General features: G+C 65.9%; 581 protein-coding genes, 3 tRNA genes, 1 other RNA gene, 21 pseudogenes and 1 riboswitch (1 of these 607 only partly in view). Of the genes and pseudogenes, 290 read left to right on the top strand and 316 right to left on the bottom strand.

The window, feature by feature from the left end:
• Nucleotides 1-531, bottom strand: the 5' portion of a protein-coding gene (locus ACYQOP_RS11050) for a DUF2244 domain-containing protein (RefSeq protein ID WP_207412286.1). Its footprint begins 6 nt before the window's first position; only the first 531 of its 537 coding nucleotides appear in the window; it begins with the start codon at nucleotides 529-531; its stop codon lies off the left edge, out of view.
• A gap of 20 nt (nucleotides 532-551) precedes the next feature.
• On the opposite strand from ACYQOP_RS11050, the gene nth reads away from it, so the two are divergent.
• Nucleotides 552-1334, top strand: a complete 783-nt coding sequence (gene nth, locus ACYQOP_RS11045; protein WP_461222390.1) for an endonuclease III — start codon at nucleotides 552-554, stop codon at nucleotides 1332-1334.
• Between the two features lie 244 nt (nucleotides 1335-1578).
• Nucleotides 1579-2373, top strand: coding sequence for a phosphoribosylaminoimidazolesuccinocarboxamide synthase (gene purC / locus ACYQOP_RS11040; protein ID WP_026175628.1), 795 nt, complete (start codon nucleotides 1579-1581; stop codon nucleotides 2371-2373).
• Nucleotides 2374-2464: 91 nt separating this feature from the next.
• Here purC and ACYQOP_RS11035 read toward each other — a convergent pair whose 3' ends face one another.
• Entirely contained in the window at nucleotides 2465-3091 is a 627-nt protein-coding gene (locus ACYQOP_RS11035; protein WP_461222389.1) for a hypothetical protein, read from the bottom strand.
• Nucleotides 3092-3135: 44 nt separating this feature from the next.
• Nucleotides 3136-3594, bottom strand: coding sequence for an invasion associated locus B family protein (locus ACYQOP_RS11030; RefSeq protein ID WP_056434711.1), 459 nt, complete (start codon nucleotides 3592-3594; stop codon nucleotides 3136-3138).
• Nucleotides 3595-3890: 296 nt separating this feature from the next.
• On the opposite strand from ACYQOP_RS11030, the gene ACYQOP_RS11025 reads away from it, so the two are divergent.
• Nucleotides 3891-4298: a hypothetical protein gene (locus tag ACYQOP_RS11025; RefSeq protein ID WP_056434305.1), complete on the top strand. Its 408-nt coding sequence runs from the start codon at nucleotides 3891-3893 to the stop codon at nucleotides 4296-4298.
• A gap of 221 nt (nucleotides 4299-4519) precedes the next feature.
• Here ACYQOP_RS11025 and ACYQOP_RS11020 read toward each other — a convergent pair whose 3' ends face one another.
• Complete coding sequence (locus ACYQOP_RS11020; protein WP_461222388.1) at nucleotides 4520-5386, bottom strand: LysR family transcriptional regulator; 867 nt, start codon at nucleotides 5384-5386, stop codon at nucleotides 4520-4522.
• Between the two features lie 97 nt (nucleotides 5387-5483).
• On the opposite strand from ACYQOP_RS11020, the gene gstA reads away from it, so the two are divergent.
• The gene (gstA, locus tag ACYQOP_RS11015) at nucleotides 5484-6101 is read left to right on the top strand and encodes a glutathione transferase GstA (protein WP_461222387.1); all 618 of its coding nucleotides are present in this window, start codon (nucleotides 5484-5486) and stop codon (nucleotides 6099-6101) included.
• Nucleotides 6102-6434: 333 nt separating this feature from the next.
• On the opposite strand, the gene ACYQOP_RS11010 is transcribed toward gstA, so the two are convergent.
• Both ACYQOP_RS11010 and ACYQOP_RS11005 read right to left on the bottom strand, forming a co-directional pair.
• Nucleotides 6435-7169 (bottom strand): M48 family metallopeptidase, encoded by a 735-nt coding sequence (locus ACYQOP_RS11010; RefSeq protein WP_461222386.1) that lies wholly within the window; start codon nucleotides 7167-7169, stop codon nucleotides 6435-6437.
• Nucleotides 7170-7249: 80 nt separating this feature from the next.
• Nucleotides 7250-8518, bottom strand: a complete 1269-nt coding sequence (locus ACYQOP_RS11005) for a polyhydroxyalkanoate depolymerase (protein WP_461222385.1) — start codon at nucleotides 8516-8518, stop codon at nucleotides 7250-7252.
• A 194-nt stretch (nucleotides 8519-8712) separates the two neighbouring features.
• On the opposite strand from ACYQOP_RS11005, the gene ACYQOP_RS11000 reads away from it, so the two are divergent.
• The 5 genes from ACYQOP_RS11000 to purQ all read left to right on the top strand — a co-directional run bounded on the left by ACYQOP_RS11000 (nucleotide 8713) and on the right by purQ (nucleotide 12166).
• Nucleotides 8713-10098: an ActS/PrrB/RegB family redox-sensitive histidine kinase gene (locus ACYQOP_RS11000; protein WP_056434312.1), complete on the top strand. Its 1386-nt coding sequence runs from the start codon at nucleotides 8713-8715 to the stop codon at nucleotides 10096-10098.
• Nucleotides 10099-10138: 40 nt separating this feature from the next.
• Nucleotides 10139-10741, top strand: a complete 603-nt coding sequence (locus ACYQOP_RS10995; protein WP_056434713.1) for an ActR/PrrA/RegA family redox response regulator transcription factor — start codon at nucleotides 10139-10141, stop codon at nucleotides 10739-10741.
• Nucleotides 10742-10855: 114 nt separating this feature from the next.
• Complete coding sequence (locus ACYQOP_RS10990) at nucleotides 10856-11095, top strand: hypothetical protein (RefSeq protein ID WP_056434314.1); 240 nt, start codon at nucleotides 10856-10858, stop codon at nucleotides 11093-11095.
• 151 nt (nucleotides 11096-11246) lie between these two features.
• On the top strand, nucleotides 11247-11486 hold the full coding sequence (gene purS, locus ACYQOP_RS10985; RefSeq protein WP_056434316.1) for a phosphoribosylformylglycinamidine synthase subunit PurS: 240 nt from the start codon (nucleotides 11247-11249) through the stop codon (nucleotides 11484-11486).
• Entirely contained in the window at nucleotides 11486-12166 is a 681-nt protein-coding gene (purQ, locus tag ACYQOP_RS10980; protein WP_207412279.1) for a phosphoribosylformylglycinamidine synthase subunit PurQ, read from the top strand. The genes purS and purQ overlap by 1 nt, the downstream gene beginning before the upstream one ends.
• A 149-nt stretch (nucleotides 12167-12315) precedes the next feature.
• Here purQ and ACYQOP_RS10975 read toward each other — a convergent pair whose 3' ends face one another.
• Nucleotides 12316-12861 carry an adenine phosphoribosyltransferase gene (locus ACYQOP_RS10975; protein ID WP_027170828.1) on the bottom strand — a complete coding sequence of 182 codons (546 nt, stop codon included), beginning with the start codon at nucleotides 12859-12861 and terminating at the stop codon, nucleotides 12316-12318.
• 188 nt (nucleotides 12862-13049) lie between these two features.
• Here ACYQOP_RS10975 and ACYQOP_RS10970 point away from each other — a divergent pair, with 188 nt between their 5' ends.
• Both ACYQOP_RS10970 and ACYQOP_RS10965 read left to right on the top strand, forming a co-directional pair.
• Nucleotides 13050-13274 carry a hypothetical protein gene (locus tag ACYQOP_RS10970; RefSeq protein WP_056434318.1) on the top strand — a complete coding sequence of 75 codons (225 nt, stop codon included), beginning with the start codon at nucleotides 13050-13052 and terminating at the stop codon, nucleotides 13272-13274.
• On the top strand, nucleotides 13271-13552 hold the full coding sequence (locus ACYQOP_RS10965) for a type II toxin-antitoxin system RelE/ParE family toxin (RefSeq protein ID WP_461222384.1): 282 nt from the start codon (nucleotides 13271-13273) through the stop codon (nucleotides 13550-13552). The genes ACYQOP_RS10970 and ACYQOP_RS10965 overlap by 4 nt, the downstream gene beginning before the upstream one ends.
• 21 nt (nucleotides 13553-13573) lie before the next feature.
• On the opposite strand, the gene ACYQOP_RS10960 is transcribed toward ACYQOP_RS10965, so the two are convergent.
• The 7 genes from ACYQOP_RS10960 to gap form a co-directional block, all read right to left on the bottom strand.
• On the bottom strand, nucleotides 13574-14368 hold the full coding sequence (locus tag ACYQOP_RS10960; RefSeq protein WP_461222383.1) for an inositol monophosphatase family protein: 795 nt from the start codon (nucleotides 14366-14368) through the stop codon (nucleotides 13574-13576).
• 151 nt (nucleotides 14369-14519) lie between these two features.
• Nucleotides 14520-15569 (bottom strand): tetratricopeptide repeat protein, encoded by a 1050-nt coding sequence (locus ACYQOP_RS10955; RefSeq protein WP_461222382.1) that lies wholly within the window; start codon nucleotides 15567-15569, stop codon nucleotides 14520-14522.
• A complete protein-coding gene (locus ACYQOP_RS10950) occupies nucleotides 15566-16225 on the bottom strand; it encodes a thiamine phosphate synthase (RefSeq protein WP_461222381.1) in 660 nt (219 codons plus the stop codon). Before ACYQOP_RS10950 ends, ACYQOP_RS10955 begins: the two co-directional genes overlap by 4 nt.
• 119 nt (nucleotides 16226-16344) lie before the next feature.
• The gene (gene fba / locus ACYQOP_RS10945) at nucleotides 16345-17415 is read right to left on the bottom strand and encodes a class II fructose-bisphosphate aldolase (protein WP_461222380.1); all 1071 of its coding nucleotides are present in this window, start codon (nucleotides 17413-17415) and stop codon (nucleotides 16345-16347) included.
• A 291-nt stretch (nucleotides 17416-17706) separates the two neighbouring features.
• A complete protein-coding gene (locus ACYQOP_RS10940) occupies nucleotides 17707-18909 on the bottom strand; it encodes a phosphoglycerate kinase (RefSeq protein ID WP_461222379.1) in 1203 nt (400 codons plus the stop codon).
• Between the two features lie 29 nt (nucleotides 18910-18938).
• Complete coding sequence (locus ACYQOP_RS10935; RefSeq protein WP_461222378.1) at nucleotides 18939-19457, bottom strand: hypothetical protein; 519 nt, start codon at nucleotides 19455-19457, stop codon at nucleotides 18939-18941.
• 85 nt (nucleotides 19458-19542) lie between these two features.
• The gene (gene gap / locus ACYQOP_RS10930; protein WP_056434335.1) at nucleotides 19543-20550 is read right to left on the bottom strand and encodes a type I glyceraldehyde-3-phosphate dehydrogenase; all 1008 of its coding nucleotides are present in this window, start codon (nucleotides 20548-20550) and stop codon (nucleotides 19543-19545) included.
• Nucleotides 20551-20975: 425 nt separating this feature from the next.
• Here gap and ACYQOP_RS10925 point away from each other — a divergent pair, with 425 nt between their 5' ends.
• The 8 genes from ACYQOP_RS10925 to ACYQOP_RS10890 all read left to right on the top strand — a co-directional run bounded on the left by ACYQOP_RS10925 (nucleotide 20976) and on the right by ACYQOP_RS10890 (nucleotide 27115).
• Nucleotides 20976-21272 (top strand): DUF4164 domain-containing protein, encoded by a 297-nt coding sequence (locus tag ACYQOP_RS10925; RefSeq protein ID WP_056434715.1) that lies wholly within the window; start codon nucleotides 20976-20978, stop codon nucleotides 21270-21272.
• Between the two features lie 31 nt (nucleotides 21273-21303).
• Entirely contained in the window at nucleotides 21304-21663 is a 360-nt protein-coding gene (locus tag ACYQOP_RS10920; protein WP_056434337.1) for a cell division protein ZapA, read from the top strand.
• Nucleotides 21664-21732: 69 nt separating this feature from the next.
• A non-coding RNA gene (gene ssrS, locus ACYQOP_RS10915) (6S RNA) lies at nucleotides 21733-21890 on the top strand.
• On the top strand, nucleotides 21880-22467 hold the full coding sequence (locus ACYQOP_RS10910) for a 5-formyltetrahydrofolate cyclo-ligase (protein ID WP_461222377.1): 588 nt from the start codon (nucleotides 21880-21882) through the stop codon (nucleotides 22465-22467). The genes ssrS and ACYQOP_RS10910 overlap by 11 nt, the downstream gene beginning before the upstream one ends.
• A 9-nt stretch (nucleotides 22468-22476) precedes the next feature.
• A complete protein-coding gene (locus tag ACYQOP_RS10905) occupies nucleotides 22477-23298 on the top strand; it encodes a TIGR00282 family metallophosphoesterase (RefSeq protein WP_311276248.1) in 822 nt (273 codons plus the stop codon).
• 120 nt (nucleotides 23299-23418) lie between these two features.
• Nucleotides 23419-24384: a MotA/TolQ/ExbB proton channel family protein gene (locus ACYQOP_RS10900; protein ID WP_461222376.1), complete on the top strand. Its 966-nt coding sequence runs from the start codon at nucleotides 23419-23421 to the stop codon at nucleotides 24382-24384.
• The gene (locus tag ACYQOP_RS10895; RefSeq protein ID WP_461222375.1) at nucleotides 24384-25397 is read left to right on the top strand and encodes a peptidoglycan -binding protein; all 1014 of its coding nucleotides are present in this window, start codon (nucleotides 24384-24386) and stop codon (nucleotides 25395-25397) included. Before ACYQOP_RS10900 ends, ACYQOP_RS10895 begins: the two co-directional genes overlap by 1 nt.
• A gap of 464 nt (nucleotides 25398-25861) precedes the next feature.
• The gene (locus ACYQOP_RS10890; RefSeq protein WP_461222374.1) at nucleotides 25862-27115 is read left to right on the top strand and encodes a glycosyltransferase; all 1254 of its coding nucleotides are present in this window, start codon (nucleotides 25862-25864) and stop codon (nucleotides 27113-27115) included.
• A gap of 42 nt (nucleotides 27116-27157) precedes the next feature.
• Here ACYQOP_RS10890 and ACYQOP_RS10885 read toward each other — a convergent pair whose 3' ends face one another.
• From ACYQOP_RS10885 to ACYQOP_RS10785, 21 genes are all read right to left on the bottom strand, one after another.
• Nucleotides 27158-27871 carry an ABC transporter ATP-binding protein gene (locus tag ACYQOP_RS10885; protein WP_056434349.1) on the bottom strand — a complete coding sequence of 238 codons (714 nt, stop codon included), beginning with the start codon at nucleotides 27869-27871 and terminating at the stop codon, nucleotides 27158-27160.
• A 17-nt stretch (nucleotides 27872-27888) separates the two neighbouring features.
• Nucleotides 27889-29193 (bottom strand): lipoprotein-releasing ABC transporter permease subunit, encoded by a 1305-nt coding sequence (locus ACYQOP_RS10880; protein ID WP_207412264.1) that lies wholly within the window; start codon nucleotides 29191-29193, stop codon nucleotides 27889-27891.
• A 7-nt stretch (nucleotides 29194-29200) separates the two neighbouring features.
• Entirely contained in the window at nucleotides 29201-30526 is a 1326-nt protein-coding gene (gene proS, locus ACYQOP_RS10875; RefSeq protein ID WP_056434352.1) for a proline--tRNA ligase, read from the bottom strand.
• Nucleotides 30527-30970: 444 nt separating this feature from the next.
• A complete protein-coding gene (locus tag ACYQOP_RS10870) occupies nucleotides 30971-31315 on the bottom strand; it encodes a DUF1467 family protein (protein WP_461222373.1) in 345 nt (114 codons plus the stop codon).
• Nucleotides 31312-31716, bottom strand: a complete 405-nt coding sequence (mce, locus tag ACYQOP_RS10865; protein WP_056434356.1) for a methylmalonyl-CoA epimerase — start codon at nucleotides 31714-31716, stop codon at nucleotides 31312-31314. The genes ACYQOP_RS10870 and mce overlap by 4 nt, the downstream gene beginning before the upstream one ends.
• Nucleotides 31717-31866: 150 nt before the next feature.
• On the bottom strand, nucleotides 31867-33540 hold the full coding sequence (locus tag ACYQOP_RS10860) for a ribonuclease J (RefSeq protein WP_056434357.1): 1674 nt from the start codon (nucleotides 33538-33540) through the stop codon (nucleotides 31867-31869).
• Between the two features lie 12 nt (nucleotides 33541-33552).
• The gene (locus ACYQOP_RS10855; protein WP_461222372.1) at nucleotides 33553-34311 is read right to left on the bottom strand and encodes a biotin--[acetyl-CoA-carboxylase] ligase; all 759 of its coding nucleotides are present in this window, start codon (nucleotides 34309-34311) and stop codon (nucleotides 33553-33555) included.
• 106 nt (nucleotides 34312-34417) lie between these two features.
• On the bottom strand, nucleotides 34418-35860 hold the full coding sequence (gene nuoN, locus ACYQOP_RS10850; RefSeq protein WP_461222371.1) for an NADH-quinone oxidoreductase subunit NuoN: 1443 nt from the start codon (nucleotides 35858-35860) through the stop codon (nucleotides 34418-34420).
• A 13-nt stretch (nucleotides 35861-35873) separates the two neighbouring features.
• Nucleotides 35874-37394 (bottom strand): NADH-quinone oxidoreductase subunit M, encoded by a 1521-nt coding sequence (locus ACYQOP_RS10845; protein WP_207412262.1) that lies wholly within the window; start codon nucleotides 37392-37394, stop codon nucleotides 35874-35876.
• 47 nt (nucleotides 37395-37441) lie between these two features.
• Complete coding sequence (nuoL, locus tag ACYQOP_RS10840) at nucleotides 37442-39544, bottom strand: NADH-quinone oxidoreductase subunit L (RefSeq protein WP_461222370.1); 2103 nt, start codon at nucleotides 39542-39544, stop codon at nucleotides 37442-37444.
• A 103-nt stretch (nucleotides 39545-39647) separates the two neighbouring features.
• On the bottom strand, nucleotides 39648-39953 hold the full coding sequence (gene nuoK, locus ACYQOP_RS10835; RefSeq protein ID WP_056434368.1) for an NADH-quinone oxidoreductase subunit NuoK: 306 nt from the start codon (nucleotides 39951-39953) through the stop codon (nucleotides 39648-39650).
• Between the two features lie 28 nt (nucleotides 39954-39981).
• Nucleotides 39982-40602 carry an NADH-quinone oxidoreductase subunit J gene (locus ACYQOP_RS10830; RefSeq protein ID WP_056434370.1) on the bottom strand — a complete coding sequence of 207 codons (621 nt, stop codon included), beginning with the start codon at nucleotides 40600-40602 and terminating at the stop codon, nucleotides 39982-39984.
• A 122-nt stretch (nucleotides 40603-40724) separates the two neighbouring features.
• A complete protein-coding gene (gene nuoI / locus ACYQOP_RS10825) occupies nucleotides 40725-41213 on the bottom strand; it encodes an NADH-quinone oxidoreductase subunit NuoI (RefSeq protein WP_056434372.1) in 489 nt (162 codons plus the stop codon).
• 24 nt (nucleotides 41214-41237) lie between these two features.
• On the bottom strand, nucleotides 41238-42254 hold the full coding sequence (nuoH, locus tag ACYQOP_RS10820) for an NADH-quinone oxidoreductase subunit NuoH (RefSeq protein ID WP_056434374.1): 1017 nt from the start codon (nucleotides 42252-42254) through the stop codon (nucleotides 41238-41240).
• A gap of 12 nt (nucleotides 42255-42266) precedes the next feature.
• Entirely contained in the window at nucleotides 42267-44348 is a 2082-nt protein-coding gene (gene nuoG, locus ACYQOP_RS10815) for an NADH-quinone oxidoreductase subunit NuoG (protein ID WP_461222369.1), read from the bottom strand.
• A gap of 43 nt (nucleotides 44349-44391) precedes the next feature.
• Nucleotides 44392-45693 (bottom strand): NADH-quinone oxidoreductase subunit NuoF, encoded by a 1302-nt coding sequence (nuoF, locus tag ACYQOP_RS10810; protein WP_056434378.1) that lies wholly within the window; start codon nucleotides 45691-45693, stop codon nucleotides 44392-44394.
• 1 nt (nucleotide 45694) lies between these two features.
• Nucleotides 45695-46756 (bottom strand): NADH-quinone oxidoreductase subunit NuoE, encoded by a 1062-nt coding sequence (gene nuoE / locus ACYQOP_RS10805; protein ID WP_461222368.1) that lies wholly within the window; start codon nucleotides 46754-46756, stop codon nucleotides 45695-45697.
• Between the two features lie 22 nt (nucleotides 46757-46778).
• Nucleotides 46779-47969, bottom strand: a complete 1191-nt coding sequence (locus ACYQOP_RS10800) for an NADH-quinone oxidoreductase subunit D (RefSeq protein WP_056434382.1) — start codon at nucleotides 47967-47969, stop codon at nucleotides 46779-46781.
• A 16-nt stretch (nucleotides 47970-47985) separates the two neighbouring features.
• The gene (locus ACYQOP_RS10795; protein ID WP_461222367.1) at nucleotides 47986-48630 is read right to left on the bottom strand and encodes an NADH-quinone oxidoreductase subunit C; all 645 of its coding nucleotides are present in this window, start codon (nucleotides 48628-48630) and stop codon (nucleotides 47986-47988) included.
• Between the two features lie 9 nt (nucleotides 48631-48639).
• Complete coding sequence (locus ACYQOP_RS10790) at nucleotides 48640-49227, bottom strand: NuoB/complex I 20 kDa subunit family protein (protein WP_019906836.1); 588 nt, start codon at nucleotides 49225-49227, stop codon at nucleotides 48640-48642.
• 53 nt (nucleotides 49228-49280) lie between these two features.
• Nucleotides 49281-49646: an NADH-quinone oxidoreductase subunit A gene (locus tag ACYQOP_RS10785; protein ID WP_056434386.1), complete on the bottom strand. Its 366-nt coding sequence runs from the start codon at nucleotides 49644-49646 to the stop codon at nucleotides 49281-49283.
• A gap of 460 nt (nucleotides 49647-50106) precedes the next feature.
• On the opposite strand from ACYQOP_RS10785, the gene ACYQOP_RS10780 reads away from it, so the two are divergent.
• Both ACYQOP_RS10780 and ACYQOP_RS10775 read left to right on the top strand, forming a co-directional pair.
• The gene (locus ACYQOP_RS10780; protein WP_056434388.1) at nucleotides 50107-51240 is read left to right on the top strand and encodes a glycosyltransferase family 4 protein; all 1134 of its coding nucleotides are present in this window, start codon (nucleotides 50107-50109) and stop codon (nucleotides 51238-51240) included.
• Nucleotides 51241-51529: 289 nt separating this feature from the next.
• On the top strand, nucleotides 51530-53863 hold the full coding sequence (locus ACYQOP_RS10775; protein ID WP_461222366.1) for an amylo-alpha-1,6-glucosidase: 2334 nt from the start codon (nucleotides 51530-51532) through the stop codon (nucleotides 53861-53863).
• Between the two features lie 162 nt (nucleotides 53864-54025).
• Here the strand turns inward: ACYQOP_RS10775 and infC are convergent, their stop codons facing one another.
• Together infC and ACYQOP_RS10765 are read right to left on the bottom strand one after the other, a co-directional pair.
• Nucleotides 54026-54547, bottom strand: a complete 522-nt coding sequence (gene infC / locus ACYQOP_RS10770) for a translation initiation factor IF-3 (protein ID WP_018042013.1) — start codon at nucleotides 54545-54547, stop codon at nucleotides 54026-54028.
• A gap of 189 nt (nucleotides 54548-54736) precedes the next feature.
• The gene (locus ACYQOP_RS10765) at nucleotides 54737-55963 is read right to left on the bottom strand and encodes a glycosyltransferase family 4 protein (RefSeq protein WP_461222365.1); all 1227 of its coding nucleotides are present in this window, start codon (nucleotides 55961-55963) and stop codon (nucleotides 54737-54739) included.
• A 177-nt stretch (nucleotides 55964-56140) separates the two neighbouring features.
• Here ACYQOP_RS10765 and ACYQOP_RS10760 point away from each other — a divergent pair, with 177 nt between their 5' ends.
• On the top strand, nucleotides 56141-56920 hold the full coding sequence (locus tag ACYQOP_RS10760) for an alpha/beta hydrolase (protein WP_461222364.1): 780 nt from the start codon (nucleotides 56141-56143) through the stop codon (nucleotides 56918-56920).
• Nucleotides 56921-56935: 15 nt separating this feature from the next.
• Here the strand turns inward: ACYQOP_RS10760 and ACYQOP_RS10755 are convergent, their stop codons facing one another.
• Nucleotides 56936-57220: a BQ00720 family protein gene (locus ACYQOP_RS10755; protein WP_056434395.1), complete on the bottom strand. Its 285-nt coding sequence runs from the start codon at nucleotides 57218-57220 to the stop codon at nucleotides 56936-56938.
• Between the two features lie 78 nt (nucleotides 57221-57298).
• Nucleotides 57299-57736: an Hsp20 family protein gene (locus tag ACYQOP_RS10750; RefSeq protein WP_207412252.1), complete on the bottom strand. Its 438-nt coding sequence runs from the start codon at nucleotides 57734-57736 to the stop codon at nucleotides 57299-57301.
• A gap of 614 nt (nucleotides 57737-58350) precedes the next feature.
• Here ACYQOP_RS10750 and ACYQOP_RS10745 point away from each other — a divergent pair.
• The 7 genes from ACYQOP_RS10745 (at nucleotide 58351) to ACYQOP_RS10715 (ending at nucleotide 62532) form a co-directional block, all read left to right on the top strand.
• On the top strand, nucleotides 58351-58827 hold the full coding sequence (locus ACYQOP_RS10745; RefSeq protein ID WP_056434399.1) for a hypothetical protein: 477 nt from the start codon (nucleotides 58351-58353) through the stop codon (nucleotides 58825-58827).
• Between the two features lie 89 nt (nucleotides 58828-58916).
• Nucleotides 58917-59609, top strand: a complete 693-nt coding sequence (locus ACYQOP_RS10740; RefSeq protein ID WP_056434401.1) for a MotA/TolQ/ExbB proton channel family protein — start codon at nucleotides 58917-58919, stop codon at nucleotides 59607-59609.
• Between the two features lie 111 nt (nucleotides 59610-59720).
• Nucleotides 59721-60203, top strand: coding sequence for a protein TolR (tolR, locus tag ACYQOP_RS10735; protein WP_461222363.1), 483 nt, complete (start codon nucleotides 59721-59723; stop codon nucleotides 60201-60203).
• A gap of 5 nt (nucleotides 60204-60208) precedes the next feature.
• Nucleotides 60209-61213: an energy transducer TonB family protein gene (locus ACYQOP_RS10730; RefSeq protein ID WP_461222362.1), complete on the top strand. Its 1005-nt coding sequence runs from the start codon at nucleotides 60209-60211 to the stop codon at nucleotides 61211-61213.
• A 13-nt stretch (nucleotides 61214-61226) separates the two neighbouring features.
• The gene (locus tag ACYQOP_RS10725) at nucleotides 61227-61751 is read left to right on the top strand and encodes a metallophosphoesterase family protein (protein ID WP_461222361.1); all 525 of its coding nucleotides are present in this window, start codon (nucleotides 61227-61229) and stop codon (nucleotides 61749-61751) included.
• Between the two features lie 171 nt (nucleotides 61752-61922).
• Entirely contained in the window at nucleotides 61923-62186 is a 264-nt protein-coding gene (locus ACYQOP_RS10720) for a hypothetical protein (RefSeq protein ID WP_246747951.1), read from the top strand.
• Nucleotides 62187-62376: 190 nt separating this feature from the next.
• Nucleotides 62377-62532 carry a hypothetical protein gene (locus ACYQOP_RS10715; RefSeq protein WP_200919252.1) on the top strand — a complete coding sequence of 52 codons (156 nt, stop codon included), beginning with the start codon at nucleotides 62377-62379 and terminating at the stop codon, nucleotides 62530-62532.
• Between the two features lie 13 nt (nucleotides 62533-62545).
• Here the strand turns inward: ACYQOP_RS10715 and ACYQOP_RS10710 are convergent, their stop codons facing one another.
• Nucleotides 62546-62797, bottom strand: a complete 252-nt coding sequence (locus ACYQOP_RS10710; protein ID WP_461222360.1) for a hypothetical protein — start codon at nucleotides 62795-62797, stop codon at nucleotides 62546-62548.
• Between the two features lie 303 nt (nucleotides 62798-63100).
• On the opposite strand from ACYQOP_RS10710, the gene flaF reads away from it, so the two are divergent.
• Entirely contained in the window at nucleotides 63101-63460 is a 360-nt protein-coding gene (gene flaF, locus ACYQOP_RS10705; protein WP_461222359.1) for a flagellar biosynthesis regulator FlaF, read from the top strand.
• 317 nt (nucleotides 63461-63777) lie between these two features.
• Here flaF and ACYQOP_RS10700 read toward each other — a convergent pair whose 3' ends face one another.
• The 4 genes from ACYQOP_RS10700 to ACYQOP_RS10685 form a co-directional block, all read right to left on the bottom strand.
• Entirely contained in the window at nucleotides 63778-64125 is a 348-nt protein-coding gene (locus tag ACYQOP_RS10700) for a hypothetical protein (RefSeq protein WP_207412245.1), read from the bottom strand.
• 218 nt (nucleotides 64126-64343) lie between these two features.
• On the bottom strand, nucleotides 64344-65459 hold the full coding sequence (gene modC, locus ACYQOP_RS10695) for a molybdenum ABC transporter ATP-binding protein (RefSeq protein ID WP_461222358.1): 1116 nt from the start codon (nucleotides 65457-65459) through the stop codon (nucleotides 64344-64346).
• 8 nt (nucleotides 65460-65467) lie between these two features.
• Nucleotides 65468-66160: a molybdate ABC transporter permease subunit gene (gene modB / locus ACYQOP_RS10690; RefSeq protein ID WP_207412243.1), complete on the bottom strand. Its 693-nt coding sequence runs from the start codon at nucleotides 66158-66160 to the stop codon at nucleotides 65468-65470.
• A 113-nt stretch (nucleotides 66161-66273) separates the two neighbouring features.
• On the bottom strand, nucleotides 66274-66462 hold the full coding sequence (locus ACYQOP_RS10685) for a hypothetical protein (RefSeq protein WP_056434417.1): 189 nt from the start codon (nucleotides 66460-66462) through the stop codon (nucleotides 66274-66276).
• A 138-nt stretch (nucleotides 66463-66600) separates the two neighbouring features.
• Here ACYQOP_RS10685 and ACYQOP_RS10680 point away from each other — a divergent pair, with 138 nt between their 5' ends.
• From ACYQOP_RS10680 to ACYQOP_RS10660, 5 genes are all read left to right on the top strand, one after another.
• Nucleotides 66601-67518, top strand: a complete 918-nt coding sequence (locus tag ACYQOP_RS10680) for a 50S ribosomal protein L11 methyltransferase (RefSeq protein ID WP_056434419.1) — start codon at nucleotides 66601-66603, stop codon at nucleotides 67516-67518.
• 43 nt (nucleotides 67519-67561) lie between these two features.
• The gene (locus tag ACYQOP_RS10675; protein ID WP_461222357.1) at nucleotides 67562-69403 is read left to right on the top strand and encodes an aminopeptidase P family protein; all 1842 of its coding nucleotides are present in this window, start codon (nucleotides 67562-67564) and stop codon (nucleotides 69401-69403) included.
• 40 nt (nucleotides 69404-69443) lie between these two features.
• The gene (locus ACYQOP_RS10670; RefSeq protein WP_461222356.1) at nucleotides 69444-70718 is read left to right on the top strand and encodes an NAD(P)/FAD-dependent oxidoreductase; all 1275 of its coding nucleotides are present in this window, start codon (nucleotides 69444-69446) and stop codon (nucleotides 70716-70718) included.
• 142 nt (nucleotides 70719-70860) lie between these two features.
• Nucleotides 70861-73038 carry a protein-disulfide reductase DsbD family protein gene (locus ACYQOP_RS10665; RefSeq protein WP_461222355.1) on the top strand — a complete coding sequence of 726 codons (2178 nt, stop codon included), beginning with the start codon at nucleotides 70861-70863 and terminating at the stop codon, nucleotides 73036-73038.
• Between the two features lie 5 nt (nucleotides 73039-73043).
• Nucleotides 73044-73676: a redoxin domain-containing protein gene (locus tag ACYQOP_RS10660; RefSeq protein WP_461222354.1), complete on the top strand. Its 633-nt coding sequence runs from the start codon at nucleotides 73044-73046 to the stop codon at nucleotides 73674-73676.
• 13 nt (nucleotides 73677-73689) lie between these two features.
• On the opposite strand, the gene ACYQOP_RS10655 is transcribed toward ACYQOP_RS10660, so the two are convergent.
• Nucleotides 73690-74790 (bottom strand): hypothetical protein, encoded by a 1101-nt coding sequence (locus ACYQOP_RS10655; RefSeq protein WP_461222353.1) that lies wholly within the window; start codon nucleotides 74788-74790, stop codon nucleotides 73690-73692.
• 242 nt (nucleotides 74791-75032) lie between these two features.
• Here ACYQOP_RS10655 and ACYQOP_RS10650 point away from each other — a divergent pair, with 242 nt between their 5' ends.
• Entirely contained in the window at nucleotides 75033-76265 is a 1233-nt protein-coding gene (locus ACYQOP_RS10650; RefSeq protein WP_461222352.1) for an MFS transporter, read from the top strand.
• A 155-nt stretch (nucleotides 76266-76420) separates the two neighbouring features.
• On the opposite strand, the gene tolB is transcribed toward ACYQOP_RS10650, so the two are convergent.
• The 8 genes from tolB to ruvB form a co-directional block, all read right to left on the bottom strand.
• Nucleotides 76421-77752, bottom strand: a complete 1332-nt coding sequence (tolB, locus tag ACYQOP_RS10645; RefSeq protein ID WP_056434433.1) for a Tol-Pal system beta propeller repeat protein TolB — start codon at nucleotides 77750-77752, stop codon at nucleotides 76421-76423.
• 217 nt (nucleotides 77753-77969) lie between these two features.
• Nucleotides 77970-79394 (bottom strand): cell envelope integrity protein TolA, encoded by a 1425-nt coding sequence (tolA, locus tag ACYQOP_RS10640; protein WP_461222351.1) that lies wholly within the window; start codon nucleotides 79392-79394, stop codon nucleotides 77970-77972.
• Nucleotides 79395-79409: 15 nt separating this feature from the next.
• Nucleotides 79410-79853 carry an ExbD/TolR family protein gene (locus ACYQOP_RS10635; RefSeq protein ID WP_056434437.1) on the bottom strand — a complete coding sequence of 148 codons (444 nt, stop codon included), beginning with the start codon at nucleotides 79851-79853 and terminating at the stop codon, nucleotides 79410-79412.
• 30 nt (nucleotides 79854-79883) lie between these two features.
• Nucleotides 79884-80600: a protein TolQ gene (gene tolQ, locus ACYQOP_RS10630; RefSeq protein WP_207412235.1), complete on the bottom strand. Its 717-nt coding sequence runs from the start codon at nucleotides 80598-80600 to the stop codon at nucleotides 79884-79886.
• Nucleotides 80601-80848: 248 nt separating this feature from the next.
• Nucleotides 80849-81262: a tol-pal system-associated acyl-CoA thioesterase gene (gene ybgC / locus ACYQOP_RS10625; protein WP_056434442.1), complete on the bottom strand. Its 414-nt coding sequence runs from the start codon at nucleotides 81260-81262 to the stop codon at nucleotides 80849-80851.
• Nucleotides 81259-82233: a metallophosphoesterase gene (locus tag ACYQOP_RS10620; RefSeq protein WP_461222350.1), complete on the bottom strand. Its 975-nt coding sequence runs from the start codon at nucleotides 82231-82233 to the stop codon at nucleotides 81259-81261. Before ACYQOP_RS10620 ends, ybgC begins: the two co-directional genes overlap by 4 nt.
• Nucleotides 82230-83174, bottom strand: coding sequence for a metallophosphoesterase (locus ACYQOP_RS10615; RefSeq protein ID WP_461222349.1), 945 nt, complete (start codon nucleotides 83172-83174; stop codon nucleotides 82230-82232). The genes ACYQOP_RS10620 and ACYQOP_RS10615 overlap by 4 nt, the downstream gene beginning before the upstream one ends.
• Before the next feature lie 183 nt (nucleotides 83175-83357).
• A complete protein-coding gene (gene ruvB / locus ACYQOP_RS10610) occupies nucleotides 83358-84446 on the bottom strand; it encodes a Holliday junction branch migration DNA helicase RuvB (RefSeq protein WP_018041980.1) in 1089 nt (362 codons plus the stop codon).
• Between the two features lie 43 nt (nucleotides 84447-84489).
• Here ruvB and ACYQOP_RS10605 point away from each other — a divergent pair, with 43 nt between their 5' ends.
• Together ACYQOP_RS10605 and ACYQOP_RS10600 are read left to right on the top strand one after the other, a co-directional pair.
• Nucleotides 84490-84615 (top strand): hypothetical protein, encoded by a 126-nt coding sequence (locus tag ACYQOP_RS10605; RefSeq protein ID WP_281435343.1) that lies wholly within the window; start codon nucleotides 84490-84492, stop codon nucleotides 84613-84615.
• 531 nt (nucleotides 84616-85146) lie between these two features.
• Nucleotides 85147-86004 carry a manganese catalase family protein gene (locus tag ACYQOP_RS10600; RefSeq protein ID WP_461225282.1) on the top strand — a complete coding sequence of 286 codons (858 nt, stop codon included), beginning with the start codon at nucleotides 85147-85149 and terminating at the stop codon, nucleotides 86002-86004.
• A gap of 99 nt (nucleotides 86005-86103) precedes the next feature.
• Here ACYQOP_RS10600 and bfr read toward each other — a convergent pair whose 3' ends face one another.
• The 4 genes from bfr to ruvA form a co-directional block, all read right to left on the bottom strand.
• On the bottom strand, nucleotides 86104-86601 hold the full coding sequence (bfr, locus tag ACYQOP_RS10595) for a bacterioferritin (RefSeq protein ID WP_056434452.1): 498 nt from the start codon (nucleotides 86599-86601) through the stop codon (nucleotides 86104-86106).
• 61 nt (nucleotides 86602-86662) lie between these two features.
• Nucleotides 86663-86944 (bottom strand): (2Fe-2S)-binding protein, encoded by a 282-nt coding sequence (locus ACYQOP_RS10590; protein ID WP_056434454.1) that lies wholly within the window; start codon nucleotides 86942-86944, stop codon nucleotides 86663-86665.
• A gap of 321 nt (nucleotides 86945-87265) precedes the next feature.
• Nucleotides 87266-88255, bottom strand: a complete 990-nt coding sequence (locus ACYQOP_RS10585) for a hypothetical protein (protein WP_461222348.1) — start codon at nucleotides 88253-88255, stop codon at nucleotides 87266-87268.
• Between the two features lie 172 nt (nucleotides 88256-88427).
• Nucleotides 88428-89045: a Holliday junction branch migration protein RuvA gene (ruvA, locus tag ACYQOP_RS10580; RefSeq protein WP_056434458.1), complete on the bottom strand. Its 618-nt coding sequence runs from the start codon at nucleotides 89043-89045 to the stop codon at nucleotides 88428-88430.
• A gap of 78 nt (nucleotides 89046-89123) precedes the next feature.
• Here ruvA and ACYQOP_RS10575 point away from each other — a divergent pair, with 78 nt between their 5' ends.
• Nucleotides 89124-89741 carry a YceI family protein gene (locus ACYQOP_RS10575; RefSeq protein WP_207412231.1) on the top strand — a complete coding sequence of 206 codons (618 nt, stop codon included), beginning with the start codon at nucleotides 89124-89126 and terminating at the stop codon, nucleotides 89739-89741.
• 57 nt (nucleotides 89742-89798) lie between these two features.
• Here the strand turns inward: ACYQOP_RS10575 and ruvC are convergent, their stop codons facing one another.
• The 6 genes from ruvC to ACYQOP_RS10545 all read right to left on the bottom strand — a co-directional run bounded on the left by ruvC (nucleotide 89799) and on the right by ACYQOP_RS10545 (nucleotide 95508).
• Nucleotides 89799-90365 carry a crossover junction endodeoxyribonuclease RuvC gene (gene ruvC, locus ACYQOP_RS10570; RefSeq protein WP_461222347.1) on the bottom strand — a complete coding sequence of 189 codons (567 nt, stop codon included), beginning with the start codon at nucleotides 90363-90365 and terminating at the stop codon, nucleotides 89799-89801.
• A 669-nt stretch (nucleotides 90366-91034) separates the two neighbouring features.
• A complete protein-coding gene (locus tag ACYQOP_RS10565; protein ID WP_207412230.1) occupies nucleotides 91035-91781 on the bottom strand; it encodes a YebC/PmpR family DNA-binding transcriptional regulator in 747 nt (248 codons plus the stop codon).
• A 279-nt stretch (nucleotides 91782-92060) separates the two neighbouring features.
• A complete protein-coding gene (locus ACYQOP_RS10560; protein WP_207412229.1) occupies nucleotides 92061-92810 on the bottom strand; it encodes an HAD-IA family hydrolase in 750 nt (249 codons plus the stop codon).
• Nucleotides 92804-93490, bottom strand: a complete 687-nt coding sequence (gene rpe / locus ACYQOP_RS10555) for a ribulose-phosphate 3-epimerase (protein WP_419951390.1) — start codon at nucleotides 93488-93490, stop codon at nucleotides 92804-92806. The genes ACYQOP_RS10560 and rpe overlap by 7 nt, the downstream gene beginning before the upstream one ends.
• Before the next feature lie 61 nt (nucleotides 93491-93551).
• The gene (locus ACYQOP_RS10550) at nucleotides 93552-94412 is read right to left on the bottom strand and encodes a phosphoribulokinase (protein WP_056434471.1); all 861 of its coding nucleotides are present in this window, start codon (nucleotides 94410-94412) and stop codon (nucleotides 93552-93554) included.
• Nucleotides 94413-94446: 34 nt separating this feature from the next.
• Complete coding sequence (locus ACYQOP_RS10545; RefSeq protein ID WP_207412228.1) at nucleotides 94447-95508, bottom strand: class 1 fructose-bisphosphatase; 1062 nt, start codon at nucleotides 95506-95508, stop codon at nucleotides 94447-94449.
• Nucleotides 95509-95706: 198 nt separating this feature from the next.
• On the opposite strand from ACYQOP_RS10545, the gene ACYQOP_RS10540 reads away from it, so the two are divergent.
• Both ACYQOP_RS10540 and ACYQOP_RS10535 read left to right on the top strand, forming a co-directional pair.
• On the top strand, nucleotides 95707-96663 hold the full coding sequence (locus ACYQOP_RS10540) for a LysR family transcriptional regulator (protein WP_056434475.1): 957 nt from the start codon (nucleotides 95707-95709) through the stop codon (nucleotides 96661-96663).
• Entirely contained in the window at nucleotides 96660-97895 is a 1236-nt protein-coding gene (locus tag ACYQOP_RS10535; RefSeq protein ID WP_461222346.1) for an NAD(P)/FAD-dependent oxidoreductase, read from the top strand. The genes ACYQOP_RS10540 and ACYQOP_RS10535 overlap by 4 nt, the downstream gene beginning before the upstream one ends.
• A gap of 52 nt (nucleotides 97896-97947) precedes the next feature.
• Here the strand turns inward: ACYQOP_RS10535 and ACYQOP_RS10530 are convergent, their stop codons facing one another.
• Nucleotides 97948-98220, bottom strand: a complete 273-nt coding sequence (locus tag ACYQOP_RS10530) for a helix-turn-helix domain-containing protein (protein ID WP_056434477.1) — start codon at nucleotides 98218-98220, stop codon at nucleotides 97948-97950.
• 369 nt (nucleotides 98221-98589) lie between these two features.
• On the opposite strand from ACYQOP_RS10530, the gene ACYQOP_RS10525 reads away from it, so the two are divergent.
• The 6 genes and pseudogenes from ACYQOP_RS10525 to ACYQOP_RS10500 all read left to right on the top strand — a co-directional run bounded on the left by ACYQOP_RS10525 (nucleotide 98590) and on the right by ACYQOP_RS10500 (nucleotide 103804).
• A complete protein-coding gene (locus tag ACYQOP_RS10525; RefSeq protein ID WP_056434721.1) occupies nucleotides 98590-99084 on the top strand; it encodes an META domain-containing protein in 495 nt (164 codons plus the stop codon).
• 990 nt (nucleotides 99085-100074) lie between these two features.
• Nucleotides 100075-101049 carry a cysteine synthase A gene (cysK, locus tag ACYQOP_RS10520; protein ID WP_056434478.1) on the top strand — a complete coding sequence of 325 codons (975 nt, stop codon included), beginning with the start codon at nucleotides 100075-100077 and terminating at the stop codon, nucleotides 101047-101049.
• Nucleotides 101050-101197: 148 nt separating this feature from the next.
• A complete protein-coding gene (locus ACYQOP_RS10515) occupies nucleotides 101198-101527 on the top strand; it encodes a hypothetical protein (protein WP_461222345.1) in 330 nt (109 codons plus the stop codon).
• Nucleotides 101524-101775: a hypothetical protein gene (locus ACYQOP_RS10510; RefSeq protein ID WP_311276284.1), complete on the top strand. Its 252-nt coding sequence runs from the start codon at nucleotides 101524-101526 to the stop codon at nucleotides 101773-101775. The genes ACYQOP_RS10515 and ACYQOP_RS10510 overlap by 4 nt, the downstream gene beginning before the upstream one ends.
• A gap of 25 nt (nucleotides 101776-101800) precedes the next feature.
• On the top strand, nucleotides 101801-101980 hold the full coding sequence (locus ACYQOP_RS10505) for a hypothetical protein (RefSeq protein ID WP_056434484.1): 180 nt from the start codon (nucleotides 101801-101803) through the stop codon (nucleotides 101978-101980).
• Nucleotides 101981-102131: 151 nt separating this feature from the next.
• Nucleotides 102132-103804, top strand: a pseudogene (locus ACYQOP_RS10500) (acyl-CoA synthetase).
• A 160-nt stretch (nucleotides 103805-103964) separates the two neighbouring features.
• Here the strand turns inward: ACYQOP_RS10500 and typA are convergent.
• Together typA and ACYQOP_RS10490 are read right to left on the bottom strand one after the other, a co-directional pair.
• Nucleotides 103965-105785 (bottom strand): translational GTPase TypA, encoded by a 1821-nt coding sequence (typA, locus tag ACYQOP_RS10495; RefSeq protein WP_056434487.1) that lies wholly within the window; start codon nucleotides 105783-105785, stop codon nucleotides 103965-103967.
• A gap of 346 nt (nucleotides 105786-106131) precedes the next feature.
• Entirely contained in the window at nucleotides 106132-106485 is a 354-nt protein-coding gene (locus tag ACYQOP_RS10490; RefSeq protein WP_461222344.1) for a helix-turn-helix domain-containing protein, read from the bottom strand.
• A gap of 106 nt (nucleotides 106486-106591) precedes the next feature.
• Here ACYQOP_RS10490 and ACYQOP_RS10485 point away from each other — a divergent pair, with 106 nt between their 5' ends.
• Nucleotides 106592-107338, top strand: a complete 747-nt coding sequence (locus ACYQOP_RS10485) for a glucose 1-dehydrogenase (RefSeq protein ID WP_461222343.1) — start codon at nucleotides 106592-106594, stop codon at nucleotides 107336-107338.
• Nucleotides 107339-107402: 64 nt separating this feature from the next.
• Here the strand turns inward: ACYQOP_RS10485 and ACYQOP_RS10480 are convergent, their stop codons facing one another.
• The 4 genes from ACYQOP_RS10480 to ACYQOP_RS10465 all read right to left on the bottom strand — a co-directional run bounded on the left by ACYQOP_RS10480 (nucleotide 107403) and on the right by ACYQOP_RS10465 (nucleotide 110949).
• Nucleotides 107403-108698, bottom strand: coding sequence for an ArgE/DapE family deacylase (locus ACYQOP_RS10480; protein WP_461222342.1), 1296 nt, complete (start codon nucleotides 108696-108698; stop codon nucleotides 107403-107405).
• 75 nt (nucleotides 108699-108773) lie between these two features.
• Nucleotides 108774-109112: a DUF3325 domain-containing protein gene (locus ACYQOP_RS10475; RefSeq protein ID WP_419951383.1), complete on the bottom strand. Its 339-nt coding sequence runs from the start codon at nucleotides 109110-109112 to the stop codon at nucleotides 108774-108776.
• Nucleotides 109109-110629, bottom strand: coding sequence for a PepSY-associated TM helix domain-containing protein (locus tag ACYQOP_RS10470; RefSeq protein WP_461222341.1), 1521 nt, complete (start codon nucleotides 110627-110629; stop codon nucleotides 109109-109111). The genes ACYQOP_RS10475 and ACYQOP_RS10470 overlap by 4 nt, the downstream gene beginning before the upstream one ends.
• Complete coding sequence (locus tag ACYQOP_RS10465) at nucleotides 110626-110949, bottom strand: iron transporter (RefSeq protein WP_461222340.1); 324 nt, start codon at nucleotides 110947-110949, stop codon at nucleotides 110626-110628. Before ACYQOP_RS10465 ends, ACYQOP_RS10470 begins: the two co-directional genes overlap by 4 nt.
• 308 nt (nucleotides 110950-111257) lie before the next feature.
• Between ACYQOP_RS10465 and ACYQOP_RS10460 the strand changes: the two genes are divergently transcribed.
• Complete coding sequence (locus tag ACYQOP_RS10460) at nucleotides 111258-115256, top strand: DUF4011 domain-containing protein (protein WP_461222339.1); 3999 nt, start codon at nucleotides 111258-111260, stop codon at nucleotides 115254-115256.
• Between the two features lie 33 nt (nucleotides 115257-115289).
• Nucleotides 115290-117020, top strand: a complete 1731-nt coding sequence (locus ACYQOP_RS10455; RefSeq protein WP_461222338.1) for a DUF3320 domain-containing protein — start codon at nucleotides 115290-115292, stop codon at nucleotides 117018-117020.
• A 135-nt stretch (nucleotides 117021-117155) separates the two neighbouring features.
• Here the strand turns inward: ACYQOP_RS10455 and ACYQOP_RS10450 are convergent, their stop codons facing one another.
• On the bottom strand, nucleotides 117156-117326 hold the full coding sequence (locus ACYQOP_RS10450; RefSeq protein ID WP_461222337.1) for a hypothetical protein: 171 nt from the start codon (nucleotides 117324-117326) through the stop codon (nucleotides 117156-117158).
• 205 nt (nucleotides 117327-117531) lie between these two features.
• Between ACYQOP_RS10450 and ACYQOP_RS10445 the strand changes: the two genes are divergently transcribed.
• Entirely contained in the window at nucleotides 117532-117777 is a 246-nt protein-coding gene (locus ACYQOP_RS10445) for a hypothetical protein (protein ID WP_311276292.1), read from the top strand.
• A 165-nt stretch (nucleotides 117778-117942) separates the two neighbouring features.
• On the opposite strand, the gene ACYQOP_RS10440 is transcribed toward ACYQOP_RS10445, so the two are convergent.
• A complete protein-coding gene (locus tag ACYQOP_RS10440) occupies nucleotides 117943-119160 on the bottom strand; it encodes an MFS transporter (RefSeq protein WP_461222336.1) in 1218 nt (405 codons plus the stop codon).
• A gap of 105 nt (nucleotides 119161-119265) precedes the next feature.
• Between ACYQOP_RS10440 and ACYQOP_RS10435 the strand changes: the two genes are divergently transcribed.
• Nucleotides 119266-119718 carry a winged helix-turn-helix transcriptional regulator gene (locus tag ACYQOP_RS10435; protein ID WP_461222335.1) on the top strand — a complete coding sequence of 151 codons (453 nt, stop codon included), beginning with the start codon at nucleotides 119266-119268 and terminating at the stop codon, nucleotides 119716-119718.
• 472 nt (nucleotides 119719-120190) lie between these two features.
• Here ACYQOP_RS10435 and phoB read toward each other — a convergent pair whose 3' ends face one another.
• From phoB to pstS, 6 genes are all read right to left on the bottom strand, one after another.
• On the bottom strand, nucleotides 120191-120892 hold the full coding sequence (gene phoB, locus ACYQOP_RS10430; protein WP_056434508.1) for a phosphate regulon transcriptional regulator PhoB: 702 nt from the start codon (nucleotides 120890-120892) through the stop codon (nucleotides 120191-120193).
• Between the two features lie 88 nt (nucleotides 120893-120980).
• Complete coding sequence (gene phoU, locus ACYQOP_RS10425) at nucleotides 120981-121706, bottom strand: phosphate signaling complex protein PhoU (protein ID WP_056434510.1); 726 nt, start codon at nucleotides 121704-121706, stop codon at nucleotides 120981-120983.
• Nucleotides 121707-121792: 86 nt separating this feature from the next.
• The gene (gene pstB, locus ACYQOP_RS10420; protein WP_056434512.1) at nucleotides 121793-122611 is read right to left on the bottom strand and encodes a phosphate ABC transporter ATP-binding protein PstB; all 819 of its coding nucleotides are present in this window, start codon (nucleotides 122609-122611) and stop codon (nucleotides 121793-121795) included.
• Between the two features lie 46 nt (nucleotides 122612-122657).
• A complete protein-coding gene (gene pstA, locus ACYQOP_RS10415) occupies nucleotides 122658-123551 on the bottom strand; it encodes a phosphate ABC transporter permease PstA (protein ID WP_056434514.1) in 894 nt (297 codons plus the stop codon).
• A 17-nt stretch (nucleotides 123552-123568) separates the two neighbouring features.
• On the bottom strand, nucleotides 123569-124543 hold the full coding sequence (gene pstC, locus ACYQOP_RS10410) for a phosphate ABC transporter permease subunit PstC (protein ID WP_461222334.1): 975 nt from the start codon (nucleotides 124541-124543) through the stop codon (nucleotides 123569-123571).
• Between the two features lie 139 nt (nucleotides 124544-124682).
• Nucleotides 124683-125717, bottom strand: coding sequence for a phosphate ABC transporter substrate-binding protein PstS (pstS, locus tag ACYQOP_RS10405; protein WP_056434518.1), 1035 nt, complete (start codon nucleotides 125715-125717; stop codon nucleotides 124683-124685).
• 308 nt (nucleotides 125718-126025) lie between these two features.
• Between pstS and ACYQOP_RS10400 the strand changes: the two genes are divergently transcribed.
• Entirely contained in the window at nucleotides 126026-126259 is a 234-nt protein-coding gene (locus tag ACYQOP_RS10400; protein WP_056434520.1) for a hypothetical protein, read from the top strand.
• Between the two features lie 22 nt (nucleotides 126260-126281).
• On the opposite strand, the gene ACYQOP_RS10395 is transcribed toward ACYQOP_RS10400, so the two are convergent.
• The 17 genes from ACYQOP_RS10395 to ACYQOP_RS10315 all read right to left on the bottom strand — a co-directional run bounded on the left by ACYQOP_RS10395 (nucleotide 126282) and on the right by ACYQOP_RS10315 (nucleotide 143738).
• A complete protein-coding gene (locus tag ACYQOP_RS10395) occupies nucleotides 126282-126491 on the bottom strand; it encodes a hypothetical protein (RefSeq protein ID WP_056434523.1) in 210 nt (69 codons plus the stop codon).
• A 98-nt stretch (nucleotides 126492-126589) separates the two neighbouring features.
• Nucleotides 126590-128263 carry a DNA repair protein RecN gene (recN, locus tag ACYQOP_RS10390; RefSeq protein ID WP_461222333.1) on the bottom strand — a complete coding sequence of 558 codons (1674 nt, stop codon included), beginning with the start codon at nucleotides 128261-128263 and terminating at the stop codon, nucleotides 126590-126592.
• A gap of 164 nt (nucleotides 128264-128427) precedes the next feature.
• Complete coding sequence (locus ACYQOP_RS10385; RefSeq protein WP_419951375.1) at nucleotides 128428-129306, bottom strand: outer membrane protein assembly factor BamD; 879 nt, start codon at nucleotides 129304-129306, stop codon at nucleotides 128428-128430.
• 221 nt (nucleotides 129307-129527) lie between these two features.
• Nucleotides 129528-130475: a UDP-3-O-acyl-N-acetylglucosamine deacetylase gene (gene lpxC, locus ACYQOP_RS10380; protein ID WP_056434528.1), complete on the bottom strand. Its 948-nt coding sequence runs from the start codon at nucleotides 130473-130475 to the stop codon at nucleotides 129528-129530.
• A gap of 316 nt (nucleotides 130476-130791) precedes the next feature.
• Entirely contained in the window at nucleotides 130792-132546 is a 1755-nt protein-coding gene (ftsZ, locus tag ACYQOP_RS10375; RefSeq protein ID WP_461222332.1) for a cell division protein FtsZ, read from the bottom strand.
• Nucleotides 132547-132670: 124 nt separating this feature from the next.
• Nucleotides 132671-133993 carry a cell division protein FtsA gene (ftsA, locus tag ACYQOP_RS10370; RefSeq protein WP_056434532.1) on the bottom strand — a complete coding sequence of 441 codons (1323 nt, stop codon included), beginning with the start codon at nucleotides 133991-133993 and terminating at the stop codon, nucleotides 132671-132673.
• Nucleotides 133994-134065: 72 nt separating this feature from the next.
• Nucleotides 134066-135040 (bottom strand): cell division protein FtsQ/DivIB, encoded by a 975-nt coding sequence (locus ACYQOP_RS10365; protein ID WP_311276641.1) that lies wholly within the window; start codon nucleotides 135038-135040, stop codon nucleotides 134066-134068.
• Complete coding sequence (locus ACYQOP_RS10360) at nucleotides 135007-135930, bottom strand: D-alanine--D-alanine ligase (protein WP_461222331.1); 924 nt, start codon at nucleotides 135928-135930, stop codon at nucleotides 135007-135009. Before ACYQOP_RS10360 ends, ACYQOP_RS10365 begins: the two co-directional genes overlap by 34 nt.
• A gap of 129 nt (nucleotides 135931-136059) precedes the next feature.
• Nucleotides 136060-136995: a UDP-N-acetylmuramate dehydrogenase gene (gene murB, locus ACYQOP_RS10355; protein ID WP_461222330.1), complete on the bottom strand. Its 936-nt coding sequence runs from the start codon at nucleotides 136993-136995 to the stop codon at nucleotides 136060-136062.
• Complete coding sequence (locus ACYQOP_RS10350) at nucleotides 136992-137528, bottom strand: endonuclease domain-containing protein (protein ID WP_419951371.1); 537 nt, start codon at nucleotides 137526-137528, stop codon at nucleotides 136992-136994. The genes murB and ACYQOP_RS10350 overlap by 4 nt, the downstream gene beginning before the upstream one ends.
• Nucleotides 137529-137535: 7 nt before the next feature.
• Nucleotides 137536-138942 (bottom strand): UDP-N-acetylmuramate--L-alanine ligase, encoded by a 1407-nt coding sequence (gene murC / locus ACYQOP_RS10345; protein ID WP_056434542.1) that lies wholly within the window; start codon nucleotides 138940-138942, stop codon nucleotides 137536-137538.
• A gap of 55 nt (nucleotides 138943-138997) precedes the next feature.
• Nucleotides 138998-140107 (bottom strand): undecaprenyldiphospho-muramoylpentapeptide beta-N-acetylglucosaminyltransferase, encoded by a 1110-nt coding sequence (gene murG, locus ACYQOP_RS10340; RefSeq protein ID WP_461222329.1) that lies wholly within the window; start codon nucleotides 140105-140107, stop codon nucleotides 138998-139000.
• Entirely contained in the window at nucleotides 140104-141270 is a 1167-nt protein-coding gene (locus ACYQOP_RS10335) for an FtsW/RodA/SpoVE family cell cycle protein (protein WP_461222328.1), read from the bottom strand. The genes murG and ACYQOP_RS10335 overlap by 4 nt, the downstream gene beginning before the upstream one ends.
• A gap of 186 nt (nucleotides 141271-141456) precedes the next feature.
• Nucleotides 141457-141684, bottom strand: coding sequence for a hypothetical protein (locus ACYQOP_RS10330; RefSeq protein ID WP_207413432.1), 228 nt, complete (start codon nucleotides 141682-141684; stop codon nucleotides 141457-141459).
• A gap of 89 nt (nucleotides 141685-141773) precedes the next feature.
• Nucleotides 141774-142010 (bottom strand): hypothetical protein, encoded by a 237-nt coding sequence (locus ACYQOP_RS10325; RefSeq protein WP_461222327.1) that lies wholly within the window; start codon nucleotides 142008-142010, stop codon nucleotides 141774-141776.
• Nucleotides 142011-142085: 75 nt separating this feature from the next.
• Nucleotides 142086-143072, bottom strand: a complete 987-nt coding sequence (locus ACYQOP_RS10320) for a CobW family GTP-binding protein (protein ID WP_056434552.1) — start codon at nucleotides 143070-143072, stop codon at nucleotides 142086-142088.
• A 90-nt stretch (nucleotides 143073-143162) separates the two neighbouring features.
• Complete coding sequence (locus ACYQOP_RS10315; RefSeq protein ID WP_461222326.1) at nucleotides 143163-143738, bottom strand: TetR/AcrR family transcriptional regulator; 576 nt, start codon at nucleotides 143736-143738, stop codon at nucleotides 143163-143165.
• A gap of 189 nt (nucleotides 143739-143927) precedes the next feature.
• On the opposite strand from ACYQOP_RS10315, the gene ACYQOP_RS10310 reads away from it, so the two are divergent.
• From ACYQOP_RS10310 to ACYQOP_RS10280, 7 genes and pseudogenes are all read left to right on the top strand, one after another.
• Nucleotides 143928-144875, top strand: coding sequence for a quinoprotein relay system zinc metallohydrolase 2 (locus ACYQOP_RS10310; RefSeq protein WP_461222325.1), 948 nt, complete (start codon nucleotides 143928-143930; stop codon nucleotides 144873-144875).
• Nucleotides 144876-144910: 35 nt separating this feature from the next.
• Nucleotides 144911-145756 carry a quinoprotein dehydrogenase-associated SoxYZ-like carrier gene (locus tag ACYQOP_RS10305; protein ID WP_461222324.1) on the top strand — a complete coding sequence of 282 codons (846 nt, stop codon included), beginning with the start codon at nucleotides 144911-144913 and terminating at the stop codon, nucleotides 145754-145756.
• Between the two features lie 8 nt (nucleotides 145757-145764).
• A complete protein-coding gene (locus ACYQOP_RS10300) occupies nucleotides 145765-146370 on the top strand; it encodes a rhodanese-like domain-containing protein (protein WP_461222323.1) in 606 nt (201 codons plus the stop codon).
• A 103-nt stretch (nucleotides 146371-146473) separates the two neighbouring features.
• The gene (locus ACYQOP_RS10295) at nucleotides 146474-146854 is read left to right on the top strand and encodes a thioredoxin family protein (RefSeq protein ID WP_461222322.1); all 381 of its coding nucleotides are present in this window, start codon (nucleotides 146474-146476) and stop codon (nucleotides 146852-146854) included.
• Nucleotides 146855-146938: 84 nt separating this feature from the next.
• Nucleotides 146939-147658 carry a cytochrome c biogenesis CcdA family protein gene (locus tag ACYQOP_RS10290; RefSeq protein ID WP_419951365.1) on the top strand — a complete coding sequence of 240 codons (720 nt, stop codon included), beginning with the start codon at nucleotides 146939-146941 and terminating at the stop codon, nucleotides 147656-147658.
• A gap of 341 nt (nucleotides 147659-147999) precedes the next feature.
• Nucleotides 148000-148824 (top strand): 3-methyl-2-oxobutanoate hydroxymethyltransferase, encoded by an 825-nt coding sequence (gene panB / locus ACYQOP_RS10285; RefSeq protein WP_461222321.1) that lies wholly within the window; start codon nucleotides 148000-148002, stop codon nucleotides 148822-148824.
• 372 nt (nucleotides 148825-149196) lie between these two features.
• Nucleotides 149197-150869: pseudogene (locus ACYQOP_RS10280) on the top strand (methyl-accepting chemotaxis protein).
• Nucleotides 150870-150947: 78 nt separating this feature from the next.
• Here ACYQOP_RS10280 and ACYQOP_RS10275 read toward each other — a convergent pair.
• Entirely contained in the window at nucleotides 150948-151133 is a 186-nt protein-coding gene (locus tag ACYQOP_RS10275; protein ID WP_056434567.1) for a hypothetical protein, read from the bottom strand.
• 90 nt (nucleotides 151134-151223) lie between these two features.
• A complete protein-coding gene (gene oxlT, locus ACYQOP_RS10270; protein WP_207413415.1) occupies nucleotides 151224-152531 on the bottom strand; it encodes an oxalate/formate MFS antiporter in 1308 nt (435 codons plus the stop codon).
• Nucleotides 152532-153041: 510 nt separating this feature from the next.
• On the opposite strand from oxlT, the gene ACYQOP_RS10265 reads away from it, so the two are divergent.
• From ACYQOP_RS10265 to ACYQOP_RS10225, 9 genes are all read left to right on the top strand, one after another.
• Nucleotides 153042-155342: a TonB-dependent siderophore receptor gene (locus ACYQOP_RS10265; RefSeq protein ID WP_461222320.1), complete on the top strand. Its 2301-nt coding sequence runs from the start codon at nucleotides 153042-153044 to the stop codon at nucleotides 155340-155342.
• Between the two features lie 71 nt (nucleotides 155343-155413).
• Nucleotides 155414-156976: a PepSY-associated TM helix domain-containing protein gene (locus ACYQOP_RS10260; RefSeq protein WP_461222319.1), complete on the top strand. Its 1563-nt coding sequence runs from the start codon at nucleotides 155414-155416 to the stop codon at nucleotides 156974-156976.
• 134 nt (nucleotides 156977-157110) lie between these two features.
• Complete coding sequence (ada, locus tag ACYQOP_RS10255; protein ID WP_461225281.1) at nucleotides 157111-158208, top strand: bifunctional DNA-binding transcriptional regulator/O6-methylguanine-DNA methyltransferase Ada; 1098 nt, start codon at nucleotides 157111-157113, stop codon at nucleotides 158206-158208.
• A 101-nt stretch (nucleotides 158209-158309) separates the two neighbouring features.
• Nucleotides 158310-158582: a hypothetical protein gene (locus ACYQOP_RS10250; protein ID WP_461222318.1), complete on the top strand. Its 273-nt coding sequence runs from the start codon at nucleotides 158310-158312 to the stop codon at nucleotides 158580-158582.
• 222 nt (nucleotides 158583-158804) lie between these two features.
• Nucleotides 158805-159962, top strand: coding sequence for an acyl-CoA dehydrogenase family protein (locus ACYQOP_RS10245; protein ID WP_461222317.1), 1158 nt, complete (start codon nucleotides 158805-158807; stop codon nucleotides 159960-159962).
• Between the two features lie 33 nt (nucleotides 159963-159995).
• Nucleotides 159996-161099 (top strand): LLM class flavin-dependent oxidoreductase, encoded by a 1104-nt coding sequence (locus ACYQOP_RS10240; protein ID WP_461222316.1) that lies wholly within the window; start codon nucleotides 159996-159998, stop codon nucleotides 161097-161099.
• Nucleotides 161099-162040: an ABC transporter substrate-binding protein gene (locus tag ACYQOP_RS10235; protein WP_156467945.1), complete on the top strand. Its 942-nt coding sequence runs from the start codon at nucleotides 161099-161101 to the stop codon at nucleotides 162038-162040. The genes ACYQOP_RS10240 and ACYQOP_RS10235 overlap by 1 nt, the downstream gene beginning before the upstream one ends.
• A 26-nt stretch (nucleotides 162041-162066) precedes the next feature.
• Nucleotides 162067-162606, top strand: a complete 540-nt coding sequence (locus tag ACYQOP_RS10230) for a cupin domain-containing protein (RefSeq protein WP_461222315.1) — start codon at nucleotides 162067-162069, stop codon at nucleotides 162604-162606.
• Nucleotides 162607-162635: 29 nt separating this feature from the next.
• Nucleotides 162636-163598 carry an aliphatic sulfonate ABC transporter substrate-binding protein gene (locus ACYQOP_RS10225; RefSeq protein ID WP_461222314.1) on the top strand — a complete coding sequence of 321 codons (963 nt, stop codon included), beginning with the start codon at nucleotides 162636-162638 and terminating at the stop codon, nucleotides 163596-163598.
• Nucleotides 163599-163670: 72 nt separating this feature from the next.
• Here ACYQOP_RS10225 and ACYQOP_RS10220 read toward each other — a convergent pair whose 3' ends face one another.
• The 4 genes from ACYQOP_RS10220 to ACYQOP_RS10205 form a co-directional block, all read right to left on the bottom strand.
• Nucleotides 163671-165860: a TonB-dependent siderophore receptor gene (locus tag ACYQOP_RS10220; RefSeq protein WP_461222313.1), complete on the bottom strand. Its 2190-nt coding sequence runs from the start codon at nucleotides 165858-165860 to the stop codon at nucleotides 163671-163673.
• A 425-nt stretch (nucleotides 165861-166285) separates the two neighbouring features.
• The gene (gene fghA, locus ACYQOP_RS10215) at nucleotides 166286-167119 is read right to left on the bottom strand and encodes an S-formylglutathione hydrolase (protein ID WP_461222312.1); all 834 of its coding nucleotides are present in this window, start codon (nucleotides 167117-167119) and stop codon (nucleotides 166286-166288) included.
• 193 nt (nucleotides 167120-167312) lie between these two features.
• Nucleotides 167313-168449, bottom strand: a complete 1137-nt coding sequence (locus tag ACYQOP_RS10210) for an S-(hydroxymethyl)glutathione dehydrogenase/class III alcohol dehydrogenase (protein ID WP_056434602.1) — start codon at nucleotides 168447-168449, stop codon at nucleotides 167313-167315.
• Nucleotides 168450-168652: 203 nt separating this feature from the next.
• Nucleotides 168653-170518, bottom strand: a complete 1866-nt coding sequence (locus ACYQOP_RS10205) for an ABC transporter ATP-binding protein (RefSeq protein ID WP_461222311.1) — start codon at nucleotides 170516-170518, stop codon at nucleotides 168653-168655.
• 219 nt (nucleotides 170519-170737) lie between these two features.
• Between ACYQOP_RS10205 and ACYQOP_RS10200 the strand changes: the two genes are divergently transcribed.
• Nucleotides 170738-171349, top strand: coding sequence for a ComEA family DNA-binding protein (locus ACYQOP_RS10200; RefSeq protein WP_056434609.1), 612 nt, complete (start codon nucleotides 170738-170740; stop codon nucleotides 171347-171349).
• Nucleotides 171350-171617: 268 nt separating this feature from the next.
• Nucleotides 171618-171833 carry a hypothetical protein gene (locus ACYQOP_RS10195; protein WP_461222310.1) on the top strand — a complete coding sequence of 72 codons (216 nt, stop codon included), beginning with the start codon at nucleotides 171618-171620 and terminating at the stop codon, nucleotides 171831-171833.
• 181 nt (nucleotides 171834-172014) lie between these two features.
• Here the strand turns inward: ACYQOP_RS10195 and ACYQOP_RS10190 are convergent, their stop codons facing one another.
• The gene (locus ACYQOP_RS10190; protein WP_461225279.1) at nucleotides 172015-174126 is read right to left on the bottom strand and encodes a TonB-dependent siderophore receptor; all 2112 of its coding nucleotides are present in this window, start codon (nucleotides 174124-174126) and stop codon (nucleotides 172015-172017) included.
• A gap of 697 nt (nucleotides 174127-174823) precedes the next feature.
• Here ACYQOP_RS10190 and ACYQOP_RS10185 point away from each other — a divergent pair.
• Nucleotides 174824-177244 carry a caspase family protein gene (locus ACYQOP_RS10185; protein ID WP_461222309.1) on the top strand — a complete coding sequence of 807 codons (2421 nt, stop codon included), beginning with the start codon at nucleotides 174824-174826 and terminating at the stop codon, nucleotides 177242-177244.
• A gap of 62 nt (nucleotides 177245-177306) precedes the next feature.
• Here ACYQOP_RS10185 and ACYQOP_RS10180 read toward each other — a convergent pair whose 3' ends face one another.
• On the bottom strand, nucleotides 177307-177924 hold the full coding sequence (locus ACYQOP_RS10180; RefSeq protein ID WP_461222308.1) for a hypothetical protein: 618 nt from the start codon (nucleotides 177922-177924) through the stop codon (nucleotides 177307-177309).
• A complete protein-coding gene (gene cysS / locus ACYQOP_RS10175) occupies nucleotides 177921-179303 on the bottom strand; it encodes a cysteine--tRNA ligase (protein ID WP_311276613.1) in 1383 nt (460 codons plus the stop codon). Before cysS ends, ACYQOP_RS10180 begins: the two co-directional genes overlap by 4 nt.
• 368 nt (nucleotides 179304-179671) lie before the next feature.
• On the opposite strand from cysS, the gene ACYQOP_RS10170 reads away from it, so the two are divergent.
• Nucleotides 179672-180013 carry a hypothetical protein gene (locus ACYQOP_RS10170; RefSeq protein ID WP_056434739.1) on the top strand — a complete coding sequence of 114 codons (342 nt, stop codon included), beginning with the start codon at nucleotides 179672-179674 and terminating at the stop codon, nucleotides 180011-180013.
• A gap of 82 nt (nucleotides 180014-180095) precedes the next feature.
• Here ACYQOP_RS10170 and ACYQOP_RS10165 read toward each other — a convergent pair whose 3' ends face one another.
• The gene (locus ACYQOP_RS10165) at nucleotides 180096-180575 is read right to left on the bottom strand and encodes a CreA family protein (RefSeq protein ID WP_419951416.1); all 480 of its coding nucleotides are present in this window, start codon (nucleotides 180573-180575) and stop codon (nucleotides 180096-180098) included.
• A 208-nt stretch (nucleotides 180576-180783) separates the two neighbouring features.
• On the opposite strand from ACYQOP_RS10165, the gene ACYQOP_RS10160 reads away from it, so the two are divergent.
• The 5 genes from ACYQOP_RS10160 (at nucleotide 180784) to ACYQOP_RS10140 (ending at nucleotide 189029) form a co-directional block, all read left to right on the top strand.
• Nucleotides 180784-181794, top strand: a complete 1011-nt coding sequence (locus tag ACYQOP_RS10160; protein WP_461222307.1) for a DUF2865 domain-containing protein — start codon at nucleotides 180784-180786, stop codon at nucleotides 181792-181794.
• A 231-nt stretch (nucleotides 181795-182025) separates the two neighbouring features.
• Nucleotides 182026-184176, top strand: coding sequence for an OmpA family protein (locus ACYQOP_RS10155; protein ID WP_461222306.1), 2151 nt, complete (start codon nucleotides 182026-182028; stop codon nucleotides 184174-184176).
• Nucleotides 184177-184299: 123 nt separating this feature from the next.
• Nucleotides 184300-185529: an MFS transporter gene (locus tag ACYQOP_RS10150; protein WP_461222305.1), complete on the top strand. Its 1230-nt coding sequence runs from the start codon at nucleotides 184300-184302 to the stop codon at nucleotides 185527-185529.
• Nucleotides 185530-185655: 126 nt separating this feature from the next.
• The gene (locus ACYQOP_RS10145; RefSeq protein ID WP_056434635.1) at nucleotides 185656-186927 is read left to right on the top strand and encodes a hemolysin family protein; all 1272 of its coding nucleotides are present in this window, start codon (nucleotides 185656-185658) and stop codon (nucleotides 186925-186927) included.
• Between the two features lie 404 nt (nucleotides 186928-187331).
• A complete protein-coding gene (locus ACYQOP_RS10140) occupies nucleotides 187332-189029 on the top strand; it encodes a methyl-accepting chemotaxis protein (protein ID WP_461222304.1) in 1698 nt (565 codons plus the stop codon).
• 284 nt (nucleotides 189030-189313) lie between these two features.
• Here the strand turns inward: ACYQOP_RS10140 and gltX are convergent, their stop codons facing one another.
• Nucleotides 189314-190660 carry a glutamate--tRNA ligase gene (gltX, locus tag ACYQOP_RS10135; RefSeq protein ID WP_461222303.1) on the bottom strand — a complete coding sequence of 449 codons (1347 nt, stop codon included), beginning with the start codon at nucleotides 190658-190660 and terminating at the stop codon, nucleotides 189314-189316.
• 738 nt (nucleotides 190661-191398) lie between these two features.
• Here gltX and ACYQOP_RS10130 point away from each other — a divergent pair.
• The 5 genes from ACYQOP_RS10130 (at nucleotide 191399) to cyoD (ending at nucleotide 198152) form a co-directional block, all read left to right on the top strand.
• Nucleotides 191399-193765 (top strand): FdhF/YdeP family oxidoreductase, encoded by a 2367-nt coding sequence (locus ACYQOP_RS10130; protein ID WP_461222302.1) that lies wholly within the window; start codon nucleotides 191399-191401, stop codon nucleotides 193763-193765.
• A gap of 388 nt (nucleotides 193766-194153) precedes the next feature.
• A complete protein-coding gene (cyoA, locus tag ACYQOP_RS10125) occupies nucleotides 194154-195077 on the top strand; it encodes a ubiquinol oxidase subunit II (RefSeq protein ID WP_461222301.1) in 924 nt (307 codons plus the stop codon).
• Between the two features lie 2 nt (nucleotides 195078-195079).
• Nucleotides 195080-197086 carry a cbb3-type cytochrome c oxidase subunit I gene (locus ACYQOP_RS10120; protein WP_461222300.1) on the top strand — a complete coding sequence of 669 codons (2007 nt, stop codon included), beginning with the start codon at nucleotides 195080-195082 and terminating at the stop codon, nucleotides 197084-197086.
• Nucleotides 197083-197769, top strand: a complete 687-nt coding sequence (cyoC, locus tag ACYQOP_RS10115) for a cytochrome o ubiquinol oxidase subunit III (RefSeq protein WP_461222299.1) — start codon at nucleotides 197083-197085, stop codon at nucleotides 197767-197769. Before ACYQOP_RS10120 ends, cyoC begins: the two co-directional genes overlap by 4 nt.
• On the top strand, nucleotides 197766-198152 hold the full coding sequence (gene cyoD / locus ACYQOP_RS10110) for a cytochrome o ubiquinol oxidase subunit IV (protein ID WP_419951340.1): 387 nt from the start codon (nucleotides 197766-197768) through the stop codon (nucleotides 198150-198152). The genes cyoC and cyoD overlap by 4 nt, the downstream gene beginning before the upstream one ends.
• Nucleotides 198153-198426: 274 nt before the next feature.
• On the opposite strand, the gene ACYQOP_RS10105 is transcribed toward cyoD, so the two are convergent.
• The 3 genes from ACYQOP_RS10105 to ACYQOP_RS10095 are packed head-to-tail and all read right to left on the bottom strand — an operon-like array spanning nucleotide 198427 to nucleotide 203575.
• Nucleotides 198427-200250 carry an ABC transporter ATP-binding protein gene (locus tag ACYQOP_RS10105; RefSeq protein ID WP_461222298.1) on the bottom strand — a complete coding sequence of 608 codons (1824 nt, stop codon included), beginning with the start codon at nucleotides 200248-200250 and terminating at the stop codon, nucleotides 198427-198429.
• Nucleotides 200247-201413 (bottom strand): beta-glucosidase, encoded by a 1167-nt coding sequence (locus ACYQOP_RS10100; RefSeq protein WP_461222297.1) that lies wholly within the window; start codon nucleotides 201411-201413, stop codon nucleotides 200247-200249. The genes ACYQOP_RS10105 and ACYQOP_RS10100 overlap by 4 nt, the downstream gene beginning before the upstream one ends.
• Complete coding sequence (locus ACYQOP_RS10095) at nucleotides 201410-203575, bottom strand: family 1 glycosylhydrolase (protein ID WP_461222296.1); 2166 nt, start codon at nucleotides 203573-203575, stop codon at nucleotides 201410-201412. Before ACYQOP_RS10095 ends, ACYQOP_RS10100 begins: the two co-directional genes overlap by 4 nt.
• Nucleotides 203576-203812: 237 nt before the next feature.
• Here ACYQOP_RS10095 and ACYQOP_RS10090 point away from each other — a divergent pair, with 237 nt between their 5' ends.
• Nucleotides 203813-205081, top strand: coding sequence for a glycosyltransferase (locus ACYQOP_RS10090; protein WP_461222295.1), 1269 nt, complete (start codon nucleotides 203813-203815; stop codon nucleotides 205079-205081).
• Nucleotides 205082-205165: 84 nt separating this feature from the next.
• On the top strand, nucleotides 205166-206323 hold the full coding sequence (glf, locus tag ACYQOP_RS10085) for a UDP-galactopyranose mutase (RefSeq protein WP_461222294.1): 1158 nt from the start codon (nucleotides 205166-205168) through the stop codon (nucleotides 206321-206323).
• A 30-nt stretch (nucleotides 206324-206353) separates the two neighbouring features.
• Here glf and ACYQOP_RS10080 read toward each other — a convergent pair whose 3' ends face one another.
• Nucleotides 206354-207331, bottom strand: a complete 978-nt coding sequence (locus ACYQOP_RS10080; RefSeq protein ID WP_461222293.1) for an NAD(P)/FAD-dependent oxidoreductase — start codon at nucleotides 207329-207331, stop codon at nucleotides 206354-206356.
• A 573-nt stretch (nucleotides 207332-207904) separates the two neighbouring features.
• Between ACYQOP_RS10080 and ACYQOP_RS10075 the strand changes: the two genes are divergently transcribed.
• The 10 genes from ACYQOP_RS10075 to ACYQOP_RS10030 all read left to right on the top strand — a co-directional run bounded on the left by ACYQOP_RS10075 (nucleotide 207905) and on the right by ACYQOP_RS10030 (nucleotide 217303).
• A complete protein-coding gene (locus tag ACYQOP_RS10075) occupies nucleotides 207905-208738 on the top strand; it encodes a Crp/Fnr family transcriptional regulator (protein WP_461222292.1) in 834 nt (277 codons plus the stop codon).
• A gap of 136 nt (nucleotides 208739-208874) precedes the next feature.
• Nucleotides 208875-210632: a PQQ-dependent dehydrogenase, methanol/ethanol family gene (locus ACYQOP_RS10070; RefSeq protein ID WP_461225277.1), complete on the top strand. Its 1758-nt coding sequence runs from the start codon at nucleotides 208875-208877 to the stop codon at nucleotides 210630-210632.
• Complete coding sequence (locus tag ACYQOP_RS10065) at nucleotides 210613-211446, top strand: substrate-binding domain-containing protein (RefSeq protein ID WP_461222291.1); 834 nt, start codon at nucleotides 210613-210615, stop codon at nucleotides 211444-211446. The genes ACYQOP_RS10070 and ACYQOP_RS10065 overlap by 20 nt, the downstream gene beginning before the upstream one ends.
• Nucleotides 211443-212006, top strand: a complete 564-nt coding sequence (locus tag ACYQOP_RS10060) for a c-type cytochrome (RefSeq protein ID WP_311276693.1) — start codon at nucleotides 211443-211445, stop codon at nucleotides 212004-212006. The genes ACYQOP_RS10065 and ACYQOP_RS10060 overlap by 4 nt, the downstream gene beginning before the upstream one ends.
• Nucleotides 212003-213019 (top strand): cytochrome c oxidase subunit II, encoded by a 1017-nt coding sequence (gene coxB, locus ACYQOP_RS10055; protein WP_461222290.1) that lies wholly within the window; start codon nucleotides 212003-212005, stop codon nucleotides 213017-213019. Before ACYQOP_RS10060 ends, coxB begins: the two co-directional genes overlap by 4 nt.
• Nucleotides 213016-214932: a cytochrome c oxidase subunit I gene (gene ctaD / locus ACYQOP_RS10050; protein ID WP_461222289.1), complete on the top strand. Its 1917-nt coding sequence runs from the start codon at nucleotides 213016-213018 to the stop codon at nucleotides 214930-214932. Before coxB ends, ctaD begins: the two co-directional genes overlap by 4 nt.
• Complete coding sequence (locus ACYQOP_RS10045; RefSeq protein ID WP_461222288.1) at nucleotides 214929-215582, top strand: cytochrome c oxidase subunit 3; 654 nt, start codon at nucleotides 214929-214931, stop codon at nucleotides 215580-215582. Before ctaD ends, ACYQOP_RS10045 begins: the two co-directional genes overlap by 4 nt.
• Nucleotides 215579-215980 carry a hypothetical protein gene (locus ACYQOP_RS10040; RefSeq protein ID WP_461222287.1) on the top strand — a complete coding sequence of 134 codons (402 nt, stop codon included), beginning with the start codon at nucleotides 215579-215581 and terminating at the stop codon, nucleotides 215978-215980. Before ACYQOP_RS10045 ends, ACYQOP_RS10040 begins: the two co-directional genes overlap by 4 nt.
• Complete coding sequence (locus ACYQOP_RS10035; RefSeq protein WP_461222286.1) at nucleotides 215977-216912, top strand: cytochrome c oxidase assembly protein; 936 nt, start codon at nucleotides 215977-215979, stop codon at nucleotides 216910-216912. The genes ACYQOP_RS10040 and ACYQOP_RS10035 overlap by 4 nt, the downstream gene beginning before the upstream one ends.
• The gene (locus ACYQOP_RS10030) at nucleotides 216902-217303 is read left to right on the top strand and encodes a c-type cytochrome (RefSeq protein ID WP_461222285.1); all 402 of its coding nucleotides are present in this window, start codon (nucleotides 216902-216904) and stop codon (nucleotides 217301-217303) included. The genes ACYQOP_RS10035 and ACYQOP_RS10030 overlap by 11 nt, the downstream gene beginning before the upstream one ends.
• A gap of 882 nt (nucleotides 217304-218185) precedes the next feature.
• On the opposite strand, the gene ACYQOP_RS10025 is transcribed toward ACYQOP_RS10030, so the two are convergent.
• The 3 genes from ACYQOP_RS10025 to ACYQOP_RS10015 form a co-directional block, all read right to left on the bottom strand.
• Entirely contained in the window at nucleotides 218186-218620 is a 435-nt protein-coding gene (locus tag ACYQOP_RS10025) for a hypothetical protein (protein ID WP_461222284.1), read from the bottom strand.
• A 114-nt stretch (nucleotides 218621-218734) separates the two neighbouring features.
• On the bottom strand, nucleotides 218735-219331 hold the full coding sequence (locus ACYQOP_RS10020) for a hypothetical protein (RefSeq protein ID WP_461222283.1): 597 nt from the start codon (nucleotides 219329-219331) through the stop codon (nucleotides 218735-218737).
• Between the two features lie 13 nt (nucleotides 219332-219344).
• Entirely contained in the window at nucleotides 219345-219602 is a 258-nt protein-coding gene (locus tag ACYQOP_RS10015) for a hypothetical protein (RefSeq protein WP_461222282.1), read from the bottom strand.
• 185 nt (nucleotides 219603-219787) lie between these two features.
• Between ACYQOP_RS10015 and ACYQOP_RS10010 the strand changes: the two genes are divergently transcribed.
• Nucleotides 219788-219991 (top strand): helix-turn-helix domain-containing protein, encoded by a 204-nt coding sequence (locus ACYQOP_RS10010; RefSeq protein ID WP_461225275.1) that lies wholly within the window; start codon nucleotides 219788-219790, stop codon nucleotides 219989-219991.
• Nucleotides 219992-220240: 249 nt separating this feature from the next.
• Nucleotides 220241-222301, top strand: coding sequence for a DUF4214 domain-containing protein (locus ACYQOP_RS10005; protein ID WP_461222281.1), 2061 nt, complete (start codon nucleotides 220241-220243; stop codon nucleotides 222299-222301).
• Between the two features lie 185 nt (nucleotides 222302-222486).
• Here ACYQOP_RS10005 and ACYQOP_RS10000 read toward each other — a convergent pair whose 3' ends face one another.
• From ACYQOP_RS10000 to ACYQOP_RS09990, 3 genes and pseudogenes are all read right to left on the bottom strand, one after another.
• Nucleotides 222487-224349: a phage tail tape measure protein gene (locus ACYQOP_RS10000; RefSeq protein ID WP_461222280.1), complete on the bottom strand. Its 1863-nt coding sequence runs from the start codon at nucleotides 224347-224349 to the stop codon at nucleotides 222487-222489.
• Nucleotides 224350-224454: 105 nt separating this feature from the next.
• Nucleotides 224455-224808: an Arm DNA-binding domain-containing protein gene (locus ACYQOP_RS09995; protein WP_461222279.1), complete on the bottom strand. Its 354-nt coding sequence runs from the start codon at nucleotides 224806-224808 to the stop codon at nucleotides 224455-224457.
• 401 nt (nucleotides 224809-225209) lie between these two features.
• A pseudogene (locus ACYQOP_RS09990) lies at nucleotides 225210-225518 on the bottom strand (integrase core domain-containing protein); the annotation flags it as partial.
• Between the two features lie 77 nt (nucleotides 225519-225595).
• On the opposite strand from ACYQOP_RS09990, the gene ACYQOP_RS09985 reads away from it, so the two are divergent.
• Nucleotides 225596-226726, top strand: a complete 1131-nt coding sequence (locus ACYQOP_RS09985) for an FAD-binding domain-containing protein (RefSeq protein WP_461222278.1) — start codon at nucleotides 225596-225598, stop codon at nucleotides 226724-226726.
• 94 nt (nucleotides 226727-226820) lie between these two features.
• On the opposite strand, the pseudogene ACYQOP_RS09980 reads toward ACYQOP_RS09985, so the two are convergent.
• Nucleotides 226821-227273: pseudogene (locus tag ACYQOP_RS09980) on the bottom strand (hypothetical protein); the annotation flags it as partial.
• A 189-nt stretch (nucleotides 227274-227462) separates the two neighbouring features.
• Here ACYQOP_RS09980 and ACYQOP_RS09975 point away from each other — a divergent pair.
• The 3 genes and pseudogenes from ACYQOP_RS09975 to ACYQOP_RS09965 form a co-directional block, all read left to right on the top strand.
• Nucleotides 227463-228953, top strand: coding sequence for a diguanylate cyclase domain-containing protein (locus ACYQOP_RS09975; RefSeq protein ID WP_461222277.1), 1491 nt, complete (start codon nucleotides 227463-227465; stop codon nucleotides 228951-228953).
• Between the two features lie 320 nt (nucleotides 228954-229273).
• Nucleotides 229274-229480: a hypothetical protein gene (locus ACYQOP_RS09970; protein WP_461222276.1), complete on the top strand. Its 207-nt coding sequence runs from the start codon at nucleotides 229274-229276 to the stop codon at nucleotides 229478-229480.
• Nucleotides 229481-229596: 116 nt separating this feature from the next.
• Nucleotides 229597-229800: pseudogene (locus ACYQOP_RS09965) on the top strand (TRAP transporter small permease subunit); the annotation flags it as partial.
• Nucleotides 229801-230190: 390 nt separating this feature from the next.
• Here the strand turns inward: ACYQOP_RS09965 and ACYQOP_RS09960 are convergent.
• The 5 genes from ACYQOP_RS09960 to ACYQOP_RS09940 all read right to left on the bottom strand — a co-directional run bounded on the left by ACYQOP_RS09960 (nucleotide 230191) and on the right by ACYQOP_RS09940 (nucleotide 235590).
• On the bottom strand, nucleotides 230191-231777 hold the full coding sequence (locus ACYQOP_RS09960) for a Na+/H+ antiporter (RefSeq protein WP_461222275.1): 1587 nt from the start codon (nucleotides 231775-231777) through the stop codon (nucleotides 230191-230193).
• Between the two features lie 66 nt (nucleotides 231778-231843).
• A complete protein-coding gene (locus ACYQOP_RS09955) occupies nucleotides 231844-232665 on the bottom strand; it encodes an alpha/beta fold hydrolase (RefSeq protein WP_461222274.1) in 822 nt (273 codons plus the stop codon).
• Nucleotides 232666-232716: 51 nt separating this feature from the next.
• Nucleotides 232717-234153, bottom strand: a complete 1437-nt coding sequence (locus ACYQOP_RS09950; RefSeq protein ID WP_461222273.1) for a YncE family protein — start codon at nucleotides 234151-234153, stop codon at nucleotides 232717-232719.
• Nucleotides 234150-234581, bottom strand: a complete 432-nt coding sequence (copM, locus tag ACYQOP_RS09945) for a CopM family metallochaperone (RefSeq protein WP_461222272.1) — start codon at nucleotides 234579-234581, stop codon at nucleotides 234150-234152. Before copM ends, ACYQOP_RS09950 begins: the two co-directional genes overlap by 4 nt.
• A 265-nt stretch (nucleotides 234582-234846) precedes the next feature.
• Complete coding sequence (locus tag ACYQOP_RS09940; protein ID WP_461222271.1) at nucleotides 234847-235590, bottom strand: SDR family oxidoreductase; 744 nt, start codon at nucleotides 235588-235590, stop codon at nucleotides 234847-234849.
• Between the two features lie 101 nt (nucleotides 235591-235691).
• Here ACYQOP_RS09940 and ACYQOP_RS09935 point away from each other — a divergent pair, with 101 nt between their 5' ends.
• The 7 genes from ACYQOP_RS09935 (at nucleotide 235692) to ACYQOP_RS09905 (ending at nucleotide 244563) form a co-directional block, all read left to right on the top strand.
• Nucleotides 235692-236681 carry a LysR family transcriptional regulator gene (locus ACYQOP_RS09935; RefSeq protein WP_461222270.1) on the top strand — a complete coding sequence of 330 codons (990 nt, stop codon included), beginning with the start codon at nucleotides 235692-235694 and terminating at the stop codon, nucleotides 236679-236681.
• Between the two features lie 517 nt (nucleotides 236682-237198).
• Complete coding sequence (locus ACYQOP_RS09930; RefSeq protein WP_461222269.1) at nucleotides 237199-237645, top strand: hypothetical protein; 447 nt, start codon at nucleotides 237199-237201, stop codon at nucleotides 237643-237645.
• A gap of 729 nt (nucleotides 237646-238374) precedes the next feature.
• Nucleotides 238375-239364: an alpha/beta hydrolase gene (locus ACYQOP_RS09925; protein WP_461222268.1), complete on the top strand. Its 990-nt coding sequence runs from the start codon at nucleotides 238375-238377 to the stop codon at nucleotides 239362-239364.
• A 637-nt stretch (nucleotides 239365-240001) separates the two neighbouring features.
• Entirely contained in the window at nucleotides 240002-240898 is an 897-nt protein-coding gene (locus ACYQOP_RS09920) for a hypothetical protein (protein ID WP_461222267.1), read from the top strand.
• A gap of 621 nt (nucleotides 240899-241519) precedes the next feature.
• The gene (locus tag ACYQOP_RS09915) at nucleotides 241520-242623 is read left to right on the top strand and encodes an exodeoxyribonuclease VII large subunit (RefSeq protein WP_461222266.1); all 1104 of its coding nucleotides are present in this window, start codon (nucleotides 241520-241522) and stop codon (nucleotides 242621-242623) included.
• Between the two features lie 26 nt (nucleotides 242624-242649).
• Nucleotides 242650-242838, top strand: coding sequence for a hypothetical protein (locus tag ACYQOP_RS09910; RefSeq protein WP_207413824.1), 189 nt, complete (start codon nucleotides 242650-242652; stop codon nucleotides 242836-242838).
• A gap of 1143 nt (nucleotides 242839-243981) precedes the next feature.
• Nucleotides 243982-244563, top strand: a complete 582-nt coding sequence (locus ACYQOP_RS09905) for a response regulator (protein WP_461225273.1) — start codon at nucleotides 243982-243984, stop codon at nucleotides 244561-244563.
• Nucleotides 244564-245215: 652 nt separating this feature from the next.
• On the opposite strand, the gene ACYQOP_RS09900 is transcribed toward ACYQOP_RS09905, so the two are convergent.
• The 5 genes and pseudogenes from ACYQOP_RS09900 to ACYQOP_RS09880 all read right to left on the bottom strand — a co-directional run.
• Nucleotides 245216-246220 carry an HAD family hydrolase gene (locus ACYQOP_RS09900; RefSeq protein WP_461222265.1) on the bottom strand — a complete coding sequence of 335 codons (1005 nt, stop codon included), beginning with the start codon at nucleotides 246218-246220 and terminating at the stop codon, nucleotides 245216-245218.
• Nucleotides 246221-246286: 66 nt separating this feature from the next.
• Nucleotides 246287-247996 carry an arylsulfatase gene (locus tag ACYQOP_RS09895; RefSeq protein ID WP_461225271.1) on the bottom strand — a complete coding sequence of 570 codons (1710 nt, stop codon included), beginning with the start codon at nucleotides 247994-247996 and terminating at the stop codon, nucleotides 246287-246289.
• Nucleotides 247993-248916: pseudogene (locus tag ACYQOP_RS09890) on the bottom strand (formylglycine-generating enzyme family protein). Before ACYQOP_RS09890 ends, ACYQOP_RS09895 begins: the two are co-directional and overlap by 4 nt.
• Nucleotides 248917-249033: 117 nt before the next feature.
• Nucleotides 249034-249321, bottom strand: coding sequence for a hypothetical protein (locus ACYQOP_RS09885; protein WP_461222264.1), 288 nt, complete (start codon nucleotides 249319-249321; stop codon nucleotides 249034-249036).
• A gap of 98 nt (nucleotides 249322-249419) precedes the next feature.
• A pseudogene (locus ACYQOP_RS09880) lies at nucleotides 249420-249737 on the bottom strand (site-specific integrase); the annotation flags it as partial.
• A 154-nt stretch (nucleotides 249738-249891) separates the two neighbouring features.
• Between ACYQOP_RS09880 and ACYQOP_RS09875 the strand changes: the two are divergent.
• Complete coding sequence (locus ACYQOP_RS09875; protein ID WP_461222263.1) at nucleotides 249892-250527, top strand: DUF938 domain-containing protein; 636 nt, start codon at nucleotides 249892-249894, stop codon at nucleotides 250525-250527.
• Nucleotides 250524-251252, top strand: a complete 729-nt coding sequence (locus ACYQOP_RS09870) for an SDR family NAD(P)-dependent oxidoreductase (protein WP_461222262.1) — start codon at nucleotides 250524-250526, stop codon at nucleotides 251250-251252. Before ACYQOP_RS09875 ends, ACYQOP_RS09870 begins: the two co-directional genes overlap by 4 nt.
• Before the next feature lie 1027 nt (nucleotides 251253-252279).
• Here ACYQOP_RS09870 and paoC read toward each other — a convergent pair.
• Genes paoC through paoA form a run of 3 tightly spaced genes read right to left on the bottom strand, consistent with a single transcriptional unit; the run spans nucleotide 252280 to nucleotide 256040 of the window.
• Complete coding sequence (paoC, locus tag ACYQOP_RS09865; RefSeq protein WP_461222261.1) at nucleotides 252280-254496, bottom strand: aldehyde oxidoreductase molybdenum-binding subunit PaoC; 2217 nt, start codon at nucleotides 254494-254496, stop codon at nucleotides 252280-252282.
• 3 nt (nucleotides 254497-254499) lie between these two features.
• Nucleotides 254500-255450 carry an FAD binding domain-containing protein gene (locus ACYQOP_RS09860; protein ID WP_461222260.1) on the bottom strand — a complete coding sequence of 317 codons (951 nt, stop codon included), beginning with the start codon at nucleotides 255448-255450 and terminating at the stop codon, nucleotides 254500-254502.
• Nucleotides 255447-256040 carry an aldehyde dehydrogenase iron-sulfur subunit PaoA gene (gene paoA / locus ACYQOP_RS09855; protein ID WP_461222259.1) on the bottom strand — a complete coding sequence of 198 codons (594 nt, stop codon included), beginning with the start codon at nucleotides 256038-256040 and terminating at the stop codon, nucleotides 255447-255449. The genes ACYQOP_RS09860 and paoA overlap by 4 nt, the downstream gene beginning before the upstream one ends.
• Before the next feature lie 185 nt (nucleotides 256041-256225).
• On the opposite strand from paoA, the gene ACYQOP_RS09850 reads away from it, so the two are divergent.
• Nucleotides 256226-256570, top strand: coding sequence for a helix-turn-helix domain-containing protein (locus ACYQOP_RS09850; RefSeq protein WP_461222258.1), 345 nt, complete (start codon nucleotides 256226-256228; stop codon nucleotides 256568-256570).
• Nucleotides 256571-256762: 192 nt separating this feature from the next.
• On the opposite strand, the gene ACYQOP_RS09845 is transcribed toward ACYQOP_RS09850, so the two are convergent.
• Nucleotides 256763-257110, bottom strand: a complete 348-nt coding sequence (locus ACYQOP_RS09845; protein WP_461222257.1) for an avidin/streptavidin family protein — start codon at nucleotides 257108-257110, stop codon at nucleotides 256763-256765.
• Nucleotides 257111-257811: 701 nt separating this feature from the next.
• Here ACYQOP_RS09845 and ACYQOP_RS09840 point away from each other — a divergent pair.
• Genes ACYQOP_RS09840 through fdhF form a run of 3 tightly spaced genes read left to right on the top strand, consistent with a single transcriptional unit; the run spans nucleotide 257812 to nucleotide 262919 of the window.
• Nucleotides 257812-258135, top strand: a complete 324-nt coding sequence (locus tag ACYQOP_RS09840; RefSeq protein ID WP_461222256.1) for a hypothetical protein — start codon at nucleotides 257812-257814, stop codon at nucleotides 258133-258135.
• A 49-nt stretch (nucleotides 258136-258184) separates the two neighbouring features.
• Nucleotides 258185-259903 carry an NAD(P)H-dependent oxidoreductase subunit E gene (locus tag ACYQOP_RS09835; RefSeq protein WP_461222255.1) on the top strand — a complete coding sequence of 573 codons (1719 nt, stop codon included), beginning with the start codon at nucleotides 258185-258187 and terminating at the stop codon, nucleotides 259901-259903.
• A 43-nt stretch (nucleotides 259904-259946) separates the two neighbouring features.
• A complete protein-coding gene (gene fdhF, locus ACYQOP_RS09830; protein ID WP_461222254.1) occupies nucleotides 259947-262919 on the top strand; it encodes a formate dehydrogenase subunit alpha in 2973 nt (990 codons plus the stop codon).
• 202 nt (nucleotides 262920-263121) lie between these two features.
• Here fdhF and ACYQOP_RS09825 read toward each other — a convergent pair whose 3' ends face one another.
• The 4 genes from ACYQOP_RS09825 to ACYQOP_RS09810 all read right to left on the bottom strand — a co-directional run bounded on the left by ACYQOP_RS09825 (nucleotide 263122) and on the right by ACYQOP_RS09810 (nucleotide 266033).
• The gene (locus ACYQOP_RS09825) at nucleotides 263122-263322 is read right to left on the bottom strand and encodes a hypothetical protein (protein ID WP_461222253.1); all 201 of its coding nucleotides are present in this window, start codon (nucleotides 263320-263322) and stop codon (nucleotides 263122-263124) included.
• Nucleotides 263323-263360: 38 nt separating this feature from the next.
• The gene (locus ACYQOP_RS09820; protein WP_461225269.1) at nucleotides 263361-263585 is read right to left on the bottom strand and encodes a recombinase family protein; all 225 of its coding nucleotides are present in this window, start codon (nucleotides 263583-263585) and stop codon (nucleotides 263361-263363) included.
• A gap of 391 nt (nucleotides 263586-263976) precedes the next feature.
• The gene (locus tag ACYQOP_RS09815) at nucleotides 263977-264711 is read right to left on the bottom strand and encodes an SDR family oxidoreductase (RefSeq protein WP_461225268.1); all 735 of its coding nucleotides are present in this window, start codon (nucleotides 264709-264711) and stop codon (nucleotides 263977-263979) included.
• Between the two features lie 83 nt (nucleotides 264712-264794).
• Nucleotides 264795-266033 carry an MFS transporter gene (locus tag ACYQOP_RS09810; protein ID WP_461222252.1) on the bottom strand — a complete coding sequence of 413 codons (1239 nt, stop codon included), beginning with the start codon at nucleotides 266031-266033 and terminating at the stop codon, nucleotides 264795-264797.
• 127 nt (nucleotides 266034-266160) lie between these two features.
• Between ACYQOP_RS09810 and ACYQOP_RS09805 the strand changes: the two genes are divergently transcribed.
• A complete protein-coding gene (locus ACYQOP_RS09805) occupies nucleotides 266161-267060 on the top strand; it encodes a LysR substrate-binding domain-containing protein (protein ID WP_461222251.1) in 900 nt (299 codons plus the stop codon).
• 484 nt (nucleotides 267061-267544) lie between these two features.
• On the opposite strand, the gene ACYQOP_RS09800 is transcribed toward ACYQOP_RS09805, so the two are convergent.
• Nucleotides 267545-267706: a hypothetical protein gene (locus tag ACYQOP_RS09800; RefSeq protein ID WP_461222250.1), complete on the bottom strand. Its 162-nt coding sequence runs from the start codon at nucleotides 267704-267706 to the stop codon at nucleotides 267545-267547.
• Complete coding sequence (locus ACYQOP_RS09795) at nucleotides 267703-269160, bottom strand: amidase (protein ID WP_461222249.1); 1458 nt, start codon at nucleotides 269158-269160, stop codon at nucleotides 267703-267705. Before ACYQOP_RS09795 ends, ACYQOP_RS09800 begins: the two co-directional genes overlap by 4 nt.
• A 106-nt stretch (nucleotides 269161-269266) precedes the next feature.
• On the opposite strand from ACYQOP_RS09795, the gene ACYQOP_RS09790 reads away from it, so the two are divergent.
• The 7 genes from ACYQOP_RS09790 (at nucleotide 269267) to ACYQOP_RS09760 (ending at nucleotide 279498) form a co-directional block, all read left to right on the top strand.
• Complete coding sequence (locus ACYQOP_RS09790; RefSeq protein ID WP_461222248.1) at nucleotides 269267-271678, top strand: penicillin acylase family protein; 2412 nt, start codon at nucleotides 269267-269269, stop codon at nucleotides 271676-271678.
• 14 nt (nucleotides 271679-271692) lie between these two features.
• The gene (locus tag ACYQOP_RS09785; RefSeq protein ID WP_461222247.1) at nucleotides 271693-273156 is read left to right on the top strand and encodes a M81 family metallopeptidase; all 1464 of its coding nucleotides are present in this window, start codon (nucleotides 271693-271695) and stop codon (nucleotides 273154-273156) included.
• A 3-nt stretch (nucleotides 273157-273159) separates the two neighbouring features.
• Nucleotides 273160-274311: a M20/M25/M40 family metallo-hydrolase gene (locus ACYQOP_RS09780; RefSeq protein WP_461222246.1), complete on the top strand. Its 1152-nt coding sequence runs from the start codon at nucleotides 273160-273162 to the stop codon at nucleotides 274309-274311.
• 62 nt (nucleotides 274312-274373) lie between these two features.
• On the top strand, nucleotides 274374-275963 hold the full coding sequence (locus tag ACYQOP_RS09775) for an ABC transporter substrate-binding protein (RefSeq protein ID WP_461222245.1): 1590 nt from the start codon (nucleotides 274374-274376) through the stop codon (nucleotides 275961-275963).
• A gap of 69 nt (nucleotides 275964-276032) precedes the next feature.
• On the top strand, nucleotides 276033-276974 hold the full coding sequence (locus tag ACYQOP_RS09770; RefSeq protein WP_027174151.1) for an ABC transporter permease: 942 nt from the start codon (nucleotides 276033-276035) through the stop codon (nucleotides 276972-276974).
• A 17-nt stretch (nucleotides 276975-276991) separates the two neighbouring features.
• Nucleotides 276992-277870, top strand: a complete 879-nt coding sequence (locus tag ACYQOP_RS09765) for an ABC transporter permease (protein ID WP_461222244.1) — start codon at nucleotides 276992-276994, stop codon at nucleotides 277868-277870.
• Nucleotides 277867-279498, top strand: a complete 1632-nt coding sequence (locus tag ACYQOP_RS09760) for a dipeptide ABC transporter ATP-binding protein (protein WP_461222243.1) — start codon at nucleotides 277867-277869, stop codon at nucleotides 279496-279498. The genes ACYQOP_RS09765 and ACYQOP_RS09760 overlap by 4 nt, the downstream gene beginning before the upstream one ends.
• A gap of 302 nt (nucleotides 279499-279800) precedes the next feature.
• Here ACYQOP_RS09760 and ACYQOP_RS09755 read toward each other — a convergent pair whose 3' ends face one another.
• Together ACYQOP_RS09755 and ACYQOP_RS09750 are read right to left on the bottom strand one after the other, a co-directional pair.
• Nucleotides 279801-281276 carry a protein adenylyltransferase SelO gene (locus ACYQOP_RS09755; protein ID WP_461222242.1) on the bottom strand — a complete coding sequence of 492 codons (1476 nt, stop codon included), beginning with the start codon at nucleotides 281274-281276 and terminating at the stop codon, nucleotides 279801-279803.
• 204 nt (nucleotides 281277-281480) lie between these two features.
• Nucleotides 281481-281645: pseudogene (locus ACYQOP_RS09750) on the bottom strand (integrase); the annotation flags it as partial.
• Between ACYQOP_RS09750 and ACYQOP_RS09745 the strand changes: the two are divergent.
• Nucleotides 281639-281837: pseudogene (locus ACYQOP_RS09745) on the top strand (TetR/AcrR family transcriptional regulator); the annotation flags it as partial. The pseudogenes ACYQOP_RS09750 and ACYQOP_RS09745 sit on opposite strands and share 7 nt — an antisense overlap.
• A 622-nt stretch (nucleotides 281838-282459) precedes the next feature.
• Here ACYQOP_RS09745 and ACYQOP_RS09740 read toward each other — a convergent pair.
• From ACYQOP_RS09740 to ACYQOP_RS09720, 5 genes are all read right to left on the bottom strand, one after another.
• Nucleotides 282460-283659 (bottom strand): hydantoinase/carbamoylase family amidase, encoded by a 1200-nt coding sequence (locus tag ACYQOP_RS09740; protein ID WP_461222241.1) that lies wholly within the window; start codon nucleotides 283657-283659, stop codon nucleotides 282460-282462.
• A gap of 49 nt (nucleotides 283660-283708) precedes the next feature.
• A complete protein-coding gene (locus tag ACYQOP_RS09735) occupies nucleotides 283709-284656 on the bottom strand; it encodes a PDR/VanB family oxidoreductase (RefSeq protein ID WP_461222240.1) in 948 nt (315 codons plus the stop codon).
• A gap of 3 nt (nucleotides 284657-284659) precedes the next feature.
• Complete coding sequence (locus ACYQOP_RS09730; RefSeq protein ID WP_461222239.1) at nucleotides 284660-285229, bottom strand: MOSC domain-containing protein; 570 nt, start codon at nucleotides 285227-285229, stop codon at nucleotides 284660-284662.
• Nucleotides 285226-285624 carry a Rid family detoxifying hydrolase gene (locus ACYQOP_RS09725; RefSeq protein WP_461222238.1) on the bottom strand — a complete coding sequence of 133 codons (399 nt, stop codon included), beginning with the start codon at nucleotides 285622-285624 and terminating at the stop codon, nucleotides 285226-285228. The genes ACYQOP_RS09730 and ACYQOP_RS09725 overlap by 4 nt, the downstream gene beginning before the upstream one ends.
• Before the next feature lie 123 nt (nucleotides 285625-285747).
• Nucleotides 285748-287055 carry an MFS transporter gene (locus ACYQOP_RS09720; protein WP_461225266.1) on the bottom strand — a complete coding sequence of 436 codons (1308 nt, stop codon included), beginning with the start codon at nucleotides 287053-287055 and terminating at the stop codon, nucleotides 285748-285750.
• Between the two features lie 266 nt (nucleotides 287056-287321).
• On the opposite strand from ACYQOP_RS09720, the gene ACYQOP_RS09715 reads away from it, so the two are divergent.
• The 7 genes from ACYQOP_RS09715 (at nucleotide 287322) to ACYQOP_RS09685 (ending at nucleotide 293917) form a co-directional block, all read left to right on the top strand.
• On the top strand, nucleotides 287322-287930 hold the full coding sequence (locus ACYQOP_RS09715) for a helix-turn-helix domain-containing protein (protein WP_461222237.1): 609 nt from the start codon (nucleotides 287322-287324) through the stop codon (nucleotides 287928-287930).
• Nucleotides 287931-288008: 78 nt separating this feature from the next.
• Nucleotides 288009-289178, top strand: a complete 1170-nt coding sequence (solA, locus tag ACYQOP_RS09710) for an N-methyl-L-tryptophan oxidase (RefSeq protein ID WP_461222236.1) — start codon at nucleotides 288009-288011, stop codon at nucleotides 289176-289178.
• 131 nt (nucleotides 289179-289309) lie between these two features.
• The gene (locus ACYQOP_RS09705; RefSeq protein ID WP_461222235.1) at nucleotides 289310-290140 is read left to right on the top strand and encodes a transporter substrate-binding domain-containing protein; all 831 of its coding nucleotides are present in this window, start codon (nucleotides 289310-289312) and stop codon (nucleotides 290138-290140) included.
• Between the two features lie 40 nt (nucleotides 290141-290180).
• Nucleotides 290181-290927 carry an amino acid ABC transporter permease gene (locus tag ACYQOP_RS09700; protein WP_461222234.1) on the top strand — a complete coding sequence of 249 codons (747 nt, stop codon included), beginning with the start codon at nucleotides 290181-290183 and terminating at the stop codon, nucleotides 290925-290927.
• Nucleotides 290924-291775: an amino acid ABC transporter permease gene (locus ACYQOP_RS09695; protein ID WP_461222233.1), complete on the top strand. Its 852-nt coding sequence runs from the start codon at nucleotides 290924-290926 to the stop codon at nucleotides 291773-291775. The genes ACYQOP_RS09700 and ACYQOP_RS09695 overlap by 4 nt, the downstream gene beginning before the upstream one ends.
• Nucleotides 291776-291817: 42 nt before the next feature.
• Complete coding sequence (locus ACYQOP_RS09690; RefSeq protein ID WP_056426272.1) at nucleotides 291818-292570, top strand: amino acid ABC transporter ATP-binding protein; 753 nt, start codon at nucleotides 291818-291820, stop codon at nucleotides 292568-292570.
• A gap of 216 nt (nucleotides 292571-292786) precedes the next feature.
• Nucleotides 292787-293917, top strand: a complete 1131-nt coding sequence (locus ACYQOP_RS09685) for a M20 family metallopeptidase (RefSeq protein ID WP_461222232.1) — start codon at nucleotides 292787-292789, stop codon at nucleotides 293915-293917.
• 360 nt (nucleotides 293918-294277) lie between these two features.
• On the opposite strand, the pseudogene ACYQOP_RS09680 reads toward ACYQOP_RS09685, so the two are convergent.
• A pseudogene (locus tag ACYQOP_RS09680) lies at nucleotides 294278-294910 on the bottom strand (tyrosine-type recombinase/integrase).
• A 380-nt stretch (nucleotides 294911-295290) separates the two neighbouring features.
• On the opposite strand from ACYQOP_RS09680, the gene ACYQOP_RS09675 reads away from it, so the two are divergent.
• The 4 genes from ACYQOP_RS09675 (at nucleotide 295291) to ACYQOP_RS09660 (ending at nucleotide 300853) form a co-directional block, all read left to right on the top strand.
• Nucleotides 295291-297477, top strand: coding sequence for a TonB-dependent siderophore receptor (locus ACYQOP_RS09675; protein ID WP_461222231.1), 2187 nt, complete (start codon nucleotides 295291-295293; stop codon nucleotides 297475-297477).
• Nucleotides 297478-297546: 69 nt separating this feature from the next.
• Nucleotides 297547-298497, top strand: a complete 951-nt coding sequence (locus tag ACYQOP_RS09670; protein ID WP_461222230.1) for an alpha/beta hydrolase — start codon at nucleotides 297547-297549, stop codon at nucleotides 298495-298497.
• Nucleotides 298498-299678: 1181 nt separating this feature from the next.
• Nucleotides 299679-299864: a hypothetical protein gene (locus ACYQOP_RS09665; protein ID WP_461222229.1), complete on the top strand. Its 186-nt coding sequence runs from the start codon at nucleotides 299679-299681 to the stop codon at nucleotides 299862-299864.
• Between the two features lie 434 nt (nucleotides 299865-300298).
• A complete protein-coding gene (locus tag ACYQOP_RS09660) occupies nucleotides 300299-300853 on the top strand; it encodes a DUF2059 domain-containing protein (protein WP_461222228.1) in 555 nt (184 codons plus the stop codon).
• A gap of 563 nt (nucleotides 300854-301416) precedes the next feature.
• Here the strand turns inward: ACYQOP_RS09660 and ACYQOP_RS09655 are convergent.
• Nucleotides 301417-301647, bottom strand: a complete 231-nt coding sequence (locus ACYQOP_RS09655) for a tautomerase family protein (RefSeq protein ID WP_461222227.1) — start codon at nucleotides 301645-301647, stop codon at nucleotides 301417-301419.
• 673 nt (nucleotides 301648-302320) lie between these two features.
• Here ACYQOP_RS09655 and ACYQOP_RS09650 point away from each other — a divergent pair.
• On the top strand, nucleotides 302321-302530 hold the full coding sequence (locus ACYQOP_RS09650) for a hypothetical protein (RefSeq protein WP_056453792.1): 210 nt from the start codon (nucleotides 302321-302323) through the stop codon (nucleotides 302528-302530).
• Between the two features lie 325 nt (nucleotides 302531-302855).
• Entirely contained in the window at nucleotides 302856-303629 is a 774-nt protein-coding gene (locus ACYQOP_RS09645; RefSeq protein ID WP_461222226.1) for a GGDEF domain-containing protein, read from the top strand.
• A gap of 157 nt (nucleotides 303630-303786) precedes the next feature.
• On the opposite strand, the gene ACYQOP_RS09640 is transcribed toward ACYQOP_RS09645, so the two are convergent.
• A complete protein-coding gene (locus ACYQOP_RS09640) occupies nucleotides 303787-305079 on the bottom strand; it encodes a Y-family DNA polymerase (protein WP_461222225.1) in 1293 nt (430 codons plus the stop codon).
• Nucleotides 305076-305531 carry a LexA family protein gene (locus tag ACYQOP_RS09635; protein WP_461222224.1) on the bottom strand — a complete coding sequence of 152 codons (456 nt, stop codon included), beginning with the start codon at nucleotides 305529-305531 and terminating at the stop codon, nucleotides 305076-305078. Before ACYQOP_RS09635 ends, ACYQOP_RS09640 begins: the two co-directional genes overlap by 4 nt.
• Between ACYQOP_RS09635 and ACYQOP_RS09630 the strand changes: the two genes are divergently transcribed.
• Nucleotides 305530-305877 (top strand): DUF6894 family protein, encoded by a 348-nt coding sequence (locus ACYQOP_RS09630; RefSeq protein WP_461222223.1) that lies wholly within the window; start codon nucleotides 305530-305532, stop codon nucleotides 305875-305877. The genes ACYQOP_RS09635 and ACYQOP_RS09630 overlap by 2 nt on opposite strands.
• A gap of 134 nt (nucleotides 305878-306011) precedes the next feature.
• Nucleotides 306012-306278, top strand: a complete 267-nt coding sequence (locus ACYQOP_RS09625; protein ID WP_461222222.1) for a hypothetical protein — start codon at nucleotides 306012-306014, stop codon at nucleotides 306276-306278.
• An 8-nt stretch (nucleotides 306279-306286) separates the two neighbouring features.
• Here the strand turns inward: ACYQOP_RS09625 and ACYQOP_RS09620 are convergent, their stop codons facing one another.
• Nucleotides 306287-306511: a hypothetical protein gene (locus tag ACYQOP_RS09620; RefSeq protein WP_461222221.1), complete on the bottom strand. Its 225-nt coding sequence runs from the start codon at nucleotides 306509-306511 to the stop codon at nucleotides 306287-306289.
• 239 nt (nucleotides 306512-306750) lie between these two features.
• Here ACYQOP_RS09620 and ACYQOP_RS09615 point away from each other — a divergent pair, with 239 nt between their 5' ends.
• The 4 genes from ACYQOP_RS09615 to ACYQOP_RS09600 all read left to right on the top strand — a co-directional run bounded on the left by ACYQOP_RS09615 (nucleotide 306751) and on the right by ACYQOP_RS09600 (nucleotide 308375).
• On the top strand, nucleotides 306751-306993 hold the full coding sequence (locus ACYQOP_RS09615) for a DUF6894 family protein (RefSeq protein ID WP_056434697.1): 243 nt from the start codon (nucleotides 306751-306753) through the stop codon (nucleotides 306991-306993).
• Nucleotides 306994-307363: 370 nt separating this feature from the next.
• On the top strand, nucleotides 307364-307597 hold the full coding sequence (locus ACYQOP_RS09610; RefSeq protein ID WP_461222220.1) for a hypothetical protein: 234 nt from the start codon (nucleotides 307364-307366) through the stop codon (nucleotides 307595-307597).
• A gap of 74 nt (nucleotides 307598-307671) precedes the next feature.
• Entirely contained in the window at nucleotides 307672-307992 is a 321-nt protein-coding gene (locus ACYQOP_RS09605; RefSeq protein WP_461222219.1) for a hypothetical protein, read from the top strand.
• Between the two features lie 179 nt (nucleotides 307993-308171).
• Nucleotides 308172-308375, top strand: a complete 204-nt coding sequence (locus ACYQOP_RS09600; protein ID WP_461222218.1) for a hypothetical protein — start codon at nucleotides 308172-308174, stop codon at nucleotides 308373-308375.
• 259 nt (nucleotides 308376-308634) lie between these two features.
• Here ACYQOP_RS09600 and ACYQOP_RS09595 read toward each other — a convergent pair whose 3' ends face one another.
• Entirely contained in the window at nucleotides 308635-309168 is a 534-nt protein-coding gene (locus ACYQOP_RS09595; protein WP_056434705.1) for a Ros/MucR family transcriptional regulator, read from the bottom strand.
• 551 nt (nucleotides 309169-309719) lie between these two features.
• On the opposite strand from ACYQOP_RS09595, the gene ACYQOP_RS09590 reads away from it, so the two are divergent.
• Entirely contained in the window at nucleotides 309720-309893 is a 174-nt protein-coding gene (locus tag ACYQOP_RS09590; protein WP_200930133.1) for a hypothetical protein, read from the top strand.
• A gap of 184 nt (nucleotides 309894-310077) precedes the next feature.
• Here ACYQOP_RS09590 and ACYQOP_RS09585 read toward each other — a convergent pair whose 3' ends face one another.
• The 5 genes from ACYQOP_RS09585 to ACYQOP_RS09565 form a co-directional block, all read right to left on the bottom strand.
• On the bottom strand, nucleotides 310078-310578 hold the full coding sequence (locus ACYQOP_RS09585; RefSeq protein ID WP_207412345.1) for a hypothetical protein: 501 nt from the start codon (nucleotides 310576-310578) through the stop codon (nucleotides 310078-310080).
• 257 nt (nucleotides 310579-310835) lie between these two features.
• Nucleotides 310836-311018, bottom strand: a complete 183-nt coding sequence (locus ACYQOP_RS09580) for a hypothetical protein (RefSeq protein ID WP_461222217.1) — start codon at nucleotides 311016-311018, stop codon at nucleotides 310836-310838.
• Nucleotides 311019-311608: 590 nt separating this feature from the next.
• A complete protein-coding gene (locus ACYQOP_RS09575; protein WP_461225264.1) occupies nucleotides 311609-312130 on the bottom strand; it encodes a phospholipase A2 family protein in 522 nt (173 codons plus the stop codon).
• 552 nt (nucleotides 312131-312682) lie between these two features.
• Entirely contained in the window at nucleotides 312683-313171 is a 489-nt protein-coding gene (locus ACYQOP_RS09570; RefSeq protein ID WP_461225263.1) for a thermonuclease family protein, read from the bottom strand.
• Nucleotides 313081-313395 carry a thermonuclease family protein gene (locus ACYQOP_RS09565; RefSeq protein ID WP_461222215.1) on the bottom strand — a complete coding sequence of 105 codons (315 nt, stop codon included), beginning with the start codon at nucleotides 313393-313395 and terminating at the stop codon, nucleotides 313081-313083. Before ACYQOP_RS09565 ends, ACYQOP_RS09570 begins: the two co-directional genes overlap by 91 nt.
• Nucleotides 313396-313509: 114 nt before the next feature.
• On the opposite strand from ACYQOP_RS09565, the gene ACYQOP_RS09560 reads away from it, so the two are divergent.
• Nucleotides 313510-313734, top strand: a complete 225-nt coding sequence (locus tag ACYQOP_RS09560; RefSeq protein WP_207412344.1) for a hypothetical protein — start codon at nucleotides 313510-313512, stop codon at nucleotides 313732-313734.
• Between the two features lie 55 nt (nucleotides 313735-313789).
• On the opposite strand, the pseudogene ACYQOP_RS09555 reads toward ACYQOP_RS09560, so the two are convergent.
• The 5 genes and pseudogenes from ACYQOP_RS09555 to htpG form a co-directional block, all read right to left on the bottom strand.
• Nucleotides 313790-314201: pseudogene (locus ACYQOP_RS09555) on the bottom strand (SOS response-associated peptidase family protein); the annotation flags it as partial.
• A gap of 432 nt (nucleotides 314202-314633) precedes the next feature.
• Nucleotides 314634-315784, bottom strand: a pseudogene (locus tag ACYQOP_RS09550) (IS3 family transposase).
• Between the two features lie 159 nt (nucleotides 315785-315943).
• Nucleotides 315944-317650: a DUF6538 domain-containing protein gene (locus ACYQOP_RS09545; protein ID WP_461222214.1), complete on the bottom strand. Its 1707-nt coding sequence runs from the start codon at nucleotides 317648-317650 to the stop codon at nucleotides 315944-315946.
• 89 nt (nucleotides 317651-317739) lie between these two features.
• A tRNA-Ser gene (locus tag ACYQOP_RS09540) sits at nucleotides 317740-317829 on the bottom strand.
• A gap of 144 nt (nucleotides 317830-317973) precedes the next feature.
• Entirely contained in the window at nucleotides 317974-319806 is a 1833-nt protein-coding gene (htpG, locus tag ACYQOP_RS09535; protein ID WP_461222213.1) for a molecular chaperone HtpG, read from the bottom strand.
• Between the two features lie 239 nt (nucleotides 319807-320045).
• Here htpG and ACYQOP_RS09530 point away from each other — a divergent pair, with 239 nt between their 5' ends.
• The 3 genes from ACYQOP_RS09530 to ACYQOP_RS09520 all read left to right on the top strand — a co-directional run bounded on the left by ACYQOP_RS09530 (nucleotide 320046) and on the right by ACYQOP_RS09520 (nucleotide 322966).
• On the top strand, nucleotides 320046-320348 hold the full coding sequence (locus tag ACYQOP_RS09530) for a hypothetical protein (RefSeq protein ID WP_027171815.1): 303 nt from the start codon (nucleotides 320046-320048) through the stop codon (nucleotides 320346-320348).
• Nucleotides 320349-320486: 138 nt separating this feature from the next.
• The gene (locus tag ACYQOP_RS09525) at nucleotides 320487-321638 is read left to right on the top strand and encodes an FIST N-terminal domain-containing protein (protein ID WP_461225261.1); all 1152 of its coding nucleotides are present in this window, start codon (nucleotides 320487-320489) and stop codon (nucleotides 321636-321638) included.
• Nucleotides 321635-322966, top strand: a complete 1332-nt coding sequence (locus ACYQOP_RS09520) for an ATP-binding response regulator (protein WP_461222212.1) — start codon at nucleotides 321635-321637, stop codon at nucleotides 322964-322966. The genes ACYQOP_RS09525 and ACYQOP_RS09520 overlap by 4 nt, the downstream gene beginning before the upstream one ends.
• Here the strand turns inward: ACYQOP_RS09520 and ACYQOP_RS09515 are convergent, their stop codons facing one another.
• The 6 genes from ACYQOP_RS09515 to ACYQOP_RS09490 all read right to left on the bottom strand — a co-directional run bounded on the left by ACYQOP_RS09515 (nucleotide 322967) and on the right by ACYQOP_RS09490 (nucleotide 328507).
• Nucleotides 322967-324157, bottom strand: a complete 1191-nt coding sequence (locus ACYQOP_RS09515) for an SMP-30/gluconolactonase/LRE family protein (RefSeq protein ID WP_461222211.1) — start codon at nucleotides 324155-324157, stop codon at nucleotides 322967-322969. It lies immediately after the preceding gene.
• A gap of 32 nt (nucleotides 324158-324189) precedes the next feature.
• Nucleotides 324190-325161, bottom strand: a complete 972-nt coding sequence (locus tag ACYQOP_RS09510) for an SMP-30/gluconolactonase/LRE family protein (protein WP_461222210.1) — start codon at nucleotides 325159-325161, stop codon at nucleotides 324190-324192.
• 69 nt (nucleotides 325162-325230) lie between these two features.
• Nucleotides 325231-326436, bottom strand: a complete 1206-nt coding sequence (locus ACYQOP_RS09505) for an SMP-30/gluconolactonase/LRE family protein (RefSeq protein ID WP_461222209.1) — start codon at nucleotides 326434-326436, stop codon at nucleotides 325231-325233.
• 96 nt (nucleotides 326437-326532) lie between these two features.
• The gene (locus ACYQOP_RS09500) at nucleotides 326533-326898 is read right to left on the bottom strand and encodes a response regulator (RefSeq protein WP_056421932.1); all 366 of its coding nucleotides are present in this window, start codon (nucleotides 326896-326898) and stop codon (nucleotides 326533-326535) included.
• A gap of 189 nt (nucleotides 326899-327087) precedes the next feature.
• Nucleotides 327088-327657: a hypoxanthine phosphoribosyltransferase gene (hpt, locus tag ACYQOP_RS09495; RefSeq protein WP_056421935.1), complete on the bottom strand. Its 570-nt coding sequence runs from the start codon at nucleotides 327655-327657 to the stop codon at nucleotides 327088-327090.
• A 70-nt stretch (nucleotides 327658-327727) separates the two neighbouring features.
• A complete protein-coding gene (locus ACYQOP_RS09490; RefSeq protein WP_461222207.1) occupies nucleotides 327728-328507 on the bottom strand; it encodes a zinc-ribbon domain-containing protein in 780 nt (259 codons plus the stop codon).
• A gap of 159 nt (nucleotides 328508-328666) precedes the next feature.
• On the opposite strand from ACYQOP_RS09490, the gene ftsE reads away from it, so the two are divergent.
• From ftsE to ACYQOP_RS09475, 3 genes are all read left to right on the top strand, one after another.
• A complete protein-coding gene (gene ftsE / locus ACYQOP_RS09485; protein ID WP_056421937.1) occupies nucleotides 328667-329365 on the top strand; it encodes a cell division ATP-binding protein FtsE in 699 nt (232 codons plus the stop codon).
• A 32-nt stretch (nucleotides 329366-329397) separates the two neighbouring features.
• Nucleotides 329398-330333 (top strand): cell division protein FtsX, encoded by a 936-nt coding sequence (locus ACYQOP_RS09480; protein WP_244478210.1) that lies wholly within the window; start codon nucleotides 329398-329400, stop codon nucleotides 330331-330333.
• A 264-nt stretch (nucleotides 330334-330597) separates the two neighbouring features.
• The gene (locus ACYQOP_RS09475) at nucleotides 330598-331290 is read left to right on the top strand and encodes a YdcF family protein (protein WP_056454796.1); all 693 of its coding nucleotides are present in this window, start codon (nucleotides 330598-330600) and stop codon (nucleotides 331288-331290) included.
• A gap of 13 nt (nucleotides 331291-331303) precedes the next feature.
• Here the strand turns inward: ACYQOP_RS09475 and ACYQOP_RS09470 are convergent, their stop codons facing one another.
• The 5 genes from ACYQOP_RS09470 to ACYQOP_RS09450 all read right to left on the bottom strand — a co-directional run bounded on the left by ACYQOP_RS09470 (nucleotide 331304) and on the right by ACYQOP_RS09450 (nucleotide 333182).
• A complete protein-coding gene (locus ACYQOP_RS09470; protein WP_461222206.1) occupies nucleotides 331304-331723 on the bottom strand; it encodes a hypothetical protein in 420 nt (139 codons plus the stop codon).
• A gap of 180 nt (nucleotides 331724-331903) precedes the next feature.
• Nucleotides 331904-332155, bottom strand: a complete 252-nt coding sequence (locus ACYQOP_RS09465) for a hypothetical protein (RefSeq protein ID WP_207412308.1) — start codon at nucleotides 332153-332155, stop codon at nucleotides 331904-331906.
• A gap of 242 nt (nucleotides 332156-332397) precedes the next feature.
• Nucleotides 332398-332556 (bottom strand): hypothetical protein, encoded by a 159-nt coding sequence (locus ACYQOP_RS09460; RefSeq protein ID WP_200919001.1) that lies wholly within the window; start codon nucleotides 332554-332556, stop codon nucleotides 332398-332400.
• A 132-nt stretch (nucleotides 332557-332688) separates the two neighbouring features.
• The gene (locus tag ACYQOP_RS09455) at nucleotides 332689-333012 is read right to left on the bottom strand and encodes a hypothetical protein (protein WP_056421950.1); all 324 of its coding nucleotides are present in this window, start codon (nucleotides 333010-333012) and stop codon (nucleotides 332689-332691) included.
• Nucleotides 333009-333182 (bottom strand): hypothetical protein, encoded by a 174-nt coding sequence (locus ACYQOP_RS09450; protein ID WP_461222205.1) that lies wholly within the window; start codon nucleotides 333180-333182, stop codon nucleotides 333009-333011. Before ACYQOP_RS09450 ends, ACYQOP_RS09455 begins: the two co-directional genes overlap by 4 nt.
• Before the next feature lie 734 nt (nucleotides 333183-333916).
• On the opposite strand from ACYQOP_RS09450, the gene ACYQOP_RS09445 reads away from it, so the two are divergent.
• A complete protein-coding gene (locus tag ACYQOP_RS09445; RefSeq protein WP_056421952.1) occupies nucleotides 333917-334828 on the top strand; it encodes an MBL fold metallo-hydrolase in 912 nt (303 codons plus the stop codon).
• 64 nt (nucleotides 334829-334892) lie between these two features.
• Here the strand turns inward: ACYQOP_RS09445 and ACYQOP_RS09440 are convergent, their stop codons facing one another.
• Both ACYQOP_RS09440 and ACYQOP_RS09435 read right to left on the bottom strand, forming a co-directional pair.
• The gene (locus tag ACYQOP_RS09440; RefSeq protein ID WP_461222204.1) at nucleotides 334893-336362 is read right to left on the bottom strand and encodes an amino acid permease; all 1470 of its coding nucleotides are present in this window, start codon (nucleotides 336360-336362) and stop codon (nucleotides 334893-334895) included.
• A 172-nt stretch (nucleotides 336363-336534) separates the two neighbouring features.
• Nucleotides 336535-337302: a DJ-1/PfpI family protein gene (locus ACYQOP_RS09435; RefSeq protein ID WP_419951318.1), complete on the bottom strand. Its 768-nt coding sequence runs from the start codon at nucleotides 337300-337302 to the stop codon at nucleotides 336535-336537.
• A 302-nt stretch (nucleotides 337303-337604) separates the two neighbouring features.
• On the opposite strand from ACYQOP_RS09435, the gene ACYQOP_RS09430 reads away from it, so the two are divergent.
• The 3 genes from ACYQOP_RS09430 to ACYQOP_RS09420 all read left to right on the top strand — a co-directional run bounded on the left by ACYQOP_RS09430 (nucleotide 337605) and on the right by ACYQOP_RS09420 (nucleotide 339497).
• Nucleotides 337605-338348, top strand: coding sequence for a sigma-70 family RNA polymerase sigma factor (locus tag ACYQOP_RS09430; protein ID WP_056421955.1), 744 nt, complete (start codon nucleotides 337605-337607; stop codon nucleotides 338346-338348).
• 224 nt (nucleotides 338349-338572) lie between these two features.
• Nucleotides 338573-338983 (top strand): DUF1236 domain-containing protein, encoded by a 411-nt coding sequence (locus ACYQOP_RS09425; protein ID WP_056421956.1) that lies wholly within the window; start codon nucleotides 338573-338575, stop codon nucleotides 338981-338983.
• 208 nt (nucleotides 338984-339191) lie between these two features.
• The gene (locus ACYQOP_RS09420; protein WP_311276707.1) at nucleotides 339192-339497 is read left to right on the top strand and encodes a hypothetical protein; all 306 of its coding nucleotides are present in this window, start codon (nucleotides 339192-339194) and stop codon (nucleotides 339495-339497) included.
• Between the two features lie 2 nt (nucleotides 339498-339499).
• Here the strand turns inward: ACYQOP_RS09420 and mscL are convergent, their stop codons facing one another.
• The 3 genes from mscL to ACYQOP_RS09405 form a co-directional block, all read right to left on the bottom strand.
• Nucleotides 339500-339922 (bottom strand): large conductance mechanosensitive channel protein MscL, encoded by a 423-nt coding sequence (mscL, locus tag ACYQOP_RS09415; protein ID WP_311276708.1) that lies wholly within the window; start codon nucleotides 339920-339922, stop codon nucleotides 339500-339502.
• A 56-nt stretch (nucleotides 339923-339978) separates the two neighbouring features.
• Nucleotides 339979-340824, bottom strand: coding sequence for a CDP-alcohol phosphatidyltransferase family protein (locus ACYQOP_RS09410; protein WP_056421958.1), 846 nt, complete (start codon nucleotides 340822-340824; stop codon nucleotides 339979-339981).
• A gap of 89 nt (nucleotides 340825-340913) precedes the next feature.
• Nucleotides 340914-341624, bottom strand: coding sequence for a phosphatidylserine decarboxylase (locus tag ACYQOP_RS09405; RefSeq protein ID WP_018045459.1), 711 nt, complete (start codon nucleotides 341622-341624; stop codon nucleotides 340914-340916).
• 267 nt (nucleotides 341625-341891) lie between these two features.
• Here ACYQOP_RS09405 and ACYQOP_RS09400 point away from each other — a divergent pair, with 267 nt between their 5' ends.
• Nucleotides 341892-342062 carry a hypothetical protein gene (locus ACYQOP_RS09400; protein WP_461222203.1) on the top strand — a complete coding sequence of 57 codons (171 nt, stop codon included), beginning with the start codon at nucleotides 341892-341894 and terminating at the stop codon, nucleotides 342060-342062.
• 37 nt (nucleotides 342063-342099) lie between these two features.
• Here the strand turns inward: ACYQOP_RS09400 and ACYQOP_RS09395 are convergent, their stop codons facing one another.
• Nucleotides 342100-343029 carry a pyridoxamine 5'-phosphate oxidase family protein gene (locus ACYQOP_RS09395; RefSeq protein ID WP_461222202.1) on the bottom strand — a complete coding sequence of 310 codons (930 nt, stop codon included), beginning with the start codon at nucleotides 343027-343029 and terminating at the stop codon, nucleotides 342100-342102.
• 41 nt (nucleotides 343030-343070) lie between these two features.
• A complete protein-coding gene (locus ACYQOP_RS09390; RefSeq protein WP_461222201.1) occupies nucleotides 343071-343685 on the bottom strand; it encodes a glutathione S-transferase family protein in 615 nt (204 codons plus the stop codon).
• A 139-nt stretch (nucleotides 343686-343824) separates the two neighbouring features.
• On the opposite strand from ACYQOP_RS09390, the gene ACYQOP_RS09385 reads away from it, so the two are divergent.
• Nucleotides 343825-344733 carry a LysR family transcriptional regulator gene (locus ACYQOP_RS09385; RefSeq protein WP_461222199.1) on the top strand — a complete coding sequence of 303 codons (909 nt, stop codon included), beginning with the start codon at nucleotides 343825-343827 and terminating at the stop codon, nucleotides 344731-344733.
• Nucleotides 344734-344778: 45 nt separating this feature from the next.
• Here the strand turns inward: ACYQOP_RS09385 and ACYQOP_RS09380 are convergent, their stop codons facing one another.
• The 6 genes from ACYQOP_RS09380 to ACYQOP_RS09355 form a co-directional block, all read right to left on the bottom strand.
• Nucleotides 344779-345600: an oxidoreductase gene (locus ACYQOP_RS09380; protein ID WP_461222198.1), complete on the bottom strand. Its 822-nt coding sequence runs from the start codon at nucleotides 345598-345600 to the stop codon at nucleotides 344779-344781.
• 477 nt (nucleotides 345601-346077) lie between these two features.
• Nucleotides 346078-347772 carry a methyl-accepting chemotaxis protein gene (locus tag ACYQOP_RS09375; protein ID WP_461222197.1) on the bottom strand — a complete coding sequence of 565 codons (1695 nt, stop codon included), beginning with the start codon at nucleotides 347770-347772 and terminating at the stop codon, nucleotides 346078-346080.
• 355 nt (nucleotides 347773-348127) lie between these two features.
• On the bottom strand, nucleotides 348128-349936 hold the full coding sequence (locus tag ACYQOP_RS09370) for a reverse transcriptase family protein (protein WP_461222196.1): 1809 nt from the start codon (nucleotides 349934-349936) through the stop codon (nucleotides 348128-348130).
• A gap of 316 nt (nucleotides 349937-350252) precedes the next feature.
• The gene (locus ACYQOP_RS09365) at nucleotides 350253-351917 is read right to left on the bottom strand and encodes an SWIM zinc finger family protein (RefSeq protein ID WP_461222195.1); all 1665 of its coding nucleotides are present in this window, start codon (nucleotides 351915-351917) and stop codon (nucleotides 350253-350255) included.
• Nucleotides 351914-355042: a hypothetical protein gene (locus tag ACYQOP_RS09360; protein WP_461222194.1), complete on the bottom strand. Its 3129-nt coding sequence runs from the start codon at nucleotides 355040-355042 to the stop codon at nucleotides 351914-351916. Before ACYQOP_RS09360 ends, ACYQOP_RS09365 begins: the two co-directional genes overlap by 4 nt.
• A 202-nt stretch (nucleotides 355043-355244) precedes the next feature.
• On the bottom strand, nucleotides 355245-356225 hold the full coding sequence (locus ACYQOP_RS09355; protein WP_461222193.1) for a hypothetical protein: 981 nt from the start codon (nucleotides 356223-356225) through the stop codon (nucleotides 355245-355247).
• A 121-nt stretch (nucleotides 356226-356346) separates the two neighbouring features.
• Here ACYQOP_RS09355 and ACYQOP_RS09350 point away from each other — a divergent pair, with 121 nt between their 5' ends.
• On the top strand, nucleotides 356347-356577 hold the full coding sequence (locus ACYQOP_RS09350; RefSeq protein ID WP_461222192.1) for a hypothetical protein: 231 nt from the start codon (nucleotides 356347-356349) through the stop codon (nucleotides 356575-356577).
• Between the two features lie 176 nt (nucleotides 356578-356753).
• On the opposite strand, the gene ACYQOP_RS09345 is transcribed toward ACYQOP_RS09350, so the two are convergent.
• From ACYQOP_RS09345 to leuC, 6 genes are all read right to left on the bottom strand, one after another.
• On the bottom strand, nucleotides 356754-357293 hold the full coding sequence (locus tag ACYQOP_RS09345) for a DUF2314 domain-containing protein (RefSeq protein ID WP_461222191.1): 540 nt from the start codon (nucleotides 357291-357293) through the stop codon (nucleotides 356754-356756).
• 189 nt (nucleotides 357294-357482) lie between these two features.
• Nucleotides 357483-357746, bottom strand: coding sequence for a toll/interleukin-1 receptor domain-containing protein (locus tag ACYQOP_RS09340; protein WP_461222190.1), 264 nt, complete (start codon nucleotides 357744-357746; stop codon nucleotides 357483-357485).
• 51 nt (nucleotides 357747-357797) lie between these two features.
• On the bottom strand, nucleotides 357798-357920 hold the full coding sequence (locus ACYQOP_RS09335) for a hypothetical protein (RefSeq protein WP_461222189.1): 123 nt from the start codon (nucleotides 357918-357920) through the stop codon (nucleotides 357798-357800).
• 332 nt (nucleotides 357921-358252) lie between these two features.
• Entirely contained in the window at nucleotides 358253-358534 is a 282-nt protein-coding gene (locus ACYQOP_RS09330) for a hypothetical protein (RefSeq protein WP_461222188.1), read from the bottom strand.
• A gap of 226 nt (nucleotides 358535-358760) precedes the next feature.
• Nucleotides 358761-358845: transfer RNA gene (locus ACYQOP_RS09325), tRNA-Leu, on the bottom strand.
• Nucleotides 358846-358949: 104 nt separating this feature from the next.
• Nucleotides 358950-360365 carry a 3-isopropylmalate dehydratase large subunit gene (gene leuC / locus ACYQOP_RS09320; RefSeq protein WP_056421992.1) on the bottom strand — a complete coding sequence of 472 codons (1416 nt, stop codon included), beginning with the start codon at nucleotides 360363-360365 and terminating at the stop codon, nucleotides 358950-358952.
• Between the two features lie 145 nt (nucleotides 360366-360510).
• Between leuC and ACYQOP_RS09315 the strand changes: the two are divergent.
• From ACYQOP_RS09315 to ACYQOP_RS09295, 5 genes and pseudogenes are all read left to right on the top strand, one after another.
• Nucleotides 360511-361017: pseudogene (locus tag ACYQOP_RS09315) on the top strand (Rossmann-fold NAD(P)-binding domain-containing protein); the annotation flags it as partial.
• Complete coding sequence (locus ACYQOP_RS09310) at nucleotides 361011-361616, top strand: NAD(P)-dependent oxidoreductase (RefSeq protein ID WP_461225259.1); 606 nt, start codon at nucleotides 361011-361013, stop codon at nucleotides 361614-361616. The pseudogene ACYQOP_RS09315 and the gene ACYQOP_RS09310, both read left to right, overlap by 7 nt.
• Nucleotides 361613-362629 (top strand): AprI/Inh family metalloprotease inhibitor, encoded by a 1017-nt coding sequence (locus tag ACYQOP_RS09305; protein ID WP_461222187.1) that lies wholly within the window; start codon nucleotides 361613-361615, stop codon nucleotides 362627-362629. The genes ACYQOP_RS09310 and ACYQOP_RS09305 overlap by 4 nt, the downstream gene beginning before the upstream one ends.
• Nucleotides 362630-362657: 28 nt before the next feature.
• Entirely contained in the window at nucleotides 362658-363407 is a 750-nt protein-coding gene (gene trhO, locus ACYQOP_RS09300) for an oxygen-dependent tRNA uridine(34) hydroxylase TrhO (RefSeq protein WP_461222186.1), read from the top strand.
• A 13-nt stretch (nucleotides 363408-363420) separates the two neighbouring features.
• Nucleotides 363421-363639 carry a SlyX family protein gene (locus ACYQOP_RS09295; protein ID WP_018045441.1) on the top strand — a complete coding sequence of 73 codons (219 nt, stop codon included), beginning with the start codon at nucleotides 363421-363423 and terminating at the stop codon, nucleotides 363637-363639.
• Nucleotides 363640-363801: 162 nt separating this feature from the next.
• Here the strand turns inward: ACYQOP_RS09295 and ACYQOP_RS09290 are convergent, their stop codons facing one another.
• A complete protein-coding gene (locus ACYQOP_RS09290) occupies nucleotides 363802-365232 on the bottom strand; it encodes a TAXI family TRAP transporter solute-binding subunit (RefSeq protein ID WP_056422006.1) in 1431 nt (476 codons plus the stop codon).
• Between the two features lie 89 nt (nucleotides 365233-365321).
• Here ACYQOP_RS09290 and ACYQOP_RS09285 point away from each other — a divergent pair, with 89 nt between their 5' ends.
• The 3 genes from ACYQOP_RS09285 (at nucleotide 365322) to ACYQOP_RS09275 (ending at nucleotide 369091) form a co-directional block, all read left to right on the top strand.
• Nucleotides 365322-365987, top strand: a complete 666-nt coding sequence (locus tag ACYQOP_RS09285) for a RecX family transcriptional regulator (RefSeq protein ID WP_461222184.1) — start codon at nucleotides 365322-365324, stop codon at nucleotides 365985-365987.
• Nucleotides 365988-366293: 306 nt separating this feature from the next.
• On the top strand, nucleotides 366294-367508 hold the full coding sequence (locus ACYQOP_RS09280; protein ID WP_056422010.1) for a putative DNA modification/repair radical SAM protein: 1215 nt from the start codon (nucleotides 366294-366296) through the stop codon (nucleotides 367506-367508).
• Entirely contained in the window at nucleotides 367508-369091 is a 1584-nt protein-coding gene (locus ACYQOP_RS09275; RefSeq protein WP_461222183.1) for a UdgX family uracil-DNA binding protein, read from the top strand. The genes ACYQOP_RS09280 and ACYQOP_RS09275 overlap by 1 nt, the downstream gene beginning before the upstream one ends.
• Nucleotides 369092-369392: 301 nt before the next feature.
• Here ACYQOP_RS09275 and ACYQOP_RS09270 read toward each other — a convergent pair whose 3' ends face one another.
• The 4 genes from ACYQOP_RS09270 to ACYQOP_RS09255 all read right to left on the bottom strand — a co-directional run bounded on the left by ACYQOP_RS09270 (nucleotide 369393) and on the right by ACYQOP_RS09255 (nucleotide 375019).
• Nucleotides 369393-370649, bottom strand: coding sequence for a sensor histidine kinase (locus ACYQOP_RS09270; RefSeq protein WP_461222181.1), 1257 nt, complete (start codon nucleotides 370647-370649; stop codon nucleotides 369393-369395).
• A 499-nt stretch (nucleotides 370650-371148) separates the two neighbouring features.
• Nucleotides 371149-371835, bottom strand: a complete 687-nt coding sequence (locus ACYQOP_RS09265) for a YoaK family protein (protein ID WP_461222180.1) — start codon at nucleotides 371833-371835, stop codon at nucleotides 371149-371151.
• Nucleotides 371836-372041: 206 nt separating this feature from the next.
• On the bottom strand, nucleotides 372042-372560 hold the full coding sequence (locus ACYQOP_RS09260) for a Ros/MucR family transcriptional regulator (protein WP_056422016.1): 519 nt from the start codon (nucleotides 372558-372560) through the stop codon (nucleotides 372042-372044).
• 452 nt (nucleotides 372561-373012) lie between these two features.
• Nucleotides 373013-375019 carry an OPT family oligopeptide transporter gene (locus tag ACYQOP_RS09255; RefSeq protein ID WP_461222179.1) on the bottom strand — a complete coding sequence of 669 codons (2007 nt, stop codon included), beginning with the start codon at nucleotides 375017-375019 and terminating at the stop codon, nucleotides 373013-373015.
• 470 nt (nucleotides 375020-375489) lie between these two features.
• Between ACYQOP_RS09255 and ACYQOP_RS09250 the strand changes: the two genes are divergently transcribed.
• The 3 genes from ACYQOP_RS09250 to ACYQOP_RS09240 are packed head-to-tail and all read left to right on the top strand — an operon-like array spanning nucleotide 375490 to nucleotide 377934.
• Nucleotides 375490-376446, top strand: a complete 957-nt coding sequence (locus ACYQOP_RS09250; RefSeq protein WP_461222178.1) for a methyltransferase — start codon at nucleotides 375490-375492, stop codon at nucleotides 376444-376446.
• Between the two features lie 18 nt (nucleotides 376447-376464).
• Entirely contained in the window at nucleotides 376465-377412 is a 948-nt protein-coding gene (egtD, locus tag ACYQOP_RS09245) for an L-histidine N(alpha)-methyltransferase (RefSeq protein ID WP_461222177.1), read from the top strand.
• A 27-nt stretch (nucleotides 377413-377439) separates the two neighbouring features.
• The gene (locus tag ACYQOP_RS09240) at nucleotides 377440-377934 is read left to right on the top strand and encodes a DUF2243 domain-containing protein (protein WP_461222176.1); all 495 of its coding nucleotides are present in this window, start codon (nucleotides 377440-377442) and stop codon (nucleotides 377932-377934) included.
• A 36-nt stretch (nucleotides 377935-377970) separates the two neighbouring features.
• Here the strand turns inward: ACYQOP_RS09240 and ACYQOP_RS09235 are convergent, their stop codons facing one another.
• The 8 genes from ACYQOP_RS09235 to ACYQOP_RS09200 all read right to left on the bottom strand — a co-directional run bounded on the left by ACYQOP_RS09235 (nucleotide 377971) and on the right by ACYQOP_RS09200 (nucleotide 383062).
• Complete coding sequence (locus tag ACYQOP_RS09235) at nucleotides 377971-378330, bottom strand: hypothetical protein (RefSeq protein WP_461222175.1); 360 nt, start codon at nucleotides 378328-378330, stop codon at nucleotides 377971-377973.
• Between the two features lie 148 nt (nucleotides 378331-378478).
• Nucleotides 378479-378799: a hypothetical protein gene (locus ACYQOP_RS09230; protein WP_461222174.1), complete on the bottom strand. Its 321-nt coding sequence runs from the start codon at nucleotides 378797-378799 to the stop codon at nucleotides 378479-378481.
• 45 nt (nucleotides 378800-378844) lie between these two features.
• Entirely contained in the window at nucleotides 378845-379063 is a 219-nt protein-coding gene (locus ACYQOP_RS09225; protein WP_056422031.1) for a hypothetical protein, read from the bottom strand.
• Entirely contained in the window at nucleotides 379063-379248 is a 186-nt protein-coding gene (locus ACYQOP_RS09220) for a hypothetical protein (protein ID WP_246748098.1), read from the bottom strand. Before ACYQOP_RS09220 ends, ACYQOP_RS09225 begins: the two co-directional genes overlap by 1 nt.
• A gap of 311 nt (nucleotides 379249-379559) precedes the next feature.
• Nucleotides 379560-380420 (bottom strand): SDR family oxidoreductase, encoded by an 861-nt coding sequence (locus tag ACYQOP_RS09215; protein ID WP_311275754.1) that lies wholly within the window; start codon nucleotides 380418-380420, stop codon nucleotides 379560-379562.
• Nucleotides 380421-380688: 268 nt separating this feature from the next.
• Nucleotides 380689-381210, bottom strand: coding sequence for a hypothetical protein (locus tag ACYQOP_RS09210; RefSeq protein ID WP_461222172.1), 522 nt, complete (start codon nucleotides 381208-381210; stop codon nucleotides 380689-380691).
• Nucleotides 381211-381221: 11 nt separating this feature from the next.
• Nucleotides 381222-382376, bottom strand: a complete 1155-nt coding sequence (locus tag ACYQOP_RS09205; RefSeq protein ID WP_461222171.1) for a zinc-dependent alcohol dehydrogenase — start codon at nucleotides 382374-382376, stop codon at nucleotides 381222-381224.
• 176 nt (nucleotides 382377-382552) lie between these two features.
• Nucleotides 382553-383062: a ferritin-like domain-containing protein gene (locus tag ACYQOP_RS09200; RefSeq protein ID WP_056422041.1), complete on the bottom strand. Its 510-nt coding sequence runs from the start codon at nucleotides 383060-383062 to the stop codon at nucleotides 382553-382555.
• 530 nt (nucleotides 383063-383592) lie between these two features.
• Between ACYQOP_RS09200 and ACYQOP_RS09195 the strand changes: the two genes are divergently transcribed.
• Nucleotides 383593-383742: a hypothetical protein gene (locus tag ACYQOP_RS09195; RefSeq protein WP_156467615.1), complete on the top strand. Its 150-nt coding sequence runs from the start codon at nucleotides 383593-383595 to the stop codon at nucleotides 383740-383742.
• A gap of 134 nt (nucleotides 383743-383876) precedes the next feature.
• Here the strand turns inward: ACYQOP_RS09195 and ACYQOP_RS09190 are convergent, their stop codons facing one another.
• Together ACYQOP_RS09190 and ACYQOP_RS09185 are read right to left on the bottom strand one after the other, a co-directional pair.
• Nucleotides 383877-384215 carry a hypothetical protein gene (locus ACYQOP_RS09190; RefSeq protein WP_056422045.1) on the bottom strand — a complete coding sequence of 113 codons (339 nt, stop codon included), beginning with the start codon at nucleotides 384213-384215 and terminating at the stop codon, nucleotides 383877-383879.
• Nucleotides 384216-384476: 261 nt separating this feature from the next.
• Nucleotides 384477-384743 carry a hypothetical protein gene (locus ACYQOP_RS09185; RefSeq protein WP_056423210.1) on the bottom strand — a complete coding sequence of 89 codons (267 nt, stop codon included), beginning with the start codon at nucleotides 384741-384743 and terminating at the stop codon, nucleotides 384477-384479.
• Between the two features lie 579 nt (nucleotides 384744-385322).
• Between ACYQOP_RS09185 and ACYQOP_RS09180 the strand changes: the two genes are divergently transcribed.
• The 6 genes and pseudogenes from ACYQOP_RS09180 to ACYQOP_RS09155 all read left to right on the top strand — a co-directional run bounded on the left by ACYQOP_RS09180 (nucleotide 385323) and on the right by ACYQOP_RS09155 (nucleotide 392770).
• Nucleotides 385323-387263, top strand: a complete 1941-nt coding sequence (locus tag ACYQOP_RS09180) for a methyl-accepting chemotaxis protein (RefSeq protein ID WP_461222170.1) — start codon at nucleotides 385323-385325, stop codon at nucleotides 387261-387263.
• A gap of 328 nt (nucleotides 387264-387591) precedes the next feature.
• Nucleotides 387592-388101: an RNA polymerase sigma factor gene (locus ACYQOP_RS09175; protein ID WP_461222169.1), complete on the top strand. Its 510-nt coding sequence runs from the start codon at nucleotides 387592-387594 to the stop codon at nucleotides 388099-388101.
• Nucleotides 388102-388197: 96 nt separating this feature from the next.
• The gene (locus tag ACYQOP_RS09170) at nucleotides 388198-389142 is read left to right on the top strand and encodes a FecR family protein (RefSeq protein ID WP_461222168.1); all 945 of its coding nucleotides are present in this window, start codon (nucleotides 388198-388200) and stop codon (nucleotides 389140-389142) included.
• Between the two features lie 119 nt (nucleotides 389143-389261).
• Nucleotides 389262-391838: a TonB-dependent siderophore receptor gene (locus ACYQOP_RS09165; RefSeq protein ID WP_461225256.1), complete on the top strand. Its 2577-nt coding sequence runs from the start codon at nucleotides 389262-389264 to the stop codon at nucleotides 391836-391838.
• Nucleotides 391839-392047: 209 nt separating this feature from the next.
• Nucleotides 392048-392272 (top strand): annotated as a pseudogene (locus ACYQOP_RS09160) (nitrate ABC transporter substrate-binding protein); the annotation flags it as partial.
• Between the two features lie 228 nt (nucleotides 392273-392500).
• Nucleotides 392501-392770 carry a DUF6894 family protein gene (locus ACYQOP_RS09155; protein ID WP_461222166.1) on the top strand — a complete coding sequence of 90 codons (270 nt, stop codon included), beginning with the start codon at nucleotides 392501-392503 and terminating at the stop codon, nucleotides 392768-392770.
• Between the two features lie 115 nt (nucleotides 392771-392885).
• Here the strand turns inward: ACYQOP_RS09155 and ACYQOP_RS09150 are convergent, their stop codons facing one another.
• The 3 genes from ACYQOP_RS09150 to ACYQOP_RS09140 all read right to left on the bottom strand — a co-directional run bounded on the left by ACYQOP_RS09150 (nucleotide 392886) and on the right by ACYQOP_RS09140 (nucleotide 394277).
• Complete coding sequence (locus tag ACYQOP_RS09150; protein WP_461222165.1) at nucleotides 392886-393119, bottom strand: hypothetical protein; 234 nt, start codon at nucleotides 393117-393119, stop codon at nucleotides 392886-392888.
• 109 nt (nucleotides 393120-393228) lie between these two features.
• On the bottom strand, nucleotides 393229-393411 hold the full coding sequence (locus ACYQOP_RS09145; protein WP_461222163.1) for a hypothetical protein: 183 nt from the start codon (nucleotides 393409-393411) through the stop codon (nucleotides 393229-393231).
• A gap of 218 nt (nucleotides 393412-393629) precedes the next feature.
• On the bottom strand, nucleotides 393630-394277 hold the full coding sequence (locus ACYQOP_RS09140) for a TetR/AcrR family transcriptional regulator (RefSeq protein WP_311275747.1): 648 nt from the start codon (nucleotides 394275-394277) through the stop codon (nucleotides 393630-393632).
• An 81-nt stretch (nucleotides 394278-394358) separates the two neighbouring features.
• On the opposite strand from ACYQOP_RS09140, the gene ACYQOP_RS09135 reads away from it, so the two are divergent.
• A complete protein-coding gene (locus ACYQOP_RS09135; protein ID WP_207413364.1) occupies nucleotides 394359-395099 on the top strand; it encodes a 3-oxoacyl-ACP reductase family protein in 741 nt (246 codons plus the stop codon).
• A 168-nt stretch (nucleotides 395100-395267) separates the two neighbouring features.
• Here ACYQOP_RS09135 and ACYQOP_RS09130 read toward each other — a convergent pair whose 3' ends face one another.
• A complete protein-coding gene (locus tag ACYQOP_RS09130) occupies nucleotides 395268-396179 on the bottom strand; it encodes an NAD(P)H-dependent oxidoreductase (RefSeq protein ID WP_461222162.1) in 912 nt (303 codons plus the stop codon).
• 313 nt (nucleotides 396180-396492) lie between these two features.
• Here ACYQOP_RS09130 and ACYQOP_RS09125 point away from each other — a divergent pair, with 313 nt between their 5' ends.
• Together ACYQOP_RS09125 and ACYQOP_RS09120 are read left to right on the top strand one after the other, a co-directional pair.
• A complete protein-coding gene (locus tag ACYQOP_RS09125; protein WP_207413394.1) occupies nucleotides 396493-398010 on the top strand; it encodes an ATPase domain-containing protein in 1518 nt (505 codons plus the stop codon).
• Nucleotides 398007-400061: an ATP-binding protein gene (locus ACYQOP_RS09120; RefSeq protein WP_461222160.1), complete on the top strand. Its 2055-nt coding sequence runs from the start codon at nucleotides 398007-398009 to the stop codon at nucleotides 400059-400061. Before ACYQOP_RS09125 ends, ACYQOP_RS09120 begins: the two co-directional genes overlap by 4 nt.
• Before the next feature lie 94 nt (nucleotides 400062-400155).
• On the opposite strand, the gene ACYQOP_RS09115 is transcribed toward ACYQOP_RS09120, so the two are convergent.
• Entirely contained in the window at nucleotides 400156-401049 is an 894-nt protein-coding gene (locus ACYQOP_RS09115) for a hypothetical protein (protein ID WP_461222159.1), read from the bottom strand.
• A gap of 266 nt (nucleotides 401050-401315) precedes the next feature.
• Nucleotides 401316-402203, bottom strand: a complete 888-nt coding sequence (locus tag ACYQOP_RS09110; protein WP_461222158.1) for an MBL fold metallo-hydrolase — start codon at nucleotides 402201-402203, stop codon at nucleotides 401316-401318.
• Between the two features lie 294 nt (nucleotides 402204-402497).
• Between ACYQOP_RS09110 and ACYQOP_RS09105 the strand changes: the two genes are divergently transcribed.
• Nucleotides 402498-402857, top strand: a complete 360-nt coding sequence (locus ACYQOP_RS09105; protein WP_419953016.1) for a hypothetical protein — start codon at nucleotides 402498-402500, stop codon at nucleotides 402855-402857.
• A 103-nt stretch (nucleotides 402858-402960) separates the two neighbouring features.
• Here the strand turns inward: ACYQOP_RS09105 and ACYQOP_RS09100 are convergent, their stop codons facing one another.
• Entirely contained in the window at nucleotides 402961-403233 is a 273-nt protein-coding gene (locus ACYQOP_RS09100; RefSeq protein WP_207413372.1) for a hypothetical protein, read from the bottom strand.
• 388 nt (nucleotides 403234-403621) lie between these two features.
• Here ACYQOP_RS09100 and ACYQOP_RS09095 point away from each other — a divergent pair, with 388 nt between their 5' ends.
• Nucleotides 403622-404587 carry a calcium-binding protein gene (locus ACYQOP_RS09095; RefSeq protein ID WP_461222157.1) on the top strand — a complete coding sequence of 322 codons (966 nt, stop codon included), beginning with the start codon at nucleotides 403622-403624 and terminating at the stop codon, nucleotides 404585-404587.
• Between the two features lie 255 nt (nucleotides 404588-404842).
• Nucleotides 404843-405079, top strand: a complete 237-nt coding sequence (locus ACYQOP_RS09090; RefSeq protein WP_056422073.1) for a DUF6894 family protein — start codon at nucleotides 404843-404845, stop codon at nucleotides 405077-405079.
• Nucleotides 405080-405166: 87 nt separating this feature from the next.
• On the opposite strand, the gene ACYQOP_RS09085 is transcribed toward ACYQOP_RS09090, so the two are convergent.
• The gene (locus ACYQOP_RS09085) at nucleotides 405167-405391 is read right to left on the bottom strand and encodes a hypothetical protein (protein WP_056422077.1); all 225 of its coding nucleotides are present in this window, start codon (nucleotides 405389-405391) and stop codon (nucleotides 405167-405169) included.
• A 296-nt stretch (nucleotides 405392-405687) separates the two neighbouring features.
• Here ACYQOP_RS09085 and ACYQOP_RS09080 point away from each other — a divergent pair, with 296 nt between their 5' ends.
• Together ACYQOP_RS09080 and ACYQOP_RS09075 are read left to right on the top strand one after the other, a co-directional pair.
• Nucleotides 405688-406098 carry a DUF1236 domain-containing protein gene (locus ACYQOP_RS09080; protein ID WP_207413376.1) on the top strand — a complete coding sequence of 137 codons (411 nt, stop codon included), beginning with the start codon at nucleotides 405688-405690 and terminating at the stop codon, nucleotides 406096-406098.
• 137 nt (nucleotides 406099-406235) lie between these two features.
• Complete coding sequence (locus ACYQOP_RS09075) at nucleotides 406236-408251, top strand: hybrid sensor histidine kinase/response regulator (protein WP_461222155.1); 2016 nt, start codon at nucleotides 406236-406238, stop codon at nucleotides 408249-408251.
• Between the two features lie 34 nt (nucleotides 408252-408285).
• On the opposite strand, the gene ACYQOP_RS09070 is transcribed toward ACYQOP_RS09075, so the two are convergent.
• Together ACYQOP_RS09070 and ACYQOP_RS09065 are read right to left on the bottom strand one after the other, a co-directional pair.
• Nucleotides 408286-408552: a hypothetical protein gene (locus ACYQOP_RS09070; protein WP_461222154.1), complete on the bottom strand. Its 267-nt coding sequence runs from the start codon at nucleotides 408550-408552 to the stop codon at nucleotides 408286-408288.
• Nucleotides 408553-408830: 278 nt separating this feature from the next.
• Nucleotides 408831-410453 (bottom strand): Na+/H+ antiporter, encoded by a 1623-nt coding sequence (locus tag ACYQOP_RS09065; protein WP_461222153.1) that lies wholly within the window; start codon nucleotides 410451-410453, stop codon nucleotides 408831-408833.
• Here ACYQOP_RS09065 and ACYQOP_RS09060 point away from each other — a divergent pair.
• From ACYQOP_RS09060 to ACYQOP_RS09035, 6 genes are all read left to right on the top strand, one after another.
• Nucleotides 410452-410610, top strand: coding sequence for a hypothetical protein (locus ACYQOP_RS09060; RefSeq protein ID WP_461222152.1), 159 nt, complete (start codon nucleotides 410452-410454; stop codon nucleotides 410608-410610). The genes ACYQOP_RS09065 and ACYQOP_RS09060 overlap by 2 nt on opposite strands.
• A gap of 118 nt (nucleotides 410611-410728) precedes the next feature.
• Complete coding sequence (locus tag ACYQOP_RS09055) at nucleotides 410729-411670, top strand: IS1595 family transposase (RefSeq protein ID WP_461222150.1); 942 nt, start codon at nucleotides 410729-410731, stop codon at nucleotides 411668-411670.
• Nucleotides 411671-411693: 23 nt separating this feature from the next.
• On the top strand, nucleotides 411694-413604 hold the full coding sequence (locus tag ACYQOP_RS09050) for an ATP-binding protein (protein WP_461222149.1): 1911 nt from the start codon (nucleotides 411694-411696) through the stop codon (nucleotides 413602-413604).
• Nucleotides 413605-413815: 211 nt separating this feature from the next.
• Nucleotides 413816-414265: a hypothetical protein gene (locus ACYQOP_RS09045; RefSeq protein ID WP_461222148.1), complete on the top strand. Its 450-nt coding sequence runs from the start codon at nucleotides 413816-413818 to the stop codon at nucleotides 414263-414265.
• 451 nt (nucleotides 414266-414716) lie between these two features.
• Nucleotides 414717-415856: an HPP family protein gene (locus ACYQOP_RS09040; RefSeq protein WP_461222147.1), complete on the top strand. Its 1140-nt coding sequence runs from the start codon at nucleotides 414717-414719 to the stop codon at nucleotides 415854-415856.
• A gap of 17 nt (nucleotides 415857-415873) precedes the next feature.
• Nucleotides 415874-416038 carry a hypothetical protein gene (locus tag ACYQOP_RS09035; protein ID WP_461222146.1) on the top strand — a complete coding sequence of 55 codons (165 nt, stop codon included), beginning with the start codon at nucleotides 415874-415876 and terminating at the stop codon, nucleotides 416036-416038.
• A 5-nt stretch (nucleotides 416039-416043) separates the two neighbouring features.
• Here the strand turns inward: ACYQOP_RS09035 and ACYQOP_RS09030 are convergent, their stop codons facing one another.
• The 3 genes from ACYQOP_RS09030 to ACYQOP_RS09020 all read right to left on the bottom strand — a co-directional run bounded on the left by ACYQOP_RS09030 (nucleotide 416044) and on the right by ACYQOP_RS09020 (nucleotide 419592).
• Nucleotides 416044-416685: an HD domain-containing protein gene (locus ACYQOP_RS09030; RefSeq protein WP_461222145.1), complete on the bottom strand. Its 642-nt coding sequence runs from the start codon at nucleotides 416683-416685 to the stop codon at nucleotides 416044-416046.
• Nucleotides 416686-416992: 307 nt separating this feature from the next.
• Nucleotides 416993-417499 (bottom strand): hypothetical protein, encoded by a 507-nt coding sequence (locus ACYQOP_RS09025; protein ID WP_461222144.1) that lies wholly within the window; start codon nucleotides 417497-417499, stop codon nucleotides 416993-416995.
• A complete protein-coding gene (locus ACYQOP_RS09020; protein ID WP_461225254.1) occupies nucleotides 417499-419592 on the bottom strand; it encodes a M48 family metalloprotease in 2094 nt (697 codons plus the stop codon). The genes ACYQOP_RS09025 and ACYQOP_RS09020 overlap by 1 nt, the downstream gene beginning before the upstream one ends.
• A gap of 324 nt (nucleotides 419593-419916) precedes the next feature.
• Here ACYQOP_RS09020 and ACYQOP_RS09015 point away from each other — a divergent pair, with 324 nt between their 5' ends.
• On the top strand, nucleotides 419917-420180 hold the full coding sequence (locus ACYQOP_RS09015) for a hypothetical protein (RefSeq protein ID WP_156467622.1): 264 nt from the start codon (nucleotides 419917-419919) through the stop codon (nucleotides 420178-420180).
• Nucleotides 420181-420200: 20 nt separating this feature from the next.
• On the opposite strand, the gene ACYQOP_RS09010 is transcribed toward ACYQOP_RS09015, so the two are convergent.
• Together ACYQOP_RS09010 and ACYQOP_RS09005 are read right to left on the bottom strand one after the other, a co-directional pair.
• Nucleotides 420201-420473, bottom strand: coding sequence for a hypothetical protein (locus ACYQOP_RS09010; protein WP_156467623.1), 273 nt, complete (start codon nucleotides 420471-420473; stop codon nucleotides 420201-420203).
• Nucleotides 420474-420909: 436 nt separating this feature from the next.
• Nucleotides 420910-421842 carry a LysR family transcriptional regulator gene (locus tag ACYQOP_RS09005; protein WP_461222143.1) on the bottom strand — a complete coding sequence of 311 codons (933 nt, stop codon included), beginning with the start codon at nucleotides 421840-421842 and terminating at the stop codon, nucleotides 420910-420912.
• A 214-nt stretch (nucleotides 421843-422056) separates the two neighbouring features.
• Here ACYQOP_RS09005 and ACYQOP_RS09000 point away from each other — a divergent pair, with 214 nt between their 5' ends.
• From ACYQOP_RS09000 to ACYQOP_RS08990, 3 genes are all read left to right on the top strand, one after another.
• Nucleotides 422057-423358, top strand: a complete 1302-nt coding sequence (locus ACYQOP_RS09000; RefSeq protein ID WP_461222142.1) for a dicarboxylate/amino acid:cation symporter — start codon at nucleotides 422057-422059, stop codon at nucleotides 423356-423358.
• A 127-nt stretch (nucleotides 423359-423485) separates the two neighbouring features.
• Nucleotides 423486-424322: a bifunctional allantoicase/(S)-ureidoglycine aminohydrolase gene (locus ACYQOP_RS08995; protein ID WP_056422132.1), complete on the top strand. Its 837-nt coding sequence runs from the start codon at nucleotides 423486-423488 to the stop codon at nucleotides 424320-424322.
• Nucleotides 424322-424834 (top strand): ureidoglycolate lyase, encoded by a 513-nt coding sequence (locus ACYQOP_RS08990; RefSeq protein WP_419953029.1) that lies wholly within the window; start codon nucleotides 424322-424324, stop codon nucleotides 424832-424834. Before ACYQOP_RS08995 ends, ACYQOP_RS08990 begins: the two co-directional genes overlap by 1 nt.
• A 48-nt stretch (nucleotides 424835-424882) precedes the next feature.
• Here ACYQOP_RS08990 and ACYQOP_RS08985 read toward each other — a convergent pair whose 3' ends face one another.
• The 4 genes from ACYQOP_RS08985 to ACYQOP_RS08970 all read right to left on the bottom strand — a co-directional run bounded on the left by ACYQOP_RS08985 (nucleotide 424883) and on the right by ACYQOP_RS08970 (nucleotide 428720).
• Nucleotides 424883-425701: an outer membrane protein gene (locus ACYQOP_RS08985; protein ID WP_461222141.1), complete on the bottom strand. Its 819-nt coding sequence runs from the start codon at nucleotides 425699-425701 to the stop codon at nucleotides 424883-424885.
• A 231-nt stretch (nucleotides 425702-425932) separates the two neighbouring features.
• Complete coding sequence (gene nudC, locus ACYQOP_RS08980; protein ID WP_419953031.1) at nucleotides 425933-426838, bottom strand: NAD(+) diphosphatase; 906 nt, start codon at nucleotides 426836-426838, stop codon at nucleotides 425933-425935.
• Entirely contained in the window at nucleotides 426838-427254 is a 417-nt protein-coding gene (locus tag ACYQOP_RS08975) for an HIT domain-containing protein (protein ID WP_056422142.1), read from the bottom strand. The genes nudC and ACYQOP_RS08975 overlap by 1 nt, the downstream gene beginning before the upstream one ends.
• Before the next feature lie 59 nt (nucleotides 427255-427313).
• Nucleotides 427314-428720, bottom strand: coding sequence for an aminotransferase-like domain-containing protein (locus tag ACYQOP_RS08970; RefSeq protein WP_461222140.1), 1407 nt, complete (start codon nucleotides 428718-428720; stop codon nucleotides 427314-427316).
• Between the two features lie 173 nt (nucleotides 428721-428893).
• Here ACYQOP_RS08970 and aptA point away from each other — a divergent pair, with 173 nt between their 5' ends.
• The 3 genes from aptA to ACYQOP_RS08955 all read left to right on the top strand — a co-directional run bounded on the left by aptA (nucleotide 428894) and on the right by ACYQOP_RS08955 (nucleotide 432334).
• Nucleotides 428894-430243, top strand: a complete 1350-nt coding sequence (gene aptA, locus ACYQOP_RS08965; protein ID WP_461222138.1) for an omega-aminotransferase AptA — start codon at nucleotides 428894-428896, stop codon at nucleotides 430241-430243.
• Nucleotides 430244-430311: 68 nt separating this feature from the next.
• On the top strand, nucleotides 430312-430701 hold the full coding sequence (locus ACYQOP_RS08960; protein ID WP_056422151.1) for a tautomerase family protein: 390 nt from the start codon (nucleotides 430312-430314) through the stop codon (nucleotides 430699-430701).
• 367 nt (nucleotides 430702-431068) lie between these two features.
• Nucleotides 431069-432334 (top strand): D-amino acid dehydrogenase, encoded by a 1266-nt coding sequence (locus ACYQOP_RS08955; RefSeq protein ID WP_461222137.1) that lies wholly within the window; start codon nucleotides 431069-431071, stop codon nucleotides 432332-432334.
• Nucleotides 432335-432386: 52 nt separating this feature from the next.
• On the opposite strand, the gene thiC is transcribed toward ACYQOP_RS08955, so the two are convergent.
• On the bottom strand, nucleotides 432387-434294 hold the full coding sequence (gene thiC, locus ACYQOP_RS08950) for a phosphomethylpyrimidine synthase ThiC (protein ID WP_056141096.1): 1908 nt from the start codon (nucleotides 434292-434294) through the stop codon (nucleotides 432387-432389).
• An 85-nt stretch (nucleotides 434295-434379) separates the two neighbouring features.
• Nucleotides 434380-434486: riboswitch (TPP riboswitch) on the bottom strand.
• 270 nt (nucleotides 434487-434756) lie between these two features.
• Here thiC and ACYQOP_RS08945 point away from each other — a divergent pair.
• Together ACYQOP_RS08945 and ACYQOP_RS08940 are read left to right on the top strand one after the other, a co-directional pair.
• Nucleotides 434757-435437 carry a BA14K family protein gene (locus ACYQOP_RS08945; RefSeq protein ID WP_461222135.1) on the top strand — a complete coding sequence of 227 codons (681 nt, stop codon included), beginning with the start codon at nucleotides 434757-434759 and terminating at the stop codon, nucleotides 435435-435437.
• Nucleotides 435438-435653: 216 nt separating this feature from the next.
• Nucleotides 435654-436181 (top strand): DUF2721 domain-containing protein, encoded by a 528-nt coding sequence (locus ACYQOP_RS08940; RefSeq protein WP_461222134.1) that lies wholly within the window; start codon nucleotides 435654-435656, stop codon nucleotides 436179-436181.
• A gap of 201 nt (nucleotides 436182-436382) precedes the next feature.
• Here the strand turns inward: ACYQOP_RS08940 and ACYQOP_RS08935 are convergent, their stop codons facing one another.
• A complete protein-coding gene (locus ACYQOP_RS08935; RefSeq protein ID WP_461222133.1) occupies nucleotides 436383-436826 on the bottom strand; it encodes a protein tyrosine phosphatase family protein in 444 nt (147 codons plus the stop codon).
• Between the two features lie 172 nt (nucleotides 436827-436998).
• On the opposite strand from ACYQOP_RS08935, the gene ACYQOP_RS08930 reads away from it, so the two are divergent.
• A complete protein-coding gene (locus ACYQOP_RS08930; protein ID WP_056423228.1) occupies nucleotides 436999-437508 on the top strand; it encodes a DUF533 domain-containing protein in 510 nt (169 codons plus the stop codon).
• 55 nt (nucleotides 437509-437563) lie between these two features.
• Here ACYQOP_RS08930 and ACYQOP_RS08925 read toward each other — a convergent pair whose 3' ends face one another.
• The 5 genes from ACYQOP_RS08925 to ACYQOP_RS08905 all read right to left on the bottom strand — a co-directional run bounded on the left by ACYQOP_RS08925 (nucleotide 437564) and on the right by ACYQOP_RS08905 (nucleotide 443372).
• The gene (locus tag ACYQOP_RS08925) at nucleotides 437564-438181 is read right to left on the bottom strand and encodes a GNAT family N-acetyltransferase (RefSeq protein ID WP_461222132.1); all 618 of its coding nucleotides are present in this window, start codon (nucleotides 438179-438181) and stop codon (nucleotides 437564-437566) included.
• Entirely contained in the window at nucleotides 438178-440523 is a 2346-nt protein-coding gene (locus ACYQOP_RS08920) for an Orn/Lys/Arg family decarboxylase (RefSeq protein WP_207414111.1), read from the bottom strand. The genes ACYQOP_RS08925 and ACYQOP_RS08920 overlap by 4 nt, the downstream gene beginning before the upstream one ends.
• A gap of 61 nt (nucleotides 440524-440584) precedes the next feature.
• Nucleotides 440585-441613 (bottom strand): CorA family divalent cation transporter, encoded by a 1029-nt coding sequence (locus ACYQOP_RS08915; protein WP_461222130.1) that lies wholly within the window; start codon nucleotides 441611-441613, stop codon nucleotides 440585-440587.
• 566 nt (nucleotides 441614-442179) lie between these two features.
• Nucleotides 442180-442845, bottom strand: coding sequence for a M10 family metallopeptidase C-terminal domain-containing protein (locus ACYQOP_RS08910; protein ID WP_461222129.1), 666 nt, complete (start codon nucleotides 442843-442845; stop codon nucleotides 442180-442182).
• A gap of 332 nt (nucleotides 442846-443177) precedes the next feature.
• On the bottom strand, nucleotides 443178-443372 hold the full coding sequence (locus ACYQOP_RS08905) for a hypothetical protein (RefSeq protein ID WP_056422192.1): 195 nt from the start codon (nucleotides 443370-443372) through the stop codon (nucleotides 443178-443180).
• Between the two features lie 578 nt (nucleotides 443373-443950).
• Here ACYQOP_RS08905 and ACYQOP_RS08900 point away from each other — a divergent pair.
• The 5 genes from ACYQOP_RS08900 to ACYQOP_RS08880 all read left to right on the top strand — a co-directional run bounded on the left by ACYQOP_RS08900 (nucleotide 443951) and on the right by ACYQOP_RS08880 (nucleotide 451659).
• Complete coding sequence (locus tag ACYQOP_RS08900) at nucleotides 443951-445306, top strand: SWIM zinc finger family protein (protein ID WP_461222128.1); 1356 nt, start codon at nucleotides 443951-443953, stop codon at nucleotides 445304-445306.
• A complete protein-coding gene (locus ACYQOP_RS08895) occupies nucleotides 445306-446853 on the top strand; it encodes a DUF5691 domain-containing protein (RefSeq protein WP_461222127.1) in 1548 nt (515 codons plus the stop codon). The genes ACYQOP_RS08900 and ACYQOP_RS08895 overlap by 1 nt, the downstream gene beginning before the upstream one ends.
• Before the next feature lie 3 nt (nucleotides 446854-446856).
• Nucleotides 446857-447957 carry an ATP-binding protein gene (locus tag ACYQOP_RS08890; RefSeq protein ID WP_461222126.1) on the top strand — a complete coding sequence of 367 codons (1101 nt, stop codon included), beginning with the start codon at nucleotides 446857-446859 and terminating at the stop codon, nucleotides 447955-447957.
• A 226-nt stretch (nucleotides 447958-448183) separates the two neighbouring features.
• On the top strand, nucleotides 448184-450502 hold the full coding sequence (locus ACYQOP_RS08885) for a DUF5682 family protein (RefSeq protein WP_461222125.1): 2319 nt from the start codon (nucleotides 448184-448186) through the stop codon (nucleotides 450500-450502).
• Nucleotides 450499-451659, top strand: a complete 1161-nt coding sequence (locus tag ACYQOP_RS08880) for a VWA domain-containing protein (RefSeq protein ID WP_461222124.1) — start codon at nucleotides 450499-450501, stop codon at nucleotides 451657-451659. The genes ACYQOP_RS08885 and ACYQOP_RS08880 overlap by 4 nt, the downstream gene beginning before the upstream one ends.
• A gap of 300 nt (nucleotides 451660-451959) precedes the next feature.
• On the opposite strand, the gene ACYQOP_RS08875 is transcribed toward ACYQOP_RS08880, so the two are convergent.
• The 7 genes from ACYQOP_RS08875 to ACYQOP_RS08845 all read right to left on the bottom strand — a co-directional run bounded on the left by ACYQOP_RS08875 (nucleotide 451960) and on the right by ACYQOP_RS08845 (nucleotide 458139).
• Nucleotides 451960-452586 (bottom strand): beta-class carbonic anhydrase, encoded by a 627-nt coding sequence (locus ACYQOP_RS08875; protein WP_461222123.1) that lies wholly within the window; start codon nucleotides 452584-452586, stop codon nucleotides 451960-451962.
• 160 nt (nucleotides 452587-452746) lie between these two features.
• The gene (locus tag ACYQOP_RS08870) at nucleotides 452747-453808 is read right to left on the bottom strand and encodes an isopenicillin N synthase family dioxygenase (protein WP_461222122.1); all 1062 of its coding nucleotides are present in this window, start codon (nucleotides 453806-453808) and stop codon (nucleotides 452747-452749) included.
• Nucleotides 453809-453810: 2 nt separating this feature from the next.
• Nucleotides 453811-455184 (bottom strand): O-acetylhomoserine aminocarboxypropyltransferase/cysteine synthase family protein, encoded by a 1374-nt coding sequence (locus ACYQOP_RS08865; RefSeq protein ID WP_461222121.1) that lies wholly within the window; start codon nucleotides 455182-455184, stop codon nucleotides 453811-453813.
• A 385-nt stretch (nucleotides 455185-455569) separates the two neighbouring features.
• On the bottom strand, nucleotides 455570-455953 hold the full coding sequence (locus tag ACYQOP_RS08860) for a hypothetical protein (protein ID WP_461222120.1): 384 nt from the start codon (nucleotides 455951-455953) through the stop codon (nucleotides 455570-455572).
• A gap of 89 nt (nucleotides 455954-456042) precedes the next feature.
• Entirely contained in the window at nucleotides 456043-456252 is a 210-nt protein-coding gene (locus ACYQOP_RS08855; protein ID WP_461222119.1) for a TOBE domain-containing protein, read from the bottom strand.
• Between the two features lie 8 nt (nucleotides 456253-456260).
• Nucleotides 456261-457046 (bottom strand): molybdate ABC transporter substrate-binding protein, encoded by a 786-nt coding sequence (modA, locus tag ACYQOP_RS08850; RefSeq protein ID WP_311275820.1) that lies wholly within the window; start codon nucleotides 457044-457046, stop codon nucleotides 456261-456263.
• Nucleotides 457047-457083: 37 nt separating this feature from the next.
• Entirely contained in the window at nucleotides 457084-458139 is a 1056-nt protein-coding gene (locus ACYQOP_RS08845) for an NAD(P)-dependent alcohol dehydrogenase (RefSeq protein ID WP_461222118.1), read from the bottom strand.
• 207 nt (nucleotides 458140-458346) lie between these two features.
• On the opposite strand from ACYQOP_RS08845, the gene ACYQOP_RS08840 reads away from it, so the two are divergent.
• A complete protein-coding gene (locus ACYQOP_RS08840) occupies nucleotides 458347-458697 on the top strand; it encodes a winged helix-turn-helix domain-containing protein (protein WP_207414140.1) in 351 nt (116 codons plus the stop codon).
• Between the two features lie 27 nt (nucleotides 458698-458724).
• Here ACYQOP_RS08840 and ACYQOP_RS08835 read toward each other — a convergent pair whose 3' ends face one another.
• The 4 genes from ACYQOP_RS08835 to ACYQOP_RS08820 all read right to left on the bottom strand — a co-directional run bounded on the left by ACYQOP_RS08835 (nucleotide 458725) and on the right by ACYQOP_RS08820 (nucleotide 461910).
• Nucleotides 458725-459660, bottom strand: a complete 936-nt coding sequence (locus ACYQOP_RS08835; RefSeq protein WP_461222117.1) for an alpha/beta fold hydrolase — start codon at nucleotides 459658-459660, stop codon at nucleotides 458725-458727.
• Between the two features lies 1 nt (nucleotide 459661).
• Entirely contained in the window at nucleotides 459662-460669 is a 1008-nt protein-coding gene (locus ACYQOP_RS08830; protein ID WP_461222116.1) for an SDR family oxidoreductase, read from the bottom strand.
• Between the two features lie 150 nt (nucleotides 460670-460819).
• A complete protein-coding gene (locus ACYQOP_RS08825) occupies nucleotides 460820-461074 on the bottom strand; it encodes a hypothetical protein (protein WP_018041714.1) in 255 nt (84 codons plus the stop codon).
• Between the two features lie 56 nt (nucleotides 461075-461130).
• Nucleotides 461131-461910: a site-2 protease family protein gene (locus ACYQOP_RS08820; RefSeq protein WP_461222115.1), complete on the bottom strand. Its 780-nt coding sequence runs from the start codon at nucleotides 461908-461910 to the stop codon at nucleotides 461131-461133.
• 219 nt (nucleotides 461911-462129) lie between these two features.
• On the opposite strand from ACYQOP_RS08820, the gene ACYQOP_RS08815 reads away from it, so the two are divergent.
• The 3 genes from ACYQOP_RS08815 to ACYQOP_RS08805 all read left to right on the top strand — a co-directional run bounded on the left by ACYQOP_RS08815 (nucleotide 462130) and on the right by ACYQOP_RS08805 (nucleotide 465838).
• Nucleotides 462130-462963, top strand: a complete 834-nt coding sequence (locus ACYQOP_RS08815) for an alpha/beta hydrolase (RefSeq protein WP_461222114.1) — start codon at nucleotides 462130-462132, stop codon at nucleotides 462961-462963.
• A gap of 10 nt (nucleotides 462964-462973) precedes the next feature.
• A complete protein-coding gene (locus ACYQOP_RS08810; protein ID WP_200919007.1) occupies nucleotides 462974-463357 on the top strand; it encodes a restriction endonuclease in 384 nt (127 codons plus the stop codon).
• Nucleotides 463358-463744: 387 nt separating this feature from the next.
• Nucleotides 463745-465838, top strand: coding sequence for a TonB-dependent receptor (locus ACYQOP_RS08805; RefSeq protein ID WP_461222113.1), 2094 nt, complete (start codon nucleotides 463745-463747; stop codon nucleotides 465836-465838).
• Between the two features lie 61 nt (nucleotides 465839-465899).
• Here the strand turns inward: ACYQOP_RS08805 and ACYQOP_RS08800 are convergent, their stop codons facing one another.
• Complete coding sequence (locus tag ACYQOP_RS08800; protein ID WP_056422238.1) at nucleotides 465900-466394, bottom strand: lipocalin-like domain-containing protein; 495 nt, start codon at nucleotides 466392-466394, stop codon at nucleotides 465900-465902.
• Between the two features lie 208 nt (nucleotides 466395-466602).
• Between ACYQOP_RS08800 and ACYQOP_RS08795 the strand changes: the two genes are divergently transcribed.
• On the top strand, nucleotides 466603-467724 hold the full coding sequence (locus ACYQOP_RS08795; protein WP_461222112.1) for an acyltransferase family protein: 1122 nt from the start codon (nucleotides 466603-466605) through the stop codon (nucleotides 467722-467724).
• Between the two features lie 2 nt (nucleotides 467725-467726).
• Here the strand turns inward: ACYQOP_RS08795 and ACYQOP_RS08790 are convergent, their stop codons facing one another.
• Together ACYQOP_RS08790 and ACYQOP_RS08785 are read right to left on the bottom strand one after the other, a co-directional pair.
• Nucleotides 467727-468629 (bottom strand): response regulator, encoded by a 903-nt coding sequence (locus ACYQOP_RS08790; protein ID WP_461222111.1) that lies wholly within the window; start codon nucleotides 468627-468629, stop codon nucleotides 467727-467729.
• Entirely contained in the window at nucleotides 468622-472056 is a 3435-nt protein-coding gene (locus ACYQOP_RS08785; RefSeq protein ID WP_461222110.1) for a hybrid sensor histidine kinase/response regulator, read from the bottom strand. The genes ACYQOP_RS08790 and ACYQOP_RS08785 overlap by 8 nt, the downstream gene beginning before the upstream one ends.
• Before the next feature lie 339 nt (nucleotides 472057-472395).
• Here ACYQOP_RS08785 and urtA point away from each other — a divergent pair, with 339 nt between their 5' ends.
• The 9 genes from urtA to ACYQOP_RS08740 all read left to right on the top strand — a co-directional run bounded on the left by urtA (nucleotide 472396) and on the right by ACYQOP_RS08740 (nucleotide 481606).
• Complete coding sequence (gene urtA / locus ACYQOP_RS08780) at nucleotides 472396-473655, top strand: urea ABC transporter substrate-binding protein (RefSeq protein ID WP_207414122.1); 1260 nt, start codon at nucleotides 472396-472398, stop codon at nucleotides 473653-473655.
• A gap of 205 nt (nucleotides 473656-473860) precedes the next feature.
• A complete protein-coding gene (urtB, locus tag ACYQOP_RS08775) occupies nucleotides 473861-474787 on the top strand; it encodes an urea ABC transporter permease subunit UrtB (protein WP_461222109.1) in 927 nt (308 codons plus the stop codon).
• 13 nt (nucleotides 474788-474800) lie between these two features.
• Nucleotides 474801-475967, top strand: coding sequence for an urea ABC transporter permease subunit UrtC (urtC, locus tag ACYQOP_RS08770; RefSeq protein ID WP_207414355.1), 1167 nt, complete (start codon nucleotides 474801-474803; stop codon nucleotides 475965-475967).
• 14 nt (nucleotides 475968-475981) lie between these two features.
• Nucleotides 475982-476767, top strand: a complete 786-nt coding sequence (urtD, locus tag ACYQOP_RS08765) for an urea ABC transporter ATP-binding protein UrtD (RefSeq protein WP_018041704.1) — start codon at nucleotides 475982-475984, stop codon at nucleotides 476765-476767.
• 14 nt (nucleotides 476768-476781) lie between these two features.
• Nucleotides 476782-477534 (top strand): urea ABC transporter ATP-binding subunit UrtE, encoded by a 753-nt coding sequence (gene urtE / locus ACYQOP_RS08760; RefSeq protein WP_056422257.1) that lies wholly within the window; start codon nucleotides 476782-476784, stop codon nucleotides 477532-477534.
• A gap of 53 nt (nucleotides 477535-477587) precedes the next feature.
• The gene (locus ACYQOP_RS08755; RefSeq protein WP_056422260.1) at nucleotides 477588-478604 is read left to right on the top strand and encodes an alpha/beta fold hydrolase; all 1017 of its coding nucleotides are present in this window, start codon (nucleotides 477588-477590) and stop codon (nucleotides 478602-478604) included.
• Between the two features lie 114 nt (nucleotides 478605-478718).
• A complete protein-coding gene (gene fmdA / locus ACYQOP_RS08750) occupies nucleotides 478719-479948 on the top strand; it encodes a formamidase (RefSeq protein ID WP_056422266.1) in 1230 nt (409 codons plus the stop codon).
• A gap of 242 nt (nucleotides 479949-480190) precedes the next feature.
• The gene (locus ACYQOP_RS08745; RefSeq protein ID WP_018041701.1) at nucleotides 480191-480508 is read left to right on the top strand and encodes an FmdB family zinc ribbon protein; all 318 of its coding nucleotides are present in this window, start codon (nucleotides 480191-480193) and stop codon (nucleotides 480506-480508) included.
• A 69-nt stretch (nucleotides 480509-480577) separates the two neighbouring features.
• Nucleotides 480578-481606 (top strand): aliphatic amidase, encoded by a 1029-nt coding sequence (locus ACYQOP_RS08740; RefSeq protein WP_018041700.1) that lies wholly within the window; start codon nucleotides 480578-480580, stop codon nucleotides 481604-481606.
• Nucleotides 481607-481881: 275 nt separating this feature from the next.
• On the opposite strand, the gene ACYQOP_RS08735 is transcribed toward ACYQOP_RS08740, so the two are convergent.
• Complete coding sequence (locus ACYQOP_RS08735; RefSeq protein ID WP_461222108.1) at nucleotides 481882-483582, bottom strand: sensor histidine kinase; 1701 nt, start codon at nucleotides 483580-483582, stop codon at nucleotides 481882-481884.
• A 248-nt stretch (nucleotides 483583-483830) separates the two neighbouring features.
• Here ACYQOP_RS08735 and ACYQOP_RS08730 point away from each other — a divergent pair, with 248 nt between their 5' ends.
• Together ACYQOP_RS08730 and ACYQOP_RS08725 are read left to right on the top strand one after the other, a co-directional pair.
• Nucleotides 483831-484718 (top strand): aldose 1-epimerase family protein, encoded by an 888-nt coding sequence (locus ACYQOP_RS08730; RefSeq protein WP_461222107.1) that lies wholly within the window; start codon nucleotides 483831-483833, stop codon nucleotides 484716-484718.
• Complete coding sequence (locus tag ACYQOP_RS08725) at nucleotides 484715-485398, top strand: TenA family protein (protein WP_419953062.1); 684 nt, start codon at nucleotides 484715-484717, stop codon at nucleotides 485396-485398. Before ACYQOP_RS08730 ends, ACYQOP_RS08725 begins: the two co-directional genes overlap by 4 nt.
• On the opposite strand, the gene ACYQOP_RS08720 is transcribed toward ACYQOP_RS08725, so the two are convergent.
• Together ACYQOP_RS08720 and ACYQOP_RS08715 are read right to left on the bottom strand one after the other, a co-directional pair.
• Complete coding sequence (locus tag ACYQOP_RS08720; protein WP_461222106.1) at nucleotides 485371-486228, bottom strand: class II glutamine amidotransferase; 858 nt, start codon at nucleotides 486226-486228, stop codon at nucleotides 485371-485373. The genes ACYQOP_RS08725 and ACYQOP_RS08720 overlap by 28 nt on opposite strands.
• 272 nt (nucleotides 486229-486500) lie before the next feature.
• Complete coding sequence (locus tag ACYQOP_RS08715; protein WP_461222105.1) at nucleotides 486501-490133, bottom strand: autotransporter family protein; 3633 nt, start codon at nucleotides 490131-490133, stop codon at nucleotides 486501-486503.
• A 289-nt stretch (nucleotides 490134-490422) separates the two neighbouring features.
• Here ACYQOP_RS08715 and ACYQOP_RS08710 point away from each other — a divergent pair, with 289 nt between their 5' ends.
• The gene (locus ACYQOP_RS08710; protein WP_461222104.1) at nucleotides 490423-492975 is read left to right on the top strand and encodes an ATP-binding cassette domain-containing protein; all 2553 of its coding nucleotides are present in this window, start codon (nucleotides 490423-490425) and stop codon (nucleotides 492973-492975) included.
• Nucleotides 492976-493083: 108 nt separating this feature from the next.
• On the opposite strand, the gene ACYQOP_RS08705 is transcribed toward ACYQOP_RS08710, so the two are convergent.
• Nucleotides 493084-493476 (bottom strand): RidA family protein, encoded by a 393-nt coding sequence (locus tag ACYQOP_RS08705; protein WP_461222103.1) that lies wholly within the window; start codon nucleotides 493474-493476, stop codon nucleotides 493084-493086.
• A gap of 267 nt (nucleotides 493477-493743) precedes the next feature.
• Here ACYQOP_RS08705 and ACYQOP_RS08700 point away from each other — a divergent pair, with 267 nt between their 5' ends.
• Nucleotides 493744-494937: a L,D-transpeptidase family protein gene (locus tag ACYQOP_RS08700; RefSeq protein ID WP_461222102.1), complete on the top strand. Its 1194-nt coding sequence runs from the start codon at nucleotides 493744-493746 to the stop codon at nucleotides 494935-494937.
• A 269-nt stretch (nucleotides 494938-495206) separates the two neighbouring features.
• Here ACYQOP_RS08700 and ACYQOP_RS08695 read toward each other — a convergent pair whose 3' ends face one another.
• From ACYQOP_RS08695 to ACYQOP_RS08620, 16 genes are all read right to left on the bottom strand, one after another.
• Nucleotides 495207-496433 (bottom strand): divergent polysaccharide deacetylase family protein, encoded by a 1227-nt coding sequence (locus ACYQOP_RS08695; protein WP_461225252.1) that lies wholly within the window; start codon nucleotides 496431-496433, stop codon nucleotides 495207-495209.
• A 157-nt stretch (nucleotides 496434-496590) separates the two neighbouring features.
• Nucleotides 496591-497913 carry a S41 family peptidase gene (locus ACYQOP_RS08690; protein ID WP_056422300.1) on the bottom strand — a complete coding sequence of 441 codons (1323 nt, stop codon included), beginning with the start codon at nucleotides 497911-497913 and terminating at the stop codon, nucleotides 496591-496593.
• The gene (locus ACYQOP_RS08685) at nucleotides 497913-499226 is read right to left on the bottom strand and encodes a murein hydrolase activator EnvC family protein (RefSeq protein WP_461225250.1); all 1314 of its coding nucleotides are present in this window, start codon (nucleotides 499224-499226) and stop codon (nucleotides 497913-497915) included. Before ACYQOP_RS08685 ends, ACYQOP_RS08690 begins: the two co-directional genes overlap by 1 nt.
• A gap of 62 nt (nucleotides 499227-499288) precedes the next feature.
• A complete protein-coding gene (gene rlmH / locus ACYQOP_RS08680; RefSeq protein WP_056422305.1) occupies nucleotides 499289-499789 on the bottom strand; it encodes a 23S rRNA (pseudouridine(1915)-N(3))-methyltransferase RlmH in 501 nt (166 codons plus the stop codon).
• A gap of 32 nt (nucleotides 499790-499821) precedes the next feature.
• Nucleotides 499822-500253 (bottom strand): ribosome silencing factor, encoded by a 432-nt coding sequence (rsfS, locus tag ACYQOP_RS08675; protein WP_311275799.1) that lies wholly within the window; start codon nucleotides 500251-500253, stop codon nucleotides 499822-499824.
• A 73-nt stretch (nucleotides 500254-500326) separates the two neighbouring features.
• Nucleotides 500327-500938: a nicotinate-nucleotide adenylyltransferase gene (locus ACYQOP_RS08670; protein WP_461222101.1), complete on the bottom strand. Its 612-nt coding sequence runs from the start codon at nucleotides 500936-500938 to the stop codon at nucleotides 500327-500329.
• Nucleotides 500939-500959: 21 nt separating this feature from the next.
• Nucleotides 500960-502258, bottom strand: coding sequence for a glutamate-5-semialdehyde dehydrogenase (locus tag ACYQOP_RS08665; RefSeq protein WP_461222100.1), 1299 nt, complete (start codon nucleotides 502256-502258; stop codon nucleotides 500960-500962).
• A gap of 107 nt (nucleotides 502259-502365) precedes the next feature.
• A complete protein-coding gene (gene proB, locus ACYQOP_RS08660) occupies nucleotides 502366-503517 on the bottom strand; it encodes a glutamate 5-kinase (RefSeq protein WP_056422313.1) in 1152 nt (383 codons plus the stop codon).
• Nucleotides 503514-503909: a type II toxin-antitoxin system VapC family toxin gene (locus tag ACYQOP_RS08655; RefSeq protein WP_461222099.1), complete on the bottom strand. Its 396-nt coding sequence runs from the start codon at nucleotides 503907-503909 to the stop codon at nucleotides 503514-503516. Before ACYQOP_RS08655 ends, proB begins: the two co-directional genes overlap by 4 nt.
• Before the next feature lie 2 nt (nucleotides 503910-503911).
• Nucleotides 503912-504244 carry a type II toxin-antitoxin system VapB family antitoxin gene (locus ACYQOP_RS08650; protein ID WP_461222098.1) on the bottom strand — a complete coding sequence of 111 codons (333 nt, stop codon included), beginning with the start codon at nucleotides 504242-504244 and terminating at the stop codon, nucleotides 503912-503914.
• 40 nt (nucleotides 504245-504284) lie between these two features.
• Nucleotides 504285-505319, bottom strand: a complete 1035-nt coding sequence (gene obgE / locus ACYQOP_RS08645; protein ID WP_056422324.1) for a GTPase ObgE — start codon at nucleotides 505317-505319, stop codon at nucleotides 504285-504287.
• A gap of 87 nt (nucleotides 505320-505406) precedes the next feature.
• Nucleotides 505407-505892: a hypothetical protein gene (locus ACYQOP_RS08640; RefSeq protein WP_461222097.1), complete on the bottom strand. Its 486-nt coding sequence runs from the start codon at nucleotides 505890-505892 to the stop codon at nucleotides 505407-505409.
• A 152-nt stretch (nucleotides 505893-506044) separates the two neighbouring features.
• Complete coding sequence (gene rpmA, locus ACYQOP_RS08635; protein WP_056422330.1) at nucleotides 506045-506311, bottom strand: 50S ribosomal protein L27; 267 nt, start codon at nucleotides 506309-506311, stop codon at nucleotides 506045-506047.
• A 35-nt stretch (nucleotides 506312-506346) separates the two neighbouring features.
• Nucleotides 506347-506661 carry a 50S ribosomal protein L21 gene (gene rplU, locus ACYQOP_RS08630; protein WP_056422333.1) on the bottom strand — a complete coding sequence of 105 codons (315 nt, stop codon included), beginning with the start codon at nucleotides 506659-506661 and terminating at the stop codon, nucleotides 506347-506349.
• Between the two features lie 194 nt (nucleotides 506662-506855).
• A complete protein-coding gene (locus tag ACYQOP_RS08625; RefSeq protein ID WP_461222096.1) occupies nucleotides 506856-507371 on the bottom strand; it encodes a helix-turn-helix domain-containing protein in 516 nt (171 codons plus the stop codon).
• Between the two features lie 273 nt (nucleotides 507372-507644).
• On the bottom strand, nucleotides 507645-509165 hold the full coding sequence (locus tag ACYQOP_RS08620) for a helicase HerA-like domain-containing protein (RefSeq protein ID WP_461222095.1): 1521 nt from the start codon (nucleotides 509163-509165) through the stop codon (nucleotides 507645-507647).
• 159 nt (nucleotides 509166-509324) lie between these two features.
• On the opposite strand from ACYQOP_RS08620, the gene ACYQOP_RS08615 reads away from it, so the two are divergent.
• Together ACYQOP_RS08615 and olsB are read left to right on the top strand one after the other, a co-directional pair.
• Nucleotides 509325-509711 (top strand): hypothetical protein, encoded by a 387-nt coding sequence (locus tag ACYQOP_RS08615; protein WP_056422339.1) that lies wholly within the window; start codon nucleotides 509325-509327, stop codon nucleotides 509709-509711.
• A gap of 247 nt (nucleotides 509712-509958) precedes the next feature.
• Nucleotides 509959-511014 (top strand): l-ornithine N(alpha)-acyltransferase, encoded by a 1056-nt coding sequence (gene olsB, locus ACYQOP_RS08610; protein ID WP_461222094.1) that lies wholly within the window; start codon nucleotides 509959-509961, stop codon nucleotides 511012-511014.
• 53 nt (nucleotides 511015-511067) lie between these two features.
• Here the strand turns inward: olsB and ACYQOP_RS08605 are convergent, their stop codons facing one another.
• Entirely contained in the window at nucleotides 511068-512873 is a 1806-nt protein-coding gene (locus tag ACYQOP_RS08605) for a putative bifunctional diguanylate cyclase/phosphodiesterase (protein WP_461222093.1), read from the bottom strand.
• On the opposite strand from ACYQOP_RS08605, the gene ACYQOP_RS08600 reads away from it, so the two are divergent.
• Nucleotides 512872-513033, top strand: coding sequence for a hypothetical protein (locus ACYQOP_RS08600; RefSeq protein ID WP_461222092.1), 162 nt, complete (start codon nucleotides 512872-512874; stop codon nucleotides 513031-513033). The two genes, ACYQOP_RS08605 and ACYQOP_RS08600, sit on opposite strands and share 2 nt — an antisense overlap.
• A gap of 709 nt (nucleotides 513034-513742) precedes the next feature.
• Here the strand turns inward: ACYQOP_RS08600 and ACYQOP_RS08595 are convergent.
• The 3 genes from ACYQOP_RS08595 to ACYQOP_RS08585 all read right to left on the bottom strand — a co-directional run bounded on the left by ACYQOP_RS08595 (nucleotide 513743) and on the right by ACYQOP_RS08585 (nucleotide 516509).
• Nucleotides 513743-514606, bottom strand: a complete 864-nt coding sequence (locus ACYQOP_RS08595) for an SDR family oxidoreductase (RefSeq protein WP_461222091.1) — start codon at nucleotides 514604-514606, stop codon at nucleotides 513743-513745.
• Nucleotides 514603-515733 carry a tRNA epoxyqueuosine(34) reductase QueG gene (gene queG / locus ACYQOP_RS08590; RefSeq protein ID WP_461225248.1) on the bottom strand — a complete coding sequence of 377 codons (1131 nt, stop codon included), beginning with the start codon at nucleotides 515731-515733 and terminating at the stop codon, nucleotides 514603-514605. Before queG ends, ACYQOP_RS08595 begins: the two co-directional genes overlap by 4 nt.
• A gap of 83 nt (nucleotides 515734-515816) precedes the next feature.
• Entirely contained in the window at nucleotides 515817-516509 is a 693-nt protein-coding gene (locus ACYQOP_RS08585; RefSeq protein WP_018041671.1) for a glutathione S-transferase family protein, read from the bottom strand.
• Between the two features lie 206 nt (nucleotides 516510-516715).
• On the opposite strand from ACYQOP_RS08585, the gene ACYQOP_RS08580 reads away from it, so the two are divergent.
• The 4 genes from ACYQOP_RS08580 (at nucleotide 516716) to ACYQOP_RS08565 (ending at nucleotide 520657) form a co-directional block, all read left to right on the top strand.
• A complete protein-coding gene (locus ACYQOP_RS08580; protein WP_056423249.1) occupies nucleotides 516716-517519 on the top strand; it encodes an undecaprenyl-diphosphate phosphatase in 804 nt (267 codons plus the stop codon).
• 240 nt (nucleotides 517520-517759) lie between these two features.
• A complete protein-coding gene (locus ACYQOP_RS08575) occupies nucleotides 517760-519631 on the top strand; it encodes a methylmalonyl-CoA mutase family protein (protein WP_461222090.1) in 1872 nt (623 codons plus the stop codon).
• Between the two features lie 65 nt (nucleotides 519632-519696).
• Nucleotides 519697-520083 carry a hypothetical protein gene (locus ACYQOP_RS08570; RefSeq protein WP_056422356.1) on the top strand — a complete coding sequence of 129 codons (387 nt, stop codon included), beginning with the start codon at nucleotides 519697-519699 and terminating at the stop codon, nucleotides 520081-520083.
• A 145-nt stretch (nucleotides 520084-520228) separates the two neighbouring features.
• Nucleotides 520229-520657, top strand: coding sequence for a hypothetical protein (locus ACYQOP_RS08565; protein WP_311275790.1), 429 nt, complete (start codon nucleotides 520229-520231; stop codon nucleotides 520655-520657).
• 87 nt (nucleotides 520658-520744) lie between these two features.
• Here ACYQOP_RS08565 and ACYQOP_RS08560 read toward each other — a convergent pair whose 3' ends face one another.
• Nucleotides 520745-523819, bottom strand: coding sequence for an N-6 DNA methylase (locus tag ACYQOP_RS08560; protein ID WP_461222089.1), 3075 nt, complete (start codon nucleotides 523817-523819; stop codon nucleotides 520745-520747).
• A gap of 412 nt (nucleotides 523820-524231) precedes the next feature.
• Here ACYQOP_RS08560 and ACYQOP_RS08555 point away from each other — a divergent pair, with 412 nt between their 5' ends.
• The gene (locus ACYQOP_RS08555; RefSeq protein ID WP_461222088.1) at nucleotides 524232-525698 is read left to right on the top strand and encodes a methyl-accepting chemotaxis protein; all 1467 of its coding nucleotides are present in this window, start codon (nucleotides 524232-524234) and stop codon (nucleotides 525696-525698) included.
• A 63-nt stretch (nucleotides 525699-525761) separates the two neighbouring features.
• Here the strand turns inward: ACYQOP_RS08555 and ACYQOP_RS08550 are convergent, their stop codons facing one another.
• The 6 genes from ACYQOP_RS08550 to ACYQOP_RS08525 form a co-directional block, all read right to left on the bottom strand.
• A complete protein-coding gene (locus tag ACYQOP_RS08550) occupies nucleotides 525762-527306 on the bottom strand; it encodes a GGDEF domain-containing protein (RefSeq protein WP_461222087.1) in 1545 nt (514 codons plus the stop codon).
• A 188-nt stretch (nucleotides 527307-527494) separates the two neighbouring features.
• Complete coding sequence (lepA, locus tag ACYQOP_RS08545) at nucleotides 527495-529300, bottom strand: translation elongation factor 4 (protein ID WP_056422367.1); 1806 nt, start codon at nucleotides 529298-529300, stop codon at nucleotides 527495-527497.
• Nucleotides 529301-529495: 195 nt separating this feature from the next.
• Entirely contained in the window at nucleotides 529496-529756 is a 261-nt protein-coding gene (locus ACYQOP_RS08540; RefSeq protein ID WP_311275787.1) for a type II toxin-antitoxin system HicB family antitoxin, read from the bottom strand.
• Complete coding sequence (locus tag ACYQOP_RS08535; protein ID WP_461222086.1) at nucleotides 529753-530124, bottom strand: BrnA antitoxin family protein; 372 nt, start codon at nucleotides 530122-530124, stop codon at nucleotides 529753-529755. Before ACYQOP_RS08535 ends, ACYQOP_RS08540 begins: the two co-directional genes overlap by 4 nt.
• 263 nt (nucleotides 530125-530387) lie before the next feature.
• Nucleotides 530388-533336: a response regulator gene (locus tag ACYQOP_RS08530; RefSeq protein WP_461222085.1), complete on the bottom strand. Its 2949-nt coding sequence runs from the start codon at nucleotides 533334-533336 to the stop codon at nucleotides 530388-530390.
• 162 nt (nucleotides 533337-533498) lie between these two features.
• Nucleotides 533499-534335: a HugZ family pyridoxamine 5'-phosphate oxidase gene (locus tag ACYQOP_RS08525; protein WP_461222084.1), complete on the bottom strand. Its 837-nt coding sequence runs from the start codon at nucleotides 534333-534335 to the stop codon at nucleotides 533499-533501.
• 338 nt (nucleotides 534336-534673) lie between these two features.
• Here ACYQOP_RS08525 and ACYQOP_RS08520 point away from each other — a divergent pair, with 338 nt between their 5' ends.
• From ACYQOP_RS08520 to ACYQOP_RS08500, 5 genes are all read left to right on the top strand, one after another.
• Nucleotides 534674-535384, top strand: coding sequence for a response regulator transcription factor (locus tag ACYQOP_RS08520; protein ID WP_018046124.1), 711 nt, complete (start codon nucleotides 534674-534676; stop codon nucleotides 535382-535384).
• A 168-nt stretch (nucleotides 535385-535552) separates the two neighbouring features.
• Nucleotides 535553-537310, top strand: coding sequence for a stimulus-sensing domain-containing protein (locus ACYQOP_RS08515; protein WP_405030638.1), 1758 nt, complete (start codon nucleotides 535553-535555; stop codon nucleotides 537308-537310).
• A 12-nt stretch (nucleotides 537311-537322) separates the two neighbouring features.
• Complete coding sequence (locus ACYQOP_RS08510; protein WP_461222083.1) at nucleotides 537323-537847, top strand: HPr kinase/phosphorylase; 525 nt, start codon at nucleotides 537323-537325, stop codon at nucleotides 537845-537847.
• Between the two features lie 123 nt (nucleotides 537848-537970).
• On the top strand, nucleotides 537971-538372 hold the full coding sequence (locus ACYQOP_RS08505; protein ID WP_026597351.1) for a PTS sugar transporter subunit IIA: 402 nt from the start codon (nucleotides 537971-537973) through the stop codon (nucleotides 538370-538372).
• Between the two features lie 172 nt (nucleotides 538373-538544).
• Nucleotides 538545-538868: an HPr family phosphocarrier protein gene (locus ACYQOP_RS08500; RefSeq protein WP_207412194.1), complete on the top strand. Its 324-nt coding sequence runs from the start codon at nucleotides 538545-538547 to the stop codon at nucleotides 538866-538868.
• A 96-nt stretch (nucleotides 538869-538964) separates the two neighbouring features.
• Here the strand turns inward: ACYQOP_RS08500 and ACYQOP_RS08495 are convergent, their stop codons facing one another.
• The 3 genes from ACYQOP_RS08495 to ACYQOP_RS08485 form a co-directional block, all read right to left on the bottom strand.
• On the bottom strand, nucleotides 538965-539819 hold the full coding sequence (locus ACYQOP_RS08495) for a GNAT family N-acetyltransferase (RefSeq protein WP_461222082.1): 855 nt from the start codon (nucleotides 539817-539819) through the stop codon (nucleotides 538965-538967).
• A 138-nt stretch (nucleotides 539820-539957) separates the two neighbouring features.
• The gene (locus ACYQOP_RS08490; protein ID WP_461222081.1) at nucleotides 539958-541076 is read right to left on the bottom strand and encodes a CobW family GTP-binding protein; all 1119 of its coding nucleotides are present in this window, start codon (nucleotides 541074-541076) and stop codon (nucleotides 539958-539960) included.
• 31 nt (nucleotides 541077-541107) lie between these two features.
• Entirely contained in the window at nucleotides 541108-542631 is a 1524-nt protein-coding gene (locus tag ACYQOP_RS08485; protein ID WP_461222080.1) for a D-alanyl-D-alanine carboxypeptidase family protein, read from the bottom strand.
• Nucleotides 542632-543013: 382 nt separating this feature from the next.
• Here ACYQOP_RS08485 and queE point away from each other — a divergent pair, with 382 nt between their 5' ends.
• From queE to queC, 3 genes are read left to right on the top strand one after another with little or no spacing between them, the layout of a single operon-like run.
• Nucleotides 543014-543646, top strand: a complete 633-nt coding sequence (gene queE / locus ACYQOP_RS08480; RefSeq protein WP_461222079.1) for a 7-carboxy-7-deazaguanine synthase — start codon at nucleotides 543014-543016, stop codon at nucleotides 543644-543646.
• A 46-nt stretch (nucleotides 543647-543692) separates the two neighbouring features.
• A complete protein-coding gene (queD, locus tag ACYQOP_RS08475; RefSeq protein WP_056422399.1) occupies nucleotides 543693-544046 on the top strand; it encodes a 6-carboxytetrahydropterin synthase QueD in 354 nt (117 codons plus the stop codon).
• 2 nt (nucleotides 544047-544048) lie between these two features.
• Nucleotides 544049-544807 (top strand): 7-cyano-7-deazaguanine synthase QueC, encoded by a 759-nt coding sequence (gene queC / locus ACYQOP_RS08470; protein ID WP_461222078.1) that lies wholly within the window; start codon nucleotides 544049-544051, stop codon nucleotides 544805-544807.
• Nucleotides 544808-545189: 382 nt separating this feature from the next.
• Here queC and ACYQOP_RS08465 read toward each other — a convergent pair whose 3' ends face one another.
• From ACYQOP_RS08465 to ACYQOP_RS08455, 3 genes are all read right to left on the bottom strand, one after another.
• Nucleotides 545190-546647 carry an exopolysaccharide biosynthesis polyprenyl glycosylphosphotransferase gene (locus ACYQOP_RS08465; protein WP_461222077.1) on the bottom strand — a complete coding sequence of 486 codons (1458 nt, stop codon included), beginning with the start codon at nucleotides 546645-546647 and terminating at the stop codon, nucleotides 545190-545192.
• Between the two features lie 104 nt (nucleotides 546648-546751).
• The gene (locus ACYQOP_RS08460) at nucleotides 546752-547681 is read right to left on the bottom strand and encodes a WecB/TagA/CpsF family glycosyltransferase (RefSeq protein WP_461222076.1); all 930 of its coding nucleotides are present in this window, start codon (nucleotides 547679-547681) and stop codon (nucleotides 546752-546754) included.
• Nucleotides 547681-548682 carry a UDP-glucuronic acid decarboxylase family protein gene (locus tag ACYQOP_RS08455; protein WP_056422405.1) on the bottom strand — a complete coding sequence of 334 codons (1002 nt, stop codon included), beginning with the start codon at nucleotides 548680-548682 and terminating at the stop codon, nucleotides 547681-547683. Before ACYQOP_RS08455 ends, ACYQOP_RS08460 begins: the two co-directional genes overlap by 1 nt.
• Nucleotides 548683-549078: 396 nt before the next feature.
• Between ACYQOP_RS08455 and ACYQOP_RS08450 the strand changes: the two genes are divergently transcribed.
• Together ACYQOP_RS08450 and ACYQOP_RS08445 are read left to right on the top strand one after the other, a co-directional pair.
• Nucleotides 549079-550347, top strand: a complete 1269-nt coding sequence (locus tag ACYQOP_RS08450) for a polysaccharide biosynthesis/export family protein (protein ID WP_461222075.1) — start codon at nucleotides 549079-549081, stop codon at nucleotides 550345-550347.
• 355 nt (nucleotides 550348-550702) lie between these two features.
• Nucleotides 550703-551431, top strand: coding sequence for a Crp/Fnr family transcriptional regulator (locus tag ACYQOP_RS08445; RefSeq protein ID WP_056422411.1), 729 nt, complete (start codon nucleotides 550703-550705; stop codon nucleotides 551429-551431).
• A 320-nt stretch (nucleotides 551432-551751) separates the two neighbouring features.
• On the opposite strand, the gene ACYQOP_RS08440 is transcribed toward ACYQOP_RS08445, so the two are convergent.
• Together ACYQOP_RS08440 and ACYQOP_RS08435 are read right to left on the bottom strand one after the other, a co-directional pair.
• Nucleotides 551752-553119 (bottom strand): lipopolysaccharide biosynthesis protein, encoded by a 1368-nt coding sequence (locus tag ACYQOP_RS08440; RefSeq protein ID WP_461222074.1) that lies wholly within the window; start codon nucleotides 553117-553119, stop codon nucleotides 551752-551754.
• Nucleotides 553120-553291: 172 nt separating this feature from the next.
• Nucleotides 553292-555484: a GumC family protein gene (locus tag ACYQOP_RS08435; RefSeq protein ID WP_461222073.1), complete on the bottom strand. Its 2193-nt coding sequence runs from the start codon at nucleotides 555482-555484 to the stop codon at nucleotides 553292-553294.
• Between the two features lie 332 nt (nucleotides 555485-555816).
• Here ACYQOP_RS08435 and ACYQOP_RS08430 point away from each other — a divergent pair, with 332 nt between their 5' ends.
• Complete coding sequence (locus tag ACYQOP_RS08430; RefSeq protein ID WP_461222072.1) at nucleotides 555817-557355, top strand: right-handed parallel beta-helix repeat-containing protein; 1539 nt, start codon at nucleotides 555817-555819, stop codon at nucleotides 557353-557355.
• Here ACYQOP_RS08430 and ACYQOP_RS08425 read toward each other — a convergent pair.
• The 4 genes from ACYQOP_RS08425 to ACYQOP_RS08410 form a co-directional block, all read right to left on the bottom strand.
• Entirely contained in the window at nucleotides 557333-558187 is an 855-nt protein-coding gene (locus ACYQOP_RS08425; protein ID WP_056422422.1) for an FkbM family methyltransferase, read from the bottom strand. The two genes, ACYQOP_RS08430 and ACYQOP_RS08425, sit on opposite strands and share 23 nt — an antisense overlap.
• A gap of 78 nt (nucleotides 558188-558265) precedes the next feature.
• Entirely contained in the window at nucleotides 558266-564496 is a 6231-nt protein-coding gene (locus tag ACYQOP_RS08420; RefSeq protein ID WP_461222071.1) for a type I polyketide synthase, read from the bottom strand.
• Between the two features lie 32 nt (nucleotides 564497-564528).
• On the bottom strand, nucleotides 564529-569187 hold the full coding sequence (locus tag ACYQOP_RS08415; RefSeq protein ID WP_461222070.1) for a MupA/Atu3671 family FMN-dependent luciferase-like monooxygenase: 4659 nt from the start codon (nucleotides 569185-569187) through the stop codon (nucleotides 564529-564531).
• A gap of 271 nt (nucleotides 569188-569458) precedes the next feature.
• Nucleotides 569459-570616: a hypothetical protein gene (locus tag ACYQOP_RS08410; RefSeq protein ID WP_461222069.1), complete on the bottom strand. Its 1158-nt coding sequence runs from the start codon at nucleotides 570614-570616 to the stop codon at nucleotides 569459-569461.
• Nucleotides 570617-571115: 499 nt separating this feature from the next.
• Between ACYQOP_RS08410 and ACYQOP_RS08405 the strand changes: the two genes are divergently transcribed.
• From ACYQOP_RS08405 to ACYQOP_RS08390, 4 genes are all read left to right on the top strand, one after another.
• Entirely contained in the window at nucleotides 571116-571913 is a 798-nt protein-coding gene (locus ACYQOP_RS08405; protein WP_461222068.1) for a LuxR C-terminal-related transcriptional regulator, read from the top strand.
• A gap of 583 nt (nucleotides 571914-572496) precedes the next feature.
• The gene (locus ACYQOP_RS08400) at nucleotides 572497-573588 is read left to right on the top strand and encodes an NAD-dependent epimerase/dehydratase family protein (protein WP_461222067.1); all 1092 of its coding nucleotides are present in this window, start codon (nucleotides 572497-572499) and stop codon (nucleotides 573586-573588) included.
• 63 nt (nucleotides 573589-573651) lie between these two features.
• Nucleotides 573652-574947 (top strand): glycosyltransferase family 4 protein, encoded by a 1296-nt coding sequence (locus ACYQOP_RS08395; RefSeq protein WP_461222066.1) that lies wholly within the window; start codon nucleotides 573652-573654, stop codon nucleotides 574945-574947.
• Nucleotides 574928-576085: a DegT/DnrJ/EryC1/StrS family aminotransferase gene (locus tag ACYQOP_RS08390; RefSeq protein ID WP_461222065.1), complete on the top strand. Its 1158-nt coding sequence runs from the start codon at nucleotides 574928-574930 to the stop codon at nucleotides 576083-576085. Before ACYQOP_RS08395 ends, ACYQOP_RS08390 begins: the two co-directional genes overlap by 20 nt.
• A gap of 291 nt (nucleotides 576086-576376) precedes the next feature.
• Here ACYQOP_RS08390 and ACYQOP_RS08385 read toward each other — a convergent pair whose 3' ends face one another.
• Complete coding sequence (locus ACYQOP_RS08385) at nucleotides 576377-577768, bottom strand: UDP-glucose dehydrogenase family protein (RefSeq protein ID WP_461222064.1); 1392 nt, start codon at nucleotides 577766-577768, stop codon at nucleotides 576377-576379.
• Between the two features lie 722 nt (nucleotides 577769-578490).
• Here ACYQOP_RS08385 and ACYQOP_RS08380 point away from each other — a divergent pair.
• The 4 genes from ACYQOP_RS08380 to ACYQOP_RS08365 all read left to right on the top strand — a co-directional run bounded on the left by ACYQOP_RS08380 (nucleotide 578491) and on the right by ACYQOP_RS08365 (nucleotide 583787).
• Nucleotides 578491-579477, top strand: a complete 987-nt coding sequence (locus ACYQOP_RS08380) for an NAD-dependent epimerase/dehydratase family protein (protein WP_461222063.1) — start codon at nucleotides 578491-578493, stop codon at nucleotides 579475-579477.
• Nucleotides 579478-579541: 64 nt separating this feature from the next.
• The gene (locus ACYQOP_RS08375; RefSeq protein WP_461222062.1) at nucleotides 579542-580717 is read left to right on the top strand and encodes a glycosyltransferase; all 1176 of its coding nucleotides are present in this window, start codon (nucleotides 579542-579544) and stop codon (nucleotides 580715-580717) included.
• A 358-nt stretch (nucleotides 580718-581075) separates the two neighbouring features.
• Entirely contained in the window at nucleotides 581076-582425 is a 1350-nt protein-coding gene (locus tag ACYQOP_RS08370; RefSeq protein ID WP_461222061.1) for an O-antigen ligase family protein, read from the top strand.
• A 798-nt stretch (nucleotides 582426-583223) separates the two neighbouring features.
• Entirely contained in the window at nucleotides 583224-583787 is a 564-nt protein-coding gene (locus ACYQOP_RS08365; protein WP_156467629.1) for a response regulator transcription factor, read from the top strand.
• A 53-nt stretch (nucleotides 583788-583840) separates the two neighbouring features.
• Here ACYQOP_RS08365 and ACYQOP_RS08360 read toward each other — a convergent pair whose 3' ends face one another.
• From ACYQOP_RS08360 to ACYQOP_RS08350, 3 genes are read right to left on the bottom strand one after another with little or no spacing between them, the layout of a single operon-like run.
• Nucleotides 583841-584317: a secondary thiamine-phosphate synthase enzyme YjbQ gene (locus ACYQOP_RS08360; protein ID WP_461222060.1), complete on the bottom strand. Its 477-nt coding sequence runs from the start codon at nucleotides 584315-584317 to the stop codon at nucleotides 583841-583843.
• Nucleotides 584314-586158 carry a cisplatin damage response ATP-dependent DNA ligase gene (locus tag ACYQOP_RS08355; protein WP_461222059.1) on the bottom strand — a complete coding sequence of 615 codons (1845 nt, stop codon included), beginning with the start codon at nucleotides 586156-586158 and terminating at the stop codon, nucleotides 584314-584316. Before ACYQOP_RS08355 ends, ACYQOP_RS08360 begins: the two co-directional genes overlap by 4 nt.
• On the bottom strand, nucleotides 586155-587201 hold the full coding sequence (locus tag ACYQOP_RS08350) for a ligase-associated DNA damage response exonuclease (RefSeq protein WP_461222058.1): 1047 nt from the start codon (nucleotides 587199-587201) through the stop codon (nucleotides 586155-586157). Before ACYQOP_RS08350 ends, ACYQOP_RS08355 begins: the two co-directional genes overlap by 4 nt.
• Before the next feature lie 100 nt (nucleotides 587202-587301).
• Here ACYQOP_RS08350 and ACYQOP_RS08345 point away from each other — a divergent pair, with 100 nt between their 5' ends.
• Both ACYQOP_RS08345 and ACYQOP_RS08340 read left to right on the top strand, forming a co-directional pair.
• On the top strand, nucleotides 587302-588270 hold the full coding sequence (locus ACYQOP_RS08345; protein ID WP_461222057.1) for a class I SAM-dependent DNA methyltransferase: 969 nt from the start codon (nucleotides 587302-587304) through the stop codon (nucleotides 588268-588270).
• A gap of 176 nt (nucleotides 588271-588446) precedes the next feature.
• Nucleotides 588447-589181, top strand: a complete 735-nt coding sequence (locus tag ACYQOP_RS08340; RefSeq protein ID WP_056422475.1) for a YoaK family protein — start codon at nucleotides 588447-588449, stop codon at nucleotides 589179-589181.
• Between the two features lie 218 nt (nucleotides 589182-589399).
• Here ACYQOP_RS08340 and arfB read toward each other — a convergent pair whose 3' ends face one another.
• Both arfB and ACYQOP_RS08330 read right to left on the bottom strand, forming a co-directional pair.
• Entirely contained in the window at nucleotides 589400-589822 is a 423-nt protein-coding gene (gene arfB / locus ACYQOP_RS08335) for an alternative ribosome rescue aminoacyl-tRNA hydrolase ArfB (protein WP_200919010.1), read from the bottom strand.
• A 31-nt stretch (nucleotides 589823-589853) separates the two neighbouring features.
• The gene (locus ACYQOP_RS08330; RefSeq protein ID WP_056422480.1) at nucleotides 589854-590132 is read right to left on the bottom strand and encodes a BolA family protein; all 279 of its coding nucleotides are present in this window, start codon (nucleotides 590130-590132) and stop codon (nucleotides 589854-589856) included.
• A gap of 140 nt (nucleotides 590133-590272) precedes the next feature.
• Here ACYQOP_RS08330 and ACYQOP_RS08325 point away from each other — a divergent pair, with 140 nt between their 5' ends.
• The 6 genes from ACYQOP_RS08325 (at nucleotide 590273) to ACYQOP_RS08300 (ending at nucleotide 598263) form a co-directional block, all read left to right on the top strand.
• Nucleotides 590273-590905, top strand: coding sequence for a J domain-containing protein (locus ACYQOP_RS08325; protein WP_056422483.1), 633 nt, complete (start codon nucleotides 590273-590275; stop codon nucleotides 590903-590905).
• A gap of 233 nt (nucleotides 590906-591138) precedes the next feature.
• Nucleotides 591139-592122 (top strand): cobaltochelatase subunit CobS, encoded by a 984-nt coding sequence (gene cobS, locus ACYQOP_RS08320; RefSeq protein ID WP_056422487.1) that lies wholly within the window; start codon nucleotides 591139-591141, stop codon nucleotides 592120-592122.
• Nucleotides 592123-592142: 20 nt separating this feature from the next.
• A complete protein-coding gene (locus tag ACYQOP_RS08315; protein ID WP_461222056.1) occupies nucleotides 592143-592646 on the top strand; it encodes a DUF29 domain-containing protein in 504 nt (167 codons plus the stop codon).
• Nucleotides 592647-592651: 5 nt separating this feature from the next.
• Nucleotides 592652-594553 (top strand): cobaltochelatase subunit CobT, encoded by a 1902-nt coding sequence (gene cobT, locus ACYQOP_RS08310; RefSeq protein ID WP_461222055.1) that lies wholly within the window; start codon nucleotides 592652-592654, stop codon nucleotides 594551-594553.
• Between the two features lie 344 nt (nucleotides 594554-594897).
• The gene (locus ACYQOP_RS08305) at nucleotides 594898-595611 is read left to right on the top strand and encodes a Crp/Fnr family transcriptional regulator (RefSeq protein ID WP_461222054.1); all 714 of its coding nucleotides are present in this window, start codon (nucleotides 594898-594900) and stop codon (nucleotides 595609-595611) included.
• Between the two features lie 192 nt (nucleotides 595612-595803).
• Nucleotides 595804-598263 (top strand): HWE histidine kinase domain-containing protein, encoded by a 2460-nt coding sequence (locus ACYQOP_RS08300; protein ID WP_461222053.1) that lies wholly within the window; start codon nucleotides 595804-595806, stop codon nucleotides 598261-598263.
• A 185-nt stretch (nucleotides 598264-598448) separates the two neighbouring features.
• Here the strand turns inward: ACYQOP_RS08300 and ACYQOP_RS08295 are convergent, their stop codons facing one another.
• From ACYQOP_RS08295 to rpmB, 4 genes are all read right to left on the bottom strand, one after another.
• A complete protein-coding gene (locus ACYQOP_RS08295) occupies nucleotides 598449-599006 on the bottom strand; it encodes a TetR/AcrR family transcriptional regulator (protein WP_461222052.1) in 558 nt (185 codons plus the stop codon).
• A gap of 7 nt (nucleotides 599007-599013) precedes the next feature.
• On the bottom strand, nucleotides 599014-599487 hold the full coding sequence (locus tag ACYQOP_RS08290; RefSeq protein WP_428405993.1) for a nuclear transport factor 2 family protein: 474 nt from the start codon (nucleotides 599485-599487) through the stop codon (nucleotides 599014-599016).
• 73 nt (nucleotides 599488-599560) lie between these two features.
• A complete protein-coding gene (locus ACYQOP_RS08285; protein WP_461222051.1) occupies nucleotides 599561-600490 on the bottom strand; it encodes an AEC family transporter in 930 nt (309 codons plus the stop codon).
• Between the two features lie 142 nt (nucleotides 600491-600632).
• Entirely contained in the window at nucleotides 600633-600938 is a 306-nt protein-coding gene (gene rpmB, locus ACYQOP_RS08280; protein ID WP_018046086.1) for a 50S ribosomal protein L28, read from the bottom strand.
• A gap of 334 nt (nucleotides 600939-601272) precedes the next feature.
• On the opposite strand from rpmB, the gene ACYQOP_RS08275 reads away from it, so the two are divergent.
• The 21 genes from ACYQOP_RS08275 to ACYQOP_RS08175 all read left to right on the top strand — a co-directional run bounded on the left by ACYQOP_RS08275 (nucleotide 601273) and on the right by ACYQOP_RS08175 (nucleotide 622165).
• Complete coding sequence (locus ACYQOP_RS08275; protein WP_207412163.1) at nucleotides 601273-602142, top strand: DUF3108 domain-containing protein; 870 nt, start codon at nucleotides 601273-601275, stop codon at nucleotides 602140-602142.
• 20 nt (nucleotides 602143-602162) lie between these two features.
• The gene (locus ACYQOP_RS08270; RefSeq protein WP_461222050.1) at nucleotides 602163-602702 is read left to right on the top strand and encodes a hypothetical protein; all 540 of its coding nucleotides are present in this window, start codon (nucleotides 602163-602165) and stop codon (nucleotides 602700-602702) included.
• Nucleotides 602702-603064: a hypothetical protein gene (locus ACYQOP_RS08265; RefSeq protein ID WP_461222049.1), complete on the top strand. Its 363-nt coding sequence runs from the start codon at nucleotides 602702-602704 to the stop codon at nucleotides 603062-603064. Before ACYQOP_RS08270 ends, ACYQOP_RS08265 begins: the two co-directional genes overlap by 1 nt.
• A gap of 78 nt (nucleotides 603065-603142) precedes the next feature.
• On the top strand, nucleotides 603143-606496 hold the full coding sequence (locus ACYQOP_RS08260; RefSeq protein WP_461222048.1) for a helicase-related protein: 3354 nt from the start codon (nucleotides 603143-603145) through the stop codon (nucleotides 606494-606496).
• Nucleotides 606497-606518: 22 nt separating this feature from the next.
• A complete protein-coding gene (locus ACYQOP_RS08255; protein ID WP_461222047.1) occupies nucleotides 606519-606815 on the top strand; it encodes an RNA-binding S4 domain-containing protein in 297 nt (98 codons plus the stop codon).
• 236 nt (nucleotides 606816-607051) lie between these two features.
• Nucleotides 607052-607390 (top strand): ferredoxin FdxA, encoded by a 339-nt coding sequence (gene fdxA / locus ACYQOP_RS08250; RefSeq protein WP_311276481.1) that lies wholly within the window; start codon nucleotides 607052-607054, stop codon nucleotides 607388-607390.
• A gap of 622 nt (nucleotides 607391-608012) precedes the next feature.
• Nucleotides 608013-608615, top strand: coding sequence for a CarD family transcriptional regulator (locus tag ACYQOP_RS08245; RefSeq protein ID WP_056422526.1), 603 nt, complete (start codon nucleotides 608013-608015; stop codon nucleotides 608613-608615).
• Between the two features lie 308 nt (nucleotides 608616-608923).
• Nucleotides 608924-609796 carry an RNA polymerase factor sigma-32 gene (locus ACYQOP_RS08240; protein WP_056422529.1) on the top strand — a complete coding sequence of 291 codons (873 nt, stop codon included), beginning with the start codon at nucleotides 608924-608926 and terminating at the stop codon, nucleotides 609794-609796.
• Nucleotides 609797-609903: 107 nt separating this feature from the next.
• The gene (locus tag ACYQOP_RS08235; RefSeq protein ID WP_311276482.1) at nucleotides 609904-610143 is read left to right on the top strand and encodes a hypothetical protein; all 240 of its coding nucleotides are present in this window, start codon (nucleotides 609904-609906) and stop codon (nucleotides 610141-610143) included.
• A gap of 56 nt (nucleotides 610144-610199) precedes the next feature.
• Nucleotides 610200-610982, top strand: coding sequence for a 4'-phosphopantetheinyl transferase family protein (locus tag ACYQOP_RS08230; protein WP_461222046.1), 783 nt, complete (start codon nucleotides 610200-610202; stop codon nucleotides 610980-610982).
• A 63-nt stretch (nucleotides 610983-611045) separates the two neighbouring features.
• Nucleotides 611046-611122, top strand: a tRNA-Pro gene (locus tag ACYQOP_RS08225).
• A gap of 353 nt (nucleotides 611123-611475) precedes the next feature.
• Nucleotides 611476-611631, top strand: coding sequence for a hypothetical protein (locus ACYQOP_RS08220; protein ID WP_461222045.1), 156 nt, complete (start codon nucleotides 611476-611478; stop codon nucleotides 611629-611631).
• 145 nt (nucleotides 611632-611776) lie between these two features.
• Nucleotides 611777-613741 carry a CTQ-dependent glycine oxidase GoxA gene (goxA, locus tag ACYQOP_RS08215; RefSeq protein WP_461222044.1) on the top strand — a complete coding sequence of 655 codons (1965 nt, stop codon included), beginning with the start codon at nucleotides 611777-611779 and terminating at the stop codon, nucleotides 613739-613741.
• 11 nt (nucleotides 613742-613752) lie between these two features.
• On the top strand, nucleotides 613753-614823 hold the full coding sequence (locus ACYQOP_RS08210) for an NAD(P)/FAD-dependent oxidoreductase (RefSeq protein WP_461222043.1): 1071 nt from the start codon (nucleotides 613753-613755) through the stop codon (nucleotides 614821-614823).
• 16 nt (nucleotides 614824-614839) lie between these two features.
• A complete protein-coding gene (locus ACYQOP_RS08205) occupies nucleotides 614840-615316 on the top strand; it encodes a RidA family protein (protein ID WP_056422544.1) in 477 nt (158 codons plus the stop codon).
• 855 nt (nucleotides 615317-616171) lie between these two features.
• Nucleotides 616172-618526 carry a calcium-binding protein gene (locus ACYQOP_RS08200; RefSeq protein ID WP_461222042.1) on the top strand — a complete coding sequence of 785 codons (2355 nt, stop codon included), beginning with the start codon at nucleotides 616172-616174 and terminating at the stop codon, nucleotides 618524-618526.
• A gap of 453 nt (nucleotides 618527-618979) precedes the next feature.
• A complete protein-coding gene (locus ACYQOP_RS08195) occupies nucleotides 618980-619192 on the top strand; it encodes a hypothetical protein (protein WP_056422550.1) in 213 nt (70 codons plus the stop codon).
• A 289-nt stretch (nucleotides 619193-619481) separates the two neighbouring features.
• A complete protein-coding gene (locus ACYQOP_RS08190) occupies nucleotides 619482-620246 on the top strand; it encodes a histidine phosphatase family protein (protein WP_461222041.1) in 765 nt (254 codons plus the stop codon).
• On the top strand, nucleotides 620246-621148 hold the full coding sequence (locus ACYQOP_RS08185; protein ID WP_461225245.1) for an NAD(P)H-hydrate dehydratase: 903 nt from the start codon (nucleotides 620246-620248) through the stop codon (nucleotides 621146-621148). The genes ACYQOP_RS08190 and ACYQOP_RS08185 overlap by 1 nt, the downstream gene beginning before the upstream one ends.
• A gap of 213 nt (nucleotides 621149-621361) precedes the next feature.
• On the top strand, nucleotides 621362-621916 hold the full coding sequence (locus ACYQOP_RS08180; RefSeq protein ID WP_419953123.1) for a YciE/YciF ferroxidase family protein: 555 nt from the start codon (nucleotides 621362-621364) through the stop codon (nucleotides 621914-621916).
• A gap of 12 nt (nucleotides 621917-621928) precedes the next feature.
• A complete protein-coding gene (locus tag ACYQOP_RS08175; protein WP_056422565.1) occupies nucleotides 621929-622165 on the top strand; it encodes a DUF2171 domain-containing protein in 237 nt (78 codons plus the stop codon).
• A gap of 387 nt (nucleotides 622166-622552) precedes the next feature.
• Here the strand turns inward: ACYQOP_RS08175 and ACYQOP_RS08170 are convergent.
• Together ACYQOP_RS08170 and ACYQOP_RS08165 are read right to left on the bottom strand one after the other, a co-directional pair.
• Nucleotides 622553-622731 (bottom strand): annotated as a pseudogene (locus ACYQOP_RS08170) (IS630 family transposase); the annotation flags it as partial.
• A 309-nt stretch (nucleotides 622732-623040) separates the two neighbouring features.
• Entirely contained in the window at nucleotides 623041-623487 is a 447-nt protein-coding gene (locus tag ACYQOP_RS08165; protein ID WP_461222040.1) for a hypothetical protein, read from the bottom strand.
• Between the two features lie 145 nt (nucleotides 623488-623632).
• On the opposite strand from ACYQOP_RS08165, the gene ACYQOP_RS08160 reads away from it, so the two are divergent.
• Nucleotides 623633-623977: a hypothetical protein gene (locus tag ACYQOP_RS08160; protein ID WP_461222039.1), complete on the top strand. Its 345-nt coding sequence runs from the start codon at nucleotides 623633-623635 to the stop codon at nucleotides 623975-623977.
• Nucleotides 623978-624067: 90 nt separating this feature from the next.
• Here the strand turns inward: ACYQOP_RS08160 and ACYQOP_RS08155 are convergent, their stop codons facing one another.
• Both ACYQOP_RS08155 and ACYQOP_RS08150 read right to left on the bottom strand, forming a co-directional pair.
• Complete coding sequence (locus ACYQOP_RS08155; protein WP_461222038.1) at nucleotides 624068-624634, bottom strand: metallophosphoesterase; 567 nt, start codon at nucleotides 624632-624634, stop codon at nucleotides 624068-624070.
• 352 nt (nucleotides 624635-624986) lie between these two features.
• Nucleotides 624987-625166 (bottom strand): hypothetical protein, encoded by a 180-nt coding sequence (locus tag ACYQOP_RS08150; RefSeq protein WP_461222037.1) that lies wholly within the window; start codon nucleotides 625164-625166, stop codon nucleotides 624987-624989.
• A gap of 75 nt (nucleotides 625167-625241) precedes the next feature.
• Here ACYQOP_RS08150 and ACYQOP_RS08145 point away from each other — a divergent pair, with 75 nt between their 5' ends.
• From ACYQOP_RS08145 to ACYQOP_RS08120, 6 genes and pseudogenes are all read left to right on the top strand, one after another.
• Nucleotides 625242-625475, top strand: coding sequence for a hypothetical protein (locus ACYQOP_RS08145; protein WP_461222036.1), 234 nt, complete (start codon nucleotides 625242-625244; stop codon nucleotides 625473-625475).
• Nucleotides 625472-626881, top strand: a complete 1410-nt coding sequence (locus ACYQOP_RS08140) for a replicative DNA helicase (RefSeq protein WP_461222035.1) — start codon at nucleotides 625472-625474, stop codon at nucleotides 626879-626881. Before ACYQOP_RS08145 ends, ACYQOP_RS08140 begins: the two co-directional genes overlap by 4 nt.
• Nucleotides 626881-627801, top strand: coding sequence for a YdaU family protein (locus ACYQOP_RS08135; protein WP_461222034.1), 921 nt, complete (start codon nucleotides 626881-626883; stop codon nucleotides 627799-627801). The genes ACYQOP_RS08140 and ACYQOP_RS08135 overlap by 1 nt, the downstream gene beginning before the upstream one ends.
• Entirely contained in the window at nucleotides 627801-627971 is a 171-nt protein-coding gene (locus tag ACYQOP_RS08130) for a hypothetical protein (protein ID WP_461222033.1), read from the top strand. The genes ACYQOP_RS08135 and ACYQOP_RS08130 overlap by 1 nt, the downstream gene beginning before the upstream one ends.
• Before the next feature lie 151 nt (nucleotides 627972-628122).
• Nucleotides 628123-628386 (top strand): annotated as a pseudogene (locus ACYQOP_RS08125) (IS21 family transposase); the annotation flags it as partial.
• A gap of 63 nt (nucleotides 628387-628449) precedes the next feature.
• A pseudogene (locus ACYQOP_RS08120) lies at nucleotides 628450-628739 on the top strand (IS3 family transposase); the annotation flags it as partial.
• 45 nt (nucleotides 628740-628784) lie between these two features.
• Here the strand turns inward: ACYQOP_RS08120 and ACYQOP_RS08115 are convergent.
• The 8 genes and pseudogenes from ACYQOP_RS08115 to ACYQOP_RS08080 form a co-directional block, all read right to left on the bottom strand.
• A pseudogene (locus ACYQOP_RS08115) lies at nucleotides 628785-629189 on the bottom strand (transposase); the annotation flags it as partial.
• A 52-nt stretch (nucleotides 629190-629241) separates the two neighbouring features.
• Nucleotides 629242-629778, bottom strand: a complete 537-nt coding sequence (locus tag ACYQOP_RS08110) for a hypothetical protein (protein ID WP_461222032.1) — start codon at nucleotides 629776-629778, stop codon at nucleotides 629242-629244.
• 3 nt (nucleotides 629779-629781) lie between these two features.
• Nucleotides 629782-630894: a hypothetical protein gene (locus ACYQOP_RS08105; RefSeq protein ID WP_461222031.1), complete on the bottom strand. Its 1113-nt coding sequence runs from the start codon at nucleotides 630892-630894 to the stop codon at nucleotides 629782-629784.
• A 172-nt stretch (nucleotides 630895-631066) separates the two neighbouring features.
• Entirely contained in the window at nucleotides 631067-631339 is a 273-nt protein-coding gene (locus ACYQOP_RS08100) for a hypothetical protein (RefSeq protein ID WP_461222030.1), read from the bottom strand.
• 43 nt (nucleotides 631340-631382) lie between these two features.
• Entirely contained in the window at nucleotides 631383-631748 is a 366-nt protein-coding gene (locus ACYQOP_RS08095; protein ID WP_461222029.1) for a hypothetical protein, read from the bottom strand.
• Complete coding sequence (locus ACYQOP_RS08090; protein WP_461222028.1) at nucleotides 631748-632029, bottom strand: hypothetical protein; 282 nt, start codon at nucleotides 632027-632029, stop codon at nucleotides 631748-631750. The genes ACYQOP_RS08095 and ACYQOP_RS08090 overlap by 1 nt, the downstream gene beginning before the upstream one ends.
• A gap of 650 nt (nucleotides 632030-632679) precedes the next feature.
• A pseudogene (tnpC, locus tag ACYQOP_RS08085) lies at nucleotides 632680-633423 on the bottom strand (IS66 family transposase); the annotation flags it as partial.
• Nucleotides 633424-633978: 555 nt separating this feature from the next.
• Nucleotides 633979-634281, bottom strand: coding sequence for a hypothetical protein (locus tag ACYQOP_RS08080; RefSeq protein ID WP_461222027.1), 303 nt, complete (start codon nucleotides 634279-634281; stop codon nucleotides 633979-633981).
• Nucleotides 634282-634500: 219 nt separating this feature from the next.
• On the opposite strand from ACYQOP_RS08080, the gene ACYQOP_RS08075 reads away from it, so the two are divergent.
• Entirely contained in the window at nucleotides 634501-635238 is a 738-nt protein-coding gene (locus ACYQOP_RS08075) for a hypothetical protein (protein ID WP_461222026.1), read from the top strand.
• A gap of 496 nt (nucleotides 635239-635734) precedes the next feature.
• Here ACYQOP_RS08075 and ACYQOP_RS08070 read toward each other — a convergent pair whose 3' ends face one another.
• From ACYQOP_RS08070 to ACYQOP_RS08060, 3 genes and pseudogenes are all read right to left on the bottom strand, one after another.
• A complete protein-coding gene (locus ACYQOP_RS08070; RefSeq protein ID WP_461222025.1) occupies nucleotides 635735-636865 on the bottom strand; it encodes a hypothetical protein in 1131 nt (376 codons plus the stop codon).
• 409 nt (nucleotides 636866-637274) lie between these two features.
• Nucleotides 637275-637391, bottom strand: a pseudogene (locus ACYQOP_RS08065) (IS3 family transposase); the annotation flags it as partial.
• Nucleotides 637392-637396: 5 nt separating this feature from the next.
• The gene (locus tag ACYQOP_RS08060; RefSeq protein WP_461222024.1) at nucleotides 637397-637729 is read right to left on the bottom strand and encodes a hypothetical protein; all 333 of its coding nucleotides are present in this window, start codon (nucleotides 637727-637729) and stop codon (nucleotides 637397-637399) included.
• 154 nt (nucleotides 637730-637883) lie between these two features.
• On the opposite strand from ACYQOP_RS08060, the gene ACYQOP_RS08055 reads away from it, so the two are divergent.
• Complete coding sequence (locus ACYQOP_RS08055) at nucleotides 637884-638417, top strand: Ros/MucR family transcriptional regulator (RefSeq protein ID WP_461222023.1); 534 nt, start codon at nucleotides 637884-637886, stop codon at nucleotides 638415-638417.
• A 698-nt stretch (nucleotides 638418-639115) separates the two neighbouring features.
• On the opposite strand, the gene istB is transcribed toward ACYQOP_RS08055, so the two are convergent.
• Nucleotides 639116-639985: an IS21-like element ISMex8 family helper ATPase IstB gene (gene istB, locus ACYQOP_RS08050; protein ID WP_461222022.1), complete on the bottom strand. Its 870-nt coding sequence runs from the start codon at nucleotides 639983-639985 to the stop codon at nucleotides 639116-639118.
• A pseudogene (istA, locus tag ACYQOP_RS08045) lies at nucleotides 639982-641482 on the bottom strand (IS21 family transposase). Before istA ends, istB begins: the two are co-directional and overlap by 4 nt.
• 733 nt (nucleotides 641483-642215) lie before the next feature.
• On the opposite strand from istA, the gene ACYQOP_RS08040 reads away from it, so the two are divergent.
• From ACYQOP_RS08040 to ACYQOP_RS08030, 3 genes are all read left to right on the top strand, one after another.
• On the top strand, nucleotides 642216-643238 hold the full coding sequence (locus ACYQOP_RS08040; protein WP_461222021.1) for a hypothetical protein: 1023 nt from the start codon (nucleotides 642216-642218) through the stop codon (nucleotides 643236-643238).
• Nucleotides 643222-644664 (top strand): sugar porter family MFS transporter, encoded by a 1443-nt coding sequence (locus ACYQOP_RS08035; protein WP_461222020.1) that lies wholly within the window; start codon nucleotides 643222-643224, stop codon nucleotides 644662-644664. Before ACYQOP_RS08040 ends, ACYQOP_RS08035 begins: the two co-directional genes overlap by 17 nt.
• Before the next feature lie 74 nt (nucleotides 644665-644738).
• Entirely contained in the window at nucleotides 644739-645416 is a 678-nt protein-coding gene (locus tag ACYQOP_RS08030; RefSeq protein WP_461222019.1) for an HAD family hydrolase, read from the top strand.
• Between the two features lie 12 nt (nucleotides 645417-645428).
• Here ACYQOP_RS08030 and ACYQOP_RS08025 read toward each other — a convergent pair whose 3' ends face one another.
• Nucleotides 645429-646052: a YgjV family protein gene (locus ACYQOP_RS08025; protein WP_461222018.1), complete on the bottom strand. Its 624-nt coding sequence runs from the start codon at nucleotides 646050-646052 to the stop codon at nucleotides 645429-645431.
• Nucleotides 646053-646339: the final 287 nt, after the last annotated feature.

Here is a 646339-nt window from a genome sequence, read left to right as displayed (position 1 = left end):
CCCCCTCTTCACATCCGCCAGTGCCCGCGTCAGTCCCTCGGCGATCCGCTCACGGACCGGCGGAGAGGCATCGCGTGCTACCACCACGTATTCCCGGCGGGACACCAGCGTCAGGGTCTGGAGGCCGTATTCCTCATCCTCGACCTTGGTCAGCTTGGTCCACAGGGGATTGAAGCGCCATTCGCGACGCTCGCCGCGATGGGTCACTCGGGCCAGCATCACCTCGATCGGCGAAATCATGACCTCTTCGAAGGAGCGCCCGCGCTTCAGGCTCGTCTTCAACGCCATGTAGAGCGCGATCATATCGAGACCGAAGAACCCGGCCACCGGCCAGAATCCGGCTTGAACGCAGGCGATGGACGTAACGAGGGACACCGCCCCGCATCCGATCATCACATTGCGGAAGCCGATATGGCTCAGCGATTGGTGCGGACGGATGGTGGCCTGGAAAACCGGGACGTCGACGCTGTTGGGGTCGAGCCCGTCGGGATGGGATGGGATCGTGTCGCGAACCATGTTGCCGCTCTCCATGGGACACATATAACCCACCAATGAAGAGCCGACAGTCGAAGCGCCCAAAGAAGTCCGCGACCGCGACGACATCACCCGCTCCGGGAGCTCCTCGGACAAGGAAGAAGATCGCCGCGACCATCACCGAGCCGCTCATTGCGAAAGTTGAGACGGCCCCCTCCCCTGTCGATGCCGCGACAGTCACCGAGATCTTCGCCCGGCTACGCGCCGCCAATCCGGAACCGAGGGCGGAGCTGGAATATCTCAACCCGTTCACGCTTCTGGTCGCGGTGGTGCTGTCGGCCCAGGCCACCGACAAAAGCGTGAACCTCGCCACCGCACCCCTCTTCGCCATTGCCGACACGCCGGCCGCGATGCTGGAATTGGGGGAAGAGCGCGTCCGCGCGTTCATCCGCACGATCGGACTGTTCAACACCAAGGCGAAGAACGTCATCGCACTGTCCCGCATCCTGGTGGACCAGCATGACGGGCAGGTCCCGGCTTCGCGAGAGCATCTCGAAATCCTACCGGGTGTCGGCACCAAGACCGCAAGCGTGGTGATGAACGTCGCCTTCGGAGTGCCTACCATCGCCGTCGACACCCACATCTTTCGGGTCTCGAATCGCATTCCCCTCGTCGTCGCGCCGACGACCGACAAGGTCCAGGCAGGTTTGGAAGCGATCGTGCCGGAGCCGTTCCGCCTGAACGCGCATCATTGGCTGATCCTGTTCGGACGTTACGTCTGCAAGGCGCGGCGCCCCGAATGCCCGACCTGCCTCATCGCCGACCTCTGTCGCTATCCCAGCAAGACCGTCGTCGCCTGAGGGGTTTGGCTCATCCATCGGCCGTGGGATTCGCGGGACTGCGTGGTCGCCCACCGCCATACACATCCGGCTCGCCCTGCAGGGCCGGGCTGCGGGCGGACGCGTTGTACTGCAAACCCGCTTCGGGTAGTTTGCGCCACGGTCGTCGAGGCTTTCGACAAACGATGTGTTCTCGCGGCCCGGTCTCAATCGAGACCGCCACGCCGCGGATTCCGCACATCGACTGTCCGAAGGAGTCACGGCCATGGACTTCCTCAAACCACGGTATACGCCTATGAACCGCCGCCGTCGCATCTACGAGGGCAAGGCGAAGGTCCTGTACGAAGGACCCGAGCCGGGAACGCTCATCCAGCATTTCAAGGATGATGCCACCGCCTTCAACGCGCAGAAGCACGAGGTCATCGACGGCAAGGGCGTGCTGAACAACCGGATTTCCGAGTTCGTTTTCCAGCACCTCAACGATATCGGCGTGCCGACCCACTTCATCCGCCGGCTCAACATGCGCGAGCAGCTGATCCGCGAAGTCGAGATCATTCCGCTCGAAGTCGTGGTGCGCAACGTCGCCGCCGGCTCGCTCGCCACCCGCCTCGGCCTCGAGGAAGGGACGCAGCTGCCGCGTTCGATCATCGAGTTCTACTACAAGAACGACGCGCTCAACGACCCGATGGTGTCGGAAGAGCACATCACCGCATTCGGCTGGGCGACGCCCCAGGAGATCGACGACATCATGGCCCTGGCCATCCGCGTCAACGACTTCCTGTCGGGCCTCTTCCTCGGCGTCGGCATCCGCCTCGTGGACTTCAAGATCGAGACCGGCCGCCTCTGGGAAGGCGACCTGATGCGCATCGTCGTGGCCGACGAGATCTCCCCGGATTCGTGCCGGCTGTGGGACATCAAGAGCCAGGACAAGCTCGACAAGGACCGGTTCCGCAAGGATCTCGGCGGCCTGATCGAGGCTTACACGGAAGTGGCCAAGCGTCTCGGCATCATGTCCGAGAACGAGAAGGTTCAGTCGGGCGGTCCACGCCTGGTTCAGTAGAAGCTTCTACCGGAATGGTATGAAAAAGGGGCCCCGCGCGAGCGGTGGCCCCTTTTTCCATGCGCGATCGATCGAAGCTCGTGGCCGAATGCTACTGCGCCGCTTCGGGACTGGTCTCGGCCTGGGCGGCAGCCGGCGCGGGTTTGCGCTTGCGCTTTACCGCCACCTTGCCCGGTGCTCCGTGAAGCGAGACGCCGATGTCGTAGCTCTCGCTCAAGGGGCGCGGGACCACGAGATTTTCCTCTATCACCGTGAACAGCCCCTGCGCCTCATTCGGCCCGATCGACACCGACACCTTGCGCGCCCTGGTCGCTATGATCTGGTCCCCGGCCTTGATGGTGAAATAGACCGGGGCCTCGAACCGACCCGGTCGGCCCGCCGGTCCGAGGAGGACCTGCCCCTCGACACCGACCTTCACGCTCACCGAGCCATCGGCCAGCCGCACGCATTCGCGGGCGAGACGCCCCAAGGTGATCTGGCTGCGCAGGCCCGCATTGTCGTCGGCCCGGCCGCCATAGCTGCGCAGGGCGGCACCGTTTTCCGCGACATCGACCGTCGGGCAATAGACCTCGCCGAGGTCGGCCGGCTGCGACGGCGGGACTGTGGTCCCGCCGTATTTCAGCATATTGGTGAACCAGTTGCCGTCCTCGGCCTTGGCTGACCAGGGCAGGAGGACCGCCATCAGGGCCATGCCTACCGTTTTCGCGCGTGTCCGCATCCTCAGATCCCGCTGAATTGCCGGCGCGGGGCGCCGGAACAGACCTATTTCAAGCTGGTGAACCCGTCGCCGAAGCCCTTCATCGAAAGGGGGATGCCGACCCCCTCCTCCGGGGTCTGGAACACGATGAACGTGGCCTGCACGCCGGCGCTGAACTGCTTGATGAGGTTCTCGTCCATGACCACCTCGGCGACGCAGCCAGTGGTGAGGCAGCGCACGAACCCGGCCCGCCCGACATCCGTCTTGTCGATCTTCAGCCCGAGGCCCGAGGGCAGCAGCACGCCGAGCGGTGCCACCACGCGCAGCAGGTACCCGCGATTGTCCGCTGTCTTGAGGACGATGACGACGAGGGTCAGGTTCGGCCTGTCCTCAGCCGCCAGATATTGGACCAGGGCGCATTGCTCGGCCTTCGCCCCCGCCGGCGTCTCGCAGCGAAGCTGCCAATCACCGAATGTGTTGCGGACCATGCCCTGCGCCTCGGCGCGGTCGCTCCCCGCCAGCATCGCACCGGCCAATCCAGCCAGGCAAAAGAGGCCGATCCGTGCGAGACGCCCCGCATCGGTCGCCCGCCCCTTGGCGACCCGCCTTGCGCGCCTCAGCATTCCTCGAAAACCCACGCGCCGATCCCTCTCGCCTCACCCCTTCTGGCCAGGGGCACCGGATGAAACCAGCGGTGTTCCGACCATGCGCGGCTATTCTGTGTCAAGCGTGACCACTAGTTTACGAACACGGACTATCGTTTCGCGGGAACACGCCCTAGTTCCGAGTGTAAAGCCACCAGTTCCAACGGACCGAGCCCATGCGATATCCTGCTACCGCCGCGTTCCTGATCCTTTCCAGTGCCTGTCTGGCCGGCGGCTCTTTCGCCGGCATTACTTCCGCCGCGGCTCAGTCGCTGCCGGTGGACGAGACCACCTATGTCGAGCGGTCCCTCAACCGCGACGGTCCGCTCGTGGTCGAGCATCGGCCGATCCGGCGCATGCCGGGCGGCCGCGTGAACAGCAATTCGGCCGAGATCGCCGGTTTCTGCCGTGATGGTGGATATGTCCGCCGCCTCGACGAGTTCGGCAACCCGACGATCCTGCGCCAGCGTGAGGTCTGCGACAGCGTCGCCCCTCGCACCATGCGACCGGGCGATGTCGACGCCCGCCCGACCTGGCCGGTCGAGCAGGTCGAGCGACGCCGGATCTTGCGCGCTCGCGGGTAGCCTCCCAGACCCGACGACGGACATCGTCCGCCTCGGATGGGTTCTCGCCAGTCCGTGTCCAGATTGGTTGCCAGTAAGCTACCGTCCGTATGCGGTCGTATGAGTACGGAGCGAAAGCGGCGGCTCATGACGCGTGGTTTGCTGATCGCACGCGTCATACAGCGACACACTCTGGAAGTCGTCACACGAAGCGCCTGCCAGGCTAAGACCGATGGAACCGGTCACACGGCTCGATGCCGCGCGAGCGCCATTAGTAGTTCGGCAGGCCGGGATGGTTTGCGAGCCGAGGTCGCCAGCAAGCCGAAATGCCGGGAGATCGCGGGATCCAGCCGGACGACCTTCAACCCTTTCCGTGTCTCGGGCAACGTAGATTCCGGCACGATGCCGCTGCCGAGCCCCTCTCGTATGAAGGCGATGGCGCTCGACCAGTCCCTAACCTCGATCCGAATATCCGCCAGCGACAGACCCGCTTGCTCTGCGAGCGTGCGCGCATGATGATGGCACCCACCCGTAGCCAGGACGAACGGCTCGGCCACAAGCGTAGCGAGCGACAGTTTGCTATGTCGTCCGAAACGATGAGCCGCCGGCAAGACGCCGACCCACGCGTCCTCCCCAAGGGGAATCGCTTCGACGTCCCGCGGCGGGTTGAGAACAACCCCGAGATCGACGGCGCCACTCTCTAGCCACGTTTCAACCTCCCGGTCATCGGTCTCCAGGATGACGGTCTCGATGCCAGGATGTAGCGCGTGGAAGCGCCGCAGGAGCGGAGGTAAAACGGTCGCGATGACGCTGGGAAAAGCAGCGATCCGCAGCGATCCATGCTCTTGGCCGGCAGCCTCTCGCGCTTCGCGCCCGATCGCATCGAGATGTGCGCAGGCGGCCCGCGCATGTTCGAGCGCCCGCTCGCCGAATGCGGTCAACTCGACCCCTTGCCGCTGCCGCACGAGAAGCTTCATGTCGAGCGCCTCCTCGAGGGCGGCGAGCGCTTGGCTTAGGCCGGATTGGGTGATGCCCATGGCGGCCGCTGCCGCTGTGAAGCTGCCCGTTTCAGCGACAGCGATGAAGCCGCGGAGTTGGGTTAGGTTCATAGTAGCTCAGCTTATGTGACATTCTCTCCAATTAATTTCCCTTCACCAGAATCGCTCGTCAATGTCGAGTACGTTCCTCTTCTTGTCAGGCGATCCTATGAAGCTGTTCTTCGCACCCGGCACGTGCTCGTTCTCGCCGCACATCGTATTGCAGGAGTTGAATCTGTCCTACGATCTCGTGCGGGTGGACAATCGCACCAAGCGGACCTCGGAGGGCCGCGACTTCCTCGCCGTCAATCCGAAAGGATATGTCGCTGCGCTCGAACTCGATGATGGGGAGGTGCTAACGGAGGGACCGGCCATCGTTCAGTATCTGGCCGACCTCCGGCCGGAACTGGGTCTCGCGCCGGCGAACGGAACGCTGGAACGGGTCCGTCTGCAGGAATGGCTCAACTTCATCACGAGCGAGATCCACGCGGGTGCTGCGCCCCTGTTCAACCAGACCCTGCCCAAACCTGTACGAAGCACCTTCGAGACACGCCTTTTCAGGCGGCTCGATCTGATCGATGCGACATTGCTCAAGAAGGCATATCTCCTGGGCGACCGCTTTACGGTCGCGGATGCTTACCTCTACACGGTCCTCGGCTGGATGCCGGGCTTTTCGATCGACCTCATGCGTTGGCCGAGGATCGACGACTACCATAGCCGGATCGCGAGGCGACCATCGGTCGTCCGAGCTCAAATGCGTGAAGCACAGCTGTCGTCCGTTTCTTGATCCAAGCCAACTGTCTCCATGAGATTCCCGTACTCGTGGACCAAACACGGCTTCGTCGAGGACACGCATGGTAGGCGCACGCCCGACGGGATCCGCAATGCCCCGGATGTGCAGGGGGGATGGCATACGTTCGCTTGCGGACAGGTTTCGCGAACGCGCTCATCGGTTTTACGTTCGAAAATCCATGATGCTCCAAAGGTCTCCGCGAGGTGAAGCATCGGCTTGCCAATACGAACCTGCATCCGACGGTGCTTCACTGCCTCGAGACGCATTGGGGGCGGAGGCGGGTGGTACCAGATGCCGGTTCCGGACCGACGGGTGTCCGGTTGCGCCTCAGCCGTAGCGATGAAGGCTGGCGCCGTTGCGCTTGAGCCAGCGCTCGGCCTCTTCCACATGCGGGCACAGGGATCCCACCAGGGACCAGAAGCGCGAGGAATGGTTCATCTCGCGCAGGTGGGCCATCTCGTGCGCCACGAGGTAATCGAGCACCAGGGGTGGCGCCAGGATCAAGCGCCATGAGAAGTTCAGCTCGCCGCGCGCGGTGCAGGATCCCCAGCGCGAGCGGGTGTCGCGGACGGTGATCCGTTTCGGCCCCTGCCCGAGCTTTTCCGTATAGTGGGAGACCGACTGAGCGAGATCCTTGCGCACCTCCCGTTCGAGAAAATCCCTGACACGGCGCGGCAGGTGAGGAGCTTCGCACGCCACGGAGAGCGCAGGTCCGTTCTCCGCCTCCGTCACGAGCGTTACCCCGCTGCGCTCGCTGCGATGGAGAATGCGATGAGGCACGCCGCGTAAGGGAAGCTCGGCCCCCGCCTCGAACGCCACCCGATCCGGAACCTTGGCGAGCCGCATGGCGATCCAGCCGCCATGGCTCACCGCGAAAGTGCGGGCCACGGCCAGGGAGGTCCGCGCCGGCAAGGTCATCACCACCTCGCCGGTGGCGCTCGAGACGCGCAATGTCAGCCTGCGCGCCGTCGGGCGGCGGCGCAGGACGACACGGAACTTCACGCCCTCGTGGAGGATGTCGATATGGTCGGGATCGGACCCGCGCAGCAGGGCGACTCTCATCGGGTCAGCTTAACGGCAGCCTCCCGCCACCGCCATCTGTGCGTGGTTCACGTCCAGAACTTTCGCGCGCCCCGCCCGCATCACGCTGCCGGGCGTTCTTCGATGGCCGGAAGGGCCTGCATGTCGCGGATGAAGGAAGCGATCCTCGGCGCGATGATGGTGCGATAGCGCGAGCCATTGAACACCCCGTAATGCCCCACGCGTTCCTGCAGGTGATAAGCCTTGCGCTCGGGCGGCAGGTTCGGAGTCAGGTCGAGGGAGGCCTTGGTCTGCCCGACGCCGGAAATATCGTCGTTCTCGCCCTCGATGGCGAGGATCGCGCAGGTCCGGATGGCAGCAAGGTCCACTCGCTCGCCGCGATGGAGCATCTCACCCTTGGGCAGGGCGTGGTCCACGAAGACGGTCTTGACCGTCTGCAGGTAGAACTCGGCCGTGAGATCCATCACCGCGAGATACTCGTCGTAGAATTCCCGATGTTTCTCGGCGGAATCGCCGTCGCCGGTCACGAGATGGTCGAACATCTCGGTATGGGCGTTGACGTGGCGATCGAGGTTCATCGCCATGAAGCCGCCGAGCTGGAAGAAGCCGGGATAGACGCTCCGCAAGGCGCCCGGATACGTCAGCGGCACGATGGTGATGCAGTTGCGCTCGAACCATTCCGTGCCGCGTTCCTGCGCCAGGCCATTGACGGCAGTGGGAGACCGGCGGGTATCGATGGGGCCGCCCATAAGGGTCATTGAGCGCGGCACCGGCGTGATGCCCTGCGCCTCCATCAGTGCCACGGCAGCGAGCACCGGCACCGCCGGCTGACAGACGGCCATGACGTGAAGGTCCGGCCCGAGAGCGACGAAGATCTCCTTCAGGTAGTCGATATACGTGTCGAGATCGAACCGCCCGTTGGTGATCGGCACGAGGCGCGCATCCGTCCAGTCGGTGATGAAGACCTGATGGTTGGGGAGCATCGCCTCCACGGTTCCGCGCAGGAGCGTGGCGTAGTGCCCGGACATCGGTGCCACGATCAGGAGCTTGGGCTGCGGCTCGGAGGGACCGCGCGCGAACGAGCGGTCGAAGGTCAGGACCCGGCAGAACGGCTTTTCCCACACCACCCGTTCGCTCACCGACACGCTGGCGCCGTCGATCCAGGTTCCGGTGAGGCCGAAGGCCGGCTTGGCATAACGGCGGGTTCCGCGCTCGAACATCTCGCAAGCGGCGGCCATGGACTTCGCGTAGGGCGAGTAGGCGAGCGGGTTGGCGGGATTCTGCAGGCTGTGCTTGACCATGTCCGCGGTGAGACGGGCCGGCGCCGTCATCATCCGCCCGAACTCATACCAGGTGTAGGCCAAGCTCATATCCGCCCCTCCTCGTCGTCCCGCGTCGCGTCGTCCCTCGCGACCGGGCGCGCTAGAGAACGCCGCGCGCCGGGAAACGTTCGGATCGACGCGTGTGCGAGGTGAGACCGCGCGGGGCATGATTGCGCAGGGACGGGTGCAATCGGAGGGCGAGCCATGGATTCCCGCCAGCCGAGCACTATCGTTGAGCAGACATGATCGACATGAGCACCAACGGCTTCGTTCGCGATGCCCGGCATCTCCGTCTCGACACTTTCGTGCGCCTGCGCTGGCTCGCGATCACCGGGCAGAGCGCGGCCGTCGTCGGGGCGCAATTCGGCCTTGGCCTGCCTCTGCCCTTCGGCTGGTGCTTCCTCGTCATCGCGGCGTCGTCCTGGCTGAATCTCGCCCTGCGGATCCGGTTTCCGGCGAGCTACCGTCTCAGCGACGATTCGGCGGCCCTGCTCCTCGCCTTCGACATCATTCAGCTCGCCGCCCTCCTCTTCCTCACCGGCGGCTTGCAGAACCCGTTCTCGCTGCTCTTCCTCGCCCCGGTGCTGATCTCGGCGACGGCTCTTCCGCCGGAACGGACGCTGGCGCTCGGACTCCTCGCGGTGGGTCTCGCCACCATGCTGGCGCTGATCCACCGGCCACTGCCGTGGTTCGCGGACGGGCGGCTCGAACTCCCCTTCCTCTACGTCTCGGGGGTTTGGACGGCGATCCTCCTCGGCACCGCCTTCACCGGCGTCTATGCTTGGAAGGTCGCTGACGAGACGCGGCAGCTCGCGCAGGCCCTCGCGGCCACGGAACTCGTGCTGGCGCGGGAACAGCACCTGTCGCAGCTCGACGGGTTGGCGGCAGCGGCCGCGCATGAACTCGGCACGCCACTCGGCACGATCATGCTCGTCACCAAGGAACTCACGCGCCAGCTCGCCCCCACGGCGTCCCCCGCCGTGAAGGACGACCTCAACCTTCTGCGCGACCAGGTCGACCGCTGCCGCGGTATCCTGTCGAAACTGACATCCCTCGATGGCGACGAAGCCGGCATCCTCCAGACCGTCACGCTGAGCCATCTCGTGGAGGAACTGGTGGCGCCCCAGCGCGCCATGGGCATCGCGCTCGACGTCACCAGCCGGGGCGACGGGGTCGAACCTGCCTGCCGGCGTAATCCGGGGGTCCTGTTCGGGCTCGCCAACATCGTCGACAACGCCGTGGACTTCGCCACCAGCCGCGTCGTCATCGAAGCGCGCTGGACCCTCGACAGGGTCTCCCTGGAGATCAGCGACGACGGCCCGGGCTTCTCGAGCGAGATCCTGCTGAGGGCGGGCGAGCCCTATGTCACCACCCGCAGCCCCGACAAAACGCGTGGCGGGAACAGCGTCGGCGCCGGCCTCGGCCTTGGATTGTTCATTGCAAAGACACTGATCGAACGCTCCGGCGCACAGCTTACGCTCTCAAACGTATCCGGGCACCAAGCAACCGGAGCCGTAGTCCGCGTATCCTGGGCGCGCCACATCTTCGAGCGTGACACGATTCCGAGGCGCGGTACCGAAATGAGCGCTCAGGTGCCCCTGACGGAACGCAGTACGGCCCCTATATAAGTTGCTAACAATTCGATCTTGGAAAATGGAGGAGCGTCAGATGCTGACGCAGAGTGGAAGTCCGGCGCCTGCCGCCGATGTGCTGCAGACTTCGGAATCCGATCCGCTGGCGGCTTTTTCCGACCGTTCGCTGCTGATCGTGGATGACGATCGGCCGTTCTCGACCCGCCTGGCGCGGGCGATGGAAGCTCGGGGTTACGACGTGCAGGTGGCCGAAAGCGTCGCCGAAGGCGTCTCGCTCGTCGAGAACCGCGCACCCGCATTCGCGGTCATCGACATGCGGCTCGGCGACGGCAACGGCCTCGACGTGATCGCGCGGCTGAAGGAGAAGCGCCCCGAAGCGCGGGGCGTCATCCTGACCGGCTACGGCAACATCGCCACCGCCGTAACGGCGGTGAAACTCGGCGCGTTCGACTATCTCGCCAAGCCGGCCGATGCGGATGAAATCCATGGCACGCTGATGGCCCAGCCGGGCGAGCGGGCCGACCCGCCGGAAAACCCGATGTCGGCGGATCGCGTCCGCTGGGAGCATATCCAGCGCGTCTACGAGTTGTGCGGCCGGAACGTCTCCGAGACCGCCCGCCGGCTCAACATGCATCGGCGCACGCTACAGCGCATCCTCGCCAAGCGCGCGCCGCGCTGATCCAACCCCGACGACGGGCTCGGTGGCGTGATGTTGCGTGGAACCGGACCGGCGCTGTAAAGCACCGGTCTCCCGCCGCAATCGCTGCACCGGGGCCGACGGAGACGTATCCCCGTGAACACGCGCAACCTGATCACGATCGTCAGCATGATGGTGCTGGTGGGCACCGAAGTTTTCGCAGTGGCTATCGCTGCCGGTTGGGCATTGGCCGGTCTGTTCGATCTCGGCGACACCGTTGGCCATGTGCTGATGGTCCTGTTCAGTTCGATCGCCGCCTGGATCATGCTGCAGCTCTGGCGCCGGGCGGTGAGCATCGAACCGATTCGCAACGCCGCGCCCGCGGCACGCCGCTGATCGGGCGATACGCGTCGCATCTCGAACTCGGGTCCGCTCTGCGTCTCGGGCTGGACTGCGCACCACCGCTACGATGGCCCCGCCGCGTTGCATGGTCGGCATTTCCCGACTATCGCCTGACGGGCCGAGCCACAGCATCGAGTCCGAACCCATGAAAGCCCGCATCATCGTCACCCTGAAGACCGGCGTGCTCGACCCTCAGGGCAAGGCGATCGAAGCCGCGCTCTCGTCCTTCGGCATTTCAGGGATCGAAGGTGTCCGCCAGGGCAAGGTGTTCGATGTCGAGATCGCCGACACCGATCCTGCCAGCGCCGAAGCGATTCTGAAGAGCGCCTGCGAGAAGCTTCTGGCGAACACGGTCGTCGAGAATTACGAGATCGAGATCGTCTGATGCGCGCCGCGATCGTCGTCTTTCCCGGCTCCAACCGCGACGGTGACGTCGCCCGCGCCCTGCGCCTCGCCGGCGCGGAGGTGGTCAAGGTCTGGCACACCGATACGGCGCTTCCCGCCGGAACCGATCTCGCGGTCCTGCCCGGCGGCTTCTCTTACGGCGACTATCTCCGCTGTGGCGCCATCGCCGGCCGAGCAGCCGCGATGGACGCCGTTCGTGACCACGCCGCGCGCGGCGGACTGGTGCTCGGCATTTGCAACGGATTCCAGATTTTATGCGAATCGGGCCTGCTGCCCGGTGTGCTCATGCGCAACGTCGACCGGCGCTTCATCTGCCATCGCCAGATGCTGCGGGTGGAGCGCGCCGATACCCGCTTCACCTCGGCCTATACCAAGGGACAGGTGATCGACGTCTGCGTGGCGCATGGCGAGGGTAATTACTTCGCGGATCCCGAGACCATCTCCCGGCTCGAAGGCGAAGGCCGCGTGGCCTTCCGTTATGCCGATGCGGCTGGCGAGCTGACCGTGGATGCCAACCGCAATGGCTCGCTGAACTCCATCGCCGGCATCTACAGCGAAAAGCTCAACGTGCTCGGGATGATGCCCCACCCGGAGAACTTCGTCGAAGGTCTCATCGGCGGGGTCGACGGGCGCGGGTTGTTCGAGAGCCTCGCGGCTTAGTTCGAGAGCCCCTCTCCCCTTTGCGGGAGAGAGTGCCTGCGAAGCAGGCGGGAGAGGGGAAGACTTCTTCCGAAGATGGCACTCCCCTGATCCGACCCGCCGGCGCGGGCCGCCTTCTCCCGCACAAGAGAGAAGGAAGCGGCGCGCACTCAATGCCCGTCGAATTCCATCAGCGTCCGCACCGGAACGTCGAGGTCGCGCAGCTTCTGCGCTCCGCCGATCTCGGGGAGGTCGATGACGAAGCAGGCAGCCACCACCTCGGCGCCGATCTGGCGCAGCAGGTTCACCGCCGCGCAGGCCGTACCGCCGGTGGCGATGAGGTCGTCCACCAGCAGCACCTTGTCGCCCGGCTTGATGGCGTCCACGTGGATTTCCATCTCGTCAGTGCCGTATTCCAGGGCGTAGGCGATGGAGACGGTCTTGTGGGGCAGCTTGCCCTTCTTGCGGATCGGCACGAAGCCCGATGAGAGCTGATGCGCCACCGCGCCGCCGAGGATGAAGCCCCGCGCCTCGATTCCCGCCACCTGATCGATCCGCCCGCCCGCGAAAGGGTGGACGAGCGAATCCACCGCCCGGCGGAATGCGCGCGGGTCGCTCAGCAGCGTGGTGATGTCGCGAAAGACGATGCCGGGCTTCGGGTAATCCGGGATCGAGCGGATCGAATCCTTCAGCGCGGAGTGGCGGCGGGCTTCCATTTGGGTGGCTCTCTTCAGCAAATTCTGTCGCGGCTTAGATCAGATGCGGTGCCCCGGGACCAGAGGGGCATACCCGTCCGGTCGCCGATCCCGGCGCCGCATGGCGCCATCGCGGTCAGTGTTCCCGGCCCTCGCCCCCCTTCTCGTGGACAGTTGGAACTGACTATGATGCGCCAGCGAGGTGAAACATGACGGATTTACTGGAGAAGGCGGTCGAAGCAGTCCGGCGGATGCCGCCTGCAGATCAGGACACGATTGCACAGGCCATCATCAGCATGACGGAGATCGGCGGCGCGGACGATATCGACCCGGACCATCTCCAAGACGTGCTGGACGCCATGGCGGAGGTCGGCCGCGGTGAATACGCCTCGGCCGAAGAAGTCTCAGCGGCTTTTCGGAGCTTCGAACGGTGAAGCTCCTCGTCTCCGCAACGGCCACGCGGAGGCTGCGAGAGATCGCGGATTATATCCATGAACGGCATCCCGCTGCCGCGCGAAGCGTCGGTAGGGCCATCGAAGATGCGTTCGACCTCGTCGGCCGCTATCCGGAGGTGGGGCGGCGTCTGCCAAAGCGCGTGCGCCGGTTCGCAGTGCCTCGCTTGCCCTATCTTATCTACTACACGGTCGACGATCGCGCGGACGCGGTCGTCATCCTGACAGTCAGACACGGAGCCCGGCGCCCGAGCACATGACCTAGGCCCGGCTTCGCGCCTTCAGGCGTTGGCGCGACGCAGGATCTTCACGAGGTCGCCGTGCAGGCTCTCGTTGCCGGCGGCCACCGAGCGAGCCGCGAGAGGCTCCGCGCCGCCATCCGCGCTGGTGACGAAGCCACCGGCCTCGCGCACCAGGATGATGCCGGCCGCGATGTCCCAGGTTTGGAGGTCACGCTCCCAGTAAAGGTCCGAGCGACCGCAGGCGACGTAGGCGAGATCGAGGGCGGCCGAGCCGAAGCGGCGGGCGCCGCCGGTCACCGCCATCACGGCCGCGACCTCGCGCAGGAGCTTCGGGTGGTCGCCGCGTCCGAGATAAGGCGAACCATAGGCCACGAGGGCGTCGGCCATGTCGGTCCGGCCGGAGACGCGCAGGCGGCGATTGTTGAGATAGGCGCCCTTGCCGCGTTCGGCCACGAACAGCTCGTCCTTGGCCGGATCGTAGATAACGCCAGCGACGATCTGGCCATCGCGTTCGAGACCCACCGAGATCGCGAAATGGGGGATGCCGTGGAGGAAGTTAGTGGTGCCATCGAGCGGGTCGACATGCCAGGTGTGGCTCTTGTCCTGCCCTTCGATGTTTCCCGATTCCTCGAGAATCAGGCCGTAGCCGGGACGCGCCTTCATCAGGGCGTCGCGCAGCACCTCCTCAGCCTTGCGGTCGGCGGCAGAGACGAAGTTGCCGGGGCCCTTGCGCGAAACCTGGAGGTTCTCGATCTCGCCATAGTCACGCTTGAGGCCGCGGGCGGCCTTGCGGACGGCGTCGACCATGACGGTCATGAGGGGTGAGCTGATCATCGATGCAAAGGTCCGGGTCGATTCAAAGAACGGTCTCACGCGGCCATAGCATGTTTGCGGCGCGTCTCACCCCTCGCCGATGCGGGGCAGAAGAGAAACGCGCGCAGGCTCCCATGGATGCCGAATTGACACTTGCCCGCGTTGCGCGGGCTTACTCCACCTTCATCCGTGCCTCGGCCAGGCGCTCGGCGCGGCCGCGCTCCTCGGCGGTGAGGCCGGCTAGGGTCTCGTCGAGCTTCGGATCGGAGCGCCCCTGGGCGGCGGCGGCGAGATTCCAGGCAGCCGCCTCGACAGGGTTCTTTTGGATACCCCGTCCCAGGGCATAGAGGATGGCCACGCGATTCTGCGCGATGGCGTTGCCGCGCGACGCAGCGTGGAGGAAGTAGCGGGCCGCGCGGGCCTCGTCCTTCTCGACGCCGATGCCGTTGAACAGCAGGATCGCGAACTCGACCTCGCCGGCGAGATCGCCGTTATCGGCCGCGCGGCGGAACCACTCGGCCGCCTGTTTGGGATCCTTCGGTACTCCCCTCCCCTGGAGGTAGAGCACGCCAAGATCGTGCTGGGCAGGGCCGATCTCGCCCTCGGCCGCCTTGCGGAACAAGTCGGCGGCCTTGGCCTCGTCCGGCTCGGTCCCCGTCCCGATCAGGATCAAGGCGAGGTTGTAGGCGGCCGTGGTGTCGCCCTTCAGGGAGGCCTGTTCGAGCCAGCGGCGCCCGGCTTTCGGATCCTTCGTGCCGCCACGGCCATCGATCGACATCAGGCCGAGGGAGGCCATGGCGTGGGTGTCGCCCTGGTTGGCGGCCAGACGATACCATTCGGCCGCCTTCACCGGGTCCTGCTTGACCCCGAGGCCCTGGTTGTAGAGCTCGCCGAGCAGCGTCATCGCCGCGGCGTCCTTATTGTCGGCGGCGATCCGCTTCGTCGCCTCGCGGAAGGCGGTGGTATATTGCCCGCGCTGGTAAGCGCCGAACGCGATATCCGGCTCGGTCTTCGAGCGGGGTGGCACGGCGCCAGCCGCGCCGATGGAATACGGGGTCGGGAGGTCCCGCAGCTGCCCCTTCAGAGTTTCCTTGGGACGAGACGTCAGGGATTGCGGCACGGCCGGATCGGTCGGCATCACCTTCGGCGCTTCTGCCAAGGCGGCGGACGACCAAGCCTCGGCCAGGGCGAGAGCGAGGGCGAGCTTGCGAAGCGCCCTCACGTATCAGCCTCCGAAGCTGCGACCTGTGCCTGGATGGCGCGGATATCGGCCCCTTCTCCCATCCACAGATGGCTCTCGAGCCCGAGGAATTCCGCTCCCGTCGCCAGGAGCCCATCCACCTGTGCGAGGTCATGGGCAACGGCGATGCACGGTGTCTCGAAGATCTCGACCCACCATTGTGCGCGCTCGCGCACGGTATCGGCATCGGGCGCGATCCCGTCCGAGTAGATCCCCCCGAACATCACGTAATCGACACCGGCCTCGCCGGCTTCCATGGCCGCGTGCTTCTGCTCATGCCCACCGGCCCCGAGGATACGACCGTCGCTGAGGCGCTCGCGCAGATCCTGCAGGGCACCGTCGCGCGCCTTGTCGAGATGAACGCCGTCCGCCCCACCCCGCGCGGCCACGCTGACCACGTCGCCAGCGAAGTCTGAGACCGTGATGACCAGGGCGGCGCCAGTCGACTGCGCCGCCGGAGCGAGGCGCTTGACGAGGTTCACGAGGCTGCGCTCGTCGGCCGGGGCGAGCCGCAGGAGCACCGCCGCTACGTCCCCCGCCGCACAGGCGGCGGTCAGCGCTTCGGCGAGGGCATCGGCCCGGTCGGAATCCACCCGGTGGGGAGACAGCAGGGCGAGGCGGGTGCGGGGTTCGGCCATTCTTCTCGTCCTAACAGCATCATCCCGAGACGCGGGCTCCGCGTCTCGGGGACAGGCGATGCGAGATCACCGCGTCACGGCGTGGTTCCGGATGCGATCCGAAAGCATGAAACAGCGACTCAGGCGGCGCCGATCTTCGGGTCGAGCGAGCCGTTGGCATAACGCTTGGCCATCTCGGAGACCGAGATCGGGCGGATCTTCGAGCCCTGGCCGGCGGTGCCGAACGCCTCGAAACGCTGGCGGCAGAGCTTCGTCATCGCGTCCATGGCGGGCTTCAGATACTTGCGCGGGTCGAACTCGGCCGGGTTCTCGGTGAGCACTTTCCGGATCTGGCCGGTCATGGCCATGCGGTTATCGGTGTCGATGTTGATCTTGCGCACGCCGTGCTTGATGCCGCGCTGGATCTCGGCCACCGGCACGCCCCACGTCGGCTTCATCTGGCCGCCATAGGAATTGATGATGTCCTGCAGGTCCTGCGGCACCGAGGAAGAGCCGTGCATGACGAGGTGGGTCGTCGGCAGGCGGCGGTGGATCTCCTCGATCACGTTCATGGCCAGCACGTCGCCATCGGGCTGGCGGGTGAACTTGTAGGCACCGTGGCTGGTGCCCATGGCGACGGCGAGCGCGTCGACCTTGGTGGCGGAGACGAACTTCACCGCCTCTTCCGGGTCGGTGAGAAGCTGGTCGTGGCTCAGCACGCCCTCGGCGCCGTGGCCGTCCTCGGCCTCGCCCTGGCCGCTCTCCAGCGAACCGAGCACGCCGAGCTCGCCTTCCACCGAAACGCCGGCCCAATGGGCCATGCGGGTGACGTTGCCGGTGATCTCGACGTTGTAGGCGTAGTCGGCGGGGGTCTTGCCGTCGGCCTTCAGCGAGCCGTCCATCATCACCGAGGTGAAGCCGTACTGGATGGCGGTGGCGCAGGTGGCTTCGTTGTTGCCGTGGTCGAGATGCATGCAGACGGGGATGTGGGGATAGATCTCCACGAGGCCGTCGATGAGCTTGGCGAGCACCACGTCGTTGGCATAGGCGCGCGCACCCTTGCTCGCCTGCAGGATCACCGGCGAATCGGTGGCATCGGCTGCCGCCATGATGGCCAGCCCCTGCTCCATGTTGTTCAAATTGAAGGCCGGCACGCCGTATTCGTATTCGGCGGCGTGATCCAGGAGCTGCCTCAGGGTGATGCGTGCCATTGGTCTCTCCTCAAACGATGGGGCCGACGCGATAGGCCGCCATCCACTGAAATATGCCTGCCTTGTCGGACCTTACCGGGTCCGTCGCAACTCCATCCCGAAGCCTTCGGCGACAGAGCGCTGTGTCGTCATCCCAAATTCCCACCCCAAACACCTCATCCTCAGGTGCCGAAGCGGAGCGAAGGCCTCGAAGGAACCCTCTGGTTCGCCCGGAGGATGCCGGAGCCCTCCTTCGAGCCCCGCTGCCGCGGGCGCCTCAGGATGAGGTGATGGGACCTGGGATGGAACCGGTCACCCCTTGACGCGCAGGGCCTCGACGCCGGGCAGGACCTTGCCTTCCAGCCATTCGAGGAACGCGCCACCGGCGGTGGATACGTAGGAGAAATCGTCGGCGACGCCGGCATGGTTGAGGGCGGCCACCGTGTCGCCGCCGCCCGCCACCGAGACGAGCTTGCCGGCCTTGGTGCGTTCGGCCGCGTGGCGCGCCGCCGCCACCGTCGCGGCGTCGAAGGGGGTCAGCTCGAAGGCGCCGAGAGGGCCGTTCCAGACCAGGGTCGCAGCCTCGTCGATGGCAGCGTCGATCTCGGCCACCGAGGCCGGGCCGGCATCGAGGATCATGCCGGTCTCCGACACGGCGTCGACGCCCACGATCTCATGCGCCGCGTTGGCTTTGAACTCGGCCGCGACCACCGCGTCGACCGGCAGGATGATGCGGCACTTGGCGGCTGCGGCGGCGTCGAGGATGCGGAGCGCCGTCTCGGCGAGATCCTTTTCACACAAGGACTTGCCGACGGCTTTCCCTTGGGCGTGCAGGAAGGTGTTGGCCATGCCGCCGCCGATGACGAGCATGTCCACCTTGGCGACGAGGTTCTGCAGGAGATCGATCTTCGACGACACCTTGGCGCCGCCGACCAGAGCGATGACCGGCCGTGTCGGCGACTCGAGCCCCTTGGTCAGGGCGTCGAGCTCCGCCTGCATCAGCCGGCCGGCATAGGCCGGCAGTACATGGGCGAGGCCCTCGGTCGAGGCATGGGCGCGATGCGCGGCCGAGAAGGCCTCGTTGACGAAGACGTCGCCGTTGGCGGCGAGCGCCGCCACGAAATCGGCCTCGTTCTTCTCTTCGCCCGTGTGGAAGCGGGTGTTCTCCAGGAGGAGGACGTCGCCATCCTTCAGTGCCGACACGGCCGACGACGCCGTCTCCCCGATGCAATCCACCGCAAAGGCGACCGGGCGGCCGAGATGCTGGGATAGCGCGGAGACCACCTGCTTCAGCGAATCGGCCACCACCGGCTTGCCCTTGGGGCGACCGAAATGCGCCAGGAGCACCACGCGCCCGCCGCCATCGGCGATCTCCCGGATCGTCGGGACGATCCTTTCGATGCGGGTCGCGTCGGTGACGCGTTCCCCCTCCATCGGCACGTTCAGGTCGACGCGGAGAAGCACGCGCTTGGCCTGGAGGGAGCCGGCATCGTCGAGGGTGCGGAAAGCGGTCATCCTGGCCTTCAGTGTCGTCGAGAGAAATATCAGCGCGGGGTGATGAGCCCGTCGAGATGGAAGCGCTGGGCGGCAATGGTCAGCACCACGGTGAGCACGGCGGTGATGATCGCCGTCAGCACCAGGGCACCGGAACCGGGCAGCCGGCGCGTGCGGTCGGCGACGGCGCGGACTTCGCTGCGCAGGGCGGCGAGATCGGATTGGCGCGCCGCCTCGCTCATGCGGGTGGTCGCCCCCTCGATCTTCTCCTCAACGCGGGAGAGCAGGGCCTCGGAGCGGGCGTACTTGTCCTCGATCCGCGCGCACTTATCCTCGATGCGAGCGAGTTGGTCGCTGCCGGGCGAGGATGGGGTGGGCGCGGATTGAGCCAGGGGCTCGGCCTTGCCGACCACCACCGGCGGCACCGCCTGCTGGTTGGCGATCGCCTGGGTCTCGGGCACCGGCGACGGCGCCGCACCCGCTGTGCTCTCGGACGTCTTACTCTCAGAATTCTTGGCGCCCGGGATGAAGCTGGTTCCGGTCGACGGGGTCGGCGAAGGCTCGGTCATGTCGGACGCACCATTGCTGGTCGATCAAAGGGTGTCGTTCACGAGGCATCCCGGGCGGCCCACGGGCCGCCCGGAAGCGCTGCTCTCAGAGCAGCTTTCCCATCGCCACGGCGGTGTCCGCCATGCGGTTCGAGAAGCCCCACTCGTTGTCGTACCAGGAGAGGATACGCACGAACGTGCCGTCCATCACCTTGGTCTGGTCGAGGTGGAACGTGGACGAGTGAGGATCGTGGTTGAAGTCGATGGAGACGTTGGGCTGGTCGGTATAGGCCAGCACGCCCTTCAGCGGACCGTCGGCCGCGGCGCGGATCGCGTTGTTGATCTCCTCGACGGAGGTCTGGCGCTTGGCGGTGAACACGAGGTCGACGGCCGAAACGTTGGGGGTCGGCACGCGGATCGAGGTTCCGTCGAGCTTGCCCTTCAGCTCCGGCAGGACGAGGCCGACGGCCTTGGCAGCGCCCGTGGAGGTCGGGATCATCGACAGCGCGGCGGCACGGGCCCGGTACAGGTCCTTGTGCATCTGGTCGAGGGAGGGTTGATCGTTGGTGTAGGAATGGATCGTCGTCATGAAGCCGCGCTCGATCCCGACGAGATCGTTGAGCACCTTCGCCACCGGTACGAGGCAGTTGGTGGTGCAGGAGGCGTTCGAGATCACGAGGTGGTCGGCGGTCAGCTTGTCGTGGTTGACACCGTAGACCACGGTCAGGTCGGCACCGTCGGCGGGGGCCGAGACGATGACGCGCTTGGCGCCGGCATCGAGATGGGCCTTGGCCTTGTCCTTCGAGGTGAAGATGCCGGTGCATTCGAGAGCGATGTCGACGCCGAGCTCGCGGTGCGGCAGCTCGGCCGGGTTGCGCACGGCGGTGACCTTGATGCGCTGACCGTCGACGACGATGAACTCGCCATCCACTTCGACCTTGGCGTTGAAACGGCCGTGGATGGAGTCGAAGCGCAGCAGGTGGGCATTGGTCTCGACGGGGCCGAGATCGTTGATCGCGACGACTTCGATATCCTTGCGGCCGGCCTCGTGGATGGCGCGCAGGATGTTGCGGCCGATGCGTCCGAACCCGTTGATGGCAACCTTCACCGACACGGCGTGAATCCTTCTATGTACCGGGCGCCGACCTCGCGGAACCCGTAAGCAGCAAGAGCGAGACAGCGGGCCGGAGGGGCGGAGCCGCCATTCGGCGTCGCTGTGTCATGTGCACCGTTGAACGTCAGATGAACCGCATCGCCCGTCCTCGACCCCTCATGCGCCCATGAATGGACCGATGCGGGAACGAGTATTGAACGGGTCACGGGCTCGAATTCCCAATCCGACGGTCGGTTCGAGGAGCGCGCGGTCTCTAACATGAGGGAAACCGCTGGCAAAGGTTTTGCCTGATCGATTCGTTCTCCTTCCCCGCATATGATGGCAAAGCAGCGATTTCGCGCGCGTATCGGTAGCGATTTGGCTACAAATCCGATTTTCCGAAACAAGTGGACGGGCAGATCCATGACCCGGCGGAAGGTACAACGATGATCCCGACGCCCGAGCGGCCGAACGTCGACCACGCCCTTGCCCGGCTGGAGACGGCCCTGACCCGGCTGGAAGCGTCGGTGACCCATCGCCTCGAAGCCGAGCGCGAGCCCGGCGACCTGGAGACGGAACTCGCGATCATGGCGGAGGACCGGGCGCGCCTCGCGGCGGAGCTCGACGCTGCCAGCGCCCGCCTCGCCACGGTGGAGGCGACGACCAGCGATGTCGGCCACCGCCTCGGCCGGGCGATCGAAGCGGTGGAGGGCGTGCTGGCCCATCCCCGCGCCGCGCGTTAAACCCGCCTCTCTCACACCAACCCTATCGGACATGCCTCAGATCAGCGTCACCATCGACGGCAAGAGCTACCGGATGGCCTGCGCCGAAGGCGAAGAGGCGCATCTCTCGGCGCTGGCCGCGGAACTCGACACCCGCGTGACTGGGATGCGGAAATCCTTCGGCGAGATCGGCGACATGCGTCTTCACGTCATGGCCGCCCTGACTCAGGCGGACGAATTGGCGGAACTGAAGCGCCGTCTCGCAGACCTCGAGACAGAGACGGCGGCCCTCCGGGACCGTGTCGAGAGTGCGGATTCCCTCCGTGCCGAAGAGGAGGCTCGCATCGCGGACGGGCTCGGCCGTGCGGCGGACCGGATCGAGCGTCTGGCTCACGCGCTGGCGGCGGGATGAGGGCCTCTGGCGCATGATTGCACGCGCTCCCCCCTGGCGCCCACGGCCGGCCGACGCTACATGAGGGATGCGGTGCTGCGGGGTTCGTCAGGAGTACTTTTCCCCGGGGCCTTATCGACTCCCCAGGGAGCTGTCCCTGGCCCTGTCCCTGGACTTGGCCAACACGGCGCCCACCTACACTGTAGGTTTCCCGGGATCGCAACTCCAACGGCTCACGTGGCTCCGCACTCTGATTTCCCCGCCCTGAAGGCCGCCCTTCGCAAGGATGCCCTCGCCCGCCGCGATGGCCTCGCCCCCGAGACCCGCCGGGTCGGCGGATTACGGATCGCCGAGAGCGTGATGCAGGTCGAGCCCCTCGCCCAGGCTCCCATCGTCGGTGCCTTCTGGGCGATCCGCAGCGAAGTCGATCCCCTCCCTCTCATCGGGATGCTGTTCGCGCGCGGCCAGCGAGTCGCCCTGCCGAAGGTGACGCCGGAGGGCCTCGTCTTCCGCGAATGGCGCGCCGGTGAGGCGCTGGTTCCGGGTTCCTTCGGTCTCAGCGAACCGCGCGACGACCTGCCCCCCCTCGATCCTACCGCCCTCATCGTTCCGCTCGCCGCCTTCGACCGGCGCGGGCACCGCATCGGCTACGGACGCGGCTATTACGATCAGGCCATCGATCGGCTCTCCCGCAACGGCCCCGTCCTGACGATCGGCATCGCCTTTTCCGTGCAGGAGGTGGAGTACGTGCCCTCCGAGCCGCACGACCAACCCCTCGACCACCTCATTACGGAAGCGGGACCGGTCCCGCTCGTCCGGGACTGACAGCGACGCATGCGACTTCTCTTCCTCGGCGATGTGGTGGGCCGCCCCGGCCGCAATGCGGTGATGGACCGGCTGCCGAAGCTGCGTGAGCGCTGGCGCCTCGATTGTGTGGTCATCAACGGCGAGAACGCGGCCGGCGGCTTCGGCATCACCGAGGCGATCTGCGACGAACTCCTCCAGGCGGGCGCCGATGCGGTGACGCTGGGCAACCATTCCTTCGACCAGCGCGAAGCCCTCGTCTTCATCCAGCGGCAGACGCGCCTCGTCCGCCCGGCGAACTATCCGCCTGGCACGCCGGGACGCGGCGCCACCGTGGTGGAGACGCGGGGCGGCGCCCGCGTCCTCGTTCTCAACGTCATGGGCCGCATCTACATGGATGCGCTGGACGATCCCTTCGCCTCCGCCGAGCGCGAACTCTCCGCCTGCCCCCTCGGCGAGGTGGCGGACGCCGTCATCGTCGATGTCCATGCCGAGGCCACCAGCGAGAAGCAGGCTTTCGGCCACTTCCTCGATGGCCGCGCCAGCCTCGTCGTCGGCACCCATACGCACACGCCCACCGCCGACCACCGCATTCTCCCCGGCGGCACCGCCTACCTGTCCGATGCGGGCATGTGCGGCGATTACGATTCGATCCTCGGCATGCAGAAGGACGAGCCCCTGCGGCGCTTCCTGCAGAAGACCCCCGGCACGCGCCTGGAAGCGGCGCAGGGTAAGGGCACGTTATGCGGGATCGCCGTCGAGACCGACAATGCCACGGGGCTCGCCACCATGGTCTCGGCAGTACGCCTCGGGCCTCATCTGGAAGAAACTTGGCCTCGCGCCTGGGATTAACCCTGTTGAGCTGGTGATGAGTTTCGCGGCGGCTTGATCGAGCGGTGGCATGAAGCCAATGTGCGGGCACATTCGCCCCGCCCATTTTATGCCCCAGCGCAGAAGAGTCCCAGACAACCCATGGCGACCCGCTCCGCGACTGCCCCCCTGAGCCGCCCGGGCATCTACTTGGTCCGGATGCTGGTCTTCCTGACCCTCGTCGGGTTCCTCGCCTTCGTCTTGTTCCGGCAGATCACGCCGGCTTTCCTGGCCAATGCCGGGTTGAACGGGCTGATCCTCGGCGTCCTCCTCATCGCCATCCTGCTCGCCTTCGGCCAGGTGATCCGCCTCTTCCGCGAGGTCGCCTACGTCAACGCGGTCGCAGCCGGTGAGGGGTCGGCCAAGCCGCCCTCGCTGCTGGCGCCGCTCTCCCCGGCGATCCTGGCGCGCCGTGAGGGGACGACGCAGGCCGGCGTCCGCTCCTATCTCGACACCGTGGCCGCCCGCCTCGACGAGGGCCGCGAGATCCTGCGCTACGTCGCCGGGCTTCTCATCCTGCTGGGACTGCTCGGCACATTCTGGGGGCTCATCGACACGCTGGGCGCGGTGGGCAGCGTGATCCAGAGCATGCGCGGCGGCGGCGAAGCCAGCGCGATGTTCGACGAATTGAAGAGCGGCCTCGCCAAACCGCTTTCCGGCATCGGCCTCGCCTTCTCGGCCTCGCTGTTCGGCCTCGCGAGCTCGCTCATCACCGGCTTCCTCGACCTACAGGCAGGCCAGGCCCATGCCCGCTTCCACAACGAGCTGGAGGATTGGCTGGTCTCCGGCGAGGAGCAGGCCGCGGTGGCGCGTCCCGTGACAGCGCAAGAGCCGGCCTCGGCCCGTGAACTCACCGAGGCGGTGGACAAGCTGGCGGCCATCATCTCGGAGGGCGCCAACGGCCGCGTGGCGACTCAGGCGATGACCAACCTCGCCGAGGGTATCCAGGGTCTCGTCCAGCACATGCGGGCCGAGCAGCAAATGATCCGCGACTGGGTCGAGGCGCAGGCGACGCGGGAACGTGAACTCAAGCAGGTGCTTGACCGGCTCGGCCGCGAGAAGGCCTGATGGCTTCGCTGCGCACGCGCCGGGACCGGAGCCTGAACGTCTGGCCCGGCTATGTCGACGCCCTGGCGACGCTGCTGCTCGCCGTCGTCTTCCTGCTGACGATCTTCGTGGTCGGACAGTTCTTCCTGTCCCAGGAGATCACCGGCCGCGATTCGGTGCTGAACCGGCTCAACCGGCAGATCGCGGATCTCACCGATCTTCTCGCCCTGGAACGCTCCAATCGGCGGGCGCAGGAGGAGAAGGCCTCGAACCTGCGCACGACGCTTCTCGGCACCGAGGCCGAGCGCGACAAGCTGAAGGAACATGCGGGCGCTGCTGCGAGCAGTGACGGTCGCCAGGGCGAAGTCGACAAGCAGCTGGTGGCCGAACGTGCCACCAATGCACGCGCCGCGTCGCAGATCGATCTCCTCAACGAACAGATCGGCGCCATGCGCCGCCAGCTCGCCGCCCTCGAGGATGCGCTGGCCGCGAGCGAAAGCCGCGACCGCGAGAGCCAGGCCCGCATCGCCGATCTCGGCAGCCGCCTCAACGTGGCCCTCGCCCAGAAGGTGCAGGAACTCGCACGCTATCGCTCGGACTTCTTCGGCCGCCTGCGCCAGATTCTCGGCAACCGCAGCGATATCCGCGTGGTCGGCGACCGTTTCGTCCTGCAATCTGAGGTGCTGTTCCCGGCGGGCTCGGCGAGCCTGAAGCCCGAGGCGGCGCCCGAACTCGACCGGATCGCCACGGCCATCCTCGATCTGTCGAAGCAGATCCCGGCGGACATTCCCTGGGTCCTGCGTATCGACGGGCATACCGATGCCCGTCCCATCGCCAGTTCGCAATTCCCGTCGAACTGGTCGCTTTCGGCGGCCCGCGCCATCGCCGTAGTGCAGTACATGGCCGGCAGGGGCATCCCGCCCCAGCGCCTGCTCGCTGCTGCCTTCGGCGAGTTCCAGCCCATCGAGGCCGGGACCAGCGACGACGTCTACGCCCGCAACCGCCGCATCGAGCTGAAGCTCACCGAACGTTAAGGCGGGCCCCCTACCGCAAAGGTGCCAGCGCCACCGCCCAGACGACGAACGCGCCGGAGAGCAACCCGAAGGCCATGAATTCCACCGCGCCGGTCAGGATCATCCGCTTGAGCATTGTGATCGCCTCTCGTTGACGCGGCGATCTTTGTTCTTGTTTTGTTCTGTGTAAAGCGGGCATTTCGTTTGCGTCGCGATGTGGTTAGCACACCGTTAACGTACGGACAGGGCGCGGCGCCTAACCCCATGCGCCCGGCCTCGAGGGTCTCCTCCGCCTGCCGAAATGCTCCCCTCACACCGGGCGGGGGATCCTCACGATCGCCCGCCAAGCTTCGTGCGAGAGGAGACAAATAGTCCTCCCCGCGCAACCCGTTCGATTCTAAAGCACTTGAAAGGACGATCGGGCCGAAGAACCGCGGACAACACTCCATTCTTGGCCATTTTCGCTATCCTATGTGAATGGTCGAATGCGAATACATCTCGTTGCCATTGGTTCTCACGGCGACATCCTTCCTTTTCTGGCCATTGGCGCGGAATTTCTTCGTCGCGGACAAGACGTGATCCTGGCCGCCCCCGCCCCGTTCGCGGATCACGCGGCGCGAATCGGCCTGCCCTTCCATTCCCTCGGGGACGATTGCGACTACCGCCGCATCACCGCGGATCCCGAGCTCTGGCATCCGCGCCGCGGGGCCGCCGCCCTGTTCGGAAACATGGCCGCCGCCACCGAGCAGACCTATCGCTGGATCGCCGCGAACGCGCGCAAGAGCCACTCGATCGTGGTCGCCTCGACGCTGGCCTTCGGCGCACGCGTGGCACAGGAGAAGCTACGCCTTCCTGTCATTACCATCCACGCGATGCCGCTGCTGATGGAGAGCCGTTATGCCTCCCCGATCCTGCCGGGCGTGCCGCTCCCCGCCTGGACGCCGTCCCGGATTCGCCACTGGGTCGGCCGGGGCGCCGACAAATACGTGATCGGCCCGGCCGCCCTGCCGACCATCAACGCGTTTCGGCAGGAACTCGGCCTCAAACCCGTACGTCGGCTGCGCTACTGGTGGAACAGCCCCTCCCGTGTCCTGCTGCTCTTTCCCGACTGGTTCGCGGCCTCGCAGCCGGATTGGCCCCGGCAGGCCATGCATGTGGGCTTTCCCATCGCGGATCGCTTCGGTGACACGGACCACCTCGCGCCCCGTCTCACGCGGTTCCTGAGGGGTGGGGATGCTCCCCTGGTCTTCACTTACGGATCGGCCATGCGCCAGGCATCGGGCTTCTTCCGAACCGCCCTCGCCATCTGCGAGCGTCTGGGGCGGCGGGGCGTGCTGCTTGCTCCAGAGCTTGGTCAGGTTCCAGAGTCCCTGCCGGAGACCCTGATCCATGTCCCCTACGCGCCGCTCAGCGCTTTGCTGCCGCACGCGGCGGCGCTGATCCATCATGGCGGCATCGGCACCGTGGCGCAGGCTTTGGCCGCCGGAACGCCGCAGATGATCGTCCCGGTGGCGTTCGACCATTTCGACGAGGCGGCGCGGGTGAAACACCTTCGTGCCGGCACGAGCCTCAGCCGGCGGCGTTTCACGCCCGGGCCCGGTGCGCGCCGGCTCCGCCGCCTCCTCGCTTCGCCAGAGGTGGCCCAGGCCTGCCAGGAGCTGAGGTTGCGCTTCAACGGGCTGGACGGCGTGTCGGCCGCCTGCGACGCGATCGAACAAATGGCGCCCCGCCGTCGCTGACGGGGGCAGCTCCATTATACAAATGCAGCTGCAGATTCGGCTTTACGCCAGTTGCTCGATCATGCCGTCGCGGATGGTGACGCGCCGGTCCATGCGGGCGGCGAGCTCCATGTTGTGGGTGGCGACGAGGGCCGCGAGGCCGGAGGCACGCACCAGCGAGACAAGAATGCCGAAGACATGAGCCGCCGTGTGCGGGTCGAGATTACCGGTGGGCTCATCGGCCAACAGCAGGCGCGGGCCGTTGGCGACCGCACGGGCAATGGCGACGCGCTGCTGCTCGCCGCCCGATAATTCGGCCGGGCGGTGAACAAGGCGCTCCTTCAGGCCGAGGAAGCTCAGAAGTTCGGTGGCGCGCGCCTTGGCCTCCTTTGCGCCGAGGCCACGGATGAGCTGGGGCATCACCACGTTCTCCAGGGCCGAGAATTCCGGCAGGAGATGGTGGAACTGATAGATGAAGCCCATCTCTTCGCGGCGGAACCGCGTGCGCTCGGCATCGGGCATCGCCGCCGTGGGCTGGCCGCCGATATAGACCTCGCCGCCATCGGGTCGCTCCAGCAGGCCCGCGAGATGCAGAAGCGTCGATTTTCCGGCCCCTGAGGGTGCCACCAGAGCCACGAGTTCGCCCGGCCAGATCGCGAGATCGGCCCCCCGCAGGATGTCGAGGGCTCCCGTTCCTTGCGCGTAGCGGCGTTCGACTTTGGCGAAGAACAGGGCCGGGACCGGCGGCGCGCCGGCCTCGTCGGCAGAGGTGGTCATGATGGTTGAATCTCCCCTCAGCCGTAACGCAGGGCCTGGACCGGATCGAGCCGGGCGGCGCGCCAGGAGGGATAGAGCGTCGCCACGAGCGACAGGGCGATGGAGGTGAGGACCACCACGGTGATCTCACTGGAATTCATCTCGGCCGGAATCTCCGCGAGGAACCGCACGGTCGGATCCCAGGCGGAGGGAAACAGGACCCGCTGGATCGGCTTGATGTTGAGGGTGATGAGGACACCGAGGGCGAGTCCGCTCAGCGTCCCGACGACGCCGATCAGCGCCCCGTTGATGAGGAAGACCCGCATCACCGTGCCGGGCGTGGCGCCCATCGTCCGCAGGATCGCGATATCGCTGGACTTGTCACGCACCAGCAGGATCAGGCCGGAGACGATGTTGAGGGTCGCCACCACAACAATCAGGCTGAGGATGAGGAACATCACGTTCCGCTCCACCTCCAGCGCCCCGAAGAAGGTTCGGTTGCGTTGGCGCCAGTCGGTGAGAAGCACGGGCCGCTCGGCCGCCATTTCAAGGTCGGGCCGCAATTGCGCCACCGCATCGGCGTTGTCGAGATAGACCTCGATGAGGCTGACATCGCTGTCACGGTTGAAGAAGGCCTGGGATTCGGCCAGCGGCATGAACACGAAGGTGGCGTCGAACTCGGTCATGCCGATCTCGAAGATCGCCTTGACCGTATAGGCCTTCGTGCGCGGCGCTGTGCCGAACGGTGTCGTCGCCCCCTTCGGGGTGGATAGGGTGATCTGGTCGCCGGCCTGGACGCCGAGGGACTCGGCGAGCCTCCGGCCGATGGCGACCCCGGTTCCGTCGTCGAATCCGTCGAGGGTGCCGCCCCGGATGGTCTTGGCGATGGATCCGATGGACCCGATGTCCTCGCCGCGGATACCCCGGACCAGCACGCCACTGCCGCCATAAGGCGAGGACGCGAAGGCCTGCCCTTCCACCAGCGGGATCGCCGAGCGGACGCCGGCCACCTTGGAGAGCCTGTCGGAAAGGTCGACGTAATCGGTGAACAGCTTGTCGATCGGCGTGACGAAGACGTGGCCGTTGATACCGACGATCTTGGAGAGCAGTTCGGTGCGGAACCCATTCATCACCGAGAGGACGATGATGAGGGTGGCGACGCCGAGGGCGATGCCCAGGACCGAGAAGAAAGCCACGACGGAGACGCCGCCGCCGCGCCGCCGGGCCCGCATGTAGCGCCCGGCAATGATCCATTCGAAGGCCGCGAAGGGCGGCGTGCTGCCGCGCTTGAACAGGCCGGAGAGACCCGCCAGCCGTTCCTTCACCGTCTCTGCCAGAGCCATGCCGGCCTCAGTTCCGCTTCAGGCGCGAAATCAGGTCGATCGGTGCCACGCTCTCACGCTCGCCCCCGGCGCGGCGCTTGATCTCGACCTTGCCCTCGGCAAGGCCGCGCGGGCCCACCACGACCTGCCAGGGCAGGCCGATCAGATCGGCGGTGGCGAATTTCGCGCCCGGACGCTCGTCGCGGTCGTCGTAGAGCACCGTCAGGCCGCTGGCCTCGAGGTTGGTCTGGATTTCGGCGCAAGCGGCATCGGTCGCCGCGTCTCCGGATTTCAGGTTGATGAGAGCGACGTCGAAGGGCGCCACGGAATCCGGCCAGATGATGCCGGCCTCGTCATGCGAGGCCTCGATGATCGCGGCCACAAGCCGGCTCGGGCCGATGCCGTAGGAACCCATATGAACGGGGCGATCGACGCCGTCCGGTCCGGTCACCTTCGCGCCCATGGCCTCGGAATACTTGGTGCCGAAATAGAAGATGTGCCCGACCTCGATGCCGCGCGCGGCCATCTGCTTGTCCTCGCCGACCTCGGCGAAGGCCGCCGGCTCGTGCATCTCGGAGGTGGCGGCGTAGAGCGAGGTCCATCGGTCGACAGTGCCCTGGAGGCCGGCGACATCATCGAAATCCGTGGTCACCGGCGGAACGTCGAAATCGAGATACTGCCGGTCGCAGAACACCTCGCTCTCGCCGGTCTGGGCCAGGATGATGAATTCGTGGCTGAGATCGCCGCCGATCGGTCCGGTATCGGCGCGCATGGGGATCGCTTTGAGGCCCAGGCCGGCGAAAGTGCGCAGGTAGGCGACGAACATCTTGTTGTAGGCGTGCCGGGCGTTGGCCTGGTCGAGATCGAACGAATAGGCGTCCTTCATCAGGAATTCGCGCGAGCGCATGGTGCCGAAGCGCGGGCGTACCTCGTCCCGGAACTTCCACGAGATCTGGTAGAGGTTCTTCGGCAGGTCCTTGTAGGAGCGAACGCTGCCGCGGAAGATCTCGGTGATGACCTCCTCGGCCGTAGGGCCAAACAGCATCTCGCGGTCATGTCGGTCGGAAATGCGCAGCATCTCCTTGCCGTAGGCTTCGTAACGGCCGGATTCCTTCCACAACTCCGCCGACTGGATCGACGGCATCAGCAGTTCGATGGCGCCGGACCGATCCTGCTCCTCGCGGACCACCGCGCAGACCCTGTTGAGCACGCGCAGCCCCAAGGGCAGCCAGGCATAGATGCCCGCCGCTTCCTGACGGATCAGGCCGGCCCGCAGCATCAGGCGGTGGGAGACGATCTCCGCCTCCTTGGGCGTCTCGCGCAGGGTCGGCAGGAAATAGCGGGAGAGACGCATCGGGGGCCCTGGATCGTTTTGGAGCGCGATCGTACCGCGCATCGTTGCGGGGCACACAACACATTGCGTCGGGAAAATACAAGCGTCCTGCGGCGTCGAGAAAAACGCCGGGTGGTCCGAAACTCGGGCATTCCGCGAAACGAGAGCGAAAAACGCTCAACTCTTGCAAAAAAACGCCAGGAACCATCTCCTGAGACGTGACAATGCGCAATCCAGTTCCTATAAGCGCCACCGTGATGGTCGCGACGCCCGGAGAGGCAGCGCGAGGTCCGAGTCTCGGGAGGAAATTTCAGCCGCCACGCCGCCAGAAATGCGTGAGATAAAATAGGCTGACACGTCATCTGTCGTCTCAAAAAGCAAGGCGCGAGCCTTGCTTTTTTTATGGCCGACGTGGCTCTCCGGATGTGGGCGCAGGACGATCCGACAGCTCGCCGGATCGCGGCGCTAAAGCCCCGACAACTCGAAGATCGGGATGACGACGAGAAACACGACGCTGGCGAGGAGCGTCGTCCAAATCGCCTTCTCGCGCAGCCGCGGCGCCGCGGGCGCACCTGGGTCCTGTCCCGGCACGATCAGCGTCGGGTCCGTCTCGACCTGATTGCGGATGGGCAGAATGACGAAGAGCAGCGTCCACCAGACCACGAAATAGAGGGCAAAGGCTCCGAACACCGTCAGCTTGAACAATACGACGGAGAGGATCGCCACCGCCGAGACGATGACGATCATGGTGGCCAGCGTCCGCCAGATCGTGGCCGAGACGGTCTGAACGAGGGCGCTCACGCCGCTCACACCTGCTCCAGTTCAACCAGGGTACCAAGGAAATCCTTGGGGTGGAGGAACAGCACCGGCTTGCCATGAGCGCCGATCTTCGGTTCGCCGGTACCGAGGACGCGGGCGCCCTGAGCCTTCAGTTTGTCACGGGCGGCGATGATGTCGTCGACCTCGTAGCAGACATGGTGCACGCCGCCATTGGGGTTGCGCTCCACGAAGCTCTCGATGGGCGAACCCTCGCCCAACGGCGACATCAGCTCGACCTTGCTGTTGGGCAGGTTCACGAAAACCACCGTGACGCCGTGCTCCGGCTGCGGCAGGGGCTCGGTGAGCGTGGCGCCGAGGGTGTCACGATAGATGGCACAGGCCGCGTCGAGGTCGCGCACGGCGATGGCCACGTGGTTCAGGCGTCCGATCATGGTCTGCTCTCTTCTCTGCGTCATCTGTGCGCGCATTCCCCTCCCCCTTGCGGGGAGGGGTTAGGGGTGGGGGTGGCTCCGAAGAGGTTGCGCCCTGTCCTGAACCACCCCCACCCTCATTCCCTCCCCACAAGGGGGAGGGAGGCAGCATCACACCTCCACGACCTGCACGTGGCAGGCGGGCTTCTTGCCCCAGGCTTCGTTCACGGCCGAGCGGATCGCACGATCGACGGCCTTCTCGACCGCTTCGGCATCCTTACGCTTCTGCTTCGACAGGCCGCTGAGGGTCCGCGACACGGCTTCGACGGCGACGTCGAGCATCGGCTGGCCGTTCTTGCCGCGATTGGGCAGGCCCATGATGTCGATGGCCGGCTCACCGAGAACCTCACCTTGGACGTCGATGGCGATGGCGACCGAGACGACACCGGCCTGAGACAGCTTGCGCCGCTCGGGGATCGCGCGATCCTTTGCATCGATCAGGATGTTGCCATCCTTGAACAGACGCCCGGCTTTCACGTGGTCGGTGATCTCCGGCGTGCCGGGGGCGAGGCGCACGACACTGCCGTTGCGGGCCTTGACCACGTTGCCGACACCCTGGGCCAGGGCGAAGCGGGCATGCTCGTCGAGATGGAGCGCCTCGCCGTGGACGGGAATCGCCGTCCTCGGCCGGGTCCACGCATACATCTCGGCCATTTCGTCGCGACGGGGATGGCCGGAGACGTGAACGAGTTTCGTCCGGTCGGTCACCACCTCGATGCCGGCATTGACCAGATCGTTGATGATCGCACCCACCGCCCGCTCGTTGCCCGGAATGGCGCGAGACGAGAAGATCACGCGGTCGCCGGCGGCCAGCGTCACGTCGGGATGGTCGTCGCGGGAGACGCGGGCGAGCGCAGCGCGCTCCTCGCCCTGCGACCCGGTGAGCAGGCAGACCACCTTGTCGCGCGGCAGGTAGCCGTAGCTGTCGGCCGAGCGGAAATCGGGCAGGCCGTCGAGGAAGCCGCATTCGCGGGCGACACCGATCACCCGGTCCATGGCCCTGCCGACGGCGACGACCTCGCGGCCGCAATCACGCGCGGCTTCCGCCACCGCCCGCATGCGGGCGACGTTGGAGGCGAAGGTGGTGACGGCGACCCGGTGAGGCGCTTCTGCGATGAGCTCACGCAGGGTGGCGGCGACCTCGGCCTCGCTCGGGCTGCGGCCCTCGCGTACGACGTTGGTCGAATCGCTGATCATGGCGATGATGCCCTCGTCGCCCAGCTTGCGGAACGAGGCTTCCGAGGTGACGTCGCCGAGGATCGGCGTGGCGTCGAGCTTCCAGTCGCCCGTATGCAGGACAAGGCCATGGGCGGTGCGGATCGCGACAGCGTTCGATTCCGGGATCGAATGCGAAACCGGAACGTATTCGATCTCGAACGGTCCGACCGTTACCGGCTTGTGCGCCGCGATCTCGCGCAGGATCACCTTCGGGGCACCCGGCTCACTCAGGCGACGCGCCTCGAGCAGGTTTTTGGCGAAGCGGGTGGCGTAGACCGGAGCCTTAAGCTTGGGCCACAATTCACCGATCGCGCCGATATGGTCCTCGTGCGCATGGGTGATGAAGATGGCGAGGAGGTCGTCCTTGCGCTCCTCGATGAAGCTGAGATCGGGAAACATCAAGTCGATGCCCGGGAAGCCCTCTTCCCCGGCAAAGCCCATTCCGCAATCGACCATGATCCATTTCCGGCGCTTTTCCGGCCCGAAGCCGTAGAGCGCCGCGTTCATGCCGATCTCGCCCACGCCGCCGAGCGGCACGAAGACGAGTTCGTCTTGCCCTGTCGTCATCACTGTTCAACCTCAAGCCGCCGTCGCGGCCGAACCCAAATGCACCTCGCCCGCCGTCACGGTCCGTCGCGTCCCATCATCCGATCGGACGACGAGCCGCCCCGCCTCGTCGATCGTCTCGAAAATTCCTTGCACGATCTCGCCGCCCGTTCGCACCGAGACCGGTGCGCCGATCCCAGCGGCGTCATCGAGCCAAAGCTCACGGATCGATGAAAACCCGCGGCCTCGATTCCAGCGTCGCGCTGCAACGACGATCTCATCCGACACATGGTCGAACAGATCCTCGGCGCGCGGTTCGTGCTTTATCTGACTGAGGCTTGTCGCGGGATAAGGCAAGTCCTGCGGTGACGCGGCGACGTTGACGCCGAACCCGATCACCGCCGAGCGACGCCCGCCCGGATGAGTTTCCGCCTCCAGGAGAAGGCCCGCGAGCTTGGCACCCGATGCCAGCACGTCATTGGGCCATTTCAGGCGGAAGGGGCTTGCCCGACCGGACTTCCGATCCTCGATCCCATCCTGAGGTGCCATGCCGGCCGCCTCGAGGTGACGTGGTCCGATCGTTCTCTTCAAGGCGGAAATCAACGCGACGCCCGCCGCGAAGCCCAAGCTCGGAACCTGTTCTGGATCGACGTCCGAAACCGGCCAGAGCAAGCTGGCACTGAGGTTGCCCGGCAACGACGTCCAAGCGCTCCCCCTGCGGCCACGCCCCGCTTCCTGCCGGAGCGCGACAACCCACAGCGGGCCCCTTTCACCCTCGCGTGACAGCTCCATCGCCCGGGTGTTGGTGGAGCCGAGGCTCTCGTAAACGTGAAGCCGATGCCCGGCCGCTCTCGCAGCCGGGCCGAGCCGATAATCCGGCCTTTCGAGAGACAAAATCCTAGAACAGCGACTTGGCCGCGGCGCCTGCCGCGCTGACGAGGGGAGAGGGCACCAGGAAGAACAGGACCACGACGGCGCTCGAGAGACCGAGCACGATGCGCAGGCCGGGCGGCATCACTTCGTAGGGAGCTTGCGGTTCATCGAAATACATCACCTTGACCAGACGCAGGTAATAGAACGCGCCGACCACCGAGGTCACGACACCGATCACCGCTAGGCCCACGAGATCGGCCTTGATGGCGGCAGCGAAGACATAGAACTTGCCGAAGAACCCGGCGAGCGGCGGAATGCCGGCGAGTGAGAACATCATCGCGGCGAGGCAGAACGCCATGACCGGATGCGTCCGGGAAAGACCGGAGAGATCGTCGACCGTCTCGTACATCTGGCCGCCGCGACGCAGCGAGAGAAGCACGGCGAAGGCGCCGAGCGTCATGGCGAGATAGATGATCATGTAGATCACCACGCCTCGGATCCCCACCTCCGAGGCAGCGGCGAGACCGATGAGGGCGTAACCGATATTGCCGATGGAGGAATAGGCCATCAGACGCTTGATCGAGCGCTGGCCGATGGCCGCGAAAGAACCGAGCGTCATCGAAGCGATGGCGACGAAGACGATGATCTGCTGCCAGATCGCGGTCACGTCCGGGAAGGCGCCGATGAAAACCCGCACGGTCATGGCGACGGCGGCCATCTTCGGCGCCGAGGCGAAGAACGCCGTCACCGGTGTGGGCGACCCTTCATAGACGTCCGGTGTCCACATGTGGAACGGCACGGCAGACATCTTGAAGGCGACGCCCGCAGCGACGAACACGATGCCCAGCACGATGCCGAAACCGGCATTGTCGTTCAGTGCCGAGACGATGCCGGGGAAGGAGACGGTGCCGGTGAAGCCGTAGACCAGTGACGAGCCATAGAGCAGCATGCCGGAAGACAAGGCTCCAAGGACGAAATACTTCAGCCCGGCCTCGGTGGATTTCAGGTTGTCCCGGTGGAAGGCGGCGATCACGTAAGCAGCAAGCGACTGCAATTCGAGGCCGAGATAGAGGGCGATCAAATCGTTGGCGGAGGCCATCACCATCATGCCGATGGTGCAGAGCACGATCAGGATCGGGAACTCGAACCGGTCGATGCGTTCGCGCTGGAAATAGTCGCGCGAGAGTAGGATCGTGGCGGCCGAGCCGAGCAGGATCAGCGCCTTCATCACCTTCGAGAAGTTGTCGATGATGAACGACCCGTTGAGGGTCGTGACCTTGGCACCCGACTGCGACACGACCACGAAGAAGGCGAGAATCAACAGGATGAGCGCGCCGACATTGATGGTCTCGACCGAGCGCTCGCCCCGGAAGGCGCCGTAGAGGATCAGTCCCAGCACGCCGATCGCGAGGATCAGCTCGGGCATCACCGGCGAGAGCGAGGGCAGGACGGCCTGGATAGCGGTCATCTTACGTCGACCTTCAGCGCGCCACGGGCGGAAGAACCGCCGCGGTCTGCGTGTTCGAGAGCGCGGATTTCATGCTCTGCATCAGCGCCTCCGTGGAGGGGGCGAAGGTGTCGAGGATGGGCGCGGGATGCACGCCGTAATAGATCGTCAGGGCGACGAGAGGCGCGAGGATGAGCTTCTCCCGCAGGTCGAGATCGAGGATGCCCTGCAGGTTGGGCTTCTCGAGCTTGCCATAGATCACCCTGGAATAGAGCCAGAGGGCATAGCCGGCCGAAAGAATGATGCCGAAGACCGAGAAGAACGCGACCGTCGGGTTGGCCTTGAAGGCCCCCATCATGGCCAGGAACTCGCCGACGAAGCCCGACGTGCCGGGCAGGCCGACGTTGGCCATGGTGAACACCATCATCGCTGCCGCATAGAGCGGCATGCGCTTCACGAGACCGCCATAGGCCGCGATCTCGCGGGTGTGCATCCGGTCGTAGACCACGCCGACGCAGACGAAGAGCGCGCCCGAGACGATGCCGTGCGAGATCATCAGGAACAGGGCGCCCTGGATGCCCTGCTCGTTGAGGGTGAACAGGCCCAGCGTCACGAAGCCCATATGCGCCACCGACGAATAGGCGATGAGTTTCTTGATGTCGGTCTGCATCAGCGCGATCAGCGACGTGAAGATGATCGCGATGACCGAGAGGGCGAAGACCATCGGCGCGAAATAGGCGCTGGCATCCGGGAACATCGGCAGCGAGATCCGGATGAAGCCGTAGCCGCCCATCTTGAGCAGGATGCCGGCGAGGATCACCGAGCCGGCGGTGGGCGCTTCCACGTGGGCGTCGGGCAGCCAGGTATGGACCGGCCACATCGGCATCTTCACCGCGAAGGAGGCGAAGAAGGCGAGCCACAACCAGTATTGCATGCCGACGGGGAAGCGGGTTTGCAGCAGGGTCGGGATGTCGGTGGTGCCGGCGTGCCAGTACATCGCCATGATGGCGAGGAGCATCAGCACCGAGCCGAGCAGGGTGTAGAGGAAGAACTTGAAGCTCGCGTAGATCCGGCGCTTGCCGCCCCAGATACCGATGATGAGGAACATCGGGATCAGGCCAGCCTCGAAGAACAGGTAGAACAGCACGAGGTCGAGAGAGCAGAACACGCCGATCATCGTCGTCTCGAGGACGAGGAACGCGACGAAATACTCCTTCACCCGCGTATTCACCGAGAGCCACGACGCACCGATGCAGAACGGCATCAGGAACGTGGTGAGCAGGATCAACGGCATCGAGAATCCGTCGACACCGAGTTTGAATTTGATCGTCTCGGCGAGCCAGCCATGGGTCTCGACAAGCTGGAAGCTCGATGTCGACGGGTCGAACCGGCCCCAGGCGACGAGGCTGAGAAGGAAAGTGACAATAGTGGTCGCGAGCGCCGCCCAGCGGGCATTGCGCTTCACGCTCTCGGATTCGTTGCCGAGGGTCAGGATGAAGGCCGCGCCGCAGAGCGGCACGATCAGCAGGCCGGAGAGAATGCCGAGGCCGAACATCTAGCGGGCACTCCGATACGGGTTGGCGGCCGTCATTGCGCGCGACATCAGTGTCCGACCTTGGGCAGGCCGGTGAGCATGTACCAGCTGACGATGGCGGCGACGCCGATGAGCATGACGAAGGCGTAGTGATAGACGTAACCGGTCTGCAATCGGACGACCCCGCGGGTGACGTCGAGCACGCGGGTGGCGATGCCGTCGGGGCCTAGTCCGTCGATGACCCGGCCGTCACCCTCTTTCCAGAGGAACTTGCCGAAGTTCTTGGCCGGGCGCACGAAGATCCGGTCGTAGAGTTCGTCAAAATACCACTTGTTGAGCAGGAACTGGTACAGGCTCGGCTGCTGAGCGGCGAGCCGGCCCGGCAGTTCGGGCCGGCGGATATACATCCAGAAGGCCAACAGGAAGCCGATCACCAGCATGATGAAGGGCGAGTAGGCCACAAGAGCCGGCACCGAATGGATGTCGTGCATGATGTGGTTGTCGGGGCCATGACCGAGGGCGTGCCCCCAGAACGATTCCATGCCCTCGCCGATGAAGCGGTTCTTGAAGAGCAGACCGGCGAACAGGGCACCGAAGGCCAGGATCGCCAGGGGAATCGTCATCACCAACGGGCTCTCATGCGGCGTGTGCGCATGGTCGTGATGCTCGATAGCGCTGTGTGACGCCGGCTCCACGTCATGGCCCTTGTCGTCGTGCGCGACACCCTCGTGGTGTCCCGGTGCGCCGTCGGCGGTAGCAGAGGCGGCGTGAGCCAAAGCAGGTGCAGCGTGATGATCGTCATGGTGAGCGGCGCCGTGGCCCGCCCAGCGGGCCGGTCCCTCGAACGTCATAAAGAACAGGCGCCAGGAATAGAACGAGGTCATCAATGCGGCCACGACCGTGCACAGGAAGGCGAGCGTGTGGCCGGGCCGCGTCGAGGCATAGGCCGCTTCGATGATCGCGTCCTTCGAATAGTAGCCGGCAGTGAAAGGGAAGCCGATCAGCGCTAGGGTGCCGATGGTCATCATCGCGGAGGTGAAGGGGATGTAGCGGCGGAGCGCCCCCATGTTCCGCATGTCCTGCTCGTGATGCATCGCGTGGATGACCGAGCCGGCGCCGAGGAACAGAAGCGCCTTGAAGAAAGCGTGGGTGAAGAGGTGGAACACGGCGGCCGAATAGGCGCCGACGCCCAGCGCCACGAACATGTAGCCGAGCTGCGAGCAGGTCGAGTAGGCAATGACCCGCTTGATGTCGTTCTGCACCATGCCGATCGTGGCCGCGAAGAACGCGGTGATACCGCCGATGATCGTCACGACGATGAGAGCGTTCGGCGCCACTTCGAACAGGGGCGACAGGCGCGCCACCATGAAGACACCCGCCGTCACCATGGTGGCGGCGTGGATCAGGGCGGAGACCGGTGTCGGTCCCTCCATGGCATCCGGCAGCCAGGTATGGAGCAGGAACTGCGCCGACTTGCCCATGGCGCCCATGAACAGGAGCAGGCACGCCAGGGTCATGGCGTTCCAGTCGTAGCCGAGGAAGTGGAACGTGGCGTCCTTGAACTCGGCGGCGCGCGGCAGGATGCCGTCGAAGGCCACCGAACCGAACAGGACGAAGACGAGGAAGATGCCGAGCGAAAAGCCGAAATCGCCGACCCGGTTGACGATGAAGGCTTTCATCGCCGCCGCATTGGCCGAAGGCTTCTCATACCAGAACCCGATCAGCAGGTAGGAGGCGAGGCCGACGCCCTCCCAACCGAAGAACATCTGAACGAGGTTGTCCGACGTCACCAGCATCAGCATGGCGAAGGTGAACAGCGACAGATAGGCGAAGAAGCGCGGCCGGTGCGGATCCTCCGCCATGTAGCCCACGGAGTAGAGGTGGACGAGGGTCGAGACCGTCGTCACTACCACCAGCATCACCACGGTGAGTGTGTCGATCCGGAAAGCCCAGTCGACCACGAGGTCACCGGCGGTGAACCACGTCGCCACCTGCACACGGGTCGCGTGATCCGAGCCAGGCACCTCGAAGAAGGCGCCCCAGGACAGGAGGGCGGAGAAGGCGAGGAAGCCGGTGGTGATGTACTCGCACACGCGAGGGCCGAGCTGCCGGCCGAACAGGCCGGCGAGCAGGGCGCCGATGAGCGGGAAAAAGACGATCGCGTGATACATCGCTGGCTGGCCCGGCCTCCGGAAGCGTGCCGGATACCCGGCCTCGCTCCATTCTCGTCAATGGGATCGCGCGGGAAGCCGCGCGGCTCGGCTTGGGTGAAGCTCAGCCCTTCATCATGTTCACGTCCTCCACCGCGATGGAGCCGCGGTTTCGGAAGAACACGACGAGGATGGCGAGCCCGATGGCTGCCTCCGCCGCCGCCACCGTGAGCACGAACAGGGCGAAGATCTGGCCAGTGATGTCGTTCAGATGGGTGGAGAACGCCACGAGGTTGATGTTCACCGCGAGTAGGATGAGCTCGACCGACATCAGGATGACGATGATGTTCTTGCGGTTCACGAAGATGCCGAGCACGCCGAGCGTGAACAGGATCGCCGCCACCGTCAGGTAATGGCTCAAGCCGATCATGAGCGCTGATCCTTGTGTTGAGCCGACATTAGACCTCGACGCCCTGGCGAGACGGCACCTTGCGGGTTTCTACCGCCATCCCCTGCGTCCGTGCATTCTGCACGGCGATGTTCTGGCGCTTCACGCCGGGCCGGTCACGCAAAGTGAGCACGATGGCCCCGATCATCGCCACCAACAGAATCAGACCGGCCAGCTGGAAGAAGAAAACGTAATCGGTGTACAGCACGCGCCCGAGCATCTGGGTGTTGGTGACACCCTCGACACTGGCGAGAGGACCGAGCGGCGCCTGCATCAGGCCGGGATCGATCGTCCAGGAGCCGACCACCAGCAGGAGCTCGATGAGGAAGATCGCGCCGATCAGCGCGCCGATCGGCAAGTACTGCTGGAAGCCCTGGCGCAGCTGCGCGAAATCGACGTCGAGCATCATCACGACGAAGAGGAACAGCACGGCGACGGCGCCGACATAGACGACCACCAGGATCATCGCCAGGAACTCGGCTCCCATCAGCACGAACAAGCCGGCCGCGTTGACGAAGGCGAGGATGAGGAAGAGTACCGACGCGACAGGGTTGCGCGAGGTGATGACCATGAACGCGGACGCGATCGCGACACCGGCGAACAGGTAGAAGAAGGCTGCGGCTGCACTCATGCGATTATGGAGATCAGCCGTCCCGAGGACGGCCCCTTCTGCCTAAATTCAAACCAGCCCGTGCAGGCCGCCCGTCTATAGAACCCACCCCTGCGGTGCACAACCGCCGGAGCGCCGTGTCATCACCGGTATGGTGCGTCCACTGCGAGATTGCGCGCGATCTCACGCTCCCAACGGTCACCGTTCAGGAGAAGCTTCTCCTTGTCGTAGAGAAGCTCCTCGCGGGTCTCCACGGAGAACTCGAAGTTCGGCCCTTCCACGATGGCATCCACCGGACAGGCCTCCTGGCACATGCCGCAATAGATGCATTTCACCATGTCGAGGTCGTAGCGTGTGGTGCGGCGCGTGCCGTCGTTGCGGCGCGGGCCAGCCTCGATGGTGATGGCCTGCGCGGGACAGATCGCCTCGCACAGCTTGCAGGCGATGCAGCGTTCCTCACCGTTCGGATAGCGGCGCAGCGCGTGCTCGCCGCGAAAGCGCGGCCCGCGATGCCCCATCTCGAAGGGGTAGTTGATCGTGGCCTTGGGCTTGAAGAAGTAGCGCATAGCCAGGGCGAACCCCGACACGAACTCCTTCAGCAGCAGACCCTTTGCGACCTGATCGAGCTTCATGGCTCGGATCTCCGTGAGGGGTTGTCAGACGCCCGGCGCAAGGCCGGTCAGCTTGAGGACGAAGGCGACGACCACGACCGAGACGAGGGAAAGCGGAAGGAACACCTTCCAGCCGAGCCGCATGAGCTGGTCGTAGCGGTAGCGCGGCACCATGGCCTTCACCATGGCGATCATGAAGAAGAGGAAGCTGGCCTTCAAAGCGAACCAGATCAGGCCCGGCACCCAGGTGAACGGTGCGAAGGGAATCGGCGAGAGCCAGCCGCCGAGGAACAGCACCGTTCCCAACGCGCACATGGTCATGATCGCCACGTACTCGCCGAGCATGAAGAGCAGGTAGGGCGTCGAGGAATACTCGACCATGTAGCCGGCCACGAGCTCCGACTCGGCTTCCGGCAGATCGAAGGGCGGGCGGTTGGTCTCGGCGAGCGCCGAGACGAAGAACACCACGAACATCGGAAACAGCCAGAGCCAGTACCAGCCGAGGATGCCCAGCGAGGTGTCCTGCGCCATCACGATGCGCGAGAGGTTGAGCGACCCGGCGCAAAGGAGGACGCAAATGATGACGAATCCAAGGGAGACCTCGTACGAGATCATCTGCGCTGCAGAGCGGAGCGCGCCGAGGAAGGCGTATTTCGAGTTCGAGGCCCAGCCGCCCATCAGCACGCCGTAGACGCCGAGTGACGAGATCGCGAAAATGTAGGTGATGCCGACATTGAGGTCGGCGATGGCCCAGCCTTCCGCCAGAGGGATAACCGCCCAGGCGGCGAGAGCCAGGGTGGCGAAAACCAGGGGCGCCAGCAAGAACAGGCCCTTATTGGCGCCCGCCGGAATTACCGGCTCCTTCAGTACGAACTTCAGCAGATCGGCGAAGGACTGGAACAGGCCCCATGGCCCGACGACGTTAGGGCCGCGCCGCAGCTGCACCGCCGCCCAGATCTTACGATCGGCCAGCAGCGCATAGGCAATGAATACCAGCAGCAAGGCGAGGAGCACGAAGCTCTTCAGGATCAGCAGTAGGACGGTGCCGACGATTTCCAGCATGGTCGGCAGCCCTTATTCCGCCGCTTCGAGACCGCGCGTCTGCGCGAGGCTCGAACATTCGGCCAAGACCCGCGAAGCGCGGGCGATAGCGTTGGTGAGGTAGAAATCCGGAACCGCGGACACGAAGGCCGAACGGCCCGGCTCGCCTCCGAGCCCCGTAAGCGTGTCGACGGTGGCGGCCACGTCGCTCGTGGCTATCGCGTCGAGGGCAGCGAAATGCGGGTACACCGCATAGAGGTCGCGACGCAGAGCCCCGAGCGAATCGAAGGGAAGGCGCTTTCCGAGGACATCAGAGAACGCCCGCAGGATCGCCCAATCCTCGCGAGCGTCACCCGGCGGGAAACCGGCGCGGTTGGTCGTCTGAACACGGCCTTCGAGATTGACGAAAGTGGCGTTCTTCTCGGTATAGGCCGCGCCTGGCAGGATCACGTCCGCGCGGGTCGCGCCGCGATCGCCATGGGTGCCCTGGTAGATCACGAACGCGCCGGCGCCGATCTCGACCTCGTCGGCACCGAGGTTGAACAGCACGTCGAGGGCGCCCGTCTCCACCATCCGCCCGAATCCGAGGCTCCCCTCCCCCGGCACGAAGCCAAGATCGAGCGCGCCGACGCGGGCTGCAGCGGTCTGGAGCACGGCAAAGCCATTCCACTCGGCGGTGACCGCACCGATATCCTTGGCGAGCGCCGCCGCCAACGAGAGGATGGCAGCGCCGTCGGGCCGGGTCAGCGCGCCGGTTCCCACGACCACGAGGGGTCGACTGGCGCTCTTCAGAACCTCGGCGAAGCTATGCTTTCCGGCGGCGATATCAGCCAGGGTTTCGGGGCCGGCGCCGAGATAGGTATGGGGATAGGTAAGATCCGCCGCCTCGCCGATCAGGCCCACAGCGAGAGGCGCCATGCGCCAGCGCTTGCGGATACGAACGTTGAGAAGCGAGGCTTCCAGGCGCGGGTTCGTCCCGACGAGCAGGATCGCATCCGCCTCCTCAATACCCGGAATGGTGGGATTGAACGTGTAAGCGGCGCGCCCCCAAGCCGGGTCGATCGCCTCGCCGGCCTGACGGCAATCGAGATTGGTCACGCCGAGCGACCCCATCAGGGTCTTTAGGGCGTAGATCTCCTCGACGGCGGCAAGGTCACCGACGATGGCGCCAACTCGCTTCGGGTCGGCGCTCTTCATCCGGGCGGCAATGGCGGCGAACGCCTCGCCCCAGGAGGCGGGGCGCAGGCGGCCGTTCTCACGCAGGTACGGCCGGTCGAGACGCTGCGCCCGAAGCCCGTCCACCGCATGGCGGGTCTTGTCGGAGATCCACTCCTCGTTGATGTCTTCGTTCACCCGAGGCTCGATCTGCATGACCTCACGGCCACGGGCGTCCACACGGATGGCGCAGCCGACTGCGTCCATCACGTCGATGGATTCGGTCTTCGACAGCTCCCAGGGCCGCACCTCGTAGCTCTGTGGCTTGTGGACGAGGGCGCCCACGGGGCAGAGATCGGCGACGTTGCCCTGAAGCTCGGAGCCCATGGCACTCTCGAGATAGCTCGTGATCTCCATGTCCTCGCCGCGCCCGATGGCGCCGAGATCCGGCACGCCGGCCACTTCCGCCAGGAAGCGGACGCAGCGGGTGCAGTGGATGCAGCGGTTCATGGCGGTCCGCACCAGCGGGCCGATATATTTCTCTTCGACGGCGCGCTTGTTCTCGCCGTAACGGGTCGAATCCACGCCGTAGGCCATCGCCTGATCCTGCAGGTCACAATGGCCGCCCTGGTCGCAGATCGGACAATCGAGCGGGTGATTGATGAGGAGGAACTCCATCACCCCCTCGCGGGCCTTTTTCGTGGTTCCGGACCGCGTCAGGATCTCTGGCGGCTCACCATTGGGTCCGGGGCGGCAGTCCTTTACCGCATAGGCACATGAGGCGACGGGCTTAGGCGCCCCCTTCAGCTCGACGAGACACATCCGGCAATTGCCCGCGATGGACAGCCGTTCGTGGAAGCAGAAGCGCGGGATCTCCGCGCCCGCGACTTCGCAGGCCTGGAGCAGGGTGTACTCGGCCGGAACATCGACCTCGGTGCCGTCGACGATGAGCTTGGTCATGCGTGCTTCTCGGTAACGAATTTCGGTCCGAACGACATGGCGATCACTCCGCGGCGATCCGCACAGGATCGCTGTGCGGGTTGGCGCTGTAGCGGTCGATGCGCTTCTCGATCTCGGGACGGAAATGGCGGATGAGGCCCTGGATCGGCCAGGCCGCCGCGTCGCCGAGCGCGCAGATCGTGTGGCCCTCGATCTGCTTCGTCACGTCTAGGAGCATGTCGATCTCGCGACGCTGGGCGCGGCCTTCGGCCATGCGCAGCATCACACGCCACATCCAGCCCGTGCCCTCGCGGCAAGGCGTGCACTGGCCGCAGGATTCGTGCTTGTAGAAATAGGCGATGCGGGCAATCGCCGACACGATGTCGGTGGAACGGTCGAGGACGATGACCGCCGCCGTGCCGAGACCGGAGCCGAGATTCTTCAGGGTGTCGAAGTCCATCTTGGCGTCGATGATCTGCTCAGCCGGCACCAGGGGCACTGAAGAGCCGCCAGGGATGGAGCAGAGCAGGTTGTCCCAGCCGCCGCGCATGCCACCGCAATGCTTGTCGATCAGCTCGCGGAAGGTGATGCCGAGTTCTTCCTCGACGTTGCAAGGCTTGTTGACGTGGCCGGAGACGCAGAACAGCTTGGTGCCGGTGTTGTTCTTGCCGCCGAGACCGGCGAACCAGGCCCCGCCCCGGCGCAGGATGGTCCCCGCTACCGCGATCGACTCGACGTTATTCACGGTCGTCGGGCAACCGTAGAGGCCCATATTGGCGGGGAAAGGCGGCTTCAGCCGCGGCATACCCTTCTTGCCTTCGAGGCTTTCCAGCAGGGCGGTTTCCTCGCCGCAAATGTAGGCGCCGGCGCCGTGATGGACGTAGATGTCGAACGGGTAGCCGTGGACATTGTCCTTGCCGACGAGACGAGCCGCGTAAGCTTCGTCGACCGCCTTCTGCAAGGCGTGCTTCTCGGCAACGTACTCGCCGCGGATGTAGATGTAGCAGGCATGGGCCGCCATGGAGAACGAGGCCAGCATGCAGCCCTCGATCAGGAGATGCGGATCGTGCCGCATGATCTCCCGGTCCTTACAGGTCCCCGGCTCGGATTCGTCGGCATTGACCACGAGGTAGTGCGGACGCCCATCTGACTTCTTGGGCATGAACGACCATTTCAGGCCCGTCGGGAAGCCGGCACCGCCGCGCCCGCGCAGCCCGGACGCCTTCATCTCGTCGATGATCCAGTCGCGGCCCATTTCCAGCAGGAACTTGGTGCCGTCCCACGCGCCGCGCTTCCTGGCCTCTTCCAGACCGGGCGAATGCAGACCGTACAGATTGGTGAAGATGCGATCCTGATCGGAGAGCATGTCAGATCTCCTTCGCGTTGGCGGACGGCGTCTTCGGTTCGGTCGGTTTCGGTGACGATTCGTCCGCGCTCGCGCCGGAGGCGACCGGCTGCGGCGGCGGTTCATCGCGTGGCAGATCGGATTGCGTCCCTGCTTCGGCTCCAGCGACCTCGGCCTCGGCGATCGTCTCGGGCGCGGACGGAGCCGGCTTGTTCGGCTGGGCCGTCGATTCCTTCGGGTCGGCCGCATCGGCCTTGTCGCCCGGCTTCACCGGCGTCTCGCCGGATGCGTTACGCTGAGCTGGGGCGTCGGTCGGCGGCTCCTCCACGGCGCGGCCCGAATCGGGCTTAGCCGGCTTCGGGTCCGACGCCGCGCGCTGCTCGGACGAGACAGCTTCGGACTTGCCCATTGCATCGTCGGATTTCGCGGCCTGATCTTCGAACCGCTTCCGCCATGCGCCCACGCGCGACCCGTCGAACAAGGTCTCGTCGCTCAGCGTGTCGGCCCCGCCCATCGGCTCGGATGACGTGCGCCCGACCTGCGAACCGATCTTGACCGGGCGTCCAGCCGCGAGGTCGTCCATCAGTTTGCCGAGAAGTTCGGGTGTCAGGTCTTCGTAGTAATCCTGATTGATCTGAGCCATGGGCGCGTTGCAGCAGGCGCCGAGACACTCGACTTCGAGCCAGGAGAAATTGCCGTCTGCGCTGACATGGCCGGGTGCGCCGAGGCGCTCCTGCAGATAGCCCTTCAATTCGCGCGCACCGCAGGAATCGCACGGCACCGTGCCGCAGAGCTGGATCCAGAACCGGCCCACCGGCTCAAGGGCGAACATCGTGTAGAAAGTCGCGACTTCGAGCACGCGGATATGCGGCATGCCGAGTTCGGCGGCCACCGCCTCGATGGCCTTCTGCGGAAGCCAGCCGCCATTCTGCTCCTGCGCCTTCCACAGCAGCGGGATCACCGCGGAGGCCTGACGGCCTTCGGGATACTTCTCGATCTGCCCTTTGGCCCATTCGGCGTTCTCGGGCGAGAAAGCGAAGCTGGCCGGCTGCTCGGAAGCGGGGGCGAGTCTGCGATTGGCCATCAGTGCGAAACCTCGAATACCGTCACCGGTCCACCTCGCCGAACACGATGTCGAGCGTGCCGAGCACGCAGGACACGTCGGCCAGCATGTGGCCGCGGCACATCCAGTCCATGGCCTGGAGATGGGCGAAACCCGGAGCGCGGATCTTGCAGCGGTAGGGCTTGTTGGTGCCGTCGGCCACGAGATAGACGCCGAACTCGCCCTTGGGCGCTTCGACGGCGGCGTAGACTTCGCCGGCCGGCACGTGGAAGCCCTCGGTGTAGAGCTTGAAATGATGAATCAGCGCTTCCATCGAGCGCTTCATTTCCCGGCGCGGCGGCGGTGCGAATTTGCCGTCCGTGGCGGCGATCGCCCCCATTCCCGCCGGCTCGCGCAGCTTGATGCAGCACTGGCGCATGATCTTGGCCGATTCGCGCATTTCTTCCATGCGGATGACCTGCCGATCGTAGGTGTCGCCGTTCCTTCCCACGGGGACGTCGAATTCCATCTCCTCGTAGCATTCATAGGGTTGCGACTTACGCAGGTCCCACGGGATGCCGGAGCCGCGCACCATCACGCCCGAGAAACCCCAGGCCATGGCCTCGTCCACAGTGACGATGCCGATATCGACGTTGCGCTGCTTGAAGATGCGGTTCGACATGACGAGGTCGTCGAGATCGTCGACCACCTGCAGGAACGGGTCGATGAAGGCTTCGATATCGTCGATCAGCGCGGGCGGCAGGTCCTGGTGCACGCCTCCGGGCCGGAAGTAATTGGCATGGAGACGAGCGCCCGACGCGCGCTCATAGAAGATCATCAGCTTCTCACGCTCCTCGAAGCCCCAGAGCGGCGGCGTCAGCGCGCCCACATCCATGGCCTGCGTGGTGACGTTGAGGAGATGAGACAGGATGCGGCCGATCTCGCAGAACAGCGTGCGGATCAGCTGAGCCCGGCGCGGCACCTGGAGCCCGAGCAACTTCTCAATGCCGAGACAGAAGGCATGCTCCTGGTTCATCGGCGAGACGTAGTCGAGCCGGTCGAAATACGGCGTCGCCTGCAGGTAGGTCTTGTGCTCGATCAGCTTCTCGGTGCCGCGATGGAGCAGGCCGATATGCGGATCGACGCGTTCGACGATTTCGCCGTCGAGTTCCAGCACGAGACGCAGAACGCCGTGTGCCGCCGGGTGCTGCGGCCCGAAATTGATCGCGAAATTGCGGATATTGTGCTCGGTCATGGCCTCGCTCCGCTGCTCAAGCCGACTTTTTCTCATCGCCCGGGAGCACGTATTCGGTGCCCTCCCACGGCGAGAGGAAGTCGAAGTTCCGGAATTCCTGTGTCAGCTTCACCGGCTCGTACACGACACGGGCCTCGTCCTGGTCGTATCGAACCTCGACGAAGCCGGTGAGCGGGAAGTCCTTGCGCAGGGGGTGGCCCTCGAAACCGTAATCGGTGAGCAACCGGCGCAGGTCCGGGTGCCCCGAAAACAGGATTCCATACAGGTCGTAGGCTTCGCGCTCGAACCAGTTCGCCGCCGGGAACACCTCGATAACGGAGGGTACGGCGGTCTGGTCGTCGGTCTGCACCTTCACCCGGATGCGGCTGTTATGGCGCAACGAGAGCAGGTGGTAGACCACGTCGAAGCGCTTGGCCCGGTTGGGATAATCAACGCCGCAGATATCGATGAAGCAGCGGAACGCGCAGGTCGGGTCGTCGCGCAGATAGGTGAGCGCATAGACGATATCGCTCGCCTGAACGTTCAACGTCAGCTCACCGAAGGCGATGGCGCGCGAGACGATGGCCGGCCCGAGGGCCGCGCCCACATGGTCGCTGAGCGCCTGGAGCGAACCGTCGGCGGGGGCGGCCGTATGCGCGAGGATCGAGATGCCGTTGCTCATCGCGGACCCTCAGCGCTCGATCGTGCCGGTACGGCGGATCTTCTTCTGGAGCAGAAGCACGCCGTAGAGCAGCGCCTCCGCCGTGGGCGGGCAGCCCGGCACGTAGATGTCCACCGGCACCACCCGGTCGCAGCCGCGCACCACCGAGTAGGAATAGTGATAGTAGCCGCCGCCATTGGCGCAGGAGCCCATGGAGATCACGTAGCGCGGCTCGGGCATCTGGTCGTAGACCTTGCGCAGGGCCGGAGCCATCTTGTTGGTCAGCGTGCCGGCGACGATCATCACGTCGGATTGCCGGGGCGAACCGCGCGGAGCGAAGCCGAAGCGCTCACAATCATAGCGCGGCATCGACATCTGCATCATCTCGACGGCGCAACAGGCGAGGCCGAATGTCATCCACATCAACGAGCCGGTCCTGGCCCAATTGATGAGGTCGTCCGTCGAGGTGATCAGGAAACCCCTGTCGGCGAGTTCGCTGTTGATCGACAGGAAGGTCGGATCGTCGGCGCCGATAGGGCGACCGGTATTCGGGTCGATGATCCCTTTCGGTGCCGGTGCAACGGCGGGGATCCGGGTGATATCGGGGCTGAAGGCCATCGGTTTCTCGGGATCAGGCTTCGGGCAATGCGATTGTCAGGTCGACGGGATAGTTAGTCCCATTCGAGGGCGCCCTTGCGCCACTCGTAGACGAACCCGACCGTGAGCACGCCGAGGAAGGCCATCATCGACCACATCCCGAACCAGCCGAGCTCACCGAAGGTGATCGCCCAGGGGAACAAGAATGCCACTTCCAGGTCGAAGATGATGAAAAGAATAGCAACGAGGTAGAACCGCACGTCGAACTTCATGCGGGCGTCGTCGAAGGCATTGAAGCCACACTCGTAGGCCGAAAGCTTCTCCGGATCGGGGCTGTTATAGGCCACGAGAAAGGGAGCCACGAGCAACGCCACCGCAATGAAGAGCGACACGCCGATGAAGACGATGAGGGGCAGATAATCCGCCAACAGGCCTGTCATGCGACACCTCTCGTGTTCGTGGCGAGCGAAACGCCTCGCGAGCGCCGGGATGGTATGGAATTGCTCCAATGCCAGACTGCGCAGGCGCGAGGCTTAGACGACCCCCTTGAGCGAAACAAGGGCGTCCTGCGTCGCACAAATCCAGGCATGACACGGAGGTATGCCAAGGATCGCATCCTTCAACACGACCGATCCGCGCAGGCCCCTCCAAGATGGGCCCCACCGGGCCTGCCGACCGGGAATTCTGGCCGGCTTCCTGCATGGAACCGCGCCTGGCCGGGCCGGGTCGATGGGCCGGGTGGAAACGAGGATACCGGGGACATCCAAGGTTAACGCAAAGGTAAACATGGCGCTCGGCAAGCGCTCGGAACCATAACCTTGGCCGTGAGTTCCGTTCATGTCCCACTCAGGCCGGTTGGCGTTAGGTCGTCGCAACATTCGACCTTACAGGAGACGTTTCGTGCGCATTGCCCAGATTGCTCCGCTCTCGGAGGCCGTGCCTCCCAAGTTCTATGGCGGCACCGAGCGCGTCGTATCGTGGATCACGGAAGAACTCGTCCGCCAGGGCCATGACGTCACGCTGTTCGCTAGCGGTGATTCCGAGACGTCGGCCAAGCTGGCGGCCTGCACGCCGGAGGGCCTTCGCCTTCTCGGCTACCGGGACCATACCGCCAGCCATCTCGCCATGCTGCACAACGTGCACAAGCGGGCCCACGAATTCGACGTGCTGCACTTCCACATCGATCTGCTTCAGTATCCGATGTTCGAAGATCTTTACCATAAGTGCGTGACGACCATGCATGGTCGCCTCGACGTGCCTGATTTCATGCCGGTCTACCGTACCTTCACGGGCATGCCGCTGGTGTCGATTTCCGACAATCAGCGTGAACCGATGCCCTCCAACTCGAACTGGCAGTCGACGATCCATCACGGTCTGCCGGCCGAGAACTGCCCGTATTACCCGGACGCCAAAGGTGGCTACCTCGCCTTCCTCGGTCGCATTTCTCCGGAGAAGCGTCCCGACCGCGCGATCCAGATGGCGATCCAGTCCGGCGTGAAGCTCAAGATCGCCGCGAAGGTCGATAAGGCAGACCAGGATTACTGGGACGAGGTCATCGAGCCGATGATCCATCACCCGCTCGTCGAGTTCATCGGCGAGATCAACGAAGAACAGAAGAAGGACTTCCTCGGCAACGCGCTGGCGCTGGCCTTCCCGATCGACTGGCCGGAGCCTTTCGGCCTCGTCATGATCGAGGCGATGTCGGCCGGCACTCCGGTCATCGCGTTCCGCAACGGCTCGGTTCCCGAAGTCATCGCCGACGGCGTCAGCGGTGTCCTTTGCGACACGATGGATGATGCCATCGCGGCCGTGCACAAGGTGAAGACCATGAGCCGCGCCGGTGTCCGTCGCCACTTCGAGACCCAGTTCACCGCCGAGTGCATGGTGAAGAAGTACGTGGCGGTCTACGAGCAGTTGATCGCGGGTCAGCCCAACGTGATCACGATGCCGCATGCGGGCGCCTTCACTCCGCATTATGGCGACTTGAACGGTTCGGCCCGCCCCTCGCTCTCAGCCGCGGCGATGCCCGCCTGAAAATCTCTAGCGAAAGGCTGATGCCATCGGGCATCAGCCTTGCTAACCTTCCCCGTATCGGTGCCGCTTCGAGCGGATCCGCCGAGACCGGTTCCAGAAGGCCGCCGAGTCGCCTGGTCGCGATCGGCGGCCTTTTGATTCGCGGGCTACGATCGAACGTATCGGGCCGAAACGCATGGCCGCGTTTCATGCGAGTCCGAACTTAAACAATGATCTGCGGCATCGGGCCGGGTATGGCTTCGCCTCGATGCTGCAGGTCCGGCAGCCCACTTCCCGGAGACGTTCAGGCATGGCGGCGAACACTTCCACGGCGACGACACAGGACGGTTCCAGCGCGAATGGCCTGGGGCAAGGCTTCCAGGATGCCGACGCGGTGCTGCCGCAATATCATATCGAGGCGCAGACCTCGCTGGTGGAGCGTCCCTTGCGCTCGCTTAAGTACGGAGAGGCCTTCGCCGTCCTCGACAGTTACGGCGATATCGGCGTGCTACCTGGGCCGGAAGGCCTGTATTTCCAGGATACCCGCTACCTCTCGCGCCTCGGCTTCACCATCGAGGACCAGCGGCCACTCCTCCTGTCCTCGGTCATGCAGGACGATAACGGTGCGCTGAGCGTCGATATGACGACGCCCGACATCCGCATCGACGCTCATGACGAGACCACGATCCCACGCGAATTGATCGCTATCGAGCGTACCAAGTTCCTGTTCAAGGGGGCCTGCTACGACCGGATCGGCCTGCGCAATTATGATTCTCGGCATTGGAAGCTGAAGATCGGCATCACCTTCGACGCCGATTACCGTGACCTGTTCGAGGTGCGCGGAATGGACCGTCCCATTCGGGGCAAGCGTAGCGTCCAGGTGGCGAGCGAGACCGAGGTCCAGTTCCGCTATGTCGGTCTCGACGAGGTGGTCCGCACCACGAGCCTGCATTTCGGGCCGAAGCCGAAACATATCGAGCCGGGCCGGGCCGAGTTCGAAGTCTCGCTGCCCCCTGGCGGCCGGACGTCGCTGTTCATCCGCGTGGTCTGCGAATCGCACCGCGCCTTCACCAGTGCCCCGGCCGCCGAAAAGGTGGGCGAGGATGCAGCCGCCGGTCTGTCGCAGGCGGCGGGCAGCGGGGCCGGAGCACGTCACCCGAAGGGCCTCGGCGAAGGCGTGATCTTCGCCCGCGCCTATCGCGACGCGCGCCGGGACTTGCGCCAACTCACCGCCGGGATCACCACGATCATCTCGTCGAACGACCAGTTCAACGAAGCGGCCTGCCGCGCCACCGCCGACCTCTACATGCTGGCGAGCCGCACGCCCGAGGGAATCTACCCCTTCGCCGGCATCCCCTGGTACTCCACCGTGTTCGGCCGCGACGGCATCATCACCGCGATGATGGCCCTCTGGATCGACCCGAATTTCGCCAAGGGCGTCCTGCGCTACTTGGCTTCGACCCAGGCGAAGGCCGTGGACCCCGCCGCCGATGCCCAGCCGGGCAAGGTGCTACACGAGACCCGGCGCGGCGAGATGGCGATGCTCGGCGAGGTGCCGTTCCGCCACTATTACGGCACGATCGACGGCACGCCGCTCTTCGTCATGCTGGCCTATGAGTATTATGCCGTCACCGGCGACCGGGAGACCATTGCGCGGATCTGGCCGGCCCTCGAACTCGCCGTCGAATGGATGAACAAGTACGGCGACCGGGACGGCGACGGTTTCGTCGAATACGCCCGCGACACCGACAAGGGCCTGGAGAACCAGGGCTGGAAAGACAGCCACGATTCGATCTTCCACACCGACGGACAGCTCGCGAAGGGGCCGATCGCTCTGTGCGAGGTCCAGGGTTACGTCTATGCCGCCAAGAACGGCATGGCCAAACTCGCGACCTTGCTCGGCCATGACGCTCTCGCCACCCGCCTCGGAGACGAGGCCCGGCACCTGCGTGAGAATTTCGACAAAGCATTCTGGTGCGAGGAGATCGGCACCTACGCGCTGGCCCTCGACGGGGCGAAGAAGCAATGCGCCGTGCGCTCGTCCAATGCCGGCCACGCCCTCTTCACCGGCATCGCCCTGCCGGAGCGGGCCGCGAGCGTCGCTGCCAATCTCCTGTCGAAGGACGGGTTCAACGGTTGGGGCGTGCGGACCATCGCGCGTGGCGAGGCCCGCTATAACCCGATGTCGTATCATAACGGCTCGATCTGGCCGCACGACAACGCCATGGTGGCGATGGGCCTCGCTCGCTACGACTTGAAGCCCGAAGCGTCGCGCATCTTCCAGGGCATGTTCGATACTGCGCTCTATCAGGACCAGAAGCGCCTGCCGGAGCTGTTCTGCGGCTTCATGCGGCGCAACCAGCGCGGACCAGTCTCCTATCCGGTCGCCTGTTCGCCGCAGGCCTGGGCGGCAGCGGCACCCTTCGCCTTCCTCTCCGCCTGTATCGGCCTGGAGATCCAGCACGACCGCAACCGCATCCGGCTTCGCAACCCCACCCTGCCGGATTTCCTCGAAGGCGTCTCGATCTTCAACCTCAAGCTCGGCGAATCGCGGATCGACCTGCGTGTCCAGCGCTACGGAAGCGATGTCACGGTCAACGTGCTCAGGCGTGTCGGCGACGCGCAGGTGTCGGTGGTGAAGTAACCCGGGGGGCGGTTCACACGCCGCCCCTCCCCTCTCCGCGGATGCAAAGCCGTGCCGAATCACGGGATACCGTGAGTGGTCACGAGGCGATAAAAAAGCCGCTTCCCGGATCGGGAAGCGGCTTTCAATGTTCTCAAGTCCAGTGAAAGGACGGAAAGCGTCTCAGCGCGGCGCCAGGATCATGATCATCTGGCGGCCTTCGAGCATCGGCTCGCTTTCCACCTTGGCGATTTCCTGGGTCTCGTTCTTCACCCGCTCCAGCAGGCGCAGACCGATATCCTGGTGAGCCATCTCACGGCCGCGGAAGCGCAGGGTGACCTTCACCTTGTCGCCTTCCTCGAAGAACCGGATGACGGCCTTCATCTTGGTGTCGTAATCGTGCTTGTCGATGCCGGGGCGGAGCTTGATCTCCTTGACCTCGACCGTCTTCTGCTTCTTACGGGCCTCGTTCTGCTTCTTCTGTTCGTTGAAGCGGAAGCGGCCGTAATCGAGCAGCTTACAGACGGGAGGAACGGAGTTCGGCGCGATCTCCACGAGATCGAGGCCCGCCTCTTCGGCGAGGGCCAACGCGTCGAAGAAGGCGACGACACCGCGGTTCTGCCCGGTATCATCGATGAGCTGCACTTCGCGGACGCCACGGATGTCCCTGTTGGCGCGCGGCCCGTCCTTCTGCGGGGCCGGCATGGCTCTCATTGGTCTACGAATGGCTTCAATCTCCTCGTGAACGACGAAACGGCAGCCTGCGGACATCGCCCCGAGGGCTAGACCTGGCCACCAATCGCTCCGGCAATCCGGTTGCGGACACCATGTCCGAACTGCGTCCCGTGTCAACAGGCTCGAACCGCTTTGGTTCACGAACCCGTCGATACGGCATCATCGCGCGCGGCCCGCAAGGAGCTCCGCATAGATGTCCAAGGTGGCGCCCACCATGCCGTCGAGGGAGAAATGCGCTTCCACATGCGCACGTCCCCGGCGGGTCATGGCGTCCCGCGCACTGGCCCCGAGATTCAGCGCCTCGAGCAAGGCCTCCGCCAGGGCCGGTGCGTCGCCTGGAGGCACGCGCCAGCCGGTTCGCTGCGCGGCGGGCACTTCCGGCGGGGCAAGCACCGTTTCGGGCACCGCGCCGAGGTCCGAGACCACCACTGGAGTTCCGAGAGCCTGGGCCTCCACGGCCGAACGCCCGAATGCCTCGGGCTCCACGGAAGGGACGGCCACCACCGAGGCCGCCCGGAAGGCGGCCGGCATGTCGGTGCAATGACCGACCCGCAGCACGATATCGCTGAGTCCGCGGGCCTCGATCAGCGCATCGAGCTCACGTTCGTAGGCAGAGCGACCCTGCGGGTCTCCGGCCAGGATGAAAGCGACATCGGCGACACCCCGGTCCCGCAGGACGGCCGCCGCTTCGATCAGCACGCGCTGGCCCTTCCAGGCCGTCAGCCGGGCGGCGAGAAGAACAACGCGCTGGTGCGGGGCGACCCCCCAGGACCGGCGCAGGGCCTCGACGCGGGCCGGCGCCACGGCGCCGGGTGAGAACTGGGCGAGGTCGGTACCGCGATGGACGACCCGCACGCGGTCACCGGCTTGCTCGGGATGAAGCATCCGGATGAGGTCGGCGGTGTAGTGGGAATTGGCGATGACCACGTCGCCCCGCGCCATGACCGAATTGTAGAGCACCTTCACCCCGGTCCGGCCCGAATAACTGCCGTGATAGGTGGTCACGTAGGGGATCTTCAGCCGCCGTACCGCCCCGAGCGCCACCCAGGCGGGGGCACGTGAGCGGGCATGGACGATCTGAACCCCCTCTCGCCGGCACAGGCTGGCGAGGCGGCCGATATTCACGGCCATGGCGAGGGGGTTCTTGGAGGCCGCCGGAAAGGGAAGCCAGGTTCCACCCTTGGCCTGCATCTCGCCGACGAGCCGCCCGCCTTCCGTCGCCACCAGGGCACGGGCCCCGACGGCGGCCAATGCCGCTGCTACATCCACCGTCGTGCGCTCCGCGCCGCCGGCATCGAGGGCAGGAATGATCTGCAGGATCGTTGCGCCTGCCAGAGGCTGGATGTCACCGGGAAAGCCTGCGCCCGACCGCTCGCCGCCGTTCACTCCGGTGATCCTTTTCGGAACCGGAGACACGACGGACATTGGTTTTCGGCGCAGGCCCGGTATTCGTCTCGTGTCTCGATCATGGTCTCCAGCATCGGGGGCACGCTTTACGTCTCGGTAAACGAAAAGCGACTCCGAGGCATTCAATTCTGGTTTTCTTCGGATTACGGATGAAGCATGGATTTCGCGACCCGCCAGAACCCGATCTTCATCTCGGTTGGAGAGGGAGACGCCGCGCGCCGCATCGCGATACGGATCCGCGAGGGGGACGGGCCTCCGCTCGTCTGGCTCGGGGGATTCCGATCTGACATGGGGGCGACCAAGGCGACAGTCCTCGACGCTTGGGCGCGGGACCACGGCCGTGCCCTCATCCGGTTCGACTATACCGGACATGGAGAATCGGAAGGCGAGTTCGCCGCCTCGACCATCTCCACATGGCTGGAAGACGCCATGGCGGTGCTGGACGCGACCGTCACGAAGCCACCGATCCTCATCGGTTCGTCGATGGGGGGCTGGATCGCCTGTCTGGTCGCGCGAGCCCGAGCCTCGCGCGGCGACGCCGCACCGGCCGGAATGGTGTTGATCGCACCGGCCGTCGATTTCACCGAGACGCTGATGTGGGAGCGTTTCCCGCCGGAGATCCGCGCGACGATGGAACGGGACGGCGTCTGGTGGCGGGCGACGGAATACGGGCCCGACCCGGTCCCCACCACCATGTCGCTGATCGATGACGGACGCCGGCACCTACTGCTCGATGCGCCGATCGATCCGGGCTGCCCCATCCACATCCTGCAGGGCATGAAGGACCAGGATGTGCCTTACGAACACGCGATCGCGACGGTGGGCCGGCTGCCAGCCGCCGGCACAGTCCTCACCCTCATCGCCGATGGTGACCACCGGCTGTCTCGTCCGCAGGATCTAGCCCGACTGACGGCAGCGGTGGCCGAGATCGCCTGAGCGCCCCCTTGCGCCTCAGTGGAGGCTGACGGCGAAAAGGTCGTTGGCCATGGCGTTGGCGACGATCGCATCCCGCGAATCGGCGAGGAGGATCGGAGCCCCGCTGGCCGAGAGCAGGGCGAACAGGTCGAGGCCCGGCGACAGTTCGGGAGCCTGCGGGAACAGCCGCTTCACCTCATCGGAACGGATCGGGCGCACATAGGCAATGTGGCCTTCGCCGAGGGCGGCGAGATCGGCAGCGTTGAATTCGGCCGGGTCGAGATCGGCCTGGGTGATCGGGTTCGCATTGAAATCGGTCATGATGCCCTCCTTTCGAGGCAGAGCGTATAGGATCGGCGCCGCGTTCGGCCCGTATCCGGGTGAAAACTCAGTGTGCCCTCAGACCTCGTCGCGCGACGCGATGGTGATCTTGCGGACGATCCGCTCCGGCTCGGGGCGGGTCAGATCGATGGACAGGAGCCCGTTCGAAAGGTCCGCGCCCATCACCTCCATGCCGTCGGCGAGAAGAAACGCACGCTGGAACTGACGCGCGGCGATGCCTCGGTGCAGGAATTGCCGCGCCTTGTCGTCGACTTGCCGCCCTCGCACCACGAGTTGGTTCTCCTCCAGCATCACGTCGAGCTGGTCCCGGGTGAACCCGGCCACCGCGAGAGTGATCCGCAGCCGCTCCGGTTGATCGTCGGAACGGGCCACCCGCTCGATATTGTAGGGCGGATACCCGTCATTGGCCGCCTTCGACACGCGGTCGAGGGCCTGTTCGATTTCGTCGAAGCCGAGAAGAAACGGATGTCCGAACGGTGAAGGCCGTGTGGTCACGTGATCTAGTCCTTGGCGAAGCCCCGGGGTCGATAGATGAGGCACTTCGATCTGTCGGAGCCCGCCTGAAGCAGCACTCCTCCCGGCGGTCGTCTGCCGGTCACCGCGATATGGAGATGTGGAAAAGCGGCATCAAGGGCACCGCCGTCAGACCGGTCCTCGCGTCGACTCGCCTCCCTGACCGCACGGAAATGTCGAGCCCGAAGATCAGCGGAGCGGACAGGAAGAGGCTGTGGATGTCGCCAAGAAGGGAAACCCGGGATGATCAAGCAATGGACATGGGAGCATTAGGCAATCCCTTCGCTGCGCCGAGCGTCGCAGTAACAGTTTGGAACTGCTCTGATTTTCAGCGCAAAGCTTGATCTTACAGGGACAACTCGGATACTCCGCGCCACGTCGAACGATGCGGCGGTGCGAGCGCCGGGCGTCATGCGTCAGGTTGGAGCGGCACCGCACCGCGAGCGTCGCGCTCAATGCCAGAGGAACCGCCGAAGACGATCCCCCTGGGGGTCTCTGCGATTGCCGTTCGCGAAGGCGCATCGACGCAGGCGACCTGGGCAGGCAACTTGGGCATGCGACTTGGGACTGCCGTAACCGAGGAGAATCGGACCGTTATGAACGAGGCGCACTGCGTGACCGAATTCCCATCCTTCCCGGCCGGCCGTGCCATTGGCGCCGCGCTGATCGCTGCTGCCCTTTCGGTGGGATGGGGCGCGCCCGCCGTCGCCCAGGATGCGAAACCCAGCCCTCTGAAGCTCGAGCTCAACCGTCTCGAGCCGGCGGGCGAGGCGTGCCGCACCTATCTCCTCGTGGACAACAGCCGCGGCCCCGCGCTGAAATCCCTCAAGCTCGACCTCTTCGCGTTCGATACGGAAGGCGTCGCGCAGAAGCGCCTCGCCGTCGAACTCGGCCCCATCCAAGACCGAAAGACCATGGTGCGGCTGTTCGATTTCCCGGCCCTTTCCTGCCCGAAGATCGGCCGCGTCCTCCTGAACGACGTGCTCGCCTGCGAAGGCGGCGAGGCCAGCCGCGAGACATGCCTCGACCGGATCGAGACCGAGAGCAAGACGAGCGCGAGCTTCACGCGCTGATCCCACGGGCTGACACGCCGACCTTCTGATTGCCGATCCGGTCGCCCCTCGGCGATCGCCACCACCCAACGAACCCCGAGGAGCCCGCCATGGATCCGACTTCCGCGCCGGCCGCTGTCGCCCACGACTTTTCCTTCATCGGCCTGTTCCTTCAGGCAGACCCGATCGTCAAAAGCGTCATGATTCTACTGGTGATCGCCTCGATCGCCTGTTGGACGGTGGTGTTCGAGAAGCTGGTGCGTTTCGCCGCCGCCAAGCGTCAGGCCAAGGCCTTCGACACGCTGGTGCGCTCGGGCGGCTCCCTCGAAACGACGGGATCGGGTATCGATGCCGGTATCGTGCAGGCCGGGCTCGAAGCCTGGCGCGACCAGGACGCCACCGAGACCCGCGCCGAGCGGCGCGAACGCATCGAGCGCGCCATGCGGGCCGCCCTGACGCTGCGGGTCAAGCGCCTTCAGACGGGCCTGCCGCTCCTGGCGACCTCCGGTTCCACCGCCCCCTTCATCGGTCTCTTCGGCACGGTCTGGGGCATCATGAACTCGTTCTCGTCCATCGCCCAGAGCCAGGATACCTCGCTCGCCGTGGTGGCCCCCGGCATCGCCGAGGCCCTCTTCGCCACGGCGATCGGCCTCATCGTCGCGATCCCGGCGGTGATGGCCTACAACAAGCTCACGAACGATCTCGGCCGGGTGCAATCCGCCTTCGTCGCCAGCATCGGCACCCTCGGCAACCGCCTCGCGCGGGACCGCAAGAGCGTGCCGCACGCCGCGGCCGCCGAGTAGCACGGCGTCTCCCACGCAACGAACATTCCATGGCCGGCGCGGACGCGACGGCACGATGACGACATGCGGCGGGCCATCGAGCCGGCCGCCGAAGCCCCGGAGGGCTAAACGATGGGTATGGGTTCGGTCCGCGCCAGCGGCGGCGGCGATGACGAGGATTACCTCGATTCCGCGCCGATGTCTGAGATCAACGTCACCCCGATGGTGGACGTGATGCTGGTGCTGCTGATCATCTTCATGGTGGCGGCACCGCTGATGACGACGGGCGTGCCGGTGCAATTGCCTAAGACCACCGCCGCCAAGGTCGCACAGGCGAAGAAGCCTCTGGAAATCTCCATCGACAAGGAAGGTAAGCCATTCCTCGCCAAGGACGAGCTGACAGCGGAGACGATCATGCCGCGCCTGAAGGCGCTGGCGGCGGAAGACCCGTCCCAGGTCATGCTGGTACGCGGCGACAAGGACGTGCCCTACGGCAAGATCATGGAAGTGATGGGCCTCGTCGGCCAGGCCGGCTTCACCAAGGTGTCCCTCATCGCGCAATCCCCGGGCGGAGCGCTTCCGGCGGCGCCTGCGGCGAGCGGAGCGACGCGGTAGACCCGATGAACGCCCTCGTCTCGACACGTGAGCCCGAACAGCGAGGTCCCACGGGCCTCGCTGCGGCCTTCCTCGTGGCCTTCGTCCTGCACCTGACGGTTCTGGCGGGCATGATGCTGTTCGGCCAGCCGCCCAAGGCGCCCCCCGGCGAGAACACGATCACCATCGATCTGGCGCCGCAATCGACCGAGGCCGAAGCCCCGTCCGCCCCCGCCATGACGGAGGCGGTGCCTCCCCCGGCGGAAGAATCTCCCGTCGAGACGCCGGACGTCGTGGAAGAGGTGCAGCCGCCGGAGATGGCGGAGGTGACGCCGCCCGAGACTGCGGAAGTCCCACCCGAAGAGACTCAGCCCATCGTCACGCCCGACACGATCACGGAGGTGCCGCCGGAGGAGCAGGTCGTGACTTCCACCGCCGAGGTGGCCGAGCCCCTCGCTCCCCCGCCGCCCGTCGTGGCCAAGCCGCCCGAGCCGGTGAAGCCGCCCAAGCCCGTCGAGATCGTCAAACCGAAGCCGAAGCCCGATCCCAAGATCGAGGCGAAGCGTCGGGAGGAACTGGAAGCCAAGCGCGAGGCCATTCGCGAAGCAAAGCTGAAGGCGGCCAAGGAGGCCAAGCTGAGGGCTGCGCGTGAGACCAGCCGACGCGCCGCTCAGGAGGGCGGTCCGAGCAGCTCGGCCTCGTCCGCGAGGCAGGCGAGCACGGGCTCATCCGCCTCCGGCAACGATCCCAGCGCCCTGCGTCAATGGCAGGGAGCTCTCGCCTCGGCCATCAATGGGCGCATGAACCGTAACGCGGCGGCGGGGACGGCGGGCGGTACCGCCGTGGTGCGCTTCACCGTCTCGCGGTCGGGTCAGGTGCTCAGTGCCGGGCTCGCCAGCAGCAGCGGCATCAGCGTCATCGACGGGGCGGCGCTTGCTGCTGTGCGCGGATCGCTGCCGGCGGCTCCTCCTGGCGTCACCGTGAGCAGCCTTGCCGTCACCGTCCCCATGCGCTTCCGGCCAGGCGGCTGAGCCAGGAGGGGCGGTGGCAGTCTGGTTCACCAGCGATACGCATTTCGGCGACCGGCGTGCGCTGAATATCGACCGCCGCCCTTATCCGGACCTCGCGGCCCATGATGCCGGGTTGATCGCCAACTGGAACGAGAGGATCGCACCCGACGACACGGTCTGGCATCTCGGCGACGTCGCGCTCGGCCCCTCCGACACGCGCATCGCCGAGATCGTCGGCTCACTCAACGGCGTGAAGCACCTCATCATCGGCAACAATGACGGGCCCGGCACGCTGGCGCTGCAAGCCTGGGCCTCGGTGGGCCATTATGCCGAGACCGACGTGGACGGTCGCCGGCTCGTGCTCTGCCATTATGCGTTCCGGACCTGGAACGGCATCGGGCGGGGCGCACTCAACCTACACGGACATTCGCACGGCAAGCTCGCGCCGGCCCCGCGCCAGTACGATGTCGGGGTCGACGTTCATGCCTGCGCCCCGGTGCGACTCGACGAAATTCTGGTTTCTCGCAGGCGCAGGAAACCTGCGGAACCTTCGCCGTGAGTTCGCCGTTTGTGACGCAGACTGGACGATAGGGACGTGTCTTTGGCGCTAACCTTGCTCTGGCACTGAACTCGAAAGACGGACATCCGCCTTCAACGAGACGCACAATTGGATTTCCCCATGCGCTTCGCTCCTGCAACGCCCATCGCCGCATTTGGCTTCGTGCTGTGCATGATCACTCCGACACTGGCGGCGCCGTCATGCCTCCAGGGTGAACGGAAGGTCCAGGAAGCCGCAGCCCTTCGCTATCAGGCCCGTGAAGAAGCGCGGCTCGGTAATCGCGACCGGGTCTGCGAAACACTCGATGAAGTGGGCGATCGCTACGAGGAGGCCAAGGACGCGTTCGAGGATTGCGGTGCCGGCATCGTCGCCATCGACCTACGCAGCGAAACGCGGGCTTTGCGCGCAGCAAAATCTGTCAATCGCTGCGACTGAACTCTGCGGCCGGGATGCCGATACTTCTTTCCGGCCACGCACTACCGAATATCAGTATCTGACAACACTTTCCCATATGCGGATATTTTCCGCACGTGCCGACTCGGTGCGGCCACGCACAGCCACGCTTTTCCGTTCACATCACAGATCAAGGAACGACGGAGGACTTGTCCGTCGGGAGGCCAAACCCATGAACGCATCCGCCCAGCATAGCGATCTCTCCCTGCTTTCGTCCCAGGCTACGCATACGGCTGCAACCGGTCCGTCCTTCGCCGCAGCCTTGTGCGGCTTCCTCTCGACGACGGTCGCCACGACGATGGTGATGTTCCTGCTCAGCAGCCTCTGATCGAGCGCCGCGGCTACGGGGCGACGAACCAGAACCGTCGCCTGGAGAACAGCATGTCCGCGTTGCCGACGCTCTGGTCGCCCTGGGGACGAGCCGGGACCAGACTGCAGGGAGGCTCGATCCGCGGCGGTGCGGCGGGGAGCAGAAGCGCCGACGAGACCGGATGGAGACCGAGCTTGGTCTGTACCTCCGGATGACGCACGGCGACGATGGTCACGATTCCGGCGATGAGACCTCCGGCGAGCGTACCGAGCAGAAAATTCATCATGTCAGTGAAGGGGCGTACCCATCGGGGGCCCGACTCGGCCCATCTCCAGGATGCTCGCAAAACCTGACGGATGCGTTGCAAAAAGCCGGATCTCGGTGACTATGTGTTGCAATGCACGCCATCGATATAGGTTGATCCCGCCGGATTGATCAGGGCCGCTCCCCCGTCGCTCCGTCCTCCCCCAGCTTCCCGGCATGATTGGGGCGATCCCGCCGCCTTACCGTCTTTTAACCTTACCTCGACTACGGTTTGATTCGAGCGGCACGAATCGGCATGGCCGCGTCGGGAGAAGGAGCGATCATGTCCTATGGAGCCAATGCCTATGCGCGGGTCGCGCAGACCGCGTTGACGCCTCGCGGCGCCGAGGCAGCTGTCCTTATCAAGGCGGCAGGTAGGCTCCAGGCAATTCAGGCCGATTGGGACAATCAGCGCCCGGCTTTGAATGACGCCTTGAACTTCAACCAGAAAGTCTGGACCATCATCGCTGGCTCCGCGACCGAACCGGAGAATCCGTTGCCGGATTCGATCAAGACGAGCATCGCCGAACTCTCGACCTTCGTGTTCAAGCGCATGATCGACACGATGATCGAGCCCAAGGCCGAAAAACTGACGGCACTCATCAACATCAACCACCAGATTGCGGCCGGCCTACGGACCTGACACCTCGCTGGGCACTCACGACGCGAAGCGAACGCCCATCACTGGCGTCGCAGCGGAACGTGCCTCGCTACGAGGTCGGCGGAGCCCGGATAAGTGCGGGCTCGGGCGGCGAGCCCGCCGCGCCTTGTGACGCACACACCGCCCGAATGCATCCATTTGGGAGACAGGGTTCGTCTCGGCCGCAGCAGATCGGCTTCGATCGTTCGCAGGCTCAGCGAGCCTGAGTTGGACGTGCTGCGCAAGTACCAAAAGGCCGGAGCCTTCGCTCCAGCCTTACGTGTTTCCTATCGATGAATGGGGCGATGCGTCGGCCCTGATCAGGCGGTCCGATCCACGGGCTGCTCGTCTTCCGTCGCCCGGAAGGCGGTGGCCCGATTCGCCGTCGCCTCCGCATAGGCGCGCGCTCTCAGGAGAGTGGCCTCGGGCAGTTGCACGACCACGTCGCCGGAATCGGGGTCCACCACCTGATACACGATGCTCTTGGTATCCTGATCCACGGTGACCCGACGCTCATCCGCGGTGGGCAGTCCAATATCCGACTTGGACGCCGGTTCATCGGCGGCGGGTGTTTCGTCCCGGCGAACATCGAACTTCACAGGCGGGTCCAGAGGCGTGGCGACGCGCGTCACGGGCGCAGCCTTGCGCACCGGCGTCGGTGAATTCACGGATGGATTATTTGGAGCGACGGGAGCCGTCGACACCGAAGAAATACTCAGGATCGTCATTGCACGCCCTTTCGAAGGTGGTCGTGTCATGCAACCAAAAACGATGGCGAGGATGAATCGCTTCTTAAGATGGGCCGGTTACTCACGGCTGTTCACCAGAACGGTAAAGAAGTCGTTCAGAGAAAGCATGAAATTTTAACGATCCTACCAGCCCGCCATCAGATCTCCACCGGCGCGGGCCCGGCCGTCCCCACCCCCTGGGGATCGAAAGCGATGCTTTTCACCACGGCATAGACGGCGCGGCCGGGCGCAAGGGCGAGATCGCGCACCGAGGCGCGGGTCAGGCGGGCGGCGAGCAGCACGCCGTGGCAATCGATCTGAACCATGGCGGCCGCTTCCCCGAAGGCATGGATCGAGACGACATGCCCTTCCAGAATATTGCGCGCGCTCAATCCGACAGGGGCTTGCGTCGCGAGGAGAACGTCCCGCGCCGGCACGCGGATGCGGACGGCTGTGCCGATGCTTCGTAGCAAGCGGGGAACCCACAGGCGACCGACGCGTCCGCTCAGACGGGTCAGGCCGGTCTCGGAATCCGTCTCCTCCACGATCATGTCGAGGATCGCACCGGCTTCGGCCTCCTGCGTAGCGAGAAGATCGGCCCGCCGAAGGACGGTATCGGCCGCTCCCACGGCAGCGACGCGACCCGCCTCGAGCACGACGACGGTGCGCGCCAGTCGCGCCACCTCCGAGACCGCGTGGCTGACATAGACGATGGGCAAGCCGGCCTCGTCGCGCAAGCGCTCGATATAGGGAAGGATCTCCGCCTTGCGGCCCTCATCGAGGGAAGCGAGGGGCTCGTCCATGAGCAGGAGCCGGGGCCGGCTGAGCAGGGCCCGGCCGATCGCTACTCTTTGCGCTTCACCACCCGAGAGACCCGCCGGTCGCCGTTCGAGCAGATGGCCAAGCCCCAACAGGTCGACGACGCCCTCGAAGGCGATGCCGTCGCTGCGGCCGCGGGCGAAGGCTCGGCCATAGCTAAGGTTCCGGCGTACCGAGAGATGCGGCATCAGCCGCGCCTGCTGGAACACCACGCCGATACGCCGGCGATGAACCGGCACGGCGATGCCGCGCTCCGTGTCGAGCAACGTCTCACCGGTCACCGCGATGCGACCCCGATCCGGTCGCGCCAACCCGGCGATGAGATCGATCACCGTGGTCTTGCCCGAGCCCGAGCGACCGAACAGGGCGGTCAGGCCAGGGCCGGCGGCGAACGCGACTTCGAGGCTGAAGGCACCCCGGTTCAGCGAGACGTCGATACCGAGCGTCGCGGACATAGGGGGCCTCACCCGGTTCCGAGGCGGCGGGCGAGGCGGCGGGCCAGCAGCTCGGACACGAGAAGAGCCGTCATCGACAGCGCCACCGAGATCAGGGTGAGGCGCAAAGCACCCGCCTCCCCGCCCGGCACCTGTGTCAGACTGTAGATCGCGGATGGCAGCGTCTGGGTCTCGCCGGGGATGTTCGAGACGAAGGTGATGGTGGCACCGAACTCGCCCATCGCCTTGGCGAAAGCCAGCACCGCCCCGGCGAGAATCCCCGGCATGGCGAGCGGAAGGGTGACGGTGAGGAAGACCGCGCTCGGCCGTGCTCCGAGCGTGGCGGCCGCCTGTTCGAGGCGTCGGTCCACCGCCTCGATGGACAAGCGCATGGCCCGGACCATGAGGGGGAACCCCATGATCGCGCAGGCCAGGGCTGCTCCGGTCCAGCGGAACGAGAACACGATCCCGACCTCGGCGAGCGCCGCACCGAAGGTGCCGCGCCGCCCGAACGACAGGAGCAAAAGATATCCCGTCACCACAGGCGGCAGGATCAGGGGAAGGTGGACGAGGCCATCGAGCAGGGCGCGGCCGGGAAAACGCCCACGCGCCAGAAGCATGGCGACGAAGAGACCGGGGATCAAACTCGCCAGCGTGGCCACGGCGGCGACCCGTAGGCTGAGGCCGATGGCTGTCCATTCGTCGGGTGTCAGAGCGATCACCGGCGACGGATCAGCGCCGGCTTCCAGGGAACCGAGGGCCTCTGCACTGGATCATGACGACGCGCGCTCCCTCATCCGCCGGAGGCGTCAATAGCACGAAATCCTGTCCAGGATCAGGGCTTCGAGACGTCGTCCTCACTCGCTGCCTGACGCTCGGCGCGATGCAGCCGGCTGAGAAGCACCAGCATCGAGCCCGGGACAGGCTCGAAATTCGGCTCGGAATCCAGGAGACCCGACGTTCCGTTGCGACGGAGACGCCTGGCGGTCCTCTTGCCGACGATGGCCACGGGGGCCCGGGTCATGTTTTTCTTCTGGTTCGTACTCAACACCGCACCCTCGAACGCCACGGGGACGACAGGAGAAGCGCAGGAAAACGCCGATCGCGGCGCACGGTTCCGCGACGGTGGCGGGGAATCCTCACGGATGCTAGAGCCCCTTTCATGCTCGAAGGCCTTCACCCCAACCGTCCGACCCACGTGCTGCGCCTCCTCACCGACGAGAGGTCGGCGCGGGCCATGACCGATATCCTGGGCGAGATGTTCGACCCGACGGAGACGGCCGTCGCCGCTTTCGAGGCGGAGGATGGCAAGACCTGGCGGCTAGAGGCCTATTTCGCCGATGCACCGGACGAGGAGATGGTCCGCGACCTGATTCGCCCCCTCGTGGGCGAACAGGCGGACGCCGCCATCTTCGAGACGATCGACCAGCAGGATTGGGTTCGAGCTTCCCTGGAGGGGCTGAATCCGGTCCGCGCCGGGCGGTTTCTCGTCCATGGCTCGCATGACCGCCACACGATACGTCCGAACGACCTCGCCATCGAGATCGAGGCGGCTCTCGCGTTCGGCACCGGGCATCACGGCACGACGCTGGGCTGCCTCAAGGCCCTGGTCGATGTCATGAAGAAAGGCCGACCGGCACATGTGCTCGATGTGGGCACGGGCACCGGCATCCTCGCCTTCGCGGCGGCCAAGGCCCTGCACCAGCCGGTCCATGCCGGCGACCTCGACCCCGAGGCGGTCTCTACCGCCAAGGGCAATGCCCGTTTGAACGGTCTCGGCGGCCTCGTCCGGCTCTATGTCGGACCCGGCGTGCGCCATGCGAGCGCGAACCGGAGCCGACGCTTCGATGTAGTCTTCGCCAACATCCTCGCCCGGCCCCTGAAGCGCCTCGCACCGACCCTCACCGCGACGGTGGCGGATCACGGCGTGCTCATCCTTTCCGGACTGATCGAGCGCGACGTCCCCGGCGTTCTCTCGACCTATCGCCATCGCGGCTTCCATCTCGCCCGGCATGGCCTGATCGAAGGCTGGGCGACGCTCGTGCTCAAGCGCGGCGGAGCGGCACCGCGCCCGCTCTGAGAGCGGTTGCCGCCTCGTCCGGCGGCGCGTAACTCTCGGCACCATGAGCCGCGCCCGCTTCCAGACCTTCGACGATCCGAGCCACCGGGAGGGCGCGACGCGCATCGCCGCCCTGAGGGAGGCGATGCGGCGGGCGGGGATCGATGGGTTCGTGGTGCCCCGCGCCGACGAGCATCAGTCGGAATACGTGCCCGCGAATGCCGAACGCCTCGCCTGGCTCACGGGCTTCACCGGCTCGGCCGGCACTGCCGTGATCCTTGCCGACGAAGCGGCCCTGGTGGTGGACGGGCGCTACACGCTGCAGGCCCCCGCCCAGGTGGACACCACGATCCTCACCCCGGTTCAGCTCGCCGAAACCAGTCTCGAAGCCTGGATCGGCCGGCATCTGAGGCAGGGTTCCGTACTTGGCTACGATCCATGGCTTCACACCGCCGAGGGCGTCGCCAAATTGGAGAAGGCGGCGACCAAGGCTGGGGCCCGCATCACACCGGTCCCTGAGAACCTCGTCGATACAGTCTGGACGGGCAGGCCGGCCTCTCCCGCGGGCGCGGTGGTGGCGCATCCCCTCGAACTCGCCGGGGAATCCGTCGAGGCCAAGCTGAGCCGCATCCGCGAAGCGTTGGGACGCGGCGGCTGCGACGCCCTGGTGATCTCCGATCCGCACAATCTCGCCTGGGCCTTCAACCTGCGCGGCGGCGACGTGGCGCATACGCCCCTGGCGCTGGGCTATACCGTCGTCCCCCGGACGGGACGCGCCGCCCTCTACCTGACCTCGTCCGCCATCGATCCCGCCTTGCGGGACGCGCTCTCGTCCGCCGCGGACATCGCCGGGCGGGCGGATTTCGACGCCGCCCTTGCCGCTCTCGCTGCCGGAGAGTCCAGGATCAGGCTCGATTCCGCCACCGGCGCGTCGGCGCTGGCGACACTGGTGGAACAGGCCGGGGGCCGGGTCGATCCCGGCCCGGATCCGATCACGCTGATGAAGGCGGTGAAGAATGCGGGCGAGATCGCCGGATCGCGCGCGGCCCATCATCGCGACGGGATCGCGGTGACCCGCTTTCTCGCCTGGCTCTCGCGGCAGGCGCCGGGCGGCCGCCTGACCGAGGTCGCCGCCGTGGAGGCTCTGGAGGATTTTCGCGGCAAGACCGGCCTGTTGCGGGACATCTCCTTCCCGACCATCTCGGGCAGCGGCCCGAACGGCGCCATCGTGCATTACCGCGTGACCCGCGACACAGACCGTACGGTCGGCGAGGGCGAACTGTTCCTCGTCGATTCGGGCGCGCAATATGCCGACGGCACCACCGACATCACCCGCACCGTTGCAATCGGCACGCCGACGGACGAGATGCGCGATCGCTTCACGCGCGTGCTCAAGGGCCATATCGCCATCGCGCGGGCAATGTTCCCGAAGGGCACCACGGGTGCGCAAATCGACTCTTTCGCCCGCGCGCCGCTCTGGGAGGTGGGGCTCGATTTCGATCACGGCACCGGCCACGGCGTCGGTGCATTCCTCTCCGTCCATGAAGGCCCGCAGCGGATCGCCAAGACCGGCACCACCGCCCTTTCGCCCGGCATGATCCTTTCCAACGAGCCCGGCTACTACCGGGCCGGCGCCTACGGCATCCGCATCGAGAACCTCGTCCTCGTGGAGGAACGGGCGATCCCCGGCGGGGACCGGCCGATGCTCGGCTTCGAGACCCTGACGCTCGCCCCCTACGATGCCAGCCTCATCGACCTCTCGCTGCTGGACGAGGCCGAGATCGCCTGGATCGATTCGTATCACGCGCGGGTGCGGGACGCCCTGAACGCCGATCTCGACGACGAGACGCGGGTGTGGCTCGAAGCGGCGACGCGACCTTTGCAGGCGAGCGGGCGCCGCGCTTGATGAAGAGGCTCATCGACATATCCACGCGGGAACAGAACCGATGACCGCCCAGACGGGTCTTCACGTGGTCGTCATCGGCTCCGGCGCGGTCGGGACGGTGAGCGCCATCGAATGCCTGCGGGCGGGCCACCGGGTCACCGTAGTCGATCCCGGCTCTCCTGGCGGCGAGCAGGCGTCGAGCTATGGCAATGCCGGCTGGCTCTCGTCGCATTCGGTCATCCCTCCGGCGGAGCCCGGCATGTGGAAGCGTGTGCCCTCCTTCCTCCTCGATCCGCTCGGGCCACTCTCGATCCGGTGGGACTACCTGCCGAAGGTGATGCCCTGGCTCACGCGGTTTCTGCTCGCCGCCTCCACGACACCCCGGATCGAGCGCACCGCCCGTGCCATGCGGACACTCCTCGTCGATGCGCCGAAGCTCCACGCGACGCTCGCCGAGGAGGCGGGGGTTCCGCAGCTCGTCGAGCGGCGCGGCGTGCTGCATGTCTATCCCGACCGGGCGGCCTTCGAGCGCGAGGCGCGGTCCTGGGAGATCAGGCGCAGGGTCGGCATCACCTGGCTCGAGCTCTCGGCCGATGAGTTGCGGCAGAGGGAGCCGAGCTTGCATCGGCGCTACACGTTCGGCCTCGTGGTCGAGGAGGCCGGCCATTGCCGCGATCCCGGCGGATACGTCGCCGCCCTGTCCGAACTAGCACAGGAGCGCGGCGCCACCCGGATCGCCACCCGCGCGACGGGATTCCGGCTTGAACGCGGGCGCCTCGCCGCCGTCACGACGGAACAGGGCGAGATACCCTGCGACCGCGCCGTCGTCGCGGCGGGCGCCCGGTCGAAGCCTCTCGCCGCGTCCCTCGGCGACACGCTCCCCCTGGAGAGTGAGCGCGGCTACCACGTCATGGTGACCGGTGCCGAGGCGGGGCCGCGCACGCCCGTCATGGCATCGGATGCCAAGATGATCGTGAACTTCATGAATGGCGGCCTGCGCGCGGCCGGTCAGGTGGAGTTCGCGGGGCTGGCGGCGGCCCCCAACTGGAAGCGCGCGGAGATCCTGCACGACCACCTGATCTCGATGTTTCCCGAATTGCCGAACCCGATACCGGAAGAGCGCCTGAAGGTCTGGCTTGGCCATCGCCCAAGCATGCCGGATGGCCGACCCTGTATCGGCATGGCGCGCAAGACCAAGGATGTCGTCTACGCCTTCGGGCATGGCCATGTGGGTCTCGTCGGGTCGGCGCGGACCGGACGCCTCGTCGCCCAGCTCGTCGGCGGCGCGACACCGGAAATCCCCCTCGCGCCCTTCGACCCCCGACGCTTCCTGTGAACCTCGCCGACTCACGTGAAGCGCCCCATTGCGGCGATTCCGTCGCGGGCAATCGCGCGCCGCCGGTTTTACCCCGGCACCAAACGGCCATATCTAGGCGTCAGGGTGCCATGTTCGGTGCCCCCTCCGCCTCAAGGTTTCGATGATCCGGCTCCTCGCCCTCCTGCTCCTCGCGCTTATCGGTGCGGCTGGCGCCTCGGCGCAAGGCCTCAAGCCGCCGGCCGATCTCGTCAAGGCGAACCTCGTGGCCGAGCCGGGGGCGATCCGGGCCGGTGAGCCCTTCACCATCGGCATCCGCATGGTGATGCGCCCGCACTGGCACGTCTACTGGCGCAATCCGGGCGATTCCGGTCTTTCGCCGGAAGTCGCCTGGTCGCTGCCGCAGGGCTTCACGGCGGGCGCGATCCAGTGGCCGACGCCGAGCCGCATCCCGGTCGCCCATCTGGTGAATTTCGGTTTCGAAGGTGAGACGGTGCTGCTGGCCGAGGTGACCCCGCCGGCGGTGCTGCCGCCCGGCAAGGCCGTGACACTAACGGCCAAGCTCACCTACCTCGTCTGCGAGCGCGAATGCATTCCGGGGTCCGCCGACCTGAAGCTGAGCGTGCCGGTGGCCGCTCCAGGAACCAGCACCGGCAGTTCGGCCACCAACATCCTGCTGTTCGAGGATGCCCGCGCGGCCCTCCCCGTTCCCTCGCCCTGGCCGGTGAAACTCACGAGCGAGGGCGACAGGCTGGTCCTCACAGCCGACGCGCCCGGCCTGAAACCCGACGCGATCCGCCAGCCGGCCTTCTTCCCCTATTCCGAGACGGCGATCGAGAACGCCGCTCCGCAGACCCTGACCATCGACGACAAGGGGTTCCGTTTGAGCCTTGCGCGGGCGACACCCGGCGAGCCCGCGCCGACGGAGCTTCCCGGCGTCTTCACCTTCGACGAGCAAACCGCCGATGGCACGGTCCAGCGCTCCTATGCCATCGGCGACGCGCCGGCGGCGTCTCCCGGTGGGGCAATTCCGGGGGAGACAGCGCCCACGGCGCGACAGGCGTCGCCCGAGGAAAGCCTGACCCTGTGGAGTGCGGCCGGCCTCGCCTTCCTCGGCGGGCTCCTCCTCAACCTGATGCCCTGCGTCTTTCCCGTGCTGTCGATCAAGGTGCTGAGCCTCGTCAAGCATTCGGGCGAGCCGGCCTCCCGCGTGCGCCTGCACGGTCTCGCCTATACCGCCGGCGTCCTCGCCGCCTTTCTCTCCCTGGCGGGGCTGCTCATCGCCCTCAAGGGCGCGGGCGCCGGGATCGGCTGGGGCTTCCAGCTGCAATCACCCCTCGTGGTGGCGGGCCTCGCCGACCTGCTGTTCGCGATGGGCCTCAGCCTCTCCGGTGTGGTCCATCTGGGCGGCGGAATCGCCGGGCTCGGCGATGGGCTGACCCGGCGGGCGGGGCTCGAAGGCTCGTTCTTCACCGGCATCCTGGCGACCGTGGTCGCCACCCCCTGCACCGCCCCGTTCATGGGGTCGGCGGTGGGATTCGCTTTGACGCAGACGCCGCCGGTGAGCCTCGCGGTGTTCGCGAGCCTCGGCCTCGGCCTCGCGCTACCCTTCCTCGTCCTCACCACATGGCCGGCGGCGGTCCGCCGCCTGCCACGGCCGGGGGCCTGGATGGAAACGCTGAAAGGGGCGCTCGCCTTCCCGATCTACGCCACCGTGGCCTGGCTCGTCTGGGTGCTGTCGCAGCAGGTCGGCTCGGCCGGGCTCCTCGCTGCGCTGATCGGCCTCGTCCTCGTGGGCCTTGCCGCCTGGGCCTGGGAGCGGGCCCGCCACGCGGGCGGGATCGGCGCCGGGCTCGCCCGCCTGACCTCCGTCGCGGCCCTGGCAGCGACGCTCGCGCTGACCTTCGGCCTCGACCAGGATCGGGCCTCGACGGATATGAGGAATGCGACGGCCGAGGGCATCACCCCGTTCACCCAGGCCCGCCTCGATTCCCTTGTGGCGGAAGGCAAGCTGGTCTTCGTCAACATGACGGCCGCCTGGTGCATCACCTGTCAGGTCAACGAACGCACGGCGCTCCGCACGCAGAGCGTGGAGGCCGCGTTCAAGGCGCGTGACGTGACCTATCTCAAGGGCGACTGGACCAACCAGAACCCAGAGATCACCGCCCTCTTGGAGAAGCATGGCCGCAGCGGCGTGCCGCTCTACCTGCTCTATACCGGCACGGGCGAGCCCATCGTGCTGCCGCAGATCCTGACATCGGGAATCGTCCTCGACGAACTCTCCAAGATCCCTGAGAATACCGCCAACCAGCGCGCCGCCCTGGAAACCACGAAAAGGTGAGAGCCATGGCCCTGCCCCGCCGGATGTTTCTCGGAGCCGCCATCGCCGCCGCGCTGGCCGGTTCACTGTGCATGCACGCAGCGATGGCGGCAGGCCCACAGGTGGGTAAACCCGCTCCCCTCTTCACCGGCACGGATGCCGATGGCCGGACCGTCCGGCTCGAGGATTACAAGGGCAAGACCGTCGTCCTCGAATGGACCAACCACGATTGCCCCTTCGTGATGAAGCATTACGGTGGCCAGGCGATGCAGGCCCTGCAGAAGAAGTGGACCGAGGCCGGGATCGTCTGGCTGTCGGTCATCTCGTCTGCTCCCGGCGAGCAGGGCGCGGTGGACGGGCAGGCAGCAAACCGTCTGACACAGACCCGGGGCGCCTCCCCCACCGCTGTCATCCTCGACCCATCCGGCACGATCGGTCGGGCTTACGCTGCCCGGACGACGCCGCACATGTTCATCGTCTCGGGAGACGGCATCCTGCACTTCCAGGGCGGCATCGACGACAAGCCCTCCGCCAATCTCGACGACCTCAAGACCGCGAAGAACTACGTGGACCTTGCCCTCACCGAGATCGCCGCCGGCAAGCCGGTGAGCGTGAGGACTGCAAAGCCCTATGGCTGCACGGTGAAGTACGCCTCGTAGGGACGCCGCCCCGTTACGAGAAATCTTCGGTGACGATCCGCGCCCAGGTCTCGCCGGCGATACCGCCGAGAAACACGTTGCCGCCGCGAAGTGTCGCCGCCACCTCCGGATCGCGCGTCCAGGCGATCGTTCCCATGACGTGGTGATAAAGAAGGCCCTTCTGGCGGAAGAGCCCCTTCATCAGGTCGGGTGAGGTCGCCCCGCGCACGGCCACGGCCCCGAATTCAGCCGCATCGACGAACATCTGGCCGACGACGAGTTCCTCGCGGTTGGGCAGTGCCAAGATCTGGAGTGCATAGGCGACGCCGTCCCGGCGGGCGTAGAGGAGATACAACCCGATCCGGCGGCCGATCCGATCCACCACCTCGCGGATTTGGAGGGGGCCATACTTGGTCTGGAGACCGGCCTGTTCGACGAACCAGCCGAGTTCGGCCGGGTCCGGCTTGAGATCGTAGTGAGCCAGGAAGGGACGGGCGGCCTCTGCGAAATCGGCGGCGGTGATGGGGCGCGAGACGATACCGTCGGGGCGCGGGGAGCCGAAGGGCAGGAATCGCCGGAGCACGCTATCCGCCGCGCGGGCGATCGGGATGATCCAGCGCGCGAGCCGGGGCAGGCGCTTACCCAGGAAATACGCCGCCGTCCCCACGGGCCGATGGATCTTCACCCATTCGAGGCTCTGCGCCGGCAGGATCACGAAGCGAGTGGCACGGGCGATATCGAGGGACGTGCGGTTGGCGGTGTCGGTGAAGAGGAGGTCGAAATCGCGGGCGGTTACGCCCCGGATGAGGCTGACGCCGATGCCGGGGTTGTTGTCGGGATCGGCGGCCATGTAGGCGCTAAGGATGCCGGCGCGCAGGGTCCGCTCCCCGACGACCATGGTCATGGAGATGACGCCCATGAAACCGTTCACAGCCCCGTTTCTATCCAGATGGACGATGGAGCCGGTGCCCTCGGTATAGCCGGGCGAATCGAAATAGGTCGCTTCCAGGCAGGCCGCGAGCTTGGCCGCCTGATAAGTCTTGCCGAGGCGGAACGTCTGCGAAAACAGGTGACAGACCTGCGGAATATCGCTCCTCTGGAACGCACGGATCGAGCCGCGTGAAGACGAAGCCACGATATTTTGAACGTCAGCCGGAAGCTGAGCTTGGCCTTCCGGGTTCAGCCCAAGGCTAGTTTGGTTCATGCTGGCACAACCCGATGACGCTCCGTCCCGACCAGCAATTATTCGGCCGATAGATTAGCAATTCGACAAGGCCGCATTTCGCATGCGGCATAGCTGCGGCACCACTGTCGCACCCTCGGCGTTGTAGAGACGATGCGGTGCGGCTCTCCCTTCACGCCCTTGGCCCATCGCTCATGACAGCATCCGCCGCGCCCCGCTGGTCGGTCTTCCGCAACGGCGATTTCCGACTGTACGGAGCCGCACGGTTCCTCACCGGCCTCGCCTACCAGATGCAGGCCGTGGCGGTGGGATGGTTCGTCTACGACCTGACCCGTTCGGCTCTCGCCCTCGGCCTCGTGGGGCTCGCGAGCTTCTTTCCGGCGATGCTCTCCGCCCTGATCACCGGGCACGTGGCCGATACCTACGACCGGCGTCTGGTGACGGCGATCGCCTATGCGACCCTGGCCGCGGCCGATCTCGGCCTCGTCGCCATCGCCTTGTCCGGCACCGGTTCGATCTGGCCCATCTACGCCCTCGTCGTCGTCATCGGCACGTCGCGCGCCTTCGCCAACCCGGCGCTCCAGGCGCTTCTGCCGACCCTGGTGCCGCGCCCCCTGTTCGGATCGGCCATCGCCTGGAACGCCTCGCTCTGGCAGAGCGCGTCGATCCTCGGCCCGGCCGCTGGTGGGTTTCTCTACATGCTCGGCCCTGCGGCGGTGTTCGGGGCGGCGGCGGCGAGCTTCGCCCTGGCAAGCGCCCTCGTGGTCGCGATCCGCTTTCGCCACGCTGCTGTGATGGAGCGTCCACCCGTGACCTGGGCCACCCTCTCGGCTGGCCTGTCCTACATCCGCTCGCAGCCGGTGGTGCTCGGCGCGATCAGCCTCGATCTCGTGGCCGTGCTGCTGGGAGGAGCGACCGCCCTGCTGCCGATCTTCGCCGCCGAGATCCTTCATGTCGGCCCCCTTGGGCTCGGCGCATTGCGAAGCATGCCAGCGGCCGGTGCGGTGGTCACCGCCATTCTCCTCGCCTATCGCCCCCTCGAACGCCATGCCGGTAAGCGGATGCTGCAGGCGGTGGCCGTCTTCGGCGTCGCCATCACGGCGTTCGGCCTGTCCACATCCCTCCCGCTCTCGATGGCCTGCCTGTTCGTCACGGGGGCGGCCGACATGATCAGCGTCTACGTGCGGCAGACCTTCGTCCAGGGTGAGACGCCCGATTCCATGCGCGGACGGGTCTCGGCAGTGAACACGGTGTTCATCGGCGCCTCCAACGAACTCGGCGAGTTCGAATCCGGCACGCTCGCCGCCCTCGTCGGCGCGGTACCGGCCGTGGTAGCGGGCGGGCTCGCGACGATCCTCGTGGCGGTGCTGTGGGGCCGCTTGTTCCCGGCCCGCAAGGCGCGGGACCGATTGCTGCCGGCGGAGTGATCGGGACGCCGTAGCCCCGGGGTACGCATCCCCACCACGTCCTGTGGTGGCATTATCCCTTTCCCGTCACGCAAGGGCTCGGCAAGGGATAATACCTTTCGACTGAAGCACTTGGCTTGGGGGAATGCCGGCGACAACGCCGCCAGCCGCTCCCCCTATTTCCCCGCGAGCAGCGGCGACCAGGTCGGGTCGGAGGCGTAGGACGGCGTCGGGACGGGCTGCTCCACCTTGCCGGTGATGTCGACCATGTAGAGCTTGCCGCCGCCCTGGCCGCCGGGATCGCGGAAGAACAGCACGTACTGGCCGTTCGGCGCGAAGGTCGGCCCTTCGTTGTGGAAGCCTTCGGTGAGCACGCGCTCGCCGGAACCGTCCGGCTTCATCACGCAGATAGCGAAGCCACCCTTGCGCTGGCGGGTGAAGGCGATGAGGTCTCCCTTGGGCGACCAGGCCGGTTGCGAGGCCGAGCCCTCGCCGAAGGAGATACGGGTCGGGTTCGAGCCGTCGGCGCCCATCACGTAGATCTGCTGCGAGCCGCCGCGATCCGATTCGAAGACGATCTGCCGCCCATCCGGCGAATAGGTCGGCGAGGTGTCGATGGCGTTGCCGTTGGTGATCGGCGTCTGCGCCTTCGAGCCGAGATCCATCTTGACGATGTCGGCGTTGCCGCCCTGCTGTACGCTCATGACGAGGTGGTGACCGTCCGGCGCGAAGCGCGGGCTGGTGCTCATCGAATCCATCCGGCCGATGGCCTGGCGCGCGCCGGTCTCGAGGTTGATCACCTGGACACGCGGCTGCTGGCCGGTGGACTGGGTCATGAACGCGATGTCCTGCGTCGAGGGCGAGTAGCGCGGCGCCACCACGGCGGATTCGCCGTTGGTGAGGGCGCGAACATTGGCGCCGTCCTGGTCCATCACCATCAGGCGCTTGCGGCGGTTCTCCTTCGATCCGGATTCGTCGACGAAGGCGATGCGGCTGTCGAACCAGCCGCCGAGTCCGGTGATCTTGGTATAGACCACGTCGGAGATGAGGTGGCCGGTGCGGCGCGCATTGGCGACATCCGCGCCGTATTGCTGGCCGGTGAGCTGCTGGCCCGAGGTCACGTCCCAGAGCCGGAATTCGACCTTGAGCTTGCCCGAAGGATCACGCCCGACCCGGCCGGTGATGAGGGCCTGGGCTCCGGCGGCACGCCACTTGTCGAAACCCGGCACTGCATCGAAGCCGGGGTTCTCAGGGAACTTCCCCTTCTCCAGGGGCACGAAATAGCCGGACCGCCTCAGATTGTTCGTGACCACGCTCGATACCAGCAGGCCGAGGCTCGGATCGCCGGAGAAATCGGCCACCGCGATGGGCATCGGCTGGAACGAGCCGCCGCCGATCCGCAGGTTCAGCTGCGCCTGTGCGGGCACGGCGAAGGCGAGCACGAGGGCCAGCACCGCGAGGAGCGACGCCAGGGGCGAGGCGAGCCGCCGGTGGAGAATGTCGGTCATGAAGAGATTCCGAAAACCTTGAACAGGGATTCTGGGAGCGTCGGTTCTTCCTATCCTCGACCTCATCCTGAGGTGCCCGCGTCAGCGGGCCTCGAAGGAGACTTCCAGACAGCACGAGGGCCCTGGATGCTTCCTTCGAGGCCTTCGCTCACGCTTCGGCACCTCAGGTCGAGGGAGAGGGATTGGACGAATCCGAAGGAAGGATCACCGACCTGTATCACACCCGCGAGAACTCGAATTCCGCGTTGATCGCCTTCCAGTCGTCATAATACGGCGCGAACTGGGGCGGGATCTTGTAGGGCGCACAGCGCTTCACGGCACGAAGCGCGGCCTCGGCGAGGGAGCGGTCCACGGCGTTGGCGCCACCGCGCATGATCCGCGGCTCGGTGCTCAGCGAACCGTTGGCCGAGAGGCGGATATCGAGCATCGGCAGCACCACGCCCTGCGACGCGCCGGGGGGCGCCGAGTAGCAGCGCTCGATCTGTTGGGTCAGCATCCCGATCAGCGAATCGCGCATGGAGGGCGACAGACGCTGCGAGGTGCCGCTGGCGGCTCCCAGCGAGGCCGTGCGCTGGACCTCGTGGCCGGTAGCGCCGGTGGATTGCGAGGGCGCCCGCGAGGCGAGCAGCTGCTTGATGTCGCCGGAATTGAACTTGTCGGCGAGCTCGGCCTGCTTCTTCGCCTTGGCCTCCGCATCGGCCTTGGCGCGCGCATCCGCCATGGCTTTCGCCTTGGCCTTGGCGGCGGCATCTGCCCTGGCCTTCGCTTCGGCCTGGGCCTTGGCATCCGCAGCGGCTTTGGCCTCCGCGACGGCCTGCTGACGTTCGGCCTCGGCCTTCGCCTTCGCTTCGGCCTTGGCTTCCGCCTCGGCTTCGGCCTTCTCCGCCTTGGCGAGCGCTTCGGCCTTGGCCTTCGCATCGGCCCGCGCCTTCGCTTCGGCCAGAGCTTTGGCTTCGGCCTGGGCCTTGGCTTCCGCCAGGGCCTTGGCTTTCTCGGCCTTGGCGGCTTCCGCCTTGGCGATGGCCTCGGCCTCCTGGCGCTCGATGAGCTCGGCGAGTTTCTCGCGCTTCTCGGCCTCGACCTTGGCGGCCTTCACTGCCTCGGCCTTGGCTTCAGCCTTGGCCGCTTCCGCCTTGGCAGCCTCGGCCTTGGCGGCGGCCTTAGCCTCAGCCTTAGCTTCCGCCGCAGCCTTGGCTTCCGCCGCTTTCGCGGCCTCGGCTTTGGCGGCTTCCTTGGCGAGCTTCGCCGCTTCGGCCTTGGCGGCGGCCTCTGCCGCTTCCTTCTCGGATTCGTGGTCGGGCATGCGCAAGGGCATCTCCTCGGCGCTGGCGACCTTCATGTCGGCAGGGCGTTTCGGGGGCGCGGGCGCATCGACCTTGGAATTCTCGGGCTCGCGCTCCTCGACCTTCTCCGCGACCTTGTCGGCGCGGGGCTTGGCGTCGGGCATCGGCTTGTCGGCGTTCTTCTCGCCCTTGGTCAGTTCCGAGAATTGCTGCTCGGTCATCACCTCCACCGGCACACCCTCCTGGGCGTCGGGCAGGGCGGGAGCGGCGACGGACATCAGCGCCACGGTGAGCACGGCGACATGCACGCCGCTCGACACCCAGACGCCCGGTTCCCGGAATTTGGAGGGAAGCTTCACGATCCGCCGCGCCCGTTACTTCTGGTCCGGCTCGGTGACGAGGGCGACCTTCTTGAAGCCGCCTCCGGTCACGATCGCCATCACCTGGGCCACGCGGCCATAATCCACCCGCTTGTCGCCGCGCACGAAGACCCGCTCCTCGAAGCCGGATTTTGAGGTCTCTACCAGCTTCGGCACGATGGTGTCGTCGGTGAGTTCGGCCTCGCCCATGAAGACCTGGCCGGTCTGGCGGATCGACAGGGTCACCGGCGTCGAATCAGAGTTGAGAGGGCTCGCCTTGGATTGCGGCAGGTCGAGGGGCACGCCTACCGTCATCATCGGCGCGGCCACCATGAAGACGATCAGCAGCACGAGCACGACGTCGATGAACGGCGTCATGTTGATCTCGTTGATGGCGCCGCCGCGGCGCGCACGACGCCGCCTGCTGCCACCCTGCGCCGCTCCGTGGGCCATGCCCATGATCGTGCCTCGCTCTGTTGTCGGTCTGGATCAGGCGGCGAGCGACAGGCGCTCGTCGATCTGACGCGAGAGGATGGCGGAGAACTCGTCGGCGAAGCCCTCGAGCCGCGACTGGGCCTTGGACACGTTCGACTGCAGCTTGTTGTAGGCGAGCACCGCGGGAATGGCGGCAAACAGGCCGATGGCGGTGGCGAACAGGGCCTCGGCGATACCGGGTGCGACCACGGCCAGAGACGTGTTCTTCGAAGCCGCGATGGCCGTGAAGGAGGTCATGATGCCCCAGACCGTGCCGAACAGCCCGACATAGGGACCGGCCGAACCGATGGAGGCGAGGAAGAGCAGGCGCGACTCGAGACGCTCGACCTCGCGCTGGATGGTGACGTCGAGCACTTTGTCGATGCGCTGGGACAGGCTCTGGATCTGCCGGCCGGAGCCCTCGAACGAGCGCTTCCATTCGCGCATGGCGGCCACGAACAGGGCGCCGAGATTGGTGGCGGGCCGGTCGTTGAACGAGCGGTAGAGTTCCTCCAGCGAACGGCCGGACCAGAACGCCTCCTCGAACGCGTCCATCTCGGTCTTGGTGCGGCGGAACAGCAGGGTCTTGTCGACGATGATGGCCCAGCACCAGACGGAGCAGCCGAGCAGGCCCACCATCACCAGCTTCACCACGAGATGGGCGTGCCAGAACAGGTTGAACAGGCTCATGTCCGGCGGCGGCAGCGCCTGCATGGCATCGGCGGGATTCATGCGTTCGTCCTCGTCCCGGGTCGACCGGGCGGTCGACTCCCGCGCTCCACCTGACCCGGGCGGTATGTTCCCCAGATCGCTGGTGAATCTGTCGAAAGTATGGGGTGCATCGCAAAATGCACGCCGCACCTTCCTCGTCCGTCAAGGTTAATGAACCATGAGGAAGTGTCGGATTCTCTCTTGCCGGACCTCTCGCTGTCCTGGGCACATCGCTTAACCGACGGAAAGCCAGGCCGGCCCGCGAGAGCCTAAAGCGACGGGCTCTCGAAACGCTGCGACATGGCCCGGCGGAGGCTGTCCGGAAGGCGCACGGCGCGGCCATCCCGCACCGCCGCCACGGTGACCTCGGCCTTCAGCAGGACCTCGTCGCCGCGCCGCACTTCCTGGATCATCGGCATCGAAGCGCCGCGCAGCTCGACGACGGTGGTCATGATGGCGAGCATGTCGTCCATCCGCGCCGGCTTCAGGAAGTCGAGCACCATGCGCCGAACGACGAAGATCAACCCGGCATCGCGCTGCAGATCGACCTGCTCCATGGCGAGGGCGCGAAGCAGCTCGGTGCGGCCGCGCTCCATGTAGCGCAGGTAATTGGCGTGATAGACGAAACCGGAGAAATCGGTGTCTTCGTAATAGACGCGGATGTCGATGCGATGAGAGGTCATGCGATGGCTTCCGAGGACAGGTCGACCACGACGATCTCGGGGGGAACGCCGAAGCGAACCGGCGCGATGCTGTTGCCGAGGCCGCCGGAGACGACGAGATCCGCCTGCTCGCGGACATGGCCGTAGGCGTAACGGTTGGCGTAGCGCGACGGAACCACGGGAGAATAGCCGAACAACCGCACCTGCCCGCCATGGGTATGGCCGGACAGGGTCAGCGCCACATGAGCCGGCACTTGCGGGAAGATGTCCGGCTCATGCGCCAGCAGGATCGTCGGTGCGCCCTGCGGCACGGCGGCGAGCGTCTTGTCGAGATCGTCGACCCCGATACGGGCATGGCCGTGGCGCTTGGCGCCCGGAAGGAGGGCGAGCTGGTCGCCCAAACCCGCGAGCCAGAACCCGCGCCCGTCCTTTTCCAAGCGGATCGCCTCGTTGTCGAGGACGTGGATGCCCGTGCGCGTCAGGGCCTCACCGGCGATGGTCGGGCCGGCGCCACGTGCCTGTGCCGTACGATCCTCCCACCAATCGTGATTGCCTAGGATGGCGAAGGTGCCCAGCGGCGCCCTGAGGCGGCCGAGTTCGGGCGCCCATTCGGCGGCCTCGACGGTGCGAGTGACGAAGTTCTGCCCGGTGACGTAGTCGCCGAGGAGCACCGTCAGGTCGCCGCCGAGCGCATTGGCGGTCTCGACGATCCCGGCGATGCGGGCAGCACTCATCCACGGCTCGCAGGCATGGATATCGGCCAGCGCCACGATGCGGAGCTTCAGCCCGGCGGGCCAGTGGCCCTTCGGCGTGATGGCGTAGCGCGTCACCGACAGGCGCATGGGCTCGATGCCGACGCCGTAGGCCGCCGTCGCACTTCCCGCGAGGGCCATGCCGCCAAGGCCGGCGAGAACCGTCCGGCGCGTGATCCTCACCGCTTGTGTCCTAGAGGGCAGAGTCTCCTCGCCGATCCGATCGTCAACCGGGTTCATGCCATGGGCTCCGAGGACAGGTCGACCACCACGATCTCTGGCGGAACCCCGAAGCGCACCGGCAGCCCGCTCATGCCTAGGCCACCGGAAACCACGAGGTCGGTCTGCTCGCGCACATGGCCATAGGCATAGCGACGCCCATAGCGGGAGGGGACGACGGGGGCGTAGCCAAGGAACCGGACCTGTCCGCCATGGGTATGGCCCGAGAGGGTGAGGGCCACATGGGCGGGCACCTGCGGAAAGATGTCCGGCTCATGGGCGAGGAGGATGGAGGGCGCGCCATCGGGGATGGCGGCGAGAGTGGCCGGCAGGTCGTCGCTGCCCTTCCGGGGGATACCGAAGCGCCACCATGTGCGCTCGAAGCTCAGTTGATCGCCGAGCCCGGCGAGCCAGACTTCGTGTCCCCTCACCCGAAGCGGCAGCGCCTCGTTCTCGAGAACGCGGATGCCGGCGCGGGTCAGGGCCTCCCCGGCGAAGGTCGGGCCGTGCCCTCGCTCGCAGGCGGCGCGATCGGCCCACCAGTCGTGATTGCCCAGGATGGCAAAGGTGCCGAGGGGCGCCTTCAACGCCCCGAGGACGGGCGCCCAATCGGCGGAGTCCACGATGCCGGCGAGCCGGTCCATGCCACTCACGTAGTCGCCGAGCAGCACGATCACGTCACCGCCGAGGCCGTTGGCCGCCTCGACGATCCGCCGAATATGCGCGGGGGTCATGAACGGATCGCAGGCATGGACGTCGGAGACGGCGACGATCCGCAGGGACAGTCCCGCCGGCCACGGCGCCATCGGGGTGATCCGGTAGTGCGTGATGGCGAGACGCATCGGCTCGACCCCGATTCCATAGGCCGCCGTGCCGCTGCCCGCCAGCGCCATTGCCCCGAGGCCGAGCACGACGGTGCGGCGGGTGATCCGGACCGGGGAGGATGCGGGGTCGGAGCTCATGGGGTGGAGGTCGCTTTTCGGCCGGTTCTATCGCAGAGGACTTGCTGTTCGGACCGACGTTAGCCCCCGTCTTCCCGCCCACGGGGAGAGGGGATGTGCACACATCGTCTCACTTCAAACACGCTGCCCATCCGTCATCGCACTGTCTTTGCAGGGAGCAGAACGCAGACGCCATCGGCTGCCTCAGCCATCGGGATCCTCCGACCCGAACAGCCCGAACTGCGAGGCCGGATCGCGCCGGGGCACGGCAAAACCCATATGCTTGTAGGCGTGCGGGGTCAGCATGCGCCCACGCGGGGTGCGCTGGACGAAGCCCTTCTGGATGAGGAAGGGTTCGATGATGTCTTCGATGGCGTCGCGCGGCTCGGAAAGCGCCGCCGCGATGGTCTCGATTCCCACCGGGCCGCCGCCGAAGGAGGTGGCGATCATGGTCAGGTATTTGCGGTCCATCACGTCCAGGCCGGCCGGGTCCACGTCGAGAAGCTGGAGCGCCCGGTCGGCGATGGCGCGCGTGACGGTGGGAGCGTCGGCCACGATGGCGAAGTCGCGCACTCGGCGCAGGAGGCGCCCGGCGATGCGCGGCGTGCCCCGCGCCCGTTTGGCGATCTCGTTCGCGCCCTCCGCCGACATGCCGATGCCGAGCACCCGCGCGCCGCGCGAGACGATGAGTTCGAGCTCGTCGACATCGTAGAATTCGAGGCGGATCGGGATGCCGAACCGGTCGCGAAGCGGTGTGGTGAGCAGGCCGGCGCGGGTAGTGGCGCCCACCAGCGTGAATTTCGGGAGTTCGATCTTCACCGAACGGGCGGCCGGCCCCTCTCCGATGATGAGGTCGAGCTGGTAATCCTCCATCGCCGGATAGAGGATTTCCTCCACCGCCGGATTGAGGCGGTGGATCTCGTCGATGAACAGGACGTCGCGTTCCTCGAGATTGGTGAGCTGCGCCGCGAGGTCTCCCGCCTTGGCGATGACCGGGCCGGAGGTGGAGCGGAAATTCACCCCGAGTTCGCGGGCCACGATCTGCGCCAGGGTGGTCTTGCCCAGGCCCGGCGGCCCCACGAACAGGACGTGATCGAGGGCCGAGCCGGTCTTTTTCGCGGATTCGATGAAGATCTGCATGTTTGCCCGCGCCGCGCGCTGCCCGATGAATTCGGGAAGGCTCAGCGGACGGATCGACTGCTCCACATCGTCCGGCCGCCGCTCCGGCGTCAGGAGCGATTCCGGCAGCGGATGAAGGGTCGGGGATTTCGGCGATCTGGGGAGCTTGCTCACACGTGCTCTCGGTCGGGGCCCGGCACAGGGCCTGCTCCGGTGGATGGGCGTTTCGCCCGATGTCGCACAACGCCGCCGAGCGCGCTACTTCGCCGGCCGGCGACAGGCGCCCGCCGCCACGAAGGCGGATGCGTGGCACGAGGGTCTCACGGTGACCCTGCGCACCTAATTGCGTGACGGATCGGCACCATCCCGCCTTCTTCCCGCAAGAACAAAGCAGAGTGGCCTCGGTCCAGTGCGACCTCGCTCCAAGCGTCACGGATCAGCAACGCCTATGACGAGCCCGAACCGCGAGAGCGACTATCTTATGTAAACACAGTGTATGATCCAGGTTAACGCCGATTTTTCTATGTCTTATGCCTGACACAACGACAATTTTCTGGAACTCTACGCTCCAGAGAGATTTATCAAGCCAGGACGATGGGCGATTGCGGCAAGACAACATGGTCTTGTCTACAACAACCATGGCAGTTCTGGAGATCGTGGCCGCACCGGCGATATCTCCGACACATCTGCTCGCGACTTGATGACCGGAGACCGTTGGCGCTCCGGGCAGCGTCGCGGCTGGCGGATTCACCTCTGGGCCAGGGCCGGCCGAACGACTTTACGGCCGCTTATAGGACTAACTTCTTAAATTGGCGATCCTTCGGCGGTCAATCCGCCGATGGCCGCATCATCTCACTCGAAAGGGCCGACCAGCATGTTCTATCTCGACAAGCGTCTGCAATATCCCGTTCGGGTCGAGTCTCCCGATCCGGTCTATGCGCGGATGTTGCAGCAGGCCATCGGCGGGATCGAGGGTGAGATCCGCGTCTGTATGCAGTACTTCTTCCAGGGCTGGGGCGCACGCGGACCGACGACCAAGTATCGCGATATGCTCCTCAACACCGCGACGGAGGAGATCGGGCATATCGAAATGCTCGCCACCGCCGTCGCCCTCAACTTGGAGACAGCTCCGACCAAGCTGCAGGAAGCGGGCGTGAAGGATGCGGTAGTCGGCGCTGTGATGAATGGCGAGAATCCGCGCCATGTGGTGGAAGGCATGCTCCACCGCCACATCCTCTCCACCGGCATGGCCGCCTTCCCGGCCAATTGCGACGGCGTCCCCTTCGACATGTCCCACATCTACGCCAGCGGAAACCTCGCGGCGGACATGTATTGCAACGTCGCCGCCGAGACTACGGGACGAACCCTCGCCGTGCGCCTCATGACCGCGACGAACGATCCGGGCATGCGCGACATGTGGAGCTTCCTCATCGCGCGCGACACGATGCACCAGCAGCAATGGCTCGCCGTCATCGAGGATATGGGCGGCATGGAAGCGAACCTTCCGATCCCCAACAGCTTCCCGCAGAGCGAGGAGAGCCAGAAGCACAGCTACAGCTTCTTCGTCTCCACCGCCGACGATTCGCCTCTCCCCGAAGGACGCTGGACCAGCGGCCCGTCTCTCGACGGAAAGGGTATGTTCAACGTGGTCAAGAACGCCCCCATGGGCGAAGAGCCGGTTCTTGGTCCGGCACGCCCGGATAGCGGCGCCCAGACGCAGCAGATGTCCTGAATGCAAAAAAAGCCCGCCCCATTCCGGGGCGGGCCTTTCCTTCATCGTCCCACGAACCCCCTCGGAATGCCGCCTGCATTCCGGGGTGTTGGTGTGATGTCAGTCCTTTTCGGGAGCGATCGCCTCGAGGCCACCGATATGCTTCTGGGCGTAGAGCGGCAGGCCGATCTGAGCGATCAGGGTCTGCTGGGTCTCGAGGAAATCGATATGGCCCTCCTCGTCGGCGGCCAGCTCCTCGAACAGGATCTTGGACACGCGGTCGTTGATCGAATCGCAATACTGCGCGGCTTCGAGATAGAGCGCGCGGGCCTCGGTCTCGGCCGCGAGATCGGAGGCAATGATCTCTTCGATATTCTGGCCGATCCGCAGCGGATCAAGCTCCTGCAGGTTCGGAAACCCGTCGAGGAACAGGATCCGGTCGATGAACCGGTCGGCATGGTTCATCTCTTCGATTGATTCCTTGCGCCAGAACTTGGCGAGGTCGATGTAGCCCCAGTCGTTCAGCATCCGGAAATGGAGCCAGTACTGGCTCACGGCCGTCAGCTCGCTGCGGAGACCTCGATTGAGGTACTCGACGACCTTCACATCACCCTTCATAACACTCACTCCCGTTCAGCTTCTCAAGCATGAAGGGGAGCGTGGAGCCTCGCACAGGCCCTCAGGCGGCGATCCCCTCCTCCGCAGTTTGGAATTGAACCAAACTACAAGCGCTGGCGCAACCCGTTCCGCACGCATGGCCGGCTTCCGCCACGGCGTCTTGCAGAGCACCCTGCAGGGCCGCCTGCATGATCGAGCGGATCGTCCGGGCGCAGCGACCGCATTTCGGGCTGCAACCGAGACAGGCCTGGACCTGTGCCGGCGTGCGCGGACAATCAGGCCCATCCTTGAGGCAGGCGCGGACGGCGCCGTCGGACAACACGTTACAGGAACAGACGATCATGACAGCTCGCTGGACGGGATGAGAGGCTTCGATCGACCACGAAAGAATCGTGCGCGAGGCAGATTCCCCGTTTCGTGCATCGACTTGAGCGCCTCTTTAGAACTCTTAAAATCTACTGCATTCTCAATAACTTAACTGGCATGGGATTTTTGCGCAAGGCGCGCGGACCTGCCTGCGACGACAGGAGCCAGCCCCGTGGGCGTGCAACGCCGTCTCTGGGGCGCAGTCTCTCGGGTCGAAGTCGGGCAGGTCACACAGCCGTGGCCATCGGTACCGCGACCGTCCTCGCAGCAGCGAATATCCTGGCGGGGACGAACCCGCTCAGAAGACGTGGAACGCGACGCCAGCGAGGAAGCTCTTCTCTTCCGTACCCTTCAGGGTCGCCGTTTCGAGATTGCCGAACTTGTTCAGCCAGTACTGGAAGCCGATGAACACATCGACGCGGTTGGGCTGGTCGTAGACGAGCTTGCCGAGGTCGAGCACCAGATTGGTGCGGGAGACGAATTCGAGCCCCGTCTCTCGATTGAAGGCGAAGATCGCTGGATTACGGACACCGCGCCCCTTGGGCAGGACAATGTTGTTGATGCCGGTGACGCTGAGCGGCAGGCCGGTGAAGGCCAACGGGAAGCTATAGGCGATCTCGATCTCGGGGACGGTATCGTAGCTGATGTCCCGGTTCGGATAGGGATTGAAGCCGTTGCGGTTCCACTCCTTGTAGGCATGGACCGAGGCGTTGAGAAAACCGGCCGGCACGTCGAAGGAAAGGTTAAGACCGCCGACGACATTGCGCTTGCGGGGGCCGAAGGCGGTATCCTTCGTGTTGGCGTCGAACCCGTAGGACAGGGAGATATCCTTGACGAGGCCGGGCACCACGAACGCCTTGGTCCCGGTGAGCGCGTTGAGGCTGAGTGTGCCGCGGTAGAGGCCGTAGACTTCCGTCGCACCCTCATCGCGAAGCAGGAACCCGCCAGGCGCGTTGGTAGTACCGGCTCGCTCCTGCGCTCCAGATTTCAGGATGTCGAGCGAGAACAGATTGGTGCCGTAGGCCCAGGCATTGGCATGCGCGACATTGAAGATCTGTTTGGGGATACCGCGCGAGCGGAACGACCCGTCGGCGTCCCGCACCCGTATACCCGGCTCGGCGGCGGGGAACTGGTAGTGGTAGCTCACCTGGGTATCGGTAAAGAGAAAGAACGGCGAAGGCGCATCCGGAAGGGGTGGCTGCGCGCAGGCCGGATCGGCGGCCAGCGCCGGTGCCACTGCCGCGCAGGAGACCAGCGCGGTCGCCAGGAATGTCCAGAAGCCCGTCATATTCAATCCCGGAGCGCGGTCCGCCCAGTCGGGGCTCCGGTCAATAGCGGATTAGACAGTTTACCGGAAGGACGAAAGCTGGTTCTCCCGTGGGACGATGGGCAACTATGTAGCATAAACCGTTAAAACAGGCGTCGAGCCGGACGAGGATTTGCGCCTTGGACCATCCGATTCACCGGGCGAGTTCGCGCAGGCCAAGGCGGATAAGGGTCTTGGCTTCGGCGCCCTCACCGGCTCCCTTCATCGCGGCGGCGATGGCGGCGGAGGCCTGGACCGGGGCGTAACCGAGATTGACCAGGGCCGAGATGGCATCGGCGGCGGGCTGAGGCGCGGTTCGATCCTCCACCGCTCCGGAGAGGGCCAGGACGGCGGGGTCGATCGGCGCGAAGGCGGGGGCCTTGTCCTTCAATTCGGCGGTGAGCCGGGCGGCGAGGCGTGGCCCGACCCCGGGCGCGCGGGCGATGGCGGTCTTGTCACCCATGGCGATGGCGGTGGCGAGGGCCTCCGGCTCCAGCACGGAGAGCAGGCCGAGGGCCACCTTGGAGCCGACCCCCTGAACGGTCTGAAGCAGGCGAAACCATTCGCGCTCGGCATCGGAGCGGAAACCATAGAGCCGGATCATGTCCTCGCGGACATGGGTCTCGATGGCGAGGGAAGCGGCCTCGCCCGCGCCCGGCATCCGCTGCAAGGTCCGGGCGGAACAATGCACCACGTAGCCGACCCCCTGCACGTCGAGGATCACGAAATCCTCTCCGTAGGAATCCACCACACCCTTCAGCTTGCCGATCATGCATCATCTCGTCATCAGAGACAGGGTCTTATCAGGGACCGGCCCTCCTGTCCGACCAGCCATAGAGAAAGTGACCGCATGATGCGCACGCGCCTCCTCGCCCTCCTGCTTCTGGCCTCGCCCTGCGCCTACGCGCAGGAGACGCCACCTGATGCCGGCCCGTCGCGCGACCCGACCCAGGTCAAGCCCGGCACCTACGTGCTCGATCCGGCACACGGCAAGATCACCTGGTCGGTGATTCATCTCGGCTACTCGACCTATTATGGGCAGATCACCGATGTGGCGGCCAAGGCCGTTCTGGATCCGAAGGAGCCGGCAAAGAGCCAGCTCAGCGTCACCATCGGCATGGCCAGCATCAACGGCCTCAACGATGCCTTGAACAAGCATCTCCAGGCCCCCGAGTTCTTCGACACGGCCAAGTTCCCCACCGCCACCTACACGGCGACCCTGGTGGAGCCCACCAGCCCGACCACGGCGCGGATCACCGGCACCCTCACCCTGAAGGGTGTGACGAAACCCGTCTCCTTCGACGCCACGTTCAACCAAGCCGGCACCAACCCCGTCGACAAGCGCTACACCGTGGGCTTCGATGGCTGGGCCGTGATCAAGCGTTCGGATTTCGGTGTCTCGGCCTTCGTGCCGGCAGTGAGCGACGAGGTGAGCCTGCGCCTGGAGGGCGAGTTCAAGGCCCAGTAAACCCGCCCAGGACGTAAAGCCCCCTCTCCCCGCGCCCAGCGCCGGGAGAGGACATGCTCACCTCTTCGCCAGAGCCGCCGCGATCCGTGCGGCGGCAAGCCCGCTCACCCCGGCGACGGGAGCGTGGAGCTTCTTCAGCGCATGCGCGCCGCGATGATTGGCATGGGTGACGGCGATGGCGAGGGCATCGGCGGCATCCGCCGTCTTGAACTCGGCCTTGGGCATCAGAAACTTCACCATCGCCTGGATCTGCACCTTCTCGGCATGGCCCGAGCCGCAGACGGTCTTCTTCACCAGGTTGGCGGCGTATTCAAAGACCGGCAGACCCGCCAGAGCCGGCACCAGCAGGGCGATAGCGCGGGCATGGCCGAGCTTCAGCGTCGCCTGCGCGTCCTTGTTGACGAAGGTCTCCTCCACGGCGACCTCGTCGGGCGAGAAACCCGACACGACGCGGGTGATGCCCTCGTGCAATTCCCGCAGACGCAGGGCGAGAGGCAGGTCCCCATCCGACGTCACCACGCCGCAATCGACATAGGTCAATTTCGTCCCGACGACGGAGATGAGACCCCAGCCGGTCCGGCGCAGGCCGGGATCGATGCCGAGGATGCGGATGAAGCCGGTCATGCGCTCAAAACCAGAGGTGACAAAATCATGGGTTGGACAGGTCCGGGCGCGAGCGCCGCGCCGATCTGAGCGTTAAGGACATATCGTGAACGAAGTCTTGTGCCAAGGCATGGGCGATGGCATGGGCAAGACATTGCCGCCCTCGTCGCCTGAGCTGGCGGGAAACGATCCTATCCATGGGGGGACGGACCCACAGCGTCGTGGTCACCGCCGTCCCACCGGATCTCGTCGCCCGTCTCTACGTCTCCAGCGCGTAGCTCGTCGCGGATACCGGCGACGCGCGCGTAAGCTCCCGTTCCATAAGCCCGACGTATCCGAAAAATCAGAATTCCAATGCGGATATCGAGACTTGCCGGCGGAGCTCCGACTGATTCCTGAGCATCTGCCTCTGGCTAATCCTGCCGATCGCCGGGCCCGGAGCTCAGTTCAGCGGGAACGTTCCGACAGGGCCGATCCTGGCGGCAACCGTTCTGGCGGGGCTCGGAACGCTGACGCGCTGGCGTTGGTCAACCGCTTCCTCCACACCGTAAAAGCAGCCTGATCCTGGCTTCGCTCGAACGAAGCGGATGCCGGATCAGCCGAGCACGCGCGGCACCGGACCGAATCCCGGATCCGCCATCACGAGGGGGACTATCGGATCTGGAACGATCGCTTGTGGCTCCGGGCCGCTCACCCTTCGAGCTTGGCGACCAGAGCGTCGGAGAGAGCGAAATTGACGTAGACGTTCTGGACGTCGTCCTGGTCTTCGATGACTTCGACGAGGCGGATCAGCTTCTCGCCGGTCTCGTCGTCGACCTCAATGGTGTTCTGGGCCTTCCAGATCAGGGCCGTGCGGCGCGGCTCGCCGAATCGGGCCTCCAGGGCCTTGGAGACCTCGCCGTAGGAATCCTGGGCGCAGGTGATCTCGTGGCCATCCTCGGAGGAACGCACATCGTCGGCGCCCGCCTCGATGGCAGCCTCGAGCATCGTGTCGGCATCCGCCACCTTGGCGTCGAACTCCACCACGCCGACATGGTCGAACATGAAGGAGACGGCGCCGGTCTCGGCCAAGCTGCCGCCGGACTTTGTGAAGGCCGAGCGCACGTCGGAGGCGGTACGGTTGCGGTTGTCGGTCTGCGCCTCGACGATGAGGGCAGCGCCCCCCGGGCCGTAGCCCTCGTAGCGGATCTCGTCGTAGCTTTCGGCGTCGGCGCCCGAGGCCTTCTTGATCGCGCGCTCGATATTGTCCTTGGGCACGTTCTCGGCCCGTGCCGCGATGATGGCGGCGCGCAGGCGCGCATTCATCGCCGGGTCGGGCATGCCGAGCTTGGCCGCAACCGTGATCTCGCGGGCGAGCTTGCCGAAGATCTTGGAACGGACCGCATCGACGCGGCCCTTGCGGTGCATGATGTTCTTGAACTGGGAATGGCCGGCCATAGCGTGACCTTGGGTCGTGTCGGAGGTGGAGCGGAAGTGCGCGCGCGCGTCACCGCAGCGGGGTTGGGCCGGGTTATAGGCCGGGTCCGCTCATCGAGGCAACGCGGTGAGGCCCCCGGCGTTGATGCGGCAGGGGAGTTTCTCTCCCCGCAACGGGGACAGAAGCGATGGCAGACGAAGGAAACGGCGGCGCGGTGCGGCCCTGGTGGCGCCTTGCCTTTACCGCCTGCCTCGGCATCGTCGCGGGCTCGACTTTGTTTCCGCGGCCCGCGAAAGGGGTCACCCCGCGTGCCGGGCGTGCCAGTCCTTCAACGCTGCGAGAGTGACGACGTCGCCGGGCCATGCCGATCCGGCGAGATGGCTATGCGGGGCCTCCCGCTCGCCGAGATCCGAGACTGCCGAGAACGCGCCCTCCAGGCTGTGACCACCGGTATAGAGGCTGCGCGTGGCGATGACCGGCAGGCCGGCATCCAGGGCAGAGCGAATGCCGGGGGCGGAATCCTCGAAGGCGATGGCCTCGCCCGGTTCGACCCCGAGGCGCTTCAGGGCGAGCACGAACACGTCTGGATGGGGTTTCTTGCGCTCGGCCTCGTCGCCGCAGGCGATGGCGTCGAACGGATTGCCCTCGGGGAAATTCACGGCGATCAAGGTATCGATATTGGGCCTGCTCGTGGTGCTGGCCACCGCGAGACGTAGGCCCGCGCGTTTCGCCTCCTCGACCAGGCGCGCAATGCCAGGGCGCAGGGCGAGCGCCCCCTGCGTGACGAGATCGCCATAGATCCTGGTCTTGCGGTCGTGGATCTCGCTCATCTGGACGCGACGCTGCGCATCCGGCTCGCCATGCTCGGTCCGCACGTAATGCGCGAGCCTCTCCTTCCCGCCCATGACGGTGAGAAGGTCGGCATAGGCCTCCGGCGACCAGTTCCAGTCGAGCCCCAGTTCGGCGAAGGCCCGGTTGAATGCCTGTCGGTGCAGGTCCTCGGTCTCGGCGAGTGTCCCGTCGACGTCGAAGATCAGCGCCTTCAGCATGCGACGGTGCCGCTGGCGCCCGCCCGGATGGCGGCGATGCGCCCGGCATATCCGGCGGGCCCGCCCTTGAATACGGCGCTGCCGGCCACGAACGCGTTGGCTCCGGCGGCAGCGGCGAGGCCCACATTCTCGGGCGTGATGCCGCCATCCACCTCGATATCGATGTCGCGTCCGGCGCTCATCGCCTTGATCCGGGCGATGGTCTCCAGCGTCGAAGGGATGAAACTCTGCCCTCCGAACCCCGGATTCACCGTCATCACCAGGACGAGGTCGACCATGTCGATCAAGGGTTCGATGGCGCTCGCAGGGGTGCCCGGATTCAGCGCGATTCCGGCGCGCTTTCCGAGGTTCAGGATAGTCTGGAGCGAGCGGTGAATGTGCGGACCGGCCTCCACATGGACCGAGATCGCATCCGCTCCCGCCTCGGCGAACGCCGCGAGATACGGGTCGGCCGGCGCGATCATCAGATGAACGTCGAACACCTTGTCGCTATGGGGCCGGAGCGCTTTCACCACATCGGGCCCGAAGGTGATGTTGGGCACGAAATGCCCGTCCATCACGTCGAGATGAATCCAGTCCGCCCCCGCCTCGGACACCGCGCGAACCTCCTCGCCAAGGGCGGCGAAGTCAGCCGAGAGGATCGACGGGGAGATGATGGGGCCGGTCGTGCGGGTCGTCATTCGGACTATCTCGTTCACTCTGTCGGTCCGGCAAGAGCATGAGCCCGGACGTTCTGCGGTCTCAGGCAAGCCGGCGCTTGCGCTCCACCAATTGCATGATGATCGGCGTGAGGATGAGTTGCATGGCGATATCGAGCTTGCCGCCCGGGATCACAATGGAATTGGCGCGGCTCATGAAGGAGCCCTGGATCATCGATATCAGGTAGGAGAAATCGATGCCCTTCGGGTCCTTGAAGCGGATGACCACCATCGATTCGTCGGCGGTGGGAATCCAGCGGGCGATGAACGGGTTCGACGTGTCGACCGTGGGTACGCGCTGGAAGTTGATGTCCGTCCAGGTGAATTGCGGGCAGATCGTCTGGACGTAATCCGGCATGCGCCGCAGGATGACGTCGGTGACCGCCTCGGTGGAATAACCGCGGAACGAGCGGTCCCGGTGCAGCTTCTGAATCCATTCGAGGTTGATCACCGGTACTACGCCGATCTTGAGATCGGCGTAGCGGGCCATGTCGACATTGTCGTCGACCACGCAACCGTGGAGTCCCTCGTAGAACAGCAGGTCCGAACCCGGCTGGAAATCCTCCCAGGGGGTAAACGTGCCGGGCTCCGCCCCATACGCCTGAGCGTCGGCGGCGTCGTGGACGTAATGACGCGTCCGCCCGATGCCTGATTCGCCATAGGTGCGGAACACCTCCTCCAGTTCGGGGAGAAGATTGGCGCGTGGCGCGAAATGGCTGAGCGTCGGCTCCTCCGCCATCGCCTTGCGCATGGCATTGCGATCGAGGGCGTGGAACGCGTCGCCCTCGATATAGACGGCACTGACATCCTCGCGGCGGAAGATCTGCTCGAACGTGTTGCGTACGGACGTCGTGCCGGCCCCGGACGAGCCGGTCACCGAGATGATGGGGTGACGCGCCGACATGAACGATGCCCGACCGGTTCCAGTCTCTGCCCTGTCAGCCGCGCATCAGGCCGCGCTGGCCGAACAGGGGTGAACGGCCGGCAGCGGGATTGCGGCCGCCGTAGTACTTCGCGACGCAGGCGACTTCCTCGGTCGATCCGAAGACCAAGGGCACGCGCTCGTGAATGCCGGTGGCGCTGATGTCGAGGATGCGGTTGGCACCGTCCGTTGCAGCGGCTCCGGCCTGCTCCATCAGCATCGCGATGGGAGCTGCCTCATAGAGGAGGCGCAGACGACCCTGGGCATAGCCTTTCCGGTTGTCGCCTGGATACAGGAACACTCCGCCGCGGATGAGAACCCTCTGGGCGTCCGCCACCAGCGAGCCGAGCCAGCGCATGTTGAAGTTCTTGTCGAGGGGGCCGTCAGCGCCGGCCAGACAATCCTCGATATACGCCTTGACCGGCGTGTCCCAATGACGGGCATTCGAGGCGTTGATTGCGTATTCCTTGGCTGTCGCCACGACTTCGATCCGCGGGCTGGTAAGGCGGAATACGCGCTCGGCCCGATCGAGGGTGTAGATTTGCGTGCCGAAGCCCAGGGTAACGACAAGGGACGTCGCCGGGCCGTAGGTGACGAAGCCGGCGGCGAGCTGTGCCGTACCGGGTGTCGTGAAGGAACCGGCCGGATTATCCGGGGTGGCGGCGACCGGACGGATGCCGAAGATCGACCCCACCGCCATGTTGACGCCGATGTTGGAAGAGCCGTCCAGGGGATCGATCGCGACGGCAAGGGGGGCGCCCGCGTTCAGGAGCATGATCCCCTCCGCCTCCTCCGAGGCAACCTCCGCCACCGGCGCACCGCGCAGAGCCTCGGTGAAACGCTCGTGGGCTAGGACGTCGAGGGCCTTCTGAACGTCGCCGTCGCTATTCTGCTCGCCTTGCGCAGCGAGATCGCCACCGCCCAGGGCGCCGCGACCGATGACCTCGCTCACATCCACGGCCGCTTCGGCGCAGGCCGCGATCACGGCCGCCACATCGGTCAGGGCCGGATTGGCCGCAACGGCCTGAGCGAGGCATGCATCGAGACGAGACCCGATCTCCAGAGACCCCAACGACATCGGCTCACGTCCTCTTCATCGACCTGCCGGGAGAACCCGGCCATTCAGCGCCCAACCCGGCATCAAGCTTCCACGGCCTGATAGCGCCCTTTGCACGATAGCGCTGCCATCAACCAGAGCGCCAGACGGGCAATCCCCGTGCAAAGAAGGAATTATGAAAAAACTTGCGGGCAGTTCCAAAAAAACTAAAAACGGCGAATGCGCAACCTCTCGCTCAAGCAACTCCAGGCCGTCGCAGCGGTCGCCCGCCTCGGAACGATGACCCGCGCGGCCCAGGAACTCAACGTCACCTCGGCGGCGCTTTACGCGCGCATCCGCCAGCTCGAGGAGGAGGCGGGGCTGCTCCTGTTCGACCGCACGCCGACGGGCCTGAAACCCACCGATGCCGGGCGCGAAATGCTCTGGGCAATCGACAGCATCAACACCGTGCTCGAAACCTGCGCCGATAAGCTCCAGACACTCAAGGGCGGGAGCGGCGGCCGGGTCGCCATGGGAGTGGTCTCGACGGCCAAGTACTTTACGCCTCAGATCATCGCGGGCTTCGTCGCGCGCTTTCCAGCGGTGGAGATCAACCTCGTTGTCGGCAATCGCGGCGCCATGGTCGAGGCCCTGCGCAACTACGAGATCGACTTCGCGATCATGGGCCGGCCGCCCCGCGATTTCGCGATCGAGGCCGAGATGTTCGGCGCGCATCCGCTCGTCATCATCGCCGCGCCAAACCATCGCTTCAGCACGCGCACCAATCTTACGCGGGCGGATCTGGCCGAGGAATCCTTCCTGGTTCGCGAGGAAGGGTCCGGCACCCGCACGGTGTTCGAGGAGTTCATGTCGGGCATCATGATTCAGCGCGCGAAGCTCGGAATCGATTCGGGATCGAACGAGACGATCAAGCAGGCGGTGATGGCCGGACTCGGTATCGCACTCATCTCCGCCCACACGGTAGCGGCCGAGGTTGAAAGCGGTCGCATGATCCTGCTCGACGTGCAGGGATTGCCGATCCGTCGCGACTGGTACGTGGTCCGCCGCGCCGACAAGGTGCTGGGTCCGGCGGCGGCGGCATTCTGGGATTTCACGGTGAAGGAAGGCGGGCGGAAACTGCCGCGTCTGGCGCTGTCGCCAGCCGTCAGCCCGGTGACCGCGGAGTTCGAGGCGTGAACGAGGGCGGGATCGTCATCATCGGTGCCGGTCAGGCCGGCTTGCAGGCGGCAGCCTCCCTTCGGGAGTCGGGCTTCGACGGACCGGTGACGATGATCGGCGACGAGCCGATCCTTCCCTATCAGCGACCGCCGCTCTCGAAAGCCTATCTCGCTGGCAAGGTGGACGCCGCCGGCCTGTTCCTGCGCGCACCCGGCTTCTATGTGGAGCACCGCATCGGCTGCGAAACCTCGTCCATGGCCGTCTCGATCGACCGTGGCGGGCGCCGAATCCGCCTCGGCGACGGACGCGAGATTGCCTACGATCATCTCGTCCTCGCCACAGGTTCGCGGAACCGGCCTCTTCCCGTATCGGGAGCCGAACTTACGGGCGTCTACCAGTTGCGCTCGATCACGGATGCAGATCGAATCCAGGAGGCCATCGGCGAGGCGCGCAACATTGCCATCGTCGGTGCGGGGTTCATCGGGCTCGAATTCGCCAGTATCTGCGCCGCGCGTGGTCTTTGTGTCACCGTCATCGAAGCCGCCGACCGACCCATGGCGCGGGCCGTGTCCGAACCCATCGCCGCTTTCTTCCGAGAGACTCACGAGAAAGCCGGTATCCGCTTCTTGTTTGGCAGCGGCGTCCAGGCCATCGAGGGCCGCACCGGTCGGGTCGAGGCCCTCCGCCTGTCCGACGGCACCGCGTGCCCGGCGGATCTGGTCCTGATCGGCATCGGTGTGCTTCCGAACCAGGAGCTCGCAGCCGAGGCGGGGCTCCGTGTAGAAGACGGCATCGTCGTCGATCCTGTCCTCGTCACCGACGATCCGTCGATCTCGGCTATCGGCGATTGCGCCAGGTTTCCAACACGTTTCGCCGCGCATGGCGTAGCGCGCGTAGAATCCGTCCAAAACGCGATCGACCAGGCACGTTGTGTCGCCGCCCGCATCGCCGGACGCCCGGCGCCCTACGATGCCGTCCCGTGGTTCTGGAGCGATCAGGGCGGACACAAACTGCAAATGGTTGGGTTGCCATTGCCAGGCGATGTTTCGGTACGGCGCCCGACCGCCGGAGGCTTCGCGGTGTTCCGCTATCGCGATGCATACCTGACAGGAATCGAGACGGTGGATTCGGCGACCGAGCACATGGCCGCCCGTCGGATCATCGCGCGCGGCCTTTCACCGACGCCAGATGAGGCCGCCGATCCCGCGTTCGATTTGAAGGCTCTCGCCATGGGACGAGGCGGCGCGTAACGCATTCGCTCAGTGCCGATTCCCGGAGCCCCAAAGGTTTCCTTTGCGGACTTCAGTGATCGTTTTCGGTGGTCAGCGAGGAGAGCCGCGTACCTTCGTCTCCGCCCTTAGCGCGTAGGCTGACACCGTTCTCGCGCCCCTCGTGAAAGACGATGCCGGCGCTCATCAGAGCACTTCTCAGCGCCTCGATCTGCCCCGAGGCAGGATCGTTGGCTCCGCTCTCGAAATCCTTCACATCCTGCTCTGCGAGTCCGACCCTGCCAGCGAGATCCGCTTCCGACCAGCCCAGCATCCCGCGGGCGGCCCGCGATTGCGCAGGGCTCATCGTATTCAGCCCTGATCCACCACGCCCGCTCTCGTCCAGTCCCGACACAGAAACTCTCCCCTTCCTCGGCGGCGCTCCACCTGCCGCAGCCTCTAAGCTGGCTTAACGAGACTGGCATCGGGATAGTTCACGTACAGCAAGCATGGAACGTCGTTTAGGAGGGGATGATCATGAAATCTCGCCGCCCGCAGTCTTGACCATATTTGTGCTGGAATCTTATCCGAAGGGCGGTTGCACCCTGTCCACGCGACGCATCGGCCGACGCCGACCCTGGTGTGTGGCGCACGGTCCAAATGATCACGCCTCGAAACCGGGGTGAGGCGCGCGACGACGCGAGTTCGATTGATGATGACGAAGGAGGGCCTGACGATGAGAGCGATGCTGTTCGCCGTGATGGCTTTTGCCGCGACGGCAGGGATGCCGATGACGGAGGCAATGGCGCAGGGATCCAACGTCACGGGTTTCGGCAAGGACAATCGCGAGAAGCCAGAGAAGAAACAGTATGTTCCGGCCGCCAAGGCTCAGGAAAAGATGTTTCCCCTCGACGCGACTTGGACTGCCGTGAGCCTGAATGGCAAGCCGTTCAACGGCACCGACCGGCCGAGCTTCATCATCGACAAGCAGTATCGCGCACGCGGCTACGGCGGGTGCAACACCTTCGCCGCCACGGCCTTCCCCCTGCGCGAGCAGCATCTTGCGGTCGGCCCCCTCGCCTTGACGAAGAAGCCTTGCGACAAGGGTACCGGAGCGAGCGAGCAGGATTTCTTCATCGCCCTGCGAACCGCTGCCCAATGGGACCTCGTAGGCTCGCAGCTGGTGATCAAGAGCCAGAAGGGCGAACTGAAGTTCGACCGCGCGCTCTAAATCTCTGCGCTTGACCGGCAATCGCCGACCATACCGCCCCTCGTGAAAACGCGGGCCGGCAAGACACTCACTTTTTACGGCTCGTCTCACGAGCCGTAGAGCGGACCATGAGAGATTTCCCCGGGGCTGGCAGTGTCGTGACAGTCTGCGACTTGCTTCAGCGACTACTGCTGATGCGGGCTGCCCCGCACAGCCGAGCCATGAGCCCTGCGACCACGGCGGTGCAACTGGATCGCCCGGACGAAGCGCATCCCATGCTCTCGGGAATCGGCATGCAGACAGGCACGGGCCCGGGCGCGCGGGTCGTTTAGCATCTCGGCTAAACCTCCGAAGTCTTCGGGTCTGGTAGAGGCGTCGCAGAGAACGAGACCGGGCCGGGCCGGGCCGGGCCGGGCCGGGGCCAGTGCCGACTCCTTCGCAATTGTCAGCCTCTCTTTAAGATCGCATTGACGACGATCCAAGGTCGCGGCTTCAGCTTTACCCCTCGTTGAATGCCCCTGTCGCTTTCTGCCCATCACGGCTGAGCGCAGGGGACGCGAAATGGTGAAGCGGCTTGAATGGGCGACCGGCAGTATCGTCCGGCATGGCGTCTCCGAAGAGATGATCTACACTTGCTCGCCGAGCCTGCATCCGGCCGCATTCCGGATCGCATTGTCGGCACCGCTTTGTGCGACTTTTCTCGTGCTCTCCGCGATGATCCTGTTTTCGTAGGCGCCGCCTCTTCGCCGCCATGGCTAGGGCGCGACCGAGCAGATACTTCACGGGACGGGATAGAAGGCGGCGCCGGAGAACAACGTCCTACAGATAACGCACCAAGCAAATGAAAATGTCTACTGGCAACACTCGCACTTGACGACAGAGAAGATTTGTCTTTGCGTCAAGTCTGTGAGCGATTGCTTCGCCTAGGACGACGCGATATCCCGGCGCGCACCGTGTGCAAGGTCGATCGATGCCTGCACAACGCATAAACGCCGCTCAGGAGATTTCGTCATGGCCGACACTAGCCCCTCGCAGTCCCGCAAACCCGGCCACGGCCATATCTACGGCTCGATCACGGAGACGATCGGCAACACGCCCCTCGTCCGGCTGAACCGAATCACCAAGGAGCGCGGCGTCGATGCCGAGATCCTGCTGAAGCTCGAGTTCTTCAACCCGATCGCGAGCGTTAAGGATCGTATCGGCGTCAACATGATCGACGCCCTCGAAGCCTCCGGCCAGCTGAAGCCCGGCGGCACGCTAGTGGAGCCTACCTCTGGAAATACCGGAATCGCCCTGGCCTTCGTGGCGGCGGCGCGCGGCTACCGCCTGATTCTCGTCATGCCCGAGACCATGTCCCTGGAGCGCCGCAAGATGCTGGCCTTCCTCGGCGCGGAACTGGCCCTCACGCCCGGTCCGCAGGGCATGAAGGGAGCGATTAGCAAGGCCGAGGAGCTTCTCAACGAAATCCCCGGCGCGATCATGCCGCAGCAATTCTCGAACCCGGCGAATCCCGAGATCCATCGCAAGACGACAGCCGAGGAGATCTGGAACGATACGCAGGGCCAGCTCGACGCCTTTGTCGCCGGTGTCGGCACGGGCGGAACGATCACGGGCGTCGGCTCCGTGCTGAAGCCTCGCCTGCCGAACCTCAAGGTCATCGCCGTCGAGCCGACGGATTCCCCGGTGATCTCCGGCGGTCAGCCTGGCCCGCACAAGATCCAGGGAATTGGCGCCGGCTTCATCCCGGGCAATCTCGACCGTGAGGTCATCGATGAGGTCATCACCGTATCGAACCAGGAAGCTTTCGACACAGCGCGGCTCCTCGCCAAGCTGGAAGGTATTCCCGGCGGCATCTCCACAGGCGGCAATGTCGCTGCCGCATTGAAGCTGGCGGCACGTCCGGAATTCCAGGGCAAGCGCATTGTCACCGTCGCGTGCTCCTTCGCCGAACGTTACATCTCGTCCGCACTCTTCGAAGGGATCTGACCTCTTCTTGGACCCATCCCGATCATCGGCGCTCCCTCACGGGAGCGCCTTTTTTCTGCGCGTCGTCCCCCGAAGGGAGTGAGCTCTCCAAGCGTCAGGCAACCTCACGAGCCTTCGACAGGTTGAACCTCCAACATTGGAGGAAACCATGAGCAACGAGCAGCGCGAGCGCCCCTCGCTGAAGGATTTCGACGCTTACAGCGATCGCAATGGACAGGGTCTCGGCCAGGGCGATGCCCGCGACATCGCTACTCCCGCCCGGACCCAGCACGACCTGAAGAGCGATCCGTCAGGCCAAGCCGAAGCTGCGCGCATCGCGTCCGGCACACCGCGCCAGGACGCCACCGAGGCCACCGAGGCCGAGACGCCACCAGAGAACCTGCGCCATATCGGCGATGCTTCCCAGACGAGCACCGTGTCGGAGGCTCTCGACCGCGCGACCGCACCGGTCGGCAAGGATTCGGAGGACGGCGCGTGAGCGAGAAGGACAATCCCACTGATGCAGCGACGCGCAAGCCCGACGACGATGTCGGCTCGCAGGGTGCACCGGCCGTCGGGGGCGGCCGACAAACGCCTGAACAGGAGGCAGCGCGCGATCAGGGGGCCGGTGGCGTCACAGATGCCGAGCGTAATCAGAACTGGAACGAGGCCGGCGGTCAGAAGGGTCGAAACCCGGCGCCGGTAGGCGGCTCGTCTAACGGGCAATCCGATCGCCGGCAGGATTGAAGATCACTCGAGAAGGTGGGCAGCCATGAGCGAGACCGAGAGTAACACCGCAAAGAATACGGGTAAGCCAGCCAATTCGGCCCCCGACGCCGTCATGGATCCCAATGAAAAGACCGACGGCAAGCCGGGTGAAGGGCCCACGCCCGGCAAAGGTTCAAAGGGCGGCACGACACCCGACGACGAGACTGATCCGGGCGGAGGTTGAGAGTTGGTGTCTTCCTTCCGCTTTTCGCAGCATAACACGAGCGAACTATAGGTTTCGTTCGGTGTGGCGATCCAAGTCGGCCCGTCGTATCGAAGGGTCGATTGTCGGATGTAGATCTCCTGAGTACGATGCTTGCCAGGGAGATACATCCATGGCGACCACTACAGCCTCACAGGTTGAGCTTTCGATCTATGATCGAGACCTCGACCGGAATCCGGCGAACTATCAGCCGCTGACGCCGCTGAACTACCTGGACCGTTCGGCGCGTGTCTTTCCCGAACATATCGCCGTCATTCATGGCCCTCTGCGCCGAACCTATGCCGAACTGTATGCACGGAGCAGACGACTTGCTGCCGCACTGACGGCGCACGGTATCGGACGCGGGGACACGGTCGCCGTCATGCTCGCCAACACGCCCGAAATGATCGAGTGTCATTACGGGATACCGATGACTGGCGCTGTGCTCAACACCTTGAACACCCGCCTCGATCCTGCAGGTATCGCCTTCTGTCTCGACCACGGCGAAGCCAAGGTATTGATTGCGGATCGGGAATTCAGCCGCGTCGTTAGTGCCGCCCTGGAACGGGCGGGAGTGAGCCCATTGGTCATTGATGTCGACGATCCGGTCTATACCGGGGACGGCACGATCCTCGGGCAGATTGGCTACGAGGCGTTCCTTGAAAAAGGGGATCCGGCACAGGACTGGGCCATGCCGGCGGACGAGTGGGATGCGATCTCGCTGAACTACACCTCCGGCACGACGGGCGACCCTAAAGGCGTGGTCTATCACCACCGCGGTGCGGCCCTTCTCTCGCTCGGCAACGTCATAACCGGTCAGCTCGGGCAGCACCCTGTGTATCTCTGGGTATCTCTGGGTATCTCTGGACGCTGCCCATGTTCCACTGCAATGGCTGGTGCTTCCCGTGGACGTTGTCCGTCGTCGCTGGCACCCATGTCTGCCTCCGGCAGGTCAGGGCGGGCGCACTCTACGCGGCACTGGCGGAGCACGGTGTCACCCATCTGTGCGGGGCGCCGATCGTGATGCAGCTTCTTCTGAATGCGTCCGAGGACGAGCGTCGCCCCCTCCCCCGCCGGGTCGCCTTCCTCACGGCGGCTGCGCCCCCGCCACAGGCGGTGCTCGCTGCCATGGGCAAGGCTGGCTTCGACGTCACGCACTTCTATGGCCTTACCGAGACGTACGGCCCCGCAGTCGTGAATGCTTGGCATCGCGACTGGGACGCCCTTGAGGACGAGGCGAAAGCGGCCAAGATGGCGCGACAAGGCGTGCGCTACCCCGTCCTCGAAGGCTTCGACATCCGAGACCCGGAGACCTGTGTATCCATCCCCTCCGATGGTGAGACCATGGGCGAGGCGATGTTTCGCGGCAATGTGGTGATGCGTGGCTACCTCAAGAACCCCTCCGCCACTCAGGCTGCCTTCGCCGGTGGCTGGTTCCGCTCTGGCGACCTCGGAGTGAAGCATCCTGACGGCTACATCCAGCTCAAGGACCGATCGAAGGACATCATCATCTCAGGCGGCGAGAACATTTCCTCCATTGAGGTCGAGGATGCTCTGTTCCGCCACCCCGCCGTCTCGGCCGCCGCTGTAGTGGCGCGACCCGACGAAAAATGGGGCGAGACCCCGATGGCCTTCGTGGAGCTCAAAGGCGGCGCGACCGTGGAAGCCGATGCGCTGATTGCCTGGTGTCGCGAACGTCTCGCTGGCTACAAGCTGCCCCGCAAGATCGTTTTTGGCGAGCTCCCCAAGACCTCGACAGGCAAGGTGCAGAAATACCTTTTGCGAGAGCGGGCGAAGGAAGAGTGAGGCCTCTATCCACTCCAGCCCCTCGTGTTGAAGCCCACGTCCGATCCCACCTCACGATCGGGGAAGGCGAAACGGCATCAAGGCAGGCCCTGTTGGCAGTATGAACGGAAAAGGCCGGGCGATGCCCGGCCTTTTCGTTTCTCTTCGAATGCGTAGCGTTTTACGCGACGCCGCCCGAACGCTCGAAGCGCTTGCGCTCGTTGGGATCGAGGTAGGTCTTGCGCAGGCGGATCGACTTCGGCGTGACTTCCATCAGCTCGTCGTCCTGGATCCAGGCCAGCGAGCGCTCGAGGGTCATGCGGATCGGAGGGGTGAGGCGCACGGCCTCGTCCTTCGAAGTGGTACGGATGTTGGTGAGCTTCTTGCCCTTGAGCACGTTCACCTCGAGGTCGTTCTCGCGGTTGTGCTCGCCGATGATCATGCCCTGATAGACCTTGGCGCCGGGCTCGATCATCATCGGGCCGCGATCTTCCAGGTTCCACATGGCGTAAGCCACGGCCTCGCCCTTGTCGTTCGAGATCAGCACGCCGTTGCGGCGGCCGGGCATCTCGCCCTTGTAGGGCTCGTAGGCCTTGAACAGGCGGTTCATGATCGCGGTGCCGCGCGTATCTGTCATGAGCTCGCCCTGGTAGCCGATGAGGCCACGGGTCGGCGCATGGAAGACGAGGCGCAGGCGGCTACCGCCCGAGGGCCGCATCTCGATCATCTCGGCCTTACGCTCGGACATCTTCTGCACGACGACGCCCGAGTATTCCTCGTCCACGTCGACCACGACCTCCTCGACCGGCTCGAGGACGTTGTCGTTCTCATCCTTGGAGAGCACCACGCGAGGACGCGACACGGCGATCTCGAAGCCTTCGCGGCGCATGGTCTCGATCAGGATGGCAAGCTGCAACTCGCCGCGGCCGGAGACGAAGAACGAATCCTTGTCGGCCGCTTCCTCGATCTTGAGCGTCACATTGCCCTCGGCCTCCTTGAACAGGCGGTCGCGGATCATGCGGCTCGTGACCTTGTCGCCTTCGGTGCCTGCCAGGGGCGAATCGTTGACGATGAAGGACATGGTGACGGTGGGCGGATCGATCGGCTGGGCCTGGATCGGGGTCTCGACCTGCGGGTCGCAGAAGGTGTCGGCCACGGTGCCCTTCACGAGGCCGGCGATGGAGACGATGTCGCCCGCCTCGCCGATGTCGATGGGCGCGCGCTCCAGGCCGCGGAAGGCCAGGATCTTCGAGACGCGGCCGGTTTCAACCAGCTTGCCCGTGCGATCCATGACCTTGATGGCCTGGTTCGGCTTCACAGTGCCGGACGCGATGCGGCCGGTGATGATGCGACCCAGGAAGGGATTGGCTTCGAGCAGGGTGCCGAGCATCCGGAACGGACCCTCTTCGACCTTGGCCTGAGGTACATGCGTGAGCACGAGGTCGAAGAGCGGCGCCAGACCGTCTTCCTGAGAACCATCGGGGGACGTCGCCATCCAGCCTGCGCGGCCCGAACCGTAAAGGATTGGGAAATCGAGCTGGTCGTCGGTCGCATCGAGAGCGGCGAAGAGGTCGAACACCTCGTTGACGACTTCCGTGATGCGAGCGTCCGGACGGTCGACCTTGTTGATCGCCACGATCGGCTTCAAGCCAATCTTGAGCGCCTTACCGACCACGAACTTGGTCTGGGGCATCGGACCCTCGGCGGCGTCGACGAGCACGATCACGCCGTCCACCATCGAGAGGATACGTTCCACCTCGCCGCCGAAATCGGCGTGGCCGGGGGTGTCGACGACGTTGACTCGGGTATCCTTCCAGACGACCGAAGTCGCCTTGGCCAGGATCGTGATGCCACGCTCCTTCTCGAGGTCGTTCGAGTCCATCGCGCGCTCTTCGACGCGCTGATTGTCTCGGAACGATCCCGACTGGGACAGCAGCTTGTCGACGAGTGTCGTCTTGCCGTGGTCGACGTGGGCGATGATGGCGATGTTGCGAAGCTTCATAAGGTATCCGGAAGCGAGTAGAGCCCGTCACGCGACGGGCCGCAGGAATGCGGCCGGCAGCGCCGGGTCACGGGATCGAGCTATCGCGTCGCAATATAAGGTGTAGAGCGTTCCGGCAAGGGGTGTGACTGCGTGTCTGCCTCTCATCTCGCGCCGCCGCCTCTCAAGATCGCCCGCAACCCGTCGAACGGCACCTATCCCACCGGATACTTATCCGTACGGGAATAGGGTGAGTCCGGGTCGGCGCACGATCGCGCGGATTGGCGTCTCGCATCGGAATGAGACGGCGGTCGAAGGAACGTTCCGTCATGGATCATCGAGGCGAAGCGAGCATTCTGACTGGCGCCTACGCATCTGCCCCATGGGCGCCGGGCTCTCCACCCGACGCATAAGCGGCCATGATCGCGGCGAGTAAGCCCGGAAAACGTGCGTTCACCTCCACGCAGCGCGAATGGTTTCGCATCTCGACGCCGTGACGCTCGCACCGGATCAAGCCGGCTTCGCGCAGTACCTTGAAATGGCTGGACAACGACGATTTCGGAATCGTCCGGTCCCCGACACTCGACAGCGCCGAGCAGGCCTCAACACAGCCTGCCGTTGCGATTGCGGCGAAGATCGCTGCACGGCGGGGATCCGACAAGGCGTGCAGAATTGCCTGTGGCTGGACGTCCTCGATCGCCGGGTGAAACAGCGGCCTCATATTTCATCCATTTGGGGCTTGACCTTCGCTCCATTAGTTCCGAATTTCCGAACTATGGAACTGAGGCCAACCAGTCCGAGCCAGTTCCCGTCGAAGGATAGCACATATGTCGAAGCTTGACGGAAAGGTCGCCGTAGTGACCGGCGCATCGAAGGGCATCGGTGCCGCGATCGCCAAAAATCTCGCACAGCACGGTGCCGCGATCGTGGTCAATTACGCCTCGAGTAGGGCGGGTGCCGACGCCGTCGTCGAGGCCATTACGTCAGCTGGAGGCAAAGCTATCGCGGTGAAGGCCGATGTCTCCAAAGCGGAAGAGGCACAGGGGCTGATCGAGGCGGCGGTAAATCAGTTCGGCCGCCTCGACGTGCTGGTCAATAATTCCGGCATCTACGAATTCGCGACGATCGAGGACGTGACCGAAGAGCATTATCGCCGTCTCTTTGACGTGAATGTGCTCGGCGTATTGCTCACGACCCAAGCGGCAGTGAAGCATCTTGGAGAGAACGGAAGCATCGTCAATATTTCTTCGGCCATCACCCATGTCCATACACCGGCCGCAGGGGTTTATGCCGGAACCAAGGGGGCATTGAACGCTATCTCGGGCGTGCTGGCCAACGAGCTCGCGCCACGCAATATCCGGGTCAATGTGGTCAGCCCCGGCTTCGTAGTGACCGAAGGCACCCATACGGCCGGAGTCGTCGGTTCCGACATGGAGGCCGGCTTCATCGCGCAGACACCGCTAGGCAGGGCGGGCCAGCCGGACGACATTGCCGGGGTAGTCGCGTTCCTCGCCTCAGACGATGCCCGCTGGCTGACCGGCGAGGTGATCACCGCCAGCGGCGGTATTCGCTAAGCACGACACAATGCCCGCGCTTACGATGAGGTACGCGCGGGATCGGTGAGCGCGATGTCGTCGCCTACCTCACATGCTCGAGCGGTTCGGTCCCGCACCACTCGGCCACGAACAACGCAATGGCTTTGGTGATGCGCTTCACTGAGGCGAGGCTCACGCGCTCGTCGGAGCCATGGATGTTCTCGCTGATCGGCCCATAGCAGAGGGCCGGAACCCGGTCGTAGAGGGCGTGGACGCGGGTATCGAGATAGCAAGGTGACATGAAGCTCCGAAGATCGACGCCCACGGCCCGCTTGTGAGCGGCGGCAAGTACGGCCTCGGCCTCCGAGCCTTCGTCCAACTCGTAGCCTTCCGCGAAGAAGCCATTGAAAGCCACCATCGGTGGCGTCTTTGCCAGGAACGGATCGGTTCGGGCGAAAGTCGCCACCGCAGATTCAATCTCTTCCGCCGCATCCGCCGCCTTCACACCGGGATAAATGGCAATACGGCAATCGATGCGGCACCAGGCGGGGACGGAAGACGCCCAGTCTCCGCCCTGGATCCGGCCGACATTGAGGTTGATCGGATGGGCCTCGCCTTCGAAATGGCGGCGGCCTGCCTTGCGGGCATTCCAATTATCTTCGAGTTCGCGCAAGGCACCGATCACCCGATAGATGGCATCGATGGCGTTGGCGCCAGCACCCATCTCGCGAACATGGACCGGCGTGCCCTGCACCTCGACCGTGAACCACAGCACGCCGGTATTGGCCCGCACGAGCTTCTCGTCCTCCGGCTCGGGGATCAGCACGGCATCGGCGCGGTAACCGTGCAGATGTGCCATGAGAGCTCCATTGCCGGTGGATTCCTCCTCGACCACGGACTGGATCGTGACCGTCGCCGCCGGCTGAAGGCCGATCCGCCTGAGCGCATCGAGCGCGAACAGGTTGGCGGCGTGCCCGGCCTTCATGTCGGCGGCACCTCGGCCGTACATCCAGTCGCCCCGTATCACCGGATCGAAGGGCGTCTGGCTCCAGAGGTCGAGTGGGCCCGGTGGCACCACGTCCACATGTGCCTGCAGAATCAGGGAGCGTCCCGTCTCGTGGCGAGGCCGGTGGATGCCGACAACGATGGGCGCATCCGAATGTCCCGGTGCAATCCTGCCTCCGCCAGGATGCGCGGCGATGGCCGTAGAATCCATGCGGATCCGCTCCATCGCATAGCCGCGTTGCTCCAGGCATCGGAAGACATGGTCCTGAATCGCGTGCTCGGCGCCGCGCACTGACCCGAACCGGACGAGGTCCTGGATATGGGCGACCTGATCGGCAAATCCCTGTTCGACCGAGGCGGAGATGCGATCCGCGAGAGCGGGGTCGAGCGCCATGGATACTCCTCGTGAAAGCCTGTCGGGCAACCCTTCACATAGGCCTATCCGGACGGTCGGAAAATCGGCCCCGGTTCAGACGAAGAACGCGGTGGCCATGGCGAGGGGAAGAGCGGCGATGGCTGCCGGACGGATCCAGGCCGGACGATAAGACATCAGCGCCACGACGATGAGCGCGGCCCCGGTGAGCGAGCCGAGCCATTGCACCGGACCGAAATTCCAGTCCGCCGTGACGACGGCGGCCGCGAAAGCCAGGGCGATGAAAAGCCAGCCCGCCACACGGAACGCTGTGTCGCGCCGCCGGGAGGGGCGCCCGTGGAACAGGGTCCGGCCATGCCGGTCCATGCTCAGGCAGAGGCAGGCGAGGCCGGAGAAGCTCAGGAGGGAGGTAAGGGAGACGGCAAGTGGCGTCATACGCGGGCGAAATCTCCGGTGGTACGTGCGGACTCTATCCGCGCCCCCTCGTGGCGCCCGAGCTTTCGCGCGCCGAAGAAGAAGACCAGCGCGAGCGCCACCATGGCGGCGTTGAAACCCAGGAACTCGGTGCGCCATCCCGTCTGAGCCCAATCGACCAGAGGAACGGCCAGGAATAGCAGCGCGGCGGCATAGCTCATCTCGCCCCATACCTGGCGATGTGGGCGAGCGTGGGAGACCAGGGCGGCGAGGAACCAGGCTGCGAAAAACACGCCACCCTCCCAGGATTCACGAGCGGCCCATCCTGCAGGAATCAGACGGTTGGCGAGGAAGAGCGCCGCCATGCCGATGGGAAGGCCGAGAATCGTACCGATATTGAGGGAATGGACGATGCGCCAACCGAGAGTGGGCCGCACGACCGCCTTCGGCGCCCGCGCCACGGTCCACAGGACGAGGCCAGTGGTGATGGCGGCGCAGCCCATTAGGCCCGATAGGAAGAACAGGATGCGCAGGGCCGGCCCGGCGAAATGCGCCTCGTGCAGGCCGACGAAGCTCGTATAGGCATGCGCCGCCGGCTTCAATGGCCCGGTCCGTTCGACCACCTCCCCGGTCACCGCGTGGAAGGCGATCTGCGGATGGCGATGGGCGAGCCCATGGGGCTCCTCGAACACCGCCACCACGGTGGCATTTGCATCACCGGGATTGTTGATCGAGACCATCTCGAGCGGCTCGCTCACCTCGGCCTGGGCGCGGCGGATGAGAGGACCGAGCGGCGCCGGCTCGGCCGGCTTGCCCTCGGCGGCTCGCCAGGCCGGCATCTGACCGGACTCGACGTAGAAGCGCAGCTCGTCGCCCTTGTAGGCGCTCACCATTCCCCACGGCATGTACATGAGCGCGAGCGAGACGATGCCCGTATAGGTGATCATCAGGTGGAACGGCAGCGCCAGAACACCGGTGACGTTGTGCGCGTCGAGCCAGCCGCGCTGGGCGGATTTCGAACGCCGGAAGGTGAAGAAATCCGCGAAGATGCGGCGATGGGTGACGATGCCGCTGATGAGGGCGACGAGTAGGACCATCGCGCAGATGCCGACGATCCAGCGGCCGATTGCCGGGAGCATCTGCAATTCGAAATGGAAGCGGTAGAAGAAATCGCCGCCCTGTGTCGCCCGGGCCTTTGTCGGCGCGCCGGTATCCGGATCGAGGAGAGCCTTTCCAAACTCGCCGTCCGGCGTGACCATCCAATAGGCGCCGATATATGGCTTGTCGGGCTGCGGCACGCCCACATACCAAGCCATCGCCTTTGGGGCATGGACCTTGAGATACGCGACTCCGAGTTCGGTCGCGCGAACCACGTCGTATTCCGCCTGCGCGCGTAATTCGGGCCGCATCCAGAGAGAGATGTCGGACTTGTAGTAGGTGGCAGTGCCGGTGACGAAGACGGCGAACATCACCCAGCCGGTCACGAGCCCCGCCCAGGTGTGCAGCCATGCCATCGATTGGCGAAACCCCTGCTTCATGCGGGTTGCACCGCGCTGCCGAGGGCAAGCCAGAGACCGGCGCCCAGGCACAAAGCCGGAAGCGCCAGCCCTATCGCCGCACGGGCGAGGGTGCGGGCGGAGAAGACCCAGATCACCGCACCCGCCATGATCGCGAAGCTCGCCAGGGTGGCGGCGGCAACGGCCTCCGAACGGTCGAGGGGCAAGGTCAGGGACAAGAAGGCCGTGGCAACGGCCGCCAGGGCATAACCGCCGAAGATCGCAAGGAGGGTCCGGCCGGCCACTATCAGGCGGTAGCGACCCTGCGATGGCGGTATACTCGGCTTGGTCATATCCGTCATCGGCGGTCGGCCCCGGTTTGCGAGGAAGCGGGCGCTCCCGGTCGAGGAGCGAATGACAAATGGGCTCAGCAACGCAGCGCCAGCAGAACCGATGGCCTCGGCGTCACGACGGTCGGCATCTTTGCTGAAACGCCGAACACCGAACGCTATACAAAGCCTCGTCTTCCCCGGGCAATCGCTATGTTGTGGAATGATTCCAAGTACAATGCCTGGACGAGCCTGCAGACACGCGAGCGACGGGCAGGCGGCGCTTGCGAGCACGCGCGGCGCGCTTGTAGAACGCTGGCGGTGACGGAGAACCGGGCGCGATGACCGATACGCTCGAGGCCTCCGACAGGGTCCGCACGCGTTGTGCTCTCGCCTGCACGGTGGTCGATCATGCCAGCGTCGCCTCTTGGCAGAATGGGGTTCCGCTCATCCGGGACATCACTCTGACCAATGGCGGTGATACCGATCTCGCCGATGTCACCCTCCATATCAGCGCGACGCCGCTTCTGTTCCGACCTACCACCCTGCCGATCCAGCGGATAACCGCAGGGGGCGTGCAGCGCATCGATGCACCGGGTCTGCGGATCGATGAAGCGATCCTGGCCGGACTACTGGAAAGCCGGCCCTGTACGGTGACGCTGACACTGATGAGCTCGGGCGAGGAGAGCGAGTTAGCCCGAGAGGAGTTCGACCTGCGGCTCCTGCCGCCCTCGCATTGGGGAGGCGCGGATGCGGCGCCCGAATTGCTCGCGGCCTTCGTCAGGCCCAACGACCCGGCCGTGGACGGCATCCTGCGCTCCGCTGCGGCGATCCTGGAGCGGGCAAGGCGGAGCACCGCCTTCGACGGCTATCGCAGCGGAAGGAGGGCCAGGGCCTGGGAGATGGCGGAGGCGATCCACGCGGCGATGGCGGCCCTGCGGATCACCTACATCCTGCCGCCCGCGAGTTTCGAACGGTCGGGACAGAAGGTCCGCGAGCCCGGAGCCATCGTCGAGCGGCGGCTCGCCACGTGCCTCGACCTCACCCTGCTCTGGGCGGCCTGCTGTGAACAGGCCGGGCTCCATCCGCTCCTGGTTCTCACCCGCGATCACGCGTTCCTCGGGCTGTGGCTCGTGGACGAGACCCTGCCGGAAAGGGTCGGCGACGACGCCCAGGCCCTGCGGAAGCGCCGCGACCTGCAGGAACTGATCCTGATCGAGACCACCGTACTCACCGCCGATCCGCCAGGGAGTTTCGCGGATGCGGTGGCGGCCGGCGCGCGCTTGATCGATGCGGATGCCGAGTCCCCCATGGAGATGGTCCTCGATCTGCGGCGATCCCGTCTATCCGGCATCTCTCCCCTCGACACAGGCGAGCCCGGCGCACAGGCGCCGGCTCCGGAGATGGCGGCTGCGCTCGTCCAGGCGCTCGGCGCGCCCCCGTCCTTCGTCGAGGATATCCCCGCTCCCCGCCTCGATCTACCCCGTCGCGAGCCCCGCGACCGGCTGGAAGCCTGGAAGCTGCGGCTCCTCGATCTGACCCTGCGCAACAAGCTCCTCAACTTCAAACCAGGCAAGGGCTCGCTGACCCTCGATTGTCCCGAGCCGGGCGCTTTCGAGGATGCCCTCACGACGGGCCGTGCCTTCCGGCTCGTCGCTCGGCCCGCCCCCGAGGCGCCAATCGACGGGTGGGGGCAGGAACGCGGCGAGATCACCGTCGATGTCGGATCGGAGGAAGTGGAGGCGCGCCTCACCGACCTGTTCCGGCTCGCCCGCGGCAGTTTCGAAGAGGGCGGGGCCAACGTGCTCTTCCTCGCTTTCGGCTTCCTCACCTGGACCCGTGGCAACGGCATGCCGCCTGCCCGGGCACCGCTGCTGCTGGTACCGGCGGCCCTGACCCGCGCGAGCGTCCGCGCCGGCTTCCGTCTCGTCCGGCACGACGAGGAGGCGCGCCTCAACCCGACGCTACTGGAGATGCTGCGCCAGGATTTCGACCTCGACATGCCAGATTTCGCCGAGGGCTTGCCGGGCGATGAATCCGGCATCGATGTCGAGGCCGTCTGGCGCATCGTGCGCACCCATATCCGCGACCTGAAGGGGTTCGAGGTCACGACCGAGGTGGTGCTCTCGGTCTTCTCTTTCACCAAATTTCTGATGTGGAAGGATCTGAGCGAGCGGACGGACCTCCTGAAGCGCAGCCCGGTGGTGCGCCACCTCCTCGATACGCCGAAACAGTCTTACGGCGACGGCATGGGCTTTCCCGTGCCGGAACGTCTCGACGCGGAGCATCCGCCTTCCGGCATCTTTACGCCGCTGCTCGCCGATTCCTCTCAGCTCTCGGCAATCCTCGCGGCGGCCTCGGGCAAGGATTTCGTGCTGTTCGGCCCCCCTGGCACCGGCAAGAGCCAGACCATCGCCAACATGATCGCGCAGTGCCTGGCGCTCGGGCGCACGGTGCTGTTCGTCTCGCAGAAGAGCGCCGCCCTGGAGGTGGTGCGCCGGCGCCTCGACGCGGTGGGGCTGGGCGCCTGCTGCCTCGAAGTCCATGCGGCCAAGGCCCAGAAGACGCATGTCATCGCGCAACTACGCGAGGCCTGGACCGCGAGGGGCGGCGAGAGCGTCCCCTGGGAGGAAGCGGCCACCGATCTCCAGCGCCGCCGAGAGGGCCTGAACGGCGTGGTGGAGAGCTTGCACACCACACGGGCGAACGGCCTCAGCGCCCATACGGCCATGGCGCGGGTCATCGCCGACCGGCAGGCCGGCCGGGAGGGTCTCAACCTCGTCTGGCCGAAGGACGCGACCTCTGAGCCCGGCCACCGGGATAACCTGCGCGTCCAGTGCGGTGAGCTTGCCGCCCTTCGCCCCATCGTCGGGGACATCGCGAACCATCCCCTCCGGGGCATCGGCGCCATCGCTTGGTCGCCCCTGTGGCGGGTCGAGATGGAGCAGGCTGTTCCCGAACTCGACCGCACCCTGCCGGACTTCGCGACATCCGGCCAACGTCTCGCCGAGGCGATGGGCCTGACGCCCCTCGGCCGGACCTATGACGGCCTGCGCGCGCTCTCCTCCCTCGCCACCGCCCTGTTCCGGCCGGAGGCGCGGATGGGCCTGCGCTTCCTCGGCCCCGGAGGCGCGGCCTTGCGCCAAGCCGTCGAGGCGCGTCGCACCCGACAGGACGAGCTCGCCCGGCTGAATGCCCGGCTCTTCGTCCCTTACGCCCCCTCGGTGTTCGGCAACGACCTCGACCGCCTGCTGGCCGACTGGCGCGAAGCGAAAGCCTCGAACTTCTTCCTGCGGGGGTGGCGCCTCGGCCGGGTCCGCGACCTCCTCGCCCCCTTCGCGCAAGGGAACGCACCGGAGGATATCGGGCCAGACCTCGTCACCCTCGCCGAGATCAAGGCCCTGCAGGCGACAAGACCCGCTCTGACGGAAGTTCTGGAGAGCGCCACCGCGAAGCTCGGACATCCCTGGTCGGATCCGGCGGCCCCCGCGGACCTGTTCACCGCTCCGATGGCCTGGGCGACGCGGCTCGCACCGGTCATCACCTCCATGGCGCCGCTCGTCGGAGGCCCGGACATCGTCCGCGCGAGGCTCGCCGCGTTCCTCGACACAGAGGATCGCAGGCTCGAACCTGGCGGCAGCCTGGCCTTGGCAAAGGAGGATTTCACGACGCGGAGAAGCGCCGCCGTGAAGGCGATCGAGACGCTCGGGCGTCTGGCCGGCAGGGCCAAGCCCGACCGCCCGGTGGAGACGGAGGGCGATTGGGTGGCCGGCACCCTCGCCGTTGCGGAAGGCTGGCGGAGGGCGCTGCCCAAAGCGCAGGCCTGGGCAGGTTGGCAGGTGGCAGCGAGCGCGGCGACGAAGGCGGGGCTCGGGCCGCTCGTCGCCGAGATCGAGGCGGGAACGCTGAGGGACGACGCCATCCTCCCGGCCTTCGAGGGCGCCTATGCGCGCTGGTGGATCGACCACGCGGCGACCGAAGACATCCGCCTGCGCGACTTCATGGGCCAGCGCCACGAAGAGGCGATCCGGGGCTTCGGCGAGGCAGATTCCCGGCTCTCCGGCCTCGCCGGGGCGGCGGTGCGTGCCCGCATCGGTGGCGGCGTACCGCTCGCCGGCGCCTTCGGCACCGATCCCGAATGGGGCACGCTGGCGCGGGAAATCACCAAGCGCGCCCGGCACATACCCCTGCGCCAGCTCTTAGCGCGGATGCCGAACGCGCTGACCCGCCTGACGCCTTGCTTGATGATGAGCCCACTCTCCATCGCCCAATATTGGCCGGCCGAGGCGAAGCCGTTTGACATTGTCATCTTCGACGAAGCCTCGCAGATCGCGCCGTGAGATGCCATCGGTGCCATCGCGCGGGGCCGGCAGGTGGTCATCGTCGGTGATCCCGAACAATTGCCGCCCACCAATGTGGGCGATCGCGGGGTCGACGAGATCTCGGACGGTCTCGACGTCGCCGATCAGGAGAGCATCCTCGACGAGTGTCTGGCGGCGCACCTGCCGCAAAGGCGCCTCGCCTGGCACTACAGAAGCCGGCACGAGAGCCTCATCGCCTTCTCCAACCGCCACTATTATCGCGGCGGGCTCGTCACCTTCCCCTCCCCCGTCACCGAGGACCGGGCGGTGCGGCTCCAGCTCGTGGCCGATGGGCTCTACGAGCGCGGCGGGGCGCGGGTGAACCGGCCCGAAGCGCGCGCCCTGGTGGCAGAGGTGGTCGCCCGCCTTTCGGACCCCGCCTTCGCGGCGGAGGAGGGCTCGCTCGGCATCGTCACCTTCAATGGCGAGCAGCAGCGCCTGATCGAGAACCTGCTCGATGCCGAGAGGCGGGGTAGGCCGGAGCTGGAGCAGTTCTTCGACGGGCGGATCTGGAAAGAGCCGGTCTTCGTGAAGAACCTCGAGACCGTGCAGGGCGACGAGCGCGACGTGATCCTGTTCTCGGTGGCGGCAGGGCCGGATGCCACGGGCCGGATCACCGGACAGATCAGTTCGCTCAACCGCGAGGGCGGTCACCGACGCCTCAACGTGGCGATCACCCGGGCCCGGCGGGAGCTCGTTGTCTTCGCTTCGATGCGGGCCGACCAGGTGGATCTCGGCCGTGGCAGCGCCCGTGGCGTGCGTGATTTCAAGCACTTCCTCGCCTTCGCCGAGCACGGTGCCGGCGCTCTCGAAACGGCGGCTGCTCCCACGGGGGGAGACATCGAATCGCCGTTCGAGGGCGCGGTGATGGCGGCTTTGGCTGCACGGGGCTGGACAATCGTACCTCAGGTCGGGGTTTCCGCCTTTCGGATCGACCTCGGCATCGTCCATCCCGACGCTCCGGGGCGCTACCTCGCGGGCGTCGAATGCGACGGCGCGACCTATCACCGGGCGGCGACGGCGCGGGACAGGGATCGTCTGCGCGAATGGGTGCTCACCGATCTCGGATGGCGCATCCACCGGGTCTGGAGCACCGATTGGTGGAACGATCCGCAAGGCGCCCTCGACCGGCTCGACACGGCGTTGCGGGCCGATCTCGACGCCGACAGGGCGAAGCCGGAGCCGGTCGTGATCGAGCCGGCCACTCCCGATATCCCGCAGGTGGAGCCCCCCGGCCTCTATGAACCCGCCGACCTGTCGGGCTTCTCACCCGATGCCGCGCGCTTCCACGATGTGGCTTACGAGGCCACGCTGGCGGCGATGGCGTGCGAGGTGGTCCTGCGCGAAGGTCCTGTTTTCGCTGACATTCTCGCCGAACGCCTGCTGCGCGCCCATGGCTTTGCCCGGATCACGGCCCGCCTGCGCCAGCGCGCTTTAGCGGCCGTCGATCCCCGCTGCCCCCATACGAGCGAGGGCGACCGCATCGTTCTCTGGCCGGGGGTGGCGCCCGCCGGGCCGGTGAGGTTCCGGCCGGCTCAAGGGGATGGGCGAGCGCCCGCCGACATCCCGCTCCAGGAACTCGCCGGCCTCGCCCGCGACCTCGATCCGGCACCCGGCGTCGAGGGGCGGATGGCCGCGCAGCTGGGCCTCGGCCGGATGAGCGAGGCGGTCCGCGCCCGGTTCGCCGAGGCCGCCTCGCTGGCGCGGGAGAGCGAAGCATCGGCCCCGAAATCCGTCGGATGAGACGGGCGGATCGACCGCCACGCGACCCCCGTTTCGACCGCCATGGGACAGGGGTTCCGGCGGTACGCGACATGAAAAAGCCCCGCCTGGTAAGGCGGGGCCGATGGCGGTGCCGTTGAAGCCGCGAGACGTCGATCAGGCCGCGAGCTTCAGGGCTTCGGGAGCGTTGTCGTTGACGAGAACGAGCTCGCCCGCCGTGATGGTGGAGGTGTTCGAGGTGGGGGTCAGGCGATCGGCGACGAAGGCCACCAGGGAGATGTTGGCGGCAGCGGCGACAGCGACGGCGGTGAGAATGAGAGCGGTCATATCGGTGTTCCTCGGGGCGTTGCGTTTGCGTTGCAGCATGTATGACAGCCCGCCCGCCGAGCTGGTATACCAAACGCCAAATACCACTCATGCAGTCCGCGCATGGAATGCACGATATCCTGCGAAGCCCTGCATTTAACGCACTATGGTGCATGCTGAGCCGCAAGCTCGATCCGCCCCTCCCCTGCCCGAAGGTCTCAGCCCGATGCGCCGCCCCACCACAGCCCTCGTCGCCCTACTTCTCGCGGCATGGTCCTTCGACGCACGAGCACAGGATGCGAACCGGGTGCGCGCGATGAACGCGGTGAGCGACCTGGCGCGGGCGCACCGCGAGCAGACGGAGACGCTCCGGCGTATGGAGACGGTCCAGCGCGACCGGGCCCGAGCGGAGGACAGAACCCGGCGCAACGCCGAACGGGACAGCCGTTCGATGCGCCGCTTCGACCGCTGAACCGGCATCGACGGCAGCCAGCGCCCTCCTCCGTTACCCGCGCCCTGTCGTCGTCAAACTCTGACGGTTGGTACCCGCCCCGAGCGTCCGAGATGGGTGGTGAGCGGACCGGCCGTTCTCCGCGAAGATCGAGGATGGAGCTGCCGTTTCGGTTGGATCACCGAGTTACGTTCGACATGTCCGCACCGCGCGCAAGGTGAACAGCCACACGAGCAGGGCCGCAGTGCTGAACGTCGCTCCGAGCGCCGAGACGCCGGGCCAGCCAGCCCGGGCATAGATGGACGTCGCAGCAGCGGCGCCGAGGGCGCTGCCCACTGAATAGAACACCATGTAGCTGCCGATGAGCCGGCTGCTGGCTTCGGGACGCAGGGAGACGATGAGGCTCTGGTTCGTGACATGAACGGCCTGCACGGCGAGATCGAGCAGGACGACGCCAAAGATCAGGGCCGGAATCGATACCGGCAGCAGCGCAATCGGCGCCCACGATACGAGCAGAAGCACGAGAGTTGTTCCTGTCGTCCATTGACCGTGGCCCCGGTCCGCGAGCCGCCCGGCCCCCGTTGCGGCCATCGCTCCCGCCAGGCCTACGAGGCCGAACAGGCCGATCCAGGTATGGGAATAGGAGAAGGGCGGCGCACTGAGCGGCAGCACCAGCGCGGTCCAGAATGTGCTGAACGACGCAAAGATCAGAAGCGCGAGAACACCGCGAACCAGCAAGACCGGCTCGCTGAGGAACAGGATGGGGACCGAGCGAAGTGCAGCGACGTAGCTGCCGGTTCCGGCCGGGATCCGATGTTGTGGCAAGACGCGCACGAGCAGGCCGACGAGGGCGAGCGACAGGATCGCGGAGACCAGGTAGACCGCTCGCCAGCCACCGATATCGGCCAGTATCCCGGCCGCGAAGCGCGCCGCCAGGATGCCGATCACGATGCCGCTCGTGACTGTACCGACCACCCGACCTCGTTCGGTCGGTGTCGCGAGCGTCGCGGCGAATGCGACCAGGACCTGAACCACGACGGCGAGCAGCCCAACCGCCGCCATGCCGGCGAACAGAATCGCTCCGGACTTGGCCGTGGCCACCGCCGCCAGCGCGAGCACCGACAGAAGCCCCTGGCCGAGGATGAGGCGACGGCGGTCGATGAGATCGCCGAGCGGCACGATGAAGATCAAGCCCAGCCCGTAGCCGACCTGGGTCAGGGTCACCACGAGCCCGATCGCGGCAGGCGAGATGCCGAACTCCTGCGCCATCGCATCGAGCAGGGGCTGGGCGTAGTAGATGTTGGCGACGCCCAAGCCGGCGGCGACGGCGAAAATCAGGATCGTCGTCCTGGGCAAGGCCCCCTCCGGCTCGGTAGAGGTTCGCTCATCTTTTCCGTGCGGCATGGCGGTCCTGTCGATGACATCCAATCTGGTTTCATCTTGAGACCACTTGTGGCCGGTCCATTCCAGTTCTAAATTGAGACCAGCTTGGAACGGGAGCGTACCTTCGTGGCAAAGCGCGTCAGCCTCTGGAACGCCGGCTGCCCGGTTGCGCGCGCGCTCGATGTCATTGGCGACTGGTGGTCGCTCCTCATCATCCGCGATGCTTTCGACGGTGTTCGGCGCTTCAGTGAGTTCCAGAATGGTCTCGGCATCGCCAAAGGTATGCTGGCGACCCGCCTTCGCGACCTGACCGAACGGGGAATTCTGGAGACGGCGCCCGCCTCGGACGGGACCGCCTACCGGGAATACGTCCTGACCGAGAAGGGGCGCGGCCTGTTCCTCGTCATCGTCGCGCTTCGACAATGGGGGGAGGCTCATCTCTATGGGCCGACCGATCGCCGGTCTCGCTTGGTCGATCGTGAAGTCGGGGCTCCGGTCGCTCAACTCACCTTGCGATCCGCCGATGACCGTCGTCTCGGTTGGTATGACACGCGGGTGCTGAAGCCCGACGTCACCTGACAAGGTGACGTAGCGACATCGAAAGCGGATAAACCGCATAGTGGAGCGGTCCTTTCCGCCCATGATCAATGTCCGCTCTCAGCGGATGGCGGCGGCCGCAGGGTCCGTCGACGTTGGGCCGAAAGTAGACCCGGCAGCGGGCACCAAACGTCGGATCTCCTCCCCCAGGGCTGACGGATTCAGACATCTGCCCGATGGCAGCTCCCTCTATCCAGGAGGATTCGACAGGCGCGATCGTTCCCCCTCCCCTGGAAGGGAAGAAGGGCTCATGCTGCCAGCCAGATGGGTGAATGCCTGCCCCCTCCGGGGGCGAGCACATGCCGGAACGGACAGACGTCCGAGATCGAACGCGATATCTCGTGGCGGCCGGAATGGCATCGGTTCGCGAGGATCGCCCGCGGGCAAGGCGACCCGCCATCGTCACGATGGGGACGCTCGTTCCGGACGGAGCGGCGCGAAGCCGGCCGTGGCCTCACTCGTCCGTGGAGAACATCTCGTCGAAGGAATAGCCGGAGCCGCGCACGGTGCGGATCGGGTCGCTCTGGCGCGGACGGTTGATCGCCTTGCGCAGGCGGCCCACATGGACGTCCACCGTGCGCTCGTCGATATAGACGTCGTGGCCCCAGACCCCGTCGAGCAGCTGCTCGCGCGAGAACACGCGGCCGGGGCTCTGCATCAGGAATTCGAGGAGCTTGAACTCGGTGGGCCCGAGATGGATCTCGCGGCCCTGCCGGCGGATGCGGTGGCTGACCCGGTCGAGTTCGATATTGCCGGCCACCAGCAGGTCAGACACATGGGTCGGCTTGGCCCGGCGCAGGAGCGCACGCACCCGCGCGAGCAGCTCGGGCACCGAGAACGGCTTGACGATGTAATCGTCGGCGCCGGTGCCGAGGCCGCGGATGCGGTCGCCCTCCTCGCCCCGCGCCGTCAGCATGATCACCGGCAGCCGCTCGGTCTCCCGCCGGGCGCGGATGCGGCGGCACAGCTCGATGCCGGACAGGCCGGGCATCATCCAATCGAGCAGGACGAGATCGGGAACCTGCTCCTGAAGGCGCAGATCGGCCTCGTCGCCCCGCGCGGCGGAATCGACGACGAAGCCCTCCGCTTCCAAGTTGTAGCGGAGGAGGAGAGTGAGGGCCTCCTCGTCCTCGACGATCAGGATGCGCGTGTTCATGCGGATGTTTTCGGGGTGATGGCGACCGTCCCGGATGGACGCGACGGCCGCGCCGAGCGTGTGCTGGAGCGGCCGGCAGGGGCAGCGATCAGGCGCTGGCGGGCATCGACACGGTGGCGTAGTTCGACGCGTCGTTCTTCGGGCGGTCCCGCTCGGCGAGCTCGTTCGTGCCGGTGACGAGATAATGGATCGTCTCGGCGATGTTGGTGGTGTGATCGCCGATCCGCTCGATGTTCTTGGCGCAGAACAGGAGATGCGTGCAGAACGAGATGTTGCGCGGATCTTCCATCATGTAGGTCAGCAGCTCGCGGAAGAGCGAGTTGTAGAGGGCGTCGATGGAATCGTCGCGCTCCCAGACGTCGAGGGCGGCCTTCACGTCCTGGCTGCCATAGGCGTCGAGGACGTCCTTCAGCTGCTCCTGCACCAGATCGCCCATATGCTGGACGCCGATGACGATCTTCTGCGGCTGGATCTGATCGGCGATGGCGACCACACGCTTGGCGACGTTCTTGGACAAGTCGCCGATCCGCTCAAGATCGTTCGAGACGCGGATCGCCGATACCGTCTCGCGCAGGTCGATGGACAGCGGCTGGCGCTTGGCGATGAGAAGGATCGCCCGCTCCTCGACCTCGTGCTGGATCGCGTCCAGACGCTTGTCGGCGGCGATGACAGCCTGCGCCAGGGGCACGTCCCGGCGCACCAGGGCATTGCCGGAATCTGTCATCATCTTCTCGGCGATCCCGCCCATCTCGGAAATCGAGCGGCGCAGGTTTTCCAGTTCCGTGTCGTAGGAACTGACGATGTGGTTGGGCATGCTCGCACTCCTCGACCGAGGCCGCCCCTGGCAGCCCGCATCGCATAGGATCGGGACCGGTGCCGCGGAACGCGGCCCCGGCGGGCTCAGCCGAAGCGGCCGGTGATGTAGTCCTGGGTCTGGCGCTTCTCGGGGTTCATGAAGATCCGTGTCGTCGGGCCGAATTCGACCAGTTCGCCAAGATACATGAACGCCGTGAACTGCGAGATGCGCGCGGCCTGCTGCATGTTGTGGGTCACGATGACGATCGTGAATTCCGAGCGCAGCTGCTCGATCAGCTCCTCGATGCGGCCCGTGGAGATCGGGTCGAGGGCCGAGGTCGGCTCGTCGAACAGGATCACCTCGGGACGCTGGGCGACGGTGCGGGCGATGCAGAGACGCTGCTGCTGACCGCCGGAGAGACCCATGCCGGATTGCTTGAGCTTGTCCTTCACCTCGTCCCAGAGGGCGGCCTTGCGCAGGCTCTCTTCGACGCGCACGTCGAGATCGGCCTTGGGCAGCTTCTCGTAGAGACGCAGGCCGAAGGCGACGTTGTCGTAGATCGACATCGGGAAGGGCGTCGGCTTCTGGAACACCATGCCGATGCGCGAGCGCAGCTCGTTCAGATCGACCTTCGAATCGAGCACGTTCTGCCCGTCGAGGAGGATCTCACCCTCGGCGCGCTGCTCCGGATAGAGGCTGTAGATGCGGTTGAAGGTCCGCAGCAGGGTCGACTTCCCGCAGCCCGACGGGCCGATCAGGGCGGTGACCTGGCGGTCGTGGAAGTTGAGGTTGACCGACTTCAGGCCGTGGAACGAGCCGTAATAGAAGTTCAGGTCCTTCACGGCGATACGGATGGGGGCCTGGTCGTCGGCCTGGTGGCGACCGGTCAGCTGGGCCTGCGTGATCGCGGGAGCGGCGTTCATCGGATGCGTGTCCTTGTCGAAAACGGGGTGGGACGGGGGCGCGGGATCAGCGCGCCCGCTCGCTCTTGATGACGAAGCGGGCCACGATCGACAGGGCGAGGATCGTAGCGGTGATGAGGAGGGCGCCGGCCCAGGCGAGCTGCTGCCAGTTCGAGTAGGGCGAGAGCGCGAACTGGTAGATCATCACCGGAAGGTTGGGGATGCCGCCCATGAGGTTGGGCGAGAACCAGCTGTTGTTGTTGAGCGCGGTGAAGAGCAGCGGCGCGGTCTCGCCGGCGATGCGGGCGAGCGCCAGGATGATGCCGGTGACGATACCGGCGCTGGCGCCGCGCCAGGTGATGCTCTTGATGACGATGGAGGGCGGGGCACCGAGGGCCGCGCCGGCCTCGCGCAGGGTCGAGGGCACGAGGCGCAGCATGTCCTCGGTGGTGCGCACGATCACCGGGGTGGCGATGATGGCGAGAGCCACGCCGCCGGCCCAGCCCGAATAGGTCCCCATAGGCCGCACCATCAGCGTGTAGACGAACAGGCCGATGAGGATCGAGGGGGCCGAGAGCAGGATGTCGTTGAGGAAGCGAATCACGTCGGCGAGCTTCGAGTTGCGGCCGTACTCGGCCAGATAGGTCCCGGCCATGACACCCACCGGCGTCGCGATGACGATGCCGATGAGAGTGAGGACCAGGCTGCCGAGGATGGCGTTGGCGATGCCGCCGCCTTCGGAGCCCGGGCCCGGCGTCGGCTCGGTGAAGAGCAGCGGCGAGAAGCCCTTCATGCCCTCGACGATGAGCATGAGCAGGATCGAGCCCAGCACGACGATACCGATCAGCGTGGCGACGGTGCTGCCGACGATGAGGAGCTTGTCGGCGACCCGGCGGCTCGACCGGACCCGGCTGACACGCGCCGGGGCCGCGGTTGTGGGGAGGGTGGTGACGGCGTCCATGATTCGGGCTCCCGGGGTCAGGCGACCTTCACGCGCCGGACGAGCAGGCGTGCGATGATCAGGACGATGAAGGTGATGATGAAGAGGATGCAGCCGAGCGCCATCAGCGAGTTGAGCTGCAGGCCGTCGGCCTCGTTGAACTCGTTGGCGATGCGCGAGGCGATGGTGGAGCCGGGATCGAAGATCGATCCGGAGAGGCGGTTGGCGTTACCGATGACGAAGGTCACCGCCATGGTCTCGCCGAGCGCGCGGCCGAGGCCGAGCATGACCGCGCCGATGATCGAGACCGAGGCCTGCGGCACCAGCACGTGGCGCACGACCTCCCAGGTGGTGCAGCCGATGCCGTAGGCGCTCTCGCGCAGCACCGTGGGGATCTGGTCGAGCATGTCGCGGGTGATCGAGGCGACGAAGGGCACGATCATGATCGCCAGGATGATGCCGGCGGTGAGGATGCCGACGCCCGAGGGGACGCGGGCGTAGAACAGCGTGCCGACGATGGGCATGCCCTCCACTACGCTCGAGACCGGCATCTGCACGTATTGGGCGAAGAGCGGGGCGAAGATGAACAGGCCCCACATGCCGTAGATGATGCTCGGCACCGAGGCGAGGAGCTCGATCGTCATCGAGACGGGCTTGCGCGCCCAACCGGGGCAGAGCTGCGTGAGGTAGACCGCGATGCCGATGGAGATCGGCACGCCGATGAGGAGGGCGAGGACGGCCGAGACCAGGGTGCCGACGATGGCGACGAGAGCGCCATACTGCTCCTGGCCGATGTTCCAGGAGCTGGAGGTGATGAAGCCGAGGCCGAATTCCGCGAAGGCCGGCCAGCCGCCATAGGCGATCGAGGCGAGGATGCCCGCGAGGAAGAGGAGGACCAGCAGCGCCGACGCGTAGGAGGCGGCGCGGAAGAGCTGGTCGCCGAGGCCGCCCGGCTTCTTGCGAGCGGGGGAGCCCGTGCGGGCCAGCGAAATCTGTTCAGTCAAGGCGGCCATCCGACGTCTACTTCTTCACCTTGAGGGGTCGTATCGCGTGGGGAGACGGGTGGCGAGGTGTGTCGCCATGTCTTCTCGTGGAGCAGGCCCGACGCTTTCGCCGGGCCTGAGAGGGTGGTTCGGTCCGTGAGGACGTGCCTTAGAAGACGGGCTTGCCGTCCTTGCCCTTGATTTCCTTCCACTCGCTGTGGACGAGGGCGACGACGTTGTCGGGCAGCGGCACGTAGTCGAGATCGACGGCGAGCTTGTCGCCGTTCTTGTAGGCCCAATCGAAGAACTTGAGCACTTCCGCGGACTTGGCGGCGTCGGCCGGCTCTTTGTAGACGAGGATGAAGGTGGCCGCGGTGATCGGCCAGGCTTCGTCGCCGGCCTGGTTCACGAGGGAGATGCCGAAGCCGGGAGCGGCCTTCCAATCGGCGGAGGCGGCAGCGGCCTGGAACGCCTTGTCATCCGGGGCCGGGAACTTGCCGGCCTTGTTCTGGATCAGGGTGTGGCTGAGCTTGTTCTGCTTGGCGTAGGCCGATTCCACGTAGCCGATGGAGTTCGCGACCTGCTTGACGGTGGCGGTGACGCCCTCGTTGCCCTTGCCACCCTGGCCGGCGGGCCAGCTGACCGTGGTGGCCGCACCGAATTCCTTCTTCCAGCTCTCGGAAACCGCGCTGAGATAGGTGGTGAAGATGCTGGTCGTGCCGGAGGCATCCGAACGGTAGACCGGGGTGATCGGCGCGTCGGGGAGCTTCAGGCCATTGTTGAGGGCAGCGATCTTGGGGTCGCTCCACTTGGTGATCTTGTTCGCATAGATGTCGGCGACGAGCTCGCCGGTGAGCTTGAGCTTGCCCGGCTCGACGCCGGCGATGTTCACCACGGTGACGACGCCGCCCATGACGGTGGGGAACTGGACGAAGCCGTCCTTCTCAAGGGCGGGGCCCTTCAGCGGGGCGTCGGTGGCGCCGAAATCGACGGTCTTGGCCTGGATCTGCTTGATGCCGCCGCCGGAGCCGATGGACTGGTAGTTCAGGCCCGTGCCGGTATCCTTGCGGTAGGCTTCAGCCCATTTCGAATAGACCGGGAAGGGGAAGGTCGCGCCGGCACCGGTGATGTCGGCGGCCTGGGCGACGGCGCCGAACTGTGCGGTCGCGAGCCCGATGGCGAGGGCGAAATGGAAGGGTTTCACGGTGGCTCTCCGTATTCTGGCCGGGCGTTATACGTGCCGCGCTGCAAGAGCAATCCTGCTGCAGCGCACCGTTACCCGCCCGATCATGCTGGCTCTATGACGGAGCCATGACAGATCGATGACAGGTGCCGGCCGGCGACCGCTCAAGCGCTGTAGGACAGGGGGAAAACACGGTATGGACCGGGGCTCGAACGAGCGCGGCACGGTTTGACGGGCTCGTGCGTTATACGATTCGGCGATGTCGATGACGGAGCAGCCCGTTTCGCCAGCCGTCCTGGAAGGTCAGCATCTTGGAGAACGAATCGAGCATGACACCCGCCGGGGGTGATGGCGATGCCGATTTCCTCGCCCTGCACGAGCGCAGGGAGGACCTCGAACGCGACCTGGCTTTTGCCCAGCAACGCCGGCAATTCGGGACCGATCCGGGCGAGGTGGAGAAGGCGGGCCAGGACGAGCGCGCCCTGCTGGCGGAGCTCGACGCGGTGATGACCCTGATCCGCGGCGCCGAGTATCAGCGCATGCCGGGAGCTCGCCGCTGGTAGCGGCGACCTCCGGAGAACGGGATCAGCCCACGCGGCGGCGATCGCGTTCCTTGTGCCGGAGGCGCAGGAGAAGGTCGATCTGACCGTCGGGGATCGGCTGCGTATCGAACGTGTCTTCGTAGATCGCCCGAAGAGTGCCACCGAGATGGTGACGGGTCGGACTCGACAGGATCGGCATCCCATCCGCTTCGTTCACAGGCCGGGGATCGGTCTCACCGTCACCCAGATCCATCACGCGATCTCCCGATGTGCCGACGCGTTTCGCTAAGATTCCCTGCGTCGTGCTCGCATCATCGGCGAAGATGGTTAACCAAAGGTTAAGATCGCGCCTCACGCATCCGTGGATTGAAGAAGTCGCGCCGCCGCAGCGCGGGCCTCGTCGGTCACCGTGGCACCGGCCAGCATCCGGGCGATCTCCTCGCGCCGCGCCGGGGCTTCGAGGGGCGAGACGCGGGTGGCGACCCGGTCGCGGCCCTTCACCGGGTCCTTGGCGATGAGGAAATGCGTCTCGGCCCGCGCGGCGACCTGAGGGGCATGGGTCACGGCCACGACCTGCACCCCGGCGGCGAGACGGGCGAGGCGGGCGCCGATGGCATCGGCCACGGCGCCGCCGACGCCGGTATCGATCTCGTCGAAGATCAGGGTCGGAGCCGAGCCCTTGTCGGCCAGCACCACCTTGAGGGCCAGCATGAAGCGGGAGAGCTCGCCGCCGGACGCCACCTTCATCATCGGGCCGGGCCGCGTTCCGGGATTGGTCTGGGCCCAGAACTCCACGCGCTCGTAGCCCGCCGGGTCCCGCGATTCGGGATCGGTGACGATCTCGGTGATGAAGCGGGCGCGCTCCAGCTTCAGGGGCGGCAATTCGGCCTTCACCGCGAGGTCGAGGGCCTTGGCGGCCTTGCGACGCCCCTCGCTGAGCTTGGTCGCGGCCTTGGCATAGGCGGCCTCGGCCTGGGCGAGGGTCGCGTCCAGGCCAGTGAGAGCCTCCTCGCCGGCATCGATGGCGGCCACATCCGCCTCGTAGCGCTGGCGCAGGGCGGCAAGGTCGTCCACCGACACCTGATACTTGCGGGAGGCCGCACGGAGGGCGAACAGCCGCTCCTCGACCTGCTCCAACTCGCGCGGATCGAATTCCGATTCGCGCAACGCCGTGTCGAGAACGGAATGAGCCTCGTCGAGGGCGGCGAGCGCGGCATCCAGGGCGGCGATGCAGGGCTCGACCAGGGCCGGGATCTGGCTCGCCCGCCGCTCCAGCTTGCGCATCGCCGAGGAGAGGTGGGACACGGCCGAATTCGGGCCGCCCGCCGCCTCGATCGCCTCGGTCAGCTCGCGGGCCACCTTCTCGCTCTGCTGCATGACCATGCGGCGCTCGGCCAGCGAGGTTTCCTCGCCGGCCTGGGGATCGAGCGTTTCGAGCTCCGCCGCCGCATGGCGCAGGAAATCGACCTCCTTGCGGGCGGCCTCGACCCTGGCCCGATGCTCGGCCAGGGCGGAGCGGGCGGTGCGCACGCGCTTGGCCGCCTCCCCCACCGCCGCCAGGGGCGCGTGCAGGCCGCCGAACGCGTCGAGGATGGCGCGGTGGGTGCCGGGATCGGCCAAGGCGCGATCGTCGTGCTGGCCGTGGATCTCCACGAGCGTGGCGCCGATGGCCCGCAGCACCTGCACGCCGACGGCCTGATCGTTGACGAAGGCGCGGGTACGGCCGTCCGCCATCTGCACCCGGCGCAGGATCAGGTCGCCCTCGGTGTCGATATCGGCCTCGGCCGCGAGGCGGCGGGCGGGATGGTCGAGGGGCACATCGAAGACGGCGGTGACGCCGCCCTGTCCTTCACCATGGCGCACCAGGCCGCCGTCGCCGCGCCCGCCCAGGGCCAGCGCGAAGGCGTCGAGCAGGATCGACTTGCCCGCGCCGGTCTCCCCGGTCAGGACGCTGAGGCCTTCGCGGAAATTCAGGGCGAGCTTATCGATGAGAACGATGTCGCGGATCGCGAGCTGACTCAGCATGCCGCGGGTTTGGCCTCGTTGGATACGGTGGCCACGTCTTAAGGCGAAGCGGCGGCGGCTTCACTCGAAAAATGGCCCGCGAACGAAAGCGTGTCGTCGCGGGCCGGATCGAGCGGCTAGGGCTCGTTTGTCGCCGAACCGGTATCCGCTTCGGCGTAGAGCGCTTAGCGCGCGTCGGCGGTGCGGCCGATGACGCCGCGATAGACCTTGCTGAGCCAGGAGGACTTCTCCTCGCGCGGCTCCAGGCCACCGTTCTGGAGGAGCGCGAACGCATCCTTGTACCAGGGGCTGTCGGGGAAGTTGTGGCCGAGCACGGCGGCGGCGGTCTGGGCCTCGGCGGTGATGCCGAGCGCCATGTAGGCCTCCACCAGACGCTCCAGCGCTTCTTCAGCGTGGCGGGTCGTCTGGTACTTGCTCACCACGTCCCGGAAGCGGTTGATCGCGGCGGGGAAGTTGCGGCGCTCCAGGTAGAACCGGCCGACTTCCATCTCCTTGCCGGCGAGCTGGTCGCGGGTGATCTGGATCTTGGCCTTGGCATCGGCCGCGTATTCGGAGGTCGGGTATTTCTGGACGAGTTCCTGCAGACCGGCCAGCGCCTTCTCGGAGCGGTCCTGGTCGCGGGTCACGTCGGGGATCTGCTTATAATGCGACATCGCCATCAGGTACTGGGCGTAGGCCGCGTCCTTGCTCGCCGGATGGCGCTGCAGGTAACGCTTCGAGGCGTTGATCGCGTCGTCGTATTTCTGGCCCTCGTAATTCGAGTAGGCCGTCATCAGCAGCGCTTTGCGCGACCAGTCCGAATAGGCATAGGCCTTGTCGAGTTCGCCGAACTTCTTCGACGCGCCCTCGAAATCCTTGTCTTCCATCTTGGCCAAGCCCTCGCTGTAGAGCTTGTCGGCCGGGACGTCGGGAATGATCTCGGGCTTGTACTTCTCGGCGAAGGGATTGATCGAGTCGAGGGTGTCGCAGCCGCCGAGGCCGAGGCCGCAGAGCGCCAGGAGCACGAAAGCCGTCGCCCCGCGGTTACGATCGTTGAGACGCATTCCGGTTCCCCCAACAGATGCGCCCGGCAAGGGGGCCGCATCGTCAAGCCATACAAATGTCGGTCGAGCGGCTGACGGCACGGTGCCACGGCCCATGTGCCTCTATGGGGCACACGCGACCTCGCCTCTTGTCACGGACGCTTTACCAGTGGCGTCCGATTTGGGCGTGAAAGCGGCGGCCGAGAGGCTGACGCAATCGAAGCGAGGGTGTTGCTGAGAGGTTACAGGTCGCTGGCGAAGGCGGCGAGGCCGAGACCGACGCCGAATTCCGGGCGGGAGGTCTCGCGGCGGGCGCCGGCGGCTTCGAGGATCGTGTAGTTGGCGCGGTCAGCGAAGAGCGCGTCGAGGACGCCGACATTCATCCGGTGGCCGCCGCAATAGGAGCGGTAGGCGCCCTGGATCGGCAGGCCGGCGAGGGCCAGGTCGCCGACGGCATCGAGATACTTGTGCCGCACGAACTCGTCGGCGTAGCGCAGGCCCTCGGGGTTGACGACGGCGTTGTCGCCGACCGCCACAGTGTTCTCGAGGGAGGCGCCGAGCGCGAAGCCGGCTTTCCAGTAGCGCTCTACGTCCTTCATCATGCCGAAGGTGCGGGCATTGGCGATTTCGCGGCGGTAGGAAGCGGGGTTCAGGTCCATCGCCTTGCGGCTGCGGCCGATCACCGGGTTCTCGAAGTCGATCTCCACGTCGAGGCGGAAGCCGCGGTCGATGGGGCGGAGTTCGGCGAAGGCGCGGCCTACCTCGATGCGGACGGTGCGGAGCACCTTGATCCAGCGACGGGGCGCCCCGCAGGTGGTGATGCCGATGGCGTCGATGGCTTCGACGTAGAGGCGGGCGCTGCCGTCCAAGATCGGCATTTCCGGCCCGTCGATCTCGACGAGGACGTTGTCGATGCCGAGCCCGTAGAGGGCGGACATCAGATGCTCGATGGTGGCGACCGCGCCGCTCTCCACGTCACCGATGACGGTGCACAACTCGGTGGCGGAGACGCAGGCGTGGTGGGCCTTGATGAGCCGGTCGTGACCGGTGGGCATTCCGGTACGGAGGAAGCAGATTCCGTGATTGGCCGCAGCGGGATGGAGAGTGATCTCCACCGGCTTGCCGGAATGGACGCCGATGCCACGAAGCGTGGCCGGGCCCTTGAGAGTTGTTTGTTGGTTCGTCCGCATTCCCTAGCCCTCGGCCGTGATCAGGCTCGCTCTCCCTGGATTACGGGATTGCGCCGCCTCTGCGATCCGTCCGCTGCTTGAAGCCCCTGCGAGCGCTGACGGCGAAACCGCCGCGCCTTTTTCGTTCCAAAAATCGTATACGCGGGGCCCGAAGCGTTAGCCAAATCACGCTTTCTTACGCTCTGTTACAGACACGCTTTCCGGAGACGTTCTGGATAACCGTTTTCGGACAAGGACTTAAAACGAGGTTAAGCCCGGGGTCCTGAGACCCCGGGCTTGTTGCATAAACACCGCTACGGACGCTTAGCGTGGCGTTTCAGTTCGCCTGACGACGCAGGAAGGCCGGGATTTCGAGCTGGTCGTCATCCATCAGACGGGGCTGGGGGGCCACACGTCCCTGTGGATCGAGGTTGCCCTGAGCCGGACGGTAGGCCGGAGGAGCCGCCACGGGTGCCCGTTTGGCGTATTCCGGCTGGGGCGCCGGCTGCGGGGCAGGAGCGCGCATCTGCGGCAGCGGGGCGGTCTCGGCCTCCTCGCGGCGTCCGCCGAAGCCGACGGTGGCAAGGCGGCGCAGCAGCGTCATCCGCTTGGAATCCCCTGCCGGCTCGGCCGGCTCCACGGCGTTCCTGGCGCGAAGCTGAGCCTGGCCGGGCATCGGCAGATCCTGGATCTGCGGCATGCGCGGGGCGCGGGCCACCGCCACGGCCGGACGCGGCGGCACGAACGGGCCGGCGGCCTGCTGCACCGGGGCCGGAGCCTGGACCGGGGCCGGAGCGGGCTCGTAGGCCACGGCCGTCCGCGACGGCATCTGAGTCAGGACGACCTCGTCGTGAACGATCGGGGCGGCGGGAGCTTCCATGCGCACGGATTCGGGGGCCATGGCCACCGGCTCGGACGCCACCGGGCGCGGGGCCTGCGGCTGGACCTGCGCCTGGGGCGCGGGGGCGTTGCCGGTCAGCGGCTGCTCTTGTCCGGGGGCACGAAAGGTGGGGGCGGGCTGTGCCGCCCTGGCCCTCGCTTCCGCACGCAGGCGCTCGGCCACTTCAGCGATCCGCTGCTCGGTCTGGACGATCTCGGGGTTGTTCTGCGAATGCGCGGTGATCAGCGCCGGCTCGATGCCGGTGGCGACCACGGAGACGCGGATGATGCCGTCGAGGCTCTCGTCGAACGTGGCGCCGAGGATGATGTTGGCGTCCGAATCCACCTCTTCGCGAATCCGCGTCGCGGCTTCGTCGAGCTCGTATAGGGTGAGGTCGTTGCCGCCCGTGATCGAGATCAGCAGGCCGCGCGCGCCCTTCATCGACACGTCGTCGAGGAGCGGGTTGGCGATGGCGGCTTCGGCGGCGCGGTTGGCGCGCTTCTCGCCGGAGGCCTCGCCGGTGCCCATCATGGCCTTGCCCATGCCGCGCATGATCGCGCGGACGTCGGCGAAGTCGAGGTTGATGAGGCCTTCCTTGACCATCAGGTCGGTGATGCAGGCGACGCCCGAATAGAGCACCTGGTCGGCCATGGCGAAGGCGTCGGCGAAGGTGGTCTTCTCGTTGGCGACCCGGAACAGGTTCTGGTTCGGGATCACGATGAGGGTGTCGACGGCGGCCTGGAGCTCCTGGATGCCGGCTTCGGCGGTGCGCATGCGGCGCACGCCCTCGAACTGGAACGGCTTCGTGACGACGCCGACGGTGAGGATGCCCATGTCGCGGGCGGCGCGGGCGATGACCGGAGCCGCACCGGTGCCGGTGCCGCCGCCCATGCCGGCGGTGATGAAGCACATGTGGGCGCCGGAGAGCTGGTCACGGATCTCGTCGATGACCTCGTCGGCGGCGGCCGAACCGACTTCGGGGTGCGAGCCGGCGCCGAGGCCCTGCGTCACGCCGAGACCCATCTGGATCACGCGCTCGGCCTTGGAGGAGGTGAGCGCCTGGGCGTCGGTGTTGGCGACGACGAACTCGCAGCCGAGGAGGCCCGATTCGATCATGTTGTTGACGGCATTGCCGCCGGCTCCGCCGACACCGAAGACGGTGATGCGGGGCTTGAGTTCGCGGATATCCGGCGCTTGCAGACTGATGGCCATGGTGTCGAGCCTCTCGTGCCTTTCACGTTTCATTTGACGGCCTCTCGGTGAGACCGCCGATGTGCTTGTGTCGGGTCCGGCGCCGATCCCCTTCTGGGGCGTCGGGCAACCGGTCCCGGCGTTCCTAGAAACTCTCGCGCAACCAGCGGTACACGCGGGGGATGTAGCCGTCGGTTCCGGTGCCCGCGAAGGCGCTGTGCCCGCGCGGCTCGAAATGTTCCGCATGCGCCACCTGCGGGTAGACCAGCAGGCCGACCGCGGCGGAGAAGGCGGGGCCCTTGGCGGCCTCGGGAAGGCCGCGGATGCCCAGCGGCCGGCCGATCCGGACCTGACCCTGCATCACCCGGCGGGCGACCTCGGGCAGTCCGACGAGCTGGCTCGCGCCCCCCGTCAGCACCACCCGGCGGCCGGCCTGGGCGGCGAAGCCGGCATTGCGGAGACGATCGCGAACGAGTTCGACGATCTCCTCCACCCGGGGCTTGATGATCCGCACGAGGTGCGAGCGCGGCACGTGGGTCGGTGCGTCGCCCTCGTCCTCGCCGACGCCGTGGACCGCGATCATGTCGCGCTCGTCGGAGGCGGTGGAGATCGCCGAACCGTAGAGGGTCTTGAGACGCTCGGCCGCCACCACGCGGGTGGAGAGGCCGCGGGCGATGTCCATGGTGACGTGGTGGCCGCCCACCGCCAGGGCGTCCACATGGACGAGGTGCCCGCCCTCGAACACGCCGAAGCTGGTGGTGCCGCCGCCCATGTCGACGACGCAGACGCCCATCTCGGCCTCGTCGTCGACGAGGGCGGAGAGGCCGGCGGCGTAGGGGGTGGCGATCACCGCCTCGACGCCGAGATGGCAATGCTCCACCGCGAGCATCAGGTTGCGGGCGGCGGCCGCCTCCGCCGTGACCACGTGGAGGTCGACGCCGAGCGACTCGCCGATCATCCCGGTGGGGTCGATGACCGCGCCCTGGCCGTCGATGGCGTAGCCGGTGGGAAGGGCATGGAGCACGGTCCGGCCGTGGCTGACGCCATGGGCGCTCGCCGTCTCCAGGGCGCGCTCGACATCCGAGCTCATGACGGTGCCGGTGCGGACACCGACATGCGCCTCGAAATGCTGCGAGCCGAGGCGGCCGCCGGACATGTTGACGATGACCGACTGGACCTCGACCTTCGCCATCCGCTCGGCGGCATGGACCGCCTGGCGGATCGCCCCTTCGGCGGCTTCGAGATCGACGATGGCACCGCCCTTGAGGCCGTGCGAGCGCTGATGTCCGATGCCGATGATGCGGGCGAAATGGGTCCGTCCGCGCAGGGTCGTGAGAGCCTCGGCCGGCTGGAGCTCGGCGATGAGGCAGACGACCTTGCTCGTGCCGATGTCGAGCACCGAGAGGATGGTGCTCCGGCGCGCGGAGAGCGGTTTCATACGCGGCGTCAGGCCGTGTTGCGCGTGCATCGGATTACCGGGCGAAGGAGGCGGGAAGGGCGGGCTGGCGGGACGCGAGAAGCGCCGGACGAATCGTACGGCTCATGTCTCTGTCCCCTTGCCCTTCGGCTTCTTCTTCTGGGATTCGGCGCGGGTGGCGGCCGCCTCCTCCGTGAGCCGCACCACCACCCGGTCGGGCAGTCGCAGGTCCACGGCGATGATGTCCTTCTCGAGGATGCGGCTGTCGCGCTCGAGCTTGGCGAGGCGGGCGAGAGCCTCAGCGGCGCCGGTCTCGGGCAGGCGGATGTCGACGCCGTCGAGCTTCAGGGTCCAGCGCCGGCCGGAGACGTAGGTGCCGGCCTTGACCCGCTCGCCGAGATCGCCCGCCGCCTCGATGAGGGCGAGGTAATCCTTGAGGCGCTCGTTGGCCTCTTCACCCACCACGAGGGGGAGCGCGGCGTAACGGTCGTCGCGCATCTCGTCGATGACGGTGCCGTCGGCGGCGATGACCGAGATCTCGCCGTTGCGCTGCCACAGGGCGGCGGGCTCGCGCTCGACCTGGTTGATGACGATCTCGTTCGGATAGACCTTGCGCACCGAGACGCTGGCGATCAGCGGCACGTCGAGGAGGCGCTGGCGCGCTTCGGCGACGTCGAGGAAGACCACGGAAGAATGACCGTCGATGCCGGCGGCCTGCAGCACTTCCCGCTCATAGAGCCGGGAGATGCCCGAAATGGTGACGCGCTCGACGCCGAAACCGGCGAGGCGGGCGAGGACGTCGGAGGGACGGCCGTTCTCGAGCACGAAGCGGTCGTAGCGGCCGCTGGCGACGAAGCCGGTGATCGACAGGGCGGCGAAGGCCACCGTGACGGTCAGCGTGCCCGCATGACGCGGGATGCGCCGCTCGATCGGCTGGGCGAGCCGCGCACGGCGCGACCGCATGAAGGGGCGTACCAGCCGGGGCAAGCGCGCCGCCAGACCGGCGACGAGCGAGCCCGGACCGGGCGCGGGGGTTCCGTCGACGCCAGCCTGACCGGCTGCGTTCAACGACCCAGAGTAGCGTCCTCCACCATCCATCGGACGAGCTCACCGAAACTCAAGCCAGCGTAGGCTGCGATCTCCGGCACAAGGCTCGTCTTGGTCATCCCGGGCTGCGTGTTGACCTCCAGGACGACGAGGGCACCGGTTCCACCCGGTGTGTCGTCGTATCGAAGGTCCGCACGGCTGATGCCCCGGCATCCAAGTGCTTGATGCGCCGTTAACGACAACTCTTGGACACGCTGGTAAATTTTTGGTTTAATTTCTGCCGGGAGAACGTGGATCGACCCCCCCTCGGCGTACTTCGCATCGAAGTCGTACCACTCCCCCGAGGCGGGCTTGATCTCGATGACACCGAGGGCCTTGTCCCCCATCACCGCGCAGGTGAGCTCGCGGCCCGCAATGTAAGTCTCTGCAAGGACTTGCTCCCCATAGACCCACTCGTCCGAGGCGAGAATCTGGGGCGGATGGGAGCGACCGTCCCGGACGATGATGACGCCCATGGAGGAGCCCTCGGCGATGGGTTTGATCACGTAGGGAGGAGTTAACGGGTGTGCCTTCGCGGCATCATGACGGTTAACGATCAGCCCCTCCGGTACGCTCACCCCGGCCGCCTTCATGATCGTTTTGGCACGTTCCTTATGCATCGCCAGCGCCGAGGCCAGGACGCCCGAATGGGTGTAGGGGATGCGCAGGATCTCCAAAAGTCCCTGGATCGTGCCGTCCTCGCCGGCCGGGCCGTGCAGGGCGTTGAGGGCGACGTCCGGGCGCAGGTCGCTGAGCACCGTCGCGATGTCCGGTCCGACATCAACCTGCGTGACGCAGAACCCCTCCCCTTGGAGGGCTTCCGCGCAGGCGCTGCCCGAGTTCAGGGAGACCTGACGCTCGGAGGACCATCCGCCCATCAGGACGGCGACGTGCTTGGACATTTCCAATTCCTTCCGATGCCGCGTCGTTGGCCATGGCCGTGACGCGCTCGCCCTTGGTTTTGCTCGGCAGACGGTCTCGTGGTTCCGAGAATCGTTGTGCCGAGAATCGTCGTGCGATTCGGGCCGCCTCTAGCCGGGTGTCGAGGCCGGGACACCGATTCGCTTGATCTCCCAATGCAGTTCGACGCCCGAATGCTCGCGCACCCGGCGGCGGACCTCCTCGCCGAGCCCCTCGATATCGGCGGCGGTGGCGCCGTCGCGGTTGATCAGGAAGTTGCAGTGCATCTCCGAGACCTGGGCCCCACCCATGGTGAGCCCCCGGCAGCCGGCGGCATCGACGAGCTGCCACGCCTTGCCGCCCGGCGGGTTCTTGAAGGTCGAGCCGCCGGTGCGCTCGCGAATCGGCTGGGCCGCCTCGCGCGCGGCGGTGACGCGGTCCATCTCGGCCTCGATGGCGTGGCGGTCGCCGGGACGGCCCCGGAACAGCGCACTCGTGAAGATCACGTCCTCGGGCGAGGCGCTGTGACGGTAGGTGAAGCCCATTTCCGCATGGGTGAAGCACCGCAGCTTGCCCGTGCGGTCGATGCCGCGCGCCTCCACCAGCACGTCGGTCGTCTCCCCGCCATGCGCGCCGGCATTCATGCGCAGCGCGCCGCCGATGGAGCCGGGAATGCCCCGGAAGAAGGCCAACCCATCGAGGGACGCCTCCGCCGCCGCCTTGGCGAGGCGCATGTCCGGCACCGCGGTCCCGGCCCGCAGGGTCTCGCCGTCGATCTCCACGGACCCGAAGGCCTTGCCGCCGAGCCGGATCGTGACGCCGGGAATGCCACCGTCGCGGACGATCAGGTTCGAGCCGAGGCCGATCACGGTGACCGGAGTTTCCGGGTCGAGGGCGCCCAGGAGGTGCGCGAGGTCCTCCTCATCGGCCGGCGTGAACAGAACCTGTGCCGGGCCGCCGACGCGGAACCAGGTGAGGTCGGCGAGCGACGGATTCGCCAAGAGCCGACCACGCAGGGCGGGCGCTGCGGCGCGGATGGCGGGGGTGATGTCGGGAAAGGCGGTCATGGGAGCACCTCCCCTCTCCCCGCTTGCGGGGAGAGGGCTTCGTCCCCCTTGTCGGGGACGAGGCGAGCGGAGCGAAGGTGAGGGGGCGCCACCGGAAGTGACTCTCCGGGAATCGCCCCCTCACCCTCGCCCTGCGGGCTCGTCGCGCCGACGACGAGGTCGTCGCGACCCTCTCCCCGCAAGCGGGGAGAGGGGGGCAAAGCGGCTCGGATCGTGTCCATGACGCCAGCGATGTTGTTCATGATCTCAGCATTCCAAAAGCGCAGGACGCGATAGCCCCTCGCAGACAACCACGCATCCCTAACGCGATCCGGCAGACTATCCGCATGCTGGCCGCCATCGGCCTCGACGATGAGCCTCGCTTCGCGACAGGCAAGATCGGCGATGTAGGGGCCGATGCTCTCCTGGCGCGTGAACTTGAAGCCTGCGAGGCGTCGATCGCGAAGGTGATGCCAGAGACGGCGCTCCGCATCGGTCTGCTCCCGTCTCAGATGCCGGCGAAATCCAGTTCGTCTCGGATCGCCGGCACGCATCCCATCCTCACCCCTGCAACGCCGCCAATTCGCCCGGCAGGGCGTAGGCCCATTGCGTGATGTTGCCGGCGCCGAGGCACACGACGTAATCGCCGGGCTTGGCGCGGGTGGCCACGAGGCCGGCGAGGTCTTCGGTGCGCTCCAAGGCGAGGGCGTCGCGGTGGCCGCGCGACTTCAGGCCCGAGACGAGGCCGTCGCGGTCCATGCCCTCGATCGGGGCTTCGCCGGCCGCGTAGACGGGGGCGACGATGACCGTGTCGGCATCGTTGAAACAGGTACAGAAATCGTCGAACAGCGAGGCGAGCCGGGTGTAGCGGTGCGGCTGGACGATGGCGACGACGTTGCCCTCGGTGGAGGCGCGGGCGGCCTTGAGCACGGCCTTGATCTCCACCGGATGGTGTCCGTAATCGTCGAAGATCAGCGCGCCGTTCCACTCGCCGGTCTTGGTGAAGCGGCGCTTGACGCCGCCGAACCCGGCCAGTGCCTTGCGGATCGCCTCCGGCTCGACGCCGAGCTCGTGCGCGACGGCGAGGGCCGCGGTGGCGTTGAGCGCATTGTGCTTGCCCGGCATGGGGAGGACCAGATCTTCCATCTCCATGCGGAAGCCGGGGCGCCGGTCGCGGATCATGACGCGGAAACGGCTCTGGCCGCCGCGCAGGTCCACGTCGATGAGGCGGACATCGGCCTGGGGGTTCTCGCCGTAGGTGATGATGCGGCGATCCTCGATATGCCCGACGAGATCCTGCACCACCGGATGGTCGATGCACATGACGGCGAAGCCGTAGAACGGGATATTGTCGATGAAGCGCCGGAACGCGTCCTTGACCGCCTCGAACGAGCCGAAATGGTCGAGATGCTCGGGGTCGATATTGGTGACGATGGCGACGTCGGCGGGAAGCTTCAGGAAGGTGCCGTCGGATTCATCGGCCTCCACCACCATCCACTCGCCCTCGCCCATGCGGGCATTGGTGCCGTAGGCGTTGATGATGCCGCCATTGATGACGGTGGGGTCGAGGTTGCCGGCATCGAGCAGGGTGGCGACAAGGGAGGTCGTGGTGGTCTTGCCATGCGTGCCCGCGATGGCGACGCAGGATTTGAAGCGCATCAGCTCGGCCAGCATCTCGGCGCGGCGCACCACCGGCAGGCGGCGCTCGCGGGCGGCGATGAGCTCGGGATTGTCACGCCGGATCGCGGTGGAGACCACCACGAGGGCGGCCTCCTCCACGTTCTGCGCGGCATGGCCGATGAAGGTCTTCATGCCCTTCTCGGCCAGCCGCCGCACATTGGCGTTGTCGTTGGCGTCCGACCCCTGCACCGTGTAGCCGAGATTCGACATGACCTCGGCGATGCCGGACATGCCGATGCCGCCGATGCCGATGAAATGGATGGGGCCGAGCTTGTCGGGCAGCTTCATGGTGTGACTCAGTCTCGTCGTGTCGCGGAGCGCGTGAGGGCGCCCCGGCTCGGAATCAGGTGCGGACCGCCGTCTCGAGGACGACATCGGCCAGCCGCTCGGCGGCGTCGTGGATGCCCGCGCTTTTGGCGGCTGCGGCCGCCGCGGTCAATTTTGCCGGATCGGTGAACAGGTCGAGGAGCTCGGCCGTGAGGCGATCCGGCGTGAAGGCGCTCTGCTGGATGGCGAGCGCCGCGCCGATCCGGCTGAGCGTCGCGGCATTGGCGGCCTGGTCCTGGTCGAGGGCGCCGGGCAACGGCACCAGGATCGACGGCCGCCCCATCGCGGCGAGTTCCGATACAGTGGACGCGCCGGAGCGTCCGACGACCAGATGGCTGCGGGCCATGCGGGCCGGCAGGTCCTTGAAGAACGGCGCCGTCTCGAGACCGGCGAGGCCGAGGGAGAGGTAGAGGTTCTGGACCTCGGTGAGGTCTTCGGCCCGCACCTGCTGCACCAGCATCAGCCGCGCGCGAAGGTCGGCGGGCAGTTGCGCGATGGCTTTCGGCACCACCTGCCCCATCACCGCCGCGCCCTGGCTGCCGCCGAAGACGAGGAGATGGCGCTCATCCGCCTCGCCCACGGGCGGGTAGGGCGTCCGCGCGGCGGCGAGCACGGCGGGACGGAGCGGGTTGCCGGTATGGGTGCGCGGGGCATTGGCCTTCAGGGGGATGCCACGCACCTCCGCGAAGCCGGTGGCGATGGCGCGCGCACCCCGCGCGAGGAAGGCGTTGGCGCGCCCCATCACCGCGTTCTGCTCGTGCAGGATGGTCGGAACACGCAGGATCTGCCCGGCGAGAACCGGCGGCACGGTCGGATAGCCGCCAAAGCCCACGATGGCGGCCGGGTTGATCCGCCGGATCTCGCGCGCGGCCACGCCGAAGCCGCGCCCGAGGGTGAGGAGCGCCCCCGCCCGCTTCACGATGGAGCGGCCGGACGGCGTCGCCGAGGCGATGGTGACAATCTCGGAGGCCGGAAACTCACCCGCGATGGAATCGACACGGGCGTCGGTGGCGAGCACCACTCGGACGCCCCGCGCACGCAGGGCATGGGCGAGGCTCTCGGCGGGGAAGAGATGGCCGCCCGTGCCGCCGGCACAGAGCAGGATCGTCGGCGTCATCACGGTCACCGCATCACTCCGGCGACGGTGGCGGGCGCGGTGCCCGGGGGCTTCTGGCTCAGGGTCGACATGCGCGGCCGCTTGCGGGTGAGCGCCACGAGGAAGCCCATGCCCAACGCCAGCGAGATCAGCGACGACCCGCCATAGGAGACGAAGGGCAGGGTCATGCCCTTGGCCGGCATCAGCCGCACGTTCACCGCCATGTTGATGCAGGCCTGCAGGCCGAACAGGGTGGTGAGACCGGTGATGGCCAGGCGCGAGAAGGTGTCGTCGGTGCGTCGCGCCAGCTTCAGCCCCCGCATCACGATATAGGCGAAGAGGCAGACGAGGCCGAGGCAGACGATGACGCCGAATTCCTCGCCGGTGACGGAGAAGATGAAGTCGGTATGGGCGTCGGGCAGGTGGCGCTTGGCCACGCCCTCCCCCGGGCCGGTGCCGAACCAGCCGCCGGAATTGAACGATTCCCGCGCCCAGTATTCCTGGAAGCTGTCGCCGGAATCCTTGTCGAGGAAGCGGGTGATGCGCTCGCGCACGTGATGCAGGAACTGGTAGGCGAAGCCGACGCCGACGAGGCCGGCGACACCCAGGCCCGCGACCCAGAACCAGTGCAGGCCGGCTACGAAGAACAGCGAGCACCAGACGATGGTGATCAGCATGGTCTGGCCGAAATCCGGCTGCAGGATCAGCGGCACGATGGTGACGGGCAGGAGCAGGATCGCCAGCAGGCCGCCGGGCATGTCGCGGCGCTGCGCGCCTTCGGAGAAGGCCCAGGCGGCGACGACCACGAAGGCCGGCTTCACGAATTCGGAGGGCTGCAGGCCGAACGGGCCGAACTGGATCCAGCGATGCGCGCCCTTGATCTCCGGTCCGAACTTGCCGGCGAGGATGCAGAGGGTGACGCCGACGATCCAGGTGGCCAGGGCCACGCGGCGGATATGGCGCAGCGACAGGAACGACACCACGACGATGATGAGGATCGTCGGGGCGAGGTACATCGCCTGGCGGTTGAGGAAGTGGAAGGTCGGCAGGCCGATCTTCTCGGCCACCGGCGGCCCACCGCCCATGAGGAAGACGAGGCCGGCCACCATCAGGGCGGTGAGGCCGGCAAGCAGGCCGCGATCGACGGTCCACCACCAGTCGGTCAGGGGCGTGCGTTCCGCGCGGGACATCATGAGGCGTCGCTCTCCGTGAGCCTTACGGCGCCCGGAAAGAGCAGCCGACAGCCGCCGGCAGCATCAAGCCGGCTCGGATTCGATCCTGTGCCGGAATGGTAAACCAAGTCTTTCACGACGCTCGACTGAACGACAGCCATGCGTCGCCGAACCTGGGTCGTGGCGGGACGCGGGGGTGCGCCGCGCTTACCGCCTCATCGACTTGAACCCGCAGGTGGGGCCGTTGTCGCGGTAGCCGGCGGGGCAGCGGCGGACGCAGGCGCCGGCCGCGAATTTCAGCGGCGGGCGGCAAGCATTGCGGACGCTCCGCGGCCGGAACTCGTAATCCTGTGCCGGACCCGCCATCGCCTCTCCACCGAGAGTGAGGGAAGCGGCGAGCAACAGGGCGGCGCGAAGGGCGAGACGCGAGATCATGGCGGTTTCCGATGGACGAGACGTGAGCGTATCCCGCCGCGACCTCGCCGATTCGGTCAAGGCCGCTTCATCGATATGACGGCGGGATCTCAGCGGTTCATGTTCTTGAAACGGCAATAGCCCCGGCCGGTATCGCGATATCCGGCGGGGCAGCGCTTGACGCAGGCCCCGGCCGCGAATTTCAGCGGCGGCTTGCAGAGGCCGCCGAAGCGCTTCTCGCGATCCATCGAGTATTTCGCTTGCGCCGGCGTGGAGAGCGCGACACTCCCGAGGGGCGCCGCCACCGTCAGCACGAGGAGGGACGCGAAGGCGAGCCGCAGAATCATCGGGACATCCGGACGAAAGGAAGACAGGCGGACAATGCGCCTGCCTCCGAGCGGTTCGATTCCGGACAAAGCCCGTCAGGCCGCTTTGCAGTCGTAAAATCCTTCGCGGATCGCCTCGGGGTCGAGCTTGCGGCCGATGAAGACGACGCGGGAGACGCGGGCCTCGTCCTCTTTCCACGGCCCCTGGAGGTCGCCGTCGAGGATCTGGTGGACGCCCTGGAAGACGAAGCGCTGGGGCTCGTTCGGGAAGGCCACGATGCCCTTGCAGCGCAGGATGTCCGGTCCCTGGACCTGGGTCAGGGTCGAGATCCAGGGCATGAACTTCTCCGGGTCCACCGGGCCGTCGATCCTGGCCGAGACCGACTGCATCTCGTCGTCATGGTGATGGTGGTGGCCCTCTTCGAGGAAGTCCGGCTCGATATCGAGGATGCGCGAGAGGTCGAAGGCGTTGCGGTCGAGCACCTGATCGAGGGCGACGTCGCAGCGGCTGGTGCGGTGGACCTTGGCATAGGGGTTGATCGAGCGGATCAGGCCCTCGACGCGGTCGAGATCGGCGGGCTCCACGAGGTCCGCCTTGTTGAGCAGGATCACGTCTGCGAAGGCGATCTGGTTCTTGGCCTCCGGCGCGTCCTTGAGGCGGTCGGCCAGCCACTTGGCGTCGGCCACCGTCACCACCGCGTCGAGGCGGGCGGCGGCGCCGACATCCTCGTCGATGAAGAAGGTCTGGGCCACGGGTGCCGGGTCGGCGAGGCCGGTGGTCTCCACGATGATCGCGTCGAACTTGCCGCGCCGCTTCACCAACCCGTCCATGATGCGGATGAGGTCGCCGCGCACGGTGCAGCAGACGCAGCCGTTGTTCATCTCGAACACTTCCTCGTCGGCGCCGATGACGAGGTCGTTGTCGATGCCGATCTCGCCGAATTCGTTGACGATGACGGCGTAGCGCTTGCCGTGGTTCTCGGTGAGGATGCGGTTGAGCAGCGTGGTCTTGCCAGCTCCGAGATAGCCGGTGAGCACGGTCACGGGGATCTTCGAGGAGGCGGGTGTCGGGCTGTCGGACATGCAAGGCTCTTCAGGTTCGCGTAATCGGCCGCGTCGGCTGTGTGGCGCCTGTTATATTGTATCATCGCCCTGCAATGAAAGGGCGTTTCCTCACCCTGTCCGGGCTGGCCTGAGACTCTCGCACAACGCCGCCAGGGTGAGGCGGAAGCCGGCCGATCCGGCGAGCAGCCGCTCCAGCATGAGCGCGCCCTCCAGGGTCGCCACCACCATCCGGGCCGTGGCGGCCGGATCGAGACCGGGGCGCAGGCTCCCGTCGGCACACCCCTCGGCCAGAACCTGCTCCAGCCAGGCGATGTGCTTGTCGAAGAACCGGGCGAGCTCGGCGCGCAGCGCGTCCGGCAGCGTGTCCCTCTCGATGGCGAGCACGGCGCAGAGACAGCCGAGCCCATCCTCGACCCCGGTGAGATAGTGCCGGCCATAGGCCTCGATCCGCGCGATCGCGTCCGGCTGGGCCGCGACGATGGCGGCGAGCGCCGCGTCGTAGCGGGCGTCGTAGGCCTCCACCAATGCGAGGGCGAGGTCGGTCTTCGTGCGGAAATGGTGATGGATGCTCGCCTTGCGGATGCTCACCGCCTCGGCGAGGTCGCCGTAGCTGAAACCGGAATAGCCCCGGCCCCGTACCAGGATCTCGGCCTGGGCCAGCAGCTCCGCTCTGGTGTCTCTCATGGTCGGTCGATCATGGTCGGGGGCTTCGCGAAACCGGGGAGGGAGGCACGAAGGCGTGATGCGCAACTCCGCGCGTCAGCACTTATGCCGTTGACGGCAGCAAAAATCTACCTACTAGATGGTAGCTATAAAAACGGGAGGATAATTCATGAAAGGTCGCTTCGCCGGGCGATCCTCGCAGGATATGCCATGAACCCGCAGCCTCTGCGGAGCTTGGCCACGCGCCGCGCCGCTCTGTTCGGCGGGCTGTGCCTGTGCTGCCTGCCGAGCCTCGGCCGGGCGGCGGAATCCTTCACGATGGACGAAGTCGGGCCGGGCATCTTCATGCGGCGCGGCCTCGATGCCGAGGCGACGCCCGAGAACGGCGACGCCATCGCCAATATCGGCTTCGTCGTCGGCGAGACATCCGTGCTCGTGACCGAATCCGGCGGCAGCCTCGCCGATGGGGAATGGCTCCGCGCCGAAATCGGGAAACGCACGTCGAAGCCGGTCAGCCACGTGGTGCTGACCCATGTCCATCCCGACCATTGCTTCGGCGCGCAGGCCTTCGCGCAGGACAAGCCGGTCTTCATCGGCCACCACGCCCTGCGGTCCGCCCTCGATTCGCGGGGCGACTTCTACAGGACGCGCCTCGTGGAAATCCTCGGGGCCGACAAGGCCGGATCGGCGGTGTACCCGACGATGGAGGTGGCCGACACGGCCGAGATCGACCTCGGCGGACGGAGCCTGCGCTTCACCGCCCACGGCACCGCCCATACCAATTGCGACCTCTCCATGGTCGATACCCGGACGGGCATCCTGTTCCCGGCCGATCTCCTGTTCGTCACCCGGGTCCCGTCCCTCGACGGCAGCCTGCTCGGCTGGCTGAAGGAGGTCGAGACACTGACCGGACTGGGTGCGACGAAGGCCGTGCCCGGCCATGGCCCGACCCTGGTCGATGCCGCGCCCGCCTTCGCCGACCTGACGCGCTACCTCACGGTGCTCCGCGACGAAACCCGCAAGGCCATCGCCGCCGATCAGCCCATCGACAAGGCGATCGACAGTATCGGCCAGTCGGAGCGCGAGAAATGGGTCCTGTTCGACACGTATAACGGCCGCAACGTCACTCAGGCCTACAAGGAGCTTGAGTGGGAATGAGCCAGCGCCACATCATCACGACGAGGAGAGACGCCATGACCACCTACGCGCCGACACCGATCTCCGCGACCAAACGGTCCTTCACCGCCGCCCTGTGCCTGTCCGCCGCCATGCTGATGGGCGGCTCCGCCCTCGCCGCCGGCTCCAGCGACACCGATGCGGAGCGGCTGGAGCGCTGGCGGGACATTGCCAAATCCATCTTCGGCGACCGCGCGATCGAGCCGACCGATGCGCCCATCAAGGTCGATGCCCCGCCGCGCGCCCTCGACGCCTCCCTGGTGCCGATCACCCTGATGATGCCGGAGAAGGACAGGATCGCCGCCGTTCATCTCATCATCGACGACAACCCGTCGCCCTATGCCGCCCACATCACCTTCGGCCCCGCCGCCGACCCGAGCGAGGTGAAGCTCCGGGTGCGGATCAACAACTACACCAACGTCCACGCCGTGGCCGAAACCAAGGACGGCAAGCTCTACGAGGCCGTGAAGTTCGTCAAAGCCTCGGGCGGCTGTTCCGCCCCCATGGGGATGAGCGACGAGGAGGCCCTGAAGGGGGCCGGCGACATGAAGATGAAGTTCGCCGAGGGCGGCCAGGGCAAGCCCACGGAGGCGACGCTGATGGTCCGTCACCCGAATTTCAGCGGGATGCAGATGAACCAGATCACCCGCGATTACACGCCGGCCCGCTACATCAACAAACTCGACGTCTCCTCCAACGGGAAGCTCGTCTTCTCCATGAACGGCGACATCTCCATCGCGTCGAACCCGGTGATCAATTTCGCCCTCGCGCCCGACGCCAAGGGCCCGATCAAGGTGGTGGCCACGGACAACCAGCAGAGCCGCTGGGAACACAGCTTCAACACGCCGACCCCGAGCAACTGACGATGAGGATGCCGCGCATGATTCGATCGATCGGAGTCGCAGCCATCGCCCTCGCCATCCTGTCGGGCGCCCCGGCCTGGGCGGCGAGCCCCGCCGATTCACCCGTGAACGTGCCGGAGCCCGAAGGCTTCTGGACCGGGCCGCCGAAGGCCTACACCCCCAAGACCCTGACGGGGGCGACGGTGGTCGATATCGACGCCCTCGACAAGCTGGTCGCCGCCGAGAAACCGGTGATGATCGACGTGGCCATGGCCGACCAGAAGCCGGTGGGCTTTCCCACCGACCGGCCCTGGCTGCCCGCCCACCGCTCGATTCCCGGCAGCGTCTGGATGCCGGGCGCGGGCGCGGCGCCGATGGCCCCGGCGCGGGAGGCGCAGTTCCTCGCCCGCGTCGCCGACCTCACCGGCGGCGACAAGACGAAGCCGGTGGTCACCTTCTGCCATCCCGAATGCTGGGGCAGCTGGAATGCCGGCAAGCGCCTGCTCCAGAACGGCTATACCCGCGTCTACTGGTTCGCCGACGGGGTCGAGGGCTGGCAGGACAGGCACGACACCACGATCCTGAAGGTCGATGCCGCCTGGGCCGCCAAGCCCGCCGGCGAGGCGCAGAGATAGACGCCCGCCGGCGAGGCACAGAGATAAAGACGGGCGTGAGGAGCCGGCCTCGGTGACGCGGCCGGTTCCAAGCTGCGCACACCTCACTGTCGAGACATTCCCGATGATCAGCCGTCGCGCCCTCCTCCTCACGACGGCCCTTCTCGCCATCGCCGGCGAGACCCTCGCCGCCGAACCGTTCGACGAGGCGGCCTTCGCAGCCGCTCAAGGTGCCGGCCGGCCGATCGTCGTGGAGGTGACCGCCCCCTGGTGCCCGATCTGCAAGGCGCAGCGGCCGCTCCTGAAGGCTCTCTCCGAACAGCCGCGTTTCAAGGATCTGGCGATCTACGAGATCGACTTCGACACGCAGAAGGCACTGATGCGCCGGTTCGATGCGCGCATGCAGAGCACGCTCATCGTCTTCAAGGGACGCGAGGAGGTCGGCCGCTCCGTGGGCGAGACTCAGGGCGAATGGATCGAGTCCCTGGTGGAGAAGGCCCTTTAGAGCGGCGCCGGGAATCCAGCGGGCATCCCTGTCATGCACACGTCCCTTCCATGCATACGTCCCTTCCATGAATACGTCCCTCACATGAATACGTCCCTGGGCCTTGCCTTCCTCGCCGGCCTGCTCACGATTCTCTCTCCCTGCGTGCTGCCGCTACTTCCCATCGTTTTGGGGGCTGCGGCCTCCGAGCATCGTTTGGGGCCGGCGGCCCTGGCGGCCGGGCTCGCTCTGTCCTTCGTGGCGCTAGGCCTGTTCGTGGCGACCGTTGGGTTCAGCCTCGGCATCGACGGCGACGTGCTCCGCCCGGTGGCGGCGCTCCTGCTCGTTCTCGTCGGAATCGTCCTCATCGTGCCCGCCTTGCAGGTCCGTCTCGCCGCCGCGGGCGGGCCCCTGAGCGACCGGCTGGAGCGACGCTTCGGCGGGATCGCGACCACCGGCCTCGCGGGCCAGTTCACCGTCGGCCTTCTGCTCGGCGCGGTGTGGAGCCCTTGCGTGGGGCCGACCCTGGGCGCCGCGTCTCTCCTCGCCGCGCAGGGGAAGGATCTGGCGCAGGTTGCCCTCACCATGCTGGTCTTCGGCCTCGGCGCCGCCCTGCCCCTGCTCGGCCTCGGCCTGCTGTCGCGCCGGGTGCTGATGGCGTGGCGGTCGCGGATGATGCGGGCCGGCGCGGGCCTCAAAGCGGCGCTCGGAATCGTTCTCGTCCTTACCGGATCAGCGATTCTGACCGGGCTCGACAAGCGTCTCGAGACGGCTCTCGTCTCGGCCTCGCCGGACTGGCTGACAGCTCTGACCACCCGTTTTTAGGTATACCAAGCGATACTGGGCTGAGCGGCGAAGAAAGCCGACGAAATCAGCAACGTCAGGGGCTTATGAAGCGAAGTAGCCCGTTGACAAGGCTCCGGTTGTGGCAGAATAAAGGCACCGAAGACGGCCCGACGTCTAGGGAGGAAACGCCCGACAAGGGTTGCGACGACAGGCGACGCCATCGCCATATCGTCAGCAGGATATCGGTCAGCCGCTCCAGTTCTATACCCTACAAGCGTCGAAGACCGTCATCACGACGGGTGATTTCAGCATTCCGAGCGTATAGACATCCCCGACATGCCTCCGGCCTTCGCGCCGCCGGCGAAACCGGGTTGAGATCGATGTCGCAAGTCGTTCAGTCACGCCGCATCCGTGCCGTGGACCTCGCCAAGCGCAAGGCCGAAGGCGCCAAGATCATCGCGCTGACGGCCTACCACGCCCATACCGCCAGCATCCTCGATCCTCATTGCGACTTCATCCTGGTGGGCGATTCCCTCGGCATGGTCATGCACGGGATGGAGACGACCCTGCCGGTGACCCTGGAGATGATGATCGTCCAGGCGCAGGCCGTGATCCGCGGCACCTCCAGGGCCCTCATCGTCGTGGACATGCCGTTCGGCTCCTACGAGGCGAGCCTTCAGCAGGCCTTCATGAGCGCCGCTCGCGTGCTGAAGGAGACCGGCGCCGGCGCGATCAAGATGGAAGGCGGCGCGCGTTTTGCCGAGACCGTCGCTTTTCTCGTGGAGCGGGGCATTCCGGTGATGGGCCATATCGGCCTCACCCCGCAATCCGTGAACACGATGGGCGGGTTCCGCGTGCAGGGACGCGGCGAGGAGGGCGAGCGCAAGCTGATGCAGGACGCCCAGGCGATCAGCGATGCGGGGGCCTTCGCCATCGTGCTCGAAGGCATCGTCGAGCCGGTGGCCCGCGCCATCGCCACGAACCCCTCCATCACCACGGTGACCATCGGCATCGGCGCCTCCACCGCCTGCGACGGCCAGATCCTCGTCCTCGAAGACATGCTCGGCTTGAGCGACCGGGTGCCGAAATTCGTGAAGCGCTTCGGCTCGTTGCGCGGGCAGATCGAGGGCGCGGTGGAAGCCTATGCGGAAGAAGTCCGCGCCGGCCGTTTCCCTGCGGACGAGCATACCTACCAGCCCATCTGAGCGAGACCGGTGCGCCGCCTGGGGCTCGCCCGTTGCCGAGCCTCCGCGAGCGGGGCCGATGTCGCGCCGAACCCGTTGACCACCGCGGCTTGAGCGGCGCCCGAAAGGCGTCGTTCAGGTCCTCGATCGGTATCGTGACGGTCCTCTTCGATCCCCGCTGTCGCATGCTCGAAAGGAGACGGCGTCAGGCTGTGCCGACGCTGTTTTTCCGTGACGCCAAATTGACGCAGAAGACTAATTGTTCGTCGCCTGAACGGTAGTTCTTAGAAGATTATAAGCACTTTGCATAAAGATTAAGCGTCTTGAATGATGGGACGTGGACCGATTTATGGATCCTCGACACCTCATCTGCATAGTTTGAAAGCATTACTGATGAAGACGACGATCAAGCTGAGGCTTGTAGCACTTCTGGCTTGTATCGGCCTACTTCTCCTCGCAACATCAGGCATTGCTAACCTTGCACTGCATTGGAGCAGCCAAAGTCTCAAAACCACCTTCGATGATCGTGTCATCCCCCTCCGGCAATTCATCGTCATCCGGGATTCCTATGACGACCTGACCAACGTCTCGCGTGCATTGCGCGGCCGGCAGATCGAACCGGCCCAGGCCAGGGAGAAGATCGAGCGCGACCTTTCGAACATCACCACGCAATGGTCGGCCTATCTGGCGACCTACCTGACACCGGAAGAGGACACCCTCGCCAAGGACCTGCATGGGCGGATCGACGGGAACGGCGTCGTCATGGCCGAGATCCTCAAGCGCATCGCTGCCGGGACGGTTCGGAATTCGAGACGACGCATGCGGACTTGCTGAAAGGCTTGCAGGCCACCAACCCGATGCTGACGAAACTGGCCACGCTGCAGGTGCGTGAGGCGGAGGCGGAGTACAGGCGCTCCGAGGCGACGTCCGGTTGGACGCGGCTCACCCTGCTGGCCGCGCTCGGTCTCGCCGCGCTCACCGTTGCCTACGGCGTCTACACGATCATCGCGCAGGTCACCCGCCCGCTCGGCAACCTCGTCGGCGTTCTCCAGCGCATGGCCCGGGGTGAGATCGATGCGGAGATCAAGGAAGCCGCCCGCGGTGACGAGATCGGCGCCGTCGGCAAGGCCGTCGAGGGCATCAAGGCCATGGTCGCCCGCAAGGCCGCCGAGGAATTCGAGATCAAGCGTCGGGCCGACGAGGCTGCGGCGGCCGAGCGCAAGCGCACGATGATCGAGCTGGCGGACGGGTTCGAGCGTGCCGTCGGCGGTATCGTCGGGACAGTGTCCTCATCGGCCACCGGACTCCAGGCCACTGCCCAGCAGATGACTGCCAGCGCCCACGAGACGGCGGCTCAGTCCTCCACCGTCGCGGCCGCCGCCGAGGAGGCTGCCACCAACGTCAACACGGTCGCGGCAGCCGCCGAGGAATTGGGCTCGTCGGTGCAGGAGATCGGTCGCCAGGTGTCCGGTTCGGCCATGCTCGCTCAATCGGCCGTGGGCGAGGCCGACCAGACCGTGCATCTGGTCCAGGCCCTGCAAACCACGTCGGCCCGGATCGGCGACATGGTGGGCATGATCTCGACCATCGCCAGCCAGACCAACCTGCTGGCGCTCAATGCCACGATCGAGGCGGCGCGCGCCGGCGTGGCGGGGCGGGGCTTCGCGGTGGTGGCGAGCGAGGTGAAGGCCCTCGCCGCCCAGACCGCCAAGGCGACCGAAGAGATCGGCCGCCAGATCGGCGAGGTGCAGGCCGTCACCGCACAGGCCGTGATGGCGATCGGCGGCATCACCGGGCGGATCCGCGAGATCGACGACATGGCGGCCTCGATCGCCGCCGCGGTGGAGCAGCAGGGCGCGGCGACGCAGGAGATCGTCCGCAACGTCGCCCAGGCATCGGCAGGCACCAACGAGGTGACCGGCAATATCGCCGGTGTGGCGCAGGCCTCGGAGGAAACCGGGATGGCAGCCGGACAGGTCCTGTCCGCCGCCTCTGAACTGTCGCGCCAGTCCGAGCATCTCGGCGCGGAGGTCTCTCGCTTCCTCTCGACCATCCGCGCCGCCTGACCCGACGGAAATCGGACGCGGACCGTCGCCCATCCCCCCGAGAGCGGCGCTTCGGAGGAAGGCCGGGCGCGGGTGTCCCTAGCGGACCCCGCCTCCGAAGGCCGTGGCGATCTCGAACGTGCCGCCGAGCAGGAAGTCGAGGGCCAGGATGAGCCCGAGGGCCGCGATATAGACGACCGTGAACAGGTCCTTGTCCTCTTTGCCGGCCAGAATCAGGCCGGCGAAAGGTACGGTCTGGAGCGCCAGGATGGCGGGAAGGTGCATGACGATCCTCGAGGGGGCGGGAGTATTCCCGGCCCCTCCCCGAGGAGGCCGGGTCTTCTGAGACCGGACCGGTGACGCGATCCGGACGGATCAGACCGGTGTCCGCGCGAGGCGGGCGGGGCCGGATTCTTCGATCGTGTCCGAAGCCAGCGCCGGGCCTTGCGCGAGGTAGCGCGCCCGCATCGGCCGGAGCACGAACATCGCCATCGCCGCCGCCGCCACGTTGAGCCCGATGATGATCGAGAACACCGCCGACCAGCCGTAGGTTGCCGAGATGACGCTCGCCACCGGCACGAGGAACGAGGCCGTCCCCTTGGCGGTGTAGAGCAGGCCGGCATTGGTGGTGGCGAAGGTGGAGCCGAACGTGTCGCCGCAGGTGGCCGGGAACAGCGAGTAGATCTCGCCGAAGACACCGAAATAGATCGCCGTCGAGAACACGAAGACCAGCGGGTTGGTGCCGTAGCTCAGGAGCAGGACGATCGCGGCCGCCGCCGTCGCGAAGGCGATGAACATCGTGTTCTCGCGCCCGATCGTATCCGAGACGAAACCGAAGAACGGACGCCCGAACCCGTCGAAGATCCGGTCCAGCGAGATGGCGAAGGTCAGCGCCGCCATCTGCAGGCCGAACAGGCTGACGGGCACGTCGGCGACCCGGAAGTCATGGGCGATGGGCGCGATCTGCGCCGCCGCCATCAGGCCGCCCGAGGCCACCATCACGAAGATGGCGTACATCACCCAGAAGACGGGGGTGCGCACCACCTCGCGCGGCGTGCGGTCGACCCTGGTCTGGGGCAGGCGCAGGCTCTTGCGCTGGATCGGCACGGCGACGGACGGCTTGCGCAGCAGGAAGGAGAGCAGGACGACGATGGCGCCCTGGCCGAGGCCGAAATACAGGAAGGCGTCCTGGTAGCCGCTGCTGGCGATCATCTTGGCGATCGGCACCACCGTCACCGCGGCGCCCGCGCCGAAACCGGCCGCCGTGGCGCCGGCCGCGAGGCCGCGCCGATGTGGAAACCATTTCAGGGCGTTGCCGACGCAGGTGCCGTAGACCGACCCGGCCCCGATGCCGCCGATCACCGCCGCGCCGTACAGCATCCACAGCGACGAGGCCTGGGAGTTGATGAGCCAGGCCAGCGCGATCATCACCCCACCGAAACAGACCACGATGCGCGGGCCGTAGCGATCGACGAACCAGGCTTCCACCGGCACCAGCCAGGTCTCGGTGGCGACGAAGATCGTGAAGGCGAACTGGATCGCCGCGCGGCCCCAGTGGAACTTGGCGTCGATGGGATCGACGAAGAGCGTCCAGCCATATTGCAGGTTGGCGATCATCGCCATGCAGAGAACGCCGAAGGCGAGTTGCCGCCATTTGGCGGATGGTGCGTCCTGTCGTTCCATCCCTGAATCCATTCTTGTTTGGGTGTGTCGTGGAATCCCCACTCCATCATGCATCAAAATTCAAGGCATACAATATACCACGGATTAAAATTCCCGCCCGTTCGTATGCATGGCCCGATGGCTAGTCTGTGTGCGGGTGGGGCCACCACGGGGCGGGTCGATCGCCTCGCCACGCTCGCGATCCACACCAGAATGGAGGGCAGAACGGCCATGCTTCCATTGCGGGACTGCGCCGCGCGGGCGGGCGGGATTCACGCCCAGCGCCATGGAGGAGGGTAAAATCGTCTGCCGACGCCGTCCGCGAAGGAGCAACCTATTATAAAATCGGAGTTTTTATCTAAAACAGTTCTAGAAGATAGCACTTGCATGCAGAATAGCTTCTTTGCCAGATGATTTCACAACACGAATTAGAGAGCAGTCGTTCTTTACAACGCTTCTGATTCATCAAATCCTGGCAAATCGGGTTCCGCTGTGCATCAGCTCTCGCTCAATCATCGCAGCCCTGCTGCGATGTCGTCCGTTCGCGGCCGTGTCGTCCTTGCCATGCTGTCGAGCGTGGCCGTGCTGGCTGTACTGTCGAAACCAGTCATGGCGCAGGGCGCGGACCACGCGGTGACCCTCGATACCTTGTCGGTCGATGGTGTCGAGGGACGTCCGAGCGCATCGGGGGCGGATGCCGGCGGTCCGGTCGGTCCAGTGCGTGGCTATACTGCCACGCGTAGCGTCGTCGGCACCAAGACCGATACGCCTATTCTTGAAACGGCCCAGTCGATTTCTGTCATCTCTCGAAAGCAGATCGAGGATCAGAACGCTCTCACCGTCAACCAGGCCCTGCGCTACACGCCGAGCGTCACCACCGAGCAGCGCGGCGGCTCCGGCTCGACCCGCCTCGAACAGTTCCTCATCCGCGGCTTCCAGGCGCCCCTCTTCCTCGACGGCATGCGCCTGCCGAGCAACCGTGACGCCGGCCCGTCCGTCGATCCGTTCCGGCTGGAGCGCGTCGACATCATCAAGGGGCCGGCCTCGGTCCTCTACGGGCAGTCGGGCCCGGGCGGCATCGTCAACCTCGTCAGCAAGGTTCCGTCCTTCGTCCGCCACGGCGAAATCTTCATCCAGGGCGGGGATTACAACACCGTGCGCGGCGGCGTGGATGTCGGCGGCCCGATCGAGGGCCACGGCGTGCTGGCAGACCAGTTCGCCTACCGCATCATCGCTGCGGGCTGGAACGCCGATGGCCCGGCCAAGACCACCTCGATCGAGCGCAGCTTCATCAACCCCAGCGTGACGTGGCGCCCGTCTGCCGACACCTCGCTGACGGTCATCGGCTTGTACCAGCGCGACCCTTATTCCGGCTATTACGGCGCCCTGCCCGCCAAGGGCACGCTGTTCCCCTCGAATTTCGGCGTCGCCAACGGACCGCTCGGCAGCCTGCCGCGCAACTTCTATGACGGCGACCCGAATATCGAGCGCTCGGACCGCACCCAGGCCTCGGCGACCTACATCTTCGATCACCGTTTCGACGAGGGCATCCGCGTCCACTCGTCGGGGCGCTTCCTGCGCACCCTCGGCGATTACCGCAGCCTCTACGACGCCACCTCGAACAACCTCGCCTGGGGTGGCCGATTCCTCAATCGGGCCATCGGCGGCACCAACGTGGCCATCGACGCCTTTACCAACGACAACAACATCGTGGCCGATTTCCAGACCGGCCCGCTCGCCCATACCGTCCTCGTCGGGCTCGACCACCAGACGCTTTATACGAAGACGTTCAGCACACCGTTCCCGACAGTCCCCCAGAGCCTCGACGTGCTCAACCCGGTCTACGGACTGACCAATATCTCTTTCCCGGCCTTCTCGGGTTATTCCGACATCACCTCCCACCAGACCGGGATCTACTTCCAGGATCAGGTCAAGGTCGACCGCCTGACCCTGACCCTCGGCGGACGCTACGATTGGGTGAGACAGAGCGGCCCGACCCGGGACATGGCGGGTCAGCTCGTCAGCGATCAGGACGCGCCGAGCGAAGCCTTCACGGGCCGGGCGAGCCTGCTCTATCTCTTCGACAGCGGCATCGCTCCCTATGTCAGCTATTCGGAAGCGTTCGAGCCGCAATTTTCCGGGCAGATCTTCACCGGCGACCCGAGCTTCGGCCGCCTGCCCGATCCCATCACCAGCCGGCAGTTCGAAGCCGGCGTGAAGTACCAGCCTCCCGGCACGGATATCCTGCTGACGGCGGCCGCTTTCGACATCAAGCGCCAGAACTCGCTGTCTCCCGATATCGCCAACGGTCCGCGCTTCTCCATTCAGAACGGCGAAGTCAGCGTTCAGGGCGTCGAGTTCGAAGCGCGGGCCAACGTCACCGAGAACCTCACCGTCGTCGGCGGCTTCTCCCTCATCGACGCCATCAACTCCGCCGGCACCGGCACGACGCTGAACGAGACGACCCGCCAGACCGTGGGCCTCGTCGGCCTGCGTCCGATCCAGGTGCCGGACACCACGATCTCGCTCTTCGGCAACTATCAGGTCCGCACGGGCATGTTCGCCGGCCTCGGCTTCGGCGGCGGGTTCCGCTATCTCGGCGGCTCGCAGGGCGACGCCGCCAACAGCTTCAAGGTGCCGGCGAACCTCGTCGTGGATGCCGTCGCGTCCTACGACTTCAGCTACCTGTCGCCGAGCCTGAAGGGCATGCAGTTGCAGGTCAACGCCCAGAACCTCCTCGACGAGACCTACGTGCAATCCTGCGCCTTCCAGGCCTGGTGCTGGTACGGCGCACCGCGCACCGTGCTCGCGACGCTCCGGTATCGCTGGTAGAGAATGGCCGCGCGCCCGTCGGTGCCTCGACCGAGACCGCTTGAGAACGACATGCCAGAAGGATGTGCGGCATGAAGAACGGCCTTCGCCAATCCATGGCCTGGTTGCACACCTGGTCCGGCCTCGTGGTCGGCTGGGTGCTGTTCGCTGTCTTCGTCACCGGAACGGCGAGCTATTATCGCACCGACATCACGGCCTGGATGCAGCCGGAGCTGAGGCAGGCGGCGCGGGCCGAGCCGGCCCCCGACCTCGCCCGCGCGGCGGAGATCGGGCTCGCCCATCTCCAGGCCCATGCCGCGGGCGCGCGGTCCTGGTCCATCGGCCTGCCACAGCCGGACCGGCCGATCATCGACCTGTTCTGGCGGACGAAGCCGGGCACGCCCCCGAACATCGTCCAGCTCGACGGGCAGACGGGAGAGCCGGCGACCTTCCGGAAGACCAGGGGCGGCGACTTCCTCTACCGCTTCCATTTCGAGCTGCACATGCCGCCGCTCTGGGGGCGCTGGATCGTCGGCATCTGCGCGATGGTGATGCTGGTGGCGCTCATCAGCGGCATCATCACCCATCGCCGGATCTTCGCCGATTTCTTCACCCTGCGCCGGGACAAGTCGGCCCAGCGCGGCTGGCTCGACGCCCACAACGTCACCGGCGTGCTGGCGCTGCCCTACCACCTGATGATCACCTATACGGGCATCGTCACCCTGGCGATGATCTACATGCCCTGGGGGGTCACCGCCGCGTATAACGGCGATGCGACGCGCTTCTACGCCGAGACCGCCCAGATCACGGCCCAGCGCCCGCCCCTCGGCCAGCCCGGAACCCTGGCCCCGATCGGGCCGATGGTCGCCCGCGCCGTGGCGACGATCCACGAGCCGCTGGAGCGCCTGTCCATCGTCAATCCGGGCGATGCCCGATCCACGGTGATCGCGATCTTCGAGGAGCCGCACGGGCTCGCCCACCAGCATCCGCAGATCGCCTTCGACGGCACCACCGGCGAGATCGTCGAGATCCTGCAGGGCGGGCTGAAGCCGGCGGCCAAGACCTTCACCACCATGGTCGGCCTGCACGAGGCTCATTTCGCCGGGCCGGCCCTGCGCATCCTGTTCTTCCTCTGCGGCCTGATGGGATGCGTCATGGTGGCGAGCGGGCTGATCCTGTGGTCCGTCGCCCGGCTGCCGAAACCCGGCGAGGCCCCGTCCCTCGGCCTTCGCGTGGTGCAGGCCCTCAATATCGGCACCGTCATCGGCCTGCCGGCGGCGATCGCGGTGTATTTCCTCGCCAACCGCGTACTCCCTCCCGGCCTCGAGGGCCGCCTCGACTGGGAGGTCCGGGCCTTTTTCGGCGCCTGGATCGTGATGAGCGTGGTTCCGCTGTTCCGGCCTCATCGCGCCGCCTGGCGGGAGATGGCCGTCGTCACCGCGATTCTGTTCCTCGCCGTGGCGCTGGCGGACCTCCTGGCAGCCGCCGCGCCGTCGCCGAGCGCCCTGCTGCGGCACGATCCGGGCCTCCTCTGGTTCGATGCCGCCATGGTGGCTCTCGCGGGGCTGTTCGCGCTGGTCGCCCACAAGGTCGCGCATTTCCAGACGCGCAAGCGTGCGAAAGCCGCCCCCGTCGGCGCGCCGAGGACGGCCTGAACCAAGGAGACGAAAGCGGGAGCAAGAACCGGGATGCGGCCGGCGAGCCTCGGGGTCAGTATGATGGCCTGAAGCGGCGGCCCGCGCCGTCGTCGCCCGATCAGGAGATCGACGCCGTGCCCGCCCCCGAACCGATGGCCCGTCAGGACGTCCCATCCATCGCCGATCCTGCAGGATGCCGCCTCGAAGGCGGCGACGCTGCGCGATGGGCCGCCCTCGCCTCCCGCGACGCGGCCGCCGATGGCATCTTCGTCTATGCGGTGCGCACCACCGGGATCTATTGCCGGCCGAGCTGCGCCGCGCGTGCGCCGCGACCCGAGAATGTGAGCTTTCACGCCTCCTGCGCCGAGGCGGAAGAAGCCGGCTTTCGCGCCTGCAAGCGCTGCCTCCCCAACGCGCCCAGCCTCGCCGCGCGCCGGGCGGAGGCCGTCGCCCGCGCCTGCCGCCTCATCGACGAAGCCGAAACCCTGCCCGACCTCGGGGCACTGGCGGAGGCGGCCGGTCTGAGCGCGTTCCATTTCCACCGGGTGTTCAAGACGGTCACCGGCGTGACGCCGAAATCCTACGCGGCGGCGCGACGCGCGGAGGCTCTCGCCTCGGGCTTGAGCCGGGCGGCGTCGGTCACGCAGGCGATCTATGAGGCCGGATACGCCTCACCCAGCCGCTTCTACGCGGAGGCGACGAACCGCCTCGGCATGGCGCCCGAGACCTACCGCCGGGGCGGCGAAGGCGTCGCGATCCGGTTCGGGATCGGCCAATGCGCCCTCGGCGCCATCCTGGTGGCGGCGACAGTCAAGGGAATCTGCGCCATCCTGCTCGGAGACGATCCCGACCAACTGTCCCGCGACTTGCAGGACCGGTTTCCGAAGGCCGAGCTGCTGGGTGGCGACGCGGCTTTCGAGAGCTGGATGGCCCAGGTGGTGGGGTTCGTCGAGACGCCCGCGCGCGGTCTCGGCCTGCCGCTCGATATCGGTGGCACCGCCTTCCAGCAGCGGGTCTGGGACGCCCTGCGCAAGATCCCCATCGGCACCACCGCGACCTATGCGGACATCGCCAGAGCCATCGATGCTCCAGCGGCGAGCCGTGCGGTGGCGCTGGCCTGTGGCGCGAATTCCATCGCCGTGGCGATACCCTGCCACCGGGTGGTCCGTTCGGACGGGTCGCTGTCCGGCTACCGCTGGGGCGTAGCACGCAAGCGCGCCCTGTTGACCCGCGAGGGCGTCGTCGTCTGAATCTCGATACGCCCGACCGATACCAATCACCGCGCTACCCCATCCGGAGGATGTGGCGCGGCCCGTCCCATGGCATGACCGTCCCGGAGAGGGAGAATGCCGTGACGACCGCCGAGACGCCGGATTTCTACTGGATGGGTTTCGAAGCCTACGGGCAGGGCCAGACCATCGATCACGCCCCGGGCGGCGAGGATTCCACCGACCGACTGGATTGGATCGACGGCTGGGAATTCGCCAAGTTCGCCTCCGCCGCCAGCCCCGACCTCGACGATCGCGATGAGATCGAGCCGCCGCGCCGAGCCGCAGAAACGTTTGTTTTGTCGAACGAACCGACCCGAACGAGCGCCGGACGGATGAAGGCCGACCGGGGGTGAGATTCGCATTCCCCCTCTGCTTTGAGCCAACGGGAAAGGACTTTCGCTATCGGGACGGATGAACGGCAAGGGCCTTCTCCGATCCTTCGTTCTTAAAAAAGAACGTTCCCGTTGACAGGACGGGGTTTCGGCGGGACCATTGCGGCACTTGGTGAGGGGCTTTCGCGGCGTGTTCCGTGAGCCCGGTGATCCGACGCGTCCGAAGAATCCTGTCTTTTCCGAATGATCCTCTCCCCGCCTCTGCGCGACACCGCCGATGGGCTCGCCCGGCTTTTCGCCGAACGGGCCGACGGTCACGACCGCGCCGGTCGATTCGCGCATGACAACATCGCCGATTGCCGGAATGCCGGCCTGCCGGGGCTGACCGTGCCGCGCAGGCTAGGCGGCGCCGGCGCCGGTCTCGGGCAGGCCGCGATGGTGATCGGCACCCTGGCGCGAGGCGAGCCCTCCACCGCCCTGGTGCTCACCATGCACTTTCTCCAGCATGGGCTGATCCATGCGCGCGCAGCCTCGCCGGACGAAAGCTGGCCCCTGGCGATCGCCGATGGGCTCGGCCGCGCGGCGGTGGAGGACGGCGCGCTCATCAACGCCCTGCGGGTCGAGCCCGAACTCGGAACCCCCTCGAGGGGCGGCATGCCGGAGACGGTGGCTCGGGCGACCTCCACCGGATGGTTGATCAGCGGCCGAAAAATCTATTCCACCGGCAGCCCGGCCCTCACCCATGGCCTCGTCTTCGTCCGCACCGATGAGGCGGAGCCGCGCATCGGCAACATCCTGGTGCCGATGGCCTCCGATGGCGTGCGGATCGAGGAGACCTGGGACCATCTCGGCCTGCGCGCCAGCGGCAGCCACGACGTGATCTTCGAGGATGTGGCGGTACCCACCGATCATGCGGTGGACCTTCGCCCGCCCGAGGGCTGGCGCAAGCCGGATCTCCAGCAGCAGGCCTGGAGCACGGCGATGCTCTCCGCCCTCTATGACGGCGTCGCGCGCTCGGCCCAGGCATGGTTCATCGCCTTCGCCAGGGACCGCAAACCCGGAAGCCTCGGCCAGAGCCTCGCGACCCTGCCGCGGTTCCAGGATGCCATCGGCGAGAACGAGCGGCTGCTCGTCGTGAATGCCCGCCTGATCCGGAGCTTTGCCGCGGATGTCGACGGAGGCGCCTGCCCCTCGGTCGCCGAATCCGGGTTCCTCAAGACCACCGTCACCGAGAACGCGATCCAGCTGGTGCAGCGCGCCGTCGAACTCGCCGGCAATCCCGGCCTGTCGCGGGCGAACCCGCTGGAACGACACCTGCGCGACGTCCTGTGCGGGCGCATCCACTGGCCGCAGACCGATGCGGTCCGCATCGCCGCCGGGCGCGCCGCCCTCGGCCTTTGACCCCTTCCCAGTTACGGACTCAAGGAGATCGCGATGAGCTTTCCGTCGCCGGATGCCGTCGAATTCATCGGCTTCGCCGCCCCGCGCTACACCTCCGAGACCCATGCGGCCTCGGGCCCCGCCATCGACCGGGACTATCTCCGGCTGCTCGCCCAGGCGCATGAATGGGGCGGGTTCGACCGCATCCTGGTGGCCTTCTACGCGACCCAGCCCGACGCGTTGCTGCTCTCCGCCCAGATCGCGGCGGTGACCGACCGGATCGGCCTGATGATCGCCCATCGCACCGGATTCACCGCGCCGACGGTGGCCGCGCGCCAATTCGCGACCCTCGACCAGCTGACCGGCGGGCGCGTCGCCATCCACGCCATCAGCGGCGGCGACGACAGGGAGCTGGCGCAGGACGGCGACCACCTCACCAAGGACGAGCGCTACGCCCGCACCGACGAATTCCTCACCATCGCCCGGCAGGTCTGGACCGCCGAAGCGCCGTTCGATTTCGCCGGCGCGCATTACCGGATCGACCGGGGCTTCTCCGAGGTGAAGCCGGTGGACCCGCGCGGCATCTCGGTCTTCTTCGGCGGGGCTTCCCCGGCCGCCATCACTGTCGCCGGGCGTCACGCCGACACCTACGCCCTGTGGGGCGAGAGCCTCGATCAGGTCCGGGAGGCCATCTCCAGGGTGCGAGCGGCAGCTGCCCCCCATGGCCGCGATCCCCGATTCAGCCTGTCGTTCCGGCCGATCCTGGCTGCGACGGAGGAGGAAGCCTGGGCCAGGGCAGAGGACATCCTGGCCCGCACCCGCGCCACCCGCGCCGCCAGGGGCCTCGGGCCGGCGCCGGTGCCGGAGAACGAGGGCTCGCGCCGCCTGCTCGCGGCGGCGTCCCAAGGCTCGCGCCTCGACAAGCGGCTCTACACCGCCATCGCCAGGGAGACGGGCGCCTCGGGCAATTCCACCGCCCTCGTCGGCACGCCGGAGCAGGTGGCCGACGCCCTTCTCGATTACCACGACCTCGGGGTGCGGACCTTCCTGATCCGCGGGTTCGACCCGCTGGAAGACGCCATCGCGTATGGCCGTGACCTGATTCCCACCTTCAAGCGGCTCCTCGCCCGGCGGGGCGAGCGGGCGGAGGCAGCCTGATGCGCGCTCTTATCACTCTCCTCGCCGTGCTGGCGTTCGCCGGCATCGCCCGCGCCGACGAGACGGTGCTTCGCGTCGGCGACCAGCGCGGCAATGCCCGCGCCCTGATGGAGGCGGCCGGCGTCCTCGCCGACCTGCCCTACCGGCTCGAATGGAGCGAGTTTCCCGCCGCAGCCCCTCTTCTCGAAGCCCTCAATGCCGGGGCGATCGATGCCGGCGGCGTCGGCGACGCGCCCTTCACCTTCGCGGCCGCCGCCGGGGTTCCGGTGAAGGCCTTCGTCGCCTTCCGCAACAAGCAGGACGGCCTGGCGATCCTCGTCGCCAAGGATTCACCGTTCAAGACGGTGGCCGACCTGAAGGGCAAAAGCATCGCCACCAATCGCGGCTCCATCGGCCATCAGGTGGTGCTGGCCGCGCTGGAAGAGGCGGGCCTGCCGGCCAATGCCGTGACCCTGCGCTTCCTGCCCCCGGCGGATGCCAAGATCGCGCTCGCGGGCGGCAGCGTCGATGCCTGGGCGACCTGGGAGCCCTACACCTCCACGGCCGAACTCGCCGGCCTCGCCCGTGTCGTCCGCGACGGCAACGGCATCACGCCGGGCCTGAGCTTTGCGGTGGCGAGCGACGCCGCCCTGAAGACCAAGCGCGCGCAGCTCGCCGATTTCGGTCGGCGCCTCGTGAGCGCGCGCGAATGGGCGCTCAAGGATCCCGCGCCCTACGCGGCGGTCTGGTCGAAGCTCATCGGCCTGCCGGAGGCCGTGCCCCTGCGCTGGTTCTCGCGGGCGGAATATCGGGCGGTGCCCATCGACGACGCGGTGATCGCCGACGAGCAGCGCAACATCGACCTCTACGTCCGTTCCGGGCTGATCCCCGCCGCGCGGGCGCCGCGCGCCGACATCATCCTCGATCGGAGCTTCGAACCGGCCGCGATCGCGGTACGTTGAACAGACCGCCGCCGAGGACTGGACCCATGCACGACCCTTCCGACCACAGCCACGATCACGCCCATTCCGACCACGATCACGCGCATGACCACGAGCCGGCCCTGGGCGCGGAACGCTGGAAGCATGACGGCGTGCGGGTGATCCCCGGCGACAAGCTCGATTCCAACACCGCCCAGACACCGGGCATGTTCCGGCAGGCGGCGATCAACCATGCCCGCGTCGGCGCGCAGAAGATCTGGGCCGGCACGGTGGCGATCGCCCCCGACGCCAAGACCGGCGTGCACCATCACGGGGCGCTGGAGAGCGTGATCTACGTGGTCTCCGGCCGCGCCCGCATGCGCTGGGGCGACAAGCTGGAATTCGTGGCCGAGGCCGGCCCCGGCGACTTCATCTTCGTGCCGCCCTACGTGCCGCACCAGGAGATCAACGCCGATCCGGACCAGCCGCTGAACTGCGTCCTGGTGCGCTCCGACAACGAGGCGGTGGTGGTCAACATCACCGATGTGGAACCCGTCGAGCGTCCCGAGACGGTCCACTGGGTCGACCCGATCCACAAGCATCCCTGATTTCGCGCCATACCGAGAGACGCCGTCCCATGATCCATCGTCGCCATGCGCTGCGGGCCGCCGCCGCGCTGAGTCTTCTCGCCCTCGCTCCGGGACGCGTGCTCGCCGCCGAGCCGAGGACGCTGCGCATCGGCTACCAGAAATCCTCGACCCTGATCGCCCTGCTGAAGCAGGATGGCAGCCTGGAAAAGGCGCTGGAGCCCCTCAAGGTCGGGCTCACCTGGCATGAATTCACCAGCGGCCTGCCGGTGATGGAAGCGCTCAATGCAGGCCAGATCGACCTGTCGGCCGATGTGGCCGACACGGTGCCGATCTTCGCCCAGGCCGCCAATGCGCGGATCACCTATGTGGCGCAGGAGGCCGCCTCCCCCGCCGCGCAGGCCATCCTGGTGGGGGCCGATTCACCCATCAAGACGGTGGCGGACCTGAAGGGCCGCAAGGTCGCGGTGACGAAGGGCGCCGGCGCGCATTACCTCCTGCTCGCCGCCCTGAAGGCCGAAGGCCTTCCGTTCAAGGCGATCACGCCCGCCTACCTCACCCCAGCCGACGGGCGCACGGCGCTGGCCAGCGGCGGGGTCGAGGCCTGGGTCGCCTGGGACCCGTTCCTCTCGGCGGCGGAGCTGCAGACGGGCGCCCGCGTCCTGAAGGACGGAACCGGCCTGTCGCTCTACAAGCGCTACTACCTCGCCTCGGTCGAGTACGCGGCCAAGCACGGCGACATCCTCGACATCGTCTTCGCCAAGCTGCGCGACACCGGAACCTGGGTGAAGGCCAACCCGGACGAATCCGCGAACCGCCTCGGCGCGCTGTGGAAGCTCGACCCGGCCATCGTCGCGAAGGCCAATGCCCGCCGCACCTACGCGGTGGAGCCGGTGACCCGGGACGGTCTCGCCGAGCAACAGACCATCGCGGATGCGTTCCGCGCCGAGGGCCTGCTGCCGCGCGCCGTCGATGCCTCGGCGCTCGGCATCTGGGCGCCGACCAAGTCCTGACCGGCGAACGATAAATCCCGATGAGCCAGGCTCATCGGGATCGAAACGTCCCTCATCGCAGGAGGGGCGGGCTCACCACTTGTACGAGACGCTCGCGACGATCTTGCGCTGCGTGCCGTAGAAACAGGCTGTCGCGGACGAGCAGGACGAGACGAAGCGCTTGTCGCCGACATTGATCATGTTCACGGCGGCGCGCCATCCGGCGTAATCGTAATGCACCGCCGCGTCGAAGGTGACGTATTCGGGCACGACGAGGGTGTTGGCGACGTCCGCGTAGGACTGGCCGACATAGTTCACGCCGCCACCGAAACCGAAGCCTTTGAAAGTGCCGACCGGGATCGTGTAATCGGCCCAGAGCGAGGCGAGGGTCTGCGGAATGCCCACCGGGGCCTTGCCGAGGTCGAGGACCGTTCCCTCGATGGTGCGCAGACCGTAGAGCGTATAGGCGGCCGTGAGGTTCAGGCCTTCGGCGAGGGTCGCCGTGGCCGAGAGTTCGAAGCCGCGCGAGCGCACCGAACCGATCTGCAGGTTGGTGAAGATGTTGTCCGGGTTCGGCGTCAGCGTGTTGTTGCGGACGAGATCGAAGGCCGCGAAGGTGAAGAGCGTGTTCCAGCCGACGGGTTGGAACTTGGTTCCGATTTCCACCTGTTCGCCGGTCTCCGACTTGAACGGCCGGTTGTTCACGTCGGCGCCCGCCGTCGGGTTGAACGATGTCCCGTAGGTGATGTACGGCGCCAGCCCGTTGTCGAGATTGTAGATGAGGCCGAGCCGGCCGGTGAAGGCGCTCTCGCTGATCTGGGTCGATGTACCCGACGGGATCTTGCTGTCGATGTTGTTGTCGACGAAGTCCTGGCGACCGCCGATGAGGAAGGTCAGGCGTTCGGTGAGCGCGATCTGATCCTGCGCGTAGAGGCCGACCTGCTGGAGCTGCTGGTTCAGCACGCGATAGGGGGCGGGCGCGGCGGCGGCCTGGAAGTATCGCGGAGCGAGGATGTTCAGGGGCGGGGCCGGGAAGGTCGAAGCCTGATTGTCCGACAAGCTGTAGCGCTTGTAATCGACGCCCATCAGCACCGTATGCCCGAACGTTCCATCGTTGAACCGGGCCTCGGCCTGATTGTCGACGGTAAAGATGCCGGCGCGGGGCGTCGTCAGGAAGCCGTAGCGGGCCAACTCCGTCTGAGCGGCATTGTTGTAGCCGTTGGCGACGTAGCGGGAATCCGAGACTTCCGTGAACGAGAACCGGAAGTTCTGGCGCACGGTCCAGACGTCGTCGACATGGTGCTCGAACTCGTAGCCGAGATTGGCCTGGTTGCGGGTGTAGCGGTCCACCAGCGGATCGCTGGCGTTGAGCTTGCGGTCGATCCGGAGACCGGAAGCGTTGGTGCGCACGGTCCCGAAATACGGCAGGAACTGGCCAGCCCCGCCGGTCTCGTCGCGCTGGAAGCTCGTCAGCACCGTGAAGGTGGTGGCGCCGTCGGGCTTATAGGTGAAGCTCGGGGCGATGTAGTAGCGGTCCTCCGGCGCGAAATTCACCTGGGCGTCGCCGTTCTGGAAACGGCCGGTCAAGCGGTAGAACCAGTGGCCGGACTCATCTACCGGGCCGCCGAGATCGAAGGCGGCGTAGCGCTGGCTGAACGAGCCGCCGCCGAGTTCGAGGTAGCGCAGGGGCGTGAAGGTCGGCCGCTTCGAGACGATGTTGATGAGGCCGCCCACGGGGCTACCGCCGAACAGGGTGGCGGCGGGGCCGCGCAGCAGTTCGATGCGTTCGGCGCCGAACGGGTCGATGCGGAAATTGGCGAAGCCGGTCTGGAACAGCTGGAGCCCATCCCGGAACAGGCCGGATTCCGTGGCCGAGAAGCCGCGGATCAGGAACCAGTCGAGGCGCGTGTCCGGGCCGAACTGGTTGGCGTAGATGCCCGGCGTGTAGCGTACGGCCTCGGACAGCGTCTGGGAGCCCTGTGCCTTGATCTGATCGGCGCTGACGACGCTGATCGATTGCGGCGTGCGGATGATCGGCGTGTCGGTCTTGGTCGCCGTGGCGCTGCGAGTGGCGACGTAGCCGTCCACCGGGCCACGGGCGGTCTCGGGCGCGCCGCGGCCATTCCCCCCTCCCGTGCCGTTCCCCGCGCCCGACCCTTCGACGCTCAACGTGTCGAGGGTCACGGCCCGTTCCTGTGCCGAACCGGCTCCCGTCAGGGCGAGCACCGTGATCGACACCCCGGCCGCGAGGACGGCGGAACGGGCGAATGGGGACGACGGCATGGACGGCCTGGCTCCGGATGACGGGCAGCAGAACGGGCTCGCGCAAGTGGCGAGACGTGGCCTGCAGTGCTCTTTAGAATTATGATAAACTACTGTAATACAACATGTATTCGCCCTTCCGCCGTAGCTTTCGGCTCGGTCGGTGGCAAGATACCGAACACTCTTCGTCGTTCGCCGTTGCTGCTTCGACACAGGCCGCGCAGGTTGTAATGCTTGTGCGCACTCAGCCTGCTGGAGATGTCGGTGGCGGCAACGGTGCGGGATCGGGGCGTGAGCCAGCGGATCGAAGGGGTGGAACCGGATGAGGGCCGGGGCCCATTCTCGACGCGACGCTTTGCGTGGCGGAGTGCGGCCCGTCTCGGACGACGGCCGATGGACCCATCCCCGGGCGCGGTTGGCCGGGGATGGGGTGAGTGGCTGGGGCCTTACTTCAGACGCGCGGCGGCCCAGGCGATATGGTCGGCCATGAAGGTGGAGATGAAGAAGTAGGAGTGATCGTAGCCCTCGCGCATGTTCAGCGTGAGGGGGATCCCCGCCTTCTTGCAGGCCTCTTCGAGGAGCCAGGGGCGCAGGCCGTCCTGTAGGAAGCTGTCGGCCGTGCCCTGGTCCACGAGGAACTCCGAAAAGCGCTTGCCGTCCTCGATCAGGGCGGTGGCGTCATGCGCGCGCCAGGCCGCCTCGTTGGTCCCGAGATACTTCTCGAAGGCGGGCTTCGACCATCCGGCCGTGGAGGGCTGGGCGATGGGGGCGAAGGCCGAGCAGGACTTGAAACGGTCGGGATAGGTGAGCGCGATGGTCAGCGCGCCGTGGCCGCCCATGGAATGGCCGAAGATGCCCTGGCGGGACATGTCGGCCGGGAAGTTCTCAGCGATGAGGGCGGGGAGCTCCTCGGTGACGTAGCTCCACATCCGGTAATTGGTGGCGTAGGGCGCCTCCGTCGCGTCGACATAGAAGCCGGCGCCCGAGCCGAACTGCCAGTTGCCGGCCTCGTCCGGAATGTCCGCGCCGCGCGGGCTGGTATCCGGCGCCACGACGATCACGCCATGCTCGGCGGCGGCGCGGCGGTACTCGCCCTTGTCCATGACGTTGGCATGGGTGCAGGTGAGGCCGGACAGGTACCAGAGCACCGGCACCGGGCCGTTCTCGGCCTGCGGCGGCACGAACACCGCGAAGGTCATGGGACAGCCGGTGGTCTTGGCATCGTGCTTGTAGACGCCCTGCGTGCCGCCATGGGCGCGGGCCTTCGAGATGGTTTCCATGCGGTGATCTCCTGATGGGCGATGGTCGGTGCGGGCTCTTCCCTCCCCCCTCTGCGGGGGAGGGTGGGCCTCGCGTCAGCGAGGGTCGGGAGAGGGGAGCGCCGTATCCGGAGAGGGGGCCCCTCTCCCGCCTGCTCCGCAGGCACCCTCCCCCGCGGAGGGGGGAGGGTCGAGGCGTTTCGTCTCGATGGGATCAGTAAACCACCACCGAGCGGATCGACTTGCCCTCGTGCATCAGGTCGAAACCGTGGTTGATGTCTTCGAGCGGCATGGTGTGGGTGATCAGGTCGTCGATGTTGATCTTGCCCTCCATGTACCAGTCGACGATCTTCGGCACGTCGGTGCGGCCGCGGGCGCCGCCGAAGGCCGAGCCCTTCCAGACGCGGCCGGTGACGAGCTGGAACGGACGGGTGGAGATCTCCTTGCCGGCCTCGGCCACGCCGATGACGATCGATTCGCCCCAGCCGCGATGGCAGCATTCCAGCGCCTGGCGCATGACGTGGACGTTGCCGGTGCAGTCGAACGAGAAGTCCGCGCCGCCGCCGGTGACGTCGAGGATCGCCGAGACGACGTGATCGTTGCCGACCTCCTTCGGGTTGATGAAGTGGGTCATGCCGAACTTGCGGGCCATCTCCTGCTTGTCCGGGTTGATGTCGACGCCGATGATCTTGTCGGCACCGACCATCCGGGCGGCCTGGAGAACGTTGAGGCCGATGCCGCCGAGGCCGAACACCACGACGTTCGCGCCGGGCCAGACCTTGGCGGTGTAGATCACCGCGCCGATGCCGGTGGTGACGCCGCAGCCGATGTAGCAGATTTTGTCGAAGGGAGCGTCTTCGCGGATCTTGGCGAGCGCGATGGCCGGCAGGACCGTGAAGTTCGAGAAGGTCGAGCAGCCCATGTAGTGGAACAGGCTGTTCGAGCCGCCCGGGCTGCCGCCGGTGGAAACACAGGAGAAGCGCGAGGTGCCGTCCGGCATCACGCCCTGGCCCTGCGTGGAACGGATCGCGGTGCAGAGGTTGGTGCGCTGCGACAGGCAGGACTTACAGCTGCGGCATTCCGGGGTGTAGAGCGGGATGACGTGGTCGCCGACCTTCAGGTCCGTGACCCCGGCGCCGAGCTCGCGGACGATGCCCGCGCCCTCGTGGCCGAGGATCGCCGGAAACTTGCCCTCGGAATCGAGGCCCGACAGGGTATAGGCATCGGTGTGGCAGATGCCGGTGGCCATCAGCTCGATGAGGACTTCGCCGGCCTTGGGGCCTTCGATGTCGATGGTCTCGATGGTGAGGGGCTTCTTGGCCTCCCACGCGACCGCAGCGCGCGTCTTCATATCTCTATTCTCATGTCTGGACGATCACGGACGGTGTCGAACTGCCGACTCTTCGACTTCGCCTCATCCAGGGGAGGGCAAGCCGAACGGCCCGAAAATCTGTTTCGTGCAATGATGGTTCTGGAGACGAGATGCAACGCCCTCGGGCCGCGTGGGAGATCGCGTCGCCCCTGTGTTGTCGCGGAAGCATACCCGCCGGCGCCTCAGCGGTAGCCGGCGGCCTGCAGTTCGAACAATTCGGCGTAGCGCCCGCCCCTCGCCTGAAGTTCCTCGTGTGTTCCGGCCTCGATGACCTTGCCCCCGTCGAGGACGAGGATGCGGTCGGCCATGCGCACGGTGGAAAAGCGGTGCGAGATCAGCACGCAGCTGCGGCCACGGCTGAGATCGCGAAAGCGCTGGAACACCTCGAACTCGGCGCGGGCGTCGAGGGCGGCGGTGGGCTCGTCGAGGATCAGGATCTCGGCCTCGCGCATATAGGCCCGGCTGAGCGCGATCTTCTGCCATTGGCCGCCGGAGAGGTCGACACCGTCGGCGAAGCGCTTGCCGAGCGGCTGGTCGTAGCCCAGCGGCAGGCGTTCGATCACGCCGTCGGCGAGGCTGCGCCCGGCGGCACGGGCGATGCGGGCGGCGTCCTCACGCTCCTCGATGCGCCCGACGGCGACGTTCTCGGCGGCGGTGAAATCGAAGCGGACGAAATCCTGGAAGATCACGCCGATTCGGGCGCGCAAGTCGTCGAGGTCGTAATCGGAGAGCGGCCGGCCATCGAGCAGCACGCGGCCCTCGGTGGGGTCGTAGAGCCGGGTCAGGAGCTTGACGATCGTGGTCTTGCCGGCCCCGTTCTCGCCCACCAGGGCCAGCACTTCCCCGGCGGCGAGGCGGAAGCTCAAGGACCGGACCGCCCAGGTTTCGGTGCCGGGATAGCGGAACCCGACCTCCTCGAAGACGATGCCCTCGGTGATCGGCTGCGGGAACGGCACGGGACGCTCCGGCGAGCGGATCAGCGGCACCACCTCGAAGAACGAGAATAGGTCTTCGAGATACTGCGCCTGCGAGGAGATCTGCGAGAAGCCGAGCAGCAGGCCCTCGATCAGGCTGCGCAGGCGCTGGAACGAACCGGCGAGGAAGGCGAGGTCGCCGATGGAGAAGGCGCCCGCCACCGTGCGCCAGACGATGGTGGCATAGGCCGCGTAATAGGCGAGCGTGCCCAAGGCCGCGAAGAGGCCGCCCCAGCCGGCCCGCCGGATGGCGAGGGAGCGGTTGTCGTCCAGGAGCTTGGCGGCCACGATCCGGTAGCGTTCGGCGATATAGGCGTTGAGGCCGAAGAGCTTGACCTCCTTGGCCGATTCCACGCTGGCCCCGAGATAGCGCAGATAGTCGATCTGCCGCCGCTCGGGAGTGCGGGTCCAGGCGAGGCGATAGCCCTGCCGGTTGAAGTAGAGCTCGTTCAGGAAGGCCGGGACGAGGGAGCCGGCGAGCAGCAGGATCAGCCAGGGGGCGTAGGCGGCTAGACCGATCCCGAAGGCGACGAGCGTGATGAGGTCCTGCCCCTGCCCGAAGAGTTGGAACAGCAGGTTGGAGCGCCCGGTCACCTGCCGGCGGGCGCGTTCGAGCCGATCCTGCTGGGCGCTGTCCTCGAATTGCTCGAGGTCGAGGGCGGCGGCGTGGCGCATCAGCCGCAGGGTGGCGGCATTGGCGTAGCGGTCCGCGACCAGCCCGTCGGTGAGGGTGCTCAGCCGCCCGAGCAGATCGGACAGGATGGCGAGGCCGAGCTCCACCGCCACGAGACCGGCCAATCGGGCGAGGGCCGGGTCCGCCATCCAACCGGCGATGCCGGTTCCGGCGGGATGGGGCCGGGCATGCTCGGCCACGATGGCGTCGAGAATGAGCTTGCCGAGATAGAGCATCAGCACCGGCAGGCTCGCCCGTGCGAGACGCAGAGCGATGCTCGCCATCAGCAGGCGCGGGCTCGCGGCGTAGACGAGGCGAAACAGCGCCGGCAGGTAGCGCAGGGCGCCCACGCGCTCGACGACGAACCGGTTCAGCAAGGGGGCGAGGGAGGCGGTGGACATCGCGGCGGACCATGACGGGAGCGACCGCGCCCGTCGATGCGTCGTAGGGTGCACGATAAGATTCCCACGCGGTGTCGGCGTGACGGCCTGAGGCGACCGGCGGGCTCAGTCGATCCGCTTCATTGTGCACACGCCTGAGGACATCGGGCATGACGGCAAGACTTTGCTTTGTGTCCCATGTTAGAATCTCGCCTGCATTGTGCGCGTGAGGCGGGTTGGATGCTCAGCGGTTCGACTCTTCTACGGGTGGTGGTGCTCTTCGTCGCGGCGGCGGCGCTGGCGGGTCTGGTCCAGGCCTTCTGGCCGCAGGGTGCCGACGCTCCGCCCCCCGCGCCGACGGTGCAGCGCACCGAGCCGACCAAGGCCAGCCCACCGAGAACCGTCGCGACTGCGCCGCAACCTCGCGCGGAACCGGCACCCGCCGCCCCGCAGGAAGCCCCACCGGCCTCCGTCCTGCCGCCCTCGCCGATCCGGCCGCTGCCCCGGCAGTCCGCACCGGCCGGCTCGCCGGAAGGAACGGGGAATTCCACACTGAACCCGCCCCCCCTCCCCTATGGCGGCCCGGTGGCGCCCCTGGCCGAGAGCCCTCCGCTGAACGCGACCCCGTCGGAAACGCAGCAGGCCATCGACAATGCGGGGCCGGCGGCGGTGTCCGTGGTGGATCTCAACACCGCCTCGGTGGCGGAACTCAACGGCCTCAAGGGTGGCGGCATGATCGGCCGCGCCATCACCCAGCGCAGGCCCTACGCCTCGGTGGATCAGCTTCTCTCGAAACGCGTCCTCAGCCGGTCGACCTATGAGCGGATCAAGAACCAGGTGACCGTGCGTTGAGCGATGGAGGCCGGCTTCGTGCTGGCATCGAACGCCGCCGCTCCGTAAGATCGGCGAAACGACGGTGGGTTGCAGCCGTGCGACCCGCCAGAGGGACAACGAGGTGTCGGAGCCGGATGGGTGAGGTGCGTGCCATGACGGCTCGGCGAGGGACAGCCCGGTTCACCGGCATTGCGCGGACCGTTTTCGCAAAGCCCGCTCCGCCATCCACGGGACAAAGCCGCATCCCACGCGCCCGATGCACCGGAAACGCTTGAAAGGACCCGATATGTTGACACAGCCCAGCAACATCACCCTGCGCGACGATCTCGGGGTGACGGAGACCTCCGAGACCGACAATGTGGTGCGGTGGGATGGCGAGCGGCTCTATGTCGAGCACGACATTTATCACAACGGCCAGCTCGTCCATAAGAAGTACCGCAAGAACGTCACCGAGCCCGTGGCGAGAGCGCTCCAGACGCTGATCAATCGCGCCAAGCAATAGGCGAGCAAACAATAGGCGCGACGGCGTCAGGCCCCACCGTCGCAGGAGACCGCCGCGCCACGGGCGGGATCGGCCCTGCCGGGGCCGGTGATGGGGCCGCCGATCTCGGTCGCCGCACCGCGTCACATCCCGCGACCGGCCGGGCGCGAGGTGTGACTTGCGGCAGGCAGCGAGCCTTACCTCAGTAGCGGGCCGTCACGCTGGCGAGGACGGTGAGCGGTGCGCCGGGGAGATTGTTGAACTGATTGAAGGGCTGCTCGATGTAGCGGCGATCCGTGAGGTTGCGGCCGTTCACGGCGAAACGCCATGTCGGGTCGATCTCGTAGAACAAGGTCGCGTCGAGGCGCGCATAGGCGCCGACCTTGTAACTGTTGCTGATGTCGCCGAAGCGCTCGCCCACATAGGTGACGCCGCCGCCGAAGCCCCAGCCCCGCATCGGGCCGCTCTGGAACTGGTAGGTCGACCACAGGCTGGTGCTGAAGGTCGGGGCAGCCGGGAGCCGGTTGCCGATGGCGATCGTCGTATCCTGCGTCACCTTTGCATCGAGATAGCCGATACCGCCGATGATCCTCCATCCGGGCAGGATCTCACCCGCAATGTCGGCCTCGACGCCCTGCGAACGCTGCTCGCCGGTGATGATGGAGAAGCGGCTGTCGGAGGGGTCGGTCGCGGCGACGTTCGCCCGAACGATCCGGAAGGCGGCGGCGCTCAGGGTGAGGCGATTGGGGATCAGGTCGACGCGCGTGCCGATCTCGACCTGCTCGCCGGTCTCCGGCGCCGGCGTAAGGCCACCGATGACGTTGGCGGTCTGTGGGGTGAAGGAGGTCGTGTAGCTTCCATAGACGGTGAGCGGCTCGATCGGCCGCCAGACCAGGCCGACGCGCGGCGAGGTTCCGGTGACGTCCCGCGTGGGTGGGACGGTGTTGTTGGTGAGGGTGCGCTGGAAATACAGCTGGTTGGCCGTATCCACGCGGACGCCGAGGACGAGTTGCAGCCCCTGGGCCAGCTCGATCTGGTCCTGCATGTAGGTACCGACCATGAACAGGTTCTGCCGCAGGTCGCTCTGCAGGGCGAGCGTTCCGATCTGCGGTATCGAACCCCGGATCGGGTTGAGGAAGGAAACCGCGCTTGCTGTCCCCTGCTGCGTATAGGGATGACGGTAACCGTCCACGATTTCGACGCCGAACAGGGCCGTGTGGCGGAAGCCGAACAGGTCGAAACGGGCGACGGCCTCCGTCTGGCTGTCGATCGAATTGTAGATGGACTCGACCTCGGAGAGACGCCGCGTCAGCGACGCCCCGTTCGCGCTCACCCCGGTGGCGCGGGTGGCCAACACATCGAACTGGCCCCACTGGCCGTTGATCACCTGCCGCAGGGTCAGGCTTTCGTTGACGTCATGCTCGGCCCGCAGGGTGATGGAGTTCGATTCTCCGTAATACCGGGACCATGACTCGCCGTAGTAACGGCGGATATTGTCCAGGGGCACCCGGCCCTGGAAAGCGGTGAGACCTTCGTCATACTGGCTGTGCTGGCGCGAGAACTCGGCACTCAGGGAGATCCGCGTCGATGCATCGGGCGTCCACAGCAGGGACGGCGCGAAGAAATGCCGCGAATTGGAAGGGCCACCGAAATCCCGGAAGGTGGGGTCGTCCTGCGTGGCGAAGCTGAAGCGGGCGGCGAGCCCTTCCGTCCCGGGAACGGCCCCCGTCACCGAGCCTTGAAGCCGCCGGAATGCGTAAGACCCGCCCTGCAGGGTGAGGTCCGCGGAGGGCGTGAGCATGGGCTGGCGCGTGACGATGTTGATCAGGCCACCGGGATCGCCCCTGCCATAGAGAACGGAGGTGGGGCCCTTGAGCACTTCCACGCGCTCGACATTGGCGAGGTCGCGCTGTGTCGGCTGGAAGGTGTTGGCCGGATTCAGCAGCACGCCGTCGATCGCGTAGGTCTGCGTGTTGAAGCCGCGCAGCACATAGGTGTCGGACCGGCCCTGGATGGTGCCGGCGGGCTGGACATTGCTCACATTGGTGAGCGCATCGGTCAGGCGGACGTCCTGCTGGTCGATGAGCACGTCACGGGGCACGACCTGGACCGATTGCGGAGAGTCGCGCAGGGCGGTGTCCGTCCGGGTCGAGGTCGCGGAACGGCTCGCCCGGTAGCCGGTGACGGGGCCGTTCGCCCGTTCGCCACTGCCGATCACCGACAATTCCGACAACACCACCGCGCTCTCGGCCGGGAGCACCTGGGCTCGCGCACCGGAGAACGGCACGACACCGATCGCCAGGATGGTCGTCATCTTCAAGACGACGAGCGGGCGCAGCACTGTGCTGCAATATAATTCTTCTTTTAGCTTATTCATGATGTCGTCGTCTCAAGTCTCGGCATGTCTTGGCCGGCATCGAGATCTGTAGAAGGACAAAGCTGTTCGCTACAAGCACGCCTCATCCATCATGAGTGGGCGTAATCAAGTTCTTAAACACCTGTTGTAATTCCACTACTCTCTGGAAAAGCTCCAAACTATTCCTTATCGACAAATTAAAGATGTTCATTGTAGTATATAAGTAAATATTTTTCCCAAAAATAGCACTAAGCGCGACGCCCTCTGCCTAGCGAAGACTTCCATGACCGACAATGTCGTACGTTGAAAGGACGCGTGGGCCGATAAGGAACACGACATTCGGCACAACGGTCGGCTCGGTGATGGAAAGTGCCGCCGGAACGTCACCGAGGGTGGCGAAAGCACTCCGGGCACCGATCGATCGTGCCGAGTAAGAGCGGACATCGAACGTAGACCTTCGATCACCGGCCCAGCGGACAGGCGCATCCCTGAGTCGCGATCGTCGCCGCTCGGAGCGAGGATTTGGTAAGGCCGATTCCGGTCATCCCTGGACGAGGCCCCCCTCCTGCACGATTGTGCGATGGCTCGCGCTCTGGTCGTCCGCGATGCTCCGTATGATGTCGCTCGCAGCGTGATGCGGCGGAGGTTCCCGGCGATGGTCCTGTCCCGATATGTCGCCGTCTTCGCGGCCCTGTTCGCCGCCCTGCTGATCTCCGTGCCGGCACAGGCGCAGCAGACCGAGACGCGCATCGCCCTCGTGGTCGGCAACGGCGCCTATGAGGGGGCGCCCATCGCCACCGCCGCCAACGATGCCGGCCTCATCGCGCAGACGCTGCAGGCGGCGGGGTTCGACGTCGTGGGGGCGCGCGACCTCGACGAGGATGCCCTGCGCAAAGCCCTGCGCGACTTCCTCGACAAGGCGGCGGCCTCGGGGCCGGACACGGTGGCCTTCGTCTATCTCGCCGGATACGGGCTGCAGCTCGAGGGCGAGACCTTCTTCGCGCCGGTGGATGCCCGCATCGCCACCGCCGTCGACGTTCCGGTCGCGGCCCTGCGGGTATCGGACTATCTCAAGCGCCTCTCCACCGTGCCGTTGAAGGCCCGGTTCGTGGTGCTCGACGCGGCCCGCGCCAACCCGTTCGTGAAGACGGGCGAACCGCTCGCCGGCGGTCTCGCCCTGGTGGAGGCCGAACCCGGCAGCCTCATCGCCTACAACGCGGCGCCCGGCACCGTGGCGCCGCCCGAGACGGGGGCCTATGGCGCCTATGCGCAGGCCCTGGTGGAAATGATCCGCGAGGGCGGCCTCCAGCCGGCGGCGCTCTTCGACCGGGTGCGCCTGCGGGTGAACGAGACCACCAAAGGCGCGGCCATGCCCTGGGACGATGCCCGGATCGAGGCACCGTTCGTGTTCTTCGAGCGCAATGCCGACGCGCCCGCCCAGGCGCAGCCCGAGCCGACCGCGCCCCTCCGCGACCGCCCGTTAGGCGAGATCGGCGCGCGGGACGCCTATTCGGTGGCGGTCGAGCGCGACACGCTGCAGGGCTACCAGGATTTCCTCGGGGCCTATCCCGACGACCCGATGGCCAAGCGCGTGCGCGCCATCGTGGCCGCCCGGCGCGAGGCGACGACCTGGCGTCGCGCCCTGTCGTCCGGCACGCAGGACGCCTACTGGTCCTACCTCTCGCGCTACCCGCGCGGACCGCACGCGGCGGATGCGCGCCGCCGCCTCGCCCGTCTCTCCGCCCCGCCGCGACCGCCCGAAGCCTTCACCGCGCTCTCCTTTGACCTGCATCCGCCGCCGCCGGAGGAGGAGAGCTATTTCGACCGGCAGGTCGTCGCCTTCGACGACCCGGCCTATGCCCTGCCCCCGCCGCCCCCCGGCGTGCTGGCACCCCGTCCGGCCTATATCGTCGACATCGCGGCGCCGCCGCCCGAGGACGAGCTGTTCGCCCTCCCCGTCCCCCTCTTCGAGCCGGTCCCGGCCTATGTGAGCGCACCCGCCTATATCGTCGCGCCGCCGGACAACGTGATCTACCGGAACATCCACAACACGGTCGTGATCAACGAGATCAACCGGCGCGTCATCGAGCGGCCTCGCGGACCTTCGGCCGCCGCGATCATCGGAGGTGCGGCCGGTCTCGGAGCGGCGGCACTCGCCGCCCGAGTGGCGCTGCCGCCCTCCCTGTCGCACCGCGCCGGCCGTCACGACGCCGGTCACAACGCCGACGGCCCTCGCCGCGACCGCTCCGGCCTGCAGCCGGGCGCCCGCGACGAAAGACCGAACGATCCCCGCATCGGCCGCCCGCTCCCCGCATTGAGCACCCCAGATCCGCGCGCCGCGCGGCCGGACCCGAAGGCTTTGCCCGAGCCGAGGCCGGTCGCGAACACGCGCCCGTCCGGCGACGTCGGCGGACCGCCCGACCGAGTGCACGCGGGGGACGGCAAGACCGGGCCGGACCGGAAGGCCGCCATCGACCGTCGTGCCCCGCCCGATGCGGTGAACCCCGGCGGACCCTTAGCCGGGCGCGGCAACGCCGATCCAGCCGACCGCGCAGCCTTGCGCCCGGAACGGATCGAGCGCCGGGAGGCGGCCCGCGCCGCCGCCAAAGCCGAACGACCGCAGCTGCGTCCCGCCCTCGACCAGCCGCTCGTCGACCGCGCCCGCGAGGGGCGTCCGGGGCACGATAGAGTGGCCCGGCCGGGTTTCGAGCAGAACGGCCCAGAGCGCGTCAGACGGGAGCCGGCCAACCCCAATCGCGAAGTGCCCGGCCAGCCGCCGCGACGCGGCCCGGATTCCGATGCCCTGCAACGCCAGCAGCAGAGGCTTCAGATCCAGGAGGCCCGCCAGCAACAGCGCATGCAGATGGAGCAGCAGCAACAGGCCCAGCGCCAGCAAATGCACCAGCAACAGCAGATGATGCAACGTCAGCAGATGCAGGCCCAGCAACAACAGCAACAAGCCGCCCAGCGGCAACAGATGATGCAGCAGCAACAACAGGCGGCTCAGCGCCAGCAGAGGCAGGCTCCGCCATCGGGCGGGAACCCGAACTGCCATCCGGGCCGACCCTGTCGCTGAGGCGGAGGCGACGAAGCGGAAGGCGGACGATGCCCGCCGGAAGACCTTGTGTCCGCGCCCCCCTACGCGTGTGTCGGCATCGGCTGCGGCAACGTCCGCAGGTCGCCGGGCTGGCTCGGGTCGATCTCACCGACGAGGGCCGGCTTCGTGTCATAGAGACCGGAAATGGCTTCAAGGGCGGCGATCGCGTCCTGATTGATGCCCCAGCGCGTCACCGTCGCCACGAAGGCGCGTGTCGTCATCAGCGTCACGGGGAACTCCACGTCGAGGAAGAGGGTCGCGACCTTCCGATCTTCGTAGAGCACGACCGCCGAACTCGCCTCGGTCGGGTGCCAATGCGCCACGAACTCGCGCAGAGCCTGCTCGCCGGAATCGCGCAGGGCTGACTTGAGCAACGCATCCCCCGCTGGAGTCCGCGGCCGGGCGCGCAGGGCCGCGACACCGATGCCGACCACGGTCTCGACCCGGAGCGCGGCTTCGCCGAGGCCATCGATCCAGGCGGCGATCTCGGCAGCAAAGGGCTTGGAGAGGTCACCGACCACCTCTTCCTCGACCCGGTCCACCAGTACGATCCGCCGGTTGAGACCGCGCAGCGTATAGAGGATGCCCGCTGCGGCGAGCCGGATCAGAGGCCCCGCATCGGCGACGACGATGAGCTTCCGGTCCGAGGGGGCGATCATGGCGACACCGTCCAAGTGGTGGTGCCGTCCTTGTTGTCCTTCACGGTGACGCCCATGGCGGCGAGGGCGTCGCGGGCGCGGTCGGAGGCGGGCCAGTCCTTGGCAGCGCGGGCGGCGCGGCGGGCCTCGATCGCGGCTTCCACCGCCGCCACGTCGACGCCGGCAGCGGCGATGGCTTTATCCTCCCGCGCGGATTTCGTGCCTGCGAGCAGGCCGAGCAGGCCCGCACCGGCCTTCAACGCGGCTGGGTCGTCGAGGCGGTGCAGCTCGGCGAGGGCGGCGGCGGTGTTGAGATCGTCGAGGAGCGGCTCCACCACCGAGGCCGGCGCCTCGGGTCCGGCGGTCACGTCGCCGACGATGCCGTACCAGCGGTCGATCATCTTCGCCGCCTCCTCCAGCCCGCGCACGGTCCAGTCGATGGGCTGGCGGTAATGCGTCTTCAGCATGGCGAGGCGCACGACCTCCCCGGGCCAATCCTTCAGCACTTCGCGCAGGGTGACGAAGTTGCCCAGCGATTTGGACATCTTCTGCCCCTCCACCTGGAGGAAGCCGTTATGGAGCCAGACATTGGCCATGACGTCCGTCGAAAAGCAGCAGCGCGACTGGGCCACCTCGTTCTCGTGATGAGGGAAGATCAGGTCGAGACCGCCGGCATGGATGTCGAAGGTCTTGCCCAGATGCTTCCACGACATGGCCGAGCACTCGATGTGCCAGCCCGGCCGCCCCGGCTCGGCGATGCCGGCCGGCGAGGGCCATGACGGCTCGCCGGGCTTGGAGGGCTTCCACAGGACGAAATCCAGGGGCGAGCGCTTGTAGGGGGCGACCTCGACCCGCGCGCCGGATTCCATCTCGTCGAGGGGCCGCTTCGAGAGCGCGCCGTAATCGGGCATCGAAGGCACGTCGAACAGCACATGGCCTTCCGCCACATAGGCATGACCCGATGCCACCAGCCCTTCGATGATCGTGTGCATCTCGGTGATGTGGTCGGTGGCGCGGGGCTCGATGAAGCGCGGGCGCTCGCCCGGAACGTTCACGTCCTCGGCCATCAGCACGCCGAGGTCGCGGATGTCGCCGTGAAAGGCGGCGAGCGTCCCGTCAGTGAGTTCCCGGATGGTGATGCCGCGCTCGGCCGCGCGGGCGTTGATCTTGTCGTCCACATCCGTGACGTTGCGGGCATAGGTGACATGCGCCTCGCCGTAGAGATGGCGCAGCAGTCGGAACAGCAGGTCGAAGACGATGATCGGCCGGGCATTGCCGATATGGGCCGCGTCGTAGACCGTCGGTCCGCAGGCATACATCCGCACATGCGTCGGATCGATCGGCGCGAACGGCGCCTTCTCGCGGGTCAGGGTGTTGTAGAGCCGCAACATCGGCGCCATGAAACCGTCTTTCGTAACCCTGGAACGCGACCGTGCCGCCACCTGTGGAGGCCGCCCGTCCCCATGCCCTAAATCCCGAGAACCGATCAACTTTTACGATTCGCGAGGCACATGCCCCCGAACCGAGGTGATCGGACAAGCCGGATGCCAAGCTCCCTGCGTGTTGCACGGAGGCGACGGACCCTGCCGAGCAACTGGGCTACCCCAAAACGGTGATGAATTCGAGAACGACGCCGGGAGAGCTTCGGTCAAGGTCGCGACGATCCGGAAAGGATTTGTTTACCGACGAGGCCGAGATTTTCCCAAACGCGAATCCTCCCATCCGGTGAATCCCGCCTTTCGTGGATCCCGTCATCAAGGTCTTGCCCATGCGACGCTCGGCTGCCGGTCTCGGCGCTCTCTGCGCCTTTGCGCTCATTTCCTCCGCTGCCCTGGCCGTCGATGACGGCGAGAAGCCGGCCCGCGTGCCCGGTCAGGTGGAGAAGACGTTCCTGATTCCCGCCGGCGAGGGTTACGGAGTCGGCGAATGCCTGGTGGCGGGCAGCGGCTCCTGCGGACAGGTCGTGGCCGATGCCTGGTGCGAGGCGCAAGGCTTCGCCGTCGCCGGCTCCTTCGGCGTGGCCGCTCCCGAGGACTATACCGGCACCATCGATCAGCCGCCCGCGCCGAAGCCCGTCGAGCCGCCGATCCGCATCACCTGCAAGGACTGATCGGCAAGGACTGATCTGCAAGGATCGATCCCGGTCGTTCGAGGCGGCCCGGCCCGATGCCGGCGCCGCCTCCGGAGCCGGATCAGCTCTTGAAGAAATCGCCGCAGCGGGGCGGCGCGTCGGTGGTGCCCCAGGGCATCAGCGGCACCGCCGTGGTGGAGTTCTTGGGCGAACCCTGGATCACCTTGTCGGAATAGACCATGTAGATCAGCGTATTACGCTTCGCGTCACAGCCGCGGACGATCTGCATCGACTTGAAGATCAATGACCGTCGCTCGCTGAAGACCACCTCGCCCTGTTTCAGCTTGTCCTTCGGATTCTTGAACGCCACCGGGCCGACCTGCCGGCAGGCGAGGGAGATGTCGGAGACGTCCTCCGCGAGGCCGAGCGTGCCCTTGATGCCGCCCTTCTCGGGCTGCGTGTACCAGCAGGCGATGCCGGAGACCTCCGGGTCGTCGATGCCGTAGACCACCAGCTTGTCGTTGGGGGTGAGCGGACGCCACACGGTGGATTTATCGAAGATCCGGTCCGTATCGTCTGCGCGGGCCACCGCTCCGCCCATCGCCAGCCCGGCCAACCCCACAGCCACCGCCCTGCTTGTGAGACTCCGAAGACACATCATCACACCATTCCCCTCAAGTTTGTCGATGGGCATGTGGGAACACTGTCCCGCTCTCGCGAGGGCGGTTAGACAACCTTTGCTAAAGCGCTCTTCCGTACCCTGTCCGAGGGCCGGAACCGCCCAGCTTCACACCCGTTCCTGACAGGTCATGCCGCTGATCCCTCCACAGATCCGCAAGCTCGTCGCAACGTTCGGCGCCGCCATGGTCGCCATCGCGTTCGGGACAGCCGTGCAGGCACAGGCGCCCAACGCCCAGTGCCAGCGATACCGCTACGAGCTCGCCAATCTCAGCGACGGCGCCAACACCGCCCGCGCCCTGCAGAACGAGATCGGCCGGCTGGAGGCGTATTACCGGACGCTGAGCTGCGAGGGCGGCAAGTTCCTGTTCTTCGATTCGCGCCCCCCGCAATGCGGCGCGGTGGAGCAGCGCATCCGGGCGCTCCAGGCCGGGTACGGCGCGGAGAACGGCGAAGTCACCGCCGCCCGGCGGCGTCAACTCACGGCGGCCATTGCATCCTCCTGCGCCGAGACCGGGCAGAAGGTCGTGGACGGCCCCGTGGGCGAGCAGCGCGGACGGGGCGGGGCGCAGGTCGTCTGTGTCCGGACCTGCGACGGCGCCTACTTCCCGATGAACAATCTGCCCGACGGTCGCGAAGGGGCAAACGAACTGTGCCAGGCTCTCTGCCCCGGCACAGAGGCGGTGGCCTATTCGATGCCTCATGGCGATGACGGCCTGAAACAGGCCGCGTCGATCAAGGGCAGTCGTGCCTACGTCTCCCTCGCCAACGCGTTCAAGTACCAGAAGAGCTTCACGCCCGATTGTTCGTGCAAGAAGGCGAACCAGACCTGGGCTCAGTCCCTGGTGAAGGCCGAGAGCATGCTCGTCCGGCACAAGGGCGACATCTTCGTGACGCCGATGCAGGCGGAGGCCATGTCGCGGCCGAAGGTGCGCGTCACCCTCGCGGGCCGCGCGGACAAGACCGTGGCCGCCATCGCCGCCGATGCGGCGACCCGGAACGGGGCCATCCTGTCCGAATCCGGTTCGGTTCGCGACGGAGCCACGGCTCAGACGCCCCCCCCTAGCGGCGAAGAGCGCGCCAATATCCGCATTATCGCGCCGAACATGATCGCGGCGCCGGCTCGGTCGATAGCGCCCTAGAGGCCATCGCCGAAACGCCGAACGAACGAGGCAGCATTCCCCCGCGAAGTCACCGATCGCACCGAGCGTCATGGGCGTAACTCCCTGACGGTGAACGGTTTTCTCCGCCTGCCACGACTTTGAAGCCGCGCAGGGCGGCAGAGTACGGGCGAATGATCCGGGAATGAATTTGGAACCATCCCGGCTCCATTCGGTTCCGATGGCCACATCAACCTTTGTGAGTGACCATCCATGCGGAACCTCCGCCTGCTCTTTCTGACCGGCACCATGCTGCCGGCCCTGATCCTATCGGGCCCCCTTTCGGCCAGCCCCGACAATGGTGGGCCGGGCGTGATGCTGCTCGCGCAGGCAGGTCCCGGAGCCGAGCGCGGTGATCCGCGCGGAGGCGGCGATGCTCCCCGTGGCGGCGCGGCCCGGCCCGAGAGAGCCGAGCGTCCCGAGCGGGCGGAGCGGCCTGAGAAAGCGGAGCGTCCCGAGCGCGCCGAACGTCCTGAGAGGGCTGAACGTCCTGAAAGGGCGGAACGTCCCGAGCCGCGCCAGGAGAAGCCCCCTGCCCGCGAGGAGCGCGCCCCGGCCGAGCGGCCCGCGCGCCCTGATCGTCCCGAGAAGCCCGACCGTGCGCCGGCCGAACGGCCGACCCCTCCTGCCGCGCGTGAGCGCGATGCGGATCCGGCCCCCGCCCGTCCGGCACCCAAGGAGGCTCCAGCTCCCCGCGAGCGTGCCCCCGCTGCTCCCGAGCGCGACGCGACACCCGATCGTCCCGCCCGCCCGGACCGTCCTGCCCGGAACGAGAAACCCGATACGGGCGCCAAACCCGATCGCGGCGACAAGCCCGAGCGCGCCGACAGACCCGACCGGGAGAACCGGCCGGAGCGTGGAGACAAGCCGGACCGGAATGAAAGGCCGGACCGGAACGAGAAGCCCGAGCCCGCCCGCCGCACCGGACCGGACGCGACGCCGGATGCCAAGACGCCTGATGCAAAGACCCCGGATGCCAAGACCCCGGATGCCAAGACGCCTGACACCAAGGCGCCGGATGCCAGGACTCCTGACACCAAGGCGCCGGACGCGAAGCCTGCTCCGAATGCCCGTCCCGGGGTTCCGGGAAAGCCGTTCGTCCCGCCGGGTCAGGCGCAGGACAAGAACGACCGTGACGACAGGCGCGGGGACGACAAGCGGGGCCCTGACGATCGACGTGGCTCCGATGACAAGCGTGGCTCCGACGACCGGCGCGGCCCGGATGACCGGCGCGGCACGTCGGACGACAACCGGCCCGGCACGCCCAACCTTCCCGGAAATACCGACCGCACCCCGGCAGCGGGCGATTCCGATCGGCGCAGCGAGATCGAGCGCCGCGACCGTGAACGCCGCGAAGCGTTCGAGCGCAAGGACGAGCGGGACCGCCGTGACGTATTCAACCGTCCAGGCCGGCCCGGCTATGTCGAGGGCGGGTTCCGCGGCAACGATGTCCGCAGCTACGACGAGGTCCGCCGTGACCGGCGCGAGTTCAACGAGGGTGGACGGACCTATATCCGCGAGCCCGGCCGCATCATCGTGCGGGACCGCGACAATTACTTCATCCGTCACGACGAGAACGAGCGCTTCCGGTACCTCGACCGCGGTGCCTACCGCAGCGAGCGTCGTGGCGGCGACACGATCACCTATCTCGACCGTCCGGGCGGCATTCAGATCGTCACCGTGGTGGACGATGACGGCCGCCTCGTGCGCCGTTCGCGCCGCTTCCGCGACGGCCGCGAGGTCGTGATCATCGACAACGGCTTCGGCGGTCCCCAGCGTCCGATCTACGAGGATGTCGTCGACCTGCCGCCGCCGGACATCCGCATTCCCCGCGACCGCTACGTGGTGAATTACGAGGGCGCCGACGAGCGGCAGGTCTACGAGGCCCTGTCCGCCCCGCCGGTGGTGGCGGTGGACCGCCGCTACACGCTCGATCAGGTGCGCTACAGCCCGCAGCTGCGGGCACGGATGCGCAGCGTCGACATCGATACGATCACCTTCGATACTGGATCGTTCGACGTCACACCCGATCAGGCCTCACGGCTCGGCAACATCGCGGCGGCGATCAACCAGGCGGTGAAGGCCAACCCGCAGGAAGTGTTCCTCATCGAGGGTTACACCGATGCGGTGGGCAGTGAGGTAGACAACCTGTCGCTCTCGGATCGTCGCGCCCAGTCGGTAGCGACGGTACTCAGCCAGAACTTCCAGGTGCCGCCGGAGAACCTGACCACCCAGGGCTATGGCGAGCAATCCCTGAAGGTGAACACCCAGGACGCCTCGCGGGAGAACCGTCGGGTCACGGTGCGCCGCATCACCCCGCTGATCCAGCAGCAGGGCGAGACTGCGGACGCTCCGCCCAAGTAAGTCGGCTTAGCTGCATTGTCGTGACGTCACGGGCCGCATGTCTCGAAAGAGGGGTGCGGCCCGCGCCGTTCCGTGCTTCTCCAACACTCCCGCGAGCGCGCGACATCGAGGAGACCGGCGACCATGGCCGAGGAGAGCGACCGCCTGATCACGGCGGGAACGCCGATCTTTCGTCGGACCACCCTCGCTCTGTTCGCCGCAGGCTTCTCCACCTTCGCCGTGCTCTACGGCGTCCAGCCGCTGATGCCGGTCTTCGCCGATGAGTTTCACGTCTCCCCGGCCGAGAGCAGCCTGTCGCTGTCGCTTCCCTGCGCGATGCTGGCCCTGGCGCTCCTCGTGGTCAGCCCGCTCTCCGAAGTGTGGGGGCGCAAGCCGATTATGGTCGCCTCCCTCTTCGCGTCGGCGATCCTCACCCTCATCGCCGTGATCGTGCCGAGTTGGCATGGCTTCCTGGCATTGCGCGCGCTCACCGGGCTGGCGGCGAGCGGCCTGCCGGCCGTAGCCATGGCCTATCTCAGCGAGGAGATGGATGCCCGCGCCATCGGCCTGTCCATGGGGCTCCTCATCGGCGGAAACGCCATGGGCGGCATGGTCGGGCGGCTGATCGCCGGCATCGTCACCGATCATCTGTCCTGGCGCGTGGGCCTCGGGACCATCGGAATCCTGGCGCTCATCGCCGCCATCCTATTCTGGCGCGGTTTGCCGCCATCGCGGCGCTTCCTCGCCAACCGGATGCGCTGGCGCCAGGTGCCGGGCACGTTCGGCCAGCATTTCCGCGATCCGGGCCTGCCCTGGCTCTTTGCGGAGGCGTTCCTGCTCATGGGCGGCTTCGTCAGCGTCTACAATTACATCGGCTTCCGCCTGCTCGATCCGCCCTACAACCTGAGCCAGTCGGCCATCGGCGCGATTTTCGTGGTCTATCTCGCCGGCACGTTCAGTTCGGCGGTGACCGGAGAGATCGCCAGCCGGCTCGGACGCCGCCGGGTCTTGTGGCTCGCCATCCTGCTCGGGATCGTCGGTATTCTGCTGACCCTGTCGGAGCGCCTTCCCGTCATCATCGCCGGCATCGTCGTCGTGACGGTGAGCTTCTTCGGCGCCCATTCGGTGGCGAGTTCCTGGATCGGGCGACGCGCCCTCCGCGACCGGGCGCAGGCCTCCTCGGTCTACCTGTCCCTGTATTATCTGGGCTCGTCGGTGCTCGGGACGGCGGGAGGCTGGTTCTTCGATCATGCGGGGTGGACGGGGGTCGTCGCCTTCTTCGGCGGGCTTTACGGGCTCGCGCTGGCCATCGCGCTCCGACTTTCGCGCCTGCCGCCCCTCGTCCCGGCCACATCCTCCGGCCACGACCGTTGACCCGCCCGCCGCGACGGCCCATCTAGGCGATCGTCGTCGCTCACCGGAGCGACAGGCGAGCAATCGCCGACAACTGAGGAAGTCCGGCTCGCTTGGTCCAAGCGGCTCCGGCTTACGGAACCGAACGTGTTCGAGCTCGCCGTCGCTGTCGCTCTGATCGCCCTCAACGGGGCCTTCGCGCTGTCCGAACTCGCCGTCGTCTCGTCGCGGAAGTCGCGGCTGCGGATGATGGTGGAGGCGCGCCGGCCCGGCGCCCAGGCCGCCCTCACCCTCGCCGAGAATCCGGGGCGCTTCCTTTCCGCCGTCCAGATCGGCATCACCCTCGTCGGCATCCTGTCGGGTGCCGTGTCCGGCGCGGCCCTGGGCGAGCGCCTCACGGAAATCCTATTCGAGGCGGGCCTGTCGAAACCCGTGGCCGATCCTCTCGGATACGGGATCGTCATCGCCATCATCACCTACCTCTCGGTGATCATCGGCGAATTGGTGCCCAAGCACGTGGCCCTGCGCGACCCTGAGGGCATCGCCTGTTTCGTCGCGCGCCCGATGCGTCTCATCTCGCGGATCGCGCTTCCGGCGGTCTGGCTCCTCGACGCCTCCACGCGCGCGGTGTTCCGGCTGTTCGGCCAGGAAGCCTCCAGCGCCAGCGCGGTGACCGAAGAGGAGATCCGCACCATCGTCGCGGAGGCCGAGACGGCGGGCGTGATCGAGACCGACGAGCGCAAGATGATCGCCGGCGTGCTGCGCCTCGGCGACCGCGCCGTGCGGGGCGTCATGACCCCGCGCACCGACGTCCACTGGATCGACCTCGACAAGGCGCCGGAGGAGATCCGCGCCATGCTGGTGTCGAGCCCGCATTCGCGCATCCCGGTCGGCGAGGGCAACCCGGACAACATGCTCGGCGTCGTGCAGGTGCGCGAACTGGTCAAAGCGCTCATCGAGAACGAGCGGTTCGACCTGCGCGCCTATATCCGCAGCGCCCCCGTCCTGCCCGATACGCTCGACGCCCTCGACGCACTCACGGCCCTTCAGGCGGCCGACGTTCCGATGGCCCTGGTCCACGATGAATACGGCCATTTCGACGGGCTCGTGACGCCGGCCGACATCCTCGACGCCATCGCGGGCGCATTCCATTCCGAGGATTCGGAACCCGAGGCGGTGCAGCGCCAGGACGGGTCCTGGCTCATCGCCGGCTGGATGCCGGTGGACGAGATGGCCGACCAGCTCGGCATCAAGCTCGAATCGAGCCGCGACTACGAGACCGCCGCCGGCCTCGTCATCGCCAAGCTTCAGCGTCTGCCGGAGACGGGCGAGACCTGTGACATCGCGGGATGGCGCTTCGAGGTGGTGGATCTCGACGGCCGCCGCGTGGACAAGATCCTGGTGTCGCGGATCGCCTGACCGTCCCGCCTTTCCGAAGGTCTCGGACCGTTCTCGCGACGGACGAATGGTGGATGGCCTGCGTCCCGTCCATCCTCATCCAGACGAGGCCGTGCCGCGGAGCCTATGCCCAACGGCACGGACTGGCTCGACGTCGCGTCTTTACTTCGACGGCCGTCGGCGTTTGCCGAGCCGCATGACTTCGACCTTGGTCGAAGCGCATCAGATCGCAGCCGCACCTGAACGATCGAACCGAACAGCTTTATCGCCGAGAAGGCACCGCCGCCGCGAGGTGTTCTGGATAGAGATCGAGATGTACTGTATATAATTATTATAATTTGAGTTTAATAATTTTTTATCTAATATTCCTTATAACATCTGTGTCTAATATCTGTATAATAATTCACATGGCATCGGAGCATGCAATGAAGTTCATTGGACATCTGAGCGTGATGCTCAAAATTGCCGTCCCGCTGACTCTGATGGGCCTTATGGCGATAGGTCTCGTCGTCTACGCCCGTGCCTCGCTGAACAGCGTCCTGGAGCAGACGAATCACTTCGCCGACGTCGCCACGGTCCGGCAGGAGAGTTACCTCCGTGCGCAGCTCCATGCCACGGACGCCGCTTTGCTCAGCCGAAATATCGTGGTGGAGACGCAACAGGAGGTGATGAACCAGTACAAGGCGCGTTATGACGGAGCGACCAAGGCGGCGCTGGTCTACGTCGACAAGCTGATCGCCTTGGCCGAGACGCCGGAACGCCGCAAGATCGGTCACGACCTGCGACAGATGGTCGAAACTTACTTCGGCATTCTCGACCGTTCCATCGTGTACGCGATGCGGAACGATGCCGCCAAGGCGATGAAGGTGATCCAGGACGAGGGGCGGCCGGCGCGGGCCAAATTGTACGCTCTCATCGAGGAGCGCAGCCAGCGGGTCACGGAGGAGATGCAGGCCCGTAAGCACGCCCTGGAACTGGAAGTATCCAATACGGTGCAGAGCCTCATTGCCATCGCGGCGCTCGGACTGACCGTTGTTGTTGCCCTCAGCGGGTTCATCGTGATGTTCGGCATCACCCGTCCCTTGCGGGGCCTCGTCTCGGTCCTGCAGCGTATGGCGCGGGGAGACATCGACGCCGAGATCGTGGAGGCCCGGCGCGGCGACGAGATCGGCGCCGTGGGCAAGGCGGTGGAAGGCATCAAGGCCATGGTCGCCCGGAAGGCCGCCGAGGAAGCCGACATCCGGCGTCTCGCCGAGGAGGTCGCCCAGGCCGAGCGCCAGCGCACGATGATCGCCATGGCCGACAGCTTCGAAGGCGCCGTGGGCGGCATCATCCAGATGGTGTCGGCCTCGGCGACCGAACTCCAGGCCACTGCCCAGACCATGACCTCCACCGCCACGGAAACGGCGAGCCAATCCATGACCGTGGCCGCCGCCGCCGAGGAAGCCGCCACCAACGTCAACACCGTCGCGGCGGCGGCGGAGGAGCTCGGCGTTTCCGTCCAGGAGATCGGACGGCAGGTCAGCGGATCGGCCGATCTCGCCCAGGGCGCCGTCTCGGAAGCCGACCGGACGGCGGCCCTGGTGCAGACACTGTCCCAGGCCGCCTCCCGCGTCGGCGACGTCGTGGGACTGATCTCGAACATCGCCGCCCAGACCAACCTTCTCGCCCTCAACGCCACCATCGAGGCAGCCCGCGCGGGAGAGGCCGGCCGAGGCTTCGCCGTGGTGGCCACCGAGGTCAAGGAACTGGCCAGCCAGACGGCGCGGGCGACCCAGGACATCTCCAGTCAGATCTCCCAGATCCAGGGGGCGACCGACGAGGCGGTCTCGGCCATCGCCTCCATCACGGCCCGCATCCGCGAGATCGATTCGGTGGCGACCACCATCGCCGCGGCGGTGGAGCAGCAGGGGGCCGCGACCCAGGAGATCGTCCGCAACGTCGCCCAGGCCGCGACGGGAACGAGCGAAGTGACGAGCAACATTTCGGGCGTCGCGGGGTCCGCCGAAGAGACGGGGGCCGCCGCATCCCAAGTGCTCGGCTCGGCGGGCGAGCTCTCTCGCCAATCCGAGCACCTGAACGCCGAGGTCCGCCGCTTCCTCGCCAGCGTAAGAGCAGCCTGAGGCCGTCTCCGGCCGCTACATTCGGTGTCCGGCGAGCGCGGGTCCCCTCTCCCACACGGGAGAGGGAGCCGGCTCCGGCCAACCTGACCGAAGCGACCGACCGGAGGGGGTATGAGGCCGACCGGCATCGGTCTGAGACCGGCCGACGATGAGGAGAACTCATCGTCGGCCGCCCGCGTGACTGCGCGGCGGCGGGCGTCCGCCGAACGCGCTGAAGACGACCATCGGTCGGGATCAGCGCCGCTTGGCAGGAGAAGCGGGATCCGCTTTTCGGGCCGATTCTGTCAGTCGCGACCGCCGAGCCGCGCCGCCACAATGTCCCGGCCGATGAGGGGCAGCAGGCCCGAGAGGTCCGGGCCGTGCTCCAGCCCTGTCACCGCGAGGCGGAGCGGCATGAACAGGGCCTTGCCCTTGGCGCCGGTCCGCTCCTTCACTGCATTGGTCCAGGCTTTCCAGGTCTGGCCGTCCCAGGGCTCGGACGGCAGCACGTCCAGGGCGGCAGCGGCGAAGCCCGCATCCGCGATGACCGGCGTCACCTCCCCGGCCACGATCCGCCACCATTCGGCGGCGTCCCCGACCTTGGTGAGGTTGGGCTGGATCACCGCCCAGAACGCCTGCGCCCGTTCCCCCGGGATGCCCATTCCGAGGAGGCGTTCGCGTGCCTCCTCATACGGCATGGCATGGATCAGGCGGGCATTGAGCCCGTCGAGTTCCTGCGGATCGAATTTCGCCGGCGCCCGCGAGATGTGGGAGAGATCGACCAGGGCGGCGAGTTCGTCGAGGTTAGGCACCGCGCGCACCGCCTCGGCCGAGCCGGTGAGCACGGCGAGGGAGCGCACCGCGCCGGGTTCATAGCCCGCCTCGCGCAGGCCCCGGAGAGAGAGGTGGCCGAGCCGCTTCGACAGGCCTTCGCCATCGGCGGTGGTGAGCAGGTTGTGGTGGCCGAAGATCGGCACCGGCTGGTCCAGGGCCTCGAAAATCTGCACCTGCACGCCGGTATTGGTGACGTGGTCCTCGCCGCGAATGACATGGGTGATCCCCATCTCGGCATCGTCCACCACGGAGGGCAGCGTGTAGAGGTAGCTGCCATCGGCGCGGATCAGCACCGGGTCCGAGAGGGAAGCGCAATCCACATGCGCCGGCCCGCGCACGAGATCGTCCCAGGCGACGGTGCGGGCGTCGAGCTTGAAGCGCCAATGCGGCGTGCGCCCTTCGGCCTCCAAGGCCGCGCGCTCGTCATCGGTCAGGCTGAGCGCGGCGCGGTCGTAGATCGGCGGCTGGCCACGGCCGAGCTGGCGCCGGCGTCGACGCTCGAGTTCCTCCTGCGTCTCGTAGCAGGGATAGAGCCGGCCCGCCGCCTTCAGCCGCTCGGCCGCCGCGTCGTGGATGGCGGAGCGGTCCGACTGGCGGGCAAAGAGATCGGGCACGATGCCGAGCCAGGCGAGGTCTTCCTCGATGGCTTTGGCGAATTCCTCCGTCGAGCGCTCGCGGTCGGTGTCGTCGAGGCGCAGCAGGAAGCGCCCGCCATGCGCCCGTGCGAACAAGGCGTTCAACAGCGCCGGACGGGCGTTGCCGATATGGAGATACCCCGTGGGCGAGGGCGCGAAGCGGACGAGAGGGGCGGATGTCATGCCTGCCCGTCTACAGCATCGACCCGAACGGTGGGAACCGGCTTTCGGGAGGATCGGGGCAGGTCGCACATGATAGGTGCCGCCGTCGCAGGAGCCTCGGCGAGCTCCGCCCGAGCGCGCTTGCAGCCCGGCCCAAACACGATCGCGACCGGAACGAAGTCCAGTCCTGATCGCATGTCATCAGGAGGTAAAGTCGCGGCCGACCTGCGCCTTGCTCTCTACTCTGGGTCAGGTGGCCACGGCTTGGACCTCAGTCTGAGTCTAGTCCCAGTATCCGGCGGAGCCTGGACGTTGCGGGAGACCGGACCGGCCCGTTGGCACGGAAGCTTGCTCGGTGTCCCGGCCCCGCGGCCCCTCCGAACCCGATAAGTCCAAGCTTATACATCGCAGGCTGCAGGTTTCATTGCTCTCTCGATAGGATGACGGGTCGCGCCGCGCCGGCGCATCAGACAAAGAGTGCCCAATGCGGCGAGGCTCATTGCCCCTGCCAGGATCCGTGAGGGTCTGACTCCCATGCGCCTGGCCGAGCGATCCAAGGCGACTTCGAAGCCACCGGCGAGATTTGCGACAAGCGGCACGATGGTCGTATCCAAGAAAAACTTCGGCGCGGACGGTCCAGCCGGCTTCTTTAGAAGGTAATCTCGATCAATCATCATCGTAACCTCCGATAATGCCGCACCTGATTTTGCAACTATACATGGATGCATGGGCCGGACGTAGAACCTGACGAGACGGCCGATGTTCCCGCAGCTGTATTGGCACGGAGATCGTTCATTGGATAAGCCCACCTACAAGCCGTACCGCCTTCCATCAGGGGGATGGGGCTCGGCCCGCTCCGTCGGCAACATCCTGCGGCGCGAAGGGGTGCTGGCGAGCGTGCCGATCGCGCTGACCCGCCACAACAAGGTCGACGGCTACCAGTGCAACAGCTGCGCCTGGGTGAAGCCCGCGAGCCCCCTGCCGTTCGAGTTCTGCGAGAACGGCGTCAAGGCGGTAGCCTGGGAGCTGACCGCACATCGCTGCACGCCGAAGTTCTTCGCCGAGCACACCGTCACCGAACTTCGGGGCTGGGACGATTTCCACCTCGAACAGCCGGGCCGCCTGACACACCCGCTCCGCTACGACGCCGCCAGCGATAAGTACGTGCCCGTCTCCTGGGGGCATGCCCTGGAGGAGATCGCCCAGGAGCTGCGCGCAGTCGGGGACCGTCACAAGGGCACGGTGTTCTATAGTTCGGGCCGCCTGTCGAACGAAGCGAGCTACCTGTACCAGCTCTTTGCCCGGCTCTATGGCAACAACAACCTGCCTGACTCGTCCAACATGTGCCACGAGACCACCTCGGTGGCGCTGCCCGCCAGCATCGGACAGGCCGTCGGGACGGTGACCCTGGAGGATTTCGGCAAGTCCGACTGCATCCTGTTCTTCGGTCAGAACCCGGGCAGCAACGCTCCCCGCATGCTGCACCCGCTGCAGGAGGCGAGCGAGCGCGGCGTTCCGATCATCACCTACAATCCGCTGCGTGAGCGCGGGCTGGAACGGTTCCTGAACCCGCAATCGCCGACCGAGATGCTGACCGGCAAGGATACCCGGATCAGCTCGCAGTATCACCAGGTCAAGGCTGGCGGCGATCTCGCCGCGTTGGCCGGCATCTGCAAGGCGGTGCTGGACACGCACGAGGCGTCACGGGAAGCGGGCGGCCCGGCCGTGCTGGACGAGGCCTTCATCGCCGAGCACACCCACGGCTTCGAGACTTTCGCCGCCTGGCTTCGCCTCCAGAACTGGGACGAGTTGGAGCGCCGTTCGGGCCTCCACCGCGCGGATATGGAAGCAACGGCGCGCGTCTATTGCCAATCGCACGCCGTGATCGGCGTCTACGGCATGGGGCTGACCCAGCACCGGGCCGGGGTCGAGACCGTGCGGATGCTGGTCAACCTCCTGTTGATGCGCGGTAATCTCGGCCGCGTGGGTGCCGGAATCTGCCCAATTCGCGGACATTCCAACGTTCAGGGCCAGCGCACGGTGGGGATCACCGAAAAGCCCGAACTCTTTCCCCTGGACCGGCTGGGCGAACAGTTCGGCTTCGAGCCACCGCGAGAGGCCGGCTACAACACCGTGGAGGCCTGCGAAGCGATCCTGAAGGACGAGGTACAGGCCTTCTTCATGCTGGGCGGGAACTTCGTGCGGGCCATCCCCGACCACGGCCAGATGGAGCCGGCTTGGCGCCGCCTGCGGCTCACCGTCAACGTGATCACCAAACTCAACCGATCGGCCCTGCTACCGGGCGCGGTCAGCTACATCCTGCCGGTGATCGGCCGCCTGGAAATCGACGAGACGGAAGCGGGGCAGCAGGTCCTCTCGATGGAGGACACCTCCGCCTGCATCCACGGCAACCGGGGCCTGCGCCGCCCGGCCTCGCCCCACCTCATCAGCGAGGTCCGTCTCATCTGCGAGTTGGCCCGGCGGGTGCTGGAGCCTAATCCGCGCGTGCGCTGGGACGCCTATCAGGAGGATTACGCCGAGATCCGCAAGGAAATCGCAGAGACGCTGCCGGACTCTTTCTGGGATTACGAGCGGCGCATGTGGGAGCCGGGCGGCTTCCAGCGTCACCTGCCTGCGAACAAGCGCGAATGGCATACGGATACGGGCCGGGCGAACCTCGTGACGCCGACCGGCCTGGACGAGGACGCCGACATGCCCGACGTCGGTCACGGCGTCCTGCGCCTGATGACGCTACGCTCGAACGATCAGTTCAACACCACGGTCTACGGCTACGACGATCGTTTCAGGGGCATCAAGAATACCCGTAAAGTGGTGCTGATGAACCGCTCGGACATCGACAGGCTCGGGCTGAAGATCGGACAGGCGGTGACGTTGAAGACCGTCGCCGATGACGGGATCGATCGCCGGCTCTCCGACATGCTCGTGGTCGCCTACGACATCCCCATCGGCTGCATCGGTGGCTACTATCCGGAATGCAACGTGCTGATGCCGATCTGGCACTATGCCATCGGCAGCAAGACCCCGGCGGCCAAGACCATCCCGGTCACCCTGCATGCCGATGACGACCGCGTGCTGGCGCCTCAACTCGAATACGCCACCGGATGAGGGCGGCCCCGCCCCGCGTCTCAGCCAGGCCCCCCGAGCATCGCGACCTTCGACGGATAAGACCCGCGAGAGACCACCGCAGCCGCGCGACGTTCCGTCGTGGGCTGCGGCCGGTGAGCCCCGCTGCCGCTCGGCCACGCGCCGGGATGACGGGGGTGTCTCGTGACATCCTGCCGGGACCGACCGGCATCCGGGCCTCGCTCACGGCATCGCCCCGATGACGACCTGATCCGACCTCGACGAAAGTAATGAGGGTTAATTCAAATACTTAGCAGCACTCATTTGGCCTCAACCCATGTTGTTGTATGCCCGATTGAACTGCGCAAGTCTTCGTTGAATTCCGGCAAGGACGAGGCTGATCGTTGGCTGACTCAGCGGCATGCGCATGATGGCGAAGCTCCCTTCGCCGACGATCCGACGGCGCATCCGTGCCGCCTCACCAGCCATCGGAATAGGTCTCCTCCTCGGGGGCTGCCAGCCGAGCATCCTCGACAGCAAGGGACCCATCGGCGCCGCAGAGAACAACATCCTGCTGATCGCGACGGTCATCATGCTGGCGATCATCGTGCCGACGATGATCGCCACCGTCATCTTCGCGTGGTGGTACCGGGAATCGAACCCGAAGGCGCGCTACCGGCCGGACTGGGCCTTCTCGGGGCGTATCGAACTCGTAGTCTGGTCGATCCCGTTGCTGACGATCATCTTCCTCGGCGGGATCGCCTGGATTGGCGCCCATGATCTCGATCCGGCCGTTCCGATCCGCTCGGACAAGAAGCCGATCCAGGTTCAGGTCGTGTCGCTCGATTGGAAATGGCTGTTCATCTACCCCGAACAGCGCGTCGCCGCGGTCAACCAGCTCGTCGTGCCCGTCGATACGCCGATCCAGTTCCACCTGACCTCGAGCAGCGTCTGGAACTCGTTCTTCGTCCCCGGCCTCGGCAGCATGATCTACACGATGCGCGGGATGGTCACCCGGCTCAACCTGCTGGCCGACCGCGAGGGGGACCATCTCGGCCTGTCGACCCATTTCAGCGGCGACGGATTCTCGGACATGAACTTCACCATGAAGTCGGTCTCGCCCGCCGGTTTCGACGCATGGGTCGCCTCGGCCCGGGGCGTAGGTTCGAGTCTCGACAAGGCGGCCTACGGCGCGCTGGCCCAGCAGAGCATCGCGGACAGGCCCCGGACCTTCGGCGACATCGATCCCGAACTGTTTCAGGGGATCGTCGACCAGACCGTCCCTCCCGGGCCGGGGCCGACTGAGAAAGCGGACGGCGCGCCGCCGAACGTCCGGCCCAAGGGGGGATCGTAGACATGCTGGGCAAGCTCACCTGGGAGGCCATTCCCCTCAGCCAGCCGCTTCCCCTCGTCGCCTCCGGCGTGGTCGCCCTCCTCGTCCTGGGCGTCCTGGCCTGGATCGTGATCGGCGGACACCTGCCGTATCTCTGGCGGGAATGGATCACCAGCGTCGATCACAAGCGCATCGGCGTCATGTACTGCGCCCTGGCCCTGGCGATGCTCATCCGCGGCTTCTCGGACGCGATCCTGATGCGCACGCAGCAGGCGCTGGCCTACCAATCCCCCGGCTATCTGCCGCCCGAGCATTACGATCAGATCTTCTCGGCCCACGGCACGGTCATGATCTTCTTCGGCGCGATGCCGTTCATCGTCGGGTTGATGAATTTCGTCGTCCCCTTGCAGCTCGGCGTGCGCGACGTCGCCTTTCCGACGCTGAATTCGGTGAGCTTCTGGCTCACGGCGACAGGGGCGCTCCTCGTCAACATATCCCTGGTCGTCGGCGAGTTCGCCCGCACCGGCTGGTGGCCCTCGCCGCCCTTGAGCGAGACGACCTACTCACCCGGCGTCGGGGTCGATTACTATCTCTGGGCGATCCAGATCTCCGGCATCGGCACCTTGCTGTCCGGCGTCAATCTCGTGACCACGATCCTGAAGATCCGGGCGCCGGGCATGAGCTACCTGCGCATGCCGATGTTCTGCTGGACCTCGCTCGCCTCGAACCTCCTGATCGTCGCGGCCTTCCCGATCCTGACCGCGACGCTCGCGATGCTCACCCTCGACCGCTACCTCGGCTTCCACTTCTTCACGGACGAGTCCGGCGGCAACTCGATGATGTTCATGAACCTCTTCTGGGCCTGGGGGCATCCGGAGGTCTACATCCTCGCACTGCCGGCCTACGGCATCTTCTCCGAGGTCATCTCGACCTTCTCGGGCAAGCCGCTCTTCGCCTACCGCTCCATGGTCGGCGCCACCATGGCGATCTTCGTCCTCGCCTTCATGGTCTGGCTGCACCACTTCTTCACGATGGGCGCGGGGGGCGACGTCAACGGCATCTTCGGCATCACGTCGATGATCATCGCGGTGCCCACCGGCGTGAAGATCTTCGACTGGCTCTTCACCATGTATGGCGGCCGGATTCGTCTCACGACCCCGATGCTGTGGTCGCTCGCCTTCATGATCACCTTCGTGGTCGGCGGTGCGACCGGCGTCCTCCTGGCGATCCCGCCCGCCGATTTCGTGCTTCACAACAGCATGTTCCTGGTGGCGCACTTCCACAACGTCATGGTCAGCGCCGTGCTGTTCGGGGCGTTCGCCGGCTACACCTACTGGTTCCCGAAAGCGTTCGGTTTCCAGCTCGACGAATGGTGGGGCAAGGTCGCGTTCTGGTTCTCGGTGGCGGGCTACGTCATCGTGTTCACGCCGTTCTACGTGCTCGGCCTGATGGGCATGACCCGCCGCATGCAGCATTACGACATCGAAGGCTGGCGCCCCTGGATCCTGATCGCCGGTTTCGGCGTCGCGGTGATGCTCATCGGGGTGATCTGCCAGATCGTCCAGCTCGTGGTCAGCATCCGGCGGCGGGAGAGCCTGCGCGACCTCACCGGCGACCCCTGGGACGGACGCTCCCTCGAATGGGCGACGGCCTCGCCGCCGCCGGTGTTCAACTTCGCGGTGATGCCCCGGGTGGAGGGCGAAGAAGCCTACTGGACCATCAAGCAGCGGGCTCGCGAGCAGGCGCGCCTGCGCGAGGAGCCGGATTACGAGCCGGTCGAGATGCCGCTCAACAGCCCCACCGGCTTCATCTGCGCCTTCTTCGCGACACTGATCGGGTTCGCCATGATCTGGCACATCTGGTGGCTGGCCGGTTTCGGAATCGCCGGCGCCTTCGCGACCTTCGTGGTCTTCGCCTGGCGCGACCGGCTCGAATACGAGATCCCGGCCGACCGCGTCGCACGGATCAACCGCGCCAACCGCGCGACCCGGATGCAGGCCCTGGAAAACGCACGGCGGAGAGCCGCATGACGGACGGCCTCGCTCTCCCGGCACAGGCCCGGATCCGGACGGACCCTCACCATCTCGGCCACCATGCCCGGTCGGGCGAAGGCCACGCGACGGCGACGGGCCGGGGAACCGGCGGCCCTTCTCCCAAGCGGATCGTCGTCGGTTACGGGTTCTGGATCTTCCTCCTCAGCGACATCGTGATGTTCGCGGCCTTCTTCTCGGCCTACGCGGTGCTGCAGACGGGCACCGCGGGCGGCCCTACAGGGGCGCAGCTCTTCGACCTCGACAACGTCGCGATAGAGACCGCCTTCCTGTTGGTCTCCAGCTTCGTCTGCGGCATCGCCGGCCTGGCGCTCACGGCCAAGCGGCACCTGATGTTCCAGGCCGCGATGGCGGTGACGTTCCTGTTCGGCGCGGCCTTCCTCGCCCTTGAACTCCGGGAATTCGCGGACCTCATCGATCGGGGCGCGGGGCCGACCCGCAGCGCCTTCCTCTCGGCCTTCTTCACGCTCGTGGGCTGCCACGGCCTGCACGTCTTCGCCGGCCTCCTGTGGCTCCTCACCATGATGGCGCAGGTCGCCACCAAAGGCTTCCGGCCCGACATCCTGCGCCGGGTCATGTGCTTCTCCCTGTTCTGGCATGCCCTCGACATCGTCTGGGTGGCCGTATTCACCGTCGTCTACCTGATGGGGTCGATCGCATGAGCGCCGAGAATCGCCACGAGACGGATACCGCGCCCGGGGACGAGTTCGGCGGGGAGGATATCGGCAAGGGCCTGCGCGGCTATTTCATCGGGCTCGTCCTGGCTTCGCTGCTGACCGCCGCGTCCTTCGCGATCCTGCGTGCCAACTTCGTCTGGGCCCCGGCCATTCCGGTGGCGCTCCTCGTCTTCGCCATCGCCCAGATGGGTGTCCACCTCGTCTTCTTCCTGCACATCACCACCGGGCCGGACAACACCAACAACGTGATGGCCCTGGCCTTCGGCGTCCTGATCGTCATCCTTCTGTTCGGGGGCTCGATCTGGATCATGAACAACATGAACCACAACATGATGCCGCAGACCCCTTCCGCGCCGAAGCATCATTAGGTCCACCGCCGCTCGGCCATGCGCCCGATCCCGCAACCACGCAGCAGGTTGGACAGGACGTGAACGGCGACCGTCCCATCATAGCCGCTCTTCAGTTCGGCCTCGGCCTCACGCTCGGTGTCGTGACAGCGATCGCGGCCGACCTTTTGCTGTGGATGCTGATCTGATCGACGGGGAGCCCGAACCGGTCGGCGTTCGACGGTCCGGCTCGCACAGCGCCTGGACGAGCCTGATTTGTCGAGGCCCGTCCGCCGGACCTCACCGAGACTGGGTATCAGGCGGGATGGGCGTGTTCCGCCACCGCCGCCTCGGCACCGCCGGCGTCATGGCGGTCGTCGGGAAGTCCCTCGGCCTGTAGCCGCCACATCCGCTCGAAGACGCCGCCGGCGTGGCGCAGGAAGGCGGGGCTGCCATCCTCGACTACACGGCCCTGGTCGATGACGAGGATGCGGTCGAAACCCGTGAGGGTGGAGAGCCGGTGGGCCACGCTGACGACCGTCCGGTGGCGCATGATCCGCACCAGGGCGGCCCGGATCGCCATCTCGGATTCGGTATCGAGGGCGGAGGTCGCCTCGTCGAGCAGGATGATCGGAGCATCCTTCAGGAAGGCGCGTGCAATGCCGATCCGCTGACGCTGGCCGCCCGAGAGCTTGGCACCGCGCTCGCCGACGATCGTGTGATAGCCCTGCGGCAGGCGCCGGACGAAACCGTCGCAGGCCGCGGCCTGGGCGGCGGCGAAGACGGCCGCGTCGTCGGCATGTGGGCGGGCGAAGCGGATATTCTCCATCACGCTGCGATGGAGGAGGCTGATGTCCTGGGGCACCACCGCGAGGGCATCGCGAAGCGAATCCTGCGTGATGGAGTCGATGGGCGTCCCATCGATGAGGATGGCCCCCCTCTCCACGTCGTGCAGGCGCTGCAGGAGTTGAATCAGCGTCGACTTGCCCGCGCCGGAAGGGCCGACGATCCCGACCTTCTGCCCGGCCGGAATGGTCAGGCTGACACCGTCGAGCGCGCGCGCGCCCGGTCCATAGGCGAAGGAGACATCCCGCAATTCGATCCGGCCGGCGCTGCAAAGCAGGGCGGGAGCGCCCGGCGCGTCGCGGACCGTCCGGGGCTTGGCGATGACCGCCAGGGTTTCCTCGATGAAGCCGAATTGCTGCGCCACGTCCACGAGCGAGAGGGCCATGTCCTTCGAGCTGTGCAGGATGCGCAAGGTCAGGCTCGCGACCATCACGATGTCGCCGGGGCTCGCCTGCCCTCGCCCCCACAGAACGATCGCCCAGGTCAGGATGCCGGCCGCCATCACCCAGAGGGCGAGGTCGTGGAGGAGACGGGCGATTTCGAGATACATCCAGCTCCGTCGCTGGGCGGCGGCCTCGGCCTCGAAGCCGGTCCGCAGGCGCATCCATTCGCGGCGGCGCGCCGAGAAGGCCTTGACCGTCCACATGTTGGTGATCGTGTCGACGAGGTCGCCGGCCACGGTCGCCGCCTCCCCAGAATAGGCCCTATGAATCGGCCGGCCGCGCTCCCCGAACACGATCAGGCCAAGGGTCACGGCGGTGACAAAGACGAGGAGGGCCGCCGTGAGCGCGAGGTCGATGGTGGAGAAGATGATCACGGCCCCGCCGACATCCACGAGCGGCGGAATGATCCGCCAGATCAGGGTGTTGATCAGCGCTCCGAAATTGCCGGCCGTGGCCGTGATGCGCTGGCCGAGGGAACCGGCGAGGTTCTCGGCGAAGTAACGCATCGATTGCGCGCTGAGTTCGTCGAAGAGTTCGAGGCGCAGGCCGACCCCGACCCCGACCGTCGTGCGGCAGGCGAGCCAACCGGTCAGCCGGGCGAGCAGGCTCTCGGCGGCGATCAGGCCGAGAAACAGTATCAGCACCCCGGTGACGGCCGACGCGGCGTCGGATGGCAGCGTCATCGCATCGACGAACCGCTTGAGCACGTATTGCTGGCCGACGCCGCAGGCCGCCGAGGCGATCACGAGGGCGAAGAGCAGGCCGAAATGCCAACGCCAGCGCGAGATGTGATGCAGGATGAACCGGCCGGGACCGGACAGGTGCGGGGAGACGAAGGGAGCGTCCGTCATGAGGTACCTGATGTGTCCGCAAACAGGCCCTGCTGGCGGGCGAGTTCCGCGGCGAAGTCCGGGTCGCAGGACCGTCGTCCATCGGGATCGGGCGTCGAGAACAGACCGACCGCGCAGGGCCGCTCGTTGTCCCATCCGGGATAGTCGACGACCGGATAGAGGCAGATTCCCTCCACCGGAACGCCCATTCGGCGGGCGGCCCGGACCTCGCCGCAGACGTAATGCAGCCAGGCAGGGCGGGCGCTGCCTTCGGCGCCCGTCTCGGCCACCAGAATGGGGCGTGCGAACCGGGCATGTACGTCGGCCAGCATGTGGCGCAGGGGCCGGTAGGCGTGGTGCCCGAGGGGGATCGTCCCCCCGCCATGGACCCATTGGTTGTCCGGATAGAAGTTCACGCCGACGATATCGAGGCAGCCAGGATCACCGCCGAGTTCCGGACAGAGGTGTCCGCTCACCATGTCCAGGGCTTCGTATTGCACGCTCCGGTAGGCGTTCGCGGCCGCCTCGCCCTCGGGATGCCCGGAAATCACATGGATCAGGGGTTCGGCATGGAGGAAGCGTGCGTCCGGCACGACCTCCCGGATGGACCTCGTCGCGGCAATGGAGGCTCGCACGAGTTGTCGCTTCAGCTCCGGCCCCCGTTCCAGTGCCAGGGGCGCCATGCGGGCGACGTCGCCTCCTGCCCAGGCCCAGTACGAGATCTCGTTGACGGTACAGAAGGCGGGTGTCCCGTCGGTCTCGGCAGCGACGACCCGTGCGGCGTGGGAGGCGAAGTCGGCGAAGCGGGCAACGAAGGCATCCGACCAGATGTCGATGTCGTCGGGCCAGCCGTAATGGCAGAGGTCCCAGATCACCCGCAGGCCGCTGTCACGGGCCGCCCGCAGCATCGGCAGGGCGCTCGACCAGTCGTAGCAGCCAGGGGCGGCCTCGATCCGGTGCCAACGCAGGCCATCGCGGGCACCGCCCAGCCCGCGAGCTCGCAAGGCCGCGTAATCGGAGGCCGCCCAGATGTCGTGGCCGGTAGCGGCGATCAGATCGAGGCGGCGTCCATCGGCGCGGCGATGGGTCGAACATTCGAACCCGCCGAGAAACGGCGTCGGGGTGATCGCGCGCGCCCTCCCGCATGCCGGTTCCTCGCGGAACACGCTCACGGCGCCGGTCATTCCGCGGCCTGGCGCGCGGGGAGCGGCGGAGTGGCGCCGAGGGCGTCGCGAAGGCGCTGCATGGCGCTGATCCGGGTCGGCATGAGGAGGCCCCGTGAACTCGTCAGGGCTCGGTTGGTGGTCGGCGCTCCACCCTGGGTGGCAGGCGGCGCAGGACTCGACAGAAGGCTTGAGATTTCCGCGGCAAAGCTGTCACGCAGAACCGCACCGCGATTGGCGAGATGCCAGGGCCCGGCCTCGCCATCGATGAGGAGGTCCAGCGCCGCATGGGCGAGATCCGGCAGGTAGCTCAGGGACAGGATCTCGGTCGGCCGGGGCAGTCTTCCGCCGCTCTCCCCGAGGGCTCCGAGAAACTGCTCCGATCCGCTGGCCGGTTCGGGCGCATCGAAGACGAGGCCGGGCCGCACGATCAAGGCGCGCGGGGCGTGGGACCGGATGCGCCTTTCGGCCTCGGCGACGCTTTGCGCATAGAGGCCCTCGGGCCTGACCGGATCGGCCTCGCAGGCGGGGCGACCGAGGCTGCCGTCGAAAACCCGGTCGCTGGAAAAAACCAGGAGTGGAATGTCCGCTGAGGTGCAGGCGGAGGCGACCCGCCCTGCCCGGCCGGCATCGACGAGAAGCGTTCCGCCGGGATAACGCCTTGCCGCCGCATCGATATCGAGGCCGGCGGCGTCGATCACCGCCCAGGCTCCGTGCAGGGCGATCAGTTCGGCGAGGGCCGATACCTCTCCGAACGCGGCCGGAGCGCCGATGTGACGGAGACCACGCTCCTCGCATATGCGAGCCAGACCGCGCGCCCGCGCGCCGTCGGAACCGAGGATCAGGACAGGCCTGGCCCGCTCCGAATGGGCGACCGGAGGGGTGTCGACGGGCTTGTCGTAATAGCGCGACGGTCGGCGCCACCAGCCGGGCATGTCGAGGACCGGATGATCGAACCGTCCCGTGCGCGCGAGCAATGCCGCGGCTTTGGCCAAGGCCGTCGCGCGGGGCAGCGGTGCCCGGATGTCGTAGGCGCCGGGCTCGTAGGTTCCGGCCCGGGCGACGAGCAGACTGTTCCAGTCCACCGCTCCCATGAGGGACCATAGGGTCACGGCTTTGACCGGAATGTCTTTCATACGGAGAGCCGTGGCGGCATTCCAAAGCTCCGCCAGCCAGCGCAGTTGTTCGTCCCGGCTGCAGCCGTGATGCGCCTCGGTGATCGCCATGGGGGTGCGGTAGCGGTGCCAGACCTCGGTGAGGCGGGCGGCGGGACCCGTACCGCCGTCGCAGAGGGCGACGCGTACGGCCTCCGCATCGGCGTAGCGTTGGCGGCCGTTTCCGCCCCGCAGATCCTTCGGGTACGCGCCGAGCCGACCGTCGAGATAGCGCTCACTCGTGAGATAATGGTTCACACCGATGATGTCGGGCGCACCTTCCCCCTCGCCGAGAAGGGCCAGATCATCCAACGGGACGCCATGATCGATGAGGCGTCGAAACCAGGGATGGGTACGATCGACCCGCCCGCAGAGGAGATCGAGGCTGAGCCAGCGTCGCTCGTTCTCGTAGGCCGCCTGGTTGGCGAGGGCGGGTGTGCTGAAGGTCCGCCCGATATCTTCGGTCTGGACGAGGCGCGCATCCGGGATCACCCGGCGGATCGCCCGCATGGCGAGGAGGGTCGCCTTACATTGGTTGACGACCATGCGCAGGAAAGCGGCCTCGCTGCGCAGGTGAGGGTACCAATGGCCGTAGAGACCGCTGAATCGCGCCGTGGTCAGCGGTTCGTTGACCGGCGTGACGTCGTGTAGCCAGGGGAAGCGCTTGGCGACCGAGCCGGCATAATCCGCCAACAGGCGAGGCATGGCCGGATCGAGGAGGCTGGTGTAGCGCGGGCCGCTACCGTGATGAAGCAGGCCGACGATCGGGACGATGCCGTGGCGCTGCAGACGGGCCAGCCGCGCATCGTGCCAGGACCAATCCCGCGCATCCGGATCATGCTGGGCGACCGTCTCCCACAGAAGAGGATAGCGCAGGGTACGGATTCCGAGCCGCGCGACGGCATCGATATCCCCCATGCGCCAGCGATGGCCGGTCTCGCGGATCTGATCGCGGAACCGGTCTTGAATCCGGGCAACCGTACATTCGAAACCACCCCACAGTTCAGGGGGTGCGGCTGATGAATTCATCGTCCAATCCGCGACCGCCGGTTTAGGCATTTGTCGGGTTTCATACTAATCATGACCCGATATCTGAAAAGATGTCACATGTTATTCGAATAATAATATGCATCGGCCACGGTAATATCATTAACTTATGCGATAGACGGCATGTTTAGCTGAAAATATTGGTTTTTTATTGATCCTGATCTGCCTGTGCTGCTTCGCTTGAGCGATGGCTGGTGGAGTTGAGGAGGGAATTCATCTGTGAAGCAAGAAGCTGGACCGACGCCGCCTTCATCTATTGGACAGGGACTTTCCGCCATCAATGCGATCCCGACGTTGCGGCATTCGCGCCTCGACTTCGAGTATCGGGGCGCGTCGCAGAGCGATGCTCGCCCATTGCTGGTCTGTTTCTCACATCTACGCTGGAATTTCGTCTGGCAGCGTCCTCAGCATCTTCTCAGCCATGCGTCGGAACGGTTCGATGTCGTCTTCATCGAGGAGCCCATCTTCGAGGCGGGAGCCGTGGCGCGGCTGGAGCGCAAGCGGATTGGGCCGTCCCTGCAGCTCCTCGTCCCGGTCATCGATCCCGCGGATGCACGTGAGGCCGTCTCGATCCTGCAAGGCCTCCTCACACAAGAACTGGACGCCCTCGGCCATACGACGCGGATCTTCTGGTACTATACGCCGGCTGCCATCGCCTTCACTTCCGATTTACCGCGCGATCTGACGCTCTACGACAACATGGATGAGCTGTCGGCCTTCAAGGGTGCGTCGGATACGCTGGTCGCTCAGGAGACGGCTCTGCTGGGACAGGCCGACCTCGTCTTCACCGGCGGGCATAGCCTCCATGCCGCCAAATGCGACCGGCATCCGAACATCCATTGCTTCCCATCCTCGGTCGATGCGGCGCATTTCGCCCGCGCTCGGGGAAGCGTCACGGCTGACCCTGCCGATCAGGCTGCGATCCCGCATCCGCGCCTGGGGTTCTTCGGCGTCGTGGATGAACGTTTCGACGCCGATTTCCTTGCCGAACTCGCCGACCTGCGGCCGGACTGGCAGTTCGTCATTCTCGGTCCGGTGGTGAAGATCGATCCGGCCGGATTGCCGAGAGGGCCGAACATCCACTGGCTCGGGCCGAAGTCTTACGCCGAGCTTCCGGACTACTTGGCGCATTGGGATCTCGGCCTGATGCCCTTCGCCCTCAACGCCTCGACACGCTTCATCAGCCCGACGAAGACGCCAGAGTTCCTGGCCGCCGGACTGCCAGTCGTCTCGACGCCGATCGTCGACGTGGTGCGCAGCTACGGCGAGATCGGTCTCGTCGAGATTGCCGAAACGCCGATCCAGGCCGTCCTCGCAGCCGAAGCCTTGATGGCGCGCCCGCGAGAGCCCTGGCTCACCCAGGTCGATACTCGCCTCGCGGGCGGTTCCTGGGAGCGGACCTGGGCCGACATGGAGGCGAAAATCATGGCCGCCCTGGGCATCCCGATACTTGCTTCCTATTCGCCGCCGCTCCGCGAGACGGCCTGATCTTCCTTTTCCACTTTGTCGCGCGCCTCTCCACGCCGCCGCCCGGGCGACGGCGTCGGGCCGCTGCATGAGGGCTTGAAAGCGATGTATGACTGGCTGATCGTTGGAGCGGGTTTCGCGGGCAGTGTCCTGGCCGAGAGGATCGCACGGGAGCGCGACGAGCGAGTCCTCCTCGTCGACCGGCGCAACCACATCGGCGGCAACGCCTATGATTGCCTGAATAAAGATGGCTTGCTGATCCACCAATACGGGCCGCATATCTTCCACACCAACGCGAAATCCGTGTTCGACTATCTCTCAGGCTACACCGCGTGGCGCCCCTACGAGCACCGTGTACTGGCCGAAGTGGATGGCCAGCGCGTTCCGATCCCCATCAACCTCGACACGATCAATCGGCTCTACGGGCTCGATCTCGATTCCTCACAGCTCGAAGCGTGGCTCGCGGCACGGGCGGAGCCGGTGGAGGAGATCCGGACGGCGGAGGATGTCGTTGTCTCCACAGTTGGGCGCGAACTCTACGAAAAGTTCTTCCGTGGTTATACGCGCAAGCAATGGGGGCTCGATCCCTCACAGCTCGACAAATCCGTGACGGCACGCGTGCCGACGCGGACGAACCGAGACGACCGCTACTTCAACGACATCTACCAGGCGATGCCCAAGCATGGCTACACGGCGATGTTCACCGCCATGCTCGATCATCCGAACATCACCCTGGCTCTCGATACCGATTACCGGAGCCTCAGCCGTTCCGTGCGGGCCTGCCGCACGATCTTCACGGGACCGATCGACGCCTTCTTCGACACCTGCTACGGCCCGCTGCCCTATCGCAGCCTGCGCTTCGAGCATGTCACGCGAGACGTGCCTTGGCACCAACCCGTCGGGGTGGTCAACTATCCCCAGACCGAGGATTACACGCGCGTCACCGAGTACAAGCATCTCACGGGGCAGCAGCACGCTCATACTGCGCTGACCTACGAATATCCGGTCGCGGAGGGTGAGCCCTACTATCCGATCCCCTGCGCCGAGCATCAGGCGCTCTACAAGCGGTATGAGCGCCGGGCCCTGGACGAGCAGAGGGTTTGGTTCGTCGGACGCCTGGCGACCTATCGTTACTACAACATGGACCAGATCGTCGGGCAGGCTTTGGCGACGTTCCGGCGGATCGATGCGGAGGTGTCGCGGCGCGACGGGCGAGCGCGCCCGTCGGCGGGCCATGAACTGGCCGCGCCGAGCCCCGCCTGAGGGGCCGGATCGCGACCTCCGACGGGAGGCTCAATCAGAGACCGCTGCGCCGCCATCCGCTTCTTCTTCGGTCGGTAATTCGCAGCGGTTGTGGATGTCGGTGGCCGCAATGGCTCCGTGGCCCATGGCGACGACCACCTGATCGAGGCCCCGCACCACGCCGCCGGCCGCATAGAGACCCGGCACCGTGGTCCGGTTGTGCTCGTCGACGATCAGGGCACCCGTCCCGTCATGACGGGCACCCATGGCGAGGGCGAGTTCGGAGCGGATCGTCAAACCCAGGGCCGAATAGAGCACCTCGAAACGGTGCTCCGCGCCGTCCGCCGTTCGCAGCACGGTGATCCGGCCGTCCCCGATGTCGAGGCCGAGCACCGGCTCGTGCACCACCGTGACCCCATGTCGTTCCACCTGCTCGCGCTGGCGCGCGTCGAGCGCCATGCCCTGGCCGAGGGTCAGGAGGGTGACGTCCCGGGAATAGGTTCGAGCGACGAAGACGGCCTCGCCGAGGCCGCGGTCGCCATAGCCGATGACGGCGATCCGCTTGTCCTTCGCTTCGTAGCCATCGCAGATCGGGCAATACCGCACGAGCCCGCGCCGGATCGCGTCGGGCAGGTCCGGCAGGTTCGGCTCGATGTCGTCGGCACCCGTGGCGAGCAGCACGCGGTGCGCGCGGATCTGGTGTTGGGCGACCCCGCCCTCGACCGTAGCGATGAAACGGCCGTTGTGTCTTTCCAGCTTCGTGACCGTCCCGTCGACGATCTTCGCACCGAAGCGGAAAGCGTGCTCGCGCTGGCGCGTCAGGATCTCCGGGCCGGATATTCCTGCGCTGAAGAACGGAATATTGTGGCTCGTTGGGATCCAGGACGTTCGCGCCTGACCGGAATCGACGACCAGGAAGCGGCGTTCGAACCGGGCCAGGTACAAGGCCGCCGTCAATCCTGCCGGACCACCGCCGATCACGAGGCAATCGAGGCAAGTATCCCGGCTCACCGGTGATGCTATCGTCATCCCGTCATCCGTCCTGAAAGTTACCCCCGATACGCGCCGCGCCGCTCGATTCCCCATTGTCGCCGCACATTCGAGAGGGGTTCACGGCTCCATCGCAGGCCATCGCCGAGCCTGCCCACAAGGAGCAACGCCATTCTCCGGAGGTGCGGGGGGCAGAACAACAACCTGAATCAATCGGCGCGGCGAAGCTTGGTGAAAGATCGGTGGCGACGGATGCTGTCACGTGGAGATGTCGTTGTATGCCGCGTGACGGAGGAAGCCCTGATTTGGCGCCCGTATGGCGAAAGGGGCGATGGATGACCGTGCCCCCTGTCGACCATCACAGAGTCTCGCGGCCGAGACGGGTTGCGCGACGAAAATTCGATGACGACAACACTTATTAAAATATGTGCTTATCATTGTTGAGGGATGATTTTGCGCGGATGCCAATCTATTTTAACGCTCGGCTGGATCGGGGGTGATAGTCGGTTGAGATAGTCCGCCGACGGTGCGTGGTCGTGCGTGCAGGCTCGCTGTCTCTCCGCGGGTGGCAGAGGCGGCGCTCCGTCGAGCGTCAAAACCGCCAGTGATCCGATGCCGCTGATCCGCAAGCTCATGAATGTCATGACTTTGTCCGAGGATGAGCGCCATGCCATCCAAGGATTACCCAGGACATACCGCCGCCTCGCTGCTCGCGAGGACATCACGTCCGAGGGTCACGGTTCATCGCAATGCTCCGTCATCCTCGACGGGTGGGCGTGCCGTTTCAAAACCCTGCAGGACGGTCGGCGACAGATCCTGTCCCTGCATCTCCCAGGTGATATCCCCGATCTGCAAAAGCTCCATTTGCCGGCGATGGAGCATAGCCTCGGCGCCCTGACGGAATGCACGGTTGCCTTCATTCCCCATCACGCTCTGCGTGGTCTGACAGAGCATTTTCCTGCCATCGCGGCGGCCCTTTGGCGGGATACTCTGCTCGACGCTGCGATCCTCCGCGAATGGATGGTCAATATCGGCCGACGCTCCTCGACGGGGCGGATCGCCCATCTGCTCTGTGAGATCTACACGAAGCTCACCGCCATCGGCTTGGCGCAGGATGGTCGCTGCAGGTTTCCCCTGACCACGGGAGATCTTGCCGATGCCACCGGACTCACGGCGGGCGATGCCGGTCAGGTCCTGCGAGACTTGAGAGCCCGCGGCCTGATTTCTTTGACAGGTGATGAACTCGTCATCGAGAACTGGCGAGCCGTGAGCGAACTCGTCGGGTTCGATCCGACCTATCTGTATCTGGCACCCAGCATGGCGGGCCGGACCGGATTACCGGATGGAGCGGCCTTCACGAAGGCGCCCTCCGTCGAGCCGGCGAATCGAGAGCGGTGCCTTCCAGACGCCATCAACGGCATTAACCAAGGTCAATGCAGGCTATAATATCAGCGTTCATAAGGATCTCTCATACTCTTTGCGCCGTGAGACCCGCGAGTTTGAAGTGAACAGGTGCATCGTTTCGGCTCTGCTTCTTGTGTCCCTCTGGACGCCGGGGACGCCTGGATCAGCCCAGGGTACGATCGCATCGGCTCAACCGAGTGGCTCCGCCAAGGTATTTCCGGTTCCGCCTTCGTCCGCAGCGCCTCCCGACGACGGCCAATGGACGATGCCGGCCAAGAATGTCGCGAGCACCCGTTACAGTGAACTCTCCGAGATCACGCCGGAGAACGTCGGAAACCTGCGCGTCACGTTCACCTTCTCGGTGGGCGTCAATCGCGGTCAGGAATCGTCACCACTCGTGATCGGCGGGACGATGTACGTCCTCTCGCCCTACCCCAACATCCTTTACGCACTCGACCTGACGAAGCCGGGCGCGCCCTTGAAATGGCAGTACAATCCGAAGCCCGAGGCTGCGTCCCAGGGCGTCGCATGCTGTGATGTGGTCAATCGCGGGCCGACTTTCGCGGATGGCCATGTCTTCTTCAACACCCTCGACGGCAACGTCGTCTCGGTCGATGCCGAGACCGGGCGTGAGGCGTGGAAGACGAAGGTCGGTAACATCCACATCGGCGAGACCATGACGATGGCGCCTCTCGTCGCCAGGGGCAAAGTCTTCGTCGGTAATTCAGGCGGCGAATTCGGCGTGCGCGGCTGGATCCAGGCGCTCGACCAGCAAAGCGGCAAGGTCGCCTGGAAGGCCTTCAATACGGGGCCGGACAAGGACGTGCTGATCGGGCCTGCGTTCAAGCCGTTCTACGACATGGACAAGGGCCAGGATCTCGGGGTGACGTCGTGGCCGCCCCAGGCCTGGGAGCAGGGCGGCGGCACGGTCTGGGGGTGGCTCTCCTACGACCCCGATCTCGATCTCCTCTATCACGGCACCGGCAATCCCGGTCCCTGGAACGCCGACCAGCGGCCCGGCGACAACAAGTGGACGTCCGGCATCTTCGCCCGCGAGGCGGAAACGGGTCAGGCGCGCTGGTTCTACCAGTGGAGCCCGCACGATCTCTACGATTGGGACGGGATCAACGAGCAGATCCTGCTCGACATGACCTGGCAAGGGCAGCCCAGGAAGGTGCTCGTCCGGCCGGAGCGCAACGGCTACGTCTACATCCTCGACCGGGTGACCGGCGAGGTTCTCTCGGCAAAGCCATTCCACGCCATCACGACCACGACGGGCGTCGATCTAAAAACCGGTCGTCTGCAATACATTCCCGAGAAGAAGCCCGAGATGGGCAAGGTGATGCGCGACATCTGCCCCAACGCCTCCGGTGCCAAGGACTGGAGCCCCTCGGCCTACTCTCCCAAGACCGGCCTCCTCTACATGCCGCATACCAATCTCTGCATGGACGAGGAGCACATGCAGGCGAACTACATCGCCGGCACGCCTTATCTCGGCTCCGAGACGCGGATGAAGCCGGGGCCCGGTGGCCACCGGGGCGTTTACACCGCCTGGGACGTCGCCAACGAACGTGCGGCCTGGTCGATCAAGGAAAACTTCCCGGTCTGGAGCGGAACCCTCGTCACCGCCGGCGACGTCTCCTTCTACGGGACCATGGACGGCTGGTTCAAAGCCGTGAACGCCAGGACGGGCGAGGTCGTCTGGCAGTTCAAGACCGGCTCCGGGATCATCGGGCAGCCGACCACCTATCGGGGTCCGGACGGGCGCCAGCACGTGGCGATCCTGTCCGGCGTCGGAGGCTGGCCGGGCGTCGTCGTTTCCGCCGATCTCGACCCGCGCGACGGCACCGGTGCCCTCGGCTTCCTCAACGCCATGCGAGACCTCAAGGAGGCCACCACCAAGGGGGGAATGCTCTATGATTTCGCCCTCCCATAAGAGCGGGGCATCCCTCCTCTGCTGCTTGGCGACGGTTGCTGCATCCGGCGCACAGGCGCGTGAGCTGCGGGTCTGCGCGGATCCTAACAACCTGCCCTTCTCGAATGAGCGCGGTGAAGGGTTCGAGAACCGCATCGTCGAACTCATCGCCAGGGATCTGAAGGCGACCGTCGCCTATACTTGGTGGGCGCAGCGGCGCGGTTTCTTGCGCAACACGATCCGCGCCGGGACATGCGATCTCGTTCCCGGCATGCCGGTAGGGCTCGGGGGACTGCGTCCGACGCGGCCATATTATCGTTCCGCCTACGTCTTCGTGTCGCGTGCGGATGGGCCGGCGGTCGCCTCCCTGGACGACCCGGCCCTGGCCCGCCTCCGGATCGGGGTGCAGCTGGCCGGCAACGATGCGGCGACCACTCCGCCCGGCCAGGCCCTCGCCCGGCGCGGCTTAACCGACAACGTCCGCGGCTTCGTGCTGACCGGCGATTACGCCGAACCCAACCCGCCGGCTCGGATCATCGACGCTGTGGCGAAGGGCGAGATCGATGTGGCGATCGCCTGGGGGCCGATGGCCGGGTATTTCGCGGCGCAATCCGATGTCCGGCTGCGAGTCACACCGGTCTCGCCGCTGATCGACGGCCCGATGCGTCCGATGGTCTTCGACATCGTCATGGGCGTGCGTCGGGAGGACGAGGCGCTCCGCCAGGAAGTCGGCGCGTCCCTCGCCGGGCGTCGCCAGCAGATCGACGCGATTCTGGCCGAGTACCACGTGCCCCGTGCCGAGGAGGCGGTCGCGCAACCCGTCGCGGCGCGATGACGGCGCGTCTGCCCGCCCTGATCCTCGTCGGCATCGTTCTGACGGCTTGCCAACGCGAGGAGCGGGAGGCTCGGCCGAGCCCGGTCGGATCGGAAAGCCAGGAGCAGGTCGCCCTCGTCGGGCTCTCGCCCGGAGAGCCCGGGCCGATGGTCCAGACCAGCGGCAAGGCCCGGCTTTTCGAGGGCAACGCCTACCAGATGAGCCAGGGCAAGAAGCTGTTCACCTGGTTCAACTGCAACGGCTGCCACGGCCAAGGCGGCGGCGGCATGGGCCCTGCCCTGATGGACGATCGCTGGATCTATGGCGGCTCCATCGAGAACATCGTCCAGACGCTGCGTGAAGGGCGACCGAACGGCATGCCGTCCTTCCGGGGACGGGCCACGGAAGACCAGATCTGGCAGCTCGCCGCCTATGTCCGGTCGATGAGCGGCAACGCTCCGGCGAGCGCAGCACCCGCCCGGAGCGACACCCTGCACCCGCACCCTTCCGAGAACCGGACCAGCCCGAGCCCACCGGTCTCCGGCGGCATCGTCCCGCCGTCCGGGCAGATGCCGCAATGAGCGCGTCGCTCCCCGCCCGGCATGGCCTGGCCCTGGTCTCCATCCTGCCTCTGACCGGCTGCAACCTCATGCAGTCCCCCCTGAACCCTGTCAGCCCCCAGGCCCGTGACCTGCTCTGGCTGTTCTGGGTCTTCACCGGAATCCTCTTCGCGATCTGGCTCGCGGTGATGCTGGCGCTGCTTGCGAGCCTGCGGGCGCGCCGCGCTCTCGATGCCGATCCGCTCGGCGTCGATCTCAGTCGCGAAAACCGGACAGCCGCCCTCGTGGCCGGACTGGCCGTCGCCACCGGGCTGGTCGTGCTGGTCCTGACCGGCCTCAGCTATGCCGGGCAGCGGCGCCTGTCCGCGTCCGAGGCCCCTGGCTTGACCATTCGGGTGCTCGGCCATCAATGGTGGTGGGAGCTCGAATATGAGGCTGCCGACCCCAGCCGCAGCTTCACCACCGCCAATGAGATTCATGTGCCGGTGGGCGTGCCGGTTCTGCTGAAGCTCGAATCGACGGACGTCATTCATTCCTTCTGGGCCCCCAGCCTGATGGGCAAGATGGACCTCATCCCCGGGCGCAGCACCACCCTCCGTTTCACCGCCGACCGTGCGGGCACTTATCGCGGCCAATGCGCCGAGTTCTGCGGCCTGCAGCACGCCAAGATGGGTATGCTGGTGATCGCCCAGGAGCCGGAGGTCTTCGGCCGCTGGCGGGACGCGCAGGTCCAACCCCGCATCAAGCCGGCGAGCGCCGCTGCCAGCGCAGGCGAGGCCGCCTTCACCGCCGCCCCCTGCTCCATGTGCCACCAGATTCGCGGGACGGGGGCCGCCGGCCGCATCGGCCCGGATCTCACGCATCTGGGCTCGCGCAGCACGCTTGGCGCCGCCACCTTGCCGATGAGCCGCGGCAATCTCGCGGCCTGGATCGTGGACCCGCACGGCATCAAGCCGGGCGTGAACATGCCTCTGGTCAAGCTCGACCCCGATCAGATCAACACCATCTCGGCTTACCTCGAGGGCCTCAAATGAGCGAGGCCACCACCGCCATCGGCGACCCGCCCGATGTGGCGCGCGAGGGCCCGGCCCTCACCGCTCGGCTTGCCCGGATATGGGGCACCCGGGAGGGGATCATCGGCTGGCTCTCCAGCGTCGACCACAAAGTGATCGGTCGCCGCTACATCGCCACTGCCTTCCTGTTCTTGTTCCTGGGCGGTCTCACCGCCATCGTGATGCGCCTGCAGCTGGCGCGGCCCGAGGGCAAGCTCGTCGGGCCCGACACCTACAACCAGCTTTTCACGATGCACGGCTCCACCATGATGTTCCTGTTCGGCGTGCCGATCGGGGAAGCCATGGCGGTCTACCTCGTGCCGCTGATGGTCGGCACCCGCAACATCGCCTTCCCGCGCCTCAACGCCTTCAGCTACTGGATCTACCTGTCGGGCGGGATGTTCCTGTGGATCTCCTTCCTGCTCAACATCGGCCCCGATGTCGGCTGGTTCGCCTACGTCCCCCTGGCGGGTCCCGAATACTCGCCCGGCAAGCGCGCCGACGTCTGGGCGCAGATGATCACTTTCACGGAGCTGTCGGGACTCTGCGTGGCGGTGGAGATCATCGTCACCGTGCTCAAGCAGCGCGCGCCGGGCATGAGCCTCGACCGTATTCCGCTCTTCGTCTGGGCGCTGTTCATCAACTCGTTCATCATCATCTTCGCGCTGCCTGCGGTGATGATCGCCTCGACGTTTCTCATCCTCGACCGGCTGATCGGAACGCATCTGTTCAACCCGGCCGAGGGCGGTGACGCGCTGCTGTATCAGCACCTGTTCTGGTTCTTCGGCCACCCCGAGGTCTACATCATCTTCCTGCCGGGAACCGCTTTCGTCTCGGCCATCATCCCGACCTTCGCGCGCCGCGAGATCTTCGGTTACCTCGCGCTCGTCCTCTCTTTGGTCGCCACCGGGTTCCTTTCCTTCGGGCTGTGGGTCCACCACATGTTCACGACGGGACTCCCACAACTGGGAGCGGCCTTCTTCACCGCATCCAGCATGCTGATCGCTGTCCCCAACGGGCTGCAGATCTTCTGCTGGATCGCGACGCTATGGGATGGACGCCCCATCTGGCGCACACCGCTCCTGTTCGTGATGGGCTTCTTCTTCATCTTCGTGGCGGGTGGCCTCTCGGGCATCATGCTCGCCTCCGTGCCGATCGACACCCAGGTGCACGACACCCACTTCGTCGTGGCGCATTTCCACTACGTGCTCATCGGCGGCAACGTCTTTCCGCTCCTCGGGGCGATCTACTACTGGTTCCCGAAATTCACCGGCCGGATGCTGTCTGAGCGACTCGGCGCCTGGAACTTCTGGCTCGCCTTCACGGGCTTCAACATCACCTTCTTTCCGATGCACATCAGCGGGCTGATGGGTATGCCGCGGCGCGTCTATACTTACGGTCCCGAGATGGGATGGGCGAACCTCCAGATGCTCTCGACGGCGGGCGCCCTCCTGTTGCTGGCGAGCTTCGTCGTCTTCCTCTGGAATGTCGTCGCGAGTCGTCGTCACGGCGCGGTGGCGGGCCCGAACCCCTGGGGCGCCAGCACGCTCGAATGGGCCACGGCCTCGCCGCCGCCACCGCAGAACTTCGACCATATTCCCTTCGTGACCCATCGCGAACCGCTCTGGGCGGAGCGGCAGGGACTGCCGGTGGTGACGGGACTGAGCACGCGCTACCGTGAATTGGTGGTCACCAGCGTGTCGGAGGCCGAGCCGCAACTGCGCGAGACCTCGCCCGCCCCCTCGATCTGGCCGCTGGTCGCCGCTCTCGTCGTCGGCACCACCTTCATAGGGTCGATTTTCACGCCCTACGCCGTCCTCTGGGGAGCGATCCCGATCGCTGCGGCCCTCATCGCCTGGTTCTGGCCCAAGGACACGCCGGAGGACGAGGAATGACCCTCCCGCCTCGCGACCCGCCGCCGTTTTCCTCCGTCGCGCCGGCGCGCATCGTCCGCGACCTCTCGCAACTTCCAACCTATGGGTTCGGGCCCAAGAGCCCGATGTGGTGGGGCACCCTCGGCTTCTTCGTCACCGAGGGAATGGCCTTCGCGCTGGCGCTGGGGACCTACTTCTACCTCGTCCAGCAGAACCAGGCTTGGCCGCTCGCACCCGTAGCGCCGGATCATTGGGCGGGCACGCTCAACACGGCATTGCTGCTGGCGAGCCTGTGGCCCAACGCCATCGTCGATCGCGATGCCCATCACGAGGATCTTCCCCGGGTCCGGCGAGGGCTGATCCTGATGTCGCTCATCGCGCTCGCCGCCCTCGGCCTGCGGCTCTATGAGTTCGCCGGTCTGGGTGTCCGCTGGGACCAGAACGCCTACGGCTCGATCACCTGGGTCCTGCTCGCGCTTCACCTCACGCATCTCGTCACCGATGCCGGCGACACCCTCGTCCTCACCGTCCTGATGTTCACGCACCATGCGAAGGGCCGCGCCAAGGGACGACGTTTCAGCGACGTGAGCGACAATGCCTTCTACTGGTATTTCGTCGTGGCCTCGTGGCTGCCGATCTACCTCGTCGTGTACTGGCTCCCCCGGTGGTGACGTCGTCCGTACGGAAACTGCTCGCGCGCGGGCTGCCATCGGCCGGCCTTTATGCGGGCCCGGCGGCCTGGCTCGTGAGCACGCAGGCGAACTACGCGATGGTCCCCTGGACCTGTGCCCATGGCCTACGGGCCGTGCCGCTCGTCGCCTTTCCGCTGATGATGATCAGTCTCGCGGGCGCCTTTCTGTCCTGGCGAGCGTTCGGGCGGTCCAGGGCGGCTGGTATCGGGACCGTTCCGATGCCCGATGCGTCGAGGGCGGCCCCCCTCGACCCGCCCGAGGGCGGACGACCACATCGCCTGGTCGCAATCATCGGAATCCTGGTCTCCCTTCTTTTCGCCCTGGTCATCGCGGTCCACGGCGTCGCCGGGATCGTGTTCGATGGATGCGAGCGATGAGCCGACCTGCCGCCGCGATCGGCCTCGGGCTCGCCACCATGCTCCTTCCGCGCAGCGCCTCCGCTCATGGCGGCGATCTCGGCGAACTCTGGGCCACGGGCGCGGCCTGGACCAGCGATCTGCGGGTCATCCTGCCGCTCTATGGCAGCGCCATCCTGTTCCTCATCGGGACCGTCCGGTTGTGGCGCCGGGCCGGCCACGGGCGCGGTGTGCGACGCTGGCAGGTCGCGTGCTTCTGGTCGGGATGGACGGTGCTCGCCCTCGCACTGCTCTCGCCGTTGCATTGGCTCGGCGAGCGCCTGTTCACGGCGCATATGATCGAGCACGAATTGCTGATGGCGATCGCCGCGCCCCTGATCGTGCTGGCGCGGCCTGGAAGCGCTATGCTCTGGGCCTTGCCCGCCCGCTGGCGCGGACCGGTCGTTCGACTGCCGCAACGGCTTGGTCTTGCGGGCGCCTGGAGCGTCGTCAGCCTACCTCTGGCGGCGACGCTCATTCATGCCGTCGCGCTCTGGGCCTGGCATATGCCGGGAGTGTACGACCTCGTTCTCGTCAGCCCGCTCGCGCATTGGCTGCAGCATGTCAGCTTCCTGATGTCGGCCCTGATGTTCTGGTGGGCCTTGTTGCGAGGACCGGCGCGCCGCCGCGGTTTTGGCGCGGCCTTCGTCTACCTGTTCCTGACGAGCCTCCATACCGGTCTGCTTGGCGTGCTGCTCACGGTCTCGCCCCGTCTCTGGTATCCACGCCAAACCGCTGCCGCCGCCGAATGGGGACTGACTCCCCTGGAGGACCAGCAGCTGGCCGGGCTCGTCATGTGGGTTCCCGCCGGTCTGGTCTATACGGCTGCCGCCTTGATCCTGATGGGGCTCTGGATACGGCACCCAAGTTCCACACGGCACCCAAGTCCCACGCGGCGATCCTATGCGACGTAGATGGATCGTCCTTGCCGCCGGTCTCGCCGCGATCGGTTCCGTGGTGGGAATCGTCGTGCATCGGATCGAGCGCGGGCAAGCTCGGGTGGACCTCGCCAAGGGACTGACCGGCGGCGATCCCGCACGTGCACCGGCCCTGATGATCACTTATGGCTGTGCCGGCTGCCATGACGTTCCGGGTGTCGCAGGCCCCAGCGGCCGGGTTGGCCCGCCTCTGCGCGGGCTGGCCGAGCGCGTCTATATCGGTGGCGTAGTCACGAATACGCCCGAGAACCTCGTTCGCTGGATCGTAGACCCGAAATCCCTGAACCCGCGAACCGCGATGCCCATCACGGGAATATCGGAAACGCAGGCTCGGGACATCGCAGCCTACCTTTACGCAAACCCGTGACGAGCTGAACGGGGCCCTATCCGTGACGCGAATGGCTGCGAAGATACAAGTATCTGCTCAACGTTTACGTCCGCCTTGCCGATGATTTACCGTCAAGCAGTCGGGCAGAACCCCGCTCAGTCCGGCCGTACTCTTTCGTTAAAACAGTCAGCTTAAAATGGCTCTGATAGCCGCGAGTTCAGTCATGACAGGGCCGGGTCGCGGGACGGCCACTACTTGGTTCATGCCAAGCATTGCACGAGCGGTATTTTCGCCCCGAAATGCTGACGCAATCGGAACCTCCATCCAGGGCCCGCAGGTCGATGGCACTTGGCTCATCGCGCGCGTGCAGCCGAAGTGGCTTGAGGCATCGAAGACGGCGTCCACCGCGGGCTCGCGAATATCCTCGGGCAGCGCGCATTGGTCGAGAACTGTGAGACCAAGCAGCGCCAGAATCGCGCCCGTCAGGCGGTTCTCGATCTGCCTGCGAGTGACAACAGGTCGACGGCGTTCAATCGGCTAATTCAGATACGCTCGAACTCGTCACGCACCATCCCCGTGAGGATATCGGTGATCCGGGGCGACCGCAAATTCGGCACGTGACCGATCGTGACCCGAATCGGGGGCCACCCGCAAACCAGGATCGAAGGCCTTGGGTACCCGGATCTGGAAGACAGGGCCCCGCCCATTGCGGGTAAGGTGACGGCTCGGCACGCGCGTGCAATCCCGTACACATGACGGGCAGAGACACTTTTCGGGGAGGAGCTCACCTAGGCGAGAAGACTTGGCGGAAAAGAGGTCCGCTCGTTGATCCATTATTACTCTTATAAATCACCGGCTTAGCTCCAGCAAAGCAGGGCCTACCCACGTTCTTACCCATGAAACCTACACGGATTAGGGCGGTTAGCGGCGATTCAGCACGGACGATGCAGTCTGAAGGGCCAACACATCACGATAGAGTTCGGCAGCAAGTCCGGCATGGTCCTTGTCTTCCTCGTAGTAATCTTGGGCAACGAGAACCTTGACCCGCAGACCAGCCAAGGTCGTGGCCGTCGTCGCGGCAATCTCTCGATCCAGCCGAGCCAATTCCTTGCCGAGGGCCACGAGCTGGTCGTTTGCATCCGTCAATCCAATGGCTTTTTCGGCCGCTGCGCGGTCGGCGTGCCACCGATCAAATGCTGCACAGATTTCATCGGCTCGGGCCTGCGCCTCAGGCCAAGGATGCTGTTCGACCACCCCGGTGGCGTCATCGGGCAGGTTGTCCTTGGGGGCAAGGATCGCGACGAACGTCTTTGAAGCGAGGGCGGCGCAAGGCCCCTTCGGGTTGAGCCGCCACATAGTACCAGGCTTGACCGTCTCCCCTTTTGATCGCGAGTCTGGCGAGCTCCAGATCCACGTCCGAGTGGCGGAAGTCTATGGCCGACGAAATCTCAGGTCTTTCGACTAAAGCATCTAGAACGTCGTGACGCTCCCCACCTCATCATAGGCGGCTTGCGCGACCCGTCTGGCTTCACCCAGGGAAAGCAGATCCGCGTCCGCATCGGCCTTGCCTGCGAGGCGCTGCCGATCGGCAGCGGCAATGTATTCGATTTGTCCAATGGCGAAGTGCTTGGCGGTCTCGAACACATTCCGCCAGCGGAAGGCGAGAGCGTCGATGCCATCCAGCCGATGTTCGCGCCGAAGGCGATCCCACAACTCGGATGCTGCGTCGACGTTGAGATCGTTGGCGACGGCATTGTACTGCCGTGATCCTTCCCGCCGTGCGATGGCGTTCATGCGCAACGCAGCGAACCCGATCCAGTCCGCGACCGGCGCGCGCCGCGGCGTGCCGTTGATGTCCACGAAGCTCACCATACCGTCATCGCCGACGGTTTCGCCCAGCACATCGAAGGGAGCTGCGGGAACTGCGGCTTGCACCGGCACAGCCTCGCCAGGCTTCGAGCGGCGGATCACACGGGCAGCGGATACCTTCAGCAAGGCGGCACGCTCGCGCAGGGACGCCCTCTGGGGATGGGGGGCAATGAGGTTGGTGAAGCTGAAGCTTTTCATGACGGGGCCTCCTTCAAGCCAGATGCGCGAAACCGTAGGCGAACACGCCCCCGGCGATGATGATGACGGCCGAGGCGAAGTCGCCGGCCATGTCGAGGTAGCGAGGCGCCCGGACGTGGTACGTTTCGGGGCGGATGAGAGCGGTAACAAGCCAATCCTCCCCGGCGTTAGGGCCATGCTCATCCGGCTCTAGGATGGGCGCCTGGCGTGAGTAGAGGCCGTCACTGGGGCGGCGTTTCAGATACAAAGGGGCGAGCGTGGGCGTTGCCATAACCGGCGTGCTCCGGGGCTGAAGGGGAAGCGGGCGTGGATGGAGATGCAGGGGACCTGAAAAGATCGCCGGCTCTCTTGCGTTCAGCAGCGATTTCGCTACTATGTTGCGAAAATAGACGCTGAAATCGCAGTTTCAACGCTAATTCGAAACGGAGACGCGATTTGACGCCCGCTCAGTGCAGGATGGCTCGTGCTGGGCTGGGAATTGGCATTCGAGAGCTTGCCGAGAAAGCGCAGGTGTCGACCAACACAATTTCACGCTTCGAAGCGGGGGAGGAGCTAAAGGGCCGAACTATCACGGCACTCCAGGCCGCCCTCGAGGCCGCCGGGGTCATCTTCATCGAGCAGAACGGTGAGGGGCCGGGGGTGAGGCTGAGGAAGACATGAATACAGTGTCGAGACCGGCGAGCGATGGCGGACAGCGTGGAACAGTTGTGGATTTAATCCGCTGTATCTCCATTTATTTTCTCAAGGGCATAGCTGCGACTCATTAAACACAGTCAAGACACTCGCCAAGAAACCAACAAATATCATGAATTAACTTTGAAACCGTTTCGATGGCGGGCGCGTAACTGCCTTGCCGCAAACCTGCGAGCCGCATGTGCATCTCAGGCCGCGAGCAAGGGAGACGACGCGATGGCTACAATCAATGGCGATAACGGCGACAATGTCCTAAACGGCACCGAAGAAGAAGACACCATCAATGGCCTCGGCGGCAACGATACGATCGACTCGGTCGATCGCCCCGCAAACATCTTCGCAGGTTCGATCAATCCTGTGCGTGATGTCGTTCGCGCCGGATCGGGCGACGACACGGTGACTGGCGGCAAGCTCGATCGGTTGGTCGGCGGCGAGGGCAATGATTCCCTGTCGTTGAATTTCAATTTCAACGGACCGGTTGCCGGCTCGGCAACCCCGATCAGGTTGACCCTCGATGAGAATGGCACGGGCAGGGCGTCCGACGGCACCGTGATCTATGGCTTTGAGTCGGTGAACTTCAACCTGTCCGACACCGGCGACAATGTGGTCGATACCGGCAATGTCCGGGCGCAGCTGACGGGTGGAAACGGAAACGACACGCTCACCACCGGATCGGCCGACGATGTCGTGTATGGCGGCGGCGGCAGAAATGTCATCTCAACTGGCGCCGGCAATGACACGATTAGTGGTGGTTCCGCGACCGACATCGTGTCTGGGGGCGACGGCGACGACACATTCGGCGTCAACGTCTACACCGATGGTCGTGACCGAGTGGATTTGGGTGCTGGAAACGACACTGTTCGGTTCGATCGCAACGACGGTGGCACCGGCAACGTTCGCCTCACCTTCACCTCGGCCGAGGTGGGCAACGGCAACACCAACGATGCCGGCAGCCTGACCAACCAGGATGGCGGGCTCGCGGTCCGCGTCCAGGCGGAGGATGCTGACGGCAATCTGACCGGGCCCATCTCCCGCTACGACGATGAGGGCATCACCTTCGTCGCCGGAACGCAGGGCATCACCTTCGACGTCCGCGATCTCGTATCTGGTACTCAGCGTGGCAGCACGTTCGAGGGCGTAGTACTGGGTACAAACGGCAACGACGACCTAACCTTCTTCCCGCCATTCCGCGCCGGGCAAGATTTTTACTACAATGCCGGCCAGGGCAACGACACGGTCTCTGCTGGCAGCGGAAATGATTTCCTTGTTGGCGGTGCCGGCAATGACACGCTCAATGGGGGCGCAGGCAACGACTCGTTTATTGGCGGTGGCGGCAACGATACCATCAATGGCGGCTCCGGTTTCAACACGGCGATCTTTACCACCCGGTTCGCCGACGCACTCCTCCTGCAAGGTGGGACTACAACCACCTTTAGCGGGGCAGAGTGTGTTGATACGTTGACCAACATCGATCAGTTTCGGTTCACTGACGTCAAGATCGGTCTTCAACCCGACCTATACGGTAGCATCGAGACAGGGACAGATAGCACGGGCGTTCAAGTTGCCGCTCTCTACGACGGCATCTTAGGTCGCGAGGTCGACACATCCGGTCTTACTACTTTCTCAGAATTGTTGAAGAACGGGGGCTCCGTCACTGACGTCGCCAGCGCACTTCTAAATTCAGGCGAGTATACAGGTCGTTTCGGGGATGTGGACGCAGAGACCAACGCGGGATTCGTCAACGAAATATATCAGACGGCTCTCGACCGTGCCCCGGACCAGAATGGCTTCGACGCGGCTGTAACAGCACTCAACGGGGGAACGTCGCGGGCTACAATCGCGGCAAACCTTTCCCTTTCGGCAGAGAACTTCAGTGGTCTGACCGTTGACGAAACGGGGATCTACGTTCCGGACGCGGAAGCTTCCGCCGCTGGACGGCTTTATTTCGGGCTGCTGGATCGCCCTGGGGATGCTGCGGGGGTCGCGAACCTTGAAGACTTTTTGGAGAATGGCGGAACGATAGTGCAGGCAGCTCAGAACTTCCTCAATTCCGCAGAGTACCAGTCTAAATTCGCTAATTTGAGCAATGGCGACTTTGTCGATGAGCTTTACGAAAACTCTTTCGGGCGCGAAGCCGACGCGGGTGGTTTTGCTAACTATAAGACAGCACTGGACAACGGTACCTCCCGTGCTGATGTCGCTGTCTCGATCACCCAGAGCGCCGAGGCTCAGGATCATCTCGCTTCGGTGCTGCAGCAGGGCTGGGTGAGCATCTAAGCGAAACGCCGCCACTGACTTAGTCGTTCGGCTATATGTAGTACAGCGGCCGGGGGAAACCCTGGCCGTCCTTGTCTGTTCTGTGGAACGCGGCCTCATCCTTCACCGTGGAGGTCTTATGGTCCCAAGACCTGTCGGTTCAGTTCGCTTTTCCGAGTCGTTTGGATCTGGCGGGCGCCCAAAGGTTAGGGTGCGGTGGTCGCTCCCGTGGTGAGAAGGTTTCCCTTCACCAGGGATGCCCCCATCGACGAGATCGCATTCTTAGCCGTGGTCACTGCCGCCTGAGCCACCTGCGCTTGGTCATTGACGGTCTGGTGGATGTTCACAGTCTGGGTCCGGTGGTCGTTGCCGGTGTCGGTGTCGGTGTTCGTAATCGTCGTGCCCCCGGCCGCGCCCTTGCTCAGCCAGCTCATGCGATCGGATGGCGATCCAAACTTGGGCGGCGTCATACCTTCAGCCTGCGGATTGAAGGCCGGCTTCTGAGCTGGGGTTGCAGGGGCGGATTTGGCGGCACTGTCGGCGCCCCGTGCTGTCGGTGCCGACCGCTTGTCTAGGATCGCTGCGACGGCCTGGATTTGAGGGAGGGTAAAAGTTGGCTTGCTTGGTTCAGCTGCGCCCGCATACCGTTCGTTGAAGTCCTTCGCGGTGATGCCGCCATACTCACCGAGGATGCGCTTGTAGGTCGGCGGGGCACCGAGCATGCGGTTCAGCTTCTCGACCGTGGCATTCGTCTCCGCGGAGGTCGAACTCTTACCGTCGGCGACAGCCTGCTGCGCTGCGCTTCCCATGTCCAAGGCTGCCTTCGCGGCCGGCGCCATCATCTCGCCGAGGCGGACGATGACACGATCCAGCGTCGCCCCGGCCCGCTCGACGCTGCTGTTGAAGCCGTCCATCGTCTTCGCGAGATCGACCTGCATCGTGCCGGGCGCCTCGCGCTCGATGGTGCCCTTGAACTCCTCGTACTTGTCGCGCTTCTTGAGTAGGCCGCTCATAGCGTTGCAGGCCTGGAGATCCCCGAATTTCTCAGCCTCGCGGAAGGCGTCGCCCTTGCTGTAGCGGGCCGCGAGATCGAGCGTGCGATCCATGCGAGAGACGCCATTCTTGTCTGCGTCCTTCATCTCCTTCTCGATGTCGATGCCGGCCTTCTTGAAGGCTTTCACCGTGACCGGCGCGGACATCTTCTCCATGAAGTCGCGCAGGAAGTCGGCGGCCTGCGCCGTGGTCGCCGTGCCCTCGCGGACGACGGTCAAGGCCGCGATGATGTCGCGAACGCCCTTCAGCCCCTCAAGGCCAATCTTGTAACCCGATGCCGCGAGTTCCGGCATGACGCTGGCCGACTCCTTGAACTCGGCCTTCCCGAGCTTGCCGCCCTTGATCGAGTAGTCGAAGGCGGTTTCCAACTGCTCGACCTTCACGCCGAGGTTCTGCATGAACACGATGACAGCCTGCGCCGCCTTGGCCGTCAACTCGGCCGAAGCGATGGACGTGTCGTAGGGGACGCCAGCGGCAGCGTAGGCGGCGGCGGCCCCGACCAGGGCCTTGCCGGTGGTACCGTACTTCGGTCCCTCGGTCAGGAAGCGATCAACGGCCGGCTGTGTCTCCTCCTTCGTCTTTTCGGTGGTCTTCGCCAGTTCGATCTGAGCGGCTTCCAGAGTGCCGAACCGATTGAGCGAGGTCACGACACCGCCAAGGGTCGCGACGAGGTTCAACCCTCCGCCGCCGGTCTCGGCTGCCCTCGCGGCCACACGTGCTGCTCCGGGGCCTCGCCCACCGGTGGGGCTTGGAGCAGGAATGCCGACCGCTCCGATCCGAACACGGGCCATGCGCTCAGCTTCTCGACGCATCGCCCGGAGCGAGCGGGCTGCACGATCCGCATCACCTGAAATGCGAGAAAGGCCGGTGGCGCGAGCGTTCAGGCCGACGTTCAACCCCTCGCTGACGTCCTTCGTCGCTCGCTTGATCCTGTCGAGCTCGCGAATGAACTTCGCTGTGTCGTTTCCGCCGGAAAACTTGAGGCCAAGTTTCGCAACGAGTTCTTCGATGACCATCAGCGGGTCTTCCTTCGGCTCGCGTCGATCTCCTTCATCCTGATGCTGGCAGCCTTTGCCGCCTGTGCATCCTGAAGGTCGATCAACTCATGCATGTTGGCGAGGTCAACCGGCCTTGTGCGCGTCGATGAAGGCGGCGGCGCACTGACGGAAGGTCATGGCCTTGGCCGCCTCGATCCGGGCCTCTCCTCGTCGAGCCTGGCGGGCCTCGGTCGGATCGATCCCCTGGGCACACAGCTTCCGGCAGCCGAGTGCCTTCTCCCGAGCCTCGGCCAGGGTGAAGGTAGCGAACGAGCCGAGCCCCATCTCGCGGGAGCGGCCATTCATCGTGAAGCGGAAGATCCAGCTTTTGGCGCCGACGCCGGACACCTGGAGCCAAAGGCCACCGCCGTCGCCGTACATGCCGGGATCGCGCATGCGGGATACGGCCAGCGCAGTGAGCTTTCCAGGCGCGGCCATCCTTCCCCCACTTCTACCCACACCGGCAACGTGGCTTGTGACGGACATGCGTGGACGCTGGCAACCCTCAGCTTCGAAAAAGCCTTGGTTTGTCAGTGGGCTTAGGGATGCGAGCGGACGACTATGGATAGGCAAATGGCGGAGAGGGGGGGGGATTCGCCGCCCCCACCCTTAATGCCCTATAAACAAACGGCTTCTTCAGGCGCTCAATGCAAGCTTCGTAGCAGCGTTTCGGTGCAACCGTCAATCCCGCAATGTGCCGGGGAGGCATGGTTGACGAGCGGCAGAACCCGTGAGCCCAGGCCTAACAGTCTTCATGACGCGAAACGTCTGGGCAGAACGTGAAAATCGAATGAGGGTCCCCCGGATCTTGGTCCGGTCGAAAGGTGAGCCTCCGGGTCTCATCCGGCGGCCTGCTGGGCCGTCGCCAACGCGAATTCCTGGGGCGCCAGCCACCCCAGGGCTATGTGAGGACGGCTCTCGTTGTACTGCCGCCGCCACGTTTCGATCTTGCTCCTTGCGTCGGCCAACGACACGAACCAGTTCGCGTTCAGGCACTCGTCGCGCAAACCGTTGAACGACTAGACCAGCGCGTTGTCGGTCGGCTTGCCAAGCCGCGAGAAGTCCAGCGTGACGCCCTTCTCATAGGCCCAGCGGTCGAGCGCCTTCCTGACGAACTTAGGCCCGTTATCGACCTGTATCGCGTGCGGCCCTACGCACAGCAGTTCCCCCGACCCTCGAAAATAGGTCGCATCGGCATCTCCCCGCCCAGCGCTAAGTCATGGTCATGGATCGCAGTTTCCCAATGACTCGTGCCGCCGGGCTCGAACGTCTCGCCGCCTTTCTCGAACATGAGGGAGCCGAATATGCCGGGGCTCGCAATTTCGACCTGGGTCCCGAAGCACGGCCAACCACCTCGACGCTTTCGCCCTATCTCCGCCGACGCCTGATCACCGAGGCCGAGGTTGTGGGTGCGGCCGTCGCTGCTTTCGGCAATGAGGGCGCCGAGAAGTTCGTCAGCGAGGTATTCTGGCGGACCTACTTCAAGGGGCATTTGGAAACCCATTTTGCCGCCTGGACGGGGTACCTTGCGCTGGCCGCCGAGGGTCATGAGCGTCTCGCCGTCGAGCCTGGCCTGCGGCGGACCTATGAGGCTGCGATTGAGGGGCGGAGCGGCATCGACTGCTTTGATGCCTGGGCCCTCGAACTCGTAGAGACAGGGTGGCTCCACAACCATGCGCGCATGTGGTTCGCCTCGACCTGGATCTTCACCCTGCGCCTGCCCTGGGCCATCGGTGCCGAATTCTTCATGCGCCACCTCGTCGATGGCGATCCGGCGAGCAATACGCTCTCCTGGCGCTGGGTCGCCGGCCTACACACCCGGGGCAAGCACTACGTTGCCCGCGCCGAGAATATCCGTCGCTATACTGATGGACGCTTCGACCCGGTCGGCCTCGATGAGTACCCCGACGCCCTCGACGAGCCGATGCCGCCCCGAGAAATGCCGTTGCCGCTGGTCGATGCCATGCCCAACAGCGAGGTCGCGCTCCTCCTGCACCTCGACGACCTGCACCCGGAGAGCCTCTGCCTTGGCACCGCGCGGGTCGTCCGTATCGGTGGGCTCGTTGCCCATGCCGAGAGCGCCTCAGACCGGGTCAAGGCCGCGGATGAAGCCGCGATGGCGGATGCCCTAGCGCGAGCCGAACCCCTTTTCGGATGCCCGGCTGGCCTTGCTGTTAGTGGTTGGGCGGACAGCCTACCAGTCGTGACCGCCTGGGCACCGGTCGGGCCATCCGCCACGGCGCTACCAGAGGGTTGCCTGCGCCTACGACGGGCCTGGGACGAGGCAGCCTGGCCGTTGTCGAATCGAGGCTATTCCCGGATGCGGAAAGCTATCCCTCAGCTCTTACTGCGTTAACTCGCTGAACGTTTTGGCGAAGTCGCGCGGTGCGCTCGTCTTGAGGGTCCGCTTTCCGAGCGGAGGTTGAGGGAGCGGTCGTGATTGTGCCGGAACGGCGCTCCGCCGAAGCGACCACAAATGTCGCGAGGACAGCGGCAGCTGCATCCTCGGCTAGGCCCTTGGAGCGGCCCGCCGTCGTACGTGAGTCTGGTCCCCGCATGGCTCGCCCAAGGAGCGTGCCGGCAATCGTGCCTGCCACCCCAGCCATTGCTCCGGTTTTTGGCGATGCCCTTTGCCCAGCCAATGCCCACCCGCCAACCGTACCAATGCATAGCCGTAATGCGAACGACGGAGGGATGCGCCGGTCAGGTGCGAACGGCATTTTGTCGCCCGCCATTTCGGCCAGTGCTGCCGCTGTCGCAACTGCGCGCGAGCCTGGACCATGGGGAATGGGTACATCCCGCGTTCGCCCTTGGGATGCCGCCCAGCTCAGGGCAGCGCACGCGGACATGCTCCGCATCCCAGCCACAATTCCAATACCGAACGAAGATCCGTATCTCTGCACCCGATAAGCTCCCCTTACCCGCAAAACACGACTAAGAGAGCAAAACGGTAACTGCAGGGGATGTTCCAGGCAGCGCTGACCACAACCAGGAATAGACCTTCCACAGGTCGCTGCCGGACTGAATGTAGTTCGGTCAGATGCCGTACATAGTGGTAGGGGGTGTTAAACTGCGCGATTCATTGGTGGGGAATGATGCACGCAATCGTAAGTGAAGCCGAACGGCTCGCTTGCCTCAGGGGCCTCGGCATCCTCGACACGCCGCCCGAGCATGAGTTCGATACCCTGGTACGGACTGCCGGGCAAGTGCTGGAATGTCCCATCGCCCTTGTTCCGATGGTGGATGAGAACCGGCAGTGGTTCAAAGCCGTTTGCGGACTGAGTATCGACGGTACCCCGCGTGAGGACGCGTTCTGCACTCATGCACTCAAGGCCAACGACCTGCTTGTCGTGTCCGATGCAACAGTCGATTCGCGTTTTGCCCATAATCCCCTTGTGACGGGGGACCCGCACATTCGCTTCTATGCCGGCATGCCAATTCGCGTCGAACGCCCGCACGGTGCCGGGCCCATCGCTGTGGCTACGCTCTGCGTTATCGACCGTCAGCCGCGGGAACTGGATGAGGCTGGCATGACGGTTCTTCGGGACCTCGCGCAGCTTGCCGAAGCCCTACTGACAGCCCGCAGCAATACCTTCGCGCTCGTCCGGCTCGCGGAAGAGCGCCGTCGGACACTGGAAGCACTTGACCGGAGCAACCGCCAGCTTCGTCAGGCAGAACGGATGGCCCGGATCGGCTCGTGGAGACTCTGCCTTCGCACGAAGGTCATGGCCTACTCGGATCAGACCTATGCCATTCATGGAATGCCAGTGGGCAACGAAGTGTCCCTGGAAGCAGTCCTCGATTTCTACTCGGCACAAGGACGCATCATGATCGAGACGGCGGTCTCGCGCGCAATCTCGAGCGGTGAGTCCTTCGACATCGAGAGCGACTTTTGTAATGCTCAAGGCGAGGCCTTGCGCGTGCGTTTAAAGGGCGAACTGGAATTCCGTGCTGATGAGGCGGTGGCCCTGATTGGGGTGCTTCAGGACATCACAGACCGGCACGCCATGGAGCAGGCCCTTCGCCACGCCGCTCAGACCGATGACCTTACGGGCCTCGCCAGCCGAAGCCGCCTCAACCTGTTTCTCGATGAGCGAATTCGGCTGGTACGCGAGAATGATAGTGGCTTCGTCCTTCTGCTCATCGACCTCGACCACTTCAAGGCCGTGAATGACGCCTGTGGGCATCCTGCCGGCGACGACGTCCTACGAGTGATGGCCGAGAAGCTCCAGGCCTCCTGCGGAGCGGACGGGCTTGCGGCTCGGCTAGGCGGCGACGAGTTCGCTCTCGTCTTGTCCGAGAGCCTTGACGATGCCGAATTAGAACGGCGCCTTGGGCATCTCCTCGCCACGTTACGCCACGATGTAGAAACGGAAGCACGCGTCATCACCGTGTCGGCCACGATCGGGGCCTGCCACTTTAACGTGACAATCGCGAGCCGCAGCGGCTTGATGAAACGGGCCGACGAAGCTCTCTACCGGGCCAAGAACCACCAACGCGGGTCCGCTGCCGTCTCCGGTGAGGGGCGCGCAATCGTTCCGCACGACATGCTGCGCTCAGAACAAAGAGCGGGTAGGCATTAGCCGGCATCATGCTTGTAGACCTCGGGCTACTCGAAGGGTCCCGGGCCAACGCCTTCTCTTCCCTTGGTCCTTCAGCTTCTAGCGACCACATTCGACCCTTGGCAGGTTCTGGAAAGTCCGCTTCCAGGCCGCAGAGCGGGACAGAGGGTACGACAGGAACGGGTGGAAAGCGGTGCGACTGCTTTTGTCGATGGAAGCTCCAAGCGGACATCAACACCGTCCACTCGTAGCAGTAGTCCGAGCGTCTGATCGCCGAATGGCAGGCAGAAACGTTTCGGGAATCGCAGTCGTCAATCCGATCCGTTCGCTAGCCCAAGGAAATGGCCCAATCGAAGCTCGATGTCCGCCCCGTGCTCGGCGGCGAGCTTCGCCATTCGCGGATGGCGTCCCTTGCGGATGCCCGTCGTCATGGCCGAACGCGCCGCTGGCGGCCGATGACGAACGTCGGCACCAGGGCGGCCATGGACATCCTGGCGTCCCACGCCGATCGGATCGCGGACGCGGGTATGCGTGGGACAGGCGCCTAGACGCGGGTGACCGTAACAAAGACTGTGAACTCTCACAACGCGTGCTGATCTCGGCGGAGCTTCGCGCTAGAAAGTTTATAGGGGCGTCGAATAACGACCCCGTGAGGAGGACGCGCATGCTCCGCTTGAGCCAGTGGATTGACGTGCTCAATGAGCGGATCGGTAAGGCCGCCGCGTGGGCGATCGTGGCTGCAGTGATCGTGTCCACCCTGAACGCGATCGTGCGCAAGCTGTTCGGCACCTCCTCGAACGCGTGGCTCGAACTGCAATGGTACCTGTTCGGCGCCGTGTTCATGTTGTGCGCCGCCTGGACACTCAAGTGTCCGTCGTCAGATGATTTGGGACAGTCTGCGGTGTTCAGGAGCGGAGGCTCTGGTCCATCCGGGGTGAGAGGTTAGGCAAGCTGCCCCTCGTGGCGCAATCGGCCGATGCTCCATGACCTCCACGATAGGCTACCTAATGGCATCTTCTGATCGAAAGCAGCCGGACCGCATTCCACCCAACATGGTCATAGAGTGGACGGTCAGGACCCGACCCAGCTCAATCGTACATGTTATTGTAAGAGTCTCCTGAAAGCGGACATAGACTCAAGCTCAACCGGACGGCCAGAAATGGGTGAAACGGACGTTGTGGGTGAAACGATATTGAAGCGGGCACCTCCAGGCCCCGAATGCGAAAGCTTTGGAGGGTTGCGCAGTAGGTCTACGTTCTTAGCGCCTGCCATTCGTTGCAGAGATCTCCTGCAGATCGAGGTCATGCTCAAGGGCGTGGAGCGTCTTGTCCTGTATCCGTCCCGCCCGGTGCAGCCGAAGGATGTCGGCGCGGGCCGCCTTCACAGTGGCAAGGACGATGCGGAAACGGTCCGCCCGGTCGTGCGCATCTGTCATCGACCCCGTGGCCAAGAGTTCGAAAGTGCTTGCCCGGAAGCCATACTGTTCCAGCATTCGGGGATGGCGAACGGCCCCGTCCGCGTCGCGTGACAGCCTTTCGGCCTCGGCCAGTTGGATGCGGGCCATATGCGCTCGTGCCGAAGCGGGACTGAGGACGTCCTCTGGAAGCACCTCCGTGGAACGCACCCCAAGAAGACGGATCAGCGGTCCGAGGGTTGCTCCTTGAACGAGAACAGTCACAAGGATCACGCCGAAGGCCGCTGCCAGGATCAGGTCTCGACCCGGCATCGTTTCCGGGAGGGCTAAGGCGATGGCCAGGGTCACGACGCCCCGCATGCCGGCCCAACTGAGTACCAGCGACGTGGCCGGTGATGTGCGGGCCGGGGACCTACCGAGGAGTTGCCGGACCGTGCTGCCGATCACATCAGAGCCAAACACCCATGCGAATCGGGATAGGATGACGGCTGCCACAATACCTGCGACCGGCAGCGCCAAGGTACGGATGGCTGCCTCGCCGCCGCCGAGCCGCTCGATGACGCCGCGCAGCGAAAGGCCGATCAGCACGAAGACCATGGCTTCCATAAGGAAGACCATCACCTGCCACGTCGCTGTCCCGCGCAGGCGTACGTCACCGGTGAAGATCTCATGCTGGCACCACCCGAACAGGATGCCGGCGACGACCGTCGCGATGACGCCCGACACATGCAGGTCCTCCCCGGCGATGTAGGCCACCCAGGATAGCAGAAATGAGGAGGCGATGATGAGGTAGGTGTCGTCGAGGAGACGAAGTAGCCTCATCCAGGCAAACCCGATCACTCCACCCACAATGATGCCACCGAGTGCGAGGCCGCAGAAGCTCAGGAAGGCATCGGAGGCACTGAAGGTCCCGGTGAGGGACGCCGCGACGGCGAAGCGTACAAGGACGAGACCCGTCGCATCGTTGAGCAGGCTCTCGCCTTCTAGCAGCACGGTCAGGCGTCGCGGGAGCCTGACGCGGGACAGCACAGCCTTGGCCGCCACGGCATCGGGTGGCGAGACCACCGCGCCGAGGGCGAAGCAGGCGGCCCAGGGCAAGCCCGGGACGAGCCAGTGGGTGACGATCCCAACGAGCGCGGTGGTGAACAGCACCGCCCCGACCGCCAGGGCGAGGATGCCGCCGAAGTGACGACGGAAGTCCGACCACACGGTGAGGTAGGCGCCGTCCATCAACAGCGGTGGCAGGAACACCACCAGCACAAGATCAGGATCGAGGCTGAAGGCAGGAAGGCCGGGCACGAACGCCAAGGCGATGCCACCGACGATCAGGGCGGCAGACGGTGGCATCCTGGAGAGCTTTGCAAGGATCTGCAGGCAGAGCGCCGCAACCAGCAGGAGCAGGATGAACTCGAAGGTGGCAACAGGCGTCATGGCGGTACCGATTCCTGGATGGGGACCACCCAGGTACGAGCCACAGTGGTCCCGGCGTCCGTTCCCTCAGCTGCGAATGAAGGCCAGTAGATCGGCGTTGAGCTGGTCTTTACGCGTGGCAGCGAGCCCGTGGGGAGCCCCGGGGTATTCCTTGAGCACCGCTCCCTTCACAAGCTTCACGGCAGCGCGGCCCGCTGCGTCGATGGGCACAATCTGGTCGTCGTCCCCATGGATGATCAGGGTCGGCACGTCGATGCGTTTCAGATCCTCGGTGAAGTCGGTTTCGGAGAATGCCTTGATACAATCGAGGGCGCCGTTCAGGCCGACCATCATGCCCTGGAGCCAGAAGGTATCACGTAGGCCCTGGCTGACCTCCGCACCCGGTCGATTGGCGCCATAGAACGGGCCGGACAAATCCTTGAAGAACTGCGCCCGGTCCTTGGCGACCCCGGAGCGGATGCCGTCGAACACCTCCATCGGCAGCCCCCCCGGATTGCCTTCCGTCTTGAGCATCAAGGGCGTCACCGCGCCCACGAGCACCGTCTTCGCGACGCGGCCAGAGCCATGGCGTCCGATTGTGCGGGCGACCTCTCCACCGCCGGTCGAATGCCCGACCATCACCGCGTCCTTGAGATCGAGGTGATCCATGAGCGCGTCGAGATCGTCCGCGTAGGTGTCCATGTCGTTGCCGGTCCAAGGCTGGTCGGACCGACCGTGTCCACGACGGTCATGAGCGACCACCCGGTATCCGTGGCTCGCGAGGAACAGCATCTGGTCCTCGAAGGCGTCCGCATTGAGCGGCCAACCGTGACTGAAGGTGACCGGTTGGCCCGTGCCCCAGTCCTTAAAGAAAATCGCGGTGCCATCGCGTGTCGTGAAGGTCGGCATATCAGGATCCTTACTGTCCAAGCTGCGGGCTTTCGATGCGGCCACCGGCCGTCAATCGAGTTGGGTCTGAGCCGGGTTGCCGGTCACGCCCGGCTTTCCGGGCAGGATGACGATGTGCCGGCGCGGCGAATCTCCCTCGATCCTTGTGATCTGCCTGATCGGTCCGATGGCATTCACGATGGCCGCTCCGGCTGGGTTCGTCATGAAGGTGGCAAGCGGTTCGACGTTTCCCGTGCCATCCCGGTCGGAGGACAATGCCAGCACGTAAGGCTGCTTCGGCTCGAGGCCGGTGACGGCGGCCTGGAGCGTCTGGAGCGGCCCCTGGTCGAATAGGGTCACCTGCGTGGCGGCCTTCCCGTCCTGGTCCACGAGCGTCAGCATGCTCGTTTGGCCAGCGACACCGAGGGGCTGGAGATTATCGGTGCCCGTCCCCTCCGGCACGGCGCCGGGCACGTAGGCGACACCCTGCGGCGCCTGGCCAATGGGGATCTCGGCCACGACCGTGTTCGACGCGGTATCGATCACGGCAGCCTTGTCGGCGTTCTCCAATCCGGCATAGACTCGGCTGCCGTCGCCCGAAGGCCACAGGCCATGTGGGAGCGAGCCGGTGGGAATCGTCGCGATTTGCGAAAAGTCGTCGGTGCGGAACACCTTGACCTCGTTGAGGCCGCCGACCGTGACGTAGGCGAACTGCCCGGCCTTCGTCCGCACGATGTTAACGTGGTTGGTGATCGGTCCCGTCTCGATGGTCCTCAGCGATCTGAACGGCGGCCTCGCCTCGAACACCTGCGTGCGACCGACGTCCTTCAGCGTGAACCAAACTTGTTCACCATCTGGCGTCGCCGCGATGTCGGGGCAGAACGGGCTCTCCTGCTGGATCCGCCCGACGATGGCATGGGATCTTACGTCGATGGCGACCGTTTCGGGTGTGAAGCTGGAACAGACGAAGCCGTACAGCCCATCGGGCGAGAAGATTGTCATGCCCGGACCGTTGGGCACGGCGATGCGTCCGGTCTCCTTGCCGGTGATGCCGTCGAGGACAGCGACGTAATCCTCGCCGCGAACAGTGACCCAGACCTCCTTGCCGTCGGGCGTGAAGAAGGCTTCGTGCGGCGAGCGTCCGACATAGGTCGTGTGCCGCACCGTGTTAGTCGCAGTGTCGATGAAGGTGACCGAGTTCGACCCAATGGAGACCGCCAGCAGCGTGCGATGGTCTGGCGAGAAGCCCATGCCATGAACGAGAAGCTGGCCGCGGTAGAGCGGGCTAAGGTTCGCCGGGGTGGTGTCACCAAGGCGAAGGACGCCGAGGAGCTTGTTCGCAGCCGGGTCGATGACAGAGACCGTGTTGGAGAACTGGTCCGAGGTGTAGAAGCGGTCGCGGTGGCTCACTGGCACGTCCGGGGCATTTGCGGGCCCAGGTGCTTGGCCGGCGAGTGCCTGACCCGTCATCAAGGCGGCGAGTACCGCAAGTGTCGCGACCGTCTTCATCGTCCTGTCTCTCCGTGTGCATGATCCGAACGGCCAGCCTCCGTCGCGCCGTGATGGTGGTCGTCCCTGACATTGCGCCCTTTCGCGGGTGATGGCAGGTCAGCCAGGGCGCCCTGCATCACCATGATTTCCTGCTGCTGTTCGACGAGGATGCCCTGGGCAAGCCGGCGCAGGATGGGATTACGTCCAAAGGCGAGTTCGGCCTTGGCCATGTCGATGGCGCCCTGGTGGTGCGGGATCATCATCGCGGCGAAGTCACGGTCCGGGTCGCCGGAGGGATCGAGCGCCATGTCGGCGTGCATCCGCTCCATGGAGTGCGTCATAAGCGCGTCAAAGGAGGTTTGCGGCTGGAAGGCTCCCCGTGAGGGGTGCGACCACATCATCCCTCCGCCGATGACACCGGTTGCCATAAGCGCGACCAGGACCAAGGCAGATGGGATTCCACGCATTGTCTATCTCCGTTGAGCTGATGTGGACGCCGGGAAGTCTGCTTTATTCCGCGCGTTGACGAACAATCTCGCTTAACAGATCGGCCAAAGCGCGAAGGACCGATCAACATGCCTGTCCGGGCCTGGGTTAACCCCAGTCTCCATATGAGCCTCCATGAAGGGGGAGACGGAAGCTATTCGAGCGGAGGTCGAACTCGATGGGAGTAGTTCACCAGCGCTCGCTCAGTCTTAACTTCCGTCCCGATCAGACGAGACGCGAGCCACCGTCCACATGGAGGGTCTCACCGTTCATGAAGCCGTTACTCATTAAGAAAACGACCGCCGCCCCGGCTTCGATCGCGGTGCCGAGACGGCGCTGTGGGAGCTTCTCGGTGAGCGCAGCAACGTAGGCATCGCGATGGGCGCCGAGCGTGCGGGCAAGAAGAGGCGTGTCAGCAGTGCCGGGTGAGAGCGTGTTCACCCGTATGGGTGCTAGTTCCAGCGCAAGGCCGCGGGCAAATGCTTCCATTGCGGCCGAAGCAGCAGCTAGAACGGCCGTTCCCTGCGCGCTCGGGCGATCCGCCAGCGCACCGGAGATGAAGGTCACCGACCCGTCGGAGGCAAGGCGACCACTGAGCGCGCGCAAAGTATGGACTGCAGCCCAGATCCGCTCCTCGAAGGCGCGTTTCAGATAATCGACTTCGGCTTCCAGGACCTTGCCGGCAACGAAAGTCCCGGCGAGTAGAACAAGATGGTCGACGTGCGGGATATCGGCGAGCGCCTGCTCAATGGCTTCAGATTTCGTCACATCGGCGGCTCGCCAGCCATCCAGGGCGTTCTCAGCTGCTGCTTTCTCAGCCCCTTCACGACTAAAGCCGACGACGATAACTATGGCACCGGCTGCCTTGGCTTGGATCGCAGCCGCCAGTCCAATGCCAGACGTACCGCCAAAGATTACGACAGTACGGTTCCTAAGGGTGGACATAGTAAAGGGGAGAGCCTCAGACATGATCGCAATCTTTGTGCAGGGCGCTCGTGATGCGCCGATGCCCTTAAATAACGGCGGTCCTCGGGCTTGATAATTGCGCCAAACGGCGTTTCAGTCATGCCATGACGGAACAACTTAGCCTTGATAGGCTCACTGGCCTCATCGCGTTCGCTCGCGCCGGTTCGCTCGGTAGCTACACTGCAGCAGCGCGTGCGCTCTCAATTTCTCCTTCGGCAGTCAGCAAAAGCGTCCAAAGGCTTGAGCATCAGTTAGGCTTGAGACTGTTCCACCGGACTACTCGCTCGCTATCCCTTACTCCAGAAGGTCGCGATCTGCATGAGCGCGCCCTCCGGCTGTTACGCGATGCCGAGGCTATTGAGCAGATGGCGGTTGCGGCGCGTTCCGAACCGGCAGGAATCCTCAAGGTCACGGCGCCACTGCCCATGGGGCTGCACCTTCTCGCCCCAGCCCTACCAAGATTCCGCAAGATCTATCCAAAGCTCATGGTGGATCTACGCCTTGGAGATGGTTTCGCTGATTTAGTTGGAGAAGGCATCGATGTGGCTATCCGAGTCGGCGATCTCGGCGACAGTCGCCTCATCTCTCGACACCTCGCGCCGCATCGCATCTGCGCTTTTGCTTCTCCAACCTACTTGGCGCGGCGTGGGAGTCCGCGCCACCCCAACGAACTCGTCGACCACGACTGCGTGAACTTCCGGTTCCAGAGCACGGGCCAAGCCCTACGCTGGCCATTCCGCATCGGGGATCGCGTGCTTGAACTCGTACCGGACGCCTGGATGATCACCGACGTCAGCGATGCGGTCGCGTCCGTCCTCATCGCCGGCGGCGGGATCGGCATATCTCCGACCTACCTTGCGGCGAGCTATGTCGAACGAGGTCAACTCGTCCCAGTCCTTCACGAGTTTTCAGTCGAGCGGCAGGCAATGACCGCTTTGTGGCCGGAGAGCCGTCGAGGTAATCCAAACGTGAAAGCCTTCCTGAGTTTCCTTGGAGAGGTCTTTCGGTCCCCGGCTCCATGGGACGTGACCGTAGCAGCCTATGCAAGCAGTAAATGCACGCAATCTGGGATAAATGACAGACTAAATACATAAGATCGGTGTCATCGCGCAGCAACGGGCTAATTCGAGATCGGTTTACCAGCGGGGGTGCCCGTCTCCTTATTGCGAGCCTGAGCATAGCCTGGAAGGCCGAGGTTCCAAGCGTTGCCGCTCTCAATGTCCATGCCCCGAGCTAGCTTGCGGACCGCGCCTCCGGCAGAATCGAGTTCGTGATTTCTGGGCTCTCCGTCGGCTGTGTGACGGTCCGGGCCATAAGGCACCGGTCAGGGCGACAAGGGTGGAGGCGGACGCGAAAGCGATGGCCGAAGCGGTCTTGCACATCGTCGTGTTAACTCTCCGGTGTTCTTGCTCGGTCCAACAGCGTCAAGCCGTGGTGCCGGACAGACGGTGTCCGCGGCTGAACTTGGCGCGCATCGTCGAGGCCCGCCATCGCTCGGCGCAGCCGACTGCACAGCCTCTTCCGATCTGGTGGGCGATGGCGATGGCGGCCGGCTTGCTCCTCCTGGTCGGAGGCGCCGGTGGATGGGGCCTGCGCGAGCAGGTTTAGCCTGTGCCGACCGGAATCGAGGCGCTGGCCCTGTCCGCAAGCATGAACTGCGCGGTCTACGCGCCTGACGACGCACGTCCAGTCGAACTCGCTGCCGCCGACCGGGACGAATTCACCAGCTGGTTCTCGGCCAGGATAAAGTGGCCGGTCACTGTGTTGGACCTGAGCGGCTCCGGCTACCGGCTCATGAGCGGGCGTTCCATCGCCACACAGCGGAGGCTCGCTGGGCCGCCGATGTACCACGATAGGTACGGCGCGCACTTTGTCATGTTGATGCGGTCCATGAGCGTTCCCGGCGAAGCACCGACGCGCGCTCACACGACGGAGACGTCGAACGGCTACGCCTTGGCCCAGGACGGGCTCGGCTACAGCCCCCTGGGTGCGGCCGATCCTACCGTCCTGCACCCGCTCGCCAATGAGATCCGCCGCACCACCGCGAAAGCCATCTGAAGATCCAGCATGCCCCTCCTGGACGACCTTAGAGGGGCCGATTCGGGCTTGAGCCAGCGTGCCGTCTTTCTCCGCCTCGCTGCCATCGGAGCAATTGTCTTCGGCACGACGGGGGCCTTCGCGTACGCCAGCGGCTGGCTCTCTCCGGGGGGGCCTGACTCAGGCGCGGATCGTCAACCGCCTGGAGCAGGGGAATGGTTCCCATCCAAACCGTCGGCGCAACTATACCAAAGAGTTCTATCTCGCTAGGCACTTCGAAACCAGCGACCGGGGCGCGCCTGTCGACGGCGTCGCTATCCGCTGCGGTCTTCTCGCTCCACACTCCTGCGGCATCCATCCGCGAATCCGCGGCGTCCAGCCCAAACATAATTTCGAGGATTGAATATTAACTTCTTCACCTGTTCCGCAATGGAACAAATGAAGTGACTTTGAGGGCAGTTATCAAGCCGGTGGTTTAGCTCCACAATGAGCTGATTGGTGCTCGCGTCATTACAGTGGTATTGATGCAAATAAGTAAAAATTATAGACACTCAAAAATATAAAATCTTAAATCGATGTCGATACATAGAAAATATGTGTAATATTCGAAACGTAGGGTTTGTATTAATATTACCCGATGGCTGAAAACTATAATTTTTTTCAATTAGGACGTTACAAAGTCTGACAGAGGACTTCACCTTGATGACAAATAAAATAAGGATCTTTGCTCTTATGATAGGATCAAGTATTGTGGCACAGCCTACCTTCGCACAGGATGTTTCAACTGATCCCCATCTGGATCCGGCTGTCCGCACTTTTCTCGTGCAAGTCAACAAGAACCCGAGCCCAACGCCTCTCTGGGAACTGCCGCAACCGCAGCCGCAGGAGATCATTACCGGCCTACAGAACCAAACATCCGTTGACATGTCTGGCGTGACCATCTCGGAACGCACGATCAATCAGAACGGCCTTTCTGTAAAGCTTTACGCTATGAAGCCTAAACACGTGACGGGCAAGCCCGGCGTGATTTTGTTTATCCATGGCGGGGTGTGGATCGTTGGAAACTTCGCTAATCATCAACGTCTGCTTCGCGACATGGTAGTAGGATCGGGACAGGTTGGTGTTTTTGTCGAGTATACACCTCTTCCAGAAGCCAAATTTCCCACTCAGCTTGACCAGTCCTACGCGGCGCTGGAATGGGTCGCCAAACATGCCAGCGAGATTGGAGCCGATGGTGATCGGATTGCAGTTGCGGGTAATTCGGTCGGCGGCAACATGACTGCGGCGCTCACGCTGATGGCCAAGGACCGCAAAGGTCCAAAGATCAGCTATCAAGTGTTGCTGATCCCGGCGACCGATGCCAGCGTTGATACCGAGAGCTATGTTAGATATGGCAAAGACCGCTTCCTCGCTCGCGCCTTCATGAAATTTGGGTGGGATCTCTACGCGCCTGACGAGAAGGCCCGGGACAATCCTTACGTCTCGCCGCTACGTGCCACTCTTGATGGGCTGAGGGGCCTTCCGCCCGCACTTGTGATTACAGCGGAAAACGACCCACTCCGTGATGAAGGGGAGGCCTATGCGCAAAAGCTCAAAGAGGCTGGAGTTGAAGTGAATGCGGTCCGTTACAACGGAACAATTCACGATTTCGTACTTTTAAATGGCCTGCGTCATTTGCCATCGACTGAATCTGCGCTTCAGCAGGTGAGTGACGGCATTCGCAAGTACGTCGGTCAATAAAAGCACGCGGCGGCGGGATTGACTTACCGCCGCCCATGCATCCAATAAAAAAGGGAGGCAGCTACAGCTTGTCTGAGTTTTGTATAGCATGTCCGCTTTCGAACTAGCTGCTGACTTCTGCTCATGCCGCACGGCGTCGAAGAATTTCCAGCGTTTGAGATCGTACACGGGTAACCTATGCGCCGCGAGTATGGCGCAAAACGTCCGAAATTCGTTACGGGAATGAACGTCCGGGTATCCGAGGCTTTCCACAGAGAGCGGACCAGCGGAAACCCACCCGACCCGGTCGTTGGCCTCTGTTTCAACAGCCTGGAAGCGGACCTTCCGAGGGTCGGCAATGGGTCAACAGATACCGTCTATCAGAACTCAGTTCTGAGGTCCGCTATCGGGTAGCGCTTTCAAAAACATATGAGGCCGGACTGGGTTGGAAGCAGAGAATATAATCTTGGTTTTTTGTTCTCCCGAAATGACGTGGCCGGCTGCCTGCGCGCCGCCTTTTGAGATGAACTGATGAGAAGGGTGTCGGGGTATCCGACATAAATCCCAGGAAGAACACACCAGGACGAAAGCTTCAGCGCCGTCGCGCTCGAGCCGGAGTTCGGGTCCCTTCCGCTCCCTTCGAACTCAGGAAAACATCATGACCATTACAGTGCCTACCGGCGCGCATGTCTCCGCATGCCCCACAGCCTCACAAGAGGGACTGGGGGCCTTGCTGGAGCTTCTGCCCCGCAGGGTCAAACCAGGCATCCGCGGCCTCCTCTCGGGACTCGATGCTCTCCAGCCAAATTGGGGCCATGTCTTCCTGCGCGAAGAATGGCTCACCTCCCTCGCCGAGGAATGGGGAATAGAGCCGGGCTTGATCCGACCGGGGGAACAAGTCCCCATCCGGATTGCCATCGAGCATGACGTGAAATTCGGATCCCGTCTCGTTATCTCCATCTGCGATAATCCCACGCCTGCTCAGGTTTCCGCAGACGCAGATCTGCGCCGACGCTTGGAGGAAGAAGGTCTGTGGCGACCGGCTCGGCCGCCTGAGAAGCTGCGCCAACTCTACGCCCTCACCCCCAAGGCCGGGACGGGGCATTGGGCGTCACTCGCGCCACGGCTCAGAGAGCTGGACGAGAACCGCATCGTCTTTCTGTCTGAGCGCCCCGTCGATCTCAGTGATGTCGCGGATGTCCTCCTCGCACTGCAGGATGCTAAGGAGTTCGTGCACTGGACCGGTGCGGACGCCGTCCTCGTCGCCACGGGAGACCGCGGCGTCGGCTCCCGGATCTTCAGCGACCCGAATGTTGTCGAAGCTGCTTGCGGTCTGGGAGCGACGCTCCTGACCCTTGCTGGTCCAGTGCCGACACTCATCGACGATCTCGCCTGGCGTTCGGTCAGTCTCCCTGCCGAAATGCAGGGCACGATCGAGGCGGTCTTACGCGGGGAACTCGATCGAGCCGATCGGTCCCGCCTCGATCGCATCGAGAAGGTTCTTTCCGATCGACCCGACAATGAAAGTAACGGGTTCACGGACGTACCGTTCTGAGGCGCCGCTACGCCCCGGATGCATATTGGGCATCCGGGCAAAGGCTGAGACGGTTCATTGCTGTCCGAGCCTCCGCTTCTCGTAAGGGCGGTTGTCGAGCACTCGGTCCACGCTCGTGACCCTGCCAGCGCTTCACACCCTCATGCCAAGCCTGGGCCGCTGCGCGATGTCGCCTAGCCCAGGCTTCCAACAACAGCATCGCTCGGTCGCAACGTTCGACGTCCAGGACGTCGGGGGCATGGACTGGGCATGCCGCCCCCTCCCCTCACTGACCCTTCCATAGATCCTTCGCCCAGGAACCCAACATGCGCCATCACAGAATCCGTGGCTTGAGCGCTCCGCTCCCGACTGCACTGCCGCCTCATCCTGCCCCAAAGGACGGCAGTAGCCAGTTATCCAACGGGGATCGTCCCCTCCCGACAAACACCACCGTCATTCCCCTGCAGAATCTCATCGCTTCGCTACGACAACAGGTGAAAGGCGATCACGTCGTGAGTGCCAGTGTGCTCAGCGTTGAAGCCACGTCACGGGATGGCTTCGTGCTTCTCCTCGGTGAGGCTGAGGCTGCAAGCCGAAGTGAGCCGCCGGCTCGAGGCTCACCTCGGTGAGAACGAGCGGACAATGATCGAAGCCGAGCTCGGCAGGACCTTCGATCCTATCTCTCTCATCAATCGTAGGATCGAGGTGGCGATACGATGCTCGCTTCGGCAACGCTTCAGTCGAGGCGCTACGGTGCAGGCTAAGGTCATCGGTCTTTACGCGATCGGCGAAATCCCCATCGAACTGGAGATCCGACGTGAAGAGATGCTGCGACTGCTCCGAATGGATGGAGTACGGTTCGGACCTTCTACCTGGAAGGATCCGGAGGAAACTTACCATGTCGCGGTCATCGCATCGGAGGTCGGTGACGCCCTGCGCGACGTGGAGCATGTGCTGAAGCCCCTCGAGGCATTGGGACTGATCGCACTCCACCGGATCAGGGCTAGCTTCGAAGGACCGAGCGCAGAGAGCTCTCTGATCGAAGCGATGGCCAAGGCTGAAGCGCTCCATGCTGAACACGGGTTGTCCGCCACCCTCATCGTCCGAGGTGGAGGTCCAGCTTCGTCCTTCTCACCGCTCAATGCGTGGGCAACGGCCGCGGCGGCGCGGCGCCTTCCGAACCTGGTCGTCGGCCTCGGCCACGCCGCAACGCCGCGCACGGTTCTCGATGAGGTGGCCGGACGGTCCGTACCAACGCCCACCGCGGCAGCCATGCTGATTCGGGATCTCATGCGCCGAACGGCCATCCGTGCCGAGCAGGCGCTTACGGCCCTGACCGAGGCCATCCGCGACGATGTCGCGGCGGACGCCAGCATAAGGTTGTCACGCGCCATGATGGGGTTTGAAGAAGCGGCTCGTCTTTGCGTAACGAATGCCGAACAGCAGCTTCTCAAGGTCGGTCTGACGATCGAGCGCAGCCTGCTCACCTCGATCGCGGCTCATGCCGAGACAGCTGCGAGAGAGGAAACCGTAGACGGAGATAAGGGCGACGCCGAGCGTCTTGCCGACTTCGACGTTGCTCACGATCCGGTCGTAGAGGCTGGCCTGGCAATGGTGATTGAAGCTGAGACCGGCTTCGTGATGACCAAGGCCGCGGACGCCCGTCTCGCCAACCGCCTCATCCTCCAATTTCCAGATGGCGTCGTCGGCGTCTGGAATCACCCTACGCCGATCACAACCCACTGACCCCATTATAAAAAGGAATCCCAGACATGAACGATACGACAGACACACCTATCCCTTTCCTCGAGGCCCTTCACCAGATCGAGGCTTTGACCCTACGCATTCGCCAGGAGAGGCTTGCGGCCTTCGAAACGGTTGAAGAGACCTACGTCGAAGTGCAGCGATTGCGCACTGTGCTCATCGCGCGGGTGGCTGCTCTTCGGTCAATGGCTGGCTAAAAGCCACATAATTTTTATCAATCCCGAAGTGGTCAGTTGTTTGTCCGCTTCGGGAGGGCTCTAAAAAATACTTGTCTCGCATCTGAACCCATAGCGCTCTGTACGCACGAGTATTAATACAAACCCCTATAATTTATCATGATACTCGTATTTTTTTGAAGTATTTTAGCGTAAATTTTGCATGTATTGCAAATAAAAAATGTCTCAAGCGATGGGAAGTTTTACATATTTCATGTGTAGGCGCGCGTGAAAGCCGCCCAATAACGGCTTCATCGAAATTATAAGCTACGAATGGAAGCGGAGGATTTCCGTAGTGATCCTGCGCTTATCAGCGTGGTACTCCCACAATATCCCCACAGGAACAGTGGGATATAAGAAGAACAAACGGTCTCAAAGGTCGTCCGTCACGCTGAATTCATTCAGTTTTTTCGTAAAGTAGGGCCGCTCATAACGGCCTAGTTGCAGGTTCGAGTCTTGCCGGGCCCACCACTCACTCCTTGCGAACAATGGACGTTCGCGTTTGGCGGGAGACGTGCGGCGTCTCAAGGGCATAGCGAAAAGCTGCCGTTTTGAGGCCTCTTCTCCGGGGCGGTGCTGCGGCCCTGATTTCATGCGATCTCGGCCGGTTTCTCGCCTGCCGCCGATGCAGCTTCCGCGGCATTTTAGGTGGCCTAGCTGGAGACCGGTTCGCAGGCCGACGGAGCCTTGGTTCGCTGACGGTCGGGCACTGGTGTGTGAGCCATTCCCGTCACTTCGGACTGGACTTGCGCTGCGAATGGAGCGGAACTGTCAGCGTCCTTGAGGCCGCCGACGCGGTGCGCCCTCGACCCCCTGCCGATCCCTCGCGATCCGTGGGGTTGCGCTGGTGGCAGCAGATCCGCTGCCGAACCACCGCAAGGGCCACCCGTAATGATCGACGAGACGCACCAGGCGCTGCTGAAGGCTGCCTCCGAATCCCACGACCAGTTGATCGCCCGTCCCGCCGGACTGAACGCCCGAGCCATCTTGCCATCGGCTTCGTCCTGCGGGACGAGACTGGGCACGATGACAGAGCGTGCGGTGCAGAAGCCATCGAGCTGGCCCCGCTCAACGTGCCCTGGTCAGCCCGACCGAGCCGTCGTCGGCGCGAGATCGTCTGTGCTGATGGCCACCTATGGCTTCGTGAAGCAATCGGAGGGTGGCATCCGAATTGACACCGTAATCGGGGAAGGGACCTCGATCCGGGTTTACCTGCCACGCGTCGCTAGCGAGACGGAGCCCCTCCCCAAGGCACGACGGCAGGTCGATTGCGCCGGGTGGCAGGCCACCGGCGGCAAGGCCGTGCTCCTCGTCATTGATGACGACACCGAGGTTCGCGAGGTCACCGCAACGCGGCTTTCCGAGGCCGGCCACGAAATCCGCGAGGCCGGATCCGGCCTCGCCGGGCTCGCGGCCCTGGAGGCCGACCCCTGCGTCGACCTGGTAGTACTAGATTTCGCCATGCCCGGCATGAACGGGGCGGAGGTGGCCGTCGAGATCCGCAAGCGCTGGCCCGGCATGCAGATCCTCTTCGTGACTGGATATGCCGACACCATCACCCTGATGAAAGTCGGGTCGGTCGGCGTGGAGGGGATCGTTCAGAAGCCGTTCCGGGACGGCGAGTTGGAAAGCAAGGTCATCGCTGCTCTGAACAGCCGAGTTCCGACCGGCCTGCGTTTGGTATCGAGCGGAACTGCCGGCGACTGAGGATCGGCGCGCGTCGAAATAGGTCATCGATTTAAATAATTAGCGGCCATGCGAGTGTTACGCAGCGGTCTGCAGGATGCCGGAGTCGGGTCTAAGCAGGCCTGAATTTAGAGAAGAGCCGCAGATCGAGTCGCAGGACGATCACAAGACGTCAGCGTGCTCGCCCCCGTCGGCGGGTCTCAGGCGCGCGGGCGCAAGGTAACGATGTTTCCGATCTCGGCCACAGCGGGGATGGCATGGCCGAGGCGCTCGACGACATTCTCACTTTGATGAAGGTCGGGGCGTAGTCGCGATAAGCTGAATGTTCGCTTCTGAGCGATTCCCCAATGACCGCTCACCACCCTTGTCCGACCTTCAGAGCGTCCGCTCGTGGCCAGCCTAAGAGAACGGACGCTCTTACCGAGGTGATTGGGAAGCGAAAACGGCACCTTTTGACGGACGAGTTGGTTAAGCGGACGTTGAATGATCAGCCGGCGCTTACCGCAATCGATTTGCTGACTAACGGCAAGCGCGGGTCTGGGGGACGATTCCGTCAGCGCGTGTCCTCCGCGCAAGCGGACGTACCCTCACACTCCAGATAAAGACGTATCGACAGCACATCTGAACGTTGCCCGGCAGAATCGTAGCGCAGTCTATCGGCAGCGTCTGGTGCCTATCTCTCAAGAGCCTCGAAGGGGAAAACCCGCTTCCAGTCCCGCTTCATATCCACCACCGTCCATTGGTTCGCCGTGGCGGCGTCTAAGGCCTTGTCTAGGCGACCGAAGTGCGAGTTGCGGTCATAAGCGTATTCACGTTCCGCGTCTGTGTGGTGGACGATCACTCCGAGTCGGATACCTCCGACCATCGTCGTCCACTGCAGCATCTCAAGATCCCCATCGGAATTGCCGAACGCAGCGAGTGGACGACGTCCGATGTGCTCGTTGATGCCGACGGGCTTGCCCGCCTTGTCATCGACGAAGTTGACCTGGGGCAGGCGGAACAGGACTGGTCTTCCAGCACGCATCTCGAACGACGTTTTGATCGACGAGCCCACGACCTGTTCGGGCGGAATGCCATAGACCCGTTCCACCCACGGCCGCATGAACTCGATACCACCACCAGACACGATGAAGGTCTTGAAGCCATTGGCTCGAAGGTAGGCCAGCAACTCGACCATAGGTTGGTAGACGAGGTCGGTGTAGGGCCGTTGGAACCGCGGATGGCGCGCGGTGGCGAGCCAGTCGGTCACGATAGTTTCGAATTCGGCCGTACTCATGCCGGCGTGGGTAGCCATGATGACTTCGCTGGCCCCGCGCTCGCCCAATTCGGCAAAGATCTTCATGTCTCCCTCAAGAACCGCCTTGAAGGGCTGCATCTCCGTCCACTCTGGATGCAACGGCGCCAGCGCCTTCACTCGTTCGAACGCAAATGCGAGTTGGAAATACATTGGGTGCTCGGCCCACAAGGTCCCGTCATTGTCGAACGTCGCGATCCGCTCGGGGACCGCGGTGAAGCCCGGCGAGCCTTCGCGTGTGACGTCGCTCACGAACGAGACGATTGCCAGCTTGGCTGGCCCGTCGTTCCAGGAGGGCAATGGATCGGTTTGAGCAGAAGCTGACGAGAATTGCGCGGCCACAAACAGCAAGGCCCAGAGGCAGGATAGTCGCGTGGTCATCATGATCTTCCTCGCTTTAGACAAACGGGCGCCTACGAAAAGGCGCCCGTCCCAAGCGTCATCAAGCCGTCATTGGCCTCCGTGCATCGGCAGACTGATCCCCTCCTTGGAGAGCATATCTCGGACCGATTGCAGCCGCTCGTATTGTGAAATCGTGACAGGGCCGGTGTAGACCTCGCTCTGCAGCTTACGCGGCGGATACTGCGCGTAGGTCTTCATCAGCCCCTTCACTGCCTCGCTCATGGTGACCATTGTCCAGGTGCGTTCGGTGTAGTTGTTCATGAAGATGTCGTAGCGCTCCTGCGGGTCTTGCCAGAGATCGAAGATCTGCGGGATTGTCGCGACGTATTTGCTCGCGCCCTTCCAGCCCAGGTTGGTATCGACAGCCAGACCTCCGGTTGTTGCACCGTTGTCGCCGCGAAGGTTGAACACGGCTTTGTAGTTGCCGACACGGACCGCGCCCGGGGTCAGTTCATCCTCGGTGAAGAAGAACCACGATTTCCGCTCCGACTTACCCGTCCCGAGCAGCACCGGCGACATGTCATAGCTGTCGAAGGTCATCGGCTGACCCTCGCGGTCTTTCTCCGGCAGCTTCAAGCCGGAGACGGACGCGAACGTGGCCATGAGGTCGAGACCGCCGACAGTGTCGTGGTTCTTGCTGCCCGGCTTGATCTTGCCCGGCCAAACCGCGATCGCCGGTACGCGGTTGCCGCCCTCGCGAACGGTGCCCTTGGTGCCGCGGAAGGGGGTGTAGCCGGCGTCGGGGTACACATCCTGCCAGGCGCCATTGTCGGTCGTGTAGAAGACGAGCGTGTTCTTATCGAGCCCAAGCGAGCGCAGCTTGTCCATGATGCGGCCGATACGAGTGTCGAGTTCCACCACCGAGTCGGCATACTTGGTCTTGGAGAGCGATTTGTGCTCGAACTCCGGGGCCGGCATGTTCGGTTGATGCACCTTCATGAAATTGACGTTGATGTAAAAAGGCGTGCTCGCCTTCGCGGCGTCATCGAGGAAGCTCAGCGCCGCCTTCTCCACGTAGCTGTCGAAGAAGGGCACGCCGACGACGCCCTCCTTGCCGTCCAGCACGGGCGTGTTCACGTACTGGCCGTTGATCTTAAACTCCTCGGTCACCGTCCCGCCGGCATTCCCCGACAGCGCCCCCCTGGTGACCTTCTGGAACATGGCTCGAAGCTCGGGGTCCATGTCGGGGAACCAGGTCGGGTCGGCGTAGGTGTAGGCGTTGAGGTGGTAGAGGCCGCAATACTTCATCACGTCGTAGCCCTGGGCGTTGGGCAACGCGTAGTCCGCCTCGCCGAGGTGCCACTTGCCGGTGAAGTAGGTCTTGTAGCCGCCCTGCTTCAGCATTGAACCGAGCGTCCATTCGGCCGCAGGCAGGCCGCCGCCCTGACCCTGGAACGCGACCGTGGTCATGCCACTGCGGTTGGGGATGCGCCCGGTCTGCATCGCGGCGCGCCCCGGGGTGCAGCTGGGCTGGGCGTAGAAGGAGAAGAAGGTCAGCCCGTCATCGGCGAGGCGGTCGATGTTCGGCGTCGGCATGCCGCGCCCCTGTCCACCGCCATAAGGTCCGAGGTCGCCATAGCCGGTGTCGTCTGAGACGATGAGGAGGATGTTGGGCTTCTGTTGCTGCGGCGCCTGGGCGAAGGTCGGCACCGCCGGCATCGTCGTGATCAAGGCCGTCGCCCCGATCAGCGCCGCCCTCATGGACCGCTTGCGGTTTCGGCCTACGGTACCCGGCGTAAATGCTTTGTCACGGGTCATGGAACGCTCCTTTCCCTGATGATGCAGCGGAAGCCGACATGGCTCGTGGAGGTATCGACGGGCTCTGGAAGGCGCGCTGCCGGTCGGTAGCGGCTGCAGAAGTTGGGCGCGCACAGGTGCGAGCCGCCCTTCAGGACCCGACGGGGGATCCGGCTCTCGGGCTGGCTCGGATCGTAGCTTCGCTCGACCGGGCCACCGCGCGGATTTGTCGGTATGCAGCAGGCCTTCGGCGCGTCGGCCGAGTGGCGATCGGTGTAGAAGTCGCTCGTCCACTCCCAGACGTTGCCGGTCATGTCGTAGAGGCCGTACCCATTAGGTGGGAAGGCCTTGACCGGCGAGGTGCGCTCAAAGCCGTCTTGCGCCAGGTTCTGCCAGGGGAACTGACCCTGCCAGGTGTTGGCCATATGCTGCCCGTTCGGGGTGAAGACCTCGCCCCAGGCGAACTCCGCTTCGTCGAGGCTGCCGCGGGCGGCGAACTCCCATTCAGCCTCGGTTGGCAGGTCCTTATCCGCCCACCGCGCATAGGCGAGTGCGTCGGCGTAAGTCACGTGCACCACGGGATGGTTGTCGAGGCTGTTTATGTTGCTCTTCGGGCCGTAGGGACGTCGTCAGTTGGCTCCCTTGAGCAGGGTCCACCACTCGCCCCAGAGCCGCAGATCGACTGGTAGGTCAGGCGGTACGAACACGAGCGAGCCGGCGTAGAGCATGTGCGGCATCGCGCCGGGATGGTCCTTGGGATCCGGCGTGATCTCGGCGGCGGTACGATGGGAGGTGGCCTGAACGAACGTCTTGAACTGCCGGTTCGTGACGGGGGACTCGTCGATCCAGAAGCTGTCCACCGTTACGTGGTGTGCCGGTGCTTCCTCCGGAAAGTGCCTGTCCGATCCCATGCGGAACGTCCCGCCGGGGATGTAGCGCATGCCCAAGCAGGTCTTGGGCTTCGTCGCTGGAGCGACTTCTTCGAAGAGCCAGGTAGACATGTCCCCTCCCGTCAGTGCGCTTCGGTGCCGGTGTGCTCCTTGGGAGGGCGAGCCAGCTTACATTTGCAGGCAAGTCAGCAGGTCGACGTAGCTTGGCGTGCCCCCGATACTCTCCTCCTGGATGCACTGGTCGCGGCGCTTCTCATCGAAGCCGGCCCATTGCTGCCCGAGTTGCGTGCGGGCCTGCGTCTCATCACGCACACAGGTCTGGTCGGTGTTCCGGTCACCAACCTCCAGGCTCGGAGCGGCGCGACACGTGGCTTCCACGTTGTAGCGCGGAAGCTCGCCAGCCAGTGCAGTGATATTGGTCAGAAGCAGGAATGCGAGAGCTGAAGAGCGAAACATTCGACGGCTCCTGAATTAACTCTCGCAGAAATCGCGTCGCTAGATTATCCCCAAATTTATCTCAAAGCGCAACTCATCTGTTACTATAGAAGCAGATTGAGCCAAGCCGCGAGGGTCTCACGGGTAGTCTCGGTCAGCTCGAAGGGTACGGGCCGGCCAATCTTCTGCTGGACGATGGTGGTGCGCAGGCGGACGCCGTCGCCGAGATGGACATCGGGCACGCGCAGGCGGACGAGATCGCAGCCACGCAGTTTGCTGTCGATGGCGGTGTTGAACAAGGCGAGGTCGCGCGTGCGGCCCTCGTGCTGCAGGCGAGTCCGGATCGCCCAAATGTGCTTGGGCTTGAACGGCGGCTTGGGGCCGATGAGGCGGCCAAGGTTCCACGGTCGGCGGGTGGTGTTGCTGGTCGAAGTCATGATTGAACTCCGTTTGAGGAGCCATCAGCATCTCACTGCGATCCGGCTACACCGCAGCTGCGCGCCAGGAGCGGAAGACGCGTCTTTTCCCCGAAGTAGGCGTGCTACCACGAAAGGGCATGCACTCGGCATCGGCCGCGCTTAGAAGTGACCCATGCCCGATGCTTTGTTCTCGCCGGCCGCGGCCCGCAACGCCGCCCCGATCGCCGAGGTCCTCGAACGCGTCTTCCCGCCCAGCGGTCTCGTGCTCGAGATCGCGAGCGGATCGGGCGAGCACGTCGTCCATTTCGCCCGTGCGCTGCCCGCCCTCGACTGGCAGCCAAGCGATCCCAATGAAGTGGCCCGTCGCAGCATCGTCGCCCATGCCCACGCCTCCGGGCTGGCCAACATCCGGTCGCCGTTGGCGATCGATGCGATTCGTCAGCCGTGGCCGGTGCCGCGGGTGGACGCGGTCGTCGCGATCAACATGATCCACATCGCACCCTGGGATGCGACCATCGGGCTGATGGCTGGCGCAGAAGCGGCGCTAGCGGGGGGTGGTGTGTTGTACCTCTACGGTCCTTTCCGGGAGCATGGCGCGCACACCGCGTCAAGCAACGCCACGTTCGACGACAGCCTGCGCGCGAGGAATGCCTCCTGGGGGGTCCGCGACATCGAGGCGGTCGTGGCTGCTGCAAAAGCGCATGATCTTCATCTGGCAGAGCGCATCACGATGCCGGCCAATAACCTCAGTCTGATCTTTCGCCGAGGGCGCCGAGGCTCCGACGTTGACCGGGAGGCCGCGCCTTGACCGCTTCACGCCCGACCAGCGCGGTTGTCATCGGTGCGTCCGGCGGCATCGGTGGGGCCGTGGTCCGCGCGCTCGCCGAGGGCGAAGCCTACGTTCCGATCTTCGCGCTCTCACGCTCGGGATCATCTGTTCCCGCGGGTGTCCGAACCCTCCCAATCGACCTGAGCGACGAGGCGACGGTTGCGGCAGCGGCGACCAGGGTCGGCGAAGCCGGACCCGTGGGTCTGATCATCGTCGCTACCGGCCTTCTTCACCGGGCGGGCGTCTCGCCTGAGAAGATGGTCAGGGCGCTCGACCCCGCCGCGATGGCCACCGTCTTCGCGATCAACACGATCGGCCCTGCACTTGTCGCCAAGCATTTCGTGCCCCTGCTTGCGCGACGGGAGCGATGCGTGTTCGCGGCCCTGTCGGCGCGGGTCGGATCGATCGGCGACAACCGACTAGGCGGCTGGTATACCTACCGTGCCTCAAAGTCGGCACTGAACCAGATCCTGCGAACGCTAGCGATCGAGGTCGCCCGCAGCCGACCGGAGGCGATCGTCGTGGGCTTGCATCCCGGCACGGTCGCCTCCGGTCTGTCGCGGCCCTTCCGGCCGGACCCGACAGCCGACGGCGTCTTCTCGCCCGAAGTGAGCGCGGCTCATCTCCTGCGCGTGCTGAACGGCCTAAGCGCGGCCGACACCGGCAGCGTTTTCGCTTGGGACGGTTCGAAGATCCCCGCCTAAGCGCGGTTTCGGCCCAAACGGATAACGGGCAGCTGCCTCGGCCGCTACCAGGATGTGAATGTTTCCCGCAGGATGCGTGGCGCGAGCTTGACCATTGGCATACCGGTTCCTCCAACGTTTAATTAGCCTATCATCCGCCTGAAAGCGGATGAGCAGAAAGCTGTCCATTCCCTTCATAGCCATCTGATAAATTGAATAGCCCGGTAGCGGACGTTCCTAAGGTCTGAGAAGGGTCAGCTTCGGCCGACTAATAAGATCTACTTAACCAATTGACCGCCCGGAAGCAGGCGGACTGTCCTGGCGCCCGTACCGTTCTCCGTTCCGGCACGGCAGATGGTTCGCAGGCGGCCAGCCTAGTGGGCCTATCGTCGAAGGGGCGTGCCATCCGGCCGTGAGATCGATGGACGGGCGAGCCACCACGGTTAGATGCGACGCGGGTTCCGGCATGCCGCATCATGACGGCCACACGATGGGGCATCTTCGACCGCGATGGTCTCTATGAATCCTTACAGTGGGGCATCAAGGCCTTACCAACTACGAGCTTCGGGATAGGCACTGATAGGCTCATGATGCCGTTCGGCCGTAGAAACGACGAGAACCGCAAGCCCTATGGCAGCGGCATCCTCGATAAGGCCCCTGGGCACGACCAGGGAACTTGCGCGAGTCCGGTCCCCGGGCCGCTCGGCCGATACGTGTACCCGCGACGGCGTCGGCCTGGGCCCCGGTCCTGGGTGACGATTGACGGCCGACCAACGCTCATCCGCCGATTGCGAGCCGAAATGCGAACGAGGGCGGGATGCGGCAATCCGCTGGGAACGACATCTTGTCCCTTGCCATCTCACCACGCGGCAGTGTCGTCACAATGGCTCGTGCTCCCGCGCCGGCCGGGATCGAGGCGCCCCGTGTCCCGCCCTCCGAGGTGGCCCACGCCACTGCGGCACAAGCCGACATGCTGTGCATTCCGGCTACGGAGGCGAGCCCGAACAAGGTCGCATATCCGTACATTGTCCCTGCCGTTCCCCGTAGCTCAGGCTGCGTCGGGCATGCGGTCAAGGAACTTGTCGAGGGTAAGCGGGTATTCCCGCACCCGGATACCCGTCGCGTTGTAAACGGCGTTTGCCACCGCCGCGCTGACGCCGCAGATGCCGAGCTCGCCCACGCCCTTGGCTTTCATCGGCGAAGAGATCGGATCGACCTCGTCGAGGAAAATCACATCCTGGTGCGGGATATCGGCATGTACCGGCACCTCGTATCCGGCGAGGTCGTGGTTAGCGAAGAAGCCGCGTTTGGTGTCGACCGCAAGCTCCTCCATCAGCGCAGCACCAACACCCATAGTCATGCCGCCAATGACCTGGCTGCGGGCCGACTTCGGGTTGAGTATGCGACCGGCGGCGCAGACCGCAAGCATGCGCCGGACCCGGATCTCCGCCGTGTGGACATCGACGCCCACCTCGACGAAATGGGCTCCGAACGTTGATTGCTGATAGGTCTTAGAGAGTTCGCCGAACTCGATGGTGTCCTCGACCGTCAGCCCTCCCCGCGCCGCTTCGCCGAGCGGCACTGCGCGGTTTCCGGAGCGGACCTGGCCGTCCTCGAAGACTGCGTCGGCCGAGTTGATGCCAAGACGCTGCGCCACGGCCTCGCGCAGCTTCACGCAGGCCGCGTAGACCCCGGACGTCGAGGAGTTGGCGCCCCATTGGCCACCCGATCCCGCCGAGGCGGGGAAATCGGAGTCCCCCAGCCGCACCACGACCTTGTCCAGCGGGACGCCCATCATCTCGGCGGCCGTCTGGGCGATGATGGTGTAGGTACCCGTTCCAATGTCGGTCATGTCGGTTTCAACCGTGACCGTCCCTTGTTCATCCAGACGAACGCGTGCGCCGGACTTCATCACCATGTTGTTGCGGAACGCGGAGGCGACCCCGACACCAACGAGCCACTGCCCGTCCCGGACGGAGCCAGGTTTGGCATTGCGCTTCGCCCAACCGAACCTAACAGCCCCCAGCTTGAGGCACCCGACGAGGTCACGATGCGAGAAGCGGCGATCCGGGGCGTGGGGGTCGACCTGGGTGTCGTTGCGAACGCGGAACTCCACGGGGTCGATCCCTAGCTTTTCTGCCATCTCGTCCATGGCGACTTCCAGGACCATCAGGCCCGGAGCCTCGCCGGGCGCGCGCATCGCGTTGCCCTCGGGCAGGTCGAGGAGTGCGAGCTTCATCGCCGTGAGCCGGTTGGCGCCCGCGTAGAGAAGCTTCGTCTGGCTCACCGCCGTCTCGGGATCGCCGTCGGGCAGGTTGCCGGAGGTGCTCTCGTGGGCGATGGCCGTGATGGTGCCGTCCTTCGTCGCCCCGATGCGCACGCGCTGGATAGTGGCGGGCCGATGGGTGGTGTTGTTGGCGATGAGGGGACGGGTCAGTGCGACCTTCACCGGCCGTCCCGCCGCCTTGGCACCGAGCGCCGCGAGGACCGCGTCGGCGCGCACGAACAGCTTGCCGCCGAATCCGCCGCCCACGTAGGGAGATTCGATCCGCACGTTCGCCTTCGGAATACCAAGGATCTTGGCCATGCTTTCATGGGCCCAGGTGATCATCTGGTTCGAGGTCCAGAGCGTGACCTTGTCGCCCTCCCATGCCGCGACGGTCGCGTGCGGCTCCATCATCGCGTGGCTCTCGTCGGCGGTCGCGTAGATCTCGTCGAACGTGACCTGTGCCTTTGCGAAGGCACCCTCAAAATCACCGACACGCTCCTCGCCGTTGCCACCGCTGCCCTCGCCGCTGTCGCCCTTCACCGGCTTCGCAGACTTCGCTTCGGCGGCCAGGTCGAACTTCCCCGTTTCAGGGGTATAATCGACCGTGATCAGGAAGGAGGCCGCGCGGGCCTGCTCGAAGGTCTCGGCCACCACCACGGCGATGGCCTGGTGGTAGTGCTGAACCTGGTCGCCGCCGAACAAGTAGGCCGTGTTCATTGTGCCCCGTTCCATTCGGGGCGTTTCGAGCGTCGTCACGATGGCGAGGACACCTGGGGCCGTCCTGGCAATGGAGGTGTCCATGCCGCGAATGCGGCCCTTGGCAATGCCGGCACCGAGCACGTAGCCGTAGGCGTGGCTCGGCGTCACGTCATGGCGTTCGTAGGCGTAGGGCGCGGTGCCAGTGGTTTTGTACTTGCCGTCGATCCGGTCGGTCGGCTGGCCAACGACCTTAAGACGGTCGATGGGGTTCTGGCCTGCGGGGGTGTCGAACTTCATGGCTCAGGCCCTCGCTTCGTGGATCGCCGCCATGAGCGTACGCTCGGCGAGCTTCAGCTTGTAGGCGTTCTGGTGAGTAGGCTTGGCCCCGGCGAAGGCCTTGTCGGTCACGGCCTTGGCGCCGCGTGGCAGATCACCCTCTGCCGCCTCGACGCGCCATGGCTTGTGCGAGACGCCACCGAATGCTGCCCGACCCGTGCCGTCCGGCTGCAGCACTGCAGCGACCGAGACGAGGGCGTATGCGTAGGAGGCCCGGTCGCGGACCTTGCGGTAGACATGCGTGCCGCCCAACGGCTTCGGCAGGGTAACGGCGGTGATGAGCTCGCCGGCCTTGAGGGTCGTGTCGATCTCGGGCCGGTCGCCGGGCAGGCGGTGGAATTCCGCCATCGGGATTTTTCGCGATGAGCCGTTGGCATCCACGGTCTCGACGGTAGCGTCGAGCACCCGCATAGCCACCGCCATGTCACCCGGGTGGGTGGCGATGCAGGCCTCGCTGCCGCCGATCACCGCTAACTGGCGCGAGACCCCGTCCAGGGCCGAGCAGCCAGAGCCGGGCTGGCGCTTGTTGCAGGCCTGGGCCGTGTCGTAAAAGTATGGGCAGCGGGTCCGCTGGAGCAAGTTGCCGGCGGTGGTGGCTTTGTTGCGCAGCTGGCCCGAGGCGCCCGCCAGGAGCGCGCGGCTGAGCACGGCGTAGTCCTTGCGGACCCGGGCATCGGCGGCCAGATCCGTGTTACGCACCAGGGCACCGACCCGGAGGCCGCCCTCGGGCGTCGGTTCGATGGTGTCCAGGCCTAGGCCGTTCACGTCGACGAGGTGCGCCGGTGTCTCGATCTGTAGCTTCATCAGGTCAAGCAAGTTCGTGCCGCCGGCAATGAACTTCGCGTTCGGGGTGCGCGCGACGGCGGCGGCCGCCTCGTGGGGCGAGCTTGGGTGCTCGTAGGTGAAGGACTTCATACGGGCCTCCCGGCAACCTCGGTCATCGCCTCGACGATGTTGGAATAGGCGCCGCAGCGGCAGATGTTGCCGCTCATGCGCTCCCGGATCTCGGCCTCTGTCACCTGGAGGGTGGCATTGAGATCGGCGGTGACGTGGCTGGGGATGCCGGCCTTGATCTCGGCGAGCACGGCCACGCCGGAACAGATCTGGCCCGGGGTGCAGTAGCCGCACTGGTAACCGTCATGCTTAATGAAGGCCGCCTGCATTGGGTGTAGATTCTCGGGCTGGCCGAGTCCCTCGATGGTGGTGATCTCGGCGCCCTGGTGCATCGCCGCGAGGGTAAGGCAAGAGTTGATACGCCGCCCATCGACGATCATCGTACAGGCGCCGCACTGGCCGTGGTCGCAGCCCTTCTTGGAACCGGTCAGATGCAGGTGCTCACGGGCGGCATCGAGCAGGCTCGTGCGGGTGTCGAGCTCAAGGTCGCGGCGCTGGCCGTTCACCGTCAACGACACCTTCGTCAGCACCGGCTTGTCGATGCTCACGGGGGCGGCGCCCGCCGCCGAGGGTACGGCCGCGAGGGCCGCCGTGGCGGATGCTCCCACCATCAAGTCTCTCCGATTCAATTCATGATCTCCAGATCGTCCCATCTCGGCCTCCGTAGGGATGCGGGGGCGGCGCTTCGAACCGTCCGGCGCGAGCGGGTTGTGCGGAGGAAACACTCACACCTTGGATAGGCTCCAATGTACGAAGCACGATCTCGTCGATTTGCCCTGCAAACCCACATAGGGTCATGCGCGTGGACTATGGGGCCGGTTCGGCACGCCGCAGGTGCAGGATCAACCCCTTCGGATGCGCGCGCCGGGGACCGTCGATTGCGCGTGAGAACCTGACCGACCTCCGGTCCTTTGCGACGGTATCGCCGCAGGACAGCTTCGCCCTTGCCGCGGCACGACTGGGCGTGCCCCAATCGGCCCTGAGCCGCGCCATGACGGATCTTGATGAACAGCTCGGGATGCGGCTGCTGACCGATCCACGCGCGGTGTCTTCCCGACCGAGGCGAGCAAGCGTCCGCTGGACGTCGTCGGTTCCCAGTTCGCGCAGGTCGAGGTCGAGCTCACTGCCCTGGCCGAGATGAAGGACAAGCCCGCGGGAAACATGAGAGTCCCAGCGCCCGAGCACGCGTCCAAGACGTTCCTGTGGCCAGTCCTGCATCCGCTCTTGTCGTACTAACCCAGCATCAACATCGTCGCCTTCGTCTGCCTCATGCTTAAACAGGTCGCTCAACTGGCACGGTTCATAACAGCCTCTAGCTTCGGGTAGGCGCTAATTAATCGACGGTCACCTGGGTGAACACGACGGTCTCAAGCTTGACCGACCGCGAAAACTTAACCCGCGACGTCTGCTGTCCGACAGTTTGGCTCACTAGGTGAAGCTCGAAACCCATTCCTCCTTCAGACGGATAGATGCGACCCGCCCAGCTCCTGATTGTGTGCGATGCTCCTGATGCCGTCACGAAACCAATCACGTTGCCTTCCGCCATACCGACCAGTATGCGACCACGATGCGGCGGCATCGCCTCCGCTTGGCCAGCAGCATACGTGCCGGATACCGCCTCCCCGAATTGCCATAGTCGGAGCTCGGCACCGGCCACGCTGCGCCACGTCCCTTCAAACATCGATGCGTCCACACCTGCTCGCTCAGCCGACGCAGATTCGCGGCACACGAGATATGTGCATCGGTATATCGATGTCGGCTATGTTTCCCAAGAAGCCGAGAAGAACTCCTCCGATCTGCGACCGTCTCTAACGCGCAGCTTGGGCGATTTCATGGAATATCGCCCCATCGGAATTTGCTAAGTAACTCATCCACCCTGCAAACATCTGCTCGGCGGATTATACCACCGGCGTATAAGCACGCTCGAAGGGGCCGTCACGACCGACCAATACGATCCGTACAAGGCTGGAACGCAGCGGTCCTCGTTCGTTCGTATGCGAGTAGATTCCAATTTCTAGGCTGGTCCAACGCTAGCCCACTCGACCACCGCGAGGTTGTATGAGCCTGCCCGCCAAATCGCTTGCACCGAGCCGTCTGCGGCTCGTCGTCGAACTCGTGAACCGGGGTCCAGTGATGCCCCATGATAACGAGCATCTGGCTCACCACCGCCCTGCAAAGCTCAAGCTCGTCACTTCCCGGTCGGTCCCGAGCCATGCTCCCAGGGCTTGCCCCCGCAACGCAGCGCCAGTTCGAAACCATTGCAAAAGCGATATACCACATGAAATATATCGCGTATTAACGGGTAGCCAGAGGCAGAATGCCGAGTTACCGAAACAACAGGCACGCCATGCACCGCCTTTTTGCACCCTTGCGAGCCCAACCATGACCGAGCTTCCCATCCTCACGGCGACCGATCAGGCGCATGCTGTGACGCAAGCCTATGTTGAGCAGGCCAAGCCGCCACTCACGCAAGAGTTGATTGAGCGGCTTCAAAGCGTACTGACCGAGGCCCTCGATTCAAAAGGCAAGTCGGGATCGGACGAAAGCCCGACGGACGGTCTCAACGCCGCCCTGGACGCTTTCGAGTCGGAACTTCGGTCCATCGTCGGCCCACGGGTCGCGTCGCTGGAGACGTCCACCGGTGCTGTGACGATGGAACATCGCTCCGAAGCCGGTCAGCCGCTACGTGCCTTTGGTGGCCAATAGGCAGCGCTCGCACCAATCACCGCAAGAACGAATGGAAACCGGATCGCCCATGAGTGAGGCACCAGGGACAGTCAGGAATTTTTCTCATCCTGGCACGGGACGCAACAAGGTCCGAGCCGTGCCAAAGGGCCGTCAGGTCGAGCCGAATGCCAAAGTCGAGATTGAGCAACTCCTTGGGACGCGCTCGCGCCAACGCGACCTGCTGATCGAGCATCTCCATCTGATCCAGGATACCTACGGCCAGATCGGGGCACACCATCTCGCGGCGTTGGCGGACGAGATGGACCTCGCCTTCGCCGAGGTTTTCGAGACGGCGACGTTCTACGCCCATTTCGACGTGGTGAAGGAGGGCGACGCCGACATTCCGCAACTGACTGTCCGCGTCTGCGACAGCATCACCTGCGCGATGTTCGGCGCCGACGACTTGCTGACAACGCTCCAGCGGGAGCTTGCGTCGGACCGGGTCCGTGTCGTGCGTGCCCCATGCGTCGGCCTCTGCGACCACGCGCCCGCCGTCGAGGTCGGGCATAACTTCCTCCACAAGGCCGACTTTGCATCCGTGCGGGCGGCCGTCGAGGCCGGTGACACCCACGCCCATCTGCCCCAATACATCGACTACGACGCGTACCGGGCGACCGGCGGATACGCGACGCTGGACCGTCTCCGAGGCGGCGACCTTTCCATAGACGACATATTCCAAGTGCTCGACGACGGCGGCTTGCGTGGCCTCGGCGGCGCGGGTTTCCCGACGGGGCGCAAGTGGAGATCGGTGCGCGGCGAACCTGGGCCGCGGCTGATGGCGGTCAACGGCGACGAGGGTGAGCCTGGCACCTTCAAGGATCAGCTCTACCTCAACACCGACCCACACCGCTTCCTCGAAGGCATGCTGATCGGCGCCCACGTGGTCGAGGCCACGGACGTCTATATCTACCTTCGCGACGAGTATCCGATCTCCCGTGAGATCCTGACCCGAGAAATCGCCCGGATTCCTACCGGCGGACCGCGCATCCATCTGCGCCGCGGGGCCGGGGCCTATATCTGCGGCGAGGAATCCTCACTGATCGAGTCGCTCGAAGGCAAGCGAGGGCTGCCACGGCATAAACCGCCCTTCCCGTTCCAGGTCGGTCTGTTCAATCGTCCGACCCTCATCAACAACATCGAGACGTTGTTCTGGGTGCGCGACCTGATCGAACGCGGCGCTGGCTGGTGGAAGAGCCATGGCCGTAACGACCGTGTCGGCCTGCGCTCCTATTCGGTGTCCGGGCGCGTGAGGGAACCCGGTGTGAAGCTGGCGCCCGCCGGCCTCACCATCCAGGAACTCATCGATGAGCATTGCGGCGGCATGCTGGAGGGCCATACGTTCTCGGCCTACCTGCCGGGCGGCGCGTCCGGCGGTATCCTGCCGGCGTCGATGAACGACATCCCGCTCGATTTCGGCACACTTGAAAAATACGGCTGCTTCATCGGATCGGCGGCCGTCGTTGTCATGTCCGACCGGGACGACGTTCGGGGGGCCGCCCTGAACCTAATGCGATTCTTCGAGGACGAGAGTTGCGGGCAATGCACGCCCTGTCGCTCCGGCACCCAGAAGGCCCGTATCCTGATGGAGGATGGCGTCTGGGACACCGAGCTTCTGGGGGAACTTGCCCAATGCATGCGCGACGCCTCGATCTGCGGGTTGGGCCAGGCGGCCTCGAACCCCCTAAGCAGCGTCATTCGGTTCTTCCCCGATCTTTTTCCTGCTCCCAAGGCGCTGGCTGCCGAATGATGGTCACGATTACCCTTTCCACGCGCAAGCCAGGAGCGGACGCATGAGCAACGCCCCCGAAACGCACGACGATACGTCCGTAAGGCACAAAATCCGGGCCGACGGCGCGCAGGATGCCGGCGGCCCTGCGCAGGGGTCGAAACCCGAGGCGGGCGGCGCCTATTCGCAAGGGGCGAAATCGGGGGGGCAGGCCGCCCCTGATCCGACCGGGACGTTCGGCTTGAGGGACGGCCCGGTCGCCCCGTCGTCGATTGCGTTCGAGCTCGATGGTCGGCAGGTCGAGGCTCAGCCCGGCGAAACCATCTGGGCGGTGGCCAAGCGGATCGGAACGCACATCCCGCACCTTTGCCACAAGCCCGACCCAGGCTACCGCCCGGACGGCAACTGCCGTGCTTGCATGGTCGAGATTGAGGGCGAGCGCGTGCTCGCCGCCTCGTGTAAGCGTACCCCCGCCATCGGCATGAAGGTGAAGTCGGCATCCGAGCGGGCGACCAAGGCCCGAGCGATGGTGCTCGAACTGCTCGTCGCCGACCAGCCGGAGCGCGAGACCTCGCACGATCCAACGTCGCATTTCTGGGTGCAGGCCGACTTCCTCGACGTCACGGAAAGCCGTTTCCCGGCGGCCGAGCGCTGGACCGGAGACTTCAGCCACCCTGCCATGAGCGTCAACCTCGACGCGTGCATCCAGTGCAATCTCTGTGTCCGGGCCTGCCGCGAGGTGCAGGTCAACGACGTTATCGGCATGGCCTACCGCTCCGCCGACGCCAAGGTCGTGTTCGACTTCGATGACCCCATGGGCGGCTCGACCTGCGTCGCCTGTGGCGAGTGCGTCCAGGCCTGCCCGACCGGCGCGCTGATGCCCTCGGCCTACCTCGATGCCGAACACAATACCCGAACGGTCTATCCCGACCGGGAGGTCACCTCGCTGTGCCCGTATTGTGGCGTCGGCTGCCAAGTCTCCTACAAGGTCAAGGACGAGCGGATCGTCTACGCCGAGGGTGTGGACGGGCCGGCGAACCATAACCGGCTCTGCGTGAAGGGGCGCTTCGGCTTCGACTACATCCACCACCCCCATCGCCTAACGGCACCGCTGATCCGACTCGACAATGTCCCGAAGGACGCCAACGACCAGGTCGATCCCGCCAATCCATGGACGCATTTTCGCGAGGCAACTTGGGAGGAGGCGCTCGACCGGGCAGCCGGTGGGCTGACCAAGGTCCGCGACACGCACGGGCGCAAATCGCTCGCCGGATTCGGCTCCGCCAAGGGTTCGAACGAGGAAGCGTATCTCTTCCAGAAATTAGTCCGGCTCGGCTTCGGCTCGAACAACGTCGACCATTGCACACGCCTGTGCCACGCGTCCTCAGTTGCCGCACTGATGGAAGGCCTGAACTCCGGTGCCGTTACTGCACCATTCTCGGCGGCGCTGGACGCCGAGGTCATCATCGTGATCGGTGCCAACCCGACCGTGAACCACCCGGTCGCGGCGACCTTCCTGAAGAACGCCGTGAAGCAGCACGGCGCCAAGCTGATCGTCATGGACCCGCGTCGTCAGGTTTTGTCGCGGCATGCCTTTAAACACCTCGCCTTTAAGCCGGGCTCTGACGTCGCGATGCTGAATGCGATGCTCAACGTGATCGTCACGGAGCGGCTCTACGACGAGCAATACATCGCGGGTTACACCGAAAACTTCGAGGCGCTGAAGGAGAAGATCGTCGACTTTACGCCAGAGAAGATGGCTCCGGTCTGTGGCATCGACGCCGAGACCCTGCGCGAGGTCGCCCGCCTCTACGCAAGGGCTAAGTCCTCGATCATCTTCTGGGGCATGGGCGTCAGCCAGCACGTCCACGGTACCGACAACGCACGCTGTCTCATAGCGCTCGCGCTCATTACCGGGCAGATCGGGCGCCCAGGTACGGGGCTACACCCGCTCCGAGGCCAGAACAACGTCCAGGGCGCGTCTGACGCAGGCCTGATCCCGATGGTCTACCCGGACTACCAGTCCGTCGAGAAAGAGGCGGTACGCAAGCTCTTCGAGGAGTTCTGGGGGCAGTCCCTCGATCCGAACAATGGCCTGACCGTTGTCGAGATCATGCGCGCGATCCATGCGGGCGAAATCAAGGGCATGTTCGTTGAGGGTGAGAATCCGGCTATGTCGGACCCTGACCTCAACCACGCCCGTCACGCGCTGGCGATGCTCGACCACCTCGTCGTGCAGGACCTGTTCCTGACCGAAACCGCGTTCCACGCCGACGTTGTTCTGCCGGCTTCGGCCTTCGCCGAGAAGGCCGGCACTTTCACGAACACCGACCGTCGCGTTCAGATCGCCAAACCCGTGGTCTCGCCGCCGGGTGACGCTCGCCAGGATTGGTGGATCATTCAGGAACTCGCCAATCGGATGGGGCTTGTGTGGAATTACGGCGGGCCCGCCGACATCTTCGCCGAGATGGCGCAGGTGATGCCATCGTTCAACAACATCACCTGGGAGCGCCTGGAGCGAGAGGGCGCCGTGACCTACCCGGTCGACGCGCCAGACAAGCCCGGAAACGAGATCATCTTCTACGCCGGCTTCCCGACCGAGAGTGGCCGGGCCAAGATCGTACCGGCGGCCATCGTACCGCCTGACGAGGTGCCGGACGCAGAATACCCGATGGTGCTCTCGACCGGCCGGGTGCTGGAGCATTGGCATACCGGATCGATGACGCGGCGTGCAGGCGTCCTCGACGCACTCGAACCGGAGGCGGTCGCCTTTCTGGCACCAAAGGAGCTTTACCGACTCGGCCTCGAACCCGGCGATACGATGAGACTGGAAACGCGACGGGGCGCTGTCCACTTGAAGGTTCGATCCGACCGAGACGTACCAGTCGGCATGATCTTCATGCCGTTCTGTTACGCCGAGGCCGCGGCAAATCTTCTGACCAATCCGGCACTTGATCCGATGGGCAAGATTCCGGAGTTCAAGTTCTGTGCGGCTCGAGTATCTGCCGTCGGTGTAGCGCATATGGCGGCGGAATAGCTGCTGGGCAAACCTGCATGCGGGGCAACGGGGCCGCAACAATCGCTGCGGCCCCGTTGCCCACCTTTGACAACGACATGATCCGGTCACGGTCGAGCCGGCACTCACCGATGACACAATGAGAGCCCGGCGAGCCAGCGCCGCATCCAGCCAAACAAAGCCGCAAGTGCACTGGTCTATCAAACTTTTGATGGTTGGACTGCTACGGTTCCCGTAGAAAACGGTACACCTGCATGCGGAAGTTGGCCAACTCAGTTGCAATCGCCGCAACACTATTGCCTGCCTCACACAGGGCCTTGATCCGGTCGCTGTCGAGGCGGTGCCTGCCGCCGGCATAAGCACCGTTGATTTTCGCGCGCTCAATGCCCTCGCGCTGGCGCTCCTTGATGAACCACCGTTCCATTCGCGCGACCATGCCGAGTACCGTCAGGACGACGTGGCTTATTGTGGCTCATTTCGCCCCGCGTTGAGATAGGGGGCAAGCATGATGACAAAGGCCCCGCGCTGCTCGGCCTCGTGAATGAGGTTGAGGACGTTACGGGTGTCGCGCCCAAGGCGGTGGAGGCACGTGACCATGGGTTCGTTACCGGGTCGAAGGAACTCCAATACGGTCGGCAACTCGGACCGGCCATCGCGGTTGTCACCAGAGACCTTCTCCGAACGGATTACGCCGCAGCCTTCAGCCTTCAGCCGGGCGACCTACCCATCAAGGCCCTGATCGAGTGTGCTGAAGTGGGCGTAACCGATGCGGGCTATGGTTTGTAACCTCAAGCTTTAGGTCCGAGGCTACCTTGTCACAAATAACCCGTATCAAACCAGATGTTGCGACGTTTTATGCCAGTCACGTTAAGTCATGCTAGGGTGTACCCCGATGTCACTAGCTAAGCTGGCGTTCGCTTTGCACCAACAGCGGAACTCGTCTGCCTGACCGTAAACGAACGTTCCGCATCCGACCCGACCCAGTCGTTCGGATTCTCTGACGCGACGCCCGAGAACGGACGTTGAGCGAGACATAGCCTGTCCGCAATGGACCGCGGCGCTCCGCAAGCGGTCGCGCTTACTTGCCGCCCGTGACGTCGAGGGAGGTACCGGTGACGAACGAGGCTTCTGAGCCGGCCAGCCATAGGATCGCTCGCGCGACCTCCTCGGGCTCGCCACCCCGTCCCATCGGAATGCTGTCCTTCACGCGATCCACGCGCCCGGGTTCGCCACCGCTCGCGTGCATCTCAGTGTAGATGTGGCCGGGCCGCACGCAGTTCACCCGAATGCCCTGACGTGCGACCTCCTTCGCGAAGCCGATCGTCATGCTCTCGACCGCGCCCTTCGAGGACGCGTAGTCCACGTACTCATTGGGACTGCCGAGGCGGGCGGAGGCCGAGGAGACGTTGACCACCGCGCCCCCACGCCCGCCATGGCGATGCGACATGCGCTTCACGGCATGCTGCGCGCAGAGGATCGGGCCGATTGCATTCACTGCGAAGACGCGCCGCACGCGCTCATAGTCCAAGTCTTCGAGACGAGCCTGTCGTGCGATCATAGCAGCATTGTTGACAAGGACATCGAGCCGACCGAACCGGCGGTCGACGCGATCGAACATCCGCGAGACCTCGGCGGGATCGGCGCTGTCGGCTCGTACGGCGATCGCGCTTCGGCCCTCCATCTCGATCGCAGCGACCAGGTCCTGGGCCGCCGCCTCGTTCGACAGGTAGCTGAACACGACGTCGTAGCCCCGCCGTGCCGCAAGACGCACGGTCGCGGCGCCGATGCCACGGCTGCCGCCGGTGATCAGCATCACTGGTGCAGTTCGCGCGGCGTCAGGTGCGGCAGGGGCATCCGGGCGGTCGCCATCGGTGGCATCGGGGTTTTGGACAGAGTTCATGGTTTCCTCGCGAGGTGCGGTGACAGAACGAGCATGATCGGGACGACGGCGAAGGCCGTGGCCGCGGCCGCGGCCGCGGCCCAACGTGGTCCGACCGCATCGCCAAGCGGGCCGTAGAGTAGGGGCGTCGCAAGCGCGCTGCCTCCGAGCGTCCAAGTGTAGAAGACCGCAAAGGCGTGCTCGACACGACCGTGCGGGGCGAGTTCCGGCACGGTTCCGTAGAGCACGGAGGACGTGCCGTTCAGCATCAGGCCAAGGACCGGCAGCACCGCGAGCGCGGGGGTGAGCGGGAGCGCAATAACCAGCAGGATCGCGACCGCCGTGCCTGCTTCCGAGAGGATCACGCACCGCGTCACCCCGAAGCGTTCCCCGAGCCGGCCAAAGATCGCCTTGCCCAATGCACCGCCGACGGCCGTTAGGCCGAACGCGACACCCACCGTCGCGAGGACCGCTCCCTTCTCCTGCAGCAGGAACGGGAGGTAGACGAGAAAGGCCGGCCGTGCGGCGTTGTCGAGCATGCCGACTGCCACGAGGAGTCCGAAGTCGGTCCGGCCCGTCGACGGGTCGCTGGGCACGGCCGCTTGGGTGCGTGCCGATGGTTCCTCGCGCGGGACGGGCTCACGGGGCAGCAAGATGGCGACCCCGAATGCGACGACAACCCCAAGGCCGGCAACGAGCCAGAGCACGAAGCGCCAGTCGGCGTGGCCGAGAAGGAAACCGGCGAGTGCGGGCAGCGCTGCCTTTCCGAGATCACCGGCGAAGTTGTAGGTGCCGAGCGGCCCCCTTGCCCCTTTCCCGTAGACCCGGGCGATCATCGCCGAGGCGAGGGGATGTTGGGTACTGCTGCCCGCGCCGGAGAGCGCCAGGGCGACGCAGAGGCCGACGAGACCGCCCGAGGCACCAGCCAGCGCGTAGCCGCCCGCACCGAGCGACGTGCCGAGGATCAGAACGACGCGTGCACCGAGCGTCCTGGCCAGGGTGGTGGCAGGCATCTGCAGGCCGGCCAGCGCGCCGACATAGAGAGAGCGCACCAGCGCGAGCGCGACGTAGCCGAGGCCGAACTCCGCCTGCCAGACCGGCAGCAGTACGTAGATCAGGTCAGTGTAGCCGTCGTGCAGGGCGTGGTTGACGCCGATCGTGGCGAGGGTGCGCGTCCGCCGAGGCGCGTGGATGTCACCCGCCCCATCCGTCGCGCTCGCGGCCCGCCCGTCCGTTTCCGCGATGGTCGTCGGCATCGATCACCCTTCCACGGCCGCCAGCAGCCAACGCCGTGACGGCTATACCCGTGAGCCTTCGGCGATGAGAGGTGTTCGACTCACGCTACCCGTGCGCTAAACTCACGGATGCGAGCCCAGAGGTCCGATGCGCCGTCTTCCACCCCTCCACGCGCTACGCATTTTCGAGGTCGCCGCCCGGGCCGGCAGCCATGCCGCCGCGGCCGCCGAACTCGGGCTGACCCACGGGGCCGTCAGCCGTCAGGTCGCCGTGCTGGAGGCGTGGTTCGGCCAGCGCCTGTTCGTACGGGTCGGTCGGAGCGTCGTCCCGACGCCCGCGGCCCGGGCATTCGCGGAGGCGGTCAGCCTCACGTTCGACAGGCTCGACGCGGCGGCCGAGATCTGCGGCCGGCCGCTTGCGCCACGGACCCTGCGGGTGAGCACGCCCACGACCTTCGCGATGCGCTGGCTGATCCCTCGCTTAAACAGTTTCCATGCAGCGCGGCCGGAGGCCGAGGTGGTCGTCACGACGACCACGACCCTGCACAATGCCTTGCGCGGCGGCTTCGACCTCGCGGTCCGGCGCGAGCCGCGTATCGGAACGGGGGTGCATCATCCCTGGGGCGCCTACCGCGCGGTCCCCTTCCTGCGGGAGGCCAACACGCTGGTTGCAAGCCCATCCCTCCTCGCGGCCCGCCCCCTGCGCACCCCGAACGACCTCGAAGGCGCCACGCTGCTGACGAGCGAGACGCGCCCGGGCGACTGGAGCGACTGGCTGAGCGCCGCAGGTCTCCCCCCTGATACGGGCAGCCGCCGGACGTTCGACCACTACTTTGTGGCACTGCAGGCGACGGCGGACGGGCTTGGCTACGGCCTGGGGCCTTTGCCCGTCCTGTCCGGCGACCTGGCGTCTCGACGGCTCGTCGCCCCGTTCCCGGAAATCGTCGTCCCACGCCCCGGCTACGTGGCCCTCGTTCCGAACGACGCGGACAAGACGTCGACCCTTACGGCATTCGTCGACTGGCTCGTCGCCACGGGCGCGCAATGAGATCAGACGACCATCAGGTCGAGCCGGAGACGGCTTCTCTCCTTGCGAGAAGGGCGACTGCGTTCGGCATAATGACCGATCTGTGCGTGAAGTGGCCCCCTCGTGTTCCCTGAGCAAACGTCCGTTCCGGCGACCCAGCCTCTCGGAAGCGGACCGACAAAAATCCACCCGACGCGGTCGTAGAGCTGTAAGACCGGTCCCGACCCAACCCGGGCGTTCAACGGACATTTTTGCGTTCTCGAAAATGGACCTAGGCCAAGCGGCTCCTTGGGCAGGACTACACCTGATCTGGAGCCATTGAGCTGTTTCCAAAACATGACGCGGTAAACTCTATCCCGCGCGCTTGAGTGGTTCCTTCCCAGGACTGGAACGCACGGTAAAATGAGTTCGTGTCCTCATAACCCAGTACTGGCTTTTTGTTGTAGTGAACGGTGCCTCAGTTGATGATCGACTGCGAGTCGACGAAGCCAGTGAAGGTATATCGCTACAGGCGCCGACGGGTCAGGCCCCAGAAGGAGCCCTGGATATTGTTAAGGAGGCGGTTGAGCGTGCCGTGGCGATGATGCTGCGTGCAGTGGCCGAGCAAGGTACCGTCCAGGACGTTGAAGGCGGCAAACAGCGCTGCCGTGTATGCCCATCTCTTCATAAAGGAAGTCGCTGTGATGGCTGACTCACTTCCTCGAATGCATGGGCTATGCAAAGCAGCGCCCTGTCCTGTCCCGGCCTTCCGATGAGCTGCAACCCCGATGATCGTCCGTCCGGTGCCCATGGACCTAACGGCAGGCAGATTGTGGGGCATCCGGACAAGGTCGCTGGCACCACCACTTCCATCCAACGATGATACGTATCCATGGACGTGCCGGCGATGATCGTGGGCCAGGGCTCGGCCTGAGCAAACGGAAAGACCTGAGCGCTCGGCAGGGCCAGCGCGTCGAAATCGGCAAAGAGCGCAAGGAAGCGCTGGTAGAGGCGCGTCCGCGCCACCGACGCTCGATAGAGATCGTCGGCGGAAAGACCGAGGCTGCCTTCGATCTCCCAGATCAGTTCCGGCTTCATCTGCTCGCGTTTGATTAGATCGTCATAGAGCGGTCGGTAGCGGCTGCCGACCAGGACGTGGCGCCAGACCAGCCAGGATGCCCAGATCTCGTCCCGGCTGATCCCGAGACCGGTCTCCTCGATGCGGCATCCCGCGGCTTCGAGGGCGGAGAGGCCCGTCTGGGACAGCGGCAGGATGCCGTCTTCCAGGGGAAGAGCACCGACGAAATCGCCGAGCCAGCCGATGCGGGCACCCTCCACTCTGCCCGGCAGCAACTCGGCAGTGAGGCCCGGCTCTGCCAGGGAGAGGGGTGCACGGGGATCGGGCCCACTCATCACCGATAAGAGGAGCGCGAGATCGGTGACGTTCCGCGCCATGGGACCATCAGTGGCAAGTTGCTGGATATAGCCCTCCGGGCCCGGCAGCGATGGGACCCTGCCCTGAGAAGGCCGGAACCCGAAGATACCGTTCCAGCCGGCAGGGTTACGGAGGGAGCCGGCGAAGTCGCTGCCATCGGCCATGGGCACCATGTGGAGGGCCGTTGCGACAGCGGCGCCGCCCGAGCTTCCGCCAGCACTTAGAGCGGGATCATAGGCGTTGAGCGTGGTGCCCCAGACGGGGTTGTAGCTATGCGAGCCAAGGCCGAACTCGGAGACGTTCGTCTTGCCGATGAGGATCGCCCCTGCCGCGCGCAGGCGTTCGACGAATAAAGCATCTTCCTTCGGAACATGATCCGCGAAGATCGGTGAGCCGAAAGTGGTGCGAAGTCCGCGCGTCGGCGCCAAGTCCTTCACCGCGTGGGGCAATCCATGCATCGGCCCGCGCCACAGCCCGCGCCGAAGGTCGGCATCGGCCGCGTCGGCCTCGGTTAAAAGCCTCCCCCGGTCGCGCAGGGACACGATAGCGTTCACTCGCCCGTTCACCAGCGCGATGCGATCGAGATGAGCCTCCATCACCTCCCGGCAGGAGATGTGCCGGTCGCGGATCGCCGCCATCATCCGTGTCGCGTCGAGGCCGACGATCCCGCCCTGCGGCAGACTTGGCATCGTAGAAGTCCCGCTCATCCCATCACTCCAGGTTGGCGCACGGCTTGCCAGAACGCCGAATACGGGATGGAATTGCATACATGATGCGTGCCGCAGGCCGACAACACTGTCCGAAGCCGCGCCGATGGAATCCGTGCTGATGGTGACGCCACCGAGCTTGGACGGCCCTGCCTTCTCCATCGAAGGATTGGCTGCGCCCGCCGAGATCCGTCTCGACAGATGGGGCGTCGCCCATATCCGGGCGGAATCGCAGGACGATGCGTTCCTCGTGCAGGGGTTCAATGCGGGTCGTGACCGACTCTGGCAGCTCGACCTGTGGCGCAAGCGTGGATTGGGCCTGCTCGCCGCAGATTTCGGTCCGGGCTACCTCGCCCAGGATCGGGCCGCGCGGCTGTTCCTGTATCGCGGAGACATGGATGCCGAATGGGCGGCCTATGGCCATCCCCGCGCAAAGGGCATCGTCGAGGCCTTCGTCCGTGGGCTCAACGCGTTCATCGTCCTGACGCGTGACAGGGACGATCTACTGCCGCCGGAATTCGCTTCCATGGGGACGCGGCCCGCCTTTTGGGATGCGGAGGACGTGGTGCGGATCCGCAGCCATGCCCTCGTGCGCAACGTCGCCTCGGAAGTCGCCCGCGCCCGTGTCCTGGCGCGTTGCGGCCTTGCGACGGATGTCCTGCGCAAGGCACTGAGCCCGACCCACGACCCCGTGATTCCGGAAGGATTGGCACCCGAGCGTCTACCCGAAGACCTCCTTACGGTCTTCCGTCTCGCCACTGCGCCGGTGAGCTTCGATCCGGGCCGCCTCGCCGCCCAACGCGCCGATGGCTGGGCATGGAGCGAGGTCGATGCGTTCGGCGCTGTCAACCGCTCGGATCGCCACCCTGTCGTGGCGCCGGCGGAGGCCAGCGAAGGCTCGAACAACTGGGCGGTCTCGGGGACACGGACCGCCACCGGTCGTCCGATCCTGGCGAGCGACCCGCATCGCGCCTACCAGCTCCCCTCCCTGCGCTACGTCGTTCACCTCACCGCGCCGGGGCTCGACGTGATCGGAGCCGGAGAACCGGCGCTGCCGGGCATCTCGATAGGCCATAACGGTACCGCCGCCTTCAGCCTCACCATCGCGCCGATCGATCAGGAAGACCTCTTCGTCTACGAGACCCACCCGGATGATCCCAGCCTCTACCGCTATGGAACGGGCTGGGAGGCGATGGCGCGGGTCGTCGAGAGCATTCCGGTGCGCGACGGCCCCGACGAGGAGGTCACCCTCGCTTTCACCCGTCACGGGCCGGTGATCTGTGAGGATGTGTCCGGGCGCCAGGCCTTAGCCGTGCGGACGGTCTGGTCCGAGCCGGGGACAGCCGCCTATCTCGGCAGCCTCGCCTATCTCGGCGCCACCACGGTGACGGAATTTCGCGAGGCGTTGCGCGATTGGTCGGCACCCTCCACCAACCAGGTCTATGCCGATACCGGTGGCACGATCGCATGGTTCATGGCCGGCAAGGCGCCCGTGCGCTCGAACTGGGACGGGCTGCTCCCGGTGCCCGGTGACGGGCGTTACGAATGGGCGGGTTTCCACGATCCTTTCGTGCTGCCGCACCACGTGGACCCGGAATGCGGCTTTGTTTTCAGTGCGAACGAGATGAACCTGCCGGCAGATTATCCGGCTGAGACGCGCAAGCTGGGCTTCGAGTGGCTTGAACCCTGGCGGGCCCGGCGCATCCGCTGCGTCCTCGAGGACGCTTCCAGGCATACGCTCAACGCCTCGACCCGCCTGCAGGCCGACGTCTTCTCGGAACCCGCCCTCCGCCTCGGCCGACTCGTGTCCGCCCTGCCACCGGCCGACGATGCTGCGTCCCGCGCTGCCGCCCACCTGCTCCTCGGCTTCGACGGACACCTGCATGCGAGGAGCGCCGCTGCCTGCCTCATCGAGACGCTGTGGATCTGGCACCTGCGCCCGGCCCTCGTCACCGCCCTGGCGCCCGCGCCTGACGATGCCGACCTGTTCCGGCCCGGCGACACGGAGACCCTGCTCGACGCCCTCGATCATGGTCACCCGAACCTCGATGAAGCGGCGCGCACGGCTCTCGTCACCCGCGCCCTCGCCTCGGCCTGGTGCGATTGCGAGGCGCGGTTCGGCACCGATCCCGCCGGATGGGAATGGGGCCGGTTCCATCATGGTTTCTTCCGGCATCCCCTCTCCGGCATCGGCGGCGCGGCCGGCGAGAATGTCGGTCCGCTGCCTGTCGGCGGCTCGGCGGCTTCCGTGATGCATGCGGATTACCGCCCCCATGACGGTGCCCTCACCACGGGCGCGTCGTTCCGCATGGTCGTCGATGTGGGTGATTGGGACGCCAGCCTGTTCGTGAACGCACCGGGCCAGTCGGGCCGATCCGACAGCCGCCATTACTCCGACCATGCCGTGCCCTGGGCGGCGGGCGAGACCGTGCCCCTGCTCTATTCGCGCGAGGCCGTGGACGCGGCGACCGAGACCATCATCTCGCTTCGACCCAGCCAGCCCATTCGACCCAGCTAGGAGTTGCCGCGCACGTGAAGATCTTCATCGCCGGCCTCGCCACCGAGACGAACACCTTCGCTCCCATTCCCACGGGCAGGGCCGCCTTCCTCGCCGATTACGCCCGCCGCGACGGGAGCCTCGGCCCGCCGAGCCTGAGCAATATCGGCCTCAAGGCCTGGCGCGAGATGGCCGAGAGCGACGGGCACAGGGTGGTCGAAAGCCTGTCCACCTTCGCCCAGCCCGGCGGCATCACGCTGCGCGCGGTCTACGAAGACTTGCGCGAGACGCTGCTGTCCGACCTCGAAGCGGCGCTGCCGGTGGATGCTGTGCTGCTGTTCATGCACGGCGCCATGGTCGCGCAAGGCTATGACGATTGCGAGGGGGACACGCTGGAGCGGGTCCGTGCGCTGGTTGGGCCGAAAGTGGCGGTCGGGGTCGAACTCGACCTGCATTGCCATCTGACCGAGACAATCCGCCGGGCGGCCGACGTCGTCGTGATCTATAAGGAATACCCGCATACGGACATCGTGGCGCGGGCGCGCGACCTCTATCCGCTCGTCATCGGCACGGCCGAGGGGACGATCCGCCCGGTCATGGCGATCCAGGATTGCCGCATGGTCAATATGTGGCGCACCACGGCGGAGCCGGTCGCTGGGTTCGTGCGGCGGATGGAGGCGCTGGAGGGCAGGGATGGCATCCTGTCCGTCTCGTTCGGACACGGTTTTCCATGGGGGGACGTCGCCGAGGTCGGCGCCCGGATGCTCGTGGTGGCCGACGGCGATACGGCCAAGGCCGCGTCCCTCGCCCGAATTCTCGCCGCCGAGATCTGGGCGATGCGCGGGGAGGCCGCGACACGGGTCGATACGGTCGATGCCGCGCTCGACGCGGCGCTGGCCTCCACCGATCCGCGCCCGATGGTGCTCGCGGACATCGCGGACAATGCCGGGGCGGGCGCTCCCTCCGACAATACCGCCCTCCTCGCCCGGATGGTCGAGCGGGGCATCCGGGACGCCGTCACCGGCCTGTACTGGGATCCGGGCGCGGTGGGCATCTGCCACGAGGCTGGGATCGGCGCCACGTTCGATCTGCGCATCGCCGGCAAGTGCGGTGTCACCTCCGGCGATCCCCTCGATCTGCGCATCACCGTGCGCGGGCTCTCCGAGTCTCATAGCCAGGGTGGCCTCAGCGGCGGGCGCGCGCAGCTCGGTCCCTGCGCCTGGATCGAGGCGGACGGCATCAACATCGTTCTAGCCTCGCAGCGCCAGCAGCCCTTCGCCCCGGATGCCTATACCGGCCTCGGCCTCACCCTCGACGACAAGCGCATCGTCGTGGTGAAATCGATGCAGCACTTCCACGCGGCCTTCGCGCCCATCGCCAGCGAGATTCGCTACGTCGCCGCCCCCGGCGCGGTTCCACCGGATTACGGAGCGATCCCCTACACCAAGCGCGACCCGGCCTATTGGCCCCGCATCGCCGACCCGTTCGCACAGGATTGATCGATGGCTCTTGAGGATCTCGCTCTGAACGACCTTCCGTTCGAACTCGGCGACCTGCTCGCCGGCCTTCGCCCCTGGATCGAGTGCGAGAGCCCGACCCATGACAGGGCGGCGGTGAACCGGATGATGAGCCTTGCCGCGCGCGACCTCGCCATGGCCGGGGCGTCGGTGGAGTCGATCCCCGGACGCATGGATTTCGGCGATTGCGTCCGCGCCCGGTTCCCGCATCCGCGCCGGGACGAGCCGGGCATCCTCGTCCTCGGCCATCTGGACACGGTCCATCCCCTCGGCACCCTGGCCACCCTCCCCTGGCGGGTGGAAGGCGATCGCTGCTATGGCCCCGGCATCCTCGACATGAAGGGGGGCAACGTCATCGCCCTCGAGGCCGTGAAGGCGTTGCGCAAAGCCGCCGTCGAGACACCGCTCCCGGTTACTTTCCTGCTCACGAGCGACGAAGAGGTCGGCAGCCCTTCGACCCGCGACCTGATCGAGGCGGAGGCCCAGCGCCATCGCTACGTCCTGGTGCCGGAGCCCGGCCAGCCGGGGGACGGAGTGCTCACGGGCCGCTACGCCATCGCCCGCTTCGATCTCACCGCCACCGGCCGTCCGAGCCATGCGGGAGCGCGACTCGGTGACGGACGCTCGGCCATCAGGGCCATGGCGCAGCAGATCATCGCCATCGAGGCGATGTCGGATGCCGATTGCACCTTCAGCGTCGGCATCGTCCAGGGCGGGCAATGGGTGAACTGCGTCGCCACCACATGCCGGGCCGAGGTGCTGAGCATGGCCAAGCGCCAGGGCGATCTCGACCGCGGCGTCCAACGGATGCTCGCCCTATCCGGAGAGGCGGACGGCGTCGCCCTCACGGTAACGCGCGGTGTCACCCGCCCGGTCTGGGAGCCCGATGCCGGCACCATGGCGCTCTACCAGACCGCCCGGACGATCGCCGGCGAGCTCGGCTCGGCCCTCCCGCACGAGAGCTTCGGCGGAGGCTCCGACGGCAATTTCACCGGCAATCTCGGCATCCCGACCCTCGACGGTCTCGGCCCCTGCGGCGCCGGCTACCATACCCTCGACGAACACGTGTTGACCGCCTCACTGCCGCATCGCGCCAGGCTGCTGGCCGGCCTGATGGCGAGGCTCGACGGACGGTAACGGCCTGCATCCTGCATGCACTTCGTCACAAGAGCCGCATCGCGGCGTTGGGGAGGAATTCCATGGACAAGGCGTTCAGGACGGGTTTCCGGGTGGCGCTGGCCCTCGCTGCGATGGCGGCCGGAGCGGTCACGACCGAGGTGATGGCGCAGGCCAAGCCCGTCACCATCCGCGCCGTGATGCATTCGGGCCTGCGGATCACCGACCCGATCATCACCACCGCCTACATCGCCCGTAATCACGGCTACATGATCTACGACACGTTGTTCGCCACCGATGCGACCTTCAAGGTCCAGCCGCAGATGGTGAAGGATTACAGCGTCAGCGACGACACGCTGACCTACACCTTCACCTTGCGCGACGGGCTGAAGTTCCACGACGGCACTCCAGTGACGTCGGCCGATTGCATCGCCTCGCTGCAACGCTGGGGCAAGCGCGACAGCATGGGCCAGAAACTCATGGCCTACACCGCCTCCCTCGACGTGGTCGACGACAAGACCTTCACCCTCAAGCTGAAACAGCCCTACGGCCTCGTTCTCACCTCCCTGGGCAAGCCGTCCTCGAACGTGCCGTTCATCATGCCCAAGCGCATCGCCGAAACACCGGCGGACAAGAACGTGCCGGAGGAGATCGGCTCCGGCCCGTTTCGCTTCGTCAAGGCCGAGTTCCAGCCCGGTTTGAAGGTGGTCTACGAAAAGAACCCGGATTACGTGCCGCGCAGCGAGGCGCCGAGCTGGACCTCCGGCGCGAAGGTGGTGAAGGTCGACCGGGTCGAGTGGCTCAACATCCCCGATTATCAGACTGCCGTGAACGCCCTCATCAACGGCGAGATCGATTACATCGAGCAGCCGCCACATGACTTCCTGCCTATCCTGAAGGCAGGGGCGGGTGTGCAGATCATCAACTACAATACGCTCGGTGTCTCTGGAATGCTCCGGATGAACTGGGTCAACCCGCCCTTCGACAACGAGAAGATCCGCCAGGCCGTGCTGCTAGCCGTCAACCAGCAGGATTACCTCGACGCCCAGATCGGCGACCCGGACTACATGGTGCCGTGTCTCGCAATGTTCGTCTGCAACACGCCCAACGCCACCGATGCCGGTGCGCCCAAGACTGATCTCGCCCGCGCCAAGCAACTGCTGAAGGAGGGCGGCTATGACGGGAAGCCCATTGTCGTGATGCAGCCGACGGACCTCGCCATCGCCGCGCCGCTGGGGCCGGTGACCGCCCAGGCGCTGCGCAAGATCGGCATGAACGTCGATCTGCAATCGATGGATTGGCAGACCCTTGTGGGACGCCGTGCCAAGCAGGATCCGGTGGACCAGGGCGGCTGGAACATTTTTCACACGACCTGGGTCAACGCCGACATGCTGAACCCGGTGAGCAATGTCGGCGTCAACGCGCGCGGCCGCAACGGCGGCTTCTTCGGCTGGGCGGAGGATGCCGAGATCGAGAAGATGCGCGACGCCTACGCTTTGGAGATCGATCCGGCCAAGCAGGTCGCCATTGCCAAGATGGTGCAGGAGCGGGCCTACGCGGTCGGGATGTACTACCCGACCGGCCAGTTCATCAGCCCGCTGGCAGCCGGCCCCAAGCTCAAGGGCATCCTCGAAGCCCCCGCGCCGGTGTTCTGGAACATCGAGAAGAAGTGACGTTCGCACGGCCTCCCCTCCCCCGCGGGTGGGGGAACCGCACCTCGATCCGAGAACCCGGAGATCTGAATGGGTCGCTTTCTCGCCGGACGCCTCGCCGCCACGCTTCCCGTCATGGGCGTGGTGGCGGTCATCGTTTTCCTACTGCTGCGGCTGGCGCCGGGTGATCCCGCCGCCATCCTCGCGGGGGATGCCGCGAGCCCCGACCAGATCGCTGCGATCCGGGCGCGGCTCGGCCTGGACCAGCCGATCCTGACCCAGTTCCTGTCCTGGATCGGCCGTCTGCTTCACGGCGATCTCGGCGCGTCGATCATATCAAACCAGCCCGTCGCAAAGCTCATTCTGGAGCGGATCGAGCCGACGCTGGCGCTGGCCACCACCACCATCGTCTTCGCCGTCCTCGTGGCAGTCCCCCTCGGGGTGCTGGCGGCGTGGTGGCACGGCACCTGGGTCGACCGGGCGGTGATGGCGGTCTCGGTGCTCGGCTTCTCGGTGCCGGTCTTCGTCCTCGGCTATCTCCTCATCTTCGGCTTCGCCATGCAGCTGCGGCTCCTGCCGGTGCAGGGCTATGTCAGCATCACCGAAGGCGTCTGGCCGTTCCTGTCGCGGCTGATCCTGCCGACGCTCACGCTCTCGGTGATCTACATTGCCCTCATCGCCAGGACCACGCGCTCCAGCGTGCTGGAGGTTCTGGGCGAGGACTACATCCGCACCGCCCGCGCCAAGGGCATTGGGGAGACGCAGGTGCTGTGGCGCCATGCCCTGCGCAACGCGGCGGTGCCGGTGATCTCGGTGATCGGGTTGGGCATCGCGCTCCTCATCAGCGGCGTCGTCGTCACCGAAAGCGTCTTCAACCTGCCCGGCCTCGGCCGCCTCACCGTCGATTCGGTGCTTGCCCGCGACTATCCGGTCATCCAGGGCGTGATCCTGCTGTTCTCCGCCCTCTACGTGGTGGTCAATCTCGCCATCGACCTGTCCTACCTGCTGTTCGATCCGAGGATACGCTATTGAGCGGCGAGGATCGGACAATGCCCTCCCCCATCCCCTCCCCCCTTGCCGCGCGGTTCGCATCGCTGCCACCGGCCCTGCGCCATCCGGGCGTGCTTTTCGGGCTCGCCGTCCTGCTGGTCGTCGGGCTCGCGGCGCTAGCAGCACCCATCCTCTGGACCGGCGACCCGATCCTGCTGCGGCCCCGCCTGCGCCTAAAACCACCTTCGAGCGTGGCCTGGCTCGGCACCGACGCATTCGGGCGCGACGTCTGGACCCGTGTCGTTTACGGCGCCCAGGTGTCGCTCACCATCGGCTTCTCGGTGGCCGCCGCCGCCGTACTCATCGGCCTGTTCATCGGGCTCGTGGCGGGCTACCTGCGCCGCCTCGACGCGGTGGTGATGCGGATCATGGACGGCATCATGGCGATCCCGTCGATCCTTCTGGCCATTGCCATGGTGACTCTGTCGGGAGCCGGCATCAGCACGGTGATCGTCGCCATCGCCATTCCCGAGATCCCGAGGGTGGCGCGCCTCGTGCGCAGCGTCGTCCTGTCGGTGCGCTCGGAGCCCTATGTCGAGGCCGCCATCGGTGCCGGCACCCGTCTGCCGATGCTACTGATCCGCCACGTCCTGCCCAACACCATCGCGCCGCTGATCGTCCAGGGCACCTATGTCTGCGCTTCGGCGATTCTGACCGAGGCGATCCTCAGTTTCCTCGGCGCCGGCATTCCCACCGAGATCCCGAGCTGGGGCAACATCATGGCTGAGGGGCGCCAATCCTTCCAGATCGCGCCCTGGGTGATCCTGTTCCCCGGCCTCTGCGTTGCCGCCACGGTGCTCGCCGTCAACATCATCGGCGACGGCCTACGCGACGCCCTCGACCCGCGCACCGCGCGCCGCTTCGGAGCCTTGCGATGACGGGAGCCTCGGCGAGCCTGGAACCTGTCCTATGCATTACCGGCCTCACCGTTCCGCTGCCGCGGGGCGCCGACCGGACCAACGCCATCGAGGGCCTGTCGCTCAGCGTCGGTACGAACGAGATCGTCTGCGTCGTCGGCGAATCCGGCTCGGGCAAATCCGTCACCGCGAGCGCGGTGATGGGGCTCCTGCCGCCGAACCTGTCGCCGTCCGCCGGGCAGATCCTGTTGCAGGGCGAGGATGTGCTGAAGGTCGGCTCCGCGCGCCTGCGCGCCCTGCGCGGCAGCCGCATGGCCATGGTGTTCCAGGAGCCGATGACAGCACTGAACCCTGTGCTGAACGTCGGCGACCAGATCGCCGAGATGCTGGAAGCGCATTCCGGCCGGGGCGGCCGCGAAGCGCGGCGTCGCCGCGTCCTCGACCTTCTCGGTGATGTCCACCTGCCCGATCCGCCGAGCCTCGCGAAGGCCTACCCGCACCAGCTGTCCGGTGGCCAGCGCCAGCGGGTGATGATCGCCATGGCGCTCGCCAACGACCCGGCCCTGATCATCGCCGACGAGCCGACCACTGCGCTCGACGTGACCACCCAGGCGCAAATCCTTAAGCTGCTGAAGGAACTCCAGGCCCGCCGCAACGCCGGCATCCTGTTCATCACCCACGATTTCGGTGTGGTCTCCCAGATCGCCGACCGGGTGGTGGTGATGCAGAAGGGGCGTCTCGTGGAGGAGGGCAGCGTCGAGGATGTGCTGACCAAGCCTCGCGACCCCTATACCCGCATGCTCATCGCGGCGGTTCCTCGGGCCGAGCCGCCGCCTCCCCGGCCACGCAGGCAGCCTTCGGCGCCGATCCTCGCCGTGCGTGACCTCACCAAGACCTATGGCGGACGCGGTCTTTTCGGTGGCGGTCGCGCGGTGACGGCCCTGGACGGTGTCAGCCTCGCGCTGCAACCGGGGGAAACCCTCGGCATCGTGGGAGAGTCGGGCTCGGGCAAATCAACTTTGGCGCGATGCGTCGCCCGCTTCGTCGATCCGTCCGCCGGTCATATCCGTATCGGTGGCGACGACATCGCCCTGTTGCCGACGCGGGAACTTCGCCCCTATCGGCGTCGCGTCCAGATGGTGTTCCAAGATCCCTACCGCTCGCTCAATCCACGCCGGACGGTGGGGCAGTCGATCATTGAGGGGCCGATGAACTACGGTCTGTCGAAAGAGGCAGCTTGGGCGCGCGCGACGCGCCTCCTCGATCTCGTACATCTCGATACCGGCGCGCTCGACCGCTATCCGCACGAATTCTCCGGCGGCCAGCGCCAGCGCATCGCCATTGCGCGGGCGTTGGCCATGGAACCCGATGTGCTCATCGCGGATGAGGCCGTATCGGCCTTGGACGTCTCGGTGCAGCGCCAAGTACTGGAATTGCTGGAGGATATCCGCGAGCGTCTCAACCTCTCGATCCTTTTCATCACGCACGACCTGCGCGTGGCTGCACGCCTCTGCGACCGCCTCGTGGTCATGCTCGGCGGACGGATCGTCGAGGAAGGGGCGACCGCCGCACTTTTCGCCAACCCGCGCCAAGCCTATACGCAGGCACTGTTCGCAGCGGCTCCCAAGCTTCGTCTTGCCCAGGAGTGATCGAACATGTCCTCCCTGAGAATTCAGCTGCGCCATCACAGCTCAGATGAAGATTCCCCAGGGTACAAAGAGGAAGTTTGCTACGGCGCCTAGTTCGTGCCGGAGAGCAAGAGGAGTGGCTCGTCGTCGACACGGCGAGGGACACAACGGACTTGACCGTTCTCCACGTATACGTTTGAGGCGCCGCCCATCGCCATGGACGCGCTGGGGCACCGGATGCCGCCAAGGATGCCACGGAAACCGGTTTCCGAACCATGAGGCCGAATGACGATCTCCAGTGACGCGGACGCCGACGCGCGCGTTCACGTGCCGCAGAATGTCCGGTAGGCCGCCCCGCCGCCCTCGGGCGCCTCGGCATAGCGGGCGTGGGCGGGCTGGTCGTCGTAGGGCCGCGACAGCACCGCCAATAGCTCCTCGAACGGGCCGAAGTCGCCTTGCTCGACCGCCACCGCGATCATCGCTTCGACGTGGTGGTTGCGCGGGATGAAGGCCGGGTTGATGGTGCGCATCGCTGACGCCGTCGCCGCGGGGGTCCGTCCCTCTTCATCCAACAGCTTCCGCCAGCGTACGGCCCAGGCGTCGTACTCGGTCGGGTCGACGAACAGGTCGCGCACCCCGGCGTCCGCCTCCGGCCGCTCGGCCGCGTCGCACAGGCGGCGGAAGGTCAGAGTAAAATCCGCCCGGTTCTCCGCCATCCGCGCCAGCAAGTCGTCCGCGAGCGCGACGGCTCCGTCCCGATCCGCGGACAGCCCGAGCTTGTGCGCCAGGCCATCGTGATACGCTTTCTCGAAGCGCGGGCCGAACCCGGCAAGCACCGCCTCGGCCGCTTCGACCGCCGCCGCCGCGTCCTCGGCCAGCAGCGGCAAGTGGGCCTCGGCCAGACGGGTGAGGTTCCAAAGGGCGATCCCGGGCTGCTGGCCGTAGGCGTAGCGCCCGTGCGCGTCGATCGAGCTGAAGCTCGTGCGCGGATCGTAGGCGTCGAGGAAGGCGCAGGGACCGTAGTCGATCGTCTCGCCGGCCACCGACATGTTGTCGGTGTTCATCACCCCGTGGACGAAGCCGACCAGCAGCCAGCCCGCCACGAGCTCGGCTTGGCGGGCCACGACGCCGTCGAGCAGCGCTCGGTAGGGATGTTCCGCGGAGGATGCCTCGGGATAGTGCCGGACGAGAGCATGATCGGCGAGCGCCCGCACCGCCTCCGTGTCGCCCCGGGCGGCGAAGTATTGGAAGGTGCCAACTCTGATGTGGCTAGCCGCCACGCGAGCGAGCACCGCCCCGGGCAGCCGGGTCTCACGCATGACCAACTCGCCGGTGGCAACCGCCGCCAGCGCCCGTGTGGTGGGGATGCCGAGCGCGGCCATGGCCTCGCTCACAAGATACTCGCGCAGCACCGGCCCAAGCGCCGCCCGGCCGTCGCCACGGCGGGAGAACGGGGTCGGGCCCGCGCCCTTGAGCTGGATGTCACGGCGCTGCCCGTCACGGTCGACGACCTCGCCGAGCAGAACGGCGCGCCCGTCACCGAGCTGCGGCACGAAGTTGCCGAACTGGTGCCCGGCGTAAGCCGTCGCGATCGGCTCGGCGCCTTCAGGGACGCTGTTCCCCGCGAGCATCCCCACCCCAGCGGGTCCGGCGAGCCAATCCGGGTCCATGCCGAGGTTCGCCGCCAGCGCGCGGTTCAAACGGATCAGGCGCGGGGCTGCGACAGGTGTCGGGGCGTGGCGGACGAAGAAGCGGTCCGGTAAGCGGACGTAGCTGTTGTCGAAAGGGATCTTGGTCATAGTCGAGAGCTATGAGCGATCGCGCCGGCGGACAAGCGCCTTCCGGGAACCCGGTGGGTCAGTATGCGCGAGAAGGCGCGTGTCCGCGTCGCCTCCTCTACTTCACGGCCAATGCCAGCATGGTCGAGCGACAGTCATGGGCTTTATCCGGCCACGCGGCTTCGGAGGCCCTCTCCGCATTGCCGTCGAGGTGGCTCGCTCTCTGATTTCGGTTCCTTCTACTAGAGCGAACGCGTCTTCGACGTCCATATCAAGGTAGCGTACCGTACTTTCGATCTTCGAATGCCCGAGCAGAATCTGCACCGCGCGCAGGTTGCCAGTTCCCTTGTCGATCAACGATGCCTCTGTTCGGCGTAGCGAGGGAACTCCTCGTGCGCTTCGTCCAGGCAAAGGCCGACGGCGATCTGCCAGAGGTCGCGGATACTCTGGCGCTGGCGCGATTTGCTGTCGACGGTGGCCTCCGCCATGGGCGTCATCGCGTCGTCCGAGGCTAATCGCGAGGCCCTGCGAGAGGTGGCGCGCGTCTCGCTCGGCCCCTTCGCCAGGAGCGGTAGGGACTGAACGCTCGGACAATCAGGGCTGCAGGCAGGCGCCGTCGCGCTCAGACCAAACCGCCGTTGGCCCGTAGAATCGGGCCGTTCACCCAACCGCCGTCCGGTCCGACCAAAAACGCGATAGCGGCGGCGATGTCGCCGGGTTCGCTCGGGCGACCGAGCGGGATCATTCTCGTCCCTTGTACAATCTGCTCCTTGGTTCGCCGCTGAGGAACAGTTCGATCGCCTCCAGCCCCGGGTCTGTCGCGTTGGCCGCGACTCTCCTCGGGTCTGGCTCGTTGGCAAGGGCATGCGTCATCGCTGAGAGCACTCACCTGCCCCCGTCGAGTGGCTGCGATTGGAGCGTTGCGCCCCCCTTGTGGCCCGAGCCACCGTCTGTTTCTTGTGTTTTGCTCTCCGAGACCGGACAGGCGGAAAACCACCCTGTTCGGTCGTGGAGTGGACGGGCGGATCTCGACCCAAACATGACGTGCCGAGGGATTCGGCCGACGCTCGAATGCGGAATCTTACCGCGGCATTCCGTTGGTGTGGGTCGGTCCCATCGCCGACATCCTAGGTCGTGTTCATTGCAAATCGCGACGGATTCGCGGCTGAAGCGTTGATAGGGGCTCCGGAAACATGTGCCCGAACTATCTGGACAACACCCGCGCCGCCACTCCGAGCGCGCGCACGCCAAAGGCGAGATCTGCATCGCTGGTATCCTCTGTCCAGTGATGGCTGATGCCGCCGACCGACGGGACGAACAGCATGGCGGCCGGCAGGATACGGGCGATGTTCTGGGCGTCGTGGCCGGCGCCTGAGGGCATCACCTGCCAACGGCCGGGGCAGACCTGCTCGGCAGCCTCCGAGAGGGCCCGCATCAGGTTCGGATCACACCGGGCGGGGATCGCCTTCGACAAGGGTATGAGCGTGGCAGTGCAGCGCTCACGCCGGTTCGACTCTTGCACCAGTGCTTCGAGACAAGCTTCCATTCGCTCCAGCACCGGGACCGACACGTCGCGGAACTGGAAGGCCACCTCTGCGCGGCCCGGAATGATGCTGTAGCCGCCGGGATCGAGCGTGATCCGCCCTGTCGTCCAGGTGCTACGCGGGCCGCAGACCTTCGGAAATTCCCGATCGATGGCCGCGAGCAGGCGTACCGCGGAGAGTCCCGCATCCCTGCGCTCGGCCATGGTGGTGCCTCCGGCATGGTCCTGCTTGCCTTCGAAGACGATCTGAGACTGCCAGATCGCCACGATGCCGCTGACGACACCGAGATGCAGACCTGCGGACTCGAGTTGCGTGCCCTGCTCGATATGCAGTTCCAGAAAGCCCTGGTAGCGCGCGGGATCCAACTGCATCCGAGGTTTTTCGGCCAGTCCGGCCGATTCGAGCGCCACGCGCAGGGGGGTGCCGTCGGTGCGGTTGCGGGCGGCGTCGATCTCGGCCTCGGTCAGGTCACCGATCGCCGAGCGGCTACCCAGGAAGCCGCCGGAAAAGTGTCCCTCCTCATCTGCGAAGGCGACGACGTCGACGGGAAGCCCGGCCCGGGCCAGCGCCAGTCCGGCGACGACGCCGAGCGCCCCGTCGAGCCAGCCGGCCTCGTTCTGGGTCTCAATGTGGCTGCCGATCAGGAGGTGGGGCCCCGGGCCACGATGCCGCCCAAGCACGTTGCCGATGCCGTCGATCGACGCCTCGAGACCGCAAGCCTCGATCCGGCCCATCAGCCAGCGACGCGCCTGCATATCTTCAGGCGAAAAGGTCGGCCGGTGGACGCCGGTGCGGAACCGCCCGATCTCGCGCAAGGCGTACAGGTCGTGGAGGAAGGTGTCGGTCTCGATTTCGGTCATGCTGGGTCCAGGCGGTTGATCGCGTTCGGTAGTCACCCCCCACCCTCTTTCAGAGTTCGAGGGTCACGCTGCCCTGAGCGCGCGAGACGCATGGCGTCATCCGGTCCCGGCGTTTCCCGACCGAGAGCACGGCATCGCGATGGATCACTGTGCCATCGTGATAGCCGCACTCGCAGGCGCCGCAGACTCCGAGTTCGCATGAGGAGGGTTGGGAGAAGCCGTGCTCCCGCAGGACGTCGAGGAGCGAACGGTTCGCAGCTACGTGGAGCTGGGCGCCTGTGGATGCGATGCGAACTTCGAACGGCTCGGGTTTGAAGGTTTCGTCCGACAGTGGGGCGAAATGCTCGACATGGACCTGCTCCGGTGGCCAGCCCTGCGAGTCGAGGGCAGCTTGGACGGAGTCTGTGAGACGCTGCGGGCCACAGGCATAGACATGCGTGTCCACCTTGACGTCGCCGAGACGCATCGGATCGAAGCGTCGACCTTCATCGGCGAACCAACCCTGAAGTCGGTCACCGCAGATCGCGCGGACGTCCGCGAGGAGAGGCGCATGGGTGGCCGACGACGCACAGAAATGGAGCACGAAGTCCGCTCCTTCCGCCGCAAGCGTGCGTGCCATAGCGAGGAGCGGCGTCACGCCGATGCCGCCCGCCACAAGGATGTGCCGACGTGCGGCGGGTGCGAGGGGGAAGTTGTTGCGGGGCGCTGAGACATCGACGACCGCGCCGACGGTGAGGTTGCCGTGCACCCAAGTCGAACCCCCGCGTCCCGCCTCCTCGCGCTTGATCGCGATCTCGTATCGCGTACGATCTGCAGGGTCGCCGCAAAGCGAGTACTGGCGCACGCGTCCATCCGGCAGCCGAAGATCGAGATGGGCGCCGGCTGTCCAGGATGGAAGCTCCGGCCGCCGCGGATGAACCAGGGCGAGATGAAGGACGTCGGGCGTTGTCGCCATAGCCGCCGCGACCTGCATCTTCATGACGAGGCGTGCGCTCACGACCTAGTCCACCATCTCGATCGTATCACCGACCCGGATGATTCCGCCGCGCTCGATCCCGCAATTCAGGCCCGAGCGGTTGTAGAGAGGCAGGTAGACCGGTTGGCCCAGGAGTTCCTCTAGGTACTTGCAAGGAAAGTTGAGCCGTCCGCCGCGCAGGATCACCTCGCCGACGCGAAATCGACGCCCCACGAGGTGGTTCAGTGGGACGCCCCGAACCGTGAGATTGCGGCGGTGGTCGATCGGCGCGATGTGCAGAGGACCGCTTTGGAGCGGCGGGTCGTTGCGGTTGATCGCATCCAGCGCCTCCTGCTCGATCAGGGTCACCTCGCGGGTGTCGGGCTTGGGCGAATAAGTGCCGGAACCGAGAAAGTAGCGGTCCCCCTCGATGCCGCGTCCGGCGACACACCGGGCCTCGGTGCGTTCTTCCATCTCGTAGCTCGCCGCCGAGGCCGTATGGATGTTGAGCAGGCTGCCCCGCCAGCCCACTGCGCCTCCCGGAACGCCGACCGCTATCGAACCGGCCGGATGTGCGAACGCCTCGACCATGCGGGGTGCTGTTACGTCCGTCATCGCGTGGCCTCCGACTGTGTCGCGAGAGCGATGGCTTCGATCTCGACCATGGCGTCGCGGGGCAGCCGGGCGACCTCGATCGTCGATCGCGCCGGGGCATCACCGGGGAAATGCTCCGCATAGACGGCATTCATGGCGGCGAAGTCGTTCATGTCCTTGAGGAACACGGTCGTCTTGGCGACCGTCGCCAGGCTCGCGCCACCCGCCTCAAGGACCGCCGCGAGATTGGCGAGCGAGGCCTTGGTCTGCGCCGCAATCCCGTCGGGAAATGCGCCGGTCTCCGGGTCGATCGGGAGTTGCCCCGAGGCGAAGACGAGATCGCCGACACGGGTTGCCTGCGCATAGGGTCCGGCGGCCGGTGCGGCCTTGTCCGTCTCGATGATGGTTCGGTTCATTCGTGTTCCTCGGTGTGAACGGGGCTGTCGGGATCAATCTACGATACTAGAAAAATATCCACTGTGAAGGATCGGCGGCATCGAAGTTCCCAATCATGCGCCGAGCTCGGGCGGTCCAGCGGCTCAGTCGATCTGTCGTCGAGCGGTTTCGGGCGACAGGAACGCAGCGGCCAGCGTCACGCAGGCCAGCACGATCAGGTAGACCGAGATCGGCCATGTCGCGCCGCTGCTCCAGGTCAACAGGGCGGCGGCGATGAGCGGCGTGAAGCCTCCGCTCAGGGCTGCTCCGACCTGGAATCCGAGCGAGGCGCCGCTGTAGCGCAGGCGCGCATCGAACAGCTCCGACATCCAGGCCGCGCCCGTCCCGAACATGATGCCCTGGCCGAAGCTTAGGGCCACCGCGACGGTCAGCGTGATGACGGTCGGATCGCGGGTGTCGAGAAGCTGGAACAGCGGGAAGGCAAAAACGATGGAGAACAGGCAGGCGACGACGAATAGGGTGCGTCGGCCATAGCGGTCCGAGAGCCATCCGAAGACGGGAATCGTGAAGAGCTCGATGATTGCTGCAATCAGGATGCCGTTGAGGATGACGCTTCGTGGCAATCCGAGCTGCCCCGTCACGTAGGAGATCGAGAACACCGTGACGATGCTGACATAGGCGATCTCCGACACCTTCAGGCCGACAGCCTTCAGGAAAGTGCGGGGATGCTCCGTGAGGATCTCGACGACCGGGATCTTGGCCACGGCAGCGCGCTGCTTCACGCGCTGGAACGAGGGTGTCTCGTGCAGGCGAAGCCGGATGAAGAGCCCGACACCGACGAGGAAGGCGCTCGCCAGGAACGGTAGCCGCCAGCCCCAGGCCAGGAACTCGGCCTCGGGCATCAGCCCGGCCAAAGCGAAGGCTCCAATGGAGAGAATGACGCCCAAAGGATAGCCGAGCTGGACGATGCTTCCGAAGAAGCCCCGCCGATGGGCCGGTACGCTCTCGACCACCATCAGGACCGCGCCGCCCCACTCCCCACCGATACCGATGCCCTGAACCAGTCGCAGGGTGACGAGCAGGATCGGTGCCCAGACGCCGATCTGGGAATAAGTCGGAAGGCAGCCGATCAGGAATGTGCCGAGGCCCATGATCATGATCGTCAGGGAGAGCATGCCCTTTCGACCGATCTTGTCGCCGAAATGGCCGAAGACGATGCCGCCCAGGGGGCGTGCCAGGAATCCGACAGCGTAGGAACCGAAGGCGGCTATCGTCCCGACGACGGGGTCGATGCTCGGAAAGAAGAGCTTGTTGAACACCAGGGCACTGGCGGTGCCGTAGATCAGGAAGTCGTACCATTCGACTGTCGTGCCGATCACGCTCGACCAGACAATCTGTCGTCGGTCCGCGAGCGAGACCTCATGCCGGTCGAGACCGCCTTCGGTCTCCATCACAATCGCCGTACTCGCCATGGCCTTCGACCCTCCACCGAACTGGAGAAAATTCCACTTATGTGGAGGCAATCGCCGTGCCAGATGCGGCAGCGATCGTTTGGCGCGCCCCGGGCGCGCACGACGGCGCCCGGCCGTGCGGCGAAAGCCGGGACGTCGCGGGATGGGGCGCGTGCAAACGTCAGGACGATCCCCTATTCAGGGGCGAAGCTGACCCGCACGGCCCTACTTGCCGGTCTACCGGGAGGATGGGAGTGGATGACGGCATGTCGGTGAGGGAGATGGTTGCCCCGGCGCAGACAGCGGCCGAAACGAGTTCCCAGGCCTACGTGTCCGAGGAGATCCGTCGCCGCCGCAGGGAACTCCACCTGTCCCTAGAGGCGCTGGCGACGCGCTCCGGCGTGAGCCGCTCGATGATCTCGAAGATCGAGCGCGCCGAGGCGGTGCCCTCGACCGCTGTACTCTCCCGCCTGGCGGAGGCGCTCGGCGTGACCTTCTCGCGCTTGATGGCCCCGGCGACCGAACTCGAAGTCCTGCTGATCCCGGCGCGTCGCCAACCCATCCTTCGGGACGAAGAATCGGGCTTCCTGCGTCGCTGCCTGTCGCCGGTCCTACCGGGCCGAGGCATCGATCTGGTGCTGAACACCTTGCCGCCCGGTGGCAGCACGGGCGAATTCACGGCCCATCGCCCTGGCGTCTCGGAATACATCTACATCCTGCGCGGCCGCCTGCGCGCCGTGATCGGCGACCGGACCGTCGTCGCGGAGACGGGGGACAGCCTGTACTTCGAAGCCGATGCCGGGCACGCGTTCACGAATCTCGGCACGGACCCGTGCGAGTATATCCTGGTGATCGATCCGTCCCGCGCTCGGTAGCGATCTTCCCTCGGAAGCTCGGGGTTTCGCATGCGTTGCAGAAGATCGGCTTGAGAACGAACCGGAGCGCATCCTGCGATGGAAGACCGTTTTGACATCGCCGTCGTCGGCCTTGGCGCCATGGGAAGCGCGGCCCTCTATCAACTGGGGCTGCAGGGCGCGAAAGCGGTTGGCCTCGATCGCTTTGCCCCGCCACACATTCTGGGGTCGAGCCACGGAGAGAGCCGCATCACCCGGCAGGCCGTCGGGGAGGGCCGCGACTACGTCCCCTTCGTCCTGGCTTCGCACCGGATCTGGCGAACCCTGGAGGCGGAGACCGGCGAGACGCTACTGACGGCATGCGGCGCCTTGGTGATGGGGCCGGGCAGCGGTGACACCTCCCATCACGGCAAGCCGGATTTCGTCGGGCGTTCGATCGATGCCGCACGGGCCTTCGCGATCCCGCACGAGGTCCTCGACGGAGGCGATGTCGCGCGCCGCTTCCCGCAATTCCTGAATCTCGGCGGCGACGAGAGGGCCTATTACGAGCCTGGCGGCGGCTACGTGCGCCCCGAGCGCTGTATCGCTGCACAGCTGCGCCGGGCCGGCGAGCTCGGCGCCGACATCCGCACCGGGACGACGGTGCTGTCGATCCAACAGGGGCTGGGCGGGGTCCGCATCGAGACCGAAAACGGCGTCGTCCTGGCCGATCAGGTGGTGGTCTCGGCCGGGGCCTGGACCGCGCCTCTTCTCGGCGCGCCGTTCACGGAGCTGCTCACGGTCAGCCGCCAACTCCTGCACTGGTACGCCCTCGACGACGCCTCGGCCTACGGCTCGGAGTCGCCGGTCTTCATCTGGATGCACGGTTCCGGCGACATGGACTACCTCTACGGCTTCCCGCCCCTGCCGGGAGAGGTCCAGGTCAAGGTCGCCACCGAACAATACGAGACCGCCACGCGGGCCGAGGCCTTTGACCGCATCGTGAGCTCCAAGGAATCCGCCGTCATGTACCGGCACCACGTGTCGGGCCGGCTCGCCGGCGCGACGGGGCGAGTGTCCAAGGCCGCCGCCTGCCTCTACACCGTGACCCCCGACCGCGGCTTCATCATCGACCGCCATCCACAGATGAACCGGGTTCTCGTCGTCTCGGCCTGTTCGGGGCACGGCTTCAAGCACTCTGCCGGGATCGGCGAGGCCGTGGCGAACGAGATGGTGCAGACCAGCGGGCGGATCGATCTCGCACCGTATTCGCTCGGACGGTTCGGCTGAGCCCCCCAGTGATGGCCTGCCGATTGCTTGACCCGTTCGGACCGGACAAGGCAATCTGCTCCAAGAGGGATCGTCGGGTCTCGGTTTTGATTTCCGGTCGATCGGCATGAACCAAGCAGGGATGTGGTGCGATGCGTAAGCTGACTAGGGCGTTCCTCGGCTGCGGCCTGCTCGCCGCCACCGCATTGCTCCCTGCCTCCTTGGCCTCGGCTGCGGATGGGATCGAGGCGATCAAACAGCGCGGGACGCTCATCGTCGGCGTGAAGGCGGATTACCGTCCCTTCGGCTTTCGCGATCCGAGCGGAGCGATCATCGGAATGGAACCGGACCTTGCCGCCGACGTCGCCAAGCGCCTCGGCGTGAAGCTCGAACTCGTGCCGGTGGTCTCCTCCAACCGGATCGAGTTCCTGCAGCAGGGCAAGGTCGACCTCCTCATCGCCACGATCTCGGACAAGCCGGAGCGCCGCCGCGTGGTGCAGGCTATCGACCCGCAATATTATTCCGACTTCGTCAACGTGATGCTGCCCAAGAAGGCCAATATCACCGACTGGGCGCAGCTGAAGGGCAAGCCCCTCTGCGCCACCTCCGGCGCCTGGTACAACAAGGACGTGGCCCGCACCTACGGTGTCGAAATCGTCGCCTTCGATGGCTCGGAGAAGCCGCTCTTCGCCCTCAAGCAGGGCAACTGCCTCGGCTACGTCTACGATCAGAGCATGCTGCAGGGGAAGCTCCTCGACGCCGACTGGAAGGCGGATTACGCCCTGCCGCTGAAGGGTATCCTCGACGCCCCCTGGATGATGGCGGTGGCGCCCGGCAACGGCTCCCTCCAAACCATGATGGAAGCTACGACCAAGGACTGGATGAAGTCCGGCTTCATCGTCGAATCAGAGAAGAAGTGGGGCATCGAGCCGACGGAATACTCGAAGGCGATGCACGAGAAGTACAAGAACGCGACCAACTGAGCCGCGCCGGGCCGAATGCCCCGCCGTCTTGAGGAACACGATGGACGCCGTCCCAAACAAGTTCCGGACCTTTTACGACACGACGGGCTTCAACTTCACGGTCTTCTACGACCCCTATGATTGGGACCGCTACGTCAACGGCCTGAAGACGACGCTGCTGCTGGCGGTGACGACGATCCTGGCGAGCCTCGTCATCGGCGCAGTCGGGGCACTCCTCCAGGGCGGCCCGTCGCGGCTCCTGCGCGGATTCGTCAACGGCTTCGTCGTGGTGTTCCGCAACACGCCGCCCCTGGTGCAGATCTTCTTCTTCTACTTCGGGCTGGGCACCCTGCTGCCGGCCACCCAAACCGCAGACGGGTTGCGCGTGCCGATCCTCGACAACGTGCAATGGGCCATCGTCTCGCTGTCCCTGTTCGCCGGCGCCTTCAACGTCGAAATCTTCCGCTCCGGAATCGAAGCGGTGCCGCGCACCACCATCGAGGCGGCCGAGGCCCTCGGCTATACCCGCCTGAAGGCCTACCTCTACATCGTGCTGCCGCTCGCGCTCCGCGTCTGCCTGCCGGCCCTCAACAACAACCTCATCAACCTGCTCAAGACCACCACCCTGGCCTACGCCATCGCGGTGCCCGAGACGCTCTATGCGGTGAAGCAGATCTGGTCGGAATCGCAGAACGTGCTTGAGATGATGATCGTGCTGCTCGTCACTTACGCGGTCCTGGTCGGTGTCCTCGTCTGGATCATGCATCGCTGGGAGCGGGCCTTGCGGATCCCGGGCTTCAGCCGGTGAGGGCGCCGGAGCCGCCTGCAAGCGACCTGCCGGTCCTGCTGCCGTTCCGGGTCTCGCGTACGCGGACCCGGTTCACCCTCCGCCCGGCTCAAGGGTGGCTTCTCGGGGCGTGGCTCGCCGGCCTCGTCCTCGTGGTGCCGGCCTTCGCGCAAGGGCCGGACGCCGTGCTGTCGCCGCTTCAGGTCGTTCTGCGCTGGGCGCCGCTTCTGCTGACGGGCTTTGCCTTCAACGTCGCGATCTCGCTTGTGGCGATGCTCCTCGGCACGGGGGCGGGTCTCGGGCTGGGGCTCGCCCTAGTGAGCGAGGGGCCGGTCCTGCGACGCATCGCCTGGGGCGTGACACAGCTCTTCCGCAACGTGCCCTGGCTGGTACTGCTGTTCTTTATGATGTTTCTCGTGCCGTTTCAGGTCACGGTGTTCGGCCTGCGCGTGCCGCTGCCCGACTGGGTCAAGGCGACGGTGGGGTTCGCGCTGCCGGTTATGGCCAACGTCGCCGAGATCGTACGCGGCGCCGTGAGCTCGGTGCCGGCCACACAGTGGGAGGCGGCCGAATCCCTGGCTTTCACCCGGCGCCAGACCCTGTTCCGCATCATCCTGCCCCAATGCCTCAAGCGGATGCTGCCACCGTGGATGAACGTCTACGCTCTGATCGCCATGGCAACGGTGCAGGCCTCCATCGTCGGTGTCACCGAGATGCTGACATTGACGGCGCAGGTTCACGCCGCCGAAGGCGGGCGGCCCGAGCTGTTCGCCCCCCTCTACGGCTTCGCCCTGCTTTGCTTCTTCCTATACTGCTACCCGATCGACCGGCTGACCGCGCGCCTGGAGCGGCGCTTCGAGACAGCGTGAGGCCCGGGTGTCCGATGGTGCGTTTCTGATGGTGCTTTTCTGATGGTGGGTGTCTCCTCCTCCGGCCCACCGATCGTGCAGCTGCTCGACGTGCACAAGTCCTTCGGTGAGGTGGAGGTCCTCAAGGGGATCAGCTTCGACGTGCGCCGGGGCGAGGTCGTCTGCATCATCGGCCCGTCGGGATCGGGCAAGTCGACGCTGATCCGCTGCATCAACGCCCTCGTTCCGGTCACGTCCGGCACCATCCGGGTCGACGGGATCGAAGTGGTCGACCCGAAGCTCGACAAGCTGGCCTTGCGACGCAAAGTCGGCATGGTGTTCCAGCAGTACAACCTGTTCCCGCACAAGACGGCGTTGGAGAACGTCATGATGGCGCCGATCCACGTGCTGGGCCAGGACAGACGCGAGGTCGAGGTCCGGGCACGCGCTCTCCTTGCCAAGGTGCGTCTCGCCGGCAAGGAAGCGGCTTATCCCGGCGAGATGTCCGGCGGGCAGCAGCAACGCGTGGCCATCGCCCGCTCGCTCGCGATGCGGCCGGACGTGATGCTGTTCGACGAGGTCACAGCTGCACTCGACCCCGAGACGGTCAAGGAGGTTCTCGTCACCATTCGCGAATTGGCAGAGGAGGGCATGACCTGCCTTCTCGTCACCCACGAGATGAACTTCGCGCGCGAGGTCGCCGGCCACGTCTACTTCACCGATCGCGGTGTCATCGTCGAGCACGGGCCGCCCGAGACTTTGTTCTCGTCCGCCGTCGATCCGCGCACGCGACAGTTTCTGTCCCAGGTTCTGTAGGAACCGATTCAAGTCAATTCAGACGAGCTGCGAGTATCGCCCAATTACCTGCTCGGAAACGGGCCAGCTACTTGCGACTCTTGCTGGTCGCCCGACCGGCCTTGGGTCCTACCCGATAGCGGTCATTCTTGATGAAGACGCAGGATCTTCATCGTCTAACCTGGGTACATCGAACTTGCGGCCGGCAACGACGCGAAACTTCATGTGGAAGCACCAATGCCCCTGAACGGTCTCGAACTCTCGAAGCAGCTCATCCGGTTCCGATCGATCAATCCTCCAGGCGATGAGAAGGAATGTTCCGAGTTCATTGCCCGGCTGCTGACCGAACACGGGTTCGACGTTGCCAGCTACGAATTTGCCAAGGACCGACCAACACTGGTCGCGCGCATCCCTGGGACGGCCGGTGGCAAGCCGCTCTGCTTCACTGGGCACATCGACGTCGTGCCACTTGGGTCGAACGAGTGGCAATTCCCACCCTTCGAAGGGGTCGTGCAAGATGGCCGGTTGTACGGCCGCGGTTCCAGCGACATGAAGGCCGGCGTAGCGGCGTTCATCGCGGCTGCATGCAACCTGATCGGGGACGGGCTTAGCTTCCACCGCGGTGTCACGCTCGTGATCACCGCCGGAGAAGAGACGGGATGTGAAGGCGCATTCCATGTCGGCCGTGAGAAAGTCCTCGGGCCAGCCGAACTCCTGATAGTGGCCGAGCCGACGTCTAATGCCCCCATATTCGCCCATAAGGGCTCTCTCCGCGTCATCGTAACCGCGCGCGGGAGGACAGCGCATTCCTCAATGCCGCATGAGGGCGAAAACGCCATCAGCAAGGCGGCGGAGTGGATCCGGAGACTTGAGGGCCACGAGTTCGGCGCCCGCCACCCACTGCTCGGCAGCGCCACGGCCTGCGTCACCACCATCCGCGGCGGAGAAAACATCAACTCCGTCCCTGACTTCGTCGAGTTCACCGTGGATATCCGGACCCTGCCGGAGCAGAAGCACGAAACGCTGATCGCCGAACTCAGCCGCCTGTTCGGACCGGAGGCTGAGATCCGGGTTGTCACAAGCTTCCCTGGGTTCGCTACCGAGCCGGACGATCCGTCCGCCGCCCTGCTCCTGACGCTGCTGCGCGAGCGGACTGGGGCGTCGGCGGAACCAGCTGGGGCACCCTACTTCACCGATGCGTCGGCTCTTGTGCCGGCCTTCGACGGAGTCGCCACGGTGATCGTAGGACCCGGCGAGCCGGCGCAGTGCCATAAGACGGACGAGTACTGCCTCGTCGACCGGATCGAGGAGGCGCAGGCCATCTACAGGGCCTTGATGCTCCGCATGTGCTGCGACCGCGCGGGATGAGGCGCATTGGCCGACGCCGCTGCCGCCGTCCGGCAGGCCTGACGTCAGCGCTTGCGCGGTTGCTTCACACTGCGCCTAAGAGCCAGCCCAGGTCCGTTCCGAAAATACCGCTGCAAGCCAGCGAATAACTGGGTCGGGCGCAACTCCATCGAACAGCTTGGCCTAGGTGAAAGTCCGGTCTTGTGGCTACGGCCTCTAAAAGCGGATGGGCAAAAATCCACCCGGGGCGGAAAGGCTGGATTGGTTCGAGAACGCCTATATCTGGGACGGCATCATGTCGGGGTAAACGACGGCTTCAGATGCGCCGCATTCCTGGAGCCTGCATGGCCTCCTCAACATTGCCGCTGAGGAGGCCGGGATTCAGATTTCGGTCGCTTCTGCCAGAGCGAGCGCGTCTTCAACGTCCACGCCGAGGTAGCGTACCGTGCTCTCGATTTTCGTATGCCCAAGCAGAATCTGCACAGCGCGTAAGTTGCCGGTTCGCTTGTAGATCAATGCCGCCTTTGTACGGCGTAGAGAATGTGTGCCGTAGTCCTCGCGCCGTAGCCCTATGCCCGTCACCCATTCATCGACCAAGCGGGCGTACTACCGGGTGCTTATGTGCGCCTCGTGGTCGATCCGGCTGGGAAAGGCGTAATCGTCAAGCCCGCCCCCTCGGCACCCCAACCAAGTCAGAATGCGGGTACGTGCTGGTTCAAGCAGTTCGAACTGCACGGGCGCCCCCGTCTTTCGCTGAACGACGATGACGCGCGCCCGCACATGCCCGCCACTGACAAGCTCGCCGATCTTCAATTTGACGATGTCACAACCGCGCAACTTGCTGTCGATGGTGAGGTCGAACATGGCCCGGTCGCGTACGCGCCGCTCTCCATCAAGCCAGAAACGGATGGCCCAAACCTGTTGTGGTTTGAGCGCGCGTTTGGCGCCGAGCTTGCGTCCTGCGTTCCACGGTCGGCGGCTCTTGAAGGCTGGGTCGTGCTCTGAATGTCCCATCTCTCATCTCCCAACCGGCCCATGCCGGCAGAGAGAGAAGGGGTGCTGCGAACGTAGCCTGCGCATTACCGGTCAGACGTTCGGGATGTGTGCAACGCAGCTGCCAGGCTTGAAATGCAGCCCTGCTGCGTCCGACACGACTACGCCGTTTGAGCCAGTTGCCCCACCGTCCAGAGGCGGACATTCGATCTTTCGCGCAGGTGGAAACGTAGAGGTTGTGAAAGCGCTCTTGCCATCGCAGCCATGCATCAACTTAGAATTACTTCAGATTTGAAGTGCTCTAAGTGTGTGCTTTCTATCACGTTTTCGCCTTGCCTCGCAACGCAACAAAAGCAATGGAACGGTCACTGCGCCGCTTGAGGCGCCTACCAGCGTGCTCCATGTCCCATCGCCCCCCGCTCTTCGCTCTGCTTCTTGCCACGACCGCCCTCACGGGACCTGTGACGGCACAGGAAGTGAGCGTGCAGCTCAACCAATTGACGGTCGAGGGTACGGCACCTGCGCCCGTGCTGGGGGGCGGGGCCAATCTCAGCGGTGGGGATGGCGGTACGGCGGCGACCAGTGGCGGCGGGGGTGGCCCTTCCGGGGTGACCGGTTACACCGCCCGCATCAGCCCCACGGCGACCAAGACTAACACGCCGCTGCTCGAGACGCCCCAATCGGTCACGGTGCTCACCCGCGAGGCGCTCAACGACCGCAACGTCCAGACCCTCAACGAGGCCATCGGCTACGTGGCCGGCGTCTCCTCGAACGTCTTCGGCTTCGATCCCCGCTTCGATTCGTTCTTTGTGCGCGGCTTCAGTCTGACCTATGACGGCATCTTCCGCGACGGCCTGCGCCAGGTGGCGTCGGGTCTGACGGTGCCCCGCATCGAGCCCTACGGTATCGAGGCGGCAACGATCCTGCGCGGACCGGCCTCCGGACTCTACGGCCTCGGCTCGCCCGGCGGCATCCTCGATGTCACCACGAAGCGGCCGGTCTTCACGCCCTTCGGCGAGGTCCAGTTGCAGGTCGGTAACTACGACCTCTACCAGGGCAATTTCGATATCGGTGGCCCGGTCGAAGGCACGGGTGGCACGCTCGCCTACCGCGTCACGGGCATCAAGCGGCAGTCCGACACCTTCATCCCCGGTGGCTCAGATGATCGGGGCTATATCGCGCCGTCGTTTACCTGGAAGCCCTCGGCCGACACGACCTTCACGTTCCTGAGCGAGTACCAGGAAACCAAGCTTCCGGGCTCGACGACGTTCTTCAACCAGAACCTGCGACCGACCCGCATCTATTCGGGCGATCCGGCCTTCAACGACTTCAAACAGCAGCAGGGCCGCGTCGGCTACGCGTTCGAGCACCGCTTCGATCCGGATCTGGTCTTCCGGCAGAACTTCCGCTTCTACGACATCAGCAACGACTATCGCTACGCGTCGATCGCCATGCTCAGCCCCGACGGCCTGAGCGCGAGCCGGTCGACCGGATACTCCCGGCAGTTCCTCAGCCAGTTCACCCTCGACAACCAGATCGAGGCACATGTCACCACCGGGCCGGTCCAGCACACGCTAGTGGCGGGGCTCGACTACGCGCATTCCGACTTCAACTACCGCTTCGGCTTCGGCGCGGCCCCCGATCTCAACCTCGTCACGCGCAATTACGGTCAGCAGCCGATCCTGGCGCCGGTGCTGGGGCCCCGCACCGCGCAGAGCCAGGATCAGGTCGGGCTGTACCTGCAGGAGCAGGCCAAATTCGACCGCTTCGTGATCACACTGACTGGCCGCTACGACTGGGTGTCCCAGAACACGACCACAGCCGCCGCAACCGAGCAGAACGACCAGGCCTTCACCGGCCGCATCGGCCTCAACTATCTCCTGGCCCCCGGGCTGGTGCCCTATGCCAGCTACGCGACCACCTTCGCGCCGCAGCTGGGCGTCGATGTCGCCGGGCGCGCCTTCAAGCCGGCGACCGGCGATCAGATCGAGGCGGGCATCAAGTACCTGATTCCGGGCACGAACATCCAGGCGGGATTTGCCGGCTTCGACATCGTCCAGAGCAGCGTGCTGCGCACGGACCCGAACAACGTCGCCTTCCAGGTGGCGACGGGCGCCGTCGAGTCGCGAGGCTTCGAGATGCAGGCGATCGCCAATTTCGCGCCCGGCACCAACCTGACCCTTGCCTACACCCATCTCGACCTGCGCTATCTCAGCCAGACCTCGTTCGCGGGCCAGTCCCTGGACGGCAACGCGCTCTCCGGCATTCCGGGAGATACGTTCACCGGCTTTCTGACCTACCTGTTCCCGCCGGGCTCGGCTTTGCGCGGACTGACGCTCGGAGGCGGCCTCCGCTTCAACGCCAACAGCTTCGCCAATGACGAGAACACGGTCCGTAACCCGACCGTGACGCTGTTCGATGTGCTGCTCGCCTACGATTTTGCCGCCCTCGATCCCAAGTATAAGGGCTTCCGTGCGCAGGTGAACGCTAACAATGTCCTCGACCGCGACTACTTCACCTGCCAAGCCGGCTTCTGCTATCGGGGCGCACCGGCCACTGTCATCGGCAGCCTGATCTACCGGTGGTGACGTGATCTTCCGTGACGCCGTTGCAGGATCTATGTGAATGATGATCGAGACTTGCCAGGACCATGTCCGGTGACGACGCTCGTCTCGCGACGTGCCCTTGCGGGCCTTCTGGCGGCAGCCTCGCTGACGCTTGAGCAGCGTTCGGTGATGGCAGCCGCCGGCCCGGACGAGCCCGCACGGCTCGCCGGCGCGGTCAGCTTCGATCTCGGGGGCGACAAAGGGCAGGCCCCGTGGCGGATCACGCTTTACATCCCACCCGGCGAGCCGCCGGCCGCCGGCTGGCCCGTCCTGTATCTCCTCGACGGTAACGCGGTGACGGCCACTGCGATCGATATCGAGCGCGTGCAGGCCCCCTATCCGGATGCAACCGGGATCGGGTCTCGATTCGTCATTGTGGGGGTCGGATACCCAGGCGACGAGGCCTATGACAGCCGGCGCCGCTCCTGGGATTACACGCCTCCGCCGGGCCGGTCCTACCCGACGTCCACGCCCGACGAGCCGGTGCTGAGGACGGGGGGCGCCGAGGGGTTCCTGCGTTTCGTCGTCGATGACCTCAAGCCCGTGATCGCGCAGCGCTGTCGAATCGACCCGTCACGGCAGGGCTTGTTCGGACATTCCTTCGGCGGGCTCTTCGTCCTCTACGCTTTGGCCCATATGCCCACACTGTTCTCGCACTGGGTCGCGGCGAGCCCATCCATCTATTGGGAGGATCTCGTCTTGCTGAAGAGCATCGAGCGCCTCGAAGCTGGTCCCTCCGTCCGCGTCCGCACGCTTCTCCTCGCGGGGACTTTCGAAGAAGAACTCGCCCCGTTTCAGCGCGAGGCGCCCGATCGCGAGGCACGCCTCGACCGCTTGAAGTCAGCGCGGACGGTCGAGCTTACCCGTGCCATGGCAGACCGGCTTAGTCAGATCCCTGGATTAACAAGCCAGTTCCGGCTGATTTCCGGACGAACGCACATGACCGTTTTGCCCGATGCCGTGAACGAGGCCGTCTCCTTCGTTATGCAACGAGATGGATAGGCCGGTGATAAGGAAAGCCGCCTTACACAGACGGTGGCCCCATCGCGAGTTGACTGGCTACAAAGCCGTCGATCGCTCTCGCTCGTTCGAATATCTGCCTTCCTTATTCGGCGCTTTGTAAGCAGTCCGTGTGAAAGCCGTTCCACCAAGCCATTCATCATCGCTGCTGTGCGCCAGGTCGAGAACAAAGGGTCGGCCCGGCCGCAACGTCCGAGCTGGGTCGTGATCGAGCGTGGTGGCAACGTCCGCTTCGCTGCATTCTCACTCGGAAGCTGACTAGAGGGTTCCCACCCATCTCGGGCGTTCAGGGCGGATACAATCCGTCAGACATTGACCACTAGCAGGCTACTGGCCAAGGCGACGGGATGAGGGGAAAGCCCGGGGCCGGGGCCCACCTCCTGAAACGGAGAGGCCGCCGAAGGTGACACCCCCCCCTCGAAGGCGCCGGTCGCCGCCAAAACAGCCGACATCATCCATGACAAGATCCAAATCAGACTTCTTCAGCGGCCTGCTAGATAGCCGACGCTCAGACGCAGGCGAACCGGATGGGCACTTCCATGTCCCAGGCGGCGCGCGGCACCTCGCGGCTTTTCTAGGCTGGGAAGCGGCTCGGCGACACGACGAAGAACGTTAGTTCCTTCACCTGCGCCATTACAGAAGCCGCCGCGTCGGCTGCCGCTGCCGCATGTTTCGGCACCAGGTCTCCGTGCCCACCGGCGGGCGGAGGTGGTGGCGATGCGTCTCCGCCGACGACTCCTCTACTCGCGAGCCGGGTTGCTCCGACGATCCTCCCGCCAGCGTCTTCCCCCTCACCGGCCCCTACGTCCCAGAACGATACCTTCACCGCCGGTACCCAGCAGAACGCCGCGCGTATGGCGAGCTTGCTTCAGGCCGCACGTGTCGCCTCTGCGTAGTTTGGGCAGGAGGCATCGAACACTGCCACGAAGCTCCGTGAAGCGAGTGGGGCCGCAAATGACCTTGGAGGCACCGCCAGCGGCATCAAAAATCTGGCGACTAACCCTGTCACCCTAACTGCCAATGCCTCTATATTCGCCTCCCTGCGAAAAGAGGTTGCCCGACTGGGCACGGCCCTGGCCTCCACCGCGGACCGCGGAACCTATCGGGCGCAGCTCACCAGCCTCAATGCCTCGCTTGTCCAGCTTCAGGGCGACTATCGGAAGGTGATCGCGCTCGGCATCTTCATGCTGGTCGCGGCACCGAACATCATTGGCGTCGGCGTGCCGAAATGGACACGGTTCCGGATCGTGCTGGCCTGGGCAAATGCGGTCGGCGTCGTTGCGGGATTGGTCGCTTTGTCGCCCGACCTACATTGGGTGGCTGAAGGACTTCGACCGGTGCTTTGCTAAGAAGCGGCCTGCCAGCGACCTCCGCCAACGCCCGGCACACCCCGTGCATGGCGCTGAGAGAGCTTGTCCTCCCTCATGCTCCTCTGAACAACTGACCCGCCCGGCTCACGCTGCGGCGGGTTTTTTCGTATGGTGCCCGCGACCCAAATACCTAAGTACGGGATTCCACTTTTCGCATAGGGGGTATGCTGCTAGGGAGGGGCTCCCAAAAAGAAGGGCCGCCCCGAAGAGCGACCCGAGTCTAGGGAGGAAACGCCAAAAAGGGCTGCTGAAACGCGACGCCATCGCGTTCCCGCAATGTGACAATGCATCGAATGCTAGATGGCCTCAAGCCTCTAGCCTTGGAGACCGACCTTGCCCGCCCGGCTGACGCCGCGGCGGGTTTTTCGTTTGGATTGCCCTACCTCTGCAGTTCCACAACTGGAGGAAACCTCTTGCAGAATCGTATCGGCCGTTTGGGCCCCCTAATCGCAGGCCTTTCCCTGTGCATTCCCCTCGCATCGGAAGCGCTTGCCCAAGCAGCAGCGCCAGCGGCCAAGCCTGCTGCAACGGCGGCACAAGATCCGGCGACGCTAAAGGTGGCACGTGAGGTCGTGACCCAGATGCAGGGGGATCGCGCGACTACGCTATCCTCAATGGCCGCCCCCATGGCCGGCATGATGCAGCAGATGGGAATCAAGGAAGCTGATCGGGCTCAGGTCATCGTTCAAGAGGCCGTACTTCCAATGTTGACGGCCCATTACGACGAACTCCTCGATATCCAGGCACGCAGCTTCGCAAGTGTCCTCAGCAAAGAGGATCTGCAGGCGGTGGGAACGTTCTATGCCTCTCCGGCTGGCCGCCGCCTTGCCGCAGCACAACCTCAGCTAGTTCAGGCTCAGATGGCCGGCACGACACAGTGGATGCAGGGCCTGATGCCCGAGATGCAGACGAAGATCGTGCAGATCATCAAAGCGAAGGGATGGGGGCCTGGCGACAAGCCCAAATAATGGCTCTCGTTAGGGCTATAGTGCTCTGAGTAATCATGACCCGTCGGCTGAGGCGGCGCGGGGGCTTTTCATGCGGCACTGGTCCACCCGACGCGCGACCCCGTGTGCCGGTCGTCCCGAGAGCACAATATGACTCCGCCCGGCGAAAGCCGGAGCGGGGTATTTTCTTTCGATTCGGTACATGCCTTTCCGGAGGTCGGTCTTCTTGATAGAAAAGCACCGTGAATTCACAAGATTCACCTCGGTCGGGGCCTTGGCATTTGACAATCGCCGCGACTGCTTTCGGGAAGCATTAGGCCGATGACTGAGCAAACCCCACCGGTCCGTTCACCTGATGCTGAAGCGAAGCGAAGCGAAGCGCGCGAGTTCAGGCAATTAAAGAAGGACGAGCCAAAATTCGCGCAGCATTGCGTAAAGCGAAGCGCGCGGACGAGGAAGCTCAGAACGAGTGTAACTTGGACGGGACTTAGCTATTTACGGCCCGATCGGGGCGTACAGATGAATTTCTGCAAGAACGGTTATTAACCCGCCCGGCTCACGCCGCGGGTAGTTTTTGGTTTTGACTAGGGCGCCTTAAACTGTCGTGCCGCTTTCTTGACGGTAAGGCGGCGAATTGCGGTGAGTTGCCATTCAGACGAGCCGGTAGTCGAGGTCGTCCCTTCAGCGGCAACCTCTCGCAAGATCACCTCGAAACTCTCCCTCGAAACACCGAGGCTCTCGGCTAATGCCTTAAAGCCGTGAAGTGCCGCGACATAAGCGGCGTGTTTCAACTCTTCGTCGTATCCGGTCACCATCCGTTCAGTGCAGTAGCAGCCGGCTCTTAATTTTTCTTCTCAAGCCCCGCCGCTGTCATGGCGCGCCGGGCTTTTTGTTCTCGCCGCCTGGAACGCCTGCCCTAAGGGTCGGCCTGGGCGGGGCTGCCTGCAAATTTGATTGATTGGCACAAGCGATGCCATAATAGATTGAAATATTGTATTCACTTTTGAAACCTAGATGATCCGTCTGCCGTACCAGCGCGCATGATGAATGCGAAAGCACGCCCGAGGCCCGTCCCTTTCTTATCGGTTACAGCTAGTCGCCTCTATGCCGCTGACGAAGCCTGGGCCACAGAGCTAGCGGCACGGTTTGGTGACGAGATGGTCAATGCAATCTCGGCCCAACCAGAGGGCCGTGGGGAAGAGGGAACCAGACTTCGCGCGCTTTACGATGCCCGAAGCCGTGCCCTGAGTGATTGGCAGCGCGTCCGAGGTCTGAGGTAGCGTTACGAACGCCCCTTTACCAATCGACTTCCCAATCTCAGCGTCTCAGCATTACGCCCGGCCGCCGGTCGTTCAGGAACGCGCTTAAGCCCTCGTTAACCATTCCCCCGGCATCTTTCGGACTACGCCCGGAGGCCACCATGACGCTCACCGTTTTCGATCCGATCTCGGGCAAGCTGGTGACGACCGAGGTGCCGGTCAGGAAGCCATGTCCCTGAGCCTCTACCGCATTGGACCTGACGAGCATCACCTAATCCAGGCTGGCGAGGTCGTCGGCAATCTGGCGCGAGAGGAAGGCAAGTCGAGTTGGCGGGTGTCGCTGCTTGAGGACGCCGGGACGATCCGGCAGCGTCTTTTCAGATCGTTCGACGCGGCGTTGGAATGGCTGGGCCTGCCCGCTCTGGCTGAGCCGGTCTAAGGTTATCCGGGAACTGATGGTGAAAACGCTTGCTGCTGAGCGAGCGGACAAGTCCAAGATTTGATAGTTGAAGCAAAGAAGTATGGCCCGGACGGATTGCGGCACGCCACTCGTTTGCGTTCTCAAACCGGAACGAAGGACACGGTAAGTCTACCCCCATCCCACGTGAGGCCAGTCATCGAGCTTCTGAACCGCCTTTAGAGAGGCGCCAGAAACCAGACAAGCGGGGAGGACATTAATTGAACGTTGACGCTTAATCTGAGGTATTGATTCAGCCTGTCGCCTTAGGCGTAAGCGCCGTACCGCTTCAAAGTGTATGTATGTCATGCCGCTTATCCGCAACCCTCTTAAAAAGCTACGCATTGCGTCGAAGCGTGATCTTCAATTTTATATGATCCGAACGACAGCCTTCTGCATTGGCGTCGCGCTTCTCTTCGATGTGGTTCAGCAGCTTGTATTTTTTCAGAGCTGGACATCCGCAGTTCGGTCTTGGGTCATCACCGTTGTAGTTGTAATCGTCGTTGCCGCTCCCGTCACTAGAGCTATCGGCAAAGCGCACTTAGCACTTTTCAGGGCAAGCCAGACTGACCCGTTAACTGGGCTGCTGAATCGGCGGGCCCTTCTCGAAGATGTTGAGGAGCGCTCGACGCTGATGGCACTTATGATCGTCGATATAGATCATTTTAAATCAGTGAACGATAATCACGGCCATTTGGTTGGCGATCAAGTTCTTCGTGTCGTAGCCGAAATTATGCAGCGCGAGCTCGGCGCCATTGGACGAATTGGGCGACTTGGAGGCGAAGAGTTCGCGCTGATCACCGAGGGTTGCTACGAACGAAGCCTGCTTCAGCGACTTGACGAATTCCGGGAAACCATAGCTCGAACACTCGTCCATGCTGGCTCGGCCGTCGTATCAGTTACCATCTCAGCAGGTGTTGCAACCCGCACGCCAGATCAGCCCTTTCAGGCGCTATTCATTGAAGCAGATCAGGCACTCTATCGTGCCAAGGCGGCGGGCCGTAACCGCATCGTGGTCGCGCCCACTGGAAACTTTACAAGTGACGACGGGCATCAAAAGCAGTTGGCGTCAATCCGCTGACCGGTAGTGAAGATTGGAAATCTTCCGATCAAATCTGATCGCGTTTTGCGCGCCTCCGCTGCAAGATTACGTGGTACCGATGAACAGCGCTTGGTGCTCTGCAGGCGGAAGGGCATGGGCCAAATGCCGTGTGCATCAACGGTATTGTCGCCTCTTCTCACGCATGCGCCGTTGGCAGCTCTGATATCTGTATCGTGTAGCGCGGGCTCCGCATCTCGAACTTCGTCGACCAGGTCCGCTTCGTTTCCAGGCCCGCCCGGGCCGGCACGACGGCACCGCGCCCAAAGCGCCGATTGCACTCGTCCATCGCGGCCATCAACGGAGCGCTGCGCTCACGGTCGAGCTGGCCGATCAGGGCGCGCTGGGATTCCTCCAACAGCTTGAGGTCGGTGGTGATGACGCCAGCCTTGCTGTAGCGCCACGGCCGGTCGCCTGGTGCCTCGCGCCAAGTGCGGGTCACACCCTCGAGCGCCGCTTTGATCAGCGCCAATGTGTCGTTCGTCGCCTCCGGTAACGTGACAGTCGTCGAGACCGAGCGCATCGGGTCGCCGCGGTCGTGCTCGGAGGTGTGGTAGAAAACCGAGACGTGGTTCGTGCCGAGCCCACCCCGGCGCAGTTTCTCACCCAATCGGGTCGCGTGAGCGGACACCGCCTGCTCCATCGTGGCTCGGTCCTCGATCCGGCTGGAGAACGAGCGCGTCACGGCACACCCCTTCCGTTGGGCCGGCATCAGTTCGAGCGGCAGGCAGCACACGCCGCGCAGCTCATGGATGATGCGCTCGCCAACCACCGTCATCGCCTTACGGACCGGACGCGGGTCGAGGTCGCGCAGATCGGCGATGGAATCGACGCCCATGGCTTCTAGCTTCGCCAGCGAGGCCCGGCCGATCCCCCAGACCTCGCCGACGTGGATGCGACAGAGCCAAGCCGCCCGCTCGTCCTCGTCCGAGAGGTCACACACCCCGCCGAGATCCGGAATCGTCTTGGCGATGTGGTTGGCGAGCTTCGCCAGCGTCTTCGTTGGCCCAATCCCCACGCATGTCGGAATGCCGGTCCAGGCGCGCACCGTCGCACGCAGGTCACGCGCGAGCTCGACGCGCCGATCCTCGCGCACGTCCGACAGATCGAGGAAGCTCTCATCGATGGAATAGATCTCCACAGCCGGCGAGAAGTCGCGATAGACCGCGTTCGCCCTGGCGCTCATGTCGCCATAGAGCGTGTAGTTCGACGAGAACGCCCGCACGCCCTCGCGCTTGCACAGGTCGCGGATCTTGAACCAAGGCTCGCCCATCTTGATCCCGAGCGCCTTGGCCTCGGCGGTGCGGGCCACCGCGCAGCCATCGTTGTTGGACAGCACGATCACCGGGACGCGGGCGAGCTTCGGGTCGAACACCCGCTCGCAGGAGCAATAGAAGCTGTTGCCGTCGATCAGCGCGATGGCACGGCTCATCGAACCAGGCCGGCCCGGGCGATGTGCCAGCGGATCGAAAACCGTACGACGCCCCAGATCTCGGCCTCGCCGCTCTCCTCAACCGCGAAGGCCGGCAGGTCCGGGTTCTCGAACGAGAGCCGCGCCACGTTCCCGTCCACGAGGAAACGCTTGATCGACATGTGGCCATCGATGGCAGCGACCACGACGCTATCGTGCACAGCTTTGAGGCTCCGATCCACGACGGCAAGATCGCGGTCGAAGATGCCGGCGCCGCGCATGGAATCTCCGGAGATGTTCCAGGCGAACGTAGCCGGCGGGTTCGGTGCGAGCCACCGCGGCAGTTCGAGCGAGCCTTCGAGGAAGTCGTCAGCTGGCGACGGGAAGCCAGCGCAGAGCGTCGGCCCCATGATGGGGATGTGGACAACGTCGGTACCGCCCGGCGTCAACTCGTCGATTCGATGGACGCCCATGGCCCTCTCCGTTAGAACGAAAAGAGAACAAACAGGCTGGTGGTTCCGGGTCAATCTTAACCGTATGCGGCCTATTCGAGCCTGTGAAGAGCTGTGGATGGCGCGCCAGACATATCGATTTCACTGCATCGACGGACACGCCGTGATCATCGACGAGATGGGTGTGAAACTACCGAACACTGGCTTGCTCTGGCACCATCCCGAGCGAGCCGCATGGCAGGTGATGGAGTTGAGCGGGCGAAATCTCGACTGGTCGGATTGGGTCGTCGATGTCCACGACGGCGCCGGCCGGCACGTCATGACCCTTGGATTTATGGACGTGGTCAACGTCCCGATGGCGGCGTGAGAATAGGCGAGATGGGGTAGTGGGTCAGTTTAAAAACTGAAGGCTCGCCGGCATCTCAGGTGCTGCTGTTTCTGTTTGGGCCACGGATAATCTTTGTAGACCCAACACAAGTAAATGCAGGACATCAAAGGCCAATGCAGCAATTCAGCCTTGAGCTTTTCCCCCAGCAATCCAGCGATCGGCACGATATGCCCTCGCTCTTAATCTGCTATGGCAAGTTAATGGCGCAAATTATTAACCTGAGCAGTAGGTATATCCCTCTATCAGATCCCGAGCGCGTCCGCCATTCGGTTCGACTGGTGCAGGAGATGAAAGCCGAGATCGCCCGAAGCCGTGACCTTCTGAGCGAAACGAAGGAAATCCTCCGCAAAATGCCGGATCTAAGGCCGAACTTCGACTAGCGCCAGCCTCAATCAACCGGCGAAAATCTCTCGATAAAGCGCAAGCCGTCCCAAAGCTCGACGGTCTCATCGCCCACCATCGCTTTATCTTGCTGAACGGCGCGCTCCTCATTGTCGGCTGCGAGCCGCATCGCGTTCACGACCGTCCCGCTCTTGGCTACCACGATGGCACGGTAAACCGCCGATTGCCGATCACCTAAACCGCTAAGATGGAGTTGAGCTGAGCCCGACACGGCTTTGCTCCTTCTATGGCGGGAGCATTCTAATCTCAGGAGTCGCCGCCTGATTCGCTAGCTGATTAGAAACGATATCGACGACCCAATACGGTCGCAGCCACATATGTCAAATTGTTGCAAGATTAGGAACTTCTCATAATTTGGCCCTTTCTGGTCTAAGCAGTTCTGTATGAACCCAGACAGAAACCCTAGCTGGAGATGCGCGGTTGGCCTAGCAAACCGAACAGGGAGAGCCTATGCCCCGCTACTTCTTTGATCTCCACATCGACGGCAAAGCCCAGCGTGATGATACGGGGGTGATTTTGGAGACGATGGCGGAGGTGCGTAGGGCAGCACAGAAGCTCCTGCCCGCGATCGGATACGAGGAAATCCCCGCAGATGGAGATCGCATGTCGATTGTCGTCTTTGTGACAGATATGGATAGTCGTCCTGTCTACTCCGCTACGTTAAGCTATTCGGGGCTTTCGCTGCTGAGGTAGCACGCTCCCCTTGGTGCATTTGCTCTATAAGACTGATTTTACAACAGGACGTACGAACCACCGATCAAAAAAACTAATCAAATGACAAATTTTCGAAGTTTGAGATTCCGGTCGACACGTTGTCACATGCCTTTTCCTCAGCAATCTTGGCCGACCTGGGGAAAGGCGGCTCGCTGCCAACGCATCATTCGGTGCATTTCTAATTGAGGTGTAGGGGTAGGCGAGGAAGGAAGACTCCATGCCGTGCGGAACGACCCTGCTAAAGCGCTCTGCGATCCTGGCCTTTGCCGTGGGATGCTTGTGGCTGCCCACTGGCACCGCTTCGTCCCAACCGTCATCAAGCGTGTCAGACGCTGATCGGGAGAAGCGGATGGAGGCCATGCACCAACAGCAAGTGGAGAATTCGGCCAGCCAGGCAAAGAAGGACAAGGACCGCGACGCCCGCACCGACCGTCTATCGAAGTCCGTTTGTATCGGATGCGGCGGTGGCGTCGTGCCGTTCGATCCGTCTGGGCGCGCTGCGAAGAAGGAGCCACGCAAGGCTCGGGCAGTGAAGCCCCGGCGTATTGATCCAGCACAAGCGGGTGGCGAAGGCGGCGATTGACGAGCCCGACCACCCGGCGAGCCTCCGCCGAGTTGCCTCACGGATCAGATCGAACTCTCGCACAGTGACAGTCCATGGCAAAGCTAGCTTTCAATTTGATGCTGGAGGAGCCGCGTGAGACATACATTGTCACCAGCGCGGCCCTGATCGTCGGAAGAATCGATTGTATTCAAGCCGAACCTGTGGCGGACCAGCAGTGGGCATGGGCGATGCACCTCGATATTGGTGTGGCACCGTTCCGGCGAGGCGGAAACGCTGGCTCTGCCGACGAGGCGGCACTCAAGATGCGTGAGGCTTGGGAGGATTGGAAGGTCTGGGCCGGGTTGCGGGATGTCGAGGGAGCCGAAGGCACCATGGCAGCGACCGTTCAGATGCCCCTCAAATCGTTGACGTAGAGCATCGCATTCGTTGTCCGGCCCATTGCCGCAGCCAATTCGGATACTGGGCGACCCAAATAGGGGCGTAGCCTCGTGCACACCAACAGCAGGCCCTCTCATGGATGCTAGCGAGAGGTTCTGTCGCATCCCCCTCGCGCCGTTCTCGGGTTTGGCTGCTGCCGAACAAGGCGACCCTCGTGGCAGCGAATGACAATGCCACTAGCTACACCCTGAAACCCGCTTTCGCGGCGAAGGTTGGCGACCACATCAAGCTCGCGGTGGAAGCCGAGAACGGGACCAACTTCAAGATCGTGGCGACCGCCGAGCAGTTCGACGCGCTCAAAGGCGATCTACAAAGCATCCTTGCCGAGGGCGACGCAAAGGCCGAAGCTACGGAGTAGCGGATTAGGCATGCTCATTGATCGTTAACCATATGATCCCCACATGAGGGCTAGGCCGATCGCGACCCACGTCGCTTGATCGGAGACGGCCACGATGCCGGGACAGGGTGACGCCGGATGTACGCGCACCTTGGCTCGGTGTCCGTGGCCGTTAGCTTTTCGGGTAGCTGCTATTCTCGATGCAGTTCGACCTTCTCCCGCTTTCCTCTGTCCAACCGCGGGTAGGGCCTAGCATGCGCCCGGCGCCCTTCAAGGCTCGTCAGGCAGCGACAGCAGCCTTGCGTGGCCGCCCGGCCTTCTTGGGCTTCTCAGGGGCCGGAGCGGCCTCTTCAACGACGGCCTTTTCTGGAGCGGCTATCTTCGCGTTGGCTGCACCCTTGCGCTGCTGCCCAAGGCCAAGGGACCGAGCAAGCTCCGAGCGCTGCGCCGAGTAGCTTGCGGAGGTCATGGGATAGTCGGCGTGTAGGCCATGCTTCGCACGGTAAGCCTCAGGGCTCAGCCCGCGGAGCGTTAGATGCCGGCGCAGCGTCTTGTAGGGCTTGCCATCCTCGAAGCTGATGAGGTGGTCTGGCGTGATCGACTTCTTGATCTGTGCCGGCGTCGCCTTCTCGATCTTGTCCACCTCCGGCGCGCTAGATCCACCGCTGGTAAGGCCGCTGATGGCGGCGTGCACGCTGCTCAGCAAGTCGGCCAATGATCCTACCGGAACCGAGTTGTTGGAGACGTAGGCGGCGACGATGTCAGCCGTAAGCTCGATATGGCTGGTCGGCAGTTCGGGAGTCTGATCTGTCATATCGTTGTTCTCAAGAGGAGCCGTGGAACCCCCATAGAGCAATGTTTCGAGGCGTTCTCAATAGCATTATTATCGGATAGAGAAATAGATAGGTGATATAAACGCTCTTCGAAGCCAGCCGCGCCGACCTGGAATGAGAAGCAATAGGCCATCGATGACGCACGAACTCCCGCCCTGGCGCGAGATCATGACGGATGACTATGCACCCTGCCTTTTCACGGATCTGGGGGCTTCGGAAGCTTGGATCGCTTCTTCGGAAACCCTCAGGGTCCTATTGGTTCGCAAGCATGAGGGGGAATTCCGCCTGCGCCTGGTCCTTCGAGAGGGTGTCGATCTGAGATGGGGCCAACCGCAGACCCGAGCTGGAGGTGGGATTACGCCCATGGGCCAGAGCTCGCCCTCGACGCTACTGAGGTTTGGATCAAGCGGGCCGATGGCCGACGCGAGCGTGTGAATCAGACGGAGACGCGACCGCACCCTTGAGGAGCAATAATTCAACGATCTGGTGGAAATTGTTGCCGTGATTGCCGGGGCAGGATACGGCCAGCGTCATGTCCAAGCTTGTCGCTCTCCTTGACCGTCTGAAGGCCCATCAGCACGTTCTGATCGTCGCCGCTGCGGATCACGACACTATGCCAGCCGATAGTGTGCTGAAGCGCGTCGCCGAGTTGGAGAATGCGATTGCTGCCGTCGAGGCAGTGATGGCGGAGGAAGATGGGAACTAGGTCCCGATACCAACGAACGAACCCGCGACAATGAGCATGGGAGGCTCGAACTTTCGAACCTCCGGATCATGGTCACCGACTTACTGCGTCCCAATCGGACAGTTCCTGAAGCTGGAACCGATGCACCGGATATGCTGATTGGCAGCTTCTGAGGAAAGCCATCCGTTCCTCACGCGAATAAAATTTAGGCCGTGAGGCGCTTTTCGTCTTTGGAAGAGAATTCCTCGGCGATCGTCATTGAGATCTTCGACAGCCACGCTTCTGCTGTGCGAGCCCGCTCTTCCGCTTCTCTAACGCGCGCATCGGCGGCTTTCAGCAACGCATCGGACCGGGTTTGAATATCCTTGGCATGGCTCTCGGCTGCTCTGATGCGCTCATGCGCGGCCGTCATATCCTCACGAACCCGGTCTAGAAGCTCACGAACGCGGATCTCCTGCTCCTGAGTTTCGGCTTCAGCCTCCCTTACCCGATGCGCAGCGTCCCTGACCCTATCAATCAGGTCCGACCAATCCTGTGGGGTGGCGTGATGATTAGGGGGGGAGTCAGTGGTTTGCCTGTCCGTCGAGCCAATGACCCGCAGAATGCCGGCCAGTGAAGGCGCAGAAATCTGCTTCGTATCGGATGCCTGCCGCTCGACTTCGAAATCCCTGGTGAGATCACGCATGATCTTTTCGATCTGATCCACCGTATGATTCCTTACAATCAACCTAAGCACATCGTTTCGGCCTCTCGCATGCCGAGCCGGGAGCACTCCCTAATTTTTTATAACCGTCAAGCGCGATAAAATTGTCTAATTATACTTTGGAAGAACCAACTGCTCGGTGTTGCTCATATATCTCTCAGCATCAGATGCGCGACTTCCCCATCCTGCTGCTTGCGCAGATCACGTGTGCCGCTCAACCCAAGTAGCGTAGGTCGGACAGCCGGCCTTTCCCAAACGGCTCAGCAGGGCGCGGCCCGCGCCTGCCACCTGTCGCGGTCGCGCTCGGCTACGGCAAGCCGCCACTGTAGCCGTTCCACCTCGGCGTGAAGCTCGCCCGCATCCACTGCCAGCTCGACGCACTGCTCCTGAACCTCCGCGAGCTGGGCGCGTAGCTCGGCGTTCTCGGTCGCTAGGGTGAGCAAAAGAAGAGCGTCGGAAATGGCGGGCCTCCCGGGGATTGAGCAGGCCGTGGGCGTCGCCGACGCGGGTTAGCGTTGAATTAACCATCTCGAACATATGGCCTGTGTGCCCTGTGATGTCAGGTTTTGAGATGCAGAGCGGACCGTAGAGGCGGCTGAAGTCATTTAGTAGCGACATCCGAGAAAACGGTATGGCGAGCAGCGATCAATCCTAACGGGAACGTAGAACTGCACACACTCTCGCCGACCTTTGGGTCGATCGTATCTACAACGCACTGCGGAGCCTATGCCGCTGTACGCCGGAGTGAGCACGCCTATGATCAAAATCCTGACGGCAATCCTGTCGGTCTTCGTTGTCCTGGCGCTGGGCGCCTGTGTGACGATGTTGATGCTTCCGTTCAGAGCCCTCCGGGGTCTGATGCGCAGCCCAGCCGAACCGGCTTAACCTGGTCGCCCGTACCGGCGGGATGATCGAGGCCTTCCGCACGACCCTCAGCTTGGTGATGCGGGGTGCCGTGTTCCGGCAACAGACGATCACGTCGATATGCCAGACCAGGATGTGACAGCTGGACCTCCCCTAATGGAGCTTACCCTCAGGGAGCCTGGCAGCTCATGGCATCCGCAGCCCCGACAACGCTCAAGGCTCGGCGACGTATTTCTAGCGTGACGTCTGGTCTTTCCGAAACCGCAGTCGCCTCGCGCCTCAGCTTCTTGTCACAAGCGCACGAGCGATGTCCGGCCATATCGTAGCATGCGTCATGGCGCTGACAGGCGGCATCTAGGGCGTCAGTCGGCGGAAGATCCGCGCCACGCTGGCCCGAGCCGCAATAATTGCCATGGAACAGATCCTTACCCGCGATGACGTTAGCAAGATCGCCCTTCGCGGGAGTCTCATCCTCGTGAGTCCCGCTCGGGTTGAGTTCGTTGGCGGGTCCACCGGCTTTGCTGGCCGATCCTCGCAGGACCTTCGGGATGCCGGAGCGCGCATCTGGCTCGGCGAGTGCCTCTCCGGTGCGAGAGTTCGGATCCGACAGGTCCGGGAGCGGCGGAGGCGGCCCCGGCCTTACGTCATCGATACTCTCCACGGCCTGATCCTGCGACAGGGTTTGCGCCATGGCGTCTTGTGCCAGGAGCAAGGTGAGGGACAGGATGATCGCGCCTATGGTTCTCAAATATGCCTCCTAGGAGGTGACGCGGGAGGGTGAGACGCCCCCCCGTTCACCGAGCCCTTGCAACCGCTTTCCCACGTATGATCGGCGAAGCCGCTCGCGCGTCGGCCATGGGTTACCCACGACGCACTCACACCTCAGTGTGGGGGCATTCGAAGTACGCGAAGGTCTCGTTGTCTGGGCCTGACCTTCAGCCGCCTAGGTACGGTGGAGACCGTAAAACCGTTCCCCGTAACTTCGTAGGGCGAAGGTATTTTGCAGGAGGCGCACACGAATACCCAGCACGACCTCGGCGCTCTCGGACGCCAGGACGAGCAGGAGCAGGGGATCGGAAACAGCGGGCCTTCGGAGATGAGGCCAAGGGAGGCGGTAACCTACTCAGTCATAAAACTTCTCAGAAACGGCGATTAGTCGCCGCAAACATTTTCTGGCGTATCTCATCCATTATGGCTGAAATCTTCTCCGGATCTATGCCGGCCTCAATCGGTGCTTTTGGTATTACCGCGGCGCCCGCCACCCAGCCGCTTTCGCTTCGTCTTCAGAGCAGAACATGCGCTCGCCGTCCTTCTCGCTGATCCGGGTCCGGTCATAGTCGCGCGATCCGGGAACGTGGAAGACCTTCTCGCCCTTTCGGCTAATGTTCCCCTTGATCGCGCAGCCGCCGGCCTTGGGGGCCGCTTGCGGAGGCGTCGGCGAGGGTATCGGACAAACTGGACCGCCCGCTGCCGCGAACCCCATTGTCATGGCCCGCTTGCCCTTGCGCCAATCTCCTGGTGCCGTGAAGGCTCCTCCCCATGTCCCGAGCTTTCCCGCCTTCGCGGTGTCCTCAGATCCAACGTAGTCCTCCGAGTACCGGCGATAGGCGATTGCATGGCCCTTCGCGAGCAGCCAGCGGTTCAGATCCTCGGCCCCCTTTCGGAAGACCGCGACGGTGCGTCCGTACTTATCGGTATCCCTAGGATCGCAGGAGACAGGTTCAGAGTTGATCCGGCTGGCCAGCGCGAGGGCAGCGGCCTGCCCGCATCGGAAGCCTTCCCCACCTTATCTTCGCAGAGCTGGGCGCTTTCGGGCGCGTCGATGGCGTGAAGGCCGATGCGGGTACTGCCGATATCGAGGGTGTCGCCGTCGATCACCGAGGCCCGGCCGGTGATGGGCTCGGCTGCGAATGCGGGAGCCAGTGACAAGGCAAGGAAGAGGGCATGAAGGTACATCGATTTCATCAATATCGACTATCGATCCAATCTTTTTGAATGATGGTGCACTGCAGCGCATATCCCTCTCATCAGACGGGGCGCAGGCCCCGAAACACCAGAGGGATTAGTACCATGACCGTCCATAAAATCGTTCTTGCCGCTTTCGCCGCCATCACCCTGACCGGCACGGCAATGGCTGAGGATCGCGTTAACCTCACGCCGACCCTCTACCGTGAACAGGCTCGCGTCACAGCATCGGTTCGTCCGGCTTCCGAGCTGACGACCACGCCGTCCCTGACCCCGCGTGCCCCCACGACCCGGCGCCTCGTTGCCGACGCTGAAGCCACGGCCCGTTAGGACGGCTTCCCGGGCGGCCTGTCCCAGCACCAGGCCGGCCGCGATGCGATCCTGATTCTGCAGGGTCCTTCCGCGCCCCGGTCGCGACTATCCTCATCTTGGCGTCCCGGGGGTGGGCGCTGTAGCTCGAGGGCGATCTCGGTTGGCGCCTCAGGCCACGTCCGCAGCTCCTCTGGCGTCGTTAGCAGAACCGGCATCTCCTTCGGGTGGCCTGGGCCAACGATGCCATTCGCATCGCATATAAGGAACGAGAACAGCCGGTGCTCGGCCTCGTGGCGGTTGGGGTTCTCGGCCTTGATGCCGCGCACGTCCGTCCAGGGGCGCCAGATGCCGGCGAAGGCGAGCGGCGGACGGTCGTCATCGCGGGCGAACCACGTCGGCGTCTTCATGGGCTTGATGTCCGCATACTCACTGGAGGACGCCAGGACGAGACAGCGGGATTCCGGCTTGAGCAAAGGCCGCCATCTACTCCCAGGGATCGAGCAAGACGGGCATCAAGAACCGGACGCACGGTCGCGACGCGCATGCTTAGCCGTCCCCGGACGCACGACGACAGGCCCGGCCGGCTCCGTGCCCGGCGGGTTGTTCGTAGGTGAAGCGGTTCTGTGAGAAAGCGGCCTTCGTTGCTCATCTGAAGGACGACGGGTGCCCTTTCGGAGGCAAACTTTGATGCACCGTAAATGCCCGTTAATAGGTTGTGGGCGACCGTCGTTTATCTCTTGACTTGGATAATTGCATGCCTTGGTAGCCGGCCCATGAGGCGCACTCGATAGAGCGGGTAACGCTGAGCTTTTAGCTTTCAGAGCCTCTGCCGGCCCGCGGCTGGCAGAAGTAGCCTGCCCCCATTCGGTGGCCCAGGTTCGAAGTTAGTGCATCGTTGGTCGCGTGACGATGGCGGGTTAAGCGACCGGCGCTGAGCTGTTCGGTTCCGTTGGCCAAATGACGACCTCCGGCGCAGGCGAGTGGTAGCCGAGCGACGAGTGCGGTCGGATGCTGTTGTAGTGCCACCGCCATTGCTCGATCACGACGCTGGCCTCCTTGAGGGTGTAGAACACCTCGCCGTTGAGGAGTTCGTCCCGCAGCTTCGCGTTGAAGCTCTCGCAATAGCCGTTCTCCCAGGGACTGCCCGGCTCGATGTAGGCAGTCGTCGATCCAACCGCCGCGATCCAGTCCTGTACGGCCTTGGCAATGAACTCCGGCCCGTTGTCCGAGCGGATATGACCGGGCACACCGCGAAGACTGAATAGGTCCGAGAGCACGTCGATCACGTCCTGCGCCTTAAGCTTACGAGCGACCCGGATGGCCAGGCACTCGCGGGTGAACTCGTCGATCACATTCAACATCCGGTACTTGCGACCGTTGTGCGTGCGGTGCTCGACGAAGTCGTAGGACCAGACGTGGTCGGGCCGCTGCGGGCGCACGCACGAGCCGTCGTTGAGCCAAAGGCGTGCCCGCTTCGGCTGGCGAGCCGGAACCTTGAGCCTCTCGCGGCGCCAGATCCGTTCGACCCGCTTCACGTTCACCGTCCAGCCGTCACGCCGGAGCAAAGCCGTGATCCGACGGTAGCCGTAGCGCCCGTACTGGAGAGCCAAAGCGACGATGGCGGCCGTCAGAGCGGCCTCGTCCTCGACCAGGACGGCGACCCTGCGTTGCGTCGAACGATGCTGAACCAGGACACGGCAGGCGAAACGTTCGGACACACCGTGCTCGGCAACGACGTAAGCGACATAAGCCCGGCGGCGAGCCGGGCTCAGAAGTTTTGCTGGCGCTGCCCTTTGGGTCCCGAAGCTGCCTCCTTCAAGATGAGCTTCTCCAAAGACAGGTCGGAGATCGCCCGACGAAGGCGCTGGTTCTCGGTCTCCAGAGACTTCAACCGCTTGACCTGGTCACCCTTCAGGCCGCCGTATTCGGAGCGCCAGCGGTAATACGTGACCTCAGTCACCTCAGTGGAGCGGATTGCTTCGGCAACCTTACGACCTTGCGAGACCAGAACATCAACTTGGCGCAGCTTGGCGACAATCTCTTCAGCCGTATGCTTCTTCTGTCCCATGACAACATCCTCCACATGGCTCGAAGTCATACCTCAGGGAGGACCACTTTTCAGGAGGCAGGCCACAAGTGGATCTGCAAAGCCACAATTCGACTAAAACAGATGCCACTTACCACGTTCTAGACTGATATTTTCGTATAACATTCCATTTTTATATTATCATGATTCAAGCCCGAATTCTAAATCTAGCTCACGCGGCACTGGAATTTTCTCAATCTGAGAGAACAGCATCGAAATAGAATAATCATCGCCATAGAGTTCGCTTGACTCACCCTCACTATGCCCCATCAGTCTATTTCTTATCTCTGCTGGTATCCCAGAATTTTTGCATTGAGTGGAGAAGCGGTGCCTAAAAGAATGGCTAGGACTAATGCGAGGATCCGTAATCCCTATTTTATTTCTCACCCATCTACTAATCACCTTGGTTGCGTTTCCTCCGCGATTGCCAAACCGATCGGGCGTGGCATCGAAAAATAAATTGTCCATTTTACATGATGCCACAAATTGCAGAAATCCTTCCTCAATAAGCCGAGGATGAATTGGAATGTGACGTTTTGAGCTAAAGCTTTTCAGACTCTTCAGTCCATCTCCCAGTTTTTTAGGTCTCGTGCTTTCTTCGTCGTCATCATAATCGAGCGTCATCCGAAAATAATGAATCCCCATCTCTGAAGAGATGTCGGATCGCTCCAACTGACAGATCTCTGAAATGCGTGCGCCAGTGAAACAGGCGATCCAGGGAACCCACTTTCGATAGCCATTGCGGTCACGAGCGGCTATCAGGACGCGGACGGTTTCTTCATCGGTGAAATCGCGCTTCGTCGATCGCCTTTTGCCTTTGACGGCTGCGCGAGGCTGCTTAAGACCCATAAAGGGATTATTCGGACATTTTCCATTCGCTACGGCCCAGCTGTAGATCGCTTTGACAGCGTAAATGTCATTCGAAACGCTTTTTGCTGACCGTTCGGCAAGGGAGGCAATCTTCCAATCTGAAGCGTCCGACAAGCTGGCAGTGTGGAACATCAAACGTCGCTCCGTAAGGAAGGAAGTCCATCTGCGCAGCTTGCTGGAGAACGTATAGAAGGTCTTCTCGGCCGGCTTATGATCACGTTTCCAACCCTGCAAAATATCCTCCGTGGTTGGTGCACCCACCTTCTCACGGGGAGACCGAATCAAGCGCTCCGTCCGATCATCGAGACGAGTGATCGACGTCAGGGCAGGCGTGGGCCGGGTGGCTCCGCCTTGTCGATCCCTGAGGATCGTTATCACCTCAAGCTCCGCTTCGACGAACGCCATATAGAGGCGCCGATCCGCCGGGGATCCGAATTTGATGTTCAATCCGGCATCGATGACGGTCATCATCGCATCGTGGTTGAAGTGAGTTGCAGCGCAGTCACCCCGCGCGTTTGCATCGCGCAGCTCAGCCTCCCTGGCAGCGATCTCCTGGCTGAGGGCATTGAAGGCTTCGGGGCTCAGCGGCACCGCTCCACGACGTAGGGCTTCGTCATTGGCGAGCTGGCGGTGGCGGAAGATGGCGACCAACTTCTGGATGGTCTCGTCGTCGAGTTGTGAGATCAACGGCTGTGAGCTTAGAAGGAGGCGGCGCTTGGCAAGGCTGATGAGAGTGTCCGCCTCACCATCCAGATGGCGCGCTCGGCGACGAGCTTCATCCTCATCTTGGGTCCCAAGGCTGACCCAAAACTCTCGCCCCGCTTTGCTTCCCTTCAACGAGACAGGAGCGTCTTCGTCGAAGATTCCAGGGCCCGCGGTACCAAGCACAGCCGGCATGTCCGCGCGCAGCGCTTCCGGTATGGTGCGACGGAAATAAAAGATGCCCCGACGCTGGATCAGACCCACCATCTGCCTCATGACTTCGTAGCACTCCTTCGTAGCAGGAGCGCGGTTAGAAGCCTACGGCATCAGAATGATACCGTTACTGCAGTAGCTTAGGGGCTTAGTGGCGGAGAGGGGGGGATTCGAACCCCCGATGGGCTTGCACCCATGCCGCATTTCGAGTGCGGTACAATCAACCGCTCTGCCACCTCTCCGCGGGGCGCCTCGATGAGACGAAGGCTCGTTAGCACGAGTGCGGCGGAGATCGCAAGACGAGAAGCGCGAGTCGAGAACCGCATCGGTACTCATGGCTGGCCAACGGAGGCGCCTGCTCCCGGCAGGCGCCTGCGGTCGTACGTTCAGGCGCCGGGGGCCAGGGCAGCGGCGACCTTGCGGGCGAAGGCCACGGGGTCGCGCGGGGTGTCGCCGTCCTGAATGCGGGCGAGATCGACGAGGGTGCCGGCGGCCTCCGCCACATCCTCCCCGGCTTCCGCCTTGGCGCCGAGGGAGGCGATCAGCGGGTGGCGCGGGTTGATCTCGAGGATCGGTAATCCGCCGGCTCCACGCCCGGCCCGGCGCAGAAGACGCTGCATCTGCAGGTCGGGTCCGCTACCTGAGGCCGAGAGCACCACGGCGCTCTCCACCAGCCGGTCGGTGGTTCGCACGTCGGCGACGTCCTTTGCGAGCGCCGTCTTGAGGGCGGCGACGAGGGCATCGACGGAGGCGGGCGCCTCGCCGGCTTCCTCGGTGGCGGCGATCTTCGAGAGGTCGAGGCCGCCCTGGGTCACCGAACGCAGGGGCTTCTCCTCGAACCGGCCGAGCTGCTCCGGCCAGAACGCGTCCACATGGTCGGAGAGCAGCAGAACCTCGACGCCCCGGGCGCGGAACCCCTCGAGCTGCGGCGAGGAGGCCAGGGCGTCGGCATCGTCGGCCACGAGGTAATAGATCGCCTCCTGGCCGTCCTTCATGCGCGAGACGTAATCGGGCAGCGAGGTCCAGCCCTCCACCGCCGAGGAGCGGAAGCGCAGGAGCGGAGCGATCTCGCCTCGGCGCTCGTAATCCTCGTAGATGCCTTCCTTGAGGACGGGGCCGAAATTCTCCCAGAAGGACTGGTAGCCCTCCGCATCCTTGGCGCGGGTGCCGAGTTCGGACAGGACGCGACCGGTGACGGCGCGACGGATCTTGGTGAGGACCGGCGTCGCCTGCAGCATCTCGCGGGAGACGTTGAGGGGCAGGTCCTCGGTGTCGACCACGCCCTGAACGAAGCGCAGCCAGGTCGGCAGTAATTCGGCCTCGTCGGTGATGAACATGCGCCGGACGTGAAGCCGGACCTTGCTCGCGCGCTCGCCCTCCACCGCCTGGAACGGCTTCATGCCGGGGATGAACAGCAGCGCCGAGAATTCGAGGGCCCCTTCCGCCCGCCAGTGCAGGGTCGCCCAGGGCTCGTCGAAGTTCATGTCGACATGGCGGTAGAACTCGGTGTACTGCTCCGGGGTGACCTCGGATTTCGACTTGCGCCACAGGGCCGTACCCTGGTTCGCGGTCTCGGTCTTGCCCTCGGCGACGATGGCGACCGGCACGGTGATGTGGTCGGCCCATTTGCGCACGACGTGGTCGAGCCGGTAGCTCTCCAGATACTCGTCGGCATCCTCCTTCAGATGAAGGACGATGTCGGTGCCGGGCTCGTCGCGTGTCGCCTGTTCCAGGGTATAACTGCCCTGGCCCTCCGAGGCCCAGGTCCAGGCTTCGTCGGAGCCGGCGCGCCGAGAGGTCACGGTCACGCGGTCGGCCACCATGAAGGCGGAGTAGAAGCCGACGCCGAACTGGCCGATCAGGCTGGGTTTGTCCTCGGCCTTCGCGTCTCCGAGCGACTGGCTGAAGGCCCGGGTGCCGGAACGGGCGATGGTGCCGAGATTCTGCGCCAGCTCCGCCTTGGTCATGCCGATGCCGGGATCGGAGATCGTCAGCGTGCGCGCGGTCTTCTCGGGGGTGATCGTGACCTTTGCGTCGGCCGGCGGCGCCGAGACCGATTGCGTCAGCGCCTCGAAACGGCGCCGGTCCAGGGCATCGGCGGCGTTGGCCACCAGTTCCCGTAGGAAGATTTCACGGTCGGAGTAAAGGGCATGGACCACGAGGTCCAACAGCCGGCCGACCTCGGCACCGAATTCGTGCCGTTCCAGGGTATCGCTCAAGGGTTTGCCTCCGGGGATCGAACGGTGCGCGATATGATCCCTACAACGGGGAAATTCAATGCGTGCAACCGAGTGCGGGCAAACGGATGCCGGGAGAAGCGAACCGGTGTGCCGACTCGGAACGGAGCGAAAAACCGGCAGGTCGTGCAATCGATGGGTCGGCGGCTCCCCCGGGATGCAACCATGTCGGCTTTCAGGCGTAGCCGTGCCAGACGCACGACCCTGTATGGAGGATGACGATGGAACCGATGAAGCCCATGGAACCGATGAAGCCTATGGAGCCGATGAAACCGATGTCCGGCGGCGAGGCCTGGTGGCCGCAGGAGCTGGGCCAGCCCTCCACCAGCGGCGGCCAGAACGGAATGCGCTATGCGTTCTTCCCCGATGCCCGCCGCCTCGTGATCGATACCGACGGCAAGCGCACCACCTACGATACCGGCGATCACCAGATCAGCGGCGTCTCCCAGAGCAACGGTTCCGCGCCGACCTTCTCGTCGCGGCAGGGCGACGTCTCGGTCAAGGACCTCAAGACGGTGGACTGACAGGTAAGGGCGGCGCGGGAGAGCGCCGCCATTGCACCCCGCTCGGCGCGCCGACATACTCGTCGGCGGCGTGACGACAAAGGCGCAAAGCCATTCCACGACGCCGGAGGGAGTGCGACGGTGGAGGAGGACACGCGGATGCGTGGGCATCTGTGCGGGATCAAGACCTCCTGGACGATGGCGACGGCGGAGGCCGACGCCGTGGCGGACATCGCCGCCCATATCGGCCCGGCCGGCCTCTCGCACATGCTGGCCTTCTTCTCCCCCGATTACGATGTCGGCGCCCTGAACGCCGCCCTGGGTGAGGCCTTCCCCAGCACCCCCATCACCGGGTGTACGATGTCGGGCGGGATCTGTCCTGCGGGGGGCCTGGAGGGCGGCCTCGTCGTGGTGGCGTTTCCGGCCAAGGGATTTCGCGTCGTCTCGGCGATCCTCGATGCCATCGACCATCTTGATGTGGCTCGCACGGCCTCGTCGGTCCGCACGCTGCGCCGGGCGCTGGCGACGGACCCCACCGACCACGCGACGAACCGGCTCTTCGCCTTGTCCTTCATCGACGGGCTCGCCAATGCGGAGGAGACGGTGGTGTCGACCATCGCCTGGGCCCTCGACGGCATTCCGCTGGTCGGGGGATCGGCCGGCGACGATCTGCATTTCCGCGAAACGGTCTTGCTCCACGGCGGCACGATCCATCGCAGGGCGGCCGTGGTGGTGCTGGTGGAGACGGATCACCCGTTCCAGACCTTCAAGAGCGATCATTTCGAGCCGACATCGACGAAGTTCGTGGTGACCGCCTCCGACGACGAGCAGCGCATCGTCCATGAGTTGAACGCCGAGCCCGCCGCCCGCGAATACGCCATGGCGGTGGGGCTCGATCCGGAAGCGCTGACACCGATGAGCTTTGCCGCCTACCCGCTCGCCGTGAAGGTCGGCGGCGAGTATTTCTGCCGCTCGATCCGGCGCATGAACGCCGACGGCTCGCTGACCTTCTTCTGCGCCATCGACGAAGGCGTCGTGCTGACCCTGGCCCAGCCACGCGACATCGTGGAGACCACCCGCAACGACCTCGCCCGCCTCGATGCGGCGTTGGGTGGGATCGACCTGATCATCGGCTTCGATTGCGTCTTGCGCCGCCTCGACGCGGAAAGCCGACAGGTCCGCCAGGGCATCTGCGATCTCTACCGCCGCTACGACGTGGTCGGGTTCGAGACCTACGGCGAGCAATACCGGGCGATGCATCTCAACCAGACCTTCACCGGCATCGCCATCGGCCGGCCGCGCGCCCGATGAAAGCCGATCATCCTGACGATGCCGCCCGCCGCATCGCCAAGCTCGAGCGCATCAACGCCGCCCTCATGGCGCATGTGGAACGCAACATGGACCAGCAGGGCGGCGCCTATTCGCTGTTCCAGACCGCGATCATCCTCGAAGGTCGGGTCCGCTCGCGCACCGAGGAGCTGACCGGGCTGATGCACAGCCTGGAGCGCTCCAACGCCGCCCTCGTCGCGGCGAAAGAGGAAGCCGAGACCGCCAACCGCTCGAAGACCCGCTTCCTCGCCGCCGCCGGCCATGATCTGCTTCAGCCGCTGAATGCCGCGCGCCTCTCGGCCTCGGCCCTCTCCGACATGCCGCTCAGCCCGGAAGCCCTGGCGATGTCCGGGCAGGTGGAGCGCGGCCTGCAGACCATCGAAGATCTGATCAAGACGTTGCTCGACATTTCCAAGCTCGATGCCGGAATCGTCCGCCCTGGTATCCGGCCGATCGCCCTCGCCGATCTGCTCGGGGGCATCGCTGCGAGCTTCATGCCGATGGCCGCGCGCAAGGGCCTGCGCCTCGCGGTCCGCTGCCCGGAGCTCCGGGTCGACAGCGACCCGATCCTGCTTCGGCGCATCCTGCAGAACCTCGTCTCCAATGCCGTCCGCTACACCAGCCGCGGAGGTGTGCTGATCGCCGCGCGTCGGCGGGACCAGGCGTGCCGCATCGAGATCATCGATACCGGTTGCGGCATCGAGGAGAGCGAGCGGCATCTCGTCTTCGAGGAATTCTACCGGGGCGGCAGGGAGGGTGACGAGGGTGAGCCCGGTCTCGGTCTCGGGCTCTCCATCGTCCAGCGCATGGCAACGGCCCTCGATCACGCGCTCACCCTGCATTCCCGGCCCGGCCACGGAACGCGGATGAGCCTGACCGTCCCCATCGGCACCTCTCCGGTCGAGCCGGTGGCCGGCCCCACGCCGATCGCGACGCGGCTGACGGGCGCGCGCGTGCTCATCGTGGAGAACGATCCGGCCACCGCAGATGCACTGACGCGCCTGCTGCGGAACTGGGATGCCGATGTGAGTGCTCATCGCGATCTCGCCAGCGTCGGAGAGTACGTCTCCGCCGGAGGTCCACCACCGGACGTGCTGATCCTGGATTACCACCTCGACAACGGCGCCTGCGGCCTCGACGTGGCCACCTACCTGCGGGGCGTGACCCGCGCAGACCTGCCAGCGATCGTCACCACCGCCGACCATTCCGCCGTGATCGAAGCCGATGTGGCGAGGCTCGGGGCGGAGCTCATGCACAAGCCAATCAAGCCGGCGCAACTGCGCGCCCTGCTCACACATCTGCTCGGCTGATCAGGCCGGGTCGGCATCAATGCGCATCCTCAAAATCGCATAGGGCGGCTGCCTGAGGTCGCGCCCGTTATTGTAGTCGGGGCTGCGATTGACCTGCGCGGCCGTGATGTAGAGCCAGCGGTCGGGGGTGATCCAGAACGTGTCGGCCCAGATGAGCCGGGGATCGGTGGCGAGGATCGTGACGGTACCGTCCGTCTCGCGCCGGCCGACCGCGTTGTGCTCCTGCAGGGCGAGATACACGCGGTCCTTGGAATCGGCGATCAGCCCTCCGGTCATGCCCTTCTCGCCGAGATCCTCCACAGCGGCGGCGACCTCGGCATCGGACACCGCCGGGTCGAGGAGAAGAGCGGTCTCCACCGCATAGAGGCGCCGGCCCATCAGTGGGGCGTAGTAGAGGCGTCGGCCGTCGGGGCTGAGGGCGATGCCGTTCGCGCCGCCCTGGACCGGACGCGGCGGCCCCTCGGCCTTGCGCTGCAGGATCTGGCGATTCTCGACTACTTTGACGATGCCCTTCTGGGACTCGGTACTGGCATGCCGGGCGAGTCGCCGGGTAACACGACCGCTCGCGAGATCGACCGCGAGGATGGCACCATGGCCGTCCTGGCCCTGGTCGGTGATGAACGCCACCGCCCGTCCGTCCCGGATATCGACCCTGAGGTCGTTGAGCGAGGAGGTGGCTGTGACGCCGGCCTCCAGCGGGACCACCTGGGCGATCCGGTTGGTGGTCAGATCGAACCGGACGAGCTTGGCACCTCCCGGCATGGGCAGGCCCGACCCATCCGGCAATCCGGCATCGAGCACCCAGAGCCTGTCGTCGCGGTCCATCACACCATTGGGCACGTGAAGGAGCCGGTGCTGAGAGGCCTTCGGGTCGGGCTGGTTGGTGGCCTCGTCGGGATAGGGCGTCACGCTCCCGTTCGGCATGACCTCGCCGAGGGTGAAAGGGACCTTGGCGTTGAAGCGCGGCATCATCACGAAGACGCGGCCGCTTCGCGACAGGGTGATGCCGGTGGGGTTCGAGGGCGCATTCGCCACCATGGCGAGTTCGAGCCCGGGAACGCCCTGATCGCTGGCGACCCCCGTGCCGGATTCCGCTTGGGACGCGCCCTTTTGCTCAGCGGAGGCCTGGCTGGTCAGTGCGGCAAATCCGGCGAGGCCGGCAGCCAGCATGTCACGTCGAGCGAAGGTCATGGATGCTGCAATCCTGTAGGATTTGAATGCGGTCAGCGGGCTTTCACCGCGCCCCGGACCTTGAGATCGATGGCCGCCACTACGGAGCCCGCCGCAATGAAGAGGCGATTCCCGTCCTGCCCGCCGAACTCGACATTGGAGGCCGGCGTCGCGGTGGCGATCCGGCCGAGCAACGTCCCGTCGGGCAGGTAAACACGTACGCCGTCGTCACAGGCCGCGTAGATCCGCCCGGCTTCGTCGATGGCGAGCCCGTCCGGAGCGCCCGTCTCGAGCGAGGCGACGACGCGTGGATCACCGAGGCGGCTCTCTTCCACCGGAAAGGCGAGGATAGCGCGGGCCCCTTCCGCATTGTCGAGGGCGGCACTGGTCTCGGTGACGTAGAGCGTTCGCCCATCAGGCGAAAAGGCGATGCCGTTCGGTTGGCCGACTGCGTCGGTCATGCCCCGGATCTCACCGGCCGGATCGATCCGGTAGACCCGCCTCGCGGACTGGGAAGGCGTGGTCTGAATGCCTTCATCCGGCACGGTGATGCCGAAGACGGGGTCGGTGAACCAGATCGCACCGTCCGGCGCGAGCGCCGCGTCGTTGGGGGAATTCAATGGCTGGCCGCCATACATGTCGGCCAACACAATCATCGATCCATCGGATTCGCGGCGAACGACGCGACGGGTGCGGTGCTCGCAGGTGACGAGACGTCCCTGAGCATCGAGAACGTTTCCATTGGCATTGTTGGACGGATCGCGGAACGGCTTCACTCCGCCATCCTCGCCGATCACCAGCATGCGGTTCGATCGCACGTCACTGACGATGAGGCCCCCAAGGTGCGGCGCCCAGCACACGCCTTCGCACCACCGACCCTCGCGGTAGAGGGTCACCGGCCGGGCGGAGGGATCGACCAGTTCGGCGAACCGGGGATCGTCCGAACGAAGGATCGGGGCCGCCGAGGCGGGCAGGCTCCAGAGGGAAGATGCGGCGAGGCCGCAGAGGATATCGCGTCGGCGCATGGAAAAGCTCGCAACGGAGGGCAGCGGCGAGGCCCCGGCCGGTCTCGTCGACAGGCCGGGCCTTCGGTCTCAGCGGGCCGATGGGCTCGTCGTCGAGCCGGCGGCGTCGCTCGTCGGTTTGATGCTCCATAGGTCGGTCGGCAGAGCCGCCGGGGCGTCGGCCTTGTAGAAGGCCGAATCCTGGATACGAGAGGTCGTCACGTAGAGGGTCCCGTCCGGTCCCTCGGCGAAAGTATCGGGCCAGCGCAGGCGCTTGTCCTGAATCAGAGTCGTGAGGGCGGAGCCCTTGGCGGACAGGTCCCGAACCTTGATCGAATCGTCCTGGGGCGAGGTGACGTACATCCGCCTATCCTTGCGCGAGATGATGAGGCCGTCAGCGGGACCGTTGTCGCCTACCGTCTCGACCTTGGCCGACAGGCTCCGGTCGCTGAGCGCCTCCGGCACGAGCGACGAAGTCAGCCATCCAGTGAGCGCGGATGTCGGCAGGCTGTAGAGGGTTCGCCCCTTGATCGCCTGCCAGTAGAGGGTGCCGCCATCGGGCGAGAGGGCGATACCATCGGCGGCGAATTCCACGCCGCGCCCATCGGGTCGCCGCAGCGGCTTGCCCTCATAGGTCACCGTCACGCTCTTGTCGGGTTGGGTCGTCTGATCGCCGTCGAGGAGGCGACGGGCCTTGCCGCTGGCGAGATCGACCACGACGAGGGCACCGCTCGCACCCGAGTCGGTGATGTAGGCGGTCTTCCCATCCGGCGAGAAGCGGACGTCGTTGAGGTAGGAGCCCTGCGGGGCCACCGCCTCGTCGAAGGCGATGATGCGAGCGGGCTTGTTCGTCTTGAGGTCGATCTCCACGAGCTTCGGCCCGTTCTTCACCAATGCGGCCATAGCGGGAGCGGCCGGATCGAGAACCCAGAGATTGCCGTCGGGGCTCGCCACGACACTCTGGACACAGACCCAATGGTCGCCCGCCGAAACCTCGTCCTTGCGCGCGTTGCGCCAGGCGTTCCACTCGGCATCGGGAAAGGGCGTGATCCGACCGTCCTTTACCTCGGCAACGGAGACGGCGCTGTCCTCGGTCCAACGGGGGAAATTGACGAAGACGCGTCCGTCCTTCGTCACGGTAACGCCGGTCACCTGGTGCTCGAAGCTGGCGACCTTGGCGAGGCCGCCGGTGGGTGCCGAACCGGTCTGGGCTTCGGCCCATGCTGGGCCCGCGACGATCGTGCCGGAGAGAAGCACCGCGGCCAGTGCGGCGCGGGTGGTCGTCGATGACATCATGGGGCACTCGTGGCGGGGAGAGAGAGGTACTACTCCCTCCGGCAACGCAACGACCGGCGGCCAAGCTTCAATCAAATTTTCAAGGATGACGCGTCTTCAGGCGGCGAGCGCGCGCCTCACGGTGGAACGCAGGTCCGCCAGCGAGAACGGCTTCGTCAGCACGTCGGTGACGATGGCGTCGAGACCGCGGGCACGCTCGCGCTGGTCGGCGAACCCCGTCATCAGGAGGATGGTCAAGTTAGGAAAATCGCGCTTTGCCGCGAGGGCGAGGGCGATGCCGTCCATGAGCGGCATGCGGATATCGGTGAGCATCAAATCGAACGCCCCGTCCGCCTCCGTCAGCCGATCCAGCCCGTCACTGCCATCCGATGCCGTCACGACGGAATGACCGTCAATTTCCAGGCCCCGCTTCAGGAAACCACGTACCGGCTCTTCGTCATCAACAAGGAGAATTCGCGCCATCAACTCTTTGTCTCTGCTGGACCGCCCAGACTGCGCTTCTACTCAGCCCCTATGTCAAGGGCTGCTTTGCATCAAATAATACGTAAATGTTGCGCAATATGTGGCCGCGCGCAATTGTCGCCATAAACCCACGGGTGAACCCTCGCGAACCCGATTCATCGCGTGCCTCGCCTCCCTGAAGAGGGGGGCTCATGTTCCGCCGAAGAGATCCGGCTCGCTGCTCACATGGTCCACGAGACCGACGAAGGGAAGTTGCCGATATTCGTGCGCGACATCCATGCCGTAGCCCACCACGAACACATCGGGGCAGGTGAAGCCGACGAAATCGGCATCGATGGTCACGGCCCGCTTGCCCGGCTTCTCCAGCAGAACGGCGGTCAGCACCCGCTTGGCCCCACGCGCCATGAGCAGGTCCTTGGCGAACACGACGGTGCGCCCCGATTCCAGGATATCGTCCACGAGCAGCACATCGCGTCCGCGAACCTCGCTCTCCACGTCCCGCAGGATCGCGACCTGCCCCGAGGATACCGTCCCGCTGCGGTAGCTCGACAGGTGCACGAACTCGACCTGTGGCGACAGGCCCGAGCGGTGCAAGGCCCGCAGCAGGTCGGCGGCGAACATGAAGCTGCCTTTGAGAACCGCCACGACAAGGAGGTTCTCGGGCTTGGCCGCGACGATGGCTGCGGCTAGCTCCTCGTTGCGGTTCGCGATGGCGGCTTCGTCGAAGAGGACGCGGACGCGTCGGGTCGGGCTGGTCATACATTCTCCCTACCACGAGCAGAGCCGGCTGGCATCGATTTTCGCCCTCAACCAGCGGCAATGTCAGGGGTCAGTGAGCGACATCCGCTTCCGGCGCTCCACGTTCCGGCGCGAACCCAACCTTGATCGTACGCCCCTGTGCCGGAGGAGACGACAGGCTCGCCCTGAACCGGGCCGTCTCGCGGTCCTCGAGGCTGGAACGCGGCGGCGTCACGCTCCAGCGGTAGATGGTCTGGTCCTGCGCGTCGCGCACCTGGATTTCGATCGGCGGTACCGGGACGGTGGTGCCCGCCACACCGACCACGTCGCCTTCTATGACGAGTTGGGACGCCGCCCCCTCGCCCTGGGTCTGGTAGGCCGCGAGATCGCGGATCTCGATGCCGCGAAGGTTCACCGGCATACCGATCCGGGCATAGAGCGAGGCGCTCTGGGGCATGGCCCGCACAACGGTGCTGCGCGCGAGGAGCGCCAGGGGAATGCCGGCCAGCAGGGCGAGCCCGAAGGCGGCGGCGGGCGACGGGGCGCTCCAGCGCTTCTTTGGCGGCGTCCGCCCCCTGGCCTTGCGAACCGGCTTATCTTCGGACACCGGCTCTACCGTCGCGGACTGGGCCTCCTCGGCCAAAGCCGCTTCCCATGCATCGAGATCGGCCTGCGCTTCGCCGCGCCCCTCCACAGAGCCCATCGCCGCCTGAATCTCGGCCATCTCCTCGGCAAGGGCGGCGGCGACCTCGTCGGGTGAGATGAACCAGGTCTCGCGACAGGCGGCGCAGCGCACGGAGCGACCCTCGACGCCGACCCTGTCAGTGGCGATGTCGTATTCGCTTGCGCAGGAGGGGCATACGATCAGCATGGCGAATCGCCGCCTCGAATATCTCGATCGGCAGTTGCCGGCTCGGTGAAAAAGACTCACACCGTCATCGCCGGAAGCGGTTAATCCTCCGTGAAGCGGCGGATATGGGAGGGCAGGCTTGTCAGCAGAATCGCGCATCGACGGATCCGGGACCCTAGCGTGAGCCGTGACAGCCTCCTGTCGGGCGTCGAGGAGCCCGTGGTTCAGTTCGAGAATGTCGGCATGCGCTACGGCCTCGGGCCGGAAGTGCTGAGCGACGTGAGCTTCCAGATCGCCCCGCGCTCGTTCCAGTTCCTCACCGGCCCTTCGGGCGCGGGAAAGACTACCCTGCTGCGCCTGATCCTGCTTTCGGTGCGGCCGACGCGCGGATTGGTCTCGGTGTTCGGGGAAGAGGTCAGCGATATTTCCAACGAGGCGCTCACCGGCCTGCGCCGGCGGATGGGCATCGTGTTTCAGGATTTCCGCCTGCTCGACCACCTGACCACCTACGAGAACGTCGCCCTCCCCCTGCGCGTCCAGGGTCGGGCGGAAACGAGTTACCGCGCCGAGGTGGTGGAACTCCTGCGCTGGGTCGGCCTTGGCGAGCGCATGCATGTCCTGCCGCCGCTTCTGTCGGGCGGCGAGAAACAGCGCGCGGCGATCGCCCGCGCGCTGATCGCCCGGCCCGACCTGCTCCTTGCCGACGAACCCACCGGCAATGTCGATCCCGGCCTCGGCCGCCGTCTGTTGCGGCTGTTCATCGAACTCAACCGCCTTGGCACCTCGGTCCTGATCGCGACCCACGATTTCGCCTTGATGGACCTCGTCGACGCCCCCCGGCTCGTTCTGGGCCAGGGCCGGCTTCAGATCGAACGCTGATGGGCGAGGCTAGCCTAGACCCGCGTCCCGCGATGCCCGTCACACCCGACCAGGAGGCCGGCCTGCCGGCGACCCTGCGACGCAACGCGCCCCTTGTCCCCACCGATTCGGCAGCGAGCCGGGCGCTCGCCGCGGTGATCGCGATCCTGACCTTCCTGGCCGCCCTGTGCGCCGGGGCGGCCGAGATCGTCGCGTCCAGTGCCAACCAGTGGCAGGGCAGCGTCGCGCAGGAAGTGACGATCCAGGTAAGGCCCAGCGTCGGCCGTGACATCGATGCCGACGTGGCGAGGGCCGAGTCGCTGGCCAAGGCCACGCCCGGCATCGCCAGCACGCGGATCTTCTCGAAGACTGAGGCGGAGCGCCTGCTCGAACCCTGGCTCGGGAGCGGTCTCGACCTCTCGGACCTTCCGGTACCGCGTCTCGTCACCCTGAAGCTCGCGGAATCCCCTCCCCCGGATTTGAAGGGATTGCGGGGGTCGCTCAGCGAGGCGATGCCGGGGGTCGCGAGCCTCGACGACCATGCCCTGTGGCTTCAGCGGCTCTCGACCATGGCCAATACCTTCGTCGGCGTCGGAGTCGGTATCGTGACCCTCGTCCTGATCGCCACCGGCCTCGCCGTCGTGTTCGCCACACGAGGAGCCATGGCCGGCAATCGCGAGGTCGTGGAGGTGCTGCATTTCGTCGGCGCGAACGACGACTTCATCGCCCGCGCGTTCCAGCGTCGGTTCTTCCGACTCGGCCTGCGTGGCGGGATCATCGGCTCGTGCTTGGCTCTGGCCGTGTTCGCGCTCGCCGGACTGCTCGCCCAGGTCTGGCGCTCGGGACCCGCCGGGGACGAGATCGAGGCCTTATTCGGTGCGTTCCATATCGGTTGGCGCGGCTATGCCGCTGTCCTCCTCATCGGCGTCATCGCATCGGTGGTCACCGGCATCGTCTCGCGGCTGACCGTCCGGCGTTTCCTGCGCTGAAGCCGATTTTCCGGTCGCCGGACCCGCCAGATCAGCGGTTCCGTATGACATCATAGGACTACAGACATCCGCGCCGGATCCGCGTTAACCATTCGTAAACCCATCGGGGCGGAAATGTCGCCTCGCGGATGACGCATTCCGCGCTACCTTTGGAGAATGGCCACGCGGATGTCAGGACACGGCACCACTCGCCCTCCAGAGGCGTTCGGTTGGGTCTGGCCACGGGGTCGGGCGGAATCGTCGGTGCCTCCCGCGCGGATCGCCATGGTGATGTCTTCAACCCTCCGCCGTCTCGGTCAAATCGCTCTCGGACTCGGTGCCGTCGCTACCCTGGCCCTGGTCGCCGGCTTCCTGGTGTTCGCGGAATCGATCGCCCGTGACGAGCGCACTCTCGATGGCCGTGCGGACGGGATCGTGGCCTTGACCGGGGGTGCCCAGCGCATCGGCGACGCGATCGACCTTTTGGCCGGTGGCTATGGCCGACGTCTTCTCATTACCGGCGTGAACGAGCGGACCAGCCGCGACGAGATCGCCCGGCTCAATCCGAGCCAGCGCCACTGGATCGAGTGCTGCGTCGATCTCGATTACCGGGCCCGCAACACGATCGGCAACGCCATCGAGACCCGTCGCTGGATGCGACAGCACCGGTTCAACACCGTGGCCGTGGTGACGTCGAATTATCATATGCCCCGAACCCTGGTGGAGCTCGACCACGCATTGATGGGCAAGGACCGCGTCCTCCCCCATCCGGTGATCGCGGAAGGTTTCGACGCCGATCGCTGGTGGCGTCATCCGGGAACGGCGAAGCTCATCGGTTCAGAATACCTGAAGTTCCTCGTCGCCTGGTTGCGGACGCGGTTCGAGGCCGACCCGGAACAGTCGCGGGCGGCGATCATGATGGGCAGGGGAAAGCCGATCAAGCTCGTCTCCGAAGCGGTCCTGCGCGCGCAATACTGACAAGGCTCTGTCTTCAGCGCGAGCTGGTGCGCTCCATGCGCAGGGTCACGACCTCCGCGCCGGCCTGATGGTGTATGGCAAGAGATGCCGGATACGGCTTTCGCGCCTTGCGCGAGACAATGCGCGGCCCGGGATTGCGGGTCTGGCGCATGACCCGTCGGGCGGGCGTATCGATCACGTATACAACGGGTGTTCCCACAGAGGCGGGACGGATGCCGGTCGCGGTGGGAATGCCGTAAGTTCCATAGCCCCAAGCGCTCGGAACGAGTTCGGTCGGACGCGGGAACCGTACCAGCGGAACGACACCATGCGCCGCAGGCTGATACGGTCCGGCGTAACGGTCATCGAACCGGAGATCCGAATGACCGTAGCCGGAAGTCACCGCGGTCTGCGCATGGGCAACGGGCACAACGAGGAGGGTGAGCACCAGCATTGCTGAATGCGCTGACCATCTCCTCATCGCCAACATGCGAACCTCGTAGCGCGTAGGCCTGAGCCGGGAACGATGGCTCGACTGACGACCGAGCCATACGGTGGTCGGATAGCCGGAATGAAGGATACTGACGAGACCGCATGCATGAACCGGTCCCGCACGACTACGGCGGCGATCACCTCAGCGGCAAGTGGTGACCCGGCGAACGATCCAGCCCTCGCCATCGACGAACAACCGCTTGCGCGATTTCGTGCAGGCCAGGGCGTCGTCCTCGGCCTCTACCGTCAATGCGACCTTGCCGACTTCCGCGTCCCGCTGAACACTCGTGGACGAGGCTCCCTCGGTTCCCGGCATCGCGGAGGCCGGGATAGAGGTGGCGCCGACGATGAGCGCAACGCCCAACGCAGCGGAAAGACCGAATCGTTTCGCCATTGCAACCTTGCCCGCGCGCCGTTGTCCGGAGCGCCTTAAAGACCCAAGCCAGTGCGCTCACCGCAGCGCTTGGTCTATAAAGTCGCGTGAGGGCGAAACAGTTGCAGTGCGATGACGCAACGCACTGTGAAAGTCGTCAGCATGGGTCGATTGTGTCGAACCGCACAGCCAGCGCCATGATCGTCGCCTGAGGCGATCACCTCAAGCATCGGCTGCCGGGTCGCAAATCCGGCGCGAAACCCTCAATGTGCGGCGGTGACACTGAGCAAGGGCAGGGTCACGGCGAGTTCCGGAGCGCCGAGTATCCGGGGCGCCAGCGAAGGAAGGGCCAAGGCCGCGATGCCAAGGACCAGGGTGAGGCCGAGGAGCGACGTTTCGAGACCGCGGTAGATCACGTCCATTCCCACCTCCACCCTGCAGGATCGAGCCGATCATGCGGGCTGATGGGTTAACCAATCCCTTCCGCGATGTTGCGTCTCGATAGGGGGGACGGTGGATCGACGCCCCGGCGCGCCAGTGACCCCGATGGGACGTCACGCTCGTCCGAGCGTCACCATGTGGGCGAGGTCTGGTTCGGGCGGCTTCAGCAGGGAAGCGGCCAGATTGGCTTCGAGCACGATGAGATCGCTGTCCGGATCGGGCTCCCAACCGCAACCACAGCCGCCGGGGCCTTCATGTGCCTGGGCAATCTGTCGATACAGGGTCCCGATGGTCCGTGCTGCCGTGGCCAGCGCCTGGAGCGCCGGAAGGGGATGGCGGTTCAGGCTGGTCCAGAAGGCGCGGCGCAAGGCCTCGTCCAGTTCGCTTCCCTCTTTGGGCGGCTCGATACATGGCCGGGTCGATCGGAAGGCGCTCACGCAATCTCTCCTTTTACAATCGGAATCGGCTCGTGCCTAAGCACCGGCTCCCTCGCGGCAGCCAGGAAATCGATGAAGTCGGCAAGGCGGTGAAGGCGCATGTCGGCGGCACAGCCATCCCACCACGCCAGCCGTGCATAGCCGCGGACCAGTTCCAGCATCCGTTCCATTTTGGACGGCCTTCTCATCGCGCATTGCCCCGATAACCGACATAAAGAGGCAATCACCCCAATCAATCAAGAGTAATCCTGAATATTGGAAAGACTATAAAACGCGAGCAGCGGAAATATTCCGCAGTCTTGATTTGGAAATATTCGAATTCGCGAGCCATCACCGCCCATCAGCGGCAGCACGGGGGAGTGCCAAGCTGCTCCACTTCCGGTTCCTTGTATCCGCATCCAGCGCCAGCGATGGCCGTGACGGCCCATGCCGTCAGCCCGTTCTTCCCCCATAGGCCGGAATCCATGCGCAGCCTCGGCTCTCATCGTCTCCCGGACGATAGACTTCGGCAAAGACATTTCCCAATTTTCTCTGGAATCGCGACGGAGATGCTGTCGTCAGGATCGGGCACGAACTCGTCACGAGGGCCGGATTCGCCGTCTCGGCAACTCCACATTGGCTCTGCCCGAAACAACGGCCGCCCGGAGCATCGGCCATTTCACGCAGGCGAATATTGGGCTCGCTCCGATTGAAAGCTGGCCGGTGAGCGCGGTTTTGCCGAGGACGAGCGTCTCCAAGCTGTGTGCGTGGCCGCACATCGATGTCGGAGGGGGCTGACTACCTCATGGTCAACCCCACTTCGATCCTGGCAACCTGTTTGTGACCGTTCTCGCGAGGAATGGATCGCATCGGTGCGCCGAAAGGCACCGGGTCTCAGGCGGATCGGGCAATCGGTAGTCGAACCATGAGTATGACGCACACGCCCTCGACCGAAGACGGCCTCTCCCTACGCTTCTGGGGCGTCCGCGGTTCCACGCCCGTTAGCGGGCCGGATTATGTCGAGTTCGGCGGCAACACCCCGTGCCTGGAGATCCGCTGCGGCTCGCGCCTGTTCATCGTCGATGCCGGCTCGGGCCTGAATGCCTGCGGGCTGCATCACCGCGAGGAGATGCCGAAAGAGATCGACCTCCTTTTGAGCCATCTGCATCTCGACCACACGGCGGGCCTGCCGTTCTTCAAGCCGGTCATCTTCAACCCGGAACGGACGATCAACACCTATTGCGGCAATCTCGACGGAGCGAGCGCGAAGGAGACCCTGGACCGCCTGTTCTCGCCGCCACTCTTCCCGGTGACCTTGGACATCCTTCCCTGCACCCTTGCCCATCACGGCTTCAAGGCCGGCGAGGCGCTCGATTTCCCCGATGGGTCGCGTGTGGACACGATCCTCCTCAACCACCCGCAAGGATCGGTGGGGTACCGCTTCGACCATGGCGGAAAACGCCTCTGCATCATCAGCGACATCGAGCATTCCGACCCGTGGCCGGACGAGTCCCTGCGCCGGTTCGTGGAAGGCTCGGACCTCCTCGTCTACGACGGCATGTTCACCGAGTCGGAATATCCGCGCTGCTGCGGCTGGGGTCATTCCACATGGCAGAAGGGCGTTGAATTGGCGAAGGCCGCCGGTGCCAAGGCGCTCGCGATCATCCATCTCCATCCCGCCCATAGCGACGCCATGCTGCGTGCCGTGGAAGCCGAGATGCAGTCCGAAATGCCGACGGCGTTCGTCGCGCGCGAGCGGCAGATCGTCCATGTGGGCGAGGTGATGGTGGAGAAGGATTCCAAAAGCCCTCTCTTGTCGCTGATCAAGACAGCCTGACGGATCAGGCCGCCGTCCCGAGCACCGGATCCCGTTCCCCCGGGGACAGCCGAGACTACTACGGTCAGGCCGCCTCCTCCCGGCCGAGACGGCTGTTGCGTCGGCTCCAGGCGAAGTAGATCACAAGTCCTACCGCGAGCCAGGCAATCAGTCGCAGCCAGGTCTGGCCGTCGAGGGACACCATCATGGCGAGGCAGCTGACGATGCCGAGGATCGGCACCAGCGGCACCAGCGGCGTCCGGTAGTCCCGTCGCGCATCGGGCTGAGTCCGGCGCAGGATGATGACTCCCGCACAGACCAGGATGAAGGCGAGCAGGGTGCCGATGCTGGTCATGTGGCCGAGCTGGCTGATCGGCAGGAAGCCGCCCAGAGCACTCGTGAACACCATGAAGAACAGGTTCGAGCGATAGGGCGTCTTCCAGGTCGGATGAATCTTGGAAAAGAAGCCCGGCAGCAGCCGGTCCTGGCTCATGGAGTAGAACACCCGGCTCTGGCCGAGCAGCAGGACCAGGATCACGGTGGAGAAGCCGGCGATGACGCCGAACGTCACGAGGCTCTTCAGCCAGGGGAACGGTGTCTGGGCGATCGCCGTGTTCACCGGCGCGGCATCGCCCTTCATGGCGTCGTAATGCACGAGGCCGGTCAGCACGCCGGCGAAAGCGATGTAGATCACCGTGCAGATGGCCAGCGAGCCGAGGATGCCGATCATCATATTGCGCTGGGGGTTCTTGGCCTCCTGCGCCGCAGTCGAGACCGCGTCGAACCCGATATAGGCAAAGAACACCACGCCGGCGCCGCGCATGATGCCGCTCCAACCGTAATCGCCGAAGGTCCCGGTGTTCTCGGGGATGAACGGCACGTAGTTCTGCGCCTTGATGTAGAACAGGCCGACGCCCACCACGACCGCCACCACTGCGAGCTTGATTGCCACGACGACGGCGTTGACCCGGGCGGATTCACGGATACCGATCATCAGCAGGGCCGAGACGGCGACGATGATGAGGATCGCCGGCAGGTTGACGATGCCATGCGCCGTCACCCCGTCGACCGTGTAGGTCTCGAAGGGGGAATTGACGAGGCTGGGCGGCAGGTTGATGCCGAGGGTGTCCCGCAGGAACCGGGTGACGTAGCTCGACCAGCTCACCGAGACGGTGGCCGCGCCGACAGCGTATTCGAGCACGAGGTCCCAGCCGATGATCCAGGCCACGAACTCGCCCATCGTGGCATAGGCGTAGGTATAGGCCGAACCCGCCACGGGGATCATGCCCGCGAGCTCGCTGTAGCACATGCCGGCGAAGGCGCAGGCGATCGACGCGATGGCGAAGGAGATCACTACGGCGGGACCGGCATGCTCGGCCGCCGCGATCCCGGTGAGGGAGAACAGGCCGGCTCCGATCACCGCGCCGATGCCGAGGGCGACGAGGCTCCAGGGACCGAGGGTGCGCTCGAGCTTGTGCTCCCCCCCTTCGGCATCGGCATTCAGTCGCTCGAGGGATTTCGTCCGGGTGAGATCGCCAGCGAGGCCTGATGCCATGGATCGATGCCCTTCATGGTTGGAGCGCGGAAGTCCGGCGGCCAGCGCATCGCGACCATGCAGCTTTCTCGCCAGGGGCTAAACCTTGGCCATTCAACGGAGTTCCGGCAAAATGATGCGCCGTCGCGGGGGAGGGAGACCATGTGCGGCCGGAGGCCCTGAGCCCCGGACCTCATCGCGGTGCGTAGCTCGCCGCGGCCGCGAGAGACCCATCCACCAGATCCTTGAGAATCGCTCCGGCGCCAGCGGCGATATCCGGCCCGGCAGTCTCGGGCGTGCCGGCGGAGAAGGGCGGTTCCGGCGCATATTCGGCGACAAGCTGGCTCGTCCTCGCAGCATCGTCGCCGTGCAGAAGGGCGGCCAGGACGAGAGCGAAGTCGAGGCCGGCGGAAATGCCCGCCGCCGTGATCCGGTTGCGATCGACCACCACGCGCCGGTTCACCGGAATGGCGCCGAGGCGCGGCAGCACGGTCTCGCGCACGCACCAGTGCGAGGTGGCGCGGTAGCCGTCGAGCAGTCCCGCCGCGCCGAGGATGAGCGAACCGGTGCAGACGCTGGTGACCCAGGACGCTCGTGCCGCCCGGTCGCGCAGGAAGGCGAGGGTCGCCTCCTCGCGCATCTGGCCGGGGGTCGCGTCGCCGCCCGGCACGAAGAGTACGTCGATCTCGCCCGGACAGGTCTCGAAGGACGTATCGGCCACCATTGTCAGGCCCGTATCGCTGGGGATCGGGCCTGTCTGGCGAGCCACGAGGTGGAGCCGGCCGCCGGCCAGACCCGCCAGGATCGCCTGCGGCCCGACGAGGTCGAGAGCCGTCATGCCGGGAAACATCAGCATGGCAATGCTGACGGGTGGCCTGCTACGAGCCGACGCGCGAACCGCATCGCCCGGCCCGGCCAGGACGGCCGCCGTGAGACTCGCCGTGAAGGCGCGACGATGCATGGACGATCCCTTTCGCGATGGCAGAGAGACAGGTGAGACAATGGCCGGATATGGGGCGCAAGCAGAGGCGGCCCTCCTTCCTCGATATCGGGAAGATGTCGCCGCCGCCGATGCCATCCGCCGCATGTGGACGCGAACGGCGCAGGTCGCCATTTGCGTGGCTTGGCGGGGTGCGTGACCGGGTATGATGCGCTACAACCCGAGACACGCTACGGCCTCGCCGTCGATGTCAGGCGGACCGATCCGATACGGCCGGCCCGAACCGGACGATTTCCTGCCCAACGACCAGAATACGACGAGCCATGACACGCGACGTCCTTGAAACCAGCGACGACCTCCTGAGCGACACGAACGACGATGGGCGGCCGGGCCTGACCGCGACCATCCGCTCACATCTCGGCGACCAGCTCCGCACCGTCTACGACCGCCTTGGCGCGGACGAGCCGGCAACGCGCTTCGCCGAACTCATCGAGAAGCTGGAAGCCGCCCTGAAAGCTCGCGGCGAGCAGGTGGAGCCCGAGTTCCGCAACGGTCTGCTCGCGGCGGTGCCGTCCCTGCGGGCCTTCGCGCTGTCGCTCACCAGCAATCCGGCCCGCTCGGACGATCTGGTGCAGGACACCCTGCTCAAGGGCTGGCAGCATCGCGCGCGGTTCCAGCCGGGCACGAACCTGAATGCCTGGCTCTTCACCATCCTGCGCAACATCTTCTACTCGGACCACCGCAAGCGCGTGCGCGAGGTGGAAGACCAGGACGGCTCCTACGCGGCGCGTCTCGCGACGGCACCGCACCAGGGCGACCGCCTCGATGTCGAGGATCTGCAGACGGCGCTCGCCAAGCTTCCGCCGGACCAACGCGAGGCCCTCGTCCTCGTGGGCGCCGAGGGTGTGTCCTACGAAGAGGCCGCCACGATCATGGGCTGCAAGGTCGGCACGGTGAAAAGCCGCGTCAGCCGTGCCCGCGGGCGGCTCGCCGAATTGCTCGGCTACGACGAAGAAGACCTCAGCTCGGACCGGCTGATCCAGTCGGCCATGCCGAAGGACGCCTGACGCCGCCCGGTGGGCGGTCGGGATCGGCTCCCCACCATGCTCACCGGGCTACCCGTTCCGCGACGCCTTGCGGACGGGGAATATCGTTCTCCCATCGGGGGCATGATCGGGACATTCCGGCAAAATCGATTTTCGAGGCATCCCTTTTCCGAGATGGGGCGTTACTGCCCCGAACCCCGCTGAGCGTCACCGTTCGCGGGTCATCGGATACGGAGATCTCGATCATGAACATCAAGACCCTTCTCGCCGCTTCGGCGATCGCTCTGTCCCTCCCCCTCGCCGCCCAGGCCCAGGGCCTCGTGCGCGGCGCTGAGCGTGGCGCCCAGGAAGGTGCCGATGCAGCTGGTCCCGTAGGTGCCATTGTCGGTGGTGCCGTCGGCGCTGCGACCGGAACCGTCGGTGGCATCCTCGGTGTCGACGACCGTCCCCGCTTCCGCCAGTACGTCACCCGCGAGCGTCACAGCTCCTACAATTACGACGGCGACGTCCGCGTCGGCGCGACCCTGCCCGGCACCGGCGTGACCTATTACGACGTGCCGTCCGAGTACAATGCCCGCGGCGCGCGCTACACCATCGTCAACGACCGTCCGGTCTTGGTGGATCGCAGCCGCCGCATCGTCGAAGTCATCGACTAATCATCGTCGATCGCAGCTGACCATTCGGCAAGAGCCCCCGGTGCCACGGCACCGGGGGCTTTTTCGTGGATCGGAAGATCGTCGGGGTTCGCGCGAGAAATACCAGAAATACCGGCGCTGGATCGGGTACCATCAACATTTGTGAGTCGAGGCACGCAACACTCTCCGCCCCGGCTGGTTATTGCTCTTGATTGAGGAGAGACCCGATATGGCGAACGATCCGATCTTCCGCATTGATAAATCGCCCCCCGGTCAGGCCGGCGGCGCGGATGTCGATCCGGCCTTGCCCGAGCCGGTGCGGGATCATCTCGGCCAGCAGCTGCGCTCCGTCTTCACCACGCAGGACGATGCGCCGAAATTCCTCGGCGATCCGGCTGTGCCGGAAGAGTTCGAGCCGCAATTGCGCCGTCTCGAGATCCGTCTGAAGACCCATGAGGAAGGCACCGGGGCGGTGGAGCAGGCCCTGGATGGCCTCCTCGACGACCTGAAGGCACCGCCGGCAACGACGATCTGATCTCAGACCTTGGGTCTGGCCGCGAGGATATCGCGGATCTCGCCCAGCAGTTTCACGTCCGCCGGGGTTTCGGGAAGAGGCTTCGCCTCCTCCTGGGTCTGGAGCTTGTTCATCGCCCGGATGACGAGAAACAGCACGAAGGCGACGATCATGAAGTTGAGCGCCACGGTGATGAACTGGCCGTAGCCGATCACTGCGCCCTGTTTCTTGGCGTCCGCGTAGGCGGCCCCCTTCTGCACGCTCGACGATAGCGCGATGTAGTAGTTCGAGAAGTCGAGCCCGCCCGTGATCGCGCCGATGATCGGCATGAACACGTCCTGGACGGCGGAGGTGACAATGGAGCCGAAAGCGGCGCCGATGATCACGCCCACCGCCAGATCGACGACGTTGCCGCGCAACGCGAATTTCTTGAATTCTTCCAGCACCGTCGCCTCCAAAACTTGCGCCGCCCGCATTCCCGCCGGGACGTTAGGCGAGGCGATCAGGTTTCGACAGGCGCCGTACCGATCTGTCCACGGTCGGTTGCGTCGAGGCGCTCCTCGTGTTTCGCCCGGCGCCGATACTGCGCCGCCCCGATCGGCAGGGTGATGAGGTAGCCGGCCGCCATCACCACCATGGCCTCGAACGGATAGCTGATGAAGAGGCCGAAGGCCGCGACCACCACGAGGAAGATCGGCAGCACCCATTCGCGGGGAACGCGCTTGCCCATGGTCTTGCCGGAGAAGGTCGGCACGGTGGAGACCACCAGGAGCGCGATGCAGAGCGTGTAGCCGAGCACCACCGGCGCGGCCCAACGCTCGATCGGCAGGCCGAGGAAGTGGAGATAGAGCGGCAGCAGCGCCGTCAGGGCCCCGGCCGGCGCCGGCATGCCGACGAAGAAATCCTTCTTCCAGGCGGGCCGGTTGGGATCGTCGAGCATCGCGTTGAAGCGGGCGAGACGCAGGGCCATGGCGATGGCGAAGATCAGGGCGACGATCCAGCCCAGCGAGCGCAGCTCCTTCAGGGCAAAGCCGTAGAGGATGAGCGCCGGCGCGCAGCCGAAATTGACGAAATCGGCGAGGGAATCGAGCTCGGCGCCGAAACGTGACGTTCCCTTGAGCATGCGGGCGACGCGCCCGTCGATCCCGTCGAGGAAGGCGGCCGCGACGATGGCGATCACGGCCGGCTCGAACTTGCCCTCGAATGCCAGTCGGATCGCGGTCAGCCCGAGGCAGACCGCCATCAGGGTGATCATGTTGGGCGCGATCATCCGGAAAGGCACCGCCTTGAAGCGGCGCGGCTTCGGCTCGTTGGCATCCGGCTCGAAGGGCGGAAAGAGATCGTCCATGACGCGCCTTTTCAGAAAGACGGGCGAACGGGCCTCAAGGGCACCGTCCGCGAAGGATCGCGACCCCGCCAGGGCGGGGCCGGGCGGGATCAGATGCGGCGGAAGCTGCGCTCGGGGCCGCCGCCGAGATCGGCGAGAACGGTCTCGCCCGCCACCGCCTTCTGGCCGAGGCCGACCAGCACCCGAGTCCCCACCGGCAGGTAGACGTCGACGCGGGAGCCGAAGCGGATGAGGCCGAAGCGCTCGCCCACGTTCAAAGTATCGTTCGCCTGCACCCAGCCGACGATGCGGCGGGCGACCAATCCGGCGATCTGCACGACGCCGACGCGCAGGGGGCTGCCGCGATGGGTGGTCTCGATGACGAGGCCGTTGCGCTCGTTGTCGTCGCTGGCCTTGTCGAGTTCCGCATTGAGGAACAGGCCGGGCGTGTAGACGATCTGGCCGATCTTGCCGGTGACGGGGACGCGGTTCACGTGGCAATCGAACACGTTCATGAAGACCGAGATCCGGGTCATCGGCTCCTGCGGAAGGTCGAGTTCGGGCGGCGGCAGGACGGTGGAGATCAGGTTCACCCGGCCGTCGGCCGGCGAGACCACCAGGCCATCCGCCACCGGGGTCACCCGCTCGGGATCGCGGAAGAAATAGCAGACCCACAGGGTGAGGATCAGGAAGATCCAGCCGGCGAACTGAGCGAAATAGCCGAACAGCACGGTCAGCACGATGCCGATCAGGATGAAGGGGTAGCCCTCCTTGTGGATCGGCACGAGGGTTCTGCGGATCGTCTCAAGCAGATCGGACATGAAGATTCGGTACTCCTGCGGACCGAGGGAGCGGCCGCGCCCGCAATGCGGCCGGGTTGGCAGCCCCGACGGCCGGCGTCAACTCTCGGAGCGGATCGGCGGCGCCCGGACGGCCTGCCCGGCGCCGGGCCGGACCTTCGTGAAGACGGCGAAGAATGGACGCCTCGTTAGGCGCGCGCGACCGCTCCGCCCCGGCATCCGGCTTGATGATGCCTTAAGCACAGCGGCGCTAGGCAGGAAGGGAATGAGGCGAAGAGCGAGGACCGGATGCTGGATCGGGCGCTGATGCATGTGCGAGCGGCGATCGCCCTGCGGGACTGTGCCGCGAGTGCTCCCTCGGACGCCGAACGCCGCCTCCTGATGAAGGTTGCCGCGATCCACGAGGCCCGGGCACGCAAGGTGCTCCATACGAAACAGAGCCAGGTCCGCCGTCGCTGAGGCGAAACACGGGGCGAAGTCCATCCCGCCCAGGGGATCAGGCACGCCCGGGGGGTGAAGCGGCCTCGAACCGGAGTGGCACGGCCCCCACGCGCCGGACGAGGGTGCGTGGCGCGAAGCGCCAGAGCCGCTCGGCTCCCGGGAAACTCGCGATCTCGGGAGTATCGAGGAGCACCTCCGCCCGACCCGACATCTGCAGCAGGTCACCGCTGGTAAAGTCGATGAAGACGAGCCCGGCGCGAGGATTGGCGCGGATGTTTCCAAGTGTATTGAAGAATCGGTTGCCGGAATAATCCGGGACCGTCAGCACGTCGTTTTCGCCGATCCGCACGAAACCTTTGGGGCCGCCGCGATGCGAGACATCGACTTGGCGGTTCCCCTCCTCCCCGTCCGCATAGGTCGCGACGAAGAACGTATCGGCGCCTGCGATGAGCGCCCGGGCGCGGTCGTCGAGGCCGTGGCCGATCTCCGGGGCAGCCGCGACGGGAACAAGTAAACGCTCAGGCTGCTGCCGGACCCGGATGTATTGCGGGCAATTGCCGAAGCTTTGCTGCACCCGGACATCGAATTCGTCGCCCTCCTCGCGCCGGACGATCCCGTTCAGGCGATTGCGGCGTCGCGTCGCCAGATCGATTCCGAGAAGACCGACCGCCGATCCGTCCGCCAGGCCAGCCTCGGCGGGATCGTGGGGATCGGCGGCGCTCCGAACGCGCAGGCGGAAGGGGTCCGGCGCGTCGAGAAATCCCGGCTCGCCGGCCCGGATCGTCGCCCAGACCTCACCCTCCGGGTCCACAGCCCCCAGCACCACGAAAGGTAAGTGCCGGAAGAAGTCGCGATGCTGGTCGATCATCCGGTCGCGGATGACGCGGGGACCGATCTCGGCCATGCGCTCGGTGACGCCCGCATGATTCTGGATCGCGATCTCGCCCGAATGCCAGGGTGAGGCGGGGTGATGGTCGGATGACATGGGAATCTCCCACTGAAAGGGTTTCGTGGCAGGGTGTGGTGTCAGCCCACGCGCAGGCCGGCCGCCGTCGTCGGAAAGGGCACGAAACCGGGCAGCGCTTCGATCCGACCGAGCCAGGCACGGATCTCGGAATAAGGGCCGAGATCGACATTCCCCTCGGGGGCTGCGGCGACGTAGCTGTAGAGGGCCACATCCGCGATGGTCGGATGGTCGGCGGCGATCCAGTCGCGACCGTCGAGTTCCGCCTCGATGCGGCCGAGGATTTGATGTGCACGGGCAATCACTTCGGCCGTGTCGAAGCGAGCGCCGAAGACGGTGATCAGCCGGGCGGCGGCGGGGCCGAAGGCGATGGGTCCGGCCGCGACCGAGAGCCAGCGCTGCACCCGCGCCGCCGCGAGGGCATCCTCGGGCAGCCAATCCGTGCGCCCGAGTGTCTTGGCCACGTAGACCAGGATGGCGTTCGAATCCGGAACCACCACGTCGCCGTCGACGAGCACCGGCACCTGTCCGAACGGGTTCAGGGCGAGGAATTCCGGCGTCCTGTGCGCGCCGGCGGCGAGGTCGACCTCGACGATTTCGCAATCCGCGCCCACCAGGGACAGGAACAGACGCGCCCGGTGCGCATGCCCGGACAGGGCCATGTGGAACAGCTTCATGATGGATCTCCGCCACGGCGGGACAAGGGCGCCGGCCACGGACACATCAGAGACCCTTGCGTTGAACGCGTGAACCGGCATTCTCCGCAATCGACTATTCCGGTTTTTGGAATAATCCGCGGGTGAGGAGGAAGCCGGCATGGACCGGTGGCAGGCGATGCGGGTCTTCGTGCGGGTGGCGGAGAGCGGGGGATTCGCCGCTGCGGCGCGCCAACTCAACATGAGCCCACCCGCCGTGACCCGTGCGGTGGCCGCCCTGGAGAACCGGATCGGAGCCCGGCTGCTGACGCGGACCACGCGCTCGCTGATGCTCACCGAGGCGGGCGGACGCTATCTGGAGGATTGCCGCCGCATCCTCGCGGACATGGAAGAAGCGGAAGCACTCGCGGCCGGCGCCTACGCGACACCTTCCGGAACCTTGACGATCACCGCTCCGGTGCAGTTCGGGCGGTTATATGTCTTGCCCGCCATCACGGATTTTCTTGCGCGTTACCCGGCCGTCGGCGTGCGCGCGCTGTTCCTCGACCGCGTGGTCAACCTGATCGAGGAGGGCGCCGATGTGGGAATCCGCATCGGTCATCTGGCCGATTCCGGGCTCGTCGCGGTCCGGGTCGGCACCGTCCGCAGGGTTCTCTGCGCCGCGCCGGACTATCTCGACCGGAACGGGACACCGCAATCGATGGGGGATTTGCACCGCCACGCGACCATCGGTTTGATGGGAACGCGACTGTCCTACGAGCGCCATTCCCCGGCCGAAGGGCCGACGCGTGGCGCCACGCAATCACGGTTGATCTGCAACACGATCGACGCGGTCCTGGCGGCCGCCCTTGCGGGCCAGGGGATCGCGCCCCTGCTGTCCTATCAGGTGGCGCCATCGGTCGCCGAAGGCCGGCTCAGGCTGGTCCTCGACGATCCGGACGCGGTGCCGCTCCCGGTCCATATCGTGACCCTGGAGGGAAGGCGCGCGCCGGCCAAGGTGCGCGCCTTCATCGATCTGGCCGCGGCGAGGCTCCAGGCCGACCCGATGGTCAATCCCGATCGTGGCTGAGAGACGGGCGGACCATGTTTCCCACGTCCCCCGAAGGGCGGAGGCTCAGGAGACCGGGGGAAGGCGCATCTGCTTGCGGTAGCTCTTGTCGAACTGCTTTGCCGGCACGAAACGGCGCAGGAGGCTGGCCTGCCGCGCCATCGATCCGGCGGTGTAGCGCAGATGGGGCGCCGCCGCGGTGGCGGCTTTCACCACGACCTCGGCGACGATCTCGGGCGCGTCGGCCGTGGCCATGACCTCACGCGTGAAACGCTCCCGGCCGGCGCGATCGGAATCGTAGAGGCTCAGCGGAGCATCGGGGGAGACCAGGTTCGCGTCGAAGGCCGTGCGCGTATAGGCGGGCTCGACCAGCACGACGCGGATGCCCTGGCCGCGGACCTCGTGGTCGAGGGATTCCGAATAGCCCTCCAGCGCGTGCTTGCTGGCCGAATAGACAGCCATGTAGGGCGCCGGGACGAGCCCCAGGATGGAGCTGATGTTGACGATGCGGCCGCCCGCCTGCGCCCGCATCAGCGGCAGCACCGCCCGGGTCGTGCGGATGACGCCGAACAGGTTGACGTCGAAGAGTGCCTGCGCCTGCGCGACCGTGGATTCCTCCGCCGCGCCGCTGATGCCGAAACCGGCATTGTTGACCAGCAGATCGATCCGCCCGGTCTCGCCGTGGACCGTCTGCACCAGGGCCTCGACGGAGGCGTCGTCGGTCACGTCGCAGGCCAGCATCGTGACGTCCCCGTCCCGCCCCTGCGCGGGTCTGCGGCTCGTACCGTAGACCCGGTAGCCCGCCGCTTTCAGGGCCTTGGCCGTCGCCAAGCCGATGCCGGATGCCGCTCCGGTTACGATGGCCGTCTTGATGTCCGTTTTGCCCACGACGCTCTCCCACCATGCGCCCCCTCGGGGGACCGCTTCGGCTTATAGATTATGATCATAATCTATAATTGCAAGACGTGTCGGGGGAGCCACCCATGTTTCGGTCAGACCGCCGGCGGCGGCATGAATGCCGAAAGCGCCCGGCGGACGGCGACAGAAGGCCGGGCCGTCGGCAAAATTCCTATCTCCCACGTCGGCCAAGGAGCCAGCGCCGGATTCCCATCACGAGGGAAGCGGCGAGCACGAGACATCCGAGTGCCGGATGCCGGCGGGCACAGGCCTGGGCAGCGGCCGATGGATGTCCGTCGGCTTCGTCCGGGTACGCTTCGCCGGGGTCACTCCACCTCCACCAGGATGGATTCGGGCTGTCCCGCCGACATGGGCGCCCGCTCGCCGTGGCCATCCCGAGCGCCAGGGCGAACATGCCCAGCTTTCACGATCGACCCGTATCCCCTCATCCGGGGACCATTCGCCCGATCAGCGAGACGCGACCACGGACCGGAGGAAGGTCTCCACCGTGCTCGCGAGATCTTCATTCGCGGACACCAGTTCGGTCGCGACGCTGGCGACGTTTCCGGAGGCCACCGTCGTCAAGTTCGCAGCGCCCACCAACTCCTCCATGGCGTTGGTGACCCGCGCCGTCCCCTCCGAGGCGCCGAGCGCGCTGTCGCTGATCCCTTTCGTGGCCGCGCCCTGCTGAGAGATCGACTGTGCGATCAGGCTCATGCACGCGTTGGCCTCGTGCATCGACACCGTGATGGCTTCGATCGCGACGACGGAGTCCCGGGTCGATGTCTGGATGCCATCCACCTGCTTGGCAATTTCCTGGGTGGCGGCGGAGGTCTGTTCGGCCAATTGCTTGACCTCACTCGCCACCACAGCGAACCCCTTACCGGCATCGCCCGCGCGCGCCGCTTCGATGGTTGCATTCAACGCCAGCAGATTGGTCTGTCGGGCGATCGTTGAGATGACCTGAACCACGTCACCGATGCGGGCCGCGGCCTGGGAAAGCCCCGCAATCATCGTGTTGCTGGACAGGGCACTCTGGCTTGCGCGGCCAACCACTTCGGCGGAGTAAGAGACACGGTCGGCAACCTCGTTGATCGACAGGGCAATCCTGCTCGCCGAGTCCGCAACCGTGCTCACGCTGTCTGCCGACTCGTTGGCTGCGTCAGTCGCTTCATTGGCTTTGCTGAGGGATGCTGCCGCGATCCCGCCAAGACTTGCCGCAGTAGCCTGCATTCGGGCGGCATCCGACGTCGTCTTTTTCAGCAAGGAGCCGACATGGTTCCGGAAGTCGTCAATCAGTTCTTCGGTTTTCGATTGATGCCGAATGCGCATCTGCTCATCGGCCCGCGCCTCGGCTTCGAGGCGTTGGCGTTGCGATGCATTCTCGCGGAAAACGTTGATGGCCTGGCACATCCGCGCGAGTTCGTCCCGCCCTTTGCTGAAGGGAATCGCGACATGGATGTCGCCGCGGGCCAGATCGAGCATGGTCTTGGTCACGGCTTGAACCCTGACGATGACGAGCTTGTGGATGAGCCAGAACAGGCAGCCGAACACCAGCGTAATCATGACGGCGAGAACGGAAGCGACGGTCCTCGCCTCGCTGTCGGATTTTGCGATCGCCGATTTCAGCGGGGCATACGCATTGATGGACCCCAGAACGGTCTTCGATCCGACCGGTAAGTCATGACAGTTCGCACATCCCGGATGTGCGGAGGCCGGAAGTGGAGCCGAAATCTTGAGGAAGCCGTCTTCCTCGGTGACGATCGGTTCATTGCGACCGTCGATGAACTGCTGCAGAGCTTTTCGCTCAAAATCCGTTTCGACCGCCGTCGCGGTTCCGCCCGACGATGGTATGCCCGTGATGGCGGGATCATTCACGAGGCGGACACGCAGATTGTCGGGGCCAAAATCATGGATGACAGCGTCGTCGACGGCGCGGATCGTCGTCGTCCACGTCTCTCGGACAGCGTCCTTATCTTGTTTGGAAGAGGCCTGTTCGAACTCGGCGTTGAACTTCTTTGTCGAAACCATGAACATTTCGACGGATCGGGCGATGCCGGTCATGGCCGAAGTCATTGCGGCGTCCCGCGCCATCGGCCGTAGCGTAAACGCGCCGATGTATATCGCGAGTGTCGAGCACAGCACGACGAGCGACACAGCCATGAGTGCAAAAATCTTATTCCTCACGGGCACCCGCCTTGATCAGCAACGATTGATGCCATGCGTAATATATATAGCGGATTAACGAAATTATAACGCAGATAATGACTCAAAAAACCCCATATCTACAGTCTTGATTGGCCAGTAGTGAGTTATATTTCAATTTTCTCAGGTAAATCAGGCTGCGCGACGACGTCCGCACAACCCCGCTCGGGTTTTGGGGATACGGGTCAGAGATGTTCGGCGCCGGGATGTGTAAGAGCGGGTCTGTTTCGAGCCGTCCAGCCTCGGCAAACCATGCATCGAATATGGCTTTGTCAGATTTGAGGCCTTGCCGCACCTTTAGAGCGCCCCGTGATCACCTGCCGCGCCGGCGGCGGAGCCAACGCCGGATTGCGATCACGAGTGAAGCGGCGAGCACCAGCAATCCCAGGACCGGGTGCACGATGGCGCCGGCCTGGAACAGGACAAACACGCCGAGCACCACCATCCAGGGCTTCAGCGGCGTGTCCTCTCCGACATCGCCGCCGGGCGGCGATCCGGGATGCGGCTGGTCGGCGGCCGGCTCGGGGCGACGGCCGATGGAGGGCAGGCCGCTTCGTCCGGGAACGCTTTGGGCGGGCCGCTCGGCCTCGAGCAGGATGGGATCGGGCTGCGGCGGCGGGCGTTCGGCCGGGCTCCACCAGCCCTCGCGCGGCGGCACGCCCCGCGCGGATTGCGCGCGGAAGGGGGTGATCCGGGGCTGGGCCGATTGCTGCGGCGCCCCGTGTTTCTCGGCGAGCCGCCGCGCCTGCGCGACCAGGGGAGCACCGGCTTCGGGCGTGACCATCCGGACGAAGCGGGCAAAGCCCAAAGCCGCCGCGAGCACCGCCTGCCCCTCGCTCCGGCCCCAGCGGCGGCCGGCGGGTCCGTGCCCCTCGATGCCGTGCAACAGGGCGCGGAACCGCCGTAGGGTCTCGCGCGGCACCGCGACCCGCTCGTTCACCGTGAGCCCGGTGACCTCCTGATGCCGCCCCCGCCGCATCACGCGCGTCTTGTCGGGATGGATTGTGAAGCCTTCCCCGGCGACGATCTCGTGCACGTATTTCAGGAGCGCGCCGACCTTGCCCGCGGCCTCGCCCGAAGCGGAGAAGGTCATGTCGTCGGCGTAGCGCGTGTAGGCGAAGCCGAGCGACGCGGCGAGGCCGGTGAGGCGCGCGTCGAGGCGGGTGCAGACGAGGTTGGTGAGCGCCGGGCTCGTGGGCGCCCCCTGGGGCAGGCGGCGGGGGCCGCGTGCGGCGTAGAAGCGCTGCCCGTCGATCTCGACCTCGTCGACATCCGGCTCGGTGCAGAGCAGGGCGAGCACCGTAGCCACCGGCTCGGCATAGCCGAGGCCCCGGAACTTGCCCTTGATCCGGCGGTAATCCAGCGTCGGGAAGAAGTCCTTGAGATCGAGATTGACCACCACGTCCCGCCCCACATGCAGGGCGGCGTTCGTCAGGATCGAGCGGCCCGGAACGAAGCCGTGGGCCGCGTCGTGGATGCCCGCATGAGCCAGCACGGCATCGAGAATCCAGTATTGCGCCCGCTTGAGCCGGGGCATCGGCGCCGAGATGGCACGCAGCCCACCGGTCTTCTTCGGGATGGTGAAACGCTGGTAATGGCTCACCGTGGCGAGCGCCCTGTCATAGGCGAGGAAGCGCAACTCGCCGAGGCCGATCCCCATGGCCTCGGCCACCGCGACGGGGCTCGCCAGGTCCGGCAAGCCGTCGGCTCGCGACGCTCCGGCGTCTCCCCCCGAGAGACCCGCCGAGACGCCCTCGCCGAGATAGAGGATCTCCCGGTTCCGGCGCCCGTGCCAGGCGAGCGCGCGTTCGTGCCGTCCGCGCGCGCCGTTGAGCTTGGTTTCGCGCCGCCGTTCCAGAGCCGCCTTCTTGCGGCGCTTGTGCATCGCCTTGAGGGCGGCGTCCGGATTCTTCCAGAGCGCCGCGTTGCGATGCAGGTCCGTCAGTTCGCGGGTGAGCTCGCCCCTTCGGCGGATGACGTCCTCGGGGAGGTTCGGCTGATCCGTCCCGGCCGGCCAGTAACCGAGCCGGATCATCTCTTCGAGGACGACCTCGTCCTTCGAGCTCTCGCGGATGCGGTCGTAGAGCTGTTGCCGGGTGAGCGAGCCGGGCTGGACGCTCATGGGCGGCTCGCCCGCACGGGAGGACGAGTGAGGGACGCCGGGCGGAAAGCCTTCGTCAAGTCTCGGGACTGGTCCGGTCCACTCGATGCCGGCACGACCCCTACCGCGCGTTTGGGTTCAAGGAACCCAAACAGAAAGCGCGCGGTAGGGGTCTGTGCCGGCCCAGTGAAGAGCGGGCCAGTGACGCTTTGCCAGGCAGGGTGCAGAGACGGCGAAACGCCGCCCAGAATGCAAGGTCCGCTCCACCCGACGTCCCTCAGGGGAAGAAGCTTAAAGCATGCCGGGGAGGGCATCAATCGGTTCCCGACGCGGTTCCTCACGCCTGACTCCTCATCGGCTTGCCCTCGACCTGCGCGTGGACGATGCGGCGCAGGGCCAGCATGTGCTCGCAGGGGCCGCGCATCAGTTTGTTGCGGATGTAGAAGCCGCAGGTGCAGTGGCCTCCGACCATGCGGTCATCCGCGTCGATCTCGACGGCGGTCGCCATGGCCCGGCCGTCGTCCAACACGGAGCCGGTGAGGCTGCGCCGGCCCTCGGCGCGGGTGATGGGGCCGAGGGTCACCAGCCCGGCGGCGACGAAACGGTCGGCCTTGGCTTCCTGCTCCGAGGCGAAGCGCAGGGCGCCCGCATCGAGGGGCTCGCGGGTGAGTTCGCGCAGGCGAAACACCCGCTTGTCGAGGTCGAACATGACGCGGCCGGCCTGGACGTAGCCGCCGAGCGCGGCCTCCACCGTCGCCCGGTCGAGGCCGGTCTCGGCGGCGAGGGTCCCGGCATCGGCGAAGAGATGGCGGCCGAGCGCCGCGAAGACCCGCGCGGCGGTGCCCGCATCGACATCCGTGCGGGGGGCCAGGAGGTCGAACTGGCCGGCGCGGGACCAGTCGTTGGCGGTCCAGCCGGACAATCCGAGGGTGAAGCGCAGGCCGCCGTAATCGACCACCGCGAAGGAGGGCAGACCGGAGCCGAGGAGATGGAGGCGCACCGATCTGGCGAGCGGCAGGGCGCGGGCGAGGATCGCCAGCCGCCGCCGGCCCCAGAGCCGGATCTCGGCGCTCGCCGGCCCCCGATAGATCGAGCGCCGGAAGGTCAGGCGCTCGTTCCAGGGTTCGATCAGCACGCTCACCGGCCGGTCCGGTTCGAGCAGGAAGCGCAGGGAGCGCGGGCCGTGCCGCTCCCGGCGGGCGGCGAGCCGGGTGAGGATCGCGTGCAGGTCGACAGGGTGGAGATCGACCACGCAGGCGGGCTGCGTCATGGCGCTCGAGACCTGCAGGAAGCCCCGCATCCAGGAATCGGGCAGGTCGATCTTGTCCTCGCGATACTCCTCCGCCCCGGTGGTCTGCACCGAGAAGCCGGTGGGGTCGATGGCGAGTTCGGTGTCCCGGTCGCTGCGGATCTTCTGGAACTCGTCGTACAGAGCGTGGCTGTAATCGATGTTGGTGGTGCCGAAGGCCATCTCGCCCATGCGCTCGAACACGTCATGGTCGCAGGAGAGGCGCCCGTAGGTGGATTCGTCGAGGCTGAAACACTCGAAGAAGATCTCGTCCGGATGCACGGTGATGACCGGGTCGAGGACGATCCAGGCGTCGAGATCCTCCTTGTAAAGCCGGTCGAAATAAAGCTGCCGGGCCTTGTAGAACGGCCGCATCACCGTCTGGGACGCGGCATCGATGTCCCTGAGTTCGCGGCGCAGGGACTCGATCTCGGCCTCCAGCTCGTCCTTGCCGGCCAGCGCTTCGGCGAGAAGCTGCTGCTCGTTGGCCTGCAGCCAGGCGAAATAGGCGCTGCGGTCCTTCGGCTTGAAGCGCAGGTCCGACACCACGACGTGGTGCAGGGCCGAGATCGCCTCCCGGAACGGCAGGTGGCGGGCGACCCGGCCGTTGAAGAAGGTCGGCGCGCGCAAGGTATCGGGCGCGAAGCCGAGCCGCGTCGTTCCCCCTTCCGTGACGGCGCGGCTCTCGCCGAGGTAGCGATGGACGACGTTCATCGGGCACCCTCCGACAGGGATCCGGGGGCGGGCCGTGCCACGGAGGGGCGCCGGACGAGGGGCGTATCGAGATCCGGATAGGCGTTGGCGATGTCGCGAAGCGCCAGGATCGCGGCGTTCCGGTCGCGCGCCGTGACGCTCAGTGACAGGTCGGCGAAGAGGGCCAGCAAACCTTGCGCCCGCTCGCGGCTGCGCAGGGCCTCCCCCTTCAGGAAGGCGGCCATCCTGTCCTTGGCGGTCCGCCCCGTCAGCACCTGCAGCATGACGATGCGGGCGAGCGGCACGAGACGCGCGAAGGCCTCCTCGCTTTCCACCGCCTGCGCCGTCAGGAGCTCCGTCACCAGGAGGTGCATCGAGGGCGAGGGATGTTCGAGGAGGCGCAGGATCTGGGCATCCGCCTCCCCCGGCCGCAGCCGGCTGCGCAGGAGCCGGCGGGCGAAGGCCAGGACCTCCGGCTTGACGCTGTCGGTGACGACAGCGAGGGCGTCCGGCGTCCAGGCCTCCTCCGCCCAGGTCGCGAAATGGCTCTCCGCGAAGGCGAAGGTCTCCGGCCAGTCGCTCTCGACGAGGAGGACGGCCTCGGCCGCCTCGTCCTGGAAGCGGGAAGGCTCGGCGAGATAAGCGGCCATCGCCCATTGCCGCACGGCGAGATGCGAATGGCCTCCGAGCCGCGCGATCTGGCGCACGCTGAAGAGGCCCGGCGCCCGCTCGGCCAGCACGATCGCCCCGAGGCGCTGCGCGCCCTTGGCCTGCGCCTGCAGGAGGCGCCACAGGGTGCCGGAATCCAGGGCGGCGAGTTCCCCCGGCATGGCCTCGCCCAGGAGCGCGACGATGTCGGCGACGAACCGGTCGTCCGGCGCGGTGCGGAACAGGCTCGCGATGAGGGCTTGCGCCAGCGGGCCGGCGCTGGCCGGATCGGCATCGACCAGGCGCCTCACCAGGGGCCGCGCCGCCTTTCGCAGGACGGGCGAAGGACCGGAGGCGAAGGCGAGGATGGGGTCGGCGTGCCGGCCGAGCCGGGCGTCGTCGAGGCGCGACAGGAGGCCGATGGCGGCGTCCCGCACGTCCAGGGAGTCCGAGCCGATCAGGGCGTACCATTGCTCGGCGGGCAGGCCATCGGCATCGGTGCCGGACAAGGCCAGCAGCGCGACGCCCGCAGCCATCATCTCCAGGGCCGGATGCGCCATCAGCGCGGCGATGTCCTGCCCGGGCACCGGCATGTCGTGGTTCGGCCAGAGCAGCGGCAGGCCGGCGCGCATGGCCCGGACCGATGCCGCCGCCTCCGCGTCGAGGACCGGCGGCATCGCCCGCAGCCACGCCACCAGCCGCTCGGCCAAAGGCCCGGCGACGCCGGCCGGAAGCCCGCGCTCGCGGGCGAGGGGGAGGAGCGCCGCCTCGACCTCCGGCGCGGCACTCGTGAGCAGCGCGAGGGCCAGCGCCACGGTCGACCAGGGCAAATCCGCCTCGGCCTCGATCCGCCGCAGGGCGAGCATCCGCGCCTCCGGAAACCGGGCCTGGACGAGGACGGCGAGGAGTTCGGGATCGGCCCCGCCCCGGGCGAGCCGCTCCCGCGCGATTTCCAGGCCGAGGGCGGCGACGGCGGGCAGAGTCGCGCCGAGCAGGCGGCCGATCGCGGCGGCATCGAGGGCGGCGCAGGCGGCGGTGTCGGCCCTCAGGACGCGCAGCCCCAGCATCGCCACGGGGTCGATCCGCCCCTCCGTGGCGAGACGGAGCGCGAGGTCGGGCCGGGCGCTCCAGAGGTCGCGGAAGGCCTCGTCCCGCGAGTCGAGGTCGGTGTCGGCATCGAGGAAGAACGTGGCCGAGCCCGAGCGCGGCCGTGCCTGCGGGGCATGGCGGAACAGGAGATGGCTCGCCGCCCAGTGGGTCGCGAGGGGGCCGCGCAGGCGGGGCTCGCGGCCCCAGGCGCCGTTCGCCTGACGCCGCCACAGGGTCGAGACTGTGCGCGGACCCAGATCCTCCGGCCGTACTCTCAGCAGCAGCCCGGCGGCCATCTCGGCGAAGGCCGGATCGCCGACCTCGCCGCGCTTGCGCAGGGCCCGCCAGATCCGGCGCTTGAGGTAGAGGGAGGTGGCCGAGGACAGGCCGATCCGCGCGTCCGGACCGCCCCGTTCATCGCGCACCACGAATTGCCGCCGCAACTCGGCCGAGTAGACCATGGGGTCGCCGGATTTGTACATCGCCTTCGCGGTTTCGAGCCGCAGCGCGGTGGCGCCGAAGAGGCCGGCATCGTCGGCCATCTCGGCATGTTTGAAGAGGCGGCGCAGGCCGATGAGGTAGGGAGGCCGGGGGGCCAAGCGCGGGAGCGCGGCGCAGAGGCCCGCATGCAGCACGGCATCGTCCTGCGCGCAGCGGCCGAGCGCCACCAGCGCCGGCCCGACGGCGAGGGGCTTGGCCCTGGCGAGGGCAGTCAGCGCGGCGACGAGGCCGTCCGCGTCGCCGGCGCGGGCCGGCCGGGCGACCGCCTCCGGCAGGTCCGCCTCCTCGCCCGAGGGGCGTCGTTGCGCGCCCATCAGCGGCGAGACCAGGGCGAAGCGGGCGAGGTCGCGGATCACGACGCTGCCGGTCTCGGCCGCCACGGCCTCGAGGATCGGTGCGGCCTTGCCGCCCACGGCGCGGGCCAGCGCCCAGACCAGGGCGTAGCTCGCCCCCGCCGGCCCGACGTCCCGCACCAGGGCGACGAGGTCCGGCTCCGCTTGCGCGATGCGGAGCTGGCCGATGCGCCAGAGCAGGCGCTCGCGATCCTTCTCCGGCCAGAGCCCGCGACGGCAGGAGGCCAGCCGCGCGAGAAGGATGCCGTCGCGGCCCTCGGCCGGGGCCCCGGCCGTGCCTGTCACGGATGATGCTACGGGCTGGTCGCTCCGACGGTAGCCGCCGTTGATCTTCGCGACGACGACACTGTCGAACACTTTCGCGGCGGCATCGGCCGCGATCGGCTGCGCCGTCTTCGATCCCTCACGCAGGACCGCGCCGCGTCGTCCGTAGCGGATATTGACGAGGAACCGCTCCGGTGCTGCGACCGCGTCGTTCTCCACGAGGTCCACCTCGTAGACCTTGTCGGAGGCTCCCTCCTTCAGGTGGAGGCGCGCCGCGCGGACGACCCTCATGCAGCGGACCCGGAGAGGGCGACACTGCGATCCTTGGGTCTCTGCATCATGGCTCCTCGCGAGACGGGGAAGAGGCGGCGACCGGCCCGGTGACGTGCGGCGTTCCGGTCGCAGGGATGTCTAGCCGCCCCGCGATCGCGGGGGCAACCCTAAGAGGCCGGGGCGGACCGTGATGGGCGCGTACCCCATCCGCCCCGCCTGCTCAGCGCGGGACCACCGAGGCGGCGACACGCTCGGCCCGCGCGAGGGCGTCCGGCTGGTCCGCGCCGGCGAGACCGATGACGCGCAGGTAGCTCTTACCCTCGAAGCGGATCGTCTGGGTCACCCCGACCTTACGGCCGGACCGGACGTCCTTGCCGGTGGCCCGCAGGCGGACGAGGACCGCGCCGCCCTCGGTGGTGCGGCTCTCGTCGGTGACCGCGATGTCCTTCACCTCGCGGATGGTGCCCAGCGCCTTGCGGGCGAAGGCGCTCTGCTGGCCGGTCGCGACCGGAGCCTTCCCCAGGGAGGGCGCCACGATGACGAGCGGCTGGGTGCCTTCGGGATCGACGTCCTTGGGGCCATCGGTGAGCAGGAGGGTGTTTCCCATCAGCGTCCGTACCGGGCGGAACCCGGCCAGGTCCCCCACCGAATAGGGCATGGCCGCGATCTGATCCGCCACGCTGCCGGGGGAGCGGAAGGCGATCGTGCCCAGCGCCGCCTCCACCGCCTGGTTCGGCACCTGCCCACGGGCCGCTTCCGGAACCTGCACGGTGACGAGGCCGGTGCCATCCCCGCCCCGCACCACCGCGACCCACTTGGTATAGGCGATCCCCCTGGCCGACTGGCTGCCACGCAGGACCCGCCCCTCGCCGCCGGCGACGGACAGCGGCTCGGCCGCTCCCACGGCGGCAAAGCCCGTCGAACGCAGGGAATCGGGGGTGAATTTTTCGGCGAGCTGCCCATACGCCTCGGCCGGCATCGCGACGATGACGATGGAGGCGCCGGACGGATGCTCGAAGCCGGCGAAGCTCTTAGCCAACGTCATCCCGGCGGGCGGCACCAGACCGATCCCGCCGGCAGGCGGAAAGACCGCCTCGGCGGCACGGGCCGGCATGAGCGGGGCCGAGACGAGCAAGGACACGACAAGGCCCAGGAGGGCCAGCAGCCGGCCGGTGGCGCGGCGGAAACGGGGAAGAACCATTCTGGAAGCGTCTCTCGAGAGTGGGACATCGGCGTCGGCGGAGCTTGCCCCGACGCCAGCTCGCAATTCCCGAGAGCTTGGCCGGCGGAGGCTCGGAGCGTCAAGCCACCGGGATCCGTGTGTGAACCGTCCACCCTGCTCCGCGTCGCCGCTGACACCGCACAACGCCCGCCCGCGCTTCGTTGGCATCGCGCGCTATGTCACCTGTGGAGCTCTCAGCCTCAGTGCCATGGTCACCATGTTGGGTGATAGCAAGTATGTCATCCAGGGCATCACCGGAGGGCTTCCTGGCTGGAAGGCCAAGGGCTGGAAGGCAGCCGGCGGGAAGTCGGTGGCGAACAAGGAACTATAGCAGACGCTAGAGATGGCCGCATCGCAACATCAGAGCGTGAGGTGGGTGTGAGGAAGGGTCACGCCGGACAACGACTGAACGAGCGCGTGGACGAGGTCGCGAGCGAGGAGGCCCAGCAATCTAGCGCTCACACCAACGAATACGCGAGCGCCGCAAAATTATAATTATAATAAACCTTAAGTCTTATTAATTTTTTTCGACCGACTAGATTTAACTTTGCCTTTCTTGTTATCGTTTTTTCTATCTACGCCCCTCGACTGCTCCTCAATCATAGTTTCTTTTTCATCTAGATCGATAATATCAATGATATGCTCAGGCAGAAATACAATTTCTGCACCTGGCTGCAGATAGTGATCGCCCTCGAATGAGACGGGAGTATTGTTCAGAGCGCCAATTATATATGGACCATCGGAGTGGGAAACCTCAACCCACATACGCTCACCAAAGAACATCTCTTGATTATCGTTTTCTTCGTCTAATAGTGCGATTTCAAAAACTAGCTTGACCAGATATCCTTTGATCACATTTCTGCGTTCTTGCTCAGTGGGTATCTTGAATGTTTTGGGATAGAGTTCACTCTTGGCTACCCCGCTCTCTAAGTACCAGCCATCGAGCTCCGCAGTAGCAAGCCGGAATGGCTTCTCGTGACTAGGTTCTGATTGCTCAAGAATAAAGGTCGGCCTGCTCCCTAAAGTCGGCGGCGAGTAGCGTGGCACATCGTAGATCGTTCGGAGCAACTCCTCGAAGCTTTCATCCAAATTAGAAATTGATCTAACGTCCAAGGCCCTTACGCCTTGAAAATGGGACGGAATTGCGCAGTCGTTTCCTGCTTCGAATTCACCAGAGCGAATAAGAGGGATGAATTTTCGTCGGGGGATTCCAGCAGCAAGCTCTCCAGAAATAATCTATTGCTCGTAACCTACACCGCCCCTTCTCGCTTGTGATCTCGATCGATAATTAGGAGTGCAAATCACGAGCGCGAAGTCACATTCGGAAAGCTTTCTTTCCATAAATTCCGTCAGACTATCTCCAAGCTTAACATGCCATTGATCCAAGAAAACTTGGACGCCATTGATCACAAGACGCTCAGATAACTCTCTCACCCATGTTTTATGATCATCATCATCCCAAGAGTATGAGATAAAAGCGGAAGGAGTGAGACGTGCCATTCGTTCGTTAAAACCAAGCGCTGCGGGGCATCATTCTAGCTATTCGCAGAGCTACCCGCCAAGCACTACAGAAGCCTTTCCCCTGTTCGCGCTAACTCGAAAATGCGTCAGGGGTAGTTCGATGGCGATGCGCTCCAGCGCCTCCGTCATCGTGATCGTGATCGTGATCGTCATTAGGGGCACCGTACCATACGCCTTCGCCGCGCTGTTAGGAGCGTGCCCCACGATTGCATCCGCAACGCTGTCGTTGATCCTTGCAGACCGAGCGAGGGTCGTGAAGCGGTGCCGCCAAGCATGGGACGGGTCTCTTCGGTGCGCTCGGCCAACCTCTAACCCAAGCCCCAGCACAAGGCTGGCCTGTCGTAGAGCTGCCGGAATGTGCTCATTAAGCCTACGGCAGCTGTGTTGGTCGATGATGAGACCACGGCGACCGAGCATCCCAGCAGAGAAGCCCCCTGCCCGCTCCTTGATGCTCCTGGCACGGCGCTCAACGTCTGACAGGATCATCAGTGCGGCACGTCCGAACTGCCCACCTTCGCCTTCAGGTTTCCTACTTCAGCCCGGAGCCACCGCTCCGCTGTGCCCGGATCATCCTCCAGGGTGTCAGCAAGGGCGCAGTAGACTTCGCCTGCAAGCGCCAGAGCCTCTTTAAGAATCAGCCCTTTGGGGCCTTCGCGCACGGAGCGCCATACGGCCTCCAGGTACGCCACTGCTACTACTTGCCGAACCTTGGCTTCCTGCGGTTCGCGAGTGCGCAGCGAGACGCTAACGTACTTCGCTGAGATCACCTTTGTGACGAACGAGTACCGATAGGGATAGCCAACGTCAGGCTACGCTCTCTATCGAGCACGTCAGCTGGGATACGCTGGATAAGTTGGTGGGTCGTGCTGACTTGCGCCTCATCGGGCGTGGCATCCGAAGGGGCATGTTGAACGCATCTGTTGAACAGTCAGATGCGGAGAAAACCCTTCAAGATGAAATGCTTTTTTGCGGATCAGCGGCTTAGCCAACTGATGGTGCCCAGGAAAGGACTCGAACCTTCACCTCTTGCAAGACTGGTACCTGAAACCAGCGCGTCTACCAATTCCGCCACCTGGGCCGGTCGGCAGATGTTTGCCGACGCGGAGGTTCGTTTAGGCGGACGGGCCGGCCGCGTCAATCGCGATTCCGGCCCGTTTCGCGGATTCCGCCTAAGCTGGGCGCTCAGGCCTCGCCGCGCCACTCGCGGATGTCGACGAAGCGGCCGGCCACGGCGGCGGCGGCGGCCATGGCGGGGGAGACGAGGTGGGTGCGCCCGCGATGGCCCTGGCGGCCCTCGAAGTTGCGGTTCGAGGTGGAGGCGCAGCGCTCGTTGGGGCTGAGGCGGTCGGCATTCATGCCGAGGCACATGGAGCAGCCCGGCTCGCGCCAATCGAACCCGGCCTCCTTGAGGATGAGGTCGATGCCTTCCGCTTCCGCCTGGGCCTTCACCACGCCGGAGCCCGGCACCACCATGGCCGAGACCGACGGATGGACCTTGCGGCCCTCCACCATCTTGGCCACGGCGCGCAGGTCCTCGATGCGGCCATTGGTGCAGGAGCCGATGAAGACCCGGTCGAGGGTGATGTCGGTGATCTTGGTGCCCGGCGTGAGGCCCATATAGTCGAGGGCCTTGGCCTTCGATTGGCGCTTGTTCTCGTCGGCGATGGCGGCCGGGTCGGGCACGAGACCGGAGATCGAGACCACGTCCTCGGGGCTGGTGCCCCAGCTCACCAGGGGCGGCAGGCTCGCCGCGTCGAGACGGACCTCGCGGTCGAAGAAGGCGCCCTCGTCGGTGGCGAGGCTGTCCCAATAGGCGCGGGCCCGCTCGAACGCCTCGCCCTTGGGGGCCTTGGGGCGATCCTTGACGTAGGCGTAGGTGATGGCGTCCGGCGCCACCAGGCCGGCGCGGGCGCCGCCCTCGATCGACATGTTGCAGATCGTCATGCGCCCCTCCATCGAGAGGGCGCGGATCGCCTCGCCGGCATATTCGATGACGTAGCCGGTGCCGCCGGCGGTGCCGATCTCGCCGATGATGGCGAGGATGATGTCCTTGGCGGTGACGCCCGGCGGCAAGGTGCCGTCCACGGTGACGCGCATGTTCTTGGCCTTGCGCTGCAGCAGCGTCTGGGTGGCGAGCACGTGCTCCACCTCCGAGGTGCCGATGCCGTGCGCCAGCGCGCCGAACGCGCCGTGGGTCGAGGTGTGGCTGTCGCCGCAGACGATGGTCTGGCCCGGCAGGGTGAAGCCCTGTTCGGGGCCGATGACGTGGACGATGCCCTGGCGGCGGTCGAGGGCATCGTAGAACTCGATGCCGAAGTCGCGCACGTTCTCGGCCAGCGTCTCCAGCTGGAGGCGGCTCTCCGGATCCTCGATGCCGAAGCGGCGGTCCGAGGTCTGGACGTTGTGGTCCACCACGGCCAGGGTCTTCTCCGGGTGGCGCACGCGCCGTCCGGCCACGCGCAGCCCCTCGAAGGCCTGTGGGCTCGTCACCTCATGGACGAGGTGGCGGTCGATGTAGAGGAGGCTGGTGCCGTCCGGCTCGACATCGACCACGTGGTCGTCCCAGATCTTGTCGTAGAGGGTGCGCGGGGCAGTCATGGCGTGGCTGTTTCGGTTTTCGTCGTTGATCGGATCGCGGGCGGATATGTGAGTCTCGCCCTCTTTAGTAATGTTCGAAAGGCCCGCTTGGAAGTAGGCCGGCGCACACGGCGCATCGCGGTCATGACTGCCGCCCGCGCGCCGCATGGCGACCTTGGCAGATGCGGACCCGCCGCGACGGCTGGACCCTGCCCGGACGGCGGATTACAGCCGTATCGTTTCATGGCCACGCCTCTCTTGGCCACTTCCGGGGACGGATGACGAGCGCGACATGCAGCCTGCCGACCTGTTGCTCCTGAAGCCGATGCAGCCCAGCGTGATGGAGGCGCTGGCTGGCGCCTTCACCCTCCACCGCGCCGACACCGCGCCCGATCCCGACGCGTTCTATCGCGAGATCGGACCGCGCATCCGCGCCATGGCGACCGGGGCGCAGGCCCCCGTCGACCGCGCCCTCATCGAGAAACTGCCCCATCTCGAGATCGTGGCGAGTTTCGGCGTCGGCTACGATACGATCGATGTCGGCGCCGCGGCGGAGCGGGGAATCGTCGTCACGAACACGCCGGACGTGCTCTCCGACGAGGTGGCCGACCTCGCCCTCGGGCTGCTCCTGGCGACCGTGCGAGAAATCCCGCAGGCGGACGCCACCTGCGGGCCGGGCACTGGCCGACACGGACCTACCCCCTCACCGCGACCCTGCGCGGCCGGCATGTGGGCATCCTCGGCCTCGGCCGGATCGGGCGGGCCATCGCGCGCCGCCTCGAAGGGTTCGGCGTGGCCCTCTCCTATCACGGCCGCCGCCGGCAGGACGACGTGGCCTATGCCTTCCACCCGACCCTGCTGGAGATGGCGCGGGCCGTGGACGTCCTGATGATCGTGGCGCCCGGCGGCCCGGAGACGAACGGGATCGTCAATGCCGAGATCCTGGAGGCGCTCGGCCCCGACGGGATCGTCGTCAACGTCGCCCGCGGCAGCCTCATCGACGAGCCGGCGCTGATCGAAGCCCTGCGATCGGGCGCGATCCACGGCGCGGGGCTCGATGTCTTCGCCGCCGAGCCCGAGGTGCCGGAGGCCTTCCTCGGCCTGGAACGCGTCGTCCTGCTGCCGCATGTGGGCTCCGGCTCCGTCCAGACCCGGGAGGTCATGGGCCGGCTCGTGGTCGACAACCTGCTCTCCTGGTTCTCCGGCAAGGGACCACTGACGCCGGTGCCGGAAACGCCGACGAACACGCCCAGCACCGGAGCGGCCCGATGATCCGTCTCGCACGCTCCCTCGCCGGTCTCTTGACGGCAGCGGCCCTGGCCGGTCCGGCGCAGGCCCAGACTATGACCCAGAATGGGGGCCAGGGGATGGCTCAGGGCGCTCCCCAGGCGCCCTCGACACCGACCGCGCCCTCGACACCGACCGCGCCCCCGGCCGCGACGCCCGCCCCGACACCGGCGGAGCCCCCCGCCGCCCCAGGCCTCTCGGAGACGCCCGCTGCGGTGAGCCCACCCTCCGGCTTCGTGGAGACCCTGCCGCCGACCATCGAAGGCGTTCCCGGCACCTGGGACCTGTCGCGGGACGGCAGCACGCGGCGCTGCGTCATGACCCTCGCGTCGCAGAGCTTCGAGAGCGGGCGGCGCCTGTCGTTTCCCGCCGGGTGCCGCCGTGCCCTGCCGATCCTGAACGAGGTCGCCGCCTGGCTGTTCGTGGACGGCGTCGTCCGCCTCGTGGACAAGAACGTCCGGCCGGTCCTGATCTTCAAGGCGCGGGACGACCGGCGCAGCCTCATGGCCAAGACCGAGGGGGGCGAGGTCTACAGCCTCGTTCCTCTCCAGATCGTGGCGATGGCGCCCCCTCTCGCGCCGGCGCCGGATGGCGGCTCCGGGTACAAGCTCGAGCGGGACGATCCGACTGCGGCAGGCGGCCAGAATACCGGGGCGCAGACGAGCGCTGCGACGCCTGCCGGCCCGCGGCCGACGGCCGGCATCTACGCCCTCGACCGCTACCGCGAGCAGGACGTCTGCCGCCTCGAACTGAAACCCGCGGAGGGAGGCGGGACCGCCACGGTCCGCCTGCTCGAGGGCTGCCGTGACAGCGGGCTGACGACCTTCGATCCGGCCGCGTGGCTGGCGGCTCCCGGCCGGCTCACCCTGGTGGCACGGCGCGGCCATGTGGTGGGGCTGGTGCCGGCGGGGGAGAACCATTGGCGGCGCGAACCCGAGGTCGGCACCACCTTCATCCTGCGCCGGATCGAGAGCGCCCCTCCGAGCGGTTCCCCCTGACGACCACGCCTGATAGACCCTGCCGCCGATGCCCTACACCGTCGCCGCCCTCTACCGCTTCGTTCCCCTGCCCGACGCCGCAGACCTGCGTGACGCGTTGGAGCGGCGCTGCGTGGAACTCGGCATCCTCGGCACGCTCCTCCTGGCGCGGGAGGGGATCAACGGCACCATCGCGGGCAGCGCGGCCGGCATGGCCACGCTCCTGTCGGAGCTGCGCGACGGGCCGCTCTTCGGCGAGCGCCTGAGGGATCTCGACGTGAAGCTTTCGAGCGCGGAGGCCGCGCCTTTCGCTCATCTCAAGGTGCGGGTGAAGCGGGAGATCGTGACCTTCGACGACGGCGCCACCGATGCGGGCGAGGCCGGGATTCCCGTGCCGCCCGAGGCGTGGAACGCTCTGCTCGATACGCCGGGCCTCCTCCTCCTCGACACCCGCAACGCCTTCGAGGTCAATCTCGGCACGTTCGAAGGCGCCACCGACCCGCATCTGTCGCGGTTCTCGGATTTCCGGGCCTATGTCGACGGCCTCGACCCTGTCGAGCATCCGGCGGTGGCGATGTTCTGCACCGGCGGCATCCGCTGCGAGAAGGCCGGGGCCTATATGCGCGCCAAGGGGTTCGCCACCGTCCACCATCTCGAGGGCGGCATCCTGCGCTATCTCGAGACGATCCCGGAAGCCGAGAGCCGCTGGCGCGGCGACTGCTTCGTCTTCGACCACCGCATCGCGCTCGGACCCGGCCTCGTCGAGCGGCCCGACCACGATTCCGAGACATTGCGATGAGGCGGGGCCAGCCATGACCGACGACGATACGCTCTCCGCCCGCATCGACGCCCTGGAAATGCGGCTGACCGAGCAGGACGTGGTCATCGACGACCTCAACGCGACGATCACCGCGCAATGGCGCCAGATCGATGCCCTGACGCGGCATCTGGCCAAGCTCGTAGAGCAGGTCGAGGAGGCCGGCGCCCGCACCGGCACCGGCGCCCCGGAACCGCCCCCGCCGCATTATTGAGCCCCTGATCTGGACTCACCTCCGAGCGAGAATCGGCCGCTCGCATGGTTTCAATCCGTCATCCCGAGGCGGAGTGCTCTTCGCGTGCAAAGCAGCGCCACGCGCGAGACCCGGATTTCCGTTGTCGCCGCTCGATGAGAAGAGGCGATGTGAAAGCCTCTTCTATTCCGCCGCCGGCCGATCCAGCCTGAGGAGACGCGCGGACCGCGTCCGCAGGGGCCGGCGCTCGGGCTCGGCGCCGGTGACGAGGGAACGGCGGGCATCCGCGATGGCGCCGTGCACCGCATCGATGGCCAGGATCAGGGCGTTCATCGCGCGGGTGTCGACATTGCGCTCGCGGGCATGCTGAACGACGTCGGTGACGAGATCGTCGGTCTCGCGAACGAGGCCGTCGAGCTGCTCCCTCGTGGTGGCCGAGCGGATGTCCCTGAGGATGTCGAGCAGACGGTCGAGGACCACGTCCACCCGCTCCCGGCGCTGGCGGGCGAGGCGCTGGCCGAGCCAGGCGATGCCGGAGCCGATCGTGCCGCCGAAGAAGGCGAGGAGGTAGACGTAATCCTCGTAGCGTTCGAACAGGGTCTGCTGCTCACGCTCGAAATAATCGACCGCCCCCGGATGGTTGGGAAGGCGGGCGCTGGTGGCGGCCACCGACGTCTCGAAATCCGGAGCCTTCATCAGGTTGGCGATGGGGGCGTTCGGCGCGAGTTTCGAGCGCCATTCGAACAGGTGCTGGGTCACGGACGCCACCGAGTAGCGGCTCACCGCGCCCCGCGCCATCAGCCGGTAGGAGGCGCCCACCGTCTTCACGTCCTCATCCGGGCGCTTGGGCCGGCCGCCGAACGTACCCGCTGGGATCGTCGCCGATTGCAGTTCCGGCATGCGCTGCACGATCGCGTCGCCATCGGGCACGGAGACGATGGTGATCTTCTTCTCGTGGGAGGCCATCTCCACCGCCCGCACCGTGGAAATCGCGGCCTTCGAGGTCGGGGCCGCGATGACGGCGACGGCGTCCACGGTGCCGGCCTGCAGGGCGGCCGTGACCTCGCCGGGCTTGAGCGGCACGAGGGCGATATGGCTGGCGGCGAGCGTCTGACCGGGTTCGGGCGCCGGCACGGCCGTGAAATCGTAGAAGGCGAGGAGATTGGTGACGAAGGGCCGGTCGGCGGCGTGGCGCTCGACGATGCCGAGGCGCTTCTTCGCAAGGTCGGGGAAGCTCTCGATCTCGCTCGCTTCCGGCGTGGCGATGAGCAGCGTCTCCTCGTGCAGGAGGGCTAAGGTCAGGCCGTTATCGGGCAGGAACACGTCGGGTCGGACCACGGCGAGGTCGGCGCGACCCGCCTGGAGCGCCGCGGCGCTGTCGCGCACGTCGTCATAGGTCCGCACATTCAGGCGCACGTCCTCCCGTGCCCGGCTCAAGGCCTGGGCGTAGGTTTCGAGCAATTGCGCCTCGGCCCCATCGCGAGGGCCGACCGCCACCGTGAGAACGGTCGGGCGCGACAGGTAGACCACGGCGGCCGCCAGGACGGCGAAGCCGAGGCCGAGCGCGACCAGGAGCCACTCGCGCTTCAGGAGGAATGCCGGCATGACATGCATGCGTCCTCTCGGGGTAAGACAGGAAACCGGTTCACGGTCGAGACGATGCGCGACATGATCCTGAAACCTGTCCGAAGCGTGATGAACCGATGAACGCTCGAAACGTTGCAGCGGGTCGGCCTGGGCCCTCTCGTGAGGCAAAACCCACGCCCCGCGAGGCAAAACCTAATACCCGCGAGGCAAAACCCACGCCCCGCGAGGCAAAACCTACGCCGCCGGTCACGGCCGCGTATCTGGAGCGCGTCGCCCTGCACTATCTGGAGCGCTACAGCGCCTCCGTGGCGATGCTGCGCCAGACCTTGGAGCGCCGGGTCGCCAAGAGGTGCCGGCTCCGGGACGAAGACCCGGCCACCTTCGCCGAGACCATTGCCGCCATCGTGGAGCGCGCCCGTTCCTCCGGCCTCGTGGACGATGCCCGGTTCACCGCCGCGCGGGCCGCGACCCTGCGCCGGCGCGGGACCTCCGCCCGCGGCCTCGCGGCCAAGCTCGCGGCCAAGGGAGTCGACCGGACGCTGATCGCCGAAACTCTGGAGACCGAGCGCGACCGGGGCGAGGAGGAAGGCACCAATGCGGAGGAGGTGGCGGCCCGCGCCTATGCCAAGCGCCGCCGCCTCGGCCCGTTCCGCCGCCCCGACCTCCGTGCCGCCCACCGCGACAAGGATCTCGCCTCGATGGCGCGGGCCGGGTTCTCGTACGGATTGGCGAAGACGATCGTCGACGAGGAGGTGAATGCGGAGGACGGGCTCGACCGGTGATGGAGGTATCTCCGTCAGCCGAGCGGTGCTTCCGCCTCTCCCCGCGTGCGGGGAGAGGGCTTCATGCCCCCTCGTCGGGGCATGAAGCGAGGCGGCAGCCGAAGGTGGGGGGCCGAGCCGTACAAGCCTCATCCGGATTCACCCCCTCACCCCCGCTTCGGCTTTCGCCTGCGCTCGCCGCATGGACGACAAGGTCCATGCGGCCCTCTCCCCGCCCGGCGGGGAGAGGGGACAGCACCCTGCGGCATTTCCGACCCGGCCCGACAAAAACTTGAACGAAACACGAACGACGCGCATGTCCCTGTCATGGACGAGACCCTCGCCAAGAAGCTGCGCATCCTGGCCGATGCCGCGAAATACGACGCCTCCTGCTCCTCGTCGGGGGCACCCAAACGGGTGGCGGGCAAGGGCGAACTCGGCTCCACCACCGGGGCCGGCATCTGCCACGCCTACACGCCGGACGGGCGCTGCATCTCGCTCCTGAAGATCCTGCTGACCAATTACTGCCTGTTCGATTGCGCCTATTGCGTGAACCGGCGCTCCTCCAACGTCGCTCGCGCCAAATTCACCGTCGAGGAGGTCGTGACCCTCACGGTGGAGTTCTACAAGCGCAACTACATCGAAGGGTTGTTCCTGTCCTCGGGCATCATCAAGTCGCCCGACCACACGATGGAATTGCTGACGCGGGTGGCCAAGAGCCTTCGGCGCGACCACGGCTTTCGCGGTTACATCCACCTGAAATCGATCCCCGAGGCGAGCCCCTGGCTGGTGGAGGAGGCGGGGCTCTATGCCGACCGGCTCTCGATCAACCTCGAACTTCCAACCGATGCCAGCCTGCACCGGCTGGCGCCGGAGAAGAACGGCCCGGTCATCCAGAACGCGATGAAGCAGATCGGCGCGCGGATCACCGAGGCGAAGGCCGAGAAGCGCCGGTTCTCGCCCGCCGGCCAGTCGACGCAGGTCATCGTCGGCGCGGACACTACCACCGACGAGGCGCTGATCCGCAAGAGCGCCCTCCTGTACGGCTCGTTCAACCTGAAGCGGGTCTATTACTCGGCCTTCAGCCCGATCCCCGACGGCTCCGCCATCCTGCCGCTGAAATCCCCGCCGCTCCAGCGCGAGCACCGGCTTTACCAGGCCGATTGGCTGATCCGGTATTACGATTTCTCCGCCGACGACGTGGCGGATGCCGCCGAAGACGGCATGTTCTCCCTCGACATCGATCCGAAACTGGCCTGGGCCCTGAAGCACCGGGGGCGTTTCCCCGTGGACGTGAACGCCGCCGACCGCGAGATGCTGCTGCGGGTGCCGGGCCTCGGTGCGCGTGCCGTCGACAAGATCGTGAAGGCGCGCCGCCACACACGGCTGCGCCTGGACGACGTCGCCCGTCTCACCTCCGGCCTGAAACGGGCCCGCCCGTTCCTGATCGCCGCCGATTATCACCCGGGCCCCGGCGGTACCGACCGGCTGGACCTGCGCGCCAAGCTCGTCGAGCCAGCGCGGCAGCTGAGCCTGTTCTGATGGACCGCGATGGTGAGCACCACCCTCCCCCCTCTGCGGGGGAGGGTGCCTGCGGAGCAGGCGGGAGAGGGGACGACCTTTCCGGAGATGGCGCTCCCCTCTCCCAACCCTCGCTCACGCGAGGGCCACCCTCCCCCGTAGAGGGGGCAAGGTCGGGTGGATCACTCCAAACGATCACCCTCCGCGAGGGCGCCGATCTCGACGGGTTCCGCGCCGCAGCGCGCCGGCTCGCCGCCGCATCGGTCCCGCCCGATAGAGTAGTCTGGTCCATCGGGCAGGCCCCCGGCCTGTTCGGACAGGTCTCCCAGCCAGAATCCGGCTCCGATGCGCCACTAAGCCTGCCGCGCGCGGTGGCCGACCTGATCCGCATGGTCGTCCCGCACCGCGACCCCGAGCGCTACGCCCTGCTCTACACCCTGATCTGGCGCATCACGCACGGCGAGCGTGGCCTGCTGGAAGTGGGAAGCGACCCGCTGGTCCATCGGCTCGACCGGATGCGCAAGGCCATCGCCCGCGACCTGCACAAGATGCACGCCTTCCTGCGGTTCCGGCGGACTGAGGCCGACGGTGTCGAGCGCTTCGTCGCCTGGTTCGAGCCGGACCATCACATCCTGGAGGCGGCAACCACGTTCTTCGTCTCGCGTTTCCGGTCGTTGCACTGGACGATCCTCACGCCGGACGGCTCCGCCCACTGGGATGGGGAGACCCTGACCTTCGGCCCCCTGGGACGACGCGAGGATGCGCCCGAGGCCGACGGGTTCGAGGCCGGCTGGCGCGATTATTATGAGAGCACGTTCAACCCCGCCCGCACCAACCTCGTCGCCATGCGGGCGGAAATGCCGAAGAAGTATTGGCGCAACATGCCGGAAACAGCGGCGATCCCCGGCCTCGTCCGCGCCGCCTCAGCCCGCACGGAAGCCATGATCGAACGGGAGCCGCAAATGCCGACCAAGCGTAACCCCGCCAAGGCCGTCGCCGCCATGTCCGACCAGGATCCCACCTCCCTGGAGGAGCTCAATGCCATCATCCGGCGCTCGGAGCCCCTGGTGCCGGGCGCGACCCAGGCCGTCCTCGGCGAAGGCCCTGCCCATGCCGCCATCGCCTTCGTCGGCGAGCAGCCGGGCGACCAGGAGGATCGGCAGGGCCGCCCCTTCGTGGGACCGGCCGGGCAGCTCCTGTCCCGCGCCATGGCGGATGCGGGCATCCAGCGGAACGCGGCCTACCTCACCAATGCGGTCAAGCATTTCAAGTTCGAGGAGCGCGGCAAGCGCCGCATCCACCAGAAGCCCACTGCCGGCGAGGTGAGCCATTACCGCTGGTGGCTCGACCGGGAGCTGGATTTCGTGGCCCCCAAACTCGTCGTGGCCCTGGGCGCCACCGCCGTCCTGGCCCTGACGGGCAAGGCGATCCCGATCACCCGCGCCCGCGGCCCCGCTTCTTTCGGCAAGCCCTATGAGGGCTTCATCACGGTGCACCCCTCCTACCTCCTGCGCCTCCCCGACGAAGCCAAGGAAGACGCTTACGCGGCCTTCGTGGCCGACCTGAAACGGGTCGGGGATCTGGCGCGAACGTTGGGGGGATAGCGGCTTGGCCACGGGATCCGGCTCTACGATCGATGACCTTGCCCTAGCTGCGGGTACGACCTGCGCATTCGGGTGTCACGGGTCCGCCTGAGATGCCTCGGGTAGGATAGAAAAGTCTGATGACCGTAGCGACCCCGGAAGAGGGATCGTCCGCGTTGCTGGACGTCATGCAGCGACCCAGCCAGAGCACGGCGTGTCGGACCGTCACCCGTCGATCGACAGCATGACGCGATGCGGGATTGGGACATACGGACCAAGAGATCTTGCCTCCTCATCCCAGATCTCTGAGGCCTGTGAGGCTTCAGGACGAGAAGGAGCGCGGGTCCTCGGCGCCCTCTCGTACGCTGGCCTCCCGATACGGAAATGCGAGCACGACCCGTGTGCCGGGCTGCAGATCCTGCCATTCCGGTTGACCGCCGAGTTGGCGACCGAGCCCGGTGATCACCGTCATGCCGAGGCTCTTCGACCGCGACGGGTCGAAGCCCGTTGGCAGGCCGACGCCGCTGTCGCAGACTTCGAGCCGGAGCCGTCCCGGCTCCTCCCGCGTCACCGAGACCCGCACTTCGCCGGCCCCGTCGGGATAGGCATATTTGAAGGCGTTCGTGACGAGCTCGTTGACGATGAGCCCCAACGGAACGGCATGGTTCGTCGCCACCATGACCGGCGCGACCTCGCAGATCAGTGTTTGGTTCGGCCCCACCGATGCGCCCAGATGTTCGCAAAGCTCCGCCAGGAACTCGGCCAGATCGAGGACCTGGACCTCGTCCGTGCGCCATAGCCGGTCGTGCACCGTCGCGATGGTCAGGACCCGTCTCCGCGCGTCGCCCAGAGCGGCGCGCAAGACGGGATCGGTCGCCATGTCGCCCTGCATGTTCAGCAGGCTCGCCACGATCGAAAGGCTGTTCTTCACCCGGTGGCTGATTTCCCGTGTGAGAACCTCCTGATGCGCCAAGGCCTGCCGTAGACGGGCTTCCGTCTGTTGCAGCTCCTCTTCCTTGCGGTGCCGGTCGATCGCACCGCCCAGCAGGTTGGCGAACCCCTGGAGGAACGCGATATCGGCCTCGGTGAAGCGTCCCTCCGTCGGACTGTCGACTTCGAGGACACCGAACGGCTCGCCCTCGCCACGGATGATGACGTTGATCGCCCGCTGGATCCCATGGTCTTCGAGCACTTTGGGCGTGCGGAAGCGGCTTTCGCCCCCGAGATGGTTCGAGATGACCGGTTGCCCGGTCTGAAAGGCGTAACCGGATGGGCTCGCCGCATCGGCCCCCGTCTTTGCGATACCGACGATTCCGGGCTTCCAGCCGATCCCCGCCTGCACCACGAACTGATGCTCGGCGGGCAAGTATTCCATGATCTTGCAATACCGGCTCTGGAGCCCCTGCGCGCAGACACGCGTCGCCTCCTGCAGGAGCGTGTCGATGAATCGCGTCCTGAGCGCGAACAACCCGAACTCGGCGGTAAGTTCCTGCTGGCGAAGCCGGTAGGCCAGCTGCTCCGCGGCTCCGCCTCCCTGCTCCATGGGCACCCCCGGAGGCATCGATCGATCTGCCGTCATGTCCGGCTTTCTTCCCAGCGGGGCCGCGGCCTCAAACAGCCAAGGCTTTCCCTGCGATCCCAGTGTGATCTCACGAGATGTGACTCGTCGAGCGCCCTCGATTCACGCGGTCGTGCCTCCATCAAACTCTTCAGACGCCGCGGGGATGCATGGTGGCGGACAGACGGTTCCCACGGGCAGGCACGGCATGCTTGCGCCGTCGCCTGGATTGTTTCCGCGAGGATTCGGGATTGCGAAAAGTCGCGAAGGCCGGACCCAAGGGGGTTCGAGAGGAGACGATCCCGCATTCCCGATCCGGGCCAGTCGCCCGACGGGGAGTTTGCCTTCTGCTAACCGAAGCGGTGCATCCTGATGTCGAGCCAAGTTGCGTATCGGCTCCCGTCGTGTGGACACGACACGATGCACCCCGCCGACCCCGTGAGCAGATCGGGGCGGCGGGGCTGCTTCAGGATAAGACGACCGTCGACCTCGCCCCTGACCACGCAGCCGCCGCGCCTCGTCACGCGTTCGGGCTTCGCACGGGGATCATCATCAAACCGGTCAGGATGAGGGCCGGCACGAAGATCGACCAGAAAGACAGGGCCGCCACGCCGAAAGCCCCGGCCAACGCCCCCACGGCGAAAGCCAGCACGGCCGAGAGCGTCCGCTTCAGGCGGGTATTGGTCTGGGCAGTGGCGCGCGCGCCGCAGAAGCGATCGGTCAGGTCGATCACGGCCTGCGTGACATTCACGGTCATCACGGTCGTCGCCGCCAGATGACCGATGACGAGACGGCCGATCCCGTTCTGAATGCCCATGGCGGCGACGCCCAGCATGCCCACGGTGATCGCCGCGATGCCGTCCGGCGATCCGAGGGGCGACAGGGCGATGCCCGCAACCGCGAAGGCGATGAGAACGGCAGCTTCGAGGGCCAGCAAAGGCCGAAGCGGCGCCACCCCTCTCCGCTCCAGGACCAGGGTGACCAGTCGCGTCAGGGCGACGGCCAGGATGAAAACCGGCAGCGCCAGCAGTTTGGCGATGACGCCGCTCGATGTGGAAATCAGCTCCGCACCGATGAGCACGAAATTGCCGGTGACATGCGCCGTGAAGAGGCCGGTGAGGGCGATGAAGGCGGCGGCGTCCACGAACCCCGCGGTGAAGGCGAGGCCGGCACCGATCAAGGTGTCTCCATGATCCCGAACGGGCATTCCGCGCCTCTGATCTTCCCGGGCCTTTGATTTTCCTGGGCCTTTGAGTTTCCCGGGCCTTTGATCTTCCCCGTGCGCAAGGCCTGCCGAAGGCGAGCGCGCTCACCTTCGGATCGGCGTCACTCGAAGCCGATCGCGCAACCGGCTCGGGCCTGTCGCGTGCGGATCGGCTTCGACCGGGCCTCGGCTCAGGCCGAACGTGTCCCTCAGGCGGTGGCGGCCTTGCGCGGACGGCCCGCCCGCTTCGGCTTCTCGGATACCGGAGCGTCGTCCTGAACGACCGTCTCCTCCGGTTCGGGCGCAGGGGCCCGGCGCGGCTGCCCGAGGCCGAGCGACCGGGCGAGTTCCGAGCGTTGCGCCGAGTAGCTCGCGGAGGTCATCGGGTAATCCGGCGGCAGGCCGTATTTCGCGCGGTAGGCTTCGGGGCTGAGACCACGGAGGGTCAGATGGCGGCGCAGCGTCTTGTAGGGCTTACCGTCTTCGAAGCTGATCAGAGCGTCCGGGGAAATCGATTTCTTGATCTGCGCCGGTGTCGCCTTTTCGATCTTGTCGGTCTCGGTTGCCTCCGATCCTCTGGAAGCCAGACCACTGATCGCGGCGTGAACGTTGTTTAGCAGATCAGGCAGCGCGCTTGCAGGTATCGAGTTGTTGGAGACGTAGGCGGATACGAGGTCGGCCGTGAGTTCGATATAATCGGCCTGAAATTCTTGGGCATCATCGCTCATGTGGTAGGTACTCCTGCCAATCCATCAACGGCTATAGATTGACTTCGGCGAGAATGACAATCTTTCAAGAGCTATAATTCCTTGGGCAGGAACCGTTGGTATAAAACCGGACAGAGCGCTGTTTTTCAGTCATCGCACACAAACATTTATTAACGAACGTCTTATTTTCGCCTCATATAATCAGTGCCCATCTCATAATACTGACTTTTACCGGAAAAGACTTTTCCATATTTTTCAATTCTCTCACGACACAAAAGCAAGTCGCCAGAATGCATATTGAATTACAATGCGATGGAAATGATAGCCTTGATCGCGCAGTGAAGTGGAAAACATGACACTCAAGTAAAACTACGCCGGACCGCCCCGGATAATGGTCGATCCGCAAGTCCGGCGGCGAGGTTCCGAAAAGGGGCCCGGTGCGGCACGGGATCCCGATGACGAGATCGTGCCAGTCAGCGCGGAGAGCGGGATACGACCCGGTAGAAGATCCCGATCGCGATCAGAAACACGGCGAGGCCCGCCGTTTCGGTGACGGTGGAAAGCTCGGGACCGGCGATCGTCAGGGAGGCGCTGCGTCCGGTGACGGTATCGGCGGCGGCGAGCAGGACGCCGACGAAACTCTCGCCCACGAGAAAGCCCGATGCGAGCAGGATTCCACGGCGACGCACGGCCTCATAGGCGGGCTCGGCCCCCTCCCCCTCGAACCGCTTCCGGAACGCCCGCTCGCTCAGCCACGCGATCACGCCTCCGATCGCGATCGTCACCACCACGTTCAGCGGAAGATAGATGCCGATGCCCACCGTGAGGGCCGGGAACACGCGCCCGCTTCGGCGCAGCCGCGCCTCCACGGCGACGAGGGCGGCGCCCAGCCCCATACCGGTCAGCACCATGTTCCAGGGCAGCTCGCCGTGAACGATGCCGCTGGCGATCTGCGTCATCAGCGCCGCCTGAGGCGCCGGCAGGGCCATGCTCGCATCCATGCCGTCTCGCGGCAGGGCGCCGACGAACCCGTAAGCGTTGTAGAGGAGCGCCAGCAGGGGACCGATCACGAGCGAGCCGACGCCGACGCCCGCGACCAGCACCGCCTCCTGCCGCCAGGGCGTGGCGTCCACGAGTTGGCCGGTCTTCAGATCCTGCAGGTTGTCGTTGGCGATCGACGCCATGGTGACGATGACCGAGGCGACCAGAAGCGCCAGGCCGATGACGAAACGGTCGCCTTCGGGTCCCGCGCTCCGTCCGATGAGGAGCGGCAGCAGGAGAGCCACCAGCATGGTGGTGAGAATGCCGATCCCTGAGATCGGGCTCGACGACGAGCCGAGGAGGCCCGCGAGATAGCCGCACGCCGCCGCCATCAGGAAGCCGAACCCCGCCGCGAACACGGTCGCCACCACGATCAGCACGGGATAGAGCCCGCCGAGTTCGGCCCCGGCCGAAAACTGGCCGAGCAGGAGCGCCATCGGCAGCATGAGGATCACGGCCGCTCCGCCGACCCAGGTGATCGGAATGTCCCGCTCCTGGCGCGGCAGGTCGCGCAGGCCCCCATGGCTGCCGCGAGCCGATGTCAGGGCGGCGCGGATGCTCGCCAGGATCGGCCGCGCCAGCGTCGCCACGGTCCAGGCCCCGCCGACCGCGATGATGCCGGCTCCGATCAGGCGGACGCGGTCCGACCACACCGCCTCGGCGGCAGCGCCAGGGTCCATCCCCTCCCCCTGCCCGAGGGTCGTCAGGACCGGGACCGCCACCCCCCAGGCGATGATCACGCCGGTGAGCAACGCGAGGCAGGCTCCGATGCCGACGAGATAGCCGACGCCGACGAGGGCCAGGGAAAAGCCGGTCCCGAGCCGGAACACGGCCCCACCGGCCTGCAGGGTGGTGTGGAGACCCTCGCCGAGGACGCGCAAGCCGCTCGTCGCGAATGCGATCAGGGCCGCCGCCCCTCCGGCGCGGAGCAGATCGCGCAGACCGTGCCGGCTGCCGTCTCCGTCCTCGGTTCCGGCACCGGCCTTCAGCACCTCGGCGGCGGCCACGCCTTCGGGAAACGGCAGCCCGGCCTCGGCCACGAGCGCCCGCCGCAGCGGGATCGAGAAGGCGACGCCGAGCAATCCGCCGACGAGGCAGACCCCTCCGGTCTGCCAGAACGGAAATCCCTGCCAATGGCCGATCAGCACGAGGCCGGGTAGGACCAGGATGACGTTGCAGAGCGTCCCGGCGGCCGAGGCCTGCGTCTGCACGATGTTGTTCTCGAGAATCGAGGTCTCGCCGAACAACCGCAGCAGGCCCATCGACAGCATCGCGGCGGGAATCGATGACGAGAACGTCATGCCGGTCTTCAGGCCCATATAGACATTGGCCGCCATGAACACGATTGTGATGGCCGCTCCGAGCACCAGGCCTCGGAGGGTCAATTCCCGGAAACGCCGCTCTTCTCCGTGAAGCTGTCGGCCGGTCCGCGCATCCATCGATCATGCCTCATCGGCCCATCGGGCTCGTCATCGGTGAGTGAAGCGGCGGCGCGCGATACGTCCGGGATGGCGCTCTTCGGGTCATCGGCCTCGCCTGAACCCAATCCAGTATCAGGCAAGGCGCCTTGATTAACATCTGCATAATGCTTGATCGAAGTTAGTTTTAACCGAGGTTACCAATGCAACGCCGCCATAACTAGGAACAACCACAGTCAAGCCCGGTTGTGGTCGCATATATCCAGCCTGGATCGCGCCCCATCGACGCAACATTGGCCGAACACGGATCGCTTTTCCTTTCGGACGCCGCCCGCTGGTGAACCGAGATCTACGCCGCCCAAGAGGGGGCCAGCGCGTCCACCCGCGCGACGAGCCCGACGGCCGGCGAACGAGGAACCCGATACGGGCGAATGCGCGATCCGGCTCCGATGCGAAAAGATGGGCCGAACCCGGCAAACAGACCATGGGAGATGACCGGAGTGCAGAGTGTGGGACCTGAAACGGAGGACGCCCTCGTCGATCTCATCCGCACGGTGCGGGACACGGGCTACACGTTCACGACCGTGACGCCGGCGAGCCATGCCCGTGTCAATGCACGCCCGGACGCGGCGCGCGCCCGCCACCTGCGCGACGTCCTCGGCTGGAGCCGCCCGTTCTCGGACGACGCCGTGCCGTCGGACGTTCTCGCCGCCCTGCAACGGGCGGGCGTCGTCGACAGCGAGGGTGAGTTCCGGCGCGCCACGATCCGCCTCTCGAGCCTCGACGACGAACTCTTCCTGCATTCGGCCTATCCGCCCGATTCGACGGACGCGGTCTTCTTCGGCCCCGATACGATGCGCTTCGTCTCCGCCGTCATCGCTCATCTCGCCCAACGCGAGAAACCGGTTCACCGGGCCGTCGATATCGGCTCGGGATCGGGAGCGGCCGGGATCGCCATCGCCAAGCGCGCCGCGGGCGCCGAAGTACTCCTCGTCGACATCAATCCGGCCGCTCTGCAGGCCGGCCGGATCAATGCCCGGGCCGCCGGGGTCGCCGGCATCGAGCCGAGACGGAGCAATCTCCTCGACGACGTCGAGGGCGATTTCGACCTCATCGTCTCCAACCCGCCCTTCATGATCGACCGGAGCGGCCGTACCTACCGCCATGGTGGGGGGACCTTCGGCGAAGGGCTGTCACAGGCCGTGGTCGAGGCGGCGGCCGAACGTCTGGCCCCGGGGGGCAGCCTCGTTCTGTTCACCGGCTCCGTCATCGTCGATGGCGCCGATCCCTTCCGCGACGCCGCGTTGGCGACCTGTGAAAGACATGGGCTGCGCACGCAGTATCGCGAGTTCGATCCGGATGCTTACGGAGAGGAACTCGAGGACCCGGCCTATGCCGAGGCCGATCGCATCGCCCTGGTGGTGTTGACGGCGACGCGCCCAGCCTGAACCGAGGAAGGCCCTTCCATGATCGATGGTGACGCCGCCCTGTCCCCGAACCAGGCCGACCTGCTGCAGGACGTTCTGGCGGGACTGGCGCAGCCGCAGAAGCGTCTTCCCGGCAAGCTCCTGTGGGACGAGACCGGCTCCGACCTGTTCGACCGCATCTGCAGCAGCGGCGATTACTACCCCACGCGAACCGAGATGGCGCTGTTGCCGTCCGTATCGGCCGAAATCGCCCCCCTGATCGGACCCGGCGCCACCATCGTCGAATTCGGCAGCGGAGCGAGCCGCAAGATCCGTACCCTGCTCGACGCCCTCGACCGGCCGGCGCGCTTCATCGCCATCGACATTTCGGGGGATTATCTCGACGCCGCGATCCGGCGGCTCGCTCGCGATTATCCGCAGATCGAGATGATCCCGGTCTGCGCCGATTACTCCGAGCCGGTCCGGCTACCGGTCGACCTGTCGGGAGGGCCGGTGCTCGGGTTCTTTCCCGGCACCAGCATCGGCAATTTCACCCCCGCCGAGGCCGAACTGTTCCTGGGGCGGGCACGCGCCACCCTGGGGCCGAGCCGCTTTCTCATCGGGGCCGACCCCAACCGGGACGCGGACCGCCTGCGCGGCGCCTATGGCGATGCCGACGGGCTGATGCCGGCCCTGCACCGCAACCTCCTCGAGCGGCTGAACCGGGAGTTCGACGCCGATTTCGACCTGGACAACTTCCGGCACGAACCCCGCATCCTGCCCGATCCTTTCCGGGTGGAAGCGCATCTCGTGGCGCGGGAGCCGGGCTGCTACCTTCTCGCGGGGATGGAGATCCGGTTCCGGGCCGGCGAGAGCATCCACACCGACAACTCGCACAAATACGTGCCCGAGACGTTCCGGACACTTGCCGAGCGCGCCGGGTGGCGGCCAGAGCGGGTCTGGCTCGACCGAGCGGGCCTCTTCAGCCTTCACCTGTTCGCCGCCTGATTTCCCCCAGATCATCCGGACATCCTCATGACAAGCGACGACGCGCGTCCGACCGGCTTCCCGCTCTCGGCGGCCATTCTCTTCGGCCTCGGTATCGGCGGGTTCTTCGATGGAATCGTGCTCCACCAGATCCTGCAATGGCATCACATGCTCAGCAGCGCCGGATATCCCGCGGACAGCGTCGAGAACCTGCAGATCAACACGCTCTGGGACGGTCTGTTTCACGCCTGCACCTATCTCTTCACCCTCGCCGGACTGTTCGTGCTGTGGCGTTACTCGAGGCAGAACCATCTCCGGTGGTCGGGCTGGCTGCTTCCGGGCGGCATCCTGATGGGCTTCGGCATTTTCAATCTCGTGGAGGGGACGATCAATCACCACCTCCTCGGCCTTCACCACGTCAACGAGACCGTGCCACGGGCGCAGTGGATTTATTGGGATGTCGGCTTCCTGCTATGGGGCGCGGCGATGCTCGTCGTCGGCTGGGTCCTGTACCGGCGCGGCCAGGCTCGCGCAGCGATGTAAGATTACCGCGCCGCAGCTTCAGCCGGTGTCGTCGCGTCAGGTCCGAAACAGATACAGCGAACCGCCGATCACCACGGCCGCGAGCACCACGAGGCCGATATAGAGCGGCATGACCCAGGAATCGCGTCCCGTCGCCCGGGCGGTGGCCTGAACCCGAGGCGAGGCCGCCTCCGTGCCCCGCGCCATCGCGATCCGTTCCTTCGAGGGCGTATTCCCGGCGGCCTCGTCATCGGTGCCAAGCGGCGAAAGGCCGACATCGTAATGGGGGATCTTGTCGCCCGTCCTGCCGGAATCGATGTCGGCTTTCAGCATCGCGCTGGTGGGGCGATCGGAATCCGCAGGCGATTCGACCGCGAGGTCGGCGGGCGGCGGAGGCGTCTCGGATCGTAGGCCCATGAGAAAACTCCACTGGCGGTTCATGGCCCGCACACGCGACGCCACCTCGTGCTCGACGTCCCAGCGTCGAGGCAGCGGGGGCCGGATCGCCCCCGCTGTCTCGTGAAGACCGGAGCACCATTGGCTAGGTGAACGATCGAAACGGGTTTTAGTCCCGGTCCTGGCTTTTCAGGCTGCTTTCCCCGCCCGAAAGATCGGTTTTCGGATTGGCCAGGCCGCTCGTGTTCCCGGAAACACCGGATTCGATGGCATCCGGGGGGATTTCGCGGTTGGCCGCGTGATCCTGGTATTGCTCGGTCTGGACCGTCTTGCTGTCCAATCCGCGCTGGTCGGTATGCCGAGACTTGTCGCGGTTACTCAAGACCATGTTCTCTTCGAGGATTCCCTCGGGCAGATCCGTCATCGCGCCCGTTCCGGTGCCCTTGCCCTGAGCACCCGGCCCCATGGAATGGCGATTGGCCTTGGCCATGAAACATCTCCTCCTGTGTCCGAGTTCGAAGGCGTATGCCGCCGCTCAATGCGAGCGGTGACCGCCCTTCCCTTCCGCGTCATGCGCGTGGTGGCGGTCGCGCTCGCCGCCGCCGCCCGACACATGCGAGATGGGATCGTTGGTGGGACTGCCCGGGCGCGGGCCGCGATCCGGTTCGGACCGAGGTTCGGTGGCATCCTGGTGGCTGCTACCGGGCCCGCCATGATGACGATCGGCAGCCGGAGTTTTCTTCGAGGTGCTCATCAGCGGTCCTGTTGATAGCCTTGATGCGTCGTGTTGACCTTGGAATTTCCGGCCTGTCCCATCTTGTCGGGATTCTGCGTCTGTGCGGAACCCTTGGGTGCCGTCGACACGGGCGCCTCCGGCGCGCTGCCGGGCCCCTTGTCGGATTGGTTGGCAGGTGGAACGGGTGGCGGCTTAGCAGTCATTCGGTACACCTATCGAATAGCGTTGCCTTGCAGAGAGAACGATTCACCGCAATGTCAGTTCCGATATTTATCCTTGGCAAATCATCGCGAAGCCTGAACCGTATTTATCTGCATTTTTATTGTCAGAGGCAGGCAATAAGATCCAGCTGTGGGTTCATCGACTGACGCAAGAATGCAGGCGGCACGACGAAGCCGCCTGCTACTGCCGCGAAGGCGGCAGGGATCTTTCGTGGCCCTCGCGGACGGTAAAGCCCTCGGGGCAGCGTTTGGGGCCGCCTCCGAAGTCCGGTCCATCCGAGACCGGGTGCCTCTCAGATGATCGGCTTGCCTCCGGTCACCGCGACGGTGGCGCCGGAGACGTAGCTCGCTTCCGAGCCTGCCAGCATCACATAGACGGGGGCGAGTTCGCAGGGCTGACCCGGACGCTTCATCGGCACCTGCGATCCGAAGCTCTTCACCTTCTCCAACGGCATGGTGGCGGGGATGAGCGGCGTCCAGATCGGACCCGGAGCCACGCAATTCACCCGGATGTCCCGTTCGGCCAGCATCTGGGCGAGACCGCCGGTGAAGTTCTGGATCGCCCCTTTGGTGGTCGCATAGGCCAGGAGCTGCGGGCTCGGCGTATCGGCGTTGACCGAGGTCGTGTTGATGATGGAACTCCCGGGCTTCATATGCGGGAGTGCGGCTTTCACCAGGTAGAACATCGCGTGGATATTGGTCGCGAAGGTGATCTCCCACTCTTCGTCGGAGATCTCTTCGGGGCTGGCGAATGTCTTCTGGTGGGCGGCGTTGTTGACCAGGATATCGACCTGGCCGAACTCGGAGACGGCTGTCTCGACGATGGCGCGGCAATGCCGGGGATCCTTCACATCACCCGCCATCCGCACCGCCTTGCGGCCGGCGGACTCGATCAGCCGGCAGGTCTCGTCAGCATCCTCATGCTCGTCATAATAGCTCACCAGAACATCCGCCCCTTCGCGGGCGTAGGCCAGGGCCACGGCCCGCCCGATGCCGCTATCGGCGCCGGTGATGATCGCCTTGCGACCGGAAAGGCGCCCCGACCCTTTGTAATGCGCCTCGCCGTAATCCGGGCGCGGGTCCATATCGGCATCGCGGCCCGGTGGCGTCAGGGGCCGCTGATTCTCGAATGGCGGCTTCGGGAAATCGGTCATCTCAAGCGATCCTTGCAAGAACAATCATATCTGCGTTGGCGGCGCATGAGGTGACCGCAAGCTTTATCCGTCAGCACGGCAAGCCATGAAAAGCCATTATCCATTCTTATTCAGAAATGATGGCGAGAACACACAGCATTAACAAAAACAATAGCCATGGCGCCCTGGGCTTTGCTTTCGATCACCTCACTCGATGGGACAATTCATGGCGAAGGCTATTGTTTCGACAGCGAAGACGGTTTTAAAAGTCAGGCGGTTCTAGCGATGCTCAACCACCACGCCGCCGCGTATGGCGGCTGCCGTCCTTTGACGACAGCAGGCGGAAGGCCAGGACACCGAGGGCCAGAACGGCCCCTGAAACCGCGGCTTTCCTGACCAGCCCGGCACGGTTGTGCTTGAGTTCCGAACGGAAACCCATTTCGGCGGGGATGTTCGGAACCGTGCCGCGACCGAAATCCTGCACCAGGCCTTCGACGACATTCACCCGGTCGGCCGCCATCAGCATCAACCAATGAGCCCATTCGGACTCACTGTATTTGAAGGCCTGACGCCGCATGGCACCACTGACGCCGCTCGGCGGTGTCGAAGTGCCGAACACCGCCGTGAGGTTGTTCCGCTCGATGGATTGCAGGATTTCGACCGTCTGTCGCTGTTGCGGCGGCCGCAGCCAGTTCATCCCGCCCTTGTCGTCGCGCGATCGGTCGCGCATCGGGTAGGTCGGGTCGTTCTCCGGATTGGCATCGGCACCCCAGCCGGGGATCTTGGATGGGTCGATCGGAAGGTTTCGCATGTCGGTCTTCCTCACCCGCGCGCCGAAGGGGGGACGAGTACGGGTTTGATGCATCCGTCGAGCTTGGCCGAGAAGATGTGATACGCGTCCGCGATCTCCTCCAGAGGCACTTTGTGCGTAATCAAGGCTTTCGGGTTCAGGCGTCCGGCCTCGATATGCTCGATCAATCTCGGCAGGAGGCGCTTGACCGAGGCCTGGTTGGCCCGGATCGTGATGCCCTTGTTCACGACATTGCCGATGGGGATGAGGTTGCCCGTGGGACCGTAGACGCCCACGATCGACACGACGCCCCCCTTCTTCACCGAATTGATCGCCCAATGGAGCGCGGTCGCGGCACCCGCCTCGAGCTTCAACTTCGTGCCCAGCAGGGTATGCAGGGCGCTGCCCGCCGCGTCGCCGCCGACGGCATCGATGCAGACATCGGCACCGAGGGAATCGGTGGTCTTCTTCAGGAAGACGACGGGATCGTCCATCGAGCGGAAGTTGTAGACTTCGGCGGGACAATAAGTCCTCGCGAAATCGAGCCGGTAATCGATGTGGTCGATGAGGATCACACGTCCGGCACCGAACAGCCACGCACACCGGGCCGCCATGATCCCGACGGGACCGGCACCGAAAACCACCACCGTGTCGCCCGGCTGAATACCGGCCATCTCGGCCGCCTGATACCCGGTCGGCACGACATCGGTGAGAAGCACCGCGTCGTCGAGATCCATCGTCGATGGGATCTTGCAGGGGCCAATATCGGCATAGGGGACACGGACATACTCCGCCTGCCCCCCATCGTAGCCGCCGGCCGTGTGCGAATAGCCAAAGATGCCCCCGAGCGCGCTCGCCTGCGGATTGGCTTCATGGCAATTGCCGAAGAGACCTTGCCGGCAGAAATGGCACTGGCCGCAAGCGATGTTGAACGGGACGATCACGTGGTCGCCGACCGAGAGGTTGCCGACCTGCGAGCCGACCTCCTCGACGACACCGATGAATTCATGGCCGAAGGTCATGCCCACCCGGGTATCGGGAACAAGACCATGGTAGAGATGAAGGTCTGAGCCGCAGATGCAGGTGCGGGTCACCCGCACGACGGCATCCTGGACATGTTCGCAGATCGGAACCGGCTTCCTGTCGACCCGAACCCTGTAGGGCCCGCGATAGTTCATCGCCAACATGTCTCGGATCCTCCCCTGAATCCTGATCCCTGGACCGTCCGCGGAGGCTCCCCGCGCCGACGACTCTCAGCCAAGCCGGACGGTATTCGGCTCACACGGATTGGCGCCGAGCTTCCACCGTTCGCCAAGGTGATCGTCGACCCCATGGCGCCCGGCGAATACTCAGCGCCCAGTATTCAGCGGTCGGCTTTTTCGTCGGCTGCGCTGAGTTCCAGATAGCGCAACGTGGTCGGCTGGATGAGCTCGGCGACGGTCTTCGCCATGGCCTGCTCCTCCCTCAGGGATTGCTCGAATGCGGTGCGGTGCGCACTCTGCCCGGCGGCATCCCCGATGGTCACCAGCGAGGTATAGGCCGCGATCTCAAAGTTCTCGAAGGCATGATTGGCGAAGGTGTTCTTCAGGATTTCGTCTTGAGCCGGCACGTGCCCCAGCGCCATCATGTTGCCGACGAAACCGAGGAACCCTTCCTTGATCGCCGAGGGGCCATCGCCGAGGGATGACAGCGCCTCTTCGAGCCGGTCACGCTGGCCATGCGTCTCTTGGATATGGCGACGCAACGCCGCTTCCATTTCAGGATAGCGCTGCAGGCGTTCGACCTGCCTTTCCATAATCTGAAGCGCCTGCAACTCCAGGGCATGCGTGTTCTTCAGGGCAGTAACATAGATGGAGCGCGGGTCGAGTGCCATGTAGACTGTCTCCGAATATTAAACTGTGTTATGTCTCGATTGGACGAAATCCTTGTCTCTCTAACTGTTAACGCTGCAGCCGGTTGCTTAAAGCCTCGCTCAAAATGCGGATACGCTTGCTCGGCGCCCATAAGCCGCAGCGAATGCGATCTCATTTCCTGAGACACCCTTGAGCGGATCGAGCTTGGCCGGGCCTGATCGGGGTCGCTCGTCGTCGCGACATCGCCGGCCCCGCCACCTCGCTCCAAAAGCGAGCCGGCAGGCGGCACATGCGCCGACGACTTGCACCGACAGCCAGAGGCGGACAGCTTACCCGCATCGGATCGGAGATGAGGCTGAATGGCACAGGCGAGAGGGAGGCCGGCAGCGTGGATCGGACTCGCGACGTCAGCGCGCATTCCGTGATCGCGCAACGGCTTAGCGCGGCCTTGGATATCCGTGAGGCTCGCGCGGGGGATGACGCAGGGCGCGCGCTGGAACGCTTCCGATCCAAGGGGCTTTGCTCCCTGCAACGACGAGGGAGCACATCCGTGAAGACAGCCGACACACCGCAGCCCGGCGCCGATCTGCAGCCCATCGACACTCCGCCGGCTGCCCCCGAAAAGCCTGAGCGGCAGCCGCCCTCGATCCCGGAGGAAGACGATCCGGAGATCGAGAAGACCGAAGAGCAGCCGAGCTGACTCCGCATCCTTCATCGGTGTGTTCAACGCGCGAAGCCCCGGACCTCTCGGGTCGCCGGGGCTTCGTCACATTCGCTCAACCTGCGGTCACCGGGGCGCACAGTCGAACCGTGCACCCGACAACCCTCTGCGTTCTACGGACGGATACCGATCTCGGAGGGATGGCGCAGGCCGTGGCGGATGCCGTTCGGCAGGAAGGCCGAACTGGTCATCGCCGCCATCGGCGACATCAGATGCCAATGCGCCGCATCCCGAGGAGTGCCGCTCGACCCGCAGCGTGACGACGGCCGGCTCGCCAGCGTTCCGCCCATCGCGGCTTCCAAGGCCTGCAGGGCCTTCGCGATACGGTCGGGGATTTCCCCCTCGACCGGCGGAAAAGCCTTTGCCATGGCCCGGTCGACGCCGTCCCTGAACGGCATAGCCTCGCTGGCATGGCTGCGAAGCTGCCAGATATTGAGCGGGTTGTCGTTCATGGGGTAAAACTGTCGGCTACGGCGCCGGTTCGCTGACGGGCAGTCCATCTGCCCGCGAAACTGCTTAAGTCCCCATCTTTCACTTAGTTCACATTCTCATCCGAGAAAGCAAAAAAAGCCGCCCGAGGGGCGGCCTTTCTGCGCGACGATCCGTGTTCGAGCCGGACTTCAGACACTCATCAGAACGCTTGCCGAACTCACCAGCGTCGCTGCCAGCATGAGGGTGGCGGCGGCCGCCATGGCGTATGAGAAGATCTTCATTCAGCAGCGATTCCCGCCCGAGGTCTGACCATATTGCTGGACCGGAAAGTTCTGCTGGTTCGCATTGCCTTCGGCGGCGGAGCTCATCGGACAGGTGGCCGGGTTGCGCCCGGCATTGCCGTCGCGGAGACCGAGAGACCCCGTGGCCTCGACGTCGTAGGCATTGAACGAGCTGTAACGGGTCGGGCGCTCGAAAGCCATCGCGGACGAGATCGAAGCAGCGCCAAGAACAAACGCAGTGGCGATAGCGGCGATACGGGTCTTCATCTGTATTACGAGCTCCTTCTTGACGCCGATGCCGAACAACTCGGCTCGTTCGTCTTGTGTGATTTGAATATGGGGCAGCAATCTCATTCCTGACGTGCTGAGCCGCACTCAGCATCGTGGATTAGACCCGGCTACTCTTCTGTCAGTGATATACCAGAGGCAAAACAACTGCTTGGCCGCCGCGCGACCGGCGACCGAAGAGGACGAGCAGGTTGCGAGGGGCCGATGAGGCTCGACGATGTCAGCCGACAGCGCGACATCGTCACCGTGGCCCCAGCGGACCGGACCGGGAGGAGCGAGCCGGACGGTTTCGAAGGAGAGCCGGATGTCGCGACGACGAGGATCGACCACGAGGCTGCGGAGAAAAGCTTTCACGTCCCGTCTCCATCGAACGTCGAACGCAGACTCCCTGGTACGAAATGCCTCACGCGGCCCGTCCATCTTCGGCGAGCCCCGGGCTCGAAAGCTGAAGGATGACTTGTTTTCATTTAACCAAGTCGTGCCAAGGGTAGCGGAACGCCACCGATGCTACAGGGAATGAGACCTGTGTTATTTTTCGATGCAGACCGCCGCGCTCTCATGACCGCGATAGACGAGTCCAGCGCTCGGGTCGAATTCAACCCAGACGGCATAGTATTGGATGCCAATCCGCTCTTCCTCGATGCGATGGGATATTCCCTCTCCGAGTTGAAGGGTCGGCATCACTCACTCCTGGTTTCTTCCGAAGATCAGAAAAGCGACGATTACCGGTTGTTCTGGGAGGCCTTGCGCCGCGGCGAAGCACAGACGCGCGAGTTCAAGCGCCTAGCCAAGCATGAGCGCGAGGTATGGATCCAGGCGACTTACTATCCCGTGTTGGACCGGGCCGGGAAGGTCAGCCGAATTGTCAAGTTTGCGACCGATGTCACCGCTCAAGTGTTGCGCAACATCGAACATGACGGGCAACTCGACGCCCTCCATCGCTCGCAGGCCGTGATCGAGTTTGCCCTCGACGGTACTATCCTGACCGCCAACGCGAACTTCCTGTCGGCGATGGGCTACACGCTCGAGGAGATCGGCGGGCGGCATCACAGCCTCTTCGTCGACCCGTCGGAGCGGGTGGGCGCCGCCTACCGCGAATTCTGGACGTCGCTCGCCCGTGGCGAGTTTCGTTCGGGCGAGTTCAAGCGGATCGCAAAGGACGACCGCGAAGTATGGATTCAGGCGACCTACAACCCGATCCGCGACCGGGACGGGGTCCCGATCAAGGTGGTGAAATTCGCCAGCGACATCACCCGGCAGAAGCTGCAGACCGCCGATGCCATGGGGCAGCTGGAGGCCGTCAATCGGTCCCAGGCGGTGATCGAGTTCGCGTCGGACGGAACGGTCCTCGACGCCAACGAGAACTTCCTGAACGCGGTCGGTTACCAATTGGACGACATAAGGGGGCGCCCGCATGCCATGTTCGTCGAGCCCAGCTATGCGCGGACGCCGGATTACGCCGCCTTCTGGGACCGCCTGCGGGCAGGACAATTTTCCTCCGGCATGTTCCAGCGCTTCGGCAAGGGAGGCCGCTCGGTCTGGATCCAGGCGAGCTACAACCCGATCTTCGATCCCAGCGGCCGGCTGACCAAGATCGTCAAATACGCCTCGGACGTCACCGCCAACATGGAGGCGCGATCCGTCGCGGTCGAGGCGGCGGAGCGGACTCTCGACCACGTCCAGTCCGTCACCGACGCCGCCGACGCCATGAACGCGTCCGCGGAGGCCATTTCCCGCAGCATGGCCCAGTCCAAGACGGTGGTGGACGACATCCATGGGCGTGCCGGCGAAGCGGATGCCGCCACCGAGCGGCTGCGAACCGCCACCGAGGCCATGGGCGGCGTCGCCTCGGTCATCTCCGGCATCGCTCAGCAAATCAATCTGTTGGCGCTCAATGCGACGATCGAGGCGGCGCGGGCCGGCAGCGCGGGGCGCGGCTTCGCGGTGGTCGCGACAGAGGTCAAGAGCCTCGCCAGTCAGGCGGCCTCCGCCACGAACCGGATCAGCAGCGAGATCGCCGGCATGCAGGCGGTCTCGACCGAAGTGGCGGCGACCCTGGCCTCCATCACACAGGCGATCGGGACGATCAGCACGCATGTGGCCGGAGTCACCGAGGCGGTGGATGAGCAGGCACGGACGACGGGGGACATCCTGGTCAGCATGCGGCAAGCGGCCGAGGGAGTGTCGAGCATCAGCACGGGCCTCGACAATTGGACCGTCGGCATGGAGGAACGCCGCGCGGAGCGCCGGAGGCGCGTCCTGCTGCCGGCCCATATTCACCTCCCCGGCGGCGAACGCATCGCATGTTCGGTCCGCGACCTGTCGGAGGGAGGCGCGCGGTTGCATGTGTCGCGACGCGCCGACGTTCCCGACCGGTTCGCCGTCACCATCGACGAGGACGGACGCCGGTTCGATTGTGAAGTCCGGCATCGCTCGGGCGCGGGCTTGAACGTTCAGTTCCGCGACGCCACGGAGACGAGCCTCTACCGCGTGGCGTGACGCCGATGCCTCAGGGCGTTCCGCGCCGGGCCGGCCATCCCGACACGCTTCGGGGGCCCGTCCGGACGCGGATGGCCGATATCTGTGTCCGCAGCGCAACAGGACGGGGGCTTTCGCGCCCAGTGAGAAGCAGGGCGTCCCGGCGGGTAAGGCCGGCCGGCAAGATGTTTCCGACAGAAACACAAGGGCTTGATCCGTCAGGGGCAGGACATTTTAGAAATCATATAAACTATTGACGTGCTTGCATAATTTTGAATCCACCCGCTTGTTTCAACGCCAAGAGATCGTGCGGTCCCGCGGTGATCCCAAGGTGGTGGGAGCTGGTTTTATGCAGCTGGTATCGATGGATGCGCTGCATCGTAGCCAAGGCGCGAAGCTTCAGCGTTTCCTCCTGCGCCTGCTCGGCAATTCCGCCGACGCGGCCGACGCCCACCAGGAGACCTACCTGCGCATGCTCGCGGCGCTCTCGCGCACCAGCGTCGAGAACCCCTCCGCCTTCCTGTTCCAGGTCGCCAACAACGTCGCCCTGCGGATGCGGAACCGGCAGCGGCTGGAAGGGACGCTGTTCCATTCCGTGAGCGACGCGGAGATGTCGGAGATCGTCGATGCCTATGCGCTGCCGGAACGGCAGGTGATGGCGCGCCAGGAGCTCCGGCGGCTCGCCGCCGATATCGACGCGTTGCCGCCCCGGTGCCGGGAGGTGTTCCTCCTCGTCCGCATCGACGGCCATTCCAACGGCGAAGTCGCCACACGCCTGGGCATCAGCCGCAACATGGTGGAGAAGCACCTCATCAAGGCCCTCCTGCATTGCCGCAGCCGGAGCCGCGAACGTTCGTGACACGCGACGTCAGGGATCGGCCGCCTCGTTGATCAGAGACGGTAGGGACACACGGCTCGGCGATCCGAGCCGGGATCGGGTCCGGAGAGCAGAACCGTGACCAAGGACAAAACCACAGACGCGGACGCGCGCGACGACGAGGATCCCGTCTTCGAGGCCGCGGCCGGCTGGGTCGCGCGGCTCTCCTCCCCCGATGCGACGAGGGAGGACCGCGAGGCCTTCGCGGAATGGCGCGATGCCGATCCCGCCCATGCCGAAGCTCATGCCGAGATGGATGCGCTCTGGCGCAGGCTCGGCCATGTGCCCGACCCACGCAGACGCCGCACCTCGCCGACAGGACTCGCCGCCCTCGCCGTGGCGGCCATCCTGTGCGCGGCGTTGATCCATCAACTCGGCCTGATCGACCGGTTCCGCTCCGACCTCTGGAGCGGCGTCGGCGAGATCGGCCATTCCGTCCTGGCCGATGGGAGCCGCATCGACCTCAACACCGACACGGCGGTGGCGCTGCGGTTCACGGACGCCGAACGCGGAATCGAGCTCCTGCGCGGCGAGGCGTTCTTCGACGTCGTCCCGGATTCCCGGCGCCCTTTCGTGGTGCGCGGCAATGGCTTGAGCGTGCGGGCGATCGGCACGCGCTTCTTCGTCCGCGCGGACGGTGCGGACAGCCCCGTCGGGGTCACCGAAGGACGCGTCGATGTGGCGGACGAGCACCGGCACATGCTGGTATCGGCGGGCGAGGCGGTGCGCCGCGAGGACGGGGCGCCCTTCGGCGTCGTCGCGGCGGATCCGAGCCGGAGCGTGGCATGGCGGGAGGGTCGCCTCGTCTTCTCGGGCGAACGGCTCTCCGCCGTCCTGGGGGAACTCGACCGCTACCGCCACGGCCGCGTCGTCCTCATCGACGCCAAGGCCGGCGAGCGGCGCGTCACCGGGGCCTTCGACCCCCACAATACGGACGAGGCGCTGGACGTGATCGCGGCGACGATGAACGTGCGCGTCACCCGTCTCACGCCCCTCCTCGTCCTGGTCGGGTCGCCGCTATAGGAGGCCGAAATAATTCCGTTCTCGGACGTCAGGAGATCGCGGGCCCGTTGATCTCAATCGGTAAGGGACGAGAGAGCGCGAAGCGCACCGTCCTGTTCAACCGACGGATGGGGCGTGCAATGGCGGCGCGAGAGCTTGGGTTTGCAGGGGAGCGGCGCGCGAGGGTGTTCCTCGCCGGCGTGTCGATGCTGGTGATGGTCCCCGCCGCCGCGCAGAGCCAGGAGGCGAAGCGCCCGCCATCGGCCAAGGACCGGAAGGCGAGCATCATCGCCCTCGCTCCCGAAGCCTCGGCCCCGCGACAGGGGGACAGCGTGTCCCTGTCGATTCCGAAAGGGCCTCTGGAAACGGCCCTGGTCACCTTCACCGAACAGGCGAAGGTCAAGCTGGTCTATGCCACCGAGCTCACGGCGAGACTGAACACGAACGGCGTCGACGGCGCGTTCCCGCCCCTCGACGGCCTGGCCAGGATCCTCGAAGGCACCGGCCTGACCCACCGGGCGGTCGGCCCTTCCACCATCACCCTCGTCAATCCGAGCTACGTCCAGCTCGGCCCGGAGCCGGCCGGGGCGGTGACCCTCGCCGAGCTGAGCGTCGAGGCCCAGCGCCTGAACCGGGCGTCGCATGCGGGGCTGCCCCCGTCGAGCGGAACGGTGGGCCAGCCTCCCGTTCCCTATGCCGGCGGCCAGGTGGCGACGGGAAGCCGGCTCGGCCTCCTCGGCAACCGCTCCGTGCTGAACACGCCCTTCAACGTGACGAGCTACACGGAAAAGCTGATCACGGACCAGCAGGCGCGCACGGTCGGCGACGTGGTGCAGAACGATCCCTCGGTGCGCAACGACGCGCCGCCCTATAGCGAACGCGATTCCTTCTTCATCCGCGGCTTCTCGGTCACCAACCTCGACACCGCCTTCGACGGGTTGTTCTACATCGCCAATGCGCGCCGCACCTTCACCGAAGGCCTCGAGCGCGTCGAGGTGCTGAAGGGCCCCACCGCCTTCCTCAACGGCGGCGTCGGCCGTGTCGGCGGCACCATCAACCTCATCCCCAAGCGCGCCTTCGACGAGCCGCTCACGCGCATCACGACGAGCTATTTCAGCGATTCCCAGGTCGGAACCCACCTGGATTTCGGACGCCGCTACGGCGCCGCCAAGGAATGGGGCATCCGCTTCAACGGCGCCTACCGCAACGGGGGCACCCCCCTCGACAAGAACGCCATCGAGGTGGGCATTGCGGCTTTGGGCCTCGATTATCGCGGCGACCGGTTCCGCGCCTCGCTCGACCTCAACCATTCCAACCAGAACATCACGGCGCCGACATCGCTGTTCAACGCGGCCGCACCGAACATCGCGGTGCCCCGCGCCCCGAACAACCGGCGCAACACGGCGAACACGAACGAATATATCGACACCACCTACGGCATGGCCGCCGGCCGGGTCGAATTCGATATCCTGCCGGAGACGACGATCTACGCCGCGGGCGGCATCAGCCGCTACCGCGAGGATTCGCTGAGTTCCTATTACCTGATCACCGGAGCCTCGGGGCAGGCCACCAACACGCTCGCCATCGCCCCCCTCGAATTGCAGGGCCTGACCGGCGAGATCGGGCTGCGCTCGCATTTCCACACCGGCTTCATCGGGCACCAGGTCTCGGTCTCGGCGACCGAGGCCGTGAACAAGAACTTCTCGCGCGGCTACTTCCCCCCGAGCCTCCCGAGCTTCCAGACCAACATCTACGCTCCGACCTACCTGCCGTTCGGATCGGTCGCCACGGGGGTCTATCCCCGCTCCAGCCGGCAACCCCTCTTCACGGAGCTGAGCGCACGCAGCGTGGCCGTGGCCGACACCCTCTCCCTGGGTGAAGACCGCTTCATGCTGACGCTGGGCGGGCGCTTCCAGGACATCGCGGTCAACAGCTACGTCACCCGCCCGGTGGCCAATCAGGGGTCGCTGGCATCGAGCTACGACCAGGGCCGGTTCAGCCCCGCCATCGCCCTGGTCATCCGCCCCTTCGAGAACCTGTCGTTCTACGGCAATTACATCGAGTCCCTCGACGCAGGCCCGAGCGCGCCGGTCACCGCGGTCAATGCCAACGAGATCTTCGCCCCCACCGTGAGCCGGCAGAAGGAGGTCGGCGCCAAATACGATTTTGGCACCGTCTCGGTCACCGCCTCGCTATTCGAGATCGAGCAGCCGAGCGCTTTCACGGATCCCGGCACGAGGCGCTTCTCCGTGAGCGGGCTGCAGCGCAACCGGGGCGCCGAGTTCACCGTGTTCGGCGAGCCCGTCGCGGGGATCCGCCTGCTCGGCGGCATCGCCTTCATCGACGCGGAACTGGTGAGGACGCTCGGAGGGCAGTTCGACGGAAACGCCGCTCCCGGCGTCCCCGACATGGCGATCAATCTCTACGGCGAATACGACCTGCCGCCGTGGCTGGCCCCGGGCCTGACCCTCACCGGGCGGGCCATCCATACCAGCCGCCAGTTCTACAATCAGGCCAACACCCAGTCGGTCCCCGACTGGACCCGCTTCGATGCCGGCCTGCGCTACGCCTTCGAGGGCGTCTCGGGCAAACCCGTGGTGCTGCGGGCCACCGTCGAGAACCTGTTCGACGATTCGTACTGGGCCTCCGCCGCACGCGGATTCCTCGCCGTCGGCGCACCCCGAACCGTCATCGTCTCCGCCTCCGTCGATTTCTAGAGCGCTCTCCGCCGAAGTGGATGCCGGTTCGGCGAAAAAGAGCGCGGCAAAACAGAGGCTTAGAGATGTGTCCCGACCCAACGTGGTCGGGCGCAGCTCTAGCGGCCGTACACATTGCCCGACGCGCCGGCGCGTCGGGCAATGTGTACGAAGCTTGCAAACCGTCGGACGGTCGATCGCGAATCCGAGGTGCACCGCGTGACCGACGAACGCAGATGAAGCGCTGGGGTCAGATCAAGGGCGATGTCGATTACAAGGCGGTGGCCGAGAAGGTCTATCTCGCCACCGATGCCGCGAGATTGATGACGAAGGCCGGCCTCACCCCGCCGACGGCGACCACCAAGACTTTCTCGGTGATGGGCGAGGCCTTCGATCCGGCCAAACCCGAGGAGTACCTGAACTCCTTCGCGATCAAGCGGGGGGCTGAGCCATGAAAGCCTCCCTCCCGCCCCGCGCCGGAATCGTCCCCCCGATCATCCCCATCGGCATGGTCGGATCGCACAGCCGGATGCGACATGTGGTCGACCGCCGTCAAAAAATAACGCAAGAAATAGCAGCAACAAATATAGTTGCCTAATGTCAGGGCAATCGCGCGCCCTATCCTAGGCATGCCCGTGAGTGAGAGCGTCATCGCTCCCGCCTCCACCAAGATGAGGCGGGACATGCCGCGCTATCATTTCAACGTGTACGATGGAAAGAGCACCCTCGATCAGGAGGGTACAGAGCTCAACAGCATCGAGGAAGCCAGGTTTGCGGCAGTGTGCCTAGCCGGCAGGATCATTCTCGAAAACTTCAAGCACATTTGCTCGAGCGATGAGTGGCGCCTCGAGGTCGCGGATGAAAATGGGCTTTTGCTGATCTGGCTAGATTTTACGATGATCGAGTCGCCTATCGTTGAAACCATGAGAAGACGGCCAAGCTATCAATCATGAATTTCATCTGATCTGAACAGATAACATATCTGCTTCCATGCACGAGGAAAGTCCGCTTCATCCTCGCTCGCCCCGGCGTCACGGGCGGCTTCGATGAAGCGGCGCTACTTGTTCCTCACGCGTCGACGACCCCGCCCCGCTTTGCGGGCGGCCTTGGTTCGGTCTCAGGCTCGTCCAGAATCGCCCTCGTCTCTTCGATCACCGCTTTGGATTTTGCGGCGGACTGTCGGGCGTCCGCAGCCGATTGCAAGATGAAGTCGAGGAACTCGGCGTCACCGACCTGCATGGCTTGTGCTGGCGTCAGCGGGTACGCTGTCCGCCCCGGCTTGGAGGGTGTGTCGGCGGTCATGACAGTGGCTCCTGAATCGTCGAGGAATGTAGAGCCAACGCGGCGGACAGCAAAAAGCCTCCGAACCCGATCCGGCAGCCCCGCATTTGCAGTATCCGTGTCCCGTGATTCATGACGTGCCGCCCTGGGAGGACACGTTACGGCGAGCCTGGCTCGTCGCCCTGTGCCTGTGAGCGTAGCCACGCCCCTTCTTCTCGCCCTCCGGCTTCACGGTGCCGTCGTTGCCGACGAAGGTCTCATCGGCCTCGACAAGGCCGTCACCGCTGCCGACATGCCGCCGTGATGAGGTCACACGGGGACTTCCGCCTAAAAGAGGTCCTCCAGCGTCCCGAAAGCTGCGGTCTCATGATGAAAGAACTTGGCGGAATGGGCGGATATCGGGCCAACCCTATGAAGAGGAAGCCAGACCGTCAGGCCGTATGGGCGAATGGTACGATCGCCAAGCAAAGGTTTTGAGATGTGCCCCGCCCCAACGCGGTCGGGCGCAGCCCTGGCACGGTCCGGCGAAGTTCAGCCGCAGGCGTCCCATCTCAGCATCGCCATCTGCGCCACGCCCTCCAGTTCGGCCCGGCTCGCGCCGTCGCGGGCCAGGATCGACATGCCGCTCTGGACGGTCTGCACGAAGCGGGCAAGGGCGTGAATGTCCGTCTCGCCCGCAAGCTCGCCCGAGGACACGGCCCCGGCCAGGCACGCCTCCAGACGCTCCAGCGTCACGGCACGCGCCGACCGAACCAGATCGCCGAGGTCCGATCGCCCTTCGCCGCCGACGGACGAGAGCGTCACCATGCAGCCGAGGGGATTGTCGGCGAGCGATCCGGTCAGGGCCGCGGCCGAGTCCATGAGTAAGGACAGCACCGCCTCACGCGCCGTCCCGGCGGATCGGAACCTGCCCCAGACCAGCGCCTCGTAGGTCGTGTTGTAGTGGCGCAGGGCCTCGGTGAAGAGCGCCTCCTTCGATCCGAAAGCGGCGTAGAGGCTGGGCGATCCGATCCCCATCGCCTCGGTGAGGTCGGCGATGGACGTCGCCTCGTAGCCCTTGCGCCAGAACAGGTGGGTCGCCTGCGTGAGGGCGGCCTCGCGGTCGAAGGCACGAGGGCGTCCGCGCCCCCGGACCGACCCTGCCGCGACGCGTCCCGGTTTCTGCTCTGATTTCTGCATCGATCGATATATAAATCTCTTGACCCCGATCACCAACACGCCTAGCTATTTTTGTGTCGATCGATACATAAAGGTTGTGTGATGCAGGAACTGGCTGGAAAGCGCGCACTCGTCACGGGTGGTTCACGAGGCATCGGCGCCGCGATCGCGCTCGATCTCGCGGACAGAGGGGCGGACGTGGCGATCACCTACGAGCGGTCGGCCGACCGCGCGGCCGAGCTGGTGCGCGCCATCGAGGCGAAAGGCCGGCACGGGCTCGCCATTCAGGCCGACAGCGCCGATGCGGCGGCCGTGAAACGCTCGGTCGACGAGGCCGTGGCGGGACTGGGCGGTCTCGACATCCTCGTCAACAATGCCGGCATCGCCCGCTACGGCGCGGTCGCGGAGATCGGCCTCGTCGACATCGACGCGCTCCTGAACGTCAATGTGCGGTCGGTGGTGCTGGCCTCCCAGGCCGCGATTCCGCATCTCGGACAAGGGGGGCGCATCATTTCGATCGGCTCGTGCCTCGCCGAGCGCGTCCCCTTTCCCGGCGTGACCGTGTACTCGATGACCAAATCGGCGCTTCTCGCCTTCACCCGGGGGCTGGCCCGCGAACTCGGGCCTCGGGACATCACCGTGAACCTGGTCCAGCCGGGCGGAACCGACACCGACATGAACCCCGCCGACGGTCCCCAATCCGACGGTATCCGCGCGCTGACGCCGCTCGGCCGCTACGGTACGCCGGAGGACGTCGCCGCCGCCGTGGGCTTCCTCGCGAGCCCGGCCGCGCGGCAGATCACCGGATCGGTCGTCACCGTGGATGGCGGCGTGAACGCCTGAGCGGGGATCCGACCCCGCCGCGCGCATCCGAGACACGGCCTTGGAGCGCTCTCCGCCGAGGTGGATCCCGGTTCGGCGAAAAAGAGCGCGACAAACAAAGGCTTGGAGATGTGACCCGACCCAACGTGGTCGGGCGCAGCTCTAGCGGAAAGACCGAGGCCGCCGGCATCAATCCGTCGTGGATCGCGCGCCCCGTTCGGCCTCGGTCGTCCCCGGCACGATGCCCTTGGCCGAGACGTGCCGCACGAAGGCGTCGACCCAGGAATCGAAGCAGGCCATGGCGTCGCGTTCCTGAACCATGTCGTCGGCCTGATCGTCGGCATAGGGCCGCTCCAGACCGACCGAGGCATGCCGCCAGAGCTCGTCCGGCACCTCGATGCCGCTGTAGCGGCACTGCCAGACGAGGCCCTGGTAAGCCTTGCGCTCATCGCCCTGGTAAGGCTCCCGCGCCGGGTCGAACCAGTCCTTCTGCCGGAGGATGCGGGGGCGGCGATCGTCGTCGAGTTCGTTGCCGCCCTCGTTGCCGTAGCAGAAGAACCCGGCCGTGCGCCCCTCCAGGTGGTTCCGGGTCAGCTCCCGCCAGAGCGGCGATTTTTCCAGCGCCTGCGCCTTCAGGGTGCTCTTCTTGTCGATGAGGTCGGGGCGCGGGTTGCCGCCGCTCATGCAGACGAGGCGGTCGAACATCGCCTTGAGGTTGGTGGAGGGACCATACCACCAGACCGGCCCTATGATCGCCCAGGCATCGGCACGGGCGAGGCGCTGGTAGAGCTTCTCGTTCCACATCAGGTCGGGCTGGTGGTCGCTGTCCGGCCCATAGCAGTTGCAGGGCCAGACGCAGAGCGCCATCGAGGAGCCGACGCAGCCATTGCAGCCCTGGATCTTGGGCTTGCCGTGCTCGTTACCGATATCGACATGGTCGACCTGCCAGCGCGCCGGCAGGCGCCCGAGCATCCGGTGCATCAGAAACCGGGCCTTGCCGTCCATGCCGGGGCATCCATCGAGCCGCCTTGCCGATCCGGCGACCACGAGGACCTGGAATGGGCGTGTCTCCAGCGGCAACGTTTCGACTTCGGCTTGCAAGTTATCCAACGTTTTCCGCTCACCGGCTGAAGTGTCCATACGGTCCCGGCACCGCACCGGGACCCCGCCCAACGAAAACAAGAGGCGCAATGGCAGGTTCCTGATCGCCTTCAACCTATGCCTGATCTTCGACGTGCCGACGCCATGTCCTGGTGTGAAGGACGACAGAGCCTCCACCATTGTTCCGGGCGATGTGTCCAATCCGACCTATCGCGCTGACACGGGCTGATGCATGATAGATTCCGACAGAAGGCGATGGGCCGCCCCCTCGATGGGCGGCCGCCCGATGCGCCTCTCCCGCATCATAGTGACCATGCCAGACGACAGTCAGCCTACCGCCCCGACCGGCTCCCGCAACGCGCTCTCCACCGGCATATCCGGGCTCGACGACGTCCTCGCCGGCGGCCTCACCCGTGACCGGCTCTACCTCGTCGAGGGCAGGCCCGGCACCGGCAAGACGACCCTGTCGCTGCAGTTCCTCCTCGAAGGCGTCGCCCGGGGCGAGAAGGGCCTCTACGTCACGCTGTCGGAAAGTGCCGACGAGCTCCGGGCCGGTGCGGCGTCCCACGGCTGGTCCCTGGATGGCATCGACGTCTACGAACTCGTCAGCGAACTCGGCCTCGACCCCGATAGCGAGCAGTCGATCCTGCACCCGTCCGATGTGGAGCTCGGCGAGACCGTGCGCGAGGTCATGGAGCGCGTCGACGCGCTGCAGCCGGCCCGGATCGTGTTCGACAGCCTGTCCGAGCTCCGGCTCCTGGCCCAGAATCCCTTGCGCTACCGGCGTCAGATCCTTGCCCTGAAGCAGTTCTTCGCGTCGCGCGGCTGCACGGTGCTGCTGCTCGACGACAACACGGCGGACGTCCAGCTCCACAGCATCGCCCATGGCGTCATCGTCGTGGAGCAGATCGAGCGCGAGTTCGGGGCGGAGCGTCGGCGCATCCGCGTCGTCAAGATGCGCGGCGTCAAGGTCCGTGGCGGCTTCCACGACCTCGTGCTCCGCACCGGCGGCCTCACCGTGTTCCCGCGCCTCGTGGCGGCCGAGCACGCGGACGAGTTCGACCCGGTCACCACCTCGACCGGTTTGGTGGAGCTCGACCTGCTGCTCGGGGGCGGCCTCGTGCCGGGCACCAACACGCTGCTGATGGGGCCGTCCGGCGTCGGCAAGACCACCACCGCCATCCGCTGCCTGCTCACCGCCCTGGAGGGCGGATCGCGCGCGACCTACTTCCTGTTCGACGAGGGCAGGGCGACCCTGCTCGCCCGGTCCGCGCTCCTCGGCATGGACCTGCGTCCCCATATCGCGAGCGGCGCGCTCGACCTGATGCAGATCGACCCGGCCGAGATCTCGCCGGGCGAGTTCACCTGCCGGGTGCGCGAGGCCGTCGAGGCGCAGGGATCGTCCTTCGTGGCCATCGACAGCCTCAACGCCTACGTCCACGCCATGCCGGGCGAGCAATACCTCGTCCTGCAGATGCACGAGCTCCTGAGCTACCTCAACCAGAAGGGCGCCACGACCGTCCTCGTGCTGGGCCAGCACGGGGTCATCGGCGAGGTCCGCACCGACGTCGACCTGAGCTATCTCAGCGACGGCATCGTGCTGTTCCGGTATTTCGAGGCCCAAGGCGCGGTCCGCACCGCGATCTCCGTGGTGAAGAGCCGGGTCAACGCGCACGAGCGCACCATCCGGGAATTGCGGATTTCCCCGACCGGCCTGCAGGTCGGCGAGGCCTTGAGCGACTTCCAGGGCGTGCTCACCGGGCTGCCGGCCTATGGCGGCAAGGTCGCGATGCTGGACGGCAATGCCGAGACGTCCGGACCCGCCGCGTGACGCCATCGTCGGAGATCGAGGAGCGGGTGCTGATCCTGGCGCCGCGCGGGCGCGACGCCGGGGTCGTCCAGCAGCTGCTCGCCAAGTCGGGCACGCCGGCCGCCATCTGTGCGGATGCGCCGGCATTGATCGCCGGCCTGCGCGCGGGCGCGGCCGCGGCCCTCGTCACCGAGGAGGCCCTGGCCGAGGCCGATACGGCCGCCCTCGACGCCTGGGTCGAGACCCAGCCGCCCTGGTCGGACTTCCCGTTCATCATGCTGGCGACCCGACAGGTCGGTCGCCGCCCCGCGCGTGCGGCCGCGATCATCGAGCGGCTCGGCAACGTCGTGCTGCTGGAACGGCCCATCAACGCCGAGACTCTGGCGAGCGCCGTCGCGTCGGCGCTTCGGGGCCGGCGTCGGCAATATCAGGCCCGCGGCCACATCCTGGAGCGGGAACAGGCGCAGGAGCGCCTCCGGCACGCCAACGAGACGCTGGAATGCCGGGTCGCCGAGCGCACCCGCGAAGTCGATGCGGCGCGCGAGACCCTCCTGTTCGCCCTCGATTCCGCCGGCATGGGCTCCTGGGACCTGGACCTCGTCCACGACACCTCCCGGCGTTCGAGACGCCACGACGCGATCATCGGCTACGACGAGCCTCTGCGCTCCTGGGGATGGGCGGACTTCCTCCATCACGTCGTCCCGGAGGACCATTCCATCGTCGCGGCGGCCTTCGCGCAGGCGGTCGAGACCGGAAACCTCGACATGGAATGCCGGATCCGGCGTCCGGACGGCGCGATCCGATGGATCGCCGCAAGGGGCCGCGCCGAATACGGTCGCGAGGGAAATCCCGTCCGCCTCGCCGGTATCGTCATGGACCGCACCGACCAGCGGGCGACCGAGGACGCCTTGCGCCAGGCCCAGAAGATGGAGGCCATCGGGCAATTGACCGGCGGGGTGGCGCACGATTTCAACAACCTGCTCACCGTCATCGTCGGCGGCCTCGACATGGTGATCCGCAAGCCGGAGAACACCGAGCGGGTGGTGCGCCTGGCCGAGGCCGCGATGAACGCGGCGCGCCGGGGCGAGCAGCTCACCCAGCAGCTTCTGGCCTTCTCGCGGCGGCAGATGCTGCGGCCCCAGACCCTCAACCCGAACCGCCTCCTCCTCGACTTCCGGCCCCTGGCCCAGCGCGCGGCCGGCGGCGCCATCGAGATGACGTTCGATCTCGACCCGGCGCTCGATCCGATCCGCATCGACCCCGCCCAGTTCGAGGCCGCGGTGCTGAACCTCGTCGTCAACGCCCGCGACGCGATGGAGGGTAGCGACCGCGCAGCCCGCATCGACGTACGCAGCCGCAACGTCCGCCTCGACACCGCCGCCGTCGCCGACAAGGGCGTGCCCCCCGGCGACTACGTCGAGGTCTCGGTCGCCGACACCGGCAGCGGCATCCCGCCCCAGACCCTGGCCCGGGTGTTCGAACCGTTCTTCACCACGAAGGAAGTGGGCAAGGGCACCGGTCTCGGGCTCTCCCAGGTCTATGGTTTCACCCGCAGCGCCGGCGGCTACGTCGCCATCGAATCCACCGTCGGGGCCGGAACCACGTTCCGACTTCTCATCCCGCGGTCCTCCGACCCGGTCGGCGAGGAAGCGGGGACGGGCTCCGGCACCGCGCTCCCGCTCAAGCGGGCGGGGGACGGCGACACCGTCCTGCTCGTCGAGGATGACGAGCAGGTCCTCGGCATGGCGGTCGAGAGCCTGGAGGAACTGCGCTACCGGGTGATCGTCGCGCGCAACGCCGCCGAAGCGCTGGAGCATCTGAGAGGGGTCGAGCGCATCGACATCCTGTTCTCGGACGTGGTGATGCCGGGCGGCATGAACGGTTCGCAGCTGGCGGTCGAGGCGCAGCGCCTGCGACCGGGCCTGAAGGTGCTCCTCACCTCCGGCTACGTCGCCAACCTCGACGAGGGACAGATCATCGGCAAGGGCGAACTCACCGTCCTGAACAAGCCGTACCGCCGCGATGAACTCGCCCGCTCCCTACGGCTGGTCCTGACGGGCGGAACCGGCTGATCCAGCCGGGCCACGGTCATTCCGGCGGTTCGTTGACGAGCGCGCGCGACGATCCGGCGACCGTACGGCCATCACCACGGCGCGGGACCGCCCCCTAGAACTCCATGCCCAGCTTCACCCGAAGGGCATGGCGTTCGAACTGGTTCAGACCCAATCCCCGGTTGGCGAGGGCCTTGTCGGTGTCCCGGCCCCAGACCTGACCGGCATAGGCCACGGTGATCCAGGCCTTTTCGGTGAAGCGATGATGCAGGGCGGGGCCGAGGGTCAGAGCTTCGCTCTGCAGCCCGTTCAGGAAAATTCCCTCATAGCTGCGCAGATAGCGCAGTTCCGGTCCGAGATAGGTCTTGTCCGCGACCTCCCCGACGAGGGCGTTCGACCATAGGAATGTCGAGGAGCGGTATCCCTCCCCGGAGCCGCGCTGGCGTCCGGCGGCCGGATCGAAGCTGATGTTTGTGCCATACCAGAGCTTGTTCGGCACGATCTGCCAATCGACGTGCACGACATTCTCGAAGTCGAAGATGTCGGCTCCGCGCCCCTCGATGGGCAGAACGCGGGCAAAACGCGGCCGCGATTCCAGGGCCAGGCCGAAGGGCTGCTCGGGGGTGCTTTTGACGAGCTGATACTTGAACTCCACCGAGACGCCGTCGAAATTGCCGGCGTTCCTATCGTCGAGATCGACGATGTTGCGAACGCGATGGTGGTCGCCGAAGAGCCCGACCTGGACGCTGAAACCGTCGACGAGATCGATCTGATAGCTGAGCTTCGTACCGACCGCGTCGTAGGATGACGGACCCGGTCCGGCCCGCCGCTTGCCGATACGGGTGACGGTGTCGAGCACCACCTCTTGTTCGCCCTTCTTGCCCACATCGGCCCCCTCGGTGAAGCCGAACAGATGTTCGGTGTCCACCTCCTCGGCAGAGGCTGTGTCGACGAGCGAGGGCTGCGCCAGCAAACAGGCCGCCAGCAGGCAATAGATTGAAAGTCGCATGATGATGTCTTGGCAACTCAACGCTGCATGAGCCGAATGGGCTCGGCCGTTAGACCATGCCGAGCCGGTCCATGACTGCGATTGTTCTGCCACAGGATGCGCGAAAAGAAGCTTCTGGTCCGGTCGAATGCTTTTTCGAGGGAATAAGTCGTGGGGATTCGTCGTGCCGGCCCGGTCCTCCCTGATCGCGCGGGCACGACCGCCCAAGCAGCATGGGGCCGAGCCCGCATCGCCGATCCGTCACCCGACGCGGCCACGCAGGCGCGTCAGGGTTCCTTGTAGGCCGATCCGTCCTCGGCTCGGGCCGGCTCATCCACATACATGCCCTGCCTCGGCATCGCGACCGCATCGAAACGATCCGCCAGCAGATGAAGCGCCTCGCGAAGGGCGGGTCCTTCCAGCGGGCGTCCATGGCCCGTGATCGCCCGCTCCGGTTCGAGAGCCGCGAGAATCGCCACCGAACGGCCCGCCGCCTCCCAATCGGTGGTGAGATACATCGGCGGACCGTGGATCTCGGGCTCCTGGACGATGACCGCGTAGGCCGATTCCTGAGCGGTCGTCACGAAGGCGTCGCCCGCGATCAGCGTGCGGTCCGCCTCCCGCCAGAGGGCGACCTGACCCACCGAATGGCCCGGCACGTGGATCCAGCGCCAGCCCGGCATGGAGGGCACCGAACCGTCTTCCGGCAGGTCCCGGAGATGGGCGGACACGTCGACCGGCGCGAGCGGATAGAGGGGCGAGAGCCGCGCCATCAGGCCGCCGCCGACGGAGGGGTCCGGCGGCGGGTAGGCGGCGGACCCATCGAGATACGGATGTTCGAGCGGATGGGCCCAGACCGGCACGTCCCATTCGCGAGCCAAGTCTTCAACGACTCCGACATGGTCGAAATGGCCATGGGTCAACACGATGGCCGCCGGACGGGCATTCGGGCCGAAGCGTTGCTCCGCCACTTTCCGGATCGCGGATTTCGACCCCATGATCCCGGCATCGATCAGCGTCCAGCCACGGTCGCCCGCTCCCGGCGGACCATGGAAGATCACATTCACGATGGCATGGCGCTGGTAGACGAGATCCTCCGTGATGGTGTGGGTACCGTCCGCACCCAGAGGCGTTTCGATCTGCGCAGTCGCGTCGACGGGAACCTGTTGCGCCATGGGGCACCTCGTAAAAGGGTTTGCATCGCCGCCCGGTCGATAGGCCAATCGATCCCGCGGATGCCGGTTCCTCTAGAGCTGCGCCCGACCACGTTGGGTCGGGTGCAACTCTAGGCCTTTGTTTTGCCGCGCTCTTTTTCGCCGAACCGGCATCCACTTCGGCGGTGAGCGCTCTAGGGCACCGGCAGCGCCTCCCACTCGACCACGGCATAGTCGACCGGGGCAGAAGTGCTTGGCGCATGTAGGGGGACGGCGGATAATGGGTTAAACATCTGAGGGGGGAGAACATTTGTCATGAACGAGAGCCCGGACCCGTCCGCCAACGCCACGGATCCCATCGGTCGGTTGTCCGAAGTCTCGCGGCTCGCCAGTCTTCTGGCCGACCGCGTCCTCAGCGCACAGATCGCCAGTCAACCCATTCCCAAAGCGCATATTCACGCCCTGCTCGATGCCGCCATCATCCTCGAAAAATACGAACGGGACTTGCCGCCGCTGCTAGAGCAGATGATCGGCAAGCTCGAGGACGAGGATTCGGCAAAACCGGCGGCCGACCGCGAAGTCGAGGAGGCCGTGCCTGAACCCGCCGAAGGCGAGGAGGCGGACGCCAAGCGCCTCGCCTGGCTGTTCCGCCCCTTCAAGGGAACGAAGGGCTGATGCCAGGCTCGGTGATGGTGGCCCGACCGGCGACCGGTCGCGTCAGTGCCGATCCCCGATACGCGGCCTGAAAGACCGTGGAGGGAGTGGGCGTCGCCGGTTCTCAGCGGCCGCCCTGACCCCCACCGGCACTGCCATTCGGAATGGCCTGCTCCGGCCGGCTCGCATTGCCGCCCGCGGCGGAATTGGTCGTCACGGTATCGGCCCCCGTCGCCCCATAGGAGATGACGCGATCACGGCTGTTGCCGGTCGTGTTCGGCTGGTTCTGGATCACCACGCCACGCTCCCCGTTGGGAGACATCAACCCCTGTGCGAAAGCGGGCATGACCGACAATGCGAGCGCTCCCGCGCTCACGACGATGCGTAGGCTATTCATCGAACGTCCTTGTTTTCCGAGAGTGACGCATCAATCCGGTTCGACGGCGAATGTTCCTGCGGTGAAGATCCGTCCGAACAGAATAACCGTAAGTCACGCTCCCCGGATGCGTGCCATCGTCCCAAGGTGAAATACGTAGAGCGCATCATCGAAGTCTATGCGAGATGAAATGTCGCAGGCATTCGAATGGCGCGAAGCGATGTGCTCCCAGACAGGTCGAATTCCCAATATTTCTTTATACTATGAGAAAAACTGAGGTTAAATATCCATCGGTACTGCAAAGCATGTTGCGGCGCCGCAAACAATTGTTTCCATGATGAGCAATGGACGATCTTTCAGCTACCTCTATAAAAACCCTGCGATCACGCATGAAGCGGAGGCAAACGCCATGGCTAAGCTGAACGGTACTCTTGGAAGTGATGTTCTGAATGGTACGGATGATGAAGATATCATCCTCGGTCTCTCAGGCGACGATGTCATCAATGGTAATGGCGGGTTCGATCGCATCGATGGCCAGGACGGCAACGACCGGATCACGGGCGGTGACGGTATCGACTACATAGCCGGCGGCCTCGGCAACGACGTGATCAGAGGAAATGCCGGTAGCGACCAGATCATCGGAGAAGACGGCAACGATATCCTCTATGGCATCTTCGGCGACGATTACATCGCCGGCAATGCGGGTGACGACTACATAAGCGGCGGCTCCGGCAATGATTTCCTTGTCGGAGAGCTGGGGCGAGACACTGTTCTCGGAGGCAGCGGCAACGATTTCGTCACCGGCGGCGCTGACGTCGACCGTCTCGACGGGGGCGAGGGGGATGATCTGGTCGACGGTGACGCCGGCAACGACATTCTGTTGGGTCGCGACGGCTCCGACGTCCTGTTCGGCGATGCCGGCAACGACAAGCTGTTCGGCGGTACCGGCAGGGACGAGCTCCTCGGCGGCGCCGGCCTCGATCAGCTCGAAGGCGGTGCGGGCCGTGACGTGCTCGCGGGCGGTCAGGTCAGGGATATCCTGACGGGTGGCGGCGGCGACGACACCTTCGTCTTCGATACGGGACTGGGCTCGACGAATGTCGATCGGATCACCGATTTCACCCACGATCTCGATACGATCAGCCTGTCGCAGGAGATCTTCGAGGCGCTGGCCCCCGGCGAACTCACCGAGTCTGCGTTCAAGGACATCGGTACGGCGGGTTCGACCGTCGATGGGGACGACAGGGTGCTCTACGACAGCAACACCGGCGCCCTTTACTACGATTCCGATGGCAGCGGCAGCCAGGCCCAACAGCAATTCGCCACGCTGGAGAACCTCGCCACGCTCACCCATACGGATGTGCATGTCGTGTGATCGGCACGCGAGCGTCCGTCCACGGCCGGCCGCTTTCGTGATGTGAGACGTGTGACGTGAGACTCGTGACATGACGCTTGGCCTCGGTGAGCTCGCCTCATCGAGGCCTGTCCGCGCGAGCCGGGAGGATTTTCGAGAGGCGCGTGCCCGAATCCCGACCTTCGCATCCGGCGCGGCGACGCAAAAGCATCGGACTGGAGGAAGCTATGTCTTCTTTCATACAGCAACTTGGGCTAGAGCCTGCCGTTGACTGGTATGCCTCGTTTTTACCTCAACATTCGCGACGGCGACGATCTCATCGAAGATCAGGAGGGGAGCGTTCTCGTCGATGTCGATGCGGCTCGCCTGGAAGCGCTGGCATCAGCACGGGACATCCTCGCCGAACTCGTCCGGGCCGGGCGGCTCGTGGACGGGCAGTGCTTCGAGATCATGGACGATTCGGGTGAACTGCGCGCCGTCGTGCCGTTCAAGGAGGCCCTGAAGCTGGATTAGCGGCCCTCCCCCGGTGTCCGGTCATCGAGATTGCTTCGGTCGCCCTACGGGATCGGGGACATCTCCCTCCCGGCGACGGAAATGCGGTCACTCGGTCGGCAGGAACTGCTCGATGAAGCGCAGACCATCCCAGAGCTCGAGGGCGTGCCCGTCCACGAGCCTTTGCGTGTGCTGGATGGCGTCGTCGTCGCTATCGACGGAGATCCGTCTCACGTCGAGGATCGTTCCCTCCTTGGACAGGACGAGCACCCGGTAGGCCGGTCGTGGCTGTGTTCCCACGATCGTGGCTGGAGGCTGGGGCGGATCGGACATCAGGGGTCATCACGGCACAGGGGACCTGATGCCTTTCGAAAGCACAGGAGGCCTGTCCGGCAATAACTTAAGTTTTTTTCCGACCTTTCGTCCGGTCTCGTACCATCCGGCGGACCGGGGCAGCGCGACGGGGGCCGCGTCGAGACACGATGAGGTCTTGGTCCGACGACGCAGGGCGTCTCGCACGCGAACCCGTCCCGACAGTGGATTATGTTAACCATCCATCGGCAAGGAAGGACAGCGCGGATCGGAAGTGCTCTTTCCCGTTCGGCCCATCAGAGACGGAAGCGAAACCGATGCGGATGCGTGTTGCGGTGGGTGTGCTCGCGGCGTTGAGCGTTGGGACGGCCGCCCATGCGCAGGGCCTCGCCCGAGGGGCGCAGGATGGCGCGGAGCGCGGCGGAAACATCGCCGGGCCGCTGGGCGCGGCCGTCGGCAGTGTGATCGGAGGGGCTGTCGGGACCGCGAACGACATTCTGGGGATCGACCGCCGGGAGCGGTTCCGCATCTATACGCGCGGCGAAAGGCGCCCGTCCTTCGCGTATCGCGGCAAGGTCCATGTCGGCACCGTGCTGCCCGAGAACGGCGTCGTCTATTACGACGTGCCTCCGGAATTCGCCCTCAAAGGGTACAATTACACGATCGTCAACGATCTCCCCGTCCTGGTCGAGCCGGGCACCCGCCGCATCGTCGAAGTGATTGACTGAGCGCCGCTCCTCCCCTGCCGGGGCCGATGTGACGGCCGTCATGCCATGAGCTGCGTCCGTAATGCGACGCAGCCGACATCGCGTTCGGTATCCCGTATGGTGGGTCCATGCCCGATGATTCAATCCCTCACTCTGCAATGCCCGAGCAAGAGCTGAAGGCCTCGCAAGCAAGCAATGCATCGATTGTAGGTGATGACCGGTATCGTCTACTGGTTGAGAGCATCGTCGACTACGCCATCTACATGCTCGACATCGAGGGGCGGGTCTCGAGCTGGAATCGCGGCGCCCAGCGCTTCAAGGGCTATACCGACGCGGAGATCATCGGCGAGCATTTCTCGCGGTTCTACACCGACGACGACCGGGCCACCGATCTTCCCGGCCGCGCGCTGAAGATCGCCGCGACCGAGGGGCGATTCGAGCAGGAAGGATGGCGCGTCCGCAAGGACGGAAGCCTGATGTGGGCCCATGTGCTGATCGACCCGATCCGCGATGAGGACGGCGCCCTCCTGGGCTATGCCAAGGTCACCCGCGACCTCACCGAGCGGCACGCCGCCCAGGCCGCGCTCAGGCAGAGCGAGCAGCATTTCCGCCTGCTCGTCCAGGGCGTGCACGATTACGCCATCTACATGCTCGATCCGCAGGGAAAGGTGACGAGCTGGAACCGTGGCGCGCAGCGGTTCAAGGGCTATGCGGATGACGAGATCATCGGCGAGCATTTCTCGCGGTTCTATACCGACGAGGATCGCGCCTCGGACCTGCCCGGCCACGCCCTGCGGACGGCCGCGAAGGAAGGCCGTTTCGAAGCGGAAGGCTGGCGCGTCCGGAAGGACGGCACGCGCTTCTGGGCGCATGTCGTCATCGATCCGATCCGGGGCGAGCACGACCAACTGATCGGTTTCGCCAAGATCACCCGGGACGTCACGGAGCGGCGAAACGCCGAACAGACCCTCGAAGAGACCCGCGCGCGCTTCGTCCAGTCACAGAAGATGGAGGCGATCGGCCAGCTCACCGGCGGCGTCGCTCATGATTTCAACAACCTGCTGGCGGTCGTCCTGGGCAATCTGCACCTCGCCCGCAAGCGTCTGCCGCCGGATGGCAAGCTCCTGCGACTGGTGGACAATTCCATTCAGGCGGCCGAGCGCGGGGCGACGCTGACCCGGCGCATGCTCGCCTTCGCCCGCCAGCAGACCCTGGAGACCGGCCCCGTCGACGTTCCGGCTCTCGTGCGCGGCATGGCCGAGCTTCTGCAGAGCTCCATCGGCTCCGTCGTCCGGGTCGACACGCAGTTTCCCCTGCAGCTGCCCCTCGCTTGCGCCGATGCCAACCAGCTGGAACTGGCCCTGCTCAATCTGAGCGTCAACGCCCGCGATGCCATGCCGGAGGGGGGGCGGATCACCATTTCGGCCCGCGAGGCACAGCTCGGCCTCCACGAGATTCCGGGACTCGCATCCGGTCGCTATGTCTGTCTTTCGGTCGCCGATACCGGCGAAGGCATGGATGAACGGACCCTGGCGCGCGCCGCCGAGCCGTTCTTCACCACCAAGGGTGTCGGCAAGGGCACCGGGCTCGGCCTCTCCATGATCCATGGGTTCGCCGAGCAATCCGGCGGACGGCTGATCCTCACGAGCGTTCCGGGCCAAGGCACCGTCGCGGAGCTGTGGCTGCCCGTGGCCCAGGCCGGCGGCCCGGACAAGAGAGCGCCCGAACACGGGCTTCCCCTGCCGAAGACGAGGCCGTTGCGGGTGCTGGTCGTCGACGACGACCCGCTCGTCCTCATGAACACGGCGGCCATGCTGGAAGATCTCGGTCATGGGGTGCAGGAGGCGATGTCGGGCCCGCAGGCCCTGCACGTCCTCGGCAGCGCCGAACCGTTCGATCTCGTGGTGACCGACCAGTTGATGCCCGGCATGAACGGCCTGCAGCTCATCGCGGCGATCGCGGCGGCGTATCCGGGATTGCCGGTCATCCTCGCCAGCGGCTACGCCGAACCGACGGAGCACGCACAGACCGATCTCGTGCGCCTGACCAAGCCGTTCGACCAGGCGGATCTGGCGCGCGCCATCCTGACGCGATTGCAGGCCGATCCTCAGGTGCCGGCGTTCCAGCCGGTCAATGCCAGGACGGGCGACGATTCCGGCTCACCCGCCCATTGAGCGGGGACCCTATCGTCGCCCCCTGGTCCACCGATCAGCAGCGGTTTCCGCCGGAGGTCTGGCCGTATTGCTGGACCGGGAAGTTCTGCTGGTTGGCATTGCCTTCGGCGGCGGAGCTCATCGGGCAGGTGGCCGGGTTGCGCGAAAAGAGATCGTCGCGAGACTGGATCGAACCTGTCGTCTCGACATCGTAAGGCGAGACCGTCGTGTAACGGGAAGGACTATCGTAGGCCATTGCCGACGAGATCGGGGCCACACCAAGAACAAGGGCGGTGGCGATGGCGGCAATACGGGAATTCATGAGGATTGCTTGGCTCCTATAAGCTGCAGACCTGAAAGAGCGCCTGCTTGTTGCTGTTGGAAACCAATATGGGGTGTCATCGCGATCCTTGACGTGCCGGCCCGCACGCGCGATCGCGGATTATAAGATGCGCCGCCGGATCTCGCATTCCCGCGCGTCTCCCGGACCGAGACGCGACGAGAGCGCTCTCCGCCGAAGTGAATGCCGGTTCGGCGAGAAAGAGGGCGGCAAACAAAGGCCTGGAGATGTGCCCCGACCCAATGGGGTCGGGCGCAGCTCTAGGCGACGAGACGCGCCTCGATCAGGTCGATCTCCCGGACGAGCCGGCGCAGAAGAACGTCGTCGATGGCTTGCGAACGGCGCAGGCGGTAGAGCGCCTGGCGCTCGGCATCGATGCCCGCGAGGCGCAGGCGCTTCTCGGTGAGCGCCAGTTGCTTCACACGGCTGACATCCTTGCGGGGCGTCTCCGTCGGCGCTTCCATGCCTTCGTAGCGATCCATGGCGCGGGCGCCGGCTTCCACCGCAATGGAGGCATCCTCCTGCTCCTCCACGAGGCGATGCTGCAGGGCCTCGATCGCCTTCACGGCGTCGTCGCGGGCCGCTGCCCGGGCCGCATCCTCCTCGGAATCGTGGCTGGGCTCGGGCGGGAGGCGAAGCCCGCGCAGGAGGGGCGGCAGGATCGTGCTCGCGACGAGGAGGGAGGTGAGGATCACCCCCATCGCCAGCAGGATGGAGAGGTCGCGCGCGGGGAACGGCGTGCCGTCCGCCAGGGTGAGCGGCAGGGTCAGGATACCCGCGAGGGTGATCGCGCCCTTCACGCCCGCGAGGGTGGTCGCGGCCACGAGGCGCAGGGTCGGCGCCTCTCGCCGGTCGCCGTTCCGGCGCGCCTTCATCAGCACGAACTGGAGCGAGACCCAGACCCAGACGAAGCGGATGGCCATCAGGCCGGCGGTGATGGCCAGGATCCAGGCGACGAGCCAGCCCGCGCCCTCGACGTCGGACTGTTTGGCGGCCTCCCGCAGGACCGCCGGCAGCTGCTCGCCGAGCAGGACGAAGATCGAGCCGTTGGCCGCGAGGGCGACCGTGTCCCAGACGGCGGTGCGCCGGACGCGTGTGGCCCCCAGGCTGCGCCCCTGGATCTCCACATAGGTCATGGCGATGCCGGCCGCGACGGCGGCGAGGATACCGGAGGCGTGGACATGCTCGGCGGCCAGATAGGCGCCGAACGGCGTGAGCAGGCTGAACAGGATCTGCAGGCCGGGGTCCTCCCCCGTGCGCCGGCGCAGGAGGTCCTGCGCGCCCATGAGGAGGAAGGTCGTCGCGGCGCCGATGCCGATGCCGCCCAGCGCGAGCCAGACGAAGGTTGTCGCAGCCTGGGGCAGCGAGAAGGTGCCCGTGAGGGCGGCGGCGATGGCGAAGCGCAGGCAGACGAGGCCGGTGGCGTCGTTGAGAAGGGCCTCGCCTTCGAGGATGTGCATGAGGCGCCGCGGGACCGGGGCCTGCGCCGCCACGGACGAGACCGCGATGGGATCGGTCGGGGACAGGACGGCCGCCAGGGCGAAGGCCACCGCGAGGGGAATGCCCGGGATCATGACGTGGATCAGCATTCCGATGCCGAGCACGGTCAGGACCACGAGGCCGAGCGCGAGGGCCAGCACGGTCTTGCCGTCCCGGAACAGGTCGCGCTTGGGAATGCGCCAGCCGTCCAGGAACAGGAGCGGGGGCAGAAAGACCAGGAAGAAGATTTCGGGGTCGAGCGACGTGCTCGGCAGCGGCCCCAGGGCCAGGGCCACGCCGATGGCGATCTGGATCAACGGCAACGGCAGCGGAAGCAGGCGGCCGAGGGCGCCGCTGACGAGGACGGACAGCAGCAGGGCCAGGACGACGGTAACGCTTTCCATGCGCCTCTTTCATGGTGGAGCCGGTGGCGGTGTCGATGCCTCGGCGGTGTGGCGTCATAGGGGCGCGATGGCGCGTCGTGGCCATTACCGCCTGCGGGGCATCGTAGGGCGCAGCGGCGCCAACCTCCTCGGATTACCCGCATCGGCGATGGCATGACAGTGATTGATGTGACGGTTTTCGGCGTCCGTAGGGAGGAGAGAGGCCGAAATCTCAGACGATTGTGTAGTTTGCAAACCCAGCCTGGTTGAGGTACAACCTTGGCAGGAGTTCAGCGATGTCCGTTCTCAGCCAGCCCCAGTTTTATTGCGAAGAAGCCGCCTTCTCTTGGCTTGAAGCGACCCTTTGGCCGGAGGGTCCGGTTTGCGCTCACTGCGGCGGCATGGGCCGGATCGGCAAGATCAAGGCGAACCCCGAGAAGCGCATCCGCATCGGCCTTCACAAGTGCGGCGACTGCAAGAAGCAGTTCACGGTGAAGGTCGGCACGGTGTTTGAGCACGCTCGGCTCCCGCTCCACAAAATGCTGCAGGCCGTGCATCTGATTTGCTCCTCCAAGAAGGGCATCAGCTCCCACCAACTCCACCGAATCCTTGAGGTTCAGTACAAGACGGCGTGGTTCCTCTCCCATCGCATCCGCGAGGCCATGCGTGATGGGGATATTGCTCCCTTCGGCAGCGGTGGCGGCATTGTCGAGGTCGCTGAGACCTTTATCGGCAACGACCGCACCGTGAAGCCCAAGGGCAAGAAGAAGAGTCGAGGCTACGTTCATAAGGATAAGGTGCTGAGCCTAGTGGACCGCGATACGGGCCAAAAGCGTTCCATGGTCGTCGATGACCTCAGCGCCAAGACCCTGCTTCCCATCCTCAAGGAAAACATCGCCAAGGAAGCCCGTGTGATGACCGACGAGGCGGGCCAGTACGGCAAGCTATCCGCGACCTTCACTGGCGGCCACGGCTTCACCCGGCACGGTCAGGGCGAGTACGTCGGCCTCGTGGGCCGCACGATCCAAACCAACACGATCGAGGGCGCGTTCTCCGTGTTCAAGCGCGGCATGAAGGGCGCCCACCAGCACTGCGGCAAGCAGCACCTGCACCGCTACCTCGCCGAGTTCGACTTTCGGTATAACAACCGAGTTAGGCTCGGTTGTGGCGACGCGGAGCGCGCCGAGAGAGCACCAAAGTGTATCGTCGGCAAACGCCTTACATACCGCTTGGCCTAACGCGTTCCGGATCGGCTAGGAAGATGATAAGGAAAGAAAAGGTTTCGCAACTCATCAAAGAGCTTAACGCTACTGATGAGACCGAGGAATTAGAGGCCAAGGAACAGTCTGGTAATAATATAAGCAAAACAGTATATGTGACTATTTGTGCGCTTGCGAATGAGCCAGATTTGGGGGGAGGAACCATCCTTCTTGGTGTAGAGAAAGAAGAAGCACTTTTTCCTTTTTACAGTCCGGCAGGCATTAAAGATCCTGACAAGCTGTCATCAGACCTTGCTTCAGCTTGCTCAACGATGTTTAATCAACCATTGAGGATCGACATAAGACCCGAACAGATCGGCGACGCCATTGTTATCAGAATTGATGTTCCCGAACTGCCTGCTACGCAAAAGCCAGTCTATTTTCGTGCCACAGGTCTTCCAAGAGGCGCATTTCGCCGGATTGGCCCGACCGATGTTCACTGCACGGACGAAGACCTTCACTTATTTTATCAAGGAAAGGGTGGAGATCCATTCGATATCAGGATCGTAAAGGACGCCTCGATTGAAGACATAGACTCAGTAGCATTGGCAGCCTATCGCTCCGCAAGAAAAGAAGTTAATCCACTGGCCGAAGAGCTCAATTGGTCTGATGAGGATCTTTTGTTTTCGTTGGGGGCAATTAAGCGATTTGATGACAATATACGTGTTACCAATACGGGTCTTTTGACTTTCGGTAAGTCTACTTCGCTCAGAAGATTATTCCCAACACATCGAGTGGATTATGTAAGGGTCCGGGGAACGGCTTGGTTCAAAAGCTCGGATGAGCCAATGGAGTCCCTCGATATGAGAGGGCCATTGATGACGCTCATTCCACGGATCATAGCGGCTGTATCTGATGATCTTCCGCGAACTCTAGATGTGGACGGAGGGAGATCGGGCCAAAGATCTGAAATTCCGGTTTTGCCTTACCGGGTTATTCGTGAGTCTGTCGTCAATGCATTGATGCACCGGAGCTACCAGACCTTTCAGCCTATACAAATCATACGGTATGCGAATAGAATAGAGATTAAAAATGCCGGTCACTCTCTGAAGTCTCAAGACAGGCTAGGAACTCCGGGCTCCGCTATCAGAAATCCAACTATTGCAGCAATTATGCATGAGACCAGATTTGCCGAAACGAAGGGAAGCGGCATAAGGGTTATGCGCGCTCAGATGGTTGAACGAGGGCTTTCGGCGCCAACGTTTGAAAGCGACCGCCATTCTGACGAGTTTTCGGCAACTTTCTTATTCCACCATTTTTTGAACGAAACTGATTGGAATTGGCTCTCCAGCTTTTCTGAACTAAAACTGTCTGAAGAGCAGATGAAAGCTCTCATCTTTGTCCGTGAGGTCGGCGCAATCAATAATTCGACATATCGGAGTTTAACCCATGCTGACACGCTGTCGGCTAGCAAAAGCCTGCGGGCGCTCCGTGAGATGAATCTTTTGAGCGATAGAGGTAGCGGCGCGAAAACTCACTATATTGCTGGCTCCGAGATGTTAGCGAGAGAGATCGCTCAAAATTCTAGAGTAAAATCAACGACTTCACAATCAAGCTCCCATGATAGCGATGCTAACATGGATGCTAGCTCCCATGATAAGGGGGTGAGGCTTCAGGACATGCCTTATGTACTCCGCAAAGCAGTAGTCGCAATGCACTTGCGAAAGCGAGTTTCCCCTGAGCAGGCCCAAGAACTAATTGCGCACTTGTGCACTTGGAGAGCGTTATCTTCCGCTGAGCTAGCTGAGATACTGGATAGAACCCAAGTGCATCTTTCTCAGAAGTACATAAGCCCGATGATATCTGATGGTCGCTTAAGGTATTTTTACCCAGAAATGGTTCATCATCCAGAACAAAAGTACGTGACTGATAGTACCCCGATACGACCAAAGTCAGGGCGGCGCCGCAAGTAGGAGGTTAGATAGTGTCAAATTCTAGACCGAGCGGAACCAAGCTAATAGCTAAGCCCGATGCAGAGAAGCCAACAACTGATGATGGGCTCACGCAGTCCGAGCGCTTCATCAAAGCCGCCCAGGAACTCGGGACCGATGATGATCCCGAGCGATTTGCCGAGCGCGTGAGGAAGCTCGCGAAAGCCCCGGCTAGCACGCTGCAGAAACAGTCATGAAGGATACTCGCTTTCAGCGCATTGGAGCGACTAGCAATGCAGCGGTTGGGCGAGCGTTTGAAGACGCGGTCAAGGGCCACTACGCCCGCATCGGCATTGAGCTTGAGCGCGACCTCTCTGTCTTAGTCGGGGTCAGCAATCATAAAAAGCTTCACCGCTTTGATCTTGGCTCAAGAAATCCACCGGTGATTATCGAATGCAAATCCCACACTTGGACATCGGGCGGGAACACGCCTAGCGCTAAAATGACTGTGTGGAATGAGGCTATGTATTATTTTCATGTAGCACCACCTGAGTTTAAAAAGGTTTTGTTTGTGCTAAAGCATGAACGACAAGGTATAAGCCTTGCTAATTATTATGTTAAAACGCATGGGCACCTCATCCCAAGCGATGTTGAGCTCTGGGAATTAGAGTTTGAAACTTGTAACGAAAAGCGCATTTGGTAGGAGACACAATTGCTGCGATCATCCTTATAATACAAGCGCCAGCCCAATCCCCGCAAGACCCGTCAAAAAGCTTAAACATCTAATATTCAGAATCCACAATACTATCGATGCGATGCCAATAACAATCATGCCTGCGATTATTTTTTCAACCAACTCGCTTATTCCATACGGTCGCTCATCCACTCCAAGGCCGGGTCAACTTCGTCAGATTTCAAACTGACCCATCACCCCGCAGTAAGGAGCGAGGCCGAAATCGTAAGCCCCTCTAGGGCCAAAGCGGGCCGGGCTCCGCATTCGACTCCCAATCTGCCTCACCAGCAGGCAGAATGCCTATCGAGATTGCAAATCTCGATGCGGCCTGTAAAACTCCATCTGGTATACCAGAGCCGTGAGCCTGCCAGGGCGGCGCTGATCGGCGGGGCGGGTGGTCGCACGGGGGGAGAACGAGAGGATGTCCAACATTGCCGGTCCTGGACGTCGTCTCGGCGACCTGCTCGGATCTCGCCTGTTTCGGCCGATCCTGGCGGGGGCGACGCTGCGCGAGCGTCTCATCGCCTGCCTCGGTGCTCTCCTGGGCATCGCGCTCACCGGCCTCGTCAGCGGCTGGATCGTCGGAGAGGGGCCGCACATTCCCCTGATCGTCGCCCCGATGGGAGCGACCGCGGTGCTCCTCTTCGCCGTGCCGGCGAGCCCGCTCGCCCAGCCCTGGCCGATCATCGGCGGCAACACGATCTCGGCCCTGATCGGCGTCACGGCGGCCTATTTCATCCCCAACCCCGTCCTGGCCATCGGTGTCGGCGTCTCGCTCGCCATCGCGGCGATGTCGTTCACGCGCTGCCTGCATCCGCCGGGCGGTGCCGCCGCCCTGACGGCGCTCATCGGCGGGCCGGCCATCGCGTCCTCCGGCTTCCTGTTTCCCTTCGTCCCCGTCTGCCTGAACTCCCTCATCCTGGTCGGCCTCGGCATCGCCTTCCATCGGCTGTCGGGGCGGCAATATCCGCATGTCCCGCAGGCGGCGCCCGTCAACGTCCATGGAACGGCCGATCTGCCCGCTCCGCTTCGCGTCGGCTTCAATGCCCGCGACGTCGACGCGGCGCTCGAGTCCTTGAACGAAACCCTCGACATCGACCGGACCGACCTGGACCGGCTGCTCCGCGAGGTCGAGAGCCAGGCCATGTCCCGCGCCCATGGGGAGCTGGACTGCGGCACGGTCATGTCGCGGGACGTGGTCACGATCGGCGTGAACGATTCCGTCGCGAAGGCGCGCGAGCTGCTGCTCAAGCACAACATCCGGACCCTGCCCGTGGTCGACGGCGCGGGCCGGCTCGCAGGCACGCTGGGCCTGCGCGAGCTGGCCTTGCGGGGCGACGGGGCCATCGCGCAGGTCATGTCCGAGGCCAGGACCGCCATGGCGGACGAGCCGGTGCTCTCGCTGGTCGAGCCGCTGAGCAACGGGCGCACGCATGCGGTGGTGGTCACGGCCGAGGACCGCAGCATCCTCGGGATCATAACCCAGACCGACCTCGTCGCGGTCCTCACGCGCCTGGTCTCGAACAAGGCCTTCGCAGTGCCCACGCCGCACGCGGCGTGATCTATAGGTCGGAGAGCATGGCCCGGTTGTTGCGTGGAGAGGGTGTTTCCCCCTCACCGTACCAGCACGGGTTCGGGCCGATGCACGACACGCCGCTTCTTCTCCACCTCCTCTACGTGATCCTGATGGCGTCGAGCATGATGATCACGTGGCAGGTCCACCGGCTTCTCGGCCGCGCCTGAGCGCGTTACCCTCCGGCCCGAAGCGCCGCCGCCTCGTCGGCGAGGTTGGCTCGGGCGGCACTCTCCAGGCGATCGTGGAAATGCCCGGTCTGGTAGAGACGGGGCCGGTCGAGAAACCGATCGAGCACGCCCGCGCGCCCGATCCTCCAGGCCGCGTCGGGGACCATCGCATATTCCCGCCGGATCGCCGCCGCATAGGCCTCGTAGATCGCCCGCGGAGCGCCGAGCACCGCGAGGTCGAGATCGAGCATCAACCGCGTTTCCGGGTCCTCGCTGGGTCCATGCGCGGCGGTCGCCCGGATCATCGCGACGGCCGAGCGAATGCCATCCCGGCCGAGGCCGGACCCCGAGCAGGTGACGAGCAGGTCGGCGCTCCGCGCCTCGTTGTCGGAGCGGGCCGGATCGTAGACGGCGTCGTGGAAATAGATGGCGAGATCGATGGCGTCGCCGTCGAGCCCCGAAACGTCGGGCAGCCCCCGCACGGCATCGTGCCCCGCGAGCAGAGCCCTGACATGGGGCCAGCCGTGGTAATGCCGCGCCGCCTCGCCGTAGCCGGCATCGAGCGCCCGCCATGCGGCCTCCGCGCCGGCCCCTCCCACCGCCCGTGTCCAGACTCCGTCGAAACGTTGGCGCAGGCTTTGGTCCATGCGGAACCTCGGTTCGGAAAGCGGGGGCGATGGGGGCGTGAGGTCCGTCGCCCACCTGTGTGACCGGAACGCGGCGCGGTTTGCCGTCATCGGCGCAACGCCGCGCCGATCCGCCATGGTCGCGCCACGCTCAGGGTGGCTCAAGAGCTTGCCGGATCACGCGTTTTCCCGCGCTCGGGTGGCTGCCGCCCCCTCGCGCGCGGCGCCATCCGTCGCGACGACGAAACACGCCGAAGGCCCGCCGCGTGGCGGTGGGAAACGGGGTCGCGTCCGAGCGAAATCCCGGCTCGCACGACCGGTCCCGCCGTCAAAGGCCCCCCGAGGCCGCCCGCCGGTTGCGGACCATGCCGGCGATCGCCAGCACGATGATCGCCGCGATGGCACCGGTGATCGCCAGGAAAGTCAGGGTGCGATTCCACAACCGGTCGAGGCCGAGATCGGTGGTGACGAGGTCGGGCCGGGCCGGATCGGCCATCACCCGGATGCTGTAATCGCCCACATGAAAGCCACTGAACACGTAGTTCACCCGGCGCGCGACGGCTCCGGTGGAGGTGCGCAGGTTCAGCGTCGCGTCGCAGATATGGAGCACGATCTTGGCGCTGCACTTGCCGTCCGTCACCCGCGCGTCGGCGACGGGATGGGCCGTCTCGCGGACCTGCCAATCCGAGAGCAGCGGCGGCGCCGTGTAGACGAGGCAGGCGGCTAGCAGACCCGCCAACGCCACGAGGCCGAACAGCGTCCAGAGGATATTACCCCAGCCCTGACTCGGAGGGGGAAGGCGCAAGGAGGCCGGGCTTTTCGCAGGGGTGGTCATCAAAGCGAGCCTCGTCTGGCGTCGTGTATGGGAGGGGCCGGGGGCGAGCCGGCCTCCGCGAGGATGCGGCGCGCCTCGGCCGCGTGCCGGTAGCGGCCGATCAGGTCGGCGAAGTCCTGCAGCGTCATCTTTCGCGGAAGACCGGCCCTGATCGTGACGATGCGGCGCTTGGGGTCGAGGCGGATCTTCCGGCCCCCCGGCACCCTCTGCGGAAAGAGCGCCTCCGGCGGCAGGAGCAGGCGCCTGACGATTCCCGTCTGCTGTAGCGTCATGTCGAGGTCGGCCATGTCGTCCCACGGAATGGCCCGGTCCAGGCCGGGGATCACCAGCGCTTCGGGCCGCAGGATCATCGTGGTCCGCTCGCCCCGCCACAGCCTGAACAGGCCAAAGCCCCCAAGCATAGCCCCGCAGGCAAGGGAGACTGCCGCTACGAGGCGCGCCTCCCAGGCCGACAATCCCGGGAAGCCGAGGGTCACCAGAGCGAGAGCGAAAGTGGCGAAGAGCAGGCCGGTGACCGCGAGGACGATGGCGCCGGGCCGGCTGTTCTCGCGCAGGATCCGCTCGTCGGTGTCGATCGCCGCCGCCGTCGCCTCCAGATGCGCCCGCACGGCCGCGTCATGCTCTTCCACCGCCCCGCGGAAATCCGCTGTGGCCGCCCGGCACAAGCCGGTGGGGTCGGCGAAATAGGCGGCGAGCTGGCCCAGCGCGTGCGGCGGCGGCACGATGGCAGAGGCGGCCAGGAGTTCGGCATCCAGCGTCCTGCCGAGGGCGGCGATGCGCTCGCGGGTCGGCGGATGGGTGTCGGTGGGGTGGGGCTGCTCGGCCTCCAGATGCGCGGCCGGGTCGTCGAGCCCGCGCGCGATCACGTGGTCGAGGATGGCGGCGACGAGATCGGCGGGGGCCGATCCGGGCTTCTCGGCGGTGACATCGAGAATTTCGGCGATGCGCGGCTGAACCGCGCCGGTGCGGAGCAGCGCGCGCGCGGCGGCATCGGCCGAGGTCGGCCCGGCCCCCGCGGCGTCGGCGGCGAATTCCCGCGCCCGGCTCCAGTGCCGCACGGCGAGGTGGAACCGCTCCATCACGAAGGCGCCGAGGCGTAAGGACGGGGTCAGCAGCCCGAAGGATCCGGCATGCCCCTCAGCCACCGCGTCGAGGGAGCGCCCGACCCCGGCATAGATCGGCAGGAAGCGCTGGCTGTAGGCGGTGTCGCCGCCGGCGTAATGGGCGAGTTCGTGGCCGATGATCGCCGCCACCTCGTCGCCGCGCATCAGGGCGAGGTAGGGCAGCGGGAGATAGAGGATGCGGCCGGTCAGCCGCTCACCGCCCGGCTCCACCACGGCCGGCCCGGCGCTGACGAAGAAGCCCCCGGTGAGGCCCACCACCACGGCCTCGGGCTTGAGCGCTCCGAGCCGTTCGGCGAGCCCCTCGGTGAGACGCCACAGGCCTGGCGCTTCCGCTGGCGAGACGGTCCGGCCGAGGATCGGCAGCGGGTCGGGCTCGAACGCGGCGAGGGCCCGGCGCAGGCTGAGGACGGTCGCACCGGCCGTGACGAGGACGGCGACGACGGCCACAGCGGCGACCAACATCAACTTGATCTCTCCGCTGCCGAGGCCGGGTCGGGCGAGCATGCCGGCCTCGACGATCACGGCGGCGACGAACCCTCCGGCGGTGAGGAGGACCTGGACCGCGAGGATGGGAGGCAAGAGTCGTCGCACCAGGGAGAAGCCGACGACCAGCACGTCCCGCGAGCCCCGGCCCATCCATCCCAGGACGGCGCCGGCCAGGAGGACGAGGATCGACAGAGCGGCCGCGATGGCACCGGCCGCGACGACGAACGGCGGCAGGCTCCTGCGCCAATCCATCAGCATGGTCAGGGTGGTGGCCTCGTCGCGCGCCGCGCGGGCCTGAACGAGGGCAAGGGGGCCGCCATAGACTTGGCCGTTGCGGCGGAACTGCATGCGGAAATCGATACGGCCGTCCCGAGGCTGGCGCGCCTCAAGGTCTTCGACGACCCGCATCAGCTGCAGGCGTTCGGCATCGAGTTCGGCCCAATCGGCGGCGGCGCGCTCCTGTTCCCAGAGGCCGAGGAGCATGATGGCCAGGGGCAGCAGGACGGTGGCGGCCACGAGGCCGGCGAGAGAGCGTAGCCGCGACGGGGCGCGCGTGATCGTTGCGTCGGCGATGCCTGCCTCCCAGGATGCGTTCTAGCGCAAACGGGCATGCAGATAGGCCACTTCCTAGGAAAAATCACCCGTCAGGCTGCGGACACGATCCGGGCGACTCTGGCATGTCGATGCGGAGGGCGGCGTGGATCGTGTCCGGGGCGGGTTGCTCCATCAGCATTCGCCAGGGGTTCCAGCGCAGGAACGCTGCGGAAGCGCCAGGGTGGCCCCTGGGATGAGGTATGAAACTTCATTATGTGCCGCTCCGTATGGGGGCGGATGAATCTCGACGTCTTCCCAGGTTTCTCTACCCCGGCCCTCGCCTCCACAGAGGCCGATCTCATCGCCGCGGATGCTGAGTGGATCGCCGAATTGGCAAGCGTGTTCGGCTCCGACAGGATCGACGAGATGGCGGCTCAGCGCGCGGGCCGGGGCGAGGAGGGAAGTCGCCTCCGGCATCTCTACGACGCCCGTGAGAGCGCCTTGGCGGCATGGCGCGCCGCGCGTGGTATGGATTAGCCGCGCCGGCTCCAGCCGGGTCAGAAACGGGGACTGGCCGTCATTCCCAATGCTGCACCCGACCCCGCAAGGCTGACGCCCTTCTTCGACACACGGTGTCCATCGCCGTAGGTGGGAGGCGTGTAGCCCTGTCGGGATTGCCGGTGGATCGCGTCGCCGAGGTCGCCGGCGACCTGTCGCAGGGTGGTTGCTTGGCAGGATGCGGCGACCTGCGTCGCGAGTTCACGGGTATGGCTCCGGCCATAGAGGAAGGCGGCGAGGCGCGCCCGGGTCCTCTCGGGAATGCCCGCCACCAAATCGGGGATGGCGTCCGCGTGAGCGCGGTATATCTTCCCAAGCTGATCGCCTGAGACAGGGCAATCGTCGTTGAAATCTTCGATGCCGATCGAACGGGCCTGGAACACTCGGGTACCTGCAAGTTGGGTTGCCCCGACACTGCGATGCCGTGGTTAACGAATGGTGCTCACGCCCTCCGATCGGTGAGAAGTCATTAACAGACAGTGGGGCGGCAAATCTTCACAGGCCGCGTCTCAATCGATCCCGTCGTCTCGGGCTCGCCCCTGAGCGTGGCGTGATTGCCCGGCTGAGGCGCGGTCTTAGGGATCTTCATGAGTTGGAAGGCGCAGACGCAACAGAGGGCCAGCGAAGCCAGCCAGAGGGCGCATCGTGCGGTTTTGACGGTTTGTTTCGACATGGCAGCCAGGGTGGGCCCGATTGGTTAGCCAAAGTCTAAGACCGCTCTACGCCGCTCCCGACCGAAGGCCGGTCTCGCCGCAACTCGGTAGCCAAGCGCTCCGCGTCGCTTCGCATCAGAGCCAGGAAATTTTGCGCCATCGGCCCCGACCGCAGATGATAGAGGGCGTGGACATCCGCCGACAGGATCGGCGAGACGACGGGCCGATAGGTGACGTTCGCATGGGCGAGCTTCGCCACGAATTCCGGGATCAGGGCGACACCGAAACCCGCCGCCACGAGGCTGGTGAGCGAGGCGGCTTCCACCGCCTGCTGCGAGATCGTCGGGTAGAAACCGGCGCCGATGCAGCATTGCAGGATGTGCCTGGCAAAGAGCGAATCCCGCAGACGCAGGAAGACGAACTTCTCGTCCTTCAGACAGCTCAACGTCACCGATTCGGTGGTGATGCTGTGGCCTTTAGGCAGGACGACGTTGATTCCCTCGCTCCAGGCCAATTCGCTCGTCAGGTCCGGGTCCTGCGGCGGAGTTCGCAGGAAGTTGATGTCCGTCTGCCCCGATTTCAGCGCAGCGATCTGCTTGTCAGGCGACATCTCATGGATCTGGATATCGACTCCGACGAAGGTCTCCTGAAACTTATAGATCAGTCCGCCGAGCGGTCCGGCGAGCATGGAGCCCGTCAGGCCGACATTGAGCACGCCGACGCTGCCGCAGCCGATGGCATGCGCCCGCTCGGTGGCGTCCTGCGCGCTGTGGAGAATGGCCTTGGCCCGGACCAGGAAATCCTGGCCCGCCTGCGTGAGCGACACGCGGCGCGTCGTCCGCTCGAGCAGTCGGGTTCCGATCTCGGTTTCGAGATCGCGGATCTGCTGGCTCAGCGGCGGCTGCGCCACGCCGAGAGCATCCGCCGCCGCTGTAAAGCTGAGCTTTTCTGCGACGGCCACGAAGTAGCGGAGGTGGCGAAGTTCCATGACCGCCATTCATACGCTGAGCCTCTTAATGGCGATGAAAGATATATTTGACGGCTGCCTCGGGTCGAACAATGCTGCGCTCGGCGATGGGCGAGGACATGTAATTCCTGCATGACTCCGCAGGACGTCCCACCTCCTGTCAGTGAATCTTCCGATGCACCGGGGCCGGGCACGCGGAGCGACGAACGGCCTGAAGCAACGGTTGGAGGTTCGCATGCGGCGCTTCTTTGCGTCCCTGTTCGGTCAGGTGGTCTCGGCCCTCGTCCTCGGGATCGTCCTCGGCATCGTATGGCCGGATTTCGCCGTCGCCCTGAAGCCCCTCGGCGACGGGTTCATCAAGCTGATCAAGATGGCGATCGCGCCCCTGGTCTTCGGTGTCGTCGTGCACGGCATCGTCGGGGCGGGGGACCTGCGCAAGGTCGGCCGGGTCGGTCTCAAGGCGCTGATCTATTTCGAGGCGGTCACGACCCTGGCCCTCGTGCTCGGCATCGTCCTCGCCTACGTGTTCGCGCCGGGGGCCGGCATGAACATCGATCCCTCCACTCTCGATGCCAAGGCCATCGCCAGCTACACCGACCGGGTCGGGCAGGTGACAGGCACCGTCGACTTCCTGATGAAGATCATCCCGACCACGATCGTCGATGCCTTCGCCAAGGGCGACATCCTCCAGGTCCTCATCATCGCGATCCTGTTCGGTTCAGGACTGGCGCTGCTCGGCGAGCACGGGCAGCCCCTGGCGCAGAGCATCGAGCGGATCACCGCCGTCCTGTTCAAGATCATCGGCTTCATCGTGCGGCTGGCCCCCCTCGGTGTCCTCGGCGCCGTCGCCTTCACCGTCGGCAAGTACGGCATCGGCTCCCTGCGGCAGCTCGGGATGCTGGTGGCCCTGTTCTATGTGGGCGTCGCCTTCTTCGTCTTCGTCGTGCTCGGCGCGATCCTGCGCGCGGCCGGCTTCAGCATCCTGAAGCTCCTGGCCTATCTGCGCGAGGAACTCATGGTGGTGGCGGGCACGGCCTCCTCCGACAGCGTGCTGCCGCAGATCATGCGCAAGCTCGAACGGCTCGGCATCCGCGATTCCACCGTCGGCTTGGTGATCCCCACGGGCTACTCGTTCAACCTCGACGCCTTTTCCCTCTACCTCACCCTCGCCACCGTCTTCATCGCGCAGGCCACCAACACGCCCCTGTCCTTCGGACACCTGATGCTGATCCTCGGCATCGCCCTCCTGACCTCCAAGGGCGCACACGGCGTCCCCGGATCGGCCATCGTCGTCCTGGCGGCGACCCTGTCGGCGGTGCCGGAAATCCCGGTGATTGGGTTGGTGCTGGTTCTGTCCATCGACTGGTTCGTCGGCATCGCCCGGGCGCTCGGCAACCTCATCGGCAATTGCGTGGCGACGGTGGTCATCGCCGCCTGGGAGGGCGATATCGATCGGGCTCAGGCCCATCGCGTCCTGAACGGAGAGGTCGCCACCGACACGGCGGCGGTGCTCGATAGCCCCCTTGCCAAGGCGTAAGCTCCGGGACGACATCCGGCGCGCCCAGGTCGGAACAGGCCAATCCGGGTCCGCCCTGGCACGATCCGCGCTGGGCCCGCGACGTTAACGGCTCGAACGAGTCGCATGAATTGTTGGAGACGAGCCCGTGACCGCCTCTTCCTATAACCCGCCCTGCGGTGGACTGCCGCCCCAGACCGCGCTGATGACCGGCCGGGCCGTATTCACCGAAGCCTATGCGGTCATCCCGAAAGGCGTGATGAGCGACATCGTCACCAGCGTGCTGCCGTTCTGGGACGACACCCGCGCCTGGATCCTGTCCCGCCCGCTCTCCGGCTTTTCCGAAACTTTCGCCCAGTACCTGATGGAAGTCGCGCCCGGCGGCGGCAGCGAGCGCCCGGAACTCGACGCCCGCGCCGAGGGCGTGCTGTTCGTGGTCGGCGGTCATGCCAGCCTCGTCCTGGAGGGGGCCACGCATGCCCTCCGCTCCGGCAGCTATGCCTATCTTCCTCCGGGCGCCCCCTGGACGTTGCGCAATGACGGCGGCGAGCCGGCCCGCTTCCACTGGATCCGCAAGGCCTACGAGCCCGTGCCGGGCATCGATGTGCCCCCCGCCTTCATCCGCCACGATTCCGAGATCGAGCCGCGGGGCATGACCGGCACGAACGGTGTCTGGGCCACGACCCGCTTCGTCTCCCCCGACGACGTGCGCCACGACATGCACGTGAACATCGTGACGCTTCAGCCCGGTGCTTCGATTCCCTTCGAGGAAACCCATGTGATGGAGCACGGGCTCTTCGTGCTCGAAGGCAAGGCGGTCTACCGGCTCAACCGCGACTGGGTCGAGGTGGAGGCCGGCGATTTCATGTGGCTGCGCGCCTTCTGCCCCCAGGCCTGTTACGCTGGCGGCCCCGGTCCCTTCCGCTACCTGCTCTACAAGGACGTCAACCGCCACCCGGCTCTGACACCGCGCAGGATCGGGTGATGAGCGCCCGCCACATCGTCGCCCGCCCGCTCACGCCCGAGGCCTTCGCCCCGTTCGGGACGGTCATCGACAGGGCGGCCGTCGATCCGCGCCCGATGAATGCCGGCATGGCGCGCCGCTTCCACGATCTGGCGGAAATCCGCGCCATCGGCGAGGGCGCGCGGGTGGTGATCGGCCTCGTCGAAGCCGAGCCCTATCCCCTGCCGCTGAGGGTCGGTCTCATCGAGCGCCATCCCCTCGGCGCGCAGGCCTTCGTGCCGCTGAACGACGCGCCGTTCCTCGTCGTCGTGTGCCCCGACGAGGACGGGCGGCCCGGACCACCACAGGCCTTCGTCACGGCGCCGGGCCAGGGGGTTTGCTACGCTATCGGCACGTGGCACGGCGTGCTGACCCCCTTCGGTGCGCCCCAGGAGTTCCTGGTGATCGATCGCGGCGGGACGGGCACCAACCTGGAAGAGGTTCGGCTCGACGAGCCTTGGACGGTCGCTCTGCCGACAATGTCGGAGGGATAAGCCGCCGCGATGCCCCGGAGGGCATCGCGAGCCGGATGTCCCGATGGCTCAGGAGCCGAACTTGTAGTTCAGCCCGACCCGGACGACGCTTCCCTCCGACCGAAAGCGCGAGGTCGCCTCCACGAGGGACTGGGCGAGTCCGCTGGAGCCCGTCAGCGGGACGCTGCGCTTGCCGAGATCGTAATGCAGGTATTCCACCTTCAGCGTCACCGCGGAGGAGCGGAAGACGTTGAGGAAACTCTCGGTCGGCAGGGCGTATTCGATGCCCCCGCCATAGGCGAAGCCGGTCTCGAGACGGTCGATCCCGCCGGCGAAGAGGTCGAGGGTCGAAGTTCCCCCTAACTGCAAGCTCGACGCGTTCTGGTAGTTCACGTTGCCGTAGGCGAGACCGCCGGTGCCGTAGACCAGGACGCGATCGAACGCGTAACCGAGCCGGCCGCGCACGGTGCCGAGGAAATCGAGGCTCTGACGCGTGGTGGTCACCACGGCCGAATCGCTGCCCGACCCGAAGATGCCGCGCGACCTGCGCTTGGTCTCGTCCAGGTCGGTATAGGCAATGTCGGTCTCGATGCCGAGGACGAGGCCCGCGCCGGGGGTGAACTGGTAATTGTACCCGGCCTGACCGCCGGCCACGAAGCCTTCCTGCCGGGAGGACAGGGAGGCGATGCCGGCGCGCTCGATGAAGAGATCGGCGTTGCTGCCATTCACCGAGGTCGCCGCCGTGCGGACGGTCTGCCGGTCGGTGAAGCCGTATCCGGCCTGCACACCGGCGTAGAAGCCGGTCCAGCTGAAGCTCGGAAGCGGCACGAAGACGGGTGGCGGCGCAGCGCGGCGGGGTAGGTCCGCCGCAGCCGCGGTCCCGGTCATCAGCCCGATTATCGCGCCGACACCCAACAAAACTTTCGCCATCTTCCCCTCGCCGCCTCCATTGACGGCAGCGACGTGAATCAACGGAGCGATCCTGGGATAGTGCCGGGAAGACACAATTTCGGACCGATCGTCCGAAATTTTTAACCATGACGCGACGTGGCTAACTCCTCCTCGGGGAGGTACAAAAATGCCACTGCCGTGAGTCTGTCGACCGGTTTCCACAGCCCATTAAAGCCGCTCCTCGACGAAGGCACGCATGAGCAGATGAGCGATCGCCATAGGCGGCGGCACGGTCAGTCCCTCGCCATGGGTGCCGGCGATCATCGCCGCCACCTCGTTGCGGGTGAACCAGCGGGCGTCCGCGAGCTCTGCCGGATCGATGGTGATCGCTTCGTCCAGGGCCTCCGCCGCGCAGCCGATCATCAGCGACGACGGGAACGGCCAAGGCTGCGAGGCGTGGTAGGTCACCGCGCCGATCCTCAGCCCCGCCTCTTCGAGGGTCTCGCGGCGGACCGCGTCCTCGATGGTCTCGCCGGGCTCCAGGAAGCCGGCGAGGCAGGAATACATCCCCTCCTTGAAGCGCGGCGAGCGGCCGAGCAGACAGGTTTCTCCACGGCGGATCAGCATGATCACCACGGGATCGACGCGGGGGAAGTGATGGGTCTCGCAGGTCGAGCATTCGCGGCGGAAACCGCCGGCGGCGAAACGGGTGGCCGTTCCGCAATTGGCGCAGAAGCCGTGGCGGGCATGCCAGGCCAGGATGGATTTCGCCGTGGCGAGGAGGCCGAGTTCATGCGGCGCTACCGCATTCTCGGCGGCGAGGCTGCGCAGGTCGGTGGTGCGGAAGCCGGGATCGGACTCGTACCCGTCGGCGGACTCCGGCGAGACCGCGCAGGCGAAGACCGGAGCCCCGTCGAGGCGGCCGAGGAAGAGCGTGAGATCGGCGTGACAGGCACTCGCCGCCTGCCCGGAGGGGAGGAGCGCCGTATCGCCGGCAAGGACGATGCGGTCCCCCGCCACCAGCACGATCCGCGCATCCGGCGCGTCCGGCTTCGGCACGAGGTCGCTGCTCTCGGCCGAATGGCGGACGAGCCGGCTTTCCGCATAGCCGAGTTGGTCGAGGCGCGCACTCATCAGGCGGCCGCGAACAGGGCGCCGATGCGCTCGATCATCTGGGCGCGGGCGTGGTGCGGATAGGACTGGCGCGTGCCTACGCCCCAGACCGGCGAGGGCCAGGCCGGATCGGACAGGAAACGCCCGATCACATGGACATGGAGCTGCGGTACGACGTTGCCCAAGGCCGCGACGTTGACCTTGTCGGGCTTGGCGAGGGCCAGCATCACGCCGGTGGCGATCCGGATCTCGTCCATGAGGTCGCGCGCATCCTCCGCTGACAGGTCGGTGAGTTCGCTGGCACCCGCCCGGCGCGGCACCAGGATCAGCCAGGGAAACCGGGCGTCGTCCATCAGCAGGACACTGCACAAGGCGAGGTCGCCCACCGGCACGGTGTCGGCGACGAGGCGCGGGTCGAGGGTGAAATCGTTTGTCATCGCCGCTCAAGCTGGGATGCGTTGGGAATGCGGAGTTCTCGCCGGTTCGGCCTCGTAAGTCACGCGGGCGCGGGCCGCTCGGTGTCGAGGAAGCGGAACAGGGCCGGCGCGTTGGCATGCGCCACGTTGAAGCGCAGCCACGGGGTCGGCTCCTGATCGGCGCGGAACAGGTGTCCGGGGGCGAGCATGATGCCCTTCGCGGCGGCCCTTTGCGCGAGGCCGGCCGTGTCCGGATCGCCGCCGAAGCCGGCCCAGAGGAAGAGCCCGTTGGCGGGGCGGTGAAACAGCGACAGGCCCACCGAGAGCAGGGCCTCGGCCACAATCTTCTGCTCGGCGGCGAGCTTTTCGCGGAGCCGCGCGATGTGGAGGCGGTACTGGCCTTCCGTCAGGATCGAGTGGACGATGCTCTCGGAGATTTCCGAGCTCGTCAGGCTCGCCGCCATCTTCATGCGCAGGAGCCGCTGCGCATTCTCGGGGTTGCAGGCGAGATAGCCGACCCTCAGGGCGGGCGAGATGGTCTTCGAGAAGCTGCTGATGTGGATGACGCGCGCGAGCTGGTCGAGGCTGGCGATGCTGGGCGCCGTCTCCTCGACGAAGCTCGCATAGATGTCGTCCTCGACGATCTGGAAGTCGTGTTTCTCGGCGATGCGGAGGATCTGGTAGGCGGTGGCCGGCGAGCAGGACGTCCCGGTGGGGTTGTGGAAGCTCGTATTGGTGAAGAACAGCTTCGGCTTGTGCCGCTCCGCCAGTGCCTGGAGCGCGGGGATCGACGGCCCCTGGAGGGTCCGCTCGACGCCGACGATGGTCACCCCCATCGCGTGGAGCGAGGGGTAGAGGTTGCAATAGCCAGGATCGTCCACGAAGGCGACGTCGCCCGGCTGGAGGAAGGTCCGCATGGTCAAATCGAGGGCCTGGCTCGCCCCATGCGTCAGCAGGATCTGGTCCGGCTCGCACTCGATGTTGCGCTGGGCAAGGAGCAACTGGATCGCCCGGCGCAAGGGCGCGTGGCCGAGGGGATGCCCATAGCGCGAGACCAGCCGGTCGGGGCGCCGCGCCAGGGCCGCCAGGGCCTGCTTGATCCCGTCGGCGAACAGGTGGCTGTCGGGAAGCCAGCCGCAGCCGGCTTTGACGGTGAAAGCGTCCTCCTCGTAGACCCGCTGGAGCAGCCAGCCGGAATCCACCGAGATCTGCACGGGTTTCCGCCGGGGGACGACGGATTTGCGATCGAGCAGCCGGGCCGAGACGAAGTATCCGCTCGCGCGTCGGGCTTCGAGCAGGCCGTCCGCGACCAGCCGATTGTAGGCGTTCGAGACGGTGAGCGTGCTCACGCCGCACTGAACGGCCAGCTTGCGCACCGAGGGCAGTCGGGCGCCCGGCGCCACGCCTCCGCTGCGGATGCGCTCGGAGAAGGCCTCCACCAACTGGGCGACGAGGGGGGCGGTGCTGGCGGGGTCGAGGCTGATCATGGGCCGTCATCCACGGGCGAGGCCGGTCTCGGCGATCCGACTGTATGGGCGGGTGAACAGATACAGCTGCGCGTGCCAACCCGCCAACTGTCGATAGTCGGTGAGCCAGGGCCGGGCGATAACGCAGCGCGGCGAGGGTCGGGATCTTGCATCGCGGATCGGCGGAGAGACACATGGATCATGCGATCATCGATCAGGCGGCGGACCGGCAGCTCAATGTCGAGCCGTACTGGATGCCGTTCACGCCCAATCGCCATGTGAAGGCCGACCCGACGCCGCGCATCATCACCTCGGCGACGGGCGCCTATTACCGCACCGCCGAGGGGCGCGAGCTGTTCGACAGCCTGTCGGGCCTGTGGTGCTGCCCCCTCGGCCACGCCCAGCCGCGGATCGTCGAGGCCCTGCGCCGGCAGGCCGAGACCCTCGATTACTGTACCGCCTTCCAGATGACCAACCCTGTGACGCTGCGGCTGGCCGAGCGTATAGCCGACATGGCCCCGGACGGGCTGGACCGGGTGTTCTTCACCAACTCCGGCTCGGAGGCCGTCGATACCGCCCTCAAGATCGCCCTTGGTTATCACCGCCTGCGCGGCGAGGCCGGCCGCTTCCGCATGATCGGCCGCGAGAAGGGCTATCACGGCGTCGGCTTCGGCGGCATGTCGGTGGGCGGCATGGTGGCCAACCGCAAGATGTTCGCCACCGCCATGATCCAGGGCGTCGACCACCTGCGCCATACCCACGATTATGCCGAGATGGCGTTCTCGAAGGGCCAGCCGACTTGGGGCGCGCATTTCGCCGACGACCTCGAACGGATGGTGGCGCTCCACGATGCGGGCACGATCGCCTGCGTCATCGTCGAGCCGCTGCAGGGCTCGGCCGGGGTCATCGTGCCGCCGCTGGGCTATCTCCAGCGCCTGCGCGAAATCTGCACGCGCCATGGCATCCTGCTGATCTTCGACGAGGTGATCACCGGCTTCGGGCGGCTCGGCGCGCCCTTCGGCGCGGACCGCCTCGGTGTGATCCCGGACATGATCACCTTCGCCAAGGGCATCACCAACGGCATCGTGCCGATGGGCGGCGTCATCGTCCGCAAGGAGATCTACGACACGTTCATGACCGGGCCGGCCGCGGCGGTGGAGCTGTTCCACGGCTACACCTATTCGGGCCATCCCCTGGCGGCGGCCGTCGCCCATGCCTCCCTCGACCTGATGGAGGAGGGCGACCTCTTCGCCCGCGTGCGCGAGTTGGAGCCGATCCTCGAGGGGGCCGTCCACACGCTGCGCGACGAACCGGGCATCAAGGACATCCGCAATTTCGGCCTGACGGCGGCCGTCGATCTCGAACCGACACCGGGCCAGCCCGGCGCGCGCGCTCTGCGGATCTTCGAGCGCGGCCTGCGCGAAGGCATCCTCCTGCGCTTCACCGGCGACACCATCGCCATGGGCCCGCCCTTCATCTCGACCCAAGCCGAGATCACCGGCATGATCGAGATGCTGCGCGGTCTCATCCGCGCCGAAGCCTGACCGGCGGCCGGCGCACTCCCGATAGACGGCCCGTGACCCGTTCCATTCTCTTCAAAGGTTGAACCGACATGCCCCTGATGCGCTTCGATATCCTGGAAGGCCGCACCGATTCCGAACTGAAGACGCTCCTCGACGCCGCGCACGAGGCGATGCTGGAGGCGTTCAACGTTCCGCCGGGCGACCGCTACCAGATCGTCACCGAGCACAAGCCCTCGCGGATGATCGTCGAGGATACCGGGCTCGACATCCCGCGCACCAAGGACGTTGTGGTGGTCCAGATGATCACCCGGCCGCGCGGCAAAGAGAAGAAGCAGCTGTTCTACCGGCTGCTGACCGAGAAGCTCGAAGCCGCCTGCGGCATCGCCCCGGCCGACGTCATGGTCTCGACGGTGGAGAACACCGACGAGGATTGGTCCTTCGGCCACGGCCGGGCTCAGTTCCTCACCGGCGAACTCTGACAATCGTTTGAGTTCTTATTCTAGAGCTTAACCTCATCCTGAGGTGCCGCGTAGCGGCCTCGAAGGAGGCTTCCAGGGATCGGGAGACGACTGGAGGGCTCCTTCGAGGCCCTTTGCTCAAGCAAAGGGCGCCTCAGGATGAGGTGGTCTGCTGGGATGATCTGCTCTGGCACAAGCATCCGCTGGAAAACCCGATCAAACAGGCCCTGGGCGGGTTTCGCAACGAGGGTCGCCGCTTCTGCGGCCTGAAACCTGCGACACGCCATAGGGACTGAGCGAGGTGACGTGTTGGCCCGCCAATGCGAACCCGCTCGGGGCGACAAGCTCATTCCGGACCCTAACCCCGACCCTCTACGGAACGCCGACCATGCATGTCCTGATCCTCGGTGGCGGTGTCGTCGGCGTCACTTCGGCCTATTACCTGGCCAAAGCCGGCCATCGGGTCACCGTGCTGGAGCGCCAGCCGGCGGCGGGGCTCGAGACGAGTTTCGCCAATGCCGGCCAGGTCTCGCCGGGATATTCGGCACCCTGGGCGGCGCCCGGCATTCCCCTCAAGGCGATGAAGTGGCTGATGATGCGCCACCGGCCCCTCGTGGTCTGGCCGAGCTTCGAGCCGCGTTTCTACGGCTGGCTTGCCCGGATGCTGGCGAATTGCACGGAGGAAGCCTACCAGCGCAACAAGGGCCGGATGGTGCGTCTGGCCGAATACAGCCGCGACGTGCTGCGCGACCTGCGCGCCGAGACCGGCATCGCCTACGACCATCGCGAGCAGGGCACGCTCCAGCTGTTTCGGACCGCCAAGCAACTCGATCATGTCGGCGACGACACCCATGTCCTCGATGCTTACGGCGTTCCCTACGCGGTGCTGGACCCTGCCGGCTGCATCATGGCCGAGCCGGCCCTGGCGCGGGTGGCCGGGACCTTCGTCGGCGGCCTGCGGCTCCCCGGCGACGAGACCGGCGACGCCCACCTCTTCACCCAGCGGCTCGCCGCACTCTGCGAAGACCTCGGTGTGGTCTTCCGCTACGGCACGGCCATCACAGGCCTGCGCAGCGAAGGCGACCGGATCAGCGGCGTGGCGACGGCAGCGGGCGAGGTGCTGACCGCCGACGCCTATGTGGCGGCCATGGGCAGCTACACCCCGGCTCTGCTCCGGCCCTTCGGCATCGACCTGCCGATCTATCCGGTGAAGGGGTATTCCCTCACCCTGCCGGTCACCAATATCGACGCCGCCCCGGTCTCGACGGTGATGGACGAGACCTACAAGGTCGCGATCACCCGGCTCGGCGACCGCATCCGGGTCGGCGGCACCGCCGAGCTCGCCGGTTTCAGCGCGGTCCTGCGGGGACCGCGCCGGGAAACCCTAGTCCGCTCCGTCGGTGATCTGTTCCCGGCGGGCGGCGATCTCTCGCAGGCCACGTTCTGGACCGGCCTGCGGCCGATGACGCCGGACGGCACGCCCATCGTCGGCGGAACGCGCCTGTCGAACCTCTACACTAATACCGGCCACGGCACCCTGGGCTGGACCATGGCCTGCGGCTCGGGCCGGGTGCTGGCCGATCTTATCTCCGGCCGCACGCCGGACATCGCCACCCCGGACCTCGCCGTCAGCCGCTACGCACGCGGAGCCTGACAACGGGGTAATGCCCTCTCGCGCCGGGCGCGAGAGGGTGAGGCGAGGCGGCCTATTCGGCCGCGTCGACGTAGAGCTTGCCGCCCTCGGCCTGGAACTCGGCGGATTTGGCCGCCATTCCCGCCTCGCGTTCGGCCTGGCTCATGGGCGTCGCCTCGCCCAACACCTGACCTGCCGCCTCCATCGCCAGCACCTCGGCGCGCAGATCCTGCGTGATCTTCATCGAGCAGAATTTGGGGCCGCACATCGAGCAGAAATGCGCGACCTTGTGGGCGTCCTTTGGCAGGGTCTCGTCGTGGTAGGCGCGCGCCGTGTCGGGATCGAGCGACAGGTTGAACTGGTCCTCCCAGCGGAAGTCGAACCGGGCGCGTGACAGGGCGTCGTCGCGCAGCTGCGCCGCCGGATGGCCCTTGGCGAGATCGGCGGCATGGGCCGCGATCTTGTAGGTGATGACGCCTTCCTTGACGTCGTCGCGGTTGGGCAGGCCGAGATGCTCCTTCGGGGTGACGTAGCAGAGCATGGCGCAGCCGAACCAGCCGATCATGGCGGCGCCGATGCCCGACGTGATGTGGTCGTAGCCCGGTGCGATATCGGTGGTCAGCGGGCCGAGGGTGTAGAACGGCGCCTCGCCGCACTCCTCCAGCTGCTTTTCCATGTTCACCTTGATCTTGTGCATCGGCACGTGGCCGGGGCCCTCGATCATGGTCTGGCAGCCCTTGTCCCAGGCGATCTTCGTCAGCTCGCCGAGGGTCTCGAGTTCCGCAAACTGCGCCGCGTCGTTGGCATCCGCGATGGAGCCAGGGCGCAGGCCGTCGCCCAGCGAGAACGAGACGTCGTAGGCCCTCATGATGTCGCAGATCTCGTCGAACCGCTCGTAGAGGAACGATTCCCGGTGACCGGCGAGGCACCAGCGCGCCATGATCGAGCCGCCTCGGCTGACAATGCCGGTGACCCGGCGCGCGGTGAGCGGCACATGGGCGAGGCGGACGCCCGCATGGATGGTGAAGTAATCGATGCCCTGCTCGGCCTGCTCGATGAGGGTATCCTTGAAGACCTCCCAGTCGAGCTTCAGCGGATCGCCGCCGACCTTCTCCAGCGCCTGGTAGATCGGCACGGTGCCGATGGGCACGGGCGAGTTGCGCACGATCCACGAGCGGATGTTGTGGATGTTTCGACCAGTGGAGAGGTCCATCACCGTGTCGGCGCCCCAGCGGGTCGCCCAGACCAGTTTCTCCACCTCTTCCGCTGCCGACGAGGTCACGGCCGAATTGCCGATATTGGCGTTGATCTTGACGAGGAAGTTGCGGCCGATCGCCATCGGCTCCACCTCGGGGTGGTTGATGTTGGCCGGGATGATGGCGCGGCCGCGCGCCACCTCGTCGCGCACGAATTCGGGGGTGATGAAAGCGGGGAGCGAGGCACCGAAGCTGTTGCCGTCGGCCAGCGCGGTCTGCGCGCCTTCCAGCATCGTCTCGCGGGCGAGGTTTTCGCGGTGGGCGACGTAGATCATCTCCTCGGTGATGATCCCGGCTTTGGCGAACTCGTACTGCGTCACCATCTGGCCGGGGCCGGCCTTGCGGATCTGGCGCGTCGCCGGACAGGGGGCGACGAGCTTGTCCTCCGGCACGAAGCCGTTGTCCTCGGGCTTGACCGCGCGCGGCGTGATCGTGGCATAGCCGCGCTTGGCGATCCACGGGTCGCGCAGCAGGGGCAGGCCGGCATTCAGGTCGATCCGGGCATCGGTCTCGGTATAGGGGCCAGACGGATCGTAGACCCGCACCGGCGCCTCCTTCGGATCACTCAACGTGACCTCGCGGAACGGCACCCGGATGTCGTCACGGCCAGCCACGCTCGCATAGACCTTGCGCGAGCCCATGATCGGGCCGGTGGTCACCGCTTGCGGCTGCCCCTTGGCGGGTTCTTGTCCGGAAAGGTCTTTGGGAAGGACGGGTGCGTTCATATCGGATTCGCTCCTGGCGTGGGAGGCGATCCGGTTCGCAACGGTACGTCAGGACGACGGGCACCCGCTCGTTTGGAGCAGACAACCCAAGCGTAGTTCCCGTCCCTCCGCCGGTATGAGCCGGATCAGGTTCAAGGGTCAGGGCTGCGGCCCTATCTCAGCCCCCTGAACGGGGCCCCCCTCGGAACGATTCGAAAGTCTGCGTTCGCTGCGCCTTTGTCAATCGTCGGGAGGAACATCCTCGCCGAAGTGAATCGTCGCTCGCCGTGCCGACCGGATCGCGGGTCTTTCGATCCAGGCTTTTATCCGTCCGTTGACCGTGGTCTCGGATTTAATCCGCGAGGACTGATCTTTATTGGCGTGACTTTCGCCGGACGTTAAAACGGCCGCACACAATGGAGCCATCCCGATCTGCAACGCGTTGTCGATCCTAATGTCCCTTGACGATCAGGCTGGTGTTCCATGAACAAGCTTATTCTCGCATCCGCCGCCTTTCTTGGCGCGGTCGCATTCCTTCCGGCAACGGCTGACGCCCGTGAGGGCGGTGGACTGGGTGCCTTCGGTGGCGGTGGCGGTGGTATGAGCCGTGGCGGTGGTGGTGGCGGTATGAGCCGCGGCGGCGGCGGAGGCGGACTCGGTGCCTTTGGCGGCGGTGGAGGTATGAGCCGCGGTGGCGGTGGCGGTGGCGGTCTCGGCGCCTTCGGTGGTGGCGGCGGTCAGGGAATGGGCGGTGGACGCGGGCACGGCGGTATCGCCCAAGGGTCGAATGTCGGCGGCGGTGGTTTCCACCGGGGCGGCGGCTTCAGCCGAGGCGGGTACGGTTACAACCGCGGCTATGGCTACAACCGCGGCTATGGCCGGGGCTACGGCTATGGCGGGCTCGGCCTCGGACTGGGCCTCGGTCTGGCGGGCGCCGGGATCGGCTATGGCTATGGCAGCGGGTACTACGGCAACGGCTACGACAACGGATATTACGGCGGCGGCTATGCCCCGGCCTATTATGGTGGCGCCGTCGAGGTTCAGCAGGATGTCGGCGGGTCCGATCAGGATGTGGCCTACTGCATCCAGCGCTTCCGCTCCTACGATCAGCGGTCGGGCACCTATCTCGGCAATGACGGCCTGCGTCATCGCTGCCCGCAGTAAGGCCCATCGTCCGGGCGCGATCGCCTGAACCTCATCAATTCGAGAAGCCCCGCAGCCCCCGCCGCGGGGCTTCGTCGCGTTCGGGGGGAAGCCGTTCGCTCGGCAGGGGAGGGACGACGTGGAAGCCCAAGGCCCTGTCCCCGGCATCCTGAACCCGTGTCCACGTCCGAAACGGCGCATCTTCCGGTGCCGGGCGGCATGGCGTAACGCCCTGTCATGATGGCTTCCAGTCCTCTCCTCGCTCCCGACGACATCGCCCATGTCATTCAGATCGCGCTCGCGCCCGCCTTCCTGCTGACGGCGCTGGCAACGCTGCTCAACGTTTTCTCCACGCGCCTCGGGCGGGTGGCCGACCGGGTTGATGACGCCGCCGACCGGTTGCAGAAGGCGGATGCGGACGAAGCCGCCCACCTGTCGTATCAGCTGGCCTATCTGCGCCGGCGCTCCTTCATGCTCGACGTGGCGGTGGTCCTCGCCTCGCTCGGCAGCATCATGACCGGCATCGCGGTGTTGACGCTGTTCGTGGGGGCCTTGCGCGATGCCGCCACGGCCTCCGTCCTGTTCGGCTGCTTCGGAATCGCCCTGGTCTGCACGGTGGCGGCCATCGTCGCCTTCCTCATCGAGATCCTGATGGCGGGTCGCCGCGTCCGGGACGAAGTCGACCGCCAGACGGTGGAGGCCTCGGACCGTAAAGCGGGCGGACCCGAGATCCCCCACCGGTCACCTCGACCGGGGCGGTCCTGACTAAGTGTCTCTCACAAAACTCCCGCTGCGCTGTCGTGCCTGGAGCGAGAACCGGCCGTGATGGGGAGTTTTGTGAGGCAAGCTAAGCAGATTCAGCAAAAGTGGTCACCGGTTTTGCGTTCAAAAACCTGCGACGTGTCAAAGACCTAAGCGAGGTGAAGCGTTGGCTTGCCAATGCGAACCTGCTTAGGGCCGGCGACCTCACGCCTCGGCGGGCGCGTCGCCGTGCGTGTCGAGCCAGCGCACGGCGCCGCTGAGGTCGAAGCCCCGCTCCCGGCCATAGGCCAGGAGGTCCTCGCGGCGCAGACGCCCCGCCAGCACTTCGGACAAGGCCCACAGGGTGAGCGAGCGCGTGCCGCCGCGGCAGTGGGCGAGGACCGGGCCGGGTGCGCCCTCCACGGCCTCGCGGAACCGCGCGATGTCCTCACGGGTGATGCCGGGGCCGGTGACGGGAAGGTGGAGATAGGCGAGACCCGCCGCCTCGGCCGCCGCCGCTTCGGCCTCGCTGCCCAACTGGCCCGGCTCCTCGCCTTCGGGGCGGTTGTTGATGAGTAGGGCAAAGCCCTTCGTGGACAGGTCCGCGATCTCCGCCTCGTTCGGCTGGCCGGAGACCGACAGGCGGGGCTCGATGGGGGTGATCGTCATGTGGCCTCTCTCGTTGGCTGCCTTCGGGCCGTGCGGCTTCCGCTTGCCGGGGGAGGGCGCTCTGCCGGGGGCAAACGGGGCATGTTCATTCCACCGCACGGCCCGCCTTGAACCCGGGATGGGTCTCGTCCGTTTCCGGTCTGATCCTCAACCCGCCTTCAGGATGACCACCATGGCCGATGCAAGACAGATCGTCGACGCGCTCGTGCGCTCACGCAAGGGCGGGATCGCCGCCACGGCCGCCCTCGGTGGGCTCGCCCTCGTCGCGGGCCTGGCCCTTCGAGCACTCCGTCCTTCCCATGAGCCCGAAACTCCCGATCTCAGCCAAGTCGGCGAGGACGAGGCCCGCATCATGCTGCGCGCCATGGTGGCCGCGACCTTGGCCGACGGCATCGTGGACACGCAGGAGCGCCAGCGCCTCGACGAGGCGGTAGAGGCGGCCGGTATTGACAAGGATGGCCGCGCCTGGCTCGAAAAGGAGCTGGCCGACCCGGCCGAGATCGACGAACTCGCCGAACGCGTGGATTCGCCGGAGAAGGGTGCCCGCCTCTATGCGGCAGCGCGTCTGGCCATCGATGCCGATACGCTGCAGGAGCGGGAGTTCCTGAAGCGATTGGCCGAGGCCCTGGACGTCTCGCAGGACGTGGCGGCGAGGGTCGATGCCGGGCTCGAAAATGCCTGACGGAGAGCGATGTCGCGGGAGTTGACGCGCTCCGTACCGGCCCGATGGGGAAGTGCTACTTCCCCATCCATTCGTGCCCGGCCACCAGCGCCTCAACCGATCGGGTCCAGGTGCCGGGCTGGTCGGTGGCGCCGGTGCCGAGTGCCCGCTGGACCATGACGCTGTCGCTCCAGCGGCCGTACTTGTAGCCCACCGCCGGCAACAGGCCGACACGGACGAAGCCGCAGGTCTCGTGGAGCCGCAGGGACGCTTCGTTCTGCGCGTCGATATAGCCGATCATCTGGCGGTAGCCGCCGGCGGCGCAGGCCTCGATCAAAGCCGGCAGCAGGCGTCGCCCGATGCCGGCGTTCAGGTGCTCGTGATGAACGTAGATCGAGTGCTTGAGCGTGTAGCGATAGGCCGGGCGCTTCCGGAACGGGACAGCGTAAGCGTAGCCCGCCACCACCCCATCGCGGTCGGCCACAAGATGCGGCAGACGCCTCTTGCGCATGGCCTTGCGGCGGCGCTTGAGGTCGTCGGGATGGAGCGGATCCGCTTCGAAATCCCCCACATCACCTACGCCCCGCCGAATATGGTGGGCGTAGATTGCCACCATGGCCGGCACGTCCGCATCCGAGGAGGGCCGGATGATGACCCCGGTATCGGAGGCGGCGGGGGGCCCTTCCGGATTCACGGGCGATTCTCGCGCATGACATAGGTGTAGAAGCGGATGGTCCCATCGGGATCGACGTTGCGGAACACGCCCTGAATCTCGGCCTCGAAGCCCGGGAACAGGTTCGCGGAGCGCTCGAACATCTTGAAGTAGTCCAGCATGGGTTTCGCCCGTTCGTCCAGTCGTTCGCCCGGCAGCACCGTGCCGATGCCCGGCGGGTAGACCAGAAGCAAGGTCGTCGCCACGCGACCTTCCGCTTCCGCGATCGGCACGTAATCGACGTTGTTGCGGGTGAGCTGCTGCACCGCCTCCTTCGGAGTCATGACCATCTCGGGCAGGTGGCCGGGTTCGAACTGCTTGCGTTGAAGGGTGCTGGTGCCGTGCTCGCGGTGGAAGGCGTGGAAATCCGCGCAGAGGTCGCGCAGGCGTACGCCCTTGTAGCGGTTCGGCCGGCGCCGGACGAATTCCGGCATGGCATCCTCGAGCGGCACATTCTCGTCATGCAGGCGCTTGAAGGCCACGAGGCCGGAGATGAGCGTGCCGGCCTTGGAGGATTCGACGCCCGGCGTCAGCAGGAAGAGGAGCGAGTTGAGGTCGTTCTTCTCCGGCACGATGCGGTTTTCGCGCAGGTACTGGGCCACGATGGGCGCGGGCACGCCGTGCTCGGCATATTCCCCCGTGCGCCGGTCGAAGCCGGGGGTGAGCACGGTGAGCTTGTTCGGGTCGGTCATGGCGTAGTTCGGCGCCACATGGTTGAAGCCGTGCCAGGCGGCACCGGGGGTCAGCTCCCAGTATTTCGCGTCGCTGGCGAGCTCGTCCGTCGAGACGCTCTCCCACGGCACCTTGCCCTCCGGGCCCTTCACCGTGTCCGGCACGAAGGGGTCGAAGAACCAGCGGCGCAGAGGATCGCCCTCCTTCTCCTCGAATTCGCGGCGGATGGCACGGACCTTCTTGCGCCATTCGATGCCGAGCCGGATCGTGTCGTCCCACAGGACGACGCCCGAGCGGCCCTTCATCATCTGCGCGCCGACATCGAGCGAGGCGAAGAGCGGGTAGAACGGCGAGGTCGAGGCGTGGACGAGGAAGGTCTCGTTGAAGCGCCGGTGCTCGATGCGCCGGGTCTGGCCGCGGATATGGCTGTCCTTGGTGTGGATCTGCGAGGCCTGGGAGAAGCTCGCCAGCTGCTTGTGGGTCGATTGCGTGGCGATGATGCCCGGCGAGGTCTCGTCGAGGCCCTTCAGTCCCATGGCGAAGCGACCGGCGAAGAGCGGGTGGAACTTCATGAAGCCCGCCCAGGCCTCGTCGAAGAGGATGTAGTCACAGAGATGCCCGATCTTCTCGAGGATCATCTGCGCGTTGTAGATGGTGCCGTCATAGGTGCACTGCTCCACCACCGCCACGCGGAACGGGCGCTCGCGCTTCCAGGCTTCCTTGTCGGTGATGAGGGGGTTGGTGCGGATCTTCTCACGGATGGCCGCCTCGTCGAGGGCCTCGTGATACATCGGACCGATCAGGCCGAAGCAGTTGCGGTCGGTCTCCAGGAAGACCGGGACCGCGCCGCCGAGGAACAGGGCGCCGTGATGGGCCGCCTTGTGGTTGTTGCGGTCGAACAGGACGAGGTCGCCCTCCGCCACCAGGGCCGAGAGCACGATCTTGTTGGAGGCCGAGGTGCCGTTGAGGACGAAATAGGTTTTTTCGGCCCCGAAGATGACGGCGGCTTCTTTCTGCGCCTTCAAGGCCGGGCCTTCGTGGACCAGAAGGTCGCCGAGATCGAGCACGGAATTGTCGAGGTCGTCGCGGAACACGGCCTCGCCGAGATGCTCCACGAAGATACGCCCGATCGGCGAGCGGTTGTAGAAGATGCCGCCGTTATGGCCGGGGCAGGTCCAGAGCTGGTTGCCCTGCTCGGCATAGTCCACCAGCGCGCCGAAGAACGGCGTCTTCAGGGTCTCGGCATATTGCTTCACGCGGCTCACCAGGCCGCGGGCGATGTAGTCCGGGGTCTCTTCGGCCAGGAAGATGTAGCCGTCGATGAAGTCGAGCACTTCGACGGGGATGTCCTCCAGGCGCTTGCGACGGACCATGATGACGATGGGCATTTCGAGCCCGCGCTTCCGCATCAGGTTGATGAGGGCCGCCGCCTTGCCGTCGAGGCCGCGCTTGCCCCAATCCACCACCATGCAGCCGATGGCGGCATCGGTCTGGACCGCGATGGCTGCGTCCTCCACGCGGCGGGCGCGGACCACTTCGAAGCCGAGCTTCTCCACAGAGCCGATGATCTGCTGGACGCGCACGCCCTCGAGGTCGTCCGGGTCGAAGTTAGGCGCGCACATGAGCACGGTGAAGCGGCGAAAGAAGTCCATGCGGGGGAAGGCTCCGGTGGTCGGATGAATCGGGGGTGTGTGGGCGCGTTCGCGTTCGGGATCAACCAGGCCGGCCGGCGAGATTGAGCCGGCGGATGACGACATAGACGGCCAGCGCCGCGAGCGCGCCGATGATCAGGGCGATCATGGAGCCGCTGTCGGATTCGGAAAAGAACAGGCCCTTGGTGTTCATGCCGAAGACGCCCGTGACCAGGGTGGGCGGCAGAAACAGGGCCGTGAGGATGGAGAGGGTGAAGAGCTGGCGGTTGGTCAGCGCGGTCGTGCGGGCGGCGATCTCATCCTGGAGAAGCCGGCTGCGCTCGGACAGGACATGCATGTCCCGGTGGAGCGAATCGAGGCGCTGGACCACGCGGGCCGCCATGGCGCCGACGGCTTCCGGCAATTGGTCGCCCTCCATGGCGGCCTCATCCTCGAGCCGGTGGAACACCGCGCGTAAGCCGGCGAGTTGACGGTGGGAGCGCACGGATTGGCGGCGGATCGGTCCCAACGGCCTGGCATCGTCGGCCTTGGCCTCGTCGAGCATGTCGTCCTCGATGGCATCGAGGGAGGAGGACAGGCGATCGGACGTGGCATTGAGCGATGCGATGGTGCTGCCGACGAAGCGCTCCAGCAGCTTTGCCGGGCCGGGAACGAGGGTGCCGGACAGGACCGCGTCGCGGGCGGCGACCGCGCAGGCCGTGGCATGGCGACGGCCACTGACCAGATAGCCTGGACCGAGAACGCAATGGAGGCGGCCGTTCGGCTCTTCGCTCGACGACCCGTCGAAAGCGCGTTCCCGGTCGGCGATGACGAAGCCGGCATGAGGGCCATCGACGACGACACGCTGATGCTCGTCGCGGGCGAAGGTTGCGGCGGCGAGACGGGGCGGGCCGAGGCGTCCCTCAAGGATCAGCGCCTCGGTCCGCGCATCGACGAGATCGACGTGAAGCCAAACGAAGCCGTGTTCCGGGTCACCGAGGGAAGGAAGCTCGTCCCCCAGCGCAACCTGGCGTCCCCGTCCATCCGTGTCGAAGGCGAGGGCGAAGATCAGCCCCGGGAGGGACGATTCCTCAATGAGAAGATGCTGCATAATGCGTTCGCGGCGAACATGGCCGGCAAAATACCGGCTCACTATCGCGCTGGATCGCAAGGCTGGGCGACACTGTGATGACGACGAGGCGCGTCTGCTGCCATCGTATTCTCCCGATGGATCAGACGACTCACAGGGACGGGGCGGAGCGACGACGTCGATGGTCGAGCGGTGATTGGCCATCATGACGTGCATTCGAGAGGGATCGCGCTGAGCGTCACCAGTCGCCTTCGCATCACGGCCGCGTGCGCGACATTCTTCGGCGGGCCGTGCTGGGCCAAGCGCTCGTGGAAGGGCATGCAGTGATGATGAACATCGCCTGTGCTTGCCTGCAGCATCTGCACTTCGCCGAGGTTCGTCGGACTGGGCGGAAAATAACGTCGCGTCGTCCGAGGTCTTCATCGTCGCTATTCGCCTCCAGCGTGCGGCAGGCCGTCGCTGGACATCTCTTCGGTTAGCTTCGTTCCGCCCCGTCCTGCATCCTCATTTCGTAAGACGATTCAGACTACCCTCAAGAAGTAAATTACCGACATATTACTAGATCAGGAGTCCAAATTCCGCCCCACTCAAGGATTCCTTAGCAACATTTCTCGGGATGATACTGTTGCCAAGACCAACATCATCGAACGTGACAAGAGTGTCCGCCCCCCGTTCAACATAGTAAGGTTGATATCCTCGAAGCTGCTCACAAGGGCTGACACGTCGAAATGATCGAAGCCCTTCGCAAAACCATAGACGTTATCCATCCCGAAATTCATTTTGAAAGTGAAGGTATCAGCTCCCCCACCAGCATACAGCTTGTCGTTACCGGTGCCGCCATCGATCACCGTGTCACCCTCGCCGGCCCTGATGATATCGTTCCCCTTTGTCCCCGACACCGTGGCGAAGGTATCCTTGGCGTTCTGCAGGTTGACCGTGGTGCCTGCGGTCACGCCCGACAGATCGAGGGTCAGTGCTCCGCGCACATAGATCGTCTCGATACTCTTGAAGCTTGCGTCGGTGAACGTGAAAGTATCGGGTCCAAGAAGCAGGAGCCTGTCCTGCCCATCTCCCCCGTCGACCAGCGTTGGTGCATTGGTAACTGCCAGCTTATCATTGCCGTCGCCGCCGATCAGTGTATCGGATGCTCCTACTCCCCGGAGGAAATCGTTACCGGCCAAGCCCGTCAGGATATTAATGCCGCTATCACCGATCAGGACGTCTTCGTATCGACTACATGGCCGGCGAGGCACTTTGAGCCCGCGCTCCGCAGACGAATGACGCAGGATGGTGCCCCGCCGACATCGAATGCCATTCAGAATCGGTCATGGCTGCGGAACGCTCGTCCGCTCCGACCCTGGACGATGTCGTTCCGCCGGGCCTCCGGCGGTTCGAACCCGGATCGCCACGAGATCGGGGCCTCTCCCGCGTTGAGGGTCCGAACAGCGTTGAACCGAGGGCCGCGGCAAGGTGCGGGTTGGGCCGGAGCCCGCATGGGGAGAAAGGACATCCGCCGTCGGGAGATCGCCGGGCGGCACCGACAGGATCACCCCCGATCCCTGGACCGGATTTAGCCAGACAGGATCTAACGGTCCCTGTCCGCCTCCAGCTGTTTCATGAGCTCGGCAAGGCGAGGGTCGAGAGGCTCGTCGATCACGGGCTCGTAGAGGGCCTGCAACTCCTCGCCGAGACGCCGCCGGGTGGTCTCGGTCAGCGCGCTGTTGAGATCCCTGGTGCGCGGCCGGGGCCGGGCTGGCTCGCGATAGTCTTCAATGAGCATCGCCACTCCTTCGATAACACAAGAAATGTGAACGCCGGGATCGAAGATAGGTTCATATGTCGCGGTGAACGGGGTTTACCGCCCAAGGGAACGAGCGCGACGGAGATAGGCCCCTGAGTGCGAGAATACCTCCCGGCAGAAGTCAGCGCCTGCGTCGATCAGAAAGTCACAGCGTTGAGACTGCCCACAGAACTTCCGGTCACGGACGGGTTGCGCTCAGACCAGAATGACCCGTCGGGAGATTTTTTTGAGAATACCGAGCCATCGTTTTTACTTCGCAGACGACCATCGAACGAAACTGTAGCTGAGATATCGAGAGCACCTTTCGAGGTCGAGCGACGGCGGCGGGCTTGCTGATCGTTGACGAACGGACACCAGAGCACTGCCATCAGGGAGGACAAATACACCTCTGCGCCGCTTTTCTCATATATCGGCATTTCTGCTGCCTCTTTCTCACAGATGAAGATTTGTTTTATTCTTATTATAAACTTGAAATACAGATTTATGCTTGCGTTGCGGCTCGGGGCGGCTAGGCTCCCTCGAATCATCCAGCTTCGGAATCGCCGTCCCATCGCCATATGAGCCTCACTTCCGCGCAAATCCTCGACCTCGCTCCCGATGCGTCGAGCCGCAAGGCCGGGCAGGATCAGGCGAAGGCGGCCAAGTGGAGCGGGCTCGGGCGGGCAGGCGCCGTCGTCTGGGGCGAGATCAAGGGAAGCGGAGCGAACCCTTATCGCACGGTGGCCGATCTCTCCGGTCCAGCCTCGAAATGCACCTGCCCGAGCCGGAAATTTCCCTGCAAGCACGCAATCGGCCTGATGCTGGTAGATGCCGCCGCGCCGATCTCCGAGGCCGAACCGCCGGATTGGGTCGCCGCCTGGATCCGGGGGCGCGAGAGCCGCGCCGTCTCCGCCGAAACGCGGTCTCAGCAAGCCTCCGCCCCTGTCGACGAGAAGGCGCAGGCCAAGCGCCGTCAGGCCCGCGAGGACAAGGTCTCGGCGGCGCTCGATGAACTCGATCTCTGGCTCGGCGACCTGATGCGGCGCGGTCTCGCGACGGTGCGGCGCGAGCCCTATGCCTTCTGGGACCGCATGGCGGGACGCCTCGTCGATGGACAGGCCCCGGGCCTCGCCCGCAGGGTCCGGGCCATGCCGGGCCTCATCGCGGCCGCGCCCGGCTCTGCCGCGCGTCCGGAGGCGGCCCTTGCCCTCGCCCTCGGCCGCCTGTCCCTGCTGGCCCGGGCCGCCCGGCGTCTGGAACGGCTCACGCCCGGACAGGCAGCGGGCGTCCGCGCGGCCATCGGCTATCCCGTGACCGCCGAGGAGATGGCAGCACGTCCGGGTCTCGTCGACGAGTGGGCCGTCCTCGCGCATGCGGTGGAGGACGAGGACAAGCTCACCGCCCGCACCGTCTGGCTCGCCGGACGGACGAGTGGCGCCATGGCCCAGGTCGTCGATTACGGCACCTCCGGCTCGCCGCTGCCGCCGGTCCCGGCGGCAGGACAGGATTTCTCGGGCGCCCTCGCCTTCCATCCCGGCGATCCGCCGCTCAGGGCCGCGTTTCGCGAGGGGCGCGCCAGTCCGGCATCGGCCGGCGCTCTGCCCGGCGCGACGAGCGTCGCCGAGGCCCTCGACGGGTTCGCCGGGGCCCTGGCGCGGGCGCCGTGGATCGACCGTTGGCCGCTTCGGCTGTCCGGCCTACGCCTCGGACATCTCGCGGATGGCGCCATGGGCGCGGGTGACGCCACCGGCTGTTTGACCCTTGCCGATTCCGCACATGTCCCCCCTCTGATGGCGGTGGCGGCGGGGGGCCATGTCGATCTTTTCGGTCTCTATGACGGGTTCGCGCTCACGCCCCTCGCCATGGTGGCCGGCGGGCATCTCTACGCGGTTCCGGCCCAGGATCCCCGGCCGATCCTGGTGAGGGCGGCCTGATGGGCCTCGACGTCTCCGCCCCCGACGATTGGGAGTCGGCCCTCGTCTCCGCTCTGCTGGGGGCCGACCGCTCCCCCTCCCCTGTCGATCTCGAGACGGTCGCCGGTGCGCTGCCGCGCGCAGAGCCGGGCATGACCCTGCTGGCGCGGGTCGCGGTCGCGGGCATCCACCATCTCGCCGGCAGCGGCTTTCCGCCAGAAGCCTTCACGCCGACGCGCCCTCACGAGGCGAAGGGCCGTCCCTGCCCACCCGAAGCGGCGGCGCGGCTCGGGCTGCTCCTCGCCGCGGGCACGGAGGCGCGGGGCCGCGTGAAGGAGTGGTGCGAGATCGCGGCGGAGCGGGGCATGCGCGCTCCGCCCTGGCTGCTCCCCGCCCTCGCGCCCTACCGGCGCGAGTGGGACGAGACCATCGACGCGGTCGCGGGCGAGGAGCTCGCCTGGCTGGAGGCGGCCTGTTCCGCCCGAGGCGCCGAGGCGGCGATTTCGGCCCCGGATGGCGCTGAAGCGAGCCCGGCCGAGCGCCACGCCGCCTTCGCCGACTTCCGCTTGCGCGATCCCGAAGGAGCCCGCGCCGATCTGGAGGCTGGGTTCCGCGCCGAGAAGGCGGAGATGCGCGAGCGCCTCGTCTACATCCTGGAGATCGGCCTGTCGGAGGCGGATGCGCCCTTCCTCGAAACCTGCCTGGACGATCGCGCGGGCGGCGTGCGCGCGGCAGCGAGAGTCCTGCTACCGCGCCTCACCCACTCGCTCTTCGCCTCCCGCATGGCGGCGAGGGCGCGAACCGCGCTCGTGGTCGAAAGCAGCCGAAAGCTCCTCGGCGGGACGAAACACACTCTGGTGGTGACGCTGCCGGAGGAATCGCCGACGCTCGCGCGGGACGGGATCGAGCCGAACGCCTACGAGCGGAGGCGCGGCGGCGCGAGGGCCGGTCTGCTCGAGAGCGTCATCGCCGCCGCTCCCCTCCACGCCTTCACCGATCATCCGCCGAGGCTCTGGATCGAACTGGCCCTGCGCAGCGAATGGGCGATCCAGATCGTCGATGGTTTTCTCACCGCCGCGCGCCGCGAGCGCGACCTCGACTGGGTACGGACGATGGTGTCGGTGCTGGCCGAGGCGTCGGCCGGGCGCCTCTCCGGCATCGAGCCGGGCGATGCGCTCCGTGAGACCTGGGCCCGCGCCGTGCGGTCGCTCCCCGATGCGGAATGGGAGGCGACGATGGCGCAGCTCCTCGGCAAGGGGGAGATCGATACGATTCTGACCCTGCTGCGACAGGCGCCCTCATCCCTGTCGGAGGCCTTCACGGCGGCCCTCCTCGATTGGCTCGCCTCGGTGACGCGGACCTCGCAATCCGACCGCCAGGACCTCGCCTCCGCTTACCTGCTCACCCGCCTCGCCGAACGGGCCTGGCCCGACGAGGACCACGCGGCATCGGCTGCCGCCATCCTCGCCCGGCTGCCGGACGAGGCCGAGGACAACCTGCGCCGGCAGATCGAGGACTTCGCCGAAACCCTCGCTTTGCGCGCCACCATCAGACGGGAGTTCGCCTGAGGCATGAGCCAGATCAACGGAACCAAGACGACGCAGCTGCGCCGGGCCGCCGAGGATGCCTTCGCCGAGGAGTTGGAGTCGCTGCGCGGCGTCGATGACAGGCCGCGCCCGCCGAACTGGCTGCTCTCGCCGCAGGCGGTCGTCACCTACCTCATGGGCGGGCGGCTCGGCTCCGGTTTCGAGGTCACGCCGAAATACATCGGCGACCGGCGCCTGATGGAGGTGGCGGTGGCGACGCTGGCCACCGACCGGGCGCTCCTTCTTCTCGGTACGCCGGGCACCGCCAAGAGCTGGGTCAGCGAGCATCTGGCCGCCGCGATCTGCGGCACCTCCCGCCTCATCGTGCAGGGCACCGCCGGCACCAGCGAGGAATCCATCCGCTACGGCTGGAACTACGCTCTACTGCTGGCCAAGGGGCCGAGCCGCGAGGCGGTGGTGGCGAGCCCGATCGTGCGCGCCATGGAGGAAGGCAGAATCGCCCGCGTGGAGGAATTGACCCGCATCCCCTCCGAGACGCAGGACAGCTTCATCACGATCCTCTCCGAGAAGACCCTGCCGATCCCGGAACTCAACGAGGAGATCGCAGCCGCGCGGGGCTTCAACCTCATCGCCACCGCCAACAACCGGGATCGCGGCGTCAACGAGTTGTCGAGCGCGTTGAAGCGGCGCTTCAACACCGTGGTGCTGCCCTCGCCGGCCACGATCGAGGCCGAGATCGCCATCGTCGAGACCCGCGTGGCCGCCCTCGGGCGCGCCTTCGAAATCCCAGCCGAACCGCCCGGCGCCGACCAGATCCGCCGCGTCGTCACCGTCTTCCGCGAGTTGCGCGAGGGCGTGACCTCGGACGGCAAGAGCAAGGTCAAGCAGCCGTCCGGCACGCTCTCCACGGCCGAGGCGATCAGCGTCGTCGGCAGCGGGCTGGCGCTGGCCGCGCATTTCGGCAACGGCCACCTCTCGGCCCACGACCTCGTCTCCGGCATCAGTGGCGCGGTGATCAAGGATCCGGTGCAGGACGCCATCGTCTGGCGCGAATATCTCGAGACCGTCGTGAAGGAACGGTCGGAGTGGAAGGACTTCTACCGCGCCGCCCGCGAGAGCGCGTGAGGGCGTTCTCACCCTCCCCCCTCTGCGGGGGAGGGTGTCTGCGGAGCAGGCGGGAGAGGGGGCGACCTCTCCGGAACTGGCGCTCCCCTCTCCCGACCCTCGCTGACGCGAGGGCCACCCTCCCCCGCAGAGGGGGGAGGGAAAGCCCCGCGCGCCATCCACCGCGACACCCCACCCAAGAGTAACGAGCGTGCCATGAGCCTTCGTCCCACCACCCCCGGCCGCGATGCCTGAGGTTCGGATCTTCGGCATCCGCCACCACGGGCCGGGCTCGGCCCGCTCGCTGCGCGCGGCCCTCGATGCGTTCCGGCCCGATTGCCTGCTCATCGAAGGGCCGCCGGATGCAGACGCCCTGATCCCGCTCGTCGCCGATCCGGCGATGACACCGCCGGTGGCGCTGCTCGTCTACCGGGCGGACCGGCCGCAGACCTGCGCCTTCTTCCCCTTCGCGGCCTTCTCGCCCGAATGGGTGGCCATGCGGCATGGCCTCGACCATGGGGCGACCCTGCGTTTCATCGACCTGCCGCACGCGATCCAGCTCGCCGACGGGTTCGAAACGAGGGGGGAGGCGCCCGAAAGCGAGACGGCCCCGGCCGAGCTCGATACGCCTGAGCCCGCCAAGGCGAGCGAGGCGCCCTCCGTCGCCGTTCGGCGCGATCCCCTCGGCGAACTGGCCGAGGTCGCGGGTTTCCCCGATGGCGAGCGCTGGTGGGATGCCTTCGTCGAGAGCCGCACGGGCGAGGATGGCGACGTGTTCGCGGCGATCCAAGAGGCCATGACGGCCCTGCGCGAGGGCGCCGAGACTGCTTCCGGCCAGGACGTCGACGGGGACGCGTTTCGCGAGGAGGTGCGCGAAGCGCATATGCGCACCTGCCTCCGCAAGGCGGCACGAGAGGATTTTACCCGCATCGCCGTGATCTGTGGCGCCTGGCACGCCCCGGCGCTGGCGCGCCACGATGCCAAGGGACAGGTCGGCCTCGATTCGGCGACCCTGAAGGGATTGCCCCGGACAAAGGTCGCCGCGGCCTGGGCGCCGTGGTCATACGAGCGCCTCGCCACAGCCAGCGGCTACCGGGCTGGGGTGCTCTCGCCCGAATGGTACGACACGTTGTGGAACCACGAGGGCCGTGTCGCAGCGCGGTGGCTCGCGCGTGCGGCGGCCCTGCTCCGTGCGGAAGACCTCGATGCCTCTCCGGCCTCCGTGATCGAGGCAACCCGCCTCGCCGAGGCGCTGGCCGGGTTCCGGGGCCGGGCACGCCCCTCCCTCGACGACCTGCACGAGGCAGCGCAGGCGACCCTGTGCTTCGCCGATCCGGCCCCGATGGCCTTGATCCGGCGCAAGCTCGTCATCGGCGAGCGCCTGGGCGCGACCCCGCCGGACAGTCCCGGCACGCCGGTGGAGGCGGATTTCGCCGCGACCTGCAAGAGCCTGCGCCTCAAGCCGGAGGCAGTCGCGGGCGACCTCGTGCTCGACCTGCGCAAGGAGAACGACCTCGCCCGCAGCCATTTCCTCAATCGGCTCCACCTCATCGGCATCCCCTGGGGCCGGCGTCAGCAGGCGCGCGGGCGCGGCACCTTCAAGGAGGCGTGGTTCCTGTCCTGGCAGCCCGAATGGGTGGTGGATCTGGTCGCCGCCTCCGCCGATGGCGGCACGGTGGCCGAGGCCGCCGGCAGCCGGGTGCGCAGGCAGGCCCGCGAGGCGACCCGCGTCGCGGAACTGTCGGGCCTCATCGGCACGCTCCTCGACGCCGATCTCGCCGGAGCCGCGGACGACGTGATCCGCGCCCTCAACGACCGCGCCGCAGTCTCGGCGGACGTGTTCGACCTCATGGAGGCGCTGCCGCCCCTGGCCGAACTGGCGCGCTACGGCTCGGTACGCTCTTCGGACACGGGGCCGGTGCTGGGCGTGGTGCGCGGACTCGTGCCCCGCGCCGCCGCAGGACTGACGGCGGCCTGCCAGAGCCTCGACGACGATGCAGCGAGCGCCGCCAAGGCGCGGATCGTCGGCGTCCATGCCGCGATCTCGCTGTTGGAGGAGCCCGACCTGAAGGCGGTCTGGCAGGAGGCGCTTCATGGCCTGGCCGATCAGAGCCAGGTGCATGGCCGCGTCGTCGGACGGGCCGTACGGCTGCTGTTCGACGACCGGGCCCTCGATGCGGAGCAGGCCGGGGACCGGCTTCGCCTCGCTTTGTCCCGCGCCTCAGGCACGGTGGCGGCCGCCGCCTGGATCGAGGGGTTTCTGGAGGAGAGCGGCACGGTCCTGATTCACGGCGGCACCCTCCTTGCGGTCCTCGACGAATGGCTCGCTGGCCTCGACGGGACGCTCTTTGCCGAATTGCTGCCCCTCCTGCGACGCACCTTCGCGACGATCTCGCAGGGCGAGCGACGCGCCATCGGCGAGGCTTTGAACCGCCATGGGACGGGTGTTTCCGAGGGAGAGGAATCGGGCCGCATCCTCGATGCCGAACGCGCCGCCAGGGTGCTGCCGATCCTGCGCCTTCTCCTGGCGCCGAGTGGGGACGAGACGACGGAGGACACGCCATGAGCGACACCGAGCGCCTGCGCCGCTGGCGCCTCGTCCTCGGCGGGGGCGCGGCGGACGGCACCGGCTGCGGCCTGTCGGGCCGCGATGTCGGCATCGACCGGGCGCTCGGCGCCCTTTACGATTCCGACCGGAAGGGCGGGCTCGGTGCCTCGTCCCCCTCCGTGCCGCGCTGGCTCGGCGACATCCGCGATTATTTCCCGGCCTCCGTGGTGCAGGTGATGCAGCGCGACGCCTTCGAGCGCCTCGACCTCAAGCGCATGCTCACCGAGCCCGAGATGCTGGAGGCGGTGGTCCCCGACGTCGCCCTCGTCTCGACCCTCATCTCCATGCGCGGGTTGCTCGGCGGCAAGACCAAGGACACCGCCCGCCTCGTGGTGCGCAAGGTCGTGGACGCTCTGATGCGCAAGCTCGAAGAGCCCCTGCGTCAGGCGGTGACCGGGGCCATCGATCGCGCCAGCGTGAACCGGCGCCCGCGCCATGCGGAGATCGACTGGAACCGGACCATTCGGGCCAACCTGCGCCATTACCAGGCCGAATACCGCACCATCATCCCCGAGACCCGGTTCGGCCATGGCCGGCGCCAGCGCGCCAGCCTCAAGGACGTGATCCTGTGCATCGACCAATCCGGCTCGATGGCGAGTTCGGTGGTGTATTCGAGCATCTTCGGCGCGGTGATGGCCTCGCTCCCGGCGGTGACCACCCGGCTCGTGGTGTTCGACACCGAGGTGGTGGACCTCTCCGACGAGTTGGAAGACCCGGTGGAGGTGCTGTTCTCGGTCCAGCTCGGCGGCGGCACCGACATCAACCGGGCGATGGGCTATTGCGAATCCCGCATCACCCGCCCCGAGGACACGATCCTGGTCCTGATCTCGGACCTCCACGAGGGCGGCGTCGAGGCCGGGCTCCTGGCGCGCGCGCAGCGGATGATGGCCTCGGGCGTGCAGGTGGTGGCGCTGCTGGCCCTGTCGGACGAGGGCGCGCCGTCCTACGACCGGGCGCTGGCGGGCCGGCTCGCCGCCTTGGGCGTGCCCGCTTTCGCCTGCACGCCGGACCTGTTCCCCGACTTGATGGCGGCGGCGATCCGGAAATCCGACCTCACGGCCTGGGCCGCCTCGGCCGGCATCGCGGCGATCCCCGCGGCGGGCCCGCCCGGCTGAGAGCCTGTTTGAGTTGTTGTCCAAGGCGTTACCTCAAGATGAGGAGGTCTGCTTCGATGATCGACTTTGGCAGACGATCGACTTTGGCATGAGCATCCGCTGAGACATCCGATCAAAGAAAGGCTCTGAGCGGGACGCATCTAATCCGAAGCTGTTTCGTCGGCCGACACCTCGGCCGGGAGCCTGGTTCGCTCGCGAAGCAGGGCCGGGTGGAACGCCCTCGCCCTCCGCAGCCTGCGTTTCAGCATCCGGCGGGAGCGGGAGCGGATCGGCCACAAGGCACGTCTCATAGAGTTCTCCCTACCCGAGATGGAGCGGCGGCGTGGGCCGGCCGGCTTGGCTGGCTGCGGCGATCTCGTTCAGGCGCCCCGTGGCGACGTCGTAGACGAAACCGAAGATCGGGATGCGGCTCGGCACGAGGGGATGCGCGCGGATGCGCCGGACGTCCGAGGTGACGGCATGGCTCCGCTCGGGGATGGTCAGCCAGTCGATGGCGTAGCCAGCCGGCGAGCCGCCGCCATGATGCGGGTTCGACCAGACCGTGCCGTCGAAGCTCGCGGTGTCGAGACTGTCGGCGAGGAGGTCGCCGATCACGGCATCGATGAACAGCTCCATCCCGCAATCGGTGTGGTGGATCACGAAGAACGCCTCGGTGCCGAGGAGCTTGTGCGAGATCACCAGGGAGCGGATGGCGTCGTCGCTGGCCCGCCCGCCGGCATTGCGGATGACGTGGGCGTCGCCTTCCCCGAGGCCGGCATATTTCGCCGGATCGAGGCGCGCGTCCATGCAGGTCAGGATGGCGAAGCGGCGGGCCGGCGGAAGGGCGAGGTCGCCCTTGTCGAAGCTCTCCGCGTAGCGGTCGTTGGCCGCGCGGATGTCTCGATAGGCCTGTGGCTCCGGGTCGGAGACGGCGATGTCGGCTGCCATGGAGGGGAAACCTCGGTGAGGAAGGTGGCGTGGCTGAACATGGCGGCGACACCGCCGAGATGAGCGGCGTCAGGGGTGCCGGGCGGACTATCGCCGTGCCAGGGCGGACCGCGCAGGAACGCGTTCAGCAGGTCGGAGATCACACGCCGGGGGCCGCCAATCATGCGCCCCCCGTCACGGCGAGGTCGCCGTAGAACCGCGCCGCCACGTCGGGATGGGAGCGCAGGCGGCCCTTGAGGTAGTTGCGGCCAACCTCGTGGAAGAGCGGGTTGTCGGGGTCGCTCGCCGGGCCGCGCGCCTCTGCGGCGAGGTCGGGCGGCAAATCGAGCAAGGGAACGGTGGCGTCGTGGCGGGCGCCGAGGAAGAACGCGACCGAGAGGCGGTCGCGCCCCGCCGGCGGGGTGACGACCCGGTGGATCGTGGCCCGCAGGTAGCCGTTGGAGGCGAGTTCGAGGAGTTCGCCGATATTGACGACGAAGCTCCTCTCCACCGGCTCGGCCGCGATCCAGCCGTCCGGCCCCTCGACTTCGAGACCGCTCTGCCCGTCCTGGACCAGCAGGGTGAGGAAGCCGCTATCCTTGTGGGCGCCGACGCCCTGCTCTCCCTGCGTGGCCTCCCGGCCGGGATAGCGGATGATCTTGATGTGCTGGTTGGGCGCGCCCTGGTAGATCGGGGCGAACACGTCCTCGGGCTGGCCCAAGGCGAGGGCGAAGGCGCGCAGCAGGCGGATGCCGAGCTGCGTCACCGCCGCCTGCCAGCGCAGCAGGCCGACGCGGAGTTCGGGCAGGCCGACCTGCCATTGGTTGGGGCCCTGCAGACGGCTCCAGGGGGGCGAGGCTGCGGTTTGCGGAAGGGCTTCGCGCTCGGCGCCGACATCGAACTGCTCGCGCCAATCCGGTGCGCCGCGCGTGATCTCGCGGCCGGCCGCCGTGTAGCCGCGAAAATGCGGCGAGCGCACCATGGCCACGGCCTGTTTCTCCGGGAGAGGCAGGGCGAAGAAGCGCCGGGCCAGGGCCTGGACCTGCGCGATCTCCGCCGCCGGAATGCCGTGGCCGACGAGGTGGAAGAAACCGACATCGCGGGCGGCGTCACGCAGTTCGACCAGGAAGGCCTCCCGCTCGGCCGGTCCGGTATCCAGCCGGCGCAGGTCGAGACGGGGGATCGAGGCGGCGGAAGCAGAGGATTCCGGTGCCGCCCACGAAGCCAGCGGGGAAGCCGCCATGGTCAGGCGGCCTTCGCGAAGGAACCGACCGAGGCCAGGGCCTGGTCGAGATCGGCCAAGATGTCGTCGATATGTTCGAGGCCGATGGAGAGGCGGACATAGCCGTCGGACACGCCAGTGGCGCGCTGGTCGGCGGGGGACAATTGCGAATGCGTGGTGCTGGCCGGATGGATGGCGAGGCTGCGGGCATCGCCGATATTGGCCACGTGGTAGAACAGCGACAGGGCTTCGATGAAGCGCTGGCCGGCCTCGCGCCCGGCAGCGAGTTCGAACCCGACGAGGCCGCCATAGCCGCCCTTGAGGTACCGTTCCGCCCGCTCGCGCGCCTTGCCGGTGGCGTGCGAGGGATGGATGACCCGCTCGATCTCGGGCCGGGCGGCGAGGTAATCGACCACTGCCTGCGCGTTGCGGCTGTGGCGCTCGATGCGCAGGGCCACGGTCTCCAGCCCCTGCAGGGTGAGGAAGGCGTTGAGTGGCGAGACGGACGGGCCGAGGTCGCGTAGCAGCCGGACCCGGGCGCGCAGGATATAGGCGATGGGCCCGAGGGGCTTGGCCGCCTCGGTCCAGACCGCGCCGTGATAGCTCGGATCGGGGGTGTTGAGGGCCGGCTGGCGCTGGGGGTTGGCCGCCCAGTCGAACCGCCCGCCATCGATGATCGCGCCGCCGATGGCGATGCCGTGGCCACCGAGATACTTGGTGGTGGAATAGACCACGATCGCCGCGCCATAGTCGAACGGGCGCGCGAGGAGCGGCGCGGCGGTGTTGTCGACGATGAGCGGGATGCCGAAGCCCCGGCCGATCTCGGCCACTTCCGCGATGGGGAAGACGGCGAGTTTCGGGTTGGCCAGCGTCTCGCCGTAATAGGCGCGGGTGCGGTCGTCGGTGGCGCGGCGGAAATTCTCCGGGTCGGCCGGATCGACGAAGCGGACCTCGATTCCCTGCTCGGCCAGCGTGTTGGCGAAGAGGTTCCAGGTGCCGCCATAGAGGTCGGTGGAGGCGACGATGTTGTCGCCCACCCGCGCGAGGTTCTGCACCGACAGGGCGGAGGCCGCCTGGCCCGAGGCCAGGGCCAGCGCCGCCGCCCCGCCTTCGAGGGCGGCGAGGCGCTGCTCCAGCACGTCGACGGTGGGGTTCGTCACGCGGGTGTAGAGGTGGCCGAGTTCCTTCAAGGCGAACAGGTTCTCGGCATGGGCCGTGTCGCGGAACTGGAACGAGGTGGTTTGGTGGATCGGCACCGCCACCGAGCCCGTGGTCGGATCGGCGCGCCAGCCCGCATGCAGGGCAATCGTCTCGGGGTGAAGCGAGGCGGGCCGGGGCGACTTGGGCCGGGGCGACTTGGGCCGGGGCGACTTGGGCGTCGTGTTCTGGTTCGACATGGGGTGGCTCCGGGAAAGGGAACGGGGCGGGGGCATTGGCCAAGGGATATCGGTCACCGCTTCGCAGAAGCGGTGTGATCCCGGCATCGACCGGAATGATCGGAACTACAGTTCCGTCGAAGATGAAGTCTATTCCGGCTTTCGACTATGCCGCTCGGCGACTGCTCAAGATGACATCCGTATCATGAGGCACGGGCCGTCCCTGTCAACGAAATGGAATTTCGATTTTCGAGGTGGATCGACACAAAGTCTTCGGCGGCGAGGGTGAGAGAAAGAAGAGACCGTTCAAACCCGGCATGAGCCCGCCTACCACCGCCGATGCGCGGGTAAGGCCAAGACGGCGCGGACCGTCGATGGACTCCCTACTGCCAATCCGGCCTGCCCCTCACCCCTGCCGTCGCTCGAACCGGAAAGGGCGGTGCTCGTCCTCGAAGGCTCGCATCTCGACCGTCCACAGCCCGCCATCGTCGCCGTCCAGGGTGAAGTGGAGTGCGTAGGCGGCACCGCCCTCCCCGGCGGGGTCGCGGAACTCGATCTCGTCCAGCCACCACGGCTCGTCTGCGAGGCCGCAGGCTTTCGTCTTGTTCACGAACAGGTCGAGATAGGCCGAGGCCGCGTCCCGCACGGCCGGGAGCGAGGCGGCGACCTTGGTCGCCAGGCCAGCCTGGACGTGGCTCACCTCGCCGTTCTCGTCGCCGAGGTAGAGGGTGATATGGTCGATCCGTGCGACCCAGGTGGCAGGTCCCATCCGGGTGAAGTTCAGGGCCACGGCGTCACCTCCCCTCTCACCTCCCATGCGGGGGACCGCCGCTCCCTGCGGAACGAAGGTACCGGCCAGGATGAGGTGGGTCGGCTCGTTCAGTCGACGGCGATCATCACGTCGGAGGATTTGACGACGGCATAGGCCTCGCCGCCCACGGCGAGGCCGAGCGCATCCACCGAGTCATTGGTGATCGAGGCGGTGACGACGGTGCCGTCGGCAATCTCGATCTTCACATGGGCGGTGGTGGCGCCCTTCTCGACGGCGACGATCTTGCCCTTGAGGGTGTTGCGCGCGCTGATCTTCATGACGTTTCCTATGGTTTTGCTGCGTTGGGGCCGAGGAGCGTGAAGCCCTGCGCCTCGAAGAACGGCCTCGCCTCGGCGCTCTTCAGGAAGGCGAGGAATTTCGCCGCCCCCTCCCCTTTGGCTTCGGCCGTGACGGCGAAGGGGTACACGACCGGTGGATGGCTGTCCGGCGGAAACACGCCCACGATCTTCACGCCCGGATCGGATCTGGCGTCGCTCTCGTAGACCACGCCCAGCGGCGCTTCACCGCGCGAGACCAGGAGCAATGCGGCTCGCACGTTGTCGGCCTGGGCGAGGCGCGGCTGCAGTCCTCCCCACAGGCCGAGCTTCTCGAAAGCGGCTTTCGCGTATTTGCCGATGGGCACCGAATTGACCTCGCCGGTGGCGAGACGCCCCTCGGGTCCGAGTGCGGCGGAAAAGCCCTCGGCGGTGAACGGCAGGTCGGCGGTCGCGGCGTCCTTCGGCGCGATGACGACGATGCGGTTGCCGAGCAGGTTCACGCGGGTCTCGGGACGGATGAGGTTCTTCTTTGCGAGGTAGTCCATCCATTCGAGATCCGCCGAGGCGAACAGATCGGCCGGGGCACCGGATTCGATCTGCCGCGCCAGGGCCGAGGACGCGGCGTAGCTCGCCTTCACCTCGACGCCGCTCCTGGCGGTGAAGGCCTTGCCGGCATTGTCGAGGGCGTTCTTCAGGCTGGCGGCGGCGAAGACGGTGGTTGTCTCGGCCGCCCTGGCGGCAGGCGCCAGAACGACGAGGCCGGCGAGCATTAGGGCACGGAGGGCGTGGCGCATGGAGGGGAGCTTCCCGAAAGCAGACAGGGACGGGTCGTCAGGCGGCTTTCGGCAGCGACGCCATGTCGATGACGAAGCGGTATTTCACGTCGCTCTTGAGCATGCGGCCATAGGCCGTCTCGATCTGGTCGATGGGAATGATCTCGATGTCCGAGGTAATCCCGTGCTCGGCGCAGAAATCCAGCATCTCCTGCGTCTCGGCGATGCCGCCGATGAGCGAACCGGAGAAGTTGCGGCGCCGCCAGATCACGCTGAAGGCGTTGACGGCGAGGGGCTTTTCCGGTGCGCCCACCTGCACGAGGGTGCCCTCGCGCTTGAGCAGGCCGAGATAGGCGTTGATGTCGTGGTCGGCCGCCACGGTGTCGAGGATGAAGTCGAAGGTCTCGCCCTGCGCCGCCATGGCGCCGGGATCCTTCGAGATCACCACCTCGGAGGCGCCGAGCCGCCTCGCATCGGCCTCCTTGCCGGGCGAGGTGGTGAACAGGACCACATGCGCGCCCATGGCATGGGCGAGCTTGACGCCCATATGGCCGAGGCCGCCGAGCCCCACGACGCCGACCTTCTGCCCGGCCTTCACGCCCCAGTGGCGCAGGGGCGAATAGGTGGTGATGCCCGCGCAGAGGAGCGGGGCGACGGCGGCGAGATCCAGGTTTTCGGGGATGCGCAGGACGAAGTGGCTGTCGACCACGATATGGCTCGAATAGCCGCCGAACGTGTGCCCGCCGGTCTGCGGCTCGGGACCGTTATAGGTGCCGGTGAAGCCGGGCACGCAATACTGCTCCAGGCCCTCTCTGCAGCTGTCGCACTCGCGACAGGAGGCGACCATGCAGCCGACGCCGGCGAGGTCGCCCGCCTTGAACGCCGAGACATCCGCGCCGACCCGCGTCACCCTGCCGACGATCTCGTGGCCGGGAACGCAGGGGTAGAGCGTGCCGCCCCATTCGTTGCGGGCGGTGTGCAGGTCCGAGTGGCAGACGCCGCAATACAGGATCTCGATCTCGATATCGGAGGCGCCGGGGTCGCGACGCTGGAAGGTGAAGGGCGAGAGCGGCGCTTCCGCGCTGGTGGATGCGTAGCCGGTGCAGGTGAACATGCTCGTATCTCCGCGATCTGCTGGCCGAGGCGGCCCTGTGCCACCCCGCCCCATCCTCGCCCGACCCCGTCATCGACGGAAGTCCCGGCCAAGCGCTATATACATTCGGATATATCGGTTGCTCAAGGATTGATCGCCCGACCGCCTGGCCTATCGTCGATCCTCACCGGAACGGTTCCAGGGCGTGGGCCGGCGAGGGGCAGATAGATGGCGACATTGAGCATCCGGATCGATCTCGGCCCCGGGAACCGCCTCGGCCCCGGCAAGGTCCGCCTGCTCGAAATGGTCGCCGAGCACGGCTCGATCTCCGCGGCGGGACGGGCCATCGGCATGTCCTACAGGCGCGCCTGGACGCTGATCGAAGCCTTGAACACCGGTTTCGGCCGACCGGTGGTCGAAGCGCAGATCGGCGGCAGGAGCGGCGGCGGGGCACGGCTCACGGCCTTCGGAACGGCTCTGGTCCGCGATTACCGTGCCATCGAGGCGGCGGCGGAGAAAGCCGCCGCGCCGTACCTCGACGCCCTCGACCGGGCGGCGGTTGCGACGGGGCATCGATGAGCGAGTAACGCTCCCCAGCGGCACCGGTCACGTCGCGTCTCTCCGCCTGCGCTCGATGTCCAGCGCCGCGTCCATCACCGCGTCGACCTCGAAATGGTGCAGCATGTGGCCGAGCCCATGCAGCCAGCGAAAGGTCGCGCCCGGAATCAGGCGCGCGGCCTGACGCCCATGGACCAGCGGGTTCGTGACGATGTCGGCGCTGCCGCATAGGATGGCGACGGGCACCCGGCAGGTCGCGTAACTGATCGCGCTGCGGGACAGATCCCCCCACAGCAGATTGGCGTTCTCGCCATCGGCGACGAGGCGGCGGTGCTGGCCGGCGAGCCGGAAGGGGAATTCGGCGGCGAAACGCTCCGGCATCCCCTGCGGCAGGAACATGGCCCGCCACAGCAACGGCATCAGCATCGCGTCGCTGCCCGACAGCATCCGCGACAGCGTCTCACCGCCCACCGGGCTGGCGCGCGGCCCGAACAGAATCTGTTCGAGGCGCAATTCGGGAAAGCAGATCGGCGAGATGGCGACCACGCCGCCAACGTCGTCGGGATGAGCCATGCCGAAGGCGAGGCAGACCGCGCCGCCGAAGGAATGGCCGACAAGGATGGGTCGGGTCAGCTGCAGGGCGCGCGAGACCTCCCGCAGGATATCGGCCTGCCGCCAGAGCGACGCGTCGCTCAAGCGGACATGCTCGCTCTCACCATGGCCGGGCCGATCGATGGCGACCACGCGGAAGTGCCGCGACAACACTTCCATGGGCCCGAGCCACATGTCGTCCAGGGTCATCACCGCGCCGTGGACGAGGATGAGGTCCGGCCCCGACCCTGCTTCCACATAGGCGATCCTCGGCCCGTCCGGGATGTCGAGGAAGCGGCGTGGCGGCACAGCCCCCCATCGCGTCACCGGAGGGGGAGACGCTTCGAGGAGAGCTGCATCGCGGCTTGGTTCGGCATCGATCCTCAACGCCACCTCAGTATCGTCTTCCGGGCAAAGACTTGCGGCCGAGGATCACGGCGGCGGTGGCGGCGAGGCCCGCCACGGTGCCCATGGTCACGAGGGGATGCAGGGTCGCCCGGGTATAGGTGCTCGTCCGCATGACAGGATAGGGCGGCGCGCCCCTCACCTCGCCCGCGCCGCGCGGGGCGTGCAGGGCCCCCTCGGATTGCTCCGCCGGCTCCGAGCGCTTCTGGAGCGCGATGATGGAGGAGGCCAGCCGGTCGTAGGCGCCGGGGGCGAATTCCTTGCCCATGACGAACAGCTTGCCGCCACCGCCGACGATGATGTCGCGCTGGCCATGCTCCGCCGCGTGAAGGATCGCGTTGGCGACCTCCTCTGGCGGATAGATGGGCGGAGGCAAAGCCGGCCGCCGGTCCATGTAGTTGCGGGCCCGGTCGGGGAGTGGCGTGTCGATCGAGGCCGGCTTGATCAGCGTGACGGAGACCGGTGCGTCCTCGGCGATCAACTCCATGCGCAGCGTGTCGGTGAAGCCCTTCACCGCGTGTTTCGAGGTCGCGTAGAGGCCCTGGAGCGGGAAGGCGAGGTCGGAGGCGATGCTGCCGACATTGATGAGCGCTCCCCCGCGCCGGCGCAGGTGCTCGACCGCGATCAGGGACCCGTTCACCGTGCCCCAGAGGTTGGTCCGGATGAGCCGCTCGTGGTCCTCCTGGGCGATCTCAGAGAGCGGCCCATAGACGGTGAGGCCGGCGACGTTCACCCAGGTGTCGAAACCGCCGAAGGTCGCGATGGCGGCGTCGGCGATGGCCTGGACATCCTCGCGGCGTCCCACATCCGCCACGACGGAGGCGGCACGGCCGGCGCCGCCGAACTCCTCGCGAAGGCGCGCGAGGACGTCCGCGCTCCGTGCGGCGAGGACGACGCGGGCGCCCCGCGCCGAGGCCATGCGGGCCGTGGCGAGGCCGATGCCGCTCGATGCCCCCGTGATCACGATAACCTGCTCGCGCAGGGGTTTATGTTTCATGGGCGCGTTCTCCCGGTCACTGCAGGGGTTGGAAAATCTCCAAACCTACGCATGAGTCGGGAATGCGTTGCCGGCAGCGCCGGCCTGCGCGGTTTTCACGCGCGCGCCAGCATCGGCCGCCGGTGAGCTTCTCAGCCCCCGGTGAGACTCTCAGCCCCCAGTAAGACTTTCGGCGAAATCGTCGGGCACCTCGCCGAACTGGCCGAGGATCGTCGCGCTTTCGAGCTCGCCGGTCTCGTCGTCGGCGACCACCTTCAGGGCAGCGGTGCCGGGCAGGCGGCCAGACATGGCCTCCGCCTTCTTCAGGGCGCCGCTCTCCGTAGGTGCCACCTCGCGGTCACCGGGCACGAGGCGCTTGCGCTTGATCACGAAGGTCTGGACCACGAACGTCGTCTTCAGGGCCATAGCCGTCTCCGTGGGCCGTACCGCCCTCCCTGCCTCATAGGCCGGGCGCGGACACCTTACCAGAGACGGATCAGGCCGTAGCCGTCCCGCGCGTCCACGATCTCGATGCCGAGAAGGCCGATGAGGAGGAGGCTTACCCGGAACACCACCGGGCCGAAGGCGCCGGAGAACAGGAAGAGACCCGCCAGGATCAGGCTGACATGTCCCGCCAGCGGATCGGCGAAGCGCCGCACCGGCTCGGGCAGCCAGGGCTGAAGGATGCCGTAGCCGTCGAGGCCCGGAAGCGGCAGCAGGTTGAGGATGATGGCGGTGCCCTGGAACAGGGCGGAGACGGCGAGAACCGCCCGCAGCGTGTCGGATTCCTCGCCCGTGAGGGAATAGAGCACGGCCAGCGCGAGGAGGACGAGGCCGTTCATCGCCGGGCCGGCCGCCGAGACTGCCGAGATCCAGAGCTTGCTGGACAGGAGATGGGTGTTCACGAACACGCGCCCGCCGGGAAATCCGATCCCCCCGAGGATCGTGAACAGCAGCGGCAGGACGATGGAGGAGAGCGCGTCGGCGTAGAGACGCGGGTCCAGGGTGAGGTAGCCGCTCTGCGGGATGTCCGTATCGCCTCCTTTCCAGGCGACGAAGGCATGGCCGAATTCGTGCAGGCACAGGCTGAGCAGCCAGCCGGCCATCACGAAGACGAACGCCACACCCGAGCCCGCCACGGCGCCGGTGCCGATGGCGAGGCCGGTCCCGAGGAAGATCAGGGCGATCAGCAGGAAGTTCGCACTGGGGCCGATCGGCACGGTCGCGGCGCGAACCTGGCTCGGCGGAAGCTCTGACGACATCTCACCCCCGATGGAGCCTCGGACCGACGGACCGGCGGCGGCGGGTCGAGTTCCCAAATTCCGCCATGTCCAAACGCCTCATACGCTCGTAGCGCCGCGCGAGGCACCGTCGCATCGCGGGAGCTTCGTGCGCATGACACGATAAAGTGGTGGTCTCAACAGCGCACCGTCACCGACCGCCCTTCTCGACCACTCTTCCATGAGCCAAGCCCGTCACGCATGACCCTGCTCCGCGTCATCCTGCTCCTCGCCCTCGGGCTCTCGGCCTCGGTCCTCGGCGCCCTGTTCCTGTTCCAGCGTCATCTCATCTATCCCGGCGCTTTCGGGAGCGGTTTCGGCGAGGGCGAGCGCGGGGTGCCGGCCGGGACGGAGGCGATCACGCTGAATACGGCCGACGGCCACCGCCTCTACGGCCTGTGGCGGGCACCGGAACCCGGACGCGGCGTGGTGCTGACCTTCCACGGCAACGGCTCGCTGCCCGAGCCACATGCCGCGCGGTTCTCCAACGGGGTCTGGCGCGCCGCTGGCTGGGGCACCCTCGCCATCGCCTATCGCGGCTATCCGGGCTCGACCGGCTCACCGAGCGAGGCGGGCCTCATCGAGGACGGGCTGGCGGCCTACCGCCTCGTCCGTGACCGCGCCCCGGACGCACCGATCCTGCTTCACGGCCATTCCATGGGGGCGGCAGTGGCCGTGGCCGTGGCCGCGCGCGAGCCGCATCTCGGCCTCTATCTCGAAGCGCCGTTCGTCTCCCTCACCCGCCTCGTCGGCGAACACTTCCCGCTGCTGCCCCGGCTGCTCCTGCGCGATACCTGGCGCTCGGATCGCCGCATCGGCGAGGCGACGGGGCGCATCCTCATCGTCCACGGCACCGGCGACCCCGTGATTCCCGTGGCGCATGGGCGCGACCTCGCGGCCCTCGCCGGGACCAGGGCGCGGTTCGTCGCCGTGCCGGGCGATCACGTCTCTCTCCTCGGCCAGCGCGACGCGGAGGCGGAAGCGACGTTCCGTCCCGTCAGGAGTGCCGAGCCCATTCCGGCCATGCCGCGTTGATAGCGGCAGGATGGGAGACGGGAATTTGGGACGACGCGCCCGGCAATGGCGGGAGGACGAGGAGACCGGGAACCGCTCGTCCGGCCCCACGATCTGCCCGCTCTGCGAACGGCCGATCCCGCCGCGCGCCAAATCGAGCCTGCACCACCTCACGCCCAAGCTGAAGGGCGGCGCCAAGGCCGGCACCGTCCGCCTGCACCAGATCTGCCATTCCGCGATCCACGCCCGCTACAGCGAAGCCGAGATCGCCCGTCGCCTCGCCGATATCGAGGTTCTGCGGGCCGATCCCGAGATCAGCGGCTTCCTCGCCTGGGTGCGGACCAAGCCGGACGATTTCCACGCCGCGACGCGGATGACGCGGGCGCGCAAACTCTCGCGCCGCAAGGTTTCCTGACGCCCCGCCATCCGCCTCGATGGTCGCCCCCGCACGGTCGTCGGGCGGGTGGTCGCCGCTCCGTAAAGTCGGCTGTTTTTCTTTAGAACAATTCGTTTTTGTTGCTCCGGAAGCACGCAGCCTTAGCAACGATTCCCAAGTCCTTGCTCGGTTTCATGTAATAAATTATCCGCTTGCGTATACACAAAGTCGTTCCCCCAAATTTTTGAATCTTCAATGCGCCGGACCCGAGCCGAAAGCTCGCGTGCCCGTCGCAAAAGCAGGAATGCAACGGTGCGTAAGCGCGTCTCGACACTGGCAACAACCCTGAGTTACTCCGCAATCGGCGCCGCCTCGCTCGGTCTCGCTTGGATGGGATCATCCTCGAGCGCGTGGGCGCAGACCGCGGTGCGGCTGGACGAGCTGTCGGTGGAGGCCTCGTCCGGCGCCGCGGGCCGGGGCAGTTCGGGGTCGGGGCGCCTGGGAGACCTGCCGCCCCCCTATGCCGGCGGTCAGGTGGCGCGCGGCGGTTCCCTCGGGATCCTCGGCACCAGGGATGTGCTGAACACGCCCTTCAGCACCGTCAACTTCACCCACCAGGTGATCCAGGATCAGCAGGCGCGCACTGTCGCCGATACGCTCATCAACGATTCCTCGGTGCGCCTGACGACGGGCAGCAACGGGTTCGACGATACGTTCCAGATCCGCGGCTTTCCCGTTCAGTCACAGGATGTGGGCCTGAACGGCCTGTACGGACTGGTCCCCTCCAACCGCGTGGCGGCGCAATACATCGAGCGCATCGAGCTGCTCAAAGGGCCCGGTGCCTTCATGTACGGCATCCCGCCGGGCGGGAGCGTCGGCGGCAGCATCAACATCGTGACCAAGCGCGCGCTCGATATCCCTTTCGTGCGCGTCACGCCGCAATTCATCAGCGACGGCAATTTCGGCGTCCATGTCGATGCCGGTACCCGCGCCGGCGAGAACAAGGAATGGGGCATCCGCTTCAACGGCCTGGGCCGGACCGGCGAGGCCTCGATCGACAACGGCAACCTGCAGAGCGGCATCGGCGCCCTCTCGCTCGACTATCGCGGCGAACGCCTGCGCTGGGCCCTCGATGTCATCTCGCAGAACGAAGACACCAAGAACTTCCGGCCCCAGCTGAGTCTACAATCGGATATCCCCTTCATTCCCCGGCCGCCCGATGCAAGAGGCAACTGGTTTCCGGGGACGCAGCTCAAGCAACGCGACAACACCGTCGCCTCCTTCGTGGAATACGACCTGACGGATTGGCTGACCGCCTATGGTGGAATCGGCTATCGCGCGGGCTCCAATCAGCAGACCTTCCCGGATACGCGCGTCTTCGGGTACTCGAACGGAGTCGATGCTCTCGGCAACTTCCGGCTCATCAACGCCTTCTACGATTCCGAGAGCAGCACGATCAGCGGCAATGCCGGCGTGAAGGCCCGGTTCGACACGGGCCCCATCAACCACTCGCTGAACCTCGTCTTCACCGGGTTCAATCGGGAGGACGGCTTCGCCTATGTGTCGAACACACCCGGTGAATCGGTGCCGTCGAACATCTACCGCCCGGCAGCGCTTCCCGTGGTCACCGGCGCGCGCCTCGATCCGCGCCGGTCGTCCGACACGTCACTGACGAGCGTCGCCGTCGTCGACACGATGTCGGCCTTCGACGATTCTCTGCTGCTCACCGCGGGCGTCCGCTACCAGATGGTGAACCAGAAAAGCTACAACACCATCACCCAGGCACGGACGAGCGAATACGATTCCGATGCCACATCGCCCCTCGCCGGCATCGTCATCAAGCCCTGGCAGAACGTCTCCCTCTACGCGAACTACGCCGAGGGATTGACGACGGGCACCATCGTCGGTCCCGGCTTCAGCAATGCGGGCGCGATCCTCAGCCCCTACAAGTCTGACCAGCAGGAAGTCGGAATCAAGGTCGATTGGGGGACCATCACGACGACGGCCGCGCTCTTCCAGATCAGCCGGCCCAATCTGGTCCAGACCGCCTCCGGTGCCCAGGACTACAATGGCGAACAGCGCAACCAGGGCCTGGAACTGTCGGCCTACGGCGCCATCGCGCCCAACCTGCGCGGGTTCGCGAGCGCGACCTTCCTGCGCCCCGAACTGACCAAGCCGATCGATCCCCTGCGGCGGGGGAACGACGCCGCCGGCGTGTCCGACCTCACCGTCTCTGCCGGCCTCGAATGGGATACGCCCTGGGTACCGGGCCTCTCTCTCAACGGCCGGGTGATCTACACGTCCGGCGCATACCTCACCGACGCCAACACCTTGCGCTTCCCCGACTGGACGCGGGTCGATCTCGGCTTTCGCTACGCGACGCTGGTCTATGACAGGCCCATCACCTTCCGGTTCAATGTCGAGAACGTGGCCGACAACCGCTATTGGCTCACGACCGGCACCTTCGTGACCGTCGCATCGCCCCGGACCTTCATCCTGTCCGCCTCCCTCGACTTCTGATGCCGTAGAACCGGGCGGGGCTCGGCGAGCCCTGCCCGCGAGCCTCCCCAGGCCGGGGCGATCATCGAGGGTACCGCTCCCAGACGAGGGTGAGAATGCTCGTCTTGCCGTCGACGTTGAACTTGAAGGGAGGGGTCGTCAGGATGATCTTGCCATCCTTCAGTTCCACATCCCTGACCTGCGAGGTTCCGCTCCACGCTTCGTTCCACGACGTGTCGATCGCGTGCGTGATCCTTTGTCCATCGAGCGTGTACGTGCCGGCATAAGCGAAGAACGTCTTGTGCAGGTGGATACGATCTTCGTCGGTCATCTTGTCGTTGGCGATGGGTTTCGTGCGGCCCTCGAAGGCGCAGATGACCATCATGCGCCCGTCCTTGCCGTAGGTGAGCCAACCGCTGGGGCGGGGTCCGCCATAAGCATCGAGCGTCTCGTTGGTGTCGACGATCTTGCGGGTGGCGCTCGCGAGGCGCCACGTTCCATGAATGTCGTGCGCTTCGAGCGCGACGGCAGACGAGGCGACGAAGCACCACGCTGCGGCGGGAACGCATAGTTTCACGAATCCCTCCCATGTCTTTCGATTCGCCACCGGCGAAGCGCAATAGATTATGCGAATACTTGACATTCCGCCATGACATCGAGGCCATCGCGATGTGAAATGGCCATTATGGACCGCTCTGCGATCCGAACCTTCGCGTTGACCGGGCCTTCGGCATCGATCAAGGAAAGCTGCATCACAGGCAGCCGGCCTTGATTCCGGATCGGCCATGCTCGTCCCCGGATTGCGACGGAGTGCAGCTTTGGCCCCAGCGACCCTAATCCCAGGCCCCGAGGAGGGGCTGAGACTCGCCTGGGTCGACGTCGCCAAGGGCCTGTGCATTGTGCTCGTGGTGATGATGCACTCGACCCTCGGCACCGGCATGGACATGGGTGGCGAGGGCTTCCTCCATACCGTCGTCGCCTTCGCCAAGCCGTTCCGGATTCCCGATTTCTTCCTGCTGTCGGGCCTGTTCGTCGGCCGCGTGATCGACCGGGACTGGCGTCTCTTCGCCGACCGGCGGGTCGTCCACTTCGCCTATTTCTACCTGCTCTGGGTGCTGATCCAGTCGACGGTGAAATACGGCCAGATCGTCGACGGCGGCGGGCCGGGGGCCTTCCTCGCCCATCTCGCGCACGCTCTGGTGGAGCCCTATTCGACCCTCTGGTTCATCTATCTGCTCGCCGTCTTCTCGGTGCTGACGAAGCTCCTGCGCCGCCTGCATCCGGCGCTCCTCCTCGGCGGGGCCGCCCTGCTGCAGAGCCTCCCCCTCGAAGGTCATTCGGATCTCGTCACCGAATTCTGCGGCCGCTACGTCTGGTTTGTCGCCGGCTACTTGTTCGCGGCCCGGATCTTCCGGTTCGCCGACCTCGTCCGCCGCCACCCCCGCGCCGCGCTCGGCGGCCTCGCGGCCTGGGCATTGGTGAACGGCCTCTTCGCCTTCACCGCTACAGGCCACGAGACCTTTCCGACCCTGGCCAGCCTGCCCCTCGTCAGCCTCGCCCTCGGCGGGGCCGGGGCGCTCGCCATCGTGGCCGTCGGCGCATTGCTCACCCTCGCCGGGGGGCCGGTGACGGCGGCGCTCAGAGCCTGCGGCGAGCGCTCGATCGTCATCTACCTCGCGTTCTTCCTACCCATGGCGGCGACCCGGACGCTCATCGTGAAGACCGGCGCCATCGCCGATATCGGGCTGGCCAGCCTCGTCGTGACCCTCGTCGCCGTGCTCGTCCCCCTCGCCATCGAACGGGTGGTGCGCCACACGCCCTTCGTCTTCCTGTTCCGCCGCCCGGCAGCGCTCCACATCGTCGCCGAGACGCCGCCGCGATCCGCGAGGACGGCGGCAACAGGCTGAAATCAGGCCTGATCGTCGATGTAGCGGGAGGCGATCATCGAGGCGGCGGTGCGGTTCTCGACGCCGAGCTTGGCGTAGATGCTTTCCAGATGCTTCGTCACCGTGCGCGGTGACAGGCCGAGGATGTCGCCGATATCGCGGCTCGCCTTGCCCCGCGACAGCCAGAACAGCACGTCGGCCTCGCGGGCGGTGATCGGCAGGTTGGCGCGCAGGCGCTCGATGCCGCTGGCGGAAGCATCGCGGGAGAGGCGCAGCAGCACCTCGTCGCCGGTGGTGCCGATGAGGCTGAGGCTATGGGCGGCGCCCTCCGTATCCGGCAGCGTGACGGAGGCCGCGTTGCCGCCCTTCAGCTGTTCGGCGAGCCAGGCACGGCCGGCCTCGGGCAGGCGCGAGCCCCCGTCGCCGAGCTTGGCCAGCACGCGGGCGGCCTGCGGCGTGCTCCACAGGACGGTGCCCTGGCGATCCACGGCGAAGAGCGTGCGGCCGGTCGTGTCGAGGGCGGCACGCGCGCTCTGCGCGGCCCGCGCGCTCGCCAGATGCACGCGGATGCGGGCCAGAATCTCGTCGGGGGCGATCGGCTTGGTGACGTAGTCGCTGCCGCCCGCCTCCAGGCCCTTCACGATATGCTCGGTCTCGGACAGACCGGTCATGAAGATCACCGGCACGAGGGCGAGGTCGCTGCGCGCCTTCAGGCGGCGGCAGGTCTCGAACCCGTCCATGCCGGGCATCATCGCATCGAGCAGGATGATGTCGGGGGTGATCTCCTCCACCAGCGCCAAGGCGAGGTCGCCCGCCACCGCCACCAGCACGGTAGCGCCGGAGCGCTCGATCGCCTCGGTGAGGAAGCTCAGGGTCTCGGGGGAATCGTCGACGACGAGGACGATGTCGCGCTGCGTCTCAGCCATCGCGCATCCCTTCGAGGATGCGCACGTAGCGCCGGAGGTCGTAGCAGGCCACGAGCCCGCGCATCTGCGCGGCGATCTCGGCGGGCATGGCCGACTGGCCTTCGAGCTCCGTCAGCTTGGCCTCGATACCGCGGACATGGCCGATCCGGCCGAGGCGGATCAGCTCGGCGATATGGTCCTGGCGCAGGGATTCGCCGCCTTGTCCGCTCCGGGGCGGAGCCTCGGCCAAGGCGGGCGCGGGCGGGGCTGGCTGGCCCAGCGCCAGCAGCCGGTCGATTCGCTCCAGGAAGTCGCGCAGGTCGAAGGGCTTCGGGATGATCTCGTCATGCGGGGCGTCGTCGCCCCGGATCGGGCTGATCTCGTGGACGTTGGCGGACATGATGGCGATGCGGGGGGAGAGCCCGGCATCGCGCAGGGCCTTGGCCACGGCCCAGCCGCTCATCCCCGGCATGGCGATGTCGAGAAGGATGATGTCGGGCCGCCGCTCCATCGCCAGGTTCAGGCAATGCGGCCCGTCGGGGGATTCCAGCACGACGAGGCCGAGCGGTTCGAGCACCTCGCGCATGAGGGCGCGATGCGCGGCATCGTCGTCCGCCACCAGCACCACGCGCGGCGGTCCGACATGGACCGGCCTCTCCCGCCGGCTGCCGGCGGCGCGCTCGGACGGTTCGGCGGGCTTGGGACCGGCCGGGCGGTGCACCGAGGCCAGCATGAGCCGGAGGCTGAAGCAGGTGCCACGGCCGACTTCGCTCTCCACGCTGACCTCGCCGCCCATCACCTGGGCGAGGAGATGCGCGATGGTGAGCCCGAGCCCGGTTCCTGGTGTGTTGCGGGCGGCGGGCAGCGAGCCGCGCTCGAAGGGTCCGAAGATCCGCTGCAGGTCGCCCTCGGGAATGCCGAGGCCGCTGTCGCGGATCGAGAACACCGCGACCTGGCTGCGATACGTCATCTCCAGGGAGACCCAACCGGTTTCCGTGAACTTGATCGCGTTGGAGAGGAGGTTGAGCAGGATCTGGCGCAGGCGCTTCTCGTCCGCCGCCACCACGGCGGGCAGCACGGGCGGGCGCGAGAACCGGAATTCGAGGCCGGCGGCGTTGGCCTGGAGCCGGACCATGTCGACGATCTGGTCCAGGAATTCGGCGAGGCGGAATTCGTTGCGGTGGATCTGGAGGCGCCCCGCCTCCATGCGCGAAATGTCGAGGAGGCCGTCGATCAGGCCCGACAGGTGCTGGGCGCTGCGCCGGATGACGCGGATGCCGTTGCGGCGCGGGGCCGGGATGTCGTCGTCCCCCTCCAGCAATTGCGCGTAACCGAGGACGGCGTTGAGCGGCGTGCGGAGCTCGTGGCTCATGCCCACCACGTAGCGGCTCTTGGCGAGGTTGGCGGCCTCGGCCGTCTCCTTGGCCTGCTGCAGCTTGGCGTCGGTGATCTTGTGGGCCTCGATCTCGGCCTCGTAGAGGGCGGTCTGGCGGGTGGTCTCCTCCTGCGCCACGCGGCGGCTCTCCTGGGCGAGCACGAACAGCCAGGCGACGATGCCGAGGATGACCACGAGGATGAAGAACACGCTGGTCAGCGCGGCGCGCAAGGTCTCGCGATGCTCCGGCTGCGTCGTCGAGATCCCACCATGGACGATGCCGAGAATGAGCCCGATTACCGAGACGAGGGTGAGCATGAGGGCGAGGTAGCGCCCGAGGGGCGCGCCGATCCAGGCGGCGGTCTTCTCCGGCATGATCCGCGAGAGCACGCCCTGGGCCTGCGCCTCCAGGCGGCCATGCGGCTTGCACAGGTCGCCGCAGCGGGCGTCGAGGGAGCAGCAGAGCGAGCAGATCGGCCCGGCATAGGCCGGGCAATGGGCCATGTCCTCGCCCTCGAACGGATGCTCGCAGACGGTGCACTGGATCTCGGGCCGTCCACCCCATTCGGCGGTGGCGGGCCTGGCGAGGTAGTACCGGCCGCCGGTGGCGTAGGCGATGGCGGGTGCGGCGGCGAAGGCGGTGACGAGGGCGAGCAGCGGCGCGAAGTTCTGGAGCCCGCCCCCCAGCAGACCCACATAAGCGAGGGAGCCCACCACCAGCGCCAGCGCGGACGCTCCGGTGCCGACCGGGTTCACGGCGTAGAGATGCGCGCGCTTGAACTCGATCCCCGGCGGCGACAGGCCGAGGGGCTTGTTGATGGCCAGATCCGCCGAGAGCGCGCCGACCCAGGCCGAGACCACCACCGCATAGAGCGAGAGCGTGCTGGCGAGGGTCTTGTCGATGCCGAGTTCCATCAGCAGCAGCGCGATGGCGACGTTGAAGACGAGCCAGACCACGCGGCCGGGATGGCTGTGGGTCAGGCGCGAGAAAAAGTTCGACCAGGCGATGGAGCCGGCATAGGCGTTGGTGACGTTGATCTTGAGCTGCGAGATCACCACGAACAGGCCGGTGAGGAGGATCGCCCCCTCCCGCGACGGCATCACGTAGCCGAAGGCGACCACATACATCTGCGTCGGCTCGGCCGCCTGATCGTAGGGCACGCCCTGCCCCAGGGCCAGCACCGCCAAGAAGGCGCCGAGCATGATCTTGAACATGCCGGGCAGGATCCAGCCCGCGCCGGCCCCGAGCACGGCGAGCCACCAGCGCGGATTGCTCCCCGATTCGGACGTCTCGGCCGGCGGGACGAAGCGGAGGAAATCCACCTGCTCGCCGATCTGCGCCAACAGCGCGAGGAGGATGCCGGAGGCGAGGCCGAACTGGGCGAGGTCGAAGCCCGAGATCGGGTAGCCCATGAATGTGGAGATCGAGCCGACGGCTTCCGACGCCCCCGGATAGGACAGGAGATCACCGAAGGCGGGGCCGCTCTTCCACGCGATGAAGCCGAGGGGCAGGAGATTGAGCCCGATCCAGAGCGGCTGGGTCCAGATCTGGAACCGGCTGATCAGGCTGATCCCGTAGATAACGAGGGGAATCACCACGACCGCGCTGACGATATAGCCGATCCAGAGCGGCAGGCCGAGGCAGAGTTGCAGCGCCAGCGCCATGATCGACGCCTCGATGGCGAAGAACAGGAAGGTGAAGCTCGCATAGATCAGCGAGGTGATGGTGGAGCCGAGATAGCCGAAGCCGGCCCCGCGTGTGAGGAGATCGATGTCGACGCCGTAGCGGGCGGCATAGAGGCTGATCGGCACGGCGGTGGCGAAAATCAGCACGCCCACGAACAGCACCGCCGCCGCCGTATTGGTGAAGCCCGTGGCCAGGACGAGAGTGCCGCCGATCGCCTCCAGCGCCAGGAACGAGAGCGACCCCAGCGCCGTCTGCGCCACCCGCAGGCTCGACCAGCGCCGCGCCTTCTTGGCGGTGAAGCGAAGGGCGTAATCTTCGAGGGTCTCGTCCGCGACGAAGCGGTTATAGGCTCGCCGGATCGGGGGAATCTGCTGGCGGCCGCTCATGGGGTCGTTCAGTCTGCCCGGTCAGCGTCACGTGTGGGAGGAGCCGGCCCGCATGCGGTCACGGGTAAACGGCGGTCGATCAGCAATCCCCGTGCCGCGGGGCTGGGAGACATTGGTACACCAGGAGAGCCGCGTCGAGGCCCCGCTCCACAGGGAAGGCATGCCCCGCACAGGGAAGACGATTCTCCGAAGGGGGCGAGAGGCGAGGCGCACAACCTCCCTCCCTACGCAAAACAGCGTATATGCTGCGCCGCGCCATCACGCCTAGCTTCCGCCATCCGCAACGGCCCGCCTTATGCAGGAGCCGGCGGGACATTTCCTGGAAGGGGTTCACGCAGGATGGCAGCCGACAACGAGCACGGACCGCACTCGGCCCTCCGTCGCAAACTTCTCATGGGTCTGGCGAGCATTCCGGCCATGGCCATGATGCCGCGCAGCGCCTTCGCTGCGGCTCCTCCGACCTCGGCGGTGAACACCACCGGCCTCGCGGTGACCGACACCGAAGTCACCGTCGGCATCCTCCATTCCGCCACCGGCACGATGGCGATCTCCGAGACCGGATCGATCCAGGCGGAGAAGCTCGCCATCGCGCAGATCAACGAGGCCGGCGGCGTGCTGGGCCGCAAGATCAAGGTGATCCAAGAGGACGGCGCCTCCGACTGGCCGACCTTCGCCGAGAAGGCCAAGAAGCTCCTCGTCAACGACCATTGCGCCGCCGTGATGGGCTGCTGGACCTCCGCCTCGCGCAAGGCCGCGCTGCCGGTGTTCGAACAGTATAACGGCCTGCTCTATTACCCGACCTTCTACGAGGGCCTGGAGCAGTCCAAGAACGTCATCTATACCGGCCAGGAAGCCACGCAGCAGATCCTCGAATCGCTCAACTGGGTGACCAAGGAGAAGGGCGCCAAGACGTTCTTCTTCATCGGCTCGGACTACATCTGGCCGCGCACCTCGAACAAGATCGCCCGCAAGCACATCGAGAACGTGCTGAAGACCAAGGTCGTCGGCGAGGAATATTTCCCGCTGGGCCACACCCAGTTCAACTCGGTCATCAACAAGATCAAGCTGACCAAGCCCGACGTGATCTTCACCGACGTCGTCGGCGGCTCGAACGTGGCGTTCTACAAGCAGCTCAAGGCGGCCGGTATCGACCTCAACAAGCAGACCCTGCTGACCATCTCCGTGACGGAAGACGAGATCGACGGCATCGGCGGCGACAACATCGCGGGCGCCTATTCCTGCATGAAGTACTTCCAGTCGCTCAAGAACGCCAACAACGAGAAGTTCGTCGCCGCCTTCCACAAGATGTGGGGCGAGAAGACCGTGATCGGCGACGTGACCCAGGCCGCCTATCTCGGCCCGTTCCTGTGGAAGATGGCCTGTGAGAAGGCCGGCTCCTTCGACGTCGACAAGGTGGTCGCGGCCTCCGCCGACATCGAGTTCAAGGAAGCCCCCGAGGGCTACGTCAAGATCCACCCGAACCACCATCTCTGGTCGAAGACCCGCGTCGCAAAGGCTCTGCCGAGCGGCCAGTTCGAGATCGTCTACGAGAGCCCCGCGCTCATCGAGCCGAACCCCTTCCCGAAGGGCTACCAGTAGGACTGCGCCCCCCTCCCCCTTGTGCGGAGGGGTTAGGGGTGGGGGTGGTTGGGTGACCCTCCCGGTACGGAGACCAGCGGAGCCACCCCCACCCCGGCCCTCCCCACAAGGGGGAGGGAGCGCGCCCTTTCGGGTCGCGCCGCGCCACGGCTGATCGGCCCAATGCTTGCAAAGCAGACGTCGGATTCTTCGGAAGGTCGAAAACATGCTCGGTGACTATTCCCTCGGAGATCTCGGCGCGATCTTCGCGATGCAGGGTTTCGCCGGCCTGATCCTGTTCTCGGTCTACGTGCTGATGGCGCTCGGCCTCGCGGTCATCTTTGGCCAGATGGGCGTGATCAACATGGCGCATGGGGAGTTCATGATCCTCGGCGCCTACGTCACCTATCTGTGCTCAACCTTCTTCCAGACCCACCTGCCCGGCCTGTTCGGTATCTACTTCTTCGTGGCGATGATCCTGGCCTTCCTGGCCTCGGGAGCCCTCGGGATGATCGTCGAATGGACGCTCATCCGGCATCTCTACAAGCGCCCCCTCGATACGCTGCTCGCCACCTGGGGCCTGTCGCTGATCCTGCAGCAGGCCTACCGCACCATCTTCGGGGCCCGCGAAGTCGGCGTCGAGCTGCCCTCCTGGCTCATCGGCTCGGTCCAGGTCACCGACACGATCGAGGTGCCGATCAACGGCCTGTTCGTCATGGCGATCACGACCCTCATCACCGTCGGCGTCGGCCTGCTGATGTACCGCTCGCGCTTCGGCCAGCAGGTCCGCGCGGTGATGCAGAACCGCCCCATGGCCGGCGCGGTCGGCATCGATACCGAGAAGGTGGATCGCTACACGTTCGGCCTCGGCTGCGGCATCGCCGGCGTGGCGGGCTCGGCCTTCACCATGATCGGATCCACCGGTCCGACCTCGGGCCAGCTCTACATCGTCGACGCCTTCCTGATCGTCGTCTTCGGCGGCGCGGCGAGCCTCCTCGGCACCATCGCCTCGGCCTTCTCGATCTCGCAGACCCAGTCGACCCTCGAATTCTTCCTGTCCGGCTCCACCGCCAAGGTTCTGACGCTGCTCGCCGTCGTCGGGATCCTGATGGTTCGCCCGCAGGGTCTGTTCACCCTCAAGGTCCGGCGCTGAGGAGGCCATCCCGATGACAAGCCCCGTCCAGACCCTGTCGAAGTCGCTCACCGTGAACGACAATCCCTTCATGAAGCCGATGGAGTGGGTGAGCCTCGCGCTCCTCGCCGGTCTCATCCTCTTCGTCCTGCCGGCGACCCTCGACGCGTTCCGCCTCAACCTCGTCGGCAAGTACCTCACATACGCCTTCGTGGCGCTGGGCCTCGTCATGTGCTGGGGTTATGCCGGCATCCTGTCTCTCGGACAGGGCGTGTTCTTCGGCCTCGGCGGCTATTGCATGGCCATGTACCTGAAGCTCGAAGCCTCCAGCGTCGAGAACACCAAGATCCAGTCGACGCCGGGCATCCCGGACTTCATGGACTGGAACCAGATCACCGAACTTCCCCTGATGTGGAAGCCGTTCCAGAGTCTGCCGCTGACGCTGATCCTCGTCGTGGCCGTGCCGGTGTTCTTCGCCTTCATCATCGGCTTCGCGATGTTCACCCGCCGGGTCGGCGGCACCTACTTCGCCATCATCACCCAGGCCATCGCCGCCATCCTGACGATCCTCATCGTCGGCCAGCAGGGTTATACCGGCGGCATCAACGGCATCACCGACCTGCGGACCCTGCACGGTTGGGACATCCGCACCGACAGCGCGAAGTTCATCCTCTACTTCGTCAATGGCGGCCTGCTCCTCGGCTGCATCCTGGCGGCGCAATACGTGAAGAAGGCCAAGCTCGGGCGCATCCTCCTCGCCATGCGCGACAAGGAGGACCGGGTCCGGTTCTCGGGCTATTCCGTGGCCGGGTTCAAGGTCTTCGCCTTCTGCCTCGCGGCCGGCTTCGCCGCCATCGGCGGGGCGATGTTCACCCTGCAGGTCGGGTTCATGTCGCCGTCCTTCGTCGGCATCGTGCCCTCCATCGAGATGGTGATCTACGCCGCCGTCGGCGGGCGCCTGTCCCTGTTCGGCGCCGTCTGGGGCACGCTTCTGGTCAACTGGGCCAAGACCACCTTCTCGGAGAGCTTCCCCGAACTCTGGCTCTTCGGCCTCGGCGCCCTGTTCATCGCCGTCGTGCTCGCCTTCCCCAACGGCTTGGCCGGCATCTACCGCAGCTATGTCGAGCCGCGCCTGACCCGCAAGGTCAAGGCCCTGGCGCCGGTGGGTGCGCCCGTCCCCCACGGCACCCCCGCCGAATAGGAGCGAGACTGACGATGAACGCCGCCATCCTGAGCTCGCCGATCATCGGCGAATCCCCCGACGCGAAGGACTTCCTCCTCTCGGTGGAGGCCCTCACCGTCTCCTTCGACGGCTTCAAGGCGGTGAACGACGTGTCGTTCTACGTCGATCCCAACGAGATCCGCGTCATCATCGGCCCCAACGGCGCCGGCAAGACCACGGTGCTCGACCTGATCTGCGGGCGCACCAAGGCCAGCGCCGGGTCGATCAAGTTCAAGGGCCAGGAACTCACCAAGATCTCCGAGAGCGCCATCGTCCAGGCCGGCGTCGGCCGCAAGTTCCAGACGCCGTCGATCTACGACGACCTCACGGTGTTCGAGAATCTGGAGATCTCGTTTCCCCGCGGCCGCACGGTGTGGGGCGCGCTGACCTTCAAACGCGATGCCGAGGTCCGCGACCGCATCCACGAAGTCGCGACCATGATCTTCCTGAAAGATCAGCTCAAGGAGCGGGCCGAGTTCCTCAGCCACGGCCAGAAGCAATGGCTCGAGATCGGCATGCTGCTGATCCAGGACCCCGAACTCCTGATGCTCGACGAGCCGGTGGCCGGAATGAGCGTCGGCGAGCGCATCAAGACCGCCGAACTCCTCAACCAGATCATCGTCGGCCGCTCGGTGCTGGTGATCGAGCACGACATGAAGTTCGTCGAGGACATCGCCCACCGGGTCACCGTGCTGCACCAGGGCAAGGTGCTCTCCGAAGGCTCGATGGAGCGGGTGAAGAACGACCCGAAGGTCATCGAAGTCTATCTCGGCCACTGAACAGGACCGGCGCCATGCTTCAGACCAGTTCCGCCTCGGCCACCCTCCCGCCGGCGCCCGCCCTCGGGGCTCAGCCGATGCTGGCGATCCGCGACCTCCACTCGGCCTATGGCCAGAGCGAGGTGCTGCACGGCCTCGACATCAGCATCGCCCCCGGAGAGATCGTCGCCGTGATGGGCCGCAACGGCATGGGCAAGACCACGCTGATGAAGACCCTGATGGGGATCGTCCCGGTGAAGTCCGGCACCATCACGGTCGACGGCCGGGACATCACCGCCCTCAAGAGCCACCAGCGCGTGGCGGGCGGCCTCGCCTACGTGCCGCAGGGCCGGATGATCTTCTCGGCCATGACGGTGCAGGAGAATATCGAGACGGGCCTGACCGTCACCAAGGAGCGCAAGGTTCCGCAGGACCTCTACACGATGTTCCCGGTCCTGCTGGAAATGAAGGCGCGGCGCGGCGGCAACCTCTCCGGCGGCCAGCAGCAGCAGCTCGCCATCGCGCGGGCGCTGGCCAGCCGGCCGAAGGTGCTCCTCCTCGACGAGCCGACCGAGGGCATCCAGCCCTCGATCATCCGGGAGATGGGACGGACCCTGAAGAAGATCCGCGACGAGCGCGGCCTCTCCATCGTGGTCTCGGAGCAGGTGCTGAGCTTCGCCCTCGACGTCGCCGACCGGGTGCTGGTCATCGAGAACGGCCACATCGTCCACGAGGCGATGCGGGCCGATATCGACGAGGCACAGGTCGCCCGCTTCCTCTCGGTCTGATCGCCGGGGCAGCATCCGCCCGCCGTTCCGCAACACAGCTCCAGGGAGCCCCCATGGCGGATTACGAGATCTTCGAACTCGGCGACTATGTGCTCCAATGCGGTAAGACGCTGCGCAAGGCCAAGCTCGCCTTCAAGACATTCGGAACGCTCAACGCGGCCAAGGACAACGCCATCGTCTATCCGACCTGGTATTCGGGCCAGCACACGGAGAACGAATGGTTGATCGGGCCGGGCAAGGCCCTCGACCCGGACAAATACTTTATCATCATCCCGAACATGTTCGGCAACGGGCTCTCGTCCTCGCCGAGCAACACGCCCGCCCCCTGGGACGGGCCGCGCTTTCCCAATGTGACGGCCTACGACAACGTCGTGGCCCAGCACCGCCTCGTCACCGAGCATTTCGGCATCGAGACGCTGGTGCTGGTGACGGGCTGGTCGATGGGTGCGCTCCAGACCTACCATTGGGGCGCGCTCTATCCCGACATGGTTCCGCGCATCCTGCCGTTCCAGGGTTCGGCCAAGTGTTCGCGGCACAACTTCGTCTTCCTCGAAGGGGCGAAAGCCGCCCTGCAGGCGGACGCCGCCTTCGCGGAGGGTTGGTACACGTCGCCGCCGAACAAGGGACTGCGGGCCTTCGGCCGGGTCTATGCCGGCTGGGGCCTGTCGCAGACCTTCTACCGGATCGAAGCCGACCTGACCCATATGGGCTACGCGTCCCTGGAGGATTTCCTCGTCGGGTTCTGGGAAGGCCTGTTCTACTCGCGTGACGCCAACGATCTGCTGGCCATGCTCTGGACCTGGCAGAACGGCGATATCGGCGCCAATCCGGTCTTCAAGGGCGATACCAAGGCTGCGCTTGCCGCCATCCGCGCCAAGGCGATCCTGATGCCGGCCTCCACGGATCTGTACTTCCCGCCGGAGGACAACCGGATCGAGGCGGAATCGATGCCGAACGCCGAGTTGCGGGTGATCGAGACCTGGTGGGGCCATTTCGCCGGCGGCCCCGGCACCAGCCCCGACGACATCGCCACGCTCGACGCCGCGCTCAAAGAGCTGCTCGCGAGCTGAACGCCGGGCAGCGCCGCCAAGGGCGCCGCCGGCCATCGTCCACGGCCCGCCGGATGAGCCGGCCGGCCCAAACGGGGCGCACGCCCCGGTCACGCCAGAGGGAGTCGAACAACGATGGCTGAGACCCTGATCAAGGTCGACCTGACGCAGTCGGCCTACGACAACGACATGGTCCACAATCGCTGGCACCCGGACATTCCGATGGTGGCCATGGTCAAGCCCGGCGACGACTTCATCGTCGAGACCTATGACTGGACCGGCGGCTTCATCAAGAACAACGATTCCGCCGACGACGTGCGCGACATCGACCTGTCGATCGTCCACTTCCTCTCCGGCCCCATCGGCGTCGAGGGCGCGGAGCCCGGCGATCTCCTGGTGGTCGATCTCCTCGATATCGGCGCCAAGCCCGAGAGCCAGTGGGGCTTCAACGGCTTCTTCTCCAAGAAGAACGGCGGCGGCTTCCTCGACGAACACTTCCCTCAGGCGCAGAAGTCGATCTGGGATTTCGAGGGCATGTTCACCAAGTCGCGCCACATCCCCGGCGTGCGCTTCCCCGGCCTGATCCATCCCGGCCTGATCGGCTGCCTGCCCGATCCGAAGATGCTGGACACCTGGAACACCCGCGAGAAGGCGCTCTACGACACCAATCCCGGCCGGGTGCCGGCGCTCGCCACGCTGCCCTTCGGCCCCACCGCCCATATGGGCCGGCTCAAGGGCGAGGCGAAGGACAAGGCCGCGGCGGAAGGCGCCCGCACGGTGCCGGGCCGCGAGCATGGCGGCAATTGCGACATCAAGGATCTGTCGCGCGGCTCGAAGATCTACTTCCCCGTCTACGTTCCGGGTGCCGGCCTCTCCATGGGCGACCTGCATTTCAGCCAGGGCGATGGCGAGATCACCTTCTGCGGCGCCATCGAAATGGCGGGCTGGGTCCATCTCAAGGTCAGCCTGATCAAGGACGGTATGTCGAAATACGGGATCAAGAACCCGATCTTCAAGCCGTCGCCGATGACGCCCAAATTCGACGATCACCTGATCTTCGAGGGCATCTCCGTCGACGAGTACGGCAAGCAGCATTACCTCGACGTGACGGTGGCCTACCGGCAGGCCTGCCTCAACGCCATCGAATACCTGAAGAAGTTCGGCTATTCGGGCGCCCAGGCCTATTCGATCCTCGGCACCGCCCCGGTCCAGGGCCACATCTCCGGCGTCGTCGACATCCCCAACGCCTGCGCCACGCTCTGGATTCCGACGAAGATCTTCGACTTCGACATCAATCCCGGCGCCGACGGGCCGATCAAGCATATCGACGGCTCGATCCAGATGCCGCTCTCGCCGGATCTTTGAGAGGCGGTCCTGCCCTTCAGTCGAGCGCGTCCCCCTCCCCCTTGTGGGGAGGGGTAAGGGGTGGGGGTGGCTCCGCCAGCCTCCAGAGGTCGAGGGTCACCCAACCACCCCCACCCTCGATCCCTCCTCACAAGGGGGAGGGAAGGCGCGCGACGCATGCGATGCATGAGACCGACAGCCCTTTAGGGGGAAGTACGTTTCCCCCGTCGCGTCGCCCATTGTCGATCCCTCGAGAGGCCCCCATGCCCGTCTACGATTACGCCTGCGACGCCTGCGGGCCCTTCACGGTGCTGCGCCCGATGGCGCAGTTCAAGGACCCGCATGACTGCCCCGATTGCGGCTCGTCCTGCGGCCGCGCCTTCCTCACCGCACCCAACCTCGCCTCCATGGATGCGGGACGGCGCAAGGCGCATGCGGTCAACGAGCGGAGCGCCCACGCGCCCCGCAAATCATCGGGGCACGGGGCCGGCTGCGGCTGTTGCTCGGGGGCCTCGAAAACCAAGCAACCGGCGGCCGCGAAAAGCTTCCCCAACGCGCGGCCGTGGATGATCAGCCACTGAAAGCTGGGCGCCTACTCCTCTCCCCGCCTGGCGGGGAGAGGCGATGCACACACCAGGAGAACCCCACCCATGATGCACGGCGACATTTCCTCGAGCAACGACAGCGTCGGCGTCGCGGTCGTCAACTATAAGATGCCGCGTCTGCACACGAAGGCAGAAGTGCTGGAGAACGCGCGAAAGATCGCCGACATGGTGGTGGGCATGAAGTCCGGCCTGCCCGGCATGGATCTCGTGATCTTCCCCGAATACTCGACTCACGGGATCATGTACGACGGCAAGGAGATGTACGAGACCGCCTCCGCCGTGCCCGGGGAGGAGACCGCGATCTTCGCCGAGGCCTGCCGGAAGGCGGGTGTCTGGGGCGTGTTCTCGCTCACCGGCGAGCGCCACGAAGAGCATCCGAACAAGGCGCCCTACAACACCCTCATCCTGATGAACGACCAGGGTGAGATCGTGCAGAAATACCGCAAGATCATGCCCTGGACCCCGATCGAGGGCTGGTATCCGGGCGATTGCACCTATGTCTCGGACGGGCCGAAGGGCCTCAAGATCAGCCTCATCATCTGTGACGACGGCAATTACCCCGAGATCTGGCGCGACTGCGCCATGCGGGGCGCCGAGCTCATCATCCGATGCCAGGGCTACATGTATCCGGCCAAAGAGCAGCAGATCCTGATGTCGAAGGCGATGGCTTTCGCGAACAACACTTACGTGGCCGTGGCCAATGCGGCCGGCTTCGACGGCGTCTATAGCTATTTCGGCCATTCGGCGATCATCGGCTTCGACGGCCGGACGCTCGGCGAATGCGGCACCGAGGAAATGGGCGTTCAATATGCCGCCCTGTCGAAGTTCCTCATCCGCGATGCCCGCGCCAACATGCAGTCGGAGAACCATCTCTTCAAACTGCTGCACCGTGGCTATACGGGCATGATCAACTCGAAAGAAAACGAGCCCGGCAAGGCCGATTGTCCCTACGACTTCTATCGTCGCTGGATCGAGGACCCGGCCGGCACCCGCGAGGCGGTCCGCGCCATCACCCGCCCCGATCTCGGCACGCCGGAATGCCCGATCGAAGGCATCCCCAACGCCGCAAAGTAGGATTTTGCGAAAAGCCTGTTTGCGGTGGTTGTCCAAGATCTTACCTCATCCTGAGGTGCCGCGTAGCGGCCTCGAAGGAAGGGCTCCAGGGATCGCACGATGACTGCAGGGCTCCTTCGAGGCCCGCTGACGCGGGCGCCTCAGGATGAGGGGGCTGATTGGATGATCGACTCGGGCATGAGCGTCCGCCGAGAAATTCGATCGAGCAGCCTCTAAACCAGGTCTCGGTGAGCCCGATCCATGCGTCGCGCTGATCGAGACTTGGTTTGAGTAGATCAGTGGAAGCGGACCGTCGGCGCGGTCTCGATCGGAACGTCGATCCGGCAGCGCAGGCCTTCGGCTTGGAAATCGAGCTCGACCGAGCCCGCGAGTTCGCGGGCGATGCCGCCGGTGATGAGCCGGGTGCCGAAGCCGCGGCGCTTCGGCTGCGCCACGGCCGGGCCGCCGCGTTCCCGCCACTCGATTTCCAGCCGCCGGCCACCCATGCCATCCTCGGTGACGCGCCAGATCACCGACAGGCGGCCCTGGCTACCTGACAAGGCGCCGTATTTCGCCGCGTTGGTGGTGAGTTCGTGGGCGGTCATCCCCAAGGCCAGCACGTAGCGCGGCGGCAGGTCGATATCGGGGCCGACGAGTTCCATATGGTCCGCCGAACTGCGGTAGGGGCTGAGCTCGTTCTCGAGCACAGCGCGGAGCGGCGCGCCGGTCCAGTCGTCGCGGGTCAGGAGATCGTGGGTCTTCGACAGAGCGAGGATGCGGCCCTCGAACTGCGCCGCCTGCTCCTCGCCGCCGCGCGATTGCCGGGCGAGGGACTGGACCGTGGCGAGGGTGTTCTTCACCCGGTGATTCAGCTCGTGCATCATCGTCACCTGCTGCTCCTGCAGGCTGCGCGTGCGTTCGAGTTCGGCTCGCAGACCGTCCTCGTGCTTCTCGAGCGTGGCGGCCATGGCGTCGAAAGCCTGGCCGAGCTGGCCGAATTCGGAGCGGCCCGTCAGGCCCGACCGGGCGAAGAGCTGGCCGGAACGCCAGGCGCGGGACGCCTTCAACAGCCGCCGCACCGGCTTGCGGATGAAGACGCGGCCGCCGATCAGAGCCGCCACGATGGCGACGAGCGTCCCGAGGAAGATCAGGATCACGCCGCGCCGCGTCGCCGCATCGATATCGGCGAAGGCGGTATCGCGGGCGAGGCCCACAGCGACGGTCATCCCGTCGAGGGCGCCATCGGGACGGACCACGCTGGTGATGCGGCGAATTCCGTTGAGACCGGGCATCTCGACGGCGCTTCCGAGGGTGCTGGCCCTGTCCAGACCGGACGCGAAGGCGGCCGGCATCGTCTGACCGACCCAGGAGCCGAGATCGGGATTCTGGACGATGATGGTGCCGCTGCGGTCGGTCACCGTCACGGCGGCGTCCTTGGGCAGCCCGGCATGGGCCAGCCGCTCGCCCAGCCAGGCGGGATCGAAGCCGAAGATGAGCAGGCCGGAGGACCTGTCGCTGGAATCCCGGATCGGATAGGCGAACTGGATGGTGGGAACCCGGCTGCCGCGACCGACCACATATTCCCCGATCACCGGCACGCCCGACTGCATCGCTTTCTGGAAATAGGTCCGGTCGGCGATGGAATAAGCGCCCCGCTCCATTCCCAGGCTGTTGCAGACGAGCTGCCCCTTCGCATCCGCCACGATGAGGATCGTGGCGCCGGAAAGCTTGCGGATGATGGAGCGCAGGAAGCTGGTGCACCCCGCCGCTTCCTGGTCGCGGATGAACGGAGCCTCCGCGAGGATATCGAGGAGTTGGCGCATGCCGCTGGCGAACTGGGTGAGGTCTTCCGCCACCGCGCGGGCGTTGCGCATTGCCGAGGCCGTCACGGCATCCTCGCGGGCGCTGCGCAGCGCGTGCTCGTTGAAGCTCTGGACCGCGATGGCAGGGACGAGGGCGAGCACGACCAGCGCGACGATACGGGATGTGAGCGTCATGACGGGAGGTCGGCCATGGGGAACGTTTCAGCCAGACGGACCCGGTGCGGCCGACCGAATCAGCTTGGCCATAATACTGTATGCCTGACTTGGCGGACCAGCCGTATGGGCAATTTGGCGAGGCGCCGGGATTTCTCCGTAACGGTGAACGCTTAATCGTCCCTGTCGAGGCTGGACCGGCGATCCGCCTGCGGCCACAACCGCGTCAGCGTGAAAGCCCCGAGCGTGACAGCACCGAGGAAGACCACATGAGCGACCGCATCACTCTCAAGGCCGGAGACGGCACCGTGGCGGTGGTCGCGGCGTCCGGTGCCGAGCCCGTCTCCTGGCAGGTGGGTGGGCGAGAGTATCTCTGGAACGGAGATCCGGCGCATTGGAACCGGCATGCACCCTGGCTCTTCCCGGTGGTCGGCGCCTCGTCCGGCGGCGTGGTCCGGGTGGATGGCACGGCCTATCCGATGGGCCAGCACGGCTTTGCCCGCGACCTGCCCTTCACGATCGTCTCGCAGAGCGACGACAGCGTCACGTTGCGCCTCATCGAGAGCGAGGCGACGCGCGCCCGCTACCCCTATCCGTTCCAGCTCGACATCACCACGCGGGTCGGCCCGGCCCATCTCGATTTCGAGATCTGGATCGAGAATACCGGTGGGACGAACCTGCCCTACGCGCTGGGCTTCCACCCGGCCTTCCCCTGGCCCTTCGCCGGCGGAGAGCGCAAGGCGGGAGGCGGCTACGCGGTGGAGTTCGAGCACCCCGAACGGGCTCTGGCGCCCGAGGTGGGGGATGGCGGCCTGCTCCTGCGCCAGGAGCGTCCGTTCCCCCTCGAAGGCCGCATCCTGCCCCTCGATCCCGACCTATTCGCCGAGGCCATCGTCCTGCGCGATGCGGCGAGCGCACGGATGCGCTTCACCGCGCCCGACGGCAGCGCCATCCGCATGGATGTCTCGGATTTCCCGCATCTCGCCATCTGGACGAAGCCCACGGCGCCGTTCCTGTCCCTGGAATGCTGGACTGGCCATGCCGATTGGGCCGGGTTCGACGGCGACCTGACCCGCCGGGATTCACAGCGCCTCATCGCCCCCGGCCAGCGCGTCCGCCACGGGGTCAGCCTTACCCTGGAAGGTCCCCGCTCATGATCCGCCCCGTCGACGAGAACGGCTTCTCGGCCGAAGCCTGGGCGCGCAACGAGACGGCCTACGAGGCCATCCGGACGATGCCGTTCAATGCCGAACTCGCCGCCGGCACCCTCGGTGAGGCCCGCTTTCGCCACTACATCCTGCAGGACGCGCATTACCTCATCGGCTTCGGCCGGGCGCTGGCCCTGGCGGCGGCGAAGTCGCCGGAGCCCGAGGGTATCGTGCAATTCGCCAAGGCCGCCGAGACGGCGATCGTGGTCGAGCGCTCCCTCCATGGCGGCTTCTTCCGGGATTACGGCATCACGGCCGAGACCTTCGCGGCCACGCCGCTCTCGCCGGCCTGCGACCACTATGTTTCGTATCTCCTCGCCACGGCCTATGCCGAACCCTACGAGGTCCTGCTCGGCGCCCTGCTCCCGTGCTTCTGGATCTATGCCGAGATCGGCACCGACATCCTGTCACGGGCAGGCACCGGCAATCCCTACGCCGCCTGGATCGACACCTACGCGGGCGAGGAATTCGGCACCGCCGTCGCCGAGATGATCGCGACCACCGATTCCGCGGCGCTCGGGGTCTCGCCCTCGCTGCGAGAGCGGATGCACCGCGCTTTCTCCCGCGCGACGCAGCTCGAATGGATGTTCTGGGACAGCGCCTATCGCGAGGCGGCCTGGCCGGTCTGACCGTCGGGACGCCCGACCCCGGAACAAGGAGGAGGAATCCGCACCGGCTTCGGCACTCCCGGCTTGACGATGCGGACGATGCCGTCGCGCAGGGAGAGCATGTGGCCGCGCTCCACATCGGTCCAGCACTCGTCGCGGGTGAGCGCCTTGGTGGCGATGACGGTCACCACGTCGTCGGTCCGCGTCTCCTGCGCGAAATCCACGTGCCAATCCTCGTCGATGAGGGTCGCGGTGCCGAACGGCGCGCAGCGGGTGAGGTAGCACAGGCGCTTGCCGCAATGGGCATAGAGCGTCCGGCTGTCGCTGAGCAGCATGTTGAACACGCCGAGCCCGTGCAGCTCGGCGCAGAGTTCAGCGACGGCAGTGTCGAGCCGCGCCGGGCTCGGAAGGCTCGGATAGCGGGTTTGCAGCCGGTCGAGCATCCAGCAGAACGCGTATTCGCTGTCGGTGGAGCCCACCGGCTTGAACCAGGTCAGCGGCCACTTCTTCACACCCTTGAGCTGGCCGTTATGGGCGAAGGTCCAGCGCCGGCCCCAGAGCTCACGGCTGAACGGATGGGTGTTCTCGAGCCCGACCCGCCCGCGATTGGCCTTGCGGACATGCGCGATCACGATCCGGCTCTTGATCGCGTAGTCGCGCAGCAGCTTGGCGAGGACCGAACGCGCGCTCGGCTCGGGCTCGTGGAAGGCGCGCGCGCCCCGCCCCTCGTAGAAGGTGATGCCCCATCCATCGGCGTGAGGCCCGGTCTCCCCGCCGCGCCGGGCGAGGCCCGCGAAGGAGAAACGGATGTCGGTGGGCACGTTCGCGCTCATGCCGAGCAATTCGCACATGGAGGTTCGGGGACTTCGCGTGGGAGGAACGGGTGGGCTTGCGGAGGACGGAGTCCTTGGGGAGACCGCCAAGCTACCCACTCTAGAGGATTTTCCCACCCGCGGGAGCCGGTAATCCTTCCGAAACGCTCCGCTTCACGCAAACAGCCTTCCTCGCGCAGAAAGCCTTGGTCGGCACCGAGAAAGCGCACGACCTTCGGAGGCCATTTCCTCCTGGGATGTAAACGCCGCCGGACCCGCGCGGTCCGGCGGCGCAATGTCCGCCGTAAGGTTCAGAACCGATAGGTGAAGTTGCCCTTCACGGCATGGTCCTGCGCCCGCTCGCCCACCTGGCCCGTATAGGACACACCCAGCGTGGTGCCGCGCGCCACCCGCACGTCGAGCCCGGCTTGTGCCACCAGGGCGTCCCGGCCGATCGGCGTGCCCGTGGTGAGGAAGCTCGGCCCCGTGCCGAAGCTCAGGAGGGCTTTCGGCACCACGTCGCCATAGGCCCGGCGATAGCCAACCAACCCGTTCAGCGAGACCGGCGCACCGGACCCGAGATCGAAGCTGGTCTGGCCGCGCAGGCCCAACGTCGAGGTCGCCACCTCGGTGGTCTGCGCCGCGCTCGTCAGCGCCGCCAGCCCACCCGCTTCGGTGAAGCGGTCGCGTCCGATCGACACGTAGGCCCCGCCCAGGAAGGGCTCGATATAGGTCTGCTGGACCGGGGCCGGAGCCGCCCCGCCCTTGGCGACCAGGACGGGCTGGGCAGCGCCCAGGAAGAAGCGGTAGCCCACCTCGCCGAAGCCCTGCACGGTGGAGCCGCCGTAGCGGGCCGTGTCGTTGTCGGAGAACCCGGCGAAGCTCACGACCCGGCTCATGCGGCTCGACTGGTCGGCATAGACCGCACCGAGGCGTAGCGCGAAGGCCCCCCGCTCGAAGCCGCCATAGACTCCGCCGAAGCCGCTCTCGATCGTGCCCGATGAGAGGCGCCCTGCGCTGTCGAGGCTGGTCGCGGTGTAGCCACCGGCCACGCCGAGGCGGAAGCCGGTCTCCAGACGGAGATCCGCACCGAGCACGAACCCGGAGGTCTGGCGCGAGAGCCCGGCGGCGTTGCCGTCGCTACGGGCCTGGCCGAAGCTGCCGAAACCCTGTCCCCAGAGCCCGAACACGCGCGGGTCGAGAACCCGCACGGGCACGGGCGCCACCGGAGCGGACCGACCCGGCAGGTCGGCCGTGTAAGTGGCCGGCAGGCTGCCGTAATCGGCGACCTCCGCCGCGCCCCAGCGCAGGCGGTCGAGGATGGCCTCGCGGACGAAGAAGGCGGTCTCGAACTGGGCGCTCGCGGCACTGGCGTGGATGTCGCCGGTGAGCGCCCCGAAGGCGGCGCGCGCCTCGGGCGTGGTCAGTCCGACGGTGCGCCCGTAGAGGGCGGAGCCCGCGCCGCCCGCCTGGATGGCGTCGGCGACGCCGGCCTGATTGCGGGTCTGGGCGATGGTGGAGAAGGCGATGTCGTTGCGGGTCAGCGTCAGGTCGACCGCCCCCGCGCTGTAGCGGAGGGTCGGGGTGAGGAAGGCGAAGTTGGAGGTGACGCCGGCGAACTGCCCCGTGACGCCGCGGGCGGCGGTCAGGACGGTGTAGCTCGTGCGCGGGTCGTAGCGGCCCGCACCGGCCAGCACCTGGACGGTGCCGCCGTCGAGGGTGGCGGTGCCGGTCGCCGCGACGCGGTCGGACTGGCCGGCGGCGTTGGCTTCGACCTGCAAGGTGGAACCGCGCGCGAAGCTGGCATTGCCGGCCACGTTGAGGGTGCCGATGGAATTGCCCGGCGCCACCGCCGCGCCGGACCGGGCCACGAGCCCGCCCACCGTGCCGGTGCCGCCGATGGCGGCGCCCTCGCCCACCGTCACCACGGAATGCGCGAGGCTGCCGTTCACGTCGAGACGCCCCTGCGCGACGCCCGTGAGACCGCTGAACGTGCTGGTGCCGGTCAGGTTGAGAGTACCGGATCCGGCCTTGGTCAGGATGCCGGTGCCGGCGATGGAATTCGCCAGCGTTCCGTCGGTGGCCTGGTCGAGGATCAAGCTGGCATTGTCGGTGATGGCACCCGAGCCGAGGCTGGCGGCGGAGGCGACGAGGGTACCGCCCGCGATGGTGGTACCGCCCGAATAGGTGTTCGTGCCGGTGAGGGTGAGCGTACCGGTGCCGGCCTTCGTCAGGGAGCCGGTTCCGCCGATATCGTTCCGCCAGGTGTCGCTGGCGTCGTACCCGCCCTTGGCGGCGTCCATCGTCACCGTGACGGCGCCGTTGAAGGCGCCGTAGCCGTCCGCCGCCGCTACGAGATTCAGGCGGCCCCAGCCGTCATAGGTGTTGCCGTCGAGCAGCGGGTAGCCCGAGGACAGGCCCGTCGTCGCCAGCACCTCCCGCCGCTGGGCGTCGCTGAGATAGGGGAAGCGGGTGAGGAGCAGAACCTGCGCCTGGACCGGCACCTCGGCGGCCGTCAGGGGCGTGCTGGGTCCGGTCGGCTGGAAGCCGTAGGTCATCCGGGCGGTGTAATCCGCCTTGTTCTGCGCGGCGTTGCCGAAGGAATCGGCCGCTCCGGAGGCCGCGCCTGCGGCGAGGCACCCCGCCACGGTCCCCGCCCCGCAGCTCGCGGCCAGGTAGGATTGGGTCTGCTGGTAGGCCTGATACACGGCGTAGGCGCCGGCATTGGCCGGGTTGGTCCAGTCGATCCGGTTGCCGGCCGCGTCGTAGAGGGCGGCGTAGATGTTGGTGGCGGCGATCGCCGTCGACTGCATGCGGCCGCCCATCACGTCGAGGGGCGAGTGCATGCCGGTCAGGATGCGGTTGTTACCGAGCTCGGAGGCACGGGTCAGGAGTTCCTGCATCCGCTGCGGGACGAGGAAGCCGACACCGAGGCTCTGGAGATAGCCGGAATTGGTGTGGCCGCTCGGATAGCCGCCATCCGCGTAGGCATTCGTGGTGTTGGTGCGGGGGTTGAGCAGCGTCGGCACGTCGACCGCCGTGCTGACGCGGAACGGACGGGGCGAGGTCCCGATTCCCGGAACGTACTCGCCGACCCCGAACGTCGTCGGGTTGAAGGCGCCGGTGGGGCCGAAGGAGCCGACATTGGGAGCCGTCAGCGGTCGTCCGCCATTGGCATCGATCATCTCCTGGGTGACGGTGAAGCCCTTCACCCAACGGTCGGTCGTTCCGTAGACCGCCGGAACGGGGAAATTGGAGAGGTAGCCGGGCACGACGAAGTTCGCCGTGTCCGCGGTGGTCAGGCCCGCCTTGTTCGTGATGGCGTTGTAATCGTTGAAGCGGGGCGCCAGGGGGTCGATGGCCGGATTGGGGCCCTGGTAGCGCCCGAAGACCCGCTTCGACGGTTCCGTCGAAGCATTGGCCCGGACCGTGTTGTCGATGAAGCTGACCGCCGCCGCGAGGGGTGTCGCCGTCCCGTCGCCGAAGCTCGTCGCGCCTCCGCTCGCGCTCGCGCCGGTGCTGAGGTTGGCCGCGTAGTCGGCCAGCGTCGTCGTCGCATAGGTGGTCGGCGTGAGGCTCGTCGGCCGGGTGCCGGTGAACGAGGCCCCGGCCCCGGTGAGGTAGGCGGAGGTGAGGGGGCCGAGCCCGTTCAGGATGCTGTAGGCCTGTACGGTGCGGTCGTCGTGGATCGCCGCCAGGGTCTGGTCCGCATTCCGGGCCTGCGTCATCCCGACCACCGTCTGGTAGTTCTGGATCATGACGGCGGGATTGGACGTCATCAGGCCGATGTAGCTGTCGAGGACGCGCGGAATGACCGTCCCGGGGACGACCGAGGTGCTGTTCGTGAAGCCGATGCCCGGCGAGGTCGGAATCTGCTGCGCCTGCGCACCGACAGGCAGGAGGCACGTCGCGGCAAGCAGGGCGGTCTTGAGTGGTGTGGACACGGAAGCCTCGCACGGAAAAAGGCAGCAGCCTGTTGGCGGCGCGGTGCTAGCTTGGCCGTAAGACGATGCCGTGACGAAAATCGCCTGGCGCGAACACGGCAGAGCATTCGTGGCGCGCGTGTAGCGCCGGATGGCTGCTCCCGGCGCGATGGACGAAGGCTGAAGAACGGCGCCGGGAGAATGGCGGCATGGCCCGCCGAGGTGCGCGCCAGCGCTTTCGTCGCCGGGCCCGATCCTCTAAGCCGCTCAGCGAGCCTCGGTTTCCCGGGGCGATTTGCACAGAGTGCCGATGGACCGGGATCCGATCGCCTTCACCTGGCGGACCGCGCGGAGCGAGCATGTCGCCGCGGTCGGGCTCGCGCTCGGTCTCGGGGGGCCCCTCGCGTTTCTCGCGCTGTTGTGCATGCGCGACCTCGTGGGCGTCCAGGTCCACGATACCGAAACGGCGGGCCGGTTCCTGCGAATCACCGCGACGCTGCCGTGGCGGACGGGCGACGCGGAGCCGTTCGTCGCCTTTGCCGGCTGGGCCCTGCCCACGGCCGATCTCGTGCGCGCGGCCTTCCTCGGCCTGGCGGCGGCGGCCCTGGCCTCGGCCGGCCTCGGCTGGGCGGTGGCGCGCCTCTGCTTCCAGGCGCAGGCGCGCACGGTGGCGGCCCTGCATGGTCGGGTCACCGAGGCGATCCTGCGCGCGCCGCCGAGCGCCCGCGACGAGGCCCGCGCCCTGGCGCAGATCCTGGCCGACATGCTGGGCCGCCTCGACACCCTGTTCGGACTGGCGGTCCTGGTGCCGGCGCTGGCGATCGGCAGCGGGATCCTCGCCCTGATTCTCGCCGCGCTGGCCGCCCCGCGCCTGATGCCCACCGTGGCCGTCGGCCTCCTGGCATCTGGGCTCGCCCGCGCCCTGATCCAGCGGCGCGTGCACGATCGCGCGGCTTTGCGTCTGCGGGCCGGGGGCGCGGCGGGGCGGGCCCTCGCCGATCTCATCCGGCGGATGCCGGCGGTACGCGCTCACGGCGCGGCGGCCTTCGAGCGCAGCCGCCTCGCCGCCAAGGGGGCCAGCACCCGCGACGCGTTGGCGGCATCGGAATCGCGCCTCGCCTATGCGCGCGCGCCGTCCACGGCGCTCGTCATCCTGCTGCCTGCCATCGTCGTGGCGGTGGCGCTCTGGCGCGGGCACGACGGCACGACGATGCCGGTGGAGCCCGGTGCCCTGGTGGCGGCCGGCGGCGGCTTCGCCCTCGCCGTTCTGGCCCTGGCGGTGACGCTACGCCTGCGCTCGATCCATGAGGCCGTGGCGCCGGTCTTCCGCGATCTGGCGGCGACGCTCGTGTCCCTCGAAGGGCGCGGCGGCAACAGGCCCGGCGCCTTCGCTGCGCTGCCGAAGGGCGGGGAACTCGCCGCGTCCGGCGTCGGCGTCTACGATCCCGCCAGCGGCGAACGCCTCGCCGGCGTCGACGTCACCGTGGCGATGCCCTCCCACCTCGCCATCGTGGGCGAGCGCGGCAGCGGCGCGCGGGCGCTGGCCGCCCTGCTGGCCGGACAGCTCGAACCCACCGCGGGCGCGGTGACCTATGACGGGATCGACCTGCGCAGCCTCGACCCGGCCGAGCGCGCCAGCCACATCGCGCTGGCCGGCGCCGAGGCGATCCTGATCGAGGGCACGCTCGAACAGAACATCCTCTACGGCGCGGCTCGGCAGGAAAAGCCGTCCGAGGCGGACCTCATCGAGGTGCTGCACCTGACCGGGCTCGACACTTTCGTCTATGCGCGCGGCCTCGAGGGAACGGTGGACCCGAACGCCGAGCCCGGCATCGCCGATTCCATCGTCTCCGCCCGCCACGCCGTGCGGGAGGCCCTGGCAGAGGACAAGGCGGCGCGGCTGGTGGAGCCGTTCGATCCCGCCCGCTACAACCATCAGGCGACGGTGGGCGAGAACATCCTGTTCGGCGAGGCCGTGGGACCGGCCTTCTCCGGCAGCCATATCGCGGCCCATCCCTACCTGCGCGCCGTGCTCGAGGCCGAGGACCTGACCCGGCCCTTCACCGAGATCGGGCTCCAGGTGGCGCGCAGCACCATCGAGATCTTCGCGGACCTTCCGGACGACCACCCGCTCTTCGACGCGTTCTCGCTGTTTCCCGCGGCCGAGCGCGGGTTCTTCGAGGATCTCGTCAGCCGTCAGCCGGAGGCGAAGGGCTGGCGCCGGGGCCCGGCGGGCCAGCGCGACCGCAAGCGCCTGATCGGATTGGCGCTTCGCTACAGCGAGACGCGACACCGGTTCGGCCTCATCGACGCCGCCTTCGAGGACCGGATCGTCGCCGCACGCCACTCTTTCGCGCGGCTTCTGCCTCAGAACCTGCGCTCGGCGGTGGAATTCTACGATCCCGACCGGCTGAACCCGGCCGCCAGCCTGGAGGAGAACCTCCTGTTCGGCCGCATCAACGGCGAGGAGGCCGGGGCGGAGCCGCGGGTGCGAGCCCTGGTGCGCCGGGTCCTGGTGCAGCAGGGCCTCGAATCAACCGTCTACCGGCTCGGCCTCGCCAGCCGCGTGGAGCCGGGCATGGGCGGCGGCGGGGCGAGCCTCGGGGAGAACGCCATCGGCTCGCGCGAGCGCATCGGCATCGACCTCGCCCGCTGCCTCGTGCGCAAACCGGACATCGTGGTCGTCGCCATCGCGCTGGACGACGGCAAGGCCGCCGAGATCAGGACGCGCCTCGCCAGCTTGCGCGCGGCGCGAGCCGGTCGCGGCCTCATCGTCTGCCTGCCGAGTACCGATACGCTCGACGCGAACGATCCCTTCGGCGCGGTGCTGCATGTGGAGCGCAACACGGTGATGGCCGCCTGACGGGGCCGTGACACGCCCCTACTCGTCGCCGGTGGCCCGTCCGACATTGCCGGCCGCTGTCCCCTCCGGTCCGCTTCGCCACGCCGCTGCCGCTGACCAGTGGCGTGGCTAGGCGGGCAGGAACGCCATCGCATCCACCTCGACCAACATGTCGGGGAATGCCAGCGCCGCAACGCCGATCAATGCGCTGGCCGGTGGGCATTCGGCGTTGATCCAGCGATCGCGCACAGCCCGGATGATTGGGAGCTGGCTTGGATCATAGTCCCGGACATAGATCGTGAGACGCGCGACGGCGCTGAAATCGGCGCCCGCCGCGTGGAGCGTCGCCTGCATATTCTGGAACACCCGATCGAGCTGGGTCGCCAGATCCCCGCTGACCACTTCGCCGGCGCCATCGAAGGGGACATGGCCCGAGAGAATGAGCAATCGGCCCTCCGAAACCAGCATCGCCTGCGAGATGCCGGGAATCGAGGGACCGGGCGGATTGATGGGTCGCAGCATCTCGATGCTCCATTGCCGGCATGGGGTGACAACCCACGAATGCCAGGCCGACGATATCTCCCTCCGATGTGATCTTCGCGACAGAGCGTCCCTCGATCCGCCGCACCTTCACATTTCGGTCGGCGTCAATGATCGTCGGTCGACCAAAGAAGAAGGGCGGCGGCGCTTCCCCTATTGCCGCCCCATTGGGATGGGATAAGCAAGGCTTCGTGCACCCTGTTGCACGGTGTCGGCGGTCGGTCGGCGCATCCCTCTCCAGGGCCGGGCATGGTCGTTCTACCCTCGCCAGTCGTACAGCGCCGCGCCGTCGCCTGGCTTCTCCTGCTGGCTCTGGGGCTCGCCGCGCCGGACATCGCACGGGCGCAATCGGCCAAGGCCACGGCTCCGATCCCGGCAGCGACCCTCGCGCTGATGAGCCAGAAGGGCACCAGCGCCTCGGCGCCGGTCCTGTTCAGGGCCTACAAGAAGGAATCCGAGATCGAGGTCTGGAAGAAAGCCGCCAGTGGGCGCTTCGTCCATATCAAGACCTTTCCGATCTGCCGCTGGTCGGGCCAGCTCGGCCCCAAGCGCAAGACCGGCGACCGCCAGACGCCGGAAGGGTTCTACTCGGTGCCCCCGCGCCAGATGAACCCGAATTCGAGCTACTACCTCTCCTTCGATGTCGGCTACCCCAACGCCTATGACCGCGCGCACGGCTTCACCGGCTCGGCCGTGATGGTCCACGGCGTCTGCTCGTCGATGGGGTGTTTCGCCATGACCGACCAGGTCGTCGGCGAGATCTACGCCATCGCGCGTGACGCCTTCGCCGGCGGACAGGCGGCGTTCCAGTTCCAGTCCTACCCGTTCCGGATGAGCGCGGCGAACATGGCCCGCTACCGGACGGACCCGAACATCGCCTTCTGGCGCCAGCTCAAGGAAGGTTCGGACCGGTTCGAGGCGACGGGCGAGGAGCCGAACGTCACCGTCACCGCCGGCCGCTACGCCTTCCTTCCCTACAAGGACCCCGCCCTGGAATCGCTGGTGACGGCGCGCCGGGTGCAGGAGGAGGCGCGCATCGCAAGCCTGGTGGAGGATGGGAGCGCTGCCGTGCGCACCACCTATTCGGACGGGGCACAGCATCCCTTCTGGGCCGCCCTCTCCGCCAAGGGCGTCTCGCTCGGCGATGTCAGCCGGCCCGAGGCCCTCGCCTATGCCGGCCAGGACGTGATCGTGATTCCGGCCCAGCGCCGCCCGGTCCTCGTCGCCGAGGCGGTCTGGTCGCGCTGGATGGTGGCGGCTTCGGTTCCCGCGCTCATGCGGGTGCGCGGGTTCAAGCCGGCCTACGAGACCGAGCCGTCGCGCTTCGCCGCCCTCGTCATGCGCTACGATCAGACCCTGCCGACGATGCTCTCGGCCTCCCTCACCGGGCAGATGCCGGCCCCGACCTCGCCGGCCATCATCGAGACCCTGGCGCAGCGCTAACCCTACGGATAAGCGGGTTCCCCTCTCCCCGCAGGCGGGGAGAGGATCACAAGCACGTTGTCGTGCCTGTGATGAGCGGAGCGAGGGTGAGGGGGCGAAGTCGGAGAAGACTCCTTCGGAATCGCCCCCTCACCTTCGGCTGCCGCCTCGACGCGCTCCCCGACGAGGGGGAGACGCGTCCCTCTCCCCGCAAGCGGGGCGAGGGGATGCTCACGCCCGGACCGCACGTGGTCGATCAGCTCAGCCGAAGGACTCAGCCGCCTCCCCTCTCACGGTCCCGCGCTCGACAGCCGCGCGGGTGGCGCTCCCCGCAGGGCGGTGCTGACGGGGACGAGGCGAACGCCGCGGGCTTCGAGGTCGCGCGCCCAGCGGGCGATCCGCTCGATCGTCATCGGCATCGCGCCCGCCGAGGCCAGCGCGAACCCGTTGGCCTTGGCCTGGGCCTCCAGCCGGGCGAGCTCGCGGTCGATCGCGTCCGCCTGGGGCAAGGCATCGAGGACGATCTCGGCGCGGGCGACGGGGATCTTGAGCTTGCCGCCGAGAGACGTCGCCAGCGAGCGCGACGACGCGCCGTCATCCACGAAGCCGAGCCCCCTGGCGCCGATCTCGCGCAGCACCGGTTCGAAGGCGGCGGCATCGCCCTCGAGCTTGGCTCCCATGAAGTTCACGAGACCGACATAGCCCCCGAACCGGCTCATGACCCAGGACAGACGGTCGAGATTCTCCGGCGGTCGCGAACTCGTCAGCATGGTCTGCGGGCCGGGATCGCTGTCGGGATAATCGAACGGCTCCATCGGCGCCTGGACCAGGATCTCATGGCCGAAATCGCGGGCGCGGGCGACGCTGCGTTCGAGATCGCCGCCATAGGGTGAGAAGGCGAGGCTGATCGCCGGCGGCAGCTTGGTGATGGCGCCCGCCGTCGCGGCCTGCCCGACGCCGAGGCCCGTGACGAGAATGGCGATGCGCGCGCCCGGCGCGCCCGCATCGGGATCGGGGCGGGCATAGACGTCGAGGGGCCGGCGGCGGCCGTCGCCGATCTTCGGCACGCTGCCATGACGGCCCCGCTCCAGCAGGCGAGGATCGGGGGCGGCCAGGCGCACGGGCTCGCTGTCGGGCACGCGGATGATCACCGCATCGGTGGCGGCGGCACCGGCCGGCCGCACCACACGGACGCCCGAGGCCGTCTCGACCTCGCCGGCCGAACGCGGCGCCGACGACGCGGGCGGAGGCTCGGGGGCCTTCGCCACGGGAGCAGGGGCCGCCGGTTCGCGCAGGGTGATCGCCGCGAAGGCGGCGGGCTCGCCGCCCTGGGGATCGCCGGTCACGGCGAGGATCGTGATTCCGATGGCGAGGCCGGCCGCCGCGAGGGCGACCAAGGTCGGCGGGCTCATCCGGGGCATCGAGAGACCGCGCAGCCGCTGGCCGAGCGTGCGGGACGCCGCAGCACTCTTGGTTCCCAGCGGACGGGTCAGGATGTCGTCGGTGGCCACGGTCAGCCGTTTCCCTGAGGGCTCGCGAACGACCGAGGCGGGCTTATCGTGTGAGAAACGAAGCGGCCCGCCGAGTCGGTCTGACCGACATTGCGGGCCGCGCTGGTTAACGTTTCTTTAAATCCCGCGACGCCGGCGGCGTTTCAGGATGGAGCCGTGATCTTCAGTTCGGAACAGCGGCCTTCGGCGTGTTGGCCGCGCCCTTCTGGATACCCCGGATGAAGTCCACGGCCGCGATCAGCTGCTTGTCCTTGGCCGGATCCGGCGGGACGTAAGCCGACGAACCGCCGCGCTCCTCGACATCCTTCTGCTTGAGGTGCCCCTTCAGGCCGGCCTCGCCCTTGGTCTCGTCCTTGCCCTTCAGCTCGTCGGGAATCTCCTGCAGGACCTCCTGGTCCGGCTCGATGCCCTTGGCCTGGATCGAGCGGCCCGACGGCGTGTAGTAGCGCGCCGTTGTGAGGCGCAGCGCGCCGCTGCCGCCGAGCGGAATGATCGACTGGACCGAGCCCTTGCCGAAGGAGCGCGTGCCGAGCACGGTGGCGCGCTTGTGATCCTGCAGGGCGCCGGCCACGATCTCGGAGGCCGAGGCGGAGCCGCCATTCACCAGGACGACGATGGGCTTGCCCTTGGTGAGGTCGCCGGACTTGGCCGAGAAGCGCTGGGTCTCGTCCGGGTTGCGGCCACGGGTGGAGACGATCTCGCCCCGGTCGAGGAACGCGTCGGAGACCGACACGGCCTGGTCGAGGAGGCCGCCCGGATTGTTGCGCAGGTCGAGGACGTAGCCCTTCAGCTTGTCCTGGCCCACTTCCCCGGAGAGCTTGTCGATGGCGTTGCGCAGGCCGTCATAGGTCTGCTCGGTGAACTGCGTCAGGCGGATGTAGCCGACATCGCCGCCCTCGGCGCGCGAGCGCACCGGCTTGATCTTGATGACGTCGCGGTTGAGCACGACGTCGATCGGATCCTTGGATTCCTTGCGGGAGATCTTGAGCTTCACCGGCGAGTTCACCGGGCCGCGCATCTTGTCGACGGCCTGGTTCAGGGTGAGACCCTGGACCTGGTCCTCGTCGATCTGCGTGATGATGTCGTTGGTGAGGATGCCGGCCTTGGAGGCGGGGGTGTCGTCGATGGGGCTGACCACCTTGATCAGGCCGTCCTCCATCGTGACCTCGATGCCGAGGCCGCCGAACTCACCCTTGGTCTGCACCTGCATGTCACGGAAGCTCTTCGAGTCCATGTAGCTCGAATGCGGGTCCAGGGAGGTGAGCATGCCGTTGACGGCCGCCTCGATCAGCTTGGCCTCGTCGGGCTTCTCGACATAGTCGGTCCGCACCTTCTCGAACACGTCACCGAACAGGCTGAGCTGGCGGTAGGTCTCGGCGGAAGCCGCCACCGCGCTGGTCCCGGAGAGCAGATGCGTCTGGGTGGCGAGGAGTGAGGAACCGACGCCAAGGAACGCGCCGGCCAGGACTAGGGAAATCTTGCGCATTATCCGCGAACCTTCTCGCTGGGGCTCTTCGCCCACCAAGGCTCCGGATCGATGGAGCCGCCGTCTTTCCTGAACTCGACGTACAAGACCGGTCCGTCGCGGTCGCCCGGTGTGGCGCCCTGGCCGCCCTCACCCATAGCTGCCACCGGTTCCCCCGCAAGCACGAACTGTCCGACCTCGACGTTGATCTGATCCATACCGGCCAGCAGCAGATAGTAGCCATCGCCGGCATTGATGATCAAGAGTCGTCCATACGAGCGGAACTGCCCGGCGAACGACACCCACCCATCGGATGGAGAGGAAACCACCGCCTTCGGGCGGGTCGCGAGCGATATGCCGCGGGTCGTTCCGCCATTGCCGTCGGGCTGGTTGAAGCTGCGCAGCGTCGTGCCGCTCACCGGCCTCGGCACGTCGCCGCGTGTGTCCACGAAGCGGATCTTGGGGGCGAGCCGCGCGGGATCGCGCGTGCCGGCCGCCGCGAACCGCTCCTGGGTCGCCCGCGCTTCCTTCGTCTCGGCGGCGCGGGCCTCCTCCGCCGCCCGGCGGGCCGAGGCGACCTCGTTCTCCATCCGGTCGAGGAGTTCCTTCAGGCTTTTCGCCTGGACACCGAGCTCGGCCGTGCGCGCGCGCTCGGTGACGAGACCACTCTCGACTTCGGCGAGCCGGGTACGGCGGGCCGTAATGAGGGCGTTGAGCCGCTGCTGCTCCCGGGCCCAGCCGGCGAGGTCGTTCTGCAGACCCTCGCGATCGGCGGCGATGAGCCCCTTCAGCCGCACCATCTCGCTGAGGTCGGCGGCCAGCGTCTCGGCCTCGCCGCGCAGTTCGGGCACCACCGCGCCGAGCAGCATCGAGGTGCGGATGACGGCGAGCACGTCCTCCGGCTGGACCAGGACCGCCGGGGGCGGCCTCCGTCCCATGCGCTGCAGGGCGGCGAGGATCTCGGCGATGACGCCCCGTCTGGCTTCGAGGGAGCGGCGGATGCCGGCTTCGCTGGCGGTGAGCGTCTTCAGGCGCTCCTCCAGCCGGCTCATCCTGCCCTCCGTCGCCTGCGCCTGACGGGCGGCGTCGAGGAGGGCCGCATTCAGCTTGGCCCGGTCTCCGGCGACCGAGGCGACCTCCGCTTCGAGCTTCGCCCGCGCACCGGTGGAGGCGGCGAGCTGCTCCTCGATCCGCTTCAGGTTCTCGGCGCGGCGGGCTTTCTCGTCGATGGCGCGCTGGATCGCGTCGGCGCCGGCGGCATCCTGCGGTTTCGGTGCGTCCTGCTGCTTTGGAGCGTCCTGTGCGTAGGCCGGACCGAGCGTCAGCACCGCCATCGCCGCATAGGCAGCGATACGGATCGCTCCGCCGTCAGGCCCGCGCCGCGCGTGTCCGCCCCTCATGCGTCGATGTCGCCCCGATGATAGGGATGCCCTGCCAGGATCGTCAGCGTTCTGTACACCTGCTCCAGCGCCAGCACGCGCACAAGGCCGTGAGGCAGGGTGGCCGCCCCGAAGGCGAGGGAGAGGTCGGCGCGCGCGCGCACCGCCGGCGCGAGTCCGTCGGCGCCACCGATGGCGACGACCAGCGTCGCCGTGGCCGCGTCGCGCCAGGACGCGATCCGCTCGGCGATGCGTTCGCTGGTCCAGTCCGAGCGCCCGCGCTCGTCATAGACCAGCAGCACGCTCGATGAGGCCGGGGCATGGGACAGGATCGCCGCCCCCTCCTCCACGCTGCGGTCGACGGCGCGCCGGGCGCGGCTCTCAGGAATCTCGACGACGTCGCAAGCGGTGAGACCCAAGCCACGACCGAGCTGGACCGCACGTTCGCGATAGCGGGATGCGAGGTCCCGTTCGGGTCCGGGTTTGAGGCGACCGACCGCCGTGACGAGCAGACGCACGCGTCAGGCGCCCCGCGCCATCGATCCGATGCTCAGCCGGCCAGCAGGTCGGTGGTCGGACGGTCCGCGCCCCACATCTTCTCGAGATTATAGAAGCCGCGGACTTCCGGCCGGAAGATATGGACGATGATGTCGCCGGTATCGATCAGAACCCAGTCGCAGGCGGGCATGCCTTCGACTCGGGCCGTACCGAAGCCCTTGCTCTTCATTTCCTGCAGGATGCGGTCGGCGATGGCGCTGACATGGCGCTGCGAGCGGCCGGAGGTGATGATCATCGTGTCGGCCAGCGAGGTCCGACCGGCGAGATCGATCTCGATGGTCTCCTCGGCCTTCATGTCTTCGAGACAATCGAGCGCGAGCGTCTTAAGATCACCGATCCTCTGATCGGCGGCGTGGTCGGAACCTGTGGTTCCAGAATGGTGCGAATCGGTCAGTGTCTCGATTCCCGAAGTGACGGCGGTCATTGTATCTGAACAATCTATAGTCTGGAGAGAGTGGAACGATCACTCTCCGTTTTCAAGAGTCGCGACGCGCTCGTCACCGTCCCGCCCTCAGGGCGGTGGACGACAAGGTCGAGCGCGGGCCGTGGAGAAACACCCAGGCCGGGGGTTCGAGATCGGCGAGGAGGCCCGCATCCGATTCGTCGATGCGCCACCGGCCCATGGCCTGCGCCCCTCGGGCACTCGTCGCCGTCAGGGTGAAACCGGGCCTATCGATGATCGCGATCGGCATCATGGCGGCGATAGCATGAAAATCGCGCCAGCGGTGAAATGCCGCGAGAGAGTCGGCACCCATGATCCAGACGAAGCGGACGCCTGGATGCCTGGCCCGGAGATAATCCAGGCTCTGGCGCGTGTAACGGGCCCCGATTCGCGTCTCGAAATCGGTGATGGCGATGCGCGGATGGTTTGCCACGGCCTCGGCGATGGCGATCCGGCGATCGAGGGGGGCGAGCGCCGAGCGGTCCTTCAGCGGGTTGCCCGGCGTGATCATCCACCACACCCGGTCGAGGGCGAGCCGCTTCAGCGCCACCAGGCTCACATGCCGGTGGCCGAGATGGGCCGGGTTGAACGACCCGCCATAGAGCCCGATCCGCAGGCCGGGCGCGGCGGGAGGCAGCCGGGCGAGCCCGGCCGCATCAAGCCGCATGGAGAATGCCGGCCATCCGCATCAGGGACGGGTCTGCCCACGGCCGTGGACCCGATACTTGAAGGTCGTCAGCTGCTCCACGCCCACGGGACCGCGCGCATGCATGCGCCCGGTGGCGATGCCGATCTCGGCGCCGAACCCGAACTCGCCGCCATCGGCGAATTGCGTCGAGGCGTTGTGGGTGACGATGGCCGAATCGACCTCCGCCAGGAAGCGCGCTGCCTCGGCGGCGTCGGCCGTGACGATGGCGTCGGTATGGTGCGAGCCGTTGGCCTCGATATGGGCGATCGCGGCGTCGAGCCCGTCCACCACCTTCACGGCGATGATGGCGTCGAGATACTCGGTGCGCCAGTCGATCTCAGTGGCGGCGGTGACCCGTGCATCCACCGCCTGGGTCGCCGCATCGCCGCGGACGCTGCAGCCGGCCTCGATCAGTGCCGTGACCAGGGGGGCGAGGTGGGTCTCCGCCACGGCGGCATCGACGAGCAGGGTCTCGGCGGCGCCACAGATGCCGGTGCGGCGCATCTTGCTGTTGATCACCAGCGTGCGCGCCATGTCGAGATCCGCGCCGGCGGCCACGTAGACGTGGCAGATGCCGTCGAGATGGGCGAAGACCGGCACCTTGGCCTCGGCCTGGACCCGCTCCACGAGGCCGCGCCCGCCCCGGGGCACGATGACGTCGATGCAGCCGTCGAGGCCCGACAGCATGGCGCCCACCGCCGCGCGGTCGCGGGTGGGGACGATCTGCACCGCATCCGCGGGCAGGCCGGCGGCTTCCAGCCCCTCGCGCATGGCACGCGCGATGGCCATGGCGGTGCGGTGGCTGTCCGACCCGGCGCGAAGGATCGCGGCGTTGCCGGCCTTGAGGCAGAGGGCGCCCGCATCGGCGGTGACGTTGGGGCGACTCTCGAAGATGACACCGACGACGCCGAGCGGCACGGCGATCCGCTCGATCAGCAGCCCGTTCGGGCGCTCGAACGCCGCGAGCTGGCGACCGACGGGATCGGGCAGCGCGCCGATCTTGGCCACCGCATCGGCCATGGCGGCGAGACGGCCTTCGTCGAGCGTGAGACGGTCGATCAACGCCTGGGTCTGGCCGCTCGCCGTGGCGGCGGCGACATCGCGGGCGTTCTCGGCGAGGATCGCGTCCCGGCTCGCCCTCAGGCAATCGGCCACCTGGCGAAGGGCGACGTCCTTCGCCTGAGCCGAAGCCTGGGCGATCTTGCGGGCGGCCGCACGGGCACGGTGGCCGATCTCCTGCATCTGCTCGGTAAGATCGGGAGCGGCGGCGAAATCGGATCTCAGATTCAGAACGGGCACGGTCTGTTTCCTCGCAGCTCACCGTTCAAGGCGATGGCGGCATGTTGACTGTGCCCTCATGCCACGCGTTAAGGCAGCAAAACAAGCACATTGCTCAATATTCGAGCCTATTCCCCGACCATTGCGAGGTCATCGCGATGCACCATTTCAGAACGACCGGGATGAGTAAGCAATTCCGCGATCTCCCGACTCGGGCGACCGATGATCTGCGCAGCCTGTGCACTGTCATAGGCCACGAGGCCACGCCCCAGGGTGCGTCCCTGCACATCCCGGATGATCACCGCGTCCCCGCGCCCGAAGCTGCCCGATAATCCGGTGACGCCGACCGGCAGAAGGCTCGCGCCGCCTTGCAAGGCACGGGCCGCCCCGGCATCGACCACGAGGACGCCGCGCGGCTCCAATGACCCGGCGATCCAGGCCTTGCGGGCGGCGACGGGGTTCGAGCCGGACAGGAACCAGGTGCATCGCCCGCCCTGCAGGATGGTGCGCAGGGGGTTCTTCTCGCGGCCGTCGGCGATGACCATGTGGGTGCCGCCGCTGGCGGCGATCTTGCCCGCCTCGACCTTGGTGCGCATACCGCCGCGGGACAATTCCGAGGCCGGCCCGCCCGCCATGGCCTCGATCTCGGGCGTGATGCGCTCGACGAGGGGCAGGTGCCGCGCCTCCGGGTCGGTGGCGGGGGGGGCCGTGTAGAGCCCGTCGATATCGGAGAACAGCACCAGCACGTCGGCCCCGATCATGGTGGCGACGCGGGCGGCGAGACGGTCGTTGTCGCCGTAGCGGATCTCGCTGGTGGCGACCGTATCGTTCTCGTTGACCACCGGCACGGCCCGGACTTCGAGGAGCTTCAGCACCGTGGCGCGGGCATTGAGGTAGCGGCGACGCTCCTCGGTGTCCTGCGGCGTCACCAGGATCTGGCCAGCCGCGATGCCATGATGGCCGAGCGCCTCGGCCCAGTAGCGCGCCAGGGCGATCTGCCCCACGGCGGCGGCGGCCTGACTCTCCTCCAGCCGGAGCGTGCCGGGCGCGTAGCCGAGTACCGTCCGCCCCAGGGCGATGGCGCCCGAAGAAACCACGAGGACATCCACGCCCCGCGCATGCAGATCGGCGATGTCCTCGGCGAGAGCCGCGAGCCAGGCATGGCGCAGGCGACCGCGCGCGCGGTCGACGAGAAGCGCCGAGCCGACCTTGATGACGACGCGGCGAAAATCCTGAAGGACGGGGATCTGGGACAAGGCGGTTTGGGCAGAAGAGGTCATGGCACGGGGGTGTAGGCGAACGCGATATCCGTGTGAACGAAGTCCTGCCCCTTGAACAGCAGCGGCAGCGCATGGGTCTTGGCCACGGCGTAGGCGAGACAATCGCCGAAGTTCAGTTTTGCGGGATGTCCCCTGCCCCTACCGAAGCGAACGAAGGCCGTGGATGCGATGCCGAACATCTCCTCATCGAAGGACACGACCCGAACCGAAGGCCGGTTCAGGAAATCCGTCACAAAGGTCGGCGCATCCTGTAGCCGGGATTCGAGGACCATGCGGATTTCGACGAGCGTCGGCCCGCCGATCAGGGCGTACCGCGTAGCGATGAGATAGGAGAACGCCTCCTCTTCAGGCTCGCACAAGGCGATCGCGACGACCGCCGACGTATCGAGCACGATCAAATCGGGAGCCCGTCCTCACCGTACATATCACCATGATCCGACGTGGACCCCGCACATTTGCTCGCCGCGCTCCGTCGTGCGAGCGCACGCAGGGATTCGTAATCCGCCCTTTGACCGGGTGTCAGATCGTTGAGCGGCGCAGTCTGTATGTCTGTGCCATGCGCCTGGCGTGTCCGCGCAGGCTTCGGCTCGTAAAGCGACGAACGGAGGGAAGCCACGACCGCCTCCTCGAGGCTCACGCCGCGACGTTCAGCAAGTTCGCGGGCCAGGGCATAGGCTTCGTCATTCTCGACGATCAACGTTTCCGTCATCCCGGCCTCTTCGTCCACGGCTGGTCATGAAATCTAGCTCAGACCATCCTATCCGTCATCAAGGCTGCCAAGCCTCAGCCGGCCGTGCCTCGGCCTCTGCCGCCTTGGCCTCCATCATCTCCCGGGTGATCGCGCGCAGAGCGTCCTGCACACCGAGGCCGGTGGCCGAGGACAGGATCAGCGGCTTCGCCTTGGAGGCCCGCTTCAGGCGCGCGACCTGCTCTTTCAGGGTGTCGGGATCGACGGCATCGGACTTCGACAGGGCGACGATCTCGTGCTTGTCGGCGAGGCCGTTGCCATAGGCTTCGAGTTCCTTGCGGACGAGCTTGTAGGTCTTGCCGGCATGCTCGCTCGTGGCCTCCACGAGGTGGAGCAGCACACGGCAGCGTTCTACATGGGCGAGGAACTTGTCGCCGAGGCCGACGCCGTCATGCGCGCCCTCGATCAGGCCGGGAATGTCGGCGAGCACGAATTCACGCTCGTCCGAGCGGACCACGCCGAGACCCGGATGCAGGGTGGTGAAGGGATAATCGGCGATCTTGGGCCTGGCCGCCGTCACCGTCGCGAGGAAGGTCGACTTGCCGGCATTGGGCAGGCCGACGAGGCCGGCATCGGCGATGAGTTTCAGGCGCAACCAGATCCACTGCTCATGGCCTTCGAGGCCCGGATTGGCGTGTTTGGGCGCGCGGTTCGTCGAGGTGGTGAAATAGGCGTTGCCGAAGCCGCCATTGCCGCCCTTGGCCAGGCGCACGCGCTGCCCGATATGAGTCATGTCGGCGATCAGGGTCTCGCCATCCTCGGCGATGATCTCGGTTCCGGCAGGCACCTTCAGCACCACATCCGCCCCGTTGGCGCCGTGGCGGTTCGAGCCCATGCCGTGCTCGCCCTTCTTGGCCTTGAAATGCTGCTGGTAGCGATAGTCGATCAGCGTGTTGAGGCCGTCGACGCACTCGACCCAGACATCGCCGCCACGGCCGCCATCGCCGCCGTTGGGGCCGCCGAACTCGATGAACTTCTCGCGCCGGAACGCGACGCAGCCGGCGCCGCCGTCACCGGAGCGGACATAGACCTTGGCTTCGTCGAGGAATTTCACGGGTGTTCTCGTCTCTGTCTTGGGTTCGCTTGTGCCCTGCCCCCCATCTGGGGCCGGACCTTACGCGAATCACATGCGGGTTCGGGTTCAGGCTGCGCCCTGACGGCACTTCCCGTCGAGGTTCAGGTACTGCACGCTGCGCAGGCCCGCCTCGAACCACGCCCCACCCGACTTCGTCCGGTCGTAGGCGTAGAGATTGATGACGATGGCGCCATCCGGAGACGTGAGCGTCGCCGGCACCTGCGCATCGTCGAAAGCCCAGATCGGGCGCGGCACGCCCTCACCAAAATCGGCCCGGCTACCGTCCATCTCGAACTGGCTCACCTGGGCGAAGACCGGCCGCTCGTCCTGGTCGGAGATCGCGAAGGCGAAGCCGACCTTGGGGCTTCGCCCGACGAAATTGTAGAATTCGCAATAGAGCGTCGGACTCTTGCGCGACGGCCCTGGCGCCGGTCGGGGCACCTCCGCGACAGAAGGTGCGGGCGGTTCGCGCCCTTCCCCCAGAACGAAGAGGGCGAGGACGACCGAACCGACCAGGGCGAGCCCCGCGAGACCGAGACTACCCTTCGTCATCGCGGGTCCGCTCCCGAACGCCAGACTTCCGGGCGGGACCGATCGTCGAGACGACGAAAGGGAGGATGGCGCGCCATCCTCCCTTCGCTGTCGGACGATCGTCGCGCGGCCTGCCTAGGAAGGCACGCCGCTCCGCCGTGGGAGACCGTGGATTACTCCGCGGCTTCCTGATGCGGCACGACGGTGACGAAGGCGCGGCCGCGCTTCGTCAGGAACAGCACGCGGCCATCCGCCTTGGCGAAGAGGGTGTGGTCCGTGCCGATGCCGACATTGACGCCGGGGTGGAACTTGGTGCCGCGCTGACGGACGATGATGTTGCCGGCGATGACGGCTTCGGCACCGAACTTCTTCACGCCGAGGCGCTGGCCGGCCGAATCGCGGCCGTTGCGGGACGAACCGCCTGCTTTTTTATGGGCCATGGTGGCTTAAACTCCGAAATGTCTCGATCAGAACGTCAGGCGCTGATGCCGGTGATGCGCACCACGGTGTGGTGCTGGCGATGACCGCGCTTGCGGCGCGAGTTCTGACGGCGGCGCTTCTTGAAGGCGATGACCTTGGCGTCGCGGCCGTGGCTGACGATCTCGCCGGCGACGCTGATGCCCGACAGGAGCGGAGCGCCGACCTGGGTGGCGCCCGCGCCGTCCGTGAACAGCAGGACTTCGCCGAAGGTCACGGCGGAGCCGGGTTCGCCCTCGACGGTGGCGATCGTGATGGTGTCGTTGGCGGCAACGCGATACTGCTTGCCGCCCGTCTTGATGACTGCGAACATCGTTCTCTCTTCGTGTTCTCTGCCGGCCTCCAGCCTAGCGAGCCTGGACCGTCTTCTTGTTCAGGTCATCCGCGACACCGATCGAGCGATGCTGCGAACGCGAAACGCGCGGACTTCGTCGAGGAAGCCGCGCGAGCGTCGGTGGATAAGCGTGGAGGGGGTGATTTGTCAATGCGACGTTGCCGGAGCGCCGCTCACCCCGGCTTGAATCCGATGTCGTCCCGTTCGGCGAGAACGGCTTCCACGATGGACGGATGGCGCGCGATGATCGCGAGCAGGATGCGCGCGGAGGCGTCCGGCCGGTTGCGGCCCTGGTCCCAGTTCTGCACCGTATCGAGCTCGAATCCGAATGCCGTCGCGAAATCCGCCTGGGACAGGTTCATCCGCGTCCGGATCTCCTTGGGACTGACGTCCGGAATTCTCAACTCGACGGCCTCGATTCCAAGGTCCGAGAACCGGGCCACGAGAGCGCCGGCATCCTCGCTCCACATTTGAGCGGCGACCGTATCGCCCGCGGCGATCCGCTGGAGAAACGCATGCGCCCGCTTGAGGGACACGCCCTGTGAGACTAGGAGGCGCGCCACGTCGACCGGCCGGTCGATCTCAGCGTTCATGCGCAGCCGCAGACGAATGGGGGTACCGAAACGGGCGCTGGATGCGGCCTTTGGTACGCCCCGTCGTGCGAGTGCTTCCTTCAACGACAAGGCCATCGGCGCCCGCCTCCTCCATCAGCTTTCGTGCGATCGCGTTGAGGCCTGCCCGCCCAAGTGCGCCGGGAGACAATCCCTGAACGTGCGTCGCCTCGATCACCAGAATAGTGCCTCGGATCAAGACGCGTCCGATCAGGTCGATCCGCCCCACGGGCGTCCCGATGGACACGAGGACGACATCGCCTTCCACATCGGAGACCTCGACCGAAACCTCATCGGTAGTCCACATATACGCGCTTCACGTACAGATGAGGAGTCGCTCTTTCCGAATGGTCACCGCTTCATCAACCCGCCCAGCACGTTCCGCAGGATCGCGTTGCCCACCTGCGTTCCCACCGTCCGCGCCATCGAGCGGGCCGCGTTGCCGATGACCTGTTCGGCGAGGCCCTTCGGCGGGCGGCGGCCTCCCTTCGCGGCGGGTTTGGAGCCGAGGACTCCGCCGAGCAGATCGCCGAGCATGCCACTCAGGCCGCCTTCCGATTGCTGCGCCGCCTCAGCGGGAGCGGAATCCAGCCCCTTGCGAGCGGCGAGGATCTCGTAGGCGCTCTCATTGTCCACCGCCTCGTCGTATTTGCCGCGCAGCGGGCTTTTCGCGATCAGCTCGGCGCGCTCGGCCGGGCTCAGTGGCCCGACCCGGCCCTGCGGCGGGGCGATGAGGGCGCGCTCCACCATCGAGGGCGTGCCCTTGGCCTCCAGAAAGCTCACCAGGGCCTCGCCGACGGCGAGTTCGGTGATGGCGGAGGCGACGTCGAAACCGGGATTCTGCCGGAACGTGTCGGCGGCGGCCTTCACCGCCCGTTGGTCGCGGGGCGTGAAAGCGCGCAAAGCGTGCTGGACTCGGTTGCCGAGCTGGCCGAGCACCGATTCCGGCAGGTCGAGGGGGTTCTGAGTCACGAAATAGACGCCGACGCCCTTGGAGCGGATCAGCCGGACCACCTGCTCCACGGCATCGAGAAGGGCCTTGGGCGCATCGTCGAACAGGAGATGCGCCTCATCGAAGAAGAAGACCAGCTTGGGCTTGTCGAGGTCGCCCACCTCCGGCAGCTGCTCGAACAGTTCCGACAGCATCCAGAGCAGGAACGAGGCGTAGAGGCGCGGCCGCTGCATCAGCTTGTCGGCGGCCAGGATGTTGACGATGCCGCGCCCGTCGCGATCCCGCTTCATGAAGTCGTTGAGGTCGAGCGCCGGCTCGCCGAAGAACTGGTCCGCGCCCTGGTTCTCCAGCATCAGCAATTGCCGCTGGATCGCCCCGACGGAGGCGGCCGAGACGTTGCCGTATTTGCCCGAGATCTCCTTGAGGTTCTCGGTGCAGTAGAGCAGCAGCGCGCGCAGGTCCTTCAGGTCGAGGACCGGCCATTGGTTGTCGTCCGCGACGCGGAAGGCGATGTTGAGCACGCCTTCCTGCGTGTCGTTGAGTTCGAGCAGCCGGGCCAGCAGCAGCGGCCCCATCTCGATCACCGTGCAGCGGATGGGGTGCCCTTGCGCCCCGAACAGGTCCCAGAAGACGGTGGGGAAACGGTCGGGCTCGTACGTGATCCCGAGTTCCTCCGCGCGCTTGACGAAGACCGGTTTCGATTCGCCCGCCGCCGCCAGCCCCGAGAGGTCGCCCTTGATGTCGGCGGCGAAGACCGGGACGCCGGCATTGGAGAACCCTTCGGCCAGCACCTGGAGCGTCACCGTCTTGCCGGTACCGGTGGCCCCGGCCACGAGGCCGTGGCGGTTGGCGAGCCTGAGCGTGAGGGCTTCCGGCTTGGTGCCGCTTTTGCCAACGAGGAGGGTGCCGTCGCTCTGCATGGTCGCCTGATCCCACCGCCTCGCGTCGCGCCCAGCGCTGCGACCCTGGGGTTATGACGCCCGGGGGACGCATTTTCCAGCAGCACCGCACCCGGCGCTTGATTTCATCGCGGACAGACCAGATGGACTAGGCACACTCATGCGTTGGAGCATCGTTACATGGAAGAGTTGATCGCCCGCGTCACCACCAAGACCGGGCTCGACGCCGCGACGGCCCAGACGGCCATCGGCCACATCCTCGCCTTCCTGCAGAAGGAAGGCCCGGCCACCGAGGTCGCCCAGCTCTTCGCGGCGATGCCCGGTGCGGATGCGGCGGCGGCCCAGGCGAACGAGGGCGAGGGCGGCGGCGGCCTGATGGGCATGCTCGGCGGCATGATGGGCGGGGGCGTGATGGCCCTCGGCCAGAAGCTGATGGCGGCCGGCGTGCCCATGGGGCAGATGCAGCCCCTCGGCCGCGAACTCTTCGCCTTCGGACGCGAGAAGGCTGGCGAGGACGTGATGGGGCCGATCGTCGGTTCGATCCCCGGCCTGAACCAGTTCGTCTGAGACCGGTTCAGCTGGCCTCTCTTCCCCGGTGCCTGAGCCGGAGGAGAGGAGAATGGGAAAGGTTCGGCGGCTACCCATGGAAGGGTCGCCGGCGAACCATTCTGGCGCGACACTAACCGTCTCTGGATTCACGCAAAAGCCTGTCATAAAAGCGTTCGGGCTTCGTGGTGATGTGACCTCGCGGATATGAGGCTCCGGCGCTCCATCGGGAGCCGGCCTCGCGGGTCCGACAGAGCGGAATGGACTGATGGTCCCGAACTTCGCACGCGATGCCTCCACGGCGTGGCTCAATGGCTGGGAGGCGCATGTCCATGCCCCCATCGCCCGGTTCAAGCAGAAACGCCTTGAGGCGGGGCATGCGGGTTTCGCGGGCATTCCGGGATTTTCCGGCCTTCCCGGCTTCGGCGCCAGGGCGCTGGTTCCCCCCGGTGCGACGCCGATCCGGTTCAAGCCGCGCCTGAAGAAGCCCCTCGCCGCACCGGGGCTCGACCCGGTCCTCGGACGCATCGGCGATCTCGAAGTCCGCCTCGCCACCACCGTTTCCGAGATCCGCCGCGCCCAGCGCCTGCGCTACCAGGTGTTCTACCAGGAGATGTCGGCGGTGGCCTCCGGCATGTCGCTCCTATCCCGGCGGGACATCGACGATTACGACACGGTCTGCGACCATCTGCTGGTGATCGACCATGCGGCGACGGAGGCGAAACCCTTCCGGCGCCCGAGGCCGAAGGTAGTCGGCACCTACCGCCTGCTGCGCCAGGACGCCGCCGACCGCAATTTCGGCTTCTACACCGCCGGCGAATACGACATCGCACCGCTGCTGGCGGCCCATCCGGGCAAACGCTTCCTCGAGCTCGGCCGCTCCTGCGTGCTCAAACCCTACCGGACCAAGCGCACGGTGGAGCTGCTCTGGGCCGGGATCTGGGCCTATGTCCAGCACCACCGCATCGACGCGATGCTGGGCTGCGCCAGCCTGGAGGGGACCGACCCGGACAGGCTCGCCCTGGCGCTCAGCTTCCTCCACCACCATGCCCGCGCGCCCGAGCCCTGGTGCGCCAGGGCACTGCCCGGTCGCCATGTCGCTATGGACAGGCTGCCGCGCGAGGTGGTGGACCCGAAAGCCGCGCTCCAATCCCTGCCGCCGCTGATCAAGGGCTACCTGCGGGTGGGGGCCACCTTCGGCGACGGCGCGGTGATCGACCACCAGTTCGGCACCACGGACGTGTTCGTCGTCCTGCCGGTCTCTGCCATCGCCGCCCGCTATATCGGCCATTTCGGCCCGGCCGCGAACAAGCGCGCGGCCTGAGCCCCCCAGTAGGTTTACATCGCAGAACCGGGGGACACTTCTGCGAAACCTGCTTAGGCCGCCGCGCTCACGCGGCGGGATTTCAGATAGGCCGCGACCTCGTTGGCGGGGAGCGGCCGGCTGAACAGGAAACCCTGCACCTCGTCGCAGCCCTCGCTCCTGACGAGTTCGAGCTGCTCGGTCGTCTCGACGCCCTCGGCCACGATCCCCATGCCGAGCCGCTCGCCGAGGCCGACCACCGCGCGCACGATGGCCGCCGCGTCGGGCTCGGCGATATCCTTGATGAAGGCGCGGTCGATCTTGATCTTGTCGAAGGGAAACCGACGGAGATAGCTCAGCGACGAGTATCCGGTGCCGAAATCGTCCAGGGCGATCTTGACGCCCAGTGCCCGCAGGCGGTGCAACGTCGCCACGACGCCCTCCGGGTCCCGCATCAGCGCGCTCTCGGTCACTTCGAGTTTGAGCCGATCCGTCGACAGGCTCGCCCCGTCGAGGGCGCTCGACACCGAGCGCTCGAGGTCGTGCTGGAACTGCACCGTCGAGACGTTGACGGCGACGCGGATCTCGTCCGGCCACGTCATCGCCTCGCGGCACGCCTCCGCCAGGGCCCAGGCGCCGAGCGACACGATCAATCCCGTCTCTTCGGCCACCGGAATGAATTCGCCGGGCGAGATGAGCCCGCGCTCGGGGTGATGCCAGCGCATCAAAGCCTCGAAGCTCGTGACCCTGTCGGTCACGAGGTCGATGACCGGCTGATAGACGAGGAAGAAGTCCCCCCGCCGGATCGCCTCCTTCATGTCGAAGGCGAGAAGATGCCGCGAGGAATGGCGAGCGGCCAAGGCGGGCTCGAACAGCCGATAAGTATCACGCCCGGTCGTCTTGGCCTCGTAGAGCGCGATATCCGCCCGCCGGAGCAGGTCGTCGACGGTAATGGCCTCACTCGGCATCATCACGGCGCCGATGCCGACACCGATCTCGACCACCATGCCGTCGATCTCGATCGGCGCACCGAGCACCGCGATCACATGCCCGGCGACCGCATCCGCCTCGTCCGGCCCCGTCAGTCCCTCGAGCACGAGTGCGAACTCATCGCCACCGAGCCGCGCCACGGTGCCGCCGTCGCCCACCGCCTGGAGCAGGCGGTCCGCGACGATCCGGAGGAGACGGTCGCCGCCGCTATGGCCCAGCGTGTCGTTGACGGCCTTGAAGCCATCGAGATCGCAGGTGAGGACCGCGACGGTGGAGCGGCCCTCGCGGGGGCGCATCACGGCCCGGTCGAGATGGTGGCGAAGCAGGCGGCGGTTCGGCAGGCCCGTCAGGTCGTCATGCAGGGCCAGATACTCGGCCCGCGCCTCGGCTTCGTGGCGATGGGTGATGTCGATCTGGGTTCCGACCGCGCGCAGGGCCCGGCCCGCGAGGTCACGATCCACGACGCGACCGCGGGTCAGGACCCAGAACGACGTGCCGTCGCGGCAGACCACCCGATGCTCGCACTCGCAGGTGGAGGTGAGGCCTCTGACATGCTCGGCCATGGCGAGGGTCAGGCGCTCACGATCCCCCGCATGGACGATGTGATCCATCGGTTGGCGGGCCTCGGTGGCATCGACGGCGTAACCGAGCCGCGCCAGCCAGCGTTCGGACATCCAGATCGTCCCGTTGGCGAGGTTCCAATCCCAGATCCCCTCCACGCCGCTATCGAGGGCGAGCGCGAGACGCTCCTCGCCCAGCCGCCTTCTCTCCTCGCTCGCGCGCAAGGCCCGCACGGATCTCAACCAGCCCTTCAGGACGATGCGAGGGCCGGACCGTCCCGCATCCGCGCCGCAGAAGGCACGGCCGGGGAAATGAGTCCGGCGAGACATGTCCGTCTTCAGATTCCCGGTGGCGGGGCGGTCATCGGTTGCGCACGGTCGCATCCGCCAGACCATCGTTCGAAGCCACGCGGCCATCTTCAGCGGCGCCGCCATCGCTTCACTCACGCCCGGCAAGTCCGAGGCGGATGCAAGTCTGAGGCGGATGTGAGAATCGCCCGCACCCTTGCGGGGTGAACGAATTTCGCTCTGACCATGAACCGTGTGCCGCCACGACCCGCTTTCCATTCGATGGCAATACTTGCGCAAAACCGCCAGAATCAGCCGGTGCCCCTCATGCTTCAAGCATCGTTATGCGAAGAGCGCCTTAATGAGAAGTCAATGTGACCGTGAAATAGCGTACTTGACTTGCATTCAAATTGTCGCACCATATTTTAAGGCAAGTTTCTACAACAATATAAAAATCTACCGGTATAGATGTACTAGACGTGACTTTGCCTATGCGACACATTTATTATAAACCGATGTTAGTATGCAGAGGATGGGGCCAAAATTGATCGATGATCGGATCGCACACGGGTCCGATGAATCAAGACATGAATACTGCAATTCCATAGATCAGCGTGAATTCGAGTCGAGATGAATTCTTCCTCCTCAAATAGAGAAAGTCTTCGCAAGAAACCTAGCAGCCCGCATCGAATTTTTTTACAGCCCGATCCGAAAACCGGTCGCGCAAGAGAGATTCTTACGGTCGGGGCCCGATTAAAAATAAACTGAAATCATTCATTCCGCCGTAGATCATCCATGCCTGAGCAAAGAAGCAGTCGCGACAACAGACGCTTCGCTGCCATTCGGCTCCCTCCTGTGAGGGAAATGACCGAAATCTGCGTCGTCCTCGCGATGGGATATGTTCTCGAGCGTCACGCCCTGGCATCGGCCACCAGCGCGGCCAGGCCTTCGCGGTAGGTCGGATAGGCGAGATCGACGCCGAGCTCCTCGCGGATCAGGCGGTTCCGCACGCGCTTGTTCTCGCCGTAGAAGCTGCGCGCCATCGGGCTCAGATCCGCCGTCTCGAAATCGATCTCGGGCGGCAGCGGCAGGTTGGCGAGGCCGGCGGCGTATTCGGTCACCACTTGCGGCGGCGTCGGCTCGTCGTCGGTGACGTTGTAGACCGCCTGTGCCCTCGGCCTCTCGATGGAGGCGAGCAGGGTCGTGGCGATGTCGTCCACATGGATGCGGTTGAACACCTGACCCGGCTTGATGATGCGCTGCGACTTGCCCTCGCGCAGCTTCACGATGGGGTTGCGGCCCGGCCCGTAGATGCCGGACAGCCGAAACACCTGCACGGCCTTGCCGGTCTCCTGCCCGAAGGCGAGCCAGGCCTTCTCCACGGCGATGCGGCCATGCGAGCGCCCGCTCATGGGGTTGGGCGGCGTCGTCTCGTCGATCCAGGCACCCTGCTGGTCGCCGTAGATCCCGATCGTGGAGAGGTAACCGATCCAGCCGATCCGGCTGTCGGCGATGGCGTCCCGGTAGCGGGCCAGCACCGTGTCGCCGTCGCGGGACGGCGGTGCCGAAACCAGCAGCACGTCCGTATCGGCGAGGTCGCCCGCGATCCGCGCGTCGTCCGTCTCGGGGCCGAAGCCACGCAGGGCGACGCCGTCGAGGCCGGCGCCGGGCCGGGCAGGGTCGGTGACGGTGGCGCGGATCTCGCCGAACCGTCCCGCCGCGCGCTCGACGAAGCGGCGTGCCGTGAAGCCCAGACCGAAGACGAAGAGGTTCATGCAGACCTGTTTCCCGCGTGATCGAGTGCCGCGCGCCATTCGGCGCCGACCTCGGCATCGGTTTCGCCGATGGCGTGGCTGTTGAAAAGGCCGCGCATCGCCGCCGCGTCGGTGAGGCGGCTCGACGCCCAGACCGCCATGCCGCGCACCAGGGGCGACGGGTCGGAGAGACAGCGTTCGGCTTCTGGAGCGAGCGCCGGATCGTTGGAATTGCCGATGGCGATGAGGACGTTGCGCAGGAAGCGGTCGCGCCCCGTGCGCTTCACCGGGGTTCCGGCGAACCGCGCCCGGAAGGCCGCATCGTCGAGACGCGCCAGTTCGGCGAGGGGAGGTGCGGCGAGGTCGGCCCGCGCGCCGAGGCGCGCCTCCGAGGCGGCGGCGGCGAACTTGTTCCAAGGGCAGACGGCGAGGCAATCGTCGCAACCGAAGACGCGGTTGCCGATGGCCTCGCGGAATTCGGGCGCGATCGGCCCCTCGTGCTCGATGGTGAGGTAGGAGATGCAGCGCCGCGCATCGAGCTGGTAAGGGGCGGGGAACGCGGCGGTCGGGCAGATGTCGAGGCAGCGCCGGCACGAGCCGCAATGGTCGGCCTCGGGCGAGTCCGGCACGAGATCGGCGGAGGTGTAGATCGCCCCGAGCAGGAGCCAGTTGCCGTGCTCGCGCGAGATCAGGACCGTGTGCTTGCCCTGCCAGCCGAGGCCCGACGCGGCGGCGAGCGGCTTCTCCATCACCGGCGCGGTATCGACGAAGACCTTCACCCGCACGTCGCCCTTGGCGGAGAGGTAGCCGCCGAGCTCCTTCAGCTTGCCCTTCACCACATCGTGATAATCGCGGCGCTGGGCATAGGCCGCGATGGCGCCGCGATCCTTGAGGGCCAGCAGCGCAAGCGGATCGGCCTCGGGGCCATAATTCATGCCCAGCATCACGATGCTGCGAACGCCCGGCCAGAGAACCGCCGGATCGGCGCGCTGGTCGGCGCGCTCCCCCATCCACTCCATCTCGCCGTGATGCCCGGCGGCGAGCCAGGCCGGCAGCCGCTCGCGCAGGGCCGGCACCGCATCGGGGGTGGTCACCCGCACCGCGTCGAAGCCGAGATGCCGGGCGCGGGCCTCGAGCGCCTGCCTCAGGGCATCGCCGGAGAGAATTTTGCGCTGCTCACGGCGGCCGGCCGCCTGCTTGCCCTCTGCCCGGAACTGGCCCGAAGGGGCGTTCAGAAATCCAGGTCCGCGTAATGATCCGCCGGGGCCATGCCCGGCACCCGGTCCGCCAGCAGCGTCCGGAAGGAGGGGCGCGATTTCAGCCGCGCGTACCAGTCCCTCGCCGTCTCGTCCTCGTCCCATGGCACGTCGCCGAGATAATCCACGCAGGAGAGGTGGGCCGCGGCCGCGAGATCCGCATAGGTCAGATGGTCGCCGGCGATCCATTTCCGGCGGGACATCAGGTAGCCGATATACTTCATATGGTAGCGCACATTGGTGCGCGCCGCACGAATGGCATGCATGTCCGGCGGACCGCCGCCATTGGCGCTGGTCATGAAGCGCTTCGAGATCTTCTCGGTGACGAGATAGCCGGTCACCTCGGCATCGAACTTCACCAGGAACCAGTCGAGCAGGCGGCGGACCTCCACGCGATCGGCGGTGGCCTCCGGCAGCAGCCGGCGCCCGGACAGGCCGAGGCCGCGGGTCTCGTCCAGATACTCGGCGATGATGCCGGCCCCCGGCACGGCGAGCCCGGTCTCCTCCACCAGGACCGGCGTCGTCCCAGCCGGATTGATGAGGAGGAACGCCTCGCGCCGGTCCCAGACCCGCTCTTCCACGAGTGCGGGCTCCATGCCCATCTCGCTGAGCACGAGACGGATGAAGCGCGAATGCGGACAGAAGGGGGAGTGGTGAAGCGTCGCCATAGAGGCCGTTTCGAAGGGGATGGAACCGCGGGACGCGCCGTATCGAGACCGCCGGTGGGTGAGGGTCGCCAGTCGAGACTTATTGCCCGATCATTGCCGCCTCATTAACACGCTGGACATGTTCCGGTAACCGCTCGTCAACTCTGATCGCCGACACCGTCCGGCGACCCCGCGCTCCCACCCCACAACAACCGAGGCGAGACATGATGGATGCCATGAGCATCGTGAAGGCGGTCGTGCTCGCCGTCGTCGAAGGCGCCACCGAGTTCATTCCGGTCTCCTCCACCGGCCACCAGCTCCTGGTCGGCCACTTCATCGGCTTCCAATCGCCCAACAACACGTTCGAGGTGCTGATCCAGCTCGGCGCGATCCTGGCGATCCTGGCCGTCTATTTCCGCCGCCTCCTCGGAATCGCCGTGGCGTTTCCGAGCGATCCGAACGCGAGGCGCTTCGTCCTCGGCATCCTGCTGGCCTTTCTGCCGGCGGCGATCATCGGCGGCCTGTTCTCGAAAGCCATCAAGTTCTACCTGTTCAATCCCTGGATCGTCTGCGCCACCCTGGTGGCCGGCGGCCTCGTCCTCCTCGTCCTCGACGAGACCGACCTCGAGGTGAAGAAGCGCGACGTCTTCGACTTCACCCTGCCGATGGATTTCAAGATCGGCCTGTTCCAGTGCATCGCGATGATCCCCGGCGTGTCGCGCTCAGGCGCCACCATCGTCGGCGCGATGCTGATGGGAGCGGACAAGCGCTCGGCCACCGAGTTCTCGTTCTATCTCGCGATCCCGACCATGGCCGGCGCCTTCGCCAAGGACCTCCTCGACAATTACAAGAACCTCTCGCAGGACGATGCCGGGCTCATCGTCATCGGCTTCGTCGTGGCCTTCCTCTCGGCCTTCGTCGTGGTCCGCACCGTGCTCGACTACGTCTCCTCCCACGGCTTTCGGCTGTTCGCGTGGTGGCGCATCATCGTCGGCTCGCTCGGCTTCGCGGGGTTGATCCTGTTCGGCTGACGAACCCGCCTCGCGGCTCCGGACCCGCGCTCGTGCCGGGACCCCGGGGCCCAGGCTCGGGCAGCAGACTCGGGACGCAGCAGGTTAGGAACTTGGCTCCGACCTTCGTTTTTCTTTGAGTCCGCGCTGATTTCTTTGATGAGTCCGGCGTGTTGCCCGGCAGGCCTCGCCGTGCGAGGGCTGTCGCCGACAGCGTCCGGCCATGCGCGGCCGGCGGAAGCGTGCGCCAAGGCCCTGACGATGGACAATCGCCCCCTCGCCGACCTGTTCCCCACGCCCACCCGTGAGCGGTGGCTCGGCCTGGTCGAGGGCGTGCTCAAGGGCGGCGATTTCGAGAAGCGCCTGGTCTCGAAGACGGCGGACGGCATCCGGATCGAACCGCTCTACGAGCCCGCCGCTCCGGTGGCGCAGCCCATGCGCGCGCCCGGCCCCTGGCGCATCGCCCAGCGGGTGGACCACCCGGACGCGCAGGCCGCCCACGATCTCGCGATGGCCGATCTCGAAGGCGGCGCCGATGCGCTGAACCTCGTCTTCGCGGGCGCGGTCTCGGCGCGCGGCTTCGGCCTCGCCGTCGACGACGTCCCGGCCCTCGACACCGCCCTGTCGGGCGTGATGCTCTCCCTCATCGCGACGCGGCTCGATGCCGGCGGGCGCGGGCTGGAAGCCGCCCGTCTGGTCAAGACTTTGGCCGCGCACCGCAACGAGGATCTCGGCAGCCTCGACCTCGATCTCGGCCTCGACCCGATCGGGACGCTCGCCGCCACTGGCCGCCTCGACGCGACGCTCCCTGAGATCGGCGCGGCGGTCTCGGCGCTCCTGTCGGAGTTCGACGGAGCCGGCTTCACCGGCCGCGCGATGCTCGCCGACGGGCGCCCCTATCACGAGGCCGGGGCCAGCGAGGCGGCGGAACTCGCCGCCACCCTCGCCACGGCCGTCGCCTATCTGCGCATGCTGGAGGCCGGCGGGCACGACCTCGCCCGCGCCCGCGATGCCGTCGCCATCCTTCTCGTGGCCGATGCCGACGAGTTCCTGACCATCGCCAAGTTCCGCGCCATGCGCCGCCTCTGGGCGCGGGTGGAGGCCGCCTGCGGGCTCGACCCGAAGCCGCTGCGCCTGCATGCCGAGACCGCGTGGCGGATGATGAACCGGAACGACCCGTTCGTGAACATTCTGCGCACCGGCATGGCCGCTTGCTCGGCCGGGCTCGGCGGCGCCGATTCCGTCACCGTCATCCCCTATACCGCCTCGCTGGGCCTCGCCGACGCCTTCGCCCGGCGCGTCGCCCGCAACAGCCAGATCGTCCTAATCGAGGAATCCAACCTCGCCCGCGTGGCCGACCCGGCGGCAGGGGCCGGCGGGTTCGAGGCGCTCACCGAGGAACTCACCACCACGGCCTGGGCCGCCTTCCAGGCGATCGAGCAAGAGGGCGGCATCGTCGCCAGCCTGCAGGCCGGCGCGATCCAGGCCCGGATCGGCGAGACCCGCGCCACCCGCGCGAAGAACGTCGCCACGCGCCGCGAGCCGCTCACGGGGGCGAGCGAGTTCCCCTTCCTCGCCGAGAAGCCGGTGACGGTCCTCGACCTGCCGCCCTCCGATGTCGTGGCGCCCGCCTTCGCCCTCGGCGGGGCCGGGACGACCACCTGCGAGGCCCTGCCCTCCTTCCGCCTCGCCGAGCCCTACGAAGCCCTGCGCGACGCCTCCGACACCTATCTCGCCGAGACGGGGCGGCGCCCTCGGGTGTTCCTGGCCAATCTCGGGACGGTCGCCGTCTTCAACGCCCGCTCGACCTTCGCCGCCAACGCCTTCGCGGCCGGCGGCATCGAGGCGGTGAACGAAGAGGGTTTTTCGGAGAGCGACGCACTGGCCAGGGCTTTCGCCGTATCCGGCGCGCGCATCGCCTGCCTCTGCTCGTCGGACGCCCTCTACGCCACTCACGCCGTCGCGGCGGCCGAGGCTCTGAAGAAAGCGGGCGCGACGACCGTGTACCTCGCCGGCAAGCCCGGCGATCTCGCGGAGGGGCTCAAAGCCGCGGGGGTCGATGCCTATCTGCACGCGGGAGGTGATCTCCTCACGCTGCTTCAGGCCGCCTTGGGCGAAGCCACAGGAGCGTGAACCGCAACCGATACGCGATCAGGGACGTTCCCAGCCCCGATCACGTCCTTGCAGAACAGGCTACGATGCGACGCTTCCTCCTTGCCGCCGGCTCCCTCGCCCTCCTCACGACGTCCCTCGGGACCACCGAGGCGGCCACGCGGAAGGTCTCGGTGCCCAACCGCTACGACGGCGCGTGGAGCATCGAGGTCATCACCCAGGACGGCCCCTGCGACCGCGCCTACCGCTACGGCGTCCGGATCGCCAAGGGCGAGGCGAGTTATCCCGGCGGCGATTTCGACATCCGGGGGCGCGTCTCCGGCAACGGCTCCGTGCGGGCGACGATCATGCGCGGTTCCGACGGTGCCACCGTGGTCGGCCAGCTGGATCGCGGCGGCTACGGCAGCGGCACATGGACGAGCAACGGCGCGATCCGCTGCTCCGGCCGCTGGAACGCCGAGAAGCGGGGCTGATCCGGCCCCTGTGATCGGCCGGGCACAGTCGGCTCACGAAATCTCGCATCGCAGGTTTCGGGGCGCGCCATGCCCTGTTCCTGTCCAAGTCTTCGATGAATACTTGGGGCGAATCGATTTCGATCGACCTCGAGGTATGTGCGCGATGAAAGCTCGGCTGCTTGGCGCTCTCTTGACCCTTGTCGCGACGGCGGGTGCCGCGAACGCGGCGCCCCGCACACCCGGACACGCCCATGCGGCCATGGCGCCGCTTGAGCGCGCCGCCACGGATTGCTTCGCCGAGACGGTGATGGCCAACCCGGCTGCCATGCGGCACGCCCGGGCGGGGCGCTGGTACGAGGCGGCGGGAATCATCGGCTTCCTCTGCCGCCCCGAGGTGGATGCGATGATCCGCACCCATGACCGGCTCTTCGGCAACGGCACCGGCCAGCGCTATTTCAAGGCCGCCTATACCCGCCACCTCGGCGGCGAGCTCGCCATCCGCCTCCAGCCGATGCTGGAACGCACGGCGGTGGCGACCGCCGAACCGCCCGCCGACAGGACCGCCCCGGAAACCGGCGACAAGGCCCAGTAGCGGCCTCGAACCGAGCCTCGCCGGGTCCGGCTCACTCAGGCCTGTCCGCGCGACCGCGCGGCGGCGGTCGTCCGCCGGGCCTCGGTATCAGGCGTCGATGGTCTCCTCCTCGTCGCGGGCGGGAACGGCTTCGTCGTCCGGCAGGGCGAGGCGCGGATCAGGCCCGAGGAGCGTTTCCACCAGGGCGTCGATGCGGGCCGACACGCCTTCCTCCCGCAAGGCGTCCCGCACCAGGGCCCGCGCCTTCTGGAACGAGGCCCCCATGGGCAGCGCGACGGCGGCCGCCACCTCCTCCGCCACCGCGCCTTCCGCCGCCAGCCCGGCATGGACCGCCTCGCGCGGGTCGAAGCGGGGGATCGGAAGCGTGAACATCAGCTTGTCGAAGTCCCGCGCGCCCTGCTCACCCCGGCTCTGCAGATGGGCGATGCGGATGCGAGCCGCCTCGCTGTTGAGGATGGCGATAAGAAAGCGGGCTTCGTCCTCGGAAGGAATGTCCGCCCAGTAGAGTTTGTGGTCGATGATTCCCCGGCGATCCCTGACGATACAGGCCGCGGGCCATAATCCGGCCTTGGCGAAGACCACGCGAATGGGCGGCAGCGGAAATTGCGAGGACAATCCGCGTTGGAAATTCCATCGCTGCTTGAGGGTGATGCGTCCGGCGCTGTGTTGCGCCCAGCTTGCCTCGGCTTGTCGCATCCAGGCGCCGAGACGGTTCACACCAGGATCGCTCGCCTGTTTTGCGTCGAGAACATTCCCATCGGACGCCACGGGCACGATGCCCTCGAATGCGTTCAGAACGCGGAACGACGCGATGGATTCGCCCAGATAGACCGGCCGGACGTAACCGCTTTCGACCGCCCCCTGTTGAGCGGGCAGGTCTCGCCAAGGAACTTTCTCCTGTGGGGACCGCCTGCTTCGCAAGAGCGGCGCTGCGGCGTTGCCGCCGAGACGGCCGGACTGAACGCGATCCACCAAGCACAGCATGCGCGGAACGAGGGTCGCCCCTTGATGGAAGAGCGGGCGATAGGGCGAGCCCGCCTCGAAACTCGCCGCCACCGGCGCATCGGCCTGATCCTGCCGCAGGCAGCGATCCGCCACCTCCTCGGGTACGTCCTTGAAGGGAAGGCGCCCGGCGAAAGCCGTGACCCGCATGGGCGTCGGTCGGGCCTTCCCCGCCGTGACATCGGCGAACAGGACGCAGGTGGGAACCCTGAACAGGGGCGAGACAGCCTGATTGTCGAGAACCCAAGCGTCCGAGAACGCGACACGGACCTCGGTCCAGTCCCCGGTGCGGAAGGCGCGGAACTGGCCCCGGCTCATGGCGGCGAGCGGCAGCACCATGGCGACCCGCCCGCCCGGCCGGTCGCCCTCCGGCGGCCGGACATAGAGTTCCGCCGCACGTGCGAAGAACAGGCCCGACAGGTCGGTCTGCGTCACCAGCCGCGCCTCGTCGGGGCCGACCCAGATGCCGAGCCGTCGCGCGGTATCCCGGAACAGGGCCTGCAGGGCGGGCGCCATGTAGCGGTAGGACAGCCAGGGCGGGTTGCCGATGACGACATCGACCCTGGCGCCGTCCGAGAGCGCCACCGGGCGGCTGAGGTTGCGGGCGAAGAAGCCCCAGACATGGTCGCGCCCGGCCCGGCGCAGGCGGTCGTAGATCGTGAAGGTGGTGACGAGCGTCGCGTGCTGCTCCGCCGCGACGCCGAGCCCCGCGAGCCCGCGCGCGAAGGCGTCCGCCGTGCGGCCGGCCTCGCTGGCATCGTGCATGGCGGTGACGACGCGGTCGAACAGGGGCGGATCGGCACAGAGGCCGAGGGGAAAACGCAGGGTCGGCGCGCCTTTGCGGCCCTCGCGGGGGTCGCGCGGCACCTCGACCACGAGGTCGCTCTCGAACGCGTCGCGCTTCACGTTCCATTGCAGCGCATCGCCGAGATAGACCGGCAGGGAGATGTCGCCGCCTCGCCCCGGCAGGGCGTCGCCGAGCGCCAGCAAGTATGTGACGCGGGCGAAGATGACGGCCACCGGATGGACGTCCAGCCCCGTGACCGAGGCGCAGCAGCGCGACGCGATCTCGGTGAGGGGCACGCCCGCCGCGATCAGGGCCTCGCGCTTGAGGCGCACGGCGTGGAACAGGAAGCTGCCCGAGCCGCAGGCGGGATCGAGGCAGGTCTGCTCGGCCGGCCGGTCGAGAGCGCGCCGCACCACCTTCCGGGCGAGCCAGTCGGGGGTGTAGTACTCGCCGAGATCGTGGCGCTGCGCCGGATCGATGAGGGATTCGTAGAGCACCTTCAGAAGGTCGACATCGACGCTGCCGAGGTCGAACCGGGCGGCATGCGCGGCCAGGCTGGCGACGATGGCCTCCCCGCCCGGCGCCTGGATCACCCAGCCGAAGAAATCCGTCTCCACCGCGCCGTGGACCCCCGCCTCGTGGAAGGCGCGCCCCGACAGCAGATCCTCGGGCGAGCGCCCGGTGGCGCCCATGGTTCCGGCGGCGATCGCCTTGGCGAGGATGACCAGATAGGTGTGCTGGAGCCAGAGCGTGTCGTCGTCGATGGCCTTGCCGTAGACGAAGCCGAGATGGCGCGACCAGAGCTGCCGCTTCAGGACCGCCTCCGGGTCCGCCGCCAGCGCCTCCCAGGCCTTGGCGAGGAGGCCGAGGGTCCGCGCGAAGGCGGCGCTCTGGCGGCCGAGCTCGTTGGTGATCCCGGCCGCGTCCGCCGGCAGCCAGTCGAGGACGGCGATGACGCCTTCGAGCCAGGCGGTGAGGTCACGGGCATCCGCCAGCCTCACCTCGTGCTCGGTGAGCCGCACCAGGACGCCGTCCCGCATCTCGTAGGCGACGAAGCTGGCGCCGTCGGTGGCGAGCCCCACGTAACGCTGACCGGTGGCACCCTCGCGTTCGGGCAGGTAGCGGGTGAGCTGAGCCTCGGCCTCCTTGCCCTCCCGGCGCAGGTCGGACTTGATCTCGATGATCGTCCGGCCGAGCAGGGCATCGAGACGGCCCCTAACCTCAGGTATCTTTCTCTCGAAGAAGATCTGCTCGCTCTTGGCGCCCAGCGCCTCGGTCAGCAGGCGGTAGAGCAGCGCCCTGACCTTCTCATGTCCCGGACGGATCGAGAGTTCCGCGACGATCGCGCTCAGGGAATCACCGTCGATCGACATCCACGCCTCCTCAGGAGAGAAGAGCGGGTTAGTATACCTCAGGTTGTCCATCAAGGGTCGAGCGCACGATGCCTGTGGGGAGGCCGCCCTTGCCGAGGGGCGAAGAGCGAAGGGCGAACCGCGGAGAGGCCATCGAGGATGGCGAGGTGAACCTGGAGGAAACCCGTCGCGGGTACGTTTCGCATTCCGCCCGGACCGGAACCGCCATGAACTCCCGGCACCGTGGGCGGTCGCGCCTGATCTTTGATGAGAATTTGCGCAGGATTGATACCAAATTACCCAGTCGCGCGTGATGAACCGAAGGCTTGATCAAGGAAAGGGACGCTAAGTTCCGGCTGCAAAGAGGCTGCCGACCGGGCCCGGCTTCCGGTCGCCCGGACCGACAGGCTCGCAAGGCTCGCGTGAGGGTTTAATGGTCAGGTCGATCGTCGACGGATGGCTCGGCAGGACCGGTCGGCGACGGGAAGAGACCCCGCCTGCGGCCGGGATGCTGTCTCACGACCTCGGCGCAGTGCTCGCCTTCCTGAACGCGATTTCGCGCGCCTGCACCAACGCGCCGACGCCGGAAACCGCTATCGTCGATTGCCTCGCCATCGTCGGCCGCTTCACCGAATGGCCGATCGCCCATGCCTATCGACGCATGAATCAGGACGGCGTGGACGCCGGTGGAATGGGCGCCGCGGGCGGAATGGTCTCGATGAGGGCGTGGTACCTCGCCACGTCCGACGAGCCGGGGCCGGCGGACGCCTTCGTCGCAAGTTCGGAGCGGGCGGTCTTCGCCCCCGGCCAAGGGCTGGTGGGGCGCGTCTGCGCGGAGGGACGCGCGATCTCCTGCGAGGACGTGACGGTTGTGCCCGGCTTCGTCCGGGCGACGGCGGCGCGGGAAAACGGCGTACGCGGCTGCTTCATGTTCCCGGTCCGCATCGGTGACCGGGTCGAGATCGTGCTGGAATTCTTCTCCCGCGAGAAGGCGGAGTTGAGCGAAGCCCTGCTCGAACTGATGGCCTACGTGGCCGACCGCCTCGCCATCACGATCACCGACCATGCCCAGCGCGAGCGCGTCCGCTCGCTCATGGCGGCCCTCGACGGGATCGCCTCCGGGCTCGCGGACACGACGATGCAGGTGGAGGCGGGCGCCCGCACGGTCCTCGCCGTGGCCGAGACCGTGGACGAAAGCCGGGCCCAGGCGGACCGGGCGAACCTCGCCGCCTCCCGCGACATCGACGGCGTGTCGGATGCCGCTCAGGGCCTCGTCGCGCTCTCGCGCGAGGCGAGCGCCCATGCCGGGCAGGTCGAGATCATCGCCGACCGGACGGGCGGCATCTTGGATCAGGCGGTGGACGTCTTCTCCGAACTCCAGGAGCGGATCGCCGGCATCGGGCAGATCAGCGACCTCATCGGCACCATCGCTGCCCAGACCAACCTCCTGGCCCTCAACGCCACGATCGAGGCGGCCCGCGCGGGCAACGCCGGACGTGGCTTCTCGGTGGTGGCCGCGGAGGTGAAGGACCTCTCGAACCGGGTCGGCACCGCCACAGCCGAGATCTCGCAGCAGATCGGTCGCCTCAGGGAGGTCGCCGCCCAATCGACCGCCTCCCTCGCCTCGGTGCGGAACGAGGTGAAATCCGTCCGCGTCAGCGCTGCCGACATTTCCCGCGTCAGCGCCTCCCACCAAGAGGCTGCGGGCGGCATCGCCGAAGGCGTGTCGCGGGTGCGCGGCACGATCCTCGAAGCGACCCGCCACCTCGACGCCCTGCGCGCCACGACCGAGGAGGCGCTGGCCTCGTCACAGGCCCTCGGGGCGACCTCCGGCCACCTGCGCGACCAGGGTCGCGACCTCGGCGAAGCGACGCGGCAACTGGCCGTCTCGGCCCGTTGAAGGCCTGTGCCGGGATCGCGGTCCCAACCGCTCCGCATCGACCGGGGGTGGTGATGCGCTCTGTCAGGCGCCCGCCAGACGAAAGCTCGCCTGCCGCCGGTCCGCCTCCCCGCGACGGCGCTCGACGCAGCGGGTCTGATTGCGGCCGTTGGCCTTGGCCTCGTAGAGGGCCGCATCGGCGAGACTGTACAGGTCCGATGGTGCCAGGGGATCGGTCGCGGGCGCGCCCATGGTCGCGACGCCGATGCTCACGGTCACCGATCCGGCTTCGATCCCGGCCGCCTCCACCGACAGAAGCGCCACCCTGGCATGGACCCGTTCGGCGATGCGCAGGGCTTCGTCCTTGGCGCCGTCCTGCAGCAGGATCACGAATTCCTCGCCGCCCACCCGGCAGACGATGTCGGCGGGCCGGTGGATGCTCTCCAGCAGGCAGCGGGCGAGGCCGCGCAGCACATCGTCACCCACCGCATGCCCGTAGCGGTCGTTGAAACGCTTGAAGTGGTCGGCATCGATGGCCAGAAGCGCGAACGGACGGGTCGCGAGGGCGGCGTCGCTGCGCAGGGCGGCCAGGGCCTCCTCGAACCGGCGGCGATTGGGCAGGCCGGTCAACGCATCGGTGCGCGACTGGCGGGCGAGTTCGATCTGCATCGCGGTGCGCCGCTCCAACTCCCGGCCGAACAGGAGCGAGAGGCCGATGGTCAGGCCGCACAGCACCACCACGATGGCGCTGATGACGATCGCCTTCGCGCGCCATTCGGCCTCGATCTCGTTCACCGCCAGGGCGACGTTGAGGATCAGCGGCAAGGTCGCGACCTGCGTGAAGGCATAGTTCCGCTCGACCCCGTCGCGGGCGGATGGGGCGACGAAGCTGCCGCTGCCCTCCCGCACGAATCGTTGCAGATTGGACGAGCCGGCGATGCTCAGCCCGATGTGGGAATCGATATACGGGTAGCGCATGATGCGCGTGCCATCGCGCAGGTACAGGTTGATCGCGCCCTCGCTCCCGAGGCCGAGGCGATCGAACAGCCGCGTGAAATACGACAGCTTGAGCGTGCCCAGCACCACCCCGCCGAAGGACCCGTCCGGCTTGTCGACACGGCGGCTCAGCACCATCACACGAGCGCCGGTCAGGCGCGACAGCAGCGGCCGGCTGATGAGGAGGCCGAGGCCGGCCCGGGCTTTGTGGGCCTGGAAATAGTCGCGGTCGAAATTGTTGACGGGGCGCGCCGGGATGGCCTGGCCGTCGAGGATACTGTCGCCCTTCTCGTCGAGGACGAGGATCACGCCCATATCCTGCGCGGTGATGGCCCGGTCGAACAGGATCAGCTGGCGCAGGTCCGGCGAGAGATTGGCCAGAGCGGGCAGTTTCAGGTTCTCTATGACGCCCTGCAGCGAGAGATCGATGATCTCGATGTTGCGGGCGATGTCGCGTTCGATGACCTGCAGCAGGTTCTGGGAGGTCTGCTCGGCCTTCTCCCAGGCATCCTGCCGGAGGTCGAGCAACATGATGGCCGACACGACGAGCATGCCCACAGGCGCCAGGATTCCGAAGGCGATCCACGTATGCGCCGACTGGAACCTGCGAGCGAGTCGTCGCACCAGGATCATCTCACCCCCTCCCAAGCCCCCCTCGGGGTCTTGGTTCTGACAACGCCGCCCTCGCTCCCGCCAGGACGCCGTCCCTGTCACGATACCTAGGACGAGGCATCGTAAGCCGGATGTCTTAAGGCCGGGTTGCCGAACCCGGCAGAACTACCTGGGGTTGAAAATAGACGGTGCCCCGCCTCCGGCCTTCCTCAATCGTCCATCTTCAGCGCGGCGATGAACGCCTCCTGCGGGATCTCCACGCGGCCGAACTGGCGCATCTTCTTCTTGCCCTCCTTCTGCTTGTCGAGGAGCTTGCGCTTGCGCGAGATGTCGCCGCCGTAGCACTTGGCGGTCACGTCCTTGGAGAGGGCCTTGATGGTCTCGCGGGCGATGATCTTGCCGCCGAGCGCCGCCTGGACCGGGATCTGGAACAGGTGGCGGGGGATCAGGTCCTTCAGCTTCTCGCACATGGCCCGGCCGCGATGCTCGGCGCGGCTGCGGTGGACCAGCATCGAGAGGGCGTCCACCGGCTCGGCATTGACGAGGATCGACATCTTCACGAGGTCGCCCTCCCGGTAATCCGAGATGTGGTAGTCGAACGAGGCGTAGCCCTTCGAGATCGATTTCAGGCGGTCGTAGAAGTCGAACACCACCTCGTTCAAGGGCAGGTCGTACACCACCATGGCGCGCTTGCCGACGTAGTTGAGGTCGACCTGGGTGCCGCGCCGGTCCTGGCAGAGCTTGAGCACGCCCCCGAGATACTCGTCGGGCGTGAGGATGGTGGCGCGGATCCACGGCTCCTCGATGGCGGTGATTTTCATCACGTCCGGCATGTCGGCCGGGTTGTGCAGCTCCTTGATCGTCCCGTCGGTCATCTGCAGGCGATAGACCACGGAAGGGGCCGTGGAGATCAGGTCGAGGTTGAACTCGCGCTCCAGGCGCTCCTGGATGATCTCGAGATGCAGCAGCCCGAGGAAGCCGCAGCGGAAGCCGAAGCCGAGCGCCGCCGAGGTCTCCATCTCGTAGGAGAAGCTCGCATCGTTGAGGCGCAGCTTGCTCATGGCGCTGCGCAGGGTCTCGAACTCGGCGGCATCCACCGGGAAGAGCCCGCAGAACACCACGGACTGCACGTCCTTGAAGCCCGGCAGCATCTCCTTGCAGGGGCGCTTGTCTTCCGTGAGCGTGTCGCCCACGCGGGTATCGGCGACCTCCTTGATCGAGCCGGTGAAGAATCCGACCTCGCCGGGGCCGAGCTCGCCGATATCGGCCATCTTCGGGCGGAACACGCCGATCTTGTCGACGCCGTGCACGGCGTCGGCCCGCATCATGCGGATGTTCATGCCCTTCTTGAGCACGCCGTCGACGATGCGCACCAGCACGACGACGCCGAGATAGACGTCGTACCAGCTGTCCACCAGCAGGGCCTTGAGGGGCGCGTCGCGGTCGCCCTTGGGCGGCGGCAGGCGCTTGACGATGGCCTCCAGCACCGCCTCGATGTTGAGGCCGCTCTTCGCCGAGATCGCCACCGCCTCGGAGGCGTCGATGCCGATCACTTCCTCGATCTGGGCACGGATGCGCTCGGGCTCGGCGGCCGGCAGGTCGATCTTGTTGAGGACGGGCACGATCTCGTGGTTGGCGTCGAGCGCCTGGTAGACGTTGGCCAGCGTCTGCGCCTCGACGCCCTGGGACGCGTCCACCACCAGCAGCGAGCCCTCGCAGGCCGCGAGCGAGCGCGAGACCTCGTAGGCAAAGTCGACGTGGCCGGGGGTGTCCATCAGGTTGAGGACGTAGTTCTTGCCGTCCTCCGCCTTGTATTCGAGGCGCACGGTCTGCGCCTTGATGGTGATGCCGCGCTCCTTCTCGATGTCCATGGAGTCGAGCATCTGCTCGCTCATGTCACGGAGCGCCACCGTGCCGGTGGTCTGAATCAACCGATCCGCCAGCGTCGACTTGCCGTGGTCGATATGCGCGACGATGGAAAAATTACGGATGTTGTCGATGGGGACGGTGGTCATCGAGGGGTCTGTCTCCGGCGCGGTCGCGGTCCGTCGGCGTAAGGACGGGCCCGGCGCACGGCTTTTCGGTGTGTGGACGCGTGTCGGGAGATAGCAGTGTGGCCCCGGCACGCCAAGCGGAGCCGCGTCAGCACGTGGTCGCGCCCCTCGGTTCCGGGTGCGACGGGTCTCATAACAGCCGACGGTGAGTCGGTGTCATCGTCGTCTGGTAGAGACGACGTCCCGTAAGGCGACACGCTCGGTCTCCTCCGGAGTCCCCTCGTTTGGCGGCGGCATAGGAAGGCCCCAGCGCTCATGCCCCCGCCGGACGGCCAACAGGGCCTCGCCCATTTCATGCAATGCCTCCTCGCGGGTCGCTCCCCAGGCGATCGCTTCCGGCACGGCAGAGCAATAGGCGTGGAGCGCGCCATCCTCCTCTCGGCGAAGCTCCACCGAATAGATCCGTTCGCCCGTCATCGCGCCAAGTCTCCTGTACCCCTCGCCGAGTCTCCCGCGCGCCTCGCCAAGTCTCCCGCGCGCCTCGCCAAGTCTCCCGCGCCCCTCGCAAGGGCCTCGTGCATCCGCGTCTGCCAGCCCGCGCCGGTCGCCTTGTAGGCGTCCAGCACGGCGGGATCGACCCGGAGCGTCAGGTTCACCTTGGGGGACTCAACGGGCGGCCGGCCGCGCCCGCGCTTCGTCATGAGTTTGTAGATCTCCGGCGCCCCTTCCTTGAGGGGCTTGAGTTCGGCGAGTTCGGCCTCGGTCATCGGGGGCGAGGCGGCCACCTCGTCCCAGTCGTCCTGGGAGAAGCTGACGCCCTCAGGCTTGGGATTGGTGGTCGTCATAGGTCGTCCCCTCCGTCGTATCCGACTGAATTCACCCACCTGCTCGACGGCTGTTCTTCCATCCAAGAGAGGGGACCCGCGCATACCGCAAAATGTGTGAATATCGTCGCCTTCGTATCTGCGGGGCGAATGCTGACGATATCGAACGCCTCCCTTGAGGGGCAATACGATGACAACGACGAGAGTGTCGTTCCACTCGCCGATCAACAGGTAGCGGAAGCGACCGGTAAAGCACGACGGCGCAGCGGAGGGCGTGACGGCTCTCAGAGCAGGGCCACCGTTTGGCGGATCTCGGGCATGGTCGGCCCCGTGATCTCGTGGACCATGCGGTTCATCAGGTCGCGGGCGACGCGGCATCGCCCCTCGGCCTCGTCGCGCGCGGCACCGGGGGAAAGCGCGGCGAGGGTCCGGTAGGCCTTGGCGAGGTCGCGGAATCCGGTCCTGTCGGCCTCGGCGGCGAGTGATTCCGCATTGGCCGCGCCCGGGTCCACCGCGGAATGGTCGAGGCGCCGGACGAAGGCGCGCACCGCCTCGCGGGCCGCCTCCGCGCCGATCTCGGCGATCAGGGCGTCGAAGGCCGCCCGGTCGAAGATCGGCGGCCGTTCCGGCATCGGCATACTCTCGTCCCGCTCCCGCAGCACGATGGAAGAGATCTGCTCGGCCACCGCCCGCGACAGGGTCGGGAGATCGAACGGCTTGCCGAGATAGCCGTTGGCGCCGGCTCCCGTGAGGTCGCGGACCCGGTCCGGCATCAGATTGGCGCTCATGGCCACGATCGGCACCCGACGCGCCGGGTGCTGCAGGGAGCGGATGCGCCGGATGGCCGTGGTCCCGTCCATTCCGGGCAGCGACACATCCATGAGGACGAGGTCGTAGGCGCTGGCCTGGACTGCGCGGATGCCCGCCTCTCCGTCGGCGACCATGTCGACGCCGTAGCCCAGACGATGCAGCATCGCCTGGACGACCTCCCGGTTGATCGGGTTGTCCTCCACCACGAGGATGCGGCCCGCCCCGGTCGCGGCCGGGCTGGGGACCGGGGCGGCGTCTGTCAGGACGGGCGCCGGCGCCAGGGAGAGGGAGAATCGATAAGCCGCCGCCTCGCCCAGCGGTGTGCTCCGGTCGATGCGCCCGCCCCCCATCAGGCCGACGAGGCGCTGGGCGATGATGAAACCGAGGCCGCTGCCATCGAGAGCCACGGTGCGGGACGCGGCCTGTTCCGGGTCTTCGTCGGCCTGCGCGGTGACGGAGACGCGCCAGCGCTCGACGGGCTCGCCGCCGCGCGGACCCTGCAGCGCGAGGGCGACGTTGCCCCGGCGCAGCGTGCCGATGGCGTCCTGGAGCAGGTTGAGGAGGATCTGCCTCAGGCGGCGCTCGTCGCCGAGGACGTGGCGGGAGCCTTCGCAGGTGACGGTCACGTCGATCGCGACACCCCTCGCCTCGGCCATGGGCCGCACCAGATCGGCCGCCCCCCTCACCAGGGCGGAAAAGTCGAGGGGGACACGGTCGAGGCGCAGGTCGCCCTGCCCGGCCCGGGCATAGTCGAGAACATCGTCCACCGTGCCGATGAGCGAATCGGTGGCCGCCCCGACGAGGGCGAGATAGCGGACCTGATCGGTCGAGAGCCCGGTCGTGTGCGCGAGGAGGTCGGTGAAGCCCTTGATCGTCGTCAGGGGGGTCCGGATCTCGTGGCTCACGAGGCCCATGAACTCGGATTTCGCCCGGCTCGCATTCTCGGCCTTGGCCTGGGCCAGTTCGGCGGCGTCGCGGGCCATGCGCAGCTCGTCGGCCTGATCCTGCCGCTTCGTCACGTCCCGCAGGGTGGAGATCACGTTGGGGTCCCCCGGCTCCGCCGAGGTGAGAAGGTCGTTGACCGCCTCGATCCAGATGCAGCGGCCATCCGCATGGCGCATCCGGAACAGGGAGACGATGCTCGGCCGTTCGGGGCCGAGGCGGGCATCCGCGGCCGAGAAGGCGGCCAGGTCGTCGGGGTGGATCCGCGCGCGCGGATCGAAATCCGGCCCTTCCGTACCGAACAGCGCCGCGCCGGAGGGCGACACATAGGCGATGCGCCAATCGGCATGGCGCAGGATGACGACGTCGGTCATGGTCTCGGCGAGGAGCTGGTAATGCGCCTGGCTCGCCGCGAGCTCACGACCGCGCTCGGCCACCCGGACCTCCAGGAGGGCATTGGCCTCCGCGATGGTGGCGCGCTGCTCGGCCGAGACGCGGGCTGCCGTCACGAGGGCCAGGCCGATCTGGTTCACCTCGCGGATCTGGCTGGAGGGCGGCTCGACGGTCTCGCCCCGCCCGATCGCCTTGACGGCCCGCCGCAGCGCTCGCACCGCCTTCGCCACCTGACGGGCATAAAGCCAGGCGACGATCCCGCCGCTGCCCAGCAGCGCGAAGGCGAGGAGGGACAGGATCACGAGGGACCGCCGCAGGGGAACCTCGAACGCGTCCCGGTCCAGCCCGGTCACCACCGTCCAGTCGGAGACGCCGGAGCGATGGCGGAACTCCATGACGCTCGCTTCCGCCTTCTCCCAATCCTCCAGCAGCTGGAGCTTCGACATGGGTGGAAACGGGCTGCCGGCCGGCGATGCGGACGGTTTCGGCACATCGCTCGTTCGCGCGATCACGTGTTGCGCGCCATCGACGAAGACGGCGGCGAACGAATCGTCGATCGCCGCCTGGGCGATCAGCGGGGCGAAGTGATCCACCCGCACGGCGACGGAGACGTACATGTCCGGTGGGCCGCCGCGCAGGACCGGGGCGCAGATCAGGATGATGTCGGCCCCGGTCACCGCGCTCTTGACGGCCGACGAGATGACCGGAAGCCGGGTGGCGAGCAGCTCCGCGACGATGTCGGGCCGGGGAGAGGTCGGCATGGGCTGACCGGCGGGCACACGCGTATTCACGATGTGGCGGCCGTCGAAGCGGGTGAGGGACACGGTGAACTCGGTGGTGTCCACCAGCGCCCGGCCCTGGGCGTCGAACCGCGCCCAATCCTGGGCGTCGATGGAGGGCGAGGTCGCCAGGGTCCTGGCCATCGCGCTCATCTCGGAGAGATCGCGGTCGAGGCGCTCGCGGAGGTGGTCTCCGGTGAGCTGCCCCATCGTCTGCAGGCGAGCGCGTTCCGCCGCGACATACCAATCCGTGGTGATGACGGTGAGCACCATGAGAGGAAGCGCGATGGCCAGGGCAAAGACCATCATGGTCGCCACGGCCGAGTGTTGCCTCCGCTCTCTGCCTCCGATCACCGCTCGCCACCCTGCCGATGGGCGCCCCGACGGGAGGCCTGCCTCGCCTCACCTAAACGCGGAGTCGTTTCGATTGCGTAGCGGAAGGCCCGTCGATTGCGTGGCGGAAGGCCCGGTTCAACCGCCGGTCGGAACCGGGCCGCGATCCTCCTCCGCGCCGCGGGCCTTCGCGGCCATCTCCACCAGGACCTTGCGCAGGCTGCCCATGTCGGTGACCGGCGCGGGGTAGCGGATGCGCGCGGTCCGGTCGCCGGCCAGGAGGTCCATCCCCTCGGGATCGAGGCCGGTCAGGCGCCAGGGTCCGTCGCCGCCGCCCTCGCCCTTCGCGTAGAGGGCGAGGGCGTCGGCATGGTCGGCATTCATGTGCTCCACCGCCCCGCGCTCGCCGGCGATCAGGGCCTCGGCTCCCGACAGGTCGAGGCGGAGTTCGGCGGGCGTCAGCGTGGCCGCCTTGGCAAAGCCCCCGTTGAGATGCCCGGCGCTGGGTTCGAGGGCGAAGAAGCCGAAATCGGGGAAGTCCGCATAGAGCTTCGCCTTCGGGTGGCGGGCGACGAAGCGCTCGCGGATGCGCGGCTCCGTGGTCTGGCTGACGCGGCCGGTGACGGTGAGCCGGGGATGGGCCAGGGGATCGCCCTTGCCGCCGGCGCTGAACAGCAGCGACGCGCGGGGATCGGCCAGGAGGTTGCGCGTATGGGCCGAGAGGCGCGAGAGCAGCATCAGGGGCGTGCCGTCCACATCCGTGGCGATCGTCACCAGCGAGGCGAAGGGCGTCCCGTCCTGGGCGTCGAGGCTCGCCAGCGCCCCGGAGCGGATGCTGCGCAGGAGATGCCGGGCGAGGCCGATCGCATCGAACGGGGCCTCGGAGGCCGTGAGCGGTGCGGCGGGCCCCCGCCGCTGCGGCAGTGCCCCTCCCGCCTCGCCCCGACCCTCTTCGATCCGGTTTCCGTCAGCCATGGTGCACCCTGCCCTCCAGAGGTCTCGGACCGGACTTTTCGACCGCCGGCCTTCATTCAGAATCGCGATGATAGGGGTACTGGGACCGCTTACGCGAGGCCGCCGGACTGCGGCACGACGGCCTCAGTCAAGCGTCAAACCGATCTATCCACCGAGCAAGCTCGCTTTTTTCAACCGAAGTCTTTACACAGCCTGACTCTCCGCGCGAATGCGACCCTGCTTCTCGAATGGTTCGCCAGCGCGTCTTGCCGGCCCTCGTCTTCGGAGGGCGGGATGCGGAGACGACATGAGCGAACTGACGTCCGCGAAGGCCGCATCCGAGCAACAGGGAACGCGAAATGCCCACCATCGCCCTCGTGGACGACGATAGAAACATCCTCACCTCCGTCTCGATCGCCCTCGAGACCGAAGGCTACCGGATCCAGACCTACACCGACGGCGCCTCGGCCCTCGACGGGCTGAAACACTCCCCGCCCGACCTCGCGATCTTCGACATCAAGATGCCGCGCATGGACGGGATGGAGCTGCTGCGCCGCCTGCGCCAGAAATCCGACCTGCCGGTGATCTTCCTCACCTCGAAGGACGAGGAGATCGACGAATTGTTCGGCCTCAAGATGGGCGCCGACGACTTCATCCATAAGCCGTTCTCGCAGCGCCTCCTGGTGGAGCGGGTGAAGGCCGTGCTGCGCCGCTTCGCCCCCAAGGACGGGCCGGGCGCCGCCGCGCGCGAGGCCGATGCCGCTGCCCGCTCCCTGGAGCGCGGCCTGCTGATGATGGACCCGGAGCGGCACACCTGCACCTGGAAGGGTGAGGCCGTCACCCTCACGGTGACCGAGTTCCTCATCCTGCAGGCCCTGGCTCACCGGCCCGGCGTCGTGAAGAGCCGCAACGCCCTGATGGATGCGGCCTATGACGACCAGGTCTACGTCGACGACCGCACCATCGACAGCCACATCAAGCGCCTGCGCAAGAAGTTCAAAGTGGTCGACACCAATTTCGACATGATCGAAACCCTGTACGGGGTCGGCTACCGCTTCAAGGAAGGCTGAGCGCGGCGCACGGACGCCGAACTCCCGCCCGCCCGGCACCGCCACGCGCCGCCCGCTCGAACGGAAGAGTTTCGCCGTCGCGTGGCGGTGGTTTCGGGCGTTCCGTGGCGGTGCTTTTGCTGCAACGATGGCGCCCATTCCGGGCCGACTCTCCAACCTCGGACGATCGTGGATTCCCAAGACCAAGCCGACGCCCCGCAACGCGGCCTCCTGGCCCTGCCGCGCACGATCTGGCGCGGCATCGGCCAGCGCGCCTCGTCGAGCCTGACCCGCCGGATCGTCGTTCTCAACCTCGTCGGGCTGATCGCCCTGCTGTTCGGCTTCCTCTACCTGAACCAGTTCCGGCAGGGGCTGATCCAGGCGCGGGTGCAGAGCCTGTTGATCCAGGGCGAGATCATCGCCGGTGCGATCTCCTCCTCGGCCTCGGTGGATACCGACGCGATCCGCATCGACCCCGACAAGCTGCTCCAATTGCAGGCCGGGGAAGGCGGTGCGGGCGACGACAACCCCTCCCCGCTCACCTTCTCCCTCAACCCCGAGCGGGTGGCGCCGCTCCTGCGCCGCCTCATCACACCGACGGGCAACCGGGCGCGGGTCTACGACCAGGATGGCGGCCTGCTGTTCGACACCCGCACGCTCTCGGCCCGCGGCGAGATGGGCCGCAGCGACGGCATCGTCGTCAGGAGCAAGCGCAACCTGCTGGAACAGGCCTGGGAATTCATCCAGGCGAAGCTGTTCGGCACCGCTCGGACGCCGGTTCTGGAGGATGTCGGACCGGCGAGCGGCCACAGCCTGAAGGAAGTCCAGGTCGCCCTCGGCGGCGCCCGCGGCACCCTCGTCCGCCGCAACGAAGCCGGCGAGACGAACGTCTCCGTAGCGGTTCCGATCCTGCGGTCAGGCACGGTCCGGGGCGCCTTGATGCTCTCGACGCAAGGCGGCGACATCGATCGGGTCATCGCCTCGGAGCGGTTCGGCCTGCTCCAGGTCTTCCTCATCGCCGCCTCCGTCATGCTGGTCCTGTCGATCCTGCTGGCCGGAGCCATCGCCGGGCCGGTCCGCCGCCTCGCGGATGCCGCCGAGAAGGTCCGCCTCGGCATCAAGTCGCGGGAAGAAATCCCCGATTTTACCGGCAGGACCGACGAGATCGGCCACCTGTCAGGCGCCCTGCGGGACATGACCCAGGCCCTCTATCGGCGCATCGACGCCATCGAGAGCTTCGCCGCCGATGTCAGTCACGAACTGAAGAACCCCCTCACCTCCCTGCGCAGTGCTGTCGAGACGCTGCCCCTCGCCAAGACCGACGATTCCCGCTCGCGCCTGCTCGCCATCATCCAGCACGACGTGAAGCGCCTCGACCGCCTCATCAGCGACATCTCGGACGCCTCGCGTCTAGACGCGGAACTCGCCCGCGCCGAAGCGCGCAAGGTGGATCTGCACAAGCTGATGACCACGGTGGTCTCCGTCGCCAATGAGCGGCGACGCCCGAAGGACGCCCTCATCCAGTTCGACGTGGACACGCCCCCCGGCGATGTGGAGGCGCCCTTCATGATCTTCGGGCATGACAGCCGGCTCGGTCAGGTCGTCAACAACCTCCTGGATAACGCCCGCTCGTTCTCGCCCCCGGACGCCAAGGTGCGGGTGGCCCTGCGCCGGGTCCGCGGCGATGTGGAACTGATCGTCGAGGACGAGGGGCCCGGCATCCCCGAACATGCCCTGGAGCGGATCTTCGAGCGCTTCTACACCGACCGGCCGGAGCAGGGGTTCGGCCAGAATTCCGGTCTCGGCCTGTCGATCTCGCGCCAGATCGTCCAGGCCCATCGGGGCACCATCAGAGCGGAAAACCGCCCCGGCCCGGCTGACGAGGAAGGCGAGGCAACGGTGCGCGGCGCGCGGTTCGTCGTGCGCCTCCCCGCCGCTTCCCGCTAGACGAGCCCGCCCGTGGAACGGCCAACTTCCTCGCGGGCTGTCACGATCCACGCCACCTGCCTCGTCATGGGAGAGGCGGGGCTTCTGATCAGGGGCGAATCGGGGGCCGGTAAATCGAGCTTGGCCCTCGCCCTTCTCGACCGGGCTATTCAGAACGGCTCCTATGCCGCGCTGGTAGGCGACGACCGTATCGGGCTCGATCGGCATCACGACCGCATCGTCGCGCACGGTCATCCGGCCCTGCATGGCCTCATCGAAGTCCGGGGCCTGGGCCTCGCACGCGCACTCCCTCTGGCGGATGCGGCGGTGATCCGGCTCGTCGTCGATCTCGTCGAGACGCTGCCTCGGTTGCCCGAAGCGCCCGTCAATTCCGTCGATCTCATCGGCGTGGCGATTCGCCGAATCATGCTGGACCGCAGCATTCGCGACCGGGGGCTGGCGCCGGGAATCGTCATCGATACCCTATTCGAGCAGGCGAGCGTTGCCCCATGGACGCACCTCAGCACCGTCTCATGCGAATTCGGCTCTCCCATGTAGCGTGGCGACGACCCACATGACATGATCAGGGGGCTAGGAGGCGTGAGAACGCAACTCTCGTCTTGCGCCCGACCTTGCGCTGCACAAAATGGCGGCTCCCACTGGGTGTCGGAACACGTAACTATGATTGGAATGGTGCTCGTCACCCACGGGCTGCTCGCCACGGAGTTCAAGGCTGCCCTTGAACATGTGGTCGGTCCGCAAAAGCAGATCGAGACGATCACGATCGGTCCCGAGGACGATATGGAGCTGCGCAGGCTCGACATCGTCTCCGCCGTGGATCGCGTCGATTCCGGCAAAGGCGTCGTCGTGCTCACCGACATGTTCGGCGGGACGCCGTCGAATCTGGCCCTTTCCTGCATGAATGGCGGGACTGTCGAGGTCGTGGCCGGTATCAACCTCCCGATGCTGATCAAGCTTGCCAGCGTGCGCGACGCAGAGCCCCTGGGCGATGCGGTGCTTCATGCCCAGGAAGCGGGTCGTAAGTACATCAACGTCGCGTCTCGCGTCCTCGCCGGCAAATAACACTTCCGCGAGACGATCGGACTTTCCCAAACATCCCTTGTCGGCCTATCAGGCAAGCGTGGCGATTTCGCGCGGCCTTTCCTCGGCGCGGCCGTGCCATCACTGAACGAGGATCGGACCGGTCGCCTCGGGCTTACCGTTGGCGCACCGGCGACAGGGACGGCACAGGCCCATGAGCGACGCTTACGACGATGATGCCGAGGCCGAAGTCCCGGTTCCCGATGGCGGCCACCTGAAGGTTCTCCCGGTCATCAACCGGCGAGGCCTGCATGCGCGGGCCTCGGCCAAGTTCGTGCAGACCGTGGAGAAGTTCGAGGCCGCAGTGACGGTGACGCGCTCCGGCGAAACCGTCGGCGGGCGCTCGATCATGGGGCTGCTCACCCTCGGCGCGGCACAGGGTACCTCGATTACCGTGGTGGCATCGGGCAGCGATGCCGAGGCGTGCCTGGCGGCCATCACAGACCTCCTCGCCAACAAGTTCGGCGAGGACGAATAGGGCCCGTTCCAAGAGACGAACGTCGATTCTCGAGACGATCGACGTCGCGGGTCTCGCCCTCGGCATCAACTGGGCCGGACGATCCGGCGGATCGCGTCAGGCCGCTCGCGCTTCGGCCTGGCGCCACACGATCGAGCCCGGACCGGCGCCGAGGCGCAGGGCTGCCGCGACGATGACGCCGTCCTTGCGCGCGAAATCGACGCTGGTCTGGCGACGCTGGGCGAAGCGCCGCGTGACCACCCTGACCATGGACGAGGCGGACGGATCCGCGACGATGGGGTTTCCAGACACCTGCGCATCGAAAGAGAGATAGGCTTCGACGGCATCGCGAATGCTGCGGGGTTCGGTGATGCGCTCGATCTCAACGCCATCACGGGCCCAAGGTCCGACAAGGCGGATGCTGACTCGATCCCTAGCTGGAACGACCTCCGCAGGCACCGGCTGTGCGAGAAGGGCCGCCTGTCTCGGTGCGGGCGCGGCCGGAGACGGTACCATGATCAGGGTCGAGCGGGGATGGACCGCTTTGATCGCGGCCCGCAACGCGGCTTCGACCTCATTGAGGAAGCCGGGTTCGATGGTGGGCGCGAGAACCGGACCGGGCGGATACCAGGCCTGTACCCGACCATTGCCCCACAGGCCGTGCGGCATGGCGAGTGGAATGACGCCGCGTAGGCGAGCGCGCTCGCCCGACCCGCTCCAGGCAAAGGCAAAGACCAAGTCACGGCCGCCGGACTGGTGCACGGCAGCCGTAAGCAGGTAGTCGGGATCCGCGTAGATCGGTTCCGGCCAGCGGATGCGAGTGAGCAATGCACGCCACGCCTCGGCTTCGATCGGCTCCACCAGGTTGGGCCGCCGCAGGTCGATGTGCCACTCCGCCGGTTCCTGATCCGCCCCGATGCTACCCGCCTCTATGAGCAGCCCGCCCTCAATGATGCTCAGCCCCTGTTTCATTCGGCGATCCCGCTACCGATCCGTCCCGAAACGGGACAGAATTCTTCGCCTCGCGGCGAAGCATGGTATATAGAATCAAATCGAATGCCGCCCGATTATTCCTGAAACGGGACGGTCTTGGCGGAGATTTCTGATGGATCAGGCCCCTGGGATCGCCAAGGGGTTGGCGGTCAGGGCTGCGGCATCGGGCGCATCAATTCTCGGCCGTCCGAGGAAGGCATCCCATAAGCCGGTGACGAAGGCGGGCTCCAGATCGCGCACGATCAGGACGAGACGCGAGCGATGGTCGTCGTCGGGCCAAGCGGCGAGTTGGACCGGCATGTGGATCACGTGCTGGACACCGTGAACCACCACGGGACGATCCGGCTCGTCGGCAAGCGCGACGAGCCCCTTCAAGCGCAGGAGCTTGGGGCCATGTCCGGACCGCAGCAGGTCGAGGAACATCTCGAAAGCCGCCCGCTTTACCGGCACGTCGCTGGTGAGTGTGAAAGCGCGGATCGCGGCATCGTGCCGGTTCACGTCGTGATGGTGGTGGCTATGATGGGAATCGTGATCCAGGAAGGCTTCAGCGCCGAGCCAGGCCCGGACCCCCTCGCTCTTGCCATCGAGGCCGAAGAACCCGCCAAGCAGATCGGTCGGAGCGATGTCGGAGCCGTGGATCGGCGCCATCGGGTTCACGGCATGAAGCCGGGCGCGTAAGGCTTCGCTGCCACCCGAGAGGAGATCCTCCTTCGCGAGAATGAACTGGTCGGCTACGGCGACCTGGCGCAGGGCTTCGGGATGAACGTCGAGTGTGGCTGCGCCGTTGATCGCGTCCACAACCGTGACGACCGCCTGCAGCCTGTACCGCATGGCGAGATAGGGGTGATAGATCAGGGCATGGAGGATCGGAGCCGGGTCGGCGAGGCCCGTCGTCTCGATGACGACCCGGCGGAACGGCGCAATCCGTCCGTTGTCGCGTTTGCGCAGCAGATCCTCAAGGGTAGCGATGAGGTCGCCGCGCACGGTGCAGCACAAGCACCCGGCGCTGAGTAGGATCATGTCCTCGTCCACCGTCTCGATCAGCAGGTGATCGAGACCGATCTCGCCGAACTCATTGACGATGACCACGGTGTCCGACAGGGCCGGATCGCGCAGCATGCGATTGAGGAGCGTGGTCTTCCCGGCCCCGAGGAAGCCGGTGAGGACCGTGAGTGGGATCGGCTCGGGACGACGGGAAGCGGTGTCTACCGGAGCGGTCGAGGAAGGATTCGGCATGAACCCGCCCTACCCCGGCAACGCCGCCGGCTCAATCCTCGGCCGAACTGGCAGCAGACGTCTTATTGTTACCCGACGTCCTGGCGGCGCTTTTTGCAGGCTTGACGCCAGGCTTTGCGCTGGGCTTGGCCTCAACCTTCGGTGCGGGCTTATCCGACGTCTTTTGGCCCGGCTTGGCAACGGCTTTTCCAGCAGGCTTCTTCCCGGCCTCAGCCTTGGTCGACGGCTTTCCGCCCCCTGCGATGACAGGCGTCGTTTCCACCGGAGCGTAGGCGCTGGCGCTGGCAGGCACGGCAGCCTTTCCACTCGCAGCCTTTGACTTCGCGTCCGGCCTAGTGAGCCTGGATGCCTCGCGCTTGGCGTTCGCAGCCTCGACCTTGGCCTTGCGGAGTTCGGCGAGCTTGGCGGCCTTTTCGGCTTTCTCCGCCTCGGCCTGCTCGTTCAGGGCAATGGCACCTTCGGCCGGATCGCGGCCGATCCAGACCAGGATGGGCTGCAGCGGGGCGCGCGGCGGCAGGGCGCGGCCCTTCATCGAGCCATTGTTCAAAGTGGCGAAGGCCAGGGCCGAGCCCACGGGTGCCGCGGCGGCCAGGATCGAAGCGTTCTCGTTGCCGGCCTGCGAGGCGATGGCCCCCGGCCCTTCGTCGACCGGCATCGGCCTACGCTTGTCGCAGATATAGGGACGCATATCCGGCGGCTCGGAGATGGACGAGGATGGCAGCGCATCGAGCGTCTGGGCGGTCCAGCCGGCGGACTGGCTGAACCCGTGGTCGAACAGGTCGGCGGCCTTCAGGTCGCGCTCGCGCGCACTGGGCTGGCCCATCACCACGGTGATGAGACGGCGACCGTTGCGAGTGGCGCTCGCCACCACGTTGAATCCACCCGCGCAGATGAATCCGGTCTTCATGCCGTCGGCCCCGGCATAGCGCCCGAGCAGGCCGTTATGGTTCGCCATGATCGACTTGCCGAACTGGATGGCGCTGATGGAGAATAGCGCGCGGCTCTCGGGAAAATCGCGGATCAGCGCTCGTCCGAGCACTGCCATGTCGCGGGCCGAAGTCCATTGCCGCGCATCGGGCAGGCCGTTCGGATTGGTCCAGCGGCTTTCATGCATGCCGATTCGGGCGGAAGTCTCGTTCATGATGGCGGCGAAGCCTTCGACCGAGCCGCCGAGATTTTCACCGATCGCCCAGGCCACGTCGTTCGCCGACTTGACCATGATGATCTTCAGGGCGTTGTCGAGGGTCAGCTTCGTTCCCGGCCGGAACCCCATCTTCGAAGGCGGCTCCGCGGCCGCGGCAGGCGAGATCGTGATGAGGGAATCGAGGGAGACCTTACCCTGCCGCACCATGTCCAGGGCGACGTAGGCAGTCATCAGCTTAGTGATGGAGGCGGGGAACCACGGGTCGGTGGCGCCCTGGGCGTAGACGACCTTGCCCGAATCGACCTCGACCACCAGGATAGGCGAGGTTACCGCGCCAGCAGTACCCGACCCGAGAAGTCCCGCCGCGACCGCTAGACCAAGGACAACGCGGCTCAACACTCGGTTCGACATCGGGCCTGTCTCGGCTGGGAACGCTCCGACGCCATAACGGCCGGTGCGTCCGGAAAAAGTTAGCGCAACGGCCGAGCTTTGGCGAGGGATGCCAATCGTCGATCGTGCTCTCGACCGTTCCCCATAGGAGAGATCCGGCAAGGGTACCAACGCTGTTTCCGTGGCAACAGCATGGCGGCGCAGCCAGGATCATGGTGCGCCGCACGGTTTGCATAAAACGACGTTGCCGTAAGTGCATGGATGTGTTGGGCCTTGCGCCATGGCCTCGGAGCGGCGGTGAGTCTATGGGCTGTCTCACCGCGTTCAGGCGCTGAGGATGGCCGTTCGCCATCGCGGGACGGAATTCCATACGGGTTCCACAAGGAGATCGGCCGAGGAATCGATGGCTTACGCGGTCAAGGAACTCTTCCATACCCTTCAGGGTGAAGGGGCCCAGGCGGGCCGCGCCGCGGTGTTCTGCCGGTTCTCCGGCTGCAATCTCTGGTCCGGCCGTGAAGAGGACCGCGCCACGGCCGCCTGCACCTTCTGCGATACGGATTTCATCGGCATGGACGGCGAGGGCGGCGGACGCTTCTCGACGCCGGAGGCTTTGGCCGACGCCATCGCCGCCACCTGGGAGGGCGGCGCCTCCCATCATTACGTGGTGTTCACTGGCGGCGAACCGTTGCTGCAGCTCGACGCCGCACTTATCGCGGCGGTGCATGCGCGCGGCTTCGAGATCGCGGTAGAGACCAACGGCACCTTGGCGGCCCCCGAGGGGATCGACTGGATCTGCGTGAGCCCGAAGGCGGGCAACGCCCTCGTCCAGACTACGGGCCACGAACTGAAACTCGTCTATCCGCAGGCTGCGGCGATGCCCGATCTGTTTGCCACCCTCGGCTTCCGCCACCATTGGCTCCAGCCCATGGACGGGCCGGACCGGGTTGCCCATACGCAGGCTGCGGTGGAGTATTGCCGTCGAGACGCGCGCTGGCGGCTGTCGCTCCAGACCCACAAGATCATCGGTATTCCGTAATCCCGAACCGGTCACGTCAGCGCGTGAGGAACCCCAGAGTCAGTCGATGAAGATCACCCAAGCCTTTACCTTCGAGGCGGCGCACCGCCTGCCCAACGTGCCGGAGACCCATCGCTGCCATCGCATGCATGGGCATTCCTACCGGGTCGAGCTGACGATCTCGGGGGAGGTCGATGCCGAAACTGGCTGGGTCATCGACTTCTTCGATGTGGAGCATGCCTTCGCGCCGATCCTGCTCCAGCTCGACCATTACTGCCTCAACGAGATCGAGGGGCTCGAGAACCCCACTGCAGAGAACATCGCGGCCTGGATCTGGCATCGGACGAAGCCGGCTCTGCCCGGCCTATCTTCGGTCAAGGTGTTGGAGACCCCGATGTCCTGGGCAGAATACGAAGGCTGACGATGAACGACGAAGGCGCCCTGGTCCTGTTTTCCGGCGGGCAGGATTCCACGACCTGCCTAGCCTGGGCACTGGAGCGGTTCCCGCGGGTGGAAACCCTCGGCTTCGACTACAACCAGCGCCACAAGGTCGAGCTCGACCGGCGGGCGACCTTGCGCCAGAGCATGGCCGGCATGAAGTCAGGCTGGTTCCGACGTCTCGGCCGCGACCACACGATTTCGCTCGATGCGCTGGGAAAGGTGTCGGAAACCGCCCTCACCCGCACCACCGAGATCGCCTTCGAAGCGGGGGGGCTGCCCAACACCTTCGTGCCCGGCCGCAACATCATCTTCCTCACCTTCGCCGCCGCTCTCGCCTACCGGCGATCCCTCGGTCACATCATCGGCGGCATGTGTGAGACGGATTATTCCGGCTATCCCGATTGCCGCGACGATACGATCAAGGCGCTTCAGGTGGCCCTCAATCTCGGCATGGACAGACGCTTCGTACTCCACACCCCGCTGATGTGGATCGATAAGGCCGAGACTTGGAAACTCGCCGAGGATCTCGGCGGCCCGCCGCTGGTCGACCTCATCGTCGAGGACACTCATACCTGCTACCTCGGCGAGCGTGGCCAGCGCCATGCCTGGGGTTATGGCTGCGGCACCTGCCCCGCCTGTGACTTGCGCGCGAAGGGCCATGCGAAATTCGTGGCCGAGGCGGTGGCGAACGCTGCCCGTCCGTCCGGTGACTTCACCGCCCCCCAATCGTCTGAAGCTTGAACTGGCGAAATCAGTCCTAACCAGGACTATGGTCACTAGCCCTCCTAGACTTCAACCGTGGCACCATAGAATTCGCGGGGCAATTGACAGTCAATCCATCATCCGCAAAAGATATCCGGTGCCACTGCAGCACCGGAGGGTGCCTTGCTGGAAATCATATTTTGGATCTCCGCCCTTGTGTCCGTGTTCGGCAGCATCGGGTTGATATGTATATTTCTATGGCCCGAAAAACGCCAACGCATCGAATGGGATGATCATTCGACCAATTAGATCACAGATACGCAAGGGCCTGCTTCAAGGAAATCAACTTCACGGCAAGCGCACCATCAAGACAAAGTCGTGACGAAAGCGAAGGACATGACCGTGTCACGACGTTGGGAAGCTACCGGGCACCCTTGGCGCCAAGGACGGCCGAGACCGTTGCGAGCAGGATGTATAAGTCGAGCCAGGGTGACCAGTTGCGGATGTAATAGGTGTCCTGGCTACGCTGGACCCCAAGATCTCCGTCGCTTCTCGACGAAATCTGCCATAGGCCAGTCAGCCCGGGCGGGACGCTGGTGCGAAGAGTTCGAAAATCGGAATCGAACCCGTCCATGTGATAGGCGGGAAATGGCCTCGGGCCGACGAGGCTCATATCGCCGCGCACGACATTCCAGAGCTGAGGCAGCTCATCCAGGCTCGTTCGCCGGATGAAGTTCCCGATCTTCGGCAAGATTCGCGGATCATCGGAGAGTTTGAAGAAGCGCCTCCATTCCTCGCGGGCGGCCGGGCAGGCTTCGAGATGGGCATGCAGCCGGCGCTCGGCGTCGGAATACATGGTCCGCAATTTCAAGACCCTGATTGGGCGCCCGTCCCGTCCCACGCGGATCTGGACATAGAACGGGCTGCCGGGATCGAGCACACGGATCGTCGCGGCGAGGATCGCGATCACCGGCAGGGCGAGGATCAGGCCGATCCCTCCGAGCGTGCAGTCGATCACCCTCTTGAGGGCCAGGTTTCGCGACCGGTAAAGTTCGCGCCGGATCTCCAGGCCGATGGCGCTGCCGAGGGGCTGAACCTGGACCCACATGTTCTGCAACTCGTGGATCTGCTGAACCAGGACGGTGCGCGGAGCGGGAAGCTGGCCCGTGCCTTTCCCATCATACAGGGCAAGGGTCGCGCAGGACGAGAACAGCAAGACCTCCGCGGGCACCGCCGGGCTCTCGTCGATGCCGCCAAGGACGGGCAGTCCCTCCGTCCGGATCGACTCCTGTCCATGCTCGACGAGGAAGCCCACCGGACGGAACCCCAATTCCGGCTGGGCGAGGAGCGTATTGGCCAGATCGCGTCCGGCAGTGTCGGCCCCCACGATCACGGTGAGAGCCCCCCAGAGCTTCCAGCGGATCAGTGCGCTCCTCAGCGCGGATTCGCCATAGAACCCGATCACGATGAGGAGCGCCGACACCACCGCGATATCGGCGACGCCACGCGCGGATGTCCCGAGAGCGCTTGCGACCAGCAGGCAGCTGATCGCGTAGATTCCGATACCGAGAACGCGTAGCCGGAACCGCTCCGGCGGGCTCGGCCCGTAGCTGGAATAGAGCCCGAACGCCGCCAGGACGAACACAAGAGCGACCGGGGGAATCGGCACCGGGGTAGACGATCCAAGCCAATGCTCGGCAGGTAGCCAGCCGGTGATCAGTTGGGGAAACAGACCGGCCAATCCGGAAAAGAACAGGTCGCCTCCGACCAGAACGGCGGTGACGATTGCCCGCCGCCGTCCCGGCCGGAGTTCTGCTCGCACCGGCACGGTACGCTCGACCGTAGGGCCCACGAGAACGATGCTGTCGGTGGTGCTCATGGGAAGCCATTCCGGAAGCGCGAGGCCATGCCGGCCTTGGAACGAGAGGAGGCGGGACACCGTCGCGTCTGGGCTAAAAACCCGGCACGGCGCAGGAGCAGGCATCACCCGGGACGATGAGGCGCCGGTGAGGCTCCCGCCCGGAAGCGAGCAGCGAACCAGCGCCTCAAAAGTTGGCCGGCGGCAAGCAAAAGAAACAGGGGTACGATCTTCATGTAGCGGGCGAAGAGCCGCCTCGGTTCGGTAACGAGACGAAACAGCCATTCGAGGCCCCGCTTCTGCATCCAGACCGGGGCCTGGCGCTTGGTGCCTGCCAGGAAATCGAAGGCGGCGCCGACGCCGATCATCACCGGCGCATCGATGCGCCCAAGATGCGAGACCATCCAGTTTTCCTGCTTGGGCGTGCTCAGGCCGACCCAGACGATGTCGGGCTGCGCGGCATTGATCTGCGCCACCACTGCCTCGTCCTCCTCCCGCGAAAGGCTGCGAAAGGGAGGGCAGCACGTTCCGACCACGGACAACCCCGGATGCGCGTCCTGAAGGCGTGCGCTCAGCGCCTCGGCCACGCCGGGCGCTCCGCCATAGTAGAAATGTCGATAGCCGCGGGCCGGAGAAAGGCCCGTGATGGCACGCATCAGGTCGGGGCCGTAGACCCGCTCGGTCGCCTTGTGGCCCAGCAACCGCGACATCCAGACGAGCGGCATGCCATCCGGCGTGACGAGATCCGCCGCGTTGTGGATGGCAAGCAATCGCGGATCGCTCCGGCTCTCGATCACCCCATGGGCGCCGGTGATGCAGACGTAATGCGGCGTCCGCGAGCGGACGAAGGCATCGATGGCAGCGAGGGCATCCGCGAAGGTGATCGCGCTGACCTTAAGGCCGAGAACCTCGGCGCGGGGCAACTCCCGGTGCTCCACCGCGGCCGGCGATGCTCCCCCCATCGCCTCGACCGCGTGGTGCAGGTGAGTCGCTGGGAGCACGGATCGCGCCCAGCGACTCAGGTCGGCGCCGGTCGGCGAGAGATCCTCGGTCATCACACGGCCTGCGTCAGGGGTTCAGAACGGGCCAGTTCGCGCAGAGCGTGAATCGGCGAACCTTTCTGGATGAGCCTCGCTTCGAAATACGCGATGGTCCGCACCAGACCGGTGTCGAGATCGACACGCGGCGACCATCTCAGCTTCTCGCGGGCGCGGGAGATGTCGGGGCAACGCCGTTTCGGGTCGTCCTGCGGCAAGGGTCGGCATTCGATGGTCGAGCGCGAATTGCACAGCTGTACAATGCGTTCGGCCAGAGCGAGGACGTTGATCTCGGAAGGGTTGCCGAGATTGACCGCGTCGCCGGGCTCCTCATCCACCGCCATCAGCCGGAGCAAGCCTTCGACGAGATCGTCCACGTAGCAGAACGAGCGCGTCTGGGACCCGTCGCCGTAGATCGTGATCGGCTGATGCGTCAGTGCTTGGACAATGAAGTTCGAGATGACCCGACCATCCTGCGGATGCATGTTCGGTCCGTAAGTGTTGAAGATTCTCGCGACGCGCACCGACATCCGGTGCTGCCGCCGGTAATCGTGGAACAGCGTCTCGGCGCAGCGCTTGCCCTCGTCGTAACAAGCCCGCGGCCCGACGATGCTGACATGGCCGCAATAGCCCTCGGGCTGCGGATGAACGTCCGGATCGCCATACACCTCGCTGGTCGAGGCCTGGAGGATGCGAGCATGGAGGCGCTTGGACAGGCCAAGCATGTTGATCGCGCCCATCACGCTGGTCTTCGTCGTCTGAACGGGGTCACGCTGATAGTGAACCGGAGAAGCCGGACAGGCGAGATTGTAGATCTCGTCGACCTCCACATAGAGCGGGAACGTCACGTCATGGCGAAGGAGCTCGAAAGATTGATGCGTGAGCAGCTTATCCAGGTTCGAGCGCGCACCTGTCAGGAAATTATCGACGCAGAGAACCTCATTTCCCTGTTTGATCAGCCTTCCACAGAGATGAGACCCTATGAACCCGGCCCCACCCGTTACGAGGATGCGCTTCATTGTCGGTGCCCCTCCGGCTCATTCCCTGGACTGACGACGGTCCCGTCCGGGCGTTGAATGAGCGTTCCGTCGGTGATCTCGCCCTACCGCTCCCTTGCCGGGGAACTCGGAGCGTTGTTGAACCATGGCGGGCAATGACCGTTGACTACAAGTGGCGCATCCGGTGCATTTGACAATCACATTCCCCGAATAAGGAATAGTACTATCGAATAATCGTATGAAATCGATTATGAATAACTGTTTTTCCGTCGCATGAATACGTATTTTCGAAAGGATTACCTCGTCGTAGAACCTAGCTTGTCCGAAAGGCGATGCCGAAGCTCGAATTCCCGACGTTTAGAATATCGGCGAACGTGCGGGATGGGCCTCACGAGACGAGCGGTCGGTTGATCCAGGATGAAACAGCATCAGCGGACGCGCTCCGGGCGCGTATCCCATCGCATCGCAGCGCTTGCCCTATGGGTCGCCCTCGGCGGGGCGGCGCTGGCCCAGGATTCGACCTATCGCCTGGCGCCCGGCGACCGGGTCGGGTTATCGGTCTATGGGCAGGCCGAACTGTCGGGCGAGTTCGTGGTCAATGGCAGCGGCGCTCTGTTCCTACCCCTGGTGGGTGAAGTCTCCGTGTCCGCCATGACCTTGCCGGAGGCGCAGAAGCAGATCGTCAGCCATCTGGCCGACGGCTTTCTGCAGCAGCCGGTGGTGAGCCTGCGCATCACCGAGATGCGGCCGATCTACCTCCTCGGCGACGTGCGCGTGGCGGGGAGCTATCCCTTCCGCTACGGCGCCTCGGTCCTCAGCGGCATCGCCCTGGCCGGCGGCTTCGCCTTGCCCGAACAGGCGCAGATCGGCCAACGCACGGAGTTCCTCAGCTCAGACGAGCGCGTCCGTGTGCTGGAGGCGACCCAGCGCCTTCTGATGCTCCGGCGCGAGAGGCTGGAGGCGCAACGACACGACCGGGAGGACTTCACGCCACCGCGCGGCAGCGGGCACGACGAGGGCTTCTCCCGCCTGCTTGCGGAGGAACGCGGGATCCTGAAGGCGCAGCGGAGTGCGTTCGTGCAATCCGCGGAGATGCTGCGAGCGCAGAAACCGCGGATCGAGGCCGAGATCGGCGGCGTCGAGGCGCAACGGAAGGCGGAAGAAACCCAACTCCGGCTGATTCAGTCCCATCTCGAAGATTACGAGAAACTCATCAGCAATGGCTTGGCACGACGATACCAAGGCATCGAGCTGCAGCGGGAGGAGGCCCGGAACAAGGGTACGATCGCTCGGCTGAACTCCGAACTCGCCCGGCTCGACCTGGCGATCGGTGATCTCGGACTGAGGGTGCAGGAACTCACCGACACCTATCATCGCCGAATCCTCACCGAGTTGCAGGACGTCACCACGCGTCTGACCGAAGTAGAGATGCAGCTGCCCAGCGCCCGCGAGATCCGGGAGGCGCGCCTCCAATCCGGCGGCACGCTCGGTGCCGCCAGCCCCGGCGCCCCGGCGCGAAAGGTCTTCATCACGCGAACCGTAGGAGAGCGGACGGAAACCTTCGAGGCCGATGAGCGGGCGCTCCTCCAGCCAGGCGACATCATCGATGTGCGTCGCGAGCCGCCGACGGCATCGATCAGGACGAGCCTTGTCCTACCCGAACCGGGCGCCCTCCCCCCGCGCTGATCCAAGACGCAGACTCTTCCCAGCGAAGACCGGCTCGCCCCGGATGCCGCTGGCTCGTCGATGCCGAGACGGCGATCCGCCAACTGCTTACTGAACCCACATCGGCACAGGCTGGCACCGGACACTTCCTCGGACGTATCGGTATCGCAGCTTCACCTCGACACCCGAACTGCTCAGACACGCGGCGCACCTGCAAACACATTGAAACAAATTGCTCTACTACAGAAATTATAGTACTTAATATTGCATTATTGTACTGGAATTTTATTCATTACCCTGCAGAATACTAGCTCCCGCCTACGCGGATTTCGATTTCCTTGAAAGTACAGGCGAGATGCTTGGCGGAGCGTCATTGATGAACTCACGACTCCAGCCACTCCAGGCACCATTGGTCGAGAACCGTCTCCTGCGGGCGCTCCCCATCGAGGTTTTCAACCAGATGCTGCCGCAGTTGGAGGAGGTGGCTCTGGTCGTCGGCGAGCGGATCGTCATCGCCAACGAACCCATCCCGCACGCCTATTTCATCGAAAGCGGATTAGCGTCCGTGACCATGGCCATCGCCGAACGCGGCACCGTGGAGATCGCCGTCGTCGGGCGCGACGGCATGGTCAGCACCGCCCTGGTGCTTGGCATCGAGCATACGCCGCTCACTGTGGAGGTCCGCGTGGCGGGCCGGGCCCTGCGGATCGGCGCGGGCGCCCTGCGCCAGGCGATGGCTCAGAGCAGTGCTCTGCGTGATATCCTTCTGCGCTACGTCCAGGTCGTCATCCTCTGGACCAGCCAGATGGCGCTGGCCAACCGTCACCATTCGGTGGAGGAACGCCTGGCGCTCTGCCTCCTCCTGGCTAGCGACAGGCTCGATGAGGGCCGCGTGGTCATGACTCACGAGATGCTGGCGCTGATGCTCGGCATGCACCGCCCGCGTGTCACCGTCGCCCTGCACGAACTGGAGCGCACGCGCATGATCGTGATGCGGCGCGGGCAGATCACGATCCGTGACCGGCTCAAGCTCGTCGAACTGGCCGGAGACAGCTATGGTCTCGCCGAGGCCGAGTACGAACGACTGATCGGCCCCTTCATCTGAGACCAGACGGAGGTGAGGGAACTCATCACCCGCCGCCCGTGCGACGGCGGGCGTCCGCCGAACGCGCCGAGGCCAAGCATCGGACGGAACCAGCGTCGATTTCCCTGTCGGCGCGTTAGGTCTACATGTCCAAACCGCCGAGGCGCGCGCAGTGGTCTCGAAGGGCGCCGGACGATGAGGCTCTCGGATGGAAGTGACCCACCTCGCGCGTCGGCCGGATGGAAGTCCTCGCAAAAGCTGGTCGGACAGGTACGGCGAGGCCCTTCGGCACCGGCGGATGCACTCGTCTGCGGCGGGGCCGGATTCGGCGTGAGCGCCGATTAGGTCTGCCTCAGTTTCGAGGCCGGCAGCGCAGCCACGCGTGACGCCACGGCGTTGCCTATGGCCTCACCCGGATCGTCCGCGGAGCGGGCCGGGACGGCCTGGTCCCGCACCCGGCCGGAGGAAGCGTCGGCGGTGTCGGTAGCGATCATCCTGGTGAAGAGGAGGTGCAGTACGACGAGGCGGACGGCGTTGGCGAGGCAGAGGGCGATACAGGCTCCGTTCAGGCCGAACCCGATGATGAGCGGGATGGCGATCGGGATCGTCGCCACGGCCCCGGCCGCGTTCACGATCAGGGCCTGCTTGGCTTGCGAGACGCCGTGGAAATAGGCGCACACGATGTCCGTCACGAACGCGGCGAGGGCCGCGATAGCAAGGAGCCGGACCGGGGTCGCGATGTCCGCATAGGGCGAGTAGGCGCCGTAGATGAGGCCCAGCACCTCGTGGGGAAATGCCACGATGGCCGCCAGAAACACGATCACGATGGGCATCCCCGACAGGGCGAGGGGGTGGGTGGCGCGCCATGCCTCCGCCTTTCCCCCGGCATGCGCCCGTGAGGAGACCTGAAGGATGACGTTGCCGAGCCCAATCATGAGCGGGTTGAGCAGGTTGACGATGTTGAAGCCGGCCTGGAGCAGCGCCGGCAGAGCGGCCCCGGACAGGGCGGCCAGGAACCAGAACAGGAACTGGACCCGCAGGGCGGCGCAGAGGTTGTTCGCCAGCGCCCATCCGCCGAGGCGCCAGAATTCCAGGGCGACGGTCCGGATGCGGGTCATCGCATGCCGGCGCAGGGAGAACCCCACTTGTATCCCCTGGAGGACGGCCGCCGCCGCCGATGTGACGGTCATGGCATAGAGGGCGGTCTCCAGGGTCAGGTCACCCCGGAGCGCGAGCCAGAGGGCGATCAGGATCTGCCCCATATAGCTGACGATCTCGCCGGGGACGGCGGCTCCGAAGCGCAGTTCCACGAACAGGTAGCGCCGGAACGCCTCCTGCACCTGCCAGACGAGGAAGTAGACGAGCAGGGCCGCGATGAGATCCGGCCGGCCGATGAGGAAGGCCGTGACGGCCAGGACGAGACCGGCCGGAACGCACAGGCCGACGAGAAGGATGAAGCTCACGCTCATCAGTTCGCCGATGCGGTCCCTGTCCGCGGGATCGGCCAGGACCGACATCGGATAGAACAGCACCGACGCCATGACGGTGTAGAGGATCATCAGGATCCCGAAGAGCAGCGCGAAGGCACCGTATTCCTGCGGCGGCAATGTCCGCGCGAGGGCGATCGTGAACAGGAAGTTGCCGAGGCTCGCGACGCCTTGATCGATCAGGGGCCAGGCGATCCGTGCAGCCCGCACTCTAGCGAGCACCGGCCGGCTCCACCGCCGACGGCGTCGGGCAGGCCACGGCCGCGCGGGACAGCGGCGCGCCGCCTCCGCCGACAGGCGTGAACACGATGATGATCGAAGCCATGATCGACATCCGCTGGATGGCCGCCGAGAAGAAGTCGTGCAGAAAGGGAACGGGCCCGTTGGGCCGGTCCTATGAGGACAGCTTGGACGGCAGCAGGTTGCCGCGGGGGTGATGCGACCCTGCTTCCTCGAAATGCCCCCGGTAATCGTTGTAGTGGGAGCATTGGTCGACCACGCGGAAGTCCTTGTGCTCCGTCAGATTGACATGCGTCAGGACCAGGCCGCGCAGGCGCACGGAATTGTCCTGCAGCCGCCGCAACGCCGCCTGGACCGTCTCGCGCGGGGTCCGGTTCCAGTGAACGGCCATGACCGTGACGTCGGCGAGACCGCCCATCGTCAGGACATCGATGGACAGCATCACCGGGGGAGCCTCGATGAGGACGAGATCGAAGTTCTCTCGAGCCCGCTCTATGAAACTCTCGAAAGCCGGCGTCAGGAAGAGGTCGTGCGAGTCGCCGTTCTCGGCGCGATGCAGCACCACGACCCTGCCGGGGTCGTTCCGCATTGGGAATCCCGCCGGGTCGCCGAACACGACATCCTCGAGGCTGGGCTGGTCGGCCTCCGCGTAGCGGCGCGGCGTGCTGTCGATCACGAGGGTCCGGATGCCGCGCTGAGCCAGGAGACTCGCCATCGCCATGCAGAGAAGCGACTTGCCCTCGCCAGGTACCGAGGACGTCACCATGACGACCCGGGGCTCGGCCAGAGCGCGGGCTCCGGTGAGCGATGCGCTGACGAGGCGTATCGATTCGTCGAACATCCGGACCTCGGCGGTCGACGAGCTGCCGGTGAGTTCCGGTACCATCCCGAGGCAGCGGTGGGCGGTTTCGTGCGCGATCTCGGCATCGGACCGGAAGCCTGTGTCGCGCCGGTCCATCATCACGGCGTAGCCGATCCCCACGCCGCTCGCCCCGAGGACGCTGAGGCAGATCAGCATGAGTCGGTTCGGCCCCGACGGGACCGTCACGGGCTTGGCCGCCATGACGATCTGCGTGGTCGACGACTTCATTCCCGTGAGCGCCAGCGCTTGGGCATGGCCGTCGCTGAGCAACTTGAGGCGCTCGCGGATGGCCACCGCGTTGGTCTGCAGGCTCTGCAGCTTGGCGTCCTGCCCCATCCCCTCGACGAGGTTCGCCTTCAGCACGTCGACCCTGTCGGCGAGGTTCGCCTCGTCGGCGGTGGCCGCCTTGACGTCGCTCTCGAGATTGCCGATCGCGCGCTTGATCTCCTCGCGAAGCCGCGATTGCGCGGCCTCGATATTGGCCTTGGCCTGCAGGTAGGCCGGATGACGCGGTCCGGTCGCGGCGACGTTGGCGAATTCCCGCGTGGCCGATTCCGCGCTCTCCAGCATCCTCTGGATCAGGGGCGCGCCGGAAAGGTCCTGCGCCGATGGAGTGCCGCCGGCGGCGAAGACCTCCTGCGCCCGCGACAGGCGCGCCTCGGCGGCGATCCGGGTCTGGCGAGCGGCGGCGAGGTGGGCCACGGCATCACGCACCTCCTGCTGCGGCAGGCTCATGCCCTGCGTGCCGCCCTCCACATAGCCGGTCTGCCGCCTGTAGCGATCGACGGCAGCCTCGGCGTTCTCGAGTTCCCTCCGGCTCTCGCCGATCTGCTCCTCGAGCCAGGTCCTCGTCCGCTCGGCCGCCGCCACCCCCATCTCCAGGCGGTTGCGCAGATACGCGTCGACCACGGCGTTGACGATCCGCGCCGAACGCTCCGGCGAGGTCGAGTTGTAGGACACGTTGATCAGGTAGGCCCGCGTGTCGTTGGTCACGGTGAGGTTCCGCGAGACTTCGCGGGTCACCGCCTCCACCGAGGCGATGGAATCGGCGGCCTCCTTCGTCGATCCGGGTAGTACCGTGGAAAGGATGCGGGAGACGAAGCCCGGCCCCCGCGCGAAGGCCGGGTCGTCCTGGAGCTTGAGGTCCTCGACCGCATGTCTGACGGTGGCCAGCGAACGGATCACCCGCGCCTCGCTCTCGACGATGGCCCCGGCGTCGAGACTGGTCGCAGCCTGCTGGTTCGGCGACGTGGCCTGTGAGGCAGCGACGCGGCTGAGATCGACCTGGATCAGGGATTCGGCGCTGTACTTGTCGGGTAGCGACCAGCAGATGGCGGTCGCGAGCACCAGGGCGGCGGCGGCGAGCCCGACGATCACCCGGCGATGCCGAAGGATCGCGGTGAGGAACCCCAGGGTCTGGGCTTCGTAGGTCTGGCGGAGCACGACGCTGACCCCGCTCTTCGAGTGGTCCAGAACCCGGTTCATTCCGTCCTCGTTGATCGTGGCATGTGCGGCGCTCCGGTCGGAGGATCGGCCGTCTTCCGGGCATCCGGGCCATGACGGCGGAGCTTTCATCCACCATCCGGCCGATCCACCGTCTGGTCGGTGTGATTGAGCGGGATTTCGACTTGGCTTGGGAAGTGAGATCACGGACTAATTCGTTCGCCCCGGCGCTCTAGACCGTTTTTCAACTTCCTTTCGGCGAAAAGTAACCCTCACTGTTTTGCAGAAACCGGTACAGGGCCGGCGGCATCGAGATCTCGTTCCGGCCGCAACTGTAACGGAAGGTGATAATTGCTCCCTGCAGGATCGAACTGGTGGATGACCGCTCGGCACAGCCCTCACCGGCAGCGATCCCCGTCGCGCACTTCGCTCACCGGACGGCGGGAGCCATGACGTGGCGCGCGCTCCGCCATGCGCTGCCCCTCGCCGGGCTGATCCTCTGGCAAGGGGGCGACCCGGCGCGGGGAGAGGGCGCGGAGGGCGGCTGCCCCGGCAAGGCCGTGCGCGTCGCCGCCGGCGAATCGATCCAGCGGGCCGCGATCCGTGCCGGAGAGGGCGGGACCATCTGCATCGGCGCCGGCCTCTACCGGATGCAGGAGATCGCGCCCTTGCGGGGTCAGACGTTCCTCGGCGAGCCCGGCAGCGTCCTCGACGGTTCGCGCATCGTCCGGCAGTTCGAACGGGCGGGCCCGTACTGGTCCCTCACCGGATTGTACCCGCGCCATGTGGGCGCCGGCCGGTGTCGCGGCGGCGGCTCGCTCTGCCTCCTGTCGCTGGCCGTGTTCCTCGACGGACAGCCGCTCACCCGCGTCGCGTCGCGCGGCGATCTCGGTCCCGGACGTTACGTAGTGGAGGCGGCGGCCGGCCGCGCGATCCTCGCCGACAACCCGGAGGGACGCCGCGTCGAGGTCAGCGCGGCGCGCTTCGCCTTCCGCAGCCGGGCCGCCGATGTGCGGATCAAGGGGCTCGTCGTGGAGAAATACGACACGCCGACCCAGATGGGGGCGATCCGCGGCGGCGACGGCACCGGGTGGCGCGTGGAGGATTCGCAGATCCGCCTGAATGCCGGGCTCGGCGTCGATGTGGGCTCCGACGGGGCGATCACCGGCAGCACGATCGAGCGGAACGGCCAGCTCGGCGCGGCCGCGCAAGGCCAGCGGATCCTGATCGAGAACAACCGCATCGCTTGGAACAACACGGCCGGCTTCGACCCCGAATGGGAGGCCGGCGGCCTCAAGATCACCCAGAGCCAGGAGGTGGTCCTGCGCGGGAACCGCGTCCACGACAATGCGGGTCCGGGCCTCTGGTGCGACATCGATTGCCGCGACGTCCTGTTCGAGAAGAATACGGTGGAGAACAATTCCACCGCCGGGATCTTCTTCGAGATCTCCTACGACGCCGTGATCCGCGGAAATACGCTGCGCTTCAACGGCGCGGGCCATCCGGTCTGGTTCTGGGGGGCCGACATCCAGGTGGCGGCCTCGAGCGGCGTCGAGGTCTTCGACAACACCATCACCGTCCGGCCCGACGGCCGCGCGATCGTGCTCGTCGACCAGGGCCGCGAGAAGGACGGCGGCGGCTTCTACAGGACGACCGGAAACCGCGTCCACGACAACCGGATCCTGTTCACCGGCAGGGGCAGCGCCGGCGGCGTCACGGATACGAACGAGGCCGCCCCGAATGCCCGAATCATCGAGGAGGGCGGCAACAGTTTCGACAGAAACACCTACGCCGCGCCCGCCGACGTGAAGCCGGTCTTCATCTGGGGGCGGACGCCCATCGACTATGCCGGTTTTCGCGATGCCGGGCAGGAGAAGCTCGGCCGCCTCGTCACGCGGACGGCACCACCTTGAGAAGCCCCCTCGTCGGCCAGCGCGACGTGTCGCCCCTCGCGGATGCGGCGCGGGACTTGAAGAGCATCAGGTTGTGGCCCGACAAGATCATCTCCCGCCGCTCGCGCAGGAGGATGTCCTGCAGCGGAAAGCTGGTTCCGTCGCCCGGCAGCATCCAGTCGTGCGGTTCGACGATGATCGCATGCGGCTCGGAGACCCAGCCGATCTCGCCGGAGAACACGTCCTTCTCGAAGCCCTCGACATCGATCTTGACGATCAGCAACTCGCCATTGGGGATCAGGTCCTTGAGTTCCGCGATGACGGTGATGGGGATGCCGTGGTCGGAGCGCTCGGTCCGTCCCCTGTCGGCGTTGCCGTTGCCGTGTTCGAGGTTCACGCAGCCGCTCCGGCCGCCGAGGGCGGTGGGGACGACGCAGATATTGGCGCAGACCTCGGTGTTCTGCCGGCAGACGACGAGGTTGTCCTCGTCCGGCTCCACCGCCAGCACGACCGCCCTCGGATAGGCCCGCGCGAAATAGCGCGCCGCGATTCCCACATTGGCGCCTCCGTCGATGATGATCGGCGTGTGTCCCGCCGCGCAGATCCGCTCGTACTCGCTCCGGGTGGCCGCCCCCTGGCGGACCCGGTCGAGGTCGTAGATCATGCGGCCGAAGACGGATCTCAGCACCTCCATGTCCGACGTGTGCGGCCGGATGTAGAACGCACCGTGGATCGTCCGGACTAGACGGGCCCCGCGGGAGGATGCGCGGCGGTGCAGCCCGCGCAGGAGCACGGGCAGGCCGAGTTGCTTGACGTCGCTGTAGTGCCTGTAGGCGCGATCGACGAAATCCATCTTCGGTCTCCCTGCCGGGCAACGGGGTGTCGTCCATCGCGGAACGGGACGGTACCGACGGACGATGCGGTCCCCGGATCAGGCGCTCTTGCGCACGGGATAATGCATCAGGCCGTCGAGCCTGCGCCGGAGGATGGCGGCGAGCTTGTCGACGGCGGGCTCTTGGAACAGCGTCTCGTGCGTCGCCGCGATCTTGTGGATGTCGATCCCCCCCCGGACGAGACCGCCCCAGCCGAGATCCGGGCCGGCGAGGAGATAGGGGACATACGCATCCGTCGAGCGGAACAGCAGCATGCTCCCGGCGTAGGGCTCAGGCGTGTAGCGGCTCTGCGCGACGAGATAGGCGTTCATGATGAACTGCGCGCGGTACATGTCGGGGATCGGGACGTTCGGGTCGAAGCGCTCCCGCGCGAATTCCGCGGCGCGGCGGCGGCGCTCGATCAGGCGGGACGGCCATCCCAGCGTGTAGCCGAGGCTCCAGCGGCGGACCGCCCAGAGCCGCTCGACCGTGCTGTGATGCTGCGCGACGCTGGTGGTCGACAGAGTGTCGAAGAGGACCAGGAGCGCGATGGAATAGCCCGCGCGCGTCAGTTGCTGCGCGACCTCGTAGGCGATCACCCCGCCACCGGAATAACCCGCGATCCGGTAGGGACCGTGCGCATCGACCTCGCGGATGGCCGCGATGTAGGAGGCCGCCATCTCCTCGATGGATTCCAGCGGCGCGAGCCGCCCATCGGCACCGCGCGCCTGCAATCCATAGAAGGGCTGGTCCCGGCCGAGGCGCCGGCTCAGCTTCTCGAAGTTGAGGACGTTGCCCTGGCCGCCATGGATGCAGAAGATCGGGGCACGGGTGGGCACGCCCCGGCAGATCTCCACCAAAGGCGACCAGGCGACGGACGGCATGACCAGCACCTTGTCCGGCTCGCCTCCCCCGGCGGCGCCCTCGTCCGTGGGTTCCGGCGCGACCATTCCGCCGACCAGAGTCGCTAATTGGCGCAGGGTCGATGCACGAAACAGGGTGGCGATCGGCAGATCCACGTCGTGATTCTTGCGGATCCGGGCAAACAACCGCACTGCCAGCAAGGAAAAACCGCCAAGCTCGAAAAAGTCGTCCTGGGGACGCACGACGGCGATGCCGAGCAGGTCCGCCCAGTATCCGGCGATCTGACGCTCGAGAGCGTTCGCGTAGTCGAGATCGCCGCCGACCGGCTTGGCCGAACGCTGCGCCGACATCGTTTTCGGACGAATGGCTGCAAGGGTTTCCCGGCGCAGGTCTGACAGGGCGATCGACGAGGCCACGATCCCGGCGCCCCGGCAGTCGAGCACCCGGCGGAGCAGTTCGGGAGCGTCGGCCGCCATGATGCCGGCATTGAGCCGCGCCTCCAGGCTCGGCGGACGGGCATCTGCCTGCGAGGACTTCACCGATCGGGACACGCTCTGCAGGGTGAAGTCCTCGAACACGGCGAGCGGTACCCCGTTCACGTCGCCGATCACCACGTCGAACCGAGCGGAGGCACCGTGCTGAAGCGCCGTCAGTCGTACGTGACTGCGGATTCGGCGAGGCCAGCGCCCCGGGGGAAGCCGCATGCGCTCGATCGACGTAGGGACGTAGACCATGTCGTCGGCCGGGGGCGCGAGGAGATGCAGCCCGAAGGTGGTCGCGAGATCCGTGAGCGCGGGGTGCGCCGTGATGCCGTCGAGGTCGGCAGCGAACTCGGCGGGCAGTTCCAGTTCGGCCACGGCCTCCCAATCACCGCGCTCGATCCAGCGTATCGTGTGCCAGCGCGGCCCGAACGTCACGGTCTCACCCTGCGGAAAACCAAGGCCCGGAAGCGCGTGCACCCCCTCCCGACGCGCCGCCCGGCGGGCCACCCTCCGGACAGCCCAGGGCAGGGCCGATCCCGGCCACAGGGTGGCGCGCGCATGTTCGACCCATTCTTCGCCCAGGAGGGGGCGGCTCTCGACAGACATTCTGTACCCGCCGCTGGCAAGAACCGTGAGCGTGGTCCGTACGAGACGCTTCACCTCAGGTTCGAACACGAGGGGAAGATCGACGGTGAGCCCGCGCAGGTCGACACCCGTCGATGCGAACCCCGCCGTGGCGGCGGCCAAAGCGATCTCGGCATAGGCCGCGCCGGGCAGGATCGGACGTCCGTCGAGGACGTGCTCCGCCAGGACCCACATACGCGCAGGATCGTAGAGCGCCTGAAAGGTGATGGTGGTCTCGGTGCGACCCGTCTCGGCCCCGAGGAGCGGGTGCCCTTCCCGGGTACCGGACAGGGACGCTCCCCCGTGGATCCGGGCCGCCATGCCGATGTCGCCCCAGATTCCCCATGCCACCGACAGGCCATCGCTACGGCGGGCGGCCAGGGCGTCCAGGGCGGTGTTGGCGGCGGCGTAATCGATCTGTCCGGGCGGACCGATCTGGGCGCTCGTGGACGAGAACACCGCGAACAGATCGAGGCTTCCCTGCGGTAGCAGGGCATCGAGGACCAAACCGCCGGCCAGTTTCGGCGCCATGACCCGCCGGCTGGATTCCAGGGTCTTTTCCAAGATTGGGCCGTCGTCGATGGAGCCCGCAGCATGGAAGACCCCGTGGATCGCGCCGAAACGCTTCCGCGCGGCGGCGATCACCCGCTCCATGGCGGCGTAGTCGGTCACATCGGCGCTCAGCGACAGGATCTCGGCTCCCTCCGCCTCCAGAGTGTGGATCGCTGCCGCATGCGCGGAGGCATTGCGTCCCACCAACACGAGGCGCGCCTTCACGTCGCGCACCAGCCACGAAGCGAGGGTGAGGCCGAGTCCGCCGAACCCGCCGGTGATGAGATAGACGCCGCTCTGGCGCAGGCGGTGCGGTAGCCCGGCAGGATCCTCGATCCGCGCCGGGACCATCCGCTGAACCAGGCGTATGCCGGCGCGATGAGCCACCAAATCGACGCCGTGCTCCGCATCGCATTCCGCGAGGATACGGGCGGCCTCCGCCACCGGATCCGCGTCGCGGATGGGGCCATCCTCGCCGCCGAGGTCGATGACCTGCGTCGCCAGGCCCGGCATCTCGCGTGGCAGGACACGGCACAAGCCGAGGAGGGTCGCGCGCTCCGGGTAGCGGGCCGCGTGGTTCGGGGGCGACTGGCTCTCCCGCGTCACGATGGTCAGGCGCTTGGGCAGGGCGACGTCGCAATATTGCATCGCTTGGCAGAGGGAGAGAAGGCTGTCGAAACCCAGCATCTGTTCGGCCGAGGGGCGATCCAGGGATGGGTCGGGCATGCTCATCGACCAGAGGTGGAGGATGTGATCCGGCACCATTCCTTCGCGGTCGAGGGCCGTGATCAGGTCCCGGTATTGGGTCGGCTGGTCGGGCCGCAACTGGAACAGGCGGTTGCGGACGGTGAAGGTTTCGCCGGAGCGCACGACCGCCACGCTGACGCCCCGGTTTTCGAGAGCCGTGAGGATCGCGGTGCTCAGGCGCGACGCGTCGGCGAAGACCAGCCATGTCCGGTCCGGCGTGGCCCGGTTCGGCGCGACCGACGCAGGCAACCATTGCGGCACCGAGAACCAGTTTTCCATCGCGTCGAGGCGCTGCAGCACGGGCGCCTCGGCCTCGGCGACGACCGGTATCGCACCCGACCGCGTCGGCTCGATCCAATGCCTGTGCTTCTCGAAGGCGTAGGTCGGAGCAGGAACCCGGCGCGCATCGCCGCCGCGAACCGCCGCCCAATCGACGGCATGGCCGCAGGCCCAGAGCTTGCCGATCGCGGTCAGGGCGACGGAGACGTCCGATTCCGTGTCCCCCGGCTGGCCCATGGTCGGAGCGATGGCCAGAGGCGCGAAGCCCCCGCCCTCCGCGAGACGCGCGAGGGCACCGAGGCTGTGGCCCGGCCCGATCTCGAGGAGCGCCCGGTCCGGCTCCGCCAGGATCGCCGAAACGCCGGCCGCGAAGCGGACCGTCTGCCTGAGATGCGACACCCAATAGTCCGGCCGCGTGAGTTCACCCGGACCGACGAACGCGCCGCTGAGGTTCGAGACGAAGGGAAGCGTGGGCTCGTGGAGGGCGATCGATGCCAGGCATGCGCGAAACCGGTCGAGGAAGGGGTCGAGCATGCGCGAATGGGCGGCGACGTCGATGCGCAGGCGGCGGAACTCGATCCCGTCCTCCGCCAGCCGCCGTTCCAGGGCGGCGATCTCGTGGACGGAGCCGGTCGCCACCGTGAGCGTCGCGGCGTTCTCCGCGGCGATGTCGAGGGCGTCACCGATCCGCTCGCGCAGCTCGGCCGAGGGCAGCGACACCGCCAGCATGGCGCCCGCGGGCGCGGCCTCGAAGATCTGCCCGCGCAGGACGACGACGGACAGGGCATCGGCGAGGGACATCACGCCGGCGATGCAGGCGGCGGCATACTCGCCCATGCTGTGCCCGATCACGGCGGCGGGGCGGATGTTCCAGGCGAGCATCATGCGCGCCGTGGCGTATTCGACGATGAACAGGGCCGGGATGGTGTAGCGCGGCCGCGCGAGGAGGGCGGCGGCGGCGGCATCGCCCGGTTCGCTGTCGAGGAGCAGCGCCCGCAGGCCGTCCGGGGCATCGGGCGGCAGCAGCGCCAGACAGGCCTCCAGCGCCTCCCGAAAGGCCGGGACCTCCCGGTAGAGATCGCGGCCCATGCCGGGATACTGCGCCCCGCCGCCGGGGAACATGAAGACCGCGCCGACGGTCCCGGCGCCGACGCTCCCCGTGCCCATGCGGCGATGCGTGTGGCCGGCCAGGATCTCGCACGCCCCCGCGCGATCGCCGGCGATGACGGCGCAGCGATGCGGGAAGGCGCGACGGCCGGTCTGGGTGGTGAAGGCCGCGTTCGCCAGGGTGAGGTCCGGCGAGGGATCGGCCAGCGCCTCCCGCCATTTGCGCTTTGCCCCGTCGAGGGCCTCGGCGGTTCGTGCCGACAGGGCGAGGATCTGCCAGTCCCGCGCGGGACCCGGCACAGGCACGGCCGGGGCTTCTTCCAGGATGACATGGGCATTGGTGCCGCCGACCCCTAGTGAGTTCACCGCGGCGCGCCGAGGCGTGCCGGTGCGGGGCCAGGGCCTGGCCGACGTGACCACGGAGAACGGGCTCGCGGCAAAATCGAACCGGCCATTGGGCCGCGCGCAGTTCAGGCTCGCGGGCAGTTCCTCGTGATGCATCGCCAGGGCGACCTTGATCAGGCCCGCCACCCCGGCCGCCGTGTCGAGATGCCCGATATTGGTCTTCAGCGAGCCGATGCCGCAGAACTGGCGCCGGCCGGGAACGGAATAGGCCTCGCTCAGGGCCGCGAGTTCGATGGGGTCGCCCACGGGCGTGCCGGTGCCGTGGGCTTCGATGTAGCTGACGCTGCCGGGGTCGATTCCCCCTACCGCGAGGGCCTCGGCCGCCGCGCGTGCCTGCCCCTCGACGCTGGGCGCGAGGTAGCCGGCCTTGGTCGAGCCGTCGTTGTTGACGGCAGATCCGCAGATGACCGCATAGATGTGGTCGCCGGCGGCGATGGCGTCTTCCAGGCGGCGCAGGGCCACGATACCGGCCCCGCTGCCGAAGAGGGTGCCGTTGGCCTCGTCGTCGAAGGCACGGCAATGCCCGTCCGGCGAGAGAATCTCGCCCTCAGCAGCCCGGTAGCCCTGTCGGTGCGGCACCTCGATGGTCACGCCGCCTGCCAAGGCCATGTCGCACTCGCCCGACAGTAGGCTCTGGATCGCGAAATGGACCGCCACCAAGGATGTGGAGCAGGCGGTCTGCACCGAGATGCTCGGCCCCTGCAGGTTGAGGAGGTAGGAGGCTCGGGTCGCGAGGAAGTCCTTGTCGTTGCCCGTATGACGCAGGAGGAAGAGCCCCACCTGTTCGAGGAGCTCGGCATTGGTGAGCAGGTTGTTGGCGAAATAGGCCTGCATGCCGCAGCCCGCGAAAACGCCGATGGCTCCCGCGAACGTCTCGGGACAATGGCCTGCATCCTCCAGCGCCTCCCAGGTACATTCGAGGAAATGGCGGTGTTGGGGGTCGAGAATGGCCGCCTCCCGAGGGCTCAGGCCGAAAAATCCCGCATCGAACGCTTCCATGTCGGGCAGGACCATTCCGGCCTTCACGTAGCGCGGGTCGCGCAGATGCGTGGCCGAGACACCGGAGGCCAACAGCTCCTCGTCACTGAACCAATGCGTCGCTTCGCGCCCCGCCCTCAGCAGGCGCCAGAGGTCGCCCGTCGTGGCTGCGTCCGGAAACCGCCCCGCCATGCCGACGATGGCGATCCTGCCGGTTGCATCACCTGCCGTTTCAGGGGTCGGCGAAATCATGACGTACCTCACGTTTCTCTACTGGCCGATGGCTACGCGACGGGCGCCGGCATCTCCTGGCGCCGTCTCAGCGCCTGCCGCGCCTTGGCCCGATCGTGTCCCCGGTCGGTTGCCGAGGGGCCGGTGGCGAATCCTCCGAGATGCAGCGAGAGGGTGCGGATCGTGGGGAAGCGGAACAGGTCGGTGATCGCGATTTCCCGGCGGAGCTCCTCGCCGAGACGGCGCTGGACCTGCACCACGAGGAGGGAGTGACCGCCGAGGTCGAAGAAGTTCTCGGTTGTGGCGACGACCGGCCGGCCGAGCGCTTCGCCCCAGATGCCGGCGATCAGCGCCTCCACTGAACTCATCGGCACTTCGGGCGGAGCAGCGGCCTCCGGTGCCTGATGCGGCGCGGGCAGCGCGCCTCGGTCGACCTTGCCGTTCAGGGTCATCGGGAGGGCGGGCAGAACGACGATCACGGCCGGGACCATGAAGGCTGGCAGCGTCGAGGCGACTGCCTCGCGCAGGGCCTCGGGCCGCAGGGTCGCGCCGTCCCTGGCGGTGACGTAGCCCACCAGGCGCTGGTCGCCGTCGCTATCCTCGCGCGCCACCACGACGGCGGCGGCGATGCCGGGCTGGCGCGCCAATGCGGTCTCGATCTCGCCGAGCTCGATACGGTGCCCCCGGACCTTGACCTGGTGATCGAGCCGCCCGAGGAAGATCAGCGCTCCCGAGGCGTCCCGGCGGACGAGGTCGCCCGTCCTGTAGAGCCGCCCCGGACCGAAGAGATTGGGAATGAACCGCTCGGCCGTCAGCTCGTCGCGGCCGAGATAGCCACGGGCGAGGCCCTCCCCGCCGATATGGAGCTCGCCCGCCACATAGGCCGGGCACGGGCGCCGGTGCGCGTCGAGCACGTGCAGCACCGTGTTGGCGATGGGTTCGCCGAGGGTCACGCCGCGTTCCACGCCGTCGATCTCGACCACGGCCGACCAGATCGTCGTCTCCGTCGGGCCGTACATGCCGAGGAATTTACCGGGCAGCAGGTCGCGCAGCCTTCCGGCGAGGTCCACGCTCAGGGCCTCGCCGCCCACCATCATGGTGCCGAGCTGCGCGAGGGCGCGCCGGCCCGCCGCATCGGCCACCAGCATCCGAGCCATGGAGGGGGTGCATTGGAAGTGGGTGACCCGGTGCCGGACGATCTCCTCGGGAACCGAGGCGGGCACCGTCGCGGTGAGGGTTCCGGCCAGAACCATCAGCCGTTTCAGGTGCTCGAGATGGTCGAGGGCGAGATCGGTCGGCACCCCGAAATCGATGAGGCAGGCGATCTCGTCGGTCCCGATGCGCCGCACCGCCTCGACCATGCCGAGGCAGGATTCCGGGGTGCCGAACAGGCCGCCGGTGCGGTGATAGCGCTCGAAGGCGTGGTCCAACAGCGCGTCGCGATCGGCGGGTGACAAATCCTCGGCGTCGAGGATCTCGGCCGGGGTGCGACCGTCGGAGGCCGCGCGCTGGACGAAGGTCGGGAAGGTCCAGGCGGCCTGCCTGACCAGATCCATCGCGCTGCCGAGGTAGCGCTTCATGGGCTCGCGGACGGTCTCGCGGACCGCGTCCTCGTCCTCGCCCACGAAGGTATGGAGCATGAGGGTCACGTGTCCCTCACCGGCATGCCCGGCCTCCCGCCAGGCCATGCGGTATTGCCGGATCTTGTCGGCCAGCTCCTCGAGAGTCTGGCCGAGGAGATGGGTGAGGACGCCGCATCCCAGCCGCCCGGCCTGGACGAAGGTGTCGGGGTTGCCGGCCGCCGTGAGCCACATCGGCAGTTCGGGCTGGATCGGGCGGGGCATCGTGCCGATCTCCACGACCTTGCCCAGCGGATTGGGAAACGGCAGGCGCTCGCCGCGCCAGAGGCGGCGGATGTCATCGATCTGCCCCGCCATTCTCTCCTTGCGCGCGGCGAAGCGCTCGGGCGCCAGGACGAAGTCGTTCGGCTGCCATCCCGACGCGAAGGCGATCCCTGCCCGGCCCTTCGACAGGTTGTCGATCATCGCCCAGTCTTCGGCGACGCGCAGGGGATGGTGGAGCGGCAGGACGCAGCTGCCCGCGCGGATCTTGACGCGCTCGGTGCAGGCGGCGAGGGCGGCGGCGCTGAGGGCGGCGTTGGGGTAAAGGCCGCCGAAGGCGTGGAAGTGCCGCTCCGGCGTCCACACCGCCTCGAAACCGTTGCGATCGGCGAAACGTGCGCCTTCGAGCAGCAGACGGTACTTGTCCTGCGGGTCCGCCGCGTCGTCGTTCGAGAAGTAGAACAGGCTGAAGCCGGGGCCGGAACTCCGCTCGGAGCGCTGGCCGTGCAGCACCACCGTAAAGCCGCGCGCCAGGGTCCAGAGGATTTCGAGCACCGAGATGTCGAAGGACAGGCTCGTCGCCGCGAGCCAGGTGCCGGGGGGGTCGTGCGGGATGCGGGCATCCATGCCGGCGCAGAAATTCATCAGGTTGCGATGGGTGATCGCCACACCCTTGGGCCGGCCGGTCGAACCCGAGGTGTAGATGACGTAGGCGAGATCCTGCCCGCCGGCGCGACCGGGGGGCGGCGCGGCTTCGCCGCTGGCCTCCGCGGTGTAGAGCACCTGCGCCGGAGCGAAGGCGAGGCGATCCTGGATGGGGTGGCTCGTCAGCAGGACCTCGGCGCCCGAATCTTCGAGCATGTAGGCGAGGCGCTCGCGCGGATAGTCGGCATCGAGGGGCAGGTAGGCCGCACCGGCCTTCAAGGTCGCGAGGACGGCGACGACGAGATCGGGCACCCGCTCGTGGCAGATGCCGACGATGGTCCCCGGCCCGATTCCGGCCGCGACGAGGCGGCCGGCGAGTTCCCCGGCGGCGCGGTCGAGCTCGCCATAGGTGAGGCGGGTTTTGCCCGCGACGACGGCGTCCCGCTCGGGCAGCTCGGCCGCCCTGGCGGCGATCTCGTCCTGGATCGTGCGATTGTGCGGGAAAGGCAGTGTGGTGGCGTTGAGCGCCGCCACGATGGCCGCCTCTTCCTCCGGCACGAGGGGGAGCGCGCCGAGGCGAATCTCGGGATCGGCCAGGAAGGCCTGGAGGAAGGCCGCGAACTGCCTCGCCATGGCTTGCGCCACCTCGACCTCGAAGGTCCGGCCGCAGACGAGGAGCTCCGCCCGGCTTTCGCCCTCGCTCAGAACCAGCAACAATTCGGAGCCGGAACGCGTCAGGAGACCCGGTTTCGCACCGCCATGGACCAGGCCTATCTTGCGCCATGCGACGGCCCTTTCGCGCATTTCGGGAGAGGCGGCGCGTTGCGGTAGATCGGCGGCCAGAATGCCCCTCGCGGCGAGGTCGGCGCGCTCGGCTGCGAACGCCGCCCGGAGCTCCGCAACCGAGCCGTCCCGGTCGACGGCCAGGGTCAGGGGACGGTCCGGCAGGAACCACGGCTCAAGCCCGGTCCCCGTTTCGTCCTGGGCCTTGGCGGCCTCGCTCAACGCCAGCGTGACGCGAGGTGTGTCGCAGACGAGGCCGATCCAGGCGAGGAAGGCCGCCGCCGCATCGTCCGGGCTCGCCGTGCGGGCCAGCGGGATCGCGATCCGGTGAGGGGCGGCATCGGAACCACCGCCCCCGCGACGGGGATAAGGCAAGGTCGGCGCGGCGACCGTCTCCAGGCGCTCGATCCAGAACGCTTCGTGGACGGCGGCGAGGCGTTGGGCGGACGCGAGCGCCTCGGCGCGCGCCTCCTCGATCTCCGGCAGGACCGTGCCGGGGCTGAACAGAATGTCGGCCGGCTCGCCGAGCAGAGTGGTGAGGCCGGAAAGGACGATCTCGCGATCAGCCGTCGCGACCGAAACGAGGTCGGGGCCCACCCGCATGATCGTACCGGGCCGGAGGTGAGCGGAGGCGGGACCGATCTCCGCGCCCCGGACCAGGACCAGATCCTGCCCGGTGAAAATCTTCGGGCGCGCCAGCGGATTGTGCACCGGGCCGAAATCTAGGGCGCGGACGAGGGCGGCGATCCGGGCGGCGGGCTGGCGGAAATCCAGGGTCGCGGCGCGATCCGGGCGCTTGAGCCGGCCATGATAGAGGCGCTCGCCCCGCTGCGGCCTCGCTTCCACGCGGCCCGAGACGAGCCCGTCGAGGAGGGTGGCGAAACTGGAGGCTCCGGCCTCGTAGCAGCGGCCGTTGAGGCTGAAGACGGTGTCACCGGGCAGGATGTCGAAATGCTCCTGCGCCAGGATGGCGCCGGTATCGATGGTCTCGTCGATCTGATGCCAGGTGACGCCATGCGAGGTCTCCCCGGCGAGGATCGCCCAGGTCGTGGCATGGAGGCCGGCATGTCTCGGCAGGGGGCCATCGTGAAAGTTGATCGCCCGGCGCCGGACGCGGGCGAGCACGGCCGATGGGATCACGTCGAGATTGCCGACGCTGAACAGGAAATCCACCGGAGGATCGCGATGGCCGGCGGCCAGGAACGCATCCTTGTCGATGATCGCGATCCCGGCGCGGCGCGCCCATTCGGCGGCGCGCCGATCCCGCGTGATCACGGCGGAGATCGCATGCCCGGCGGCCAGGAAGAGCTCCGCGCATCGGATCAGCAAGGTTCCGTCGCCGATGAAGTAGGCGGTGGACCGCCCATCGTCGTCGGCCTGACGGATATCCGTTTCGTCCTGGGAACGGTTCTCGATGAATTCCATCTCGACAGGCTCCGGCATCGCTGCGCGTCACAGAGATCGATGTTTGGCGATGACGCATCCAAGGCTTCGCATTCACCGCGCAAAGACGGCGATGCATCGCGCCGTCATTCGAAAAAATCACGAATACATCGACACAACCAAACTATAAATGCATCATCGCGGAATATAACCGACACAAATTTGACGTTAAATCACTTGGATAACGATTTTTCACTCAGCGCGACTTAGAGAATGACTTTAATCCAAGCTCGGCAAGGAGAATGCGGCGCGAATGCGCCCAGGAGAAGCGCTACTTGGGATTACTTAGCTTTTTCTCCGCGGATACTCCCTCGCCACGGGCGGGTTTCTGTTGCGGCGCGGCCCGGACCGGTGACGGACGCAAGAGGGCGGAGACCGGCACACGCTGTGGCGCGCCGTCCGGTCCCGGACCGGCCTCACCGTCGTCGAGGCCCCCTTTCGCCACGGGCTGAGCGCCGGAGGAGGCCGGCATCGACGCCGCGTCGCTCGCCTGAGGCCGCCCACGGTTCGGGCGCGGGGGCGCGCGGCGAACGGCGGAGGCCGTTGGTTGTGGCTGGGCCTTCAGAGGCCCGAGGCCACGGGAATGGGCGACTGCGTCGAGGGAAGCGAAGGTGGCGCTGCCATGCGTCAACCATCCCGGGCGCGGATCGGTGACGGGCGGGACCGCCAGCGGCGCGGCCTCCGCTGACCTGTCCATGGCGACCGGCAGCGCAGCAGACCGGACATCGCTTTTCGCGTCGTCATCGATCGAGGCCAATTCCGTCCGTACCGGCGCATCGCCGTCGCGGGCGCCCCCGGCATTCGCCAGAACCGCTTCGGCCGCCCGGCGCGCCTCATCCGCCGCGGCCTGCGCGCGCATCGCGGCATCGGTGCGCGCCAGGAGATCCGCGGCTTCGGACCGGAGGGTCGAGGCTTCCCGACGGCTCGCCTCGAACTGCTCCTCGAGGCGATGGAGCGCCTGTTCGCGGTCGTCCGCGCGGGCGGCCTGTGCCTGCCGCTCGGATTGCGCCCGCTTCAGATCGGCTTCGACGGTCTCCAATGCCCGGCTTCCCTCATCGAGCTGCCGGCTCAGGAGGGAGCGCGAGATCTCGGCCGCGTCCTTCTCGGAGCGGAGTTCCAGGGCGAGCGTCGCGATCCGGTCTTCGGCCTGCTGCAACGCGACGCGATGTCCGTCGTCGCTCTGGCGCGCCTCGCGCGCACCGACCGACCGGGTCGTCTCGACGACGAGACCGAAGACCAGCGCGGAAAGGATCGATGTCGTCGCCAGCAGCCATGTGAGACTGCCGGGAATACGGGGGCCCGGCCGGTGCGGGCCAATGAGCTCGGCATGGTCGAGCCTGAACGACTCGGCCCAGCTTCCTGCCCCGCCGGACCCTGATTCTACGCCGGCCGACGAGGATGCCGAACCAGCCTGCGCCGCATCGGCCAAGCACCGCCCACCGGCACCCTGCGCGCCTTGAGAGCCGGCAAAGCTGTTTTGCTTGTCTAACCACCTGCCCAGCATAGCGAATCCTACATCACCGCAACTGAATGCCGGTGATTGTACCTCGCGCTGCCAGACAACGGAGATCGAAAGAGACCTACTCCGAACGGTCGATCTGGGACGAGGAGCGAGTCTGAACGAACACGAGGGAATCTATACAATCGATGACTTCGAGATATGCCAGGAATCCGCGGGCACACTCCCCAATGTTCGCTCGTAGAACCATCCGCAATTAACATCCGTATAGAGCTTTCGGATGGCAGATCACAGTCGGGCGCGGCTATCGATCAAATGGGATGACCAAAAAAGGATTATTTAATCGTTTTTTCATTGACGGTCAGATTGTTCCGATCCATACCAGACTCTCACTTTAATGTATCGATTTGTACATTACTTGTAAGTGGAGCGGTCGACTTTATCAGTACGAATTGGTGGGGGGCTGACGATGATTCACGTTTCCGGAACTACCTTTCCACGACCCAATTTTGCATCTACGGCGCGACCCGCAACCGTGATCAGCGGGGGAACGGCGCTCTACAGAGAAGGGTTACGATACATATTGCTGAAGAGCGGGTTCGACGTGATCTCCATGGTCGGAAATCTCGACCAGGCTCAGGATTTACCCGAATCTTCCGACTCGAACCTTATTGTCATCATGAGTATTCCCTCGACGGCGAACGCCCCGACCGAGGAAATCTTGAACGCTCGTCTTCGTTTTCCCAACAGTTTCATCATCTGCATTTGCGCGACCTGCGAGGCCGAGCATGTAGCGCCCATGCTGGAATGCGGTGCGGCGGCTATTCTTTTGTACAGTGCCTGTTCTGATACTTTGGTGCAGGCCCTGGAACTGATCCTGCTCGACCACTGCGTGGTGCCCCATCTGTGCATTGGGGCTGAGGCCGACCCCCTCCCCGGTGAGGAGGAAAGCGGGGAACCGGAGACCGACGAGCCGTTCCCCTCTCAGGATCAGACACTTCATCTGTCAGACCGGGAACTCAGTATCATCGCCTGCTTGATCAAGGGCGATTCAAACCGCGCCATCGCCGAGCGCCTGTCCATCGCCGAAGGACGGGTGAAGGGTAATGTGAAGGCGATCCTCCGAAAGATTAACGTACGGAACAGGACACAAGCGGCCCTCTGGGGTATCAAATATTGTAACTCGGGCGACCGAGCGAGCTTCGCCAAGCATCATCCCGGCGCGGCATCGCTCAACGACACGCTCGAAGGGATGGCGGCCGTATAGAGGCGCCGCCATCCGGGCGGATCCATCCCGTTCGACGGGGTGGATCTCGCAAGACATGACCCGCGCCGAGCAGAGGCGCGGATTCGGACGAGACTGATCCCATCTCTCGTCTCAGATCTATCGTCCTACATCTCTCTTCGGACCCGTGCCGTCTTACGCGGTCCCCGGGCCAATCATACTTGGCCCGGTGCCTTTCGACGCCTTCGGCGTCCGGCTTGACGCTCCTCCCGCTCGACACCACCGCCACGCTCTCACGCCTGGGAAACCCCGCCTCCCGCGAGGTCGGCTCCCCGTGAACGGCCATGCGCTCGCCGAAATCGTCGAAGGACGGCCCGTGCGCTGACGCGCGTCGATACCGAGCGCGAGCGCTCCTTGTTCAGTCGATCGTCGCCGACGAGACGCGCCACATAGGAAACACCCCCGGCTAATCCATTCGCGCCGCGGCATCTTGATTTCGTATTACTGAACTGCACCCCGAACCATCGCTGCTAGTCCCATTGTTCTTTTGCCTTACGAAATTCATCACATTAAATTGAACATCAAGACTGAAGCATTGTTCTCAAGACTGCGATGGATGACAATCATGAACGCGAAAGTTGCTGTCACGGGAGCCGGCGGTTACATTGGCTCCGTCATGGTCGGAGAATTACTTCGGAACGGGTACAGGGTCAGAGCCATAGATGCCTTTTATTTCGGAGACCTTGCTCTCTCGAAATATGATGGCCACCCCAAGCTTGAGATCGTCAAGCAGGACATCAGACTCATCGACCATCATGCCTATGACGATTGCGATTATGCCATCGATCTGGCCGCTTTATCGAACGATCCGTCCGGCGATCTCGACCCGGAGCTGACACGGTCGATCAACGAGAAGGGCCGGATACGGGCCGCCATGGCGGCCAAGCGCGCCGGCGTCCGCCGCTACCTCTTCGCCAGTTCCTGCGCGGTCTACGGCGCCGGCCAGGACATGTTCCTCACCGAGGACGCGGTTCTGCGGCCCCTCACCATCTACGCGCAGACCTGCGCCAGGGCCGAAGAGGCGGTGCTCGCCCTGAATACCGGCCATTTCGCCGCCACCGCGCTCAGGAACGCCACCGTGTTCGGCCTGTCGCCGCGCATGCGTTTCGACCTCGTCGTCAACCAGATGACCTTCGACGCCCTGGATCGCGGCCGCATCACGGTGGGGGGCGACGGATCGCAATGGCGTCCGGTGGTCCATGTGCGGGATGTGGCCGCCGCCTTCCTCAGCGCCCTGCGCGCCCCGTCCGGCGTCGTCGCCGGTGCGGCCTTCAACATCGGCTGGGACAACCGCCAGATCGTCGACATCGCGCTCGCGGTGAAGAACACCGTCACCAAGGCGAGCGAGATCGAGTTCATGCCCTGCGGGCTCGACCGGCGCGATTACCATGTGAGCTTCGCCAAGGCGCGGGAAAGTTTCGGCTTCGGGGCGAGACACCGGATCGAGGATGCCGTCATCGAGATCCAGAACGCCATCGACGCCAAGCTCCTGCGCAACACCGCCGTCTGCAACACGGTCAAGTGGTACAAGATGCTGCTCGCCGACCCGCTCCAGCGGCTGAGCCTGCCGATCCCGGCCGAAGAGGCCATCGCCGCGACCCCGGGCGTGTTTCCCCGCCCGGCCTTCGAGGCCGGCGCCGAGGCGGCGCGCGCCTGAGACGAAACGGGTCCGCGTCCGCCCGGACCCGCATCTCCGACCGGCCGGCCCGAGAGGACATCCATGCGAGCCTATGACGTGCCTCCCTCGTCCACGGTCCGACGGCCGGATGGTGGCTCCCCCTTGTCCGTCCGCCACGTCATCATCGAGAACAAGGAGGGATATCCCTCCTTCGCCAACGGTATTCACCAGAATACGCGCTCCCTCGTCACGGAGCAGACCGTGTCGGGCGAGGCATCCCGCATCCTGTTCCTGTCGCGCGATCCCAACGGGATGACGGTGCCGGCGGGCATCCGGATGGATCATGTCCCGCTGGACGGGCTCAGGATCCTCGGCCGCACGGTCAGCCTGTCGCGCCGCTCCCGCGAGGCCTTCCTCGACGGGGCCGACACGCGGACGATCTTCCACTTCCACGGCGCGCGCCAGCCGCTCCTGGTCTCGCTGACGCGGATGCTGCGCCGTCGCGGCATCCCCTACGTCATCAGCCTCCATGCCTGCTTCTCGCATTTCTACGACCGGGCCGGCCGGCTGGTGAAACCCTCGACCGCCCTCTACGTCCGGCTGCTGGAGCGGCGGGTTCTGGAGGGCGCGCGCTTCGTCCACGTCATCACCGCCCTGGAACAGGCCGAACTCCGCCGCCTGGCGCCCAAGGCCCGGTCGGTCCTCGTGCCCCACGGGGTCTATTCGAGCGCGCTCGGCGGACGTCCGGGATTCGTCGACAGGTCCGGCCCTGCCGGCGGGTTATCAGGCCCTGCCGGCGGCTTGCCCGTCTTCGGCTTCTGCGGCCGGCTGGCGGTGTTCCACAAGGGGCTCGACCTGCTGATCGAAGGGTTCGCCCTCTACCGGCGGCAGGGCGGCAGCGGCCGCCTCGTCGTCATGGGCCCCGGCGACGAGCGAGACGAGCTGATGGCGACGACCCGCCGCCTCGGCATCGAATCCGCCGTGACCTTCGAGGGGCCGCGCTACGGGGCCGAGCGGGACGACATCGTCCGGTCTTGGGACTTCTTCGCCTTTCCCTCGCGCCTCGACCGCTGGCCGACGGCGGCCCTCGAAGCCCAGATTCTCGGCGTGCCGCTCCTCATCACCGCCGAGGCGGGGATGACCGAGGCGATGACGCGGCACGGCGCCGGCCTCCTCATCGAGGATCTGACGGCCGAGGCCGTGGCCCGGTCGCTCGCCCGGGCCGCTTCCCTCGATTCCGCGGAATGGCGGGCGATGTCGCGCGGCGCCCACCGGATGGGATGCTCGGCCGACTGGACCGTGGTCGCGGCGCGCCTGCACGCCCTCTACCGAACCACACCGGCATCGCCGGCTCTCAGCGAAGACATGGAGGCAACCGATGGCAGTCCCGTTCTATAGGCATGCGCTCTCGCCCGACTACGCCGTGCGGGTGGCCTCGGTCCTCGGCAGCGCGTTCCTGACGACCGGCCCCGAGGGCGCGCGCGTCGAGGACCTGCTGCGGGACTTCTTCGCGGTGCCGCATGCCAAGCTCACCTCGAGCTGGACGCAAGGGGCGGTGGCGACCCTCCTCGCCATGGGGATCGGCCCCGGCGACGAGGTCATCGTACCGGCCATGACCTTCGCGGCGACGGCCAACGTGGTGCGCCTCGTGGGCGCGACGCCGGTCTTCGTCGACAGCGACCCGAACACGCTCTTGATCGACCTGGGTCTCGCGGCGGCGGCCGTGACGGAGCGGACGCGGGCCATCATCCCCGTCCATCTCTACGGCCAGATGGTGGACATCCCGGCTCTGCGGGCGGCGATCCCCTCCTCGATCCGGATCATCGAGGACGCGGCCCATTGCTTCGAGGGCAGCCGCAACGGGCGCCGGCCGGGGCAGGACGGCGACGCGGCGATCTTCTCCTTCTACGCCACGAAGAACGTGACCTGCGGCGAGGGCGGCGCCGTCGTCACCGGCGATCCGGTCCTCGCCCGGACCCTGGTCCAGACGGTGCTGCACGGGATGTCCGCCGGCGCGGCCCAGCGCTTCCAGGGCGGGACCTACAACCATTGGGACATCGACCGCCTCGGCACCAAGGCCAACCTGCCGGACCTGCTGGCGGTCCTGCTCGCGCCGCAGATCGAGCAGATCGAGGTTCAGTGCGCCCGGCGCGAGGCGTTGAGCCGACGCTACGAGAGCGCGCTCGCCGGCACCCCGTTCACCTGGCCGGCCATGGAGCCGGGCGTGGTCTCGGCCCGGCACCTGTTCCCGATCCACGTGCCCGACGGGCGCCGCGACGACATGCTCCGGGCGCTGGGCGAGGCCCGCATCGGCACGACGGTGAATTACCGCAGCGTGCCCACGCTGACCCTCTACCGCGACGTGCCGGAAGCATCGTCCCTGCCCGTGGCGCAGGAATGGGGCGAGGGCACGCTCTCGCTGCCGCTCTTCCCGGATCTCCGCATCGACGAGCAGGACGAGGTGATCGAGACCGTGCTGGCCCAGGCCTCCGCGTTCTGGCCGAAGCCCGCCCTGAGGACCGCGACCGGACGGTGAGCGCGTTCCCACCGAAACCTGTTCTTCCGTCTTTCCAACCTATTACCTCACCCTGAGGCGCCGCGAAGCGGCCTCGAAGGAGGGCTCCAGTCCTCGCTCAGCGAACTGGAGGGCTCCTTCGAGGCCCTTTGCTTGCGCAAAGCGCGCCTCAGGATGAGGTGAGAGGGCGGGAAGATCCGTCGTCTTGCAACGATACAGACTTCCCCAAGTAAACTCCTCAAGTAGAACCGACACACGAAAGCCGCCCCGCAGTCGCGGGGCGGCTTTCGCTCGGTCGGTGCCTTCGGGGGATTACCCAGCGGCGATGGCGAGCTCCGGCAGCACCGCTCCCTGCGGCTGCGTCAGGTCGATCCGTGGCGCCGGGCGCTCCGCCGTGACGCTGCGCCGGCCGATTCCCACATGGCGGAAACCGGCCTCCGTCGCCTCCGCCACCGGGATGATGTTGCGGTAATCGACGAGGACCGACCCCGCCATGCGCGAGCGGAGCCGGGCGAGGTCGAGGGTGCGGAACACGCTCCATTCCGTCACGATCGCCACGGCATGGGCGCCGGCCACGCAGGAATAGGGGTCGGTGGCGTAGGCGATGTCGGGCATGAGCGCCCTCGCCTGGTCCATCCCCTGGGGGTCATAGGCCCGCACCTCGGCGCCTTCGTCCTGGAGGGCGGTGATGATCGAGGTAGCCGGCGCCTCGCGGGTGTCGTCGGTATTCGCCTTGAAGGTGAGGCCGAGCACCGCGATGGTCAGCCCCCTGACGGAGCCGCCGCAGGCCTTGATCAGCCGCCGCGCCATCAATCGCTTGCGTTGCTCGTTGGCGGCCGCCACCGTCTCGATGATCCGGGAGGGGACGCCGTAATCCTGCGCCGACTTGATCAGCGCCTGGATGTCCTTGGGAAAGCACGAGCCGCCGAAGCCCGGCCCCGGCTGGAGGAACTGCGCGCCGATCCGCCGGTCGAGGCCGATGCCGTAGGAGACCCCTTCCACATCGGCATCCGCCCGCTCGCACAGATCGGCCATTTCGTTGACGAAGCCGATCTTCATGGCGAGGAAGGCGTTGGCCGCGTATTTCACCAGCTCGGCGGTGCGCCGGGTGGTGAAGAACAGCGGCACCGCGGCCTCCGCCAGGGGCCGGTAGAGGTTGGTCATGATCGCCCGCGCCCGCTCGTCCTGGGTGCCGATGACGATCCGGTCGGGATGCTGGAAATCCGCGATGGCCGCGCCTTCGCGCAGGAATTCGGGGTTCGAGACGACGGCGAAGGCTCCCTGGGGCTGGACGAGGCGCATGATGTGCTCGACCCGGTCCCCCGTGCCCACCGGGACGGTCGATTTCGTCACCACCACGGTATAACCCCGGATCGCTTGCGCGATGTCGCGGGCACAGGCGAAGACATGGGCGAGGTCGGCATGGCCGTCGCCGCGCCGGGCGGGCGTGCCGACGGCGATGAACACGACTTCCGCGTCGCCCACCGCCTCTGCGAGATCGGTGCCGAAGCTCAGGCGCCCGGCGGCGACGTTGTTGGCGACGAGCGCGTCGAGATGCGGCTCGTAGATCGGCATGCGACCCGCGCGCAGGGCGGCGATCCGCTGCGGATCCTTGTCGACGCAATGCACATGATGCCCGAATTCGGCAAAGCACGCCCCGGATACGAGACCGACATATCCGACGCCGATGACCGCCACCCGCATTCCAGCCTCCATGGATCATTCAGATGAGCAAAGGCGGTCACGGGTTTGGAACAGCAACCGCCGCAAGCGACAACCTTAAAATATCACCCTGACTTGGAGAACATCTCTTCCGAGTGGCCGGAAATTAGTCCGAAAGCTACAGGATCGGCGATATTGATTGATGGCGAACACGCGATCCGACATTTCGTCATCCCGATTCGGTGGCCCGACAGGGTCCGCGCGGGACGGAATTCAGGACCTCTTCGCGTTGTTGTTCCAAGGCACGACCTCATCCTGAGGTCAGAGATCCGAACTCGGGTTAATCTCATCCGATCTGCGGGAAAGTTCACATCGGTTTTGACACCCAGCCCGTCATTCCGGGGCGCCAAAGGCGAGCCCGGAATGACGGGCTGGTCTGCTCATGGTCTTGTCGAAACCCCCATTGACCAGAAATCGAAGCCCCGATCCTGAGGTGGTCGGATCGGATGAACTGCTCTGGCAGATGACCGACTTCGGCATGAGCATCCGCTAAGAAGTCCCATCAAGCAGGGCATCCGGAGGATGGCGGAGGCCGTGGGCTCACATTTGCCCGGCACCTCTGACCGCCAAGTCGCCACATCCGGCGCAAGGGTACTATACGCGACACCGTGAGCGCGTTCGATCTAACCCTCAAGGTTCCTACCAATACATTCGGCGATCATGCAGTTCTTCTGACGACACGCATTGAATAAGGGCTGTCTGTCATGAAAAAGATACTTGTGACCGGGGCCGGTGGTTTCATCGGACACCATCTCGTGAAAAGCCTCGTCAACAAGGGCTATTGGGTCCGCGGGGCCGACATCAAGCTCCCGCAATACGAAGCCTCGGCCGCGCACGACTTCATGCAGGTCGATCTTCGCATGCGGGACAATTGCGCCATCGCCGTCAAGGACATGGACGAGGTCTACCACCTCGCGGCCGACATGGGCGGCATCGGCTTCATCAGCGGCTCGCATGCGGAGATCACGCTCAACAACACCTTGATCAGCGCGCATATGATCGAGGCGGCGCGCTACAGCGGCCTGGAGAAGTTCCTCTTCTCCTCCTCGGCCTGCGTCTATCCCCAGCATCTCCAGCTCTCGCCCGACGTCACCCCGCTCTCCGAGGACGTCGCCTGGCCGGCCCAGCCCGAGGAAGGCTACGGGCTCGAGAAGATCTACATGGAGAAGATGTGCCAATACATGACCGAAGATTGGAAGATCCCGACCCGGTCCGTACGGTTCCACAACGTCTACGGTCCGCTCGGCACCTATGACGGCGGCCGGGAGAAGGCGCCCGCCGCGATCTCCCGCAAGGTGGTGCTCTGCCCCGATGGCGGTGAGATCGAGGTCTGGGGTGACGGCCTGCAGACCCGCTCCTTCATGTATATCGACGATTGCGTCGAGGGCCTGTACCGGCTGATGCATTCCGATTACTGCGCGCCGATCAATCTCGGCACCGACGAGATGATCAGCATCAACGACCTCGTCGATATCGCGGCGGAGATCGCGGGCAAGACGATCACCAAGCGCCACGACCTGACGAAGCCGCAGGGCGTGCGTGGGCGCAACAGCGACAACAGCCTGATCCGCAAGGTTCTCGATTGGGAGCCCAAGATCATGATCCGCGAGGGGCTCGTGCCGACCTACCGCTGGATCGAGGAAGAGATCGCGCAGTCTCAGCCGGTCCTGCATTCCGTGGCGGCCGAGTAACGCCGCGCCCGCGGCCGGATGAAGACTGACCAGCGGTCACAGCAACGATTGTGAGGCGATCGAGATGTCGAAACGCGTATTGATCGTCCACAACGAGTACCAGTTCCACGGGGGCGAGGATTCCGTCGTCGCCCAGGAGATCGGCGCCCTCGAACGGGCCGGCTGCGACGTCCGCCTCTTCACCTTGAGCAACAAGTCCATCGTCACGCCGGTCGACCGCCTGCGCGCGGCGTTCCAATCGGTGAATTCTCCGAAGAACATCGGCCTCGTCCTGAAGGAGATCGATCTCTTCCGGCCGGACGTGGTCCATGTCCACAATTACTTCCCGCTGATCTCGCCGATGGTGCATGTGGCCGTCCGCAAGACGGGAACGCCCACGATCCAGACGCTGCACAATTACCGGATCATGTGCGCCAACGCGATGCTGACGCGGAACGGCTCGCCCTGCGAGGTCTGCGTCGGCGGCTCCGCCTACAACGCGGTGCTGCACCGGTGCTACCGGGATTCCCGGCTCGGATCGCTCGCGGTGGCGCGGTCCATCCAGCATCACAGGCAGACCGGCACCTGGGCGAACCATGTCGACCGTTTCATCGCGCTGACCGAGTTCGAGCGCAGCCGGTTCATCGCGGCGGGCCTGCCCGGACACCGCATCGCCGTGAAGGCGAACGGGCTCGCCGATCCCGGCCCGGTCTCTGCAGACGCGCGGGAGGGATTACTGTTCGTGGGACGTCTCACCACCGAGAAGGGCGTCGAGACCCTCGATGCCGCGGCCAGGATCGCCGGCTGCAGGGTCACGGTCATCGGAACGGGGCCGCTGGCCGCGCAGGTCGCCGCCTCGCCCGATCTCGACGACCGGGGCCAGGTCACCCCCGCGCAGGTTCGCGCCGCGATGAGGGGGGCAAGGGCCCTGATCGTCCCCTCGCTCTGGTACGAGGGATTGCCGATGGTGGTGGTCGAAGCCTTCGCCATGGGCCTGCCGGTGATCGCGTCGCGGATCGGCTCGCTGGCCGAGATCGTCTCGGACGACCTGACCGGCCTGCACGCCGCCCCGGGCGACGCCGCCGATCTCGCCCGCGCCATGACGCGGATCCTCACCGATCGTGCCGCGTCCGAGCGCATGAGCCGGGCGGCACGGCTGAAATACGAAACCTGCTGGAGCGAAACCGTCACCACGAACCAGCTCCTGGGGATCTACGCCGAGGCGATGGACTCGCACCGGACGATGCCGATCGCGGTCTAGAGCGCTCTCCGACGAAGTGGATGCCGGTTCGGCGAAAAAGAGAGCGCGGCAAAACAAAGGCCTGGAGATGTGCCCCGACCCAACGTGGTCGGGGCTTAGCTCCGGGAGCCTGTTTGAACCGTTTTCCAAGGCTCGACCTCATCCTGAGGTGCCGCGTAGCGGCCTCGAAGGAGCCCTCCAGGGATCGCTTTGGTGGCTGGAGCGCTCCTTCGAGGCCCTTTGCTCAAGCAAAGGGCACATCAGGACGAGATGATCTGGTGGGACGATCGACCTTCGCAAGTGAACCGGCCGAAACATCCCATCGAACGCCCCTCAGAGTGCTCGCATAACTCCCGGCCCGTCGAATGAGGTCGCCCGCGTGATCCAGTCCCCTCTCGACACCGCCCTCCCCCTCGGCCGGTCCGCCGACGACTTCACCGAACGCTACTCCCGCGCCCTCGTCATCGTGCTCCTGGGCTACGCGGTGCTGGGGAAGACCTTCGCCTATCTGGGAATCCCGCCGCTCTTCGTCGGCGAGATGGCCCTGGCCGGGGGGCTCATCGCGCTGCTGCGGTCCGGATGCTGGCTCGCCATCCTGGCGACGCCGGCGAGCCGGATGCTCATCGTCCTGATGGGCTGGGTCCTTTACCGGACCGTGCCGTATCTGGGCCCCTACGGGATGGACGCCCCCCGAGACAGCGTGCTGGCCCTCTACGGCCTGTTCGCCCTGATCGTCGTCGCCCTGCTGCTGGAGGAACCCGGCCGGTTCGGGCGGGCCATGGACGCCTATGGCCGGTTCGCGCGGTTCTATGCCCTGGCCGGCGGCATCGTGTACGGCCTGAGTTCGGCGTTCCTGAAAATCCCCGGCACCGAGATCCAGATCCCCAGCGTCCGGGCCGGCGAGGCCGCCAGCCACCTCGCGGCCATCGCCGTCTTCGTCCTGCTGGGGCTCGGCCGCTTCTCGCGCCTCTGGATCGCCGTGCTGATGGCGAGCATGATCGTCGTCACCTCGAGCCGCGGCGCCATGCTGACCTGCCTCGCGCCGGTGGTGGTCGCGGCCATCGCCGGGCGGCGGCTGCGGCAGTTCATGCCCATCGTCCTGGTGTTTTTCGTCGCCGCGATCATCGCGACGCTGTTCGATCTCAGCGTCCAGCTTCCCGGCAACGAGCGGGCGACCGGACCCAAGCAGATCGTCGAGGGCCTGAAGAGCGTGGTCGGCGTCAGCGAGGCCTCGAATTTCGAGGCGACCAAGGAGTTCCGTCTGCGCTGGTGGGCGACGATCCAGGATTACACGTTGCGCGGGCCGTATTTCTGGACGGGCAAGGGCTTCGGCGTGAACATCGCCCTCGAGGACGGCTACAAGCAATGGGTGACGGCCGACGCGGTGCTGCGCAGCCCCCACAACGTCAACATGACCTATCTGGCGCGCTCGGGCGTCCCCGGCCTCGTGCTGTGGCTCGGCGTGCTGGCGACCTGGTTCACGATGCTGTTCCACAGCCTGCTCTGGGCCCGCCGGCGCGGGGAGGAGCACTGGGCCAAGCTGTTCATCTGGATCGGCTGCTACGGCCTCGGCATGTTCGTGGACGCGTGTTTCGACGTGGCGCTCGAAGGACCGATGCTGGGCATCTGGTTCTGGTGCGTCTTCGGCTTCGGCATCGGCGCCAGCATGATCTTCCGCTCCCCCCTCGGGCGCAGCTTTCGGCACGGCGAGGATCGCGCCGGTCCATGAAGGCCGGTCCATGAGGGCCAGTAACCTGCTCTAACCTTGAACAATCCCTGGTTCGGACCGGATCTAAGTAGTCATACCACGGTACGGCCTTTCGCAGGTCTCGACTGTTCCAGGCTTCGGAGGCCGGCATGACGGGGGCCGCTCCAAGACGTCGGTTTCGGCTTCCACGCCTACGTGCAAGAGCGTTTTACCACCCGAGGCTTGCTGAAATCGAGGCTTCAGCGAGCGCGGAATCATTGACCTACAGGCAGTCATACGCGCTCGACACGACAGATTTGAAGTGTTCATTTTTTCTTGTTGCACGCGATGTCCCCATGTTATTCAATCGTCATAGAATTCGACACTGAGGGAGGGGGCAACAACGATCCGCTGATATTTGTAACCTGAAATAATAACATTTGTTTCATCACGATCACCTGCTCAGCACGACGACCCGATTTTCGATCGACTGCTATGAGACTGCGTCTCGCCTTCGCAGCAGGACGACAGTGCGACGTTCATACGGCGGCATTTCATTCATGCCGGCAGAGCGATGGCCATGCCATCTATTTCCAAGTCTTCATTGGAGTTAGCCCGATGCCACTCAGTATCAATGCTTCTTCCGAACCTCCCCAATCCGATTTCCTTCCCAGCATGATCGTCGGACCGGATAGTCTGACCTCTGCGACCACGACCATACCCGCCATTGTCATTGGCCCGAGAGGGCTCGAACGGGACGGTCTCGTTGGAATATTGAACCAGAACGGATATTCAGTCCTCGATTCGATAGACGATATTGCAGATCTACAGATCGGATACATGCCGGAGCTGATCATTCTGAGCGAGTTCGGTCAGGATGAGATCGAGGGAGCGCTGGTTCCCCTGGTGCAATCCCACTTTCCCACGGCCCGGATCGTCGCCCTGACGGCCGAGACCGATCCGGCGGTGCCGCGGTACCTGCTGCAGCGGGGCATCCAGGCCTGCCTGAACCGGAGCGCGCAGCCGATCGCCTTGATCCGATCGTTGAACGTCGTGATGGGCGGTAACATCGTGATCTCCATCGGTGCCGCCTCGCATCTGACCGGGGGCAGCAACGGCTTCCCGAGGCCGGCTCTCATGCGGTTCGCCAAGGGCGTAGAGACGGCGCCCGCAGCGGCATCGGATCTCTCGCATCGCGAGATCGAAGTCCTCGCCTGCTTGTCGACCGGGCATTCCAACAAGTCGATCGCCCGGGAATTGCGGATCTCCGAGGCAACGGTGAAGATCCACGTCAAGAACGTCTTGAGAAAGATCAATGTCAGCAACCGGACCCAGGCGGCGGTCTGGGTTTCGAAACACGGCACCCCGACGGTCGGCTGCCGCCGGAACGGCCGGGCCGCGTGACCCGGACCGGCGGCGCGCCCGATGACGGCGCGCCGCCGGTCCCTTACCGCCGCCTATGCGCCGGCGACGTGCAGGACGATGTCGCGCCGGTGCGGCCGGTCGCGGTGTTCGATGAGATAGATGCCCTGCCACGTGCCGAGGACGAGACGTCCGTCGATGACGGGAATCGTCAGCCCCGAATCCGTCAGCAGGGTGCGGATATGCGCCGGCATGTCGTCGGGGCCTTCCGCCGAATGGATGTACCCGCCACCGGGATGGCGCGGGGCGAGCCCGTCCAGGGCCGCCATCAGGTCGCTCTGCACGTCGGGATCGGCATTCTCCTGGATCGTCAGGGAGGCCGAGGTGTGCCGGCAGAAGAGCGTGAGCAGACCCTGTTCGATACCGCTGCGCCCGAGGAAATCGGCCACCGCCGCCGTGACATCGGTGAAGCCCTGGCCCGGCGTCGAGACGGTGAAGCGGGCGCTGGCCTGGCGCCGGATCTCGCCTTCCTGAAAACCTTCGATCCCGCCGATCCTGCCTGCAGCCGTCATGATGCCTCCTCGTCGATCGATGCGCCCGGCGCGATTTCCCGCTCGCCGCGCGCCAGGATGGTCTCCAGAATTCCGATCCCGTCCGCCTCGGCGGCGGGCTTGTCCCAGCGGATGCGGTGGACGCGGGGGAAACGCATGGCGACGCCGGATTTGTGCCGGGTGGAGCGCTGCACGCCCTCGAAGGCGATCTCCAGGACGAGGCCCTCCTCCGGCCCGTAGGCGACTTCGCGCACGGGGCCGAAGCGTTTGGTCGTGTGGTTGCGGACGAAGCGGTCGAGCTTGGCGAGCTCCGCATCGGTGAAGCCGTGATAGGCCTTGCCCACAGGCACCAGTTCTCGCCCACCCTCCGGCCGCTCGCGCCAGACCCCGAAGGTGTAGTCCGAATAGAAGGACGAGCGCTTCCCGTGGCCGCGCTGGGCATACATCATCACGGCGTCGACGAGATGCGGCTCGCGCTTCCACTTCCACCACGGACCCTTGGGGCGGCCGGGCAGATAGGGGCTGTCGCGCAGCTTCAGCATCACCCCCTCAATGGCGTCGGCATCCTCGCCCGCCCCCACGCTCGCGGGATCGGCGCGGGCCTCGGCGAGATCGTCCCAGGTCTCGAACGTCACGAGCGGCGAGAGATCGATGCGGGCGTGATCCAGGGCCGCGACGAAACCCTCGAGCCGCGCGCGGCGGGTCGCGAAGGGCAGCGGGCGCAGATCCTCGCCCTCCGCCGTGAGGAGGTCGTAGGCCCGGACATGGGCCGGGAATTCCTCCAACAGCTTGGGCGTCACGGCCTTCCGGTTGAGGCGCTGCTGCAGCACGTTGAAGCTCTGAACCCGCTCCTCCCGCAGGATCAGCAATTCGCCGTCGATGGTGCCCGAGAAGGTGATCGCCTCGGCGAGATCGGGGAAGGCATGCGTGATGTCCTCGCCGGTGCGCGAATAGACCCGCGCCACCTGCTCCCCGGCCTCGTCGCGCCCCCCCGCGAGTTGGACGCGGATGCCGTCCCATTTCCACTCGCCCGAGAAGGCGGCCGGATCGAGCTTGTCGAAATCCGTCTCCTCGTCGATCGGGTGGGAGAGCATCGGCGGGCGGAACGGCGCGGGGTTGAGGGTGGTGGGGCGCTCCCCCCTCCCCTCGACCCAGGCGAACAGGCCGAGATACGGCGGCTCCAGCCCGTGCCAGACCTCCTCCACCGCATCGGCCTCGTGGCCGCCGAGCGCCCCCACCGCCGTCTTGGCGAGGCGGGCGGAGACGCCGACGCGAAGCGCCCCGGTGATGAGCTTCAACAGCGCCCAGCGCCCGGTCTCGTCGAGGGCATCGAGCCAGCCGGCGATATGGGCCGGCAGGTCGGCCTTCTTCACGGTGGCGAGGGTCTCGACCACTTCCGAGAGGGTCGGGATGTGCGGGGGCGGGTTGTTGTGGCCCGGACCGGCCGCTGCTGCATCCCCTCCCCCCTCTGCGGGGGAGGGTGCCTGCGGAGCAGGCGGGAGAGGGGACGACCTTTCCGGAGATGGCGCTCCCCTCTCCCGACCCTCGCTCACGCGAGGGCCACCCTCCCCCGCAGAGGGGGGAGGGTTTTGAGACGGCCAGATCAGCGCGGTGGTCTCGGCGAGATCACCGACGTAATTATGGGAGAGCGCGAACAGCACCGGGTCGACCCGCGCTTCCACCAATCCGCGAATCATGGCCGGCTTGGCCTCGCGGAAGCTGAGGTTGCCGGTCATGGCGGCGAGCGCCCAGCCCCGCTCCGGGTCCGGCGCATGGGCGAAATAATCCTGCAGCAGGCGCAGCTTGGCGTTGCGGCGCGGCTCGTAGGCGAGGCGGTCGAGGAGATGGGCGAAGTCGTTCACGCGGCGGCCTCCTCGGCCGGCGCGGCGGTTTCGCCCTCGCCGTCATCGCCATAGCCCAGCATGTGGAGCGGCTTGGCCTTGATCCCTTGCGTCCCGCACCAATGCACCAGGGCGTCCTCCTGCCCGTGGGTGACCCAGACCTCGCCGGCCCCGGTCTCGCGGATCGTGCGGCACAGGTCCGGCCAGTCGGAATGGTCGGAGATGACGAGGGGGAGTTCGGCGCCCTTCTGCCGGGCCCGCGCCCGCACCCGCATCCAGCCCGAGGCGAAGGAGGTGACGGGATCGGGGAATTTGCGCGACCACACGTCCTGGATCGCCGAAGGCGGGCAGAGCACGATGGCGCCGTGGAGTTTTCCGCGCTCCGTCGCGACGACCTTCGGCGTCTCCCCGAGCGGGATGCCCTCGCGCTTGTAGAGCTCGGTCAATTTCTCCATGGCGCCGTGGAGATAGATCGGTTCGTCGTAGCCGGCCTCCCGCAGCAGGGCCATGACCCGCTGCGCCTTGCCGAGCGCATAGGCGCCGACGATGTGGGCGCGCTCGGGGAACAGGGCGACGGAATCGAGGAGCTTACGTACCTCGCCCGCCGTGTCCGGCATCCGGAAGACCGGCAGGCCGAAGGTCGCCTCGGTGATGAAGACATCGCAGGGCACGACCTCGAAGGGCAGGCAGGTCGGGTCGTAGGCGCGCTTGTAATCGCCCGAGACCACCACTCGCACGCCCTGCGCTTGGATGGAGATCTGGGCCGAGCCGAGGACATGGCCGGCGGGCGCGAAACGCACCGTCACGTCGCCGATGCGGATGTCCTCGCCGAGCACCGCCTCCTGGCGCGTCTGACAGAAATCCTCGCCGTAGCGCACGGCCATGATCCGCAGGGTCTGGCCCGTGGCCAGCACCTTGCCGTGGCCGGACCGGGCATGGTCGGCATGGCCGTGGGTGATGAGGGCGCGCGGCACCGGCCAGGTCGGGTCCACGTGGAACCCGCCGAGGGGGCAATACAGCCCCTCGCGGGTCAGGGTCAGGAGGTCGCTCGCACTCAGGCTCATGCGGGATGCCGAACTGCGAGGGGCCGAACTGCGAAGGGCCGAACTGCGAAGGGCCGAACATGGGGATGGCGGATCATGCGACGTGATATAGGGCGCTCGCATGAACCCGCGAGCGCAGACGTCACTTCAGAACAGTTCGGGCGATCTCCTCGCCGACCGGCGCTACGCCTATGCGGAGGCCTGTCTCTCCGAGGGCGATGCGGAGGGCGCGGCCGAGATGGCCGAGCAGGCCCTGGAGATCGCGCCGCGTTACGCCGCGGCGTGGTTCCTGCTCGGACGGGCGCGAGAGGCCCGCCACCTCGCCACAGCGGATGTCGCCCACCACCATGCCGCCTTGCGGGCCTATGGCAATGCCCTCGACCTCGACCCGCATGACGAACTCGGGGCCCGGCTACGCCTCGTCCAGATCGGCGAGGGCGCGGCTTTGGGGGCGATCTCGCCGGCCTATATCCGCGCCCTGTTCGACGGCTACGCTCCGCGATTCGAGCGCCACCTCGTAGGCGAGTTGCAATATCGCGGGCCGGAACTGCTGGTGAGGGCCCTCGACGGGCTGGACGGCGCGCGGGCGGATTTCGGCGACGTGATCGACCTCGGCTGCGGCACCGGCCTGGTGGGCGAGGCTTTGAATGGGCGCACGCGAACCCTGACGGGAATCGACATCTCCCCCGGCATGCTCGCCGAAGCCGCCCGGCGGCGGCGCTACGACAGGCTCATCGAGGGCGATCTCGTCCCCATTCTCCGAGGCGAGAAGCAAGACAGCGCCGATCTCGTCATCGCGGCGGACGTCTTCATCTATGTCGGCGGCCTTTCCCCGGTCATGGCCGAGACCGCCCGCATACTCAGGCCCACGGGCCTCGTGGCCTTCACGGTGCAGTGGAACCCCGATGGCGGCCTCGTTCTCGGTGCCGATGCGCGCTACGCCCATGGCGAGCGCTACCTGCGCCGGCTGGCCGACGAGGCCGGTCTGGACATGCTCGGTCTCGAACCCGCCGTGATCCGCCGCGAGCGCGGGAGCGAGGTGGCGGCGCGCGTCGTCCTGTTGCGCAAACCGGGTCCTCCGGCGCCTTAATCCCAATTGTGCGCGATTGAGTTGAACCGAAGCGGGCCGGTATGTGTTGCACGGCACGACACTCCCCCATTCATCCGCACCAACGCGGCGCAGGCGGTTTATCCGTCGCGTCCGATCGGTAAGGTCCGGCCTTCTCCCGACGCTTACCGTTCTCTTCCAGGAGCCTGTTCAGACGCATGGCCGATAAGACCGACAAGTCGTTTCCCGCGAGCCCGAGCACGCGCATTCCCTTCGCACTCGCCCTCTCGGCACTGGCCGGATGCGCCGATTCCATCGGCTTCCTCGAATTTTCACAGCTCTTCATGTCGTTCATGAGCGGCAACACCACCCGCTTCGGCGTCTCGGTGAGCAAGTTCGATTGGGAGAGCACGGCCCGCGTCAGCTCGGTCATCGTCATGTTCTGCTTCGGCGCCTTCATCGGCACGCTGATCGCGGCCTGGGTCGGGCGCTGGCGGCTCTCGGTGATGCTGCTACTCCAGGCGGTGCTCCTCGCGATCGGTCTCGTCATGCCCTACGGCACCTTCTCCTGGCCGTTGCACGTCTATCCCATCGTCATCGCGCTCGGCCTCCAGAACGCCACGCTGCAGGACGAGGCCGGGCGCAGCCTCGCCCTCACCTATGTCACGGGCGCGGTGGTGCGCTTCGGAACCGGGCTCGCCAACCTGTTGATGGGCAAGGTCGCGCCGTCGTTCTGGATCCAGGCGCCGCTCTGGGGCGCCCTCAGCACCGGGGCGGTGATCGGCGGCTTCCTCCAGACCCGTTTCGGCGAGGACGCCTTCCTGTTCCCGGCGGCCCTCGCGGCGCTCCTCGCCCTGATCGCCATCGCCCTCACCGTGCTGAAGCCCGGCAGCGCCTATGTCACCGGCGCGGAAGAATACCATCCGCCGGACGCAAGGGGACCGGTGAAGTAAGCGCGTGTTTCATCGGATTTCCGGGCGGATCTTCATGCCGGAGCCGATCGTCTGGCGAAATCGATCATCCCAGCAGAGCACCTCAAGATGAGGTAAAGCCTTGGAGAAACACCTCAAATAAGCCCTGCGACCGGCGAATGATGAATGGACTTCGTCCCCGTCCGCCGAACGCGTCGAGAACGACCATCGGTCGGGATCGGCGCCGCTTGGCGATGAGTTCAATCGCCTCCGCCGTCGCTGCGCAGGCGCTTGGTGGCGCCGCGCCGGGACTTCTCGTCGAGGCGGCGCTTCTTCGAGGCGAGGGTCGGGCGCGTCGCCCGGCGCGGCGTCGGCGGCACCGCCGCCTCGGCGACGAGGGCGGCGAGGCGCTCGCGCGCATCGGCCCGGTTGCGGTCCTGCGTGCGGAACTGCTGGGCCATGATGACGATGACCCCGTCCTGGGTCAGCCGCCGCCCGGCGAGGCGCATGAGGCGCACCGCCACGGCGTCGGGCAGGGAATGCGAGCGACGCGCATCGAAACGCAGCTGCACCGCCGTGGAGAGCTTGTTGACGTTCTGCCCGCCCGGTCCCGAGGCGCGCACGAACGTCTCTTCGAGTTCGGCCTCGTCGATGGCGAGATGCGGGGTGCATTGCAGGGCCATCGCCACCATATTCCTCGTATGCCGGAGCCGTTCAGGCGGCCTCGGACGGCGCCTTCGCCTTCACCGCGAGGGCGTGGAGCCCGCGCTTGAACGCCTCGTCGAGAACGCCGTTCACGATCCGGTGGCGCTCGACCCGGCTCTTCCCCTCGAATGCGGCGGAGACGATCTCGACACGGAAATGCGTCTCGCCCTCGGGCCGTGCGCCCGAATGACCCGCATGCAGATGGGATTCGTCCACGACCACCAGGGTTTGCGGCGCCAGTTGCGCGTCGAGCGCTCCGGTGATCCAATCCTTGAGCGTGCCGGCCATCGTGTCCTCGTCTTTCCGTCGCTTCGTTCCTAGCCTGTAGGCGTCCGGAGGCTTCGGGGTCGTCAACCCCCGATCTCCGCATGCGTCATCAGGCCCGCCGCCCTTGTGTCTCGGACCCGCCCTCTCATAATCGCCCCACCATGGATCTCAACTCGCGTCTGTTCGACAGCATCCGCATCAAGCGCAAACCCTCCTGCGACGAGCCCAAGGCTGCGTCCCAGACGGGCTGCGAGACCCCCGGCTGCACCAATGCCGGGCTCTACCGCGCTCCCAAGGGTCGCAAGGCGGAAGGCCAGTACTGGCGCTTCTGCATCGACCACGTGCGCGCCTACAACGCCACCTACAACTACTTCGACGGCATGAACGACGCCGCCGTCCAGGCCTACCAGAAGGACGCCGTGATCGGGCACCGCCCGACCTGGGCGATGGGCGTGAACCCGGCGACGCGGGCCGCCGGTGCGAAACCGGGCGACCCGAAGCGCGACTGGGCCTATGTCGACCCGCTCGACATCCTGCGCAGCGAAGGCGTCGGCGAGACCTCGCGCCGGGCCAAGCCCGAGCCGAGCCGGCCGCGCCTCACGGTGGCCGCCCTGAAGGCCCTCGACGTGCTCGGCCTCGACGAGAACGCCGACACGGCCGCCATCAAGGCGCAGTACAAGGTGCTGGTGAAGCGCTTCCACCCCGACGCCAATGGCGGCGACCGCTCGTTCGAGGAGCGGCTGCGCGACATCATCCGCGCCCACGACACCCTGCGTGCCGCCGGCCTGTGCTGAGCCGGGTGCCGCGAACCGGCACGAACGATGCACGTTTTTGCAAATGACGTGCGGTGGGAGGCGGCAAACCGCGCGGGAGGCCCTATATCGAGTTCTCGCACCCCTTGGCGTCCGCCGACGCAGCCCCTTAAAGGTGGTATTCCACGTCTCGCCCCGTGCGGGACCCGGCAATGCCCACCGAGATAGATCCGCGAGCCCGGTCCATGCCGGCGCCCGCCCCGACGAGGTCCCGTATGCTTTCTGACGACACCCCCGCCTCGCTGCCCGACCGGATGGTCTCCGTCCGCGAGGCTTTCGGCATCGATCTCGACCTCAAGGTGCCGGCCTTCTCGCAGAGCGAGGAGCACGTTCCCGATCTCGACCCGGATTACATCTTCGATCGCGAGACCACCCTGGCGATCCTGGCGGGCTTCGCCCGTAACCGGCGCGTGATGGTCACCGGCTATCACGGCACCGGCAAGTCGACCCATATCGAGCAGGTCGCCGCCCGCCTGAACTGGCCCTGCATCCGGATCAACCTCGACAGCCACGTCTCCCGCATCGATCTCGTCGGCAAGGACGCGATCGTGCTGAAGGACGGCAAGCAGATCACCGCCTTCCAGGACGGAATCCTGCCCTGGGCGCTGCAGAACAACGTGGCGCTGGTCTTCGACGAATACGATGCCGGCCGCCCGGACGTGATGTTCGTGATCCAGCGCGTGCTCGAAGTCTCGGGCCGCCTGACGCTGCTCGACCAGAAGCGAGTGATCCGCCCCCACCCGGCCTTCCGCCTGTTCGCCACCGCCAACACGGTGGGCCTCGGCGACACGTCCGGCCTCTATCACGGCACCCAGCAGATCAACCAGGGCCAGATGGACCGCTGGTCCATCGTGACGACGCTGAACTACCTCGCCCATGACCGCGAGGTGGACATCGTGCTGTCGAAGGCGCTGCATTACCAGCGGGACGGCGGCCGCGACATCGTCAGCCGCATGGTCCGCGTCGCCGACCTGACCCGCAACGCCTTCATGAACGGCGATCTCTCCACCGTCATGAGCCCGCGCACGGTGATCACCTGGGCCGAGAACGCCGACATCTTCCAGGATATCGGCTTCGCCTTCCGGGTGACCTTCCTCAACAAGTGCGACGAGCTCGAACGCACCCTGGTGGCGGAATTCTACCAGCGTGCCTTCGGCAAGGAGCTGCCCGAGAGCGCGATGAACGTGGCGCTGAGCTGAGGATCGACGCGGAGGACGCGATGGCCGAACCGGCCTTGAAGGGTGAGATACGGGAATCGTCACCGTCCGAGCGCGCACCGAATCGTGCGCGCTACGAGGATGACTTCTATTCGTGGCTGATCCAGCAAGCCGATCTCCTGCGCGCCCGTCGCTTCGAGGAGCTCGATCTCGAGCACATGGCCGAGGAACTCGAGGATTTGTCGAAGAGCGAGTTCGCCAAGCTTCAGAGCACCCTGCGCGTCCTCGTCATGCACATGCTGAAATGGGACCAGCAGCCGGAGCACCGCACGCCGAGCTGGATCTTCTCGATCCGTGAGCAACGGCGGCGCTACGGGCGGATCTTGTCCAGCAATCCCGGGCTGAAGCCTCGTATCGACGAGGCGCTGAGCGACGCCTACCCGGACGCACGCGATTGGGCCGCCGACGAGACCCATCTGCCGCCGGATGAGTTTCCCGCGGAATGCCCCTACGGCTGGGACGACATCCTGGACCGCCCCTTCGATTTCGACTCGGTGAAGAAGTAGCGATCGTGGCCATCTCGAACCGCAAAGCCGGCGAACGCCGGGAGCCCATCGCCGAACCGCTGAAGCGTTCGGTCGCCGGATGCCTGCGCGCCATCGCCAAGCGCTCCGAGATCGAGGTGGTCTATGCCAGCGACCGGCCGGCGCTCACCGGCGACAAGGCGCGCTTGCCCGAGCCGCCGCGCAAGCTGACGCCGGAGGATGTGGCGATCCTGCGCGGCAACGCCGATTCCATGGCGCTGCGCCTCGGCTGCCACGATGTCGCCGTCCATCGCCGCCTCGCCCCCGAGAATGCCGGTGCGCGCGCCGTGTTCGATGCCGTCGAGCAGGCCCGCGTGGAGGCCATCGGCTCGCGCCGCATGGCAGGCGTGGCCTCGAACCTCACGGCCATGCTGGAGGACCGCTACCATCGCGGCGGCAAGTACGAGGACATCACCGACCGGGCCGATGCCCCGATGGAGGATGCCGTCGCCCTGATGGTGCGCGAGCGCCTGACCGGCGAAGCCCCGCCCAAGGCCGCGCGCAAGATCGTCGACCTCTGGCGCTCCCATATCGAGGAGAAGGCCGGCCCCAGCCTCGACGGTCTCATCGGCAATCTCGAGAACCAGCGCTCCTTCGCCCGCTCCGTGCGCGAGTTGCTGTCCTCCCTCGACATGGCGGACGAGACGCCGCTCGACCCGGAGGACGACGACAACGAGGACGACAACGAAGGGCAGGACGACGAGCAGACCCCGAGCGAGGGCGAGGCCGAGGAGCAGTCTCAGGGCGACAAGTCCGAGATGGAGACCTCCGAGGAAGCCTCCGACGAGCTGCAGGACGGCGCGACGGAAGCCGCCGACGCTCCCTCCGGCGAATTGCCGGACGAGTCCGAGAACGCCGAATCCGAGGAGGCCTCCGAGGCCAAGCGTCCGCCCAACAACCGGCCCGTCGAGCCGCGCGGCCCCGAATACAAGGTGTTCAACCCGCGCTTCGACGAGATGATCGACGCCGAGGATCTGTGCGACGCCGAAGAGCTCGCGCGCCTGCGCACCTATCTCGACAAGCAGCTCGCCCATCTCCAGGGCGTGGTCGGCCGGCTGGCCAACCGGCTGCAGCGCCGGCTCCTGGCCCAGCAGAACCGGGCCTGGGAATTCGACCTCGAAGAAGGCCAGCTCGATCCGGCCCGCCTCGTGCGGGTGATGACGGACCCGTTCCAGCCGCTCTCGTTCAAGCGCGAGAAGGACACCAACTTTCGCGATACCGTCGTCACGCTGCTGCTCGACAATTCGGGCTCCATGCGCGGCCGGCCGATCACGGTGGCCGCCACCTGTGCCGACATCCTGGCACGGACCCTGGAGCGCTGCGGCGTCAAGGTGGAGATCCTGGGCTTCACCACCCGCGCCTGGAAGGGCGGCCAATCGCGCGAGGCGTGGCTGGCGGCGGGCAAGCCCAACGGTCCCGGCCGTCTGAACGACCTGCGTCACATCATCTACAAGAGCGCCGACGCTCCCTGGCGCCGGGCGCGGAAAAACCTCGGGCTGATGATGCGCGAGGGTCTGCTGAAGGAGAATATCGACGGCGAGGCCCTGGACTGGGCGCACAAGCGCCTGCTCGCCCGGCCCGAACAGCGCAAGATCCTGATGGTGATCTCGGACGGCGCGCCGGTCGACGATTCGACCCTCTCGGTCAATCCGGGCAATTATCTCGAGCGCCACCTGCGCTGGATGATCGAGGACATCGAGACCCGCTCACCGGTCGAACTCCTCGCCATCGGCATCGGCCACGACGTGACCCGCTACTACCGCCGCGCCGTCACCATCATCGACGCCGAGGAGCTCGGCGGCGCGATGACGGAGAAGCTGGCGGAGCTGTTCGAGGAAGATGCGGGTGGTGCCGTGCCCGTGCGCAGGGCTGCAGGCGGGCGGCGGTAGACGTCAGGCGTCGGCGGACGGGGCCTGTTACCGGGGCGGCTTTGGACCCTTCGCAGATCCTCGGAAGGTCCGCTTCGCGGCAGCTTGGTGGAGGATGTCCTACGACCGGGATGGGTGGCTTTTTGCCGGTCTGCTTCCGGGCGGCAAAGCGGATAAGCGGACATCCGCGTCAAGGCGCAGGCAGGCGATCCGGATTGAGGCCTCGGCAACCGGTCGATGAGGGCCAACTTTTGTGATGGCGAGCTGAGCGGCGCCCTGCCTTATTGAGCGAACGTCGACCGGAGAATCCGGATGCAGGTGTTTGGGAGCCTCCCCGGTACTGTTGCCCTGACGGGATCAGTGCCGTGCCCTTGCTGCGACAAGCCACTGTTCGCAATCGCCTGCTCCGTGCGCTTTCGCCCTCGGACTTCGCACTGCTGCAGCCGCACCTGACGACTGTCGAAACCGAACTGCGCCAGACGCTTGTCACACCGGACGAACCCATCCATCGTCTGTTCTTCCCCGAGATCGGGTATGGCTCCGTCGTGGCGGATGGGCTGCCGGGCAAGTCCGAGATCGGCATCGTTGGCCGAGAGGGCCTGATTGGCGCCACGCCCGTCCTGCTCGGCGCCGACCGTACCCCGCACCACGTTTTCGTCCAGGCGCCCGGAGAGATGCTGGCTATCGAAGCGGCTGCCTTGATGGCGGCCTGCAACGGGAGTGCTTCGCTTCGCGGGCTTTTGCTTCTCTACATTCAGACGCAGATCGTACAGCTGGGGCGAACCGCCTACAGCAATGCGACCTATCGGATCGAGGTCAGGCTCGCTCGGTGGCTTCTGATGTGCCACGACCGCACGGAGGGTGACGAACTCATCATTACGCACGAGTTCCTGGCCCTGATGCTCGGCATCCGGCGCTCTAGCGCCACGCTAGCCGTGCAGGAGATCGAGGGTGACGGCATGATCAGAGCCAAGCGGGGTCGCGTCATCCTCCGCGACCGAGCGAGCCTGATCGCGCTCGCAGATGGCAGCTACGGTGCACCCGAGGCCGAGTATGCCCGTCTGATCGAGGGGGCTTGAGAAGCCGGCCTTCATTGACGAAGGCCCGCTCACGGGCGGAACCGATGGGGCGTTCGCGCATGACATCACGTCGATGCCGGCCCGGCGTTGCGTGATCGGGTGGAGCGAAGACACGAAGCCGTGTGGGAGGAATGCCGCAATCAGTCGTTTCGAGGGAGTCGACTAACCTAGAGTGATGAAGCGGCCCCCAGGATGCGGCTTAGTGCATCCATGGTGAAGGTCGTGTCGAACTGGCTCACGGGCGATAGCGAGATGGCTCGGGCCGTTCGCGGCCACGATTGGTCGGCCACCCCTCTCGGCCCCCTGGAGCTGTGGCCGCTCTCGCTGCGCATCGCATCGAGCATGGTTCTCGACCACCCGCTGCCGATGGTGCTGTGCTGGGGATCGGAACTCATCGCGCTCTACAACGACGCCTACCGCCCTCTGCTCGGCAAAAAGCCCGAAGCGCTCGGCCGTTCCTTCCTCGAGGTCTGGGGGGAAGCGCGGGCCACCATCGCACCACAGATCGAACGCGCCTTCGCAGGCGAGACGATCCGCTTAGAAGATGCACCCTTCACACTCGAGCGGCTCGGGCGTCCGGAGGAAGCCTTCTTCAACTACACTTTCAGCCCGGTTTGGGATGGAATGGGTAGGATCGTCGGCGTGCTCAACACCGCCTTCGAGACGACGGAGCACGTGCTCGCCGAGCGTCGGCGCGCGGCTCACCAGGAAGCCCTTCGCGAGAGCGAGGAACGTCAGGCTTTCCTGCTCGAGCTCAGTGACGCGCTGCAGCCTCTGGCCGAGGCCGCCGACATCCAACAGGCCGCATCGTACCTGCTCGGGCAACATCTCGGCGCCAGCCGGATCATGTATGCCGAAGTCTATGGAGTGGGCGACGATGCCGAAGTCATCATTCGCAGCCAGCACGTTCGCGAGGGAACTCGCTTTCCGGAGCGCTTTCCCTACAAGATGGTCAGCGAGGGCTTTGCGGACGAGACGTTCCAGGCCAACGGACGCGTCATCGTCTCCGATGTCGCCTCCGATCCGCGGCTGCGGGAGGATGTGAGACACGTCTGGCTGGCAGGAGGCATCGCCGCGCAGGCCGCGGTGCCCCTCATCAAGAACGGGCGGGTAGTCTGCGCCATCGGCGTCCACGCCAGCCGTCCTCGGGAATGGTCCTCCGCGGAGATCACGCTCATTGCGGACGTCGCCGAGCGTACCTGGGCCGCAGCCGAGCGCGCCCGGGCGGAGTCGGCGCAGCGCGAGAGCGAGGCACGCTTCGCCCAGTTTGCCGCCTCATCCTCGGACGCGCTCTGGATTCGGAACGCGCGGACGCTCGCCATGGAGTATGCCAGCCCCGCCATCAAGACGATCTACGGTGTGCCGCCTGAGGCTCTCCTCGGTGACCCCAAGCACTGGGCCGCCCTGATCGTACCCGAGGATCGCGACGCGGCTTTGGAACATCTGGAACGAGGTCGAAACGGCGAGGCCGTCACGCACGAGTTTCGGATCGTGCGCGTTTCCGACGGGGCCTTCCGCTGGATCCGGAATACCGACTTCCCGCTCTACGACGAAGACGGGCGGATCGAGCGTGTCGGTGGCATCGCGCAGGATATCACGGAGGCCAAGCAGTCGATCAAACATCATGCGATCCTGTTGGCCGAACTGCAGCACCGGGTACGCAATCTCCTGGCCATGATCCGCTCAGTGACGGCCCGCACGGGCGACACGGCAGACAGCGTCGAGGATTACCGCAACCGCCTGGAGGGCCGCCTTCGTGCACTCGCCCGGACGCAGACGCTGCTCACCCGAACAGCCAATGCCGGCGTGGATCTGGCCACCCTGGTCCGCGAAGAGATCCGGGGTCAGGCGGAGCACGACGACCAGTACCGTCTCTCCGGACCGGAACTCCTACTGGCTCCAAAGGCCGCGGAAGTCCTCACGCTGGCCGTCCATGAACTGGCGACCAATGCCCTGAAGTATGGGGCTCTGGCTGAGCCGCATGGCCGGGTCATCATCGCCTGGATGGTGATCTACCAAAGTGGAGAGCCCTGGCTGCGCTTCGACTGGGACGAGGACAAAGGCTCCGGTGTCTCGCCACCGCAGCGAAAGGGGTTCGGTACGGAACTCATCACGCGGCGCGTGCCTTACGAATTGCATGGGCGAGGCAGTCTCGCGTTCGAACGGACGGGCGTTCGGTGCTGCCTGGAGTTTCCGCTCGTGCGAGGCGACAGCATTCTGGAAACCGACGCTGTGACCCTGCAAACCACCATCGCGGGAGGCGAACTGGACATGACAGGTGAGGCGAACCTCGCAGGCGCTCGTGTCCTCGTGGTCGAGGATGATTATTACTTGGCTCTCGATAGCCAGCGAGCCTTGCAGCAAGCCGGTGCGGTCGTCCTCGGTCCCTGTCCGGACGAGCGGACCGCGCTGCAGGTAATCGAACATGACAGCCCAGGCTATGCCGTGGTCGACATCAACTTGGGACAGGGCGCCTCCTTCACGGTGGCGTCGGCCCTGCAGAGCAAGGGGATCCCGTTCGTTTTCGTCACCGGCTATGACGACGTCGTCATCCCGAAGGCGTTCTCGGATGTGGTACGGCTGCGCAAGCCGGTAGAGTTGCGCCAAGTTGTTCGTGCCGTCGCTCAGAAAGCTTTGGACGCCTCCTCCTGAGATCGTTTTGAGACACTCGCTCGTTAGCTCCACTAGCGAACGTCTGGTTCCGGCGACCATTGGGAGTTGCGTCTTCGAATAGGTTGGGTCGAAGGCGGAACGTCCGCTTCGGGGCGAAGGACCAGGGGCCGCTCCCCACCCATCTGGGACGTTCCGAGCGGGCACGCCCGATTGGAAGTCGCCCATCACGCCACCAACCGCATCTCCAACCGCCCCAGCATCCGCCCGAACACGGCCGGATCGTCGAGGGCGCGGGCGAGGACGAGGCCGCCTTGGATCGCCAGGACGGCATCCTCGGCGAGGGAATCCGCCTCGGCACCCGGGCGCCCGGCGCGGATCAGCGCCCCCGCCAGGGCCTCGCGCCAATCCCGGAAGTAGCCGGCGATCCGGTCCGCGAACCCGTCGCGTCCCTCGGTGAGGGCGAAGGCGCCGACAAGGCAAACCCTTCGGCCGGAGCGGAAATAGGCGTCCGTCTCCGACAGCATGAGCCGGATCGCCGCCCGTGGATCGGGATCGTCACGCAGGGGCGCGTAGACCTTCTCCTCGAACCACGCGCCGATGGCGTCGAGGACGGCTTCAGCCATCTCGGCCTTGCCGCCGGGAAAGGCGTGGTAGAGACTGCCCTTGCCGAGGCCGGTGCGCGCTCCGATGAGGGTGAGGCTCGCGCCCTCGTAGCCATATTCGCGAAAGACCTCGGCGATGGCGGGCAGCGCGTCCTCCCGCGCCCCCGGCTTCTTCGTCATGGTCCTGTCAGAGCCCCAGTTCGGTGAGGCCCGGATGGTCGTCGGGGCGCGGCGCGGCGCGGTCCCAGTGGAACTTGCGCTCCGATTCGGAGATCGCGAGGTCGTTGATGCTGGCATGGCGCAGCCGCATCAGGCCGTTGGCGTCGAACTCCCAGTTCTCGTTGCCATAGGCGCGGAACCAGTCGCCGGCCGCATCGTGAAACTCGTAGGCGAAGCGCACGGCGATCCGGTCCTCGGTGAAGGCCCAGATCTCCTTGATGAGACGGTATTCGTGCTCCTTCGCCCATTTGCGGGTGAGGAACTCGACGATGGCCGCACGGCCCGAGAAGAATTCCGAGCGGTTCCGCCAGCGGCTGTCGGCCGTGTAGGCCAGCGAGACCTTCTCGGGGTTGCAGCCGTTCCAGCCGTTCTCGGCGGCGCGGACCTTCTGGATCGCGGTCTCGCGGGTGAAGGGGGGCAGCGGTGGACGGGATTCAGACATCGGCTAGGGCTCCTGCGCTTGTCTGTACCGATCGGTACAAACACTCCGCACGTGGGTCAAGGCGTCGAACCGTTCAGGTGTGACCGAGGATGGCGAGCCACGCCACGGTGGTGGCGACCGCGAGCAGGGTCGAGAGCATGACGGCAGCGGCGATCAACCCGGTCTCGGCCTTGTAGCGGACGGCCAGCAGGTAGGAGTTGATGCCCACGGGCATCGCCGCGAACAGGGTGGCGACCCCGGCATAGGCGGGCGGCATGGTGAAGACATGGAAGGCCAGCACCCAGACCGCCAGCGGATGCAGGACGAGCTTCAGGGTCGTCACCACCATGGCGCCGGGCAGGTCGTGCAGCACCCGGTAGCGCACGAGGCCGGCGCCGAGCGCGATCAGCGCGCAGGTGGAGGCAGTGCCGGCCAGCGCATCCACCAGCGACTTGACCATGCCGCCGGGGGCGAGGCCGAACGACTTGAGACCCAGGCCGATCATCAATGACAGGAAGATCGGGTTGCGGAACAGGACGAGGACGAGCCCCTTCAGCCGCTTGAGGATCGATTGCTGTCCGTCCGATTCGATGAGGAAGGTGGCGCAGCCCATCATCAGAGGCAGGTGGACGGCGAGCAGCATGAAGAGCGGGAAGGCACCCGCGTCGCCGTAGGCCTGCAGGATCATCGGCACGCCGATGAAGATCGTGTTCGATTGGCTGGCCGCGAATCCGTGCAGGATCGCGCCCGTCCGGCCGACGCCTTCTCGCCGCAGGCCGATCAGCGAGCCGACGAGCCAGGACAGGCCGGCGCCGCCGAAATAGCTGAACCAGTACGCCCAGGTGACCTCGCCGGTGAGACCCGGCCGCGTCAGCGTCGCGATGATGAGCGCCGGCACCGCGATGGCGAAGACGTATTCGGAGAGGCCGTCGCTGACCTTCTCCGACAGGAACCCGGCCAGTGCCGCGACCCAGCCGATGAGGATCAGCCCGAAGATCGGGGCGATGAGCGACAGCACGGTCATCGGGAAGAGCCGGATAGTGGGTCAGTCGGAATCAACGCGAACGGCCGCCGCATGCACAAAGCATGCGGCGGCCGTTCGAGATTAAAATGAGACGTCGAGCGTGATCGAAGCGGGCTCTCGCCGACGCTTCGATATCGCAGCCTCAGGCGGCGGCCGGGGTCTCGACTTCGGCGAGCTTCTTGTGCAGCTCGCGCTTGATCAGACGGGCCGTCTGAGACAGCTCGATCTCGCGGGCCTTGATGAGGAAGGCATCGAGGCCACCGCGATGCTCGACCGAGCGCAGGGCGTGAGCCGTGACGCGCAGGCGAACCCGACGCTTCAGGGCGTCGGACTGCAGGGTGACCTGGCACAGGTTCGGCAGGAACCGGCACTTGGTCTTACGGTTCGAGTGGCTCACGAGGTGGCCGGTCTGCACGGCTTTGCCCGTGAGTTCGCAACGGCGCGACATTGTTCTAAATCCCGTCTCGTTCCGCGTCTGATCGGGCGATGGCGGAAGACCGGTCGCAACGCGCCACGGGCCTCACGCACGCCAAACTCCGATCGAGCGGCGTCTCATTGAAGGCGCGAGCCTATAGGTGACGGGCAGGGCATCCGTCAAGGGCGGCGCTGCGTTTTGCCCATCGGAATAACCGCGCTCCGAGGCCGGTGCAGCGCCATCCAGGCGCCCCGCGCCGCGGCATCCATACGATGTATTAACCACGAACGGGGACGATGACGGAACGATGCCGCCCGGTCTCTACTGCCGCGCGGCTCCAAGCCTTGGAACATCAGAGCCTCACGCCATGTGCGCCATGCGCCTCCTCCGCGCCAGCCTCCTCGCCGCCCTCGGCGTGATTCCCGCCTCCGAGGGATTCGCGCGGCCGAAGGCCACCTCCGCCAAGACCGCTGCGCCGGCGACGGTGACGGTGGATTACGGCATCGCGCTGGCCGGCATCCCCATCGGCACCGCGCAGGTCTCGGGCCTGTTCGAGACCACGCGCTACCGCATGGACGTGTCGGCCCGCCTCACCGGCCTCGTCGGCGCGGTGACCGGCGGCATGGGCTCGGCCCGGGCCAACGGCCTCATCGCCGAGGGGCCGCAGCCGAACACCTTCGCGATCTCCACCAAGACCTCGAATTCCGGCATCGCCGTGCGGATGGCGCTGGCGCGCGGCAACGTCACCCAATCCGAGGTGACGCCGCCCCTGATCGACATGGGCGACCGCGTGCCGGTGACCCCGGCCAACAAGCGCGGCATCGTCGATCCGGCCAGCGCCCTGATGATGCCGGCGGTGAGCCGGGGCGAGCTCACCGACCAGGCCAATTGCAACCGCACCATCCCGATCTTCGACGGCGCCACGCGCTTCAACGTGGTGCTGAGCTACGGCGAGACGCGCAACGTCGAGAAGCCCGGCTATTCCGGGCCGGTCCTCGTCTGCAACGCTCGCTACCAGGCCATTGCAGGGCATCGCCCCGACCGGCCGGGCGTGAAGTTCATGGAGGACAACCGCGACATGTCGGTGTGGCTGGCGCCGGTCGAGGGCACCCGCGTGCTGCTGCCGGTGCGCATCGCCGTGCGGACGACACTCGGCACCAACATCATCGAGGCGACCCGGTGGAGCCGTGGCGGGGCGCCGAGCCAGGTGGCGCAGGCGGCTTCGGTCGATCCATGACGGCGAATCGGGCCTGAACCATGGACCAGGCCATCGACATTCCGGTCTCGCGCCCTCGCTCGGTGGGCATGTTCGTCATCGCCCTGTGTTTCACGGTCGGCTGTGCCTCGATCCTCTACGCCCGGCCCGGAATCCACGGGCACGCTTTCGAGCCCGGCAGCTTTCATACATTCCTGATCTGGTTCGGATTGTTCTTCTTCGGCGCCGCCAGCGTCGTCAGCGCCCCCCGGATGTTCCGTTCGGGCACGCTGGTTTCCGTCGGGCGGCAGGGGATCTTCGATCGCCGCCTGTCGAGCGGCTGGATCCCCTGGGACGCGGTCGAGGACCTCAAACCGGTCATGCGGGGACGCCAGCGCTATTTCGTGCTTCGCGTCGATCCCGAACGCTCGGCCGGATTGCCGATCTTCAAAGGGCGGCGCAGGATGGCCCCCTTCACCGGGCTCGGCGCCTATGGCTATGCCATCGGCGGCGCCGATCTCCAGGGCGGGTTCGCGGCCCTCGGCGACGCCCTGTCCGGCACTGCCCTCTGGCGGGCCCCTTCGGGTACCGGGACTCGCTGATGTCGCCTCTGCCCCGCTCTCTTCGCTTCCTCGCCCTCGCGGGCTGCCTCGTCGCGGTGGCGGGCCATGCCGGTCCCGGCCATGCGGGCGAGCTCAGCTCGGACATCTCGCCCTGCGGGGGCGACGCCTATTCCTCGGCGGAGGTGATCGAGGGCCGCTCGCCACGGCGCGGCCCCCTCGTGGCGATGCCGGACACGCTCTGCGCCGATCTCGCGCCGCAGCAGCCGGCGAACCCGGTGGAGATCTATGTCGATCCTTATGGGTACCGGGGCGGTGGCTATCGCGGGGGTGACGCCCCATATGGCGGTGAGACGCAGCGTGGGGTCCGACCGTCCGGACGGCCCCTGCGCAGCGGCGACTGACCCGAGGCGGCCATCTCGACGGGCCGTCATGAGACCCTGCCGCCGGCCGATTTCGCCGAAGGGACCCGTCCCGCACACATGACGCGCCGCTCCCTCCCCCCGCAGGCCCGCTCACGCGGCGTCACGGCGGTGCTCGGGCCGACCAATACCGGCAAGACCCATCTCGCCATCGAGCGGATGCTCGCGCATCCGACGGGGATGATCGGGCTGCCCCTGCGCCTGCTAGCGCGGGAGGTCTACCTGCGCGTCGTCGCGCGGGTGGGGGTCGAGCAGGTCGCCCTCGTCACCGGCGAGGAGAAGATCAAGCCGGACCGGCCGCGCTACTGGATCTCCACCATCGAGGCGATGCCGCGCGACCTCGACGTCGCCTTCGTGGCCATCGACGAAATCCAGCTCGCCGCCGACATGGACCGCGGCTACGTCTTCACCGACCGCCTGCTGCACCAGCGCGGGCGCGAGGAGACGCTGCTGATCGGCTCCTCCACCATGCTGCCCCTGGTGCAGTCGCTGATTCCCGGTGTGCACACCACCACCCGCCCGCGCCTGTCGAAGCTCACCTTCGCGGGAGAGAAGAAGCTCGGGCGCCTGCCCCGGCGCACGGCCATCGTCGCCTTCTCGGCGGAGGAGGTCTATGCCATCGCCGAGCTGATCCGGCGCCAGCGCGGCGGGGCCGCCGTGGTGCTCGGTGCGCTGTCTCCGCGCACCCGCAACGCCCAGGTGGAGCTCTACCAATCGGGCGATGTCGATTATCTGATCGCCACCGACGCGGTGGGGATGGGCCTCAACCTCGATGTGGACCACGTCGCCTTCGCGGCGAACTGGAAATACGACGGCACGCGCTTCCGCAGGCTGACGCCCCCGGAGATGGGGCAGATCGCGGGACGGGCCGGACGCCACCTCTCGGACGGCACCTTCGGCTCCACGGGGCGCTGCGCCCCGTTCGAGCCCGAGATGATCGAGGCCCTGGAGAACCACGATTTCGAGCCGGTGCGGGTGCTGCAATGGCGCAACCCCGATCTCGACTTCTCCTCGCTGAAGGCCCTTCAGGAGAGCCTGGACGAGCATCCGAACGAGAAGGGACTGACCCGCGCGCCCATGGGCGAGGACCAGTCGGCCCTCGAAATCCTGATGCGCGAGGATGACATCCGCGACATCGCCACCAATCCGACGGTGGTGCGACGCCTGTGGGACACCTGCGGCGTGCCCGATTACCGCAAGGTCCACCCCCAGACCCATGCGGATCTCGTCGCCCAGCTGTTCCGATTCCTCATGCGGGGCATGGCCGGGCGCATCCCCAACGACTGGTTCGCCAAGCACGTGGCGATGATCGACCGCACCGACGGCGACATCGACGCCCTGTCCCAGCGCATCGCCCAAGGGCGAACCTGGACCTTCGTCGCGAACCGTCCGGACTGGCTGATTGATCCGGTGCATTGGCAGGGCGAGACGCGTCGGGTAGAGGACAGGCTGTCTGACGCCCTGCACGAGCGCCTTGCGAGCCGTTTCGTCGATCGGCGCACTAGCGTCCTGATGCGGCGCCTGAGAGAGAATACGATGTTGGAAGCTGAGATCACCGCCGGCGGGGACGTTACCGTCGAGGGCCAGCATGTCGGCCATCTGCACGGGTTTCAGTTCGTCGCCGACCCGGGCGCGGAAGGCCACGAGGCCAAGACCCTGCGCAGCGCCGCCGAAAAGGCGCTGGGCGGCGAGATCGAGGCGCGCGCCGAGCGCTTCTCGGCCGCGGCGGATTCGTCCCTGGTCCTGTCCCATGACGGCATCATCCGCTGGACCGGAGACCCGGTCGCCAAGCTGACGCCGGGCGACAAGCTGTTCGAGCCGCATGTGCGGCTGCTCGCCGACGAGCAGCTGACCGGCCCGGCCCGCGACAAGGTCGAGGCCCGGCTGGTCGCCTGGCTGAAGGCCTATGTGGTCAGGCTCCTCGGTCCGCTGATCGAGATCGAGACCGCCGCCGACCTCGTCGGCCTGTCGAAGGGCATCGGCTACCAGGTCGTGGAATCCCTCGGCGTGCTGGAGCGCGCCAAGGTGATGCACGAGATGCGCACCCTCGATCAGGAGGGCCGTGGCGCGCTGCGCCGCCATGGGGTCCGCTTCGGCGCCTATCACATCTTCCTGCCGGCCCTGCTGAAGCCGGCACCCCGGACCCTCGCCGCCCAGCTCTGGGCGCTGAAGAACGGCGGCCTCGACCAGCGCGGCCTCGACGAGATCGCGCATCTGGCCGGCTCCGGCCGGACCTCGATCAAGGTCGATCCCGAGATCGCCAAGGGTCTCTACCGCGCCGCCGGCTTCCGGGTCTGTGGCGAGCGCGCCGTACGCGTCGACATCCTGGAGCGTCTGGCCGACCTGATCCGCCCGGCCGTCACCTACCGCCCCGGCACCACGCCGGGCGAGGCGCCCGCCGGCACCGCCGATGGCGACGCCTTCGTCGCCACCGTGGGCATGACCTCGCTGGTCGGCTGTTCGGGCGAGGATTTCGGCTCGATCCTGAAATCCCTCGGCTATGCACCTGAAACGCGCCCCGGCCCGGCGATCACCGTGCCGCTTCTTCCGGCCGCGTCGACCCGCCCCATCGCACCCGCAGCCGCATCGACCGACGACGCGGTGACGGCGTCCGAGGAGGCCGCACCCGCGACCGAAGACGAGGCCAAGCCGGACGCCGAGACGGCTTCGAAAGACGAGACGGCCTCTCAAGACGGGACGACCACCGAAGACGAGACCTCGCCCGACACGGCCGAGCCCGTGGCGGAAGGCGTGCCCGATCCCGAGACGGTGTCCTCCGAGGCCGCACCCGCGGAGGACGAGCCGGCACCGGCCGCCGAAGCGCCGGTCGATGCCGCTGAGGAACCCGAGGCGGCCCCCGTTCCCGTAGCGGAATCCGCAGCCCTCGCCGGCATCGAGCCGGAAACGGCCGAGACGGCCTCTCCTGATGCGGCCGAGGGCGAAACGCCCGTGGAATCCGCCCCGGCCGAGCCGGTGATGGTCGAGGTCTGGCGCCTGCAGCGGCATCAGCGCAGCTCCGCTCCGCGGCAGAACCGCCCACGCGGCGGTCGCGATAACGCTCAGGCGGGCGATCGTGGTCCCGGCGAAGGCCGCCAGGACCGTCGTCCCGCTCATGCCGGCGGCCCGGACGGTGCCCAGCGCAACCGTGGCGGCCAGGGCGAGCGGAGCGGACAAGGCGAGAGGCAGGATGGTGGGCGTCGCGATGGCGGCCGGCCGGATGGCGGGCGTCCGCCGCGTCGCGAGCGTTTCGAGCCCGGCCGGGTCCGGCCCGAGCGCCGGGACGAGGGTCGTTCCGCCGCACCGCAGGAACAGCGTCCGCAGCGACGCGAACGGGCTCCGGATCCGGATTCGCCCTTCGCCAAGCTGGCCGCCCTCAAGGCCCAGCTCGAAGCCGGCGACGGCGGCAAGCGCTGAACCGGGGATCTGAAGAGGGCGGATGAAGCCGGGGCGTCAGCGTCTCGACAAATGGCTCTGGTTCACCCGCTTCGCGCGGAGCCGCTCTCTTGCCGCCGCCTTGGTGGAGGACGGCTTCGTGCGGGTGAACGGGACGCGCATCGACAACCCCGCCAAGGGGATCGCCATCGGTGACGTGGTGACGGTCGCCGCCGCCCATGGGACGGCGGCGGTGAGGGTGGTCGATCTCGGAGAGCGGCGCGGTCCCGCGCCGGAGGCGCAACGGCTCTATGCCGACCTATCGGCGGGCCGGAACGCCGTGCCCGACGATCAGGACTGATCGTTGCCGCGAAGACCGAGCGGCGGGAGTGTGTCCCGGTAACATCGCCCGAGCGGCCATGATGCGGCCACTGCTTGTCAGCCCCGGTGGCAGGGGCTAGAGCCGTGCGGAATTAGTGAGGCCTCGCGCGACCCACGGGCGCGTTAACGAGGCCGTGCAAGGGCCGGGTCTAGGATCGCGCCCGAACGGGCCGAGGTGGTTGACTCGCCCGACCATGGATTGAGGCTGAAGGGCACATGACCTACGTCGTCACCGACAATTGCATCAAGTGCAAGTACATGGACTGCGTGGAAGTCTGCCCCGTGGATTGCTTCTACGAGGGCGAGAACATGCTCGTCATCCATCCCGACGAGTGCATCGATTGCGGCGTCTGCGAGCCGGAATGCCCCGCCGAGGCGATCAAGCCCGACACAGAGCCGAGCCTGGAGACCTGGCTGAAGCTCAATGCCGATTACGCGCGGAGCTGGCCCAACATCACGCAGAAGAAGGACGCGCCTTCGGATGCGAAGGACTGGGACGGCGTCAGCGGCAAGTTCGAGGCTCATTTCTCCGCCTCGCCGGGCAAGGGCGACTAGGCCGGCTCCCGAGCAGGCGATATCGAGCGAAGGCTCCACCCGGATGGCGTCTCGCAGGTTTTGGTCCGCGCGTTAGTGAATCGTGCGCCTGCCCGCGATGATGCGTCCGGCCCTGTCGGATTTCGGTGGATCGCATGCGCCTCATGACGTCGCAGGCGGTCGTGCAACCCGCCGCCTGAGGCCGTTGCGATCGCGCTCTCCGCACGGGACCGGCTCCCTGAGGATATCCCTCCGGCAGATCGCGCACGCATGCCCTGCGTCGGCAATCCTTTGATTCGGTGCCCGGTTTGTGGTACATCAAGGGTCTGCCGTCGTTCGTGCCTGACGTGCTGCCTTTGGCCGCCCAAGCGGTGGTTTCCAAACCTTTCGACAGAGTCGGCATCCCATTCCATTGGGACGCTACCTTTCCGAGACGAGGCGGCATGTGATCGACCGCTGGAGGCGCATGCGCTTCCCGCGGCACCGGTCGCATGGTGTGGATGATCGGCTAGCCTGGGACCCGCCCGGCCGATGCATGCTGCATCGATGGCCGGCGGACAAGAGGCTCAAGCCGGGTCACCCACCCCGGGAATGAAGGTTCGGCGCGATTCGACCCGCGCGATGTTCTGGAGGCGCTTCTCGCATGACCACAGCCAAGAAGACGACGGCAGGCCGCCAAGGCTTCAAGACCGGCGAAGCGGTGGTGTACCCAGCTCATGGCGTCGGCCGCATCACTGCGATCGAAGAGCAGGAAATCGCCGGCTACAAGCTCGAGCTTTTCGTCGTCTCTTTCGAGAAGGACAAGATGGTCCTGCGCGTTCCGACCGCGAAGGCCAACAGCGTCGGCATGCGTAAGCTCGCCGAGCCCGAGCTTGTCAAGAAGGCCCTCGACGTTCTGACCGGCCGCGCCCGGATCAAGCGCACCATGTGGTCGCGCCGCGCCCAGGAATACGAGGCCAAGATCAATTCCGGCGACCTGCTGTCGGTGACCGAAGTGGTCCGCGACCTCTACCGGTCGGAGGCTCAGCCGGAACAATCCTACAGCGAGCGCCAGCTCTACGAGGCCGCCCTCGACCGCGTGCTGCGCGAGATCTCGTCGGTGAACCGCATCACCGAGACCGAGGCACTCAAGCTGATCGAGCAGAGCCTCGCCAAGTCGCCCCGCCGCGCCAAGGGCGAGGCGGAAGCCGAGGGCGATGCCGAGACGGATGGCGACAGCGACGAGATCCGGGAAGAGGCCGCCTGAGCGGCCCGCAGATCCCAGACGGATCCGTTCGACGATCGGGCCCGGCGCACCAGCGCCGGGCCTTTTTCTTTGTCGGCACCGCATCGGCCGGTTCCGCCGAGGACCGTCGCCCGGCTGCTCCGATGCGCCGCAGGGTCACGGCCCCCTGTCAGCCCCGGCCTGCGGAACTATCCACGCAACGGCTCCGTTGTTCGGTGCCTGGGCGATGCCCCCGGGCTGGTGCCCTCGCTTTCTGGACCATTCGGGTCGACCGACCCCGAACGTCCGTCGCGGCGCGCGCACGCAACGGACGAAAGGCGGAGGCGGGAATGGCGGATATCGCGGGGATACGGCGACAGTTCATTCGTACGGCCATGGAGGCGCCCTTCCTGGCGCGGGACGAGGAACGCGGTCTCGCCGTCCGCTGGAAGGATGAGCGCGACGAACACGCTCTCCATCGCCTGATTTCGGCGCATATGCGTCTCGTCATCGCGATCGCGGGGCGGTTCCGGCATTACGGACTGCCGATGGCCGACCTCGTCCAGGAAGGGCATGTCGGCCTCATGGAAGCGGCGGCCCGGTTCGAGCCGGAGCGGGAGGTCCGTTTCTCCACCTATGCGACTTGGTGGATCAGAGCCTCGATCCAGGATTACATCCTTCGCAATTGGTCCATCGTCCGCGGCGGCACGAGCTCCGCGCAGAAGGCGCTGTTCTTCAATTTGCGCCGCCTGCGCGCCCGGTTGATGCAATCCACCGAGGAGCATGTGGGCGACGAGATCCATCGCCGAATCGCTACGGCCATCGGCGTCTCCCGCGAAGATGTGGCCCTGATGGACGCGCGACTGTCCGGGCCGGACATGTCCCTGAACGCTCCGGTGGGCGAGGAAAGCGAAGCCTCATCCGAACGGATGGACTTTCTGGTGGACGGTTCCGACCTTCCCGACGAGACGGTCTCCGCCTCGGTGGATGGCGAGCGCAGGCTCACCTGGCTCAACGAGGCGCTCACCGTCCTGTCCGAGCGCGAGTTGCGGATCCTCCGCGAGCGCCGGCTGACGGAAGACCAGGCCACCCTCGAAGCCCTCGGCCGCCGTCTCGGGATTTCGAAAGAGCGCGTGCGCCAGATCGAGAACCGCGCCCTGGAGAAGCTGCGCCGTGCCCTGGCGGAGCGTTTTCCACAGAGTGCCGGTAACGTGTATGTCTGACCGGATGTCGCTTGCCGCCTGACCCAGTGCGCTGCACATTAACGCTTCGGCATCCCGTCTGTGGGAAGCCGGGGCGTGATGGCACGTGGACGGGCAGGTTGGCAGAGATGGACGTCGCGACACAGAGGCCTCTCCTCACCCTCGCGATGATTCTCGCCTTGAGCGTCGCGCTCGTCGGAATCATCGCCGTCAGGCACAGCCTGTCCTGGCTGGCCGCCGCCGGGACATTCTACGGCATCGTCGCTCTCTGTCAGATCGCCTATCTCACCCTCGTCGTCGCCTTCACGCGGGATGGAGCGTCCGAACGACCTATGCCGGGCGCGTCCAGGCCGCCCTCGATCCGATAGCCCCACGATGGCATCGGGAACGATGACATCGGGCGGCACGGCATCGAGCCGCTAAAGTGGCCGTCGACTTTCACCACACGCGTTCGGGGAACCGTGCATCGGATCGAGCCCGCTCCGACGGGTCTGTCACGGTCTGGGATGTCGATCTGACCCTCTCGGACGAGCATCGCGCACGCTGCCGGGATCTCCTCTCCGATGACGAGAAGGCTCGCGCGGACCGATTCGTGCGCGATGCGGATCGATGGCGCTTCGAGGCCAGCCATGCGGCCCTGCGCCTCACCCTCGGCCATCGTCTCGGATCGGACCCGCGCGGCATCGTCTTCGGCGTGGAGCCGTCGGGAAAGCCGCATCTGGCGGGGGCGGCAGCCGGAGCATGCCGTTTCAGCCTGTCGCATTCCGGCAGCCGCGCCCTGATCGGCCTTTCCTCCTCCGCCGAGATCGGCATCGACGTGGAAGAGGTCCGCCCGCTGCCCGATCTTCTCCGCATCGCCCGCGCCCATTTCGCCGGATGCGAGATCGCAGCCCTGGAAGCGCTGGGGCCGGTCGAGCTGACGGCGGCGTTCTTCGCCTGCTGGACGCGCAAGGAGGCCGTGGCGAAAGCGACCGGCCAGGGCCTCTCCCTGCGCCTCGACAGCTTCGCCGTCTCCGTCACGCCGGACATAGCGGAGCTGCTGGCCATGCCGGGCGGGACGAAGGAGTGGAGCCTGCACGCACTCCCCGCCGCGCCGGGCTATTCCGCGGCCCTCGCCATCCGGGCGGCGGATATCGGCTGCCTGTACCAGTCCCTCCCGCCCGACTGGCCCACCGGGCGGGCAGCCATATGGCAACAAGGTCGATGATGACGCTTGCGGCTCCGCGCCGGCCTCGCTATACGTCCGCTCGCCGGTGGTGACGCCGGCCGTCGGAGTGTAGCGCAGTCTGGTAGCGCACCACGTTCGGGACGTGGGGGTCGCAGGTTCAAATCCTGCCACTCCGACCAAATTTCCCGAGAGCTTGCAGTCTCTTACTGCTCCCCCAAAATCCAAGCCTTACATGGACCGCTTCGCGGACCGAATGATCCGCGTCGGGTTCCGCGTGATTTTGTCCGCCTCCGGATGCCGCGTGCCCGCGAGGCTGCTCGATGGTCGGAGACGTCTCTTGGAAATCCGCATCCGGTGACCGGCGCAGATCGCCCCGGTGATTCAGGTATGGGGCGAGGCGTGGCGGGTGGGATCTCGTCAGCCATGACGTGCTTTCCACGCTCGAGTTGTCGTCGGTCGTCCAGGCCTTTCGGGGACGAGCGACGCGCCGTGATGAGCCTCGCCACCATCGCTAGGCAGGGAGATCCCCGAGATGCTCGTCGACGGTAGCCCCGCCTTCGCCGGCTGCGCCCTCCACCCCGATCCTGAACATGTCAACGTGGAGAAGGACGAGATCGAGCGCGAGCTTCGACCGTTGCTGCATCGCTCCATGGTCAGGAAACAGCAGCCAGGACCGATACTTGGATAGCCCAACAAGGAACTCTCGGGCTTGGGTCTAGAGGAGCTTCAGGACAAGCAGAGGCAACTCAATGTTAAGGGCATCTGCGCTATGTCCCAGACGAGACACAGACCGGTCGAGACGTGTCTGTCGTTCGTATAAGCGAGATAGTGCCTTGAAACGTCGGGATTTCCTCATCGGGGCGTCCGCCCTTGGCTTGGCCTCCTCGTCCTTCGCGAAGGCCGCCGTATCACCGCTCCAGGCGCCGGCAGCAGCGCCCGCGGGAGCCCGGATCGCGCGGGTCGCCATACACCCGGCGATCGGCTTTTCCCGGGTCGGCAATTCCGACGCATGGTTTCCCGCACCCGAGGTGCCGGGCCTCCTCGACGAGCCGGAGGGCGGCTTCAAGGATTCCAAAGGCCGCATCAAGAAGCAGGTTCAGCGGTTCCGCCTCTATGGCTACGACGAGGAAGGCCGCGTGGTGCGCGAACTCGACGCGTCGAAGGGCGTCCGCTGGAGCGTCCACGTGGCCAACACCAAGGCGGCCTGGTACGGGTTCATCAACGCGCTCGATCAGGGCCCGGCGGCGCCCGGCATTCCCGGCACCCAGCGCAACCCCCTGGTCCTGGCCGACCGGCGCGACGATCTCCTGGTGATCGACCCCGGCATCGTCGAGATCGGCGGCATCTCCGCCAATGCGGCGGGCAAGGATCCGGCCTGCCGCATGCAGGGTCGGTTCTGGAACACCCTCGATGTCGATCTCGGCCACCTGCGCACAGACGACAACGGCCGCCTGCTGGTCTTCGCCGCGAACGGCATCTCGCGCACGGCCCTGCCGCAGAACCCGGTGCGCGACTTCACCAACAACGACGGCTGGCACGACGATTGGTGCGACGGCTGGGTACAGGCCAGGGTCGAAATCGACGGCGCCTCCGTGCCTTGCGAACCGGCCTGGATCGTCTGCTGCGGTCCGAAATTCGCGCCCCAGCTCGAACCCATCGTCACGCTCTATGACGCCGCCCGCGAAGCGATGGTCGAGCTCGGCCATCTGAAGGCCCCCTCCGATACCGTCTCGTTCCGGCGCGACGTGCTGCCGATCCTGCGCCGGGCCGGCTCTATGCAATGGGTGGCTACCTCCTCGTTCCTCGGCGCGGCCTGGAACCAGATCGGCGACCTCTCCAGTCCGGCGCTTATCGCCAAGCTGGCGCGTCCCCATGAAGAGGGCTGCGCGATGCGGCAGAACGTTCTCCAGGCCTTCCGCCGTCCAGGCGGCGAGGACCAGCGGGCCGCCGCCATGCCGATCATGCTGGGCGACGGGGTGAATTACCCGGAGAGCCAGCGCACCTGGCTCACCCTCACGCCGACCCAGTACCGTCAGCTCGAACTCTGGGCGGACGGAAAATTCGCCGACGATTACGAAGACGCCGCCGCCGATTCCGTCACGCGCCTCGACGACCTGCCGCTCGCCCTCCGGCCGGAGGCCCTCACCCGTGCCGCGCTCGATGCCTGCTCGGGCGGAGCCTTCCACCCCGGGGTCGAGATCACGTGGCCGATCCGTCATGCCGCCCTCTATCGCGGCCGTGACGAGACGAAGCTGCCCTTCCGCATCAAGATCTCGGATCGACCGGGCCTGATCCAGGATCTCGGCCTGCAGCTCAATGCCACCAACGTGTTCGCGGGCAATCCCGCCAAGCCGCGCGAAGGGGCTCCCATCGGCCCGCAGGCCCCCGGCGACCTGACCCGCTGGATGGGTGTGCCGTGGCAGGGCGACGCTTTCAGCTGTCAGGCGGTCCTGACAGCCTCGGGCTTCCCCACCCCGGTCTGGTGGCCCGCGCTGCTGCCGGTGGATGTCCTGCCGGAGACTTTCTACGAGCACGTCATGCGCACCGATCTCAGCGACGAGGAGCGTTTGCGCTTCTACCATGCGCGGGTGCCTTGGGCGCGTGGCGCGGCCGGTATCGGCCTTCACGTGGAGGCGGGCTACACCGATGGCCTGCGCCGCATGATCGAGCTGTGGACCCGCATGGGTGTTCTCGTCCGCCGCCCCGGCCCCAAGGGCCTGACCGGCGTGCCGGAAGTGATCTACGTGGAGACCCAGCGCGGCTCCATGGACATCGCAGCCCCGTTCCCCCGCCGCTGAGCGCGAGGCGCGTGGACCGTATCGTGGTCGTCGGGGCGGGAGTCGCCGGCCTGTCCGCAGTCCGGCGTCTCACCCTCGCCGGACATTCTCCCCTCCTCGTCGCGCCGGATCGCGTCGTGCCCAGCCGCGGGGAAACGCTCTCCGCCACGGCAGCTTCGTTTCTGGACGGGCTCGGCTGGTCCGCCCTGATCGACGGCGACACCGCCATGGCCAGTCAAGGACGCTTCTCGATCTGGGGTGACAGCGCCCTGCGCAGGGCGGCCGGGCACGAGCACGGCGCCCATATCGACCGCTCCCTCCTCGAAGGACGGATGGCGGCGTCTCTGGCTGAGCGCGGGGTCGAGCGCTTGGCGGAGGCCGTGGTCGGCCTGGAGCATCTTCCCCGCGGCGTCCGCATCGGCTTGGCCGACGGGCGATGGCTGGATGCGGCGGCGGTGATCGATGCGAGCGGCCGGGCTGCGCTCTCGGCTGGACCGACCGCCCACCGGCGGCGCCTCGACCGGCTCGTCTGCGCCTATCAGGTGCACGACGTGCCCGATGATGCCGAGCTTGCCGCCGCGACCCTGGTGGAGGCGGTGGAGTTGGGCTGGTGGTACATGGCACCGATGCCAGGCCGGCGCATGATGATCGGCCTGTTCACCGATTCCGATCTTTTGCCCGCAGGGGCGGCGAAGGATGGCAAGCTCTGGGCGGATGCGGCCAGGGAAACCATCGCCATCGCCGCCCGTCTGGAGAGCCTGGACCTCGACACCGCCTGTGCCTCGCTGTCTCCCCAAGTTGCGCCGGCAGCCTCGATCGTGCCGACCCACTTGATCGAGGGGCGTGTCCTGCGCTCGGGCGATGCGGCGGCCTCCCTCGATCCGCTCGGGGCGAACGGCCTCGCGACGGCGCTCTGGAGCGGCATCCAGGCCGCGGACGCCGCGCTGGCCCTCATCGCCGACGATCCGGCTCCGGCACTCGCCTACGAGCGCGCCTTTCTCGAAGGCATCGCGCATCACCTCTCCGGGCAGCGGACCCTCTACGCCGCCGAGCGACGCTTTACCGACGCTCCCTTCTGGTCCCGCCGGCATGCTTTCCCCTGAATCCGAGGATGATTCCATGAGACCCGTTTTTCGCTCCCTGCTCACCGCGCTTCTCGCGGTGCTCGTTCCCGTCGCGGCTTGCGCCGACGAGACACGCCGCGTCGAGATCCTCGCTCCGAACGCAGAGACGATCACCCCCAGCGGCACCTGGAGCATCGGCGCACGGGCGGGAGATTTCGTGTTCATCGGCGGGATGCGCGGTGTCGACCGGACCACCGGCGAACTCATCGAGGGCGAGGAGGCCCGCATCCGTCGCATGTTCGACAACATGCTCGCCGCCGCCGCGGTGGCGGGTGCAACGAAGTCCGATGCCGTTCGCCTGACGGTGTTCGTCACGGACGTCGCCCGGCTGCGTCCGATCGTCAACAAAGTACAGAAAGACATCTGGGGTGACGGTCCATATCCACCCCGCACCGTGCTCGAGGTTCCCCGCCTCGACCAGAACGACATCGCCGAGATCGACGGCACCTTCTACCGACCCATCGCCAAATGACGACATTCCGGCGGTGGCCGTAAGGCGCGGTCGACCCTTTCGATCAGGCTCATGAGAACGCTGGAGCTACGCCCGACCAGTTTGTGTCGGGCGCAGCTCCACGCTTTTGTTTAGCGCGCTCTTTTTCGCCGAACCGGCATCCACTTCGGCGGTGAGCGCTCCCGGCCGTGTGGACGGAGTGACGAGGCCGTCGGTGCCAAGGAGGGCGATACGCCGTTCTTGCAGGGCAAGGACACATCCAAGTCTGCCGGCAAACTGAACTTCGATGCCATCGAGACAATCTCTGTCGCCGACGGTGCGTGCCCCGACCTGACCGGCATCCTGCCGATGCGCTCGTCGAGGGACGGTTGCCCACGGGTTTCGCGGTCCGCGACGAAACCGATCTGCCGACATGGGCACGCAACGCGGCGGGGTGTGAGACTATTCGATCACGCCCTCTCGCATGTCATCACGGCCAAGCCTCAAGTCGGTCCGGAGCGGAAAACGCCCATTCCGGCCATAGAGCGATCCAGACCGGGCTATCGAATAGCTCATACGCAGCCGAACCACGCATTGGTTGTCCCGAATACGTTAGCCGATACAATCTTTTATCGCTATGCACCTCATCTATGCTGCGCTGCATCAATCGATGACCCTGCCATCCAATCCATCAAAGTCATCATGACTGATTAAATATTTCATTAAGTACCCTATCCTACATATCCCAGATATCAATTGCGGAACCCAGGCTTTCGCGGAACGGTATTGGGGTAGGTGAAGCTTATCTGCCCAGGCGACAAGCCTGCCCATGCCAAGCGATCAAGCATGGTCTTCAAACTAACCAGCTGGTCACAGTCCCTGGGGTTGGAGAATATTATGGCAACCGTATCGATTCTTACCAATACCGGTTTCGACGTCCGCGATTTCTTCCTGCCCAATCTCGGCGATGCCGACAGCGTCACGTTCACGGGTCTGATCGACAGTGTCGGCGACCTCCTCCTCGGCGGCAACCGCACGGATACGTTCGAGGTTCTCACCGTCGAAGCGAACGGACTCACGTACAATTATACCGGCAATTGGGAGATCGAAGCCTCGACTGGCCTCTCTACGGGGACGGTCTCGGCCAGCGGCGGCTATGACGGCGTCGAGGTGAAGCTCGGCGATACGGTCCTGGCGACGCTCGACCTGCCATTCCAGCCGGTCGACCTCGGGACGGAAACCAATGCCGGCATTCTCTCGAACGTTGTGAACCTCGCCACGGATCTCGTGGGCGAGACCGTGGATCTCCTCCTCGGAACCCTGGACGAGACCGTCTCCCTGGTCGGGCTCAACCTCGACGCCACGCCCGATCTCATCGACATCGTCATCGATGCCGGCGGCACCCAGACGGGCGGCGACGGCAATGACACGCTGCGAGGCGGCATCGGTGGGGATACCCTCAATGGGGGGGCCGGAAACGACACCATGATCGGTGGCCGCGGCGACGATACTTACATCGTCGATTCGGCCGGCGACACCGTGGTGGAGGATGCCGACGAAGGCGAGGACACCGTTCGCTCCTCGGTGACCTATACGCTTCCCGACAACGTCGAGAACCTCGTCCTCACCGGCACCGGGTCCATCGACGGGACGGGCAACAGCCTCGACAACAGCATCGTCGGCAATGGCGGGGACAACCGTCTCGATGGCGCAGGCGGCAACGACCGCCTCACCGCACGCGGCGGCGACGACGTCCTCATCGGTGGCACCGGCGACGACATCATGCGTGGCGGGGCCGGTGACGACGTCTACGTCGTGGATTCCACGGGCGATCAGGTCATCGAGGCCGCCGACGAGGGCAACGACACCGTCCGCTCCTCGGTGACCTACAGCCTCGGCGCCAATGTCGAGAACGTCATTCTCACCGGATCCGGCGCCATCGACGCTACCGGAACCGGCGGCGCCGACGGCCTGACCGGCAATACCGGTGACAACCGTCTCGACGGGGGCAGCGGCGACGACACGCTCTCTGGACGCGCGGGCAACGACACCCTTGTCGGGGGGGCCGGCGCGGACACGATGCGCGGGGGCACCGGCAGCGACACCTACGTGGTCGACGATGCCGGCGATCGAGTCATCGAGTTGACCCAAGAAGGCAACGATACCGTTCGCTCCTCGATCGACTACACCCTTGGGGCCAATGTGGAGCGGCTCGTACTGACGGGAGCCGGGGATCTCGACGGGACGGGCAACACTCTGAACAACGCCATCTTCGGCACCGGCGGGGACAACGTGCTCAATGGTGGCGGCGGCAACGACATCCTGTTCGGTAAGGGCGGAGCCGACATTCTCGACGGTGGAACCGGGAACGACACGATGCATGGCGGTCTCGGCGACGACACCTACTTCGTTGACAGGGTCGGCGATAAGATCGTGGAGCTCCCGGGCGAGGGCAACGACACGGTCTACTCCTCGGTGACCTACAGCCTCTCCGCTAATGTCGAGAACCTCGTGCTGACGGGCTCTCGCAACGTCAGCGGCACTGGCAATGCCCTCGACAATGACATCACCGGCAACGACGGCAGCAACCGTCTGAGCGGCGGTGCCGGCGACGACGTGCTGACAGGTAACGGCGGCAACGACACCCTGCTCGGCGGCAGCGGCGCCGACACCATGCGCGGGGGCACCGGGAACGATACCTACGTCATCGACAATGCCGGGGATCGCGCCATCGAACAGCCGGGCAAAGGTTTCGACACGATCCGCTCGACCGTCAGTCACACGATGGAAGCCAACATCGAGAAGATGGTGTTCAGCGGAACCGCGGATCTCACCGCCAATGGCAATGCCGGCAACAACCAGATCTACGGCAATGCCGGCGACAACGAGATCTACGGTGGCGATGGTCGCGACCTCCTCTATGGCCGTACCGGAGCCGACACGTTCGTCTTCAAGGACGTGACCGACAGTGACGTCGCTGTCGGCGGACGCGACATCATCAAGGACTTCGATTTCGCCGCCGGCGACCGCATCGACCTGAGCGCGATTGACGCGAACGGCGCGCAGGACGGAAACCAGAGCTTCGACTTCGTTGGAACCGATGCCTTCTCGGGCGAGGCGGGTGAACTGCGAATGAAGTTCGGTGGCGGCAACACCCTGATACAGGGTGACACCAACGGCGATGGAGGGGCGGACTTCGCCGTCCTCCTCAAGGGCCATCATGTCCTCGACAGCGGATCCTTCATCGTCTGACGGTCCGAGCCTCCGAGAATGACCAGGGAAGGGCGAGGGGCCGGTGGCTCCCCGTCCTTCTTCAACGATCTCTAAGCGTCGTCATTCTCCCGCGAGCAGGATACGATCACGATCTTCGCCACTATCGATGTCGGTCACGAGATGATCCCGCTCCGTTTTCCCGAGACACAGCGATGTCGGATCCCGGTAATCTTCGGCATTCTGCGCTTGACGCTGGTATACCAGAAGGCACATGGTGTGAGTGCTCCTCGTGAGGAGCCTTCCTATGAGCAAAACTTTACCCGCCCGGCGTGAGCCGAGGCGGGTTTTTTCGTCGTTCCGCAACCCGCGACGCGCTCGGCCGTTGGCGAACCGGGAAAGGGCGCTGCCTGCGCACGGTGCCGTCGTCACCGGCGAGGAGGCGGGAAACCGGCCTCCGCGCCCCCTCCTCTCTCCCTGGAAGCGAGGCGTGCCGTGAACGACAACGAACATGCCGTCTACGCCATCGCCCCTGAACTCGGCGGCTGGACGGTCTACGACACGAAGACCCTGGAGCCCGCCATGGTGGACGGCATTCGACAGGTCGGATTGTGCCGTGATGCCGCTCACGCCCTCGCCGGCAGCCTGAACGCCATGGAACGGACGGTGCCCGGATCGTCGATCCCCCTTCCCGATGAAGAACCATAGGGTTTCCGAACCCGGGCCCTCGACGGCAGGGCCAGCACGCGATTTGCCGTTTTGGAACCCGAGGCGATCACGGGCCCAAACAAGCTTCGACCATGTGCAGGCCGAGCGCCATGCGGCTTTTCTTGTCTCCGTTTCCGTCATGAAGCGTCATTTAGGCGGCGATCCCGACAAGTCGACGCAGTCTATTCCACCCGAATTCCTGGGGCCGCGTCACAGAGACAGAGCGAGCATTGCCGAACCCGGAGGATATCGCGGACGTTAGGCAACGACATCGAAATAGGATCCGCGAATGGGACAATGCTGGCCGAACCGTATCTGGATCGTTCGCCACGGTGAGAGCGCCGGCAACGTCGCGAGCGAGGCCGCGCATGGGGCCAATCGTGCGCGGATCGATATCGCCGAGCGCGACGTCGACGTCCCCTTGAGCCGACGGGGCGAGGAACAGGCCGACGCGCTGGGCCGATGGTTCGCGACGTTCCCCCCAGATGAGCGGCCGGAGACGGTGCTGACCTCGCCCTATAGGCGGGCGCGGCAGACCGCTTCCCGCATCCGCGCCGCAGGCGGCTTGGCGCATGAGGCGCCGGAGGATCTCGTCGATGAGCGGCTCCGCGAGAAGGAGCTCGGCATCCTCGACCGCCTGACCCGCTCGGGCGTCGAACAGCTGAATCCCGAACAGGCCGAGATGCGCCGGCGCCTTGGTAAATTCTATCACCGGCCACCGTCCGGCGAGAGCTGGTGCGACGTCATCCTGCGTCTCAGGAGCGCGCTCGACACGGTGTCCCTGCATCACGGCGAGAAGCGCGTCCTCATCGTCGCGCATCAGGTCGTCGTTCTATGCCTGCGCTATCTGCTGGAGGAGATGACCGAGGCGGAGATCCTTGCCATCGACGCCGCTGGCGACGTCGTGAACTGCTCCGTCACGGAATACAGCTTCCAGCCTGAGGAGAAGACGACGGGTAAGCTGAGGCTGGAACGCTACAATTTCGTGGCGCCCCTGTTCGAGGCGGGCGCACCCGTCACCTCCGAACCCGACGCGAACGTGGCGGCCCGGTGATGGAAACGCAGAGCCTCACCCTCGCCCGGCTCCGGACGCTTCGGCTTCCCATCCCCCATGAAGGCAGCAAGGACGAACGCGGCAGCGCCTTCGTCCTCGGCGGCTCCACGGAAGTGCCCGGGGCCGCCCTCCTGGCAGGGGTCGCGGCTCTCAGGGCCGGCGCGGGCAAGCTGAAGATCGCCACCGTCCGCAGCGTGGCCATCCCCCTGGCCCTCGCGATTCCCGAAGCCATGGTCGTCGGCCTGCCGGAAACGCCATCGGGCGTCGTCGAGGCCCAGGGCGCCCTCGATCGGCTGCTGGCGGTGACGAAGGGCTGCGATGCCATCCTGATCGGACCCGGCATGGTCGAGGACCAGGAAACGACCGCTCTGACGATGGCTTTGCTGAAGCAGCACTCGTCCGCCGCCTTCATCCTCGATGCCGCTGCCATCTGTGGGCTCGGTGCCCACGCGGCCGACATCCGCGCTTTCGGAAGCCGGGCCGTCATCACGCCCCATGCCGGTGAGATGGCCCAGTTGCTGGATCGCAGCCGGGATGAGATCGAGGCCGATCCGTTGCGCGCGGCCGTCGACGCAGCGGCTTCGCTGCAGGTCGTCGTGGTGATGAAGGGCGCCAAGACCTGGATCGTGGATCCGCAGGGCGCGCACTGGTTCTACGAGGGCGGCGGCATCGGCTTGGCGACGTCCGGTTCCGGCGATGCCCTGGCGGGTCTCGTGGTCGGGCTCCTCGCCCGAGGAGCCGCTCCCCTCACCGCGGCCCTCTGGGGGGTCTATCTGCACGGCGAAGCGGGACATCGCCTTGCCGCCGATATCGGCCCGCTGGGTTTCCTCGCGCGGGAGATCTCCGGCCTCGCCCCCGGACTGCTTCAGGAGGCAGCGGACGATTCTGCCACGGCGCCTTGAAGCCAACCACCGGCGTGGCTCGACCGGGCGTCGGCGGGGGAGCCAGGCTGGCGGCGAAAGGTTCCCCGCACGGCAGCGCTCTTCATAGTTTTCCCCGAAATCCCGACGTTTCTTTTTTGGGACCCGCAAGGCAACGCGAGCGTTCATAGGAGACGGACAGCGCTGCGACGCGTCGGTATCAAATAAGACATTCGACAAAGTGGGATGGTATCTATGGCTGCCAAGCAGAAAACCTTGCACGATGCGTTCTACGAGACGCTCAAGGACGTCTATTACGCTGAGAGGCAATCCGTTCGCGCTCTGAAGAAGTCGGCCAAGGCCGCCGAGCACGACGAGTTGCGTCAGGCGTTCGAGACCCATGCCGAGGAGAGCGCCGTGCAGGTCGAGCGCCTCCAGCAGGTGTTCGAGATCATCGGCAAGTCCGCGCGCTCGAAGACCTGCGAGGCGATGCAGGGCCTGACCGCCGAGATGGAAGAGGATCTCGAGGATTTCGGCGGCAGCCCGGCAGCGGATGCGGTCCTGATCGGCTGCGCCCAGGCCGTCGAGCACTACGAGATCGCGCGCTACGGCACCCTGAAAACCTGGGCGAGCCAGCTCGGCTACGAGGATGCCGCCAAGCTCCTCGACGAGACCCTTCAGGAGGAGAAGAAGACCGACGAGCTCCTGACGCAGATCGCACAGAGCATCAATGTCGAAGGGTCGGACGAGGCTCCGGCCGAGGACGAGGCGGCCCCCCGGAAGAAGAGCGCCAAGGCCAAGGCCGAATAAGGAGTTCCGATCATGGTCGATCCCAGCAAGATCCAGGACCATATGCCGGTCATCGGTTCGGATGGCGGGCATGTGGGCACGGTGGATCATCTCGATGGGCAGCGCATCAAGCTCACCCGGACCGATCCCGAGGCCAAGGGTCAGCACCACTTCATCCATGTCGACTCCATCGACACGGTGGAGGACGGGACGGTGAAGCTGAACCGAACCACCGCCCAAGCCAAGGACGAATGGGGCACGGCGGAATAAGGCCGGGTCTCCGACAGACGTTCGAAGGGGTTGCCATCACTGCAACCCCTTTTCGTTTCGATCAGGGAACATTTCGGGGCGGGAAGCCCACCGGTGAAGAGATCCGCGAGTGAGAGGGAGGCGCAGGGTTTCCTGCCCCTCGGTGGACAACCTCGGGACCAAGGTGCCGTTGCGGGCTCCGTGAACGCCGGGCTGGGTAATGGCCTCAGTGCCTCCGCCGTTTGGGAGGTGCTCACAACGCAAGGTCACCTTCGACGCGCATGGCCGTCGCGATAAGGAACTGTTCGCTGGCGAATTCTGCACACACGCCATTCAGGGTGGCGGGATGATGCACCTCACCGTCCGGATTGCTGTCCTGGCCGTGCGGTCCTTCGGTTCGGGCGATTAGGCCGGCAAGTAGAGCAGACGGGCGCTTGCCGCCCAATGGTCGCGCCACTGCCGCTGACCTTGTGGGCGGTCAGGTTGTCGAGCACGACCGTGTCACCGTGCTTCAAGGTCGGCACCAAGGTCTCTTCGACATAGCGGCGGAAGCAGATCCCGGTGATCGGTCCGTCTAGGAGCGGCGTATCGAGGATCAGGCTAATGAACGCGGACTCGGTCGGCTGATCGGAGCAACCGGCAAATGGTTCGACCCTCCGCAACACACGGTATTCGCCTCCGCTCTCCAGCACGCAAGCAATGCGTGCCGAACGGGTTGCGTCACCTCGACCGTTTCCTTGCCTTCAAGCTCACCGTCGCGTGGCCTTTCAAGGCCGTGACCTGCTCGTAGATAGACACGGTTGCGTTGGCTCAACGCGACGAGCCGAGCCTTGGTGCCCGATGGAGACAGCACGTGTCAGGGCTCGGGACACCAAAGGCAGACAGGCCAGACGATCCTACGGCTTGACCGCAGCCTTCTTCGACGGCTCCGCGGATTTGATGCTGCCTGTCTCCGATACCCGATCCCGAGCCTGCTCGACGCGCTTCCTGGAAGCGGCAGCTGCGCGCTGAGAGCTGGCAAGCTGGCCTTTGGCTGCGTCGCGAGCCGAAACGGCTTGGCTGAGTTCCTCTCGAGCAGAGGCGAGCTTACCTTGCCATTCCCGCAAGAGGTCGCCGTTTGCCTGCTCCAGCTCTTTTTGCCGGTCGACCAACCCGTTTCGCTCTGTCTGCAAGAGGCTGACCTGATTCGTCAGATCACGGTTGAGCGAAGCTTTATTCGCGAATGCACCCCATCCTGCCAGAGCGTAAACTCCCAGGATCAGATTGAGCGCGACAGTACGTGTCGGCGTCCAAGCAAAAAGCAGCTGGAGTTTCCAGCGTAGCAGTTCGAGCATGCGAGGCATGGCCGTTTGACTCCCATCTCAACTGGGCGGACCCGAATGGTCCGAACGGCTGATCGATTGAGTAAGAGAGAATGCCCGCTCAGCGTTAATGCTTGCTTACGAAGGGGCACCGGTCGGTCGTGGATGTACGACGAGGTCGCCATCGATGAACGCCACGCTGAAAGAGGTTGAAGGTCCTGATCCCGATTGGCCGAAACGGGTTGGGGCGAAATCACTCACGCTTGCCGTCATGGTATCGGCGGAGCAGGCGAGTGCCGTTCCGCCGCTGTCGTGGAGCTTGGTCCGGATCAAATACGCCTGCGCGCCGTTTGATGGAGAGAGGAGCCGTGCCATGACCCTTTCCCCATTCATAAAGCTCGACCTCGTCCGACTGCCTGACGGTCGGGTCGGAGCCATCGTCGGCGTCTGGAACCTCGGCGAAGCCTACGAGGTCGATGTCGGCGGCGTTCGCGAGACGTGGTCGACCGACGACCTTACGCCGACGGCCTGACCCTCGGCGGCTGCCATATCCGCAAACGCGGTGCCTCCGTGCGGAGACGCAGGTGGATTTTTCGCGCCGAGACGTCAGCGTCGGAGCTGATCATATGGTCCGAGTCTCATTCTGCCGTTGAAGTTCTTCCGGGACAGCGTGAGCCTGGTTCTGGCGAGTTATGAGTTCGCCGACACCGACGGGTCGGTAGCCCCATGCATCGACGCCGACATCGCATGAGAAGCGGGTGTCGGGCAGCGAACCATGTGTGTGGCCATACAGGTGCCGCGTCCCGCGCCACAGGCCGGGCCAGGCGCGATGCGCGTAATGTGCGAGAAACAGCCGCCATTCCGTGCCATCGGCATCGCTGACAGTGATCCGCGCAGTTTCCTGCGGCGGTTTCACCCACGGCAATTCAAGAACCCGATTGGTGTCGTGATTGCCGCGGATCAGCCGCTTTCGGCCTCTCAGGGCCTCGAAGATCTCCACGCAGCGCCCCCGGCTCGCTCCGGCAGCGAAATCACCGAGATGCCAGACGTCATCGTCCGCGCCGACAACGTCGTTCCAACCCTCGATCAGAGCCGCGTCGTGATCATCGAGTGATCCAAACGCCCCTCCACGCTGACGCAGGATGTGAGCATCCCCGAAATGGGTGTCTGAGGTGAAGAAAGTAGCCATACGGATCCGACGGCGCCGCAAGCTTCAGGCAGCGACCTGCCATTCAAACTCATCCGACTCAGCTTGGATCGACCCGACTCGAAAAATTGTAGGATGGTGCGAACTCACCGCGCTCACGGGTTTCCGTTCGCTCAACACCAGCTTCGAAACATAAGGAGGGTCGCTGCAACGAACCGGTAGCTATGTGGTTGCCAGGGCTTTTCAGGAAGCCAGCAATCAGCAGCTACGTCATTGAAATATTTGGTGGGTGCACAAGGGTTCGAACCTTGGACCCGCTGATTAAGAGTCCCCCCTGCCCCATTGAAATAACAACGCTTTTTCTCCGAACGAGGAGAAAAGCGCTTATGCAATATCAAAGGGTTAGAAGCGGAAATCCGACCGATGACGGGGTGCCGGACAGGGCAAAAACGAAAAACGCCGTCGCGGGGGTTGGAGCCCGCAACGGCGCTAAACGGAAGGTCTCGAGCAAGAAACCCAGCGGCAATGATACTGCCCCCGCCATCTCGCTGGCAAGCCGCATGGTGGCGGTCATCGGTCGGGATGGAACAGTCATTGGGCTCTTCCGCCGCCCGGCCGGGATGCGTGCATTCCTGGCAGGAGGCTGCACATGAGCAACCTCCGCACCATCGCCACTGTCCGGAAGAACAACACCCAAGAGATCCGGATTAGCGTCAGCATCCGCGACGGGTATGCCCTCGTGGACATGCGGATATTCGAAGCGCCGCGCCGCGCGGCGAGTGGAGAGCCATACCCAACAGCAGCTGGGATCTGCCTGACCCAGGCGAAGCTGCCGGAGCTGATCCAGGCTCTGCAGGCTGCAGAGCGGGAGGTGTCGCAATGACCGCCTCTATGACAATTGGTGGCGCGCAACCCCCGACGGCCTTCGATTCTGAGCAAGCCCTACTTGGGGCGATCCTGCACAACAACGATGCATTGGATCGCGCTCGTGATCATGTGCAGCCCAGCGACTTCTTCGACCCGATCCACCGGCACATCTTCGAGGTGATGATCCAGCGTCGGGACGCTGGCGAGGCGATCGACTTCGGACTGATGAAAGCCATGTTGGGCAACGCCGACCTTGGCGGCATCACGGTCGGGGGATACCTCGCAAAGCTCATTGCAGAAGCCATCACAGTGAGCGGGGCAGCGAGCTATGCACGGCTGATTGCTCAGGCAGCGCGGATGCGGCTGGTGTTCGACACGTCCATGGCGGGCGCCGCCGCGATGACGACGGGGTCGGTGCACAGCCCGACTGAGTACGCCACCCACATGATCGAGCGGCTGGACGAGGTAGCCAGCGCAGGCCTCAGTGAGAGTGCCCGGCGCGTCACCCTCGGTCAGAGCGTCACGAGTGTTCTCGCTCGCGTCCATGAAACCCGGCGCGGCAAGGGTATCATCGGGGTTCCCTTCGGTGTGCCGAAGCTCGATGCCGCTACGCTCGGCATGCGACCTGGTCAGTTCATCGTGCTCGCAGGCCGACCCGCCATGGGTAAAACGACGGTGGCGATGCACATCGCCCTGGCCGCAGCACGCCACCGCGGTGCGCTCGGCTTCATCTCACTGGAGATGGATGCTGACCAGTTGTCCGAGCGCGTACTCTCGGCTTTGGCCTACAATCCGCGAGAGTGGGACCAAATCACATATCGAGCCATCGCCGAAGCACGTGGGCTGTCTGACGCTGCGCTGGTCCGCCTGCAGGAGGCGTCCGAGATCTGCGCCGGCATCCCGATATGGATTGAACAGCAGCCCAGCCTGACCCTCTCGCAGATCTCGGCGCGGGCCCGACAGATGAAGCTGAAAGCCGAGCGTCGGGGTCTCCCCTTCGCAGCCCTCATCATCGACCATATCGGCCTAATCTGTCCGTCCAAGCGCTACTCGGGCAACCGAGTGCAGGAGATGACCGAGATCAGTTCTGGCCTGAAAGGATTGGCGAAGGAACTCGGCATCCCGGTCCTCGGGCTGTCGCAGCTTAATCGGGAAGTGGAGAAGCGCCAGGACAAGCGCCCCGTCCTTTCGGACCTGCGTGAGAGCGGGTCCATCGAGCAAGACGCCGACGTGGTGCTCGGCCTGTACAGGGAGGCCTACTACCTGGAGCACAAGGCCGACCGGACTGACGTAGAGGAAGACCGCCTAGTCCGTTGCCTCAACACCCTAGAGATCGAGATCCTGAAGCAGCGCTCTGGGCCAACCATCCGGGTCGAGTGCTTCTGCGACATCGCCTGCAACGTCCTGGCGGAGGCGCGCTGATGGTTGGCTTCTACAAGCACGACATCCCGGCCTGGATGGATGGCACTGAGACGCTGAGCGACAGCGCCTATCGCGCCTACCACGTCGTCATTCAACTGATCATGCTTAACGAGGGGCCGATCGCCCTGAACGAGCGTGGCCTGTCCGGCCGTTGCAACATGACTGTGAAGGCGTTCGGACGGGCTCTCGTTGAGCTTATCGCAGCGGGCAAGGTCGCGGTAGAAGACGGGCGCATTCACAACGCCCGGGCGGATCGTGAGCTCGAATCCGTCATGAAAAACCGGGAAAATGCTGGAAAAGGCGGAAAAACCCGAGCAATCCGCGTAGAAACTGAGAAAAACAACCGGAGCCAAGCCGCTAACCCTCTGGAAACAAAGAATTTACCTCAAGCACCGCTCGAATACATTCCAAGCCTAAAAGAGAAGAGAAGAGAAGAGTCCCCTACAGTCCCCAAGGGGACCAGGATTGATCGGTTCGAGGAGTTCAGGGCAGCCTACCCGCCACGGAACGTGCGTTTCCAAGCGACACCTGCCCGGAAGCGGTGGCTGGAAGCACTTAAGCGAGGCGCAAATCCGGAACAAATCATAGCCGGCGCTAAGTCGTATGCTGCTGAGCAAGCCCGGATCGGCAAGGCCGGTACCGAGTTCGTCAAAACCGCCGAGGTTTGGCTGCGGAACCAGCTCTGGAACGACTACCAGCCCGAGCCAGGTACTGCCGAAGGGAAGCCGGCTGGCCCAGACAGTTACCTCGCCAGCCTCTCCGACGACGACTGGCGCACCCACCTTCGCCGCTGGCGTAGCACCGGCGGACAGTGGACCCTAGCCAATCGAACCAAGCCGCCGGACGATCCGGGAACCAAGGTTCCGGCGCACCTCCTGGCTGAGCTGGGGGGCACGCCCCTCCTGGCGAGGGTAAACTGATGGTTGCCGGTTTGGAGAACTTCGCCAAGGTCCGCGCCCTTCACGATCGCTCGGACAGTCCGGGCGAGAAGGCCGCGGCGATGATGAAGATGCAAACCCTGGTTCGTAAGGCCGGGATGAGCGTCGAGCAGGCATTGTCCACTTTGCATGCCCCTGAATCGAAGAGCTAGACAAGGGCAACGACAGGGGCTGGTCAAGTACGCCCTTTCCAACATCATGACCCCGGCTCCGGTGGCCGCCTCCTTCGAGACGCTGAACGCGGATCTGGACCAACGCAGCCAGATACAGCAGGGTGAGCGGGCCTGACAGCATGCCGAGAGCATCGGCAACCGCGGCAAGCGCGAGTTCATCCAAGTGCTGCGCCTGATGGAGCCGATGCCGAAGGACGTCATCAGCTCGGCCGTCACCGACGCGATCCGGCTCGGGGCAATTGGATTAGACGCGGTCAAGCTGATCGCGCTGGCCCGCCGCGAACGCCGACCGCCCCGCCTCGACTTGGCGGCCTACCCGCATTTGCCCAGGACCATGGTGAGGACGACCGTGGCCGCCGACTACATGGTGCTGGAGCCGGAGATGGCGGCATGACCGCGGCGCGTGAAGAGACGATGCCGGGCGGCACCACCAGCAGCACGCCGGGGATCCTGCTCGCCCATCTGTCACTCGAATCGCGGCAGCCAATAAGCCACCGAGGCCTTCCAAAAGCAGCTTGCCGCCATGAAGGCAACACCCTCCATAGGCTGAACCGGCTACTGCTAAGACAACGCCACCATGAAAAGCTTCTTCCACACTTTTAAGGTCGAGCTCGTCCACCAGCAACGAGGGCCGACCCGCGACGAGGCCCGAGGCAACTTGTTCGCCCCATTCAGGACGACATCAATTGGCAGCGCATCCACTCACCTTTTTCTTACATCTCTTCCGAGCAGGCAGAGAGGAACGCGAGCTCACCCCCGTGTCTGCGAAGCCCGGGGAGGATCAGTACAAATCACCGCCACGTGGGCGAAGTGCATCAGACCGAAGGCCTGCACACGCGCAGCACCTGCACGAACAGGTCCGACGGAGCCATGAGGTGGCGTTTGCGAAAGGCGGCAATGGTTCGGAAATCCGGCGAGTTCCAGCCTGGTCACCGCCACCAGATCGCCCCTTCCTCGCAGACTCGAGCCAGGTGTCGCAAGGCGTGCAGGCCGCGGCTTTAACCGTAGAGCAGGATCGCCACCGTCATGTCAGGATGGTAGGGCAGGTAGTCGCGGTCCTCACTGTAAGCCATCGAGGGTGGCCTACAATTCGAGTGCTTTCCATACCGCGTGGCGCATGAAGTGCGCCATATGACTGGGCGGCATGAACTTGAGCAGCGACAGAGGCAGAATCTCATGCAGCTGCTTCAGCCGAATCTGAGCTTCATTAAGATCAAATCGTCCGCGTACGGTTCTTGATGAAAAAAGATCAGCGCCCCCCATTACAGCCATTAATTAAAGTACGCGGCGTGCTCAGCAATTCGTTAAAGAGTTCGACTTCTCCTTGCTCGGTGCTTCGCCGACCCAGGCTCCAATGGCGACGGATGTCCCTAACCAGATACGCGTCACCGCACAGCACTCCATCCAGTGGCATGCCGAACGCAGCTTTCGTATCAGGTTGACGGATGAGGCGGCTGGCGAGCTCGTTTACGGGGAAGGTTGAGCCCGGGGGAAAAGTCGGGCTGCACCAATATCTCTTGCCGGTAGTTGCATCGAGTGTGGCGCGTCCTCCATCGTAGCTCACCTGGGCTCGGCATTCGACAAAACCGGCTCCGAAATTGATGAGGCGCTCACGGTCCGCGTAGAGGTGAAAGAGGTCAAAGCCTTGATCCTCGATCTCGCCAGTCGCGGCTCGGATGATGGAGCGGATGCCAACCATGCTGCTCGACAGAACGCCTCTAGCAGCGAGTTCTTTCACGGTCGCACGGCTAGTCCTGCTCGGCCTGGTGCGGATCGACTTGGCCATGACTCAGGCTCCCTGCACAGCAGCATCGGGTGCCTGCAGCATCAGCACGGGCGCACGACCATTCAGGTAAGCCACGGCCTCCTCGTAGAGCCGCCCGGCATACGTAATGAGGCCGGCCCGTATGCTTTCGGAGTCGCTCATGTCGAGCGAGACACCAGGACGGTACATCGCCAGAGCCGCCCAAGCATGGAGTTCTCCGTCACCGCACCGTTCGGCAAGCCGTTTGGCCCTGGCCGAGAAGTTCACGCGTCCCGCATCCCGACAAGACACCGACACGGCCTCCACGCTCATCGTGCCTGCAAGCTCCTCAAGCAATCGCAGATCGAGGCCGGTCCGGCTGCGATCCTGCGCTGTGAAGAATGCGAGATCTGCCGCAGCCTCCTGGTCGAGCTCGCCGGCATCACATTCAGAAAACGATTCGGCGTAGGCTTGGTGAGTGACTGCAAACTCCAGCTTGACCACCGCCTCAGCAGAAAAGGCAGCTTTGACTGCGGCGGTGGCGGCAGCGGCCATGCTTAGCGTCGGGCCATCAGGGCTACCGCCAGATGTAATGGCCGTCCATTCCTGCACGAGAGCATGAGCACTGAGACGGCTTGGCTCTAGACCGAACATGCAATCGTTGGTTAGGAAGCTCAGCTCGGCTGCATCCGAGCAAGTGGAGGCGTACGTCCCATGATCAAAAACGCCCAAGTTCGCCCAATCCATCATCGGATCAGCTCCTAAGGAAAAGCCTTTTAGCAGCGGGTACTGAGCAGCGAGAGCCCGGAAGATCGGCTCAGGACCGTTCCAGGCTGTATCAAAGGCAACATCGATCAGCTCAGGGCCGGCATTCAGGATCGCGAAGGAGGATGCGTTCCACTTCGTGCCCCATCGGGCGACGGCCCAAGAGTACCAGTCATCAAAGCCAGTTGCCTTAAGCGCGTGTGCGCGAGCAGCGTCCGTGTAGTTGCCCATTGTGGCCAAGATTTCGGCCGGCATTGGAATGATGGCATCGAAGTCCAGGCTCACCTCAACCGAATCCGCATCAGCCTGCTGCCGTATACAGGTAATATGGAATCGCCTGATCTCGTCGACAGGTCCGGAAAGGACCAGCCGGTTCGGAATGTAATTGGGCATTAGAAAATCTTTCGTAAACAATGAAATTATAACAAGAAAGCAATAATATATAAGTGCAAGCTGAATGAGCTCAAAACGGATATTGATTCATATTCATATTGATGGACGGCCGGAAACGTGGCGACTGCGATCCGAAGGGCACGAGAAGTGTGCCGCGGCGCGACGCAACGGATCATGTCACGCCAGCCTTCGCTCCCTCCGCGGTCGTGAACGTGTGCAGATCCACTTCCTCATACCACCCGCCGTGCCCAGTCGCTTCCTCGTAATGCTCATGTAAAGCATCCTCAGACAGGCCCCGCAGATCCACCTCAACCGCATCCTCATCAACGTTGAGGATGTCGGAAATCATCTGCTCTGAGTAGCAGAGCTGCGCGCTCTGCTGTGTGGCATGGAAGGTGCTCCAGCCGTCGCCGTCATTGCCGAAGTAGACCTGCCAGATCTTCATCCCTGTCCTCCCTATGCGGTACGATGAGCCGTAGCCCAAACGATCACGCCGTTCTCACTTCGACTCCTGGATCGAGGATGCGTTCTACGACATCGACCGCGAACATGACCGTATCAGAGTCCGCGATGAAGAGCTCGATCAGCTCATCAGTTGACTTTGCCTCGAGCTGCACCTGTACGGCGCTCTCCTCCCTACTTTCGTCACCTGCCATGAGGATGGTCAGATGCCAGATCAGGGTTTCACGAAAGTAGACCTCAGCTTCCTTGCGCGTCGAGAACACCTCTACGTCGTTCAGATGCCGGCAATCCTCGTTGGCGATGCGGACGATCCACAGGGTGCGCGGGTCGGGTGTAGAGCTCAGTTTTTCTCGCATGAGCTTATTGGGCTGAACGCTCAGTGTGCACGGCATCAGAACCTCTCCGTTCTGAAGTACGTCTGGATGCTTTCAAGTCCGACATCCGTTTCGATGTCACGCAAGGCCCCTTCGGGGCTGCCCCTGCCCCACTCGAAGGCATCCTCGCCGTCACCGTCTTCAACGTCGTCCCGTTCGCCAACCTCATCGAGGTCGTCGTAGTACTCATTGAAGCGCATGCCCAACGGCCTAGCCTGGAACTGAGAGATACGGCTGGTCATTTGCACGAGGTCATCGTACGGGCACATGCCAAAAACCATCTGCGAATCGTTGCTCATAATACAATATGTCTCTTTATGAATCTAAATCTTTGCCGTTAAAATCAACAGCATCTAATGAACCCGACAATTTATATCGGGCATCACACGTAGTGTCTACAATTTTTTCAAACCCGATTGGTCTATCCCTGAATCTTTGTGGAGATAGATTACTGCGCCGATCGCTATAGGGCGGATTTATGGCCATGAAGCTTCATAAATGTCTGAAATATATCATCGAATCTTGGACTGCTTGATGGAAGCTCGTGGATTCACTGTGCAGATTCGATCGGTGGCAGTGAACAGTTCCGATGCATATGAGCTACTGCGGTCTCAACCTGGCAGCATGGTGTACCTCATTCGCCTCCATCGGCACGAAACGAAGGCATGCACACGCAAAGCCTCTTTCCCATCAGGCTATGAGGTACAAATGCGTGCTGCAGGACTATTCTGTGCCCCGATGCGGCATTGGGATGCGCCGTCGAGCCATATTTGGCGCTGCCGTGGGGGGGGCCTGAAAGCCGTCTGCCATTCACCGGCATGGCGGCCACGTATCAGGGCCGCGAACTGCGGCGCCAGCGCACTACGCCGTCTCCGGATCCTGCTCGCTCCACGTGATGGCGGCGGCCGCGATTCTCTCCGCTCGCAGTGGGCTCACCGTCGGCGACTGGGGGCCGTGTTGGAGACGCAGCACTGTGTGAGTCGATTTCGACCCGCCCGTCGTCGAGGAACAGGCTCGGGCCCGCCTAGCGGGTCAGCCCGTAGCGGATCGCCTCAGCCAACTTACTCTTCTGGCTGATCGGCTCGAGCCGCTCCTGCAGCCACGGCTCCCTCGCCGCCAAGATCGGACGGCTGCGGGCCCGACGCACGGCGCACCGCTCGTCAGCAGAGCGGCCGCGGATCTCGGCCTCGATCCGGTAGAGGCCGGCAATGGGAGCCAGCACCTCCATCGCGATCGGTCCGTCCAAGTCGTAGAAGCCCCGGCGCACGTGGCTCCAGCAGAAAGCAAGCTGCACCTAGCCCTGCCGGGCCAGCGCCTTATAGCCAGCGTAGCCGTTGACCTGCAGCATGTCCCGGACCCCGGACAGGTGCAGGATCGGCTCCCGGGCCGTGCGGTCGGGGGCGTAGATGCAGGCCACGCCCGGCGGATCGGTGGCTCGCAGTGCCGATCGTCGCGGGCATAAGCGAATAGCTAGCCCGTCTTGGTACGGCTCCGGCCGGGATCGAGCATCGGCGCGGCGGTCCCGTCGTCAGACAACTCGCGCCCCCTTCAACTGCTCCAGAAAACGCTCGTGGACCGGTCGAAGAAGGAAGGCGGCGCGTCCAACCCAATTGGCCCGCGTCGAACAGTCGAGGTCGACGCCGTGCCGGGCGAGGATCTGCGCCTGCCGGTAGAGCGGCAGAGGGTCGGCGTACTATCTTCCGAGCCGGATGAGAAAGCAGACGCGGAACGAGCCGCCTCCCACGCCGCAATCGATAAGTCGATCAGGATCTTTGAGGAAGCGTATGCGGCCCGGGAGGAGGACCGGGCGAGCGGGCTCTACGACAAATGGCCCGGTCCAGAGATCACCTCGCAGATGAACGGGCGGGAGCGCTGGTTCCTGAAGGAATGGGACTCCTACGTTGAAATCACCCATACGACGTTCCCCCGCCTGATGGATATAAGGTGGAACCAAGGGTATAGGAGCTTCGATCCGACGGCGGTCGATGATTTTGTGAGCGAGAACGACTCCGGCGGCGTGGGCTGGGACATGTGTCACGTTGAAGATCGGCTCTGTTTGGGCTTCTGCCGCACCCTGAATGCCATGATGTTCAAGCTCAAGTGGTCAGGCCCCGGTGGGGACCAAGGTTGACCACCGACCGGCTCTACTGTTCTCTAACGCGCGATCCAAACGCGGCGGTGCTTCCGGTTCATGCGGATGATCAGGATGGCCGATCGTACAGCGCTGTATTGAACGCCTGGGCGGCCTTCACGACTCTGTCACGGTCAGGCGCTTCACCTCGTCCCAGTCGATTGGGCCTTCGGCCGGCGCCGGAACCGCGTAGGTCTTCTGCAAATCGATCTGGAAGCCGCAGTCGAAGGCTGACTTGGCTTCCGCACGCGTCACCGGACCGGGCACGTACGAGGTGCGATCCACGAACGTATCGACGATCGCGTAGTAGGCGTCCCAGAGTTCCAGGGCACGGTCTTCGCTATCCGCGCGGATCCAGAGGTTTTGGTTTTCGATGCAGCCGTCGCCGGCGAACTCTGCCTTGATGTAATAGAGATTCATGGTGAATGATCCGTTTTTCGATAATGTGTTTGTCTTAACGAATCGATTCGTAGCCGACTGTTGGGCTATGTTCCATATTAAAAATGGTGGATTCATAGATTTAGCGCGATTCAGGACACGTGAATCCGTTCTGCCCAGAATCATCTAGTCCTGTCAGTTTTATATACCTCTCACGGCGGGCCACGTGGTTAGATCTGGCTTTCAACCAAGCCAGGACACATGATGCATCTTAACCCGCTTGTAATCTTCAGCGCCGTTCTTAACCAGATTCAGCCCAATTCCTCCTCTGCGTTGCTGAATCCGACCGATATGAATCCATCGAATGCTGAGATTCCATCCCTCGACTGGAAGGCCGACTACTACGCCGCGCTCCACGCTTGGAAGGCCGTTAAGGAGAACGGTACGCACGATCACACGCCCATGCCACCTCCGCGAATGATCACCTCCGTCCAGATCGGGCTGATCCTGAAAGCCACGAAGCCAGCGCCGAAGCGCAAGCCGAAGACACCGTCGTGCAAGCATGCACTCTGCGTCGAGGTGTGGACCGTGCCACATGACTCGATCGTCAGACACAAGCGGAGTACGCAGTGGCGGAAGTTCGCCCAGCTCCGCACCGAGGCAGGGTTTGAAAAGACCTTGGCCGGCGCCGTCGGTAGCCAGTTCGTCACTCAGGCCTTCGCCGATTGGGCCATGACGATCGTTTTGGACCGGAAGCCAAATACCCGCCTGAGCGACCTCTACGGGTTATTCCACGACAACAACAACGGTTGGCATTATTATGACGAACACCTTCTGCGGGTGGACATGGCCGATCCGAACAAGCCTGTCGCCTACATCTACCGAAACCGTGAACTGCTCATGGTCGAGGCGCTAGAGACCGATCACGCCGGGAACAAGTTCCCTGACGGTGGTATCCAGACCCATACCATGCGGGGCGATTACGCGAATGACCAATGAGCAATCGATCGCCCCGATCCGAGCTGATGCGAAAGCAATTCAGTAGATCAATGATCGGCACGTGATTCAGCTTGATGGCGAATTCAACTTGATTTGGATTCCGCTCATATGGAGGAAAGCTGTCATAACACATAGTACTACGTAGTACTACCTGCAGGGTAACTATGTAGTAATATGTGTTTCGCCTTCAGCAGCAACTACCTATCGCGAGCTTCGCCCGCTCTCGACTACGTCAGGTCTCGTAACACTCGACCAATAAGGAAATCCCTTGGCTTTTCGCTCGCCGTTCGACCCTACGTCGCTCTCGGCTTCACCTCGACCAACGGCGGATCTGACTCAAAATTGTAAATACTCGAAAAAAACGAGAGTTAGAATTCGTGACAGCGGGGGATCGATCGCCGGCTCGAGAGGAAAGGGTGTGGTCTGGATCGTTGCCCCGATGATCAAGGCATCGGGCGCGTTTCATATCAGCGCCCGCCTCTTCGAGCGACCAGCATCAAGCCGCGTCCAGCAGGTCCTCGAAGGGATCCGGCAGGCCTTCGTCGAGCAGATCACCGTGGCCCTCGAGGCCATACAGGCGCAGGAAGTGAACTAGTCGTTTCGTGATCTCTGCGCGGCCCGAGCCGCCGTATCGCAGGATGCCATGGCTCTGGAGCTTCGCCCGGATCGCCAACAGGGTGTCATGAGCCGGCACGTCGTTGCTCTGCGAGCGAACCTGCTCGATCAGCCAACGGCCGTCGCTGAGGCTGCGCAGCACGATCACCGCGGTCTGGCCGGGCCGCGTCCACTCGAAGACGAGGTGCGTTCCCAGTGCGAGATAGCTCGCGTAGGAAGCAGCGCAATTCTTGAAGCGCCGCCCGAGTTCAGCGAGCTTGGCCGGCGTGATCAGCTGCAGGTCGGGATCTTCTATGGGAAAGGGTGACGTCATCGGCACGATCTCGGCCTTGCTCAGCCAGGTGCCGACCCATTCGGACAGATCGCGATCCTTGGGCGAGAGACCATCGAGAGAGGCGTGTAGCGCTTCATCGGTTACAGCCGGGTGAAGCTGCCGGATCAGATCCGCAGCCATATTCAGGCTCTCGGCCGAGAACTCGCTGCGGATGCGCTCAAACACCTGCTGATGGACCAGCACGGGCGAGAGGACCGTGGCGACTCGTAGGTGCTTAGCAGAAATCTGTCCGGCCTTCTGCCGCAGCAGCTTAGCCCGCGCCTTATTGACCGGGACTGCGAAGAGGTTGTAGGCGAGCCGGTAATCGGCCGGGTCAGGCAGCGGATCGTCACCGATGCGACCGAGCATGCCGAGGAAACCCTCCGGCACCGAACCGAACGCTGCACGCGCGATATTGCGCGGGTAGAGCGCGAGCAGCCCGCGGGCGATCTGCGCAACCGGATCAAGGCTGGGGCAGCAAGCATCCGGTGCCAAGACACAGAGACGAGCCGCCATCAGCTCGGGCTGGGAGAAGTCGATCTCGGGGTAGGCGGCGAACTGGATCGACCGCTTCAGGGTCGAGGCGTGCAGCACGCGATTGAGGTAGCCAGGGCAGGCGATGTCGAGTTTGCTGGCGACTTCGAGGTAGAAGCCACCGAAGGGGCGGGGCTGGGGCGTGTGCAGAAGTGTGAGTTCCAATCGCATCTCCGTGAGTGCCTGAGTCAGTCAGAATCTCACAACACAGCCCGCTTTGCAGCACCATTCAGCCGCAATAAGTATTCTTCCGCAGCTTAGGCGCATAGGGAGGTAGTTCTTGCCATTCCCTTGCGCCTTGTCATGAGATCGGTGCTGTTACGGTCCGAGTGATGTCTTGTTAGCTAGGCCGGTTTGCCCATTTCTTCTCAGCATGCAGGTTCTCAGCGGCCCAGGCATGTCATTGCCCGGCCAGATGTCAAGCAGTGTCAGACTTTAGTCTATTCGAACTTTCGCTGCTTATCTCAGAGGATCCCTTCGGCGCCCTCCTGCGCGAAGCGGTTTTGCCAGCGCCAGACAAGCGTCTACGACACGTCCGCATCACCCATGAAAGCATGCGTCACGAGCCTTCGGTGAGCCCCTCACGACGCCAGATCCGCTGAACCCGGTTCTTGCCCACCTGCCACCCCGCTGCCTGCAGCAGCGCGGTGACGCGGCGGTAGCGGTAGCGTCCGTACTCAGACGCCAAGGTAGGCCTCACCAAGGCTGCGGCCGCGTCTCCATCTGATCCACACGCTTGCGTCGGCCATCGGCCCGCTCGATCCAGATTTCAGCGGCGTCGAGGGCGAGCTCTGGACCGTGGGTGTAATCCCACCACCAGTTCGGGTCTGCGGTTGGCCCCCATCTGAGATCGACGCCCTGCCGAATGATCAGGCGCAGGCGAAATTCCCCCTCATTCTGGCGAGCCAACAAGGCCCTTAGGGTCTCCGAAGAAGCGATCCACGCTTCCAAAGACCCCAGATCCGTAAAAATGCGGGGTGCATAGTCGTCCGTCGTGATCTCGCGCCAGGGCGGGAGTTCGTGCGTCATCGATGGCCTATTGCTTCTCATTCTAAGTCGGCGCGGCTGGCTTCGAAGAGCGCGTATATCACCAATGTATTTTGCTATCCGATGACAATCCTATTGAGAACGCCACTAAACATTGCTCTATGGGGGTTTCACAGCTCCTCTTGAGAACAGCGATATGACAGATCAGACCCCCGAATTGCCGACCAGCCATATCGAGCTTACGGCTGACATCGTCGCCGCCTACGTCTCCAACAACTCGGTTCCGGTAGGATCATTGGCCGAGTTGCTGAGCAGCGTGCACGCCGCCATCAGCGGCCTTACCAACGGTGGATCTAGCGCGCCGGAGGTGGACAAGATCGAGAAGGCGACGCCGGCTCAGATCAAGAAGTCGATCACGCCAGACCACCTCATCAGCTTCGAGGATGGCAAGCCATACAAGACACTGCGCCGGCATCTGACGCTCCGCGGACTGAGCCCTGAGGCTTACCGTGCGAAGCATGGCCTACACGCCGACTATCCCATGACCTCCGCAAGCTACTCGGCGCAGCGCTCGGAGCTTGCTCGGTCCCTCGGTCTTGGGCAGCAGCGCAAGGGTGTAGCCAACGCGAAAGCCTCAGCACCGGAAGAGGCCGTCGCTGAAAAGGCCGCTTCGGCCCCTGAGAAGCCCAAGAAGGCCGGTCGGCCTCGTAAGGCTACAGTCGCTGCCTAACGGGCGTCGCGCGCTTTCCAAATCCGACTTCGACCCATGCAGTGGCGGGTTCAGCCCTGCCCTGACCGCTACTGCTCACGAGGGGACGGATCATAGCCCAGAACGCTTGATGCTCTGGGCTGCCCCTGTCGAGACTCAGGAAGATGGGCAATGCCATGTCTACGGTATGCCCTCCAGAGGCCTCGTTGGCAGTGTGTCGGACAAACGTGTGTCCGGTGGATTCCTCAATCATAAGGTGCCACCGGTCGCCATTTGAGCTGGCATAGAGCTCCCGCATCAGATCTTACCCCCTGCTCGGCATGCAGCAAATGAAAGCGATAGGCCCGGAGATGAAGGATGGGTACGCGAAGCTTTGGCCGCGCTAGGGAGCATTAGATGATCCGTGCCTCGCCGATCTGCAGCTTCATACGCTCGACGGTGTGGGAGCCTAGCGAGCCGACGTGCCGTGGTGCAGGCCCTTCCGGCTCTTGTGCGGCAGCTACTCTGATTGCCTCGTCCACTGACTGCGCCAAGATCGCATAGATATGATCGGCCCCGTCTGGCTGACGGACTGCAATGAGAAACGCAGAGTGAGCTGTAAAGGGCGGACCAATTCCAGGCCGCTGCGGCGGAGTAAAACTAGGCCAATGGCGGCTGGCTGTTTGAACGATGAAGGGGCCCGATCGGGCCCCTTCATCGTTCGTCGCCGATCGTGAAGCTCAAGTTGGCAGGATCTCGCCCGTCTCGGGATCGTGGGGGTCGGCCGTGGCCTGGTTTTGCTCCGCCCTGCCGTCGGCGCGACTGCCCCGGCTGCGGGAGGATTTGAGGCGGTAGCTGTCGCCGTTCAGGCTGAGGATGCTGACGTGATGGGTAAGCCGGTCGAGCAGCGCGCCGGTGAGCCGCTCCGAGCCCAGAACCGAGGTCCAGTCCTCGAACGGCAGGTTCGAGGTCACCACGGTGGAGCCGCGCTCGTAGCGTTGCGAGAAGGTCTCGAACAGCAACTCGGCCCCCGTCGGCGACAGCGGCACGTAGCCGAGCTCGTCGACGATCAGGAGCTTCACCGAAGCGAGTTCGCGCTGCAGCCGGAGCAGACGGCGCTCGTCACGAGCCTCCAAAAGCGGGTTGACCAGAGAGGCCGCGGTGGTGAACGCGACCGAGAAGCCCTTCTGACAGGCCGCCAGGCCGAGAGCCAAGGCGATGTGGGTCTTTCCGGTGCCGGAGTTGCCGAGCGCGATGACGTTCTCCCGGCCAAGGATGTAGCCGCAGCGCGCCAGCTCCAGCACGAGCATCTTGTTCAGGCTCGGGATTGCGGTGAAGTCGAAGGTGTCGAGGCTCTTCACCGCCGGGAAACGGGCCGACCGTATCCGGCGTTCGACCATGCGGCGTTCGCGATCGATCAGTTCCAGCTCGACCAGACGGAGCAGGTAGCGCGGATGGTCGATGCCGCCCTGGGCGCACTCCCGGGCGACCTTGTCGTACTCGCGCAGCACCGTGGGCAGCTTCAGCTGCTTGAGGTGGTGGGCGAGCAGGATCCCCGGCGTGCCACCGGTGGTGCCGCCCGGCATCGTCTCGTCACGCGCCGTACTCATGCCGCCACCTCCGGCACCAGCACCGTGTAGTCGGCGGCCACGGTCGTCCTCACCATGGTCCTGGGCAGATGCAGATAGGCCGCCAAGTCGAGCCGGGGCGGTCGTCGTTCGAGCCGGGCCAGCGCGATCAGCTTGACCGCGTCGAAGCCGGTCGCCCCGAGCCGGATCGCGTCGGTGACGGCCGAGGCCACGACGTCCTTGGGCATCGCCTCCATCAGGCGCAGCACCTGGATGAACTCGCGCTTGCCGCGGTTGCCCATGCGCGCCTCCAGGAGGTGGCGCAGGCGCTGGAACGCCTCGGGCAGATCCCAACCCTAGAGCGCGGCCGCCTGGTCGAGAGCGTTCGGTTTGGTCTCTATCAGCGCGAGGTAATGCAGCGGATCGAAGACAAACACACCGGTGCCGTAGCTACGCGGGTGCCGGGTGATCTCGATCCCCGCACACAAGATCACGACCTCCTCGACGAAGCCCTTCACCAGCACGTCCCGGAAGCCGTAGGCGGTCGGCACCGAGTAATCGTTGCAGCGGTAGCGAACCAGCGCGGTCGAGGAGACGCGCCCAGCCCGCTTCTCGCACGGCTCCAACGGGACCGCCGGCAGGGCACGTAGGACGGCACGATCGGCGACCAGTCGCGTGCCGATGCTCTCGGCATGCTGCCCGGCCCGTTCATCCTGCCGGGTCCGGCAGCGTCGCTCCAGATCCGCGTTCAGCGCCTCGAAGGAGGCCGCCACCGGGGCCGGGGTCATGAAGTTGGACCGGGCGTACTTGACCAGGCCTTCGACCTTGCCCTTGTCGTTGCCCTTGCCTGGACGCCCGAAGCGGTCTCGGAACAGGTAGTGGCTCACCAGCTCGGTGAAGGCCCGGGTGCGCTCGCGTTGCCCCCCGCCGCAGATCTTGGCGACCGCGATCTTAGTGTTGTCGTAGAGGATCGACAGCGGCACGCCGTCGAAGAACCCGACGGCGGCGACATGCCCGTCGAGGAACGCCTCCGTGGTCTCCCGTGGATACGCCTTCACGAAGCAGGCGTCGGAATGCGGCAGGTCCATGCAGAAGAAGTGGATCTTCCGGCGCACACCGCCGATGGTGGCGACCGCCTCACCGAAATCGACCTGGGCATGACCCGGCGGGTGCGCCAACGGCACGAAGGTCTCTCGCCCGCTCGCGCGTGCGATCCGCACATGGTCCTTCCAAGGCCGTGTAGCCTCCGCCGTAGCCGTGCTCGTCGCGGAGACGCTCGAAGATCCGCTTGGCCGTGTGCTGCTGCTTGACGGGCGCGGTCCGGTCCGCCTCCAGGATCGCATCGATCACCGGTAGCAGCGGACCCAGCTTCGGCGTCTTGACCGGCTTCGAGCGCGTGTAGCCCGGCGGCAGCGAGAACCGGCACATCTTGGCAATCGTCTCGCGGTTCAGCCCGAACACTCGGGCCGCCTCGCGACGAGAGTTGCCGTCGATGAAGACGAACTGCCGAACGGCCCCGTAGACTTTCACAGCAAACATTCTGGGTCCCTCCCGAAAGGAAGGCCTCATGAATCGGCCGGCTATTATGCCGCCTGCATCAGCACAAAGCCGACGCTCAGGGGATGGTATTGTCACTGCTCTACACTTGCGGTGTTCGACGAGCCGAAGGCGTGCGCGTTCCAGGGGCAAGCTATGCGTTCCAACATCCGTGCGGCAGCCTGAACAGTCTGACACCGTACAAACTGCGTCAGATGGGATTTTGGTGTGAATTCGGACGGGAGCAAACAACGAAAGCTTGCCGTTACCTCCACGTCTTTTCTCTCGGACATGAGGCAATCATGGACAGCAATCATAAAATAAATCTAGATCAAACCGATAAGGCGGCGATCCTAGACATCATATTACGAAATATCCCCACGGCTCGGCGCGTTGCGCAGTCGGATCGCGTCGATTCCGGTCGATCCGGATTGCAGCGTGGCTTTTTAACCGACCGAGGCTCAGCCGCGTAGCTGGGATGACAATTGTTTCAAGCGGCCGTGTCGAAACTGGACGTCGCGATCATGAGGTCTCTCATTCCATGTTACATCTGCATTTTGGCGCGGGTCGACTAGGGTTGGGCCTTGTTCTACCGGTTTTCCGATCGCCTAATACGCAAACCGTTCTCCTTAACAGGGCGGTCCCCGCTGCCAACGCGACCGGTGACACTGCGCTCGGGGCTGCACGTCGCAATGCGCTTCTGCGGGAGAATCCTGGCCGAACCTACCTGCTGCGTATGCTCGACAGCACGGGCGGTCATTGTGAGACAATGTCTTACGACGCCTTCCATACCTACGACGAGATGACGATAGGACCGCGCATACACACCATCGCCAGGGACTCGGCTGCCCTGCGCCGGGGCGTCGTCGTCACGGCCTCCGTGCTGAAGCTTGAGAATTACGGTGCGGTCATCGAGGCGCTGAATACGCTATCCGAGATGAAGGAGGCCGGTGAGCCCATTGGCCCGATCTTTCTGGTTGCTTGTGAGAATACCGTCTCGGCCCATGCGGTGCTGAATGGTTCAGACCTCGATGCGGTTGTGATGCCCTCGGCGCTCCGACAGGTGGTCCCAGTCGAGGCGCTTGTCGACCGGATGTGCGTCGACCTCGAGGAGGACACCTCCGGTGCACATCCGATGGTTTGCGTCCGGACCGAACCCTATGCATCACTGAAGCTGGAACTGACTGATCGGACGGAACCCCTGCGGAAATTGTGTAGCGGAACCGATATAGTGTTCAGCCGCCATCTTGATGTTGAGAAGCAGATTAAGAGTTGGCTCCTCAACGGCACCCACTGGCTTATTGCCCTTGAAGCCTTCCGGGCCAGCGGTGGGGACCGAGCGATGAAGCTTAATGCTTTCATCGCGGCCTCGCCCGAGCATCGCCGTTACGCCATCGCGGTAATGGACGAGATGCGCGAGGGTGTGGCGATTCTACTCAGACGCGACCCGGCTTATGCGACCTTCGTGCGGGAAGTTGACGTCGACGCCTATCTCGCGGGTGCCGCGACTGCAATCTTGCAGCGATTCTTCTCGACCGAGGACCCGATCACCCGCATTCTGGCGCGATTCCAGGCTCCAACGTCCGGAGACATCACGCCGATTGAGGCTTTCAGCCGGCGTTTCGCCGATCGGATCAACGATCCGATCGGCGCTTACGAGACTGAGAAGGGTTTCGTTCCGCCCGCCGCCGGGCGCGGGCTTCTCAGCCTTCTTCGCCTCGTGGAATCCGGGACCTTCATCGATGCCCACACGGGTTGAGGCTGCCCAGCGTGCTCTTACGACCAATGTGGGGTTGGAGGGATGCGGCCGGGCGATGGCGCAGGGTGAACGCTTCAGCCGCTTTCTGATCTTCGTCGTCGGCATCGGTGCCATGGCGGGCTTCCTCTACGGCTACGATACCGGCATCATTTCGGGAGCGCTCCTGGCGATTCGCGGCGAGTTCGACCTCGACCATCGCATGCAGGAAATGGTTGCGGCCGCGATCTTGGTGGGTGCAATAGGGGGGGCGCTCGCGGGCGGCTGGCTCACGGAGCGCATCGGGCGGCGCCGGACCGTGACGATCTTGGCGGCCGTCTACGTGGTCGGCGCCCTAGCGTCTAGCTTCGCGCCGAGCGCGTGGATTCTTATCGCCGCACGGGCCGTGCTGGGGTTGGCCGTCGGCGCTTCCTCTCAGGCAGTCCCGGTCTACTTGGCCGAACTGGCCCCGGCGGACCGACGTGGTCGTTGCGTGACAATGTTCAACGTGGCGATCGGACTCGGCATCCTATCGGCAAACCTCGTCGCGTCCGAGTTTCGTGAGGTCATGTCCTGGCGTTGGATGATCGGCGGAGCTGTCATCCCGGCCACGATCCTGTGTGCCTGCACCTTCTTCTTACCCGAGAGCCCGCGCTGGCTCATCGGGCGAGACCAGCCAGATGCCGCGCGCAGGGAACTCGCCCGGGTACGCCCATCGCAGACGGATCTCGACCGTGAGGTTTCCGAGATCGAGCGGGTGGTGGAGGCCGAGCGCGCCGCACCCGTGAAGGGTTGGCGCGGCCTCGCGCAGGGTTGGGTACGCCCGGCCGTACTGGCGGCCCTTGGGATCGCGGCCTTCACGCAGCTGACCGGTATCGAGATGATGATCTATTACGCGCCGACGCTCCTCACAGGCGTGGGGGTCGATCACGCCACGGCGCTGCGCTCAACCCTCTGGCTCGGCCTCGTCTACGCGCTGATGACCGCGGTCGGTCTTGTCATCGTCGACCGGGCTGGACGCCGCAACCTTTCCCTATGGATGCTTCCCGGCGCCGCCCTTAGCCTATTCGTGCTGGGCCTCACGCTGATTTTCGGCTTCGCGGGCGGCGAGCGGTCGTGGCCGGTCCTGGCTTGCTTGCTAACCTTCATGTTCTTCAATGCCGGCGGCATACAGGTCGTCGGCTGGCTCAGCGGATCGGAGATGTATCCGCTTTCGGTGCGAGCCGCGGGGACCAGTGCGCAGGCAACCATGGTCTGGGGCTCGAACCTCGTCGTGACGGCCTCGGCGCTGACCCTGGTACATGCATTAGGGACGGGCGGCGTGATGCTGCTTTACGGTGCCCTGAACGTGCTCGCCTTCCTGTTCGTGCTTCGCTTCGTACCGGAGACCGCCGGCCGGAGCCTTGAGGAGATAGAGGGCTCCTTGCGGGATGGTTCGTTCCGCCCCTGATCCACATTTCCCTCCACCATTCGCGTCCGACGGAGCCTGAACACTTGCCCCTATCCAGCAGAAACACCGCGGTCATGCCGACTTTGATCTTCGATTGCGACGGCGTCCTGATCGATAGCGAGATTCTGGTCTGCGAGTTGGTCGCCGGCGAATTGACGGCACACGGCTATCCGATCACGACGTCGGAGGTGATCACCCGGTTCGCCGGTCGCCCGGAGCCGGAGATGCTGGCTGAGATCGAGCGCGATCGCGGCGGCCGTCCGCTACCGGAGCGCTTCATTTCCTGCATGCACAGGCGGATCACGCAGGCCTATGCTACGGAGTTGCGGCCGATGGCGGGCGTGGCCGATATCCTGTGCCGAGTTCGGGCGCCGGCCTGCGTCGCGTCCAGCAGCGCGCCGGCAAAGCTGCGCTTGGGCCTTGAGACTACAGGCTTACTGCCGTATTTCGGCGGAAACGTCGTCAGCGCCTCTTCCGTCGTGCGGGGCAAACCGGCACCGGATGTCTTTCTCTACGCCGCCGGCTGGATGCGAGCCGATATTCGCGACTGCGTGGTGATCGAGGACAGCGTGCCTGGCGTGACGGCGGCCCGGGCAGCCGGACTGCGCACCTTCGGTTTCGTTGGGGGAGGGCACTGCGCGAGCGATATTGGCGCACGGCTTTTGGCCGCTGGCGCAGAGCGCATACTCGCCTCGATGAGTGACTTGCCCCCGCTTCTGCCGCAGGCCTTTGCCGACCCAATCGCCGCGTGAGGCAGGTGGCCTTCAAGCGCCCGCCGCGAGACCGGGTGCCGCGCGCCGGGAGGCGGCGTGTTCACGCAGGGCGGCCAGCGTGAAGCCGATTAAGCCGAGACAGTCGCAAGTCAGACCGCAGACGGAACTCACCATCAGATTGTGAGCGGCCCAGCATAGGCTCGATCCCATGAGGAGCCCACGCATGATCTGCGGCGCGGCCTGCAGGCGTGCAGCGGTAGATATGAGGGTGCCGAGGCCCGAGAAAGCCGAGGGCCAGCCGTTCCAAGTCGAGAGAGTGAGGGCCCCAGCCAGGAGGAACGTCGCCGCGAAGGTTGCGCCAAGCCAGGATGGGTAGCCCCGAGCGGTCACGTAGTGAGCGGCCAGCAGGCTCTGGGCCACTCCGATGAGATTCATCGCCATGCCGGTCGTAGAGCCGAGGCGGAGGAAATGCACGCTGAAACAGACGCTGCACAACGCGGAACTCAGGAGAATCAGTCGACGGCTCGGCATCAGTCCCGTGGCTACTCCACAGAGGAGGCCGAGCAGGCCAAACAGGTCTAACATCTGCCAGATCAGGAGCCAGGAAGCCAGGAATGTCATGCCGAAGGTCTTGCTGAGGGAGCCATGAGCGCTTTGGATGCGGGCCCTCGTCATTGCCCATCAGCGTGCCAAGAGTAGGGAAATTTTGCGGTTTGTTGCGGCGCGGTCGGGGCAATGCCGTGACGCTCGCGTGATATTGAAGCGATGCGCCTTTGAATTGTTCGGTCCGTGGCAGGGTTGAGGTCGGGTGATGCGTGGGCGCAAGGAACGGTCTGAAGAGCCTGTTCAGCGATGTTCGTCTGAAGGAGCGCGTTCCGGCGAACCACCCGCTTCGGCCGATCCGAGCTGTGGCCGATGAAGCGCTGCGGGGAGGCTGAACGGACGATTCGAGGCGCCGTATC

The sequence above is a fragment of the Methylobacterium sp. CM6247 genome (genome assembly GCF_054817925.1).
This window is presented reverse-complemented; position numbering and strand designations above follow the sequence as displayed.

Excerpts from the sequence above, each read along its gene's own strand:
- nth (WP_461222390.1), top strand. The coding sequence starts at position 552 with ATGAAGAGCCGACAGTCGAAGCGCCCAAAGAAGTCCGCGACCGCGACG.
- purC (WP_026175628.1), top strand. The coding sequence starts at position 1,579 with ATGGACTTCCTCAAACCACGGTATACGCCTATGAACCGCCGCCGTCGC.
- ACYQOP_RS11035 (WP_461222389.1), bottom strand. The coding sequence starts at position 3,091 with ATGCGGACACGCGCGAAAACGGTAGGCATGGCCCTGATGGCGGTCCTC.
- ACYQOP_RS11030 (WP_056434711.1), bottom strand. The coding sequence starts at position 3,594 with ATGCTGGCGGGGAGCGACCGCGCCGAGGCGCAGGGCATGGTCCGCAAC.
- ACYQOP_RS11025 (WP_056434305.1), top strand. The coding sequence starts at position 3,891 with ATGCGATATCCTGCTACCGCCGCGTTCCTGATCCTTTCCAGTGCCTGT.
- ACYQOP_RS11020 (WP_461222388.1), bottom strand. The coding sequence starts at position 5,386 with ATGAACCTAACCCAACTCCGCGGCTTCATCGCTGTCGCTGAAACGGGC.
- gstA (WP_461222387.1), top strand. The coding sequence starts at position 5,484 with ATGAAGCTGTTCTTCGCACCCGGCACGTGCTCGTTCTCGCCGCACATC.
- ACYQOP_RS11010 (WP_461222386.1), bottom strand. The coding sequence starts at position 7,169 with ATGAGAGTCGCCCTGCTGCGCGGGTCCGATCCCGACCATATCGACATC.
- ACYQOP_RS11005 (WP_461222385.1), bottom strand. The coding sequence starts at position 8,518 with ATGAGCTTGGCCTACACCTGGTATGAGTTCGGGCGGATGATGACGGCG.
- ACYQOP_RS11000 (WP_056434312.1), top strand. The coding sequence starts at position 8,713 with ATGATCGACATGAGCACCAACGGCTTCGTTCGCGATGCCCGGCATCTC.
- ACYQOP_RS10995 (WP_056434713.1), top strand. The coding sequence starts at position 10,139 with ATGCTGACGCAGAGTGGAAGTCCGGCGCCTGCCGCCGATGTGCTGCAG.
- purS (WP_056434316.1), top strand. The coding sequence starts at position 11,247 with ATGAAAGCCCGCATCATCGTCACCCTGAAGACCGGCGTGCTCGACCCT.
- purQ (WP_207412279.1), top strand. The coding sequence starts at position 11,486 with ATGCGCGCCGCGATCGTCGTCTTTCCCGGCTCCAACCGCGACGGTGAC.
- ACYQOP_RS10975 (WP_027170828.1), bottom strand. The coding sequence starts at position 12,861 with ATGGAAGCCCGCCGCCACTCCGCGCTGAAGGATTCGATCCGCTCGATC.
- ACYQOP_RS10970 (WP_056434318.1), top strand. The coding sequence starts at position 13,050 with ATGACGGATTTACTGGAGAAGGCGGTCGAAGCAGTCCGGCGGATGCCG.
- ACYQOP_RS10960 (WP_461222383.1), bottom strand. The coding sequence starts at position 14,368 with ATGATCAGCTCACCCCTCATGACCGTCATGGTCGACGCCGTCCGCAAG.
- ACYQOP_RS10950 (WP_461222381.1), bottom strand. The coding sequence starts at position 16,225 with ATGGCCGAACCCCGCACCCGCCTCGCCCTGCTGTCTCCCCACCGGGTG.
- fba (WP_461222380.1), bottom strand. The coding sequence starts at position 17,415 with ATGGCACGCATCACCCTGAGGCAGCTCCTGGATCACGCCGCCGAATAC.
- ACYQOP_RS10940 (WP_461222379.1), bottom strand. The coding sequence starts at position 18,909 with ATGACCGCTTTCCGCACCCTCGACGATGCCGGCTCCCTCCAGGCCAAG.
- ACYQOP_RS10935 (WP_461222378.1), bottom strand. The coding sequence starts at position 19,457 with ATGACCGAGCCTTCGCCGACCCCGTCGACCGGAACCAGCTTCATCCCG.
- ACYQOP_RS10925 (WP_056434715.1), top strand. The coding sequence starts at position 20,976 with ATGATCCCGACGCCCGAGCGGCCGAACGTCGACCACGCCCTTGCCCGG.
- ACYQOP_RS10920 (WP_056434337.1), top strand. The coding sequence starts at position 21,304 with ATGCCTCAGATCAGCGTCACCATCGACGGCAAGAGCTACCGGATGGCC.
- ACYQOP_RS10905 (WP_311276248.1), top strand. The coding sequence starts at position 22,477 with ATGCGACTTCTCTTCCTCGGCGATGTGGTGGGCCGCCCCGGCCGCAAT.
- ACYQOP_RS10900 (WP_461222376.1), top strand. The coding sequence starts at position 23,419 with ATGGCGACCCGCTCCGCGACTGCCCCCCTGAGCCGCCCGGGCATCTAC.
- ACYQOP_RS10895 (WP_461222375.1), top strand. The coding sequence starts at position 24,384 with ATGGCTTCGCTGCGCACGCGCCGGGACCGGAGCCTGAACGTCTGGCCC.
- ACYQOP_RS10890 (WP_461222374.1), top strand. The coding sequence starts at position 25,862 with ATGCGAATACATCTCGTTGCCATTGGTTCTCACGGCGACATCCTTCCT.
- ACYQOP_RS10885 (WP_056434349.1), bottom strand. The coding sequence starts at position 27,871 with ATGACCACCTCTGCCGACGAGGCCGGCGCGCCGCCGGTCCCGGCCCTG.
- ACYQOP_RS10880 (WP_207412264.1), bottom strand. The coding sequence starts at position 29,193 with ATGGCTCTGGCAGAGACGGTGAAGGAACGGCTGGCGGGTCTCTCCGGC.
- proS (WP_056434352.1), bottom strand. The coding sequence starts at position 30,526 with ATGCGTCTCTCCCGCTATTTCCTGCCGACCCTGCGCGAGACGCCCAAG.
- mce (WP_056434356.1), bottom strand. The coding sequence starts at position 31,716 with ATGATCGGACGCCTGAACCACGTGGCCATCGCCGTGCGCGACCTCGAC.
- ACYQOP_RS10860 (WP_056434357.1), bottom strand. The coding sequence starts at position 33,540 with ATGACGACAGGGCAAGACGAACTCGTCTTCGTGCCGCTCGGCGGCGTG.
- ACYQOP_RS10855 (WP_461222372.1), bottom strand. The coding sequence starts at position 34,311 with ATGGAGCTGTCACGCGAGGGTGAAAGGGGCCCGCTGTGGGTTGTCGCG.
- nuoN (WP_461222371.1), bottom strand. The coding sequence starts at position 35,860 with ATGACCGCTATCCAGGCCGTCCTGCCCTCGCTCTCGCCGGTGATGCCC.
- ACYQOP_RS10845 (WP_207412262.1), bottom strand. The coding sequence starts at position 37,394 with ATGTTCGGCCTCGGCATTCTCTCCGGCCTGCTGATCGTGCCGCTCTGC.
- nuoL (WP_461222370.1), bottom strand. The coding sequence starts at position 39,544 with ATGTATCACGCGATCGTCTTTTTCCCGCTCATCGGCGCCCTGCTCGCC.
- nuoK (WP_056434368.1), bottom strand. The coding sequence starts at position 39,953 with ATGATCGGCTTGAGCCATTACCTGACGGTGGCGGCGATCCTGTTCACG.
- ACYQOP_RS10830 (WP_056434370.1), bottom strand. The coding sequence starts at position 40,602 with ATGAGTGCAGCCGCAGCCTTCTTCTACCTGTTCGCCGGTGTCGCGATC.
- nuoI (WP_056434372.1), bottom strand. The coding sequence starts at position 41,213 with ATGAAGCTCGATCAGGTCGCAAAGGGTCTGCTGCTGAAGGAGTTCGTG.
- nuoH (WP_056434374.1), bottom strand. The coding sequence starts at position 42,254 with ATGCTGGAAATCGTCGGCACCGTCCTACTGCTGATCCTGAAGAGCTTC.
- nuoG (WP_461222369.1), bottom strand. The coding sequence starts at position 44,348 with ATGACCAAGCTCATCGTCGACGGCACCGAGGTCGATGTTCCGGCCGAG.
- nuoF (WP_056434378.1), bottom strand. The coding sequence starts at position 45,693 with ATGCTCTCCGATCAGGATCGCATCTTCACCAATCTGTACGGTCTGCAT.
- nuoE (WP_461222368.1), bottom strand. The coding sequence starts at position 46,756 with ATGGCCAATCGCAGACTCGCCCCCGCTTCCGAGCAGCCGGCCAGCTTC.
- ACYQOP_RS10800 (WP_056434382.1), bottom strand. The coding sequence starts at position 47,969 with ATGACCGAGCACAATATCCGCAATTTCGCGATCAATTTCGGGCCGCAG.
- ACYQOP_RS10795 (WP_461222367.1), bottom strand. The coding sequence starts at position 48,630 with ATGAGCAACGGCATCTCGATCCTCGCGCATACGGCCGCCCCCGCCGAC.
- ACYQOP_RS10790 (WP_019906836.1), bottom strand. The coding sequence starts at position 49,227 with ATGGCCTTCAGCCCCGATATCACCCGGATCCCCGCCGTTGCACCGGCA.
- ACYQOP_RS10785 (WP_056434386.1), bottom strand. The coding sequence starts at position 49,646 with ATGACAGGCCTGTTGGCGGATTATCTGCCCCTCATCGTCTTCATCGGC.
- ACYQOP_RS10775 (WP_461222366.1), top strand. The coding sequence starts at position 51,530 with ATGGCGGCGAACACTTCCACGGCGACGACACAGGACGGTTCCAGCGCG.
- infC (WP_018042013.1), bottom strand. The coding sequence starts at position 54,547 with ATGCCGGCCCCGCAGAAGGACGGGCCGCGCGCCAACAGGGACATCCGT.
- ACYQOP_RS10760 (WP_461222364.1), top strand. The coding sequence starts at position 56,141 with ATGGATTTCGCGACCCGCCAGAACCCGATCTTCATCTCGGTTGGAGAG.
- ACYQOP_RS10755 (WP_056434395.1), bottom strand. The coding sequence starts at position 57,220 with ATGACCGATTTCAATGCGAACCCGATCACCCAGGCCGATCTCGACCCG.
- ACYQOP_RS10745 (WP_056434399.1), top strand. The coding sequence starts at position 58,351 with ATGAACGAGGCGCACTGCGTGACCGAATTCCCATCCTTCCCGGCCGGC.
- ACYQOP_RS10740 (WP_056434401.1), top strand. The coding sequence starts at position 58,917 with ATGGATCCGACTTCCGCGCCGGCCGCTGTCGCCCACGACTTTTCCTTC.
- tolR (WP_461222363.1), top strand. The coding sequence starts at position 59,721 with ATGGGTATGGGTTCGGTCCGCGCCAGCGGCGGCGGCGATGACGAGGAT.
- ACYQOP_RS10730 (WP_461222362.1), top strand. The coding sequence starts at position 60,209 with ATGAACGCCCTCGTCTCGACACGTGAGCCCGAACAGCGAGGTCCCACG.
- ACYQOP_RS10720 (WP_246747951.1), top strand. The coding sequence starts at position 61,923 with ATGATCACTCCGACACTGGCGGCGCCGTCATGCCTCCAGGGTGAACGG.
- ACYQOP_RS10715 (WP_200919252.1), top strand. The coding sequence starts at position 62,377 with ATGAACGCATCCGCCCAGCATAGCGATCTCTCCCTGCTTTCGTCCCAG.
- ACYQOP_RS10710 (WP_461222360.1), bottom strand. The coding sequence starts at position 62,797 with ATGAATTTTCTGCTCGGTACGCTCGCCGGAGGTCTCATCGCCGGAATC.
- flaF (WP_461222359.1), top strand. The coding sequence starts at position 63,101 with ATGTCCTATGGAGCCAATGCCTATGCGCGGGTCGCGCAGACCGCGTTG.
- modC (WP_461222358.1), bottom strand. The coding sequence starts at position 65,459 with ATGTCCGCGACGCTCGGTATCGACGTCTCGCTGAACCGGGGTGCCTTC.
- ACYQOP_RS10685 (WP_056434417.1), bottom strand. The coding sequence starts at position 66,462 with ATGACCCGGGCCCCCGTGGCCATCGTCGGCAAGAGGACCGCCAGGCGT.
- ACYQOP_RS10680 (WP_056434419.1), top strand. The coding sequence starts at position 66,601 with ATGCTCGAAGGCCTTCACCCCAACCGTCCGACCCACGTGCTGCGCCTC.
- ACYQOP_RS10675 (WP_461222357.1), top strand. The coding sequence starts at position 67,562 with ATGAGCCGCGCCCGCTTCCAGACCTTCGACGATCCGAGCCACCGGGAG.
- ACYQOP_RS10670 (WP_461222356.1), top strand. The coding sequence starts at position 69,444 with ATGACCGCCCAGACGGGTCTTCACGTGGTCGTCATCGGCTCCGGCGCG.
- ACYQOP_RS10665 (WP_461222355.1), top strand. The coding sequence starts at position 70,861 with ATGATCCGGCTCCTCGCCCTCCTGCTCCTCGCGCTTATCGGTGCGGCT.
- ACYQOP_RS10660 (WP_461222354.1), top strand. The coding sequence starts at position 73,044 with ATGGCCCTGCCCCGCCGGATGTTTCTCGGAGCCGCCATCGCCGCCGCG.
- ACYQOP_RS10650 (WP_461222352.1), top strand. The coding sequence starts at position 75,033 with ATGACAGCATCCGCCGCGCCCCGCTGGTCGGTCTTCCGCAACGGCGAT.
- tolB (WP_056434433.1), bottom strand. The coding sequence starts at position 77,752 with ATGACCGACATTCTCCACCGGCGGCTCGCCTCGCCCCTGGCGTCGCTC.
- ACYQOP_RS10635 (WP_056434437.1), bottom strand. The coding sequence starts at position 79,853 with ATGGGCATGGCCCACGGAGCGGCGCAGGGTGGCAGCAGGCGGCGTCGT.
- tolQ (WP_207412235.1), bottom strand. The coding sequence starts at position 80,600 with ATGAATCCCGCCGATGCCATGCAGGCGCTGCCGCCGCCGGACATGAGC.
- ybgC (WP_056434442.1), bottom strand. The coding sequence starts at position 81,262 with ATGACCTCTCATCGCATCGACATCCGCGTCTATTACGAAGACACCGAT.
- ACYQOP_RS10620 (WP_461222350.1), bottom strand. The coding sequence starts at position 82,233 with ATGAACCCGGTTGACGATCGGATCGGCGAGGAGACTCTGCCCTCTAGG.
- ACYQOP_RS10615 (WP_461222349.1), bottom strand. The coding sequence starts at position 83,174 with ATGAGCTCCGACCCCGCATCCTCCCCGGTCCGGATCACCCGCCGCACC.
- ACYQOP_RS10605 (WP_281435343.1), top strand. The coding sequence starts at position 84,490 with ATGGGCGTTTCGCCCGATGTCGCACAACGCCGCCGAGCGCGCTACTTC.
- ACYQOP_RS10600 (WP_461225282.1), top strand. The coding sequence starts at position 85,147 with ATGTTCTATCTCGACAAGCGTCTGCAATATCCCGTTCGGGTCGAGTCT.
- bfr (WP_056434452.1), bottom strand. The coding sequence starts at position 86,601 with ATGAAGGGTGATGTGAAGGTCGTCGAGTACCTCAATCGAGGTCTCCGC.
- ACYQOP_RS10590 (WP_056434454.1), bottom strand. The coding sequence starts at position 86,944 with ATGATCGTCTGTTCCTGTAACGTGTTGTCCGACGGCGCCGTCCGCGCC.
- ACYQOP_RS10585 (WP_461222348.1), bottom strand. The coding sequence starts at position 88,255 with ATGACGGGCTTCTGGACATTCCTGGCGACCGCGCTGGTCTCCTGCGCG.
- ruvA (WP_056434458.1), bottom strand. The coding sequence starts at position 89,045 with ATGATCGGCAAGCTGAAGGGTGTGGTGGATTCCTACGGAGAGGATTTC.
- ACYQOP_RS10575 (WP_207412231.1), top strand. The coding sequence starts at position 89,124 with ATGATGCGCACGCGCCTCCTCGCCCTCCTGCTTCTGGCCTCGCCCTGC.
- ruvC (WP_461222347.1), bottom strand. The coding sequence starts at position 90,365 with ATGACCGGCTTCATCCGCATCCTCGGCATCGATCCCGGCCTGCGCCGG.
- ACYQOP_RS10565 (WP_207412230.1), bottom strand. The coding sequence starts at position 91,781 with ATGGCCGGCCATTCCCAGTTCAAGAACATCATGCACCGCAAGGGCCGC.
- ACYQOP_RS10560 (WP_207412229.1), bottom strand. The coding sequence starts at position 92,810 with ATGCTGAAGGCGCTGATCTTCGACGTCGACGGGACACTCGCCGAGACC.
- rpe (WP_419951390.1), bottom strand. The coding sequence starts at position 93,490 with ATGACGACCCGCACGACCGGCCCCATCATCTCCCCGTCGATCCTCTCG.
- ACYQOP_RS10550 (WP_056434471.1), bottom strand. The coding sequence starts at position 94,412 with ATGTCGGCGCGTCACCCCATCATCTCGGTGACCGGCTCGTCCGGGGCC.
- ACYQOP_RS10545 (WP_207412228.1), bottom strand. The coding sequence starts at position 95,508 with ATGTCGTTGGGGTCTCTGGAGATCGGGTCTCGTCTCGATGCATGCCTC.
- ACYQOP_RS10540 (WP_056434475.1), top strand. The coding sequence starts at position 95,707 with ATGCGCAACCTCTCGCTCAAGCAACTCCAGGCCGTCGCAGCGGTCGCC.
- ACYQOP_RS10530 (WP_056434477.1), bottom strand. The coding sequence starts at position 98,220 with ATGAGCCCTGCGCAATCGCGGGCCGCCCGCGGGATGCTGGGCTGGTCG.
- ACYQOP_RS10525 (WP_056434721.1), top strand. The coding sequence starts at position 98,590 with ATGAGAGCGATGCTGTTCGCCGTGATGGCTTTTGCCGCGACGGCAGGG.
- cysK (WP_056434478.1), top strand. The coding sequence starts at position 100,075 with ATGGCCGACACTAGCCCCTCGCAGTCCCGCAAACCCGGCCACGGCCAT.
- ACYQOP_RS10515 (WP_461222345.1), top strand. The coding sequence starts at position 101,198 with ATGAGCAACGAGCAGCGCGAGCGCCCCTCGCTGAAGGATTTCGACGCT.
- ACYQOP_RS10505 (WP_056434484.1), top strand. The coding sequence starts at position 101,801 with ATGAGCGAGACCGAGAGTAACACCGCAAAGAATACGGGTAAGCCAGCC.
- typA (WP_056434487.1), bottom strand. The coding sequence starts at position 105,785 with ATGAAGCTTCGCAACATCGCCATCATCGCCCACGTCGACCACGGCAAG.
- ACYQOP_RS10490 (WP_461222344.1), bottom strand. The coding sequence starts at position 106,485 with ATGAGGCCGCTGTTTCACCCGGCGATCGAGGACGTCCAGCCACAGGCA.
- ACYQOP_RS10485 (WP_461222343.1), top strand. The coding sequence starts at position 106,592 with ATGTCGAAGCTTGACGGAAAGGTCGCCGTAGTGACCGGCGCATCGAAG.
- ACYQOP_RS10480 (WP_461222342.1), bottom strand. The coding sequence starts at position 108,698 with ATGGCGCTCGACCCCGCTCTCGCGGATCGCATCTCCGCCTCGGTCGAA.
- ACYQOP_RS10475 (WP_419951383.1), bottom strand. The coding sequence starts at position 109,112 with ATGACGCCACTTGCCGTCTCCCTTACCTCCCTCCTGAGCTTCTCCGGC.
- ACYQOP_RS10470 (WP_461222341.1), bottom strand. The coding sequence starts at position 110,629 with ATGAAGCAGGGGTTTCGCCAATCGATGGCATGGCTGCACACCTGGGCG.
- ACYQOP_RS10465 (WP_461222340.1), bottom strand. The coding sequence starts at position 110,949 with ATGACGGATATGACCAAGCCGAGTATACCGCCATCGCAGGGTCGCTAC.
- ACYQOP_RS10460 (WP_461222339.1), top strand. The coding sequence starts at position 111,258 with ATGACCGATACGCTCGAGGCCTCCGACAGGGTCCGCACGCGTTGTGCT.
- ACYQOP_RS10450 (WP_461222337.1), bottom strand. The coding sequence starts at position 117,326 with ATGACCGCTCTCATTCTCACCGCCGTCGCTGTCGCCGCTGCCGCCAAC.
- ACYQOP_RS10445 (WP_311276292.1), top strand. The coding sequence starts at position 117,532 with ATGCGCCGCCCCACCACAGCCCTCGTCGCCCTACTTCTCGCGGCATGG.
- ACYQOP_RS10440 (WP_461222336.1), bottom strand. The coding sequence starts at position 119,160 with ATGCCGCACGGAAAAGATGAGCGAACCTCTACCGAGCCGGAGGGGGCC.
- phoB (WP_056434508.1), bottom strand. The coding sequence starts at position 120,892 with ATGAACACGCGCATCCTGATCGTCGAGGACGAGGAGGCCCTCACTCTC.
- phoU (WP_056434510.1), bottom strand. The coding sequence starts at position 121,706 with ATGCCCAACCACATCGTCAGTTCCTACGACACGGAACTGGAAAACCTG.
- pstB (WP_056434512.1), bottom strand. The coding sequence starts at position 122,611 with ATGAACGCCGCTCCCGCGATCACGCAGGCCCAGCTGACCGGTCGCCAC.
- pstA (WP_056434514.1), bottom strand. The coding sequence starts at position 123,551 with ATGGACGCCGTCACCACCCTCCCCACAACCGCGGCCCCGGCGCGTGTC.
- pstC (WP_461222334.1), bottom strand. The coding sequence starts at position 124,543 with ATGGCCGCCTTGACTGAACAGATTTCGCTGGCCCGCACGGGCTCCCCC.
- ACYQOP_RS10400 (WP_056434520.1), top strand. The coding sequence starts at position 126,026 with ATGACACCCGCCGGGGGTGATGGCGATGCCGATTTCCTCGCCCTGCAC.
- ACYQOP_RS10395 (WP_056434523.1), bottom strand. The coding sequence starts at position 126,491 with ATGGATCTGGGTGACGGTGAGACCGATCCCCGGCCTGTGAACGAAGCG.
- recN (WP_461222333.1), bottom strand. The coding sequence starts at position 128,263 with ATGCTGAGTCAGCTCGCGATCCGCGACATCGTTCTCATCGATAAGCTC.
- ACYQOP_RS10385 (WP_419951375.1), bottom strand. The coding sequence starts at position 129,306 with ATGCGTCTCAACGATCGTAACCGCGGGGCGACGGCTTTCGTGCTCCTG.
- lpxC (WP_056434528.1), bottom strand. The coding sequence starts at position 130,475 with ATGCGGACGAACCAACAAACAACTCTCAAGGGCCCGGCCACGCTTCGT.
- ftsZ (WP_461222332.1), bottom strand. The coding sequence starts at position 132,546 with ATGGCCATCAGTCTGCAAGCGCCGGATATCCGCGAACTCAAGCCCCGC.
- ftsA (WP_056434532.1), bottom strand. The coding sequence starts at position 133,993 with ATGCACGCGCAACACGGCCTGACGCCGCGTATGAAACCGCTCTCCGCG.
- ACYQOP_RS10365 (WP_311276641.1), bottom strand. The coding sequence starts at position 135,040 with ATGGATGGTGGAGGACGCTACTCTGGGTCGTTGAACGCAGCCGGTCAG.
- ACYQOP_RS10360 (WP_461222331.1), bottom strand. The coding sequence starts at position 135,930 with ATGTCCAAGCACGTCGCCGTCCTGATGGGCGGATGGTCCTCCGAGCGT.
- murB (WP_461222330.1), bottom strand. The coding sequence starts at position 136,995 with ATGACCGCCTTTCCCGACATCACCCCCGCCATCCGCGCCGCAGCGCCC.
- ACYQOP_RS10350 (WP_419951371.1), bottom strand. The coding sequence starts at position 137,528 with ATGCGTGCCGGCGATCCGAGACGAACTGGATTTCGCCGGCATCTGAGA.
- murC (WP_056434542.1), bottom strand. The coding sequence starts at position 138,942 with ATGAAGCTGCCCGACAAGCTCGGCCCCATCCATTTCATCGGCATCGGC.
- ACYQOP_RS10335 (WP_461222328.1), bottom strand. The coding sequence starts at position 141,270 with ATGATGTCCCGCGCGGAACGCACGCCCCTGACCGACTGGTGGTGGACC.
- ACYQOP_RS10330 (WP_207413432.1), bottom strand. The coding sequence starts at position 141,684 with ATGATCTCGCGTCTCGCCCTTCGCGCCGCCCTGTTGCTCGCCGCTTCC.
- ACYQOP_RS10325 (WP_461222327.1), bottom strand. The coding sequence starts at position 142,010 with ATGATTCTGCGGCTCGCCTTCGCGTCCCTCCTCGTGCTGACGGTGGCG.
- ACYQOP_RS10320 (WP_056434552.1), bottom strand. The coding sequence starts at position 143,072 with ATGTCCGACAGCCCGACACCCGCCTCCTCGAAGATCCCCGTGACCGTG.
- ACYQOP_RS10315 (WP_461222326.1), bottom strand. The coding sequence starts at position 143,738 with ATGAGAGACACCAGAGCGGAGCTGCTGGCCCAGGCCGAGATCCTGGTA.
- ACYQOP_RS10310 (WP_461222325.1), top strand. The coding sequence starts at position 143,928 with ATGAACCCGCAGCCTCTGCGGAGCTTGGCCACGCGCCGCGCCGCTCTG.
- ACYQOP_RS10305 (WP_461222324.1), top strand. The coding sequence starts at position 144,911 with ATGACCACCTACGCGCCGACACCGATCTCCGCGACCAAACGGTCCTTC.
- ACYQOP_RS10300 (WP_461222323.1), top strand. The coding sequence starts at position 145,765 with ATGCCGCGCATGATTCGATCGATCGGAGTCGCAGCCATCGCCCTCGCC.
- ACYQOP_RS10295 (WP_461222322.1), top strand. The coding sequence starts at position 146,474 with ATGATCAGCCGTCGCGCCCTCCTCCTCACGACGGCCCTTCTCGCCATC.
- ACYQOP_RS10290 (WP_419951365.1), top strand. The coding sequence starts at position 146,939 with ATGAATACGTCCCTGGGCCTTGCCTTCCTCGCCGGCCTGCTCACGATT.
- panB (WP_461222321.1), top strand. The coding sequence starts at position 148,000 with ATGTCGCAAGTCGTTCAGTCACGCCGCATCCGTGCCGTGGACCTCGCC.
- ACYQOP_RS10275 (WP_056434567.1), bottom strand. The coding sequence starts at position 151,133 with ATGCACCTTCCCGCCATCCTGGCGCTCCAGACCGTACCTTTCGCCGGC.
- oxlT (WP_207413415.1), bottom strand. The coding sequence starts at position 152,531 with ATGGAACGACAGGACGCACCATCCGCCAAATGGCGGCAACTCGCCTTC.
- ACYQOP_RS10265 (WP_461222320.1), top strand. The coding sequence starts at position 153,042 with ATGTCGTCCGTTCGCGGCCGTGTCGTCCTTGCCATGCTGTCGAGCGTG.
- ACYQOP_RS10260 (WP_461222319.1), top strand. The coding sequence starts at position 155,414 with ATGAAGAACGGCCTTCGCCAATCCATGGCCTGGTTGCACACCTGGTCC.
- ada (WP_461225281.1), top strand. The coding sequence starts at position 157,111 with ATGGCCCGTCAGGACGTCCCATCCATCGCCGATCCTGCAGGATGCCGC.
- ACYQOP_RS10245 (WP_461222317.1), top strand. The coding sequence starts at position 158,805 with ATGATCCTCTCCCCGCCTCTGCGCGACACCGCCGATGGGCTCGCCCGG.
- ACYQOP_RS10240 (WP_461222316.1), top strand. The coding sequence starts at position 159,996 with ATGAGCTTTCCGTCGCCGGATGCCGTCGAATTCATCGGCTTCGCCGCC.
- ACYQOP_RS10235 (WP_156467945.1), top strand. The coding sequence starts at position 161,099 with ATGCGCGCTCTTATCACTCTCCTCGCCGTGCTGGCGTTCGCCGGCATC.
- ACYQOP_RS10230 (WP_461222315.1), top strand. The coding sequence starts at position 162,067 with ATGCACGACCCTTCCGACCACAGCCACGATCACGCCCATTCCGACCAC.
- ACYQOP_RS10225 (WP_461222314.1), top strand. The coding sequence starts at position 162,636 with ATGATCCATCGTCGCCATGCGCTGCGGGCCGCCGCCGCGCTGAGTCTT.
- ACYQOP_RS10220 (WP_461222313.1), bottom strand. The coding sequence starts at position 165,860 with ATGCCGTCGTCCCCATTCGCCCGTTCCGCCGTCCTCGCGGCCGGGGTG.
- fghA (WP_461222312.1), bottom strand. The coding sequence starts at position 167,119 with ATGGAAACCATCTCGAAGGCCCGCGCCCATGGCGGCACGCAGGGCGTC.
- ACYQOP_RS10210 (WP_056434602.1), bottom strand. The coding sequence starts at position 168,449 with ATGAAGACGCGCGCTGCGGTCGCGTGGGAGGCCAAGAAGCCCCTCACC.
- ACYQOP_RS10205 (WP_461222311.1), bottom strand. The coding sequence starts at position 170,518 with ATGTCCACCGCCTCCCTCGCCCCCTTGCTGAACCGGTTCGTCGTCGAG.
- ACYQOP_RS10200 (WP_056434609.1), top strand. The coding sequence starts at position 170,738 with ATGCTCAGCGGTTCGACTCTTCTACGGGTGGTGGTGCTCTTCGTCGCG.
- ACYQOP_RS10195 (WP_461222310.1), top strand. The coding sequence starts at position 171,618 with ATGTTGACACAGCCCAGCAACATCACCCTGCGCGACGATCTCGGGGTG.
- ACYQOP_RS10190 (WP_461225279.1), bottom strand. The coding sequence starts at position 174,126 with ATGACGACCATCCTGGCGATCGGTGTCGTGCCGTTCTCCGGTGCGCGA.
- ACYQOP_RS10185 (WP_461222309.1), top strand. The coding sequence starts at position 174,824 with ATGGTCCTGTCCCGATATGTCGCCGTCTTCGCGGCCCTGTTCGCCGCC.
- ACYQOP_RS10180 (WP_461222308.1), bottom strand. The coding sequence starts at position 177,924 with ATGATCGCCCCCTCGGACCGGAAGCTCATCGTCGTCGCCGATGCGGGG.
- cysS (WP_311276613.1), bottom strand. The coding sequence starts at position 179,303 with ATGGCGCCGATGTTGCGGCTCTACAACACCCTGACCCGCGAGAAGGCG.
- ACYQOP_RS10170 (WP_056434739.1), top strand. The coding sequence starts at position 179,672 with ATGCGACGCTCGGCTGCCGGTCTCGGCGCTCTCTGCGCCTTTGCGCTC.
- ACYQOP_RS10165 (WP_419951416.1), bottom strand. The coding sequence starts at position 180,575 with ATGGGCGGAGCGGTGGCCCGCGCAGACGATACGGACCGGATCTTCGAT.
- ACYQOP_RS10160 (WP_461222307.1), top strand. The coding sequence starts at position 180,784 with ATGCCGCTGATCCCTCCACAGATCCGCAAGCTCGTCGCAACGTTCGGC.
- ACYQOP_RS10155 (WP_461222306.1), top strand. The coding sequence starts at position 182,026 with ATGCGGAACCTCCGCCTGCTCTTTCTGACCGGCACCATGCTGCCGGCC.
- ACYQOP_RS10150 (WP_461222305.1), top strand. The coding sequence starts at position 184,300 with ATGGCCGAGGAGAGCGACCGCCTGATCACGGCGGGAACGCCGATCTTT.
- ACYQOP_RS10140 (WP_461222304.1), top strand. The coding sequence starts at position 187,332 with ATGAAGTTCATTGGACATCTGAGCGTGATGCTCAAAATTGCCGTCCCG.
- gltX (WP_461222303.1), bottom strand. The coding sequence starts at position 190,660 with ATGACATCCGCCCCTCTCGTCCGCTTCGCGCCCTCGCCCACGGGGTAT.
- ACYQOP_RS10130 (WP_461222302.1), top strand. The coding sequence starts at position 191,399 with ATGTTCCCGCAGCTGTATTGGCACGGAGATCGTTCATTGGATAAGCCC.
- cyoA (WP_461222301.1), top strand. The coding sequence starts at position 194,154 with ATGGCGAAGCTCCCTTCGCCGACGATCCGACGGCGCATCCGTGCCGCC.
- ACYQOP_RS10120 (WP_461222300.1), top strand. The coding sequence starts at position 195,080 with ATGCTGGGCAAGCTCACCTGGGAGGCCATTCCCCTCAGCCAGCCGCTT.
- cyoC (WP_461222299.1), top strand. The coding sequence starts at position 197,083 with ATGACGGACGGCCTCGCTCTCCCGGCACAGGCCCGGATCCGGACGGAC.
- cyoD (WP_419951340.1), top strand. The coding sequence starts at position 197,766 with ATGAGCGCCGAGAATCGCCACGAGACGGATACCGCGCCCGGGGACGAG.
- ACYQOP_RS10105 (WP_461222298.1), bottom strand. The coding sequence starts at position 200,250 with ATGACGGACGCTCCCTTCGTCTCCCCGCACCTGTCCGGTCCCGGCCGG.
- ACYQOP_RS10100 (WP_461222297.1), bottom strand. The coding sequence starts at position 201,413 with ATGACCGGCGCCGTGAGCGTGTTCCGCGAGGAACCGGCATGCGGGAGG.
- ACYQOP_RS10095 (WP_461222296.1), bottom strand. The coding sequence starts at position 203,575 with ATGAATTCATCAGCCGCACCCCCTGAACTGTGGGGTGGTTTCGAATGT.
- glf (WP_461222294.1), top strand. The coding sequence starts at position 205,166 with ATGTATGACTGGCTGATCGTTGGAGCGGGTTTCGCGGGCAGTGTCCTG.
- ACYQOP_RS10080 (WP_461222293.1), bottom strand. The coding sequence starts at position 207,331 with ATGACGATAGCATCACCGGTGAGCCGGGATACTTGCCTCGATTGCCTC.
- ACYQOP_RS10075 (WP_461222292.1), top strand. The coding sequence starts at position 207,905 with ATGCCGCTGATCCGCAAGCTCATGAATGTCATGACTTTGTCCGAGGAT.
- ACYQOP_RS10065 (WP_461222291.1), top strand. The coding sequence starts at position 210,613 with ATGATTTCGCCCTCCCATAAGAGCGGGGCATCCCTCCTCTGCTGCTTG.
- ACYQOP_RS10060 (WP_311276693.1), top strand. The coding sequence starts at position 211,443 with ATGACGGCGCGTCTGCCCGCCCTGATCCTCGTCGGCATCGTTCTGACG.
- coxB (WP_461222290.1), top strand. The coding sequence starts at position 212,003 with ATGAGCGCGTCGCTCCCCGCCCGGCATGGCCTGGCCCTGGTCTCCATC.
- ctaD (WP_461222289.1), top strand. The coding sequence starts at position 213,016 with ATGAGCGAGGCCACCACCGCCATCGGCGACCCGCCCGATGTGGCGCGC.
- ACYQOP_RS10045 (WP_461222288.1), top strand. The coding sequence starts at position 214,929 with ATGACCCTCCCGCCTCGCGACCCGCCGCCGTTTTCCTCCGTCGCGCCG.
- ACYQOP_RS10035 (WP_461222286.1), top strand. The coding sequence starts at position 215,977 with ATGAGCCGACCTGCCGCCGCGATCGGCCTCGGGCTCGCCACCATGCTC.
- ACYQOP_RS10030 (WP_461222285.1), top strand. The coding sequence starts at position 216,902 with ATGCGACGTAGATGGATCGTCCTTGCCGCCGGTCTCGCCGCGATCGGT.
- ACYQOP_RS10025 (WP_461222284.1), bottom strand. The coding sequence starts at position 218,620 with ATGTGGCGGCTCAACCCGAAGGGGCCTTGCGCCGCCCTCGCTTCAAAG.
- ACYQOP_RS10020 (WP_461222283.1), bottom strand. The coding sequence starts at position 219,331 with ATGAAAAGCTTCAGCTTCACCAACCTCATTGCCCCCCATCCCCAGAGG.
- ACYQOP_RS10015 (WP_461222282.1), bottom strand. The coding sequence starts at position 219,602 with ATGGCAACGCCCACGCTCGCCCCTTTGTATCTGAAACGCCGCCCCAGT.
- ACYQOP_RS10010 (WP_461225275.1), top strand. The coding sequence starts at position 219,788 with ATGGCTCGTGCTGGGCTGGGAATTGGCATTCGAGAGCTTGCCGAGAAA.
- ACYQOP_RS10005 (WP_461222281.1), top strand. The coding sequence starts at position 220,241 with ATGGCTACAATCAATGGCGATAACGGCGACAATGTCCTAAACGGCACC.
- ACYQOP_RS10000 (WP_461222280.1), bottom strand. The coding sequence starts at position 224,349 with ATGGTCATCGAAGAACTCGTTGCGAAACTTGGCCTCAAGTTTTCCGGC.
- ACYQOP_RS09995 (WP_461222279.1), bottom strand. The coding sequence starts at position 224,808 with ATGGCCGCGCCTGGAAAGCTCACTGCGCTGGCCGTATCCCGCATGCGC.
- ACYQOP_RS09985 (WP_461222278.1), top strand. The coding sequence starts at position 225,596 with ATGGATCGCAGTTTCCCAATGACTCGTGCCGCCGGGCTCGAACGTCTC.
- ACYQOP_RS09975 (WP_461222277.1), top strand. The coding sequence starts at position 227,463 with ATGATGCACGCAATCGTAAGTGAAGCCGAACGGCTCGCTTGCCTCAGG.
- ACYQOP_RS09970 (WP_461222276.1), top strand. The coding sequence starts at position 229,274 with ATGGCCCAATCGAAGCTCGATGTCCGCCCCGTGCTCGGCGGCGAGCTT.
- ACYQOP_RS09960 (WP_461222275.1), bottom strand. The coding sequence starts at position 231,777 with ATGACGCCTGTTGCCACCTTCGAGTTCATCCTGCTCCTGCTGGTTGCG.
- ACYQOP_RS09955 (WP_461222274.1), bottom strand. The coding sequence starts at position 232,665 with ATGCCGACCTTCACGACACGCGATGGCACCGCGATTTTCTTTAAGGAC.
- ACYQOP_RS09950 (WP_461222273.1), bottom strand. The coding sequence starts at position 234,153 with ATGAAGACGGTCGCGACACTTGCGGTACTCGCCGCCTTGATGACGGGT.
- ACYQOP_RS09940 (WP_461222271.1), bottom strand. The coding sequence starts at position 235,590 with ATGTCTGAGGCTCTCCCCTTTACTATGTCCACCCTTAGGAACCGTACT.
- ACYQOP_RS09935 (WP_461222270.1), top strand. The coding sequence starts at position 235,692 with ATGACGGAACAACTTAGCCTTGATAGGCTCACTGGCCTCATCGCGTTC.
- ACYQOP_RS09920 (WP_461222267.1), top strand. The coding sequence starts at position 240,002 with ATGACCATTACAGTGCCTACCGGCGCGCATGTCTCCGCATGCCCCACA.
- ACYQOP_RS09915 (WP_461222266.1), top strand. The coding sequence starts at position 241,520 with ATGATCGAAGCCGAGCTCGGCAGGACCTTCGATCCTATCTCTCTCATC.
- ACYQOP_RS09910 (WP_207413824.1), top strand. The coding sequence starts at position 242,650 with ATGAACGATACGACAGACACACCTATCCCTTTCCTCGAGGCCCTTCAC.
- ACYQOP_RS09905 (WP_461225273.1), top strand. The coding sequence starts at position 243,982 with ATGGCCACCTATGGCTTCGTGAAGCAATCGGAGGGTGGCATCCGAATT.
- ACYQOP_RS09900 (WP_461222265.1), bottom strand. The coding sequence starts at position 246,220 with ATGATGACCACGCGACTATCCTGCCTCTGGGCCTTGCTGTTTGTGGCC.
- ACYQOP_RS09895 (WP_461225271.1), bottom strand. The coding sequence starts at position 247,996 with ATGACCCGTGACAAAGCATTTACGCCGGGTACCGTAGGCCGAAACCGC.
- ACYQOP_RS09885 (WP_461222264.1), bottom strand. The coding sequence starts at position 249,321 with ATGTTTCGCTCTTCAGCTCTCGCATTCCTGCTTCTGACCAATATCACT.
- ACYQOP_RS09875 (WP_461222263.1), top strand. The coding sequence starts at position 249,892 with ATGCCCGATGCTTTGTTCTCGCCGGCCGCGGCCCGCAACGCCGCCCCG.
- paoC (WP_461222261.1), bottom strand. The coding sequence starts at position 254,496 with ATGAAGTTCGACACCCCCGCAGGCCAGAACCCCATCGACCGTCTTAAG.
- ACYQOP_RS09860 (WP_461222260.1), bottom strand. The coding sequence starts at position 255,450 with ATGAAGTCCTTCACCTACGAGCACCCAAGCTCGCCCCACGAGGCGGCC.
- paoA (WP_461222259.1), bottom strand. The coding sequence starts at position 256,040 with ATGGTGGGAGCATCCGCCACGGCGGCCCTCGCGGCCGTACCCTCGGCG.
- ACYQOP_RS09850 (WP_461222258.1), top strand. The coding sequence starts at position 256,226 with ATGCGCGTGGACTATGGGGCCGGTTCGGCACGCCGCAGGTGCAGGATC.
- ACYQOP_RS09845 (WP_461222257.1), bottom strand. The coding sequence starts at position 257,110 with ATGTTTGAAGGGACGTGGCGCAGCGTGGCCGGTGCCGAGCTCCGACTA.
- ACYQOP_RS09840 (WP_461222256.1), top strand. The coding sequence starts at position 257,812 with ATGACCGAGCTTCCCATCCTCACGGCGACCGATCAGGCGCATGCTGTG.
- ACYQOP_RS09835 (WP_461222255.1), top strand. The coding sequence starts at position 258,185 with ATGAGTGAGGCACCAGGGACAGTCAGGAATTTTTCTCATCCTGGCACG.
- fdhF (WP_461222254.1), top strand. The coding sequence starts at position 259,947 with ATGAGCAACGCCCCCGAAACGCACGACGATACGTCCGTAAGGCACAAA.
- ACYQOP_RS09825 (WP_461222253.1), bottom strand. The coding sequence starts at position 263,322 with ATGGAACGGTGGTTCATCAAGGAGCGCCAGCGCGAGGGCATTGAGCGC.
- ACYQOP_RS09815 (WP_461225268.1), bottom strand. The coding sequence starts at position 264,711 with ATGCTGATCACCGGCGGCAGCCGTGGCATCGGCGCCGCGACCGTGCGT.
- ACYQOP_RS09810 (WP_461222252.1), bottom strand. The coding sequence starts at position 266,033 with ATGCCGACGACCATCGCGGAAACGGACGGGCGGGCCGCGAGCGCGACG.
- ACYQOP_RS09805 (WP_461222251.1), top strand. The coding sequence starts at position 266,161 with ATGCGCCGTCTTCCACCCCTCCACGCGCTACGCATTTTCGAGGTCGCC.
- ACYQOP_RS09800 (WP_461222250.1), bottom strand. The coding sequence starts at position 267,706 with ATGAAGAGATGGGCATACACGGCAGCGCTGTTTGCCGCCTTCAACGTC.
- ACYQOP_RS09795 (WP_461222249.1), bottom strand. The coding sequence starts at position 269,160 with ATGAGCGGGACTTCTACGATGCCAAGTCTGCCGCAGGGCGGGATCGTC.
- ACYQOP_RS09790 (WP_461222248.1), top strand. The coding sequence starts at position 269,267 with ATGGAATCCGTGCTGATGGTGACGCCACCGAGCTTGGACGGCCCTGCC.
- ACYQOP_RS09780 (WP_461222246.1), top strand. The coding sequence starts at position 273,160 with ATGGCTCTTGAGGATCTCGCTCTGAACGACCTTCCGTTCGAACTCGGC.
- ACYQOP_RS09775 (WP_461222245.1), top strand. The coding sequence starts at position 274,374 with ATGGACAAGGCGTTCAGGACGGGTTTCCGGGTGGCGCTGGCCCTCGCT.
- ACYQOP_RS09770 (WP_027174151.1), top strand. The coding sequence starts at position 276,033 with ATGGGTCGCTTTCTCGCCGGACGCCTCGCCGCCACGCTTCCCGTCATG.
- ACYQOP_RS09765 (WP_461222244.1), top strand. The coding sequence starts at position 276,992 with ATGCCCTCCCCCATCCCCTCCCCCCTTGCCGCGCGGTTCGCATCGCTG.
- ACYQOP_RS09760 (WP_461222243.1), top strand. The coding sequence starts at position 277,867 with ATGACGGGAGCCTCGGCGAGCCTGGAACCTGTCCTATGCATTACCGGC.
- ACYQOP_RS09755 (WP_461222242.1), bottom strand. The coding sequence starts at position 281,276 with ATGACCAAGATCCCTTTCGACAACAGCTACGTCCGCTTACCGGACCGC.
- ACYQOP_RS09740 (WP_461222241.1), bottom strand. The coding sequence starts at position 283,659 with ATGACCGAAATCGAGACCGACACCTTCCTCCACGACCTGTACGCCTTG.
- ACYQOP_RS09730 (WP_461222239.1), bottom strand. The coding sequence starts at position 285,229 with ATGACGGACGTAACAGCACCCCGCATGGTCGAGGCGTTCGCACATCCG.
- ACYQOP_RS09725 (WP_461222238.1), bottom strand. The coding sequence starts at position 285,624 with ATGAACCGAACCATCATCGAGACGGACAAGGCCGCACCGGCCGCCGGA.
- ACYQOP_RS09720 (WP_461225266.1), bottom strand. The coding sequence starts at position 287,055 with ATGGAGACCGAAGGCGGTCTCGACCGGCATGAGGTCTCGCTCGCGGAC.
- ACYQOP_RS09715 (WP_461222237.1), top strand. The coding sequence starts at position 287,322 with ATGTCGGTGAGGGAGATGGTTGCCCCGGCGCAGACAGCGGCCGAAACG.
- solA (WP_461222236.1), top strand. The coding sequence starts at position 288,009 with ATGGAAGACCGTTTTGACATCGCCGTCGTCGGCCTTGGCGCCATGGGA.
- ACYQOP_RS09705 (WP_461222235.1), top strand. The coding sequence starts at position 289,310 with ATGCGTAAGCTGACTAGGGCGTTCCTCGGCTGCGGCCTGCTCGCCGCC.
- ACYQOP_RS09700 (WP_461222234.1), top strand. The coding sequence starts at position 290,181 with ATGGACGCCGTCCCAAACAAGTTCCGGACCTTTTACGACACGACGGGC.
- ACYQOP_RS09690 (WP_056426272.1), top strand. The coding sequence starts at position 291,818 with ATGGTGGGTGTCTCCTCCTCCGGCCCACCGATCGTGCAGCTGCTCGAC.
- ACYQOP_RS09685 (WP_461222232.1), top strand. The coding sequence starts at position 292,787 with ATGCCCCTGAACGGTCTCGAACTCTCGAAGCAGCTCATCCGGTTCCGA.
- ACYQOP_RS09675 (WP_461222231.1), top strand. The coding sequence starts at position 295,291 with ATGTCCCATCGCCCCCCGCTCTTCGCTCTGCTTCTTGCCACGACCGCC.
- ACYQOP_RS09655 (WP_461222227.1), bottom strand. The coding sequence starts at position 301,647 with ATGGTGACCGGATACGACGAAGAGTTGAAACACGCCGCTTATGTCGCG.
- ACYQOP_RS09650 (WP_056453792.1), top strand. The coding sequence starts at position 302,321 with ATGTCCCTGAGCCTCTACCGCATTGGACCTGACGAGCATCACCTAATC.
- ACYQOP_RS09645 (WP_461222226.1), top strand. The coding sequence starts at position 302,856 with ATGCCGCTTATCCGCAACCCTCTTAAAAAGCTACGCATTGCGTCGAAG.
- ACYQOP_RS09640 (WP_461222225.1), bottom strand. The coding sequence starts at position 305,079 with ATGAGCCGTGCCATCGCGCTGATCGACGGCAACAGCTTCTATTGCTCC.
- ACYQOP_RS09630 (WP_461222223.1), top strand. The coding sequence starts at position 305,530 with ATGGCCCTCTCCGTTAGAACGAAAAGAGAACAAACAGGCTGGTGGTTC.
- ACYQOP_RS09635 (WP_461222224.1), bottom strand. The coding sequence starts at position 305,531 with ATGGGCGTCCATCGAATCGACGAGTTGACGCCGGGCGGTACCGACGTT.
- ACYQOP_RS09625 (WP_461222222.1), top strand. The coding sequence starts at position 306,012 with ATGCAGCAATTCAGCCTTGAGCTTTTCCCCCAGCAATCCAGCGATCGG.
- ACYQOP_RS09615 (WP_056434697.1), top strand. The coding sequence starts at position 306,751 with ATGCCCCGCTACTTCTTTGATCTCCACATCGACGGCAAAGCCCAGCGT.
- ACYQOP_RS09610 (WP_461222220.1), top strand. The coding sequence starts at position 307,364 with ATGGAGGCCATGCACCAACAGCAAGTGGAGAATTCGGCCAGCCAGGCA.
- ACYQOP_RS09605 (WP_461222219.1), top strand. The coding sequence starts at position 307,672 with ATGGCAAAGCTAGCTTTCAATTTGATGCTGGAGGAGCCGCGTGAGACA.
- ACYQOP_RS09595 (WP_056434705.1), bottom strand. The coding sequence starts at position 309,168 with ATGACAGATCAGACTCCCGAACTGCCGACCAGCCATATCGAGCTTACG.
- ACYQOP_RS09590 (WP_200930133.1), top strand. The coding sequence starts at position 309,720 with ATGTCCAAGCTTGTCGCTCTCCTTGACCGTCTGAAGGCCCATCAGCAC.
- ACYQOP_RS09575 (WP_461225264.1), bottom strand. The coding sequence starts at position 312,130 with ATGGCGCAAACCCTGTCGCAGGATCAGGCCGTGGAGAGTATCGATGAC.
- ACYQOP_RS09565 (WP_461222215.1), bottom strand. The coding sequence starts at position 313,395 with ATGTACCTTCATGCCCTCTTCCTTGCCTTGTCACTGGCTCCCGCATTC.
- ACYQOP_RS09560 (WP_207412344.1), top strand. The coding sequence starts at position 313,510 with ATGACCGTCCATAAAATCGTTCTTGCCGCTTTCGCCGCCATCACCCTG.
- ACYQOP_RS09545 (WP_461222214.1), bottom strand. The coding sequence starts at position 317,650 with ATGAGGCAGATGGTGGGTCTGATCCAGCGTCGGGGCATCTTTTATTTC.
- ACYQOP_RS09530 (WP_027171815.1), top strand. The coding sequence starts at position 320,046 with ATGGAACCGATGAAGCCCATGGAACCGATGAAGCCTATGGAGCCGATG.
- ACYQOP_RS09525 (WP_461225261.1), top strand. The coding sequence starts at position 320,487 with ATGCGTGGGCATCTGTGCGGGATCAAGACCTCCTGGACGATGGCGACG.
- ACYQOP_RS09520 (WP_461222212.1), top strand. The coding sequence starts at position 321,635 with ATGAAAGCCGATCATCCTGACGATGCCGCCCGCCGCATCGCCAAGCTC.
- ACYQOP_RS09515 (WP_461222211.1), bottom strand. The coding sequence starts at position 324,157 with ATGACCTTCGCTCGACGTGACATGCTGGCTGCCGGCCTCGCCGGATTT.
- ACYQOP_RS09510 (WP_461222210.1), bottom strand. The coding sequence starts at position 325,161 with ATGCGCCGACGCGATATCCTCTGCGGCCTCGCCGCATCTTCCCTCTGG.
- ACYQOP_RS09505 (WP_461222209.1), bottom strand. The coding sequence starts at position 326,436 with ATGATGTCATCGACGACCACCCGCGCCGCACTGGCCGCGGTGCTTCTC.
- ACYQOP_RS09500 (WP_056421932.1), bottom strand. The coding sequence starts at position 326,898 with ATGGCGCGAATTCTCCTTGTTGATGACGAAGAGCCGGTACGTGGTTTC.
- hpt (WP_056421935.1), bottom strand. The coding sequence starts at position 327,657 with ATGACCAGCCCGACCCGACGCGTCCGCGTCCTCTTCGACGAAGCCGCC.
- ACYQOP_RS09490 (WP_461222207.1), bottom strand. The coding sequence starts at position 328,507 with ATGCTGATCGTATGCCCCTCCTGCGCAAGCGAATACGACATCGCCACT.
- ACYQOP_RS09480 (WP_244478210.1), top strand. The coding sequence starts at position 329,398 with ATGCCCGTCACACCCGACCAGGAGGCCGGCCTGCCGGCGACCCTGCGA.
- ACYQOP_RS09475 (WP_056454796.1), top strand. The coding sequence starts at position 330,598 with ATGGTGATGTCTTCAACCCTCCGCCGTCTCGGTCAAATCGCTCTCGGA.
- ACYQOP_RS09470 (WP_461222206.1), bottom strand. The coding sequence starts at position 331,723 with ATGCTGGTGCTCACCCTCCTCGTTGTGCCCGTTGCCCATGCGCAGACC.
- ACYQOP_RS09465 (WP_207412308.1), bottom strand. The coding sequence starts at position 332,155 with ATGGCGAAACGATTCGGTCTTTCCGCTGCGTTGGGCGTTGCGCTCATC.
- ACYQOP_RS09460 (WP_200919001.1), bottom strand. The coding sequence starts at position 332,556 with ATGGACGTGATCTACCGCGGTCTCGAAACGTCGCTCCTCGGCCTCACC.
- ACYQOP_RS09450 (WP_461222205.1), bottom strand. The coding sequence starts at position 333,182 with ATGGAACGGATGCTGGAACTGGTCCGCGGCTATGCACGGCTGGCGTGG.
- ACYQOP_RS09445 (WP_056421952.1), top strand. The coding sequence starts at position 333,917 with ATGAGTATGACGCACACGCCCTCGACCGAAGACGGCCTCTCCCTACGC.
- ACYQOP_RS09440 (WP_461222204.1), bottom strand. The coding sequence starts at position 336,362 with ATGGCATCAGGCCTCGCTGGCGATCTCACCCGGACGAAATCCCTCGAG.
- ACYQOP_RS09435 (WP_419951318.1), bottom strand. The coding sequence starts at position 337,302 with ATGCATCGTCGCGCCTTCACGGCGAGTCTCACGGCGGCCGTCCTGGCC.
- ACYQOP_RS09430 (WP_056421955.1), top strand. The coding sequence starts at position 337,605 with ATGACACGCGACGTCCTTGAAACCAGCGACGACCTCCTGAGCGACACG.
- ACYQOP_RS09425 (WP_056421956.1), top strand. The coding sequence starts at position 338,573 with ATGAACATCAAGACCCTTCTCGCCGCTTCGGCGATCGCTCTGTCCCTC.
- ACYQOP_RS09420 (WP_311276707.1), top strand. The coding sequence starts at position 339,192 with ATGGCGAACGATCCGATCTTCCGCATTGATAAATCGCCCCCCGGTCAG.
- ACYQOP_RS09410 (WP_056421958.1), bottom strand. The coding sequence starts at position 340,824 with ATGGACGATCTCTTTCCGCCCTTCGAGCCGGATGCCAACGAGCCGAAG.
- ACYQOP_RS09405 (WP_018045459.1), bottom strand. The coding sequence starts at position 341,624 with ATGTCCGATCTGCTTGAGACGATCCGCAGAACCCTCGTGCCGATCCAC.
- ACYQOP_RS09400 (WP_461222203.1), top strand. The coding sequence starts at position 341,892 with ATGCTGGATCGGGCGCTGATGCATGTGCGAGCGGCGATCGCCCTGCGG.
- ACYQOP_RS09395 (WP_461222202.1), bottom strand. The coding sequence starts at position 343,029 with ATGTCATCCGACCATCACCCCGCCTCACCCTGGCATTCGGGCGAGATC.
- ACYQOP_RS09390 (WP_461222201.1), bottom strand. The coding sequence starts at position 343,685 with ATGAAGCTGTTCCACATGGCCCTGTCCGGGCATGCGCACCGGGCGCGT.
- ACYQOP_RS09385 (WP_461222199.1), top strand. The coding sequence starts at position 343,825 with ATGGACCGGTGGCAGGCGATGCGGGTCTTCGTGCGGGTGGCGGAGAGC.
- ACYQOP_RS09375 (WP_461222197.1), bottom strand. The coding sequence starts at position 347,772 with ATGGCTGTGTCGCTCGTCGTGCTGTGCTCGACACTCGCGATATACATC.
- ACYQOP_RS09370 (WP_461222196.1), bottom strand. The coding sequence starts at position 349,936 with ATGAGCGTCCAGCCCGGCTCGCTCACCCGGCAACAGCTCTACGACCGC.
- ACYQOP_RS09365 (WP_461222195.1), bottom strand. The coding sequence starts at position 351,917 with ATGAACGTCGTCCATCGCTACCTCGGCGAGAGCCGCGCCGTCACGGAA.
- ACYQOP_RS09360 (WP_461222194.1), bottom strand. The coding sequence starts at position 355,042 with ATGAGGGTCGTCCGCGCGGCGCGCCTCCACCTGAAGGAGGGAGCCTCC.
- ACYQOP_RS09355 (WP_461222193.1), bottom strand. The coding sequence starts at position 356,225 with ATGGTTCTTCCCCGTTTCCGCCGCGCCACCGGCCGGCTGCTGGCCCTC.
- ACYQOP_RS09340 (WP_461222190.1), bottom strand. The coding sequence starts at position 357,746 with ATGGCACGTCTCACTCCTTCCGCTTTTATCTCATACTCTTGGGATGAT.
- ACYQOP_RS09335 (WP_461222189.1), bottom strand. The coding sequence starts at position 357,920 with ATGACGATCACGATCACGATCACGATGACGGAGGCGCTGGAGCGCATC.
- leuC (WP_056421992.1), bottom strand. The coding sequence starts at position 360,365 with ATGACTGCCCCGCGCACCCTCTACGACAAGATCTGGGACGACCACGTG.
- ACYQOP_RS09305 (WP_461222187.1), top strand. The coding sequence starts at position 361,613 with ATGATCCGTCTCGCACGCTCCCTCGCCGGTCTCTTGACGGCAGCGGCC.
- trhO (WP_461222186.1), top strand. The coding sequence starts at position 362,658 with ATGCCCTACACCGTCGCCGCCCTCTACCGCTTCGTTCCCCTGCCCGAC.
- ACYQOP_RS09295 (WP_018045441.1), top strand. The coding sequence starts at position 363,421 with ATGACCGACGACGATACGCTCTCCGCCCGCATCGACGCCCTGGAAATG.
- ACYQOP_RS09290 (WP_056422006.1), bottom strand. The coding sequence starts at position 365,232 with ATGCATGTCATGCCGGCATTCCTCCTGAAGCGCGAGTGGCTCCTGGTC.
- ACYQOP_RS09285 (WP_461222184.1), top strand. The coding sequence starts at position 365,322 with ATGAACGCTCGAAACGTTGCAGCGGGTCGGCCTGGGCCCTCTCGTGAG.
- ACYQOP_RS09280 (WP_056422010.1), top strand. The coding sequence starts at position 366,294 with ATGGACGAGACCCTCGCCAAGAAGCTGCGCATCCTGGCCGATGCCGCG.
- ACYQOP_RS09275 (WP_461222183.1), top strand. The coding sequence starts at position 367,508 with ATGGACCGCGATGGTGAGCACCACCCTCCCCCCTCTGCGGGGGAGGGT.
- ACYQOP_RS09270 (WP_461222181.1), bottom strand. The coding sequence starts at position 370,649 with ATGACGGCAGATCGATCGATGCCTCCGGGGGTGCCCATGGAGCAGGGA.
- ACYQOP_RS09265 (WP_461222180.1), bottom strand. The coding sequence starts at position 371,835 with ATGCCCGTTCGGGATCATGGAGACACCTTGATCGGTGCCGGCCTCGCC.
- ACYQOP_RS09260 (WP_056422016.1), bottom strand. The coding sequence starts at position 372,560 with ATGAGCGATGATGCCCAAGAATTTCAGGCCGATTATATCGAACTCACG.
- ACYQOP_RS09255 (WP_461222179.1), bottom strand. The coding sequence starts at position 375,019 with ATGGATGCGCGGACCGGCCGACAGCTTCACGGAGAAGAGCGGCGTTTC.
- ACYQOP_RS09250 (WP_461222178.1), top strand. The coding sequence starts at position 375,490 with ATGACCGGAGTGCAGAGTGTGGGACCTGAAACGGAGGACGCCCTCGTC.
- egtD (WP_461222177.1), top strand. The coding sequence starts at position 376,465 with ATGATCGATGGTGACGCCGCCCTGTCCCCGAACCAGGCCGACCTGCTG.
- ACYQOP_RS09240 (WP_461222176.1), top strand. The coding sequence starts at position 377,440 with ATGACAAGCGACGACGCGCGTCCGACCGGCTTCCCGCTCTCGGCGGCC.
- ACYQOP_RS09235 (WP_461222175.1), bottom strand. The coding sequence starts at position 378,330 with ATGGGCCTACGATCCGAGACGCCTCCGCCGCCCGCCGACCTCGCGGTC.
- ACYQOP_RS09230 (WP_461222174.1), bottom strand. The coding sequence starts at position 378,799 with ATGGCCAAGGCCAATCGCCATTCCATGGGGCCGGGTGCTCAGGGCAAG.
- ACYQOP_RS09225 (WP_056422031.1), bottom strand. The coding sequence starts at position 379,063 with ATGAGCACCTCGAAGAAAACTCCGGCTGCCGATCGTCATCATGGCGGG.
- ACYQOP_RS09220 (WP_246748098.1), bottom strand. The coding sequence starts at position 379,248 with ATGACTGCTAAGCCGCCACCCGTTCCACCTGCCAACCAATCCGACAAG.
- ACYQOP_RS09215 (WP_311275754.1), bottom strand. The coding sequence starts at position 380,420 with ATGACCGATTTCCCGAAGCCGCCATTCGAGAATCAGCGGCCCCTGACG.
- ACYQOP_RS09210 (WP_461222172.1), bottom strand. The coding sequence starts at position 381,210 with ATGCGAAACCTTCCGATCGACCCATCCAAGATCCCCGGCTGGGGTGCC.
- ACYQOP_RS09205 (WP_461222171.1), bottom strand. The coding sequence starts at position 382,376 with ATGTTGGCGATGAACTATCGCGGGCCCTACAGGGTTCGGGTCGACAGG.
- ACYQOP_RS09200 (WP_056422041.1), bottom strand. The coding sequence starts at position 383,062 with ATGGCACTCGACCCGCGCTCCATCTATGTTACTGCCCTGAAGAACACG.
- ACYQOP_RS09190 (WP_056422045.1), bottom strand. The coding sequence starts at position 384,215 with ATGAACGACAACCCGCTCAATATCTGGCAGCTTCGCAGCCATGCCAGC.
- ACYQOP_RS09185 (WP_056423210.1), bottom strand. The coding sequence starts at position 384,743 with ATGAAGACCCGTATCGCCGCTATCGCCACTGCGTTTGTTCTTGGCGCT.
- ACYQOP_RS09180 (WP_461222170.1), top strand. The coding sequence starts at position 385,323 with ATGACCGCGATAGACGAGTCCAGCGCTCGGGTCGAATTCAACCCAGAC.
- ACYQOP_RS09175 (WP_461222169.1), top strand. The coding sequence starts at position 387,592 with ATGCAGCTGGTATCGATGGATGCGCTGCATCGTAGCCAAGGCGCGAAG.
- ACYQOP_RS09165 (WP_461225256.1), top strand. The coding sequence starts at position 389,262 with ATGGCGGCGCGAGAGCTTGGGTTTGCAGGGGAGCGGCGCGCGAGGGTG.
- ACYQOP_RS09155 (WP_461222166.1), top strand. The coding sequence starts at position 392,501 with ATGCCGCGCTATCATTTCAACGTGTACGATGGAAAGAGCACCCTCGAT.
- ACYQOP_RS09150 (WP_461222165.1), bottom strand. The coding sequence starts at position 393,119 with ATGACCGCCGACACACCCTCCAAGCCGGGGCGGACAGCGTACCCGCTG.
- ACYQOP_RS09140 (WP_311275747.1), bottom strand. The coding sequence starts at position 394,277 with ATGCAGAAATCAGAGCAGAAACCGGGACGCGTCGCGGCAGGGTCGGTC.
- ACYQOP_RS09135 (WP_207413364.1), top strand. The coding sequence starts at position 394,359 with ATGCAGGAACTGGCTGGAAAGCGCGCACTCGTCACGGGTGGTTCACGA.
- ACYQOP_RS09125 (WP_207413394.1), top strand. The coding sequence starts at position 396,493 with ATGCCAGACGACAGTCAGCCTACCGCCCCGACCGGCTCCCGCAACGCG.
- ACYQOP_RS09115 (WP_461222159.1), bottom strand. The coding sequence starts at position 401,049 with ATGCGACTTTCAATCTATTGCCTGCTGGCGGCCTGTTTGCTGGCGCAG.
- ACYQOP_RS09110 (WP_461222158.1), bottom strand. The coding sequence starts at position 402,203 with ATGGCGCAACAGGTTCCCGTCGACGCGACTGCGCAGATCGAAACGCCT.
- ACYQOP_RS09105 (WP_419953016.1), top strand. The coding sequence starts at position 402,498 with ATGAACGAGAGCCCGGACCCGTCCGCCAACGCCACGGATCCCATCGGT.
- ACYQOP_RS09100 (WP_207413372.1), bottom strand. The coding sequence starts at position 403,233 with ATGAATAGCCTACGCATCGTCGTGAGCGCGGGAGCGCTCGCATTGTCG.
- ACYQOP_RS09095 (WP_461222157.1), top strand. The coding sequence starts at position 403,622 with ATGGCTAAGCTGAACGGTACTCTTGGAAGTGATGTTCTGAATGGTACG.
- ACYQOP_RS09090 (WP_056422073.1), top strand. The coding sequence starts at position 404,843 with ATGCCTCGTTTTTACCTCAACATTCGCGACGGCGACGATCTCATCGAA.
- ACYQOP_RS09085 (WP_056422077.1), bottom strand. The coding sequence starts at position 405,391 with ATGTCCGATCCGCCCCAGCCTCCAGCCACGATCGTGGGAACACAGCCA.
- ACYQOP_RS09080 (WP_207413376.1), top strand. The coding sequence starts at position 405,688 with ATGCGGATGCGTGTTGCGGTGGGTGTGCTCGCGGCGTTGAGCGTTGGG.
- ACYQOP_RS09075 (WP_461222155.1), top strand. The coding sequence starts at position 406,236 with ATGCCCGAGCAAGAGCTGAAGGCCTCGCAAGCAAGCAATGCATCGATT.
- ACYQOP_RS09070 (WP_461222154.1), bottom strand. The coding sequence starts at position 408,552 with ATGAATTCCCGTATTGCCGCCATCGCCACCGCCCTTGTTCTTGGTGTG.
- ACYQOP_RS09060 (WP_461222152.1), top strand. The coding sequence starts at position 410,452 with ATGCGCCTCTTTCATGGTGGAGCCGGTGGCGGTGTCGATGCCTCGGCG.
- ACYQOP_RS09065 (WP_461222153.1), bottom strand. The coding sequence starts at position 410,453 with ATGGAAAGCGTTACCGTCGTCCTGGCCCTGCTGCTGTCCGTCCTCGTC.
- ACYQOP_RS09055 (WP_461222150.1), top strand. The coding sequence starts at position 410,729 with ATGTCCGTTCTCAGCCAGCCCCAGTTTTATTGCGAAGAAGCCGCCTTC.
- ACYQOP_RS09050 (WP_461222149.1), top strand. The coding sequence starts at position 411,694 with ATGATAAGGAAAGAAAAGGTTTCGCAACTCATCAAAGAGCTTAACGCT.
- ACYQOP_RS09045 (WP_461222148.1), top strand. The coding sequence starts at position 413,816 with ATGAAGGATACTCGCTTTCAGCGCATTGGAGCGACTAGCAATGCAGCG.
- ACYQOP_RS09040 (WP_461222147.1), top strand. The coding sequence starts at position 414,717 with ATGTCCAACATTGCCGGTCCTGGACGTCGTCTCGGCGACCTGCTCGGA.
- ACYQOP_RS09035 (WP_461222146.1), top strand. The coding sequence starts at position 415,874 with ATGGCCCGGTTGTTGCGTGGAGAGGGTGTTTCCCCCTCACCGTACCAG.
- ACYQOP_RS09030 (WP_461222145.1), bottom strand. The coding sequence starts at position 416,685 with ATGGACCAAAGCCTGCGCCAACGTTTCGACGGAGTCTGGACACGGGCG.
- ACYQOP_RS09025 (WP_461222144.1), bottom strand. The coding sequence starts at position 417,499 with ATGACCACCCCTGCGAAAAGCCCGGCCTCCTTGCGCCTTCCCCCTCCG.
- ACYQOP_RS09020 (WP_461225254.1), bottom strand. The coding sequence starts at position 419,592 with ATGCTCCTCGGCCTCTGGGAACAGGAGCGCGCCGCCGCCGATTGGGCC.
- ACYQOP_RS09015 (WP_156467622.1), top strand. The coding sequence starts at position 419,917 with ATGTGCCGCTCCGTATGGGGGCGGATGAATCTCGACGTCTTCCCAGGT.
- ACYQOP_RS09005 (WP_461222143.1), bottom strand. The coding sequence starts at position 421,842 with ATGGAACTTCGCCACCTCCGCTACTTCGTGGCCGTCGCAGAAAAGCTC.
- ACYQOP_RS09000 (WP_461222142.1), top strand. The coding sequence starts at position 422,057 with ATGCGGCGCTTCTTTGCGTCCCTGTTCGGTCAGGTGGTCTCGGCCCTC.
- ACYQOP_RS08990 (WP_419953029.1), top strand. The coding sequence starts at position 424,322 with ATGAGCGCCCGCCACATCGTCGCCCGCCCGCTCACGCCCGAGGCCTTC.
- ACYQOP_RS08985 (WP_461222141.1), bottom strand. The coding sequence starts at position 425,701 with ATGACCGGGACCGCGGCTGCGGCGGACCTACCCCGCCGCGCTGCGCCG.
- nudC (WP_419953031.1), bottom strand. The coding sequence starts at position 426,838 with ATGAGTGCGCGCCTCGACCAACTCGGCTATGCGGAAAGCCGGCTCGTC.
- ACYQOP_RS08975 (WP_056422142.1), bottom strand. The coding sequence starts at position 427,254 with ATGACAAACGATTTCACCCTCGACCCGCGCCTCGTCGCCGACACCGTG.
- ACYQOP_RS08970 (WP_461222140.1), bottom strand. The coding sequence starts at position 428,720 with ATGATCAGCCTCGACCCCGCCAGCACCGCCCCCCTCGTCGCCCAGTTG.
- aptA (WP_461222138.1), top strand. The coding sequence starts at position 428,894 with ATGGATCATGCGATCATCGATCAGGCGGCGGACCGGCAGCTCAATGTC.
- ACYQOP_RS08960 (WP_056422151.1), top strand. The coding sequence starts at position 430,312 with ATGCCCCTGATGCGCTTCGATATCCTGGAAGGCCGCACCGATTCCGAA.
- ACYQOP_RS08955 (WP_461222137.1), top strand. The coding sequence starts at position 431,069 with ATGCATGTCCTGATCCTCGGTGGCGGTGTCGTCGGCGTCACTTCGGCC.
- thiC (WP_056141096.1), bottom strand. The coding sequence starts at position 434,294 with ATGAACGCACCCGTCCTTCCCAAAGACCTTTCCGGACAAGAACCCGCC.
- ACYQOP_RS08945 (WP_461222135.1), top strand. The coding sequence starts at position 434,757 with ATGAACAAGCTTATTCTCGCATCCGCCGCCTTTCTTGGCGCGGTCGCA.
- ACYQOP_RS08940 (WP_461222134.1), top strand. The coding sequence starts at position 435,654 with ATGATGGCTTCCAGTCCTCTCCTCGCTCCCGACGACATCGCCCATGTC.
- ACYQOP_RS08935 (WP_461222133.1), bottom strand. The coding sequence starts at position 436,826 with ATGACGATCACCCCCATCGAGCCCCGCCTGTCGGTCTCCGGCCAGCCG.
- ACYQOP_RS08930 (WP_056423228.1), top strand. The coding sequence starts at position 436,999 with ATGGCCGATGCAAGACAGATCGTCGACGCGCTCGTGCGCTCACGCAAG.
- ACYQOP_RS08920 (WP_207414111.1), bottom strand. The coding sequence starts at position 440,523 with ATGGACTTCTTTCGCCGCTTCACCGTGCTCATGTGCGCGCCTAACTTC.
- ACYQOP_RS08915 (WP_461222130.1), bottom strand. The coding sequence starts at position 441,613 with ATGCAGCATCTTCTCATTGAGGAATCGTCCCTCCCGGGGCTGATCTTC.
- ACYQOP_RS08905 (WP_056422192.1), bottom strand. The coding sequence starts at position 443,372 with ATGCTCATTGAAGACTATCGCGAGCCAGCCCGGCCCCGGCCGCGCACC.
- ACYQOP_RS08900 (WP_461222128.1), top strand. The coding sequence starts at position 443,951 with ATGAGCCTCACTTCCGCGCAAATCCTCGACCTCGCTCCCGATGCGTCG.
- ACYQOP_RS08895 (WP_461222127.1), top strand. The coding sequence starts at position 445,306 with ATGGGCCTCGACGTCTCCGCCCCCGACGATTGGGAGTCGGCCCTCGTC.
- ACYQOP_RS08890 (WP_461222126.1), top strand. The coding sequence starts at position 446,857 with ATGAGCCAGATCAACGGAACCAAGACGACGCAGCTGCGCCGGGCCGCC.
- ACYQOP_RS08885 (WP_461222125.1), top strand. The coding sequence starts at position 448,184 with ATGCCTGAGGTTCGGATCTTCGGCATCCGCCACCACGGGCCGGGCTCG.
- ACYQOP_RS08880 (WP_461222124.1), top strand. The coding sequence starts at position 450,499 with ATGAGCGACACCGAGCGCCTGCGCCGCTGGCGCCTCGTCCTCGGCGGG.
- ACYQOP_RS08875 (WP_461222123.1), bottom strand. The coding sequence starts at position 452,586 with ATGGCAGCCGACATCGCCGTCTCCGACCCGGAGCCACAGGCCTATCGA.
- ACYQOP_RS08870 (WP_461222122.1), bottom strand. The coding sequence starts at position 453,808 with ATGGCGGCTTCCCCGCTGGCTTCGTGGGCGGCACCGGAATCCTCTGCT.
- ACYQOP_RS08865 (WP_461222121.1), bottom strand. The coding sequence starts at position 455,184 with ATGTCGAACCAGAACACGACGCCCAAGTCGCCCCGGCCCAAGTCGCCC.
- ACYQOP_RS08855 (WP_461222119.1), bottom strand. The coding sequence starts at position 456,252 with ATGAAGATCAGCGCGCGCAACACCCTCAAGGGCAAGATCGTCGCCGTC.
- modA (WP_311275820.1), bottom strand. The coding sequence starts at position 457,046 with ATGCGCCACGCCCTCCGTGCCCTAATGCTCGCCGGCCTCGTCGTTCTG.
- ACYQOP_RS08845 (WP_461222118.1), bottom strand. The coding sequence starts at position 458,139 with ATGTTCACCTGCACCGGCTACGCATCCACCAGCGCGGAAGCGCCGCTC.
- ACYQOP_RS08840 (WP_207414140.1), top strand. The coding sequence starts at position 458,347 with ATGGCGACATTGAGCATCCGGATCGATCTCGGCCCCGGGAACCGCCTC.
- ACYQOP_RS08830 (WP_461222116.1), bottom strand. The coding sequence starts at position 460,669 with ATGAAACATAAACCCCTGCGCGAGCAGGTTATCGTGATCACGGGGGCA.
- ACYQOP_RS08825 (WP_018041714.1), bottom strand. The coding sequence starts at position 461,074 with ATGGCCCTGAAGACGACGTTCGTGGTCCAGACCTTCGTGATCAAGCGC.
- ACYQOP_RS08820 (WP_461222115.1), bottom strand. The coding sequence starts at position 461,910 with ATGTCGTCAGAGCTTCCGCCGAGCCAGGTTCGCGCCGCGACCGTGCCG.
- ACYQOP_RS08815 (WP_461222114.1), top strand. The coding sequence starts at position 462,130 with ATGACCCTGCTCCGCGTCATCCTGCTCCTCGCCCTCGGGCTCTCGGCC.
- ACYQOP_RS08810 (WP_200919007.1), top strand. The coding sequence starts at position 462,974 with ATGGGAGACGGGAATTTGGGACGACGCGCCCGGCAATGGCGGGAGGAC.
- ACYQOP_RS08795 (WP_461222112.1), top strand. The coding sequence starts at position 466,603 with ATGCTCGTCCCCGGATTGCGACGGAGTGCAGCTTTGGCCCCAGCGACC.
- ACYQOP_RS08790 (WP_461222111.1), bottom strand. The coding sequence starts at position 468,629 with ATGGCTGAGACGCAGCGCGACATCGTCCTCGTCGTCGACGATTCCCCC.
- ACYQOP_RS08785 (WP_461222110.1), bottom strand. The coding sequence starts at position 472,056 with ATGAGCGGCCGCCAGCAGATTCCCCCGATCCGGCGAGCCTATAACCGC.
- urtA (WP_207414122.1), top strand. The coding sequence starts at position 472,396 with ATGGCAGCCGACAACGAGCACGGACCGCACTCGGCCCTCCGTCGCAAA.
- urtB (WP_461222109.1), top strand. The coding sequence starts at position 473,861 with ATGCTCGGTGACTATTCCCTCGGAGATCTCGGCGCGATCTTCGCGATG.
- urtC (WP_207414355.1), top strand. The coding sequence starts at position 474,801 with ATGACAAGCCCCGTCCAGACCCTGTCGAAGTCGCTCACCGTGAACGAC.
- urtD (WP_018041704.1), top strand. The coding sequence starts at position 475,982 with ATGAACGCCGCCATCCTGAGCTCGCCGATCATCGGCGAATCCCCCGAC.
- urtE (WP_056422257.1), top strand. The coding sequence starts at position 476,782 with ATGCTTCAGACCAGTTCCGCCTCGGCCACCCTCCCGCCGGCGCCCGCC.
- ACYQOP_RS08755 (WP_056422260.1), top strand. The coding sequence starts at position 477,588 with ATGGCGGATTACGAGATCTTCGAACTCGGCGACTATGTGCTCCAATGC.
- fmdA (WP_056422266.1), top strand. The coding sequence starts at position 478,719 with ATGGCTGAGACCCTGATCAAGGTCGACCTGACGCAGTCGGCCTACGAC.
- ACYQOP_RS08745 (WP_018041701.1), top strand. The coding sequence starts at position 480,191 with ATGCCCGTCTACGATTACGCCTGCGACGCCTGCGGGCCCTTCACGGTG.
- ACYQOP_RS08740 (WP_018041700.1), top strand. The coding sequence starts at position 480,578 with ATGATGCACGGCGACATTTCCTCGAGCAACGACAGCGTCGGCGTCGCG.
- ACYQOP_RS08735 (WP_461222108.1), bottom strand. The coding sequence starts at position 483,582 with ATGACGCTCACATCCCGTATCGTCGCGCTGGTCGTGCTCGCCCTCGTC.
- ACYQOP_RS08730 (WP_461222107.1), top strand. The coding sequence starts at position 483,831 with ATGAGCGACCGCATCACTCTCAAGGCCGGAGACGGCACCGTGGCGGTG.
- ACYQOP_RS08725 (WP_419953062.1), top strand. The coding sequence starts at position 484,715 with ATGATCCGCCCCGTCGACGAGAACGGCTTCTCGGCCGAAGCCTGGGCG.
- ACYQOP_RS08720 (WP_461222106.1), bottom strand. The coding sequence starts at position 486,228 with ATGTGCGAATTGCTCGGCATGAGCGCGAACGTGCCCACCGACATCCGT.
- ACYQOP_RS08710 (WP_461222104.1), top strand. The coding sequence starts at position 490,423 with ATGGACCGGGATCCGATCGCCTTCACCTGGCGGACCGCGCGGAGCGAG.
- ACYQOP_RS08705 (WP_461222103.1), bottom strand. The coding sequence starts at position 493,476 with ATGCTGCGACCCATCAATCCGCCCGGTCCCTCGATTCCCGGCATCTCG.
- ACYQOP_RS08700 (WP_461222102.1), top strand. The coding sequence starts at position 493,744 with ATGGTCGTTCTACCCTCGCCAGTCGTACAGCGCCGCGCCGTCGCCTGG.
- ACYQOP_RS08690 (WP_056422300.1), bottom strand. The coding sequence starts at position 497,913 with ATGCGCAAGATTTCCCTAGTCCTGGCCGGCGCGTTCCTTGGCGTCGGT.
- ACYQOP_RS08685 (WP_461225250.1), bottom strand. The coding sequence starts at position 499,226 with ATGGCGGTGCTGACGCTCGGTCCGGCCTACGCACAGGACGCTCCAAAG.
- rsfS (WP_311275799.1), bottom strand. The coding sequence starts at position 500,253 with ATGACCGCCGTCACTTCGGGAATCGAGACACTGACCGATTCGCACCAT.
- ACYQOP_RS08670 (WP_461222101.1), bottom strand. The coding sequence starts at position 500,938 with ATGCGGCTTGATGCGGCCGGGCTCGCCCGGCTGCCTCCCGCCGCGCCC.
- proB (WP_056422313.1), bottom strand. The coding sequence starts at position 503,517 with ATGACCTCTTCTGCCCAAACCGCCTTGTCCCAGATCCCCGTCCTTCAG.
- ACYQOP_RS08640 (WP_461222097.1), bottom strand. The coding sequence starts at position 505,892 with ATGACGAAGGGTAGTCTCGGTCTCGCGGGGCTCGCCCTGGTCGGTTCG.
- rpmA (WP_056422330.1), bottom strand. The coding sequence starts at position 506,311 with ATGGCCCATAAAAAAGCAGGCGGTTCGTCCCGCAACGGCCGCGATTCG.
- rplU (WP_056422333.1), bottom strand. The coding sequence starts at position 506,661 with ATGTTCGCAGTCATCAAGACGGGCGGCAAGCAGTATCGCGTTGCCGCC.
- ACYQOP_RS08625 (WP_461222096.1), bottom strand. The coding sequence starts at position 507,371 with ATGGCCTTGTCGTTGAAGGAAGCACTCGCACGACGGGGCGTACCAAAG.
- ACYQOP_RS08620 (WP_461222095.1), bottom strand. The coding sequence starts at position 509,165 with ATGCAGAGCGACGGCACCCTCCTCGTTGGCAAAAGCGGCACCAAGCCG.
- ACYQOP_RS08615 (WP_056422339.1), top strand. The coding sequence starts at position 509,325 with ATGGAAGAGTTGATCGCCCGCGTCACCACCAAGACCGGGCTCGACGCC.
- olsB (WP_461222094.1), top strand. The coding sequence starts at position 509,959 with ATGGTCCCGAACTTCGCACGCGATGCCTCCACGGCGTGGCTCAATGGC.
- ACYQOP_RS08600 (WP_461222092.1), top strand. The coding sequence starts at position 512,872 with ATGTCCGTCTTCAGATTCCCGGTGGCGGGGCGGTCATCGGTTGCGCAC.
- ACYQOP_RS08605 (WP_461222093.1), bottom strand. The coding sequence starts at position 512,873 with ATGTCTCGCCGGACTCATTTCCCCGGCCGTGCCTTCTGCGGCGCGGAT.
- ACYQOP_RS08595 (WP_461222091.1), bottom strand. The coding sequence starts at position 514,606 with ATGAACCTCTTCGTCTTCGGTCTGGGCTTCACGGCACGCCGCTTCGTC.
- ACYQOP_RS08585 (WP_018041671.1), bottom strand. The coding sequence starts at position 516,509 with ATGGCGACGCTTCACCACTCCCCCTTCTGTCCGCATTCGCGCTTCATC.
- ACYQOP_RS08580 (WP_056423249.1), top strand. The coding sequence starts at position 516,716 with ATGGATGCCATGAGCATCGTGAAGGCGGTCGTGCTCGCCGTCGTCGAA.
- ACYQOP_RS08575 (WP_461222090.1), top strand. The coding sequence starts at position 517,760 with ATGGACAATCGCCCCCTCGCCGACCTGTTCCCCACGCCCACCCGTGAG.
- ACYQOP_RS08570 (WP_056422356.1), top strand. The coding sequence starts at position 519,697 with ATGCGACGCTTCCTCCTTGCCGCCGGCTCCCTCGCCCTCCTCACGACG.
- ACYQOP_RS08565 (WP_311275790.1), top strand. The coding sequence starts at position 520,229 with ATGAAAGCTCGGCTGCTTGGCGCTCTCTTGACCCTTGTCGCGACGGCG.
- ACYQOP_RS08560 (WP_461222089.1), bottom strand. The coding sequence starts at position 523,819 with ATGTCGATCGACGGTGATTCCCTGAGCGCGATCGTCGCGGAACTCTCG.
- ACYQOP_RS08555 (WP_461222088.1), top strand. The coding sequence starts at position 524,232 with ATGGTCAGGTCGATCGTCGACGGATGGCTCGGCAGGACCGGTCGGCGA.
- ACYQOP_RS08550 (WP_461222087.1), bottom strand. The coding sequence starts at position 527,306 with ATGATCCTGGTGCGACGACTCGCTCGCAGGTTCCAGTCGGCGCATACG.
- lepA (WP_056422367.1), bottom strand. The coding sequence starts at position 529,300 with ATGACCACCGTCCCCATCGACAACATCCGTAATTTTTCCATCGTCGCG.
- ACYQOP_RS08540 (WP_311275787.1), bottom strand. The coding sequence starts at position 529,756 with ATGACGGGCGAACGGATCTATTCGGTGGAGCTTCGCCGAGAGGAGGAT.
- ACYQOP_RS08535 (WP_461222086.1), bottom strand. The coding sequence starts at position 530,124 with ATGACGACCACCAATCCCAAGCCTGAGGGCGTCAGCTTCTCCCAGGAC.
- ACYQOP_RS08530 (WP_461222085.1), bottom strand. The coding sequence starts at position 533,336 with ATGATGGTCTTTGCCCTGGCCATCGCGCTTCCTCTCATGGTGCTCACC.
- ACYQOP_RS08525 (WP_461222084.1), bottom strand. The coding sequence starts at position 534,335 with ATGGCTGACGGAAACCGGATCGAAGAGGGTCGGGGCGAGGCGGGAGGG.
- ACYQOP_RS08520 (WP_018046124.1), top strand. The coding sequence starts at position 534,674 with ATGCCCACCATCGCCCTCGTGGACGACGATAGAAACATCCTCACCTCC.
- ACYQOP_RS08505 (WP_026597351.1), top strand. The coding sequence starts at position 537,971 with ATGATTGGAATGGTGCTCGTCACCCACGGGCTGCTCGCCACGGAGTTC.
- ACYQOP_RS08500 (WP_207412194.1), top strand. The coding sequence starts at position 538,545 with ATGAGCGACGCTTACGACGATGATGCCGAGGCCGAAGTCCCGGTTCCC.
- ACYQOP_RS08495 (WP_461222082.1), bottom strand. The coding sequence starts at position 539,819 with ATGAAACAGGGGCTGAGCATCATTGAGGGCGGGCTGCTCATAGAGGCG.
- ACYQOP_RS08490 (WP_461222081.1), bottom strand. The coding sequence starts at position 541,076 with ATGCCGAATCCTTCCTCGACCGCTCCGGTAGACACCGCTTCCCGTCGT.
- ACYQOP_RS08485 (WP_461222080.1), bottom strand. The coding sequence starts at position 542,631 with ATGTCGAACCGAGTGTTGAGCCGCGTTGTCCTTGGTCTAGCGGTCGCG.
- queE (WP_461222079.1), top strand. The coding sequence starts at position 543,014 with ATGGCTTACGCGGTCAAGGAACTCTTCCATACCCTTCAGGGTGAAGGG.
- queD (WP_056422399.1), top strand. The coding sequence starts at position 543,693 with ATGAAGATCACCCAAGCCTTTACCTTCGAGGCGGCGCACCGCCTGCCC.
- queC (WP_461222078.1), top strand. The coding sequence starts at position 544,049 with ATGAACGACGAAGGCGCCCTGGTCCTGTTTTCCGGCGGGCAGGATTCC.
- ACYQOP_RS08465 (WP_461222077.1), bottom strand. The coding sequence starts at position 546,647 with ATGAGCACCACCGACAGCATCGTTCTCGTGGGCCCTACGGTCGAGCGT.
- ACYQOP_RS08460 (WP_461222076.1), bottom strand. The coding sequence starts at position 547,681 with ATGACCGAGGATCTCTCGCCGACCGGCGCCGACCTGAGTCGCTGGGCG.
- ACYQOP_RS08455 (WP_056422405.1), bottom strand. The coding sequence starts at position 548,682 with ATGAAGCGCATCCTCGTAACGGGTGGGGCCGGGTTCATAGGGTCTCAT.
- ACYQOP_RS08450 (WP_461222075.1), top strand. The coding sequence starts at position 549,079 with ATGAAACAGCATCAGCGGACGCGCTCCGGGCGCGTATCCCATCGCATC.
- ACYQOP_RS08445 (WP_056422411.1), top strand. The coding sequence starts at position 550,703 with ATGAACTCACGACTCCAGCCACTCCAGGCACCATTGGTCGAGAACCGT.
- ACYQOP_RS08435 (WP_461222073.1), bottom strand. The coding sequence starts at position 555,484 with ATGAACCGGGTTCTGGACCACTCGAAGAGCGGGGTCAGCGTCGTGCTC.
- ACYQOP_RS08425 (WP_056422422.1), bottom strand. The coding sequence starts at position 558,187 with ATGGATTTCGTCGATCGCGCCTACAGGCACTACAGCGACGTCAAGCAA.
- ACYQOP_RS08420 (WP_461222071.1), bottom strand. The coding sequence starts at position 564,496 with ATGATTTCGCCGACCCCTGAAACGGCAGGTGATGCAACCGGCAGGATC.
- ACYQOP_RS08415 (WP_461222070.1), bottom strand. The coding sequence starts at position 569,187 with ATGCCGGAGCCTGTCGAGATGGAATTCATCGAGAACCGTTCCCAGGAC.
- ACYQOP_RS08405 (WP_461222068.1), top strand. The coding sequence starts at position 571,116 with ATGATTCACGTTTCCGGAACTACCTTTCCACGACCCAATTTTGCATCT.
- ACYQOP_RS08400 (WP_461222067.1), top strand. The coding sequence starts at position 572,497 with ATGAACGCGAAAGTTGCTGTCACGGGAGCCGGCGGTTACATTGGCTCC.
- ACYQOP_RS08395 (WP_461222066.1), top strand. The coding sequence starts at position 573,652 with ATGCGAGCCTATGACGTGCCTCCCTCGTCCACGGTCCGACGGCCGGAT.
- ACYQOP_RS08390 (WP_461222065.1), top strand. The coding sequence starts at position 574,928 with ATGGCAGTCCCGTTCTATAGGCATGCGCTCTCGCCCGACTACGCCGTG.
- ACYQOP_RS08385 (WP_461222064.1), bottom strand. The coding sequence starts at position 577,768 with ATGCGGGTGGCGGTCATCGGCGTCGGATATGTCGGTCTCGTATCCGGG.
- ACYQOP_RS08380 (WP_461222063.1), top strand. The coding sequence starts at position 578,491 with ATGAAAAAGATACTTGTGACCGGGGCCGGTGGTTTCATCGGACACCAT.
- ACYQOP_RS08375 (WP_461222062.1), top strand. The coding sequence starts at position 579,542 with ATGTCGAAACGCGTATTGATCGTCCACAACGAGTACCAGTTCCACGGG.
- ACYQOP_RS08365 (WP_156467629.1), top strand. The coding sequence starts at position 583,224 with ATGCCGGAGCTGATCATTCTGAGCGAGTTCGGTCAGGATGAGATCGAG.
- ACYQOP_RS08360 (WP_461222060.1), bottom strand. The coding sequence starts at position 584,317 with ATGACGGCTGCAGGCAGGATCGGCGGGATCGAAGGTTTTCAGGAAGGC.
- ACYQOP_RS08350 (WP_461222058.1), bottom strand. The coding sequence starts at position 587,201 with ATGAGCCTGAGTGCGAGCGACCTCCTGACCCTGACCCGCGAGGGGCTG.
- ACYQOP_RS08345 (WP_461222057.1), top strand. The coding sequence starts at position 587,302 with ATGAACCCGCGAGCGCAGACGTCACTTCAGAACAGTTCGGGCGATCTC.
- ACYQOP_RS08340 (WP_056422475.1), top strand. The coding sequence starts at position 588,447 with ATGGCCGATAAGACCGACAAGTCGTTTCCCGCGAGCCCGAGCACGCGC.
- arfB (WP_200919010.1), bottom strand. The coding sequence starts at position 589,822 with ATGGCCCTGCAATGCACCCCGCATCTCGCCATCGACGAGGCCGAACTC.
- ACYQOP_RS08330 (WP_056422480.1), bottom strand. The coding sequence starts at position 590,132 with ATGGCCGGCACGCTCAAGGATTGGATCACCGGAGCGCTCGACGCGCAA.
- ACYQOP_RS08325 (WP_056422483.1), top strand. The coding sequence starts at position 590,273 with ATGGATCTCAACTCGCGTCTGTTCGACAGCATCCGCATCAAGCGCAAA.
- cobS (WP_056422487.1), top strand. The coding sequence starts at position 591,139 with ATGCTTTCTGACGACACCCCCGCCTCGCTGCCCGACCGGATGGTCTCC.
- ACYQOP_RS08315 (WP_461222056.1), top strand. The coding sequence starts at position 592,143 with ATGGCCGAACCGGCCTTGAAGGGTGAGATACGGGAATCGTCACCGTCC.
- ACYQOP_RS08300 (WP_461222053.1), top strand. The coding sequence starts at position 595,804 with ATGCGGCTTAGTGCATCCATGGTGAAGGTCGTGTCGAACTGGCTCACG.
- ACYQOP_RS08295 (WP_461222052.1), bottom strand. The coding sequence starts at position 599,006 with ATGACGAAGAAGCCGGGGGCGCGGGAGGACGCGCTGCCCGCCATCGCC.
- ACYQOP_RS08290 (WP_428405993.1), bottom strand. The coding sequence starts at position 599,487 with ATGTCTGAATCCCGTCCACCGCTGCCCCCCTTCACCCGCGAGACCGCG.
- ACYQOP_RS08285 (WP_461222051.1), bottom strand. The coding sequence starts at position 600,490 with ATGACCGTGCTGTCGCTCATCGCCCCGATCTTCGGGCTGATCCTCATC.
- rpmB (WP_018046086.1), bottom strand. The coding sequence starts at position 600,938 with ATGTCGCGCCGTTGCGAACTCACGGGCAAAGCCGTGCAGACCGGCCAC.
- ACYQOP_RS08275 (WP_207412163.1), top strand. The coding sequence starts at position 601,273 with ATGTGCGCCATGCGCCTCCTCCGCGCCAGCCTCCTCGCCGCCCTCGGC.
- ACYQOP_RS08270 (WP_461222050.1), top strand. The coding sequence starts at position 602,163 with ATGGACCAGGCCATCGACATTCCGGTCTCGCGCCCTCGCTCGGTGGGC.
- ACYQOP_RS08265 (WP_461222049.1), top strand. The coding sequence starts at position 602,702 with ATGTCGCCTCTGCCCCGCTCTCTTCGCTTCCTCGCCCTCGCGGGCTGC.
- ACYQOP_RS08260 (WP_461222048.1), top strand. The coding sequence starts at position 603,143 with ATGACGCGCCGCTCCCTCCCCCCGCAGGCCCGCTCACGCGGCGTCACG.
- ACYQOP_RS08255 (WP_461222047.1), top strand. The coding sequence starts at position 606,519 with ATGAAGCCGGGGCGTCAGCGTCTCGACAAATGGCTCTGGTTCACCCGC.
- fdxA (WP_311276481.1), top strand. The coding sequence starts at position 607,052 with ATGACCTACGTCGTCACCGACAATTGCATCAAGTGCAAGTACATGGAC.
- ACYQOP_RS08245 (WP_056422526.1), top strand. The coding sequence starts at position 608,013 with ATGACCACAGCCAAGAAGACGACGGCAGGCCGCCAAGGCTTCAAGACC.
- ACYQOP_RS08240 (WP_056422529.1), top strand. The coding sequence starts at position 608,924 with ATGGCGGATATCGCGGGGATACGGCGACAGTTCATTCGTACGGCCATG.
- ACYQOP_RS08235 (WP_311276482.1), top strand. The coding sequence starts at position 609,904 with ATGGACGTCGCGACACAGAGGCCTCTCCTCACCCTCGCGATGATTCTC.
- ACYQOP_RS08220 (WP_461222045.1), top strand. The coding sequence starts at position 611,476 with ATGCTCGTCGACGGTAGCCCCGCCTTCGCCGGCTGCGCCCTCCACCCC.
- ACYQOP_RS08205 (WP_056422544.1), top strand. The coding sequence starts at position 614,840 with ATGAGACCCGTTTTTCGCTCCCTGCTCACCGCGCTTCTCGCGGTGCTC.
- ACYQOP_RS08200 (WP_461222042.1), top strand. The coding sequence starts at position 616,172 with ATGGCAACCGTATCGATTCTTACCAATACCGGTTTCGACGTCCGCGAT.
- ACYQOP_RS08190 (WP_461222041.1), top strand. The coding sequence starts at position 619,482 with ATGGGACAATGCTGGCCGAACCGTATCTGGATCGTTCGCCACGGTGAG.
- ACYQOP_RS08185 (WP_461225245.1), top strand. The coding sequence starts at position 620,246 with ATGGAAACGCAGAGCCTCACCCTCGCCCGGCTCCGGACGCTTCGGCTT.
- ACYQOP_RS08180 (WP_419953123.1), top strand. The coding sequence starts at position 621,362 with ATGGCTGCCAAGCAGAAAACCTTGCACGATGCGTTCTACGAGACGCTC.
- ACYQOP_RS08175 (WP_056422565.1), top strand. The coding sequence starts at position 621,929 with ATGGTCGATCCCAGCAAGATCCAGGACCATATGCCGGTCATCGGTTCG.
- ACYQOP_RS08165 (WP_461222040.1), bottom strand. The coding sequence starts at position 623,487 with ATGCCTCGCATGCTCGAACTGCTACGCTGGAAACTCCAGCTGCTTTTT.
- ACYQOP_RS08160 (WP_461222039.1), top strand. The coding sequence starts at position 623,633 with ATGAACGCCACGCTGAAAGAGGTTGAAGGTCCTGATCCCGATTGGCCG.
- ACYQOP_RS08155 (WP_461222038.1), bottom strand. The coding sequence starts at position 624,634 with ATGGCTACTTTCTTCACCTCAGACACCCATTTCGGGGATGCTCACATC.
- ACYQOP_RS08150 (WP_461222037.1), bottom strand. The coding sequence starts at position 625,166 with ATGACCGCCACCATGCGGCTTGCCAGCGAGATGGCGGGGGCAGTATCA.
- ACYQOP_RS08145 (WP_461222036.1), top strand. The coding sequence starts at position 625,242 with ATGAGCAACCTCCGCACCATCGCCACTGTCCGGAAGAACAACACCCAA.
- ACYQOP_RS08140 (WP_461222035.1), top strand. The coding sequence starts at position 625,472 with ATGACCGCCTCTATGACAATTGGTGGCGCGCAACCCCCGACGGCCTTC.
- ACYQOP_RS08135 (WP_461222034.1), top strand. The coding sequence starts at position 626,881 with ATGGTTGGCTTCTACAAGCACGACATCCCGGCCTGGATGGATGGCACT.
- ACYQOP_RS08130 (WP_461222033.1), top strand. The coding sequence starts at position 627,801 with ATGGTTGCCGGTTTGGAGAACTTCGCCAAGGTCCGCGCCCTTCACGAT.
- ACYQOP_RS08110 (WP_461222032.1), bottom strand. The coding sequence starts at position 629,778 with ATGGCCAAGTCGATCCGCACCAGGCCGAGCAGGACTAGCCGTGCGACC.
- ACYQOP_RS08105 (WP_461222031.1), bottom strand. The coding sequence starts at position 630,894 with ATGCCCAATTACATTCCGAACCGGCTGGTCCTTTCCGGACCTGTCGAC.
- ACYQOP_RS08100 (WP_461222030.1), bottom strand. The coding sequence starts at position 631,339 with ATGAAGATCTGGCAGGTCTACTTCGGCAATGACGGCGACGGCTGGAGC.
- ACYQOP_RS08095 (WP_461222029.1), bottom strand. The coding sequence starts at position 631,748 with ATGCCGTGCACACTGAGCGTTCAGCCCAATAAGCTCATGCGAGAAAAA.
- ACYQOP_RS08090 (WP_461222028.1), bottom strand. The coding sequence starts at position 632,029 with ATGAGCAACGATTCGCAGATGGTTTTTGGCATGTGCCCGTACGATGAC.
- ACYQOP_RS08080 (WP_461222027.1), bottom strand. The coding sequence starts at position 634,281 with ATGAATCTCTATTACATCAAGGCAGAGTTCGCCGGCGACGGCTGCATC.
- ACYQOP_RS08075 (WP_461222026.1), top strand. The coding sequence starts at position 634,501 with ATGATGCATCTTAACCCGCTTGTAATCTTCAGCGCCGTTCTTAACCAG.
- ACYQOP_RS08060 (WP_461222024.1), bottom strand. The coding sequence starts at position 637,729 with ATGACGCACGAACTCCCGCCCTGGCGCGAGATCACGACGGACGACTAT.
- ACYQOP_RS08055 (WP_461222023.1), top strand. The coding sequence starts at position 637,884 with ATGACAGATCAGACCCCCGAATTGCCGACCAGCCATATCGAGCTTACG.
- istB (WP_461222022.1), bottom strand. The coding sequence starts at position 639,985 with ATGAGTACGGCGCGTGACGAGACGATGCCGGGCGGCACCACCGGTGGC.
- ACYQOP_RS08040 (WP_461222021.1), top strand. The coding sequence starts at position 642,216 with ATGCTCGACAGCACGGGCGGTCATTGTGAGACAATGTCTTACGACGCC.
- ACYQOP_RS08035 (WP_461222020.1), top strand. The coding sequence starts at position 643,222 with ATGCCCACACGGGTTGAGGCTGCCCAGCGTGCTCTTACGACCAATGTG.
- ACYQOP_RS08030 (WP_461222019.1), top strand. The coding sequence starts at position 644,739 with ATGCCGACTTTGATCTTCGATTGCGACGGCGTCCTGATCGATAGCGAG.
- ACYQOP_RS08025 (WP_461222018.1), bottom strand. The coding sequence starts at position 646,052 with ATGACGAGGGCCCGCATCCAAAGCGCTCATGGCTCCCTCAGCAAGACC.